Source organism: Streptomyces fractus, assembly GCF_049844455.1.
Classification (GTDB): domain Bacteria; phylum Actinomycetota; class Actinomycetes; order Streptomycetales; family Streptomycetaceae; genus Streptomyces; species Streptomyces fractus.
In genome coordinates this window covers 7272862-8178582 of sequence record NZ_JBMYHI010000002.1, presented here as the reverse complement: position 1 = coordinate 8178582, position 905721 = coordinate 7272862, and the positions used below count along the sequence as shown (strand labels likewise).

General features: G+C 71.0%; 822 protein-coding genes, 7 tRNA genes, 3 rRNA genes, 1 other RNA gene, 15 pseudogenes and 2 riboswitches (1 of these 850 only partly in view). Of the genes and pseudogenes, 324 read left to right on the top strand and 524 right to left on the bottom strand.

Annotation, left to right across the window (positions count from 1 at the left end):
- The first annotated feature begins 48 nt into the window (after nucleotides 1–48).
- Nucleotides 49–1212, top strand: coding sequence for a glycosyltransferase (locus ACP4E5_RS39200; protein ID WP_425837761.1), 1164 nt, complete (start codon nucleotides 49–51; stop codon nucleotides 1210–1212).
- Nucleotides 1213–1230: 18 nt separating this feature from the next.
- On the opposite strand, the gene ACP4E5_RS39195 is transcribed toward ACP4E5_RS39200, so the two are convergent.
- Nucleotides 1231–2427 (bottom strand): TerD family protein, encoded by a 1197-nt coding sequence (locus tag ACP4E5_RS39195; protein WP_425837758.1) that lies wholly within the window; start codon nucleotides 2425–2427, stop codon nucleotides 1231–1233.
- Between the two features lie 266 nt (nucleotides 2428–2693).
- Here ACP4E5_RS39195 and ACP4E5_RS39190 point away from each other — a divergent pair, with 266 nt between their 5' ends.
- The 4 genes from ACP4E5_RS39190 to ACP4E5_RS39175 all read left to right on the top strand — a co-directional run bounded on the left by ACP4E5_RS39190 (nucleotide 2694) and on the right by ACP4E5_RS39175 (nucleotide 7383).
- Nucleotides 2694–3134, top strand: coding sequence for a DUF6643 family protein (locus tag ACP4E5_RS39190; protein WP_425837756.1), 441 nt, complete (start codon nucleotides 2694–2696; stop codon nucleotides 3132–3134).
- Between the two features lie 76 nt (nucleotides 3135–3210).
- Nucleotides 3211–4035, top strand: a complete 825-nt coding sequence (locus ACP4E5_RS39185; protein ID WP_425837753.1) for an MOSC domain-containing protein — start codon at nucleotides 3211–3213, stop codon at nucleotides 4033–4035.
- Between the two features lie 176 nt (nucleotides 4036–4211).
- Complete coding sequence (locus tag ACP4E5_RS39180) at nucleotides 4212–4817, top strand: Rv1733c family protein (RefSeq protein WP_425837750.1); 606 nt, start codon at nucleotides 4212–4214, stop codon at nucleotides 4815–4817.
- A gap of 160 nt (nucleotides 4818–4977) precedes the next feature.
- Nucleotides 4978–7383: a right-handed parallel beta-helix repeat-containing protein gene (locus ACP4E5_RS39175; RefSeq protein ID WP_425837747.1), complete on the top strand. Its 2406-nt coding sequence runs from the start codon at nucleotides 4978–4980 to the stop codon at nucleotides 7381–7383.
- Here the strand turns inward: ACP4E5_RS39175 and ACP4E5_RS39170 are convergent.
- Entirely contained in the window at nucleotides 7353–9788 is a 2436-nt protein-coding gene (locus ACP4E5_RS39170) for a hypothetical protein (RefSeq protein ID WP_425837744.1), read from the bottom strand. The two genes, ACP4E5_RS39175 and ACP4E5_RS39170, sit on opposite strands and share 31 nt — an antisense overlap.
- A 236-nt stretch (nucleotides 9789–10024) precedes the next feature.
- Here ACP4E5_RS39170 and ACP4E5_RS39165 point away from each other — a divergent pair, with 236 nt between their 5' ends.
- Nucleotides 10025–10864 (top strand): DeoR/GlpR family DNA-binding transcription regulator, encoded by an 840-nt coding sequence (locus ACP4E5_RS39165; RefSeq protein ID WP_425837741.1) that lies wholly within the window; start codon nucleotides 10025–10027, stop codon nucleotides 10862–10864.
- A gap of 119 nt (nucleotides 10865–10983) precedes the next feature.
- Nucleotides 10984–11466: an SRPBCC family protein gene (locus ACP4E5_RS39160; RefSeq protein ID WP_425837739.1), complete on the top strand. Its 483-nt coding sequence runs from the start codon at nucleotides 10984–10986 to the stop codon at nucleotides 11464–11466.
- A gap of 180 nt (nucleotides 11467–11646) precedes the next feature.
- On the opposite strand, the gene ACP4E5_RS39155 is transcribed toward ACP4E5_RS39160, so the two are convergent.
- Nucleotides 11647–12798 (bottom strand): PLP-dependent cysteine synthase family protein, encoded by a 1152-nt coding sequence (locus ACP4E5_RS39155; protein ID WP_425837736.1) that lies wholly within the window; start codon nucleotides 12796–12798, stop codon nucleotides 11647–11649.
- A gap of 322 nt (nucleotides 12799–13120) precedes the next feature.
- Here ACP4E5_RS39155 and ACP4E5_RS39150 point away from each other — a divergent pair, with 322 nt between their 5' ends.
- Together ACP4E5_RS39150 and ACP4E5_RS39145 are read left to right on the top strand one after the other, a co-directional pair.
- The gene (locus ACP4E5_RS39150; protein ID WP_425837733.1) at nucleotides 13121–13435 is read left to right on the top strand and encodes a hypothetical protein; all 315 of its coding nucleotides are present in this window, start codon (nucleotides 13121–13123) and stop codon (nucleotides 13433–13435) included.
- A 205-nt stretch (nucleotides 13436–13640) separates the two neighbouring features.
- Complete coding sequence (locus ACP4E5_RS39145) at nucleotides 13641–14153, top strand: ATP-binding protein (RefSeq protein ID WP_425837730.1); 513 nt, start codon at nucleotides 13641–13643, stop codon at nucleotides 14151–14153.
- 29 nt (nucleotides 14154–14182) lie between these two features.
- On the opposite strand, the gene ACP4E5_RS39140 is transcribed toward ACP4E5_RS39145, so the two are convergent.
- The 3 genes and pseudogenes from ACP4E5_RS39140 to ACP4E5_RS39130 form a co-directional block, all read right to left on the bottom strand.
- A complete protein-coding gene (locus ACP4E5_RS39140; RefSeq protein WP_425837728.1) occupies nucleotides 14183–16744 on the bottom strand; it encodes an ABC transporter permease in 2562 nt (853 codons plus the stop codon).
- Entirely contained in the window at nucleotides 16741–17535 is a 795-nt protein-coding gene (locus ACP4E5_RS39135; protein WP_425837725.1) for an ABC transporter ATP-binding protein, read from the bottom strand. Before ACP4E5_RS39135 ends, ACP4E5_RS39140 begins: the two co-directional genes overlap by 4 nt.
- Before the next feature lie 110 nt (nucleotides 17536–17645).
- Nucleotides 17646–17912, bottom strand: a pseudogene (locus ACP4E5_RS39130) (SHOCT domain-containing protein); the annotation flags it as partial.
- 268 nt (nucleotides 17913–18180) lie between these two features.
- Between ACP4E5_RS39130 and ACP4E5_RS39125 the strand changes: the two are divergent.
- The 7 genes from ACP4E5_RS39125 (at nucleotide 18181) to ACP4E5_RS39095 (ending at nucleotide 23349) form a co-directional block, all read left to right on the top strand.
- Complete coding sequence (locus ACP4E5_RS39125) at nucleotides 18181–18831, top strand: DUF998 domain-containing protein (protein ID WP_425837722.1); 651 nt, start codon at nucleotides 18181–18183, stop codon at nucleotides 18829–18831.
- Nucleotides 18828–19199: an iron chaperone gene (locus tag ACP4E5_RS39120; protein ID WP_425837720.1), complete on the top strand. Its 372-nt coding sequence runs from the start codon at nucleotides 18828–18830 to the stop codon at nucleotides 19197–19199. Before ACP4E5_RS39125 ends, ACP4E5_RS39120 begins: the two co-directional genes overlap by 4 nt.
- Nucleotides 19200–19261: 62 nt before the next feature.
- Complete coding sequence (locus tag ACP4E5_RS39115; RefSeq protein ID WP_425837717.1) at nucleotides 19262–19858, top strand: TetR/AcrR family transcriptional regulator; 597 nt, start codon at nucleotides 19262–19264, stop codon at nucleotides 19856–19858.
- A gap of 11 nt (nucleotides 19859–19869) precedes the next feature.
- Complete coding sequence (locus ACP4E5_RS39110) at nucleotides 19870–20454, top strand: DUF4865 family protein (RefSeq protein WP_425837715.1); 585 nt, start codon at nucleotides 19870–19872, stop codon at nucleotides 20452–20454.
- Complete coding sequence (locus ACP4E5_RS39105; RefSeq protein WP_425837712.1) at nucleotides 20451–21362, top strand: phosphotriesterase family protein; 912 nt, start codon at nucleotides 20451–20453, stop codon at nucleotides 21360–21362. The genes ACP4E5_RS39110 and ACP4E5_RS39105 overlap by 4 nt, the downstream gene beginning before the upstream one ends.
- Nucleotides 21363–21448: 86 nt before the next feature.
- Complete coding sequence (locus ACP4E5_RS39100; RefSeq protein ID WP_425837709.1) at nucleotides 21449–22045, top strand: TetR/AcrR family transcriptional regulator; 597 nt, start codon at nucleotides 21449–21451, stop codon at nucleotides 22043–22045.
- A 116-nt stretch (nucleotides 22046–22161) separates the two neighbouring features.
- Nucleotides 22162–23349: an MFS transporter gene (locus tag ACP4E5_RS39095; RefSeq protein WP_425837707.1), complete on the top strand. Its 1188-nt coding sequence runs from the start codon at nucleotides 22162–22164 to the stop codon at nucleotides 23347–23349.
- Here the strand turns inward: ACP4E5_RS39095 and ACP4E5_RS39090 are convergent.
- Together ACP4E5_RS39090 and ACP4E5_RS39085 are read right to left on the bottom strand one after the other, a co-directional pair.
- Nucleotides 23336–24595: an ROK family protein gene (locus ACP4E5_RS39090; RefSeq protein ID WP_425837704.1), complete on the bottom strand. Its 1260-nt coding sequence runs from the start codon at nucleotides 24593–24595 to the stop codon at nucleotides 23336–23338. The two genes, ACP4E5_RS39095 and ACP4E5_RS39090, sit on opposite strands and share 14 nt — an antisense overlap.
- 81 nt (nucleotides 24596–24676) lie before the next feature.
- Nucleotides 24677–25321 carry an alpha-ketoglutarate-dependent dioxygenase AlkB family protein gene (locus ACP4E5_RS39085; RefSeq protein WP_425837702.1) on the bottom strand — a complete coding sequence of 215 codons (645 nt, stop codon included), beginning with the start codon at nucleotides 25319–25321 and terminating at the stop codon, nucleotides 24677–24679.
- A gap of 369 nt (nucleotides 25322–25690) precedes the next feature.
- On the opposite strand from ACP4E5_RS39085, the gene ACP4E5_RS39080 reads away from it, so the two are divergent.
- The 3 genes from ACP4E5_RS39080 to ACP4E5_RS39070 all read left to right on the top strand — a co-directional run bounded on the left by ACP4E5_RS39080 (nucleotide 25691) and on the right by ACP4E5_RS39070 (nucleotide 28520).
- Nucleotides 25691–26776: a hypothetical protein gene (locus tag ACP4E5_RS39080; RefSeq protein ID WP_425837699.1), complete on the top strand. Its 1086-nt coding sequence runs from the start codon at nucleotides 25691–25693 to the stop codon at nucleotides 26774–26776.
- Entirely contained in the window at nucleotides 26773–27585 is an 813-nt protein-coding gene (locus ACP4E5_RS39075; protein WP_425837697.1) for a methyltransferase domain-containing protein, read from the top strand. The genes ACP4E5_RS39080 and ACP4E5_RS39075 overlap by 4 nt, the downstream gene beginning before the upstream one ends.
- A gap of 125 nt (nucleotides 27586–27710) precedes the next feature.
- On the top strand, nucleotides 27711–28520 hold the full coding sequence (locus ACP4E5_RS39070; RefSeq protein ID WP_425837694.1) for a response regulator transcription factor: 810 nt from the start codon (nucleotides 27711–27713) through the stop codon (nucleotides 28518–28520).
- Between the two features lie 31 nt (nucleotides 28521–28551).
- Here ACP4E5_RS39070 and ACP4E5_RS39065 read toward each other — a convergent pair whose 3' ends face one another.
- Nucleotides 28552–29427 carry a polysaccharide deacetylase family protein gene (locus ACP4E5_RS39065; RefSeq protein ID WP_425837691.1) on the bottom strand — a complete coding sequence of 292 codons (876 nt, stop codon included), beginning with the start codon at nucleotides 29425–29427 and terminating at the stop codon, nucleotides 28552–28554.
- A gap of 272 nt (nucleotides 29428–29699) precedes the next feature.
- Between ACP4E5_RS39065 and ACP4E5_RS39060 the strand changes: the two genes are divergently transcribed.
- The 8 genes from ACP4E5_RS39060 to ACP4E5_RS39025 all read left to right on the top strand — a co-directional run bounded on the left by ACP4E5_RS39060 (nucleotide 29700) and on the right by ACP4E5_RS39025 (nucleotide 38823).
- The gene (locus ACP4E5_RS39060) at nucleotides 29700–31370 is read left to right on the top strand and encodes a putative glycoside hydrolase (RefSeq protein ID WP_425837688.1); all 1671 of its coding nucleotides are present in this window, start codon (nucleotides 29700–29702) and stop codon (nucleotides 31368–31370) included.
- Nucleotides 31371–31534: 164 nt separating this feature from the next.
- Complete coding sequence (locus ACP4E5_RS39055) at nucleotides 31535–32122, top strand: helix-turn-helix domain-containing protein (protein WP_425837685.1); 588 nt, start codon at nucleotides 31535–31537, stop codon at nucleotides 32120–32122.
- A 121-nt stretch (nucleotides 32123–32243) separates the two neighbouring features.
- Nucleotides 32244–33545, top strand: coding sequence for an MFS transporter (locus ACP4E5_RS39050; RefSeq protein ID WP_425837682.1), 1302 nt, complete (start codon nucleotides 32244–32246; stop codon nucleotides 33543–33545).
- Nucleotides 33546–33584: 39 nt separating this feature from the next.
- The gene (locus ACP4E5_RS39045) at nucleotides 33585–34985 is read left to right on the top strand and encodes an FAD-dependent oxidoreductase (RefSeq protein ID WP_425837679.1); all 1401 of its coding nucleotides are present in this window, start codon (nucleotides 33585–33587) and stop codon (nucleotides 34983–34985) included.
- Entirely contained in the window at nucleotides 34982–36184 is a 1203-nt protein-coding gene (locus tag ACP4E5_RS39040; protein WP_425837677.1) for a CaiB/BaiF CoA transferase family protein, read from the top strand. Before ACP4E5_RS39045 ends, ACP4E5_RS39040 begins: the two co-directional genes overlap by 4 nt.
- Entirely contained in the window at nucleotides 36181–36999 is an 819-nt protein-coding gene (locus ACP4E5_RS39035) for an enoyl-CoA hydratase-related protein (protein WP_425837674.1), read from the top strand. Before ACP4E5_RS39040 ends, ACP4E5_RS39035 begins: the two co-directional genes overlap by 4 nt.
- A gap of 32 nt (nucleotides 37000–37031) precedes the next feature.
- A complete protein-coding gene (locus ACP4E5_RS39030) occupies nucleotides 37032–37937 on the top strand; it encodes a dihydrodipicolinate synthase family protein (RefSeq protein WP_425837671.1) in 906 nt (301 codons plus the stop codon).
- A gap of 112 nt (nucleotides 37938–38049) precedes the next feature.
- Entirely contained in the window at nucleotides 38050–38823 is a 774-nt protein-coding gene (locus ACP4E5_RS39025) for an SDR family oxidoreductase (RefSeq protein WP_425837669.1), read from the top strand.
- Between the two features lie 3 nt (nucleotides 38824–38826).
- Here the strand turns inward: ACP4E5_RS39025 and ACP4E5_RS39020 are convergent, their stop codons facing one another.
- Genes ACP4E5_RS39020 through ACP4E5_RS39010 form a run of 3 tightly spaced genes read right to left on the bottom strand, consistent with a single transcriptional unit; the run spans nucleotide 38827 to nucleotide 41982 of the window.
- A complete protein-coding gene (locus tag ACP4E5_RS39020) occupies nucleotides 38827–39273 on the bottom strand; it encodes a nuclear transport factor 2 family protein (protein ID WP_425837666.1) in 447 nt (148 codons plus the stop codon).
- Between the two features lie 30 nt (nucleotides 39274–39303).
- Nucleotides 39304–40824, bottom strand: coding sequence for a class I adenylate-forming enzyme family protein (locus ACP4E5_RS39015; RefSeq protein ID WP_425837663.1), 1521 nt, complete (start codon nucleotides 40822–40824; stop codon nucleotides 39304–39306).
- A 39-nt stretch (nucleotides 40825–40863) separates the two neighbouring features.
- On the bottom strand, nucleotides 40864–41982 hold the full coding sequence (locus tag ACP4E5_RS39010; RefSeq protein ID WP_425837661.1) for an alpha/beta hydrolase family protein: 1119 nt from the start codon (nucleotides 41980–41982) through the stop codon (nucleotides 40864–40866).
- Nucleotides 41983–42132: 150 nt separating this feature from the next.
- On the opposite strand from ACP4E5_RS39010, the gene ACP4E5_RS39005 reads away from it, so the two are divergent.
- From ACP4E5_RS39005 to ACP4E5_RS38995, 3 genes are all read left to right on the top strand, one after another.
- A complete protein-coding gene (locus tag ACP4E5_RS39005; RefSeq protein WP_425837658.1) occupies nucleotides 42133–42705 on the top strand; it encodes a VOC family protein in 573 nt (190 codons plus the stop codon).
- Between the two features lie 230 nt (nucleotides 42706–42935).
- Entirely contained in the window at nucleotides 42936–44438 is a 1503-nt protein-coding gene (locus ACP4E5_RS39000; protein WP_425837655.1) for a class I adenylate-forming enzyme family protein, read from the top strand.
- Between the two features lie 96 nt (nucleotides 44439–44534).
- Complete coding sequence (locus tag ACP4E5_RS38995; RefSeq protein ID WP_425837652.1) at nucleotides 44535–45212, top strand: TetR/AcrR family transcriptional regulator; 678 nt, start codon at nucleotides 44535–44537, stop codon at nucleotides 45210–45212.
- Between the two features lie 15 nt (nucleotides 45213–45227).
- Here ACP4E5_RS38995 and ACP4E5_RS38990 read toward each other — a convergent pair whose 3' ends face one another.
- Nucleotides 45228–46079, bottom strand: coding sequence for a class II fructose-bisphosphate aldolase (locus ACP4E5_RS38990; protein WP_425837649.1), 852 nt, complete (start codon nucleotides 46077–46079; stop codon nucleotides 45228–45230).
- Between the two features lie 34 nt (nucleotides 46080–46113).
- Nucleotides 46114–47034 (bottom strand): SIS domain-containing protein, encoded by a 921-nt coding sequence (locus ACP4E5_RS38985; protein ID WP_425837646.1) that lies wholly within the window; start codon nucleotides 47032–47034, stop codon nucleotides 46114–46116.
- Nucleotides 47035–47191: 157 nt separating this feature from the next.
- Here ACP4E5_RS38985 and ACP4E5_RS38980 point away from each other — a divergent pair, with 157 nt between their 5' ends.
- The 3 genes from ACP4E5_RS38980 to ACP4E5_RS38970 all read left to right on the top strand — a co-directional run bounded on the left by ACP4E5_RS38980 (nucleotide 47192) and on the right by ACP4E5_RS38970 (nucleotide 50328).
- On the top strand, nucleotides 47192–47971 hold the full coding sequence (locus ACP4E5_RS38980) for a DeoR/GlpR family DNA-binding transcription regulator (protein WP_425837643.1): 780 nt from the start codon (nucleotides 47192–47194) through the stop codon (nucleotides 47969–47971).
- 347 nt (nucleotides 47972–48318) lie between these two features.
- Nucleotides 48319–49527: an MFS transporter gene (locus ACP4E5_RS38975; protein ID WP_425837640.1), complete on the top strand. Its 1209-nt coding sequence runs from the start codon at nucleotides 48319–48321 to the stop codon at nucleotides 49525–49527.
- 54 nt (nucleotides 49528–49581) lie between these two features.
- A complete protein-coding gene (locus ACP4E5_RS38970; protein WP_425837638.1) occupies nucleotides 49582–50328 on the top strand; it encodes a maleylpyruvate isomerase family mycothiol-dependent enzyme in 747 nt (248 codons plus the stop codon).
- A 25-nt stretch (nucleotides 50329–50353) separates the two neighbouring features.
- On the opposite strand, the gene ACP4E5_RS38965 is transcribed toward ACP4E5_RS38970, so the two are convergent.
- The 3 genes from ACP4E5_RS38965 to ACP4E5_RS38955 all read right to left on the bottom strand — a co-directional run bounded on the left by ACP4E5_RS38965 (nucleotide 50354) and on the right by ACP4E5_RS38955 (nucleotide 53073).
- A complete protein-coding gene (locus ACP4E5_RS38965) occupies nucleotides 50354–51019 on the bottom strand; it encodes a response regulator transcription factor (RefSeq protein WP_425837635.1) in 666 nt (221 codons plus the stop codon).
- Nucleotides 51016–52269, bottom strand: coding sequence for a sensor histidine kinase (locus ACP4E5_RS38960; RefSeq protein WP_425837632.1), 1254 nt, complete (start codon nucleotides 52267–52269; stop codon nucleotides 51016–51018). Before ACP4E5_RS38960 ends, ACP4E5_RS38965 begins: the two co-directional genes overlap by 4 nt.
- Nucleotides 52270–52347: 78 nt before the next feature.
- The gene (locus tag ACP4E5_RS38955; RefSeq protein WP_425837629.1) at nucleotides 52348–53073 is read right to left on the bottom strand and encodes a TetR/AcrR family transcriptional regulator; all 726 of its coding nucleotides are present in this window, start codon (nucleotides 53071–53073) and stop codon (nucleotides 52348–52350) included.
- A gap of 148 nt (nucleotides 53074–53221) precedes the next feature.
- On the opposite strand from ACP4E5_RS38955, the gene ACP4E5_RS38950 reads away from it, so the two are divergent.
- Nucleotides 53222–53680 (top strand): nitroreductase family deazaflavin-dependent oxidoreductase, encoded by a 459-nt coding sequence (locus ACP4E5_RS38950; protein WP_425837626.1) that lies wholly within the window; start codon nucleotides 53222–53224, stop codon nucleotides 53678–53680.
- A gap of 3 nt (nucleotides 53681–53683) precedes the next feature.
- Here the strand turns inward: ACP4E5_RS38950 and ACP4E5_RS38945 are convergent, their stop codons facing one another.
- The gene (locus ACP4E5_RS38945) at nucleotides 53684–54922 is read right to left on the bottom strand and encodes a geranylgeranyl reductase family protein (RefSeq protein WP_425837623.1); all 1239 of its coding nucleotides are present in this window, start codon (nucleotides 54920–54922) and stop codon (nucleotides 53684–53686) included.
- Between the two features lie 153 nt (nucleotides 54923–55075).
- Here ACP4E5_RS38945 and ACP4E5_RS38940 point away from each other — a divergent pair, with 153 nt between their 5' ends.
- Both ACP4E5_RS38940 and ACP4E5_RS38935 read left to right on the top strand, forming a co-directional pair.
- Nucleotides 55076–56437, top strand: a complete 1362-nt coding sequence (locus ACP4E5_RS38940; RefSeq protein ID WP_425837621.1) for a dipeptidase — start codon at nucleotides 55076–55078, stop codon at nucleotides 56435–56437.
- Nucleotides 56438–56509: 72 nt separating this feature from the next.
- The gene (locus tag ACP4E5_RS38935; protein ID WP_425837618.1) at nucleotides 56510–57274 is read left to right on the top strand and encodes an MBL fold metallo-hydrolase; all 765 of its coding nucleotides are present in this window, start codon (nucleotides 56510–56512) and stop codon (nucleotides 57272–57274) included.
- Here the strand turns inward: ACP4E5_RS38935 and ACP4E5_RS38930 are convergent.
- Nucleotides 57244–58239, bottom strand: coding sequence for an NUDIX domain-containing protein (locus ACP4E5_RS38930; protein ID WP_425837615.1), 996 nt, complete (start codon nucleotides 58237–58239; stop codon nucleotides 57244–57246). The two genes, ACP4E5_RS38935 and ACP4E5_RS38930, sit on opposite strands and share 31 nt — an antisense overlap.
- Before the next feature lie 636 nt (nucleotides 58240–58875).
- Here ACP4E5_RS38930 and ACP4E5_RS38925 point away from each other — a divergent pair.
- The gene (locus ACP4E5_RS38925) at nucleotides 58876–59304 is read left to right on the top strand and encodes an anti-sigma factor antagonist (protein WP_425837613.1); all 429 of its coding nucleotides are present in this window, start codon (nucleotides 58876–58878) and stop codon (nucleotides 59302–59304) included.
- Nucleotides 59305–59361: 57 nt separating this feature from the next.
- Here ACP4E5_RS38925 and ACP4E5_RS38920 read toward each other — a convergent pair whose 3' ends face one another.
- Complete coding sequence (locus ACP4E5_RS38920; RefSeq protein ID WP_425837610.1) at nucleotides 59362–60324, bottom strand: ROK family protein; 963 nt, start codon at nucleotides 60322–60324, stop codon at nucleotides 59362–59364.
- 105 nt (nucleotides 60325–60429) lie between these two features.
- On the opposite strand from ACP4E5_RS38920, the gene ACP4E5_RS38915 reads away from it, so the two are divergent.
- Entirely contained in the window at nucleotides 60430–61512 is a 1083-nt protein-coding gene (locus ACP4E5_RS38915; RefSeq protein WP_425837608.1) for a LacI family DNA-binding transcriptional regulator, read from the top strand.
- Between the two features lie 26 nt (nucleotides 61513–61538).
- Here the strand turns inward: ACP4E5_RS38915 and ACP4E5_RS38910 are convergent.
- The 6 genes and pseudogenes from ACP4E5_RS38910 to ACP4E5_RS38885 all read right to left on the bottom strand — a co-directional run bounded on the left by ACP4E5_RS38910 (nucleotide 61539) and on the right by ACP4E5_RS38885 (nucleotide 66739).
- Nucleotides 61539–62019, bottom strand: a pseudogene (locus ACP4E5_RS38910) (NUDIX hydrolase).
- 90 nt (nucleotides 62020–62109) lie between these two features.
- On the bottom strand, nucleotides 62110–63408 hold the full coding sequence (locus ACP4E5_RS38905; RefSeq protein ID WP_425837605.1) for a DUF6986 family protein: 1299 nt from the start codon (nucleotides 63406–63408) through the stop codon (nucleotides 62110–62112).
- A gap of 195 nt (nucleotides 63409–63603) precedes the next feature.
- Nucleotides 63604–64566: an electron transfer flavoprotein subunit alpha/FixB family protein gene (locus ACP4E5_RS38900; protein WP_425837602.1), complete on the bottom strand. Its 963-nt coding sequence runs from the start codon at nucleotides 64564–64566 to the stop codon at nucleotides 63604–63606.
- Nucleotides 64567–64627: 61 nt separating this feature from the next.
- Nucleotides 64628–65416 (bottom strand): electron transfer flavoprotein subunit beta/FixA family protein, encoded by a 789-nt coding sequence (locus ACP4E5_RS38895; RefSeq protein ID WP_425837599.1) that lies wholly within the window; start codon nucleotides 65414–65416, stop codon nucleotides 64628–64630.
- 260 nt (nucleotides 65417–65676) lie between these two features.
- The gene (locus ACP4E5_RS38890; RefSeq protein ID WP_425837596.1) at nucleotides 65677–66183 is read right to left on the bottom strand and encodes a flavin reductase family protein; all 507 of its coding nucleotides are present in this window, start codon (nucleotides 66181–66183) and stop codon (nucleotides 65677–65679) included.
- 235 nt (nucleotides 66184–66418) lie between these two features.
- Nucleotides 66419–66739 (bottom strand): TlpA family protein disulfide reductase, encoded by a 321-nt coding sequence (locus tag ACP4E5_RS38885; protein WP_425837593.1) that lies wholly within the window; start codon nucleotides 66737–66739, stop codon nucleotides 66419–66421.
- 186 nt (nucleotides 66740–66925) lie between these two features.
- Between ACP4E5_RS38885 and ACP4E5_RS38880 the strand changes: the two genes are divergently transcribed.
- Nucleotides 66926–67654 (top strand): lysophospholipid acyltransferase family protein, encoded by a 729-nt coding sequence (locus tag ACP4E5_RS38880; protein ID WP_425837590.1) that lies wholly within the window; start codon nucleotides 66926–66928, stop codon nucleotides 67652–67654.
- A 1-nt stretch (nucleotide 67655) separates the two neighbouring features.
- On the opposite strand, the gene ACP4E5_RS38875 is transcribed toward ACP4E5_RS38880, so the two are convergent.
- From ACP4E5_RS38875 to ACP4E5_RS38850, 6 genes are all read right to left on the bottom strand, one after another.
- Nucleotides 67656–68255: a transglutaminase domain-containing protein gene (locus ACP4E5_RS38875; protein ID WP_425837587.1), complete on the bottom strand. Its 600-nt coding sequence runs from the start codon at nucleotides 68253–68255 to the stop codon at nucleotides 67656–67658.
- Nucleotides 68256–68333: 78 nt separating this feature from the next.
- A complete protein-coding gene (locus ACP4E5_RS38870) occupies nucleotides 68334–69404 on the bottom strand; it encodes a threonine aldolase family protein (RefSeq protein WP_425837584.1) in 1071 nt (356 codons plus the stop codon).
- Nucleotides 69401–70162: an SDR family NAD(P)-dependent oxidoreductase gene (locus ACP4E5_RS38865; protein ID WP_425837581.1), complete on the bottom strand. Its 762-nt coding sequence runs from the start codon at nucleotides 70160–70162 to the stop codon at nucleotides 69401–69403. The genes ACP4E5_RS38870 and ACP4E5_RS38865 overlap by 4 nt, the downstream gene beginning before the upstream one ends.
- 32 nt (nucleotides 70163–70194) lie before the next feature.
- Nucleotides 70195–71604 (bottom strand): DUF6421 family protein, encoded by a 1410-nt coding sequence (locus ACP4E5_RS38860; RefSeq protein WP_425837578.1) that lies wholly within the window; start codon nucleotides 71602–71604, stop codon nucleotides 70195–70197.
- Nucleotides 71605–71685: 81 nt separating this feature from the next.
- On the bottom strand, nucleotides 71686–72690 hold the full coding sequence (locus tag ACP4E5_RS38855) for an alpha/beta hydrolase (protein WP_425837575.1): 1005 nt from the start codon (nucleotides 72688–72690) through the stop codon (nucleotides 71686–71688).
- Between the two features lie 142 nt (nucleotides 72691–72832).
- A complete protein-coding gene (locus ACP4E5_RS38850) occupies nucleotides 72833–73972 on the bottom strand; it encodes an LLM class flavin-dependent oxidoreductase (RefSeq protein ID WP_425837572.1) in 1140 nt (379 codons plus the stop codon).
- Between the two features lie 148 nt (nucleotides 73973–74120).
- Here ACP4E5_RS38850 and ACP4E5_RS38845 point away from each other — a divergent pair, with 148 nt between their 5' ends.
- The 4 genes from ACP4E5_RS38845 to ACP4E5_RS38830 all read left to right on the top strand — a co-directional run bounded on the left by ACP4E5_RS38845 (nucleotide 74121) and on the right by ACP4E5_RS38830 (nucleotide 76240).
- Complete coding sequence (locus ACP4E5_RS38845; protein WP_425837570.1) at nucleotides 74121–74648, top strand: nitrobindin family protein; 528 nt, start codon at nucleotides 74121–74123, stop codon at nucleotides 74646–74648.
- Between the two features lie 40 nt (nucleotides 74649–74688).
- On the top strand, nucleotides 74689–75291 hold the full coding sequence (locus ACP4E5_RS38840) for a PadR family transcriptional regulator (RefSeq protein ID WP_425837567.1): 603 nt from the start codon (nucleotides 74689–74691) through the stop codon (nucleotides 75289–75291).
- 77 nt (nucleotides 75292–75368) lie between these two features.
- A complete protein-coding gene (locus ACP4E5_RS38835; RefSeq protein ID WP_425837564.1) occupies nucleotides 75369–75494 on the top strand; it encodes a hypothetical protein in 126 nt (41 codons plus the stop codon).
- A 62-nt stretch (nucleotides 75495–75556) separates the two neighbouring features.
- The gene (locus tag ACP4E5_RS38830) at nucleotides 75557–76240 is read left to right on the top strand and encodes a glycerophosphodiester phosphodiesterase (protein WP_425837561.1); all 684 of its coding nucleotides are present in this window, start codon (nucleotides 75557–75559) and stop codon (nucleotides 76238–76240) included.
- Between the two features lie 3 nt (nucleotides 76241–76243).
- Here the strand turns inward: ACP4E5_RS38830 and ACP4E5_RS38825 are convergent, their stop codons facing one another.
- Nucleotides 76244–76777 carry a GNAT family N-acetyltransferase gene (locus ACP4E5_RS38825; RefSeq protein WP_425837559.1) on the bottom strand — a complete coding sequence of 178 codons (534 nt, stop codon included), beginning with the start codon at nucleotides 76775–76777 and terminating at the stop codon, nucleotides 76244–76246.
- Nucleotides 76778–76856: 79 nt separating this feature from the next.
- On the opposite strand from ACP4E5_RS38825, the gene ACP4E5_RS38820 reads away from it, so the two are divergent.
- Nucleotides 76857–77249, top strand: coding sequence for a VOC family protein (locus ACP4E5_RS38820; protein WP_425837556.1), 393 nt, complete (start codon nucleotides 76857–76859; stop codon nucleotides 77247–77249).
- 269 nt (nucleotides 77250–77518) lie between these two features.
- Entirely contained in the window at nucleotides 77519–78949 is a 1431-nt protein-coding gene (locus ACP4E5_RS38815) for an NAD(P)/FAD-dependent oxidoreductase (RefSeq protein WP_425837553.1), read from the top strand.
- 50 nt (nucleotides 78950–78999) lie between these two features.
- Here the strand turns inward: ACP4E5_RS38815 and ACP4E5_RS38810 are convergent, their stop codons facing one another.
- Nucleotides 79000–80397 carry an MFS transporter gene (locus tag ACP4E5_RS38810; protein WP_425837550.1) on the bottom strand — a complete coding sequence of 466 codons (1398 nt, stop codon included), beginning with the start codon at nucleotides 80395–80397 and terminating at the stop codon, nucleotides 79000–79002.
- Between the two features lie 403 nt (nucleotides 80398–80800).
- On the opposite strand from ACP4E5_RS38810, the gene ACP4E5_RS38805 reads away from it, so the two are divergent.
- The 7 genes and pseudogenes from ACP4E5_RS38805 to ACP4E5_RS38775 all read left to right on the top strand — a co-directional run bounded on the left by ACP4E5_RS38805 (nucleotide 80801) and on the right by ACP4E5_RS38775 (nucleotide 87496).
- Nucleotides 80801–81916, top strand: a complete 1116-nt coding sequence (locus ACP4E5_RS38805; RefSeq protein WP_425837547.1) for a Gfo/Idh/MocA family protein — start codon at nucleotides 80801–80803, stop codon at nucleotides 81914–81916.
- On the top strand, nucleotides 81913–82899 hold the full coding sequence (locus ACP4E5_RS38800; protein ID WP_425837545.1) for a DUF6807 domain-containing protein: 987 nt from the start codon (nucleotides 81913–81915) through the stop codon (nucleotides 82897–82899). Before ACP4E5_RS38805 ends, ACP4E5_RS38800 begins: the two co-directional genes overlap by 4 nt.
- The gene (locus ACP4E5_RS38795) at nucleotides 82896–83651 is read left to right on the top strand and encodes a cupin domain-containing protein (RefSeq protein ID WP_425837542.1); all 756 of its coding nucleotides are present in this window, start codon (nucleotides 82896–82898) and stop codon (nucleotides 83649–83651) included. The genes ACP4E5_RS38800 and ACP4E5_RS38795 overlap by 4 nt, the downstream gene beginning before the upstream one ends.
- 131 nt (nucleotides 83652–83782) lie before the next feature.
- Nucleotides 83783–85072, top strand: a pseudogene (locus ACP4E5_RS38790) (ABC transporter substrate-binding protein).
- Entirely contained in the window at nucleotides 85069–86028 is a 960-nt protein-coding gene (locus ACP4E5_RS38785) for a carbohydrate ABC transporter permease (protein ID WP_425837539.1), read from the top strand. The pseudogene ACP4E5_RS38790 and the gene ACP4E5_RS38785 overlap by 4 nt, the downstream one beginning before the upstream one ends.
- The gene (locus ACP4E5_RS38780) at nucleotides 86025–86894 is read left to right on the top strand and encodes a carbohydrate ABC transporter permease (protein ID WP_425837536.1); all 870 of its coding nucleotides are present in this window, start codon (nucleotides 86025–86027) and stop codon (nucleotides 86892–86894) included. The genes ACP4E5_RS38785 and ACP4E5_RS38780 overlap by 4 nt, the downstream gene beginning before the upstream one ends.
- Nucleotides 86891–87496 (top strand): hypothetical protein, encoded by a 606-nt coding sequence (locus ACP4E5_RS38775; RefSeq protein WP_425837533.1) that lies wholly within the window; start codon nucleotides 86891–86893, stop codon nucleotides 87494–87496. The genes ACP4E5_RS38780 and ACP4E5_RS38775 overlap by 4 nt, the downstream gene beginning before the upstream one ends.
- 27 nt (nucleotides 87497–87523) lie before the next feature.
- On the opposite strand, the gene ACP4E5_RS38770 is transcribed toward ACP4E5_RS38775, so the two are convergent.
- Both ACP4E5_RS38770 and ACP4E5_RS38765 read right to left on the bottom strand, forming a co-directional pair.
- On the bottom strand, nucleotides 87524–88060 hold the full coding sequence (locus ACP4E5_RS38770; protein WP_425837530.1) for a MarR family winged helix-turn-helix transcriptional regulator: 537 nt from the start codon (nucleotides 88058–88060) through the stop codon (nucleotides 87524–87526).
- Nucleotides 88057–89781 (bottom strand): FUSC family protein, encoded by a 1725-nt coding sequence (locus ACP4E5_RS38765; protein ID WP_425837527.1) that lies wholly within the window; start codon nucleotides 89779–89781, stop codon nucleotides 88057–88059. The genes ACP4E5_RS38770 and ACP4E5_RS38765 overlap by 4 nt, the downstream gene beginning before the upstream one ends.
- 163 nt (nucleotides 89782–89944) lie before the next feature.
- On the opposite strand from ACP4E5_RS38765, the gene ACP4E5_RS38760 reads away from it, so the two are divergent.
- From ACP4E5_RS38760 to ACP4E5_RS38735, 6 genes are all read left to right on the top strand, one after another.
- Nucleotides 89945–90493 (top strand): DUF5134 domain-containing protein, encoded by a 549-nt coding sequence (locus ACP4E5_RS38760; protein WP_425841982.1) that lies wholly within the window; start codon nucleotides 89945–89947, stop codon nucleotides 90491–90493.
- Between the two features lie 121 nt (nucleotides 90494–90614).
- On the top strand, nucleotides 90615–91550 hold the full coding sequence (locus ACP4E5_RS38755; protein WP_425837525.1) for a M56 family metallopeptidase: 936 nt from the start codon (nucleotides 90615–90617) through the stop codon (nucleotides 91548–91550).
- A 62-nt stretch (nucleotides 91551–91612) separates the two neighbouring features.
- Entirely contained in the window at nucleotides 91613–92293 is a 681-nt protein-coding gene (locus tag ACP4E5_RS38750; protein ID WP_425837523.1) for a phosphatase PAP2 family protein, read from the top strand.
- 33 nt (nucleotides 92294–92326) lie between these two features.
- The gene (locus ACP4E5_RS38745; RefSeq protein WP_425837521.1) at nucleotides 92327–93022 is read left to right on the top strand and encodes an HAD family hydrolase; all 696 of its coding nucleotides are present in this window, start codon (nucleotides 92327–92329) and stop codon (nucleotides 93020–93022) included.
- Between the two features lie 115 nt (nucleotides 93023–93137).
- Nucleotides 93138–94655 carry a DUF7927 domain-containing protein gene (locus tag ACP4E5_RS38740; protein ID WP_425837519.1) on the top strand — a complete coding sequence of 506 codons (1518 nt, stop codon included), beginning with the start codon at nucleotides 93138–93140 and terminating at the stop codon, nucleotides 94653–94655.
- A 188-nt stretch (nucleotides 94656–94843) separates the two neighbouring features.
- Nucleotides 94844–95560 (top strand): TetR/AcrR family transcriptional regulator, encoded by a 717-nt coding sequence (locus tag ACP4E5_RS38735; protein WP_425837516.1) that lies wholly within the window; start codon nucleotides 94844–94846, stop codon nucleotides 95558–95560.
- On the opposite strand, the gene ACP4E5_RS38730 is transcribed toward ACP4E5_RS38735, so the two are convergent.
- Complete coding sequence (locus ACP4E5_RS38730; RefSeq protein WP_425837513.1) at nucleotides 95548–97047, bottom strand: LVIVD repeat-containing protein; 1500 nt, start codon at nucleotides 97045–97047, stop codon at nucleotides 95548–95550. The genes ACP4E5_RS38735 and ACP4E5_RS38730 overlap by 13 nt on opposite strands.
- Before the next feature lie 108 nt (nucleotides 97048–97155).
- Here ACP4E5_RS38730 and ACP4E5_RS38725 point away from each other — a divergent pair, with 108 nt between their 5' ends.
- The 3 genes from ACP4E5_RS38725 (at nucleotide 97156) to ACP4E5_RS38715 (ending at nucleotide 100743) form a co-directional block, all read left to right on the top strand.
- Nucleotides 97156–97800 (top strand): DUF305 domain-containing protein, encoded by a 645-nt coding sequence (locus tag ACP4E5_RS38725; RefSeq protein WP_425837510.1) that lies wholly within the window; start codon nucleotides 97156–97158, stop codon nucleotides 97798–97800.
- An 80-nt stretch (nucleotides 97801–97880) separates the two neighbouring features.
- Nucleotides 97881–99242, top strand: coding sequence for a ferredoxin--NADP reductase domain-containing protein (locus ACP4E5_RS38720; RefSeq protein ID WP_425837507.1), 1362 nt, complete (start codon nucleotides 97881–97883; stop codon nucleotides 99240–99242).
- Between the two features lie 115 nt (nucleotides 99243–99357).
- Nucleotides 99358–100743: a nucleobase:cation symporter-2 family protein gene (locus tag ACP4E5_RS38715; RefSeq protein ID WP_425837505.1), complete on the top strand. Its 1386-nt coding sequence runs from the start codon at nucleotides 99358–99360 to the stop codon at nucleotides 100741–100743.
- Here ACP4E5_RS38715 and ACP4E5_RS38710 read toward each other — a convergent pair.
- Entirely contained in the window at nucleotides 100663–101037 is a 375-nt protein-coding gene (locus tag ACP4E5_RS38710; protein ID WP_425837502.1) for an ArsR/SmtB family transcription factor, read from the bottom strand. The two genes, ACP4E5_RS38715 and ACP4E5_RS38710, sit on opposite strands and share 81 nt — an antisense overlap.
- 157 nt (nucleotides 101038–101194) lie before the next feature.
- Here ACP4E5_RS38710 and ACP4E5_RS38705 point away from each other — a divergent pair.
- The 3 genes and pseudogenes from ACP4E5_RS38705 to ACP4E5_RS38695 form a co-directional block, all read left to right on the top strand.
- Nucleotides 101195–101518: pseudogene (locus tag ACP4E5_RS38705) on the top strand (oxidoreductase); the annotation flags it as partial.
- A gap of 111 nt (nucleotides 101519–101629) precedes the next feature.
- Nucleotides 101630–101953 (top strand): annotated as a pseudogene (locus ACP4E5_RS38700) (oxidoreductase); the annotation flags it as partial.
- 111 nt (nucleotides 101954–102064) lie between these two features.
- The gene (locus ACP4E5_RS38695; RefSeq protein WP_425837500.1) at nucleotides 102065–103141 is read left to right on the top strand and encodes an NADH:flavin oxidoreductase/NADH oxidase; all 1077 of its coding nucleotides are present in this window, start codon (nucleotides 102065–102067) and stop codon (nucleotides 103139–103141) included.
- A gap of 143 nt (nucleotides 103142–103284) precedes the next feature.
- Here the strand turns inward: ACP4E5_RS38695 and ACP4E5_RS38690 are convergent, their stop codons facing one another.
- From ACP4E5_RS38690 to ACP4E5_RS38660, 7 genes are all read right to left on the bottom strand, one after another.
- Nucleotides 103285–103497 (bottom strand): hypothetical protein, encoded by a 213-nt coding sequence (locus tag ACP4E5_RS38690; RefSeq protein WP_425837497.1) that lies wholly within the window; start codon nucleotides 103495–103497, stop codon nucleotides 103285–103287.
- The gene (locus ACP4E5_RS38685; protein WP_425837494.1) at nucleotides 103494–103802 is read right to left on the bottom strand and encodes a DUF7848 domain-containing protein; all 309 of its coding nucleotides are present in this window, start codon (nucleotides 103800–103802) and stop codon (nucleotides 103494–103496) included. The genes ACP4E5_RS38690 and ACP4E5_RS38685 overlap by 4 nt, the downstream gene beginning before the upstream one ends.
- A 313-nt stretch (nucleotides 103803–104115) precedes the next feature.
- Entirely contained in the window at nucleotides 104116–104919 is an 804-nt protein-coding gene (locus tag ACP4E5_RS38680) for a helix-turn-helix domain-containing protein (protein ID WP_425837492.1), read from the bottom strand.
- A 53-nt stretch (nucleotides 104920–104972) separates the two neighbouring features.
- Entirely contained in the window at nucleotides 104973–105500 is a 528-nt protein-coding gene (locus tag ACP4E5_RS38675) for a DUF6879 family protein (RefSeq protein WP_425837489.1), read from the bottom strand.
- The gene (locus tag ACP4E5_RS38670; protein ID WP_425837486.1) at nucleotides 105472–105714 is read right to left on the bottom strand and encodes a hypothetical protein; all 243 of its coding nucleotides are present in this window, start codon (nucleotides 105712–105714) and stop codon (nucleotides 105472–105474) included. Before ACP4E5_RS38670 ends, ACP4E5_RS38675 begins: the two co-directional genes overlap by 29 nt.
- 117 nt (nucleotides 105715–105831) lie before the next feature.
- The gene (locus tag ACP4E5_RS38665) at nucleotides 105832–106203 is read right to left on the bottom strand and encodes a DUF6233 domain-containing protein (RefSeq protein WP_425837483.1); all 372 of its coding nucleotides are present in this window, start codon (nucleotides 106201–106203) and stop codon (nucleotides 105832–105834) included.
- Nucleotides 106204–106531: 328 nt separating this feature from the next.
- The gene (locus tag ACP4E5_RS38660; protein WP_425837480.1) at nucleotides 106532–107167 is read right to left on the bottom strand and encodes a DUF2637 domain-containing protein; all 636 of its coding nucleotides are present in this window, start codon (nucleotides 107165–107167) and stop codon (nucleotides 106532–106534) included.
- Between the two features lie 180 nt (nucleotides 107168–107347).
- Between ACP4E5_RS38660 and ACP4E5_RS38655 the strand changes: the two genes are divergently transcribed.
- Nucleotides 107348–107599 carry a hypothetical protein gene (locus ACP4E5_RS38655; protein WP_425837477.1) on the top strand — a complete coding sequence of 84 codons (252 nt, stop codon included), beginning with the start codon at nucleotides 107348–107350 and terminating at the stop codon, nucleotides 107597–107599.
- A 15-nt stretch (nucleotides 107600–107614) separates the two neighbouring features.
- Here ACP4E5_RS38655 and ACP4E5_RS38650 read toward each other — a convergent pair whose 3' ends face one another.
- Entirely contained in the window at nucleotides 107615–107788 is a 174-nt protein-coding gene (locus tag ACP4E5_RS38650) for a hypothetical protein (protein ID WP_425837474.1), read from the bottom strand.
- Nucleotides 107785–107985, bottom strand: coding sequence for a hypothetical protein (locus tag ACP4E5_RS38645; RefSeq protein WP_425837471.1), 201 nt, complete (start codon nucleotides 107983–107985; stop codon nucleotides 107785–107787). Before ACP4E5_RS38645 ends, ACP4E5_RS38650 begins: the two co-directional genes overlap by 4 nt.
- 438 nt (nucleotides 107986–108423) lie before the next feature.
- On the opposite strand from ACP4E5_RS38645, the gene ACP4E5_RS38640 reads away from it, so the two are divergent.
- Nucleotides 108424–108606, top strand: coding sequence for a hypothetical protein (locus ACP4E5_RS38640; protein WP_425837469.1), 183 nt, complete (start codon nucleotides 108424–108426; stop codon nucleotides 108604–108606).
- On the opposite strand, the gene ACP4E5_RS38635 is transcribed toward ACP4E5_RS38640, so the two are convergent.
- The 26 genes from ACP4E5_RS38635 to ACP4E5_RS38510 all read right to left on the bottom strand — a co-directional run bounded on the left by ACP4E5_RS38635 (nucleotide 108607) and on the right by ACP4E5_RS38510 (nucleotide 123076).
- Nucleotides 108607–108846, bottom strand: a complete 240-nt coding sequence (locus ACP4E5_RS38635) for a hypothetical protein (RefSeq protein WP_425837466.1) — start codon at nucleotides 108844–108846, stop codon at nucleotides 108607–108609. It abuts the gene before it with no gap.
- Nucleotides 108847–108974: 128 nt separating this feature from the next.
- Nucleotides 108975–109241 carry a hypothetical protein gene (locus ACP4E5_RS38630; protein ID WP_425837463.1) on the bottom strand — a complete coding sequence of 89 codons (267 nt, stop codon included), beginning with the start codon at nucleotides 109239–109241 and terminating at the stop codon, nucleotides 108975–108977.
- A gap of 26 nt (nucleotides 109242–109267) precedes the next feature.
- An RNA gene (locus tag ACP4E5_RS38625) (hammerhead ribozyme type II) lies at nucleotides 109268–109333 on the bottom strand.
- Nucleotides 109332–109586, bottom strand: a complete 255-nt coding sequence (locus ACP4E5_RS38620) for a hypothetical protein (RefSeq protein ID WP_425837460.1) — start codon at nucleotides 109584–109586, stop codon at nucleotides 109332–109334. The genes ACP4E5_RS38625 and ACP4E5_RS38620 overlap by 2 nt, the downstream gene beginning before the upstream one ends.
- 121 nt (nucleotides 109587–109707) lie before the next feature.
- Complete coding sequence (locus tag ACP4E5_RS38615) at nucleotides 109708–110091, bottom strand: hypothetical protein (RefSeq protein ID WP_425837458.1); 384 nt, start codon at nucleotides 110089–110091, stop codon at nucleotides 109708–109710.
- Nucleotides 110092–110131: 40 nt separating this feature from the next.
- Complete coding sequence (locus ACP4E5_RS38610) at nucleotides 110132–110281, bottom strand: hypothetical protein (RefSeq protein WP_425837456.1); 150 nt, start codon at nucleotides 110279–110281, stop codon at nucleotides 110132–110134.
- A gap of 35 nt (nucleotides 110282–110316) precedes the next feature.
- Nucleotides 110317–111102 carry an RNA polymerase sigma factor gene (locus ACP4E5_RS38605; protein ID WP_425837453.1) on the bottom strand — a complete coding sequence of 262 codons (786 nt, stop codon included), beginning with the start codon at nucleotides 111100–111102 and terminating at the stop codon, nucleotides 110317–110319.
- Between the two features lie 170 nt (nucleotides 111103–111272).
- On the bottom strand, nucleotides 111273–111494 hold the full coding sequence (locus tag ACP4E5_RS38600; protein ID WP_425842190.1) for a hypothetical protein: 222 nt from the start codon (nucleotides 111492–111494) through the stop codon (nucleotides 111273–111275).
- Complete coding sequence (locus tag ACP4E5_RS38595) at nucleotides 111466–111804, bottom strand: DUF7169 domain-containing protein (protein ID WP_425841979.1); 339 nt, start codon at nucleotides 111802–111804, stop codon at nucleotides 111466–111468. The genes ACP4E5_RS38600 and ACP4E5_RS38595 overlap by 29 nt, the downstream gene beginning before the upstream one ends.
- Before the next feature lie 334 nt (nucleotides 111805–112138).
- Nucleotides 112139–112390, bottom strand: coding sequence for an HNH endonuclease (locus ACP4E5_RS38590; RefSeq protein ID WP_425837450.1), 252 nt, complete (start codon nucleotides 112388–112390; stop codon nucleotides 112139–112141).
- Nucleotides 112391–112500: 110 nt separating this feature from the next.
- On the bottom strand, nucleotides 112501–114429 hold the full coding sequence (locus tag ACP4E5_RS38585; RefSeq protein ID WP_425837447.1) for a DNA polymerase: 1929 nt from the start codon (nucleotides 114427–114429) through the stop codon (nucleotides 112501–112503).
- Nucleotides 114426–116906: a phage/plasmid primase, P4 family gene (locus ACP4E5_RS38580; RefSeq protein WP_425837444.1), complete on the bottom strand. Its 2481-nt coding sequence runs from the start codon at nucleotides 116904–116906 to the stop codon at nucleotides 114426–114428. The genes ACP4E5_RS38585 and ACP4E5_RS38580 overlap by 4 nt, the downstream gene beginning before the upstream one ends.
- A gap of 403 nt (nucleotides 116907–117309) precedes the next feature.
- Complete coding sequence (locus ACP4E5_RS38575) at nucleotides 117310–117609, bottom strand: hypothetical protein (protein ID WP_425837442.1); 300 nt, start codon at nucleotides 117607–117609, stop codon at nucleotides 117310–117312.
- Nucleotides 117610–117691: 82 nt separating this feature from the next.
- Nucleotides 117692–117850 carry a hypothetical protein gene (locus tag ACP4E5_RS38570; protein ID WP_425837440.1) on the bottom strand — a complete coding sequence of 53 codons (159 nt, stop codon included), beginning with the start codon at nucleotides 117848–117850 and terminating at the stop codon, nucleotides 117692–117694.
- 155 nt (nucleotides 117851–118005) lie between these two features.
- On the bottom strand, nucleotides 118006–118221 hold the full coding sequence (locus ACP4E5_RS38565; protein WP_425837437.1) for a hypothetical protein: 216 nt from the start codon (nucleotides 118219–118221) through the stop codon (nucleotides 118006–118008).
- A gap of 9 nt (nucleotides 118222–118230) precedes the next feature.
- On the bottom strand, nucleotides 118231–118419 hold the full coding sequence (locus ACP4E5_RS38560; protein WP_425837434.1) for a hypothetical protein: 189 nt from the start codon (nucleotides 118417–118419) through the stop codon (nucleotides 118231–118233).
- Nucleotides 118416–118676 carry a hypothetical protein gene (locus tag ACP4E5_RS38555; RefSeq protein ID WP_425837431.1) on the bottom strand — a complete coding sequence of 87 codons (261 nt, stop codon included), beginning with the start codon at nucleotides 118674–118676 and terminating at the stop codon, nucleotides 118416–118418. Before ACP4E5_RS38555 ends, ACP4E5_RS38560 begins: the two co-directional genes overlap by 4 nt.
- Entirely contained in the window at nucleotides 118673–118915 is a 243-nt protein-coding gene (locus tag ACP4E5_RS38550) for a hypothetical protein (RefSeq protein ID WP_425837429.1), read from the bottom strand. Before ACP4E5_RS38550 ends, ACP4E5_RS38555 begins: the two co-directional genes overlap by 4 nt.
- On the bottom strand, nucleotides 118915–119112 hold the full coding sequence (locus ACP4E5_RS38545) for a hypothetical protein (protein WP_425837426.1): 198 nt from the start codon (nucleotides 119110–119112) through the stop codon (nucleotides 118915–118917). Before ACP4E5_RS38545 ends, ACP4E5_RS38550 begins: the two co-directional genes overlap by 1 nt.
- Nucleotides 119109–119279, bottom strand: a complete 171-nt coding sequence (locus ACP4E5_RS38540) for a hypothetical protein (protein WP_425837423.1) — start codon at nucleotides 119277–119279, stop codon at nucleotides 119109–119111. Before ACP4E5_RS38540 ends, ACP4E5_RS38545 begins: the two co-directional genes overlap by 4 nt.
- Nucleotides 119280–119351: 72 nt before the next feature.
- On the bottom strand, nucleotides 119352–120083 hold the full coding sequence (locus ACP4E5_RS38535) for a phiSA1p31-related protein (RefSeq protein WP_425837420.1): 732 nt from the start codon (nucleotides 120081–120083) through the stop codon (nucleotides 119352–119354).
- 81 nt (nucleotides 120084–120164) lie between these two features.
- Nucleotides 120165–120902 carry a phiSA1p31-related protein gene (locus tag ACP4E5_RS38530; RefSeq protein WP_425837417.1) on the bottom strand — a complete coding sequence of 246 codons (738 nt, stop codon included), beginning with the start codon at nucleotides 120900–120902 and terminating at the stop codon, nucleotides 120165–120167.
- Entirely contained in the window at nucleotides 120899–121171 is a 273-nt protein-coding gene (locus ACP4E5_RS38525) for a hypothetical protein (protein ID WP_425837414.1), read from the bottom strand. Before ACP4E5_RS38525 ends, ACP4E5_RS38530 begins: the two co-directional genes overlap by 4 nt.
- On the bottom strand, nucleotides 121149–121667 hold the full coding sequence (locus tag ACP4E5_RS38520; RefSeq protein ID WP_425837412.1) for a DNA (cytosine-5-)-methyltransferase: 519 nt from the start codon (nucleotides 121665–121667) through the stop codon (nucleotides 121149–121151). The genes ACP4E5_RS38525 and ACP4E5_RS38520 overlap by 23 nt, the downstream gene beginning before the upstream one ends.
- A 61-nt stretch (nucleotides 121668–121728) precedes the next feature.
- The gene (locus ACP4E5_RS38515; RefSeq protein WP_425837409.1) at nucleotides 121729–122232 is read right to left on the bottom strand and encodes a DNA cytosine methyltransferase; all 504 of its coding nucleotides are present in this window, start codon (nucleotides 122230–122232) and stop codon (nucleotides 121729–121731) included.
- Nucleotides 122233–122329: 97 nt separating this feature from the next.
- Nucleotides 122330–123076, bottom strand: coding sequence for a recombination directionality factor (locus ACP4E5_RS38510; RefSeq protein WP_425837406.1), 747 nt, complete (start codon nucleotides 123074–123076; stop codon nucleotides 122330–122332).
- A 407-nt stretch (nucleotides 123077–123483) separates the two neighbouring features.
- On the opposite strand from ACP4E5_RS38510, the gene ACP4E5_RS38505 reads away from it, so the two are divergent.
- Nucleotides 123484–123690, top strand: a complete 207-nt coding sequence (locus tag ACP4E5_RS38505; RefSeq protein ID WP_425837403.1) for a hypothetical protein — start codon at nucleotides 123484–123486, stop codon at nucleotides 123688–123690.
- A 29-nt stretch (nucleotides 123691–123719) separates the two neighbouring features.
- Here ACP4E5_RS38505 and ACP4E5_RS38500 read toward each other — a convergent pair whose 3' ends face one another.
- From ACP4E5_RS38500 to ACP4E5_RS38480, 5 genes are read right to left on the bottom strand one after another with little or no spacing between them, the layout of a single operon-like run.
- Entirely contained in the window at nucleotides 123720–124283 is a 564-nt protein-coding gene (locus ACP4E5_RS38500; RefSeq protein WP_425837400.1) for a hypothetical protein, read from the bottom strand.
- Entirely contained in the window at nucleotides 124280–124669 is a 390-nt protein-coding gene (locus tag ACP4E5_RS38495; RefSeq protein WP_425837397.1) for a hypothetical protein, read from the bottom strand. The genes ACP4E5_RS38500 and ACP4E5_RS38495 overlap by 4 nt, the downstream gene beginning before the upstream one ends.
- Nucleotides 124666–124878 (bottom strand): hypothetical protein, encoded by a 213-nt coding sequence (locus ACP4E5_RS38490; protein ID WP_425837395.1) that lies wholly within the window; start codon nucleotides 124876–124878, stop codon nucleotides 124666–124668. Before ACP4E5_RS38490 ends, ACP4E5_RS38495 begins: the two co-directional genes overlap by 4 nt.
- A 49-nt stretch (nucleotides 124879–124927) precedes the next feature.
- Complete coding sequence (locus tag ACP4E5_RS38485; RefSeq protein WP_425837392.1) at nucleotides 124928–125122, bottom strand: hypothetical protein; 195 nt, start codon at nucleotides 125120–125122, stop codon at nucleotides 124928–124930.
- 43 nt (nucleotides 125123–125165) lie between these two features.
- On the bottom strand, nucleotides 125166–125345 hold the full coding sequence (locus ACP4E5_RS38480; protein ID WP_425837390.1) for a hypothetical protein: 180 nt from the start codon (nucleotides 125343–125345) through the stop codon (nucleotides 125166–125168).
- Between the two features lie 486 nt (nucleotides 125346–125831).
- On the opposite strand from ACP4E5_RS38480, the gene ACP4E5_RS38475 reads away from it, so the two are divergent.
- The gene (locus ACP4E5_RS38475) at nucleotides 125832–126191 is read left to right on the top strand and encodes a hypothetical protein (protein ID WP_425837387.1); all 360 of its coding nucleotides are present in this window, start codon (nucleotides 125832–125834) and stop codon (nucleotides 126189–126191) included.
- Nucleotides 126192–126272: 81 nt separating this feature from the next.
- Here ACP4E5_RS38475 and ACP4E5_RS38470 read toward each other — a convergent pair whose 3' ends face one another.
- From ACP4E5_RS38470 to ACP4E5_RS38295, 36 genes are all read right to left on the bottom strand, one after another.
- Nucleotides 126273–126953, bottom strand: a complete 681-nt coding sequence (locus tag ACP4E5_RS38470) for an RNA ligase family protein (RefSeq protein ID WP_425837384.1) — start codon at nucleotides 126951–126953, stop codon at nucleotides 126273–126275.
- 50 nt (nucleotides 126954–127003) lie between these two features.
- Nucleotides 127004–127255, bottom strand: a complete 252-nt coding sequence (locus tag ACP4E5_RS38465; protein WP_425837381.1) for a hypothetical protein — start codon at nucleotides 127253–127255, stop codon at nucleotides 127004–127006.
- Entirely contained in the window at nucleotides 127252–127605 is a 354-nt protein-coding gene (locus ACP4E5_RS38460) for a hypothetical protein (RefSeq protein ID WP_425837379.1), read from the bottom strand. The genes ACP4E5_RS38465 and ACP4E5_RS38460 overlap by 4 nt, the downstream gene beginning before the upstream one ends.
- A complete protein-coding gene (locus ACP4E5_RS38455) occupies nucleotides 127602–128405 on the bottom strand; it encodes a hypothetical protein (RefSeq protein ID WP_425837377.1) in 804 nt (267 codons plus the stop codon). The genes ACP4E5_RS38460 and ACP4E5_RS38455 overlap by 4 nt, the downstream gene beginning before the upstream one ends.
- Nucleotides 128406–129082: 677 nt before the next feature.
- Nucleotides 129083–129226: a hypothetical protein gene (locus ACP4E5_RS38450; protein ID WP_425837374.1), complete on the bottom strand. Its 144-nt coding sequence runs from the start codon at nucleotides 129224–129226 to the stop codon at nucleotides 129083–129085.
- A 576-nt stretch (nucleotides 129227–129802) separates the two neighbouring features.
- Nucleotides 129803–130540: a hypothetical protein gene (locus tag ACP4E5_RS38445; RefSeq protein WP_425837371.1), complete on the bottom strand. Its 738-nt coding sequence runs from the start codon at nucleotides 130538–130540 to the stop codon at nucleotides 129803–129805.
- A 96-nt stretch (nucleotides 130541–130636) separates the two neighbouring features.
- Nucleotides 130637–131257 (bottom strand): hypothetical protein, encoded by a 621-nt coding sequence (locus tag ACP4E5_RS38440; RefSeq protein ID WP_425837368.1) that lies wholly within the window; start codon nucleotides 131255–131257, stop codon nucleotides 130637–130639.
- A 387-nt stretch (nucleotides 131258–131644) separates the two neighbouring features.
- Nucleotides 131645–132229 carry a deoxynucleotide monophosphate kinase family protein gene (locus ACP4E5_RS38435; protein ID WP_425837366.1) on the bottom strand — a complete coding sequence of 195 codons (585 nt, stop codon included), beginning with the start codon at nucleotides 132227–132229 and terminating at the stop codon, nucleotides 131645–131647.
- 67 nt (nucleotides 132230–132296) lie between these two features.
- Nucleotides 132297–133850 carry an NlpC/P60 family protein gene (locus tag ACP4E5_RS38430; protein ID WP_425837363.1) on the bottom strand — a complete coding sequence of 518 codons (1554 nt, stop codon included), beginning with the start codon at nucleotides 133848–133850 and terminating at the stop codon, nucleotides 132297–132299.
- Nucleotides 133850–135181, bottom strand: a complete 1332-nt coding sequence (locus ACP4E5_RS38425) for a hypothetical protein (RefSeq protein WP_425837361.1) — start codon at nucleotides 135179–135181, stop codon at nucleotides 133850–133852. The genes ACP4E5_RS38430 and ACP4E5_RS38425 overlap by 1 nt, the downstream gene beginning before the upstream one ends.
- Nucleotides 135182–135496: a hypothetical protein gene (locus tag ACP4E5_RS38420; RefSeq protein ID WP_425837358.1), complete on the bottom strand. Its 315-nt coding sequence runs from the start codon at nucleotides 135494–135496 to the stop codon at nucleotides 135182–135184. It abuts the gene before it with no gap.
- Nucleotides 135493–136368, bottom strand: a complete 876-nt coding sequence (locus tag ACP4E5_RS38415) for a glycoside hydrolase family 25 protein (protein ID WP_425837355.1) — start codon at nucleotides 136366–136368, stop codon at nucleotides 135493–135495. Before ACP4E5_RS38415 ends, ACP4E5_RS38420 begins: the two co-directional genes overlap by 4 nt.
- A gap of 65 nt (nucleotides 136369–136433) precedes the next feature.
- A complete protein-coding gene (locus tag ACP4E5_RS38410) occupies nucleotides 136434–137039 on the bottom strand; it encodes a hypothetical protein (protein ID WP_425837352.1) in 606 nt (201 codons plus the stop codon).
- A 39-nt stretch (nucleotides 137040–137078) separates the two neighbouring features.
- The gene (locus ACP4E5_RS38405; RefSeq protein ID WP_425837350.1) at nucleotides 137079–137657 is read right to left on the bottom strand and encodes a hypothetical protein; all 579 of its coding nucleotides are present in this window, start codon (nucleotides 137655–137657) and stop codon (nucleotides 137079–137081) included.
- Entirely contained in the window at nucleotides 137654–138760 is a 1107-nt protein-coding gene (locus tag ACP4E5_RS38400; protein ID WP_425837348.1) for a DUF5047 domain-containing protein, read from the bottom strand. Before ACP4E5_RS38400 ends, ACP4E5_RS38405 begins: the two co-directional genes overlap by 4 nt.
- Nucleotides 138761–140938: a hypothetical protein gene (locus tag ACP4E5_RS38395; protein ID WP_425837345.1), complete on the bottom strand. Its 2178-nt coding sequence runs from the start codon at nucleotides 140936–140938 to the stop codon at nucleotides 138761–138763. It abuts the gene before it with no gap.
- Between the two features lie 38 nt (nucleotides 140939–140976).
- A complete protein-coding gene (locus ACP4E5_RS38390; protein ID WP_425837343.1) occupies nucleotides 140977–141192 on the bottom strand; it encodes a hypothetical protein in 216 nt (71 codons plus the stop codon).
- A 3-nt stretch (nucleotides 141193–141195) separates the two neighbouring features.
- The gene (locus ACP4E5_RS38385) at nucleotides 141196–146316 is read right to left on the bottom strand and encodes an aggregation-promoting factor C-terminal-like domain-containing protein (protein ID WP_425837340.1); all 5121 of its coding nucleotides are present in this window, start codon (nucleotides 146314–146316) and stop codon (nucleotides 141196–141198) included.
- A gap of 3 nt (nucleotides 146317–146319) precedes the next feature.
- Entirely contained in the window at nucleotides 146320–146652 is a 333-nt protein-coding gene (locus ACP4E5_RS38380) for a hypothetical protein (protein ID WP_425837337.1), read from the bottom strand.
- A gap of 80 nt (nucleotides 146653–146732) precedes the next feature.
- A complete protein-coding gene (locus tag ACP4E5_RS38375) occupies nucleotides 146733–147059 on the bottom strand; it encodes a hypothetical protein (protein ID WP_425837334.1) in 327 nt (108 codons plus the stop codon).
- 112 nt (nucleotides 147060–147171) lie between these two features.
- Nucleotides 147172–147780 carry a phage tail tube protein gene (locus ACP4E5_RS38370; RefSeq protein ID WP_425837331.1) on the bottom strand — a complete coding sequence of 203 codons (609 nt, stop codon included), beginning with the start codon at nucleotides 147778–147780 and terminating at the stop codon, nucleotides 147172–147174.
- A 64-nt stretch (nucleotides 147781–147844) separates the two neighbouring features.
- Nucleotides 147845–148210: a hypothetical protein gene (locus ACP4E5_RS38365; protein ID WP_425837328.1), complete on the bottom strand. Its 366-nt coding sequence runs from the start codon at nucleotides 148208–148210 to the stop codon at nucleotides 147845–147847.
- Nucleotides 148203–148562 carry an HK97 gp10 family phage protein gene (locus ACP4E5_RS38360; RefSeq protein WP_425837326.1) on the bottom strand — a complete coding sequence of 120 codons (360 nt, stop codon included), beginning with the start codon at nucleotides 148560–148562 and terminating at the stop codon, nucleotides 148203–148205. The genes ACP4E5_RS38365 and ACP4E5_RS38360 overlap by 8 nt, the downstream gene beginning before the upstream one ends.
- Nucleotides 148562–148918 carry a hypothetical protein gene (locus ACP4E5_RS38355; RefSeq protein ID WP_425837324.1) on the bottom strand — a complete coding sequence of 119 codons (357 nt, stop codon included), beginning with the start codon at nucleotides 148916–148918 and terminating at the stop codon, nucleotides 148562–148564. Before ACP4E5_RS38355 ends, ACP4E5_RS38360 begins: the two co-directional genes overlap by 1 nt.
- Entirely contained in the window at nucleotides 148915–149295 is a 381-nt protein-coding gene (locus ACP4E5_RS38350) for a hypothetical protein (RefSeq protein WP_425837321.1), read from the bottom strand. The genes ACP4E5_RS38355 and ACP4E5_RS38350 overlap by 4 nt, the downstream gene beginning before the upstream one ends.
- Nucleotides 149273–149500, bottom strand: coding sequence for a hypothetical protein (locus ACP4E5_RS38345; protein ID WP_425837318.1), 228 nt, complete (start codon nucleotides 149498–149500; stop codon nucleotides 149273–149275). The genes ACP4E5_RS38350 and ACP4E5_RS38345 overlap by 23 nt, the downstream gene beginning before the upstream one ends.
- Before the next feature lie 23 nt (nucleotides 149501–149523).
- Nucleotides 149524–150543 (bottom strand): major capsid protein, encoded by a 1020-nt coding sequence (locus ACP4E5_RS38340; protein ID WP_425837316.1) that lies wholly within the window; start codon nucleotides 150541–150543, stop codon nucleotides 149524–149526.
- Between the two features lie 13 nt (nucleotides 150544–150556).
- On the bottom strand, nucleotides 150557–150952 hold the full coding sequence (locus ACP4E5_RS38335) for a head decoration protein (protein WP_425837313.1): 396 nt from the start codon (nucleotides 150950–150952) through the stop codon (nucleotides 150557–150559).
- A 21-nt stretch (nucleotides 150953–150973) separates the two neighbouring features.
- The gene (locus ACP4E5_RS38330; RefSeq protein ID WP_425837310.1) at nucleotides 150974–151627 is read right to left on the bottom strand and encodes a hypothetical protein; all 654 of its coding nucleotides are present in this window, start codon (nucleotides 151625–151627) and stop codon (nucleotides 150974–150976) included.
- Between the two features lie 90 nt (nucleotides 151628–151717).
- Nucleotides 151718–151894, bottom strand: a complete 177-nt coding sequence (locus ACP4E5_RS38325) for a hypothetical protein (RefSeq protein WP_425837307.1) — start codon at nucleotides 151892–151894, stop codon at nucleotides 151718–151720.
- Complete coding sequence (locus tag ACP4E5_RS38320; protein ID WP_425837304.1) at nucleotides 151891–153519, bottom strand: hypothetical protein; 1629 nt, start codon at nucleotides 153517–153519, stop codon at nucleotides 151891–151893. The genes ACP4E5_RS38325 and ACP4E5_RS38320 overlap by 4 nt, the downstream gene beginning before the upstream one ends.
- Nucleotides 153497–154768, bottom strand: coding sequence for a phage portal protein (locus ACP4E5_RS38315; RefSeq protein WP_425837301.1), 1272 nt, complete (start codon nucleotides 154766–154768; stop codon nucleotides 153497–153499). Before ACP4E5_RS38315 ends, ACP4E5_RS38320 begins: the two co-directional genes overlap by 23 nt.
- A 271-nt stretch (nucleotides 154769–155039) precedes the next feature.
- A complete protein-coding gene (locus ACP4E5_RS38310; RefSeq protein ID WP_425837298.1) occupies nucleotides 155040–156752 on the bottom strand; it encodes a terminase in 1713 nt (570 codons plus the stop codon).
- A gap of 8 nt (nucleotides 156753–156760) precedes the next feature.
- The gene (locus ACP4E5_RS38305) at nucleotides 156761–157219 is read right to left on the bottom strand and encodes a phage terminase small subunit (protein WP_425837295.1); all 459 of its coding nucleotides are present in this window, start codon (nucleotides 157217–157219) and stop codon (nucleotides 156761–156763) included.
- Between the two features lie 318 nt (nucleotides 157220–157537).
- Entirely contained in the window at nucleotides 157538–158134 is a 597-nt protein-coding gene (locus ACP4E5_RS38300; protein WP_425837293.1) for a DNA primase, read from the bottom strand.
- A gap of 275 nt (nucleotides 158135–158409) precedes the next feature.
- Entirely contained in the window at nucleotides 158410–158667 is a 258-nt protein-coding gene (locus tag ACP4E5_RS38295) for a hypothetical protein (protein WP_425837290.1), read from the bottom strand.
- 389 nt (nucleotides 158668–159056) lie between these two features.
- Between ACP4E5_RS38295 and ACP4E5_RS38290 the strand changes: the two genes are divergently transcribed.
- Together ACP4E5_RS38290 and ACP4E5_RS38285 are read left to right on the top strand one after the other, a co-directional pair.
- On the top strand, nucleotides 159057–159695 hold the full coding sequence (locus tag ACP4E5_RS38290; RefSeq protein ID WP_425837287.1) for a DUF4352 domain-containing protein: 639 nt from the start codon (nucleotides 159057–159059) through the stop codon (nucleotides 159693–159695).
- Between the two features lie 463 nt (nucleotides 159696–160158).
- Nucleotides 160159–160650: a hypothetical protein gene (locus tag ACP4E5_RS38285; RefSeq protein WP_425837285.1), complete on the top strand. Its 492-nt coding sequence runs from the start codon at nucleotides 160159–160161 to the stop codon at nucleotides 160648–160650.
- 462 nt (nucleotides 160651–161112) lie between these two features.
- On the opposite strand, the gene ACP4E5_RS38280 is transcribed toward ACP4E5_RS38285, so the two are convergent.
- Nucleotides 161113–162747, bottom strand: coding sequence for a recombinase family protein (locus ACP4E5_RS38280; protein ID WP_425837282.1), 1635 nt, complete (start codon nucleotides 162745–162747; stop codon nucleotides 161113–161115).
- Between the two features lie 17 nt (nucleotides 162748–162764).
- On the opposite strand from ACP4E5_RS38280, the pseudogene ACP4E5_RS38275 reads away from it, so the two are divergent.
- Nucleotides 162765–163541 (top strand): annotated as a pseudogene (locus tag ACP4E5_RS38275) (oxidoreductase); the annotation flags it as partial.
- Between the two features lie 65 nt (nucleotides 163542–163606).
- On the opposite strand, the gene aztD reads toward ACP4E5_RS38275, so the two are convergent.
- From aztD to aztB, 4 genes are read right to left on the bottom strand one after another with little or no spacing between them, the layout of a single operon-like run.
- Nucleotides 163607–164806: a zinc metallochaperone AztD gene (gene aztD / locus ACP4E5_RS38270; protein WP_425837280.1), complete on the bottom strand. Its 1200-nt coding sequence runs from the start codon at nucleotides 164804–164806 to the stop codon at nucleotides 163607–163609.
- Nucleotides 164807–164866: 60 nt separating this feature from the next.
- Nucleotides 164867–165832, bottom strand: a complete 966-nt coding sequence (aztC, locus tag ACP4E5_RS38265) for a zinc ABC transporter substrate-binding protein AztC (protein WP_425837277.1) — start codon at nucleotides 165830–165832, stop codon at nucleotides 164867–164869.
- Entirely contained in the window at nucleotides 165829–167055 is a 1227-nt protein-coding gene (locus ACP4E5_RS38260) for a hypothetical protein (protein WP_425837274.1), read from the bottom strand. Before ACP4E5_RS38260 ends, aztC begins: the two co-directional genes overlap by 4 nt.
- Nucleotides 167052–167945, bottom strand: coding sequence for a zinc ABC transporter permease AztB (gene aztB / locus ACP4E5_RS38255; protein WP_425837271.1), 894 nt, complete (start codon nucleotides 167943–167945; stop codon nucleotides 167052–167054). Before aztB ends, ACP4E5_RS38260 begins: the two co-directional genes overlap by 4 nt.
- A 14-nt stretch (nucleotides 167946–167959) precedes the next feature.
- On the opposite strand from aztB, the gene aztA reads away from it, so the two are divergent.
- Entirely contained in the window at nucleotides 167960–168703 is a 744-nt protein-coding gene (aztA, locus tag ACP4E5_RS38250) for a zinc ABC transporter ATP-binding protein AztA (RefSeq protein ID WP_425837269.1), read from the top strand.
- A gap of 15 nt (nucleotides 168704–168718) precedes the next feature.
- Here the strand turns inward: aztA and ACP4E5_RS38245 are convergent, their stop codons facing one another.
- Nucleotides 168719–169213 carry a nuclear transport factor 2 family protein gene (locus ACP4E5_RS38245; RefSeq protein ID WP_425837266.1) on the bottom strand — a complete coding sequence of 165 codons (495 nt, stop codon included), beginning with the start codon at nucleotides 169211–169213 and terminating at the stop codon, nucleotides 168719–168721.
- 30 nt (nucleotides 169214–169243) lie between these two features.
- Entirely contained in the window at nucleotides 169244–170056 is an 813-nt protein-coding gene (locus tag ACP4E5_RS38240) for a helix-turn-helix domain-containing protein (RefSeq protein ID WP_425837263.1), read from the bottom strand.
- A gap of 118 nt (nucleotides 170057–170174) precedes the next feature.
- Between ACP4E5_RS38240 and ACP4E5_RS38235 the strand changes: the two genes are divergently transcribed.
- Nucleotides 170175–170534 (top strand): nuclear transport factor 2 family protein, encoded by a 360-nt coding sequence (locus ACP4E5_RS38235; RefSeq protein WP_425837261.1) that lies wholly within the window; start codon nucleotides 170175–170177, stop codon nucleotides 170532–170534.
- A 23-nt stretch (nucleotides 170535–170557) separates the two neighbouring features.
- Here the strand turns inward: ACP4E5_RS38235 and ACP4E5_RS38230 are convergent, their stop codons facing one another.
- The 3 genes from ACP4E5_RS38230 to ACP4E5_RS38220 form a co-directional block, all read right to left on the bottom strand.
- Nucleotides 170558–171337 (bottom strand): amino acid ABC transporter ATP-binding protein, encoded by a 780-nt coding sequence (locus ACP4E5_RS38230; protein WP_425841977.1) that lies wholly within the window; start codon nucleotides 171335–171337, stop codon nucleotides 170558–170560.
- A gap of 62 nt (nucleotides 171338–171399) precedes the next feature.
- Nucleotides 171400–172188 carry an amino acid ABC transporter permease gene (locus ACP4E5_RS38225; protein WP_425841974.1) on the bottom strand — a complete coding sequence of 263 codons (789 nt, stop codon included), beginning with the start codon at nucleotides 172186–172188 and terminating at the stop codon, nucleotides 171400–171402.
- Nucleotides 172189–172259: 71 nt separating this feature from the next.
- Nucleotides 172260–173108, bottom strand: a complete 849-nt coding sequence (locus tag ACP4E5_RS38220; RefSeq protein ID WP_425837259.1) for a transporter substrate-binding domain-containing protein — start codon at nucleotides 173106–173108, stop codon at nucleotides 172260–172262.
- A 199-nt stretch (nucleotides 173109–173307) separates the two neighbouring features.
- On the opposite strand from ACP4E5_RS38220, the gene ACP4E5_RS38215 reads away from it, so the two are divergent.
- On the top strand, nucleotides 173308–174240 hold the full coding sequence (locus ACP4E5_RS38215; protein WP_425837256.1) for a LysR family transcriptional regulator: 933 nt from the start codon (nucleotides 173308–173310) through the stop codon (nucleotides 174238–174240).
- 29 nt (nucleotides 174241–174269) lie between these two features.
- Here ACP4E5_RS38215 and ACP4E5_RS38210 read toward each other — a convergent pair whose 3' ends face one another.
- Entirely contained in the window at nucleotides 174270–174890 is a 621-nt protein-coding gene (locus ACP4E5_RS38210) for a nucleotidyltransferase domain-containing protein (RefSeq protein ID WP_425837254.1), read from the bottom strand.
- 135 nt (nucleotides 174891–175025) lie between these two features.
- Between ACP4E5_RS38210 and ACP4E5_RS38205 the strand changes: the two genes are divergently transcribed.
- Nucleotides 175026–175856, top strand: coding sequence for a transporter substrate-binding domain-containing protein (locus ACP4E5_RS38205; RefSeq protein WP_425837251.1), 831 nt, complete (start codon nucleotides 175026–175028; stop codon nucleotides 175854–175856).
- Between the two features lie 25 nt (nucleotides 175857–175881).
- On the opposite strand, the gene ACP4E5_RS38200 is transcribed toward ACP4E5_RS38205, so the two are convergent.
- On the bottom strand, nucleotides 175882–177456 hold the full coding sequence (locus ACP4E5_RS38200) for a M81 family metallopeptidase (protein WP_425837248.1): 1575 nt from the start codon (nucleotides 177454–177456) through the stop codon (nucleotides 175882–175884).
- The gene (locus ACP4E5_RS38195; protein WP_425837245.1) at nucleotides 177453–178505 is read right to left on the bottom strand and encodes an ROK family protein; all 1053 of its coding nucleotides are present in this window, start codon (nucleotides 178503–178505) and stop codon (nucleotides 177453–177455) included. Before ACP4E5_RS38195 ends, ACP4E5_RS38200 begins: the two co-directional genes overlap by 4 nt.
- Before the next feature lie 321 nt (nucleotides 178506–178826).
- Here ACP4E5_RS38195 and ACP4E5_RS38190 point away from each other — a divergent pair, with 321 nt between their 5' ends.
- The 5 genes from ACP4E5_RS38190 (at nucleotide 178827) to ACP4E5_RS38170 (ending at nucleotide 185828) form a co-directional block, all read left to right on the top strand.
- Nucleotides 178827–180698, top strand: coding sequence for a peptide ABC transporter substrate-binding protein (locus ACP4E5_RS38190; RefSeq protein ID WP_425837243.1), 1872 nt, complete (start codon nucleotides 178827–178829; stop codon nucleotides 180696–180698).
- Entirely contained in the window at nucleotides 180695–181645 is a 951-nt protein-coding gene (locus ACP4E5_RS38185) for an ABC transporter permease (protein ID WP_425837240.1), read from the top strand. Before ACP4E5_RS38190 ends, ACP4E5_RS38185 begins: the two co-directional genes overlap by 4 nt.
- On the top strand, nucleotides 181642–182547 hold the full coding sequence (locus ACP4E5_RS38180) for an ABC transporter permease (RefSeq protein ID WP_425837237.1): 906 nt from the start codon (nucleotides 181642–181644) through the stop codon (nucleotides 182545–182547). The genes ACP4E5_RS38185 and ACP4E5_RS38180 overlap by 4 nt, the downstream gene beginning before the upstream one ends.
- A gap of 65 nt (nucleotides 182548–182612) precedes the next feature.
- Nucleotides 182613–184649, top strand: coding sequence for an ABC transporter ATP-binding protein (locus tag ACP4E5_RS38175; RefSeq protein ID WP_425837235.1), 2037 nt, complete (start codon nucleotides 182613–182615; stop codon nucleotides 184647–184649).
- 90 nt (nucleotides 184650–184739) lie between these two features.
- Entirely contained in the window at nucleotides 184740–185828 is a 1089-nt protein-coding gene (locus tag ACP4E5_RS38170) for a WD40/YVTN/BNR-like repeat-containing protein (protein ID WP_425837233.1), read from the top strand.
- Nucleotides 185829–185874: 46 nt separating this feature from the next.
- On the opposite strand, the gene ACP4E5_RS38165 is transcribed toward ACP4E5_RS38170, so the two are convergent.
- The 21 genes from ACP4E5_RS38165 to ACP4E5_RS38065 all read right to left on the bottom strand — a co-directional run bounded on the left by ACP4E5_RS38165 (nucleotide 185875) and on the right by ACP4E5_RS38065 (nucleotide 215451).
- On the bottom strand, nucleotides 185875–187560 hold the full coding sequence (locus ACP4E5_RS38165) for a glycoside hydrolase family 13 protein (RefSeq protein WP_425837230.1): 1686 nt from the start codon (nucleotides 187558–187560) through the stop codon (nucleotides 185875–185877).
- On the bottom strand, nucleotides 187557–188240 hold the full coding sequence (locus tag ACP4E5_RS38160; RefSeq protein ID WP_425837227.1) for an aspartate/glutamate racemase family protein: 684 nt from the start codon (nucleotides 188238–188240) through the stop codon (nucleotides 187557–187559). The genes ACP4E5_RS38165 and ACP4E5_RS38160 overlap by 4 nt, the downstream gene beginning before the upstream one ends.
- On the bottom strand, nucleotides 188237–189220 hold the full coding sequence (locus ACP4E5_RS38155; RefSeq protein ID WP_425837225.1) for a hypothetical protein: 984 nt from the start codon (nucleotides 189218–189220) through the stop codon (nucleotides 188237–188239). Before ACP4E5_RS38155 ends, ACP4E5_RS38160 begins: the two co-directional genes overlap by 4 nt.
- A 503-nt stretch (nucleotides 189221–189723) precedes the next feature.
- On the bottom strand, nucleotides 189724–191328 hold the full coding sequence (locus ACP4E5_RS38150; RefSeq protein WP_425837223.1) for an FGGY-family carbohydrate kinase: 1605 nt from the start codon (nucleotides 191326–191328) through the stop codon (nucleotides 189724–189726).
- Entirely contained in the window at nucleotides 191321–192712 is a 1392-nt protein-coding gene (locus ACP4E5_RS38145; protein WP_425837220.1) for a GH1 family beta-glucosidase, read from the bottom strand. The genes ACP4E5_RS38150 and ACP4E5_RS38145 overlap by 8 nt, the downstream gene beginning before the upstream one ends.
- On the bottom strand, nucleotides 192709–194691 hold the full coding sequence (locus ACP4E5_RS38140; RefSeq protein ID WP_425837217.1) for a hypothetical protein: 1983 nt from the start codon (nucleotides 194689–194691) through the stop codon (nucleotides 192709–192711). Before ACP4E5_RS38140 ends, ACP4E5_RS38145 begins: the two co-directional genes overlap by 4 nt.
- Entirely contained in the window at nucleotides 194684–197140 is a 2457-nt protein-coding gene (locus ACP4E5_RS38135) for a glycoside hydrolase family 2 protein (protein ID WP_425837214.1), read from the bottom strand. The genes ACP4E5_RS38140 and ACP4E5_RS38135 overlap by 8 nt, the downstream gene beginning before the upstream one ends.
- Nucleotides 197141–197145: 5 nt before the next feature.
- On the bottom strand, nucleotides 197146–199614 hold the full coding sequence (locus ACP4E5_RS38130) for an alpha-mannosidase (RefSeq protein WP_425837211.1): 2469 nt from the start codon (nucleotides 199612–199614) through the stop codon (nucleotides 197146–197148).
- Nucleotides 199611–200249, bottom strand: coding sequence for a D-sedoheptulose-7-phosphate isomerase (locus ACP4E5_RS38125; protein ID WP_425837208.1), 639 nt, complete (start codon nucleotides 200247–200249; stop codon nucleotides 199611–199613). Before ACP4E5_RS38125 ends, ACP4E5_RS38130 begins: the two co-directional genes overlap by 4 nt.
- 63 nt (nucleotides 200250–200312) lie before the next feature.
- On the bottom strand, nucleotides 200313–201323 hold the full coding sequence (locus ACP4E5_RS38120; protein WP_425837205.1) for an ROK family protein: 1011 nt from the start codon (nucleotides 201321–201323) through the stop codon (nucleotides 200313–200315).
- 8 nt (nucleotides 201324–201331) lie between these two features.
- A complete protein-coding gene (locus ACP4E5_RS38115; RefSeq protein ID WP_425837202.1) occupies nucleotides 201332–202192 on the bottom strand; it encodes a carbohydrate ABC transporter permease in 861 nt (286 codons plus the stop codon).
- On the bottom strand, nucleotides 202189–203196 hold the full coding sequence (locus ACP4E5_RS38110; protein ID WP_425837199.1) for a carbohydrate ABC transporter permease: 1008 nt from the start codon (nucleotides 203194–203196) through the stop codon (nucleotides 202189–202191). Before ACP4E5_RS38110 ends, ACP4E5_RS38115 begins: the two co-directional genes overlap by 4 nt.
- Nucleotides 203189–204556, bottom strand: coding sequence for an extracellular solute-binding protein (locus tag ACP4E5_RS38105; RefSeq protein ID WP_425837196.1), 1368 nt, complete (start codon nucleotides 204554–204556; stop codon nucleotides 203189–203191). Before ACP4E5_RS38105 ends, ACP4E5_RS38110 begins: the two co-directional genes overlap by 8 nt.
- A gap of 181 nt (nucleotides 204557–204737) precedes the next feature.
- Nucleotides 204738–205793, bottom strand: coding sequence for a LacI family DNA-binding transcriptional regulator (locus tag ACP4E5_RS38100; RefSeq protein WP_425837193.1), 1056 nt, complete (start codon nucleotides 205791–205793; stop codon nucleotides 204738–204740).
- A complete protein-coding gene (locus ACP4E5_RS38095; protein ID WP_425837190.1) occupies nucleotides 205793–207751 on the bottom strand; it encodes an alpha-amylase family protein in 1959 nt (652 codons plus the stop codon). Before ACP4E5_RS38095 ends, ACP4E5_RS38100 begins: the two co-directional genes overlap by 1 nt.
- Entirely contained in the window at nucleotides 207748–209601 is a 1854-nt protein-coding gene (locus tag ACP4E5_RS38090) for an MBL fold metallo-hydrolase (RefSeq protein ID WP_425837187.1), read from the bottom strand. The genes ACP4E5_RS38095 and ACP4E5_RS38090 overlap by 4 nt, the downstream gene beginning before the upstream one ends.
- A gap of 317 nt (nucleotides 209602–209918) precedes the next feature.
- Nucleotides 209919–210809, bottom strand: a complete 891-nt coding sequence (locus ACP4E5_RS38085; protein ID WP_425837184.1) for a Gfo/Idh/MocA family protein — start codon at nucleotides 210807–210809, stop codon at nucleotides 209919–209921.
- Entirely contained in the window at nucleotides 210806–212059 is a 1254-nt protein-coding gene (locus tag ACP4E5_RS38080) for an ROK family transcriptional regulator (RefSeq protein ID WP_425837181.1), read from the bottom strand. Before ACP4E5_RS38080 ends, ACP4E5_RS38085 begins: the two co-directional genes overlap by 4 nt.
- 39 nt (nucleotides 212060–212098) lie before the next feature.
- Complete coding sequence (locus tag ACP4E5_RS38075; protein WP_425841971.1) at nucleotides 212099–212965, bottom strand: carbohydrate ABC transporter permease; 867 nt, start codon at nucleotides 212963–212965, stop codon at nucleotides 212099–212101.
- Between the two features lie 14 nt (nucleotides 212966–212979).
- A complete protein-coding gene (locus ACP4E5_RS38070) occupies nucleotides 212980–214002 on the bottom strand; it encodes a carbohydrate ABC transporter permease (RefSeq protein ID WP_425837178.1) in 1023 nt (340 codons plus the stop codon).
- A 45-nt stretch (nucleotides 214003–214047) separates the two neighbouring features.
- A complete protein-coding gene (locus ACP4E5_RS38065; protein WP_425837175.1) occupies nucleotides 214048–215451 on the bottom strand; it encodes an ABC transporter substrate-binding protein in 1404 nt (467 codons plus the stop codon).
- A 131-nt stretch (nucleotides 215452–215582) separates the two neighbouring features.
- On the opposite strand from ACP4E5_RS38065, the gene ACP4E5_RS38060 reads away from it, so the two are divergent.
- The 8 genes and pseudogenes from ACP4E5_RS38060 to ACP4E5_RS38025 all read left to right on the top strand — a co-directional run bounded on the left by ACP4E5_RS38060 (nucleotide 215583) and on the right by ACP4E5_RS38025 (nucleotide 224328).
- Nucleotides 215583–216629: a zinc-dependent alcohol dehydrogenase gene (locus ACP4E5_RS38060; protein ID WP_425837172.1), complete on the top strand. Its 1047-nt coding sequence runs from the start codon at nucleotides 215583–215585 to the stop codon at nucleotides 216627–216629.
- Between the two features lie 68 nt (nucleotides 216630–216697).
- Nucleotides 216698–217497: pseudogene (locus tag ACP4E5_RS38055) on the top strand (TIM barrel protein).
- Nucleotides 217494–218843: an MGH1-like glycoside hydrolase domain-containing protein gene (locus tag ACP4E5_RS38050; protein WP_425837169.1), complete on the top strand. Its 1350-nt coding sequence runs from the start codon at nucleotides 217494–217496 to the stop codon at nucleotides 218841–218843. Before ACP4E5_RS38055 ends, ACP4E5_RS38050 begins: the two are co-directional and overlap by 4 nt.
- On the top strand, nucleotides 218840–220759 hold the full coding sequence (locus ACP4E5_RS38045; RefSeq protein WP_425837166.1) for an amylo-alpha-1,6-glucosidase: 1920 nt from the start codon (nucleotides 218840–218842) through the stop codon (nucleotides 220757–220759). Before ACP4E5_RS38050 ends, ACP4E5_RS38045 begins: the two co-directional genes overlap by 4 nt.
- Before the next feature lie 48 nt (nucleotides 220760–220807).
- The gene (locus ACP4E5_RS38040; protein WP_425837163.1) at nucleotides 220808–221485 is read left to right on the top strand and encodes a uracil-DNA glycosylase; all 678 of its coding nucleotides are present in this window, start codon (nucleotides 220808–220810) and stop codon (nucleotides 221483–221485) included.
- Nucleotides 221482–222444 carry an N-acetylglucosamine kinase gene (locus tag ACP4E5_RS38035; RefSeq protein ID WP_425837161.1) on the top strand — a complete coding sequence of 321 codons (963 nt, stop codon included), beginning with the start codon at nucleotides 221482–221484 and terminating at the stop codon, nucleotides 222442–222444. The genes ACP4E5_RS38040 and ACP4E5_RS38035 overlap by 4 nt, the downstream gene beginning before the upstream one ends.
- Before the next feature lie 140 nt (nucleotides 222445–222584).
- The gene (locus ACP4E5_RS38030; RefSeq protein ID WP_425837158.1) at nucleotides 222585–223520 is read left to right on the top strand and encodes a sirohydrochlorin chelatase; all 936 of its coding nucleotides are present in this window, start codon (nucleotides 222585–222587) and stop codon (nucleotides 223518–223520) included.
- A gap of 157 nt (nucleotides 223521–223677) precedes the next feature.
- Nucleotides 223678–224328 carry a class I SAM-dependent methyltransferase gene (locus ACP4E5_RS38025; RefSeq protein WP_425837155.1) on the top strand — a complete coding sequence of 217 codons (651 nt, stop codon included), beginning with the start codon at nucleotides 223678–223680 and terminating at the stop codon, nucleotides 224326–224328.
- A 4-nt stretch (nucleotides 224329–224332) separates the two neighbouring features.
- Here ACP4E5_RS38025 and ACP4E5_RS38020 read toward each other — a convergent pair whose 3' ends face one another.
- The 3 genes from ACP4E5_RS38020 to ACP4E5_RS38010 form a co-directional block, all read right to left on the bottom strand.
- Nucleotides 224333–225373, bottom strand: a complete 1041-nt coding sequence (locus ACP4E5_RS38020) for a lactonase family protein (RefSeq protein ID WP_425837152.1) — start codon at nucleotides 225371–225373, stop codon at nucleotides 224333–224335.
- A 223-nt stretch (nucleotides 225374–225596) separates the two neighbouring features.
- Nucleotides 225597–226949, bottom strand: a complete 1353-nt coding sequence (locus ACP4E5_RS38015) for a nitric oxide synthase oxygenase (protein WP_425837149.1) — start codon at nucleotides 226947–226949, stop codon at nucleotides 225597–225599.
- Nucleotides 226950–227305: 356 nt separating this feature from the next.
- On the bottom strand, nucleotides 227306–228796 hold the full coding sequence (locus ACP4E5_RS38010; protein ID WP_425837146.1) for an FUSC family protein: 1491 nt from the start codon (nucleotides 228794–228796) through the stop codon (nucleotides 227306–227308).
- 448 nt (nucleotides 228797–229244) lie between these two features.
- Here ACP4E5_RS38010 and ACP4E5_RS38005 point away from each other — a divergent pair, with 448 nt between their 5' ends.
- Together ACP4E5_RS38005 and ACP4E5_RS38000 are read left to right on the top strand one after the other, a co-directional pair.
- Entirely contained in the window at nucleotides 229245–229673 is a 429-nt protein-coding gene (locus ACP4E5_RS38005) for a hypothetical protein (protein ID WP_425837144.1), read from the top strand.
- Between the two features lie 172 nt (nucleotides 229674–229845).
- Nucleotides 229846–230838, top strand: coding sequence for a phosphotriesterase family protein (locus tag ACP4E5_RS38000; RefSeq protein WP_425837141.1), 993 nt, complete (start codon nucleotides 229846–229848; stop codon nucleotides 230836–230838).
- On the opposite strand, the gene ACP4E5_RS37995 is transcribed toward ACP4E5_RS38000, so the two are convergent.
- The 7 genes from ACP4E5_RS37995 to ACP4E5_RS37965 form a co-directional block, all read right to left on the bottom strand.
- A complete protein-coding gene (locus ACP4E5_RS37995) occupies nucleotides 230828–231115 on the bottom strand; it encodes a hypothetical protein (protein ID WP_425841969.1) in 288 nt (95 codons plus the stop codon). The two genes, ACP4E5_RS38000 and ACP4E5_RS37995, sit on opposite strands and share 11 nt — an antisense overlap.
- Nucleotides 231112–231846: an HNH endonuclease family protein gene (locus ACP4E5_RS37990; RefSeq protein ID WP_425837139.1), complete on the bottom strand. Its 735-nt coding sequence runs from the start codon at nucleotides 231844–231846 to the stop codon at nucleotides 231112–231114. Before ACP4E5_RS37990 ends, ACP4E5_RS37995 begins: the two co-directional genes overlap by 4 nt.
- Nucleotides 231847–231965: 119 nt before the next feature.
- A complete protein-coding gene (locus ACP4E5_RS37985) occupies nucleotides 231966–232547 on the bottom strand; it encodes a hydrolase (RefSeq protein WP_425837136.1) in 582 nt (193 codons plus the stop codon).
- A gap of 57 nt (nucleotides 232548–232604) precedes the next feature.
- Nucleotides 232605–233924 carry an MFS transporter gene (locus tag ACP4E5_RS37980; protein WP_425841967.1) on the bottom strand — a complete coding sequence of 440 codons (1320 nt, stop codon included), beginning with the start codon at nucleotides 233922–233924 and terminating at the stop codon, nucleotides 232605–232607.
- Nucleotides 233925–234001: 77 nt separating this feature from the next.
- Nucleotides 234002–234457, bottom strand: a complete 456-nt coding sequence (locus ACP4E5_RS37975; RefSeq protein ID WP_425837133.1) for a MarR family winged helix-turn-helix transcriptional regulator — start codon at nucleotides 234455–234457, stop codon at nucleotides 234002–234004.
- 85 nt (nucleotides 234458–234542) lie between these two features.
- Nucleotides 234543–235358 (bottom strand): MerR family transcriptional regulator, encoded by an 816-nt coding sequence (locus tag ACP4E5_RS37970; protein ID WP_425837131.1) that lies wholly within the window; start codon nucleotides 235356–235358, stop codon nucleotides 234543–234545.
- Nucleotides 235359–235409: 51 nt separating this feature from the next.
- Nucleotides 235410–237074 (bottom strand): glycoside hydrolase family 13 protein, encoded by a 1665-nt coding sequence (locus tag ACP4E5_RS37965; protein WP_425837128.1) that lies wholly within the window; start codon nucleotides 237072–237074, stop codon nucleotides 235410–235412.
- A 91-nt stretch (nucleotides 237075–237165) separates the two neighbouring features.
- Here ACP4E5_RS37965 and ACP4E5_RS37960 point away from each other — a divergent pair, with 91 nt between their 5' ends.
- Both ACP4E5_RS37960 and ACP4E5_RS37955 read left to right on the top strand, forming a co-directional pair.
- Nucleotides 237166–237651 (top strand): Lrp/AsnC family transcriptional regulator, encoded by a 486-nt coding sequence (locus tag ACP4E5_RS37960; RefSeq protein WP_425837125.1) that lies wholly within the window; start codon nucleotides 237166–237168, stop codon nucleotides 237649–237651.
- 32 nt (nucleotides 237652–237683) lie between these two features.
- On the top strand, nucleotides 237684–238400 hold the full coding sequence (locus ACP4E5_RS37955) for an HAD family hydrolase (protein ID WP_425837122.1): 717 nt from the start codon (nucleotides 237684–237686) through the stop codon (nucleotides 238398–238400).
- On the opposite strand, the gene ACP4E5_RS37950 is transcribed toward ACP4E5_RS37955, so the two are convergent.
- The gene (locus ACP4E5_RS37950; protein WP_425837120.1) at nucleotides 238348–240012 is read right to left on the bottom strand and encodes an AMP-binding protein; all 1665 of its coding nucleotides are present in this window, start codon (nucleotides 240010–240012) and stop codon (nucleotides 238348–238350) included. The two genes, ACP4E5_RS37955 and ACP4E5_RS37950, sit on opposite strands and share 53 nt — an antisense overlap.
- A gap of 11 nt (nucleotides 240013–240023) precedes the next feature.
- Nucleotides 240024–240677 (bottom strand): TetR/AcrR family transcriptional regulator, encoded by a 654-nt coding sequence (locus tag ACP4E5_RS37945; protein WP_425837117.1) that lies wholly within the window; start codon nucleotides 240675–240677, stop codon nucleotides 240024–240026.
- Between the two features lie 87 nt (nucleotides 240678–240764).
- Between ACP4E5_RS37945 and ACP4E5_RS37940 the strand changes: the two genes are divergently transcribed.
- Both ACP4E5_RS37940 and ACP4E5_RS37935 read left to right on the top strand, forming a co-directional pair.
- Nucleotides 240765–243917 (top strand): acetyl-CoA carboxylase family protein, encoded by a 3153-nt coding sequence (locus ACP4E5_RS37940; protein WP_425837114.1) that lies wholly within the window; start codon nucleotides 240765–240767, stop codon nucleotides 243915–243917.
- 28 nt (nucleotides 243918–243945) lie between these two features.
- Nucleotides 243946–244974 (top strand): Ppx/GppA family phosphatase, encoded by a 1029-nt coding sequence (locus tag ACP4E5_RS37935; protein ID WP_425837111.1) that lies wholly within the window; start codon nucleotides 243946–243948, stop codon nucleotides 244972–244974.
- Here ACP4E5_RS37935 and ACP4E5_RS37930 read toward each other — a convergent pair.
- The 3 genes from ACP4E5_RS37930 to ACP4E5_RS37920 form a co-directional block, all read right to left on the bottom strand.
- Nucleotides 244954–246021: an LLM class flavin-dependent oxidoreductase gene (locus ACP4E5_RS37930; RefSeq protein ID WP_425837108.1), complete on the bottom strand. Its 1068-nt coding sequence runs from the start codon at nucleotides 246019–246021 to the stop codon at nucleotides 244954–244956. The genes ACP4E5_RS37935 and ACP4E5_RS37930 overlap by 21 nt on opposite strands.
- Nucleotides 246021–246551: an SRPBCC family protein gene (locus ACP4E5_RS37925; protein WP_425837106.1), complete on the bottom strand. Its 531-nt coding sequence runs from the start codon at nucleotides 246549–246551 to the stop codon at nucleotides 246021–246023. The genes ACP4E5_RS37930 and ACP4E5_RS37925 overlap by 1 nt, the downstream gene beginning before the upstream one ends.
- A gap of 94 nt (nucleotides 246552–246645) precedes the next feature.
- The gene (locus tag ACP4E5_RS37920) at nucleotides 246646–247143 is read right to left on the bottom strand and encodes a winged helix-turn-helix transcriptional regulator (protein ID WP_425837103.1); all 498 of its coding nucleotides are present in this window, start codon (nucleotides 247141–247143) and stop codon (nucleotides 246646–246648) included.
- Nucleotides 247144–247288: 145 nt separating this feature from the next.
- Between ACP4E5_RS37920 and ACP4E5_RS37915 the strand changes: the two genes are divergently transcribed.
- Nucleotides 247289–248146, top strand: a complete 858-nt coding sequence (locus ACP4E5_RS37915; RefSeq protein WP_425837100.1) for an AAA family ATPase — start codon at nucleotides 247289–247291, stop codon at nucleotides 248144–248146.
- A gap of 8 nt (nucleotides 248147–248154) precedes the next feature.
- A complete protein-coding gene (locus ACP4E5_RS37910) occupies nucleotides 248155–249498 on the top strand; it encodes a vWA domain-containing protein (protein ID WP_425841964.1) in 1344 nt (447 codons plus the stop codon).
- Nucleotides 249499–249526: 28 nt separating this feature from the next.
- On the opposite strand, the gene ACP4E5_RS37905 is transcribed toward ACP4E5_RS37910, so the two are convergent.
- Both ACP4E5_RS37905 and ACP4E5_RS37900 read right to left on the bottom strand, forming a co-directional pair.
- Nucleotides 249527–250750, bottom strand: coding sequence for a glycosyltransferase family 2 protein (locus tag ACP4E5_RS37905; RefSeq protein WP_425837097.1), 1224 nt, complete (start codon nucleotides 250748–250750; stop codon nucleotides 249527–249529).
- The gene (locus ACP4E5_RS37900) at nucleotides 250737–251015 is read right to left on the bottom strand and encodes a hypothetical protein (RefSeq protein WP_425837094.1); all 279 of its coding nucleotides are present in this window, start codon (nucleotides 251013–251015) and stop codon (nucleotides 250737–250739) included. The genes ACP4E5_RS37905 and ACP4E5_RS37900 overlap by 14 nt, the downstream gene beginning before the upstream one ends.
- A 200-nt stretch (nucleotides 251016–251215) precedes the next feature.
- Between ACP4E5_RS37900 and ACP4E5_RS37895 the strand changes: the two genes are divergently transcribed.
- From ACP4E5_RS37895 to ACP4E5_RS37875, 5 genes are all read left to right on the top strand, one after another.
- Nucleotides 251216–252259 (top strand): acyltransferase family protein, encoded by a 1044-nt coding sequence (locus ACP4E5_RS37895; RefSeq protein ID WP_425837091.1) that lies wholly within the window; start codon nucleotides 251216–251218, stop codon nucleotides 252257–252259.
- Nucleotides 252260–252425: 166 nt separating this feature from the next.
- The gene (locus ACP4E5_RS37890; protein ID WP_425837088.1) at nucleotides 252426–253787 is read left to right on the top strand and encodes a uracil-xanthine permease family protein; all 1362 of its coding nucleotides are present in this window, start codon (nucleotides 252426–252428) and stop codon (nucleotides 253785–253787) included.
- The gene (locus ACP4E5_RS37885; protein ID WP_425837086.1) at nucleotides 253787–255118 is read left to right on the top strand and encodes an amidohydrolase family protein; all 1332 of its coding nucleotides are present in this window, start codon (nucleotides 253787–253789) and stop codon (nucleotides 255116–255118) included. The genes ACP4E5_RS37890 and ACP4E5_RS37885 overlap by 1 nt, the downstream gene beginning before the upstream one ends.
- A gap of 281 nt (nucleotides 255119–255399) precedes the next feature.
- A complete protein-coding gene (locus ACP4E5_RS37880) occupies nucleotides 255400–256386 on the top strand; it encodes an isopenicillin N synthase family dioxygenase (RefSeq protein ID WP_425837083.1) in 987 nt (328 codons plus the stop codon).
- A 19-nt stretch (nucleotides 256387–256405) separates the two neighbouring features.
- A complete protein-coding gene (locus ACP4E5_RS37875; RefSeq protein WP_425841961.1) occupies nucleotides 256406–257788 on the top strand; it encodes a nucleobase:cation symporter-2 family protein in 1383 nt (460 codons plus the stop codon).
- A gap of 2 nt (nucleotides 257789–257790) precedes the next feature.
- On the opposite strand, the gene ACP4E5_RS37870 is transcribed toward ACP4E5_RS37875, so the two are convergent.
- Nucleotides 257791–259257, bottom strand: a complete 1467-nt coding sequence (locus ACP4E5_RS37870) for an aminotransferase class I/II-fold pyridoxal phosphate-dependent enzyme (RefSeq protein WP_425837080.1) — start codon at nucleotides 259255–259257, stop codon at nucleotides 257791–257793.
- Nucleotides 259258–259470: 213 nt separating this feature from the next.
- Between ACP4E5_RS37870 and ACP4E5_RS37865 the strand changes: the two genes are divergently transcribed.
- From ACP4E5_RS37865 to ACP4E5_RS37850, 4 genes are all read left to right on the top strand, one after another.
- On the top strand, nucleotides 259471–260646 hold the full coding sequence (locus ACP4E5_RS37865; RefSeq protein WP_425837077.1) for an FUSC family protein: 1176 nt from the start codon (nucleotides 259471–259473) through the stop codon (nucleotides 260644–260646).
- Nucleotides 260647–260713: 67 nt separating this feature from the next.
- A complete protein-coding gene (locus tag ACP4E5_RS37860; RefSeq protein ID WP_425837075.1) occupies nucleotides 260714–262240 on the top strand; it encodes an FAD-dependent oxidoreductase in 1527 nt (508 codons plus the stop codon).
- 72 nt (nucleotides 262241–262312) lie between these two features.
- Nucleotides 262313–262513: a hypothetical protein gene (locus tag ACP4E5_RS37855; RefSeq protein ID WP_425837073.1), complete on the top strand. Its 201-nt coding sequence runs from the start codon at nucleotides 262313–262315 to the stop codon at nucleotides 262511–262513.
- A complete protein-coding gene (locus ACP4E5_RS37850) occupies nucleotides 262500–263441 on the top strand; it encodes a YihY/virulence factor BrkB family protein (RefSeq protein ID WP_425837070.1) in 942 nt (313 codons plus the stop codon). Before ACP4E5_RS37855 ends, ACP4E5_RS37850 begins: the two co-directional genes overlap by 14 nt.
- Before the next feature lie 38 nt (nucleotides 263442–263479).
- Here the strand turns inward: ACP4E5_RS37850 and ACP4E5_RS37845 are convergent, their stop codons facing one another.
- Genes ACP4E5_RS37845 through ACP4E5_RS37830 form a run of 4 tightly spaced genes read right to left on the bottom strand, consistent with a single transcriptional unit; the run spans nucleotide 263480 to nucleotide 268290 of the window.
- Nucleotides 263480–264595, bottom strand: a complete 1116-nt coding sequence (locus ACP4E5_RS37845; RefSeq protein ID WP_425837068.1) for an XdhC family protein — start codon at nucleotides 264593–264595, stop codon at nucleotides 263480–263482.
- Nucleotides 264588–266717 (bottom strand): xanthine dehydrogenase family protein molybdopterin-binding subunit, encoded by a 2130-nt coding sequence (locus ACP4E5_RS37840; protein ID WP_425837065.1) that lies wholly within the window; start codon nucleotides 266715–266717, stop codon nucleotides 264588–264590. Before ACP4E5_RS37840 ends, ACP4E5_RS37845 begins: the two co-directional genes overlap by 8 nt.
- Entirely contained in the window at nucleotides 266714–267706 is a 993-nt protein-coding gene (locus ACP4E5_RS37835; RefSeq protein ID WP_425837063.1) for an FAD binding domain-containing protein, read from the bottom strand. Before ACP4E5_RS37835 ends, ACP4E5_RS37840 begins: the two co-directional genes overlap by 4 nt.
- Nucleotides 267703–268290 (bottom strand): 2Fe-2S iron-sulfur cluster-binding protein, encoded by a 588-nt coding sequence (locus tag ACP4E5_RS37830; protein ID WP_425837060.1) that lies wholly within the window; start codon nucleotides 268288–268290, stop codon nucleotides 267703–267705. Before ACP4E5_RS37830 ends, ACP4E5_RS37835 begins: the two co-directional genes overlap by 4 nt.
- 214 nt (nucleotides 268291–268504) lie before the next feature.
- Between ACP4E5_RS37830 and ACP4E5_RS37825 the strand changes: the two genes are divergently transcribed.
- Nucleotides 268505–269122 (top strand): TetR/AcrR family transcriptional regulator, encoded by a 618-nt coding sequence (locus tag ACP4E5_RS37825; protein WP_425837057.1) that lies wholly within the window; start codon nucleotides 268505–268507, stop codon nucleotides 269120–269122.
- A gap of 64 nt (nucleotides 269123–269186) precedes the next feature.
- Here the strand turns inward: ACP4E5_RS37825 and ACP4E5_RS37820 are convergent, their stop codons facing one another.
- Nucleotides 269187–269960, bottom strand: coding sequence for a LysR family substrate-binding domain-containing protein (locus ACP4E5_RS37820; RefSeq protein WP_425837054.1), 774 nt, complete (start codon nucleotides 269958–269960; stop codon nucleotides 269187–269189).
- A 58-nt stretch (nucleotides 269961–270018) separates the two neighbouring features.
- Here ACP4E5_RS37820 and ACP4E5_RS37815 point away from each other — a divergent pair, with 58 nt between their 5' ends.
- On the top strand, nucleotides 270019–270423 hold the full coding sequence (locus tag ACP4E5_RS37815; RefSeq protein WP_425837051.1) for a DUF5997 family protein: 405 nt from the start codon (nucleotides 270019–270021) through the stop codon (nucleotides 270421–270423).
- Nucleotides 270424–270494: 71 nt separating this feature from the next.
- On the opposite strand, the gene ACP4E5_RS37810 is transcribed toward ACP4E5_RS37815, so the two are convergent.
- Both ACP4E5_RS37810 and ACP4E5_RS37805 read right to left on the bottom strand, forming a co-directional pair.
- A complete protein-coding gene (locus tag ACP4E5_RS37810; RefSeq protein ID WP_425841958.1) occupies nucleotides 270495–271676 on the bottom strand; it encodes an MFS transporter in 1182 nt (393 codons plus the stop codon).
- Between the two features lie 2 nt (nucleotides 271677–271678).
- Entirely contained in the window at nucleotides 271679–272260 is a 582-nt protein-coding gene (locus tag ACP4E5_RS37805) for a helix-turn-helix domain-containing protein (RefSeq protein ID WP_425837048.1), read from the bottom strand.
- Between ACP4E5_RS37805 and ACP4E5_RS37800 the strand changes: the two genes are divergently transcribed.
- Nucleotides 272259–272780 carry a GNAT family N-acetyltransferase gene (locus ACP4E5_RS37800; protein ID WP_425837045.1) on the top strand — a complete coding sequence of 174 codons (522 nt, stop codon included), beginning with the start codon at nucleotides 272259–272261 and terminating at the stop codon, nucleotides 272778–272780. The genes ACP4E5_RS37805 and ACP4E5_RS37800 overlap by 2 nt on opposite strands.
- 3 nt (nucleotides 272781–272783) lie before the next feature.
- Here ACP4E5_RS37800 and ACP4E5_RS37795 read toward each other — a convergent pair whose 3' ends face one another.
- Nucleotides 272784–273188, bottom strand: coding sequence for an ANTAR domain-containing protein (locus ACP4E5_RS37795; protein ID WP_425837042.1), 405 nt, complete (start codon nucleotides 273186–273188; stop codon nucleotides 272784–272786).
- Nucleotides 273189–273452: 264 nt separating this feature from the next.
- Here ACP4E5_RS37795 and ACP4E5_RS37790 point away from each other — a divergent pair, with 264 nt between their 5' ends.
- From ACP4E5_RS37790 to ACP4E5_RS37780, 3 genes are all read left to right on the top strand, one after another.
- Nucleotides 273453–274409: a helix-turn-helix transcriptional regulator gene (locus ACP4E5_RS37790; RefSeq protein ID WP_425837039.1), complete on the top strand. Its 957-nt coding sequence runs from the start codon at nucleotides 273453–273455 to the stop codon at nucleotides 274407–274409.
- 219 nt (nucleotides 274410–274628) lie between these two features.
- Complete coding sequence (locus tag ACP4E5_RS37785; protein WP_425837036.1) at nucleotides 274629–276227, top strand: carbohydrate-binding protein; 1599 nt, start codon at nucleotides 274629–274631, stop codon at nucleotides 276225–276227.
- Between the two features lie 143 nt (nucleotides 276228–276370).
- A complete protein-coding gene (locus ACP4E5_RS37780; protein ID WP_425837033.1) occupies nucleotides 276371–278734 on the top strand; it encodes a phosphoketolase family protein in 2364 nt (787 codons plus the stop codon).
- A 24-nt stretch (nucleotides 278735–278758) separates the two neighbouring features.
- On the opposite strand, the gene ACP4E5_RS37775 is transcribed toward ACP4E5_RS37780, so the two are convergent.
- Genes ACP4E5_RS37775 through ACP4E5_RS37760 form a run of 4 tightly spaced genes read right to left on the bottom strand, consistent with a single transcriptional unit; the run spans nucleotide 278759 to nucleotide 283102 of the window.
- Nucleotides 278759–279982, bottom strand: a complete 1224-nt coding sequence (locus ACP4E5_RS37775) for a Gfo/Idh/MocA family protein (RefSeq protein WP_425837031.1) — start codon at nucleotides 279980–279982, stop codon at nucleotides 278759–278761.
- Nucleotides 279983–279988: 6 nt separating this feature from the next.
- Nucleotides 279989–280822, bottom strand: a complete 834-nt coding sequence (locus tag ACP4E5_RS37770) for a carbohydrate ABC transporter permease (protein ID WP_425837029.1) — start codon at nucleotides 280820–280822, stop codon at nucleotides 279989–279991.
- Entirely contained in the window at nucleotides 280815–281804 is a 990-nt protein-coding gene (locus ACP4E5_RS37765) for a carbohydrate ABC transporter permease (protein WP_425837026.1), read from the bottom strand. Before ACP4E5_RS37765 ends, ACP4E5_RS37770 begins: the two co-directional genes overlap by 8 nt.
- A complete protein-coding gene (locus ACP4E5_RS37760; protein ID WP_425837023.1) occupies nucleotides 281804–283102 on the bottom strand; it encodes an ABC transporter substrate-binding protein in 1299 nt (432 codons plus the stop codon). The genes ACP4E5_RS37765 and ACP4E5_RS37760 overlap by 1 nt, the downstream gene beginning before the upstream one ends.
- Before the next feature lie 232 nt (nucleotides 283103–283334).
- Between ACP4E5_RS37760 and ACP4E5_RS37755 the strand changes: the two genes are divergently transcribed.
- Entirely contained in the window at nucleotides 283335–284144 is an 810-nt protein-coding gene (locus ACP4E5_RS37755) for a YhjD/YihY/BrkB family envelope integrity protein (protein WP_425837020.1), read from the top strand.
- Here ACP4E5_RS37755 and ACP4E5_RS37750 read toward each other — a convergent pair.
- On the bottom strand, nucleotides 284136–285539 hold the full coding sequence (locus tag ACP4E5_RS37750) for a DUF2252 domain-containing protein (protein WP_425837017.1): 1404 nt from the start codon (nucleotides 285537–285539) through the stop codon (nucleotides 284136–284138). The two genes, ACP4E5_RS37755 and ACP4E5_RS37750, sit on opposite strands and share 9 nt — an antisense overlap.
- A 124-nt stretch (nucleotides 285540–285663) precedes the next feature.
- Here ACP4E5_RS37750 and ACP4E5_RS37745 point away from each other — a divergent pair, with 124 nt between their 5' ends.
- Nucleotides 285664–287007 carry a diacylglycerol/lipid kinase family protein gene (locus ACP4E5_RS37745; protein WP_425837014.1) on the top strand — a complete coding sequence of 448 codons (1344 nt, stop codon included), beginning with the start codon at nucleotides 285664–285666 and terminating at the stop codon, nucleotides 287005–287007.
- A gap of 13 nt (nucleotides 287008–287020) precedes the next feature.
- Here the strand turns inward: ACP4E5_RS37745 and ACP4E5_RS37740 are convergent, their stop codons facing one another.
- Nucleotides 287021–287482 carry a DUF7144 family membrane protein gene (locus ACP4E5_RS37740; protein ID WP_425837011.1) on the bottom strand — a complete coding sequence of 154 codons (462 nt, stop codon included), beginning with the start codon at nucleotides 287480–287482 and terminating at the stop codon, nucleotides 287021–287023.
- Nucleotides 287483–287681: 199 nt separating this feature from the next.
- On the opposite strand from ACP4E5_RS37740, the gene ACP4E5_RS37735 reads away from it, so the two are divergent.
- Both ACP4E5_RS37735 and ACP4E5_RS37730 read left to right on the top strand, forming a co-directional pair.
- Complete coding sequence (locus ACP4E5_RS37735; RefSeq protein WP_425837008.1) at nucleotides 287682–287954, top strand: hypothetical protein; 273 nt, start codon at nucleotides 287682–287684, stop codon at nucleotides 287952–287954.
- Between the two features lie 122 nt (nucleotides 287955–288076).
- Entirely contained in the window at nucleotides 288077–288538 is a 462-nt protein-coding gene (locus tag ACP4E5_RS37730) for a helix-turn-helix transcriptional regulator (RefSeq protein WP_425837005.1), read from the top strand.
- A gap of 65 nt (nucleotides 288539–288603) precedes the next feature.
- Here ACP4E5_RS37730 and ACP4E5_RS37725 read toward each other — a convergent pair whose 3' ends face one another.
- The 3 genes from ACP4E5_RS37725 to ACP4E5_RS37715 form a co-directional block, all read right to left on the bottom strand.
- The gene (locus ACP4E5_RS37725; protein ID WP_425837002.1) at nucleotides 288604–290895 is read right to left on the bottom strand and encodes a helix-turn-helix transcriptional regulator; all 2292 of its coding nucleotides are present in this window, start codon (nucleotides 290893–290895) and stop codon (nucleotides 288604–288606) included.
- Between the two features lie 162 nt (nucleotides 290896–291057).
- On the bottom strand, nucleotides 291058–291543 hold the full coding sequence (locus tag ACP4E5_RS37720; RefSeq protein WP_425836999.1) for a DUF1269 domain-containing protein: 486 nt from the start codon (nucleotides 291541–291543) through the stop codon (nucleotides 291058–291060).
- On the bottom strand, nucleotides 291543–292097 hold the full coding sequence (locus ACP4E5_RS37715; protein WP_425836996.1) for a DUF1269 domain-containing protein: 555 nt from the start codon (nucleotides 292095–292097) through the stop codon (nucleotides 291543–291545). The genes ACP4E5_RS37720 and ACP4E5_RS37715 overlap by 1 nt, the downstream gene beginning before the upstream one ends.
- Before the next feature lie 132 nt (nucleotides 292098–292229).
- Between ACP4E5_RS37715 and ACP4E5_RS37710 the strand changes: the two genes are divergently transcribed.
- The 3 genes from ACP4E5_RS37710 to ACP4E5_RS37700 all read left to right on the top strand — a co-directional run bounded on the left by ACP4E5_RS37710 (nucleotide 292230) and on the right by ACP4E5_RS37700 (nucleotide 297918).
- Nucleotides 292230–293675: a hypothetical protein gene (locus ACP4E5_RS37710; RefSeq protein WP_425836993.1), complete on the top strand. Its 1446-nt coding sequence runs from the start codon at nucleotides 292230–292232 to the stop codon at nucleotides 293673–293675.
- A gap of 83 nt (nucleotides 293676–293758) precedes the next feature.
- A complete protein-coding gene (locus ACP4E5_RS37705; RefSeq protein WP_425836990.1) occupies nucleotides 293759–296440 on the top strand; it encodes an MGH1-like glycoside hydrolase domain-containing protein in 2682 nt (893 codons plus the stop codon).
- Between the two features lie 5 nt (nucleotides 296441–296445).
- A complete protein-coding gene (locus ACP4E5_RS37700; protein WP_425836987.1) occupies nucleotides 296446–297918 on the top strand; it encodes an alpha-amylase family protein in 1473 nt (490 codons plus the stop codon).
- A 139-nt stretch (nucleotides 297919–298057) separates the two neighbouring features.
- Here the strand turns inward: ACP4E5_RS37700 and ACP4E5_RS37695 are convergent, their stop codons facing one another.
- From ACP4E5_RS37695 to ACP4E5_RS37680, 4 genes are read right to left on the bottom strand one after another with little or no spacing between them, the layout of a single operon-like run.
- Nucleotides 298058–299755: a SulP family inorganic anion transporter gene (locus tag ACP4E5_RS37695; protein ID WP_425836984.1), complete on the bottom strand. Its 1698-nt coding sequence runs from the start codon at nucleotides 299753–299755 to the stop codon at nucleotides 298058–298060.
- A 7-nt stretch (nucleotides 299756–299762) separates the two neighbouring features.
- On the bottom strand, nucleotides 299763–302465 hold the full coding sequence (locus ACP4E5_RS37690; protein ID WP_425836981.1) for a cation-translocating P-type ATPase: 2703 nt from the start codon (nucleotides 302463–302465) through the stop codon (nucleotides 299763–299765).
- Nucleotides 302462–303460 carry a polyphosphate kinase 2 family protein gene (locus tag ACP4E5_RS37685; protein WP_425836978.1) on the bottom strand — a complete coding sequence of 333 codons (999 nt, stop codon included), beginning with the start codon at nucleotides 303458–303460 and terminating at the stop codon, nucleotides 302462–302464. The genes ACP4E5_RS37690 and ACP4E5_RS37685 overlap by 4 nt, the downstream gene beginning before the upstream one ends.
- A gap of 37 nt (nucleotides 303461–303497) precedes the next feature.
- Nucleotides 303498–303920, bottom strand: a complete 423-nt coding sequence (locus tag ACP4E5_RS37680; RefSeq protein WP_425836975.1) for a DUF7144 family membrane protein — start codon at nucleotides 303918–303920, stop codon at nucleotides 303498–303500.
- A 165-nt stretch (nucleotides 303921–304085) separates the two neighbouring features.
- Here ACP4E5_RS37680 and ACP4E5_RS37675 point away from each other — a divergent pair, with 165 nt between their 5' ends.
- The gene (locus ACP4E5_RS37675) at nucleotides 304086–305519 is read left to right on the top strand and encodes an MFS transporter (protein WP_425836972.1); all 1434 of its coding nucleotides are present in this window, start codon (nucleotides 304086–304088) and stop codon (nucleotides 305517–305519) included.
- Here the strand turns inward: ACP4E5_RS37675 and ACP4E5_RS37670 are convergent.
- From ACP4E5_RS37670 to ACP4E5_RS37660, 3 genes are all read right to left on the bottom strand, one after another.
- On the bottom strand, nucleotides 305507–306328 hold the full coding sequence (locus tag ACP4E5_RS37670; RefSeq protein WP_425836969.1) for an RDD family protein: 822 nt from the start codon (nucleotides 306326–306328) through the stop codon (nucleotides 305507–305509). The genes ACP4E5_RS37675 and ACP4E5_RS37670 overlap by 13 nt on opposite strands.
- A 491-nt stretch (nucleotides 306329–306819) precedes the next feature.
- Nucleotides 306820–307530, bottom strand: a complete 711-nt coding sequence (locus tag ACP4E5_RS37665; protein ID WP_425836966.1) for a hypothetical protein — start codon at nucleotides 307528–307530, stop codon at nucleotides 306820–306822.
- A gap of 101 nt (nucleotides 307531–307631) precedes the next feature.
- Nucleotides 307632–307967, bottom strand: coding sequence for an STAS domain-containing protein (locus ACP4E5_RS37660; protein ID WP_425836963.1), 336 nt, complete (start codon nucleotides 307965–307967; stop codon nucleotides 307632–307634).
- A 220-nt stretch (nucleotides 307968–308187) separates the two neighbouring features.
- Here ACP4E5_RS37660 and ACP4E5_RS37655 point away from each other — a divergent pair, with 220 nt between their 5' ends.
- Entirely contained in the window at nucleotides 308188–310434 is a 2247-nt protein-coding gene (locus ACP4E5_RS37655) for a penicillin acylase family protein (RefSeq protein ID WP_425836960.1), read from the top strand.
- A gap of 52 nt (nucleotides 310435–310486) precedes the next feature.
- On the opposite strand, the gene ACP4E5_RS37650 is transcribed toward ACP4E5_RS37655, so the two are convergent.
- Both ACP4E5_RS37650 and ACP4E5_RS37645 read right to left on the bottom strand, forming a co-directional pair.
- Nucleotides 310487–312517 carry a glycosyltransferase family 2 protein gene (locus tag ACP4E5_RS37650; protein WP_425836957.1) on the bottom strand — a complete coding sequence of 677 codons (2031 nt, stop codon included), beginning with the start codon at nucleotides 312515–312517 and terminating at the stop codon, nucleotides 310487–310489.
- Nucleotides 312514–313896, bottom strand: coding sequence for a GDSL-type esterase/lipase family protein (locus ACP4E5_RS37645; protein ID WP_425836954.1), 1383 nt, complete (start codon nucleotides 313894–313896; stop codon nucleotides 312514–312516). Before ACP4E5_RS37645 ends, ACP4E5_RS37650 begins: the two co-directional genes overlap by 4 nt.
- Before the next feature lie 202 nt (nucleotides 313897–314098).
- Between ACP4E5_RS37645 and ACP4E5_RS37640 the strand changes: the two genes are divergently transcribed.
- The 10 genes from ACP4E5_RS37640 (at nucleotide 314099) to ACP4E5_RS37595 (ending at nucleotide 328963) form a co-directional block, all read left to right on the top strand.
- Complete coding sequence (locus ACP4E5_RS37640) at nucleotides 314099–314734, top strand: GDSL-type esterase/lipase family protein (RefSeq protein ID WP_425836951.1); 636 nt, start codon at nucleotides 314099–314101, stop codon at nucleotides 314732–314734.
- The gene (locus ACP4E5_RS37635) at nucleotides 314731–315507 is read left to right on the top strand and encodes an Ig-like domain-containing protein (protein WP_425836948.1); all 777 of its coding nucleotides are present in this window, start codon (nucleotides 314731–314733) and stop codon (nucleotides 315505–315507) included. Before ACP4E5_RS37640 ends, ACP4E5_RS37635 begins: the two co-directional genes overlap by 4 nt.
- Before the next feature lie 18 nt (nucleotides 315508–315525).
- Nucleotides 315526–317142: a glycosyltransferase family 2 protein gene (locus ACP4E5_RS37630; protein WP_425836945.1), complete on the top strand. Its 1617-nt coding sequence runs from the start codon at nucleotides 315526–315528 to the stop codon at nucleotides 317140–317142.
- Nucleotides 317139–319361 carry a hypothetical protein gene (locus ACP4E5_RS37625; RefSeq protein WP_425836942.1) on the top strand — a complete coding sequence of 741 codons (2223 nt, stop codon included), beginning with the start codon at nucleotides 317139–317141 and terminating at the stop codon, nucleotides 319359–319361. The genes ACP4E5_RS37630 and ACP4E5_RS37625 overlap by 4 nt, the downstream gene beginning before the upstream one ends.
- On the top strand, nucleotides 319354–321387 hold the full coding sequence (locus ACP4E5_RS37620) for a glycosyltransferase family 2 protein (RefSeq protein WP_425836939.1): 2034 nt from the start codon (nucleotides 319354–319356) through the stop codon (nucleotides 321385–321387). The genes ACP4E5_RS37625 and ACP4E5_RS37620 overlap by 8 nt, the downstream gene beginning before the upstream one ends.
- A 94-nt stretch (nucleotides 321388–321481) precedes the next feature.
- On the top strand, nucleotides 321482–322981 hold the full coding sequence (locus tag ACP4E5_RS37615) for an SDR family NAD(P)-dependent oxidoreductase (protein ID WP_425836936.1): 1500 nt from the start codon (nucleotides 321482–321484) through the stop codon (nucleotides 322979–322981).
- A gap of 30 nt (nucleotides 322982–323011) precedes the next feature.
- Nucleotides 323012–323827 carry a rhamnogalacturonan acetylesterase gene (locus tag ACP4E5_RS37610; RefSeq protein ID WP_425836933.1) on the top strand — a complete coding sequence of 272 codons (816 nt, stop codon included), beginning with the start codon at nucleotides 323012–323014 and terminating at the stop codon, nucleotides 323825–323827.
- Nucleotides 323828–323829: 2 nt separating this feature from the next.
- Nucleotides 323830–324639: an Ig-like domain-containing protein gene (locus ACP4E5_RS37605; RefSeq protein ID WP_425836930.1), complete on the top strand. Its 810-nt coding sequence runs from the start codon at nucleotides 323830–323832 to the stop codon at nucleotides 324637–324639.
- A gap of 13 nt (nucleotides 324640–324652) precedes the next feature.
- Nucleotides 324653–326260 (top strand): glycosyltransferase family 2 protein, encoded by a 1608-nt coding sequence (locus tag ACP4E5_RS37600; RefSeq protein ID WP_425836927.1) that lies wholly within the window; start codon nucleotides 324653–324655, stop codon nucleotides 326258–326260.
- 159 nt (nucleotides 326261–326419) lie between these two features.
- Nucleotides 326420–328963 carry a DUF7927 domain-containing protein gene (locus ACP4E5_RS37595; protein WP_425836924.1) on the top strand — a complete coding sequence of 848 codons (2544 nt, stop codon included), beginning with the start codon at nucleotides 326420–326422 and terminating at the stop codon, nucleotides 328961–328963.
- Nucleotides 328964–329131: 168 nt separating this feature from the next.
- Here the strand turns inward: ACP4E5_RS37595 and ACP4E5_RS37590 are convergent, their stop codons facing one another.
- Nucleotides 329132–330358 carry a macrolide family glycosyltransferase gene (locus ACP4E5_RS37590; RefSeq protein ID WP_425836921.1) on the bottom strand — a complete coding sequence of 409 codons (1227 nt, stop codon included), beginning with the start codon at nucleotides 330356–330358 and terminating at the stop codon, nucleotides 329132–329134.
- 144 nt (nucleotides 330359–330502) lie between these two features.
- Here ACP4E5_RS37590 and aac(6') point away from each other — a divergent pair, with 144 nt between their 5' ends.
- From aac(6') to ACP4E5_RS37575, 3 genes are all read left to right on the top strand, one after another.
- Complete coding sequence (gene aac(6'), locus ACP4E5_RS37585) at nucleotides 330503–330976, top strand: aminoglycoside 6'-N-acetyltransferase (protein WP_425836918.1); 474 nt, start codon at nucleotides 330503–330505, stop codon at nucleotides 330974–330976.
- A 274-nt stretch (nucleotides 330977–331250) separates the two neighbouring features.
- Nucleotides 331251–332084, top strand: coding sequence for a PIG-L family deacetylase (locus tag ACP4E5_RS37580; protein ID WP_425836915.1), 834 nt, complete (start codon nucleotides 331251–331253; stop codon nucleotides 332082–332084).
- A gap of 319 nt (nucleotides 332085–332403) precedes the next feature.
- Entirely contained in the window at nucleotides 332404–333465 is a 1062-nt protein-coding gene (locus tag ACP4E5_RS37575) for a glycosyltransferase family 2 protein (protein WP_425836912.1), read from the top strand.
- 52 nt (nucleotides 333466–333517) lie between these two features.
- On the opposite strand, the gene ACP4E5_RS37570 is transcribed toward ACP4E5_RS37575, so the two are convergent.
- From ACP4E5_RS37570 to ACP4E5_RS37555, 4 genes are all read right to left on the bottom strand, one after another.
- Entirely contained in the window at nucleotides 333518–335149 is a 1632-nt protein-coding gene (locus tag ACP4E5_RS37570; RefSeq protein WP_425836909.1) for an MFS transporter, read from the bottom strand.
- Entirely contained in the window at nucleotides 335146–336804 is a 1659-nt protein-coding gene (locus tag ACP4E5_RS37565) for an AMP-binding protein (RefSeq protein ID WP_425836906.1), read from the bottom strand. The genes ACP4E5_RS37570 and ACP4E5_RS37565 overlap by 4 nt, the downstream gene beginning before the upstream one ends.
- 110 nt (nucleotides 336805–336914) lie before the next feature.
- Nucleotides 336915–337826 (bottom strand): alpha/beta fold hydrolase, encoded by a 912-nt coding sequence (locus tag ACP4E5_RS37560; protein WP_425836903.1) that lies wholly within the window; start codon nucleotides 337824–337826, stop codon nucleotides 336915–336917.
- Entirely contained in the window at nucleotides 337823–338689 is an 867-nt protein-coding gene (locus ACP4E5_RS37555) for a MaoC/PaaZ C-terminal domain-containing protein (RefSeq protein ID WP_425836900.1), read from the bottom strand. Before ACP4E5_RS37555 ends, ACP4E5_RS37560 begins: the two co-directional genes overlap by 4 nt.
- Before the next feature lie 143 nt (nucleotides 338690–338832).
- Here ACP4E5_RS37555 and ACP4E5_RS37550 point away from each other — a divergent pair, with 143 nt between their 5' ends.
- Both ACP4E5_RS37550 and ACP4E5_RS37545 read left to right on the top strand, forming a co-directional pair.
- Nucleotides 338833–339459, top strand: coding sequence for a TetR/AcrR family transcriptional regulator (locus ACP4E5_RS37550; RefSeq protein WP_425836897.1), 627 nt, complete (start codon nucleotides 338833–338835; stop codon nucleotides 339457–339459).
- A 403-nt stretch (nucleotides 339460–339862) separates the two neighbouring features.
- A complete protein-coding gene (locus ACP4E5_RS37545) occupies nucleotides 339863–341122 on the top strand; it encodes a metallophosphoesterase (RefSeq protein ID WP_425836894.1) in 1260 nt (419 codons plus the stop codon).
- Nucleotides 341123–341147: 25 nt separating this feature from the next.
- Here the strand turns inward: ACP4E5_RS37545 and ACP4E5_RS37540 are convergent, their stop codons facing one another.
- Nucleotides 341148–341402: a Rieske (2Fe-2S) protein gene (locus ACP4E5_RS37540; protein WP_425836891.1), complete on the bottom strand. Its 255-nt coding sequence runs from the start codon at nucleotides 341400–341402 to the stop codon at nucleotides 341148–341150.
- A gap of 438 nt (nucleotides 341403–341840) precedes the next feature.
- Complete coding sequence (locus ACP4E5_RS37535) at nucleotides 341841–343463, bottom strand: GxGYxYP domain-containing protein (protein WP_425836888.1); 1623 nt, start codon at nucleotides 343461–343463, stop codon at nucleotides 341841–341843.
- A gap of 748 nt (nucleotides 343464–344211) precedes the next feature.
- Between ACP4E5_RS37535 and ACP4E5_RS37530 the strand changes: the two genes are divergently transcribed.
- Nucleotides 344212–345636: an ATP-binding protein gene (locus ACP4E5_RS37530; protein WP_425836885.1), complete on the top strand. Its 1425-nt coding sequence runs from the start codon at nucleotides 344212–344214 to the stop codon at nucleotides 345634–345636.
- A 601-nt stretch (nucleotides 345637–346237) separates the two neighbouring features.
- Here the strand turns inward: ACP4E5_RS37530 and ACP4E5_RS37525 are convergent.
- A complete protein-coding gene (locus ACP4E5_RS37525) occupies nucleotides 346238–346663 on the bottom strand; it encodes a YjbQ family protein (protein WP_425836882.1) in 426 nt (141 codons plus the stop codon).
- A 92-nt stretch (nucleotides 346664–346755) separates the two neighbouring features.
- Here ACP4E5_RS37525 and ACP4E5_RS37520 point away from each other — a divergent pair, with 92 nt between their 5' ends.
- The 6 genes from ACP4E5_RS37520 (at nucleotide 346756) to ACP4E5_RS37495 (ending at nucleotide 352336) form a co-directional block, all read left to right on the top strand.
- Nucleotides 346756–346869 carry a putative leader peptide gene (locus ACP4E5_RS37520; RefSeq protein WP_425836879.1) on the top strand — a complete coding sequence of 38 codons (114 nt, stop codon included), beginning with the start codon at nucleotides 346756–346758 and terminating at the stop codon, nucleotides 346867–346869.
- Between the two features lie 154 nt (nucleotides 346870–347023).
- Nucleotides 347024–347938 (top strand): ABC transporter permease, encoded by a 915-nt coding sequence (locus tag ACP4E5_RS37515; protein ID WP_425836876.1) that lies wholly within the window; start codon nucleotides 347024–347026, stop codon nucleotides 347936–347938.
- A complete protein-coding gene (locus ACP4E5_RS37510) occupies nucleotides 347911–348717 on the top strand; it encodes an ABC transporter ATP-binding protein (RefSeq protein ID WP_425836873.1) in 807 nt (268 codons plus the stop codon). Before ACP4E5_RS37515 ends, ACP4E5_RS37510 begins: the two co-directional genes overlap by 28 nt.
- A 138-nt stretch (nucleotides 348718–348855) precedes the next feature.
- Nucleotides 348856–349941 (top strand): ABC transporter substrate-binding protein, encoded by a 1086-nt coding sequence (locus tag ACP4E5_RS37505; protein WP_425836870.1) that lies wholly within the window; start codon nucleotides 348856–348858, stop codon nucleotides 349939–349941.
- Between the two features lie 4 nt (nucleotides 349942–349945).
- Complete coding sequence (locus ACP4E5_RS37500) at nucleotides 349946–351115, top strand: LLM class flavin-dependent oxidoreductase (RefSeq protein WP_425836867.1); 1170 nt, start codon at nucleotides 349946–349948, stop codon at nucleotides 351113–351115.
- A gap of 108 nt (nucleotides 351116–351223) precedes the next feature.
- On the top strand, nucleotides 351224–352336 hold the full coding sequence (locus ACP4E5_RS37495; RefSeq protein ID WP_425836864.1) for an NAD(P)-binding domain-containing protein: 1113 nt from the start codon (nucleotides 351224–351226) through the stop codon (nucleotides 352334–352336).
- Between the two features lie 597 nt (nucleotides 352337–352933).
- Here the strand turns inward: ACP4E5_RS37495 and mltG (ACP4E5_RS37490) are convergent.
- Both mltG (ACP4E5_RS37490) and ACP4E5_RS37485 read right to left on the bottom strand, forming a co-directional pair.
- The gene (gene mltG, locus ACP4E5_RS37490; RefSeq protein WP_425836861.1) at nucleotides 352934–353767 is read right to left on the bottom strand and encodes an endolytic transglycosylase MltG; all 834 of its coding nucleotides are present in this window, start codon (nucleotides 353765–353767) and stop codon (nucleotides 352934–352936) included.
- A 120-nt stretch (nucleotides 353768–353887) separates the two neighbouring features.
- A complete protein-coding gene (locus tag ACP4E5_RS37485) occupies nucleotides 353888–355711 on the bottom strand; it encodes an ABC transporter ATP-binding protein (protein WP_425836858.1) in 1824 nt (607 codons plus the stop codon).
- Nucleotides 355712–355805: 94 nt separating this feature from the next.
- Here ACP4E5_RS37485 and ACP4E5_RS37480 point away from each other — a divergent pair, with 94 nt between their 5' ends.
- A complete protein-coding gene (locus tag ACP4E5_RS37480) occupies nucleotides 355806–356249 on the top strand; it encodes a MarR family winged helix-turn-helix transcriptional regulator (RefSeq protein WP_425836855.1) in 444 nt (147 codons plus the stop codon).
- A 13-nt stretch (nucleotides 356250–356262) separates the two neighbouring features.
- Entirely contained in the window at nucleotides 356263–359181 is a 2919-nt protein-coding gene (locus tag ACP4E5_RS37475) for an FAD-binding and (Fe-S)-binding domain-containing protein (protein WP_425836852.1), read from the top strand.
- A gap of 23 nt (nucleotides 359182–359204) precedes the next feature.
- On the opposite strand, the gene ACP4E5_RS37470 is transcribed toward ACP4E5_RS37475, so the two are convergent.
- Nucleotides 359205–359960, bottom strand: coding sequence for a L,D-transpeptidase family protein (locus ACP4E5_RS37470; protein WP_425836849.1), 756 nt, complete (start codon nucleotides 359958–359960; stop codon nucleotides 359205–359207).
- Between the two features lie 190 nt (nucleotides 359961–360150).
- Between ACP4E5_RS37470 and ACP4E5_RS37465 the strand changes: the two genes are divergently transcribed.
- Together ACP4E5_RS37465 and ACP4E5_RS37460 are read left to right on the top strand one after the other, a co-directional pair.
- Nucleotides 360151–361995 carry an ABC transporter transmembrane domain-containing protein gene (locus tag ACP4E5_RS37465; RefSeq protein ID WP_425836846.1) on the top strand — a complete coding sequence of 615 codons (1845 nt, stop codon included), beginning with the start codon at nucleotides 360151–360153 and terminating at the stop codon, nucleotides 361993–361995.
- The gene (locus ACP4E5_RS37460; protein WP_425836843.1) at nucleotides 361992–363791 is read left to right on the top strand and encodes an ABC transporter ATP-binding protein; all 1800 of its coding nucleotides are present in this window, start codon (nucleotides 361992–361994) and stop codon (nucleotides 363789–363791) included. The genes ACP4E5_RS37465 and ACP4E5_RS37460 overlap by 4 nt, the downstream gene beginning before the upstream one ends.
- Nucleotides 363792–363850: 59 nt before the next feature.
- Here ACP4E5_RS37460 and ACP4E5_RS37455 read toward each other — a convergent pair whose 3' ends face one another.
- On the bottom strand, nucleotides 363851–364378 hold the full coding sequence (locus tag ACP4E5_RS37455) for a COG4315 family predicted lipoprotein (RefSeq protein ID WP_425836840.1): 528 nt from the start codon (nucleotides 364376–364378) through the stop codon (nucleotides 363851–363853).
- A 120-nt stretch (nucleotides 364379–364498) separates the two neighbouring features.
- On the opposite strand from ACP4E5_RS37455, the gene ACP4E5_RS37450 reads away from it, so the two are divergent.
- Together ACP4E5_RS37450 and ACP4E5_RS37445 are read left to right on the top strand one after the other, a co-directional pair.
- Entirely contained in the window at nucleotides 364499–365092 is a 594-nt protein-coding gene (locus ACP4E5_RS37450; protein ID WP_425836837.1) for an RNA polymerase sigma factor, read from the top strand.
- Nucleotides 365073–365726 (top strand): cupin domain-containing protein, encoded by a 654-nt coding sequence (locus tag ACP4E5_RS37445; protein WP_425836834.1) that lies wholly within the window; start codon nucleotides 365073–365075, stop codon nucleotides 365724–365726. The genes ACP4E5_RS37450 and ACP4E5_RS37445 overlap by 20 nt, the downstream gene beginning before the upstream one ends.
- Before the next feature lie 35 nt (nucleotides 365727–365761).
- On the opposite strand, the gene ACP4E5_RS37440 is transcribed toward ACP4E5_RS37445, so the two are convergent.
- Nucleotides 365762–366556 (bottom strand): metal-dependent hydrolase, encoded by a 795-nt coding sequence (locus ACP4E5_RS37440; RefSeq protein WP_425836831.1) that lies wholly within the window; start codon nucleotides 366554–366556, stop codon nucleotides 365762–365764.
- A gap of 193 nt (nucleotides 366557–366749) precedes the next feature.
- On the opposite strand from ACP4E5_RS37440, the gene ACP4E5_RS37435 reads away from it, so the two are divergent.
- Nucleotides 366750–369263 (top strand): DEAD/DEAH box helicase, encoded by a 2514-nt coding sequence (locus tag ACP4E5_RS37435; protein ID WP_425836828.1) that lies wholly within the window; start codon nucleotides 366750–366752, stop codon nucleotides 369261–369263.
- An 82-nt stretch (nucleotides 369264–369345) separates the two neighbouring features.
- Nucleotides 369346–370218, top strand: a complete 873-nt coding sequence (locus ACP4E5_RS37430; protein WP_425836825.1) for an acyl-CoA thioesterase — start codon at nucleotides 369346–369348, stop codon at nucleotides 370216–370218.
- 60 nt (nucleotides 370219–370278) lie between these two features.
- Here ACP4E5_RS37430 and ACP4E5_RS37425 read toward each other — a convergent pair whose 3' ends face one another.
- Nucleotides 370279–371160: a DUF6397 family protein gene (locus ACP4E5_RS37425; RefSeq protein ID WP_425836822.1), complete on the bottom strand. Its 882-nt coding sequence runs from the start codon at nucleotides 371158–371160 to the stop codon at nucleotides 370279–370281.
- Nucleotides 371161–371303: 143 nt separating this feature from the next.
- Complete coding sequence (locus ACP4E5_RS37420; RefSeq protein ID WP_425836819.1) at nucleotides 371304–371720, bottom strand: roadblock/LC7 domain-containing protein; 417 nt, start codon at nucleotides 371718–371720, stop codon at nucleotides 371304–371306.
- Between the two features lie 120 nt (nucleotides 371721–371840).
- Here ACP4E5_RS37420 and ACP4E5_RS37415 point away from each other — a divergent pair, with 120 nt between their 5' ends.
- Nucleotides 371841–372269: a PPOX class F420-dependent oxidoreductase gene (locus ACP4E5_RS37415; protein WP_425836816.1), complete on the top strand. Its 429-nt coding sequence runs from the start codon at nucleotides 371841–371843 to the stop codon at nucleotides 372267–372269.
- Between the two features lie 18 nt (nucleotides 372270–372287).
- On the opposite strand, the gene ACP4E5_RS37410 is transcribed toward ACP4E5_RS37415, so the two are convergent.
- From ACP4E5_RS37410 to ACP4E5_RS37390, 5 genes are all read right to left on the bottom strand, one after another.
- Nucleotides 372288–372896: a GTP-binding protein gene (locus ACP4E5_RS37410; RefSeq protein ID WP_425836813.1), complete on the bottom strand. Its 609-nt coding sequence runs from the start codon at nucleotides 372894–372896 to the stop codon at nucleotides 372288–372290.
- Nucleotides 372877–373272 carry a DUF742 domain-containing protein gene (locus ACP4E5_RS37405; RefSeq protein WP_425836810.1) on the bottom strand — a complete coding sequence of 132 codons (396 nt, stop codon included), beginning with the start codon at nucleotides 373270–373272 and terminating at the stop codon, nucleotides 372877–372879. Before ACP4E5_RS37405 ends, ACP4E5_RS37410 begins: the two co-directional genes overlap by 20 nt.
- 17 nt (nucleotides 373273–373289) lie before the next feature.
- A complete protein-coding gene (locus ACP4E5_RS37400; RefSeq protein WP_425836807.1) occupies nucleotides 373290–373730 on the bottom strand; it encodes a roadblock/LC7 domain-containing protein in 441 nt (146 codons plus the stop codon).
- Nucleotides 373727–376252 carry a sensor histidine kinase gene (locus ACP4E5_RS37395; protein WP_425836804.1) on the bottom strand — a complete coding sequence of 842 codons (2526 nt, stop codon included), beginning with the start codon at nucleotides 376250–376252 and terminating at the stop codon, nucleotides 373727–373729. Before ACP4E5_RS37395 ends, ACP4E5_RS37400 begins: the two co-directional genes overlap by 4 nt.
- A gap of 62 nt (nucleotides 376253–376314) precedes the next feature.
- On the bottom strand, nucleotides 376315–377088 hold the full coding sequence (locus ACP4E5_RS37390) for an MHYT domain-containing protein (RefSeq protein ID WP_425836801.1): 774 nt from the start codon (nucleotides 377086–377088) through the stop codon (nucleotides 376315–376317).
- Nucleotides 377089–377318: 230 nt separating this feature from the next.
- Between ACP4E5_RS37390 and ACP4E5_RS37385 the strand changes: the two genes are divergently transcribed.
- The 3 genes from ACP4E5_RS37385 to ACP4E5_RS37375 all read left to right on the top strand — a co-directional run bounded on the left by ACP4E5_RS37385 (nucleotide 377319) and on the right by ACP4E5_RS37375 (nucleotide 379328).
- Nucleotides 377319–377921, top strand: coding sequence for a class I SAM-dependent methyltransferase (locus tag ACP4E5_RS37385; RefSeq protein WP_425836799.1), 603 nt, complete (start codon nucleotides 377319–377321; stop codon nucleotides 377919–377921).
- Between the two features lie 99 nt (nucleotides 377922–378020).
- A complete protein-coding gene (locus ACP4E5_RS37380) occupies nucleotides 378021–378308 on the top strand; it encodes a hypothetical protein (RefSeq protein ID WP_425836796.1) in 288 nt (95 codons plus the stop codon).
- Between the two features lie 177 nt (nucleotides 378309–378485).
- Nucleotides 378486–379328, top strand: a complete 843-nt coding sequence (locus ACP4E5_RS37375; protein ID WP_425836793.1) for a hypothetical protein — start codon at nucleotides 378486–378488, stop codon at nucleotides 379326–379328.
- A 60-nt stretch (nucleotides 379329–379388) separates the two neighbouring features.
- Here ACP4E5_RS37375 and ACP4E5_RS37370 read toward each other — a convergent pair whose 3' ends face one another.
- Nucleotides 379389–379571: a hypothetical protein gene (locus tag ACP4E5_RS37370; protein WP_425836790.1), complete on the bottom strand. Its 183-nt coding sequence runs from the start codon at nucleotides 379569–379571 to the stop codon at nucleotides 379389–379391.
- A gap of 147 nt (nucleotides 379572–379718) precedes the next feature.
- Complete coding sequence (locus ACP4E5_RS37365; protein ID WP_425836787.1) at nucleotides 379719–380669, bottom strand: fatty acid desaturase family protein; 951 nt, start codon at nucleotides 380667–380669, stop codon at nucleotides 379719–379721.
- Nucleotides 380670–381046: 377 nt separating this feature from the next.
- Here ACP4E5_RS37365 and ACP4E5_RS37360 point away from each other — a divergent pair, with 377 nt between their 5' ends.
- A complete protein-coding gene (locus ACP4E5_RS37360) occupies nucleotides 381047–383917 on the top strand; it encodes a DEAD/DEAH box helicase (protein ID WP_483030485.1) in 2871 nt (956 codons plus the stop codon).
- Entirely contained in the window at nucleotides 383914–385191 is a 1278-nt protein-coding gene (locus tag ACP4E5_RS37355) for an SWIM zinc finger family protein (RefSeq protein WP_425836781.1), read from the top strand. The genes ACP4E5_RS37360 and ACP4E5_RS37355 overlap by 4 nt, the downstream gene beginning before the upstream one ends.
- An 83-nt stretch (nucleotides 385192–385274) precedes the next feature.
- Here ACP4E5_RS37355 and ACP4E5_RS37350 read toward each other — a convergent pair whose 3' ends face one another.
- Nucleotides 385275–386501, bottom strand: a complete 1227-nt coding sequence (locus ACP4E5_RS37350) for an acyl-CoA dehydrogenase family protein (RefSeq protein WP_425836778.1) — start codon at nucleotides 386499–386501, stop codon at nucleotides 385275–385277.
- Between the two features lie 161 nt (nucleotides 386502–386662).
- On the opposite strand from ACP4E5_RS37350, the gene ACP4E5_RS37345 reads away from it, so the two are divergent.
- Nucleotides 386663–387316 carry a TetR/AcrR family transcriptional regulator gene (locus ACP4E5_RS37345; RefSeq protein ID WP_425836776.1) on the top strand — a complete coding sequence of 218 codons (654 nt, stop codon included), beginning with the start codon at nucleotides 386663–386665 and terminating at the stop codon, nucleotides 387314–387316.
- 91 nt (nucleotides 387317–387407) lie between these two features.
- On the opposite strand, the gene def is transcribed toward ACP4E5_RS37345, so the two are convergent.
- A complete protein-coding gene (def, locus tag ACP4E5_RS37340) occupies nucleotides 387408–387947 on the bottom strand; it encodes a peptide deformylase (protein WP_425836773.1) in 540 nt (179 codons plus the stop codon).
- 141 nt (nucleotides 387948–388088) lie between these two features.
- Here def and ACP4E5_RS37335 point away from each other — a divergent pair, with 141 nt between their 5' ends.
- The 5 genes from ACP4E5_RS37335 to ACP4E5_RS37315 all read left to right on the top strand — a co-directional run bounded on the left by ACP4E5_RS37335 (nucleotide 388089) and on the right by ACP4E5_RS37315 (nucleotide 392667).
- On the top strand, nucleotides 388089–389327 hold the full coding sequence (locus tag ACP4E5_RS37335; protein WP_425836770.1) for a Mur ligase family protein: 1239 nt from the start codon (nucleotides 388089–388091) through the stop codon (nucleotides 389325–389327).
- 39 nt (nucleotides 389328–389366) lie between these two features.
- Entirely contained in the window at nucleotides 389367–390098 is a 732-nt protein-coding gene (locus tag ACP4E5_RS37330; protein WP_425836768.1) for a type 1 glutamine amidotransferase, read from the top strand.
- Between the two features lie 201 nt (nucleotides 390099–390299).
- A complete protein-coding gene (locus tag ACP4E5_RS37325; protein ID WP_425836765.1) occupies nucleotides 390300–391325 on the top strand; it encodes a 6-phosphofructokinase in 1026 nt (341 codons plus the stop codon).
- Between the two features lie 126 nt (nucleotides 391326–391451).
- Entirely contained in the window at nucleotides 391452–392405 is a 954-nt protein-coding gene (locus ACP4E5_RS37320; protein WP_425836763.1) for a cytochrome c oxidase assembly protein, read from the top strand.
- A gap of 103 nt (nucleotides 392406–392508) precedes the next feature.
- Complete coding sequence (locus ACP4E5_RS37315; RefSeq protein WP_266722335.1) at nucleotides 392509–392667, top strand: hypothetical protein; 159 nt, start codon at nucleotides 392509–392511, stop codon at nucleotides 392665–392667.
- 19 nt (nucleotides 392668–392686) lie between these two features.
- On the opposite strand, the gene ACP4E5_RS37310 is transcribed toward ACP4E5_RS37315, so the two are convergent.
- The gene (locus ACP4E5_RS37310) at nucleotides 392687–393079 is read right to left on the bottom strand and encodes an SSI family serine proteinase inhibitor (RefSeq protein ID WP_425836758.1); all 393 of its coding nucleotides are present in this window, start codon (nucleotides 393077–393079) and stop codon (nucleotides 392687–392689) included.
- Nucleotides 393080–393305: 226 nt separating this feature from the next.
- Between ACP4E5_RS37310 and ACP4E5_RS37305 the strand changes: the two genes are divergently transcribed.
- Both ACP4E5_RS37305 and ACP4E5_RS37300 read left to right on the top strand, forming a co-directional pair.
- Nucleotides 393306–394022: a lysophospholipid acyltransferase family protein gene (locus tag ACP4E5_RS37305; RefSeq protein WP_425836755.1), complete on the top strand. Its 717-nt coding sequence runs from the start codon at nucleotides 393306–393308 to the stop codon at nucleotides 394020–394022.
- Nucleotides 394023–394099: 77 nt separating this feature from the next.
- Nucleotides 394100–395137, top strand: coding sequence for an NAD-dependent epimerase/dehydratase family protein (locus ACP4E5_RS37300; RefSeq protein WP_425836752.1), 1038 nt, complete (start codon nucleotides 394100–394102; stop codon nucleotides 395135–395137).
- A gap of 31 nt (nucleotides 395138–395168) precedes the next feature.
- Here the strand turns inward: ACP4E5_RS37300 and ACP4E5_RS37295 are convergent, their stop codons facing one another.
- The 8 genes from ACP4E5_RS37295 to ACP4E5_RS37260 form a co-directional block, all read right to left on the bottom strand.
- On the bottom strand, nucleotides 395169–396800 hold the full coding sequence (locus ACP4E5_RS37295) for an alpha/beta hydrolase (protein WP_425836749.1): 1632 nt from the start codon (nucleotides 396798–396800) through the stop codon (nucleotides 395169–395171).
- Between the two features lie 132 nt (nucleotides 396801–396932).
- The gene (locus tag ACP4E5_RS37290; RefSeq protein ID WP_425836747.1) at nucleotides 396933–397697 is read right to left on the bottom strand and encodes an urease accessory protein UreD; all 765 of its coding nucleotides are present in this window, start codon (nucleotides 397695–397697) and stop codon (nucleotides 396933–396935) included.
- A complete protein-coding gene (gene ureG, locus ACP4E5_RS37285; RefSeq protein ID WP_327664530.1) occupies nucleotides 397694–398371 on the bottom strand; it encodes an urease accessory protein UreG in 678 nt (225 codons plus the stop codon). Before ureG ends, ACP4E5_RS37290 begins: the two co-directional genes overlap by 4 nt.
- A gap of 134 nt (nucleotides 398372–398505) precedes the next feature.
- Complete coding sequence (locus tag ACP4E5_RS37280; RefSeq protein WP_425836743.1) at nucleotides 398506–399180, bottom strand: urease accessory protein UreF; 675 nt, start codon at nucleotides 399178–399180, stop codon at nucleotides 398506–398508.
- A gap of 31 nt (nucleotides 399181–399211) precedes the next feature.
- Nucleotides 399212–400933 (bottom strand): urease subunit alpha, encoded by a 1722-nt coding sequence (locus ACP4E5_RS37275; protein ID WP_425836740.1) that lies wholly within the window; start codon nucleotides 400931–400933, stop codon nucleotides 399212–399214.
- On the bottom strand, nucleotides 400926–401237 hold the full coding sequence (locus tag ACP4E5_RS37270) for an urease subunit beta (RefSeq protein ID WP_425836737.1): 312 nt from the start codon (nucleotides 401235–401237) through the stop codon (nucleotides 400926–400928). The genes ACP4E5_RS37275 and ACP4E5_RS37270 overlap by 8 nt, the downstream gene beginning before the upstream one ends.
- A 16-nt stretch (nucleotides 401238–401253) precedes the next feature.
- Nucleotides 401254–401556 (bottom strand): urease subunit gamma, encoded by a 303-nt coding sequence (locus ACP4E5_RS37265; RefSeq protein WP_425836734.1) that lies wholly within the window; start codon nucleotides 401554–401556, stop codon nucleotides 401254–401256.
- Between the two features lie 213 nt (nucleotides 401557–401769).
- On the bottom strand, nucleotides 401770–402060 hold the full coding sequence (locus ACP4E5_RS37260; protein WP_425836732.1) for a type II toxin-antitoxin system Phd/YefM family antitoxin: 291 nt from the start codon (nucleotides 402058–402060) through the stop codon (nucleotides 401770–401772).
- Nucleotides 402061–402166: 106 nt separating this feature from the next.
- Here ACP4E5_RS37260 and ACP4E5_RS37255 point away from each other — a divergent pair, with 106 nt between their 5' ends.
- The 4 genes from ACP4E5_RS37255 (at nucleotide 402167) to ACP4E5_RS37240 (ending at nucleotide 404674) form a co-directional block, all read left to right on the top strand.
- Entirely contained in the window at nucleotides 402167–402802 is a 636-nt protein-coding gene (locus ACP4E5_RS37255) for an ATP-dependent Clp protease proteolytic subunit (RefSeq protein WP_425836729.1), read from the top strand.
- A 7-nt stretch (nucleotides 402803–402809) separates the two neighbouring features.
- Nucleotides 402810–403118: a hypothetical protein gene (locus ACP4E5_RS37250; protein WP_425836726.1), complete on the top strand. Its 309-nt coding sequence runs from the start codon at nucleotides 402810–402812 to the stop codon at nucleotides 403116–403118.
- Nucleotides 403119–403678: 560 nt separating this feature from the next.
- The gene (locus ACP4E5_RS37245; protein WP_425836723.1) at nucleotides 403679–404152 is read left to right on the top strand and encodes a C40 family peptidase; all 474 of its coding nucleotides are present in this window, start codon (nucleotides 403679–403681) and stop codon (nucleotides 404150–404152) included.
- 48 nt (nucleotides 404153–404200) lie between these two features.
- Nucleotides 404201–404674 carry a DUF6328 family protein gene (locus tag ACP4E5_RS37240; protein WP_425836721.1) on the top strand — a complete coding sequence of 158 codons (474 nt, stop codon included), beginning with the start codon at nucleotides 404201–404203 and terminating at the stop codon, nucleotides 404672–404674.
- Here the strand turns inward: ACP4E5_RS37240 and ACP4E5_RS37235 are convergent.
- Nucleotides 404658–405098 (bottom strand): ATP-binding protein, encoded by a 441-nt coding sequence (locus ACP4E5_RS37235; protein WP_425836718.1) that lies wholly within the window; start codon nucleotides 405096–405098, stop codon nucleotides 404658–404660. The genes ACP4E5_RS37240 and ACP4E5_RS37235 overlap by 17 nt on opposite strands.
- A gap of 284 nt (nucleotides 405099–405382) precedes the next feature.
- Between ACP4E5_RS37235 and ACP4E5_RS37230 the strand changes: the two genes are divergently transcribed.
- Nucleotides 405383–406234, top strand: a complete 852-nt coding sequence (locus tag ACP4E5_RS37230) for a helix-turn-helix domain-containing protein (RefSeq protein ID WP_425836715.1) — start codon at nucleotides 405383–405385, stop codon at nucleotides 406232–406234.
- Nucleotides 406235–406284: 50 nt separating this feature from the next.
- On the top strand, nucleotides 406285–406494 hold the full coding sequence (locus ACP4E5_RS37225; RefSeq protein ID WP_425836712.1) for a DUF397 domain-containing protein: 210 nt from the start codon (nucleotides 406285–406287) through the stop codon (nucleotides 406492–406494).
- On the opposite strand, the gene ACP4E5_RS37220 is transcribed toward ACP4E5_RS37225, so the two are convergent.
- Nucleotides 406478–407647, bottom strand: a complete 1170-nt coding sequence (locus ACP4E5_RS37220; protein WP_425836709.1) for an 8-amino-7-oxononanoate synthase — start codon at nucleotides 407645–407647, stop codon at nucleotides 406478–406480. The two genes, ACP4E5_RS37225 and ACP4E5_RS37220, sit on opposite strands and share 17 nt — an antisense overlap.
- A 169-nt stretch (nucleotides 407648–407816) precedes the next feature.
- On the opposite strand from ACP4E5_RS37220, the gene bioB reads away from it, so the two are divergent.
- The 3 genes from bioB to bioD are packed head-to-tail and all read left to right on the top strand — an operon-like array spanning nucleotide 407817 to nucleotide 411008.
- Nucleotides 407817–408992: a biotin synthase BioB gene (gene bioB / locus ACP4E5_RS37215; protein WP_425836706.1), complete on the top strand. Its 1176-nt coding sequence runs from the start codon at nucleotides 407817–407819 to the stop codon at nucleotides 408990–408992.
- On the top strand, nucleotides 408985–410283 hold the full coding sequence (locus tag ACP4E5_RS37210; RefSeq protein ID WP_425836703.1) for an adenosylmethionine--8-amino-7-oxononanoate transaminase: 1299 nt from the start codon (nucleotides 408985–408987) through the stop codon (nucleotides 410281–410283). Before bioB ends, ACP4E5_RS37210 begins: the two co-directional genes overlap by 8 nt.
- 8 nt (nucleotides 410284–410291) lie before the next feature.
- Nucleotides 410292–411008, top strand: coding sequence for a dethiobiotin synthase (bioD, locus tag ACP4E5_RS37205; RefSeq protein ID WP_425836700.1), 717 nt, complete (start codon nucleotides 410292–410294; stop codon nucleotides 411006–411008).
- Between the two features lie 338 nt (nucleotides 411009–411346).
- Here bioD and ACP4E5_RS37200 read toward each other — a convergent pair whose 3' ends face one another.
- Both ACP4E5_RS37200 and ACP4E5_RS37195 read right to left on the bottom strand, forming a co-directional pair.
- A complete protein-coding gene (locus ACP4E5_RS37200) occupies nucleotides 411347–411685 on the bottom strand; it encodes a fic family toxin-antitoxin system, toxin component (RefSeq protein WP_425841956.1) in 339 nt (112 codons plus the stop codon).
- Nucleotides 411686–411731: 46 nt separating this feature from the next.
- On the bottom strand, nucleotides 411732–411971 hold the full coding sequence (locus ACP4E5_RS37195) for a toxin-antitoxin system HicB family antitoxin (RefSeq protein WP_327664513.1): 240 nt from the start codon (nucleotides 411969–411971) through the stop codon (nucleotides 411732–411734).
- A 141-nt stretch (nucleotides 411972–412112) separates the two neighbouring features.
- On the opposite strand from ACP4E5_RS37195, the gene ACP4E5_RS37190 reads away from it, so the two are divergent.
- The 8 genes and pseudogenes from ACP4E5_RS37190 (at nucleotide 412113) to ACP4E5_RS37155 (ending at nucleotide 422103) form a co-directional block, all read left to right on the top strand.
- Nucleotides 412113–413396, top strand: a complete 1284-nt coding sequence (locus ACP4E5_RS37190) for an RNA polymerase sigma factor (RefSeq protein ID WP_425836697.1) — start codon at nucleotides 412113–412115, stop codon at nucleotides 413394–413396.
- Nucleotides 413321–414040, top strand: a pseudogene (locus ACP4E5_RS37185) (ABC transporter ATP-binding protein); the annotation flags it as partial. The gene ACP4E5_RS37190 and the pseudogene ACP4E5_RS37185, both read left to right, overlap by 76 nt.
- Nucleotides 414041–414695: 655 nt before the next feature.
- A complete protein-coding gene (locus ACP4E5_RS37180) occupies nucleotides 414696–415487 on the top strand; it encodes an ABC transporter ATP-binding protein (protein ID WP_425836694.1) in 792 nt (263 codons plus the stop codon).
- 2 nt (nucleotides 415488–415489) lie between these two features.
- Nucleotides 415490–418054: an ABC transporter permease gene (locus ACP4E5_RS37175; RefSeq protein WP_425836691.1), complete on the top strand. Its 2565-nt coding sequence runs from the start codon at nucleotides 415490–415492 to the stop codon at nucleotides 418052–418054.
- 53 nt (nucleotides 418055–418107) lie between these two features.
- A pseudogene (locus tag ACP4E5_RS37170) lies at nucleotides 418108–418999 on the top strand (LLM class F420-dependent oxidoreductase).
- Nucleotides 419000–419056: 57 nt separating this feature from the next.
- Nucleotides 419057–419503 carry a GNAT family N-acetyltransferase gene (locus ACP4E5_RS37165; protein WP_425836688.1) on the top strand — a complete coding sequence of 149 codons (447 nt, stop codon included), beginning with the start codon at nucleotides 419057–419059 and terminating at the stop codon, nucleotides 419501–419503.
- A 204-nt stretch (nucleotides 419504–419707) separates the two neighbouring features.
- Nucleotides 419708–421093: a hemolysin family protein gene (locus ACP4E5_RS37160; protein WP_425836685.1), complete on the top strand. Its 1386-nt coding sequence runs from the start codon at nucleotides 419708–419710 to the stop codon at nucleotides 421091–421093.
- The gene (locus ACP4E5_RS37155) at nucleotides 421090–422103 is read left to right on the top strand and encodes a hemolysin family protein (RefSeq protein ID WP_425836682.1); all 1014 of its coding nucleotides are present in this window, start codon (nucleotides 421090–421092) and stop codon (nucleotides 422101–422103) included. The genes ACP4E5_RS37160 and ACP4E5_RS37155 overlap by 4 nt, the downstream gene beginning before the upstream one ends.
- A gap of 42 nt (nucleotides 422104–422145) precedes the next feature.
- On the opposite strand, the gene ACP4E5_RS37150 is transcribed toward ACP4E5_RS37155, so the two are convergent.
- Nucleotides 422146–422394 (bottom strand): holin, encoded by a 249-nt coding sequence (locus ACP4E5_RS37150; protein ID WP_425836679.1) that lies wholly within the window; start codon nucleotides 422392–422394, stop codon nucleotides 422146–422148.
- A 111-nt stretch (nucleotides 422395–422505) separates the two neighbouring features.
- Between ACP4E5_RS37150 and ACP4E5_RS37145 the strand changes: the two genes are divergently transcribed.
- The 4 genes from ACP4E5_RS37145 (at nucleotide 422506) to ACP4E5_RS37130 (ending at nucleotide 426464) form a co-directional block, all read left to right on the top strand.
- Complete coding sequence (locus tag ACP4E5_RS37145) at nucleotides 422506–423294, top strand: SGNH/GDSL hydrolase family protein (RefSeq protein ID WP_425836677.1); 789 nt, start codon at nucleotides 422506–422508, stop codon at nucleotides 423292–423294.
- A gap of 68 nt (nucleotides 423295–423362) precedes the next feature.
- The gene (purB, locus tag ACP4E5_RS37140) at nucleotides 423363–424802 is read left to right on the top strand and encodes an adenylosuccinate lyase (protein ID WP_425836674.1); all 1440 of its coding nucleotides are present in this window, start codon (nucleotides 423363–423365) and stop codon (nucleotides 424800–424802) included.
- Nucleotides 424799–425347, top strand: coding sequence for a G/U mismatch-specific DNA glycosylase (mug, locus tag ACP4E5_RS37135; protein ID WP_425841954.1), 549 nt, complete (start codon nucleotides 424799–424801; stop codon nucleotides 425345–425347). Before purB ends, mug begins: the two co-directional genes overlap by 4 nt.
- A gap of 94 nt (nucleotides 425348–425441) precedes the next feature.
- Complete coding sequence (locus ACP4E5_RS37130) at nucleotides 425442–426464, top strand: bile acid:sodium symporter family protein (protein ID WP_425841951.1); 1023 nt, start codon at nucleotides 425442–425444, stop codon at nucleotides 426462–426464.
- A gap of 19 nt (nucleotides 426465–426483) precedes the next feature.
- On the opposite strand, the gene ACP4E5_RS37125 is transcribed toward ACP4E5_RS37130, so the two are convergent.
- The 3 genes from ACP4E5_RS37125 to ACP4E5_RS37115 all read right to left on the bottom strand — a co-directional run bounded on the left by ACP4E5_RS37125 (nucleotide 426484) and on the right by ACP4E5_RS37115 (nucleotide 429047).
- Entirely contained in the window at nucleotides 426484–427281 is a 798-nt protein-coding gene (locus tag ACP4E5_RS37125; RefSeq protein ID WP_425836672.1) for an SAM-dependent methyltransferase, read from the bottom strand.
- Nucleotides 427282–427367: 86 nt separating this feature from the next.
- The gene (locus ACP4E5_RS37120; protein WP_425841948.1) at nucleotides 427368–428111 is read right to left on the bottom strand and encodes an ABC transporter permease; all 744 of its coding nucleotides are present in this window, start codon (nucleotides 428109–428111) and stop codon (nucleotides 427368–427370) included.
- Nucleotides 428112–428123: 12 nt separating this feature from the next.
- Nucleotides 428124–429047: an ABC transporter ATP-binding protein gene (locus ACP4E5_RS37115; protein WP_425836669.1), complete on the bottom strand. Its 924-nt coding sequence runs from the start codon at nucleotides 429045–429047 to the stop codon at nucleotides 428124–428126.
- Nucleotides 429048–429155: 108 nt separating this feature from the next.
- Here ACP4E5_RS37115 and ACP4E5_RS37110 point away from each other — a divergent pair, with 108 nt between their 5' ends.
- A complete protein-coding gene (locus ACP4E5_RS37110; RefSeq protein ID WP_425836666.1) occupies nucleotides 429156–430421 on the top strand; it encodes a sensor histidine kinase in 1266 nt (421 codons plus the stop codon).
- Nucleotides 430422–430444: 23 nt separating this feature from the next.
- Here ACP4E5_RS37110 and ACP4E5_RS37105 read toward each other — a convergent pair whose 3' ends face one another.
- Nucleotides 430445–431038, bottom strand: a complete 594-nt coding sequence (locus ACP4E5_RS37105) for a TetR/AcrR family transcriptional regulator (protein WP_425836664.1) — start codon at nucleotides 431036–431038, stop codon at nucleotides 430445–430447.
- A 99-nt stretch (nucleotides 431039–431137) separates the two neighbouring features.
- Between ACP4E5_RS37105 and ACP4E5_RS37100 the strand changes: the two genes are divergently transcribed.
- The 3 genes from ACP4E5_RS37100 to ACP4E5_RS37090 all read left to right on the top strand — a co-directional run bounded on the left by ACP4E5_RS37100 (nucleotide 431138) and on the right by ACP4E5_RS37090 (nucleotide 434228).
- Nucleotides 431138–432091, top strand: a complete 954-nt coding sequence (locus ACP4E5_RS37100) for an alpha/beta fold hydrolase (RefSeq protein ID WP_425836661.1) — start codon at nucleotides 431138–431140, stop codon at nucleotides 432089–432091.
- 198 nt (nucleotides 432092–432289) lie between these two features.
- Nucleotides 432290–432940 (top strand): response regulator, encoded by a 651-nt coding sequence (locus ACP4E5_RS37095; protein ID WP_425836658.1) that lies wholly within the window; start codon nucleotides 432290–432292, stop codon nucleotides 432938–432940.
- A gap of 130 nt (nucleotides 432941–433070) precedes the next feature.
- Entirely contained in the window at nucleotides 433071–434228 is a 1158-nt protein-coding gene (locus tag ACP4E5_RS37090; protein WP_425836656.1) for an ROK family protein, read from the top strand.
- A gap of 14 nt (nucleotides 434229–434242) precedes the next feature.
- Here ACP4E5_RS37090 and ACP4E5_RS37085 read toward each other — a convergent pair whose 3' ends face one another.
- Both ACP4E5_RS37085 and sigJ read right to left on the bottom strand, forming a co-directional pair.
- The gene (locus tag ACP4E5_RS37085) at nucleotides 434243–435004 is read right to left on the bottom strand and encodes a GntR family transcriptional regulator (RefSeq protein WP_425836654.1); all 762 of its coding nucleotides are present in this window, start codon (nucleotides 435002–435004) and stop codon (nucleotides 434243–434245) included.
- A 225-nt stretch (nucleotides 435005–435229) separates the two neighbouring features.
- Nucleotides 435230–436117: an RNA polymerase sigma factor SigJ gene (gene sigJ, locus ACP4E5_RS37080; RefSeq protein ID WP_425836652.1), complete on the bottom strand. Its 888-nt coding sequence runs from the start codon at nucleotides 436115–436117 to the stop codon at nucleotides 435230–435232.
- 154 nt (nucleotides 436118–436271) lie between these two features.
- On the opposite strand from sigJ, the gene ACP4E5_RS37075 reads away from it, so the two are divergent.
- A complete protein-coding gene (locus ACP4E5_RS37075) occupies nucleotides 436272–437102 on the top strand; it encodes an alpha/beta fold hydrolase (protein ID WP_425836649.1) in 831 nt (276 codons plus the stop codon).
- A 45-nt stretch (nucleotides 437103–437147) separates the two neighbouring features.
- Here the strand turns inward: ACP4E5_RS37075 and ACP4E5_RS37070 are convergent.
- A pseudogene (locus tag ACP4E5_RS37070) lies at nucleotides 437148–437984 on the bottom strand (EamA family transporter); the annotation flags it as partial.
- Between the two features lie 104 nt (nucleotides 437985–438088).
- On the opposite strand from ACP4E5_RS37070, the gene pdxR reads away from it, so the two are divergent.
- On the top strand, nucleotides 438089–439549 hold the full coding sequence (gene pdxR, locus ACP4E5_RS37065; protein WP_425836647.1) for a MocR-like pyridoxine biosynthesis transcription factor PdxR: 1461 nt from the start codon (nucleotides 438089–438091) through the stop codon (nucleotides 439547–439549).
- Here pdxR and ACP4E5_RS37060 read toward each other — a convergent pair.
- The gene (locus tag ACP4E5_RS37060) at nucleotides 439507–439923 is read right to left on the bottom strand and encodes a VOC family protein (protein ID WP_425836644.1); all 417 of its coding nucleotides are present in this window, start codon (nucleotides 439921–439923) and stop codon (nucleotides 439507–439509) included. The genes pdxR and ACP4E5_RS37060 overlap by 43 nt on opposite strands.
- A 265-nt stretch (nucleotides 439924–440188) precedes the next feature.
- Here ACP4E5_RS37060 and ACP4E5_RS37055 point away from each other — a divergent pair, with 265 nt between their 5' ends.
- From ACP4E5_RS37055 to ACP4E5_RS37045, 3 genes are all read left to right on the top strand, one after another.
- Entirely contained in the window at nucleotides 440189–441772 is a 1584-nt protein-coding gene (locus ACP4E5_RS37055) for an alkaline phosphatase D family protein (protein WP_425836641.1), read from the top strand.
- A 101-nt stretch (nucleotides 441773–441873) separates the two neighbouring features.
- Entirely contained in the window at nucleotides 441874–443184 is a 1311-nt protein-coding gene (locus tag ACP4E5_RS37050) for a GNAT family N-acetyltransferase (RefSeq protein WP_425836638.1), read from the top strand.
- Nucleotides 443185–443282: 98 nt separating this feature from the next.
- Nucleotides 443283–444980: a DUF885 domain-containing protein gene (locus ACP4E5_RS37045; protein WP_425836636.1), complete on the top strand. Its 1698-nt coding sequence runs from the start codon at nucleotides 443283–443285 to the stop codon at nucleotides 444978–444980.
- 3 nt (nucleotides 444981–444983) lie between these two features.
- On the opposite strand, the gene ACP4E5_RS37040 is transcribed toward ACP4E5_RS37045, so the two are convergent.
- Nucleotides 444984–445838: an SDR family oxidoreductase gene (locus tag ACP4E5_RS37040; RefSeq protein ID WP_425836633.1), complete on the bottom strand. Its 855-nt coding sequence runs from the start codon at nucleotides 445836–445838 to the stop codon at nucleotides 444984–444986.
- Nucleotides 445839–445897: 59 nt separating this feature from the next.
- Here ACP4E5_RS37040 and ACP4E5_RS37035 point away from each other — a divergent pair, with 59 nt between their 5' ends.
- On the top strand, nucleotides 445898–446347 hold the full coding sequence (locus ACP4E5_RS37035; RefSeq protein WP_425836630.1) for a hypothetical protein: 450 nt from the start codon (nucleotides 445898–445900) through the stop codon (nucleotides 446345–446347).
- A 70-nt stretch (nucleotides 446348–446417) separates the two neighbouring features.
- Here the strand turns inward: ACP4E5_RS37035 and ACP4E5_RS37030 are convergent, their stop codons facing one another.
- The 3 genes from ACP4E5_RS37030 to ACP4E5_RS37020 form a co-directional block, all read right to left on the bottom strand.
- Nucleotides 446418–449681 carry an AAA family ATPase gene (locus ACP4E5_RS37030; RefSeq protein ID WP_425836627.1) on the bottom strand — a complete coding sequence of 1088 codons (3264 nt, stop codon included), beginning with the start codon at nucleotides 449679–449681 and terminating at the stop codon, nucleotides 446418–446420.
- The gene (locus tag ACP4E5_RS37025; protein ID WP_425836624.1) at nucleotides 449678–450844 is read right to left on the bottom strand and encodes an exonuclease SbcCD subunit D; all 1167 of its coding nucleotides are present in this window, start codon (nucleotides 450842–450844) and stop codon (nucleotides 449678–449680) included. The genes ACP4E5_RS37030 and ACP4E5_RS37025 overlap by 4 nt, the downstream gene beginning before the upstream one ends.
- Nucleotides 450845–450964: 120 nt before the next feature.
- Nucleotides 450965–451585: a YigZ family protein gene (locus tag ACP4E5_RS37020; RefSeq protein ID WP_425836623.1), complete on the bottom strand. Its 621-nt coding sequence runs from the start codon at nucleotides 451583–451585 to the stop codon at nucleotides 450965–450967.
- A gap of 133 nt (nucleotides 451586–451718) precedes the next feature.
- Between ACP4E5_RS37020 and ACP4E5_RS37015 the strand changes: the two genes are divergently transcribed.
- Nucleotides 451719–453689: an APC family permease gene (locus ACP4E5_RS37015; protein WP_425836620.1), complete on the top strand. Its 1971-nt coding sequence runs from the start codon at nucleotides 451719–451721 to the stop codon at nucleotides 453687–453689.
- A gap of 89 nt (nucleotides 453690–453778) precedes the next feature.
- Nucleotides 453779–454186 (top strand): annotated as a pseudogene (locus ACP4E5_RS37010) (CoA-binding protein).
- Between the two features lie 34 nt (nucleotides 454187–454220).
- Here the strand turns inward: ACP4E5_RS37010 and ACP4E5_RS37005 are convergent.
- The gene (locus tag ACP4E5_RS37005; protein WP_425836617.1) at nucleotides 454221–455201 is read right to left on the bottom strand and encodes a TauD/TfdA dioxygenase family protein; all 981 of its coding nucleotides are present in this window, start codon (nucleotides 455199–455201) and stop codon (nucleotides 454221–454223) included.
- 706 nt (nucleotides 455202–455907) lie between these two features.
- Here ACP4E5_RS37005 and ACP4E5_RS37000 point away from each other — a divergent pair.
- The 5 genes from ACP4E5_RS37000 to ACP4E5_RS36980 are packed head-to-tail and all read left to right on the top strand — an operon-like array spanning nucleotide 455908 to nucleotide 463826.
- Nucleotides 455908–457500, top strand: coding sequence for an ABC transporter substrate-binding protein (locus ACP4E5_RS37000; protein WP_425836615.1), 1593 nt, complete (start codon nucleotides 455908–455910; stop codon nucleotides 457498–457500).
- A gap of 2 nt (nucleotides 457501–457502) precedes the next feature.
- Complete coding sequence (locus ACP4E5_RS36995) at nucleotides 457503–458447, top strand: ABC transporter permease (RefSeq protein WP_425836612.1); 945 nt, start codon at nucleotides 457503–457505, stop codon at nucleotides 458445–458447.
- Nucleotides 458448–458455: 8 nt separating this feature from the next.
- Complete coding sequence (locus tag ACP4E5_RS36990; RefSeq protein ID WP_425836609.1) at nucleotides 458456–459310, top strand: ABC transporter permease; 855 nt, start codon at nucleotides 458456–458458, stop codon at nucleotides 459308–459310.
- On the top strand, nucleotides 459307–461487 hold the full coding sequence (locus ACP4E5_RS36985) for a dipeptide ABC transporter ATP-binding protein (RefSeq protein WP_425836607.1): 2181 nt from the start codon (nucleotides 459307–459309) through the stop codon (nucleotides 461485–461487). Before ACP4E5_RS36990 ends, ACP4E5_RS36985 begins: the two co-directional genes overlap by 4 nt.
- A gap of 29 nt (nucleotides 461488–461516) precedes the next feature.
- Nucleotides 461517–463826 (top strand): sulfatase-like hydrolase/transferase, encoded by a 2310-nt coding sequence (locus tag ACP4E5_RS36980; RefSeq protein ID WP_425836604.1) that lies wholly within the window; start codon nucleotides 461517–461519, stop codon nucleotides 463824–463826.
- A 10-nt stretch (nucleotides 463827–463836) separates the two neighbouring features.
- Here ACP4E5_RS36980 and ACP4E5_RS36975 read toward each other — a convergent pair whose 3' ends face one another.
- From ACP4E5_RS36975 to ACP4E5_RS36950, 6 genes are all read right to left on the bottom strand, one after another.
- Nucleotides 463837–464658 carry a class I SAM-dependent methyltransferase gene (locus ACP4E5_RS36975; protein WP_425836602.1) on the bottom strand — a complete coding sequence of 274 codons (822 nt, stop codon included), beginning with the start codon at nucleotides 464656–464658 and terminating at the stop codon, nucleotides 463837–463839.
- Nucleotides 464659–464708: 50 nt separating this feature from the next.
- Nucleotides 464709–466742 carry an RICIN domain-containing protein gene (locus ACP4E5_RS36970; protein WP_425836599.1) on the bottom strand — a complete coding sequence of 678 codons (2034 nt, stop codon included), beginning with the start codon at nucleotides 466740–466742 and terminating at the stop codon, nucleotides 464709–464711.
- 117 nt (nucleotides 466743–466859) lie between these two features.
- Entirely contained in the window at nucleotides 466860–468911 is a 2052-nt protein-coding gene (locus ACP4E5_RS36965; protein WP_425836596.1) for a beta-galactosidase, read from the bottom strand.
- Between the two features lie 39 nt (nucleotides 468912–468950).
- Nucleotides 468951–470288: an ABC transporter substrate-binding protein gene (locus ACP4E5_RS36960; protein ID WP_425836593.1), complete on the bottom strand. Its 1338-nt coding sequence runs from the start codon at nucleotides 470286–470288 to the stop codon at nucleotides 468951–468953.
- A 66-nt stretch (nucleotides 470289–470354) separates the two neighbouring features.
- A complete protein-coding gene (locus ACP4E5_RS36955; protein ID WP_425836590.1) occupies nucleotides 470355–471287 on the bottom strand; it encodes a carbohydrate ABC transporter permease in 933 nt (310 codons plus the stop codon).
- A gap of 4 nt (nucleotides 471288–471291) precedes the next feature.
- Complete coding sequence (locus tag ACP4E5_RS36950; protein WP_425836587.1) at nucleotides 471292–472188, bottom strand: carbohydrate ABC transporter permease; 897 nt, start codon at nucleotides 472186–472188, stop codon at nucleotides 471292–471294.
- A 208-nt stretch (nucleotides 472189–472396) separates the two neighbouring features.
- On the opposite strand from ACP4E5_RS36950, the gene ACP4E5_RS36945 reads away from it, so the two are divergent.
- A complete protein-coding gene (locus ACP4E5_RS36945) occupies nucleotides 472397–473449 on the top strand; it encodes a LacI family DNA-binding transcriptional regulator (protein ID WP_425836584.1) in 1053 nt (350 codons plus the stop codon).
- Nucleotides 473450–473509: 60 nt separating this feature from the next.
- On the opposite strand, the gene ACP4E5_RS36940 is transcribed toward ACP4E5_RS36945, so the two are convergent.
- A complete protein-coding gene (locus tag ACP4E5_RS36940) occupies nucleotides 473510–474070 on the bottom strand; it encodes a YbaK/EbsC family protein (RefSeq protein WP_425836581.1) in 561 nt (186 codons plus the stop codon).
- Nucleotides 474071–474122: 52 nt separating this feature from the next.
- Nucleotides 474123–474695 carry a helix-turn-helix domain-containing protein gene (locus ACP4E5_RS36935; RefSeq protein WP_425836578.1) on the bottom strand — a complete coding sequence of 191 codons (573 nt, stop codon included), beginning with the start codon at nucleotides 474693–474695 and terminating at the stop codon, nucleotides 474123–474125.
- Between the two features lie 116 nt (nucleotides 474696–474811).
- On the opposite strand from ACP4E5_RS36935, the gene ACP4E5_RS36930 reads away from it, so the two are divergent.
- Nucleotides 474812–475684, top strand: coding sequence for an EamA family transporter (locus tag ACP4E5_RS36930; RefSeq protein ID WP_425836576.1), 873 nt, complete (start codon nucleotides 474812–474814; stop codon nucleotides 475682–475684).
- Nucleotides 475685–475937: 253 nt separating this feature from the next.
- Here ACP4E5_RS36930 and ACP4E5_RS36925 read toward each other — a convergent pair whose 3' ends face one another.
- Nucleotides 475938–477239 carry an MFS transporter gene (locus ACP4E5_RS36925; protein WP_425836574.1) on the bottom strand — a complete coding sequence of 434 codons (1302 nt, stop codon included), beginning with the start codon at nucleotides 477237–477239 and terminating at the stop codon, nucleotides 475938–475940.
- Nucleotides 477240–477263: 24 nt separating this feature from the next.
- The gene (locus ACP4E5_RS36920) at nucleotides 477264–478019 is read right to left on the bottom strand and encodes an acyltransferase (protein WP_425836571.1); all 756 of its coding nucleotides are present in this window, start codon (nucleotides 478017–478019) and stop codon (nucleotides 477264–477266) included.
- A gap of 131 nt (nucleotides 478020–478150) precedes the next feature.
- Here ACP4E5_RS36920 and ACP4E5_RS36915 point away from each other — a divergent pair, with 131 nt between their 5' ends.
- Nucleotides 478151–478672 (top strand): gamma carbonic anhydrase family protein, encoded by a 522-nt coding sequence (locus ACP4E5_RS36915; protein WP_425836569.1) that lies wholly within the window; start codon nucleotides 478151–478153, stop codon nucleotides 478670–478672.
- A 69-nt stretch (nucleotides 478673–478741) separates the two neighbouring features.
- Here ACP4E5_RS36915 and ACP4E5_RS36910 read toward each other — a convergent pair whose 3' ends face one another.
- The 4 genes from ACP4E5_RS36910 to ACP4E5_RS36895 form a co-directional block, all read right to left on the bottom strand.
- A complete protein-coding gene (locus ACP4E5_RS36910; RefSeq protein ID WP_425836567.1) occupies nucleotides 478742–479395 on the bottom strand; it encodes a DedA family protein in 654 nt (217 codons plus the stop codon).
- A gap of 89 nt (nucleotides 479396–479484) precedes the next feature.
- Entirely contained in the window at nucleotides 479485–481080 is a 1596-nt protein-coding gene (locus tag ACP4E5_RS36905; RefSeq protein ID WP_425836564.1) for a carboxylesterase/lipase family protein, read from the bottom strand.
- A 1-nt stretch (nucleotide 481081) separates the two neighbouring features.
- Nucleotides 481082–483643, bottom strand: coding sequence for a beta-glucosidase (locus tag ACP4E5_RS36900; RefSeq protein ID WP_425836561.1), 2562 nt, complete (start codon nucleotides 483641–483643; stop codon nucleotides 481082–481084).
- Nucleotides 483644–483831: 188 nt separating this feature from the next.
- Nucleotides 483832–484284 (bottom strand): DUF4442 domain-containing protein, encoded by a 453-nt coding sequence (locus ACP4E5_RS36895; protein ID WP_425836558.1) that lies wholly within the window; start codon nucleotides 484282–484284, stop codon nucleotides 483832–483834.
- 82 nt (nucleotides 484285–484366) lie between these two features.
- On the opposite strand from ACP4E5_RS36895, the gene ACP4E5_RS36890 reads away from it, so the two are divergent.
- On the top strand, nucleotides 484367–485668 hold the full coding sequence (locus ACP4E5_RS36890) for an MFS transporter (protein ID WP_425836556.1): 1302 nt from the start codon (nucleotides 484367–484369) through the stop codon (nucleotides 485666–485668).
- On the opposite strand, the gene ACP4E5_RS36885 is transcribed toward ACP4E5_RS36890, so the two are convergent.
- The 3 genes from ACP4E5_RS36885 to ACP4E5_RS36875 all read right to left on the bottom strand — a co-directional run bounded on the left by ACP4E5_RS36885 (nucleotide 485655) and on the right by ACP4E5_RS36875 (nucleotide 488831).
- Nucleotides 485655–486512 (bottom strand): spermidine synthase, encoded by an 858-nt coding sequence (locus ACP4E5_RS36885; protein WP_425836553.1) that lies wholly within the window; start codon nucleotides 486510–486512, stop codon nucleotides 485655–485657. The genes ACP4E5_RS36890 and ACP4E5_RS36885 overlap by 14 nt on opposite strands.
- Nucleotides 486513–486652: 140 nt before the next feature.
- Entirely contained in the window at nucleotides 486653–487843 is a 1191-nt protein-coding gene (gene tuf / locus ACP4E5_RS36880; protein WP_425836551.1) for an elongation factor Tu, read from the bottom strand.
- A gap of 280 nt (nucleotides 487844–488123) precedes the next feature.
- Nucleotides 488124–488831 carry a DNA alkylation repair protein gene (locus ACP4E5_RS36875; protein WP_425836548.1) on the bottom strand — a complete coding sequence of 236 codons (708 nt, stop codon included), beginning with the start codon at nucleotides 488829–488831 and terminating at the stop codon, nucleotides 488124–488126.
- Between the two features lie 87 nt (nucleotides 488832–488918).
- On the opposite strand from ACP4E5_RS36875, the gene ACP4E5_RS36870 reads away from it, so the two are divergent.
- Nucleotides 488919–489632 (top strand): TVP38/TMEM64 family protein, encoded by a 714-nt coding sequence (locus ACP4E5_RS36870; RefSeq protein ID WP_425836545.1) that lies wholly within the window; start codon nucleotides 488919–488921, stop codon nucleotides 489630–489632.
- Here ACP4E5_RS36870 and ACP4E5_RS36865 read toward each other — a convergent pair.
- Nucleotides 489562–490791, bottom strand: a complete 1230-nt coding sequence (locus ACP4E5_RS36865) for an MFS transporter (protein ID WP_425836543.1) — start codon at nucleotides 490789–490791, stop codon at nucleotides 489562–489564. The genes ACP4E5_RS36870 and ACP4E5_RS36865 overlap by 71 nt on opposite strands.
- Nucleotides 490792–491129: 338 nt before the next feature.
- Here ACP4E5_RS36865 and ACP4E5_RS36860 point away from each other — a divergent pair, with 338 nt between their 5' ends.
- From ACP4E5_RS36860 to ACP4E5_RS36850, 3 genes are all read left to right on the top strand, one after another.
- A complete protein-coding gene (locus tag ACP4E5_RS36860) occupies nucleotides 491130–492116 on the top strand; it encodes an ArsR/SmtB family transcription factor (RefSeq protein WP_425836540.1) in 987 nt (328 codons plus the stop codon).
- Between the two features lie 156 nt (nucleotides 492117–492272).
- Complete coding sequence (locus tag ACP4E5_RS36855; RefSeq protein ID WP_425836538.1) at nucleotides 492273–493148, top strand: undecaprenyl-diphosphate phosphatase; 876 nt, start codon at nucleotides 492273–492275, stop codon at nucleotides 493146–493148.
- Between the two features lie 100 nt (nucleotides 493149–493248).
- Nucleotides 493249–494178, top strand: coding sequence for an NADP-dependent oxidoreductase (locus tag ACP4E5_RS36850; protein WP_425836536.1), 930 nt, complete (start codon nucleotides 493249–493251; stop codon nucleotides 494176–494178).
- 31 nt (nucleotides 494179–494209) lie between these two features.
- On the opposite strand, the gene ACP4E5_RS36845 is transcribed toward ACP4E5_RS36850, so the two are convergent.
- A complete protein-coding gene (locus ACP4E5_RS36845) occupies nucleotides 494210–494917 on the bottom strand; it encodes an SDR family NAD(P)-dependent oxidoreductase (RefSeq protein WP_425836534.1) in 708 nt (235 codons plus the stop codon).
- 101 nt (nucleotides 494918–495018) lie between these two features.
- Between ACP4E5_RS36845 and ACP4E5_RS36840 the strand changes: the two genes are divergently transcribed.
- Nucleotides 495019–495870 carry a helix-turn-helix transcriptional regulator gene (locus ACP4E5_RS36840; RefSeq protein WP_425836532.1) on the top strand — a complete coding sequence of 284 codons (852 nt, stop codon included), beginning with the start codon at nucleotides 495019–495021 and terminating at the stop codon, nucleotides 495868–495870.
- A 138-nt stretch (nucleotides 495871–496008) separates the two neighbouring features.
- On the top strand, nucleotides 496009–496182 hold the full coding sequence (locus ACP4E5_RS36835) for a hypothetical protein (protein ID WP_425836530.1): 174 nt from the start codon (nucleotides 496009–496011) through the stop codon (nucleotides 496180–496182).
- Nucleotides 496183–496206: 24 nt separating this feature from the next.
- Here ACP4E5_RS36835 and ACP4E5_RS36830 read toward each other — a convergent pair whose 3' ends face one another.
- A complete protein-coding gene (locus tag ACP4E5_RS36830; protein WP_425836527.1) occupies nucleotides 496207–496947 on the bottom strand; it encodes an SDR family NAD(P)-dependent oxidoreductase in 741 nt (246 codons plus the stop codon).
- Nucleotides 496948–497010: 63 nt separating this feature from the next.
- Complete coding sequence (locus ACP4E5_RS36825) at nucleotides 497011–497679, bottom strand: maleylpyruvate isomerase mycothiol-dependent enzyme family protein (protein ID WP_425836525.1); 669 nt, start codon at nucleotides 497677–497679, stop codon at nucleotides 497011–497013.
- Between the two features lie 100 nt (nucleotides 497680–497779).
- On the opposite strand from ACP4E5_RS36825, the gene ACP4E5_RS36820 reads away from it, so the two are divergent.
- Both ACP4E5_RS36820 and lnt read left to right on the top strand, forming a co-directional pair.
- Nucleotides 497780–498256 (top strand): nuclear transport factor 2 family protein, encoded by a 477-nt coding sequence (locus ACP4E5_RS36820; protein WP_425836522.1) that lies wholly within the window; start codon nucleotides 497780–497782, stop codon nucleotides 498254–498256.
- 140 nt (nucleotides 498257–498396) lie between these two features.
- Nucleotides 498397–500115 (top strand): apolipoprotein N-acyltransferase, encoded by a 1719-nt coding sequence (gene lnt / locus ACP4E5_RS36815; protein WP_425836519.1) that lies wholly within the window; start codon nucleotides 498397–498399, stop codon nucleotides 500113–500115.
- A gap of 1313 nt (nucleotides 500116–501428) precedes the next feature.
- Here the strand turns inward: lnt and ACP4E5_RS36810 are convergent.
- Together ACP4E5_RS36810 and ACP4E5_RS36805 are read right to left on the bottom strand one after the other, a co-directional pair.
- The gene (locus ACP4E5_RS36810; protein ID WP_425836516.1) at nucleotides 501429–502346 is read right to left on the bottom strand and encodes a Gfo/Idh/MocA family protein; all 918 of its coding nucleotides are present in this window, start codon (nucleotides 502344–502346) and stop codon (nucleotides 501429–501431) included.
- Nucleotides 502343–503620, bottom strand: a complete 1278-nt coding sequence (locus ACP4E5_RS36805; RefSeq protein ID WP_425836513.1) for an FAD-dependent monooxygenase — start codon at nucleotides 503618–503620, stop codon at nucleotides 502343–502345. The genes ACP4E5_RS36810 and ACP4E5_RS36805 overlap by 4 nt, the downstream gene beginning before the upstream one ends.
- Nucleotides 503621–503717: 97 nt before the next feature.
- Here ACP4E5_RS36805 and ACP4E5_RS36800 point away from each other — a divergent pair, with 97 nt between their 5' ends.
- Nucleotides 503718–504335, top strand: coding sequence for a TetR/AcrR family transcriptional regulator (locus ACP4E5_RS36800; protein WP_425836510.1), 618 nt, complete (start codon nucleotides 503718–503720; stop codon nucleotides 504333–504335).
- Nucleotides 504336–505127: 792 nt separating this feature from the next.
- Here ACP4E5_RS36800 and ACP4E5_RS36795 read toward each other — a convergent pair.
- The 7 genes from ACP4E5_RS36795 to ACP4E5_RS36765 all read right to left on the bottom strand — a co-directional run bounded on the left by ACP4E5_RS36795 (nucleotide 505128) and on the right by ACP4E5_RS36765 (nucleotide 511263).
- Nucleotides 505128–505697 carry a hypothetical protein gene (locus ACP4E5_RS36795; RefSeq protein WP_425836508.1) on the bottom strand — a complete coding sequence of 190 codons (570 nt, stop codon included), beginning with the start codon at nucleotides 505695–505697 and terminating at the stop codon, nucleotides 505128–505130.
- Nucleotides 505698–505814: 117 nt separating this feature from the next.
- Complete coding sequence (locus ACP4E5_RS36790) at nucleotides 505815–506498, bottom strand: uracil-DNA glycosylase (RefSeq protein ID WP_425836506.1); 684 nt, start codon at nucleotides 506496–506498, stop codon at nucleotides 505815–505817.
- A 119-nt stretch (nucleotides 506499–506617) separates the two neighbouring features.
- Entirely contained in the window at nucleotides 506618–508195 is a 1578-nt protein-coding gene (locus ACP4E5_RS36785) for an ABC transporter substrate-binding protein (protein ID WP_425836503.1), read from the bottom strand.
- Between the two features lie 174 nt (nucleotides 508196–508369).
- Nucleotides 508370–509137, bottom strand: coding sequence for an SDR family oxidoreductase (locus ACP4E5_RS36780; protein WP_425836500.1), 768 nt, complete (start codon nucleotides 509135–509137; stop codon nucleotides 508370–508372).
- A gap of 17 nt (nucleotides 509138–509154) precedes the next feature.
- Entirely contained in the window at nucleotides 509155–509916 is a 762-nt protein-coding gene (gene fabG / locus ACP4E5_RS36775; RefSeq protein ID WP_425836498.1) for a 3-oxoacyl-ACP reductase FabG, read from the bottom strand.
- A 157-nt stretch (nucleotides 509917–510073) separates the two neighbouring features.
- Entirely contained in the window at nucleotides 510074–510457 is a 384-nt protein-coding gene (locus ACP4E5_RS36770) for a DUF3037 domain-containing protein (RefSeq protein WP_425836496.1), read from the bottom strand.
- Nucleotides 510454–511263 carry a HipA family kinase gene (locus ACP4E5_RS36765; protein ID WP_425836493.1) on the bottom strand — a complete coding sequence of 270 codons (810 nt, stop codon included), beginning with the start codon at nucleotides 511261–511263 and terminating at the stop codon, nucleotides 510454–510456. The genes ACP4E5_RS36770 and ACP4E5_RS36765 overlap by 4 nt, the downstream gene beginning before the upstream one ends.
- Nucleotides 511264–511389: 126 nt before the next feature.
- Between ACP4E5_RS36765 and ACP4E5_RS36760 the strand changes: the two genes are divergently transcribed.
- The gene (locus ACP4E5_RS36760; RefSeq protein ID WP_425836491.1) at nucleotides 511390–511848 is read left to right on the top strand and encodes a Rieske (2Fe-2S) protein; all 459 of its coding nucleotides are present in this window, start codon (nucleotides 511390–511392) and stop codon (nucleotides 511846–511848) included.
- 39 nt (nucleotides 511849–511887) lie between these two features.
- Here the strand turns inward: ACP4E5_RS36760 and ACP4E5_RS36755 are convergent, their stop codons facing one another.
- Nucleotides 511888–512529 carry a cysteine hydrolase family protein gene (locus ACP4E5_RS36755; protein ID WP_425836489.1) on the bottom strand — a complete coding sequence of 214 codons (642 nt, stop codon included), beginning with the start codon at nucleotides 512527–512529 and terminating at the stop codon, nucleotides 511888–511890.
- Between the two features lie 150 nt (nucleotides 512530–512679).
- Between ACP4E5_RS36755 and ACP4E5_RS36750 the strand changes: the two genes are divergently transcribed.
- Nucleotides 512680–513147: a pyridoxamine 5'-phosphate oxidase family protein gene (locus ACP4E5_RS36750; RefSeq protein WP_425836486.1), complete on the top strand. Its 468-nt coding sequence runs from the start codon at nucleotides 512680–512682 to the stop codon at nucleotides 513145–513147.
- Nucleotides 513148–513202: 55 nt separating this feature from the next.
- Here ACP4E5_RS36750 and ACP4E5_RS36745 read toward each other — a convergent pair whose 3' ends face one another.
- Entirely contained in the window at nucleotides 513203–514120 is a 918-nt protein-coding gene (locus tag ACP4E5_RS36745; RefSeq protein WP_425836484.1) for a LysR family transcriptional regulator, read from the bottom strand.
- A gap of 75 nt (nucleotides 514121–514195) precedes the next feature.
- On the opposite strand from ACP4E5_RS36745, the gene ACP4E5_RS36740 reads away from it, so the two are divergent.
- A complete protein-coding gene (locus tag ACP4E5_RS36740) occupies nucleotides 514196–515131 on the top strand; it encodes a DMT family transporter (protein WP_425836481.1) in 936 nt (311 codons plus the stop codon).
- A gap of 262 nt (nucleotides 515132–515393) precedes the next feature.
- On the opposite strand, the gene ACP4E5_RS36735 is transcribed toward ACP4E5_RS36740, so the two are convergent.
- Nucleotides 515394–516725, bottom strand: coding sequence for an aminotransferase class I/II-fold pyridoxal phosphate-dependent enzyme (locus ACP4E5_RS36735; RefSeq protein ID WP_425836478.1), 1332 nt, complete (start codon nucleotides 516723–516725; stop codon nucleotides 515394–515396).
- A gap of 37 nt (nucleotides 516726–516762) precedes the next feature.
- On the opposite strand from ACP4E5_RS36735, the gene ACP4E5_RS36730 reads away from it, so the two are divergent.
- Entirely contained in the window at nucleotides 516763–517452 is a 690-nt protein-coding gene (locus ACP4E5_RS36730) for a pyridoxamine 5'-phosphate oxidase family protein (RefSeq protein ID WP_425836475.1), read from the top strand.
- Nucleotides 517452–518102: an FMN-binding negative transcriptional regulator gene (locus tag ACP4E5_RS36725; RefSeq protein WP_425836473.1), complete on the top strand. Its 651-nt coding sequence runs from the start codon at nucleotides 517452–517454 to the stop codon at nucleotides 518100–518102. The genes ACP4E5_RS36730 and ACP4E5_RS36725 overlap by 1 nt, the downstream gene beginning before the upstream one ends.
- A gap of 4 nt (nucleotides 518103–518106) precedes the next feature.
- On the opposite strand, the gene ACP4E5_RS36720 is transcribed toward ACP4E5_RS36725, so the two are convergent.
- The 3 genes from ACP4E5_RS36720 to ACP4E5_RS36710 all read right to left on the bottom strand — a co-directional run bounded on the left by ACP4E5_RS36720 (nucleotide 518107) and on the right by ACP4E5_RS36710 (nucleotide 521069).
- A complete protein-coding gene (locus ACP4E5_RS36720; RefSeq protein WP_425836470.1) occupies nucleotides 518107–518991 on the bottom strand; it encodes a DMT family transporter in 885 nt (294 codons plus the stop codon).
- A 422-nt stretch (nucleotides 518992–519413) separates the two neighbouring features.
- On the bottom strand, nucleotides 519414–520433 hold the full coding sequence (locus ACP4E5_RS36715; protein ID WP_425836467.1) for an EamA family transporter: 1020 nt from the start codon (nucleotides 520431–520433) through the stop codon (nucleotides 519414–519416).
- A gap of 90 nt (nucleotides 520434–520523) precedes the next feature.
- Nucleotides 520524–521069 carry a Clp protease N-terminal domain-containing protein gene (locus ACP4E5_RS36710; RefSeq protein WP_425836465.1) on the bottom strand — a complete coding sequence of 182 codons (546 nt, stop codon included), beginning with the start codon at nucleotides 521067–521069 and terminating at the stop codon, nucleotides 520524–520526.
- A 221-nt stretch (nucleotides 521070–521290) separates the two neighbouring features.
- Between ACP4E5_RS36710 and ACP4E5_RS36705 the strand changes: the two genes are divergently transcribed.
- The gene (locus tag ACP4E5_RS36705; RefSeq protein WP_425836462.1) at nucleotides 521291–521719 is read left to right on the top strand and encodes a type II toxin-antitoxin system Rv0910 family toxin; all 429 of its coding nucleotides are present in this window, start codon (nucleotides 521291–521293) and stop codon (nucleotides 521717–521719) included.
- A gap of 106 nt (nucleotides 521720–521825) precedes the next feature.
- Here the strand turns inward: ACP4E5_RS36705 and ACP4E5_RS36700 are convergent, their stop codons facing one another.
- A complete protein-coding gene (locus tag ACP4E5_RS36700; protein ID WP_425836459.1) occupies nucleotides 521826–522452 on the bottom strand; it encodes a PadR family transcriptional regulator in 627 nt (208 codons plus the stop codon).
- A gap of 183 nt (nucleotides 522453–522635) precedes the next feature.
- On the opposite strand from ACP4E5_RS36700, the gene ACP4E5_RS36695 reads away from it, so the two are divergent.
- Nucleotides 522636–523445: a PhzF family phenazine biosynthesis protein gene (locus tag ACP4E5_RS36695; protein ID WP_425836456.1), complete on the top strand. Its 810-nt coding sequence runs from the start codon at nucleotides 522636–522638 to the stop codon at nucleotides 523443–523445.
- 6 nt (nucleotides 523446–523451) lie between these two features.
- Here the strand turns inward: ACP4E5_RS36695 and ACP4E5_RS36690 are convergent, their stop codons facing one another.
- Nucleotides 523452–524231: a CPBP family intramembrane glutamic endopeptidase gene (locus ACP4E5_RS36690; protein ID WP_425836453.1), complete on the bottom strand. Its 780-nt coding sequence runs from the start codon at nucleotides 524229–524231 to the stop codon at nucleotides 523452–523454.
- Nucleotides 524232–524546: 315 nt separating this feature from the next.
- Here ACP4E5_RS36690 and ACP4E5_RS36685 point away from each other — a divergent pair, with 315 nt between their 5' ends.
- A complete protein-coding gene (locus ACP4E5_RS36685; protein ID WP_425836451.1) occupies nucleotides 524547–526310 on the top strand; it encodes a substrate-binding and VWA domain-containing protein in 1764 nt (587 codons plus the stop codon).
- 18 nt (nucleotides 526311–526328) lie between these two features.
- On the opposite strand, the gene ACP4E5_RS36680 is transcribed toward ACP4E5_RS36685, so the two are convergent.
- Nucleotides 526329–527849: a glutamate-cysteine ligase family protein gene (locus tag ACP4E5_RS36680; RefSeq protein WP_425836449.1), complete on the bottom strand. Its 1521-nt coding sequence runs from the start codon at nucleotides 527847–527849 to the stop codon at nucleotides 526329–526331.
- Nucleotides 527850–528385: 536 nt separating this feature from the next.
- On the opposite strand from ACP4E5_RS36680, the gene ACP4E5_RS36675 reads away from it, so the two are divergent.
- Both ACP4E5_RS36675 and ACP4E5_RS36670 read left to right on the top strand, forming a co-directional pair.
- On the top strand, nucleotides 528386–528982 hold the full coding sequence (locus tag ACP4E5_RS36675; RefSeq protein WP_425836446.1) for a hypothetical protein: 597 nt from the start codon (nucleotides 528386–528388) through the stop codon (nucleotides 528980–528982).
- A gap of 377 nt (nucleotides 528983–529359) precedes the next feature.
- On the top strand, nucleotides 529360–529560 hold the full coding sequence (locus ACP4E5_RS36670; protein WP_425836443.1) for a DUF5999 family protein: 201 nt from the start codon (nucleotides 529360–529362) through the stop codon (nucleotides 529558–529560).
- A gap of 51 nt (nucleotides 529561–529611) precedes the next feature.
- On the opposite strand, the gene gcvP is transcribed toward ACP4E5_RS36670, so the two are convergent.
- On the bottom strand, nucleotides 529612–532497 hold the full coding sequence (gcvP, locus tag ACP4E5_RS36665) for an aminomethyl-transferring glycine dehydrogenase (protein WP_425836441.1): 2886 nt from the start codon (nucleotides 532495–532497) through the stop codon (nucleotides 529612–529614).
- 185 nt (nucleotides 532498–532682) lie between these two features.
- Nucleotides 532683–532778, bottom strand: a riboswitch (glycine riboswitch).
- A gap of 123 nt (nucleotides 532779–532901) precedes the next feature.
- On the opposite strand from gcvP, the gene ACP4E5_RS36660 reads away from it, so the two are divergent.
- Nucleotides 532902–533276: a PRC-barrel domain-containing protein gene (locus ACP4E5_RS36660; RefSeq protein WP_425836438.1), complete on the top strand. Its 375-nt coding sequence runs from the start codon at nucleotides 532902–532904 to the stop codon at nucleotides 533274–533276.
- Here the strand turns inward: ACP4E5_RS36660 and ACP4E5_RS36655 are convergent.
- The 13 genes and pseudogenes from ACP4E5_RS36655 to ACP4E5_RS36595 all read right to left on the bottom strand — a co-directional run bounded on the left by ACP4E5_RS36655 (nucleotide 533219) and on the right by ACP4E5_RS36595 (nucleotide 548703).
- Nucleotides 533219–534667: a DNA polymerase IV gene (locus tag ACP4E5_RS36655; protein ID WP_425836435.1), complete on the bottom strand. Its 1449-nt coding sequence runs from the start codon at nucleotides 534665–534667 to the stop codon at nucleotides 533219–533221. The genes ACP4E5_RS36660 and ACP4E5_RS36655 overlap by 58 nt on opposite strands.
- A 46-nt stretch (nucleotides 534668–534713) precedes the next feature.
- Nucleotides 534714–535334: a MerR family transcriptional regulator gene (locus ACP4E5_RS36650; RefSeq protein WP_425836432.1), complete on the bottom strand. Its 621-nt coding sequence runs from the start codon at nucleotides 535332–535334 to the stop codon at nucleotides 534714–534716.
- Between the two features lie 191 nt (nucleotides 535335–535525).
- On the bottom strand, nucleotides 535526–535999 hold the full coding sequence (locus ACP4E5_RS36645; RefSeq protein WP_005475662.1) for a bifunctional nuclease family protein: 474 nt from the start codon (nucleotides 535997–535999) through the stop codon (nucleotides 535526–535528).
- Nucleotides 536000–536085: 86 nt separating this feature from the next.
- Entirely contained in the window at nucleotides 536086–536814 is a 729-nt protein-coding gene (gene ftsR / locus ACP4E5_RS36640) for a transcriptional regulator FtsR (RefSeq protein ID WP_425836428.1), read from the bottom strand.
- A gap of 27 nt (nucleotides 536815–536841) precedes the next feature.
- The gene (locus ACP4E5_RS36635) at nucleotides 536842–537792 is read right to left on the bottom strand and encodes an FHA domain-containing protein (RefSeq protein ID WP_425841945.1); all 951 of its coding nucleotides are present in this window, start codon (nucleotides 537790–537792) and stop codon (nucleotides 536842–536844) included.
- Between the two features lie 83 nt (nucleotides 537793–537875).
- On the bottom strand, nucleotides 537876–538838 hold the full coding sequence (locus tag ACP4E5_RS36630) for a DUF881 domain-containing protein (RefSeq protein ID WP_425836425.1): 963 nt from the start codon (nucleotides 538836–538838) through the stop codon (nucleotides 537876–537878).
- A 5-nt stretch (nucleotides 538839–538843) separates the two neighbouring features.
- A complete protein-coding gene (locus ACP4E5_RS36625; RefSeq protein ID WP_266722032.1) occupies nucleotides 538844–539176 on the bottom strand; it encodes a small basic family protein in 333 nt (110 codons plus the stop codon).
- Nucleotides 539173–540078 carry a DUF881 domain-containing protein gene (locus ACP4E5_RS36620; RefSeq protein ID WP_425836422.1) on the bottom strand — a complete coding sequence of 302 codons (906 nt, stop codon included), beginning with the start codon at nucleotides 540076–540078 and terminating at the stop codon, nucleotides 539173–539175. The genes ACP4E5_RS36625 and ACP4E5_RS36620 overlap by 4 nt, the downstream gene beginning before the upstream one ends.
- Before the next feature lie 88 nt (nucleotides 540079–540166).
- Complete coding sequence (locus tag ACP4E5_RS36615) at nucleotides 540167–542662, bottom strand: sugar phosphate nucleotidyltransferase (RefSeq protein WP_425836419.1); 2496 nt, start codon at nucleotides 542660–542662, stop codon at nucleotides 540167–540169.
- Between the two features lie 112 nt (nucleotides 542663–542774).
- Nucleotides 542775–543384, bottom strand: a pseudogene (gene clsA, locus ACP4E5_RS36610) (cardiolipin synthase ClsA).
- A 159-nt stretch (nucleotides 543385–543543) separates the two neighbouring features.
- A 5S ribosomal RNA gene (gene rrf, locus ACP4E5_RS36605) occupies nucleotides 543544–543660 on the bottom strand.
- Nucleotides 543661–543748: 88 nt separating this feature from the next.
- A 23S ribosomal RNA gene (locus ACP4E5_RS36600) occupies nucleotides 543749–546871 on the bottom strand.
- A gap of 306 nt (nucleotides 546872–547177) precedes the next feature.
- A 16S ribosomal RNA gene (locus ACP4E5_RS36595) occupies nucleotides 547178–548703 on the bottom strand.
- Together the 16S, 23S and 5S rRNA genes form the textbook arrangement of a ribosomal RNA operon.
- A gap of 673 nt (nucleotides 548704–549376) precedes the next feature.
- On the opposite strand from ACP4E5_RS36595, the gene ACP4E5_RS36590 reads away from it, so the two are divergent.
- Both ACP4E5_RS36590 and ptsP read left to right on the top strand, forming a co-directional pair.
- Nucleotides 549377–549826 carry a PTS sugar transporter subunit IIA gene (locus ACP4E5_RS36590; RefSeq protein ID WP_351339448.1) on the top strand — a complete coding sequence of 150 codons (450 nt, stop codon included), beginning with the start codon at nucleotides 549377–549379 and terminating at the stop codon, nucleotides 549824–549826.
- Nucleotides 549827–549900: 74 nt separating this feature from the next.
- Entirely contained in the window at nucleotides 549901–551571 is a 1671-nt protein-coding gene (gene ptsP, locus ACP4E5_RS36585) for a phosphoenolpyruvate--protein phosphotransferase (protein WP_425836416.1), read from the top strand.
- 73 nt (nucleotides 551572–551644) lie between these two features.
- On the opposite strand, the gene ACP4E5_RS36580 is transcribed toward ptsP, so the two are convergent.
- Nucleotides 551645–552547, bottom strand: a complete 903-nt coding sequence (locus ACP4E5_RS36580; RefSeq protein WP_425836413.1) for a hypothetical protein — start codon at nucleotides 552545–552547, stop codon at nucleotides 551645–551647.
- 101 nt (nucleotides 552548–552648) lie between these two features.
- Nucleotides 552649–554622: an acetoacetate--CoA ligase gene (locus ACP4E5_RS36575; RefSeq protein WP_425836411.1), complete on the bottom strand. Its 1974-nt coding sequence runs from the start codon at nucleotides 554620–554622 to the stop codon at nucleotides 552649–552651.
- A gap of 215 nt (nucleotides 554623–554837) precedes the next feature.
- Here ACP4E5_RS36575 and ACP4E5_RS36570 point away from each other — a divergent pair, with 215 nt between their 5' ends.
- Complete coding sequence (locus ACP4E5_RS36570) at nucleotides 554838–557195, top strand: glycoside hydrolase family 31 protein (RefSeq protein ID WP_425836408.1); 2358 nt, start codon at nucleotides 554838–554840, stop codon at nucleotides 557193–557195.
- Nucleotides 557196–557243: 48 nt separating this feature from the next.
- Here ACP4E5_RS36570 and ACP4E5_RS36565 read toward each other — a convergent pair whose 3' ends face one another.
- Nucleotides 557244–557780 carry an NUDIX domain-containing protein gene (locus tag ACP4E5_RS36565; protein WP_425836405.1) on the bottom strand — a complete coding sequence of 179 codons (537 nt, stop codon included), beginning with the start codon at nucleotides 557778–557780 and terminating at the stop codon, nucleotides 557244–557246.
- A 71-nt stretch (nucleotides 557781–557851) separates the two neighbouring features.
- Here ACP4E5_RS36565 and ACP4E5_RS36560 point away from each other — a divergent pair, with 71 nt between their 5' ends.
- The 6 genes from ACP4E5_RS36560 (at nucleotide 557852) to glpK (ACP4E5_RS36535) (ending at nucleotide 564859) form a co-directional block, all read left to right on the top strand.
- Nucleotides 557852–558661 carry a M15 family metallopeptidase gene (locus ACP4E5_RS36560; RefSeq protein WP_425836403.1) on the top strand — a complete coding sequence of 270 codons (810 nt, stop codon included), beginning with the start codon at nucleotides 557852–557854 and terminating at the stop codon, nucleotides 558659–558661.
- Nucleotides 558662–558822: 161 nt separating this feature from the next.
- A complete protein-coding gene (locus tag ACP4E5_RS36555; RefSeq protein WP_425836400.1) occupies nucleotides 558823–559281 on the top strand; it encodes a Zn-ribbon domain-containing OB-fold protein in 459 nt (152 codons plus the stop codon).
- Complete coding sequence (locus ACP4E5_RS36550; RefSeq protein ID WP_425841942.1) at nucleotides 559278–560468, top strand: lipid-transfer protein; 1191 nt, start codon at nucleotides 559278–559280, stop codon at nucleotides 560466–560468. The genes ACP4E5_RS36555 and ACP4E5_RS36550 overlap by 4 nt, the downstream gene beginning before the upstream one ends.
- A gap of 98 nt (nucleotides 560469–560566) precedes the next feature.
- Entirely contained in the window at nucleotides 560567–562216 is a 1650-nt protein-coding gene (locus tag ACP4E5_RS36545) for an EAL domain-containing protein (RefSeq protein WP_425836397.1), read from the top strand.
- Nucleotides 562217–562530: 314 nt separating this feature from the next.
- The gene (locus tag ACP4E5_RS36540) at nucleotides 562531–563274 is read left to right on the top strand and encodes an MIP/aquaporin family protein (protein ID WP_425836394.1); all 744 of its coding nucleotides are present in this window, start codon (nucleotides 562531–562533) and stop codon (nucleotides 563272–563274) included.
- A 61-nt stretch (nucleotides 563275–563335) separates the two neighbouring features.
- Nucleotides 563336–564859, top strand: coding sequence for a glycerol kinase GlpK (glpK, locus tag ACP4E5_RS36535; protein ID WP_425836392.1), 1524 nt, complete (start codon nucleotides 563336–563338; stop codon nucleotides 564857–564859).
- 98 nt (nucleotides 564860–564957) lie between these two features.
- On the opposite strand, the gene ACP4E5_RS36530 is transcribed toward glpK (ACP4E5_RS36535), so the two are convergent.
- From ACP4E5_RS36530 to ACP4E5_RS36510, 5 genes and pseudogenes are all read right to left on the bottom strand, one after another.
- Entirely contained in the window at nucleotides 564958–565560 is a 603-nt protein-coding gene (locus ACP4E5_RS36530) for a GTP-binding protein (RefSeq protein ID WP_425836389.1), read from the bottom strand.
- Nucleotides 565541–569219: pseudogene (locus ACP4E5_RS36525) on the bottom strand (hydantoinase B/oxoprolinase family protein). The gene ACP4E5_RS36530 and the pseudogene ACP4E5_RS36525 overlap by 20 nt, the downstream one beginning before the upstream one ends.
- A 54-nt stretch (nucleotides 569220–569273) precedes the next feature.
- Nucleotides 569274–569669 carry a DUF742 domain-containing protein gene (locus ACP4E5_RS36520; RefSeq protein WP_425836386.1) on the bottom strand — a complete coding sequence of 132 codons (396 nt, stop codon included), beginning with the start codon at nucleotides 569667–569669 and terminating at the stop codon, nucleotides 569274–569276.
- Nucleotides 569670–569678: 9 nt separating this feature from the next.
- A complete protein-coding gene (locus ACP4E5_RS36515; RefSeq protein ID WP_425836383.1) occupies nucleotides 569679–570116 on the bottom strand; it encodes a roadblock/LC7 domain-containing protein in 438 nt (145 codons plus the stop codon).
- On the bottom strand, nucleotides 570113–572953 hold the full coding sequence (locus tag ACP4E5_RS36510; protein WP_425836380.1) for a nitrate- and nitrite sensing domain-containing protein: 2841 nt from the start codon (nucleotides 572951–572953) through the stop codon (nucleotides 570113–570115). The genes ACP4E5_RS36515 and ACP4E5_RS36510 overlap by 4 nt, the downstream gene beginning before the upstream one ends.
- A gap of 407 nt (nucleotides 572954–573360) precedes the next feature.
- Between ACP4E5_RS36510 and ACP4E5_RS36505 the strand changes: the two genes are divergently transcribed.
- Nucleotides 573361–573795, top strand: a complete 435-nt coding sequence (locus ACP4E5_RS36505; RefSeq protein WP_425836378.1) for a hypothetical protein — start codon at nucleotides 573361–573363, stop codon at nucleotides 573793–573795.
- 25 nt (nucleotides 573796–573820) lie between these two features.
- Here the strand turns inward: ACP4E5_RS36505 and ACP4E5_RS36500 are convergent, their stop codons facing one another.
- From ACP4E5_RS36500 to ACP4E5_RS36455, 10 genes are all read right to left on the bottom strand, one after another.
- A complete protein-coding gene (locus tag ACP4E5_RS36500; RefSeq protein ID WP_425836375.1) occupies nucleotides 573821–578464 on the bottom strand; it encodes a coiled-coil domain-containing protein in 4644 nt (1547 codons plus the stop codon).
- Between the two features lie 37 nt (nucleotides 578465–578501).
- Nucleotides 578502–579395 carry a hypothetical protein gene (locus ACP4E5_RS36495; RefSeq protein ID WP_425836372.1) on the bottom strand — a complete coding sequence of 298 codons (894 nt, stop codon included), beginning with the start codon at nucleotides 579393–579395 and terminating at the stop codon, nucleotides 578502–578504.
- A 61-nt stretch (nucleotides 579396–579456) separates the two neighbouring features.
- Nucleotides 579457–580983, bottom strand: a complete 1527-nt coding sequence (locus ACP4E5_RS36490) for a hypothetical protein (protein ID WP_425836369.1) — start codon at nucleotides 580981–580983, stop codon at nucleotides 579457–579459.
- 92 nt (nucleotides 580984–581075) lie between these two features.
- Nucleotides 581076–581786, bottom strand: coding sequence for a GntR family transcriptional regulator (locus tag ACP4E5_RS36485; protein ID WP_425836367.1), 711 nt, complete (start codon nucleotides 581784–581786; stop codon nucleotides 581076–581078).
- 64 nt (nucleotides 581787–581850) lie between these two features.
- Entirely contained in the window at nucleotides 581851–583053 is a 1203-nt protein-coding gene (locus ACP4E5_RS36480; protein ID WP_425836364.1) for a cysteine desulfurase-like protein, read from the bottom strand.
- A gap of 45 nt (nucleotides 583054–583098) precedes the next feature.
- On the bottom strand, nucleotides 583099–584019 hold the full coding sequence (locus tag ACP4E5_RS36475; protein ID WP_425836362.1) for an SGNH/GDSL hydrolase family protein: 921 nt from the start codon (nucleotides 584017–584019) through the stop codon (nucleotides 583099–583101).
- Entirely contained in the window at nucleotides 584016–585167 is a 1152-nt protein-coding gene (locus ACP4E5_RS36470; RefSeq protein ID WP_425836359.1) for a glycosyltransferase, read from the bottom strand. The genes ACP4E5_RS36475 and ACP4E5_RS36470 overlap by 4 nt, the downstream gene beginning before the upstream one ends.
- Entirely contained in the window at nucleotides 585164–586300 is a 1137-nt protein-coding gene (locus ACP4E5_RS36465; RefSeq protein ID WP_425836356.1) for a glycosyltransferase family 4 protein, read from the bottom strand. Before ACP4E5_RS36465 ends, ACP4E5_RS36470 begins: the two co-directional genes overlap by 4 nt.
- A gap of 152 nt (nucleotides 586301–586452) precedes the next feature.
- Entirely contained in the window at nucleotides 586453–587865 is a 1413-nt protein-coding gene (locus ACP4E5_RS36460) for a HEAT repeat domain-containing protein (protein ID WP_425836353.1), read from the bottom strand.
- A gap of 279 nt (nucleotides 587866–588144) precedes the next feature.
- Nucleotides 588145–588537, bottom strand: a complete 393-nt coding sequence (locus ACP4E5_RS36455; protein WP_425836351.1) for an ankyrin repeat domain-containing protein — start codon at nucleotides 588535–588537, stop codon at nucleotides 588145–588147.
- Between the two features lie 281 nt (nucleotides 588538–588818).
- Here ACP4E5_RS36455 and ACP4E5_RS36450 point away from each other — a divergent pair, with 281 nt between their 5' ends.
- Complete coding sequence (locus ACP4E5_RS36450) at nucleotides 588819–589013, top strand: hypothetical protein (protein ID WP_266598445.1); 195 nt, start codon at nucleotides 588819–588821, stop codon at nucleotides 589011–589013.
- Nucleotides 589014–589050: 37 nt separating this feature from the next.
- Nucleotides 589051–590631: a hypothetical protein gene (locus ACP4E5_RS36445; protein WP_425836348.1), complete on the top strand. Its 1581-nt coding sequence runs from the start codon at nucleotides 589051–589053 to the stop codon at nucleotides 590629–590631.
- Nucleotides 590632–590684: 53 nt separating this feature from the next.
- Here the strand turns inward: ACP4E5_RS36445 and ACP4E5_RS36440 are convergent, their stop codons facing one another.
- Nucleotides 590685–592202 carry an SCO1417 family PLP biosynthesis transcription factor gene (locus tag ACP4E5_RS36440; RefSeq protein ID WP_425836346.1) on the bottom strand — a complete coding sequence of 506 codons (1518 nt, stop codon included), beginning with the start codon at nucleotides 592200–592202 and terminating at the stop codon, nucleotides 590685–590687.
- A 64-nt stretch (nucleotides 592203–592266) separates the two neighbouring features.
- Between ACP4E5_RS36440 and yczE the strand changes: the two genes are divergently transcribed.
- The 4 genes from yczE to ACP4E5_RS36420 all read left to right on the top strand — a co-directional run bounded on the left by yczE (nucleotide 592267) and on the right by ACP4E5_RS36420 (nucleotide 595780).
- On the top strand, nucleotides 592267–592977 hold the full coding sequence (yczE, locus tag ACP4E5_RS36435; protein ID WP_425836343.1) for a membrane protein YczE: 711 nt from the start codon (nucleotides 592267–592269) through the stop codon (nucleotides 592975–592977).
- The gene (locus ACP4E5_RS36430; RefSeq protein ID WP_425836340.1) at nucleotides 592974–593741 is read left to right on the top strand and encodes a glycerophosphodiester phosphodiesterase family protein; all 768 of its coding nucleotides are present in this window, start codon (nucleotides 592974–592976) and stop codon (nucleotides 593739–593741) included. Before yczE ends, ACP4E5_RS36430 begins: the two co-directional genes overlap by 4 nt.
- Nucleotides 593742–593787: 46 nt before the next feature.
- The gene (locus ACP4E5_RS36425) at nucleotides 593788–595143 is read left to right on the top strand and encodes an MFS transporter (RefSeq protein WP_425836337.1); all 1356 of its coding nucleotides are present in this window, start codon (nucleotides 593788–593790) and stop codon (nucleotides 595141–595143) included.
- Between the two features lie 256 nt (nucleotides 595144–595399).
- Nucleotides 595400–595780, top strand: a complete 381-nt coding sequence (locus tag ACP4E5_RS36420; protein WP_425836334.1) for an RNA polymerase-binding protein RbpA — start codon at nucleotides 595400–595402, stop codon at nucleotides 595778–595780.
- A 121-nt stretch (nucleotides 595781–595901) separates the two neighbouring features.
- On the opposite strand, the gene fxsA is transcribed toward ACP4E5_RS36420, so the two are convergent.
- The 4 genes from fxsA to ACP4E5_RS36400 form a co-directional block, all read right to left on the bottom strand.
- Nucleotides 595902–596504 carry an FxsA family membrane protein gene (gene fxsA / locus ACP4E5_RS36415; protein ID WP_425836332.1) on the bottom strand — a complete coding sequence of 201 codons (603 nt, stop codon included), beginning with the start codon at nucleotides 596502–596504 and terminating at the stop codon, nucleotides 595902–595904.
- 58 nt (nucleotides 596505–596562) lie between these two features.
- A complete protein-coding gene (locus ACP4E5_RS36410; RefSeq protein ID WP_425836329.1) occupies nucleotides 596563–597336 on the bottom strand; it encodes a polyprenol monophosphomannose synthase in 774 nt (257 codons plus the stop codon).
- Nucleotides 597337–597870: 534 nt separating this feature from the next.
- The gene (locus ACP4E5_RS36405; protein WP_425836326.1) at nucleotides 597871–599493 is read right to left on the bottom strand and encodes an amidohydrolase; all 1623 of its coding nucleotides are present in this window, start codon (nucleotides 599491–599493) and stop codon (nucleotides 597871–597873) included.
- Nucleotides 599494–600120: 627 nt separating this feature from the next.
- Complete coding sequence (locus ACP4E5_RS36400) at nucleotides 600121–600561, bottom strand: Lrp/AsnC family transcriptional regulator (RefSeq protein WP_161306038.1); 441 nt, start codon at nucleotides 600559–600561, stop codon at nucleotides 600121–600123.
- Nucleotides 600562–600794: 233 nt separating this feature from the next.
- On the opposite strand from ACP4E5_RS36400, the gene ACP4E5_RS36395 reads away from it, so the two are divergent.
- Complete coding sequence (locus ACP4E5_RS36395) at nucleotides 600795–601256, top strand: hypothetical protein (RefSeq protein ID WP_425836324.1); 462 nt, start codon at nucleotides 600795–600797, stop codon at nucleotides 601254–601256.
- A 4-nt stretch (nucleotides 601257–601260) separates the two neighbouring features.
- On the opposite strand, the gene ACP4E5_RS36390 is transcribed toward ACP4E5_RS36395, so the two are convergent.
- The 4 genes from ACP4E5_RS36390 to ACP4E5_RS36375 form a co-directional block, all read right to left on the bottom strand.
- Nucleotides 601261–602379, bottom strand: a complete 1119-nt coding sequence (locus ACP4E5_RS36390) for a phosphotransferase family protein (RefSeq protein ID WP_425836321.1) — start codon at nucleotides 602377–602379, stop codon at nucleotides 601261–601263.
- Between the two features lie 116 nt (nucleotides 602380–602495).
- Nucleotides 602496–603641 carry an Rv3169 family protein gene (locus tag ACP4E5_RS36385; RefSeq protein ID WP_483030354.1) on the bottom strand — a complete coding sequence of 382 codons (1146 nt, stop codon included), beginning with the start codon at nucleotides 603639–603641 and terminating at the stop codon, nucleotides 602496–602498.
- Between the two features lie 579 nt (nucleotides 603642–604220).
- Complete coding sequence (locus ACP4E5_RS36380) at nucleotides 604221–604379, bottom strand: hypothetical protein (RefSeq protein ID WP_425836318.1); 159 nt, start codon at nucleotides 604377–604379, stop codon at nucleotides 604221–604223.
- 15 nt (nucleotides 604380–604394) lie between these two features.
- Nucleotides 604395–605564 carry an acyl-CoA dehydrogenase family protein gene (locus tag ACP4E5_RS36375; protein WP_425836315.1) on the bottom strand — a complete coding sequence of 390 codons (1170 nt, stop codon included), beginning with the start codon at nucleotides 605562–605564 and terminating at the stop codon, nucleotides 604395–604397.
- 308 nt (nucleotides 605565–605872) lie between these two features.
- Here ACP4E5_RS36375 and ACP4E5_RS36370 point away from each other — a divergent pair, with 308 nt between their 5' ends.
- Nucleotides 605873–607117 (top strand): glycoside hydrolase family 18 protein, encoded by a 1245-nt coding sequence (locus tag ACP4E5_RS36370; protein ID WP_425836312.1) that lies wholly within the window; start codon nucleotides 605873–605875, stop codon nucleotides 607115–607117.
- A 67-nt stretch (nucleotides 607118–607184) separates the two neighbouring features.
- Here ACP4E5_RS36370 and ACP4E5_RS36365 read toward each other — a convergent pair whose 3' ends face one another.
- Complete coding sequence (locus tag ACP4E5_RS36365; protein ID WP_425836310.1) at nucleotides 607185–607814, bottom strand: TetR/AcrR family transcriptional regulator; 630 nt, start codon at nucleotides 607812–607814, stop codon at nucleotides 607185–607187.
- A 121-nt stretch (nucleotides 607815–607935) separates the two neighbouring features.
- Nucleotides 607936–608088 carry an SCO1431 family membrane protein gene (locus tag ACP4E5_RS36360; RefSeq protein ID WP_425836308.1) on the bottom strand — a complete coding sequence of 51 codons (153 nt, stop codon included), beginning with the start codon at nucleotides 608086–608088 and terminating at the stop codon, nucleotides 607936–607938.
- 191 nt (nucleotides 608089–608279) lie between these two features.
- On the opposite strand from ACP4E5_RS36360, the gene ACP4E5_RS36355 reads away from it, so the two are divergent.
- The gene (locus ACP4E5_RS36355) at nucleotides 608280–609770 is read left to right on the top strand and encodes a M1 family metallopeptidase (RefSeq protein ID WP_425836305.1); all 1491 of its coding nucleotides are present in this window, start codon (nucleotides 608280–608282) and stop codon (nucleotides 609768–609770) included.
- 11 nt (nucleotides 609771–609781) lie between these two features.
- On the opposite strand, the gene ACP4E5_RS36350 is transcribed toward ACP4E5_RS36355, so the two are convergent.
- Both ACP4E5_RS36350 and ACP4E5_RS36345 read right to left on the bottom strand, forming a co-directional pair.
- The gene (locus tag ACP4E5_RS36350) at nucleotides 609782–610276 is read right to left on the bottom strand and encodes a hypothetical protein (RefSeq protein WP_425836302.1); all 495 of its coding nucleotides are present in this window, start codon (nucleotides 610274–610276) and stop codon (nucleotides 609782–609784) included.
- Between the two features lie 89 nt (nucleotides 610277–610365).
- Nucleotides 610366–611760, bottom strand: a complete 1395-nt coding sequence (locus tag ACP4E5_RS36345) for a peptidase C39 family protein (RefSeq protein ID WP_425836299.1) — start codon at nucleotides 611758–611760, stop codon at nucleotides 610366–610368.
- A 183-nt stretch (nucleotides 611761–611943) separates the two neighbouring features.
- Here ACP4E5_RS36345 and ACP4E5_RS36340 point away from each other — a divergent pair, with 183 nt between their 5' ends.
- Together ACP4E5_RS36340 and ACP4E5_RS36335 are read left to right on the top strand one after the other, a co-directional pair.
- Nucleotides 611944–612585 (top strand): uridine kinase family protein, encoded by a 642-nt coding sequence (locus ACP4E5_RS36340; RefSeq protein ID WP_425836296.1) that lies wholly within the window; start codon nucleotides 611944–611946, stop codon nucleotides 612583–612585.
- A gap of 407 nt (nucleotides 612586–612992) precedes the next feature.
- Nucleotides 612993–614855: an AAA family ATPase gene (locus tag ACP4E5_RS36335; RefSeq protein WP_425836293.1), complete on the top strand. Its 1863-nt coding sequence runs from the start codon at nucleotides 612993–612995 to the stop codon at nucleotides 614853–614855.
- A 44-nt stretch (nucleotides 614856–614899) separates the two neighbouring features.
- Here the strand turns inward: ACP4E5_RS36335 and ACP4E5_RS36330 are convergent, their stop codons facing one another.
- The 9 genes from ACP4E5_RS36330 to ACP4E5_RS36290 all read right to left on the bottom strand — a co-directional run bounded on the left by ACP4E5_RS36330 (nucleotide 614900) and on the right by ACP4E5_RS36290 (nucleotide 622389).
- Complete coding sequence (locus tag ACP4E5_RS36330) at nucleotides 614900–615982, bottom strand: hemolysin family protein (protein WP_425836291.1); 1083 nt, start codon at nucleotides 615980–615982, stop codon at nucleotides 614900–614902.
- On the bottom strand, nucleotides 615979–617325 hold the full coding sequence (locus tag ACP4E5_RS36325; protein ID WP_425836289.1) for a hemolysin family protein: 1347 nt from the start codon (nucleotides 617323–617325) through the stop codon (nucleotides 615979–615981). Before ACP4E5_RS36325 ends, ACP4E5_RS36330 begins: the two co-directional genes overlap by 4 nt.
- Nucleotides 617326–617631: 306 nt before the next feature.
- Nucleotides 617632–618087: a PH domain-containing protein gene (locus ACP4E5_RS36320; RefSeq protein WP_425836286.1), complete on the bottom strand. Its 456-nt coding sequence runs from the start codon at nucleotides 618085–618087 to the stop codon at nucleotides 617632–617634.
- Between the two features lie 12 nt (nucleotides 618088–618099).
- Nucleotides 618100–618957 (bottom strand): ATP phosphoribosyltransferase, encoded by an 858-nt coding sequence (hisG, locus tag ACP4E5_RS36315; RefSeq protein WP_425836284.1) that lies wholly within the window; start codon nucleotides 618955–618957, stop codon nucleotides 618100–618102.
- Between the two features lie 55 nt (nucleotides 618958–619012).
- Nucleotides 619013–619285, bottom strand: a complete 273-nt coding sequence (locus ACP4E5_RS36310) for a phosphoribosyl-ATP diphosphatase (RefSeq protein WP_425836281.1) — start codon at nucleotides 619283–619285, stop codon at nucleotides 619013–619015.
- 34 nt (nucleotides 619286–619319) lie between these two features.
- Nucleotides 619320–619805: a 6,7-dimethyl-8-ribityllumazine synthase gene (gene ribH, locus ACP4E5_RS36305; RefSeq protein WP_425836278.1), complete on the bottom strand. Its 486-nt coding sequence runs from the start codon at nucleotides 619803–619805 to the stop codon at nucleotides 619320–619322.
- Nucleotides 619806–619841: 36 nt separating this feature from the next.
- Complete coding sequence (locus ACP4E5_RS36300) at nucleotides 619842–621122, bottom strand: bifunctional 3,4-dihydroxy-2-butanone-4-phosphate synthase/GTP cyclohydrolase II (RefSeq protein WP_425836276.1); 1281 nt, start codon at nucleotides 621120–621122, stop codon at nucleotides 619842–619844.
- Nucleotides 621119–621769 carry a nicotinamide mononucleotide transporter family protein gene (locus tag ACP4E5_RS36295; protein ID WP_425836273.1) on the bottom strand — a complete coding sequence of 217 codons (651 nt, stop codon included), beginning with the start codon at nucleotides 621767–621769 and terminating at the stop codon, nucleotides 621119–621121. Before ACP4E5_RS36295 ends, ACP4E5_RS36300 begins: the two co-directional genes overlap by 4 nt.
- Nucleotides 621766–622389, bottom strand: a complete 624-nt coding sequence (locus ACP4E5_RS36290) for a riboflavin synthase (RefSeq protein WP_425836270.1) — start codon at nucleotides 622387–622389, stop codon at nucleotides 621766–621768. Before ACP4E5_RS36290 ends, ACP4E5_RS36295 begins: the two co-directional genes overlap by 4 nt.
- Before the next feature lie 159 nt (nucleotides 622390–622548).
- A riboswitch (FMN riboswitch) is annotated at nucleotides 622549–622680 on the bottom strand.
- A 208-nt stretch (nucleotides 622681–622888) separates the two neighbouring features.
- Here ACP4E5_RS36290 and ACP4E5_RS36285 point away from each other — a divergent pair.
- Nucleotides 622889–623623, top strand: a complete 735-nt coding sequence (locus ACP4E5_RS36285) for an SDR family oxidoreductase (RefSeq protein WP_425841936.1) — start codon at nucleotides 622889–622891, stop codon at nucleotides 623621–623623.
- 75 nt (nucleotides 623624–623698) lie between these two features.
- On the opposite strand, the gene ACP4E5_RS36280 is transcribed toward ACP4E5_RS36285, so the two are convergent.
- Entirely contained in the window at nucleotides 623699–624865 is a 1167-nt protein-coding gene (locus ACP4E5_RS36280; RefSeq protein WP_425836267.1) for an ROK family transcriptional regulator, read from the bottom strand.
- Nucleotides 624866–624959: 94 nt separating this feature from the next.
- Here ACP4E5_RS36280 and ACP4E5_RS36275 point away from each other — a divergent pair, with 94 nt between their 5' ends.
- Together ACP4E5_RS36275 and ACP4E5_RS36270 are read left to right on the top strand one after the other, a co-directional pair.
- A complete protein-coding gene (locus ACP4E5_RS36275; RefSeq protein WP_425836264.1) occupies nucleotides 624960–626174 on the top strand; it encodes an MFS transporter in 1215 nt (404 codons plus the stop codon).
- A gap of 130 nt (nucleotides 626175–626304) precedes the next feature.
- Nucleotides 626305–627696, top strand: coding sequence for a uracil-xanthine permease family protein (locus ACP4E5_RS36270; protein ID WP_425836261.1), 1392 nt, complete (start codon nucleotides 626305–626307; stop codon nucleotides 627694–627696).
- On the opposite strand, the gene ACP4E5_RS36265 is transcribed toward ACP4E5_RS36270, so the two are convergent.
- The 10 genes and pseudogenes from ACP4E5_RS36265 to ACP4E5_RS36220 all read right to left on the bottom strand — a co-directional run bounded on the left by ACP4E5_RS36265 (nucleotide 627697) and on the right by ACP4E5_RS36220 (nucleotide 639570).
- Nucleotides 627697–628257 carry a UbiX family flavin prenyltransferase gene (locus tag ACP4E5_RS36265; protein ID WP_425836259.1) on the bottom strand — a complete coding sequence of 187 codons (561 nt, stop codon included), beginning with the start codon at nucleotides 628255–628257 and terminating at the stop codon, nucleotides 627697–627699. It abuts the gene before it with no gap.
- A complete protein-coding gene (locus ACP4E5_RS36260; protein ID WP_425836256.1) occupies nucleotides 628248–629660 on the bottom strand; it encodes a UbiD family decarboxylase in 1413 nt (470 codons plus the stop codon). The genes ACP4E5_RS36265 and ACP4E5_RS36260 overlap by 10 nt, the downstream gene beginning before the upstream one ends.
- Nucleotides 629647–630390, bottom strand: a complete 744-nt coding sequence (locus ACP4E5_RS36255; RefSeq protein ID WP_425836254.1) for an aspartate racemase/maleate isomerase family protein — start codon at nucleotides 630388–630390, stop codon at nucleotides 629647–629649. Before ACP4E5_RS36255 ends, ACP4E5_RS36260 begins: the two co-directional genes overlap by 14 nt.
- Nucleotides 630391–631239: 849 nt before the next feature.
- Entirely contained in the window at nucleotides 631240–632169 is a 930-nt protein-coding gene (locus ACP4E5_RS36250; protein ID WP_385763128.1) for an amidohydrolase family protein, read from the bottom strand.
- A 75-nt stretch (nucleotides 632170–632244) separates the two neighbouring features.
- Complete coding sequence (locus tag ACP4E5_RS36245) at nucleotides 632245–634488, bottom strand: molybdopterin cofactor-binding domain-containing protein (RefSeq protein WP_425836252.1); 2244 nt, start codon at nucleotides 634486–634488, stop codon at nucleotides 632245–632247.
- Between the two features lie 103 nt (nucleotides 634489–634591).
- Complete coding sequence (locus ACP4E5_RS36240; RefSeq protein ID WP_425836250.1) at nucleotides 634592–635311, bottom strand: GntR family transcriptional regulator; 720 nt, start codon at nucleotides 635309–635311, stop codon at nucleotides 634592–634594.
- A 12-nt stretch (nucleotides 635312–635323) separates the two neighbouring features.
- Nucleotides 635324–635704, bottom strand: a complete 381-nt coding sequence (locus ACP4E5_RS36235; protein WP_425841933.1) for a solute carrier family 23 protein — start codon at nucleotides 635702–635704, stop codon at nucleotides 635324–635326.
- A 79-nt stretch (nucleotides 635705–635783) separates the two neighbouring features.
- A pseudogene (locus ACP4E5_RS36230) lies at nucleotides 635784–636641 on the bottom strand (solute carrier family 23 protein); the annotation flags it as partial.
- 258 nt (nucleotides 636642–636899) lie between these two features.
- A complete protein-coding gene (locus ACP4E5_RS36225; RefSeq protein WP_425836248.1) occupies nucleotides 636900–638336 on the bottom strand; it encodes an amidohydrolase family protein in 1437 nt (478 codons plus the stop codon).
- A gap of 100 nt (nucleotides 638337–638436) precedes the next feature.
- Nucleotides 638437–639570, bottom strand: coding sequence for a glycoside hydrolase family 6 protein (locus ACP4E5_RS36220; RefSeq protein WP_425841931.1), 1134 nt, complete (start codon nucleotides 639568–639570; stop codon nucleotides 638437–638439).
- 155 nt (nucleotides 639571–639725) lie between these two features.
- Here ACP4E5_RS36220 and ACP4E5_RS36215 point away from each other — a divergent pair, with 155 nt between their 5' ends.
- Both ACP4E5_RS36215 and ACP4E5_RS36210 read left to right on the top strand, forming a co-directional pair.
- Nucleotides 639726–640439: a DUF5995 family protein gene (locus ACP4E5_RS36215; protein WP_425836245.1), complete on the top strand. Its 714-nt coding sequence runs from the start codon at nucleotides 639726–639728 to the stop codon at nucleotides 640437–640439.
- An 81-nt stretch (nucleotides 640440–640520) separates the two neighbouring features.
- On the top strand, nucleotides 640521–641459 hold the full coding sequence (locus ACP4E5_RS36210) for an LLM class F420-dependent oxidoreductase (RefSeq protein WP_425836242.1): 939 nt from the start codon (nucleotides 640521–640523) through the stop codon (nucleotides 641457–641459).
- Nucleotides 641460–641468: 9 nt separating this feature from the next.
- On the opposite strand, the gene ACP4E5_RS36205 is transcribed toward ACP4E5_RS36210, so the two are convergent.
- From ACP4E5_RS36205 to rpe, 9 genes are all read right to left on the bottom strand, one after another.
- Nucleotides 641469–643172: a flavin monoamine oxidase family protein gene (locus tag ACP4E5_RS36205; protein WP_425836240.1), complete on the bottom strand. Its 1704-nt coding sequence runs from the start codon at nucleotides 643170–643172 to the stop codon at nucleotides 641469–641471.
- 91 nt (nucleotides 643173–643263) lie between these two features.
- Nucleotides 643264–644055 carry a carbon-nitrogen hydrolase family protein gene (locus ACP4E5_RS36200; protein WP_425836237.1) on the bottom strand — a complete coding sequence of 264 codons (792 nt, stop codon included), beginning with the start codon at nucleotides 644053–644055 and terminating at the stop codon, nucleotides 643264–643266.
- Between the two features lie 158 nt (nucleotides 644056–644213).
- The gene (locus ACP4E5_RS36195; RefSeq protein ID WP_399235327.1) at nucleotides 644214–644666 is read right to left on the bottom strand and encodes an Lrp/AsnC family transcriptional regulator; all 453 of its coding nucleotides are present in this window, start codon (nucleotides 644664–644666) and stop codon (nucleotides 644214–644216) included.
- Between the two features lie 10 nt (nucleotides 644667–644676).
- The gene (locus ACP4E5_RS36190; RefSeq protein WP_425836234.1) at nucleotides 644677–646161 is read right to left on the bottom strand and encodes an amino acid permease; all 1485 of its coding nucleotides are present in this window, start codon (nucleotides 646159–646161) and stop codon (nucleotides 644677–644679) included.
- Between the two features lie 322 nt (nucleotides 646162–646483).
- Nucleotides 646484–647926: a GuaB1 family IMP dehydrogenase-related protein gene (locus ACP4E5_RS36185; protein WP_425836231.1), complete on the bottom strand. Its 1443-nt coding sequence runs from the start codon at nucleotides 647924–647926 to the stop codon at nucleotides 646484–646486.
- 117 nt (nucleotides 647927–648043) lie between these two features.
- Complete coding sequence (locus tag ACP4E5_RS36180; RefSeq protein WP_425836225.1) at nucleotides 648044–648382, bottom strand: barstar family protein; 339 nt, start codon at nucleotides 648380–648382, stop codon at nucleotides 648044–648046.
- Entirely contained in the window at nucleotides 648379–648762 is a 384-nt protein-coding gene (locus ACP4E5_RS36175; protein WP_425836222.1) for a guanyl-specific ribonuclease, read from the bottom strand. The genes ACP4E5_RS36180 and ACP4E5_RS36175 overlap by 4 nt, the downstream gene beginning before the upstream one ends.
- Before the next feature lie 89 nt (nucleotides 648763–648851).
- On the bottom strand, nucleotides 648852–649835 hold the full coding sequence (locus tag ACP4E5_RS36170) for a sugar-binding transcriptional regulator (RefSeq protein WP_425841928.1): 984 nt from the start codon (nucleotides 649833–649835) through the stop codon (nucleotides 648852–648854).
- Between the two features lie 191 nt (nucleotides 649836–650026).
- On the bottom strand, nucleotides 650027–650713 hold the full coding sequence (gene rpe / locus ACP4E5_RS36165) for a ribulose-phosphate 3-epimerase (protein ID WP_425836220.1): 687 nt from the start codon (nucleotides 650711–650713) through the stop codon (nucleotides 650027–650029).
- Nucleotides 650714–650877: 164 nt separating this feature from the next.
- On the opposite strand from rpe, the gene ACP4E5_RS36160 reads away from it, so the two are divergent.
- Complete coding sequence (locus ACP4E5_RS36160) at nucleotides 650878–652992, top strand: MMPL family transporter (protein ID WP_425836217.1); 2115 nt, start codon at nucleotides 650878–650880, stop codon at nucleotides 652990–652992.
- A gap of 136 nt (nucleotides 652993–653128) precedes the next feature.
- Here ACP4E5_RS36160 and ACP4E5_RS36155 read toward each other — a convergent pair whose 3' ends face one another.
- Together ACP4E5_RS36155 and fmt are read right to left on the bottom strand one after the other, a co-directional pair.
- Nucleotides 653129–654559, bottom strand: coding sequence for an RsmB/NOP family class I SAM-dependent RNA methyltransferase (locus tag ACP4E5_RS36155; RefSeq protein WP_425836214.1), 1431 nt, complete (start codon nucleotides 654557–654559; stop codon nucleotides 653129–653131).
- A gap of 105 nt (nucleotides 654560–654664) precedes the next feature.
- Nucleotides 654665–655594, bottom strand: coding sequence for a methionyl-tRNA formyltransferase (gene fmt, locus ACP4E5_RS36150; protein ID WP_425836211.1), 930 nt, complete (start codon nucleotides 655592–655594; stop codon nucleotides 654665–654667).
- A 284-nt stretch (nucleotides 655595–655878) separates the two neighbouring features.
- On the opposite strand from fmt, the gene ACP4E5_RS36145 reads away from it, so the two are divergent.
- Nucleotides 655879–656436 carry a hypothetical protein gene (locus ACP4E5_RS36145; RefSeq protein WP_425836208.1) on the top strand — a complete coding sequence of 186 codons (558 nt, stop codon included), beginning with the start codon at nucleotides 655879–655881 and terminating at the stop codon, nucleotides 656434–656436.
- Nucleotides 656437–657102: 666 nt separating this feature from the next.
- Here ACP4E5_RS36145 and ACP4E5_RS36140 read toward each other — a convergent pair.
- From ACP4E5_RS36140 to pyrR, 14 genes are all read right to left on the bottom strand, one after another.
- Nucleotides 657103–659244, bottom strand: a complete 2142-nt coding sequence (locus tag ACP4E5_RS36140; protein WP_425836205.1) for a primosomal protein N' — start codon at nucleotides 659242–659244, stop codon at nucleotides 657103–657105.
- A 121-nt stretch (nucleotides 659245–659365) separates the two neighbouring features.
- Nucleotides 659366–660574 carry a methionine adenosyltransferase gene (metK, locus tag ACP4E5_RS36135; protein ID WP_399235351.1) on the bottom strand — a complete coding sequence of 403 codons (1209 nt, stop codon included), beginning with the start codon at nucleotides 660572–660574 and terminating at the stop codon, nucleotides 659366–659368.
- A gap of 291 nt (nucleotides 660575–660865) precedes the next feature.
- On the bottom strand, nucleotides 660866–662083 hold the full coding sequence (gene coaBC / locus ACP4E5_RS36130) for a bifunctional phosphopantothenoylcysteine decarboxylase/phosphopantothenate--cysteine ligase CoaBC (RefSeq protein ID WP_425836202.1): 1218 nt from the start codon (nucleotides 662081–662083) through the stop codon (nucleotides 660866–660868).
- A gap of 121 nt (nucleotides 662084–662204) precedes the next feature.
- On the bottom strand, nucleotides 662205–662477 hold the full coding sequence (gene rpoZ, locus ACP4E5_RS36125; protein ID WP_326014223.1) for a DNA-directed RNA polymerase subunit omega: 273 nt from the start codon (nucleotides 662475–662477) through the stop codon (nucleotides 662205–662207).
- Nucleotides 662478–662503: 26 nt separating this feature from the next.
- Nucleotides 662504–663061, bottom strand: coding sequence for a guanylate kinase (gene gmk / locus ACP4E5_RS36120; protein ID WP_326014224.1), 558 nt, complete (start codon nucleotides 663059–663061; stop codon nucleotides 662504–662506).
- Between the two features lie 72 nt (nucleotides 663062–663133).
- Nucleotides 663134–663457 (bottom strand): integration host factor, encoded by a 324-nt coding sequence (locus tag ACP4E5_RS36115; protein ID WP_026246651.1) that lies wholly within the window; start codon nucleotides 663455–663457, stop codon nucleotides 663134–663136.
- A 279-nt stretch (nucleotides 663458–663736) separates the two neighbouring features.
- Nucleotides 663737–664591, bottom strand: a complete 855-nt coding sequence (pyrF, locus tag ACP4E5_RS36110) for an orotidine-5'-phosphate decarboxylase (RefSeq protein ID WP_425836196.1) — start codon at nucleotides 664589–664591, stop codon at nucleotides 663737–663739.
- Entirely contained in the window at nucleotides 664588–665691 is a 1104-nt protein-coding gene (locus ACP4E5_RS36105; protein WP_425836193.1) for a quinone-dependent dihydroorotate dehydrogenase, read from the bottom strand. Before ACP4E5_RS36105 ends, pyrF begins: the two co-directional genes overlap by 4 nt.
- Before the next feature lie 100 nt (nucleotides 665692–665791).
- The gene (carB, locus tag ACP4E5_RS36100; RefSeq protein WP_425836190.1) at nucleotides 665792–669100 is read right to left on the bottom strand and encodes a carbamoyl-phosphate synthase large subunit; all 3309 of its coding nucleotides are present in this window, start codon (nucleotides 669098–669100) and stop codon (nucleotides 665792–665794) included.
- On the bottom strand, nucleotides 669093–670235 hold the full coding sequence (gene carA / locus ACP4E5_RS36095; RefSeq protein WP_425836187.1) for a glutamine-hydrolyzing carbamoyl-phosphate synthase small subunit: 1143 nt from the start codon (nucleotides 670233–670235) through the stop codon (nucleotides 669093–669095). The genes carB and carA overlap by 8 nt, the downstream gene beginning before the upstream one ends.
- Complete coding sequence (locus ACP4E5_RS36090; protein WP_425836185.1) at nucleotides 670232–670804, bottom strand: PH-like domain-containing protein; 573 nt, start codon at nucleotides 670802–670804, stop codon at nucleotides 670232–670234. The genes carA and ACP4E5_RS36090 overlap by 4 nt, the downstream gene beginning before the upstream one ends.
- Complete coding sequence (locus ACP4E5_RS36085) at nucleotides 670801–672090, bottom strand: dihydroorotase (protein WP_425836183.1); 1290 nt, start codon at nucleotides 672088–672090, stop codon at nucleotides 670801–670803. Before ACP4E5_RS36085 ends, ACP4E5_RS36090 begins: the two co-directional genes overlap by 4 nt.
- A gap of 2 nt (nucleotides 672091–672092) precedes the next feature.
- Nucleotides 672093–673082, bottom strand: coding sequence for an aspartate carbamoyltransferase catalytic subunit (locus tag ACP4E5_RS36080; protein ID WP_425836181.1), 990 nt, complete (start codon nucleotides 673080–673082; stop codon nucleotides 672093–672095).
- Nucleotides 673083–673185: 103 nt separating this feature from the next.
- On the bottom strand, nucleotides 673186–673758 hold the full coding sequence (gene pyrR / locus ACP4E5_RS36075; RefSeq protein ID WP_425836179.1) for a bifunctional pyr operon transcriptional regulator/uracil phosphoribosyltransferase PyrR: 573 nt from the start codon (nucleotides 673756–673758) through the stop codon (nucleotides 673186–673188).
- Between the two features lie 243 nt (nucleotides 673759–674001).
- Here pyrR and bldD point away from each other — a divergent pair, with 243 nt between their 5' ends.
- On the top strand, nucleotides 674002–674502 hold the full coding sequence (gene bldD / locus ACP4E5_RS36070; protein ID WP_266721805.1) for a transcriptional regulator BldD: 501 nt from the start codon (nucleotides 674002–674004) through the stop codon (nucleotides 674500–674502).
- Between the two features lie 93 nt (nucleotides 674503–674595).
- Here the strand turns inward: bldD and ACP4E5_RS36065 are convergent, their stop codons facing one another.
- From ACP4E5_RS36065 to ACP4E5_RS35995, 15 genes are all read right to left on the bottom strand, one after another.
- Entirely contained in the window at nucleotides 674596–676056 is a 1461-nt protein-coding gene (locus ACP4E5_RS36065; protein WP_425836176.1) for a pyridoxal phosphate-dependent decarboxylase family protein, read from the bottom strand.
- Nucleotides 676053–677507, bottom strand: coding sequence for an MFS transporter (locus ACP4E5_RS36060; protein WP_425836174.1), 1455 nt, complete (start codon nucleotides 677505–677507; stop codon nucleotides 676053–676055). Before ACP4E5_RS36060 ends, ACP4E5_RS36065 begins: the two co-directional genes overlap by 4 nt.
- Before the next feature lie 102 nt (nucleotides 677508–677609).
- A complete protein-coding gene (nusB, locus tag ACP4E5_RS36055; protein WP_326014240.1) occupies nucleotides 677610–678044 on the bottom strand; it encodes a transcription antitermination factor NusB in 435 nt (144 codons plus the stop codon).
- Between the two features lie 2 nt (nucleotides 678045–678046).
- On the bottom strand, nucleotides 678047–678613 hold the full coding sequence (efp, locus tag ACP4E5_RS36050) for an elongation factor P (RefSeq protein ID WP_425836172.1): 567 nt from the start codon (nucleotides 678611–678613) through the stop codon (nucleotides 678047–678049).
- 61 nt (nucleotides 678614–678674) lie between these two features.
- The gene (locus ACP4E5_RS36045) at nucleotides 678675–679793 is read right to left on the bottom strand and encodes a M24 family metallopeptidase (RefSeq protein WP_425836170.1); all 1119 of its coding nucleotides are present in this window, start codon (nucleotides 679791–679793) and stop codon (nucleotides 678675–678677) included.
- Between the two features lie 250 nt (nucleotides 679794–680043).
- Nucleotides 680044–680910 carry a Pro-rich N-terminal domain-containing protein gene (locus ACP4E5_RS36040; protein WP_425836168.1) on the bottom strand — a complete coding sequence of 289 codons (867 nt, stop codon included), beginning with the start codon at nucleotides 680908–680910 and terminating at the stop codon, nucleotides 680044–680046.
- A gap of 134 nt (nucleotides 680911–681044) precedes the next feature.
- Complete coding sequence (gene aroB / locus ACP4E5_RS36035) at nucleotides 681045–682145, bottom strand: 3-dehydroquinate synthase (RefSeq protein WP_425836166.1); 1101 nt, start codon at nucleotides 682143–682145, stop codon at nucleotides 681045–681047.
- Nucleotides 682142–682657 (bottom strand): shikimate kinase, encoded by a 516-nt coding sequence (locus ACP4E5_RS36030; protein ID WP_425836164.1) that lies wholly within the window; start codon nucleotides 682655–682657, stop codon nucleotides 682142–682144. Before ACP4E5_RS36030 ends, aroB begins: the two co-directional genes overlap by 4 nt.
- Nucleotides 682654–683838: a chorismate synthase gene (gene aroC / locus ACP4E5_RS36025; RefSeq protein WP_425836162.1), complete on the bottom strand. Its 1185-nt coding sequence runs from the start codon at nucleotides 683836–683838 to the stop codon at nucleotides 682654–682656. Before aroC ends, ACP4E5_RS36030 begins: the two co-directional genes overlap by 4 nt.
- Before the next feature lie 130 nt (nucleotides 683839–683968).
- Nucleotides 683969–684802: a shikimate dehydrogenase gene (locus tag ACP4E5_RS36020; protein WP_425836160.1), complete on the bottom strand. Its 834-nt coding sequence runs from the start codon at nucleotides 684800–684802 to the stop codon at nucleotides 683969–683971.
- On the bottom strand, nucleotides 684783–686411 hold the full coding sequence (gene mltG / locus ACP4E5_RS36015) for an endolytic transglycosylase MltG (RefSeq protein ID WP_425836158.1): 1629 nt from the start codon (nucleotides 686409–686411) through the stop codon (nucleotides 684783–684785). Before mltG (ACP4E5_RS36015) ends, ACP4E5_RS36020 begins: the two co-directional genes overlap by 20 nt.
- Nucleotides 686412–686539: 128 nt before the next feature.
- Nucleotides 686540–687004: a Holliday junction resolvase RuvX gene (ruvX, locus tag ACP4E5_RS36010; protein ID WP_266721783.1), complete on the bottom strand. Its 465-nt coding sequence runs from the start codon at nucleotides 687002–687004 to the stop codon at nucleotides 686540–686542.
- Nucleotides 687004–689676, bottom strand: coding sequence for an alanine--tRNA ligase (gene alaS / locus ACP4E5_RS36005; RefSeq protein WP_425836156.1), 2673 nt, complete (start codon nucleotides 689674–689676; stop codon nucleotides 687004–687006). Before alaS ends, ruvX begins: the two co-directional genes overlap by 1 nt.
- Entirely contained in the window at nucleotides 689676–690044 is a 369-nt protein-coding gene (locus ACP4E5_RS36000) for a DUF6167 family protein (protein ID WP_425836154.1), read from the bottom strand. The genes alaS and ACP4E5_RS36000 overlap by 1 nt, the downstream gene beginning before the upstream one ends.
- Before the next feature lie 8 nt (nucleotides 690045–690052).
- Entirely contained in the window at nucleotides 690053–690499 is a 447-nt protein-coding gene (locus ACP4E5_RS35995; RefSeq protein WP_385763044.1) for a DUF948 domain-containing protein, read from the bottom strand.
- 172 nt (nucleotides 690500–690671) lie between these two features.
- Between ACP4E5_RS35995 and ACP4E5_RS35990 the strand changes: the two genes are divergently transcribed.
- A complete protein-coding gene (locus tag ACP4E5_RS35990) occupies nucleotides 690672–692915 on the top strand; it encodes an ATP-binding protein (protein ID WP_425836152.1) in 2244 nt (747 codons plus the stop codon).
- Between the two features lie 54 nt (nucleotides 692916–692969).
- Here the strand turns inward: ACP4E5_RS35990 and rpsD are convergent, their stop codons facing one another.
- From rpsD to ACP4E5_RS35965, 5 genes are all read right to left on the bottom strand, one after another.
- A complete protein-coding gene (gene rpsD, locus ACP4E5_RS35985) occupies nucleotides 692970–693584 on the bottom strand; it encodes a 30S ribosomal protein S4 (RefSeq protein ID WP_327664298.1) in 615 nt (204 codons plus the stop codon).
- Between the two features lie 361 nt (nucleotides 693585–693945).
- Nucleotides 693946–695325, bottom strand: coding sequence for a replication-associated recombination protein A (locus tag ACP4E5_RS35980; RefSeq protein ID WP_425836149.1), 1380 nt, complete (start codon nucleotides 695323–695325; stop codon nucleotides 693946–693948).
- A gap of 49 nt (nucleotides 695326–695374) precedes the next feature.
- Nucleotides 695375–696016, bottom strand: a complete 642-nt coding sequence (locus ACP4E5_RS35975; RefSeq protein ID WP_425836147.1) for a vitamin K epoxide reductase family protein — start codon at nucleotides 696014–696016, stop codon at nucleotides 695375–695377.
- Nucleotides 696017–696215: 199 nt separating this feature from the next.
- Nucleotides 696216–697478, bottom strand: a complete 1263-nt coding sequence (gene hisS / locus ACP4E5_RS35970) for a histidine--tRNA ligase (RefSeq protein ID WP_425836145.1) — start codon at nucleotides 697476–697478, stop codon at nucleotides 696216–696218.
- A 12-nt stretch (nucleotides 697479–697490) separates the two neighbouring features.
- Nucleotides 697491–698201, bottom strand: a complete 711-nt coding sequence (locus tag ACP4E5_RS35965) for an MBL fold metallo-hydrolase (protein WP_425836143.1) — start codon at nucleotides 698199–698201, stop codon at nucleotides 697491–697493.
- Nucleotides 698202–698353: 152 nt separating this feature from the next.
- Between ACP4E5_RS35965 and ACP4E5_RS35960 the strand changes: the two genes are divergently transcribed.
- Nucleotides 698354–699133 carry a peptidylprolyl isomerase gene (locus ACP4E5_RS35960; protein ID WP_425836141.1) on the top strand — a complete coding sequence of 260 codons (780 nt, stop codon included), beginning with the start codon at nucleotides 698354–698356 and terminating at the stop codon, nucleotides 699131–699133.
- A 202-nt stretch (nucleotides 699134–699335) separates the two neighbouring features.
- Complete coding sequence (locus ACP4E5_RS35955; RefSeq protein ID WP_425836139.1) at nucleotides 699336–700568, top strand: DUF349 domain-containing protein; 1233 nt, start codon at nucleotides 699336–699338, stop codon at nucleotides 700566–700568.
- 141 nt (nucleotides 700569–700709) lie between these two features.
- Here ACP4E5_RS35955 and ACP4E5_RS35950 read toward each other — a convergent pair whose 3' ends face one another.
- From ACP4E5_RS35950 to pgsA, 15 genes are all read right to left on the bottom strand, one after another.
- A complete protein-coding gene (locus ACP4E5_RS35950) occupies nucleotides 700710–703235 on the bottom strand; it encodes a RelA/SpoT family protein (RefSeq protein WP_425836138.1) in 2526 nt (841 codons plus the stop codon).
- 170 nt (nucleotides 703236–703405) lie between these two features.
- Nucleotides 703406–703945, bottom strand: a complete 540-nt coding sequence (locus ACP4E5_RS35945; protein WP_425836136.1) for an adenine phosphoribosyltransferase — start codon at nucleotides 703943–703945, stop codon at nucleotides 703406–703408.
- A 179-nt stretch (nucleotides 703946–704124) separates the two neighbouring features.
- Complete coding sequence (gene secF / locus ACP4E5_RS35940; RefSeq protein WP_425836134.1) at nucleotides 704125–705261, bottom strand: protein translocase subunit SecF; 1137 nt, start codon at nucleotides 705259–705261, stop codon at nucleotides 704125–704127.
- A 1-nt stretch (nucleotide 705262) separates the two neighbouring features.
- A complete protein-coding gene (secD, locus tag ACP4E5_RS35935) occupies nucleotides 705263–707032 on the bottom strand; it encodes a protein translocase subunit SecD (RefSeq protein ID WP_425841925.1) in 1770 nt (589 codons plus the stop codon).
- A gap of 140 nt (nucleotides 707033–707172) precedes the next feature.
- Nucleotides 707173–707655 carry a preprotein translocase subunit YajC gene (gene yajC, locus ACP4E5_RS35930; RefSeq protein WP_425836132.1) on the bottom strand — a complete coding sequence of 161 codons (483 nt, stop codon included), beginning with the start codon at nucleotides 707653–707655 and terminating at the stop codon, nucleotides 707173–707175.
- A gap of 164 nt (nucleotides 707656–707819) precedes the next feature.
- A complete protein-coding gene (ruvB, locus tag ACP4E5_RS35925; protein ID WP_425836130.1) occupies nucleotides 707820–708923 on the bottom strand; it encodes a Holliday junction branch migration DNA helicase RuvB in 1104 nt (367 codons plus the stop codon).
- A 67-nt stretch (nucleotides 708924–708990) separates the two neighbouring features.
- A complete protein-coding gene (ruvA, locus tag ACP4E5_RS35920; protein ID WP_425836128.1) occupies nucleotides 708991–709599 on the bottom strand; it encodes a Holliday junction branch migration protein RuvA in 609 nt (202 codons plus the stop codon).
- Nucleotides 709596–710171: a crossover junction endodeoxyribonuclease RuvC gene (gene ruvC / locus ACP4E5_RS35915; protein WP_425836126.1), complete on the bottom strand. Its 576-nt coding sequence runs from the start codon at nucleotides 710169–710171 to the stop codon at nucleotides 709596–709598. The genes ruvA and ruvC overlap by 4 nt, the downstream gene beginning before the upstream one ends.
- Before the next feature lie 105 nt (nucleotides 710172–710276).
- Nucleotides 710277–711029 (bottom strand): YebC/PmpR family DNA-binding transcriptional regulator, encoded by a 753-nt coding sequence (locus tag ACP4E5_RS35910; RefSeq protein WP_425836124.1) that lies wholly within the window; start codon nucleotides 711027–711029, stop codon nucleotides 710277–710279.
- Between the two features lie 44 nt (nucleotides 711030–711073).
- Nucleotides 711074–711679: a pyridoxal 5'-phosphate synthase glutaminase subunit PdxT gene (pdxT, locus tag ACP4E5_RS35905; protein ID WP_425836122.1), complete on the bottom strand. Its 606-nt coding sequence runs from the start codon at nucleotides 711677–711679 to the stop codon at nucleotides 711074–711076.
- Nucleotides 711679–712578, bottom strand: a complete 900-nt coding sequence (pdxS, locus tag ACP4E5_RS35900; RefSeq protein WP_425836120.1) for a pyridoxal 5'-phosphate synthase lyase subunit PdxS — start codon at nucleotides 712576–712578, stop codon at nucleotides 711679–711681. The genes pdxT and pdxS overlap by 1 nt, the downstream gene beginning before the upstream one ends.
- A gap of 108 nt (nucleotides 712579–712686) precedes the next feature.
- Nucleotides 712687–713232: a LemA family protein gene (locus ACP4E5_RS35895; protein ID WP_425836118.1), complete on the bottom strand. Its 546-nt coding sequence runs from the start codon at nucleotides 713230–713232 to the stop codon at nucleotides 712687–712689.
- A 32-nt stretch (nucleotides 713233–713264) separates the two neighbouring features.
- Nucleotides 713265–714425 carry a glycosyltransferase family 4 protein gene (locus tag ACP4E5_RS35890; RefSeq protein WP_425836116.1) on the bottom strand — a complete coding sequence of 387 codons (1161 nt, stop codon included), beginning with the start codon at nucleotides 714423–714425 and terminating at the stop codon, nucleotides 713265–713267.
- Nucleotides 714422–715345 (bottom strand): phosphatidylinositol mannoside acyltransferase, encoded by a 924-nt coding sequence (locus ACP4E5_RS35885; RefSeq protein ID WP_425836114.1) that lies wholly within the window; start codon nucleotides 715343–715345, stop codon nucleotides 714422–714424. Before ACP4E5_RS35885 ends, ACP4E5_RS35890 begins: the two co-directional genes overlap by 4 nt.
- A complete protein-coding gene (gene pgsA / locus ACP4E5_RS35880; RefSeq protein ID WP_425841922.1) occupies nucleotides 715342–716055 on the bottom strand; it encodes a phosphatidylinositol phosphate synthase in 714 nt (237 codons plus the stop codon). Before pgsA ends, ACP4E5_RS35885 begins: the two co-directional genes overlap by 4 nt.
- Before the next feature lie 384 nt (nucleotides 716056–716439).
- Here pgsA and ACP4E5_RS35875 point away from each other — a divergent pair, with 384 nt between their 5' ends.
- Together ACP4E5_RS35875 and ACP4E5_RS35870 are read left to right on the top strand one after the other, a co-directional pair.
- Nucleotides 716440–718656, top strand: a complete 2217-nt coding sequence (locus tag ACP4E5_RS35875; RefSeq protein WP_425836112.1) for an elongation factor G-like protein EF-G2 — start codon at nucleotides 716440–716442, stop codon at nucleotides 718654–718656.
- Nucleotides 718657–718842: 186 nt separating this feature from the next.
- The gene (locus ACP4E5_RS35870; RefSeq protein ID WP_425841919.1) at nucleotides 718843–720591 is read left to right on the top strand and encodes a hypothetical protein; all 1749 of its coding nucleotides are present in this window, start codon (nucleotides 718843–718845) and stop codon (nucleotides 720589–720591) included.
- A gap of 7 nt (nucleotides 720592–720598) precedes the next feature.
- On the opposite strand, the gene ACP4E5_RS35865 is transcribed toward ACP4E5_RS35870, so the two are convergent.
- Nucleotides 720599–721168: an HIT family protein gene (locus tag ACP4E5_RS35865; RefSeq protein WP_425836110.1), complete on the bottom strand. Its 570-nt coding sequence runs from the start codon at nucleotides 721166–721168 to the stop codon at nucleotides 720599–720601.
- A gap of 67 nt (nucleotides 721169–721235) precedes the next feature.
- Here ACP4E5_RS35865 and ACP4E5_RS35860 point away from each other — a divergent pair, with 67 nt between their 5' ends.
- On the top strand, nucleotides 721236–721946 hold the full coding sequence (locus ACP4E5_RS35860; RefSeq protein WP_425836108.1) for a potassium channel family protein: 711 nt from the start codon (nucleotides 721236–721238) through the stop codon (nucleotides 721944–721946).
- A gap of 3 nt (nucleotides 721947–721949) precedes the next feature.
- On the opposite strand, the gene thrS is transcribed toward ACP4E5_RS35860, so the two are convergent.
- On the bottom strand, nucleotides 721950–723929 hold the full coding sequence (gene thrS / locus ACP4E5_RS35855) for a threonine--tRNA ligase (RefSeq protein WP_425836106.1): 1980 nt from the start codon (nucleotides 723927–723929) through the stop codon (nucleotides 721950–721952).
- 136 nt (nucleotides 723930–724065) lie between these two features.
- Here thrS and ACP4E5_RS35850 point away from each other — a divergent pair, with 136 nt between their 5' ends.
- Entirely contained in the window at nucleotides 724066–724626 is a 561-nt protein-coding gene (locus ACP4E5_RS35850) for a DinB family protein (protein WP_425836104.1), read from the top strand.
- Between the two features lie 28 nt (nucleotides 724627–724654).
- On the opposite strand, the gene ACP4E5_RS35845 is transcribed toward ACP4E5_RS35850, so the two are convergent.
- Entirely contained in the window at nucleotides 724655–725872 is a 1218-nt protein-coding gene (locus tag ACP4E5_RS35845; protein WP_425836102.1) for a hypothetical protein, read from the bottom strand.
- Nucleotides 725873–725908: 36 nt separating this feature from the next.
- Entirely contained in the window at nucleotides 725909–726475 is a 567-nt protein-coding gene (locus tag ACP4E5_RS35840; protein WP_425841916.1) for a DUF4365 domain-containing protein, read from the bottom strand.
- Nucleotides 726476–726659: 184 nt separating this feature from the next.
- Here ACP4E5_RS35840 and ACP4E5_RS35835 point away from each other — a divergent pair, with 184 nt between their 5' ends.
- Nucleotides 726660–727385 (top strand): 3'-5' exonuclease, encoded by a 726-nt coding sequence (locus ACP4E5_RS35835; RefSeq protein ID WP_425836100.1) that lies wholly within the window; start codon nucleotides 726660–726662, stop codon nucleotides 727383–727385.
- A 49-nt stretch (nucleotides 727386–727434) separates the two neighbouring features.
- Here ACP4E5_RS35835 and ACP4E5_RS35830 read toward each other — a convergent pair.
- From ACP4E5_RS35830 to ACP4E5_RS35790, 9 genes are all read right to left on the bottom strand, one after another.
- Nucleotides 727435–727506, bottom strand: a tRNA-Val gene (locus tag ACP4E5_RS35830).
- A gap of 53 nt (nucleotides 727507–727559) precedes the next feature.
- Nucleotides 727560–728015 (bottom strand): SRPBCC family protein, encoded by a 456-nt coding sequence (locus ACP4E5_RS35825; RefSeq protein WP_425841913.1) that lies wholly within the window; start codon nucleotides 728013–728015, stop codon nucleotides 727560–727562.
- Nucleotides 728016–728048: 33 nt separating this feature from the next.
- Nucleotides 728049–730793: an exo-rhamnogalacturonan lyase family protein gene (locus ACP4E5_RS35820; protein WP_425836098.1), complete on the bottom strand. Its 2745-nt coding sequence runs from the start codon at nucleotides 730791–730793 to the stop codon at nucleotides 728049–728051.
- Between the two features lie 64 nt (nucleotides 730794–730857).
- Nucleotides 730858–731424: a hypothetical protein gene (locus ACP4E5_RS35815; protein WP_425836096.1), complete on the bottom strand. Its 567-nt coding sequence runs from the start codon at nucleotides 731422–731424 to the stop codon at nucleotides 730858–730860.
- A 14-nt stretch (nucleotides 731425–731438) separates the two neighbouring features.
- The gene (locus ACP4E5_RS35810; protein ID WP_425836094.1) at nucleotides 731439–732311 is read right to left on the bottom strand and encodes a carbohydrate ABC transporter permease; all 873 of its coding nucleotides are present in this window, start codon (nucleotides 732309–732311) and stop codon (nucleotides 731439–731441) included.
- Nucleotides 732308–733264 (bottom strand): carbohydrate ABC transporter permease, encoded by a 957-nt coding sequence (locus ACP4E5_RS35805; RefSeq protein WP_425836092.1) that lies wholly within the window; start codon nucleotides 733262–733264, stop codon nucleotides 732308–732310. The genes ACP4E5_RS35810 and ACP4E5_RS35805 overlap by 4 nt, the downstream gene beginning before the upstream one ends.
- Before the next feature lie 32 nt (nucleotides 733265–733296).
- Nucleotides 733297–734613, bottom strand: a complete 1317-nt coding sequence (locus ACP4E5_RS35800; RefSeq protein WP_425836090.1) for an ABC transporter substrate-binding protein — start codon at nucleotides 734611–734613, stop codon at nucleotides 733297–733299.
- Between the two features lie 194 nt (nucleotides 734614–734807).
- Nucleotides 734808–734879 (bottom strand) — tRNA-Val (locus ACP4E5_RS35795).
- An 87-nt stretch (nucleotides 734880–734966) separates the two neighbouring features.
- Complete coding sequence (locus ACP4E5_RS35790) at nucleotides 734967–735443, bottom strand: TIGR02611 family protein (RefSeq protein WP_425836088.1); 477 nt, start codon at nucleotides 735441–735443, stop codon at nucleotides 734967–734969.
- A gap of 190 nt (nucleotides 735444–735633) precedes the next feature.
- Between ACP4E5_RS35790 and ACP4E5_RS35785 the strand changes: the two genes are divergently transcribed.
- Nucleotides 735634–736047 carry an SsgA family sporulation/cell division regulator gene (locus ACP4E5_RS35785; protein WP_004002642.1) on the top strand — a complete coding sequence of 138 codons (414 nt, stop codon included), beginning with the start codon at nucleotides 735634–735636 and terminating at the stop codon, nucleotides 736045–736047.
- A 244-nt stretch (nucleotides 736048–736291) separates the two neighbouring features.
- On the top strand, nucleotides 736292–736852 hold the full coding sequence (locus tag ACP4E5_RS35780; RefSeq protein ID WP_425836086.1) for a CGNR zinc finger domain-containing protein: 561 nt from the start codon (nucleotides 736292–736294) through the stop codon (nucleotides 736850–736852).
- Between the two features lie 29 nt (nucleotides 736853–736881).
- Here the strand turns inward: ACP4E5_RS35780 and ACP4E5_RS35775 are convergent, their stop codons facing one another.
- Nucleotides 736882–737112 (bottom strand): hypothetical protein, encoded by a 231-nt coding sequence (locus ACP4E5_RS35775; protein ID WP_425836084.1) that lies wholly within the window; start codon nucleotides 737110–737112, stop codon nucleotides 736882–736884.
- Between the two features lie 107 nt (nucleotides 737113–737219).
- Nucleotides 737220–737657: a hypothetical protein gene (locus ACP4E5_RS35770; protein ID WP_425836082.1), complete on the bottom strand. Its 438-nt coding sequence runs from the start codon at nucleotides 737655–737657 to the stop codon at nucleotides 737220–737222.
- 188 nt (nucleotides 737658–737845) lie between these two features.
- Between ACP4E5_RS35770 and ACP4E5_RS35765 the strand changes: the two genes are divergently transcribed.
- Complete coding sequence (locus tag ACP4E5_RS35765) at nucleotides 737846–738349, top strand: DsbA family protein (RefSeq protein WP_425836080.1); 504 nt, start codon at nucleotides 737846–737848, stop codon at nucleotides 738347–738349.
- Between the two features lie 3 nt (nucleotides 738350–738352).
- Here the strand turns inward: ACP4E5_RS35765 and ACP4E5_RS35760 are convergent, their stop codons facing one another.
- The 3 genes from ACP4E5_RS35760 to ACP4E5_RS35750 are packed head-to-tail and all read right to left on the bottom strand — an operon-like array spanning nucleotide 738353 to nucleotide 741090.
- Nucleotides 738353–739177, bottom strand: a complete 825-nt coding sequence (locus ACP4E5_RS35760) for a GNAT family N-acetyltransferase (RefSeq protein ID WP_425836078.1) — start codon at nucleotides 739175–739177, stop codon at nucleotides 738353–738355.
- Between the two features lie 43 nt (nucleotides 739178–739220).
- On the bottom strand, nucleotides 739221–740042 hold the full coding sequence (locus tag ACP4E5_RS35755; RefSeq protein ID WP_425836076.1) for an aminotransferase class IV: 822 nt from the start codon (nucleotides 740040–740042) through the stop codon (nucleotides 739221–739223).
- Between the two features lie 13 nt (nucleotides 740043–740055).
- The gene (locus tag ACP4E5_RS35750) at nucleotides 740056–741090 is read right to left on the bottom strand and encodes a chorismate-binding protein (RefSeq protein WP_425836075.1); all 1035 of its coding nucleotides are present in this window, start codon (nucleotides 741088–741090) and stop codon (nucleotides 740056–740058) included.
- 155 nt (nucleotides 741091–741245) lie between these two features.
- On the opposite strand from ACP4E5_RS35750, the gene ACP4E5_RS35745 reads away from it, so the two are divergent.
- The 5 genes from ACP4E5_RS35745 (at nucleotide 741246) to ACP4E5_RS35725 (ending at nucleotide 741692) form a co-directional block, all read left to right on the top strand.
- Nucleotides 741246–741318: transfer RNA gene (locus ACP4E5_RS35745), tRNA-Gly, on the top strand.
- A 37-nt stretch (nucleotides 741319–741355) separates the two neighbouring features.
- Nucleotides 741356–741429 (top strand) — tRNA-Cys (locus ACP4E5_RS35740).
- Nucleotide 741430: 1 nt separating this feature from the next.
- A tRNA-Val gene (locus tag ACP4E5_RS35735) sits at nucleotides 741431–741502 on the top strand.
- A gap of 24 nt (nucleotides 741503–741526) precedes the next feature.
- Nucleotides 741527–741598, top strand: a tRNA-Val gene (locus tag ACP4E5_RS35730).
- A 19-nt stretch (nucleotides 741599–741617) separates the two neighbouring features.
- A tRNA-Val gene (locus tag ACP4E5_RS35725) sits at nucleotides 741618–741692 on the top strand.
- 53 nt (nucleotides 741693–741745) lie between these two features.
- Here the strand turns inward: ACP4E5_RS35725 and ACP4E5_RS35720 are convergent.
- The 4 genes from ACP4E5_RS35720 to ACP4E5_RS35705 form a co-directional block, all read right to left on the bottom strand.
- A complete protein-coding gene (locus tag ACP4E5_RS35720) occupies nucleotides 741746–742042 on the bottom strand; it encodes a TFIIB-type zinc ribbon-containing protein (RefSeq protein WP_425836073.1) in 297 nt (98 codons plus the stop codon).
- Nucleotides 742043–742112: 70 nt separating this feature from the next.
- Entirely contained in the window at nucleotides 742113–743072 is a 960-nt protein-coding gene (locus tag ACP4E5_RS35715) for a phosphotransferase family protein (protein WP_425841910.1), read from the bottom strand.
- A 184-nt stretch (nucleotides 743073–743256) separates the two neighbouring features.
- Nucleotides 743257–743463 carry a hypothetical protein gene (locus ACP4E5_RS35710; RefSeq protein ID WP_425836071.1) on the bottom strand — a complete coding sequence of 69 codons (207 nt, stop codon included), beginning with the start codon at nucleotides 743461–743463 and terminating at the stop codon, nucleotides 743257–743259.
- 141 nt (nucleotides 743464–743604) lie between these two features.
- On the bottom strand, nucleotides 743605–743880 hold the full coding sequence (locus ACP4E5_RS35705; protein ID WP_425836070.1) for a hypothetical protein: 276 nt from the start codon (nucleotides 743878–743880) through the stop codon (nucleotides 743605–743607).
- Between the two features lie 199 nt (nucleotides 743881–744079).
- Here ACP4E5_RS35705 and ACP4E5_RS35700 point away from each other — a divergent pair, with 199 nt between their 5' ends.
- Nucleotides 744080–745369, top strand: coding sequence for a serine/threonine-protein kinase (locus ACP4E5_RS35700; RefSeq protein ID WP_425841907.1), 1290 nt, complete (start codon nucleotides 744080–744082; stop codon nucleotides 745367–745369).
- Nucleotides 745370–745372: 3 nt separating this feature from the next.
- On the opposite strand, the gene ACP4E5_RS35695 is transcribed toward ACP4E5_RS35700, so the two are convergent.
- From ACP4E5_RS35695 to ACP4E5_RS35650, 10 genes are all read right to left on the bottom strand, one after another.
- Nucleotides 745373–746206 carry a TrmH family RNA methyltransferase gene (locus ACP4E5_RS35695; protein ID WP_425836068.1) on the bottom strand — a complete coding sequence of 278 codons (834 nt, stop codon included), beginning with the start codon at nucleotides 746204–746206 and terminating at the stop codon, nucleotides 745373–745375.
- A 64-nt stretch (nucleotides 746207–746270) separates the two neighbouring features.
- Nucleotides 746271–747497: a uroporphyrinogen-III C-methyltransferase gene (gene cobA / locus ACP4E5_RS35690; protein ID WP_425836066.1), complete on the bottom strand. Its 1227-nt coding sequence runs from the start codon at nucleotides 747495–747497 to the stop codon at nucleotides 746271–746273.
- 118 nt (nucleotides 747498–747615) lie between these two features.
- Nucleotides 747616–752088, bottom strand: coding sequence for a nicotinate-nucleotide--dimethylbenzimidazole phosphoribosyltransferase (gene cobT, locus ACP4E5_RS35685; RefSeq protein ID WP_425836064.1), 4473 nt, complete (start codon nucleotides 752086–752088; stop codon nucleotides 747616–747618).
- Nucleotides 752089–752462: 374 nt separating this feature from the next.
- Complete coding sequence (gene cbiE / locus ACP4E5_RS35680; RefSeq protein WP_425836062.1) at nucleotides 752463–753677, bottom strand: precorrin-6y C5,15-methyltransferase (decarboxylating) subunit CbiE; 1215 nt, start codon at nucleotides 753675–753677, stop codon at nucleotides 752463–752465.
- Between the two features lie 121 nt (nucleotides 753678–753798).
- Nucleotides 753799–754437 (bottom strand): GNAT family N-acetyltransferase, encoded by a 639-nt coding sequence (locus tag ACP4E5_RS35675; protein WP_425836060.1) that lies wholly within the window; start codon nucleotides 754435–754437, stop codon nucleotides 753799–753801.
- 149 nt (nucleotides 754438–754586) lie between these two features.
- The gene (locus ACP4E5_RS35670; RefSeq protein ID WP_425836058.1) at nucleotides 754587–755405 is read right to left on the bottom strand and encodes a MetQ/NlpA family ABC transporter substrate-binding protein; all 819 of its coding nucleotides are present in this window, start codon (nucleotides 755403–755405) and stop codon (nucleotides 754587–754589) included.
- The gene (locus tag ACP4E5_RS35665; RefSeq protein WP_425836056.1) at nucleotides 755405–756244 is read right to left on the bottom strand and encodes a MetQ/NlpA family ABC transporter substrate-binding protein; all 840 of its coding nucleotides are present in this window, start codon (nucleotides 756242–756244) and stop codon (nucleotides 755405–755407) included. The genes ACP4E5_RS35670 and ACP4E5_RS35665 overlap by 1 nt, the downstream gene beginning before the upstream one ends.
- Before the next feature lie 58 nt (nucleotides 756245–756302).
- Nucleotides 756303–757034 carry a methionine ABC transporter permease gene (locus ACP4E5_RS35660; protein WP_425836054.1) on the bottom strand — a complete coding sequence of 244 codons (732 nt, stop codon included), beginning with the start codon at nucleotides 757032–757034 and terminating at the stop codon, nucleotides 756303–756305.
- Entirely contained in the window at nucleotides 757031–758071 is a 1041-nt protein-coding gene (locus tag ACP4E5_RS35655; RefSeq protein ID WP_425836052.1) for a methionine ABC transporter ATP-binding protein, read from the bottom strand. The genes ACP4E5_RS35660 and ACP4E5_RS35655 overlap by 4 nt, the downstream gene beginning before the upstream one ends.
- A 445-nt stretch (nucleotides 758072–758516) precedes the next feature.
- The gene (locus ACP4E5_RS35650; protein WP_425836050.1) at nucleotides 758517–759167 is read right to left on the bottom strand and encodes an HAD-IA family hydrolase; all 651 of its coding nucleotides are present in this window, start codon (nucleotides 759165–759167) and stop codon (nucleotides 758517–758519) included.
- Between the two features lie 71 nt (nucleotides 759168–759238).
- Here ACP4E5_RS35650 and ACP4E5_RS35645 point away from each other — a divergent pair, with 71 nt between their 5' ends.
- Both ACP4E5_RS35645 and ACP4E5_RS35640 read left to right on the top strand, forming a co-directional pair.
- A complete protein-coding gene (locus ACP4E5_RS35645) occupies nucleotides 759239–759598 on the top strand; it encodes a hypothetical protein (protein WP_266721663.1) in 360 nt (119 codons plus the stop codon).
- Between the two features lie 94 nt (nucleotides 759599–759692).
- Entirely contained in the window at nucleotides 759693–760088 is a 396-nt protein-coding gene (locus ACP4E5_RS35640) for a hypothetical protein (RefSeq protein ID WP_425841904.1), read from the top strand.
- A 3-nt stretch (nucleotides 760089–760091) separates the two neighbouring features.
- Here the strand turns inward: ACP4E5_RS35640 and ACP4E5_RS35635 are convergent, their stop codons facing one another.
- The 3 genes from ACP4E5_RS35635 to ACP4E5_RS35625 form a co-directional block, all read right to left on the bottom strand.
- Complete coding sequence (locus ACP4E5_RS35635; RefSeq protein ID WP_425836048.1) at nucleotides 760092–760613, bottom strand: GNAT family N-acetyltransferase; 522 nt, start codon at nucleotides 760611–760613, stop codon at nucleotides 760092–760094.
- A gap of 17 nt (nucleotides 760614–760630) precedes the next feature.
- Nucleotides 760631–761170 carry an RNA polymerase sigma factor gene (locus ACP4E5_RS35630; protein WP_425836046.1) on the bottom strand — a complete coding sequence of 180 codons (540 nt, stop codon included), beginning with the start codon at nucleotides 761168–761170 and terminating at the stop codon, nucleotides 760631–760633.
- A 74-nt stretch (nucleotides 761171–761244) separates the two neighbouring features.
- Nucleotides 761245–762396 carry a glycerophosphodiester phosphodiesterase gene (locus ACP4E5_RS35625; RefSeq protein ID WP_425841901.1) on the bottom strand — a complete coding sequence of 384 codons (1152 nt, stop codon included), beginning with the start codon at nucleotides 762394–762396 and terminating at the stop codon, nucleotides 761245–761247.
- A gap of 333 nt (nucleotides 762397–762729) precedes the next feature.
- Here ACP4E5_RS35625 and ACP4E5_RS35620 point away from each other — a divergent pair, with 333 nt between their 5' ends.
- Entirely contained in the window at nucleotides 762730–763419 is a 690-nt protein-coding gene (locus tag ACP4E5_RS35620; RefSeq protein ID WP_327664252.1) for a lysophospholipid acyltransferase family protein, read from the top strand.
- Between the two features lie 132 nt (nucleotides 763420–763551).
- Here ACP4E5_RS35620 and ACP4E5_RS35615 read toward each other — a convergent pair whose 3' ends face one another.
- Nucleotides 763552–765084, bottom strand: coding sequence for an MFS transporter (locus ACP4E5_RS35615; RefSeq protein WP_425836044.1), 1533 nt, complete (start codon nucleotides 765082–765084; stop codon nucleotides 763552–763554).
- Nucleotides 765081–765632, bottom strand: coding sequence for a TetR/AcrR family transcriptional regulator (locus ACP4E5_RS35610; protein ID WP_425836042.1), 552 nt, complete (start codon nucleotides 765630–765632; stop codon nucleotides 765081–765083). The genes ACP4E5_RS35615 and ACP4E5_RS35610 overlap by 4 nt, the downstream gene beginning before the upstream one ends.
- A gap of 145 nt (nucleotides 765633–765777) precedes the next feature.
- Between ACP4E5_RS35610 and ACP4E5_RS35605 the strand changes: the two genes are divergently transcribed.
- Nucleotides 765778–766023 carry a hypothetical protein gene (locus ACP4E5_RS35605; protein WP_425836040.1) on the top strand — a complete coding sequence of 82 codons (246 nt, stop codon included), beginning with the start codon at nucleotides 765778–765780 and terminating at the stop codon, nucleotides 766021–766023.
- A gap of 64 nt (nucleotides 766024–766087) precedes the next feature.
- Here the strand turns inward: ACP4E5_RS35605 and argH are convergent, their stop codons facing one another.
- Complete coding sequence (gene argH / locus ACP4E5_RS35600; protein WP_425836038.1) at nucleotides 766088–767515, bottom strand: argininosuccinate lyase; 1428 nt, start codon at nucleotides 767513–767515, stop codon at nucleotides 766088–766090.
- A 369-nt stretch (nucleotides 767516–767884) separates the two neighbouring features.
- Between argH and ACP4E5_RS35595 the strand changes: the two genes are divergently transcribed.
- From ACP4E5_RS35595 to ACP4E5_RS35585, 3 genes are all read left to right on the top strand, one after another.
- Complete coding sequence (locus ACP4E5_RS35595) at nucleotides 767885–768472, top strand: pyridoxamine 5'-phosphate oxidase family protein (protein WP_425836036.1); 588 nt, start codon at nucleotides 767885–767887, stop codon at nucleotides 768470–768472.
- A 3-nt stretch (nucleotides 768473–768475) separates the two neighbouring features.
- Nucleotides 768476–769192, top strand: coding sequence for a L,D-transpeptidase family protein (locus tag ACP4E5_RS35590; protein WP_425836034.1), 717 nt, complete (start codon nucleotides 768476–768478; stop codon nucleotides 769190–769192).
- A 104-nt stretch (nucleotides 769193–769296) separates the two neighbouring features.
- On the top strand, nucleotides 769297–770310 hold the full coding sequence (locus ACP4E5_RS35585; RefSeq protein ID WP_425836032.1) for a bile acid:sodium symporter family protein: 1014 nt from the start codon (nucleotides 769297–769299) through the stop codon (nucleotides 770308–770310).
- A gap of 57 nt (nucleotides 770311–770367) precedes the next feature.
- On the opposite strand, the gene ACP4E5_RS35580 is transcribed toward ACP4E5_RS35585, so the two are convergent.
- Complete coding sequence (locus ACP4E5_RS35580; RefSeq protein WP_425836030.1) at nucleotides 770368–770829, bottom strand: hypothetical protein; 462 nt, start codon at nucleotides 770827–770829, stop codon at nucleotides 770368–770370.
- A gap of 195 nt (nucleotides 770830–771024) precedes the next feature.
- On the opposite strand from ACP4E5_RS35580, the gene ACP4E5_RS35575 reads away from it, so the two are divergent.
- A complete protein-coding gene (locus tag ACP4E5_RS35575) occupies nucleotides 771025–772953 on the top strand; it encodes a sensor histidine kinase (protein ID WP_425836028.1) in 1929 nt (642 codons plus the stop codon).
- Nucleotides 772953–773660 (top strand): response regulator, encoded by a 708-nt coding sequence (locus tag ACP4E5_RS35570; RefSeq protein WP_425836026.1) that lies wholly within the window; start codon nucleotides 772953–772955, stop codon nucleotides 773658–773660. Before ACP4E5_RS35575 ends, ACP4E5_RS35570 begins: the two co-directional genes overlap by 1 nt.
- 52 nt (nucleotides 773661–773712) lie before the next feature.
- Here ACP4E5_RS35570 and ACP4E5_RS35565 read toward each other — a convergent pair whose 3' ends face one another.
- The 6 genes from ACP4E5_RS35565 to ACP4E5_RS35540 all read right to left on the bottom strand — a co-directional run bounded on the left by ACP4E5_RS35565 (nucleotide 773713) and on the right by ACP4E5_RS35540 (nucleotide 779930).
- Nucleotides 773713–774273 carry an arginine repressor gene (locus tag ACP4E5_RS35565; protein ID WP_425836024.1) on the bottom strand — a complete coding sequence of 187 codons (561 nt, stop codon included), beginning with the start codon at nucleotides 774271–774273 and terminating at the stop codon, nucleotides 773713–773715.
- Nucleotides 774274–774287: 14 nt separating this feature from the next.
- Nucleotides 774288–775484 (bottom strand): acetylornithine transaminase, encoded by a 1197-nt coding sequence (locus tag ACP4E5_RS35560; RefSeq protein WP_425836022.1) that lies wholly within the window; start codon nucleotides 775482–775484, stop codon nucleotides 774288–774290.
- Complete coding sequence (gene argB, locus ACP4E5_RS35555; RefSeq protein ID WP_425836020.1) at nucleotides 775481–776437, bottom strand: acetylglutamate kinase; 957 nt, start codon at nucleotides 776435–776437, stop codon at nucleotides 775481–775483. The genes ACP4E5_RS35560 and argB overlap by 4 nt, the downstream gene beginning before the upstream one ends.
- The gene (gene argJ / locus ACP4E5_RS35550; RefSeq protein WP_425836018.1) at nucleotides 776434–777585 is read right to left on the bottom strand and encodes a bifunctional glutamate N-acetyltransferase/amino-acid acetyltransferase ArgJ; all 1152 of its coding nucleotides are present in this window, start codon (nucleotides 777583–777585) and stop codon (nucleotides 776434–776436) included. The genes argB and argJ overlap by 4 nt, the downstream gene beginning before the upstream one ends.
- The gene (gene argC, locus ACP4E5_RS35545; RefSeq protein WP_425836016.1) at nucleotides 777582–778619 is read right to left on the bottom strand and encodes an N-acetyl-gamma-glutamyl-phosphate reductase; all 1038 of its coding nucleotides are present in this window, start codon (nucleotides 778617–778619) and stop codon (nucleotides 777582–777584) included. Before argC ends, argJ begins: the two co-directional genes overlap by 4 nt.
- A 102-nt stretch (nucleotides 778620–778721) precedes the next feature.
- On the bottom strand, nucleotides 778722–779930 hold the full coding sequence (locus ACP4E5_RS35540; protein ID WP_425836014.1) for a hypothetical protein: 1209 nt from the start codon (nucleotides 779928–779930) through the stop codon (nucleotides 778722–778724).
- A gap of 141 nt (nucleotides 779931–780071) precedes the next feature.
- Between ACP4E5_RS35540 and ACP4E5_RS35535 the strand changes: the two genes are divergently transcribed.
- Entirely contained in the window at nucleotides 780072–781064 is a 993-nt protein-coding gene (locus tag ACP4E5_RS35535; RefSeq protein ID WP_425836012.1) for an aldo/keto reductase, read from the top strand.
- Nucleotides 781065–781068: 4 nt separating this feature from the next.
- Nucleotides 781069–781896 (top strand): hypothetical protein, encoded by an 828-nt coding sequence (locus tag ACP4E5_RS35530; protein WP_425836010.1) that lies wholly within the window; start codon nucleotides 781069–781071, stop codon nucleotides 781894–781896.
- Here ACP4E5_RS35530 and ACP4E5_RS35525 read toward each other — a convergent pair.
- A pseudogene (locus ACP4E5_RS35525) lies at nucleotides 781883–784377 on the bottom strand (alpha-L-arabinofuranosidase C-terminal domain-containing protein). The gene ACP4E5_RS35530 and the pseudogene ACP4E5_RS35525 overlap by 14 nt on opposite strands.
- A gap of 117 nt (nucleotides 784378–784494) precedes the next feature.
- Between ACP4E5_RS35525 and ACP4E5_RS35520 the strand changes: the two are divergent.
- Nucleotides 784495–784947 carry a DUF6314 family protein gene (locus ACP4E5_RS35520; protein ID WP_425836008.1) on the top strand — a complete coding sequence of 151 codons (453 nt, stop codon included), beginning with the start codon at nucleotides 784495–784497 and terminating at the stop codon, nucleotides 784945–784947.
- A 109-nt stretch (nucleotides 784948–785056) separates the two neighbouring features.
- Here the strand turns inward: ACP4E5_RS35520 and ACP4E5_RS35515 are convergent, their stop codons facing one another.
- Nucleotides 785057–785497, bottom strand: a complete 441-nt coding sequence (locus tag ACP4E5_RS35515) for a GNAT family N-acetyltransferase (RefSeq protein ID WP_425836007.1) — start codon at nucleotides 785495–785497, stop codon at nucleotides 785057–785059.
- Nucleotides 785498–785507: 10 nt separating this feature from the next.
- Nucleotides 785508–786977, bottom strand: coding sequence for an aminotransferase-like domain-containing protein (locus ACP4E5_RS35510; RefSeq protein ID WP_425836005.1), 1470 nt, complete (start codon nucleotides 786975–786977; stop codon nucleotides 785508–785510).
- On the opposite strand from ACP4E5_RS35510, the gene ACP4E5_RS35505 reads away from it, so the two are divergent.
- Together ACP4E5_RS35505 and ACP4E5_RS35500 are read left to right on the top strand one after the other, a co-directional pair.
- Nucleotides 786976–787929: a DMT family transporter gene (locus ACP4E5_RS35505; RefSeq protein ID WP_425836003.1), complete on the top strand. Its 954-nt coding sequence runs from the start codon at nucleotides 786976–786978 to the stop codon at nucleotides 787927–787929. The two genes, ACP4E5_RS35510 and ACP4E5_RS35505, sit on opposite strands and share 2 nt — an antisense overlap.
- 87 nt (nucleotides 787930–788016) lie before the next feature.
- Complete coding sequence (locus ACP4E5_RS35500; protein WP_425836001.1) at nucleotides 788017–788214, top strand: DUF1918 domain-containing protein; 198 nt, start codon at nucleotides 788017–788019, stop codon at nucleotides 788212–788214.
- Between the two features lie 22 nt (nucleotides 788215–788236).
- Here the strand turns inward: ACP4E5_RS35500 and ACP4E5_RS35495 are convergent, their stop codons facing one another.
- Nucleotides 788237–789433: a glycoside hydrolase family 10-like protein gene (locus ACP4E5_RS35495; protein WP_483030484.1), complete on the bottom strand. Its 1197-nt coding sequence runs from the start codon at nucleotides 789431–789433 to the stop codon at nucleotides 788237–788239.
- 187 nt (nucleotides 789434–789620) lie between these two features.
- Between ACP4E5_RS35495 and ACP4E5_RS35490 the strand changes: the two genes are divergently transcribed.
- Together ACP4E5_RS35490 and ACP4E5_RS35485 are read left to right on the top strand one after the other, a co-directional pair.
- Nucleotides 789621–790481 (top strand): 3-hydroxybutyryl-CoA dehydrogenase, encoded by an 861-nt coding sequence (locus ACP4E5_RS35490; RefSeq protein WP_425835997.1) that lies wholly within the window; start codon nucleotides 789621–789623, stop codon nucleotides 790479–790481.
- A gap of 220 nt (nucleotides 790482–790701) precedes the next feature.
- Nucleotides 790702–790959 (top strand): hypothetical protein, encoded by a 258-nt coding sequence (locus tag ACP4E5_RS35485; RefSeq protein WP_425835995.1) that lies wholly within the window; start codon nucleotides 790702–790704, stop codon nucleotides 790957–790959.
- A gap of 13 nt (nucleotides 790960–790972) precedes the next feature.
- Here ACP4E5_RS35485 and ACP4E5_RS35480 read toward each other — a convergent pair whose 3' ends face one another.
- From ACP4E5_RS35480 to infC, 10 genes are all read right to left on the bottom strand, one after another.
- Nucleotides 790973–791503: an NUDIX hydrolase gene (locus tag ACP4E5_RS35480; protein ID WP_425835993.1), complete on the bottom strand. Its 531-nt coding sequence runs from the start codon at nucleotides 791501–791503 to the stop codon at nucleotides 790973–790975.
- 72 nt (nucleotides 791504–791575) lie between these two features.
- Nucleotides 791576–792916, bottom strand: a complete 1341-nt coding sequence (locus ACP4E5_RS35475; RefSeq protein WP_425835991.1) for an NsdA family TPR-like regulatory protein — start codon at nucleotides 792914–792916, stop codon at nucleotides 791576–791578.
- A gap of 278 nt (nucleotides 792917–793194) precedes the next feature.
- A complete protein-coding gene (locus ACP4E5_RS35470; RefSeq protein WP_425835989.1) occupies nucleotides 793195–794280 on the bottom strand; it encodes a PP2C family protein-serine/threonine phosphatase in 1086 nt (361 codons plus the stop codon).
- 189 nt (nucleotides 794281–794469) lie between these two features.
- Entirely contained in the window at nucleotides 794470–796983 is a 2514-nt protein-coding gene (gene pheT, locus ACP4E5_RS35465) for a phenylalanine--tRNA ligase subunit beta (protein WP_425835987.1), read from the bottom strand.
- Nucleotides 796983–798113: a phenylalanine--tRNA ligase subunit alpha gene (gene pheS / locus ACP4E5_RS35460; RefSeq protein ID WP_425835985.1), complete on the bottom strand. Its 1131-nt coding sequence runs from the start codon at nucleotides 798111–798113 to the stop codon at nucleotides 796983–796985. Before pheS ends, pheT begins: the two co-directional genes overlap by 1 nt.
- A 316-nt stretch (nucleotides 798114–798429) precedes the next feature.
- The gene (locus ACP4E5_RS35455; protein ID WP_425835983.1) at nucleotides 798430–799545 is read right to left on the bottom strand and encodes a sensor histidine kinase; all 1116 of its coding nucleotides are present in this window, start codon (nucleotides 799543–799545) and stop codon (nucleotides 798430–798432) included.
- A 46-nt stretch (nucleotides 799546–799591) separates the two neighbouring features.
- Complete coding sequence (locus tag ACP4E5_RS35450) at nucleotides 799592–800434, bottom strand: TrmH family RNA methyltransferase (protein WP_425835981.1); 843 nt, start codon at nucleotides 800432–800434, stop codon at nucleotides 799592–799594.
- A gap of 257 nt (nucleotides 800435–800691) precedes the next feature.
- Nucleotides 800692–801075: a 50S ribosomal protein L20 gene (gene rplT, locus ACP4E5_RS35445; RefSeq protein ID WP_161700735.1), complete on the bottom strand. Its 384-nt coding sequence runs from the start codon at nucleotides 801073–801075 to the stop codon at nucleotides 800692–800694.
- Between the two features lie 99 nt (nucleotides 801076–801174).
- A complete protein-coding gene (gene rpmI / locus ACP4E5_RS35440; RefSeq protein ID WP_266721587.1) occupies nucleotides 801175–801369 on the bottom strand; it encodes a 50S ribosomal protein L35 in 195 nt (64 codons plus the stop codon).
- Nucleotides 801370–801491: 122 nt separating this feature from the next.
- Nucleotides 801492–802163: a translation initiation factor IF-3 gene (gene infC / locus ACP4E5_RS35435; protein WP_425841897.1), complete on the bottom strand. Its 672-nt coding sequence runs from the start codon at nucleotides 802161–802163 to the stop codon at nucleotides 801492–801494.
- Nucleotides 802164–802546: 383 nt separating this feature from the next.
- On the opposite strand from infC, the gene ACP4E5_RS35430 reads away from it, so the two are divergent.
- Entirely contained in the window at nucleotides 802547–802918 is a 372-nt protein-coding gene (locus ACP4E5_RS35430) for a DUF1844 domain-containing protein (RefSeq protein WP_425835978.1), read from the top strand.
- Nucleotides 802919–802953: 35 nt separating this feature from the next.
- On the opposite strand, the gene ACP4E5_RS35425 is transcribed toward ACP4E5_RS35430, so the two are convergent.
- The gene (locus ACP4E5_RS35425) at nucleotides 802954–803685 is read right to left on the bottom strand and encodes an SseB family protein (RefSeq protein ID WP_425835976.1); all 732 of its coding nucleotides are present in this window, start codon (nucleotides 803683–803685) and stop codon (nucleotides 802954–802956) included.
- A gap of 95 nt (nucleotides 803686–803780) precedes the next feature.
- Between ACP4E5_RS35425 and ACP4E5_RS35420 the strand changes: the two genes are divergently transcribed.
- Nucleotides 803781–804671, top strand: coding sequence for a serine hydrolase (locus ACP4E5_RS35420; RefSeq protein WP_425835974.1), 891 nt, complete (start codon nucleotides 803781–803783; stop codon nucleotides 804669–804671).
- Here the strand turns inward: ACP4E5_RS35420 and mycP are convergent.
- Both mycP and ACP4E5_RS35410 read right to left on the bottom strand, forming a co-directional pair.
- Entirely contained in the window at nucleotides 804655–805815 is a 1161-nt protein-coding gene (gene mycP / locus ACP4E5_RS35415) for a type VII secretion-associated serine protease mycosin (protein ID WP_425835972.1), read from the bottom strand. The two genes, ACP4E5_RS35420 and mycP, sit on opposite strands and share 17 nt — an antisense overlap.
- A 5-nt stretch (nucleotides 805816–805820) precedes the next feature.
- The gene (locus tag ACP4E5_RS35410) at nucleotides 805821–806696 is read right to left on the bottom strand and encodes a hypothetical protein (protein ID WP_425835970.1); all 876 of its coding nucleotides are present in this window, start codon (nucleotides 806694–806696) and stop codon (nucleotides 805821–805823) included.
- Between the two features lie 583 nt (nucleotides 806697–807279).
- Between ACP4E5_RS35410 and ACP4E5_RS35405 the strand changes: the two genes are divergently transcribed.
- The gene (locus ACP4E5_RS35405) at nucleotides 807280–808482 is read left to right on the top strand and encodes an amino acid deaminase/aldolase (RefSeq protein ID WP_425835968.1); all 1203 of its coding nucleotides are present in this window, start codon (nucleotides 807280–807282) and stop codon (nucleotides 808480–808482) included.
- Nucleotides 808483–808498: 16 nt separating this feature from the next.
- Here the strand turns inward: ACP4E5_RS35405 and ACP4E5_RS35400 are convergent, their stop codons facing one another.
- From ACP4E5_RS35400 to ACP4E5_RS35385, 4 genes are read right to left on the bottom strand one after another with little or no spacing between them, the layout of a single operon-like run.
- Nucleotides 808499–809785, bottom strand: coding sequence for an HAD family hydrolase (locus tag ACP4E5_RS35400; RefSeq protein ID WP_425835966.1), 1287 nt, complete (start codon nucleotides 809783–809785; stop codon nucleotides 808499–808501).
- 43 nt (nucleotides 809786–809828) lie between these two features.
- Nucleotides 809829–810611: a 3-oxoacyl-ACP reductase gene (locus ACP4E5_RS35395; protein ID WP_425835964.1), complete on the bottom strand. Its 783-nt coding sequence runs from the start codon at nucleotides 810609–810611 to the stop codon at nucleotides 809829–809831.
- Between the two features lie 7 nt (nucleotides 810612–810618).
- Nucleotides 810619–811974 carry an aldehyde dehydrogenase family protein gene (locus tag ACP4E5_RS35390; RefSeq protein ID WP_425835962.1) on the bottom strand — a complete coding sequence of 452 codons (1356 nt, stop codon included), beginning with the start codon at nucleotides 811972–811974 and terminating at the stop codon, nucleotides 810619–810621.
- 11 nt (nucleotides 811975–811985) lie between these two features.
- Entirely contained in the window at nucleotides 811986–813350 is a 1365-nt protein-coding gene (locus ACP4E5_RS35385; RefSeq protein ID WP_425835960.1) for a glutamine synthetase family protein, read from the bottom strand.
- 203 nt (nucleotides 813351–813553) lie between these two features.
- On the opposite strand from ACP4E5_RS35385, the gene ACP4E5_RS35380 reads away from it, so the two are divergent.
- The gene (locus ACP4E5_RS35380) at nucleotides 813554–814252 is read left to right on the top strand and encodes a gamma-glutamyl-gamma-aminobutyrate hydrolase family protein (RefSeq protein WP_425841895.1); all 699 of its coding nucleotides are present in this window, start codon (nucleotides 813554–813556) and stop codon (nucleotides 814250–814252) included.
- A 105-nt stretch (nucleotides 814253–814357) separates the two neighbouring features.
- On the opposite strand, the gene ACP4E5_RS35375 is transcribed toward ACP4E5_RS35380, so the two are convergent.
- On the bottom strand, nucleotides 814358–815293 hold the full coding sequence (locus ACP4E5_RS35375; protein WP_425835958.1) for a LysR family transcriptional regulator: 936 nt from the start codon (nucleotides 815291–815293) through the stop codon (nucleotides 814358–814360).
- Between the two features lie 70 nt (nucleotides 815294–815363).
- Here ACP4E5_RS35375 and ACP4E5_RS35370 point away from each other — a divergent pair, with 70 nt between their 5' ends.
- On the top strand, nucleotides 815364–816473 hold the full coding sequence (locus ACP4E5_RS35370) for a TDT family transporter (protein ID WP_425835956.1): 1110 nt from the start codon (nucleotides 815364–815366) through the stop codon (nucleotides 816471–816473).
- 90 nt (nucleotides 816474–816563) lie between these two features.
- Here ACP4E5_RS35370 and ACP4E5_RS35365 read toward each other — a convergent pair whose 3' ends face one another.
- The 4 genes from ACP4E5_RS35365 to ACP4E5_RS35350 form a co-directional block, all read right to left on the bottom strand.
- Entirely contained in the window at nucleotides 816564–817280 is a 717-nt protein-coding gene (locus ACP4E5_RS35365; RefSeq protein ID WP_425835954.1) for a helical backbone metal receptor, read from the bottom strand.
- A 10-nt stretch (nucleotides 817281–817290) separates the two neighbouring features.
- Nucleotides 817291–817878 carry a helix-turn-helix domain-containing protein gene (locus tag ACP4E5_RS35360; RefSeq protein ID WP_425835952.1) on the bottom strand — a complete coding sequence of 196 codons (588 nt, stop codon included), beginning with the start codon at nucleotides 817876–817878 and terminating at the stop codon, nucleotides 817291–817293.
- A 192-nt stretch (nucleotides 817879–818070) separates the two neighbouring features.
- Complete coding sequence (locus ACP4E5_RS35355) at nucleotides 818071–820680, bottom strand: ABC transporter permease/substrate binding protein (RefSeq protein WP_425835950.1); 2610 nt, start codon at nucleotides 820678–820680, stop codon at nucleotides 818071–818073.
- Complete coding sequence (locus ACP4E5_RS35350; protein ID WP_425835948.1) at nucleotides 820673–821815, bottom strand: quaternary amine ABC transporter ATP-binding protein; 1143 nt, start codon at nucleotides 821813–821815, stop codon at nucleotides 820673–820675. Before ACP4E5_RS35350 ends, ACP4E5_RS35355 begins: the two co-directional genes overlap by 8 nt.
- Nucleotides 821816–822115: 300 nt before the next feature.
- Here ACP4E5_RS35350 and ACP4E5_RS35345 point away from each other — a divergent pair, with 300 nt between their 5' ends.
- Genes ACP4E5_RS35345 through ACP4E5_RS35335 form a run of 3 tightly spaced genes read left to right on the top strand, consistent with a single transcriptional unit; the run spans nucleotide 822116 to nucleotide 825000 of the window.
- The gene (locus tag ACP4E5_RS35345) at nucleotides 822116–823024 is read left to right on the top strand and encodes a 5'-3' exonuclease (protein ID WP_425841892.1); all 909 of its coding nucleotides are present in this window, start codon (nucleotides 822116–822118) and stop codon (nucleotides 823022–823024) included.
- Between the two features lie 50 nt (nucleotides 823025–823074).
- Nucleotides 823075–823908, top strand: a complete 834-nt coding sequence (locus ACP4E5_RS35340) for a siderophore-interacting protein (protein ID WP_425835946.1) — start codon at nucleotides 823075–823077, stop codon at nucleotides 823906–823908.
- A 33-nt stretch (nucleotides 823909–823941) separates the two neighbouring features.
- On the top strand, nucleotides 823942–825000 hold the full coding sequence (locus ACP4E5_RS35335) for an RluA family pseudouridine synthase (RefSeq protein WP_425835944.1): 1059 nt from the start codon (nucleotides 823942–823944) through the stop codon (nucleotides 824998–825000).
- A 9-nt stretch (nucleotides 825001–825009) separates the two neighbouring features.
- On the opposite strand, the gene ACP4E5_RS35330 is transcribed toward ACP4E5_RS35335, so the two are convergent.
- The 17 genes from ACP4E5_RS35330 to ACP4E5_RS35250 all read right to left on the bottom strand — a co-directional run bounded on the left by ACP4E5_RS35330 (nucleotide 825010) and on the right by ACP4E5_RS35250 (nucleotide 842470).
- Nucleotides 825010–826578 carry a cytochrome P450 family protein gene (locus tag ACP4E5_RS35330; protein ID WP_425835942.1) on the bottom strand — a complete coding sequence of 523 codons (1569 nt, stop codon included), beginning with the start codon at nucleotides 826576–826578 and terminating at the stop codon, nucleotides 825010–825012.
- A gap of 74 nt (nucleotides 826579–826652) precedes the next feature.
- A complete protein-coding gene (locus ACP4E5_RS35325) occupies nucleotides 826653–827300 on the bottom strand; it encodes a GTP-binding protein (RefSeq protein ID WP_425835940.1) in 648 nt (215 codons plus the stop codon).
- Nucleotides 827281–827688, bottom strand: a complete 408-nt coding sequence (locus tag ACP4E5_RS35320; protein ID WP_425835939.1) for a DUF742 domain-containing protein — start codon at nucleotides 827686–827688, stop codon at nucleotides 827281–827283. Before ACP4E5_RS35320 ends, ACP4E5_RS35325 begins: the two co-directional genes overlap by 20 nt.
- A complete protein-coding gene (locus ACP4E5_RS35315) occupies nucleotides 827685–828092 on the bottom strand; it encodes a roadblock/LC7 domain-containing protein (protein WP_266721521.1) in 408 nt (135 codons plus the stop codon). Before ACP4E5_RS35315 ends, ACP4E5_RS35320 begins: the two co-directional genes overlap by 4 nt.
- A complete protein-coding gene (locus ACP4E5_RS35310; protein WP_425835937.1) occupies nucleotides 828089–829786 on the bottom strand; it encodes an ATP-binding protein in 1698 nt (565 codons plus the stop codon). Before ACP4E5_RS35310 ends, ACP4E5_RS35315 begins: the two co-directional genes overlap by 4 nt.
- 361 nt (nucleotides 829787–830147) lie before the next feature.
- Nucleotides 830148–832958 carry a DEAD/DEAH box helicase gene (locus tag ACP4E5_RS35305; protein WP_425835935.1) on the bottom strand — a complete coding sequence of 937 codons (2811 nt, stop codon included), beginning with the start codon at nucleotides 832956–832958 and terminating at the stop codon, nucleotides 830148–830150.
- Between the two features lie 61 nt (nucleotides 832959–833019).
- Nucleotides 833020–833916 (bottom strand): diacylglycerol kinase, encoded by an 897-nt coding sequence (locus tag ACP4E5_RS35300; protein ID WP_425835933.1) that lies wholly within the window; start codon nucleotides 833914–833916, stop codon nucleotides 833020–833022.
- A 42-nt stretch (nucleotides 833917–833958) separates the two neighbouring features.
- Complete coding sequence (tatC, locus tag ACP4E5_RS35295; RefSeq protein ID WP_425835931.1) at nucleotides 833959–834933, bottom strand: twin-arginine translocase subunit TatC; 975 nt, start codon at nucleotides 834931–834933, stop codon at nucleotides 833959–833961.
- A 51-nt stretch (nucleotides 834934–834984) separates the two neighbouring features.
- Nucleotides 834985–835284: a Sec-independent protein translocase subunit TatA gene (gene tatA / locus ACP4E5_RS35290; protein WP_425835929.1), complete on the bottom strand. Its 300-nt coding sequence runs from the start codon at nucleotides 835282–835284 to the stop codon at nucleotides 834985–834987.
- A 259-nt stretch (nucleotides 835285–835543) separates the two neighbouring features.
- Nucleotides 835544–835741, bottom strand: coding sequence for a G protein-coupled receptor family protein (locus tag ACP4E5_RS35285; RefSeq protein ID WP_425835927.1), 198 nt, complete (start codon nucleotides 835739–835741; stop codon nucleotides 835544–835546).
- 9 nt (nucleotides 835742–835750) lie between these two features.
- Nucleotides 835751–835996 (bottom strand): hypothetical protein, encoded by a 246-nt coding sequence (locus tag ACP4E5_RS35280; RefSeq protein WP_425835926.1) that lies wholly within the window; start codon nucleotides 835994–835996, stop codon nucleotides 835751–835753.
- A 118-nt stretch (nucleotides 835997–836114) separates the two neighbouring features.
- Entirely contained in the window at nucleotides 836115–837071 is a 957-nt protein-coding gene (locus tag ACP4E5_RS35275; protein WP_425835924.1) for a helix-turn-helix transcriptional regulator, read from the bottom strand.
- A gap of 18 nt (nucleotides 837072–837089) precedes the next feature.
- Nucleotides 837090–838043 (bottom strand): helix-turn-helix transcriptional regulator, encoded by a 954-nt coding sequence (locus ACP4E5_RS35270; RefSeq protein WP_425835922.1) that lies wholly within the window; start codon nucleotides 838041–838043, stop codon nucleotides 837090–837092.
- 185 nt (nucleotides 838044–838228) lie between these two features.
- Entirely contained in the window at nucleotides 838229–838603 is a 375-nt protein-coding gene (locus ACP4E5_RS35265; RefSeq protein ID WP_422478600.1) for an FKBP-type peptidyl-prolyl cis-trans isomerase, read from the bottom strand.
- A gap of 75 nt (nucleotides 838604–838678) precedes the next feature.
- Nucleotides 838679–839695: an FKBP-type peptidyl-prolyl cis-trans isomerase gene (locus ACP4E5_RS35260; protein ID WP_425835920.1), complete on the bottom strand. Its 1017-nt coding sequence runs from the start codon at nucleotides 839693–839695 to the stop codon at nucleotides 838679–838681.
- Between the two features lie 144 nt (nucleotides 839696–839839).
- Entirely contained in the window at nucleotides 839840–841201 is a 1362-nt protein-coding gene (gene pafA / locus ACP4E5_RS35255) for a Pup--protein ligase (RefSeq protein WP_425835918.1), read from the bottom strand.
- Between the two features lie 9 nt (nucleotides 841202–841210).
- Nucleotides 841211–842470 (bottom strand): MFS transporter, encoded by a 1260-nt coding sequence (locus ACP4E5_RS35250; protein ID WP_425835916.1) that lies wholly within the window; start codon nucleotides 842468–842470, stop codon nucleotides 841211–841213.
- 120 nt (nucleotides 842471–842590) lie between these two features.
- Between ACP4E5_RS35250 and ACP4E5_RS35245 the strand changes: the two genes are divergently transcribed.
- Nucleotides 842591–843637 carry a LacI family DNA-binding transcriptional regulator gene (locus ACP4E5_RS35245; RefSeq protein ID WP_425835914.1) on the top strand — a complete coding sequence of 349 codons (1047 nt, stop codon included), beginning with the start codon at nucleotides 842591–842593 and terminating at the stop codon, nucleotides 843635–843637.
- A 58-nt stretch (nucleotides 843638–843695) separates the two neighbouring features.
- On the opposite strand, the gene prcA is transcribed toward ACP4E5_RS35245, so the two are convergent.
- The 6 genes from prcA to arc all read right to left on the bottom strand — a co-directional run bounded on the left by prcA (nucleotide 843696) and on the right by arc (nucleotide 849900).
- Complete coding sequence (gene prcA / locus ACP4E5_RS35240; protein WP_425835912.1) at nucleotides 843696–844466, bottom strand: proteasome subunit alpha; 771 nt, start codon at nucleotides 844464–844466, stop codon at nucleotides 843696–843698.
- 62 nt (nucleotides 844467–844528) lie between these two features.
- On the bottom strand, nucleotides 844529–845374 hold the full coding sequence (gene prcB, locus ACP4E5_RS35235; RefSeq protein ID WP_425835910.1) for a proteasome subunit beta: 846 nt from the start codon (nucleotides 845372–845374) through the stop codon (nucleotides 844529–844531).
- Nucleotides 845326–845928 carry an endonuclease VII domain-containing protein gene (locus tag ACP4E5_RS35230; RefSeq protein ID WP_425835908.1) on the bottom strand — a complete coding sequence of 201 codons (603 nt, stop codon included), beginning with the start codon at nucleotides 845926–845928 and terminating at the stop codon, nucleotides 845326–845328. The genes prcB and ACP4E5_RS35230 overlap by 49 nt, the downstream gene beginning before the upstream one ends.
- A gap of 5 nt (nucleotides 845929–845933) precedes the next feature.
- On the bottom strand, nucleotides 845934–846152 hold the full coding sequence (locus ACP4E5_RS35225; protein ID WP_306319237.1) for a ubiquitin-like protein Pup: 219 nt from the start codon (nucleotides 846150–846152) through the stop codon (nucleotides 845934–845936).
- Between the two features lie 201 nt (nucleotides 846153–846353).
- The gene (gene dop / locus ACP4E5_RS35220; RefSeq protein WP_425835906.1) at nucleotides 846354–847865 is read right to left on the bottom strand and encodes a depupylase/deamidase Dop; all 1512 of its coding nucleotides are present in this window, start codon (nucleotides 847863–847865) and stop codon (nucleotides 846354–846356) included.
- A gap of 268 nt (nucleotides 847866–848133) precedes the next feature.
- Complete coding sequence (arc, locus tag ACP4E5_RS35215) at nucleotides 848134–849900, bottom strand: proteasome ATPase (protein ID WP_425835904.1); 1767 nt, start codon at nucleotides 849898–849900, stop codon at nucleotides 848134–848136.
- A gap of 263 nt (nucleotides 849901–850163) precedes the next feature.
- On the opposite strand from arc, the gene ACP4E5_RS35210 reads away from it, so the two are divergent.
- Complete coding sequence (locus ACP4E5_RS35210) at nucleotides 850164–850478, top strand: ferredoxin (RefSeq protein ID WP_425835902.1); 315 nt, start codon at nucleotides 850164–850166, stop codon at nucleotides 850476–850478.
- A 76-nt stretch (nucleotides 850479–850554) separates the two neighbouring features.
- Here the strand turns inward: ACP4E5_RS35210 and ACP4E5_RS35205 are convergent, their stop codons facing one another.
- From ACP4E5_RS35205 to ACP4E5_RS35195, 3 genes are all read right to left on the bottom strand, one after another.
- Entirely contained in the window at nucleotides 850555–851130 is a 576-nt protein-coding gene (locus ACP4E5_RS35205) for a hypothetical protein (RefSeq protein ID WP_425835900.1), read from the bottom strand.
- A gap of 232 nt (nucleotides 851131–851362) precedes the next feature.
- Entirely contained in the window at nucleotides 851363–852268 is a 906-nt protein-coding gene (locus tag ACP4E5_RS35200; protein ID WP_389279439.1) for a tRNA (adenine-N1)-methyltransferase, read from the bottom strand.
- 59 nt (nucleotides 852269–852327) lie between these two features.
- Nucleotides 852328–853878 carry a site-2 protease family protein gene (locus tag ACP4E5_RS35195; RefSeq protein ID WP_425835898.1) on the bottom strand — a complete coding sequence of 517 codons (1551 nt, stop codon included), beginning with the start codon at nucleotides 853876–853878 and terminating at the stop codon, nucleotides 852328–852330.
- Nucleotides 853879–854057: 179 nt separating this feature from the next.
- On the opposite strand from ACP4E5_RS35195, the gene ACP4E5_RS35190 reads away from it, so the two are divergent.
- Together ACP4E5_RS35190 and ACP4E5_RS35185 are read left to right on the top strand one after the other, a co-directional pair.
- Nucleotides 854058–854957 (top strand): RecB family exonuclease, encoded by a 900-nt coding sequence (locus ACP4E5_RS35190; protein WP_425835896.1) that lies wholly within the window; start codon nucleotides 854058–854060, stop codon nucleotides 854955–854957.
- A 49-nt stretch (nucleotides 854958–855006) separates the two neighbouring features.
- Complete coding sequence (locus ACP4E5_RS35185; protein ID WP_266721484.1) at nucleotides 855007–855678, top strand: response regulator; 672 nt, start codon at nucleotides 855007–855009, stop codon at nucleotides 855676–855678.
- Nucleotides 855679–855699: 21 nt separating this feature from the next.
- Here ACP4E5_RS35185 and ACP4E5_RS35180 read toward each other — a convergent pair whose 3' ends face one another.
- The 4 genes from ACP4E5_RS35180 to metH form a co-directional block, all read right to left on the bottom strand.
- On the bottom strand, nucleotides 855700–857277 hold the full coding sequence (locus ACP4E5_RS35180; RefSeq protein ID WP_425835894.1) for an ABC transporter substrate-binding protein: 1578 nt from the start codon (nucleotides 857275–857277) through the stop codon (nucleotides 855700–855702).
- A gap of 72 nt (nucleotides 857278–857349) precedes the next feature.
- On the bottom strand, nucleotides 857350–858957 hold the full coding sequence (locus ACP4E5_RS35175) for an ABC transporter substrate-binding protein (protein ID WP_425835892.1): 1608 nt from the start codon (nucleotides 858955–858957) through the stop codon (nucleotides 857350–857352).
- A gap of 357 nt (nucleotides 858958–859314) precedes the next feature.
- Nucleotides 859315–860010, bottom strand: coding sequence for an HAD family hydrolase (locus ACP4E5_RS35170; protein ID WP_425835890.1), 696 nt, complete (start codon nucleotides 860008–860010; stop codon nucleotides 859315–859317).
- Between the two features lie 98 nt (nucleotides 860011–860108).
- On the bottom strand, nucleotides 860109–863618 hold the full coding sequence (metH, locus tag ACP4E5_RS35165; protein ID WP_425835888.1) for a methionine synthase: 3510 nt from the start codon (nucleotides 863616–863618) through the stop codon (nucleotides 860109–860111).
- Between the two features lie 292 nt (nucleotides 863619–863910).
- Here metH and ACP4E5_RS35160 point away from each other — a divergent pair, with 292 nt between their 5' ends.
- The 4 genes from ACP4E5_RS35160 (at nucleotide 863911) to ACP4E5_RS35145 (ending at nucleotide 869051) form a co-directional block, all read left to right on the top strand.
- Nucleotides 863911–864702: an IclR family transcriptional regulator gene (locus tag ACP4E5_RS35160; protein ID WP_425835886.1), complete on the top strand. Its 792-nt coding sequence runs from the start codon at nucleotides 863911–863913 to the stop codon at nucleotides 864700–864702.
- Nucleotides 864703–865036: 334 nt separating this feature from the next.
- A complete protein-coding gene (locus ACP4E5_RS35155; protein WP_425835884.1) occupies nucleotides 865037–865831 on the top strand; it encodes an MIP/aquaporin family protein in 795 nt (264 codons plus the stop codon).
- A gap of 46 nt (nucleotides 865832–865877) precedes the next feature.
- On the top strand, nucleotides 865878–867425 hold the full coding sequence (gene glpK, locus ACP4E5_RS35150; RefSeq protein WP_425835882.1) for a glycerol kinase GlpK: 1548 nt from the start codon (nucleotides 865878–865880) through the stop codon (nucleotides 867423–867425).
- Nucleotides 867426–867434: 9 nt separating this feature from the next.
- Nucleotides 867435–869051: a glycerol-3-phosphate dehydrogenase/oxidase gene (locus ACP4E5_RS35145; protein ID WP_425835880.1), complete on the top strand. Its 1617-nt coding sequence runs from the start codon at nucleotides 867435–867437 to the stop codon at nucleotides 869049–869051.
- A gap of 312 nt (nucleotides 869052–869363) precedes the next feature.
- On the opposite strand, the gene ACP4E5_RS35140 is transcribed toward ACP4E5_RS35145, so the two are convergent.
- From ACP4E5_RS35140 to ACP4E5_RS35120, 5 genes are all read right to left on the bottom strand, one after another.
- Nucleotides 869364–869900 (bottom strand): MarR family winged helix-turn-helix transcriptional regulator, encoded by a 537-nt coding sequence (locus ACP4E5_RS35140; protein ID WP_425835878.1) that lies wholly within the window; start codon nucleotides 869898–869900, stop codon nucleotides 869364–869366.
- A 102-nt stretch (nucleotides 869901–870002) separates the two neighbouring features.
- Entirely contained in the window at nucleotides 870003–870608 is a 606-nt protein-coding gene (locus ACP4E5_RS35135; protein WP_425835876.1) for an SRPBCC family protein, read from the bottom strand.
- A gap of 21 nt (nucleotides 870609–870629) precedes the next feature.
- The gene (locus tag ACP4E5_RS35130) at nucleotides 870630–872975 is read right to left on the bottom strand and encodes a xanthine dehydrogenase family protein molybdopterin-binding subunit (protein WP_425835874.1); all 2346 of its coding nucleotides are present in this window, start codon (nucleotides 872973–872975) and stop codon (nucleotides 870630–870632) included.
- Nucleotides 872976–872980: 5 nt separating this feature from the next.
- Nucleotides 872981–873571: a (2Fe-2S)-binding protein gene (locus ACP4E5_RS35125; RefSeq protein ID WP_425835872.1), complete on the bottom strand. Its 591-nt coding sequence runs from the start codon at nucleotides 873569–873571 to the stop codon at nucleotides 872981–872983.
- Nucleotides 873568–874428, bottom strand: a complete 861-nt coding sequence (locus tag ACP4E5_RS35120; protein WP_425835870.1) for an FAD binding domain-containing protein — start codon at nucleotides 874426–874428, stop codon at nucleotides 873568–873570. The genes ACP4E5_RS35125 and ACP4E5_RS35120 overlap by 4 nt, the downstream gene beginning before the upstream one ends.
- 181 nt (nucleotides 874429–874609) lie before the next feature.
- Here ACP4E5_RS35120 and ACP4E5_RS35115 point away from each other — a divergent pair, with 181 nt between their 5' ends.
- The gene (locus ACP4E5_RS35115; protein WP_425835868.1) at nucleotides 874610–875737 is read left to right on the top strand and encodes a TetR/AcrR family transcriptional regulator; all 1128 of its coding nucleotides are present in this window, start codon (nucleotides 874610–874612) and stop codon (nucleotides 875735–875737) included.
- Here the strand turns inward: ACP4E5_RS35115 and ACP4E5_RS35110 are convergent.
- Nucleotides 875727–877091, bottom strand: coding sequence for an MFS transporter (locus ACP4E5_RS35110; RefSeq protein ID WP_425835866.1), 1365 nt, complete (start codon nucleotides 877089–877091; stop codon nucleotides 875727–875729). The genes ACP4E5_RS35115 and ACP4E5_RS35110 overlap by 11 nt on opposite strands.
- Nucleotides 877092–877286: 195 nt before the next feature.
- Here ACP4E5_RS35110 and ACP4E5_RS35105 point away from each other — a divergent pair, with 195 nt between their 5' ends.
- From ACP4E5_RS35105 to ACP4E5_RS35035, 15 genes are all read left to right on the top strand, one after another.
- Nucleotides 877287–878771 carry an aldehyde dehydrogenase gene (locus ACP4E5_RS35105; protein WP_425835864.1) on the top strand — a complete coding sequence of 495 codons (1485 nt, stop codon included), beginning with the start codon at nucleotides 877287–877289 and terminating at the stop codon, nucleotides 878769–878771.
- Between the two features lie 23 nt (nucleotides 878772–878794).
- On the top strand, nucleotides 878795–879727 hold the full coding sequence (locus ACP4E5_RS35100; RefSeq protein ID WP_425835862.1) for a VOC family protein: 933 nt from the start codon (nucleotides 878795–878797) through the stop codon (nucleotides 879725–879727).
- Nucleotides 879724–880518, top strand: a complete 795-nt coding sequence (locus ACP4E5_RS35095; protein ID WP_425835860.1) for an aspartate dehydrogenase domain-containing protein — start codon at nucleotides 879724–879726, stop codon at nucleotides 880516–880518. The genes ACP4E5_RS35100 and ACP4E5_RS35095 overlap by 4 nt, the downstream gene beginning before the upstream one ends.
- Nucleotides 880515–881285 carry an alpha/beta fold hydrolase gene (locus ACP4E5_RS35090; RefSeq protein ID WP_425835858.1) on the top strand — a complete coding sequence of 257 codons (771 nt, stop codon included), beginning with the start codon at nucleotides 880515–880517 and terminating at the stop codon, nucleotides 881283–881285. The genes ACP4E5_RS35095 and ACP4E5_RS35090 overlap by 4 nt, the downstream gene beginning before the upstream one ends.
- A gap of 26 nt (nucleotides 881286–881311) precedes the next feature.
- Nucleotides 881312–881833, top strand: a complete 522-nt coding sequence (locus tag ACP4E5_RS35085) for a cupin domain-containing protein (protein ID WP_425835856.1) — start codon at nucleotides 881312–881314, stop codon at nucleotides 881831–881833.
- Nucleotides 881826–882575: an SDR family oxidoreductase gene (locus ACP4E5_RS35080; protein WP_425835854.1), complete on the top strand. Its 750-nt coding sequence runs from the start codon at nucleotides 881826–881828 to the stop codon at nucleotides 882573–882575. Before ACP4E5_RS35085 ends, ACP4E5_RS35080 begins: the two co-directional genes overlap by 8 nt.
- Before the next feature lie 28 nt (nucleotides 882576–882603).
- On the top strand, nucleotides 882604–883383 hold the full coding sequence (locus ACP4E5_RS35075) for an SDR family oxidoreductase (RefSeq protein ID WP_425835852.1): 780 nt from the start codon (nucleotides 882604–882606) through the stop codon (nucleotides 883381–883383).
- Between the two features lie 9 nt (nucleotides 883384–883392).
- On the top strand, nucleotides 883393–885021 hold the full coding sequence (locus ACP4E5_RS35070; RefSeq protein ID WP_425835850.1) for a thiamine pyrophosphate-binding protein: 1629 nt from the start codon (nucleotides 883393–883395) through the stop codon (nucleotides 885019–885021).
- A gap of 13 nt (nucleotides 885022–885034) precedes the next feature.
- Nucleotides 885035–885976, top strand: a complete 942-nt coding sequence (locus tag ACP4E5_RS35065) for a PDR/VanB family oxidoreductase (RefSeq protein WP_425835848.1) — start codon at nucleotides 885035–885037, stop codon at nucleotides 885974–885976.
- Between the two features lie 30 nt (nucleotides 885977–886006).
- The gene (locus ACP4E5_RS35060; protein WP_425835846.1) at nucleotides 886007–886243 is read left to right on the top strand and encodes a recombinase-like helix-turn-helix domain-containing protein; all 237 of its coding nucleotides are present in this window, start codon (nucleotides 886007–886009) and stop codon (nucleotides 886241–886243) included.
- A 6-nt stretch (nucleotides 886244–886249) separates the two neighbouring features.
- Nucleotides 886250–887248, top strand: a complete 999-nt coding sequence (locus ACP4E5_RS35055; protein ID WP_425835844.1) for a Rieske 2Fe-2S domain-containing protein — start codon at nucleotides 886250–886252, stop codon at nucleotides 887246–887248.
- A 563-nt stretch (nucleotides 887249–887811) separates the two neighbouring features.
- A complete protein-coding gene (locus ACP4E5_RS35050) occupies nucleotides 887812–888264 on the top strand; it encodes an MFS transporter (RefSeq protein WP_425835842.1) in 453 nt (150 codons plus the stop codon).
- Between the two features lie 141 nt (nucleotides 888265–888405).
- Nucleotides 888406–889371, top strand: coding sequence for a PAC2 family protein (locus ACP4E5_RS35045; protein ID WP_425835840.1), 966 nt, complete (start codon nucleotides 888406–888408; stop codon nucleotides 889369–889371).
- Nucleotides 889372–889683: 312 nt separating this feature from the next.
- Complete coding sequence (locus tag ACP4E5_RS35040) at nucleotides 889684–891426, top strand: S8 family peptidase (protein WP_425835838.1); 1743 nt, start codon at nucleotides 889684–889686, stop codon at nucleotides 891424–891426.
- Nucleotides 891427–891469: 43 nt separating this feature from the next.
- Nucleotides 891470–892111 carry a hypothetical protein gene (locus tag ACP4E5_RS35035; protein WP_425835836.1) on the top strand — a complete coding sequence of 214 codons (642 nt, stop codon included), beginning with the start codon at nucleotides 891470–891472 and terminating at the stop codon, nucleotides 892109–892111.
- A gap of 105 nt (nucleotides 892112–892216) precedes the next feature.
- Here the strand turns inward: ACP4E5_RS35035 and mshC are convergent, their stop codons facing one another.
- The 4 genes from mshC to ACP4E5_RS35015 form a co-directional block, all read right to left on the bottom strand.
- A complete protein-coding gene (gene mshC / locus ACP4E5_RS35030) occupies nucleotides 892217–893446 on the bottom strand; it encodes a cysteine--1-D-myo-inosityl 2-amino-2-deoxy-alpha-D-glucopyranoside ligase (RefSeq protein ID WP_425835834.1) in 1230 nt (409 codons plus the stop codon).
- A gap of 146 nt (nucleotides 893447–893592) precedes the next feature.
- Nucleotides 893593–894423 (bottom strand): SCO1664 family protein, encoded by an 831-nt coding sequence (locus tag ACP4E5_RS35025; RefSeq protein ID WP_425835832.1) that lies wholly within the window; start codon nucleotides 894421–894423, stop codon nucleotides 893593–893595.
- Nucleotides 894387–894977 carry a DUF3090 domain-containing protein gene (locus ACP4E5_RS35020; RefSeq protein ID WP_425835830.1) on the bottom strand — a complete coding sequence of 197 codons (591 nt, stop codon included), beginning with the start codon at nucleotides 894975–894977 and terminating at the stop codon, nucleotides 894387–894389. The genes ACP4E5_RS35025 and ACP4E5_RS35020 overlap by 37 nt, the downstream gene beginning before the upstream one ends.
- A gap of 98 nt (nucleotides 894978–895075) precedes the next feature.
- Complete coding sequence (locus ACP4E5_RS35015; RefSeq protein ID WP_425835828.1) at nucleotides 895076–895762, bottom strand: histidine phosphatase family protein; 687 nt, start codon at nucleotides 895760–895762, stop codon at nucleotides 895076–895078.
- 62 nt (nucleotides 895763–895824) lie between these two features.
- Between ACP4E5_RS35015 and corA the strand changes: the two genes are divergently transcribed.
- Nucleotides 895825–896826 carry a magnesium/cobalt transporter CorA gene (gene corA, locus ACP4E5_RS35010; protein ID WP_425835826.1) on the top strand — a complete coding sequence of 334 codons (1002 nt, stop codon included), beginning with the start codon at nucleotides 895825–895827 and terminating at the stop codon, nucleotides 896824–896826.
- Between the two features lie 72 nt (nucleotides 896827–896898).
- On the opposite strand, the gene ACP4E5_RS35005 is transcribed toward corA, so the two are convergent.
- Nucleotides 896899–897684: a ferritin-like domain-containing protein gene (locus ACP4E5_RS35005; protein WP_425835824.1), complete on the bottom strand. Its 786-nt coding sequence runs from the start codon at nucleotides 897682–897684 to the stop codon at nucleotides 896899–896901.
- Between the two features lie 231 nt (nucleotides 897685–897915).
- Nucleotides 897916–898977, bottom strand: a complete 1062-nt coding sequence (locus tag ACP4E5_RS35000) for an LLM class F420-dependent oxidoreductase (RefSeq protein WP_425835822.1) — start codon at nucleotides 898975–898977, stop codon at nucleotides 897916–897918.
- Nucleotides 898978–899121: 144 nt separating this feature from the next.
- Between ACP4E5_RS35000 and ACP4E5_RS34995 the strand changes: the two genes are divergently transcribed.
- The gene (locus tag ACP4E5_RS34995) at nucleotides 899122–900105 is read left to right on the top strand and encodes an aldo/keto reductase (RefSeq protein ID WP_425835820.1); all 984 of its coding nucleotides are present in this window, start codon (nucleotides 899122–899124) and stop codon (nucleotides 900103–900105) included.
- A 521-nt stretch (nucleotides 900106–900626) separates the two neighbouring features.
- Nucleotides 900627–902777 (top strand): helix-hairpin-helix domain-containing protein, encoded by a 2151-nt coding sequence (locus tag ACP4E5_RS34990; protein ID WP_425841890.1) that lies wholly within the window; start codon nucleotides 900627–900629, stop codon nucleotides 902775–902777.
- Between the two features lie 28 nt (nucleotides 902778–902805).
- Here the strand turns inward: ACP4E5_RS34990 and ACP4E5_RS34985 are convergent, their stop codons facing one another.
- Complete coding sequence (locus ACP4E5_RS34985) at nucleotides 902806–903504, bottom strand: hypothetical protein (protein WP_425835818.1); 699 nt, start codon at nucleotides 903502–903504, stop codon at nucleotides 902806–902808.
- Nucleotides 903505–903551: 47 nt separating this feature from the next.
- Between ACP4E5_RS34985 and ACP4E5_RS34980 the strand changes: the two genes are divergently transcribed.
- Nucleotides 903552–903740, top strand: a complete 189-nt coding sequence (locus tag ACP4E5_RS34980; RefSeq protein ID WP_018535088.1) for a DUF5703 family protein — start codon at nucleotides 903552–903554, stop codon at nucleotides 903738–903740.
- Nucleotides 903741–903811: 71 nt separating this feature from the next.
- Here the strand turns inward: ACP4E5_RS34980 and ACP4E5_RS34975 are convergent, their stop codons facing one another.
- From ACP4E5_RS34975 to ACP4E5_RS34965, 3 genes are all read right to left on the bottom strand, one after another.
- Entirely contained in the window at nucleotides 903812–904543 is a 732-nt protein-coding gene (locus tag ACP4E5_RS34975; RefSeq protein ID WP_425835815.1) for a chaplin family protein, read from the bottom strand.
- Between the two features lie 123 nt (nucleotides 904544–904666).
- Nucleotides 904667–904900: a chaplin ChpH gene (gene chpH / locus ACP4E5_RS34970; protein WP_399231363.1), complete on the bottom strand. Its 234-nt coding sequence runs from the start codon at nucleotides 904898–904900 to the stop codon at nucleotides 904667–904669.
- 151 nt (nucleotides 904901–905051) lie between these two features.
- Nucleotides 905052–905721 carry the 3' portion of a M20/M25/M40 family metallo-hydrolase gene (locus ACP4E5_RS34965; protein ID WP_425835813.1) on the bottom strand. Its footprint extends 656 nt past the window's final position, so 670 of the gene's 1326 nt are visible here — the last part of the coding sequence; its start codon lies off the right edge, out of view; it ends in the stop codon at nucleotides 905052–905054.

Below are 905721 nucleotides of genomic sequence, written 5' to 3'. Positions count from 1 at the left end.
AGACGATCGGCCCGACAAGGCCCGTGCCGGTGGGGCAGACTGCGGCGGATGGACGTCGTTGTGTGGATCACCGCGGCTTCGCTCGCCGCGTGGCTGTGGCTGCTGCTGTGCCAGGGCTTCTTCTGGCGTACGGATCTGCGCCTGCCGCCGCGTTCCGAGCCTCGGGACTGGCCGGACGTGTGCGTCGTGGTCCCGGCCCGTGACGAGGCGGAGGTGCTGCCGGACAGCCTGCCGTCCCTGCTCGCCCAGGACTATCCGGGGCGGGCGGAGATCTTTCTGGTGGACGACGGCAGTTCGGACGGTACGGGCGAGGTGGCGCGCACCCTCGCGGACCGGTTCGGCGGGCTTCCCCTGACGGTCGACTCACCGGGCGAGCCGCCCGCGGGCTGGACCGGGAAGCTGTGGGCGGTGCGGCACGGCATCGGCCTGGCACGCGCGCACGACCCCGAGTTCCTGCTGCTGACCGACGCCGACATCGCGCATGAACCGGACAGCCTGCGGGAGTTGGTGGCGGCGGCGCGCACCGGCGGATTCGACCTGGTGTCGCAGATGGCGCGGCTGCGGGTGCAGAGCGTGTGGGAGCGGCTGGTCGTGCCCGCGTTCGTGTACTTCTTCGCGCAGCTGTACCCGTTCCGCCGGATCGCGCGGCAGGGCGCGCGCACGGCCGCTGCGGCGGGCGGCTGCGTGCTGCTGCGCACCGAGGCGGCCGAGCGGGCGCGGATCCCGGACGCGATCCGGCAGGCGGTCATCGACGACGTGTCGTTCGCGCGGGCCGTGAAGCGGTCGGGCGGGCGCATCTGGCTCGGCCTGGCCGAACGCGTCGACAGCGTGCGGCCGTATCCGCGCCTCGCCGATCTGTGGCGCATGGTGTCCCGCAGCGCGTACGCACAATTGCGGCACAACCCGCTGGTGCTGCTCGCCACCGTGCTGGGGCTCGCCCTGGTCTACCTGGTGCCGCCCGTGGCACTGATCGCCGGCCTGGTCGTGGGCCGCGCGCCGACCGCGCTGCTCGGCGCGCTCGCCTGGGCGCTGATGGCGGGAACGTACATCCCCATGCTGCGCTACTACCGGCAGACGCTGTGGCTGGCGCCGCTGCTGCCGTTCACCGCGCTGCTGTACCTCCTGATGACGGTGGATTCCGCCGTGCAGCACTACCGGGGGCGGGGCGCGGCCTGGAAGGGGCGCACGTACGCCGCGCCCGAACGTGGGTGAACACCTCGCCGCGGCACGCTACTTGCGGCCCCGCGTCCAGGTCATGCCCCAGCCGTAGGCGCGGTCCACGGTGCGCTGCGGGCTGATGCCCCGGTCCGGGACGAGATAGCGGGCCTCGCGCCGCACGGTCAGGTCGCCGCCGTCGTTCGTGAGCAGGGCGAGCGCGCACACCGTGGAGGGCACCGTGCACTCGTCCAGGGAGAAGTCGATCGGCGCGCCGTGCGCCGGTTGCAGGGTGACCGTGGCATGCAGGTCGGCGAAGCTGCGCGCGCCTTCGTAGATGGTCACGAAGACGAGGATGCGGCGGAACGCGCCCGTGTGGTCGAGGTTGATCGTGAGGTTCTCGCCGGCGACGAGGCCTCCGCTGCGGTCGTCGCCGTCGAGGTGGATGTACGGGGCCCGGTCCAGCGCCCCGAACGCGTTGCCGAGTGCCTGCACCACGCCCTTGCGGCCGTCGGTGAGTTCGTAGAGGGCGCACAGGTCGAGATCGATGCCGCGGGCACGCCTGCTCCCCCGGCCGCCGAACTGCTTGCGGGCCTCCCAGTTGAGGTTCACGCGCAGGGCGCCGGACGTGCCGCCCTGCTTCGCCAGGGAGACGGAGGGAGCGGCCTTCGTCAGCGTCACCTTGGTCAGTTGGACGGGCTCCGCGCGTACGGGCGTCACCGAGGGTGCTGGGGCGGGCGGCGGCGCCTGTCGCGGTGCGTCTACCGTGATGCCGTAGTCCCTCGCGAGGCCCGCCAGCCCGGTGTCGTAGCCCTGGCCCACGGCCCGGAACTTCCAGGCTCCCTGGCGGCGGTACAGTTCACCGAGGACGAAGGCGATCTCCACCGTCGCGTCCGCGCTTTCGTAGCGGGCGAGTTCGGCCCCGTCCACCGCGTCGACGACACGGATGTACAGGCCCGGCACCTGCCCGAACGCCCCGCCGTCCGCGGACGCCGCGAGGACCACCCGCTCGATGGCGGGCTCCACACGCGCGAGGTCGATGAGCAGCGTGTCCGTGATGGCGCCCCCGGCGGTGGACCTGCCCTCGTGCCGCACCGCCCCGGAGGCGTGCTCCGGCTGGTTGTAGAACACGAAGTCCGCGTCGGAGCGGACCTTTCCGGAAGCGAGCAGGAGCGCCGAGGCGTCGACGTCGGGCACACCGGGGCCTGAACGCCGGCCCAATTCGACGCGTACGGCCGAAGCCGGTACAGCGACATTCGCCCCTTTAGCCATTGTCATGTCCGCCCCAAACGCCCGCCCCCGGCTTAGCGGCCAACATATTCCCTGGAGCCTTCCGACTCCCAGAGGCTCGTTCGAAGATCACTGGCCAACCGCCGGTAACCCCCCGAAAAGTTGGGCTCTACAGGAAAACTGCCCCGCGCGACGACCGTTTTCCCCAAGTTCGCTCGCATTGAGGACGCGCGGTCACACACGACACGCAAAAGAACCCTCTTATCGGTCTACCCCAACGACCACATCGTGGGCTTAACTTATGTGTCATGACCTCCCCCCGCTCCACATATGGCGGCGGTTACTACTCCGCGCCGTCCTTCCCGGACACTCCGATCTACGACTCACTCGTCGCGGAACGGGGTACGCCGCAGATCGCCCCGATCCGGGTTCCCTCCGCGTACGACAGCAACAGCCACCTGCCGGCGCTGCCGGCCGCGCTGCCCGCCCTGCCGTCGGCGCCCTCCGCGCCGGCGCCGCAGTACGGCTATCCGCACCCCCAGTCCGCCCCGATGCAGGCGGCCCCGACCGCGTACATCCCGCAGCAGGCGAGTGCCCAGCGCGGTTATCCGGGCCCGCAGGCCCAGCAGCCGCAGCGCCCCGCGCCCGGCCAGGCGACCGGCTACGAGGCGATGCGCCCGGCCACACCGCGGCCCGCCCCCGCGCCGTACGAGGATCCGTACAACCGCCAGCAGTACCGCGGTTACTGACCCGACACGGCCGGAACAGTCCGGCCCACCACAGCAGCCACGGGCGATGTCCGTGGCTGCTGGCAGAATTGCCGTCATGTCGCAGCCAGCACTCAGTTCGATCCATGTCCACCCGCTCAAGGCGGTCCGGGGGCACGCTCCGCGCGAGGCCGTCGTGGAGCCGTGGGGCCTGGCCGGGGACCGGCGCTGGGTGCTGGTGGGCGCGGACGACAAGATCGTCACCCAACGGCCGCATCCGCGCCTGGCGTTGGCCGCCGCCGAGCAGCTGCCCGGCGGCGGCGTTCGCGTGTCGGCCCCGGCGATGGACCCGCTGACCGTGGAGGTGCCGGAGCCGCGGGCGACGACCACGATCGAGGTCTGGTCGGACAAGGTCGAGGCGGTCCCCGCCTCCCGCGCCGCCCACGCGTGGTGGAGTGGGTACCTGGACACCGACATACGCCTGATGCACCTGGACGACCCGGCGACGAGACGCCCCATCGACCCGGAGTACGCGCGCCCGGGCGAGACAGTGAGTTTCGCCGACGGCTACCCGCTGCTCCTGACGACCCTCTCGTCCCTCGACGCCCTCAACTCCTTGATCGCGCAGGGTGATCACGCCGACGAGGGCCCGCTGCCCATGAACCGGTTCCGGCCGAATGTCGTCGTCTCCGGCACCCCTCCGTGGGCGGAGGACGACTGGTCGCGCGTCGCGATCGGCGACGTCACGTTCCGTATCGCCAAGAAGAGCGGCCGCTGCGTGGTCACGACGACGAACCAGCAGACCGCGGAGCGTGGCAAGGAACCGCTGCGCACGCTGGCGCGCCACCGCCGCTTCGGTGACCAGCTGTGTTTCGGCACGAATCTGGTGCCCGAGTCGACGGGCACGGTGCGTGTCGGAGATCCCCTGACGATCCTCGAATAACCGTGATCCGGTCGGGAACCCGGCGCCGCGACATGCTCGTTGAGAGACAATGGCAGTGTCGGAAGCGCCGGTGGGCAGGGAGGACCAGGGTCAGGTGACGTCGCTCTCTCTTCTCTCCTCCGGCATGCGGGCGCTGCCGTTCGGGGTTAAGACAGACCCGGAAGGGGGTGCAGACCGTGCGAGCGTTGATCGGGCTCTGGCGCTGGCGCCACAATCCGGTGTGCCGCGGGACCGACCTGGCAGAGGCCTGGGTCGCCCTGGTCGCACTGTTCCTCATCGTCGTCGCCGCGCCGGCGGCCGGCATCATCGCGGGGTCCGTGTCCCGTGACGCTCTGTACCGCTCCGTGGAGGAGCAGCGCAGCATGCGCCACGAGGTGACGGCGACCGTGGTGCACAAGGTGGCACAGCCGCCCCTCGACCCCGACCCGGAGACGTCCACGGCGCGTGACGCGCACACGCGCGTGGTGGCGACGTGGAAGGCGCCGGACGGCTCCCCCAGGGAGGACCGCGTGGTCGCCGCCCTCACCACCCCGCACCGCGGCGACAAGTTCCCGGTGTGGACCGACGACCAGGGTCGCGCCGTCGGTCGTCCCCTCGACCGGCCCACCGCCGCCACGCACGCGGCGCTCGCCGGATTCGGTGCGGCCGTCGCCGTCACCGGCCTGGTGGAAGGCACCCGGCGGCTGGTCCTGTGGCGCATGATGCGCCGCCGGTACGCGCGTTGGGACAGCGCCTGGGACATCGCGGGACCCGATTGGGGCAGGACCGGCACAGGCAGTTGACGGTCGTCCACAGGCTCGCCGCTCTGGTCAACTGCCGTGCTCCACGCACGCTACGGTGGAGCCACCTTTTGGCAGGCAGAGCGCAGGAAGCAGCCAGGAGCAGCGCCGCGCGAGGCGCGCACACTTCCTGCGGAGGACGAGGTGGGGGCAGATCAGCGCCATGGCACAGGGCTCGGTCCAGGTGACGCACGCCGGTACTTCGCGGTGGCGGCGCCGCACGGGGGATTACGCGTCGCTGGCGGCCGCCCTGGAGGCGGCGACCGACGGTGACGTGCTGACCGTGGCCCCCGGCACGTACCGGGAGAATCTGGTGCTGCGGCGGGCCGTGACGCTGCGTGGCCCCGAGGGCTCCCCCGGCTCCGTGCGGATCGCCCCCGCGGACGGCGTCCCCGTGACCGTCCGGGCCTCCGCGACCGTGCGGGACCTGCACGTCGAGGGGCAGGACGCGGCGGCGCCCGCGCTGCTCGTCGAGGAGGGCGCCCCGGAGATCGTCGGCGTCCGCGTGGTGACCCGGTCCGCGACCGGCGTCGAGGTGCGCGGCGGCGCCCGGCCCACGGTGCGGCAGTGCACCGTCGACAACCCCGGAGGCATCGGCATCGCCGTCCTGGACGGCGGGGGCGGCGTGTTCGAGGAGTGCGAGGTCGTCGCCGCCGGGCAGGCGGGCGTCGCGGTGCGCGGCGGCGCGCATCCGCGGCTCGAGCGCTGCCGGGTGCACCACACGTCGGGCGCGGGCCTCTCCGCGACCGGTGAGCACTCCGGCCTGGAGGCCGTGGGCTGCGAGGTGTACGAGGTCAAGGGTTCCGGTGTGCAGATCACCGGGCGGGCCGCAGCGCACCTGACCGACTGCGATGTGCACCGCACGACGGGGGACGGCGTCACGCTCGACACGGACGCGGTGCTCACCCTCGCCGACTGCCGCGTCCACGACGTCCCGGAGAACGCGATCGACCTGCGCTCCCGGTCCGTGCTCACGCTGACGCGTTCCACCGTGCGCCAGTTCGGGCGCAACGGCCTTTCGGTGTGGGACCCCGGCACGCGCGTGGACGCCAACCAGACCGAGATCCACGACAGTACGGGCGACTATCCGGCCGTCTGGGTCAGCGACGGCGCGACGGCCGTGCTCGACTCCTGCCGGGTGCACGACGTGCCGGACGCGCTGTTCGTGCTCGACCGCGGCTCGCGCGTGGACGTCGTCGACAGCGACCTCTCCCAGGTGCGCAACACGGCGGTGTCGGTGAGCGACGGGGCGACCGCGCAGCTCGACGACTGCCGCATCCGCGAGGCCGCGACGGGCGCCTGGTTCCGCGACCACGGCAGCGGCGGCACGCTCGCCAACTGCACGGTGGACGCCACGCAGACCGGCGTGATCGTCACGAAGGGCGCGGACCCCACGATCGAGCGCTGCACGGTCACGTCGCCCGCCGAAGCCGGCTTCTACGTGTCCGCGGGCGGCCGGGGCAGCTTCCACGGCTGCCGGGTCGCGGACAGCGGCGGCTTCGGATTCCACGTCATCGACGGCTGCCGTGCGAGCCTCAAGAAGTGCCGTACGGAGCGGTGTTCGCGCGGCGGCTACGAGTTCGCCGAGGACGGGCCGCTGATCGAGGACTGCACGAGCGACGAGAGCGGCGGCGTGCGCGCAGGCGCGACGGCCCCCGCACAGCCGGCCGTGCAGACCGCGACGCAGACCGTCGGGCTGCTCAGCGCCGTGCCCGACCAGCGGCCCGTGGCGGCGCCCCAGGAGCCCGCGCAGGAGTCCCGCACGTCCAAGCTCGTCCTCGGTGAACTCGACGCTCTGGTGGGCCTGGAGAGCGTCAAGCGCGAGGTGCGCGCGCTCACCGACATGATCGAGGTGGGCCGCAGGCGCCAGGAGGCGGGCCTCAAGGCGGCCTCCGTGCGGCGGCACCTGGTGTTCACCGGCTCCCCCGGCACCGGCAAGACGACGGTGGCGCGCCTGTACGGCGAGATCCTGGCGTCGCTCGGCGTGCTCGGCCAGGGACACCTCGTGGAGGTGTCCCGTGTCGATCTGGTCGGCGAGCACATCGGCTCCACCGCGATCCGCACCCAGGAGGCCTTCCAACGGGCCCACGGCGGCGTCCTGTTCATCGACGAGGCGTACGCCCTGTCCCCCGAGGACTCCGGGCGCGACTTCGGCCGCGAGGCCATCGACACGCTCGTGAAACTGATGGAGGACCACCGCGACGAGGTCGTGGTGATCGTCGCGGGCTACACGGCGGAGATGGAGCGCTTCCTGTCCACCAACCCCGGTGTGGCCTCCCGCTTCTCACGGACCATCACGTTCTCCGACTACGTGCCGGAGGAGCTGCTGCGCATCGTGGAGCAGCAGTCCGAGGAGCACGAGTACCGGCTCGCCGACGGGACGCCGGAAGCACTGCTCAAGTACTTCACGGCGCTCCCGAAGGGGCCCGCGTTCGGTAACGGCCGCACCGCGCGGCAGACGTTCGAGTCGATGGTGGAGCGGCACGCGGGCCGGGTCGCCCAGCTCGACGCCCTGGACACCGACGCCCTCACGCTGCTCTACCCGGAGGACCTGCCGGAGCTGCCCTGAGCCTGCTCGCCCTCGGGGCGCTGCTGCGGCACCGCGGGCTTGAGGCGGGCGAGCAGCCGGGCGCGCTCCTCGGCGAAGACCGGGTCGGCCTGATAGTCGCTGTGGCCCAGGATCGGTGCGGGGAGCGGGTGTTCGGCCGTGCGCCCGTACGCGAGCGGGTCGAGGAGCGCCGGGTGGTCGACCTGCGGTCCGCACTCGCCGGGCAGGTTGATGGGCCCGCCGATCGGGTCGGTCCTGCGGTGCAGATTGCGCCAGCAGTCGACCTGTCGGTGCAGCGAGGCCAGCGCCTCGGGGCCGAACTGGGCCGGGAACCAGCGCCCGTAGAGCCGCTCCAGAGGCGATCCGTAGGTGAGCAGTCCGACGCGCTTCCTTACGGAGGGGTGCAGTTGCCAGGCGGCGGCCGCCGCGAGGACGCTGCCCTGGGAGTGTCCGGACAGGATGAGCCGGCCGCCCGTGGCCTGCGTCCAGGTGGCCATGCGCCAGGTCAGGTCGGGGACGGCGCGCTCGGCGTAGCAGGGGGGCGCGAAGGGGTGCGCGGCGCGCGGCCAGAAGGTGCCGACGTCCCACAGGATGCCGATGGTGCGGCGCGCGGACGCGTCCTTGTAGGCGCGGCGTCCCCAGGTGACGAACAGTATGAAGCCCAGGCCGATCAGCCAGGAGCCGAGCGCCTGCGCGGTGTCCGCGGCCCCCTCGACGACCGCGTACGAGCCGCGGGCCGCGCTGCCCGGCACCTTCCCGGTGGTCCAGGCGCCGATCACGGCGAGGGTGCCGAGCAGCAGCGTCACCGAGGAGACGACGCCGATCATCACCGGCGCCTGGTCGGTGAGGGCGGCACGCGCGCGTGCGCCCGCGATGCGTGACGTGCGGGCCGCGTCCGGGGGTTCGGCTGTACTGCCCGGCTTCTCGTCGAGGTGGTAGTCGGCCGCCACCTGGGCCGTCTCCCGCTTCTTGATGCGGGCCGTGCGCAGGGCGAGTGCCCCGCACAGGACGGCGAGCACGATCAGCAGCGGAGGGATGACGGAGGCCTGCCAGGTGAGCAGCACGGGCGGGCCCTTGATGAGGCCGCTGGTGCCGTCCAGCCAGTCGGCTACGCGCTGCGCCACGCCACCGGTCATCACGCCGCCGAGGGCGCACGCGAGCATCGCGGTGGCGGGACCGCCGAGACCGCGCAGCGCGGTGCGACGGTCGCGGGCCGTGCGGTAGATGGCGTGCGCGACGAAGGCCAGGACGATCACCAGCGCGCCCTGGACGAGGGCGATGCCACCGAAGCTCATGTCACCGGGCAGCCGTCCGGAGGACTGCCATCCAGGGCGCGACCAGGCCGCGTACACCATGGTCACGACGAGCAGGGCGAGCGCCGCGTAGGGCAGGGCGCGCACCACCGTGCGGTCCAGGGTGTCGTCGACCCGGCTCTCGCTGCGGCCACGGTGCACGACGACGCCGATGACGGTGAGGGTGCCGAGGACCAGCGCGCCCACGATCAGCCAGCCCAGCACGTCGAGCACGACAGGGCCTCCGGCCGCCCGGTCGAAGCGGGCCGCGGACGTGCCGACGGCCGCGGCGACCGTCAGCAGCGCGGCGGCGGTGTGCGCCGAGCGCAGGCGGGCGACGAGGCGCCGCCCGTACCAGAAGCCGGGCCTGCCGAGCGCGTTGTCGATCTCGCCGTCGGTGGGCTCGGGCATGTTCGGCAGCGGGCGCTGCGCCTCGTACGCGCTCCAGGTGCGGTGCGAGAGGTACCAGAGCAGGACCGCCAGGGCGGTCGGGACGAGCGAGGCGAGCGCGAGGCGGCGACCGGGCTGGCTCCACCAGCCGCCGCCCCCGTGCGCGTCCACGGAGAGGAAGGCCAGCCAGGCCCGCTGCCCGGCGCATGCGGGGGTGCCCGCGCACTGCCAGGCCGTCAGGTCGAGGGCGACCTCGCACGCGGCGCCGACCAGCAGGACCGTGAGGGTGAGCGAGACGAGGCGGACGAGCAGGCCGTACAGGCGTACGGTGCGCGACCTGCGGCGGGCGTTGGGGCGCATCCAGTGGGACAGGTTCACCACCATGAAGGGCAGCAACAACAACCACAGCGCCCGCGAACCGTTGCCCGAGGTGAGGTTGCACCACACGTACGCCTCGGGGACGGGCTTGCCCCGGTAGTCGTCGGGGCGCGTCTCCGCGTCGGCGTCCTCGCCGCGCCGGAAGACGGCCGCCGTGTCGTCGCCCGACACCCGCACCGGCCGCGGGTCGTCGAGCATCTCCTGCGGAGTGGTTCCGCCGACTCCGTGGACCAGGAGTTCCAGCGCGGTCTCGTCGGTGTCCGCGGTCGATGTCGCGGACGGCGTGGTCGACGGCTTCGCGGGTGGTGTCGTTCCCGGGTCCGCCGTCGTGCCGCTCGGTGATTCGTGCTCGTGCGTCGTGCTCATGTGTCCCCCGTTTCTGAACACGACCAGGATCTCGGCCCGGCGCCCCCTCGGGCACCCCTCGTCACGGAATCTCCCCGAGGTGCCCCGCCCCATTCACCCCATGTCGCCCCGTGGCGGCGCAGGTCGGCAGCGCGGGCGGTGGTCCCGGTGTCGGTGGCGCGTGCGAGGATGACGCGAAAGCGCTGGCCGGTACGGCGGTGGTGGCAGGCGGGACGAGCCGAAGGGATCCGACGGACGTGAGCGAGCATCAGAACCTCCTCGCGGAGCAGCGCCGCGCCCTGATCATCGACGAGGTCCGTCGGCGCGGCGGCGTCCGGGTCAACGAACTGACCAGGAAACTCGGCGTCTCCGACATGACGGTCCGCCGCGATCTGGACGCGCTCGCCCGGCAGGGCGTCGTCGAGAAGGTGCACGGCGGCGCGGTCCCGGTCGTCGAGGCCAGCACCCATGAGCCCGGCTTCGAGGCCAAGTCCGGCCTGGAGTTGACCGCCAAGGAGGACATCGCGCGCGCCGCGGCGCCACTGGCCGCGCCCGGCACGGCGATCGCGCTCTCCGGCGGTACGACGACGTTCGCGCTGGCCCAGCAGTTGCTCGACGTACCGGACCTCACGGTGGTGACCAACTCGGTGCGGGTGGCCGATGTCTTCCACGCGTCGCAGCGCGGCGCGGCGTCCCGGCAGGGTGCGGCGACGGTGGTGCTGACCGGTGGGGTGCGCACGCCGTCGGACTCGCTTGTGGGTCCCGTCGCCGACCAGGCGATCGCGGCGCTCCACTTCGACGTGCTGTTCCTCGGGGTGCACGGCATAAGCCCGGAGGCCGGCCTGTCCACGCCGAACCTGGCGGAGGCGGAGACCAACCGGCGGCTCGTGCAGTCCGCGCGACGGGTCGTCGTGGTCGCGGACCACACCAAGTGGGGGACGGTGGGCCTGAGTTCGTTCGCCTCGCTCGACCAGGTGGACACCTTGGTGACGGACGGCGGCCTGCCTCTCGACGCGCGGGCGGAGGTCGCCGAGCACATGCGGCTCGTGGTGGCCGGGGAGCCCGAGGACGGCCCCGAGGACGGTACAGACATCTGACGGTGCGCCAGTTATGGTGACCGGGACCGGTCACCTGGAGCACGTCAACTCAGCGACGGGCGGCGCCTGTTGACCGGGGTGTCCGCGTCCGCCGATTCAACCTTGGGGGCTGAACCTTCATGGCACGCCGTCTTCTCCCCGTCGAGCACGACTTCGTCGACAGTGCGCCGTTGCGGCTCGTGTTCGCCCGCGAGGTGTCGGCCCCCGCGGACGCCGTGTACCGGGCGCTCGCCGAGGATGTCGTCGGATGGCCCACGTGGTTCTCCGCGGTGACGCTGGCGCGACCGTTGGACGGCGGGGCGCGCCGGGAGGTCCGGCTCAAGGGCGGGACGCGGTTCGTGGAGACGATCGTCGCCGCGAAGCCCGGTGAGGTCTACGCGTATCGCGTTGACGAGACGAATGTGCCGGGGCTCCGGGCGATGGTCGAGGAGTGGCGGATCGAGGCGGTTCCCGCCGGGGGGTCGCGGGTTCAGTGGACGTTCGCGGTGGATGCGCCCGCGGGTGTGCGGGCGGGGATGAAGTTCGGGCGGGCCGGGATGGCGCGGGCGTTTCGGGGGGCCGTGGAGGCGCTCGACCGGAAGTTGGCGTCTACGCCCGCGTGAGGGCGGGGTGTCGGTTGCGCCGCGGCGTTGGTGATCGTTGCGCCGCGGCGGGGTTGATCGTTGCGCCGCGGCGGGGTTGACGATTCGGGGCTCTGCCCCGGACCCCGCGCCTCAATCGCCGGCGGGGCTTGATTGGCCTCAGTCGCCGGCGGGCTTGATCGGCTCAATCGCCGGCAGGGCTCATCGGGGCCACTCCCCCGTCTCCAGCAGGCGCGTGATCGCCGCCGCGTACGGGGTGATGTCCAGGGCCTGCTCCTCCAGCCAGGCGTCCGAGTAGTACTTGTCCAGGTAGCGGTCGCCCGGGTCGCACAGGAGTGTCACCACGCTGCCCGTGCGGCCCTCCGCCACCATTTCCGCGATGATCTTGAGGGCGCTCCACAGGCCCGTACCCGTCGAACCCCCCGCCCTGCGGCCGATGGCCGACTCCAGGGCGCGGACCGCCGCGACGCTCGCCGCGTCGGGGACCTTCATCATGCGGTCGATGGCGCCCGGCACGAAGCTCGGTTCCATGCGGGGCCGGCCGATGCCCTCGATGCGGGAGCCGCAGTCGCTCGTCGCGTCCGGGTTGTCGGTCGTCCAGCCCTCGAAGAAGCAGGAGTTCTCGGGGTCCGCGACGCAGATGCGGGTGTCGTGCTGCATGTAGTGGACGTAGCGGGCGAGGGTCGCCGAGGTGCCGCCGGTACCCGCCGTGGCGACGATCCAGGCGGGTTCCGGGTAGCGCTCCAGGGCGAGTTGGCGATAGATCGACTCGGCGATGTTGTTGTTCCCGCGCCAGTCCGTCGCCCGCTCCGCGTACGTGAACTGGTCCATGTAGTGGCCGCCGGTGCGGGACGCGAGGGCCGCGGACTCCGCGTACATCGTCCTCGGGTCGTCGACGAAGTGGCACTGTCCGCCGTGGAATTCGATCAGTCGGCACTTCTCGGCGCTGGTCGTACGTGGCATCACCGCGATGAAGGGGACGCCGATAAGCTTCGCGAAGTACGCCTCCGAGACCGCCGTCGAGCCGCTCGACGCCTCGATGACGGGACGGCCGGGGCGGATCCAGCCATTGCACAGGCCGTAGAGGAAGAGCGAGCGGGCCAGGCGGTGCTTGAGGCTCCCCGTGGGGTGGGTCGACTCGTCCTTGAGGTAGAGGTCGATGCCCCAGTGCTCGGGGAGCGGGAAGAGCAGCAGGTGCGTGTCGGCCGAGCGGTTGTTGTCCGCCTGCACCTTGCGTACCGCCTCTTTGAGCCACTCACGGTAGCCGGGGTCCGTGTGGTCGACGTCGAGCGTCGGGAGGGGGCCGGACGCCGCACCCTCGCCCGTGGGCCGACCTTGTTCCGTGGTGCTCACCGCTTGGCTCCTTCTCGTCGTGCCCGGGCGTCGGTCCGCGCGCCGGTCCGGAGCGCCGACAGCAGTCGGACACCACGATCATAAGCACCTTGCGCACGCTTCTCACCTGCATAAATGCATCTTTGAGCGTCTCAAAGGAACGCCTGGGACGGCGACGGAACACGCGTCCGGGATGCCGGAAGGATCCGGGAACGTGCGTGCGAGGGGGGCGCACACCGAAGGTGCCCCCAATGCTTCACAGCACGTCCACATGTGCACTGGTGCTCCTGGCCAGGTGCGTGCAGACTGCACCGCAGACACGCACTCGAGGGGGCGAAACGGCATGGCGGACCCGGAGTTCACGGCGAGGGGCGTGCGCATCGGCCGGCGCCTGCGATCACTGACCCGGGCGGGGCAGGTCCGGATCACGGGCGGCAGGCTGGAGTTGCTCACGAGCTACGGGAGTGAGATCGACAGCGCCCCGCTGGGTGAAGTCCGCGCGGGCAGGCCCTGGTTCGGCTCCGAGGACCGGGCGACCGCCGAGGTGGACGGGCGGCGCTATCTGCTGCACCTCGGCGACCCGGGCGGCGGCGCCGGACCGCTCACCGCGCGGCGGTTCATCGAAGCCGTACGCAGGGCCGCCGCGCGGACCGGATAGCGCGACGCTCCACAGCGGACCGCCGGCGAAGTTGCACGCCCACGCCCCCTGAGTCACGCTGGTCACACATCACTACTCAGGGTTTACCGGCGATAACGCTGCGAACCAGCCCGCCGGACACGGAGCGGGCAGTCCTGCCACAGCGCGGTCGCACCGCTCGATCCGTTCTCGTCTTCTTCCGGACTCAATTCGGGGAGTCGTAGCCGTGATCAGCCAGCCGAACAGGCATTGCACGGTGGAGCTCCAAGCCCTGCCGTCGCGGATAGGTCAGGTCCGCAGAATCGTATCGGCGCAGTTGCGCTACTGGCATCTCGATCCGTTGATCGAGTTGGCCGCGCTCGGTGTCACCGAGCTTCTGACGAACGTCCACCGGCACGCCGGTCCTGACAAACTCTGCACCGTGGAGATCGAGCTGCTCGGCGGCACGCTCACGATCTCGGTGCACGACCACGACCCGAGGCTCCCCGAGGTACGGGACGCCGACCCCCTCGCCACCTGCGGCCGCGGTCTCGCGATGATCGCCGCGGTGAGCGAGAGCTGGGGCGTGCGGCCGCACGGCAAGGACGGCAAGGTCGTCTGGTTCGCCCTGCCTGCGCCCACCCCCGCGATGGCCATCGCGCCCTACCCGGTGTACGCGGCGAAGCCCGCGCGCCGCACCGACACCCACGAACGCCGGGTGTCCCCGCATGCTCCCGCCCGGTCGGCCGTCGCAGGCTGACCGGGCGGTGATCACCGTAGGTACGTCGCTCACTCGGTGGCGATGGCCCGCAGCACGTCGAGGCGTGCCGCCCTGCGGGCAGGGCGCAGGCCCGCAAGGGCGCCGGCGGCGAGCCCGACGAGGGCCACGATCGCCAGCCGGCCCGGGGGCAGCGCGAACGCGAAGGCGCTGTCGCTCGCCCCGTCGGACGCCTTCACCAGCACCCAGCCGAGGAAGCCGCCGAGCACCAGCCCGCCGGCCGTGCCGAACGCGGCGACGAGCACCGACTCCCAGCGGACCATCGCCCGCAACTGCCCGCGGGTCTGACCGACGGCGCGCAGCAGCCCCAGCTCCCGGGTCCTTTCGTGGACGGCGAGGGTGAGGGTGTTGGCGATGCCGAGCAGCGCGATGACGACGGCCAGGGCGAGCAGCGCGTAGACGAGGGTGAGCATCATGTCGATGCCGCCCGCGGAGGACTGCGCGTACGCGTCGCGGGTCTGCACATCCGGATTGCCGTACGCCGCCGCGACCTTCTCGACCGCCTTGGTGCCGTCGGCCGTGGAGACGCCGTCCTTGAACGTGACGGAGACCAGCGTGTCGGCGTCCTGCGTACGGTGCGGTGACCAGGCCGCGCGCGAGATCACGTAGTCGCCGGCGAGTTCGGACTGCCCGTAGACGGCGCCGACCGTGAACGGTTCCTTCGTGCCGTCGGTGAAGGCGAGGCGCGCCGTGTCGCCGACCGCGAGGTGCTGCTTGTCGGCCTCGGCGCGGGTGATCGCGATGCCGTTCTTCCCGAGCCCGTCCATCGAGCCCTTGACCGTGCCGAGGTCGAACGACTTCGCGAGGGCGGCCGGGTCGGTGACGGTCAGGGCGCGCCCCTTGCCCTCGACGTCGGCGACGCCGCTGCCGAGGCCGACCGCCGTGGCCACCTCGGGCCGTTCGGCGATCGCGGGCGCCAGTTTCGGGCTGAGGCCGCTGCCGCCCGCGCCGAACGACGGGGTGGAGACGGCGACGTCGCCCGCGAAGGAGCGGTTCACGGTCTGGTCCATGGTCGCCTTCAGCGAGGCCCCGAAGACGGTGAACAGGGAGACGACCGCGACACCGATCATCAGGGCGCTCGCCGTGGCGGCGGTGCGCTTCGGGCTGCGCAGGGCGTTGCGCCGGGCGAGCCCGCCGGTGACACCGCGCAGCCGGTCGAGCGGGGCGCCGAGCGCCCGCACGGCGGACGTGGAAGCGACGGGGCCGAGCACGACGAACGACGCGAGGACCAGGACGGCGCCGATGCCGGCGAGGGTGATCGACGGGGACACCAGAACACCTACGAGTGTCGCCGCGATCGCTGCCGCGCCCAGCACACCACCGAGGACTGCGCGGCGCCGCGAGGCACCGGAGTCGTCGACGGCGCTCTCGCGCAGCGCGGCCAGCGGCGCGGTGCGTCCGGCGCGCATGGCGGGCAGCAGGGCCGAGCCGACGCACACCACGATGCCGACGGCCAGCGGCAGCAGCATGGACAGCGGGCTGACCACCAACTCCCCGTCGGGGAACGGGAATCCGATGACCGGGAACAGCGCCTGGAGCCCTGCCGCGATGCCGATGCCGCCCGCGAGTCCGACGGCGGAGGCCGCCACGGCGACCGCGGTCGCCTCGACGAGGGTCGCGCCGGCGATCTGCCTGCGGGCCGCACCGAGGGCCCTCAACAGCGCGTTCTCGCGGGCCCTTTGGGCCACGACGATGGCGAAGGTGTTGTGGATGGAGAAGGTCGCGACGAGCAGGGCGATGCCGGAGAACACGAGCAGGAAGGTCGTGAAGAGGGTGAGGAACTGGCCGGAGATCATGTCGGTGTTCTCCTGCGCCGAGTCCTGGCCGGTGATCGCCTCAACTCCCTTGGGGAGCCTGCCGCTCAAGGTGTCGACGAGCTGCTGCTGGCTCACGCCGGGTCCCGCACGCACCTGGATGGTGGAGGCCTCCCCCGGCTTCGGGGTGAGGTACTTCTCGGCGTCGGCGCGGGTCATGCCGGTGAACGTGGTCTGCGCCATGCCGTCCTCGCCGCCGAAGGTCGCCAGGCCCACGATCGTGACCTTGACCGGGTCGGGCGTGCGCAGTGTCGTCGTGTCACCGACCTTCAGGTCGCCGTTCTTCGCGGCGCCGCGGTTGATGACGACCTCGCCGCTCTTGTGCGGCGTGCGGCCCTCGGCGAGCTGGTACGCGTTGAGCTTCGGGTCGTTGATCCAGTTCCCGGCAAGGGTGGGCGGGCCCTGACCGCCGATGGGTTTGCCGTGGGCGTCGATGAGTTGACCGGCGCCCTGGATGTTCGGCGCCGCGGCGGCGACGCCCGGCACCTTCGCCAGGTCGGCGGCGAGCGAGGCGTCCACCGGGCGGCGGGTGCCCTGGCTCTCGCCGGGGGTGGTGATGACGTCGGCGGAGCGCACGACGGCGTCGGTGCCGCTGCTGGCGCCCGCGAACATCGAGTCGAAGCTCGCGCGCAGGGTGTCGCCCATGACGAGGGTGCCGGCGAGGAACGCGACACCGAGCAGGACGGCGCTGAACGTTCCGGCGAAGCGCCGCTTGTGGGCGCGCAGCGAGGTGAGACTGAGGCGGACGGAGGCGTTCATGACGGTCCGCCTCCCTCCGCCGGAGCCGGCCCGTCGAAGGCCTTCATCCGGTCGAGTACCCGGTCCGCGGTCGGCCGTTCCATCCGGTCGACGAGGCGGCCGTCGGCGAGGAAGACGACCTCGTCGGCGTGGGCGGCGGCGACCGGGTCGTGGGTGACCATGACGACCGTGCGCGAGGAGTGGCGGGCCGCGTCGCCGAGGAGGCGGAGCACCTCGCCGCCGGATCGGGAGTCGAGGTTGCCGGTGGGTTCGTCGGCGAAGACGACGTCGGGCCGGCCCGCGAACGCCCGTGCCACGGCGACGCGTTGCTGTTGTCCGCCGGAGAGTTCGGCGGGCCGGTGGTGCAGCCGGTCGCCAAGTCCTACGACATCGATCAGCGCGTCGAGCCACTCACGGTCGGGGCGTTTGCCGGCCAGGTCGATCGGCAGGGTGATGTTCTCGGCGACGTTCAGCGTCGGGACGAGGTTGAACGCCTGGAACACGAAGCCGACGCGGTCGCGTCGCAGCAGCGTGAGGCGGCGGTCGTCGAGGGAGCCGAGGTCGGTGTCACCGATGTACGCGGCTCCCTCGGTGAGGGTGTCGAGGCCCGCCGCGCAGTGCATCAGGGTCGACTTCCCGGAGCCGGACGGGCCCATGATCGCGGTGAACCGTCCGGCGCGGAAGCCGACGCTCACGCCGTCGAGGGCACGGACGGCGGTGTCCCCGGAGCCGTACACCTTGACGGCGTTGTCGACGCGCGCGGCGAGGGCGGTGGGGGTGGTGGAGGTGAGGGTCGTGGTGGCGGTGGTCATGACGCGCCGCCCTTCGTCTTGCCTTCGACGCCGCTGGTGCCGTTGGTGCCATCGGTGCCGTACCGGCCGTAGCCGCCGAAACCGCCGTAGTCGGCGTAGTGGCTGTCGTGGCCGAACTCCTCGTTGAGTACGGTCAGTCGGCGCCAGTACTCGTCCTCGTCGATCTCACCGGCGGCGAAGCGCCGGCCGAGCACGGCGATCGGCGAGTTCTCGGCGAAGCGGGGGCCGACGGGGCGCCACGGTCCGCGTCGGCCGCGCCAGACGGTGCGGCGCAGCAGCGTGACGACGCCGATGACGACGGCCGCCCAGATCAGCGGGAAGAACAGGATCCAGGGGCCGGGTCCGTCGCCGGGCCCGAACGCCGCGAGGGTCTGCAGCTGGCTCATCATGAGACTCATCTCCCGAGGTGGGTGTGGCGCCCGACGGTGTGCCGGGTGGTGGTGATGACTCGAGCGTCGCGCCGACAGGGGGTCGAAGTCGTCGTACGGCCAGCGGCACTGCGCGTACCCCCTGGGGAGTACGCGCAGGGGGCGGGGCTGCTCCCGGCCGCCCGGTCGCCCCTGACCCGTGTAAGGGGCCGGGTCAGGGGCGGCTCCGGGGCGGCCCCCATGGTGTGCGGGTCCTCCCCGGCCGGAGGATCGGGGCGTGACCACTCCGAGACGAGACACCTTCAGCCGGCTGCTGGCCCCCGCGGTGTGGGCCGCCGTCCTCCTGGCCGTCGGCGCGGCCCTGCTGGCTCCCCGGGACACCGATCCCGGGCTCGATCCGCTGTCCCTCACCGTCAGCGACTTCGCCGCGCTCGACCGCGGGGGCCCGATCGAGACGGCCATGGCGTCGCTCGGCGTGATCTCGCTGCTGCTCCTGGTGGTGGCGAGGAAGCGGCTCACGGCGGTCCGCGGGCTGCCGTCCGTGCTGCTGGCGGTCTGGGGCGCGGGGCTCGTGCTGGCGGCCGTGGTGCCGACCGATCCGCTGACCACGCACTTGACCGGGTCGGCGTATGTGCACCGCTACGCGTCCGTCGCGGCGTTCGCGGCGCTGCCGGTGGCCGGGCTGATCCTGGCGCGGCGGCTCGCCTCCCGCGCGGGGCGGACCGCGTGGTGGCTGCGCACGCTGTCCCTGGTCGCGCTGGCGGGGGCCGCGGCGATGGCGTACTCGGCGGGGCCGGGTGGCCGGGAGCTGATCGGGCTGGTGGAACGGGTGCTGCTCGGGTGCGAGGTGCTGATGCTCGGGGTGCTCGGACGCTACGTTCACCGGTTGGTACCGGCGGGGCGCGCGCATGCCAGACTGACACCATGAGCAAGGCACGAACCATGGACGAGTACATCGCCGGTTTCGACGGCCCGGGCCGTGAACTGCTCGACCACGTACGGGCGTTGGCGCGCGAGGCGGTTCCCGACGCGACCGAGGCGCTCAAGTGGGGGCAACCCGCGTGGGTGCACCCGTCGGGGACGATCCTGTTCACGGTGAACGGCTTCACGAAGCACGCGAACGTCGTCTTCACCCCGGGCACCCGCGAGGCGTTCGCGGCCGACCTCACCGACTTCACGACCGGCAAGGGCTCGGTCAAGCTGCCGTACGACCGGCCCGTGCCCGACGATCTGCTGCGCCGGATGATCGGGCACCGGGTGCGGGAGCACGAGGTCGACGGCGTGCAGTGGATGTGAGCGCGGACAGCCTTCCGCCGGGCCCTTTCGTGGCCTCCCGCGTTGATTCTGTAACTACTGGTATGTACGGTGCGGTCATGGCCACCACCCCCGAGCGACTGATCGAGACCACCCGCGAACTCCTCTGGGAGCGCGGGTACGTGGGCACCAGCCCGAAGGCGATCCTGCAGCGCGCGGGCGTCGGCCAGGGCAGCATGTACCACCACTTCACCGGGAAGCAGGACCTGGCGCTCGCCGCGATCAAGGTCACCGGGGACGAGATGCGGACCGCGGTCGACCGGCTGCTGGCCGGTGGCGGTTCGGCGTACGAGCGGATAGCGGCGTATCTGCTCCGCGAACGGGACGTGCTGCGCGGCTGCCCCGTCGGGCGGCTGACGATGGACCCGGACGTGATCGCCAGCGACGAACTGCGGGCGCCGGTCGACGAGACGATCGCGTACGTCGAGGGCCGGATCGCCGAGGTCGTCCAAGAGGGCGTCGACAGCGGCGAGTTGGCCCCGCACCTGGTGCCGCGCGAGATCGCGGCGGCGGTCGTGGCGACCGTACAGGGCGGTTACGTCCTGGCCCGGGCATCGGGCGACACGACGGCGTTCGACGCGGGCGCGCGCGGCCTGCTGGCACTCCTCTCCCCCACCCCGTCCGCCACCGCCGACCACTGAGGACGCGATTCATGCACGCGATGCAGTACGAGATCACGCTCCCCGCCGACTACGACATGGACATCATCCGCGGCCGGGTGGCGACCAGGGGCCACGCGCTCGACGACTTCCCCGGCCTCGGAGTCAAGGCGTACCTGATGCGGGAGCGCGGCGTGGACGACTCGCCGGTGAACCAGTACGCCCCGTTCTACCTGTGGAAGTCACCGGCCGGCATGAACTCCTTCCTCTGGGGCCCCGGATTCCAGGGCATCGTCGCCGACTTCGGGCGCCCCGTCGTGCAGCACTGGACGGGTGTCGCGTACGAGGAGGGGGCCGCGGCCACGGCGCCGGCGCGGACGGCCGTGCGGCAGCGGACGCCGATCGAGGCGGGCGCCGACCTCCCGAAGCTGACCGCCGAGGCGGTGGAGGACACCGCGCAACTCGCGCAGGAACAGGGCGTGTTGTTCGCGGCGTCGGCCATCGACCCCCGCACCTGGGAGCTGCTGACGTTCTCGGTCTGGGAGCACGACACCCCCAAAGCCCCCGGCGCCCGCTATCAGGTCCTGCACCTCTCCCAGCCCGAACGCGACACCCTGACCCGAGGGCGGCAGTGGTGAGCGGGGCCGTCCGCAGCGTTCAAGGCGACCTGGAACCGGCCCAGTTGGGCGTCGTCGACGCACACGACCACCTGTTCTTCCGCAGCCCGATGCTGCCGGGACAGGAACTCGACGACGCCGAACTCGCGCGCCAGGAACTGGAGGCGTACGCGGCCGTGGGCGGCGGCACCGTCGTGCAGTGGACGCCGTACGGGCTCGGCCGGCACGCCGCGGAACTGCCCGCGCTCGCAGAGGCGACCGGGGTGCGCATCGTGGCCGCCACCGGCATGCACCAATCGGCCCACTACGCCGAGGAGTTGCTGGCGGAGCGGCGCACCGACCTCGCCGAGGTCTTCGTGCGCGAGCTCACCGAGGGCATCGGCGACAGCGGCGTACGCGCGGGCCTGATCAAGGTCGCGGGCGGCTTTCACACACTCGACGCGCACGCCCGCTGGACGATGGCGGCCGCGGCGGAGGCGCACCACGCGACGGGGGCGCCGATCGCCCTGCACCTGGAGCTGGGCACGGGCGCGCTGGACGTACTCGACCTGCTGTGCGAGGAGTTGGAGGTGCCCGCGCATCGCGTCATCCTCGGCCACCTCAACCGCTCTCCCGACCTCGTGATCCACCGGGAGGCCGCGGACTCGGGCGCGTACCTGGCCTTCGACGGCCCGTCACGGGCGAACCACGCCACGGACTGGCGCATGCCGGACGCCCTCGCGTCCCTCGCCGACGCGGGCCACGCGGACCGCCTCCTGCTCGGCGGCGACACCACGACGGCCGGGGCGCGCTCGGTGACGGGCGGCCCCGGCATGCCGTATCTGCTGCGCCGGGTGCGCCCACGCCTCGAGGCGGCACTGGGGGAACAGGCGGTGGAGCGGATCCTGGTGGACAACCCGGCACAGGCGTTCTCGGTCGAGTGGCGGTGAGGCGCGGGCCATCGCCACCGCCACCGCCATTGTCCTCTTCAAAGCATGTATTGCACCGAGCGATCCAAAACAGGTAGCGTTCCCGTATGGCCCGACCGAGGATGTTCGACGAGGAGCGGGCCCTGGACGCGGCGATGCACGCCTTCTGGGAAAACGGCTACGAGGCCACTTCCACGCAAGACCTGTGCACCGCCACCGGACTGGGCCGCAGCAGCATCTACAACACGTTCGCCAGCAAGCACGACCTGTTCACGCGTTCACTGGCCCGCTACATCGAGCAAATGACGTCGAACCAGCTCGCGATCCTCGAGGACGCCGAGCGCTCGCCGCTCGACCGGATCCGCGCCTTTTTCGCGATGACGGTCGACACCGAGACCGCGACCCGCAAGGACGGCCGCAGCCGCGGCTGCCTCACGGTGAACACCACGGTGGAGCTCGCGGGGCGCGACCCGGAGTCTGCGCGCCTCCTGGAGCGTGACCTGGACGTCCGGCTCGCGACGTTGCGATCCGTGATCGCGGCCGGACAGCGCGACGGCTCGATCACCTCGCGACGCCCGGCGGACGAGCTGGCGCGCTTCCTCAATGCCGTGGTCGGCGGGATGCGCGTCGCCGGACAGGGCGGCGCCGACCGGGCAACCCTGGAGTCCACGGCACACATCGCCCTGGACGCACTCACCAACTGACCCCGACCCCACACCAGCACCAGCACCCGCCGGGCACTCGCCTCGATCAGCCATGCCCTCTTTTTGTGCTGATCCATCCAAAACAACTCTCTGCTGATGTTCCCTGGAGGACACCCATGCCACGCGCCGTATACGTCCTGGCCCTCGGCATCTTCGCGATGGTCACCAGCGAGTTCGTCGTCGCCGGCCTGATGCCTCAGATGGCGGACGGGCTGGACGCGACGATCCCGCAGATCGGGTATCTCATCACCGCCTTCGCCACGGCCATGGCGTTCGGCGGTCCGTTTCTGACGGTCGCCCTGCTGAAGGTCCCTCAGAAGCGAGCCCTGATGGTGCTGTTCGCGGTGTTCCTCGCGGGCAATGTGCTGGCCGCGACCGCGTCGACGTACGCGGTGATGCTGGTGGCGCGGATCGTCACCGGGGTCGCCTCGCAGGCCTTCTTCGGTATCGGTCTTGCCATGTGCGCGCAGCTCACCCGCCCCGAAGTGCGCGGCCGCGCCGTCTCCGTGGCGCTCAACGGGCTGATGCTCGGGACGCTGCTCGGGCTTCCGCTGTCCACGTTCATCGGTGACCGGTTCGGCTGGCGCGCCGCGTTCTGGGTGATCTCGGGGATCGCGGTGCTCGCCGCGGCGGCGACGCTCATCGGGGTGCCGGAGGTGCCGAAGAGTGAGGGCGGCGGTCAACTGCGGGAGGAATTCGGCGTGTTCAGGTCGGTGCGACTGTGGCTGACTCTGTCGACGAGCACGCTCGTGATCGGCGCGACGTTCGCCGCGTTCAGCTATCTGGGCCCGATCCTCACCGAGGTCTCCGGGTTCGGCGCGGGTACCGTCCCGCTCCTGCTGGTCGCCTACGGCGCGGCGACCGTCATCGGCAACACGGTGACGGGGCGGCTCGCCGACCGGCACACCTTGACCGTGCTGCTGGCGGGGCTTGTCCTCAACTCCCTTTTCCTCCTGGGGTTCGCGCTGTTCGCGCAGCTGAGTGCGGCGGCCGTGGCGTGCATGCTGGGCATCGGTCTGGTGGGTGTCACCATGAACCCGGCGATGGTGGTACGCGTGCAGCGCCGGGGGAACGCGGGGGCGCTGGTGAACACCGTCCACTCCTCGTTCATCACGCTCGGCATCGTCATCGCCACTTCGGTGGGCGGTGTCGTCATCGACGCGTACGGGCTGCGGGCACCGCTGTGGCTCGGTCTGGCGCTCGCGCTCGCCGGGATCGCCTCGCTCGTACCGGATCTGACGGCGCGTAGGCAACGGACCGGTACGGAACCGGTCGTCGAGCCTGTGGCTGTCACCCCCCGCTGAGCGCCCCCAGAGGGTCGTCCAGGACCGGCTGCCATGCCAGTTCCGCCGCGCCCACCAGGCTGTTGTGGTCGAGGGTCGAGGCCAGGATGGGGACGCTGCCGCTGCGGCCCCACAGGCTACGGTCCGCGACCACCGCGCGCAGGCGGTCCGGGTCGGCGTCCAGGAGGGTGCGGTGGAGGCCGCCGAGGACGATGCGGTCCGGGTTGAGGATGTTGACGAGGCCCGCGAGGCCGAGGCCGAGGCGGTCGATGAGGAGGTCTTTCGCCGCGCGGACGTCCGGGTCGTCCTTCGCCTCGGTCAGCAGGCCGCGGGCCTGGGAGAGGAGCGAGCCGCCGGGGTCCGGGGCGCGGCCCGCCGCCGTGAGGAAGGCGAGCGGGTCGGCCTCGACGTCCAGGCAGCCGCGGCTTCCGCAGTGGCAGGGGCGGCCCTCGGGGTTCACCGTGAGGTGGCCGACCTCGAGGGCGAGGCCCGAACTGCCGGTGTGCAGGTGGCCGTCGAGGACCAGGGCTCCGCCGACCCCCCGGTGTCCCGTCGCCACGAGCAGGAGGTCGCGGGCGCCGCGGCCCGCGCCGTGGCGGTGTTCGGCGAGCGCGCCGAGGTTGACGTCGTTGGCCGCGAACGCCGGGATGTCCAGGCCCGCTTCCCGTACGCAGTCGGTGAAGATCTGCCGCACCGGAGCGCCCACCGGCCAGGCCAGGTGGAGCGGGTTGAGGGCCGTGCCGTCGGGTTCGGCGACCGCGGAGGGCACGGCCAGGCCGGCGCCCACGCAGCGCCGGCCGGTGGATTCGAGGAGCCGGACGCCCGCCTCCACCACCGAACGCAGTACGTCCGCCGGGTCCGGGTCGATGATCTCGCAGCCCGGCGTGGTCTCGACGATGCCGCCGCCGAGGCCGACGAGCGCCGCCCGGTAGCCGTCGGAGTGGACCTGCGCGGCGAGTGCCACCGGTCCGTCGTCGGCGACGGACAGGCGGTGCGAGGGGCGGCCCTGGGAGCCGGACGCCGCGCTGGGCTTCGCGTCGATGCGGATGAGGCCGAGCGCCTCCAGCTCCGCGGCGACGGCGCCCGCGGTCGCGCGGGTCACGCCGAGTTCCGCGGTGAGCACGGCGCGGGTGGGGGCCCGCCCGGTGTGGACGAGTTCGAGCGCGGGACCGAGCGCGCTGCGCCCCCGCTCCAGACGTGGTGGCCGCCCGGCCCCTTCGCCCGCCGTGTGGCCCCCGGTCCCGGAAGCCGCCCTGCCGCCGCCCATCAGCAACTCCTCGCCCTGATCACGCTCAGGAATGGTAGCCGGTGAGCGCCGCCGCGACGGCCGCCCCCGGGTCCTGCGGGCCTACAGCCCGCTCACCCGCAGCGTGATGTTGAGCCGCCCGCTCCGTCCGAGCCCGGGCGGCGCCGACCCCGGTTCGGTGCGCGGCACCCCGTGGTACGCGAACCGTGATTCCCCGCCGAACACGAACAGGTCCCCGCTGCGCAGCTCGACGTCCGTGTACGGCTTCGTACGCGTCTCGGTGTTGCCGAACCGGAAGACGCAGGTGTCACCGAGGCTGACGGACACCACCGGCGCCGCGGACTTCTCGTCGCGGTCCTTGTGCATGCCCATGTGGGCGCCCGTGTCGTAGTAGTTGATCAAGGCGATGTCGTACGGCTCGTCGCCGGGCCACCCGTCGTAGGCGGCGCCGAGCGCGCGCCGGCCGAGCGCCACCAGTTCGTCCGGCATCGGCTTCACGGGCGCCCCGTCGCCGTCGACGACCGTGCGCGCGTACCCGTACGGGAACCAGTGCCAGCCGAGCCCGAACTGCCGCACCGACATGCGGCCGCCACCCGGAGTGGTCACCTCCCGGAGCCCGGCAGGTGGCTTCGCCCACGCGCGGCACTGTTCGAGCAGCGCCCGCTGCTCCTCGACGGCGAGCCAGTCCGGCACGTGCACGGCTCCGGGAGCGACGGCTCGGCGCGCACGGGGAAACAGCTCACTCATGCGTCCAGGCTATGCGGGGCCGCCGGTGGTGTGTCGGACGGCCCACGAGGGGGCGCAGCGCCCGCCGTCAATCAGAAGTTGTTCCCATACCCGGGCCCGCGGGGCGGTGCCAGCGTCGTTGCCATGACGTTCTATCGGCCAGAACCACGACTGGAACCACAACCGAAAAAGCGCCCGGCCCAGCGGCCGGCGCACCCCGACTCCGCCGAGGCAACCGGGCCGCACGCCAGGGGTTCGGCCGGGCAGCCCTCGACCGCCCCAGCCGAGCCCATGTCGGGTCCCCACGCGCGCGGCGGAGCGGATCTCTCGTCGTTCGAGCGGGCTCCGCGCCCGGCGCCGCCCGAGGTGGTCCCGTGCCAGGACGTGCCGGTGGACCCGGCGGAGGGTCCGGCGGACAGCTACGCGGAGTTCGGCTGCGAGGTGAACGCCCTCGCCCCGCACCGCCTCTTCGACCACTACGCGCAATCGCAGCTCCTCTACGCCGAGAAGGTGGCGCGCCTTGAGCCCTTCCTGCCGTTGATCCTGGAGAACTGGGAGAGGGCCGCCACGGCGGGCCGCTCGCTGCTGCGGGTGGTGCTGCGTCGCACGCCCGACGACGCTCTCGCCTCGATGGCGATGTGGCGCTCCACCGGGACCTGCTGGCACGCGCAGCACCTGGTCAACTCGGGGCCGCCGGAGGCCGTGCGGGCCGTGATTCTGGCGACCCAGGAGGCGACGATGCGCGAGGGGCACATCGGCGCCATGCAGATGTGGATCCGGCCCGACCACCCTTACATGGGACCGGTGTTCGGGACTCTGGAGAAGTGGCTGCCGCCCGGTACCGGGTCCGTCACGCCCGGCGACTACCTGATGGTGCCCCTGGCGGTCGCGCGGTCCCTCGCGGACCCGGACGACCACGCGCCGACGCCCGAATGGGACGGCGACGGGGCATGTGCCGAACTCGCCGCCCTGGCCGTCCGCACGCGCGGGGCCCTGTACGCGCGGGCAGAGGAACTGTGGACGGACGACCTGCTGCTGACGCGGGTGGACTCCGTCTACCGCACGGTCGGGCTGCGGCGCAGGCGCCGGATCTGGCTGCACCCGGGCGAGCAGGGCCGTCTCACCGGCGCTGCCCTCGCCCACGAAGGGCCGTTGGGGCTCAACCTGTCCTTCCTGGAGAACCGCCTCGACCTGCTCGTCGACCCCGCGCTGGACGCGGCGGGGGCCGAGCGGGTGGTCCGCAGGCTCCTGCCCCGCGCGTGCGCGGCCTACGAGTGGTTCCCGCTCGGCGCGATTCCGGTGGCGACCGACCCCAGGACGGGCCGGTTCCTTCGCGAGGCCGGGGCCCAGCCGATCGCCCCGTACTCCCTGGCGATCTGGCTCGCCGAGGGGTACGCCGACTTCTACCGGCACATAGACGCCCTGTACGGGCACCCGGGAGACGGGTCCGCACCGGACCGGCGGGCCCGCGCATGACGAACCGGTACCTCATGGAGGATCCCCGGGAGGCCGCCCGCCTCGAGGCGAAGGCGGACGCCCCGCGATGGATGCGGACACACCTGTCGCACGTCATGTCTCCGCGCGCGACGGTGCTGGACGTCGGCGCGGGCCCCGGGCACGTGGCCTCCGCCGTCCTGCGGCGGTGGCCCGCGGCGAAGGTGGTCGCCGTCGACGTCAGCGCCGGACGGCTGGCCGCGGGAGCGCCCGGGGGCGTGACACCGGCTCACTGGCGCTGCTGCGCGGACGCCTGCCAACTCCCCTTCGCCACCGGCTCGTTCGACGTCGTGTACAGCCGGCTGCTGCTCCAGTACGTCGAGCGCCGCGGCGCGGCGGTCGCCGAGATGGCACGCGTCACCCGCGGCGGCGGGGCGGTCGTGCTGTTCGACCTCGACGGTCAGCTCGTCTGGCACGATCCCGTTCCCGGGGAGTTGGGCGCGCTGCTCGCCCGGGTCGCGCCCGCGCTGCGTGCGGCCGGCTTCGATCCCCATGCGGGACGCACCCTGCGCCGGCTGGCCTACGCGGCCGGACTGCGCGAGCTGTCCGTGCGCGTGGAGCCCTATCACCTGATCGCGGGGCGGGTGCCGGAGGCGGAACGGGCCCACTGGGAACTGAAGTTGGACATCGCGCGCCCGTTCCTCGCGCACGCCCTGGGGTCGCCGGCCGCGGCGGACAGGGCCGTCGCGGTCTTCCTGGAGTTCCTCGACGCCGAGGAGACCCTGAGCTATTCCGTCGCCTTCACCGTCACAGGACGCCGGCTCCGGACCCTGTCCTCGGACTCCCACTAGACACAGCCGGCGCGCCCCGGAGGGGAGCCCGCGCCGGCTGCCCGGACGGCCGCTCTGACAGCTGCCCGGATTCGATGGACCGGATTTGATGGAAGGGATCAGGCCCGCCGGGCCAGACTGGCCCCATGAGGGACCTGTCCGTGCAGGACTACGAGGAGATGCTCGACCTCGCCGCCGCCGTGTACGGCGACCCGGGCCCCGGCCCGTCCTGGCCGCAGTTGCTCACCGGACTCGGCACCTGCCTGCGCGGCGACGTCAGCGTGCTGGTCGCCCTCCATTGGGACGCGGGCACCGGACAGATGGTCACCGGGCATCCGGACTGGGTCAGCGGCCGGCCGATGAACACCCTCATCACCAGACACATGCGTGCCCACCCCGTCATGCGGCTGTACGCCGCCGGTCACAGCGGCCCGTTGACGCTCGACGACGTGGCCGACGCGGCCTGGTGGCGCAGCGAGGCGCACGTCGCCGGCCGCGAGACCATCGGCGTCACCCGTCAGCTCGCGGTGCCGCTGCGGGCGCCGCCGGGTGTCGTCCGCGCTCTGGTGATCGGGCGGGGCGGCTCGGACTTCGGCGGGCGGGACCGCGCCGTCGCGCGGCGCCTCCAGCCGCTGCTGACCGGGCTCGACGCGCATCTGCGGGGGCTCGAGGCGCTGCGCCGCGCGATGCCGGGGGCGGGCCCTGCGGAGGCGCCGGAGCGCCGGGCCGCCGCGCACGGCATCACGCCCCGCGAGCTGACGGTGCTCGCGCTCCTTGCGCGCGGCCTCACGGCGGAGGCCAGCGCCCGCAGGCTGGGCATCACCGTGCACACGGTGCTCAAGCACCGCGAGCATCTCTACCGCAAGCTCGGCTCCCACGACCGGCTCACGACCGTGCTGTTGGCCCGGGAACTCGGCCTGGTGCCGGAACGGGAGGACGCCTCACCGGCGCTGTGACGCGGCGCGCTTCCACCGCCCGCCTGCCCAGTCAGTACGCCCGCAGCTTCCCCTCCCCCGCCGCCTTGCTCGGCTTCGTCGCCGTGTCCTTGGGATACGAGATGTGGTCCGGGTCCCCGTCGGACGTGTAACGGGCGATCTTCCCGGCGGCGAGCTGGTCGAGCCAGTGCGTGGAGCTGTAATTGGCGTCCTTGCCCTTGGCGGGGGCCGAGCGGATGCGCGGGATCGCGGCCGGGTCGAAGGAGTCCGCGTACGGGGACGGGGCCGGGTTCGCGCCGACGAGGTAGACGCCGCGGTTCTTGTACGTCGTGCCGGACGCGCTGCCCGTCAGGGCCAGCTTGGCGGGCTCGGGCTGGATGCCGTACGGGAGGGCGAGCGAGCGGACGTCCGTGCCGGGGACGTCGCGCACGATGGACTTCTGGCCCTCGGCGATCTGGTCGCGGGCCTTCGCGGTGCCGCTCTGCGCGAGGTTGGCGTGGTCGAGGGTGTGGTTGCCGATCTCGAAGCCGTTCTTCTTCAGCCAGGTCAGCGCCTTCTTCTGGCCGGTCGCGGCGAAGGCGTCGCCGTTCACGAACAGGGTGGCGCGGGCCTTGAATTCCGGGTGGGCGCGGGCGACGGCGCGCAGGACGCCGACCGCGCAGTCGTCGGTGGGCCGGCCGTCGGCGCTGAGGCGGAGCTGGCTGTCGGTGGAGTCGTCGAAGGTGAGGACGACGGGGTGGGTGCCGGCCGGGATGTCGATGTTCCCCGTCTCGTAGTCGGCCGCGGTCACCGGCACGTACTTCTCGCGCACCAGGCGTTCCAGTTCGGCGCGGAGGTCCTTGGGTGTCCGGTCGTACGCGCTCTTCGGGTGCTCGACGATCTGGTGGTACATGAGCACCGGCACGGCGCCCAGTTCGTTGGCGCGCACCTTGGAAGGCGCCGGAGGTTTGGCCGGTTTCGCTGCCCCTGAAGGGTGTCCGGACGCCGGGGAACGGGAAGCCTGCCGGTCACCGGCGGACCGCGGAGCCTTGGCCCCCTCATCCGGCGCATTGCTCCCGGTACCGCCACAGGACACCGCGCCCGTCCCAAGGACCAGAGCAGCTACGGCAGTTGTGCCGATCCGATGAAGCCGATGAAGCCGGCGTACGCGAAAAAGACAGGACAGACCACGACGCACGAGACCTCCTGGAGGATCTGCTGATGCGGCTCGACTGGAAGAACTGGCTCCGCCCCACCGCCTCCCGTACATCCGGTTCCGTTTCCGACTCCGCGGCCAGTGCTTCCCCGGCGGGCTTCCCGCGCAGACGGCCGGTCATCCTCGTCTGCGTACTGCTCGCACTGGTTCTCGCCATAGGCGGCACACTCTCGCTACGCGCCCCACACGGAACCACCCTGAACGTCGTCGGCCTGCCGAACGACGGCAAGTTGGGCGCGCGGCTCCTGCGCCAGGGAGAGTTCGAGGTCACGGGCGGCGAGGGCGACGAGCTCAAGGGCACGAAGGTCACCCTCGACGGCGAGCCGCTCCGGACGCGGGCCGCGCACGGCAGCGCCGGCGCCCTCTCGGTCGGCCTGGGTGACATCAAGGACGGCACCCACGAACTGCGTGTCACCCACCCCGGTTCGTGGCCCACGGGCGACACCGAGGTTGTCCGAAAAATCACCGTGGACACCAAGGCGCCCCGTCTCACGGTGGCGGACACCAAGGCGGCCGGCTTCCGCGAACCCGTCACCGTCAAGGGCACGGCGGCAGGCGCCCGGACGATATCGGTCGCGGGGCACACGGCGAAGCCCGCGAAGGACGGCGCCTTCGCCGTCCGGCTCCCGCGCCCACCGGGACGTACGACGGTCACCGCGACCGACGCCGCGGGCAACACGGCCCGCCGGGACGCCGATCTCACCGTGCACCGGCCGCTGTTGCGGGCCGTGCACGTGAGCGCGCAGGGCTGGGCATCCGACGCGCTGCGGAAGCCGGTCATGAGGATGCTGAAGCAGAAGAAGATCAACGCCGTGCAGCTCGACATCAAGGACGAGCTCGGAGAGGTCGGCTACAACTCGAAGGTGCCCCTCGCCCGGAGCATCGGCGCGGCCAAGGGCTACTACGACGCGAAGAAGGCCGTCAAGGAGATCCACGCCGCGGGCGGCACGGTCGTCGGCCGCATCGTCGCCTTCCGCGATCCGATCCTCGCCACCAAGTCCTGGAAGTCGGGACACCGCGACCGCGTCGTGCGGACGCCGGGCGGGGGTGCCTACAACGGCGGCAGCTACGGCCAGTTGTCGTTCACCAACTTCGCGAACAAGGAGGTCAGGCAGTACAACATCGACCTGGCCGCGGAGGCCGCGAAGCTGGGCTTCGACGACGTCCTCTACGACTACATCCGCCGTCCCGACGGCCCGATCAGCAAGATGTCCTTTCCCGGCCTCGGACACACGAGCCCCGAGCGGTCCGTCGCCGATGTCGTCGGCGAGACCCGCGCCGCCGTGCGCAAGCACAACGCGTTCCTCGGTGTCTCGGTGTTCGGCATCGCCGTCGACCGGCCGAAGGAGATCGCCCAGGACGTCGGCATGCTCGCGCAGGAGGCCGACTACATCGCGCCGATGATCTACCCCTCGCACTGGGCGAAGGGCGAGTACGGCGTCTCGGACCCCAACTCGCACCCGTACCCGATCACCAAGCGCTCCCTCGCCGCGTTCGCGAAGAAGACCCGGCACACCGACGCGCAGATCATCCCCTGGATCCAGGACTTCTCCCTCGGTGTCTCCTACGGCGACAAGGAGGTCCGCGCCCAGCTCGACGCGGCCCGCTCCGACGGCATCAAGGGCTTCCTGCTGTGGAACCCGGGAGTTCAGTACCACGCGGGTGCGCTGGGCTGAGGCACGGGCGGGAGGGGTGTCTCAACCGCCCACCGTTTTCAGCATCTTGAAGAATTTCAACATGCCTCTTGTCGGGCGCGGCGTCGTGCAGTTGAATCGTCGTTGAGCCCGCCGGTGTTCCGTGCCGCGCGGGGACGCCCGACACGGCAGAGGCAGGTACGTCCATGAGTGAGGCCAAGCCCGATGTGGACGCCCTCGTCGCCACCGTGGGACTGCAGGTCAGGGCGGCCCGCAAGCAGTCGGGGCTCACTCTGGACGCGCTCAGCAAGGCGGCCGGCGTCAGCGTCGGCCTCATCAGCCAGGTCGAGCGGGGCAAGGGCAACCCCTCCTTCGCCACGCTCGCCCAGATCGCGCACGGCCTGGACATCCCCATCGGTCGTCTCTTCCACTTGGCGGACCAGGTCTCGCCCGTCGTGCGCCACAACGAGCGGCGAGGCCTCGACTTCCACGGATCCGCCGAACTCACCGGCGCACGCTACGAGTTGCTCACTCCTACGCTCAGCGGGGCACTGGAGTCGATCTGGGTGGAGACCGAGCCGGGGCACGACTCGAGCGACACCCCGTTCCGGCACAACGGCGAGGAGTTCGGCATCGTGCTGAGCGGGGTCAAGGACGTCTACCTCGACGGCGTCCGGCACCGCCTGTACCCCGGCGACTCCATCACGTACTCCAGCAGCGTGCCGCACTGGTACGCCAACCCCGGTGACGAGCCCGCGAGTTCGGTCTGGGTGATCACACCGCCTACCTGGTGAGCCGCCCCCTTGCCGGGACCCCGTAACAGACCCCACAGAAGAACACACCCCACCGGACGCGCCCACCGCCGCGCGCGCCCGTCATCCGCGCACGCCCGATCCTCGACCAGCGAGGTGCCTGATGGCATCGCTTTTGCAGAGATCCCCCGCCCGTGTGCCGGTCTCCACCCGTCGTGCCCTGCTCGCCCTCGGCGGCGGGAACGCCGTCGAGTGGTACGACTGGATGGTCTACGGCCTGCTGGCCTCCTCCATAGGCCCGCAGTTCTTCCCCTCCTCCAATCCCCTGTCCTCCACGATGTCCGCGCTCGCCGTCTTCGCCGTCGGTTTCGCGGCGCGCCCGCTCGGCGCCGTCGTCTTCGGCCGGATCGCCGACCGGGCGGGACGCAAGTCGGTGATGCTGTTCTCGATCGGCTCGATGGTGGCGAGCAGCCTGGTCATCACCGTGGCCCCCACCCATGCCGCGATCGGCACCTGGGCGGGCGTGATCCTGCTCCTGTGCCGGATCGTGCAGGGTGTCTCCACCGGCATCGAGGCCCCGCTCAACTCCACGTATGCCGTGGAACTCGCCCCCGAGGGACACACCGCGCGCTTCGGCGCGATCATGGGGATATACGTCCAAGTGGGCATCGTGGGCGCCTCGTTGGTGTGCTTCGGTGTCAGTTCGGTGCTGAGCCAGGACGCGCTCGACTCCTGGGGCTGGCGCATCCCGTTCGCCATCGGCGCGCTCGCCGGAGGTGTCTTCCTGTGGCTGCGCAGGGCGCTCCCGGAGACGCTGGAGAACACCACCGGCACCACGGAGGCGACCGCCGACGAGCCACCCGTCGGACCCTGGGCCGAGCTCGCCCGCCGCAAACTCGCCCTGCTCACCATCGTGTTCGTCGTCGCGGGCGCCCAGGCCATCAACTACACGTGGACGACCGGCCTGCCCAACCTGGCCCGCACCACCCACCACGAGGACAGCTCGTCCGTCTTCGCGATCACCACGCTCTCCGGTGTGCTGGTCGGGTGTCTGTACCCGCTGGTGGGGCGGATCGCCGACCGCACACGGATCTCCCGTACGTTCTGGATCTCGCGGCTCGCCACGGCCGCGCTCGTCTTCATCGTCCTCGTGTACCAGGGCCCCGGACTCACCCGGTTCACCGTGGTGATGCTGGTCGGCGCGCCCGTCCTCGCGTTCACGATGGGCCTCTACAACACGGTCGCCGCCACCCTCATGCCCATGCACTGCCGGGTCACCGGTGTCGGGATCGGCTACGCCGTCGGCGTCGCGGGCTTCGGCGGCACCGCCCCGTACGTCCTCCTGTGGTTCCAGGACCACGGCATGGCCGCCGCGTTCCCCGCGTACGTGGCCGTGCTTTGCCTGCTCAGTGTGCTGCTCTACCGGCTCGCCTTCGCCCGCGGCGCCGTCCGCGCCGGCGACTGACCGCTACAAGCCGACCCCCCTCAACGTAAGGACATCGCTGTGCCTGTAGTTCCCCCTGCCCTGACGGGCGACCGCATCGCGCTCGACGCGGTCGAGGCCCCCGTCGTCCAGCGCTCCGACGTCGTCGTCGTGGGCGGCGGCCCTGCCGGTGTCAGCGCCGCCGTCGCCGCCGCCAGGACCGGCGCGAGTGTCACGCTGCTCGAGCGCTACGCGGCGCTCGGCGGGCTCGCGTCCGGCGGCATGGTCCTCGTCCTCGACGACATGATCAACGGCGACGAGATCACCGTGACCGGCGTCGTCGACGAGTACGTCGAGCGGATGGCGAAGCTCGGCCTCGCCGTGTACCCGCCCGTCGAGGACCGCTACTCCTCGCCCGAGACCTGGGCGAAGTGGGGCCGCTGGGGCGCCTTCGACTTCCACCAGCACACCAACCCGAAGCCCATCTGCTATGCCGTCGCCTTCGACCCGGACGGCTGGAAGCGGGTCTCCAACGACCTGGTGCGCGAGAGCGGTGTCAACCTCCGCCTGCACAGCTGGTTCTCGCGGCCGATCGTCCAGGACGGCGTGCTCAAGGGCGTCGTCTGCGAGACGAAGTCGGGGGCGCAGGCGGTCATGGGCGATGTCGTCATCGACACCACAGGGGACATCGACGTGGCCGCCCGCTCGGGCGCCGCGCACACCAGCGCCGGCTACCTCACCACTCTCGTCTTCCGGCTCGGCGGCATCGACACCGACGCCGCCGAACGCTACGAGCAGGAGCACCCGCGCGAGGTCCGCGCCCTCAACCGCAAGATCAAGCGGATGCTGGGCGGCGCCTGGGAACTGTGGTGGCTCAAGACACCCATCCCGGGCGTGGTGTGGTGCAACTGCCCCCACATGACCGGCTTCGACGGCACCGACCCGGCCTCCCTCACCGAGGCCGAGTTCGAGGCGCGCGACCGCATCGCGACCGCCCTCGACACCATCCGGCAGGAGCTGCCCGGCTTCGAGAAGGCGTATCTCCTCGACGTCGCCGAGCAGATGGGCGTACGCCAGACCCGCCTCCTGGAGGGCGAGTACGTGATGACGAAGGAGGACATCACCACGCGGCAGCACTTCACGGACTCCGTGGCCCGCGGCCGCGACTACTACTACCCGTACCGGTCGCTGCTGCCGCGCGGCGTCGACCAGTTGATCGTGGCGGGCCGGCACTATTCGGCCACGCCCGACGCGCAGCGCATGTCCCGCGAGATCCCGCCGTGCATGGCGATGGGGCAGGCGGCGGGGATCGCCGCGGCCACCGCCGCCGAGCAGGGCGTTCTCGTACGCGATGTGGACCCGGCCGTGATCCAGCGCCGCATGCGCGACCAGGGGGCCGACCCCGGCGACGTACCGGCGGCCAACGCCACGGCCGCCACCACCGCACAGTCCTCGCAGCCTTCGCAGGAGGCCCTCGTATGACCACCACCGCACCGGACCGCACCCAGCCGCTCACGGGTGTCACCGTCCTCGACTTCACGCAGGTCTTCATGGGCCCGTCCGCGACCCAGCTGCTCGGCGACTACGGCGCCGATGTCATCAAGGTCGAGCGTCCGGGGACCGGCGACATCTCCCGCACGTCCATCCCGGACGAGGCCGGGCTCGACAACCCGATCTTCCTGTCGATCAACCGGAACAAGCGCAGCATCGCCCTCGACACCCGCACCGAGGAGGGCCTCGCCGCAGTCCGTGAACTGGCCCGCACGGCCGACGTCGTGGTGTCCAACTTCCGCGCGGGCGTGATGGAACGCCTCGGCCTCGGCTACGAGGACCTGAAGGCCCTGAACCCGCGCGTCATCTGGGCGTGCGGCACCGGCTTCGGCAGCTCGGGTCCGTACGCGCACAAGGGCGGCCAGGACGCCGTCGCGCAGGCCTACAGCGGGGTGATGTGGCGCAGGCCCGCGGACGACGACCCGGTCGGCCTGTACGCCACCACGCTGTGCGACTACACGACGGGCATGCACCTGCTCCAGGGCATCCTGCTCGCGCTGCTGCACCGTGACCGCACGGGAGAGGGGCAGCGGGTCGAGGTGTCGATGTACGACTCGATGCTGCACATGCAGATGCAGGAGGCCTGCCAGCAGCTCAACAGGGGTTCCGAGATCAACTGGGCGGCGATGCCGCTGACCGGTGTCTTCCCGACCACGGACGGCGCGGTCATCTTCGTCGGCGGCTTCCGGGACAACGCGCTGCACCACCTCAGCATCGCCCTGGAGCTGGACGAGGACCTGTCGCTGCGTCCCGAACTCGCCACGCTGGACCAGCAGTTCGCGGCCCGCCCCGAACTCCAGGAGATCTTCCGCGCGGCGGTCGCGGGACGCTCCACCGAGTACTGGGTCAAGCGTCTGGAGGAGCAGGACATCCTGTGCGCCCCGGTCCGCAGCCTCGCCGACGCGCTCGCAGACGAGCAGACCGCCGTCAACGACATGGTCGTCGAGATGCGGCACCCGGTGGCCGGCACGGTCCGCGCGCTCAACGCGCCGATCAAGCTCTCGGCGGCCGAGGCGACGGTACGCCGTGTGCCGCCCCGGCTCGGGGAGCACGGGGACGAGATCCTGACGCAGCTCGGGTACGACGCCGAGCGGATCGCCCTGCTCCGCGAGAAGGGGGTCCTGCGATGAGCGCCGCCCGCGACGAGACGCCCCCGGTCGACGAGATCCGCTTCGAGCGCGAACGCGACGGCCATCTCGCCCGCGTCACCATCGACCGCCCCGCTGTCCTCAACGCCCTTGACGGCAAGGCGACTTCACGACTGAACGACATCTGGTCCGAGATCGAGTCCGACCGCGAGATCCGTGCCGTGGTCGTCACCGGGGGCGGCTCCCGCGCCTTCTGCACCGGCGCCGACATGTCCGCCGACGCGACCCCGAAGACGGGCCTCGAGTACTGGGCCGACCTCGACCCGAACGGCTTCGGCGGCCTCGGCCTGCGCACCACGCTCGACGTCCCCGTCATCGCCCGCGTCAACGGGTACGCGCTCGGCGGCGGCATGGAAATGGTCCTCGGCTGCGACATCGTCATCGCGGCCGAGCACGCACAGTTCGGCCTGACCGAGCCCCGCGTGGGCCGCATCCCGCTCGACGGCGGCGTGTTCCAGCTCCTGCACCGGCTGCCGCACACGCAGGCGATGGGCCTGCTGCTGACCGGGCGCCGCGCGCCGGTGGCCGAGCTGCACCGCATGGGTCTTGTCAACGAGGTGGCGACGGAAGGCGAGTTGGACGCGACGGTCGACCGTTGGGTGGACGACGTGCTCGCCTGCGCGCCCACGTCCCTGCGCGCCATCAAGCAGATGGTGCAGCGCGCGGGACACCTTCCTCCGCGCGAGGCCCACGCGATGCGGCTGCCCGCGCTCACCGCCGCCCTCGACAGCGAGGACGGCATCGAAGGTGTGCGCGCCTTCCGCGAGAAGCGCAGGCCGCAGTGGCCGGGCCGCTGACACACCACCGTGCACGACAAGGAGCGCTCGACATGACACATCACCTCGCGCCCGGAGTCTGGGGCGTGGTCGCCACCCCGTTCACGGGTCCTTCGCTCGACGTCGACGAGGCCTCGCTGGCCCGCCTCGTGCGCCACTACGCGGACATCGGCACCAGCGGCCTCACCGTGCTCGGTGTCTTCGGCGAGGCCGCCCGGCTCGACGCCACCGAGCGCCGCCGCGTGCTCAACACGGTCGTCGGCGCGGTGGACCTGCCGCTCGTGGTCGGTGTCACCGCGCTGTCCACGGCGCCCGCCGTGGAGGAGGCCGAGCAGATCCGCGCGGCGCTGGGTGACCGGCTCGCCGCGCTCATGGTGCAGGTCAACTCGCCCCGGCCGGAGGTGGTCACCGAGCACCTCAACGCCGTCCACAAGGCGACGGGCGCGCCGATCGTGGTGCAGGACTACCCGGTGAGCAGCGGCGTGCGGATCACGACTCCCGATCTCGTCGCCGTCGTACGGGAGTTGCCCTCGGCTGCGGCCGTCAAGGCGGAGGCGCCGCCCACCCCGGCGGCCGTCGCCGCGCTGACCGGGGCGCTCGACGTGCCGGTCTTCGGCGGGCTCGGCGGCCTCGGCCTGCTCGACGAACTCGCGGCGGGCGCGGCGGGAGCCATGACCGGATTCTCCTGCCCCGAGGGCCTGTTGGCGTGCGTCGAGGCGTATCGCGACGGCGGCTACGAGGCGGCTCGCGCGGCCTACCTGCCGTATCTGCCACTGGTCAACTTCGAGGCGCAGGCGGGCATCGGCCTGGCCGTCCGCAAGGAGGCGATACGCCGCCGGGGCCTGATCGAGGCGTCCGGGGTACGCCCGCCCGCACCCGCCATGCCGACGGCGCTCGCCCCGCAGCTGAGCCGCCATCTCGCCGCCACACCAGGGGCGTTGGGGGCTGAGTTGAAGTGACATCGAGGGAGCGACAGCTGCGGACCGCACTCGGCCCGGCGGCCACGACCGGCACACCGCCACGCACATCCGCCGGGCGAGGCGAACGAACCACCACGACGGAGGTCACCTGATGGAACTCGGAATACGCGGGAGGGTCGCGCTCGTCGCCGCCTCCACCGGAGGCCTCGGCCGGGCCGTCGCCGAAGCACTCGCCGCCGAGGGCGCCCGGGTCGTGGTGAGCGGGCGGCGGGGCGAGCAGGCGGCCGAGGTCGCCGCCGGGCTGCCGGAGGCCGTCGGGGTCGCCGTGGACCTGCGGACGCCGGACGGACCGCAGCGGCTCGTCGACGCGGCGCGCGAGGCGTTCGGGGCGCCGGACATCGTGGTGCTCAACGGCCCCGGCCCGCCGCCCGGCGCCGCCGCGGACACGAGCGGCGACGCGTACGCCGCCGCCTTCGACACCCTATTCCTCGCCCAACAGCGCCTCGTGGAACTGACGTTGCCCGCGATGCGCGCCAACGGGTGGGGGCGCGTGCTCGCGGTCGGCTCCAGCGGGATCGCCGCACCCCTGCCCGGGCTCGCCGCGTCGAACGCGGGGCGGGCCGCGCTCGCCGCCCACCTCAAGACCCTCGCGGCGGAGGTCGCGGCGGACGGTGTGACGGTGAACCTGCTGCTGCCGGGGCGCATCGCCACCGCGCGCGTGGCGGAACTGGACGCCGCCAAGGCCGCGCGGTTGGGCCGCACCACCGAGGACGTCGCGGCCCAGTCGCGGGGCACGATTCCGGCGGGCCGCTACGGCGAGCCCCACGAGTTCGGCGCCGCGGCCGCGTTCCTGTGCTCGGCGCCCGCCTCGTACGTCACGGGGACGGCGCTGCGCGTCGACGGCGGCCTGGTGCGGAGCCTGTGACCGTCAGCCGGTCCGTGCCTCCCGTGCCGCCCGTATCGTGGCGCGGTGGGCGGAGTCCAGGTACTCGTCGATGCGGCTGATCCGGCCGTCCTCGATCCGTACGTACATGGCGGCGTGCAGGGTCACCGGGGCGCCGCCGGGCAACGTGCCGTGCAGGACGTGCTGTTGGAGCACGCCGTCGTCGAGGCGGGCGCGCCGGACGATGTCGTAGCGCAGGTCGGCGACCGTGCGGTGCAGGCCCCGCAGCACCTTGAGGTTGTCCTCCACGGACTGTTCCACCAGGTCGTCGTTGTGCCAGATGACCGCGTCGGGCGCGTACAGGGAGCGGACGGTGTCGATGTCGCCGGCCTCGATGGCGGCGAGGAACCGGTCGATGATCCGGTCGATCGGCGGGTCGGCGAGCGGGTCGGCGAGCGGGTCGGCGAGCGGGTCGATGCGCGGGGCGTCCATGGGCACTCCTCCGGGGGTGGCGGCGATGGATCAGCGGGCGGCGGCGCGGCCCCGCAGGTCGCGCTTGAGCACCTTGCCGGTCGTGGTGCGGGGCAGTTCGGTGGTGAACTCGACGCTGCGGGGGCACTTGAAGTGGGCGAGCCGCTCGCGGGCGAAGGCGATCAGGTCCTCCGCAGTTGGCGTCCCGGACCCGGCCGGGACGACGACGGCGTGCACGGCCTCGCCCCAGCGCGCGTCGGGGCGGCCGACGACGGCGACCTCGGCGACGCCGGGGTGACGCGCGAGGACCGCCTCGACCTCCGCGGGGTAGACGTTCTCCTCACCCGTGATGATCATGTCGGTGGCCCGGTCGAGGATGGTCAGGCAGCGGTCGGCGTCGAGCCGGGCGATGTCGCCGGTGCGGTACCAGCCGCCGTCCGTGAAGGCCTCGGCGGTGGCCTCCGGTGCGTTCCAGTAGCCGCTGAACAGGCAGTCGCCGCGGATCAACAGTTCGCCCGGACTGCCGGTGGGCACCGGCCGCCCGTCCGGGTCGACGATCTCGACCTCCCAGCCGAAGGAGATCCGGCCCGCCGTGGCCAGGCGCGGGTTGTCCGGCTGATGGTCCTCCGGCGCCAGCAGGCTGATCATGCTCTGGCTCTCGGTGTTGCCGTAGATCTGCCGGAACCGGCAGCCGAAGGTGGCGAGGGCCGCCTCCAGCGAGCTCGGGGTGATGGGCGCGGAACCGTAGGCGATCTCCACGAGGCTCGACAGGTCGGGGGCGCGGTCCCGGCCGCGTACCTCCGCGACGAGCATGTCGACGAGGGAGGGGCCCGCCGTGAAGAACTGGATGCCCTCGCGCTCGACCGTGTCGATCGCCGACGCCGGGCGGAACGCCGTGGGAATCACCAACGTGCCCGCGGTGAGCAGCACTTGGAGTGCCTGGCCGAGGCCGCCCAGGTGGAAGAGCGGCATCAGTTGCAGGTGTCGCGAGCCCGCGACCTGGTCGCCGATCTCCAGGGCGAAGGCGGCGACGCTGGTGATGAGGGCGCCGTGGCGCAGCGGCACCGCCTTGGGCCTGCCGGTGGTTCCGCTGCTGTGCACGAGAGCCATCACGGCGTCGCCGCGCAGCCGCTCGACGGGCCGGGCGGGCGCGGGCGCGTCCAGCAAGTCACCGTCGCGCCACCCGTCGCGGAGCGGGCCGCCACCGATGCGGACGCACAGCGGCAGGCCGTGGGGCGCGGCGAACTCCGCGTCGGCGGCGACGGCCACCGGCCGGAGCAGATCGAACAGATCCTTCAACTCACCCGCTGACAGGCGCCAGTTGACCATCGCGGGAATGGCGCCTACGCGCATCAGCGCGAAGGAGTGGACGAAGAAGTCCGCGCTGTTGCGCGCGATCACCGCGACGACGTCCCCGGGAGCGACACCCGCCCGCGCCCAGCCGCCGGCCCGGCGCTCCACGGCGGCGAGCAGCTCGGCGTAGGTGAGACGAGTCCCTCGGTCGTCGATCAGTGCGGGGATGTCCGGGCGCGTGGTGGCCCGCCATTCCAGGACATGGATCCAGCTCTGCATCCGTGCGCCTCCGTCCGTCCACGTACGTGTCGATGGGTGTCACGGCGTGCGCTGCGCCACCCAGTTCGCGATCAGGTCCGCGGCCAGGGACCGGGTGCCGTCCGGCTCCTGGAGGTAGTGGTCGGACTTGACGGTCTCCAGGCGCTTGTCCGGGGCGGCGAGGTGACGAAGCAGCGCGTCCGCGTCGCTGTCGTACACGCAGGCGTCGGCCGTGGCGTGCACGACGAGGGACGGCACGGTGATCCGGGCGAGGTGCGGGGCGGCGATGCACTGCGACATGCGCAGGCTCCACATCGACAGCCACGTACGCAGCGTGGAGAGCGTGCCGATGCCGAACATGCCGTAGTTGGCGCGGGCGGGCTCGCCCAGATAGCACCAGTTGGGGCGGCGGTCCGACGGCTCGATGGCCGGGTCGATCATCCGCAGGTCGGCCCAGGTGCGGTGGAGTTGGAAGAGCTGGTCGCGGGCGCGGGTGCCGCGCAGCGCGTCGAGCCGTTCGAGCGCCCAGTCGGTGATCCGCTCGTTGCGGGCGCGCTGCGCCGCCCGGTAGCGCCGCTGGAACTCCTCGTCGTACGGGGCCGGATTGCGCGGGCCGAAGGGGTCGAGGTCCGGGTCGACGGAGAGGGCGTCGGTCTCGTCGGTGACGGACGGGTCCATCCAGTTCGTGAGCACCTCGGGCCGCCCCGAGTGCGCGGCGAGCGCCACGAACAGGTCGCCCTGGTCGAGGTGTTGGATCGCCTCGACCGGCCGGCCGCCCGCGGTGGGCAGCACGTTCGGCTCGACGGCCTGCGACTGGTAGGCGGCCATCAGGGAGCCGCCGCCGGAGTTGCCGAGCAGGACGACGCGTTCGACGCCCGCGACGTCCTTGAGCCAGCGCACGCCGACGCCGATCTCCGCGAGGGCGTGGTCGAGGAGGAAGTACGGCTCGTTCCCGCGGAAACGGGTGTTCCAGCCGAGGAAGCCGTAGCCGCGCTCGGCGAGATACGGCGCCAGGTAGTGCTCGGAGAAGTCCACGTTGTAGTGGGTGGCGATGAACGCCGTGGTCGGCCGGTGCCCCTCGGGCCGGTGGTAGATGCCCTGGCAGGGATGGCCTCCCGCCCCCGCCCGCCCCACCAGCGGCGAGGGCAACCCGACGAATTCCCTGGTGATTTCGTGCACTGCGCTGCCTCCTCTGACGAGAACGGCTGTCCGGAACGACTGGCGAGAACGGTCCGCGAACGCCTGACGCGTCGGCACCCTAGCGCAGTTCTGAATCTGAGTTTAGATTCAGAACAGGATTCACCGGTCGACGTCAGGGAGGTCCGGCACATGACTTGGCGGAACCCGAAGTACGAGCTGGGCGGGGTCAACCATCTCGCCCTGGTGTGTGCGGACATGGAGCGCACGGTGGACTTCTACACACGGGTCCTCGGCATGCGCCTGATCAAGACGATCGAGTTCCCGGGCGGCACCGGTCAGCACTTCTTCTTCGACATGGGCGGCGGCAACGCGCTGGCGTTCTTCTGGTTCGCCGACGCGCCCGACGCGGTGCCCGGGGTATCGCGGCCGGTGACCGTGCCGGGCATCGGCGAGTGGACCTCGGCGGTCGGCACCATGAACCACGTCGCGATCAACGTGCCCGAGGAGCGGTTCCTGGAGTACCGGGCGAAGCTCAAGGAGGACGGGGTCAGGGTCAGCCCGGTCATCGACCACGACGACGGCGAGGACGGGTACGCCGAGAAGCTGCACGACGGCGTCTTCGTGCGGTCGTTCTACTTCCAGGACCCGGACGGCATCCTGCTCGAATTCGCCTGCTGGCGCCGGGAGATGGGCGCCCCCGGCGACGTCGCCCACACCCCGCGGACCGCGGCCGACCGGGTCTCCCCGGCCACCGCCGGCTAGGGCCCTTCTGACGGATCTGGCTGGATACGGGAGGCCGTGAATGTTCGATGCAGGCGAGCGGGGCCTGGTGCGTGCAGCTGCGAGGCGGAGGAGGGCGACGACGCGAATGGGGCCTCCCCTGCTCGAGCGAAGCCGAGAGCTTGGGGAAGTCGGCAACCGACGACAACGCGGCAGATGGGCGCACCAGGGCACGCGACTCCAGCAAGATCCGTCAGAGGGGGCCTGAGCCCGTGCCCGCCTGGCAGCACGTACTGGACTGGCGCGCCGCACATGACGCCGACCGGACCGCGCTCAGCGACGACCGGGGCGGGGAACTCGGCTACGCGGCGCTCGCGGGCGCGGTGGAGCGCGAGGCGGCGCGACTGGCGGCGGCCGGTGTGGCGCCGGGGGACGTGGTCCCGCTGCTCGCGCACAACCGGGTGGAATGGGCGGTCACACTCTTCGGCCTGCTCCGGGCCGGGGCGCTGCCCGCGCCGGTGAACTGGCGTCTCGCGCCGCCCGAAGTCGCCGTCCTGCTGGACATGATGAAGCCGCGTCATGTCGTGGCGGACGAGGCGTGCGCGGAACTCCTCGGCGCGGTCGAGGGGTTCGGCGGCGTCACCCTCCCGCTGGCACCCGACACCCCGGCCGTGACGAGCGCCCCCGTACGCCCGCACGACCGCATGCTGACCTCCGCCCCCTGCGCGCTGCTGCACACCAGCGGTACGACGGGGCGGCCCAAACTGGTGCCGGTCACGCACGAGATGCTGAACTCGGCGGCCACCTTCATGTCCCTTGAGGTGCCGGAGGCCGTGCCCGGCGCCCGGCATCTGAGCGCCCTGCCGCTGTTCCACGTCGCGGGGCTCGTCAATCTGGGCTACGCCCTGTTCACCGGCGGCCATCTGCATCTCATGGACGGCTTCGCGCCGGCCCGGTTCGTGGACGAGCTGGCCGGCCGCCGCATCCAACTCACCCAACTCGTACCGACGTTGGTGGACGCCGTGACGGCGGAAGTGGCCTCGCGCACGACACCGCCCGAGCTGTCCGCGCTGGTCGAGGTGGTGTACGGGGCATCGGCCATCCGGCCCGAGGTGCTTGAGCGGGCCGTCACCACGCTGGGCTGCCGGTTCCGGCAGGCGTACGCGAGCACCGAGACGGGACCGCTGCCGATCAGCTCGCTGTCACCCGCCGACCACGAGGTGTCCCGTGGGCGTCTCGCCACGGCGGGCCGCCCCTCGCTCGGCTGGGAGATACGGCTCGGTGAGCACGACGAGGTGCAGGTGCGCGGCGCGGCCCCCTTCCCCGGCTACTGGAACGATCCGGACGCCACCCGCCAGGCGCTCACCGCCGACGGCTTCTACCGCACCGGGGACATCGGGGCGATCGACGACGACGGCTATCTCACCCTCGTCGACCGACTCAAGGACATGATCGTGACCGGCGGCGAGAACGTGTATCCGGCGGAGGTGGAGGCGGTGCTCGCGGCGCATCCCGCGGTCCGCGAGGTCGCCGTGATCGGCGTTCCGCATCCGCGCTGGGGCGAGACGGTGCACGCCGTGCTCGTACCCGCCGAAGGGCAGGGCGAGTTCGCGCCCGAACCGTTCCTCGCCTGGGCGCGGGAGCGGCTCGCCCACTTCAAGACACCGACCGGCATCACCGTCGCCGCACACCTGCCGCGCAACGCCACGGGGAAGGCACTCAAGGGGCCGCTGCGCGAACCGTTCTGGGCCGGACACACCCGCCGGGTGTCGTAGGTAGGTAGCCTCCGGCCGCCCGCCATCGCACCCGTCGCGCCTGGTGCGAGGCCGGTCCGGATAGCATCGCGGCGGCGACGAGGAGGGGGCCGCAGCATGCGGAGACACACCGTGAGGCCCGCGCGCAAGGCGACGACCACGGCCCGGCCAGGAGCCGAGCGCGCGGCGAAGGCGACCCGGAAGGGGCGGGAGACGGACGAGGCGTTCCGCGCCGCGGCCCGCACCGTGTTCGCCAGGGACGGCTATCTCAACTCCCGGATCAGCGACATCGCAGCCGAGGCCGGCAAGTCGGTGGCGTCGTTCTACAACTACTACGACACCAAGGCCGACCTGCTGGCGGCGCTCGCCGAGGACTTCCACCACGAGGCCTCCGAGCTGACGAAGCGGCCCTACCGCGCGGGCCTCGCACCCCAGGAGGCACTGCGCGAGGCGGTGGCCGGGTTCTGGCACACGTACCGCAGGCACCGCGGTGAACTCGTCGGGGTGTTCCAGGCGTCGATGCTGGAGGAGGAGTTCCGCGACCGGTGGCTGGCGATCCGCGCCGAGGGCACCGGGATGATCGCCGCCGAGATCCGGCGGGCCCAGAAGGACGGGTACTGCCCGGGGGCCGACCCCGAGCTGACGGCGTCGGCCCTTTCGGCCATGCTGGAGCACTCCTGCTACATCTGGCTCGGGCGCGGCGACGAGGGGACCGCGGCCGACGAGGAGCGCGCCATCGACGCGCTCGCCACGATCTGGGTCAAGTCCGTCTACTGGCGCCCTGACCACCACTGAACTGAACGGCAGCGCTCAGGCGCGCACCACCCCGATGAGTTCGCTGACCGTGCGCTCCATGGCGTCGCGCGCCACCTTGAGGTACTTGCGCGAGTCGACCGCTTCCGGGTGCGCGGTGAGGAACTCGCGGATGGCCGCGGTCATCGCGATGTTCAGGGCCGTGCCCACGTTGACCTTGGCGATGCCGCCGCGGACGGCCGCCGCCAGCTCGTCGTCCGGCACGCCTGACGAACCGTGCAGCACCAGCGCCACGTCGAGGCCGTCGGCGAGCCGCTTCAGCAGGTCGTGGTCGAGCGTCGCGGTACGGGTGGTCATCGCGTGCGAGGAGCCGACCGCGACGGCGAGCGCGTCCACGCCCGTGCCGGAGACGTAGGCGCGGGCCTCGCCGGGGTCGGTGCGGGCGCCGGGCGCGTGCGCGTCCAGCGGCGCGGCCCCGTCCTTGCCGCCGACCTGGCCCAACTCGGCCTCAACCCACAGCCCGTTGGCGTGGCCCCAGTCGGCGGCGGCACGGGTCGCGGCGAGGTTCTCGTCGTAGGGCAGGCGCGCGGCGTCGTACATCACCGAGCCGAACCCGGCGTCGGCGGCCTGCCGCAGCAGGTCGTCGCTCTGTACGTGGTCCAGGTGCAGGCCGACATCGACGCGCGCGGACTCGGCCGCCGCGACCGCCGCGCGGGCGAGTGGCAGGAGACGTCCGTAGCGGTAGCGCACGGCGTTCTCGCTGATCTGGAGGATGACGGGGGCGTCCACCGCTTCGGCGCCCGCGATAACCGCCTCGATGTGTTCGAGGGTGATCACGTTGAACGCGGCCACGGCGCCGCGCCGCGCCGCCGCCGCGCCCACGAGGGTCCCTGTTGCTGCGAGGGGCACTGCCCCTCCCTTCTCAAGTCCTGTACGGGGAAGGTCAGTTGGCGTCGAGGATCACGGAGCGGGTGAGGTGGCGCGGGCGGTCCGGGTCGAGTTCGCGACGGGCGGCGACGGCGACCGCGAGGCGCTGGGCGCGGACGAGTTCGGCGAGGGGGTCGAGGCGACCCTCGATCCAGAGGCCGCCCGTCGCGGCGACCTGGCCGGCGAGACCCTCGGGGGCTTCGCCGAGCATCCACGTCGCGGTGCCGGAGGTGGTGATGCTGATGGGGCCGTGGCGGTACTCCATCGCCGGGTACGCCTCGGTCCACGACAGGGACGCCTCGCGCATCTTCAGCGCCGCCTCGTTCGCGAGGCCGACCGTCCAGCCACGGCCGAGGAACGTGAACTGTCCGCAGTCCACGAGGCCTTCGGGCAGCGGCTCGGCGAGCGCGGTGCGCGCGTCGGCGACGGCCTGCTCGGGGTGCAGGCCCAGGTGCGCGCGGAGCAGCGTGAGGGCGGTGGTCGCGAAGCGGGTCTGGACGACAGACCGCTCGTCGGCGAAGTCGAGGACGACCAGGTCGTCCACGGCGTCCGCGATCGGGGTGGCCGGGTCGCCGGTGATCGCCGTGGTGCGGGCGCGGCCCCGGTGGGCGGCGAGGAGGTCGAGGACCTCGGTGGTGGTGCCGGACCGGGACAGCGCGATCACATGGTCGTAGGACCGGCCGGCCGGGAACTCCGACGCGGCGAACGCGTCGGTCTCGCCGTGGCCCGCCTCCTCGCGCAGCGCGGCGGCGGCCTGCGCCATGAACCACGAGGTGCCGCAGCCGACGATCGCCACCCGCTCCCCCGCGGCGGGCAGCGCCGCCTTGTGCCTGGTCGCGAGCCCCGCGGCCCGCGTCCAGCACTCCGGCTGACTGTTCAGCTCGTTCTCGACGTGGCTTTCCTGCCGGCCCTGCCGACCCTGCTGGACGTTGCTCATGTCGTGCCCCCACTCCGCGGATGGCCACGCCTCTGGGGGCGCGCTCACTGATTGCGTGTTCCTGCAAGATATAGCGAGCTTTCGCGCACAATCAAGCATTAGTGCGCAGGACAGTTAAGGTCGTGACACCGAACCGAACGACGAGTTGGAGCCGCCGATGTCCCGCGACGCCCGCTGGAAGTCCCTCCTGGAACTGCTCGTCGAGCGCGGGCGCCTGGACGTGGAGGACGCGGCGAGCGAACTCGGCGTCTCGGCCGCGACCATCCGCCGCGACTTCGACGGCCTCGCCGAGCAGCAGATGCTCGTGCGCACGCGCGGCGGCGCCGTCGTGCACGGCGTCAGCTACGAACTGCCGCTGCGCTACAAGTCCGCGCTCGGCGCCGCCGAGAAGCAGCGCATCGCCAAGGCCGTCGCCGAACTCCTCACCCCGGGCGAGGCGGTGGGCCTCACCGGCGGCACGACCACGACCGAGGTGGCGCGGGCGCTCGCCGTGCGGCCCGATTTCTCCTCCGGGACGCCCGCCCTGACGATCGTCACGAACGCGCTCAACATCGCCAACGAACTCGCGGTGCGGCCCCAGTTCAAGATCGTGCTCACGGGCGGGGTCGCGCGCCCGCAGTCGTACGAGTTGATCGGCCCGCTCGCCGACGGCGTGCTCGGCCAGGTCACGCTCGACACGGCGGTGCTCGGCGTCGTCGGCCTCGACGTCACGCACGGCGCGTCCGCGCACGACGAGGCGGAGGCGGCGATCAACCGGATGCTGTGCGAGCGGGCGGAGCGCGTGGTGGTCGCGGCGGATTCCAGCAAGTTGGGGCACCGGGCGTTCGCGCGGATCTGCGACGTGGCACAGGTGGACGTCCTCGTGACGGACACGGCGGCGGACAAGGCGACGCTCGCCCGGTTCGAGGAGTCGGGGGTGCGGGTGCTCACCGTGTGAGGTGCGGGTGGCGTCTGTACGGGCCGGTTGCGGTCGACCGTCCCGACGCCACGGGGCTCCGCCCCGGACCCCGCTGCTCAATCGCCGCAGGGGCTTGAATGGCCCACGCCGTCCAAACGCCACAGGGACGTGATTGGCCCGCGTCGCCCAAGCGCCACAGAGACTTGATTGGCCCGCGTCGTCCAAGCACCACAGAGACTTGATTGACGCACGCCGTCCAAACGCCACAGAGACTTGATTGGCCCGCGTCGTCCAAACGCCACAGAGACTTGATTGCGGCACCCCGCCCGCCATGGCCCCGTCGGGCCCCCTTGTCGGGCCCCTGAGTCCCCCTCTACTCTCATTTTGTGCCGCTACTGAACAAACTCCGGGTCGTCAGCGCCGACGATCCCCGTGCCGCGTCGCTGGCCCGGCTGCGTCTGGCCATCACCGCGTTCTTCGCGCTCGACGGCTTCGTCTTCGCCGGATGGGTGGTGCGCATCCCCGCCGTCAAGGCGCAGACCGGGGCGTCCGCGAGCGCGCTCGGGCTCGCGCTGCTCGGGGTCTCGGCGGGCGCCGTCATCACGATGATGCTGACCGGGCGGCTGTGCCGGCGCTTCGGCTCGCACGCGGTGACCGTCGCGTGCGGCGTGCTGCTCCCGCTGACCGTGATCCTGCCGCCGCTCACCCACTCCCCCGTCACGCTCGGCCTCGTCCTGCTGGTGTTCGGGGCGGCGTACGGCGGCATCAACGTGGCGATGAACAGCGCCGCCGTCGACCTCGTCGGCGCCCTCGGCAGGCCGATCATGCCCAGCTTCCACGCCGCGTTCAGCCTCGGCGGCATGGTCGGTTCGGGCCTCGGCGGGCTGGTCGCGGCGCACCTGACACCCACCAAGCACCTGATGGCGATCGCCGCGCTCGGCCTCGTCGTGACCGCGTGCGCCGCTCCGACGCTGCTGCGCCACCCGGCACCGGGCCCCGTGGACCGTGTCGACGACACGCGGGAGCGGACGCACCGGCGGGTCGACGGCCGCACCCGCCTCCTCGTCCTCGTCTTCGGGCTCATCGCCCTGTGCACGGCCTACGGCGAAGGGGCCCTCGCGGACTGGAGCGCGCTGCACATGGAGCAGGACCTGCACGCCCACCCCGGCATCGCGGCGGCCAGCTACTCGTGCTTCGCGTTCGCCATGACGATCGGCAGGCTCACCGGCACGGCCCTGCTCGAACGGCTCGGCAGGACCCGGACGCTGGTGGCCGGCGGGCTCACCGGCGCGGTCGGCATGCTGCTCGGCTCGCTGGCGCCCACGGTGTGGCTCGCGCTGATCGGCTTCGCGATCACCGGGATCGGCCTCGCGAACCTCTTCCCCGTCGCGATCGAACGGGCCGGGGCGCTCGCCGGACCGACGGGCGTCGCCGCCGCGTCCACGCTCGGCTACGGCGGCATGCTGCTCGGCCCGCCCGCGATCGGCTTCATGGCGGACTGGTTCTCGCTGTCGGCGGCCCTGACGAGCGTGGCGCTGCTCGCCGCCGTGGCGGCCACGATCGGCTTCGCGACGCGGCGGGTGGCCACCACGTGATCACGTGATCAATTGACTTGCGTGCACGCACACTTCTGGCGGCAGACTCTGCGTATGCAGATTGCCGAACATATTCGAATCGTGGACGAAGAGGGCCGGCTGTTGGCCGCGGCCGCCGAGGAGGCGGGCGTCGACGCCAAGGTGTCGACGTGCCCGGGCTGGCAGGTGCGCGATCTTCTGCGCCACCAGGGCGCGGTGCACCGCTGGGCGACCTCGTACGTGGCGGAGGGCCTCCAGGAGCGCCGCCCCATGGAGGACCGCTCCGACCTGGACGGTGACGCGCTGCTCGCCTGGTACCGCGAGGGTCACCGACACCTCGTCGAGACACTGACGAACGCGCCGCCGGACGTGGACTGTTGGGCGTTTCTCCCCGCCCCTTCGCCCCTGGCTTTCTGGGCCCGCCGCCAGGCGCACGAGACGGCGGTGCACCGCGTGGACGCGCAGTCGGCCGTGAACAGTGCACTCCGCGGGGAACCCGACTCGATCACCCCGGAGTTCGCGGTCGACGGCATCGACGAGCTGCTCACCGGCTTCCACGCCCGCAAGCGCAGCCGGGTCCGCTCGGACGCGCCGCGGACCCTGCGCGTACGCGCCACCGACGCCGGTGCGGACGCCGTGTGGACGGTGCGCATCACGCAGGATCCGCCGGCCGCCGAGCGCGGCGCCGAGGGCGAGGCGGAGTGCGAACTCTCGGGTCCCGCGGCGCGCTTGTACCTGGCGCTGTGGAACCGGCTGCCGTTCCCGGAGGTGAGCGGGGACCGGGCGCTCGCCGCGTTCTGGCGGGAGCACTCGGGGGTCTGATCCGCGCGGTCCTTCGCGGCCGGTCTCAGCCCAGCCAGCCCGGCCGCACGAGCCCCGACTCGTAGGCGAGCACGACGAGTTGGGCCCGGTCGCGGGCGCCCAGCTTCACCATGGTGCGGCTGACGTGGGTCTTCGCGGTGAGCGGGCTGACGACGAGACGGCGGGCGATCTCCTCGTTGGACAGGCCGATGCCGACGAGCGCCATCACCTCCCGCTCCCGCTCGGTCAGCTCGTCGAGCGGCGCGGCGGCCTCCGGCTCCTTCGAGCGCGCCGCGAACTCGGCGATCAGACGCCGGGTGACGCCCGGCGAGAGCAGCGCGTCGCCGTGCACCACGGCCCGTACGGCGCGCAGCAGTTCGTCCGGCTCGGTGTCCTTGACGAGGAACCCGGAGGCCCCGGAGCGGATGGCCTCGAAGACGTACTCGTCGAGCTCGAAGGTGGTGAGCATGACCACCTTCACCGCCCCCAGGTCCGCGTCCTCGCCGATCCGGCGGGTCGCCGCAAGGCCGTCGAGCAGCGGCATGCGGATGTCCATGAGCACGACGTCGGGGCGCAGTTCGCGCACCAGGCGCACCGCTTCCTCGCCGTCCGCCGCCTCGCCCGCGACCTCGATGTCGCTCTGGGCGTCGAGCAGCGCCCTGAAACCGGCGCGGACGAGCGACTGGTCGTCGGCGAGCAGTACGCGGATCACTGGAGCTCCTCCGGTGCGGGGGCGGCCGTGGTAAGCGGGAGCCGGGCGACGACGCGGAAGCCTCCGTCGGCGCGCGGGCCCGCCTCGATCGTGCCACCGAGGGCCGCGGCGCGCTCGCGCATCCCGGCGAGCCCGTTGCCACTGCCGCCCGCGTCGGCGCGGGTCGCGGGCCCGTCGTCGTCGACGGTGAGGGTCAGCGCCGCGTCCCCGTACGACAGTTGTACGCGCGCGTGGCGTGAGCCCGAGTGCCGTACGACGTTGGTGAGCGCTTCCTGCACGACGCGGAACGCCGCGAGGTCGGCGCCGGGTGGCAGCGCGGTCCGCGGGCCCTCGGTGGTGACGTCGACGGTGAGGCCTGCGCCCGCGGCCTGGTCGACGAGTTCCGGGAGGCGGTCGAGGCCGGGGGCGGGTGCGCGGGGCGCGTCGCCGGGGGTCCGGAGGGTGTCGAGGACCTGCCGCACCTCGCCCAGCGCTTCCTTGCTCGCGCTCTTGATGGTGGTCAGCGCGGTGCGCGCCTGTTCGGGGTCGGTGTCGAGCAGGGCGAGCCCGACGCCGGCCTGCACGTTGATCACGGAGATGGAGTGGGCCAGCACGTCGTGCAGTTCGCGGGCGATGCGCAGGCGCTCCTCGTCGGCCCGCCGCTTGGCCGCCTTCTCCCGCTCCACGCGCGCGTGGACCCACTGTTCGCGCCGCACCCGCGCCAGCTCGGCGACCGCCATCACGGCGAGCACCCAGGCCGCGACGATGCCCTCCGCGCCCCACCCGGCGGGCCCGTCGCCGGACGGCGGCAGATACGCGTACAGCCAGTGCGCGATGAGCAGATGCCCCGCCCAGAGCAGTCCTGCGGCCGCCCACGCCGCCCACCGGCGCCCCGCCACGATCGCGGAGAAGCACGCGAGGGCGACGAGCAGGAACACCGGACCGTACGGGTATCCGGCGCCCAGGTACACGGTCACGCACGCCGCCGTCCCGAACGCGACGAGCACGGGGTACCGCTGACGCCACAGCAGCAGGGCGCCCCCGGCGAGCATCAGCAGCCGCGCGAAAACGTCCAGGTCCGCGCGCTCGCCGGCCTGCCCGTGCGCGGCGAAGTTCGTCCCCACGAGCACGAACGCGGTGACGAGCAGCGTGGACCGCCAGGGCCACCTCCGGCCGCCCTCTGCGGACCCGCTCTCCCATCGGGCCCGCAGCCACGGTGGCCCGCCCCACTGCCGGGGCGGGCCACCGTCACGTACGCGCTGCTCGTCCATGCCGCCACGCTAAGCGCCGAGGGCGGCGCCGGGCGTCCGCCGTGCGAGGTGATCACGTGTACTTCCCCGGGAGTACGGCTACACGGTGAGCCCGACGCCGACGGCGAGCCGCTCGACGGCGTGCGCGAAGAACGGCGAACGGTCCTCGACGACCCGGTTGAACTGGCCGAACAGCTCGAAGCCGACGAGCCCGAAGAGCTGCGCCCACGTGGCGACGAGCGCGGCCACCACCGCCGGCGGCAGGTCCGGCGCGAGGTCCGCGGCCAGCCGCTCGGCCTCGGGCCGCAGCGCGTCGGAGAGCGGAGGCGGCGTCACGCCCCCGCCCACGTGCGCGTCCCGCACGATCCCCATGAGCAGCAGTCCGACGCGCGAGGCGGCCCGGACGGTGCTGTCCGGGGCGGTGTATCCGGGCACCGGGGATCCGTAGATGAGCGCGTACTCGTGCGGGTACTTCAGGGCCCAGTCCCGCACCGCGCCGCACACCGCCGTCCAGCGTTCGGTGGCCGACGACGTCCGGACGAAGCCGAGGTCGGCGTGCTCGGCGGCCTCGCCCAGGGCGTCGTACGCGTCGATGATGAGCGCGGTCAGCAGGTCGTCGCGGCTGGGGAAGTAGCGGTACAGGGCCGAGGAGACCATGCCGAGTTCGCGGGCCACGGCGCGCAGCGAGAGCTTGGCCGCGCCGTCCTCGGCGAGCTGTCTGCGCGCCTCGTCCTTGATGGCGGCGGTGACCTCCTCGCGGGCGCGGGCGCGTGCTCCTCGGGCGGCACTTGTGGTTCGCGGGGGTGTGCTGCGGCTCGTACTCATGGTTCGAGTGTTCCACGGAAACGGAGCGGTGCACATGTTCCGGTGCGGCGCTCAAAAACAAGAGCAGTGCTCTTGCTTTGGATCACCGGACGGGTGCACACTGCTCTCAAGCGAGAGCACCGCTCTCGAAAATCATCCGGGGGTCACCATGACCGCACAGTCCGAGCCCTACTACCTCAAGGCCGGTCCGGTCTCCGTCCGCATGAACAAGGCCGTGGGCTGGCTGGCCCGCCGCGGACTCAGCCTCGCGGGCTCCGCTGAGCTCTCCGTGCGCGGCCGCAAGAGCGGCCAGATGCAGCGCATCCCGGTGAACCCGCACTCGCACGAGGGCGCGCAGTACCTGATCTCGGCCCGCGGCCACTCGCAGTGGGTGAAGAACATGCTCGCCGCGGGCGGCGGCGAGCTGAGGGTGGGCCGCAAGGTCCGCACGTTCGAGGCCGTCGAACTGTCCGACGACGACCTCAAGCGCGACGTCCTGCGCACCTACCTGGAGCGCTGGGGCTGGCAGGTCAACGACTACTTCAAGGGCGTCACGGCGAAGTCGACGGACGCCGAACTCACCGCCGCCCTGCCGGACCACCCGGTCTTCCGGATCACTGTCGGGTGACCGTCACCGGTCGAGCCGCGACAGCGCCCGTCCCGCCACCGGATGCGTCCGCACGAGCTCGCCCAGGGAGGACGAGCCCCGCGTGATCCTCGCGAACGCGTTCCACGCGGGGCGCAGCGAGGTGATCGCGGCGTGCAGCAGTCCCGGCTTGCGCTCGAAGACCGCCAGCATGCTCTTGCCGACGGCCATTTCGACGCCGAGCCCGGCCTTGACGGCGAACGCGTAGTTCAGCGCCTGGCGCCGCGCGTCCACCGCGTCGTGCGCCTCGGCGACGCGCACCGCCCACTCCCCGGCGAGCCGCCCCGAGCGCAGCGCGAACGAGATGCCCTCCCGGGTCCACGGCTCCAGGAGGCCCGCCGCGTCGCCGCACACCAGGACCCGGCCGCGCGAGAGCGGCGAGTCGTCGGCGCGGCAGCGCGTCAGGTGCCCGGACGAGATCGACGGCTCGAAGCCGGCGAGCCCGAGCCGCGCGATGAAGTCCTCCAAGTACCGCTTGGTGGCGGCCCCTTCGCCCTTCGCCGAGATCACGCCCACGGTGAGTGTGTCGCCCTTCGGGAACACCCAGCCGTAACTGCCGGGAATCGGCCCCCAGTCGATGAGGACCCGTCCCCGCCAGTCCTCGGCGACGCTCTCGGGCACGGGGATCTCCGCCTCCAGGCCGAGGTCGACCTGGTCCATCTCCACACCGACGTGCGCCCCGATCCGGCTGGCGCTGCCGTCGGCGCCGACCACGGCCCGCGCGAGGATCGTTTCACCGCTCTGCAATCCGACCGCGACGGTGCGCCGGTCGGGCACGGCGCTGCCGTGCTGCTCGACGCTCGTCACCGTGACTCCGGTGCGCAGCTCGGCGCCCGCCTTCTGCGCGTGCTCGACGAGCTGGGCGTCGAACTCGGGCCGGTTGATGAGCCCGAACAGCATCTTCTTGGAGCGCCGGGTGCGCGTGTACCGGCCGTTCAGGGAGAACGTCACCGCGTTGATCCGGTCCTTGAACGGCAGCACGAAGCCGGGCGGCAGCGCGTCCCGCGAAGGGCCGATGATGCCGCCGCCGCACGTCTTGTAGCGGGGCAGTTCGGCCTTCTCCAGGAGCAGCACGCGGCGCCCCGCGCTCGCGGCCGCGTGCGCGGCGGAGGCGCCTGCCGGGCCCGCGCCCACGACGACGACGTCCCACACGCTCCCGGAGGGCCCGCCGCCGCCCGTCTCGATGCCGTCCGTGCCGTCCGTCGCCGGATTCTCGCTGCTCACGATGGTCTGCTGCTCCCGTTTCGGCCATCTTGGAATGCCTGCCGCACCTGTCCCAGGCATCCTACGGCGGGCCGTGTGTCAGTCCCCTGTGGGAGGATCTTCCGCACACGCTGCACACCCAGTACCAACGTCGCACCTACGAGGAGCGTGCCCATGTCGCCGCATCCGATCGCCGAGACCGTCGCCTCGCTCATGCCGAGGGCCAAGGCGGAGCTGACCGAACTGGTCGCTTTCAAATCGGTGGCGGACTTCGAGCAGTACCCGCGGAGCGAGAGCGAGGGCGCCGCGAACTGGGTCGCCGACGCGCTGCGCACCGAGGGTTTCCAGGACGTCGCGCTGCTCGACACCCCGGACGGCACGCAGTCGGTGTACGGATTCCTGCCCGGCCCCGCGGGGGCGCCCACGGTGCTGCTGTACGCGCACTACGACGTACAACCGACGCTGGACGACGCGGCGTGGGTGACGCCCCCGTTCGAGCTGACGGAGCGGGAGGACGGCCGCTGGTACGGGCGCGGCTCGGCCGACTGCAAGGGCGGCGTGCTGCTGCACCTCCTGGCGATCCGCGCGCTGAAGGCCAACGGCGGGGTCCCGGTCAACGTCAAGGTGATCGCGGAGGGTTCCGAGGAGCAGGGCACGGGCGGCCTGGAGCGCTATGCCGAGCAGCACCCCGAGCTGCTCACGGCCGACACGATCGTCATCGGCGACGCGGGCAACTTCCGCGTCGGCCTGCCCACCGCGACGGCGACCCTGCGCGGCATGACGCTGGTCCGCGTCCAGGTCGACACCCTCGAAGGCAACCTGCACTCCGGCCAGTTCGGCGGCGCCGCCCCGGACGCGCTGGCCGCCCTGGTGCGCGTCCTGGACTCGCTGCGCGCCGAGGACGGTTCGACGACCATCGACGGCCTCGACTCGGCCGAGTCCTGGGACGGCCTGCAGTACGAGGAGGACGCATTCCGCAAGGACGCGAAGGTGCTCGACGGCGTCGGCCTGATCGGTTCCGGCACGGTCGCCGACCGCATCTGGGCGCGCCCCGCCGTCACCGTCCTCGGCATCGACAGCCCGCCCGTCGTCGGTGCGACGCCGTCCGTGCAAGCGGGGGCCCGCGCGCTGATCAGCCTGCGCGTCCCGCCGGGCGCCGACGCCTCCGAGGCCACGAAGCTCCTCATGGCCCACATCGAGGCGCACACCCCGTGGGGCGCCCGCGTCAAGGTCGAACAGGTCGGCCAGGGCCAGCCGTTCCGCGCGAACACCGCGAGCCCCGCGTACGCCGCGATGGCCGACGCCATGCAGCAGGCGTACGACGGGCAGGAGATGCAGTACGCGGGTCAGGGCGGCTCGATCCCCCTGTGCAACACGCTCGCCTCGCTCTACCCGGAGGCGGAGATCCTCCTCATCGGCCTGAGCGAGCCGGAGGCCCGCATCCACGCGGTCAACGAGTCGGTGTCGCCCGAGGAGCTGGAGCGCCTCTCGGTGGCGGAGGCCCTCTTCCTGCAGAAGTACGCGGCCGCCAACTGACCTCGCACCGCCCGCCTCTGCCCTGAGCCGATTCGTACGCGGTTCGGGGCACGGGGCTCGTACGGTCGCGGCATGGACACCACCGGCGCGTACCCGATCACCGAGACGGTCGACGTCACACCCCGGCTCCGGCTGCTGCGGTTCGCCGTCGGCCAGGCCTGGCTCTGGCGCGACGGCGACGAGTTGACGCTCATCGACGCGGGCGCGGTCGGCGCCGCGGGCCCCATCGCCGAGGCCGTACGCGCGTGGGGGCACGATCCCGGCGACGTACGGCGGATCGTTCTCACGCACTTCCATGAGGACCACGCGGGCGGCGCCGGGGAGTTCGCGCGCCTCAGTGGGGCCGAGGTGTTCGCGCACCGGCTGGACGCGCCCTTCATCCGCGGTGAGCGGACCGGCCCCGGCCCGGCCTACGAGGACTGGGAGCGCCCTCTCCACGCCCAGGCCCTCGCCCAGCTCCCGCCGCCTCCGGCCGACCCTGTGCTCCCTTACTACGTAAGGGAGTTGGACGACGGTGACGTGCTCGCATTCGGCGACGGGGCGCGCGTGGTCGCGGCGCCCGGACACACCGAGGGGTCGATCGCGGTCCATCTCCCCCGCCACGGCGTGCTGTTCACCGGCGACGCGATCGCGGCGTCACCGCTGGACGGGCAGGTGATGCTCGGCGTGTTCAACCTGGACAAGGAGCGGGCGATCGCGTCCTTCCGGCGGCTCGCCGGGCTCGATTGCGAGGTGGCCTGCTTCGGGCACGGCGATCCGGTGGTGGGCGGGGCGGGCGCGGCGCTGCGGGCGGCGGTGGCGCGCGCTCACCCCGTCGGCACCCCGGCCTCCAAGTAGTGCGCGGCGCCGCGCTCACGCGCCCTGAGGGCCCAGCGCAGGCGCTCGAACCGGACGGGCGGCAGCAGCACGGCCGCCTCGTCCTCCGTCACGAAGCGCCACGCACGCAACTCGGGGCCCGGCAGCAGCACTTCGCGCGCCCGCGAGCCCGCGAGCCGGCCGCCGTCGAAGAGGAGGCGCAGCCCCCCGTAGCCGGGCGGCGCGGGCGCCTCCCAGTCGACGACCAACAGGCGTGGCACCTCGTCGAGTTGGATCCCCGTCTCCTCAGCCACCTCGCGCACCCCCGCGCGCGCGGGCGCCTCGCCCGCCTCGACGACACCGCCGGGGAACTCCCAGCCCGGCTTGTACGTGGGGTCGACGAGCAGCACCCGGTCCTCGTCGTCGAAGAGCAGCACGCCCGCGGCGACCGTCTCGGCGGTGGGCTCGGGCGTCTGCACGATGTCGCAGGTCGGCGCGTCGCCGGTGCGCAGGGCGGCGGCGATGCGGAGGGCGGTCTCGTACGGGGACAGGGCGCCGCTGTCGACGGGGTAGGCGTCGGCGGCGAGCCAGCCGGAGAGCGCGGCCCGGTACGGCTCGATGTCGGCCGGGGCCTCACCGGCGGGGTCGCGAGCGCGCAGGATCGTTTCCCCTGGAGCAAGGAGCACATGGCACACGGGAATCCGCCGGGCCGCGAGCCCACCGAAGACCTCGTCGCGGTACTCCTGGCGGAGCAGCCCCATCGGCACCACGAGCACGCCGCCCAGTTCGGCGAGGAGCGCCGCGGCGGTGTCGACGACGAGGCGCCGCCAGATCGGCAGGTCCTGATAGGCGCTCACCTCGGCGAGACGCTTCGCGGGCAGCAGCCGCTCCAGCTCGCCGTCGATCACCTCGGGGTCGAAGAGTGTGCTCTTGGGGATCAGGTCGATCAACTCCCGCGCCGCGGTGGTCTTCCCCGCGCGGGATGCCCCGTTGATCCAGACGATCACGGTTCCCCCTCATCCATCGGCCCCCTGTGGCTTGCCCGCAACACCCTGTCACGGAAACCAGCCGCTGATGAGGGGATCGATGTATACGCCAGCGACCTCGCGGCCCGCTCCGGGGACCACCGTACGGAGAACCCGCCCGCCGCCCAGGGAAGTCACGGCAGGCGGGCTCTGCGTACTGGGCGGCAGCACGCCATGACACCGCCCGTGCGACTCCGGGGTATCGGGGGGAGCCCAGGAGCCGCGCACGGGAGACCCGCGGGACGGATGGCGTCCACCGCTGCCCGACGGTCGACGACCGGCCCTGATCATGAACTCCCGCGCTTTTCTTCGAGCCAGTCAAGCGCGCCGCGACGGCGGGCGACACCGTGTGTGCGCGGCCGGTGACGGTGCGGAGTTCACACGGGGTGTGTATCGAACACACGGGTAGCGCCAAAGCGGAACAACCCTGAACCGTCAAGTGATTTCGCGGTTATTCACCCCTTCAAGTGACGTAAGCCGCTCGGGAATCGTTACGCCACCACAGCGAGGGAACCCTCCCACTAGCGTGATCGACCAGTCACCCCGGACCCCGGTGACCTCGTTCCGCCCGCCCGGTACCGGTTCGGACCCGGCCGGGCTCGCGACCCGGGGGGCCAGATGCTACAGAGCGGGCAACACGACTGCGCTTACGGCACTTTCGGCGCCGTCGACATATCGTCCGCGCCCGAGGACGACATCCCCACGCCTCGGCTGCGCACTGTCGGAGACTGCGTCGTGGTCGAACTCACCGGCGAGATCGACATCCAGGCATTCCACCGGCTCTCCCCGCTCCTCGACTCGGTGGCCGCCAGGTCCTACCGCGTGGTGGTCGTCGACCTGACCGGCACCACGTTCTTCGACTGCTCCGGCCTGAGGCTCCTGGAACGCGCCGCGGACAGGGCCCGCCGGCACGACGGCCGCGTCACCGTGGTCTGCCGCCACCGCCTCACCCTCCGCCTCATCGCACTGGGTGGCCTGACGGAACTGCTGGCGCCGGCCTGGACGGTGGACGAGGCCGTACGCCGGGACCGGCAACTGCCCGGGTAGTGACCGACGCAGCTGCCCGGACAGCGACCGACGGCATGCCCGCCGGGACGCACCACCTCAAACCGCCTGGCGGCGCACCCCGTTCACGCCAGAACCCACGCGCAGCGCCGCTGCCGCCGCGCCCACGAGACCGGCATCCGTGCCCGTCGACGCCGGGGCCACCGTGAGGTCCTGCACGAAGGACAGCGTGGCGTAGTCCCGCAGCGCGCGGCGCAGCGGCGTGAACAGGACGTCACCGGCCTTCGCCACGCCACCGCCGATCACCGCGATGTCGATCTCCACGAGCGTCGCAGTCGCCGCGATGCCCGCCGCGAGGGCCTGCGCCGCGCGCTCGAAGGAGGCGATCGCCACCGGGTCACCGGCGCGGGCCGCCCGGGCCACCGCGGCGGCGGTGGCGTCCCCGTCGGCCCCCGGCCGCCAGCCCTCGGCCAGGGCGCGGCGGGCGATGTTGGGACCGCTGGCGATGCGCTCGACGCAGCCGCGCGCGCCGCACGGGCAGGGATCGCCGTCGAGGTCGACGCTGATGTGGCCGATGTGCCCGGCGTTGCCCGTCGGGCCGGGGTGCAGTTCGCCGCCCAGGATCAGTCCGCCGCCGACACCGGTCGACACGACCATGCACAGTGCGTTGTCGTGGCCCTGGGCCGCGCCCTGCCAGTGCTCGGCGGCCGTGATCGCCACGCCGTCGCCGATCAGCTCGACGGGCAGCTCACCGGTGACCGCGCGGACTCGGTCGACCAGCGGAAACCCGCGCCAGCCCGGCACGTTGACCGGACTGACCGTGCCCCGCGAGCGGTCCACGGGCCCGGCGCTGCCGATGCCCACGGCGCGTACCCGCGGCCACAGGTCGGAGGCGGTCAGCTCGCCGAGCACCTCCGCCACCGCGCCCATCACCGTCTCGCCGTCCTCCTGCGCGAGGGTCGGCCGCTGCGCTCGCAGAAGGAGGTGGCCCCGGTCGTCCACAAGGGCACCGGCGATCTTGGTGCCGCCGATGTCGAGCGCGGCGACGAGGTCCATGTGCATCAGTGTCTGTTCCCCCGGAAAGGCAGGTCGGATGGGCGGCTGTTAGTCGACAGCCGATCAGTGGTGGACAGTCTCTCCCGCATCTGACAACGTTGTCCAGGCCCTATGCTCGACGCCACACGCCGGGACGACAGGACAGGACAGCGCACAGTGGACCGTACCGCCCGCCGCACCGAGAACCGCTACGGCAACCGACCGACGATGAAGGACGTCGCCGCGCGGGCCGGGGTCGGCCTCAAGACGGTCTCCCGCGTGGTCAACGCGGAGCCGGGTGTCACCGAAGACACCGAGCGCCGCGTACAGGAGGCGATCGCCGCACTCGGCTTCCGGCGCAACGACAGCGCGCGCGTCCTGCGCAAGGGGCGTACGGCGAGCATCGGACTCGTCCTGGAGGATCTGGCCGACCCGTTCTACGGGCCGCTCAGCCGCGCCGTCGAGGAGGTCGCGCGGGCGCACGGGGCGCTGCTGATCAACGGGTCGAGCGCCGAGGACCCGGAGCGGGAGCAGGAGTTGGTGCTGGCGCTGTGCGCGCGGCGTGTGGACGGGCTCGTCGTGATCCCCGCGGGCGTCGACCACCAGTATCTGGAGCCGGAGATCGCGGCCGGTGTCGCGACGGTCTTCGTGGACCGGCCCGCCGGGAAGATCGACGCGGACGTGGTCCTCTCCGACAACTTCGGCGGCGCGCGCGACGGCGTCGCCCACCTCATCGCCCAGGGTCACCGCCGGATCGGCTTCATCGGTGACCAGCCCCGCATCCACACGGCGGTCGAGCGCCTGCGCGGGTACCGGGGGGCCATGGAGCAGGCCGGGCTCGCCGTCGACGACCGGTGGGTGTCGCTCGGTGCGACCGAGCCGGAGCGGGTGCGGCGCGCGGCCGAGGACATGCTCGCGGGCCCCGATCCGGTCACGGCGATCTTCTCGGGCAACAACCGGGTGACCGTCACCGTGGTCCGCGTGCTGGCCGAGCGCGAGCGTCCCGTCGCCCTCGTGGGCTTCGACGACATCGAGCTGGGCGACCTGCTGAAGCCGGGGGTGACGGTGGTGTCGCAGGACGCGGCGCAACTGGGCCGCACGGCGGCGGACCGTCTCTTCCTGCAACTCGACGGGGCGGCGCTGCCGCCCGAGCGGATAGAGCTGACGACGCGCCTGATCCAGCGCGGCTCGGGCGAACTGCCGCCCGCGGTCTGAGCGGACGGCGGGCGGGGTCGGCCGTCTCAGTGCTCGACCAGTCCGCCCACCGGCACCAGTGCGACGTGGCCGCTCGCCGGAGTGGTCGCGGCCACAGCGAGCCCGATGTCGAGCAGCGAGCAGCGAGCAGCGGGCGAGGTCCGCGACGTCGGCGAGCGGCGTCCAGGCCGACTCGGCCGTGTCGCCGTTGGGTTCGGGCCGCAGCGTTCCACCGGTGATCCGGACCGCATAGAAGACGCCGACGTTGTGCAGCGGGGGCGATCCGGGCACGCGGCCCTCCGCCGCGGGCACCACCCGCGCGTCCACGCCCACCAGCCGCTCCACCTCGCCCGTCAGGCCGGTCTCCTCGGCGACCTCGCGGACCACCGCGTCGACGGGGTCCTCCGCGTCCTCGACGCGCCCGCCGGGCAGCGTCCAGGTCCGCTCCCCGCAGGGCTTGACGGCGTGCGCCAGCAGCACCCGACCGTCCTCGATGCACACGGCGTAGGCCGCCAGCCGCAGATCCATTCCGGGAGCCTAGGCGCACGTGGGTGCCGAACGCACCGCTGCCCTCCCCCGGCCGTCCCCGGGGAAGGGCAGCGACGAACTGTGGGCGTCCTACTCGGCCGTGGCCGTCAGGTCGCCGCGGCGCGGGGCCGAGTAGCCCTCCAGGTCGGCGCGGGTGAGGCCGGAGCGGCGGGCGACCTCGGCGATGTCGAGGGCGCCGCAGTCGAGGCCGCGCAGCAGGTAGCCGGCGAGGGCCTTCGCGGTGGCGGGCTCGTCGGCGATGTCGCCCTCGGCCTGGTTGGCGTAGGCGGACAGGCGCGCGGCGGCGGCCTCGAAGCCCTCGCGGTAGAACGCGAAGACGGCGGCGTAGCGCGTCGGGATGTGGCCCGGGTGCATGTCCCAGCCCTGGTAGTAGGCGCGGGCAAGCGCACGCCGGGTGAGGCCGAAGTGCAGGCGCCAGGCGTCGTGGACCTTGGCGGTGGAACCGACGGGCAGCACGTTCGTCGAGCCGTCCGATACGCGTACGCCCGTGCCGGCGGCGGCGACCTGCATGACGGCCTTCGCGTAGTCGGCGGCCGGGTGGTCGCTGGCCTGGTACGCGGCGGAGACGCCGAGGCAGGCGCTGTAGTCGAAGGTGCCGTAGTGGAGGCCGGTCGCGCGGCCCTCCGCCGCCTCGATCATGCGGGCCACCGTGGCGGTGCCGTCGCCGCCGAGGATGGACTGACTCGTCTCGATCTGGATCTCGAAGCCGATCCGGCCGGGCTCCAGGCCGTGCTGCTTCTCGAAGGCCTCCAGGATCCGCACCATGGCGGTGACCTGCTCCGGGTACGTGACCTTGGGCAGGGTGAGCACGAGGCCCTCGGGCAGGCCACCGTGCTCCATGAGGCCCGTGAGGAAGATGTCGAGGGTGCGGATGGCGCGGTCGCGGACCGCCTCCTCCATGCACTTCATGCGGATGCCCATGTACGGGGCGGCCGTGCCGTTGGCGTAGGCCTCGGCGATGACGCGGGCGGCGCGCGCGGCGGTCTCGTCCTCGTCGGCGTCGGAGGCGGGCCGGTAGCCGTCCTCGAAGTCGACCCGCAGGTCCTCGATGGGCTCGCGCTCCAGCTTCGCGCGTACGCGGGTGTAGACGGGCTCGGCGAGGTCGTCGCTCAGGCCGAGGGCTGCGGCGAAGGAGGCGGCGTCCGGGGCGTGCTCGTCGAGCTGCGCGAGCGCCTTGTCGCCCCAGGTGCGGATCGTCTCGGCGTTGAAGGCGTCACCGGGGACGTAGACCGTGTGGACGGGCTGACGGGTGCCGGGGTCTCCCGGGTAGCGGCGGGCGAGCTCCGCGTCGACCGGGGCGAGTGAGGCGCTGATGCTCTCGCTGACCGCGCCCGCGAGGCTCGTCGACACCTTCTCCTGCTGACCCATTCGTGCACTCTCCGTATGCTCGATGTTTCCACTTCACGGAATCAACAATCCGTATAGCGAAGTTAACCGTCGGCGTGATCGGCGTCAATGGGCCATTTACGTCGCCTCGTCATGTCGCTCCGTCATGTCGTCCCGTCACGCGGACGGGGCCGCGCGGTGCGAACACCACGCGGCTCCGTCGACACCGGAACTGTCTCAGCCCTTGCGGGTCTTGACCTCTTCGGTCAGGGCGGGGACGACGTCGAAGAGATCGCCGACGACGCCGTAGTCGACGAGGTCGAAGATCGGCGCCTCGGCGTCCTTGTTGATCGCCACGATCGTCTTCGAGGTCTGCATACCCGCACGGTGCTGGATCGCGCCCGAGATACCGGAGGCGATGTACAGCTGCGGCGACACGGACTTGCCGGTCTGGCCGACCTGGTTGGAGTGCGGGTACCAACCGGCGTCGACGGCGGCGCGCGAGGCGCCGACGGCCGCACCCAGGGAGTCGGCGAGCGCCTCGATGACCGAGAAGTTCTCGGCACCGTTGACACCGCGGCCACCGGAGACCACGATCGCGGCCTCCGTCAGGTCCGGACGCCCCGACGACTCACGGGCGGTGCGCGAGGTCACCTTCGTGCCCGTCGCCTGCTCCGAGAACGACACGGACAGGGCCTCGACCGTACCGGCGGCCGGAGCCGGCTCCACCGCGGCGGAGTTGGGCTTGACCGTGATGACCGGCGTGCCCTTCGACACCGTCGACTTGGTCGTGTACGAGGCGGCGAACACCGACTGCGTGGCGACCGGACCCGCGTCACCGGCCTCCAGGTCGACGGCGTCGGTGATGATGCCGGAACCGATCCGCAGCGCCAGACGCGCGGCGATCTCCTTGCCCTCCGCGGACGACGGCACCAGCACCGCGGCCGGCGACACCGCGTCGTAGGCGGCCTGCAGCGCGTCGACCTTCGGCACGACCAGGTAGTCGGCGTACTCGCCGGCCTCGTGCGTGAGCACCTTCACCGCACCGTGCTCGGCCAGCGCGGCGGCGGTGTCACCGGCGCCGCTGCCCAGCGCGACGGCGACCGGGTCACCGATCCGGCGGGCCAGCGTCAGCAGCTCCAGGGTGGGCTTGCGGACGGCACCGTCCACGTGGTCGACAAAGACCAGAACTTCAGCCATGGGACTTCAATCTCCTGCAATCACAAAGAACTTGGGCGGTTTACGCTGGGACGGCCGAAGCTCAGATGAACTTCTGGCCCGCGAGGAACTCGGCGAGCTGCTTGCCGCCCTCGCCCTCGTCCTTGACGATCGTGCCCGCGGTCCGCGCCGGACGCTCATCGGCGGACGCCACCTTCGTCCAGGCACCCTCCAGACCCACCTGCTCGGCCTCGATGTCCAGGTCGTCCAGGTCCCACGCCTCGACCGGCTTCTTCTTCGCCGCCATGATCCCCTTGAACGAGGGGTAGCGGGCCTCACCGGACTGGTCCGTCACCGAGACGACGGCCGGGAGCTGCGCCTCCAGCTGCTCGGACGCGGTGTCACCGTCACGACGGCCCTTGACGACACCGTCCTCGACGGCGACCTCGGACAGCAGCGTCACCTGCGGCACACCCAGACGCTCGGCGACCAGCGCCGGCACGATGCCCGCGGTGCCGTCCGTGGACGCCATACCGGACACGACCAGGTCGAAGCCGGCCTTCTCGATCGCCTTCGCCAGCACCAGCGAGGTGCCGATCGCGTCCGTGCCGTGCAGGTCGTCGTCCTCCACGTGGATCGCCTTGTCCGCACCCATCGACAACGCCTTGCGCAGCGCGTCCTTGGCGTCCTCCGGGCCCACGGTCAGGACCGTGATCTCCACGTCGTCATCGGAGTTCTCCGAGATCTGCAGCGCCTGCTCCACCGCATACTCGTCCAGCTCCGACAGCAGACCATCGACATCGTCACGGTCCAAGGTCAGGTCATCGGCGAAACCCCGGTCGCCCGTGGCGTCCGGCACGTACTTCACGGTGACAACGATCCTCAAGCTCACGCCGGCTCTCCTACTGCAATCGTCTTTATCTGGGCGGCTGTCTTGCTGCCAGCTGCACTGGCCAGACGCCTTGCTGTACTGCTACGGCTGAAAACGCCTACTCGCAGGCAGCATATGCGCCTTGTGCGGACTCTTCCGGTCGGGGCGGCCCGCGCTCCGAACAAAAGGTTACTCGCCAGTACACCCAGGTTATGCCCACTAAGCAAGCGCTTTGAACTGTGACCTTGCCAACGCTGCGTAACCGGATGGTCCGGGAACTCTCAGTCGCGCAGCCCGTTGAAGCGGCCCTGGTGGTACAGCAGCGGTCGGCCGGCGCCCGCCGGGTCGCCGCAGAGCGCCTCCGCGAGCACGATCTGGTGGTCGCCCGCGGGCACCCGCGCGATGACCTTGCAGACGAGCCAGGCGAGCACGCCGTCGAGGATCGGCACGCCCTGCGGCCCCTCGTACCAGCGGGTGGGCTCCCCGAAGCGGTCGGCGCCGCTCTTCGCGAACGTCGCGGCGAGGTCGGCCTGCTGCTCGCCGAGTATGTGCACGCCCACGTGTTCGGCCTCGGCGACGGTCGGCCAGCTCGACGAGCCGACACCGATGCCGAACGAGACGACAGGCGGCCTCGCGGAGACCGAGGTGAGGGAGGTGGCGGTGAAGCCGACGGGTGCGGCGCCGGGCGCGGTGACCACCGCCACACCGGCCGCGTGCTGACGGAAGACGGAGCGGAACAGGTCGGGCGTCGCTGCCTGGGCGGTGCGCAGGTCGGGCGTGGCCGTCATGGAGTTGTCCTTCTGGCAGGAGGGTTCGAGCAAGGGCCGGGCTGCGTCAGACACGCGGACAGCGGGCGCTCGAACATCGCGCCAGGTCCACGTGGACCCGCTCGACGAGAAGGAGTTCCGGGGGCATACGGTCACCCTGACGATACGTGGCGCGTGCAGTCAAGTGCGTTCCGTCATCTGGGAGATGCGTCACGCGGCACTCCCGACCCTCCTCGCCCCTCCTCACCCCTACGCCTCAGACGGCCTCGCCCAGCGCCGCGATGACGTCCACCTTGCGCGGCTGCCCCGACGCCCTGCGCACCTCGCGTCCGCGCGCGTCCAGGACGAGCACGGTCGGCGTCTTGAGGACGCCCGCGTCGCGTACGAGATCGAGGCGGGCCTCGGCGTCGATCTCCACGTGGGACACGCCGGGCACCATCGCGGCGACCTCGTCGAGGACCCGGCGGGTGGCCCGGCAGGGGGCGCAGAACGCGCTGGAGAACTGCACGAGCGTCGCCCGCTCCCCCAGCTCCTCGCCCAACTGCGCGGCGTCCCACGTCTGTTCACCGACCGTCACCCTGTTCCTCCTTCATTTCGCCGCTTTCCGTGCAGCGATTTCCGGCCGTTCGCGTATTCCCGGCACGTGACAAGGATCTCGTACGACGCTGGAACCAGGACTGGCCACCCGGCCGTTGATGGGGCACCATCTGCGCAAGCCGGAAAACCTACGGCCGCGTAACTTACTGAAGGGCCAACCCCCTCCATGGCAGAGCTCGTCTACCCTCCGGTCATCGGCGCCGCCCGCACGATGTTCAAGGCGCTCGACCTGAAGATCGACTGCAAGGGCTCGGAGAACATTCCGCGTACCGGCGGAGCAGTCCTGGTCAGCAATCACATCAGCTACCTGGACTTCATCTTCGACGGCCTGGCGGCCCTGCCGCAGAAGCGTCTCGTCCGCTTCATGGCCAAGGAGTCGGTCTTCCGGCACAAGATCTCCGGCCCGCTGATGCGCGGCATGAAGCACATCCCGGTGGACCGCTCCCAGGGCGAGCACGCGTACCAGCACGCGCTGCGGTCGCTGCGCTCGGGCGAGATCATCGGCGTCTTCCCGGAAGCGACGATCTCCGAGTCCTTCACGCTCAAGAGCTTCAAGACGGGCGCCGTGCGCCTGGCCCAGGAGGCCGGGGTCCCGCTGATCCCGATGGCACTGTGGGGCACCCAGCGACTGTGGACCAAGGGCCGTCCGAAGAACTTCAAGCGGCAGCACATCCCCATCACGGTCCGCGTCGGCGAGGCCATGGACGCGCCGTCCGACCAGTACGCGGGAGCGATCACGCGTCGGCTGCGGACGCGCATGCAGGAGCTGCTCGAGGCCGCGCAGCGCGCCTACCCGGTGCGCCCCAAGGGTCCGGACGACACGTGGTGGATGCCGGCGCACCTGGGCGGCACCGCCCCGACCCCGGAAGAGGTCAAGGCCGCCGAGGCCGGCTGAGTCACGCCGGGAGCGCGTCCGGGAGGTGCTCCCAGAGATAGGGGCGGTCCGGCGCGCGGCGCAGCGCGTCGAGCACCGCCGGGTGCGGCGCGTCGTGGAGCGCCGGGTAGTCCGCCTCCCCGGCCTCCGGGTCGGGTGTCCACGCCAGCCGCTCCCCGTTCAGGGAGAATTGGGCGTCGACGCCCGGCTTGTTCCCCCGGCAGTCCTGCCGATGCCACGCGCCACGGAGCCGTACGGCCACCAGGCCGTGCAGGCACCAGCCCGTGCCCGCGTCGTGCGTCAGCCGCTGGTAGCAGAGCGCCGTGGGGATGTCCTCGGCGCGCAGCAGCGCCGCGAGCGCGTGCGCCTTCGCGTGGCAGATTCCGGTGCCCTTCTCCAGGACGTCCGACGCCCGCCAGGTGACGCGCAGGTCCCCGCTGTCGGCGGAGTGCGGGATGGTGTCCCGGACGAATTCGTAGGCCGCCCGAGCGTATGCATATGAATCGTCGACATCGCGCGCGAGGCGCGCCGCCACCTCCCGGACGAGCGGGTGCTGGTGGTCGATAACGTCGTCGGCCGCCAAATACGCGGACAGATCAGGGTTCTGCTGGATCAGCTGCATGACACGCGAGCATAGAAACGCGGCCGACCGCCCGTCAATGGATTTACGGTCGACCGCATAACTATGCGGTTCTGGTGGCTAGCGTGCCATCTCCTCCTTGAGGGCCGCCACGAAGGAGTCGATGTCCTCCTCGCGGGTGTCGAAGGCGCACATCCAGCGCACGTCGCCGGCCGCCTCGTCCCAGAAGTAGAAGCGGTACTTCTTCATCAGGCGCTCGGACACGTCGTGCGGGAGGCGGGCGAAGACGCCGTTGGCCTGCACCGGGTAGAGGATCTCGACGCCGTCGACGGCGCGGGCGCCCTCGGCGAGGCGCTGGGCCATCTCGTTCGCGTGCCGGGCGTTGCGCAGCCACAGGTCCTTGGCGAACAGCGCCTCCAACTGCACGGAGATGAAGCGCATCTTGGAGTGCAGCTGCATGGACAGCTTGCGCAGGTGCTTCATGTGGCGCACGCGGTCCTGATTGAGGACGACGACGGCCTCGCCGAACAGCGCGCCGTTCTTGGTGCCGCCGAGCGACAGGATGTCGACGCCGACCGCGTTCGTGAACGTCCGCATGGGGACGTCGAGCGACGCGGCGGCGTTGGATATCCGGGAGCCGTCGAGGTGCACCGTCATGCCGTGCCCGTGGGCGTGCTCGCAGATCGCGCGGATCTCGTCGGGCGTGTAGAGCGTGCCCAGTTCGGTGGACTGCGTGATCGAGACGACCTGCGGCATCGCCCGGTGCTCGTCGTCCCAGCCGTAGGCCTGCTGGTCGATCAGCTCGGGGGTGAGCTTGCCGTCCGGGGTCGGCACGGTGAGCAGCTTCAGGCCGCCCATCCGCTCGGGGGCGCCGCCCTCGTCGACGTGGATGTGCGCGGACTCGGCGCAGATCACGGCGCCCCAGCGGTCGGTGACCGCCTGGAGCGCGACGACGTTGGCGCCGGTGCCGTTGAACACCGGGAACGCCTCGGCGGTCGGGCCGAAGTGGCTGCGGATGACCGTCTGGAGATGGTCCGTGTACTCGTCTCCGCCGTACGCGACCTGGTGCCCGCCGTTGGCGAGGGCGAGCGCCGCCATCACCTCGGGGTGGCCTCCCGCGTAGTTGTCGCTGGCGAACCCCTGCGTGGTGGGGTCGTGATGCCGGCGAGCATCGGTCTTCGGCGGATTCACGACTTCTCGGTCAGCCACAGACGGGTCCCGTTCAGTTCGGCGGCGGGCCGCTCCCAGACACCGGAGATGGTCTCGGCCAGCTCCGTGACGTCCGTGAAGCCCGCGAACTTCGCGTTGGGGCGTTCGGCGCGCATCGCGTCGTGCACCAGCGCCTTGACCACCAGGATCGCAGCCGCCTGCTGCGGGCCCGCGTCACCCCCCGCCTTGCGGAAGGAGTCGCCGAGCGCGAGCGTCCAGGCCTCGGCGGCGGCCTTGGAGGCGGCGTATGCGGCGTTGCCCGCGGTCGGCTTGGAGGCGCCCGCCGCGCTGATGAGCAGGTAGCGGCCGCGGTCGCTGCGCAACAGGCCGTCGTAGAACGCGAGGGAGGTGTGCTGCACCGTGCGGATCAGGAGCTTTTCGAGCAGGTCCCAGTCGGCGAGGTCGGTGTCGGCGAAGGTGGCGCCGCCGCGCCAGCCGCCCACCAGGTGCACGAGGCCGTCGACACGGCCGAAGTCCTTCTCGATGCGTCCGGCCCAGTCGCGGGTGGCGTGCAGGTCGAGCAGGTCGACGTTGTCGCCGATGACGGTGGCGCCGCCGTGCGCGTAGCGCGCCTCGTCGACGGCCGCCACCAGCCGCTCCGCGTCCGCGTCGGCCCCGATGACGGTGGCGCCCGCCTCCGCGAGCCGCTTGAGGGTGGCCTTGCCGGCCGGGCCCGCGGCTCCGGCGACCGCGATCACCGCACCGTCCAGCGTGTCCCTGGTCCCGTTGGTGTCGCTCATGACAGTCGCCTCCTGCTGCTGTTCCCGGTGGCTCACGCGGCCACCCGCTCGACGCTCTCCGCGGTGATCCCCTTCGTGGAGGCGATCACAGTCTTCAGCTTCTTCGAAAGCGCCTCATAAAACATGCTGAGCGGAAACTCGTCGGGAAGCACCTCGTCCACGAGCTTGCGCGGCGGCAGGGACGTGTCCAGGGCGTCGGGGCCCTTCGCCCAGCGGGAGCCGGGGTGCGGGGACAGGTACGTGGACACCAGGTCGTACGCGGCGAACCAGTGCACCAGCTTCGGGCGGTCGATGCCGTCCCGGTACAGCTTCTCGATCTCGCCGCACAGCTGGTTGGTCACCTCGGGGGCGCGCCGCCAGTCGATGTGCAGCTTGTTGTCCGTCCAGCGCACGACATCGTGCTTGTGCAGGTACGCGAAGAGGAGCTGGCCGCCGAGGCCGTCGTAATTGCGGACGCGCTCGCCGGTGACCGGGAAGCGGAACATGCGGTCGAAGAGCACGGCGTACTGGACGTCGCGGCCCTGCGGGACGCCGTCGGCCTCCAGCTTCACGGCCTCCTTGAAGGCGGTGAGGTCGCAGCGCAGCTCTTCGAGGCCGTACATCCAGAACGGCTGGCGCTGCTTGATCATGAACGGGTCGAAGGGCAGGTCGCCGTGGCTGTGCGTGCGGTCGTGGACCATGTCCCACAGGACGAACGCCTGCTGGCAGCGGTCCTGGTCGGCGACCATCTCCTCGATGTCCTTGGGCAGTTCGACGCCGAGGATGTCGACGGCGGCCTCGGTGACGCGGCGGAAGCGGGCCGCCTCGCGGTCGCAGAAGATGCCGCCCCAGGAGAAACGCTCGGGTGCCTCGCGCACGGCGATCGTCTCGGGGAAGAGCACCGCCGAGTTCGTGTCGTACCCGGAGGTGAAGTCCTCGAAAGTGATGCCGCAGAACAGCGGGTTGTCGTAGCGCGTCGCCTCCAGCTCGGCGAGCCAGTCCGGCCACACCATGCGCAGCACGACGGCTTCCAGATTGCGGTCCGGGTTGCCGTTCTGCGTGTACATCGGGAAGAGCACCAGGTGCTGGAGGCCGTCCCGGCGCTGCGCGGCGGGCTGGAAGGCGAGCAGCGAGTCCAGGAAGTCCGGGACCTCGAAGCCGCCGTCCGCCCAGCGGCGCAGGTCGCGCACGAGCGCCTCGTGGTACGCGGCGTCGTGCGGCAGCAGCGGAGCGAGCTCCTCGACCTCTGCGACGATCCGGCCCACGATCCGCTCGGCGTCGGCCTTCGCCGGGGCGCCGTCGGCCTCGAAGTCGACCGACCCGTCCTTGCTCTGCAGCGGCCGGAACTCCTCCACGGCATCCTTGAGCAAGCGCCAGGCCGGGTGGTCCACCACCCTGGGCCCGGCCATCTGGACCGGAGAATCCGTCCCCTCCGCGCCGACCTGCACAAGAATTTCCGTCATGCCCCAACCTCCACGGGAGAACCTCGCGTAGGAACACCGTATGCGCGCGAGGTTCTCGACCACAAGAGGAGTCTCGGGAAATTATCCTGCGTTACCCCCTTGATCACCGCCGTTTTTCCTGTGACGGGCGGTAACGGCAATCACCTCTGCCGCGCCGGCCAAGGCCTGCCGGGAGTCCTCGAGGAGTTCGGGGAAGCCGAAGAATCCGTGGAACATCTGCGGGAAGTGGGCCTCCGTGACCGCGACGCCCGCGTCGCGCAGTGCCTTGCCGTACGCCCGTCCCTCGTCGCACAGCGGGTCGCAGCCGGCGGTGACGATGTGCGCGGCGGGCAGTCCGGCGAGGTCCTCGGCGAGCAGCGGCGACACGTGGGGGTGGGCGGGGTCGCCGTCCGCGCCCAGGTACTGCTCGCGGAACCAGCCGCAGTGGGCGGCGGTGAGGAAGTAGCCCTCGGCGTTGGCGTCGAAGGAGCCGGACTTCTGGCGGGCGTCGGTGGCCGGGTAGACGAGGACCTGGCGCGCGATGGCCGGGCCGTCCTCGTCACGCGCGATCTGCGCGACGACCGCGGCGAGGTTCCCGCCCGCGCTGTCGCCCGCCACCGTCAACGCCCCCGGATCGGCCCCGAGTTCGCGCGCGTGGTCGGCGACCCAGCACACGGCCGCGTAGGCGTCCTCGACGGCGGCCGGGAACGGGGCCTCGGGCGCGAGCCGGTAGTCGACCGATACGACGACGGCGCCCGCGTCGCGGCACAGGGCGCGGGCGGTGTGGTCGTGGCTGTCGAGGTCGCAGATGACCCAGCCGCCGCCGTGGAAGAAGACCACGACGGGGCGGGGGCCCGGCGCCGAATCCGGCTCCGGCAGGTACACGCGCACGGGTATCGCGGGCGCTCCCGGCGGCCCGGGTATCTCGCGGTCCTCGACGGCCCCCACGACGGGCGCGGGGAACGGCGAATCGGGGGCGGCGGCGAGGATCCTGCGGGCCTCCGCGGCGTCGGTGACGGCTCCCCCGAGGTCGGGGAACGCGGCGGCGATGGCGTCGACGAGGGGCCGGGCCTCGGGTGCGAGGCGGTCGACCGGGTTGGTGGGCATGGGCGGCTCCTTGGTATCGGTGGTGGCTGCCAACCGGGTGGGCGGGGCCGTGGGGTCCGCCCACCCGGGGTGACGTCTCGGGGCTCTGCCCCGGACCCCGCTCCTCAATCGCCGGAGGGGCTTGATTTGTCCCCGGAGGGGCTTAGTTGGCCACGGAAAGGCTCGATTCGCGGAAGTGCGGGATCACCTTCTCGCCCCACTGCCGCAGCGTCTCCATGCACGCCTCCTGCGGCACCGTGCCCATCTGGATCAAGCACATGATCTCGTCGGCGCCCGCGTCGCGGAGGCGCTCCACGTAGGCGATGGCGTCGTCGGCCGTGCCGTACGCGTGGTCGGCGTTGAAGGTGGCCGTGGCGGTGGGGCGGACCGGGATGTGGTGTTCGTTGAGGCGGGCGACGACCTGCTCGGCGGCCCGGCGCATCTCCTCCGCCTCGTCCGCGCCCTCCACGACGGCCTCGTCGGGGATGCCCGCGCCGCCGTACCAGTGCCCGATGGACTGCGCGAAGAAGCGCTGGCCGCGGATGCCGATGCTGCGAGCCGTCTCCCGGTCGTCGAGCACGATCGTCGGGCAGAGCACGGAGAAGTGGTCGTTGACGACGGAGGAGACGTGGCGCTCCGGGGTGCGGGCCGCGATCGCCGCGTCGTAGACGCCGCGCATGTCGGCGATCGCCTCCGGGCCCGCGAAACCCATCACCAGGGCGCCGACGCCGAGTTCGGCGGCCTGGCGCAGCGTCTCCGTGCGGCTGCACGCGAGGAACAGCGGCGGGTGCGGGGTCTGCGCCGGGCGGGGCAGGATCGGGTGCGGGTCGATGTCGAGGAGCGGACCGTGGTGCTCCAACTCGTCCTTCTCCCACGCCTTCCCGATGATCCGCAGCGCCTCCTCGACCTCCTGCGTGGTCCGCTCCTTGTCGACCCCGCACAGCGACGTCTCCTGCGTGGTGCCGCCGCGACCCGCCCCGAGGTCGAGCCGCCCGCCGGACAACAGGTCGAGCATCGCGGCACGTTCGGCCACGCGCGCGGGGTGGTTGAAGTTGAACGGCATGCACACCACGCCGTGCCCGACGCGGATGCGGGAGGTCCGCGCCGCGACCCAGGTCAGGAAGATCTCCGGCGCGGACATGTGCGCGTACCACTTGAGGGAGTGGTGCTCGACCGCCCAGATCCGGTCGAAGCCCATCTCCTCGGCGAACACGGCCTGTTCGACGCTGTCGCGCAGCAACTGGTGCTCGCGTTCCACGGTGGGGTCGGCGAGCTGTGCCTCGAAGATGACGCTGAACTTCACGGTTCCCTCCCGGGGGCCGAACGGAGTGCCATATGACTAATAGCTATATGACGGCCCGTCAGAGAAGGGAAGAGGCACGACGCTCCGCACAGCCGGTCCGGACACGCTCTACGCTTCCCCGGTAACCCCCTAGCCCCAGGAGCCACCCGTGTTCGACCCCGCGCCCGCGCCCGCGTACCCGTACGGCGAGACCCCCGAGCCGCACCCGCTGCTCGCGCCCGTCCTCGGCCTCCTCGGCGACTGGCACGGCCGGGGCCGGGGCGAATACCCCACCCTGGACAGCGACTTCACGTACGCGCAGGAGGTCACGTTCAGCCACGACGGCCGGCCCTTCCTGCGGTACGAGGCGCGGGCCTGGCTGATCGACGGGGATGACGCCCCCGTGCGGCCCGCCGCGCGCGAGAGCGGCTGGTGGCGGATTCAGCCCGAGGGCCGCGTCGAGGCGCTGATCACGCAGCCCACGGGGATCGCGGAGGTCATGGTCGGCGCCGCCACCGGCGGCACGGTCGAGCTGGCCACGCACTCCGTGGGCCTCACGCCGACCGCCAAGCAGGTCGACGCGACGGGGCGCCGCTACACCCTCAACGACGACGGCACCCTCACCTTCACCCACGACCTCGCGGCCGTCGGCCGGCCGCTCCAGCACCACCTCTCGGCACAGCTGCGCCGGCGGTAGGTCTTGCGCCCGTGACCTCGGCTGGCTTCAATGCGGAGCCATGCCGACCACGCAGCTGCCGCCGACCGCCTGGGCCGTGCTCGGGCTGCTGTCCTTCCCGCCCGGCGAGCGGACCGGGTACGAGCTGAAGAAGTGGGCGGACGCGTCGCTGCGCTTCTTCTACGGCTCCCCCGCCTTCAGCCAGATCTACGCCGAGCTGCGCAGGCTGGAGGGGCTCGGCTACGCCACGTCCAGGCGCTCGGGCCCGGAGGAGCCGCGCACCAAGCGCACGTACGCCATCACGCGCGCGGGCAGGGACGCGCTCGCCGCGTGGGCGGCCGGCGACCGGGACACGGCGGCCGTGTCGCTGCGGCACCCGGTGCTGCTGCGCGTATGGCTGGGGCATCTCGCCGCCCCGGGACGCCTGCGCACCCTGGTCGAGGAGCATATAGCGCGCACCGAGGGCGAGTTGAAGGAGGTGCGGGACGCGCTCGCGCGGGCGGAGGGCGTGGAGGCGTGGGCGCATCCGCAGATCGCGCTGCGTTGGAGCGAGCGGCACCTCGCGGCCGAAGTCGAGCTCGCGCGCGGCATGTTGGCGGACCTGGACGCGCTGCCCTCCGCCCCCGATGTCAACGTGGACGGGGACGCGCCCACCACCGGGTGAGCGAACTCGCGCCGAGGGTGACCCGCCCGGTAGGACGGGCCGAAGCCCTGTCCGCACCGCCCGGAGGCGCATCCGCCATGAGTACCCGTGCCGTCCTCGTCGCCGCCGTGATCACCGGATTGATCCTCGGGGTCGTGGGCGGCAGAACCCACGACTCCGGTGCATCGCGCAGGCACGGTTCCCTGACGCGGACGGCCCGTTAGTGTACGAGTCTGTCGCGTCCGCGCGGCAGCATCGAGCCGCAGTCGACGGAGGCGAGACGACCTTGAACTTCCTCACCATCGGACATCGCGGAGCCATGGGTGTCGAACCCGAGAACACCCTGAGGTCCTTCGTCGCCGCCGAGCGCGGGGGGCTCGACATCATCGAGCTCGACCTGCACCTGAGCAAGGACGGCGCGCTCATCGTCATGCACGACGCCGACGTCGACCGGACCACGGACGGCCACGGGCCGATCGCCGAGAAGACCCTCGCGGAGATCCGCGGCCTCGACGCCGGGCGCGGCGAGCGCGTGCCGGTCTTCGAGGAGGTGCTCGACGCCGTCAACGCCCCGCTGCACGCCGAGATCAAGGACACGGCGGCGGCGCGGGCCCTCGCCGACGTGATGCTGCGCCGCGACCTGGTGCACCGGGTCGAGGTGATCTCGTTCCACGACGAGGCGATCGCCGAGATCGCCCGGCTCGTGCCGGGCGTGCGCACGGCGCTCGTCGCGAGCCGCTACGGCACCGGCGTCGTCGAGCGGGCCGTCACCGCGGGGGCCACGACGCTGGTGCTCAACATCCGGCGGCTCACGCAGGAGATCGTCGAGCACGCCCGCAAGGCGGACCTGCGGATCATCGGCTGGGTCGTGAACACCCAGGACGATCTGCGGCTCGTACGGGCCCTCGGCCTCGACGGCGCGACGACGGACTACCCGGAGATCAAACGCACGGGCCGCTTCACGGCCTGACGGCTAGACCAGCGGCTTGACCAGCAGCTCGAACCTGAGGTCGTCGCGCTGCGGGATGCCGAAGCGCTCGTCGCCGTACGGGAAGGGGCTGAACCGTCCCGTACGGCGATAGCCGCGGCGCTCGTACCAGGCGATGAGTTCCTCGCGGGCGTCGATCACCGTCATGTGCATCTCGCCGACGCCCCACGTCTCGCGGGCCCTGCGCTCGGCCTCCGCGATGATCGTCTTGCCGAGGCCCGCGCCCTGCTGGGCGGGGCTGACCGCGAACATGCCGAAGTAGGCGTGCTCCCCGCGGTGCTCCAGCTGGCAGCAGGCGACGACCTCGCCGTCCCGCTCCACCGTGAGCAGCCGGCTGTCGGGGTCCTCGATGACCTCGAGCACGCCCTGCGGGTCGGTCCGCTGCCCCTCAAGGATGTCCGCCTCCGTGGTCCAGCCGGTCCGGCTGGAGTCCCCTCGGTAGGCCGACTCGACGAGGGCGACGAGCACGTCGACGTCCTCGGGCCCGGCGTCACGGAAGACGAGGTCGACGGTGGTCATGTGAGGGCCTCCAGATTGAGGGACGACGGGCGTGCGGGCCGCCGTCGAGATTAACGCGAGCGCACTACGCTCCGTCGGCATGGTTCACGTACTGAGCAGCAGGGTCCTGATCCGGCCGACCGACCCCGAGCGGTCGCGGGTGTTCTACGGGGAGGCGCTGGGCCTCGCGGTGTACCGGGAGTTCGGCACCGGGCCCGAGCGGGGCACCGTGTACTTCCTGGGCGGCGGATTCCTTGAACTGGCGGGCCGCTCCGCTGAGCCCGTGGTGCCGAGCCTCAAGCTGTGGATGCAGGTGGCGGACGTGCACGCGGCCCACGAGGAGCTGGCCGGGCGGGGCGTCACGGTGGTCCGCGAGCCGGTCAAGGAGCCGTGGGGCCTCATCGAAATGTGGATCACGGACCCGGACGGCCACGAGATCGTCCTCGTCGAGGTGCCGCAGGAGCATCCGATCCGGTACCGGCCGGGGATCTGAGGCCGGGGACACTCACGCCCCGCCGGCGTGCCCCGGCCGTCGCTCGAACGGTCTAGGCCGGGTTGGGTGCGGGGAGTCGTGGTCGGCGCCACGGGGCTCCGGCCCGGACCCCGCTGCTCAATCGCCGCAGGGGCCTTAAGTGAGCGTGCGGGGGACCGTCGCGGGACGCAGGATGGCGTGAGTTCGGGATTCGGGTGTGCCGAATCCGGATACGCAGGGATCGACGACGCCCCACCGGTCCCACGCAGCCCACCCCAGGAGAGATCCGAATGACCACTCCGCGGAACACCAGCGCTTCCCGTACGTCGAACGTCCCCCGGATCCTGATCATCGGCGCGGGATTCGCCGGGATGGAGTGCGCGCACAAGCTGGAGAAGGAGCTGAAGCCCGGAGAGGCGGTGCTGCGGCTCATCAGCCCCACCGCGCACCAGCTGTATCTGCCACTGCTGCCGCACGTGGCCTCCGGCGTTCTCACCCCGCAGTCCGTGGCGGTGCCGCTGCGCAGGATGCTGCGGCGCACCTCGATCGTGCCGGGCGGCGCGATCGGCGTCGACCCGCAGGCGAAGGCCGTCGTCGTACGGAAGATAAACGGCGAGGTCAGCGTCGAGCACTACGACTACCTGGTGCTGACGCCGGGCAGCGTGACGCGCCAGTTCGACATCCCGGGCCTGGACAAGTACGCGGTCGGCGTGAAGACGCTCGGCGAGGCGGCCTGGATCCGCGACCACGTGATCACGCAGCTGGACCTGGCGGCGGCCAGCTCCGACCCGGCCGAGCGCGAGGCGCGGCTCCAGTTCGTCGTGGTCGGCGGCGGTTACGCGGGCACGGAGACGGCCGCGTATCTGCAACGGCTCACGACCGCGGCGGTCAAGCGCTACCCCGGGCTCGACCCGGCGCTCATCAAGTGGCACCTGGTCGATGTCGCGCCCAAGCTCATGCCGGAGCTGGGCGAGCGGCTCGGCGACAAGGCGATGGACATCCTGGAGCGGCGCGGCCTGCACGTCTCGCTGGGGGTGTCGGTGGCGAGCGTCACCGAGGACACGGTGACGCTGACCGACGGGCGCGAGCTGCCCTGCCACACGCTGATCTGGACGGCCGGTGTCGCGCCGAGCCCGCTCGTGGCGACCCTCGGGGCGGAGACCAACCGCGGCCGGCTCGTGGTGACGCCCGAGCTGACCGTGCCCGGGCTCGACGGGGTGTTCGCGCTCGGCGACGCGGCGGCCGTGCCCGACCTCGTCAAGGGCGGCGACGCGATGTGCCCGCCGACCGCGCAGCACGCGATGCGGCAGGGCTGGGCGGCGGCCCGCAACATCCTCGCCTCGGTGCGCGGCACCCCGCTGGCGCCCTACCGCCACAAGGACCTCGGCCTCGTCGTCGACCTGGGCGGCATCCAGGCGGTGTCGAAGCCGCTGGGCATCCAGCTGACGGGGCTGCCGGCGCAGGTCGTGGCGCGCGGCTACCACTTGGGTGCGCTGCGCACCCTGACGGCACGGTTCCGTACGGCGGCCAACTGGGGCCTCAACGCGGTCGCCGGCGACGACTTCGTGCGCACCGGCTTCCAGCGGCACCGCCCCGCGACGCTCCGGGACTTCGAGATGACCGACGCCTACCTCTCCCCCGAGGAGCTGCACGAGGTGGTGTCGGCGCAGGTCGACGGCCGTTCGATGGCGCCCGAGAAGCCGGAGCTCCCGATCACCTGACCGACCGTCCGCGGGCACGGCGCCGCCACCCGGCGCCGTGCCCGCGGCGCTCACCTGCCCGCGGCGCGCAGCTCCTCGTACTCCTCGCGGGACAGCGGCCGCGCGTCCGGGCCGCCGAGCCGGTCCAGCGGGACGCGGTACGTCTCCGGGGACTTCCACGTCGCGATCGAGGCGACGACGGTGATGACGAGGCAGAGCGTGCCGATGGTGAGCGGCACGTTCGAGGAACCGGGCGGCGCGACGAGCGTGAAGATCGTCGGCAGGAAGGCGACGATCGCCAGGCCGATGTTCTGCGCCAGCGCGAACCCGGTGACGCGGCGGGCCGCCGGGAACAGCTCCTGGAAGAAGCAGGCGAACGTGGCGTTCCAGGACTGGTAGGCGACGCCCCAGGAGAGGACCGCGAGGGCGAAGGTCAGCGGGACGTTGTCGGAGCTGACCGCCCACAGGTACGGGTAGCAGAGCAGGCCCGCCACCAGACCGCCCCCGATCATGATCGGGCGGCGGCCGAACCGGTCGGAGAGGTGGCCGAAGACCGGGACGACGAACATGCCCGCGACGTTCGCGGCGATCTGGATCCAGAGGTAGACGCTCGTGCTCATGCCGACGCCGTAGCCGGACTGCGTCGCGTAGGCGCCGCCGAAGACCGAGACCGTGACGCCGATGACGTTGACGAGCGTCATGCACACCGCGCGGACGATCTCCCGCCAGTTCTCCCGGAACGCCTCGACGAGCGGCACCTTGTGCGCCTCGGGGCCGCTCTCCCGCTGCTCCTCGAAGGTCCGGGTCTCCTCGACGCGTCGCCGGATCAGGTAGCCGGCGAGGACGACCACGGCGCTGAGCACGAACGGGATGCGCCAGCCCCAGGACCTGAAGGCCTCGTCGGACAGCAGCATCGACATGGGCAGGAAGATCGCGGCGCCGAGGATCTGCCCCGCGACGGTCCCGTGCAGCGCGAAGCTCGCGAGGAAGCCGCGCCGCCCGTGCGGAGCGTGCTCGATGATCATCGCGCCCGCGCCGCTCAGCTCGCCCGCAACGGCGAAGCCCTGCACGAGGCGGACGAGGGTCAGCAGGATCGGCGCGATGATCCCGACCTGGCCGTACGTGGGCAGCAACGCCACCAGGAACGTGGAGACGCCCATCAGGAGCATGGCCAGGACCAGGACGTTCTTGCGGCCCTTCTTGTCGCCCCAGTGCCCGAGCACCGCGGCGCCGATGGGGCGCGCGACGTAACCCACGGCGTAGGTGCCGAGCGAGGCGAGCACGGCGATCGTCGCGTTGCCCTCCGGGAAGAAGATCCCCGGGAAGACGAGCGCCGCCGCCTGGGCGTAGATGAACCAGTCGTAGTACTCGAGGGCACCGCCGACCCAGCCGCTGGCCGCGGCCTTCCTCCACATCGCCCGCCCGGCGGCGGGCGCATCCGCGGTACGCGACTCCTTTGACGCGGTCACGCTCATGGCTCTCCTTGGCTTGATCCGGCCACAGCACTGGCAGAAAGCGCTTGCCCAACAGACGGTCGTGATCGCTGTTGAAACGCTCCATTGATGGCGGCCTTACGGCTCCGTGCTCGACGGCGACGGACGATCGACCCGCAGGCGGGTCCATACGAACCCGCCGCGTACGCCTCTGTCAATGGATTCCGGAAGCTTTCCGGGAGCGGTACAGGAAGTGACTGATACGTTTCAACGCCGCAACCCCGGCCGCGTCGAGGCCCTCCGGTGATCAAGGAGCCGCGTCCGAGGTGGAACCCCGCGTTCGCACCCTCGGACCCCCTTGTCCGGACCCGCACCACCCGCTTAGGGTCAACGCCAACGGAAAGCGCTTTCCCCCGTCAGCTCTCCGCGAGGAACCCGCATGCCAAGCCCTTCCCGCCAGGGATCCCGTCTGCGTGCCGCCGTCGTCGGCACGGGCGCGATCGTCACCGGCAGCCACCTGCCCGCTCTCACCTCCTTGCGCGACCGCGTCGAACTCGTCGCCGCCGTCGACGTGGACCCAGGCCGCCTCGACGCCTTCCGCGCCCAGGCCGCCGAAGCCGGATTCGCGGACGTCTCCGTGCACACCGATCTGACCGCGATGCTCGAAGCGGCGCGGCCCGATCTCGTCCTCATCGGCACGCCGCCGGTCTTCCACCGCGAGCAGACCGTCGCGGCGCTCAAGTCCGGCGCCTGGGTGCTCTGCGAGAAGCCGCTCACCCTCTCCCTCGCCGAGTACGACGAGATCGCGGCCGCCGAGGAGGCGAGCGGCGCGTACGCGTCCGTCGTCTTCCAGCACCGCTACGGCTCCGGCGCCGTGCACGCCAGCTCGCTGCTCACCGAGGGCACGCTCGGCCGGCCGCTCGTCGCGCACTGCCAGACGACCTGGTACCGCGACGCCGCCTACTACGAGGTGCCCTGGCGCGGCCGTTGGGCCAGTGAGGGCGGCGGCCCCGTGATGGGCCACGGCATCCACCAGTACGACCTGATGCTGCACCTGCTCGGCGAGTGGACCGAGATCCGGGCGATGGCGGCCCGCCTGGTGCACGACACGGAGAGCGAGGACGTGTCGACCGCGCTCGTCCGGTTCAAGGACGGCGCCCTCGGTACGGTCGTCAACTCCGTGCTCTCGCCCGACGAGACGAGCCGCATCCGCATCGACTGCGAGAAGGCCACGGTCGAGCTGACGCACTTGTACGGGCACAACAACGACGACTGGCGCTACACCCCGGCCCCGGGCACCGAGCAGCCGCCCGCGCCCACCGCCGACGTGCCCAGCTCGCACGCCGCGCAGCTGACCGCGCTGCTCGACGCGTACGACGCCGGCACCCGTCCGCCCGGCAGCGGCCAGAGCGCCCGCACCACACTGGAGTTCGCCGCCGCGTTGTACAAGTCGGCGTTCACCGGTGAAGCGGTGGCGGCCGGTGAGATCGGCCCCGGCGACCCGTTCTACGCCGCGATGCACGGCGACCACCCGGATTGGAGCCCGAAGCAGTGAGCCCCGAAGCAGTGAGCAGCGCCGAGAAGTCACTTGAGGTCACCCACGTCCACGGCGACCGCGTCGTGGTGCGCGCCGCCGCGACCGGCACGGACCTCTTCTCCTACGTCTACAAGCCGGACCCGGAGGCCTTCGAGGCCCGCAAGCCGTACGTGCATCCGCTGCGCACCCTGTCCGGCAACCTCGTCTCGGGCTACCGGCCGAACGACCACCGCTGGCACAAGGGCCTTCAGATGACGGCCAGTCACCTGTCCGGGCAGAACTTCTGGGGCGGCAACTGCTATGTCCACGGCGAGGGTTACCTCCCGCTGCCCGACCGCATCGGCTCGATGCGGCACGACGGCTTCGACGCCGTCGAGGCCGGTGCCGACGAGCTGACCTTCACCGAGCGGCTGACCTGGGTCGAGAACGGTGGCGACGAGTGGGCCCGCGAGGTGCGCGGTGTGCGGGTGCACTCCGTGGACCCGGACTCCGGTTCGTACGCCGTCGACTGGTCGATCGAGCTGACGAACACCCGCGCCGACGGCGAGGCCCTGCGCTTCGGCTCGCCGACCACGGCGGGGCGCGAGATGGCCGGCTACACGGGTCTGCAGTGGCGCGGGCCGCGCGACTTCACGGGCGGCAAGGTCTTCGGGCCCGAGGAGCCGGAGGACGCGAGCGGGTCCGTCGCGACGTACGACGCGCCCGGCGCGCTGATGGGCACGCAGGGGCCGTGGGTCGCCTTCACCGGCGAGCACGACGACGTCGACGGGCACTCGACGCTGGTGTTCACGCACGCGCCCGAGAACGCGGACGCCATCCACGAGTCGCACTGGTTCGTACGCGCGGAGCCGATCCCGACGGTCGCGTTCTCCTGGGCGTTCTTCGAGGAGTTCGCGCTGCCGGTGGGCGAGACGTTCCGCTACCGGTACCGCATCGTGGTCGCCGACGGCGCCTGGGACAAGGAGCAGGTCACCACCCGCCTGAAGGAGCTCCCGTGGTGAGCCCCGACTCCTCCTCCGGCCTGGACCGGCCGCTGCCCGGCGGGATCGGCCTCTCGCACATCTCCGCGTACGACTGGCAGGCGGCGGACGGCGTCTGTGGTGGCAGTCCGCATCTGCACCTGGTGTGCACGGAGGCGTACGTCGTGACGGGCGGGCGCGGCGCTGTTCAGACGCTGAGCCCGGACGGCTACCGGGACACGCCCCTGGAGGCCGGTTCGCTCGCGTGGTTCGAGCCGGGCACGGTGCACCGCATGATCCAGGGCGAGGATCTGCGGATCACCGTCCTGATGCAGAACAGCGGGCTGCCGGAGGCGGGCGACGCGGTGTTCACGTTCCCGCCCGAGTATCTGGCCGACCCGGAGAAGTACGCGGCCGCTGCCGCTCTGCCCGGTCCCGCGGGCCCCGAGGCGGAGGCCGCCGCGCTGCGCCGCCGGGATCTCGCGGTCGAGGGGTATCTGCCGCTGCGCGAGGCGCTGGCGGCGGGCGACGCGGAACCGCTGCGCGCGTTCCAGCGGGCGGCGGCTGAACTGGTCCGCCCGCGCGTCGCGGCCTGGCGCGAGCTGTGGCGCACCGGCGCCCTGGCCACCGCCGAGCGCACGGGCGCCCAGCTCGACGCCCTGGAGAGGGGCGACGCCGACGGCTATCTGTCCGCGTCGACCGCGCACACCGCCACACCCACCCGCCACGGCGGCCTGGGCATGTGCGGGCGCCGCGAGGAGTACGGCATCGAGGGCGCGACGCTGGCCCGCTGAGCGCCTCCCCCGGCGCGGTTCGCGAGTGCCGCGCCGGGGTCTTCACCGCAGGACTCTCTCCGCAACGCAACGCATCGCAACACCCCACCGCACCCTCGGAATTGATCACCGCAAGGAGGCGTGACTTCGGCATGCCCAGAAACAGGACGACGAGGTCCTGGGCCGGCGCCCTCGCTCTCGCACTAGGCGCGCTCACCCTGGCCACAGGCTGCGGCGGCGACGCCGACACCGCCATGAGTGGCGGGAAGACCGTGCTGCGCTACACCTGGTGGGGCAACCCCGACCGGGCTCAACGCACCGACAAGGCCGTGCAGTTGTTCGAGAAGCGACACCCCGGCGTCGAGGTGTAGACGTCGTTCGCCGGCTTCGACTCGTACAAGCAGAAGCTCGCCACCCAGGCCGCGGGTGGTGACGCGCCGGACGTGATGCAGCTCGACTACCGGCAGATCGACCAGTACGCGCGTGGCGGGGTGCTGCTCGATCTCGGCAAGCAGCGGCGACAGTTGGACACCTCGGACATCGACAAGGGGCTGCTGCGCACCGGCAGGGTCGACGACACCCTGTACGCGATTCCGCAGGGCCGCGGCGCCATGACGCTTGTCTACGACGCGCGTCTATGGCGCAAGGCGGGGCTCAAGGCACCCACGCCCGGCTGGAGTTGGAGCGAGTGGGCGGACGCGGTGCGTACCGTCGCGAAGCGCACCGACAAGGCGGGCGCCACCGACCCGGGGCAGAGCGAGGACGCCTTCGAGGTGTGGCTGCGCGGGCGCGGCAAGGCGCTCTACACGAAGGACGGCGCCCCCGGCTTCACGGCCGGCGACCTGACGACGTTCTGGACGTTCGCCGACAAGCTGCGCCGCCAGGGCGCCGTGTCCTCCGCCGAGCAGACGACCCAGCTCGACGGCACGGTCGAGAACACCCCGCTGGGCCGCGGCACGGCGGCCTCCGACATCAACTGGGACGCCCCGGCGAGCGGTTACCAGCCGATGCTCGGTGACGACGTGCGGCTCGCGGCGATGCCCTCGGGCGAGGACGGCACGCCGGGCCAGTACTTCAAGCCGTCGATGTTCGTCGGCGCCTCCGCGCACACGGCGCACCCGAAGGAGGCGACCGAGCTGATCGACTTCCTGGTGAACGACCCGGAGGCGGCGAAGATCCTCGGCGCCAACCGCGGCCTCCCCGTCAACGACACGCTGCGCAAGGAACTGGAGCCGAAGCTCACCGGTTTCGACCGCACGATCGCCGACTACCAGGACTCGATCAAGCACAAGGTCTCCACGCCGCCGCAGGCGCCGCCGGCCGGTGACATCTCGCTGCAGACGACCTTCCAGCGCGATTACGACCAGGTCTCCTACGCACACCTGAGCCCCCGTGAGGCCGCCGAGGACTACCTCACCGAACTGAAGGCGGAGCTGCGATGAGCACGTTGACGACCGAGCCGAAGAAGGAGAGGGCCGAGGCGGCGTCGGCGCCCGCGAAGCCTCCGGCCCGCCGCAAGCGCAGGGGTGAGGGCGCGGCGTGGGTGTTCCTCTCCCCCTGGGTGCTGGGCGCGAGCGTCCTGACGGCCGCCCCGATGCTGATCTCCCTGTATCTGTCGTTCACCGACTACGACATGTTCACGTCGCCGCACTGGGTGGGCTTCTCCAACTACGTCCAGATGTTCACCGAGGACCCGCGCTACTGGCGCTCGGTGGGCGCGACGCTGGCGTACGTCGTGATCGCGGTGCCGCTGCAACTCGCGCTCGCCCTGGTCGTCGCGCTCGCCCTGAAGTCGATGAAGCGCGGCAAGGCCTTCTACCGCTCGGCGTTCTACGCCCCGTCGCTGCTCGGCGCGTCCATGTCGATCGCACTGGTCTGGCGGGCGATCTTCAACGACGGCGGGCCCGTCTCCCATCTCTTCGGGGGCGGCGGCTGGATCAACCGGCCGGGCTGGTCGCTGCTGACGGTCGCGCTCCTGACGGTCTGGCAGTTCGGCGCCCCCATGGTGATCTTCCTGGCGGGCCTTCAGCAGATCCCCGGTGAGCTGTACGAGGCGGCGGCCGTGGACGGCGCGAAGCCGCTGCGGCAGTTCTGGTCGATCACCGTGCCGATGCTGTCCCCCGTCCTCTTCTTCAACCTGGTCCTGCAGACGATCCAGGCCTTCCAGGTCTTCACCCCGGCCTTCGCGATCAGCGGCGGCAGGGGCGGCCCCGCCGACTCGACGCTCTTCTACACGCTGTACCTCTACGACCGCGGCTTCACGGCCTCCCACATGGGCTACGCCTCCGCGATGGCGTGGGTGCTGCTGCTCGCCATCGGCGGCGTCACCGCGATCCTCTTCAAGACCTCCCGCAACTGGGTCTTCTACGCCAACGAGCCCGAGGGAGCCGCCCGATGAGCGCCGCCACCGCCCCCACGTCATTGAGCAAGCCGCGGCCCTGGCGCCGGATCGCCCTGCACGTCGGCTGTCTGGTCGCGCTCGCCGTGATGCTGTACCCGCTGGCGTGGCTGCTCGCCACGTCGTTCAAGCCGGCGTCCGAGGTGATCGCCAGCCTGAAGCTGCTCCCGTCGCACCTGGAGTGGTCGAACTACTCGACGGCCCTGGACGGCGTCAACGGCGTCTCGGTGGGCCGGCTGTTCACCAACTCCCTGCTGATCGCGGGCGGCGCGGTCGTGGGCAACGTACTGAGCTGCTCGCTGGCCGCGTACGCGTTCGCGCGCCTCAGGTTCCGGATGCGCGGCCCGCTGTTCGGCTTCATGATCGCGACGATCATGCTGCCGCACCACGCGGTCCTGATCCCGCAGTACATCGTGTTCAACCAGCTGGGCATGGTGAACACCTACTGGCCGCTGATCCTGCCGAAGTTCCTCGCCACGGAGGCGTTCTTCGTCTTCCTGATGGTGCAGTTCATGCGCGGTCTTCCGCGGGAGCTGGAGGAGGCGGCGACGATCGACGGCGCGGGCCCGTACCGCACGTTCTTCTCGGTGATCCTGCCGCTGACACGGCCGGCGCTGATCACCACGGCGATCTTCACGTTCATCTGGACGTGGAACGACTTCTTCACGCAGCTCATCTATCTGTCCACGCCGGACAAGTTCACGCTGACGCTGGCGCTGCGCTCGTTCGTGGACGCGTCCAGCCAGTCGTCGTTCGGGCCGATGTTCGCGATGTCGGTGCTCGCGCTGCTGCCGATCGTGCTGTTCTTCTTCGCCTTCCAGCGGTTCCTGGTGGAGGGCATGGCCAGTTCGGGGGTCAAGGGATGAGGGGGCGCAAGCAGCCGGGCGAGGTGTTCGGCACGCGGATGTCGCTCTTCGCGGACGTCCTGAGCATCGGCATGGTCACGGCGCTCGTCTCGCTGCCGCTGGTGACGGCGCCCGCCGCGCTCTCCACGGCGTGCGCGGTGCTGCGCGGCGCGGCCGAGCACCGGCCGAGCACGGCGGGGCGCTACGTCGCCGAGCTGCGCGCCCGGTTCCGTGCGGGAGACGTGGGGGCGGGCGCGGTGCTGCTGCTCGCGCTCGGGCTGGTGGCGGCGGACGCGGCGCTCGCGGGGGCGGGGCTGCCGGGGGCGGCGGTGTTCGCGGGTGCGGCGGGGCTGTTCGCGGCGGGCGCGCTGGCCGTGGGGCTTCGGGCGTGCGGTCGCGCGGAGTCGGTCACGGATTGGCGGGCCGCCCTGCGCGCCGCCGTCCGGGACGCCACGTACGACCTGCCGGGCACCGGCCTCGTGCTGCTCGCCGTGGCGACGTGCGGGCTGTGCACCTGGATGATGCTGCCGTTGGCGTTCCTGGTGCCGGGTCCGCTGGCGCTCGCGCTGGTGGCGGTGGAGGGGCGGCGACGGGGCGCGGGCGCGGTCGCCCACGAGGCGTAGGGGTCGAGCGGAGTCCGGGGGGGGCGGTCAGTGCGGGCCCGCGCCCAGCCGGCCCTCCAGCTGGAGCAGCAACTCCCCCAGCAGATCGCTGAGTTGTGCGTCCTTGCCCTCGCCCAGACCCGAAAGGACCGCCCCCTCGTACGCGAGTTGACTCGGCAGGACCTCGTCGACGAGGGCGCGGCCCTCGTCCGTCAGGCTCAGGTGGGAGACGCGGCGGTCGCGGGTGTCGCCGCGGCGGGAGATGAGGCCGCGCTCCTGGAGCTGCTTGAGGCGCTTGGTGACGGCGGCGCCGGAGGAGAACGTCTCGCGGGCGAGGTCGCCGGGCGTGAGCTCGCGGCCGGTCCTGCGCAACGTACCCAGCAGGTCGAACTCCGCCCTGGTCAGGCCCGCGTGCCGCAGCGGCGCGTCCTCGGCCTGCTGGAGCAGCGCGGCGCACCGGTTGATGCGGCCGATGATCTCCATGGGCGCCGTGTCGATGTCGGGGCGCACGGCCCGCCACTGCCGTACGACCGACGACACGATGTCGAGCGGCCCCGTCGCCGCCGCGCCTTGCTGCGTGCTCATGCCTGCCTGACCGGACCTTCCTCATCGGCCGAACGTTGTGCGTCCGCCACTATCCGCCACTGCCGGGCGCCAGCACCACTCGGGGCGCTGTGTTCCGCCTGCCGCCGGACCGTGGCCGCGAGCGTACGGTGCCCGGACTGCTCGGCCGCGAGCACCCGCTCCTCGGGCAGGGCACGCTGCCACCACTCGCCCGCCGCGGTGTCCGCGGCGGCGCGCAGTTCGACGAGGGCGGCGGTGAGGCCGCGGCGCGCCGTCTCCAGCGCGGCGTGGCCGGGATCGGGCAGCGCGAGGGTGCGCTCGGCGCTCTCGCGGGCGGTGTCGCTCGCGGCGAGGGCCTGCTCGATGCCGTCCGTCGCGCGCCGGTTGGTGACGGCGATCGCCGCGACGACACCGAGCACGGCGCCGACGAGGGTGTCGATGACCCGGTCGCCGATCAGCTCACCGGGCTCCTGGTAGCGGGCGAACTCGGTGACCAGGAGCGCCATCGGCGTCACGCAGAGGCTGCCCAGCCAGTAATTGCGGGTGATGAGCGCTTCCGCCCCGAACGCGCAGGCGAGACAGCACAGCACGAGGGCGAGCCGGCTGGCGTGGGCGAGCGGGACGAGCGCGGCGAAGACGAGGACACCGGCGATGTTGCCGACGACGCGCTGAACGCCGCGGTTCCACGACAGCGTGAGGTTGGCCTGGTAGATCGACGCGGCGGTGACCAGGGCCCAGTAGGGGCGGCCGACACCGAGGGCGAGCGAACCGTACCCGGCGAGGGCGCAGCCGACGAACGTACGCAGGACGATGGGCAGCAGCGGCGAGCCGGGGCCGATACGGCGCCACAGCGAGGGCTTCCCGCCCGCGAGTTCGGCCTCGATGCCGAGGAGTTCGTCGTCCATCCCGGCGATGCGTTCGGGCCGCGGCACCGAGCCCGCGCCCCGCAGCCCTCCCGCCCAGGCGCGCAGCCGGTCCGCGTCGGTGTCGCCCGGCGCCGCGATGGCGACCTCGGCGCGCAGCACGAGCCGCTCCAGGGCGCGCCGGGCCTCGGTGCGCGCCCCGGTGGCGAGCAGCGACTGCCACGCCGCGTGCACGGCGGCGGCCGCCGCACCTCGGGCGGGCGCGTGCTCGGGCCGCTCGACGTACGCGGCGGCGGCGTTCAGCGCGCGGGCCGTGGCACGGCGCTCCGGCCCGTGGGGGCGGACGACGGCGGGGGCCATGCCCACGATCCACGACACGGCGCCGGCGGCCAGCGTCAGCGCGAGGTGGCCCGGCACCTGCCCGATGGCCTGCGGCGCGAACAGTGTCGCGGAGCTGATGAACGTGAAGATCAGGTGTCCCGGCGGTCCGATCCGGGTGGCGTCGCACAGCCCCTTCTGCGCGGCGGCGAGCAGCGCGCCGATGGCGACGAGGACGGCCGCGGACGAGGTGAGCGAGGCGGTGACCATGGCGACCGCGACGCTCGCGAGCATCCCGGCGACCACCCACGCCAGCGCACGCGCGCGTGCCGCGTAGGGGAGGTTGTGCCCGTACAGGGCGCACAGGCTGCCCGCCATCGTGTACATGGCCAGGTCGAGCCGGCCCAGGGCGAGCAGCGCCATGTTCGGTATCGCGGTGGCGACGACCACGCTGGTCGCGGGCTTGAGCCAGACGTCGGACGGCTTGTTGAGGCGCAGCACTCCGGCGAGCGGGAGGCGATGGACGGCGGGGGTGCGAGGTGACGGAGGTGTGCTGCTCATAAGGAAAGCTTAGCAGGTGTTTTACCCGTAAATGATTTGCGCGACCATCCGTGCTTCTCTGCGCCGCCTTACGCCCCCGCCCGCCGGGGCATCTCCTGGACGGACACCGACGACGCGAGACAAGGCAAGAGAGTCAGAACGAGACGGACAGATGGGGGACCCGGTGCACGGACCGCTCTCGGCCGCCTGGCTGCTGGTCGCACTGTGCGCGGCGACCGGCGCGTACTGCCTGCTGCGCCTGCGCAGCGACGTCGAGGAGCAGCGCCGCACGGCCGGCGGCGAGGCCCTGATGGGATTCGGGATGGCGCTGATGGCCGTGCCCGCGGCGGTGCTCACGCCCCCGCACTGGGCGTGGCTGCTGTACGCGACCGTGTTCGGGGCCGCCGGGCTCCGCGCCCTGTGGACTTCCCGGGCGGGCGGCCATCACCTGCACCACCTGGTGGGCACGTTCGCGATGGCGTACATGGCGGTGGCGATGGCCGTCCGCCCGGAGGCCCACGCGCACCACGGCGGCGCGGGCGCCCCGGTGCTCACGGGCGCCCTCCTGCTCTACTTCACGGTCTACGTCCTGTGGTCGGGCGCCCGCCTCGTCCCGACCGCGGCGCCCGCGGGTCCGGTGGCCGCGACCGGCTGGGGCGACCGCCCGGAGCTGGCGCGGGCGTGCCGGCTCTCGATGGGGATCGGGATGCTGGCGATGCTGTTGTCGATGTGACGAACGACGCGGCGAATGACATGACGGGCGACCCGGCCGACGATCAACGAAACCGTGGCGTGCGTCACTTGACGCGCCAGGCCATACCCGTGGGTAGCGCTCGCCTCATAGGGTGACGGCCATGACCGTCCCCGTAGCACTGTTGCTGCTCGGCGCCCTCGCCGCCCTGGTCGCGCCGAGGCTTCTCGCGCGCGCGGACTGGACGGAGCGGGAGCCGATCGTCGCGCTGTGGGCGTGGCAGTGCGTGGTGGCCGGCGTGCTGCTGTGCTGTGCCCTGTCGATGACGCTGAGCGCGGCGGCCGCCTGGAGCGCCGTGCGCGGCCACGTGTTCGCGCCCGCGCCGAACGGGGTCGTGGACGCGTACGCGCTGCGCGCCACCGGAGGCTGGGCCGCGATCGTCGCCGTGGCGCTCGCGCTGGGCGGGGTGTGGACGGTGGCGATGCTGGTGCGCGAGGTACGGGCCGCGCGGGCGAGGCGTCGCGCGCGGCGGGTCGAACTGCTGGAGCGCGCACCGCTGTTGCCGGGCGAGGAGCCGGGCCCGGACCGCCTCGTGATCCTGGAGGGCCGGCGCCCCGACGCCTGGTGGATGTCGGGCGCGACGCCCCAACTGGTCATCACCACGGCCGCGTTGCAGCGCCTGAAGGGGCGTCAGCTGGACGCGGTGCTCGCGCACGAGACGGGTCACGCGCGGTGGCGGCACGACTGGCTGCTGCACTGCTCGGGCGCGCTGGCCTCCGGTTTTCCGCAGGTCCCGGTGTTCGCCTCGTTCCGCGACGAGATGCACCGGCTGGTGGAGCTGGCCGCCGACGACGTCGCCTCGCGCCGCTTCGGCCGGATGAGCATCGCGCTCGCGCTGGTCGAACTCAACGAGGACCGCGGGGTGTTCGGCCCCTGCCCGACGCCGCACACGCAGGTCCCGCAGCGCGTGCACCGACTGCTCGCGCCGCCCTCGCGCCTGACGCCCGCGCACCGGCTGCGCCTGACGGCGGCCGCGGCGCTGATCCCCCTGGTCCCCCTCCTGGTCACCTTCGTCCCCGCCCTGCGGGCGCTGGGATAACACCACGCCGCGCCGCCCACCGGGATGGCCCGCGCGACGCCCCGTGAGCGAGGATCGTCCCCATGCACCCGGTACGGCCCGCCTCCCCGCCCCGACGCCCCCGCCCCGTCCTCGCGCTCACCGCCGCGCTGGCCCTGCCCTCCGCCCTCCTGCTCGTCCTGGTGGCGCTCCGGTGGAGCCCGCTGATGCGCCTCGACCGGGACGTGGCCCGCTCGCTGCACGGCCGGGCCCTCGCCGAACCCGGCGTCACGCACGTCAACCGCGTCCTGACCGACTGGGTGTGGGACCCCTGGACCATGCGGGCCCTGTGCGCGGTGATCGTGCTGGTCCTCGTACGGCGGTCGCGGGACTGGCTGCTCGCGGGCTGGGTGGCGGCCACCTGCCTGATCGGCGCGCTGCTGCAACAGGGCCTGAAGTCGGCCGTCGACCGGCCGCGCCCGGTGTGGCGCGACCCGGTGGACTCGGCGCACTACGCGGCGTTCCCCTCGGGTCACGCGATGACGGCGGCCGTGGTGTGCGGGCTGGTCCTGTGGCTGCTGCGGCGCCACGGGGCCGGTCGCCCGCTGTGGCGCACCGCGCTCACGCTCGCCGTGGTGTCGGTGCTCGGCGTCGGCCTGACCCGCCTGTGGCTGGGCGTGCACTGGCCGTCGGACGTGCTGGCCGGCTGGCTGCTCGGGGCGCTGACCGTGGCGGTGTCCACGGCGGCGTACGACAGGTGGGTCGCCCCCAATGCCCGTGCTTGACCAGGGCGTTCGGCACGTCGGAGGATCGACGGCATGACGATCAAAGCCGTGCTGTTCGACTTCTCCGGGACGCTCTTCCGCATCGAATCCACCGAGTCCTGGCTGCGCGCCGTGCTCGACGCGAGTGAACTCACCCTGCCGGCCGAGGAGTTCACGCGTGCGGTCGAGGGCCTGGAGGCGGCGGGAGCGCTGCCGGGCGGCAGCACGCATCAGGTGAACGTCCCCGAGCACCTGGCCGAACTCGTCGCGGTCCGCGACGTGGACGCCTCGCGGCACCGCGCCGCGTACACGGGCCTGGCCCGCCAGGTGCCGCTGCCCGACGATCGGCTCTACGACGCCCTGTACGACCGGCACATGAAGCCCGCCGCCTGGCGTCCCTACCCGGACACCCGCGAGGTGCTCGCCGGTCTGCGCGAGCGCGGCGTCCCGGTGGCCGTGGTCAGCAACATCGGCTGGGACCCGCGCCCCGTCTTCGCCGGGCACGGTCTCGACGGGTTCGTCGACGCGTACGTCCTGTCGTACCGGCACGGTGTGGCGAAGCCGGACCCGCGGCTGTTCGCGGCGGCCTGCGAGAAGCTGGGCGTGGCGCCCGGTGACGCGCTGATGGTGGGCGACGACCGGCACGCGGACGGCGGCGCCGCGGCGCTGGGCTGCGCGCTGCACTTCGTGGACCACCTGCCGGCCGATGAGCGTCCGGACGGGCTGCGGCCGGTGCTCGACCTGGTGTGATCCGGTCACGCCGAATGGGCCGACTACCGGACCCCACCGAATAGAATGTACGGTTTTGTCCGTATTAAATGCAACGCTGTCATCCGGTGTACCCGGATGTGAAGGAGAGTCAGCGATGCATCGCGGCGGAGAATCGCTCCAAGCGGCGTGGCTGCGGAAACTCGTCTGCGTGATGGCGCTCGGCGCGGCACTGGGCCTCGGGGCCGCGCCCCCGTCGGCGGCGGCACCCCGGGCCGGCGAGGCCCTGACCATCACCAAGGACGCCGAGGCCGACCCGGGCCACGGGACCGGCACCGCCGTCAGGCCCGGCGGCACGGTGACGTACCGGGTTCGGGTCACCAACAACGGCGCCACCGACTACACCGGCGCGGTCGTCAAGGACGACCTGTCCGGAGTGCTGGACGACGCGAGCTACAACGGGGACGCCAAGGCCCGCTCGGGCAGCGTCTCCGTCGACGAGCCGACCCTGACCTGGTCGGGCGACGTGCCGGCCGGGCGCACCGTGACGATCACCTACTCGGTCACCGTCGACGATCCGGACACCGGCGACCAGCGCCTGGACAACGGCATCGTCGGCCCTGCCGATTCGAACTGCGCGGAGGGTTCCACCGCCGCCTCCTGCCACTGGTCCATGGAGGTGAGCGAACTCTCCATCACCAAGAGCAGCGACGTCTCCGAGGCGGAGCCTGGCGACACGGTCACCTACACCGTACGGGTCGACTCCAAGGGGGACAGCGGCTTCACGCACTACGACCAGATCCTCCGCGACGACCTGAGCGGCGCACTGGACGACGCCACCTACAACCACGACGCCAAGGTGGTGAGCGGCCCCGGCCGGGTCTCGTACACGGAGCCGGATCTGGACCTGCTCATTCCCGAGATCAAGAGCGGGGAGTCCACGGTCATCACGTACTCGATGACGGTCGACGACCCGGACGACGGCGACCACAAGATGACCAACACGGTCGCGTCCCCGGTGCCCGACGGCCTGTCCAACTGCCAGGTCGTCACCGAGGCCACGGGCTGCTCCGCCGATGTCACGGTCACGAAGCCGCAGCCGCAGCCGCAGCCGCTCGACATCACCAAGACCTCCGACGCGGGCGACACCGTGGCCCCCGGCGACACCGTCCACTACAAGATCACCGTGTCCAACCCGGGAACGAGCGACCGCAAGGACGTCACCTTCAGCGACCCGCTGACCGACGTCCTGGACGACGCCGACTACAACGGCGACGCCGTCGCCTCCTCCGGCTCGGTCGCCTACGACGCTCCGGACCTGAACTGGTCCGGCGACGTACCCGCGGGCAAGAGCGTCACCCTCACCTACAGCGCCACCGTCCACGACCCGGACAACGGCGACCAGCACCTGAACAACACCGTCACCTCCGACACCGCCGACACCAACTGCGCCCCGGCTTCCACCGATCCGCACTGCTCCACCGGGATCAAGGTCGTCGCGGAGTCGGGCGGCGGCAGCGAGCCGACGGAGCAACCGCGGCCGGGCGGCGGACAGTTGGCCGCCACCGGGGACTCCGACGGCACGCCGGTCGCCGCCGGTATCGCGGTGTGCGTGCTGCTGGCCGGAACGGCCCTGACCCTGGCCGCCACCCGCATCCGCCGGTCACGGCCCTGACGGACCCGCCGCGCCCACCCACCGGGAACGCGCCGCGTCTCCCCCGGGCATGGCACAGCCGTATTCCGACGATCCCCCGCGTCGCCGGAATACGGCCGGCCTTCCTGCACACACCACGCCCCAACAGGCCGGTGGCCAGGAAGCGCTGAGTATAGTTGGCTGCCGGCCAGTCAACGCAGGAGTCAAGAATGTCCCCCCGCAGCGCATCGGTCAATGAGGAGTTGCGCCGACGTTCCCGCGAACGGCTCCTGCGGGCGACGTTGGAGCTCGTCGGGGAACGCGGGTACGAGGCGACGACGCTCGGCGACATCGCGGACCGCGCCCGCTCGGCCCGCGGTCTGATCTCGTACTACTTCCCGGGGAAGCGGCAGTTGCTGCAGTCCGCCGTGCACCGGCTGATGCACCGCACCCTGGAGGAGACGCTGGAGCGCGAGCCGCGGCCCGCGCTCGACGACGGGGACGAGCGGCTGGCCCGCGCCATCGACGCGATCCTCGGCCTCGCCCGCGACCACCCCGTCCTCATGCGCACGCACATGGCGGGGATCCTTCAGGCCGAGGGCTTCGTGCAGTGCCCTGAGCAGCAGCGGCTCGCGGCGCTCCTGCGCGACACCGTCGTGCGGCACGGGACGCTCGACGTCGACACGGACTATCCGCTGCTGCGCGCCGTACTGATGGGCGCCGTGTTCTCGATGCTCGTGCCCGGTGCGCCGATGCCGCTGGGGGCGCTGCGCGCCGAGCTGTTCCGCCGCTACGAGCTGGAGTGGCGGGGAGGCTTCCCGCCGGACGACGAGGATGACGCGTCGTCCGACGAGAGCCCCGCTCACGGCGGACCGGCCGATTTCTCACGCTACTTCGAGCCGTTGTCCCCGGCCGTCAACGGTGAGCGGACCGGTCAGCCGAAGTAGTCCGGCTGCGTCTGGACGTTGAGCTCACCCAGGCGGACCTTCTGGGCCGGGTCGGTCCGGGCGTCCTTGATCTTCAGGACGTCGAAGCCCTTCGCGATGTCGTTGGAGAACACGTACCCGTTGTAGTAGTACGCCGACCAGGAGCCGCCCGTCGTCATCTTGTCGGTGGTGAGCGGGCCGCGCTCGAAGTAGCCGATCTCCTTCGGCTTCGCCGAGTCCGTGAAGTCCCAGACGGAGACGCCGCCCTGGTACCAGGCCTGCACCATGAGGTCCTTGCCCTTGACCGGGATCAGCGAGCCGTTGTGCGCGACGCAGTTCTCGGTGTCGGCCTGGTGGCGCGGGATCTTGAAGTAGCTCTTGAAGACGAGCTTGCGCTTGTCGCCCTTGCCGGTGATGTCGTAGATGCCGTCGGCGCCGCGGTCCGGGCCGATCTCCGCGTTGCAGGTGGCCGCGCCGCCGCCGCCCAACTCGTCGGTGAAGACGACCTTGTTGGCCTTCTGGTTGAAGGTCGCCGAGTGCCAGAACGCGAAGTTGACGTTGTCCTGGACCTGGTCGATGACCTTCGGGTTCTCCGGGTCCTTGATGGAGAACAGGATGCCGTCGCCCATGCAGGCGCCCGCCGCGAGGTCCTTGGAGGGCAGGACCGTGATGTCGTGGCAGCCGGTGGTCTTGGAGACACCCGGGTTGGTGGGCGCGCCGGGGTTGCCGCCGCCGTCCTCGCCCTCACCGGGGAAGAGGACCGGGAAGTTCACCACGGCCGCCTCCTGCGGGGCGTTGCGGGGCACCTTGATGACCGAGATGCCGTCGTGCGGCGGCTGGCAGTCCGGGAACGTCGCGCTCGGCGAGTACGAGGAGACGTAGACGTAGACGTTCTTCTTCTCCGGCACCAGGGTGTGGGTGTGGGAGCCGCAGGAGGTCTCGACGGCGGAGACGTACTTCGGGTTCGCCTTGTCGCTGATGTCGAAGACCTTCATGCCCTCCCAGGACGACTTCTCGGTCGCCGGCTGGGTGGTGGAGGCGCAGGAGTTGTCGCTGCGGGAGCTGTCCGTGGACAGGAACAGCAGGTTTCCGGAGACGGAGATGTCGTTCTGGGAGCCGGGACACAGCACCTGGGCGACGGTCTTCGGGGCCTTCGGGTCGCTGATGTCGAAGACGCGGAACCCGTCGTAGTTCCCGGCGAAGGCGTACTTGCCCTGGAAGGCGAGGTCCGAGTTGGTGCCGGGCAGCGCGTCCTTGGGGATGTTGGTGACGTGCTCGATGTTGTCCGAGTGCACGACCTCGTCCTGGCCGGGTATGTCGCCGGCGGATATCGCCTTCTCGACCTCGGCCTCGGTGCTCTTCGAAACGCTCTTGGGGGCCGACGACTTGTCGCCCGGGTCGGGCGTCGCCGAGACGGGGCCCGCGGCGAGCAGCGCCGCGAGGAGTCCGGCCGCCGCTGTGGCAACTCCCAGGCGTCTGCGCCGGGTTCGGGGGGAGTACAGGGTCACTGTTGTCTCCTTGGGTGACGGTGACTTCGCTCGTACGTGAACGATTCACGGATCTCCCCGAGTATCGTCTTCCTCATGCACAGATCAATAGATGGCAACGTAATCGTCATGAAAGTTGCTGTCGCCGCGCTGGCGGCGGTGTCGGCGCTGGTGTTGACCGGGTGCGATTCGGGAGGTTCGAGCGACGCCGCCAAGGCCAACTCGCCCGCGTCCGGCGGGCCTTCGGTCATCGCGCCGGGCAAGCCGGGCGACGCGGCCGAGACCTTGTCCGCCAAGGACGCCGAGCGGCGCGGCTCGGACGACACCCCGAACTCCGCCGACGTCACGTACGTGCAGATGATGATCCCGCACCACGAGCAGGCCCTGAAGATGACCGAACTCGCCCCGGAGCGGGCCGAGTCGAAGCAGGTCAAGGGACTCGCCGAGCGGATCACCGCCGCGCAGGGCCCGGAGGTCGGGGCGATGCGCGGCTGGCTGAAGAAGTACCACCGCGACGCCAAGCCCGAGGGCCACCAGGCTCACGACACGATGCCGGGGATGGCGACGGACACCCAGCTGAAGAAGCTCAAGGCCGCCAAGGGCAAGGCGTTCGACGAGCTGTTCCTGAAGCTGATGATCACGCATCACCAGGGGGCCGTCACGATGGCCACGGAGGTCAAGAGCGGCGGGAACAACGTGCAGGTGGAGGAGATGGCCGACGACGTGATCGCGCAGCAGACGACCGAGATCGAGCGGATGCGCGACATGTCCTGAGCGCCGTCGCGCCCTCTCCCCCACCGCGGCTCCCGGTGTCATGCTGGGACACATCAGCACCTCGGCGGAGGGAGCCTCCCGTGCCGCACATCGCCGTCGTCGGCTCGGGTCCGAGCGGGGTCTACACCGCGCAGGGCCTCGTACGGCAGGATCGCGTTCCGGACATCCGCGTCGATGTGCTCGACCGGCTCCCCTGCCCGTACGGGCTTGTGCGCTACGGCGTCGCCCCGGACCACGAGAAGATCAAGTCGTTGCAGGGCAATCTGCGCTCGGTCCTGGAGGACGAGCGGGTGCGTTTCCTCGGCGGGGTGGAGATCGGCCCGGCGCTGCCGCCCGCGAAGCTCCTGGAGTTGTACGACGCGGTGGTGTACTGCGTGGGCGCGGCGGCCGACCGGCGGCTCGGGGTGCCGGGCGAGGACCTGCCGGGCAGCTGGTCGGCGACGGACTTCGTGGCCTGGTACAGCGCACACCCGGACGCGGTGGACGGCGGCTTCGTACGCGACGTGCGCACGGCCGTCGCCATCGGCGTGGGCAATGTGTCGGTGGACGTGACCCGGATGCTGGCCCGCGGCGCCCCCGAGCTGCTGCCCACCGACATGCCGCGCGCCGCGCTCGACACCCTCGCCGCGAGCGAGGTCCGGGACGTGCACATGGTGGGCCGGCGCGGCCCCTCGCAGGCCCGCTTCACCACGAAGGAGCTGCGCGAGCTTGGCGGCCTCCCGGACACCCAAGTCCTCGTCGACGAGCGTGAATTGAGGCTCGACCCGGCGTACACCTACACGTCCGCGCTGCCTGCCGCGCAGCGGCGCAACGTGGAGGTGCTGCGCGGCTGGGCCGCCGAGCCGGCGCGGGGCACGCGCCGCCGGATCCACCTGCGGTTCTACCTGCGGCCAGTCGAGCTCCTCGCGGGCGGCGACGGCAGGGTGGCCGGGGTGCGCTTCGAGCGGACGCGGCCCGACGGACGCGGGGGCGTCGCCGGAACGGGCGTGTTCGAGGAGGTCGGCGCGGAGCTGGTGCTGCGGTCGGTCGGCTATCGCGGAGTGCCGCTGGAGGGCCTGCCGTTCGACGAGAGCAGCGGCACCGTGCCGCACGAGAGCGGGCGGGTACTGCGGGACGCGCGGGTGGCGCCGGGCGAGTACGTCGCCGGGTGGATCAAGCGCGGCCCGACCGGCGTGATCGGCACCAACCGCCCTTGCGCCAAGGAGACCGTCACCTCGCTCCTGGACGATGCCGAGGCCCTCGTGGGGGCGGGTGCCCTCGTGGGAGCGGGTCCCGCGCGGGATCCGCTGAGCGGTCTGATCGCGGCCGGGGCGCGGCCCGTGCGGTGGGACGGGTGGCGGGCGATCGAGCGGGCCGAGGCGGAGTTGGGGCGGGGGCTCGGGCGGGGCTCGGTGAAGATCCCTGACTGGGAGGGACTGTTGAGCGCGGCCCGGGGTTCGTAGGCAACTCTTCGTAGGCAACTCTTCGTAGACAACCCAACGCGATCCATGGGCGAGGACACGCAGCGGCAACACGACGGAAATCAACAAAACGTTCAAGGTCATTACGTTCTCGTGCATGACAACGCATCCCGTGGACCAGGTCCCGCCCGCACGCCAGTTGGCGGCGTTCGGGCTGCAGCACGTTCTCGCCATGTACGCGGGCGCGGTCGCCGTGCCGCTGATCGTGGGCGGCGCGATGAAGCTGTCGCCCGCCGACCTCGCGTATCTGATCACCGCCGACCTGCTGGTGTGCGGCATCGCGACGCTCATCCAGTGCGTGGGCGTGTGGCGCTTCGGTATCCGGCTGCCCATCGTGCAGGGCTGCACCTTCGCGGCCGTGTCGCCGATGGTGCTGATCGGCACGACGGGCGGCGGACTGCCGGCGATCTACGGGGCGGTGATCGTCGCGGGCCTCGCGATGATGCTCCTGGCCCCGGTGTTCGGGCGGCTGCTGCGCTTCTTCCCGCCCCTGGTGACGGGCACGGTGATCCTGATCATCGGCCTGTCGCTGCTGCCGACCGCCGGCACGTGGGCCGCGGGTGGCTCAGGCGCGAAGGACTTCGGTGACCCGAAGAACATCGGGCTCGCGGCGCTCGTCCTGGTGCTCGTGCTCGGCGTGCAGCGGTTCGCGCCGCCCGCCCTGAGCCGGGTCGCGGTGCTCGTCGGCATCGTGGTGGGAACGGCGGTGGCGATACCCACCGGCTTCACGGACTTCTCCGCGGTCGGGGGCGCGCACTGGTTCGGGATCAGCACGCCGTTCCACTTCGGGGTCCCCGAGTTCCACGCGGCGGCGATCGTGTCGATGCTGATCGTGGCCCTGGTGACGATGACCGAGACGACGGGCGACTTCATCGCGGTCGGCGAGATGACGGGCCGCCCGGTGGACCGGCGCGCGCTCGGCGACGGGCTGCGCGCCGACGGCTTCTCGACCGTCCTCGGCGGCGTCTTCAACACCTTCCCGTACACGGCGTTCGCGCAGAACGTGGGCCTCGTCGGCATGACGAAGGTGCGCAGCCGCTGGGTGGTCGCCGTCTCCGGCGGCATCCTGATCCTGCTCGGGCTGCTGCCGAAGCTGGGAGCGGTGGTCGCCGCGATTCCCTCGCCGGTGCTCGGCGGCGCGGGCCTGGTGATGTTCGGGACGGTCGCCGCGAGCGGCCTCAAGACCCTGTCGAAGGTGGACTTCGAGGGCAACAGCAATCTGACGGTGGTGGCCGTCTCGGTCGCCGTCGGCCTGCTGCCGGTGGGCGTGCCGACGATCTACGAACACTTCCCCAACTGGTTCCAGACGGTGATGGACAGCGGCATCAGCGCGGGCTGCCTGACGGCTATCGCACTGAACCTGCTGTTCAACCACCTTCCGCAGAAGGCGGGTTCGGCGCCGTCAGCTCCCGCCGAGCCGGTCCTCCTGCCGGGCAGCCGCGTCGAGGACGGTGTCGAGAAGGCCGGGGAAGAGCGCGTCTAGGTCGGTCCTGCGCAGCCCGTTGAGCTTGGCGGTCCCCCGGTAGACCTGCTCGATCACCCCGGCCTCGCGCAGCACCCGGAAGTGGTGCGTGGTCGTCGACTTGGTGACGGGCAGGTCGAAGGCCGAACAGGACAGCTCGGCCTCCGCCGAGGCCGCCATCTCCCGGACGACGGCCAGGCGCATCGGGTCGGACAGCGCGTGCAGCACCGCTTCCAGCCGGATCTCCGTGACGTCGGGGTGCGCGAGCGTACGGCCGCCGGCGGCGGTCCCGGTGTGCGGTGCTGCGGTCGTCATGGACGACTCCCCTTCGCGGTCCGTGTGGTGCGTCATCGCCATTGTACGAGAACCATCGTAGTTTGACATCCGCCGTACTACGGTGGCTATCGTACTAGGCAGGTCCTCGTCGCAATCCGCGAGGCATTTCCGCGCACCACACCGAATGGAGTCCGCCGTGAGCGCACTGTTCGAGCCCTACACCCTGCGGTCACTGACCATCCCCAACCGCGTGTGGATGCCGCCGATGTGCCAGTACAGCGCGGCTCCCGAGGGCCCACTGACCGGCGCTCCGAACGACTGGCACTTCCAGCACTACGGGGCGCGCGCCGCGGGCGGCACGGGCCTGATCATCGTCGAGGCGACGGCCGTCTCCCCCGAGGGTCGCATCTCGCCGCAGGACCTCGGTATCTGGAACGACACCCAGGTCGAGGCCTTCCGCCGGATCACGTCGTTCCTGAAGTCGCAGAACACGGTGCCCGGCGTTCAGCTCGGTCACGCCAGTCCTACCAAGTATCAGGGCACCACGGAACGCGCTGACCTGGCGCTCTGCGCCTAAACCCACTCCCCCTCCAGTGCGCTCACTTTCCGCCCCGTCAGGTCAGGAGTCCCGATGACCAACCTGTTCACGCCCTACAAGCTCCGCGAAGTCACCGTCCCCAACCGGATCTGGCAGGCACCGATGTGCCAGTACAGTGCGGCCCCCGAAGGTCCGCTTACCGGAGCCCCCACGGAGTGGCACTTCCAGCACTACGGCGCCCGTGCGGCGGGCGGCACGGGTCTGATCATCGTTGAAGCCACGGCCGTATCTCCCGAGGGGCGGATCAGCCCGTACGACCTTGGCATCTGGAATGACGCGCAGGTGGCCGGCCTCCGCCGCATAACCGACTTCATGAAGAGCCAGGGAACCACTCCGGGAATCCAGATCGCCCACGCCAGTCCTACCAAGTATCAGGGCACCACGGAACGCGCTGACCTGGCGCTCTGCGCCTAAACCCACTCCCCCTCCAGTGCGCTCACTTTCCGCCCCGTCAGGTCAGGAGTCCCGATGACCAACCTGTTCACGCCCTACAAGCTCCGCGAAGTCACCGTCCCCAACCGGATCTGGCAGGCACCGATGTGCCAGTACAGTGCGGCCCCCGAAGGTCCGCTTACCGGAGCCCCCACGGAGTGGCACTTCCAGCACTACGGCGCCCGTGCGGCGGGCGGCACGGGTCTGATCATCGTTGAAGCCACGGCCGTATCTCCCGAGGGGCGGATCAGCCCGTACGACCTTGGCATCTGGAATGACGCGCAGGTGGCCGGCCTCCGCCGCATAACCGACTTCATGAAGAGCCAGGGAACCACTCCGGGAATCCAGATCGCCCACGCTGGACGAAAGGCGTCAACTGACCGGCCGTGGAAGGGCGGCGCACCCGTCGGAGAGGATGAGTTCGGTTGGCAGGCCGTCGCCCCCAGCGCCGTCCCGTTCGACGACGAGCACCCCGTACCCCACGCCCTCACGGTCGACGAGATCCGCGAAATTGTCGGGCAGTTCGCCAGCGCAGCACGACGCGCCGCCGACGCCGGTTTCCAGGTCGCGGAGCTGCACGGCGCCCATGGCTACCTGATAGGTCAGTTCCTGTCGCCGCACAGCAACAAGCGCACGGACGAGTACGGCGGTTCCTTCGAGAACCGCACCCGTTTCGCCCTGGAGGTCGTCGACGCCTTTCGCGCAGTGTGGCCGCAGGATCTCCCGCTCTTCTTCCGGATCTCCGCAACGGACTGGCTCGATGACGGCGGGTGGACCGCGGACGACACTGTCCGCCTGGCGACCATCCTTCAGGAGCACGGCGTCGACCTCGTAGACGTCTCCACGGGTGGCAACGCCGCAGGCGTCCGCATCCCCGTTGGCCCCGGCTACCAGGTTCCGTTTGCCGCCAGGCTGAAGAATGAGACGTCGATGCCGGCTGCGGCCGTCGGCCTCATCACCGAGCCCGAACAGGCCGAGAAGATCCTCGCCAACGGCGAGGCGGACGCGGTCCTCCTGGGGCGGGAGCTTCTGCGTGACCCCTCGTGGGCTCGCCGTGCGGCAAAGGAGTTGGGCGGGTCCGTTCGCGTGCCCGAGCAGTACGGACGGTCATAACAACGACTACGCCCCACTCTCATCTCCCCGGGGGAGGAAACGAGAGTGGGGCGCGCCGTCAGGGACGGGCAGAGGCCCAACGGCGACGCAGGGCCCCTGCTGCCCCACCGCGCTCCCGGGTGCTGGGACACAGGGGCGCGGGTCTAGGAGGGGGTCTCCCAGTGGAATTCCCCCATGTCGTGCTCCGCGTCGTCACGCAGTCGGCCGGCGTGCTGGACGCGCGGATGCCGCGGGGCGAGAAAGCAGCGCACCACCACGGCTGACACGTCACGGCCGCAGACGTCCCACAGGTGCTTGGCTATCGACTCCGGGACGCGCCCCTCCGCGCCGCATATGGGGCGCTTGCCGGCGCTCACGGCTCCAGCTCCGACGGGGCGAACTGCGCGAGATCCACCTTCGGCGGCTCGACCGCGACGACGTCCGCGTCCATGGGTGTCGCACGCCAGAACGCTATGAGCGTGTAGCGGTACCCCGTGTGGGACGGGTGCTTACTCACGTGCTCCTGCGCCCACTCTTCTGGGGCGTCCGTCGCGTGGTCGAGACGGCCCGACTTCACCAGGCACGTGGTGCACCAGACGACCACAGTGGGGGCCTGCGGGGCTCCCTCGCTCGCGTCGGGCCCGATATGCCACCGCACTTTGCGGACGATGGAGCGCGTCACTTCCGCGCCTTCCGCCGCATAGCCCGGGAATGCGGGTGGCGCGAGATCTCTACCGCGAGATCCGTTGCGTGGGAAAGGTCGTATGCCGGACTACCCGACTCCGTTGCCTGCCTCCACTGCTTCAGCAGCGCGCCGCACACGTCGCACCCGGGAGTCGGTTTCGGCTCCCTCTCAGTCCACTCAGTGAGCGTTACCGGACCGCTGAGCGTTGTCTCCAGTCTCATCCCCAAGACCTCCGCGAGTCGCCGTTGTGGACGACGCTAGAGACTCCAGAGGCCGCAATTCCACGACGTTCTATGAGGTTCTACGGGGATTACCCGAGCGCGTTAATCGCGTCGGAGATCAGCGCCCGGGCGCGGGCGCCGACGGCGGCTTGCTCCGCCTGTTTCGTGAACGCCGCCTCGTACAAGTCGATTTCACCGGGAGCGGTCACCGTGATTGCGGCGGAGAGCAGTTCAACGCTGACGCGCGTGTCGTCGTAGATGCTGAAAGTTTCCAGCTTCCACATAGCCCGTGGGGCCCCTGCCGGGATGACGCCGACGGAGACGGAGGGGAACGCCATCGCCGCGAGCAGGTACCCGAGTTGGCCGGCCATCGTGTCCGCGTCACCGACGACGTCACGGATCACGGCCTCTTCGATCAGGAAGGCGAATCGTTTCCCGGGCCTGCGGATGATCTCCGACCGTCGGAGCCTGGCGTCCGCGGCCTCGTCGACGTCGTTCACGGTGTCATGGAAGGCGGAGATCTGCCCCAGGAGCGCCCGTGCGTACTCGCGGGTCTGGAGGAACCCGGGGATGACACTGGAGGTGTAGACGCGGAACGTCGTCGTCTGTTCGAAGAGCGGGACGCGCGACTCCTGGAGCCGCCGAAGTCCTGTGCGCTGGACCCGCTTCCATTCGACGTACATCGAGTCGGCGTCACGGTTGGCTGCGATCAGATCTGCCGCCTGATCCTCTGCCCCGCACGCCCGGCACCAGGCGCGGACGTCCTCGTCGGACGGCGGCGTGGTCCCACTCTGGAGCCGCGACACCTTCGACGGCTGCCAGTTGAGTGCACCGGCAAGCGCCCTACCTGTCAGCCCCGCATCCTTACGCAGCTCGAAGAGGCGTGCTGCCACACCTTCGCGAGCAGCCTGGACGCTGGGTGACGGGTAGGGCGCGTGCTGCACGGCTACCTGATCTTGTATTCGTCGTGCGGGATTGCTCGCTCCCACATGGCATCGAAGGCGGCAGAATGACGCTCGATGACGTCCCCGTCCCGCTCCATGACGTCTTCCAGGAAGCGCCCGTTGCCGTCGAAGAGGCCGAAGCGCGCCACCCGCTCATCAAAGATCCACAGATCGTTTCCGGGGAGCAACAAGTCCGACGCCATGCGGCGGGGAAGCCACCGGACTTCCTCGCCCGCCGCGATGTTCTGCGGGGTGCACGAGTGCTCGTATCGGATGTAGTCCGTCACCGGCTCGGAGACGACGCGAGCGCGCCGGAACACGACGCCGCGCGCCACGGCGTCCGCAACCGTCTGATGGAAGCCATTCCACCACGACGCCTGGTCAGAGAGCTCGTACCTTTTCCCCTTCTTCCAAGCGGCGAAGTCCTCGTCTTCCTCCACGACGCCGTAGACGTCGCGCGTCTCCAAGTGGACGGCCGACACACGGCAGTCCGCGACGAGCTCAGCGAACGTCGGCCCCTTCTGCGACACGACATGCCTCCTGTAGAACCTGCGCCATGCGGACGGGCAAGCGCACGACACCCTCCGTGTCAGGGATCGGGCCCGCCTGGAGGCACTCGGCCTCCGTGCCGGCGTCCGCCTTCCATCCCTGGATCACGAACTCCTGCTTCTCCTCGTCCACCCATACCGTCGGGCAGTGCTCCCCGTTCGTCTCGGGGTCTTTCGCGATGAACCGCAGAGACATGATTACCTCCGTCACGGCCAGTGTTGCGCGATGTTCTACGACCTTCTATGCACAGGTGTCACGGCGTCAAGAGTGCACGTGACAAGTGCACTTGCGGCGAGCGAGCGGCGCTGCCCCTCACGCCCCCTCGTCGGGGAGCGGCACCGTCAGGAAGACGCTCCGGAGCGCGGGCAATGGGTTACAGACCTTGCACGCAACGAGGGGCCTGTCCCGCATCATGATCGCTGCCTCCTCCGCCTGGAGGAGTCGGCCAGCGGTGGGGTTCTTCCCGCACCCGCCACGGTGCATCACGTCAGGAGTCTCGTCGTCCCACGTGTGCTCGACCCGGAAGCGGTTCTCCACGAAGGCGACGTCTTTGCGGCGCTTGTGCTCCGCGGCCTCCTTCTCCAGCTCGCGGATCTTCTGCTCCGTCTCGCGGAGCTGATGGCGGAGGTACTGCGCGACGACGCGCGCGTTGGCGAGCCGCTCCTCGGGCATGCGTTCGGGCATGTGTTCTATTCTACGACTCCGGAGTCCGCGAGGGCACAGGCGTACGATTCCGTTGAAACCCGAATAGAAGAGGACGCAGCCATGAGCACCCCCGCCGAAGAGGTCGCCTACCACCCCCCGGTCACCGGAGCGGGACCGTGCGCCACGGCGAAGTGCGGGAACCAAGCGCAGAAGTACGGGCCATCGCAGTTCGGGCGCCCCTCGTCGCCGCTGTGTAACGTCTGCCTCGCCCGGGTGGAAGCTGCCCGCGCGCCAAAGCCGACGGCGTAACGGCCCACAACGCAGAAAACCCCCGCCGCGGATGCGACGGGGGTTCGTCATGAGGCGCTTACGGGGTGGCGACAGGGCGCCGGATCTCGCGCCGCACCTCGTTCAGATCGACGCGGACCGTGTTCGGCGTCAGTCCGCTGTACTTCGTGAGCCGCGCTTTCGGCCCGTTGGCTGCGCCGCGGATCGTCTCGGGGGCGACGCCGAGTGCGTCCGCCGCTTCCTTGTAGGAGACGAGGACGGGGCGCTCCGGGGCGGGCTCCCCGTCGGCCACGACAGGCGCCTCCGCGGGCTCCTGCGGCTCCTCGTCGACGACGTCCTCCGCCTTGCGTGAGTGGACGAGCAGCGAGCCACCGAAGAACGCGAGCACGGGCCACGCCGCGACGAGCACACGGAGTGCCGTCGGAGGGCTCTCCAGGTCGACGATGCCGGCCGTCGCCACGTTGGCGCTCATGGACGCCACGAGCGAGAGCCAGAACCACAGGCGCGCGGCACGTACCGACTCACCTTCTCCTGCCTCCCGGACCCGCTTCCACGCCATGACCAACAGGACGTCGACACTGATCGGGTACGCCCACGCCTTCCAACCGGTCTGACCCGCGGCCTCCGCGACGTCATGGATGTGCGCGAAGGAGAGGGCGGCAGCTATGACGGCCTGGATCAAGAGGGGGTCCAGCCGGCGGAGGTGGGTTCTCATGGCTCCTCGTTCGTGTGCATGCATCGTGAATGACTCGTGATAAGCGCAACGCGGCTGTACGGGCTTCGAGTTGGTGATCACAGAACCCCACGAAACCGAGGGCCTCTCGACCCAATGACGTTCCGAACGTCGAGCGCTACGCTGGAGAACAGCTCCAGGCCAGGGCACTCGGGGGACTTCATGGCCGTCAAGTTTCTAATCTCGATAATCGCCGTACCTATCGCAGTCATCATCTGCTTCATCGTGGTAATCAGCTGCCTCGTAGGGGTCACCTTCGGCCTGCTCATCGGGGTGCCTTCGATGGTCCTCGGTTCAGCGTTCGGCATCAAAGGCGACGGCGGCGTTAACGACTTTGTGAGCCGCTGCTTCAAGGGAGCCGTGGACGGGCCAGCAAAGATCCTCGCGCAGGTAATGGGAAATATCTGGGACTGAGGATCCATCGAACGACTAGCGCTCCGCGAGCAGCGCGACGAGCTTGCCCTCCGGCAGCGTCACCACGTACCCGCCGCGGACCTTCGTCGTCTCGTCCCCGCGCTTCAACGCCTGGCGGAGGAGGTGGCGTTGCGCCACGTCGTCGACGAGGGCACTCACGCCGCATTCGAAGGTGATCCGGTACGTCACGGCCGCTCCCGGGTGACCGTGAGGGGGGTCAGCTTGGAGAGGATCGCGAAGCCTCCCCCGACGAGCGGTACGGACACGTGCCCGTACCCCGCCGGCCACGGCCCGTCGGCCGCCGTGCGCGTCTTGCGGTGGAGCTCGAAGACGTCGCCGCGTCTGAGCTCGCTTGCGCGTATCGGTACGTCGTATGTGGATGCCATGGCTCCTCCGTTCGTCGTGTTCCATACGGGCGCCCATTCACTGGCGCTAGTGATGTGTGCTTTGATCTGCGACGGCGAAGGCGTCTCCCGCCAGGCGGCATGTTGAGCGTGCCGGACAGGCGTCCTCGCTTCCCATTCCTGGGGACCAGTAAGCCGCCAGGGATGAGCGGGACTTCTTCACGTCCCGAAGAGGGCTGCATGCGTCAACCGACGCGTCCGACAGCGGCCCTCGCCTGCTATGCAGTACGAGCACGACCGCGTTACAGGTCACTTCGACCTCAGCGAACATCCGCCCCCGGGCGGCACGGTCTGGCAGGCACCGTGTCTCAGCAGACTTCGTCTGCCTTCGTTGAGGTTGAGCGCCGCACCCCGCGGTGCCCTCCCAGAAGGCGGCGGCATACCGTCATGGGAGGAAGAGCAATGTCAGTTCCGGGGATCATGCAGGAGCTCGCAAGCGCAGGGCCGTGGGCGATTGTTGCCGTGATCAGCCTCGTCATCATCGTCATCTGTGGCGGCATCCTCATGCTGCGCGTCGGGCTCCGCGACACGTCGGAGGCGTCGCGCCCCGACACCATTCGCGCCCTGGCCGACTACTTCCGCGCGCTCTGGGGACGCAAATGACTAGCGGAGCGACGGCTCGATGGGCGTACGGTCGCCGTCACGCGTCTCGTGCGACGTCGACCGCGTCAGAAGCCTGGGGTTCGGTATCGGGTCGGGCGTCACCACGGGCGCTGTACCGGTCGCGGGGAGCCGCTCCGGGGCGTTGGCCGTCGACGACATGGAGACGCCGAGCGCCGCCACCGTGGCGACGGACGCGACGGCAACGGCCACGCGTGCGGGGAGTCGTGAAGGTCGGGGCATGGTGCCTCCTCGGTTATGGGAGTGCATGGAGTGCCCCGCCGCGGATTCGAACCGCGCGCCGTTCAGCGCTGGGGGCGCCGGCGGGCTTTCCTATGCGGGGAGAGTGCGCCCCCGGAGGGGCGTTTCCGCTACTCGTTGATGAGCTCCAACTCAGCCCCACCCCCGACGAACCCTCGCCCCCGACTGGTGCGGACGAGGTTCTCCGCAGCAACGCGCGTCGAGTAGCGACCGGGGCCGAGCGACACCGTGACGCCGACGGACTCCAGCTCTCCGAACGCCCCGTCACTGCGGGTCGGGCGGCCGACAACCGTCATGTCGTACATGCGCCCGTCGAGAGTGACTCGCACACGGTCGCCGTCCTTCAGCGACCCGATAAGGCTGATCGCCTGCGCCATCTCCGGCTCCATAAAGTCCCCTCCCCTGTGGTCTGCCTCGTCAGGCCCGGTAGACCAATCCCGGACGACGCCCCCGGAGGGGCGTTTCGGCTAGAGCGACGACGTGAGCGGAAGGTGCCGCGCCACGAACGCGCGAGCGCGCTCGGCTTCGGCGGCCTCGCGACCTGCGTCGGTCAGCATGTAGAGGGAGCGAAGCCCTTCCTCGGGATCCCGCGGGGCCGTGTTCGCCGTGATAAGTCCCCGCCGCTCCAGTGCGCGCACCGTCGACGCCCCCATGAAGGGAACGCCACCCGCAGCGAACTTCTCCAGTGCCACCCGCATCGTGTCCGTGAGCGTCGTGTCCATCTTGTCCCCTCCCCTGGAGCCGCCCCGAGTGGAGCGGCTCCGTCAGTGCTTCGCGATTCCAGGACTATGACACGGTTGGGTCGGCCACCACAACCCCTGAAGCTGCGATAGTCGTTTAGCGCTACTCCGCGGCCAGGAACTCCGCGAGGCGGACGATGTCCGCGGCGTCGTGGTCGGTGCCGGCGAGGAGCTCCTTCGCCTGCTTCACGAAGTCGCCGCGCATGGAGGCAACGGGGACGCGCGGGACCGGGGAGCCAGCCACCCACACGCGCCCCCGACGGTCGGCGAAGGTCGAGCGAGCGTCGACCTTCTCTCCTCCGTCGATGTCGTCGGCGAGCTCCAGGAGCTGCCGCACGAAGACGCGGAGACCCGCGGGGGTGGCGAAGACGGCGTCCCCCAACCTCCGCCCGTCGGAGCAGCGCTCCAGCGCCACACGGTTATCGGAGATCTCCGCCCGGATCTGGTCTCCGTCGTAGTAGTCGCACTTCAAGGTTGCTTCCGCCATGTTCTCTCCTCAGATAGTTCCGCTAGCCGTTTCGCGTTGCTCAGACGGCTTCGACGTGGAAGCCGTCAGGGAGCGGCGCCTCGCCGGAGCGGGACTCCACGGCCCACATCACGTCGTCACCCCAGAGGGCGGCCTCTTCGGGGCGAACGCCCTGGACGTCGTAGTCGTCGAGTGAGGGAAGTCGGTTCATGGTTGGGCTCTTCTCTGAGTAGTAGTGGTTATGACTCACGCAACGAGGCCGTGAACGTCGGCCACGTTGCGTGCGCGCTTCGTTCCCTGGAACCGGAGCTGCCGGAGCGCGGTCGCCTTGATGCCCATGTCCGCGCAGGTCTCCGTGTCGTCCTGGCGGGTCATGCCAATGCCGTAGAACGCGCGGAGCGAAAGTGCCTGACGGTGCGAAATCTGCGTCAGAAGCCACCGGGCAAGGTCGCGGCGCTCTGACGGGACCGTGATCTCAGACGAGGTGTCGGGGGTGACGTCCGCGAGGGTGAGAGGTTCGCGCCCTTCGCCAGCGGCACGCCCGGCGCCCTGAGAGACGGGGGTGTCGAAGGACACCGACTCTGCGAGCGCGTCCAGGACAGCGAGAAACGACTCACGTGACACACGCTGCGTTGCGACGGGCTCCTTCTCCAGCTCCTCCCACACCTTGTCGGCGTCGCCGGCGTGCTGCCACAGGAGGTGGCGGACCTTTATCGCGAGCGACGCTGGCACGCTCACGGCGCATGTGGCGTCGATGTGCGCCTCCTGCACCGCGCGTCGGGCGGCACGGTAGAGGTACGAGGTCAGCGATGCGGCCGACGCGCCCGACTCGTAGTCACGGACACGCTCGATGACGACGGCGCGCGCCTCCTGGAGGTAGTCCTCCGCGTCCTCCCGGCACGCGTTGGGGGCGACGGAGCGGACGATGCCGCGGAGCATCGCGTCGCATCCCATGACTACGGCCCACATGGCGTCGGCGTCGCCAGCCTGCGCGGCGAGGATCTGAGCGTCGTTGATCTCGTTGCGGCTCATGTGGGCTCCTGAAGTGTGAGTGTTTGTTGTTCGTAGGTGTTGTGTCGTAATCCGGCGCACTTGTTATGCCGGTCTTCTGTGGCGTGGGTCACACAGGGGTTCGGGCACGGCAAAGCCCCCGTCCCGTGCAGGAACGGGGGCTTGGGTGCGTCAGTCGTTTCGCGCTTCGGTCACGCGAGGAGGTGACGCACGGCGATACCGAAAGACTCTGCAATAGCGACGTCGGCCACCGCCCGCGGGCAGCTCTCCCACCCGCTCAGGCAGTAGAGGACCGTGGCCGCGACCCACTGCGCTACGACTTTGAACGCGGGCAGCGCATTGAAGATGCTCGCAGCGTCGGCGAGGGTCTCGCGGTCCTCGTCGCTACTCTGCGGCCCCGTAATGATGATCAATTGGTGGTCCCCCTGACACGGGATCCGGCACACTCTCCCCCTCCCAGCGAGCGAGTGCGCGGTCCATGGATGCGGTGACGCCCCGAACTACCGCTATCGCATAGGGCAGTTGGGATACGCCTGTCTTCAGTTCTGCTTGAAGGGCTGCGCGACGCTCGTCGAGCGCCGTCGCTTCGGTCGGGCGGGATGGTCCGTGCGTCGCCTGCCGGCCTGTACCGTCCGCATCCACATCGGGGACACGCCCCGGCATGGTCACTGCGTCGCCATAGGCGTTCACGAACTGCCGACACTCCGTCAAGTCCCGCTCCATGGCGGCGATGAGATCGGTCATTCGTTGTCCGTCTGTGGCTTGATCAGGACTGTAAGTCACACATCCTCCACAAGCAATCAACACTCGGCCGGATCTGTTCCGGTTAGTGGGGGGTTTTAGGGCGTTACGCCCGGTTACATGACCCGCAATGTGCATCGGGCATATGGCGGCCGACCCATCTCACCTGCGGATATGGTGGCCGACCCATTCCGCTTCGCAACCGTCCACCGTTATCTAGTCGTGATCTGTGTGACGGTGCCGTGAACAGCGTGTCGTCGGGGGCCGTGCCGGTCCGTGACGGTGCCGTCGTCCTCCGTCAGGCTCTGACCTGGAGTTAGGACAGCCAGGCGTCGAGATCTTTGTCAGCCTTCAGGCGGTTGCAACTCGCGCATGACGGAGCCAAGTTGGACCAGTCGTGGGCTCCGCCCTTCGCAAGCGGACGAACGTGGTCCACCTCCGCTACAACCGTTTGCCCGAACCGCGCGTCACAGTAGTCACACGCCCACACGTCCAGTTCCTCCCACCGTCGCAGAACGTCACGGCGGGAGGGGTAAAGCGGGGGCTCTACGGGACGCAGGAGAGGCATGGTGCGGATGGGACGCGACACGGAGCGCACAGAGCGGGGACCAAAACCGGTCACCGTTCGGTCAACTGACGTCGCACGCCCCGCTATTGGCGCCGCGAGACGTGCGGGCGTCACTTGCGTGCCTGTTCCGCGGCGTACGCCTCGTCGGGGTGAGCCGCGTACCACCTGTCGTGATGCATCATCGTGTCCGCCTTCCGCATGTAGAGCGACCCCCAACTTCCGCCACCGACGTCAGGGTCCGTGTCGATCGGAATGCCGCGGATCGTCGTCGCCATCGCTTCGCCGATTTCCCGAGCCACCGTTGCCGCCTCCTTCGCCGGCGCGTCCGCGACGATCTCGTCGTGCACCGGGAGGAGGACGTGCGGGGTGAGCCCTCGCGCGTGGATCTCCAACATCCCCTGCGCGAAGATGTCCCGCGCCGTCGACTGGATCTCCCCGTTGAACGAGGCGTAAGCCGCGTCGCGGTCGAAGACGAGTCGTCGGCCCGACGGCGTCCGCAGGGTGTAGCCGTTGCGGATCACCTGGCCTTGAAGCTGCCTGATGTACCGCGCGAGCCGGGGATACGTCCGCTTGTACCCGCGGACAGCAGCCTGTGCGGCAGCGATCGTCAAGCCGGTCTGCGCCGCAATCGTCTTCGCTCCTCCCCCGTAGGCCACGCCGAGCTGCACGACCTTCGCCACCTTGCGCTGCCCTTTCGTGAAGTCGGCGCCGTAGACGCTCGCGGCCGTCAGGTTGTGGAGGTCCGCGCCCGCGAGAATCGCGGCCGTCATCTTCTCGTCACCCGAGAGCGCCGCCATGACGCGCGGCTCCACCGACGAGTAGTCGACGGAGATCATGCGACTGTCCTCGTCCGTCACGACGCAGTGCCGCACCTCCCACTTCCCTGACGGGAGCTGTTGGAAGGGCGGGTCAGAGATCGACATACGCGCCGTGCGGGCCGCGAGTGCCCCGATCTTCGGGTGTACGCGGTCGTTCTCGTCCGCGGTCCGGAGCATCGCCTCCGCGTAGGACGTGCGCCACTTGGACGCGCGCTTACTGCGGAGGATCGCCATCGCCAACGGGTTAGGAGTCCGGCTCTCGATCGGCTCCCAAACCTTGTCGACGTCGGCCAGGCGCTTCAACACCTTGCCGTCGACCTGGACGGCACCGCCCGCCGTGCGCTCGGGGATCTTCTCCCCCATGCCGAGCAGCGCCTCCGACACCTGGCGCGTGGAGTTGATGTTCTCGACCCCGTACTTCTTTGCCTCCGCAGCCCAGCGCGCCGACTCCTCCAGCAACTCCGCGGAGAGCTGCGTCGTGTAGTCGCGGTTGATCCGCATCCCGCGTCGCTCGACAAGCGCGCAGACGAAGCCGACCTCGTGCTCGAAGGGGATGAGCGCGGGATTGACGCCGAGTTGGCGCACCCGCTCCTGCACCTTCGGCAGGAGTCGGGACGTGAGGATCACGTCCCCGCCGGCGTAGCTCAGATACAACGGATTGTTGATGTCGATGTACGGCCACCCGTCGTCCTTCGTGCGGCCGATCTTGTGGAACTCTTCGATCAATCCGTTCTGCGTGTCGGGGGCGTCGGGGTCGATGTAGTGCTCTGCCGCCTCCTTCAGCTTGTTCCCGGGGCCTCCCTGATCCTTGCGACGAGGGTCGGACAGGTGGAGGTGGATATACGTGTCGAGCGTCTTCGGTGCGAGCTCCTCCAGCGAGATCCCCGGCAAATGCCGGTCACTCGCGAGCATGTCGAAGTTGCGGTTCTGCATGGAGAGTTCAGGCAGTGTCCGAAGCGCCCACGTCGTGAGCCGCTGGAGGTCGTCCCCCTTCTCCACCTGAAGGACCCACGCCTCGTCGGGCGTGCCGAACTGCGCCGTACGGATACGGAAGCCGCTGGAGAAGGTGTCGAGCCCCGTCGTCTCCGTGTCGTACGCGACCCGCTCCCCCGCATTCGCCCGGTCGATGATGTACCGCTGAAACTCGCGAAAATCATCAACGCTCTGCGGTACACGAACGGGGATCTTCTTCCCCAGCACCGGGAAGCTGTGCTCGATCATGCAGCCTCCTTCGGCTGTCCAAAGATGTCGGTCGGTCCGTCGACGACGGGCGACTGTGTCTCCTCCGCACGGGTCGCGGCCTCCCGCTCCTCGTCGGTCATGAGGCGAATGCCGTCGAAGCCCCAGCGCCCGGAGCGCTTCTCCTTCGTGAAGCCCCGGCTCTCCAGCTCGACCCCGAGCGCCCACCCGGAGAGGACTTCCTTCCGCGAAAGACCCGCGTCTTCCGCCCACTCCGCGTACGCGCGACGGACCGCCATGGGGGCGACGCGGGCGTCAGGCTCCTGGACGAGGCGAGCGGCGATGAACTCCGCGAGCCGGTCCTCCGACTCCCGGTAGTCCTGCGTGGCCGTCGCGATGGAGGCAGGCTCTTGGAGGCCGTGCTCGTACCACTCCTGCGCGCCGCGAACAGCCCACGCGAGGATCCCCTCCGCCTCGTCCCGCAGCTTCGCGGGAAGCGTCTTGTCGGCCTTCGCGCCGCGGAACGTCGCTTCAAACGGAACGAGCTTGACCCGCCTCCACACGCCGAGATCCTGCGACAGGATGGCGGGCTTGTAGTTGCCCGCAACCATGATCAGAAACGTCGGGACGTAGGTGAACGGGCTCCCGTACAGGTGCCTCGTCGTCACCGGGTCGCCGCCCGTGACCTGCTTGACGAGCGCCTCCGCGAGACGGCTGTACTTCTCCGTCTCGCTCGCCGTCACCAGCCGTGCGCCGCGGAGCGAGGCGAGTTCGGGCGACGCCTGCCCGACGGCCGTGCGCTGCTCGAACGTGCTGAACTCCGTCGACTTCGTGACGCCCTTCAGGACGTGGATCAACGCGTCCAGAAACACGCTCTTCCCGTTGGCGCCCTGGCCGTGCATGAACGTGAAGCACTGCTCCGACGTGCTCCCGGTGATGCCGTAGCCGACGAGCCTCCGCATGAACGACGGCAGCTCCGGGTGGTTGGGGAACACCTCTACGAGGAACTGCTCCCACCGTCGCGCCTCCGCCTCCGGGCGATAGGCGACGTCCAGTCGACGAGTAATCATGTCGGCCGGCGAGTGCGGACCCAGAGCACCCGTGCGGAGATCAACGGTCCCGTTGGCGACACTCAGGAGGTGCTCGTCCGCGTCGAAGTCGGCCGCTCGCGCAGGGACTCCAGGCACGGACGGCAGAACCTTGATGACGTCCTCAATCGCGCGGTTGGTCAGTGCCTTAAGCGCGATCTTCCGGGAGCCGTCGTCGCCCGACGCGATGAGCTCCGCGCCCATCTGGAGGAGCGCCGTCCGTACCTCGTCGTTTCCCGGGGCCCACACCGTGCCGTCCCACACGAGGAAGCCGAGACCTCCCGCGTAGCGCACACCGCCGCCCGTGTGGGTCATGTAGTCGCGCAGGCGCACCGCGATACCGACGTCTGTCACGTCAAACGCCTCACGCGCTGACTGCGACATCGACTGAAGCGCGGTGTCGGTCGCGGATGTGTCCGCTTCCTTCGCCGGCTTCGGCTCCCGGGCCTTCGGCTGCTCCAGCTCGACCACGGCCGCGGAACGCACGGCCCGGTGGAGCTCCGCCGCGAAGGTGTCCGGGATCCGCTCGCGCCACGCCGTCAGATCCTCGCCCCGGTTGGGGAAGGGCAGACGACGAGGAGCGTTGCCGTCGGCGACGAGTGCAGCCGCGAGAGCCTTCGTCCCGCGCTCCCCCGCCCCGTCAGGGTCGAACGCGAGGATCACGTCACGGCCGCGCAGGTGCTCGACCAACTCCGAGACGAGCGCCGCATTGTTGGCGAGTCCTGCACCGCGAATGACGAGCGCGTCGTAGCCGACACCGACCGATGTCAGGCCGTCGCCCGGACCTTCGGTGACGAGGATGGTGTCATAGCCGGCGCCCGCGGAGAGGACGCCATACTTCGACCATGTCCGCCCCTCCACGTTGGTCAGGGAGACCCAACGAGCCGGGCACTTGCCGGAGAGGTCGCGCCCCTGGAGGCCGCGGACCACACCGTCGAAGCCGACCAGCGGGACCGTCAGGCGCGGGTACCGGGTGAATCCCCGCGAGAGCCACGGCCACGACTGCACTGCGGGGGTGGAGAGGCCGACGAGGAGTTCCGCACACTGCTCGGCAGACAGGCCGAACCGGTCCGCGGCGTACTTCCGCGCGTCGGCGGCGAACCCTGCGCCCGCCCCCTCGTGCTGGAGATCGTCCGCCCACCGCTCCACGGCCATCCGGAGCCCCGCGATCTCCGCGACGCCCACCGCCTCCGGCGCGGCACTGTTGATCGTGCTCGCGCCGATGTCGTTGACGACGTCGAAGAGGTCGGACGCGTTGATCCGCATCGCGCGGAGAATCGCGACGTTCTTGCACCCGGTGCGGCAGACGAGCAGGAGTCGGCCGTCCTCCTTCAACGTGAGCTTCAGCGACGGGTGCGCGCGGTCGGCGTGGACCGGGCACAGCGCCAGGTGCCCGTCATGGTCGGGCTCGACTCCGCTCAGTCGCCCCAAGATGTCCGACAGTCGCACTACTTCTCCCCTCGTGTTTGCTGACGTCGTCGGGCGCTGCCAGTGACGCCGCCCAACGTCACGCCGATACCGAGCCCTTCGCGCATCTGCCACCCGTCGTTGCGGTACTTCAGCGGGTCCCATTTCGTGAGTGACACACGCGGCCTCTCGTGGCCGTGGGTCCTCGCCTCCAGCGCCTGGAACAGAGCTTCGGATGCCTCGTCCAGTGCGCTGGGGATGTGGCGCGCGTGCGCCCGACGGAGCTCCGTGCAGAGTGGGCACGAGCAGTTCCAAAGCTCGTCCCAGTACGGATCGAATCGGCTCCCCACGACGTCCCTCCCCTCGTGTGCATGCGGAAGGGGCGCCCCGAAGGACGCCCCTTGTGTTGATGACTTGCGCTAGTCGACTAACGGTGTCGCTTGTTGAGCAGCTCGTAAGCCGCTGGAGCCGCGGACTGGAGCGCCTCCTCCATGTCCCGCATGCGGTTCATGAGACGGACGTCCGTCGCGACGTCACGGACGACGTAGCCGTCAGCCACGCCCTTCATCCGCCGTTTGACGACCGCGCACCCGAACGGTTCGCCGGCGTGGATGGCTTCCTTGTTGGCCTGCGCGATGTAGTCGGAGAGCGTGATCGTCTTCTCCGCCTTCAGCTCCGCCGCGTGGAGGTAGTACCCGCTGACATCGCCAATGTCGAGACGGCCCATCTGAACGTTCCGGTGGGCCGTCGGGTTGTGGTGCTCTCGTATGTAGTTGGTCCACGTGGTCTCCCACGCGGTGCCTTTCGCCTTACTGGGGTTGGCCGCCGCCCTCACCTCTCTTGACCCACACTTCGACGAGGACCGACTCCCCGTCGGACTCCACGACCGTCGGTTCGGACTCCACATCCCACCTCTGCCCGGCGTAGACGAGGACGTTGTCGTCTGCCGCGCTTTCACGTGCCACCATCTGTCCACCTCTGCCCGCGCGGCGGGCGCTCGCCGCCGTGCATATGCGTTCGACATACCCGAGTGCACGGGTGATAAGAGGTTTAACGGCGAACAAGCGTGCGGGTTACGTGAGTTCACCGTTTCCGCACGTGTATGGCTGCACCGTGGAGGAATTCAGGACGAGGCGAGAGCGCCGCCTCCGCCACCTGCGCCGACGAGGTTCATGCCGCAAGTGGCGCCGAACTCACCGGACTCGATGACGCCGTCCCCACCGAACTCGCGGAGCAAGTGCACGCGTTCGCTCGCGTCGAGCTCCTCCGCGTACGGGCCCCACGTCTTGCCGACGGGGTAGCGGAAGGCTTCTGCGGTCTGCACTACGCGGAACGTCACTGGCTCTCCTCAGAAGATGTCGCGGGTGATGACGAGTGCCTCGCCGTTGTCGAGCGTGTCCACGAGGTCGATGATCGACGACGCAGCGCTCAGCTCCTCGCCGTCGGTGAAGGAGTGGTCCGCGTCGCTGTCGAGCCGGACCGTCACGACGTCTTCGCCGTTGGGGACCCGCACCTCACGCACGTTGATGTAGCTCACGGGCTCTCCTTCCAGGGCAGGGCGTCGGTCGACGTCCCCGCTTCGACGCGGTAGAGCAGCGTCCAGCCGTCGGCCGTGCGCTCGTAGATCTCGCCGCCACGCGCGCCACCCCACGACGTGTAGGCAACGGCGAGCTTCGCCAGGCCAATACCGGCGTGGAGCTTCAGCTCCGGGCGTCGGTCGGGGACGATGGATGCGAAGGGCTCCGCCTTCAGCCTCGCGCGGTACGGGGCGCAGGCGGATTCCATGGGGGTCACGCGTCGATCACCCCCGCGACGTGCTCGGGGACTGTTCCGTCCGCCTTGCAGAGGACGAGGACGTTCGACCCGACCTCACTCTTCCTCTGCGCGTCGCCCCAGTTGGATTGAGACACCTCCATCATCGGGCGCCCCGATGCCGCGAGGTAGACGGTCCCTAGCTTGAAGAGTCCTGTCGATGACGCTGCCGACAGGACGTAGTCCCCGGGCTCGATGGTGACGCCGAAAGAGTCCCGCACTAGCTCTCCTCACTGTTGACCACGTAGACGTGTGCGCCCCGCTTCCGCGCGACGCCGACGGCCTCCCAGTACTTCGGGAAGTCCTTCCGGCTCGTCGCTCCGCGGCGGACGTAGATCAGATCCCCCGGGCCGGCGCCGCGGACGTCGCCGAGCGCGGGGCTCATTGCCTCGTCGATGACGTGGAGGGCGCCGCTCACTCGACGCCGCCGGGCAGAATCCCGAGGATGTCCCGCGCGTCTTCGTCATCGCGGTCGAGCCAGTCGGTGTTGGCACGCAAGGAGAAGCTAAGTGCCTCACGGACCAACTCCACGTCTCGCCCGCTCAACTCCACCGTGACTCCGCTGTGCGCGATCACCTTCGCCATGTCTCTCTCCCTCTAGTCGGTCCTCCTACGTCCAAAGCCCCCGGGACCGAAGTCACCGGGGGCTGTAGAGTGCTAGGCGTTCACGCGGGTGAGCGGGCCGTAGTCGCTTACGACCGTTTCGAGGGTGTCGCTGTACTTGTTGATGAGCGCCGAGCAGTCGACGTCAGTCGCGCGGTAGTTCCCTCGGGCCTCACCGTCGATGCGGCGGAAGGTCCAGAAGTCGCCTTCCTTGTCGCGGTAGCGGGCCGACAGGTCGTACGTCACGCCGTCGTGGGTGTAGGTGTTCGCGTCGTCGACGAGCTCCACGTTCGCGGGCTTGAAGAACCAACGGCTCGTGAGGCCGTTCCCGTCGGTCACGATCTCGTCCGAGTAGACGTTCTGCACGGTGAAGACGTCGCCCTTCGAGACGGACGCGCCGTCCGCGTAGTCGACGAGGACGCGCACCTTGTCGCCAACCTTGAACTTCGCCGCCGCCTCCGGCTCCCGCGTCAGGGTGCCGACGTTGGCCCGGTAGTCGACGCCGTCCGCCTCCCCGACGACGTACCACTCCGTGGCGTGGCCGGCGAACGGGCCCGCCTTCACCGTGTACCCGCCGTCGGCGTACACGCGCACCTTGTCGCCGACCTCGTACGCCGACGCGAGGGTGAGCGCGGCAGGCTCCGAGAACACGTGCCTGTCGCTGTCGGCCTCCTTCATGAGGTACATGTCCGACCCGCTGAAGTGCTCGAACGGGCCGAACGCGACCTCCCCCGCGCCGAACGTGCGGTGCTTCACCTTGTCGCCAACCTTGAACGTCGTCGCCATGTTCTCTCCTCTGAGGTTCGTGAGTCGTTTCTCGTAGGGCCCCTGGATCGTCGGTGTCCGGGAGCCGTAGGGCGGGGTTGGTCAGATGCGGGTGAGGGGGCCGTAGTCGTCGGCGATGTCCGCGATGGTGTCGATGTTGTCCGCGTTGCCGTACGCCGTCACGCGCGGAACGCCGTTCGCGTCGTACTTGCCGGTGAACTCCCAGACCTCGTCGCCGTCGCTGTACTTCGCAGTCAGGTCGTAGGTCACGCCGTCGTGGGTGTAGGTGGCCGCGTCGTCGACGAGCTCGACCTCCGCGACGTTCCACAGGGCGAGCCGGGCACCCTGTCCGGCGTCGAAACGGACGGTGTAGGGCAGACGCCGTGTCGGCGGATTCAGACGAGCGATGACGCCCGTCAGCCCGACGAACACCCCCTTGTTGACGAGCTCGTCGTCCTTCACCACACGCACCCGGTCGCCGACCTTGATCTTCGGCTTCGCCACCTTCGTGAGGAGTGCCTCGCGAGGGCACGCGTGCTGACCGTTCCGCTCCGCTACCCAGAAGGTCATTCCACTGAGTCGAGAAGTGTACGGACCTGCCACGAGCTCCGCCGGAGCGCCGCCGAACATGAGGCCGGCCGTTACCGTGTCGCCGATGGCGAACGCCTGTGGCTCGGGGATGGCGGAGAGGTACGTCGACGACACGACGCCGTGCTCTCCGTCGCCCTTGTCCACCACGTACCCGCCGCGCATGCTCATGAAGTCGACCGGCCCGAAGGCGATCTCCACGTCCCCGTAGATGTTGTGGCGGACCTTCTGCCCGACCTTGAACTCCGTCACTTGCTCTCCCCCGTGTCCGCGATGACGACGACGTGTTCGGCGCTCACCTTCTGGGAGGCGAGCGTCTTGCGTGCGATGAAGCCGGAGTCGCGCCCCGTCGGACGGACCTTCAGCATCGGGACGACACGTCCCGTGCTCTTGTCGCTGAGCGTCTCCAGGACGACGGCCTCCGAGTTGCGGACGACGTTCCCTTGACGCGTCGGGTACGCGACGACGACACCGGGGCGGATCTCCGCGCCGGTGAAGTCAGTCAGTCGGGACTTGCCCATTGCTCTCCTCCGTAAATGACTGTTGCTGCATCTGTGCTGTGAGGTGTTTGAAGGCGTAGAGCGCCTGGTGAGGGACGACACCGTTCCCGATACGACCGATCTGCTCTTTGTGCGAGAGCCCCGGGACGTCGGTAACCCATCCCGGCTCCAGCCCCATCAACCACTCCGCGAACTTCGGCGCGAGCTTCAGCCCTCCGCGCGGTCCGCGGACGATGGGGACGGGAGCAGCCGTTCCGCGGATGCATTCCCAGCGATAGACGGCCTTCGCGAACTCGCCCCACCACTCGGCCGGCGAGTGCGGTCCGTCGTCCGGGTGCTCCTCGTCGGGGTCGACGTTGAGGAGGAAACAGACCTCATCCTCCAACGTCGGCCCGTGCCCTCCCGCCTTCCGCTTGTCCGGGTGCTGCGCGCTCCCGTTGTTTGCGAGGTTGGCGGTGGGTGTCTTGAAGAGCTTCTCCGCCTTGTCCCGGGGGAAGAGGCGACAGACGGCCGTCACGAGGTCGTCACCGCCGGATCCCTTGCGGTCCCGCTTCGCGTAGTCGGGTCCGCGGAAGGCGTCAGCTACCGTCGGTGTCGGCAGGTGTGGCCACGCAGAACCAGCGGTCGCGGTGGTGAGGGGCGCCGATGTCGGAAGCTCGTAGAGACATCCACGCCGCGTCATACCCGATCTCGTGAAGCGATGTGAGGACGCTTGCTTGTCCCCGATTTCGGAGTGCTCCGACGTTCTCCAGGTACACGTATCTCGGTCGAAGAACCCGTATGGCTTCAGCGACGTTGAACCAGATTCCACTACGGGCACCCTTGATCCCCTCCCGCTTCCCCGCGTTGCTGATGTCCTGGCAGGGGAACCCCGCCGTTAGCTTGTCGATCCCCTCGTCGAGCAGTCCGCCCCAGCTCTGATAACGGATGTCGCCGATGTTGGGGGCGTCGGGGAATCGGTGCGCCATGACTCGGCAGGCAGCGCCGTGGACTTCCGCGACGACAGTCACTTTGTCGCCTGTCAGGGCTTCAACCGCGATTCCCAGTCCGCCGTAACCGGCGCAGAGTTCCAGGATCGGCATCGGGCATCTATCTCCTCAGTGTGCGTACACTCGTGAATGACGCCCGCCCCTCCCGACCGCAATTCGGGAGGAGCGGGCGTTCTATGTGGTGCTGGGGTCAGGCCGCTTCGGCGAGCGCGACCGGCTCCGCGGCCTCGTAGGCGCCGGTGATCTTGATGACCGGCTTGTTGTAGCTGACCTCCTGGCCGGCGCGCGGCCCCTTCTGCGGGACGAAGCTGACGTTCTCGATCGTCAGCGTTGCGCGCACCTGTCGACCCTCGTACTTGTCGAGCTCCGCGAACAGCGGGCCCAGGACTTCAACGAGCTTCCAACTGCCGGAGTTGAAACGGAAGATGCCCAGATCCGGGGCGTCGGCGACGCGGAACTTCACGTCGATGGACGGCTTCGGGCCCCGCATCTGCGTTGCCTTCAACTTCCGCTCCGCGATCAGGGACGGGCAGCCGCACGGTGTGCCCTTGTCCTCCTCCGGAGACAGGTACTCGAAGCCGTCGCAGTGGTGCGTCATACCCGCGCCGGGCATGAACATCTTGAACGAGGCGTCGACGCCCTCCGGCTCGATGATGATCGCGACGGTGGGCGAGTCGGTGAGAACCTGGAGGTTGTCCTCCTTGTCGGTCTCCCACTCCTCCGACTCCCCGCCCAGAATCTCCACGATCTTCGCGGCGACGACCGGGTCACCGGTCGTGACGCGCCACTCGTTCAGCGACTCGGGGACGTCCTTTCCGCCCAGCTTGACGAGGCGCCCGGAGCGGAAGCGGCCGACGACATCGTCAGCGAAAGAAGAGCGCTCCCTCGGAGCGGCGTCGGGGTCGGCGTCCCAGATCTTCGTGAGGTTGTTCGCCATACGTGAGTGCCTCTCGTAGGTGACGTGTGCGTGTGGTGTGTTGGCCTCTCGGCCTTACACATGGGTTATGTCGTAATCGCGGCGCGTTGTTATGCGCGGCCTTCGACGAGTTGGAAGACGGTTCCTCCATCGCCGTCAGGACTGCTAGGCGCATTGCAGGGAGCGTGAGTCGTTGAGCGTGCGTCTCGATGGCGCTTCACGGGCGGGTCCGGGCCAACTGTGGTATTCTGCTTATTCGTTACGGCCCGTTGCATGAGTATCCAGGAGCTGCTGAAGTCACCTGTCACACGACGCTAGCGCGCTTGAAGACGCGCAGACCTTGATGGCTTTCACTGCCATCAGTCGTCGCTGTGGTGTGCTTCCGGGCCGTCGGTACGCGCCGCAGCATAGGTACCCGAAGAGGACCGATGCTTCCCACCTGGCTGCAATCTCTTGCAGAGCTGGTGAGCCCTCGCCATCTGCTTGTGGCTCTGCGCTTTCTTCCTGTACTGGTCATCGTCGTTGCCATGCTTCCGACATGGATCCTCTGGCCTGTACTCCCCGCCCGAACGCACATCGACGTCAATACCTTCCTTGACAAGCTCATCGCCTGGACGAAGGCAACTAAGGTTTGAGGGACAGGTGTTGAAGGGGCCCCTTTGTCTCACATGGGCAAGGGGCCCACGGCGTCGTGCCCCGGCTGCCACAAGCAGCCGTCTGTCGATGACACACGCTCTGACTGGAGCAACTTCCACAGATCCCCCGGCGTGACATCCCCCGGGATCCGGCCGTCGTCGAAGAGGTGGACACCCGCCCGGAGGTAAGCCTCGTCGACCAACTGACTGCAAATCAGGTGGCCCGTGTCCGTCACGAAGTCCCGCACCCATCGCGGGCGGATCCGGTAGAACGCGAGCGCGATAGAGACGTAATCCATGAACGAGTACGGCGTCCCGACGAGGCCGCGAGCAGCGCCGCAGACACGCATGCGCTCCGCGGCTGTGAGCGGGATCCTCCCCGTCGACCACACGACGGGTTCGCTCGCGTCCTCCAGGCGGATCAACTCCGCTCCACCCGGCATCGCTTGGACGATCTCGCCGTTGCCGACGTAGACGAAGGCATGTTGCACAGGGGCGCCGTCGCCGACCAGCCATTGGCCGGCGGATATGGCGGCACCGGAAAGCCTGGTGATCTTCGTTAGGGCGAAGTCACCGGGCTGCGGGAAGCTCATCGAATCGTCCTCGTTCTCGTCTGCTTGGTTCGGATTTTCGGGCGGGGGCGCTCGTAGGGGAGCTCGCGGAGCGGGTCGGGATACCCCCACGCCATGACGTACCGGCGCGGGAAGTGGGCGTACTTCAGGAATGCCGCGTAACGCTGGTAAGCGCGGAGCTTCTCCCGCGCCTGCGCGAGCTCCCAATACGCACGCTCGTGGCGGCTCTTCCACCACTGCTCGCCCTCACAGCTCATGCACCGGGCCGCACGCCCGTGCCACGGCGTCTCGCGGAACGCCATCCGGTCCTTCCGGCGCCGACACTGCTCGCACAGAAGCGTGTTCCTCCCGCGTGGGTGGTCGCGCTCGAACTGCTCGCGGACGGCGTCGGCAAGGGTGTACGTCACGCCGCACCCACCTTCGCGAGCATCGCGGCGAGCCACTGCGCCGCCAGGTACTGGACGATATCGTCCGACCATCCGCGGCTCTGGAGGTCGGCACGCATGCCGTCGGCCGCATCGAAGAGCGGCTCCAGGACCGACGCCTTCGACTCCATGAGCCCCTGCGTCAGTGCCTCCCGCATCTCGTCGACGGTCGACGTCTTCTGGCCGAACATCAGCGACCTCCCCGCGGATCGTGGTCTCCGGTGAATGCACGGATGTACTTCACTGCCTCTCCTTCGGGTCGATCAGATCCGCGGACGTGTGGACGCCGTCGGTGTACTCGTCGCTCCACCTCCACACGGGGGCCGGCGACGGGTCGTGGTTGCGGATCTTCTCCGCCAACTCCCGCGCGTGGGCACGGAGGAGGTCGTCGAGCAGCTCCGCGAGCTCGTCGTATCCCTCGTACATCCGATCCATCGCAGGTGGATGGAGGCGCGCTCCTCGTCGACGGTGCGGGCGCTCACATGCACTCCGCGGCGTCGATCAGGAGCTTCCGCACGTCGTCGCGGCTCATCTCCACCGTGGCGACGGTGCGCCCGTCGGCTGCGCGGAGGTGGAGGTCGTACTCGACTCCCCGCTCAACGAGGTCGAGAGTGGAACCGTCGGCGGTTTCGATCTTGAGTGGCTTCCTCGGGGGCATGGCCCCTCCTCTCGTGTGGTTACACGCCGAAAGCCCCCGGCGCCGAAGCAACCGAGGGCTGAGGTGGTGCGTGTGTGGCTAGCGCTAGATGTCAGCGCCGCAGAGCTGACACGAGTAGGTCTCCAACTCGTCGTGAGCGCGCGGGCATTCGGCCTCCCCGCGGACCCCGGAGACCTCCGTCGGCCCCTCTTCGACTTCGACGGGCCGTTCCGCTGGCCGTTCGCGGCTCCTTCGACTGTCGAACAATCAGCCCAATTGGACTGCCGTGCATGAGCCGTCGTCCTCTTCTGGCAGGGCACATAACCCATCAAGGGCGCATGCAGTCACGGACGTTGTCTGAATCCGGTGTGCTATTGGGCTGACAGAGGTACGTTGCCCTCTGCGCACGCTGGTCAGGCACTCTGCGCGCTCCGGTCGTGCGGGTTCCGACTGGGGCTACTCTGTGGCTCCGTTTCCGCCCGTTGTACGACCATTCAGGAGCGGCCTGTGGGCGCCGAGCTCACCAAGATCCCAATTTCGTTGAGTGCTAAGGATGGCAACCTCGCCGTCCTCGCAGCCACCACCGGCCCAGGAGCCGGAGGGGGAGCAACTGACAGCGCGCTGCCGCTGTCAGCCAGGATCGTCGCGGTTGCCGTGTGCGCCTTGATCTCGTTCGCCGTGGCGCTGATTGCAGGCATCCTCGCGTTCGCGATGGCTGAGGCGCCCACACCGGGCATGCCAACGGAGGACGCAAGGCGGGTGCGGGGGAAGCGTGTTGCCCACACCTTGAAGGTCGCGGGTGCGTCCTTCGGCGTCAGCCTCGTTGTCTGCCTCACTGCCGCGAAGGCGCTCGGGTTCGTTCTGTAACGACACCGGGAGGGGGCCGGTCCTTGCAGGGCCCCTCCCGGCATCCCATGGTTCAACACACCGTAGTCAGCGAGAAACGACTCACGCAGCTACCTCCCACTTGCCCGCGTCCTGGTTGTCGAGCGTGACTTTGAAGACGTTGCGGGTCTGCGTGTGGAAGATGCAGACACCTTCCGGGTTCATGAAGCCGGGAGCGGCGTGAGAGCCGTGCGTCTTCAGGCTGAGGAGCGCGTGATTGATGCGAGCCTCGCTGAACACGCCGACGTAGATCACAGGCACCGCACCGATTTGCCCCGCGAGCGCGGAAGTCTCAGCGCGCGTCGACATTGAGTCGAGGCCGTCCTCCCCCGTCGCGAACCATCGTGCCGTGTTGAAGAGCGCGAACCGCCGGCCGTCGAGACCGTAGCCCCGCTGGATCCCCTTCCCGTACCACTCGCCGTAGTGGAGTCCTTCGCCCAGGATCCGAACGAGGTCCGCGGCGTTGTCGTAGACCCACGCTGCGAAGCCGTAGTTGTCGGACGTCTTGCCCGGCGTGATGATGCGCTTCCGGGACTGCGCGCTGAGACGGTACAGCCGCCCATCAACGATCGCCTCCCCCGGCTTCAGCTCGAAGAGCGAGGGGTGAGCGACTTCGTACCCTGCGCTGATGTGGATCGCGGAGTTCGTGCCGTCCAACTTCTCCGTGATGACGATGTCCCGGAAGAGCCGCTTCGTCTTCGGCCACTCAACGAACTCGTGCAAGATCTCTCCTCTGGGGCGCATGCGAAGCGGGGCGCCCGAACTGGACGCCCCGCATGTGTGGGTGACTAGCGTTAGCTGCGGCGGAAGAGCTTCCGGAGGTAGCCCGTCACCATGGTCAGACCGACGACGAAGAGCACCGCCGTACCGAAGCCGATCGCAGGCACGGCGGCAATCACGCCGTGCACCGCGCCGAAGACGAGCATGAGGAGCCATGCCTCCGCCGGCAGAACGGCCGCGATGGCGAGGCACGCCCCGAGCATGACGGCGCTACTGGACTCCTGCTGAGGCTTACGGATGCTTCCTCCACGTGCGAAGTTGCTCACCCGCTCTCCCCCTTCCGTCGCGCGATCTCCCGCGCCTGGCTGACGATGACTGCCTTCAACTCGTCGACGTCAGGCCGCTCCGCCGCTTTGCGCTTCCACTCGTCCAGCTCGTCACAGGCACGAAGGAACGCGCCTTGCGTCTCGTCGCACTCACGTCGGAGCCGCACCTTCTCCTCGTCCTCGTCCCGGATCTGCTGCGCGAGCTCCTCAAACTCCTTGCGCGGCACGATGAGTTGGCGAAGCGGCATGGCAAAGGCGCTGCGGGGCGTGTCGCGCACCTCAATCCGGAGGCCCTCGCCGTTCGGAAGATCGATCCGCACGTCCCCGCTCATGCGGTGGAATGCCTTCACGCCGCCCTCCTCTGCGTGCCAGTGACGAACGCGCCGCCCGACGCGATCGGCTTTCCGATCACGCCGCGCTTTCCGCCCTTCTCCCAGTCGAAAACGCCGCGGAGGTGGTTGAACGTCTTGAACACCTCCTCGTCGCACTGCACCGGGTGAAGCGCCCAACCCTCGGGGCGGACGTGCAGCGCGCCGCCGCCGACGATCTCCGGGACGGGAACGCTCTCCCCCGTCTCCGCGATGATGATGCGGTCCGCGAAGCGGTAGGCGGAGAGCTGGAGTGCGACAGAGTCATAGATCGACTTCGACGTCTTCCAGTCGAGAATGACGATCTCGCCGTCCACCTTCGCGATTGCGTCGAAGCTGCCGGCGTACTTGTCCGTGTCGCTCCAGACGGTCTCTTCCAGGAAGAGGAACTCCGGCTGTACTTGCTCCAGGAACTCGCGGAAGTGGCGGACGTGCGGCTTCACGTCGACGTGGACGTGACGATCGTTGACGGTCTCCCCGCGCGCCAGGCGCTCGAAGTAGTCGTGTGCTGCGGAGCCGAGATCCGCCGCAGCCTTCGACTTCCGTCGGTGCGCGCCCTTCAGGTAGTCGACCGCGCCCTTCGGGTCGCGCTGGACGAGCTGCGAGACGATGTCCCAGTTGTTGACGGCCGCCTCCGCGGCTTCCTTCGCCGCCCAGAAGGTGAGGAAGTCCTTCGGCAGCATGCTGCCGACCGACGTCACGCCCGGAACCTTGATGGACCCGTCTTCGGGGTCGACGTAGAAGCGCGAGTCACCGCGCTTGATTGTGGACACTCCGGCCATGTGGCCTCCCTTGTGCTCGCTTCGTGCTTACACATGGGTTGTGTCGTAATCGGGAGCGGATGTTATGCCCGAGGTCCACGGCGAATCCATCGCGCAACAGTGCCCGGCCATGCGGCACGGAGGTTCTCCCGCCAACCGTGGCTCCATACGACGTTGCCGGGAGCGAAGGAGGAGCCATCCACGCGCCGACGCCCCACCTTCCTGACCTGGCTACTTTTCAGGTCTCGTGCCCACCAGATGCCGTCAGCGTCATGGAACAACAAGCGCGCCCGATCAACCGGCCACGGAACCGCGTAACGCCTTGAACCTCCTGCCTCAATTTCCCTGTCGTAGGCGGTTGCTTCGGCCGCTGAATTGGGCTCATCCGCGCTACGAAGCGTCAACAACACCACTTGGATGATCGGCCTGTCAGCCATGTTGCGAACGCTGACGCGCGCCTCTCCGTCTTCCTCCCCGTCGCGGAAGACGACTACTTTCTGTGCGTCAGCGCGCTCGTCCTTCCGCCGGTCCCGCATCAAGATCGTGAAGCCCATCATTAGCGACCCACTCGTCCCGATCGCGCTCACCCACGCCGGCGCCGTTCCCCACCAATCGCTCATGGCGGCAGTGTGCGTCAACCGCGCTGCGCACAAACGGCACTTGAGCAACTCCAGAGGCTCGGTAGGAGCGTGAATGACTCACCTTGATGTCCACCACGCAGTGAGCGCAGAGCCGACGCCCGTCGTCAGGAACGCGACGAGGCGCACGGGTACGCGCTGCCACGTCACACGGAAGCCCCCGATGCGGACGTCTACCGCGGGAGTGCTCTTCTCGCTCGCCATGGTCCCTCCTTCAAGTCTTCTGTTTTATCGCCCCGTTGGCTGGTGCCCTAACCGTTTCGGATCCTGGACGATAACCCTCGGTGCCACAGTTGGCGATGACTCGCGGCACTCAGTGCCGCCGACTGCCGCCGTCCCGCCTAGCTTGCCCCTGACGCTCCGCTCCTGGAAGGGGTTGTTACCTCTATGACCGCTCTGATCGATCACCGTCGTGCCTGCTGGGGGCTACATAGGCACAGGACGTTAACGAGCACTAACCTGATGCGGCTTCCTTCTGCACAAAATCTCCCGGAGCGTCATCCCGGAACCGGCCGCGACCGGGATCACCACACCGAGTACTCGCTGCCCTGAGGGCGATGGATGGTCACAGCAGCTCGTCGAAGTCGTATGGGACTTCCTCGTCCTCGTCGGTGTCGTCCTCCGCGAAGAGGAGGACGGCCAAACCGCGCGCCAAAAATGCAAACTAACCCCCTACTTTCACTTTCTCCCTACGCACGTTAGAGAGAAGTGGAAACAGGGGGTTAGTTTGACGGTTTGGACTGCGGGGCGGACGAGGAGCGGGCCGACGTCGACGAGCTGCTAGCCCTCTGACCTGGCCTTCTTCAGGTGCCGACGCAGGCGTCGAGTCGCGGATTCCACGGCCGCGAGCTGCTCGTCCAGTTTGGCAATCTGCCCCGGGGTCATGTCGTCGTCGATCACGTCGGGGTCGATCTGCCCCACAATGTTCGCTGCCACATGCGCTAGACGGAGGTGATCCGCGGTCGCTTTGACTGCCTGCGCGGGGACGACTTCCGTCCCCTTCTCCGTGGACTTCTTCCGCCCCGACGTCGACGAGGCGGCCTCACTGGAGGCGGTGGCGGCCTTCACGATTGCCGAGTTGGTCGCGCGCCGGTCCTGCTGCCGCTCCAGCGCCGACGTCTCAAGCAATCCGAGACGCTTCAGCTCACGCGACGTGAGCTGTCGGCGGATGAGGTTGTTGATGTGGTAGCGGACATTGCCCTTCAGACGGTCCAACTGATCCTTGTCCTGGATACCGGACTGGTTGTAGACCTCCGCCGCCTTCTGACGGTAGTCGTAGTCACGCCCGAGGTAGTCGTCATGCTGCCGGCGCAGCGCCAGGAGGACCGTCGCCAGGTTCACGGCGAGGACGGTGGGCGCATGCTCGATGCGGGCGTATTCGCGGGCGTAGGCAGCCCCGCGTGCGATGAGCTGTTCTTCCGCCTCGTCTGCAATGGAGTCGAAGTCAAGCGTGTTGAGCTCGTCGACGTCAGGCACCACCGGGTTCGTGAGTGCGCGCTCGACATCCTTCGGGCTCATCCTGCCTGACCTCTCACACGACGCACGGCGCTTCGCGGCAGAGTACCGCGAGGCACTGACAATACGGGGACACTACCGCATTGTTAAGAGGCTCGATCAGTCAGCCGTGAATTCCTTGCTGCACACGCCGCAGATAACTGGCCCCTGAGCTGCGACAGTGCGGGACATCCTGAACTTCCTTGGGGGCGTGCACTGACAAGACAGGGTGAGCCTGTCTGTGGCGCGTCTCGTCTTCGCTGGCAGTGCGATATGTGGGAGCGCCTGCTCGATGACCTCAGGCAGCGTGGCCAGGTCAGACGCGTGACGCTCCCTGGCAGCGTCGGTCAGAGCTACGTCGGCGTAGCCAGTGCCGCCACTCCGTCCCGCCCCTTCCGGCCATTCGAGGCCGACCTCCTCCGCAGCCGTCAGAAAGCTCGCGTTGTGGTAGATGCCGCGGGATGCGACGTCCTTCACGTCGCGCTGCCAGTTCAGGACATGGACAGCGTCGTGAAGCACCGAGGTAAGCAGCGCCTCCGCCCCTGCCTGGAGGGTGTCGGCATTGATGACGAGACCAGCGACAGCGCCGTCGTCAGTGCGCGTCCAGGAGGGCCGGTGATCAGAAGATCGTGGGGTATGCGAGACGACGGGGCGTATCACCGGAAGTTCCGGGACATCGCCGCGAAGTCGCTCCCAAAGCAGGGTCAGGGCCTGGAGTAGCGGCTCGGTTGAGGTCGGCATGACGGGGAGTATATGGACCTTGACGACAGCTTCAGGAGCCACGCTTCAGTCAAGGTCATCTCATCCGTCAGTCGTTTAGCGTCACGGAAACGCAAAAAGCCCCGCCCTCCCAGTGGGAAGGCGGGGCTTCGGTTACTTCGACGGACTGACCTTCGTCCTCGTCGACTCACCTACGACGATGGGAAGGATCACAGCGGCCGTCGCTCCGACAGCCTGCGCGAGGTTCGGGTCGGCCAGTGCGGGGACGAGAACGGCTGCCGCCATGACGAGTGACGTCAGTGCGGCGCGGAGTCGTACAGGTTCCTGTGTGGCGAACTTCCGGAGTGTTGCCTTCACGCGGAGCCAGAGAATGGACAGGTACAGCGTGAGTGACATGCGTTCCTCTCGTCAGAACTTCATTGCGAAGCGGCGCGACTCCGCGGCGTGGATGTCCTCCCAGACGCGTTCGAGCCGCTCATGTAGTCGTGTGATGTCGCCGTTGTTGACGACGGTGACGGCCGCGTCCGCCCACCCGAGCGCTCCCTCCGACTCGTGGTCGAGCTTCGGGACGCCAGGGCGGTGGATGTGGACGAGGTGGAAGCCGGCGCGCTTCAGCGACTCCGCCTCGTTGCGGTACCGGACGTCGGTGATGACCGTTGGGACGCCGTCTTCCCCGTTCTTCATGGCGGAGGCGACGGCCTGACGGAGCCAGAAGTCGGGATCCAAGGCGCGCATCGCGGCGCCCAACTCCTGGAGGATGCGGCGGACTTCGGGAGTGTCGTCCTTCACGGCTTCCCATCCCCAGCGCGCGACCTCCTCACCGAGTCGGAAGTAGTCGCCGGTGACGCTGACGTCGACGATGGGGTCCAGGCTGAGCGCCGCCTCCTTCAGCGGGTCCGCGAAGGCCACCCGCCGGTACCCGTGCTTCTCCACGAAGTAGGCGCCGGCGGTGTCTTTCCCGACCCGTGCGCGCCCGATGATCCCGATGTTCACGTCCGCTCCCCTCAGTTGGCTACAGAGGGGTTGTGTCGTAAATCGGGGCTGTTGTTATGCGCGGGTCTCAGAATCTTCGAACGATGCGGAGCGACGTCGCGTAGAGCCCTGTCCCGGTGAGCGTTGATGCACCGCCCAGGTCACCGAACGTCGGCCCGTTGGGTGTCTTCCGGGAGTTGACGAACCGGGGCACGCCAGCGTTGTCGACGCCCAGATAGATCCCGTTGTGGTCCATCTGCCCCGCCACGGCGTCGCCCGTGTCTGCGTCGAAGAGGGGGACGTCGCCGATCTGCATTGCCGTCAACGGCGGCGCACTGCCCGTCGACTGCGCGACGACGACGCCGGGACCGGAAGGGCCGATGTCTTTCGTCATCCGCGGCAGGTTCAAGCCGTTGAAGCTCGATGTGCGCACGAGGGGAATCCCCATGTGGAAGCCGTAGACCATGCGGACGAAGCCGGAGCAGTCCATGCAGCCGTACTCTGACGCCTTCGCCGCCTCCGTCTCACCGTTGGCGAACGTCCAGTCACGGCCCATGAAGTCGTGGAAGTCGCCGCCTTCGATCCTCGTCCCGTCGACGTCGTTAGGGCCGTAGAGCGACTGCCCCGCGATCCGTGCACCGCCGAGTGCGGGGCTAGACACGGGCGGCGCACCGGTGACGTACATCATCGCGCAGGCCAGAACGTCCGGCGTGGTGTCGACGGCCCACCGCTGTACCCGGTCGTCGAGCGCGGACGTCCACGTCCCGTCGAAGGCCGTCGGGAGGACGCGCACCCATGTGTTGTGCGTGACGACCGGCGGCGACGGCCAGGTCCCGGAATAGACCTGTATGTCGTGCACCCGGAAGTTGAACGGGGTCGCCGTGGAGCCGGAGCTCGCGAGCCCCCGCACACCGACCCTGCCGGCGCCGAGCGTGGCATCCGTGACCTCGTGGACCCACGTCGTCGGCTCCGTCGTACCGTCCTTCCATGCCCGGCATCGGAGCGTCGTCCCCTGGCGCTGCGCACGGATGTGCCAGACGTCGCCCACCGCATACCCAGTGCCCACCGTCGTCAGCGCTCCGAGCGTCGTCGTGGTCCCGCCCGACTCGCACTCCAAGGTGAGTTGCACGGTGCCAGTCGTCAGCACGGAGAGTCGCGCCCGGTACTGATTCGAAGAACTTGCATAGGCGAACGAGAGGGCGAGCGACGAGGCGTTGCCGACAGGCATCACGTCCAACGACCAGGAGAGCCGCGCGTCGACGTCAGTCACGTCGTTGATCAGCGACGTGTGGCGGGAGGAGTTGGCGGCCGTCATGTTGATGAGGCCGACGCCGTTCGCCACGCTGTATTCCGCGTCGCTGCCGCCCGAGTTGGACCACGTCCCGCCGCCCGGGGACGCGCCCCACCCGCCCGACGTTGTCCGGTCGAAGTCGTCGACGAACGGCCGCTTCTGCTCCGTGAACGTCCTCGTCTGCCCGCGCACGGTGACCGTCTTCGCTCCCACGGTGAGCGTCGCCAGAAGTCCGGCAGAGTCGCTCACCTGGAGCCGCTGGGGTGTGCCGGCGACGAGCTGCGTCGACAGGACCCGCGGCGCCGCCACGTGCTTGATGTCGTCGTCCTGGACGACGATTACCCCCGGCATCAGGCCCCCTGGAGAACGTCGACCTGGACCGTCACAGCGGACGGCGTACCCGTGACGCCTGTGACGGCGAGGACGAGGGAGTCACCCGCCGCCATCGCAGTGTTCTGGAGCGTCGGCCCCGCCATCCACGTATCCGCCGTGCTCAGGGAGAGGTCGGTCGCTAGCAGCGTCCCACCGCTCTTGGAGGCGTTGATCGTCGCCCCCGTCCCTCCCGTGCGGTATCCGCGCACAGCCGTGACTGTGCATGCCTGCGGGGCGCGCCACACGACGAAGGCGGAGCCGCTGGTCGGCGACGGGAAGACGGCGCTCTTCGTCGACGCCACGGTCCCAAGGGTCAGGATGCTCCCGTCCCCCTGCCGTACATAGGTCTTGCCGCCCTTCGAGTAGACCTGAACTCCGGACGCTGCTGACACGGGATCGGTGGCGACATCGCGGATACCGACTGCTCCGTACGACGTCACCTGAGCATCGCCAAACGGCGTGCTCCCGCCGAACGCCGTCTTCCTCGTTGCGCGGTTGACATACACAGCGAGTCCGGCGTCAGTGCCGTCGTCGTTGCGTGCCGAGATCCGGAGGTTGGAGCCTGCGCTGGCGCCCGTCTCCGCTACGCCGTCCGTCTGGATCTGCCAACGGTCGACACCGCCGGACTGGAGGCGGATGGGCCGGTACGACCCGGCGTTCCCGTCGACCGTCAGGGACGACGTCGTCTTGCCGTTGGTCGACGCCATGGCGCCGACTTCCGCGGCCCCCAGGTTCACGGCTCCCTGAAGGGTGTTGACCGATGTCACGAGGTTGCCGCTGCCCAGCGCAACACCCGTCGACGGCCAGGAGCCGGACGCCTTCGGGCCGTACAGCTTCACGGCGCCCGACGTCGTGTCGATGTAGAAGTCCCCGTTCGCGCCAGAGGCGCCGGGCGGGACTCCGGTACCGGAGAGGATCTTCGACCCGGGCGCGCCTGCCGGACCGGTGATGAGGACGTAGTCGCCGTTCGACGGGTCCGCCGGCGCGATGTCCGCCAGGTCGACGACGGGCGTCGCCTGCGGGAGCTTGACCGGGTACGAGCGACCTTCGGCGTGCATGAAGGTCTCGCGAACCTGATAGGTCCAACTCGTCGGCTGCATGCTCGCGTTGTCGGTTGCGATCAGTGTCAGGCTGAAGGCGCCGTCCTCGTCGAGTTCCACCTTCGCCGAACCTACGGTGATGGTGTCGGCCGCGGAGAGCGTGAGCGTTGGGGCGCTGAAAGTGATGTTGCCGCGGAGGGGGGTCCCGTCAGGGCGGATGTAGCGCCCGGACAGGAGCACGGTCGCGATGCCCTGCGGGATGTACGGCATTTAGTCTCCTCGTTGTGGCGGCGTCCGGCCGATGAGCAGGTGTTCCGCGTCGTGGCCTGCCTGCCATTCGCGTACGCGGGTGACGTCCTCGCGGACTTCGCTGACGTCGTCCCGGACGTCGTCGATCCGGGCGTTCAGTTGGGACCCGAGCGCCTGCACGGCTTGCGCCACGGCGTCGCGGGTCGTCTCTCCCTCCGTCGCCACGGCGCCGGCAGTACGGCGCTGGAGCGACAGGAATGCGGGTACAGCCGCGATCACGGCCGCGCCAATGACTGACGCAGCCGTGATCAGTGCGACGGTGAGTTCGGGGCTCATGCCTTCGCGGTGAACCCGTGACGGGCGGCGAGCTTCTTCAGGGACTCCAGGCCGATGGAGCCGGTCGCGTCCTTCCCTGTGAGCCTCATGACCTCACGGCGGAAGCGGTTGTAAGCCTCGTCGGTGAGCGTCCCCCACGAGCCGTCGGTGGCGTACTTCGCGGAGAGGAAGCCCTCCGCTTTCAGCGCCGCTTCGACGACCTTGACCTCAGTCGGGTACGTGGTGTGCCCCGTCTTCGCCGGGATGTCCTGCGTCCGCGCTGCGTTCAGGTGCGCGACAGAGACGGACGGCTTCGAGGTCGCAGGCTTCGCGGGCGTGGTCGTCTTGGCGCCGGACCACGTGGCCATTGCTGCGCGCGACGCGAAGTTGGCGACGTTCGTGTCCACAGGCGTGCTCGTGTACTGGTGGATCAGCCAGGACGCCTGGATACCGGGCCTGCCCGCGTGGCCGTTGTACCCCGCGATCCACAGGCCGTCGGCCGCGTAGGACGAGCGGTCCCGGTTCTTCCAGTAGTCGACGTTGCAGTACAGGATGACCTTTCGGCCGCCCGCCTTCGACTTCAGGTAGCGGAGGAACGCATCCTTCTCCACGCTGGAGACGCTGGGATCCTCCCAGTCGAGCGCAAGGAACTCGTCCGCCTGCGCGCCCGCGTGCCTCAGGAAGTAGTCCACCTGTGCGGTCATGCTGCCGTCACGCACGAAGTGGTAGTGGCCCACCACACGGCCGTTGTCCCGGGCCCGCTTCACCTGCGCACTGTGACGCGGGTTGAGGTACGAGGTTCCTTCGGTCGCCTTGACAACCACGAAGTCAAAGCCGGTGAGCGAATACGTGGCGCTCTGGTAGGCGGAAACGTCGACACCCTTGATGGTCATGCAGGGTCCTTCCAGACATAGAGAAAGCCCCGACGCTGCGGGGCGTGAATGGCTTTCGGTGTACGTCAGAGTGCGTAGGACAGGCCGTCGAGCCCCGACCATGTGAGGCCGTTCTTCGTCGACGTCGCCCCGGGCGGGGTGACCAGAAGCAACTCACCTGTGGTCGGACTGAGTTCGGTCCTCCCGTAGTAGATGCCGGCGCCCATCTCCACGGGCGTCACCCAGTACTGCGCGGTGGACGGGAGGATCGACTTCGGGAGCGTCGCGAAAATCCAGTCCGTCCCCGTCGAGAACTGGCCCGAGTTCGTCCGCTTGATCCGGCCGCGAAGGAACACCGTTCCGTTGACGACACGGTATCCCGGTGAACCCGACTGGACGGAATACCCCGACTTCAGCGTGAGCGGAATCCACGGGCCCGGTGACAATGGCTGCCAACTACCATCCTGCATCCGCCCGTCGTATCTGTCTTCTGAAATCAGATAGGTAAGCATCCCGGGGCGCGGAGCGTAGTCGCCAACGAGTGCCGCCGCGCGGGCGTTGGCGTTTGTGAAACGCATTACCGTCTGCGGAACAACCCCGTTTACCAGCGTTTGGAATGCCGTTTCGATGTTTGGGGCGTCAGAGAGAACGGGGTATTGGACGTTCTGTGCGTAACCGTCATTCTTGGGCATGCTGAACCCTCCTCAGAATTCGATGAATTGGGCGCAGCCCTAGCGGCATTGCGCGCCGTCGAGAGAAATCCACGACGGGGACGAGCCGGAAATCAGGCGCGCGCTGACCGTGCTGTCGCGGTTGATGTAGATGCGGACTGCGACGCCGTCCCCGACGCCCATGCAGGCGCCCCGGTACTGCGGGCGGATACCGTCCGGCATATCCGCGATCACGGTGGAGTCGGCCGTCGTCAGACCTGTCGGGATAACCATCCCGGAGAGCTGGACGAGGCCGTCAGCCGAGAGCCGGCAGGAGGGCGGGGCGTCACCGTCCGTGCCGCTCGCCGTGAAGCCGGAGCGCAGTGTGAGTGACTTCCATCCGTCCGCGGCCTTCGCCGTGGCGTCCTCCACCACCCAGTTGCCCGTGGGGTTGCGAGCCACCTTCACCCGGTCCCCCACCTGCGGCGCTGCATAGCCTCGCAGGCGCCTGACGCGGGAGACGGGACCCGTCGACGTGGCAATGTCGACCGTCCCGTCCGCGTAGGAGGCCGTCACGGTGGCGAGCAGCCATGCGGCGCTGCCCTGCGTCACTGTGCGTGTCGCCGTGCGCTGGACCGCGTCGGCTAGCTTCTTCGTCATGTGGTGTCCTCCTTTCCTCCGCGGAGCGTGATCGGGAAATCCCCTTCAGCCGTCAGAGGGACGCTGAAGGACTGGACGATGAAGAGCTCTTTCCGTCCCGCGTACGAGACGCGGACACAGTCCCCCGCTTCCAATGCGGGATTGGGGCTAGCCTCAATGGACGTCTGCACGTTCGGCGCTATCAGGTCCGCAAGCATGTAATTTGCGAGGGCCTGAGCGTCCCCCTGCGTGACGACGAGTGAGGACGAATACAGTTTGGGAACTCGACCGTAGGGGCCGCCCCATCTCGTCGGCGACGTCGGCTCGTTGTCGTAGGCAACGCCCGAAACAGGGGCCGTTTCGGAGGACGAGTTTTCCCCTGAAACCACAACGGCGTTGAAAACGGCCGTGCGTGACATCTGGCGTGAGGCGGAAATGAGGTTGCCCCACTCCCCTTCGGCAAACTCCCAGACAACGGGAGCCGCCAACGGGTCCGGCAAATCGGTGATGACGAAGCGCCCGATTGCGTCGACGTAGATCTCCGCGCGCATCGCCGTTGCCACGGAGACAATCGCGTCCCACCGGTCCCCGCCAGCATCCCAATTCGCCACCGCGCAGATCGGGTTACGGCCGTCGGAAGTGAGATTGACTATCGGTGCTCCGGGGATCGCCTGACGTATGAGGAACTCGATTGCCTGGACGCAGTTCCCGTAACCGGCCGTCGACGTCGGGACCATGAAGACGTCGTCCTGTAGCGTCGCCTCCGCTGTGACGCCTGTGAGCGTCACCGGGCCTTCGTGGACGTCGCCCTGCGGCTCGTTGATCCGGAACGTCCCGAGCGGGACGAGCTCGTCGCGGTCGGCGAACCGGACGCCGCGTGAAACGACTAGCGTCTGTCCGTACGCGGCGAGCGGGTCGGTCACGTCCCACGGGAGGTACGAGACGTCGCTCACCGTCAGGGAGAGCGATCTCCGCGTCTTGCTCCCCCGGTCGACGCTCACGGATCCGTCCGCGACGGGGATGTCTTCCGCCGTCAACTGCCCGTTGTAGTAGGCATCGACGCGCGTGACGATCCGATGGGAGGACAGAAGCGCGCGGAGGAATTCGGTAGAGACTGAGTACACCTATCCCCCGTTCACACCGCTGTAGACGTCGAGCCATGTCGTCGCACCGGACAGCGCAGAACTCCACGAAGAGCCGGAATCCAACACCGTCTGCCACGTGCGGTCGGGACTGCCGACCATGCCTCCGAAGGGGCGGTCCACCTCCGTCAGCGCGAGCGTCCACGTCCGGTCGGTGTGCTCGGCAAGGTCAGTGATGCGGGACTCCGTGACGTCGCCGACAGACACATAGGCGTCTCGCTCGCCGAACGTCGGAGGCCACTGGAGGAGCAGCACGTTCCCAGAGTCGAGCACCCACCACAGGGCATCGCGCTCGTCGTCCGTCTGTGTCACGAGGCCGACGGAGCCTGTGCGGGAGGATCGGACGTCGCTGATGACGATGGGTCGAGTACGGCCGCGGATGTTGTTCACGCCCTGGCGTGCCTGACGCTGCCACTCGGGGAGCGTCTGCACTGTCGCATGAACGCTTCGCGCAGGCAGGCCCGGGTCTTTGAGCCAGACGTCGAGCGTCTCCGCCGGCAGGGTGACCGGGTCAGAGGTGTAGACGTACGAACCGTTTCCACTGGGGTTCCATGTCCTCACCCGCCACTGCACCGGGACGCCGAGCGGGGCCTCGTAGTCGGTGACGACTGCCACGTCACCCGTGACAGACATCGACTGCAAGTCGCCGTCCCAGCCGCGCACCACCTGCGGTGTGTCACCGCCAACGACGCGGTACAGGGACCAGAGCCATGTCGGGCCGCCCGTGGTGAGTCCGCGGACTGTGACGGCCGCGCCTCCCCCGAAGTTCGTTGGCGTACCCGTCGCGACGAGCCCGCCCTCCATGAACCGGACGCGGTCGGCATACACGACCCTGCCGGCAGAGGCCCCGGTGAACTCCACGCTGAGCCTGACGGCGACGGCACCGGCAGGCGCGATGTCGCCCATCTGCCCTGTGCGCCACTCGTCCGCGCTACTCGTCCATGTCTGCCACCGGGTCCGCACTGCCTCCCCGGAGGCCGTGATCCACTCAAGCCGGGTGGCATACCGAATTGCGGTGCCCACCTGATAGAGCGGGAAGGCGAGCTCGTAGCCGACGCCTGGCTTCAGGCTGCTCAGGGGAACTGTCGCCGAAAGCGTCGCGTCCCCGCCCGTCATGACGAGCTTGGCGGAGTACACCCCGCCGAAGGGATTCTCTGCGGACTGCGTCAGTGCGGCGCCCGTGGCCGTCCATGCGGAGATGTCCGGCTCCATGTCGCTGACCGTGTACGGCAGCAAGTTTCCCGGGATCCCACGGACGGCCGTCGGGAGGATGGACATCAGATCGCATAGCCACGTCTGACCGGCTGCCGTGGCCGTAGGCCGGATCACCACTCGTGCTGACGTGGCGTCGGCCGGCGCCGTGCCGACTGCCTGACAGGCAACCCACGTCCCGTCGGACGGGAGCGTCCGCGGGGACGAGGAAGATCCGATGAACGTCGACGATGCGTTGTACCAGCGCAGTTCGAGCGACATTGGGGCGCCCGACGTGCTCCGCATCATCACCTGAGCCAGGTACTCAGTGCCGGGGGTGATACTGACGGAGCCGCATCCCGCCTCGACCTGACCGGCCGCGGACGATGTGAGCTGGAGGCTGTACCAACCTTCGCGGCTCGCGAACGTCGTCCTGTCGACCGTGCAGTTAGTCCACCCGCTCCAGGTCCCGACGCTCACCTCCGCACTGGTCGAGCTGTAGGAGAGGAGATTCCCCAGGATCGAATACGGCTCCCCGAGCGTGATGACATCCACGGCTACCGTCGCGCCAGCCGTCAGGCCCGTGACCGTGATCGTCACGCCCGCATAGAGCGCGTTGGACGGAGCATCCGCAACGACAGGCGGAGGCGGAGTGTTCCACCCCGTCGAATTGTCCAGCGCCGTTGCCACGCTCGATGACGACGAGAGCGCCGACCCTCCCGACGACGCGGCGTACCAATCGATCCGCACTGTGGCGGACCGGCCTGACGCCGCAACGACGTTCGCGAAGTAGGCGTATGCCTGGTAGGTGCGCCCGGGAACGACAGCAACTCGTCCGGTGGTCGACGCCGTCGCGGACCCTGCCGCTGTCGCCGTCATCCCGAGGGATGCGGCGCCGTCGTAGAAGCGGCTGGACTTGCTCAGGCTCGTGTTCGAACCGGCAGTCCAGCCGCTTGTACTCGACTCCATCGACGCCGTGTTGGCGCTGAGGAGGTTGGTAGGGACGCTCACCCGCCGTCGCCCCCACGCTCGCCCCGCGTCGGCTCCGGTTCACGGACCGGCTCGACTGCCTCCGTCACGTAGTCGATGATGGGCGGGACCATCTCGCCGACTTCGGGCTCCGGGAGTTCATCCGGGGGCGGAGTCGTCTCGTCGTCCGGTGACGTGGGATCGCCGCCCGGCGCTGGAGTCTCGTCCTGCGGGGTCGGCTCCTCGTCAGCCATGAGCTACCACCTTCCGTTGTCGATGGCCGAAGCCGTGGATGCTTCGCGCGCAGTCACCTCCGTGCGCACGATGTCTGTGATTTCGCGGTCCCCGACGAACACCCGCACGTCGGCGTGAACCTGCGTCGTCCCGCTGCCGCCCTTCGCGGCGCGGATGTCCGACCACTGCGAGCCCGTGAAGACAGGCTCCGGGCGCCCGGTCCCGTTGGCGACGAGGGAGAGACCGGTCGGGAGGTAACCGCCGTCGTCGTACCAGTGAGGGCTGCGCGACAGCCACTTGTGGTACGCGGCCGACGGACTGCCGTAGTCCGGACGGTTTTTGATGTACCCGAGACCCCACCGGATCTGCGTCGCGGCGTTCGTCTTCCAGTCAGAACCAGCGCTAGCCATTTTCGATCCGGGCAAGCTTTGCGGAATCCCGTAGGCCCCTGAGCTGGGGTTTCTCGCATTCCAGCGCCACCCGGATTCGCCCTGCCACAGAGCCTTCAGGGGGCCGAACTCGCCTTGTCCCCACCCGTAGTGGGAGAGGATCGACTTCGCGTACTGCTGTGCATGACCGACGGCCTTGACGTTGACGCCCCCGCCACCCGACAAGAACGGCATCGGGTCGACAGCACGCCCATTGACCCGCGCCTCCAAGTGGAGGTGAGGGCCAGTGACGTTGCCCGTCGCGCCAACCTTGCCGATCTGCTGTCCCTGGCGCACGTGGGCACCGACCTGCGTCATGATCGACGACATGTGGGCGTACAGGGACGACAGTCCGCCAGGGTGCCCGATGGTGACATGCTTCCCGTACGGGCCTCCGCTCGCCGCCCCCGTGACAGTGCCATCCATGACGGCACGGACTGCCGTCCCGATGGCTGCGGGGAAGTCCAGGCCCGTGTGATGCCCGGAGGACCACATCGAGCCGGCGACGCCGAAGCCCGTCCCATACGGCACGTTGACGGGCTTCGCCCACACACCGCCCATGCCGTCGCCGCCGAAGACCGCCGCCTTCGCGGCGTCGACGAGCGTCGAGCGCGCGGCGGTGAGCAACTTCCGCGGGGCCTTTCCGACCATCTTCCCCCAGTTGCCATTACCGGCGACGCCAGGCGTGATGGAGTTGAGAATCGGCTTCGCGAGCGTGTCGAAGATGCTCCCCGGATTGCTGAGAAACTCCGCGCCTGCCCTGCCCCAGTCGAGCGCCTTCGAGAACGTCTTCTTCCCCGCGTCCCAGATCGAGCCCAGCACACCGCCGGATTCCAGGAGTTGAGTCCCAGCCGCAGCGTGAAGCGCCTTCGCCCGTCCCCTGTACTTCGGGTCGGTGGGTATGACGTATTCGGGATACCTGGGGTTTCCTTCGCCCACAATCGCCGTCGGGCGGTTGACCTTCATCGGGGTTGCTGCGCCCCAGCCGTTGCCGACGGTGCCGCCCGCCTCCAGGAGCTTGATTGGCTTAGGAGGATCGGGAAGCATCGGCATTCCGACGTTCTTCGCGAGGGCGTCCCACATGGGCTTAATGCCGTGCGCATACACGGATGTGATTACGAAATTCACAGGCTTGGCCGCGATATTCGCGATTTGCGACCACTGCCGTTTCGTCGCGTCTTTCGCCGACTTAAACGCCGCCGAGACGAGTTCGAGCCCCTTCTTCAGCTTCTGGAACGTCGGCTGAATCTTGTCTTCCCAAATGCTCTTGACAATCCAGCCGAATTTCTGCATCGCAGGCCGCACGTGGTTTGCGTAGAAGATCCCGAAAGAGAGTCCGAGATTCACGAGCTTGTCGTAAATCCACTTGAAGACCGGCTTAAAGATCTTCTTCCACAGCCACGACACTATGTCGCCGATAAACCCGAAGTACGGCTTCCAGATATTGACGTAGAGCCAGACCAGGACGTTGCCGACTTTTTCGAGAATCCAGCGTATGAAGCCGAAGTAGGGCTTTACGATATTCTTCCAGAGCCAGACCACGACGGGCGCGATCAGTTCGACGATCACCGGACGCCAGAAATTGACGTACAGCCACACCAGGACTTCGGCGATCTTCTTCCACAGCTCGATCATGAAGCCGAAATAGGGCTTCAGGACGTGATCCCAGAGCCAGACGACGTTGTCGCCCCACCACTTGAAGAACGGCTTCAGGACGTTTTCCCAGAGCCACGATGTGACGATCTGGATTTTTGCCCAGGCGTTCGTCACCGCATCGCGGAACCAGGGGAATTTCTTCCAGGCGATGACGACAATCGCAATCAGGGCGCCGATCGCAATAACGACGAGGCCAATCGGATTCGCGTCCATCGCGACATTGAGGGCCCACATCACGCCCGTCCAGACGCGCGTGACGACGACGATCCCCCACACCATCTGCACGAGCCACGGCGCATTTTCGGCAACCGTCGCGATACCCTCCGCCATTCCCGCCAAGAAGTCCAGGACAGGACCGGAGAGAGGGGAAAGCGCCTTACTGATCTCTAGGAATGCGTCGAGTATCTTCCCGAGAGCATGGGCCATCTTCGGCCCGTTCGTGCTCGCGTAGTCGAGAAAGCGCTCAAACTCGGGAGACCCTTTCAGGCTCGTCCCCCATTTGGCGAAGCGGCCGGTTATCCGCTGCATCGTCTTGGAGATATCACCCATGTGCGGAAGGAATGCGTCGACTACCCCCGCCATCCCCTTCAAGACATTCCCGAAGGCGACACCCAGACCAGTGATCGCAGGCTTTGCGCTGCCCTGGATATCCCGCTTGAAGTCCTGCCAAAACGGCTTCTTCAACGACTTCGACGCGCGCCTTTGAAGGTCGCTCACGGCGTCGGCCGCGTCGATGACTAGCGGGGAGAGCCCGGGGAGGGCCTTCTTCATCCCTTCCACGGCACGCGTGAAGATCGGGAGCACGTGCGGCTGAAGCGACTTCTGCCAGGAGTCGAACGCCGACTTCAACCCCTTGGGGCCGGCAATCGCGTCGTAGAGGTCGCGCTGTGACGGAGTGAGATTCGCTAGTGCCTTGCGATACTCGTCCGTCTTGTTGACAGCCTGCGTCGTGGTGTCGATGGTCGACAGGCGCGCCGACTCGACGCCCCGCTCCGCGGCCTTCACCGACTCCGCAGCCTGCACCTGCGCGTTGGACGCGTTGGTCACTGCGTCGCTGAGCGCACGCTGAGCGTCGGCTACCGACTGAGCAGACTCCTTCTGGACGCGCGCCTGTTCCCGGTGCGCGTCGGCGACGGCGTCCGTCTGATCGCCCACGTTGCGCTGAGCGGTAGCGAGTTGATCCGCAGCACGTTGGACGTCGGCGTTCCCGTCGACACCCGCCTTCCGCTGTGCCTCCGCGGACTTCTGGAGGTCGGCGTAATCGTCCTTCTGCTGCTTCGCAGACTGGACGGCCTGATCCAAAGAGAGCTGCGCGCGCTCGCGCTGGAGATCCGTAGCCTTCGGATCCGCCATCGTGCGATTGAGCTCCTCCTGCGCCTCCTGGACGCGGAGGGTTGCGTCCCGTTGGTCGAGCGCACCTTCCGTCAACCGGTCGTTGAGATCGCGGAGTTGGTCGGCCGCCGTCTTGCGCGCCTGCGTGAGGTCGTCCTCAGCCTGCTTCGCAGCCTTCTTCGCGTCGGAAAGGGAGCGTTCGGCACGCTCAACGTTTTGCGCTGCCTGGCGTCGCTGCTCCATCGTGCGAGCCGCAGCCTGCCCGAGAGAACGCTCCGCGTCCTCCACCTGCCGGTTCGCCTGCGCAATGGACTGCGCGGCCTGACGGTGAGCGGAGGTAAGCGCCTGCTGAGCGCTCGCCATCTGAAGCGCCTGTTGCGCTCCCTTGACGTGCTCAGCGGCGGCATTGGACGTCGAACGGGCAGACTCCTGCGTCGCCTGCTTCTGAAGCTGCATCACGTTCGTGACGCCCTTGATCGCGGGAACCGCGACGAGGGCCATGGCACCCAGACCCGCGCCCGCAGCGACGCCGGCTGAGGCCACGGCGCCCAGACCCGCCGCGATGACGGGGAGTGCGGGAATCGCTGCAACTCCACCGATGGCTATGGCGAGTTGGAAGAGCGCGGCCTGAGCCTGCGCTGTGTTGACGTGGGCGACGATGCGAATGTCGTCCCGGTCAAGGTTGTTGACCATGGCGTGCACAGCCGCGAGTTCGGCCTCCGCCTGCCCGGCATCGACCCGAACGTCCACCGTCGGCGTGCGCCCGCGGAGACGGTCAATCATGAGCCCAAGGTTCGTGATCGCTGCTCGGGCGCGGCCCGTGTCGACGTCGACCGTGGCACGCTGCGCGGAGAGTTCGCGGAGTTTTAGCTGTATCTCGCGGACCTGCGCGAGCGCGTCCGCCGCTGATATGTCGATACCGACACGCACGTCACGGAGCGCTGTCAGACGGCCGCGAAGCTGCTGTATCTCGCGCTGTGCGGGCGCCGTGTCGGCGTCGACATTGATGTGAGGGAGGGATTCCTCTGCTGCCTGAACGGCCGCACGGAGCTTGGCGCCGAGTGCACCGTCCACCTCGATGCCGACCTCACGTCGGCCCGGGATCGCTGCGATCTCGGCACGGATAGCTGCCAGGGCAGCGCGAGCGGTTGCGGTGTCTGCCCGGACGGCCACGTTCGGGTGCTGAGCTCCCAGCTCTCGGAGCTGCTCCTCCAGGCGGATGATCTCCGCCTCCGCGTGCTCGGCCGATACGTCGACACCGATGCGCTTGTTGGAAAGCTGCTCCAGCTTGGCACGGATGCGGGCGAGTTCAGCGTCCACACCGGTGTCACCGATGCGGATGTCGAGCTTCGGCATCGCGCGGAAAGCCGCCTCCAGGTGACGGCGCATCGAGTCGGCGAACGCGCCGGCATTGCGGTCACCCTGGCGCGTTGAAGAGGCGCGAGCGCGCTGCCCTCCACGGTTGATCGCGTCTGGGATGGCATCGGCGAGACGCCGAGCGAGGGCGTCGCCGATGGAGTCGCCGAGCGAGTTACCGATCCGCTGCCCATCGTCGGCGAGCGACGCGCGCATGGCGTCGCCCATCTTCTCGCCCATCTTCCGGCCGGCTTCCGTGCCGACCTCATCCGCGATAGGGAGGATTGCCTCCTTCAGCTTCCTGTGGAAGTTGGGGACAATCGGGACGACGTCGACCGCCGCTCCACCGACAATGTCCAGGTCTCCGGCCATGCGCTACGCCTCCTTTGGCTGTGATCTCAGCCGCGGGTCAAGCGCGCGGCGCTGCTCGTCGCTGAGTTGTCGGCGCGACGTTTTCGCGCTCTTCGGTGGAATCCCGGGGCGTGGCGTGGGGACGAAGTCCTCCGGCTTTCCGCCTGCCGCGACTAGGGCGACGTGGCGCGCACGGACGAGCTCGTCCTTAATGGCGGCAAGCAGCACTTCGACGCTGCTCCATTGCCCGAGATCGGGGCGCGCTTCCTCGCTCGCCCGCTCCATGACGTCGTCAGGCGTCGCATTGCGGAGCGCCGTCTTCGTCGCCGACTCCGGCGGAAGGTGCGTGATCAGCACACGGAGACGGCGCAGGGAGAGCCTCCCGCGGTACACGTCCAGGAGGTCAGTCCCGGGGTAGTACCGCAGGAGGTCGGCTTCTAGCGCTTCCGCGTAGTCCGCGAGGACCGTGTACGTCCACTGGACTTTCCCGCCGGCTCGCCGACGGCCTCAGCCGCAGCCCCGACGAAGACGTTGATCTCCTCGAAGGTGGCGTCCAGGTCGATGAAGGTCTGGACGTCGTCCTCGTGCAGGACGCCCGCGGCCCACGCGTCGAAGTCGGACTGACGCAGGGCTCGCATGTAGGACGGACGCCAGTGGTTGACGCCCTTCACGCGGAGTTCGGTGCCGCACAGTTCGGCCGTGGCGTACTCGCCAGTCGCCTCGTTCTCCTGCGCCTCAGCGGGGGTGATGGTGGTCTCAGACATGCGCGGGTCTGCCTCTCTCGGCTGTGTGGTTCAAGGGGTTGCGCGGGTCGTTGTGGAGCTGGAGCGGGGCCCGGACCCGCGCAGATACGGGCCCCGCTAGTTCATGAGTGCTTTACGCTCCGCCACCTGCGGCGGGGAAGAAGCCGGAGACGTCGACAGAGCCGAAGTCGATGGAGCGCTTCACAGCCGCAGCGTTCGCGGCCCCCTTGTAGAAGCGGAAGGTGAGCTCCACCGGCATGACGTCGGACGTCTGCGGCTGCTCGTCGCCACGCTCCACGACCTTGCCGTTGGGCATGTAGAGCCGGACGCGCTTGTCGCCGTCCATCGTGTCGAAGACGAAGGCATAGCGGAGATCCGACGGCTTGTCGGGGAGGTCGTACGCCGCGACGCCACTCACGGCGTCAGGCTTCAGAGCTGTGATCGCCACGTTGTCGTACAGAGAGCGCACGAGAGGGTTGAGCCCCTCCAGGAACGTCACCTGAAGCGACTTCGTGGACTTCGTCATCAGGGTGCGGATCGGCTCCAGCGAGCCGGCCGCCTCCACATCCTTCGACTCCTCTTCGACCTTGAACAGACCGCCTTCGGTGGTCGTCCACCCGAGGCACTGCCACGGGGTCGCCGGGTCGCTGAAGTCGGTCGGCGACACCGTGTTCATCGCCGCCATGTAGACGAGGTAGTCGGTTGCGCCGAACGTCAGATCGGCATTGCGGGTATCCGCCATGAGCCCTCCAGGGCATGCAGGAGAGCCGCTAGTCGTTTGACGTAGCGGCTCGAAGTTCAGGGGGTTACGCGGCCCGGAGGCTCACCGTGTATGAGGCGCCGCGACGGTGGACCGCCTCGTTCGCCCACGGCTGCCGTGACGGGCCTGAGTCACAGCGGACGTCGCGGATCACAGCGCCATTCACGGGGCCGCGCAGAGCGAGCAGCTTGTCCCGCAGGTCGTTCGCGAGCCTGCGCGCCTCGTCGGCCGTCGCCGCGAAGACGTCGACGGCAACGCGGGGGTGGAGACTGAAGCGCTCGTCCGGTCCCCCGATCCGCTCCACGCGGACCATGGGGAGGCGCTTCTCCAGGTCGGCGGGTGTCTCTGCGCCGGCGCGGACGCCGAGCACGGCCTCCGCCCATGGGTTGAGCACCGCCTCCACGTCAGCCACGGTGCCCCGCCTTCAGGTCGTCGATGCTCTTGCGGAAAACCGCATAGCGCGGGGTCACGCCGTTGCCGTACTCCAGGATGTGCGCGTACGGCGCCGTGTTGATGAGACGTGCACCCGCACGCATCCGCGGCTTCCCGCGGAAAGGGACGTTCTTCACGACTGGCACCACGTCGAAGGACGCCTTATAGCGTCCCGAGTGGTTGTCCTCCACAGGGTCGCCAACCGGCGCGTGAGCCTCTGCCGCAGCCTTCAGACGGACGGCCGCATCCTTGCAAGGCTTCTGGAGCCACGGCCGCGAAAGCATCGTGCCGATACCGGAGTACCGGCCGTGGTACTTCGAGCGGTACGCCATTAACCGGTGACCTCCTTCAAGGCTGCTTCGAGGTGCGCAAGGGACGTTGCCCCGAGCGTGTTCGGGCGTCCCTCCACCTGCCACCGTTCGCCGTTGCTGCGGACGATGACGTCAGCGGGACGGACGTCGGTCCCAAGTGGGGCGAAGAGGACGCGTCGCGTCGTGATCGTTGTCGACGCGTCGTGCGTCTCTGTCGACGAGCCGACCGTCACGCCGTACGGCGGGATGACGGCGCAGTATTCGACGTCGAAGCGCACCGGGATCCCCGGGACTTCGGACCCCGTGGAGTCACGGGTCGGTGTCCCGGGTCTCTCCACGGTGATCGTCTCGTTGAAGATCTGCGCGAAGAGGCTCACTGCGCCCGCCAGAGCGTCATGGGCGGGGCGACGTCCTCCGGAGCGATGCTCAGAGACGAGGCACCCGACGCCATGCCTACAGCGCGCCGGAGCCGGCGCCGCTCGTCGGTCGACAGGGCGACACCGTTTTCCGAGTCGGCGTACGACTGGAGCATGCCGCCGGCTTGCTCGCTGCGGAGTCCGCCCGGGTTCGTCAGGAGTCGAGCCGCCACCATGACCGCGACGGACTTCACTCCGCGCTGGGGCGGGTCCGTCAGCCGCTCCCCGACCTCACCGAAGAACGCGTCTTCCGTGAGGCCGTGGGCGAGCTCGCACTCCGCGTCAGTGAGCGGGCGCGCCAGGAGTGTGCGCAGTTCAGCCGGACTGAAGAGCGTCATCGGGTGCCGCCTTCCGTCGCGGAGCCGCGCGCTTCGCGGTCGCCTTCTTCAGCGCCGGAGCGGGCGCGGGGACCGGAGCCTCCGCCCACGCCTTCGGGTTCGTGATCAGTGCCTCAGCCCACGCCGGGACGTCATCCGCGGGGCCGAACGCGTGGTTGACGCCCTCGTCGTCCGTCACGTGGACGAAGGTTGCCAGTCGTGCCATGCGTGAATGCCTCGCGTTTCTGGTTAGAGGACGTCGGCGACGAGGGTCAGGTCAGGAGCCGCCACAACGGGCAGGGCAATGGCGGTCGCGCGAGTCCATACGGTCTGCGGGTCCTCGCTCTTGTACCCGCCCACGGCCACGCCCGCCGAGTCGCCGGCCAGGCCGTACCGCGGGTCGTTCGCCTCCACAGGGACACCCCACAGGGTCTTACCCGCGGCGTCGCCCTGCGGCGGGAGGAAGAGGAGCTTGTCCTCCGGGGTGACTCGGGTCGCAGCCCCTGCCACAGACACCCGCGCGTCGTAAATCTCGATGGGCGGGATGTCGTACTCGCCGAGAACAGCGTTCAGACCCTCGCGCGTGAGGACCCCCGGCGCGCCACTCTGTCCAGCGAAGGCCAGGCTGATGATCTGAGTGTTCTTCCGGAGCGCGTTGTAGATCTTGCGGGACATGAGCATCGTCGCCGGCAGGGTGCCGTTCGTCTCGTTGTAGACGTCGAGCCACGCCTGAAGCTGGTCGTACGCCGGGGCGGCGATGTTGGACCACATCGTCGTGGCAGTCACGGAGTGCGTGGCCGACCTGCCGAAGTCCACAGACGCCTGGACGCCGTTCTCGTTCAGGCTCACAGACCCGTTGAACAGCGCCTCGCCCCGCGCGAGCTCCAGACGCGCCGCAATCGCGCTCACGAGCTTGACGGAGTCGGACTCCATGGCCTCGCGGATCTCGGCGTTCTGCGTGTCGACGTTCCGCATACGGATCTGCTCGTACTCGCCGACAGGCATCTTCCGCGAGATCGGAGGCAGTTCGCCGCTCACGCGAGCCCCGCCGGAACGGGTCGCAATGTCCGACTCGGCGTCGAACGCGCGGAAGTTGGCCGCCTCAGTCAGGCCGCCTCCGCCACGGTTAAACCGGAACGTCAGGTCGTTGATGGTCTCGTTGGGGAGCCACCGATTCAGGTTGAGGGTGTTCTCCTCGCGGAACCGGAGCGCCTCACGGGCGTAACCGGTGAGCTCCGCGGGAGTCGCGTACTCAGTGATGAGCTGCATGTATCAGGGCCTCTCAGACGAAGATGACGCGGCCGGCGACGTCGGTCTTTCCGGCGGTGTCGACGGCGACGGGGAGCTTCGCCTCACGGATGAAGCAGTGGATGAGCATCGAGCCCACGACGGAGGTGGACGCCACCTTGCGGGCGTCGACGTCCTGCGCGGTGAAGAGGAAGCCCGCGAGGGTCTGACGGCCGTCGGTCGCGGTGTCGTCGTACGGGCCGTACTTGCCGCCGGTCGTGATCTTGCCGAGCGGGATACCGCTCTTCAGGTAGCCGTCCGGGTAGTGGGTCGCCTTCGTGAACTTCGAGACGTCGAGCGTCACGGAGACGGGGGCGTCGGTGCCGTGGGCGGACCCCAGCCAATCCCGGCGGTCCTGAGTGAAAGACTCAACCTTGAGGTTGAGGTCCATGTGTCCTCCAAGAGGTGTCGGTTACTGCTTGCCGTGCTTCGCGCGGAAGCGCTCCGCACCGGACGCGACGGACGATGCGCTGTTGACGTCGCCCCCACGGTTTCCGCCGGAACGGTGCTGCGTGCTGGAGCCGCCGTTGCCCTGCTCGCCACCGGAGGCGGGGAACAGCGCCTTCAGCGCATCCGCACTCGCCTCCAGCTCCTCACGCGTGGTGCCCGTGATGAATGCGGCGTGCGCGGGCGTGAGCTCCTTCTCGCCGATCACCTTCAGCTTCAGGAGCTCCGCGGTCGCAGCCGCAGCCGTCGCGGCGTTGGTCGCGGCGAGCGCCGCAGCGTCGTCACGCTCCTTCTGGAGCCGCTCAGTCTCCGAGAGTTCGGAAGCCTGGTGCTTCTTCAGCTCCTCGTCAGCGGCGCGCAGGCGCTCCAGCTCCGTGGCGTCAGGCGCAGCCTTCGCGGCCGTCTCGTGCTTGCGGGCGTGGTGCTTCCAGTACGCCACCTGATGCTCCGGCGTCATGTCCGCCGTCGGGGTGTTGTCTGGGTAGCCGTGCTCGTTGACCGTCGGGGCTCCGCCACCACCTCCGCCGTTGCCAGCGTTCGGGTCGTCCTCGAAGAGGGTCCACGGTTCGGCAGCGAGCGTCAGAAGCGAATTGCGGCGTGCGAGAGTGCGTCGGGACATGCTGAGGTCTCCCCTGTCGGGATGGTCTGGAGCGCCCATGTCGGGCATGAAAAAGCGCCCCAGTTAGGGGCGCTGTCGGTAACGAAGGTGTCAGTCGTCAATCACGTCGACGTCTGGACGGTCGCCATACGCTTGCATGACACCGTCTTCTGCCGTGGTTGTCTCCGCCGGCGGGGCACTGCGTAGCTCTTCGTCGAGCCGCGCACGCGCAGAATCCGGGCCGCCCTCTGCGAGGAGCGCGGCGAGCTCTCGAAGCTTGTCGGTCACTCGTCCTCCTCGTCTGCGATCAGGCCAAGCCGGCGGAGGACCGCGCGGAATGCGTCCGCAACAGGTTCGAAGTCCTCTTCGCTCCATTGTCGCGGATAGCCCGACGTGAATCCAGCGATCAGCACAGCCCCACTGCCCGGATCCTGAGCGAGCTCCAGCTCCTCCCGCAGGAGGTCGTCGTCCGAAGCGGTAGCGATCCACTGTGCGTAGGAGCGGCCGAACATCTCAGCCGGCGACATGAGGTAGTCCAGATGCTCATGGTCAAGAACGAAGGACTCGACATCGTCTCCCCGCTGCACGCGCGCCCACTCGGAGCCGTCCGGCTGCGACCGCATGAACTTGAGTACCTGATAGGAGGCCGTTTGCTGGATGGCGTCCCACCACTCGTGGAGGATGCCGCCCTCTGCTGTCTCCGTCTCCGTGGCGAAAGCTTCAAGGCTGTCTCCCAGACCCTTGTGATCCAGGAAATGGCCAAGCTCATGCGCGGCCGTCATGTGAGGCCACGGCCCGTCGGGATTCAGAGACATACGGACGGAGTCTCCGCCTCGCGTGTGCACGTACGACCCCAGGTAGCCGTGGCGATGCTCGTCCACGAGGGGGATCTCCGGCATTTCACGGTCAACGGTGTGGACGGAGGCGATCACGTCCCTAACGTGCGCTAGTGCCTGCCCGTTCGGGGTGGACTCATCAACATCCGTGATGGAGCGGCCGAGTTGCTGCGGCGTCTCGATGTCGGGCTCCACGTCACGCGGGCGTTCCGGCGGGTCCGCGTCCTCGCCCCGGTGGGGTGGCGTGTGGTCCGGTCGGGCCCCATGGTCCCTGTCTGCAAGCTCGTCCGGGCCCGTGAAGTTCTGGCTCCGGTAGCTCAGGACAGGACCGATCTCTCCGTGATCCCGGGCAATGATGATCTTTCGGTAGTCGACCGCGCGGCCTCCGCGGTCACTCCTGCCGAGCGCGTCCTCCACGAGGTCGTGAATGCGCTCTAGGCGGTCCTCGTCGACGATCTGCCCCGGGTCGTAGTCGGCTGTGACCGTCTTGACGATGCAGTCGCATCCCGGGTGGATCGGCGCAAGATCCTTTTTGTGGTACCTCTGAGTGCTCGCGATCATGCAGAGCGCGCAGTCGTATTCGCCCTGAAGTACGCGGACGGTGTACTCGAACTTGGGGAGCTCGTCGGCGACTTCGCGAACCGTGTGCGTGCGGGCGAGTTGAAGATCCGTCTTCGCGAGCGTCTCCAGGCGGTTGCCTCCGCGCTCGACTGCCGCGTCCAAGGATTCGCCCCGGGAGAGCGCCGTCCAGACTTCTTTGAACGGACGCTCGTAGACGTCGACAGGATCCACGCCGCGCAGGGACTCCCCCGTCACGGCGTCCAGGTCCAGGCTCACGCGACGAGCGCGCGCGTCCACATCCTTGTAGAGCTGCTCCAGGTACGAGGCCGTGAGGTTCGCGACCTGGCGCTCACCCGCGAGGACCACGGGGAGCGCCTGACGCTGGAACCGGCGGACGTCGGCGTCACGGTAGGAGCCGAGCGAAGTCCACGAGCGACCGACTCTACCGAGCACGGTTGCCCAAATGCCTGCGACTGCTCCGCCGTACTGAGAATCAAGCCGCGATGGCGTTGTCATCCTCGCTCCGTCCGATCACGGTCCGCGGGTCGCGCTGCTCGCGAGCGTCGCGGGCGGCCTGGAGGGAAGCGGGTTGCTGGTCAGTCAGCGGTGCCGGCGTCGCGTTCATCTGGTCCGCAGCACGGTCAATCTCCATGCGGGAGATCTGCGCCGGCGTGTAGAGCATGTCTTCCATGCGCTGACGCCACGGCACGTCGGCCGCCTTCTTCTTCACGGCAGCGTCGGCGAGTTCGGAGATACTGCGCGACTCCGGGTCACGCCAGATCGTCTCCGCGTGGAACGCCTTCGACCGTGTCTCGTCGCCCAGGACGCGGAAAGCGATCCGCATCGTCTGCTCCCACGACTCACCGAAGTTGCGCTGACGGTCGCGGACCTTCGAGACGAGGCCAGTCTCCGCAGCCTTCAGAGCGTCGCCGGAGACGTTCACGACGGCACCGATCAGGTAGTGCGGCGGGGTCCTGCTGATCGCGGCGAGATCCTGCACCGCGGACTGCACGGCAGCGACGTACGGCTTCAAGTCAGTTGCCGCGAACTCGCCGAACTTCGTCTCGTGGTCGCCGCTCGTCCACAGGGACTTGATGTCCAGCTTGTACGGCTGGATCTTCTCCCCCGTGAGCGGATCCTCGTCGACCTCCAGGCCCGCGGCCCAACGCTGCCTGAAAGCTCCGTACTTCATCGCAGCAATGAGGTTGATCAACGAGAGGTTGATCCGGTTCTGAATCGTGAGAACGTCCTCGTGCTCTGCGAACCCGCTCAGTCGCCGATTCCTGCGGTTCGTGAAGACGCCGAAGGGGACAATCTCCAGCTCGTTGGATCGCTCGCCGTCGTCCTGGTTCGGGAGCGTGAACGCGTCCCAACCGCGAAGCGATGCAGCGCGGCCGGAGAACGTCGGGGCATCCGACTTCGTGACGAACTCGTGGATCCGCTCAGGGGTCCACAGTGTCGCGCGCGTGTTGCCTGTCCAGTCGTCGCGCCACAACTTCAGCCCCGCAGCGAGCTTCCGCCGGCTGCCCTGCTCGTGCTCTACGGCAACCTGACGAGGCGACTCATGCGTCAGGACCGGTCGGCCGTCGTCACCCTTCTCTACGAGGACGAACGCCCGACGCTGAGAGAGCGCGCCGTAGTGGACGAGGTCGGCGTCCGCATCGAGGCTGTTCTCCTGCCAGATGCGGTTGGCGTCATCGTCCGCGGCGCTCGCGCCTTCAGAGTCGTCGTCGGGCGCGCTGAAGCGGAAGCCGTCGACGTGCATGCGCTCGACAGGCGAGTCAATGACGAGCGACGTCCAGTTGGTGCGCGCGTCATGCATCCACTCGCGCGCCTCGCGCGGGTCGACACCTGGCACGCGAGGGAGCGGCGCGCGGTTCTCCGCGAAGGCCCGAAGGGTGTCGAGCCCCGGCTCCGTCTCGCCGTCAGCGTCGGTGGAGTCGGCCCGCTCGTCGAGCAGCTTCTTTCCAAGACGCTGGAGCCACCACCCGGGAGACTCCACCTTGTCAGCTTCGACAGGCATTCACGGACCTCCCTCAGAAGGCAACTAGACGATTGGACTTCTTCTTGCGCTTGGTGATGCCTGCGGCGACCGCATCGGCGCGGCACTCGTAGGCGAGTGCGGCCGACATGGCGGCGTCGATCTTCTTCGGGCTCTTCGCGTGTTCCTTGCCGATGCCCATGTGGTTGCGGCCCATCGGCCGACGCTTCGCGTTGAGCACGTGGCGGGAGAGCGTGGCGCCCAGCCGCGACCATGCCGACGAGTCGTCGTCAGCTTTCGCGGTGCCGGCAAAGGAGAGCGCCCTGTCGTCGACGGCTTCAACGAAGCGGTCTAGCGCGTGCTCCATGGCAGTCGGGCGGTTGGTCCACCACTCCAGCGGGCGCGCCTGCGTGGCGCTCACCTGGAGCCCTTCGCCGTGGTCGCGCGTCCAGGCGTCCACGTAGTCCTGCCAGTGCGGCGGGTCGCAGTAGAAGCCGGCGACCTCGTACCGGTCGAAGGCGCGGGCGACACAAGCGTCAACCGCTTCACGGTCCACCTGCCACCCGTCGCCCTCCGGGCCTTCCGGCTTCTCCCAGCATCCGAGGAGCTGTAGGTGCCCGTCAGTCACGCGACAGGCGGTGAGAGCCGTCGCGTCGTCGCGGATAGAGCCGTCGAAGCCGAGCGTTACGAGCTCGCCCGGGGCGATCTCCTCCGGACGTCGGCAGAGCTCCCACGCATCGGGTTCCATCCACGCATCGGAGGACGAGGTACGGGAGTTGAGGAAGTAGCGCTTGCCGTCCGCGGAGTCGTTACGCAGGTCGTAGAAGTCGTCGACGAGCGTGTCCTCGTCGATCCACTCCATAGCGTCGCCGTACGCGTCGCGGAGCGCCGCGCGGAGCTCGTCCTCGTTCTTCAAGTCTTTGCAGACGCCGTACCGGTGGTCGTACATCAGCCGCGCGCGACCGCGCTTCTTCTTACCCTCGCGGATCGCTTCCGCTTCCTCGTAGGTGCGCTCAGCGACGGAGTCTTGCCCGGGGGCGAACATCGTGGTCGTTTCCAGGTACCACGTGCCGGCACCCTTCTTCCTCTTGCGGAGGTTTCGGGTCACCGTCGCGTACATGCGCCGCAGTTCAGGCGTGTTGTAGAGGTGCGACTCGTCGAAGCAGACCCAAGTTTCCTTACCGCCGTCCTTCGACGAGGACGAGGCAGTCGACGGGGTGATTTCCCCGCCGTCGGGGAGATTGATCTTCGTAAGCCCGGGGTCGACTCCCGGGACTTGCGAGAGGGGCGACGCCTCGTCGGTCAGGTTGAAGTAGATGGTGTCGTAGACGTTGCCGGTCTGGCCTTCCTCCGTCGCCATGATGCGGAGGTAGGGGACGCGGACCGGGCGGCCCATCGGCTCACCGGGCTCGTAGACGTACTCGAAGCCGAAGCCCCACGGGTCGCGGTAGACCTCCCCGCCTTCAGCCCAGCCGGCGAACCGGGAAGGGCCGAGAGCTTCGAAGAGGCCGATACGGGCGCCTAGACCGCTCTTGTCGCAGCCCTTCGGGCGGCTGAAGAACGCGGAGTCGTAGAGCAGCTTGCCCGCACTGTCGTCGACCGCGTAGCAGTCCACGACGAAACCCGTGTACTCGTCGCCGTGGCGTACAGGCTCGCCCTGGACGTCGCCAGGGCCGTGCACGACGAAGTACTCCATCCATGCGACCGCCATCCACCCGAGAGAGCGGGAGCGGTCGTGACCGGGGGCGCGCACGGTGACGTGCGGCACGCGGTCTCCTAACCGGTCAGACGAGCGCGACGAGAGTTGATGTCGGCCACGTTGTCGGCACGCTGTACGGGCGCCTGCGGGCGTGTGGTGGGGTCGTCGACCTTCAGCTTCAGGCGAGCCCTGTCCTCCGGCGTAGCGCCGAACTTGGCGGCGCGGAGGCGCACTTCGGAGGCGAACTCCCATCGGCCTTTCGCCCACATCGTGTGATGCATGAGCGCGGTGTCGATCAGGAAGAGCCAGTCCGTGTCAGTGAAGGTCTGAGCCTGCGCGGAGGTGCGCCAGGAGTTCCACCAGAGCTGAGTCATGGCGTGCCACTCGACCGTGGCGCCGTCCTCTTCGCCGAGGACGCCCTCCGGCAGCTCAGGGCCGCGGAGCTCGTCGTCGGGGGTAATGACCGTCTCCGGGGCTGTGGCGTTGCGCCGGCGGCGCTTCGTGGGGTCCTTCGGGGCGGGACCACGTCCAGCCATCGGCGCTCCTTTCAACTAATTCGGTGAGATAGAAGTGATCAAGGCGACCGGCTGTTAACGTCATTGCCACTTCCATCCCTTCCGGGGGCACAGCCGGGGACCGGCCGCCATGGACGTCCGCCTCGCGCCTACTGGTGGGAGTGTGAGATGGAAGCAGTTGGTTGGGTCGCGGCAGCCCTCGTATTCATCGCGGGGGCAGCGGCCGTAGCCGCTAGCGCGTTGGATCAACTCCGCATGATTCTCGGGAAGTTCGCCAAGACGGTTCGCGCTCTTGACGAAGCCCGAGCGGAGGTCAGAAGGTTCCGGCGCCCTGGAGAGTCAGGGAGTCAGAGCAGCGACGACCGCGGACAAGTTCCCTAGCGCAGACGGGGTGTTGCCATGGCGGCGCCCCGTCATTGCGATGTAGCGGCCGGTCCCGTAGATCTCCACGGCCGTACCGTCGGGGCGCCGGATCTTCCGTCCATGGCGGACGTCAGCGCGACCCCAGATATGCAGTCCGTCGCCGGACGGGGACACCTCTACGTAGGTGGCGCCCGCGTCGCGAACGATGGCTGCGGCCCACGGAGCCAGACGGCCCGTGAGCGGGTTAAGACAGTGGTCAAGGTCGAGACAGACGATGTCGTCGACGTCCGAGAGGACGAAACCGAGACCGACACCCGCGGAGGACGATGACGCCTCCGCGTAGGTGCTCCAGGTACGCGAGTTGGTCGACGACGCAGCCATGCCGGCCGACGTCAACGGAACCTTCTTCGCGTCACGGCGGATCCACCTGTCGCGGGTCCGCAGCTCCTCGGGGAGCGGGTTACGCGCCTTCGCGCGCGACAGCGCCTTACGGCACCGGGGCGAGCACGTCTTGGCGTGGGCGCGCGCCATGATCGGCATCGCTCCCGTGCAGTGCTCGCAAGTCCTGGTCATGGGTCCATCCTAGATGCGGCCGGTCACACTTTCAAGCCTCTGACCAGGGAAGATGAAGGACGCTATGTGACCGAAGCCCTGTGTGCCCGCCTCCCGGATCGGGGTCCACGACAGGCCAACCGGCCGGCGTTCGGGCCTCCAGCGGGCGCGTGCGGACGCCTAGGCCACATCCCCCAGACCCGTACAGACAGCGGGGCCCAGCACCTCTTCGGTCTTCAAGGTGACCGATCGGGGGTCACCCCCCTGGGTTGATCTTGCTCGACGACCCGGCGGGGCTAGACGATCTTCGCTGTGAAGCCGGCGCGGGGCTCGCGACGTTCGCCGTCAGCGAGCTCGCCCCTGATCTCCAGGCGGCTCGGGACGAGCGTGATCGTCACCGTCGTCACTGATCGATCTCGATTCGAACCGACTTTGATCTTCGGAGCATTTGCGAGTCGACCAACATCAACGCCGTTGACTACGACGCGAGTCACCATGACTCCGTCCTCGCCCGTGTCGTCGCCCTCCTCCAGCACCACATGGGCACCTGCCATGCCTACTCCTCTAGTGCCGGGTGTGTGGGCATGGGCCGTGCCATACGCACGCGTGTGAGGGCGGCTGCTGTGCCGCCTTCACTGCTGCTCTTGTGCCTGTGATGCCACGTGCACAGGAGCCGCAGGTTCGAGTCTGTGTGGTCGTCTCCAGGCACGATGTGGTCCACATCAGTACCCGGCAAGGCGCACTGTGTGCCGTCGCTGTACAGGGCCACACAAACACCCTTGTCACGGCGGATGATGCGGCGTCTGATGCGGGGCCAGTCCTTCGGAAGGCGCTGCCTGCGCGTACTGCCTGCCCACGCCATCACGCCTCCTGCTCCACACGCATGCCTTACGCTTGCGCTTCATGCGGTCTGGGGAGGCCGCTGTTTCATGGGGGGGTTGCTATGAGCACCTGTATTCGCCGTGCCGGTTTACTGGCCGTTCCTGCCGTCCTCGTCGCCGTACTGACGGGATGCAGCGGGGAAGGGACCGGCGCGGAATCGAAGCCGGTAAAGGCCGACGTATCCGTTGAAGACATAGGCACGGCATCGCCGGCCGACGAACCGCCGTCCACCGCATCCGCCACGCCAAACGCCCCGGTCCTGAAGATCGGGGAAACGGGCACTTGGATCTACGCGCAAGCGGACGAGTACGGGGAGCCGTCCGACGTCACGACGAAGATGCAGACCACGGCCGTCAGCGCGAAGTACGTGACGCCGGCGCAGATCGACACGACCAACAAGCCCGAGCACGGGCAGTACGTCGAACTGACGTTGACGCTGAAGAACGTCGGCAAAGCTCCGGCTGACATCGCGTTCTACGGGATGACCTCGTGGGAGGACTCCAAGACGGCCGCGCAGGGCGCGTCCACGCTTGAAGGAGTCGGGGAAGGTCCCGAGCTCGACACCACGTACAAGCCGGGGCAGTCGCTCACAGGGAAGTTGATCCTTGACGTCAGCCGCAAGGGCGGCGAAGTCAGCTACTTCGGAGGCTCCGGGGGCGAGTCTCAGGCACCGTCGTTCACAGTCGAGTTGCCGAAGTAGCTACTCCTGAACGCAAACAGCCGGGAGAGTTCCTCCGCGGCGGGGCTGTGCGCTACCAGGGGAGCCCCGCTCCTCCCAGTGCCAGGTAGTGCAGTACGAGCGCTACCGCTGCACTTCCAGCCGCAGCCCCCGCCCCCCTCGCTGCGCCTACCATGGCGGCCCACGCGATTCGCTGCCTCTTCTTCTCCATGCTCGCCCCCTCAGCCTGTCGGATACCGCTGGATGCGGTAGCTCCCAACATGCCTCAGCCAACAGGGCCTCTGGACGGTTCGAGACGGCGTGCGCCACATTAGGACGGCAGAAGACAGATAGGGACACGTCCCGAGGGACGCCTCAGCGAAAGGCAGTAATGGGCAGCGCGGGCTTTCTGAGTAAGCCAGAGGGGCTAGACGGTCCACTCGCCGACCTGAATCAACGGCTACACCGTCTGCACGCCGAGGTGGGCGCCCCATCCCTCCGCTGGATGGAAGCCAAGCTCAAACACAGTGACCCGCCGCACTCTCGCAGCAAGATCCATGCCGCCTTCACGGGCACACGGCTACCGGACTGGGACCTCATCCAAGACCTTCTCCAGATCCTTGGGGACCGCCACAGAGTTCACACACCAGAGGAACTCCTACCGGCATGGGACGAGCTCTGGCAAGCAGCACGAACCAGAATAGAAGTTGCGCTTGAACGCGAGCGGTCCCAGCACGAATCCGCCACGTCGACCACGTCAGCGCAACCGCTGACGCTGCCCAGGACGCTCCAGAACGTCGGCGTCAACAAACACTGCAGCGTCTGCAACGCTTTCATGCCGCACCAACGCTTGAACAAGCAGGAGCAGGAGTACGTATTCAGCCTCACAGGGCGCACTGATGCCGACGCCTTGGCCGCCTGCGCCAACTGCCGCACCGTGCGGCACTACTTCAGCAGTGCCGCCATATACCCAGGCCCCGAGCGACTCGCTCTCTGAGACGACCGGGCCGCTCGACCGCGCTTCAACCCGGAGGAGAGTTCGGGGAGCGCAGGAGCGGCACCGGTCGTCGGTGGAGGAGAGCGGGAGCCGCGCCATTCGCCGGCGTCGCCACGTCCTCCCCTCCTACTAGTGTTATGTCGTAAGTGTTATACGCGGGGCGCTCACGGGCCGTCGGACAGACCTCGTCCAAACCAGCAAACTAACCCCTACTTTCACTTTCCCTCTAACGCGTAGGGGAGAAAGTAGAAGTAGGGGGTTAGTTTGCGTTTTTGGCACCCGGATTGACCACGTGTCGTACGTAGCGTGACGAGAACCCTCTCGGCGTCACTCGCCGTCACCATGCCCCGCACGCCGCGGACGAGGATGCCGCGCCGACGTCGCCCCGGAGGCCGATCCGACGAGTGAGGCGCCCCGCCAACTGCCCGCAAAGGCGCCTCAGTTCGTTATCGGTCTGTGACCTTAGAGTGTCTCCTGTTGGGCCACATCTTCGAGCGCGTCCTCCACCGGGTCGACGTGCTGCCCGACAAGGAAGCGCAGGCGCGTAGAAATGTCGGGGCGCCACCCCTTTGCCGGCAGTGCTTCGATGCGGACGCCGACGTCTCGCAGCAACTTGGCGCGCTTGTACCAGTCATCCGTGCCGCGCCAGACGTCACCCCATGTCTCGTCAAGCTCCACCACTTCCTGTCGCGGGGGGACGTAGGGGGCTGCCTGGAGCTCCTGCAAGCGTGTGGAGCGGCCTACGAGTTGCTTCTCCACGGCGTCGGCCGCGGGACCACTCAAGCGCCCCAGGCGGGTCGCTAGCTCGTCGACGGCGGCCCCAAGCTCCGCGATCTCGTCCCTGTGGTCGACGCCCGGCGTCGTGACCACCTGCGTGCGCCTGAACGGTCCGACGTTCTCCAGGAATTGGACGTCAAGCCACTTCAGCACCTCCGCACGGCGCATGCCCAGACCGGGAACGCCTTCCGGGTGGTGCTTCCCGTTGCAGCGGAAGGTTTCGACGCGCACGCCGGTTCTGACGCGGTTTCGTCCTTTGCCTTTCGTCTCCGACGTCCACGACTGGACCATGTTGCGCTGACAGATGCCGCACACCACGATGCCTAGAAGCTCGTGTCCGTCGCTGCGGGGCTTTCCCGCGAGGCCGTTCTCAAGCAGCTTCAACGCGTCTTTGAGCCGGTATGCCGTGTCGTTGTCGACGAGTGGTTCTGCTTGAAGTACCGGCGCCCCTTCGTCGTCACGGACGATAGAGCCGTCACGTTTCACGGTGTACCCGCGGTTGATCTCCGACAGGAGCATTTCGCGCACCACAGTGACATTCCATGTGCTGTTTTCGTCTTGCTCTCGCGGCGGAGTTGCGAGCCGCGCGCGGTGGTTGAAGGGGGTTATGGCCTCCATCTCCTCCAGCCATCGGAGGATTTCGGAGAAACCTTTACCCGAGATTGCCCGCGCGATCATCGACCGCCGGATATCCGATGTGCTCCGAGTCGGATCCTCCTTGTCGACGTGAAGGAACAGCCACCACCCTTCGTTGCCGTCTTCGAAGGTCTTTCTCCGCGGCTCCCATCCGTAGGGGACAGGCCCGCCGCCCCAGCGCCCGAGCGACTCCAGGTGCGCCGCAGCGCCCTGATTCCGCTCCATAATCGTCTGCCCTTCCATTTGGGCAGCGAACGCCAGGATGAGCATGATCAGTTCGGACATGGGCGACGCGAAGTCGAGCTCCAACATGTCCCCGCCGGGGCCCGACGCGAAGATGAGGCGCTTGCCGTGCTGCTTGGCGTAGCGGCCGAGATCTGCCATGTCCGCCATGGACCGCACTGCGCGGTCCATGCGCTGCCAGATGAGCACGTCCCACTCGTCGGGGCGGTCGAGCCAGTACGCTAGTTCCGGCCGCTCCCATGGCGTCGTCTTGAGCGCGGAGATATCGAGATCCGTCGCCCACCCGACGAATGAACCCCCCACTCGTTCCTGCGCGGCCGTGATCATGTCCTCTTGGACTTCAGGCGATGTAGTCGCGTCGGTGTAGCGGCTCAACCGCTTCGCCCCGACTACCCGCAGCCCTCCCCTGCGCGGACTATTCCGCGCTACTGCTGCTGTCATGGGTACAACGATACTTGGTAAGACCGGCACACGCGGGCCGAAAGGCCTCGACCGACCGGCCCTGGAAGGGCGGCGCGCCGGTGGGCCCGGACGCGTACGGCTGGGACGCCGTCGCCCCGAGCGCGGTGCCCTTCGACGAGAACCACCCGGTGCCGACCGAGCTGTCGGTCGAGGGCATCAAGGAGATCGTCCAGCAGTTCGTCGACGCCACCCGTCGCGCCCTCGACGCCGGTTTCCAGGTCATCGAGCTGCACGGCGCGCACGGCTACCTCATCGGCGAGTTCCTCTCCCCGCACTCCAACAAGCGCACCGACGAGTACGGCGGCTCCTACGAGAACCGCACCCGTTTCGCTCTTGAGGTCGTGGACGCGGTCCGCGCGGTGTGGCCCGAGGAACTGCCGCTGCTCTTCCGTATCTCCGCGACGGACTGGCTGGACGGCGAGGAGGGCTGGACCGCCGACGACACCGTCCGGTTCGCCGCCGAGCTGAAGGCCCACGGTGTGGACCTCATCGACGTGTCGACCGGCGGCAACGCGGCCGGCGTCCGCATCCCGGTCGGCCCCGGCTACCAGGTCCCCTTCGCGGCCCGCGTCCGTAACGAGGCCGGGGTCCCGGCCGCCGCGGTCGGCCTCATCACCGAGCCCGAGCAGGCCGAGAAGATCCTCGCCAACGGCGAGGCGGACGCGGTCCTCGTCGGCCGCGAGCTGCTCCGCGACCCGTCCTTCGCCCGCCACGCGGCGCGCGAGCTGGGCGCGGAGTCGCATGTGCCGGACCAGTACCACCGGTCCGTCTGAGCCAACGGCCGTACGCCCCCGTGGTCCGCGGATCACGGGGGGCGTACGCGTGTCCGCGCCCGTTGTCAGTGTCCGGCCACCACGCCGGACAGCTCGTTGGTGCTCTTCGGCAGCTTCACGGACGTGAGCTTCTTGCCGGTGTCCAGGTCGATGGCGTGCAGGGACTTCTCGCCGGGTTCGGACACGTACGCCGTGTGGTCGCGGACGAACAGGGTGGGCCGGGGCTGCTGCCAGTCCAGGGGTTCCCGCCAGTCGCCCACCGCGTCGATCCGCTTCTCGATCTTTCCGGTGGCCGGGTCGATGACGTGGATCCTCCCGTCGGTGCCCAGGACCAACGCCTCGCCGTGCGGCCCCCGGGCCAGTGAGCGGAAGGAGTAGCTGGTGCCCAGGTCGACCAGGCGGAGCCGCTTCTTCTCCGTGTCGACGAGGGAGACGCGGGTGGGGCGTTCCAGCTCGGCCTCCGCGTCGGTCTTGTAGTCGCCGAGGAGGACCGGGGAGGCGTCGCTTCCGGCCTGGTTGCCGATGCGGCCGTAGTCGTCCGGGGCGTCGATCTTCGTGAACTTCCCTTCCTTGTAGATCAGGATGCCGTCCTCGCAGCCGACACCGATCGCCTCGCCCTCGGCGGCGGCCTCGCCGTGCACGCCGGGGCACTTCTCGTTGCGCGCGATCTCCTTGTTGTCCTTGTCGAGGACGAGCACGCCGGTGCGTGTCTCCTTGTCGCCCAAGGTGCTGAGGAGTTCGCCGTTCTCCAGCTCGATGGCGACGCCGTGGTGGGCCTCGGCCGAGGTGTACTCGCGCCCCTTGGGCTTCGTGCCGCGGCCCAGGTCGGCGGGGTCGAAGACGTTGACCTCGCCGGTGCCGTCGGTGAAGAGGACAGTCTTGCCCGCGTGCCGGACGACGTGGCCCGGCTCGGAGCCCTGGTACGCGATGTCGGTGAGGCGCTGTCCGGCGGCGTCCAGGACGCGGAAGCCGCTGTCGGTGGAGACGACGACGTGGTCCTCGTCGCCCGCAGGGTTGAGCCGGTTGAAGCCGGGCAGGTCGATCGTCCTGCCGGGCTTCAGGTTCTTGCCGTCGAGTATGTAGAGGCCGCCGTCGAAGCCGGCGACGAGCGGGTCCTCGACCTTGGCGGCGGGTGTGGCGCGCTCGGCCCTGGACGCGCTCCTGGTGTCGTCCTCGCTCCCGCAGGCGGTCAGCGCGGTGGCGAGCGCGAGGGCGAAGGCCGTTCCTCCGAGGGCTCTCCTGCGGGGTGTCGGGGTCGTGTTCACTTGTGTTCCTTCCTGTTGGGCGTCATGGGGCGTCGTTGGGCGTTGTCGAACGTCCGGAGGTCAGCGGGCCGTCAGGCCCTTGGTCATCGCCGTCGTGTTGGCGCGCATCATCCGCAGGTACGTGTCCGCGCCCCCGCCCTCGGCCGTCAGCGACTCGGAGTACAGCTTCACGACCTGGACCCGGCCGCCCATCTCCTTGCGCAGCACCTCGGCGAGGCGCGTGGGCCGGGACGAGTCGGCGAACACGGTGCGGACACCGGCCCGTTCCATGGCCTCGGTGAGGGAGCGCAGGTCGGAGGAGCTGGGCGAGGCGAGGGTGGTACCGCTGGGGACGACGGCGCCGACGACGCGGAGGCCGAAGCGGTCGGCGAGGTAGCCGAAGACGTGGTGATTGGTGACGAGGGCGCGCCGTTCGTCGGGGACGCGGTCGAAGGACTCCCCCATCCACGTGCTGAGCTTCGCCAACTCCTTGTCGTAGCGGTCCGCTTGGGCGCGCACCGCGCTGTCGTCGACGCCGTCGACGTGCTGGGTGATCTGGTCGGCGATGAGTCCTGCCGCCTTGCGCATGCGGTCGGGGTCGGTCCAGAAGTGCGGGTCGGCGCGGCCGTCCCCGGCGTCGTCGCCGGTGTGGAAGGTGAGCGGGTCGACGGCCTTGCCGACCTCGAAGGCGGCGACGCCGGACGCGCGGGCGGCGTCCACGTGGCGCAGCACGTTCTCCTCCAGGCCGAGGCCGTTGTGGACGACGAGGTCGGCCCGTTCGAGGTCGGCGGCCTGCCGCGCGGAGAGGCCGAAGGAGTGCGGGTCGGCGTTGGGCTTCATGAGGACGGTGACGTCGGCCTGGTCGCCCGCTATCTCGCGAGTGACGTCGCCGAGGATGTTGGTGGTGACGACGATCCGGGGCCGTTCGCCCTCGGTGGCGCAGGCGGTCGCGGTGGCGGCGGCCGTCAAGGTCAGCAGCCCGAGCAGCAGACTGCGCAGCCGTGCCGTGCCCACCCGGACACGCTTCTTCGCCTCGTTCGCGCTCATCGGCCGGCCTCCGCCATGAGTACGGGTTCGATGTCGAGGTCGAAGGTGCGGGCGACGCGCAGGTCGTCGTTGTAGTCGACCTCGAACACCCGCTTGCCGTCAGGGTCGTTGACGTAGGCGCGGCTGCGGTCGACCTCGATGACGGGGGCGCTGCGGGTGTGCGGTGCCCCGGTGAGGAGCTTCTTGGTGCGGGTGGTCTCCTGCCCCGTCCCGATGTCGTAGCCGTGCAGCCTGCCGTCGGTCTCCAGGACGAGCAGCGGCGCCCCTTCCCCGGCGGTGTTGGCGGCGACGACGGGGCCGGTCTCCACCCGCGTCCAGGTACGCTCGCCGACGTCCAGCATCCACACGGCGTCATGCCCGGCACGCGCGGTCAGGGTGTCGCTGCCGGGGCGCTGCCGGAAGTCGGCCGCCCGCTGGGTGTCCGGCACGTCCGTGTCGTAGGGGATGGACTCGGTGGTGAACCGCCCGTTCTCCTCTCGTACGAGCAGTGCCCCGTCGGCGCAGCCGAGAACGACGCCCCGCCGGGTGACGGCGTCGCCCTTCGGGTTCTCGCATGCGACGTCCGGCGCGGGGACGGGCCTGCCCTTGCGGTCGAGTACCGTGAGCTTCGTGGCGCCGCGCTCGTCGGCGAGGGTCAACAGGTGTTCCTCGTACGGGATGACGGGCCCTGTGTGTGTTCCCGGCAGCGTGCGGGTGCGGACGAGTTCGCCGTTCTCCAGCTCGCCGCGGTCGTACAGGACGGTGCGCCCGCCCTTGTCGGTGACGGCGGTCACGGCGGCGTCACTGCGGACCAATGTGCCCTCCCCTACAGGGAGTTGACCCACGTCGCGGATCGCCGCGCGGTAGTAGTGGACGTGGTCGCCGTGGTCCACGGTCCAGGAGCCGCCGTCGAGGACGTGGGTGGTAGCGGAGGCGTGGAGGTAGCCGAAGCGGCCGTCCGTGGTGAGGCCGGCGGCGTCCGTGACCTTGCCCGTTCTCGTCACCTTGCCGGTGATGAGGTCGAGGACCCGGGTGCTCCCGCTGTCGGGGTCGTTGAGGATCAGCCGGGACTGCTGCTCGGCGCCCTCCTTCGCGCCGGCTACGTAGCCGTGCGGGGTGGTCGACGGTGAACTCCCCGCCGATTTCGGGTCGTTGCCCTCCTGGGGCGAGCAGCCCGCGGCGATCAGGGCGGTGAGTGCCAGCGGGAGCGGGGCCCACTTCGCGGCGAGGGTTCTGGCGGTCAAGACAGTGCCTCCGAATTCCTTCGGTCGACTTCGAGAACGAGGGCGGGACCGGTGGCGTCGGCGGCACGGCCCGTTCGGCGGTGGCGGACGCCGGACGCGAGGTGGGAGAGGAAGAAGAGACTCACCGCGAGCGCCGAGACGGTGGCCCCGGCGGCCGTGGACAGGTGCCACGACAGGAGCAGCCCGCCGAAGGTGGCGGCGGCGCCGAGCAGGGCGGCGCCCGCCATGACCCCGAGCACACTGCGAGCCCAGGGCAGGACGGCCGCGGGCGGCGCGATCAGCAGGCCGAGGACGAGCAGCGTCCCGACGATGTGGAACGAGGCGACGATCGCGAGCCCGAGCAGTCCGAGCAGCACGGCGTGCGCGAGCCGGGGGCGCAGCCCCAGCGTCTGCGCCTTGCGGGCGTCGAACGTGAGGGCGAGGAAGGCCCGGTGGCCGAGGAACGACACCAGGAGTGATGCGAGCAGTGCCACCCCGAGCAGCGCGAGGTCCTGTCCGCGCACGGCGAGGACGTCACCGAAGAGGAAGCCGGTCAGGTCCACCGCGAAGGACTGCGAGCGCGACACGATGATGACGCCGAGCGACAGCATGCCGACGAACAGCAGCCCGATCCCCGTGTCGCGGGAGAGCCGCCTTGCCCTGCCGAGGGCCGTCACGCCCGCCGTCATCACGGCCGCGCTCGCGACCGCGCCCACCATCAGGTTCCCGCCGAGCAGTGCCGCCAGCGCGACACCCGGCAGCAGCCCGTGGGACATCGCGTCCCCCAGGAAGGCCATCCCCCTCAGTACGACCCACGTCCCGGCGAGCGCGCATATCGCGGACACCAGGATTCCGCCCCACAGGGCGCGCTGCACAAAGGCCACCTCGAAGGGGGCCGTCAACCACTCCATGCGAGGACAGTACAATGAAAATCATGTTCAACAAACCGACCGCCCCGGCCGCCCCACATCGACACGGGGACACCCGCGTCCAGCTCACCGACCTGTGCGCCGGTTACCCGGGCCGCCCCGTGCTCCATCAACTCACCGCACACATACCGGAGTTGGCGACGGTCGCGCTCGTCGGACCGAACGGCAGCGGGAAGTCCACGCTGCTCGGTGTGCTGGCCGGTGTGATCCGCCCTACATCGGGTGAGGTGCGGCACCACGGGGAACGGCGGCCGGCGTTCGTCCCGCAGCGCGGCGCCGTCGGGGACGCGCTTCCGCTGACCGTGCGTCAGGCAGTGGAGATGGGGCGTTGGGGCGGGCTCGGTGCGTGGCGTCGGCCCTCGCGGCGGGACCGGGCCGCCGTCGGCGCGGCGCTCGACCGGCTCGGCATCGGCGGCCTCGCCGGGCGCCAGTTGGGCGAGCTGTCGGGCGGGCAGCGGCAGCGGACGCTGATCGCGCAGGGGCTCGCCCAGGAGTCCGACCTGCTACTCCTCGACGAACCGACCACGGGCCTCGATCCGGAGGCCCGCGGCCGGATCGGGTCACTGCTCACGGAACTCGCGGCCGAGGGCGTGACCGTCGTGAAGGCGACACATGACCTTGAAGCCGCGCGAGCGGCGGACGTGTGTCTGCTGCTGCGCGACGGACACCTCGCCGGGCAGGGCCCGCCCGACCAGGTGCTCACCGAGTCGGCGCTCGCCCGGATCTGGCAGCCGGCCTGACCTCGGACGCGCGACTCACTGCGCCTGACCGGCGGCCCCGCCGACGTGTTCGGTCGGCCCGCCGAAGGGGAGGACGAGTGTCCGGCTCGCCATGAGCCAACGGCCGTCCACCTTGCGGAAGGTGTCCTCGTAGTGGCCGACGTTCGCGGGCAGCCGGGGCGGGACGATGGTGCCTGCGGTGTAGCCGTCGACGCGGTAGGTGGCGAAGTACGTGGTGGCCGTGGCGGTGTCGGGTGTGTCGACGGTGACCAGGATGTTCGTGCACATCCGCCGGGACAGACGGTTGGCGGGGCGGCCGTCGAAGTAGGCGCGCAGGGCCTGCGTGCCCTGGATCCGCCGGTTGTCGTAGGGCCAGTGCCAGACGCCGTCCGGGGTGAAGAGTTCGCAGACCGTGCCCGGGTCCCCGAGGTCGAGGCGGCGCACGAGTTCCAGGATCAGGCGCTCGCAGGCGCGCTCCGCCAGGAGGCGTTCCAGTGGGTCGAGTTCGTCCGTCGTGTCGTCCTTGATCATCCGTCAGTCCTACCAAGTGAGCGCCTGCGCCTACGAGTTCTTTTCGAAGCGGCGCCGTGTCGCGTCGTCGGCCGGTAGGAACGTCTCCAGGTGCAGCCCCTCCAGGGCGGCGTCGGCGGGCGTGGTGAGCTGCGCGGAGGTGCTGAAGAAGCGGAGCGGTCCCGCGTCCGGCACGGTGAGTTCCAGCGTGAGGACGGGGCTGCCGGTGGGGGCGGTGCGGGGCACGGCGGCGAGGTGTCGCACGGTCTCCTCGGCCAGCGCGAAGTGGCGCGGGTCGTGGGTGCGTTCGGCGCGGTGGACCACTTGGTGGTGCAGGTGGGATGCCCACTCCGTGAAGTTGCGGATCCGCGGGGCCAGGCCCCGCTCGTGCACGCACAGCCGGATGACGTTGATCGGGGGTTCGAGGAGCTCGGGCGCACACCCTTCGAGCAGCGCCGCGACGCCCGCGTTGGCGTCGACGACGTCCCAGTACGTGTCCAACAGCAGCGCCGGGTACGGCATATGGGCGTCGAGGAGTCCCCGCAGCCCGTCCATGACGACCGCGAGCGAGGCATCCGCCAGGTCGCGGTCCCGGTAGTGCGGCGCGTAACCGCCCGCGAGGAGCAGCTGGTTGCGGGCGCGCAGCGGGACGTCGAGGTGATCCGCCAGGTGCAGGATCATCTCGGGCGTCGGGTGCGCCCTGCCGGTCTCCACGCGGCTGAGGTGCCGGGTGGAGACCGCGGAGCGGTTGGACAGCTCCTGCTGGCTGAAGCGGCGCCGTTCGCGCCAGCCGCGCAGCAGCGGGCCGACGGTGCGGGCGTCCAGGGGATCCGCCGGGGCGAGGGAGTCCACGAGGGTGCTCATGACGGCAGCGTACGACGGCGGGGCGCGCCCTCCATGACCTCGGAGGTCATGGAGCTTCCGCCGCCGCCCGGCCACTGTGAGGGACGTCAACACACCACATCGCAGCGGAGGTTCCACCATGACCGCACACCACGCCGTCGACGCCTACCTCGCCACCTGGAACGCGCAGGGCGAGCAGCTCACGAAGCTCATCGCCGAGCACTGGTCGGCCGACGCCACGTACACCGACCCGCTGGCCGAGGTGGCGGGGCACGCCGCGCTCGCCCAGCTGATCGACGGGGTGCACCAGCAGTTCCCCGGCTGCGCGTTCGCTCCGGTCGGCGAAGTCGACGCCCACCACCGGCAGTTGCGCTTCCAGTGGGGCCTCGGCCCCGAGGGCGCCGAGCCGCTCGCGATCGGCTTCGACGTCCTGGTCCTGGACGAGGAGGGCCGGATCCGGGACGTGCGGGGCTTCCTGGACAAGGTGCCGAGCGCCTGACAGCGGGCGCGACGCGGGCCGGCCTACTTCAGCGGCTCCGCGTCCGCCGGCCGCGCGTCCCCCGGGTTCACGACGCGCGCGAGGAACGAACGGGTGCGCTCGTGACGGGGGTTGCCCAGCACCTCGTCCGGGCGCCCCTCCTCGACGACCACGCCGCCGTCCATGAACACGACCCGGTCCGCCACCTCGCGGGCGAAGCCCATCTCGTGGGTGACGACCATCATCGTCATCCCCTCGTCGGCGAGCGAGCGCATCACGGCGAGCACATCGCCGACGAGTTCCGGGTCGAGCGCACTGGTCGGCTCGTCGAACAGCATCAGCTCGGGCCCCATCGACAGGGCGCGGGCGATGGCCACCCGCTGCTGCTGGCCGCCGGACAGCTGGGCCGGGTAGCTGGTCTCCTTGTCGGCGAGGCCGACGCGTTCGAGGTTCGCGCGCCCCGTCCGCTCCGCCTCGGCCCGGTCCCGGCCGAGGACGCGGCGCTGCGCGATGGTGAGGTTCTCCAGGACGTTCAGGTGCGGGAAGAGGTTGAACTGCTGGAAGACCATGCCGATCCGGCGGCGTACGCGGTCGATGTCGAGGTCCGGGTCCGTGAGGTCGGTGCCTGCCACCACCACCCGCCCCGACGTGGGCTCCTCCAGCAGGTTGGTGCAGCGCAGCAGCGTGGACTTGCCGGATCCGGAGGGGCCGATGACGCAGACCACCTCGCCGTGCGCGACGGTGAAGTCGATGCCGCGCAGCACCTCCAGGTCGCCGAACGACTTGTGCAGTCCCTGGATCTCGATGGCCGCGCCGGCACTCATGCGTGTGTCCTCGTCCTTGTTCCTGTTCCCGGCGCTGGGCCCGGTTTCCTTCGTCATGCCGCTCACCTGGCCTTCGCGTGTCGCGCCTCTAGGCGGCGCACCAGATAGCCCAGCGGGACGGTGACGAGCAGATAGCAGAGGCCGGCCACGAAGATCGGTGTGCTGTTGGCGGTCTCACCGGCCAGGTCCCGGCCGAACTTGGTGAGTTCGCGGGTCTCCAGGGAGACACCGAGGAAGAGGACCAGCGAGGAGTCCTTGAACAGCAGGACCAGTTCGTTGGTGAGCGGCGGCACGATGATGCGGAACGCCTGCGGGATGACGATCGAGCGCATGGCCAGGGTCTGCGACATGCCGAGCGTGCGGGCGGCCTCCAACTGGCCGCGCGGCACGGCCTGGATGCCGGCCCTGATCGTCTCGGCCATGTACGCGGCGGCGACCAGGCCGAGCGCGATGGCCACCTGCCCGTAGACGCCGCCGGGCAGCGCGGTGCCGGGGAAGGCGAGCGGCACACCGACGCCGATGAAGATGAAGATCAGCAGCGCGGGCAAACCGCGGAAGAACTCGATGTAGATGGAGGCGAGCCACCGGTAGGGGGCCACCGACGACAGCCGCATCAGGGCGATGACCAGACCGAGCACGAGCCCGACGACGAACCCGGTGAGGGTGTAGATCACCGTGTTGACCAGCGCGGTCGTGATCAGGTCGGGGAACATCCGGCGGGCCACGGACGGTTCGAGGAACTGGTGCTGGAGCTGCCCCCAGTCGGCGAGCGTCGCGGCGAGCACGACCGCGACACCGAGGACCACGTACTGGACGACGCGCGTCACCTTGCGCCTGCGGCGCGGCGACATGCGCTTACGCGGCTGCACCTCGCTGCCTGAACTGCCTGAACTGCCGTCCACCGACGAGGACTTCACGGTGCTCACTTGTCGGCGCCCTTCGGCATCGGGCCGATCCACTGCTCGTACAGCTTCTTGTACGTGCCGTCCTTCTTGGCCTGTCCGATCGCCTTGTTGATCGCGGCGCGCAGCTTCGGGTTGCCGCCCTTCTTCACGGCGAAGCCGTACTCCTCGCCGGTGGGGACGGTGCCGATGAGCCGGAACTTGTCCTTGACCGCGGAGTCCTTCAGCCAGTTCTGAACGACCGGGTAGTCCTGGATGAGGACGTCGACCTGGCCGGTGCGCAGCCCGTTGAGTTCGGCGTCCGAGCTCTCGAAGGACTGCGAGTCGACGCCCTTCTTGTGCGCCAGGTCCTCGCCGGTGGTGGCGGCCTGGGAGCCCAGCTTCAGCTTGCCGCCCTTGACGTCGTCGATGCTCTTCGCGTCGACTCCCTTGCGGGCGAGCAGCGCCTGGTCGGCGTCGAAGTAGGGGTCGGAGAAGTCGAGGTTCTTCTTGCGCTCGTCGGTGATGGTCATGCCCGCGGCGGCGACGTCGCACAGGCCCGCGTTGAGGTCCGCCCCGGTCTTGATGGTCTCGAAGGACTTGTCGATGATGTCCTGCTTCACCCCGAGCTTCTTCGCGACGAGGTCCATCAGGGAGACGTCGAAGCCGACGACCTTGCCGTTCTTCTCCGACTGGAAGGGCGCGTACGGCAGGTGCGTGCAGGTGGTCAGCTTGCCCTTGTGGACCAGCTTCACCCCGCCCGCGGTCGTCGTGACATCGGCGCTCTTGCTGCACGAGGTCGTCAGGACCACGAGGCAGGCCGTGACGGCGAGCGGGACACAGCGGCGGGCGAGGCGGTGCGTTGAAGTCACGGGGCTTCCCTGGAACATGGAGGGGGCGGGCGTTGCGCGCCGCGGACGGTCGGGAGCAGGTCGGGTCCGGGGTGCGGAACCGGCACTGACCTCGGAAAACATGGGGTTCGGACACACTGACGCACCGGCGCGGCAAGGTCCACATCGCATTTCTTTACCCACCCCAAGAAATGCTTACCGATCTTGACTTGCGCGGTGAACTCCATAGCTTGTACGCATGTTTGACTCGCGGCACATCCAGACGTTCTCCGAGGTCGTACGCACCGGCTCCTACGCGGCGACGGCGCGGGACCTCGGGTACACGCAGCCCGCCATCAGCCAGCAGATGAAGGCGCTGGAGCGCGCCGCGGGCACGCCGCTGTTCGTCCGGGCGGGGCGCGGCCTGCGGCTCACGGACGCCGGGCAGGTGCTGGCCCGGCACGCCACGGGCATCCTCAGCTCCATCGCGACGGCGCACGGCCAGCTGAAGGCGATCACCCGCCTGGAGTCGGGGCGCGTCCGCGTCTGCGCCTACCCCGCGGCGAACGCCGCGCTGCTCCCGGCGACCGTCGCCCGCGTCGCGGCGGCCCACCCGGGCATCCGCGTCGAGCTGTTGGAGGAGGAGCCGCCCGACTCGCTGCGTGCGCTGCGCGAGGGGCGGTGCGATCTGGCGCTCGCCTTCTCACCAGGACACCCCGGCGACGCAGCGGGCACAGCGGGCCGTGACAGCGAGGAGGGGCTGGTCGAGACGCCGCTGCTCGACGATCCGCTGATGGCGCTGCTCCCGGCCGGACACGCCCTCGCCGCGAGCGGCCGCGTGGACCTGGCACAGCTGGAGCGGGAGCGCTGGATAGCCGGGTGCCGGCGCTGCCGGGGCCACTTCGTCGACGCCTGCGCGGAGGCGGGTTTCGCGCCGGACATCGCCTTCACCACCGACGACAACCTCGCGGTGCAGGGGCTGGTGGCCGCCGGGGCGGGCGTCGCGCTGGTGCCCGGCATGACGTTGTCCCTGCTGCGGCACACCGAGGTCGTGGCCCGCCCACTCACCTCCGCGGGCGTCCGCCGCGTCTCGGCGTTCGTCCCCGAAGGGCACGAGTCGGCGCCGGTCACCGCGTTGATGCTGCGCACGCTGAGCGAGGCCGCGGCCGAACTGCGAGCGGCCGACGCCTGACCCTGCGGGTCGGATCGGTTCAGGACGGTTCAACCGGTCATCCGCAGCCGCTCCGCCCAGGGGTGCCCCCTCCCGTACGTCGCCGCCAACGCGTCCGCGAGCCAACTCCGCTGTTCCTGGGCGAGGATGGGCAGCGCGGCATCGAAGTCCACCTGGTCCTTGGGCCGCAGCCCCTTGGCCTTGTAGTGGAGCTGCACCTCGGGAGAGACCACGGGCGTGCCGTCCGCGGTGGTGAAACCGAGGGCGTCGAGCGGTCGGCGCAGACGCGGGTCGCGTCGTGACACCCACACGTCGCCCTCGGTCTCCTCCAGCATGAGCTGGATGCGCCAGCGCGTGGCCCCGGCCGGGCGGCACCAGATGTCGTGCACGCCCGCCGCGAGCCGCTCCCCCGGCTCCCACGGGCGCAGCGTTCCCGGCGGGTCCGCGGCCCACAACTCCCAGCCGTCCAGGACCTGATGGGCGATCCGCTGGTCGCGGCGCAGCAGCATCACGTCGATGTCGCCGTGCTCGCGCAGCACCCGCCCGGCGGCCAGCTCGATCGCCATCCCTCCGGCCACCCACCAGGGTGCGCCGGTGCCGTCGAAGCGGGCCGCGACCTCGCTCACGGGGGCGGGGTCCCAGGGGTCGAACGGCGCGTGGAGTCGTCTCATGTCCGCCATTCTCCCCTCCGGTCCGGCCGCCTTCCGAGCCGTGGACACCGCCTTCACCGGCACGAACTCTTCTGACATGGTGTGTCGCCGGACGATCAGTTCACCCTGCAACCACCGTGCCGAGGAGTAGTCGCGATGAGCCGCCGCGCGTCCAGACAACGTGTCGCCACCCTGTCCGCCCTGGTCTGCCTCCTGGGGCTGACCGCCGCCGCGCCCGCGGCGCCTTCCGCCATCCAGCAGTCCGCCAAGAAGCAGCCGGCCAGCCTGCTCGACTCGGTACCCAAGTCCGGTGTGCTGCGGGTGTGCACGACGGGTGACTACAAGCCGTTCACGTACAAGGACCCGAAGGACGGTTCGTACAGCGGCATCGACATCGACATGGCGAAGGACCTCGCGAAGAGCCTGGACGCCAAGGCCCAGTGGGTGGACACCACGTGGGCGAACCTGTCGAGCGACCTGTCGGCCGGGAAGTGCGACGTCGCCGTCGGCGGTGTGTCGATCACGCTGCCGCGCGCCCGCCAGGTGTACTTCAGCGAGCCGACCCGCGAGGACGGCAAGACGCCGATCGTGCGCTGCGCGGACAAGGACAAGTACCAGACACTGGGGGACATCGACCAGGCGGGGACGACGGTGATCGTCAACCCCGGTGGCACGAACGAGCAGTTCGCCCGGGCCCATCTCAAGAGCGCCACCATCAAGGTCCACCCGGACAACCGCACGATCTTCGACGAGATCGTGGCGGGCCGGGCGGACGTGATGATGACGGACGCGAGCGAGACGCTCTACCAGTCCAAGCTCCACCCCGAGCTGTGCTCGCTCCACCCCGACAAGCCGTTCTCGTTCGCGGAGAAGGCGTACGCGACGCCGCGCGGTGACCGCGACTTCCATGAGTACGTCGACCAGTTCGTGCACCTGGCGACGCACGACGGCACGTACAAGAAGTACGAGTCGGAGTGGCTGAGCTGATCCCTGGATGAGCCCTGGATGAGTCCTACAGAAGGGTGGGCGTGAGGTCGGGTCCGTTCTCGGAACCGGTCTCGTAGGCGTCCTCGTCGAACGGGTACAGCGGGCGCTCCACCCGGTGGTGTCCCAGGCGCAGCAGGTCCTGGTCGACGCCGCCGGGGGTGAGCGCGAGCAGCCAGTCCGCGGCCATGTCGTGCAGTTCGGGCTCCAGGTAGCCGATCTTGACGACGACCACGTCGTACGTCCGCGGGTCGATGCCGAGGCCGCCATCGGCCGGGCCCGTGAAGTCGGCGAGGGTGTGGAACGGCTTGCGGCGCTCGACGAGGATCACGGTGAGGCCGCCGACGCGGACGGCCGCCATGTCGACGCCGCGGTCGTACGCCCCGCCCTCGGCGCGGTCCTTCTGGTCGGCGGCGCGTTGCAACGCCTCGACGGTGCCGGTGAGTTCGTAAGGACCGCCGTGGTTCGCGTCGACCTTGCCGCCGACGGAGAGCGTCACCTCGGCGCCCACCCCGGCCTCGAAGCAGCGGGCGACGGCGACCGGGTCGGTGATGCCGGGGTGCACGGCCGTGACCTTCCCCGTGCGGATCGCGTCGTTCTCCAGCAGCCTGCCCAGCATGTACGCGAGGTCGCCCGCGCCGCCCGCGGTCGGGTTGTCGCCGGAGTCGCTGATGAGGAAGGGCCGCTTGTCGGAGGCGACGGCCTTCTCGACGCACTCCTCGGCGCTGCCGGTCGGGCCGACGAAGAGGAAGTCCTTGCGCGCGTCCCAGTACCGGCGGGCCAGCAACTCGGCTTCCCGCGCCGCCAGTTCGGCGTCCTCGCCGGTGACAACGATGGCGGCCTTGCAGCGCGGCTCGTCCGCCCAGGCGTAGCCGACCCACATCGCCGCGTCGAGGATGCCGTCCTTACGCTCGATGTCGACGAGCGACGCGTAGAGGGACTTGGCGGGCTCCAGGCGGGTGCTGGTCTTCTCGCCGGGCAGCAGGACCGGGACCTGGACCCAGGCGCGGTGCGGGCGGGCACCCTCGCGCAGGCAGCGCACGAGGTTGCGGGCGGCGCGTTCGCGGGTGTCCCAGGCGTCCTCGTGCGGGGCGAGGCGGTGCGCGGTGAGCAGGTCGATGGGCTCGGCGAAGCGGCGCGAGACGTTGCCGTGCAGGTCCATGGCCGTGGAGATCATGGGGCGCCCGCCGTCGGGGGTGCCGTTGTGGTCCAGCGCCGCGCGGACCGCCTCCGTGAGGTCACCCTCGGCGTCAGTGAGGCCGATGACACTCATGGCGCCGTGGATGTCGTAGACGAGTCCGTCGAGCGGGCCCGCCTCCCGTATGCGGGTGACGAGTTCGTTCTTGAGGATCAGGTACGACTCGGCCTCCACCGGGCCGCCGGGCAGCGAGGTCGCGTGCAGGAGCGGCACCCATTCGACGTGCTCGGCGAGGTCGGAGTCGGGCCGCGTCCACGTGTAGCGGTCGAGGAGGTCCTGGCCGCGCGTCTGCCGGAAGTCGTCGGTGGTGGAGCGGTGCGGGCAGAACGTGGACGACTCGATGCCGATGCCGCCGATGCCGATGCGCAGGCGGCGGCCGGTGATCGGCGGGGTGGTGCTGGTCATGCGTGGGCGCTCTCTTCCTTCGGGGCGGGGGCCGTGGCCGACAAGTTCTTGTGCAGGGCCGTGAGGCCCGCGCCGAGCAGGCCCGCGTCGCGGCCCGCGGCCGTCGTGGTGATCTCCAGGTCGGCCGTGGCGAGCGGCAGGCAGCGCTCGTAGAGCACGCCGCGGACGGCGGCGACGAGGGGTTCGGCGGTGGCGAGGACGCCGCCGATGGCGACGACCCGCGGGTTGAAGAAGTTCACGACGACGGAGAGCACGGTGCCGATGTGCCGCCCCGCGGCGCGCACCAGCGTGGTGGCGACGGGGTCGCCGTCGGCTACGAGCCGGAGCAGCTCTGTGGTGTTCGCCACGTCGACGCCCTGTGCGGCGAGTTCGCGGATGAGGGCGGCGCCGCTCGCGACGGTCTCCAGGCAGCCGATGTTCCCGCAGGAGCAGGGCCGCTCGCCGGCCTCCTCGACGCGGACGTGGCTGATGTCTCCGGCGCTTCCGTTGGCACCGTCGTGCGGCCGGCCCGCGACGATGACGCCGCTGCCGATGCCGCGGCCGGCCTTCACGACGACCATGTGGTCGAGCTCGGGCCGGGAGGTGCGGTGCTCGCCGACCGCCATCATCGTGGCGTCGTTGGCGACGGTCACCGGCATGCCGAGCCGCTCGGCGAGGACGTCGCGCAGCGGGTAGCGGTGCCAGCCCGGCATCCGTGAGGGGCTCAGGACGCGGCCGTCCGCCGGGTCGACGGGGCCCGGGAAGGAGACGCCGAGCGCGCGCACGGTCCGCCCCGACTCCCGCTGCTTCCCGGCGAGTTGGGCGACCTGGGCGCACAGCCAGTCGACGGCGGACTCGGGTCCCGCGGTGATGTCGTGCGGCAGGTCGACGGCGTCGTGCACGGCCGCGCCGAGGTCGACGGCGCCGAGCCGCGCGTGCCGGCTGCCGAGGTCGGCGGCGAGCGCGACGCCGCCCTGCGCCTTGACCCGCAGCAGTCGCGGCCTGCGTCCGCCGCGCGAGGCGCCCTCGCCGGACTCGGTGAGCACGCCCTGGGCCACCAGCTCCTGCACGCGCAGCGAGACGGTGGAGGGCGCGAGGCCCAGTTCCCTGACGAGGTCGGCCGAGCCGGAGTATGTGCCGGGCCGAACCCGGCTCGCCCTCGTGCGCGGTGTCCGTCATCCGGTCCCCCTGAAAACTTACTTCGGTCAGTTCGTTCGATGCCGGACCGAACACTAACCATCACCGAATCAAGTGCGCCAGACCCTGGTGGATTTTGACTTACTTTCCGAATGAACCTATTGACTTGCTTCGAACGGTCGACTTAGCGTTCGGGCGCCCCTCGTCGAATCTTCACACGGGGCTGGATCCCGTCCCCTTGGAGGCCCTTCGGCATGCGTTCCCTCAGGTCAAAGGCGTCGGCCGCGCTCGTCCTCGCGGCGGCGCTCGTGGCGCTCACCGGCTGCACGCACGAGGCCGGCCGCATCGCCATGGGCCGCACGGGCGGCACCCCCGTCGAGGGCGGCACGGCCACCATGGCCCTGCCACCCGCGGCGACCCCGAACTGGATCTTCCCGATCGGCGCCCCCGGCTACGGCGGCTCCTACAACTACGCGATCCAGTCCCAGCTCTACATGCCCGTGTACGACGCCGTGCAGAAGAAGGGCGAGCTGGTCACGCACGGGCCGAGCACGCTCGGCCTGGAGCCGAAGTACAGCGACGGCAACAAGACGGTGACCATCCCGCTGCGCAAGGGCGTCAAGTGGTCCGACGGCACCGAGGTGACCGGCCGCGACCTCGAGTTCTGGTTCAACCTCGTCAAGGCGAACAAAGCCGACTGGGGCGGCTACTCGGTCGGCAACATCCCGGACAACGTCAAGAAGTTCGAGCTCGTCGGCGACCACACCGTACGGCTGCGCCTCAAGCGCTCGTACAACCCGGACTGGTTCACGGCGAATCAGCTCTACTACATGCGCGCCCTGCCCCAGCACGCCTGGGACGCGAAGACCGACGGCGGCGAGGTCGGCGACTTCGACCGCACCACGAAGGGCGCCAAGGCCGTCTTCGCCCGGCTCACCCAGCACGCCAAGAGCCTCGGCTCGTACGGCACCGACCCGCTGTGGAAGACCGTCAACGGCCCCTGGAAGCTGGCCGGATGGCGGGACAACGGGCAGGTGACACTCGTCCCGAACGAGAAGTACACCGGGCCGAGGTCGGAGCGCCCGCACCTCGACAAGGTCGTCTTCAAACCGTTCACCACCGCCGACTCCGAGTACAACGTGCTGCGTTCCGGCGGCGTCGACTACGGCTACATCCCGCCGTCGGTGATGGCGCAGAAGGAGAAGTTCGAGGGCAAGGGGTACCGCGTCGACCCGTGGGAGGGCTGGGCGGCCACGTACATCGTCTACAACTTCAACTCCACGCACGCGGGCCCGGAGATGAACCAGCTCTACATCCGGCAGGCGATGCAGCACCTCGTCGACCAGAAGGCGATGAGCAAGGTCATCTGGCAGGGCAGCGCGACCGAGACGCTCGGCCCGGTCCCGGTCACGCCGAAGAGCCAGTACCTGTCGAAGAAGATGGCGCACAACCAGTACCCGTTCTCCGTCTCCAGGGCCAGGTCGCTGCTGTCGGCACACGGCTGGAGGACGGTCGACGGCACGGCGCGCTGCGTGCGGCCCGGCACGGGCGACGACGAGTGCGGCAAGGGCATCGGGAAGAACGACCCGCTGGAGCTGACCCTGCTCTCGCAGTCAGGCTCGACCGAGACGACGAACATGATGCAGGAACTCAAGTCGTCGCTCAGCAAGGCCGGCATCGACCTCACCGTGCGCCAGCAGCCGCTCAACTCCGTGCTCGGCAACTCCGTTCCGTGCAAGGTGAAGGACCCCGGCTGCAACTGGGACATGTCCTTCTTCGGCACCGCCGGCAGCTGGTACTACCCGCTCAACCCGAGCGGCGAGCAGCTCTTCTCCACCGGAGCCTCCTCCAACTTCGGCAACTACAGCGACAAGAAGGCCGACCGCCTCATCCGCGCCGTGCAGTACGCGCCCGACATGAAGGCCATCCATGAGTACGGCGAGTACCTGGCGGAGCAGCTGCCGGTGATGTGGATGCCGAACCCCGCGTACCAGGTGTCGGTGATCCGGGGCGATCTGCGCGGCATCGAGCAGAACCCGACGGTGACCTTCGCGCCGTCGCACTGGTACTACGTCAAGAACTCCAAGAGCGCCAACAAGAGCGTAAAGAAGGAGGCCGAGAAGTGACCGGCTTTCTGGTCAAGCGTTTCCTTCAGGCGCTCGTCGTCCTGTTCCTCGTCTCGATCATCGTGTTCACCCTGCTGCACCTGCTGCCGGGCGGCCCCGCGCGCGCGATCCTCGGCCCCAAGGGCACCCCGCAGCAGATCGAGCACTTCAACCACGTGCAGGGCTACGACCGTTCACTGCCGACGCAGTACCTGATGTACCTGAAGCGCCTGGTGACGGGCGACCTCGGCGAGTCGTACAAGCTGAACTCGCCGGTGATCGACCTGCTCACCCAGCGCCTGCCGAAGACGCTCCTGCTCACCCTCATGTCGACGGTGCTCGCGGTGCTCATCGCGGTGCCGCTCGGCCTGGTCCAGGCGGTGCGGCGCGGCAAGGCGTCCGACTACGCGCTCACCGGACTCGCGTTCCTGATGTACGCGACGCCCGTGTTCTTCCTCGGCCTCATCATGATCATCCTGTTCGCGCAGGTGCTGCCGATCTTCCCGGCGGAGGCCCCGCAGGGCGAGACGATCGGTCAACTCCTGGGCGACATACCCGGGTTGGTCCTGCCGGTCGTGACCATGGCGTTCGGCATCGTGGCCATGTTCAGCCGTTACATGCGCTCGGCGGTCCTCGACAACCTCACCGAGGAATACGTCCGCACGGCCATGGCGAAGGGCCAGTCGAGCCGCCGGATCATGGTCAAGCACGTGCTGCGCAACGCCCTGATCCCGCTCGCCACCCTCCTCGGCCTCTACCTGCCGACCCTGTTCAGCGGCGCCCTCGTCGTCGAGTCGATGTTCAACTACCCGGGCATGGGGCTGCTGTTCTGGAACGCCGCGCAGGGCTCGGACTTCCCCGTCCTGCTCGGCGTGACCCTCGTCGTCGGCATCGCGACCGTCCTCGGCTCGCTGCTCACCGACATCCTGTACGCCGTCCTCGACCCGCGGATCCGGAGCGTGTCATGACCACTGCTGTGACGACCTCTGTCATACCCGGACAGGAGGAGACCGCGCAGGCCACGCCCTCGCTGGCCCGCCGCACCCTGCGCGTGTTCACCGGCAACAAGCTCGCCCTCAGCGGCGTGATCCTGCTCGTCCTGCTGCTCGCCTTCTGCTACCTGGGCCCCCTGGTCCACCCAACGGAGCAGATCCACACGAACCTGTCCCAGGCGAACCTGGCACCGGGCGCGTCGGGACACCTCCTCGGCACCACCGACCTCGGCTACGACATGGTCGGCCGGCTCATGGTCGCGGGGCAGACGTCCCTCGAGATCGGCCTGGCGGCAGGCCTGTTGGCGACGCTCTTCGGCACCGTGTACGGCGCCGTCGCCGGATACTTCGGCGGCTGGGTCGACGCGACGATGATGCGGATCACCGACGCCGCGCTCGCCATCCCGGCGATGTTCCTGCTCGTGGTCGTCGCCGCGATCATCACGCCCAGCAAGGGCGTCCTCATCGTCATCATCGCGGGCGTCGCCTGGCTCTCCCCCGCCCGCCTGGTACGCGGCGAGGCGCTGTCGCTGCGCAACCGGGAGTACGTACAGGCGATGCGGATGATGGGCGGTGGCGGCGCGCGCGCCGTCTTCAAGCACATCGTCCCGAACGCCATCGGCACGGTCATCGTCAACTGCACGTTCCAGATCGCCGACGCCATCCTCTACGTCAGCTACCTGGCCTTCCTCGGCCTGTCGATCCCGCCGCCGTCCGCCGACTGGGGCTCGATGCTGTCCGCCGGCATCACCTACACGCAGAACGGCTACTGGTGGCTGATCTTCCCGCCGGGCATCGCGATCGTCCTGGTCGTCGCCGCGTTCAACTTCATCGGCGACGGACTGCGCGACGCGTTCGAGGTACGGCTGCGCAAGTAGCTCACGTGGGACCAGACCGGGACCGGGCCGGGATCAGGCAACGCAAGGGATCTAGGAAAGCTGACATGACCGAGCCTCTGCTCAGGATCGACGACCTGCGCGTCGACATCTCCACGCGCGACCGCACCGTCCACGCCCTCGACGGCGTCTCGCTCGAACTGGCCCCGGGTGACGCCCTCGGTATCGTCGGCGAGTCCGGCTGCGGAAAGACCATGACGGCGCTCAGCGTCCTCGGCCTGCTGCCGCCCGGCGGCGAGGTGACCGGCGGCCGCATCATGTTCGAGGGACAGGACCTTGCCACCGCCCCCGCACCGGTCCTCCAGGACGTGCGCGGCAACACCATCGGCATGGTGTTCCAGGACCCGCTGACGTCCCTGAACCCGACGATGACCATCGGCGCGCAGGTCGCGGAGCCGCTCCTGCTGCACCGGAACGTGTCCAAGAAGGAGGCGTGGGCGCGCGCCGAGGAGACGCTGCGCCTGGTCGGCATGCCGCAGCCGGCCGAGCGCATGAAGGCGTATCCGCACCAGCTGTCCGGCGGCATGCGCCAGCGCGTCGCCATCGCCATGGCCCTGGTCTGCGAGCCGAAGCTGCTGATCGCGGACGAGCCCACGACGGCGCTCGACGTGACGACGCAGCACCAGATCCTGGAGCTCATCGACGATCTGCGCGAGCGGCTCGGCATGGCGATGATCCTCGTCACGCACGACCTCGGCGTCATCGCGAACCGGGTGGACCGGGTCGCCGTGATGTACGCGGGTCAGGTCGCCGAACAGTCCGATGTACGCGGCCTGTTCGCCCGCCCCCGGCACCGCTACACGGAGGCGCTGTTCGCGGCGCTGCCCGAGCGTGCGGCGGACAACGAGACGGAGCTGCACACCATCCCGGGCCTGCCGCCGAGCCTGACGGTGCGGCCCACGGGGTGCCGGTTCGCGCCGCGCTGCCTGTTCGCGACGGACGACTGCCGGACCCTTGAGCCGTTCCTCGAGGAGGACGAGGTGCAGGGCGCGGACCACCGGTTCGCGTGCTTCCACCCGGTGCCGCACGAGGCGGACGCGGTGGACGCCGACGAGGTAATCGCGCCGCCGACGATTCCGGCGCAGGCGTCGCCCGGCGAGGTTCTGGTCGAACTCGACTCGCTGGTCAAGGAGTTCCCCCTCAAGGGCGGCCCGTTCTCGCGCAGCAGGGGCACGGTCAGCGCGGTCGGCGGGGTGTCGCTGAGCATCCGCAAGGGCGAGACGTTCGGCATGGTCGGCGAGTCCGGCTGCGGGAAGACGACGCTGGGCCGGATCGTGGCGGGCCTGGAGGAGCCGACGGCGGGCTCCGTACGTTTCGACGGCCGCGACCGCGCCTCGTTGTCGCGCTCGGAGCGGCGCGCGCACCGCCGCGACGTCCAGTTGATGTTCCAGGACTCGACGGCGGCGATGGACCCGCGGATGCGGGTCGGCGAGATCCTGCGCGAGCCGCTCGTCATCCAGGGCGTCGGCGACAAGGCCGAGCAGGAGAAGCTGATCGGCGAACTCCTCGACGCGGTGGGCCTGCCGCGCGGCGCGGTGCACCGCTACCCGCACGAGTTCTCCGGCGGCCAGCGCCAACGCCTGGGCCTGGCACGGGCGTTGACCTTGTCTCCCGACCTGGTGGTGGCGGACGAACCGGTGTCGGCACTCGACGTCTCGGTGCAGGCGCAGATCCTGAACCTGATGCGGGAACTCCAGCGCGAACGCGGCCTCACCTACCTGTTCATCTCGCACGACCTGGCGGTGGTCCGCTACCTCGCGGACACGGTCGGGGTGATGTACCTGGGCAAGCTGGTGGAGGTGGGCCCGGCGGAGCAGGTCTACAACCACCCCCTGCACCCGTACACGCGCGGCCTGCTCGACACGGTGAACGTCCCGGACCCCGAGGCGGCCGCCGCCACCGGGTCGCCGCTCACGGGCGAGACCCCGTCGGCGGCGAAGCCCCCGTCGGGCTGCCGGTTCCGGACGCGGTGCCCGATCGCGCAGGACGTCTGCGCGACGACGGAGCCGCCGGAGTCGACGCCGGGCTCGGCGGGCCACCGGGTGGCGTGCCACTTCCCGCTGGCGGTGCCGACACCGGCCTGACCTGCGGGGATGTCCGGTGCGGACGCCGTTGTCAGTGGTGGGGTGCAGACTGACCGATACCTGGAGACAACGACGTTTCGGAGGTTCGGCATGACTGACGTACTTCTGGCAGTGGGGACCCGCAAGGGCCTCTTCCTCGGCCGCAAGCGCGACGGCGGCGCGTTCGAGTTCGACGAGAGTCCGTACTTCAACGCGCAAGCGGTGTACTCGGTCGCCATCGACACCCGCGGGGAGCGACCACGGCTCCTCGCGGGCGGCGACAGCGCGCACTTCGGCCCGTCGGTCTTCCACTCGGACGACCTGGGCCGCTCGTGGACCGAGCCGTCCAAGCCCGCCGTCAAGTTCCCCGATTTCACCGGCACTTCACTGGAGCGGGTCTGGCAGCTGCACCCGTCCGCCTCCGAACCCGACGTGGTGTTCGCGGGCACGGAACCGGCGGCGTTGTACCGCTCGGAGGACCGGGGCGAGACGTTCGAACTGTGCCGCCCGCTGTGGGAGCACCCCACGCGCTCGCAGTGGGTGCCGGGCGGCGGCGGAGAGGGCCTGCACACGATCCTGACGGACGAGCGGGACCCGCGCGCGGTGACGGTGGCCGTCTCCACGGCGGGGGTCTTCCGCACGGCGGACGGCGGCGAGAGCTGGTCCCCGGCGAACTCCGGGGTGGCCGCGGTCTTCCTCCCCGACCCGAACCCCGAGTTCGGCCAGTGCGTGCACAAGGTGACGCGGGACGCCGTCGACCCGGACCGCCTCTACCTCCAGAACCACTGGGGCGTGTACCGCAGCGACGACGGCGGCGGAAAGTGGCTCGACATCGGCGAGGGCCTCCCCTCGACCTTCGGCTTCGCCGCGGCCGCCCACCCGCACCGCGGTGACACGGCGTACGTCTTCCCCATCACCGCGGACATCGACCGCGTCCCGGCCGACCACCGCTGTCGCGTCTACCGCACGCAGGACGCCGGCACCACCTGGGAACCCCTCACCCACGGCCTCCCCGAGACCGACCACTACGGCACGGTCCTCCGCGACGCCCTGTGCACGGACGACAACGACCCGGCCGGCATCTATTTCGGCAACCGCAACGGCGAGGTGTACGCATCCCCCGACGACGGCGACACCTGGAAACAGGTGGCGTCACATCTTCCGGACGTGCTGTGTGTGCGGGCGGCGGTGGTGGGGTGAGGTGGGGCTGGCGAGACAGAGGGGGGGGCCGGGGGCTGGGTTCGGGTCAGCCCCCGGACGCGCCCTCTTGGCTCGGCTCCGCGGTGTCGACCCGGTACCAGGCCGTTGTGTCCGGGGGGAGGAGGCGGGCCCTGGGTGGGAGGGGCAGGCTTGTGAGGGACGGGGGGACTGGGGAGGTGGGGGGTAGCAGGGTCGGTTCGGGGGTCGGGTTGGTGATGCAACGCAGGGAGCCGACCGTGAAGTCGAGGACGGGGTCGGTTTCCGCGGAGTGCCAGGTGATGTCGGTGTTCGGGGTGAGGAGGGTGCGGCGCAGGGCGATGGCCTCGCGGTAGAGGGCCAGGGGGCTGGTGGGGTCGGCCTGTTGGGCCTCCACCGAGAGGGCGGCGAAGCTCGTGGGCTGGGGCAGCCAGGGGGCGGCCGGGCCGAAGCCGTACGAGGGGCCCGTGCGTTCCCACGGGATCGGGACGCGGCAGCCGTCGCGGCCCTTGCGGGCGCCGGCCGAGCGGTGGCGTACCGGGTCGCGGAGAGCCTCGTCCGGGAGGTCGGCGACCTCGGGCAGGCCCAGTTCCTCGCCCTGGTAGACGTAGGCGGCGCCGGGGAGGGCGAGGAGGAGGAGTGCGGCCGCGCGGGCGCGGTGTGCGGCGACGGTGGGCGGGATGTGCGGGTCCCGGCCGTCGGACCGGAGCCAGGACTCCACGTCCGTGCCGGCCGGCAGGGCGAGGCGGGAGGCGTGGCGGACGACGTCGTGGTTGGAGAGGACCCAGGTGGGGGTCGCGCCGACCTCGTCGGCGAGGGTGAGGGAGCGGTCGATCGTCGCCCGTAGCGCCGTGCCGTCCCAGTCGGCGCCGAGGAAGTCGAAGTTGAAGGCCTGGTGGAGTTCGTCGGGGCGTACGTACTGGCCGCGCCGGTCGAGGGCCGCCCAGGATTCGGCGACGGTGACGCGGGGCGGCTCGTACGTGTCGGTGACGGCGCGGAAGCCGCGCAGCAGGTCGTGCACCTCGTCGCGGTCCCAGAACGGGTGCTTGCCGTGCCAGCCGTCGCCGACGATGCGGTGGTGCGCCTGGTCGGGGCCGAGGTCGCGGAGGGGTTCGGCGAGGTCCTTGGCCATGCCGTGGGCGACGTCGAAGCGGAAACCGTCCACGCCGCGGTCGAGCCAGAAGCGGAGGATGTCGTGGAACTCGGCGACGACCTCGGGATGGTTCCAGTCGAGGTCGGGCTGGGTGGCGTCGAAGAGGTGGAGGTACCACTGGCCGTCGGGTACGCGGGTCCAGGCGGGGCCGCCGAAGACGGACTGCCAGTCGGTGGGCGGCTGCGCGCCGTCGTCGCCGCGGCCGTCGCGGAAGACGTAGCGGGCGCGGGCCGGGCTGCCGGCCGGGGCGGCGAGGGCCTCCTGGAACCACGCGTGCTGGTCGGACGTGTGGTTCGGGACGATGTCGATGATGACGCGCAGGCCCAACGCGTGGGCGCGGGAGAGGAGTTCGTCGGCGTCGGCGAGGGTACCGAAGCGGGGGTCGATGTCGCGGCAGTCGGCGACGTCGTAGCCGCCGTCGCGCATCGGGGACGGATAGAAGGGGGTGAGCCACACGGCGTCGGCGCCGAGGTCGGCGACGTGTGGCAGGCGGGCGGTGATGCCGGGGAGGTCGCCGATGCCGTCGCCGTCGCTGTCGGCGAAGCTGCGGACGTAGATCTGGTAGATGACGGCGGAGCGCCACCAGGCGTCGTCCGGGTTCACGGGGTGTCTCCGTTCCGGCCCAGCAGAGTGGCGAGTTGGGCGGTGCCCGAGCGCGGCGACGTGAGGACGGGCACGCCGAGCGCGCCCTCCGGCAGTGCGGTGAGCGCGTTGGCCATCGACGCCTGGGCGAGGACCAGGACGTCGTGGTCGGCGGCGAGGCGTCGGGCCTCCTCGGCGATGAGCCGGTCGTGCCGGTCCTGGTCGCCGGTGGTCCGTGCCTCGTACGCGCCCGGGCAGGCGGTGGTGGTGAGCGTGATGTCCCGCCCTTCCGCGACGGCCGCCCGGCGCACCAGGTCGGCGGTGGGCGTGAGCGTCGAGTCGAGGGTGGCGAGGACGGCGATGCGGTGGCCGGTGCGGACCGCCTCGGCGGCCATGGGTTCGTCCACGCGCAGGACCGGGATCCCGGCGAGCGGCCGGGCCTGTTCGGCGAACGGGCCGACGGACGAGCAGGTCACGAGGACGGCTTCGGCGCCGGCCGCCTCGGCCTGCTGGACGTAGGCCGCGAGGCGGGCGGCGGTACGGGGCAGCGGACCGTGCTCGACGGTGTCGGCGAGCAGGCTCTCGTCGACGACGTGGTACGGGCGTGTGTGCGGGGCGAGTTCGCGCAGCAGCGGGTCGAAGGTGGCGGGCAGCGCGGCGACGGTGTGCAGGACGCAGACGCGGGCGGTACGGGTGCTCACGCGGAGGCCTCCTCGTGGGTGACGGCCACGCCGTCGCGGGCCGCGGGCGTGTCCCACCACGGGCGGCCGTGGGTGTCGACGATGTCGCCGAGGCGGCGGAGCCGGTCCGTGCTGGGTCCCCGGAGGGCCGCGTCGCGGTCGCCGGTGAGGGCGTCGGTCCACAGGGCGCGGCCCGCGAGGAAGCCGGAGGCTCCTGCGCGGCAGGCGGCCTCGACGGCGGCCGGGAAGTCGGCGGCGGCGACGCCCTGGGAGAGGACGACCCAGGGGACGTCGACGACGGCGTCGATGCGGGCGGCCTGTTCGGTGAGGTGGGCGAGGGAGCCGACGCCGCCGTCGGGGACCTGGCACTTGTACAACGAGGGCCGCAGCGGGGCGAGTTCGCGGGCTGCCTCGACGATGGCGCCGTTGAGGACGAAGGTGTCCTCCTCGCCGCGGGCCGGGCGGGCCACCGGTTCGAGGACGGAGGCGAGTCCGGCCGTGCGGCACAGGTCGATGAAGCGGGAGGCCAGTTCGACGCGTTGTTCGCGCTGGTCGTCGCGGCGCCAGATGACCAGGAGCTTCAGGCCGCGGGTGCCGTCGGCGACGATCGCCGCGGTGTCCACGGTCTCGTCCAGGGATGTGCCCTCGACGGCCTGACCGGGTTGTTGGTCGAGGATGTCGACCGCGAGGATCGGCGCGCAGGAGCCGGGCAGCACCTTGTCGTCGATGAGGCGCCGGTAGCCGTAGTCGCGGTCGATGAGCAACGCGGAGGCGTGCGGGGCGAGTTCGCGGGCGACGGCCATCTTGAAGTCGGTGAGGTGGTCGTCCGGGATGTCCGTGCCGGGGACGCCGGCGCGGTCGGCCATCATCGTGCGCAGCGAGTCGCGCTGGTCGGCGGCGACCATGGCGAACGTGCCGGTGGGGCGGGCGAGTTCGGCGGGCGCGACGGATCCGCCGGTGAGCGTGGGGGTGGGGGTGGGGGTGGGGGTGGTGCGGGTCATGGGTCTACGTTCCTTCAGGATCGGGATCGGGATCGGGGAGCGGGGAGCGGAATCGGGATTGCGGGAGGGGTCGGAGCCGGGGCCGGGCCCCTCGTGACATGCGGCCTGCACCGGGGCCGCCTTGCCCACCCTGCCGCCCAAGGCGGCAGATTGCCCAAGGCGGGCGGGGTCGACGGAAACGGGTGGGAGCCGTGCTTGGACAACAGATCGCCCCCCGGCGATGACGGCCGCCCTTCGGGGCGGGGTCGCCCATGAGTGGAGGCCACCCATGGACGGGGGCGATAGGTGGAGGCCGCCCCCGGGCGGGGTGCGCCCCTCATAGGTGAGTTGCGCCCCTCATGGGCGGGCCCGGCCCCCTCGACCCGGCAGGCGGATCGCCGGGGTCGGGGTGCGCCCCTCATGGATGGACCCCCGACCCGACAGGCGGACCGCCGGGGCGGGATGCACCCCTCATGAGTGGGCCCCCGACCCGGCAGGCGGATCACCGGAGCGGGGTGCACCCCTCATGAGTGGGCCCCCGACCCGGCAGCCGGACCGCCGTCGTCCGTCACAGGTGGGCGTCGCGAGTCCGGCCTATCAAGCCCCTGCGGCGATTGAGCAGCGGGGGCCGGGGCGGAGCCCCGTGACGTGGGGACGGTCGGGCGTGGCGGGGCGACGAGCGGAAGGAACCGTTCGCGGTGATGCGCCCGATGCGCCTCCGCCACCCCCACATCGGGCACCAGCGGACGCGAACCCGCCGGGACCGCACCGTCGAGGCCAAGCGCACGCCCCGCCAACTGCGCCGCACCCCGCCCCGCCGCCTCCGGCTCCGCACACACCCGCGTGGGCCACGGCGCGACCGCCGCCTTGAGCGCGGTCCAGGCCGCGAGCCTGGTGGAGCCGCCGAGCAGCGTCACGGAGCCGGGCGCGAGCCCACCGCAGAGCCGCGCCTGCGTGTCGGTCATCCAACGTGCCTGGTGCGCCGTGCCCTCCAGGATGGCGCGGGCGAGGTGCGCGGGCCCGTGCTCGATGCGCAGATCATGCACCGCGAGCCGGGCCCCCGGATCGGGCCGCGGGGCGCTGCGCCCGTGCGCGTACGGGGTGACGGTCGGTCCGCACGGTGTCGCGGGCAGTGTGTCGACGAGCCGGGCGAACTCCTCGTAGCGGGCGTGTCCTTGTGTCCCGTCGAGGAAACGGTCGCAGAACCACTCCACCAGGAGCCCTGAGCTGCCCGCGCCGGCGAGCACGATGAAGTGCTCACCGTCTGCGTGCCGGCCCCATGACATGCCCTCGGCGGCGGCGCCGGCCCGGTCCGGGGGTTCGGCGGTGACCGTGAGGACGGCCTCGGCGGTGCCCATGGAGTCGGCGACCTCCCCGGGCGCACGCACTCCCGCGGCCCAGGCCCCGACGAGGTGGTCGTGCCCGGCGACGACGACGGGAGTACCGGCACGCAACCCCACCTCACCGGCGGCCCCTGCCGTGACCCACCCGACGGGTTCCCCGACCTCGCGCACGCGCGGCATGTGGCCGACGCCCAGCCCCGCCTCCCCCAGCAGCTCGGGGATCCACCGGCACGCGACCGGGTCCCACGCCATGGTGCGCTGCGCGAACGTGGCGTCCGTGCCGACCGCCCCCGTCAGCGCGTGCGCGACGAGATCGGCGGCGCCCGCCCACGTCCGCATGCGCGCGGGCAACCCGGCGTCGTCCGCCACCAGCGCACACCACTTGGCGAGCGGCACCTTCGGGCTGGGCAACACCCCGGTACGGAAGTGGAGTTGGTGGGCGCCGAGGGCGGTGGCCAGCCGTGCCGCGTGCGGCGCCGGGGTGGGGTCCGACCAGGCGCGTACGGGGCCGATCGGGCGGCCCTGCGCGTCGAGCGGCACACCCGCCTCCGCCATCCCGGTCACCCCGATGGCCTCCGGCGCGCGACCGACCTCCCGTACGCAGGCGGCGAGGACTCCGAGCGCCGCGGCGACGAGCCCGTCGGCCGGATGGGTGTGAGGCGAACTCCCGTAGGGTGTCGGTGACTTGGCGCGGGCGACAACCCGTCCCGACGACGCCTCGCAGAGCACGGCCTTCACATGTGTCGTGCCGATGTCGAGCCCGCCGAGGAGCACCCCCTCACTCATCGCCGCCCCCGGAGTCGACCGCGGGCAGCACTCCGGAGCGGGCCACCTCCGCGTACCAGCGGCCGCTGTCCTTGATGGTGCGGCGCTGCGTCTCCCGGTCGACGTGGACGAGGCCGAAGCGGGGCCAATACCCCATAGCCCACTCGAAGTTGTCGAGCAGCGACCAGTGATAGTAGCCCTCCACGCGCGCGCCCGCGCCGATCGCCCGGTGCACGGCGGCGAGGTGCGAGCGGAGGAAGGCGATGCGGCGGCGGTCGCGCACGCGGCCGTCGTCCCCCGGCCCGTCCCCGTAGATCGCGCCGTTCTCGGTGATCAGGAGCGGCACGTCCGGGTGGTCGCGGTGGAGGCGCACCAGCAGGGACTCCAGGTCGTCGGGGACGATCTCCCAGCCGAGGTCGGTGCGTTCGGTGTCGGGGCGGCCCTCCTCGACCTTCCAGGGCCACGGTCCGTCGCCGGGGCGGGCGGAGACGATGCGGCGGGTGTAGTAGTTGACGCCGATGAAGTCGCTGCCGGCGGCGATGGTGTCGAGGTCGCCGTCCTGGATGAAGTCCAGTTCGCCGACGGCCTGTTCCCAGTGGGCGCGCATGTCGGCCGGGTAGCCGCGGCCGTGCACGGGGTCGAGGAACCAGCGGTTGACGTACCCGTCGGAGGCCTCGGAGGCGGCACGGTCGGCGGGGTTCGCCGGGTCGTCGGGGGTGTGGGGAAAGAGGGAGTAGGCGATGCCCGCGCGGGCGTCGTCGCGCCCGCCGGCCCGCAGTTCGCGGACCGCGAGTCCGTGGGCGAGCAGCAGGTGGTGCATGACGGTGACGGACGCCTTGAGGTCCTTCTCGCCCGGTGCGTGCAGGCCGAGTTGGTGGCCGAGCAGGCCGACGATCCAGGGCTCGTTGATGGTGACCCAGTCGCGGACGCGGTCGCCGAACGCGTCGAAGCAGACGGACGCGTACTCGGCGAACCGCTCCGCCGTCTCCCGGTTCCGCCAGCCCCCGCGCTCCTGCAGCGCCTGCGGCAGATCCCAGTGGTAGAGCGTGACGAGCGGTTCGATGCCGCGCTCCAGCAGCCCGTCGATGAACCGGTCGTAATGGTCGAGGCCCCGCCGCTCGACCCGGCCCCCGCCGTCGGGCATGATGCGCGGCCAGGCGAGCGAGAACCGGTGGGCGTTGGTGCCGAGTTCGGCCATCAGCGCGGTGTCGTCGGCGCGGCGGCGGTACTGGTCGACGGAGATGTCACCGGTGTCGCCGCCGTCGATCGCTCCCGGCGCGCGGCAGAACCGGTCCCAGATCGACTCGCCGCGCCCGTCGGCGTCCACGGCACCCTCGACCTGGTACGAGGAGGTGGAGGTGCCCCATCGGAAGCCCGCGGGGAAGTGCGGTCCGGGCGTCGTCACAAAGTCTCCTGAAACTCGGGAAGTTCACGGGCGCGCTCGCAGGCGTACAGCAGGACACCGGCCGACCAGGCGTGGGAGAGCGTGAGCAGCATGCCCTTCGCCTGAAAGCACTCGGTCTGGTAGAAGCGCTCGCTGACCATGCCGCGGTAGGCGTTGAAGTCGCCGTCGGCGCGGGCCACGAACTGGCGGAAGCAGTCGAGGTTCTCGCGCGTCGAGCGCAGGTAGTAGGCATCGTCCAGGTACCGGGCGAGGCGCACGAACTCGGGCAGACAGATCAGGCCGAAGGCGTGCAGGTGCTGGTTGGACGGCGAGGCCTGGTCGGCGCCGCGGGTGCGGAAGCCGTAGCGGGCGAGGAAGGTGTGCTCGTCGAAGCGGACGTCGTACGTATAACGGAAGGTGAGGGTCCAGTCGGCTGCGCGGCGGGCCAGGTCGAGCCACCGCCCCTCCGGGTCCCCCGCCTCATGGAGCAGCGTGTACGCGATGATCGCGTTGTAGCCGTCCTCGGAGGTGGGGGCGAGGGAGACGTCCTCGGGGGCGCCGCACAGGAACTCGGAGCGCACGTCGCTGTCGAAGGCCGCGCCCGCGCGCCGGGCCGCCTCCAGGTAGGCGGGCTCCTGGAAGACCTCGGCGGCCTCCACGAGCGCGCCGACGAAGGCGAGCCCCGCCGCCCCTTCGTGGTCGAGGCCCTTGCCGGTGTGCACGTCGTGCGCGGCGGCGAGGCGTCCGGTGGCCGGGTCCTGTCCGGCGAGCGCGGCGGCCAGATTGCCCCGCACGGCCGCCTCCCAGGACGGGTGGGCGTGGCCCCGCGCCCGCTCGGAGACCAGCGCACGCAGCGTGAACAGCGTCGCGTCGCCGAGGGTGCGCGCGTGCAGCCGGTCGGCGTCGCCCGTCCACCCGGCCGACCAGCCGCGCGAGCGCGACCACTGGCCCCAGAAGGTGCCGCCGGGCGTGAGGTGGGCGCAGATGTGGTCGATGACGGCGACGGCCGCCTCGGCCCGCTCGGTGTCGCCCACGCGCCGGGCGTGCAGCAGCAGCGCGTGCGCGTAGGGCACGCCGCTGATCCAGGAGACGTGCATGGCCTGCCGGTCGCCGCTGTCGCCGAGCGCCTCGCGGTCGAAGGCGGCGGTCTCCAGGAGGACGGGCGGGTCGCTGCGGTAGTGCCAGCGGTGCAGTCCTTCGGCGGACAGCGCGGCGGCCTCGTCGATGCCGACCCAGGCGGCGGGTTCCCCCTCGGGCACCGCCTGGTGCAGGGCACGCAGCACGCGCGCGTAGGCGTGCGGATCGGCGTCGAGGAGGTGCACGGTGAAGCGCAGGGTGTGTTCCTCGCCCGGCCGCCAAGTGTGCAGGGGTGTGTCGGCGGGCTTGGGGGTGCCGGAGCCGTAGTACGTGACGGGTTCCTCGCGGTACGGGGCGTGCAGCCGCAGCGCCGGCCGGTCGCCGTCCACGAGGGCGAAGCCGACGCCCTGTTCGCCCAGCGGGCCGGTCTCGGCGAGGGCGAGGGCGGCGCCGCCGCGCCGGTCGCGGGCGAAGACGGCGGGCGTGGCGCAGCGGTCGGCGCGGAAGGACCAGGCGGAGGCGGTGAGGTCGTCCTGGAGGCCGACGGTCGCGTAACGCGGGTAAGGGCGCGCGCAGTCGACGCGGCGGTTCTCGCCGTAGAAGGCGCCGGGGATCAGCCACCCGGGGTCGTCGCTCTCACCCAGCCGCAGCTCTATGCGGAGCCCGGCATCGACCGCTTCCAACCCCTCATAGCGTACGGAGAGTTGGGCTTCGTAGGAGCCGGCGTGGAGGCGGTGGAGTCGGAGGGTGGCGTCGAAGCCGTGGGCGCTGCCACCGAGGGCCGTCGGGTCGGCCGCACGCGTGACCGGCACTGGCAGACACGCACCATTGGCGTCCAACACGCCGACGACATACGGGAGTTCGGCGATCCCCTCGCTCTCGGCGCGCAACACCCACGTCGGGGCTTCCGACGTCTCAGTCAAGGACTCGGGCATCGACATTCCAGCCTTCCAGCAGTACGGCGCGGCCCTCTTCGGGGGCGTCGCGCCAGGTGACGGGCACCTCGGCGGATTCCCCGGGCAGCAGATCGAGCATGTTGTCCCCGAACACGGCCCATCCGGGGGTGTCGATGGGCCGGGCGTCGGTGAGGTGGAGGCCGAGGGCGGCCGGGCCCTCGACGTGGGTGAGGCGTACGGCCCTCCGGTCCGGCTCCCAGTCGAGCGAGACGCGGGCCGGGGGCAGGTCGAGAAGGGCGGAGAGGTCGGCGCCGACGCTGTGGACGTATCTGTTGTCCGCTTTCAACTCATCATCCTCACCCAGTAGTTGGAGATCCAGCACGAACAGCGGACCCGGCAGATCGGCAACCGGGACAACGAGGTCCGCGCCCCGGCTCTCCGCCGCCACCCGCCCGTCGAGTGCCACGATGCGCGCGAGGGTCGCCCCGTCCCGCCACCCGCGCACCCGCGCCTCGAACCGCTCCCGGCCCGCCCACGCCTGCGTGGCGAACGACGCGCACACGTGGTCGGGTCGATAGGCGCGGCGCACCCCGTGGTAGGCGGGCTTGGGGTCGCCGCGGTGGTCGACGGCGGCGGTGCACCAGGCGTTCGGGAACGGCTCGTTGAACTGCCAGGGGATGGCGCCCGAGGAGCGCGGTGCGCGGCGCAGGTTGGCCTCGACGGCGTAGCGCAGCCCGTCGTACTGGAGTTGCTGGCTGGCGCGGCGCATCCGGTCGACGCTGTCGAGCCGGCCGCCGAACGTCTCCTGGACCAGCGGCGCGTTGTTCCACCAGGCGCCGAGGTGCTCCATGACGGGGTTGCTCCGGTCGGTGGGCCACTGGGCCCCGGCGGGCACCACGGCGTCCCAGGTCCGCCGGTTGGCCATGCCCTCCACGCCGAACTCGGAGTGCAGCAGGCTGGTTCCGGCGTCGTACAACTCCTGGTGCGCGCCGAGCCCTTGGTGCTCCCAGGGGCCGTGCACGTCGTGCTGGCCGTCGGGCGCGCGCTCGATGTTCTCCCGCGTGTTGAGGAAGTCGCGGCCCGACGGGGAGCCGGGCAACCAGCCGCGTCCGGGGTCGAGTTCGGAGACGACGCGGGCCAGCCGTTCGACGACCGGTGAGGACTTCTCGTCGAGCGGGGTGGCGGTCGCCGTGTCGTGGAGTTCGTTGCCGGGCCCCCACAGGGCGAGCGCCGGATGGTGGCGCAGGGCGGGGACGATCGCCCGCGCCTCGCGTTCCATCAGGTCGAGATACGCGTCGTCGGCGGCGGGGACGGAGTCGATCCCGGAGCTGGAGAGGCTGAACTCCTGCCACACCAACAGGCCCAGTTCGTCGCAGAGTTGGTAGAACTCCTCGGTCTCGACGAGTCCGCCGCCCCACACTCGCAGCAGCGTGACGTGCGCGTCGGCGGCGAGCGCGAGCAGGTGCGCGAGCCGGTCCGGGCGCGGGACCCCGTAGAGCGCGTCCTGCGGCACCCAGTTCCAGCCCTTGGCGTGGATGCGTCGGCCGTTGACCTCGATCGTGTAGGGGAGGGCGTCGTCGGGCGCGCCGGGGTTGGGCACGAGGCGCACGGTGCGGAATCCGACCGTGCGCACCACGGGTTCGCCGCCCGATGCCCGTACGGTCACCGTGTAGAGCGGTTGGGCGCCGTGGCCGTTGGGCCACCACAACTCCGGCTCCCTGACGAAGAGTTCGGCGCCGACCGGTCCGCTGTGGCCCGCCTCGAACGGGACGTCCAGCTCCGCGACGAGCGCGCCGTCGGGACCGTGCACCGTCACACCCAGCACCCCGGCCCCGGCCGCCTCGACCGCCGCCTCCACCCGTACGCACCGGTCGCCGGCGTGCGCGCCGACCACCGCGTCCCGCAGCCGCACGGGGCCCGCGACCTCCAGGCGTACCGGCTTCCAGATGCCCTGGTGGACGAGGCGGGGGCAGAAGTCCCAGCCGTAGTTCATGCGGGTCTTGTGGGTGCGCACCCGGTCCGTGCGACCCACCTGGGGTTCGCCGGGCGGGGCCGGGTGGACGACGACGGCCAGCAGGTGCGATCCCCCGTCCGCGTACGCGCTGACGTCCACTTCGAAGGGCACGAACATGCCCTCGTGGTGGGCCAGTTCGTGGCCGTCGACGAGGACGGTCGCCTCGTGGTCGACGCCCCCGAAACGCAGCAGGGCGCGCTCACCGTCCGCCAGGCGCGGCAGATCCAGGACGCGGCGGTACAGCCAGGCGCGCTGCGGCACCCATTCGCTGAGCAGGCTGTTCGTGCCCACGTACGGGTCGGGGATCTGCCCGCCCCTGCGCAGGTCGTCGAGGACGGAGCCGGGGACCCGCGCGGGGAACCAGCCCGGTTCCCCGTCCGGGCGGCCGGGGCCGCACAGCCAGCGCCAGGTGTCCCCCAGGCAGGCCCGCAGCTCCCAGCCGTCGTCGAGCGTGTGCAGCACGAGGGTCAGGCCTCCGGCGCCGTGGTCACGGGAAGTTCCAGCAGATCCGTCTCGGTGACGGGCGCCGCCGGGTCGGCCGGTACGCGGAACGTCTTGATCTCGTGCGGCCCGAACTCGGCCTCGATGACCCGCTGTTCGCCCAGCATCGGCAGCGCGATCCGCGCCGACGCGGCCTCGCCCCGCGACTCGTAGGCCCGCACGATCGCGTCGCCGGAGGCGTCCTCGTCGCCCTTGACGACGGTGACGACGACGCTGCCCGCGCCGTCGTCGGCATGCGCCTGGAGCTGGGCGAGCGGCCCCTCGTGGAAGGTCTCCAGGAGGGCGAACGACGGCTGGTTCAGCTCGGCGGCGCGCCGCGCGGGGTCGGCCACGCGCCAGTCCTCGCCGTGCGGGAGCAGTACGTACCGGAATTCCTGGCGGCCCTGGTCGAGGTACTCGTAGACGCCGTCCTCGTCGAGGATCTTCGGCTCGTGCCAGGCGTAGACGGGGCTGCGCAGCGCGGTCATGCCGATCTCGGCGCCGGTGACGTCGTGGCCGTGCTTGCTGTCGTTGACGACGGTGAGTCCGGCCCGCTCGCCGCCGGGGAGGGTGCCGGTGACGTCGACCCAGGCCTGGGTGGGCTCCTCGGTGCCGTCGGGGGTGCGCTCCACATACCCGTAAGGGATCTCGTGTGTGGCCGTCACATCGGTGAGCGCCGTCGGGAAGCGGAGCTTGAGCGTCTTGAGCTGCTCGTGCCAGTCGACGACGGTGCGCACCTCGACGGAGCGGGCGCCCGCCGAGAGCACCAGTTCCTCGGCCATGCGCGAGGTGCCGTACGCGGACTCGATGCGCAGCACCGCGCGCACCGGGCCGGACTCGACGAGGCGGACGCGGCGGCCGGTGAAGGAGCCGATGGCCTGGTCGTAGGCGCGCACGCGGTGGCCCCAGGTGTCGCTCTTGTCGTCGATGACGACGGCGTGCGGTGCGGGCTTCGCGGGGATCAGTTCGGCGCCGGTCGACTTGTCGATGAAGGAGGTGAGCCAGCCGCTGGCCGGGTCGACCTCGAGGCGCAGGTGCTCGTTCTCCAGCGTCGTGTCGGTCGCGCGCACCGGCCCCGCTTCGGGGACGCTTCCCGGCACCAGGTGGTACACCCGGTGGCCGAGCGCCGGCACCGTGGCGCGGAACGCGAGCCGGCCGCGGCTGCCCATCATGCTGGCCTCGGACCGGGTCAGCTGCACCGGCACCGGCTCGCCGTCCTGATCGGTGAGGCGGACGGTCGCGGCCTGCGCGAACTCGACCTCGACGTCCTGCTCCAGCTCCCACGGATGCGGGTTGAAGACGACGACCGGCACCGTGCCGTCGGCGAGCGGGATGTCGATGCGGCGGGCGATCGCCTGGGTGGCGCGGTTGAAGACGTCGGCGGCGATCGAGCGGGCGCGGCCGTAGTCGTCGCGCGCGTCGTCGTAGGCGGAGCGGATCGACGTACCGGCGAGGATGTCGTGGAACTGGTTGAACAGGACCAGCTTCCACGCCTCCGTCAGCTTCTCGACGGGGTACGTCTCGCCCGCGACGGCCGCCGCGACCGACGCCCACTTCTCGGCGCGCTGGAGGTCGTTCTCGGCGCGGCGGTTCCACGCCTTGACGCCGGAGTGCGCGGAGTAGCAGCCGGGGCCGTGGTGCTGGAGTTCGCCCGCGTGCACGGGAACGTCCTCGCGGTCGCGGACGCGCTCGAAGAACCGCTCGGGGTGGGAGAGTTCGAGCTTCGGCAGGCCGCCGAGGGCGTCGAGGCGGGCGATGGAGTCGAGGTTGGCCTTGGTGGGGCCGCCGCCGTGGTTGCCGACGCCGTAGAACACCATCAGCTCGGACTCGTCCGGCGGCATCATGGCGAGGGACTTGTCGAGGTGGTTGCCGATGTCCTTGCCGGGCGTGCAGTACTCGTTCGGCAGCCGGTAGGCCAGCACGCGGGAGCCGTCGGGCGCCTCCCAGTGGAAGAACTGGCCGGGCAGCACCTGCTCGTGCGGGCCCGGGCGCAGGAAGATGTAGCCGTCCATCCCGGACTTGCGCAGGATCTGCGGGATGGTCGCGTTGTGCCCGAACGGGTCGAGGTTGCAGCCGATCGTCGCGGCCTCGCCGAACTTCTCGATCAGGTACCGCTGCCCGTACAGGGCCTGTCGGACGAAGGACTCGCCGGACGGGATGTTGCAGTCGGGCTCGATCCACCAGCCGCCGACGATCTGCCAGCGGCCCTCGGCGACCCGCTTGCGGATGCTCGCGAACAGCTCGGGGTCGTGGGTCTCGATCCACTCCAGGTACATCACGGAGTCGCAGGTGAACACGAAGTCGGGGTACTCCTCCATGCGGTCGATCGCGGACTGGAAGGTGGCCCGGATCTCCTGGAGGCCCTCCGGCCAGCGCCACAGCCACACCGGGTCGATGTGGGCGTTGCCGACGAGGTGCAGGGTGCGCTCGCGGGAGTTGGGCTTCGCGGTGGTCATACGGCGGCCTCCGGGCGGTGGTCGTGCGGGTGGTGGGCGTCCGGGCCCGCGGCCCAGGCGTCGACGTGCTCGCTGAGCAGGTGCAGGAGGGTGAGGTGCATCTCCTGGATACGGGCAGTGGTGTGTGCGGGGGCGACGAGGACGTGCTCGGCGTGGGCGGCTGCGGGCATGCCATCGTTGTCACCGCCCGCGAAGAGGACGGTGCGCGCGCCGCGCCTGCCCGCTTCCTCAAGGCCCCGGATCACGTTCGCGGAGCGCCCGGACGTGGTGAAGCCGACCACCATGTCGTCGGCGGTGACGAGGGCCTCGACCTGGCGGGCGAAGACCTCCTCGTACGCGTAGTCGTTGCCGATGCAGGAGACGACGGAGGGGTCCGTGACGAGCGAGACCGCCGGGAGCGCCCGGCGTTCGCGCAGGTAGCGGCCGATGAACTCGCCCGCCAGGTGCTGTGCGTCGGCGGCGCTGCCGCCGTTGCCGAAGGTGTAGAGGCGGCCGCCGCGGCGGAACACCTCGATCAGCGCGTCGCCGACGGTGCGCAGGGTGGGCAGCAGTTCCTCGAGGCGCTGCGCGGCGGCGACGTGTTCGGCGATCTGGGTCGCCGGACTGAGGCGGGCGGAGGAGGGCGGGGCGGACATGGTGCTCCTGAAGCGAGGCGTCGGGGCGTTCGGCGGGGCGAGGTGGCGGGGTCGCGCGCGGGGTCAGACCCGGGCGAGATCGGCGGCGGACCCGTTGTGTTCCGTGAGGCGTTCGAAGGCGATGGCGGCGGCGCCGAGCACACCGGCCTTGTCGCCGCCGGTGGCGGTGACGATGCGGGCCGCGTTCGCGGCCGGTCCCATGGCGAGCCGGGCCACCATCTCCCGTACGGGGGCGAGGAGTTGTTCGCCGGAGCGGGTGACGCCGCCGCCGAGGACGACGAGTTCCGGCTCGTAGAGATTGACGATGGAGGCGAGGCCCTGGGCGAGGAGTTCGCAGGTCTCCTGCCACAGTTCGGCGGCGAGTCCGTCGCCGTCGCGGGCGGCGCGCGCCACGTCGGCGGCGGTGACGTCGCCGTTCGGCAGGCCCGCGAGCACGGTCCGTCGGTTGCCCGCGAGGGCCTCACGGGCGCGTTCGGCGATCGAGGTGCCGGACGCGTACGCCTCCAGGCAGCCGGCCCGGCCGCAGCTCTTGCAGGTCCGGCCGTCGGAGCGGACGGTGATGTGGCCGGGCTCGCCGCCGTTGCCCGCCGCGCCCCGGTAGGTGCGCCCGTCGACGACGAAGCCGCCGCCGACGCCGGTGGACACGGTGAGGTACACGAGGTGGCGGGTGCCGCGGCCCGCGCCGAACCGCCACTCCCCCGCGGCGCCGGCCGTCCCGTCGTTGTCGAGGACGGACGTCAACCCGTATGCGTCGTGGGCGAGTTGGGTGATGGGGATGTCGAGCCAGCCCGGCAGGTGCGGCGGCGCGACGAGCACGCCGGACGTCGAGTCGAGGGGCCCGCCGCAGCCGATGCCGCAGCCGAGCAGCTCTCGCGGCGCGTCATCCGGTGCGATCCCGGCGGCGGTCAAGGCGTCGCGTCCGAGCGCGAAGAGACGGTCGAGGCAGGCGTCGGGGCCCTCCTCGACGCGGGTGGGCACGGTCAGGAACGACAGCGCCTCCCCGTCCTCGCGGACGACGCCGGCCGCGAGCTTGGTGCCACCGATGTCGAGCGCGAGCACGCTTTGGTTGGTCATGTGACTGTTCAGCCCTTGCTTCCAGTGGTGGCGATGCCCTGCGTGAACTGCCGCTGGCAGACGAAGAAGGCGATGATCATCGGCACGGTGACCACGACGCTGGCCGCGCAGACGATCTCCCAGCGCATCTCACCGCCGTCGCCGAACTGGTCCAGTACGGCCTTGAGGCCGCGCGGCACCGTGTACAGCTGGGGGTCGCGCAGATAGATGAGGGGTCGGACGAGGTCGGTCCAGGAGGCCTGGACCTCGAAGATGAAGGTGACGATGAGGGCGGGCCGGCACAGCGGTACCGCGATCCGCCAGAACAGCGTCCAGTAACCGGCGCCGTCCACCCGCGCCGCCTCGAACAGCTCGCGCGGCAGGCCGAGGAAGAACTGGCGGAGCAGGAAGATGTAGAAGGCGCTGCCGAACAAGTTGGGTGCCCACAGCGGGACTTGGGAGCTGGCGAGGTGCAGCCAGTTCCACACCATGTACTGCGGCACCATCGTGACGGCGGCCGGCAGCATCATCGTGCCGATGACGAGCGCGAACAGGGTGTCGCGGCCGGGGAAGCGGAAGTACGCGAACCCGAAGGCGACGACGGCGCTGCTGACCGTGACGGTGACGGCGGCGGCCAGGGTGACGGCGACGCTGTTGCCGATCCACGTGAACAGCGGCAGCGCCTTCCACAGCTCCTGGTAGTTCGACCACTGCACGACGTGCGGGATCAGCGCGTTGTCGAAGACGTCCGTGGACGGCTTGAGCGAGGCGCTGATCAGCCACGCGAACGGGTAGAGGAAGACGACGGAGGCGAGCAGCACACCGACGACGCGCAGCACCCGCTTGACTGCCGCTTCCTTCGTGTCGGGCCGCATCGTGAGCTGGGTCATCGCTGGTCACCCTCGTAGTAGACGAACCGCTTGCTGACCTTGGCCTGGATGACCGTGATGACGAGGATCACCAGGAACAGCAGCCACGCGAGCGCGGAGGCGTAGCCCATGTGCATGTACTGGAAGGCCTGTTGGAACAGGTAGACGACGTAGAACAGGGCCGCGTCGCTGCTGTACGACTGCGTGGTGGCGGTCCCGAAGAACGCGGTGTACGCCTCCGTGAACGATTGCAGCGAGGCGATCGTGTTGACGATCAGCGTGAAGAACAGCGTGCCGGAGATCTGCGGGAGCGTCACGTGCCGGAACGACGTCCAGCGGCCCGCGCCGTCCAACTCGGCTGCTTCGTAAAGGTCCTTGGGGACGTTGCGCAGCGCCGCGAAGTAGATGACGACGGTCGATCCGACCGACCACAGGCTGGTGAGCACGAGGCCCGGCTTCACCCAGAAGCTGTCGGTGGTCCAGGACGGTCCTTGGATGCCGAAGAAGCCGAGGACGTGATTGATGAGGCCGACGTTGCCGTTGAACAGGAGCAGGAAGAGGATGCCGACGGCGACCGGCGGTGTCATCACCGGCAGGTAGAACACGGTGCGGAAGAACCCGGCGGTGCGGCCGACCTTCAGCAGCAGCATGGCGAGCACGAGCGCGAACGCCATGGACAGCGGCACCCGCATCACGGCGAAGATCAGCGTGTTCATCAGCGACTTCGCGACCTGCGGGTCCTCGAAGAGCTGCTGGTAGTTGGCGAACCCGACGTTGTGGGTCGAGCCGATGGCGTCGTAGTCGGTGAACGACAGGACGAGGCTGGCGAGCATCGGTCCCGCGGTGAACACGACGAAGCCGATGATCCACGGCGAGATGAAGCCGTACGCGGCCCAGATCTCGCGGCGCCGGGCGCTGCCGCGCAGACCGGCCTTGCCCGCGGCCGGGTCCGGGGAGCCGGCGGACTTCCGGCCCTTCGCGGCCTTCGGAGGCTTCGGGGTGAGGACGGACTGCACGCTACTCACGTCCTTCGTTGGCGAGGTCGAGCGCGCTCTGCGCCTTGCGCTGCGCCTGGTCGAGGGCCTGCTGAGGGGTCTGCTCACCGGACAGGACCCGGTTCACCGCGGACTGCCAGGCGTCCTTGAACTCGCTGCCCGCCGCGTTGGACGGGACAGCGAAGCCCTTGCGGGAGAGGTCGAAGACGATGCGGGTCGCCTTGTCGAAGGCCTTGTTGCCGGTCGGCTTCCAGACGTCGTGCTCGATGATGCGGTCCGCGGCGAGGTTCCCGGTGACGTCACCGGTGTAGGGCGAGCCTTTCGCGCGCGCCTCCTTCGCCTTGGCCCGCGCGGCGTGCACCCACGTCTTCGTCGACGTCATCGTCTTGACGAACTTGCAGGCGGCCCGCGGGTGCTTGGCATTCTTGGGGATCGCCCAGCCGAGGCCCGATGACCAGTTCAGCGGCTTGCCGTCGCGGCCGCGGAACACGTCGGGCGCGAGGTCGATCTTGGGCGAGGCGCCGGCGAGGACGTTGACGTACCAGTCCTCCATCGGGAACGAGCCGAGCTGTCCGCGCACGAACTCGTTCTTCGCGCCGAACATGTCGAAGGAGTCGCGCAGCGCCTTCAGCTTCCCCCAGCCGCCCTGCGCGTCGACCAGCTTCACCGCGTACGTCAGCGCCTGTACGGCCTTCGGGTCGTTCAGCTCGGCGGTGCGGCCGTCGGCGCTGATCAGGTCGGCGCCGTTGGCCTTGGCCCACATCGGGAAGAACTCGGGGATCTTCGGGTCGAAGCCGATCCGGGTGAGCTTGCCGCCGCTGCGCTTCTGCAGCTTGCGCGTCGCCGCCTCCAGCTTCTTCCAGTTTCCGGTGGAGAACTGGGCGGCGCTGGTGCCGTTCTCCTTGAGCACCTTGTCGTTGGTGAGAAGGAGCCGGCTGTCGTACGAGTCGGGCAGCGCGTACACCGTGCCGTCGAGGGAGCCCTCGTCGATGGCGGTCCTCACGTAGCCGTCGGTGTCGATGTGCTCGCGCTTGAGGCAGTCGGTCAGCGGCATCAGGGCGCCGCGTGCCGCGTAGCCGCCGACGAGGGTGCGGTCCATGACGACCGCGTCGGGGGCGTCGCCCGCGGCGACGGCGGAGAGGAACTGCTGCGAGTCGAAGGCGCCTTCGTTGACCTGGATGCGCAGGCCGTCGGGCTTGAGGGCCTTGCGGGCCGCGTCCATGCGGTCGGTCGCGAGGGCGTCGGACTGCATGAACCCCATGGTGGTGAACGTGGAGTCGCCGCTGTCGGCCATGCTCACGCCGCCGCAGCCGGACAGGGCCGGCAGCAGGGCGAACGCCGCGGCGAGTCCCGCCGCCTTGCGGCGTATGCGCTGGGGTGGTGCCGCCATCATCTCTCCTTTGAGTGGCGAGCTACACGAGGGGAAGGGGATGCGGCTCTGTTCCACCGGCGTCCTGACGACGTCCGCGGTGTGGCATCGATCCCATGTGAGAACGTAACCACGTCCGGTCCGAGCGTCAACGGTTTTCGGCCGGGCAGTTGCTGGAATTGAGCGGTGGGTCCGGGTGGGGTCAGCTCTTGGGCGGGGCGGTCGAGCCGCGCAGCACCAACTCGGGCTGGAGGACGACCGATTCGGACCGTCCTGTCCCGTCCCGTCCGACCCGGTCGAGCAGCAGCTCGGCGGCCCGTCCCCCGAGGTCGAACACGGGCTGCCGTACGGCGCTCAGGCCGGGCTCGACCATCTTCATCCATGCCAGGTCGTCGAAGGAGACGACCGAGCAGTCCTCCGGTACGGCGGAGCCGCGCCGCTTGAGTTCCTGCCACACGAGCTCGGCCATGACGTTGTTCGCGGCGAACACGGCGGTCAGGGACGGGTTTCCGTCGAGGAAGACGGCGAGCTGCTCGGCCTGGTCGTCCTCGCCCTGGCTCAGGTCCAGGACGTGCCGGCGCGGCACGGGAAGACCCGCGTCCCGCAGCGCCGCCCGATAGCCCTTGAGCCGGTTGCGCCCGGTGTCCCACTGGACCTCGTCGACGACGATGGCGATGTCACGGTGGCCGAGCCCGATGAGGTGCTCGACGGCGAGCCGCGCGCCCCGCTCGTTGTCGATGGCGACGGCGTCGCAGCCGCGCACTCCCGATCTGCGGTCCAGCTCGGTGACCGGGACGCCGTGCCCGACGAGGGTCTCGGTGGCCCCGCGCGCGACGGGCGTGAGCAGCACCCCGTCGGCCCGCATCGCCAGGAACGCGCGCGCCCCGGCGGCGGCCCGCTCCTCGTCGGCGTGGTCGTCGACGAGGACCATCTGGTAGCCCGCGGCGGACAGCGTGTGTTCCACGCCCGCGGCCAGCTCGGCGTAGAACTGGTTGCGCAGGTCGGAGACGAGGACGCCCACGAGCCCGCTGCTGCGCCCCTTCAGGGTGCGCGCCGACACGTCGGGTACGTAGCCGAGCCGCTCGGCGGCGGCCTCGACGCGCTCCTTGATGTGGTCGGCGACGTAGCCGTGGCCGCCGAGCGCCCGGGAGGCGGTGGAGCGCGAGGTGCCCGCGGCCTCAGCGACGTCGCGCAGGGTCGCCCGCGCGCGTCTGCCGCCCGAGCCTCCGCCGCGCGCAGCGGCCGCCCCGTTCGCCATCAGGCCGTCCTTCCCGTCGCCCCCGCTATGCGGTCCCCGCGCTGGTCACGTCCGCGCCATCGGGCCCACATCGTCCGCAACGCAGCGTAGTCGATGTCCTCCAGCGGCTCGCCCGTCCGGTCCACGTGGGTGCTCAGGTAGAGCGCGGGGACGCCGAGTTCGTCCTTCATCCCGGTGTACTCGCGCCACTGTTCGCGGTCGGGCGCGCACCAGTCGTCGGTGTCGACGGGTGTGTCGGGGCAGGCGGCCGTGGCGACGGCGGCGCGCAGCCGCATCTGTGGCACCACGCGCGCGTACGGGTCCGGGTCGTCGAGGCGCAGCATGTCGTTGAGCCGGATCATGTCGGTGACGTCGGCGAAGGCCGGGTGCGGGGTGTGGGTGACCACGAGCGCGTCAGGCTTGGCGTCCTTGGCGGCCTCGTACACGACGTCCAGGTAGGCGTGCAGGAGCGCGATCCCCCATACGTCGCCGTCGTGGGTGCGCAGGCCTTCGCCGGAGGGTGTGTCGGCCGTGAAGTCGATCTTCAGCCCGTCGGCATCGAGTGCGTCTGGGCCCGCGGCCGACAGCATGGTCCGGATGTTCTCGGCGAGGAGTTCGCGGGCCTCGGGGTGGGTGGGGTCGAGGGCGACCGGGCGGCCGTCGGCGGTGCGCACGCACAGCTCGTCGGGTACGCCTTCGGTGGCCCAGGCCCGCCACCAGAGGAGAACCTTTTGGTCGCGCGTGTGACGGTCCGCGATCCATTTCCTCAGCGAAGGCCAGCGCGCTTCGTCGGGACGCCAACTCCCATACGACTGCTGCCATTTGTCGTCGATGACGATGGTTCCCGGTACGAGGCCGTGGGCTTCGAGGTGGTCCAGGTGTGCGTCGTACTCGGCCTGCGTGCTCAGCGCGGGGGCGGGTGTGCCGGTGGCGCGGGAGCGGGCCATCTGGGCGCCCCAGCCGCAGAACATCGGCTCCGTCCACCACGCGGGGCGGTCCTCGGGCGCGGTGCGCGGGTGCGCGGTCCAGCCCTCGCGCTCCAGCCAGTCGCGGTGTGCGCGCAGGCCCGTGTACGGGTCCGGGTGGCCGGGCGAGAGGAGCACGGAGGGCGAGCGGTGCACGCCGTCGACGCGAGTGTGGCCCTCGTGGGCGAGCGCCAGGTGGAAGCCGCCGTCGGAGGGCACGTACGTCAGCTCGGTGAAGGTCAGGGCGGGAAGCGGCGCTCCGGCCGATACGGTCCACCAGCCGTGCGGGGCCTGCGCGGTGGCCGGGTCGGCGGTGTCGTCGAGGCGGTCCTCGGTCAGGGCGAGGGCGAGCGGGGCGGGCGTGAAGAACCAGTGGCCCCGACCGGGACGGGCGTCGCCGCACACCCCGACGACGGCGCTCTCGCCGGCGCCCCGGGTGAGGCGGCGGGGCGGTCCCGGGTTCGGCGTGAACAGCGTCTGCCAGGCGTGACCACTCGGGCGCAGGCCGCCCCCACGACCGCCGAGCGCGGCACGCCCGGCGAGCAACAGGCTCTGCCGCAGGGCGCCTTCACCCTCGACCTCCCAGCTGAGCACGGGACCTTCGGGCGTGCAGGTGATCCGGGTCCGGGCCGCGCGCCAGGCGCTGCTGCGGCGGCCGATCGTGATCACCGGGTGCGCTCCCGTGACATCGAGCACGGGGGCCTCGACGGACAGGGTCTCGTCGGTACGGTCGGTGCGGTCGAGGGCGCCGGCGAGTTCGAGGTGGACGGGCTGGTGGCGACCAGGCCCAGGCGGCGCCAGACGCGGATCGGGGCAAGCATCGGGGCAATCGAGCCCGCCTTTGGGACGAGAGCCGGCGGGGTCCGGGGCGGAGCCACGCGACCGGCGGACGGACACCCGCGAGCCACTCGCGCGGAGCTCGGCCGCGAGGCCATCCGCGGCGACCGTCATCTCCCAGCCCGCCGCCCGCACCTCGACCGCGCCGTCCACCAGCTCGGTGTGAATCAACGTCATCGCACGCTCACCAATGCCTCCGCCTGCTGCCCGAATGCCATTTGCCCCACCGTCATGTCCACCGCGACCCGCATCCGCTCCGCCGCGGGGGCGTCATCGGGCACACGCAGGGTGAACCGCGCCTCGGCCGTCTCCCGCCCGGCGAGCTTGAGTTGGCGTACGGGTGGATCCGCTTGCCAGCCGGGTGGGACGACCAGTTCGAGCCGCGCCGTCTCCGCCCGGGGGAACGGGTTGCGCACCTCGACCGTGAGCGGCACCGTGCCGCCCGGCGCGGGCGTGCTGCGGTACGGGAAGATCCGCGCGCCGAAGCCTTCCGCCTCGAAGTCGACGTCGCGCGGCAGGAGTTCACGGTGCAGGCGGGCCAGGCGCGCGCCCTCCGTGGACAGCATGTCGAGGTAACCGTCGCTCACCTCGAACGGCTGCCAGTGCCCGCTGATCATCACTTCCGGGCGCAGTCGCTGGTACAGCTCGGCGCTGCGCACGAAGTCGTCGATGCGGAAGCGGTTGCGGTACTGGTAGTTGAGCAGCTCCGGCTGACCGCCGTCCGGGGTCCACGCGGTGTTCTGCTGGTCGCCCGTGGCGATGACCCGGCGGCCGTCGACGGTGAAGGAGTAGGCGGCCGCGTAGAGGGTGTGCCCGGGCAGTTCGTGGACGCCGATCTCGTACTCGCGCCAGCGTACGGTGCCGCTGTCCGGCAGCGTGCGGTCGACCGGGATCGGGTCGTACCAGAGGCAGGGCAGGTCCCAGCGGGTGGGCGCGGAGAGCACGGGGGCGATGTGGGCGGGGGCCCAGACCTCCGTGCCGTGCACCTCCCGGAGGAGGTTGAAACCGGCGACGTGGTCGTCGTGGTAGTGCGTCGGCAGGGCGACCTCGACGCGCTCGATGCCGTGGTCGCGGCGCAGCGCCTCGATCGAGGCGAGCAGCGGCCGGCGGGAGGAGCGGTCGTGGCCGCCGGGCAGGCCGGTCATCAGGTCGAAGCCGAAGTCGATGAGGAGGGCGGTGCCGCTGTCGGAGAGCAGGGCGTAGGAGTTGGCCATGCTCGTGACGTTGCGCAGGAGGTGCGGAGTGACCGGCTTCCACGGGCTCGCGAGCATCGGCTCGGGTTCCCAGGGGGTGGCGCGGCGCATGTCGATGAGGTCCTGGAGACGGGTGCGCAGGCGGGTCACCGCGGCGGGCGGGTCGGTGACCGTCTCTCCGTGGGACGGCAGGAGCAACTCCGGTTCGTACTGGAGGAGTTGGATGCAGGAGAGGATCGTCGCCGCGGCGCCTTCCACCCCGGCGTTCGGATGCCATCCGGTGTACGCCCACTGCGTCGCGGCGAGCGACCAGACGCGGCCCTCGCCGTGGATCAGGTCGCCGGTGAAGGCGAGGCGGCGGCCGTTGACGTCCACGACGTAGCCGACCGAGCCGACCGTGTGGCCCGGCAGCGGCAGGGTATGGATGTCGAACGCGCCGTGGCGGGCCGTGCGGTACTCGGCGACGGTGCCGGTGACCGGGACCTGCTTCAGGAGCGAGAAGCGGTCCTGGCGCACGTCGTAGTCGTTGTCCAGGGGGCGGGTGCGCCAGTGCTCGTCGACCGCGTCGATCAGGTCGCGTTCCACCGGGGGGACCCAGATCCGGATGCCCTCGCGGGCGGCGCGGGCCAGGCCCTGGACCTGGTCGCGGTGGTGGTGGGTGACGAGGACGTCCGTCACCCGGTCGATGCCCAGGGCGGCGAGTTCGTCCAGGACGCGGCCCGCGCCGAAGTCGACGAGGACGGCTTCGCGTCCGCTTCTCAGGACGTAGACGTGGCAGGTGTCGTGGAAGCGGTAGACGTCTTCCGTAACGCGCTCGTATGGCATCGATCCCATGTGGGAACGGTGCCATGTGGGGGCGGGTGGGTCAATGGTTTCGGTGCGGCGGGGTTAGGGCCTGTCGTGTGGGTCAGGCCGGATCAGGGAGCGGGGGAATGGGGCCTCCCCTGCTCGAGCGAAGCCGAGAGCTTGGGGAAGCGTGCGATCGCAAGGCGGAGGAGGGAGTCGACGCGGAGCGTCGGCGACCGACGACAACGCCGCGAGCGTGCGTGCCAGCCCCCGCGAGCCCGGCCTGACCCACACGACAGGCCCTGGGTCGCGGGGCTCTGCCCCGGGCCCCGCTGCTCAATCGCCGCAGGGGCTTGAATTGCTGGTCACGCTTGGGCTGCCTGTGTCAGCAAGCGTTGAAGTCTCAGGCCCCTGTGTGCGTCCAGTTCGCCGGAGCGGCCCGTTCGCACTGCCTCCGCGAACTCCCGGCGCAGGATCGGCCAGCATTCCTCGTGGTCGATCTCTGCCGTGTCGTAGATCAGTTCCGGGGCCGGGCCGAAGAGTTCGACGCGGGTGAGGGCGCGGGGGCGGGACACGCGGCCGGAGAGGGAGGCCTGGCTCACCGCGCCGTTCTCGTGTTCGCAGGTCAGTTCCAGCCAGCGGCGGGAGTCGCCCGTGGCGCGGATCGACGCGATCGGGCCGACCGCCGCGTCGAGGAGGTCGAGGAGGTGGGGGCCCAGGTCGTAGAGGGCGCCGTGTTCCAGGCGCCAGGACGTGGCGAAGTCGCCGCCCAGGAAGGCCCCGTGGAGGTAGCAGGAGCGGGCGCCCGTCACCTCGGTGCGCCGCGCCTGTTCGATGAAGCGGCGCGTCGTCGGGTGGTAGCGCTTCGTCAGGACGAGTTGGGAGACGACGCCCGCCTCGTCGATGGCGTCCACGAGGCGTTCCGCCGATGCCAGGTCCAGCGCGAGGGGCTTCTCCAGCAGGAGCGCCTTGCCCGCCTTGGCCGCCCTCGGCGCCAACTCGGCCTGGACGGAGGGCGGTACGGCGAAGGCGACCGCCTCGCAGTGGTCGAGGAGTTCGTCGAAGCTGCCCGCGACCGTCGCGCCATGGGGTTCGGCCGTCTCGCGGGCCGCGTCCGTCCGGCGGGCCCAGACGGCGGTCAGCTTCGTCTCCGGTCCCGCGGCGAGCATGCGGGCATGCATCGTGCGGGCCCAGGGGCCGGCGCCGACGAGGCCCACTCGGACGGGGTCGTGGGGCCATGCGGGGTTCGAGGTCACGAGGTTCCTTGTGCGGCTTGCTGGGCTTGTGGGTCGGGGCGATCGGCGAGGGCGCGCAGCCGGGCGTCCGCGCGTTCCGGTGCGTAGAGGACGTCGACGACCATCGCCGCCGCGCCGGTCAGGCCCGCGTGGTCGCCGAGGCGGGAGGTGACGACGTCGAGGTGGGCGGTGGTGCGCGGCATCGCGCGCTGGTAGAGGAGTTCGCGCACTCCGGTGAGGAAGGGGATGCCCGCCAGGTCGCCGGCGAGCATCAGGACGCCGGGGTTGAGGAGGGTGACCACCGTGACCAGGACCTCGCCCGCGCGCTGTCCCGCTTCGCGCGCGAGGCGGACCGCGTCCGGGTTTCCCTGTTCCAGCAGGGTCTTCACGTCGGTGCCGGACGCGACGTCCATGCCCAGGTTGCTCAGGGCCTTGGCGAGCGCCCGGCCGCTCGCCACCGCCGCCAGGCAGCCGTAGGACCCGCACATGCACAGCGCGTCGGGCCTGTCGTGCAGCCGGATGTGGCCGATGTCGCCGGCGCCGCCGTCGATGCCGCGGAAGATCTCGTTGTTGACGACGACGCCCGCGCCGATGCCCGTGGACACCTTGATGAGGACGAAGGCCGCGCAGTCGGGGTGGCCCGCCTGCTGTTCGGCCAGTGCCATGAGGTTGGCGTCGTTGTCGACGAAGACGGGGATCGTCCGGCCGGTCGTGTCCGCCAGGGAGGTGCCGACATGCTCGGCGTACGCCTCCTGCGTCCGCTCCCTGATCGGGAAGCGGTCCCAGCCCGGCATGATCGGCGGCTGGACGACCTGTCCGGTCTCCCAGTCCACCGGGCCCGGCACCGACAGGCCGATGCCGCAGACCCGCTCGGCGGGGGTGCCGGACGTTTCGAGGAGGTCCGGGAAGCAGCGGGCCAGCCGGTCGAGCACCCGGTCGGGGCCGTCGCCGATGTCGAGGTCGACGGTGTGCTCCGCGAGGACCGTGCCCGCGAGGTCGAGCACGGCCACGCGCGCGTACCGGGTCTCCAGGTCCACCGCGAGGACGGCGGCGTGGCCGGGGTCGAAGACGATGCGGTGCGAGGGCCGCCCGCCGGTGGAGGTGCCGGTGTCCTGGCGCAGCCAGCCCGCCCGGTCGAGTTCGTCGAGGCGGAACCCCACCGTCGACCGGGAAAGGCCGGTCGCGCGTTGCAGCTCGGCGCGGGTGTTGGCCTGCCCGCCGCGGATCAGTTGCAGCAGTCGGCCGGCGCTCGCCGGGCTTGGCGTGCTCATGGTCTTCTTCCCCCTGGTCACCTGGGTCGTCTCCCCCGGTCAGCTCTTGTCCGCGCCGGCGGTGAGACCCTCGGTCAGCAGGCGTTCCGCGGCGAAGAACAGGATTACCACGGGGATCGTCAGGACCACGGATCCGGCCATGAGCACCGTCTTCGACACCTCGATGCCGTTGGACAGCTGGGCGAGGCCGAGCGACACCGTCCATTTGTCGGGGTCGGCGGCCAGGAAGAGGAGCGCGAAAAGGAACTCGTTCCACGCGATCATCAGCACGTAGAGGCCCGTGGCCATGAGCGACGGCAGCGCCAGCGGCAGGATGACCTTGCGGACCGTCTGGAGGCGGCTGCAACCGTCGAGCGCCGCCGCCTCCTCGATCGAGTACGGGATGGTGACCAGGTAGTTCTTGAGCATGTAGATCGCTACGGGCACGGTCTGCGCCACGTAGACGATCGCGAGGCCGACGAGGCTCGACGACAGGCCGATCTTCGCGAACATCACGAACAGCGGGACCGCGAGCAGCGTCGACGGGAACATGTAGACCGCGAGGAACAGCGCGCTGACCTGGCGGTTGCCGAAGAACTTGAGGCGGCTGATGGCGTACGCGCCGGGGACGGCCGCGAGCAGGGTCAACAGGACCGTGCCGAGGGACACCATGGCCGAGTTGCGCAGGAGTTGGAGGAAGCCCTGGCCGCCGTCGCCGGTGGAGCGCAGCACCTCGGTGTACGTGTCGAGGGTGAACTGCTTGGCCGACACCCACAGGGAGCCGGGGTCGAGCAGCAGCGCGTCGATCGGCTTCACCGACAGCAGCAGCATGTAGTAGAAGGGCACGATCGTGATCAGCGCGAGGAACGCGATGACCACCCAGCGTGCGACGCCGAAGAACCGCTCCTCGAACTGCGCGCGCGTCATGGCGGGCCTCGTCGTCACGACTCCTCCTGGACCTTGTTGCCGAAGAACTTGAAGTACAGGCCCAGCAGGACCATGAGGGAGACGGCCAGGACGAGGGCCTGGGCGGCCGCGGCGCCGACGTCGTAGCGCGAGGTCAGGAAGTCGTAGACGCGCACGGCGGCGACGTCGGTGCCGGCGCCGCCGCCGGTCAGCAGGTAGACGTCGTCGAACTTGTTGAACGTCATGATGAAGCGCAGCACGCACAGCAGCGCGATCACCGGCATCAGCTGCGGCAGCAGGACGTGCCGGAAGCGCTGGGTGGGTGTGGCGCCGTCGACCTTCGCGGCCTCTTCCAGGCCGTCCGGGACCGCCTGGAGGCGGGCGAGGATGAAGAGGAACGCGAACGGGAAGTAGCGCCAGCACTCGAAGGCGATCACCGTGAGCAGGGCCAGCGGGATGTCGAAGTGCACGCCCAGGACGTGGACTTCGTACGCGCGCGTGGACAGGAACGCGATCGGGTCGTCCCAGCCGAACAGCTTCTGGCCCCACTCGTTGACGATGCCGTACTGCGGGCTGAGCGCGACCTCCCACACGAACGCGACGGCGACGACCGGCGCCACGTACGGCAGCAGCATCGCGGCGCGCAGCAGTCCGCGTCCCCGGAAGGGCTTGCGCAGGGCGAGCGCGGCGATCAGGCCGAGCGCGACGGAGCCGAAGGTGGCGCCGACGGTGTACGTGAGCGTGGTGCCGAGGCTGGACCAGAAGCCGGCGGAGTCGAAGACCTGCGAGAAGTTGCGCAGGCTCCAGTTGCCGAACAGGCCCATGCCCTGGATGTCGACGAGCTTGGCGCGCTGGAAGGCGAGCAGCACGGTCCACACGATCGGCAGCACCACGACGACGAGGACGACGAGGAAGGTGGGGCTGACGAAGGCGAGGCCCGCGCGGTTGGTGCGGCGGCTCGCGGTCATCGGCTTGCGGGGTCGGCGGCCGCCGGGCGGGTTCGGTGATCCGTCCGGCGGGTTGTGGCGCTGTGTCGCGCCGGTGGTTGCGGTAGTCATGGCGAGGCTTTCGACGGGGAGTTCAGGAAGGGGCCGGGCGGGCTGCTACTGGAGCGACTTCTTCAGGGCGGCGACCTCTTCCTCGGCCTCGCGCGAGGCCTCGCGGGGTGAGGTCTGGCCCGAGGTCATGGCGCCGATGGCCTTCGGCACGGGCAGTTCGCCGTTGGTGGCGCCGACCAGTGCGCCCTCGCCCTGCTCGATGCCCCAGCGGCGCAGGTCGCCGATGCCGCCGGCCAGTTGGTCGAGAACCCGCGGCGAGTAGACCTCGTCGAGGGGCTTGCGCTCGCCGACCCCGATCTTGCTGTTCCGCCAGGCGGTCATGTACTTCCCGGGGTCGGCGGCGGTGCCGCGGCGGACCGGGATCTTGCCCTCGGGGGCCTGGCCGAACCAGGGCTCGTAGCCGGTGCCCATCATGTACTCGATGAACTCGCGGGAGGCGGCCGTCTCGGCGGTCTTGGTGGTCACCCAGGACGTGATCTCGCCGAACTGTGCGGCCTTTTTCGCCTTCGCGCCCTTGAGGGCGGTGACGATGCCGGTGTTGTCGGCGAGGAACTGCTTGTCCTTGCCGCACTGCGGGCAGCTGGGCAGGGCGTCCTTGCGCAGGCCCGCCAGCTCGTCGAGGAGGAAGGAGGACCAGATCATCATCGACGAGCGGCCCGCGAAGTAGGTGGCGCGCGTCGAGTCGACGGTCTGGGTGCCGGGGGCTCCGTACTGGCGCGCCAGCTGGTCGTAGGTGTGGAACGCCTCGACGCACTGCGGGGAGTCGAGGGTGACCTTGCCGTGGCCGTCGACGAGCTGGCAGTCGTTGGCGAGCGCCAGGCTCTCGAAGCTCTGCGAGGTGAAGACGTCGGAGGGGTCGGTGGCGGCGGAGACGCCGTCGTGCCCCTTGGTGGTGAGCTTCTTGGCGGCCGTGACGAGCTTGTTGTACGTGTCCGGCTTGCCCAGGCCCGCCTTGGCGAAGTCGTCCTTGCGGTAGACGAGGAGCTGTAGCCAGGCGTCGGAGGGGACACCGAGGCTGACCTTGCCGTCGCTGGTGAGCTTGAGGGCGTTCTTGTCGAACGTCCCCCGGCCCAGCTTCTTGACGATCTGCCGGGGTATGTCCGTGTTGAGCAAGCCGTTGCTGTACATCTGCCAGGTCTGGCCCATGGGGGCGGCGCCGATCACGTCGGGCAGGTGGCCCGACGCCGCGGCGGACATGATGAGTTGGGGCATCTGCCCCTCGTCGACGCCGACGAGATGCACCTTGATGCCGGTCTTCTTCTCGAAGCCGTCGATGATCTTCTGCGTCGCCGCGACGCGGTCCGGGAGGTTCTCCTGGGACCACACGGTGATCTCACGGTCCGGTGTGCCCGGCCCCGTGCTGCTGGAGCAGCCGGTGAGCAGTCCCATGCCCAAGGCTGCCGTGGCGCCGACCGCGGTCATCCTCGACCGTCGTGTCCTGGTGCGCATTGCCCGTCCCCATCGCCGACTTACGTCTATCAAGCACGCATCTCAGCACTACTTTTGCCTGTTGACAAGACATAAGTTGCGGATATCGTCGACTCAACCAACAGCCGCACCACCCTTTTTCGGAGTCGTCCGTGGAACGCGTCGTTCAATTCACAGGTCCCCGCCAGGTGGAGGTGGCCGAGCACGAGAGCCTGGAGCTGCCGCCCGGCCACCTGCGCGTCCACACCCGCTACTCGGGCATATCGGCCGGCACGGAGCTGACCGCCTACCGCGGCACGAACCCCTATCTGACCCGGACCTGGGACGCGGACGCCCGGCTGTTCCGCGACGACGAGGCGGGCATCAGCTACCCGGTCGTCGGCTGGGGCTACTCCGAGGTCGGCGAAGTCACCGAGGTCTCCCCGGAGTTGGCCGACACGCCTGGCATGCCCAAGGTCGGCGACCTCGTGTGGGGCATCTGGGGCCACCGCAGCGAGGGCATCGTCCCGGCCGAGCGCATGATCGGCCACACGCTCCCGGCGGGCCTCGAACCCCTCGCCGGCGCCTTCGCCCGGGTCGGTGCCATCGCGTACAACGCGATCCTGGCCGGCGGCATCAACCTCGGCGAGGACGTCGCCGTGTTCGGCCAGGGCGTCATCGGCCTGATCGCCACCCGCCTCGCCCAGCTCAGCGGCGCCCGCGTCACCGCGGTCGACGCGATGGACGCCCGCCTGGAGTCGGCGAAGAAGTACGGCGCCCACGCCACGCTCAACGCCCGCACGGACGCCGTCGCCGAGCGCATCCGCGAGGCCACCGGCGGCCGCGGCACCGACCTCGCCATCGAGATCAGCGGCGTCTACCCGGCGCTGCACCAGGCCGTGCGCTCGGTGACCGTCGGCGGCCGCGTCGTCGCCTCCGGCTTCTACCAGGGCGACGGCATGGGCCTGCGGCTCGGCGACGAGTTCCACCACAACCGCGTCGAGATCGTCTGCTCGCAGATCGGCGGCGTCCCGGCACCGCTGTCCGGGCGCTGGACGGTGGAGCGCCTCCAGCAGACGTTCCTGCGGCTCGTCGCCGAGGGGCAGGTGGACGTGGAGTCCCTCGTCAGCCATGTCGTCCCGGTCGCGGACGCGGCCGACGCCTACGTGCTGCTCGACGAGCGCCCCGCGGACGCCCTCCAGGTCGTCCTGGCGTTCTGAGACGTTCCGAGCCGGCCCCACCACACGCCCGACACGGCCCCAGCGGGCCTGAGAGGTACCCAGAGAACATGCTGAAGTTCGCTGCCCAGGAACAGCTGCTGCCCGGCGAGAGCCTCCAGGAGAAATGGGAGTTCGCGCAGGGCGCCGGGTACGACGCCATCGAGCTGCGCGCCAAGGGCGACCTGCACTTCGCCTCCCGGCTCCCGGAGTTGAAGCAGGCGCTCAAGGACGGCGTCGTCATGCCGACCGTGTGCGTCGAGATGCTGCACTTCTTCGGCGCCTTCGACGACGGGCTGCGCCGCGACGCGATCGTCCAGATGAAGTCGCAGCTGTCCGTCATCGCGGAGCTCGGCGGACTCGGCGCGCAGACCCCGGCCTCGTACGGGATGTTCTCGCGCCGGCTCCCCCGTTCGAGCCGCCGCGCTCGGAGCGCCGGGACCGCGAGATCCTGCTCGAAGGGCTCACCGAGCTCGGCGAGCACGCGTCCGCCGAGGGCGTCACGCTCTACCTCGAACCGCTCAACCGGTACGAGGACCACATGGTCAACCGCCTTGAGCAGGCAGCCGAGTTGATCAAGGAGGTCGGTCTTGACTCGGTCCGGATCGGCATCGACAGCTACCACATGAACATCGAGGAGTCGGACCCCGCGCAGGCGATCCTCACCCACGCCCCCTACATCGGGCACGCGCAGGTGTCGGACTCCAACCGCTTCCAGCCGGGCGCGGGGCACCTCGACTGGCAGGCGTGGCTGGGCGCCCTGCACACCGCCGGCTACGAGGGGTACCTCGCGGCCGAGTGCCGGCTGACCGGCGACCCGGTCGAGGCGGTCCGCTCGGTGCCGGCGTTCCTCAAGGGGTCCGGCGCGTGACCGCTCTCCTCGACGGGCCCACCCGTACCGCCACCGCGAGCCAGGCGCTGCGGCGCGGCGCGGGCCGGGTCCTCCTCGACAACTGGGTGGGCGCGAACACGGTGCCGTCCCGAACTCTGTATCCGCACCAGTGGAGTTGGGACTCCGCGTTCATCGCGATCGGCCTGCGGCACCTGTCCGCGCGCCGGGCGCAGCGCGAGCTGGAGACGCTGCTCGCCGCGCAGTGGGGCGACGGGCGTGTCCCGCACATCGTGTTCAACTCGGCGGTGCCGAACGGGGCGTACTTCCCGAGCCCCGACTTCTGGCGCTCGTCCACGGCGGGCGCCGGGGTGGGCGCGCCCGCCTCGCCGGAGACGTCGGGCATCGTCCAGCCGCCCGTGCACGCGCTGGCCGCGTGGCTCGTGCACCGGGCCGATGAGGCCGAGTCGCGGCGCCGCGGCTTCCTGGACCGGGTGTATCCGCGCCTCGTGGCGTGGCACCGCTACCTCCTCGACCGGCGTGACCTGGGCGGCGGCGGGCTCGCGGCGATCGTGCATCCGTGGGAGCCCGGCATGGACAACAGCCCTTGCTGGGACGCCCCGTTGACCCGCATCACCCCGGCCGATCCCCGCGGCTACCGGCGCGCCGACCTCGACCACGGCCACCCGGCGGACCGTCCCACGGACCTCGACTACGGCCGCTATGTGCGGCTCGCCGTCGACTACCGCGACGCGGGGTACGACGACCGTGCGGCCGCGCATCCGTTCCGGCTCGAAGACCCGTGCGTGAACGCCCTGTTGATCGCGAGCGAGCTGGCGCTCGCCGAGATCGCGGAACGCGTGGGCGGCGCCCCGGACGCGCACGAGGCGCAGGCGGCGAAGCTCACCGACACGCTGGTGACACGACTGTGGGACGAAGAGGCCGGCCTGTTCCGGGCCCGCGATCTGGTCGACGACGCGTTCGTGCCGGCGCGCAGCGTGGCGGGGCTCGTTCCGCTGCTCGCGCCCGGGCTGCCCGAGGCGGTCGTGGACCGCCTGGTGTCGACGTTGGACGGCCCGGCCTTCCACGCCGACTCCACGGCCCTCGTGCCGAGTTACGACCTGACGGGCCCGGCCTTCGACCCGACCCGGTACTGGCGGGGTCCCGCCTGGTTCAACACCGCGTGGCTCATCGAGCGCGGCCTGCGCACCCACGGCCGGCACACCCACGCCGACCGGATCCGGGGCGCGTTCCTCGACACGGCGGGCGCGTCCGGGTTCGCGGAGTACGTCGACCCGACGACGGGCGCGGCGCGCGGCGCCCGCTCGTTCTCGTGGACGGCGGCCCTCACTCTTGACCTGCTCAACGATGGGGAGACGACGGCATGACGCGCGCCCAACTCGTGCGCGACGGCACGTTCGCGCACATCGACCCCGACGGCGGTGTCACCGGTACGCGCGGTGCCACGCCGGACGGGCTGTTCGTGCGCGACGCCCGGCACCTGAGCCGTTGGCAGCTCACCGTCGACGGCACCGCGCCCGTGGTGCTCTCCCCCGTCGGGCCGGCCGGGGAGTGTGTGCTCACCCCGGAGGGGACCCGCGACGCGCCGCCCGCGTACACCGTGTTCCGCCAACAGGCCGTCACAGCGGGCGAGTTCACGGAGACCCTGCATCTGGTCAGCAACAGTCCGGACCCGCTCGTCGCCGAGGTCGTCATCACCGCGGACGCCGACTTCGCCGACACCTTCGAGCTGCGCGCGGACGAGCGCCGCTACCCCAAGCCCGGCGCGGAGCGCACGGCTCACCGCAGGGACACGGGTGTCGAGTTCGCCTACCACAGGGCCGATTGGCACTCCCGCACCGTCGTGTCCGCGACGCCCGCGCCCGACTCCGTGCGCGGCGAGGGCCCGTGCGAGCTGACGTGGCGGCTGGATCTGGCGCCGCACGGCCGGGCGGAGCTGCGACTGCGTGTCACGGCGCATCCGCACGGCGGACCACAGATCCCGGCGACCCGGGTTCGCGGCGGCGAGGCCGAACTCGGCGACGTAGCAGACGACTTGGCCGAGTTGAGAGCCTTGGGCGCGGCTTGCGCTCAAGGGCTCGCGGATCTCGACCTGTTGACGATCTCCGCTCCCGGTGTGGACGGTGAACCCGTCAGCATCCCGGCGGCAGGTGTGCCGTGGTTCCTCACCCTGTTCGGCCGGGACTCGCTGCTCACCTCGTACTTCATGCTCCCCTACCGGCCCGCCCTCGCGGCCGGCACGCTGAGCGCGCTCGCCGCCGCGCAGGGGCGGGAGTACGACACGTTCCGCGGCGAGCAGCCCGGCCGCATCGTGCACGAGACGCGGCGCGGCGAGCTGGCCCACTTCGGGCAGGTGCCGTACGGGCGTTACTACGGGACGATCGACGCGACGCCGCTGTTCCTGGTGCTCCTTCACGCCCACTACGAGGCGACGAAGGACGGGGCACTCGCCGCCCGCCTGGAGGCGCACGCGCGCTCCGCCGTCGACTGGATGCTCGGCGACGGCGGCCTGCGCGAGCACGGATACCTCGTATATGAGCCGGACCCGAACGGCCTCGTCAACCAGAACTGGAAGGACTCCGCCGGCGCCGTCTGCTTCAAGGACGGCACCCAGGCGGACGGCCCCATCGCCGTGTCCGAGGCCCAGGGGTACGCGTACGACGCGCTGCGCCGCACGGCCCGGCTCGCCGCGGAGGTGTGGCAGGACGGCGCGTACGCACGGGAGTTGGACGGGCTCGCCGACGAGCTGCGGGCGCGTTTCGCCCGTGACTTCTGGCTGGCCGAGGACGACTTCCCGGCGCTCGCCCTCGACGGGTCGGGCCGCCAGGTCGACGCTCTCGCCTCGGACGCCGGGCATCTGTTGTGGTCCGGCATCCTCGACGAGGACCGCGCCCGGCGCGTGGGCCGGCGCCTCCTCGAACCGGACTTCTTCTCCGGGTGGGCGATCCGTACGCTCGCCGCGGACCAGCGGCCGTACCACCCGCTGTCGTACCACCGCGGCAGCGCCTGGCCGCACGACAACGCCGTCATCGCGCTCGGCCTCGCCCGCTACGGTCTCGCCGACGAGCTGCGCCGGTTGACATCCGGCCTGGTCGACGCGGCGGCCGGGCACGGGCACCGGCTCCCCGAGGTGCTCGGCGGCTACCCGCGCGCCGACGCCGCCCGCCCGGTCCCCTATCCGCACTCCTGCTCCCCGCAGGCGTGGGCGGCGGCGACACCGTGGGCACTGCGCACGGCTCTCGACACGGTAGGGGGCATCACCCTTACCACGGCGGGCGGTTGACGGCGGCCGGTTGAGGCGCGGTGCCGGGACGGCAGTAGGGTGACGCCCGTGGCACCACGACCTCTGCATGAAATCGTCGAAGCGGGCTGGGCGAAGGCCCTCGAGCCCGTGGCCGGGCAGATCTCCGCGATGGGGGAATTCCTCCGCGCGGAGATCGGCGCCGGGCGCACCTACCTCCCGGCGGGCGCCAACGTACTGCGCGCCTTCCAGCAGCCGTTCGACGACGTGCGGGTGCTGATCGTCGGACAGGATCCCTACCCCACGCCGGGGCACGCTGTTGGTTTGTCATTCTCCGTGGCCCCGGACGTACGCCCCCTGCCGCCCAGCCTCATCAACATCTACCGCGAGTTGAACGCGGACCTGGGCCTGCCGCAGCCGTCCAACGGGGACCTGACCCCGTGGGCGCAGCAGGGCGTGCTGCTGCTGAACAGATCACTGACCGTTGCGCCCCGACGTCCGGCCTCGCACCGCGACAAGGGCTGGGAGCAGGTCACCGAGCAGGCCATCCGCGCCCTCGCCGACCGCGGCACACCGCTCGTGTCGATCCTGTGGGGCCGTGACGCGCGCAACCTGCGGCCGCTGCTCAGCGACTACCCGGCGGTCGAGTCCTCGCACCCCTCCCCCATGTCGGCGGACCGCGGCTTCTTCGGCTCGCGGCCGTTCAGCCGGGCCAACGACCTTCTCGAACGCCAGGGCGCGCAGCCCGTCAACTGGCAGCTTCCATGACCGCGGCCGGGTGGGTGCTCGGGGTGGACTCGGGCGGCTCCGGGCTCCGGGTCGCCCTCGCGCCCGTCGGTGACATCGGGCGGGCGCTGACGAACGCTTCGTCCGTACCTGTGCGTACGTCAGGCTCCGGGATCGACCCCGGGCACATGGTCGAGCAACTGGTGCCGATGGCACGGGAGTTGCTGGACCGGGCCGGGGATATCGCCTTGTCCGCTGTCGCGTTGGGGGCGGCCGGGATGGCGACGCTCGGCGACGGGCTGCGGGCCGATTTGCCGGGCGCGTTCGCGCGTGAACTGGGCGTCCAGCGGCTCGCGTTGGCCGCCGATGGTGTCACCGCGTACGCGGGTGCGCTCGGGCAGCGGCGCGGGGCGGTCGTCGCCGCGGGCACCGGCATGATCTCCCTCGGCACCGACCTCGCGGGCTGGCGGCGGGCCGACGGGTGGGGGCATCTGCTCGGCGACTGCGGCGGCGGCGCGTGGATCGGACAGGCCGGGCTCGACGCCGCGATGCGCTCCTTCGACGGGCGGCGCGGCGGGAGCAAGGCGCTGCTCGCGCTCGCCGAGGAACGCTTCGGGCCCGCCGTCGAGTTGCCGGGCCGGATCTATCCGCGTACCGACCGCCCGGCGGCGCTGGCCTCCTTCGCACCGGACGTGGCGCGCTGCGCCGCCGACGACCCCGTGGCGGCGGGCATCCTGGGCCGGGCCGCCGCCCACATCGCCGAGGCCGCCGCGGCGGTCTGCCCGGCCGACGGCGGCGAGGTCGCCCTGACCGGCGGCCTGTTCAAGATGGGCGAGCCGCTGCTCGGGCCGTTGCGGGAGGAGCTGGCCGGGCAGCTTCCGCAGGCCACGGTCGTGCCCGCGGCCGGCGACCCCCTGCACGGGTCGCTCGTGATCGCCTCCGCGCTCGCCGCGGACGGGCTCCGGCTGCCGCTCGACCGGCGTCTGCTTCATGTGCCGTAATTCACTTCGAATGTCCCGCACACCCCTCCGGACCAGGACACTTGCAGGATTCGTAACTGAAAGGACAATCTCGGACGGAAACCGCTCACCTGCACCCTGACCGAACAACGAAGCCGGTCGAGCCAGTAGCATGCGGCGCCATGAGCACCCCCACTGGGCCCGCATCCGGCCTGCCCGTACGAATGCCGCGACCCCGACAGCCCGGACGCCACCGTCGTCCGGAACCCGTGGCCGCCCCCGAGGGCGCGCCGTCTCTTGTGCTCGCGGTGCCCGGCACGCCCAGCGCCGCCACGCGCATGCTCGCCGACGAGGTGGTGAGCATCGCCCGTTCCGAGCTGCCCGGTCTGGACGCGCGGGTCGGCTTCGTGGAGGGTGAGCTCACCGACTTCCCGATCTCCGCGGAGTTCCCCTCGCTGGCGTCCGTGCTCGCGCACGCCGCGAAGGAGCGCACCGCCCGCTACGAGCAGGCGCTCGCGGCCGGTGTCGAGGCGCAGGAGCCGGCCGGGCCCGTCGGCGTCGTCGTGCCGCTGCTCGCCGGCCCGGACAACGCGCAGCTGCGGCAGATCCGGCAGGCCATCGCCGACAGCCGGGTCGCCGCGGAGCTGACCGATGTGCTCGGCCCGCACCCGCTGCTGGCGGAGGCGCTGCACGTGCGGCTCTCGGAGGCCGGTCTGGCCCGCGCCGACCGCGCCCGCCTCTTCGCCGTGACCACGGCCGCGGACGGGATCATCCTCGCCTCCATAGGCGGCGAGGAGGCCGTGCAGGCCGCCGGGATCACCGGCATGCTGCTCGCCGCGCGGCTCGCCGTGCCGGTGATGGCCGCGGCGCTCGACGAGGAGGGCGCGGTCGCCGCCACCGCCGAGCAGTTGCGCGGCTCCGGTTCGCAGCAGTTGGCGCTGGCCCCGTACCTCGTCGGTCCCGAGCTCGACCCGACCGTGCTGGAGGCTGCCGCCAAGGACGCGGGGTGCGCCGTCGCGGAGCCGCTGGGGGCGTATCCGGCGATGGGCAAGCTCGCGCTGGCGAAGTACACGACGGCGCTTGGCATCTCCCCCCAGCCGGTTGCCTCCGGCGGCTGAGCGGTCGGGGGTCGGGGCTCGGGACGGCGTCCCGGGCCCCTCTTTTTGTCGCCCTACGGGCTCGGGTGTCCTCAATCGCCGGACGGGCTTGATCGGCTCGGTGCACGGGGCGGTTGAAGGGGGGACGAGGGCGGTATTTGGTGGTTACGGTCGGGGGATGAGCCTTGATGACGCCTTGGTGACGGAACAGATGGCTTACTACCGGGCACGGGCGCCCGAGTATGACCGGCCGTATGCGGAACGGGCGGATCTGCGGGAGCTGTTGCGCGGCAGTGCGGAGTGGCCCGTTCGCGGGGATGTGCTGGAGCTGGCTTGTGGGACGGGGCAGTGGACCGCGGTGTTCGCGCCGCGGGCCACGTCCGTGACGGCCGTCGACGCGTCGGAGGAAGTGCTCGCGATCGCGCGGGAGCGGGTGTCCGCGCCCAACGTACGGTTCGAGCAGGCCGATCTGTTCGACTGGCGGCCGTCGCGGCGCTACGACACCGTCTTCTTCGGGTTCTGGCTGTCGCATGTGCCGCCGGCCCGGATGCCGGGGTTCTGGAGCTCCGTTGCCGCCTCCCTCGCTCCGGGCGGCAAGGTGGTCTTCGTCGACGACGGGCCGTCCATGGCCGCGGACGAGGAGTTGCTGACGGACGAGTCCGCCCCGGCGGCCGTGCGCGAGCTCGACGACGGCAGCCGGTACCGCATCGTGAAGGTCTTCCACGACGCCGAGGCGCTCACCGGGGACCTGGCCGCCCTCGGCTGGGCGGCGGAGGTACGGCCCGCGGCGCGCAACTACCTCGTGGGCGTGGCGGAGCCGGCGGTCTAGATCTCTAGGCGAACACCACGCAGGACGGCGCCGGTACCGGCACGCTGCCGCCCCGGACCGGCACCCCGGACTCGCGGTCGACCGTGAACCACGTGACGTCGCCGGAGCGCTCGTTCGCGGCGTAGAGGAAGCGGCCCGACGGGTCGAGGGCCAGGTCGCGGGGCCAGTTGCCGCCGCAGGGGACGGTGCCGTGGAGGGTGGGCCGCTCGCCGGTCGGGTCGAGGGCGAAGAGGGAGAGCCGGTCGGCGCCGCGCGTCGCCGTCCACAGGAAGCGGCCGTCGGGGGCGACGACGATCGCCGAAGGGTACGCGTCGTCGGCCGGCGCGCCCGTCAGGACGGGGACCTCCGTGAGCGGCTTGACGGCGCCGTCCGCGGCGTTCCAGGCACAGACCGTCAGCGTGGGCGCGAGTTCGTTGAGGACGTACACGTAGTCGCCCGACGGGTGGAAGGCCAGGTGGCGGGGGCCCGAGCCGGGGCGCAGGGCCGTCTCCTGGTGCGGGAGGAGACCGCTTCCCTCGGGGTTCTTCGTGTACGTGCGGAGCGAGTCCGTGCCCAGGTCGACCGCGAGGGCCCAGGCGCCGCTCGGGTCCGGCAGGATCTGGTGGGCATGCGGGGACTGCTGGCGCTGCGGGTGCGGGCCCGAGCCCGTGTGGCGGTGGACCTCGGCCGCGGCGTCGGCCGGGATGCCGTCGCCCCGCAGCGGGACCGAACTGACGCTGCCGGAACCGTAGTTGGCGGTCAGCACCTGCCTCCCCCACACGGACAGATGGGTGGGACCCGCCCCGTCGACCGGCACCGGCGGCGCGGCGAGCGCGAGCGGCGCCGAGTCCGTGCGGAACGCGGCCACCGCCCCGTCGGCCGTCTCGCTCACCGCGTACAGCAGCCCGCCGGAGAGCGTCAGGTACGAGGGGTCGGGCAGCTCGTCCGTGGCGTCGAGGAGCGTGAGCGAGCCGTCCTTGGGGTCGAGCGCCGCGGTCACGATGCCGCGCCCGCCGGCCGCCGTGAACGATCCGATGTACGCCCGCTCTGCCTGACTCCCGGTCACTGCGTCCCCTTTCGGCGTGCGGGCCCGGCGCCCGTGCCGCCGACGGTAGCAGCGGGGGAGGGTCTGTCGATTGGATCAGGCCGGATCAGGGAGCGGGGTCTGGTGCGTGCGATCGCAAGGCGGAGGAGGGAGGCGACGCGGAGCGTCGTCGACCGACGACAACGCGGCGAGCGTGCGTGCCAGACCCCGCGAGCCCGGCCTGATCCAAACGACAGGCCCCAGGTCAGAGCAGGTCGCGCCAGGGCCTCGTCGGCCGTTCCACGGCGGGTTCCTCGCCGCGGGCGCGGGTGTGGGCGTCGGCGTGGTGGACGTAGGCCGGGGTGCTCTGTTCGTCGTCGTACGTGCGGTGGAAGACCGGGGTCGTCGAGCCGGAGAGCGGGGGGACGATCCAGGACCAGTCGGCGCCGACGGTGCGGCCTCGGGACTCCTCGCGGTCGACGTGCGTGAGGAAGCGCCGTGACTCGGTGTGGTGGTCGGCCATGGTGACGCCCGCGCTGTCGAAGGAGTGCAGGACGGAGCGGTTCAGCTCGACGAGCGCGCGGTCCTTCCACAGCGACCGGTCGCTGGAGGTGTCGAGGCCGAGGCGGTCGGCGAGGTAGGGCAGCAGGTTGTAGCGGTCGGTGTCGGCGAGGTTGCGGGCGCCTATCTCCGTGCCCATGTACCAGCCGTTGAAGGGCGCGGCGCCGTAGCAGACGCCGCCGATCTCCAGGCACATGTTGGCGAGCGCGGGAACCGCGTGCCAGCGCAGGCCGAGCGTGGACCACCAGTCGAACTCCGGGTGGTGGAGCGGGACTTCGAGGATCGCGTCGGCGGGAAGGTCGAAGCAGCGGGGCCGCCTGCGCGGGTCGTCCTGCACGATCAGCGGCAGTACGTCGAAGGGGCTGCCGTCGCCGCCGCGCCAGCCCAGGCGGCGGGCGTACGCGGTGAGTCCGGTGCCGCGCGGGTCTCCGACCACGTGGCCGTCGCGCTGGATGTAGCCGGCGTAGCGGATGAGTTGTTCGTTCCAGATGCGGGGGCCGGGGCGGTCCGGCCGGTCGGGTGCGAAGACCGTGATGAGCGGGCGGATGCGGCCGCCGGGGGCCGCCTCGCGCAGATGGTCGGCGCAGGCCTCGGCGATCTCCTCCGCGGTGGTGAGGTGCCGCAGGTCGCGTACGCGCAGGGACTGCCAGTAGAGGCGGCCTATGCAGCGGTTGGCGTTGCGCCAGGCGACGCGGGCGCCGAAGACGAGTTCCTGCGGGGTGTGCGTGTACGTGCCCGTGGCCGCGAGTTCGGCGTCGACCTCGGCGAGGCGGGCGGCCGGGTCGCCGAGGCCCTGCTCGGCGTGGTGCTGGCGGACGAACGCGGCGGCGGCGTGCGCCACTTCGCCGGTGCCGCGGACGGGGGTGGGGTTGGGGGGCTTGGGGCGGGCGCCCTCGGCGGTGACCGGGCAGCGGTCGTGGCGGGGCGATTCGGGGGCGTGGGCGCCGGTGCGCCGGTTCGCGGCGAGGGCCAGCCAGCCGGCGGCGTCCGCCGGGTCCGGCGCGTTCGTCACGTCCTCCGCGGCTCGTGTTCCGTTCCGGCGCAGGTTGCTACGCATGGTGCACCCCCAGCGGCTAGTCATCGGCGCGCGGCCCGCTCCCGCACGGGTGTGCGCCCTGGATGTTCGATGGCGCGGGGTCTACCCGTCAGGCGAACTGATCCACCCTGTATGTGCCCCGGACACGTGCCTCAAACGGTGCGGCGGTGTCGACGCCGCTGCGAGACAACCACAAGTCGCCGCGGGTGGGCGGCGGGTTACGGACGCCCCCGGGGCGCGAGGGATTACACGGGGGCGCACGCCCCGCCTCAGCACGCCCCGCCGGCCAAGCCCCGTCAGATTAAGCCCCTGCGACGATTGAGCAGCGGGGTCCGGGGCAGAGCCCCGCGACCGGAGGACGGACGACCGCCACGGCCCTACACCTCTCGCGCCCCGCGCAACGGCACCGCGAGCTCGACAAGAGCCCGCTCAAGCCCGTGCAGATGCGCCAGCACCGGATGCTCCGCGTCAGCGGCATGCGGCACGGGCACCACAGCGCGAGCGTACGGCGCGGGCGCCGTGAGCACCTCGACCGCCGCCTCCACCCGCTGGCACGCCGCGGCGAGCCGCGCGTCGTGGGAGGCCTCCGGGTCCGCCGCGACGGACGCGAGCCCGCGCACCTCGCGCGCGCAGTCGTCGAGCAGCGCGAGCACCTGCCGGGCCCGGCCCTTGCGCGCCTTCACGGGGCTCAGCGGATGCACGAGCGGCGACAACGAGAGCCGTACGCGCCCGAGGATGTGCTCGAGCTCCGCGACGCGCGGCGCCGGGTCCGCGCTCGCGTCGCCGCCAAGGCGCGCCGCCGCCTCGGCGGTGCACGCGTGCACGCAGCGCAGGGCCCGCTCGACCCACGCCTCGGTGACGGAGTGCGTGGTCACGGGCAGCAGGAGCAGCACCGCGAGCACGGCGCCGAGCGAACCGACCGCCGTCTCCGCCACCCGCAGAGCCAGCAGCGCCGGGTCGAGCACGCCGAGCAGCCCGTACAGCATGCTCGCCATGACGGTGACCGCGAGCATCATCCACGTGTACGAGACGTGCGCGGTGTAGAAGATCCCGAAGACGCTGACCGCGACGACCACGGCCGCGGCCACGGCGTGTTCGTGCAGCGGGACGGCGACCAGGAAGCCCAGCACGATGCCGAGCACCGTCCCGAGGAACCGGCGGAATCCCCGCACCACGGTCTCGCCCCGCGACGTCGTCGCCACGAACACCCACCACGTGGCGCCCACCGCCCAGTACCACCGCTGGTCCGAGAGCAACTGCCCGATGCCGAGCGCGAACCCCGCCCCCACGGTCGCCTGCACGGCCTGCCGCGTCGTGATCCGCGCGAGCCCCGCGCCGCCGGTCGGCGCGGGCACACCGACGGGAGCCGGGAGCCGCCGCTCGTAGCACCACACCCCGAACCTGACGACGGCGGCGGCGCCGAGCGACAGCAGCACGGCGACGTACAGCTCGGGCAGTTGCGCCGGGACGGTGTGCAGGAACTGGGCGGCGAAGAAGGTCATGAACGCGAAGACGCCGAGCGAGTGCCCGCGCGGCCCCCAGCGCCGCGCGTACACGCCCGCTCCCACGACGGCGAGGAAGGCGAGATCGCGCGCGAGGGGCAGATCGTGCAGGGCCGCGGCGAGCGCGAGCACCGGCAGTCCGACGGCCGGCAGCAGCGCCGTCGTGACGGCCTGCCCGCGCACCGTCGCGTCGGTCACCGTGAACAGCGCGAGCAGCGCGGCGAGGCCGCCCGTGATCGCGCCCGGCAGCGAGTGCCCGACCGCGCCGCACAGTGCGACGGCGAGCCCGATCCCCAGCACGGCCCGCGCCGCGAACCGCAGCCGTATCCGCCCGGGATCCGCCGCCACGAACGCCCTCTTCAGCACAGTGCCCCGCCCCTTCCGTACCGCGTTCGTCTCCTGTACACGCAAAAGGCGCCGCGGAGACCCTTCCGGGTTCGCAGCGCCATCGACAGGGCCATTGCAGCACCTGTGGGTCCTGTGGTTCAACAGAGGCCGTGATCGCTGAGCCATTGGCCCAGTTCCCGACTCGCGTCCCGTCGCCCCACCGGACCATCTGTCCAGCCGGGCCGGGCGGCCTCGCCGTCCCGCGGCTCCCCTGCGTCCGGGCAGTCACTTCTCCCGACCAGAAAGCTCGTGATGCGCGGTGTCTGTGAAGTGACGGTGAAGCGGGTTTCGGCTGCTCGGGACGGGCAACATGCCGCCCGTGACTCACCCCAGCGACGGCATTCCGAACAATGCCCCATACGGCTCCAGCCCGAACAGGCCCCCCTATAGAGGCCCTTATCCCCCACAGAACGGAGACACCGCCCCGATGCACGGCGGCCCCCGCACCCCGTACGACGGCCCCCCGCCGCCCGCCTACCGCCAGGAACCGGACATCCCGTACGAGCCCGTCCCCCAGACCGGTTACGGCCAGAACTCCGGGTTCACGCCGTCCGGCCGCCCGGTGCGGAACCGCAGCGGACGGGGCGCGGACCGACTCGCCCTGGTCGTGCACACGCTGGCCGACATCGCCGCGGCCTTCCTCGCCCTGTGGATCCTGCTGTACCTGCTCGACGCGAACCAGTCGAACGTGTTCGTCGACTTCGTGCACGGCATGGCCGACTGGCTCTCCGGCTGGTCGCAGGACATCTTCACCATGGACACCGAGGGGCTGCGCGTCTTCTTCAACAACGCACTGCCCGCGGTGATCTATCTCCTGGTGGGCCACGGCGCCGCCGCCTGGATCCGCCGCCTCTGAGGCGCTCGTCGGCCGGACTTCGGGGCGGCCCCCAACGCCCTGGAGACTCCGCCGACGGGCCCCTTTCGATCACACCTCGCCGCACACCTTGACGCCCGCGGGCACCCGGCGGGACGCTCGGCTCACCTTGAATCCGACGTCAACTCCGACGTCCACATCGAGAGGTGCGCCGATGACGCAGGTCTGGACGGTCCGCGGTCCGATCGACTCCAGCGAACTCGGGAACGTACTCGTCCACGAACATGTCGTCATCGTCGGCGAGGAGTTCCGGCGGAACTACGCGCAGTGGGACGAGCAGGCCGTCGTCGACGACGCGGTGACCCAGCTGAACGAGCTCAAGGGACTCGGCATCGACACGATCCTCGATCCGACGGTGCTCGGCCTCGGCCGGTACATCCCCCGCATCCAGCAGATCGCCGCGCGCACGGACCTCAACATCGTCCCCGCGACCGGTCTCTACACGTACAACGATCTGCCGTTCCAGTTCCACTACAACGGGCCGGGCACGCTGTTCGGCGGCCCGGAGCCGCTCGTCGACCTGTTCGTGAAGGATCTGACCGAGGGCATCGCGGACACCGGTGTGCGGGCCGCGTTCCTCAAGTGCGCCATCGAGGAGCAGGGCCTCACGCCCGGCGTCGAGCGGGCCATGCGGGCGGTCGGCCAGGCGGCCGTGCGCACCGGGGCGCCGATCACCGTGCACACCCATCCGGCCTCGGAGTCGGGGCTCGTCGCGCAGCGGGTGCTCGCCGAGGAGGGTGTCAACCTCACGCGCGTCGTCATCGGGCACTCAGGGGACACCGATGACATCGACTACTTGATGCGGCTCGCCGACGCCGGCTCGTACCTCGGCATGGACCGGTTCGGGCTCGACAGCCCGCTGACCACGCAGCAGCGCGTCGACACCATCGTCGAGCTCGTGCGCCGCGGCTACACCGACCGCATCACGATCTCGCACGACGCCTCGTGCGTCATCGACTGGTTCGGCGACGTCGACCGCGCCGAGGTCGCCCCGCACTGGAACTACCGGCACATCAGCGAGGACGTGCTGCCCGCCCTCGCCGACAAGGGTGTCTCCAAGGACGACATCGACACGATCCTGCGGGCCAATCCGCGACGCCACTTCGAGGGCGAGGGCGAGGGAGGGGCCCGGGGCGTCAGGGGCTGACCGCGCCCCCGCCGCGTTCGACGCTGCGCAGCACCTCGGCGTGCAGCGCCTCAAGGCCGTCGGGCGGCACGGCCGCGGGGCTGCCGGTGAGGGTGTACCACTCGTCGGCGCCGGTGTACTGGACGGCGATCCGGGCCCGGTCCCCGGACTCCCGGATCGTGGCGACGGTGAGGTCCCCGGTGACGACGCCGACCTCGTCGGTCATGGCGCCACCGGGGCCCGCGTGCACGTTCCCGGTGAGGGTCTCGGGCTTCGGCTTCTTCTCGTCCCCGCTCACGCGGAACACGTCCCCAGCATCGTGGTCAGCTCGGCCTTCTCGGCGTCGGTGACCGTCAGCTCGTACGCCGACTTCACGGCCACCCAGGAGCGGGCGTACGCGCACCAGTAGTCCTTGGACTCCGGCTGCCACTCGTCGGGCCCTTGGTCACCCTTGGAGCGGTTCGAGTGGGCGGACACGGACAGGAGTTGGGGGTGCTTCAGGTCGTTGGCGAACGCCTTGCGCTGCTCCTGCGTCCACCGGTCGGCGCCGGAGCGCCAGGCGTTGGCGAGCGGCACGGTGTGGTCGATGTCGAGGTCCCCGGAATCCGTGAACTTCTCGCCGTCGTAGGCGCTGACCCAGTTCCCGGAGACGGCCCGGCACTCGTCGTCCGTCTTCACGTCCTTGCCGTCGCGCTTGAGGACCGCTTCACGGGTGGTGCAGTTGTCGCCCTGCTCCGCCCAGTGCGGGAACTTTTCGCGGCTGTAGCCGGACATGGATCCGTGGGGGCCCACCTTCAGTTCGGCCAGCTCACCGCGGGCCTCGTCCGCGCTGGGCACGCCGGGGAGGGTGCCTTCCTGCGCGGGGGCGCCGCCCGTCGCGCTCGTCGACGCCGAGGGTCCGGCGCCCTGCGCCGGGTCCTCGGACCCGGTGCCCACCCCCTGGCAGCCCGCGAGCAGCAGCGCCGTGAGCGCGACCGGCACCGCCGACCGGCCCAGCCGCCCGAACCGCGTACGTTCCTGAAACCCCATGCCCCGCAACTGCCTTCCGTCGACCGCTTCGAACACTCGAAGCGTACGGCGCGGTCGACGGGGCGTCAGGGACCGGGCGGGATTCCGTGAGTCGAGGCCGGTCGGTGGGTCGAGTCCGGTCAGCGGGTCGAGGCCAGCAGCTTCAGCAGTTCGTCCGTCGTGCCGGTCTCGCCCAGGCGCGGGAAGATCCGCTCGACGCTGCCGCGGTGGCCCTCGGGGTCGAGGTCGGTCATGGCGTCGGTGGCGAGGGTGACGTGGTAGCCGTGCTCGTGGGCGGCGCGGGCCGTGGACTCCACGCCGATGCTGGTGGCGACGCCGGTCAGGACGACCTGGGTGATGCCCCGGCGGCGCAGGTGCAGGTCGAGGTCGGTGCCGTAGAACGCCGACCAGTTCCGCTTGGTGACGGTGATGTCCTCGGGGTGCCCGGCGAGCGCGTCGGTGATCTCGTCCCAGCCCTCGGGCATGGCACGGCCGCTGCTGGGCGACTCGGTGCGGCCGGGGGTCGCGTCGGAGCCGTCGGCGGAGAAGGTGACCCGGACCAGGACGACGGGGAGTCCTGCCTCGCGGAAGGCGTCGGCGAGGCGCGCGCTGCGGTCGACGACGTCGGACACGGCGTGCGGGGCGCCGGAGACACCCATCAGGCCGTTCTGGAGGTCGACGACGACGAGGGCGGTCTTGGGGTCGAGGGTGGTGAGAGACACGTGAACTTCCTTAGGGGCGAGCGGTGTTGATGGGTGAGAGAGAGGGGTGGTTCGGGGTCAGTCCCGGCCGATCCGGCGCAGTGCCCGGTCGGCCGCGGTCACCAGGAGCAGCAGCACGGAGACGACGACGAGCATCCAGGCCAGGCCGTGCAGCCCGGCCGTGTCGGCGCCGCCCTTGAAGAACGCCGCGTTCCCGGCGGAGGCGAGCAGCGCGCCGAGGTAGCTGAAGGTCCGCAGGAGTCCGGCGGAGGCGCCCGTGCGTTCCGGGTCGGCCTGGGCGTAGAGGGCGTTCTGGTTGGCGAGGCCGATGAGGCCCTGCGGGATGCCGAAGATCGCGCCGATGACGACGAGGACCCAGATCGGGCTGTCGGAGTTCAGCCCCAACAGGGCGGCGACTCCGACGAGTTGGGCGACGCCGCCGACGAACAGCTTGGCCCGTACCTGCGGGCGGCGCCCGGTGAGGACGGTGACACCGATGGCCATCAGGGACATCGGGAGCAGCAGGAGGCCCGCCTGTTCGGGGCCGAGGCCGCGGCCGTCCTGGAGCCACTGGCTGTAGCCGTACAGGAACGCGTAGGACGTGGTGTACGCGAGGAGTTGGCGGGCGTACGTGGCGAGCAGCGGGGTGTTGCCGCTCAGCACGCGCAGGTCGATGAACGGGTCGCCGGAGCCCAGTTCCCGGCGGACGAAGACCGCGCCCGCGACGGCGCCGATCACCGGCAGGTACCAGTGCGCGGTCCCCGGCGACGTGAGGAAGAGCATGAACGCGGTGAGCGATCCGGCGAACAGCAGCATGCCGGGAACGTCCGCCGAGGTGGCGGCGTCGGCCTCGCGGCCCGCCCGGGCGTGCTTCGGCAGCCGCAGCGCGCCGAGCACGAGGCAGACCAGGGAGAGCGGCACGTTGATGGCGAAGATGAGGTGCCAGCCTCCGAGGCCGATCAGCACGCCGCCGAGGGTCGGGCCGATGACGGCGATGACCTGGTTGGACACCGACAGCGCGGCGAGGATGCCGCTCGGGCTCTTCATGCCGGTGCGCTCGGACTCGGTACGCAGCAGATACATGGAGGCCGGATAGGCGGCGGAGGTGCCGAAGCCGAGCAGCACCCGGGAGACGATCAGCACCCAGAAGCTCGGGGCGAGCACCCCGAGCAGGCCCGCGACGCCGACGAGCGCGGTGCCGAGGAGGTAGAGCCTGCGCGGCCCGAACGCGTCGACGAGCCGGCCGATCACCGGCTGGCCGACGGCGGTGGCGAGATAGAGGGCGGAGACGAGCCAGGCCGTCTGGGACGGCGGGACGCCGAAGGCGTGGCCGATCGGGACGAGGGCCACGGCGAGCATCGACGAGTTGATCGGGTTCAGGATCGACCCGAAGATCATCGGCGCGACGAGGCGCCGGTCGAATCCGTCGGCCGCGCCCCGCTTGCGCACGTTCCGGACGCGCTCGGCTATGCCACTCACGCCTGCGTCACCTCGTCGAGCAGCGCCATCGCCGTGATCACGGCGCGCAGCTGCTCCGCGCTGCCGCGCTCGGCGAGCTGTCCGGCGAGCCACGCCTGACGGGCCCGGCGCACGCCCAGACGGCGCTCGCGCCCCGCCTCGGTGAGCTCGACGACGCGGCGGCGCCCGTCCTCGGGGTCCGCGTGGCGCTCGACGAGGCCGCGCTCCTCCAGGGCGATGACGTGCTTGGCCATGGACTGCGGACGCACGTTCTCGATCGCCGCGAGGTCGCTCGCAGTGGCCGGCCCGTACTTGTCGAGCCGGGAGAGCACGGACGCCTGGGCGGGCGACAGCTCGCCCTCCGGGTCCACGTCGAGCGCCATCAGCTTGCGGCGGAGCCGACTGATGATCACCCACACCTCGTCGGTGGCCCGGGCGGCGAGCTCCTCGATCGGTGCGCTGTCGTCGTTCATGCCTCCAGAGTAGATCGACAGCCCAGGCTGTGCAACCTGGGCTGCACAGTTTGAGCTGTCGACAAATGGGGGCCGTGGCTACCGGCTATTCCCCCAGCGGTTCCTGGAGCTCCGTCACCCAGTCCTCCCGGTTCTCCGGGCACTCCAGGCTGATCTCGCGTGGGTAGCCGGCCGAGCGGTGGCCGTGTGCGTCGATCCAGCGGGCGAGGGTCTGCACGGACGGCAGCACGGCGTCCATCGACCCGCGGTGCACGAGCGTCGCGGCGCGTCCGACGGGCGGCAGGTCGAGGACGCGCAGCGGTCCGTCCTCGCGCGGCACGGCGCTCACCTCGACGCCCGCGTGCACGAGGATGCCGCCGCCGGGGGCATCCTCGTAGCGCGCGACGCCCGGACCTGTGGGCCGGATGCCCGCCGCGTCGAGGAGCCGGAACAGCTCCTCGTACAGCGGCTGGATCACCGGGCTGATGGAGCCGGGCTCGAAGTCGGGGGCCACGGCGGTCAGTTCGGCCACGCGCACACCCGGCAGGGGTTTGATGACGACGTCGTCGGTGGGCATGAATCCCTCGCTCTCGATCGATCGGAGCCTCGCCTCGACGCCGGTGAGCCGGGCGGCCGCCGCGGCCATCTCCGCCTCCAGGTCGGCCCGCCGCAGCCGCAGCATGGCGCGCAGTTGCGCGGGGCCGATCTTCTCGTCAACCAGCTCCCGGACCTGTTCGAGCGTGAAGCCGAGGTCCTTGAGTGCGATGACGCGGTTGAGGCGGGCGAGCTGGGCGGCGGTGTAGTGGCGGTATCCCGTGGCCGGGTCGACATGGGCCGGGCGCAGCAGTCCCATGGCGTCGTAGTGACGCAGCATGCGGACCGACACACGGCCGTGCCGGGCGAACTCTCCGATGGTGAACATGATGTCTCCCAGTCCACGGGCTCACACGGTGTGAGGGTCAAGCGTCCGCGGTCAGGCGGTCCGCCACCACACCGTCGTGTCGGCGGGCAACTCCATGTGTCCGTCGTCCGCCGCCACCGGCGTCGAGGCGAGCAGCACCGTGCCGGGTGCGGGGATGCGCACCGCGGTGTCCGTCGTGTTGACGGTGCAGGCGAAGCCGGGCCGCTCGAAATGGAGCACGCCCTGAGGGGCGTCCTCGTGCCACTTCACGCCGTCACCGGCGCCGAGGCCCGGCTGCGCGCGGCGCACGGCCAGCGCGGTGCGGTACAGCTCCAGCGTCGAGTCCGGGTCGCCGGTCTGCGCCTCGACGCTCAGCCCGCCCCAGCTGTCGGGCTGGGGCAGCCAGCTGCCGCCCTCCCCGAAGCCGTATGAGGGTCCGGTGCGGGTCCACGGGATCGGTACGCGGCAGCCGTCGCGGAAGCCGTCCTGGCCGGCGCCGCGGAAGTACGCCGGGTCCTGGCGCACCTCGTCGGGGAGGTCGGTGACGTCGGGGAGCCCGAGTTCCTCGCCCTGGTAGAGGTACGCGGATCCGGGCAGGGCGAGCATCAGGAGGGTGGCGGCGCGGGCGCGGCGCAGGCCGAGTTCACGGTCGCCGGGGGTGCGGATCTGGATGCCGAGGCCGGGCGGGTTGGCGTACCGCGTGGTGTGCCGGGTGACGTCGTGGTTCGAGAGGACCCATGTGGTGGGGGCGCCGGCCGGGCGCATCGCGTCGAGCGAGCCGTCGATGATCCCGCGCAGGCCGTCGGCGTCCCAAGGGGCGCTCAGATACTGGAAGTTGAAGGCCTGGTGCAGCTCGTCGGGGCGGACGTAGTGCGCGGTGCGCTCGACGGTCGGCGTCCACGCCTCGGCGACGAAGACCCGCTCGCCGTCGTACTCGTCGAGGATCCGGCGCCACGAGCGGTAGATGTCGTGCACGCCGTCCTGGTCGAAGAACGGCATCACCTCGTTGCCCAGGAGCTTGAGCTGGTCGTGCGAGCCGAGGTCCGGCAGACCCTCCGCCTTGACCAGGCCGTGGGCGACGTCGACACGGAAACCGTCGACACCCATGTCGAGCCAGAAACGCAGGATCGAGCGGAACTCGTCGGCGACCGCCGGGTGTTCCCAGTTGAAGTCGGGCTGCTCGGGCGCGAACAGGTGAAGGTACCAGTCGCCGTCCGGCAGGCGGGTCCAGGCGGGGCCGCCGAAGATGGACTCCCAGTCGTTGGGCGGGAGTTCGCCGTGCGCGCCCTTGCCGGGGCGGAAGTGGTAGCGCTCCCGCAGCGGCGATCCGGGGCCGTCCGCGACCGCCCGCTTGAACCACTCGTGCTGGTCCGAGGAGTGGTTCGGCACCAGGTCGACGATGATGCGCAGGCCCAGGGCGTGCGCGTCGCGGATCACCGCGTCGGCGTCGAGGAGCGTGCCGTACATCGGGTCGACGGCCCGGTAGTCGGCGACGTCGTAGCCCCCGTCCGCCTGCGGCGAGGCGTAGAACGGCGACAGCCACACCGCGTCGACACCCAGGTCGCGCAGATACGGCAGGCGGCGCCGGACACCTTCGAGGTCACCCGTGCCGTCGCCGTCGCTGTCGGCGAAGCTGCGCGGATAGACCTGGTAGATGACCGCGCCCCGCCACCAGCCGGAGGACTCGCGGGGCGTAGTGACAGAAGCCGGCGACGCGTCCGTGGAGTGCTGACTCATCCCGACAACGTAAAAGAAGACAGCCCCCGGAACGCCGATCAACACCACACCCCCGGTGTCGCGGAACTGGACCATCGGTACAGTGAAACCCGTGCCGGTCGACCATTTGGACACCCGAATCCTCACGCTGCTCCTGGAGCGGCCGCGCACGAGCATGCGCGAATACGCCCGCATCCTCGGCGTCGCCCGCGGCACACTCCAGGCCCGACTCGACCGGATGGAGCGGGACGGTGTCATCACGGGCGTGCAGCCATCCCTCTCCCCCGCGGCCCTCGGCCACCCGGTCCTCGCCTTCGTGCACATCGAGACCACGCAGGGCCACCTGGGGGACGTCGGGGACGAGCTCGCGGGCGTGCCGGAGATCATCGAGGCGTACTCCACCACCGGCGGCGGCGACCTCCTCGCCCGCGTGGCCGCGCGCGACGCCGAGCATCTGGAGGACGTGATCCAGCAGCTCAACCGCCTGCCGGGCGTGGTCCGCACCCGCACCGAGGTGGCGCTGCGCGAGCGCGTCCCGCACCGGCTGCTGCCGCTGGTCCAGGCGATCGGAAAGGCGACGGGGCCGGCGCGCGGATGATCCCAGGACCCCGGTCCTGCATCCTGGTGCACATGAGCGACGCGAACCACCCCCCGTACCACTTCGGCGACACCGCGATCGTCTTCGATCTCGACGGCACCCTCGTCGACAGCGAGCCGAACTACTTCAGGGCTTCCCTCGCCACCCTCGCCCGCCAGGGCGTCACGGACTTCACGTGGGCCGACCACGAGACGTACGTCGGGATCTCCACGCTGGAGACCCTCGGCATCTGGAAGCGGAAGTACGGCATCGACGTGCCGGACGGCGAGCTGCTCGACGAGATGAACGCCCGCTATCTGGAGCTGGCGCGCGCCGACACGCATGTCTTCCCGCAGATGCGGCTGTTCGTCGAGCGGCTGCACGCGGCGGGCGTGCCGATGATCGTCGCGTCGGGGTCGTCGCCGGAGGCCATCGACGCGATCCTCACCGGTACGGGGCTCGGGGCGCAGCTGCCGCTGTACGTGTCGGCGGACGAGGTCGAGCACGGCAAGCCGGCGCCCGACGTGTTCCTGGAGGCGGCACGCCGGCTCGGCACGCGGGCCTCGCACTGTGTGGTCCTGGAGGACGCGGCGCCGGGGGCCGCCGCCGCGCACGCGGCCGGCATGCGCTGCATCGCGCTGCCGTATGTCGCGGCGCAGGCGGACGACCCGGCGTTCACCACGGCCGACCTGCTGTTCAAGGGCGGTCAGGAGGAGTTCACTGCGCGGGCCGCGTGCGAGTGGCTCGAGCGCTCAGCTCCGTCTTCTTGATCTTCCCGGTGGGGGTGAGCGGCAGCTCGTCGAGGATCTCGACGATGTGCGGGACCTTGTACGTCGCCATGTTCCCGGCCGCCCACTCCTTCAGCGCGTCCCCGGTGAGCGGGGATCCGGGGACGGTGCGGGCGAACGCGTAGGGGCGCTGGCTGCTCTCCGGGTCGTCGACGGCGACGACCGCGGCGGCGAGCACGTCGGGGTGCTGGGCGAGCAGGGTCTCCACCTCCGTGGGGAAGACACTCATGCCCTTCACCTTGATCATGTCCTTGTCGCGGCCCAGGTAGTGCAGGCATCCCTCCTCGTCGAGGGCGCCGATGTCCCCGGTGTGCAGCCAGCCGTCCCGCAGCGCCGCCCGCGTCGCCTCGGGCGCCCGCCAGTACCGCGTGAGCACGGACGGTCCGCGCACCACGATCTCGCCCCGCTCCCCCAGCGGCAGCGGCGCACCGGTCGTGAAGTCGACGACCATGAAGTCCGTGCCGGGGACCGGCAGTCCGCAGAACACCGGGTCGCTCAGGAGGTCGCGGTCGCCGTCCTGGAAGCCGAGTGTGTTGGTGTCACTGGTGTGTGTCTCGGTCATGCCGTACGAGGCCTCGCGCAGCACACTGTGCTCGCCGACGGCCTTCTTCCACCGGGCGCGCAGGGCCGGGGTGAGCTTGCGGATGAACGAGACGGTGAGCGGGGTCGACAGGCTCGTCAGGTCGTGGCGCGCGAAGTCGGGGTGGTCGAGCAGTTCGAGGTAGTTCTCGACGGTGCCGGCCATGGTGGTCGCGCCGTGTGTCTCGATGGCTTCGAGGACGTCGGCCGCGTTCCAGCGGGTGAGCAGGATGCTGGTGCCGCCGGAGACGAGCGGGGCGAGGATGCCGAGGTTCTCCCCGGCGATCCAGAAGATGGGCAGGTAGCAGACCGAGACGATGCCGCGTGCCCGCTCCTCGTCCGTGGCCGCCCGGCCGTTGTCGATGGCGGTGGCCGTGTAGACCATGTGCCGCTGGGTGTGCTCGCAGCCCTTGGGCAGCCCGGTGGTGCCTCCGGTGTAGTTGAGGGCGGCGAGCGCGTCGAGGTCGTCGGCGATGGGCTCGTGGCGGGCGTGGGCGACGGCCCGCGGCCAGTCGGCGTCCGCGAGCACCCTGCGTACGGGGGTGTCGGCGCGCACCTCGTCGACGGCGGGCAGCAGCGCGTCCCGCGTGACGACCAACTCGGGCCCGGCGTCGTTCAGTTCGTGCCGAAGCTCCGCCGCGCGGAACATCGGATTCACCGGCACGTGCACCGCCCCGATGCGCAGCACGGCGAGCAGGGCGACGACGAAGCGGGCGCCGTTCGGCAAGAAGACGCCGACACGGTCGCCGGTCCGCACGCCCTGTTCGGTCATCCAGCCCGCCAACCGGGCGCTCTGGTCGTCGAGTTGCCGGTAACTGAGGGTCTCGGCCGCCGTGACGATCGCGGGCCGGTCCGGATGGAGTCCGGCCCAGCGGGCCACGTGCCCGGGAAGGGTCAACTCCCCGCCCGCATGGCGGGTTTCGGAGGGCTGGCGGCCGGACCTGGACGCGGCCTGGCGGGCGCGCAGGTCGCGAAGATACGCCTCTGTGTCGCTGGTGGATGTGCCGGTGGACAACGTGCGGCTCCCTACTGCTGCGGTGCTGCTCCGATACCGAGAAGGTGCAGGTACACGGCGGTCGCGTCGGTGACCGCCTGCTCGTACGTGGCCGGCCGCTCGGCGACGAGCCGCGCGAACTCGATGCTCATGCCGCCGACGGCCCGGGACAGGGTGAGCGGGTCGACGACCGGGTGCGCCCTGCCTTCTGCCGCGACCCGGCGCACGTAGCGGGCGGCGCGGCGGACCGGACGCTCGCGGATCTCCTCCCACAGCGCACGCACCTCGGCGTCGCCCCGTGCCTGCTGTTCGAGCAGGACGAGCAGGGGCAGGTGCCGGGCGTAGGCGGCGATGAACGCGCCCGTGGAGGCGCGCGCCACCGCCGCCACGTCGTCCGTGTCCACCCCGGGCACGTCCTGCGCGGTGAGGAACGCGTCCCGTACGCGCCCCGCGAGCACCCGGAAGACCTCTTCCTTGGACGCGAAGTAGACGTAGAAGCCCGCCCTCGACACCTCGGCCCGGTCCGTGATGTCGGCGATCGTCGCGGGGCCGTAGCCGAGCCGCGCGAAGACCAGTTCCGCCGCGTCGAGCAGCCGTCCGCGCGCCGGGGCGTCGGTCCGGTCGCGGGCGGTGCGGGTCGCCCATTCCTGCCGCCGGGGCGGTCTGTCCTGCTGACTGCGTGCCACAGCGCCAGAGTATTGACGTTGACGTCAGTGTCAATGAGCATGACGGAATCCGGTCCTGAAACCGAATTCGACATCCCGGAGGGGCACATGGGGTCAGCCGCCGTACTCGTCGCCAACCGAGGGGAGATCGCCGTACGGGTGCTGCGCGCCGCCGCCGAACTCGGGCTGCGCACGGTGGCCGTGCACGAGCCCGGCGACGAGGCGCACCTGCACCTGGCGGACGAGGCCGTGCCGCTCGCGGCGGGCGGCTACCTGGACGCCGGTGAACTGGTCGCCGCCGCGCGCCGGTCCGGCTGTACGTATCTCCACCCCGGCTACGGCTTCCTGAGCGAGTCATCGGCGCTCGCCCGGCGGTGCGCGGACGCCGGGCTCACCTTCGTGGGCCCGGCGCCGGAGGTGCTCGACCTGTTCGGGGACAAGGCCCGGGCCCGTGCGCTCGCCGTCGAGACCGGGGTGCCGGTCCTGCCCGGCACGGAGGGTGACACCACGTTGGAGGAGGCGCGGGCGTTCCTCGCCGAAGGCCCGGTGATGGTCAAGGCCGTGGGCGGGGGCGGCGGGCGCGGGATGCGGGTCGTCCGGGACGCGGCGGAGCTCGACGAGGCGTGGGAGCGGTGCGCCTCTGAGGCCCAACAGGCCTTCGGGCGCGGCGAGTTGTACGTGGAGCGGCTGTGGGAGGGGGCCCGGCACATCGAGGTGCAGGTCGTCGGCGACGGCGCCACCGCGAGTCATCTGTGGGAGCGGGACTGCAGCGTGCAGCGCCGCCACCAGAAGCTCGTCGAGATCGCCCCGGCGCCCGGCCTCGACGCGAGCGTGCGCGGCCGGCTCCTCGACGCCGCCCTGCGCCTGGCCGGTGCCGCCGGGTACGCGGGTGTCGGAACGGTCGAATTCCTGGTCCGCGGCGGGGAGTTCGTGTTCATGGAGGCCAACCCGCGCCTCCAGGTGGAGCACACGGTGACGGAGGAGGTGACGGGTGTCGACCTGGTCGCGGCGCAGCTGCGGATCGCGGCGGGCGAGTGCCTCGCCGACCTCGGCCTCGTCGGGGAGCCGCCCGCCCCGCGCGGATTCGCCGTGCAGCTGCGGGTGAACGCGGAGGTCACGGGGCCGGACGGATCGGTGCGCCCGTCCGCGGGGCGGCTCGCGCGCCTCGACGTGCCGACGGGCCCCGGCGTGCGCGTCGACACCGCGGCCCGCACCGGCACCGAACTCGGCACGCGCTACGACTCCCTGCTCGCCAAGGTCGTCGCGCACGCGCCCGCAGGCGACTTCGCGGCAGCGTGCGCGCGGGCCCGCCGTGCGCTCGACGAGTTCACGGTGGAGGGGGTGCGGACCGGGATCCCCTTCCTGGCCAGGCTGCTCGACCATCCCGGTTTCACGGCGGGCGGCTTCGACACCGGCTTCGTACAGCGCCACCTGGCGGAACTCGCGCCGCCCTCCGCCACGGCCCCGGAAGGTGTCACGGAGCCGGGCACGGTCACCGCGCCCATGGCGGGCACGGTCGTCACCATCGACGCCGAGCCGGGCCAACTCGTCGCGGCGGGCGCCACCTTGCTCGTGCTGGAAGCGATGAAGATGGAGCACGTGGTGCGCGCCGAGCACGCCGGCGTCGTCCGTGCGGTGAGGGCGGCGGTCGGCGAAACGGTCGCCGAAGGCGCCGAGTTGGTGCTCCTCGACGTCATGGACAGCGGCGCAGCCCAGGAGGGCGCGGCCGAGGAACTGGACCTCGACGCGGTGCGCCCCGACCTCGCGCAGGTCGTCGACCGGCACGCCTTCGGCCTCGACGAGAACCGTCCCGAAGCGGTCGCCAAGCGGCATGCGACCGGGCTCCGCACGGCCCGCGAGAACATCGAGGACCTGTGCGACCCGGGGACGTTCACCGAGTACGGGGCGCTCGCGGTGGCCGCACAGCGGCGGCGCCGAACGCTGGACGACCTGATCCGCTCGACACCCGCCGACGGCATGGTCACCGGCACCGGCCGGATCGGCGGCGCGCCCGCGGTCGCCCTGTCGTACGACTACACGGTGCTCGCCGGTACGCAGGGCCACAACAACCACCGAAAGACCGACCGGATGCTGCACCTGGCCGAGGAACGCGGGCTGCCCGTCGTGCTGTTCGCGGAGGGCGGCGGCGGCAGGCCTGGCGACACGGACACCTCGTCGATCGCCGGTCTCGACGTGATGACGTTCCATCAAATGGCGCGGCTCAACGGCAAGGTGCCGCTCGTCGGCATCGCGTCGGGCCGCTGCTTCGCGGGGAACGCGGCGCTGCTCGGCTCCTGCGACGTCATCATCGCGACGCCCGAGGCGAACATCGGCATGGGCGGCCCGGCGATGATCGAGGGCGGTGGCCTCGGCGTGCACCGCCCGGAGGACATCGGCCCCCTGTCGGTGCAGGTGCCGAACGGGGTCGTGGATGTCCCGGTCGCCGACGAGGCGGAGGCGGTGCGCGTGGCCCGCGCCTACCTGTCGTACTTCCAGGGCCCGCGGCCGAGTTGGGAGGCTCCGGACCCGCGGCGCCTGCGCCACGCGGTCCCCGAGAACCGGCGCCGCGCCTACGACATCCGCGCCGCGATCGAGGGTCTCGCCGACACGGACTCGGTGCTCGAACTGCGCCGCGGCTTCGGGGTGGGGGTCGTCACGGCGCTGGTGCGGATCGAGGGCCGCCCGATGGGCCTGGTCGCCAACAACCCGGCGCACCTCGGCGGCGCCGTCGACCGGGACGCCGCGGACAAGGCGGCGCGCTTCCTGCGGCTGTGCGAGTCGTTCGGCCTCCCGGTCCTCTCGCTGTGCGACACGCCGGGCTTCATGGTCGGCCCGGACTCCGAACGCACCGCGACGGTACGGCAGTTCGCCGACCTGTTCGTGGCGGGCGCCCGCCTCACCGTCCCCCTGGTCTGTGTCGTACTGCGCAAGGCGTACGGGCTCGGGGCGATGGCCATGATGGGCGGTTCGACGCGGGCGCCGCTCGGCACGGCGGCCTGGCCGAGCGGCGAGTTCGGCGGCATGGGCCTGGAGGGCGCGGTGCGGCTCGGCTACCGGCGCGAACTGGAGGCGATCGCCGATCCGGTCGAGCGGGAGCGGGCGTTCGAGGCGCGGGTCGCCGAGCTGTACGAGCACGGCAAGGCGGTGAACGCGGCGGCGGCGCTGGAGATCGACGCGGTCATCGACCCGGCGGACTCACGGAGTTGGATCATGTCGGCGCTGGACGCTCCGGCCCTGGTCCCGGGCGTGTCCGCGCATTGATGCACGCCAGGAGGGGTACTCGGTGATCATGCGGATCAGTGTGGTGGATGTCGGTTCGAACACCGTGCGTCTCGCGATCGCGGACGCGCGCGACGGGGCACCGCTGCCGGTGCACACGGCCAAGCGGCGGCTGCGTCTGTCGGAGCTGGTGGACAGTGAACGAAGACTGGGGTCCGCGGCCGTCGAGCGTCTGGTGGGCGCGGTGCGGGCGGCGGTCACCGAGGCCGAACGCTGGGGAAGCGACGAGCCGTTCGTCTTCGCCACGGCCATCGTCCGGGACGCGCCGAACCGGGACGAGGTGCTCGACGCCGTCGAGGCGGGCACCGGGGTGCGGCCCCGGGTGCTGCCCGGCGAGGTGGAGGCCGAGCTGACGTTCCTCGCGGCGCGGCGCTGGATGGGCTGGCGGGCCGGGCCGCTCGGTGTCCTCGACATCGGCGGCGGTTCGCTGGAGGTCGCCTTCGGGCGTGGTCGGCTGCCGGAGTTCGCGATCTCACTGCCGCTCGGGGCGGGGCGGCTGACGCGGGAGCATCTGCCGCGCGACGGGGCGCCGCCGACGGCGGCGGAGCTGAAGGCGCTGCGGCGCCATGTGCGCCACCAGTTGCGGGACGTGGCGGCGCGGATCCGCTGGGAGGGGCCGCTCACGGCGGCGGCCACGTCCCGTACGTTCACGCAGCTGGCGCGCCTGTGCGGGGCGCCTCCGGGGCGTCACGGGCCGTTCGTGTCACGACAGTTGAGCCGCAGGTCGCTGGGTACGGCGGTCACTGAGCTGGCGGCGCTCCCGGCCGTGCGGCGCGCGGAGCTGCCCGGCATCTCCGCGCCGCGGGCCTCGCAGTCCCTCGCGGGGGCGCTCGTCGGCCACACGGCGATGAAGCTGATGGGCATCCGCGAGCTGACGGTGTGCCCGTGGGCGATCCGGGAGGGCATTCTGCTGCGCCGCATCGAGGGGGACGCGGGGTGGTCCGCGACCGGGCACCCGGCGCTGCACGTGGCACCCGACCGCACCCACGCCACGGGGCTCCGCCCCGGCCCCCGCGCCTCAATCGCCGGCGGGGCCTGACTTGCCCACCTCGCGTACCAGGTCGATCGCGCGGCCCAGCGTCGTGAGTCGCGCGTCGACCGTGTCTCCCGCCGGGTACAGCCGGACCGTGTCGACGCCCGCGTCCCGCCACACGGCCAGGCGCTTGCGCACCATGTCCTGCGTGCCGATGAGGGTCGTGGCGAGGACCATGTCGTCGGTGACCAGGGCGGCCGCCCCCTCGCGGTCACCGGCCTGCCAGCGTTCGCGGACCGCCGCGGCGACGTCGGCCCAACCCTGCCTGCTGTAGGCCTGGTTGTAGAAGTTGGTCGAGGCGGAGCCCATGCCGCCGAGGCTGAACGCGAGTTCCTTCTTGCGACTGCCCACCACGGCGGCCAGCTCCTCCTCGTCCTCGACGAAGTTCACCTCGGCCCCCTGGCAGATGTCGAGGTCGGCCCTGGTCCGGCCGGACGCCGCGAGCCCCTCGTCCAGGTGGTCGAAGTACGCCTCCTTCGCCCCCTCGGGCACGAAGCTCGTCCCGAGCCACCCGTCGGCGACCTCGCCGGTGAGCCGCAGCATCTTCGGCGACAACGTCGCCAGGTAGATGGGCAGTTCGTGCTCGGCCCGCATCGAAAGCCGCATCGGCTTCGCGTCGCCGCCGGGCAGCGGCAGCGTGAACTCCCGCCCCTCATAGGCGATCTTCTCGCCGGTCGCGGCCATCCGCACGATCTCGACCGTCTCGCGCATCCGGGCCAGCGGGCGCGCGAACGGCACCCCGTGCAGCCCCTCGATCACCTGCGGCCCGGAAGGGCCGAGCCCGAGGAGGAAGCGGCCCTCCGAGATGTTCGACAAGGTGATCGCGGCGCGCGCGATGGCGGCCGGGGTGCGGGTGGCGAGCTGGATGATGCCGGAGCCGAGCAGCATCCGCTCGGTGCGCGCCGCCAAGTACCCCAGCGGGGACGGCGCTTCGGAGCCCCAGGCCTCGGCGACCCAGCAGATGTCCAGGCCCAGCTTCTCGGCCTCGGTGACGAAGTCGACGGTCTCCCGCCAGTTCCCGCCGGACGCCTCGATGGTGGTCGACGTACGCATCAGACCTCAGCCCCTTCCGCATCCGCGTCCGCTTCCGCGAGGGACTTCAGCCCGTCGAGCGCCGCGTTCATGCCCCGCTCCCACTCCCGCAGCCGACCGAAGACGATCTTCTGCTCCTTCTCCGGCATCCGGTCGATGGCGTACGACAGGCCGGAGCGGCCGGGGCCCATCCGCGCCCACTGCGTCAGCTCCGTGCCGCCGTCATCCGTCGCCTTCATGCTGAACCGCCATACGGCGCTGGGCCGTTCGGGATCGCCCACAGCCCACGCGAAGACGCGGCCCGGCGCGCACTCGACCACGCACGAGGTGGTCTCCCACGCCCCGAACGCCTCGTGTCGGCTGCGGCCCACGAAGCGGGCGCCGACGCCGCGCTCCTCGCCCAGCCACTCGACCGACTGGAGCTCGGCGCTGAACCGGGGCATCAGGCCGACATCGCTGATCAGCTCCCACACCCGGCCCGGAGGCGCCGCGATCGTGCGTCGTACCTCGACGGTCGGCGTGTCCGCGTAGCGCGCGCCCGTCCACTCCATCGTGCTCCACCTCTCCGTAGAACGGCCTGCGAGCACGAGAGTTTCGTAGATGGACTCACTGCGTCAAGAGGGGTGCGGCCACCGAAAGGGCCGGTCAGCGGGTGAAGCGCGCCGCGATCTCCGGGCGCCGCGCGAGCTTCTCCGGGTAGCCGGGGCCCATCCGCGCGTGGGTGTTCTCGGCGGTCATCGGCTCGCCGCAGTGCGCGCAGACGACCGCGGCCTCGCTCTCGTGCCCGCACCGGTCGTGCTCGAAGACGGTGGGCGCGCCCTCCTCGCCGGACAGCCAGCGGTTGCCCCAGGCGTTCATGGCGGCGAGGACGCCGAAGAACTCGCGCCCCTTCTCCGTGAGGACGTAGTCGTGCCGCACCGGAGCGGTGTCGTAGGCACGCTTCTCCATGAGCCCCGCCTCGACCAGGCGGCGCAGCCGCTCCGCCAGGGTCGTCCGCGCGATGCCGAGCTCCTGCTGGAACACGTCGAAGCGGGTGATGCCGTAGAACGCCTCGCGCAGCACGAGCGGCGTCCACCAGTCCCCCAGGAGATCCATGGTGCGGGCGATGGAGCAGGGCCAGTCGGCAAAGGAAGTGCGCCTCATGTCCGCCAGGATACGGACGGGGACGAGGCGGGTCTCGGTACAGGACTCAGGACGTGACGTTCGCCATGAACGGCGCAAGCCCATTGTGGGCGGCCCGCGCACCTGATCACCTGAGGACCTACAACGCACCGAGCAGGAGGCCCCGTTGTTCGCTTCCGTGGACGAAGTCACCACGCGCCTTGCCGGGACCGGCTATCTGGCCTCGCCCGCCGTGGCGACCACCGTCTTCCTGGCCGCCAGGCTCGGCAAGCCGCTCCTCGTCGAGGGCCCGGCGGGCGTGGGCAAGACGGAGCTGGCGAAGGCGGTCGCCGCGATCAGCGACGCCCGCCTCATCCGCCTCCAGTGCTACGAGGGCGTGGACGAGAGCCGCGCGCTCTACGAGTGGAACCACGCCAAGCAGCTGCTGCGCATCACGGCGGGCCGCGACGAGACCTGGGACCAGACGCGCTCGGACATCTTCAGCGAGGAGTTCCTCCTCCCGCGCCCGCTCCTCACGGCGATCCGCGGCGACGACCCGAAGGTCCTCCTCATCGACGAGATGGACAAGGCGGACGTGGAGGTCGAGGGCCTGCTCCTCGAAGTCCTCTCCGACTTCCAGGTGACGGTCCCCGAGCTGGGCACGATCGCCGCCACGCAGCGCCCCTTCGTGGTCCTCACCTCCAACGCGAGCCGCGAGCTGTCGGAGGCGCTGCGCCGCCGCTGCCTCTTCCTCCACATCGGCTTCCCCGAGGAGGAGTTGGAGCGCCGCATCGTCGCCCTGAAGGTGCCCGAGCTCGACGCGGTGCTCGCCGAGTCCCTCGTCCGGGTCGTGGGCGCGCTGCGCGCGATGGATCTGCGCAAGGTGCCCTCGGTCGCGGAGACGGTGGACTGGGCGCACACCCTGCTGGCGCTCGGCGCGGACCGCCTGGACGAGGAGGTCGTACGGGCGTCCCTCGGTGTCGTCCTCAAGCATCAGGAGGACGTGAACACGGCGGCGGCGAAGCTCGATCTGGACGCGGTGTGAGCACGGCGTTGTCGGTCGCGGACCGGGTCACCTCGCTCGTGCGGGCGCTGCGCGCGCACGGCATCCGGATCGGCACGGGCGAGAGCGTGGACGCCGCGCAGGCGGTGGCGGCGCTGGGCCTGGACAGCCGGGACCGTCTGCGCGAGGGACTGGCCGCTGCGCTCCTGCACGACCAGGGCCAGCGCGCGGTCTTCGACCCGGTCTTCGACGTGTACTTCCCGCACGCGGTGGGCGCCCCGGGCCGGGACGGCGCCACCGACCGGGACAGCCTCCGCGAGCGCCTCACCGAGGCCCTGGCCGCGAACGACCGTGCCGCGCTGGCCCGGCTCGCGGCGGAGGCCGTGGACTCCCTCGGCGGCTACGACGCGAACGGCTGGTCGTCCCAGCAGACGCTGGACCGGCTGCGCCCGCAGACGCTCCTCGCCCCGGTCATGTCCGCGATCCGGGCGGGCGGCAGCGGCCAGTCCGGGGCGTTCACCGACCGCATCGAGGCGGACGAGATCCGCCGCCGCATCGAGGAGTTCCGCGAGGGGGTGCGCGGCGAGGCGAGGCGCCGCGTCGCGGAGGCCCGCGACCGGGACGAGCTGGCGCGCCGGATGCCGGTACAGACGCCCGACCGCACCCTGTTCCTGTACGCGGACAAGGCCCAACTCGCCGAACTGCGCCGCACGGTGCACCCGCTGGCCCGCAAGCTGGCCACCCGCCTCGCGGCCCGCAGGCGGCGCGCGGCCCGCGGCCACATCGACCTGCGCCGCACGCTGCGCGGCTCACTGTCGACGGGCGGCGTCCCCATGAAGCCCGTCCTGCGCAAACGCCGCCCGACCCGCCCGGAACTGGTCCTGCTCTGCGACGTGTCGGGCTCGGTCGCCGGCTTCGCGAACTTCACGATGCTTCTGGTCCAGGCCCTGCACGACCAGTTCAGCAAGATCCGCGTCTTCGCCTTCGTCAACCGGACCGATGAGGTCACCGACCTCATCGCGCACGGCGCCGCGGACGCGGAGGGCCTCGGCGCCCGCATCGCGGCGGAGGCCACGCTGACCGGCTGGCACGGCAGCAGCGACTACGGCACGGCGCTCGGCGAGTTCGTGGAGCGCTACGAGTCCGCGGTGGGACCCCGCACCACGGTCCTCATCCTCGGCGACGCCCGCAACAACCAGCAGAACCCGAACCTCCCGGCGCTGCGCCGCGTCGCCCGCGCCGCCCGCCGCACCTACTGGCTCAACCCGGAACCCCGCACCCAATGGGACACGGGCGACTCCGCGGCCTCCACGTACGCGGAGCTCGTCGACATGCACGAGTGCCGCAACGCACGCCAGCTGAGCACCCTGGTGGGCCGGCTGCTCCCCGTATAGCGGGTAACGGGACGGGCCCTCACGGCCCTCACGACGAGCTGCGCGCCAGGTCCCACACGACCCGCTTCTTACGGGGGCCGCGGAACAGTCCGGGGGTCTGGGAGCGCAGCGCCGCCAGGGCGTTGATGACCCAGTACGCCAGCGGGTAGAGGGGCAGCAGGACGCAGGCGGCCGGGAGTTTGGGGTCGAGGCGGAGGTCGACGAGGGCCGCCACCGCCACCTGGATCATCGCGATGACCGCGATACCGAGACCCCAGGCCAGCATCTCCGCGAGGTGGGCGTCCTCCGGCGCGACGACGTAGCGCACGGCGCCGACCACCGTCGTGCACAGCATCAGCACCACCCACACGTACGAGAGCAGCGCCTCCGCGGCGATCGGCCACAGCGCCGCGTTGCGGAGCCGGAAGATCGTGCGGAAGTGGGTGCGCAGCACCTCTCCCTGGCCGCGGGCCCAGCGGGTGCGCTGCGCCCAGATGCCGTGGACGTCCTGGGGGACCTCCATGCCGACGAGGGCGTGCGGGGCGAAGCCGGTGAGGTGGCCCGCCTCCATGAGGCGCCAGGTCAGTTCGATGTCCTCGGTGGCCATGCTCGGGTCGTAGCCGCCGACGGCGAGCACGGCGTCGCGCCGGAACAGGCCGAGCACCCCGGCGACGGTGCCGACGTGTCCGGCGAGGCCGTGGGTGCGGCGCATCAGGCCGATCAGCGAGGCCGTCTCCAGCATCTGCATGACGGTGATGACGTTGCGGCGGTTGGTGACCCGGGGGCTGCCCGCGAACGCCGCGTAGCGCGGGGAACGCGTCATGCCCATCGCGAGGTAGCGGATCGCCTGCGGGTGCAGATGGGTGTCCGCGTCGGTGACCATGACGAGTTCGTGGCGGGCCCGGCGCATGCCGTCGTTGAGGCGGTCGGCCTTGCCGAGGTTGACGCCGTCGTCCCGTACGGAGATCCGCGGGTCGCCGGCCGCCGCTGCCTCCGCGACGGCGACCGTCGCGTCCTTGGAGCCGTCGTTGAGGATCTGGATGTCGAGGTCCGGGTAGTCGACGGCGCGCAGCGCCTCGACGCAGCGCGCGATCACCCTCTCCTCGTTGTACGCGGGGACCAGCACGGTCACTCCGGGCCAGCCGCCCGGCGGGGTCACGATCTCCGGGCTCTCCTCGCGCAGCCGGAAGATGACACCGCCCGCCATCCACGCGGCGGCCGTCACCACGGGATAGAAGGCGAGGAAGACAAGGAGGAGGTCAAGGATGTGCACGGCGCTCCTCCCGGCCCCTCAGCGTGATCGCCCAGACCAGGGCAAGCGAGAAGAAGGCACAGGAGATGACGGTGACGAACAGCAGGCGGACGAGGATGCCCGTGTGCCCCAGCAAAGCGACCGCCAGGAGGCCCGCGCCGATCCACAACAGCGCGCCGAGTCCGAAGGCCGCCATGCGTCTGGCCCTGGAGGCGGGGCGCGTGGGCTCGAAGTGGACGGCGCCCCCCGGAGTCGCGGTCGTGGGAATCGTCGGCGTCGTGGGCAAGGAGGCACCTTCCAGTAGCTGATCCAGCAAATGGTGCAAGTGGGGTCAACCAGGGTACATGCGCAACTTTTGGACGCTCGCCGTGGGGTTCCGGTGCCGGCGCACGCGCCCTCGCGCACCCTCCGTAGCCCTCTCACTTGCGCGATCGCCTCGGCCCGTGAAGCGTGATCGGGAGGTTCACCGACCGGGACGGAGGCCGCATGAAGGCGGACGGCCGTGACGCGTACTTCGACAACGCCAAGTACCTGGCCATCGTCCTCGTCGCGCTCGGGCACGCCTGGGAACCGCTGCGCGGGGACAGCCGCGCGGCCTCCGCGCTGTACTTCACCGTCTACACGTTCCACATGCCGGCGTTCATCGTGATCTCCGGTTACTTCTCGCGGTCGTTCGACGCGAGCCCCAGACGGATGAAGCGCCTGGTCACGGGCGTACTCGTGCCGTACGTGATCTTCGAGGTCGCGTACACCTTCTTCAAGCGCACGGTGGGCGACGACCCGCACTACCCGATCACGCTCCTCGACCCCTGGTATCTGACCTGGTTCCTGATCGCGCTCTTCATCTGGCGGCTCACCACCCCGCTCTGGAAGATCATTCGGGCGCCGCTGCCGCTGGCCCTCGCGGTCGCCGTGCTCGCCGCCGTCTCCCCCGACATCGGTGACGACCTGGACCTTCAGCGGGTGCTTCAGTTCCTGCCGTTCTTCGTGCTCGGGCTGTGCCTGAAGCCGCAGCATTTCGAGCTGGTGCGGCGCCGCGAGGCCCGCGTCCTCGCCGTGCCGGTGTTCGTGAGCGCGCTGCTCGTCGCGTACTGGGCCTCGCCGCGGATGACCGCCGCCTGGTTCTACCGCCGTGACAGCGCGCAGGAGCTGGGCGCGCCCGGCTGGTACGGCGTGGTGATGACGCTCGCCCTGTTCGGCTGCTCGGTGATCCTGATGGCCTGCTTCTTCGCGTGGGTGCCGGGGCGCAGGCTGTGGTGCACGGCGCTCGGCGCGGGCACCCTGTACGGCTATCTGCTGCACGGTTTCCTGGCGAAGGGCTCGCGCTTCTGGGGCTGGTACGACCACGACTGGGTGCACACGCCGCTCGGCGAGATCACCGTCACCGTGCTCGCGGCGTCGGTCATCACCGTCCTGTGCACCAGCCCGGTGCGGTGGCTGTTCCACTGGGCGATGGAGCCCGAGATGCGCTGGGCCTTCAAACGGGAGCCGGCGCCGGCCGGCGGCGGGCGGATGGAGACCCGGCCGTAGGCGCGCCCTTCGGGTACCTCGCGGTTTCCTGAGTGCAACGCGGCGGAAACACCGCCTCCCTACCGTCACCCCCACACCGGTCATGGCTGCAACGGCCGGTGGGTGCTTGGGCGTTGGGTCGCCGGGTGCTAACCAGCCATCTTCCACCGAGCTGTGAGGAGGAACGATGGCTGTTGTCGAGCATGCCGTCGCGCCCGCACACCAAGGCCCCCACCCCGTCGACATCCGGCCGCCGCTGCGGCGGCTCGTGCCGCTGAGCCTGCAACACCTGCTCGTCGCGTACGCGGGCATGGCCACGATGCCGCTGCTCGTGGGCACCGCGCTGCATCTGCCGGAGGACCGGATACGGCTGCTCATCAGCGCGAACCTGCTGGTGAGCGGGGTCGCCACCGTGTTGCAGTCGATGGGCCTGAAGTGGTTCGGGGCGCGGTTGCCGATCGTCATGGGCTCTACGTTCACCGCGATCACGCCCGCGATTCTCATCGGGCAGGAGCACGGGCTCGCGGCCGTGTTCGGGGCGACGATGGTGTCCGGGCTCGTGACGCTGGCCGTCGCCCCGTGGTTCGGGCGCTGTCTGCATCTGTTCCCGCCGCTGGTCACCGGGACGGTCATCGCCGTGATCGGGTTCTCGCTGGTGCCGTCGGCGGCCGGTCTCATCGCCGGGGAGGGGGACGGCGGCGGCAGCGGCGGACGCGGGCTGGCGCTCGCCGCCGGGACCGTGCTGCTCGTGGTGGTCGTCGAGCGGGTCGCTCCGCCGGCGTTCGCCCGGTTCTCTGTGCTCGTCGCGATGGCGGTGGGGACCGTGATCGCCCTGCCGCTGGGCCTGTTCGACGGTTCGGGGGTCGCCGACGCGCACGCCGTGACGGCGCCCGATCCGACCGCCTTCGGGGCGCCCACGTTCGTGGTGCCCGCCATCGCCGCGATGCTCGTCGTGCAGCTGGTGAACATGGTGGAGTCCGTCGGTGACACCCTCGCGGTCGGCCAGATCGTCGGCCGGGGCGACGACGCGCCCACCGTCGTACGGGCGCTGCGCGCGGACGGCGCCGCGACCGTCGTTTCGGGGGCGCTCGCCTCGTTCCCCATCGTGACGTTCGGGCAGTCGGTGGGCCTGGTGAGCGTGACACGGGTGAAGAGCCGTCATGTCGTCGCGCTGTCAGGGGCGTTGATGGTCGTGCTCGCTTTCGTGCCCGTTCTCGGAGCGGCTGTCGCCGCCGTGCCGGGGCCGGTCCTCGGCGGGGTGTCGCTGGTGATGTTCGGGACCGTGGGCGCGGTCGGGCTGCGCATCCTCGCGCGCGCCGATCTCACCGAGCCGCGCAATCTGCTGACCGTCGCGCTCGCCTTCGCACTCGGCATGATCCCGGTCGGCGCGCCGGACTTCTACGCGCCGCTCCCCTCGTACATACGCACCGTCCTGGACAGCGGGATCGCCGTCACCGGGATCGTGGCGTTCCTGCTCAATCTGCTGTTCCACCACACGTCCCGCCACACGTCACGCCACTCGTCCCGCCCGCGGAAGGACCCCTCCTGATGACTCTCGGTTCGCTCACGGACGTCGACACCGTCACGGACGTCACGGTGTTCAGCGGCGGCAGGTGGCTGCCGGGGATGGATGTGCACCTCGCGGACGGCCGGGTCCGGGCGCTGGCACCGCACGGTGAACTCCCCTGCGGGGAGAGGGTGTTGGACGGGTCCGGCGGGCATCTCACGTCCGGGCTCGTCAACACCCACACACACCTCTTCCAGGCCGGTCTGCGCGGCATCGGCGAAGGGCTCGGGCTGCTCGCGTGGCTGAGCGCCGTCGGCGAGGAGGCGGCGCGGCTCACGCCCGAGCGGGCCTACGCGACCGCTGCCGCCGCCGCGGCCGAGGCGCTGCGCAGCGGCACCACCACACTCGTCGAGCACATGTGGCCGCACCCGTCGCCCGAGGTGCACGACGCGGTGCTGCGGGCGCTGAAGGACAGCGGTGTGCGGGCCGTGCTGTGCCGGGGTGTCGCCGACCGGGCGGACGGCAGCCGCAAGTGGGGCTTCGATCCGCGGCTGATGCAGCCGCTCAAGGAGGCCCTCGCGCACACCGACGAGCTCATCGCGGCGGCGCACGGCAGCCGCGTCGACATCGGTGTCGCCGTGCCCAATCCGCGATGCCTGACCCCGGAGGGGATGGCCACCGTGCGCGCGTACGCCGAGGAGCGCGATCTGCCCGTCTCGCTGCACCTCCTGGAGACCACGACGGACGACGTGATGTGCCGGGAGCACGCGGGGGTCGGAGCCGTCGAGTATCTGGAACGGGCCGGGTTCCTGTGGGAGCGGCTCCTCGCCGTGCACTGTGTGGAGCTGGACGCGGCGGGGCGGGCCACCCTCGCCCGGCACGGGGTCGGTGTCTCGTACAACCCGCTCAGCAACATGCGGCTCGGCAGCGGGATCGCGCCCGTGCCCGAGATGCTGGAGGCCGGCCTCGGCGTCGGGCTCGGGGTCGACGGGGCGGCCAGCAACGACACCCAGGACATCCTGGAGGCGCTGCGCATCGGCGCGTATCTGCAACGGGCGGCGCACCGCAAGGCGGACCTGTTCGGGTTCCCGGAGATGTTCGCGCTGGCGGCGGGCGGCGCCAACCGGGTCCTCGGGATCGAGGAGAACCCGGCGGGCGGCGTGCGCGCGGGGATGCGGGCGGACCTGGTGCTGCACCGCTTCGACCGGGACTACGCCTGCCTTCCCGTACGCGATCCGGGGGCGACGCTGTTGACGTGTGCGGGCAGCCGTACGGTGGACGCGGTGTTGGTGGCGGGTGAGGTGCTTGTGCGGGGTGGGGAGCATGTCCGGTTGTCCTCGGGGGAGTTGGCTGCGGGGCTCGGCCGGTCCTAGGTCGCGGGGCTCCGCCCCGGACCCCGCTGGCTCTCGTACGAAAGGCGGGCTTGAATGGTTTACCGGGGCGTAATCCCGCGCTCCCCAGAGGTAACACGCGCCCGGCAGGCTGAGCGCATCGCGTGCGGGGCCCGGTCGCCGGGGCCCGCGCCAGCCCACGGCGCCGGGCCCGTTCAGGGTCCGCCGCGACCGTGCCCGCGGGCCTCTGAGCGCCCGCGGTGGGGATCGCAGGGGCGGTGACTGCATCCCGTGGACCTCACCCCACAGGAGTGAAAGCCGCGATGACGAACACCACATACACGCTTGACGAGTTGGCCAAGGAGACCCGCATGGGCGGGGCCGGGACGGAGACGTCCACCCGGGAGATCCGGCGGATCGACCTCTCCGACTTCGAGACCCGCAAGGCCGAGATCACCGAGGAGCTGTGGGCCGCCGCCACGGACATCGGCTTCTTCCAGCTCATCAACCACGGCATCGAACAGGACGCCGTGGACGGCGCGTTCGCCGACGCCGAACGCTTCTTCGCGCTGCCGGAGGAGACCAAGGCGCGGCACGGGCTGAAGAAGGGCCTCAACTCCGGCTGGGAGTCGATGACCCAGGTGCGCCCGTCGATCGGGACGCCCGACCAGAAGGAGTCGTACCAGCTGACCCGGCCCCACATGGAGGGGCTGTGGCCGGACGACGCGCTGCCCGGATTTCGCGAGCGTACGCTCGGATTCGAGGCGCGGTGCAGGGAGTTGGCGATGCGGGTTCTGTCCTGCTTCGCCGACAAGCTGGGGCTGCCCGACGGATTCTTCGCGCGCGCCCACGAGCCGGCGAGCGCCGAGTACCAGTCGACGCTGCGGATGCTGCACTACTTCGCCGTGCCCGAGGACGCCGTGATCCCGGCGGACGTGTGGCGGGCGGGCGCGCACACCGACTTCGACTGCCTGACGCTGCTGTTCCAGCGGGACGGGCAGGGCGGCCTCCAGGTGTGCCCGGGCAAGGAGGCCGAGGCTCAGGAGTGGACTCCGGTGGAGCCGGCGGACTCCGTGATCACCTGCAATATCGGGGACATGCTGATGCGGTGGAGCGACGACCGGCTGCCGTCCAACTTCCACCGGGTCAGGTCCCCGGGCCCGGGCGATGACCGGTCGGCCCGCTACAGCATCGCGTTCTTCGCGCAGGCCGACCGTGATGTGGTGATCGAGGGGCCGGAGGGCCGCTACCCGCCGATCACCGCGGCCGATTACATCCAGCAGCGGATCGCTGCCAACTTCGCCCGATAGGCAGGTGGTTGACGTGACGATGCCTGCGAAGGGCACCCGGCGCACCAGCGCCGGCTTCGGGCGGCTCGCCGTGCTGGGTCTCCAGCACGTGCTCGTGATGTACACGGGGTGTGTCACCGTGCCGCTGGTGTTCGGCGCCGCCGCGGGGCTCGACGCCGCGACGGTCGCCGTGCTGATCAACGCCGATCTACTCGTCGCGGGCGTCGTCACCGTGATCCAGGGCGCCGGGGTGGGCCGGATCCTCGGGGTGCGGATGCCGGTGATGGCGGGGGCGGCGTTCACCGCGGTGACACCGATGATCCTGATCGCCGGGGAGTACGGCATCCAGGCGGTGTACGGGTCGATGCTCGCGGCCGGAGTGTTCGGGCTGTTGATCGCCTACCCGTTCGCGAAGGCGGTGCGCTTCTTCCCGCCGCTGGTGAGCGGTGTGGTGATCACCGTGGTGGGGCTCGCGCTGATCGGGGTGGGGGTGAGCCTCGTCGTCGGGAACGACCCGAAGGCCCCCGACCACGCGGCGCCCTCCCGGCTCGCGCTCGCCGCGTTCGTGGTGATCGTGATCCTGCTGGTGGCGCGCTTCGGGCGCGGGTTCCTCGCGCAGACCGGCGTCCTGCTCGGCCTGTTGGCGGGGACGGCGGTCGCCGTGCCGCTCGGCCTCGTCGACCTCTCGGCGGCGCGGACGGCGGACGGGATCGGGGTCAGCGCGCCGTTCCACTTCGGGGCACCGCAGTTCCCGGCCGTGGCCGTGCTGTCGATGTGTGTGGTGATGCTCGTCCTGTTCGCCGAGTCGACCGCGGACCTGATCGCGGTCGCGGAGCTCACGGGCAAGCGGCTGACGACCGCCGACATGGCGCGCGGGCTGGCCGCGGACGGGCTCTCCGGGGTTCTCGGCGGCGTCATGAACGCCTTCCTCGACACGGTGTTCGCGCAGAACGTGGGCCTGGTGACGATGACGAAGGTACGCAGCCGGCACGTCGCCACGGTCGCCGGCGGCATGCTCGTGGTGCTCGGCCTCATCCCGAAGCTCGGCGCGGTGGTGGCCGGTCTGCCCGAACCGGTCGTCGGGGCGGCGGGCCTGGTGATGTTCGCGACGGTCGCCGCGGTCGGCATCACCACCCTGCGCCGGGTCGACTTCGACGGCACCCACAACCTGCTGATCGTCGCCGTGTCGATCGGCGTCGGCATGGCGCCGGAGGTGGCGCCCGACCTGTACTCGCGCTTCCCCGAGGGCGTCGGGATCGTGCTCGGCTCGCCGGTGACGAGCGCGACGCTGCTGGCGTTCGGCCTGAACCTGGCGTTCAACGGCGGGGGTTCGGGGCGGAAGACGGGGCGGGCGCCGGCGGCGGGGGCCGCGCCGGAGGTACCGGCGCAGGCCGGAGCCGGGGGCGGGGGCGGGGGCGGGTAGCGTCAGGCCGGTTCGGCGACGACCCGGATCGTGCGCAGCGCCGGGTCCGCCGGATCGGGCACGTTCATGCCGGCGTCGATGCCGGTGCGGAGGTAGGTGATCACCGGGTCGGTGAGCCGCTCCCCCGGCAGCACCGTCGGAATGCCCGGCGGGTACGGCGTGGTCATCTCGGCGGCGACGCGTCCTTCCGCGCGTTCCAGCGGGACCTCCTCGATCGGCCCGAAGTACGCGTCGCGCGGCAACATGGCCTGTTCCAGGCGGAGTTCGGACGGCTTCGGCACCGCGACCGCGGGCGCGCCGCGCAGTTCGGCGCGGTGCTCGGCGACGTCCCGCAGGCCGTCGAGGAGCGCGGCGAGCGTCGCCGGGGAGTCCGCGATGGTCAGCTGGGCGCCGATCCTGCGGTGGTCGGCGATGTGCACGTCGAGGGCGCGGTGGGAGCGCAGCCAGTCGGCGACGCGGTAGCCGCTCGTGTCGAGGCCGGCCACGTCGATGAGGACGGGCAGCGGGTCGAGGTCGTGGGCGAGGCCGGCGCCGGTGAGGTCGTCGCGGCCGTACACGTGCAGGCCGTCGATCGCGTCGATGTCCCGCCGCGCCTGCGCCACGAGGTCGAGGGCGTCGCCCAGGAGTTCGCGTCCGTGCAGCCGCATCTGGCGCCGCCAGCCGTCGAGGCCCGCGTAGATGAGGACGGAGGGGCTGGTGGTGCCGAGCAGGTCGGCGCGGGAGGTGAGCGTGTCCGGGTCGATGAGGTCGCCGCGCAGATGGAACACCGAGCCCTGTTCCAGGCCGCTGCCCATCTTGTGGATGCTGGTGACACACACGTCGGCGCCCGCGTCCATGGCCCACTTCGGCAGGTCGGGGTGGAACGGCAGATGCGCGCCCCACGCCTCGTCGACGATCAGCGGCCTGCCCCGCGCGTGGCAGACCTCGGCGAGCCGGGCCAGGTCGCCGCACGTCCCGTACGGGGTGGGGGACGTGATCAGCGCGCCGCGCGCGTCCGGGTGGCGCTCGAAGGCCTCCTCGTACGACTGCGGGGAGGGCGGGTGCGCGAGACCCCGCTCGGCGTCCCACTGGGGTTCGACCCACACGGGGTCGATGCCGCACAGGATCAGCCCGCTCACCACGGACTTGTGGGCGTCACGCCCGATGAGCAGCTGCTCGTGGGGCCCGGCGACGGCCAGCATCGCGGCCTTCACCGACAGGGAGCTGCCGCAGGTGGTGAAGAAGGTGTGGTCGGCGTGGACCGCGTCGGCCATCAGCTCCTCGGCGCGCCGCAGGACCCGGCCGCGCATCCGGCGGTCGTCGAGGCCGCCGCTCGCGAGGACGTCCGCGTGGAAGGCGTCGCCGAGCACTCTCCTGGCCTGCTCGTCGGCGCCGCGCGCCTGCTTGTGACCGGGTGGTGTGAAGGCGAGCCTGCCGTGCGCGTGGTAGGAGTCGAGGGCTTCCAGGACGGGGGCGGCGGTGTGATCCATGGGAACCGGGTACCGGGCGTTGGGCCTGTTCATTCCACCCGCTCCCGCCGGATCGTGCGGTGAGGGACGGATTCGGCCGCACGCGCACCGTCCGTGCACCCGAGTACCCACACCCACCCGCACCACTCCCGGCCTGCGGTGTTTCACCCGGCGCAGGCCCGGGCACTCGGCCCGCCACCGATCCTTCCGGCACACATCTTGGAGGACACACCGATGCCACGACCCATGCCGGGGCGCATGATCGTGGAGGAGTTCCGGGCCATCGGCGGTTCCGCCCGCCGTGCCGTGTCGGGACCGGGACCCGAGCGGGCCACGGCCGTGCAGGCACTGAAAGCCGCGGTGGCGGCGATCGTGGCGTGGGCCCTCGCCGGCTGGTGGTGGAACGCGCCGATGGCGCTGCTCGCGCCGTGGACCGCGGTGGTCCTGGTGCACAGCACCGTGTACCGCTCGGTGCGCTCGACGGTGCAGCAGTTCCTGGTTGTCGCGGGAGGCACGCTGATCGCCTCCGGGGCGATGGCGCTCACCCACGACGTGCTGGCCGGCATGGCGATCGCACTGCCGGTCACCGTGCTCATCGGCTCGTACGGGCGCTTCGGCGACCAGGGCTGGTACGCGCCGAGCGCGGCCCTCTTCGTCGTGACGTACGGCTCGTACGCCCCCGTGGAGATCGGGCACCGGCTCATGGAGACCCTGCTCGGAGCGGTCGTCGGCGTCCTGGTCAACGCGCTGGTGCTGCCGCCCGTGCACACCAGCGACGTGCGGCGGCTGCGGGCCCAGGTGCAGACGGACTGCGCCCGGCTGCTGCGGGAGATCGCCGACGGCATCGAGGACGGCTACGGCGCGGCCGACGCGGAGGAGTGGCACGGGCGGGCGCTGCGACTCGGTGCCACGGTCGCCGAGCTGCGCACCGCGCGACACCGGGCGGACGAGAGCCGCCGCCTCAACCCCGGCCGCCGGCTGCGCCGAGAGCCACCCGCTCCGCCGGCCCGCGAGAACCGCTGGGAGCGGATCGCGGACCATCTCGCGGAGGCGCTGCGCTCGCTGACGGAGGCCGCCCACGACACCCCACCGTTCGAGACACCGCCGCCGCAGGCGCTGCGCGAGCTGGCCGCACTGTTCCGCGCGGCCGGCGAGGCGTGCGCGACGGACACCGACCACGTCGGCCGCTCGGCCGGGCGCCGGTCCGAGGAAGCACTCGACGCGGCGCGCGCGGCAGGCGACCGCTTCGCCGCCTACCTGGCCGACCCACCGGCCCGCGGCCTCGCGGCCCTCGGCGAACTGACCACGACGACGACCCGCCTCCTGGACGACCTGACAGCGGCGACAGATCACTCCCCCCATTCCCCCGCCTCCCGCTCCGGCACCTCGAAGTCGACCAGTAGGCCGTAGTGGTCACTGACCCGCACCGGCCCCGGACCTGGAGCGTGAGCAGCCGTTTCAGGGGAACTCGTCGGGCATGACCGAGAGCGCATCCATCCGGAGCTCCTACTGGATCGAGTCCGCGCCGGGGCGGCGTTTTCCGCCGTTGGAGCGGGACGTGAGCGTGGATGTCGCGGTGATCGGCGCGGGTGTCGCCGGGCTGAGCACCGCGTGGGAGCTGACGCGCGCCGGGCTGAGCGTGGCGGTCCTGGAGGCGGGGAGGATCGCGGAGGGCGTCACCGGGCACACGTCGGCCAAGCTGTCCGCGCTGCACACGCTGAGTTACGAACGATTGCGGCGTACGCGAGGCGCTGAGGCCGCCCGGCAGTACGCGCGGTCCCAGTCCGAGGCCGTGGAGCACGCCTTCGAGGTTTCGGAACTTCTCGGTGTCGACTGCGAGTTGGAGCGACGCGATGCCTATACCTACGCGACCGAAGGGCGTCAGCTGACCGCGGTGCGGGCCGAGGCCGGGGCGGCGCGGGCCGCGGGGCTACCGGCGTCGTTCGTGACGGAGACCGGGCTGCCGTTCCCGGTCGCGGGGGCGGTGCGTGTCACCGGTCAGGCGCAGTTCCACCCGCGTAAATACCTGCTCGGGCTCGCCGAGGACCTGCGGGCGCGCGGCGCGCTGCTGCACGAGCACACGTCGGTGTTCGGCCTTGAGGAGGACGGCGACTGCCATCTGACGGCCGAGACGGGGGCCCGGGTGACCGCGCGCGACGTGGTCGTCGCGACCCACTACCCGATCTTCGACCGGGCCCTCCTGTTCGCCCGGCTCACGCCCCGCCGAGAACTGGTGGTGGCGGCGCCGATCGACCCGGAGCGCGACCCGGACGGCATGTACATCACGCCGGAGGACAACACGCGGTCGGTGCGCACCGCGCCGTACAAGGACGGGAAGCGGCTGCTCATCGTCACCGGCGAGAAGTTCACCCCCGGCACCGGGAACACCCCGCAGCGCCTGGAGCGCCTCGTGTCGTGGGCCGAGGACCACTTCCCCGGCATCGAGCCCGCCTACGGGTGGGCCACCCAGGACACGTTCCCCTGCGACACGACACCACTCGTGGGCCTGCTGCACCCGGCGGCCAAGCACACGTACGTCGCCACGGGCTTCGGCGGCTGGGGCCTCAGCGGCGGCATCATGGCCGGCGGGCTGCTCACCGCGCTCATCACGGGCCGCGACGAGCCCGAGTGGGCGGGGCTCTACGATCCGCGCCGGGTGCGCTCCGTGCTGCGCGCGGCGCCCCGCTTTCTGAAGCACCAGGCGGATGTGGCCTACCACTTCGTGGGCGACCGGGTACGGCCCCCGGGAGTCGACTCCGTCGACGAACTGCCCCCGGACTCCGGCGCCGTACTGCGCACCCAGGGCGGGCGCAGCGCCGTGTACCGCGACCCGGACGGCAAACTGCACGCCCTGTCCGCGCGCTGCACCCACCTGGGCTGCCTGGTCGCGTTCAACGCGGCGGAGCGCGCCTGGGAGTGCCCCTGCCACGGCTCCCGCTTCGACACGGACGGTCAGGTCATCCAGGGCCCGGCCACCCGGGCACTGGAACAGCGCGACATCTGAATCCCTGAGGAACCGTGTCCTGATGGACCCCCACTGAACCCCCTGACGGCAAGCACGAGTTGAGGGAGCGCCATGACCCACCACAAGCATCACCGCGAGGACGAGGACCGGCCCGCCGAGGCCGAGACGGCGCTGGAGAGCGTCCTTGACGAGTTCGAGCGGGCGGAGACCGACCCCCGCCACCGCAAGGAGAAGGACCGCCGCCGCGGTGAGAGCGGGGATGCCCTCACCCCCAACGAACAGGCGCAGGAACAGGCCCATGGCGATCAGTGAACCGGCCCCGGGCCCCCGGGACCCGACGGACCTCCCGGCCCGCTCCTGGTGGGCCGTGCTGCGCCGCACCGGCAAGGAGGCCCTCGACGACGAGCTGCCGGACCGGGCGGCCGCGCTGACGTACTACGGCGTCCTCTCGCTCTTCCCCGCGCTGCTCGTCCTGGTGTCCCTGCTCGGCGTGATCGGCGAGCGGGCGACGGAGGGCGTCCTGGACAGTCTGCGCCACCTCACACCGGGCCCGGTGCGGGACCTGCTGAACGATGCCGTGCGGCAGTTGCAGGACAGGGGCGGGGCCAGCGGGGTCGTCGCGGTCGTCAGCCTGCTGGCCGCCGTCTGGACGGCCTCCGGCTACATCGCCGCGTTCATCCGCGCCTCGAACGCCGTGTACGACACGCAGGAGGGCCGCCCGGTGTGGAAGCTGACACCGCTGCGACTCACGCTGACCGTCGCGCTGATGGTGCTGCTCGCGGCGAGCGCGACCATCGTCGTGTTCACCGGTCCGCTGGCCAAGCGCGCGGGCGACTGGCTCGGGGCGGGTGACGCCGCGCTCATGACGTGGAACATCGCGAAGTGGCCGGTGCTGCTCGTCCTGGTGGTGCTGATGGTGGCGCTGCTGTTCTGGCGCGCCCCCAACGTCCGTGGTCCGGGCTTCCGTTGGCTGAGCCCCGGCAGCCTCCTCGCCGTACTGCTGTGGCTGGCCGCCTCAGGTGGCTTCGCGCTGTACGTGGCCGGGTTCGGCTCGTACAACAAGACGTACGGCACGCTCGCCGGGGCCGTCATCTTCCTGGTCTGGCTGTGGCTCTCGAACCTGGCGCTGCTGCTCGGCCTGGAACTCGACGCGGAGCTGGCCCGCCAGCGCGCCATCAGCGGCGGCCTCCCCGAGGACGAGGAGCCGTACGTGGCGCCACGCGACACCCGCACGTGGTAGGACGGCCGGGACCCACAGACCGCGACACCGTCACCCCGTCACGACGGCGAGTGGATCGCCCCCTCCCCCGCCCTCAGCGGCGAACCACTGCCGCCCCGCCGCGACGCGACGATCTCCGCGCCGATCGACACGGCCGTCTCCTCCGGAGTGCGCCCACCGATGTCGAGACCTATCGGGGAGTGCAGACGCTCCAACTCGCCCTCGCTCAGGCCGACTTCGCGCAGCTTCTCCATCCGGTCCTCGTGCGTGCGCCGCGACCCCATAGCCCCGACGTACGCGACGGGCAGCCGCAACGCCACTTCCAGCAACGGCACATCGAACTTCGCGTCGTGCGTCAGCACGCACAGCACGGTGCGCTCGTCCGTGTCGGTAGCGCGGAGGTAGCGGTCCGGCCACTCCACGACCACCTCGTCCGCCTCCGGGAAACGCGTCGGCGTGGCGAAGACGCCGCGCGCGTCGCACAGGGTGACGTGGAAGCCGAGCAGCTTGCCGACCTTGACGAGCGCGCCCGCGAAGTCCACCGCGCCGAACACGATCATCCGCGCGGGCGGCACGCTGGACTCGACGAACAGGGTGACGTCGCCGTCGCAGCGCGCCTTGCTCTCCGGCACCTCGCACAGCCCGGTGCGGCCGAGGTCGAGGTAGGCGCGGGCCTGCGCCGCGAGCCCCGAGTCGTCGCCCCGCGTCAACCGCCCCTCGTGCGAACCGTCGGGGCGGATCATCAACAGGCCGCCGGTGAGCGGGAGTTCACCGGGACCGTCGAGGATCCTGGCCAGCGCCACCGCCTCGCCGCGGGCCGCGACGGCGAGCGCCGAGACCACCGTCGTACGGGACGGCGAGTCGAGCCGCACCGGTTCGACGTGCACCTCGACCTCGCCGCCGCAGGTCAGACCCACCGCGAACGCGTCGTCGTCGCTGTACCCGAACCTCTCCCGGGCGGGCCCGCCGTCCGCCAGGGCCTGCACGCACAGTTCGTACACCGCACCCTCGACGCAGCCGCCGGACACCGAGCCGATGACCTCGCCCGCCGAGTCGACGGCGAGGGCCGCGCCGGGCGGCCGGGGCGCGCTGCCGCTCACCGATACGACGGTGGCGACAGCGAACTCCCGGCCCTGCGCGGCCCATTCGCTCAGTTCGGCGGCGAGGTCAAGCATTGCGCTCCGCCTCGGCGAGCAGCACCCGGTCAGGGCGCAGCGGCAGGTCGCGGTGGCGCACACCGGTCGCGTGCCACACGGCGTTGCCGATCGCGGCGGCCGTGCCGACGATGCCGATCTCGCCGACGCCCTTGATGCCGACGGGGTCGTCCGGGTCGCTGTCGTCGACCCAGTGCGCCTCGACGACCGGCACGTCCGCGTTGGCGGCGACGTGGTAGCCCGCGAAGTCGGCGCCGACGTGCCCGCCGTCCGCCGCGTCGCGGACGGCCTCCTCGTGCAGGGCCATGGAGATGCCCCACGTCATGCCGCCCACCAACTGGCTGCGCGCGGTGAGGGGGTTGATGATGCGGCCCGCGGAGAAGACGCCGAGGAGCCGGCGCACGCGGACCTCGCCGCTCGCCACGTCCACGGCGACCTCGGCGAACTGGGCGCCGTAGGAGTAGCGCTCCTTCTGTGCGAGCGCGCCGACCAGTTCGGTGGTGTCGGTGCGGACCGTGAGGCCCTCGGTCGGGATGGGGGCGGTCGGGGACAGGCGGTCGCGCAGTTCGCGGCTGGCCGCCATCACGGCCCAGCCCCACGAGCGGGTGCCCATGGAACCGCCCGAGAGCCAGGCCTGCCCGAAGTCGCTGTCGGCGATCCGCACCCGTACCAGGCCCTGGTCGACGCCGAGTTCGTCCGCGGCGATCTGGGTCAGCGCGGTACGGGCCCCTGTGCCGACGTCCGCCGCCGTGATCCGGACCGTGAACGTACCGTCGTGCTCGGCGGTGACGGACGCGGTGGACGGGGCGACACCGGACGGGAAGGAGCAGGCGGCCACGCCGGTGCCGAGGAGCCAGCGGCCCTCGCGGCGCACGCGCGGCCGCGGGTCGCGGCCCTCCCAGCCGAAGCGGCGCGCGCCGTCCTCGTAACAGCCCAGCAGATTCCGGCTGCTGAAGGGTAGCCCGGACACCGGGCCGACCTCCGGTTCGTTGCGCACGCGCAGCGCGACCGGGTCCATGCCGAGCTTCTCGGCGAGCTCGTCGAGCGCCGACTCCACGGCGTACGAGCCGGGGGCCTCGCCGGGCGCCCGCACGAACCCCGGGGTCGGCAGGTCCACGGGCACCACACGGTTCACGGAGTGGTGCGCGTCGGACGCGTACATCACGCGGCCGTACCCGGCGCTCGCCTCGACGAACTCGCGGATGTTCGAGGTCAGCGACTGCGCGTCGTGCCCGAACGCGCGCAGGCGTCCGTCGGCGTCGGCGCCGAGGCGTACCCGCTGCGTGGTGGGGCTGCGGTAGGTGGTGAGCGCGAAGACCTGACGTCGCGTCATGGCCAGGCGGACGGGGCGCTGGAGCTCGGTGGCGGCCATCACGGCGGCGATGTGGTGCGACGCCACGAGCTTGCCGCCGAAGGCGCCGCCGACGTGTTCCGAGCGCACGCGCACAGCGGACGGGTCGAGCGAGAAGGTCTGCGCGAGCTGGTCGGCGACGGCCTTGCTGCCCTGGTTGGCGTCCCACACCTCCAGGCGCCCGTCCTCCCAGCGCACGGTCACCGCGTGCGGCTCCATGGCCGTGTGGTGCGTCTCGGGGGTGGTGTAGCGCTCGTCCACGACGGCGGTGGACGCGGCGAGTTCGGCCTCCAGGTCGCCCTTGGCGGCGGCGGAGCCCTCAGGGGTGTACGTGCCGGGGCGGTCGGCCTCGAAGGCGATGTCGTGCGGCTCGACGTCGTACTCGACGACGAGCGCCTCGGCGGCCTCCCGCGCCTGCTCGGACGTCTCGGCGACGACGAGCGCGACGGGCCAGCCCGCGTGCCTCACCTTGTCGTCCTGGAAGACGTGGAGGATGCCGTCGGGCGGCCCCATCAGGGTGAGGTAATCGGTGTTGATCCGGGGCGCGTTGCCGTGGTGCATGACGGCGAGGACGCCGGGCATGGCGCGCACGGCCTCCTCACCGACGGAACGGACCCGGCCGCGTGCCACGGTGGACAGCACGAGCCAGCCGTGCGCGAGGTCGGTGAACGGGAACTCGCCCGCGTACCGGGCGGCTCCGGTGACCTTCTCGCGGCCCTCGATCCGGCTGCGCCCGACACCCACCGAGTTCGTCTTCGTCGTGCCGGCCGCTGTGGTGGTGGTCGTCGTCATCGGGTGGCCTCCGAGGCGAGTTCGGTGAGCAGCGCAATGATCAGATTGCGCATCAGGGGCACCTTGTACCTGCTGTCGGGCAGCGGCTTCGCCGCGGCGAGTTCGGCGTCGGCGGCGGCCGCGAACGTCGCGCCCTCCGCGGGCTGCCCGATCAGCGCCGCCTCTGCGGCACGGGCCCGCCACGGCCGCGAGGCGACCGCGCCGAGCGCGATCCGCGCGTCCCGTACGACACCGTCCTGTACATCGACGGCGGCGGCCACGGAGCCGATCGCGAAGGCGTACGAGGCGCGCTCGCGGACCTTGCGGTACGTCGAGTTGGCCGCGACGGGCGCGGGCGGCAGGGTGACCGCGGTGATGAGCGCGCCGGCCGGGAGCGCGGTCTCCAGGTGCGGGGTGTCACCGACGGCCCGATAGAAGTCGGCGAGCGCCAACTCCCCCTTGCCCTCGGCGGTTTCGTACTCGACGACGGCGTCGAACGCGGCGAGCGCGACACCCATGTCGGACGGGTGCACGGCCACGCAGTGCTCGCTCGCGCCGAGGATGGCGTGATTGCGGTGCTCGCCCTCGACGGCCGGGCAACCGCTGCCGGGCTCCCGCTTGTTGCACGGCTTGCTGACGTCGGTGAAGTAGCCGCAGCGGGTGCGCTGGAGCAGATTCCCGCCGACGGTGGCCATGTTGCGCAGCTGCCCGGAGGCCCCGGCGAGCACGGCCTGCGCCAACGCCGGGTAGCGGCGCCGCACTTCGGGGTGGGCGGCGAGGTCGCTGTTGGTGACGGTGGCGCCGATGCGGAGCCCGCCGTCTTCAGTCGACTCTACGCTGTCGAGCGGCAGTTCACGTACGTCGACGAGGCGCGCGGGCCGCTCCACGCCGATCTTCATCAGGTCGACGAGGTTGGTCCCGCCGCCGAGGTAGCGCGCCTCGGGGTCGGCCCCGAGCACCGCCACCGCGCCCGGCACATCGGACGCCCGCTCGTATCCGAACTCCCTCACGCCACGGTCTCCTTCGCGTCCTCGGCGGAGTGCGCGGCCGCGTGGGCGACCGCTTGCACGATCGACACGTACGCGCCGCAGCGGCACAGGTTTCCGCTCATCCGTTCCCTGATCTCGTCCGGGGTCAGCGGCTGCGGCCCGGCCTCGGGCCGCACGTCGGCGGTGGCCGCGGACGGCCAGCCCGCGGCGTGCTCCTCGATGACGGCGAGCGCCGAACAGATCTGTCCGGGCGTGCAGTAGCCGCACTGATAGCCGTCGAGCTCGACGAACGCCTCCTGGACCGGGTGCAGTTCACCGTCCGGCCCGGCGACGCCCTCGATGGTGGTGATCTCGCGGCCCTCGGCGGCGACCGCGAGCTGCAGACAGGCCACGGTCCTGCGACCGTCGACGAGCACCGTGCAGGCGCCGCACTGCCCCTGGTCGCAGCCCTTCTTCGTGCCGGTCAGATCGAGCCGCTCGCGCAGGGCGTCGAGCAGCGTGGTGCGGTGGTCGACGGGCAGCGTGTGCTTCTCCCCGTTGATGTTCAGGGTGACGACGCTGGACGTAGCGGACACGGTCGTGCCGCCGGTGTCAGCTGGGGGCATGTGTGCAGCCTTCTTTCGCGTGTCTGATGCGTGGAGAATCGGCGCTGTACGCAAGGTGGGACGCGGACCGGGCATGGGTGCGGTCCGGGGCCGGTACCCACTATGGTGTGGACTCTAACCGGACAGCTGTCCGCTCTACGGGACACGAACGTAGTGGACAACTGTCCGCCTAGCAAGCACTATTCCCCGCCACGGCCGAAGGAGGTGAAGTCGCGTGGGGCACGCGAAGAAGCCGGCCGCGCTGCGCTCGGACGCGCAGCGCAATCGCGACCGCATCCTCGAGGTGGCGCTGGCCGAACTGACGCGCTCCGCGGACACACCGCTGAGCGCGATCGCCAAGAAGGCGGGCGTCGGGCAGGGCACGTTCTACCGCAATTTCCCCAGCCGTGAGGCGCTCGTCCTCGAGGTGTACCGCTACGAGGTGGAGCAGGTGGCCGCCGCGGCCTGCGAGTTGCTGTGCGGGCGACCGCCTGAGCTGGCCCTGCGCGAGTGGATGGACCGCCTCGCCCAGTACGCGATGGCCAAGGCGGGCCTCGCGGACGCGCTCCGTGAGGCGACGAGCGCGCGCGGCACGATGAAACAACTCGCCCACGGCCCGCTGACCGAGGCGGTGTCACATCTCCTGGACGCCAACGAGAAGGCGGGCACGATCCGCCCCGGCATCACCCCGGACGACTTCATGCTGGCCATCGCGGGCCTGTGGCTGATCGACCCCCGCGGCGACTGGCAGGAACGGGCGGGCCGCCTGCTGGACCTGGTGATGGACGGCTTGCGAGCAGGAGCACCATCCCATTCAAGCCGATCAAGCCGATCAAGCCCCTGCGGCGATTGAGCAGCGGGGTCCGGGGCGGAGCCCCGCGACCGGCGGACGGCCGACGTGCACGCAGCCCGGTGCCTCAGGACCGCTTCCGCTTAGCCGGCTTATTCGCACTCCGCTTCGACTGCGGCCTCCCGTCCTGCCGAATACGCCCCGGCTTCACGAACGGCTTCTTCCCCGGCGGCTTCTTCTTCCCGGCCTCACTCTTCGCCGGCTCCGCCTGCGGACGGCCCCGCGTACTGTTCACGGTCCGGCCCCGCACGATGCCGATGAAGTCCTCGACGTGATCCGTGGTGCGCTCCTCCGGCCAGGCGAGCACCACGCTCGACTCCGGGGCGTCGGTGACCGTCCGGTACGTGAGGTCGCGGCGGTGGTGCAGGCGGGCGAGCGACATCGGGACGACGAGCAGGCCCACGCCCGCCGCGACCAGCTCGATGGCGTCGGCCGTGGTGGCGGGGCGCTCGAAGGCGGGCTGCCCCGGCGGCCGCTCCCAGCCGAGTACGTCGTCGAGGGGGTGCTGCACGATCTCGTCGGCCAGGTCGGCGAGAGAGACCTCGTCCGCGGCGGTCACGAGATGGTCCTTCGGGACCACGACCACGGTCTTCTCGGTGTAGAGCGGGATCGCGCTGAAGTACGTGCGGTCGACGGGCGGCCGCACCAGGCCCGCGTCGGCGTCCCCGCGGCGCAGCACGTCGGACACCTCGGCCGCGGTCACCTGCACCAGGTCGAGGGGGACGTCGGGCAGGCGCTCACGCCAGATCCGCACCCACTTGGCGGGGGTGGCCCCGGGAACGTAGGCCAGGCGGAAGCCGGGCTTCGAGGGCGGTGCGGGGGTCTCTTGCGTGCCGGTCACGGGTCAAGGTTACCCGCCGTGGTCGGCGGGCCCCGTCTCGCTCGATACCCTTGACCTCATGAGTTCGCACCAGAGCACCCAGACCATGAAGCCCGCGACCGCGGCGAAGAAGCTGGGTGTGTACCTCGAGGCCACGCCCGCCGAGTTCCAGGAGGGCGTCGTCTCGCGCGCCGAGCTGACCGCGATGCAGGCCGAGCCGCCGCAGTGGCTCGTCGAGCTGCGCGAGAACGGCCCGCACCCGCGCCCCGTCGTGGCGCAGAAGCTGGGCGTCTCCATCTCGGGCCTGGCCCGCGGCGGCGTCACGGAGGCGCTGACCACGGAGCAGATCGAGGCCATCAAGACCGAGAACCCCGAGTGGCTTCAGGCGGAGCGGGCCACGCAGGCGGATGTCCGCAAGGAGAACGTGCGCGTCAAGAAGCTCCACGCGGAGCAGGCGGAGAAGCGGGCGCAGCGCGAGGCGTGACCGGGTGGGGCGTTGAGGTCACCGGGTGGCCTGCGCCCCACCGCACGGGGCTCCGCCCCGGACCCCGCTGCTCAATCGCCGCAGGGGCTTGATCGGCTCACCCGTAGCCGCAGAGGTACGACGGACACACCCGCCACGACCAGCGCCCCGCACACCACCCCGCTCGCCGCGCCCCAGCCGCCCGCCGAGACAAGCGGCGCCGCCACGCCCGCGCCGAGGGCTCCCGCCAGGAAGTACAGGAGCAGGTAGACGCCGCTGAGGCTGCCGCTGCGGCGCGGGTCGATGGACAGGACGCGGGTCTGGTTGGCGGCCTGCGCCGTGAAGCAGCCCGCGTCGACCAGGGCGAGGCCCGCGGCCGTCACCACGGGCCGGTCGAGCCCCGTGCACAGCAGCCCCGCGCCGACGGCCGCCACCGCCATGCTCCCGGCGATCACCGCGCGCGGCGAGTACCGGTCACCGAGGCGCCCGGCCACGGGCAACGCCGCGAACCCGAGCGCCCCGGCCAGGCTGTACAGCCCGATGGCCGCCGCGTCGAGACCGTACGGCGGCTGCGCGAGCCGCACCGTGAGCGCGACCCAGACGAGGCTGAAGGCCAGGTACCACAGGCTGCCGCTCAGCACCGCGAGCCGCAGCGCACGGTGCCGCCGCAGCAGCCCGGGCAGCGCGGCCAGGGTGCCGAGGTACCCGCCGCCGTCACCGCCCCCGGGCCGCTCCCCCGGCAGCCGCGCCCACGCCGCCGCCCCGCACACCACGACGAGCCCCGCGAACGCGAGCAGCATCCCCCGCCAGCCGAGCGTGTCCGCGAGCGCCCCGCCGACGAGCCGGCTGAGCAGGATCCCGGCCGACATGCCCGCCGCGACGCCCGCGACGGCCGCGCCGCGCCGCTCGCTCGGCACCCCGCGCCCGGCGATCGTGGACGCCATCGCGCTGACGCTCGCGCCCGCGCCCACCATCACGTACGCGAGGAGCAGCACGCCGAGGCCGGGTGCGCAGGAGGCGAGCAGCAGCCCCGCGGTGAGCAGGGTGAGCTGCCCCGTGACGAGCCGGCGCGGCGCCGCCCGGTCGGCGAGCGGCAGCAGGAAGGCGAATCCGGCGATGCATCCGGCGAGCGCGGCGGTCGTGACCAGGCCGATGGCTGCGGCGGAGGTTCCGGTGTCGCGGGCGACGTCGCCGAGCGCCGGCTGGATCGCGTAGTTGTTGGCGAGCGCGACGCCCGCGGTGCAGGAGAGGACCGCGACGGCGCCGCGCGGCATCGTCACGGCGCCTCTCCGCGCACCAGGACCACGGCGTAACGGCAGTCGCGCTCCGTGGAGTTGACGAAGACGCAGGCCGTCGGCGGGCCCAGTTCGACGGTGTCGCCCGCGTCGAGTTCGTGCACCACGTCGCCCTCGTGGAACGTGAGATGTCCTTCGAGCACCCAGATGATCTGCCGGTGGAACGCGAACGCCGCGGCCGGGTACGGGACCTCCGCCCCGGCCGGGAGCCGGATCTCGGCCACCTCGGCGGGGAACCCGGGCCCCGACACCTGCCGCCGCGCGTATCCGGTCTCCGGGTCCTGCCACCGCGGCGCCGCCTCCGCGCGCCGCACCCGCTCCCCGGCCGACCCGGGCTCCGGCTCCGGGTCGAGCAGCGTCGCCACGCTCAGCCGGAACGCCGCCGACAGCTTGCCGAGGATCACGGCGCTCGGGCTGCTCTCGCCGCGCTCGATGCGGTGGATCATCGCCCGCGACACCCCGGACTCCTCGGCCAGCTCCGCGAGGGTCCAACGGCGCCGGTCCCGCTCCGCGCGGATCCGGGCACCGATGCGCTCCACCAGAGGGTCTACGATATTGGACATGGATCCACGATACGAGAACCGGGCCCCGGCGGTGAAGGTCCGCCCCGCACACCACGACGACCTGGACGCCGTCCTCGCCATCCGCAATCACGCCATCGAGCACGGCATGGCGCTGTGGACGGACACCCCGCAGTCCCGCGTGGAGGGCGCGGCCTGGCTGGGCGCGCATCTTGAGCGCGGTTCGGCGTACGTGGCGGAACTCGGCGCCGAGGTCGTCGGGTTCGGGGTCTACGGGCCCTGGAAGGCGTACTCGGGCTTCCGGCACACCGTGGAGAACTCGGTGTACGTCACCGGGGGCCATCAGGGCGCCGGCATCGGCTCCGCCCTGCTGACGACGCTCGTCGACTCGGCCACCGCCGCGGGTCTGCACGTCATGATCGCCGGCATCGAGTCGGGCAACGCGGCCTCGATCCGGCTGCACGAGCGACACGGTTTCGAGCATGCCGGAACGGTGCGCGAGGTCGGCACCAAGTTCGGCCGCTGGCTCGATCTGACGCTCATGCGGCGGCAGTTGAGCTGACCGTCACCGCGGCGGATCCTGCGACGGGGACCGCAGCGCGGCGTAGCGATCGATGGCCCGCTGCAACTCCAGGCGTTCCTCGTCCGGCAGGAGGCCGCCCTGGGCGAAGTCCAGGAGGTGCTTGGCCACCAGGTTCAGCTTGACGTTGGCGCGCTGCGACACATCGCGCAGCACGCGCCACGCGTCCTCGGGCGGGATCCGGCCGAGGACGACGACCACGCCGATGGCCTGGTCCACCAGAGCGTGCGAGGTCACGGCCTGCTTGAGCTGGGTGACCTCCGTCTGCAGCCGCTCGTGTTCCTTGGCGAGGTCGGTGGCCGACAGCAGCGCGAGCGGCCGCGTGGCGGACAGCATGAAGAAGGCCATGCGGCGACCAGGGTTGGACGCGGGAGCGGTCAGGGCGTTCACCTTTCTCAGTCTTCGACGGGAGCGCCGGCGCCGGCGCTCTCGCCCCGTGACCGCCACGGTACTTGGGCAGGGCAGGGGTCGACACCTCGATGCTCGGGCCTCGCGCACGAAGCCCGCAGTCCTCACAGCGAAGTTTCGGGAGAAGGCTATCCAGCAAACGAAAGGGCGGGCGGCACGCACGCGCAGGTACGCGCCGTGGAAGCCGCGGCGGCGCCGATCGTAAAATGAGCCCACCGGGCATATTCAGCGGAGGGCGCGGCACGCATGGACACACTGCATTTCGACAGCAGCGACCTCGAGGTCACCGAGGATTTCCTCAGTCGTCACTACGCCCGCATGCGCATCGGCAACGGCACACCCGGGTCCAGCAGGGCCCGGATCCGGCGCGACGCGATGCCCGGGGTGACCGTCGACGAACTCGACCTCGACTTCGACATGCGTTACGCGGTGACGCCCCTTCAGAAGATCTGCCTGTGCCTCGTCCACGAGGGCACCGTCCAGGACCACGCCTTCGGCGATGTCGAGGACGCCTTCGGCCCCGGTGACGTGGTCTCCTTCGCCCCGCCCGAACTGCCCTACGAGGGGCGGATCTGCGCCGCGCGGTACAACATCACCATGCTCGATCCCGGCCTCCTGAGCCAGGTCGCCACCGCCGCCCCGGGAGCGGCGCCGGGGCCGGTGCGGCTCATCGGCCACCGGCCCGTGTCCGACGCCGCGGCCCTGCACCTGAAGCGGACCATCATCCACGTCCGCGATCACGTCCTGGCCGACCCCGAGGTCGCCTCCGAGCCGCTGGTCGTCTCGACCGCCGCCCAGCACCTGGCCGCGAGCGTGCTGGCCGCCTTCCCCAACACCGCGCTCATCCGCCCCACGGGGACGGACCGGCACGACGCCCACTCCGCGACCCTGCGGCGCGCCGTCGCCCATATCGACGCGCACGCCCAGGAGCCGCTCACCGTCACCGAGATCGCCGCGGCGGCCCATGTCACCGTCCGGGCGCTGCAGTACGCGTTCCGGAGGCATCTGGACACCACGCCGCTGGCGTATCTGCGCCGGGTGCGGCTCGCGCACGCGCACGACGAGCTGCGTGACGCCGATCCGGCGGACACGACGGTCACCGCGATCGCCGCGCGCTGGGGCTTCCACCACTCCGGCCGCTTCGCGGCGCTCTACCGCGACGCCTACGGACGCACCCCGTTTCAGACGCTGACCGGCGCCTGAGGGCCGCCGCGGCCCGGGGCGGGCGGCCCTTCCGGCTCATGATCGTTCATATTCGCGAACAACGATCACATACATAGCCGTTGACGCGAACACGACGCCAGCTCTAGCGTCACCGTCGACCGCCCGCAGAAAGGGCTTTCCCCGCTGTGATTATGGCGCCTCCGGACGGTCCTGTTCACGGATTCGAACCAGCCACGTTCACGCACCTGGAGACGAACGATGAACTCAAGAGCCGCGAGACCCCTCGTCACCCTCACCTCCGCCGGCCTCCTGGCGGGCGCCCTCGTCGCCCTGTCCGGCAGCTCGGCCCAGGCCGCGACCACCCGCTACCAGGCCGAGACCTCCCCGGCCGTGTGCACCGGCGTCACCGAGACCGAATGGTCCGGCTACACCGGCTCCGGCTACTGCAACGCCACCAACGCGACTGGCGCGTACGCCCAGTTCACGGTGGACTCCCCCGCGGCGGGCACCGCGACCGTCACCGTCCGCTACGCGAACGGCACCACCACCGCGCGGGCCACGGACATCGTGGTGAACGGCTCCACCGCGGCCTCGACCTCGTTCGCAGGCACCGGGGCGTGGACCACGTGGGCCACCAAGACCGTCACCGTGCAGGTGAAGGCCGGCAGCAACACGATCCGGCTCAACCCGACCTCGTCCGCCGGGCTCCCCAACATCGACTACGTGGACGTCGACGCGCCGGTGGGCGACACCACCACACCGCCCGCGAGCGGCGCCCTGTACGTCTCGCCGACCGGGACCGACGGCGCGGCCGGCACCGAGTCCGCGCCCACCACGCTCACCTCGGCGATCAGCCGCGTCTCCGCGGGCGGCACCAACTACCTGCGCGGCGGCACATACGCGCAGTCCTCGACGGTCACGATCCCCGAGGGCAGGAACGGCACGGCCTCCGCGCGCACCACGCTCACCGCCTACCCGGGCGAGAAGCCGGTGCTCAACTTCTCGGCGCAGAGCGAGGATCCGGCGAACCGCGGCCTCGCCGTGATGGCCTCGTACTGGCACGTCAACGGGATCGTCGTGGAGCACGCCGGGGACAACGGCATCTACGTCGGCGGCAGCGACAACGTCATCGAGCGCACGGTGACCCGGTTCAACCGGGACACGGGCCTTCAGCTCGGCCGGATCGCCTCCACCACGCCCAAGGCGCAGTGGCCGTCGAACAACCTGATCGTGAGCGCGGAGTCGCACGACAACGCCGACTCGGACGGCGAGGACGCCGACGGCTTCGCCGCGAAGCTCACCACCGGCACGGGGAACGTCTTCCGCTACGCCGTCTCGCACAACAACATCGACGACGGCTGGGACCTCTACACCAAGACCGACACGGGCCCCATCGGACCGGTGACCATCGAGGACTCCCTCTCGTACGGCAACGGCACGCTCAGCGACGGCACCGTGAACTCCAACGGCGACCGCAACGGCTACAAGCTCGGCGGCGACGACATCGCGGTCGACCACGTCGTGCGGCGCAGCATCGCCTACGACAACGGTCACCACGGCTTCACGTACAACAGCAACCCCGGCTCCATGGCGATCTCCGGGAACCTCAGCATCGACAACGCGGAGCGCAACTACTCCTTCGACAAGGGGACTTCGGTGTTCCGCTCCAACACCTCGTGCCGGTTCTCGGTCTCCGGGTCGAACGACAAGACGGTCGGCGACGCGGACTCCACGAACCAGTTCTGGACCGGCGCCAACGGCTCCCGCTGCGCCTCCTACAGCGGCGCGCTCGCCTGGTCCTACGCGACGGACGGCAAGCTGACCGTGACCCTCGGCGGCAAGCGGGTCACCCTGTAGCCACTCGTCACCCGGCCCGCCCCCTCCACGGGGGGCCGGCCCGGCGACCCGGCACGATGGCCACAAGGGTGCTTCGTGCGCGGCCGGGAGGGCGGCAGACTGGCGGCGTCGAGCACAACTCTGCCGCTACCGATGGAGCTGCCATGGCGAAGGATCTGTCCAAGCATCAGGCCGCCGCACTCGACGCGCACTGGCGGGCCGCCAACTATCTCGCGGCGGGCCAGATCTACCTCCTCGACAACCCGCTGCTCACCGAGCCACTCGCGCCGGAACACATCAAGCCGCGCCTTCTCGGCCACTGGGGCACGTCCCCGGGCCTCAACCTCGTGCACACCCACCTCAACCGTGTCATCAAGGAGCGCGACCTCGACGCCCTGTGCGTCTGGGGTCCCGGCCACGGCGGGCCCGCCGTGCTCGCGAACTCCTGGCTGGAAGGGACGTACTCGCAGACGTATCCGGACGTCACGCGGGACGCCGCCGGCATGGGGCGGCTGTTCAAGCAGTTCTCGTTCCCCGGCGGCGTGCCCAGCCATGTCGCGCCCGAGACACCCGGCTCGATCCACGAGGGCGGCGAACTCGGCTACTCCCTCGCGCACGCCTACGGCGCCGCCCTCGACAACCCGGACCTGCTCGTCACCTGCGTGATCGGCGACGGCGAGGCGGAGACAGGACCGCTCGCGACCTCCTGGCACGCGAACAAGTTCCTCGACCCGGTGCACGACGGAGCCGTCCTACCGGTCCTGCACCTCAACGGCTACAAGATCGCCAACCCGACCGTCCTCGCCCGCATCCCCGACGCCGAACTCGACGAGCTGCTGCGCGGGTACGGGCACGAGCCGCTGCACGTGTCGGGCGACGACCCGCCGCGCGTGCACCGCGACCTCGCCCGCGCCATGGACCAGGCGCTCGACCGCATCGCCCGCATCCAGCGCGAGGCCCGCGAGGGGAAGGCGACGCGGCGCCCACGCTGGCCGATGATCGTGCTGCGTACGCCGAAGGGGTGGACGGGCCCGGCGAGCGTGGACGGCGAACCCGTCGAGGGCACGTGGCGCTCCCACCAGGTGCCGCTGCCCGCCGTCCGCGAAAACCCTGACCATCTGCGGCAGTTGGAGGCGTGGCTGCGCTCCTACCGCCCCGAGGAACTCTTCGACGCCGAGGGCCGCCCCACCGAGCAGGTCCTCTCCTGCGTGCCCGAGGGCGCACGCCGCCTCGGTGCCACCCCGCACGCCAACGGCGGGCTGCTCACCCGCGGCCTGCCGATCGCCCCGCTGGAACACTTCGCCGTGCCCGTCGACAAGCCGGGCACCGCGATGCACGAGCCGACCCGCGTGCTGGGCGACCTGCTGGCCCAGGTCATGCGCGACACCGCGGACCGCCGCGACTTCCGCATCGTCGGCCCGGACGAGACCGCGTCCAACCGCCTCCAGGCCGTCTACGACGCCACCGGCAAGGCCTGGCAGGCGGGCACGCTCGCCACCGACGAGGACCTGGCGCGCGACGGACGCGTGATGGAGGTGCTGTCCGAACACCTCTGCCAGGGCTGGCTGGAGGGCTACAACCTCACCGGCAGGCACGGCCTGTTCTCCTGCTACGAGGCGTTCGTGCACATCGTCGACTCGATGGTCAACCAGCACATCAAGTGGCTCAAGACATCGCGGGAGTTGTCGTGGCGCGCCCCGCTGCCGTCCCTCAACTACCTGCTGACCTCGCACGTCTGGCGCCAGGACCACAACGGCTTCTCGCACCAGGACCCCGGCTTCGTCGACCACGTCCTCAACAAGAGCCCCGACGTCGTACGGGTCTACCTGCCGCCGGACGCCAACACGCTGCTGTCCGTGGCCGAACACGTGCTGCACAGCCGCGACTACGTCAACGTCGTGGTGGCGGGGAAGCAGCCGTGCTTCGACTGGCTGTCCCTGGACGAGGCCCGCGCCCACTGCGCGCGCGGCGCCGGGGTGTGGGACTGGGCGGGCACCGAGGACGGCGGCCGCGAGCCGGACGTCGTCCTCGCGTGCGCGGGCGACGTGCCGACGCAGGAAGTCCTCGCCGCGGCGGGCCTGTTGCGCACGCACCTGCCCGAGCTCGCGGTGCGCGTCGTGAACGTCGTCGACATGACGCGGCTGCTGCCCAAGGGCGAACACCCGCACGGCATGCCGGACTTCGAGTACGACGCGCTGTTCACGGCCGACAAGCCGGTGATCTTCGCGTACCACGGCTACCCGTGGCTGATCCACCGCCTCGCGTACCGCCGCACCGGCCATGCCCACCTCCACGTACGCGGCTACAAGGAGTCGGGCACCACGACCACGCCGTTCGACATGGTCGTGCGCAACGACCTCGACCGGTACCGCCTGGTCATGGACGTCATCGACCGGGTGCCGGGGCTCGCCGTGCGGGCCACGGCGGTCCGCCAGACGATGGCCGACGCCCGCACGCGACACCACGCGTGGATCCGGGAGCACGGGACCGACCTCCCGGAGATCGCCAACTGGTCCTGGACGGGGTGACGGGCGCCCCGGGCCGGGACCCGCTCAACTCTGCCCGTTGGCAAACCAGTCCGCGAGCCCGGGAGCCACCCGGGTCACCGCGACCGGGCGCCCGTCCGCCCGCAGCGACTCCGTGGCGGCGACGCCCGCGGCGACCGCCTCGCGGGCCGCGACGGGGCTCGTGTCCGTGGCGCCGCCCTCGCGCACGAAGCGCAGGAACTCGGCGACGAGCAGCGGGTCGGAGCCGCCGTGTCCGCCCTCGCCGGGCGCGGGCATGGGGACGACGAGGTCGGCGTCGGCGCGGTAGCCGCTGCGCCGCTTCCAGACGCGGACCTCGGCGCTGTCCCCGTGGTCGCCGAAGTTCTCCAGGCGGCCCTCGGTGCCGATGACCGTGTAGTTGCGCCAGTAGTCGGGCGTGTAGTGGCACTGCTGGTAGCTGGCGTGGATGCCGCCTTCGAGGCGCATCACCATCATGGAGAGGTCCTCGACGTCCACGACGGGGTTGAGCCCGGTGAGGGACGCCGGGGGCCAGTTGTTCTCGGGGTCGTACCAGTCGGGCATGGTGGCGCCTGGTGCCTGCCCCGAGCGGTCGGCGATGTCCCCGTAGACGGTGAGCCCGCCGAGCGCGCTGACCCGCTCCGTGTAGGCGCCGGCCAGCCAGTGGATGACGTCGAGGTCGTGGGCGCCCTTCTGGAGGAGCAGGCCCGTGGTGTTGCGGCGGTCGGCGTGCCAGTCCTTGAAGTAGAAGTCGCCGCCGTGCCCGACGAAGTGCCGGCACCACACGGCCTTGACCTCGCCGATCTCGCCGCGCTCGACGAGTTCGCGCATGACACGGACCACGGGCATGTGCCGCATGTTGTGCCCGACGTAGAGCCGGGATCCGGAGGTGCGGGCGGCCTCCAGGACGCGGTCGCAGCCCTCGGTGGTGATGGCGAGCGGCTTCTCGACGAAGACGGCGACCCCGGCTTCGAGGAGGTCGACGGCGAGTTCCTCGTGGGTGTGGTCCGGGGTGATGACGAAGACGGCGTCCAGGTCCTCGGCGTCGAGCATGGCCCGGTGGCCGTCGTAGGTGTGCACGTCGTCGCCGAACCAGTCTCGGGCCCGGTCGAACATGCCGGGCGCGGTGTCGGCGACGGCCACCACGGCGGAGCCCTCCCCGGGGTGGTGGGCCTCGCGGGCGACGGTGGCGCGCAGGCCGAGCCCGATGACACCCAGGCGGAGGTCACGGGTGCGGGTCGGGGCCGCGGCGGCGACAGCGGTGTGGGTCATACGGGTTCAGCCCTTCATGCCGGAGAAAGCGATGCCCTGGATGAACTGGCGCTGCATCGCGACGAACACCACGATCACCGGGAGCGTGGCGAGCAGGGACCCCGCCATCAGCACCGGGTACTCGGTGAGGTGGGCGCCCTGGAGCGCGGCGAGGCCCGCCGACAGCGGCATCTTGGCCGGGTCGGTGTTGACGATGAGTGGCCACATCAGGTCGTTCCAGGACCACAGGAACGTGAGGATGCCGAGCGCGAGCAGTCCGGGGCGGGCCAGCGGCAGCGCGATGCGCCAGAAGACGGTGAAGGGATTGGCGCCGTCGAGCCTGGCCGCCTCCTCCACCTCCTCGGGCAGCCCCATGAAGAACTGGCGCAGCAGGAACGTGCCGAACGCGGAGAACATGCCGGGGACGACGAGCGCCTGCATGGAGTCGAGCCAGCCGAGGTTCTGCATGATCTGGTACTGCGGCAGCAGGAAGAGCTGTCCGGGCACCATCAGGACGGCGAGGAACCCGAGGAAGATCGGCCCGCGGCCGGGGAAGCGGATGCGGGCGAAAGCGTACGCGGCCATCGAGCACAGCAGGAGTTGGGCGGCGGTCCGCAGCAGCGCCATGACGAGCGTGTTCACGAACTGCTGCCCGAACGGGACGCCGTCGAAGACCTTCGCGTAGTTCGAGAAGTCCCAGTGCGCGGGCAGGATCGTCGGCGGCACGCGCACGGACTCGCCGAAGCTCTTGAAGGAGGTAAGGAGTTCCCACAGCAGCGGGAACACGGTGATCACGGCGCCGAGGACCAGCAGGACATGGGCGGGCCAGAGCCGCCCTTCGCGCGCGACGGCCTTACGCATAGTGCACCCACTTCTTCTGCAGCCTGAACTGGACGGCGGTCAGCGCCATGATGAGGACGAACAGCACACACACGATGGCCGCGCCGTAGCCGCGCTGGTTGTCGAAGAACGCCTTCTGGAAGAAGAGCATCACCACCGTCTGGCCCTCGCCGTAGGCCGGGTTCTGGAGCGCGTTCTGCGTGTTGGCGCCGATGATCAGGTAGACGAGGTCGAAGACCTGGAGCGACTGGATCACCGAGAGCACGGTGGTGAAGAACAGCGTGGGGCTCAGCAGCGGCAGCGTCACCGAGAAGAACTGCCGGACGTGTCCCGCCCCGTCGAGGGCGGCGGCCTCGTAGTAGTCGCCGGGGATGGACTGCAACCCGGCGAGCAGCAGGATCATGTTGTACCCGACGGTCATCCACACACCGACGACGGCGACCGCGAAGCGGATGGTGTGCGGGTCGGACACCCAGTGGGTGCCGTCGATACCGATGGTGGACAGCGCGTGGTTGAGGATGCCGGCGTCGCCGTTGTAGAGCCAGCGCCAGACGACGGCGACCGCGGCGGGCATGGTGACGACGGGCAGGAAGTAGAGGGTCCGGTAGACGCCGGTGCCGCGCAGTCCCTTCAGGTTGAGCAGCACGGCGATCACCATGGAGAGCGGGATGCCGAGGAGGACGAGTCCGGTGTAGACGGCGGTGTTGCCGAGGGACTGCCAGAACTCCGGGTCGCCCACGAGGGTGCGGTAGTTGGCGACCCCGATCCAGGTCGTGCCGCCGAAGGGCCCCCATTCGGTGAAGCTGTAGTACAGCGTCTGCACCACGGGCCACAGGTAGAAGACGGCGAGGCCGAGCCCGGCGGGCGCGATGAGGGCGTAGCCCCACCACTTGTCGCGGTGCTGGAAGCGGCGCTCGCGGCGCCGCAACTCCCGCTGGTCCAGCGGCTGTTGGTGGACGCGCCGCGCGGGTGTCGCGGCTTCCGTCCGTGTGTCGACGCTCATCAGGCCCTGCCCTTCCTCTCCTGCGCGAGCAGCTGGTTCATGGCGTCCGCGAGGGAGTCGGTGGCGGAGTCGAGGCTCTCGACTCCGCTCCACGCCTTGGCGAGCCACAGCTGTTCCTTGTGCTGCCAGGCGGCGCTGTTGGCGGAGCTGGGGTAGAGCACCGCATCGTCGAGGGCGTCCAGGTGCACCTTCAGGTCGAAGTGCGGCATCCCGGCGGCCCACGGCTTCGCGGTGCCGTTGCGGGCGGGGATCGCGGTGCCGTACTTGCCCTGGAGGAGGGAGATGCGTTCGGTGCCGAGGAACCGGACGAAGTCGCGGGCGAGTTCGGGGTTCGGCGTGCGGGCGTACACGACGTTGGCGAGGCCGTGCAGCACGCCGGCGCGGTGCTTGCCCTTGGGCATCGGCGCGACGTCGACCTTGGCGCGCAGCTCACGGTCCGCGTAGAAGGTGGCGGCGTTGTAGGACGCCTCGTAGGTCATGGCGAGGGTGCCCGACTGGAACATCTGGGTGGGGTCGGTGTCGGCCATCTGCTGGAGGGTGGGCGAGGCGCGGTAGCGGTGGATCAGGTCGATCCACAGCCGCAGCCCGTCGCGGGTCCGCTCGTCGGTGTAGCCGGAGCTCCGCTTGTCCTTGGAGATGACATGGCCGCCGGCCTGCGGGATGGAGTCGTAGTAGTTCTCCTGCGCGCGGACGGGCGCGCCCACTCCGTAGATCCCGCGCTTGCGGTCCGTGAGCCGCTGGGCGTTCTCGATGAGGTCCTGCCAGGTCCAACTGGCGTCCGGATACGGCACCTTGGCCCGGTCGAAGAGTTCCTTGTTGTACCAGAGGGCGACGGTGTCGAAGTCCTTCGGAGCGCCGTACTGGGTGCCCTTCCAGCGGTACAGGGAGACCAGGTCGGCCGGGAAGTCGGCGGTCCGCAGCACGGCGTCGTCGCCCTCGGTGTCCAGGGGGAGCAGCTGCCCGGCGTCGGCGTACATGCCGAAGTTGGGCCCGTTCATCCAGAACACGTCGGGCGCGGAACCACCGGTGCAGGCGGTGCGCAGCTTGGTCCAGTACGTGCCGTTCGGGGTCAGCTGGACGTCGACGCTCACGCCGGGCCGCGACCGCTCGAAGGCGCGGGCGGCGCGCTGCATGGCGGGCAGTTGATAGACGTCCCAGACGCCGTACGTGAGATGGCCGCGCCGCGAGCCGCCGCCCGCGGCGCCGGAGGCGTTCGACGAGGAGGGGCCGCAGCCGGACGCGAGCGGCGCCGCCGCGAGTGTCGTGGCGGCCGCGGCGAGGAGAGAGCGCCTGCGCACAGGGAGCCTTCCTGGTGAAGAGTCGACCGGAATGCAAGGACGCTATTTGCTCGAAGTTGATGGGTCAAGGCTCGTTTCGATCACCTTTAAGCAAACGACGAGGCCGGGCATGGGAATTCGCCACTTCTGGCCGACCGGCCGGAGTCACCCGGCGCGGGCGACGTGCGTCGGGGCGGTCGGCCCGACAGTGCCCGGCAGGGGTGCGGGTCCCCCGTCCCGGGAGGGCGTTGCCATGACGATCACAGGCGCTGTCCGTCCCCTGGTGGGCCGGATCCTGCAGCAGCTGGTGCGCGTCAGCATCCTGGACATGGCGACACGGCTCGCGGCGCAGGCGTTCCTGGCGGCCCTGCCGATGCTCATCGCCCTCGCCTCGTTCTGTCCGCAGGCGGTGCGGCGCGAACTCCTCAGCTCACTGCGTACGTTGATCGGGACGTCGGGTCCTGTGGTGGCGCAGGCCGAGGAGGCGGCCGGGGGCGCCGACTCCACCCTGCACAGCTGGGGCGCGGCCGGCGTCCTGGTCGCGCTGCTGTCCGCGACGGCCTTCACCCGGGCCCTGCAACGGCTGTGCGAGCGGGCCTGGGACGTGCCCCACTCCGGGGTGCGGCTCGTGGCGTGGCGGTGGGCCGTGTGGCTGCTCGTCTGGGTGGCGATGCTGATCGTGCAGGGCGCGCTGCACCGGGCGTTCGGCGCGGGCGCGGTCGTCGGCTACCCCTTGCAGTTCGCGGCGGCCACGCTGATGTGGTGGTGGACCCAGCATCTGCTGCTCGCCGGGCGGGTGCCGTGGCTGCCGCTGCTGCCGGGGGCGCTGCTGACGGCGGCGGGCGTGGTCGCGTTCTGCGGGGTGTCGGGGCTGTGGCTGCCGCGCACGCTGCGGATGAGCGTGGACCGCTACGGGGCCCTCGGGTCGGTGTTCGCGGTGCTGTCCTGGCTGATCCTGTTCTTCACCATGGTGGTGTTCGGCGTGGCCGTCGGACGCGTCCTGGCCCAGGAGGAGTTCCTGCGGCACCGGCTCGGCGGCGCGACGGCCACCGGCTCACGCTGACTCCACCGTCACCCTGCCGTCCCGGGCGGCCTCGGCCAGCGCCGCGTGGTCGCGCTCGTTCTGGTCGGCGTAGGCCTCGGCGAAGCGGGCGAGCGCCTCGTCGAAGCGGTCGGAGCGGCCCAGGTAGGCGGCGATGGCGACGCGGTCGCCGGAGCGTGCGTGGGCGCGGGCCAGCGTCGCGCCGCAGGCCCGGGCGAACAGGCGCATGACGCGCGGTGACATCAGATCGGCCTGCGGTATCGCCTTCCAGTCCCTCAACTGCCGTACGTAGAAGTCGCGTTCACGTCCATCGAAACCCTCCACGCGCTCCCAACCGAGGAACATGTCGCCGGCCGCCTGCATGAGGCGCTGCCCGGCGACGACACGTTCGCCCTGGTTGGTGTGGGCGCCGGGTCCGGCGAACTCCGCGAGCACGGAGGTCCCCGCCTCCTTCGCCTGGAGCAGCAGCGGATCGTGGTCGTCGCGGCCGAGCAGCAGAACGATCCAGCAGCGGGTGCCCACACTGCCCACGCCGACCACTTTGCGCGCCATGTCGACGACCCGGTACTGGGTGAGCAGAGCCCTGCGTTCGGCGGTGAGCGTGCGCGCGTACCGCTCGATCAGGTCCATCAACTGCGCCTCCAACTGCTTGCGTTCGACGCCGGGCAGCAGCTGGTCGAGCGGGGAGACCAGGGGCGGGTCGGCGGCGATACGCAGCTCGCCGTCGACGACGTGGGCGAGCTTCTCCAGGGCCTGGAGGTGGTCACGGCCGCGGGCCTTGCCGATCGCCTGCGACATGCGCCGCCTGCTGCGGGTGTCCAGCTTCGTGGACACGGCGGCGTACAGCTCGTCCGCCTCGATCCGCGAGTACCACACGTCCAGCGTGCGCATCCCGGCGAACAGCTCCATCGACTGCCGGTACGAGGCCGCCGCGGCCCGCACCACGCGGTTCCGCTCCGAGCGGCCGAAGCCGTTGGCGCGGCCGGCGATGGCGAGGCTGGCGGCGAGCCGTTTGACGTCCCACTCCCACGGCCCGCGCAGCGTCTCGTCGAAGTCGTTGATGTCGAACATCAGACGCCGCTCCGGTGAGGCGAGCAGCCGGAAGTTCAACAGGTGGGCGTCGCCGCAGAGTTGGGCGCGCAGGCCGGTGACCGGGGTCTGCGCCAGATCTGCCGCCATGATCGCGGCGGCGCCCCGGAAGAACCGGAACGGCGACTCCAGCATGCGGCCGTAGCGGATCGGGACCAGCTCCGGCAGCCTGCTCGCCGACTGCCGCTCAAGGATGTCGACGGGGTCGGGGCGGTCGGCGGCGGGGGCGTAGTCGGCGTGCCCGGAGCGCGGGACGCGGGACCTCGCGGACCTGCCCGTGCTCTCCTGCTCGCGCGCGGTGCGGCGACGGCTCGTCATCTCGGACATGGCGGGCTCCTTCCTGGCTGTGCACACCGTGCGCCGGGGCGGGCGCGGCGACGTCACCCCGCCGGTGTGAGGTCGCCTCCGGGGGGTGAGTCCGACGGGGTTCCCGGGTCGCAGACTGCCGGTCATGGAACCGACGACACAGGGGCGGACGGCACAGGGGCGGACGGCACAGGGGCGGGGGCAACGGTGGCTGGCGCGTGCGTCGTTGGCCGCCGCGGCGGCCGCCGTGCTGGTCCTGGCCGCCTTCGCTGGGGTGCGGACGTTCGCGCTGCTGGGCGCGGGGATCCTGGGGACGGCGGTCACGGCCGCCGCCGTGTGGTGGGTGCTCAGCAGGCGGGGTCCCGCGCGGTATCTGGCGCTGCTCCTGGCGCTCGCCGCGCCGGTCCTGGTCCTCGTCGCGTACGCCCGCGCGCATCTGGTGTGGGTGGTGCTGGTGTCGGTCGGGCTGTGGCTGCTCGCCGCGGGGACGGGCCGGGCGGCGCTGGGGCCTCGCTCGCCGGCCGCTCCGATGCCCGAGGCGACGGCGCCCGCGTTCCACCGGCCGGTGCTGATCATGAATCCGCGCTCGGGCGGGGGCAAGGTCGACCGCTTCGGGCTGCGCGCGAAGGCCGAGCAACTGGGCGCGGACGTCGTGCTGTTGGAGGGTCCCGAGCCGGTCGACGTGGCGGCGCTGGCCCGCGAGCGCGCCGCCGCCGGGGCGGACCTGCTCGGCGTCGCGGGCGGCGACGGCACACAGGCCCTCGTCGCCGACGTCGCCGCCGAACTCGGCCTGCCGTTCCTGGTGATCCCCGCCGGGACCCGCAACCACTTCGCCCTCGACCTGGGCCTGGACCGCGAGGACCCGTCGAAGGCGCTGGACGCGCTGGCCGACGGCGTGGAACTGCGGGTCGACCTCGGCCGGGCGGGCGGCCACCCGTTCGTCAACAACGTCTCGTTCGGCGCCTACGCCGAGGTGGTGCAGAGCCTCTCCTACCGTGACGGCAAGACCCGTACCACCCTCGATCTGCTGCCCGGACTGCTCGTCAGGCACCAGGGCGCGGAGCTCACCGCACGGGTCGGCGAGCACGAAGTGGCCGACCCGCAGGCGCTATTGGTGAGCAACAACCCGTACGGCGCCCGCGACATCGCGGGGCTCGGCCGGCGCACCCGCCTCGACGGCGGGATCCTCGGCTGCGTCGGCGTGCGGGTCACGAGCGCCGCGCAGGCCGCGGGGCTACTGCGGGGCAACCGGTCCGCCGGTCTGACGACGCGGACCGCCGCCTCGGTGGTCGTCGACGCCGACCGGGACTCGGTCCCCGTCGGCCTCGACGGGGAGGCGATGCGCATGGACGTCCCCGTACGCATCGAGGTGCGCCCCGGCGCGCTGCGCGTGATCGTGCCGAAGCAGCGCCCGGGAACGTACCGGGAACGCCCGCCGCTCAACTGGCGCGACATCACGGGCCTGGCCCTGACGGTAGGGCGGCCCTGAAGTCGCCGAGTCGCTAGAGCGGCGCCCCGTAGACCTTGTGCGCCTCGCGGTGTCCGTACACGGCGAGGGACCAGATCACGAGGATGTCGAGGGCGATGAGGATCGCCGACCACACGGGCTGGTACGGGGTGAAGAAGAAGTTCTCCAGCGCGCTCATCGCCGCGATGATCATGACGACGATCCGTGCCCAGGTCCGGCCGCTGAAGAGGCTGAGCGCCGCGGCGAAGACGATGACCCCGGTGATCATCTGCACCCAGCCGCGGGCGTTGACGTCGAAGTCGAACGCGTAGTCGTTCTGCGCTTGGTAGAAGTTGTCGTTGAGCACGGCGGAGAGGCCGGCGATCGCGTGATAGGCGCCGATGATGCCCATCACGAACGCGGCGAAGACGACTCCGCCGACGGCGGCCGCACGGACATGGGGCTCAGGCTCGGACGCTCCGGAGCGCGCCTGACCCGGCGAGGTCTGCTCGGCCATGTCGCACCCCCTTCCTCGATCTCGATGGATCCCGACTCGATGGACCCGGAGCATGCGGCCCGGACAGCCGGAACCGGTTCACCCGCAGCGGATGAGCCTCGCCCCGCGCGCGACTGTCACCCGTCCGAGGTGATGCCCTCGGCGGTGCGGTCGCCGGGAGAATGGCACGCGGGCCGACGCCCGCACTGGAGGTGACGTCATGGGCGGGTCACACACGGGTCCGGGACCAGGACCGGCCGCAGCGCCCTTCGGCGGCGGCGACTTCGAGATCCGCGTCAGGGGCAGGCTCGGCGACGCCTTCCGGTCGGCTTTCGGCGAGCTGACGGTCGTGCTGCGCCCGGCCGAGACGGTGCTGGTCGGCGCGGGACTCGATCAGGCCGCCCTGTACGGCATCCTCGACCGCATCCAGGGCCTCGGCCTCGAACTCCTCGAGGTCCGCAGGCTCCCCGGGCCGCGCGAGGCGCGGGGATAGCGGCCTTTCGGCCCCGGCGACGGGCCGAAGCTCCCGGAAAACGGCGCGGAGACCCCTTCCGCCGCGCTCACGCGGGCCGCACCGTGGTGGGGTGATGCCCTCCACATGGGGAGGTGAGGGGCATGCCGACAGCACTGTGCCCACGCACGGTCGATGAAACGGGGAACGCGGGGCGGGTCCTGGCGCTGCGCCTCCAGCTGGGATCGCTCAACCAGGAGAGCGCGGCGGCCGACGCCGTTCTGGCGGCCTGTCTGTTGTGGGTGGCCGGAGTCCTGGTGGAGATCGCGGGGGACGTGGCGGATCCACGGGCGGCCGGTGCGCTGGTGCACCGGGCCTCGGCCGCGCTCGCCGCGGTGCCCGCCCCGGCGGAGAACGGCTCGCGACCGTTACCGCCGCAGCTGACCACCCGTCAACTCGCCGTACTGCGACAGCTTCAGGAGGAGGTCCCGCTGCGGGAGATCGCCGACGGTCTCTACGTCTCGTACAACACGGTCAAGAGCCACACGCGCGCCGTGTACCGCAAACTGGGCGCCCGCTCGCGCGAGGAAGCCCTCGTGCGGGCACGGGAGTTGGGGCTCGTGTGAGGCCGGGGCCGGGCCGGCACACCAGGCCGGCGCCGGCCCCGGCGCACTCACACTCACACTCACACTCACAGGATCTGGAGTTCGCGGGCCCTGCGGACCGCGGCCGAGCGGCGCGACACGGCCAGTTTGCGGTACACGCTCTTGAGGTGTGTCTTCACCGTGTTGACCGAGAGGTAGAGATCGTCGGCGATCTCCTCGGTGGTCATCATCTGGGCGAGCCGGTCGAGGACATCGCGTTCGCGTGCGCTGAGCCGCTCGGCGGGAACCTCCGCGAGCGGATCCCGCTCGGGCGGCGAGGAAGCGGACGCGCGGTGCGGCTGCGCGGGGTTCAGCAGCCGGGCACAGGTCGGCGCGATCGTGCGCTGCACCGTCTGCGGCAGCCGGGACACCGTCACGGCGTCCGCGACGGCCTCGGCGCCCCGGGACCCGCGCTCCATCGAGGCCGCGGTCCGGGCGACGACCCCGCCGAGCTCGGCGAGGAACATGTCGGGCGCCTGGCCCAACACGCCGTCGCTGTCCGTGAGTTCGTGCCGGGCCCGGCCGGGCTCGCCGCGCGCCAGGGCGCCCCAGGCACGCACCAGGTGCAGCGTGGCGCGCGAGGGCTCGCCCGCGGCCCACGGCGGCATCGGCGGCTGGACGGCCTGGGAGGTGAGCTCGTCCGCGGCCCGGAACCGGCCGCGCAGCGCCTCCAGGAGCGCGAGTTCGACGAGGCAGTCCCGGCGCAGCGCGCCGTTGCGTGCGGCGCCCGCCGCCTTGAGTCCCCGGGTGAGGGAGACCTGGGCGCCCTTCAGGCTGCCGGCCCGCAGCTCTCCGCCGCCCCGCACCGTCAGGATGAGGGCCGGGATCTCGGGGCGCTCGGCCAGCAGGGTGTGCGGAACGTGCGGCGCCGCCGCCTCCGCATCGGCCGCGGCGTCGCCCGCGCGGCGCGGGTCGCGGCAGCGCAGCCGTTCCATCCGGATCACGGCGTGGGCGAGCCGGCACCGCGCGACGCGGTCCTCCTCCCCCTGCGGCAGTCGGTCGAGGAGCTCGGCGGACCGCTCCAGGTTCCTGGTGCACGCCTGGTCGTCCCGGCGGGTCCCGGCGAAGGCCGCCGCGAGCAGGGCGGACTCCGGCTTCTCCGCGGACAGTTCGTCGGGCGGCGGCCGTCCCCCGTCGACGGGCAGCCTTGTCCTGGCCAGGCCGAGCACCTGCCCGATCGCGAGGCGGTGCACGATGAGCCGGGCCGCCTCGTCCCAGTCGCCCGCGGCGAACAGGTGCCGCACGGCGTCGCCGAGCAGACCGTGCCCGGCGAGCCAACCGGCGGCCGTGCGATGCAGCGGCGCCACGAGCCCGGGCGTCTCGTGCCGCAGGCAGGTCCGCAGCACGTCGGCGAACATCTGGTGACAGCGGTACCAGCCCTGCCCCACGGGCCGCAGGAAGGAGTTCTCCCGGACGAGTCCCGCGAACAGGGCGCCGTCGGTGTCGCCCGCGAGTTCGGCGGCCAGCTCGGCGTTCACCCGGTCCAGGACGCTCGTCGTCAGCAGCAGCCTGCGCATGCCGGGCGACTGCTGGTCGAGCACTTCCTCGACCAGATAGCTGGAGATCGCCTCGTCGTCCCCCGCGAGCTGCGCGACGAACCGCTCGGGATCGCCGCGCCGCTCCATCGACATCGCGGCGAGCCGCAGTCCCGCCGCCCAGCCGTCCGCGCGCCGCCGCAGCGTGCTCACGGTCTGCTTCGTCACGTCGATGCCGTGCTGGGCGAGGAGCGCCGCCGCCTCCCGGTCGTCGAAGGCGAGGTCAGCGGTGCGTACTTCGGCGACCTCGCTGGTGAGCCGCCCGCGGTACAGGTGCAGCGGCGGGTCGCGGCGGGCGAGCACCACGAGGCGCAGCTTGTCGGGGGCGTGCCGGAGCAGGTGTGTGACGCCGCGGGCGATCGGCGAGTCGAGGGCGGGCTGGAAGTCGTCGAGGACGAGGACCGAGGGTTCGTCCTGCCCGTTCAGGCAGGCGGCGAGGGTCGCGACGAGCAGCGGCCCGTCCTCGCTCGCGGCAGGTTCGGGGACCGCGACGCCCGCGGCGCACAGCGCGCCGGACACCCGCTGCCAGAACACTCCCGGGTGTTCGGCGGGACCGTCACAGGAGACCCAGGCGAGCGGCCAGGGCGGGCGCCGGGTGTGCGCCCATTCCAGGGCGAGGGCCGTCTTACCCGCGCCCACGGGGCCGACCACCACGGTGAGCGGGCCGCGCACGCCCCTGGCCAGTTGGTCGGTCAGCCGGGGGCGCGGCACGATCCAGTCGGGCAGCGCGGGCACGGCGTCGCCCTGCTCCGCGCCGTGATCGCCCCTGTCGTCGTCCGGTGTGCGGTGTGACCACTCGGCCATGGTGACCCTCGCTCTCGCAGCGCCGTGCACCCACACCCCCGTCTGGGTGGCAAGTGTGGGGCCGGGGGCGCCGCGTCCGGCACATGCCAGACGCCATTTCACCCGGGTGAACTTCCCATGTGGGACGGCGCGTTGGCAGGGGCCGAGTGGGCCGACCGATGGCTACTTGGGCTGGAGGGCCCGCACCAGCTCCTCTTCCCGGTCCTTGGTGAGCGAGGTGTGGATCACGGTGGGGCCGAAGGGGCGCAGCGCTTCGCGCACCCGGTCCGGGGTGGTGCGCCGGACGAGCGCGAAGACGGCGGCGCGGCCGGGTTCGAGGGCGTGCGCCGTCTCCTTGACGAAGGCGTCGTTGATGCCGATGTCGGCGAGCTTCCCCGAGGCGGCTCCGGCGGCCGCGCCCACGGCGGCGCCGAACACCGGCATCAGGAAGAGCATGCCGAACAGCGCGCCCCACAGGGCGCCGCCCGCCGCTCCCGCACCGGTGGTGCTGTGCTGCTGGTGGACGTGCATCTTTCCGTCCATGGTGCGCCAGGCCACCACGGCGTCCTCGAGCTCCAGCAGTTCCTGCCGGGACAGCTCGCCGGCCAGGCGCAGCACCGATTCGGCCTTTTCCTTGTCCGAGAATCCGAGTACGACGAGTTCGGCCATCAGGTCCTCCTGCGTGGTTTGCCGGGTTTGGGTACGGGAGTGGGGCGGGGAGCGGCCGGTTCGCCCAGGCGCTCGGCAGCGGCGGCGAGTTCGACGGCCACGGGCTCCAGGGCCTCCTCGGTGAGGAACCCCTCGGCGACGGGCACGCCGCCCGCGTCCCTGACCGCCTTGCGCAGCTGTTTCGCCCAGGCGTGTTCGAGCAGGATGTACGCCGCCGACGTGCCCGGGTCCTGGGACTCGGCCATCTCCCTGATGTCGGTGGTGCTCAGCCCGAAGGCGTTGCCCTCGGCGAGGCTCGGATAGGTTTCCTGGACCGCGCGGATCCGCTCCCTCGATATTCCGAGCAGGGCGGCGACGGTCTCGCCCATCCCCTCCTGCTGGAAGTCGAGGGAGAACAGTCCGCCACCGGGCTCCTTGCTGACGAAGAGCATGTCGAGGACGCGGATCTGTTCGCTCGCCTCGAGGATCGCCAGCTCCTCGACGATCCGCCCCTCGAACTTGGCGTCGGGCCCGAACTCGATGGTGAGCAGCTGCACCGGTCCGATGACCGCCATGGCGTCTCCCTCCGACTGTCGACGGAATCTCCACCGGCATCACAGCGGCGCGGCCCGCGCGGCGCGTCACCCGCCGTAGGTGAGCAACGCGCCGCGGACCGCGGCGACGCTGACCGCGGGAGGTACCACGCCATGAGCGATGAACAGGTCCCCGGCCGAGCCGCGTCCGGCGCGCCGTCCGCCACCGACACGGAACTGGAACGGCTGCGCGCCGAGGTCGAGCGGCTGCGCGATCGCGCCGGCACCGAACGCAGGCGCCACGCCCGGACGTTCGCCGTGCGGCGCACGATCGCCGCGATCCTGATCGCGCTCGTCGCGGTGCTCGCCGTCACGTCCGTGGTGGGCGTGTGGGGTTCGCGGACCACCCTGAACACGGACCGCTGGGTCGCCACGGTGGGCCCGCTGCCCGAGGACCCGAAGGTGAACGCCGCGGTCTCCACGTATCTGGCGGACGAGATCTTCGATCAGCTCGACGTGGAGCAGCGGCTGACCGAGGCGCTGCCGCCGCGCGCCGCGTTCCTGGCGGGCCCGGTGACGGGGTCCGTGCACGACTTCATGCGCGAGAAGATCTCTCAACTGATCGCGAACGAAGGGTTCCAGGAGCTGTGGCGGACCACGAACCGGATCGCGCACGAGCGCATCATCGCCATCCTGGAGAAGCGCAACAAGAACGTCCAGGTGAAGGGCGACACCGTCACGCTCAACCTGCTGCCCGTGGTCAACAATCTGCTGGGCTCCCTGGAGACGGAGCTGCCGTCCGTCTTCGGTAAGAAGATCGACCTTCCGACGCTGTCCTCCGGAGAGCTGCCGCCCGGTCTGCACCAGCGGATCGAGAAGGCGATCGGAAGGGATCTGCCCGAGAACTTCGCGCAGATCCGCCTCTACAACCGGCACACGCTCAGCCAGCTCCAGGACGCGGTCCTGCTGTTCAAGCGGGCGCTCGTGGGCCTGCTGATCGGCGTCCCCGTCCTGCTCGCCCTCTCCCTGTGGGTGTCGCCGAACCGGCGGCGCACCCTGCTGCAGCTCGGCCTGTGGCTGGTGGTGACGGTCACCATCCTGACGGCCGTCCTACGGGGCGTGCGCGACCAGTTGCTCGGCCAGTTGCCGGAGGGCGTCTACCGCGAAGGACTGCGCTCGGCGCTGTGGACCGTCTTCACGACGCTGCGTGAACGGGGCGACCAGCTCCTGTGGTTCGGTGTCGCCGTCGCCGTCCTCTGCTATCTGATCGGACCCGGACGGCTGCCGTCCGCGCTGCGCGGCTGGACCGTGCGGGGCGCCCGCGCCACCGGCCACGGGATCGCGAGGGCGGGCGAACATCTGGGAAAGGACCGACAGTTGAGGCCGTGGCTGGCCCGGCACGCGGACGTGCTGCGCGTCGGCGGCGCCGTCGTCGCGGCCCTCGTGTCGATCCTGCTGTCGTCGTGGACCGCGCTCCTCGTGATCGCCGTGCTGCTCGCCGCGTACGAGATCGCGATCACGCTCGCGGCCCGCGAGGGGAGCTCACCCCCGGAAGGTGAGGCGCCCCCGCGGCCCCCTGCCGAGACTGGCGCCTCCATATCAAGCCCCGCCGGCGATTGAGGCGCGGGGCCCGGGGCAGAGCCCCGCGACCGCAACGCCGGAGGACCGCAACACAAGGCACGGCGAGGGCACTGGGAGGCCACATGAAGTCGCAGTCGCGCATCGGCCCGACCAACGACGGAGTCGGACGCTCCCGGTTGTGGGGCCCGTATCTGAGCGAGCGGCAGTGGGGGACGGTGCGCGAGGACTACAGCCCGGGCGGCGAGGCGTGGTCGTACTTCCCGCACGACCACGCCCGTTCGCGCGCCTACCGGTGGGGCGAGGACGGCCTCGGCGGAATCAGCGACGAGAAGCAACGCCTGTGTCTCGCGGTCGCCCTGTGGAACGGCCGCGACCCCATCCTCAAGGAGCGCGCCTTCGGCCTGACCAACGCGGAGGGCAACCACGGCGAGGACGTCAAGGAGTACTACTTCTACCTCGACGCCACGCCCAGCCACTCGTACCTGAAATACCTGTACAAGTATCCGCAGGCCCCGTACCCGTACAACGACCTCGTCGCCGTCAACGGCTCGCGTTCACGGCAGGAGTTCGAGTACGAGCTGCTCGACACCGGGATCTTCGGCGAGCAGCGGTACTTCGACGTGACGGTGGAGTACGCCAAGGCCGATCACGACGACATCCTGATGCGGGTCACCGTCGACAACCGCGGCCCGGACGAGGCGACGCTGCACGTGCTGCCCACGCTGTGGTTCCGCAACACCTGGTCGTGGGGCGAGCACTCCAGCGCGGCTCCGAAGCCCGTGCTGCGGGCGGCCGAGGCGACCCGCTCCACCCGCACGATCCGCGCCGACCATCCGGAGCTCGGCAGCTACGACCTGCGCTGCGGCGCCTCGGCCGAGCTGCTGTTCACGGAGAACGAGACCGACAAGGCGCGCCTGTTCGGCACGGCCGGCGACGCCACTTACGTCAAGGACGGCATCGGCCGACACGTCGTCGAGGGTGAGCCGCACACCGTCAACCCCGCGCAAGAGGGCACCAAGGCCGCCGCCCACCACACGCTCACCGTGCCCGCCGGCGGGTCCGAGACGCTGCGGCTGCGTCTCGGACCCGCCGGTGCCCAGCTCACCCTGGCCCGCGGATTCGACGCCGTGTTCCGCGACCGGATCGCCGAAGCGGACGCGTTCTACCGGGAGTTGACGCCGAAGGGCACGGGCGAGGACGAGGCGCGGGTGATGCGCCAGGCGCTCGCCGGGATGCTGTGGTCGAAGCAGTACTACGCGTTCGACCTGGAGACGTGGCTCGCCGAGCACCATCTGACGCCCTGGAGCCTGCCGCGGCCCGGTGTGCGCAACCGCGAGTGGTTCCACATGGTCAGCGACGACATCGTGTCGATGCCGGACAAGTGGGAGTACCCGTGGTTCGCGGCCTGGGACCTCGCCTTCCACGCGGTGGCCCTGTCCGTCGTCGACCTCGGTTTCGCCAAGGACCAGCTGGAACTCCTGCTGCGGGACTCCTTCCTGCACCCCAACGGGCAGATCCCGGCCTACGAGTGGAGCTTCGGCGACGTCAATCCGCCGGTGCACGCCTGGGCCGCGTACTTCGTCTACACGGTGGAGAAGGAGACGACAGGGCACGCCGATCACGCGTTCCTGGAGCGCACCTTCCAGAAGCTCCTGACGAACTTCACCTGGTGGGTCAACCGCAAGGACCCCAGCGGCCGCAACGTCTTCCAGGGCGGCTTCCTCGGCCTCGACAACATCGGCGTCTTCGACCGCAGCGCGCCGCTGCCCACCGGCGGCTCTCTGGAGCAGGCCGACGGCACCGCGTGGATGGCCCTGTACTGCCAGTCGATGCTCCAGATCGCCCTCGAACTCGTCGAGCACAACGAGTCGTACGACGACCTGGTCCTGAAGTTCGTCGAGCACTATCTGTGGATCGCCGCGTCCATGGACCGGCTCGGCGACCTCGGCGACGAACTGTGGGACGAGGAGGACGGGTTCTTCTACGACGTGCTGCGGCTGCCCGACGGGCAGGCGCAGCGCCTGAAGGTCCGCTCGATGGTCGGCCTGCTGCCGCTGTGCGCGTCCACCGTCTTCCAGCCGCAGCAGCTGGAGCGTCTTTCCGGCCTCGGCGAGCGCTTGCAGCGGTTCGCCTCGCGCCACCCCTCGCTGTCCGTGACCCTGTCGCAGGCGCAGGCAGGGAAGACGGGCGGCCCCCGGCTCCTGTCCGTCGTCGACGAGAAGAAGCTGGTGCGCGTCCTGTCCCGGATGCTGTCGGAGGACGAGTTCCTCAGCCCGTACGGCATCAGGGCGCTGTCCAAGTACCACGAGGAGCACCCGTACACGTTCTGGGTGCACGGCGAGGAGTACAAGGTCGGCTATCTGCCCGCCGAGTCCGACACCGGCATGTTCGGCGGCAACTCCAACTGGCGCGGCCCGGTGTGGCTGCCGATGAACGCCCTTGTCATCCGGTCCCTGCTGAATCTGTACGGCTTCTACGGCGACGAGCTCACCGTGGAGTGCCCGACGGGTTCCGGGGTGCACATGAACCTGTTCGAGGTCGCGCAGGAGATCTCCACGCGCCTCGGCCGCATCTTCCTGCGCGACGAGGACGGGCACCGGCCGGTCCACGGCGGACAGCCGCTGTTCCGGGACGACCCGCACTGGCGCGACCTCATCAGCTTCTACGAGTACTTCCACGGCGACAACGGGGCCGGCATCGGCGCCTCGCACCAGACGGGGTGGACGGGCCTCGTCGCCGCCCTGATGAAGATCTTCGGCGCGCTCGGCCCCGACGCCTTCCGGCCGCGGAACACGAGGAGGTAGCAGCGATGGCGACTTTGCCGGCACAGCCCGTGATCCACGAGGTCAACACCCGTGTGTGGCTGCGGGAGACAGGACGGCGGCTCGGCCGCGAGATCGGTCTCGCCGACGTGCCCAAGGACGTCTGGGACGAGATCACCCCGTCCGGGGTCGATGTCGTCTGGCTGATGGGCGTGTGGGAGCGCAGCCCGCAGGGCCGCGCGATCGCCCTCCGGAACCCTGCGCTGCGGGCCGCGTTCGAGACGGCCGTCCCCGGCATCGGCGAGCAGGACATCGCGGGCTCCCCGTACTGCATCCGCCGCTACGAGGTGGACGGGGCGCTCGGCGGGGCCGTCGGCCTCACCGCGGCGCGCGCCGAACTCGACCGCCGGGGCGTCGGGCTGCTGCTCGACTACGTGCCGAACCATGTGGCCCCCGACAACCCGTGGGTGGGCGAGTACCCGGAGCTGTTCGTGCGCGGCGACGCCGAGGACCTGCTGCGGGACCCGGACGGCTTCCTCGACACGGGACACGCGGTGCTCGCGCGCGGCCGGGACCCGTTCTTCCCCGCGTGGCCGGACGTCGTCCAACTCAACGCGTTCGCCCCCGAGTTGCGGCACTCGACCGTCGAGGTCCTCGACCACATCGGCCGGTTCTGCGACGGCGTGCGCTGCGACATGGCGATGCTGCTGACCAACGATGTCTTCGAGCGCACCTGGGGCGAGCGGGCCGGGAAGCGTCCCGCGGAGGAGTTCTGGGTCGAGGTGATCGGCGCGGTGCGCCGCGAGCGCCCGGAGATGCTGTTCGCGGCGGAGGCGTACTGGGACCTCGAATGGACGCTCCAGCAGCAGGGCTTCGACTTCTGCTACGACAAGCGTCTCTACGACCGGATCCTCGCCCACGACACCGCGTCGGTGCGGGGCCATCTGCACGCCGACGAGGTGTACCAGCGCGGGCTCGTCCGCTTCCTGGAGAACCACGACGAGCCGCGGGCCGCACACACGCTGCCCCCGGACAAGGAGCGCGCGGCGGCCACCCTGATCGCCTCGCTGCCCGGCGCGACGCTGTGGCACGAGGGCCAGTTCACCGGGCGCCGCGTCCAGTTGCCGGTGTTCCTCGACCGGCGCCCCGACGAGCCGGCGGACGCCGGGCTGCGCTCCTTCCACGAGCGGCTGCTCTCGGCCGTGCACCACAGCGGCATGCGCACGGGTAGCTGGCGGCTCCTCGACTGCGCGGGCTGGCCGGACAACGACTCGGCCGCCTCCCTGATCGCGTCGTGCTGGTCGGGCCCGGCGGGCCGGTTCCTGACGGTGGTCAACCTCTCCGACGACCGGGCCCAGGGCCGCGTCCGACTGCCGTGGCCCGAACTGGGCGAGGGCCTCTGGCAGTTGACCAGTCTCCTCGGCACGGATCAGTACGAGCGATCGGGCGCGGAGCTGTTGGACAGCGGGCTGTACGTGGACCTTCCGGCGTGGGGGACGCATCTGCTGGCCGCCAGTTGAGCCGAACCGGGGTTGCGGCCTCGGGGCTCCGCCCCGGACCCCGCTGCTCAATCGCCGCAGGGGCTTGAAAACCAAGCCCCGCCGGCGATTGAGGCGCGGGGTCCGGGGCAGAGCCCCGTGACCTCGCCGCCGGTCGGGCTCACCATTCCGCCCCGGCCCGGTCCCGGTACGCCTCCACCGCACCCTCCACCGTAGGGAAAAACGCGTCAGGCCCAAACGTCTGAGCCAGGCCGTACCGCTCGATCTTCCGCCGCACCGGATCCTTCAACTCCGCGAACACCAGGTCCACACCCCGCCCGCGCAGCACCTCAAGAAGGTCCTCCAGGACATCCGCCGCGGTCGTGTCCACGTCGGTCACCGGCTCCGCGGCGACCACCACACAGCGCGGCCCGTCCGCGTCCCGCACCGCGCGCAGCACCTCGTCGCGGAACGACTTGGCGTTGGCGAAGAACAGCGGCGCGTCGAAGCGCAGCAGCACCAGGCCCGGCAGCCGCCGCGCACCGGGGTGGGAGCGGACGTCGTGGTAGCCCTCGATGCCCGGCACCCGCCCGAGCACCGTGCTGTACGGCCACCACGCGCGCCGGAAGACGTTGAGGATCGACAGGCCGACCGCGACCGCGATCCCCGGCAGCACCCCGAGCAGCGCGACGCCGAGGAACGCGGCCACGCACAGCCAGAACTCGGCCTTGCGTTGGCGCCACAGCCGACCCGCGCCCGCCAGGTCGGCCAGCGACAGCGACGCCGTGATGACGACGGCGGCGAGCGCGGGCTGCGGCAGGTCGCGGAACAGGCCGGGCAGCAGGACGAGCATGAGGAGGATGAGCGCCGCGCCCACGAGGCCGGTCAACTGTGTTTTGGCGCCCGCCCGTTCGGCGACCGCGGTCCGTGATCCGCTGGTGCTCACGGGGAAGCCCTGGAAGAGTCCCGCGGCCGCGTTCGCCGCGCCGATGGCGATCATCTCGTCGTTGCCGCGGACCTCGTCGCCGCCGCGGTTCGCGAACGCGGAGGCGTTGGAGATGGTGTCGGCGAGGGAGACCAGGGCGATGCCGAGGGCGCCCACGAACAGCGGGCCGAGGTCGTCCCAGCGGACGTCGGGGACGGTGAACGGCGGCAGCCCCTTTGGCAGCCGGCCGACCAGTTTCACGCCGTGCTCCCCGAGGTCGAACGCGACGGTCGCCCCGATGGCGAGCACCACCATCACGAGGACGGCGGGCACCTTCGGCACCAGCCGCTGCAACGCCACGACGAGCACGATGCAGCCGCCGCCCACGGCCACCGCCGCCGGCACCGCCGCACCTTCGGCCAACTTCCTTACCAGCGCGTCCAGTTCACCGATCAGCCCGTCCGCGTCCACGGAGAACCCGAACAGCTTCGGCAGCTGGCCGACGAGAATGGTCAGGGCGAGGCCGTTCATGTAGCCGATCATCGTGGGCTTGGAGATGAGGTCCGCGATGAAGCCCAGGCGGGCCACGCCCGCCAGGATCGTGATCGCCCCGACCATCAGGGCGAGCACGGAGGCGAGGGCGATGGCGCGTTCGCTGTCGCCGCCCGAGGCGACCAGCGGCAGGATCGTGGCCGCGATCATCGGGCCGAGCGAGGAGTCCGGGCCGAGGACGAGGATCCGGGAAGGGCCCGCGACGGCGTACGCGAGCAGGCACATCACCGACGTGTAGAGCCCGGTGATCGCCGGAAGCCCGGCCAGCTCGGCGTACGCCATGCCCTGCGGCACCAGGAGCGTGGTCAGGACCACGCCCGCGACGAGGTCCTTGACCAGCCAGGAACGCCGATAGCCGCGCAGCGTGCGCACACCGGGCGGCACCGGCAGGGCCCCCCGCACCGCCCGGTCACCTCCGCCGGGCGATCAGCTTGCCCAGCTCCCACAGCACGAGGAGCGCGAGGGCCGGCAGCAGCGCCCAGCCGAACTGGCCGATGTGCAGGGGGACGGTGTCGAGCAGCCGATTGAGGACGTCGGTCTGTGTGACGAGCACGGCGAGCACGAACTCGCCCAGGATCGTCCAGTTGAGCTGTTTGCTGTCGAAGGTGTCGACGGTGAGCGCGGTCCCGGTCTGGCTGCGGCACTCGACCGCGGCCACGATCAGGCAGAGCGCGAACGCCGCGAACGCGATGGAGTTGCCGATGCGGGCGCTGTCGTAGCGGGCCTCGCCGAGCTTGATCAGACTCAGCAGCGCGACGGCGATGCCGGCCCCCACGAGCCCCACCGTGAGCATCAGCGCCGGGGTCATCACCGGATCGCCGCGCGGCCGCGGGCGCCGCGTCATGAGCCCCGCGCCGACCCGGTCGAAGCCGAGCGAGAAGCCGAAGGCCGCGTTGACGACGAAGTGGATCCACAGCACCTGAGCGGGGTTGAACGGCTCGGCGTCCGCGATGTCGAAGAGCGCGGCGCCGAGGAACGTCAGCACGAACACGACCAGCAGGATCAGCACGAAGCGGATGTACTTGGTGAGGTTGTCGTAGATCTTGCGGCCCTGCTCCACCGCGTGAATGATCGTGGCGAAGTTGTCGTCGGACAGAATCATCCGGCCGGCGTTCTTGGCCACCTCCGTGCCCGACCCCATGGCGATGCCGATGTCGGCGGCCTTGATGGCGGGCGCGTCGTTGACGCCGTCGCCGGTCATGGCGACCACGTCGCCCTTCTTCTTCAGCGTCTCCGCGAGCAGCACCTTGTGTTCGGGCGCCACCCGCCCGAGGACGCCGATCCGGTCGATGCGGTCGAGCCGCTCGTCCTCGGGCAGCGCCGCGAAATCGGCGCCGAGGATCGCCTCTCCGCCGATCCCGACCTGTTCGGCGATGGCCGCGCCGGTGATCACGTCGTCGCCGGTCACCATGCGTACGCGGATGTGGGCGGCCTGCGCCGCGGCCACGGCCTCCTTCGACTCGGGGCGCGCGGGGTCGACCATGCCGACGAGGCTCGTGACCCGCAACTCCCGTATTTCATCGAGGAGTTCACCGTCCGCCTTGAACGTCGCCGGGTCCAGGTCGCGCGTCGCGGCGGCCATCACCCGGCGGCCCGCTCGCTCCATCCGCTCGACCTCGCCGTCGGCCCGGCCGCGCAGTTCCGCGTCGAAGGCGACGCCCGCACCGTCCGACAGTGCCGTGGTGGTGCGTGCGAGCACGGCGGGCGCGGCTCCCTTGATGAAGCAGCGCACGACGGGCCGCCCCTGCCCGTCGTGCGCCGCATGGAAGGTGGCCATCAGTTTGTACGCCGGGTCGAACGGCAGGGTGGCGACGCGGGGCAGCCGCTCGCGGGTGGCGGCCACGTCGAGGCCCGCCTTGTGGCCGAGCACGAGCAGCGCGCCCTCGGTGGGGTCGCCCACCACTTCGCCGTCGACCAGCGAGGCGTCGCTGGCGACGAGGTAGGGAAGGATCGCGTCCTCGATGCCGGGCGAGCTGCCCGCGGCGTGATGGATGCTGCCCTCCAGGCCGTAGCCGGTGCCCGAGACCGTGTACCGGTCGAAGGCGTCGACGACCTCGACGACCGTCATCTGATTCATCGTCAGGGTGCCGGTCTTGTCGGAGTTCACGGCCGAGGTGAAGCCCAGCGTCTCCACGGACGGCAGGTCCTTGACGATCGCGTTCCGCTTCGCCAGGTCGAGCCCACCCATCGAGAGGATGGTCTGCGTCACCGTCGGCAGCGCCTCGGGCACCGCGGCGATGGCCAAGGACACCGCGCTGACGAACAGCGCGTCCCAGGGCTCGTCGCGCCCGCGGCCGAGGGCGAACATCACGACCATGGTGAGCGCGGCCGCCCCGACGATCCACAGGGTGAGCCGATTCAACTCCTTGGACAGCGGCGACATTTCGCGCCGCGTGCCGGCCAGCATCCCCGAGATGCGGCCCAGTTCCGTGGCGGCGCCGGTGGCGGTCACGAGCAGCACGCCGCTGCCGTGCGTCACCGGAGTGGTCATGAACGCCATGTCGCTCTGGTCGGCCGGTCCGAGATCCGCGCCGGACACCGGGTTCGCGTCCTTGGCCGCGGGCACGCTCTCGCCGGTGAGCGCCGACTCGTCGATCTGGAGGGCGCTCGCGGCGACGAGCCGGCCGTCCGCCGGCACCTCGTCCCCCGCGGCGAGCAGCACCACGTCCCCGACGACCACGTCCTCCGCGGGGATCTGTGCCTCCCTGCCGTCCCTGCGCACCCGGGCGGTGGCCTTCGTCATCGCCTTCAGGGCGTTCATGGCGCTGTCCGCCTTGCCCTCCTGGCGCAGGCCGATGACCGCGTTCACGACGGACAGGACGAGCAGCACGACCGCCGTGCCCCACTCCTGGATGGCGAGCGACACGATCGCGGACACGACGAGGATGATCTGCATGTACGAGGCGAACTGGCCCAGGAGGCGGCGCAGCGCCGGTGTCGGCTCCTCCTCGGGCAGCGCGTTGGGCCCGTTCTTGTCGCGTCGCGCCGCCGCCCGCGCGGTGTCGAGCCCCGCGGCCGGGTCGACGCCGAGTTCACGGGCCACCGAGTCGGCGGGCTCGGCGTGCCACAGGTGTGCCTGCGGCGCGCCGGGCCCGGTCGCCGCCGCGGTCACCGCGCCCGCCGCCCGGACGTGAACGGGTCGGCCGCGGCGCCGCTCGGCGCCTCCTTCTCCAACTGGCGCTTCTCCAGCTCCAGTTCGTGACGGGCCTCGTCGTCGATGACCGGATACCGTGGATCGATGTCCATCAGCGTGTGCGCGAGCACGGCCGCCGCGCAGGTCCGCGCGTACCACTTGTGGTCGGCGGGCACGACGTACCACGGGGCCCAGCGTGTGCTCGTGGCGGACAGCATGTCCTCGAACGCCTCCTGGTAGTCGTCCCAGTGGCCGCGTTCACGCGCGTCCGCCGCCGAGAACTTCCAGTTCCGCTCCGGTACGTCGATGCGCTTGAGGAAGCGGACCCGCTGCTCCTCCTTGGACAGGTTCAGGAACATCTTGACGAGCCTGAACCCGTTGTCCGTCAGATACCGCTCCCACTCGTTGATCTCACGGAAGCGCCGCCGCCACAGCGCCTTCCCACCCTTCAGGTCCTGCCCGTCCTTCCCACCCCTCCCCCGTCCCGGAAGCCGCTGGCGGTCCAGGAGTTCGGGATGCACCCGCACCACCAGGACCTCCTCGTAGTGGGAGCGGTTGAAGATGCCGATCTCCCCGCGGCGCGGCAACGCGCAGGTGTAGCGCCAGAGATAGTCGTGGCTCAGCTCGTCGTGCGAGGGCACCTTGAACCCCGCCACGCGCACGCCCTGCGGATTCACCCCGCTCATGACATGCCGGATCGTGCCGTCCTTGCCGCCGGCGTCGAGGGCCTGCAAGCACAGCAGTACGCCGTACTTGCCCTCGGCGGCCAGCCTGCGCTGGTGGTCGGCGAGCAGGGTGACGCCCTCGCCGAGCAGTTCCCTGCCCTGCCGCTTGTTCTTCAGGCCCGACGTACCTGCCGGGTCGAAGTCCTTGGACAGGTGCACCTTCGCCCCGGGCTCGACCCGCAGCGGTGCGATGAACTCGGCGATCCGCTCGGCCCGCTTGTCCTTCGTGCGCGCCCGTCCGTCCTTCATGAGTCACCTCGGTCCTGGTCCGCCGCGGGTCGGCCGGTCACCTCAGCGTGTCCGTCTTCACCACACAAAGGCCCCAGATCACCAGCATGTTCATCGCGATCAGCGTCAGGGACCAGAAGGGGTAGTAGGGGATGGAGAGGAAGTTGCCGATCATGATCAGGACGGCGAGGACCACGCCGAGCACCCTGGCCCACTTCATCGCGACGAACAGGCCGAAGCTGACGATCACGGCGACCGCGCCGAGGATCAAGTGGATCCAGCCCCAGGACGTGAGGTCGAACTGGAAGGTGTAGTCGCGCGTCTTGAGAAAGACGTCGTCCTTCAGAACCGCCATCAGACCGCGGCAGAAGTCCATGGACCCCGCGATGAAGAGCATCACCGCGGCGAAGATGGTCAGCCCGCCGGCGGCCGCTTCCCGCGCGCTGCCCATGCCGTGCTGAGAAGTGGTCGAGGTGGCCATCACAGGACCCCCAAGGGTTGAGGAGAGTGCCGATTGCACCTCTGTGCCGCCGAGTGTCACGGTCCGGCGCGGCCCGGTCGTCACCCTCCGGGGGTGACGACCGCGCGGGGCCCCGCCCGGAGGCTGTCGGGAGTCCGGGCCGCGAGCTGAAGCGAGGCGATGAGCGTGGCAAGCACTCCCGAGGCGGCCGACGGCCGAAGGCCGCCAGGACCCGAAGGCAAGCCCGGCCCGGACCGCGGCCGGCAGCGCCGCGTCCTCGCGCCGCTCGCGCTCGCCCAGTTCATCTGCAGCTTCGCGGGCTCCAACATGAACGTGATGATCCAGGACATCAGCGATGACCTGGACACCACCGTGCAGGGCGTGCAGATCGCGATCACGATCTTCCTGCTGGTCATGGCGGCGCTGATGATCCCCGGCGGAATCCTCGCCGACCGCTACGGTCGCAAGCGCTGCCTCGTCCTCGGCCTCGTGATCTACGGAGTCGGGGCCCTGCTCAGCGCGGCGGCGCCCGGCCTTGGCGTGCTGATCCTGGGCAACTCGATCCTGGAGGGCGTCGGCACCGCGCTCCTCATCCCCCCGGTGTACATCCTCACCACCCTCCTCTTCACGGACATGGCCGGCCGGGCGAAGGCGTTCGGCGCGATCATGGCGATGGGCGGCATCGGCGCCGCCACGGGGCCGCTCCTCGGCGGGCTGATCACGTCGGCGATCAGCTGGCGGGCGGCCTTCGTGTTCCAGGCGGCGGTGGTTGCGGTGATCATCGTGCTGAGCCGGGGCCTCCACGACCCGCTTCCCGCGGACCGCACACGCGACTTCGACACGGTGGGCGCGATCCTGTCGGCGGCCGGACTCGTCCTCGTGGTCCTCGGGATCCTCGCGGCGGACGACAACGTGTGGCTCATGGGCGGGCTGCTCCTGGTCGGCGCCCTGGTCCTGACGGCGTTCTTCCGCTGGATCCGCAGGCGGGAACGGACCGGGGCCCAACCCCTGCTCCCCACCGCGCTGTTCCACAACCGGACGTCGAACCTCGGCCTGATCACGCAGCACGCCCAGTGGCTGATGCTCATGGGTGTGTCGTTCGTGGTCGCCGCGTATCTCCAGGTCGTCCGCGGCTACGACGCCATCGGCACCGGCGTCATCTTCACCGCGTCGACCGTGGGCCTGCTCATCAGCTCGCTCGGCGCGGAGCGGTTCGCCAAGCGCCGCGAACAACGCTCCCTCATCATGGCCGGCTTCACGGTCACGGTGTGCGGCATCGGCGCCCTCCTGGTCGTGGCCCACGCCTCGTCGAAGGCCTGGGCGTCCACGCCCGGCCTGCTGCTGATCGGCCTGGGCCTCGGCCTCATGCTCACACCTTCGGTCAACGTGGTGCAGTCCAGCTTCTCCGAGGACCTTCAGGGCGAGATCTCCGGGCTGTCCCGCAGCGTGTCCAACCTGGGCTCGTCCGTGGGCACGGCGATCGCCGGCACGATCCTCGTCGCGGACCCGGCCGTCGGCCCCTACGCCGTCGCGCTGGTGGTCCTCGCGGCGATCGGACTCGCCGGCCTCTGGGCAGCGGCCCGCCTCCCCCGCACACCGCCGCCGAATCACCCGTCATAACCCCGGTCGTACGTCACCACACTGCGCACCACGAGATCCGGCAACGCCGCGCGCCGCCTGCTGAACGGTATCCAGAGCAACCCCAGCGGAAAGCTCACCGACACCGCGGCCCGCACGAGGGCCCGCACCGTCCGCAGCCGCCGCCCCGCCCGGTCCGTCACACTCACCCCCATCAACCGCCCCCCAGGCGTGGCCCCGACCACCGCCCACGACCCACCGAGATAACAGACCGCCAACACCCACCCAATGGGCCCAGCAAGCCAGTTGGTCACATCCGGCATCTGAAACGGCGGCCCAACCACGACCACCCGCGCACACCCAGCCCCAACCTCAACACTCAACCCCACCACCGCGAGCACAACCGCATCAACCAGAGCCCCAACCCCCCGCGAAACAATCCCGGCGGCGGGGTCTCCGCCGCCGCCCGTGTCCAGGGGGCCCACCGGCACGGCTTCCGGGACTGCGGCGGACTCCGGCTCGCCGGCGGGCCCCTTGCCGGACGCGGCTGCGGGGAACGCGCGGCCGGAATCCCAGACAGCGGCGGGGTCCTGCCCGCCGACGGGCCCCTTGCCAGGCACGGCCTCGGAGACGAGCTGTCCGGAGTCCCGGAACACGGCGGGGTCCTGCCCTCCGGCGGGTCCCTTGCCGGCTGCGGCCGCGGGGACCTCCCGTGCGAAACCCCGGAACACGGCAGAGCCCTGCCCACCGACGGAGCCACTACCGGACACGGTCGCGGGCAACACGCGGCCGGAGTCCCGGAACACGGCGAGGTCCTCCCCGCCGTCCGCCCCATTGCCGACCGCGGTCACGGGGACCACCCGTCCGGAGTCCCGGAACGCGGCAGGGTCCTGCCCTCCGACAGGGCCACTGCCGGACGCGGCCATGGGCAACGCCCGCCCGGAGCCCCGGAACACCGAGGAGTCCTGCCCATAAACCCGTCCGCTGCCCGACGCCCGTCCTGGGCCCCCGCACACCGCAGCATCTTGCCCGCCAGAGGGCCCGCCATCCGCCGCAGTCACAGGCAACGCCGACCTGGAGTCCCGGCACACCTCAGAGTCCGGCCAGCGAGCGGACCCGCTGTCCGCCGCCGTCACGGGCAACGCCCGACCGGAATCCCAGCCCCCCGCACCATCCTGCCCACCCGCAGACCCACTGTCCGACGCCCGCCCCGAGTCCCGGCATGCCGCAGAACGCCACCCGCCAGCAGACCCACCACCCGACGCAGCCACAGGCCACGCCCGCCCGGAATCCCGGCCCACCCCACCACCCAGCCCCCAAACAGGCCCACCCCCCGCCGCGCTCACGGGGAACGCTCGTCCGAAGGGCCGGTGCGGCGCAGTATCTTGTCGGCGAATCGGTTGACGTTGCGGTCTCCGTGCCGGCCGAGCACACGTACCGAGTCGACCGCCTCCACGGTGAGTCCTCCCCCGGTGTCCCGCACGATCCGCCCGAGGTCGATCTCCCGCAGTACCCCACGGGTGATCCCCACCAGGTCGAAGCGCGCGAGCACGGCGTCGACGTCGAGCCGCGCGGCTATGCGGTCGACATCCACGCGGGCGACGACGCCGTCCACGTCCACACGCGCGACGATCCGGTCCACATCGACGAGCGCCGCGATCCGGTCGACATCCACGCGCCCCGCGACCCGGTCCACATCCACCCGGTCCGCCACACCGTCCACATCCACCCGGCGGGCGACCCGGTCCACGTCGACCCGGTCGGCGATGTCGTTGACGTCCACGCGCTCGACGACCGCCGCCACATCGACCCGCGCCGCGATCCCGTCCACGTCCACGCGCGCCACGACACGTCCGACGTCCACCCGGTCGGCGATCCGGTTCACGTCCACGCGGTCGACCAGCTCGTCCAGGTCGAGGCAGTCGAGCACCGCCCCGACCGACCGCCGGACGACCGCCCGCGGCACCTTCCCCAGCACACCGAGCACACCGGCCACACCCCGCGCCACCTGGCCCGCCACCGCCACCGCGCCGTCCGTACTCACCTCGACCATGCCGCGACCGAAGCAGGCCACGGCACGCCCGGCATCCTCCGCGACGGGTGAGTGACACACACGTACGGGTCCGCACCCCAGGGACGTAGCGCCAAATACCCTCACCCCGGTGGCAGTTCGGGCACACGATGAAGCTCCCCGGCGAAACCGAACGCCACACCTCGCTGCGCGGCCAGCAGACGGGCGAGCCGCAACACACTGAGGCCGCTGACCCCCAGGTCACGCACATGCCGCAGGTCGACCACGACACCCGCGCCACCCGGCCGGATGGCCCCGTGCAGCACCTGCCCTATACGGGCCTCGGCGGCGGGGCCGATCGCCTCGCGCACCTCGATCACCAGACAGCCCGCAACGCACCGCATCACCACCGGTGCGACATCGGAACGGTGCGTCACGACCTTCGGCCTGCGAGCGACGAGCGGAACATTCCATGCCATGAATAAGTCCCCCCGAGTGCGCCGGACTTGGGAGAACAGCATCGTCACGCCGTACGGAAGCGGCATCGCTCCGCAGGGGTGAGCGGGGGGCGACGGGATCGACAACGACGGGTCCCGTCCGCACTGTTGATCATCGCCCGTGAGGTTCTTAGTCTCGACCCCGTCGCCCCATGGACTCGTTCCCACACCCCGCACGGCCCTGACGAAGGTGGAACACCGCATGAGTCACACAGATCAGGCACCGCACAACGGCCCGACCCGCCGCCGAGTGATCGGCACCGCGGCCACCCTGGCCGTCGCCGCGACAACGTTGCCCACCGGCACCGCGTCCGCCACCCCGCACCCCTCCTCCACCGCCGACCTCGCCCGCTGGAAGAGACAAGCGGCCCGGGTGACGATCACCCGCGACGACTGGGGCATCCCGCACGTGGTGGGCGACACGGACGCCGACGCGGTGTTCGGGATGATGTACACGCAGGCCGAGGACGACTTCAACCGCATCGAACGCAACTACCTGGTCAGCCTCGGCCGCCTCGCCGAATCCGAGGGCAAGAGCGCCCTCTGGCAGGACCTCCGCCAACGCCTCTTCATAGACCCGGAAGCCCTGAAGAAGCAGTACGCGAAGTGCCCGTCCTGGCTCCGCGCCCTCATGCGCGGCTGGGCCGACGGCCTCAACTACTACTTGGCCACCCACCCCGACGTACACCCCCGCGTACTCACCCGCTTCGAGCCGTGGATGCCCCTCAGCTTCTCCGAGGGCAGCATCGGAGGCGACATCGAATCGGTGGCTCTGAGCCAACTGGAGGCGTTCTACGCGCAACGCGAGGTCCCTCTGACCGACGAGGAACGCGGCCTCAAGTTCCGCGAACCCTCCGGCTCCAACGGCATGTCCATCGCCCCGAGCAACACCCGCGACGGCAACGCCCTCCTCCTCATCAACCCCCACACGAGCTTCTTCTTCCGCGCGGAACAGCACGTGACGAGCAAGCAGGGCCTCGACGTCTACGGCGCCGCGACCTGGGGCCAGTTCTTCATCTACCAGGGCTTCAACGAGAACACCGGCTGGATGCACACATCGAGCGGCGTCGACAACATCGACGAGTTCGCGGAGACGGTCGACCGCGCGTCGGACGGCACGTACACCTACCGCTACGGCAAAGACCACCGCCCGGTCACGACCCACGACATCACCCTGGCCTGCCGCACGGAGAACGGCGACACCGAGCACCACACGTTCACCACCTACGCGACCCATCACGGCCCGATCGTCCGCGAGGCGGACGGCAAGTGGATCGCGTGTGCGCTGATGAACAAGCCGGTGGAGGCCCTGAAGCAGAGCTACTTGCGCACGACGACCCGCGACTACGCCGAGTACATGAAGGTGGCGGAGCTGAAGGCCAACAGCTCCAACAACACCCTCTTCGCGGACTCGAAGGGCGAGATCGCCTTCCTGATGCCGCAGTTCATGCCGATCCGCGACGACCGCTTCGACTACATGAAGCCGGTCGACGGCAGCGACCCGGCCACCGACTGGCACGGCCTGCACACCTTGGCCAGCATGCCGCAGGCGGTGAACCCGAAGAGCGGCTGGGCGTTCAACAGCAACAACTGGCCCTGGACGGCGGCCGGCGCGGACAGCCCGCACGCGTCCGACTACCCCCGCTACTTCGACAAGGCAGGCGAGAACCCCCGCGGCCCACACGCGATCCGCGTCCTCACCTCCAGCACCCGCTTCACCCCGCACACCCTCATCGAGGGCGCCTTCGACCCGTACCTCACCGCCTTCGCCCGCCTCCTCCCCGGCCTGGCGAAGGCCTGGGACCAACTCCCCTCCTCCAACGCCCAGAAGAAGAAACTCGCCGCTCCCACCGACCTCCTCCGCACCTGGGACCACCACTGGTCGGGCAAGTCGACGGCAACGTCCCTGGCGGTCTTCTGGGGCGAAGCACTCTGGGCCCTGGTCTCAGCGGCAGCGGCCACCGCCGGCCTCTCGGTCTGGGACTACATGGCCGACCGCGCCACGGACACCCAACGCCTGGACGCCCTCGAATCCGCGGTCGACCGCCTCACCCAGGACTTCGGCGACTGGCAGGTCCCGTGGTCGCAGATCAACCGCTACCAGCGCAACGACGGCGCCATCACCCAGACCTTCGACGACACCAAGCCCAGCTACCCGATCCCCTTCACCTCCGCCCAATGGGGCTCCCTCGCCTCCTTCGGCGCGAAGCGCTACCCCGGCACGAAGCGCTACTACGGCACGAGCGGCAACAGCTTCGTCGCCGTCGTCGAATTCGGCCCGAAGCTGCGGGCGTGGGCCGTGACCGCGGGCGGCGCGAGCGGTCACCCGTCCTCCCCCCACTTCGGCGACCAGGTCAAGCGCTACGCGAGCGGCGACCTGCGGCCGGTGTACTTCTACCCGGAGGAGCTGGAGGGGCATGTGGAGCGGAGGTATCGGCCGGGGATGTGAGGTGACACCAGCGGGGCGCGCGGCAGTTGAGCGCTCCTCCTTGGCCGGCCGGCTACTTCTCCGGACCGAAGTACTTCCCCGCGCCGTCAATGGCCGCGAACCCCTTGCCCGTCAGGTACGGCGTCACGTAGCGCGTGACGCCGTTCACCGGATCGGAACCGGACCACGTCCTGCCGCGCTCGGGCCCGTGAGAGTCCCGGCGTTCGCTGTGCAGCCGGAGGGTGCGCGGCGCCAGTCCGTCAGCCTCGAAGACGACCCGGAGATCCCAGACGTCGGGGGCCTTCGCCGAGTCGTCCGCCAAGCGGCGCGGGGCGATCACGGCGTCGAACGTGGCGTGTTCGCCGTCCTCGCCCGTCCGGTGGGCGGGCACGGTCAGCTCCGCCCCATGGATGCGGCCCAGCAGAGAGAGCGAGGCCCGGGCACCTTCGACACGGACGCCTCCGGCCGCGGAGACGACGAAGGTGTACAACTCGTCGTCCCCCTGCGGTCGTTGCACCGTGAGGACGGCTTCGAGCGGGGCGCCCTCCCCGCCGATGTCGAGGACTCCGTGGCCGCCCCTTGTCCGCAGAGCGCGCCAGTACCGCCCGCCGTGCGGAGTGTGCCGGTGGGTCGGCATGGGCCAGGCGGCGTCCGCGGGTGCGGTCAGCGGGACGTCACGGACGAGACCGCCCCCGCGCACCCGGGCCCACAACCCCCATACTCCGTCGCCCGGTTCGGACAGCGCGACCTGCGCGCTCCACGAGGCGTCCGGTCCTTCCGTGTTCGTGTTCGTGGTCAGAGCGCGAGAGGTACCGTCCACGCGGTGCCGCAGCAGGATCTCGACGTCGGGCGCCGGGTCGTGGCCGGGCAGCCGCAGCTCGGCATGCCCGGTGAGGCGGAGGGTGCCGTCGTCCTCGGTGAGGGTGGCGACGGTGGCGCGGGCCGGGACGGTGTCGGTGACGTCGTAGAAGTCGTCGCTGATGCGGTCCTCGGGGTCGTCGTGGAACCGGAAGAAGGGCCACATCCGGTAGGCGCGGCCGCCCTCGATGAGCAGCTCGGCCTCCGCTCGATGGGGGTGGAACCAGCCGAGGAACATCAGCTCGTCGAGCTTGCCGCTGGTCAAGCAGTGCACCATGAGTCGCTCGTAGGGGCCGATCTCGGGGGCGAAGTCGTCGCTCCAGTAGCGGTCGAAGAGATCCAGCGTGGAGGCGAGGGTCTCGGCGATGTAGGCCTCGTCGTAACGGGGGCCGGTGCCGGGGTCGAAGCGGGAGGGGACGATCACCGGCAGCAAGGTCTTCCCCAGGATGTTCCTGAAGTGCCGGCCGAGCAGCGTGCGCCGCCCCCGCGGATCGCTCACGCGCTCGTCCACCATGCTCAGCAGCCGTTCGAACATGGCGACCCGCTCATGAGCGGCCTTGGGGCGCCCGCTCAGGTTCTGGCCGTCGTCGCGGGCGCGCGCGTAGTAGCAGGTGTAGTCGCCTACGACGGAGATCGTCCGGGCCGACAGGAACGCCTCGGTCACGAAGACCTGGTCCTCGCCGAGCCACAGGTCCGTGTCGAACCGGATGTGGTGGTCGTCCAGGAGGCTGCGCCGATAGAGCTTCGTCGGCCCGAGCGAGCGGTACACCTGGCTGGTGTACAGGTCGGCGCGCGGAGCGTGCCGGAAGGCCGCTTCCGCCATGCGCCGACCGCCGACACCGGCCATCTTGCCGACCACGACGTCGCTCTCCTGCTCGTCGGCCATGGCCACCATGCGGGCGAGCGCCTCGTCACCCAGGTAGTCGTCGGCGTCCATGAGGAACACGTACCGGCCGCGGGCCCGGTCGATGCCCTGGTTGCGGGGAACGCTGGGCCCACCGGAGTTCTCCTCGCGTGCCACGACGCGGACTTGAGGGTGGCGGTCGGCGTAGCGCCGCAGTTCCTGGAGGCTCGCGTCGGTCGACTTGTCCTCGACGGCGACGATCTCCATCTGCTCGATCCCGAGTGTCTGGCCGACCAGGGAGTCGAGGCACTCGGTCAGATACGGCATGGCGTTGTACACGGCCACCACGACCGACACGGTCGGAGGCGTGGACGTGTCGGCGGAGGCTCGGGGTTCGGTCACGAGGGCGCCTGTCCGTTGAGTGGCCCGGTCGGCCGGGCGGGCTGGGGCCGCAGTGCGGCTGGGCCCGGATCGTGGACGCTCACGGTGTGCGCAGTCGCCGGTGAGACGAGCGGGCCGAACACGGCGACGACATTCAGGTGGTGCTCCCCGGCATGCCACGGCTCCTCACCGAGGAAGGACCAGGAGCCGTCGGCGTGCACCGGGGTCCGACCGATCCGTCGTTCGCCGTCGAACAGGACGACGGCCGACGCGTGCGGCGCCCGGCCCCGGATGAAGGGGTGGCCGCCCGACAGCCGGCCGGGCCGGGGCATCGTGACCCGGGGGGCTTCCAGAGCGTCGACGACGTGCACGGGGTGGTCGACCGGTGCGGTGAGGGCCCCGTCGGCGCCCTGCCCCACGAGGGTGAGGACGTGCTCGCCAGGGGGCCAGTACGTGGTGCGCCGCCATATCCATTGGCCTTTGGGGCCGATCCGGGTCGCACCGACGCGGGAGCCGTCGAGGTAGAAGCCGATACGCGTGAGGGCGCGGTCGGCGACTCCGGCGAACTTCTGGGCCGGGACGATGTGCCGTCCGGCGCACGGTCCGCGGACCTTGATGCGCCCTGGTGCGGTTCCTGTGAGATCCGCGTGGAGGGGAAAGGCGTCCGCGGTCCTCCTGGGGTGGGCGGGAAGCTCGGGGGCGTCGGGCGGCACGGCACGGAGCGCGTCCTCCGACAGCACCTCCAGCCGTACGAGCTCCGCGGCGACGCGCTGAGCCACCCGCCATGCCCCGGCCCGGTTCAGGTGCAGTGAGTCGATCTTGCCGGCCGGCAGTACGGGGTGCACTCCCGCGTCGTACCAGCGGAAATGGCGGCGCGTCTCCTCGGGGCCGAGCTCCTGCCACAGCTGCGTGGTCAGCCGGTGGAGGTCGAGCAACGGGGCTCCGGACTCCACGGCCGCGGCCCGGGCGTGCTCGGAATATCCGCGAGCGGAGTCCGCCACGGTGCCGTCCTCGGTGAAGTCGGCGGGGCAGAGCGGTGTGACGACCACGGGGACGCCACCGCGTTCCGTGACCACGGTGGCGAACCGGCGAAGGTTGTCGCGGTACTCCCGCGGCGGCACGTACCAGTCGTCACGGCCGAGCTGCTGATCGGTGTGACCGAAAGCGATGAGGCAGAGGTCCCCGGGCCGCATCAGGTTGACGAGGGTCGCGGCACGTTGACGGAGGAAGGTCGAGCTGTTGTGCCCCTCCTGCGCGTAGTTGAACAGGGGCGGCTCGGGTGCGACGAAGCGCGGCAGGTGCTGGGGCCATCCCGAGAGGGGTTCGCTGTCCTTCGCGCGCTGCTGGGTCACGGAGTCACCGGCCACGAAAAGAGCTGGCACTCCCCGGGTGTCCGTCATGCATTCCACTCTCCATGGTCCTCGCGGCGCCCGCCACAGAAGGCCGTGGGCGCAGCTGGGCTCCGGGACATCGCCGGTGGCGCCTCACCTGTTCGGCGGACAGCGGCCGGGGCCCGCCCTTACCGGAATCGGGTCCCGTTGGCGGGCCGTCCGGACGTGTGTTGATCTGATGGCTGGAGCGGAATCCCGAACGGAGGCCGGTATGCAGGAGCGTTGGAACTCCGCCCCTGCCGTCTACATCCTCGGAGACTCCGTCGCCAAAATGGTGGCCCCGAAACGCCGCGACCGCGCCGGCTGGGGCGAGGAGCTGGAGCGGCTGTTCACCGACGAGGTGCGGGTCTACAACTTCAGCAAGAAGGACTGGTCGATTCTTCGCGCGGCGGAGATATTTCTGCCCTCCGTGCTGAACACCCTGCGCGGCGGCGACATCGTCCTCATCGCGTACGGCCACGTCGACCAGCAGCTCCATCGCCAGGACCGCTACGTGGCCCCGGCCGACTTCTGTTACGTACTGGCCCGGATGGCGCGGCAGGTCCGTGACCGGGGCGGGGTTCCGGTGTTCGTCACGCAGGCGACCCGCGCCGGGTTCTACGAGGACGGCACCGTCATCGACGCCACCGGCGGCTACGCCGACCTCGTGCGGGAGACCGCCACCGCGCACCAGGTACCCGTCCTTGACCTCAACGAGCTCACCGCCCGTCTCTTTCGTTCGATCGGCCCCGTGAGACACGCCTGTACTTCAACTGGTTCGCCGCCGGTGAGCTGCCGGGGCTGCCGGAGGGCCAGATCGACACCAGTAACTTCAACCGGCCCGGCTGCGCCCGCGTCGCCGCGATGATGGCCGAGGAGCTGAGGGCGCAGGGCATCCTCGATGCCCGGTGGTTCCAGTCCCCCGCCCCCACCCCGCCTCCGCTGCCGGGCCGCCCCGAGTGGGACACCCCGAAGATCCGGGCCGAGCTGGCCCGGCGGGCGGGTCTGCCCGAGCTCCCGGTCGAGGTGTCCTTCCAGGAGCCCGCGCCCGGAGACGTCGTCCTGCCACGCCGGATCTTCCGCGGCACCGCGGGCAAGGGGGTGCGGCACATCGTCTTCTTCAGCGACGGACGCCCGGTGGGCGAGACGACCGTCGGGCCGAAGAGCACCTGGCTGTGGCGCCTCGCCCACTACTGGCCACCCGGTCAGCACACGCTCACGGCGATCGGCCTGACCGACAAGGCGGCCACGCCCCCGGTCGAACTCCCGCTGCGGGTGATCGCCTCCCTGGACGCGCCCACGGTGACCCACCCGCTGCCGGACCGAACCGTACCCGGCACCCCCGTCATCGCAGGCGTGGCCAGAAACGCCCCGCTGGTCGTGGTGCTCCACCACGGCCGCCGGATCGGGGAGGCCCGGGTCGACGAGGGTGGCCGCTGGACGTTCACCCCACCCGACCCCTGGCCCGCCGGCCGTCATGTGGTCCGGGTGGTCGCCTGTCACGGCATGGTCATCTCGCCGCCCGCCGACTGGGAGTTGGAGGTCGTGGACGCCGTCGCGCCGCCCGCGGAGCTGCCGGGCGCGGACACCCTCCCCGTCGAGTTCCGGGAGTGGCGGCCCACTCTCCGGGGCGACCGGTAACGGGAAGGAAGGTCCACGATGCACACCGAGATCGGGTCCTGCGGCCGACGCCCGGCGGATGTCAGCGTCCTGCTTCCCGTCCGGGACGCCATGCCCGAGCTCAGCAGGTGCCTGAAGTCGCTGGGCCGGCAGACGCTGGCTCCCGAGCGCATGGAAGTCATCGTCATGGACGACGCGTCCACGGACGGGACGGCCGAGGAGGCGGACGCCTTCGCGGCCGGCGCGAGATGCCCGGTCGTGGTCGTCCGGCGGGAGGCGCCCGCCCCGACCCCCGGCATCGCGGGCAACCAAGCGCTGGACCGGGCCACCGGTCGGTACGTGCTGTTCGTCGGGAGCACGGACCAGCTCGCCGACGAGGCGCTGGAGCGCATGCTCGCGGCGGCGGACCGCGACAGCGGCGACGTCGTCGTGGGCAAGGTCGCGGGCGCCGGGCTGCGCGGGTTCGAGAAGCAGGCGTTCAAGGCGAAGCCGGGCGAGGAGGGCCCGCGCGCCCAGGCCCTGCGGCACCTCGGGGTCACGAAGCTCTTCCGCCGGGAACTGCTGACCCGCCACGAGATCCGTTTCGACGCCTCGCTGTGCAGCGGGGAGGACATCGTCTTCGTAGCGCAGGCCGTGTCCAGCGCCGCCCAGGTGTCCTTCGTGTCGGACTACGTCTGCTGCCGCCTCGGTCAGCCCCGCGCGCTGGAGGACGGGGTCGTACCGCGGGCGAGCGACTGCGCGGAGAGGTCGCTGCCCTTCTTCCGGGCCGCCGCGGCGGTCACGAAACGTGCCGGCACCCCGGCCGAGGCCGACCGGATGCTGTCCGTGCTGATCGGGCACCACATCGAGGAGATGCTCGCGGTCGTCGACGCCGCCGCCTCGTTCTGCGAGCGGCAGTGCGCGGTCCTGGAGATGCAGCGCATGCGCCAGGCGTACTGGAGCAACGGGGTCGGCAGGAGGGTGGGCCTCTATCCCGGCCTGTGCTCCTTCGCCGCCGACCGCGGCCTCTTCGACGAGGTGTCCTACCTGGCGGTCAACCGCCGCTTCTCCCACCGCGCGCGGACCGTGGTGGAGGGCAGCCGCGTCTACCGCGCCTTCCCGTTCTTCCGCGCCCACCGCGGTCCGGGGAACCCGCTGCCCGACCATGTCTTCGACGCCACCGACCGCCTCAGGGCCCGCGCCGAACTGCTCCAGGCGGTGCTGTCCGGCCCGAAGAAGGCGGTGCTCTCCGGTTTCGGCTACGTCGGGTCGCTGGACAGCTCCAAGTGCACGGTCACCCTGCACCTGCGCCGGCGCGGCGGCGAGGGGGCCGTGGTGCTCCCGGTGGACACCACCCCGACGCCGTTCCTGACGCACGAGCGCGGCGACGGTGCGCACGATTACGACGACGCCGGCTGGCGCACCGTACTGGACTTCGAACAGACCGACTGGTCCCGGAAGAAGCCGGGGCCCTGGGACTTCTGGGTCGTCGTGGCGGCGGACGGGATGGCCAAGGAGGCACGTCTGAAGGCTCCAACTGGGGCCGGGAAGGCCCTGGACAACGGCCTGTTCACGGGGAACGGCTCGACCCGGGTGCGGATCTACCGGACGCCGGGCGGCTACCTGGCCTGCGAGATCTCCACGGATACGGATCCCCACGACGGCGAGCCGCGATGACACTCTCCGGCGCGCGGTCCACACAGGAGGACGCCCCCGACCAGGACGGCCTGGGGACGGCGTCGCCGTCCCTGGGCGCCCGGCTGGGGCGCGCTCTGCGCATATCCGCCCGGTGGGTCGCGGCGAACGTCCTACTGCTGGCCCTGCTCGGCGCGTATGCCGCCATGGCCTACAGCGTCGCCACGCTGTCCAAATGGTTCTTCGCCATCGGCATCGTCGTCAGTTACAGCGTCGATCTCGCCCTGCCGTACATCAAGTCCAATGCACTGTCGCTGCTGCGCAAGAACCGCTTCGGCCTCACGATGCGTTTCCTGATCCGCCAGCTTCTGCTCATCGGGTTCTTCGGCGAGTTCCCGGGATTCCCCCGGCACGCCACCGCACTCGTGGCCTGCAGTTTCATCTATCTCTTCCTTTTCCTGGTGCTGTACGGGCTGCCGTTGGAGACCGCGAAACGGAAGCACCGGGCGATTCCCGTGACGGTGCGGACGCTGGATCTCAGCGAGTGCATTCCGCCGCCACTCCCCCGCAACCTCGTCTATCGCAGCTACGTCCGAAAAATTCTCTATCTCGATGTACTGATCTCCGCGGCTGCCACCGCGTCGATCGTCACCGATCAGGTCACCGTTCTGTACGGGGGCATCGGGGTCCTGCTGTTCATCTCCGCCGTCGCCATGACCGTGATGCTGCCGCAGGCGCTGCGAGCGCTTCAGGTGCCCGAGCGCGAGGAGTCCCTCGCCGCGCTCAATCGGGCCCTCGGATACGCCAGGCCCGAAGTGGTCGTGTACTTCAGTTTCGCCTCGGCGTCGAGCGATTTCATGTACCAGGTGAACATGTGGCTGCCGGTCCTGAAGAACACCGGCAGGAGCTGTCTCGTCGTGCTGCGCGAACGCCGCTCCATGGAACTCCTCGCCCCCACGGACATTCCCGCCATTTGCGTACCGAAGGCGGACGACCTGGGAGAGGTCCAGCTCCCTCATGCCCGGGTCGTGCTTTATCCAGGAAACGCTGGAAAGAACGTCCACATGCTGGGTCGTGCCGAAATGAAGCATGTCTTCGTCGGCCATGGCGACAGCGACAAACTCGCGTCCAGCAACCGGGTCAGCAAGACGTACGACGAGATCTGGGTGGCCGGTCAGGCGGGCCGGGAGCGATACCGGCGGCTGCGCGGATCCATACCCGACGAGGCCATCGTGGAGGTCGGCCTGCCCCAGCTCGACGAGGTCGAACCCGCGGCCCCCCTGGCCAGGGAGCACCCGGCCGTCCTGTACGCGCCGACGTGGGAGGGCTGGACACGGGAAGGGGACTACAGCTCGGTGCCGGAATTGGGCGTCCGCATCATCACCGAACTGCTCCGGCTCAATCCGGAGGGCCGCATCGTCTACCGCCCCCACCCGATGCTCGGCTACCGCTCGCCGGAAGCCGCCGCGGAACACCACAAGATCCTGGCGATCCTGGAAGAGGACAACAAACGGCGGCTCGCCGAGAACCCCGGTCTGGTGGCCGACGCGACCGTCCTCAAGGAAATGGCGGCTCTGGAAGAACGCATGGCGGAACTGCAGGACCGCAGCCGCGACTCCCCCGCCTACCACCTCACCGAACAGGAACGGGTGGTGCGCCAGGAATTCGCCATCGCCCGCTGGTACGAGCTCTTTCCGATGGTCAACAGCCCGCAGCTGCACTTCCACAGCACGGGACGGCTGCCGGGCCTGTTCGCCGTGTTCAATTCCGTGGACGGCATGATCAGCGACATTTCCAGTGTGGTGTCGGACTTCCTCGCCAGCGGAAAGCCCTACGCCCTGTCGAACCCCCGGGATCTGTCCGTCGCCGAGCTCACGGAACAGGTGTCCGTGGCGGGCGCCGCGTATCTCGTACCCGCGGGCGACGACCTGGCGGTGGGCGCCTTCCTGGAATCCGTACGGGCCGCGGGCGACGACCGGCTCGCGGAACGGCGCCGGGTGCTGCGGACCTTCGTCCTCGGCGGACCCGACGCCCAGAAGCGCTTCACGCACGCGGTGGACGATCTGTACGACCGGGGAATTCGGACGTTCCCCGCCGGAGAGGTCCCGGTGCCGACCGTCGCGACGCCCTTCAACCAGGAGGACACCGAGGACGTCGAGGGAGCCCTGGAGAGCCAGGGCACCCGGGACACCGAAGGCGTCGAGGAGACCCTCGACCTCACCCAGAGCGCGACGCGGGAAGGAGCTCACGGCGATGGTTGACATCAGCGTCATCGTTCCCGTGTACAACGCGGAGACCACCATCGAGCGGTGCCTCACCTCCGTGGTGCGCCAGAGCATCGGGGCGGACAGGATCGAACTCCTCGTCGTCGACGACGGGTCCATCGACGCCACCCCCGCGGAACTGAGCCGGCTCGCCGCGCAGCACCCCGTCATCACCGTGCTGACCATCGACCACCGGGGAAAACCCGCGGCCGCCCGCAACACCGGGATCGAACGCGCCCGCGGCCGGTTCCTGTACTTCCTCGACGCGGACGACTGGCTCGGCGAGGAGACGCTGGAACGGATGCTCACGCTCGCGGAACGCGGCGGCGCCGACATCGTCCTGGGGAAGATCGTGGGAGTGGGCGGGCGCAGACCCGCCACCTCGATGTTCCGCGAAACCGTGACCCGCGGGAACATCTTCGACACGCACGCCTACAGGAACCAAGTCGTCTTCAAGCTCTTCCGGCGGGACCTGATCGACCGGCTCGGACTCCGTTTCGACGAAGAGGCCGGTTACGGCGAGGACATCATCTTCGTGTCGGCCGCCTACCTGGCAGCCCCGGATTCCATCGCCATCGTGGCCGACTACGACTGCTACTACTGGACCCGCGCCCAGGGCGACCAGCAGGAACTGTCCCGTACGTACCAGGCGCCGGACCGCGTCACCAACATCGTCGAGCCCGTCCGGCGGATCCGGGCGGCCGACCTGGATCAGGCCCAGCGGGACGTCCTGGTGGCACGGCACATCAAGGACGTGGTCGGCTTCCTGCGCCGTTGGGTGGGGGTGCAGGGGGTCCCGGCCGCGGAGTCGGCGTTCGACCGGATCGCCGCGGAGCTGTCCCCCGTCCTCACCGATGGGGCGCTGTTGCAGTGCGACCCGTACGAGCGGCTCTCGGCCGTGCTCCTGACGAAACACCGCAGGGACCTCCTGGCCGAGCTCTACACCTCGGATCTCGTGTCCGACCGCGCCGCGCAGGTGACGTTCTCGTCGGCCGGGCGCTTCTACGCCGATCTGCCCCACCTGCGCGACCCCGACGCCGGCGTCCCCGACCTCGTCTACGACGTCACGGACTCGCTCGACGCCTCCGCCGCGCTGGAGTCCGCCTTCAAGGACGAGGAGGACTTCGCCCTCACCGGCCGGATGGAGGTGCCGGGACTCCCGGTGAAGGAGATGGAGTTCCACCTCATGCTGGCCCGGCGGGACGGCTCCGAGGAGGTCGAGCTGCCCGTCACCACACTCTCGTACGCCGCGTTCGACCTGCTGACCTGGCGCGCCCGCATCCCCGTGACCACCTGCGACGACGGGTCCATCCTGACGCCGGGGGTCTGGGACGTGTCTCTCGTCGGCCGGATCAGAGAGGCCACCGTCCGGGCCCGCCTGCACGGCGGCGACCTGGGCAGCCACCGGGTGCCGGCCCCCGCCTTCGAGGAGTACCTGCCCGGGTACGGCCTGTACGAGGCGGAGATGTACTCGACCTCCCGTGGCCACTACGTCGCCATCGGCGTGGCGGGCCGCCACCGGACACCGGCCAGGGCCTACCTGTCGGGGGTCACGTGGCACGACGACTCGGCGCAGCTCGTCGGGGGCGGCTGGAGCGGCCGGGACAGCACAATGCCGCTGACCGTGAGCCTGGTGCTCTCGCAGCGCGGAACGAGCCAGGAGATCGAACTCCCCACCACCCCCACCGACTTCCCGCCCCTCCTCGATCCCCCCGCCGCGCGCGCCCCGCAGAGCCCCGACGGAGGGGCCGCCTCGCCCGCGTCCGAGACTCCCTGGGCTCCGCCGGTACCCGACTGGGCCATCGGCTTCACGGCGACCTTCACCGCCGAGCTCCGGGAGGGCCTCGAGGGCACGTGGGACTGCTACCTGCGACTGCGGCGCGGCCGGGACCTGCGCGACATCCGCGTATCGGCCCCCACATATGCCACCTCCGCCGACCTGCAGCCCTTGACCCGCAAGGCCAAAGCGCTGCACTGCAGCCCGTACATCACGGGGAAGCGCAATGTCAGCCTCCGGCTGTGACGCGACCCTAAGTGTGACCTAATTGTCCCGTTTGACGGGTTGGTTGCGGTTGATGCAGCCTGACTACATTCGACGATCAAGTCTGGGGAACGACGTGATTCAGCAGCCCGGAAGCGAACAGAAGAGCGACCGCACCGTCGCCGTCGTACTCGCCGGAGGCTCGGGCACCCGCGTCGGTCTGTCCGTGCCGAAGCAGCTGGTGAAGATCGCGGGCAAGACGATCATCGAGCACACCCTCGACGTCTTCGAGCGCGCCCCCGACGTCGACGAGATCATCGTCCTGATGGTGAGCGACTTCGTTCCCCAGCTTCAGAAGATCGTGGACGCCGCGGGCTACGAGAAGGTCAGCCGCGTCATACCGGGCGGCACCTCCCGCAACGAAACGACCCGACGGGCACTCGGTGCCCTGGGCGCCCAGGCGGGCACTGCCCCCGAGGAGAACCTCAAGGTCCTCTTCCACGACTCGGTGCGCCCCCTCCTCTCCCAGCGGGTCGTCGCCGACTGCATCACCGCCCTGGACCGCTACGACGCGGTGGACGTGGCCATCCCCTCCGCGGACACCATCGCGCACGTCCGCACCCACGGCACCGACGGCGAGTTCATCACCTCGATCCCCGACCGCTCCCGGCTCCGCCGCGGCCAGACCCCCCAGGGCTTCCGCCTCGCGACGCTGTGGAAGGCCTACGAAATGGCCTCCGGCGACCCCAACTTCGAGGGCACCGACGACTGCTCCATCGTGCTGCGCTACCTCCCCGACGTGCCGGTGCACATCGTGCGCGGCGAGGAGCAGAACATGAAGGTCACCCACCCCGTCGACGTGTTCCTCACCGACAAGCTCTTCCAACTCTCCTCAAGCGTCGCCCCCGAGTCCCTGGAGGAGGATGAATACCGCAAGCGCCTCGACGGCCGCACCGTGGTGATCTTCGGAGCGAGCTACGGCATCGGCGCGGACATCGCCGATATCGCCCGGAGCCACGGCGCGAACGTCTTCGCCAACAGCCGCTCCGGAACCGGCACTTACGTCGAACGGCCCGAGCACATCGAGCGCGCGCTGGCCGAGGCGTACGAGGAGACGGGCCGCGTCGACTACGTCGTCAACACCGCGGGTGTGCTCCGCATCGGCAAACTCGCCGAGAGCAGCACGGAGGCCATCGAAGAGGCCACGGCGGTCAACTACCTGGCCCCGGTCCACATGGCCCGCTTCGCCCACCGCTACCTCGCCGAGACCAAGGGCCAGCTCCTCCTCTACACCTCGAGCAGCTACACCCGGGGCCGCGGCTCGTACAGCCTCTACTCCTCCGCCAAAGCCGCCACCGTCAACCTCACTCAGGCCCTCGCCGACGAATGGTCCGCCGACGGCATCCGCGTCAACTGCATCAACCCGGAACGCACCGCGACCCCGATGCGCACCAACGCCTTCGGCGACGAACCGTCCTCCTCCCTCCTCACCTCGGAGGCGGTGGCCCAGTCCTCGATCGACGTCCTGGTGTCCCCCCTGACGGGCCACGTCATCGACATCCGCCGCCAGGACCCGACCCTGAAGACCGTCGGCGACGACTTCTACGCGGCACTGGTGGCCGGGCTCGAGGAGTAGGCGAGGCTTCGGACCGTCCGGAAGAGCGATATGAGCAACCCCGAGCCACAGCCCTCGAACCGTGCCCCGCGCGTCTTCGTCGCCGGCGATTCCACCGCCGTCACACGCCCGAACACGCACCTGCCCATGACGGGCTGGGCGCAGGCACTGCACCTCTTCCTCGCCCACGAGGTGGAGGTCGTCAACTGCGCCCGCGCCCGGTCCAGTTCGAAGAGTTTCCGGGAACGCGGCCGACTGCAGTGGATCCTCGAACAGCTCGCTCCCGGCGACTACTTCATCGTCGGCTTCGGCCAGATCGACTGGAAGCCGGACCCCGGCCTGCACACCGAACCGTTCGACGACTTCCAGGAGCACCTGCGCGCCTACGTCTGCGGGACCCGGGCCGCCCAGGCACATCCGGTGATCCTGCTGCCGTACGAGCGGCGCCGGGTGGACCGGCACTCCAATGTCTCCCGCTTCCTCGGTGACTACCCCCTGGCCATGCGGGAGTTGGCCCGCGAGGAGCATGTGCCCGTCGTCGACCTGTACGGGCAGACGGTCGCCTGGTGGGAGGAGCTGGGGCCCGAGGACTCGAAGCGGGCGTTCACCTATCTTCGTCCGGGCGAGCCGCTGATGGGTGTCGTCCTGGACGCCGACAATGTGCATGTGCGGCCCGAGGGCGCGATCGAGTGCGCTCGATTCGTCGCCCGCAGCCTCCTCGAACAGGAGGTGCTCCCCGCCCATCTCGTACAGGACCTCGGCCGACGCACGTTCTCGTACGAGGAGCTGGGCTGGCTCGACGAGGCCACGTACGACCGGCTGACCAAGGAGCGCGTCTCGCGTCGGCCCGCCACGGAAGGTCACTGACGATGCCTCACGAACTGTGCCGGGGCCGGGTCACGGGGCACTCCGCCTCCGACGGAGTCGTGTCCGCCGCGATCTTCTCCTCGGCGGATCCGGAACCCGGCGTCCGGCCGGGCGAGGAACTCCATCTGACGCTGTCCGTCTCCTGCGACGAGCACGCGCACCTGGGGTTCGCCTACCTGCTGGCGGACTCACTCGACGGGGTGGCGACCGTGGTCGGGCTGACGGACGTCGAACACTTCCCGGAGCAGGGCTGGTACCGGGTCCGCGCCGAGCGGCAGCAGACCGCCACCGGAAGCGTCACCGTGCGGATCGACGGCCGGCCGAGCACCCCGCGCCTGCGCCCCGTGCTCGCCGCGACGCTGCGCCTTCCCGCCACCGGGGAGCGGATCCGCGTCAAGCGACTGACCCACGCCGCGCTGCCGATCCGTACGGCCGACGTCCGCGGGCTTCGCGTCACGACCGATATCGGCGCACCCGTGTCCGTGCACCCCTGGGACAGCCGTCCGGACGCGGGTTCCGTGTTGTCGGTGACCCAGCCGGCGCACGGCGTCGTCGAACATACGGGGGACGACTGGATCCACTACCGGCCCGCGGCCGACTTCACCGGCTACGACCGGTTCACGTACACGGCCGTGGACGCGGGCGGCACCACGGCGACCGCCCCGGTCAACGTCTACGTGGGTGAACTGGGCCCGACGCCCGGAGTCTTCCCCGTCGAACCACCGGCCCCCGCCTTCGCCCCGTGGCAGTGGCCGGAACTCACGGGAAGCCTGCCCTGGCCCACCACCCCGCCCAAGGCATCGCACGGCTGAGGAGCAGCACACCATGAACGCCACCTCCGCTCCCCCTGCGCCGCTTCCGGACGCCACCGTCGCGCTCCGGGTGCAGAACCAGGCCGACCAGCTCCGCGCGTGCCTGGACTCGCTGTTCGCGCAGACCTTGGGGGCGGCCCGGACGCAGATCGTCGCCGTCGACGACGGTTCGACCGACTCCGTCGGCAGCCTGCTGCGGGACGTGGCCGCCGACCGGCCGGAGCTGCTCACCGTGGAGCTGCCTCAGCGCGGCCCCACGCCCGCCGAGGCCCGCAACGCGGCCATCGAGCACACCCGTGGCCGCTACGTGATCTTCCTTGACGCCTGCGACCAGTTGGCCCCCGACGCGCTGGAACGCATGGTCCGGGCGGCGGACCGCAACGAAGCCGATGTCGTCCTCGGCAAGCCCGCCGCGCTGGGCAGGCGTGCCGTGCCGACGGCGATGTTCCGCAAGAGCAGCGCCTACGCCGCTCCCCTGACCAGCAAGGTCTACTGGACCCTCACTCCGGACAAGCTGTTCCGCACCGAACTGCTGCGCCGGGCCGAGCTCTCCTTCCCCACCGACCTGCGGTTCGGTGAGGACCAGCCGTTCACAGCCGCCGCCTATCTGGCCGCCGACGCGGTGTCGGTGCTGGCGGACAGCCCGTGCGTTCTCAAGGGCTCGCCGGCACCCCCGGCCTCGCCCGTCGGGCCGTCCGACCGGGTCGTCCTGGCCGAGCGAATGATGTCGATGGTCCACTCCCTCGTCCCTGACGGGCCTGGGCGCGACCGGCTGCTCTCCCGCCACCTTGAAGTGGAGCTCGGTAAGGCGACCGGCCGCGCCCTGCTGGCCGAGGACTCCTCCGAAGAGCGGCGGCGGACTCTCTCACACGCCGAGTCCGTACTCAACACCCTCGCCACACCAGGCTCGTTGGCCCTTCTGCCGCGACCGCTCGCCGTCCGGTACGCGCTCCTGGCGGCGGGCCACCACGAGCACGCGGTGCGGATGGCCGAGTACTCCGCGGCGACCGGCAACCCCGCGCCGAAGAAGGTCGTGGAGGGCGGCAAGGTGTTCGCCGCCCTGCCGTACTTCCGCGACCCGGCGGTGGAGCTGCCCGACTCCGTCTTCGACATCACCGGCCAGATGAAGGTGATGATGGAGCTGCAGAAGCTCCGGTGGGACGGGCCGCTCCTGCACCTGGAAGGCTTCGCCTTCTTCGACCAGCTGAGCACCGCGAGCCGCAGGACCCATGTCGTCCTGAGACACCGCGCCACCGGGGCGGAGGAGCGTTACCCGGTCACCGCTCACCGGGACGACAAGCTCGTCAATTCCAAGGGGCGCCCCCGCGCCATGGGACGCTTCGCCACGCGCGTGAATCTGGCGCAGAGCTCCGACGGCTGGCCGCTCGCCCCCGGCATCTGGGACGTTCTGCTCTCGGTGAGCTTCGAGGGCGTCACCCGGGAGGTTCCGCTCGGCGCACAGCGCGCCGCTACGGTCGACGTCGTCTCGCGCCTGCCACATATTCTGGGTCCCGCGCCGCGCACCGAGGGCCACCAGCTGATCGCCGTACCGGCGTACACGGAGAAGGACCATCTGATGCTGGAGATCTCCGAGCGGCTGCCGCTTCACCAGCCGGGCTGAGGCGGCGGCCCCGACGGGGCACACCCTCTGGCCTGCCCATAGTCATCAATACGCCCATATAGGTACAACCCACGGCTTCCAGGGTTGTCGTACAAAACTTCATCACCTTCGCGGGCGACCCTTCCTACGGACACATCCGTCTCCGGAGGAAGGGCGCCGATGGACCGCAACAGACGACCGGCCTGGGGGGTGAGGCTGCAGCGGCTCTCCGCCACGCTGGCCGTGACTCTCAGCGCGGCGATGGGAACGGCCGTCGCGCTCCCGGCCATGGCCGAGGCACCCTCGGATGCCGCGAAGGCACCGGAACACAGCCGCGCGGCAGCGGCCGCTCAGCCGGGGGTTCCCGAGGACCCGACCGTCGTGTACGACGAGAACTTCGAGAACGATCCGGCTCCGCGGCCGATCAAGCTGACCGATTACACCGGTGGCCCGGCAACTCAGAGCATGACCTACACCGCGGACGACGCCTGGCTCACGAACTGCAACGGCTGGGTCCTCAACAAAACGGACTCGGACGGCTTCCCAGAGGGCATCCAGGAGTGCGCGAACGAAGAGACCAACTGGAACAACCTGCGCAACATCACTGACGCGATCGGCCGGTACAACGGCACGGGCAACCCGCCCGACAACCACGCCGTCGCCGCGTACACCTCGGCCAACCCGGGTGCCGACAAGGTGGAGTTCCAAACCGACAAGCAGATCCCGCTGACGTCGAGGAATCGCTTCCTCACCGCCTCAGTGACCTCGGGTGCGTCCGCCTGCGACGTCTCGGCGCCCGAACTCAACTTCTTCCTGCTCGACGGAAACACCCCCTACTCGGTTTCCGACGCGCCGATCAACCCCTGCACCGACCCCACGGCGACGACGTACCCGAAGGCCGAGACCGGCTTCGCCAAGGACATCAACGTCGTGAACAACCGGGCCGACAACCCGATGATCTACCCCGGCAGCAGCCTGGGCATCCGCATGACGAACGCGAACGGCAGCTACAGCGGCAACGACGCCGCCTTCGACGACATCCAGATCGAGGACGTCACCCCGCGGGTGGAGAAGTCGTTCAGCCCGGACGCGGTCGCCGTCGGAGGCACGTCGAAGCTGACGTTCACCGTCACGAACACGTCCGACCTCATGAAGAAGCAAGGCTGGTCGTTCGTCGACAACCTGCCGGCCGGGCTGAAGGTAGCCGATCCCGCCAAGACCGCGACGACGTGCACCAACGGCAAGGTCGACACGTCCGTCGGCAGCGGCGCCGTGGACCTGTCCGGTGACCTGGAGGAGGGGCAGAAGTCCTGCACCCTCAGCGTCGACGTCACGTCCGACCAGGCGGGTTCGTACGAGAACTGCGCCGAGAGCAACATCACCCAGGAGAAGGGTGTGATCGGCGTCGATCCGCAGGGCTGCGCCAGCGTTCTCTTCGACGAGCCCAGCTACAAGATTTCCAAGACGTCGACCCCCGACGACGGCAGCACGCTCGCCCAGGGCGACACGGTCCAGTACTCGGTGAAGGTGGAGAACACCGGCAAGGTTCCGGTCGACGCCACCGCCGACGACGATCTCAGCGATGTCCTCGATGACGCGAAGTTCAACGGCGACGCGAAGGCCAGTACCGGTGACGTGACGTACGACGATCCGAACCTGAAGTGGTCCGGGACACTCGATCCCGGTGAGACGGCGACCATCACCTACTCCGTCACCGTCGATGCCTCGGACGGCAGCAACGCCCACCTGGGCAACGCCGTGACCGGCAACAAGTACTCGAACTGCGAGACCGGCACGGAGGCCGGCTGCCACGACGAGCAGGACGTCAAGGACCTGCACATCACCAAGGCCGCCGACACCCACACCGCCAAGCCGGGCGACAAGGTCACGTACACGGTGAAGGTCACCAACAACAGTGCCACCGACATCAGCGGCGCCGACATCAGCGACGACCTGAGCGGAGTGCTCGACGACGCCACGTACGGCGAGGACGCCTCGGCCTCCTCCGGTTCGGTGTCGTACGACGATCCGAACCTGAAGTGGTCGGGTGACATCGCGGCCGGTGAGACCGTGACGATCACGTACTCCGCCACGGTCAACAGCCCGGACAAGGGCGACCACCAGCTGACCAACACGGTCACCGGCCCGGGCGACTCCAACTGCGCGAAGGGGTCCACCGACACGGACTGCCAGACGCTCGTCCCGGTCGCGGAGCTCCAGATCGCCAAGACCACCGACGCGGACAAGGTGAAGCCCGGTGACAAGGTGACGTACACGGTGACGGTCAAGAATGTCGGTGCGGCCGACTACGACGACGCCACGCTCACTGACGACATGTCGGACGCGCTCGACGACGCGAAGTACAACGGCGACGCCACCACCGACACCGGTGACGTCTCCTACGCCTCGCCGAACCTCACCTGGTCCGGCGACCTGCCCGCGGGCCAGACCGCGACGCTGACCTACTCGATGACCGTCAAGGACCCGATCGCAGGCAACGGGACGCTCGCCAACTCCGTAGTCGGGCCCGACGGTTCGAACTGTGCGGCGGGTTCGAACGACCCCGACTGCGGCACGAGCGCCGAGATCACCCCGGACGACTCGGGCGGTGAACTCCCGGACACCGGCCCTTCGACCCTCACGCTGATCGCGGCGCTGGCGTCCGTGTTCCTGCTGGGGGCCGGTGTGCTGCTGACGACGGCCGTGCGCCGGTCGCGGAAGTGATCACAGCGCCGGCAGGCTGACGACGAGCAATCGTCACCGAACGGCGTCGTACGACAGCGGTGGGGCCGCCCTCTTCCGGATCTTTCCGGAGGGCGGCCCCACCGTCGTGTGCGGGTCCGCTTTTTTCGCCGGTGGCGGGGCGCGGCCCGCTTGCCCCCACCCGCCACCTCAGTCGGCATCCAGCATCCCCCGCACCAACTCCGCCGCCCGCCCCGCCCCTCCCTCCGCGTGGAACCGGCGTCCCAGTTCGCCGGCCGCCTTCGCCATCCCCGGGTCCCCCAACACCCGCTCGACGGCGGCCCGTAGCGCAATGGTCGGTACGGGGCGGTGGGACAGGTTCTGGCGGAGTACCACCGCCGCGCCGCGCTCCGCGACCGCCCGGCCGATCAGCAGTTGCTCCACCTGCTGCGGCACGACCATCAGCGGCACCCCGCAGTGGAGGGATTCGAGCGTGCTGTTCATGCCGCCGTGGGTGACGAACACCGACGCCTCGCGCAGGACGGCGAGTTGAGGGACCGTCCGGCGGGCGAGGGTGTTCGCCGGTGTGGACCCCAGGTCGGCCGGGGCGACGCCGCTGCCGGTGGCGAGGACCACGCGGACCGGGAGGTCGCCGAGCGCGGCGCAACAGTCCCGGAAGAAGGACGCGCCGCCGTCGTGCAGCGTCCCCAGCGAGACCAGGACGACCGGCTGCCCGCCCGACAGGTGGGCGGAGAGTTCCGGGTCGAGCGGTGTGGGTGCGGTTTCCGGGGCCACGCTGGTCGGGCCGGTGAAGTGGCAGGTGGCGTCCAGGCGCGGGTCCGGGGCCTGGAGTTCCTCGGGGATCGGGAAGAGGGTCAGGTCGCCGCGCAGCGGCAGCATCGGCGTGGGCGGCACGGCGTCCGTACCGAACTCCTTGACCAACGCGCGCTTGGCCCGCAGCGCGGCCGGCATGTCACGCAGCGTCGGGCCCACGACGGTCAGGTTCTCCCGCACCGTGAGGGCCTTCATCGCGCCGGTTCCTACGAAAAAGGTCGTCATGAAGGAGACCGTGGGGAGGTCGAGGGCGGTCGCGGCCAGCCGGCCCCACAGCGCGTTCGAGTCGTGCATCAGGGCCGACGGGCCCAACGCCCTGGCCTGATCGACGACGAAGGGCACCAGCGCCGAACATGCCCTGAGCACCTTCACCACCACCCCCACGCTGCTGCCGGCCCGGGTGGCCTCCGCGATGTCACGGGACGTCAGCACGCCCTCGGGATACGGCACGAAACGGGCACCCGTCCCGCGGATGCGGTCCGCGAACTCGGCGTCGCAGAGGTACACGACGTCGACACCCGCGCCGACCAGCTCGGTGACGACGGGAAGGGTCGGATTGACGTGTCCCGCGGCCGGCATGCCCGCGATCAGCAGAGTGGTCATGGGGGCGACGATAGGCGTCCGCCTGACAGGGCCGACCGATGGGCCCGACCGATGGGCCCGCCCATCAGCGCGTGCGGGATCGTCGCCTCCGTGTGCCGGGCAAATCCCGTTGAGCGGTCCCTGCCGCCAAGGGAGGATCAGGACATGGAGTTGAACGGGGACAAGGTCCTTCTCCGACCGGTGGCCGACGGCGATGACAAGGTCCTCGCCAGGATCGTGAGCGAACCGGAGGTCGCGGCATGGTGGTCGCCGCCGGACGACTATGAGGGCATGCTCGTCGTCCTCTTCGAGGGCGAGATCGTCGGAGCGATCCAGTTCGACGAGGAGGACGACCCGGAGTTCCGCCGGGCAGGCATCGACGTCTTCCTTACAGCGCGGCAGCACGGGAAGGGGCTCGGCGCCGACGCGGTGCGCACGCTGGCCAGGTGGCTGGTGCGGGAGCGCGGTCATCACCGGCTGACCATTGATCCCGCCGCGGCCAACACCGTCGCGATCCGCAGCTACGGCAAGGTCGGCTTCAAGCCCGTGGGGATCATGCGGGCGTACTGGCGCAACCATCGGACGGGCGTCTGGGAGGACGGGCTGCTCATGGACCTGCTCGCAGAGGAGCTGACCTGAGCGGCGCGGGTCGGGGCGGGTCACGTCGGGGCGGGGCGCAGGTGGGCGGTCGACACGCGGATGATCAGCGAGGGGACCGACGTCGGGACGAACGAATCGGTCACGTCGGGAACAGTCGACCCGTCCCGCACGGTTGCATCTGGCGAGGGACCGGCGCCCGCGGCGGGGAATACGAAGACCACAAGGTCGTCCGCGCCGCCAGGATCCGGTCCCCAGAGGCGCGGCACGTATGCCGCGCCTCGGACCAGGCATGTTTCCGCAGGAGGACCCTTTCATGACCGATCGACCCTTGACGCTCATGGCCGTGCACGCCCACCCCGACGACGAGGCCACCAGCACCGGAGGGGTCCTCGCGCGGTACGCGGCGGAAGGCATCCGCACGGTCCTCGTGACCTGTACCGACGGCGGTTGCGGTGACGGACCGGGAGGCGTCAAGCCGGGAGAGCCCGGCCACGATCCGGCGGCCGTCGCCAAAATGCGCCGCCAGGAACTCGAGACGAGCTGCGAGGTCCTGAAGATCAGCGACCTGGAGATGCTCGACTACGCCGACTCCGGGATGGTCGGCTGGCCGAGCAACGACGCCCCCGGTTCCTTCTGGCAGACCCCCGTGGAGGAAAGCGCCGCCCGGCTCGCGGAGCTCATGCGGCACTACCGCCCCGATGTGGTCGTCACCTATGACGAGAACGGTTTCTACGGCCACCCCGACCACATCCAGGCGAACCGCATCACCATGGCGGCACTGGAGATGATCGACTTCACACCGAAGGTGTACTGGACGACGATGCCCCGCTCGGGCATGCAGCGGTTCGGCGAGATCCTGCGTGAGTTCCACCCGGACATGCCGGAGCCGGATCCCGCCGAGGCCGCCGCGATGGCGGAGATCGGCCTCCCGGACGACGAGATCACCACGTGGGTGGACACCACCGCGTTCAGCGACCAGAAGTTCGACTCCCTGGCCGCGCACGCCAGCCAGGGCGAGAACATCTTCTTCCTCAAGATGGGCAAGGAGCGCTTCGGCGACTTCATGGGCACGGAGACCTTCGTGCGTGTCAAGGACGCCACCGGCGCGAGCACGCCCGAGGACGACCTCTTCGCCGGATTGCGCTGATCCAGGCAAGCTGACTAGCACCACTGAACCTCGTACTCAACTCCCCGTTCGGGTACGGAAGTTGTCCACAGGCGCCGGGCCGTCCACAGATTGTGGCGGCCCGGCGTTCGACGTTCCGGGCCCGGCTAACTTCCTAGATGTGCGTCGGCGCAGCGCCGACGCGGAGGAGGCCGCCGGGGAGGCGGCTGCACGGACCATGGGGGAACGGATATGGGCAGTGGACTGCCGGTCGTCGGCGTGAGCGTTCTGGTGTACGCGGTGGTGGGCGCCGCGGTGCTGGTCAGGGCAGGGGTGCGCAGGCTCGGGCGGGGGCGCGGCCATGCATGACGTGACGGTGATCGTGCCCGCGCACAACGAGGAAGCGGGGCTCCCGGCGACCTTGGAGTCGATCGCGGCACAGACGGTGCCACCACGCAGGGTGATCGTCGTGGACGACGCGTCCGACGACGCCACCGGCGAGGTCGCCCGGCGGTACGGGGCGGAGGTGCTGCGCCCGCCGCGCAATCTGGGCAGCAAGGCGAAGGCGCAGAACCACGCGCTGCCGCATTGCACGTCGGAGCTCGTCCTCGCGGTGGACGCGGACACGGTGCTCGCGCCCGACTACATCGAGAAGGTCGCACCCGTCTTCGCCGATCCGCGCGTGACGATCGCGGCGGGCAATGTGCAGACCCGGTTCGCGCGGACGTTGTGGGAGCGGGGCCGCTCGGTGGAGTACCTGCACGGATTCCACTGGCAGCGGCCGATCCAGGCGGGTGCGAACAGCCCGATGGTGTGTTCCGGGTGCTGCTCGATGTTTCGGCGCAGCGCGCTCGGCGAACGCGGGTTCCCCGAGCGGACCATCGTGGAGGACATGGACTTCACCTGGTCCCAGCAGATCGCGGGGCGTCGCGCCATGTACGTGGGTGACGCGGTGGCCAGGGCGGCCGATCCCGAGAGCCTGCTGTATCTGCGCAAGCAGGTGTGGAGGTGGATGGCGGGCTTCTGTCAGAACGTGCGGCTGCACACAGGCCAGTTGGCACGGCGCAAGCCGATGCTCGCGCTGTGGGTGACCCTCGCCCTGATGGAGATTCTGCTCGCCCCTTTGTGGTGGGGTGCGCCGCTGGTGCTCGTCCTCGGATTCGGCCGCCCCGCCCTGGAGACGTTCGGCTGGTGGTTCGGATCCGAACTCGCCCTGACGCTACCGCCGTTGGTGTACGCGGCGCGCAGACGGCGGGTGCCGCTCGGGCAGGTGCTGCTGAATCTTCCGTGCGTCTATCCGACCAAGGTCGTCAATGTCGTCTACGCGTGGAAGGCGGTCATGGTGGAGCTGATCCTTGTCCCGCTGGGCCGGTCTCAGGGGCTTGTCGTGTACGAGAAGGGGCGGGCGTCGACGACAGCATGAGCGCGATAGGCGCCGGACCGGCCGTCTCGTCTCCCTTGCTCCTGCCGCCGGATCACATGTCTATGGACACGGAAACGGACACCTGCGCGGCCCGGTGTGATCCCGACGCGTACAGGTCGCGGCGGAAGGACTCCTTGATGGTGTAGACGGCGATGAAGGTCAGGACGGAGAGCAGGAGGATGTACGCCGAGACCGACCAGGACGAGCCCGTCGCGGCCAGCATCGCGGTCATGAGGAACGGGGCGAGGCCCCCGGCGAGCACGGAGGCGGTCTGGTAGCCGAGGGACGCGCCGGAGTAGCGGACCTCCGCGGGGAACATCTCGGCGTACAGGGCGGCCTGCGGCCCGTACATGGTGGCGTGGATCGTGAAGCCGATCAGCAGGGAGAGGAAGGTCAGCGGTGCCGATCCCGTGTCGATCAGCCAGAAGAGAGGGAAGGCGAAGAGGCCCATGAGTGCCGCGCCGGTGAGGTAGAGCTTGCGCCGCGACCAGCGGTCGGAGAGGGCTCCGAAGAGCGGGATGGTGACGATCTGGGTGGCGCCGGCGCCGAGGACGCAGAGAAGGGTGGTGGTGCGGGACAGCCCGGCGTGGGTGGTGCCGTAGTCGAGCATGCCGCTGATCAGGATGTAGAACGTGGCGTTCACGACGAAGAAGGCGCCGGCGGCCTGGAGGATGGCCCGCCAGTGGTGCCGGACGGCCTGACTCAGCGGTGACCTGCGGGTCCCGGCGGCGTGCTCGGCCTGCGCCGACTCGTCGCGCATGGCCCGGAAGACCGGCGAGTCCTCGATCTTCAGTTGGACGTAGAGGCCGACGGCGACCAGGGCGAGGCCCGTGACGAAGGGGATCCGCCAGCCCCAGCTGGTGAACGCGGAGTCGGACAGGTTCGCGGTCAACAGGAGGAAGACGGCGTTGCCCGCGACCGCGCCGATGATGGCGCCGGTCTGGACGAGACTGCCGTAGAAGCCGCGGCGTTCTACGGGCGCGTGCTCGGTTAGGAGCAGTGCGGCGCCGCCCCACTGGGCGCCGACACCGAGCCCCTGGATGAGACGGAGGAACACGAGCAGCACGGGTGCCCAGATACCGACGGCGTCGTACGTGGGCAGCACGCCGACGCCGAACGTCGCGACGCCCATCACCACGAGCGCCCCGACCAGCGGCGGTTTGCGACCGAACCGGTCGCCGAGATGCCCGGCGATGATCCCGCCGACCGGCCGCGCGACGAAGCCCACCGCGAAGGTGGCGAAGGAGGCCAGGGTTCCGGCGATGTCGCTGAAGGAGGGGAAGAAGAGTTCGCCGAGGACGAGCGCCGCGGCGGTGGCATAGATGAGGAAGTCGAACCACTCAAGCGCCGTGGAGAGAACGGCCGCGCCGGCGAGTCGGCGCATTTCGGTGGCGGGGGTTGGGGTGGCGGGCGGTCCGCCGAGGGGCGATTCGTTGCGCTTGGTTTCGGTGCCCGTGGTTCCGGTGCCGGGCGCTCCGTCGCCGCGCGATCCGTCGCCGCGCGATCCGGTGCCCTGGGATCCGGTGCCCACGGTTCCAGTGCCGGGCGATCCGCCGCCCTGCGGTCCGCCGCCGAGCGATTCGTTGCCCGTGGTTCCGGTACCGGGCGATACGTCGCCGAGCGGTCCGTCGCCCTGTGGTCCGTCGTTGGGTGTTCTGTTGCTGCGGGGGTCGCCGCTGGTCACCGTGGTTCGCCTCCTGTCAGGAGTTGCTGGGCCTGTTCGCGGAGCGCGGCGGCCCGGATCTTGGTGCCGTTCGTTCCCGAGGTGGTGGGCATGCGGTCCAGTACGTGCACGGTCGCCGGGACCTTGAAGCGGGCCAGGCCCTGCGCGCACCAGTCCCGGAGAGTTTCGGGTCCGGTGGGCGAGTCGAGGACGACGAAGGCCACCGCCTGCGGGGCGCCGTCCGGGCCACGCGCGCCGACGACCTTCGCGGTCCGGACGGCGGAGTGCGCGGCCAGCCGCTGCTCGATCTCCGCCGGGTCGACGAGGAATCCGCGCAGCCGCAGCACGTCGCCCATCCGGCACACGTACTCGACGGCCCCGTCCTCGGCGACCGTCGCCAGGTCCCCGGTGCGGAACCACCCGTCGGCGGTGAAGGCGCGGTCGGTGGCTTCCGGGTCACCGAGGTAGGCGTCGACCACGTTGGGGCCGCGCAGCTGCAACTCGCCCTGGGCGCCCGGCAGTACGGGATCGTCTGTCTCCGGGGAGACGACCCGTACGGCGATGTCCGATGACACCGGATGCCCGCCGCCGATCCAGCGGCGCGGCGCGGGTTCGCCGGGCGGCCAGCAAAGGGCGAGGGCGAAGACCTCCGAGGAGCCGTACACCCCGGAGGTGTGTGTACCGAACTCCTTCCGCGCCCACGCCGCGATGTCTCGGGTGCGGCCGAGGAAGTCGGCCATGCCGAGCCAGCGCAGCCGGGAGAGGTCCCGCGGCTCGCGCCGCCAGGCGTCGACGAGCCGGGAGACCATGTCGTCGCCGCCCACCAGATGGGTCGCCCCGTGCCGGGCGAGGCCGGCGAGGACCGAGTCCTCCTGGAAAACCGGTTCGAGGAGGCAGGCGGCGCCGCCCGCGATCGCGGCCATGGCCGTGGTGAAGCCGAAGGTGCCGGAGAGCGGGAGGATGCAGCCGACGACGTCGCCGTCCTCGATGCCGAGGGCGCGGGCGTCGGCCTCCGCGTGGGCTACGACCGCGGACTCACGGTGCGCGGCGAGTTTCGGCCGACCCGTGGAGCCGGACGTGGTGAAGGCGACGGTGAGTTCGTCGCCGACGTACTCGGGCACGTTCACGGGCGTGGTGTCTCCGGTGGTGCCGCGCGGTGTCCAGGCTCCGGCGCCCATGTCGTACGCGGACGGGTCCGTCGGCGGGTCGGCGTCCGGGCCCGGGACGACGGCGACCGACGGGATGGGCGCGCTGGTGCGGGGCAGCGCGCGGCGGAGGATGCCGACCAGGTCGAGGCCGTGGAAGTCGTACGCGAGGGCGAGGACCTTCGGGCGGGCGCGGTCCAGTACGTGCACCAACTCGTCGACGTTGTAACGGGTGTTGACGCCGATGACGTGCGCTCCGAGGCTGCCGGCGGCGAACTGCCAGGTCAGTGCGGACGACCAGTTCGGCAGCCAGACCGCGACGCAGTCGCCCCGGCCGACTCCGGCGTCGGCGAGGTCCGCACGGAGCCGGGCGACGCGCTGCTGGAACTCCCGGCGGGGGACGGCCATACCCCCTCCGGAGCGGGAGCGGGAGCCGGAGCCCGACCCCGACCCCGACCCCGCGTCGATGGCGAGGACCGCGTCGGGGTCGCGGTCCACGAGTCCGGACAGAAGGTCGGTGAGCGTGGTCATCGGAGTCCTTTCACCGTGTGGTTGGCGAGACGGTGCCCGCGCCGTGGGAGAGTCCGGCAGGGCAGGGGGCAGGGCAGGCAGGGCAGGGTCATCGTGCGGGAGCGGGTCGCTCAGCCGGTCCCGACCCGGCCCCCGGCCCTGGAGAGCTGCGCCAGCCAGCCGTGGAGCAGCCGCGCGAAGCCGTCGATCTCCTCCATCGGGTAATGGCCGACGCCCGGAAGCAGCACGTGCTGCCCATGCGGCAGCGCCTGGGCCGTCCGCCGCACCTGTTCGGGGTCGAGCCACAAGTCGTCCTCCCCAGCGACCAGTTGGACGGGACAGCGCGCGGATCCGAGCGCGTCCCGTACGTCGTGCGTGCCCCAGCCGATGAGGTCGGCGCTGGACACGGCGGGGTCCTCGCGACGGTGCATGGTGGCGATGAGTTCCGCCGTGCCGGGCGGCGCGGCGGAGCCGACCACGGCGAGGGTGCCCAGATACGTCCGGTCGGAGCGGCTGGGCGCGGCCAGATCCTGCAATTCGCGACGTAGCCCCGCCACGTTGACGCGGCCGGGACCGGCCTCGGCGGCCAGGACGACGGCTCCGGCCACCTCGCCCCCTGCCCGTACCGCCAGTTCGAGCGCGATCTTCCCGCCGATGGAGCAGCCGACGACGTACGGCCGCTCCAATCCGAGGGCGGAGATGAGGAGTTGACACCAGTCCGCGTACTGGGAGAGATCCTCGACCGGGCCGTTGCGGGCTGGCTCGGACCGGCCGTGCCCCGGCAGATCCGGAACGATCACGCGGTAGCCGAGCGCGGCGAGCTCGTCGATGGTGCGGCGCCACTGCACACCGCTCTGCCCGGCCGTGTGCAGGCAGAGCACCGGGGCCCCGCCCCCGCCACCGCCACCGCCACCGCCACCGCCACCGCCACCGCCACCGCCACCAGCCTGGCCCACCCCCGCCTGATCCACGTACGCCTGCTCCACATAGCCGAGCGCCCCGTCGATCTCCAGATAGCGGGCTTCGTGTCGGATGCGGGTCATGCGCGCGCCTCCTCGGCGAGTGCCCGCGCCGCGTCCGTGATGAGATACAGGACTTTGGTCAGGCGCAGGTACTCATATGCGTCACCGGTGGCGTGGAACTGCCCGCGCATCATGCGTGCGACGAGGTCGTTGCGCTCCCCGGTGAGCAGTTCGGTCCAGGTCAGTTCGTCGGCGGCGAGGGTGAAGGTCGGCCCGTGCGGGGTGCGGCGGGCGACGTCGATGATGCGGCCGAGGTAGACACGCAACTGCACCTCGTTGTCTCCGGACCGGAGCCCGATGGTGCCGTCCCACGTGGCGGTCGCGGAGGTGAACTGTTCGTTCTGGGCGAGGAGTTCGGCGAGACCGCTCCCCCACTCCACGGTTCCGGGTGCGAGGGCGACCGGGTCGGGCCCGGTGCCACGGGCGTGGACCAGGACCGCGCTGGTGCCCTCCTGGACGCGCTCGCCACGCTGGTTCTCCAGGATCACGTGTCGGTGGACCACGCCCTGGTGCGGGTCGGACGTGCGGCGGCAGCGGGTGATGGTGAGCGTGCACTGGAGGGTGTCGCCGACGTACAAGGGCTTCAGATAGCGCCAGTTGGTGTCGAGCAGGGCGATGACGGATTCCCCTGCGAGGCCCATGTCGTGGAGGAACCCGAGAAAGGCCGCTATGCCGAACGGCCCGTGCAGGACCGGCCGTTCGAAGCGTGTGCGTGCCGCCCATTCGGGGTCGGTGTGCAACGGGTGCCGGTCACCGCTGAGTTCGGTGAACGCCGCCAGGTCGTCCGCGGTGATGCGGCGCGTGGTACTGGTCCAGCGTTGCCCGGGGCGGAAGTCCTCGAAGTACAGGGTCCGCGTACGGACCGTCGTTCGCGATGCTGCCACGCGCGACTCCATCCTTCCTCCATCCATCCCTCATCCGCTCCGGCCAGAGCAAGAACGAACGTTCATGCGTAGAGAAGCAGCGCACAAGTCCACCCGTCAATAGGTGCGTTGACCATTCCGGGAGGGACCCGTAGCCTCCCCGCATGAACGATCGTTCTCCCGCACCGGACCTGATCAGCGACTCCGGGCGGGGCAATGAGGCGGCGATACTCCGCGCCGCCCTCCAGCTGTACGCGGAGCGCGGCTTCAATGGCGCCTCGATGCGGGACATCGCCCGCGCCGCGGGCACCAGCCTGTCCAACCTCTACAACTACTTCCCCTCCAAGGCCCGTCTTCTCGCGGAGCTCCTGAACCGCGCCAACGCGATGCTGTCCGCGCAGGTGACATCGGCGGTGGATACCGCGGGCAAGGAAGTCGCCGACCAACTGGGCGCGGCGGTACGCGCGTACGTGAGTTTCGTGGCGGACTACCAGACCGCCATGCTCATCGCGCTGAGCGAGGTGCGCCATCTGGAGGGCGAGGAGCGCGCCCAGGTGGTCGCCGAACGGGATCGCAACCAGGAGATCTTCGAGGAACTCGTCGCCGCGGGCGCCGCGTCGGGCGTGTTCACCACCCCGTACCCGCAGGACGCCGCCCGCAGCATCCTCGCCATGTGCTCCACCATCGCCACGTGGTACCGCCCGGAGGGGCGGCTGACCAAGCAGGCACTGTGCGACCAGCACGCCCGTTACGCCCTGGCACTCCTGGAGGGCGGGCTCGACGGCCGCTGAACAGCGGTGCGGCGTGCAACGGGTCCCCGTGGGGGTCGAGTTCCTCGGCGCGGTCGGTGGGGAGCAGGAGCGGGGATTCGTAGGTCCAGCGCAGCAGTTGGGAGACGATGCGGCCGGCTATCCGGTTGTCGGCCTCGGATCCGTGAGCGCTTGCCGTGCTGCTGGGTGGCCGGGGCCGGGCGGTCGATGACGTAGCACCAGACCAGTTCCTTGAGCAGCTCGCAGGCTGATCGGCGTTCGGCGGGGACGACGAGGCGGGCAACGTAGCGAATCGCTGCCGGGCCGCCCCGCCCCGGGGCGACCGGTCGGCCGAACAGCGACGCCGGCCGCGCGACAGCGGACAATGAATTCTCCAGGACCGCTACGAGACCGATCCGCCGGACAGAAGCACAGGAGGGGAAGCGTGCCCGAGACCAGCGACACCCGATCCACGGACAGCAGCGAAAACACCAACGACGGCACCAATGGGGCCGACAGCAGCACGCAAGAGGCGCCACCGAGCCGGCTGCGGCGCCTGATGCGCTACATCCCCCTGGTCGCCCCCGTGCTGCTGTGGGCCGTGCCGTGCTGGGTGCTCCTGCACACCGGTCAGCACTGGCCGCTTCCCGTCACCGTCATCGGCACCGCACTGTTCGCCCTCGGCCTGGTCGGGATGCCACTCGCGATGATGCGCGGCCACGGTCGGCGCCAGCAGGACCGGGCGGCGATCGTCGGTGACACGCTGCTGGGCAGCGCCTGGGTCCTGTTCACGTGGTCCGTTCTGCTCGGCGTCCTGCTGCGGCTCGCCCTGACCGTGGCCGGTGTCGGTGACGGTGAGGGCCGGGCGCGCATCGTCACGTGGGCCGTCCTCGGCGTGACCGCGGTGCTGCTCACCTGGGGGTACGCCGAGGCGCGACGCGTGCCACGGGTGCGCCGGCTCGACGTGCAACTCCCGCGCCTGGGCGCCGGGTTGGACGGCACCCGGGTCGTACTGATCACCGACACCCACTACGGCCCGCTCGACCGCGTCCGCTGGTCGGAACGGCTCTGCGAGACGGTGAACACGTTGGAAGCCGACCTCGTCTGCCACACCGGCGACATCGCGGACGGCACGGCCGAACGCCGCCGCGCCCAGGCCGCCCCCTTGGGCACCGTGCAGGCGACTCGGGCCCGTGTCTACGTCACCGGCAACCACGAGTACTACAGCGAGGCCCAGGGCTGGGTCGACCTGATGGACGAACTGGGCTGGGAGCCCCTGCGCAACCGCCATCTGCTGCTCGAACGCGGTGGTGACACCCTCGTGGTCGCCGGCGTCGACGACGTCACCGCCGAGTCCTCCGGCCTCGCGGGCCACCGCGCCCACCTCGCCGGAGCCCTCGACGGCGCCGACCCGGAACTCCCCGTCCTCCTCCTCGCCCATCAGCCCAAGTTCATCGACCGCGCGGCCGCCCACGGCGTCGACCTCCAGCTCTCCGGCCACACACACGGTGGCCAGATCTGGCCCTTCCACCACCTGGTCCGCCTCGACCAACCGGCCCTCGCCGGCCTCACCCACCACGGCCCCCGCACCCTCCTCTACACCAGCCGCGGCGCCGGCTTCTGGGGCCCACCCTTCCGCGTCTTCGCCCCCAGCGAGATCACCCTCCTCGTCCTCCGGTCCTCGAGGCGGTCGACGTCGGCGTGAAGGGTGTGCGGGGCACCGACGCTACTCAGCCGCCTCGTCGACTCTGTGGACGCACAGCGCCCGCCCGCCCGCTGGGGCCTCCCCTAGGGTCCCCCGTTTCCAGGCTGTAGCTGGAGTGGTGCAGCGGGCAGGTGATGCGCAGTGCCCCGGCATTGACGTACCCGTGCGCGAGATGCCCCCGCCGGTGCGAGCAGTAGGCCTCCAGCAGGTCAAGTTCTCCTGCCCGCGCTACCTCATCGGCAATCCCGGCCCACCATCTGACGGTGGCGTCGACTTCCACGGAACCCTGTGAGGGATATGTTCCGAAGACGTTTGCGCGCAGGCTCTTCGGTGCGCGCCATGATCAGCTGGAGTGTTCCGCTCCACTGCCGGCGAACGCGCGGAACAGCTCTCGAGCCCGCTCGCAGAACTTCTTGACTTCCGTGATGTCCGGCTCGCCACCGGTACCCGGCACCGGAGTTGCTCGCAGCGCAGCCCGCTGCCCTCGCCTGACCGTCACCAACTGGGCCGCGATATGCGGGTGTTCGCGTGCCTCGCGGTCGTGCGACCACGTGCGGACGGTCGGCCCCGTGGGTCGGTGTCGGCGGGGCCCGCACACGGCAGCCTCGACGGTCCGGGACGGCCCCGACGGCGGGGAGGGGCCGCTGCGGGTGGCCGCGGCGGCCCCTCCCCGGTCGATGCCCGCCCCGACCGCCGGCGAACTGTCCGGCCTCACCGATCAGGCGGGCGGAAGGTTCAGCGCCCTGCGGGCGAGCCGGAAGTACTGGTCGCCGCGGACCACCTGGTAGCGGGAATCGAGCGAACCGGCGATCGTGACCACGTCGGCCGGGGTCAGGTTCCAGGCGAGGGTGCCGATCGACAGGAACAGGGGCTTGGTCCCGTCCCAGCCGGCGGATGCCTTCGCGATCGCGTCCCGGGCGTCCGCCACGGAGTCGGTCAAGTAGCTGACGGACAGCGGCACGCTGCCCTCCAGGGCGCTGATCTCGGTTCGGGTGGTCCACTCCTCCAGCAGGCCGAGCGGACGCACGTCGTGGAGGTACTGGCGGGCCTTCGCACCGGTGAGCGGAACGTCCGAGCCGGACGTGCGGTTGAGGATCACCGCGCTGTCCATCCCGGTCCGGCGCATGTAGCGGGCGCTGGTCTCGGTGAAGGCCCGGAAGGTGTCGTCCGGCCAGGGCGTCGGATACGCGTAGCCCGCGCCGGAAGGCCCGGCCATCAGGTAGTCCTGCCGAGTGGCGGTGCGCTGGTAGTAGGACAGGAAGGTGGGCGCGGCGTCGGCGAGCACCGGGGTGGTGGACCAGTTGATCGGCACCGCACCGCGCGCCGGATCGTCCCACAGCACCCGCATGCGGTGCTGGTTGTACTGGAGGTTGTCGCCTTCCGTCATGGTGAAGGTGACGTAGATGCGGTTGCCCAGCCGCGGCGTCGGCAGCGTCTTCTGAGACCGCGCCAGCGGCGCCCGCACGCCACCGAAGACCGTCAGGTTCTGCGACCAGTCGCTGGCCAGCACCACCAGGCCGTGCTTCGAGGTCAGTTCGGTTCCGTCGCTCTCGCCGCCCACACCGGAGGGGAACCAGCCCATATAGGGGGAGCCGGCCCGCATCTGGGACATCACCCGGTCGCCCAGCGCACGGGATTCGGGCTGGTCGGCGTGGATCCACAGCACCAGCGCCCGGGTGGCTACCGCGTAGTCCCGCAGATAGGCCCCGACGCTGGGGTCGAGCCCGACCAGCAGGCGGTGGCTGGCGTGCGGCCAGAGGTTGTCCACCGCCCAGCGGTAGGCGGACAGTTCGTCGGTGAACCGGTCGCGCAGGTCGTCCAGAACCTTCAGGGAGTACGGCGCGGCGGTCAGCTTGGACAACTGGTCGGGAGAGGCGGCCACGACGTTGTGCAGGCCGGCCAGCGTGGTGGCGAGGTTGACGGTCGCGGGCTGGGCCGGGTCGGTGACGATGACGCCACTGATCTCCGAGCGGTACTTCGACAGCAGCGACCACGGATCGCCGATCGAACGGAAGGGCAGGCCGGCGGTCTTCAGCCAGGTGGTCGCCCCCTCGTCGGACTCGCGCAGCAGGGCGATCCGCGGCCGACCGCGATTCACGTTGCCCTGCAGCGTGGCGAAGAGCAGTTGCTCGTCGGCGTCTGCCGTCGTCAGGTCCGCGACGTCCAGTGCGCGGGGTTCGGCGAAGCCAGGCAGTATCCGTTCGCGCGGCCACCACAGGCCGCCCGCCGACGGAGCCGCGGCCAACGCGGTGCCGGGCAGCGCCCCGGCGAGCGCGGCACCCGCACCGGAGGTGGCGAGCAGGCCGAGCATCTTGCGCCGACTGGGGTTGGGGAGTGACACGGTGGGACCTCCACATTGGATCTCCGAAGATCAGGCGGGACAACGTTGTCAGCACTGTGCGACACGGTCAATGCCCCGTCAGGGATCGGCTTGGCACGAGGAAGGACGCTCCCGGTGGCCGCCACGGCGCAGGCCGTCTCCGCGCGATCGGGCCACCGCCGTCGGGGCTCGCCTACTGCCGGTGCCGGCCAGACAGGTGCCTGGGTTGGTGGGTGCAGATGATGCCGACCTCTTGGGGCTGGAATGCGGCGGCGGTTCACCGTGAGCTGGTGGCCCAAGGCGGCCGGGCAACTGGTCAGGACGCCACGAGCGACGACCTCGCTGACGTGCCGCGCGCGCAGTACGTCTGAACCGGCCGTGCTCGCCGAAGAGCCGACGCCGTTCCTGGCCGCCACTGAGCATCAGAGGACCGAAGAGGCCTGGTACGACCCCGACGGCCAGAGCCGGACGAGCCTCTCCTTGGCACACAGCCGGACATCACCCCTACAGGCAGGACCCCGCTTCGGAGCTACCCGAGGAAGGACAAGCGAACCTGACTGTTGGGATTGTCCACGTTCGTGTCCGCGAATCTCCGCCAAGACAACCGTGAGCGTAGCCGGTGGCCAGAGACTGGGCCACGCGTGCCTTCTCCCTCTCCCGCGTCCACGACCTCGACCTCGACCTCGACTGCGACTCGCCAGACTGCGAGCGGCGATGGTATCTGTAGCGATAGTATCTTCATCGCTACTATCCTTACGGGAGGATTGCCGTGCGCCGTTTCATCGGGCGGAACCGTGAGCTGAAGGTGCTCGACAACGCCTTGCAAGGGGTTGCCGATGCCGTCGGATCAGCGAAACCAGGCCAATGCGTCCTCGTGCGCGGACGCAGGCGCGTCGGCAAGTCCAGCCTTGTCGAGGAGTTCCTTCGCCGCACCGGGACGCCGCACCTCTTCTTCACCGCCGCCGGCGGCACGGCCGAGGATGAGCTGACGGAGCTGCTCGACACCGTCGCGAGATCAACCCTGCCGGAGCGGGGCCTCTTCGCGGAGGAGACCCCCAACCAGTGGAATGCGGCCTTCAGGCTCCTTGCGGAGACCCTGCCCGACGACACCCCCAGCGTCGTCGTCATCGACGAGGTCCCCTATCTCATGGACCGTGTCGACGCCTTCGAAGGAATGCTTCAGAGGTCTTGGGACCGCCTGCTCAGCCGGAAGCCCGTACTCCTCCTCCTTGTCGGATCCGACCTGTCGATGATGGAGGCACTGAACAGCTACGACCGCCCCTTCCACCAGCGAGGCCGGGAAATGGTCGTCGGGCCGCTGAATCCGGCCGACATCGGCGACATGCTCGGCCTGTCACCGGCAGCCGCCTTCGACGCAACCCTGATCACCGGCGGCCTTCCACTGATCTGCGCGGAATGGCGGGCCGGAGCGGACGTATGGGAGTTCCTCCGCGACTCACTCGACAACCCGATCTCGGCACTGCTCGTGTCCGCCGAGCGCTCGCTGGGCGCGGAGTTTCCACCGCAGGCGACGAGCAGAGAGGTACTGCGGGCCGTCGGATCCGGAGAGCGCACCTTCACCAACATCGCACGCGCCGCCGGCGGCATCGCTCACACAACCCTTACCCGAGCCACTGACGTGCTGACCGAGAAACGAGTGGTGGCAACCGAGTTGCCCCTCTCCCTGAGGCCGTCGAAGGAGCGCCGCTACCGGGTGGCCGATCCCTACCTGAGGTTCTGGCTCACCTTCCTGGATCCGCACATGGCGGAGATCGAGCGGCTGCGGGGAGATCTCACACTGAGCCGGGTCAAGGAACAGTGGACCAGCTGGCGGGGCCGCGCGGTCGAGCCCCTGGTCCGGGACTCCCTCGCGCGCCTCCTGCCGGACGAGCTCCTGCCCGCAGCCCCTGCCATCGGCGGATACTGGACCCGCAGCAACGACATCGAAATCGACCTGGTGGGAGCGGACCGGCAGCCGATCGCCAAGCAGCTGCTCTTCTTCGGCTCGGTGAAGTGGCTGGAGAACTCCGCCTTCAACAGCCACGACCTGGCCGCGCTGCAGAAACACCGGGCCGCGATCACCGACGAGCCCGTCCCACTCGTGGCCGTCTCCCGGAGCGGCATCAAGTGCTCCGGCCTCCAGGCGGCCTACGGCCCCGAGGAACTGCTCAGCGCCTGGCAAAGAGCGGGCTGACCGGGGTCCGCCCTGTCACCCCGGCTCGATCGCGCGATTCGACAGCAGCGCCGTCGACGCGCGGCGCTCCCTCAGACGTGCAGTTCCGTCCCCTCTGGCAGCCGGACGCACACGCCCGCCACTGCACCGTCGTCCGAAGCGCCCTCGTCGACGGTCACCGTTCCCCCTTCCCTTACGGGAGTTCCGGCCGGCGCCTCCACCCGGTGCACAAGGGACCCCGCAGGTGTGGACCAGCTCCAAGCTGATGTGAGCCGGCCCGCGAGTCAGTTCTGGACGCTGCGACCCATGGAGCGGTGACGCAGGCCGACGCCATGACAAGGAGTGCCGCGACCAAGTCAAGCGGCACTCCTTGTCGGGCTTGTGGACTTGGAGGACCACGGCACGCGGGGAGGTATCACAGGCAAAGCCGGCCCGCTGAACGTCGGGCGCATGGGGCCGCTTCACCGACCAGGGCGATCCGCTACCTGCCCCGTGACCGACCGGGCGCCCCCTGCCGACACTCGGCGGACCGGCGGGCCAGTGGTCGGCAGCCTTGGATCGGAGCAGCAATCACTCGCAGCGGTGCCGGATGTGATCTTGCGTCATGTCCCGCCCGCGCCGCTCACCCGCCGAAGAAGCTCAACCGAACCTTCCGCTGCGGATTGTCCTTGTTGGTGTCCACCAAACACACCGACTGCCACGTCCCCAGCTCCAGCCCACCCCCCACCACCGGCAACGTCGCATGCGGCGGCACGATCGCCGGGAGGACGTGGTCGCGGCCGTGACCCGGGGAGCCGTGGCTGTGCTGCCAGCGGTCGTCCGCGGGGAGGAGGGTGTGGAGGGCGGCGAGGAGGTCGTCGTCGCTGCCGGCGCCCGTTTCGATGATGGCGATGCCTGCCGTGGCGTGCGGGACGAACAGGTTGAGGAGGCCGTCGCCGCCGTGGGCGACCTCGCGCAGGAAGGACTCGCAGTCGCGCGTCAGGTCGACGACGCGCTCGGCGGAGCCGGTCGTGATGTCCAGGACTCGGGTCGTGAAGACGTCTGACATGGGGACATTGTCGCCCACAAGGGCGGTGGGGCGCCCGGTGCGGGCGACCGGCGTTCGGGATGGCCGGTCCATAGGTTGAGACGTCATTGACCATGCGTCGACAACTGGATACGTTCTGCCGCATGTTGCGTTCAGCTATGCTCACCACGCGCGGTCACATCGACCTGCTGCGGGTGGCCTCTGCCGCGTGTCGTCCCGGCTGCTGACGCCTTCTCCCGCTTTTTCTGCGCATCTTTCGCGCTTCTTCACCCCTTTGCGCTCACCCTCTTCTCGTTGCCGCTTCGGTGTCTGTCCGTGACGGTGCGCCGCTGACGCGCGCCCGCTGACGCCGAGGTGTGCCCTCGTCTGCCATGGAGTGCCATGAGCATCAGTCATGCCCCGCCCGTTCCGTCTGCCCAGCCGCCCGAGAAGGAGTCCGGGCTGGCTGCCGACAAGGCGCCCGAGGACCAGGTCCAAGTATCCGGCCCGGCGCCCGAACTCGTTCCACTCGTCCCCTCCTCCACCCGCCGCACCCGTGTCCCCCGTTGGCTGCGCCGTACCAGCGGGCCGCTGCTGCTCCTCGTACTGTGGCAAGTCCTCACGTCTGTAGGTGTGTTGACGCCCGAGGTGTTGGCGTCGCCGGGCACCATCGCGCGTGTCGGCGCGGATCTCATCTCCGACGGGTCACTGCCCGCTGCCATGGGTGTCTCGCTGCAACGTGTCGCCGTCGGCCTGCTGTGCGGTGTCGTCGTCGGGACCGGGCTCGCGCTGCTGTCCGGGCTTTTCCGGGTCGGCGAGGATCTCGTCGACGCGAGCGTGCAGATGCTGCGGACCGTGCCGTTCGTCGGACTGATCCCGCTGTTCATCATCTGGTTCGGGATCGGCGAGGCGCCGAAGGTCGCCATCATCACGCTGGGTGTCTCGTTCCCGCTGTATCTGAATGTGTACGCCGGGATTCGCGGCGTCGACTCCCAACTCATCGAAGCGGGCGAGTCGTTGGGGCTCAGCCGGTGGGGGCTCGTACGTCATGTGGTGCTGCCGGGCGCGCTGCCCGGGGCCATGACCGGGCTGCGGTACTCGCTCGGCATCGCGTGGCTGGCGCTCGTCTTCGCGGAGCAGATCAACGCCGACGCCGGGATCGGGTTCCTGATGGTGCAGGCGCGGGACTTCCTGCGCACCGACGTCATCGTCGTCTGCCTGATCGTCTACGCCTTCCTCGGCCTGCTCGCCGACTTCGTCGTCCGTTCCCTCGAAAGGCTGCTGCTGCAATGGCGACCGACATTCACCGGCCGGTGACCACCGCCCCCTCCCCGGCCCCCTCCGTCGATTCCGGTTCGGGTTCCGGTTCCGGTTCGGGTTCCGGTTCGGGTTCCGGTTCGGCCGTGCGCGTCGAGGGGCTCAGTCGGTCCTTTGACGGTCGCACCGTGATCGATGACCTTCAACTCGACGTACAGCCAGGGGAGTTCGTCGCACTGCTCGGGCGCAGCGGGTGCGGCAAGTCCACGCTGCTACGCATCCTCGCCGGGCTCGACCGCGACATCACCGGCACCGTGCTCGTGCCGCGGCGCAAAGCCGTCGCGTTCCAGGCGCCGCGACTCATGCCGTGGAAGCGGGTGTGGCGCAATGTCCTGCTCGGCCTGCCGGGAAAGCCCGAACGGGACGTCGCCGAAAGGGCGTTGGACGAGGTCGGACTCGGGCATCGTACGGACGCCTGGCCCAAGACGCTCTCCGGCGGCGAGGCCCAGCGCGCCTCGCTCGCCCGCGCCCTCGTGCGCGAGCCGGATCTGCTGCTGCTCGACGAGCCGTTCGGCGCGCTCGACGCGTTGACCCGGATCAAGGCCCAGCGCCTGGTCGGTGAGCTGTGGCAACGGCGGGGCTGCGCCGTGCTGTTGGTGACCCACGACGTGGAGGAAGCGGTGCTGCTCGCCGATCGCGTGCTCGTCATGGACGACGGTGTCATCGCCCACGAGACCCGTGTCGATCTGGATCGGCCGCGCGATCTCACCGATCCGCGCTTCGCCGAACTGCGCGCCGAGCTGCTGAACCGGCTGGGTGTGGACGAGTCCTCCCACTGATCACTACCCACTGAGGCCAGTACCCGCTGGCCACTGGCCACCGCCCCACCGCCCCACTGACCGCTGACCTCCTCACCCCGTTCACCCCGGCCTCCCACTCGCCAACTCGCCAACTCCACGATTCTGGACGGACTTGTCATGCGACGCCCACTCATAGCCGGCGCCCTCGTCGCCCCACTCGCCCTCCTGCTCGCCGCTTGCTCCGGCGCCTCCACCGCCAGCACATCCAATGGCACCGGCGGAAGCGGCGGCGGCATCGACGGGAAGGGGTCTCTCACCCTCAACGTCGGTGACCAGAAAGGTGGTTCGGAGGCGGTACTGAGGGCCGCCGGTGAACTTGACGACCTGGACTACAAGATTCGCTGGTCCACATTCTCCTCGGGGCCGCCGCTCCTCGAAGCCATCAACGCCAAGGCCGTGGACATCGGCGGCGTCGGCAACACACCGCCCGTCTTCGCGGCCGGCGCCGACTCGAAGATCAAGGTGGTGTCGGCCAGTCACGGGACCGCCAAGGGCGACACGATCCTCGTTCCGAAGGACTCGAAGCTGAAGAGGCCGGCGGAGCTCAAGGGCAAGTCGATCGCCGTGGCCCAGGGGTCGTCGGCGCACTACCAGCTCGTCGCCTCGCTCAAGAAGGTCGGGCTCGGGCTGAAGGACGTGAAGGTCAAGTATCTCCAACCGGCCGACGCACTGGCCGCGTTCACCGCCGGCAAGGTCGACGCCTGGGCCGTCTGGGACCCGTACACCTCGCAGGCGCTGCGCGCGAAACTCGGCCGTGTCCTCACCGACGGCGACGGGGTCACCAACGGACTCGCCTTCCAGGTCGCCTCCCCCATCGCCCTCGCCGACAAAAGGAAGTCCGCCGCGATCAAGGACTACCTTGAGCGGCTGCGGCGCGCCCAGAACTGGGTCTACAAGCATCCGCAGGCATGGGCGAAGGTGTGGGCCAAGGACACCGGGCTGCCGTACGGGGCGGCGTACGACGCCGTGCGGCGTACGAACGGCACACGTGTCACGGTCGCCGTCGACAAGAACGTGATCGCTTCAGAGCAGCAAATCGCCGACATATTCAGCGAGTTGAAGCTGATCCCGGACAAGGTCGACTTCTCGAAGTACGTCGACACACGCTTCAACGGCAAGCTGCCGCCCTCCACCACCGCCCCGCGCACGTACCACACCACGCATGACACCGCGCACGACACCGCGTCCGGCAAGGAGTCCTGAATCCATGAACGTCCACCTGCACTGGTTCCTGCCGACGGGCGGCGACGGACGCACCCTCGTCGACCGGCACGCCTTCAGCGGTGGGGCGCTGGAGCGTTCGCCGGGCGGGTCGACCTCCGGAATACGCGCGCCCGACCTCGACTATCTCGTTCAAATAGCCAAGGCGGCCGAGCAGTTGGGCTTCGAGGCTGTTCTCACTCCCACCGGGACGTGGTGCGAGGACGCGTGGCTGACGACGGTCGCGCTCGCCCAGCACACCGAGCGCCTCAAGTTCCTCGTGGCGTTCCGGCCGGGGGTCATCTCACCGACGCTCGCCGCGCAGATGGCGTCGACGTATCAACGCCTCACGAACGGGCGGCTGTTGCTCAATGTCGTCACCGGTGGTGACTCCGCCGAGCAGCGGCGCTTCGGCGACCATCTCGACCACGATCAGCGCTATGCCCGCACGGACGAGTTCCTTTCAGTGGTACGTGGTGTGTGGGGCGGCAGCTCGCAGGCACCGTTCGACTTCGCCGGGGAGCACTACCGGGTCGACGGCGGCTACACGGCGCTTGCGCCGGATCCCCGGCCGGAGATCTTCTTCGGTGGTTCGTCGGCCGCCGCGGGGCCCGTCGCGGCGCGGCACTCCGACGTGTATCTGACGTGGGGCGAGCCGCCGCAGCAGGTGAAGGAGAAGATCGACTGGATCCGCTCGCTCGCCGAGCGGGAGGGGCGCACCGTGCGGTTCGGGATCCGGCTGCACACGATCTCGCGCGATTCGGCGCGGGACGCGTGGGCCACCGCGGACCGGCTGCTCGACGACCTCTCCCCCGAGGCCGTCGCCGCCGCGCAGAACACGCTCGGGCGCAGCGAGTCCGTCGGGCAGCAGCGGATGCTGGCGCTGCACGGCGGTGACCGGGAGAGCCTGGAGATCTCTCCCAATCTGTGGGCCGGGGTCGGTCTGGTGCGCGGTGGCGCGGGCACGGCGCTCGTCGGCAGTCACGCCGAGGTCGCCGACCGGATCGAGGAGTACCACGCGCTCGGCATCGACCACTTCGTGCTCTCCGGGTATCCGCATCTGGAGGAGGCGTACTGGTTCGGGGAGGGGGTCATTCCCGAACTGGCCACACGCGGGCTCGTGGAGCCGGCCGCGCGCCGGTCCGGTGCGCCGTTGGCGGTGGCGGGCGGGCGCTGAGCCGCTTGGGGCGGGTGGTGCGGCCGGTGCGGCCGGCACCGCGGGCGCGGCGGGTGCGGTTCGCGCCGTCCCGGGAAGATCTCGCGCCCCGATGGAGTTAGTAGAAACATGAACGACATCGGGGTACGAGACGCCGCCTCCGCCGATGGTCCGCGCCAGGTCGACGTCGTCGTCATCGGCGCCGGCCAGGCCGGGCTTTCCGCCGCCTATCACCTGCGCCGCGTGGGCTTCGAGCCGGAGCGGGACTTCGTCGTCCTCGACCACGCGCCCCGACCCGGCGGCGCCTGGCAGTTCCGGTGGCCCTCACTCACGTACGGCAAGGTCCACGGAATGCACGCGCTGCCCGGCATGGAACTGACCGGCGCCGATCCCGCGCGCCCGTCCTCGGAGGTCATCGCCGGGTACTTCACCTCGTACGAGGATGCCTTCGATCTGCGCGTGCGGCGCCCGGTCGACGTGCGGGCGGTGCGCGAGGGGCAGGGCGGCCGGCTGCTCGTCGAGACCTCGGACGGGGTGTGGTCGGCGCGTGCCCTGATCAACGCGACGGGGACCTGGGACCGGCCGTTCTGGCCGCGTTATCCGGGGCAGGAGACCTTCCGCGGGCGGCAGTTGCACACCGCGCAGTATCAGGGGCCGGAAGAGTTCGCGGGTCAGCGGGTCGTAGTGGTGGGCGGCGGGGCCTCGGGGACGCAGCACCTGATGGAGATCGCGCCCTACGCCGCCTCGACGACCTGGGTGACCCGCCGGCCGCCCGTCTTCCGTGACGGCCCCTTCGGCGAGGAGCAGGGGCGGGCCGCCGTGGCGATGGTCGAGGAGCGGGTACGCCAGGGGCTCGCGCCGCTGAGCGTGGTGTCGGTGACCGGGCTTCCGGTGAACGACGCGATCCGCGAGGCCCGCGCCAGCGGTGTCCTCCACCGGCACCCCATGTTCGACCGGATCACGCCGACCGGCGTGGCCTGGGACGACGGGCACGAGGTCGCGGCCGACGTGATCCTCTGGGCCACCGGCTTCCGGGCGTCCATCGAGCATCTGGCGCCGCTGAGACTACGGGAGCCTGGCGGTGGGATCCGGATGGAGGGCACGCACGCCGCCCTCGATCCCCGCATCCACCTGGTCGGCTACGGCCCTTCGGCAAGCACGATCGGCGCGAACCGCGCGGGACGCGCGGCAGTGAGCGACATCCGTCGACTACTGGCGCGAACGGCGTCCGTCGCGGTGTGAGACGACTCGATCGGACGCCCCGACGGGTCGGGCGACCGGAACGGGTCCGGCGACCGAACGGGCCCGACGATCCGAACGGGCCGCGTGGTCCTGACTGGTCAGGCGCCACGAGCAGGCCGGGCAATCCGGACGGCTCGCTGGCGCCATGAACGGACCAAGCGACCTGGACAGCTCGGGCGCCGCGAACGGACCGGGCGATCCACACGGCCCCGGCGCCCCGAACAGGCCGAGCGATCCGCACAGCTCAGGCACCCCGAACAGGCCGAGCGGTCCGCACACCTCAGGCACCCCGAACAGGCCGAGCGATCCGCACACCTCAGACGCCCCGAACAGACCGAGCGATCCGAAGAAGCCAGCCGTCCCAAAACGAGTCAAGCGATCCCCACCGAACCGGTGCTCCGCCCCTCTACCCGCCCCAGGCCCCGGCCCCGGACCGGCCCCGCACCCGCACCCGCACCCGCACCCGCACCCGCACCCGCACCCGGCCCCACCCAGCCAGCCAGCCAGCCAGCCAGCGCACAACCCCTCCCCCCGCCACCCGACCCGACCCAGTCAGCGCGCAACCCCACCCCCGGCACCCCGGAGCGCCCCGCCCCGTCAGCCGCCCCGCTTCTCCTTCGCCTGGTTCTTGTTGAACTCCGCCACGTTCTTCTCCTGCACGCCCAGATCCGCCGTGAAGCGCGTGTCCCCCGGCTTGACCGTCACGAAGTACAGCCAGTCACCCGACGGCGGACTGCTCGCCGCCTGCATCGCCTGCTCCCCCGGATTGCCGATCGGAGTGGGCGGCAGCCCCTTGCGCGCGTAGGTGTTGTACGGGTTGTTGATCTTGGTGTCGTCGTGTGTGGTGGCCAACGTGGAGCGGCCGAGCGCGTAGTTGATGGTGGAGTCCATCTGCAACGGCATCCCGTGATCGAGCCGGTTGTATATGACGCGGGCGACCCTGCCCATGTCCTCCTTGTTGTCCGCCTCGGCCTGCACGATGCTCGCGATGATGACGCGCTGGTACGGATTGACGGCGTTGCTCTCGGCGCCCGCGGTGGTGCCGCTGCCGCCGAACCGCTTATTGGCCGTGGCGACCATGTACGAAAGGACCGACTGCGGGGTCGACTTGTCGTTCAAGGGATACGTCGCCGGGAAGAGGTACCCCTCTGCGTTGCCACCCGCGTCGCCCGGAAGCTTGAGGTGTGCCTTGGGCGCGGCCTTCTTCGTGGTGCCGGCCGGGACGTCGAGCGCCTTGTCCACGGCCTCGTACACCTGGCCCGAACGCCAGCCCTCAGGGATGGTCAGGCTCTTGTCCGTCCCGTCCTCACCCGCCAGGGTCAGCGGCACCGCGACGGCGGCTGCCGCCACGACGGCCCCGGTCACCGTCATGGCGATGCGTCCGCGGCGCGTGAGTCGCGTCGTGTTTCGTCGCGGAGTCTCGGTCTGCATGCCGGAACGGTAACCCGTGCGTCAGAGCATCCCTGACATATCTCTGCCCTTCTCGACTCCCTCACGGACTCTCTCCCCGCTGTTCGCGCCGACGTCATGGCGGCCCGGGCGCAACCCCCGTCACGCCGCGGCTTCCACGCGCGCGTCCTGCCGCACCAGCGCCGCGTAGCGACCCTCGCGGCCGAGCAGTTCCTCGTGCGTGCCGCGCTCGGCTATTCGCCCGGAGTCAAGGACCACGATCTGCTCGGCGCCACGGACCGTGGAGAGGCGGTGCGCGATCGTGAGCGTCGTGCGGTTGGCCGAGAGCGCGTCGATGGCTTCCTGCACCGCGTGCTCGGTACGCGTGTCGAGCGCGCTCGTCGCCTCGTCGAGGATGAGGACCGGCGGGTCCCGCAGGATGGTGCGGGCGATGGCCAGGCGCTGCTTCTCGCCTCCGGAGAAGCGGTGACCGCGCTCGCCGACCACGGTGTCGTAGCCGTCCGGCAGGGCGGCTATGTGCTCGTGGATCTGGGCCGCGCGGGCCGCCGCGTACAGCTCCTCGTCGGTGGCGTCGGGCTTGGCGAACCGCAGGTTCTCCGCCACCGAGGCGTGGAACAGGTACGTCTCCTGGGAGACCACGCCGATCGCGCGCGCGAGGGTGTCGAAGTCCAGGTCGCGCACGTCGACCCCGTCGAGCGTGACGCGGCCTCCCGTGACGTCGTAGAGCCGCGGCACGAGATAGCTGAGCGTGGACTTTCCGGAGCCGGTGGGGCCGACGACGGCGAGGCTGCCGCCCGCGGGGACGGTGAGGTCGATGCCGTCGAGGATCGCTTCCTGCCGCTCGTCGGCAGCATCGTCGGTGACATAGCGGAACTCGACGTTCTCGAAGCGGACCTCGCCCTTGACGGTGTCGAGGCGGACCGCGTCCTCGCGCTCGGTGATGTCGACCGGCAGGTCCAGGTACTCGAAGATGCGCTGGAACAGGGCCAGCGAGGTCTGGATCTGGACGCCGGTCTGCAGCAGGCTCACGGTCGGCCGGAACAGGCCCTGCTGCAACGAGACGAACGCGACGAGCGTGCCGATGGAGACGGTGGGGCCGCCGAAGTGCAGGGCGATGCCGGCCGCCCAGTAGATGACGGCGGGCATGGCGGCCATGACGATGCTGATGACGGCCATCCGCCAGCGCCCCGCCATGTTCGACCTGACTTCCAGGCCGACCAGTTCGTCCGACTCTTCGGCGAAGGACTTGGTGAGGGAGTCCGCGCGGCCCATGGTGCGACCGAGCAGGATGCCGCTGACGGAGAGCGACTCGGTGACCGTGGCGGCCATCGCCGCCATCTGCTTCTGGCGCTGCGTGGCGATCTTCTTGCGCTCGCGGCCGACCCGGCGGCTGATCCACACGAAGACCGGCAGCAGGAGCAGGGAGACGATCGTCAGCCGCCAGTCGAGGGCGATCATCGCGACGACCGTGGCGACGACGCTCGTCAGGTTCGAGACGAGGGATGTCGCGGTCGATGTCACCGTCGCCTGCATGCCGCCGATGTCGTTGGCGATGCGGGACTGGACCTCGCCCGTGCGGGTCTTGGTGAAGAAGGCGAGGGACATGCTCTGGAGGCGGCCGTAGACGGCGGTGCGCAGGTCGTGCATGACGCGCTGGCCGACCGTCGTCGAGATCAGCGTCTGCAGGACGCCGAAGACGCTCGTCACGACGGCGCTGACGATCATGCCGAGGGCGAGCAGGCTGAGCAGCCCGGTGCGGCCCTGCGGGATCGCGACGTCGAGGATCTCCTTGAGCAGGAACGGTGTCGCGACCGTGACCAGCGAGGCGGCGCAGACGAGCAGCCCGACGATGGCGAGGCGGGCGCGGTAGGGGCGGAAGAGGGACAGGATGCGGCGGATCTGCCGCGGCTGGCCCGACGACTCGGCATCGGGGGGCGGCGTCCAGCGGATTTCGTCGCGGGGCATGGGCCTCCTAGGCACTTCTGGGATTCGACCTTGAGGAGCATAATGCATTGTTACCTTCTTTCACAATGCACAAGGTCCTGATAATGTTCCCGGCATGAAGACACCGGACGCCGACGGTTTCCTCGCCGAGCAGTTGCTGCGCCTGACCCGCCGCCTGCAGCGGCTACAGCGCCGCCAGCTGGAGCCGGTCGGAATCACACCCGCGCAGTCCCGGCTGCTGCGCACGCTCGTGCACTACGAGACGCCGCCACGCATGGCCGATCTGGCCGAGCGCCTCGAGGTCGTCCCGCGTGCCGTCACGACGACGGTGGACGGCCTGGAGGCGGCCGATCTGGCGCGCCGCGTGCCCGATCCGACCAACCGCCGGGTCATCCGGATCGAGCTCACCGACAAGGGCCGGGCCGCCCTCCGGGAGCTGCGCAGCGCGCGGCGCGCGGCGGCAGAGGAGATCCTGGCCCCATTGGACAAGGAGCAGCGAGCGCAGCTGACGGTGCTGCTGAACACGCTGTTCGGGTCCCCGCACGACCGCGATTGCTGAGCTAGGAGAGGCCATGCCGCTGCTGGAGCCGAAGCCGGAAGCCCTGCGTCCCGGAGCCCGCTCGTCCGGTCCGGCGCCCGACCGGGTCGCGGACCGGCAGGCCGGTGGCACGCCCGAGCCGCTGCGCTCGGAGCTGACGCGGCTGCTCGGCGCGGACAAGGTGCTCACCAAGATCTCGGACCTGGTGCGTTACGCGTCGGACGCCAGCCCGTACCGCTTCGTGCCGCAGGTAGTGGTGGTCGCCGAGGACATCGACGACGTGTCGGCGGTGCTCTCCTACGCGCACGGCAAGGGCCGCGAGGTCGTCTTCCGCGCGGCGGGCACGTCGCTGAACGGGCAGGCGCAGGGCGAGGACATCCTCGTCGACGTCCGCAGGTTCTGGTCGGGCATCGAGGTGCTGGGCGACGGTACGCGCGCGCGGATCGGCCCCGGCACCACGATCGTGCGGGCGAACGCCACGCTCGCGCGGCACGGGCGCGTGCTCGGCCCCGACCCGGCGAGCGCGATCGCCTGCACGGTGGGCGGCGTGGTGGCGAACAACGCGTCGGGGATGACGGCGGGCACGACGCGGAACTCGTACCGGACGGTCTCCTCCCTCACCTTCGTGCTGCCGTCCGGCACCGTCGTCGACACGGGCGACCCGCGCGCGGACGAGGATCTCGCGCACGCCGAACCGGCGCTCTGCGAGGCCCTGTTGGCGATCAAGCGGGAGATCGAGGAGGACGCGGAGCTCACCCGCAGGATCCGCGCCAAGTACGAGATCAAGAATACGAACGGGTACCGTCTCGACGCCTTCCTCGACGGCGGGACGCCGGTGCAGATCCTGCGCGGCCTGATGGTGGGCTCGGAGGGCACCTTCGGGTTCATCTCCGAAGTCGTCTTCGACACCCTGCCGTTGGACAGGAGGGTGTCGACGGCGCTGCTGTTCTTCCCTTCCCTGCCCGCGGCCGCCGCGGCGGTGCCGGTGTTCAACGAGGCGGGCGCCCTGGCCGTGGAGCTGATGGACGGCAATACGCTGCGCGCCTCGGTCAGCGTGCAGGGCGTGCCGCAGGACTGGGCCGAGTTGCCCAAGGAGACGACGGCGCTGTTGGTGGAGTTCCGCGCCCCGGACGAGACCACGCAGGCCGCCTACGAGAAGGCGGCCGCGAAGGCCCTTGAGGGTCTCGAACTCGTCGCGCCCGTCGCCTCAGTGACCAATGAGTTCACGCGGGACGCGAAGACGATCGGGGGCTACTGGAAGGCGCGCAAGGCGTTCGTGACGGCGGTCGGCGGCTCGCGTCCTTCGGGTACGACGCTCATCACGGAGGACTTCGCGGTGCCGCCCTCGCGGCTCGCGGAGGCGTGCGAGGAACTGCTCGAACTGCAGACGCGGCACGGTTTCGACGCGGCGGTGGCCGGCCACGCCGCGCACGGCAATCTGCACTTCCTGCTGGCCTTCGACGCGGCGAAGCCAAAGGACGTGGAGCGGTACGCGGCGTTCATGGACGAGTTCTGCCGCCTCACGGTCGACCGGTTCGACGGCTCCCTGAAGGCGGAGCACGCGACGGGCCGCAATATCGCCCCCTTCCTGGAGCTCGAATGGGGCGCCAGGGCCACGGAGTTGATGTGGCGCACGAAACAGGTCATCGACCCGGACGGGGTGCTCGCGCCGCGCATCGTGCTGGACCGCGACCCGAAGGCCCATCTGCGGGGCCTCAAGACGATCCCCAAGGTGGAGCTGATCGCCGACCCGTGCATCGAGTGCGGCTTCTGCGAACCCACGTGCCCCAGCGAGGACTTGACGACCACACCGCGCCAGCGGATCGTGCTGCGCCGCGAGATGATGCGCCAGCCGTCCGGTTCGCCGGTGGAGGACGAGCTGATCGACGCCTACGGGTACGACGCCGTGGACACCTGCGCCGGCGACTCCACGTGCAAGCTGGCCTGCCCGGTCGGCATCGACACGGGGGCGTTCATGAAGGGCTTCCGTCACGCCCGTCACTCGCCGCGCGAGGAGCGGACGGCCGCGCTCGTCGCGAAGAACTTCAAGGCGGTGGAGGCCTCGGCCCGGCTCGCCGTGGCGGCGGCCGACAAGATCGGTGACCGCCTCCTCGCGACCGTGACGGGCGCCGCGCGCAAGGCGATCCGGCCGGACCTGGTGCCCGAATGGCTGCCGGAGGTACCTGCCGCGGCGGCCCGGAAGCTACCGCGTACCGCGCGCGTGGGCGCCACGGCCGTCTACTACCCGGCGTGCGTGAACCGCATTTTCGGCACCCCCGGCGACGTATCGCTGCCTCAGGCCGTTGTCGCGGTCTCCGCGCGCGCGGGCAAGCCGGTGTGGATTCCGAACGATGTGGCCGGGACGTGCTGCGCCACGATCTGGCACTCCAAGGGCTACGACGAGGGCAACACGGTGATGGCGAACCGGATCATCGAGTCGGCCTGGGCCTGGACCGGCGGCGGCCGACTGCCCCTCGTGGTGGACGCCTCGTCGTGCACGCTGGGCATCGCGCACGAGGTGGTGCCGTATCTCACCGACGACAACCGGGAGTTGCACGCGGAGCTGACCATCGTGGACTCCCTGGTGTGGGCCGCGGAGGAACTCCTGCCGCACCTCACCGTCGAGCGCACCATCGGCTCCGCCGTGCTGCACCCGACGTGCTCCATGGAACACCTGGGCGACGTAAGCCAGTTGAAGGCCGTGGCCGAGGCCTGCGCCGACGAGGTGGTGATGCCGGACGACGCGGGCTGCTGCGGCTTCGCGGGCGACCGCGGCATGCTCCACAAGGAGCTGACCGAGTCCGCCACGGCGAAGGAGGCCGCTGAGGTCACGTCGCGTGCCTACGACGCCCATCTCTCGGCGAACCGGATGTGCGAGGTCGGCATGGACCATGCGACGGGCCGCTCCTACTACTCCGTACTGGTCGAGTTGGAGCGGGCCACAAGGCGGTAGGCCGTCGGGGAGGCGGGGCCGGCTCAGGTCGCCTTGAGCTCGGCCTTGTCGCCCATCACGACCACCGGGTGCTGCTTCGGGTCGAGCGTCTTGAGCAGGTACTCCATGTCGCCCTTCGACTGGCTCACGCACGCCGAGGTGCCGCTGCCGTGGTCCATGTGCAGCCAGATGCTGCCGCCCTTGGACTGGCCCTGCGGCCGGGTCGGGTCATTGGGCGACGTGCCCTTTGCGCGGTTGTAGTCGATGGCGATGACGTAGTCGAAGTCGTGCCAGTGCGACTTCGCCCAGTAGTGCGGGGCCTGGAACGACGCCGACTGCGTGTACGGCAGCTTCGCGCCCGGGTCGGCCAGGACGCCGCCGGCGTCGCTGAGCGTGAAGACGCCGACGGGGCTGCGCTTGTCGCCCTCGTGGTGGCTGGTCGTCCAGCCCTTCTTGCCGTTGTGCCCGGACCAGTCGCGCTGCTTCTTCCAGGTGTCGCCGGACTTGGTGTAGAGCACGATCGTGGAGCCCGCCGCGTCCTTGCCGTCGCCGTACACGGCGACGACCTGCCTGGCGTTCGCCGGGATCTGTTTCTGGTAGCGGTCGCCCACCCCCGGGATGCGCTTGAGGTCCGCCGCGCGCGCCTCGGCGCCCTGGGACTCGCCGCCCGAGGAGTTCGCCCCCGCCGTGGCCTTCTTTCCGCTGTCGCCGCCGTCGGCGCCGCAAGCGGCCACCGTCGTCAGCAGGACACCGCACGCCGCCATCGCGACGCCCACCCTGATCGCACCCGCACTCCGCATGCGTTCCATGGTCGCACCACCGGTCAAAAACCGCGGAACCGACTCCGATCATGACGTTCGATCCGGTCCGATTCTTTGCCCGGGACCGGAAAACCGTTTGCCTCGGCTCGCCGCGGGGCGCGAACCTTTCACGGTTTGCTGCCTTTGAGTCCGCTTCTTCGATCCACCCCGCTTCGAGCCCTGGGACGTCATGCAGATCTCCGACCTTCCGTATCCAGACCCAGGTGTGCCGGACGCACGCTCGGGCCCCCGGTTCCTGATCTGGCTCGGCAGGAACCAGCTCGGTGGGCAGGCCAAGTCCCTTGTCTGGGGCCTGATCCACTTCGTCTCCGTCGCCGGCCTCGCGTACGGCGTCGGTTATGCGGTGCAGGCGGTCGTCGACCGCTCCGGCTCCGGTCTCGCCAAGGCCGGCGCGCTGATCGTGCTGCTCGGCATCGGTGTCGCGGTCGGCGACACGATGCTGCACCGCACGTCCGTCACGAACTGGATCACCGCCGCCGCCCGCGTCCAGCAGCTCCTCGCCCGCAAGACCGCGACGCTCGGCGCCGCCCTCACCCGGCGGGTCGCCGCGGGCGAGGTCGTCGCGGTGTCCACCGGTGACGTGGAGAAGATCGGCTGGTTCGTCGAGGCGCTCTCCCGCTTCACCGCCGCCGCGCTCACCGTCGTCATCGCCGCCGTGGGCCTCCTGATCTACCAGCCGGCGCTCGGTGTCGTCGTCGCGCTCGGCATGCCGGTCCTGGCGCTCGCCGTGCTGCCCCTGCTCCCCCGCGCCACCCGGCGCGCGGACCACCAGCGGGAGAAGGCGGGCCACGCCACCGAACTCGCCTCGGACACCGTCGCGGGCCTGCGCGTGCTGCGCGGCATCGGCGGCGAGGAACTGTTCCTCGACCGCTACCGCCGCGCCTCGCAGGACGTGCGCCGGGCCGCCGTGCGCAGCGCCCGCATGTGGTCGCTGATCTCCGCGATCCAGGTCCTCCTTCCCGGCCTGCTGACGATCGTGCTCGTCTGGTACGGCGTCCAGCTCGCGCGCGAAGGCCGGATCACCGTCGGCGAACTGATCACCGTCTACAGCGGCGTGATGCTCCTCAACTACCCGCTGCGCCACTTCGAGGAGATCGCGATGGCGTACTCGTTCTCCCGGCCGTCCGCGCAGCGCGCGGCCAGGGTGCTGTCGCTGGAGCGCGTCACCGAACCGGACGGCGGGCTGCGCGACGCCAAGGCGCCGGCCGGCGACCTGTACGACCCGGCGACGGGCGTGCTGGCACCCGCGGGGCGGCTCACCGCCGTGGTGTGCGGCGACCCGGACCTGGCGGGGCGCCTCGCCGACCGGTTCGCCGGACACCCCGCTTCCGCCGCCGACGACGGCGCCGGCGAGGCGGCGCCGTCCGTCCTGCTCGACGGCGTGCCGCTCGACGAATTGCCGCTGGACGTAGCGCGGACGGCCGTACTCGTCCAGGACAAGGACCCGGTGCTGCTCTCCGGCACCCTCGCCGAACTCCTCGACGTACCGGCCTCCGGAGGCGTCGCACCCGACGACGCGCTGGACGCGGCCCAGTGCTCCGACGTGCTGGACGCCCTCACCCAGGGCGCCCCGGACGAGGACCCGATGACCGCCCGCATCACCGAACGCGGCCGATCCCTCTCCGGTGGCCAGCGCCAGCGCCTCGCGCTGGCCCGCTCGCTGGTCACCGACCCGGACACGCTGGTGCTCGACGAGCCGACGTCCGCCGTCGACTCGCACACCGAGGCCCGTATCGCCCAGGGCGTGCGCGCGCTGCGCAGCGGTCGCACGACCGTGGTGCTCACTTCGTCGCCGCTGGTCCTCGACCGCGCCGACCGCGTGGTGTTCGTCCACGAGGGCGAGGTCGCCGCGGTCGGCGAGCACCGCGAACTGGTGCGCAGCGAGCCCCGGTACCGCGCGGTCGTCACCCGCGAGACCGACGAGGAGCAGGCCTCCCCCGGTGCCGGCACCGGCACCGGCACCGGCACCGGCATCAGTACCGACATCGAGATCGACATCGAGGAGACGGCATGATCGGCGTAGCGCCCCCGGCCTACGACCCGGCGGCCCCCACCACGGCGAACACCCTGCCCGTCGGCGCCCCGGCCACGGTCCGCGCCTATGTGCGCGAGCTGTACCAGCGCCACCGCCGCGAGTTCCTCCTGCTCATCGGCGTGAACACGGTCGCCGTCATCGCGTCGATGGCCGGCCCCTACCTGCTCGGCGGCCTGATCCAGGACGTCTCCGAGAACCCGGGCGGCGCCGGCGCGCTGGAAGGGGCCCAACTGGCCCGCACCATCGGCCTGTTCGCACTGGCGCTGGTGGTCCAGGCCGTGTTCATCCGGCAGGTGCGGCTGCGTGGGGCGGTGCTCGGCGAGCGGATGCTGGCGGATCTGCGGGAGGACTTCCTGGTGCGGTCCGTGGGCCTGCCGCCCGGCGTCCTGGAGCGGGCCGGTACGGGCGACCTGCTGTCGCGGATCACCACGGACATCGACCGGCTCGCGAACGCGATGCGGGAGGCCGTGCCCCAGCTGTCCATCGGTGTCGTGTGGGCGGTGCTGCTCGTCGGCGGGCTCGCGGTGACCGCGCCGCCGCTTGCGCCCGCGCTGCTCATCGCGGTGCCGGTCCTCGTGCTCGGCTGCCGCTGGTACTTCAAGCGGGCGCCGTCCGCGTACCGCTCGGAGGCCGCCGGGTACGCGGCCGTCGCCGCCGCGCTCGCCGAGACCGTGGACGCCGGGCGCACCATCGAGTCGCACCGGCTCGGCGAGCGCCGCATCGCGCTGTCGGAGCGGCGCGTCAAGGAGTGGACCGCATGGGAGCGCTACACCCTGTATCTGCGCTCGGTGTTCTTCCCGGTGATCAACACCGTGCACGTCCTGGTACTGCTGTCGGTGCTCGTGGTGGGCGGTGTCTTCGTCCTCCAGGGCTGGATCGATGTGGGGCAGCTGACCACGAGCGCGCTCATCGCGCAGATGCTGGTGGACCCGCTCGGCCTGATCCTGCGCTGGTACGACGAGCTTCAGGTCGCCCAGGTGTCGCTGGCCCGGCTCGTCGGCGTGCGGGACATCGAGCCGGACGCGGGCGACGCCTCCGTGCGGCCCGACGGCCGTGATGTCCAGGCCGACGCGGTGCACTTCGGTTACCGGGAGGGCGTCGACGTGCTGCGGAAGGTGTCCCTGGAGGTCGCGCCCGGCACGCGGCTCGCCCTGGTCGGCCCCTCGGGTGCGGGCAAGTCGACGCTCGGGCGGCTGCTCGCCGGGATCTACGCGCCGCGCACCGGGCAGGTCACTCTGGGCGGCGCGGAGCTCTCCCGGATGCAGGCCGAGCGGGTGCGCTCCCATGTGGCGCTGGTCAACCAGGAGCACCACGTCTTCGTGGGCTCCCTGCGCGACAACCTCCGTCTGGCCCGCACCGGCGCCGACGACGCGGAGCTGTGGGCCGCTCTCGGCGCGGTCGACGCCGACGGGTGGGCCGATGGCCTCGCCGACGGCCTCGACACGGAGGTCGGCTCGGGCGGGGTCGCGCTCACTCCGGCGCAGGCGCAGCAGATCGCGCTGGCCCGGCTGGTCCTCGCCGACCCGCACACGCTGGTCCTCGACGAGGCGACCTCGCTGCTCGACCCGCGCGCGGCCCGCAACCTGGAGCGCTCGCTCGGCCGGGTCCTCGACGGCCGCACCGTCGTGGCCATCGCGCACCGACTGCACACCGCGCACGACGCGGACGTGATCGCCGTGGTCGAGGACGGCCGGATCCGCGAACTCGGCAGCCACGACGACCTGGTCGCGGCCGACGGCGCGTACGCGGCGCTGTGGCGGTCCTGGCACGGCTGACGTGCCGCGGGCGGCGGTCGGGAGCCCTTCCCTCGGGGCGGCTCCCGGCCGGCGTCGGCTCAGTAGCCGTTGCCACCAGTGTCGTTGTCGTTCCCGCCCCCGGGTGCGGCCTTCTTGATCGCATGGCCGTGGGAGTCGATGACGTACCAGATCTGGCCGATGCCCTGTCCGTTCGTGTCCCCCGCCTTGTGATCGTCGGCGTAGTAGTAGAGCGGGTGTCCGGCGTACGTCGCCTGTGCCGTGCCGCTGCCCTTCGTCGTGGCGATGAGGTTCGGCTGGACCCCGGCGCCGGCCTTCGGTTTGCCCTCCATGTGCGGCCACTCCTTGACGCACTTCGCGTCGCACTTCATGGAGTTGCTGTTCTTGCCGTCGCTGGTGAACAGGTAGAGCGTGCGCCCCTTTCCGTCGACGAGGATCTTGCCCATCGGGGAGTCGCTCGTGCTGAGGGTGGAGGCGTCCGTGGCCGCGGGCGTGCCGCCACCCGAATCGCTGCCGCCGCCCGAGCCGCCACCACCACCGCCGCAGCCCGCCAGTCCGAGGGCCGCCACGAACGCGAACCCGGCCATGCCGATCCTGAAGTTCTTCATGATCACTCCGTCCCTTCCGACGGAGGTTGTACGACCGGGGGACGCCGATGGATTGCGCCACCCGACGGAACACGGACGCTGCGTGCAATCCCTTCACCTCTCTCGTACGTATAAGGGGGCGTGGAACTGTTCTCGCGGGCGGATCGCGCCGACGACGCCTCGCTCGTCGCCGGTTTCGCCCTGGGCGACGAGCAGGCGGCCGTCGCCTTCGTGCGCCGCTTCCAGGACGCGGTGTACGGACTCGCGCTGTCGGTCACCCGCGACCCCGCTCTGGCCGAGGACGTGAGCCAAGAGGTGTTCGTCCGTGCCTGGCGGGCCGCAGGCAGCTACGACGCCCGCCGCGCCTCGGCCCTCACCTGGCTGCTGACGATCACGCGCAACGCCGCCATCGACGCCGTACGCGCCCGCAGGCCCGTGCCGATGCTGGCCGAGACATTGGAGCGGCTGCTCGACATGACGTTGCAGAGCGAGAGCCCGGAACGCCTCGCACTGGTCTCGCTCGAGAGCGACCGCGCCGTCCGACGGCTTCGCGCCCTGCCCGTCGAGCAGGCCCGCGCGGTCGCGCTCGCGGTGCTCGGCGGGTGCACGGCGCAGGAGGTGGGCCGGCACGAGGACATCCCGCTCGGCACTGCCAAGACCCGGATCCGGACCGGCCTGCGGAGGCTGCGTGAGGCGTCGAAGGAGGAGAGCCGCGATGGCACGCCACCCCGATGAGGACGAGCTGGTCGCCCTCGCCCTCGGCACGCTCCCCGGTGGGCAGGCCGAGCTGCTGCGCCACCTCTCCCTGTGCCCGAACTGCCGCTCCGCGTACGACGACCTTTCCGCGGCCGTCGACGCTGTGCTGCCCGCGGCGCCCGCACTCGCCGCCCCGGCGGGGTTCGACGCACGGGTCCTGGAACGCCTCGACGTGCACCGTCCCGCACGGCGCCGCGCGCTGCGGCGGCCTGCCCTGCTCGTCGCGGCGGCCGTGCTCGCCGGCGTGTGTGCGGGAGGCGCCGGCGTCACGGTCCTCGGCCACCTCGGCCGGGGGAACCCGCCCGCCGTCTCCGCGAGCGACCACGGGGCGGAGCTCGTCACCCGGTCCGGCACGACGGTGGGCACGGTCGAACCCAGCCGCGTCGGCGACCGGCCTGTGGTGGTCATGCAGATCGCGGACGGCGGCCCCGGGGGCTACTACACGTGCCGGCTCCTGCTGAAGGACGGCTCGGTCCGCGACGCGGGCCACTGGTGGCTTCCGTCGTCCGGGCGGGCCACCTGGATCGCCCACGGAGCGGCGAGCTCGATCGACCGCGTCGACCTGGTGGACGACACCGGCCGCGTCTGGTCGTCCGCGGACCTGGCCGGCTGACGACGCCCGCCCAAGGCGGGGCCGCCGCCCCTGGGTCAGATGAAGTTCAGCGCCGCCGCACACCCCACGCCGCCGGCCAGCATGAACACCGGCATGAGCACCTTCAGCTCGATCCAGCTGCCGGCCCGGAACCGCATCAGCTTGGGCGGCCCGATCGGGTACCAGCGCTTGCGGCCGATCGGGATGGGCCACAGGATCGGGCAGCCCGAGACGGTGAGCGCGTCCCCGATGTCGTGCACCAGCGCGCCGAGCACGATCGGCAGGCCCAGCCACAGATACTCCTGGCCGGGGTCCGTGAACAGCCAGTCCGAGCCATTGCCCGGCTGGTCCAGGATGCCCGCGAGTATCCACGCGCTGGTCGCCGCGAGCAGCCACACGAGAATGTCGCTGCTGTGACCGCGGGCCGCCCGCCACAGCAGGCCCTCGATGGCGAGCACCATGTGCACGAAGAGGATCCCGAGAACCGTCCAGCGACCGCCGGTGATCGCCGCGAACGAGGTGCCCGCCCCGATCAGCACCGCCCAGACCCAGGTATGGGTGAGCGTGCGGTGGCCGCCCGAACGCCGGGGGTCGCCCTGCTTTCGAGTGGTCTTGTAGACGGCGTACGAGAGTTTGTCGACGATCTCGCAGAGCCCGCGGGAGATCGGGCCGAAGGCGCCGGAGATGGTCGCCGACTTGTGGTCGAGGTCGGGCGCGAGCGCGGCGCCCGCGCAGATCAGCGCTCCGACGAGGAGGACCGGCCACGGCATCGGATACCCGGCCGCCGTGGTGGCCGCCCCCACCCCCAGCCAGGCCGCCGCTCCTGACAGCGAGTGTGCCGGTCCCATCATGGCTCTGTTCCGCCCCTGTTTCTGTTGTGCCGGCCGCACGCGGTGGACCGACATGTCGCTTATTGCTGCGCCGAGTTGCCCCGTGAGGGCCGCGCGCGTGCTGACGCCCCGTCGGCGACCCAGCGTAGCCTTCGTGATCTTCGCCTGGACATCCGATTGCCGGATCGAGCCGGAAGGCAGGCAAGATGGTGCCGTGACCCTTATCGATCAGCTCCCGAAGACCGCCGACCCGGACGCCCTCTACGACGCCTTCGAGTCGTGGTCCGAGGAGCGTGGGCTCACCCTCTATCCCCACCAGGAGGAGGCGCTGATCGAGGTGGTGTCGGGCGCGAACGTGATCGTTTCGACGCCCACCGGGTCCGGCAAGTCCATGATCGCCGCCGGTGCGCACTTCGCCGCGCTGGCGCGGGACGAGGTCACCTTCTACACGGCGCCGATCAAGGCGCTGGTGTCCGAGAAGTTCTTCGAGCTGTGCAAGCTCTTCGGCACGGAGAACGTCGGCATGCTGACCGGCGACGCCTCCGTGAACTCGGACGCGCCCGTCATCTGCTGCACCGCCGAGGTCCTCGCGTCCATCGCGCTGCGCGACGGCGCGCAAGCCGACATCGGCCAGGTCGTGATGGACGAGTTCCATTTCTACGCGGAGGGGGACCGCGGCTGGGCCTGGCAGATTCCGCTGCTCGAGCTGCCGCAGGCGCAGTTCATCCTGATGTCGGCGACGCTCGGCGACGTCTCCATGTTCGAGAAGGACCTCACGCGCCGCACCGGCAGGACCACGTCGGTGGTCCGCTCGGCCACGCGCCCCGTCCCGCTCTCGTACGAGTACCGGCTCACCCCGCTCACGGAGACGCTGACGGAGCTCCTGGAGACGAAGCAGGCGCCCGTCTACATCGTGCACTTCACGCAGGCGCAGGCCGTGGAGCGCGCGCAGGCGCTGATGAGCATCAACATGTGCACGCGCGAGGAGAAGGACCAGATCGCCGAGCTGATCGGCAACTTCCGGTTCACCACCAAGTTCGGCCGGAACCTGTCCCGTTACGTACGCCATGGCATCGGCGTGCACCACGCCGGCATGCTGCCGAAGTACCGCCGCCTGGTGGAGAAGCTCGCCCAGGCAGGCCTGTTGAAGGTCATCTGCGGCACCGACACCCTCGGCGTCGGCGTCAACGTACCGATCCGCACGGTGCTGTTCACTGCCCTCACCAAGTACGACGGCACGCGCGTGCGGACGCTGCGCGCGCGGGAGTTCCACCAGATCGCGGGCCGCGCGGGACGCGCCGGGTTCGACACGGCCGGCTTCGTCGTCGCGCAGGCGCCCGAGCACGTCATCGAGAACGAGAAGGCCCTCGCGAAGGCGGGCGACGACGCCAAGAAGCGCCGCAAGGTCGTCCGCAAGAAGGCTCCCGAGGGGTTCGTCGCCTGGACGGAGAACACCTTCGAGAAGCTGATCGGCTCGGACCCGGAGCCGCTCACGTCGCGCTTCCGTGTCACGCACACGATGCTCCTGTCGGTCATCGCCCGCCCGGGCAACGCCTTCGACGCGATGCGACACCTCCTCGAGGACAACCACGAGCCGCGCAAGGCACAGCTGCGGCACATCCGCAGGGCCATCGCGATCTACCGCTCGCTCCTGGACGGCGGCATCGTCGAGAAGCTGGACACACCGGATCCGACCGGCCGCATCGTGCGCCTGACCGTCGACCTGCAGCAGGACTTCGCGCTGAACCAGCCGCTGTCGACGTTCGCCCTCGCCTCGTTCGACCTGCTCGACCAGGAGTCGCCCTCGTACGCCCTGGACATGGTGTCCGTCGTGGAGTCCACGCTCGACGATCCGCGGCAGATCCTGCACGCCCAGCAGAACAAGGCGCGCGGCGAGGCCGTGGCGCTGATGAAGGCGGACGGGGTCGAGTACGAGGACCGGATGGAGCGCCTCCAGGACATCTCGTACCCGAAGCCCTTGGAGGAGCTGCTCTTCCACGCCTACGACACCTACCGGCAGAGCCACCCGTGGGTCGGCGACCACCCGCTGTCGCCCAAGTCCGTGATCCGCGACATGTACGAACGCGCCATGACGTTCACGGAGTTCGTGTCCTTCTACGAGCTCGCCCGCACCGAGGGCATCGTCCTGCGCTACCTGGCGAGCGCGTACAAGACGCTCGACCACACAGTGCCCGACGACCTGAAGTCGGAGGATCTGGAGGACCTGATCGCCTGGCTCGGCGAGATGGTGCGCCAGGTCGACTCCAGCCTCCTGGACGAGTGGGAGCAGCTCGCCAACCCGGGCGAGATGACCGCCGAGGAGGCCCAGGAGAAGGCCGACCAGGTCAAGCCGGTCACGGCGAACGCGCGCGCCTTCCGGGTCCTCGTCCGCAACGCCATGTTCCGCCGCGTCGAGCTCGCGGCGCTCGACAACGTCGAGGAACTCGGCGAGATGGACGGCGACTCGGGCTGGAACGCGGACGCCTGGGGCGACGCCATGGACAAGTACTGGGACGAATACGAGGACCTCGGCACCGGACCCGACGCGCGCGGCCCCAAGCTGCTCATGATCGAGGAGGATCCGGAGCACGGCCTGTGGAAGGTGCGCCAGACCTTCGCGGACCCGAACGGCGACCACGACTGGGGCATCAGCGCCGAGGTCGACCTCGCGGCGTCCGACGCCGAGGGCCGTGCCGTCGTCCGGGTCACGGACGTCGGTCAGTTGTAATTCCAAGGACGGCCGGACAGCAGATTCCGGCCGCGCCCCTGCGCCGGTCCCCTCCGGCCGCACACACGAGAGAGATCCACCCATGACGAATCCTGCGGAGAAGCTCGTCGACCTGCTCGACCTGGAGCAGATCGAGGTCAACATCTTCCGCGGACTCAGCCCGGACGAGTCCCTCCAGCGCGTCTTCGGCGGGCAGGTCGCGGGCCAGGCCCTGGTGGCGGCGGGACGCACCACCGAGGGCGACCGCCCCGTGCACTCGCTGCACGCGTACTTCATTCGCCCGGGCCGCCCCGGCGTGCCGATCGTGTACCAGGTGGAGCGGATGCGCGACGGGCGCTCGTTCACCACGCGGCGCGTCACCGCCGTGCAGCAGGGTCGCACGATCTTCAATCTCACCGCCTCCTTCCACAAGCCCGAAGAGGGTGCCTTCGAGCACCAGTTGCCGCCGGCCCGGCAGGTGCCGGACCCGGAGTCGCTGCCGACGATCGCCGACGAGGTGCGGGGCCACCTGGGCGCGCTGCCGGACGCCCTGGAGCGGATGGCCCGCCGGCAGCCCTTCGACATCCGCTACGTCGACCGGCTGCGCTGGTCGCCCGAGGACATCGAGGCGGCCGAGCCGCGCAGCGCGGTGTGGATGCGTGCCGTGGGCCCCCTCGGCGACGATCCGCTCGTGCACACCTGCGCGCTCACCTACGCCAGCGATATGACACTGCTGGACGCGGTGCGGCTGCCGGTCGAGCCGCTGTGGGGTCCGCGCGGCTTCGACATGGCCTCGCTCGACCACGCCATGTGGTTCCACCGTCCTTTCCGTGCCGATGAGTGGTTCCTGTACGACCAGGAGTCGCCGATCGCGACGGGCGGCCGGGGCCTGGCCCGTGGCCGTATCTACGACACGGAGGGCCGCCTGCTGGTCTCCGTGGTCCAGGAGGGGCTGTTCCGCAAGCTCGAGGGCTGACCGGCCACGGAGCCGGTGGTCCGATCATGGCCGACGTACAGGCGGGGGCCGCGCGGCGGTTCAGACTCCTCTTCCGGTGAGGCGGGACCACAGGCTCCGCGGCCTCGCCTCCGGAGGCTCCGCGACGGCCACCGCCGCGGCCACGGGCTCCGGCGCGACGCCGGGCAGCGCCGCAGCGGGTTCCATGTGTCCGACGGGCCGTGGTGCCGGGCGCTGCCTTCGGGCCTCCTCCAGGTTGAGCAGCAAGGTCCCGCGCAGCCAGCTGATCTCGTCCGGGTCGTCGGCGGTCAGGATGTGCTGGACGATCGCGGCGTTCGGCGACTCCGGTGCTCCGTACCAGAACGTGTCGGGCCGCAGCCGGTGCAGGTGGGCACGCTCGTAAGGGCTCGTGACGAGTTCCGCGAGCTGTGCCGGGTCGAGGAGTGTGGCGACGGCGGCCGCCCGTTCCCACGGGCTGTCGGCCTGCCCGAGCAGGTAACCGGCGTGCCTGGCCCGCCAGTTCTTCGGCCGCAGGTCCGCGCCGGCCTGCAACCTGGCGCGCACCCTGTCGGGCGCCCGCCCCGTCAGCAGCGGCCCGTTGACCTCGGCCGCCGCAAACTCCCGGAGTTCCTGCGCGAGGTACAACCACACCACGGCCCGGTACCGGTTGACGTAGAATTTCGCGGGCGTCAGCATCCCGACACGGGCCAGCCTGGTGAAGCGGGACGACGGGACGTCCAGGAGCTCGGCGCCCTCCGCCGTGCCGACGACCCTGACCTGCTCGAGCAGCGTGTCCGGGAACCCCTCGGTCTCGCGGATGCGGTCGATCTCCTCGCGCGGGACCCGGCGCCTACCGCCGCCCGGTGCCGGGACGGTACGGATCCGGCCCAGCCGGACGGCGAGGTCGAACTCACTGCGTTTCAACCCCAGTTCCCGCGCCGCGCTGCTCTGAGGCCTGGTCATGATGTCGCCTTGCACGATGGTTCTCCCCCGTCTGCGAATCAGACGCGGTCACTCTCCGTGACCGCTCGAGAGAACCGTAGCCCGGATCACCCCGCCCCGTGCGAGCCTGTGGATAACCCTTCCGAGCCGTGGATCGCCGCAGGTCAGAGGTCTGCGAGCGGACCTCGCCCGGGGTTTCGCACATCGACGGTGAGATGTTCGCCGACCCGGTGCACCAGCAGCGTCATCTCGTACGCGACCTGCCCGATGTCGGCCTCGGCCGCGCTGAGCACGCACAGGCAGCTGCCCTCGCCCGCCGCGGTGACGAACAGCACCGCGTCGTCGAACTCGACCATGGTCTGGCGCACTCCGCCGGTGCCGAAGTACCGGCCCGACCCCTTGGCGAGGCTGTGCAGTCCGGACGAGACCGCCGCGAGGTGCTCGGCGTCCTCGCGGAGCAGGCCCGTGCTCGCCCCCGTCACCAGGCCGTCGTTGGACAGGACCAGAGCGTGCCGCACATGCTCGACGCGCTGCGCCAGGTCGTCCAGGAGCCAATCGAGTCCTTCGTACTGCTGCCCCATGATCCCCTGTCCCCGCTTCCCTGTGGCTCCCCGCCCCCGGAGGGGATCCGCTCCCCTGCCCGGAGGATCTCAACCGCAAGCCTTCCCCACGGTGGGCATCCGGGCAAGGAGGATGGGCGCATGGCACACAAGATGACCGATGAGCAATGGAAGGCCTTCGTCTCCGAGGGCACTCACACCGCCAAGTTGTCCACTGTGCGGGCCGACGGGAGCCCGCACGTCGCGCCCGTCTGGTTCGTCCTCGACGGCGACGACATCGTCTTCAACACCGGCAAGGACACGGTCAAGGGCCGCAACCTGGCCCGGGACGGGCGGGTCGCCCTCTGTATCGACGACGAGCGGCCCCCGTTCTCGTTCGTGTCGATCCAGGGCCGCGCCGAGCTCAGCGAGGACCCGGACGAACTGCTGGATTCGGCCACCCGGATCGGCGGCCGGTACATGGGCGCGGACCGCGCCGAGGAGTTCGGCCGGCGCAACGCGGTGCCGGGTGAACTCGTCGTCCGTGTACGGGTCGAGAAGGTCGTGGCGCTGGGCGACATGGCCGGCTGAACAGGCCGGCCACGTCCGTCATCCCACGGAGTCGAGCAGCCGGGCGGAGTGCATGCGCCCGGCGTACTCGACCAGTCTGATCAGCACCTCCTTCCCCGAGTCCCGGTCGCGCGCGTCGCACAGCACCACGGGGGTCCCGCGGTCGAGGTCCAGGGCCCGGGCCACCTGGTGCGCTCCGAAGGCATGGCTGCCCGCGAAGCAATTCACCGCCACGACGAACGGGATGCGCCGGTGCTCGAAGTAGTCCACGGCGGGGAAGCAGTCCTCCAGCCGCCGGGTGTCCGCGAGGACCACGGCGCCGAGCGCGCCCTGCGAGAGCTCGTCCCACAGGAACCAGAAGCGGTCCTGGCCGGGCGTGCCGAACAGGTAGAGCGACAGACCGGACCTGATGGTGATGCGGCCGAAGTCCATGGCGACGGTCGTGGTCGTCTTGCGTTCGACCGCCCCGGTGTCGTCCACGTGCTGGCCCAGCTCGCTCAGGCGTTCCTCGGTGCGCAGTGGTCTGATCTCGCTGACCGCGCCGACCAGGGTGGTCTTGCCCACCCCGAATCCACCCGCGACCAGAATCTTCAGGGCCAGTGCGGCACTGGAGCCGCCGGCCGTGGTGTCAGAGTGCTCTGAGCCCATCGATGACTTCTCTCAGGATCTTCTCGTCAGGTAGCTGTGCGGGCGGCACCGGCCTGCTGACCTTCACGCAGGCCAGTTCGAGCAGGTCGCCGAGGAGCACACGGACCACGCCCACGGGCACGTCGGTGCCAGCGGCCAGTTCGGCGACCGTCTGCGTCTCCGTGCGGCACAGCTCGATGATCGACCGGTGCTCGGGACCGAGTGCGGTGTCGTCGTCCGCGCCGGGTGCCGCGATGTCGAGCGACACCAGGGCGATCAGGTCGAAGTGCGCTCCCTGGGGCCCCGGTGCGGTCCGTCCACCGGTCATCGCGTAGGGGCGGACCAGAGGCCCGGCCTCTTGGTCGAACCACTGGCTTCCGGGGTCGTTGTCGTTCATGTCGCCGACCGTGCCCGTCAGCCCGCGGTGGGCGGCTGCCCGGCGGATCTCGGGGCCGTGTAGAGGTGCTCGCCGACCCTTCTGACCAGGCGGGCCATCTCGTAGGCGACGAGCCCGATATCGGCGGTTCCGGTGCTCAGGACGGCGAGACAGGAACCGTCGCCCGCGGCCGCCACGAAGAGGAAACCTTCATCCATCTCGACCATGGTCTGCCGCACCCCGCCCGTGCCGAAATGCCGCCCCGTGCCCTTGGCGAGGCTGTTGAAGCCGGACGCGACGGCCGAGAGGTGTTCGGCGTCCTCCCTGCGCAGGCCGCTGGAGGAGCCGACGGCGAGCCCGTCGTTGGAGAGGATCACGGCATGCCGCAGTTCGGGCACTCGAAGCACCAAGTCATCAAGGAGCCAGTCGAGTTCGCCGGAACCGTGGGCCGTGCCCGTGATACTCGGTTCCTTGATCATGCGCGATCTCCTTCATGGATGTCGGGGCCGGGCGGGCGGCCACCGCCTCTGGCCCAGCCGTCCCGGAAGGAGGCCATCCGGGCCCGGACCTGTTCGGGGGTGCGCTCGTCCGGTGCGGGTACGCGCGCGGGGGACATCGGTTCGGCCGGCCGCTCGCGCAGTTGGGGCGCGAGGCTGGCCTGTCGTACGCGGTGTGGGAGGCCGTCGGGGAGTGGAGCCGTGTCGTCCTCTGGCTGTTCGGGGTGTTCGGGGAGCACGGGCTCCGGTGGGGTGCGCAGACGCAGCGCGGTGACGCCCGGTGGGTGCCGGGGGCTCTCGGGCTCCGCAGAGGGGGCGAGCGCCGGGCGGGGCACCGGCGCGGGGACGGGGTGGCTGTCGTTCATCGGCCCCGCTTCGGGCTCGGGCACGCGCGCGTAGCGGCGCTCTGCCTGGGACAGTTCGTGCGCCTCTGGGGCACCGGGACCGACCTCGCCGTCCTTGTGCAGCAAGGGGGTGGGCAGGAGGACGACGGCGGTGGTGCCTCCGTACGGGGACGTACGCAGGTGCACCTTGATGTCGTGGCGTTTGGCGAGCCGGCTGACCACGAAGAGGCCGAGCTGGTCGCTGTCGAACAGGTCGAGGGCCTCCGAGTGCCCGATGCGCTGGTTGGCCTCGGCGAGGCTCTCCTTGCCCATGCCGAGGCCGCGGTCCTCGATCTCGATCGCGTATCCGTTGCCGACGGGCTCGCCGCTGACGCGCACCTTGGTGTGCGGAGGCGAGAACTGGGCCGCGTTTTCGACGAGTTCGGCCACGAGGTGGGTGAGGTCGGCGACGGCGGCGCCGGACACCTGGGCGGCGGAGAGGTGGCGCACCTCCACGCGCGCGTAGTCCTCGATCTCGGAGACCGCGGCCCGTACGACGTTCGTCAACGGGACGGGTTGCCGCCAGGCACGGCCCGGCGCGGCTCCGGAGAGGATGATCAGGCTCTCCGCGTGGCGCCGCATCCGTGTGGTGAGGTGGTCGAGCCGGAACAGGTCGCTGAGTTCGCTCGGGTCGTCGGCGCGGCGCTCCATGCCGTCCAGGAGGCCGAGTTGACGGTGGACGAGGACCTGGCTGCGGCGGGCGAGGTTGACGAAGACGCCGGAGATGCCGCTGGCGAGTTCGGCGCGCTCCACGGCGGCGTACAGAGCCGCGCGGTGCACGGTGGTGAGCGCCTCGGACACCTGTCCCGTCTCGTCCTCCGCGGGCGCGCCCTGGGGTGCTTCGGCCTCCACGTCGATCTCCTCGCCTGCCCGCAGCCTGCGCATGGTGTCGGGCAGTTTGCGGCGGGCGATCTCCAACGCGGTGTTGCGCAGGCTGACGAGTTCGACGACGAGGCCGCGGCCGATGCGTACGGAGATCACCAACGAGGCCGCCACAGCGACGAGTCCGAGCAGTACGGCCGCTCCCGCCGGGGTGAGCAGTCCGCGGGTGAGCGGGTCCGCGCGGACCGCGGCGCCGCGTGCGGCGTCCGTCTCGATGGTGCGCAATCGCTCCTGCACGGTCGCGTACGCCGTGTTCCAGGAGTCGGCGGACGCGGCGGCGAGCGCCTTGCCGCCCGGTTCGGCGATGAGGGTGCGGTCCTCGACGGCGCGTACGTCGCCGTAGGCGCGGCCCGCCGCCAGGTGCTGCCAGGCGGCTCGTTCGGGCCCGCGCAGGTCGCTCGCGGCCGTGCCGATGAGGGTCTCGCGGGTCCCCACCGCCCCGGTGAACAGCCGCAGCCGCTCGCCGTCCAGGGAACCGGCCAGGCGCGCGCCGACGAGCACCGTGTTCTCCCGGGCGAGCATCTCGCCGGAGCGGCCGAACTCCAGGAGCACGCGCGCGTCGGAACCGAGTTCGGAGTCCTGGATTCCGGTGAGTGAGCCGCTGACCGCGAAGGCGCTGTCGACGGTCCTGGTGTACTGCCCGTACGCGTCGTCCCAGCCGGTGCGCCGCTCCTGGACGGCCTTGCGCACGCTCCGGAGGTGCTCGACGTTCCCGACGAACGACTCCAGTCGGCCGGCCACCGCGCGCGGGAGGTCCGCTCCGTCCGCGACCGTGCCGTCCGTGCCGAGGCGCAGGGGGGAGACGGCGCGGTCGGTGGTGGCGGCGCGCCTCGTGAGGTCGTCGCCGCGGGCGGCGGTGGGTTCGGTGGCGTAGGAGACGGCCGCGGTGCGTTCGGCCTGGAGGGCGGCCACGGCCGCACCCACGGGGGCGCGGACCGTCTCGTCGACCCGCTGCAACTGCCGCAGCCGCGCGATGTCCTGGGCGGTGCTCACGGTGGCGAAGGCCCACAGGGCTAGCAGCGAGACGACGGGCACCATCAGGAGGCAGATGATTTTCGCCCGGACCGTACGCGGGCGCAGGTTCACGGCTCCCCCGCGCGCGGGGGACGCCTTGCGGGGCTCCGGGTCCACCGGGACGTCTTCGTGGGCGGGCAGCCCGGCGTGCGCGCGCCGTCCGCGCGTGGGCGCAGAACTCTCGTGCGCAGGGCCGGGGCTGGGGGTTCTGCGGGGCGGGCGCATGGCCTCCTCGATCGGGGTCGGGGCACTTTCGCGCTACGGGTGCCGGGCCGGTGCCGGTGCGGTCAGGGAGTCTGGTGCTCCAGCGGGCGCTGGGCCGACATGGATGCCTCCCTTTCGTCCGCGGCCGGGGACAGCGCGACGAACGCCGAGGTCAGGAAGAGGTAGGAGCCGAGCCCCACGGCCAGCGGGAAGATGAACTGCATCGCTGTCGCCCCGGGGAGCACGGCCGTGGAGGGGGCCACCCGCACGCTCACCGCCATCATCCCGGTGTAGTGCATGCTGCTCACGGCGCCGCCCATGACGAGGGAGGCGACCGCGACGGCGCCCGGTGACCGGATGTTGAGGGCGGCCCACAGCGCGGCGGTCGCGGCGACGACGGCGATCACCACGGAGAGGGCGACCAGCAGCGGGTCGTAGTCGACCTGCCCGTGCAGGCGCAGGGCCGCCATCCCCAGGTAGTGCATGCTGGCCACGCCGATGCCCGTGGTGAGGCCGCCCAGGACCAGCGCGCGCCCGCGCCCGCGGTCATGGCCGACCACGAAGACGCCGACGCCGACGACGGTCACCGCGACGACGAGGCTGAGGATGGTCAGTGGAACGTTGTAGCGGATCTCGGTGCCGGTGACGGTGAACCCGAGCATCGCGACGAAGTGCATGGTCCAGATGCCGGTGCCGATGGCGGATGCGGCGGTGAGCAGCCAGTTGCGCCGTGAGCGTCCCGTGGTGTTCAGGGCGCGCACGGTGCAGCGCAGTCCGAGGGCGGCGCCGATGCAGGCCATCACGTACGACAGCACGGGGGTAAGCCAGCCGAAGGCGGCGTGGTCCAGGTGTCCCATGAGTCAGGGACGGTATGCCGGTGGGGGCTCACAACGGGGGCGCAGTTCGAAAGGTTTTGGAATACGGAGGAGATACGGTTCGAAACGGTCGCCGGAAAGTCGAACATGCGCACCGCACGCGCATGCGATGTCTTCGACGGAGAAAGGGACCTTTCGATCCCGTGTCCCCCACTCGTGTCACAAGACGCGCCTGGTCTCCGCTGTCAGTGTGCTGCGCAATCATGGAGCGCATGAGCGATGACGCCACACGTGTGCAGGAGTTCTTCACGGCCAGGGCCGCCGACTGGGACGCCCGTTTCCCCGACGACGGACCGGCCTACGCGTCCGCGGTGGCCGCGTTGGGGCTGCGCCCCGGTAGCCGTGTGCTCGACGCCGGCTGTGGCACGGGGCGGGCGCTGTCGCCGCTGCGCGCGGCCGTGGGGCCTTCCGGGGTGGTCCTGGGCGCCGACCTGACCGCGGCCATGCTGGAGCGGGCGGTGCAGGCGGGCAGGGACGCCGAGGGGCGGTTGCTGCTCACGGACGTTGCGCGACTGCCGCTGCGCGCGGGCGTGCTGGACGCGGTGTTCGGGGCCGGGCTCATTTCGCACTTGCCGCAACCGGCCGAGAATCTGCGCGAGTTGGCGCGCGTGGTGCGCCCCGGCGGGCTGCTCGCGCTGTTCCACCCCATCGGCCGGGCCGCCCTCGCCGCCCGCCACGGCCGCGCGCTCACGCCGGACGACTTGCGCGCCGAGCCCAACCTGCGCCCGCTCCTGGCCGCCGCCGGCTGGCGCCTGACCTCGTACGCCGACGAGGACGACCGCTTCCTGGCACTCGCGGTGCGGGAGGAGGACTGAGTCCCGCCGCGCGGGATCCGCTCCGTGGCCGGGTCTGTCACCATGGCCGCAACTGCGCGACACACGTTGGCGGTTACGGGCAGGGGGACGGTGGCGTCCATGATCGAACGAGTCCGCAAGGCGTGGAGGACGTGGCGCGAGGACAGCGGCGCGCCGAGCAGGAGAGAGCGTGCGCACAATCTCTTCGAGGCGGCTGCCGCCTACGTGGTGGCGTGCGTCGACGACGATCAGGATCGTGCCGACGAGGCGGAGGGCTGGGTCGAGCCGAGTGCGCTGGCCTTCGGGGTCAACGAGCTGGCTTGCAGGGCTGTCATCGCCCTCGCGCGGGAACGCGACGAGCCGCCGCGCACCGTCGCCCGCGCCCTGCTCGGGCTGCCCGTCGGCTGACCCACGCGTGCGGGGCGCACATGACGGACACGGGACGTCGACACTTTGTTCACCTCTGGGCCGCCAGAGCTCAACTGGTGGCGAAATTCCTGGTCATCGACCACGGACCCCCCTGTACGACGCCATCGAACACTGGCTAAGGTCTCGCCGGTGGAACGAAGTTCAGGGGAGGCTGGCGTGGCCGGTGTGGACGAAGCGGCGGTCGAAGGGGACGACGCGCTGTACGTGCTGACGGCGGTGTTGCTGACGCCTGCGAAGTTCCCGAGCGTGCTCGGCGACGACTACCCGGAGGCCTGCAAGGCCCTGGGTCTCGCGCCGTTGGCCGAGGGGTACGGCCTGGTGCTGGGCCAGGACGGGCAGGGCGCCCGCTGGACCGTCGTGGTCGACGACGTATCGCTGGTCGCCGTGGCCATCGCGACGTGGGACTGCGGCATGGAGTACGAGCTGTCGCCCGACGAGAACAGCATGGTCGCCGCGCTGCCCGGCTGGCCGCTCGCGCTCGCCGTGGCCGCCCCGGGCGTCCCCGCGCCGCACGATCCCGAGCCCGACCCCGAGGACACCGACACGCCGCCGCTGGCGCCGCCCGACACGGAGACGTGGGGCCCGGCCCAACGGCGCCTGGGAGCGGACGAGATAGCCCTTCAGTGGGCCGTGTGGCGGGAACAGCTCGACGACTCCCAGTTCGCCACGGAGGAGGACGCCGAGGCGCCCCAGGAGGGCGACGGCGCGGACGCCGGGCCCGGCGGCGGTACGCACACGGGCGTCCGGCGGGTCCTCTCGGAGGTGCGCGGGTACGTGGACGCGCCGCCGCCGCTGGGCCGCGTGCGCTCCGCGTTCGCCTCCGGCGACGCCCGGACGCTGCGCGCGGACGGTCCCGGCTGGTCGATGGTCGCGCGGACCGACGACATCGCGTTCGTGCTCCTCGACGACGAACCGGGCGAAGTGCTGCCGGTCGGCCGCGGCAAGGAGCTGCCGAGCCTGCTCGAAGCACTCGACAAGATGGCCGTGCGCCCTACGTGAACCGCCGCAGCCGCACGGGACGTTCGCGCCCCGTGCGGCTCCGGCCGTCACGATGTCCCCTCAGTGCCCGATTTCCTTGCGCGAGACGCGGCGCAGCCTGCGCCGCTGCGAGGGGTCGAGCATCAGGTACGCCGCGGCGGGCACGCCCAGCACGATGAGCAGGGACGCCCACCAGGGCAGCCAGATCCACAGGATGATGCCGGCCGCCACACCTCCCGCGGCGATCTTCGCGTTCTTCGACATGTGTGGCCTCCTTCGGGGCGGCCCGCCCTCGCCTGAGTGGAGCGGACCCGCCTCTGCTGTGAGAAACGGGCCCACGTCGCCCGCAGTTCCGTCGCGTAACCCTGAGACATCCCTGATTCCGTGCCCCCGCGCACGGCCGGGAGGCCGTCAGATGTCGGCCCGCAGCGGCTCTCCCACTTCATACATGTGGCGCAGCGCCTGGCGGTAGGAGTCGACAAGCCCTGTCTCCACGAACGGGATGCCGAGTCCGCGGCAGTGGGCCTTCACCATGGGCTGCGCGAGGCGCAGGTGGGGGCGGGGCATGCTCGGGAACAGGTGGTGCTCGATCTGGTAGTTGAGGCCGCCGAGGAACCAGTCGGTCAGCACGCCGCCCTTGATGTTGCGCGAGGTGAGGACCTGGCGGCGCAGGTGGCCCCACTTGTCGCCGTCCGGGTCCGGCATCTCCATGCCCTTGTGGTTGGGGGCGAACGCCATTCCGAGGTGCAGCCCGAACAGGGCCTGGTGGAGGGCCGCGAAGACGAGCGCGTGGCCGAGCGGCATGGTGGTGAGGAGCAGTGTGACGTAGCCGGCCACGTGCGCGACCAGGAACGCGCCCTCCACGAGGCGTTCGCGGGGGCTCTGGCGGCGCAGGTCCTGGAATCCGTAGATCTTCAGGGCGAGGCCCTCGAGCAGGGTGAGCGGGAAGAAGAGCCAGGCCTGGTGGCGGGTGAGCCAGCCGCGGAACCCCGCGCGCGTGGCGGCCTGCTTGCTGGTGAAGACGAGTACGTCGGCGGCGACGTCGGGGTCCTTCTCGATGTGGTTCGGGTTGGCGTGGTGCCGGTTGTGCTTGTCGTTCCACCAGGAGTAGCTCATACCGAGCAGCAGATTGCCGTGGACCAGGCCGATCAGCCGGCTCACCGAGCGGTTCCCGGTGATCTGGGCGTGGCCCGCGTCGTGCCCGACGAAGGCGGTGCGTGCGCACAGCACCGCGAGGACCGGCGCGAGGGCGAGCACCCACCACGAGCCGCCGAGGAGGGCCATGCCCGTGACGACGGCGCCGAGGCAGAGAGCGTTGACCGCGATGGTGCGCACATACCAGCCGGTGCGCCGCTCCAGCAACCCCTGCCCTTTGATGGCGCGCAGCAGTGGCGTGAACTCGCTTCCCCTTCGGGGGAGGCCGGCCTGGTGGCGGGTTCCGGCAGGGTTCCGACGGCCGAGGGCATGACGGTCTCCGGTCTGTGGTGGGTGAGGTCGATGCGGCGGGCTACGCGTCGCCCGACCACTAAGAACCTATGGATCACGGACCTTGATCGACCATGGCGCCACCACCCCTGTACCGCCTGGGCTCGCCCCACCTCGACAGGGGGGTAAGCCCCACCCTTAAGGGTCAGGTGATCCAGATCACGACATATGGAGGCGCGTCCGACGGATCGGGAGGTGTACCCTCGGCGCCTCCAGGGTGAGTAGTCAAGTTTGATGAATACGAGGTCGTCGCCATCTCCGAGCACACCCACACCGCTCCGCCCACCCCATCAGAGACCGCCGAACTCGCGCGCTGCGGCGTCGTGTTCACCCCCGCCGACCCGGCCCGTACGTCGACCGTCGCCTTCTGGCGGCCCGAGGGCGGCGAGCCGCCGCTGCCGGACGCGGGTAGCCGCACGGAGCTGCGCCTCGCGCTGCCCGGCGAGGACGCCGTGGAGCCGGTGACCGTACCGGCCGTCACCCTGCCCGTGCGCGCCGCACTGCCGGTGCTAACCCGCGCGCGTGCCACCGCGGACGCCGACCCGACGGCCACCTTCTGGGGCGCGGCCGGCCTCCTGGCGCTCCAACTCGTCGCCCGTGGCCTGCTGTTGCCGGGGGTGAGCGCCGAAGGTCACGACGCGTGGCGCGCCGGTCCGCTGGGGTCCGACGACCTCGACCGGGTCAGGGAGCTCGCCGCCGCGATGCCGCCCGAGGCGCACGCCGTGCCGCTGGACGGGCACGAACCGCCGCGCCTGCACACCCCGGAACGGCTGCTGAGGGCGTTCCTGGACGCGGTGGCCGATGCCCTGCCGCGCTCCCCCGCCGCGGCACACGCCGCCGGTGGACCGGCGTTCGCGGCGCGGGAGCCGCGGCGGGTGCCCGAGCTGCGGCCCTGGGCGGGGGATGTCGCGGCGGGGCTCGACGCGGGCGTGCGGATCTCGTTGCGCGTGGAGGTTCCCGGCCTCGAACAGCTCACGGACGACGAGCCCCGCGTCCCGTTCCGCGCGGTGCTTCAGCTGCACAGCGTCAGCGACCCCACCCTGGTCGCGGACGCGGCACAGGTGTGGGCCGGGACCGGCGCCTCGGGGCGGGCCTTCGGCGACCGCGCCCGGATGGACGCGCTGTTGGCGCTGCGCCGCGCCACGCGCGCGTGGACACCGCTCGCGCCGCTGCTCTCCGCGACCGTGCCGGACGCCGTCGAACTGGCCGACGACGAGGTCACGGAGCTGCTCGGCGAGGGCGCGCGGGCGCTGTCCGCGACCGGCGTCGACGTGCACTGGCCCAAGGAGCTTGCCCGCAAGCTGACGGCCCGTGCGGTGATCGGCCCGGCCGACGGCGAGGAACCCGACGGGCTCGCCTCCGACGCCCCGTCGTTCCTGTCGGCCGACGCCCTCCTGGCGTTCGACTGGCGGTTCGCCCTCGGTGACCAGGAGTTGAGCCGCGCGGAGCTGGACGTGCTCGCCGAGGCGAACCGTCCCGTCGTGCGGCTGCGCGACCAGTGGGTGCTGATCGACCCCGCGCAGGCCCGCCGGGCCCGCTCCCACCAAGATCGCAAGGTCACACCGGTCGACGCCCTGAGCGCCGTTCTCACGGGCTCGACGGAGGTCGACGGCCGCCGGGTCGACGTGCGGCCGACGGGCTGGCTCACGGCCCTGCGGGACCGCCTCACCGACCCCGAGGGCATGGAGCCGGTCGGCCAACCGGCCGCGCTCGACGCCGAATTGCGCGATTACCAGCTGCGCGGACTCAACTGGCTCGCCCACATGACCTCGCTGGGCCTCGGCGCCTGCCTCGCCGACGACATGGGCCTCGGCAAGACGATCACGCTGATCGCGCTGCACCTGCACCGCCAGGGCTCCCCGGAGAGCGCCGGACCGACGCTCGTGGTCTGCCCGACGTCCCTGATGGGCAACTGGCAGCGCGAGATCGAGCGGTTCGCGCCCGGCACCCCCGTACGCCGCTTCCACGGCGGGCGGCGCTCCCTGGAGAACCTCGCCGACGGCGAGTTCGTGCTCACCACGTACGGCACGATGCGCCTCGACGCCGCGCAACTCGCCACCGTTTCCTGGGGGATGCTCGTCGCCGACGAGGCGCAGCACGTGAAGAACCCCTACTCGGCGACGGCCAAGGAGCTGCGCACCATCGGCGCACGTGCGCGTGTGGCGCTCACCGGCACCCCGGTCGAGAACAACCTCTCCGAGCTGTGGGCACTGCTCGACTGGACGACGCCCGGCCTCCTGGGGCGCCTGGGCGCCTTCCGTACGCGCTACGCCCAGGCGATCGAGGGCGGCAAGGACCCGGCGGCCGCGGAGCGTCTGGCCAAGCTCGTCGGGCCGTTCTTGTTGCGTCGGCGCAAGTCGGATCCCGGGATCGCGCCGGAGCTGCCGCCCAAGACCGAGACGGACCGCGCGGTGTCCCTCACCGCCGAACAGGCGGGCCTGTACGAGGCCGTGGTGCGCGAGACGCTCGCGGAGATCGCCGGGGCGGCCGGCTTCGAGCGGCGCGGCCTGATCGTCAAGCTCCTCACCGGCCTCAAGCAGATCTGCAACCACCCGGCGCAGTACCTCAAGGAGGACAAGCCGCGCATCACCGGCCGCTCCGGGAAGCTGGAACTCCTCGACGAACTCCTGGACACGATCCTGGCCGAGGACGCGAGCGCGCTGGTCTTCACGCAGTACGTGCAGATGGCCCGCCTTGTGGAACGGCATCTGGCCGCCCGGGGCGTCCCGGTGATGTTCCTCCACGGAGGCACCCCGGTCGCGGAGCGCGAGGCCATGGTGCGGCGCTTCCAGGAGGGCGAGGTCCCCGTGTTCCTGCTCTCGTTGAAGGCCGCGGGCACGGGCCTCAACCTCACGCGCGCGGAGCACGTCGTGCACTACGACCGCTGGTGGAACCCGGCCGTGGAGGCGCAGGCCACCGACCGCGCGTACCGCATCGGGCAGACCAGGCCGGTGCAGGTGCACCGGCTGATCGCCGAGGGCACGATCGAGGACCGCATCGCGGAAATGCTGCTACGTAAGCAGGAGTTGGCGGACGCGGTGCTCGGCTCCGGTGAGGCGGCGCTGACCGAACTCACCGACGCGGAACTGGCGGACCTGGTCGAGCTGCGAGGGGGCGCCCGATGAGCCACATGGAAGACGACATGCGTACGTTCGCGGCGCTGCCGCCCGCGCGCGGGCGGGCCTTCGCGCAGACCTGGTGGGGTCAGGCCTGGTTGAAGGCTCTGGAGGACACCGCGCTCGACAACGCGCAACTGAAGGCGGGGCGCCGCCTCGCGCGCGCGGGTGCGGTGGGCGCGGTGTCGGTCCGGCCGGGGCGCATCACCGCCGTGGTGGAGGACCGCGGCGGCGCGACGCACCGCTCGGACGTGCTGCTCCAGTGTCTGGACGAGGAGGAGTGGGACGCCTTCCTGACGATGGCGGCCGAACGGGCGGGGCACATCGCGGCGCTCCTGGACCGCGACATGCCGCCGCACCTCGTCGAGGACGCCTCGGACTCGGGTGTGGAACTCCTGCCGGGGATCGGCGACTTGGAGCCGCGCTGCGACTGCGACGCCTGGGACCACTGCGCGCACACGGCGGCGCTGAGCTACCAGCTCGCCCGTCTGCTGGACCAGGATCCGTTCGTGCTGCTCCTGCTGCGTGGGCGCGGCGAGCGCGCGCTGCTCGACGAGCTTCAGGTGCGCAGCACCGTACGCGGCGAGCCCGAAGCCCCTCGCGAGGACCGTGAGGCCGAGGGCGTGGACGCCGCCGAGGCGTACGCGTCGGCGATCGTGCTGCCGCCGCTGCCTGGTCCGCCACCGCTGCCCGACGAGCCCGGCCTGCCGCCGTCGCTCGACACGGAGACTCCGCCGCCCGCGGGCACGGACGTCGACGCGCTCGGCTTCCTGGCCGCGCAGGCGGCGGCCGAGGCGCACCGGCTGCTCACGGAGGCCCTGTCCCCCGGACATGAACAGCGGGCCGCGCCCCAGGAGAAGACGCCGCGTCAGGACGCCGTACGGCTTGCCGCCGCGTCCCCCGCGCAGCACATCAGGGCACGGCTCGCCGAGGTCGAAGGCCGTGGCCGGGAGGGTCTGGCGCTCGCCGTGCGCGCCTGGGAGTACGGGGGCGCCGCCGCGCTCGACGTCCTGGACGAGGAGTGGACCCCGGACGCGGAAAGCCTGGTACGCGCGCGTGCCGCGCTCGACGCGGCCTGGGACGACGGCGAGCGCCCCGAACTCAAGGCCGCCCGCGGCCGCTGGAGCACCGCCGACGGGCAGGCCCAACTGCGGCTCGGCCGGGACGGGCGCTGGTGGCCCTACCGCAAGCAGCGCGGCCGCTGGACGCCCGCCGGGCCCGCGGCATCCGATCCGGCCTCCGCGCTGGCCGGCGCGCTCGGCTCCGCCGACGAGGACGGGTAGGCACGCGAGCGGGCCCGCACGGTGACGTCCACGACCGTGGACGTCATCGTGCGGGCCCTGACCGGCTGTTGACCCCGTCCGCGCTAGCGGATCGGCATGCCCGACAGCGTGCGGGCGATGACCAGGCGCTGGATCTCGCTCGTGCCCTCGAAGATCGTGTAGATCGCCGCGTCGCGGTGCATGCGCTCTACGGGGTACTCGCGCGTGAAGCCGTTGCCGCCGAGGATCTGGACCGCCTGGGCGCTGACCTTCTTGGCGGTCTCGCTCGCGAACAGCTTGGACATGGAGCCCTCGGCGTTCTCGAACTTCTTGCCCGTGGACGCCATCCAGGAGGCACGCCACACCAGGAGCCGCGCGGCGTCGATCTGGGTGCGCATGTCGGCGAGCTGGAAGGCCACGCCCTGGTTGTCGATGATCGGGCGGCCGAACTGCTCGCGCGTCTTCGCGTACTCCAGGGCCTCCTCGTAAGCGGCGCGGGCGGTGCCGACCGCCATGGCGCCGACGGCGGGACGCGAGGCCTCGAAGGTGGCCATCGCGGCGTTCTTCACGCGCTCGCCGCCCTTCTTGGCCTTCTCACGCGCGCGGGCGAGGCGCTCGTCGAGCTTGTCCTTTCCGCCGAGCAGGCAGGAGCCGGGCACCCGGACGTTCTCCAGGACGACCTCGGCGGTGTGCGAGGCGCGGATGCCGTGCTTCTTGAACTTCTGGCCCTGGGACAGGCCGGGGGTGTTCGGCGGCACGATGAACGAGGCGTGGCCCTTGGAGCCGAGCTCGGGGTCGATGGAGGCGACGACCACGTGGACGTTGGCGATGCCGCCGTTCGTCGCCCACGTCTTGGTGCCGTTCAGGACCCACTCGTCCTTGGCCTCGTCGTAGACGGCACGCGTGCGCATGGCGGCGACGTCGGAGCCCGCGTCCGGCTCGGAGGAGCAGAAGGCGGCCACCTTCACGTCGTTCACGTCGCCGTACATCTGCGGGATCCAGGTCCCGATCTGCTCCTCGGTGCCGTTGGCGAGGACGCCCACGGCGGCGAGGCCCGTGCCGACGATGGACAGGCCGATGCCCGCGTCGCCCCAGAACAGCTCCTCCATGGCCATCGGGATGCCGAGGCCCGAGGGGTCGAAGAACTGCTGCGCGTAGAAGTCCAGGGAGTAGATTCCGAGCTTGGCCGCTTCCTGAATGACCGGCCAGGGGGTCTCCTCGCGCTCGTCCCACTCGGCGGCCGCGGGGCGGATCACGTCGGCGGCGAAGCCGTGCAGCCAGTCACGCACTTCCTTCTGCTCGTCGTTGAGATCCATGGTGAACTCGGCCATAACCCCTCCAGGGCGCACGCAATACTGTGTTACTTAAGGTAACCCGAGTCTGTTACTGGCGAGTAGCCCATGTCAACCTCCGAGTACGCGTTCGATACCGGACAACCCTCGGGTGTTACCTTTCGCGTGCGTCAGGCAATCGAACGGGGCGGGGAGAGTTCATGGAGACCACACAGCGGACCGATCAGCGCGCGGACCAGCAGTCCGCCGCCGAGCGTCGGAGGCGCGACCTCCTTGAGGCCGCGGACCGCGTGGTGCTCCGGGACGGTCCCGGCGCCTCGATGAACGCGATCGCGGCGGAGGCCGGGATCACCAAGCCGATCCTGTACCGGCACTTCGGCGACAAGGGCGGCCTCTACGCCGCGCTCGCCACGCGCCACACGGACGCGCTGCTCGCCTCGCTGCGGGCCGCCCTGGACGCGCCCGCGGAGCGGCGCGAGCGCGTGGAGGCGACGCTCGACACGTACCTGGCGGCGATCGAGGCCCGCCCCCAGGTCTACCGCTTCCTGATGCATCCGTCGGAGGGCTCCCCCGCCGATTCCGGGTTCGACGTCGGACGGCATTCGTTCCCGCTGCTGCGCCGCATGGGCGAGGAGCTGGCCGAGGTCATCGAGGAGCGCGTGGATCTCGGCCCCGGCAGCCAGCAGCTCGCGCGCGTCTGGGGGCATGGGATCGTCGGCATGATGCACGCCGCGGGCGACTGGTGGCTCGGTGACCGCCCGTGCGAGCGCGCCGAGTTGGTGCGCGGCCTCGCCGACCTGCTGTGGGGTCGGCTCGCCGCGGCGGGCGACAAGGTGGGCGGCCCGGGCTTCTGACCGGGCACCAGACTTCCGACCCGGCCGAAGCCACCTCAGCACCGCACACCGACGCCACGTCAGCAGCGCACACCGACGCCACCTCAGCACCTCACGTGGCCCACGGCGCCTTCGCCGCCTGCCGCAGCACCTTCCTGCGCCGCCACCCGGTGACCCGCTCCGTGTACGTACGCCCCTCCAAGTGGTCGCACTCGTGCTGGAGACAGCGGGCGAACCAGCCCGTGCCGTGGATCACCACAGGGTCACCGGCGACGTCGTACCCCTCCACGCGCGCGTGGTCGAAGCGGGGCGTGCCCGCCTCGAGGCCGGGGAGCGACAGGCAGCCCTCGGGGCCGCGGATCACCTCGCCGTCGGCCTCGACCAGACGCGGGTTCACGACGTGGCCGACATGGCGCACGTCGTCGTCATCCTCACAGTCGAAGACGAAGACCCGCAGTCCCTCGCCGACCTGGTTCGCGGCGAGACCCACGCCCTGCGCCGCGTACATCGTGGCGAACATGTCCTCGACCAGGCGCGCGAGGGCCGGGCCGAAGTCCGTGACCTGCGCGCAGGGTTGGTGGAGCACGGTCTCACCGAGCAGGGTCAGGGGTCGTACGCGCCCTGAGGCGCCCGGGATCGAGCCGTGTCGCATGCCGGTAAGGGTACGGTCCTGTGCGCACCACGAAGTGCTGGTGGTGCCGCTGTTCGGGCTTGTCAGAGGATCTCGATAGGCTGAGCCCATAAACGATGCCGGGGGCAGGCGCGGCGCCGTACGCAAGGAGGACCCAGGAAGATGGCAGGCAACTCGGAGCCGATGACTCCGCGCGCCAAGCTGGCCGTGACGGCCGGCCGGGCCGCGGCCGCGGTGTCGCGGGCGGCGGGCCGCGGCAGCGGATCAGTGATCGGCGGCAAGGTCGCGCTGCGGCTCGACCCCGAGCTGCTCGCGCGGGTCGCCCAGCACCTGGACGTGGTGCTCGTCTCGGCCACGAACGGCAAGACGACGACCACCCGGCTGCTCGCGGAGGCGCTGCGCGCCAGCGGCCCCGTCGTCTCGAACGCGCTGGGGGCGAACATGCCCGCGGGCATCACCTCCGCCCTGGCCGGCGGCGGCGAGGCCAAGTACGGCGTGATCGAGGTCGACGAGAAGTACCTGGCCGGTGTCGCCCGTGACACCGACCCGAAGGCGATCGCGCTGCTCAACCTCTCGCGCGACCAGCTGGACCGCGCCGGCGAGACCCGCATGCTCGCCGAGAAGTGGCGCGAGGGCCTGTCCGGTTCGAAGGCCATCGTGATCGCGAACGCGGACGACCCCCTGATCGTCTGGGCCGCCTCCTCCTCGCCGAACGTGGTGTGGGTCGCCGCGGGCCAGGAGTGGAAGGACGACGCCTGGTCCTGCCCGGCGTGCGGCGGCGTGATGCAGCGCCCCGGTGACGACTGGTTCTGCGGCGAGTGCGGCTTCCGCCGCCCGATCGCGAGCTGGGCGCTCCAGGGCGACCACGTCATCGACCCGCACGGCTCCGCCTGGCCGATCCACCTCCAGCTGCCGGGCCGCGCCAACAAGGCGAACGCGGCGACGTCCGCCGCCGTCGCCGCCTGCTTCGGGGTGCCCCCGCAGGTCGCCCTGGAGCGCATGTACCAGGTGCAGGCGGTGGCGGGTCGCTACGACGTCGTGCAGTTCCAGGAGCGCGACCTGCGGCTGCTGCTCGCCAAGAACCCGGCGGGCTGGCTCGAAACGTTCACTCTGATCGACCCGCCGCCGACGCCGGTGATCCTCTCGGTGAACGCGCGGGGCGCCGACGGCACCGACACCTCCTGGCTGTGGGACGTCGACTACACGCGCCTGGCCGGGCACCCGATCTGCGTGATCGGCGACCGCCGGCTCGACCTCGCGGTCCGGCTCGAGGTCGCGGGCCTGGACTTCCGGGTCTGCGAGACGCTCGACGAGGCGGTGCAGATGTCGCCCCCGGGCCGGATCGAGCTGATCGCCAACTACACCGCGTTCCAGGACGTCCGCCGCCGCGTGGGCAACTGACGAGCCCCCACAGAGCGCGAACAGCGAAGGATCATGACCATGAGCGACAACAGCCTGCGTCTCGTGTGGGTCTACCCCGACCTCCTGAGCACCTACGGCGACCAGGGCAACGCACTGGTGGTGGAGCGCCGCGCCCAGCAGCGCCGCCTCCAGGTCGAGCGCTACGACGTGCGCAGCGACCAGGCGGTGCCGACCTCCGGCGACATCTACCTCATCGGCGGCGGCGAGGACCGCCCGCAGCGCCTCGCGGCGGAGCGGCTGCGCCGCGACGGCGGCCTGCAGCGCGCGGTGGCCAACGGCGCGATCGTCTTCTCCGTGTGCGCCGGCTACCAGATCCTCGGCCACGAGTTCGTGAACGACCTCGGTGAGCGCGAGCCCGGCCTCGGCCTGCTCGACGTCGTCTCGACGCGCGGCGAGGGCGAGCGCTGCGTCGGTGACGTACTGGGCGACATCGACCCGGAGTTGGGCCTGCCGGAGCTGACCGGCTTCGAGAACCACCAGGGCATCACACACCTCGGCCCGACGGCGCGGGCGTTCGCCCGCACCCGGATCGGCAAGGGCAACGGCACGGGGGACGGCACCGAAGGCGCCTTCAACGACACCGTTTTCGGCACGTACATGCACGGGCCCGTGCTCGCGCGCAATCCGCAGATCGCCGACCTGCTGATCAAGCTGGCGCTCGATGTGAACGCGCTGCCGCCGGTGAACGACCGCTGGTACGAGGAGCTGCGGAACGAGCGGATCGCGGCGGCCACGACGCAGCCGGCCTGACCCCCTCGGGGCCCTCCTCGGGGCCCCTCCTCGGGTCCTTCTCCAGGGCCCTTTAGGGCGCCCGCGCGCCCATGTGAGCAGGCCGGTCCACCAGTCGGACGCCCCGTGCGGACGGGCCCCCGGACGCCGATAAGGTACGGGGGTCCAGCCGGACGGCGTGGTCCGGCCATCGGCCCCACGTTGCAAAGGTATTCCGGGCTTATGCGTATTGGTGTCCTCACCTCCGGGGGCGACTGCCCCGGCCTGAACGCCGTGATCCGCTCGGTCGTGCACCGTGCCGTCGTCGACCACGGCGACGAGGTCATCGGCTTCCACGACGGGTGGAAGGGCCTCCTCGAGTGCGACTACCGCAAGCTGGACCTCGACGCGGTGGGCGGCATCCTCGCCCGCGGCGGCACCATCCTCGGATCCTCCCGCGTACAGCCCGCGCATCTGCGCGACGGCATCGAGCGCGCCAGGGAGCACGTCGCCGACCTCGGCCTCGACGCGATCATCCCGATCGGCGGTGAGGGCACCCTCAAGGCGGCCCGCCTCCTGTCGGACAACGGCCTCCCGATCGTCGGCGTACCGAAGACGATCGACAACGACATCGCCGTCACCGACGTGACGTTCGGCTTCGACACCGCCGTCGGCGTCGCCACCGAGGCGCTCGACCGCCTCAAGACCACCGCCGAGTCGCACCAGCGCGTGCTGATCGTCGAGGTCATGGGCCGACACACCGGCTGGATCGCGCTGCACTCCGGCATGGCCGCGGGCGCGCACGCCGTCGTCGTGCCTGAGCGGCCCTTCGACATCGAGGAGCTGGCCAAGAAGGTCGGCGAGCGCTTCGAGGCCGGCAAGAAGTTCGCGATCGTCGTCGCCGCCGAGGGCGCCAAGCCGCGCGTCGGCTCGATGGAGTTCGACGAGGGCGCCAAGGACGTCTACGGCCACGAGCGGTTCGCGGGCATCGCGCGTCAGCTCTCCATCGAGCTGGAGCAGCGCCTCGGCAAGGAGGCGCGGCCCGTCATCCTCGGCCATGTCCAGCGCGGCGGCACCCCCACCGCGTACGACCGCGTGCTCGCGACCCGGTTCGGCTGGCACGCCGTCGAGGCCGTGCACCGCGGCGAGTTCGGCAAGATGACGGCGCTGCGCGGCACCGACATCGTGATGACGTCGCTGGCCGAGGCCGTGGAGACGCTGAAGACGGTGCCGGACGAGCGGTACGCCGAAGCCGAGTGCGTGCTCTGATCCGCACACCGCCCCACACCGCCCCACACCGCACGGAACTGCCCCCCCCGGCCGAAACAGCGGCCGGGGGGCAGTTCTAGTCTGGGGGCGCACAATCCGTACGAAACGAGCAACAGGAGCCGGCGGATGGATCACAGCGGGCACGGCATGAACATGGATCTGCCGCCGTTCACGCTGGGGCGTGGCCTGGAATGGTCGGCCGACCCCTTCTTCCTCGTCGGGTGCCTGCTGGCGCTCGCCCTCTACGGATGGGGCGTGGTGCGCCTGAACCGGCGCGGTGACGCGTGGCCGGTGTCCCGGACGATCACGTTCGTCGTGGGCGTGCTCACCATCGGTCTGGTGATGTGCACCAAGCTCAACGACTACGGCATGGTCATGTTCAGCGTGCACATGGTGCAGCACATGGTCATCAGCATGCTGTCGCCGATCCTGCTCCTGATGGGCGCCCCGATCACGCTCGCGCTGCGGGCGCTGCCGGTGTCCGCGAAGCGCGGCAGCAAGGGGCCGCGCGAGGTGCTCCTTTGGCTGCTGCACAGCCGCTACATGCGGATCATCACGCACGCCGCCTTCACGATCCCGCTGTTCATCGCGAGCCTGTACGCGCTCTACTTCACGCCGCTCTTCGACTTCCTCATGGGCTCCAAGGTCGGCCATCTCGCGATGATGGTGCACTTCCTCGCCGTCGGCCTGGTGTTCTTCTGGCCGATCATGGGCGTGGACCCGGGGCCGCACCGGCCCGGCTACGTGATGCGGATGCTGGAGCTGTTCGCGGGCATGCCGTTCCACGCCTTCTTCGGGATCGCGCTGATGATGGCGTCGACGACGATGGTCGGCACGTTCGAGAACCCGCCGGCCTCCCTGGGCATCGATCCGCTCGCCGACCAGACGGCGGCGGGCGGCATCGCCTGGGCGTTCAGCGAGGTGCCCTCGGTCCTCGTCCTGCTGGCCCTGCTCTTCCAGTGGAAGAAGTCGGAGGACCGTCAGGCGCGCCGCAAGGACCGTGCCGCGGACCGGGACGGCGACAAGGAACTGGCGGCGTACAACGCCTACCTCGCGTCTCTCAACACGCGCGGCCAGTAGCACCGCCCCGCGCGCGGCAGTAGCGCCACTGCCCCGTTACGGGTGAGTATGGCCTCCTGGTCGCGGCTCGGACTCGGTCCGGCTGCTGGGAGGAGGGTGTGTGATGCCCGGTTCCACGAAGACGATGGGTGCGTTCACCGTGGGCGGCCTGGTGGCCGTGACCGCCTACACGGTGGCGCTCGGCAGCAATGGGTGGCTGTGGTTCGGCTGGGTGGTGCTCGGTCTGCTCACCGTGGCCATGGTGGCGTCGCGCAGCAACTGACGGCGGACGCCACCGGGGCTCAGAAGCGGAAGACGGGGCCCGTCGACGCCTCCATCGCGCAGGGGTTGCCGAAGGTCTTGTGCCAGGCGATCGCCTTGCCGCGGTACGTACCGGTGGCCTCGACGGTGACCGGGTCGTAGACCTGGGTGCACATCTGCTGCCGGACCGGCAGTGCGTCCAGGTCGCCGCCGGCCGCCTCCAGGGCCGCGCAGGCGTCGGCGGCGTGCGGGTGCTCGCCCGAGGGCTCCGGCTCGCAGTTCAGGTGGACGCCGCGGATCCAGGTGTCATCGGCACCGGAGACGGTCAGGAACAGCTCGCCCGGCCGCTCGGGCCCGGTGGCCACGGCGCTCGCGGCCGGGGCGGCCGCGGCCAGGGACAGGAACGCGGCAGCGGCCACGTAGACGGAACGCATACGGAAATACCTCCGGTGCTGGACGTCAGGGTGGAAACAGGCCACCTGCCGGGACCTCCACCGCCAAGCGGACGCGCCGTACCGGCCCCGGACGGGGCCCGATCGGGCTCTCGCGTCGGCGCTTCCGATTGGTTACTGTGCGCAAGCACGCGGCGGTACAAGCGGCAGTACAAGCGTTCCAAGTGGCTCCAGTGGTTCAAGTGGTTCGTGGGGGAAGGCGATCGGGATGTTCTACCGGCTGCTCAAGTACGTGATCCTCGGGCCGCTGCTGCGGCTGCTGTTCCGGCCCCGGATCGAGGGCCTGGAGCACATACCGGAGTCCGGCGCCGCGATCGTCGCGGGCAATCATCTGTCGTTCGCCGATCACTTCCTGATGCCCGCGATCATCAAGCGGCGGATCACGTTCCTGGCGAAGGCCGAGTACTTCACCGGGCCCGGGCTCAGGGGCCGGCTCACCGCCGCGTTCTTCCGCAGCGCGGGCCAGATCCCGGTCGACCGTTCGGGCAAGGAGGCCGGGCAGGCGGCGATCCGCGAGGGGCTCGGGGTGCTGGGCCGCGGGGAGTTGCTGGGCATCTACCCCGAGGGCACGCGCTCGCACGACGGGCGCCTGTACAAGGGCAAGGTCGGCGTCGCCGCGATGGCGCTCAAGGCGCGGGCCCCGGTGGTCCCGTGCGCGATGATCGGCACGTTCGAGGCGCAGCCGCCGGGTCAGAAGATCCCGAAGATGCACCGGGTGACGATCCGGTTCGGCGAGCCGCTCGACTTCTCCCGCTACCTCGGCATGGACGACGAGAAGACGATCCTGCGGGCGGTCACCGACGAGATCATGTACGCGATCCTGGAGCTGTCCGGGCAGGAGTACGTCGACAAGTACGCGGCGCTCGTGAAGGCGGAGGCCGAGGAGGAGAGGGCCCGGAAGTTCCCGCGGATGCCGCTGAGTTGATCTCCTCCTCCGGGTTCCGCGCTCTGCGCTGAGCAGATTCCCGGGTGCGGGCGGCCTCACCGACGTACGGTCCGGTCATGAAGAAGGCATTGGTGATCGGTGCGGCAGGGCAGATCGGGCGGCCCGCGGTGCGGGCGCTCGCGGAGGACGGCTGGGAGGTGACGGCGGCCTCGCGCGGTGGCGGGCGGGACGCGGGCTGGCCCGACGGGGTGCGGGCGGTGCGGCTCGACCGGGAGGACGGCGCGGCGCTCGCGGAGTTGGTCGGGGACGGCGTCGACCTCGTCGTCGACATGGTGGCCTTCACCCGGGAGCACGGGCGGCAGCTGGCCGGCCTTTCCGGCCGGATCGGCTCGGCGGTGGTGATCTCCAGCGGCGCCGTCTACGAGGACGAGAACGGGCGCAGTTTCGATACGCAGACCGAGCCGGACGGCTGGCCGCGCTACCCGGGCCCCGTCAAGGAGAGCGACCGGACGGTCGGGCCGGGCGAGGCGACGTACGGGACGCGCAAGGTGCGACTGGAGCGGGATCTGCTGGCGCTCGGCGAGGCGCTGCCGACGACCCTGCTGCGGGCGTCCGCGGTGCACGGCCCGTACTGCCGCACGCCGCGCGAGCTGTACTTCGTGAAGCGGAACCTCGACGGGCGCCGCCGGCGCGTGCTGGCGTTCAACGGGGAGAGTCGCTTCAACCCGGCGAGCGTGCGGAACCTGGCGGAGCTGGTGCGACTTGCCGCGGCGCGTCCGGGGTCGCGGGTGCTCAACGGCGCCGACCCGGACTGCCCCACCGTCGCCGAGATCGGCGCGATGATCGACGAGCTGATGGGGGTGGAGACGGAGACGGTACTCGTGGACGGGCCGCCGCCCGCGGAGACCGTCGGGGACACCCCGTGGTCGCTGCCGTACCCGTTCCTCTTCGACATGTCGGCCGCCGAGCGGGAGTTGGGGTACAAGCCGGTGACGACGTACGCCGACGCGCTGCCGGAGACGGTCGAGTGGCTGACGGCGCGGCTGCGGGAGCAGGACTGGGTCGACGGTTTCCCGAAGATGGTGGCGAACTACACGACCGGCCTGTTCGACTACGCGGCCGAGGACGCCTGGCTGGCGTCCCGGGCCGCGTAGACCTAGCGAACTGCTACGGCTACGGCTACGGCTACGGCTTGGGCGTGGCGTGCGGGGCGCACGTCACGTCCTTGCTGTCGCTCTTGCCGGTGAGCATGTAGGTGTCGACCCGGTCGTTGATGCAGGGGTTGGTCAGACCCGTGACGCCGTGCGAGCCCGCGTCCTTCTCGGTGATCAGGCGGGAGCCCTTGAAGCGCTTGTGCAGCTCGACGGCGCCCTCGTACGGGGTGGCGGCGTCACGCGTGGACTGCACGATGAGGACCGGCGGCAGGCCCTTGCCGGTCTTCACGTCCAGCGGCGTCTGCTGCTTGGTCTTCCAGGTGGCGCAGGGCAGGTTCATCCACGCGTTGGCCCACGTCATGAACGGGTACTGCTTGTTCAGCGCGGTGTTGTCCTTGTCCCACTTGGACCAGCTGGTGGGCCACTTGGCGTCGGCGCACTCAACGGCCGTGTAGACCGCGTTGCTGTTCTCCGCGGTGGCGTTGCCCGCGGTGTCCGACATGTCGGGGGCGGCGGCGTCGACCAGTGCCTGGGTGTCACCGGCGACGTACTTGCTCCAGGTCTGGGCGACCGGCACCCACGAGGAGTCGTAGTACGGCGCGCTCTGGAAGAAGGCGATCAGCTCGGCCGGTCCCACGACCCCGCCGATGGGGTTCTTCTTCGCGGCGGCGCGCAGGGTCTCCCACTGCTGCTGCACCTTCGCGCGGGTGTCGCCGAGGTGGAAGGTCGCGTCGTTCTTGGCGACCCAGTCCTGCCAGTCCTTCCAGCGGCCCTCGAAGGCGATGTCCTGGTTCAGGTTCGCCTGGTACCAGATGTTGCTCTTGGCCGGGTTGACGACGCTGTCGACGATCATGCGGCGGACGTGGCCCGGGAAGAGCGTGCCGTAGACGGCGCCCAGGTAGGTGCCGTAGGAGACGCCGAGGTAGTTGAGCTTCTTGTCACCGAGGGCGGCACGGATGACGTCGAGGTCGCGCGCGGTGTTCGGCGTCGTCATCTGCGGCAGCATGTCGCCGCTCTTCTCGTAGCAGCCGTCCGCGTACTCCTTGGCGAGCTTGCGCTGGCCGAGCTTGTCCGCCTCGGTGTCCGGGACCGGGTCGGCCTTGGGCGCCTTGACGTACTCCTGCGGGTCGACGCACGAGATCGGCGCGGAGTGACCGACACCGCGCGGGTCGAAGCCGACGAAGTCGTAGGCCTTCGCCATCTTCGCGTAGATCGGGTTCTTGGTGGTCACGCGCGTCGGGAAGCGCATGCCGGAGCCGCCGGGGCCGCCCGGGTTGTAGACGAGGGAGCCCTGGCGCTCGTCCTTGGTGCCGGTGTTGCCGATGCGGTCCACGGCGAGCTTGATCTGCTTGCCGTTCGGCTTCGCGTAGTCGAGCGGCACGCTGACCCAGCCGCACTCGATGGGCTTGGCGAAGCCCCAGTCCGCGGGGCAGTCCTTCCAGTCGACGCCGGCCTTCGCGGCCTTGGCGGCGGCGAAGGCCGCGCCGCGCGCCTGGAGGTTGGCGGTGCCGGCGGACTTGGCCGCGTCGGCCTGGGCTGCGGGGGCGGAGACCGCGCCCGCTATCAGCGCCGCGGCGGCGAAAGCGCCCGCGGAACCGATCACCGCCTTCCGGCTGCCGCGCGCTGTCTGTCTGGTCCGTCTCAAGTGAGGCCTCCCGCACATCGATTCGATCCGTACGTCGATCGTGTTGCTGATCGGTACGCGGATCCTGACGTGTGCGGGGTCCCTGGCGACAGAGACAGCGGACGTTCTTTACCAATCCGATAAACGGTATGACTCGCCCCGGTGAGCGGTTCAGGCCAATCGGCCCAGCGCTTCGTCGAGCGTTCGGCGCAGCCGCAGGGCGTCCGGCGCGACCGCCGTGACCAGCACGGCGGGGCCCGCCAGCGGTGTCAGCGCGGCCGTTCCGGCCTCGTCGAGGAGGGCCGCGGACGGCTTCTGCGTCTCGAATTCCGGGCGTACGACGACGAGTTGGCCGAGGGCGCGGTGACCGGCGAGGACGGCGGGGCCGTCCCAGCCGCCGGGCGCGCCCGGCCCGCAGGCCAGCTCCTGGTCGAGCAGCGGACGCCCCGCCCGGTACACGGTGAGCCGGCTGGTGAGCCGGCCGGGCTCCTCCCCCACGCGCCCGAGCACCTGCTCCTCGCGCAGCACGAGCCGCGCGCCCGGCGCCAGGTCGGCGCGCGTGGACACCCGCAGGTCGCTCCCGCCCGCCGAGATCAACTGCTCCGGGAGCCAGTCCAGTTGGGCCCCGTCGGCGACGTCGAGGCGTACGTCGTAGTGGGCCTCGCCCTTGGCCTGGCCGGGCAGGGCGATGGTCGCGGCGATGGAGCCGACGTGCAGGTGGGCGCCCTCCTCGGCGCGCGCCTCGACGGTGAGGTGGTCGCCGCCGAGCGGGCCGCTCATGGCGCCGACGAGCATGACGCGGGCCTCTGCCGGGCTCGCGCCGCGGGTGCGGCGCAGCGCGAACGAGCCCTCGCCCTCCACGACGGGCAGCGCGGTCCCGCCCCGCCCGTCGCCGCGCGCGACGATCCGGGCGGCGGAGCGGACTCCCGCGCTCACGCGGTCCACGCGGCGAGCTGCGCCCGCACCCAGGCGGCGACGTCCCCGACGCCGACCTCGGAGCGCAGGGACTGCAGCACGACGGGGAGTTCGGCCCGCGCCTCCTTGGCGTCGGCCTCCATCCGCGCCAGGTCGGAGCCGACGTGCGGGGCGAGATCGGTCTTGTTGATGACGAGCAGGTCGGCGGTGGTGACGCCGGGGCCGCCCTTGCGCGGGATGTCGTCGCCGCCCGCGACGTCGATCACGAAGATCTGCGCGTCGATGAGCCCCTTGGAGAAGGTGGCGGTGAGGTTGTCGCCGCCGGACTCGATGAGGATCAGGTCGAGCGGGCCGACCTCGTCCTCCAGGTCCTCGACGGCCTCCAGGTTCGCGGAGATGTCGTCGCGGATCGCGGTGTGCGGGCAGGCGCCGGTCTCGACGGCGGTGATCCGCTCGGGCGGGAGCACGGCCTCGCGCAGCAGGAACGCGGCGTCCTCGCGCGTGTAGATGTCGTTCGTGACGACGGCCAGCGAGAGCTCCTCGCGCAGAGCGCGGCAGAGCGCGGCGACGGTGGCCGTCTTGCCCGAACCGACGGGCCCGCCGAGCCCGATCCGCAGCGCCCGCCGGGTGCCGTCGGGCCGCTGGGCGTCCGCGGAAACGGCGGAGGCTTCGTCGTGAGTGTGTCCAAGGTGCATGGTGATCCACGGCTCCAATCTGTGTCTTCTCAGCGTGTCCGGCACTTGAGGACGAGGCCGTTCAGGCCGACAAGGGGTCCGGGGGCGAAGCCCCCGGGGTCGGGAAGGGGAAGGGGCGGCGGGGGCGACTTCCGCTAGGACGCGAACAGCCGCACGGGCCACGCCGCATGGGCCTCGGCGCCGATCTCGAGAAGCGGCGCCGACCCCGCGGGCAGCGCGTCGACCCCCTGGTCGACCGCCCGCCGCGCCGCCTCCACGGCGTCCGCGACGACCCGGTCGATCTCGGGCGCGAGCCGCGCGAGAACCCCGGTCGCGTCGAACGGGTCGAGGCTCAGCAACCGCACCACGGCGGTCGCGGCCCCGCCCACGCCTTCGTACGCGGAGCAGTACGCGGCGTCCTCCGCCCCGAGACCGGCCGCCCGCGCGGCGAGTCCGAGTACGACCGGCTGGTGCGCCCCCTTGGGGAACTGCCGTGCAAGGGCGTCGAGTTCGGGGTGCGGCCAGGTGGCGCGGGCCGCCCGCATCATCTGCCGGCCGAGCTTGCGGGCGGCGACCCGCAGCGCCGGCGACGGCGTACGCGCGTCGGCAGCTTCGTCGAGCGTGCCCGGGTCGATGCCGAGCGCGGCGGCCGCGGCGAGGGCCGCGGTCACGGCGCCGCTGGTGTACAGGCGGCCCCGGCAGAACGCCTCAAGGCTCGCCGCGTCGGTGATGCGTCCCGCCTTGACCGCGGCCTCCGCCCCGCCGGAGTGCGCGTGCCCTCCGGCGGGGAAGCGGCCGTCGGCCAGAACGAGGAGCGCGGCGCGCGTCATGACGTACGCACCCGGCCCGTGTGAACCCGCATCAGAACAGGAAGTACCGCTGCGCGAGCGGCAGTTCGGCGGCCGGGGCGGGCTCGACGAGCTCGCCGTCGATGGTCACGGCGAACGAGTCGGGGGCGACCTCGACGCGCGGCAGGGCGTCGTTGTTGATCATGTCGGCCTTGCCGCGTCCGCGGGTGGAGTGGATCGGCACGAACGAACGGCCGAGCCCGAGGCGCTCCGGCAGCCCGTCCTCGATCGCCCACTCGCTGGTGAAGTTGACCGAGTTGGCCTGCGGGGCCTTGCCGTACGCGCCGTACATCGGGCGCGGCAGGATCGGCTGCGGCGTGGGGATGGACGCGTTGCCGTCGCCCATCTGCGCGTACGCGATCTGGCCGCCCTTGACGACGAGCTGCGGCTTCACGCCGAAGAACTTCGGGTCCCAGAGGACCAGGTCGGCGAGCTTGCCGGACTCCACGGAGCCGACCTCGTGGTCGATGCCCTGCGAGACGGCCGCGTTGATCGTGTACTTGGCGACGTAGCGGCGGGCGCGCGCGTTGTCTGCGCGGGTGTCGCCGGGCAGGAAGCCGCGGCGGCGCTTCATCACATGCGCGGTCTGCCAGGTCCGCATGATGACCTCGCCGACGCGGCCCATGGCCTGCGAGTCCGAGGACATGATCGAGATGGCGCCGAGGTCGTGCAGGATGTCCTCGGCCGCGATGGTGGTGGGCCGGATGCGGGACTCGGCGAAGGCCAGGTCCTCGGGCACCGCCGGGTTGAGGTGGTGGCAGACCATCAGCATGTCGAGGTGTTCCTCGACGGTGTTGACGGTGTGCGGCCGGGTCGGGTTGGTGGACGACGGCAGCATGTTCGGCAGCGAGACCGCCGTGATCATGTCGGGTGCGTGTCCGCCGCCCGCGCCCTCGACGTGGAAGGCGTGCAGGGTGCGCCCGGCGACCGCGTCGAAGGTGTCCTGGACGAAGCCGGCCTCGTTCAACGTGTCGGAGTGGACGGCGAGTTGGACGCCGGACTCCTCGCAGACGTCGAGGCAGGCGTCGATCACGGCCGGGGTCGCGCCCCAGTCCTCGTGGACCTTGAAGCCGATGGCCCCGCCGCGCAGCTGGGCGCGCATCGAGTCCTTCGACATGGTGTTGCCCTTGCCGAGGAAGCCGATGTTGACCGGGCTGTTCTCCATCGCCGCGAACATCCGGGCGAGGTGCCAGGAACCGGGCGTGATGGTGGTCGCCTTGGAGCCCTCGGCCGGTCCCGTGCCGCCGCCGACCAGCGTGGTGACGCCGGAGGCGAGGGCCTCGTCGAACTGGGTCGGCGAGATGAAGTGGATGTGGGTGTCGATGCCGCCGGCGGTGACGATCTTGCCGTTGCCCGCGATGACCTCGGTGTCCGGGCCGAGGACGAGGTCGGGGTGGACGCCGTCCATGGTGTCCGGGTTGCCGGACTTGCCGATCGCCGTGATGCGGCCGTCGCGGATGCCGATGTCGGCCTTGACGATGCCCCAGTGGTCGATGATCACGGCGCCGGTGATGACCGTGTCCGGGGTGCCCTCGGCGCGGGTGGCGCGGGACTGGCCCATGGACTCGCGGATGACCTTGCCGCCGCCGAAGACGGACTCGTCGCCGGAGAGGCCGGGCCCGCCGGAGCGGTCCTCCTCGATCTCGACGAGCAGGTCGGTGTCGGCGAGCCGGATGCGGTCGCCGGTGGTGGGGCCGAACAGATCGGCGTATGCGGCGCGGGACAGCTCAGGCATCGAGGGCACCTCCGGTCTCGCCGCGCAGGCCGGTGACGATGCGGTTGCCTGCGAGGGATACGAGTTCGACGTCGACGGGGATGCCGGGTTCGAAGCGAACGGCGGTGCCCGCGGCGATGTTCAGCCGCTTGCCGCGGGCGGCGGCGCGGTCGAAGTCGAGGCCGGGGCTGGCCTCGTAGAAGTGGTAGTGGGAGCCGACCTGGATGGGCCGGTCGGCGGCGTTGAGGACCGTCATACGTATGACGTCGCGGCCCTCGTTGTACACAACCGGCTCGTCGGCGAAGAGGATCTCTCCGGGAATCATGATGTCCGCTCTCCCGTCAGACGATCGGCTCGTGCACGGTGACGAGCTTGGTGCCGTCCGGGAACGTCGCCTCGACCTGCACGTCGTGGATCATCTCGGGGATGCCCTCCATGACGTCGTCGCGGGTGAGCAACTTGCGCCCGGATGCCATGAGTTCGGCGACGGTGCGACCGTCGCGGGCACCTTCGAGGATGTGCGACGTGATCAGTGCGACCGCCTCGGGGTGATTGAGCTTCAGACCCCGTGCCCGACGCTTCTCGGCCACGTCGGCAGCCACATGTATGAGCAGTCTCTCCTGCTCATGCGGGGTCAAATGCACGAATCCCACCTCACAGTCCTTCACGCCGGACCGTGCGGGACCGGCTGCCGCGGCCACCGCGACGGGTCTAGATGTAACACACAAGAAAAACGGACATCTGTGCGGACCCCTGCCACGGAAAGTGGCCGATGACCTGCGACTGGAGGGTAATTGGGCGGAGTTTCAACGACGTTAACCGTCGCTTGACCGTCTCATTGCTGAACGCCCGCCGCGCTACCTGATCTCGGGGCCGCGGTGCTCGGCGGCAATACCGAACCTTTGCTGTTCGCCGGGAGCGGACGTCAGGGTGCCGATCCGTGACACAGACGTGACCGCCGGTTCATCCACGACGTCCCCGACGGGCTCCCCCATCGCCTCGAGTCGCTCCAGGTCGGCGGCCGAGACCAGGGCGACGAGCGGCTTGCCGTGCCGGGTGACGACCACGCGGTCGCCGCCGTACACGACGCGGTTGATCAGGTCGGCGAGCTCAGCCCTGGCTTGCGTCACCGGAATCTCATAGGCCATGCTCACCATCGTACGTCATGTACGTCCTGTACATTTTTAGAGAAGGGGCCTTGCAGCAGACACTGAAGGCCTCGCAGGCCTTGAAGCAGCGTCATGAGGAGGCACCATGCCCCATCCGTACGGCCGCTACGTCCTGCCCGAGTTCACCGAGCGCACCAGTTCGGGGAGCCGCACCCTCGACCCGTATTCGAAGCTTCTGGAAGAGCGCATCGTGTTCCTCGGGACGCCGATCGACGACGTCTCGGCGAACGATGTGATGGCGCAGTTCATGCACCTCGAGTACCTGGCGCCCGACCAGGACATCTCCCTGTACATCAACTCTCCGGGCGGCTCGTTCAGCGCGATGACCGCGCTCTACGACACGATGCAGTTCGTCAGCTGCGACGTGGCGACGACCTGCCTCGGCCAGTGCTCGTCCGTGGCCGCGGTGCTGCTCGCGGCGGGCGCGCCGGGGAAGCGGATGACGCTGCCCGGCGCGCGCGTGGTGATCGACCAGCCCTCGCTGCCCGAGCCGGCCCAGGGCCAGCCGAGCGACCTGGAGATCTACGCGAGCGAACTCACGCGCATGCGCGACCAGTTGGAGGAGCTGCTCGCCCTGCACAGCGGGCGCTCCAAGGACCAGGTCGGCGCGGACATCGAGCGGGACACCGTGCTGACGGCGCAACAGGCCCTCGAATACGGCCTGGTGGACCACGTCGTGGAGAGCAGGACGGCCACGCTGCGCTCCCCCGGCGCGAGGTGATCGGCCGATGTATCCGCCAGAACCCGCGCCGCTGCCCGCGATGACCCGCGCCGAGTGCGAGCTCGTGGACCGCTATCTGGAGGTGGTCGACCTCATCGCGCGGATCAACCCGGCCCGCGGCGACGACACCTACAGCGGGCTGCGCGCGGCGCAGGCGCTGGTGAGCCGGGCGGTGGCGCTGCGGGACGCGCTGGACCTAATGCACCGGAGGGGCGAGAGCCGGGTGCACGCGGGCACGCTGGCGCGGGCGCTGCGCGTGCTCGACGGGGAACGGCGCACCCGGCGGGTCACTTTGCCGCCAGAGTCGGTCAGTTGAAGTCGTAGCCCGCTCACTTGAAGTCGTAGACCGCTCACCGGACATCCCGAAGCGCCACGCGGCGATCCAAACGACCCAGATGGGGTACCCCGGACGGCCCAGCGTCCGGTACGCCGATGAGCCCGGCAAAGTTGCGCACAGGCCGTAGTCGGCTGCCGGAATTCCTCGTTCCGCCGCTGGTGCGGGGCTCGTCGGGCCTCGGCGGTCGGGGGCGAATGCCGCACCGTCCACCCGAACGGGTCAAGGGTGACGAGACTCACTTACCGCCGGTTCAGCTCGGTTTTCGTCTGCGCGGTGCGTGAAGATCCGTTGCGACGACAAGCCCCCGCCGCCGCGGCGGGGCGGTCCGCACGGACGCCGAGTCCTGCCGCCGTGCGGATGCCAGGTCGACAGGAGTGCATCGGCAGGAGTGGAGGACCCGAGCACGACGGGCCCCCGCCGCGCCTCGTCAGAGGCCGCGCCGGACGGTCCTTGGGGTGAAGCCGCAGGACGCGGCCGGGCAACTTCGCCACCCGAACCCGACAGGTCATCCTTCACAGGCGGCTGACGAAGGGTTGCGCATGACTGCGCTGAATCGTGTTCCGTCGCTGCTGACCCGGGCGGGTACCGCTTCCGCCCTCTCCATCGCCGTCGCCGGCGCGGGACTCATGGTCCCCGGCGCCGCGTCCGAGGCATCAGCGGCCACGGCATCCGTCAAGGCACTGCACATCGCCGCGTCCAAGAAGGGTGCACCGTACAAGTGGGGCGCCGCCGGGCCGCACCGGTTCGACTGCTCGGGCCTCACGCTCTATTCGTTCAAGCGGGCGGGCAAGAAGCTGCCGCGCACCGCGGCCCAGCAGTACAACAAGACCAAGCACATCTCCAGGTCCCATCGCACCCGCGGTGACCTGGTGTTCTTCCGCTCCGGCAGGAGCATCTACCACGTCGGTATCTACGCCGGTAAGGGCCGCATCTGGCACTCCCCGAAGACCGGTTCGGTGGTGCGTCTCGAGCGGATCTGGACGAACAGCGTGCTGTACGGCCGGGTCCGGTGATCCGCCGCGCTCGCGCTTGAGCGTGCCCCGGACGGATACTCGTAGGGGATGGAAGAGCGCAACGAGACGTCGTTGGAACGCGCCGATCGGAACTTCGGAGAACTCCTTCAGGAGCTCCGGGTCACCCAGACCGGCGTGCAGTTCCTGTTCGCGTTCTTGTTGACGCTGGCGTTCACGCCGCGCTTTCCCTCCCTCGACACGGTCCAACGGGCCACGTATGTCACGACGTTGCTCCTCACGGTCATCGCGGCCGCGCTGTTCACGGCGCCGGCCGCGGTGCACCGGATGCTGTTCCAACTGGGCGCGAAGCGGCTGATCGTGCAGGTGTCCTCGCGGCTCGCCGCGTTCGGGATGGCGGCGCTGGTGCTCGCGCTGAGCGGGTCCGTGCTGCTCGTGGTCGATGTGACGGTCGGCAGGGGCGGCGGGATCGCGGCGGGCGCGGGGACGTTCTGCGTCTGTACGGGACTGTGGGGAGTGCTGCCGTGGCTGATGCGGCGGGCGGTCCTCAGGCGGGACGGCTGACCGGGGCGGCCACCCACGGCAGGGTGATCAGCACCGTCTTACCGCCCTCGGGCGTCGGCCGCACCGTCAGGTTGCCGCCGCACTCCGCGGTGAGGCAGCGGATGATGACCATGCCCCGCCCGTTGTCCTGCTGGACCGCGGCCGGCAGCCGCTTGGGGTAGCGGGGGTGACTGTCGGTGACGCCGATACGCAGCTGCTCGTCACGCTCCAGCTCCATGTCGACGGTGAACGTGGGTGACTGGCCGAGGGTGTGCTGCACCGCGTTCGTCGCGAGTTCGGACACGATCAGGCGGATGGTGTCCGCCGCGTCCGACCCCGGCGCCATGCCCCACTCCGTGAGGACGGAGGCGACATACCCGCGGGCGGACGAGACCGAGGCGGGATCGCTCGGCAGCGTGACGGATGCTTCCTGGTGGTCTGCCATGGCGACGTGTCCCTTTCCCGCCGAGGTGGCTCGTCCGGCCTCGCGGATCGCTCGCGCTCGGCCCCCGGCAACTGCTTCGCGCCAGATTACCACTCGGACGTCCCCCAGTGGTGCCGATCCCCCAAGATATGCATATATCTGTCGCTCGATGCGGTGAACTCTGCGACGGTGGACCGTATTTGGGCCGAGGTACGCTCCGTCCTCTACCGTCGGCTCAGACACGCGCTCCGTGCGGGCCGGGAGGGAGTCCGGCCGGGTGGCGCGAGGAGCCCGAGGAGTCCTCCATGAAATACGGTCCCGCGGTACGCCGTCGCAAGCTCGGGGCAGAATTGCGGACGCTGCGCGTCCAGGCCGGCCTCACGAGCGGGGAGGCGGCCCGGCTCGTCGGCTGGCACCAGTCGAAGGTCAGCAGGATCGAAACAGGCCGCAGCGGCGTGAAGCCTTCGGACGTGCTGCGGCTGCTCGACGCCTTCGAGGCCCGCGATCCCCGACTCCGCGATCTGGTGGTCGCGTTGGCCGGCGGGAACGACGCGGGCGGACAGCACTGGTGGCACGCGTACCGGGGCCTGTTGCCGCCCGCGTACCGCGACTTCATCAGCCTGGAGTCCCAGGCGTGCCGCATCAGGACTCTGGAGACGAGCGTCGTACCGGGGCTTCTTCAGACACCCGAGTACGCGCACGCGGTGACTCGTTCGGTGCTGAACGGGGCGCCGGACCGGCACATCGACGCGCTGGTGGAGGTGCGGCTCGCACGCCAGGACGTGCTGCGCGCGGAGCCGCCGCTGCGGCTCACCGCGGTGCTCGACGAGGCGGTGCTGCGCAGGGAGGTGGGCGGGAACGGAGTGCTGCGGCGGCAGTTGACGCATCTGATCGAGGCGGCGGAACTGCCGCATGTCCGGATCCAGGTGCTTCCGTTCTCGTCGGGGGGCCATATCGGCTTGACGGGGCCTTTCGTTGTGTTCTCTTTTCCGAACACATCTGATCTGGATGTGGTTGTTCTCGACCATTTGACGAGTAGCCTCTACCTGGAACGGAAAGAAGACCTCAAGGCGTACACGGACGCCTTTGACGCTCTTCTGCTCCATGCCAGGTCACCCGAGGATTCACTGGAATTCATCGCAGAGATTGCCGGGTAAGCGAGGACGCCGACACCTCGTCGTGCGCCGGCAACGCGTGAGGAGGCAACATGACCATTGCCTGCAGTACGTCGCTGAGCGGCGTCCGATGGCGGCGCAGCAGCCGTAGTACCGGCGCCAACAACTGTGTGGAGACGGCCCCGTTGACGACGAGTGCGACGGCCGGTCTGCTGGCCGTCCGCGACTCCAAGCGCACGACGGGGCCCGCGCTTCTGTTCACGTCGGAGTCATGGCGGGCGTTCGTCAACTCCCTGCGGTAGACGCCCCGTCGGGAGCGGTGCGGCTGATCACCCGGACGGCCTCGGTGACCTCGGTCCCCGTGAGGTCGGCGCGGGCGGTCAGTCGCAGCCGCGCGATGCCGTCGGGCACGGAAGGAGGCCGGAAACACCCCACCGAGAGTCCCGCGTCCCGGCAGTCCGCCGCCCAGCGGAGGGCCGCGTCGGGCGAGGGGGCACGCACGGAGACGACCGCGGCGTCGGGACGGACGGCCAACAGGCCCTCGTCTCGCAGGAGTTGATGCAGGGACGTCGCTACGTCGCGTGCTCGTGCGGCACGTTCGGGCTCGCGGCGCAGGAGGCGCAGCGCCGCGAGGGCCGAGCCGCACGCGGCCGGGGCGAGGCCCGTGTCGAAGATGAAGGTGCGGGCCGCGTTGACGAGATGGTCGATGACGTGGGCCGGGCCGAGGACCGCGCCGCCCTGGCTGCCGAGGGACTTGGAGAGCGTCACGCTGACGACGGTGTCGGCCGCGCCAGCGAGTCCCGCCGCGTACGGAACGCCGCGGCCGCCGGGGCCCACGACGCCGAGTCCGTGCGCGTCGTCGATGATCAGCCCCGCCCCGAACTCCCTTGCCACAGCGGCCAGTTCGGCGATCGGGGCCTGGTCGCCGTCCACCGAGAAGACCGAGTCGGTGACGACGACGGCGGGCCCTTCGTGTGTGCCGAGCGCCTTGCGGACGGCTTCCGGGTCCGCGTGCGGGGCCACCTGTGTGGTGCCGCGGGCGAGCCGGCAGCCGTCGATCAGCGAGGCGTGGTTGCCCGCGTCGGACACGATCAGTGAGCCGTGGGGGGCGAGCGCGGTGACGGCCGCGAGGTTCGCCGCGTACCCGGAGGAGAACACCAGGGCCGCCTCGAACCCGCAGAACTCCGCCAGTTCCCGCTCCAGTTGGGCGTGCAGCTCGGTGCTGCCCGTCACCAGCCGGGACCCGGTGGCCCCGCCGCCCCACCTGCGCGCGGCCCCGGCCGCGCCCTCGACGACCTCGGGGTGCCGGGCGAGGCCCAGGTAGTCATTGCTCGCGAGGTCGAGCACCGGGCTGTCCGCGGGGCGCGGGCGCAGGGTGCGGACGAGGCCCGCGGCCTCGCGGGCGCGCCGCTGTGCGCCGATCCAGCCGAACGCGGGTGTGTGGGGCGTGGCCATGTGTCCCTCTGCGAGTCCGGCGACGGGTGAGCGGTGCTTTGTAGGTAATGCACAGACACTAGCGCCCGCGCCACTCGGGCAGGATGTGGCAATACCCACACGACGCACGCCGTCCTTTGTAGAGAGTCTCCTTTCCCCGGGGCCGCGGGATAGGTAAGGATCAGGGCCCATGGACCTGCTGAACACGCTGGTGGACAAGGGGCTTCGGCGCGAACTGCCGAGCCGTGAAGAGGCGCTCGCGGTACTCGCGACGCCGGACGACGAACTGCTCGACGTGGTGGCCGCGGCCGGGAGGGTGCGCCGCCAATGGTTCGGGCGGCGGGTGAAACTCAACTATCTGGTGAACCTCAAGTCGGGCCTGTGCCCGGAGGACTGCTCGTACTGCTCGCAGCGCCTCGGTTCGAAGGCGGAGATCCTCAAGTACACGTGGCTGAAGCCCGATGAGGCGTCGAAGGCGGCGGCCGCCGGGGTCGCGGGCGGCGCGAAGCGGGTGTGTCTGGTGGCGAGCGGGCGCGGGCCGACGGACAAGGACGTGGACCGGGTCGCGCGCACCATCGACGCGATCAAGTCCGAGAACGAGGGCGTGGAGGTGTGCGCGTGCCTCGGGCTGCTCGACGACGGGCAGGCGGAGCGCCTTCGCGGCGCGGGCGCCGACGCGTACAACCACAACCTCAACACCTCCGAGGCGACGTACGGCGACATCACCACGACGCACACGTACGCGGACCGCGTCGACACCGTGAAGAAGGCGCACGGGGCGGGGCTTTCGGCGTGCTCGGGCCTGATCGCGGGCATGGGCGAGAGCGACGCGGACCTGGTCGATGTCGTGTACGGGCTGCGGGAGTTGGACCCGGATTCGGTGCCGGTGAACTTCCTGATCCCGTTCGAGGGGACGCCGCTGGCCAAGGAGTGGAACCTGACGCCGCAGCGGTGTCTGCGGATCCTGGCCATGGTGCGGTTCGTGTGCCCCGACGTGGAGGTGCGGATCGCGGGTGGCCGCGAGGTGCATCTGCGGTCGATGCAGCCGCTCGCGCTGCACATCGCCAACTCCATTTTCCTGGGCGACTACTTGACGAGCGAGGGCCAGGCCGGGAAGGCCGACCTGGACATGATCGCGGACGCGGGGTTCGAGGTCGAGTGCACGGAGCAGGTGACGCTGCCGGAGCACCGGGCGGGCGGCGGATGCGGTTCGGTGTGCGCGTCCGCCGACGAGACGGACGTGGCGGACGTGTCGGACGTGTCGGACGAGGCCGTCGCTGCACCGGTCGAGCCCGCGGAGGCACGTACCGATCTCGTCGCCGTACGTCGCCGGGGCGCGGGAACGGATCTGGCGCCCAATGCCTGAGCTGAACGTGGCCGAACTGCTCGACCTGGACCGGCGGCACGTCTGGCACCCGTACGGTCCGATGCCCGGAACGCGGCAGCCCCTGGTCGTCGAGTCGGCGGCCGGGGTGCGGCTGCGGGTCGCGGGACACGGCGAGCTGGTCGACGGGATGTCGTCGTGGTGGTCGGCGATCCACGGCTACGGCCACCCGGTGCTCGACGAGGCGGCGCGCGGCCAGTTGGACCGCATGAGCCATGTGATGTTCGGCGGCCTGACGCACGAGCCGGCGGTACGGCTCGTGGAACGCCTTGTCGACATGTCACCGGAGGGGCTTGAGCACGTCTTCCTCGCGGACTCGGGGTCCGTGTCGGTCGAGGTCGCCCTGAAGATGTGTCTGCAGTACTGGCGCTCGCTCGGCCGGCCGGAGAAGCGGCGGATGCTGACGTGGCGCGGCGGCTATCACGGTGACACCTGGCAGCCGATGTCCGTGTGCGACCCCGAGGGCGGGATGCACGGGCTGTGGGCGGGTGTGCTTCAGGAGCAGATCTTCGTGAACGAGCCGCCGAGCGGCTTCGACGCGTACGAGGAGTCGTACGCGGAGCTGTTGCGGGAGGCGATCGGGCGGCACGCGGACGAGGTGGCGGCCGTGATCGTGGAGCCGGTCGTGCAGGGCGCGGGCGGGATGCGGTTCCACTCCCCCGCGTATCTGCGGGTGTTGCGGGAGGCGTGCGACGAGCACGATGTGCTGCTCGTGTTCGACGAGATCGCCACGGGGTTCGGGCGGACCGGGGAGTTGTTCGCGGCCGGGCACGCGGGGGTGTCGCCCGATGTGATGTGCGTCGGGAAGGCGTTGACCGGTGGCTATCTGACGATGGCGGCGACGTTGTGCACGGCACGGGTCGCCGAGGGGATCTCGCGGGGCGAGGTGCCGGTGCTCGCGCACGGGCCGACGTTCATGGGGAATCCCCTCGCGTCGGCGATCGCGTGCGCGTCGATCGATCTGCTGATGGAGCAGGACTGGCGCGGTGAGGTGAAGCGGATCGAGGCGGGGCTGCGGGACGGGTTGGCGGATGCGGAGGGTCTTGCGGGGGTGCGGGACGTACGGGTCCTCGGGGCCATCGGCGTCGTCCAGTTGGACCGTGAGGTCGACATGGCGGCGGCGACGCGGGCGGCGGTCGCGGAGGGTGTGTGGCTGCGGCCGTTCCGGGACCTCGTCTACACGATGCCGCCGTATGTCACGAGCGACGACGACGTGGCACGGATCGGTCGTGCGGTGTGCGCGGTCGCTGCCGCCGCGTCAAGGGAAGGGTGAGTGCCGAGGTGAGTGTGCTGGTGGTGACCGGGACCGGGACCGAGGTGGGCAAGACCGTGACGACGGCCGCGGTGGCGGCCGTCGCGGCGCGGGCCGGGCGGTCGGTGGCCGTGCTCAAACCGGCGCAGACGGGCGTCGCGCCCGGGGAGCCGGGGGACGTGGACGAGGTGGTGCGGCTCGCCGGGGACGCGGTGACCGGGGTGGAGTTGGCGCGGTATCCGGAGCCGCTCGCGCCGGGGACGGCGGCGGCGCGGGCCGGGCTCGCGCCCGTGCGGCCGTGGCAAGTCGCCGAGGCGGTAGGGAAGTTGACGGCCTCGCACGACCTCGTGCTGGTCGAGGGGGCGGGGGGTCTGCTCGTTCGGTTCGACGAGGAGGGTGCGACGTTGGCGGACGTGGCGAGGTTGCTCGGGGCGCCGGTGCTGGTGGTCGCGGCGGCGGGGCTCGGGACGTTGAACTCCGTGCAGTTGACGGGTGAGGCGTTGCGGTCGCGCGGCCTTCACCAGGCGGGGGTCGTCATCGGCAGCTGGCCCCGGGATCCGGGGCTCGCGGAGCGCTGCAATGTGGTGGATCTGCCGGTGGTGGCGGGGGCGGAACTGGTGGGCGCGGTGCCGGCGGGGGCGGGGTCGGTGTCGCCGGGGGCGTTCCGGGGTGGGGCGGAGGGGTGGTTGGGGCCGGAGTTGGGCGGGGTGTGGAAGGGGGTTCCGGCGGGGGTGGGCTCGGGGTGATGGGTGTGCGGTGCGGGGGTTCCGGGGCCTGACCGGGGCGACGCCTGTCGTGATGGGTGCGCGGCACCGGGGTTCCCGAGCCTCGCCGGGGTCGACGCCCTCGTCATGGGCGCGCGGCACCGGGGGCCGCCTTGCCCACCCTGCCGCCCAAGGCGGCAGATTGCCCAAGGCGGGGCGGCAGTCCGCCGACCAGGCGGTGGAAGTGGGGGCGGTCGTGGCGGGCGGCCGGGGTGGAACTCGGCGTCCATCGGGCGCTGACGATGCCGGGGCACGGCCCCGGCAGCCGATGTCGGCGTGTGTGCTGGGCGCGGCCCGGCGGCCGACGGCGGACTGGGGCCTCACAGGCTCCAGGTGCGGAGTTCCTTCTCGATGTCGTGGACCGTCGCCGTGCCGGTCTTCACCAGCCGCGCCAGGTCGCGGATCTGCTCCGGCGACGTGACGATCTTCAGCCCGCTGGCCACGAGGTACGCGTAGGCCACGGCCGTCGCGAACATCGCGTTCGACCGTTCCAACGCCGGTACGTGGATGAGGAGTTGGAGCAGGGACGCGGCGCGCGCGTGCGGCGAGTCGTAGACCGGCACGTCGAATATCGCGGCTCGGTGGCGGGCGACCGCGCCCACGAGGGCACCCCAGTCGGTGACCTGCGGGTCACCCGGGGTCTTCTGCTCCGCGACCATCAGCAGCCAGGCGAGGTCGATGGTGAGATGCGGCGGCTGTGGCGGTTCACTCAACGGGACGGCGCCGGCCTTCGGTGTCCGCGCCGAACTCCTCGGCGAACACCGACTCGTACTGCTTCATGAAGTCCGCGGCGGCGTCGACGAACGTCCGCCCCTGCTCGCCGGCGTCGCGCCGCACCAGCTCCTCGATGTACCGGTTCACACTCACCCCTTGGGCGAGCGCGCGCTCACGGGCGGCGCGGGCGGTGCCCTCTTCCACCCTGACGTTCAACTGCGTCTTGGCCATACCTACACGCTAGCGCCGTTGTGCTAGCACCGGCAAGGCGCGGACGATCGATCGTCTGTGCCTCTCCACACCTTTGATCTCCGGCTGTACCCTCGCGGGCCGGACGGGACAGGACCTGCGGATGAGCGCGAAGGGGCCCTCATGCCGATGGACATGCCGGACACACCGAATGTCACCACGGCCGCCTCGGCCGCGGGCCGTGGCACGTATCCCGAGCACTGGCTGCGGGTCTGGAGTCACCGCGAGGACCTGCTCAGGGTGGCCCGGCGCGGATCCATGACCCCGGAGGACGCCGAGGACGCGGTGCACGAGGCGATGCTGCGTGCGGCGGAGCGGCCGGGCCTGGACGACGAGCGGCTCGGCGGGTGGCTCACGACGGTGACGATGCGGTTGTGCGTGGACCGGCATCGGCAGGTCACGCGGGAGGCGGAGGTGCATCGCAGTCCTACGCTCACGGTGCCGGGGCCCGTCCCGGTGGAGGAAGCCGTGTGCGACCGGGACGAGGCGCGATGGTTGGCGGCTCGCAGCGCGCAGTTGCCGGCGCGCCAGGCGGAGGCGCTGCGGTTGAAGTCCGAGGGCCTCGATGTGAGCGAGGTCGCGCTGGAGATGCGGCTCGGCTATCGGACCGTCGAGTCGCTGCTCGCGCGGGCGCGGCGCACGTTGCGGACGACCTTGGCGGGGACGCTGGGGCTCGCCCTGTTCCTGTGGGGTCGCGGGAAACTCCTCGCGAGTGGTCCCGCGCAGGCCGTCGCGGTGTCCTCGGCGACGGTGGGCCTGGTGGTGGCGGGTTTCGTGGTGCCGGCCACGGTGGGACACGGCGCCACGGTGCCGCCCGCGGAGTCACGGGGGGCCGGGGCGCCCGTGGGGTATGTGCGGCCGGTGGGGAGTTCCGTGCCGGGAGGTGGAGGGGGTGTACGTGACCGTGCCCGGGGGGACCGGGGTTCTGGGGTGGTGCCGGGTGTACGGAGGGAGGCGGGAGCGGCGCGGTTGCGGTCGGTTGTCCCGCTGAGGTTGACGTTGGCCTTGCCGTTGTCGTTGCGGTTGCCGTTGCCGTTGCCGCCGGTGGTGCTGCTGGGTATCGCGGTGGCGCGGCCCGCGCTACCGCCTCCGCCACGGGGCTCCGCCCCGGACCCCGCTGCTCAATCACCGCAGGGGCTCAATTTTGCCCACCCGACCCCAGGACCCAATGGCGACAACCCACCACCCGGGCTCGACGGGGGCGTCCGGCCACACCGCCCCGCATCAGCCCCCTCTCCCCGAAAGAAATCCGTCTCCGATGCGACGGACCGGGTCCGGCTCCCCGTAGAGCAGGTGTCGGAAGTGTGTCGGCGTGGCCGGAGGGGGACCGGATGGGTGCGGAGATCCGGGTCGAAGGGCTTGCCATGTCCTTCGGTCGGCAAGTGGTCTGGCGCGATGTCTCGTTGACGCTGCCCGCCGGTGAGATCTCGGTGCTGCTCGGCCCTTCGGGGGACCGGCAAGTCGGTGTTCCTGAAGACGCTCGTCGGGCTGCTGAAGCCGGATCGCGGGTCGGTGACGGTCGCGGGGCGCGACATCACGCGGCTGCGCGAGCACGAACTGTACGACGTGCGGCGGTTGTTCGGCGTGATGTTCCAGGACGGCGCGCTGTTCGGCTCGATGAGCCTCTTCGACAACATCGCGTTCCCGCTGCGCGAGCACACCCACAAGGCCGAGGCGGACGGAGATCCGGCGCATGGTCATGGAGAAGGTCGACATGGTCGGCCTTCTCGGCGCCGAGGAGAAGCTGCCCGGGGAGATATCGGGTGGCATGCGCAAGCGGGCCGGGCTCACACGGGCGCTCATGCTGGATCCGCAGATCGTGTTGTGCGACGAGCGTGCTCCGGACTCCGCACGACATCGCGTCCGCCCGCACCGTCCCCGACAACATCGGGCTGCTCTTCCGCCGGGAGCTGGTGCTGTTCGGGCCGCGTGAGCAGTTGTTGACCAGTGACGAGGCCGTCGTGCGGCAGTTCCTCGGCGGGCGTACCGAGGGCCCGATCGGGAAGGCCGAGGAGGCCGAGGAGAAGGACGCCGCGCTCGTCGAGGAGGAGCCGGCCCGGCTCGCCGACGCCGCCCGGCACACCACGCCCTGCAGCCGCCCGGCGTCGGGGGCCCTGGAGCCGATCAAGGAGGCCCCGGAGCCGATCAAGGACACGCCGACCGCCCCCGAGGACGTCAAGCCACGACCGGCCGCCCCTGTGCGCTCTCGCCCGGCCCGCCCTCCTCCTCGTACTGATCGCGACCCTCGTCGCGGCCGTCGTGCTCGGCCTGCGCTACCGGGACGGCGTACGCGCGGAGCAGGCGCGCGGCGCCGCCCTCGCGGCCGCCCGCAAGGCCGCGCCCGCGGTCCTGTCCTACGACTACCGCCACCCGGACCGCGACTTCGCCGCCGCCCGCGACCGGATCACCGGCGATTTCGGCGACGAGTACCGCAAGACGATGTCGAAGGCGGTCGGGCCGAAGGCGAAGAAGTACCACGGGATCGTCAGGGCCACCGTGGCGCAGGTGTCCGGGGACGCGCCCGCGGCCTCCGCGCGTGGACCTCAACCGGGTCCGGATGACCATGACCCGGACCTCGGACGGCTGGAAAGTGAGCGCCGTGGACGCGCTCTGAAGGCCCGTTGTCAGTGCGAGCGGCTATCCTCGGACCCGATGTCGAGCCTCGAAGTCGGATGCACAACTGGCTTACGGAGCAAGGGAGTTGGGGTGGGGGGAGCGGGTGTGGCCAAGGATGCCGCCGTCGCCGCGCGGGCCAGGGGCCTGACGAAGGCGTACGGCTCCGGCGAGACGCAGGTGCTCGCGCTCGACGCGGTGGACGTGGACATCGCGCGCGGCCGGTTCACGGCCGTGATGGGCCCATCGGGCTCGGGGAAATCCACGCTGATGCACTGCCTGGCGGGACTCGACACCGTCTCCGCGGGACAGGTGTGGCTCGGTGACACGGAGATCACGGGCCTGAAGGAGCGCGAACTGACGCGGCTGCGGCGCGATCGCATCGGCTTCATGTTCCAGTCCTTCAACCTGATCCCCACGCTGAACGCGGCGGAGAACATCACGCTGCCGATGGACATCGCGGGCAAGTCCCCTGACCCCAAGTGGCTGGAGCAGGTCATCGACACGCTCGGCCTGCGGGACCGCCTGAAGCACCGTCCCGCCCAGCTGTCCGGCGGGCAGCAGCAGCGCGTCGCGTGCGCGCGGGCGCTCGCCGCACGCCCCGAGCTGATCTTCGCGGACGAGCCGACGGGGAACCTGGACTCGCGGGCCGGGCTCGAAGTACTCGGATTCCTGCGCCAATCCGTGGACGAGCTGGGGCAGACCGTGGTCATGGTGACCCACGACCCGGGCGCCGCCGCCCACGCCGACCTGGTCCTCTTCCTCGGCGACGGCCGCCTCGTGGACGAGATGCGGGAGCCGACCGCCGAGGCGGTCCTGGAGCGCCTGAAGCAGTTCGACGTCGTGCGCCACGCCGTCGCCGACAAGCCCGGCCCCCGGACGTAGCGATGCTGAAGGCGACGTTACGGAGCTTCCTGGCGCACAAGGGGCGCCTCGTCCTGTCCGCGCTCGCCGTCGTCCTGTCGGTGGCGTTCGTCGCGGGCAGCCTGATCTTCTCGGACACCGTGTCGCGCACCTTCGACCGGCTCTTCGCGTCGACGTCCGCGGACGTGCGGGTAGGCCCGAAGGAGGACGACTTCGACGAGTCGGTGCCGTCGGGCACGGTCCGTACGGTGCCCGCGTCGCTGGCCGGGCGGATCGACCGGGTCGACGGCGTGGCCGCCACGCACATCGACGCCGGGGTCGAGAACATCACCGTCGTCGACCGGCACAACAAGTCGGTCGGGCCGACCACCGGCGCACCCACGATCGCCACCAACTGGGAGCCCACGGACCGCAGTCCGGTGCGCCTGACGTCGGGGCACGCGCCGCGCGGCGCCCGCCAGGCACTGCTCGACGCGGACACGGCCGACAAGAAGCACGTACGCGTCGGGGACCCGCTCACCGTCCTCGCCGAGCCCGGCTCGTTCAAGGTCGAGGTCGTCGGCATCGCCACGTTCCGTACGACGAACCCGGGCGCTGCCCTCGTCTTCCTCGACACCGGCACCGCGCAGCGCAGGCTGCTGGGCGGCACCGGCCGGGCGACGAGCATCGCGGTGGACGCGGCGCCGGGCGTCGCCGACGCGACCCTCAAGCGGCGCATCGGCCAGGAGCTGGGCGGGGCCTACGACTTGAAGACGGCCGACGAGGACGCGAAGTCGGCCGTCGACGATCTGGGCGGATTCCTCGACGTCATCAAATACGTGATGTTGGGCTTTGCCGGGATCGCCGTCCTGGTCGGCGTGTTCCTCATCGTCAACACGTTCTCGATGCTGATAGCCCAGCGGACAAGGGAGTTGGGGCTTCTGCGGGCGCTCGGCGCGGACCGCCGGCAGGTGCGGCGCTCCGTGCTGACGGAGGCGGTGCTGCTCGGCCTTGTCGGCTCGGCGACCGGGTTCGCGCTCGGTGTGGGGCTCGCCGCCGGGCTCATCAATCTGATGGCCGTCTTCGGGATGAACCTCAAGTCGACGGAGATGGCGGTGGGCTGGGGCACGCCCGTCGTGTCGTTCGCGGTCGGCGTCGGGGTCACGTTCGTGGCCGCGTATCTGCCGTCGCGGCGCGCGGCCCGCGTCTCCCCGATGGCCGCGCTCGCGGACGCCGAGATCGCGGGTGTGGGGCGGCCGTTGAAGGTGCGGGCGGTGGTGGGTTCGGTGATCGGCGCGGCCGGCGCCGCCGCGCTGGTCGGCTGCTGGGCGGCGGACGAGACCGGTCCCGCGGCCTCGCTGCTCGGCCTCGGCATCGTCCTCACGCTGATCGCGACGGTCGTCGCGGGACCGCTCCTCGTACGGCCCGTGATCCGCGTCCTCGGCGGCGCCTTCCCGGCGGTGTACGGCTCGGTCGGCCGGATGAGCCAGCGCAACGCGCTGCGCAATCCGCGCAGGACGGGTGCCACGGCCGCCGCCCTGATGGTGGGGCTCGCCCTGGTGGCGGGGATGTCGGTGGCGAGCGCCTCCATGAGCCGGTCGTTCGACGAGCAGATCGACGACACGCTGGGCGCCGACTTCACGGTGCAGAACGCCAACTTCTTGCCGTTCTCCCAGGAGGTCACCCGGAAGATACGGGCGACGGACGGCGTGGGCCTGGTCGTGCGCCAGCGGTTCACCGCGCTCGCGGTGCGCATGCCGGACGGGAAGCGGGTGAAGACGACGGCCGCAGGCTGGGACCGGCGCGTCGACGAGGTCGCGCACGTCACATACGCGCGGGGCGGCAGCGCCGCGGCGCTCGCACCCGGACACCTGCTGCTCCAGAAGGAGTTCGCGGACGAGCACGGGGCGCGGATCGGCAGCGTCCTGCCCGTGGAGTTCCCCGGCGGGAAGCGGACCGAGCTGACCGTGGGCGCCCTGACCGACCAGCAGGCCAACGACTTCGGCATGTCCGGCGGCTTCGCCATGGGTCTGCCCACGCTTCAGAAGTACGCGCCGGGCGGCCAGGACTCGGCGGTGTACGTGAACGCCTCATCCGGCACGTCGCCCGACGCGCTGCGCGAGCGCCTGGAGAAGACGCTCGACCCGTATCCGCAGGTGCAGGTGCGCGACCTCGCCGACTACAAGGAGCTGATCCACGGGCAGATCGCGGTGCTGCTGTATCTGGTGTACGCGCTACTCGGCCTGGCGATCGTCATCGCGGTCCTCGGCGTGGTCAACACCCTCGCCCTGTCGGTCGTGGAACGCACGCGGGAGATCGGACTGCTGCGGGCGATCGGGCTCGCGCGGCGCCAGTTGCGGCTCATGATCCGCCTGGAGTCGGTGGTGATCGCCGTGTTCGGGGCGGTGCTCGGGCTCGCGCTCGGCCTCGTGTGGGGCGTGGTCGCGCAGCGGGTGCTCGCCCTGGAGGGCATGAAGGCGCTGGCGATCCCGTGGACGACGATCGCCGCCGTGGTGGTCGGCTCGGTGGTCGTGGGCCTCGCGGCGGCGCTGCTCCCGGCGCTGCGGGCCTCACGGCTGAACGTGCTGGCGGCGATCGCGCACGAATAGCGGGGCGGACGTAAGGTCGGATCCGGCAACTGTCCACGTTTCGAGGAGAGTTCATGGGTACGGAAGGGTCGGCGGGTTCCGGGACGACGCGCCCGTTCCGCTTCGGCGTCAACCTGGTCACCCCCGCGCCGGACGACGCGTGGCGCGCCAAGTGCCAACGGGCGGAGGAGCTCGGCTACGACGTGATCCTCGTGCCCGACCATCTGGGCGCGCCGTCGCCGTTCCCGTCGCTCGTGGCGGCGGCCGACGCGACGAGCCGGCCGAGGGTGGGGACTCAACTGCGCGTTCTGGAACCCGGTGCTGCTCGCCCGCGAGGTCACCACCACCGTCGCGCTCACCGGGGGCCGCCTCGAACTCGGCCTCGGCACCGGCTACGTACGCGAGGAGTTCGAGCAGACAGGCCTGGGGTGGGGCACGCCCGGCACCCGCGTCGACCATCTGGAACGCACCGTCACGGAGCTCGACCGCCTGCTCTCCGCCCTCGACCAGGGCCCCCGGCCCCCGCTCCTGATCGGCGCGAACGGCGACCGGATGCTGCGGATCACCGCCGCGCACGCCGACATCGCCGCGTTCACCGGGGCCCGCGCGCCCGGCGGGAACGCGGGCGGCCTCGAACCGCTGACCGGTGACGAGCTGCTGGAGCGGGTCGCCACGTACCGGAAGTTCGCCGCCGACCGCGCGGAGAGCGCCGAACTCAACCTGCTCGTACAGCTGGTAGCGGTGACGGACGACCGGCCCGCCGCCGTCCAGCCGCTCCTCGAACACCTGCCGCGGCTCACCGAGGAGCAGGTCCTCGACTCGCCGCTGCTGCTCGTCGGCACCGTCGAGCAGATCACGGAGCAGCTCCTTGCACGGCGCGAGCGGTTCGGGTTCTCGTACATCACGGTCCTGGAGCCGTCCATGGAGGCGCTGGCGCCGGTGATCGAGGAGCTGCGGGGCCGTTGAGCGTCCGGCATGTGAAATCCGCGGCGCCCGGCGATCCGCGGTGGTGGGATCGGGGGCATGAACGATCTTCGTGTACGTGCCGCAGGACCCGCCGATCTCGACGCCGTGCTCGCGTTCTGGAAGGAGGCCGCGGAGGGCACCAGCATCAGCGACGACCGCGCGGGCGTCGAGCGCCTGGTCGAGCGGGACCCCGAGGCGCTGCTGCTCGCGGAGCGTTCCACCGGGTCCGGCGCGGAACTGGTGGGTACGGTCATCGCCGGGTTCGACGGCTGGCGCTGCCATCTGTACCGGCTCGCGGTGCTCCCTCGGGCGCGGCGCCAGGGCATCGCGTCCGCGCTGCTCGCGGCGGCGGAGGAGCGGTTCGTCGCACTCGGCGGGCGCCGCGGGGACGCCATGGTCCTGGACCGCAACGAACGGGCGCAGCACGCTTGGACGGCGGCGGGATACGCGCCCGATCCGCAGTGGACCCGCTGGGGCAAGCTGCTCGACGGCCTCGACGGCTGACCCTTCCCGCGGCCGGAAATATCGCTTTGCCGGTCCTTTACCATGGATGAGTCACTCGAACTCCTACGAAAGGTGTGAGCGTCCGCCCATGGGCGAGCCCCCCAGTCCCCGCTTCATCGCTCCCTGCTCCGTCCCCCCGCGCGGCCCCTGCGGGCGCGCATCCGTCCCGGCCCTGGCCGATCATGGGACGGAGGTGACGTCCCGATGACCGAAGTGCTGCTGCTCCTCGTCGCAGTCCTGCTGTCGCTGGCCTGCGGCGCCTTCGTCGCGGCGGAGTTCTCGCTCACGACCGTCGAGCGCGCGGATCTCGAAGAGGCCGTCGAGCGCGGTGAGCGCGGCGCGGCCGGCGCCCTGCGAGCCGTACGGAACCTCACGTTCCAGCTGTCCGGCGCCCAGCTCGGCATCACCGTCACGAACCTGGTCGTCGGCATGCTCGCCGAGCCGTCCATCTCCAAGCTCCTGTCGGGTCCGCTGGAGTCCCTGGGGTTGTCGGAGGGTGTCTCCACCTCGGTCGCCCTGGTGCTGGGCACCGCCCTGTCGACCGTGTTCCTGATGGTCGTCGGCGAGCTGGTGCCGAAGAACTGGGCGATCTCCTCGCCGCTGGCCGTGGCCAAGAAGGTGGCGACGCCGCAGCGCTGGTTCAGCGCGGCGTTCCGCCCGTTCATCACGCACCTCAACAACACCGCGAACCGGCTCGTGCGCCGTTTCGGCATCGAGCCGACCGAGGAGCTGGCCTCCGCGCGCGGCCCGCAGGAGCTGATGGCGCTCGCCCGGCACTCCGCCAAGGAGGGCGCCTTGGAGGCGGACACCGCCGAGCTGTTCGTCCGCACCCTGAACCTCGCCGACCTGACCGCCGAGAACGTGATGACGCCGCGCGTCCAGGTCATGGGCCTCGACCTCCAGGCGACCTGCGAGGACGTGGCGAACGCGACGCGGGCCACCGGCCTGTCCCGCTTCCCCGTCTATCGCGGCAGCCTCGACCAGGTCGTCGGCGTCGTGCACATCAAGGACGTCCTCGCCGTGCCCGACGAGCAGCGGGCCCGCAAGGGCGTCGCCGATCTGCTGCGCGAGCCGCTGCTGGTGCCGGAGACGCTGACCGTGGACCGGCTGCTCGACCGGCTCTCCGGCAAGCGGACGATGGCCGTGGTCATCGACGAGTACGGCGGCACGGCCGGAGTCGCCACCCTGGAGGACATCGTCGAGGAGGTCGTCGGCGAGGTCCGCGACGAGCACGACCCGCACGAGACCCCCGACATCGCCTCCGCGGGCACCGACCCGGAGGGCCGCACGCTCTACTCCGCCGACGGCGCCGCCCGCACCGACCAGCTCGCGCGGGTCGGACTGCGCGCGCCCGACGGCCCGTACGAGACGCTGGCCGGGCTCGTCGCGACCGAGCTGGGCCGGATCCCGGACATCGGCGACAGCGTCGAGGTCACCGGGTGGCGGCTCGACGTGGTGGACGCGCACGGACACCGCGCGGCCCGCGTACTGCTGCACGCGCCGCTGATCCTGGACACCGACGAGCGCCGGAGGGCGGACGAGGCGAAGACCCGCGGGTCGGCCGCCGAGGAGAAGGGGGCGACCCGATGACCGTGATCCAGTTGCTGATCGGCCTGGCGACGCTCGTCGTCAACGCCTTCTTCGTGGGCGGCGAGTTCGCGCTGATCTCGGTGCGCCGCAGCCAGATAGAGCCGCACGCCGAGGAGGGCGACCGGCGCGCGCGCAGCGTCATGTGGGGCCTGGAGCACGTCTCCGCGCTGCTCGCCGCGGCGCAGCTCGGCATCACGCTGTGCACCCTGGTGCTCGGCATCGTGGCCGAGCCGGCCATCGCGCATCTCCTCGAGCCCGTGTTCAACGCGGTCGGTGTGCCGCACGGCCTGGTCCACCCGATCTCGTTCGTGATCGCGCTGACCGTGGCGACGTATCTGCACATGCTGCTCGGCGAGATGGTGCCGAAGAACATCGCGCTCGCCGAGCCGGTGCGCTCGGCGCTCCTCCTCGGCCCGCCGCTGGTCGCCGTCGCGCGCGCCCTGCGTCCGGTGATCTTCGCGATCAACGCCTTCGCCAACGGGCTGCTCAAGCTGCTCCGCGTGGAGGCGAAGGACGAGGTCACGGCGACGTTCTCGGACGACGAGCTGGCCCGCATGGTCAAGGACTCCTCCGAGGCGGGCCTGATCGACGACCGCGCGCAGGAGCGTCTGCACGACGCGCTCGAACTGGGCCGCCGCCCCATCAAGGACGTCGTCCTGCCGATCGAGAAGGTCGTCTACGCGCGCGTGGGCGTCACGCCCGAGGAGCTGGAGCGGCTCTCCGCCGAGTCCGGTTTCTCGCGCTTCCCCGTGGTGGACGAGGGCCGGCGGATCGTCGGCTACCTCCACGTGAAGGACGCCCTGGACGCGATGCCGCGCGACCTGCCGTTCCGGGTGCCGGACATGCGCTCCATCGCGCGCGTGCGGGAGACGACGCCGCTGGACGACGTGCTGACCGCGATGCGCGGCAGCCGTACGCATGTCGCGGCGGTGCTCGGCGCGGACGGCCGGCTCGCCGGGCTCGTGACGATGGAGGACGTGCTGCGGGAGCTGTTCGGCCAGCCGGTCTGACGGTGCCCCCGCGGTTCGCCCCGTGCCTACGCCGCGGGGGCTCTATTCGCGCGGCTTCGCGGGCTCCGGCGTCGGTGTTTCCAGGACGCCGGGGCCGTGCGGCCCGATGCCGGCGGTGCCGACGGCCGTGAGGACCGCGAGCAGCGCGGCGAGCCCCGCGGTGCCGAGGGCCGCCGCCCAGTCGACGTCCAGCAGGTTGGTGGCGCCCGCGACCAGCACCGCGGCGAGCGCCTGCGCGAACGTCCGGATCGCGCGCTCGGCGGTGGCCTTCCAGAAACCGATGCTCCACATGACGTACTCCCCCGTTCACCGTGTCCGCTCCTGGCATACCGCCGCCGGGAGCGGCTGCCCAGCCCCGCGGCGACCGTCGCTTCGTTGCCTCGGGATACGATCTACGGAGCCATGCACACGAACCCCCCTCACACCAGCCTCGTCGCGGTCGGCGACTCCTTCACCGAAGGCATGTCGGACCTGCTGCCGGACGGTTCCTACCGAGGTTGGGCCGACCTCCTCGCCGCCCGGATGGCCGCGCGCACCCCGGACTTCCGGTACGCGAACCTCGCCGTACGCGGCAAGCTCATCGGCCAGATCGTCGACGAGCAGATCGATGTCGCCGCCGCGATGAAGGCCGACGTCGTGACCCTGGTCGGCGGCCTCAACGACACCCTTCGCCCCAAGTGCGACATGGTTCGCGTCCGCGATCTGCTCACGCGGGCCGTGGAGACGCTGGCCCCGTCCTGCGGGCAGCTCGTCCTGATGCGCAGCCCCGGCCGCAACGGCCCGGTGATGGAGCGCTTCCGGCCGCGCATGGAGGAGCTGTTCACCTGCATCGACGAGCTGGCGGCGAAGCACGGCGCCCTCGTCGTCGACCTGTACGGGGCGCCGGTCCTCGGCGACCAGCGCCTGTGGGACGTGGACCGGCTGCACCTCACCGCGGAGGGCCACCGCCGGGTCGCCGAGGCGGTCTGGCAGGGCCTCGGCTACGACGCGGAGTCCGACTGGCGCGCCGCGCTGCCGCCCGCGCTCCCGCCGAACTGGCTGACGCGCCGGGTCTCCGACGCCCGCTTCGCCAGGCAGCACCTCGTGCCGTGGATCGGCCGCCGCCTGACGGGAAGGTCGTCGGGCGACGGCCGGGCCCCGAAGCGGGCGGAGCTGGCCCCGTACGAGGAGCGCCCCGGCATCCGGCCGTGAGTTCCGTACGTTCCTACATTCGGACGACGGTTCGGAGCCTGTAGGGACGGCCGGTAAACTCCGTACACGTGACTGCGCCTGCAAAGCCCCGTATCCCGAATGTTCTCGCCGGCCGCTATGCCTCCGTCGAGCTCGCCACCCTCTGGTCCCCCGAGGAGAAGGTGAAGCTGGAGCGACAGCTCTGGCTCGCCGTGCTGAAGGCCCAGAAGGACCTCGGGATCGACGTCCCGGACGCCGCCATCGCCGACTACGAGCGCGTGCTCGACCAGGTCGACCTGGCCTCCATCGCCGAGCGCGAGAAGGTCACGCGGCACGACGTGAAGGCCCGTATCGAGGAGTTCAACGCGCTCGCCGGGCACGAGCAGGTCCACAAGGGCATGACGTCCCGCGACCTGACGGAGAACGTCGAGCAGTTGCAGGTGCGCCTCTCGCTCGAGCTGGTCCGCGACCGTGCCGTCGCCGTCCTCGCGCGCCTCGGCAAGCTGTCCGGCGAATACGGCGAGCTGGTCATGGCCGGCCGCTCGCACAACGTCGCCGCGCAGGCCACCACCCTCGGCAAGCGCTTCGCGACCGCCACCGACGAGCTGCTCGTCGCGTACGGCCGGGTCGAGGAGCTGCTGAACCGCTACCCGCTGCGCGGCATCAAGGGCCCCGTCGGCACGGCCCAGGACATGCTCGACCTGCTGGGCGGTGACGCCGACAAGCTGGCCGACCTGGAGCAGCGGATCGCCCAGCACCTGGGCTTCTCGCAGGCGTTCACCTCCGTCGGCCAGGTCTACCCGCGCTCGCTCGACTACGAGGTCGTGACCTCGCTGGTGCAGCTGGCCGCGGCCCCGTCCTCGCTCGCCAAGACGGTCCGTCTGATGGCCGGGCACGAGCTGGTCACCGAGGGCTTCAAGCCGGGCCAGGTCGGCTCCTCCGCGATGCCGCACAAGATGAACACCCGCTCCTGCGAGCGCGTCAACGGCCTCATGGTGATCCTGCGCGGCTACGCGTCGATGACCGGCGAGCTGGCGGGCGACCAGTGGAACGAGGGCGATGTCTCGTGCTCGGTGGTGCGTCGCGTGGCGCTGCCGGACGCGTTCTTCGCGCTCGACGGCCTGCTGGAGACGTTCCTGACCGTGCTCGACGAGTTCGGCGCGTTCCCGGCCGTCGTCGCCCGTGAGCTGGACCGCTACCTGCCGTTCCTCGCCACCACGAAGGTGCTCATGGCGTCGGTGCGCGCGGGCGTCGGCCGCGAGGAGGCCCACGAGGCCATCAAGGAGAACGCGGTGGCCTCGGCCCTCGCGATGCGCGAGCAGGGCGCCGAGCGCAACGAGCTGCTCGACAAGCTGGCCGCCGACTCCCGTATCCCGCTGGACCGTTCGCAGCTCGACGGGCTGATGGCGGACAAGCTGTCGTTCACGGGCGCCGCCGCCGGCCAGGTCGCGCAGATCGTGGCCCGCGTCGAGGAGATCGTGAAGCAGCACCCGGAGGCCGCCGGCTACACGCCGGGAGCGATCCTCTGACCCGGCTCACCCAAGCTGACCTTGAGGCCGCTCGCGACCGTCTCGTTCCGGACGTCGTCGCGAGCGGCCTTCGGGTTCTGTTCTGCGGGATCAACCCCGGCCTGATGACGGCCGCCACGGGCCACCACTTCGCCCGGCCCGGCAACCGTTTCTGGCCGGTGCTGCATCTGTCCGGCTTCACGCCCCGGCAGCTCAAGCCGTCCGAGCAGGGGGAACTCCTGTCGTACGGGCTCGGGATCACGAACGTCGTCGCGCGGGCCACGGCTCGGGCGGACGAGCTGAGCGCGGAGGAGTACCGGGAGGGCGGCCGCGTACTCGCCGAGAAGGTCGCCGAGCTGCGGCCGCGGTGGCTCGCCGTGGTGGGGGTGACCGCGTACCGCGCGGCTTTCGGTGAACCGAAGGCGCGGATCGGGCCGCAGGAGCGGACGATCGGCGGCGCGCGTGTGTGGGCGCTGCCCAACCCCAGTGGCCTGAACGCCCATTGGACGGCGGCGACGATGGCGGAGGAGTACGGGCGGCTGCGCGAGGCGGCCGCCGCGGAGTAGCCGGCCCCGACGTCCGCGCAGGGTGAGAGCTTCGTCAAGTCGCCGCCAATACGGCCGGTCGTCACACATGGTCACGTTTACGATCCCCTGCGTGATGACCATGATCGCCGCCGCGCACCGACGGCTGCTGATGTTGATGTTGCTCTGCTATCTGCTGGCCGGGGTGTTCCCTGCCCCGGGCGAGCGGCTGCGGGAGTCCGCGCTGCACGTGCCGATGGTGCTGCTTGCGGTGATGCTCTTCAACGCGGGGCTCGGGGTCCGCGTCGCCGATCTGCGCGTCGTCGCGGGGCGGCCCGTGCGTCTCGCGCTCGGCGTCGCCGCCAACGCCCTGCTGCCCCTGCTGGTGCTGCCGGTCGTCGCCCTCGGCCTGCGCACCTGGCCCGATCCGGCGGAGGCCGAGGGGCTCGTGGTCGGGCTGATGCTGGTCCTCGCGATGCCGATCGCCGGGGGCGCCGCCGCCTGGGGGCAGACCGCGGGCGGCAACGTCCCGCTTGTCGTCGCGATGGTCATGGGCTCCACGCTGCTGAGCCCGCTCACCGTCCCCTTCGGGATCCGGATGGCCGGGGAACTCGTCGGCCCCGGTGGCACCGGGGCGCTCGACGACACGACGAAGATCGACACCATCGCCCGGACAGGGGCCGGGGTGTTCGCGCTGGTCGCCGTGGTGCTGCCGTGCCTGGCCGGGATCGTCGTACGGATCGCGCTCGGGGAGGGGCGGGTGCGCGGGGTGCTGCCCTGGGTCAAGGCGGTCAACCTGGTGAACATCCTGCTGCTCTGCTACATCAACGCCGCCGGCGCGCTGGGGCAGGCGCTGTCCCGCCCGGATCCCGACCTGCTGATGCTGGCGCTCGCCCTGTCCGGGGCGGTGTGCTGCCTGACGTTCCGCTGCGGCCGGTGGCTGTCGCGCTGGACGCGGTGCGACCGGCCGGACACGGTGTCGCTCACCTTCGCGACCGGCATGAACAACAGCAGCGCGGCCGCCGTGCTCGCCACCGGCTGGTTCTCCCACCGCCCCGAGGTGCTGCTGCCGATCCTCTCCTACAGCCTGCTCCAGAAGATCGTGGCCGGGGCGGCGGGACGGGCACCCCGCTCCCGGGTGCGCGAGGCCGCCGCCTAGGCCCTGCCCAGGGCTCAGCTCACGGCTTGCGGGCCACGGCGCCGAACTGAGCGACCTGCGTGCCCTTCTCGTCGCGCCAGCGCGCGCACGAGACGAGGCCGGGCTCCACGAGGTCGAGGCCGTCGAGGAACGCGGCCACCTCGGCGCCGGTGCGGGCGGTGATCGGCGGCTTCGCGTTCTCGTTCCAGAACTTCATGGCTTCCTCGTTGCCCTCGCCGCCCAGTTCGAGGGTGGGGTGGGTGAGCACCACGTAGCTGCCGGAGGGGATCGCGTCGACGAGCTCGCGCACGATGGACGCGGCCTCCTCCGTGTCGAGCACGAAGTTCAGGATGCCCAGGAGCATGATCGCGACCGGCCGGTCGAAGTCGAGGGTCCCGGAGGCCGCCTCGATGATCGCCCGCGGGTCACGGGCGTCCGCGTCCACGTAGTTCGTCCGGCCCTCGGCGGAGCTGGTGAGCAGCGCGCGGGCGTGGGTGAGCACGATCGGGTCGTTGTCGACGTAGACCACGCGCGCGTCCGGCGCGATCCGCTGGGCGACCTCGTGCGTGTTGTCGACGGTCGGCAGTCCCGTGCCGATGTCGAGGAACTGGCGGATGCCTTCCTCACCGGCGAGGTAGCCGACGGCGCGGCCGAGGAACGCGCGGTCGGCGCGGGCGACCTCGCCGATGCTCGGGTACATGGACGTCACCATGTCGCCGACCTTCTCGTCGACCTCGTAGTGGTCCTTGCCGCCCAGCCAGTAGTTCCACACGCGCGCGTTGTGCGCGATGTGGCTGGAGATCCGTCCCTCCGGCCTGGACCCGTCGGCGTCACTCATGCGATCTCCCTCGTACGTTGCTGGGCGGGGCTCAAGATCCCATAGTGGCACGGGAGTTCGACGGTGTGCGCGACAGGCCCGCCGGTCTACGCGTCCCTGCGCCGCACCGCCCACCATCCGGCGAGCACCGCGGCCGCCGCCCACAGCGCGGTCACGGCGAGCCCGGCCCACGGCCCGAGGGAGCCCTCCGCGTGCCGGTGCAGCACCTGCTGGCCCGCGCGGTCGGGCAGGAAGTCGGCGGCCGAGCCCGCGACGTCGCCGACGACGAAGGACACGATCAGCAGGAACGGCACCAGGATGCTCAGCACGGCCACCGCGCTGCGCAGCACGGCCGTGAGTCCCGCCGCGAACAGCGCCATGAGCGCCAGGTACACCCCGCCGCCGACGCAGGCGCGCAGCGCCCCCGGGTCGCCGAGTCCGAGCGCGTACGGGCCCATGAACACCTGGCCCACGAGGAACGCGGCGAAGCTGGTGAGCAGTCCCACGACGAGCCCGCAGGCGCCGATGACGGCCGTCTTCGCGGCGTAGAAGAGGTTCCGGTCCGGCACGGCGGCGAGGGAGACGCGCAGCGCGTTGTTCAGGTACTCGGCGGAGACGGCCGTGGCGCCGAAGGCGAGCGCCGCGATCTGGCCGAAGTTGAGGGCGTAGAAGGCGCCGAAGAGCAGGTCCCCGCCGTCGTCGGCCTCGGCCTGGCCGATCGTGGCGAACGCGAGGGTGGTGACGGCGAGGGTGGCGACGAAGACGGCGAGCAGTGACCCGAAGCTGCCGCGCAGCGATCTGACCTTGATCCACTCCGAGTGCAGTACGGCGGTGGTCGACGTGGCGGACATACCGGCCATGTGTCAGGCCTCCTGAAGGGGTGTGGCGGCGAACTCGGTGTCGTGCGCGGTGAGGGCGAGGTAGGCCTGCTCCAACGAGGCCTGTTCGTCGGCGAGTTCGAGGACGGGTACGCCCTCGGCGGCGGCCAGCGCGCCCACGTCGGCGGCGGTGACGCCCTCCACGGCGCAGCGCCCGTCGTCGGCAAGCGTCACCGCGTGTCCGGCGCGCACGAGGGCCGCTCGCAGGCGCGCGGGGTCCGTGGAGCGCACGCGCACGCGGCGTGCGCTGTGCGCGGCGATGAAGTCCGGCATCGGGGTGTCGGCGAGGAGCCGCCCGCGGCCGAGGACGACGAGGTGGTCGGCGAAGGTCGCGGTCTCGTTCATGAGGTGGCTGGAGACCAGCACCGTGCGTCCCGCGCGCGCGAGGTCGCGCAGCAACTCCCGGATCCAGATGATGCCTTCGGGGTCGAGCCCGTTGGACGGCTCGTCGAGCAGCACCACTTCGGGGTCGCCGAGGAGCGCCGCCGCGATGCCGAGCCGCTGCCGCATGCCGAGCGAGAACGTCTTGACGCGCTTCTTCGCCACGGCGGCGATCCCGGCCTGCTCGAGCACATCGTCGACCCGCCGCGCGGGGATCCGGTTGCTGACGGCGAGCGCCCGCAGGTGTTCCCGGGCGGTGCGGGAGCCGTGCGCCGCCTGCGGGTCGAGCAGGGCGCCCACCACGCGCAGCGGTTCGCCGTACGCGGCGTAGGGGCGGCCTGCGATGAGCGCGGTTCCGGAGGTGGGGCGGTCGAGGCCGAGTGCGAGGCGCATGGTGGTGGACTTGCCGGCGCCGTTCGGGCCGAGGAAGCCGGTGACGCGGCCGGGCCCGACCCGGAAGGTCAGCCCGTCCACGGCGCGCGTCGTCCCGTACTCCTTGGTGAGGTCCTGGACGTCGATACTGGTCATGCCCTCAGAGTCGTCCGCACCTGGGGTCTCGGTCCTCCCCCGCCCGTGGAGTCCGCCTCCCCCGTGCGGGGGAGCCGTCGGCCGCGGGGCGGCTGGCACGATGACCGCATGCCCCGCTTTTCGCCCCGCCTCTTGAGGCCGCTCGCGCGAGCGGTCACGTACACCCGCTGGCTGCATCTGCTCTGCTCGTCGGTGATCGCCTTCGTGTTCGCGATGATCTACCCGGGGCTGTCCTCTCCCACCGTGGGCGACTGGGCGCTCGTCTACGTGACGCCCGTGCCGCTGCTCCTGGCGCTCGGCGCGGTTCCGGTGCTGCGGCGCTCGGAGGGGCTTCAGGCGCGGATGATGCTGTTCCCCGGGAAGCACGCGCGCGTGGCCGGGACCGGCGCGGAGCGCGAGATCTCGGTCGCGCCCTCGGCGTCGTGGCGGGACCGCGGCAGGACGTCGGTCTGGCTGGTGCTGCGGCTGTTCCTGGGGCTCTCGGTCGCCCTGCTCTCGGGCCACACGGCGTCGCTCTGCATCGAGTTGACGGGTGGCGCCGTGGGCGCGCGGGACGACTCGATCTCGCCGCTGCCGGTTCCGCGGACGCCCTGGTTGTGCGCGGCGGCGATCCCGTTCGTCCTGCTGTTCCTGGTGTACGTGGTGGCGGGCGCGGGCCGGCTGACGGCCCGCACGGCGCAGGTGCTCCTCGGCCCGTCCGGGGCTGAGCGTCTTGCCGCTCTGGAGGAGCGCACCGAGCAGTTGCTGGAGCGCAATCGCATCGCCCGGGAGCTGCACGACTCGATCGGCCACGCGCTGACGGTCGCCGTGGTGCAGGCGGGTGCGGCGCGGGCGGCGGGCGATCCGGCGTTCACGGACCGGGCCCTCGACGCCATCGAGGAGACGGGCCGGGCCGCGCTGGAGGACTTGGAGCGGGTGCTCCTGGTGCTGCGCGAGGCGGAGCGGCCGGTGGGCGGCCGGCCCAGCCTCCAGGAGGCGGACCGGCTGCTCGACTCGGCGCGGGCCTCGGGCGCGAAGGTGGAGGTGACGGTGTCCGGCCCGCTGGAGACGGTGCCGGGTCCGGTGTCCCGTGAGGGCTACCGGATCCTCCAGGAGGCGCTCACGAACGTGCTGCGGCACTGCGGAACCGTGCCGGTCACCGTGACCCTCCTGGTCGCGGAGAAGCAGCTGACCCTGGAGGTGCGCAACCCGCTGCCGCCTGGACGCGGGGCCGGGTCCTGTGCCACGTCCGGGTCCGGGGCCGCGTCCCGGCACGACCGTACGGGCAGTGGGCTGCGCGGGGTGCGCGAGCGTGCGGCGCTGCTCGGCGGGCACGCGCGGACGGGCCCGCTCGGCGACGAGTGGCAGGTCCACGTCCAACTGCCCGCCGCGTGAACCCTCGTGGCTCCGGACCGGGCCTAATCGACGGGTGCGCGCAGGGCCTGCGAGAGCGCGCCCAGGGTGACGTCGGTGATCGCCCGGAGCTGCTTCCGGCTCGCCCCGGCCCGGCTCATGACGGCCAGTGACTGGTTGACCGCCGCGATGTGAACGGCGAAGTCGTCGGCGTCGCCGTCGGTCATCCCCGCGGCGACCAAGGCGGTCCGCAGCCGGGCGCACTGGGCGGCCAGGGCGTCCTTCGCGCGCGTGGCGATGCCGGGGCTCAGCGCCGGAATCGCCAGCGCGGTCTGGGCGACCAGGCATCCATCGGGCACGTCGGGGTCGGCGATGCGGTCCAGGGTGACGTCGAAGAAGGCCCGCAGTGCCCGCAGCGGTTCGTCGGACGCGACGGAAAGGGCCCGGTCGTAGCTGTCTCCGTAGCGCTTGGCGTAGCGGTCCAGGCAGCGCGAGTACAGCGCGTCCTTGTCGCCGAGCGAGGAGTAGATGGAGCTGCGGTTCAGTCCGGTAGCCCTGGAGAGGTCGTCGAGAGACGTGTCGGCGTATCCGGCTCGCCAGAACTGGACCATCGCGGCGTCGAGCGCCACGTCCACGTCGAACTGCTTCTTCCCGGCCATCGCGCGCACGCACCTCGTTCCTGAGCCCGGACCGGGCCGTTGAGGCCCCCGCCCAGTATATCTTGAACTGAATGGTTCAAGATGCGTTAGCCTCCCCACATGACCGACACCGATATCGACATCGATACCGCAACCGCCGCGCCTCGCCCTTCCGGCCGGAACCCGCTACCCGAACTGCCCCTGCACGACCTCGCGGGCTTCACGCACCGCTGGGTCGACGCGGACGGCGTCCAGTTGCACGCCGTGGAAGGCGGCCGGCCGACGGACCCCACCGTCGTCCTGCTCGCCGGATTCCCGCAGACCTGGTGGGCCTGGCGCGAGGCGGCGTCGGCCCTCGCCGAGCGATTCCACGTGATCGCCGTCGACCTGCCGGGACAAGGCCACTCCGACCGTCCCCACGACGCCTACGACACGCACACCGTCGCTTCGCGCGTCCAGGCCGCGGTGACCGCGCTCGACGTGTCGACGTACTGGCTCGTCGCCCACGACATCGGCGCCTGGGTCGCCTTCTCCATGGCCCTGAAGTACGAGGAGCACCTGCACGGTGTCGCGCTGCTCGACGCCGGCATCCCCGGCATCAGCCTCCCCGACGCCATCCCGACGGATCCCGAACGGGCCTGGAAGACCTGGCACTTCGCGTTCCACCTGGTGCCCGACCTCCCCGAGACGCTGCTCGCCGGCCGCGAGCACGACTACATCGACTGGTTCCTGAGGGCCAAGACGCTGCACCCGGACACGTTCGACCGTACGGAGATCGACCACTACGCGGCCGCGGTCGCGGCGGAGGGCGGCCTGCGGGCTTCTCTCGCCTACTACCGCGACGCCGCGGAGTCGGCACGCAAGAACCATGAAGCCCTCGGACGACGCCACGTGAGCGTCCCGGTCCTGGGCATCTCCAGCTCCCACGGCTCCGTCCCCGACATGGCCGCCTCCCTCAGCCCGTGGGCGGACGACGTGACTGGTGTCGTCATCCAGGATTCCGGCCACTTCATCCCTGAGGAGCAGCCGGCCGCCGTCGTGGACGCGCTGACGGCGTTCATCGACCGCGGGTGAACGCGGCACTACTAGGTCCTGTCTTCAAACTCCCGTCGTCGCCCGCAGGGCGGCGTCGCGGCGTCTGGTGCGTGCGATCGCAAGGCGCCGGGAAGCCCTAGTAGCGGAGCTACTCGGGCTTTTCGGCAACGCCGCGAGCGTGCGTGCCAGGCGCCGCGACGCAGACGGGAGTTTGAAGACAGGGCCTAGGGTGGCGGCGTGCCGCTCACCGTGCTTCTCGTCGACGACGAACCCCTGGTCCGCGCCGGCCTGCGCGCCGTGCTCGAAGCGCAGCCGGACATCACGGTGGTGGGCGAGGCCGCGGACGGCGCGGCGGTCGTTCCCCTGGTCCGCGAGCTGCGGCCCGACGTGGTCGCCATGGACGTCCGGATGCCGCTGCTCGACGGGATCGAGGCCACGCGCGCGGTGCTGCGCGGCGCGGAACGGCCGCCGAAGATCCTCGTGATCACCACGTTCGAGAACGACGAGTACGTGTACGGGGCGCTGCGCGCGGGCGCCGACGGCTTTCTGTTGAAGCGGGCGCGCCCCGAGGAGATCGTGCACGCGGTGCGTCTCGTCGCGGCGGGCGAGTCGCTCCTGTTCCCCGCGGCGGTCCGCAAGTTGGCCGCGGAGTACGGGAGTTCGGCGGCCCGCGAAGCACTGGAGCGCGCGGCGCTGACCGAACGCGAGGAGCAGGTGCTGCGGCTCATGGCGCGCGGCCTGTCGAACGCGGAGATCGCCGGGGACCTGGTCGTCGGCACCGAGACGGTCAAGTCGCACGTCAGCGCGGTGCTGACGAAGCTGGGCGCGCGGGACCGGACGCAGGCCGTGATCGCGGCGTACGAATCGGGGTTCGTGGCGCCGAGTTGACGCCCGACCTGCGCCGTTCCGGGTGCGCGCGGCTGAGCAACGTACGTCACAGAGGTGCACCCGGCTCTCGCCGGTGTCGTGGGCTGCGGGTACCATCCGGCGAACACGCGCGACTGCGGGGAGGACCACGGTGGGGCGGCTGACCGGCGGGGACCCCTCTCTGCTCAGGCGGATCAATTCCGCGGTGGTGCTGCACGCGCTGCGCTCCACCGATTTCGCGACGCTCACCGAGGTCACCCGCGTCACCGGCCTGTCGCGGCCCACCGTGGAGGGCGTCGTCGAGGGGCTCATCGTGGCCGGGCTCGTCGTGGAGACCACGGTCGAGGAGCCGGGCGCGCGGCGGCAGGGGCGGCCCGCACGCAAGTTCCGCTTCCGGGCCGAGGCCGGGCATCTGCTCGGCCTGGAGATCGGCGCGCACCGGGTGACCGCGGTGCTCTCCGCGCTCGACGGCAGGGTGCTGGATTCGGCGTCCAAGGAGGTCGACGAGGCCGCGCCGGCGGACGAGCGACTCGAGAAGCTGCGCGGCACCGTCGCCGATCTGCTGCGCCGTGCCGGTGTGGCCCGTGGTTCATTGCGGGCGGTCGGTGTCGGCAGCCCCGGGATCGTGCAGGCGGACGGGACGGTGCGGCTCGGCACCGCACTGCCGGGCTGGACCGGGCTTCCGCTCGGCGAGCGGCTGCGGCGCTCCTTCAAGTGCCCGGTCCTCGTGGAGAACGACGCGAACGCCGCGGCCGTCGCCGAGCACTGGCAGGGCGCCGGGGCGGACACCGACGACATGGTCTTCGTCCTCGCGGGGCTGAGCCCCGGGGCCGGCGCCCTGATCGGCGGCCGCCTGCACCGTGGCTACGGTGGCGCCGCCGGGGAGATCGGCGCGCTGCACCTGCTGGGCCGCGAGGTGCGGCCCGAGGCGCTGCTGTCCACCACGGACGAGCCGCTGCACCCGCTGGACGAGGTCGCCGTGGCGCATGTGTTCACGCTCGCGCGCGAGGGCGACGACCGGGCGTCCGCCGCGGTCGAGCGGTTCCTTCAGCGGCTCGTGCACGACGTCGCGGCGCTGGTGCTCGCGCTCGATCCGGAACTGGTCGTCGTGGGCGGCTGGGCCGCGGGGCTCGACGGCGTACTGGAACCGCTGCGGCGGGAGCTCGAGCGTTACTGTCTGCGGCCCCCGCGCGTGGCGTTGTCGACGCTGGGCGAGGCGGCCGTGGCCACGGGGGCGTTGCGGCTCGCGCTGGACCACGTGGAAGAGGAACTCTTCGCCACGGAGAGCACGGTGACCGCCCGCCGGTAGGCACCGGCGGGCCGTTACGAAGCCCGTGTCCGCGGAGTGTGGTGGATCTCCACGCCCGCCGTGTCACCGAAGGTGAGCCGGCACGTGTCCGCGCGGTAGGTCGCCACCGAGACGGCGGCGGTCGTGCCTCGGCTGAAGTAGCGGGTCGTGACGACGAGGACGGGAGCGCCCGGCAGTCGGTCGAGCTCCTTCGCGTCGTCGGCGCGCGCCGAGCCCAGCTCGACCGCGCGGTCCTCCCCGTCGAGTCCGAGGCGCTGAAGCTCCCGCACGACCGCACGCGCGCGTGCCGCACCGGACACCGCGTCGACGGCCGTCAGGTCGGGGTCCTGGCCGACGGGGACGTACAGCAACTCGGCCGCGACCGGCTGGCCGTGCGAGACCCGGGTACGGCGCAGGACGTGCACCTCGGTGTCCGGACCCGTCTCCAGGGCCGCGGCCACAGCGCTCGGCGGAACCTCGACCGCGGAGTCGACGGCCTGCCACGCGTCGGCGCTGCCGCCGGGCCAGTCCCGGTCGTTCGACGCGACTGCGACGCCCATGCGCGGCGGCGCCACCGTGGTGCCGACGCCGCGGCGGCGCTGGAGCCGGCCTTCCAGCTCCAGCTGCTCCAGTGCCTGGCGGAGCGTGGCGCGGGCGACGCCGAAGCGGGCCGCGAGGTCACGCTCGTTCGGCAGGATCTCGCCCACGGCGAACTCGGAGTCGAGCGCGTCGGTGAGCACGGTCTTCAGGTGCCAGTACTTCGGCTCCGGAGCCGCTTCCAACTGCGTGGTCCCCACCCTGTCCTCCGCAACAGCCGCGCCCTGGCAGCTTTTTAGCGCCCTTGTTTATTAAAGGTTCCTGCCTTATCTCTGCCGAGAGTAGGACCGTTCTCGGAACTTGGTCAATACCAATCCTCGTCCGGTTCTCACGTGGCGGAACGCGGCGGCGCGTGACGGAACGCGGAAGGCCCGCCCCCGCATGTGTGACGGGAGCGGGCCAGAGTCGGAGGCCGGGAGCGGTGCCTACCCGAGCGAGCCGAGCTTGTCCGGGTTGCGCACGATATAGATCTGCTGGATCCGGCCCTCGCGCAGGCCGAGTTGGATGACGGAGTCCGGCTTTCCGTTCCCTGTGACGAGCACGCCGAGGGTGCCGTTGAACTCCACGACGCGAAGCTCGAAGCCGTCGGACATCCCCTGCCGCGCGGCGCCCTGCACGAACCGGCCCACCTTGTCGGCGGTCTCGATGACCCGCAGCGGCGCCCTGGCCTTGCCGCCGCTGTCGCCCACGAGCCGGGCGTCCGGGGCGAGCATGGCCATCAGCCCGTCGAGGTCACCCTCGGACGCGGCGGCCAGGAAGCGTTCGGTGAGGTCGCGCTGCTGAACGGGGTCGACGTCGAAGCGGGGCCTGCGCTCGTCCACGTGCTTACGCGCGCGTGCCGCCAGTTGTCGCACGGCGGCCTCGCCGCGCTCCAGCGTGCCGGCGATCTCCGCGTAGGACAGGCCGAAGGCCTCCCGCAGCACGAACACCGCGCGCTCCAGCGGGGAGAGGGACTCGAGGACGACGAGCACGGCGAGCGACACGGAGTCGGCGAGCACGGCCCGCTCCGCGGTGTCGGGCACCGTGGGCCCGAAGTCGGTGACGAGCGGCTCGGGCAGCCACGGCCCCACGTAGGACTCGCGGCGCGCCTGGACCTGCCGCAGCCGGTCGATGGCGAGCCTCGCGGTGACGCGCACCAAGTAAGCGCGCGGTTCGCGGACGTCGGCCCGGTCCGCGCGGGACCAGCGCAGCCAGGCGTCCTGCACGACGTCCTCGGCGTCGGCGACCCGGCCCAGCATGCGGTAGGCCACGCCCATCAGGACGGGGCGGTGCTCTTCGAAGTCATCGATCTCTGTGTCTGCATCGGTGGCCACCCACCCATCCCATAGGACACATCGGGCGCTGTCCAGCGGGCGCACGACTACTTCGACTACGCCTCTTGAACTGCGCGCTACTGAGCGGTAATTGTTGCTGACAAGGAGTCTAAGGAGACCGTCGCGATGTGGCGGGGAACAAGGAGCGAGCGACATGGCGACAGAGGCGTCCTTCAGCATCGAGAGCGCCGGAGGGCCTCGCACCGTACGCCTCGCGTACGAGCGCGCGGGCACCGGTGAGCCGCTGCTTCTGCTGCACGGGATCGGGCACCACTGGGAGGCCTGGCAGCCGGTGCTGCCGATCCTCGCGGCGGAGCGGGACGTGATCGCGGTGGATCTGCCGGGGTTCGGGAAGTCGCCCGCGCTGCCGGACGGGCTCACGCACGACGTGGCCGGCGTGGTCCCGGTCCTCGACGCGTTCTGCCGTCATCTCGGGGTCGAGCGGCCGCATGTGGCGGGGAACTCGCTGGGCGGGCTGCTCGCCCTCGGCCTCGGCCGGGAGAAGCTCGTGCGGTCCGTCACGGCGCTCTCCCCCGCCGGGTTCTGGACCGAGGCCGAGCGGCGCTACGCCTTCGGGACGCTGCTCGCGATGCGGGCGGGCGCGCGGGCCATGCCGCTGCCGGTGATCGAGCGGCTCTCCCGCTCCGCGGCGGGGCGGGCGGCGCTCACGAGCACCATCTACGCGCGGCCCGGCCGCCGTTCACCCGAGGCGGTCGTCGCGGAGACGCTCGCCCTGCGGGAGGCGACCGCGTTCCGGGAGACGCTGGAGGCCGGCCGTTCGGTGCTGTTCCAGGACGACATCCAGGAGTTGCCGGTCACCATCGCGTGGGGCGCGAGGGACCGCCTCCTCGTGCGCCGCCAGGGCGTCCGTGCCAAGCACGTCATCCCGCAGGCCCGCCTGGTCAAGCTCCCCGGCTGCGGGCACGTCCCGATGAACGACGACCCGGCGCTCGTCGCGCGCGTGATCCTCGACGGCACCCGCTGACGTACGGAACACATGGCCGAACACCCCTGAGCCCAGGGCGACGCCGGTGGCGACGAGGACGCTGCCCGCGCCCTGGGCGATGCCGAACGTCCCGGAGCCCACCAGGGGCGCGGTGCAGGCCGCCGCGACGGGGATGAGCCCGGAGAACAGCGTGGCCCGCTCGGCGCCGATCCGCTGCATGCCCATGTACCAGCACACGAAGCCGACGACCGTCACGACCACGGCCTGCCACACCAGGGCCGCGAACTCGGCGCCGTCCGGCATCCGCAGCCAGGAGCCGCCGTTAACGACGATCCCGGCGACGGCCGCCTCCAGTGCGGCGATTCCGCACACCGTGCAGGACAGCAGCCGGGGGCCGAGCGGGCGCAGCACCGGCACGGCCAGCACCGCGAAGCCGACCTCGCCCAGGAGGGCGCACGCGGAGAAGGCGATCCCGGCGACGTCCGTGTGCCCCCACCCCTGGACCGTGAAGGCCCCGGCCGCCACGAGCAACGCCCCGTACAGCACGGCCCGTCCGGGCCGCGCCCCGCTCAACAGGGGCACCAGTACGGCGACCACCACGGGCGCGCATCCCACGAAGACGCCGGGGACCGCCGGTTCGGCGGTGCGTTCCGCGGCGAGGACCGCGAGGTTGAAGCCGACCATGCCGACGGCGGCGAGCAGGGCGAGCCGGGCCCACTGGCGCGGCGCGAGCCGCCTCAGCGGGCGCAGGCCGCCCCGCCCGAGCAGCGGCAGGAGCAGCAGGCACGCGACGGCGTAGCGGAGGAACTGGCCGCCTGCGTACGGGTAGTGGCCCAGGACGCTGTTGGCGGTGAACGAGCCGCCCACGAGGACGCAGGCGAGCGTGGCGAGCAGGGAGCCTCGAAGCGAAGTGGCTTTCATGGAGGCGACGTTAAGGAGCACGGCTGGTCCGCCACGAGGTCCATTCGCTCGGCCCTATCGGGGACCAATCACGGACAGCCGGGCGACCACCGTAGGGTCCCGGTATGACACAGCCGTCCGCCCCGGAGGGCCGCGAATCGTCCTCCCCCGCCTGGGAGTTGCTGCTGCCCGCGTCGTCCGCGCCGCCACGCGCGCGTGGGCGTGCCTTGCAGTCCGCGCTGCGGGACGCGGTGCGTTCGGGGCGGCTCGCGCCCGACACCCGGCTGCCGTCGAGCCGGGATCTGGCGCGGGACCTCGGGGTGTCGCGGGGCCTGGTCACGGAGGCGTACGAGCAGTTGACCGCCGAGGGGTACCTGCGGGCCGGGCGGGGCGCCGGGACGTGGGTGGGCGGGGCGGCGCGGGCGGCCGCGCCGGGAGCGAGCGATCTGGCGCCGCGCCCCTCGACCGGTGTACGGGTCGACTTCGTCGCGGGGACCCCGGACCTGTCGCTGTTCCCGCGCGCGGCGTGGTCGGCGGCGCAGCGCGCGGTGCTCGCCGACCTCCCGCACCACACCCTCGGCTACCCGGACCCGCGCGGCCTCCCCCGGCTGCGGACGGCCCTCGCCGAGCTGCTCACGCGGCGGCGCGGCGTGGTGGCGGACCCGGAGCGGATCATCGTGTGCTCCGGGGTGACGCAGGCGGTGACGCTGCTCGTCATCGTGCTCCGCGCGCGTGGGCAGCACGACATCGGCGTGGAGAGCCCGGGCAGCCCGCAGTACGAGGACCTGTTCGCGACGGTGGGCTCGCGGGCGGTGCGCCTCCCGATGGACGACGAGGGGCTCGCCCTGCGGCCGTTGCGGGAGTCCGGGGTCCGCACGGCGATCACCACCCCGTCGCACCACTTCCCTTCGGGCATCGCGTACTCGGCGCCCCGGAGGGCCCAACTCCTGGACTGGGCGCGGCGGGTGGGCGGGCTGGTCGTGGAGGACGACTACGACGGGGACTTTCGCTACGACCGCGCACCCGTGGGCGCGCTCCAGGGACTCGACCCGGAGCGCGTCGCGTACACCGGGTCGGTGAGCAAGTCGCTGGCGCCGGGGCTGCGGCTCGGCTGGCTGGTCGTGCCGGACGCGCTGACCGACGACGTCGTCGCCCGCAAGCGCTACATGGACCTCGGCAACCCGGCCATCGACCAGGCGGTCCTCGCCCGCTTCGTCGAGCGCGGCGATTACGACCGCCACCTGCGCCGCTGCCAACGCGCCTACAAGGAGCGCCGCGACGCCCTGGTGGCGGCGCTGCACGAGCACCTTCCCGGCACCGAGGTCTCCGGCATCGCGGCGGGCCTGCACGCCATCGCCACGCTCCCCCGCCGCTTCGGGCCGCGTCGGGAACTCCTGGACCGCTGCACGGCCGCCGGGGTGTCCGTCCGTTCGCTGGACCACTACGGAGGCGGCGCGGGCGACGACGTGTCCCTGGTGCTCGGCTACGCGCATCTGCCTCCGGCGCGCATCGCCGAAGGGGTGCGCCTACTGGCGTGCGCCGCTCAGGAGTTGGACCACGCGCGCGTGCACAGCACGAGCCGGTAGCCGTCCGGGTCCTCGACCGTGACGCCCCATTCGTTCCAGTAAGGGTTGGGCGATACGACGCGCTTGCCGCCGTGCGCCTCCAGGCGCGCGACGAGTTCGTCCTGGACGGGCCCGTCCAGGTAGATGACGAGGAGGTCCTCCTCCGTGGGGCGCGGGTGGACCGGCGCGTCCTTCTCGTGGACGAGTTCGAGGTGCCACGCGGCGTCGGGGTGGCCGAGCATCAGCAGATCGTGCTCACCGGGGAGCGTCCCGGTCATGCGGTGGACCACGGCCAGGCCGAGCCCGCGCACCCAGAAGCGCTCGGCCGCGGCCAGGTCGAGCGACGGGCGGGCGATGCGGACATGGGCCGAGCCCGGCGGTGTCACTGCGGTCATCGGTCTCCCCTTCGACGCCTGTGTCATGGCTCCCCAGGCTAGGCAGCGACGATCTTCCGGACATCGGGCGCCGGGCCCGGCCAGGCTCGTTCCTGGGGCCTAGGTCCTTCGGCCGCGTTCCGCGCGTCCGGTTCCCCAGTCGGTGGGGACAGTTGTTCACTTGGGGTTCGTGTGCGCGCCGTGGCACGGCAGTAGGAGTGGCAGAGCGGCGCCGCGCACCGGCCATGGCACCGCACTGTCGTCGAGACCGTCACTGGAGGCATCCATGTCAGACCGTCCGCAAACCGCCCGGCCCGGCCGCCGCGGAGTGCTGCGCGGCGCGCTCGCCACGTCTGCGGCGCTGACCCTTCCGGCGGTCGGCGGGGCCGTCGCCGCGCCCGCGTTCGCGCTCTCCGGGCGCCCGAAGGCCGGCTGGGGCGTCCAGGCGGGAGACGTGGGCGCGCACTCGGGCCTCGTATGGGTGCGCTCGGACCGGCCCGCGCGGATGGTCGTCGAGACGTCGGCCACCGAATCGTTCAAGAAGGTGACCAGATGGCAGGGGCCGCTGATCGGCCCCGGCACCGACTTCACCGGGACGACCCGGCTGCGCGGACTGCCGCCCGGCGAGCAGATCCACTACCGCGTGCGGCTCGCCGACCCGGACGACCCGCGGCGCACCGGCGAGCCCGTCGCGGGGGCCTTCCGTACCGCGCCCGTGTCGCGCCGGGACGGGGTGAAATTCCTGTGGTCCGGCGACATCGCCGGGCAGGGCTGGGGCATCAACCCGGACCGCGGCGGCTACCGCGTGTACGAGGACATGCGCGCCCTCGACCCGGACTTCTTCCTGAGCAGCGGCGACAACATCTACGCCGACGGCCCGATCCTGCCCAGCGTGACGCTGCCCGACGGGCGCGTGTGGCGCAATGTGACCACCGAGGAGAAGTCCAAGGTCGCGGAGACGCTGGACGAGTTCCGTGGCGCGTTCCGCTACAACCTGCTCGACGAGAACCTGCGCCGCTTCAACGCCCAGGTCCCCACGGTCACGCAGTGGGACGACCACGAGGTGCACAACAACTGGTACCCCGGTCAGATCCTGGACGACGACCGTTACACCGAGAAGAACGTCGACGTGCTGGCGGGCCGTTCGCTGCGCGCGTTCAGCGAGTACTTCCCGGTCTCGACGCTGCCGCCCGGTGACACCGAAGGCCGCGTGTACCGCGTGCTGCGACAGGGACCGCTGCTCGACGTGTTCGTGCTCGACATGCGGACGTATCGCAACGCGAACTCGACCGACCGGCAGGCCGACGACACGACCGGGATCCTCGGCGCCGAGCAGCTGGCCTGGCTGAAGCGGGAGTTGTCGCGCTCGCGCGCCGTGTGGAAGGTGATCGCCTCCGACATGCCGCTGGGCCTCGTCGTCCCGGACGGCACGAACTTCGAGGCGGTGGCGCAGGGCGACCCCGGCGCGCCGCTCGGGCGCGAACTCCAGATCGCCGAGCTGCTGCGGCACATCAAGCACGACCGGATCACCGGCACCCTGTGGCTGACGGCCGATGTGCACTACACGTCCGCGCAGCACTACGAGCCGTCGAACGCCGCGTTCAAGGACTTCGAGCCGTTCTGGGAGTTCGTGTCGGGGCCGCTCGCGGCGGGCGGGTTCAAGGCGGTGAAGCTGGACGGGACGTTCGGCCCGCGGCAGGTCTTCATCAAGTCGCCGGACCGGAACAACACCTCGCCGGCCGAGACCCCGCCGTACTTCGGTGAGGTCGAGATCGACGGCGGCAGCGGGGAACTCACCGTACGGCTGCGACAGGAGGGCGGCGACGTGCTGTTCTCGCAGACGTTGCAGCCGGGACGGGTGGGACAGTGACCGCTCGGCCACTCAGCACCCAAAAACAGACATAAGCACGCTTAACCCGTCGGTCACAAAGCGTTTGTGATCACGCAACACCGGTCCTGCACAGTGGACGCATGAGTAATGAGACGCAAGTTGTCGCTGTTGTCCTCTGCTGCGCCGCGGCCCTGCTCGCCACCGCCGCGGCCGGGCTCCGATTGCTGTGGTCACGACGCAAGGAGCACGCGCCACCGGCGGCGGATACCGGCGCCCGGCCGCCCGCCTCCCCGGAGGCCGCGGCCGGGCCGCCCGACCCGGCGAACAGCACGCTGTGGCGGATGCGCACGACCGTGCGGGACGAGCCGGGGTCGCTGGCCGCGCTGTGCACGGTGCTCGCCCGCGAGCGGGTCGACATCCTGAGCCTGCAGACGCACCCGCTCGCCGACGGCACCGTGGACGAGTTCCTGCTGCGCGCCCCCGAGGAGCTGACCTCGCAGGAGCTGGCCGGGGCGGTCCTCGGCGCGGGCGGCGCCGACACCTGGGTCGAGCGGGCGGACGCCCACGACCTGGTGGACGCCCCCACCCGCATCCTCGGCCTCGCCACCCGCACCGCCCTCGATGCCGCCGAACTCCCGCTCTCCCTGCGCCAGTTGCTGGGCCGCTGCACGATCAAGTCGCTGCCGGCGAAGGCGGTCGGCGCGCGCGGCGGCGACGGCGGCGCGCCTGTCGAGGGAGGCTTCGACGACACCGTGCTGCGGCTGCGCACCCCCGAGGGCGGGGTCATCGAGGTGGAGCGGCCGTATCTGCCGTTCACGCCCACCGAGTTCGCGCGCGCCCGCGCGCTCGTGGAGCTGGACACCCGGCTCGGCCCGCGGGTGCCTCACGGCGAGGACGTCCTGACGCTGCCCGAGGGCAACGACATCACGGTGCGGCGCGCCGACAGCGGCGACCTCGCCCTGTCGAAGGCGATGCACGACCGGTGCTCGCAGGCCACGCTGGCCAGGCGCTACCACGGGCCGGTCGCCGACGCGGACCGCTATCTGAACCACCTGCTCAGCCCGCGCTACGGCCGCACCCTCGCCGCGCAGACCGCCTCGGGACGGATAGTCGCCCTCGGCCATCTGCTGTGGGACGGCGACGAGACCGAGGTCGCGCTGCTCGTGGAGGACGACTGGCAGCGCCGCGGCATCGGCGCCGAACTCCTGGGCCGCCTCGTCGCGATGGCGGTCGAGGCGGGCTGCGCCAGCGTGTACGCGGTGACGCAGTCGGCCAACACGGGCATGGTCGCGGCGATGCGCGGCCTCGGCCTTCCCCTCGACTACCAGATCGAGGAGGGCACGCTGGTGATCACCGCCCGGCTCGACGCGGCGCCGACGGCTTCCCTGCTCCCGTACGCGCAGGAGGCCGAGGACGAGGGCGAGTTCGAGCGGGCCGAGCAGCACGGGTGACCGCGTGAGCGGCGGCCCGCCTCCCCGCGGTGGGGGTGTGGGCCGCCGCTTCCGCCCGCGGCGAATCATGGTGACGTGGGGCCCTCACTCGTACGAGGATGTGTCGCATGCCACACACCGCGAGCTCTCAGCACTCCGCAGCCCCACTGCCCCGGCAGGTCGCCGATGCCTACGTCGACGCGATGGTCGCGCTCGACCCCGTGGAGGGCACCTTCCTGGGCGTCCGGGAGGCCCACAGCAAGCTGCCCGACCTGTCCCCCGCCGGTCTCGCCGCGGTCGCGGACCTCACGCGTGAGACCCTCGCGAGACTCGACGAGGCGGAGCGCGCGCCCGGCGCCGACAGCGACGTCGAGCGGCGCTGCGCACGGCTGCTGCGCGAGCGCCTGACCGCCGCCCTCGCGGTGCACGAGGCGGACGAGCACCTGCGCGAGGTCTCCAACCTCGGCTCGCCGATCCACAACGCGCGCGAGGTGTTCACGGTCACCCCGACCGACACGGACGAGGACTGGGCGGCGATCGCCGAGCGGCTGCGCGCCGTGCCCGCGGCGTTCGCCGGCTACCGGGAGACGCTCGCGCTCGGCCTGGACCGGAAGCTGCCCGCGGCGCCGCGTCCGACGCAGACGTTCATCGGCCAACTCGGCGAGTGGCAGGGCTGGTTCGAGGAGTTCGCGGCCGCCGGGCCCAAGGCGCTGCGCGAGGAGCTGACGGAGGCGGCGCGCGCCGCGGACGCCGCGACCGTCGCACTGCGCGACTGGATGCGGGACGTGTACGCGCCCGCCGTCGAGGGCGCGCCGAACGTGGTGGGCCGCGAGCGCTACGCGCGTTGGTCGCGCTACTACAACGGCACGGACCTCGACCTGGACGAGGCGTACGCGTACGGCTGGAGCGAGTTCCACCGGCTGCTCGCAGAGATGCGCACGGAGGCCGAGAAGATCCTTCCGGGCGCCGAGACCCCGTGGGTGGCGCTCGCACACCTCGACGAGCACGGGCGGCACATCGAGGGCGTCGACGAGGTGCGGCAGTGGCTTCAGAAGCTGATGGACGAGGCGATCGGCGCGCTCGACGACACCCACTTCGAGCTGGTCGACCGGGTTCGGCAGGTGGAGTCCTGCATCGCCCCCGCAGGCAGCGCCGCCGCGCCCTACTACACACCGCCGTCGGAGGACTTCTCGCGCCCCGGACGCACCTGGCTCCCGACGATGGGTCAGACCCGCTTCCCCGTCTACGACTTGGTGTCGACGTGGTACCACGAGGGCGTCCCCGGGCATCACCTCCAGCTCGCGCAGTGGGCGCACGTCGCCGGTGACCTCTCCCGCTACCAGGCGACGCTCGGCATCGTCTCCGCGAACGCGGAGGGCTGGGCGCTGTACGCGGAGCGGCTGATGGACGAACTGGGCTTCCTCACGGACGCGGAGACCCGGATCGGCTACCTCGACGCCCAGATGATGCGGGCGTGCCGCGTCATCGTCGACATCGGCATGCACCTGGAGCTGGAGATCCCTGCGGACTCGCCGTTCCACCCCGGCGAGCGCTGGACGCCCGAGCTCGCGCAGGAGTTCTTCGGCGCGCACAGCAGCCGTCCGGCGGACTTCGTGGAGAGCGAGCTGACCCGGTACCTGTCGATCCCGGGCCAGGCGATCGGCTACAAGCTGGGCGAGCGGGCGTGGCTGCTCGGCCGCGCGGGCGCGCAGGCCGCGCACGGGGATTCCTTCGACGCGAAGGCGTGGCACATGGCGGCACTGTCGCAGGGCTCGCTCGGCCTCGACGACCTGGTGGACGAGCTCTCCAAGTTGTAGTCCTCAGACGAGAGTCCGACGGAAGCCGCCCTCCGATCCGATGACCTGCCCGGTGATCCACGCGGCCTCGTCCGTGGCCAGCCACGCGATGAGCCGCGCCGGATCATCGGGCATCCCCCACCGCTTCGCGGGAAACAGCTCGGCGATGGACTCGTACGCCTCGCCGTCCAGGTAATCCGTGTCCACGGGGCCCGGGTTGACGGTGTTCACGGTCACGAACTGCGGGGCGAGGGTCGTGGCGAGCGAGCGGGTGACCGACGCGAGCGCGCCCTTCTGCAAGGCGTACGCGATCTCGTCCGGCATGCCGTCGGCGATGTCCTGCCCGGAGGTCATCATGACGACGCGACCGCCGGGCTCCGTCGTGTTCGTGGCGGCCCGGTGCCGGGCGAAGGCCTGGACGAGCAGCACCACGGAGCGGGCGTCGACGGCCCAATGGGCGTCCAGCATGGCGGCGTCGATGGTGTCGAGGGTGCCGTCTCGGCCGCTGAGGGCGTGGTTGGCGACGACGATGTCGAGCCGTCCCCCGAGCGCTTCGGCGGCGTCCCGGATCAGGCGCGCGGGGGCGTCGGCTCCGGTGAGATCCGCCGGACCGTGCGCGACGACGGCGTCCGGCTCGCCACGCGCGTCCCGCACGGCTTCGGCCACGTCGTCGGGCCGGTCGGCGCCCCACGGCATCGCCTCGTCGTGCGCCACGTGATGGTGCAGATACACGCTCGCCCCGTACGCGGCCAGCCGCCGGGCCACGGCGAACCCGATGCCACCGCGCCGACTGGCACCGGTGACCAGGGCGGCGCGACCGCGCAGCGGGAGGGGGTCGCGATGGAGTTCCTCCGGAGAGGGCGGGGGAAATTTCGGCATGCCATGGATCATGCCTGACGGGCCTCTCGCACCGGTACCTGCGCGCCTATCCTGACCTCATGGAGTCTGCCCGCCCGCCCTTCGTCGACGAGCACAGGATCGTGGTCGACGCCCCCGTCGAGCGGGTGTGGCCGGTCGTGGCCGCGGAGTTCGGGCGGAGCGGTGGCCGGTCCTTCGAGGTGTACGCGCGGTTCATCCGGGCAACACCGCCGCGGTCCAGCGGGGCTCCGCTCGCCCAGGGCTCGACCCTGCCGGGATTCGCCGTGGTGTATGCCGTACCCGGGCGCTCGGCACGGCTGGTCGGGCGACACCTGTACTCGCGCTACGAGTTGACCCTCGACCTGGCCGAACGCCCCGGCGGCACGCTCGTGCGCGCCCGTACCTACGCGGCGTTCCCCGGCCCGCTCGGCCGCGTCTACCGGCTTCTGGTGATCGACTCGGGTGCGCATCGCGCGCTGATGGTCCGCAGGCTGGCGGCGACGCGCAGGCGTGCCGAGCGGACCCGCTGACGGGCCGACGGGTCGGGCGCGCTCGTCCGCGCCGCCGCGACGGGCGATCGGGTGCTGACGGTCTTTCGGGTCAGGCGTGTTGGGCTCCGCGTTGGCGCACCACCGATCCCTCTCGGCCCTTCACGACCTCCAGCTGCGCGTGCACGCGGCGTCGCAGGTCGCCGACGTGGCTCACGATGCCGACGCTGCGGTCCCGCTCGCGCAGGGAGTCGAGGACGTCGAGGACCTCGTCGAGCGTCTGGTCGTCGAGGCTGCCGAAGCCCTCGTCGATGAAGAGGGTGTCGAGCCGGACGCCGCCCGCCTCGTCCGTGACGACGTCGGCGAGGCCGAGTGCCAGGGCGAGCGAGGCGAAGAAGGTCTCGCCGCCGGAGAGCGTCGCCGTGTCGCGCTCGCGGCCCGTCCACGCGTCGACGACGTGCAGGCCGAGGCCCGAACGGCCGCGCCCCGCAAGGGAGTCGGAGTGCACCAGGGTGTAGCGGCCCGACGACATGCGGCGCAGGCGCGCGGTCGCGGCGGCCGCCACCTGCTCCAGGCGGGCGGCGAGCACGTACGACTCCAGGCGCATCTTGCGCTCGTTGTCGGCGGCGGTGCCGGCCGCGAGGGAGGCGAGCCGGGCCACCCGGTCGTATGTCTCGCGCAGCGGGCCGAGGCGGCGGGCCTCGGTGGCGGCGCGGCGCGAGAGCCGGTCGAGCTCGGCGCAGCGCCGCTGGGCAGCGTCGCGTGCGGATCCGGCCGCCCGCACGCGCGCGTCGGCGGCCTGCGCGGCGGCCTGGGCCGCGGCGACGTCCGCGGCGGGTCTGCGGGCGGCCTCGGCGGTGTCCTCCTCGGCGAGCACCGCGCGCACGGCCGCCTCCTCCGACTGCCGGGCGTCCAGGCGGTGTTGGAGCTCGCGATACCGGTCGTCGTCGAGCAGCGCGGCGGCCGCGGCCTGCGGCGTGTCGAACCCGGCCCGGAACGCCGCGTCGGCGAGTCGCGCGTCGGCCTCCTTGAGGCGCCGCGCCGTGTCCTCGACGGCGCGGGCCGCGTCGGCCGCCTCGGTGAGCAGCGCCCCCTGCCGCTCCAGCTGCTCCGCGCGCGCCTCGACGCTCTCGGCCGCACCCCGAGCCTGCGTCAACTCCCGCTCAAGACCCGCCTGTTCACGGTCCATGGCGTCACGCAGCGACGTACGCGCCGCGGTCCGCTGCGCGGCCTCCTGGCGGGCGGCGAGGCGGCGGTCGCGCTCGCTGTCGGCGCGGGCGAGGGTCTCGCGGGCGGGGTGCGCGGTGGCCGCGAGGGCGTGCGTCTCGGCGTGTCGCTCCGCCAAATCCTGGGCTGCATCGGCGAGTTGCGCGGCGGGCGCCTCCCCTGCCGCGGCCTTCGCCGCCGCCAGTTCCTCCCGTACGTCGCCCAGGGCGCGCTCGGCCCGGGTGCGGCGCTCGTCGGCGGCGCGGTAGGCGGCGAGCGCGGCCTCTTCGGCGGCCCGGTCGACGTGCCCCTCGGACTTCCGCATGGGCGCGGGGTGTTCGGGCGCGCCGCACACGGTGCAGGGTTCGCCGTCGACGAGGGCCTCGGCGAGTTCGGCGGCGACGTCGCGCAGCCGCTGCTCCTTCAGGCCGAGCCAGTGCTCGTGCGCGCTCGCCGCCTGCTCGCGGGCGCGCAGCGCGTCGGCCTCCGCGACGTCCACGCGCTCGGCGAGCCGGTCGCGGTCGACGGCGGCGCGGGCCCGCTTGCGGGCCGGTTCGAGCTGTCCCGCGAGGTGTTCGGCGCGGGTCGCGGCCTCCTGCGCCTCGTCGACCCGGGCCTGGAGGTCGGCGCGCCGGGCGTCCCAACCGTCCAGCCAGCCCTCGGTGTCGGCGAGCAGGTCGGTGTCGGCGCGCTCCTCGCGGTCGAGGTCGGCGCGCTCCCGCGTGAGCTCGGCGAGCCGCCGCTCGGCCCGCCGCGCCGCGTCGAGCCCACCGAGCTCCTGAGCGACACGCCGGGCAGCCTCAGCGAGCGCCTCCGGCGAGGCCGGGATGCCGGAGGCCGGGTCGGCGTCGGGCGCGTACGACTGCTCTGCACCGGCACCGGACGCGGAGCCGTCGGCGCCCGCGGCGCCCGACCACTCCTCCGCCGATGCGGGGCCTGCTTCGGCCGCCGGGACGCCGGGGCCCGGCGTCCCGGCGGCGGATTCGCCATGGCTCCCCGGAACGGGCGGCATCGGGAAGAGACCATCCGCCGCCTCACCCGCGCTGTCCGAACCGGCGTCCGCCCAGCGTGCCGCGCCCGGCCACGCCGACCGCAGTTCCTGCCGGGCCCGCCGGTCCTCCGCCAACGCCTCCCGGTGCGCCGCCTCCGACTCGTCCCGGAGGGCCAGCGCCGGCTCCACCGTCGCCGCCTTGCGGGCGCGGTCCATGCGGTCCTTGAGGTCGCGGTGTTCCCCGGCCCGCTCCTCCAGGGACGCCGCCCGCTCGCGGGCCTGCGCGAAGCGGAGTTGCAGGCGGTGGGTCTCCGTCACGTCGGACACGTCGCGCTGCGCCGCGATCCGCGCCGACTCGGCCGCGTCCAGGGCGAGATGGGCGTGCGTGAAGTGCTCGCGCGCGGTCGAGCGGGCCGTGGCCGCCCAGGTCAGGACGGAGTCCGCGATGCCGGGGTCGCCCGGCGCCGCGTCGACCGGGTCCAGTTCCACCACGTCCCCCGCAGCCTGCTGCATGCGGTGGGCATCCGCCAGCAACTCCGCGTCCCCCGCGGCCACTTGCTTCTGCGCGGCCTTGCGGTCCTCGGCGAGCCGCTGCTCCACGGCGGCGAACCGGTGCGTGTCGAAGAGGCGGCCGAGCAGCTCGCCGCGGGCCTCCGCGTCGGCCCGCAGGAAGCGCGCGAAGTCGCCCTGCGGGAGGAGGACCACCTGGCAGAACTGGTCCTTGCTCATGCCGAGCAGCTGTGTGATCTCCTCACCGATCTCCTGGTGGGAGCGGCTGAGGTCCTTCCACTCGCCCGCCACGGCGTCGTACTCACGCAGCCAGCTCTGCGCCTTCTCCGTCGTGAAGCCGGTGCCGCGCTTCTTGGGGCGCGCGAACGGCGGCTGCCGGGTGATCTCCAGGCGGCGGCCCGCGACGGTCAGGTCGAGGGCGACCTCGGTGCGCACGCCCGCGTCGGCGTGGTCGCTGCGCAGGTTCTGCCCCTGGCCGCTGCCGCCCTGCCGGGCGCCGGGCACCGACCCGTACAGCGCGTAGCAGACCGCGTCGAGGACGGAGGTTTTGCCCGCGCCGGTCGGTCCGTGGAGGAGGAAGAGTCCCGCCGCCGACAGGTCGTCGAAGTCGACCATCTGCGTGGCGCCGAAGGGGCCGAACGCGGTGATCGTGAGTGTGTGCAGCCTCACCGGGCCACCTCGCGCAGGACGTCGTCCGTGCGTACGGCGTCGAACGCGGTCCGCAGCACCGCCCGCTCCCTCTCGTCGGGCCCCGCGCCCCGGACGTGGGTCACGAAGTCCTCCGCGATCTCGTGGTCGTCGCGCCCCTGGAGGCGCTCGGCGTAGCTGGCGTCCGGCTGCTCGTCGTCCGTGCGGCGCGGGTCGAAGAGCAGGCTGAGGGTGTGCGGGAAGCGGTCGCAGAGGCGGGCCATGGGGTCGTCCGGGCGGACCGCGTCCGTGAGCGTCGCCTCCACCCACGACTCCTCGTGCCGGGCGAGGTCCGGGTCGGCGAGGAGGTCCTCGAGGTCGCCGCGGATGCGGGCCAGCGGGCGCGGCACCGGGCAGTCGAGGCGCTCGGCGGTGACCGCGCCCCCGGCGTCGAGGTCGATCAGCCACATGCTCTTGCGGTGGTCGGCCTCCGAGAACGAGTACGGCAGCGGGGAGCCCGAGTAGCGGACCCGGTCGCTGATGACCTGGCTGCCGTGCAGATGTCCGAGCGCCACGTAGTCCGCGCCGTCGAAGACACCGGACGGGACCGCCGAGACGCCGCCCACCGTGATGTCCCGCTCGCTGTCACTGGGCGCTCCCCCGGTCACGAAGGCGTGCGCGAGGACGACGGACCTGGTGCCCGCCGGGCGCGCGGCGAGGTCGGCCCGGATCCGCTCCATGGCGGCGGCGAGCACCTGCTCGTGCCCGGCCCTCGCCACCCCGAACTCGTCTTTGACCAGGGCGGGTTCGAGATACGGCAGGCCGTAGAACGCGACGTCGCCGTGCTCGTCCGGCAGCACGATGGGTTCGCCGCAGCGGGACGGGTCCGTGCGCAGGTGGATGCCGGCCCGGCCGATGAGGCCCGCGCCCACGCCGAGCCGGCGGGCCGAGTCGTGGTTCCCGGAGATCATCACCGTGGGTACCCCGAGCTCGGCGAGGCGGTGCAGCGCGTCGTCGTACAGCTCCACGGCGGCCAGCGGCGGCACCGCCCGGTCGTACACGTCACCCGACACGACCACCGCGTCGACGCTCCGCTCGCGGGCGGTGTCGACGAGGTGGGCGATGAACGCGGCCTGGGCGTCGAGCATGTTCACGCGGTGGAACGAGCGGCCCAGGTGCCAGTCGGATGTGTGGAGCAGTCTCATGTCACCCGAGGCTAATGGGTGGGTCTGACATCGGTGGGGCGATCGTTGCGGTAGCCGTTCCTCACGTCTCGGGGCTCCGCCCCGGACCCCGCGCCTCAAACGCCGGCGGGGCTTCTTTGGTCACCCGTACGCTTCCCCGCCCAGTTCGAAGCCCGCCGTGCCCGCGCTCGCGTCCGCCAGCCAACCCCGGAACCGGTCGATGTCCGCCTCCGGGAGGCCGATCTCGATGACGACGGCCGCGCCGTACTGGACGTCCCGTACCTCGCACCCGGTGGACCGCAGGTCGTTCTCCATCTTGCCCGCGCGCGCGTGGTCGACCGTCACCGTGGCGAGGCGGAAGCGGCGCCTGGTCACCGTGCCGAGCGCGTCGAGGGCCTCGCCCACCGCGCCTCCGTAGGCGCGGATGAGGCCGCCGGCGCCGAGCTTCACGCCGCCGAAGTAGCGGGTGACCACGGCGACGACGTAGCGCATGTCGCGCCGCGTGAGCATCTGCAGCATCGGCACGCCCGCCGTGCCGCCCGGCTCGCCGTCGTCGCTCGCCTTCTGTACGGAGGCGTCGGCACCGATGACGTAGGCGTAGCAGTTGTGGTTGGCCGTCGGGTGTTCCTTGCGGACGCGCGCGACGAAGGCCTGGGCCTCCTCCTCGGTCGCGGCGGGCGCGAGCGCGCACAGGAACCGGGAGCGGTTGATCTCTGTCTCGTGCACGCCCTCGCGGGCCACCGTGCGGTACTCGTCCTGCATCGGACCAGCGTATGCGCAGGTGGCACAGGACTCGCCCCCGCCCGACGCACAGGTGACGATGTGCTGGATACTCGCTCGTCGTCCCAGGAAGTCGTCCACGTCGTCCGCGTCGTCCGACAGGAAGTACCCGCACATGACCGGCACCGAGGCCGCGAGCCCCGCCACCCCCGCGTCCACCACGAGCCGCTGGCGCTCCTGGCTGCTGGAGGGGCTGAGCGAGCGGACGGCCCGCCATCAGGGTCCGCACGGGCATGTCCCCGAGGAGCACAAGGGCCACAAGTGGTGGCGCGTGATGTGTCTGACGGGTGTGGACTACTTCTCCACGCTCGGCTATCAGCCGGGCATCGCGGCGCTCGCCGCGGGCCTGCTCTCCCCGCTCGCGACGCTCCTCCTGATCGCGCTCACGCTGCTCGGCGCGCTGCCGGTGTACCGCAGGGTCGCGAAGGAGTCTCCGCACGGGGAGGGTTCGATCGCGATGCTGGAGCGGCTGCTGCCCTGGTGGGCGGGGAAGCTGTTCGTGCTCGTGCTGCTCGGGTTCGCCGCCACCGACTTCATGATCACGATGACGTTGTCGGCGGCGGACGCGGCCGCGCACGTCGTGGAGAACCCGTTCGCGCCCGCCGGGCTGCACGGCGAGAACACCTGGATCACGCTGGCGCTGCTCCTGGCGCTCGGCGCGGTCTTCCTCAAGGGGTTCCAGGAGGCGATCCGGGTCGCGGTGGTGCTCGTGGGCGCCTACCTCACGCTGAACATCGTCGTGCTGATCACGGCCGCCGCCCATGTGTTCACCGAGCCGGTCAAGATCGGCAACTGGTGGGACGGGATGACGGCGGAGCACTCGTCGCCGTTCATGATGATCGGCGTCGCGCTGCTGGTGTTCCCGAAGCTGGCGCTCGGCATGTCCGGCTTCGAGACGGGCGTGGCCGTGATGCCGCAGGTCCAGGGCGACTCCACGGACACGTACGCGAAGCCGAAGGGCCGGATCCGCGACACCCGCAAGCTGCTCACGACGGCCGCGCTGATCATGAGCTGTTTCCTGCTGCTGTCCAGCCTGGCCACGACGATCCTGATCCCGCAGCACGAGTTCGAGGCCGGTGGTTCGGCGAACGGGCGCGCGCTCGCGTATCTCGCGCACGCCTATCTCGGCGAGGGCTTCGGCACGGTCTACGACGTCTCCACGATCGCCATCCTGTGGTTCGCGGGCGCCTCCGCGATGGCGGGCCTGCTCAATCTGGTGCCCCGCTATCTGCCGCGCTACGGCATGGCTCCCGAGTGGACACGGGCCGTGCGCCCGCTGGTCCTCGTCTTCATGGCGGCCGCGGTCTTCATCACCCTCTGGTTCAACGCCAACGTCGACGACCAGTCCGGCGCGTACGCGACCGGCGTGCTGGTCCTGATGCTCTCCGCGTCGTTCGCCTCGACGGTCGCGGTGCACCGGCGCGGCCACCGCAGGGCGGCGGTCGGGTTCGGCGCGATCACGGCGGTCTTCGCCTACACCCTGGTCACGAACGTCGTGGAGCGTCCCGACGGCATCAAGATCGCCGTCATCTTCATCGCGGCGATCCTGATCACCTCCTTCGCCTCCCGCGTCCACCGCGCCTTCGAACTGCGCGCGGGCGCGGTCACGTACGACGAGACGGCGCTGCGCCTGATCGAGGAGGCGGCGGCGCAGGGGCCGCTGCGGATCATCGCGAACGAGCCGCAGGAGCACACCACCGCGGAGTACCGCGACAAGGAGCACTGCCAGCGCGAGGACACGCCGATGCCGGACGACGGCCGGGTGCTGTTCCTGGAGGTCTTCATCCAGGACTCCTCCGACTTCACCGAGGACCTGCTCGTCCACGGCGACGAGAAGCACGGCGTGCGGCGGCTGCGGGTGCGCGGCCCGGGCGTCCCCAACACGGCCGCCGCCGTCCTCATGGACCTGCGCGAACGCACCGGCAGCGTCCCGCACGCCTACTTCAACTGGACCGAGGGCCACCCCGTCGGCCACCTGCTGCGCTTCCTGGTGTTCGGCGACGGGGAGGTCGCCCCGGTCACCCGCGAGGTGCTCCGCCGCGCGGAACCGGACCCGGCGCGGCGCCCGCGCGTGCACGTGGGCTGAGCCCGCCGGAATCCCCGCGCCGCGCGAGGAGTTGTCCTGTCCGTACGAAGAAGACCGTACGAAGAAACGTCCCGTCCCAGGAGGCCCCCATGTACGGCGATCACGACACGGTCCGCAAGATCCTCACGGAGACCGGGGACACCTGGGCGGTGGTCGGCCTCTCCTCGAACCAGACCCGCGCCGCCTACGGGGTCGCCGGCGTCCTCCAGCGTTTCGGCAAGCGGATCGTGCCGGTGCACCCGAAGGCGGAGACCGTGCACGGGGAGCAGGGTTAGGCCTCGCTCGCGGACATCCCCTTCCCCGTCGACGTGGTCGACGTCTTCGTCAACAGCGACCTCGCGGGCCCGGTCGCCGACGAGGCCGCCGCGATCGGCGTGAAGGCCGTCTGGTTCCAGCTCGGCGTCGTCGACGAGGCGGCGTACGGGCGGACGCGGGAGGCCGGGCTCGACATGGTGATGGACAAGTGCCCCGCCATCGAGGTCCCGCGGCTCGGCTGACCCGCCGCGGGAGCCCTCAGGGTCCTCAGAGTCCTCACGCCTGGGCGAACTCCCCGTCCGTGGAGGCGCCGGAGGCGATGCCGTACGCGGGCTCCGGGACCGCCTCGGGCAGCAGCAGCGTCGAGCGGCGGCCGCCCACGCCGACGGGTACGTCGCCGTCGATGGTGACGCGGCGCAGGGTGCGCGTGTGGGCGTCGGAGTCGTCGACGCCGTAGTGCTGGGTGGCCCGGTTGTCCCAGATGGCGACGTCGCCGACGCGCCACTGCCAGCGGACCGTGTTCTCGGGCCGCTCGATGTGCGACTGGAGGACGCCGATCAGGGCGCGTGAGTCGCGGGCGTTGAAGCCGGTGAGCTTCTGCAGGAAGTTGCCGAGGATCAGCGTGCGTTCGCCGGTCTCCGGGTGGACGCGCACGACCGGGTGCTCGGTCTGGAACGTGGTCGACGTGAACACCTTGCGGTGCTGTTCGATCGCCACGGAGGGGGCCTCCGGGCGGGCGGCCGCGTAGTCGTAGTCGTTGGTGTGCACGCCGCGCAGGCTGTCGGCCAACACCCGCAGGGGCTCCGGGAGTTCGGCGTACGCGGCCGCCGTGTTGGACCACAGGGTGTTGTCGCCGTACGGCGGGACGACCTCGGCGCGCAGGATGGAGAAGGCGGGGTACGCGGGCACGAACGTGACGTCGGTGTGCCACTGGTTGGCGCGCCCGCCGTGCTCGTTGTCGATGCCCAGCGCGTAGCGGCCGTCGACGGACGGGACGGTGGGGTGAGCGACCGGGGTGCCGAGGAGGCGGGCGAACGCCTCGTGGCTCCCTGCGTCGAGGTGGTCCTGGCCGCGGAAGAAGACGACCTTGTGTTCCAGGATGGCGGCCCGGACGGCGGCCACGGTGGCCTCGTCCAGGTCGCCGCCGAGGCGGACCCCGGAGAGCACGGCGCCGATCCTGCCGCCGACCTTCTCGACGGTGACCTCGGGCGCGGAGGTGGCGTGTGCGGTGGTCGCGGCGGGTGCGGTGGACGTCATGGAGGGACCCCTTCACTGGGTGGGTGGGCGGTGTCCGCTACCGCCGGGGCGGCGGGCCGCGGCGCAGGCGGGCACAAGAGAGAGGGAGCTGCGGGTCGCGAGCGTCAGCGGCACGGACACGTGAACGGTGCCGGGCGCTCCAGGTCGACGTGGAGCCGCGTCACGAGCTGCGTCGTCGTCGCGGTCATGAACAGGAGCTTGGCCAGCGGCCCGGGAGCCGGTCAAGGCTCCGCCGGACCGCTTCACGACCCTGCAATGCGCGCGACATGTGTTCCCACATGCTGGACCGGCCGCGGTTCTCTTCAGGGTCACGGATCCGGCGACGAATCCGCTGTTCAGCAGCGTGCCGCAAGCTTGCTGCAATGCGGCCGCAACACCTCATTCATGCCCGCAACTCCGCGTGCACGAAGGGCTGTTGACCCCTGCGCGCACCCCTGCCATTGTGCTGCGCGTGATCCCGGACCCGCTGCGCCTCGTCTGCCGCCGGCACGTCGACCTCTGTCGACAGGCCAGCGCGATCTGTGCCGTCCGCCGCTGACCCGCACCCACCTCTGATCACTCCGGGCCCCGCCCGTGGCCCGCCCCTTCCCGTGCCTCTGGACGTACCGCCGGTCGTACCGCTGAGCGCGCGCCCGCGCCCTCCGTACGCCGCACCCCGGCACGGGTCGCTCCCTTCTGCCGCAGCGAAACGAACAGGTACCCCGCCATGCGCACACGCCCCTTCCCGCCCCCGGATCCGCTGTCGCGGCGCACCGCCCTGCGCGCCGCCGGCGCCGGCGCCCTCCTTCTCGCCGCGGGCGGCGGGCTGGCCGGCTGCCGTTCGGCCGTGTCCGCGCAGGAGAACGCGGCGGCGGCCGGTCCGAAGCGCGGCGGAAAGCTGACCATCGGCATCAACCAGGACTTCACCCCCGCGCTGCTGTACACGCAGAGCGGGGAGTCGATCCAGCACCGGCTGCTCTACAACACCCTGATCCGCTATGACGACCAGCTCGAACCCCGCCCCGAGCTGGCCACTTCATGGGAGTACGCCGCCGACGGCAAGAGCGTCACGCTGAAGCTGCGGGACGACGTGACGTTCCACGACGGCCGGAAGTTCACCGCGGACGATGTCGTCTTCGCCGTGCAGAACCTCCAAAAGCCGGAGCGCTCGGCCCAGTTGGCGGCCACCGCGAAGACGGTGACCGGGTTCGAGAAGCGTGGCGAGCACGAACTCGTGCTGAAGCTGGCGCACCCCGTGAGCAATCTCTTCGACCTCTTCGAATTCATGATCATCACGGATCGGCACACCGTCGACGAGGCCGTGAAGGGCACCAAGTTCAACGGCACGGGCCCGTTCCGCTTCAAGGAGTGGCGGCCGGGAACCTCCCTGGCCCTCACCCGCAACGAGAACTACTGGATACCGGATCGGCCCTACCTGGACGCCGTCGAACTGCGCCTCTACACACAGCCCGACGCCCTGCTGTCCGCGCTGCGCTCGGGCCAGGTCCACCTCTCGTACCACGTGTCGGGCAAGCACCTCGCGACCCTCCAGAGCAACGCGAACTTCACGATCAAGAAGTACGACACCGGGAACGGCGCCGTGTACGTCGGCGCCTCCGTGCACCACGAGCCGGCCGACTCCCGCGAGTTCCGGCAGGCCGTCGCCTGGGCCGTCGACCGTAACCGCGTCGTGCAGCAGGCCCTCGGCGGCTACGGCCTGGCATCCGCAGCGCCCTGGCCCCGCTCGTCGCCCGCCTACAGCGAGGCCAACCGCACCCACTACACGCACGATCCCGGCAGGGCCAGGCAGCTCCTGAAGGCCTCCGGCGCGTCGACGAAGCGGACCCTGCCGCTCGGCCACCCGACGACGCCACTGCACACCTCCATCGCCGAGATCGTCCAGTACGACCTCCAACAGATCGGAATCCGCACCGAGTTGCAGCCCTCCGATCCGGCGTCGTTCCAGAAGAAGCTGATCTCGGGCACCATGCCGACCCTCTGGATCAACGGCCACGGCTTCGCGCAGGTGCAGCCCGCGACGCTGGCCGTCAGCGCGTACCCCTTCAACGAGGCGAAGAACACCTCGGGTTACCGCTCCGCCGCGTACACGGAGGCCGTCCAGGACGCCTGGCGGTACAAGGATCCCGCCGGGGCCGAGGCGCTCGCCCGGTACCAGAAGATCTCGGACCTGCTGCTCGACGAGGCGTTCATCATCGACCTCGCCGTCCAGGGCGCGGTGCAGGTCGCCGCCAAGGAGCTGCACGGGCCGCGGCTCACGAAGTTCTCGTATCTCGACCTCGACGACGCGTACCTGGTGTGACGATGACTCGCCAACTCCTCAAGAAGCTGCCCTCCGCGCTCCTCGTGCTGTTCCTCGCCTCCTTCCTCATCTTCGCCATCCTGCGACTCGTCCCCGGCGACCCCGCCGAAGTACTCGCCGGACCCGACGCGAGCCCGTCCTCCGTCGCCGCGATCCGCGGCCAACTCGGCTTGGACACACCTCTGTTGACGCAGTACGCGACCTGGATCGGCAATCTGCTCCGCGGCGACCTCGGCCCCTCGTACGCCATCGGCGGCGAGGTCGCCGACCTGATCGGCGACGGGCTCGGCGCCACCGTCGAACTCACCCTGGGCGCCCTCCTCTTCACCGTCGCGCTCGCCCTGCTGTTCGGCGTGCTCGGCGCGACCTCGCGGCGGGGCCCGGTGCGGGCGGCCGTGCGGGCGCTGACCACCGCGGCTCTCGCCGTGCCGCCCTTCGTGACGGGCGTGCTGCTGGTGCTGGTGTTCGCGGTGGGGCTCGGCGTGCTGCCCGCCGGCGGCCGGATCGGTCTCTTCGACGCGCCCGACCTGGAGGTGCAGTACCTGCTGCTGCCCGCCCTGTGCCTCGCCCTGCCCAGCGCGGCCGTGCTCGGCCGCTACCTCGGGGACGGCCTGGAACGGGCGCTCGCCGAGGACTACGTCCGCACCGCCACGGCGGCCGGTGTGTCACCGCGCAGGCTGCTGTGGCGGCACGCGCTGCCCAACGCGATGCCGCCCGTCGTCACCCTGCTCGGCATGCAGATCGGCCATCTGCTGGGCGGCGCCGTCCTGGTGGAGGCCATCTTCGCCTGGCCGGGGCTAGGCCAGCTCGCCGAGCAGGCGCTGACCCGCCGCGACTACCCCGTCGTCCAGGACCTGCTGCTGCTCCTCGTGGCGGTCTTCGTCCTCGTGCAACTCCTGACGGACCTGCTGTACGCCCTGCTCGACCCGCGCATCCGGTGGGAGTGACCGCTGCCATGACCACACTGTCCCTTCCGCGGGTGCGGAGGCCGGGACCGGCACATCCCTACGTCGCCGCTCTCGCCTCCACCCGCGCCCGTATCGGCCTGACCCTCATCGGCGTGGTCGTCCTCGCCGGGCTGCTCGCGCCGCTGCTCGCCTCGTACGGCCCGACCGCGCAGAGCGGCCAGGCGCTCGCGGGCCCCGGCAGCCCCGGGCACCCGCTCGGCACCGACGACCTGGGCCGCGACCTGCTGAGCCGGGTGCTGTACGGCATCCGCACCGACCTGGCGGTGATCGCCCTCGCGGTGCCGCTGGGCGCGCTGCTCGGGTGTGCCGTCGCGCTGCTCGCCGCGGCCCACCGGGTGCTCGACACGGTGGTGCAGCGGGCCTTCGACCTACTCCTCGCCTTCCCGGGTCTCATCCTCGCGCTCACCATCACGGCCGTGCTCGGACCCGGCCGCCTGCCCGTGATCATCGTGATCGCGCTGGCGGAAGTCCCGGTGTTCGGGCGGCAGTTGCGGGCCGGGATCCTCGTCCAGCGGACACGCGACTACGCCGTCGCCGCGCGCGTGGGCGGCACCGGCCGGGCCCGACTTGTACTGCGGCACATCCTGCCCAACTGCGCCGATCCGCTGGTGGTGCAGATCGCCGTCTCGCTCACCGTCGCCGTCTTCCTTGAAGGCGCGATGAGCTTCCTCGGGGTCGGCGTCCGCCCGCCGGCGCCGACGCTCGGCGGCATCCTCAATCAGGCGTTGCCCTATCTCGCCCAGTCCCCCTCTTTCGCCGCCGGGCCGCTGCTCGCCGTCACCTTCCTCGTCCTCGGCCTCTCCCTGCTGGCCGAGTCCCTGAACCGGGAGATCCGCCGATGACACCCCCGCCGACACAGCCGACCCCGCCGCTGCTCGACGTGCGCGGTCTCAGCGTCGACTTCCCTGCCCCGGACGGCCGGACCGTGCACGCCGTACGGGACGTGTCGTTCACCGTGCGGCGCGGCGAGACCCTCGCCGTGGTCGGTGAGTCCGGCTCGGGCAAGTCGACGACCGCGCTCGCGCTGACCCGGATGCTGCCCGGCGCGGGGCGGATCGCCGCCGGTTCCGTCCGCCTCGACGGCACCGAACTGACCACCGCGGGCGAGCGGGAGCTGCGGGCGGTGCGCGGCGCCCGGATCGGGATGGTGTTCCAGGATCCGATGACCTCGCTCAATCCGGTGCTTTCCGTCCGCGCCCAGCTCGACGACGTACTGCGGGCGCACGGTGGCGGTGACCGCGCCGCGCGGCGGGCCCGCGCCGAGGAACTTCTCGGCCTGGTGGGCATCCCGGATCCGCGGCGCCGGCTCGACGACCACCCGCATCAGTTCTCCGGCGGCCAGCGCCAGCGCGTCCTCATCGCGATGGCCCTGGCGAACGAGCCGGACGTGCTCCTCGGCGACGAGCCGACCACGGCGCTCGACGCCACCGTGCAGGAGCAGATCCTGTCCCTGGTGACCCGGCTCAACGAGGAGACGGGCACGGCCCTGGTCCTCATCACCCACAACATGGGTGTCGTCGCCCGGACCTGCGAGCGGGTCCTGGTCATGTACGGCGGCTCCGTCGTCGAGGACGGCCCCACGGACCGGGTCCTCACCCGGCCCCGCCACCCGTACACCGGCGGGCTCCTCGCCGCCGTGCCGCGGCTGTCCGCGCGGTCCGGTACCCGGCTCACCGGGATTCCCGGCGTCCCGCCGGACCTTTCGCTGCCGGTGACCGGCTGCGCGTTCGCGCCGCGGTGCGGGTTCGCTGCCGCGGGGTGCGGGGACGGGGTGCCGGTGCTGGAGGCGGGGTCGGGGGGTGGGCATCTCGTGGCGTGCCGGTATCCGGACCGGGTGGGGTCCGGCGACGCGGCGGGTGTGCCGGAGGGACGCGGTGGGCCTGCCGTGCCGGCCCGGCACGATACCGAGCCGGACGGTCCGTTGGAGGTCGACACTCCCGCACGCCTCGGGGCTCCGCCCCGGACCCCGCTGCTCAATCGCCGCAGGGGCTTGATTTACCGGTCCTCGCCGCGCGCCGACCGCAAGGGCTTGATTTACCGGTCCTCGCCGCGCGCCGACCGCAAGGGCTTGATTGACCGGTCCTCGCTGCGCGCTGACCGCAAGAGCTTGGATGACCGGACCCCGCCGCGCACCGACCCCAACCGCTTGATTGACCAGTCCCCACCGCGCGTCGGCCGCGCGGAGTTGGGCGGGCTCGGCGGCAGGGCGGAAGGCGCGCCGTTGCTGGAGGGCGTTGGGTTGCGCAAGGAGTTTCGGGGGCGTGGGAGGCGGCAGTCGCTCGTTGCTGTCGATGGCGTCTCGCTGCGGTTGCATGCCGGTGAGACGCTCGGGGTCGTCGGTGAGTCCGGGTCCGGCAAGTCCACCCTGGCCCGGCTGCTCGCGCACGCCCATCCGGCTGACGCCGGCACGATCGCGCTGCGCGGCGCGGACGTCACCCGGCCCTCTCGCGCGACGCTGCGGGCGTTGCGCCGCGAGGTGCAGCTGGTCTTCCAGGATCCGTACGCCTCGCTCAACCCGCGCATGACGGTCGGCGACATCGTCGGCGAGCCGCTGCTGGTGCACGGCCTCCAGCCGGAGCGCACGGCCCGCCGGGCCCGCGTCGCCGAACTCCTGGAGCTGGTCGGCCTGGACGCGGGAGCCGCCGACCGGCTGCCGCGCGCCTTCTCCGGTGGCCAGCGCCAGCGCATCGGCATCGCCCGCGCCCTGGCCCCCGAGCCGTCCGTCCTGATCTGCGACGAACCCGTCTCCGCGCTCGACGTGTCGGTCCAGGCGCAGATCGTCAATCTGCTGTCCGACCTCCAGCGCGACCTCGGCCTCGCCCTGCTGTTCATCGCCCATGACCTGGCGGTCGTACGGCAGGTCAGCCATCGGATCGCGGTCATGCACCGGGGAAGGATCGTCGAGACGGGGCCCGCGGACGAGGTGTGCGAGCGGCCCCAACACCCGTACACGCAGGCGCTCTTGGCGGCGGCACCGGAGCCGGTCCCGACGGCGGCGCCGCGCGTCCCCGCCGCGTGACCGAGCCCCTCACCACCTCAAGGACCCACATGACCGCTCCCCGTCGTGATCCGTACGCGAACTTCCCCGGCCGCATCGGCCGCACGTTCGCCGAGTCCCGGCCCGCCTGGCCCGAGCGCCGCACTCCCCCGGCCGGCGCGCCGAACATCGTGGTCGTCTACCTGGACGACATGGGCTACAGCGACATCGGCCCGTTCGGCGCGGAGGTCCCCACGCCGACCCTCGACGCGCTCGCCGAACGCGGCGTCCGGCTGACCAACTACCACACCCAGCCGCTCTGTTCGCCCGCCCGCGCCGCGCTGCTGACCGGCTGCAATCCGCACCGGGTCGGCTACGCGATGGTCGCCAACTCCGACCCGGGCTTCCCCGGCTACGGCATGGAGATCGCCGACGACTTCCCCACGCTCGCCGAGACACTGCGGGACTCCGGCTACGCGACGTACGCGGTCGGCAAGTGGCACCTGTCCCGCGACTCGTCCTCCAACGCGGCGGCCGAGCGCGCCAACTGGCCGCTGCAGAAGGGCTTCGACCAGTACTACGGGGTACTGGAGGGGCTGACGAACCTCTTCCACCCGCACCAACTGGTCCGGGACAACTCGCCGTTGGACATCGACGCGTTCCCCGAGGGCTACTACTACACCGACGACATCACCGATCAGGCCATCAGCATGGTGACGTCGCTGCGCGCCCACGACCCGGACAAGCCCTTCTTCCTCTACCTCGCGCACAACGCCGTGCACGCCCCGCTCCAGGCGAAGCAGGCCGACATCGACCGCCACCGGGGCCGCTACGACGACGGCTGGGACGCCCTGCGCGAGGCACGCTTCGCGCGGCAGAAGGCCGACGGCCTCTTCCCGGACGACACCGGACTGCCGGACCGCAACACCGAGGACGGCGCGGACGTCGGCGCCTGGGACGCGCTCACCCCGGACGAACAGCGGCTCTACGCCCGCTACATGGAGGTGTACGCGGCGATGGTCGACAACGTCGACCAGAACCTCGGCCGCCTGGTCGACACCCTGGAGGCGCTCGGCGAACTGGACAACACCATCATCGTCTTCACCTCCGACAACGGCGGCAGCGGCGAGGGCGGCGCCGAGGGCAGCCGCAGCTACTTCAGCCGGTTCGCCCACCACCCCCGCCTCCCCGCCGACTGGCCGGTGGACGTGGCCCGCGACCCGGACCTGATCGGCGGCCCGCGCAGCCTGGTGCACTACCCGCGCGGCTGGGCCATGGCGTCCAACACCCCCTTCCGGCTCTACAAGCGCCACACGTACGCGGGTGGGGTGCGGGTCCCGTTCCTGCTGTCCTGGCCGGACGGCCTGCCCCGCTCCGCCGGGGACGACAGCGTCCGCCACCAGTACCAGTACGTCACCGACATCGCACCGACGCTCCTCCAACTCGCGGGAATCCAGCGCCCGGTGGACGGGGTCCAGGAACAGGACGGCACCAGCTTCGCGTCCGTCCTCACCGATCCGGGCGCCGACAGCACCCACCCGGAGCAGTACTGCGAGATGACCGGCAATCGCAGCTACTACCGCGACGGGCACAAACTCGTCACCCTGCACCGGCCGGGCACGCCCTACGACGACTCCGAATGGGCGCTCTACGACATCCGCACCGACCCCACCGAGATCCACGACCTCGCCGACCAACACCCGTCCGTCGTCAAGGAGTTGTCGGCGGCATGGGAGGCGGCCGCCTGGCGCAACGGTGTCTTCCCGCTCCCCGACGCCTCGGGCGCCCTCGCCCTGCGCGGCCCCGCGGAAGCACGCCTCGCCCGCCCGGTCACACTGCTGCCCGGCACCCCGGAACTGGAGCGCTACCGCTCCTCACGCCTGATCGCCTTCCGCTCCTTCACGGTCACGGTGGAGCTGTCCGCGTACGAGGCCGGGGACAGCGGCGTTCTCGTGTCGCACGGTGACCAGGGCGGCGGCTACAGCCTGTACGTCGAGGGCGGCCGGCTGCGCTTCGCGTACAACGAGTACGGGGCGCTGCGCGAGACGGACGCGGGCCCGCTGCCACCCGGCGCCCGCACGGTCCTGCTCACCGCCACGGCCGAACCGGGCCTGCGCTGGCGCTTCACCCTCTTCGTCGACGGCGTCGAGCGCGCCGGCACCCCCTCGGTCCACCAGCTGATCGGCATGGCGCCGTTCCAGGGCATCAGCGTCGGCGTGGACCGCAAGTCACCCGTGTCCTGGCCGCTGCACGAGCGCCACGGCGTCTTCCGCTACACCGGTTCCCTCCGCTCGGTGACCTACGACCCGGGCCCGCCGGGGCCCGACTCCCCGGAGGCGGTGGGCCGGGCGCTGAAGGAGGCGGCAGCGGCGTTCGAGTAGCGGGGCCCTTCTACCGTCGGGTCGCGAGGCGGAGCTCCGTCAGGTAGCGCTTCGTGACCCGGCCGCCGTAGCGCGTGTCGATGAGCGTGCCGATGCAGTCGAGCAGGCCGGCGCGGGCGGCCGGGGCGAGGGCGAGGGTTCCCGAGAAGGTGCGCAGCAGATCGAGGTAGTCCGGGGTGGCGAAGGTGAGTTCGCGTTCGTAGCGGTGGAAGACGGGCGGTGCGAAGCGGTCGGCGCCGGGGAGGGCGGCGTTGCCCTGGTCGACGTTCCGGTTCGGCGCCTCCTGGCTGTCGTACGGGATGTCGGCGGCGGGGGTGAGGCGCAGGCCCGGTGGGGTCGTCGGGTCGTAGCGCTCGTAGCAGTGCTGGGCCTCGGCGAAGAAGTCCTCGGTACCGCCCGCGACGTGGTGGGTCGAGACGGTCGCGAGGGTGCCGCCGGGGCGCAGCGCGTCCGCGCTCTTGACGATGCGGACGGCGGGGTCGATCCAGTGGAAGGAGGTCGCGGCGAGGACCAGGTCGAAGGGCTCGGGCGGCAGCGGCCAGTCCTCGAAGGCCGCCACCTCGATGGTCGCGTCGGGGAGCTTGCGGCGCGCCACGGCGGCCATTTCGGCGCCCAGTTCCACGCCGACGACCTGGCAGCCGCGCTTGGCGAGCGGCACGGTCGCCTTGCCGGTACCGGCCCCGATCTCAAGGACGCGGCACCCCGGCCCCGCCCCCGCGTGCTCGGCGAGGTCGTCGAACATGCGGGGCGGGTAGCCGGGGCGGGCACGGTCGTAGCGTTCGGCGTCCTGGGTGAAGGTGCCGCGCAGGCGTTCGCGGTCGGTGTCGGTCACGTGCCGCACGGTACGCCCGCGTCGGGCGGTGCGCGGCACGTGAAGCGGCATCAGGACGTCACATCGGTGACCCTCCACCGCTGGTTGGCGCCGGAGTTGGGCTGCCAGGTCCCGACGGGCGCGCCGTCGTTCGTGGCCTGCCCGCCGACCTCCAGGAGGCGGCCGGTGCCCGCGTTGACGAGGGTGTACGTGCCGTCGCCCGTGGTCGACACGATCCACTGGGCGGCAGGATCGCGCTCGCCCGTGTCCGGTTCGACGACCGCCGCACCGTCACGGACGGCGAGCCGCTTGCCGTCGGCGGCGCTGGTGAACACGTGCCGCTTGCGGCTCGCGGGCCCGTCCCCGCCGACCTGTGCGAGCCGCCACCGCTGACCGGCCGCGCCCGCCGCGGACCTGATGACGAGCGTGTCGCCGCCGTCGGCGACGGTGAGGGCCTTGCCGCTCTGCACACCCGTCAGCTGGTAGCTGCGTCCCTGGCGCAGCTCGGCGGCGTCCTTCGCCACCCCGGACACGCCCTTGACCACGAACGTGGTGACCGACTGGGCGGGCACCGTGAAGGTGGCCGTACGCCCCGTCACCTTGACCGGCGCCTGTTCGGCCAGTTTGCCGTCCGCGCTGGTCACGACGGGGGTGACGGTGGCGCCCGGGCGTACGGTCGCGAACTTCGACAGGTCGAGCGTCACCGTGCGGGTGCTCGTGGTGTTGTTGACGTGCACGACGGTGGCGCCGTTGCCGCCGCGGGTGACGGCCGCGGCGCTGCTCGTGTCGTCGACCTTGATGAGGTGGTCGCCGGGCCGTATGTAGTGGGTGAAGTTCCGCGCGGTATCGAACTTCGTGTTCGTGTGGACGGGGCAGGTCTCCAGGGTGTCGTCGGGTCCCGCGCTGAAGGAGACCTGGACCTCGCCCCAGTTGCCGCCCTTGGCGGACTCGCCGCCCGGCTTCATGTTGTCGAGGTCCTCGACCGGCTGCCAGAACACCCAGGCGCTGGGCTCCAGTTCCCGCAGGTCGTCGACGATGTGCTGGGCGAGCCCGAGACCGGGCCGCATGTCGGTGAAGGACTGTCCGTCACCCCAGTCGCCCTCGACCTCGCTCATCCACAGCGGTTTGCCGTCGGCCTTGGCGAGGTCGCGGACGGAGGTGCGGCCCCCGGTGCCGTACGTGTGGACGTTCATCTGGGCGACGTGGCTCTTCACGTCGGACGGGTAACTGGTCCAGTTCGTGACGAAGGTCGTCGGGTTGGTCTCGTCCATCGCCGAGACGACGGCTGTCGTCCGTGCCTTCTTCAGCGCGGCGTCGAGCGCGGGCACGATCTTCTGCTGGAGGCCGGGGCCGATGTGGCAGCCCTCCTGACGGCCGCCGGTCGGATCGCCGTCGGCTCCCAACGTCGTACCCCAGTAAGCGGTGTTGGGCTCGTTGCACGGGTCGACGGTCTTCACCTTGATGCCGTGCGCCTTCTCCAGGCGCCGCGTCGCACCGGCCAGGTAGGTGGCGAAGTCGTCGACGGACGCCTCCTTCAGCTGGTCCTTCGACGCGTCGAAGCCGCCGGAGACATAGCCGCTGACCGTCATGAAGTAGGGCGGGGAGTTGGAGAACGTCTCCCAGTGCGTGATGTCCTTCTTGATCCGGTCGACCCACCAGCGCTGACGGGCGTCGGCGTCCTTGTTCCAGTGGTCCTCGTTGCCTGGGTCCCACCAGTCGGTGTCGGTGCGGGTGGTGCCCTCGGGCGCTTTCCACCAGCCCTCGACGGCGCCGCCCGCCCTCAAGTAGTCAGGCACATCGGGGGCGTTGCCGCCGCCGATGTTGTAGCGGGCGATGTTCAGGGCGAGGCCGTCCCGTCCGAAGACGAGGTCGGCGATCCTCTCGCGGATCTCGTCCGGGTAGTGCCCGGTGGCGTTCGCGAACCAGACGAGGCTGGTGCCCCACCCCTCGAACCGGTCCTGCTGGTACGAGGGGTCGGGGGTGACCGTGACCGTCGCCGCGGTGCCTGCCGCGGCGACGAACTGTGCGGCCGAGAGCTGGGTTCCCGCGGCCGCGGCGGTGGCCGCGGCGATGCCGATGAACCGTCTGCGGGTCAAGCGCGCCAACGTGTGCTCCCTACGTCGTGGTGTGAGTGGGGTGTTGGTGGTGCCGAAACGGAGTGGTTCCAAGGAAGGCCGAGTAGTTCCGGGGCGACTGATGGGCTGAAGGGCGGCCGATTGGCTTCAGGAGGAGAGCGGTTGCCTTAGAACGGCGACCTGACGGGGCGCCAGGACGAGCCCTTCGCCCCCGTCCCCCGGCCCGACCAGCACGTCGCCGGGCAGCCCCGGCAGCGCCACCCGCTCGTCGCTCCGGTTGACCAGGAAGACGTACCGGTGCCCGTCGTCGCGCCGCACGACCTCCTCCACCAACCCCCGTGCATGATCCGGGAGTTCACTGCGCACCCCGGCGGGCGCAAGCAGCTCGGGCAGCAGCACGGCGAGGCCGTCGACGCCGAGGCGGGTGGAGACGTACGTGGCCGAGCCGCGGCCGGTGCCGCGCCGGGTGACGGCCGGACGGGACGCGTACGTACCGGTGCGGTAGCCGGCGAGGACCTCGACGTCCGTGCCCGTGACGGAGATCCGGTCGGTCCACAGGCTGCCGGTCGTGCCGTTGTCCAGGTCGACGGTGTCGCCGTCGAGGAGCGGCCCGAACTCCTCGATGCGGATGCCGAGGACGTCGCGCAGGGCGCCCGGGTAGCCGCCGAGCCACACGTGGTCGTTCTCGTCGACGATCGCGGAGAAGTACGTGGTGACGAGGTGGCCGCCGCCCTCGACGTACCGGGTGAGCTCCTTGGCGAGCGGCTGCGGCACCACATGCAGGACGGGCGCGATCACGACGTCGTACGCGGACAGGTCGGTGCGGTGCGCGGGCACCACGTCGGCGCGGACCCCGAGGCGCAGCAACGCCGAGTACCAGTCGAGGGCCTCGCGGTGGTAGTCGAGGCGGGACGTGGGGTGGGAGTCCTGCTCGCCGGCCCACCACGAGTCCCAGTCGAAGAGGATCGCCACGCGGGCGGGTTCGCGCACGCTTCCCGCGATCGGGGCGAGCGCGTCGAGGGTGCCGCCCAACTCGACGACGGAGCGGAAGAGTTCGCTGTCGGCACCGGCGTGCGGGAGCATCGCCGAGTGGTACTTCTCCGCGCCCGCGGCCGACTGCCGCCACTGGAAGAAGCAGACGGCGTCGGCGCCGTGCGCGACGTGCAGCAACGAGTCGCGGGCCAACTCCCCCGGCTTCTTGGGCAGGTTGACGGGCTGCCAGTTGACGGCGCTGGTGGAGTGCTCCATCAGGAACCAGGGCCGGTGGCCCGCGATGCCGCTGGTGAGGTTGGCGGAGAAGGAGAGTTCGTCGCGGTCCTGCGGGCCGGGAATGACGTAGTGGTCGTTGGCGACGAAGTCCACCTCGCCCGCCCAGTCCGCGTAGTCCATGCCCTTGGTGCCGGGCATCACCATGAAGTTGGTGGTGACGGGCGTGTCCGGGGTGAGCTCGCGCAGGATCTCGCGCTCGGCCAGCAGGTGGTCCTTGAGCGCGTCGGAGGAGAACCGCTTGAAGTCGAGCTGCTGCGTCGGGTTTGGGTGCGAGGCGGCGAGCCGCGGCGGAAGGAGCTGCTCCCAGTCGCTGTAGCGCTGGGACCAGAAGGCCGTGCCCCAGGCGTCGTTGAGGGCGTCGAGCGTGGTGTAGCGGCGGCGCAGCCAGGTCCGGAAGGCGCGGGCCGCGTCGTCGGAGTAGTCGTAGACGTTGTGGCAGCCCAGCTCGTTGTTGACGTGCCAGGCGACCAGGGCCGGATGGTCGGCGTAGCGGGAGGCCAGCTTGCGGACGAGGCTCAGGGCGTGCTCGCGGAAGACGGGTGAGGTGGGCCGCCAGTGCTGGCGGGCGCCCGGCCACAGCGTCTCGCCGCTCGCGGTCACCGGCAGGATCTCCGGGTGCGCGGCGGTGAGCCACGGCGGTGGCGACGCGGTGGCGGTGGCCAGGTCGACGCCGATGCCGCCCGCGTGCAGCTGGTCCATGATCTCGTCGAGCCAGCCGAAGTCCCATACGTCGGCGGTGGGTTGGAGCCGCGCCCAGGAGAAGATGGCGAGGGAGACGACGTTCACTCCGGCCTCGCGCATCAGCCTGATGTCGTCCGCCCACACCTCCCGCGACCACTGCTCGGGGTTGTAGTCGGCTCCGTAGCCGAGGCGCCGGGTGCCGTCCGAGCTCTTCGCGTACGGGAAGCGGGAGGTGAGGGGGGCGGTCATGCACGTCCTTCCAGAAATGCGGAGTTGAAGCCGTACGCGCTACTTGTCGACGGTGAAGCCCTGCTGGGTGCCGTACTTGGCGGACGCGTCCTGCCAGGACTTGAGCCCGGCGGTCAGCTTCGTCGGGGAGACGTACGCCTTGCCGACGGTGTCGTTGAAGATCGAGTTGGCGTACACCTGGAACGGCAGGTACTTCCAGTCGGTGGGCACGTTCTTCGCGGACTCGGCGAAGATCTTGTTGGCCTTCTGGCCGCCGAAGTAGGGGAACTCGGTGTTCTGGAACGACGACGAATTCAGGTCCTTCGTCGTCGCGGGGAACGCGCCGTTCTTGATGCGGGTCTGCACACCGGCACCGGAGTTGGCGTACTTGACGAAGGCGTAGGCGAGTTCCTTGTTCTTCCCGAGTTCGGGCAGCGCGAGCGAGCTGCCGCCGTTCTCGGAACTCGCGTGCGCGCCCTTCTCCCACTGCGGCATGGGGGCGACGCGCCAGTCACCGGAGGCGCCCTTCACGCCGGAGGCGAAGTTGGCGGGCATCCAGGCGCCTGTGGGCAGTGTGGCGATGGTGCCGTCGCCGAGGCCCTTGTACCAGTCGTCGGTCCAGCCGGTGACGGGCGAGACCAGCTTGCCGTCGATCAGCTTCTGCCAGGTGTCGGTGTACTTCTTGGCGCCCGCGTCGGTGAAGTCGATGCCGACCTTGGTGCCGTCGACCTTGTACGGGTGCGAACCGGCCTGCCACAGCAGGCTGGTGGTCAGGCCCGCGTCGCCGACGTCGCTCGTGATGTACGCCTTCGGGTTCGCCTTGTGGAGCTTGCGGGCGGCGTCGACGTACTCGTCCCAGGTCGTCGGGACGGCGATCTTGTACTTGTCGAAGACCTTCTTGTTGTAGAAGAGGGCCATCGGCCCGGAGTCCATGGGCAGGCCGTAGACGCCGTCGCCGGACTTCACCGAGTTCCACGGCCCCGGCGAGTACGAGTCCGCCAGCTTCTCGGCGCCGTAGGCCTTGAGGTCGGTGATCTGCTTCGTCAGGGCGTACTGACCGAGGGCGTAGTACTCGATCTGCGCGACGTCCGGGACGCCCTTCTTCGCCGAGATCGCGTTCGAGAGGGCCTTGTACTGGTCGTTGTTGGTGCCCGCGTTGACCAGCTTGATGTCGACCTTCGGGTACTTCTTCTCGAAGTCGGCGGCGACCTGCTTCAGGGTGGGCTCCCACGCCCACACCGTGACGGTGCCGCCCTTCTTCAGCGCCGACTGAAGGTCGGCCGAGCCGACCTTCTTGTCACCGGAGCCGTCGTCGGAGCCGCCGCAGGCGGTGGCCCCGAGGGCGAGGACGCAGAGGAGACCTATGCCGCGCAGGACGCGGCGGGAGTGCTGGGGCATGGCGTTGGCTTCCACTTCTTCGTGGTCCTACAGAGGGTGTGCGAGGGATCAACTGCGGTGCCGTGCCTACTCCTTGACGCTTCCGGCGGAGAGACCCGACTGCCAGTACTTCTGGAGCAGCAGGAAAGCGGCGATCAGCGGCACGATGGTGAGCAGCGAACCGGTGAGCACCAGATGGGGGATGGCCTCGCCGCCGGCCGTCTGCGCCTGCTTGTTCCAGGAGTCGAGGCCGAGCGTGAGCGGATACCAGTCGGGGTCCTTCAGCATGATCAGCGGCAGGAAGTAGTTGTTCCAGGTCGCGACCGTGGTGAAGAGCAGGACGGTGACGGTGCCGGGCGCGAGCAGCGGCAGGGCGACCTGGAAGAAGGTGCGCAGCTCGCTCGCGCCGTCGATCCGGGCGGCCTCCATCAGCTCGGCGGGGATCGCCTCGGTGGCGAACACCCACATCAGATACAGGCCGAACGGCGAGATCAGCGACGGGATGATGACGGCCCACGGGGTGTCGGTGAGGCCCATCTTGCTGAACATCAGGAACGTGGGGACGGCGAGCGCCGTGCCCGGCACGGCGACCGCTCCGATGACGACGGCGAACACGGCGCGCTTGCCCGGGAAGGCGAACTTGGCGAGCGCGTACCCGCCGAGGACCGCCAGGAAGGTGGCGCCGCCCGCGCCCACCACCACGTACAGGAGGGTGTTGAGGAGCCAGCGGCCGAAGACGCCGTCCTGGTAGGTGAAGGTCGCGCCGATGTTGTGCCAGAGGTCGAAGTCCGAGTCGAACCAGAGGCCGAACGAACGGGCCAGGCCCTGCTGGGACTTGGTGGCGCTGATCAGGAGCCACACCAGCGGCAGCAGGCTGTAGACGAGGACGATGCCGGTGAGCACGGTCAGCGGGACGCTGCGCCGGGGCCGCCCAGCGGTGCGCCGCCGCACGGTGCGCAGGCGCGGGGCGGTGGACCCCCGCGAGGTGGCCGGCCGTACGGGCCCTGTGGTGGTGGTCATCGCGTCACGCTCCCTTGCGCATGCCGCGCAGTTGGACCACGTAGGCGACGATCATCGTGATCACGCCCATGACGATGGCGACCGTCGCGGAGTAGTTCTGCTGCTGGCCCGCGAAGGACAGCGAGTACGTGTAGTAGTTCGGGGTGTAGTCGGTGGTGATCGCGTTCGGCGCCAGCTTCTGGAGGATGGCGGGCTCGTTGAAGAGCTGGAAGCTGCCGATGATCGAGAAGATCGTGGCGATGACGAGGGCGCCGCGGATCGCCGGGAGCTTGATGGCGGTGATAACGCGCCACTGTCCGGCGCCGTCGATCTCGGCCGCCTCGTACAGGGAGTGCGGTACGACGCGCAGTGCGGCGAAGAAGATCAGCATGTTGTAGCCGACGAACTCCCAGGTCACGATGTTGCCGAGGGACGCGAGGACCAGGTGGGCGGAGAGCGGGTCGGGCAGCTTCGTGCCGAGCGCGTCGTTGATGTCGCCGACGAGTCCGTAGCGCGTGCCGTACATGAAGCCCCACATGAGGGTCGCGACGACGGCGGGGACCGCGTACGGCAGGAAGACGGTGATCCGGAAGAAGTCCTTGCCGTAGAGGCGGCCGCTGTCGATGGCGAGGGCGACGAGCAGGGCGATGCCCAGCATGATCGGCACCTGGATCAGCAGGAACAGGCCGACGCGGAGGACTCCGTCCCAGAACTGGCCGTCCTGGAGGGCCTGTTGGTAGTTGTCCAGGCCGACGAAGGTGGTGCCGCCGATGAGTTGTGTACGGAACAGGCTCAGGTACACCGAGTAGGCGAGCGGCGCCAGGAAGACCAGGGCGAAGACGAGCACGAAGGGGCCGATGAACCCCCATCCCGTCCACGAGCGGCGCCGCCTCAGGGCGACCGGCGGTTGCAGCGTGGTCATCTCGCGCCCCTCATTCGTCCAAGCGTCACGGTCAACGTCACGGGTCAGCGTCACGATTCAGCGTCACGATTCAGCCCACGGGTCCCGATGTTTGCGTAAACATCCCTGGGTACGAAGCACTCGGCGGCTGTTATGTTTGCGTAAACATTCGGTGGCGGCATGTCTACACTGCCCCGAGGACGAGGGTCAAGAGTCGGTGAGGGACACGATGGCAACCAAAGAGAGCGCCCCGCGGCGCGGCAGGCGCCGTTCGCAGAACGCGTCGATGGCCGACGTCGCCCGGGTCGCCGGGGTCTCGTCCCAGACCGTCTCCCGCGTCTCGAACGGCTTCCCCGGTGTCAACGAGGAGACGCGCGAGCGGGTCCGCGCCGCGATGAAGGAGCTCGGCTACCGCCCCAACAGCGCGGCGCGGGCCCTGAAGCGGGGCGACTTCCGCACGATCGGCGTCATCACGTTCACGCTGTCCACGACGGGCAACATGCGCACGCTGGAGGCCATCGCCACCTCGGCCGCGCAGGAGGGCTACGCGGTGACGCTGCTCCCGGTCGCGGTGCCCACGCAGGACGAGGTGCGCGGGGCGTTCTCCCGCCTCGGCGAGCTCGCGGTGGACGCGGTCATCGTCATCATGGAGGTCCACCTCCTCGACTCGGCGCGCCTGTCGCTGCCGCCGCACGTGAAGGTCGTGGTCGCCGACTCCGACGCGGGCGACCGTTACGCGGTGGTGGACACGGACCAGGCGGGCGGCACCCGCGACGCGGTGCGCCACCTGCTCGAACTGGGCCACCGTACGGTCTGGCACCTGGCGGGCCCCTCCGAGTCGTACGCCGCGCAGCGCCGAACGGACGCCTGGCGTACGGCACTTGAGGACGCGGGCCGCGCCGTCCCACCGCCGGTCCGGGGCGACTGGTCGGCCGAGTCCGGCTACCGCGCGGGCCTGCGCCTCGCCGAACAGGCCGACTGCACCGCGGTGTTCGCGGCGAACGACCAGATGGCGCTCGGCCTGCTGCGGGCCCTGGAGGAGCGCGGCCGCAAGGTCCCCGAGGACGTCTCGGTCATCGGCTTCGACGACATCCCCGACTCGGGCTCGTACCAGCCCCCGCTCACCACGGTCCACCAGGACTTCGCCGAGGTCGGCCGCCGCTGCGTGGCGAGCGCGCTGCGCCAGGTGCGGGAGAGCGAGGCGGAACACGGGACGACACTGGTGCCGACGCGGCTGGTGGTACGGGAGAGCACGGGTCGGGCGGCCGCGCGACGGGGGTGACGGGGGCGGAACGCGGCGTCGGGAGAGGCAGCTCGGGGAGGGGCAGCTTGGGAAGGCGCGTCAGACCGCGACGCCCAGCCCCTCCACCACGACGGCGCCCGGGAGTTCGGCGAGGGCCTTGCCGGGGACGATCAGCTTTCCGCGGCGTGTGCCGCTGCCGATGAGGACGTGCGGGAGGTCGACGACGGCCGAGTCGACGAGGACCGGCCAGCCGGCGGGCAGGCCGATCGGGGTGATGCCGCCGTACTCCATGCCGGACTCGCCGGTCGCGGTGTCCATCGGGGCGAACGAGGCCTTGCGGGCGCCGAGTTGGCGGCGGACCGCGCCGTTGACGTCGACCTTCGTCGCGGACAGCACGACGCAGGCCGCGAGGGTGGTCTCGCCGCCCCGCTTGCCCGCGACGACGACGCAGTTCGCGGACGTGTCGAGCAGGTCGGGGCCGTAGTGCTCGACGAACGTCGCCGTGTCCGCCCACGCGGGGTCGGTGTCGACGTGGATCAGGTCCCGCGCGGGCACCGTGCCGCGCCAGTCGCGGACGGCGTCGGCGACGGGCCGGGTGAGCAGGTCGAGGGCCTCGGGGGCGGGCAGGACGTGGTCGAAGGTGCCGATGGGTGCGCGCATGGCGGCACGCTAACAGCCGCCGCGCGGGCGTCGACCGGGTGTCTCAGCTGTCTCACCGTACGAATGGCACCGACACGGCCATGATCATCTCGACGTCCTCGGTCCCGTCGTTGCGGTAGGAGTGCGCGGTGCTCGCCTCGAACGAGACGCTCGCCCCCGTGGGCACCGCGTGCGCGGCGCCGTCCACGACGAGGGTCAGCTCACCGGCCGTGACATGGACCAGTTCGATGGTGCCCTGCGGGTGCGGGTCGGAGTCGCTGCCGTCGCCGGGCACGAGCCGCCAGTCCCACATCTCCAGCGGGCCCTCGGACTCGGTTCCGGCGAGCAGCCGGTTGTAGCTGCCGGCCTCCGTGTGCCACAGGCGTACCGCCTGATCCTCGGTCACGATGCGGACGTTCGGGCCCTGTTCGTAGTCGAGCAGCGTGGTGATGCTGACGCCGAGCGCGTCGCCGATCTTGACGACGGTGCCGATGCTGGGGTTGGTGCGGGCCTGCTCGATCTGGATGAGCATGCCGCGGCTGACGGCGGCGCGGGCGGCGAGCGCGTCGAGGGTGAAGCCGCGCTCGGACCGCCAGTGCTTGACGTTGCGCGCGAGCGCCTGGTTCAGGAGGTCGAGATCCGACACGTTCCGTCCAAGGTTGTTCGGCCCGATGGGTCAATATTTTGGATGACAGCGTTCAGTTCAGTGAACTACGGTGTGGTGCACCACAACGTCCAGCAAACTGTACTGCGAGGTTCGGCATGACAGCACTCTTCGCCCTGGCCACGAGCCTCATGTGGGGCTTGGCCGACTTCGGCGGCGGGCTGCTGACGCGACGCACCCCGGCGCTCACCGTGGTCGTCGTCTCGCAGACGATCGCCGCGGTCGTGCTCGGCGTGATCGTGGTCGTCACGGGTGGCTTCGCGGAAGCGGGACCGCAGTTGTGGTTCGCCGTCGCGGCGGGTCTCGTCGGTCCCGTCGCCATGCTCGCCTTCTACAAGGCGCTCGCTCTCGGGCCGATGGGCGTCGTCTCGCCGCTCGGCTCGATCGGCGTCGCCGTGCCGGTCGGCGTCGGGCTCGTGCTCGGGGAGCGGCCCGGGGTGCTGCAGTTCGCGGGCATCCTGGTCGCCGTGGTGGGCGTGGTCCTCGCGGGTGGGCCGCAGTTCAGGGGCGCGCCGGTGCAGCGCCGGGCGGTGCTGCTCACGCTGCTCGCCGCGTTCGCCTTCGGCGCGGTGATGGTGCTGATCTCGGAGGCGTCCACGACGCTCACCGGGCTCTTCCTCGCGTTGTTCGTGCAGCGGGTGACGAATGTCGTGGCGGGTGGCGGCGCGTTGTACGTGTCCGCGAAGCGGGGTGGGCGGGTGCTGCCGGCGGCGAGCGACGGTGGGCTGCGGCTCATCCGGTCCTCGCTGCCCGCGCTCGCGTTCGTCGGTCTTGCGGACGTGGCGGCCAACGGTACGTATGCGCTGGCCGCGCAGCGGGGGCCGGTGACGGTGGCGGCGGTGCTGGCGTCGTTGTATCCGATCGTGACCGCGCTCGCGGCGCGGGGCGTGCTCAGTGAGCGGTTGCGTGGGGTGCAGGCGGCCGGGGCCGGGCTCGCGTTGGTGGGAACGGTTCTGCTGGCCACTGGGTGACCTCGGCCGGATGGCGTTACGGACGCGGGGCTCCGCCCCGGACCCCGCTGCTCAATCGCCGCAGGGGCTTGATTGGCCCACCCGCCCCGGAGGGTTGATTTTGGCCGATCGCCGCCGAGGCTTGAACGTGCCGCCCCCGCCTTGTGCAATCTGCCGCCTTGGGCGGCAGGGTGGGCAAGGCGGCCCCCGGTGCCGCGCACCCAGCACGACGGGCCCGGCCCCGGCACGACCTCGCCGCGCAACAACGACCCGGTCAGACCCGGTAACGCCGCAACGCCGGGACGGCCGCCGCCAACGTCAGCATCGCCAGCACCACCAGGAGGCCGCCACCGGCGACCGCCGGGCGCGTGCCGAAGGCGGAGCCGGCCGAGCCGTGCAGGACGTCGGCCAGGCGCGGCCCACCCGCGACGACCACCGTGAAGACGCCCTGCATGCGGCCGCGCATCTCGTCCGTCGCCGCCGACAGCAGGATCGCGCCGCGGAAGACCATGGACACCATGTCCGCGACCCCGGCCACCGCGAGGAACACCACCGCGAGCCACAGGTTCCCGCTCAGCCCGAACCCGGTGATCGCCAGGCCCCACGCCACGATCGCCCCGATCACCATCCACCCGTGCCGCCGCGCCCGCGAGAACGTACCGGAGAACACGCCACCGACCACCGCGCCGATCGGGATCGCCGCGAACAGCAGCCCGAGCGCGAGCCCCTCCCCGTACGGCGCGTACGTCTCCGCGGCGAGCTGCGGGAACAGGGCCCGCGGCATCCCGAACACCATCGCGATGATGTCCGCGAGGAAGGACAGCAGCAGCACCTTGTGCGCGGACATGTAGCGGAAACCGTCGACGATCTCCCGCACACCCGCCCGCTTCTTCGCGGCAGCGACAAGCGGCGGAAGCGACGGCAGCCGGTACACCGCCCACACGGTGACGCACAGCGCGAGGGCGTCGATGAGGTACAGCTCGGGCAGGCCGATGACCGGGATGAGGACGCCCGCAAGCAGCGGGCCGACGACCTGGCCGGTCTGCATGACCGTCGAGCCGAGCGCGTTGGCCGCGGCCAGTTGGTTCTCGGGCACGAGCCGCGCGATGGACGCGTTGCGGGCCGGGGCGTTGAGCCCCCAGAACGCCTGCTGCACCGCGAGCAGCACCATCAGCACGACCACCGAGTCGAGCCCGGATATCGCCTGGAGCCAGAACAGCACCGAGGTCACGGCGATGCCGGAGTTGGTGATCAGGAGCAGCTTGCGCCGGTCCATGTGGTCGGCGATCGCGCCGCCCCACAGCGCGAACACGACGAGCGGCACGAGCCCCGCCATGCTCGCGGCGCCGACCCACGCCGATGAGCCCGTGATGTCGTAGATCTGCTTGGGCACGGCGACCGCGGTGAGCTGGCTGCCGACGGCCGTGACGATGGTCGACGACCACAGCCGGCGGTAGGCGGGGATGCGCAGGGGCCGGGTGTCCATGGCCCAGCGCCGCCAGCCGCGCGGGGTGGCCGGGGCCGCCTCCGTGCCGTCGGTGGTCCTGCTGTCGTCGCTGGTCTCGCTCGTGTCCACGGCTTCCCTGATTGCTCGCTACATCTATCTGGTCCGGGGCTCAGTGTCCCAGGCCCCGTCGCGGGCCCCGTCGTCGAGTTCGGACAGAGCGAGCAGTTGGTCCGGGGTGACCCCCTCGGGGATGGCCCGCGGCGCCGGCGTCCTGAGCGGCGGCTGCCAGCCGACCTCCGCGTCCCAGCTCCGTACGACGCGTGCGGGCGCGCCCGCGACCACGCAGTGGTCGGGTACCTCGCCGCGCACCACGGCCCCGGCCGCGACGACCACGTTCCGCCCGAGGCGGGCGCCGGGCAGGATCACGGCGCCGGTGCCGATCCAGCAGCCGGGCCCGATCTCGACCGGCTCCATCCGGGGCCACTGCTTGCCGATGGGCTCGTGCGGATCGTCGTAGGAGTGATTGGTGGAGGTGATGTAGACGTACGGGCCCATGTAGACGTCGCTGCCGATCCGCACCGTCGTGTCGGCGATGACATGGCTGCCGCGGCCGATCACGACGCCGTCGCCGAGGGTCAGGATCGGGTCGGGGCCGAGGTCCAGGTCCGGCATCAGGCCCGCGGTCAGGGTCACCTGTTCCCCGATGATGCAGTGCGCGCCGATCCGGATCCACGGCTCACCGAACACCGTGCCCTGGGGGAACGCGAGCTTCGTACCGTGCCCGATCGCGCCGAACCGGTGCCCGCCGGGCTGCCTCGCTGTGACCGCGCCCCTGCGCTGCACCCAGCGCCAACCGGCCTGTACGAGCCGGTGTCCCGGCCCACCCTTGTCGTTCCGCTTCTTCGGCACGGCGTCACGTTACCCACGCGTATCTGCCGCCCCCACCTCGCCGACCTGTGATCTTCGCCCCACAGGTACGGTTCGGTTGGCGCGACGCATGCATGACACACACTTCATGACACGTAGGGAGCACAGACCTCATGTCCCACGAGGCACTCGTCACCGGCATCGGCAACAAGGAACCGAAGGTGGACCCGGAGGCGTTCACCGCCCCGATGTCCGTGGTCGTCGGCGACGTCACGCTGAGCGCGGGCGCGAGCGTCTGGTACGGGGCGGTGCTGCGGGCCGAGTTCGAGCCGATCACGCTCGGCGCCGACAGCAACATCCAGGACAACTGCACGGTTCACGTCGACCCCGGGTTCCCGGCGACGATCGGCGAGCGCGTCTCCGTCGGCCACAACGCGGTGCTGCACGGCTGCACCGTGGAGGACGACTGCCTGATCGGGATGGGGGCGACCGTGCTCAACGGCGCGGTGATCGGGGCGGGTTCGCTGGTCGCGGCGCAGGCGTTGGTGCCACAGGGGATGGTCGTCCCGCCGGGGTCCCTGGTCGCGGGCGTCCCCGCCAAGGTGAAGCGGGAGCTCTCCGCGGAGGAGCGCGAGGTCGTCACGCTCAACGGCACGCATTACGTGGAGCTGGCGAAGGTGCACAGGGGAGCGTGAATTCAAGCCCCGCCGGCGATTGAGGCGCGGGGTCCGGGGCAGAGCCCCGGGACCGCAACGCCGTTCGCCTCAGGCCCCGGTGGGGCTGGACTCCGGTTCGGCGGCAGCATCGTGTTCCGCCACCATCTTCGCCGCCCGCCGCTTCACGATCAGCATGGAGGCCAGGCCGATGAGGATGGCGATGCCGAGGCCCACGTAGGAGAACTTCTTGAGCCAGTCCTCCGCGACCACGCCCACGTAGTAGATGACCGCGGTCGTGCCGCCGGCCCAGATGACGCCGCCCAGGAGGTTCGCGGTGAGGAACTTCCAGTACGGCATGTGCAGGACGCCCGCGAGCGGTCCGGCGAAGATGCGGAGCAGGGCGACGAAGCGGCCGAAGAAGACGGCCCACATGCCCCACTTCTCGAAGGACCGCTCGGCGGTGGCGACGTGTCCCGGGCTGAAGTGCTTGGGGAACTTGCGTCCCATCTTGGCGAGCAGCGGGCGCCCGCCCTTGCGGCCGATGGCGTACCCGATGGAGTCGCCGACGACGGCGCCCGCACTGGCGCAGGCCCCGAGGACGACCGGGTTGATCTCGCCGTGCTGCGAGGAGAGCAGCGCCGCGGAGATGAGCACGATCTCGCCGGGCAGCGGGATGCCGAGGCTCTCGACGCCGATCACCCCGGCGACCAGGAGGTAGACGGCGACCGCCGGAATCGTGTCGAGCCATGCCTGGACGTGCATCGACGCCGCCTCCCGTACCACCAAAGTTCTGCCTGTACCCGGCGCGCGCTCCCCTCCGGTACGCGCACGCCGGGCAGCCTACCTGCTCCCTATGACGCAGCCGCGTCCCACAAGGTGCAGTGATGTTCGCGATCGACGTCCGTGGAGAGGGTGATCCCGCCCACACCGGACGTCTTCAGTGACAGCACGTGTCCGGGCAGCCGCCGCTGGTCCGGCATGGCGGGGGCGCCGTCGGCCCGCGGGGCGTCGCCCCTGATGAAGGAGCCCCAGTACTGCACCATCTTGTCGGCGAGGGTCCGCTGCTCGGCGTTGAGCGGGGAGTCCTGCCCGAAGTGCTTGAACAGGTACTGCACCTCGTTGACGTGCGTGGCCCCGAAGTCGAACGTCTTGCCCGCTTCCCTGATCGACGCGAAGGGCGGCGAGGTGCGGTCGGCGAACTCGTACGCGTAGACGGGAGGCCCGCTCGCCGCGAGCCGCCGGTCGAGCCGGAGCGCCGGGCAGGCCATGAGCTGGTCGCCCTGGGCGGCGGCGTACGCGTAGGTGGGCGACGTGTAGTCGGAGAGGGGGTAGGCGGCCAGGGCCTTCTCCCCCGTCGTCTTCCCGTACGTGTCGGTGAGCGCCTTCGGGTACGCCTCGGCCGTGAGCGGCTTGCCCTGGCCGTCGTACGCGCCGTACGCGAAGAGGCGTCCCTCGTCCTTGTTGGCGCCGTTGAGGACGGGGACGTGGGCGGAGCGGCCTTCGGCGATCGCGGTGGCCGGCTGTTCGGGCAGGAAGGCTCCGCCGGTGACCGGCGCCCAGTCGAATCCGGCCTGGGCGTCCAGGATCTCCTTGGCCGACTTGCCGCGCAGGCAGGCCACGGTGTCCGCCGCCGTCCCGCATCCGGCCTTCTCCGCGAACCTCGCGCCCTCGGCGACGGCCGCCTTGTGTTCGCGGGCCGCGCAGTCCCCGTACGCCCCGGACTCGATGATCCCGGCCCGGAACAGGCCGCGTCCGGTCGGCGACGCGAGCTGGCTGCACACCGAGCGGCCGCCCGCGGACTCACCGGCGATCGTCACACGGTCCCGGTCGCCGCCGAAGCGGTCGATGTTGGCGCGCACCCAGCGCAGCGCCTGCTGCTGGTCCTGGAGGCCGAAGTTGCCGGAGACCCCGTCGGACGCCTGCTTGTCGAGGCCCGTCGCCGCGAGGAAACCCATCGCTCCCAGGCGGTAGTTGACGGTGACGACGACCGTGCCGGTACGCCGGGCGAAGGTGTCGGGCACGATGTCGCCGCCCGCGCCCGCGGTGAGCCCGCCACCGTGCAGCCACACCATGACGGGGCGTCCCGCCGAGCCGTCCGGCGCGTACACGTTCAGGTCGAGGCAGTCCTCCGTGTACGTCGGATCCTCGTATCCGGGGTCCCAACTCGACGCCTGTACGCATCTGTTGGAGAAGTCGGTGGTGTCACGCACGCCGTGCCAGGACTTCGCCGGGCGCGGCTCCCGCCAGCGCAGCTTGCCGACGGGCTGCTCGGCGTACGGAATGCCGAGGAACTGCCGCCCCTCGTCGGTGTGTTGGCCGCGCACCCAGCCGGACGCCGTGTGCACGGTGGGGCTTTCGGACCGTTGGGTGGCGTGTGCCGGCACGAGGGCCGCGGCGGTCATCGCCGCCACGGCCGCGAGCACCGTACGTATTCGACCGTGTCGCATGTCAGTTGCTCCTCTTCCGCTCGACCATCACGTCCGTGCGACGCAGCAGGTCACCGGCCGATGCGCCGAGCCACACGGTGCGCCTTCCGGTGCCGAGGACCCAGTCGTGGCGTCCGGTGTCCCACGAGGAGAGCGTGCGGGGCGCGACGCGCACGGTGATCCGCCGCCGCTCCCCCGCCTCCAGCGCGGCCCGGCGGTATCCGCCCAACACCTTGACGGCCTGGTCGACTTCGAGGTCCGGTGACGGGCCGACGTACACCTGGGGCACGGCGACGCCCGCCCGGCGTCCCGTGTTGCGCACGGTGAAGGTGACGTCGAGGCCGTGCCCGGACGTCCAGCGCGCGGTCAGGTCCTCGTACGCGAACGAGGTGTACGACAGGCCGTGTCCGAACGGGAACAGCGGCTTCACGCGCTGTGCGTCGTACCAGCGGTAGCCGAGGTGGATGCCCTCCGAGTACTCCTCGACGCCGTTCACTCCGGGGTAGCGGCGCGGGTCCCCGGACATCGGGTGGGTGGCCTCGGAGGTCGGGAAGGACTGGGTGAGCCGACCGCCGGCGTCGCAGTCCCCGTACAGGACGGCGGCGGTGGCCTCCGCACCCTCCTGGCCCGGGTAGTACATCTGCAGCACGGCGCCCACCTTGTCGAGCCACGGCATGGTGATCGCGGAGGAGCTGTTGAGGACGACCGTCGTACGGGGGTTGGCCGCCGCCACCGCCGCGATGAGGGCCTCCTGGAAGTCGGGCAGCGCGAGCGACGTGCGGTCCTGGCCCTCGGTCGCGTCCTCGTACGCGAAGAGCACCACGCTGTCCGCGCCGCGCGCGGCCCGCACGGCCTCGGCGACATCCTCCGCCCGCGTCGCCCCGGTCACCCGGCGCAGCCGGAACGTCTGCCCCTTGTCGCCGCCCTTCGCCGTGATCTCCAGCGTGTGCGAACCGGCCGCCAGGTCAAGGGACTTGTGGCGCACCGCGAGCCCGTCGGGCGCGATGGAGACGAGGCCGCCGCTGAAGTACTCGTCGAAGCCGGGCAGTTTGGGGAAGAGCTCGGTGCCGTCGAGGACGACCTTGGGGCGATCGCCCGAGTAGTGGATGACGAAGGTCCAGTCGTCGGCCTCGTCGGTCGTGAGTGTCCCCTTGTACGACCAGGTCTCCCCCGCCGCGACCTTCCGCTCCTCCAAGTAGGCGGCGGGCGAGAGCGCGGCGGCGGGCAGGGCCTTGCCGTAGATGTCGTTGCCGAGCGCATAGGTGGCCGAACCCCGCTTGCCCGCGCGGGACTTGATGGCCTCGTACGGGCTGTCGGCGTGGTCGGGGACGACGTGCGCGCTGCCGCCGCCGCTGACGAACGGGACGTAGCCGGTGGGTCCGAGGACGGCGACGGAGCCGCCCTCGGGCAGCGGCAGGGTGCGGCCCTTGTTGTGCAGCAGGGTCGCGCCCGCCTTGGCGACGTCGAGGGCGACGGCCGCGCCCGCCGCCGCGTCCCGGCCGGGCCTGGCCGGCACCTTCCCGGACAGCAGCCCGAAGCGGTCCATCACCGACAGGATCCGGTGCACCGCCCGGTCCACCTGCGCCTCGGGCACCGTGCCGTCCTGCACGGCCTTCTTCAGCGCGGCGCCGAACGCGTCCTCGCTCGGCATCTCCATGTCGAGGCCCGCGGCCATCCCGGCGACGGTGGAGTGGGTGGCGAACCAGTCGGTCATCACCCAGCCATCGAAGTGCCACTGCCCGCGCAGGATGTCGTCGAGCAGCTCCTTGTTGTCGCAGGCAGGAGTGCCGTTGACCTTGTTGTACGAGCCCATGACGGAGCCCGCGCCGGCCCCGACGGCGGCCTCGAAGCCGCGCAGCTCCAGCTCGTGCATGGTCCGCTCGTCGGCCCGCACGTCGATCGACATGCGGTCCTTCTCCTGATTGTTGAGCGCGAAGTGCTTGACGGTCGCGATCAGGCCCTTGCCCTGGATGCCGCCGATCTCCTCGGTGACCATGTCGGAGGCGAGCAGCGGGTCCTCGGAGAACGTCTCGAAGTTGCGGCCGGCGTACGGCGTGCGGATCAGGTTGACCATCGGCGAGAGCAGTACGTCCTGGCCGAGCGCCCGGCCCTCGCGGCCGATGACCTCGCCGTAGCGGCGGGCGAGCGCCGGGTCGAAGGAGGAGGCGAGGAGGACGGGGGCCGGGAGGGCGGTGGCGTGCTCGGTGACGCGGACGCCCGCGGGGCCGTCGGCGAGGCGCAGCGGCGGGATGCCGAGGCGGGGGACGCCGGGGATGTAGCCGGCCTGACCGAGGCTGTGCGGGTCGTCGGCGCCGTGCAGGAAGGTGAGCTTCTCGTCGAGCGTGAGCCTGCCGAGCAGTGCCTCGACCTTGCGTCCGGCGCCGCGGTCGGGCCGCCGCGACGACGCCTGCGCGAGGCCCGGCAGGCCCGTGGTGACGGCGGCGGCGACCATGATCGCCCCGCCCATCCGGCGCAGGGCCGCCCGTCTGGAGACCCCGTCGGCTCTGATTCCGCCGCTGGACCCGCCATCGGACCCGCTACCGATCTCGCTACCGCTCCCGCTACTGGTCCCGCTGTAGGGCATGGGCTGTCTCTCCTTGTTGCGTTCGAGCACTCAACGCACTGGGCGACAAATCGGACCTGACGCATCGTTGGACACCGCAAAACCGAAGCGGAAACTATGACCGGCGTTGACTCGTGTCAACAGGTTGAACAAGAAACGACGAAGGCACCGCCCGACGGGCGGTGCCTTCCTCTCCGTACGGACCTTGCTCAGCTGTTGGGACGCAGCGTCCAGACGACGGTCATCTCGCCGGTCACGGCGCCGTCCTCGCGCGTGATCGCGATGCTCACCGGGAACTCGGGGCGGTCACCCGCGTCCAACTCGGCGACGACGTCGGCGGCCGGGCGGCCGAGTGTCGCGGTGGCGGTGACCGGGCCCATCGCCAGCTTCTTGTACGCGATGTCGGCGCTCACGGCGAGCGGCACGGCGCGCGAGAGCTGCTCGCCGAAGGCGGCGAGCACGATGGCGCCGCTCGCGGACTCGCCGAGCGTGAACATCGCTCCGGCGTGCGGTCCGCCGACGTGGTTGTGGTAGTCGGCCTGGTCGGGCAGTGCGACGACCGCCCTCTCGGGCGTGGTCTCGCGGAACTCGAGGTTCAGGGTGCGGGCCATCGGCACCGTGGCGGCGAGCATCTCGCCGATGGACATCTGATCTGCGCTCATGACCCGAATGTTACCCACGGGTAGCAACGCTTGGCCATCCCCGCATTCGTACGGGGTGACCAGGCCCTGAGATAGTCCCTCAGTGACATCTGCCGCCGCCCCCGAACCGAAGCGTCCACGACTGCGCCCCGCGTGGGCCGGACGGAACTACACGCTGCTCTCCGTCTCCGCGGTCGTCACGACACTGGGGGCGCACGGCGCGCTGATCGCCTCGGCGTTCGCCGTGCTCGACGCGGGCGGCGACGGCGGCGACGTGGGCCTGGTGGCCGCGACCCGCACGCTGTTCCTCGTGGTGTTCCTGCTCGTCGGCGGCGCGGTCGCCGACCGGCTGCCGCGGCACCATGTGATGGTCGCGGCGAACGCGCTGAACTTCCTCTCCCAGGGAGCGTTCGCGCTGATCGTGTTGCAGGGCGATCCGAAGCTGTGGCAGATGATGGCGCTCAGCGCGCTCGGCGGCACGGGGCAGGCGTTCTTCAACCCGGCGGCCGAGGGCATGCTGATGTCCTCCGTCTCCGGGGAGCAGGCCAGCCGCGCGTTCGCCCTGTTCCGGATGGGGATGTCCGGTGCGGGCGTGGGCGGCGCCGCGCTCGGCGGGGCGATGGTCGCGGCGTTCGGTCCGGGCTGGGTGCTCGCCGTGGACGCGGCGGCGTTCCTGGTCGCGGGCGCGCTGCGGATGTTCCTCGACGTGCGGCACATCGCGCCGCGGGAGCCCGGCGGCGGGCTGCTCGCCGACATGCGGGACGGCTGGCGGGAGGTCATCGGCCGACCGTGGCTGTGGACGATCGTCGCTCAGTTCGCGGTCGTGGTCGCGGTGGTGGGCGCGGCCGAGTCGGTGTTCGGGCCGCTGGTGGCGCGCGACGAACTGGGCGGGGCGGGGCCGTGGGGCATCGCGCTCGGCGCCTTCGGCGTCGGCACGATCCTCGGCGGGCTGCTGATGATGCGCTGGAAGCCGCGGCGACTGCTGTTCGCGGCGACGCTCTCCGTCTTCTCCCTCGCCCTGCCGTCGGCGGCGCTCGCGGTCCCGGTGCCGATCGGCTGGCTGATCGCCGTGATGTTCGTCAGCGGCGTCACCATAGAGATCTTCGGCGTCTCCTGGATCACGGCCCTGCACCAGGAGATACCGGAGGAGAAACTCTCCCGCGTCTCGGCCTACGACTGGTTCGGCTCGGTGGCGATGGTGCCGCTCGCCACCGCGCTCGCGGGGCCCGCGGAGACGGCCTTCGGACGGTCGGCCTCGCTGTGGGGGTGCGCGGCGCTCGTCGTCGTGGCGACGTCCGCGGTGCTCTTCGTGCCGGACGTACGGCGCCTGCGGCGGCGCGAGCCGGGCGGGGCGAAGGTCGCCGAGGGCGGCACGGCGCCCCAGGCCGAGGTCACCCCACGCTGAACGAACCGCCCGGCGGCTCGGGCGAAGGCACCGCGTCCGCGTCCTCCACCGGCTCCGCGTCACCGACGAAGCGGCGCAGCGCGGCGCCGTGCTCCACGCGCGCGGGGAACGTGTCACGGGCGGTACGCCGGGCCAGCTCCGCCACGTCGAGCTCTTCGCGCGAGGCGAGCAGCACGGCGTTGCCGAACCGCCTCCCCCGCAGCACCGCCGGTTCCGCGATGAGCGCGACGTGCGGGAACACGGCGGCGAACGTGGCCAGTTGCGACCGTAGGAACGCGAAGGGCGCCCCGTCCGCGAGATTCGCCGCGTACGTGCCGGCGGGCCGCAGTACCCGCGCCGCCTGACGCGCGTACGCCAGGGTCGTCAGATGCGCGGGCACCCGGGAGCCGCCGAACACGTCCCCCACGAGCACGTCCGCGTACGCGTCGGGCGCCGTCTCGAGCCAGGCCCGCGCGTCGCCGCCGTGCACGGTGATGCCCGCGCCGTCCGGCACCGGCAGGTGTTCCGCGACGAGCGCGAGCAGCCCCTTGTCCGCCTCGACGACGTCCTGCCGCGAGCCGGGCCGGGTCGCGGCGACGTACCGGGGCAGGGTCAGCGCGCCCCCGCCCAGGTGCAGCACGTCGAGCGGCGCGCCCTCGTCACCGAGGCAGTCGAGGACGTGGCCGAGCCGGCGCGCGTACTCGAACTCCAGGTGGGCGGGCTCGTCCAGGTCGACGTACGACTGGGGCGACCCGTCCACCGTGAGCAGCCAGGCCCGCCGCCGGTCGACGTCGGGCAGCAGCTTGGCGGTGCCGTGGTCGACGTCGCGGGTGACGGGTATCGGCTCGGGTTCGGATGCGTTCACGTACACATTGTGCCGGTGACCACATCCGACCCCTGCGGCGACTTAACAGTGGGCCAGGGCAAATCAAGCCCCTGCGGCGATTGAGCAGCGGGGTCCGGGGCGGAGCCCCGGTCTTTGGCCCCGCCCCGGCCCCCGCACCCTCACAACACCGCCGTCACCGTCCCCGCGCCCACGGTCCGCCCGCCTTCACGGATCGCGAACCCGAGCCCCGCTTCGAGCGGTACGTCACGGCCGAGCTCGACCGTCATCGAAACGGTGTCCCCGGGCCGCGCGACGCCCACCTCACCGAGGTCGACGTCCCCGACGACATCCCCCGTACGCAGGTAGAACTGCGGCCGGTACCCGGTGACGACGGGCGTGGACCTCCCGCCCTCCGCCGCCGACAACACGTACACCCGCGCGCGGAAGCGCCGCGCCGGGCGCACGCTCCCCGGCTCCGCGACGACATGCCCGCGCCGCACCGCGTCGCGCGGCACCCCGCGGAGCAGCAGCGCCACGTTGTCCCCCGCCTGCGCCTCCTCCATCGGCTTGCCGAAGGTCTCGACGCCGGTGACGACGGTCTCGCCCTCCTTGAGGGACTCCGCGCCGTAGACCCGCACCCGGTCGCCGACCCGCACGCGGCCACGCTCGACCGCGCCGGTCACCACGGTGCCGCGCCCGCTGATGGTCATGACGTTCTCCACCGACAGCAGGAACGGCGCGTCCACGTACCGCTCCGGAATCGGCACGTACGTGTCCACCGCGTCGAGCAGCGCCTCGATCGACGCCGTCCACCGCGGGTCCCCCTCAAGGGCCTTCAGCCCGGAGACCCGCACGACGGGCACGGAGTCGCCGCCGTACCCGTGCGCGGACAGCAGCTCGCGCACTTCGAGCTCGACGAGGTCGGTGAGCTCCTCGTCACCGGCGTCCGCCTTGTTGATCGCTACGACGATGTGGTCGACGCCGACCTGCCGGGCGAGCAGCACGTGCTCGGCGGTCTGCGGCATGATCCCGTCGAGCGCCGAGACGACGAGGATCGCCCCGTCGAGCTGGGCGGCGCCGGTGACCATGTTCTTGACGTAGTCGGCATGGCCCGGCATGTCCACGTGCGCGTAGTGCCGGGTGTCGGTCTCGTACTCGACGTGCGCGATGTTGATGGTGATGCCGCGCTGCGCCTCCTCGGGCGCCTTGTCGATGCGGTCGAAGGAAACGTATTGGGTACTGCTGCCGGCGCCGCGCTCGGCGAGGACCTTGGTGATGGCGGCGGTGAGGGTGGTCTTGCCGTGGTCGACGTGACCCATGGTGCCGATGTTGAGGTGCGGCTTGGTGCGCACGTATGCCGTCTTGGGCATGGCGATGAGGTCCCTTCGGGAACTTCACAGAAGCAATGGCCTCCGAGCGGGAGGCGGGGACCCCTGAACCGGACCGACCCTCCCCCTGCGGGGTCCGCCGGAATGTCCGGAGAGGGTCAGCTTCGCGCGCCGTCCGCTGCGACGGCAGCCAGGAGAACGGCAGCCTGAGCTGCGTCCGCGACTGCGGACGGAGCTGCGAGGAAGGCGTGCCGGAACATGTGGCAGATCTTCTCCGACGGATCGCCCCACGTCGAACGATTTTCCGCGCCCCGAGCGGGAGTTACCCGCCCACGTTCTTCAGTGCCTCGCGCGCCGAGAGCGGGGAGAGGGCGGCGCGGTGGGCGGCGACGAAGGACCGTACGGCGTCGGGGTCGGTCTTGGCGTATTCGCGCAGGGCCCAGCCGATCGCCTTGCGGATGAAGAAGTCGGGGTGCCCGGACTGCCGCAGGCAGTACGCGAAGAGCCGGTCCGTGTCGGTGGCCGCCTTGTACCGGAGCTGGTGGAGCAGGGCGGTCCTGGCGACCCAGAGGTCCTCGTCGCCGATCCAGGCGTCCATGTCCGCGCGCAGCTTCGGGTCGGCGGCGACGAGGCCGCCCACGGTGTGCGCCGCCAGCAGGTCCACCGTGTCCCACCACGGCACCGTCGTGATCAGTTCGCGCGCGACGGGCAGGAAGCCGGACGTGAGGTGTCGTGCGTGGCGGCGCAGGTAGTCGATCGCGAAGTACGCGTACTCGCGCTCGGGCAGCGCCCAGCAGCGCAGCGCGACGGCGGTGAGGTCGCTCTCGTCGGGGCGCGGTGTGCCGTCGAGGACGGCCTTGGTCAGGTCCCGGCGCACGGGGGACGTGAGGCCGAGGAAAGGGGCCACGTCCTTCATGTACGCGCGCATCTGTTCCGCCCGCTCGGGATCGGCGGCCGGGCCGTACACCTCGGGGAGCCGGGCGAGCAGGGTGTCGGCGAGAACGCTCGGCGGCGGCGCGGTGACGGGCACGTGACGCTCCTCGCAACTGGGGCAACTGCCGGGAGAGTGAGACACAACCTACGGCGATCTTATGTGGGGGTCGGTTAGTCTCCCCTGATGTTCGAGACCGTCCCCGCCCGTCCCGCCGGGCTCGCCGCGCGCTGCGGCCAGGCGCTGCTTTCGCCCTGGTCGCGGCTTTCGCTGCTGGTGCTGCTGCTGGCCGCGGGCGCGACGTGCGTGCTGCTCTTCGAGCCGCAGCAGCTGATCACGCAGGGCTGGCCGCCGCAGGTGAACGGGGCGGCGGCCGTCGTCCTGTTCGCGGTGGCGTACGGGGTGTGCACGGTCGCGTTCGTCCCGAGACCGCTGCTCAACCTGGCGGCGGGCGCCCTGTTCGGCTCCCAGCTGGGGCTGCTCGGCGCGATCGGCGGGACGGTGCTCGGCGCCGGCCTCGCCTTTCTGCTCGGCCGGCTGCTCGGCCAGGACGCGCTGCGTCCGCTGCTTCGCGGGCGCTGGCTGAAGGCGGCGGACGGGCAGCTCAGCGAGCACGCCTTCCGGTCGATGCTCGCGGCGCGGCTCTTCCCCGGCGTCCCGTTCTGGGCGGCGAACTACTGCGCGTCGATCTCGAAGATGAGCATCGTCCCGTTCCTCCTGGCCACGGCGCTCGGTTCGATCCCGAACACGGCGGCGTACGTGGTGGCGGGCGCGCGTGCCTCGACGCCCACGTCGCCCATCTTCCTGATCGCGATGGGCTTCATCGTCGTCACGGGGTGCGCGGGCGCGGTCGTGGCGTGGTGCAAGCGTCACCACTTCGGGAAGCAGAAGTCGGACTGACCGGCTCCCCCTTGAGCCCCCGGCCGAGGCGCAGCGTCACGGCGACGGAGGCCGCGGCGAGCGCCGTCATCGCGGTGGCGGGCGAGGTCGCCTGGGCCAGCGCGCCCGCGAGCACCGCGCCCACCCCCTGCATGGTCAGCATCCCGGCGGTGTGCAGGCCGAGAGCGTGACCGCTCAGGTCGTCCGGGGTCAGCGCCATCAGTCGCTCCTGGAGCAGCAGGCTCGCCGAGAAGCCGACCGAGGCGAGGGCGACCGCCGCCACGGCGAGCGGCAGGGCGGGGCGCAGCGCGAACACCAGGTACGGGACGGCGAGCAGCAGCCGCAGCGGTGCGGCGAGGCGGGCGCGCCGGCGGGGCGGCAGGAAGCGGCCCGTGAGGATGTCGCCGGCGAGCATGCCCAGGGCGGCGCTCGCGAGCAGCACTCCCGCGTGCCCGGTGTCGTAGGGGACGAACAGCGCCTCGCAGCCGACGATCAGTCCGTTGGGCACCCACAGCGCGAGATAGACGTAGCGGCGCGGGATTGAGGACCAGAGGGCGGCGTTGCCGCGCATCGTCTCGCGCGGGGACGGGCGCCCGGCGGCGCGCGCCGGGCGCCGGGTCAGTCCGCACCGGGCGACGAGCGCGGCGAGCACGTAGAGCGCGGCGGCGACGAGCAGCGTGCCGCGCGCCGACAGGACGGCGACGAGCAGCCCGCCCAGCGCGTACCCGAGGATCTGGCAGACGCCCGCGCTCATGTTGAGCACCGACCGCCCGAGCAGATAGCCGTCGCGGGCGAGGATGTCGGTGAGCATGCCGTAACGGACCCCGCCGCCGAGCGCCGAGGGCACACCCTGGACGAGGACGAGCGCGAGGGCCGCGGCCGTCGGAAGACCGGGCGTCGCCTGCGCCGCCGTGGCGAGCCCGAGGAAGAGCGCGAGCCCGACGAGGGCCGCCCGCGGCGCCACCCGGTCCGCCGCGGACAGCAGGGTGAGCGCGCCCACGACCTGGGCGAGCGAGGGCCCGAACATGGCGAGCGCGGACAGCAACGGCGATCCGGTCGAGGCATACACGAGCGCCCCAAGAGCAAGCCCACTGACCGTCTGCCCGGCGACCTGGAGCGAGACGGTGACGAAGAGCGAGGAATATTCGGGCGTACGGAACAGGTCCCGGTAGGTGTCCATGCCGTGAGGCTGCGGTCCACGACCCACAAGCCGTTAATCTTTCGCCCACCAGCGAAACGGGGCCCTGCCCCGGGGGCGCCGCGGGTCGGGGTCACGCCGGGCGGGAGCGGGGCACTCCGCGGATCAGGGCGCCGCGCGTCGGCGGCACGGTGAACGAGAGCAGAGCGCACCCAATGGACGTCGGAGGCTCGTGGGCCCGGAGGGAGCCGCGACTCACAGGTCGGCCGCGCGCCGGGTGAGAGCGGGGCAAGTCCGGTCGGCGTCGGAGGCTCGCGAGCCCGGAGGAGGCCGCGACTCGCCGGTCGGTGGCATCGCAGTGACACGGAGGAGGCGCAGTCGTGGGTGTATGGCAGGTTGACGTGGATACGCTCGCGGGGAGTCGGTTTGTTGTGTCGCGGCTTGCTGAGGTGACCGCGAGTCTCAAGAAGTTGGCGGATCCTGTCGCCGCGCACCCCGGCGAACGGCGCTGGCTGGACGCCCACTTGCCCGCCTACCGCGCGCGGCTCGCCGCCGAGCCGACCACGGCGCTGCTGCTTGACGTCGCGTTCGGGGCGCGGTGGATCGCCGACTTCATGACGCCCACGCCCGACGGAGCCCGCGAGGACGACCTGGCGGACGGCCTCGCGCGGATCCGCGCCACACCGCCCGCGGCCGTCCGCGCCGACCTCGCGGTCTCGGCACCGGGCCCGCTGCCCGCCGCGCTCGCCCACGCCGACGACCTGGCAGAGCGCGCCGCGGAGCTGCTCGCATGGGTGTGGCGGGAGACGGTCCTGCCGGAGTGGCCGCGGCGCCGCCGGATCATCGAGGCCGATGTCCTCGCCCGGACAAGGGAGTTGACGCGGGGCGGCTGGGCGGCGGCCTTCGGCGGGATGCGGCCCACGATGGGCTGGCTCGGCGAGGGCCGGCTCCGGATCAACGCGCACGACTACCCGCCGCGCGACATCTCCGGCACGCACCTGCTGTTCGTCCCGGTCACACCGAAGCAGGGCTGGGTGTCGTGGCCGGACCCGCCCCCGGCCGACCGGTACGCCGTCATCTACCCCTGCGCGGGCGCCCTCGCCGACGCGGACAGCACGGCGCCGCCCGACGCGCTCGCCGCCCTCCTCGGCACGGCCCGCGCGCACGTCCTCGTCCTCCTCGAACAGCCACTGACGACCACCCAACTCGTGGCCCTCACCGGCCAGGGCCTCGGCTCGGTGGGCCGCCACCTGAAGGTGCTGCACGAGGCCCGGCTCGTCGCGCGGCGCAGGGCAGGCCGCTCGGTGCTGTACTTCCGTACGCCGACGGGAGACACGCTCCTGCGGGCACAACGGCCGGGCGTGTAAAGGCTCCGCTCACGCCCCTGTGGTGCTCCCGTCACTTTCGAACGCTACTGTGCCCCTCGCGAACCCCCGGTCCCTGTGCGACGGTTGTTCGCGCAGCCCCATCTGGCCCGCGTTCGCGGCCGGTTCCGCCGAGCACCTGGATCGCGTACTCACCTCATGTCCTGGTTCGAATCATTCATCCTCGGGCTCGTCCAGGGGCTCACCGAGTTCCTGCCGATCTCCTCGAGCGCCCACCTGCGCCTCACGGCCGCCTTCGCGGGCTGGAGCGACCCCGGCGCCGCCTTCACGGCGATCACCCAGCTCGGCACGGAGACCGCGGTCGTCATCTTCTTCCGCAAGGACATCGCGCGGATCATCTCCGCATGGTTCAGGTCCCTCACCGACAAGACGATGCGGGGCGACCACGACGCGCAGATGGGCTGGCTGGTGATCGTCGGCTCGATCCCGATCGGTGTGCTCGGCGTCGCGTTCAAGGACCAGATCGAGGGCCCGTTCCGCGATCTGCGGCTCACCGCGACGACGTTGATCGTGATGGGCGTGATCCTCGGCGTCGCCGACCGGCTCGCGGCCCGCGACGAGGCGGGCGGCCGGCACCGGGCGGCCCACCCACGCAAGGAACTCAAGGACCTCTCGGTCAAGGACGGCCTGATCTACGGCCTGTGCCAGGCACTCGCCCTCGTGCCCGGCGTCTCCCGCTCCGGCGCCACGATCAGCGGTGGCCTGTTCCTCGGCTACACCCGCGAGTCCGCGGCCCGCTACTCCTTCCTCCTGGCGATCCCAGCGGTCCTCGCCTCCGGCGTCTTCGAGCTCAAGGACGCGAGCGAGGGTGGCCATGTCTCCTGGGGCCCCACGATCTTCGCCACGCTGATCGCCTTCGGCGTCGGCTACGCGGTGATCGCCTGGCTGATGAAGTACATCTCGACGCGCAGCTTCATGCCGTTCGTCTACTACCGGGTCATCCTCGGCGTCGCCCTGTTCATCCTGGTGAGCGTGGGCGTACTCAGCCCGCACGCGGCGGAATCGGCGGGCTGACCACCGGTCCCGGGAACGTACCCGCCCCGGGAAGAGACCGGGCACCCCAAGTGTTGCGACCCACGTCACAGTTGAGCCGAGTCGGACGGGTGGGCGCTGGATGAGAGCGGTGCGGTTTCACGAGTACGGCGGGGTCGATGTGCTGCGGGTCGAGGACGTGCCGCGGCCCGTTCCGGCCGCCGACCAGGTGCTCGTCGAGGTGCGGGCGGCCGGGATCCAGCCCGGTGAGGTGAGCATCCGGACGGGGTTCCTGCACGAGCGGTGGCCCGCCACGTTCCCGTCGGGGCAGGGCAGCGATCTCGCCGGCGTCGTCGTCGAAGTCGGCTCGCACGTACGGGACTTCGAGGTCGGCGACGAGGTCGTCGGGTTCACGCACCGCAGGTCCAGCCACGCCGAGTACGTGGTCGTCGACGACGTGAACCTGGTGCACCGGCCGGCCGGAGTCTCCTGGGACGTGGCCGGATCCCTGTACGTCGCCGGGGCGACCGCGTACGCGTGCGTCTGGGCCGTGGACCTCCGGCCCGGTGACACGGTCGTGGTGTCCGGCGCGGCGGGCGGGGTCGGGTCGATCGCCGTGCAGCTCGCGCGGCGCCACGGCGTCACCGTCATCGGGCTCGCGAGCGAGTCGAACCACGGCTGGCTGAAGGAGAAGGGCGTGGTCCCGGTCGCGTACGGGGACGGGGTGCGGGAGCGGATCCGGGAGGCCGCGGGCGGCCGGGGCGTCGACGCGTTCATCGACACGTTCGGCACGGGATACGTAGAACTGGCCATGGAGTTGGGCGTGCGGCCCGAGCGCGTCAACACCATCCGCGACTGGGCGGTCGCGGGCAGGGTCGGCGCCCGGACCTACGGGGAGGGCGCGGCGGCCAGCGCGGTCGTCCTCGGCGAACTGGCCCGGCTGGCGGCGCGCGGCGAGCTGGAGGTGCCGATCGCCCGCACCTACCCGCTCGACCAGGTACAGGACGCCTTCCGCGAGTTGGAGCGGAGGCACACCCACGGGAAGATCACGCTCCGGCCGCGCCCCGAATAGCGCGGACGGCACTCGACACGACGAGACGGGCTCACCAGGGCAGCGGGCCCTCGGCGGAGACGTACGTGCCGGTCGGGCCGTCCGCCGCGACGCGTGCCATCCGGACGATGATCTCCGCGCCCTGCTCGACGGTCTGGACGCCCGTGTTGCCGTTCAGGTCGGTCTTGGTGAAGCCGGGTTCGACCGCGTTGATCCGCAGCTTCGGGAACGCCTTCGCGTACTGCACGGTCAGCATGTTCACGGCGGTCTTGGAGGCCGGGTAGGCGAGCCCGGGATAGGCGGCGGCCGGGTTCCCCGCGTCGGTGGCGCCGGCCAGCGAGGCCAGACCGCTGCTGACGTTGACGATGACGGGGGCGGCGGAGCGGCGCAGCAGCGGCAGGAACGCGTGGGTGACGCGGACGGTGCCGAAGACGTTCGTCTCGAACAGCGGGCGCAGCGTGTCGACGGTCTCGTCGGCCGGGAGCACGACGCCGTTGCCGTCGGTGCGGCCCTCGATGCCGGCGTTGTTGATCAGTACGTCGAGGCCGCCGTCGGCCTCGATCGTCTTCGCGGCCGCGGCGACGGATGCGTCGTCCGTGATGTCGATGACGACGTGCCGCGCGCCGAGCTCCTCGGCGGCGCGCCGGCCGCGCTCGGGGTCGCGGGCCCCGACGTAGACGGTGTGCCCGGCCTCGACGAGACGGCGGGCGGTTTCGCGTCCGAGGCCCTTGTTGGCCCCGGTGATCAGTGTGGTGGTCATGCGTCCAGGCTGCGCCGGGAGCGGTCCCGCGACCAGCCGTCCCGTCTTCCTGGGACCGGCGATACCAGGAAGATCCGGGCCTGACGGGGCACAGTGGTGGCATGGCACATGCGGAGCTCGGCGCGTTCGGTGACACGGTGCGGCGCTGGCGGGACCGTGTCTCGCCGCAGGCCGCGGGGATCGCCTCCGTGGGACCACGGCGGGCCGCTGGGCTGCGCCGCGAGGAGCTGGCGCTGCTCGCGGGGATCTCGGCGGACTACGTCACCCGGCTCGAACAGGGCCGCGCGACCCACCCCTCCGACCAGGTCGTGGAGGCGCTGGCCCGCGCGCTGCGGCTGACGGACGCCGAGCGTGAGCACCTGTTCCGGCTCGCGGGCCTCGCGCCACCGGGGCGGGAGACGGTGCCGGCCCGGCTCACCCCCGGCGTGCGCCGGCTCCTGGACCGGCTGTCCGGGACGCCTGCCGCCGTGTTCGACGCAGCGTGGACGCTGCTGCTCGCGAACCCGCTGTACACGGCGCTGCTCGGCGAACGCCCCGAGTGGGGCGGTCACGGGCGCAACGGCGTGTGGTGGACGTTCCTCGGGCCGACGAGCCGGGTCCGCCAGTCCCCCGACGAACGCCAGGCCCTGGAGACGGCCCTGGTGTCGGACCTGCGCACGACCGCGAGCCGCTACCCGTTGGACCCGCGCCTGCACACGCTCGTCGACGAACTCCGCACGCGCAGCCCGCGCTTCGCCGAGCTGTGGGACTCGGGCACGGTCGGCCGGCACGCCGCGGCGCGCAAGACGATCGACCACCCCGAGGTCGGCCCGCTGACGCTGGACTGCGACATCCTCACGGTGGCGGGCGACGATCTGCGCGTCATGCTCTACACGGCCGAGCCCGGCACCCCGGACGCGGACCGCCTGACGCTGCTCGCCACGACGGCACTGCCGGCCCTGATCGGCACGTGACCAGGCGCCGCACCAACTCGCCCGGCCAACTCCCTCAGCCGACTCACCCAGCCAACTCCTTTACAGCAGCGGTCACTTGACGCCCAGTACCGCTCACCCAGGGTTCCCAACCGGGCGACCCGCACGTAGCCTTGGCACATGCCGCCCGTCAACTCTGGTCCTGTGCGGTCTGCCGAGGAAGTCAACGAGCAGATCCGCGGATTGTGGCTGCGCACGGGAGGCCGGCTCACCGGCGAGCAGCGCGCCGAGTACGCGCTGCTGGTCACGGAGTGGGCGGCCGCGGTGCGCGCACAGGTCGTGAAGGCGGCCTGAACCGCCTTCACTTCCCCGGTCCGCTCAGCGGCCCCCTGCCACCCTCAGCACGGTCCCCGTCGCGTACGAGGCGTCCGGTGACAGCAGCCAGGCGATCGCCGCCGCGATCTCGTCGGCCTGGCCCGGTCGCCGCAGCGGGATGCCGGGAGCCGCTTCGCGCGCGATGTCGGGCATGCCGCTACTGGCGTGGATCTCGGTGTCGACGATGCCGGGGGCGACGCCGTTGACCCGTACGCCCGCCGGGCCGAGTTCCTTGGCGAGGCCGAGGGTGATGGTGTCGACGGCCGCCTTGGACGCGGCGTAGTGCACGTACTGTCCTGGGCTGCCGAGCGTCGCGGCCCCGGAGGACACGTTCACGATGGCGCCGGCGCCCGCCGCCGTCATGTCGCGCGCGGCGCGGCGGCAGCACATGAGGACGCCGAGGACGTTGACGTCGAGGACGCGGCGGAAGTCCTCGGTGCGCGCCTCGGCGAAGGGGCCGACCGGCGCGGTGACGCCCGCGTTGTTCACCAACCCGGTGAGCGGCCCGAGTTGGGCGACCGCCTCGTCGAAGAGGCGCTCCACGTCGGCCTCTTGGGAGGTGTCGGCCCGTACGACGACGCAGCGGGCGCCCTCCGCACGGACGGCCTCGGCAGTGCGCTCGGCGGCGTCCTTGTCGTTCACGAAGGACAGCGCGACATCGTGGCCTTCACGCGCGAGACGCACGGACGTGGCCGCGCCGATGCCTCGGCTGCCGCCGGTGACGAGCGTGACGGGGCGGTTCAAGGTGACCTCCTGGTCAGGGGTGCGTCGTCCCCGTGGACCGGGATGTGGCCACGCGGACGATGATCATGTCGCGCCGGGCGCACCGTACCAGCGCCACTTCCCGCGCCGCTGTCTGCCCTCCAGTTCGCCCCGTCCCGTGGCCCACAGCAGCGTCGCCCACGGCTCGGTGTCGCCGGGGACGTCGGGGAAGAGGCGGTGCAGCGTGCGGGCGCACAGGCCGGCCGGCGCCTCGAACGCGATGCCGAGTCCGAGCGCCAGGTCGTGCGCGTGCACCAGCGTCTCGACGACGCCCATCGCGGCGAAGCCCTCGGGGTCGGAGACGCCGAAGACGTGGTAGCCGCGGGCGGTCGGAGGCGTCGCGCGCACCACCGCGGCGAGGATGCCGCCGCCCGCCTCCAGGGCCCCGAGCATGGCGGACGGTCCCGCGTCGACGTCGACGGTGAGGGTGTTCTCGGGCCCTTCTGGGCGGCGCCGGCCGGAACCCCAGCGCACGTGGTCGTCCGCGAGGGGACGCAGCGATCCGATCTGCGCGGCGTAGAAGAAGAGGTCGTCGGCGAGGTGTTCGCCGGTCTCCCAGCACGTCCACTCCAGCGGGCCCGCCGGGGCGCTCCAGTCGGCGTCGGGCGCGGCCCGCAGCGCGGCGACCGCGAGCTCGACGGCCCGCACGACATCGTCGGCCGTGACGGGTCCTGGTGTCCCGGCCGGGAGTTGCGTGTTCGGATCAGCTGACATGGCGCGACCGTAACAGCGCAGGCGGCGCACTCCCCAGGAGTTTTCGACCCAGCGGCGCACGCCTCTTGGCTCCGTGCGCCCAGGGCCCGAGACTGAGCCGATGACGCAGCGTGTGGAACTCGCGACCGTCCTCGACCGCCTCGCCGTCGACGAGTTGGTGACGGACTACGCCGCGGCCGTGGACGACGGCGACTGGGCGACGTACCGCTCCCTGTTCGAACCGGAGGGCCGCGCCGACTACCGGGAGGCGGGAGGGGTCGAGGGCAGCGCCGCGGAGATCGCGCAGTGGCTGTCGACGACGATGGAGCTCTTCCCGATGCGCCAGCACCTGATCGTGAACCGCCGGGTCCGCTTCGACACCGTCGACCGCGACATCGGCGACACGGGCCGCGTCCGGGCCGACTACTTCAACCCGATGCGCTTCGCCGGCGACGGCGACTCGACGGCCCCCGACTTCATCTGCGGCGGCCGCTACGCCTTCGACCTCGTCCGTACGCACCTCGGCTGGCGGCTGCACCGGGTGACGGTGTTCGAGAAGTGGCGCCGCATGCCCCAGCGGTCCGCCGCCGGCAGCTGACCCGCTCCCCCACCTCGCCCACCGCCCACTGTCGGTGATCGTCCGCGGCGCGCACACTGAGGGCGCGAGGTGATGGTCGTACGAGTACGAGTGAGGCCGGGAGCCGAGAGCTGAGAGTCGGGAGTCGGGAGGCGCGGCGGATGGGGCGATGGCGGCAGCGGCTCGACACGTCACGCTGGTGGCGCGGCGCCGCGGCGGTCGGCGCGGGCGCCCTGCCCGCGCTCGCGTTCCCCGCGCCCGCCCTGTGGTGGTTCGCGTACGTCGCGCTCGTGCCGTGGATGCTGCTCGCGCGCTCGGCGGGCACGCCGCGCCGGGCGGCGCTCGACGGCTGGCTCGGCGGGCTCGGGTTCATGCTCGCGGTGCACCACTGGCTGCTGCCGAGCCTGCACGTGTTCACGGTCGTCCTCGCGGCGCTGCTCGGCGCGCTGTGGGCGCCGTGGGGCCTGCTCCTCCGTCACCTTCTGCACGGCCGGCCGACGCCCGGGCAGGCGGCGACCGCGCTCCTCGCCGTCCCTTCCGCATGGCTGATGGTCGAACTGGTCCGTTCCTGGCAGGGGTTGGGCGGCCCGTGGGGGCTGCTCGGCTCCAGCCAGTGGGAGGTGACGCCCGCGCTGCGGCTCGCGTCGGTGGGCGGCGTCTGGCTGCTCAGCCTGCTCGTCGTGGCCGTGAACACCGGCGTGACGCTCCTCGTCGTCGCGCGCGGCGCCCGCGCTCCGGCGGTTGCGGGGCTGGTCGCGACGGTCGCGGTCACCGGCGTCGCGTGGGCCTGGGCGCCGCGCCCCGACACGGACGGGCGGGCGCGGATCGCGGTGGTGCAGCCAGGCGTGGTCGACGGCGTCGGCAGCATCAAGGCCCGCTTCGACCGGGAGGTGCGGCTGACCCGGCAGCTGGCGGACCGGGACGTGGACCTCGTCGTATGGGGCGAGAGCAGCGTCGGCTACGACCTGCCGCGCCGCCCCGACCTGGCCCGCAGGCTGGCCGCGCTCTCCCGCGAGGTGGACGCGGACATCCTCGTCAACGTCGACGCGCGGCGCCGCGCCGCCGACGGCTCGGGCCAGGGCATATACAAGAGTTCGGTGCTGATCGGCGGGAACGGCCTCACCGGCGACCACTACGACAAGATGCGGCTCGTCCCCTTCGGCGAGTACGTGCCCGCGCGCTCGCTCCTCGGCTGGGCGACCTCGGTCGGCAAGGCGGCGGGCGAGGACCGGATGCGCGGCACGCGGCAGGTCGTGATGGACGTGCGCCACGGCGAGCGGACGCTGCGCGTCGGGCCGCTGGTGTGCTTCGAGTCGGCGTTCCCCGACATGACGCGGAAGCTGACGCAGGACGGGGCGCAGGTGCTGCTCGCGCAGTCCTCGACGTCGACGTTCCAGCACAGCTGGGCGCCCGAGCAGCACGCCTCGCTCGCCGCGCTGCGGGCCGCTGAGACGGGCCGCCCGATGGTGCACGCGACCCTGACCGGGGTCTCCGCGGTGTACGGCCCGGACGGGGCGCGCGCCGGTGCCTGGCTCGGCACGTCGGCGAGCGCGGCCCGCGTCTACGACATGCCGACCGCGCGGGGCACCACGCTGTACGTACGGTTCGGCGACTGGCCTGTGCACGCGGCGGTCACGGTCCTCGCGGTGCTCGCGGCGATGGAGGCGGCGGCCCGTCTGCGCCGCCGCCGGACCTCAGCCCTTGCCGCTCCTGCGCCGGCCTACGAGGGTGGCACCGCCGAGGGTCAGCAGCGCCGCGAGGCCGCCCACGAGGAGCGTGTGGTCACTGCCGGTGGCGGCCAGTTCGCCGCCCGGCGGCCGGCCCTGCGGGAGCGGACCCGCGGCAGAGGCAGAGGGCGTCGGGCGAACGACGGCCGGTGACGTCACGGCGGGGGACGGAGCCGCGGAAGAGGGAGCCGCGGAGGATGGAGCTGCGGACGACGGAGCGGGCGATGACACGGGGTCGGGCCGCGTCGTCGCCTCGCCCGACGACACGGCGGGCGACGGATCGGCCGCCGGCGCCACCCACCGAACGGTCGCGGCGTCCTCGAGCCTGACCTCCCGGGGGATCTGGTCGACGAACCCCTGGCAGTCGGCGCGCCCGGACGCGGTGACCCAGAAGCGCGGCTCCCGGGCCGCCGCGACGGCCGTCACCTTCACATCGGCGCTGCCCGAACGGGCGCGGGTCACGCACAACTCGACGCGGTCCGTGCCCTCCTCCAGCGTCAGTCTCCCGTCGGCCGCGAGCGTGGCGCCCGTGGTGCCGGGGCACAGGCGCGGCGGGCCTGACAGGCCCGTCGTCGTCACCTGCAGTTCGCGCTCGGTGGTGTTCACGGTGAGCCGCTGCTCCTCGCCCGCCACCGCGGCGTCGGCCCCGGTCACCGTCAGCGCGGCCGCGGCGGACGCCTTCCGGTCGACGTCCCGCCAGTCCGGACAGCGGGCACCCGGGTAGAGGTTCGGGTCGGGCACCTCGGCCCCCGCCTCCTTGCCCTCGGTCACACACCACACGTACTGGGCCGCGAGTCCACGCGTCGTGGCGGTGCTGTAGTCCGCCATGTCACTCAGGATGTACGCGATCCGGGCGCGCTCGGTCTCCGTGAGCTCCTTGCGGCCGCCGTTGCGGCCACCTTCCTTGTACTGGTCCTCGCCGCAGGCGGGCACCCCGTGGTCGAGGCAGAACATCCACCGTGGCGGGTTCGGCGTTCCGTCCGGGCCCAGTTCGGTCACGCACAGCGGCGTGCCGCCGAACGGTGTGCCGCCCGGTGGCGCGCTCGCGAGATGCGGGTTGCGACCGCCGGAGTTGTTCATGAGGGCCACCGTGTGTCCGCCGGCGAACCACGCCGGATCGACATCGACGGTCGGTGGCGCACCCGGCGCCGTCGTGTTCGGGTCGCAGGCGGTGACGGTCAGCGGCTCGTCGGCGGCGGCCGCGGAACCCGGAACGGCGATAACCGGAACGGCCGAGGTCAGCAGGACGGGCATCGCGAACAGCGACGCCACGGCCGCTCGCCGGAGGGCAACGGTGCGCATGGGACTCCTGGAGCGTGGGGGAGCGGGGGACGGCCCTGGCCACGCGCACGTACGACACCGCAGGTCAGCACCGACGTAACAAAAGCCGACAAGTCACACTAAGCACCGCTCCCGGGACCGCTTCGCCACGCCGCACCGCGGGGCAACCCGACTGCCCGGCCCCGTCACACCGACGGTCGATCCGCCTTCCGAAGCACCTCTCGTACGACCTGTTCGCACAGCTCGTGCGTGGCGAGCGCGTCGCGGGCGCTCAGCACCTTGCCCGCGCGCACCGCGTCGAGGAAGGCGAGGACGGCCTGCTCGATGCCGCGCTGGCGGGCGACCGGCACCCAGTCGCCGCGGCGGCGGACCGTGGGTTGGCCCTTGTGGTCGACGACGTCGGAGAGGTTGAGGACCTGCCGTTTGGAGTCCTGCCCCGACACCTCGAGGATCTCCTCGGTGGAGCCGCTCAGCCGGTTCATGACGCCGAGCGCGGTGAAGCCGTCGCCCGCGAGCTGGAGCACCACGTGCTCCAGGAGGCCGTCCGAGACCCGGGAGCGCACAGTCACGGCGTCGACCGGCCCCGGCACCAGGAACCGCAGCGTGTCGATGACGTGGATGAAGTCGTCGAGGACCATCGCGCGCGGCTCCTCGGGGAGCCCGACGCGGTTCTTCTGCATCAGGATCAGCTCGCGCGGATGCTCGACGCACTGCGCGTACGCGGGCGCGCAGCGCCGGTTGAAGCCGACGGCCAGGCTCACGCCGCGCTCCTCGGCGAGCCGTACGAGCCGCTCGGACTCGGCGAGTTCGTAGGCGAGCGGCTTGTCGACGTAGGTCGCGACGCCCGCTTCGAGGAGCCGCGTGACGATCTCCGGGTGGGCGCTGGTGGGCGCGTGTACGAAGGCCGCGTCGAGGCCCTGCGCGAGGAGCGAGTCGAGGTCGGCGTGGCGCTGCGCCTCGGGGACCCGGAGCTGGTCCGCGACCTCGGTCAGGGTCGCGGGCGTCCGTGTCTGCAGGTGCAGTTCGAGCGCGGGCCGCGCGCCGAGCACCGGCAGGTACGCCTTCTTGGCGATGTCTCCGAGTCCGATGACGCCGACTTTCACGTCTGTGTGCTCCTGTCCTGCGACGACCGGGCCGTGGTCCGGTCCATACCGGGGTGCTGGTGGGTCCGGGCAGCATACGGGGGTACCGCCGCGTACGGCTCCCGCTGCGGCGGGCGCCAGTCCGCGATGCCGTCCATGCCGCGCAGCAGGAAGCCCGGACCGAGCGCGCCGACGGCGCGGATCGCCGTGTTGCGCAGGGCGATCAGGGGCCGGTTCGCGGTGAGGTTGACGCGGCTGACGGTCATCGCCTTGCGCGCGATCGCCGTCGTACGGGGCAGCCGTGCGGCGGTGTAACCGGGCAGGTCGAGCGGGGCGTCGGGCGCGGCGTGGTGGGCGAGGACGACCGCGTCCTCGATGGCCTGGTTGCCGCCCTGGCCGAGGGTCGGCGCCATGGCGTGCGCGGCGTCGCCGAGGAGCGCGACGCGGCCGCGGTGGAAGGCGGGCAGCGGCTGTGCGATCTGGTGGACGTCGTGGCGCAGCACCTTGCCGGGCTCGACCGCGTCGAGGATCGCGGGGATCGGATCGTGCCAACTCCCGTACCGGCGCCGGAGTTCCGCCTTCTCGTCGCCGCCCGGCGCCCGCTGTCCGGCGAGGGCCATGGCCGCGGCGTACGCGTAGACGGTGCCGTCGGCGAAGGGGTGGGTGCCCCAGATCTGGCCGGGGCCCCAGGTCTCGTGCTGGGCGAAGGGACGACCGAGCGGCGGCACGAGCACGCGCCAGGTGGTGAAGCCGGTGTACTCGGTGCCGGGGTGCCCGGGGAAGAGCGCGCCGCGCACGGCGGAGTCGATGCCGTCGGCGCCGACGACGAGTTCCGCCTCCAGGTCGCCCTCGGGGGTGGTGACGCGCGCGGGGCGTGCCGGGTCGTCCGGGTCACCGGGGTCGGCGAGCCGCGCCTCGGACGCGGTGCGCACGGCACCGGCCGGCAGCCGGTCCGCCAGCTTGTCGATCAGGGTCGCGCGGTGCAGCAGCACGATGGAGCCGCCGAAGCGCTCGGCCGCCGGCTCCGGGTTCACCCGCGAGAGCCAGCGCCCCTTCGGCGTGAGCAGCCCGCCGTCGCCCTCCCACGCTTCCAGGGAGCGGATCTCGGCGCCGAGCCCGACGACGTCGAGGGCGCGCTGCGCGTTGGGCGCCAGGGAGATCCCCGCGCCGACGGGCCCGATCCCGCTCGCCCGCTCCAGAACGGTGACCTGCCAGCCGCTCAGATGCAGCGCGAGCCCGGCGGTGAGCCCGCCGATCCCGCCTCCGACGACGACGGCACGGGGCTGTCGGGACATGACGCCTCCTAATGGAGTACCGAAACGGCCACTACACCTGTAGTGGTCCCACGCTCCGACGGTACTACAGCCGTAGTGCTCACGGTAGATTGCCCCCATGAACCGCCCCGCCACTCCGAAGCCCGAAGCCGTCGGCCCCCTCCCCCGGGCCGACCGCATCGCCGACGCAGCCCTGACACTGCTCGCGGAGCGCGGCATGCGCGGGCTGACCCACCGCGCGGTCGACGAGGCCGCGGGGCTGCCCCAGGGCTCGACGTCCAACCACGCGCGCACCCGGCTTGCCCTCCTGGAAGCGGCGGTGCGGCGGCTCGCGGTGCGCGAGGGACAGGTGCTCTCGGTCGACCCCGCGGGCGGCCTCGCGTCCCTGATCGACGGCATGGCCCTCGCCCTGCACCGCTACCTCACCCGCCACCCCCAACTGCTCGTCTGCCGCTACGAATTGGCCCTGGAGGCGACCCGCAGACCCGAGCTCCGCGCGTTCTTCGACGAGACGGGCCGCCAGTTCCACGAACCACTCACCACGCTGCTCCGAGCGGCAGGCTCAGAGAACCCCGAACGACACACCCTGTCCCTGGTCGCATGGACGGAGGGCACCATGTTCTCGTGCGTGGCCGGCTCCTTCCACACCAAACCCCCCACCCTGCCCGCCCTCCGCGCAGGCTACGAAGAACTCCTCCACGGCATGCTCACCACCTCAAGCCGACGGGAGGACTGAACAGCGGGGCCCGACAATCAAGCCCCCGCGGCGACGGTGCAACGAGAGCCCGCCTATCAACCCCTCACGCCGACGGTGCAGCGAGAGCCCGCCTATCAAGCCCCTGCGGCGATTGAGCAGCGGGGTCCGGGGCAGAGCCCCGCGACGTCAACAACACTCCCACCCCCACACGACACCCCCGCCCCCCGCGGAGCACCTGTCACACGTGCGGGCCAACCTCCCCCGATCACTCCCCCCACACCCCCACCACCCCACACAGTGACTTCGTGCCCAGAACGTCCAGCTCAACCACGATCCTACTGACCGCGGCCGCCGCCGTCGTCACCGCAGCCACCGCCTCCGGCTGCGTCAGCGTCCGTACGCCGACCGACCCGAAGCCGCCCTCCCCCTCGGCCTCCGCCCCGGCGCCCCGCCCCGAGGGGCACGCCGACCACCCGGTCGTCCAGGCGCCCGCGCGCGAGGCCCTGGAGCGGATGAAGCCGACCGTCCCGCACCGCCCTCCGGCGCCCCACACCGAGCAGCCTCACCGAGCCGCCGCCCCCGCTCCCCCACACTCCGCCCCACCCCCACGCCGGACCGCGGCTCCCGAACCCCCCGCCGCGCCGAAGCCCCGAACGGCCCGGAAGCCCCCGAAGGCCCCCGCCCAGACCGACGTCTGCGCCCTCGGCCGCCGCTACGGCGGCTGGGACCCGGACAGCCCCCCAGTCGGCCATCTGCCGCGACACATACGGCGGTTGACGCCCCACCCAACCAAGCAACCACCCCCAGCCACCCACCAACCCGCTCCCCCGCCTACGCCCCCGTCCTCGGCGGCCCCAGCGGCTCCCCGCCGGGCCGCCCCCCGTCCCCTCGCCCGCCCCCCTCTCTCGCTTCGACCGGCCCCGCCCCCATCGTGGCCACCCTGTCCTCCAGCCGGGTGAGAGCGGCACGCACCCCGTCCCCGTACCCGTCGTCCCCCAGCGCCCCCGCCGCCGCGCGAGCCCGCGACAGATGGCTGCGGGCCGCCCCGGGGCGGTCCAACTTCACGTAGTCCGCCGCCAGGTTGAGATGCAGCGACGGATAGAACGCCTGCAACGCCAGCGACGACTCGTGCTCGGCGAGCCGCTCCTGGGTGAGGGAGTCGGCGGCGGACAGCGCGCGCAGGTCCCAGGCCAGCTCGTCCGACGGGTCGTCCTGCGTGTCGGCCATGTAGTGCGCGAGCGTGCAGCGGTGCAGCGGGTCGCCGTCCTCCCCGATCTCCGCCCACAGGCCGAGGAAGCGCCCCTGCGCCTCCTCGCGGTCGCCCCCGTGGTGCAGCATGACCGCCTGCCCGATGCGGCTCATCATGGCGTCGTCCGACGCCTGCTCACGCTGCTGTGCCACTGTCTCCTCCAAGCTCGGCCGCCCGGCGCGCCCGACCACGATGTCCGATCCGACGACGCTAACCGGCGGCACTGACAATCCAGCTCAAGCACGACTCCCCGCGAGCCGGGCCCGCGCTCAGCCCAGGTCCGGAACGGTCCAGTCGATCGGCGTGTGACCCTGCGCGGCGATCGCCTCGTTGATCTGCGTGAACGGCTGGGAGCCGAAGAACTTCCGCGCCGACAGCGGCGAGGGGTGCGCCCCCTTCACCACCGCGTGCCGCTCGGTGTCGATGAGCGGCAGCTTCTTCTGCGCGTAGTTCCCCCACAGCACGAAGACCGCCGGGTCGGGCCGCTCGACGACCGCGCGGATCACCGCGTCCGTGAACTTCTCCCAGCCCTTGCCCTTGTGCGAGTTGGCCTCGCCGGCCCGCACCGTGAGCACCGCGTTGAGCAGCAGCACGCCCTGCTCGGCCCACGGCATCAGATAGCCGTTGTCCGGGATCGGGGTGCCGAGCTCGGCCTGCATCTCCTTGTAGATGTTCCGCAGCGAGGGCGGCGTCTTCACGCCGGGCCGCACCGAGAAGCACAGGCCGTGCCCCTGCCCCTCGCCGTGGTACGGGTCCTGGCCGAGGACGAGCACCTTGACCTTGTCGTAGGGCGTCGCCTCGAGCGCGGCGAAGACCTGCTCGCGCGGCGGGTAGACGGGACCCTTCGCGCGCTCCTCCTCGACGAACTCGGTGAGCTCCTTGAAGTAGGGCTTCTGCAGTTCGTCGCCGAGGACGCCGCGCCAGGACTCGGGCAGCATCGCGGTGTCGGTCACGTCAACAACCTCCGGGGTACGGGCACATACACGCCCGCGCCCCACCCTGCCGGGGACGCGGTCGCCTCCACACCCAGAAACCTACCGGCGCCCACTGACAATCGACGCCCGCGCCCGGTTCACCAGCTCGTCTTGCGGTGCAGCTCCCACATCATCATGATCGTCGACGGGTCGAGGGCCCGCTCGCCGCCCGAGATCTCCTCGCTCGCCGCGATGTACTGCTTGCCCTGCCACAGCGGCAGCAGCCGCGCGTCCCGCACCATGACGTGCTGGGCCTGCTCGAACTGCCGCGCCACGGCGCCCCGGTCGCTCTGCTTGCGGGACAGCGGAAGCAGCTTGTCGGTGATCTCTGGCGAGACGTACGGCGTGCTCAGGGCGTTCTTCTCACCCACGAAGGGCGCGATGAAGTTGTCCGCGTCGGGGAAGTCGGGGAACCAGCCGCGCCCGAACACCGGATACTCCCCCTTCTTGTAACCCTGTTCGAACGGCTTCCAGGGGCGGCTCTTGAGCGTGACCTTGAAGAGCTTCGACGCCTCCAACTGCCGCTTGATCTCGGCGAATTCGGGCGCCGTGGCGGAGCCGTAGCGGTCGGAGGTGAACCAGAGCGTGAGCGGGACGGGGGCGGTGATGCCCGCCTTGGAGAGGATCTCGGCCGCCTTCGCGGGGCTCGGGTCGTTGAACTCGTCGAAGAAGTCGGTGGTGTGGCCCGCGAGGCCCCTGGGGACCATCGAGTACAGCGGTTCCACGGTGTTCGCGTACACCTTCTCCGCGATCGCCCCACGGTCGACGACCTGGGCGACCGCCCGGCGCACCGCCCGCTTGCCCGCCCACGGGTCCTTGGGGTTGAAGACCAGATAGCTGATCTCCATGCCCGCGCCCTCGACGAGTTGCAGGCCGTCGACGCCCTGCTTGTCCTGGAGCTTGACGATGTCGTCGGCCGCGAGACCGCGGTAGGTCGCGTCGATCTTCTTCGCCTTCAGGGCGCCGACCATGGCGGACGACGTCTTGAAGTAGCGGATCGTCACCGCGTCGTTCTTGCGGTCCGCGAAGCCCTGGTAGTTGTCGTTGCGCACGAGTTCGGCCTTGCTGCCGTCGGCGTACGACCGGAGCACGTACGGCCCCGAACCGGTCACCTTGCCGTCCGTGCGCGCGGACGTGGCCGGGTACGCGGACGGGTCGACGATCGACATGGCCGGAGTGGAGAGCACGAACGGGAAGGTGGCGTCCGGCTTCGTGAGGCGGAACGTTACGCCTCGCTCACCCTGCGTCTCCACGCGGTCGAGACTGCCCAGCAGCCCGGCGGGCCCGCCGCTCCCGCCGACCCTACGGACCCGGTCGATGGAGTACTTCACGGCCTTCGCGTCGAGCGTGTCCCCGTTGGAGAACTTCATGTCCTCCCGCAGCTCGCAGTGGTAGACGCGGTTGGCGGAGTCCTCGAATCGGCACTGGGCCGCGTCCGACTGCGGTTCGGCGGCGCCCGACGGCAGCGACACCAGGGTCTGGTAGACGTTGCGGAACAGCTCCCACGAGCCGTCCCAGGACATCGCGGGGTCCAGCGTGCTCGGCACACTGGTGGTGCCCACGGCTATGGGCCGCTCATCGGAGCTCTCGCCCGAATTCACCAGCCCGCACCCGGTGAGCAGGGTCATCGACGCCAACGCCGCCCACGCGCGAGGGGCAGGGAAACGGTTGAACACGCGCTCGCTCCTCGATCGGCCATGCCAGATCGGCAGACAATATCGCAGCGCCCCGCCGGTTCAACTGGGTTGAAACAACGGGGCACTTCGCGAGCGGGACCCTTTGTGGAACGTTGTCGCGCAACGCCCGGAATCTCACCTCGGGGCCGGTCGGCCCCGAGGAGCTGTTCGGTCCTATTCGACGCCGGCGTTGAGGAACTTGCCGCCGTCGATGACGAGGTTCTGCCCGGTGATCCAGCCGGACTGCTCCGAGGTGAGGAACGCGGCGGCGCCCCCGATGTCCTCCGGCACACCGAGCCGGCCCATCGGGTACGTGGCCGCGACCTCGGCCTCCCGGCCCTCGTACAGGGCGGTGGCGAACTTCGTCTTCACGACCGCCGGGGCGATCGAGTTGACCCGCACCTGCGGCGCGAACTCGTGCGCCAGCTGGAGCGTCAGGTTGACCATGGCGGCCTTGCTGATGCCGTACGCGCCGATGAACGGCGAGGCGGAGATGCCCGCCACGGACGCGATGTTGACGATCGCACCGCCGTTCTCCCTCTGCCACGCCTTCCACGTCTGCTGCGCGAAGCCGAGCGCGGAGACGACGTTGGTCTCGAAGACCTTGCGCGCCACGTTCAGGTCGAGCTCGGCGATCGGGCCGAACACCGGGTTCGTACCGGCGTTGTTGACGAGGAAGTCGACGCGGCCGAACGCCTCCATGGTGCGCTCGACGGCGGCGGCCTGGTGCGCCTCGTCGTGCGCCTTGCCCGCTACGTAGATCGCGCGGTCGGAGCCGAGGGCCTCGACGGCCTCCTTGAGGGCGTCCTCGCCGCGTCCGGTGACGCAGACGCGGTCACCGCGCGCGATGAGGGCCTCGGCGATGCCGTAGCCGATGCCGCGGCTCGCGCCCGTGATGAGCGCGACCCTGCCGGAGGGCTCCGGAAGTTCGGAAGTCGTCATGTCCATGTCCCCCGGCCTCAGTTGAGCGGGCCGCCGGCCACGTACATGACCTGGCCCGAGACGAAGCCGGCCTGCTCGCCGGTGAAGAAGGCGATGGCGTTGGCGATGTCCGCCGGGCGGCCCACGCGCTGCACCGGGATCTGGGTCGCGGCAGCGGCCTGGAAGTCCTCGAAGCCCATGCCGACGCGCTCGGCGGTGGCCTTGGTCATCTCGGTGACGATGAAGCCCGGAGCCACGGAGTTGGCGGTCACGCCGAACTTGCCGAGCTCCTTGGCGAGGGTCTTCGTGAAGCCCTGGAGACCGGCCTTGGCGGCGGAGTAGTTGACCTGGCCGCGGTTGCCGAGCGCCGAGGACGACGACAGGTTCACGATGCGGCCGAACTTGGCGTCCACCATGTGCTTCTGGACGGCCTTCGACATCAGGAACGCGCCGCGCAGGTGCACGTTCATGACCGTGTCCCAGTCGTTCGCGCTCATCTTGAACAGCAGGTTGTCGCGCAGCACGCCCGCGTTGTTCACGAGGATCGTGGGGGCGCCGAGCTCCTCGGCGATGCGCGCGACGGCGGCCTCGGTCTGCGCCTCGTCGGAGACGTCGCAGCCGACGGCAAGGGCCTTGCCACCGGCGGCGGTGATCGCCTCGACGGTGTCCTTGCAGGCGGCCTCGTCGAGGTCGATCACGGCGACGGCGCGGCCCTCTTCGGCCAGACGGATCGCGGTGGCGGCGCCGATGCCGCGCGCGGCTCCCGTGACGATCGCTACGCGCTGCTCAGTGGTGGACATGCTCTTCGGTCTCCTCGCCCTAGAGGTGCGGCCGCTCCGCCCGGTACGGGTGAGCAACCGCTTAGTACCCTGTGCGTGCGACGCTAGAAGCCCTGGCACCCGGTGTCAACGTACCCACCAGGTGCGACTGATCACTAGGGGCTCTCGACCTGGGCGTTCAGCGCACCAAGAGACCGAGGAGGCGCTTCGCCTCGGCGGCCGGATCCGTGGTCAGGCCGGTGTGCACGGGGCCGGGCTGCACCACGGTCGAGCGCGGTGCGACGAGCCAGCGGTAGCGGCGCCCGGCGTCGTCCTGCGCCGCCTGGCCCGCGTCGGCTCCCCCGCGGCAGTGCCGCTCGACGGCGTGCAGCACGGCGCGCACGCCGGTCACGTCCACCTCGGGGTCGAGCGCGAGCAGCCGCTTCTCGTCGAGGTGGGTGAGGGCCGTGACGAAGGACTTGGCGCGGCAGTACACGACGACACCGGCGTTGATCTGCTCCCCGCGTTCGACACTCGGCACGACGCGCAGCAGGGCGTACTCGAAGACATGGCGCTCGGTCATCGGGCCGCTCCCTCGGTCACCCAGCCGGGCGTTCCGGCGGGTCGGGCGCCGGCCGCGGGCAGCGTGACGCGTTCATGGATCGTGGCGGCACGCGCGCGTAGCGTCTCCACGTACGCGCGCCGCACCGCCTCCGGGGTGTCGAACCCGGGCTCGTCCGCGAGCCACACATCCGGTACGTCTGCGACGGCCGCGGCGATCACCTCCTCCGTCACGAGCGGCGCGAGCTCGGCCGCGGCGGCGGAGACCTCGGGCCCGAAGCGGGCGAGGGCGTGGTCGCTCGCGTCGTAGGGCTTGTCCGCCCACGCGTGCGCGCCGCGCCAGTTGTGGTGCCAGATCATGCTGGCGCCGTGGTCGATGAGCCACAGCTCGCCGCCCTGGACCAGCATGTTGGGATTGCGCCAGGACCGGTCGACGTTGTTGATCAGCGCGTCGAACCAGACGATCCGGCCCGCCTCCACCGGATCGACGACGTACGCGAGGGGGTCGAAGCCGAGCGCCCGCGGCAGGAACCGCATGCCGAGGTTGGTGCCGCCGCTGCCCTTGAGCAGTTCCTGCACCTCCTGGTCGGGCTCGCCGAGGCCGATCACCGGGTCCAGTTCGAGCGTGACGAGCCCCGGCACACGAAAGCCGAGCGCGCGCGCCAACTGGCCGCAGACGACCTCGGCGACGAGCGTCTTGCGGCCCTGTCCCGCGCCGGTGAACTTCATGACGTACGAGGTGAGGTCGTCGGCCTCGACGAGACCGGGCAGCGACCCGCCTTCCCTCAATGGGGTGACATAGCGGGTCGCGGTGACTTCGGTGAGCATGCGCACAGGTTATGAGATCAGGATGACGTTGAACGTCCAGGGATCACCGTACGTACCTCAGGAAAACCCCCACGGGATCCAGCACGTCCCCTCGACCCGACCCACCGATGAAGGGACCTTCACCTCATGACCGCTTCTCAGGAGCCCGCACCCACGAGCCACGTTCCGACCCGGCGCACCGTCGTCACGGCGGTCGGCGCCGTGGGGATCGCCGCGGCGCTGAGCGCGTGCGGCAGCTCGGACGACGACACGTCACAGCCCGCGGGCAACGCGTCGTCGGGCGGCGGCGAGAAGAAAGGCAAGGAGATCGCCAAGACCGCGGACATCCCGGAGGGCGGTGGAAAGGTTTTCGCGGACGCCGGAGTCGTCGTGACACAGCCCGCGTCGGGCGAGTTCAAGGCGTTCACCAACATCTGCACGCACCAGGGATGCAAGGTGAACAAGGTCGCCGGCGGCACCATCGACTGCCCGTGCCACGGCAGCAAGTTCTCCATCAAGGACGGCAGCGTCGCGCACCCGCCGGCCACGCAGCCCTTGGAGGAGATGAAGCTCAAGGTCAGCGGCGACTCGATCGAACTCGCGTAGCCGCTGCGTCCTTAAGGGCGCTAAGGGCACATAAGGGCACTAAGGGCGCTTCCACGCGGCGAGCACGTCCGGTGTCGCCGTCACGGTGGCGACCAGGGCGAGCGTGTTGTCGATCATCGCGGGGGTGTAGTCGGCGGGTACCCCCGCGATGGCGTCCCGCGGCACGACCACCGTGTAGCCGAGGTTCACGGCGTCGAACACCGCGTTCGGGATGGCTACGTTGGCGGAGACACCGGTGACGACGAGCGTGCGGCAGCCGAGGTTGCGCAGCAGCGGATCGACGTCGGTGCCGGAGATCGGCGAGAGCCCGTGCAGCCGGCGTACGACGAGGTCCTCGTCCGCGACCTCGACGGGCGGGGCGACGCGGACGGCGTCGGTGCCCGAGAGCTGTTTCACGGGGAGGCGCTCGGCGGCGCGGAAGAGGCGGGCGTTGCGGCTCGCCCCGCGGCCGTCCGGGCGCCGCTCCGCGACGGCGTGCAGCACCTGGACCCCGCTCTCGTGGGCGGCGGCCACCAGTCGTGCCACGTTGGCGAGGGCCCCCGACGCCCGTGCTTCCTCGGCAAGTTCAGGTAGGGCACTGTCGGCGCCTACGACGCCCTGCTGGCACTCGACGGTCAGCAGCACGGTGCTCGCCGGAGCGAGCAGTCCGGCCAGTTTCTCGCGCTTCTCGTTCGACGGCACGACCGCCCCCTGCCTGTCGGTTTCCGGGCTGCTGGAGGGTAGCCACCATTGCGTGTACTGGGAAGAGGTCGCATGCTGCCTTCCTGATACCACGTCAGCCGGACCACAGGCATGCCCGATTGACGTCGGATGCCGGACAAGGGAGTCCCTATGACCACCGCCACCCAGCGCTGCGGCCGGAAGATCATGATGTCACCCGAGGAGCGCGACGCGTTCCTCGCCGAGCAGCGCACCTGCCGCGTCGCCACGGTGTCCGCCGACGGCACACCGCACGTCAGCCCGCTCTGGTTCGCCTGGGACGGCACGTCGCTGTGGCTGTACTCACTCTCGCGCAGCCGCCGCTGGGCCGACCTGCGGGCCGACGGCCGGGTCGCGGTGGTGGTCGACGCGGGCGAGGAGTACGGGGAGCTGCGCGGCGTCGAGCTGTCCGGGCGCATGGAGTTCGTCGGCGAGGCCCCGCGCACCGGCGAGCCGTGCCCCGAACTCGACGCCGTAGAGCGGCTGTTCGCACACAAGAACTTCGGGCTGACCGAGATGGTCTACGACGGCCGGCACGCGTGGGCGCGGCTCACTCCGGACAAGATCGCGTCGTGGGACTTCCGGAAGCTGGCCCTGTAAAGCCCCTCCGGCGATTGAGGAGCGGGGTCCGGGGCGGAGCCCCGTGACGGTGACCTCACCCTTCGGCGAGCCGCCCAAGGTCCGCCCCCACCTTCTGAAGAGCCCGCACCGCCGCGCGGATCGAGGGCCGCCGGTCCGCGTCCGCACGCCACACGACGTACACATGACGCCGCACCTTCTGCCGCACCGGAACCGTCACCACGCCCTCGGGCATCGGGTCGCGGCCGAGCAGCGGCGCGACGCACACCCCCAACCCGGCCGCTACCAGGCCGAGTTGGGTGTGTGTCTCGGCGGCGCGGTGAGCGACCTGCGGCTCGACTCCCTTGGCGCGCAGCGTGAACATCAGCCACTCGTGGCAGAACTCACCCTGCCCCCAGGTGATCCACTCGTCGTCCGCGAAGTCCTCAAGTCCGACCTCCGCGCGCCCCGCCAGCGGATGACCGGCAGGCATGGCGATATCGGCCGGGTCGTCGAGGATGCTCGCCTTGACCAGGCCTTCCGGCATGGGCATCGGCTTGTTGTACCAGTCCAGCACGACGGCGAGGTCGAGATCCCCGCGGATCACCTCGGCCACCGCCGCCTCGGGCTCCAACTCCTGTGACCGTACGCGCAGTTGCGGATGCTCGGCGCGCAGCGCGGCGAGCGCGGCGGGGAACAGTCCGCGGGCGGCCGTCGGGAACGCGGAGAGCCGCAACTCCCCCGCGACCTGCCCGCGCTGCGCCTCCAGGTCGGACTGCGCCAGCTCGACCTGCGAGAGGATGCGCGCCGCGTGCTCCGCGAGCAGCCGGCCCGCGTCGGTGAGCCGCACGCCGCGCCCGCGCTTGGCCAGCAACTGCTGTCCCGCCTCACGCTCCAGCTTGGCCATCTGCTGCGAGACGGCGGACGTGGTGACGTGCAGACCCTCGGCCGCGCCGCTCACCGATCCGTGCCGGGCCAGGGCGTCCAGGACCCGCAGGCGCTCCAGGTTCAACATGTAAGTGATGCTAATCGGTACCCGGAAAATAATCTCGCTTGTGCTACGAAGAAGCGGGGAGCCAATCTGGACCCCATGAGCACGACGACCGCTTCCCGAGCCACCGCGGCTCCGCCCACCGCCGCCGCCCCGCGGCCCACCCTCGACTGGCGCGTCCGCTTCGGCGTGCTCGCCCTCATCTGGGGCTTCAGCTTCCTGCTCATCAAGGTGGGCACGGAGAGCTTCGCCCCGCTCCAGGTCACGCTCGGGCGCCTGCTGTTCGGCGCGGCGGTCCTGGTCGTGGCCATGATCGTGAAGCGTCAGCGGCTGCCCCGCGGGGCCCGCACCTGGGGACACCTGGCGGTCGCGGCGCTGTTCCTGAACGCGCTGCCGTTCTCGCTCTTCGCGTTCGCCGAGGAATCGATCCCGTCGACGCTCGCCGGGATCTGCAACGCGACGTCGCCGCTGTGGGGCATGGCGCTCTCGATGGTCGCGCTCTCCGAGGACCGGCCCACGCGGCGCCGGGTGGCCGGCCTGGGCATCGGCTTCCTGGGAGTCCTGACGGTCCTGGGCGTCTGGCAGGGCTTCCACGGCCTGGACGTGGCGGGCACGGCGATGGCGCTCCTCGCCTCGCTCTGCTACCCGATCGGCTGGATCTACGTCCGCCGCACGCTCGCGAACACGGGCGAGTCGAACGTGTCGATGATCGGGGCGCAGCTGCTGCTCGCGACCGCCCAACTCGCGCTCGTCACCCCACTGTTCACCTCCTGGCCGACCCACTTCTCTGTGGTCCCACTGCTCGCGATCGCCGCACTGGGCGCGCTCGGCACGGGCGTGGCGTTCCTCATCCAGTACGGACTGGTGGCCGAGGTCGGCCCGACGACCGCGCAGATGGTCACGTACTTCGTCCCGGTCATCGCGACGGCGGCCGGCGTCGCGGTCCTCGGCGAGCCCCTGTCCTGGTCCACCCCCCTCGGCGCAGCCATCGTCCTGGCAGGCGCAGCCCTCACCCAGCCACGCCGAAAGCCCTGACCCTCACGGGCCCCCTCTCCACCCCACACCTGGGCAATCCCGACCGCCCCCGCCTCCCCACCCCGCACGCCCCCTCACAGTCGGCCGCCCCCGCCTTGGGCAATCTGCCGCCTTGGGCGGCAGGGTGGGCAAGGCGGCACCCCGGTGCCGCGCGCCCATGACGACTGGCGCCGCCCCGGCACACCTCAAAAGCCCCGGCGCCGCGCAACGGAACCCAGAAGCCCCACCCCGACACGGCACCGCACCCCGGTCCACCGAACCCTCACGCGTAATACCTCCGCGGAGCGGCCCGCACCGCCGCCACCACCGCATCCGCCACCACCCCGATCTCCTCAACCCCCAACCGGGACACCGTGATCCGCACCCCCGGCCCCGCCTCCATCCGAAACCGCGCCCCCGGCGCAACCGCCCACCCGGCATGCAACAACCGCGCCACCGCCCCGGTCTCATCCGGCACCGGCACCCACACGTTCATCCCGCTGCGCCCATGCGCGACCACCCCCCGCTCAGCCAGCGCGGCGACCAACGCGTCACGCCGCTCCCCGTACGAGGCCGCGACGGCCCCCGCGTCCACCGCCCCCGCCTCCCACAGCCCGGCGACCGCCCGCTGCGTGATGCGGCTGACCCACCCCGGCCCGAGCCGCTGCCGCCCCCGCACCCGGTCGACCGTCCCGGCGTCCCCCGTGAGCACGGCGAGCCGCAGATCGGGCCCGTAGGCCTTCGCCACGGAACGTACAAACGCCCACCGCCGCGTCGCCCCGGCGAGCGGATGCAGCGCCAGATCGACGATGCCGTGGCCGTGGTCGTCCTCGATGAGCAGGGTCTCCGGATGCGCGCCGAGGATCTCGCGCAGCGCCTTCGCCCGGCTCCGACCCACCGCGGCCCCGGTCGGATTCTGCGCCCGGTCCGTCACCACGATCGCCCGGGCCCCCGCGCCCAGCGCCCGCTCCACATCGTCCGGCAGCGGCCCCTCGTCGTCCACCCCGACCGGCACCGTCCGCAGCCCGAGCGCGGGCACGAGGTCGAGCATGCTGCCCCAGCCGGGGTCCTCCACGGCGACCGCGTCCCCCTGCTTGAGGTGCACCGCGAGCACCCGCTCGATGGCGTCGAGCGAACCGGACGTCACGGTGACGGGCCCGCCCGGCACCCCGTCTGCGTCGAGGTCGGCCCGCGCGCGGCGCGCCAACCACGGCTCCAAGGAGTCGTCCCCGTACAGCACCGGATCCTTGTCGGCGACGCCCGCGGCCGCCGTGAACGCCTCGACCAGCGAGGGCAGCAGCGCGGTGTCGGGATTGCCGTCCGACACGTTCCGCACCCCCTCCGGGACGTCCACGCGGATGGCCTCGCGCGCGGTGATGACCGGCTTCGGACGCACCCGGCTGCCGCGCCGCCCGGCCGTCTCGATGACCCCGCGCTCACGCAGCGACCGGTACGCGGCCGCGACCGTATTCGGATTCACCCCGAGCCGATCCGCCAACTCCCGCATGGGCGGCAGAAGTTGACCCGGCTCCAGGTCACCCGCGATGACCCCGCGCTCGACGCTGGCACAGATCTCTGCTGCGCGACGCCCACTGATCCGATACTCTCCTAGCACAAAGAACACTATGTACTAGTGCAATGGAGTTCGCAACATGAGCGTCGCCCAGGACGTCCCCCAGGAAGAGTCGGCCGCCTCCTACGCGCCCACGGACCGCACGACCCCGACCCGCGCCAAGGAGCGCGCGGCGTACGACCACGCCCTGGTGCACTCGATACTCGACGAGACATACATCTGCCATCTCGGCTTCATCCGCGACGACGCCCCCGTCGTGCTGCCCACGCTCTACGCCCGCGTCGGCGAGCGGCTCTACGTGCACGGCTCCACCGGCTCCCGCCCGCTGCGCATGGCGGGTCAGCAGGACCCGGGCATGCCGGTCTGCGTGACCGTGACGCACGTGGACGGCCTGGTGCTCGCCCGCTCCGCCTTCCACCACTCCATCAACTACCGCTCCGTGGTGGTGCACGGCACCGCGCACCAGGTCACCGACGCCGAGGAGAAGCGGCTCGCCCTGGACGCGCTCGTCGACCACGTGGTCGAGGGCCGCGCCGCCGACTCGCGGGCCGCGAACGCCAAGGAGCTCGCCGCGACGGCCGTGCTCCGCATCGACCTCTCCGAGGTCTCGGCGAAGATCCGCGCGGGCGGCCCGAACGACGACCCCGAGGACATGGACCTGCCCCACTGGGCGGGCGTCGTCCCCGTACAGCGCGGTTACGGCGAGCTGCTCCCCTCGGACGACCTCGCCGACGGCATCGATGTTCCTCCGTACCTCAAGGCGCTGTGATGCTGATCCATCCTTGGGATGCGGCGCGCGACACCACGGAATGGCAGCAGTGGCTCGCCGCCCACGACTTCGGCCAGCTCGCCGTCAACGGACTCGACGGCGAACCCCCTTTCGTGCAGCCCATGCACTTCGCGTACGACCCTGATGGCGCGGGTGAGTACGGCGAGGTGGTCGCCCACCTCGCCCGCCCGAACCCGCTGTGGCCCGCGCTCGACGCCAACCCTGAGGTGCTGCTGAGCGTCGTGGACGACTACGCGTTCGTGCCGGGCCCCTGGCAGGCGCCGCCGGACGTCCCGCCGGAGCACGGCACGCCGACCAGCGTCTACGCGGCCGTCCAACTCCGCTGCACCGCGCGCGTGGTGGACGACCCTGAGGAGAAGGCCCGGCTCCTGAACCGGCAGGTGGGCCACTTCCAGGCGCCCGGCCTCTCGGTGCCGGTGGCCGCGGGCGAGGCCCCGTACGGCCGGATGCTGCCGGGGATCCGGTGCCTGCTGCTCGAAGTGACGGACGTACGCGCCAAGTTCAAGTACGCGGGGCACAAGCCCGAGGAGGTCCAGGACAGGATCGCGGCGGGCCTCGCCGAGCGCGGCGACCCGCGCGACGCCGCCGCCCTCGCCACGCAGCGACGGCGGCGTCACCAACCGGTGTAACGGCTCAGGCGGTCGACCGGGCCTCCGCCGCGGCGAGGCCCGTCACCGCCGCCAGCATCAGCGCGGTGCCCGCGACGGTCGCCGCGGTGAGCTCCTCGCCGAGCAGCGTGACCGCGATGACGGCTGCGCCGACCGGTTCGAGCAGCATGATCACGGAGACGGTGGCTGAGCGCACGGCCGCCGCGCCCGCGAAGTACAGGGCGTAGGCGAGCGCGGTCGGCACGGAGGCGATGTACGCCAACAGGCCGAGCACGGCGAGGTGGTGGCCGGTGTGCGGCACCAGGCCCTCCACCGCACCGAGCGGCAGCAGCACGAGCGAGGCGACCGCGAACGTGCCGACGGTCGTGCCGAGCCCGTTCCCTCCCCCGCCGTGCCGCCCGAACCACCGGGTGAGCAGCGTCATCACGGCGTAACCGGCCGCGGACAGCAGCGCCCACACCACCCCGAGCGGACGCGCCGTCGCGCCCCCGCCGCCGAGGACGAGGACGCCGAGCCCGCCGAGCGCACCGGCCACGGACAGCAGCCCGCCCAGGCCGAGCCGCTCCCCGAGCAGCACGCGCGCCCCGACCGCGATCAGCACAGGCCCCGCGCCGAGCGTGACCACGGTGCCGACGGCGAGCCCGGTCGCCTGCACCGCGGCGAAGTAGGCGGTCTGGAACACGGCGAGCGAAAGACCGAGCACGCCGAGCCGGACGGCCTTGCGACCCCGCGTCTCGGACGACACCGGTGCAGGCGTACGCCGCAACGCCCGCACGGCGACGAGCAGCAACAGCCCGCCGGCGCAGCGCCAGAACGACAGGGCACCGGCCCCCAGGTCACTGTCCCGGAACACCAGCGAGGCGGCGGCCCCCGCGGTGCCCCAGGCGACACCGGCGACGACCAGATACACCAGGCCGCGGGCGACCGGCAGTTGACGTACAGCCCCAGAAGAGCCGGATGCACAAGCAGAAGCAGAGCCGGACACAGAAGCAGAGCCGGATACAGCGGCGGAATCAGCGGGCGCGGCTGCGCCCGCCTTGACGACATGCGACACGTGACACTCCACGGAGAACGGCCCTCCGGACACGCCGGGGGCCAGGAACACGGACCGTCGTGAGCGGACGGCCGTGTCCCTCCGGGAAGTGCCGCCCGCGGCAGGGCCATGCACGGCACCGGGGATCACTTAAGGCAGCACGGTTTCGACCGGCACCCTCAGGTGGCGGCCCCACAGTGGCGAGATCCCCGGCGGACCGGGCCCGGCCACGACGGCCGGGCAGCCCTCAGACGGCCGGGGGCGGGAGGACGAGCGCGCGTGCGTGCATGCCCGGCACCTTAGACAGCCCCGCCGGAGCGCGACAACACATTTTCCGGAGCGGCGTCGGACGGCGCGGGCGGCGTCGCCGCGGGCTTCGACGACTGTGCGATGAACGCCCCGACGAGGACCATCGCCCCGCCGAACAACTGCGGCCCCGACAGGTGCTCCCCGAGCATCACCCAGGCGAGGACGGTCGCGACGACCGCCTCCAGGCAGGCCACGACCCCGGCCACCTGCGGCGAGAGGAGCCGCACCGACACCACACCGGTGAGGTACGCGACGACCGTGGCGAGCAGCACGATCCAGCACAGCAGCAGCCACGCGGGCACCGACGTGCCGTCCATGGAGGCGCTGCCCGCGAGCACCGACCAGTCCATGCCCCAGGGGCGTGCGACGACGGTGAGCAGCACGGCCCCGATGAGCAGCCCGTACGCGATCACACCGAACGGGTCGGGCACCTCGGCCCCGGACTCCGCCGCGTCACCACCGTGGTCGGACAGGACGAAGTAGCCGACCTGGCAGCAGGCCGCGCCGAGCGCGAGCAGCAGGCCGAGCACGTCGAAGCCGAGCCCCGACCACACCTCGACGACACAGGCGAGGCCGGCCACGGCGATCACGACGCCGACCGCGGCGGCGCGCGTCACGGGCTTGCGCTGCACGAAGCGGACCCAGCCGAGTACGAGCGCGGGCGCCAGATACTCGATGAGCAGGGCGACACCGACGGGGATGCGGGAGATCGCGGCGAAGTAGCAGGCCTGCACGCCCGCCACCGCGAGCAGCCCGAATCCGGCGAGCAGGGCGGGCCTGCGCAGCACGAGCGCGCGGTGCCGCCAGGCGACGGGCAGCATGACCAGGGCGCCGCCCGCGACGCGCAGCCACACCACGTGGAGCGGGTCGAGTCCCGCCTCGATCAGTGGCTTCGCCGCCACCCCGGAACCGCCGAACGCGAGAGCGGAGAGGAGGGCGAGGCCCAGTCCCATGCCGCGCCCGCGGGTTGCCTGCTTCCCCGAAGACCCCATTGACTCGTGCACGGGCACATCATGGCAGGGAGCGTCAGGACCGTCACCCCCATTGACCCCTGTCTCACGGGATGGACGCCGACACCCCTGGGCGCCTCGTACACGGCTTCAGTTGAGCCGCTGGCGCAGCCGCTCCACATCGACGCCCGCCCGGCCGAGCACCTCGACCGCCCTGCACTCCACGTCCGCCGTGAGCGCGGCGAGCACGTCGACGCCGCGCGCCCGCTCGTCCCCGCGCGCCGCGGCCCGCTCCACGCCCGCCTCCATCGCTGCGGCCGCGACGGGCGACCAGCCGGGGGCGGAGGGCACGAGGGGAACGGCGCCGGAGTCCTCCACCGACCCCTGCCAGCGCAGCCCGTACCCGATGCTGCGCTGCACGAGATAGCCGAGCAGCCGCGCCACCTGCGCGCCCTCGGGGAACGCGGCGCGCACGTCGGGATCCGTCTCGAGGAGGGAGTGCAGCAGGTGCGCGGTGTCGATCTGCCGGTCCCCGTCCCGGACCGCACGCCGGCGCGCTCCCGCGACGACCGCCGCGAGCTCGTCGCTGAGCTGGGCGGCTACGGGTTCGTCGCTGGTGGGGCCGATCGCATCGGCGTCGGACGGGGTTGAGCTATGCACACTCCCCACCCCATCAGCGCGGATCCCGCGGAACATCCACGGTGAGGAGCATTCTCATGTCCGACACAAGTTGGGCACTGATCAAGAACATCTCCTCCTTACGGATGAGTTCGAGCCACCCGTCCCCGAGGGGTCCGAAAAGCTTCACCACAGAACTGACGGTTCATCAGTATTGAATGTTCGAGGCCACGCGGCTACTTTCCGCGACGACGCGACACCGAAGCCCGTCATGGCTCTCGACTCAAAGGGGTGGCCACATGGCCGAAGTCAGCGCGGAAGCACGCATGGAAGCGCCCGCGGAGAAGGTCTGGGCACAGCTCACCGACTTCTCTTCGTACGGGAAGTGGAACGCCACCCACACCGACTTCCCGAAGGGCGGGCCCGCCTCGCTGGAAGTGGGCGGACAGTTCGAGGAGAACATGAAGCTGATGGGCTTCCCGGCCGAGGTCAACTGGACCATCGAGGAGCTCGAGACCGCCCGCACCTTCGCCATCAGGGGCAAGGGCCCCATGGGCGTGAACCTGTTCATGCACTACTCGCTCGCGCCGGACGGTGACGCGACCACGGCCCGCATCAGGGGCGAGTTCACCGGAGCGGCGGTCTCGCTGATGGCGGGCAAGCTCAAGGACTCGGCGACGGCCGCGCTCGACGAGTCGCTGCGCAAGCTGAACGGACTCGTGACCTGACCCTTCGTACGTACTACGTACGTAGAGGTACACGAAGAGGCGCCCCGCACCTTTCGTACGAGGCGCCTCTTCCGCGCCCTGTGGCCTGTCCGGGCCCGCACGGGGCTCAGTCCTCGTCGGCGAGGATCAGGTACAGCTTCTTGCGCGCGTCATTGATGACGGAGATCGCCTTGTCGCGCTGATCCTTGCTGCCGGTCTTCCAGACCTGACCGAAGGCCTCCATGAGGCCGAAGCTCGCGCTCCGGATCTCGTTCATGGCCTCCCAGTCGACGCCGCGACCGGCCTCCTCCCAAGGGGCGTCGGGCCCCTCTTCGGCGGCGGTACGGCCGTCGTCGGTGAGCGAGAAGAGCTTCTTGCCGCCCTCGCTCGCGCTGGAGATCAGGCCCTCGTCCTCGAGCAGCTGAAGCGTCGGGTAGACCGAGCCGGGGCTCGGCTTCCACGCGCCGCCGCTGCGCTCGGCGATCTCCTGGATCATCTCGTAGCCGTGCATCGGGCGGTCCTGCAGCAGGGCCAGGATCGAGGCGCGCACGTCACCGCGCCGCGCCCGTCCGCGAGGTCCGCCGCCGCGACCGCCGCGCCCCCAGGGGCCGGGGCCGCCGGGGCCGCCGAAGCCGGGCCCGAAGGGCCCGAACGCCGCGCGCCGGCCCTCGAAGCCGCCGCGCTCGAATCCGCCCCCGCCGTGGCGGCCGGGGCCGAAGTTGCCATGTCCGTGTTCGTGTCCGTGGTTACGCATGGGAATCAGTCCTTTCACAACTGATCGCGGTTTACTTTGAACGCGATCATCAACCGATCGCGATGCCTCAACGATATATCGGGACTGTTCGGATGGCAAGCCCCTGAGGATTCCTGGAAGTCAGGCCACCCGCGCCGGATTGGCCTTGGGCGGTTGTCAGTGGGGGCAACTACCGTCTCTGACATGCGTATTCGTATCGTCGACGCCTTCACCGACCGGCCCTTCGCGGGCAACCCCGCCGGCGTTCTGCTCCTGGACGCCTTCCCGGACGACGCGTGGCTCCAGAGCGTCGCCCTTGAGGTCAATCACGCCGAGACCGCCTTCGCGCACCCTCTGCCCGAGGGCGGGGACGCCGACTGGGCGCTGCGCTGGTTCACGCCCGCGACCGAGGTCGACATGTGCGGGCACGCGACCCTGGCCACCGCCCACGTACTGCACTCGACCGGGGTGACGCACGGCCCCGTGCGCTTCGCGACGCGCAGCGGCGTGCTCGTGGCGACACCCGGAGAGGACGGTTCACTCACCCTCGACTTCCCGACGGCGCCGCTCACCGAGGAGCCCGTCCCCGCGGGGCTCGCCGAGGCCCTCGGCGCCGAGCCGCTCTCCGTGCACGACACGGGCCCGTCCGTCGGCGACCTGGTCGTGGAGCTCGCCGACGAGAAGGCCGTGCGGGCGCTCACCCCCGACCACAAGGCGCTCGTGGGCCTCTCCCGGCGCGGCGTCATCGCCACCGCCCGCGCGGAGGACCCCTCCCGGGGCTACGACTTCGTGTCCCGCTGCTTCTTCCCGGGCGTCGGCATCGACGAGGACCCGGTGACCGGGAGCGCGCACACGGCGCTCGCCCCGTTCTGGGCGGCGCGTCTCGGCCGTGAGGAGCTGACCGGACTACAGGCCTCCGCCCGCGGCGGTCTCGTACGCGTCGCCCTGCGCGGTGAGCGCACGCTCCTGACCGGCCATGCGGTCACGACCATCGAGGGCGAACTGCACGCGTGACCCGGGCTACGCGGTGGGCAGCCAGCCCACCTTGCCCGCCAGCACCGCGTATCCGACGAACGCCCCGATGTCCAAGAGGGAATGGGCCACCACCAGTGGCCCGACCCGCCCCCAGCGCCGGTACAGGAAGACGAAGACGACGCCCATCGCGAGGTTCCCGAAGAACCCGCCGATGCCCTGGTACAGGTGGTACGAGCCGCGCAGCACGGACGACGCGACGAGCGCGGTGCCCGGCGTCCACCCCAACTGCCCGAGCCTGCGCAGCAGATACCCGACGACGATGACCTCTTCCAGTACGGCGTTCTGCACCGCCGAGAGGATCAGCACAGGGAACTTCCACCACACGTCGGGCAGCGCCTCCGGCACCACCGTGAGGTTGAAGCCGAGGCCGCGCGCGGCGAGGTAGAAGGCGATCCCGGTGCTGCCGATGACGGCCGCGACCGCGGCGCCCCGCCCCGTGTCGAACCACGGACGCTTCCGGTCGAAGCCGATCGTGCGCAGCCCCTCGCCCTCCCTGAGCAGGAAGTGCGCGACGAGCGCGACCGGCACGAGGGCGCTCGCGATGCCGAACAGCTGCCAGGCGAGGTCGAGCCACGGGCGGCCGGGCGCCGCCGAGGCGTTCATCGTCGCCGCCTGGTCCTTGAGGCCGCCGGGTTTCGTGACGGAGCCGACGAAGCTGATGAGCGCGGACACACCGCTCGCACCGAGCGAAAGCCCCAGAACGAGCAGCGTCTCGTCCCGCAAAAAGCGCCGTGAGAGCCGCCCTTCGGGAGAAGAACCGGGCATCGGTTCCGCCTCCACCTGCACACCTGCCTCCAGTTGACTAATCCCGCCGCATCCGTCACAGCGTCCCGCTAGGGTCCTTCTGACGGATCTTGCTGGAGTCGCGGGCCCTGGCACGCACATCTGCGGCGCACGTGGCGGCCACCCGCACCCAGCCTGACCCGTCAGAAGGACCCTAGGATCTCGAATGCAGGTACGAAGATCGCGTGCGACAGGCCGAGGGGGCCGAGGCGACGCAATTCGGCGCACCGCTCCCCTCCGCCGCTCCACCGCTTATACCGCAACTGCCTTTGTGGCTCAGGGAGGGGCTCCACCGCCATGGGACGTCACAGCAGCATGCCCGACGAGTACGGGACGGCCGCCACCGCACCCCGTCCCCGTTCGCGCGGCCGGACCGTGGCCATCGTGACCGCCCTCGTCGTCGTGGCCGCGGCGGGCACGGCCGCGGTGTTCCGCCCCGAACTGATCGGCCTCGGCGGCGAGTGCGCGGACGAGGTCCACCTCGATGTGGTCGCCTCCCCCGACATGGCCCCGGCGCTGCGCGAGGCGGCGGAGCGCGCCCGCAGGGAGAAGGTCACCTCCGACGGCAACTGCCTCGACGTCGCCGTCACCGCGCGCGACGCGTACAAGGTCGCCGACACCCTGCGCGCAGGCAAGGGCGCGGCGCACTACCAGGTCTGGGTGCCCGACTCGGACGTCTGGGTGCAGCGCGTTACGACGGGCACCGGGGACACCAAGGTCACACCGGCCGGCAACGTCGCCTCTTCACCGATCGGCGTGGGCATGGTGCCCGGAGCCGCGAAGTCCTTCGGCTGGCCGCGAAAGACGTACACCTGGGCCCAGTTGACGGGCGCCGCCATGCGGGACGACAAGCTGCGCCTGGGCGCCGCCGACCCCTCCCGCAGCGCCAGCGGACTGCTCGCGTTGACCAAACTGGCGGCCACCTCCAAGAAGGGGGACGGCACGCAGGCCGCCTCCATGGCCAAGAGCCTCTCGCAGCGCACGTCCGACAGCGACGCACAGCTCATGGACACGGTGCCGCGCGACGACTCCGGCACCGAGCAGGGCAACCCGCGGCGCAATGAGGCGCTGATCCTGTCCGAGCAGGCGGCGTACGCGCACAACAAGGAGGCGGGCGAGGCGGGTTCGGTCGACCTCTTCTATCCGAAGGACGGCTCGCCCACCCTCGACTACCCGTTCTCACTGGTCGGCGAGGACAAGCTGAGCACCGACGAGAGCCGCGCGGCCGTCCGCTTCATGACGCTGCTCGGCGCGCCCGAGGGCCGCTCGATCCTGGAGAAGCACGGCTTCCGCACCGACAGCGGCCGCTCCCCCGCGACGATCGTCTCCCGGGCCGGCGGCCGCTCCCCGCAGCCGTACGCGCGCGTGGCGGCCAAGGCGCCCTCGGAGGAGCAGCTCGAGGAGACCCTCGGCATGTGGACGATCACGGTGCAGAGCGCCCGCATCACGACGGTCGTGGACGCGTCGGCGTCGATGGGGAACATCGTGCCCAGCCGCGGCGAGTCCCGCATGGAGGTGACGAAGGCGTCGATGCTGGCGGCCCTCTCCACGTTCACGCCGGAGGACGAGATCGGCCTGTGGGAGTTCTCCACGTTCCTCGACGGCGACCGCGACTACAAGAAGCTCGTCCCGACCGAGCGCCTCGGCGACCACGTCGGCTCCGGCACCCGGCGCGACCGCCTGTCGGCCGCGTTCACCGCGCTGAAGCCGGTGCCGGGCGGGGCGACGGGCCTGTACGACACCACGCTCGCGGCCTACAAGGAGGCCACGTCCTCCTACAAGAGCGGCAGGTTCAACGCCGTCGTGGTGGTCACGGACGGCGTCAACGAGGACCCGGGGTCGATCTCCCGCGAGAGCCTCATCAAGAAGCTGGGGAACCTCGCCGACCCCGCGCATCCCGTCCCGCTGATCGTCATCGCCGTGGGCCCCGACACCGACAAACGGGAGGTCGAGCAGGTCGCCGCGGCGACGGGCGGCTCAGGACACCAGGTCAGCGACCCGGCGGACATCCAGCAGGTCATCCTGAAGGCGATCATCGAGGCGGGCGCGAAGGGCAACTGAGCCGGTCGACCGGTCCCTTCAGCGCAGCGGAACGGCCGGCGCGGGCAGCCCGACCGGCCAGTCGTGCACCGGCTCGCCCCGGTGCATCAGCTCGCAGTACCGGCGCGTGGTCGCCGCGAGCGCCGCGTCCCTCGCCAGACCGCTCTCCAGCGCCCGGTGATACGTCGCCGACTGCCACGCCGCACCGTTCATCCGCAGCCGGCACCGCTCCTCGATCACCCCCAGATACAGGTCCCGGTCGGCCGGCTCCACGCCCCACGCGTCGAGCCCGGCCGCCGCGAGCGGCAACAGCTCGTCCCGTACGAGGTTCACGGCCGGCACCCGCTCGGTGCCGCCGAACCGGCCCCTGCGCGGCCACTCCAGGCGCGCGTCGATGCCGTACCGGCAGGCGGCGTCGAAGTTGCGTGCGGCGGCGGCGAAGGGGAGCCGCGACCACACCGGCCGGGACTCCTCGGCCAGGGCGCGGACGACACCGTAGAAGAACGCGGTGTTGGCGATGACGTCGGTGACGGTGGGCCCGGCGGGCAGCACCCGGTTCTCGACGCGCAGGTGCGGGACGCCGTCCGCGATCCCGTACACGGGGCGGTTCCATCGGTACACCGTGCCGTTGTGCAGGACGAGTTCGGCGAGGCTCGGGGTGTCGCCCTTGGCGAGGACGTCGAGCGGCTGCTCGTCGTCGAGGATCGGCAGCAGCGGCGGAAAATACTTCAGGTTCTCCTCGAAGAGGTCGTACGCGGAATCGATCCAGCGCTCCCCGAACCAGGTGCGCGGCCGCACGCCCTGCGCCGCGAGCTCCGGCGGCCGGGTGTCGGTGGACTGCTGGAACAGCGGCGGCCGGGACTCGCGCCACAGCTCACGCCCGAACAGGAAGGGCGAGTTGGCGCCGAGCGCGATCTGCACGGCGGCGACCGCCTGCGCCGCGTTCCACACATCGGCGAACCGCCCCGGCGTCACCTGGAGGTGCAACTGCACGGACGTGCACGCGGCTTCGGGGGCTATCGAGGAGGACGTGCAGGTCAGCCGCTCGACGCCGGCGATGTCGAGCACGAAGTCCTCGCCGCGCGCGGCCACGATCCGGTCGTTGAGCAGGGTGTAGCGGTCGACGTCCGACAGGTTCGCCGAGACCAGGTCGTCCGCGCTCAGCGTCGGCAGAATGCCGATCATCACGATGCCCGCGTCGACCTCGTTCGCCTTCCGGTGCGCATATCCGAGCCCCGTGCGCAGTTCCTCGGCGAGCTGATCGAGAACGCGGCCGCCGAGCCGGTGCGGGGCAATGTTCACTTCGAGATTGAACATCGCGAGTTCGGTCTGGAAATCGCGGCTCGCGATGCGCTCCAGAACTTCCGCATTCATCATTCTCGGCAGCCCGTCGGGCCCGGCGAGATTCAGCTCTATCTCGAGCCCCATGAGATTCTGCGGACGGTCGAAGCGCTTCTCTTCCAGCAGTCTCCCGAACCCCTCCAGGCACTCCTTGAGCTTCTCCCGATAGCGCCGCGGGTCGGCCAGCCCGACCGCCTCCGCAACGACCTTCTCCCCCATGGAAGCGTCCCTCCTCGCACGGGCGACCCGTTGCTGCTCCGTCCCGGCCGCGTGTCACGGTGGATGATGCCCCGGCAATGTGATCCATAACGCCCCGCTCGCGTCCACGGAGCAGTACGCTCTAGCCGGTTACCCGCGGGCACATTCCTCAGGCATGCGGCCGCCCGCAGATTCCGTCGCTCGCGGCCCTGGTGAAAAACGCCGACAAGAACAGGCCGACCGCTCGACCGAAAGACATCGAGGTCACGTGCGGCTACCCCACCGAAAGTGGGGAGGATGCCCACAAAACACCGTGGGAATCGCGCCCGAATAGCACCTTGCGAAATCCGGAGGGCGTGCTAGCGGAAACACTCCGTGAACACGCATCGTATAAACTCCGCTGGCGAGACAGAGAGTTGGCGCCCGCGGCCCGGGCACAGACCAGGCCCCCGCCCTCTCCGCCCCGTGTACCCCTGTGCACCCGCAGCAGACAGTGCCGTCCGCTCGTCCCGCACCGCCCTCGCATCACATGCCTGTCGAATGAGAGGCGATCCACCATGCCGCTGCACGTCCCACCGGCTCCCGCGCCCGCCCTGCGCAGCGTCCTCACGGCCCTCGGTTCCCCCACCGCCGTCCGCGAGGCCCGCACCCCGTCCCTGCGCGCCGCACAGGGACCCGCCACTCCCGAACTCCCGCTGCCTCTCCATGTGTTGGACCACATCACCGAGTCCACCGGGCCATCCAGGGCCCGCCTGACCGGCTGGCGGTTCATGATCCGCTGCGGGGAGCGCGCGGTGGCGGCGGCCGACACCATGCTCACTCCGGACGGCTGGGCCTTCTCGCACTTCTTCGAGGGCCCCTACATCAGGTCGACCGAACGGGCCCTGCGGCAGGCGGAGTCGCTGCCCCAGGCCTATCAGCCGCGGCTGCTCTCGGTGCCCGAGCTCTACATGCTCACGCTGTGGCTGCACGGCGAGCGCACCGCCGACCCGGCGAGCGGCCAGCCCGCGGCCGACGACATCCTCGTCCCGCTGGCACCCGCCCCGCCGGGCATCGCCCCGCACCGCCCGCACCGGGTGGCCGAGCTTCTGCCGGTCCTCACCCACCGCCTGACACCGGCCCCGGCTCCGGCCCCCGCCGGCCTGCTCGCCTGACCGACCGGGGCCCGCCGACGGCCCCGGTCACCCGTGCCCGTGCCCCGCGCCGTCCGCCGTCCGGTCGCGGGGCACAGCCGTGCCCGAGCGGACTAGCCCGTACCGACCACTCCTAACCACCCGAAGGGAGAGTCGAGTTGGACTGAACCGTCCGCACGGGTGATGCGTCTCCAACCCAGAAGGACCGCTGCAAGGAAATCCCTGCGGATTGACGCCCACAGGGCAACACTGGGTTCCAGAACTCACGAAAACGGGGGGCGGCCATGAACAAGCCTTCAAGCCGCGGCACGACAGGCACCACCAGCACCGCCCGTACAGCGAACACAGCAAGCACAGCCCACGTCATCGAGATCACTTCGCAGCGAAAGATCCCATCCATGTGCCAGCACCAGCCAGCCTGCCCGACAGCGGAATCCGAGGACAGGGAAGCCGCACTCCCTGTGGCTCACCACCCCGAGCAGGGATGGAGCCTCCTGTGCAACGGGGTCCTGCTCTTCGAGGACACCGGCGAGCTGCTGCCCAACGGAAAGATCATCGCCCCGCACCGCCCACTGGGCCGGGTCGTGACGGCGGCGTAGGGATCGACTGAGCAGGACTGCGCGACCGGCGGCCGCGCAGTCCCGAGTGGATCAGCCCTCGTAGGCGTCGAGCGGCGGGCAGGAACACACCAGGTTCCGGTCGCCGAACGCCTGGTCGATACGCCGCACCGGCGGCCAGTACTTCTCCGAAGCGACCACTCCGGCCGGGAAGACACCTTCTTCCCGGCTGTACGCGTGCGCCCAGTCGCCGCCGAGCATCCCGGCCGTGTGCGGAGCGTTCCGCAGCGGGTTGTCGTCGGCCGCCCACTCGCCGGAGGCGACCCGCTCGATCTCGCCGCGAATCGCGATCATCGCGTCGCAGAACCGGTCGAGCTCCTCGATGTCCTCGCTCTCGGTGGGCTCGATCATGAACGTCCCGGCGACCGGGAACGACATGGTCGGCGCGTGGAACCCGTAGTCGATGAGCCGCTTGGCGACATCGTCGATGCTCACGCCCGTCGCCTTGCTGAGCGGCCGCAGATCGATGATGCACTCGTGCGCGACGAGCCCGCCCGGACCGTTGTAGAGCACCGGGAAGTGCGGCTCGAGCCGCTTGGCGATGTAGTTCGCGGAGAGCACGGCCACCTGCGTGGCCCGCTTCAGCCCCTCGCCGCCCATGAGCCGCACATACGCCCAGGAGATCGGCAGGATCCCGGCGGAACCCCACGGGGCGGCGGAGATCGGACCGACACCCGTCTCGGGGCCCGCGGCCGGCTGGAGCGGGTGGTTCGGCAGGTACGGGGCGAGGTGCTCGCGCACACCCACCGGGCCGACGCCGGGACCGCCGCCGCCGTGCGGGATGCAGAACGTCTTGTGCAGGTTCAGGTGCGAGACGTCGCCGCCGAAGTGCCCCGGCTTGGCAAGCCCCACAAGGGCGTTGAGGTTGGCGCCGTCGACGTAGACCTGACCGCCCGCGTCGTGCACGGCGGCGCAGATGTCGGCGACGTGCTCCTCGAAGACGCCGTGCGTCGACGGGTACGTGATCATGAGGACGGCGAGCTGCTCGGCGTGCTGCTCGATCTTGGCGCGCAGGTCCTCGATGTCGACCTCGCCGTCATCGGCGGTCTTCACGACGACGACCTTCATGCCGGCCATCACGGCGCTCGCGGCGTTCGTGCCGTGCGCGGAGGACGGGATGAGGCAGACGGTGCGCTGCTCGTCGCCGTTCGCCCGGTGGTAGCCGCGGACGGCGAGGAGACCGGCGAGCTCGCCCTGCGAACCGGCGTTCGGCTGCAGCGACACCTTGTCGTAGCCGGTGACCTCGGCGAGCCGCTCCTCCAGCTCACGGATCAGCGTCAGGTAACCCTGCGCCTGCTCGGCGGGGGCGAAGGGGTGCAGCTGGCCGAACTCGGGCCAGGTGACCGGCTCCATCTCCGTCGTCGCGTTGAGCTTCATCGTGCAGGAGCCCAGCGGGATCATGCCGCGGTCGAGCGCGTAGTCCTTGTCGGCCAGCGTGCGCAGGTAGCGCAGCATCGACGTCTCGGAGCGGTACTGGTGGAAGACGGGGTGCGTCAGGTAGTCGTCCTCGCGCAGCAGCCCGCCCGGCAGCGTGTCCTCGGCCTCGGCGTCCAGCGCCTCGATGTCCGCGTCGACACCGAACGCGCTCCACACGGCGCCCAGTTGGGCCCGCGTGGTGGTCTCGTCGCAGGCGATGGAGACGTGATCGGCGTCCACGAGGCGCAGGTTGACGCCGCCCTCGCGCGCGGCCGAGACGGCCTCGGCGGCCTTGCCCGGCACGCGCACGGTGAGGGTGTCGAAGTACGCGCCGTGCACGACCTCGACGCCGCCCGCCGTGAGCCCCGCGGCGAGCAGGGTGGCGTACCGGTGGGTGCGCCGCGCGATGGACTTGAGGCCCTCGGGCCCGTGGTAGACGGCGTACATGCCGGCCATGACGGCGAGCAGCACCTGCGCGGTGCAGATGTTGCTGGTCGCCTTCTCGCGGCGGATGTGCTGCTCGCGGGTCTGCAGGGCGAGGCGGTACGCCTTGTTGCCGTCGGCGTCGACGGAGACACCCACCAGGCGGCCGGGCAGCGAGCGCGCGAACTTCTCGCGCACGGCCATGTATCCGGCGTGCGGGCCGCCGAAGCCCATCGGGACACCGAAGCGCTGCGTCGTACCGACGGCGATGTCCGCGCCCAGCTCGCCGGGCGAGGTGAGCAGCGTCAGAGCAAGAAGATCAGCGGCAACGGTCACGATGGCGCCCAGCTCGTGCGCCTGGTCGATCACGGGCTTGATGTCCCGCACGACGCCGGAGGCGCCCGGGTACTGCACGAGCACGCCCACGACGCCGCGCTCGGCGACCTCGGCGGGGATGCCCTCGCTCAGGTCGGCGACGACGATCTCGACGCCGGTCGGCTCGGCGCGCGTCTGAATGACGGCGATGGTCTGCGGCAGGGCGTCGGCGTCGACGACGTAGACACCGTTCTTGACCTTGCCGACGCGGCGCGAGAGGGCCATCGCCTCGGCGGCGGCCGTGCCCTCGTCGAGCAGCGAGGAGCCCGAGGTGGGCAGGCCGGTCAGCTCGGCGACCATGGTCTGGAAGTTGAGCAGCGCCTCGAGGCGGCCCTGCGAGATCTCCGGCTGGTAGGGCGTGTACGCCGTGTACCAGGACGGGTTCTCCATGACATTGCGCAGGATGACGGGCGGCGTGAACGTCCCGTAGTAGCCGAGGCCGATCATCGAACCGAGAACGTCATTGCGCTCGGCGAGCGACTTCAGCTCGGCCAGCACCTCGGCCTCGCTGCGGGCGGCCGGAAGGTCGAGCGCCTCGGCGCTCTTGATCACATCGGGCACCGCGGCCGCGGTCAGCTCGTCCAGCGAGCCGTAGCCGACCTGCGCGAGCATCTTGGCCTGAGCGGCCTCATCGGGGCCGATGTGGCGCTGCTCGAAGGGGATCCCTCGCTCCAGCTGGGAGAGCGGAATACGGTTGGCGGTCATTGCGGAGGCCTCCTGGTCATTGCGACCTACGAGGGGCACCATGGCGCGGGTACCCGGACGGCCTCCCCCTCTGTCATCTCAACCTGAGAGCTTCACCGGCCCACCCCGCGAGAACACGGAACGCACCGGCTTGCACCGTCGGTGAGAGCGGAAACCGTGCACCCCGCCCTGCTTTCCAGAGTGACCTCGTCCGTGCGGTACAGGGGCCTGAGAGATTCCGGGGAGGATTTGCTCCTTCGGCGCCCCCGACTACCGTCGGAAGACTCTCCCGCACGGGGTCAGCAGCCGTCTGCCAGCCTACCAGCGGCTACTTGACCGGAGCCCCCGAGTGGCCGCCTTACGCAATGTGCTCTTTCGTAGTGCTTACAGACGAGTTGCGATCATCGCGATCAGTTGGAGGGCCCGTGCAGACCGATGTCGATCCGCGCAATCTGATCGGCCGCAAGGCCTTCGACCGCGACGGGGCCAAGATCGGCACCATCGACGAGGTGTACCTGGACGACGCCACGGGCGTGCCGGAATGGGCCGCGATACGAACCGGCCTGTTCAGCCGCGACGCGTTCGTCCCGCTCGAGCCCAGCGACTTCACGGACGGCACGCTGCACGTGCCCTTCGAACGCTCCCTGATCAAGGACGCCCCCGACTTCGGCGTGGGCCGCCATCTCTCCCCGGAGCAGGAGCTCCAGCTCTACCACCACTACGGTCTGGACATCACGGCTCCTCAGTCGCCCGACGTCACGTTCGGCAAGGTCGCGGGCGCGGAGGACGACCCGACCTGATCGCGGCCCCCGCCGACGGCTCCCCCACCTTCGACGGCTCTTTCCACCAGCGGCAGCGGATCCGCCGACTCCAGCTCGGGATCGTCGACCCGGAAGGTCCGCACCCGCCCCGGCACCACCGCATACGGCGTCTCGAACCGCACGGTCACCCGCCCGAGCCCGCTCCCCTGCACCCACCCCGGCCCGAACTCGGCATGCCGCACATCGTGCCCGGCCAGCCATCTCCGCTCGACGGGCTCGGCGGCCTCCACCGGCTCGACCGCGGCCGCCTCTCCCTCCGGCTCCTCGGCCGCGGCCTCCGCGGCCGCCTCCTCCGCGGCGGCGAACTGCGCGAACAGATCCTCCTGCGTGAAGTCGGCGAGCCCACTGACACCGACCCCCAGCAACCGCACGCCCCCGGTCGTGTCCACGCTCTCCAGCAACCGCGCCGCGGCCTCCCGCACCACCCCGGGATCGTCCGTCGGCCCCCGCAGCGTCTCGGAGCGCGTCAGCGTCGAGAAGTCGTAGCGCCGCACCTTGAGCACCACGGTCCGCCCCGACCGCTCGGCCGCTCTCAGCCGCTCCACGCACCGGCCGGCGAGCCTGCGCACCTCCATCCGGACCCGCACCCGGTCATGGATGTCCACGTCGTACGTGTCCTCGACCGATACGGACTTGGAGTCCCGCTCGGCGACGACGGGCCGCTCGTCGCGGGCGAGCGCCATCTCGTACAGGTGGCTGCCGTGCGCCTTGCCGAGGAGACGCACCAGCTCGTCCTCACCGGCCCCCGCGATCTCCTCCACGGTCTGGATCCCGGCCCGCCGCAGATGGTCCGCCGTCGCGGGCCCGACGCCGGGCAGGATCCGCACGGACCGCGGCCCGAGCAGCGCGCGCTCGGTACCGGGGCGTATGAGCACGAGCCCGTCCGGCTTGGCCTCCTCCGAACCGATCTTCGCGAGCATCTTGGACGCGGCGAGCCCCACGGACCCGGTCAGCCCGGTCACGCGCCGGATGTCGGCCCGCAGCCGACGCCCCACGGCCTCCGCCGACGCGGCGTCCCAGGCCGCCTCACCGGCCTCGAGATCGACGAACGCCTCGTCCAGGCTCAGCGGCTCGACGAGCGGCGAAAGGGCGCCCAGGAGACCCATCACCTGCTCGCTGATCTCCCGGTAGAGCCGGAAACGCGGCACCAGATAGGCGGCGTGCGGCGCGAGCCTGCGCGCCTGCCCCATCGGCATCGCCGAGTGCACCCCGAACTTCCGCGCCTCGTACGACGCCGTGGCCACCACGCCGCGCGGACCCAGCCCGCCCACGACGACCGCTTTCCCGCGCAGGCTCGGCTTCGCCGCCTGCTCCGCAGAGGCGTAGAAGGCATCCATGTCGAGATGCAGGATCGTGGGCGCGGTTCTCACATCACCGATGCTGCCCTACGCCACTGACAACGGGGCCGTACGGACCTCACACGGCCCTGCCCCGCCGCCTCGCGAGCTCGTCCGTCGGGTTCGGCGGCACGATCGTCTCGCCGGTGTCCACACGCTCGCCGTGCAGCTGCGAGAGCGCGGCCTCCACGTCCCGCCAGACGACGCCCACGGCGATCCCGAAGACCCCCTGGCCGCCCTGGAGCAGGTCGTGCACCTCGTCCGGCGACGTGCACTCGTACACGGTCGCGCCGTCGCTCATCAGCGTCATCCGCTCCAGATCCCGGAAGCCGCTCTCGCGCAGGTGCTGCACGGCGGTCCGGATGTTCTGCAACGAGACGCCCGTGTCCAGGAAACGCTTGACGACCTTGAGGACGACCACGTCCCGGAAGCTGTAGAGCCGCTGTGTCCCCGATCCGTACGCGGAGCGCACGCTGGGTTCCACAAGGCCGGTTCTGGCCCAGTAGTCGAGCTGCCGGTAGGTGATGCCGGCCGCCGCACATGCCGTCGGCCCCCGGTATCCCAGCTGCTCGGAAGCGGCCGAGCCGCTCTCCCCCGCCACCACAGGCACGGCCTGCGGGCGCTGCGGAGTGTGATCGGCCGCGCTGCCGTCAAACAGGTACGGACCGCCCGTCGCCGTACCGTCGCCGCTGCTTCTCACGCCGACCTCCTCATTGACCTGCCTTGTCGACGGTAGGCAGTCACAGGGGGTGCGTCAACGAACGCCACACTAGGCACGCCGAGTGATAATCACCCTAAGAGTGGTTTCCCGTGACCCACCGCCGGGAAAGGCTAGCCGAATGTCCCGACGGCGCCGCCGCTCGACGGCCGGTCCGGCCGTCGTCCTGGAGGTCACTGACTGTTGGTGCCGAAGTCCTCGGGAGAGATCTGGTCGAGGAACTCGCGGAACTTCTCCACCTCGTCCTCCTGCTCGTCGGGGATCGCGATCCCCGCATCGTCCAGGACCCCGTCACTGCCGAAGATCGGCGTACCGGTGCGCAGCGCCAGGGCTATGGCGTCCGACGGGCGGGCACTGACCTCGACCCCGCTCGCGAACACCAGCTCCGCGTAGAAGACGCCTTCGCGCAGGTCCGTGATGCGCACTTCCGTGAGCTCCTGGCCGACCGCCTCAAGGACATCCTTGAAAAGGTCGTGCGTCAGCGGACGCGCGGGCGCCATGCCCTGCTGGGCGAAGGCGATCGCGGTCGCCTCCCCCGGTCCGATCCAGATGGGGAGGTACCGGTCGCCTCCCACTTCACGCAGGAGCACGATCGGTTGGTTGGAGGGCATTTCGACCCGGACACCTACGACGTCGAGCTCGTTCACACAGCAACCCTAGGACGTGCCCGGTCGGTTTGGGTAGTCGGGCATCCACCGAGGACCGGGCCATCGGTGCTCACCCGCGCCCGCGATCAGGGCAGACGCACCCCGAGCGCGGTCTGCACAAGTGCCGAGTGCAGCCTCACGGTGAGGCCCGCCAGCTCCTTGGCACGGGCCTCGGCATGCGCCCGCGTCTGCGGGTTGCGGTGCACCTTCAGCGGGGCCACCACCTGGTCCACCAGGCCGGCCTCCCGGTCCGCGGCCGCCCGCATGACCCGCAGGTGCCGCGGCCCGATCCCGAACCGGGCCAGCTCGCCGATGAGCTCGGCGACCAACACGGCGGAGGCGTCGTAGCCGCCGTCGGGCAGGGGTGTGAGGAGCCCGTACGACTCCCATTCGTCGAGCTCGTGCTCCTCGACGCCGACGGCGGCCAGCAATTCGTCCCGGCCGACCCGCGCGGCCGTCGGCACGTCGTCGCCGTCCTCCGCGTCGCCGGGGCGTCCCGGCGCGGGCACGGACAGCGTCTCGCCCGGCTCCAGGGCGTCGAGCTGCTCCTTGATGACCTTCAGCGGCAGGTAGTGGTCCCGCTGCATACGCAGCACATGGGCGAGCCGCTCGACATCGTCCGGGCTGAACTTCCGGTAGCCCGAAGGCGTCCGCCGGGGCTCGACGAGGCCTTCGGACTCAAGGAACCGGATCTTGGAGATGGTGACTTCGGGAAACTCTTCTCGGAGCACGTTCAGTACGGTGCCGATGCTCATCAGCCGACTGTCCGTGGTGGCGGTACCCCCTGGGGCACCGCCACTCGTCGTGTGCAGCATGGACCTTCCTGAAGGGTCGCGGACGGTTCAGATACCGCGCTGGCTCGCGTAGAACACCAGCCGGTACTTGCCGATCTGCACCTCGTCCCCGTTGTTCAGCGTCACCGAGTCGATGCGCTCACGGTTCACATACGTGCCGTTGAGGCTGCCGACGTCGGCGACGGTGAACGAGCCGTCCTGCAGGCGACGGAACTCCACGTGGCGACGCGACACGGTCACGTCGTCCAGGAAGATGTCGCTCTGCGGGTGGCGCCCCGCGGTGGTCAGCTCGCCGTCCAGGAGGAAGCGGCTGCCCGAGTTCGGACCGCGCCGCACCACCAGGAGCGCCGAGCCCAGCGGCAGCGCGTCGACCGCCGCCTGCGCCTCGGGCGAGAGGGCCGGAAGCTGCGTCTGACCCGTCGCCTCCGGGTCGTAGGACTCGAGGCCGGAGATGGAGATCGTGGACGTCGTCTCCGACGGCCCCTCCGGCGTCGCGCCGCCACGCAGCGGCGCACCGCAGTTGGAGCAGAACCGGCTGTTCTCCCCGTTCTGGTTTCCGCACCTCGTACACACCAGGGCCGACATGGACGGATCCTCCTGCCGCGGCTGCCCCGCGGGGGCGTGGGACGCGTACGGGTCGGGGGTAAACCCTCCACCCGTACTTGAGGTTGACGGTTCTCCGAAACCTATGCGGCCGGAACCGGCAGGGTCAACAGACGACGCGCCCTGTCCGCCCGAATTGTCTCCGGCGACCTGGTCCCGGAACAGCGGGCGCTCACCCACCTGCGTCTCCGGCACGTCTCCCTGCCGCGGCGCGCGATGACGGGCGTCCTCACGCGCGCTCTTGCCGAACAACTTCGCAAACAACTTCACGGGCGATTCCCCTTGACCGAAACAGACCCGCCCGTGGGGCAGGACGAACCCTGACTGCACACATCGGCGTACATCGCGTACATGATTGACACGGACACCCTCACAACGTCCGTATCCGCCAAACAGTTTCCACCACGCACACCACCCTTGCTGCGGCGACCCCCCGCAACGTCATGCCCTCGCACGGTATCCACCATGCACCCCCGGCTTCACTCCGAGGACGACCGAGCGTAATCAGGCCGTTGCGCCGATCGCAAGGCATCCACGACGATCTTGCCGGAGCGGCTCACGGCCACCGTGGCCTGCTCCTTCTCGAGCGTCTGCACCACACCCCCGGGGATGTTCAGGGCCGGCTCCAGGTCCTGCGGCTTGCCGATGACCTTGAACCGGTAGGGACGGCTGATCCGGTGCCCGTCCACGCTGATCCCCTTCCCGCCACTGCCGTCCGTCAGATACGTGTTGGCCACGACACGGACATCGTTCACCTGGATCGCCTCCGCGCCGGCGGCGCGCAGCTCCTGGATGGCGTCGAGCAGCATGTCCGCCTCCACGGCCCCCTTCGTGTCGGTGACGGTCATGGTGATCCCGGGCCCCTGCGCGGCCGTCGTGCCCGCCAGGATGCCGAGCTGCTTCTGCTTCTCGGCCGTCTGCTTGCGGGCCTCGTCGGCCTGGTCCGAACTGCTCTCCAGCTCGGTGCGCTGGTCCACGAGACCTTGCTTCTCATCCTCAAGACGCTGAGTTCGATCATCCAGTTCATCGAGGATGCGAACGAGATCTTCCTGACGCGCACCGCGCAGGGCGCTGTTGTCGCTGGTGGACCGCACCTGGATGGCGAGCCCGAGCCCCAGGACGAACAGCAGCACAGCCATGATGAGTTGGGCACGCGACGCGCGTGGCGGCCACAGACCCTTCACGAGCCGCTGCCGCCCGGTCAGTTCGGGCTCGACGACGTCCGGGCCGACCGGCTCCGCCTCGGGCGCCTCGGACTCAGCCGGACCCGACTCCGACTCCTCCGGCTCCTGCCCCACCTCCGGCGTACGGCTCTCCGGCGGCACCTCGGCAGGCAGTTCGGCAGGAAGCTCCCTGCGCAACTGCTCGGTCTCGCCGTCCGGTTGCCCGCTCCGCACGTTCTCGCGGCTCTCGGCGTTCTCTTCGTTCTCGTTCTTACTCATCGGCCTCACGCCCTGAACACATGCCGCCGGATCGCGGCCGCGTTGGAGAAGATGCGGATGCCGAGCACCACGACGACACCGGTCGACAGCTGCGCGCCGACGCCCAACTTGTCGCCCAGGAAGACGATCAGCGCGGCCACGACGACGTTCGACAGGAACGAGACGACGAACACCTTGTCGTCGAAGATCCCGTCCAACATGGCGCGCAGCGCCCCGAACACCGCGTCCAGCGCCGCGACGACGGCGATGGGGAGGTAAGGCTCGACGACCGCCGGAACCTCGGGCCGGACGAAAAGACCGACCACGACTCCCACGACGAGGCCCAGTACGGCGATCACGATGTGCCCTTCTGCTCTGCTCTCGGCTGTGCTGTACGTACGATCACGCTGGGGGCGGCAGGAAGCTTGATGTCGTCCTGGGCCGAAATACTGGTCCTGACCCCGAAGTTCTCCTGCAGCGCGTGCAGGTAGAGACCGTCGGCGCTGTTCTGGAACCGCGTGCTCAGCCGCTGCCCGTCCCCCACCGCGAGCACCGTGTACGGCGGCACCAGCGGCTTGTTGTCGACCAGTATCGCGTCACCCGCGGCCCTGATCGCGGACAGCGAGGTGAGGCGCTGCCCATTGATACTGATGGCCTCGGCGCCGGACTGCCAGAGACCGTTCATGACGCGCTGCATGTCCCGGTCACGTACGCGGCCGGTGTCGGAGAAACCGTTGCTCTCGCGCGGACCGCTCCCGTCGCCCGTGGTGGCCGACTTGGCGTCGTCGACGACGAGCTTCACACCGGGGCCGTGCACGGCGACGGCGCCGGAGAGCACCCCCGCCAACTCCCCCTGCTCGCCACCGTGCTTCTTCAACGCCTCGCGCTGCATCTCGCCCACACGCCCGCGCAGCGAGTCGACCTGTCCCTCCAGCTTGTCCGCGGACTCGGTCTCCCGGTCGATGCGGTTGATGAGCTCCTCGCGCTCCTTGGCCACCACCGGCGCGGCGACGCGGGCCTGCGCGGCGCCCACCGTCACCACGAGCGCGGCGAGCACGAGTCCCGCCGCGAGCCCCAGCTTCGCCCGCAGCGTCTTCGGCAGACCGCTCTGGCCCAGCGCCTCTTTGCGCGCGGTGGCCTCCGCGTACCCGTCGTCCAGGCTGTGATCCATGACGTTGGTCAGCAGCGACATGGAGGCGTCGGGGCGCGCGGGGCGCTCTGGGGTGCTCCGTTTGGGGGGCTGCTGCGGCATGCCGCACATCGTCGCACGTCGCGGCCCCTACCACGCAACGACCCCACTGTCCCGCTGCTCGACGCCCGAAATAGGCGTCGAGCAGCGGATATCCGGGTCAGCGGCCGGCGCTGTCCACAACGGCCGACCATTCGTCGAGCAGCTGCTGCGCGGAGGCGTCGTCCGGTCCTTCGGCCCACAGATGGGTGACGGCCTCGGCCGGGTCGGGCAGCACCATCACCCAGCGCCCGTCGGCCTCCACGACCCGCACTCCGTCGGTCGTGTCCACGGACCGCTCGCCCGCCTCCTCAACGACGCGGCGCATGACGAGCCCCTTGACGGCCCACGGCGTCGCCAGATCCCGCTTGAGCACGTGCGCCCGCGGAATCCGCGCGTCGATCTGGCTGAGGGTCAGCTGCGTACGGGCGACGAGCCCGATGAGCCGCACAAAGGCCGCGGCACCGTCGAACACACTGCTGAACTCGGGAATGATGAACCCGGCGCGCCCGTCCCCACCGAAGATCGCCCCGTCCTCACGCCCCACGCGCGTCAGGTCGTCGGGCGACGTCGTCGTCCACTCGACCTGCGTCCCGTGATAAGCGGCGACCTGCTCGCCGATACGGGTCGTGGTCACTGGCAGCGCGACCCGCCCGCTCCTGCGCTCCGCCGCGACAAGATCGAGCATCACGAGCAACGCCCGGTCGTCCTCGACGATCCGCCCCTTCTCATCGACCAGCGAAAGCCGCTCACCGACGGGGTCGAACCGCACCCCGAAGGCGGCCCGCGCCGACGCCACGATCTCCCCCAGCCGTACGAGCCCGGACCTGCGGGCGTCCGCCGTCTCCGTGGGCCGCGACTCGTCGAGCCCGGGATTGATCGTCAGGGAGTCGACACCGAGTCGCCCGAGAAGGCTGGGCAGCACGAGCCCGGCGCTCCCGTTCGACGCGTCGACGACGACCTTCAGCCCGGCCTCCGCGACCCCCGTCGTATCGACGTTGCGCAGCAACGACCCCGTGTACGAGTCGAAGACGCTCGACGGGAAGTGCAGGTCGCCGATCTCCCCGGGGAACGCCCTGCGGTACTCCTGCCGCGCGTACACCCGGTCCAGCTTGCGCTGACTGCCCTGCGAAAGATCCGCCCCGCGCTCGTCGAAGAACATGATGTCGACGGAGTCCGGCACCCCGGGCGTCGTACGGATCATGATCCCGCCGGCACTGCCCCGCGCCGTCTGCTGCCGCGCCACGGGCAGCGGCACGTTCTCCAGATCCCGTACGTCGATGGCGCTGGCCTGGAGCGCGGAGATGACGGCCCGCTTGAGCGCACGCGCACCACGGGAGTGGTCGCGCGCGGTCGTGACGGTCGACCCCTTCTTGAGCGTCGTCGCGTACGCCCCCGCGAGCCGTACGGCCAGCTCCGGCGTGATCTCGACGTTCAGGATCCCGGAGACGCCCCTCGCCCCGAACAGATGGGCCTGCCCACGCGACTCCCAGATGACCGACGTATTGACGAAGGCACCGGCCTCCACGGTCTTGAACGGGTAGACCCGCACATTGCCCTGGACGATCGATTCTTCGCCGACGAGGCACTCGTCGCCGATGACGGCGCCGTCCTCGATCCGCGCGGCCCGCATGATGTCGGTGTTCTTTCCGACCACACAGCCCCGCAGATTGCAGTGCCGCCCGATATAGACGTTGTCGTGCACGACGGCCTTGTGCAGGAACGCCCCGCTCTTCACGACGACGTTCGAACCGACGACCGTGTGCTTCCGGATCTCCACATCCGCTTCGACCTTGGCGTAGTCGCCGATGTAGAGCGGTCCGCGCAGCACGGCGTCCGGGTGCACCTCGGCACCTTCGGCGACCCACACACCGGGCGAGATCTCGAACCCGTCGAGTTCGACGTCGACCTTTCCTTCGAGGACGTCGGCCTGGGCCTTCACATAGCTCTCGTGTGTCCCGACGTCCTCCCAGTACCCCTCGGCCACATAGCCGTAGATGGGCTTGCCTTCCTTCATCAACTGCGGGAAGACATCTCCGGACCAGTCCACCGGAACATCGGCCTCGACGTAGTCGAAGACTTCGGGCTCCATCACATAGATGCCCGTGTTCACCGTGTCCGAGAAGACCTGCCCCCAGGTCGGCTTCTCGAGGAAGCGCTCGACCTTCCCCTCCTCGTCGACGATGGTGATACCGAATTCCAGCGGATTGGGCACACGCGTCAGACAGACGGTGACGAGCGCGCCCTTCTCCTTGTGGAATTCGATGAGCTCGGTGAGGTCGAAATCGGTGAGGGCGTCACCCGAGATGACAAGAAAGGAGTCGTCCTTCAGCGCTTCCTCAGCGTTCTTCACGCTGCCGGCAGTGCCGAGTGGCTTCTCCTCGTTGGCATAGGTGAGCTCCATTCCCAGCTCTTCGCCATCCCCGAAGTAGTTCTTGACGAGTGAAGCCAAGAACTGCACGGTGACCACGGTCTCGCTGAGCCCATGCCGCTTGAGCAGCCTGAGCACATGCTCCATGATCGGCCGATTGGCCACAGGCAGGAGCGGCTTGGGCATGCTCGAGGTCATGGGGCGAAGGCGTGTGCCTTCGCCTCCGGCCATCACGACGGCCTTCATGTCGGAAGCGTCCTCCTTGAAGAGACGACGGTCTAGCCGACTTCGCCCGCCCGGAATGACCCGCACTTGTCACGGCGGGCCATCTGGCCTCTGCCAACACGCAATGGCGAGCTCAATCGGCCATGGAGTCCGCCCGGACAAGCCGGCGGACTTGAACCACGTAGAGGATCCCTGCCCACCAGTACAGCGTCGTACCCCATCCGGCGAACGCCCATCCGAAAATAGCAGCGAGTTCGTGGATCCAGCCCGTTCCGTCACTGAGAAGCAGCAAGGGGAACGCGTACATCAGGTTGAAGGTCGCTGCCTTCCCGAGGAAGTTCACCTGGGGCGGCGGATAGCCGTGGCGCCGGAGGATCCCCACCATCACCAGAAGAAGCAGCTCCCGCGCCAAAAGTACGGAGGTCAACCAAATGGGCAGAATGTCACGCCAGGTCAAACCCACCAACGTGGACAAAATGTAGAGCCGGTCAGCGGCCGGGTCGAGCAGCCGGCCGAGGCTGCTGATTCTGATTCCAGCGCCTCGCGAGCTTCCCGTCGAGATAGTCACTGACGCCGCTGAGAGCCAGCACGAGCAGCGCCCAGCCATCACTCTTGGGGCCCCCGAACTCAGGGCGCAGGATGAGCCACAGGAAGAGGGGCACGCCGACGAGACGCGCCATGCTGAGGATGTTCGGGATGGTGAGGACCCTGTCCGTCTGAACACGGGTCTCCTGGACCTCCACCCGGGGGCCTCCTGTGGGGAACGAACCAACGATACCCCCCGACTTTACCCTCAGTGTCGACCAGCGAGAGCTACCGGGGGTCGCCGTAACGCTCGGTTACGGCCCTTGAACACAGAAAAGCCCGGACCGTATCCCGGCCCGGGCTTTTCTATAAAATTAGTTCGGCGGCGTCCTACTCTCCCACAGGGTCCCCCCTGCAGTACCATCGGCGCTGTGAGGCTTAGCTTCCGGGTTCGGAATGTAACCGGGCGTTTCCCTCACGCTATGACCACCGAAACACTATGAAACTATCAACCGGAGCCGTGGCACATGGCTACGACGGTTGTTCGTGGTTTCAGAACCAACACAGTGGACGCGAGCAACTGAGGACAAGCCCTCGGCCTATTAGTACCGGTCACCTCCACACCTTACGGTGCTTCCAGATCCGGCCTATCAACCCAGTCGTCTACTGGGAGCCTTAACCCCTCAAAGGGGGTGGGAATACTCATCTCGAAGCAGGCTTCCCGCTTAGATGCTTTCAGCGGTTATCCTTTCCGAACGTAGCCAACCAGCCATGCCCTTGGCAGGACAACTGGCACACCAGAGGTTCGTCCGTCCCGGTCCTCTCGTACTAGGGACAGCCCTTCTCAATATTCCTACGCGCACAGAGGATAGGGACCGAACTGTCTCACGACGTTCTAAACCCAGCTCGCGTACCGCTTTAATGGGCGAACAGCCCAACCCTTGGGACCGACTCCAGCCCCAGGATGCGACGAGCCGACATCGAGGTGCCAAACCATCCCGTCGATATGGACTCTTGGGGAAGATCAGCCTGTTATCCCCGGGGTACCTTTTATCCGTTGAGCGACGGCGCTTCCACAAGCCACCGCCGGATCACTAGTCCCGACTTTCGTCCCTGCTCGACCCGTCGGTCTCACAGTCAAGCTCCCTTGTGCACTTACACTCAACACCTGATTACCAACCAGGCTGAGGGAACCTTTGGGCGCCTCCGTTACTCTTTGGGAGGCAACCGCCCCAGTTAAACTACCCATCAGACACTGTCCCTGATCCGGATCACGGACCCAGGTTAGACATCCAGCACGACCAGAGTGGTATTTCAACGACGACTCCCCCTGAACTGGCGTCCAAGGTTCACAGTCTCCCACCTATCCTACACAAGCCGAACCGAACACCAATATCAAACTATAGTAAAGGTCCCGGGGTCTTTCCGTCCTTCTGCGCGAAACGAGCATCTTTACTCGTAGTGCAATTTCACCGGGCCTATGGTTGAGACAGTCGAGAAGTCGTTACGCCATTCGTGCAGGTCGGAACTTACCCGACAAGGAATTTCGCTACCTTAGGATGGTTATAGTTACCACCGCCGTTTACTGGCGCTTAAGTTCTCAGCTTCGCCACACCGAAATGTGACTAACCGGTCCCCTTAACGTTCCAGCACCGGGCAGGCGTCAGTCCGTATACATCGCCTTACGGCTTCGCACGGACCTGTGTTTTTAGTAAACAGTCGCTTCTCGCTGGTCTCTGCGGCCACCCCCAGCTCAGACAGTAAATGTCATCACCAGGAATGGCCCCCCTTCTCCCGAAGTTACGGGGGCATTTTGCCGAGTTCCTTAACCATAGTTCACCCGAACGCCTCGGTATTCTCTACCTGACCACCTGAGTCGGTTTAGGGTACGGGCCGCCATGAAACTCGCTAGAGGCTTTTCTCGACAGCATAGGATCATCCACTTCACCACAATCGGCTCGGCATCAGGTCTCAGCCTTGTGTGCGACGGATTTACCTACCGCACGGCCTACACCCTTACCCCGGGACTACCATCGCCCGGGCTGGACTACCTTCCTGCGTCACCCCATCGCTCACCTACTACCAGCTTGGACCGGCGGCTCCACCACTTTCCATTCCCCGAAGGGTCCGGAACGGCTTCACGGCCTTAGCATCACTGGATTCGATGTCTTTCGCGTCACAGCGGGTACCGGAATATCAACCGGTTATCCATCGACTACGCCTGTCGGCCTCGCCTTAGGTCCCGACTTACCCTGGGCAGATCAGCTTGACCCAGGAACCCTTAGTCAATCGGCGCACACGTTTCTCACGTGTGTATCGCTACTCATGCCTGCATTCTCACTCGTGAACCGTCCACAACTACCTTCCGGTGCTGCTTCACCCGGCACACGACGCTCCCCTACCCATCCACACACCCGTTGGGGCTGTTGTATGAATGACACGACTTCGGCGGTACGCTTGAGCCCCGCTACATTGTCGGCGCGGAATCACTTGACCAGTGAGCTATTACGCACTCTTTCAAGGGTGGCTGCTTCTAAGCCAACCTCCTGGTTGTCTCTGCGACTCCACATCCTTTCCCACTTAGCGTACGCTTAGGGGCCTTAGTCGATGCTCTGGGCTGTTTCCCTCTCGACCATGGAGCTTATCCCCCACAGTCTCACTGCCGTGCTCTCACTTACCGGCATTCGGAGTTTGGCTAAGGTCAGTAACCCGGTAGGGCCCATCGCCTATCCAGTGCTCTACCTCCGGCAAGAAACACACGACGCTGCACCTAAATGCATTTCGGGGAGAACCAGCTATCACGGAGTTTGATTGGCCTTTCACCCCTAACCACAGGTCATCCCCCAGGTTTTCAACCCTGGTGGGTTCGGTCCTCCACGAAGTCTTACCTCCGCTTCAACCTGCCCATGGCTAGATCACTCCGCTTCGGGTCTTGAGCGCGCTACTGAATCGCCCTATTCGGACTCGCTTTCGCTACGGCTTCCCCACACGGGTTAACCTCGCAACACACCGCAAACTCGCAGGCTCATTCTTCAAAAGGCACGCAGTCACGACTGTATGTGCAAGCACATACAGCGACGCTCCCACGGCTTGTAGGCACACGGTTTCAGGTACTATTTCACTCCGCTCCCGCGGTACTTTTCACCATTCCCTCACGGTACTATCCGCTATCGGTCACCAGGGAATATTTAGGCTTAACGGGTGGTCCCGCCAGATTCACACAGGATTTCTCGGGCCCCGTGCTACTTGGGTGTCTCTCAAACGAGCCGCTAATGTTTCGACTACGGGGGTCTTACCCTCTACGCCGGACCTTTCGCATGTCCTTCGCCTACATCAACGGTTTCTTACTCGTCCTGTCGCCGGCAGACGACAGAAGAGAGATCCCACAACCCCGTACACGCAACCCCTGCCGGGTCTCACACGTATACGGTTTGGCCTCATCCAGTTTCGCTCGCCACTACTCCCGGAATCACGGTTGTTTTCTCTTCCTGCGGGTACTGAGATGTTTCACTTCCCCGCGTTCCCTCCACACTGCCTATATATTCAGCAGCGGGTGACAGCCCATGACGACTGCCGGGTTTCCCCATTCGGAAACCCCCGGATCAAAGCCTGGTTGACGACTCCCCGGGGACTATCGTGGCCTCCCACGTCCTTCATCGGTTCCTGGTACCAAGGCATCCACCGTGCGCCCTTAAAAACTTGGCCACAGATGCTCGCGTCCACTGTGCAGTTCTCAAACAACGACCAACCACCCGTCACACACCAAGAACCTTGGCGCTTCACCGGGGCCGGCACTGAAGGATCAGGCTCTACAGCCCGTACCTTCAGATACCCAACAGCGTGCCCGGCCCGACCAGTTCACTCACACGTTCCACGCCGAAGCAGTACTAGTGAAGCCAACCAATCGTGCCGAATAATCAACGTTCCACCCATGAGCAACCACCGTCGAACGTGTGCCGACGTAATGGCCCTGGACCACCGGGCAAGCCCGGCGGCCTAGATGCTCCTTAGAAAGGAGGTGATCCAGCCGCACCTTCCGGTACGGCTACCTTGTTACGACTTCGTCCCAATCGCCAGTCCCACCTTCGACAGCTCCCTCCCACAAGGGGTTGGGCCACCGGCTTCGGGTGTTACCGACTTTCGTGACGTGACGGGCGGTGTGTACAAGGCCCGGGAACGTATTCACCGCAGCAATGCTGATCTGCGATTACTAGCAACTCCAACTTCATGGGGTCGAGTTGCAGACCCCAATCCGAACTGAGACCGACTTTTTGAGATTCGCTCCACCTTGCGGTATCGCAGCTCATTGTATCGGCCATTGTAGCACGTGTGCAGCCCAAGACATAAGGGGCATGATGACTTGACGTCGTCCCCACCTTCCTCCGAGTTGACCCCGGCGGTCTCCTGTGAGTCCCCATCACCCCGAAGGGCATGCTGGCAACACAGAACAAGGGTTGCGCTCGTTGCGGGACTTAACCCAACATCTCACGACACGAGCTGACGACAGCCATGCACCACCTGTACACCGACCACAAGGGGGCGCCCATCTCTGGACGTTTCCGGTGTATGTCAAGCCTTGGTAAGGTTCTTCGCGTTGCGTCGAATTAAGCCACATGCTCCGCTGCTTGTGCGGGCCCCCGTCAATTCCTTTGAGTTTTAGCCTTGCGGCCGTACTCCCCAGGCGGGGCACTTAATGCGTTAGCTGCGGCGCGGACAACGTGGAATGTTGCCCACACCTAGTGCCCACCGTTTACGGCGTGGACTACCAGGGTATCTAATCCTGTTCGCTCCCCACGCTTTCGCTCCTCAGCGTCAGTAATGGCCCAGAGATCCGCCTTCGCCACCGGTGTTCCTCCTGATATCTGCGCATTTCACCGCTACACCAGGAATTCCGATCTCCCCTACCACACTCTAGCTAGCCCGTATCGACTGCAGACTCGGGGTTAAGCCCCGAGCTTTCACAATCGACGTGACAAGCCGCCTACGAGCTCTTTACGCCCAATAATTCCGGACAACGCTTGCGCCCTACGTATTACCGCGGCTGCTGGCACGTAGTTAGCCGGCGCTTCTTCTGCAGGTACCGTCACTTTCGCTTCTTCCCTGCTGAAAGAGGTTTACAACCCGAAGGCCGTCATCCCTCACGCGGCGTCGCTGCATCAGGCTTTCGCCCATTGTGCAATATTCCCCACTGCTGCCTCCCGTAGGAGTCTGGGCCGTGTCTCAGTCCCAGTGTGGCCGGTCGCCCTCTCAGGCCGGCTACCCGTCGTCGCCTTGGTGAGCCATTACCTCACCAACAAGCTGATAGGCCGCGGGCTCATCCTTCACCGCCGGAGCTTTTAACCCCCATCCAGGAGGACAGGAGTGTTATCCGGTATTAGACCTCGTTTCCAAGGCTTGTCCCAGAGTGAAGGGCAGATTGCCCACGTGTTACTCACCCGTTCGCCACTAATCCACCCCGAAAGGCTTCATCGTTCGACTTGCATGTGTTAAGCACGCCGCCAGCGTTCGTCCTGAGCCAGGATCAAACTCTCCGTGAATGTTTCCCCGTGATCGGGGCGACACACACGAGAGCGGAACAGTCGGAGGAATAATCCGACCGTTCACAGCGTCCTCGCTGTGTTTTTTTACAAAGGAACCTCATCCCCAGCAGACGCTGGAGACGGGGTATCAACATATCTGGCGTTGATTTTTGGCACGCTGTTGAGTTCTCAAGGAACGGACGCTTCCTTTGTACTCACCCTCTCGGGCTTTCCTCCGGGCGCTTCCCTTCGGTACTTCTTTGCAGTGTTACTGCGTGTTTCCAACCTTACCAGATCCGTTTTCCGTTCCGTTTCCGGTTCGGATTTCATTTCCGGTGGCCGTTGGAGGGCCTTTGCCTTTCGGCGAGGTCAAACACTATCAGTCTTTTTTCGGCCCGCTTGCCACGTCTCCGCAGGCATGCAGAGATACGCTTCGCAATGGAACTTAGGACTTGATAGATGCTGCCGAGGTGTTGGACGCTCAGTGGCGTCGCTTGCCTCCCTGGCAGAGGTACGACAGTACATCGGGCCCGAGCTTCGGCGCAAATCGTTTGCCCGCGGCCTCTACGTCCGCCAACCGGTACCTCTCGTAGGGAACCGGGACTTTTTATGACTTACGCTTCTGAACAGTACGCCGTCCAGGACAGGCAGTGACGGCGCCCCTGAATCTCCGCCCCCTGGGAGGCTTGCCATGACCAGTGTGACGTCCCCGCTCACCGGACGCGCCATCGGGCTCTCCGCCGTTCCTGACCCGGTCTTCTCCGGTGCGATGGTCGGCCCCGGCTCCGCCATCGACCCCGCGCGCGAGGCGTCCGACGCCGTGGCGCCGGTGGACGGCATCGTGGTGTCCCTTCACCCGCACGCCTTCGTCGTCGTGGATGAGGAAGGCCACGGTGTGCTGACGCACCTGGGCATCGACACCGTCCAGCTCAACGGCGAGGGCTTCGAGCTGCTCGTCAACAAGGGCGACACTGTGCAGCGCGGGCAGTCCGTGGTCCGCTGGGACCCGGCTGCCGTCGAGGCCGCCGGCAAGTCGCCGATCTGCCCGGTCGTCGCCCTCGAGGCCACGGCCGAGTCCCTTTCCGGTGTCGTCGAGGACGGGGACATCAAGGCCGGCGACGCGCTCTTCGGCTGGAAGTGACGCGCCCCGTCACTGACGGCCGGCTGGAAATCAACGCGGCGGCTGTGCTCGCCGCACTATCGGAGACGGGTGAGATGGAGACAACGCTGCGAGGCGTCGGCGTGAGCCACGGTGTGGCGATCGGCGAGGTTCGGCACATGGGGACGGCGGTGCTTGAGCCGCCGGCCAAGCAGATTCCGGCTGAGGACGCCGAGCGCGAACAGGGGCGCGCCCGCCAGGCCGTCGAAGCTGTCGCGGCCGACCTGATGGCGCGCGGCAACCTGGCCGGTGGCGAGGCCCAGGCGGTGCTCGAGGCTCAGGCCATGATCGCCCAGGACCCGGAGCTGATGGCCGACGTCGACCGTCGGGTCGCCGTCGGGAGCACGGCCGAGCGCGGTATCTACGACGCGTTCTCGCACTACCGCGAGCTCCTCGCTGGCGCAGGTGAGTACATGGCGGGCCGCGTCGCGGACCTTGATGACGTGCGGAACCGCATCGTGGCCCGGCTGCTCGGCGTGCCCATGCCCGGCGTTCCGGACAGCGACAAGCCCTATGTGCTCATCGCCCGTGACCTCGCGCCCGCGGACACCGCGCTCCTGGACCCCGCGCTCGTGCTCGGTTTCATCACCGAAGAAGGCGGGCCGACCAGCCACAGCGCGATCCTGGCCCGCGCCCTGGGCGTGCCGGCCGTGGTCGCGCTTCCCGGTGCGGGTGAGCTCGCCGAGGGCACCGTCGTCGCCGTCGACGGCAGCACCGGTGAGATCTTCGTGGACCCCAGTGCGGAGAAGCGGGCCTCGATGGAGGCCGCTGCCGCCGAGCGCAAGGCGGCGCTGGCCGCGTCGACCGGTCCCGGTGCCACCTCTGACGGACACAAGGTGCCGCTGCTCGCCAATGTCGGCGGCCCGGCGGACGTGCCCGCGGCGGTGGAGGCGGGGGCCGAGGGCGTCGGTCTCTTCCGTACCGAGTTCCTCTTCCTGGACGACAGCAAGAACGCTCCTTCCGAGGAGAAGCAGGTCGAGGCGTACCGGCAGGTGCTCGAGGCGTTCCCCGAGGGCCGTGTCGTGGTGCGCGTGCTCGACGCCGGTGCCGACAAGCCCCTGGACTTCCTGACGCCCGGTGACGAGCCCAACCCGGCTCTGGGCGTGCGCGGTCTGCGGACGCTGCTCGACCACCCGGAGGTGCTGCGCACGCAGCTGACCGCGCTGGCGAAGGCTTCCGAGGGCCTCCCGGTGTACCTCGAGGTCATGGCGCCGATGGTGGCCGACCGCGCCGACGCCAAGGCGTTCGCCGATGCCTGCCGTGAGGCCGGTCTGCAGGCGAAGTTCGGCGCGATGGTGGAGATTCCGTCCGCCGCGCTGCGTGCCCGGTCGGTGTTGCAGGAGGTCGAGTTCCTGTCGCTCGGCACCAACGACCTGGCCCAGTACACGTTCGCCGCCGACCGTCAGGTCGGTGCCGTGTCGCGTCTGCAGGACCCGTGGCAGCCCGCGCTGCTCGACCTGGTCGCGCTGTCCGCGGTCGCGGCGAAGGCCGAGGGCAAGAGCTGCGGCGTCTGCGGTGAGGCCGCGTCCGACCCGCTGCTGGCGTGCGTCCTGACCGGTCTGGGTGTCACCTCCCTCTCGATGGGTGCCGCTTCGATTCCGTACGTGCGGTCGACGCTCGGCAAGTACACGCTGGCCCAGTGCGAGCGTGCGGCCGCTGCCGCACGTGCCGCGGAGTCGGCGGAGGAAGCGCGCAACGCGGCTCAGGCCGTGCTGTCCGGCGAGTAACCGGGCACGACCGCTCCCTTTCGGAGGGCGCTCCGCCTTTGGGCGGGGCGCCCTCCGCGCTTGTCCGCGGGATTCAGTGCAGGTGCTTCCCGTCCGGTTGCGTGTCGTCCACTTCTGGTGCGGTGCAGTAGTTCACGCCGGGTTCCGGGGCGGACAGGTCGCCGGAGTCCGCGTCGGTGCAGTAGGCGTCGAAGACCCGTCCTCCGGGGATCGGTCGGAGTCCTTCGTCCTTCAGGTGCCAGCCGCAGACGCGGTCTTCCTTGCCGGGGACCGAGCTGCGCACGATGACCGCGCTGGCGCGCCGGGTGACGATCGCCAGCGCCAGTACGGCCGTGACCTCCATGGCCGCGGACTCGTCGACCTTGACCGTGTCGGGTTCCGTGGCGTCCACGTGCAGGACGGCGTTGAGGGACTCCCTGTCGGTGAGCGCGCTGCACACCCAGTGGTGCGCTCCCTCACCGAGGGCGTCGATCACCCGGGAGACCAGGTGGGAGGCCCTGGCGAAGGCCATGTGTCCGACGTCCTGCCCGCACACGGCGCATGCCCCTGTCCGGGACAGGACGGACGTCGCGAACTCCCAGGTCGCTTGGCGGACCGCCTCTTCCACGAGTTCGGGGACGAGGTCGGCCATGGGCTGTCCCTGGTAGGCGACCACGGGTCCTGACGCGGCGAGTTCGGCGGTGAATCGCGTACGGCTGACCGCGCTGTCCGGGTCAAGGCCCTCCGCCTTGCAGAAATCCGTGAACTCGGCCGGGTCGAAGAGCGTGACCGTGGTGTACCCGCCGGCCGCGGCCTGGGATTTGAGCAGCCCTTCCACTTGGCGCAGGTACGTCGTGTGGTCGTCGAAGGTGAAGGTGCGGTAGAGCCGCATCGCCTGGAAGTCCTGCTCGTCGGCCAACAGGCCGATGGTTCCCGCCACTTCACGGCGCAGGCCGCGCCGCGTGCTGATCGTCCGGCTGTGCTGAATGTGCCCCATGATTCCCCCTGAGTGCGCTTGAACGATGCTCACTCAGAGTAATCGGGGGCACTGACAACGCCACGTTCGGTGACGGCGCGCTGCCGGTTTCGGGCGGTCGGTCAGGCTCGCTTGCGGGCGATCTCCTCGTAGAACTTGAGCAGTTCGAGGTTGTCGATGGAGCCTGGGTTGACCGCCTTTTCCAGCGGCGTGCCCGAGAGCAGGCGCTTGACGGGCACCTCGATGCGCTTGCCGGTGAGGGTGTGCGGGACGCCGGGGGCTTCGATGATCTCGTCGGGCACGTGGCGCGGCGAGAGCTGTTCGCGGATGACCTGCTTGATGCGGGAGCGGAGCGCGTCGTCGAGGGTGGCGCCCGGAGCGAGGTGGACGAAGAGGGGCATCCAGTAGCCGCCGTCGGGCTGTTCCAGGCCGATGACGAGCGATTCCCGGATCTCGGGGAGTCGCTCCACCGCCTCATAGATGTCGGCCGACCCCATGCGGACGCCCTGGCGGTTGAGCGTGGAGTCGGAGCGGCCGTGGATGACGACAGAGCCGTGCGAGGTCAGCGTGATCCAGTCGCCGTGGCGCCAGACTCCGGGGTAGGTGTCGAAGTAGCTGTCGTGGTACCTAGTGCCGTCGGGGTCGTTCCAGAAGCGGATCGGCATGGACGGCATCGGGTTGGTGACGACGAGCTCGCCGACCTCGTCGGTCAGCGGGTCCCCGGCGGGGTCCCAGGCCTGGAGGTCCGTGCCGAGGCCGGGCGCCTGCAGTTCGCCGATGTGGACGGGGAGCGTCGGCACGGCTCCGGCGAAGCAGGAGCAGACGTCGGTGCCGCCGCTGACGGAGGCGATCCACAGGTCGCCTCGCACCTCGTCGTGGAGCCAGCGGAAGCCGTCCGGGGGGAGCGGGGAGCCCGTGGTGGCGACGCACTTGACGCGGGACAGGTCGTGGTCGCGTGCGGGGTGCACGTCCGCCTTGCGGCAGGCCATGACGTACGCGGCGGACGTACCGAAGAGGGTCGCGCCCGTACGTTCGGCGATCGCCCACTGGGCGCCGGTCTCGGGGTATCCGGGGCTGCCGTCGTAGGTGACGATCGTGGTCCCGGTGAGCAGGCCGCCGATGAGGAAGTTCCACATCATCCAGCCCGTGGAGGTGTACCAGAAGAAGCGGTCGTCGGGGCCGAGGTCGCAGTGCAGGCCGATCTGCTTGAGGTGCTCGACGAGGATGCCGCCCTGCGACTGCACGATGGCCTTGGGCAGGCCAGTGGTGCCAGAGGAGTAGAGCACCCACAGGGGATGGTCGAAGGGCACTTCCTCGAAGACGGGCGTGACGTCGGCGGAGGTGAGGTCCGACCATTCCAGGGCACCATCGGGTGCCTCGGTCCCGAGGAGCGGGATGTGCACCACCGCGCGCAGGGACGGCAGTTCGTTGCGGAGTTCCTGCACGGTGTCGCGGCGGTCGTGCTCCTTGCCGCCGTAGCGGTAGCCGTCGACCGTGAACAGGACCACGGGCTCCACCTGCTGGAAGCGGTCCAGGACGCTGCGTGCGCCGAAGTCGGGGGCGCAGGACGTCCACACGGCTCCGACGGCCGCCGTGGCGAGGAGGGCGGCGACGGCCTCGGGGATGTTCGGCAGATAGCCGCTGACGCGGTCTCCGGGGCGTACTCCGAGGGCGCGCAGTTGTGCGGCCAGTGAGCCGACCTGGCCGCGCAGCTCGGTCCAGGTGACGGGGCGGGGTTCATGCGTCTCGTCGACGTGGAGGATCGCCGGGGTGTCCGCGCGCGCGGGGTCGTCCGCCGTGCGCAGGGCGTGCGCGGCGTAGTTGAGCGTGGCGCCGGGGAACCACTCGGCGCCGGGCATGTCGCGGTTGCCGAGTACGCGCGTGTACGGGTGCGTGAAGCGCACGTCGAACCACTCGGTGACGGCCTTCCAGAACGTTTCGAGTTCGGTGACCGACCAGCGGTGCAGCGCCTCGTAGCCGCCGTCGGCGGGCGCGCCGTGCCGCTCGGCCGCCCAGGCCTGGAACCGTGTGATCTGCGCGTCGGCGATCTGCTGGCGATCGGGCTGCCAGAGCGGTGACGGGTTCACGGTGGGCATGATGCGGCTCCAGGAAGTACGTGCGCGGCGTGTGCCGCCTCGGCGCGCACCGCGGAGTGTGCGCTTGACGCGGCTCACTGGACGATGCCACGTGATCGACTTCGGCACCAGGGTGTATCCCACATAGTCGGGCTAGCGAAGATGTGGTGGCACCACGGATGAACGGCAGTTGAACGAGGCACGCACGCGTGCGCCTCGGTGGCAGGGTGAGCAGCATGGATGGTCGTGACCTGGTGCGCTTGGCGAAGGCGGTCTCGTCCGTGGGGTCGGCCCATGGGCTGCGCTCCGTTCGGGCGTCGTGGCGGCACCTTCGCGCGGACTCCGTGGGCCTGCCCCGGCGGGGCGTCGAGCGGGCCCGGACCCCGGGCGCCGTGGTGGATGCGACGCCCGAACCGGGCGGCGGTGTGGTGCGGTTCACGCGATCCCGGTTGCGCATCACCGTCACCGTGAGCGGTGCCCTCTTCTGGGGCTGGGACGGAGCCGAACCCGAGCCCTCGTACGCGCTGGCCGGGATCTGCCCGGAGGCGGACCCTCGGGCGTCGCTCGAGCCGGACAAGGACGGCGGATGGCGGGTGGTCTCCGAGCGGGCGACCGTCGTGGTCTCGCGGCACGGCGCTCTGGAGGTGCGCACGCCGGGCGGGGTCCTGCTGCGCCGCGATCTTCCGCCCCGGTGGTGGGAGCCGGAGGACGGCGGTGAGGCGCGCTGGGCGCAGCGGACCGAGGTCTCCGCCGACGCGCGCTTCTTCGGCCTCGGAGGCCGTGCGTCGGGCCCGCGGCTGCGTGACGCGACGTATCGGTTGTGGAACACGGACCCCGGCCGTTCGTTCGGCCGCCAGGACGATCCGTTGTCGCTCACGATGCCGGTGCAGGTGGTGGTCGCGGACGCGGGGACGCATCTGGTGTTCCACGACAACACGTGGGACGGCACCGTCAGCCTCCGAGAGGGCAGCGAGGGGGCGGGCTCCGGGCACGACTGTGCCGGGATGTCCGAATTGCGCATGGACGGTGGCCCGTTGCGCTGTTGGGTGATGGTGGGCACGCCCGCGCGCGTGCTGAACGTCTGGTCGCAGCTGACCGGCGCGCCGGTCGTGCCGCCGGGCTGGGCGCTGGGCCACCAGCACGCGCGTAGGGGCTTCGGGAGCGAGGAGGAGGTGCGTCGCGTCGTCGCGGGCTACAAGGAGCGCGATCTGCCCCTGGAGGCCGTCCATCTGGACATCGATCACTTCACGGCGGGCGAGATCTTCACCGTCGATCGTGAGCGGTTTCCGTCCATGCCCCGGCTGGCCGAACAGTTGCGCGGCGAGGGCGTCCGGCTGGTGTCGATCGTCGAACCGGCGGTGCAGGCACAGCCCGGCAACGCCCTGTACGACGGCGGGCAGGCGATCGACGCCTTTGTGCGGGACGCGGCGGGCCGGCCCGTGCGCGGGGTCGTGCGGCCGGGTGAGTCGATGTATCCGGACTTCACGGCGGAGCGGGTGCGCAAGTGGTGGGGCGGCCTGTACGAGGAGCGTCTCGCGCAGGGTTTCTCGGGCTTCTGGCACGACATGAACGAGCCGGTGTCCTTCGCCGCCTTCGGTGAGCCCACGCTCCCCCGGTCGTCCCGTCACGCCGTCGAGGGGCGGGGCGGTGACCATCGGGAGGCGCACAACGTGTACGCGCTGTGCATGGCACGGGCCGGCTACGAGGGGCTGCGCGAACTGCAGCCGCAGGAGCGGCCCTTCCTGTTCTCCCGGTCCGGCTGGGTGGGGCTGCAGCGCTACGGAGGAACGTGGTCCGGTGACATCGCCACCGGGTGGGACGGTCTTCGCTCCTCGCTGTCGTCGGTGATGGGGCTCGGGTTGTGCGGGGTGCCGTACTCCGGGCCCGATGTGGGCGGGTTCGACGGGAAACCGTCACCGGAACTGTTCTTGCGGTGGTTCCAGCTGGGCGCCTATATGCCGCTGTTCCGTACGCGTTCGGCGCTGCGGGCGGGTCGGCGCGAGCCCTGGACGTTCGGCGAGGAGGTGCTCGCGCACGCGCGCGTGGCGCTGGAGGAGCGGCGTCGCCTCTCTCCGTACTTCCTGGCTCTCGCGCATGTCGCCCGGCGCACCGGCGCCCCGTATGTGCGGCCTCTGTGGTGGGGGGCTCCGGAGGACCGGGCTCTGCGTGACTGCGAGGACGCGTTCTTGTTGGGCGACTGCCTGTTGGTCGCCCCCGTCCTGGAGCAGGGGGCCGTCCGCCGAGCCGTTCAGCTGCCGCCAGGGCGCTGGTACGACACGGCGACCGGCGAAGCCTTCAATGGGCCCGGACAGGTCACTGTGGACGCCCCCTTGTCGCGTATTCCGGTGCTCGCGCGTGGCGGTTCGGTTCTGCCTGTGCGCGATGCGGGCGGGGACATCGCCCTGGAGGCGTGGGCGCCGGCGCCAGGACGTGCGGGCGGCGGTCACGTGGCCCGGGACGCCGGGGACGGTTGGGAGGAGCCGGAGATCGAGCGGTTCCGGGTGCGCTGGAGCAAGGGGCACGTGGTCGTCGAGGCGGACCGGGAGGACGGTGAGGTCGAACCGCCGTACCCGGTGCGGGTGCGCGGCCTGTGACCGTCGTTCCGCGCAGGGGCGCGCCGGCCTCCCACGGGGGCGTGGCTCCTACAGGTAGCGGCCCTCGAACCAGGCCTTCACGGCCAACGTGTGGAGGGGAAAGGCCAGTTCGGCCGGGCGGCGCAGGAGGTGCCAGCCGTCCGTCTCGTCCGTGACCACGCTGGTGGGCAGGAATCCCGCCGGGCGTTCGGGCAGGAGGCCGAAGAGCAGGAGGTGGCCGTCCGGGGCGCTCATGGCGTCCACGAGGCGCACGTCGCGTGCCGCGGCGACGATGCCCGTCTCCTCCTGGAGTTCACGGACGACGGCTCGGCGCCAGTCCTCCCGGTCGTCGATGAAGCCGCCTGGCAGTGCGGGCTCCCCGCGCGCGGGGGCGATGGTGCGCGTGATCGCGACGAGGGCTGTGCCCACCGTGTCGTACACCGGTTGCAGGGCGATGGCCACGGGGAGCGGGTTGCGATAGGCGACGGAGTCGCAGGACCGGCAGGTTCGCGGCCAGCCATGCGTCTCGGCCCCGTAGGCGGCCCCACAGCTCGAACAGTGGGAATCCGGAACGGGGTTGACCGTGGAGTGGGTTGATGCGGGCACGGCGCGGACTGTATCCGATCACTCGGCCGCGGTCTTCCCCGGTGGGCCCGGCTCCTGATAGACGCTGATCCATGAATCGAGCCACCACCGCTCTGCGGAAACTCGCCGCCCTGACCGCCGCCGCGCTGCTCGGCGTGGCCGCGGCCCCCTCGGCCGCCCATGCGACGCCCGATCCCAAGGCTCCGAAGGATTTCGTGGCACTCCATGACGTGGACCCCACGATCATCCAGGAAATGCGCTACTACACGCAGCACGACTTCATGGGTGAGCCGGTCGACGGCTACAAGAAGCCGATGTGCCTCCTCACGAGACCGGCCGCGAAGGCGCTGCACAAGGCGCAGATCGGCCTCCTGAAGGAGGGCTACTCCCTGAAGGTGTACGACTGTTACCGACCGCAGCGCGCGGTCGACCATTTCGTCCGCTGGGCGAAGGATCTCGACGACCAGAAGATGAAGGCGGAGTTCTACCCGCGCGTCGACAAGACGCGCCTGTTCGCGGACGGCTACATCGCGGAGAAGTCCGGCCACAGCCGTGGCTCCACCCTGGATCTGACCGTCGTGAAGATGCCCGCCCGGCCCACGCGCCCCTACGTGCCCGGGGAGAAACTCACGCCCTGCTACGGGCCGAAGGCGGAGCGCTTCCCCGACAACTCGCTGGACATGGGGACCGGGTTCGACTGCTTCGACACGCTCGCCCATACCGACGATCCGCGCGTCCAGGGCGTACAGCGGGCCAACCGGGACCTGCTGCGGGACGCGCTCGGCGCGCAGGGGTTCGTCAATCTGCCTGAGGAGTGGTGGCACTACACCTACAAGCCCGAGCTCTACCCGGACACGTACTTCGACTTCCCGATCTCCAGGAGGTCGCTGACCGGGCGGTGATGTCGCGGGCGCGACCGGAAGCACCCCCGTGGATCCCGGTCGCGCCCTCACCGATCACGGACGCCGGCGGGACGCGGACGGTTCTGCGGGACCCCTGACGTCATTCGGTTCCCCGTGGCACACTTCTGACGTTCCGTCAGATTCATTGCCGGGGAGGAACTGTGGCGCGTACGCGTACACCTGTCGTGGCCGACTGGTTCAGCGGAGAGGGGGACGAGTTCCGCCTGCTGGGCACGCGCTGTTCCGCGTGTGCGTCGGTGTTCTTTCCGCGTGAGGACGGGGCGTGCCGCAACCCCGCCTGTGCGGGCGGCGAGCTGGTGGAACAGCCCTTGTCGCGGCGCGGGCGCGTCTGGTCGTACACGGACGCCAGGTACCGACCACCGGAACCGTATGTGTCGGATCGGGAACTTCCGTGGCAGCCCTACGCGTTGATCGCTGTGGAGCTTGAGGCCGAGCGATTGGTCGTGCTCGGCCAGGGAGCTCCGGGCGTCCGCGTGGCCGATCTCGCGGTCGGCATGGAGGTGGAGGTCGTACCGGGCGTGCTCAACGAGGAGGGGGACGACGAGACCGGGACGACGTGGACGACGTGGCACTGGCGGCCGACGGGGGTGGCGGCATGACGGGGGACGTGGCGGTTCTGGGTGCGGGCATGCATCCGTGGGGGAAGTGGGGACGCAGCTTCGTCGAATACGGGGCGGCAGCGGCGCGGGCCGCGCTCGCCGACGCCGGCGTCGACTGGTGCGACGTGGGCTCGATCGTCGGAGCGGACACGGTGCGCGGCGGCTATCCCGGATACGTGGCGGGGGCGACGTTCGCGAAGGCCCTCGGGTGGCAGGGCGCGCGCGTGGCCAGCGTCTACGCGGCCTGCGCTTCGGGGGCCCAGGCGGTCAACACGGCGCGGGCGCAGATCCTTTCGGGGCTCGCGGACCTCGTGCTCGTCGTGGGTGCCGACGCCGCGCCCAAGGGGTTCTTCAAGCCCGCGGGCGGCGACCGGCCCGACGACCCCGACTGGTTGCGCTTCCGCGCGCTCGGGGCGACCAACCCGACGTACTTCGGCCTGTACGCGCGCCGGCGCATGGCCGTGCACGGGGACACGCTCGAGGACTTCGCCCAGGTCAAGGTGAAGAACGCCGCCTCCGGAGCACTGAACCCGAACGCACGCTACCGCAAGACGGTGACGGCCGAGGAGGTCGCCGCCTCCGCCGTGGTCGCCGATCCGCTGCGCCTGCTCGACATCTGCGCCACGTCCGACGGCGGTGCGGCGCTGGTGCTGTCCAGCATGGAGTTCGCACGACGGCACGGAGCCTCGGACCCCGTCCGCATCCGGGCCGTGTCGACGGTGACGCCGACGTACCCGAACACCGTTCTCGACCTCCCGGACATCGCCACGGACTCGGCCGCCGGGGTCGCGTCCGAAGGCCCCACATTCCGCGCCTCGATCGCCCGGGCCGCCTACGAAGAGGCGGGGGTCGGCCCCGAGGACCTGTCCCTTGCGGAGGTCTACGACCTGTCCACGGCCTTGGAGTTGCAGTGGTACGAGGACCTCGGGCTGTGCGGCGAGGGTGAGGGCGCGAAGCTGCTGAGGGACGGCGCGACCGCACCCGGCGGGCGAATACCCGTGAACAGCAGCGGTGGACTCGCGTCCTTCGGGGAGGCGGTTCCGGCGCAGGCGATCGCCCAGGTCTGCGAGCTGACGTGGCAGTTGCGGGGTGCGGCGGGCGACCGGCAGGTGGCCGGGGCCAGGGCCGGCATCACCGCCAACCAGGGCCTGTTCGGGCACGGTTCGTCGGTCGTGGCGGTGCGCTGACCGCCGGTCGCGCGTACGCTGCGTGGCCGTGCTGGAATGCTGCGTGAACAGCGTGTGAACCGGCCCTGGTGGTGCCCGTGTGACGCCATCATGCTGGCGTGCACACCTGGCCGGACAGCCTCCGCTTCGCCTTCCAGCCCGTGGTCAATCTGGCCACGGGATCGGCCGCCGCTCTGGAGATCCTCGCCCGCCCCGAGTCGGGTGATGTGCTCGCGCGGGCGCATCGCGATCCCGAACTCGACGGGGATCTCGCCGCATTGGCGATCCGCGACGCCGCGCGCAGGGAGACACTGCTGCCGCTGCACGTGAACGTGTTCGCGGGCACCCTCGCCGACCTGGGCGGACTTGATGCGCTTCGGCGCGCGGTGCAGGATGCGGGCCGTCTGCCGTGGGAGGTAACCGTCGATGTGGGGCCGCCGTTCACGCACGTCCCGCACCGCGCTCTCCTGGAGGGCGTCGCGGCGCTGCGCAAGGAGGGTTTCCGGGTCTGTGCCGATGGCGTGGGCGACGGCGACCTGCCCCTGCGGCTGCTCGACGATCTCGCGCCGGACCTGATCAAGCTCGACGCCTCGCTGCTGTCGCGCGGGGCGACGGTGCGGGCCATGCGGACGCTGTGCGAGGAGATCGGTGCGCTGCTCGCGGTCGAGGGCGTGGAGAGCGAGACCCAGTGCAGGGCGGCCCGGGACGCAGGGGCGCAGCTCGCGCAGGGCAACCTGTTCGCGCCCGCGGCCCGGCTGCCGATCTCCGAGGTGTACGTGCCCGAACTGCCCCCGGCCGTCGGCTCGTCGAGGACGGCCGGGCCGCTGGTGCGGGACTTCGTGCGGCCCGCGGCGCTGCTGCCCGATTCGGCGTCGGCGGAGCAGGTGCGGCGGCGGCTCACCGGGGCGGGCGAGGTGACCGGGGTGCTGCTCGTCGACGCCGCCGGGGTGCCGGTGCGGTCGGTGCAGCGGGACCGCTTCCTGCTGTCGCTGTCCACGCGCTACGGGCACGCGCTGTACGCCGACCGGCCCGCCGCGCGGCTCGGCGACCGGCCGCGCACGGTGGGCGTCACGGCGACCGCCTGGGAGGTGCTCGACGTGGTCGCGGACGGCGAGCACGCCCGCACCGCCGACGACGTCGCCGTGGTGGACGACTACGGGCGCTGCGTCGGCGTCGTACGCCTCACCGACCTCGTGCGGGCACTCGCCGAGAGCCGGGTAGAGGAGGCCGCCGGGCTCAACCCGCTGACGCGGTTGCCGGGTTCGGACGCCGTGACGGGCGAGCTGGACCGCTGGGTGGCGCAGGGCCGCGGCTTCGCCCTGACCTGGCTGGACATCGACGGATTCAAGCAGGTCAACGATGGCGCGGGGTTCGCGGCGGGAGACGAGCTGATCCGTTCGGTGGGGCAGGCCCTCGCGCGTGCGGCGTCGGAGTCCGTACGGGTGGGACACATCGGAGGTGACGACTTCCTGGTCCTGGCCGATCCGGAGCGGATCGGTCCGCTCGCTGCCGCCATGCTCGACGCCCCCTGGTCCGCGGGCGGCAGGGCGGTGACGCTGTCGCTGGCCACCGTGGTGTGCCCGCCCGGCAGCGTGCACGACCACAGACAGGCGGCCGCACTGCTCGCTCCGCTGAAGAAAGCCGCGAAGTCGCTCACCGGGGCGAGTTGGGTCTGCGCTCAAGCGGGGCGCGAAGGCTTCGACGTGCGCCGCGGCGCACGACCCACGACTGCCGCGCGCGACCGGAGAGGAGCGCCGGCCACCGGTTAACCGTTGCGGTCCACGACCTTGACGCTCCACTACGGCCGGTGAACACTTCCGGGTGTCAGTCGGCATCGCCGCAAATCGGCCCACCGCTGCTCGGGGCCCTTCCTGCCCCAGGTGCGCATTCCTGCCGGGTTGCGGCAGGTCAGGGCCGCTCCCCCACGTGTGGTTCCGACTGTGCGGGCACGCTCGTCACGGACGCCGGGCGGGGCGCGGGACTTCCCTGCCTACGGCAGCCGTAGTTCAGAACCAGCCATGGGAAACGCACCCTGCACGGAGGACCGGGGAGCACTGCCCCGGGCGAGGGCCTAGGAGCCGCCATGAGCAACGGAGACATCTTCATCGGTGAGGTCATCGGCACCGCGATCCTGATCCTTTTCGGCGCGGGGGTCTGCGCCGCCGTCACCCTGAAACACTCCAAGGCGAAGGCCTCCGGGTGGGTCGTCATCGCGTTCGGCTGGGGCTTCGGCGTGCTGGCCGGCGCCTACACGGCCGCGCCCCTGTCGGGCGGTCAGCTCAACCCCGCGGTCACCATCGGCATCGCGGTCGACACCGGGAAGTGGGACAAGGTCTGGGTCTATCTGCTCGGCCAGATGGTCGGCGCGATGCTCGGCGCCGTCCTCGCCTACCTGGTGTATCTCGCGCAGTTCAACGCCAATGTCGCTTCGGACGAGGAGTCCGCGGAGGACGGTCCGACGCCGACGCTCGGCATCTTCTCCACGATCCCCGAGATCCGGAACATGGTCGCGAACCTGATCACCGAGATCATCGCGACCATCGCACTGGTCCTGCCGATCCTGGCGTTCGGGCTCACCAAGGGGCTCGGCGAGTCCGGCACCCAGGTGCTGATCGTGGCGCTCCTGGTCGTCGGCATCGGTCTCTCGCTCGGCGGGCCGACGGGTTACGCGATCAACCCCGCCCGCGACCTGGGCCCGCGCATCGTGCACCATTTCCTGCCGATCCCCAACAAGGGGACGTCCGACTGGGGTTACGCACTCGTCCCGGTCGCCGGGCCGCTCATCGGCGGCGCGCTGGCGGGGGTCATCTACAACGCCGCGTTCTGATACAGCGCAGCGTTCTGAAGCGCCGGAACACTCTCGTACGTCTTCTTACGAAGGGGTAACCATGCCCGACACTTCCGTGAAGTACGTCGCCGCCATCGATCAGGGCACCACCTCGAGCCGCTGCATCATCTTCAACCAGGACGGCGAGATCGTCGCCGTCGACCAGCGTGAACATCGCCAGATCTTCCCGAAGCCGGGCTGGGTGGAGCACGACGCCACCGAGATCTGGTCGAAGGTCCAGGCCGTTGTCGCGGGGGCGATCGCCAAGGCGGGGCTGCGCGCGGACCAGCTCAGCGCCCTCGGCATCACCAACCAGCGCGAGACGACGGTCCTTTGGGACCGGGCCACCGGCAAGCCCGTGCACAACGCGATCGTGTGGCAGGACACACGGACCTCGACGCTCTGCAACGAGTTGGGCGGCACCGACGGGCAGGACCGTTTCCGCGAGACGACCGGCCTGCCCCTGGCGAGCTACTTCTCCGGGCCCAAGGCGGCCTGGCTGCTCGACAACGTACCGGGCCTGCGGGCCAGGGCCGAGCGCGGGGAGCTCGCCTTCGGCACGATCGACTCGTGGCTGATCTGGAACCTCACCGGCGGCACCGACGGCGGCGTGCACGTCACGGACGTCACGAACGCCGGGCGCACCATGCTGATGAGCCTGGAGACCCTCCAGTGGGACCGGTCCATCCTGGCGGCTATGAATGTCCCGGAGTCGCTGCTCCCGGAGATCCGTTCGTCCGCCGAGGTGTACGGCACGGCCGTCGGACAGCTCGCCGGCGTACCGGTGGCCTCCGCTCTCGGCGACCAGCACGCGGCGATCTTCGGGCAGGCCTGCTACGACGCGGGTACCGCGAAGAACACCTACGGGACGGGCAGCTTCCTGCTGCTCAACACCGGTAACCGGCCGGTGGCTTCGAAGAACGGTCTGCTCACCACCATGGGGTACAAGATCGGCTCCGAGGCGCCCGTGTACTGCCTCGAAGGGTCGATCGCGATCACGGGCGCCCTGGTGCAGTGGTTCCGCGACCAACTCGGCATCATCAAGACCGCCGACGAGATCGAGACACTCGCGGCGAGCGTGGACGACAACGGCGGCGCCTACATCGTGCCCGCTTTCTCGGGCCTGTTCGCGCCCTACTGGCGCTCCGACGCGCGCGGTGTCGTCACCGGCCTCACCAGGTATGTCACCAAGGCGCACCTGGCGCGTGCCGTCCTGGAGGCGACGAGCTGGCAGACCCGTGAGGTCGTCGACGCCATGTACCAGGACTCCGGGGTGCAGATCACGACCCTGAAGGTCGACGGCGGCATGACGAAGAACAACCTGCTGATGCAGCACCAGGCGGATGTCCTCGACGTGCCCGTGGTGCGGCCCAGGGTCTCCGAGACGACGTGCCTGGGCGCCGCGTACGCCGCCGGGCTCGCGACGGGCGTGTGGAACGACCTGGACGAGCTCAAGGCGCACTGGCAGCGCGACGCCGAGTGGACTCCTTCGATGGACGCGGGCGTCCGGGACCGCGAGTACGGCAACTGGCGCAAGGCCGTGGAGAAGAGCTTCGGCTGGCACGACGACGGAGACGGCGCGTAGGCCATGTCCCCGCGCGTGGTGACGTACAGCCATCCACGCGCGCGTACGCGGCGGTTCGGACCCCGGTCGGCGGGGGTGCGGGCCGCCGCTGTACGTGCTCAGGTGGCCGCGGGCTGCCTGTGCTCGGCGGCTTCAGCTGCATGACCGACGACGCCGATCAGCACGTCCTTCACCGACTCCTTGTCGCGCGCGTCGCACAGGAGCACGGGGACGTTCGGGTCGAGGTCGAGCGCCTGGCGGACCGCGTCGGCCGGGTGACGGGCGGCGCCGTCGAAGCAGTTGACGCCGACGATGAACGGTATGGAGCGCCGCTCGAAGTAGTCGACCGCGGCGAAGCAGTCCTCCAGGCGGCGGGTGTCCGCGAGGACGACCGCTCCGAGAGCGCCGGTCGCCAACTCGTCCCACAGGAACCAGAAGCGGTCCTGGCCCGGTGTGCCGAAGAGGTAGAGCACCAGGTCGTCGCGGAGCGTGATGCGGCCGAAGTCCATCGCCACCGTGGTGGTGGCCTTGAGCTCGACGCCCGCGGTGTCGTCCAGGGGGCGGCCCGCCTCCGTGAGGAGTTCCTCCGTGCGCAGCGGCCTGATCTCGCTGACCGCGCCGACCAGGGTCGTCTTGCCCACGCCGAAGCCGCCGGCCACCAGGATCTTGAGCGTCACGGGCTCGACGGGGGCCTTTCGGCGCTCAGAACGCCCGAAGATCATGGCTGTGTCTCTCCTGCCTCGCTGGTGTCGCTGTCTCGGGTACTGCTGCTCGCCTCGGGCGGCCCGTAGCCGCCGCCTCCTGGCGTTTCGACGACGAGTACGTCGCCGGGGGCCACGTCGGCCGTGTCGCTGCCGTCGAGGTGGGTGACGGTGCCGTCCACGCGCTCCACGGAGTTGGCGCCGAGGGCTCCGGGGGCGCCACCCGCCATCCCGTAGGGCGGCACCCTGCGGTGCTGGGTCAGGGTGGAGACGGTCATCGGCTCACGGAAGCGGATGCGCCGCACGGCTCCGTCGCCGCCCGGCCAGCGGCCCGCTCCCCCGCTGCCGCGCCGCACCGCGAACTCCTCCAGGAGGACGGGCAGCCGCCATTCGAGGACCTCGGGGTCGGTGAGCCGGGAGTTGGTCATGTGGGTCTGTACGACGGGCGCCCCGGGGAAGCCGTCCCCGGCGCCGGAGCCGGAGGCCACCGTCTCGTAGTACTGGTGACGCGCGTTCCCGAAGGTGATGTTGTTCATCGTGCCGGAGCCCTCGGCCTGTACGCCCAGGGCTCCGTAGAGGGCTCCGGTGATGGCCTGTGACGTCTCCACGTTGCCCGCGACGACCGCGGCGGGTGGCTGGGGTGAGAGGAAGGACCCGGGTGGCACGACGATGTTCAGGGGGCGCAGGCAGCCGTCGTTGAGCGGGATGTCGTCATCCACGAGCGTCCGGAAGACGTACAGGACGGCGGCGTTGACGACGGCGAACGGGGCGTTGAAGTTCGTCGGCAGCTGGGCGGAGGTGCCGGTGAAGTCGACGGTGGCGCGGCGCTGTGCGCGGTCCACGCTCACGCGCACATGGATGACCGCGCCCGAGTCGGTCTCGTAGCTGAACTCGCCCTCCTCCAGGGCGTCGATGACGCGTCGCACGGATTCCTCGGCGTTGTCCTGTACGTGCTTCATATAGGCGAGCACGACGTCCAGGCCGAAGTTCTCGATCATGCGGGCGACTTCGTCGACGCCCTTCTGGTTGGCCGCGATCTGGGCGCGCAGGTCGGCGAGGTTCGTGCGCGGGTTGCGGGAGGGGTGGGGTGCCTCGGTCAGCAGGTGCAGCGTCTCCTCCTCGCGGAACCGGCCGGCCTCCACGAGCAGCCAGTTGTCGAAGAGCACGCCTTCTTCGTCGATGGTGCGGCTGTTCGCGGGCATGGAGCCGGGGGCGATGCCGCCGATCTCGGCGTGGTGCCCGCGCGAGGCGACGTAGAACAGGATCCGGTCACCGTCCGTGCCGAAGACCGGGGTGATCACGGTGACGTCGGGCAGGTGTGTGCCGCCGTGGTACGGGTCGTTGACGGCGTAGGTGTCGCCGGGCCGCATGGTCGAGCCGCGGCGGCGGATGACCTCCTTGACGCTGGTGCCCATCGAGCCCAAGTGGACGGGGATGTGCGGGGCGTTGGCGACCAGGCTGCCGTCGGGGTCGAAGAGCGCGCAGGAGAAGTCCAGGCGCTCCTTGATGTTGACGGACTGCGAGGTCGATTCGAGGCGGGCGCCCATCTGCTCCGCGATCGACATGAAGAGGTTGTTGAAGACCTCGAGCATGACGGGGTCGGCTTCCTCGTCGATTTCCGTATCGAGATCGGAACTCTCTGTAATCGCCGACCGTTCAAGGATCAGGTGGCCGTCGTCCGCGAGGGCCGCTTGCCATCCGTCGTCGACGACGGTCGTCGAGCCGTCCTCGGCGATGATCGCCGGCCCCTGGACGGTTTCGCCGGGCGGCAGTTGGTCCCGGTGGTGGAGGGGTACGTCGCGCCAGGCTCCGCCTGAATGCAGGCGGACGGTCGCGAAGGCCCGCGGGGCGGTGGAGGGGGATGCGAGGTGAGAGAGATCGGGGGGATCGGTCAGGCCAGTGGCTTCTACGGAGAGTGATTCGACGACGAGCGGTCGGTCCAGGGTGAAGGAGTAGTGAGCGCGATGACGTTCTTCGAAGGCGCGGGTCATGGCGTCGGGTTCGGCGAGCTCCACGGTGAGCGCGGTGTCCGTGCCGTCATAGCGGAGCTGGGCCCTGCGCACGATCCGAATACGCTGCTCCGGTACGTCCTCGGCGCGCAGTTCCTCGCGTGCGGCGCTCTCCAGGTCGTCGGCGGTCTTGAGGATGTGCGGCATCGAGGCGGGGGCGACGCTGGCCTCGACGGACTGTTCCCGCATGGCCGTGGTGTCGGCGAGTCCGATGCCGAGCGCCGAGAGGACGCCCGCCATGGGCGGTACGAGGACCGTCCGGATGCCGAGTTCGGCGGCGACCTTGCACGCGTGCTGGCCTCCGGCGCCACCGAAGGTGGTGAGGGCGTAGCGGGTGACGTCGTGGCCCTTCTGCACGGAGATGCGCTTCACGGCGTTGGCGATGTTCGCCACGGCGACCTGGAGGTAGCCCTCGGCCACCTGCTCCGGCGTGCGCGCGTCACCGGTCTTCTCGCGGATCTCGGTGGCGAGGGCGGCGAAGCGCTCGCGTACGAGACCGTCGTCGAGCGGCTGGTCCCCTTCGGGGCCGAACACATGCGGAAAGTGAGCGGGTTGGACGCGGCCGAGGGCGACGTTGGCGTCGGTGACCGTGAGCGGTCCGCCGCCCCGGTAGCAGGCAGGTCCCGGCACCGCGCCGGCCGAGTCGGGTCCGACCCGGTAGCGGCTGCCGTCGAAGTGCAGCACGGAGCCGCCGCCCGCGGCGACGGTGTGGATGTCGAGCATGGGCGCGCGCAGCCGCACTCCGGCGATCTGCGTGGTGAGGACGCGCTCGTACTCGCCCGCGAAGTGCGAGACGTCCGTGGAGGTGCCGCCCATGTCGAAGCCGATGACGCGGTCGAAGCCCGCGCGACCCGACATCCGGGCCATGCCCACGATGCCGCCCGCCGGCCCGGACAGGATGGCGTCCTTGCCGCGGAACTGGCCGGCCTCCGCGAGTCCGCCGTTGGACTGCATGAACATCAGCCGTACGTCGGGGAGTTGCTCGGCGACCTGGCGCACGTAGCGGCGCAGGACGGGCGACAGGTAGGCGTCGACGACGGCCGTGTCACCTCGTGGCACGACCTTCATGAGCGGGCTGACCTCGCTGGACAGCGAGATCTGCGGGAAGCCGATGCGCCCGGCGAGGGCGCCGATCTCGCGCTCGTGATCGGGGTGGAGGTGGCTGTGCAGGCAGACGACGGCCACGGCGCGGATGCCGTCCTCGTAGGTCCTGCGCAGCGAGGCTTCGAGGGAGTCCAGGTCGAGCGGGGTGACCACCTCGCCCTGGGCGTCCACCCGTTCGTCCACCTCGATGACGCGCTCATGGAGAAGTTCGGGCAGCTCGATGCGGCGGGCGAAGATGTGGGGCCGGTTCTGGTAGGCGATCCGCAGGGCGTCGCGGAAGCCGCGCGTGATGACGAGGGCGGTCGGCTCGCCGCGGCGCTCCAGGAGGGCGTTGGTGGCGACCGTGGTGCCCATGCGGACGGAGTCGACGAGGTCACCGGGGCTGTCGCCGGGCGTCTGTTCCGCGCCCTCGCCGAGGAGTTCACGGATCGCGAAGACGGCCGGGTCGGCGTAGCGCGACGGGTGGTCGGAGAGCAGCTTGTGCGTGAGCAGGCGGCCGTCGGGCCGCCGGGCCACGACATCCGTGAAGGTGCCGCCTCGGTCGATCCAGAACTGCCAGCCTGCCACGCGTGTCTCCCGCCGTCCGCCCCGTTCCTGTGCCCCGCAGGCTCCGCTGTCGGATCAGAGCGCTCTGAGGCCGTCGATCACGTCGCGGAGAATACTCGCGTCGGGCAGCTCCGCAGGTGGAACCGGCCGCGTCACATGGACCAGTTCGTCGTCGACGAGATCCCCGATGAGGACGCGCACCACCCCGATCGGAAGATCGAGCTCCGCGGCCAGTTCGGCCACGGACTGCGGGGCGTCCTGGCAGAGTTCGACGATGTCGACGTGTTCCGGCGACAGCGTCTGGTCCGTCGCCACGTCGCCTTCCTGCTGCTCGGCGACGACGACCGCGATCAGGTCGAGCCGGTGCTGGGCCGCGCTGGTGGTGCGGCCGCGCGTCATGGCGTACGGACGTACGACGGGACCCGCGTCGTCGTCGAACCAGTGGTGCGTCTCCTGACCGTCAGGTCTCATGCCAATCCACTACCCTCCGGCGGGCAGGTCCGTGCGCCGGGCCGTCCCCAGATGCACTCCGACGCGCTTGACGAGCAGGGTCATCTCGTAGGCGACGAGGCCGACGTCGGAGTCCGCGTCGGACAGCACCGCGAGGCAGCTGCCGTCGCCCGCCGCGGTGACGAACAGGAAGGCCTCGTCGAGTTCGACGACCGTCTGCCGGACCCCGCCCGCTTCGAAGTGCCGGCCCACCCCCTTGGCGAGGCTGTGGAATCCGGAGGCCACCGCGGCGAGATGTTCGCTGTCCTCGCGGCTGAGGCCCTCGGAGACACCCGTCGGCAGCCCGTCGCCGGAGAGCACCATCGCCTTGCGGATGCCGGCGACACGCTCGACCAGGTCGTCCAGGAGCCAGTTGAGCTCACCGACAACACCGTTGGTGGTCTGCGCATTGGCCTTCGGCGCGGTCATCGACCGTCCCCCTCAGTTTTCGTTCCTCGTGCTGTACCGTCGGCGCGCTCATCGCCCGCGGTGTTCTCCGCGCGTCCACGCCGCCAGCCGCGTTGGAGCGAGGCCATACGGCTGCGCACCTCGTCGGCGTCCCGGTCGGCGGGCTGTGCGGAAGAAGTGCTGTCTTCGGCCGGTGCCGCGCTGTCGCCGCGCAGGTCCGGGCCGTCCTTCAACTGCGGGGCCAGGTTGGCCTGTCGGACGCGGCGGGGCAGGCCGCCGGACGTGGTGCCCGGCGTGCTTGGCGTGCCGGGCTGTTGGGCGTCCGTTGCGGGCTCGGGGGTCTCGCGCGGGGCCGCGGTCTCCTCCACCGCACGGGTGCGGCGGCGAGGGAGGCCGGTCGGAGAGTCCCGCTCGGCACGCTCACCGTCGCGATTGCTGTCGCCGTTGCCATCGCCGTTGCCCCTGTCGTGCCGCTCGCCGGGTTCGGGCGCGGCGCGGTCGGCCGCGGCGGGCCGGCTGTGGGTCACGGGCCTGCCGTGCGAACTGACGAGCTTGGCCACGCGCCGGCGCGGAAGCGGCAGCGGCCCCTCCGGACCGGCTGTCGGGTCCTGCGCGTCGCGGTCCCCGGAGCGGCGCGGGCCTCCCGTGCGGCGGAAGGCGTCCATGCCGTCGGTCCCGGCGCCGTCGTCCTCGGCCTGCTGGTGCTGTTCACCGGGAGGCCCGGCCACGGTACGGCGGTGGCGGAACAGACCGCCGCGCTCGCTGTCCTCGTCGCCGAGGGCTCCGGGGAACTCGGTCATGTCGGAGGTCGTCAGCGGGGCCTCCAGCTCGACCGGCCCGTGGAGCACGGAGGCCGGCAGGCCGGGCAGCCCGGCGACGGTGCCCGGGTCCGGTCGGGTCGCCGACGGGGACGTGCGGCGCGGCGCGCCCGGCCGGTCGAGACGGAAGCCGGCGCCCTCGGTGTCGGGGGCGTCCGTGAGCAGGGAGTCCGGGATGAAGACGACCGCGGTGGTGCCGCCGTAGGGCGACGGCTGGAGGGAGACGCGGATGTTCTGCCGCTGGGCGAGGCGGCTGACCACGAACAGGCCGAGCCGGTCGGTGTCGGAGAGCTCGAACTCCGGTGTCTCGGCGAGGCGCAGGTTGGCGTCGAGCAGCGCGTCGGACGCCATGCCGAGGCCGCGGTCGTGGATCTCCAGGGTGAAGCCGTTGGCGACGCGCTCACCGACGACCTGTACGGCGGTGTGCGGAGGCGAGAACACCGTGGCGTTCTCCAGGAGTTCGGCCACGAGGTGGGTGAGGTCGGCGACGGCGGGACCGGTCACGGCGATCCTCGGCAGCCGGCGTACCTCGATGCGCTCATAGTCCTCCACCTCGGCGACGGCCGCCCGCACGATGTCCATGAGCTGGACGGGTCTGCGCCACTGCCGGGACGGAGCGGCGCCGGAAAGGATCACCAGGCCCTCCGCGTGACGGCGCATCCGGGTGGTGAGGTGGTCGAGGCGGAAGAGGTCGGCGAGTTCGTCGGTGTCCTCGGTCCTGCGCTCCATGGTGTCGAGCAGGGTCAGCTGCTTGTGCAGCAGGACCTGGCTGCGCCGGGCGAGGTTGACGAACACCTCGGAGACGCCGCGGCGCAGTTCGGACTGCTTGACGGCGGCTTCGACGGCGGATCGCTGCAGGGTGTTGAGCGCCTGGCCGACCTGCCCGATCTCGTCCCTGTCGTATTCGAGACGCGGCGCCTCGGTCTCCACGTCGACCTCGTCCCCCGCGGCGAGGCGGCGCATCACTGCGGGGAGCCGCACACCGGAGGCCTCGTGCGCCTCCAGACGGAGCCGCCGCAGGTCACGGACGAGGCCGCGGCCGATGCGTACGGAGAGGTACAGGGAGACGAGCAGGGCGAGCAGTCCGAGCACTCCGGCGACCCCTGCCCGCACCAGGACGGCGATGGCCTCCGGGCGGGCGCGGTCCTGGTAGCGCTCGGTCGCGGCGGTGTCCTGGTGGACGAGTTCGCCGAGCACCGACTGCGAGGCCTTGTCCCAGCTGCGCGCGGTGACGCCCTTCGGTGTGCCGGGGGAGCCGTTCACGACCGCTTCCTCCGCGGTGCGTAGCGGGTTGGTGTCCGGGCTCCTCCAGTACCGCTGATAGCGGGAGCGCTCGGAGTCGGGCAGGAGCGCGAGATTGCTCTCGTAGAGGAGGGAACGCTGGGCGACGAGGTCGGAGACCTGCCGCAGTTCCTGCTGGGTGAACCGGCGGGCGACGAGTCCCGAGCCGACCAGGGCGTCCTCCTGGGACAGGAGTTCGCGTGCCTTGAGTACGCCGACGAGGGCGCGCGCCTGGCGTTCCACCTTCGCGTCGTCGAGGGCCGTGAGGTCGAGCAGGAAGTCGTACGTCGGCGCGATGAGGCGGTTGTAGAACTCGAGGGCCTGGGCGCGGGTCACGGTGCCTTCGTCGACGTTCCGACGAAGCGAGGCGATGTCGTCGAGGCTCTCGACGGCGGTGTCGAGAGAGACCCGGGCGTCGCCGTCCAGGTCGTCGCGGACGTCGCCGTCGCGCACCTTTTCCTTGATCCGGGTGATCGACTCGTCGGCCGTGGTCCGCTTGGCCCGCAGCGCCGACTGGGCGTCGGAGGCGCGGGGGTCGGCGAGATAGACGAGCGTCTGGCGGCGCTCCGCCTGAAGGGAGCGGCTCGTGGCGACCAGCGGGTAGGCGACCGAGTCGATCGCCTGGCCCGCGGAGATCAGCTGGACGGCGGCGCGGCCCGTGATCACCGTGGCGAAGGCCCAGATGGCCGTCAGGGACAGCAACGGCACCAGCAACAACGCCACGATCTTCCGGCGGATGGACTTCCCGCGAAAGCGCATGGCCTCCCCCAGATCGACCCCTCTGCCTTCAGGGGCACACATGTGCGTCAACAAACGGCGCGAGCCTACTACTGAGACAGGAGCAACTCGAAGGCCTGTCCGGATGATGTCCGAGTGAACGGTGGTGCTGAGATCATGAGTTGTCCGTCATTGCGGGAGATTCCCTCCGTCCGAGACCCGCACCGAACGGGATCTCAACCGGCCCGTACTGTCGAAGAGTTGGCCGGAATCCTGCGCAGCGCACCCCCGGAACAGGCGAGTTCCCCGAAGCGGGAATCTTCCGGGCCCACCGTTCGTCTTCATCAAGGGAGGGCGAGTCGACGGCGTAAAGCACGGCAATTCGGGCAGTCACTGTGCAGTGCCGGTGCGGGGGCATCGGCTTGAGGGCCGTTGAGGGCCCACGAGCGGTGGGGAGTGACGTGGCGATGGGCACGGCGGAGCGAAATGGGCTGTGGGTCGAGGAGCCGGCGCGTCGGCGCCGGATGCCCGATCCCGTACGGACGTCCGCGGTGCGGGCCGTCCTCATAGTCGCGCTCACCCTGATCCAGGCCATGATCGCCGTGTTCTCCACGTTGACCGACTCCTGGCTGGCCTTCCCCATGGTGATCAGCAGCGTGGCGAGCACCGTGGTGGCGACATGGGGCGTTCTCGACGTCTGGGTGACGCGTCAGGTGTGGAACCAGCGGCACGGCGTCGTCTCGGTCCCGGCCAGCACGGCCCGGCAGTTGCGCAAGGAGCGCCGCCAGGCCCGCCGTGCCGCGAGGTCACGGCGCGGCGTCGCGCGGCCCGACTCGGTCAACATACGCAGGCGCGGCGGGGCCGGGCAGCTGACCCACTCCTGAGCCGCCCCCGCCGCGCGGTCAGGCATCAGCTTTCGACGGGCCGCTTGTACATCCGCGTGGCCGTGATCTCCCCGTGCACCGTCTCGCCCTCGGGGTCCTGCTGCGGCAGGCCAGGACGCAGGTGCTCCTCCACGCTGATGTACTTCAGGCCGGCCCGGAGGTCCGCGTCATTGCGCATCCGGATCACGAGGGGGAACTCGGCGAGCGCCGTCGTGTCGAACAGGCCGGTGGTGTAGAGGAGTTGCACACCGAGCGCGTCGGACACCGCACGCTGCAGTTCGAGCAGGTACGTCGCGTTGGCGCGGCCGATCGGGTTGTCGAGGAACAGCGTGCCCGCGTGGCGGTGCTTGTCGCGGCCCCGGTCGTTGGAGCGCAGCGCGGCCATCGTGCAGTACAGGGCGATGGCCGCGGTGAGCAGCTGACCGCCGGAGAACACGTCGCCCATCTGTCCGACGGGGACGCGCTCGGCGCGCAGCACCGCGTCCGGCTTAAGGATCTCCACGGCGATGCCCTTGGGCTCGAGTGCCGCGCTGACACCGCGCAGCAGCAGGGACATGCCGTCGCGGCGCAGGTCGGAGTTCTTCTTCACGGCCGCGCTGGTCGCGTCGTCGATGACCTCGCCGAGTCGCTCGGTCAGCGTGGCCTGGTCGGGCTCCTCGAAGCGGATCCGCAGGAACTCCTGCCCGGACCACTCGCCGAGCCCCTCGGGCAGCCGGGACAGGCGCTGTGCGGAGCGGAGGGTGGCGAGCGAGGACTCCACGAGGCCGCGCAGCCGGTCCACGATCGAGTCGCGGTTGCGCTCCAGCTGGGCCAGCTCGTCGGTGAGGACGCGCAGCCGGGGGGCGAACGCGTCGGCCCACTTCTGCGCGTGCTCGGGCAGGGCGGACGCGGGCAGTTCGCGGATCTGCTGGCGGGCGGGCGTGCGCACCTGCTCGTACCGCGTCGAGTTCGCGTGCCGTACGAGGATGTCGCTCGCCTCGCGGACCGCCGCCTCGGCCGCGGACAGGTCGGCGGCGCAGCCGCGCAGCGAGCGCCGGGTCTCGGCCGCCGTCTGGCGGGCCTCCTCCAGGGCACCCGGGAAGGGCTCGTGCTCGTCCTGCTCCTCCGCCGGGTCCGCGTGGTCGCGCAGCAGGTCGCGCAGGAGCGCCGCGGTCTCGTCGAAGCCGCCGGCCCCGTCCTCCGCGGCACGGTGCGCGTCGAGCAGCTCGGCGTGGGCGGCGCGGGCGGTGCTCAACGCGTCGGTGCGGACGGCGAGTTCGGTGGTGGCCGTGCGCAGCAGGGTCTGCGCGTGCTCGGTGTCGGACGGGACGAGGTCCTCGGGCAGCTCCGTGTGCGCGTCTCCGTCCTCGGGCGCGTGCCGCTCGGCCTCGCCGCGCAGTCGGCCGAGCTGCTCGCTCGCGGTGGAGGCGCGGGTCTCCAGCAGCTGGACGAGTTCCTCGGCGCGGGCGGCGGCGGCCTGCCGGGAGGGCCCGTCGGCGCCTTCGGAGGTTTCGAGCAGGGTGGCGGCGCGGGTGCGGACCTTGTTGCTGAGCCGGTCCAGCTCGGCGAGCGCCGCGGACTCGTCGGACTCGGCGCGGGCCTGCTCGGCCCGCAGGTCGGCGCCGACGCCCACCTTCTCGTAGACCTGGGACGCGGCCCGGTACGCCTCGCGCAGCGCGGGCAGCGACGCCTGCGGTGCCGTCCCCTCCGGTACGTCGTCGGGGGCGCCGGCGATCTCGGCGCGCTCGGCCCGCAGGGTGCGGGCAGTGCGGCGGGCGTCGTCGGCGGAGCGCTGGGCGGCGCGGCGGTCCTCGTCGGCGGAACGCGCGTGCTCCAGGCAGGACTGGGCGCGGGCCTCCGACTCGACGGCCTCGTCGGCGAGTTCGCGGACCTTCGCCTGCCAGCCGGCGCGCTCGCGCAGGCGGAACGCGAGTCCGGCGAGCGCGTCGGCGGCGCGGCGCGCCTTCTGCGCCGCCTCCTGGCGCTCGTCGCGCACGCGGGTCGCCTCTGCGGCGGACTCGTCGGCCTCGGCGCGCAGGGTGCGGGCCTCCGCGAGTTCGGCCTCGGACTCCTCGGCGAACGTACGGGCTTCGTGGGCCGCGGCGGCGAGTTCGGCGAGGCGGCCCGTGGGGCAGCCGGAGCGCCAGGAGGTGAGGCGCGCCGCCAGTTCGCGGTCCTTGGCGAGGCGCCCGGCGAGCGTGCGGATGTCCTCGTCGCGCCCGGCCGCGCGCTCGCGCAGCGCCTGCCGCTCCTCGTCGGCGGCGTGCTCGTCGTGCATGGCCGGGTTCGGCGGGACGAGGAAGACGGCCGCGCCTTCGGTGGAGGACGCGTTCTCTGCCGGGGTGGGCGCCAGCAGTGCGGCGGCGGTACCGACGGCGACGGCGGAGCGGGGCAGCAGGGCCGCACCGGCGAGCGCCTCCCGGGCCCGTTCGTGAGCCGCCGGGTCGGTGATCACGACGCCATCGACCAGCTCGGGCCGGGCGGCGAGCACGCGCGCGTGGTCGACCGGATCCACGGACTGGGCGAGGTAGCGCCAGCCCGGCAGCGCCGGGATGCCGTGCTCACCGAGGAACTCGACGGTGGCCAGCACGTCCGGGCCCGGCGGGAGCAGGCCGCCGTCGCCCAGGGCGCCCAGGATCCGGGAGTCGTCGGCGGCGGCCGTGCGGAGCTCGAAGAGCTGCCGCTCGGCGGCGGTCACGGTGTCGTCGAGCAACGCCTTCAGGTCGTCGGCGGCGCGGTCCAGGTCCTCGGCGGTGAGGGAGCCCCCGGCGGTTCCGTCGGCGAGGCCCCCGCCGGCGGCGGACGCGTCCTGGGCGCCCTCACCGGATTCGGAGGACTCGAACTGCCCGCCCACGCCCAGCAGTTCGGCCAGCCGCTCCTCCCCCGCGAGGGCGGCGGCGGCCCGCTCCTCCGCCTGGTGGGCCTGCTCCGCGGCGCTCGCGGCGTCGGCGGCGCGGGCCGCGGTCAGCTCGGCGCGCGCCTCGGTGGCAGCGGCCTCGCGCGCGTGCTCGGAGGCCCGGCGGGCGGCCTCGCGCGCGGTGTCCCACGCGGCGACGGTGGTCTTCTCCGCGTCGGCCGCGGCGAGCGCGGCGCGCGCCGGGTCGGCGTCGGGTGCGCTGTCGTCGAGCCACCCGGCGCGCACGGCCTCGGTGGTCTCCTGCTCGACCTCGGTCAACCGCTGGCGCAGGTGCCCGAGTTCACTGCGGGCGCGCTGGGCCTCGGTGGCGGCGGCCGTGGCGTCGCGGTGCGCGGTCTCGCCCGCCTCCTGGAGGACGGCGGAGCGCTCCTCCTCCTCGTTCGCGTGCGTTTCGGACTGCTCGGCGGCGCTGTGCAGCGCCCGGACGAGTTCGGACGCGGCCTTGGCGCGGGCCGCGAGCGCGGGGGCGGCGTCGCGCTCGGCCTCGCGGATGGCGACGGCCACGCGCGCGGAGCGGTCCGCGGCGGCGCGGTGGCGCAGGACGGCCTCGGCGGCCTGCCAGGCGGAGTGGAGATTGCGCGCGTCGGCCAGCTCGCGCTTCTGCGCGGCGGCGGCCTTCTCCGCTCCGGCGAGCGCCAAGGAGGCGTGCCGGTAGGCGAGTTCGGCGGCGATCAGGGAGCTGCGCTCGCGCGCCGACTCCGCCTCGGTGACGGTGTGCGCGGCGGCGGTGACCTGCTGGGCCAGCTCCCCGGTGCGGCCGCGCTCGACGGCGGCGCGGGCGGACAGGCGGCGGGCGAGCGTGCGCGTACGGCGCTCGCTCGCGGTGTGGATGTCCCGCGCGCGTGCCCGCGTGTCCGCGCCCTCCACGATGCGGGTGAGCAGGTCGACGGAGCCCGCGGTGAAGTCGCGCTCGGCGATCAGCTCGGAGCGCCGGCCCAGCTTGTTCCCGAACCCGCTCACCAGGTCGGCGAGGCCGTCCGTGTCCCGCGTGTCGGTCACGGCGCGCAGCAGCAGGTCGGTGAAGTCGGAGTCCTTCTTGACGGCGAAGAGGCCCGCGGCCTCGCCCTCGTCCGCGTTCATCTCCCGCTGGTAGCGGAAGAGTTCGGGGTCGAGGCCCAGGTCACCGAGGTGCTCGTTCCACCGGTCGTGGATCTCCTCCCAGTGCACCTCCAGGTGCGGGTACGCCTTGCCCGCCTCCGTCAGCGCGTCACGGAAGCCCTTCATGGTGCGGCGCCGCCCCTGCGCGCCCGAGGCGCCCTCGGCGACGGGACGTACGGCGCTGGACTCGGCGACCGGCAGCGAGTCGAGGCTCAGACCGGGGCCCGGCCGGAACGAGTACCAGGCCTCGGCGAACTTCCGCGGGTCGTTGGAGACCTGCCGCCCGCGCCACTCGCTCACCTTGCCGACGACGACGCACTCGCCGGTCAGCGTGTGCTGCCACTCCAGGGCGACGTGTCCGCAGTCGTCGGCGAGGAGGAATTTGCGCAGCACGCCGGAGCTAGCGCCGCCCAGTGTGTTCCGGTGGCCGGGCAGCATGACCGAGAAGATCAGCTTGAGCAGGACCGACTTGCCGCCGCCGTTCTCCAGGAAGAGCACTCCGGCCGGCGCGGGGCGGCGCGGCGGGCCGACGGGCTCGTCCTCGAAGAACTCCGCCTGGGTGGGTGCGGGGTCGGGCACGGGCTCGCCGACGCCCCGCAGGTCAAGCACGGTGTCGGCGTAGCGTGCACCGGCGGGCCCGATGGAGTAGAGGCGAACCCGGGACAGCTCGTACATGGCGGACTCTCGTGGTAGGTACGGAAGTTCAAGAAGGTCAGGAGTGGAACGGCAGGCCCGCGTCGGCGGCGAGCCCGGTCGCGTCCTCGTCCATCGGCGGCACCAGGCTCGCGGACCCGTCGGTCACGGGGACGACCCCGAGTTCGAGGAGTTCGGCCATGGCGGCCGTGCCGGCCATGTCGCGGACCTGGAGCTGGTAGCGGGCGGTGGTGCGGTACGTGCCGCCCGAGTCGTCGCCGGTTCTCTGCAGGAAGCCGGAGTCGGTGAGGAACGCGACGGCCTTGCCGACGATGCCGGTCGTCGAACTGGCGAGGCGGCGGGTGTCCTTGGTGGCTCCCGTGGAGCTGCGGCGCGCCCAGATCCGCCAGGCGGCTTCGAGCCCGGGGGCCTCGGTCGCCGGGTCGGTGTTCTCGCCGGTCTCCTCGGCCCGCTCCTCCAGCTTGCGGCAGGCCTGCCGGACGAAGGCGTCCACCCCGTTGACACTCACGCGGCCGATGTAGCCGTCGTCGGCGAGGTCCTCGGGGCGCGGGAAGGCGAGCGCGGCGACCGCGAGGTGAGCGAGGCCGTGCAGGAAGCGGTCGGTGGAATCGGCGGTCGTCCGGCGCGCGTAGTCGCCCATGCGGACCGCGAACACGGAGTCCTCGGCCGCGGTCACGGCCATCCCCGCGCGCGGGGACACCTCCAGGACGACGAGACCGAGTCCGCTCGCCACGGCGTCGGCGAGCCGAGCGAAGGCCGGGTCCTCGCGATAGCGGCGCAGCAGCTCGCCGTACTCCTGGTCGCGGGAGGGCTGCAGCTTCGGCTGGAGGCCGAAGGAGACGAGCCGCGCCGCGTCGGCGGCGTCGGCCGGGGTGACGGGCGCCTGGGCCCTGGCCGAGCCCGAAGCGTCGGGCTCGCCCCGCTCGGCGTGCTCTTCGGCGTACTCGGTCACGGGTGGTGCTCCTTCATGGGTTCTGCGTGTGCTGCGTGCTCTACGGGGCCGTGGGGCGGCGTCATGCGGCCTCCGTCCGGTCCGTGGCCATCCCGGCCGCGTCGAGCAGGGCCGTGCCCACGATGAGGTCGGCGCCGCCGAACTCCGGGTCGTCGAGTTCGGTGCCGTCGTCCACGGCGAACAGCAGCTTCTCCTCGCCCTGGCGGTAGGCGGTGCCGACCGGCGGGCTCGCCGCGTGAACCGCCAACAGGGCGACCAGGTAGGGCAGTTCGGAGTCGCGCTTGCGCGCGTCGGCGAGCAGCCCGGACAGTCGGCGCGGCGCGTCCGACGGCAGGTCGAGGAGTTCCATGGCGCCCGCGAGCTGCTCCTCGCTGAACCGGCTGTCGTCCGGCGTGGCGATGAGGTCCGGCTCGGGCATCTCCGCGCCGAGGTGCTCGCGCTCCATGGGGGGCGTGAGCAGTATGTCGACCAGGTCGCCGACGCGGACGGACACGGGCGTACGCAGCCCGGTGCCGCGCGCGAAGAAGGCGTCAGTCGCCTTGGTCGCGCTCTCCACCGGCAGCGGCAGCAGCGGCGCGAGGAGCTGCCCGTACAGATCGAGGCCCGCGCGCGCGGAGGGCGCCGTGAAGGCCTGCCGGTCCTGCTCGGCGCGGAACAGCGGTCCGGCCTCCAGGAGGCGCGACTGCAGCTGCGTGTGCCGGCGGATGCAGTCCTTGACGATGTCGACGAGCTCGGCGGCGCGGCGCTTGTGCTCCTGGTCCTCCGACTCGTCGCGGGCCTTACGGATGTTCGTCAGGATCGCGTTCTCGTGCCGGTAGCGGTCCGCGACGTGGTCGAGCGCCTCGGCGATCATGTCGGGCACGGCCCGCAGCCAGTCGACGGCGCGCACATTGCGCCGCGTCGCGTCCAGTGCCTTGCGGAGCGTCTCCGAGTACTGCACGGTCCGGTACCTGGCCTGCTCGGCGGCGAGCTGCGCGTCCGCGAGCCGGCCGCGGCTGATCAGCACCTCCAGCTTGACCTCGGCGGCGATCTGCGCGCTGGTGACGTCCGTGTCGAGGGCGCCGACCAGGACGTTCACCGCCTCGTCCGTCGTGCGGAGGTAGACGCTGCCCCCGTAGCCGGGGACCTCCTCGATCAGCTTGAAGTCGTAATCACGCCGTACGTAGGAGCCGTCCGGCGCGAACGTGCCGTACACGGCGCGGAAGCCGCGGTCCACGCTGCCGACGTTGATCAGGTTCTCCAGGACCCAGCGGGCCACCCGCTCGTGCTCGGCGGAGGGCCGCTGCGGGGCCTGGGCCGCGATGCGGGGAACGAGCCTGGCCACTATCTGCTCGTGGTCGGCGCCCGTGTCGAAGTCCATGTTCAGTGTGACGAGGTCGATGGCCGACAGGGCCACCTCCGCCATCCCGTACGTCGAGTACTCGCCTGCGAGATTGGCCTTGCGCACGTCCAGGTCGTGCAGCGGCGCGGTGCACGCGAGCGCGCGAAGACGGCGCGCGAGCCCTTCGTCGGCGGCCGGGCCCGGTGCGGGGCGCGGCCCCGCGCTGAGCTGGGGCGGAACGGATTCCGTGCTGGCAGGCGAAGTCACGGAGCACAGGGTATGCGCTGGGTCTGACAACGGTCGAAACGGCGCAGATGCGACGGCTCGCGACCTCGCCGGCGACGAGCCGTGAAAGGCCGCTAACCGTCCTTCGGCATCCGCTGCCGGTACGCCTCGACGAGCCCCTCGCGGGAGTCGTCGAGGTACTCGCCGAGCAGCGTCTCGGCCGTGTCCCTGCGCCCCTCGCGCAGCACTTCCACGAGTTCGAGATTGCGTGCCAGGTACGGCTCGTGGAGGCGCTGCGGGTCGTCCACGACATGGAACGCCAGCCGCAGCTCGGCCAGGACACTGCGCATCAGTTCGTCGGTGCGCTCACTGCGTGCCAGGGCGACGAGTTCGCGGTGGAAGTGGATGTTGGCGGTCGAGACGCTCTTCCACTCACGCCGCTCGGCCCCCCGGTGCCCGTCGGCGACGGCCCCGGCGACCCGGTCGAGGGCGTACGGCGGGTCTCCCAGGGACCGTACGACGGCGCACTCGACCATGCGCCGCGTCCGGTAGATGTCCTCGACGTCGTCGACGCTCAGGACGCGCACGAAGACCCCGCGGTTCAGCCGGTGTTCGAGCAGCCGCTCGTGCGTGAGCAGCCGGAACGACTCACGGAGGGTGTTGCGCGACACCCCGAGGGCGCCTCCGATGCTGTCCTCCGACAGGCGTGTGCCGGGCGGGAAGAAACCTTCCGCGATCCGGTTCCGCAGGATGTCCGCGACGCGCTCCGCGGTGCTGGTGCGTCCCAGCAGCGCGCGGTCGTCCGCGAGGGCGTTGAGTTCGTCGATGGCCACGGCCGAATTCAAGCGCAGTTCCTGGAACGAGACAACGTTGGTATCGACGGATCGTTCAACGACACCTGCACGCGCCTCAGGACACAACCGCCTCCAGAGCTGCGAGCAGCCGCTCCACGTCCTCCGCGCTGCTGTACGGGGCGAGACCCACGCGGACACCGCCCGCGTCCCCGAGGCCGAGCCGCCGCGAGGCCTCCACCGCGTAGAAGGAACCGGCGGGGGCGTCGATGCCGTGGTCGGCCAGGTGCCGGGAGATCTCGGCCGGGCTCCGGCCCTCGACGGTGAACAGGAGGGTCGGGGTGCGCCGCTCGGCCCGCGAGTACTGGGTGATGCCCCCGAGGTCCGCGAGCCCTCGCTCCATGCGCCGCCGCAGCGCGTCCTCGTGCTCCTCAAGGGCCGCGAAGGAGGCGACGAGGCGTTCCCTGCGGCTGCCTCGCGCGCCCGCGCACAGGTCCGCGAGGAAGTCCACGGCGGCCCGCGTGCCCGCCAGCAACTCGTAGGGAAGGGTCCCGAGTTCGAAGCGCTCGGGTACGGCGTCGCTGGACGGCAGCAGCTTGTCGGGGCTCAGCGACTCGAGCAGCTCTGCGCGGCCGGTGAGCACGCCCAGGTGCGGGCCGAGGAACTTGTACGGCGAGCAGACCAGCGTGTCCGCGCCGAGGGCCGCCAGGTCGACCGCGGCATGCGAGGCGTAGTGCACCGCGTCCACGTGGAACAGCCCGCCCACTTCGTGGGTGAGGGCGGCCAGGGCCGGCAGGTCGGGACGCGTGCCTATCAGGTTGGACGCCGCGGTGACGGCCACCAGGCGGGTACGTTCCGAGAGCACGGCCTTGAGGTGCTCGGGCCGCAGCTCTCCCGTCTCCGGGTCGAAGTCGGCCCACCGTACGGTGGCGCCCGCCGCTTCGGCCGCCTGGATCCACGGGCGGATGTTGGAATCGTGGTCGAGGCGGGTGACGACCACCTCGTCTCCCGGCCTCCAGGTCTTGGCGAGCATCCGGGACAGGTCGTAGACGAGCTGTGTGGCGCTGCGCCCGAACACGACGGTCCCGGGGGTGGTGCCGAGCAGATCGGCCAGCGCGGCACGGGTCTCGACGACGATCCCGTCGGCACGGCGCTCGCCCTCCGTGATCCGCCCCCGGTTCGCCAGCGGTCCGGTCAGCGCGGCGGCGACGGCGTCGATGACCGGCGCGGGGGGCTGGGTGCCGCCCGGCGCGTCGAAGCGGGCCGTGCCGGACTTCAGGGCGGGGATCTGTGCCCGGATCGCGGCGATATCGAGGGCCATGACTCAACTCCTGTGGTGCGTAGGCGATGCGGGGCCCGCTCCCGGTCAGGCGCAGACCTCGCACGGCCGGCTCGTACCGGGAGCCGTTCCCGCGGCTCCCGTCACATGATCGCAAGCCAGGAGCGGTACCTCCAGACCCGAGACGGAGGCGAGCGCCGCCGCGACCCCGGCGGAGGCCCGCAGGTCGAGACGGGCGCCGGTGCCGCGCATGTCGTGCCGCACCTCGTCCGCGGCGAGCGCCAGGAGCTCGGGCAGCAGGTCGGCGCAGCGCCGCGCGACCCACCCTGTGCCCGCCGTGGCGAGCCACCACAGGCCGGCGGCCCGGGTCGGCGCGGGCCGCTCCGGCTCGACGCCGGGCGCCGGGCCGAGCGCCACCCCTGCGGCGGCGAGCACGTCGTGGAAGCGGGCGGCGAACTGGCGGTGCCCCCGCTCGCCCGGGTGCAGCCGGTCCGCGCTCCACAGGGCACGGTCGGCCGCCCAGGCGGCGTCGGCGGCGTGCAGATGGACGGCTCCGTGGCGCTGGGACAGCGCGTGGACCACGGAGTTGACGGCGCGCTGGCGGCGCGCGAGAGGGCGTGCCAGGACGCCGGGCAGGCCCAGCAGGGCGCCGGGGTCGGGCAGGCACGCGGTGAGCAGCACGGCGTCCTGTTCGGCGAACGCCCCGTACACGGTGTCCAGGTGGGCGGCGACAGCGTGGATGTCGAAGGTGGCGCGCAGGGTGTCGTTGACGCCGACCACGACGGACGCGACATCGGGAGCGAACGCCAGCGCGCTTGGCAGTTGTCGCAGGAGCACATCGGCGGACTGTGCCCCACTGGTCGCGAAGTTGCGGAATTCCACGGGTACTTCGGCGGGCGCCAGTCCTTCGGCGAGCAGCGCGGCCCAGCCCCGCCATCCGCCACCGACCGGATCGCCGACGCCCTCGGTGAGCGAGTCCCCCAGCGCGGCGAACCTGAGCGCCTTCATGCCGCATCCCGAAGCCGGACCCGGGCAGGCGCGTCGTGCGCCGCCAGGAAGGCGTCCACGGCGACGTCCCACCCGAAGCATTCGGCACGCGCGCGGGCTATTTCCCTACGCTGCCGTGTAGGCCGCCCGAGCACGTCCCGGACGGCTGCCGCGAACGCCGCACCGCTGTCCTCGGCCACAGCCCCTGCCCCGCCGACCACCTCCGGCAGTGCCGAGGACGCGCTGACGACGACCGGCGTGCCGCAGGCCAGCGCTTCGAGAGCGGCGAGCCCGAACGTCTCGGCTGGCCCCGGTGCCAGGCACACGTCGGCCGTGGCCTGAAGGGCCGCCAGCGCCGCCGGGTCGGCGACGTGCCCCAGGAAGGAGACCGGCAACTGCCGCGCCCGCGCGCGTTGTTCGAGCCGCGACCGCAAGGGCCCGTCCCCCGCCACGACGAGCCGGACGGGCACACCGGACCGGCGCAGCCGCGCCACCGCGTCGAGGCCGATGCCCGGCCGCTTCTCCACGGAGAGCCGGGTGCACATGAAGAGCAGAACCTCGTCCACGCGCGCGTAGCGCGCTCGAACATCCGGGTTCCGCTCCCCCGGCCGGCACCGCACGAGATCGACGCCGAGCGGCGCCCGCACCACGTTGCGCGCCCCGATCCGTACGAACTCGCGCTCGGCCCACTCCGTGGTGCACACCACGCGCGTGTAGGCGTGCGCCGTACGGACGTTGAGCACGTCGGCGGCCCGTCGCGCGGCACCATCGGGCAGACCCCACGTGCGCAGCACTCCATGGGCGGTCTCGTGGGACACCATCACGGCGGGCACGCGCGCGCGGCGCGCCCACGCACCGGTCCACCGCAGGGTCGTCCGGTCCGACACCTCGAGCCGGTCCGGGCGCAACCGCGCCAACAGCCGTCCCACGCGCTGCCGGTCGGTCAGGACGCGGTAGCCGCCGCTCGCCGGGAGCGGCGCCCCCGGCAGCGTGATGACGCGCCCTTGGGGCGTCTCCGTGTCCGAGAGCCGCTCCCCCGGCACGATCAGCACCGGGTCGTGTCCCGCCGCCAGATAGCCCGCGCCCAACTCTCGTAGCGCGGTCCGCAGCCCGCCGGAAGCGGGGGCGACGAAGTTCGCGATCCGCACGATCCGCAGTCGCCCGCTCATGCCGCCATCGCCCCCGTCCCCGCCGACCGCGCGTGCAGCACTTCCTCGTAGTGCTCGACCAGGAGGTCGCCCACGGCCTCCCAACTGCGCCCGGACACCGCGGCCCGTCCCGCGCTCCCGTATGCGGCGCGCAGCCCGGGATCGGCGGCGAGCGCCCAGACCGCGTCGCGCACCGCCTCCGCGTCACCCGGTGGTACGAGCAGCCCCGTCCTGCCGTGCTCGACGAGGTCGAGGGGCCCGCCGGCCGCCGGGGCGATCACCGGTACCCCGCTCGCCATGGCCTCCTGCACGGTCTGGCAGAACGTCTCGTGGGGCCCGGTGTGCGCGAACACGTCCAACGAGGCGAAGATCCGGGCGAGTTCGTCCCCGGTGCGCCGCCCCAGGAAGTGCGCGCCGGGCAGCGCGCCCCGCAGGGACGCCTCGCTCGGCCCGTCGCCCACCACCACGACCCGCACGCCGTCGAGGCCGCACACCCGCGCCAGGAGCTCCACGTTCTTCTCCGGCGCGAGCCGCCCCACGTATCCGACGAGCAGCTCCCCACGCGGCGCCAGGTCGGCACGGAGGAGCTCGCAGCGCCGCTCGGGCCGGAACCGTACGGCGTCGACCCCACGCGGCCACAGGCGCACCCGTGGCACCCCGTGCGCCTCCAGGTCGCGCTGTGCGGCGGTGGAGGGCGCCAGCGTGCGGTCGGCGGCGGCGTGCACGGTGCGGATCCGCCGCCAGGCCGCGGCCTCACCCGCCCCCACGTAGGTACGCGCGTAGCCCGCCAGATCGGTCTGGTAGACGGCCACGGCGGGCACGCGCAGCCGGGTCGCGGCCGCCATGCCGCGCATACCGAGCACGAACGGGCTGGCCAGATGGACGAGTTCGGCCCGGTGCGCGGCCACGGTCTGCGCGAGGCGGCGCCCCGGCAGCGCGACACGGACCTGCGGATAGCCGGGCAGCGGCAGGGACGGCACCCGGACGACCGGGCAGGGCGCGGCCGCGTCCGCCTCCGGTCCGGCGGGGGTGGCGGGGGCGACGACGAGGGGTTCGTGGCCGCGGGCGGCGAGGTGCCGCGCGGTCTGCAGGGCGCAGTGCGCCACACCGTTGATGTCGGGCGGGAAGGACTCGGTCACGATGACGACACGCATACGGGCTTTGTCGCCCCGCCGGACGTGCTCACGTCAAAGTGGATCTTTCCTGGCGGGGAACGGTCCGTGAGCGTTGACCGCCGCCGAAAACCGCAGGTGAACGAGGAGGAGGCGGCCCCTCACCGAAGGGCCACCTCCCGGAAATCAGCGCGTCACAGCGCCGTGGCGTCGGGACCGATCCTGCTGCGGACCGCAGTCTGCACCTCGTCCTCCTCGGCCGGATCGGCGGCGAGGCGGCGCAGTTGATCGACGACGCGGGCGTCGCCCGTCTCGGCGTGCCGCGCGGCGACCTCGCGGGTGCTCTCCTCGCAGTCCCACAGGCACTCGACGGCGAACCCGGCGGGGAAGGAGGGATCGGTGGCGGCGAGCGCGCGGGCGGCGCGCCCGCGCAGATGCGAGGAGGCCGTCTCGCGGTAGATGTGCCGCAGCACGGGGGCGGCGCAGACGATGCCGAGCCGCCCTGCCCCGTCGACGAGCGGCCAGAGGGTGGGGGCGTCGGGGCCGTCGCCGCGTACTGCCTCCCGTAGGGAGGCGAGGACGAATTCGCCGTCCTGTGCGCCGCCCCTGCACGCGAGCATGCGGCCCGCGGCGGCGCCGAGCGCGTCGGGCCGCGGCGCCCACTGCCGGGCGCGCTGCACGACGGCGACGCTGCGCATCCGCTCGAAGGCGTCCAGGGCGGCGTCCACGACCACGCGGGACGGTGCCTCGACGGCGGCCTCGATGAGATCGAGTACGACCGGGTCGTGCTGGTCGGCGAGGTAGCGAAGGGCGGTGCAGCGCGCCCCGTCGGTCCCGTCCTGCGCGGCCCGCACGATCTCGGCGTGGTCCTGCGGACCCGCCACGGCGGTCAGGCAGCGGGCGGCGGGCACGTACAGGACGGCGCCCCGCTCGAAGCCCTCCTGCGCCCAGTCGAAGACGGCCTGCACGCTCCACTCGGGGCGCGGGCCAGACGGCCGCATCTGCCGCTGCCAGCGGTCGAAGGAGCCGGCCTCCTGGGCGGCACGCACGCGTGCCCCCACATGCGGGCGCGGATCCTCGGCCCACAGGCGCCAGGGCCGCGGCTCGAAGGCGTCGCGCACGGCGACGGCGAGCTCGGACTCCGCGCCGGCCGGGAAGCGGGCGAGGACCGGCTCGGCGAGCGCGCGCAGGCCCGCGTCGTCGTCGCGCAGGGCCAGCTCGTCGAGCGCCCAGGCCCAGTTGCCGCCCACGGCGGCGTACCTGCGCAGCAGCTCCAGGGCGTCCCGCCTGTCGTAGGAGGCGAGGTGGCCGAGGACCGCGAGCGCGAGGCCCGTGCGCGACTCCTCGGTGTCGAGGAGGTCCTCGGGGTCGAAGAGATGCCGCTCGATCTCGTCGAGCTCGCCATGGAGGTCGACGTAGAGCCGGGCGTAGTACAGCGAGCGGTTCTCCACCTGCCAGTCGTGGCGGGGATCGCTCAGCACACAGTGATTGAGAGCCGCGAGCGCCTCGGCACGAGGCGCCGTCAGCGCGTGCAGCGTGCCGTCGCCGCGGCCCCGCTGCAGCAGGCCGAGCAGCGTACCGCTGGGCGCTATGACCGGTTCGAACATGGGAAACAGCCTCACATCAAGCGTCGACGCAACCGGGATGCTCACCTACCTGGCCACGCGACAACACGTCGGAGCGCCCGCCGTCTCTTGCTTGCTGCTACCCATTTCTCTGCCTCTCGTCCAAGGCCCGGAACCGGGCCGTTCACGGCCCGCTCTGCACGTGGGCACCACCTGCCCCGGCCTCGCGTCCGTAAATCACGCCGTCATCATGACCCAGCGGCGGAGCACACCGCGACCACATTTACCGCACCCCCGTTTTGCCTGGTCAGAACCGATGTGTCAGGAGGTGCCGAAGAGGTCGACGAGCTCCGTCTTGCCGAACATCCGGGCCGTGTCGACCGCCGAAGGGGTCCCGGCGGCCGGATCGGCGCCTCCGTCGAGCAGCGCCCTGATCACGTCGTCGGCGCCCTTGAAGACGGCGCCCGCGAGCGGGGTCTGACCCTTGTCATTGGCACGGTTCGCGTCGGCGCCGCGCTCCAGGAGGGCGCGCACCGCCTCGGCGTGCCCGTGGTAGGCGGCGAGCATGACGAGCGTGTCGCCTCGGTCGTTCGTGAGGTTCGCCGGCACCCCGGCGTCCACGTAGCCCACGAGAGCCTCCGTCTCGCCGCGTCGCGCGAGGTCGAAGATCTTGGTGGCCAGCTCCACGACCTCCGGGTCGGGGGCTTCGCTCATCGGGCGGACCGCCTTTCTCATGCGTGCCGGTACGGCAGTGCAGCCGTACGAGTGAATCGACAGGGTACTGCCCGGTCCGGCACATGACCCGACACCACCGAGGCAAAGATCACGAAGAGTGCGGACGACCGTCCGGCAGCACGCTCGAGCGGCTCAGCGACAGCCGGTCAATTGGGTGAAAGCTACGAATTTCCACCCATTTGCACCTTTTGTCGTATAGATACATGCTGTGAGCCTGGAAGAACTCATGGTGACTGTCCCCATCAACCAGGAGAACCCTCATGATCCTGTCCATCTCGGGCGTCGTGCTGCTCGGCATCATCGTCTTCTTGTTCTTCCGCAAGGACGGCCTGAAGGCCTCGCACGCACTGGTCTGCGCCCTCTTCGGCTTCTACTTGGCGGGCACGGCCATCGCCCCGAGCATCAAGGCGGGCGGCCAGAGCCTCGCCAGCCTGCTCGGCGGGATCAAGTTCTGACGGACCACTCACCCGCACACACCTTCAGGAGAACGACGTGGCCAGGCGCCCACTCCCCCGCATTCTGAGCAACGGCAGCGCCACGATCGCCCGGAGCCGGGACATGGCTCGGACGGCCGCCGACGGTGCCACCGACGTACTCCACCCCCTCATCACGATCAGCCGTGGCCTGCGCCGCCTGGCCGGTGCCGGGCGGCACAAGTGGGTGGACACCCCCAAGGAGCGGCGCGGACCGCTGCTCTTCCTGGTGGCCGCCCTCGTCCTGGTCGTGGTGTTCATTCCGTACGGTCCGCTGCTGGCGCTCATCACCCTGATGGCAGCGGCCGCATGGAAGGGACGCGATCCGAAGCCGCCGGAACAGACCGGCCCCGACGATTCGCAGGTACAGCGCCTCTCCTCGCTCTACGAGGCGCTCGTACCGTACTTCTCCGTGGCCGACGACCCGAGCCCGCTGTACGCGCACGGGGGCGACTGGGAGAAGGCCTTCGAGACGTTCGACTTCGACGGCGACGGCCGTGTCGACCGGATCGACATCCGCTACCCCGCGTACTTCACGGACGGGGAGGCGGCGTCGCGGGCCCGGATCGAGCAGCTGCTGCACGCCAAGCTCGGCCGGGGCCGCGAGTACCACTTCGCGTGGGACGAGGAGGGCAACCACCTGACGGTGAACGTGCTCGACCCGCTGGCCACGGACATCGCCGCCCAACCCTTCGTGACCTCGCCCGGTGAGACCGTGCTCGGCTTCACCGACGCGACCGGCGTCCAGCGCACGCTGCCCGTGATGGCGGGCGAGGAGGAGCGGGACGTGCCGCCCGTCGTGTGGCGCACCGGCGTCCGCTCCACCGAGCCGCACCTGCTGGTCGCGGGCCAGCCGGGCAGCGGCACGACGTCCCTGCTGCGTTCCGTGGCGCTGCAGGCGCTGCGCCACGGTGACGTGCTGATCGTCGAGGGCGGCGGGACGGGCGACTACGCGTGTCTGGTCGGCCGCTCCGGAGTGCTCGCCGTGGAGTGCGGGCTCGCCGGCGCCCTGACCAGCCTCGAATGGGCCGCACACGAGACGGAGCGGCGGCTGATCGCCGCGAACCGGGCGCGACAGGCCGGGCACCCCACCCCGGACGACATCAAGCGCCCGCTGTGGATCCTGCTGGACCGCCCCAGCGCCCTCGGCCACCTAGCCGCCGCGGACGGCCGCAAGGACCCGCAGACGCTCCTCCAGGTGCCCCTCAGGCACGGCCGCGCGGCCGGCGTGACGGTCGTCGTGGCCGAACAGTTCGACAGCCTCGACGCCCTGATCGACCCGGTCCGGCAGCACACCCGCGCGCGCGTGGTGCTCGGCCCGGCCGCTCCGGAGGAACTGCGGGACGTGCTCGGGACCGTGCCGCAGACGACACCCACCGCCGACATCCCGGCGGGCCGCGGCTACGCCCGCCTGGGCACCGGTCCCGTCCATCGCCTCCAGGTCCCCGCCACCCCGGACCCGTACGACGACGCGACGAGCGAAGCCCACCGGCAGGCGGTCATCGCGCTGCTGCCGGAGCGCAGCACGCCGGCGGACGCGGCCATGGAGACCCCGGTCGAAGCGGTGCCGGACGAGGCAGAGGCGCTGGCCGAGCGCTGAGAGCCGGGCGCTGCGCACAGGAAGCAGCGCTCTCCATCCGGAGCAGCAGTCGGCTACGCGATCAGGGTGCGCGGTACGTCCCCGCCCGCACCCTGGCCGTCCCGGACCAGTTGCGCCGCCGCCGCGAGCCGTGCCGCCGCCTCGTCGGCCACGGCGCCGCCCACGGTGAACGGCAGCCGTACGTACCCCTCGAAGGCCCCGTCGACGCCGAAGCGGGGCCCTGAGGGGACACGCACCCCGACCCGCTCGCCGAGTTCGGCCAGGCGCGAGCCCGACAGGCCGCCGGCCTTGACCCACAGGGTGAGGCCCCCGTCCGGCACGTCGAACTCCCAGTCGGGCAGCTCCCGCCGCACGGCGGCAACCAGCGCGTCACGGTTCCCGCGCGCCTGTGCGCGCCGCAGCGCGACGGCCTCTTCCCAACCCCCGGTGTTCAGCAGCCAGTTCACCGCCAGTTGCTCCAGGACCGGGGTGCCGAGGTCCGCGTACGCGCGCGCGGCGACCAGGCTGCGGATGACGTCGGGCGCGGCCCGCACCCAGCCGATGCGCATGCCCGCCCAGAACGCCTTGCTGGCCGAGCCGACCGTGACCACCGTGGAGCCCGCGGGGTCGAACGCGCAGACCCGGCGCGGCATCGCCGCACTCCGGCCGTCCCCGCCGTCCCCGTCGAAGTGCAGCTCGGTCATGGTCTCGTCGACCACCAGCACCGTGCCCGCCGCGCGCGCGGAGTCGACCAGCGAGCGGCGCTGCTCCTCGTCGGCGAGCGCACCCGTCGGATTGTGGAAATCGGCGACTACATAGGCGAGCCGCGGCGCCGCCTCGCGCAGCACCTGGCGCCAGCGGTCGAGGTCCCACCCCTGGAGCCCGTCGGCCATGGCGACGGGCACGAGCCTGAGACCCGCCTCGCGCATCAGCTGAAGGATGTTCGCGTACGAGGGTGATTCCACGGCCACGCGTTCGCCGCGGCCCGCGAAGAGGTGGCAGATCGCGTCGATGGCGCCCATCGCGCCGGTCGTGACCATGATCTGTTCGGGCATGGTCGGGATGCCGTGCGCGGTGTACCGCTCGGCGATCATGGTGCGCAGCGCGGGCAGCCCCGCCGGGTAGTCGCCGTGCGTGTGGGCGTACGGCGGCAGTTCCTCCAGGGCGCCCTGGACGGCGCGGGTCAGCCACGGTTCGGGGGCGGGAAGGGCCGCAGTGCCGAGGTCGATCATGGAGCCGAGGGCCTCGGGCGGCAGGGGTTCAAGGCCGCGCGCGGGGAGCGGGTTCCCGGCGGGTACGGCGGTCCAACTGCCCGCTCCCCTGCGGGACTCCAGGAACCCTTCGCCGCGCAGCGCCTCGTAGGCGGCCGCGACCGTGGTGCGGCTCACCGAGAGTGCCTGGGCGAGTTCGCGCTCGGCAGGAAGCCGCGTGGCCACCGGGACGCGCCCCTCCAGGACGAGGAGGCGGATGCCGTCGGCGAGGGAGCGGTAGGCGGGCGGGCGGCGCGTGCCGGGGCCCGCGGGGCGCGGCTGCTGCGAGGTGAGCAGCCGGGCGAGCTGGGTCGAGCCGATCGCCGAAGTCCACTGGGCCATGCGAGCCAGTCCACCTTCCTCGAATTGGCCATGGTTGGCATCCGATTCCACGCCACAGAGTGTCATGCGTCAGGCCACTACCACCACAGAGGGGCTCACCTTGTCCGCGTCACCGTCCGTTCCATCGCCCGGCGGCCCGCTCGCCCGCCGCCTCGTGCAGCTCTACGTAGGTCTCGCGCTGTACGGAGCGAGTTCGGCGCTCCTCGTGGAGGCGGGACTGGGCCTGGAGCCGTGGGGCGTGCTGCATCAGGGGCTCGCCGAGCTGACGGGCATCTCCATGGGCGTCGTGTCGATCATCGTGGGCGCCGTCGTGCTGCTCCTGTGGATCCCGCTGCGGCAGCGCCCCGGCCTCGGCACCGTCTCGAACGTGTTCGTGGTGGGCCTCGCGATCGACGGCACGCTCGCGGTCGTCCCGGACGCGCACTCCTACGGGGTGCGCATCCCGTTGATGCTGGCGGGCATCGTGCTCAACGGAGCCGCGACCGGCCTCTACATCGCGGCGAGGTTCGGTCCAGGACCGCGCGACGGCCTGATGACCGGACTGCACCAGCGCACCGGCCGCTCGATCCGCCTGATGCGCACGGTCGTCGAGATCGCCGTCGTGGCGAGCGGCTTCCTGCTCGGCGGCACGATCGGCGTCGGCACGGTTCTGTACGCCCTGGCGATCGGCCCGCTGGCGCAGTTCTTCCTGCGCGTCTTCGCCGTCCCCGCGTCGCCCTCCGGCCCCACCGCGGTCGCCGAGGGCACACCTGGGCGGGCCATACTGCGACGGTGACCTCGCGCGTACGCCATCCCTACCTCGACCACCCGGGTCCGCTCGCGCTCGCCCACCGGGGCGGGGCGGCGGACGGCCTGGAGAACACCGTCGCCGCGTTCCGCCGTGCCGTGGACCTCGGCTACCGGTACATCGAGACCGATGTGCACGCGACGTCCGACGGCCGCCTCGTCGCCTTCCACGACAGCACGCTGGACCGGGTCACGGACGGCGCCGGCCGGATCGCGGACCTTCCATGGCGGGACGTACAGCAGGCGCGCGTGGCGGGCACCGAACCGGTGCCGCTCTTCGAGGAGTTGCTGGAGTCGTTCCCGGACGTGCGCTGGAACGTCGACGTCAAGGCGGAACCCGCACTCGTCCCCCTCCTGGACCTGCTGCGCCGCACGCGCGCGTGGGACCGCGTCTGTGTCGGCTCCTTCTCCGAGGCGCGCGTCGCCCGCGCGCAGGCGCTCGCGGGCCCCCGCCTCGCCACGTCGTACGGCACCAAGGGCGTGCTGGGCCTGCGCCTTCGCTCCTACGGGATACCGGCGGCGCTGCGCCGCTCCGCGGTCTGCGCCCAGGTGCCGGTGACGCACGGCCGGATCCCGGTGGTCGACGACCGCTTCGTGCGGGCCGCCCACGCGCGCGGGCTGCAGGTCCACGTGTGGACGGTGAACGACGGGAAGGAGATGCGGCGGCTTCTCGACCTGGGGGTCGATGGCATAGTTTCCGATCACATCGAGACGCTGCGGGACGTCCTCAAGGACCGGGGGGCGTGGGTCTGACCGCCACCCCGCGGCGCCGGACGACGGGGACGGCAAGGGGACACGGGTGGGGACCGAGATCGCGCGGGAGACGGCGCAGGGGGCGTCCGCGCCCGCCGAACGCAAGCGCGAGCAGCGCGGCTGGTACTTCTACGACTGGGCGTGCTCGGTCTATTCGACCAGTGTCCTGACGGTGTTCCTGGGGCCGTATCTGACCTCGATCGCGAAGGCCGCGGCGGACGCGGACGGCTTCGTGCACCCCTTGGGCATCCCGGTCCGCGCGGGCTCGTTCTTCGCGTACTCGGTCTCCCTGTCGGTGATCCTCTCGATCTTCGTGATGCCCCTCGCGGGCGCGGCCGCGGACCGAACGGGCCGCAAGAAGCCGCTGCTCGCGCTCTGCGCCTACATAGGCGCGGCGGCGACGGCCGGGATGTTCTTCCTGGACGGAGACCGCTATCTGCTGGGCGGCCTGCTCCTCGTGGTCGCGAATTCCTCGCTCGCCGTCTCGATGGTGCTCTACAACTCGTACCTGCCGCAGATCGCGCCCCCGGAGGAGCGCGACGCGGTGTCCTCGCGCGGCTGGGCCTTCGGTTACGCCTCGGGAGCCCTCGTCCTGCTGGCGAACCTGGTGCTGTACACGGCCCACGACACCTTCGGTGTCTCCGAGTCGACGGCGGTACGCATCTGCCTGGCGTCGGCGGGCGTCTGGTGGGGCGCGTTCACCGTGGTGCCGCTACGCCGCCTGCGCGACCGGCGCACGCGACCCACGCCGGGTGGTACGGCATCCGGCCCACGCCAGCTGCTGGCCACCCTTAAGGACATGCGCCGCCACCCGCTGACGCTCTCCTTCCTCCTCGCCTACCTGGTCTACAACGACGGCGTGCAGACGGTGATCTCCCAGGCCTCCGTGTACGGCTCCGAGGAGCTCGGACTCGGCCAGTCGACGCTCATCGTGGCGGTGCTCCTCGTGCAGCTCCTGGCGGTGGCCGGGGCGCTCGCGATGGGCCGGCTCGCCCGTACGTACGGCGCCAAGCGCACGATCCTCGGCTCCCTCGTGGCATGGACGGTAACGATCGGGGCCGGCTACTTCCTGCCCGCGGGGGCGCCGACGTGGTTCTTCGTGCTCGCCGCCGGCATCGGGCTCGTCCTGGGCGGCACCCAGGCGCTGTCCCGCTCGCTGTTCTCGCACCTCGTACCGGCCGGCAAGGAGGCCGAGTACTTCTCCGCGTACGAGATGAGCGACCGGGGGATGAGCTGGGTGGGGCCCCTGGTGTTCGGGCTCGCGTACCAGCTGACCGGGAGTTATCGCGACGCGATCGTGTCCCTTGTCGCCTTCTTCGTGATCGGTTTTGTCCTGCTCGCGAGAGTTCCGGTCCATCGGGCGGTGCGCGACGCGGGCAATTCCGTACCGGCCCGGATTTAGCACCTGAAGGCAAATCCCGGTAGTGTACGCGGTTGGCCTGCCAGGCGTACCGTTACTGCACGTCTAGATCGCGAAACGCCAGGTGACATCCTGCGTGAGATGTGACAAACCGGTCACCGGTGGGTACAACAAGGGGCGGCTACGACGGCGACGCATGACCCGGGAACCGGGAATCTTTACCGCCGACCGGACGTTGACCGGATGACGACGACAGCGACACCTGTCCTGTGGGCGACAAGCCCGGGAGGCACGATTCATGAGTGAGCGAGCTCTTCGCGGTACACGCCTCGTAGTGACCAGCTACGAGACGGACCGCGGCATCGACCTGGCCCCGCGCCAGGCCGTGGAGTACGCATGCGAGAAGGGACATCGCTTCGAGATGCCCTTCTCGGTGGAGGCCGAAATTCCGCCGGAGTGGGAGTGCAAGGTCTGCGGGGCCCAGGCACTCCTCGTCGACGGTGACGGCCCTGAGGAAAAGAAGGGCAAGCCGGCGCGTACGCATTGGGACATGCTGATGGAGCGGCGCACCCGCGAGGAGCTCGAAGAGGTCCTCGAGGAGCGTCTGGCGGTTCTGCGTTCCGGCGCGATGAACATCGCGGTGCACCCGCGGGACAGCAGCGGCCGCAAGTCGGCCTGACCTTCCCAGAGGCACACCGCACAACGGCCGGGGCCGGACACACACCGTGTGTCCGGCCCCGGCCGTTGTGCGGGCCGCTTGTCGTCCGCGCCGCTTGCCGCGCGCCCGTCAGCAGCTGCCGTCAGGGGGTGAGCGGCGGACGCGGGCCCGCTTCGTCGTCCCCACCGCGCGGGCCCGGGCGGTCGTCGTCCCTGATCACCTCGCCCTGGATCACGGTGCCGCCGGACTGTCGCATCCGGGCCTGCTGGAACGCGTCACCGAGCGGCCCCTGGCCCGCCGCGGCGCCCATCCTCCGCTCGACCTTGCGCTCCGTGTACCGGCTCAGCGCCGTCCGCAGCGGCGGAACGAGCAGCAGCAGGCCGAGAACGTCCGAGATCAGCCCAGGGATCATCAGGAGCAGCCCGGCGAGCATCAGCAGCCCATTGCCCTGCGAGCGCTGCTCAGGGGGCTTGGAGGCCTCGGGAGAGCCACTCTGCTGGCGCTGCAGCGTCTCGGTGAGGTTCTGGAACGCGCGACGGCCCGCGGACTTCATCACCACGGACCCGAACACGATGCCGGCCACCAGCAGGATGCCGAGCGTGAAGCCGCCGATCGCGCCCGCCACCACCGTGAGCAGCCAGATCTCCAGGACCATCCAGGCCGCGACGCCGAGCGGAAGAAACCTGCGGAGCCGGGAGCGCCGGGCTCCGGTGGACGGATTGCGAGGCGGAGTGCCAGTGGTCATGTACCCAGTCTGCCTGGGGCCGGGTGCGATTGACGTAAGCGGGGGATCAAGATCGCTCTCAGCGATCGCCGGACTTGCGGCCCAGGACCTTGTCCACCCGCGCCCCCACGCCCCACGTGGTGACCCGCCACAGCGCCTCCACGACGATGTCCTTGCTCATCTTGGAGTCCCCGCGCTCGCGCTCGACGAAGGTGATGGGGACCTCCACCACGTGATAGCCCTCCCGCACCGCCCGCCGGGCCAGGTCGACCTGGAAGCAGTAGCCCTGCGAGGCGACCTCGTCGAGACCGAGGCCCTCCAGGGTCTCCCGGCGGAAGGCGCGGTAGCCGCCGGTGACGTCGCGGATCGGGACGTCCAGGAGGAGCCGCGAGTACGTGGAGCCGCCGCGGGAGATGAACTGGCGGGACCGCGGCCAGTTGACGATGCGCCCGCCGGGCACCCAGCGCGAGCCGAGGACCAGGTCGGCGCCCTTCAGCGCGGTCAGCAGGCGGGGCAGTTCCTCCGGCTGGTGGGAGCCGTCGGCGTCCATCTCGACCAGGACGCCGTAGCCGTGCTCCATGCCCCAGGCGAAGCCCGCGAGGTAGGCGGCGCCCAGGCCCTCCTTGCCGGTGCGGTGCAGGACGTGCACCTGCTCGTCGTCGGCGGCCAGCTCGTCGGCGAGTTTTCCAGTGCCGTCGGGGCTGTTGTCGTCGGCGATCAGGACGTGCGCCGCGGGTACGGACTCCCGGACGCGGCCCACGACAGGCTTGATGTTCTCCGCCTCGTTGTAGGTCGGGATGATCACCAAGGTCGTACCCAGAGGGCCGAACTTCCGCCCGCCGCCGTCGCTCACAGCTTCCCCTTAAAACTTCCGTCCACAAGGGGACCACCATAGCGAGCACCCCAGTTCACGCCGATAAGGCGCCCTGGATGAGCCGCGGAGGGCCGGGAAAACGAGACCGATCGCTGCGGATCGACGAGTACTGCGGATCGGGGCCGGGCGTCCTTCGGGCCGACCTGGGGCCCGCTGGCTGCGGGTCGACCTAAAGCCGTTGTCTACTGAACGCCCGGGCCCCACCCGGGTCGCACCTGGCCGACCGGCCGGAACGTTCCAGCGCCCCGTGGCGCGGGCGCTGGGCCTGGCTCCCAGTGGTGGTACGCCGGTGCGGCGCACCACCCCCTGACCCAGCTGCGTTCTACGACTGCCTGGACTTCCCCGGTCGTGCCTGGAGGTGGTGGACCCGGCCGAACCTACCCGTCCACAGCCGCGCCTTGTCAACAGGCGTTCGACCTGCGGCTCTGCGCGAACTGCCCAGGTCAGCGCGGAGGATTCGCAGGTCGCGCGGGACCGTGTCGCGGCAAGATCGAAGTCGTGGCGCCCCGGTTATCACTCGTCCGGCCCTACGAAGACGGTCTGACCGAAGACCACCGTCCGCAGGCAGACCGGGAGTTGGACTCCCGGGGAGAGGTCCGGCAGGCCGGGCGTTCCGGAGCGGGGATCGGTCGACCAGCGGGCGACACGGTCGTCCGGCGCCTGCACGACCAGCTCGTCCGTGCGCCAGACGGCGTAGTCGGCGGGGGCGCCCGGGGCGAGGACGCCCGCGTCGTCGCGGCCGACGGCGCGCCAGCCACCGCGCGTGTGGGCGATGAACGCGGCGCGTACGGAGACGCGGTGTTCGGGCGTCCGGTGGTGGGCGGCGGCGCGGATCGTGCCCCACGGGTCGAGCGGCGTGACCGGGCTGTCGGAGCCGAAGGCGAGCGGGACGCCGGCCTTCAACAGGGCCGCGTACGGGTTGAGGGTGCGTGCCCGCTCGACGCCGAGGCGGTCGGCGTACATGCCGTCCTCGCCGCCCCACAGGGCGTCGAAGGCGGGCTGTACGGAGGCGGTGAGGCCGAACTCCGCGAAGGCGGCGACGGTTTCGGGTGTGAGCATCTCGGCGTGCTCCACGCGGTGCCTGGCGGCGCGTACGCGCGCGAGGCCGACCTTTTCGGCGGCGGCGCGCATGCCGTCGACCACGGCGGTGACGGCGGCGTCGCCGATGGCGTGGAAGCCGGCCTGGAGGCCGGACTCCGTACAGGCGACCACGTGGGCGGCGATTTCCTCGGCCGACATGTAGGCGGTGCCGGTGTGCGGCGCGTCGGCGATGTCCGCGTAGGGCTCGTGCAGGCAGGCCGTGTGGGAGCCGAGGGCGCCGTCGACGAACAGGTCGCCCGCGGCGCCGAGCGCGCCGAGGGCACGCGCGCGTTGGATGTCGCGGTCCGCCCAGTAGCCGGCCACGCGCGGGCCCGGCTCGGAGCGGGCGAGGTCGAGCAGGCCGGTGAAGTCCTCCTCGGAGGAGATGTCGGGGCCCGCGCACTCGTGGATCGAGCCGATGCCGAGGGACGCGGCGTGCTGGAGGGCGGCGCGCTGGGCCTCCGTACGCTGCTGGGGGCCCACGGCGGCGAGCGCGGCGGCGCGGACGGCGTGGTGGGCGTCGCGGGTCAGGGGGCCCTCCGGGGCGAATCCGGGGCGGTCCGCGATGCCGGGGACGAGGTCGAGCAGGGCGGTGCTGACGGCGGCCGAGTGCACGTCGATACGGGAGAGGTAGACGGGGCGTCCGGCCGTTGCCTCGTCGAGTTCCGCGCGCGTGAGGGGGGCGCGGTCGGGCCAGCGGGCGGCGTCCCAGCCGTGGCCGAGGAGGACGCGGTCGGTGGGGTTGGCCGCGGCGTGTTCCCGTACGAGGGTCAGGGCCTCGGTGCGGGTGCGTGCGGCCGTGAGGTCGAGGCCGGTGAGGGCGAGGCCGGTCGACGTGGTGTGGACGTGGGCGTCGGTGAACGCGGGGGTCACCAGGGCGCCGTCGAGGTGGATCACCTCGTCCACGCCGTCCGTGAACGCGTCCGCGGCGCCCTCCGAGCCGACCCAGGCGACGTGGCCCGCCTCGACGACCATGGCGGTGGCGAAGGGGTCGGCCGGGCTGTGGATCTCGCCTTGGCGCAGGAGGACGGTGCGGGGGGTGGGGGGCGTGCTCATGGTGACAGTTTCCCGTGTCCGCGGGGTGGGGTGTGCCGGGGGGTGGTTCGGGTTGGTGGTTAGGGGTGCGCGGCGCCGGGGTTTTCGACGTGGGCCGGGGTCGGCGCCCGTCGGTTCCGTTGCGCGGCACCGGGGTGCCGCCTTGCCCACCCTGCCGCCCAAGGCGGCAGATTGCCCAAGGCGGGGGCGGCCGAGCGTGTGGGTGGGGTGGCGGGGAGGCGGGGTGGCGGGGAGGCGGGGTGGCGGCCATTCGCGCAAGGCGGGGCGGTCGGCCGTGTGGGGTGGGGAGGCGGGGCAGCGGGGATTCGCGCAAGGCGGGGTGGTCGGCCGTGTGGGGTGGGGAGGCGGGGTGGCGGCCATTCGCCCAAGGCGGGGCGGTCCAGCGTGAGGGGGGAAGACGGGGGGACGTGCCCCGTCGGGCCGACGCCCCTGGAGGGGGCGGGTGGGTGGGAGATGGGCGGGAGGATGCTGAGTCGGAGGCCGGCGGGCGGCGGCGGTCAGGCGCCGCGCCAGCTCGGCCCCGCTCCAACGGTCCGGTCAGGTCGATCCAATCCCGCCCCACCGGACAGCTCCCACTCCCCCGGACCGGACCCGCCGCCACGGACCCCGGCGCACCCCGCCCGCCCCCTAAATCCGTGGGGGTCGGGCCTCGTACGGGGTAGAGAGGACCACGGTCGTGCGGGTGGAGACGCCGGCCAGGGAGCGGACTCGGGCCAGGAGGTTCTCCAGCTCGTGGGGGGTTTCGACGCGGACCTTGAGGATGTAGTTCTCGTCGCCGGCCACGCTGTGGCACGCCTCGATCTCGGGGACGCCCGCGAGGCGCTCCGCGATGTCGTCGGGGGCGCTCGGGTCGAACGGCTTCACCGAGATGAACGCGGTGAGCGGCAGGCCGACCGACTCCGGGTCGACGACCGCGGCGTACCCACGGATCACGCCGCGCTGTTCGAGGCGACGCACCCGCTGGTGCACCGCGGACGTGGACAGGCCCGTGGCCTTGCCCAGGTCTGTGTAGCTCATCCGCCCGTCCTTGACGAGCAGCTGCACGATCTGTCGGTCGAGCTCCTCCATGCCGCTGAACCTACCGGTCCCTTGATCCTCACGGATACCTGAAGGAACGAGATGGGCGATACGTCTGCCACGGGACGGGCAAGTCCATTCGACATGTGACGAACACCACAGGCCTCGGGCCGTGTCCAGGGGCATGGGGTGATTACCTCTACGAGCAGGCGGGAAATGCTTGCTGTGGCCGAGGCCGCCACTCATGGACATCCGCGGCCGGCCCACCCGAGGGGGAGAATCCCATGCAGAGTGTGAAGCGTTCCGGACGTTCTGGCGCGCGCGGCCGCCAGCAGGCGATCGCCGAGCCCCAGCCGGAGGGCGTCGAACCCGACCTCTTCGGTACCGAGGTCGACGAGGGCGACGCGGGCGACGATTACGAGATGTTCGAGATGTACCGGGTGGCCTGCCCCGACTGCGGCAAGGCCATCGCCCTCCTCGCGGAGGAGGATGTGTTGCCGGAGCACGCCCATGTGACGTCACCGTGGGACCCGTTCGGGCTCACCGTCTGCGTCGGCAGTGGCCGGACCGTCACGGAGGCCCTGCCCACGGACGACCTGGTGGGTGCCCAAGAGCAGGACGCCGCCCTCCTGTTGACGCTCCCTCAGGGACTCGACTGGCGTACGCAGCCGTTCTCGCACGCCGGTGGCCCGGGATCGCGCCCCATCCGGGTGCCCGACCAACCCTACCGCCGGGCCGCCGCCTGAGGCGTTACGACCGGTCGGACCAGTAACTGCCTCGCACCATGGCCCGCAAGCTGTCGTGGTGCAGGATCAGTGTGTCCGGGTCCGCGGGTTCGGTGGCCTCGCCGAAGTGGATCTGCCGGTAGGCGACGCGGAGCATCACGACGGCGTGCCGCAGGGCCGCGTAGAGCGTGTAGAACTCCATGTCGCGCGGGGTGTGTCCGGTGAGCCGGGCGTAGCGCGCCTCGACGCGGTCGCGGCGCAGGAAGTCCGGCAGGCCGCGCTGGCCGAACGTCTCGGTCAGGTCCTGGAAGAAGCGGTGCAGATACACCGTCCAGCCGAGGTCGACCTCGCGCGGGGCGAGCGCGGCCATCTCCCAGTCGAGCACGGCGGCGGGTGCGAAGCCGTCCTGCTCGTAGATGATGTTGCCGATGCGGGCGTCGCCCCAGTTGAGGACCGAGGGGCCCTCCCGCTCCGGCCACGACTCCTCCAGGCGTGCGAAGGCGCTCTCGATGAGGGGCGAGGGGCGGCGGCCCTCCACCACCCATGCGTAGTAGGCGCGTTGGGCGTCCACATGGCGGCGCAGCGGGCTCCCTTCCCCAGGCAGTTCCAGGAAGGACGCCTCGGCCGCCGGTACGCCGTCGTGCAGCCGCGCCAGTACCTGGACGCTCGCGTCCTCCAGGCGTTCCCGCTCGTCGTCGGTCGCCTCGTGCAGCCAATTCCCCTCGTACGTATAGGGCATGACGTCGGGTGGCACGCGGCCCGTCACCCGTTCCATGACGAAGAACGGGGCGCCGAGCGGACCCGCGTCCTCCTCCAGCCACAGCACGCGCGGCACCGGAAGCCCGGTGCGCTCGCCCGCCAGGCGCATCGTCCGATACTGGCGCGGCATGTCGTACACGGGGAAGATCGTGTACGCCGACGGGTCGGCGGCCAGCCTCAACGCGCAGGCACGCACCGGTGGTTCAGGGTGCTCGATGTCGAAGAGCAGGGTTTCGCTCGACATACCGTTGGACTCGGGGACCGTGACGTTGACCGCCTTCGCCCCCGGCAGCCGGCGGCCGAGCCACGCGGTCAGGCGCCGGGCGATCTCCTCGGGTTCGCGGGTGGACGTGCGGGGCCTGGGCTGTCGGGGCGCTGTCGCCATCGCCGAACTCCTTTGTCCGTGAAGGACGGTCCGTGAAGGACGTCAAGGACCATCAAGACCGTCACGCCCCCACGCCCCTCAAGGACGTCAAGGCCGCGAAGGTCCATGCAGGACGGTTACGACCGTTCGGGGGCCACCGAGTCGAAGCCCGTGAAGCCGCTCGGGTCGTGGCGGCCGAAGGATCCGTGCTCGAAGATGCCGTACCCGACCTGCCCGTCGAGGGTGAAGCGGGCCGCGTGGTCGATGACCCCGAACGCGGCCCGCGGGTGCGCCGCCGGGTCCGACAGGTCGTACGTCAGCCGCTCGCACCAGTCGTGGCCGCGCCAGGTCCCGTGCTGCCAGTCGTCGGCCGGCGGGTAGCCCGCGCCGACGGCGAGCGGGGAGGAGGCGAGGATCTCGACGCCCATCTCGACCGGTTTGCGGTCGACCAGGTCCATGAGGTGGATGACCGCGCGTTCGGGGAGGCGGGTGCCGGGGCGGTAGGTGATGTCGGTCTGCGGCCAGCCGAGTTGGCGGTCGCGGTGGCCTTCGCGGACGACCGTGGCGTCGTTCAGAGTGCGGTAGCCGTCGGCGTCCTCCTGGGTGATCACCATGAGGAAACGGTCGTCGAAGCGGACCGGCGCCCAGATCCAGTGGAAGCCCTCGGTGGGGTGCTCCTGCGCGAGCCGGCCGCCCTCCTCGCCCGGCACCGGCCGCACGCCCCAACTCCGGTCCCGGGTCCCGGTCCAGCCGCTCAGCCGGATCTCCCGGCCCCCGATCCGCAGCCACCCGTCGCACTGCCCGGCCTGCACGAACCGCTTGCCCTCCAGGGTGAGCCGCGGCCCCTTGCGCTGCGTGTGGTGCGGCTCCCACAGGGCGGGGAAGTCGGCGCTCCAATTGATGTCGTACGAGAGTCCGTCGGGGTCGTCCGGGTCGGCGGCGCAGCTGAGGATGAAGTCCTTGAGCGGGCGCTCGACCATGATGTGCAGCGGGCCGACGCGCATGCTCATCGGCGCGTCTTCACTCAGGGCGTCGGACGCGCGGACGGCGTGCAGTGTGTCGCCGACGCGCAGGGTGGCGTAGGCGTCGATCACGCCCAGGTTCGGGTAGACGCCGAGGCCGACGATGAGCAGGAACTGCCCCTCGGGGTCGAAGACATGGAAGATGCAGCGGTCGTAGGCGTTGCGGTCGCTGGTGGCGACGTGCTTCATCGACAGCGGCACCTGATGGATGGGCCATTCGTCGAAAGCGACGGGACGGTCGACGGCCTCGTCTGCGGACACGGCAAACCTCCCTGGCGACACGGCGGTTGACGTCGCCCGGAGGGGTGCGGCCTGCCCGGCGGCGGAGTTGACGGTACGTCAGCTCGGCGTCGCTGGCCAGATGTTCGACCGGCCCATGCCACGCGTACGGGTATGTCGTGAACTGACGCTCGAATTCGTCAACCAGTTACCTCGCCGATCCCTCTTTCGTTGAACCGGCATGACCTCGACGCAGACCTCGGCACCTGCGCCCACGGGACGACGCAGGCGCATCCTCGTGCCGGTTACCGCAGAATCGGTTCACCAGAGCCGCCAGTCCCCCACGTCCCACCCGCTCCCCCAGGACCGGCAGGGCCGCCAGATGCCACAGGAACAGCAGTCCCAGCAAACGTCACAGGTTCAGCGCACTCCCCAGGCCGCAGAGTCCCCGCAGACCGCGGAGCCCCCGCAGGCCGCACAGTCCCTGCGGCCGGCCACACCCCCGGCCGCTTCGGCCCCGCAGCCTCCGGCACTCCAGCCCGCGGGGCCGCAGCCGCTCCCCCGCCCGCAGCAGGCCCGACCGCCCCAGCCGCCGCGACCTCGCCCGCACAACCCGCCGATCTACCAGGCGATGATCACGGCCTGGTCCGAGCGCGGCAGGACGCTGCCGGGGAGCGAGGACCCGGAATGGGCGCGGCTGATCGCGCCCACCGTGCGCGCCGGGCAGTTCAGCGCGATGCAGAGCGCCCGGCAGTAGTCACCGCGGGGCTGGGCACGCACCTTCCTCCGCGCCGCCTACTGCCGGGTGCTCTCAGGGCCGGCGAGGTGGCGGGCGATGACCATGCGCTGGATCTGATTGGTGCCCTCGACGATCTGGAGCACCTTCGCCTCGCGCATCAGCCGCTCCACAGGGAAGTCGGCCGTGTAGCCGTACCCCCCGAGGACCTGCACCGCGTCCGTGGCGACCTTCATCGCCGCGTCCGTGCACAGCAGCTTCGCCATGGCGGCCTGCTTGGAGAAGGGCCTGCCCGCGTCCCGCAGTCGGGCCGCCGACAGATACAGGGCGCGGCCCGCCTCTATCTGCGTGGCCATGTCCGCGAGCATGAAGCGCAACCCCTGGAAGTCCGCGATGGGCCGGCCGAACTGGGCACGCCCCTTCGCGTACTCCACCGCCGCGTCGAGCGCGGCCTGCGCGACGCCGACCGCGCAGGCCGCGATCCCGAGGCGGCCCGAGTCGAGCGCGGAGAGGGCGATCTGGAAGCCCTGCCCCTCGTCCCCGAGGCGGCGCGCGTCGCTCACCCGCACCCCGTCCAGGTGGACCTGGGCGGTGGGCGAGCCCTTCATGCCCATCTTCTTCTCGGGGACCGCGGCGCTCAGCCCCGCCGCGTCACCGGGCACCAGGAACGCCGTGATGCCGTGCGCGCCCTCGCCGCCGGTGCGGGCCAGGACCGTGTAGAAATCGGCGATGCCGCCGTGGGTGATCCAGGCCTTCGTCCCCGTGAGCACCCAGGCGTCGCCGTCCCGCACCGCCTTCGTACGCAGGGACGCCGCGTCGGAACCCGAGGACGGCTCGGAGAGGCAGTAGGCGCCGAGCAGGCCGCCGCCCAGCATGTCGGGCAGGTGCTCGGTGCGCTGCTGCTTCGTCCCGAAGTTCGCGAGGGCGTGGCAGGACAGTGAGTGCACGCTGACGCCGAGGCCCACCGTGAGACGGGCGGCCGCGAGCTCCTCCAGGACCTGGAGATAGACCTCGTACGGCTGCTCGCCGCCGCCGAACTCGGCGTCGTACGGCAGTCCGAGCAGTCCCGCGTCGGACAGGAGCCGGAAGGTCTCGCGCGGGAAGCGGCCCGCCTCCTCGTCCTCGGCCGCGCGCGGGGCGATCTCCCGCTGCGCGATGTCGCGGACGAGCCGCATCAGATCCTGAGCTTCGTCCGTCGGCAGCTGACGCTCGACTCCTGGCTCCGGCATGGCGACGCTCTCCTCCCTGGGCGGGCGCTGCGGCGGCGGCCGCCGGGTGGGCGGGCGTCGCCGGATGGGCACTGCCGGGCCGATGCTGCCCTTCCGGATCACGGAAAGCGCAGACCAAGCGGCCGCGGCGTGTTGAGTATTCCCGATCCGGAGCGCCCCGTCACTGGTTAACGACCGCTCACTCCAAGTTTTTCAGCGACGGCGAAATTGGTTCGGACCATTGACCTCACTGGTCTAGTCCTTCTAGGGTGCGGCGCGCAGGTCCACAGCACGATCCCCCACGCTCCCCTCCCCCACGAGGAGACACGATGCTCAGACCGCACCTCCCCCGCAGAGGCTTCAAAGCCCTTCTCTCCGCCGCGTGTTGCGCCGTCCTCGGCGCGGGACTGCTCGCCGGAGCGGGCGGCGCCTCCGCAGCACAGCAGCAGAGCGACACCGAGCCGAAGGCGGCCGGTTCGAAGGTCGTCGGATACTTCACCGAGTGGGGTGTCTACGACCGCGACTACCACGTCAAGAACATCGAGACCTCGGGCTCGGCGGACAGGCTCACGCACATCAACTACTCGTTCGGCAACGTCCAGGGCGGCAAGTGCGCGATGGGCGACTCCTACGCCGCGACCGACAAGGCGTACACCGCGGACCAGTCCGTGGACGGCGCCGCCGACACCTGGGACCAGCCGCTGCGCGGAAACTTCAACCAACTCCTGAAGCTCAAGAAGCTGCATCCGAACCTCAAGATCCTCTGGTCCTTCGGCGGTTGGACCTGGTCCGGTGGCTTCGGCGAGGCGGCCAAGGACCCGGCCGCGTTCGCCCAGTCCTGCTACGACCTCGTCGAGAACTCCAAGTGGGCCGATGTCTTCGACGGCATCGACATCGACTGGGAGTACCCGAACGCCTGCGGTCTCACCTGTGACACCAGCGGGCGCGACGCCTACAAGAACCTGATGGCGGCGCTGCGTGCGAAGTTCGGCGGCGACTACCTGATCACCTCCGCCATCCCGGCCGACGCCTCCGATGGCGGCAAGCTGGACGCCGCCGACTACGCGGGCGCCGCCCAGTACGTCGACTGGTACAACCCGATGACGTACGACTTCTTCGGCGCCTGGGACGCCAAGGGGCCCACGGCGCCGCACTCGCCGCTGACCTCGTACGACGGGATCCCGAAGGCCAGTTGGCACACCTCGGCCACCGTCGCGAAGCTCAAGGAGATGGGCGTGCCCGCCTCCAAGCTGCTGCTCGGGATCGGGTTCTACGGGCGCGGCTGGACCGGCGTCACACAGGACGCCCCTGGCGGCACGGCCACCGGGCCCGCGGCCGGCAAGTACGAGCAGGGAATCGACGACTACAAGGAGCTCAAGAGCAAGTGCCCGGCCACCGGCACGGTCGGCGGCACCGCGTACGCGCACTGCGGGAACGACTGGTGGAGCTACGACACCCCGCAGACCATCGCGGGGAAGATGGACTACAAGAACCAGCAGGGCCTGGGCGGCACCTTCTTCTGGGAGCTGTCCGGGGACACGCCGGACGGTGAGCTGATCAAGGCGATCAACTAGCCCTGCAGGCAACCCCTCCACACGCTCCCCTGACCACGTGCGCGTACGTGCGCGTACGTGCGCGTGGTCAGGGGAGCACCGGCGCGGGGTACGCGGGTTCGAACTCCTCGATCACGCGCAGGGTTTCGCCGAGCGTGCGCACCAGCAGGGCGCGCACCGCGTCCCGTTCGAGCTCCTGGTGGCCGATCCAGTCCAGCGTGATGCCTTCGACGCTGCACAGCCATCCGAGCAGCGCCGTCCGCGCGAGCCGCGGCACCCGCGAAGTCCCGTACGCGGCCCGGGCGATGGTGCCGATCAGCGCGTCGCGCACCCCGTCCCTGATGGCCTGCACCTGGGCGTCGAAGCCCACGCCGCCCGTGACGATCGTGCGGTACGCCGCCTGGTTCCGCTCCGCGTAGCGCAGATAGCCCTCCACCGTGCGGTGCACACGCCCCACGGGGGCCAGGTCACCGACGCTGCTCGCGCCGTCGACGAGTTCGCCGACGGACTGCTCGATGATCGCCAGGTAGTAGCCGCGCTTGGACTCGAAGTAGTAGTAGATCAACCCCTTGGCCACGCCCGCGTGCTGCGCGATGTCGTCCATGGACAGCGCGTCGTAGGACGTGTCGGCGAACAACTTCCGCCCGATGGCGATGAGTTCGGCGCGGCGGGTGGCGGAGCGTTCGGTGCCGCGCACCCGCTGGTGGCTAGTGTTCAATTCCGGCCCTGGTCTCGGACTCCGTGCGAATGCCGCAGTATGGCACTTCCCGAGGCACCTTCACGCCCGCACGGCGAGGACCGTGGTGGCGCGCGTCACGTCGCGGTGGGCGACAGGCCGATCACATCAGGCCGAGCTGTGTGACGAGCATCGCGAGGACCACGACGAACGTCCAGCCCAGGACGTGTTCGAGGATCTTCGGCCCGTTGTCGTCCGGCCCGCCGGTGCGGGTGCGCGCGGCGGCTGTGGAAGCGGTGGCGGAAGGTGCGCTCATGGGTGTCTCGCTCGGGTCGCGGTGATGGTCCTGACTCCCCCGGCTGCGCCCTGAGCCCCGGGCCCTGTGGCGCTCTCTCCACCTTGCCATCGGATCGCCGCCGCGCCGCCGAGACCTTGGTCACGTACAACCGGGCCGCCGGGTCGTGCGTCCCATACAGCGACGCGTTCCGTCCGACCGGAAGGTTCCCGATGAGCCCGTTCAGTACGTACCGGACACCACGCCGCAGAACCCGTCTCGTCCTCGCCGCGGCGATCACCGTCACCGCCGCGCTGACCGGCCCGGCGGCCGTCTCCCGGGCGGCCGCCGACCCCCCGGCGCCGGGCGCCGCGGGCCTCGGCGACCCGATGTTCCCGCTCGACGGGAACGGCGGTTACACCGTGCGCCACTACACACTCGACTTCGACTGGCAGGCGCCGCGGACCCCGTTCGCCGCCTCCACCACCGTCAGGGCCACGTCGACCCAGGCGCTGTCCCGCTTCGATCTCGACTTCGCCGGGAACGAGCTGCATTCGGTGACCGTCAACGGCCGCGCCGCGCAGACCCGGCGCGAGGGCGACGAGCTGATCGTCACGCCCGCCTCACCGATCCCCAGGGGCAGCGCCTTCACCGTGAAGGTCGGGTACACCGCCGACCCGACGCAACTGCGCCACCGCGACGACGCGATCGAGGACTACGGCTGGATCCCGACGCCCGACGGGACGGTCCTGTACCCGCAGCCCAACGGCGCCAAGATGGTCTTCCCGTCCAATGACCATCCGAGTCGGCGCGCCCCCTTCACGTTCCGCGTGACGACCCCGGCCGACCGGACGGCCGTCGCGAACGGGCGCCTCGTCGACCGCACCGAACGGAGCGACGGGCGGGTCCGCTGGACGTACGACTCCGAGCAGCCGATCGCGCCGCAGCTGGTCCAACTGGCCATCGGAAAGTTCCAGTTGATCGACGGCAAGGGCCCGGGCGGGCTGCCGCTGCGCGATGTCGTGCCGGACGCTCTCGTGGCGCCGACCAAGCAGTACCGTGATCTGACGCCCGGTCATTTGGCGTGGCTCCAGCAAAAGTTGGGGCCCTATCCGTTCAACCGGTACGGCGTCCTCGTCGGCGACACGGACCTCGGGGTGGCCCTGGAGACGCAGACGCTGTCCCTCGTCCCGAAGGCGGATCTGCTCGGCACGAAGGTCGACGCCGAGCGCAATCTCGTCCACGAGCTGACCCACCAGTGGATCGGCGACAGCGTCGGCATCGCCACCTGGTCCGACCTGTGGCTGAGCGAGGGCCACGCCCGCTTCTACGAGCGCTGGTACTCCGAGGAGCACGGCGGCGACAGCTTCGAGGCCGCGATGAAGACGGCCTACGAGAACCACGACCAGTGGCGCCACGACTACGGCGCCCCCGCCGAGCCCACGGAGCCGAACCTCTTCAAGCGCATGCGCTACGACGGCTCGGCGCTGGTCCTGTACGCGCTGCGCGAGCAGGTCGGCGCGGAGACCTTCGGGAAGATCGAGCGCGCGTGGGTCACCCAGTACCGGGGGAAGACGGCGTCGACGGCCGACTACATCACGCTCGCCTCGAAGGTCGCGGGCCACGACCTGACGGGGTTCCTGCACCCGTGGCTGTACGGCTCCACGACCCCGCCGATGCCGGGCCACCCCGACTGGGTGGTGAACCCGGTCGTCACCGGCTGAGCCGACCGGCGTCAGCGGCCGGCGACCCGCTCGTACACGACCCCGAAGTCCGTGTGCCACGCCTCTCCGTCCTTCGATGCCTCCCAGGCACCCGTAAGCGTGTTCCCCGAGGCGTCGAACCGGGCGGTGAGGCGCTGGTGGAAGTCCGGTGCGGCGCGCCAGATCCGCAACTCGCCGTCGGCCAGGTCCAGTCCGTAGACACGCGAGACGCCGCGGCCGTCGGCGTAGAGCATCGTGAAGTGCCCGGCAGCGTCGTCGTATCCGATGTAGGCGACGGTCGGGAACGGGTGGTGTTCGCGCCAGCCCTCCGGCAGGGCGGCGGCGGTGTCCGGCGCGAGGTCGGCGCGCTGCACGAGGAAGCCGCCGTCGGGCGTGCGCGCGTACGAGGTGGGGATCGGCCCGACCCGGCCGCCGGGAGCGTCCTCGACGAGGGCCCATTGATGCCACTCGCCGAGGAGCGGGTCGAGCGTGCGCAGGGCCGGGTGGTTCGTGTCGTGCTGCCGCATGGTGTCTCCGTGGTCTCCTCACAGGGATTCGCCTCTCCATGAGGAGACCACGGCGGACTCACCGATTCATCGGTCCGCGAGGGGGCGGCTCAGCGCACGCCCACCGCCGCCAGCGCCTTGCGCTGCTTCTCGGTCGGGTGGGCCGGGAAGTACAGGTAGCAGACGCCGCCGGTGCCGGAGACGACCTTGCCGGTGGCGTTGTAGCGCTTGGTGCGCAGCCAGATGTTCTCCCACTCGCGCCGCTTGTAGACGCGGCGGACCGCGGCGTCGCTGGGCGAGGCCGGGTCGTTGGCGATCACGTCGCCGTCGGCCGTGAAGCCGATGACCGTCATCAGGTGACCCGAGGTGCCGTAGCCCGCGCCGGTCAGCTCCTCCTTGAGGAACGACTGGGACGTTATGGCCGGGATGCCGGCCGCGATCAGCGTCTCCAGGTCGGCGAGGGAGGCCAGGCGCGTGACGACGCCCTGGAGGTCCTTGTACGTCGCCGCGTACGCCGCGTTGAACGGCCAGTTGCCGCAGCCCTCGTACTGGTAGTCATACGTATGACGCGCCGCCTGGCAGACTTCCGGGTCGGCGTACGAGGGGTCCACCCAGGCGAGCTGTTCGGGCGTCGGCTTCCGGCCCCAGTACTCGATGATCATCTGCGAGGACGTGGGGCTGCACCAGGCCTCTCCCCCGTTGTCGTACTCGGGGTACTGGCCGGCGTGGATGTTCTGCGAGTAGCGCGGGACCTTCAGCTCCTTGGCGAGGCCCGGCGTGGACGCGGGGACCGTGAAGCGGTCCGGGACGTCCGAGCCCATGGCGCCCAGGCGCCACACCGTCGGCGCCGCCTCGGAACCCGGCGCGCGCAGCAGCCTCAGGCGCAGCTGGTACGAGACCAGGCGCAGGCCCGAGGCCGCGTCGTCGATGGAGAACGTGTCCGTCCAGATGCTCGACTTCCCGTCCGACTGGTCGTCCACGGACGTGCGGCGGATGTCGGCGTCCTCGTCGTCGCCCGCGGTCCAGCGACCCATCACGTACCAGGGGGTCGTGGCGCCGTCCGTGTAGGTGCCCTGGAGTTCGATCTGGATCCAGGTGGCCTTCGGGGTGTGCGCGTTCCAGGACGCGATGACCTCGGTGGCGGGGACCGAGAGCGCGTGGACCGGGGAGAGCCACTCGGCGTACTCCCACTCGGCCGTCTTGTTCAGGTGCGGATCCTTGTACGTCGTCGTGCCGGCGGGCGCGGCGATCGTCACGCCGGGGCGCGCGCCGCCCACGACGCGCGTGCCGTGCGCGGTGCCGGAGCGCCAGTCGACGGACGTCGTCCAGGTGCGATTGTCCACGAGGCGGTTCACGGCGGCTTTCCGGGCGGTCTGTGCGGATTGCCCTGCGGGCGTGGCGGCGCGTGCGGCGCCCGACGCGGCCGTCGTGGCGAGCGCGGCGCCCGCGGCCGCCACGAGAACGGTTCTCCGGGAGAGCGGGGACGGGGTTTCGGGTCGGGTCATCGGCTGATCCCTCGGTCGACAGGTCGGACTGGCGTGACGGAGTGCGCCAACTATGGCCGCCGGGGCGGGATTCCCACCAGCGTTTCGGGGGTCGCCACCGGTACCAATATTGGTCTTCACCACTGGCATGACCTGCGGCGGCGTGCGCGAAACCGATCCGGGCGGCGTCGTACCCTTGCGGCCGTGAGCTATCACCATGTGCCCCTCGCCGACTGCGCCGACCGGATCCGCCGGCTGCCGCCCTCCTGCGGCCCCGTGCGGCTCGTCGGCATCGACGGGCACGCGGGTTCCGGGAAGTCGACCTTCGCGGTGCGGCTCGCGGAGGCGCTCGGCGGGGCGCCCGTCCTGCGCCTCGACGACCTCGCGAGCCACGACGCGCTCTTCGACTGGACCGACCGCCTGCGCGCCCAGGTCCTCGCCCCGCTCTCCCGCGGCGAGGCCGCGCGCTACGAGACGTACGACTGGCACGCCCGCCGCTACGCCGCCGCGCGCGAACTGCCGCCCGCGGACATCGTCCTGATCGAGGGCGTCGGGGCAGGGCGGCGCGAACTTTGGCCGGAACTCGCGATGTTGCTGTGGCTCGACATGCCCCGCGAGGCCGCGTGGGCGCGGGGGCGGGCGCGGGACGGCGAGGCGCAACGGGAGTTCTGGGACGGCTGGATCCCGGCGGAGCGTGAGCACTTCCAAGAGAACCCTTCCTTCCCCTTCGCAGACCTTTTGGTACGCGAGTGTCCAGAGGGGTACGAGGTGCGTGAAGGGCCTGGTGGGATCCCACCCTTGAAGGAGGACGTCACTCACAGTGATGGACCGCCAGCGGTCCGGTGAACCTGTGGAAACGGCCTTCCGCCACTTTCCGCGAGAGCTCCAACTCTGCTTGACCGACGGGCCGTACAGGACTTACGTTCTCAATGTGCGGCCTTTCGGGGCCGCCTACAGACGCGAAGCCCCCGGTTGTTCCCCCGTGATCGGGGGCTTCGTTCTGTCCTCAACTCCCCTTCCCGAGCGCACCGAGGCGCCCTTCGCTCACCCTGGGTCACCATCCGGCACCGCGCTCACCTGCACCGAATCCCCCCGCTCGCGCCCCGATCCGACCGGGTCGCGCCCTACGGCCGAGGTCACCCCCGCAGGTACGATGCCCTCGGTGCGGTCTACGGACGGCTCGCTGTCCGCATCGTGACAACTCCCGTCCATGACAGAGCGGTTCATCGGGGGCACGGTTTGTGGGGGACGTGATGGACTTCGGCACCGGTGCACAGGCCGGCCCGGCCGACCTCGCCTGGCTGCGAGGCGTCGACGCCTACACCATGGGCGCCTATCCGCAGGCGGAGGACGAATTCCGCACGGCGGTGCGGATGGACCCGGGGATGGCCGACGCCTGGCTCGGGCTGCACGCCCTGCGCGTCGACACGACGACGGCGCTGCTGCGCATGTTCCGGCACCGCGACCGGTTCGGGGAGCAGCGCGTGCGCCACCGTCGCACGCTCAACTCCTGGTACTGGCTGGGCTGGTGGGTGCAGCCGGTGCTCGAGCACCCGCGCGATCTGCTGCTCGCGCACGCCTCGCACTGGCTGGACGGGCGCCACGTCCCCGACCTCGACCGGGCGCTCGCCACCCTGCCGCCGTTCGACGCGGACCCGCAGGTGCGGTTCCTGCACGCCTGCCGCTCGTACCTGGTGAAGGACTGGGATCAACTGGTCCGGCACACCGACCCGTTGACCGACGATCCGATGCTCGGCATCGAGGCCGGACTCTTCGGCGGCATGGCCCGGGTGCGGCTGGAGATGTACGGGCAGGCGGAGCCGCTGCTCTCGTCGGCCCTGATGCGCTGCCGCAGCGAGCAGCCGCAGCGCAAGGAGCTGCGCTACTGGCTGGCCAGGGCCCATGAGGGCACAGGACGTTCGGCGGCCGCGCTCCCCCTGTACCGGGCGGTGCACCGGGTCGATCCCGCGTTCATGGACACCTCCGCGCGGCTCGCGGCGATCGCCGAGGGGGACGGATACGGGGACTTCGGCGACGGATCGGATCTCACGCCGCTGTCCATGACGGGATATCAGGACGGGCTCGACGGCGACGCGGGCGATCCGCTGTACGAGAGCGACGGGCGCGACCTGAAGGTGACCGACCCCGATCTGCCGCCTCCCGGTGGCGTGTCCGCCGACGACGCCGACATGGTGCGGGAGAAGGCCGTGGTGCCGGTGCCCGCGCCGCCGCCGGCCAGCAGCACGGATCCGGTGCTCCTGGAGGAGGCGCTCACCGAGCTGGAGCGGATGGTGGGCCTGGAGCCGGTGAAGCGTCAAGTGAAGGCGCTGTCCGCCCAGTTGAACATGGCGCGCCTGAGGGCCGGGCAGGGGCTTCCGGTCCAGCCGCCGAAGCGGCACTTCGTGTTCTCCGGGCCCTCGGGTACGGGCAAGACGACCGTGGCGCGGATTCTGGGGCGGGTCTTCTACGCGCTCGGGCTGCTCGGCGGGGACCATCTCGTGGAGGCGCAGCGGGCGGACCTCGTGGGCGAGTATCTGGGGCAGACGGCCGTCAAGGCGAATGAACTCATCGACTCCGCGCTGGGTGGGGTGTTATTCGTCGACGAGGCGTACGCGCTGTCCAACTCCGGTTACGGGAAGGGCGACGCGTACGGGGACGAGGCGCTTCAGGTGCTGCTGAAGCGGGCGGAGGACAACCGGGACCACCTCGTGGTCATCCTCGCCGGGTATCCGGAGGGCATGGACCGGCTGCTCGCCGCCAACCCCGGGCTTTCGTCGCGGTTCACGACGCGGGTCGACTTTCCGTCGTACCGGCCGCTCGAACTCACGTCGATCGGCGAGGTGTTGGCGGCCGAGAACGGGGATGTGTGGGACGACGAGGCGATCGACGAGTTGCGCTCCATCGCGGGGCATGTCGTCGACCAGGGGTGGATCGACGAGCTGGGCAACGGGCGGTTCCTGCGGACGCTGTACGAGAAGTCGTGCGCGTATCGCGATCTGCGGCTCACCGGGTATGCGGTCGAGCCCACTCGGGATGACCTGGCGACTCTGCGGTTGCCGGATCTGATGCAGGCCTACGGAGAGGTGCTCTCCGGGAGGGGGCCGTCCGCCGGGTGACTTTGTGGCGGACGGCCCCGTTGCGCCGCGAGTGACGCGGGCCCCTACGCCAACGCCTCCTCGCGTTTGCGGGCCAGGGGGACGCGGGGTGGTTCCGGGTCGCGGTGGGTGGGGTCGCGGACCTCGCCGACCAGGAGTTCCAGTACGTCCTCCAGGGCGACCAGGCCGAGTACGCGGCCGGAGGCGTCCGCGACCTGGGCCAGGTGGGTGGCCGCGCGGCGCATCACCGTGAGGGCGTCGTCCAGCGGGAGTTCGGACCTCAGCGTGGCCATGGGGCGCCAGAGCTGCTGCGGCACCGCGCGGTCCATGTCGGGGCCGTCGATCATGTCGAGGACGTCCTTGACGTGGAGGTAGCCCATGAAGGCGCCGTCGTCCGAGCAGAGCGGAAAACGGGAGTAGCCCGTGCGGCCCGTGAGGTCGATGATCTCGGCCGGGGTGACCGCGGGGCCGACCGTCACCAGTTCGGCCCGGTCGATGAGGACGTCCGTCACCGGGCGCGAGCCCAGCTCCAGGGCGTCCTCCAGGCGCTCCTGTTCCTCCGGGGCCAGGAGTCCCGCCTGGCCCGAGTCCTCCACGAGACGGCCCAGCTGGACGCTCGTGAAGACCGACTCCACCTCGTCCCTGGGCTCGACCCGGAAGAGCTTGAGGATCAGGCGGGCGCAGGCGCCGAGGGAGACGGTGACCGGCTTGCAGAGTCGGGCGAAGGCGACGAGGCCGGGGCTGAACCACAGCGCCGTCCGCTCCGGCGCCGCCATCGCCAGGTTCTTCGGCACCATCTCGCCGATGACGAGGTGGAAGAAGACCACGGCCGCGAGCGCGACCACGTAACCGAGCGGGTGGATCATACCGTCCGGGACGTGGGCCGCCTCGAAGACCGGTTCCAGGAGGTGCGCCACGGTCGGTTCGGCGACCGCGCCCAGGGTCAGCGAGCAGACGGTGATGCCGAACTGGGCCGCCGCCATCATCTGCGGCAGGTGCTCGAGCCCGTACAGGACCTGCTTGGCGCGCTTGCCGGGGATGGGTTCGATCTGGCTCCGGCGGACCGACACGAGAGCGAACTCCGCGCCGACGAAGAAGCCGTTGACGAGGACCAGCAGGGCCGCGAAGACGAGTTGCAGCGCGCTCATCGGGCCGCCTCCAGGACGGGTCGCGGGGCGGTCGCGGGACCGGCGGACTTGACGATACGGACGCGCTCGGCCCGATTGTGGTCGACGGCGCGCACCGACAGGCGCCAGCCGGGGAGTTCGGCCCGGTCGCCGGGGGCGGGGATGCGGCCCAGGAGATCGGCGACGAGTCCCGCCACGGTCTCGTACGGGCCCTCGGGGACGTCGAGACCTATGCGGCGCAGGATGTCGACGCGGCAGCCGCCGTCGGCGTCCCAGGCGGGGCGGCCGTCCTCGGGCGGGGCGACCGCCAGTTCGGGCAGGTCGAGGCCGTCGTGCTCGTCGCGGACCTCGCCGACGAGCTCCTCCACGATGTCCTCCAGGGTGACGACCCCGGCCGTGCCGCCGTACTCGTCGACGACGACGGCGATCGGCTGCTCGCTGCGCAGCCGGGCCAGCAAGGGCTGTACGGGGAGGGTCTCGGGGACGAGCAGCGGGGGTTGCGCGATGCGGCCGACCGGCGTGCGCCGCCGTTCGTGCGCGGGCATCGCGAGGGCGTCCTTGAGGTGGACCATGCCGATGATCTCGTCGATCCGCTCCCGGTAGACCGGGAAGCGGGACAGGCCCGTGGCGCGGGTCAGGTTGACCACGTCCTCGGCGGTCGCGGACGCCTGAAGCGCGCTGACCTTCACGCGCGGCGTCATGACGTGCTGCGCGGTCAGTTCGGCGAGCGACAGGGTGCGGACGAACAGGTCGGCCGTGTCCTGTTCCAGGGCGCCCGCCTGCGCGGAGTGCCTGGCCAGGGAGACCAGTTCGCCCGGGGTGCGGGCGGAGGCCAGTTCGTCGGCGGGTTCGACGCCGAGCGCGCGCACGAGGCGGTTGGCGACGGTGTTCAGCAGGGCGATGACCGGGCGGAACAGGCGGGCGAAGACCGTCTGGGGGCCGGCGACGAAGCGGGCCACCTGGAGCGGCTTGGAGACCGCCCAGTTCTTCGGTACGAGTTCGCCGATCACCATCTGCGCGGCGGACGCGAGCAGCATGCCGACGACGACGGAGAGGCCGCCGACGACGCCCTCGGGCAGGCCGACGGCGGTGAAGGGGCCGTGCAGCAGCTCGGCGAGGGCCGGTTCGGCGAGCATGCCGACGACCAGCGATGTGATGGTGATGCCGAGCTGGGTGCCGGAGAGCTGGAAGGACAGCTGCTTGAGGGCTCCCACGACGGTGCGGGCGCGCTTGTCGCCCGCGGCCGCGGCCTTCTCGGCGTCGGGGCGCTCCACGGTGACGAGGCCGAATTCGGCCGCCACGAAGAAGCCATTGGCGAGGATCAGGAGGAAAGCGGCCGCAAGGAGCAGCAACGGGATGGTCATGCCGCCGCCTCCGGGGACGTCAGCGCGCGGGGCGCGCCATGTCGGGAGGGGGCGGCGCAGGTACTACCGGACGATCCGTCCATCGCTGGAGGGAGTCACTCCTCGGTGAGCAGGGAGCCCCTGGCTCCGCCGGGTGGGCGGGGCGGGGGCGGGGCGGCGCATTTGGCGCGCCCCGGAACCAGATTAATCAAGCCGGGGGCCGATGTGGGAGGGGCTACGCCCGCTGGAGTCGGCGGCGTCGGGGTTGACGTCTCGGGGCTCTGCCCCGGGCCCCGCTGCTCAATCGCCGCAGGGGCTTGAAAATACTCACCCGCCGCTGGGGCCGCCCGATGAGCTGTGCGCCGATTCCGTCAGGGCGCGCAGGGCCTTGGCGTCGCGGATCGCGGACTCCTTCGCCATGCCGGGCTGGATGCCCATGGCGGCCATGCTGGTGCCGTCCGTGAGGTCGAGGAAGACCCAGGGGTCGCCGGGGCGCAGGTTGACCCGGACGATCTCCGCCCAGGACAGCCTGCGGCTGCGCGCCACGTTCACCACCGTGACGCCCTCGGTGTCGGCGACGACCTTGGGCCGGGCGAGCAGCCAGAGCACGCCCCAGAACAGGGCCCCGGTGAGGACGAAGCTGGCCTTCTCCCCCGGGCTCAGGCCGCCCAGCAGCAGCGCCACGATCGTGATCACCACGAAGGACGCGGCGCCGAGCGTGTGCAGGACGGCGCGGGTGCGGCCCGGCCGGAAGGTGACGGGCAGGCTGGGGTGCTCGGACATGGTGACGCGTCCTCAGAGGCGGCAGGCGTGGATGGCCGTGGTGAGGATGGCCCGCGCGCCGAGGGCGTACAGGTCGTCCATGATGCGCTGCGCGCCCTTCGCCGGGACCATGGCGCGCACCGCGACCCAGCCCTCGTTGTGCAGGGGGGAGACGGTCGGCGACTCGAGGCCTGGCGTGAGGGCGACGGCCTTCTCCAGGTGCTCGGCGCGGCAGTCGTAGTCCATCATCACGTACGTCCGGGCGACGAGGACGCCCTGGAGGCGGCGCAGGAACTGCTGCACCTTGGGCTCCGTGGCCTCGTCGGCGGTGTCGTCCTTGCGGCGGATCACGCACGCCTCGGAGCGCATGATCGGCTCGCCGAAGACCTCCAGGCCCGCGTTGCGCAGCGAGGTCCCCGTCTCGACGACGTCGGCGATCGCGTCGGCGACGCCGAGCTCGATGGCGGTCTCGACGGCGCCGTCGAGGTGCACGACGTTGGCGTCGATGCCGCGCTCGGCGAGGTACTTGCCGACGATGCCCTCGTAGGACGTGGCGATCGTCCTGCCCGCGAGGTCCGCGAGGTCCTTCACGGCGCCCGGCCGGGAGGCGAAGCGGAACGTGGAGCGGGCGAAGCCGAGCGGCAGGATCGTCTCGGCCTCGGCGCCGGAGTCGATCAGCAGGTCCTCGCCGGTGATGCCGATGTCGAGCTTGCCCGAGGACACGTAGATCGCGATGTCCTTGGGGCGCAGGTAGAAGAACTCGACCTCGTTGTCCGGGTCGACCGTGACGAGTTCCTTGGACTCCTTGCGCTGCCGGTATCCGGCCTCATGCAGCATGTCCGACGCAGGTCCTGAGAGTGAACCCTTGTTGGGGACGGCGATGCGCAGCATGAGGTCGGATTCCTTTGCGTAAGGGGTGAGTTGCGGACGGGATGGGTGCGCGGACCTAGAGGTGCGCGTACACGTCGTCGAGGGAGATGCCGCGGGCGACCATCATCACCTGCACGTGGTAGAGCAGCTGCGAGATCTCCTCGGCAGCGGCTTCCTTGCCCTCGTGCTCGGCGGCCATCCAGACTTCGGCGGCCTCCTCGACGACCTTCTTGCCGATGGCATGGACGCCCTTGCCGACCAGTTCAGCGGTGCGGGAAGTGGCGGGGTCGCCGTTGGCTGCCTTGTGCTGGAGCTCGGTGAAGAGCTCCTCGAACGTCTTATTGGACATGGTGGCGTCTACTTTACGCGTCCCGGACCGGCCCTTAACGCCAGGGCTCGGCGATCGTACGCAGGGTGGTCGCGGTGGCGACGGCGGCGGTGACCGCCTCGTGCCCCTTGTCCTCGCTGGAGCCCTCGATGCCGGCCCGGTCCAGGGCCTGCTGCTCGGTGTCGCAGGTCAGGACGCCGAAGCCGATGGGGACGCCGGTGTCGACGGTGACCTGGGTCAGGCCGTTCGTCACGCCCTGGCAGACGTACTCGAAGTGTGGGGTGCCGCCGCGGATGACCACGCCGAGCGCGACGATCGCGTCGTAGCCGCGGCCCGCGAGGACCTTGGCGACGACGGGCAGCTCGAAGCTGCCGGGGACGCGCAGGACGGTGGGCTCGCTGATGCCCAGCTCGTTCAGGGCGCGCAGGGCGCCGTCCACGAGTCCTTCCATGACCTGCTCGTGCCACTGGGCGGCGATGACGGCCACGCGCAGGTCGCCGCAGTTCTTCACGCTCAGTTCGGGTGCACCCTTGCCGCTCACGCGCTTCTCCTCGTACGTACGTCGGTTGAAATGGGGTTACTGGTTGTTGCAGGCGGATGTGCGCGGGGCGTCCAGCCAGGGCAGGTCGTGGCCCATGCGGTCCCGCTTGGTGCGCAGGTAGCGCAGGTTGTGCTCGCCGGCCGTGACGGGCATCGGCTCCCGCTCGGCGACCTTGAGGCCGTGCCGGGTGAGGGCTTCGGTCTTGTCGGGGTTGTTGGTCATCAGGCGCAGGCTGCGCACGCCGAGGTCGCCGAGGATCTGGGCGCCGGCGGCGTAGTCGCGGGCGTCGGCGGGCAGGCCGAGTTCCAGGTTGGCGTCGAGGGTGTCGCGGCCCTGCTCCTGGAGCTCGTACGCGCGCAGCTTGGAGACGAGGCCGATGCCGCGGCCCTCGTGTCCGCGCAGGTAGACGACGACGCCGCGGCCCTCCTCGACGATGCGGCGCATGGATTCCTCCAGCTGGGGGCCGCAGTCGCAGCGCAGCGAGTGGAAGACGTCGCCGGTCAGGCACTCGGAGTGGATCCGGGCGAGGACCTCCTCGCCGTCGCCGAGCTCGCCGTGGACGAGGGCGACGTGCTCGACGCCGTCGACCGTGGAGCGGTAGCCGTAGGCCGTGAACTCGCCGAAGGCGGTGGGCAGTTGGACGGTCGCCTCGCGCTTGACCGTGGGCTCGGAGGTGCGGCGGTAGTCGATCAGGTCCTTGATGGAGATGATCGTCAGGCCGTGCCTGCGGGCGAACGGGACCAGCTCGGGCAGGCGCAGCATGACGCCGTCCTCGCCCGCGATCTCCACGATGGCGCCGGCCGGGCGCAGGCCCGCGAGCCGCGCGAGGTCGACGGCGGCCTCGGTGTGGCCGTCGCGGACCAGGACGCCGCCCTCCTTGGCGCGCAGCGGGAAGATGTGGCCGGGGCGGACGAAGTCGCCGGGCTCGCTCGCGCCCGAGGCGAGGAGCCGGAGCGTGGCCGCGCGGTCGGCCGCGGAGATGCCGGTCGTCACGCCGTGGGCGCCGGAGGCGTCGACGGAGACGGTGAAGGCGGTCTGCATCGACTCGGTGTTCTGGCCGACCATCTGGGGCAGGTCGAGCCGGTCGAGCTCGGGGCCCTCCATGGGGGCGCAGATCAGGCCGCGGCACTCGCTCATCATGAAGGCGACGATCTCGGGCGTGATCTTCTCGGCGGCGACGACGAGGTCGCCCTCGTTCTCCCGGTCCTCGTCGTCGACGACCACGACTGGGCGTCCGGCGGCGATGTCGCGGATGGCCATCTCGACCGGGTCGAGGCTCAGGTCCTCGGCGTCGTAAAGGTTGGGTGCCGTGCTCATGCGCGGGCTCCTTCCAGGGCCGGGGCGGAGGCGGCGGCAGCGCGGGAGCGCAGCCACCAGTCGCGCATGCCCCACAGGACGAGCGCGCCGTAGATGACGTAGACGAAGCCGGAGAAGGCGAAGCCGTTGGCGAAGTTGAGGGGGACGCCGACGAGGTCGACGAGCAGCCAGGCGAACCAGAACTCGACCATGCCGCGGGCCTGGGCGTACATGGCGACGACGGTGCCGACGAAGATGTACGCGTCCGGCCACGGGTCCCAGGACAGCGCCGGGAACGCGGTGAACAGGCCGCCCACGGCGAGCGTGCCGACGGCGGCGGCGCCCACCAGGTAGCCGCGCTCGCGCCAGGTGGCGAAGCGGACCGCGATGGAGCCGTCCTGCGCCTGGCCCTTGCCGCGGTTCCACTGCCACCAGCCGTAGAGGGCGACGACGATGACGACGAGCTGCTTGCCCGCGCTGCCCGAGAGATGGGCGGTGGCGAAGGCGGTGAGCAGGATCGCGCCGGATATCAGCTGGGCGGGCCAGGTCCATATGGAGCGGCGCCAGCCGAGCGCGAGGGCGATGAGGCCGATCGTGTTGCCGATCATGTCGGACCAGAGGATGTGCTGGCCGAAGATCGTGAACGCCTCGGTGTTGAGCCAGCTCACCGCGCACCGCCCTGGGATCCGCCGCGGGCGCCGAGCATCCGCTCCACGTACTTCGCGATGACGTCGACCTCGAGGTTGACCGGGTCGCCCGCCTGCTTCACGCCGAGCGTGGTCAGGGCGAGGGTGGTGGGGATGAGGCTGATGGTGAAGTAGTCGTCGGCGGCCTCGACGACCGTCAGGCTCACGCCGTCGACGGTGATCGAACCCTTCTCGACGACGTACTTCGACAGCTCGGCCGGGAGCGAGATCTTGACGATCTCCCAGTGCTCGGAGGGGGTGCGCCCGACGATCGTGCCCGTCCCGTCGACGTGGCCCTGCACGACGTGCCCGCCGAAGCGGCCGTCGGCGACCATCGGCCGCTCCAGGTTGACGCGGGAGCCCGTGGCGAGCGCGCCGAGGCTGGAGCGCTTGAGGGTCTCGGCCATGACGTCGGCCGTGAACTCGTCGCCCTCGTGCTCGACGACGGTCAGGCATACGCCGTTGACGGCGATGGAGTCACCGTGTTTCGCGCCGTCGGTGACGACGGGGCCGCGAACACGGAAGCGGGCCGCGTCGACCGGGCTGCCGAGGTTCTCGACGGCCGTGATCTCGCCCAGCTCTTCGACGATTCCGGTGAACACTTCCCCGGTCCTCCCTTTACGGGCCTGGACTCCGGGGCACTGTCGTACGACGACGACAGAACGTACGGACTGCGACACCTGGGGCGACGCCGCGCTCGACACCGGTCCCCTTGAGGGACCGCTGAAACAGACGGCGACGCGCACTCACGTGCCCGCCCGCCGCGCACTGCCTCCCATCCGGACTTTAACCGTCGGTCCAGGAATTTCACCTGGTCAACCGGCCACAGGATCATGGCCGGGTCGCGGACTGTAACCGCCGGTTCGGACTTTCACCGACCCCGGAGTGCGCTGCTTCTGGTACACAGCCAGTCTGCCACGTCTGCTCGACGTGCACGCATGCGACCGCTGTGGGCTGACTCACAGGCCGCGTCGCTGGTTTTCGCCCGCACACGGGAATACGCCCCCCCGGTTCTGGCAGTGTGAGCGCGTGACCGGCGCGCGCTCCACCGAACGCGCGTCCTGCGCCGCCCAGTTCGCGACGAAGGAGCTGAAGACCGCGATGACCACGATCCTGGTGACCGGCGGGACCGGAACGCTCGGCCGGCTCGTCACCGAGCGGCTGCGCGAGGCGGGGCACGAGGTGCGGGTGCTGAGCAGGCACAGCGAGCCGTACGCCGTGGACCTGCGCGAGGGCGGGCCCGCGCTCGACCGGGCCGTGACCGGCGTGGACGTGATCGTGCACTGCGCGACGACGCAGACCGGCGGCGACGAGAAGGCGGCCGCCCGGCTGGTGGCGGCGGCGCGGCGGGCGGAGGTCCCGCACCTCGTCTACATCTCGATCGTCGGCGTGGACGAGGTCCCGTTCCCCTACTACAAGGCGAAGCTCGCGGTGGAGCGGCTGATCGAGGGGTCGGGGCTCGGATGGACGGTGCTGCGGGCGACGCAGTTCCACGACCTGGTGGCGACGGTCCTGCGGGTCGCGGCGAAGCTGCCGGTGGTGCTGTTGCCCTCTGGTGTGAGCGATCAGCCCATCGAGGTGGCCGAAGTGGCGGACCGGCTGGCCGAGTTGGCGGTCGCGCCGCCGGCGGGACGGGTGGAGGACATGGGCGGGCCCGAGGTTCTGTCGTTCGCGGATCTCGCCCGTACGTATCTGCGCGCGGCGGGGAAGCGGCGCCGGGTCGTGTCGGTGCCGCTGGCCGGGAAGACGTACCGGGCGTTCCGGGCGGGTGGGCATCTGACGCCGGAGCGGCGGACCGGGAAGGTGACGTTCGCGGAGTACCTGGCGCGGCGCTGACCGATCCTGCGTCACCGGGTGCATTTCAAGCCCCTGCGGCGATTGAGCAGCGGGGTATGGGGCAGAGCCCCAAGCTCAACCCCGGGTGTTCCCGCGTGGGTAGACGGCTTCCTGGGCCACCTCCCGGGCCATCAAGAGCGCGCCGCGGAGGACTGCGGTGCCGCCCAGTTCGCCGGGGCGGATGTCGGTCGGCAACGGGGACATCGCTGCGACGCGGGTCGCCACCCGGTCGGCGAGGGCCGCGCCGCCCGCGCGCCCGACCTCGCCCGCCAGGACGACGCAGCCCGGGTCGAGGACGGCCACCACCGCGGCCGCGCCCAGCGCCACCCGGTCCGCGAGCGCGTCGAGGAACGCCTCCGAGCCCTCGCGGACCACGTCCGCCGCCCGCTCGACCGGCTCTCCGGGGCCCACGATCCCGTGGGAGACGGCCAGTTCGAGGATGGCGGCGGAGGCGGCGAGCGAGTGGAAGCCTCCGTCGCATCCGGTGGCCGAGGGCAGGCCGCCCGTGCCGGGCACCGGCAGGAAGCCGACCTCGCCCGTGCCGCCGGAGGCACCGCGGCGCAGCTTGCCGTCGAGGAAGACCGCCGCGCCGATGCCGAGCCCGAGCCACAGGAGTACGAAGGTGTCGCGGTCGCGCGCCGCGCCGTCCCTGCGCTCGGCGACGGCGGCGAGGTTCGTCTCGTTCTCCACCAACACCCGCGCGGGCAGCCGCTCCTGGAGCGCGGCGACGAGGCGGCGGTGCCAGCGCGGCAACCCCGAGGAGTCCCGCAGCTCGCCCGTCGCCGGGTCGATCAGGCCGGGCGCCCCCACGCCCACCGTGTGCAGCCGCTCGACCCCGGCCTCCTTCGCCGTGCGTTCGAGCAGCTCGACTGCCCGGTCGACGGCGGCCCCGGTCCCGTCGCCGGGCCCGACCGGCGCGGACGCCTCCGCGAGCACCGTGCCCAACAGGTCGGCGACGACGAGCCGTACGCCCCCGGTGCGCACGTCGAGCGCGGCGAGGTGGGCGCGGTCGGCGACGATCCCGTAGAGCCGCGCGTTGGGGCCGCGCCGCTCGGCGCCCGCCTCGCCGACGACGTCGATGAGGCCGGCCGCGGTGAGCCGCTCGACGAGGTCGGCGACGGTGGGCCGGGACAGGCCGGTGCGGTCCTTCAACTGCCCTGCGGTGAGCGGCCCTTCCTCCTGGAGGAGGCGCAGCGCGAGCCGGTCGTTGATGGCTCGGGCGGTTCTCGACGATGCGGGCATGGCGGGATCCTACGCGGATATCACTGGCATTATCAGGCAGGGTTCCTGATAGTTTACGGCGGCACGCAAGGGAGACTTGGGGAGGGCCCGCGGGATGCCGGAACTGACGTACACACCAGGGGAGTTGAAGCGGGCACGGTACGCCGTCGCCGCCGTCTTCTGCATCCACGGCTCCGTGACGGGGTCGTTCGCGACGCGGGTGCCCTGGATCCAGGAGCACGCGGGCGTGAGCGCCGGGCAGTTGGGCCTCGCGCTCGCCTTCCCCGCGATCGGCGCCTCGCTCTCGATGCCGCTCGCGGGCAGCGTCACCCACCGCTTCGGCGCCCGCGCCGGGCTGCGCGGACTGCTCGCGCTGTGGACGCTGGCCCTGATCCTGCCCTCGCTCGCGCCCAACGTGTTCACGCTGTGCGCGGCGCTGCTCGTGTACGGGGCGACCGCCGGCATGTCGGACGTCGCCATGAACGCGCTGGGCGTCGAGATCGAGACCCGGCTCGACAAATCGATCATGTCGGGGCTGCACGGGCTGTGGAGCGTGGGCGCCCTGATCGGTTCGCTGGGCGGCACCCTCGCCGCGCATCTGGGCTCGGACGCCCGTCTGCACCACGCGCTCGCGGCGGTCGTCCTGACCGTGGCGGGCCTGATCGCCTGCCGCTGGGTGCTCGATCTGCGCCCGACGGCGGAGGAGGAGGCGCCGCCGCGCTTCGCGTTGCCGCCCAAGTCAGCGCTCCTCATCGGGGCGGTCGGGTTCTGCGCGGTGTTCGCGGAGGGCGCGAGCCTGGACTGGTCGGCGGTGTACCTGCGGGATGTGCTCGGCACGTCGGCCGGGCTCGCGGCGGCCTGCACCACGGCGTTCACGCTCACGATGGCGGTGGCGCGGATCGCGGGCGACGCGGTGGTGGACCGGTTCGGCGCGGTGCGCACCGTGCGGATCAGCGGCGTCGTGGCGACGCTCGGCGCGCTGCTCGTCGTGGTCGCCCCGAACCCGGGCGTCGCGATGGCCGGATTCGGCCTGGTGGGCCTCGGCATCGCGGTCGTGGTGCCGCTCTGCTTCGCCGCGGCCGGGCGCAGCGGCCCGAACTCGAGCCTGGCCATCGCGGGCGTCGCCACCATCACGTACACCTCGGGCCTGATCGCACCGTCGGCGATCGGCACGATCGCCGACGCGACCAGCCTGGTCGTCTCGTTCGGCCTGGTGACGGTGCTGGCCACCGGCCTCGTGGTGTTCGCGAAGGTCCTTCGGGGCGGCGACCGTACGCGGACGGGGTCGCCGGAGCCGAGCACGGCGGGCGCCGGGGATCCCGCCCACTAGGGCCTTGCGGGCGGGCGGCGGCTCGGTACGAACTCGCACTTACGTCGCATTAACATGAAGCGATCGTTCCGAGCCACACCGGCATCGATCCCCTCACCCACCTCACGGCCACCACAGAAGGCGGACACTCATGGACCTCGGCGTGCGCTGGAAACTGCACGGCGTCGACGGGCGCACGCCGGCTCCCGGCGCGGTCGTCCGCCCCGACGAGCGGCTCACCTGGCCGCGCACGATCGGGCTCGGCGCACAGCACGTGGTCGCGATGTTCGGGGCGTCCTTCGTGGCGCCCGTCCTGATGGGTCTCGACCCGAACCTCGCGATCATGATGTCCGGCGTCGCGACGATCATCTTCCTGCTCGCGACGCGCGGCCGGGTCCCCAGCTACCTGGGCTGTTCGCTCTCCTTCGTGGGCGTCGCGGCCGTGATCCGGGCGCAGGGCGGCACCAGCGCGACGGTCACGGGCGCGGTCTTCGTCGTGGGCGTCGTGCTGTTCCTGGTGGGCCTCGCGGTACAGAAGTTCGGGGCGCGGATCATCCACGCGGTGATGCCGCCGGTGGTGACCGGCGCGGTCGTGATGCTGATCGGCTTCAACCTCGCCCCGGTCACGGCCTCCACGTACTGGCCGACCGACCAGTGGACGGCGCTGCTCGTCATGCTGTTCACCGGTTTGGCCGTGGTGTGCCTGCGCGGTTTCTGGTCCCGCATCGCGATCTTCCTCGGCCTGGTCTTCGGCTACGCGATCTCCTGGGTCTTCGACCGGATCTTCGGGCAGATCCACTCGCCGAACAGCGGCGGCAAAACGGTCGACCACTGGCGGCTCGACCTCTCCGGCGTCGGCCACGCGGACTGGATCGGCCTGCCGTCCTTCCACGCGCCGTCCTTCCCGTGGTCGGCGATCCTCGTCGCGCTTCCGGTCGTCATCGCGCTGATCGCGGAGAACGCGGGTCACGTCAAGGCCGTCGGCGAGATGACCGGCGACAACCTCGACGGCAAGCTCGGCACGGCGATCTCGGCGGACGGCGCCGCGTCGATGCTCTCCACCGCCGTCGGCGGCCCGCCCAACACCACGTACTCCGAGAACATCGGCGTCATGGCCGCGACCCGCGTCTACTCGACGGCCGCGTACTGGGCGGCGGCCGGCTTCGCCCTGCTCTTCGGCCTGTGCCCGAAGTTCGGCGCGATCGTCGCGGCGATCCCGGGCGGCGTGCTCGGCGGCATCACCGTCATCCTCTACGGCATGATCGGCCTGCTCGGCGCGCAGATCTGGATCAACGCGGGCGTCGACCTCCGCAACCCCCTGAACCTGGTGCCGACCGCCGCGGGCATCATCATCGGCATCGGCGACGTCTCCCTGAAGTTCACCGACACCTTCTCGCTGAGCGGCATCGCCCTCGGCACGATCGTCGTGATCACCGGCTACCACGCGCTGCGGGCCATGGCGCCCGCGCATCTCAAGACACAGGAACCGTTGCTGGACGAGGGGACGTCGTCGTACGACGAGGAGCGAGCCGGCGACAAGTAGTCATCCGCCGGCCCACCGATCCACCTCGGGGCCCGGCACGGAGAGTTGATCGAGGACCCGGGCGACCGTGTGGTCGACCAGGTCCTCGATCGTTCTCGGGCGTTGGTAGAACGCCGGCATCGGCGGCACGATCCGGGCGCCCATGCGCGCGAGGGCGAGCATGTTCTCCAGGTGGATCTCGTGCAGCGGGCTCTCGCGCGGCACGAGGACCAGCGGACGGCGCTCCTTGAGGACGACGTCGGCCGCCCGGCCGATCAGCCCGTCCGCGTACCCGGCCCGGATCCCCGCGAGCGTCTTCATGCTGCACGGCGCGATCACCATGCCGTCGGTTCGGAACGAGCCGGAGGAGACGGCGGCCGCCTGGTCACCGGGGCGGTGCACGACGTCGGCGAGTTTCTGTACGTCGCCGACGCTCCGGTCCGTCTCCAACTCGATGGTGGTCCGCGCCCAGCGGGTCAGGATCAGATGCGTCTCGACGTCGGGCACGGCGCGCAGGGCCTCAAGGAGGCGGATGCCGTAGGCCGCGCCGGTCGCGCCCGTGATCCCGACGATCAGCCGCACGCCCGCCCCTGGTCCAGCAGTTCACGGGCGCGCGCCACGCGGGCCGGGTCCGTGCGGATGCGTACGGCGTCGAAGTGCGGGGCCCGGGTGGCGTCGAGGCCCATGCGCGACGTGGTGCCGTCAGGGGTGGACGAGGGGTCGAGGGGGCTGCCGGGCAGTCCGTCGACCGTGAACACGTCGGCGTGCGGCTGGAAATGGGTCGCGAGCGCCCACAGCACATTCTCGTCGCGGGTGATGTCCACGTCGTCGTCGACCGCGACAACCGTCTTCAGATACGGGTCCCAGCCGAGGAGCGCGAGCAGGATCTGCCGTGCCTGTCCGGGGCGGGCCTGGCGCAGGGCGACGTAGGCGTGGAAGTGCGTGCCGGAGGTCGGGTAGTGCAGCGCCGTGACCTCGGGAAAGCGGGACGTGAGCTGTTCGGCCATCTCGGACTCGCGCGGGATGCGGGCCAGGTTGAGGTGTTCGGCGCTGTTGCCGCCGACGATGTCGAGGAGGACGGCGGTGCGGCGGCGCAGCACGCTGTGCACCGTGAGCACGTTGTTCGTGGAGCGGTCGGAGGAGTAGCCGGAGAACTCGCCGAAGGGGCCCTCGGGCGCGGTGCGCGCCGGGTCGATGACGCCTTCGAGGACGAGTTCGGCGCAGGCGGGGACGCGAATTCCGTGCCGTGGGGTGCGTACGACGTCCAGGGGTGCGCCCAACAGGCCGCCCGCCACGGTGCGTTCGTCGACGTCGGGGCCCACGCGGGCCGAGGCCGCGAGTTGGAACAGGGGGTGGGCGCCGATGACCATCGCCACCGGCAGCGGCTCGCCCCGCTCCTCGGCGAGGCGCAGCAGCTGCCACAGGTGGCCGCGCGAATGCAGGCTCGTGGCGAGTTCGGTGCGGCTGTGCACGAGGGCGCGGTGGTAGCTGAGGTTGCCGGAGCGGCCGGGCGCGTCGGCGGGTGCCTCGGCCGTGATGACACCGCTGGTGATGTACGGGCCGCGGTCCGAGTCGAAGTGTTTGAGGAGCGGGAGCGTGGTCAGGTCGACGTCCTGGCCCTCGGCGACCGTGTCGAGGACGGGGCCCGTGGGAAGGACGCGGGGTTCGGTGCGGCGGGCGGCGGCCTGCTGGTAGGCGTGGTGCAGGCTGGCGGGGTCCGTGCCGAGCAGGCGGGCGACGCGGGTGCGCGAGGCGAAGAGGTTGGTGACGAGGGGCGTGCCGTCGAGGCCCGACACCCTTGGGCACAGGAGGAGTTCGGACCGGCCGCGCGCGGCGAGTTCGGCGACGAGGGCGGCGATGTCCTCGCCCTCGAGTTTCTCGTCGACCGTGAGTACGTCATCGGGGTGGGCGGCGCGGTACGCGTCGAGGAAGGCGTGCAGGTCCTGGTGGCCCGTGCCGTGGGTGGGCCGCTCAGTGGCTGTCACAGCAGACTCCCGCGTGCACGCCGCCCGTGAACAGCCCGCCCCATGCGGGGGATTCGACGCCCGTGTCGAGCAGGTCGAGGCCGGTACGGACCGCGATCCGCGCGCCGTCGTGCACCGGCTTGCCCAGTTCCCGTTCCACCATGGCCGCGACGGGGGCGACCGGGAGTTCGGTGCCGGCCACGACCAGGCACTCGGCGTCGGCGGAATCGGCGTCCAGGAGGATCCGGCGGACCTTCGACACGGGGAGCTCGGCCGCCTCGCGCGGGGTGGCCAGGTCGAGGGCCGTGAGGGAGGCGATGCGGAGGCCTGCGGCGAGGCAGGTGTCGGCGAGGCGGCCCGCCTGTTGTTCGGAGCCGGCCGTGACCAGGGCGATGGAGTGGGTCGCGGCGCGGGCCAGGAGGTCGAGCTGGCCGAGGGTGACGGTGGATGCGCGGACACCGGCCGTGCGCTCGATGACGCGGGCGACCGTGCGGGCGTGGGCGGCGCCGTCGAGGCCGCCCGATGTGCCGTGCCACACGATGGCGTCGGCGCCGGCCTGGGCCAACTGTTCGGCGCCGCGTTGGAGTTCGGTGGTGTGGGTGGGTGTCAGGGCCGGTCCGTACTGGAATTCGGGGAGGAGGGCGCGGGCGGTGGGGTGGGCGATGTCCACCTGAACCGGCGCGCAGATCTGGGCGACCCAGCGGTCGGCGCCGAGGGAGGTGGCGGGGAGGAGGTGACCTATACGTTGCATGGTGGCGGGTCCTGTCTGTTGCGGTGGGTCGTGGCGGGGGGCGGGGTCGAGGTCGCCGCTTCTGTTACGCGGAGCCGGTGTGGGGGCGGGGGACGGGGGTGCGCCTGATGTTCTTGTTGCGCGGCACCGGGGCCGGTTGACGCCGATGCGCATGGCGCGCAGCACCGAGCCACCGGTTGAGGCCGATGTGCGTGGTGCGCGGCACCGGGCCACCGGTCGACGCCCGATGCGCGTGATGCGCAGCACCGAGCCACCGGTTGACGCCGATGTGCGTGGTGCGCGGCACCGGGGCTCCCGGCTGCGCCGGTGCCCGCCCATCTCCCACCCACCCGCCCCCTCCGGGGGCTTCGGCCTCCGTGGGTGGCGGTGGGTCACTCGGGGCGGCGTACACCGTGCTTGGTGCGCCGCACCGGGCTTGCCCACCGCCGTGGCGCCGCACCGATTGATTTCACGCACCGGCACCGGGGCCAGGCCCTATACCTTCGTTGCGCCGCACCGGGCGCCGCCTTGTCCACCCTGCCGCCCAAGGCGGCAGATTGCCCAAGGCGGTTGCGGTCGACCGCAACCACAGGGGGTGGGTGGGCGGGGGAACAGGTCCAGGCGGCGGATGGCCCGACGCAGCGTGGCGCCGGGAACCGTGCCGTCTCGCGGCTCCCCCAGCCACCACGACCCCCGCCGCCCCGGATGGGCACGTCAAGCCCGTCCGGCGATTGAGGACGAGCCCGAAGGGCGACGGGGGTCTGGGGGCGCAGCCCCCAGAGGCCCAACCACGGCACACCCCCGGCCAAACCCCCACGCCGGCCGCCGGAGGCCACGGCGTACGCCCGGCCCCCGGCCGCCCACCCTCACCTACCTGCGCGCGACCGTGTCCAACGACGCGTACGTGTCCGTGAGGCGAAGTTGCGCCTCCTCCTGGTTGCGCGGCGGAGGCGTCGGCTTCAGGTCGAGGAGCTTGGCCATGTTGTTGCCGAGGTAGCCCTCCAGGTGCTCCTCGGACAGGTTCATGCCCTGCGGCGGCGGACCGCACAGCACCTCCAACTCCCGCGCCCACATGCCCGGTTCGTTGGGCGGCGAGTCCGTGCCGAAGACCAGCTGGTGCTTCTCCATCTGCTGCGCGAACTCCACGATCCGGGACTGGAGGAGCCAGCCGGACTCCCCGTACACGTTCGGCGAGTCGAGGATCATGTAGAGCGCCTCGAAGCAGTACACGCCACCGGTCTGCACACCGAAGTGGGCGAGGATGAAGTTGACGTTCGTGAACTCCCGGATGATCGGGTAGAACTGCGTCGGGATCGAGTACGGCCCGTCGCCGGTGTGGATGAGGACGACGACACCCAGTTCGTCGCAGACCCGCAGCACCGGCCGCAGCCAGTCGAGGGCCCGGTCGGGCCGGTAAGCGTGCATGTTGGCATGCAGCTTGAGCATCTTGTAGCCGTACTCCTTGACGTGGAACTCCAGCTCCTTCGCCCCGTTCTCGGGCCCGAAGCGCGGGTTGTACATGAAGTTCCCGATGAACCGGTCGGGGTACGTGGTGACCAGTTCGGTGATGTACGACATGTAGTCGCGGATGCCCTCGCGCCCGGTGCGCATCCCGTCCTGCCAGACGGAGTTGCCGGGCGGCGGCATGATGCAGCCGTAGTCGATGCGGCGCGGCTTGCCGTTGATCATGTACGGGCCGTCCATCATCTCCAGCGTGCGCTCACCGGTGAACGGGGAGCCGTCGTGCCGCCACGCCTGGTCGACGATGTTGGTCGGGTGCATGTGGGTGTCGATGATCAAGGTGCTGTTTCCTTCCCAGCTGGTACCAACCGTGTTCAGTGGTGGACCGTTTGGGGACCCAGGGCAGGGCCCGCCTCACCTCCCTTCCATGTCGGTGATGTCCTCGGGACGCACGGGCACCTTCGCCAGTTCGAGGCCGGTCGCGTCACGCAGCGCGTTCGCGATGGCCGGGGTCGACGACAGGGTGGGCGGCTCACCGACGCCGTTGAGGCCGTACGGGGAGTCCGGGTGCGGAAGTTCGAGCAGATCGATGGGGACACGCGGCATGTCGGCGATGGTGGGGATCAGGTAGTCCGTGAACGACGGGTTGCGTACGCGGCCGTCCTCGACCCGCAGTTCCTCCATCACGGCGAGGCCGAGGCCCTGCGCGCTGCCGCCCTCGATCTGGCCCTGCACGGCAAGGGGATTCATCGCCTTGCCGACATCCTGGGCTGTCGCCAGCTCGACCACCTTCACCAGGCCCAGCTCGGTGTCCACGTCCACGACGGCCCGGTGTGCGGCGAACGCGAACGCGATGTGCGCGTCCCCCTGCCCGCGTGCGTCGTCGACGGGGAACGTGCGGCGGTGCGCGTACTCGTACTCGGCCTCCAACGAGCCGTGTTCGGCGAGCAGTTCGGTCAGGGGCCGGTCGCCGAGCGCCGTGATTCGCTCGCGCAGCGCCTTGCACGCACCCTGAACCGCTCCCCCGCTCATCCAGGTGATGCGCGACGCCGACGAGGAGCCCGCGTTCCCCACCCGTGTGTCGGCGGGCAGCACCACCACCCGTTCGACGCCGAGCTCGGTCCGCGCGATCTGCGTCTGTACGGTGACGATGCCCTGGCCGCACTCGGCGGCGGCGGTGTGCACCTCGGCGACGGGTTCGCCGCCGTTCAGGACGAGACGTACGCGGGCCACGGAGCGGTCGTCGACGCCGCCGGAGAAGCCGATGGCCTTGACCCCGATCGCGTAGCCGACGCCACGCCTGACGCCTTCGCCGTGGCTGGTGTTGTTGAGCCCGCCAGGGTTCGCGAACGCACCCTCCCCGAGTGGTGGCAGCGGTCGCGCACGCAGCCGCTCCAGCAGCTCGGCCGCCGGCGCGGGGCCGTCCACCGCCTGTCCGGTCGGCAGCACCGTGCCGGTCGTCATCGCGTTGCGCACCCTCAACTCGACCGGGTCCATGCCGAGTTCGCGCGCCAGCTTGTCGAGGTTGGACTCGACGCCGTAACACGACTGGACGGCTCCGAAGCCGCGCATCGCGCCGCAGGGCGGGTTGTTGGTGAAGACGGAGAAGCCGTCGATCTCGGCGTGCGGCACGTCGTAGGCGCCGGCCGCGAAATAGGAGCCGTTGGCGATGACGACCTGTGAGGTGGAGGTGTAGGCGCCGCCGTCGAAGAGGAGACGGGCCTTGACGAAGACGATACGGCCCTCGCGCGTCGCCCCGTGCTCGAACCACATGCGGGCCGGATGGCGGTGCACATGACCGTAGAAGGACTCCTCGCGGTTGTAGCTCATCTTCACGGGTCGCCCCGTGCGCAGGGCGAGCATCGCCGCGTGGATCTGCACGGACACGTCCTCGCGGCCGCCGAACGCGCCGCCCACACCGGACAGCGTGAGCCGCACCTTTTCCGGTGGCAGGCCGAGCGCCGCGCACATCTGGTGCTGGTCGTCGTGCAGCCACTGCGTCGATACGTAGACGTCGACTCCGCCGTCCTCCGCGGGGATCGCGAGCCCGGACTCGGGGCCGAGGAAGGCCTGGTCCTGCATGCCGACCTCGTACGTGCCGCTGACGATCACGTCGGCCTCGGCGCGGGCGGCCGCCATGTCGCCGTGACGGATGCGGACGTGCCGGACGACGTTGCCGTGCCCGCCGTCGACGCGGTCGGTGTGGACCAGCGGGCCCACCCCGCGTACCGCGTCCTCGGGGTCGGTCAGCGCGGACCGCTCCTCGTACGCGATGTCGATCAACGCCAGCGCCCTGCGGGCCGTCTCGGGGTGGTCGGCGGCCACGAGGGCCACCGGCTCCCCCTGGTAGCGGACGCGGTCGGCGGCGAGGACCGGCTGGTCGGCGACCTTCATGCCGTACGTCGGCTGTCCCGGAACGTCCTCGTGGGTGAGCACCGCCAGCACCCCCGGCACCCGCAGCGCCGCTGTCGTGTCGAGCCGCACGATGCGGGCGCTCGGGTGCGGCGAGCGCAGGGTCGCGCCCCACACCATGCCCTCGGCCCGCAGGTCGGAGGAGTACGCGAAGTCGCCCTTGACCTTCAGTCGGCCGTCGGGGCGCGGCGTGCTGGCGCCGACGCCGTCACGGACAGCGGTGGCGGTGCCGGTTGCGGTGCTCACGGTCGTTCACTTCCCTTCTGGCTTGCGCTGAACGGGAGTTGAGGTTCGAACGTGGTGCGTGGTCGCTCTCGGTGGCACCGCGCGAAGGCGCTGTGCCGTGGCGCTATTCGACGGGGCGTACGCGGCCGGACCCGGAGGCTTCCGAGGGTCCCGGCGCGACGGCCTGCGAGAGGCGGATGCGGAGCTTGCGGATGTGGTCGCGGGCCGCGAGGTCGGCGGCGTCCGGGTCACCGGAGGTCATCGCCTCGAAGATGCGGCGGTGTTCGGCGACGGCGAGCCGCGGCGCCTCCTGGCCGCGCCACAGCTGGTGCAGGGCGAGGTGGGCGCGGCCCTGGATGGTGTCGAGGGCGGCGGTGAGATGGGGGTTGTCGGCCACCTCGCGGATCATGCGGTGGTAGGCCATGTCCATCTCGATGTGCGTGCGCTCGTCGACTCCTGTGCCGACCTCGCGCTCGTGCCGCTCGAGGAGTTCGCGCAGTTCGGCGACGCGCGAGGCGTCGAGGCGCTCGGTGGCCAGGCGGGCGGCGAGGCCCTCCATCACCTCACGGACGACGTACAGCTGCCGTACGTCCTCCACGTCGACCGTAGCGACCACGGCCCCCTTGTGCGGGACGTGCGTGGCGAGGCCGTCGTGGATGAGGCGCTGGACCGCCTCGCGCACCGGGCTGCGGCTGATGCTCAGCTGCGCGGCGAGGGCGGGCACGGAGAGTGCGTCACCGGGGCGCAGTCGGTTCGCCAGGACGGCGCCCTTCAGCTCCTCGTACGCCCGGTCCGCCAGGAGGCTGCCGGCCGCGACCGGGTTGACCGCCCGCTCTGCGCTCATCTCAACTCCCCCTCACTGCTTGCCCGTTGGAGATACATGTTGCATGTAATCCTCGGGCGCGTCAATGGATCCGACAGCTTCCGACGCTTCCTCCCGGCTCTCGCGCCGCCTCCCGAAGGGAAGCCGCAGGTGGTGGAAGAAGAGGTTCAGGAGCACCGCCGTGAGCGTGCCCAGGATGATGCCGCTCTCGAAGAGCGCGTGCAGCTGGCGCCCCGGCATCTGCTCGGCGAACTGCGGGAACGCGGTGGGCAGGAAGCCCACACCGACGCTCGCGGCGACGAGGATGGTGTTGCGCTGGTCGGTCAGGTCGGCCTGGAAGAGGATCTGCACGCCGACGACCGCGATGGTGGAGAACAGCACGATCGTCGCGCCGCCGAGGACCGAGGCCGGCATCGCGGCGACGATCGCCCCCCACCTTCGGCACGAGCCCGAGCACCATCATGATCACGCCGGAGGACGCGACGATCCACCGGGACTTGACCCTGGTCAGCCGGATCAGGCCGATGTTCTGCGAATAGACCGTGCTGGGGAAGGAGTTGAAGACGCCCGCGATCGCGGTGGCCAGGCCGTCGGCCCGCAGGGCGCGCGTCACGTGCTTGCCCTCGACCTTCCGGTCCACGATCTCGCCGACCGCGAAGAACTGCCCGATGGACTCGACCGCGATGATGACCATGACGAGGACGACGGAGAGCACGGCGACGACATCGAACCGGGGCGCCCCGTAGTGCAGCGGCGCTGCCGTGCCCAGCCAGGGCGTGGAGCCGATCCCCGAGAAGTCGGCGAATCCGGCGAGCGCGGCGACGACCGTGCCGATCACCAGGCCGACCAGCACCGCCACCGTCGCGAGGAAGCCCCGCGACAGCTTGTGCAGCAGCAGGATGACGACGAGGGTGACGGCGGCGAGCCCCAGATGCGCGGGCGAGCCGAAAGAGCCCCGGCTCGGGTCTCCCCCGCCCACCTGCCGCGCGGCGACGGCGAGCAGCGTGATCCCGACGATGGTCACGATCGTGCCGGTGACCAGCGGCGGGAAGAAGCGCACCAGTTTGCTGAAGACGGGTGCCACCACGAACAGGGCGAGTCCCGCCGCGATCACCGCCCCGAACACGGTCGGCAGGCCGGCCTTCGCCCCGCCCGCCGCGAGCCCCACGGACACCAGCGAGGGCACGGCGGTGGTGGACGTGCCCTGCACCACCGGCAGCCGGATGCCGATGCCCGGCAGCCCGGCGGACTGCAGGAGCGTGGCGAGGCCGCAGGTCAGCAGCGAGGCGTTGACGAGCAGCGCGATGTCGTCGCCCTTCATGCCGATGCCCTCGGCGACGAGCAGCGGCATCACGACGGCGCCCGCGTAGAACGCGAGCACGTGCTGGAACCCGTAGACGACGAGCCGCCACACCGCAGGCACGGAGTCGACAGCGTCCCTGCGCCGCCCCTCCACCTCCACCACCGCGCCCGGCTGCTCCGTCCCGTCCTGGATCCCGTCCTGAACTTCCTTAGCGGACATGTGCGTTACTCCCTCCACCCGGTGGTCCGGGTGTTGTCTCGTGCGCACTTACCGGGGCCGTGGACGGACGGCCGCTACCCGTGGCTGTCAGTGCTGCCAGGGGGTCGTGAGCGGGCCGAAGCCGGCCCGGTGGACGAGGCGTTCGGCCCGCTCCTGGGCCTCCTCCAGCAGTGCCTCCTCGTCGACGAGGGTGCAGCGCCCCTCCTCGACGACGACGCGTCCGCCGACGACGGTCATCTCGACGTCGCCGCCGCGCGCGGAGTAGACGAGCGCGGCCACGGTGCGGTGCAGCGGGCGCAGGTGGGGGCGGTCGAGCGCCACCACGGCGAGGTCGGCGGGCGCGCCGGGCGCGAGCACCCCGGCGCCGTTTCCGACGTACCGGCCGCCTTCCCTGGTGGCGAGTTCAAGGGCCTCCTCGCAGCGGGCCACCGCCGGGTCGAGCGTGTCGAGGCGCTGGGCGAACAAGGTCTGCTTCATGACCTCGAACATGTCCTGACGGTGCCCCGCGCTGGGCCCGTCGGTGCCCAGCGCCACCACGGCCCCGGCGTCGCGCAGGCGGCGCAGCGGCATCACTCCGGAGGCGAGGTAGGCGTTGGAGGCCGGGTTGTGGGCGACGGCGGCGCCGTGCTCCCCGACGGCCTTGACCTCGGCGTCGTCGAGCCAGACGGCGTGCGCGAGGGTGGCCCGCCCGTCGAGGAGACCTTCCGCGGCGAGCCAGCTCACGGGCCTGATCCCGTACGCGTCGAGGTAGCTCGCCGGGTCCTTGGGGCCCTCGCTGCAGTGCGTGTGCCAGCGGGCACCGAACTCGTGGGCCAACTCGGCGGCGCCGCGCACCAGTTCCTGGTCCCCGTAGCTCAGGTTGAGCGGGGCGGGCCAGATCTCGACGGCGGATCCGGGCGGCCTGCTCCGCATGCAGTCCCGCGTGATGTCGAGTTCCTCGGCGACGGAGTGGCGGAAGAGGTCGTCGGGCAGTCCGCGGGCGGCGGCGACGGCGGTCTTGTGCCCGATCATGCCGCGCGCGACGACGCCGCGGAGCCCGGCCGTCTCGATCGCGTCGGCCACCGAGAGAACCGTTTCCGCGTCGGTCGGCGCGTAGTGGTTGTCGACGACCGTGGTGATGCCGGAGCGCAGCGCCTCCACCGCGCCGAGCGTCGCCGCGACCCGCGCGTCCTCGGCGTCCACGGCGATCGAGTACGGCCACATGAACTCGCACAGCCACGGCCAGATCGACTGGCCCTCGCCGAGTCCCCTGGCCAGCGCCTGGAAGAGGTGGCTGTGCCCGTCCACGAACCCGGGCAGCACCGCCCGCCCCCGGCAGTCCACCACCCGCGCGCCCCGCCACCCGGCCTCGATCTCCGCCGCCGGGCCCACCGCCACGATCCGGTCGCCCGACACGGCGACGGCGCCGGGTTCGTACACGTTCCTGCCGTCGTCCACGGTGACCACGTGGCCTCCGGTGAACAGAAGGTCGCAGTGCCGCACGGAGTCCATGGGAGCCTCCAGGGTCCAGGGGGTCTCGGGCATCGGCCATGTTTCACATTGCATGCAACATATTGCGGCGGACGAAACTGTCAACCCCTCACGTCCGTACGGGACTTACCGACCCCGCCCCGCGACCAGCGGCTCAGTCCGCCAACTCATACGCATAATCCGCCGCGAACGCCCCCGCCTCCCCCTTGCACCCGTCCGACTCCCCCGGCAGCTTCACCCACAGGTACGCGTCGATTCCCGGCTCCCCGGTGCGCAGCGTCGGGGCCCGGCCCAGTGCCCGGCCCCCGGGGTCGCACCACTCGCCGTCGGGCGGGGCGCCGTTGCCGTTGCGGCTCGTGTCGATGACGGCGCCCAGGCCGCTCGGTCCGCCCATCGCGGCGAGCACCTTGCGGGCGTACGCGATCTCGTCGGATGTCCGGTGGAAGTTGGAGACGTTGGTGAACACGCCGTCGGAGGACGCGGCGGAGGCGGCGCCCGCCGCGCGCAGGCGTGCGGCCTGGGTGCCGGGCGGGTTCCAGGCGGAGTGCCCGGCGTCGTAGTAGACGCGGGCCCGGGGGTTCGCTGACTTGAGGGCGCGGCCCGCGTGCGCCAACGCCGCGTAGCGGGCCGCCTGTTGGCCCTTCGAGAGGCACTCGGTCTGGGACAGCGCGTCGGGCTCCAGGATCACGATGACCTCGCGGGTACCGAGTCCGCGCGCGAACCTGTCGATCCAGTCGCCGTACGCGTCGAGGTCGGGCGCCCCGCCCTCGGAGTACCCGCCGCAGTCCCGGTCGGGGACCGCGTACGGCACGAGCACCGGCACCTGCCCGGCGCGTGCCCCGGCCGAGGTGACCGCGCGCACCCGCGCCGTGATGGTGGCGGGCGTGTAGTCGGCGAACCAGACGGCGGCCGGGCGGTTCGCTATCCGGGACTCGATGAGCGGGCGGCGTGGGTCGGAGCGGTTGGCCCGCACCCAGTCGAGTACCTGGGAGTCGCCGTACCGGTACAGGCCGCTCGCGGCGGGTCCGGCACTCGACGGCTTCGGCCGCGTGGGTTTCTGCCCGACCGCCTTCGGCTTCGGCGGCTTCGGACTCTTCGACGGTGAGGGCGAGTTGCCCGTCGCCGAGGGGGTCGGCACCGCGGGCAGCGGACGCAGGCTCGGGGTCGCGCTGACGGTCGGGCGCGCCTCGTCGGCGCCTGCCTTGTCGCGGTCCAGGGCGGAGACGACGCCCGCCACGGCGCCGACGGCCACCACGGCCGAGGCCGCCGCCGCGAGCACGCCGCGCACGGTTCCGCTGCGCCGCCACGTCCGCCGTTCGGCCCGCCGCCGCGCGTGTGAGCCCGACACCGCACCCTCCCCCTCCAGGTCCGCCGTTCCCTCGTTCTGGGGAAGCCCCCGGCCAGCCGACGTCCGCGTAAGGCTACGGCTGGGACGCTGCGTGCATGGCGCAGTTGGAGCGGTTCGCACAGGCCCGGATCCCCGCTCAGGGGGTCGACATCGTGATCGCGAGAATGCGCGCGCTCGGCGCGGATCTGCCACCGCGCGACGGCGTGGCCGTCTTCAACCGGGTCTACCTCTGCGTCACGGAGGAGGTCGACCGGTCCATCGACGCGGGGCCCGCGGGCGGCTTCCCGGACCGGGGAGCGGCGGTCACGCTGGACGTCCGGTTCGCCGAGCGCTATCTCGTGGCGGTCGACGCGGCGGCCCACGGCGCGCGCCCGCCCGCCTGCTGGCGGCCCCTGTTCCAGTTCCGCCGGCATCCCGGCGTACGCCCGTTGCAGTTCGCGCTCGCGGGCATCAATGCGCACATCGGGCACGATCTGGCGCTCGCCGTCGTGGACGCGTGTCGCACGCTGGGCTGCGAACCGGACGCCCTGGAGGACGAGTTCGAGCGCGTGGGCGACCTCCTCGTCTCGCTGGAGGAGCGCATCCGCGAAGAGCTGATGCCGGGTCCCGATCTGCTCCAGGTCGCCGACCCGCTGACCCATCTGCTCGGCTCGTGGAGCCTGGAGCGCGCCCGCGACGGCGCGTGGGGAGCGGCCCGCGCCCTGTGGGCGCTGCGCGATCTGCCGTCCGTGGCGGCCGAGTTCGCGCACCGCCTGGACACATCGGTGGGCCTGGTGGGCCGGATGCTCCTCACACCGCTGCCGGACTGACCCGGGGACCCGGCGGGAACACACGTACCGTTCCAGGGCGTTGACAGACAGATCCGCACTGTCGAGCAAAGGAGCACGACCATGCCGACGACCACGACCCGACTCGGCCTCGGACTGCCCCAGATGAAGCAGTACGACATCGGCAGGGACGTCCCCGACGTGGCGCGCGCCGCGGAGGCCATCGGCTACGACAGCCTGTGGGTGTTCGAGCGGATCCTGTACCCCGAACCCGCCACCCAGGGCCTGTACGGAGTCCCGGGCCTGCCGTGGCCCGATCAGTACCGCTCGGTCGCCGACCCGCTCGTCGCGCTCACCCTGGCGGCGTCCGCCACGTCGCGCGCACGGCTCGGCACCAGCGTCCTCGTGGCGCCGCTGCACCTCCCCTTCCAACTCGCCCGTTCGCTCGCCTCGTTGGACGCGGCGAGCGGGGGCCGCGTCGTCGCGGGGCTCGGCACGGGCTGGTCGCACGACGAGTACGCGGCGGCCGGCGTGGCGCCCTTCGAGCGACGCGGCAAGGTGCTCGACGAGCTGATCGACGTGTGCCGCGCGGTGTGGGGCCCGGACCCGGTGTCGTACGAGGGCGAGCTGACGACCGTCGCGCCGTCCGTGGTCGGCCCCAAGCCGGCCGGGCCGCTGCCGATCCTGCTCCCGGCGAACAGCCCGAAGTCGGCCCGCCGCATGGTCGACAAGGCGGACGGCTGGATGCCCGCGGCGATGGGCGCCGAGGGCCTCAAGCAGCAGTGGGACCAGCTCCAGGCCCTCGCCGAGGAGCGCGGCCGCACCGCGCCCCTGCAGACCGTGCTGCGCGTGAACACGGTCCACACGCGCGCGCCGTACACCGGCGAGGACCGCAGGCCGTTCCAGGGCAGCGTCGACCAGATCGTGGAGGACCTGGTCGCGCACGACGAGGTGGGCCTTGAGGAGATCCTGCTCGAACTCCAGGGTGAGGCCCGCGACGCCGAGGAGCTCAAGGACGTCGCGGCGGAGGTGTACGAGAAGGCGCGCGCGGCCGGGGTGTAGGACCCGGCGTCAGTCCTCCGGGAGCTCCACCGGCGCGATCTCGTCGAACACGTCGCCCGGACCCGGGTTGGTCGCGTCCGTGCTGCCGCCCAGGTGGTGCATGACGCCCCACACCGCGTTCAGCGCGGTCTGCACGGCGCCCTCGGCCCACCCGGCCGTCCACGAGATGTCGTCACCGGCGAGGAAGATGCCCCGCCGGTCCTCGGGCAGCGTCTCCTGCATGAAGTGCGTGAACAGGCGGCGCTGGTAGCGGTAGTGGCCGGGCAGGTTCGCCTTGAACGCGCCCATGAAGTACGGCTCGTTCTCCCAGGACACGGTCACCGGGTTACCGATGATGTGCTTGCGGATGTCGACCTTCGGATAGATCTCGCCGAGCGACTTCAGCATGACGTCGAGCCGCTCGTTGGCCGACAGCGGCAGCCACTTCAGGCTGTCGTCGCACCACGTGTAGGAGAGGCAGATCGTGGCGGGCTTGTCCGGCCCGTCGTCGAGCAGGTACGTCCCGCGCGTCATGCGGTCGGTGAGCGTCATCGACATGACGTCACGCCCGGTGACCTCGTCCTTGTCCAGCCAGAACGGCCGGTCGACCGGCACGAACAGCTTGCTGGACTCCATGTAGTGCGTGCGCTCGATCGCCGTCCAGTGGTCGATCGGGAAGAGCTCGTCGTCGCAGTCGACCTTGGACAGCAGCATCCACGACTGCGCGGTGAAGATCGCCGCCTTGTACGTGCGGATGTCGCCGTCGGCGTCCGTGACGGTGATGTGGTTGCCGGCGGTGCGCGAGAGCCGGGTCACGGCCGGACGCGGCTTGCCGTCGACGTGCAGGGTGGCGAGCGAGGTCCCGTAGGGCCAGTGCACGATCTTCTCCGGCGCGCGCTCCCACAGGCGCAGCGGGAGCTGCTGCGAGCCGCCCTCGATGCCGCGGTGGTGGTCGTCGGCCTCGGTGTAGACGACGCGCAGGATCTCCAGGATGGAGTTCGGGAAGTCGGTGTCCCAGCCGCCGGTGCCGAAGCCGACCTGGCCGAAGATCTCCCGGTGCCGGAAGGACTTGAACGCCTCCGACTCGCAGAGGAACCCGTAGAACGTCTGGTTGTCGAGCTTCTCGACGAGCTTGCCCCAGATCTCGCGGATGCGCGGCACGTCGCGCTCGCGCATCGCCTGGTTCATGTCGGAGAAGTCGGCGCCCTCGTCGAGGCACTTGTTCCACGCCTCGGCGACGTCCCGGTACACCTGCGGCAGATCGGCGAGCGTCTCGGCGTAGTGGGACTCGCCCTTGAGGTCGACGACGGTCGAGGGCGTGGCCTCCGAGAGGGGGTTGGGGAACGCCCTCGTCTTCAGGCCCACCATGTCGATGTAGTGCTGCAACGCCGTGGACGACGGCGGGAAGCGCATCGCGCCCATCTCCGCGGTCAGGTCCGAGGCCCCCGCCGGGGTGCCCTCGAAGCCGACCGTACGCAGCCGGCCGCCGATCTGGTCGGCCTCGTACACGACGGGCGTGAGGCCCATCTTCATCAGCTCGTACGCGGCGACGATGCCGGACAGGCCGCCGCCGATGACCGCGACCTCGGTGCCGTGCTCGGTCGCGGGTATCTGGCCGAGGCCCGCGGGGTGGGCGAGGAAGTCGTCGTACGCGTACGGGAAGTCCGGCCCGAACATCGTGATGGGCGGCTGGCCCTCGGTGTGCTGGGCGGCGGTGGGCACCGTGGACGTCATGGGGTGCGGACTCCTTGCGGGTACTGAAGTGCTGGGCAGGAAGCGGGAGTTGAGGCGGACCGGGCCGGGCGGGCCGGGGACGGTCCGGGCCTCAGGAGGCGAGCGAGCCGTACAGCGCCGGGCGGCGGTCGCTCAGATACGGGTTGGCCGCGCGGGAGGCGGCGAGGAGATCGGGGTCGGCGTCGGCGAACAGCAGCTCCTCGCCGCGCCCGGCCCGGGCACGGGCCACCCCGTCGGGACCGGCGAGCGTGGAGAGCCCGACGAACTCGAACTCCCCTTCCGCACCGACCCTGTTGACGTACGCGACGTACATCTGGTTCTCGAAGGCGCGCACCGGCACGACCGACTCGGCGACGAATTGGAAGGGGTGCATCTGCGCCGTCGGCACGAGCAGCAGGTCGGTGCCGGCGAGGGCGTGCGCCCGGACGTTCTCCGGGAACTCGACGTCGTAGCAGATCATGAGGCCGACCCGCAGACCGTTCACCTCGGCCTGCACGACCGGCCGGTCACCGGGCGTGAACTGCTCGCGCTCGAAGCAGCCGAAGAGGTGCGTCTTGCGGTAGTTCGCGAGGCGGGCGCCGACGGCGGAGATCAGCTGTACGGAGTTGAAGACGGCGTCGCCCGCGCGCTCCGGGTAGCCGTAGGCGACGGCCAGGCCGTGCCGGTGCGCGATCTCGGCGATCGCGTCGGCGGCGTCCCCGTCGGCGGCCTCGGCGAGCCGGGCCACGTCGTCACCGATCGCGTACCCGGTCAGGAACATCTCCGAGGTCACGAGGACCCCGGCGCCCGCGGCGGCGGCCCGGCCCGCGGCCGCGTCGAGAACCTTGAGGTTCGCGGCGGTCGAGCCGGGGTGTCCTGAGCTCTGGAGCAGGGCGGTGCGCATGGGTGTCCTCAACCGGTACGGGGCAGGGTTCGGGGTCACCAAAAAGCTACGGGGGCCCGCCACCGCGTACAAGAAGCACCTGTTGCACGTATTGGAGCTGTTCGTTGCGTGGTTTTCGCGCCGAACGGCGATTCGTTGCGCGGGCCCCTCGGATCCCGTTACGCGGGCGAACCCGACGTGAATCGCCGCATCAGCGGCGACAGGACCAGCACGGATTTCGTCCGCTCGACGAACGGCTCCCCCGCGATGCGTTCCAGGACCCGCTCGAAGTGCCGCATGTCGGAGGCGAAGACCTGGACGATCGCGTCCGCCTCACCGGTGACGGTGGAGGCGGACGCGACCTCGGGATAGCGCTCCAGGCCCCGCCGGATCGCCTCCGGCGAGGTGTTGGAGCGGCAGTACATCTCGATGAACCCCTCGGTCTCCCAGCCGAGCGCGGCCGGGTCGACGCGCACCGTGAACCCGGTGATCGCGCCGGTGGCCCGCAGCCGGTCCACGCGGCGCTTCACGGCGGGCGCGGACAGGCCGACCAGCTGGCCGATGTCCGCGTAGGAGCGGCGGGCGTCCTCGGCGAGGGCGTGCACGATGCGTTCGTCGAGATCGTTCAGCAAGGCAGGAGGTTCACTTTTCTGCGTCTACGAGGCCCGAGTCCTGGGCGGCCAGGCGGGAGCGGCGCATCCCGTAACTGAAGTAGAACACGAGACCGACGGCCATCCAGACACCGAAGACGATCCAGGTGATAGCGGACAGGCTGCCCATCATCCAGACGCAGAGCGCGAAGCCGATGAGCGGCAGGAGCGGCGACAGCGGCACGCGGAAGGTGCGCTTCATGTCGGGGCGGGTCCGGCGCAGCATGATCACGGCGATGTTGACCAGGGCGAACGCGAAGAGCGTGCCGATGCTGGTGGCGTCGGCGAGCTGGCCGAGCGGGACGGCGGCCGCGAGGACACCGCAGAACAGGGACACGATGACCGTGTTGGCGCGCGGCGCCCCGGTCTTGGGGTGCACCTTCGAGAACACCTTGGGCACGAGGCCGTCGCGGGACATCGCGAACAGCACGCGGGTCTGCCCGTAGAGCACGGTGAGCACGACGGACGCGATGGCGATGACGGCGCCGGCGGCGAGCACCGTGCCCCAGAAGGGCTGTCCCGTGACGTCCTTCATGATCGCGGCGAGCGTCGCCTCGGAGTCGTTGAAGTCCGTCCAGCGGCGGGCGCCCACGGCGACGGCGGCCACGAGGACGTACAGCGCGGTGACGATGATCAGCGACAGCATGATGGCGCGCGGCAGGTCCCGCTGCGGGTTCTTCGCCTCCTCACCGGCGGTGGAGGCGGCGTCGAAGCCGATGTACGAGAAGAAGAGCGTGGCACCGGCGGCGCTCACGCCCGCCATGCCGAGCGGCATGAAGTTCTCGTAGTTGCCGGACTTGAAGCCCATGAAGCCGATGACGCAGAAGAGGATCAGGGCCGCGATCTTCACGGCGACCATGATGGTGTTGGCCCGCGCGGACTCCTTGGCGCCGCCGAGCAGGAACACCATGGCGAGCAGCACCACGATGAGCGCGGGCAGGTTGAAGATCCCGCCGTCGCCGGGCGGCGCGGACAGGGCGGCGGGGATGGTGACGCCTATCGTCCCGTCGAGCAGCTCGTTGAGGTACTCGCCCCAGCCGACGGCGACCGCGGCGACCGAGACCCCGTACTCCAGGACCAGACACCAGCCGCACACCCAGGCGAGAAGTTCGCCCATCGTTGCGTACGCATACGAGTAGGAGGACCCGGCGACCGGGATGGTGCCGGCCAGTTCGGCGTACGAGAGCGCCGAGAAGAGCGCGGTGAGACCGGCGATCACGAAGGACAGCGTGACGGCGGGACCGGCCTTCGGCACGGCCTCGCCGAGCACCACGAAGATGCCGGTGCCGAGCGTGGCACCGATGCTGATCATCGTCAGCTGCCAGAGCCCCAGGGAGCGCCGCAGCGAGCCGCCTTCGCCCTGGCCGCCCTCCGCGACCAGGAGATCCACCGGCTTGCGCCGCATGAGGCGGGCGCCGAACCCCGCGGGGGCGGGGGCGGCTTGCGGGGTGCGCGGGGGTGCGCCGTGGTCGAGCACGGACTGGCTCCTTCATCGCTGCCGGGTGGGGTTGACCGCAGCGAGGGGGACGCGGCGGAGCACACCCGTCAAACGGGTCCCGCCGAGCAGGCCGAACCCCCGCCACGCAACGTACAGCGGATGACTCTAGAGGAGTTCTGTTCTCAGGTGTAATGCAGCAACCTTGCGCAGTCGCGCATGATCGTTGCGCTACGTTCCGGCTCGCGGATGATTGTTGCGCGCGAGCTTTCGTCCGTTGCGTGCGGATTGACCGGAAACGACGGAACCCCGCGCCCCTCGGAAGAGAGACGCGGGGTTCGCGGTACTTCGCGCTGCTGGGGTCCTAGCTCCAGCTGGCGTGCAGCGGCTTGCCCTCGGCGTAACCGGCGGCGGACTGGATGCCGACCGTGGCGCGCTCCTCGAATTCGGCGAGCGAGTTGGCGCCGGCGTACGTGCAGGAGGAGCGGACGCCCGCGATGACCGAGTCGATCAGGTCCTCGACGCCCGGACGCTCCGGGTCGAGGAACATCCGCGAGGTGGAGATGCCCTCCTCGAAGAGCGCCTTGCGGGCGCGGTCGTAGGCGGACTCGTCGCTCGTCCGGTTCTTCACGGCGCGGGCCGAGGCCATGCCGAACGACTCCTTGTAGGCACGGCCCTTGGCGTCGTGCTGAAGGTCGCCCGGGGACTCGTACGTCCCGGCGAACCACGAACCGATCATGACGTTGGAGGCGCCGGCGGCGAGCGCCATGGCGACGTCGCGCGGGTGCCGCACGCCACCGTCGGCCCACACGTGCTTGCCGTACTTCTTGGCCTCGGCGGCGCACTCCAGGACGGCGGAGAACTGCGGCCGGCCGACGCCGGTCATCATGCGCGTGGTGCACATGGCGCCGGGTCCGACACCGACCTTGATGATGTCGGCGCCGGCCTCGATCAGGTCCTTGACGCCCTCGGCCGCGACGATGTTGCCCGCGACGATCGGCACCTGCGGGTCGAGCGCGCGGACCTTCTTGATGGCCTCGATCATCGACTCCTGGTGGCCGTGGGCCGTGTCGATGACGAGCGTGTCCGCGCCGGCGTCGAGCAGCTGCTTGGCCTTGCCCGCGACGTCGCCGTTGATGCCGACGGCGGCGGCGATGCGCAGCTTGCCGTCGGCGTCGGTGGCCGGGGTGTAGAGGGTCGCGCGCAGGGCGCCGGTGCGCGTCAGGATGCCGGCGAGGCGGCCGTCCTTGTCCACGGCCGGGGCGTAGCGGCGGTTGGCGCCGTCCAGCTTGTTGAAGGCATCGCGCGGGTCGATGTCCGCGTCGAGCAGCAGCAGGTCCTTGGACATGACCTCGGACAGCTGCGTGAAGCGGTCGACGCCGGTCAGGTCCTGGTCGGTGACGACACCGACGGGCCGCTGCTCGTCGTCGACGACGACACCGGCGTTGTGCGCGCGCTTGTTGAGCAGCGCCAGGGCGTCCGCGACGGTCTGCGTCGGCGCGAGGACGATCGGGGTGTCGAGCACCAGGTGGCGCGTCTTGACCCAGGAGATGACCTCGGTGACGACCTCGATCGGAATGTCCTGCGGAATGACGACAAGGCCACCGCGGCGGGCGACGGTCTCGGCCATACGACGCCCGGCGATCGCGGTCATGTTGGCGACGACCAGCGGGATCGTGGTCCCCGTACCGTCCGGCGAGGAAAGGTCCACGGCCTGCCGGGAGCCGACGGCGCTCCGGCTCGGCACCATGAAGACGTCGTCGTACGTCAGGTCGTACGCGGGCTTGATGTCATTGAGGAAACGCACGTGCGGACATCCCAGTCGGTAGAAGGGGGCCCCAGAAGTGTGCTCCCGGGGCACAAAGCACGTACTTCATTTTCCCATGTCGGCTCGGATCACGTCTTCGGGGTGAACATCCCAAGGTCAGCGCGGCTGCCTGGATGATCCTCCGAGCGCGAGCAGCACCTGGGCCGCGGAAGCCTGCGCGAACACCTGACGGGCGATGTCCCACTGCTCCGGCTGCCGCGCCTCGAACCCCTCCCACCCGGACACGAGGAGCACCAGCGCCCCGTCCGGGTCCGCCTCCGGCAGCTGTCCGGGATCGCTCAGCGCGTCGGCGAGGGCGTCCCAGTTCCGCCCGAACCACGCGGGAAGTTCCAGCGCGGAGGCGCACCGGTCCATGAACCCGGTCTTGTCCGTGATCCCGTCGAGGTCGAGTCCGCGGACGGTCCACCGGTCCGGGGAAGCGGGCAGCCCGCTCATCGAAGCACCGCCTTGAACGACTCGTAGTGGTCATCGGTGTAGTACGTCTCCCCGGCGCTGCCGGTGACGATGCGCCGGGCGCCGCGGTCGTCCTCGCCCGGGGTGCGCACGGTGTACTCGTGGTAGTGGCCGCGCGGCTGCTTCGGCAGCTCACCCTCGAAGTTCCCGAAGACGCTGCCGTCCTTCTCGTACGGGAACGGCCCACCGGCGTCGATGAGTTCGAGCGTACGCCGCGCCTCTGCGGGCAGCTCGGCCGCGCGCACCGTGGCCATGCCCGGCGCCCAGGAGGGGCTGTCGCCCGACGACTGCCCGGACGTCCCGGCGCACCCGCCGGCGAACAGGACAAGACAGGCGAGCAGCACCCGGAGCAGATACCTCATGCCGCGATGCTGCCATCAACTTCGGGCCCCGCCACTGATTGAGGCGCGGGGCCCTGGTCAGCGCCCCGCGACGTCAACCGATCCGACCGCTACACGCCATCCGGGTCGGCCCGCTGCAACGCCGGCTTCGGTGCGGAACCGGCCGCCAGCAGAAAGTCCGCCGCAGCCGTATCCGTGACCAGACTGGTCACGAGCCCCGACCGCAGCACCGCGTCGATGGCGGCAGCCTTCCGCTGCCCACCCGCGATCGCGACGACCTCCGGTATGCGCCGGAGGCGGTCCGCCTCGACGGTGATGCACCGCTCCCCCAGGTCCCGCCCGACCCGGCGGCCCTGCGCGTCGAAAAGGTGCGCGGACATCTCGGCGGCGACGCCCAGGGACGCGTAGTGCGCGCGCTCCTCGTCGCTCAGCATGTCGTGCACGGTCGAGATGCCCGGCTCCCACGAGCCGATGGACACGCACGCGACGGTGACCTTGTCGAAGTACTCGAAGGCGCGGGCGATCCCCGTCTGGTTGCGCAGCGCCGCAGCCGTCGCGGCGTCCGGCAGCAGCATCGGCGCGTAGATGGGGTGCGCGTCGCCGCCCGACACCTGCGCCGCGCGCCGCACGGCCTCCACGGAGCCGCGCTCCGCGGTCCCCGCGTCGTACACGCCCGTCAACTGCACCACGGTGCACGGCGGAAGCCGGTCGAGGGCGGCCGCCATGTGGATGGTGGAGCGGCCCCACGCGAGGCCGAGCACATCGCCCTCGGTGACCAGCTCGCCGAGCAGATCCGCCGCGACCTCGCCGAGGTTCTCCGGGTCGGAGGACTCGTCGATCTCCGCGGGCGACTCGACGACGACCGCGTGGCGCAGCCCGTAGCGGGCCCGCAGCGCGTCGGAGCGCTCGGCGTCCAGCTCGGCAGGGACTCGGATCTCGATACGTACGAGATCCCGCTCGAGGGCGGTCTCGAGGACCCGTGCCACCTTGAAGCGGCTCACGCCGAACTCCTCGGCGATCTGGATCTTGGACTTGCCCTCGAGGTAGAAGCGACGGGCCATGGCCGCCGCCTGCACCAGCTCCGCGGGTCCCATCCGCAGGGCCGCCCGTCCCGCCGATGATGCGGACACGGCGTTCTCCTCACTTCTCTTAAGTCACGAATCGTCTGCTGCTCACGAATGCCGCTCACGAATCGACTGGTGTTCACAACCTGGATACGCCGTTCATCCTTGCAGATCCGACGCGGTTGATCAGCCCCGATGGACGCCGTTCACGTACCGGTGGCTCAGTGGTCGCACGCCCAGGCCGCGGACGACGTGGCGCCCTCCGCCTGGGTGCGCAGTGCACGTACCGCCTCCGCCGGGTCCTTCGCCCCGTAGACGGCCGATCCGGCCACGAAGACGTCGGCGCCCGCCTCGGCGCACCGCTCGATCGTCGCGGCGGAGACCCCGCCGTCGACCTGCAGCCACAGCTCCAGACCGTGCTTACCGATCAGCTCACGGGTGCGGCGGATCTTGGGCAGCATGATGTCCAGGAACGCCTGCCCGCCGAATCCCGGCTCAACCGTCATGATCAACAGCATGTCGAGCTCGGGGAGCAGATCCTCGTACGGCTCGATCGGCGTCGCCGGCTTCAGGGCCATCGAGGCGCGGGCGCCCTTGGCGCGGATCTCACGCGCGAGCCGGACGGGGGCGGCGGCCGCCTCCGCGTGGAAGGTGACGGAACCGGCACCCGCTTCGACGTACTGGGGGGCCCAGCGATCGGGGTCCTCGATCATCAGATGGCAGTCCAACGGGGTGTCCGTCGCCCGCGCCAGCGACTCTACGACCGGAACCCCGAGGGTCAGGTTCGGGACGAAGTGGTTGTCCATGACGTCGACATGGAGCCAATCGGCGCCTTCGGCGGCCTTTGCCTCGTCGGCAAGGCGGGCGAAGTCCGCGGACAGGATGCTGGGGTTGATCTGCACGGCCATGCCCCAAGCGTGCCATGCCCCGGCCCCTCGCCCCGCCACGGTCCCGCCCCATACCTGAGACCGATACCGAGCCGTGCCCGCCCGTGCCATTCTTGGCGGCTCGCAGGAGGGGCCGGCCTCCGGCCCCTGGGGGAGCGACCGCGCACGACGCAGCGGGGGACACCATGGCGGACGAGCAGAGCACGGTGAGCACGGCGCCCGGACGCGGCGGTGTCGCGTGGCTGGTGTGCGGGCGGCGCAGCAAGTGGCTGGTGCTGCTGCTGTGGCTGGTGGTCATCGTCGGCACGGCGCCGCTCGCCCAGAAGCTCACCGACGCGCAGGACAACGACGCGCAGTCCTGGCTGCCCGGCTCCGCGGAGTCCACCCAAGTCCTCGACCTGTCCAAGGACTTCAGGCCGGAGACCATCCCCGCCGTGGTGATCTACGCGCGCGAGGGCGGGCTCACCGTCGCGGACCGGGCCCGTATCGCCAAGGACGCCGCGCAGATCAAGCGGCTGAGCGCGCATGGGGTGCGCGGCACGGAGACCCGCGGCCCGGCCTTCGACAAGAAGGTGAACCCCTCGGCGGCCCAGATCTACGTCCCGGTGACGATGGACGCCAAGGGCTTCGAGCGGATCGCCCCCGCGGTGGACTCCATCCGTGACCGGAGCGGCACGTCGGCGGACGGGCTGCGGATCCACATCACCGGTCCCGGCGGCACCTCCGCGGACTTCTCCAAGGCCTTCGAGGGCATCGACTCGACGCTGCTGTTCGCGGCGCTCGGCATCGTGATCGTGATCCTGCTGTGCACGTACCGCAGTCCGTCCCTGCTGCTCGCACCGGTGCTGAGCGTGGTGGCGGCCCTGTTCACGGCGCAGGCGCTGATCTATGTCCTCGCCGAGCACGCCGGGCTCACCGTGAACGGGCAGAGCGCGGGCATCCTCACCGTGCTCGTGTTCGGCGCGGGGACGGACTACGCGCTGCTGCTCGTCGCCCGCTACCGCGAGGAGCTGCGCCGGCACGAGGACCGGCACGAGGCGATGGCGCTGGCCCTGCACCGGGCGGGCCCCGCGGTGCTCGCGTCGGGCGCGACGGTCGTCCTGAGCATGCTGGTCCTGCTGACGGCCGACATGAACTCGACGCGGGGCCTCGGCCCGGTCGCCGCGATCGGCGTCGCCGTCGCCCTGCTCGCGATGCTGACGCTGTTCCCCGCCCTGCTGGTGATCTTCGGCCGCTGGCTGTTCTGGCCGGTGATCCCGCACCTCGGCTCGCCCGAGCCCACCGAGCGCGGCCTGTGGGCGCGCACGGGGCGGAAGATCGCGCGCCGCCCGCGCCTGGTCTGGATCGTCACGGCGGGGGTACTCGCCCTGCTCTCCCTCGGCCTGATCCAGCTGAAGGCGGAGGGCATCAGCAACGCCGACTCGTTCACCGGCGAACCCGACTCGATCGTGGGACAGAAGATCTCCGCGGAGTACTTCCCCGCGGGCACCGGCGACCCGCTGGTCATCGTCGCGAACCAGGCGCAGGGCGCGCAGGTGCGGCGGGCGGTCGCCACGACGGACGGTGTCGTACGCGGCAGCATCGGCGTGCCACCGAACACGAAACCCGTGGCGGACGGCCGGATCCTCTTCGAGGCGACGACGACCGCACCGGCCGACAGCCAGGCCGCCAAGGACACGGTGGACCGGGTGCGGGCCTCGGTGGGGGACGTGAACGGCGCGGAGGCGAAGGTGGGCGGCGGCACGGCGGCGCTGCTCGACATGGACCGGGCGACCACGCACGACAACAAGCTGGTGATCCCGCTGGTCCTGGTGGTCGTCCTGCTGATCCTCGGCCTGCTCCTACGGGCCCTGGTGGCACCCCTGTTGCTGATCGCGACGGTCGTGCTGTCCTTCGCGGCGGCCCTCGGCATCAGCGCGCTCGCGTTCCGCCACCTCTTCGACTACGCGGGCGAATCGACGGACTTCCCGCTGTTCGTCTTCGTGTTCCTGGTGGCGCTCGGCATCGACTACAACATCTTCCTCACGACCCGCATCCGTGAGGAGGCCGCCCGCCAGGGCACCCGCCCCGGCATCGTCACGGGCCTGGCCGCGACCGGCGCGGTGATCACGTCGGCGGGCCTGGTCCTCGCGGGCACGTTCGCGGCCCTCGGCACCCTCCCGATGGTCGCCTTCGCGGAAATCGGCTTCGCGGTGGCCGCGGGCATCCTCCTGGACACCTTCGTGGTCCGCTCGATCCTGGTGACATCCCTGTTCCTGGACGTGGGCCCGAGGATGTGGTGGCCGAACAAACTCGAGTAGCTCCAGCCCGAGGCCTTTCAAGCCCCTGCGACGCTTGAGCAGCGGGGCCCGCGATCTTTCAAGCCCCTGCGGCGATTGAGCAGCGGGGTCCGGGGCAGAGCCCCGAGTCGTCAACCCCGGTCGCCCGCGACAAGACCTACGCGGTACGCCGAATCAGCGCCAAATACATCGCATCGGTCCCATGCAGATGCGGCCACAACTGCACATCCGGCCCCTCCCCGAGCCCCGGCACACCTTCCAACAGAGGCCGCGCATCGATGAGTTCGGCCCCGCCGACCCCCTTCAGCACGTCCTCGACCACCGCCCGCGTCTCCGCGAGATGCGGCGAGCACGTCGCGTACCCCACGACACCCCCCACCCGCACCGACTCGAGCGCCTTGCGCAGCAGCCCCCGCTGCAGCGGCCCGAACCCCTCCAGGTCCTCCGGCCGCCGCCGCCACCGCGCCTCCGGGCGCCGCCGCAGCGCGCCGAGTCCCGTACAGGGCACGTCCATCAGGATCCGGTCGAACGTCCCCGGGCCCCACGGCGGACGCGTCCCGTCCGCGGCGATCACCTGGTAGGGCCCCGGGTTCCCGGCCAGCGCCTTCGCGACGAGCCCGGCCCGGTGCGGCTGCTTCTCGGAGGCGAGCAGCGTCGCCCCGCGCTCGGCGGCGAGCCCGGCCAGCATGGCCGCCTTGCCGCCTGGCCCCGCGCACCCGTCGAGCCACTTCTCGTCGCGCCCCTCGATCGGAGCGTTCGCGAGCGCGATGGCGACCAGCTGGCTTCCCTCGTCCTGCACCCCGGCACGGCCGGACCGCACGACGTCGAACGACCCCGGCTCACCGCCCTCGGCAAGCCGCACGGCATACGGCGACCAGCGTCCAGGCAGCCCCGACTCCTCGCCCACCTCGGCGAGTACGGCCTCGGCCGTGGTCCGCCCGGGCCGCGCCACGAGCGTCACCTCGGGCCGCTCGTTGTCGGCCTCCAGGAGGTCCTCGATCCCGGCACGCCCACCACCCAACGAATCCCACAGGGCGGAGACAACCCATCGCGGATGCGAATGCACCACGGACAGGTGGTCGTCGGGATCCTCGTCGTACGGCGGCGCGACCCGCTCGACCCACGCGTCGAGATCGTGCTGCGAGACCTTCCGCAGCACGGCGTTCACGAACTTGGCCCGCCCGTCACCGAGCACGACGCGCGCCAGCTCGACCGACGCGGACACGGCGGCGTGCGTCGGGATCCGCGTACCGAGCAGCTGGTGCACGCCGAGGTTGAGCACATCGAGAACCGGCGGGTCGACCTCGCGCAGCGGCCGGTCGATGCAGGCCGCCACGATCGCGTCGTACGTCCCCTGCTTGCGCAGCGTCCCGTACACGAGCTCGGTCGCGAGCGCGGCGTCACGCGCGTCGAAGTCACCCTTCTCGCGGGCCTTGCGCAGCAGCGGCGGCAGCACGAGGTTCGCGTACGCGTCCCGCTCGTCCACCGCGCGCAACGCCTCGAAGGCGAGGATGCGCACGGGGTCCTTCTTGGGACGGCGGTGGGGCTTGCCGGGCTTACGAGGGGGCCGGCCGGGCTGGTCGCTCAAAGGTGCTCCGCTGCTGGGATCGTACGGGCGCTACGCACGGGTCGTACGCCGGGATGAACCCTCCCAGGGTACGTCCCGGCCCCGACAACGGTCCTCGTGGGCCGGTCAGACCAGGGTCTCGCCCTCGGCGATCCGGGTGCCGCGCGCCCAGTCCGCCGCGGCCATCGGCTTCTTGCCCTGCGCCTGCACCCAGAGCAGCTCGACGGCGTGCGAACCGGTGCCCACGTAGAGGTTCTTCTTGCCCGCGCCGATCTCCCCCGGCGCCAGGTCGGTCCGGTCGGGCGCGAGGACGGCCGTGCGCACCTTGAGCCGCTCGCCGCGGAACTCGGTCCAGGCGCCGGGCGCGGGCGTGCAGCCCCGGACGACCCGGTCGACCCGCAGGGCCGGCGCGGTCCAGTCGATACGGGCGTCCTCCACGGTGATCTTCGGCGCGAGGGTGACGCCGTCGGCGGGCTGCGGCACGGCCTCGATCGTGCCGTCCTCGATCCCGTCCATGGTCGCGGCGAGCAGCCCCGCGCCCGCGAACGCGAGCCGGGTCAGCAGGTCGCCGCTGGTGTCGGTGGCGCGGACCGCCTCGGTCACCGTCCCGTACACGGGCCCGGAGTCGAGCCCCTCCTCGATGAGGAACGTGGACGCGCCGGTGATCTCGTCACCCGCCATCACCGCGTGCTGCACGGGCGCGGCGCCCCGCCACGCGGGCAGCAGCGAGAAGTGCAGGTTGACCCAGCCGCGGGCGGGCACGTCGAGCGCGACCTTCGGGAGCAGCGCCCCGTACGCGACGACCGGGCAGCAGTCGGGAGCGATCTCCCGCAGCCTCGCCAGGAACTCCTCGTCACGCGGCTTGGCCGGCTTGAGCACTTCGATGCCGGCCTCCTCGGCCCGCTGGGCGACCGGGCTCGCGACCAGTCGACGGCCGCGCCCCGCCGGTGCGTCGGGCCGGGTGACGACCGCGGCGACCTCGTGCCGGTCGGAGGCGATCAGGGCGTCCAGGGCGGGAACGGCGACCTCGGGGGTGCCTGCGAAGACGAGCTTCATCGGTGGCGTACAGCCTCTCGGGGCAGGGTCACGGGCAGCGCACCAGTCTATGGGCGCCGTGCGGCGGGCGCGTACGGGGCGCACGTCCTGACGTGCGCCCCTCGCATATGCGGATGCGCCCGAACAGCGTGACCCCACACCGGATGGCGCGTTGGTCAAGAAAGAGTTGACCAGTCAATGGGCCGCAATCAGTCATTTCGTCATCGTTCACACGTCTTCGCCGGTGTCGCTTGACGCGAGCGTGGCCCGATCCTTTTTTTATCGCCGGTTCGAGAGGCTTGTTCATGGCCGACCACGCAACCCACGACGCCCAGGCACGGGCCAGCCTGCATCTGCTTGTGCGGGACATCGAGCGGGTCCGCCGTCAGGTGGACGCGCTGCGCACCCTCACCGCACAGCTGGGCAACGTCTACCGCCCGCGCCGCTCAGGCCCCTCCGCGGGGTTCGTCGTCTACGGGAGGGCGCCCGCCCCCACCGTCCGTCTCGCCCAGGAACTGCGCGACAGCGTCGAGACGTTGGTCACCGCAGCCGTGGACTTCGACCGCTCGCTGGGCTTCTCGTGGGACGCGGTGGGCTCCGCGCTCGGCGTCACCAAGCAGGCGGTCCACCGCAGGTACGGGGCGCGCAGGGCGGCCACCCAGGCGGCGGCCGAGGCCGAGCGCGGCGCGGAGGTCCCGGCGTCGCCCGCCGTGCCCTCCTCGGCACAGGCCGCGCGTCCCACCGTGCCGATGGGAGCGGGCCCGCTGTCGTCGGTCCCCGCCGCCCGCGCACTGCCCACCCAGCCGACGGGCCTGCGCGACGACTCACGCCCCAGCGCCTTCCCCGGCCCACGCCACGGCTGACCCACCCCACCGAACACCACTGCCTCCCCCTGCACCACCCGCCGGGGGAGGCAGCACCGCATACCACAAGCCACCCCACCTCGGGCCAGGCTGCCACCTAAGCCAATCCCCCACCTCGGGCCAGGCTGCCCGCCTTGGGCAATCTGCCGCCTCGCGCCAAGCCCACCGCCTCAGGCAAGCCGCCGCCGTGGGCCGGCCAAACTCCACCCCGAGCAATCTGCCCGCCTCGGGCCAAGCCGCCCGCCTCGCGCCGAACCGCCGCCTCGGGCAATCTGCCCGCCTCACACCAAGCTGCCGCCTCGAGCCGCCGCCTCACGCAGTCTGCCCGCCTCAGGCCAAACCGCCGCCCCGGACCAAGCCGCCCGCCCCGGACCAAGCCGCCCACCTCGGACCAAGCTGCCCGCCTCGGGCAGGCCGCCGCCTTGGACCGGCCAAGCGTCGCCTCACGCAATCCGGCCACCTCAGGCCCAAGCCGCCCGCCTCCCACCAAGCCGCCGCCTCAGGCAAGCCGCCGCCTCAGCCCCAGCCGCCCGCCTCCCACCAAGCCGCCGCCTTGGGCAATCTGCCGCCTTGGGCGGCAGATTGGGCAAGGCGGCCCCCGGTGCCGCGCAACGATCATCGGAGGCGCCGGCCCCGGCTCCCCCGCGCCGGCCGCCGCCGACCCGGTCACCCGATGTCCAGCGGATCCACCCGCACCCGTACCGGCTCACCCGCCCCCCGCGCCATCCGCGCCGCCTGCGCCTGCTTCAAGGCGCGCGCAAGCACGGCCCCGCTCCCCGGCGGCACCCGCACCAACACACGCTCCCACTGCTCCCCGGCCGGCGGCCCCCCACCCCGCCGCCCTCCACCGGATATCGCCTCCGGCACCGGCACGGGCCCCAACACCTCCGCGTCCCCCGGAAGTTCCACCGCCCCCATGAACCCGGCGACCGCCTCCGCCGTCCCCGTCACCGCCGCCATCCGCGACACCGGCGGAAACCCGAGCTCGGCCCGGTCCGCGAGCTCCCGCACCGCGTGCCCCACCGGATCCCACCGCACCAGCGCCTGCACCGGCCGCAACGTGGGCTCCGCGACCACGACGACCGCGCCCCCCGCCTCCTGCGGCCGCACCAGCGCCGATGCCGCGATCCACCGCCGCAGCGCCTCCTCCCCCGCCCGCAGATCGGCCCGCCCCAGCATCGCCCACCCGTCGAGCAGCAACGCCGCCGCGTACCCGCCCTCGGCGACCGGCTCGGCCCCCGGCGTACTCACGACGAGCGCGGGCGTCCCCGGAACCGTGTCCAGCACCTGCTCCCGCCCCGACGTCCGCACCGGCACGGCGGAGAACGCCCGCCCCAACTCCTCGGCGGTGCGCCGCGCCCCGACGACCTGCGCCCGCAACCGCGTCCCCCCGCACTCGGCGCACTGCCAGCGCCCCTCCTCGCGCCCGCACCAGCCGCACGCGAGCACGCCGGTCGCCTCCCGCGCCTCCAACGGACCCGCGCACTGCCCGCACCGGGCGGGCTCACGACACCGCTGACACGCGAGCCGCGGCACGTACCCCCGACGAGGGACCTGCACCAGCACCGGCCCCTCGCGCAACGCGGTCCGCGCCACCTCCCACGCGAGGCTCGGCAGGCGGGCGGCCCGCGCCGCCTCGTCGCGCGCCACGTCCCGGTCCCCCACGGTGCGTACGAGCGGAGCGACCCGCCGTACGACGTCCCGCGGCGCGCTCATGGCGGCGGCCCATCCGCTGCGCACCAGCTGGGCGGCCTCGACCGTACAGCTCCAACTCCCCAGCAGGAACGCGCACTTGTCGCGCGTGGCCCGCAGCTCCAGGACCTCCCGCACGTGCGGGAACGGAGCGTGATCATCGCTGTGGTGCTGGTCCCCGTCCTCCCACAGCACGACAAGTCCCAGATCCCGCACGGGGGCGAACATGGCCGCCCGCGTCCCCACGACGGCCCGCACGGCCCCCCGGCGCACGGCGAGCCACTCGGAGTACCGCCGCTGCTGCCCGGCGTCAGCCGTCAACAGCGCATGCTGCCCCTCGCCCAACTCCTCGCGCAGCGCGGCATCGACGCGCGCCGCGAGCCGCACGGTCGGCACGACGACCAGGGCCCCCCGCCCGGACGCGAGCGTCGCCCGCACGGCCCGGGCGATCTCATCGGCCCACTCGGGCCCGGGCAGCGCGGTCCACACCGCCCGGGGCGCACCGCCCGCGGACAGCGAGGCCAGGAAGTCGGCCCCCCGCTCGTACCGCGCCCAGGAGCCGGCCTCGGGAGCCCCCGGCGGCGCGGGCGGAGCGGCGAACTCCCGGGCCTCGGCCTTGGCATGGCGCGGCGGAACCGCGAGCTGGAGCACATCGGCGAGGCTCCCCGCATAGCGATCGGCGACGGCCCGGGTCAGCCCGAGCAGCTCCGCATCGAGCACCGGTTCGGGCGACACGACCTGCGCGAGCGCGGCGAGCGGCCCCTGATACTCGGCCTCGGCGACCCGCTCGACAAGAAACCCGTCGATGAGGCCGCCGCCCTCCCGCCGCCCGTCCCGCACGTTCCGGTTCCCCGCCCCGAACCGCACGCGCACCCGCACGCCCGGCTGCGCGGCGGCGTCCAGATCCTTCGGCACCGCGTATTCGAAGTACCGGTCGAGATGCAGCACCCCCTTGTCCACGAGCACCCGCGCCACCGGCAGCTCCTCCGCCAACGCCGCCCCCCGCCACGTCCGCGGCTTCGCCTTCGGCACCTTGGCAGCCCGCACGCTCTCCCGGATCAACGCAAGCTGCTCCGGCTCCCCGCCCTCGTCGCCCCTGTCGTTCTCGCTGCTCACACGTGCATTCCTACCAGAGGGCACTGACACCGGGCCTGCCCCGCAGCGGCCCGGAAACACCGAAGGGCCCGGCCCTCCCCAAGGAGAACCGGGCCCTTCGGGCCGATCAATGGCGCAGGGTCTAGAGACCCGCGGCCTTGCGCAGCGCGTCCACGCGGTCGGTCTTCTCCCACGTGAAGTCGGGCAGCGCGCGCCCGAAGTGGCCGTACGCGGCCGTCTGGGAGTAGATCGGGCGGAGCAGGTCGAGGTCGCGGATGATCGCTGCCGGGCGGAGGTCGAAGACCTCGGAGATCGCGGCCTCGATCTTGTCCGTGTCGACCGTCGCCGTACCGAAGGTCTCGACGAAGAGACCGACCGGCTCGGCCTTGCCGATCGCGTAGGCGACCTGGACCTCGCAGCGCGCGGCGAGACCCGCGGCCACGACGTTCTTGGCGACCCAGCGCATCGCGTACGCGGCCGAGCGGTCGACCTTGGACGGGTCCTTGCCGGAGAAGGCGCCGCCGCCGTGGCGGGCGTAGCCGCCGTACGTGTCGATGATGATCTTGCGGCCGGTCAGACCGGCGTCGCCCATCGGGCCGCCGATCTCGAAGCGGCCCGTCGGGTTGACCAGCAGGCGGTAGCTCTCGGTCTCCAGCTTGATGCCGTCGTCGAGCAGCGCCTTCAGCTCCGGCTCCACCACGAACTCGCGGATGTCGGGGGCGAGGAGGGAGTCCAGGTCGATGTCGCTCGCGTGCTGCGAGGAGACCACGACCGTGTCCAGACGGACCGCCTTGTCGCCGTCGTACTCGATGGTGACCTGGGTCTTGCCGTCGGGGCGCAGGTAGGGGATCGTCCCGTTCTTGCGGACCTCGGACAGGCGGCGCGAGAGGCGGTGCGCGAGGTGGATCGGGAGCGGCATGAGCTCCGGCGTCTCGTCGCACGCGTAGCCGAACATCAGGCCCTGGTCGCCCGCGCCCTGCTTGTCCAACTCGTCCTCGTCGCCCTCGACGCGCTTCTCGTACGCCGTGTCGACGCCCTGCGCGATGTCGGGCGACTGCGAGCCGATGGAGACCGAGACGCCGCAGGACGCGCCGTCGAAGCCCTTCTTCGACGAGTCGTAGCCGATCTCGAGGATCTTGTCGCGCACGAGCTGCGCGATCGGCGCGTAGGCCTTCGTGGTCACCTCGCCGGCGACGTGCACCAGGCCGGTGGTGATCAGCGTCTCGACGGCGACGCGGGACGAGGGGTCCTCGCGGAGCAACGCGTCGAGAATGGTGTCGCTGATCTGGTCAGCGATCTTGTCGGGGTGACCCTCGGTCACAGACTCCGAGGTGAACAGGCGACGGGACACAACGCTCCCTGTGGTTGCAGCGGCTGCTGGCTGATCATTTGACGGTTGGTGCGGGGGGCTGCGCCCGGCACCGTCCGGGAACAGTTTATCGGTCGTACTCGGCCGCCGGGTCACGTGTCTCGCCCACTGGGAGCGCTGTGACCTGCGACACCGCATTCTGCTGTACGACGATCGGTCTTCGGAAGGGTACTGCTCGCCCGAAAATGGCGTGTTCTCGGGCTTTGCGTGCGTCAGAAGTGCCGATTGTGAAATTCACGCACCGGTGGGGTTCCGCGCGTGTTCGACAAAGATTCAGCCGCCCGTCGCCGGCGAGAGACGGCGCGCCGTCTCGTCCCAGACGCGGTCCGCAAGGGCTTCCTTCGGGCCGTAGGGGACCGGCGTCTCGTGCCCGTCGGCGCCCAGAATCACCGCTTCGTTCTCCTCGGAGCCGAAGGTCTTGCGCTCCCCCACCTCGTTGACGACGAGTAGATCACAGCCCTTGCGGGCCAGTTTGGCGCGGCCGTTGGCGAGGACGTCGTCCGTCTCCGCGGCGAAGCCGACGACGACCTGACCCGGGCGGGCCCGGTCGGCCGAGAGCTCGGCGAGGATGTCCGGGTTGCGGACGAGGACGATCGGCGCCGGCTCCTCGCCGTCCTTCTTCTTGATCTTCCCGGTGGCGTACGACTCGGGGCGGAAGTCGGCGACGGCCGCGGCCATGACGACCGCGTCGGCGTCGGCGGCCGCCTTGAGGGCCGCCTCGCGCAGCTGAACGGCCGTTCCTACGTGGACGACGTCGACGCCCGCCGGATCCGGCAGGTTCGCGTTCGCGGAGAGCAGCGTGACGCGGGCCCCGCGCGCCGCCGCCGTGCGGGCGAGCGCGTAGCCCTGCTTCCCGGAGGAGCGGTTGCCGAGGAAGCGGACCGGGTCGAGGGGCTCCCGGGTGCCGCCGGCGGTGACGACCACATGGCGGCCCGCGAGGTCCTGCGGGGCGTCGCCGCGCGCGAGCACCCGGCGCGCGTACTCGAAGATCTCGGCCGGGTCGGGGAAGCGGCCCTTGCCGGTGTCGACGCCCGTGAGGCGGCCGACCGCCGGCTCGATGACGAGGGCGCCGCGGCGGCGCAGCGTGGCGACGTTCTCCTGGGTGGCCGGGTGCTCCCACATCTCGGTGTGCATCGCGGGGGCGAAGACGACGGGACATCGGGCGGTGAGGAGCGTGTTCGTGAGGAGGTCGTCGGCGAGCCCGTGGGCCGCCTTGGCGAGCATGTCGGCCGTGGCGGGGGCGACGATCACCAGGTCCGCGTGCTGGCCGATGCGCACGTGCGGCACCTCGTGGACCGAGTCCCAGACCTCCGTCGAGACCGGGTTGCCGGAGAGCGCCGACCAGGTCGCGGCGCCGACGAAGTGCAGCGCCGATTCGGTCGGTACGACGCGCACGTCGTGGCCGGACTCCGTCAGCCGACGCAGCAGTTCGCACGCCTTGTAGGCGGCGATTCCGCCGCTGACCCCCAGAACGACCTTGGGCTTCGACACCGGCTTCTCCCCTGAATCTCGGACGTGCGCCCCTGAAGCGCGAGCGTACGACTCCATGACACACCACAGGCCCGACAGCGCGCTGCCGGGCCTGAAGTACCGAAACTGCGAACGACGAGCGTTACTGAGCCGGGCCCTCGATGGCCTCGGACGTCAGCAGACCCGCGTTGATCTCACGAAGAGCGATCGAGAGCGGCTTCTCGTGGACGTGCGTGTCCACCAGCGGGCCGACGTACTCGAGCAGGCCCTCACCGAGCTGCGAGTAGTACGCGTTGATCTGACGCGCGCGCTTGGCGGCGTAGATGACCAGGCTGTACTTCGAGTCGGTGGCCTCGAGGAGCTCATCAATCGGCGGGTTGATGATGCCCTCGGGCGCGGTGATGGTAGAGGACACTCTCTGCCTTCCGATGGGGTTAAAGATCAAAGAACTTTCATCAAGGCTAGCAGCTCACGGGCCACGCCCTCGACGGAGGTGTTGACGAGTGTGGTGTCGAACTCCGACTCGGCGGCCAGTTCCACCTTGGCGGCCTCGAGACGGCGCTCGACGACCTCCGGCGCCTCCGTACCGCGCCCGGTGAGCCGGCGGACCAGCTCCTCCCAGCTCGGCGGGGCCAGAAAGACCAGCTGCGCCTCGGGCATCGACTCCCGGACCAGGCGGGCACCCTGGAGGTCGATCTCGAGCAGCACCGGCTCCCCCGCCTCGAGGCGGTCGAGCACGGCTCGGCGCGGGGTGCCGTAACGGTTCCCCGCGAACTCGGCCCACTCGAGGAGCTCACCGTTGGCGATCAGCTTGTCCATTTCCTCGTCGGTGACGAAGAAATACTGGACACCGTGCTGCTCGCCGGGGCGCGGCTTGCGGGTCGTGGCCGACACCGAGAGCCAGACCTCGGGGTGTTCCTTGCGCATATGGGCGACAACCGTGCTCTTGCCGACCCCCGAGGGGCCGGAGAGCACGGTCAGCCGCGGACGTTCACTCATGCAGCGATTATTCCAGTTGTTCCGGAGTGCCCGGACCAGCCCCGGGGATCAGCCCGGGGAGGCCTCGGTCACTCAGGCTCCGGTGCTGCCGAACTCGCGCTCCAGGGAGGCGATCTGGTTGGAACCGAGACCGCGCACCCGGCGGGATTCGGAGATCCCGAGCCGCTCCATGATCTGCTTGGCGCGGACCTTTCCCACGCCCGGCAGGGACTCCAGGAGGGCGGAGACCTTCATCTTGCCGATGACGTCGTTCTCCTGGCCCTGCTTGATGACCTCGTGGAGGGAGGCGCCGGAGTGCTTGAGTCGATTCTTGACCTCGGCCCGCTCCCGGCGAGCCGCGGCGGCCTTTTCGAGCGCGGCTGCGCGCTGTTCAGGGGTAAGGGGCGGAAGAGCCACGCCTACGTCACCTCGGATGTCGAACTGTCGGATACGGACCGGTGAGGAACCTAGTCGCCCCACACCTGGGGAGCAACGAACAACCCGCTGGCGTGCAGTTGACCGTTGACTCTCGACGGAGACTAGCGGGCATGGCCGCCAGAGTCAGCGAGAACAGACGAAAAGTCCTGGTCAGCCTCTGTCGAGCCGTACATTCTGGACAAATCGACCGGTAAACAGGACAGGATTCGGACGCAAAACCCAAGGTCGGCACGGAGTGCCACCCCTAAACCTCTCGCGTCAGGCCCCCGCGACGGCCTCCCGCACCTCGTCGGCGAACCTCACGGCGGCGTCTCGAAGGGCCCCGACCGAAGGTCCCGCCTTGAGAACTCCACGGCTCACACTCGGTACGACATTGCGCACGGCGGAGCCGAACACCGACGGGAGATCGGCCGCCGTGGCACCCTGCGCCCCGATGCCGGGAGCGAGGAGCGGGCCGTTGATGTCGAGCTCGTAGGAGGACAGGTCGCCGAGCGTCGCGCCGACCACGGCCCCGAAGGAACCCATGGGCTGCTCCCCCGCGTTCTCCTCCGCGAGGTGCGCCAGCATCGTCGCCCCTACGTTGCGGCCGGCCGGGTCGTCGGTGCGTACCGCGTGCTGGACCTCGCCGCCCTCGGGGTTCGAGGTGAGCGCCAGCACGAAGAGACCCGCTCCGGACTCGCGCGCGAGGTCGACGGCCGGCTTCAGGGACCCGTAGCCGAGATACGGCGAGACCGTCAGGGCGTCCACGAACAGCGGGGAGTCCTTGCGCAGGTAGGTCTCCGCGTACGCGGCCATGGTGGAGCCGATGTCGCCGCGCTTGGCGTCCATGACGACGAGGGTCCCGGCGTCGCGCAGGTCGGCGACCGCCTTCTCCAGGACCGCGACACCCCGCGAACCGAACCGTTCGAAGAACGCCATCTGCGGCTTCACCACGGCGACCGTGTCGGCCAGCGCCTCGACGCACGCGCGCGTGAAGACCTCCAGGCCGGCGATGTCGTCGTTCAGGCCCCAGGAGGACAACAGGGCGGCGTGCGGGTCGATGCCGACGCACAGCGGACCGCGCTCGTCCATGACGCGGCGCAGGCGGGCGCCGAAGGGCTCCATGACGGTCATGCGGAAACCTTCTTCACTTCGGCGCCGATCGCGTCGGCGAGCGTGGCGTACGGGGAGTCGCGCAGGCGGGCCGCGAGGCCCTTGTGGATCGCGCGGGCGTAGCAGGGGCCTTCGTAGATGAACGCCGAGTAGCCCTGGACGAGCGTGGCACCGGCGAGGATGCGCTGCCAGGCGTCCTCGGCGTTCTCGATGCCGCCGACGCCGACGAGGGTGATCCGGTCGCCCACGCGCGCGTAGAGGCGGCTGAGGACCTCCAGGGAGCGCTCCTTGAGGGGCGCGCCGGACAGGCCGCCGGTCTCGTTCACGACGTCGCCCTTGGTGGCGAGGCCCTCGCGGGTGATCGTCGTGTTCGTGGCGATGATGCCGTCGAGGCCGAGTTCCACGGCGAGGTCGGCGACCGCGTCGACGTCCTCGTCGGCGAGGTCGGGCGCGATCTTCACGAGGAGCGGGACGCGACGGCTCTTCACGGTCCGGTCGGCGGCCTCGCGCACGGCGCTCAGGAGCGGTCGCAGCGCCTCGGTGGCCTGAAGGTTGCGCAGCCCCGGGGTGTTCGGCGAGGACACGTTCACGACGAGGTAGTCGGCGAACGCGGCGAGCCGCTCGGTGGACTTCACGTAGTCACCGACGGCCTCGGCCTCCGGCACCACCTTGGTCTTGCCGATGTTCACGCCGACCGTGGTCTTGAAGACGGGGTTGCGCGAGGCCAGGCGGGCCGCCACGGCCAGCGAGCCCTCGTTGTTGAAGCCCATGCGGTTGATGAGCGCGCGGTCCTGCACGAGGCGGAAGAGGCGCTTCTTGGGGTTGCCCGGCTGGGCCTCGCCGGTCACGGTGCCGATCTCGACGTGGTCGAAGCCCAGCATCGACATGCCGTCGATCGCGATGGCGTTCTTGTCGAAGCCGGCGGCGAGGCCGAAGGGGCCGTGCATCCGCAGGCCCAGGGCCTCCGTACGCAGCTCCTTGTAGCGCGGCGCGAGGTAGGCGGCCACGAAGGTGCGCAGGACGGGGGTGCGGGCCGCCAGGCGGATCCAGCGGAAGGCCAGGTAGTGGGCCTTCTCGGGGTCCATGTGCTTGAAGACGAGGTTGAAGAACAGCTTGTACATGCCTGAAGTCCTATAGGTCTTCATGAGGCGATGGCCTCATGAAGAGGGGGACACCGTTGTGGTGTCCCCCTCTTGGGCTGCCGGAACCTGTGCCGGGTCCTTAGTCGCGGGACGCCGTCAGGTGCTCCGCGTGCTCCTGCAGTGAGCGCACGCCCACGTCGCCGTGGCCCAGCGCCTCGATGCCCTGGACGGCCGCGGCGAGCGCCTGGACCGTGGTCAGGCACGGCACGGAGCGGGAGACCGCCGCCGTACGGATGTCGTAGCCGTCGAGGCGGCCGCCGGTGCCGTACGGGGTGTTGACGATCAGGTCGACGTCGCCGTCGTGGATCAGCTGGACGATCGTCTTCTCGCCGTTCGGGCCCTCGCCCTCGGACTGCTTGCGCACGACCGTGGCGTTGATGCCGTTGCGCTTGAGGACCTCGGCGGTGCCGGAGGTGGCGAGCAGCTCGAAGCCGTGCGCGACCAGCTCGCGCGCCGGGAAGATCATCGAGCGCTTGTCGCGGTTGGCGACGGAGATGAACGCCCGGCCCTTCGTCGGCAGCGGACCGTAGGCGCCCGCCTGCGACTTGGCGTAGGCCGTGCCGAAGACGGAGTCGATGCCCATGACCTCGCCGGTGGAGCGCATCTCCGGGCCGAGGACCGTGTCGACGCCGCGGCCGTGGATGTCGCGGAAGCGCGACCACGGCATGACGGCCTCCTTGACGGAGATCGGCGCGTCCATCGGCAGCGTGCCGCCGTCGCCGGTCTTCGGGAGCAGGCCCTCGGCGCGCAGCTCGGCGACGGTGGCGCCCAGCGAGATGCGGGCGGCGGCCTTCGCGAGCGGCACCGCGGTCGCCTTCGAGGTGAAGGGGACCGTGCGCGAGGCGCGCGGGTTGGCCTCCAGGACGTAGAGGATGTCACCCGCCATCGCGAACTGGATGTTGATGAGTCCGCGCACGCCGACGCCCTTGGCGATGCCCTCCGTGGAGGCACGCAGGCGCTTGATGTCGTAGCCGCCGAGCGTGATCGGGGGCAGGGCGCACGCCGAGTCGCCGGAGTGGATGCCGGCCTCCTCGATGTGCTCCATGACGCCGCCGAGGTAGAGCTCCTCGCCGTCGTAGAGCGCGTCGACGTCGATCTCGATGGCGTCGTCGAGGAAGCGGTCGACGAGGACCGGCCGCGAGGGGCTGATCTCCGTCGACTCCTCGATGTAGGAGGAGAGGCGCTCCTCGTCGTAGACGATCTCCATGCCGCGGCCGCCGAGCACGTACGACGGGCGGACGAGGACCGGGTAGCCGATCTCGTCGGCGATGGTCTTCGCTTCCGCGAACGTGGTGGCGGTGCCGTGCTTCGGGGCCGGGAGGCCCGCCTCGGCGAGCACGCGGCCGAAGGCGCCGCGGTCCTCGGCGGCGTGGATGGCCTCCGGGGGCGTGCCGACGACGGGCACGCCGTTGTCCTTGAGCGCCTGCGCGAGGCCCAGCGGGGTCTGGCCGCCGAGCTGCACGATGACGCCCGCGATCGGGCCCGCGAGCGACTCCGCGTGGACGATCTCCAGGACGTCCTCGAGGGTCAGCGGCTCGAAGTAGAGGCGGTCGGACGTGTCGTAGTCCGTGGAGACCGTCTCCGGGTTGCAGTTGACCATCACGGTCTCGTAGCCCGCGTCGCTGAGCGCGAAGGAGGCGTGGACGCAGGAGTAGTCGAACTCGATGCCCTGGCCGATGCGGTTCGGGCCGGAGCCGAGGATGATCACGGCGGGCTTCTCGCGCGGCGCGACCTCGCTCTCCTCGTCGTACGAGGAGTAGAAGTACGGGGTCTTGGCGGCGAACTCGGCGGCGCAGGTGTCGACCGTCTTGTAGACCGGGCGGACGCCGAGGGCGTGCCTGACCTCGCGGACGACGTCCTGGCGCAGGCCGCGGATCTCGGCGATCTGCTGGTCGGAGAAGCCGTGCCGCTTGGCCTCGGCGATCAGCTCACGGGTCAGCTCGGGGGCCGCGGCGAGTTCGTCGGCGACCTCCTTGATGAGGAAGAGCTGGTCGACGAACCACGGGTCGATCTTCGTGTAGTCGAAGACCTCCTCGGGCGTGGCACCGGCGCGGATCGCCTCCATGACGGTGTTGATGCGCCCGTCGGTGGGGCGGACCGCGGCCTCCAGGAGTTCCTTCTTGTCGCCGGTCTCGCCGACGAAGGAGAACTGCGAGCCCGCCTTCTCCAGGGAGCGCAGCGCCTTCTGGAACGCCTCGGTGAAGTTGCGGCCGATGGCCATCGCCTCGCCGACCGACTTCATGGTCGTGGTCAGCGTGGAGTCGGCGCTCGGGAACTTCTCGAAGGCGAAGCGCGGGGCCTTCACGACCACGTAGTCGAGCGTCGGCTCGAAGGACGCCGGCGTCTTCTCGGTGATGTCGTTCGGGATCTCGTCCAGCGTGTAGCCGACGGCCAGCTTGGCGGCGATCTTCGCGATCGGGAAGCCGGTGGCCTTGGAGGCGAGCGCCGAGGACCGGGAGACGCGCGGGTTCATCTCGATGACGATGACGCGGCCGTCTTCGGGGTTGATCGCGAACTGGATGTTGCAGCCGCCGGTGTCGACGCCGACCTCGCGGATGATCGCGATACCGATGTCGCGAAGGCGCTGGTACTCACGGTCGGTGAGCGTCATCGACGGGGCGACGGTGATGGAGTCACCGGTGTGCACGCCCATCGGGTCGAAGTTCTCGATGGAGCAGACGACCACGACGTTGTCGTTCTTGTCGCGCATCAGCTCCAGCTCGTACTCCTTCCAGCCGAGGATGGACTCCTCCAGGAGCACCTCGGTGGTCGGGGAGAGCGTGAGGCCCTGACCGGCGATGCGGCGCAGCTCCTCCTCGTCGTGCGCGAAGCCGGAGCCCGCGCCACCCATGGTGAAGGAGGGGCGGACGACGACCGGGTAGCCGCCGAGCTCGTCGACGCCCTTCAGGACGTCGTCCATGGAGTGGCAGATGTACGAGCGGGCGGACTCGCCGTGCCCGATCTTCCGCTTGACCTCCTCGACGACCTCCTTGAAGAGGTCGCGGTCCTCACCCTTGTTGATCGCCTCGACGTTGGCGCCGATCAGCTCGACGCCGTACTTCTCGAGGACGCCCTGGTCGTGCATGGAGATCGCGGTGTTGAGCGCGGTCTGACCACCGAGGGTGGGCAGGAGCGCGTCGGGGCGCTCCTTGGCGATGATCTTCTCGACGAACTCGGGGGTGATCGGCTCGACGTACGTGGCGTCGGCGATCTCCGGGTCGGTCATGATCGTCGCCGGATTGGAGTTGACGAGGATGACCCGCAGGCCCTCCTTCTTCAGCACCCGGCAGGCCTGGGTGCCGGAGTAGTCGAACTCCGCGGCCTGGCCGATGACGATCGGGCCCGAGCCGATGACGAGTACGGACTTCAGGTCGTTGCGCTTAGGCACGGGCGGACTCCATCAGAGACACGAAGCGGTCGAACAGGTACGCGGCGTCGTGCGGACCGGCCGCCGCTTCGGGGTGGTACTGGACGGAGAAGCCCGGCTGGTCGAGCAGCTGGAGCCCCTCCACGACGTTGTCGTTGAGGCACACGTGGGAGACCTCGGCGCGGCCGAACTTGGTGTCGCTCACCTTGTCCAGCGGCGCGTCCACGGCGAAGCCGTGGTTGTGGGCGGTGACCTCGACCTTGCCGGTGGTGCGGTCCTGCACCGGCTGGTTGATGCCGCGGTGGCCGTACTTCAGCTTGAACGTGCCGAAGCCGAGCGCGCGGCCGAGGATCTGGTTGCCGAAGCAGATGCCGAACAGCGGCGTCTTGCGCTCCAGGACCGCGGTCATCAGAGCGACCGGGCCCTCGGCGGTGGCCGGGTCGCCCGGGCCGTTGGAGAAGAACACGCCGTCGGGGTTCACGGCGTACACGTCGTCGGCGGACGCGGTCGCGGGCAGCACGTGCACCTCGATGCCGCGCTCGGCCATCCGGTGCGGGGTCATGCCCTTGATGCCGAGGTCGATGGCGGCGACGGTGAACTTCTTCGTCCCGATGGCCGGGACGACGTAGGCCTCCTTGGTGGCGACCTCCTCGTACAGGCTCAGGCCCTTCATCGCGGGCTGCGCCTGTACGCGGGAGACGAGCTCGGCGTCGGCCGGAAGCGTCTCGCCGGAGAAGATCCCGGAGCGCATCGAGCCGCTCTCGCGCAGGTGGCGGGTGAGGGCGCGGGTGTCGATGCCGGAGATGCCGACGATGTTCTGGTTGACCAGCTCGTCGTCGAGCGAACGCTGGGCGCGCCAGTTCGACGGCACGCGCGCGGGGTCGCGCACGACGTAGCCGGAGACCCAGATGCGCTTCGACTCGTCGTCCTCGTCGTTCCAGCCCGTGTTGCCGATCTGCGGGGCGGTCGCGACCACGATCTGGCGGTCGTACGACGGGTCGGTGAGGGTCTCCTGGTAGCCGGTCATGCCGGTGGAGAACACGGCCTCGCCGAAGGTCTCCCCCACGGCCCCGTAGGCGCGGCCGCGGAACACCCGGCCGTCCTCCAGGACGAGTACGGCGGGAACCTTCGCGGTTCCCCTGGTGGAGGTGGTCATCGTGCGGTGCCTTCCGTCGTGATGGTCGTGTTGATCATGTCGTTGATGGTGGTGACCCACTCGGCCTGCTCGGCCGCGTGGTCGGAGCGGAATCCGGAGTCGATCAGCTTGTCTCCGTGCGCCCAGGTGACGATGAGCAGGCCGCCCTCCGTGAGGACCTTGCCGGCGATGCCCTTGTCGAGCCGGGCCTCGCGCAGCGCCTCCACCGGGACGAAGAAGTCGCTCGCTCCGGGACGTACGGCGGTCAGCCCCGCGTCGGTGAGCGTCAGCTCGACGCGGCTGCGGGTGCCCAGGCCGTGCGCCACGATGCGGTCGAGCCACTGTCCGGCGCTGGTGGAGCCGTGGTAGCGACCACTCAGCTCCAGTCTCGCCGGGCCCTGCTCGCTCGGCGCGTCGGGCAGCGGCGGCAGGTCGCCCTGGAGGGTGCCGCGCCACTTCCAGCCCTGGCGCATCAGCCAGTACACGAGAGCGATGAAGAGCAGCAGTCCGACGATCCAGCCGATCCGGTCGGGCCAGTCGGTCACGTCCGCCGACTTCTGTTCGGCGGCCAGTTGCAGCAGAGGTGTCACGCGAGCTTCCCGTCGGCGAGGGTGGCCTTGCCCCGCAGCCAGGTGTGGGTGACGCGCCCCGGCAGCTCACGGCCCTCGTACGGGGTGTTGCGGCTGCGGGAGGCGAAGCCCGCGGGGTCCACGTCACCACGGTAGTCGGCGTCGACGAGAACCAGGTTCGCGGGCTCACCTGCCGAGACGGGACGTCCATGGCCGTGGGCCTGGCCGATCTCGGCGGGCTTGACGGACATCCGGTCGGCGACCCCGGCCCAGCTCAGCAGGCCCGTCTCGACCATGGTCTGCTGCACGACGCTGAGCGCGGTCTCCAGGCCGACCATGCCCATGGCGGCGGCGGCCCACTCGCAGTCCTTGTCCTCGTGCGGGTGCGGGGCGTGGTCGGTGGCGACGATGTCGATCGTGCCGTCGGCCAGCGCCTCGCGCAGCGCCATGACGTCCTTCTCGGTACGCAGCGGCGGATTGACCTTGTAGACCGGGTTGTACGAGCGCACCATCTCGTCGGTGAGCAGCAGGTGGTGCGGGGTGACCTCGGCGGTGACGTCGATGCCGCGGGACTTGGCCCAGCGGATGATCTCGACGGAGCCGGCGGTCGACAGGTGGCAGATGTGCACGCGGGAGCCGACGTGCTCGGCGAGCAGCACGTCGCGGGCGATGATCGACTCCTCGGCGACGGCGGGCCAGCCGCCGAGGCCGAGCTCGGCGGAGACGGTGCCCTCGTTCATCTGGGCGCCCTCGGTGAGCCGGGGCTCCTGCGCGTGCTGCGCGACGACGCCGCCGAAGGCCTTCACGTACTCCAGGGCGCGGCGCATGATCACGGCGTCGTGGACGCACTTGCCGTCGTCGGAGAAGACGGTGACGCCGGCGGCCGACTCGTGCATGGCGCCGAGCTCGGCGAGCTTCTCGCCCTCAAGGCCCACGGTGACGGCGCCGATGGGCTGCACGTCGCAGTAGCCGTGCTCCTGGCCGAGCCGGTAGACCTGCTCGACGACGCCGGCGGTGTCGGCGACCGGGAAGGTGTTGGCCATGGCGAACACGCTCGTGTAGCCACCGGAGGCGGCGGCGCGGGTGCCGGTGAGGACGGTCTCGGAGTCCTCGCGGCCGGGCTCGCGCAGGTGGGTGTGCAGGTCGACGAGACCAGGCAGCAGCACCTTCCCCTCGGCCTCGACGACGGTCTCGACGCCCTCGGCGGACAGCCCGGTGCCGACCTGGGCGATCACTCCGCCGTCGATCAGGACGTCCTGCGGCTCGCCGCCGAGCACCTTCGCACCACGGATAAGGGTCTTGCTCATGGTTACTTCGTCTCCTCGGTGGTGGTGGGGCGGGTGTGGCTGACGGCGGGCTCGTTGCCGCCGAGAAGCAGGTACAGGACGGCCATCCGCGTGTGCACGCCGTTGGCGACCTGCTCGATGACCGTGCAGCGGTCGGAGTCGGCGACCTCGGCGGTGATCTCCATGCCGCGGACCATCGGGCCGGGGTGCATCACGATGGAGTGCTCCGGCATCCGCGCCATGCGGTCGCCGTCGAGCCCGTAGCGGCGCGAGTACTCGCGCTCGGTCGGGAAGAACGCGGCGTTCATCCGCTCGCGCTGCACGCGCAGCATCATCACCGCGTCGGACTTGGTGAGCGTGGAGTCCAGGTCGTACGACACCTCGCAGGGCCAGGTCTCGACGCCGACCGGCACCAGGGTGGGCGGCGCGACGAGGGTGACCTCGGCGCCGAGCGTGTGCAGCAGGTCGACGTTGGAGCGGGCGACGCGGCTGTGCAGCACGTCGCCGACGATCGTGACGCGCTTGCCGTCGAGGCCCTGGCCGATCCCGGCGTCGGGGCCGACGAGCCGGCGGCGCATCGTGAAGGCGTCGAGCAGCGCCTGCGTGGGGTGCTGGTGGGTGCCGTCACCGGCGTTGATGACGGGCGCGTCGATCCAGCCGGAGGTGGCGAGCCGGTACGGGGCGCCGGACGCGCCGTGCCGGATGACGACGGCGTCGACGCCCATGGCCTCGAGGGTCTGGGCGGTGTCCTTGAGGGACTCGCCCTTGGAGACACTCGACCCCTTGGCGGCGAAGTTGATGACGTCGGCGGACAGGCGCTTCTCGGCGGCCTCGAACGAGATCCGCGTGCGCGTCGAGTCCTCGAAGAACAGGTTGCAGATGGTCCGGCCGCGCAGCGCGGGCAGCTTCTTGATGGGCCGGTCGGCGACGCGGGCCATCTCCTCGGCGGTGTCGAGGATGAGCACGGCATCGTCGCGGGAGAGGTCGGCGGCCGAGATGAGGTGTCGCATCATCTGGGGGGCTCCGTAAGGCAGTTCAGGAGATTCGGGACATACGGGCGCGCGAGGGGCACACCTGTCGGGCCGTACGCGCGCACGCGTACGGCGAGAAGGGGTGCTACTGCTCGGCCGCCTGGGCGTCCGGCTTGGCACCGAGCAGCACGGCGTCGCGGCCGTCCTCCTCGGCGAGCTGGACCTTGACCGTCTCCCGCAGCGACGTGGGGAGGTTCTTGCCGACGTAGTCGGCACGGATGGGGAGTTCGCGGTGGCCCCGGTCGACGAGGACGGCGAGCTGCACGGCACGCGGGCGCCCGATGTCGTTCAGGGCGTCGAGGGCGGCGCGGATGGTGCGGCCGGAGAAGAGCACGTCGTCGACGAGGACGACGAGGCGCCCGTCGATGCCGTCACCCGGGATCTCGGTGCGGGCGAGCGCGCGCGGCGGGTGCATGCGCAGGTCGTCGCGGTACATCGTGATGTCGAGCGAGCCGACGGGGATGACGCGGCCGGTGATCTCTTCGAGCTTCTCGGCCAGCCGGCGGGCGAGGAAGACGCCCCGCGTGGGAATGCCCAGGAGGACCACGTCCTCGGCGCCCTTGGCGCGCTCGACGATCTCGTGGGCGATACGGGTCAGTACCCGCGCGATGTCAGGGCCTTCGAGAACCGGCCGGGCATCGGACTGCTGCGTGTCCATACGAAACGGACCCCCTTCTCCGCCTCACGGGACGGACCTTAAAGGACGTCGGATTTGCGTCGTCAACACTACCAGCCTCCACAACATCGCTGATCACCCGCCTGGAGGTGCGAGACGGCCGAATTCACGAGAAGGTCGGTACGGACCATTCGGCTTGACGCGGCCAAGTAACGCTGCGTAACCTCACAGTGAGTTACAGCCACGCGGCGCAGCCGCTTAGTGATGCAGTGTCCGGGGAGCTATATGTCCAGCGAATACGCCAAACAGCTCGGGGCCAAGCTCCGCGCGATCCGTACCCAGCAGGGCCTTTCCCTCCACGGTGTCGAGGAGAAGTCCCAGGGACGCTGGAAGGCGGTCGTGGTGGGGTCGTACGAGCGCGGCGATCGTGCCGTGACCGTGCAGCGCCTGGCCGAACTGGCGGACTTCTACGGCGTGCCGGTGCAGGAGTTGCTGCCGGGCACCACCCCGGGTGGCGCCGCCGAGCCGCCGCCGAAGCTGCGCCTCGACCTGGAGCGTCTGGCCCACGTGCCGCCGGAGAAGGCGGGCCCGCTTCAGCGTTACGCCGCCACGATCCAGTCGCAGCGCGGTGACTACAACGGCAAGGTGCTCTCGATCCGCCAGGACGACCTGCGCACCCTCGCCGTCATCTACGACCAGTCGCCCTCGGTGCTGACCGAGCAGCTGATCAGCTGGGGCGTGCTCGACGCGGACGCGCGACGCGCGGTGGCGCACGACGACGTCTGATCCGGCCACACGCAGCAGAAACGTCACAGCCCTGTGGGGGCGGAGCGATCGGGCTCCGCCCCCACAGGTGTTTCCGGGTGCCGGTTCGTGCTCTCAGGTCCGGTACAGCCGCCCGATGACCTCGGGCAGCAGGCGCGCGCTGAGCCTCGGCGGGAGCGCCTGGAGCACCGCCAGCACGGGCGCCATCCGCTCCGGCAGCCGACCGCCCTCCCCCACCCCGGCGAGCGCGAGCGCGATCTCGACCTCCTGTGAGGTCAGCGCGTCCGGGTCCAGCGTGGCCGCGGCCTCGACGACCTCCGGATCCACCCGAACGGGCCCCAGCTCACGGGCCCGATCCACCGCCTTCTCCAGCTCGGCGAGGAGCAGCCGCGCCGTCTCCGGTTGCGCCACGGCCGCCGTCACCGTCAGATGCAGCGTCGCCGGGGAGGCCCCGAACGCCGGCTGCGGCTGCAGATACCAGCCGCTCCCCCGCAGCTCGTCCGCCACCACGAACACGTCGACATCGCCGTCCGGGTCGTCGGCGGCCACGGCGATCAGCGACGCCTCGGGCCGCGCGGCGAGCCGCAGACCGTCGATCCGTTCGACACCGTCAGCGAGCGCGCGGGTCGTCCGGTGTACGCGCGTCGACAGCACCGCGTAACCTTCGGCGCCGACGCGCTCCGTCACCGCCCAGGCCGCCGCGAGGGGCCCGGCCGACTTGGTGCCCTGGAGCGTGGAGTTGACCACCGGGTAGCCGGGCCAGGCGGCGTGCGCGAACCAGCCGTGGCGGCGCAGCCCCGCGTCACGGAACAGGAGCAGCGAGGCACCCTTCGCCGTGTACGCGTATTTGTGCAGGTCGACGGAGAGGGACGTCACGCCGGGGACCGACAGGTCGAACTCCGGTATGTCCGGTACATCCTTCTCCTGCCCCTGCCCCTGCTCCGCGGCGAGCCGCAGATGCCCCAAGTACCACCCGCCGATGCAGGCGTCGACGTGGCACAGCACCCCGCGCCGCTCCGCCTCCCGCGCCACCTCGACGACCGGGTCGATGACGCCGTGCGCGTACGAGGGTGCGGAGACGACGACCAGGGCGGTGCGGTCGGTGATGGCCGCGGCCATGTCGGCCGGGCGCGCCTTGAAGGTGTCCGGGTCGACGGGGACGCTCACGACGCGCAGGCCGAAAAGCTCGGCGGCCTTGTGGAAAGCGGCGTGCGCCGTCTCCGGCAGGACGAGTTCGGGATCGGTCACCCCGCGCTCCTTGCGAGCGTATTGACGGGCGGTCAGTACGGCGAGCAGGCAGCTTTCGGTGCCGCCGCTGGTGAACGTGCCCGCGCTGCCGCCGAGCAGCGCGGTGGCCCGCCGCACCAGATCGTTCTCCAGCTCCACGACGCTCGGGAACGCGGTCATGTCGAGCCCGTTGACCCCGGCGAAGGCGGCCTGCGCGGCGTTCGCGAGTTCGTCGAGGCCCTCCAGCCCGGAGTCGTATACGTACGCCATGGTGCGCCCGCCGTGTACCGGCAGGTCGCCCGCGCGCAGTGCGGTCAGCCGCGCCAGGATCGGGTCGTCGGTCGTCATGCGGACTCCTCGTCTCGCTGGGTGGGCTCTTGGCGCTCGCCCTGCGCGGCGGCCTCGTCGAAGTCGGCGCGCAGGCGGATCAGTTCGGACTCGGTGAGGCGGTACCTGACCAGCAGCGGAAGGCTCAGGACGAGCAGCAGGGCGGGCAGCGCGCCGAAGCCGATGACGATCGCGGTGAGCGCCGAGCCGGGCTGCGCGACGCGGTCGGTGGCGTCGGACGAGACGAACCCGCCGAGCGCGAGGACGAGGCCGAACAGGCCGGGCCCCAGGGCGAGTCCGAGCGTCTCACCGGCGGTCCACAGGCCGGTGAAGACTCCGGCTCTGCGCCGCCCGCTGGTGTAGGCGTCGGCGGCGATCGCGTCGCCGAGCATCGCGAGCGGCAGCATCTGCACGCCCGCGTACCCGATGCCGGCCACGGCCACGGACACGTAGATCAGCGCCGTCGGCAGTTCACGTCCCGCGGCGGCGCCGAGCGCCCCCAGCAGGAAGCACACGGAGGCGCCGACCGCCGCGTTCCGCTTGCCCGTTCGGCGTCCCATGGCCAGCCACAGGGGCATCGCGAGGAGCGACGGCACGATGAGGCAGGCGAACAGCACGGTGGTGGCGCTCGGCCGGTCGAGGATGTACGTCGCGAAGTACTGGGTGCCGGCGAGCATCAGCCCGGACGCGGCGGCCTGCACGACGTACGCGCCGAACAGCCATCCGAAGGGCGCGTTGCCCCGGGCGGCGCGCAGCTGCGCGCGCAGGCCGGACTCGCGCGTTGTACGTATGACGTCCAAGGGGGCGGAGAGGCCGTCCCGCGTAGTACGTATAACGCCCCCCGCTCCCGCGGTGGCGAACACGGCGGCCAGCATCCCCAGGGCGAGCAGTCCGCCGATCACCACGCCCATCAGCCGGTAACCGCCCGCGCTCCCCCGGTCGTCGCCGGTGGCGCCCGCGAGGATCGGGGCGACGGCGCCGGACAGCAGGATGGCCACGGCGAGGAAGGCGACGCGCCAGGCCATGACGCGGGCCCGTTCGTCCGGATCCCCCGTGAGCTCCGCGGGCAGCGCGACGTACGGGACCTGGAAGCAGGCGTACGCGGAGGCGCTGAGCAGGAACAGGACGGCGACGTACGTGGCGGCGGGCGCGCCTTCGAGTCCCGCGGGCGCCGCGAACATGCCCGCGAAGCAGACCGGCAGGGTGAGCGCGCCGAGCAGCATCCAGGAGCGGCGCGGACCGAGGCGCGAGCGGGTGCTGCGGTCGGAGCGGGCTCCGACCCACGGGTTGAACAGCACGTCCCACGCCTTGGGCAGGAAGACCAGCAGCCCGGCCAGGCCCGCGCCGACGCCGAGCACGTCGGTCAGGTAGTAGAGCAGCAACAGACCCGGGACCGTGCCGAAGGTGCCCGTGGCGAGGGAGCCGAGTCCGTAGCCGACGCGCACGCGCGCGGGGAGGCCTGTCGGTGACATGACCAGAACCTAATGAAGATCCCTGGGAACGCACCAGGCCCGGAGCAGAACATTGTTCATGTTCTGCTCCGGGCCCGCGGAACGTGCTGTGCGCGGTGGGGCTCAGGCCTCGTCGCGGCGCAGGGTCGGCTTCAGGTCCTTGAAGCGACCGAGCAGTCCGTTGATGAACGCCGGGGACTCGTCGGTGGAGAACTCCTTGGCCAGCGAAACGGCCTCGTCGAGCACCACGGCGTCCGGGGTCCCGTCGACCCAGACCAGCTCATAGGCGCCGAGCCGCACGATGTTGCGGTCGACGACCGGCATCCGGTCCAGGGTCCACCCGACGGCGTACTGCGAGATGAGCTCGTCGATCCGGGACGCCTGCTTGGCGTACCCCTCGACCAGCTCCATCGTGTACTCGCTGACGGGCGGCTGCCGCGTGTCACTGCGGGAGTGCCGGATCCAGTCCGCGAGGACCGTCAGGGGATCGGCTCCGCGCTGGTCTGCCTCGAAGAGGATCTGAAAGGCGCGCTTGCGGGCCGTATTACGGGCAGCCACGGTTAGCTGTTCACCCGGCCGAGGTAGTCGCTGGAGCGGGTGTCGACCTTGATCTTCTCGCCCGTCGTGACGAAGAGCGGGACCTGGATCTGGTGGCCGGTCTCCAGGATGGCGGGCTTGGTGCCGCCGGTGGAGCGGTCGCCCTGGACGCCCGGCTCGGTCTCCTTGATGACCAGCTCGACGGCGGCCGGCAGCTCGACGAAGAGCACCTCGCCCTCGTGCTGGGCGACCGTGGCCTCGAAGCCCTCGATCAGGAAGTTGGCGGCGTCGCCGACGGCCTTGCGGTCGACGTGCAGCTGGTCGTACGTCTGCATGTCCATGAACACGAAGTAGTCCCCGTCCATGTACGAGAACTGCATGTCGCGCTTGTCAATGGTGGCCGTGTCGACCTTGACGCCGGCGTTGAACGTCTTGTCGACGACCTTGCCGGAGAGCACGTTCTTGAGCTTGGTGCGCACGAAGGCAGGGCCCTTGCCGGGCTTGACGTGCTGGAACTCGACGACGGACCAGAGCTGGCCCCCGTCGAGCTTGAGCACCAGGCCGTTCTTGAGGTCGTTCGTGGAAGCCACGGTTGCGGAATCTCCTGGACTGACGTGGACGACCCAGGGGCACGCGAGCAGCCTTGGAAGGCTAGAGCGCGAGCAGCTCCTTGGTCGTGATGGTGAGTAGCTCGGGTCCGCCGTCCGCCTCGGGGCGAACGACGAGCGTGTCATCGATCCGGACGCCGCCCCGACCCGGGAGGTGGACCCCCGGCTCGACGGTGACCGGCACACAAGTGTCCAGTTTACCCATGGCCGCGGGGGCCAACTGCGGGTCCTCGTCGATTTCGAGTCCCACCCCGTGTCCGGTCAGCGGCGCGAGCCCGTCACCATACCCTGCCGCGTCCAGGACGTGGCGGGCGGCCCGGTCCACTTCGCGGCACTCGACGCCCGGTGCCAGGCTCTCGCGGCCGGCCCGCTGAGCGGCGAAGACGAGGTCGTACAGCTCGATCTGCCAGTCCGCGGGCAAGGTTCCGATGACGAACGTACGGCCGATCTCGCAACGGTAGCCGCGGTACGTCGCGCCCAGGCACACGGAGAGGAAATCGCCCTCCTCGACCCGGCGATCGGTGGGCCGGTGGGCCACGCGCCCCGAGTTCGGGCCCGTGCCCACGGAGGTGGGGAAGGCGGGTCCGTCGGCGCCGTGGTCGACGAGTCGGCGTTCGAGTTCGAGGGCGAGGTGACGCTCCGTGCGGCCCACGAGGATGGACTCCAGCAGTTCACCGAGCGCCTGGTCGGCGATCTCGGCCGCGATCCGCAGGCAGGAGATCTCCTCCTCGTCCTTGACGAGGCGCAGCTGCTCGACGCCGCCGTTGAGGTCCAGGAGACGGAGCCGGGGCGCCACGGAGCCGAGTGCGCGGTGCCGGGCCACGGTCAGGTGGTGCTCCTCGACGGCGAGGGAGTCGGCGCCGCGGGTCGCCGCCACGTCCGCGGCGGCGACGGCCGGGTCCCCCGCGGGTACGTCGAGGACCTGTACCCGCAGCGCCTCGTCGACCCGGCCGTCGACGGGTTCGTCGCTCGGCGCCCGCGCGCACAGCAGGAGGTCGTCACCGCCGTCGGTGTCCCGGCCGAGCAGGAGGACGGCGCCGTTCCGTGCCGATCCCGCCAGGTAGCGGACGTTGGCGGGGCGCGAGACGAGAGCGGCCGCGCTGCCGCCCGCTGCCGCGCGCTCTCTGAGCCGGTCCCGTCGGGCCGCGTACACCTCTGCCATGACGCCGAGCGTACGAGCGGGCGCGGCGCGTGGCCGCCCCAGCGCGTCCGGACGGGTCCCTGCGGGGGGAACGGGTGGGGTGGCGGCGGGTGGGGCGGGGGGTGTTGCGGTGGGCTGGGTGTGGGCGGCGACGGGGCGGGCGCGGCACCGCGGGCGCGGCGCCGCACCGCCCCCGGCTTAGCCGGTCATCTCCCACCACCCCGTCGCCCCCACCAGACCAAGGCCGACGGCCCGCCGGGCTACGGCAGTGTCACCACTGCGGAGGGCTGGTGAGTGCTCGGGCCAGGACCTCGTCCAGGACCTGGGCCGTGCCGGGGACGTCCAGCTGGGAGTTGTCGATGATCGGGAGGCCCGAGCCGTACCAGCCCGCCATGCGCCCGTGGATGCGGGCGACCTCCTCGTCGGTGAGGCGGCGGTTGCCGCTGCGCCGGGAGTTGCGGTCCAGGACGATCTCCAGGCCGGGGAGGAGGACGACGGGCAGCAGCCCGGGGCCCACGTGCCGCTTCCAGCCGCCGAGGCCGACCACGGGCCGGTCCGGGAACACCGCGTCGTCGAGGATGCAGGAGATTCCGTTCGCCAAGAAGTTGCGCGCGGCGAAGCCACAGGTGCGGCGGGCGAGCCGGTACTGGGCCTCGCTGTTGTCGTTCCAGCCGCTCTGCGGGTCGGCGAAGCCCGAGCGGACCCATTCCCGTACGTCGTCGAGGCTGATGTGGGCCGTCGGGACGCGACGGCTCTCCGCCCAGTACTTGGCGACGCTCGTCTTTCCCGCACCCGCGGGACCGATGAGCAGCACCGCGAGCGTGGTCGACGTCGAATCGGCGGGCGCCTGCGCGGGCGGCGGACTCGGCACGGCGACGGGCGCACCGTTCGGGAGCTGCACATGCCCGGTGGTCTCACGCGGCTGCTGCTGCGGCTGCGCGACCGGCGGCGGTGGCGGGGACGGGGCCTGCGGCGCCTGGAAGTGCGGCGGCTGGGCGGGCGGGTGCTGCGGCGGCGCTCCGCTGAAGCCCGGCACGCCGGGCGGCTGCTGCGCGTGACTCGCCTGCGGCAAGGGGCCGGCCCGCACGTGCCCCGGCCGATGGGGCGGCGGCAGCGGAGATCCCCCTGCGTGCTGCATCCGGTGCCACTCCATCTCGTACGACGGTCACTTGGGCGCCGGCGAACGGGGCGCTACTGAACGGTACCGTCCCCGGCCGCCGTTGTGTGAACGGCCGGGGAGGTCACGACGTGCCCGAACGTGAACGGACCGCCCTATTCCGCCACTTCGCCGTAAGCGGCGAGCAGCACGGCGGGGTCGGGGCCCTCCAGGACGGTGGGCCTGCCGAGTCCGTCGAGGACGATGAAGCGCAGCAGATCGCCGCGGGACTTCTTGTCGACCTTCATCGTTTCGAGGAGCTTGGGCCACTGGTCGTAGCGGTACGACAGGGGCAGCCCCACCGATTCCAGGACGGTGCGGTGGCGGTCCGCCGTCGCGTCGTCCAACCGGCCTGCCAGGCGGCCGAGTTCGGCGGCGAAGAGCATGCCGACGGAGACGGCCGCGCCGTGCCGCCACTTGTAGCGCTCGTTCTTCTCGATGGCGTGCGCAAGCGTGTGCCCGTAGTTGAGGATCTCGCGCAGGCCCGCCTCCTTGAGGTCCGAGGAGACGACCTCGGCCTTGACCCGGATGGCGCGCTCGATCAGCTCGGCGGTGTGCTTGCCGGTGGGTGTACGGGCCGCCTGAGGGTCCTCCTCGACGAGTTCGAGGATCTTCTCGTCGGCGATGAACCCGGCCTTGATGACCTCGGCGAGACCGGACACGAAGTCGTGCACCGGGAGGGAGTCCAGCGCCGCCAGGTCGCACAGCACACCGGCCGGCGGGTGGAAGGCGCCGACGAGGTTCTTGCCCTCGGCGGTGTTGATGCCGGTCTTGCCGCCGACCGCCGCGTCCACCATGGCGAGCACGGTGGTCGGGATGGCGATCCAGCGCACGCCGCGCAGCCAGGTCGCGGCCACGAACCCGGCGAGGTCCGTGGTCGCGCCGCCGCCGACGCCGACGACGACGTCGGAGCGCGTGAAGTTGGACTGCCCGAGGGCCTTCCAGCAGTACGCGGCGACCTCGGCGGTCTTGGCCTCCTCGGCGTTCGGCACCTGGATGGCGATGGCCTCGAAGCCCTGGTCGGCCAGGTCCCCGCGCAGCGCCTCGCCGGTCTCGGCGAGCGCCTCGGGGTGCACGATGGCGACGCGCTTGACCTTGTCGCCGATCAACGAGCCCAGCTCGCCCAGGAGTTGACGCCCCACCAGGACCTCGTACGGGTCCGTCCCGGCGGTCCCGCCGACGTGGATACGGGTGACCTGCTCGGCCTGCTCGCTCATGCCTGCTTCAACTCCAGTGCGTCGAGGACCGCTTCGGCGACCTCTTCGGGGGTGCGGCCGTCGGTGGCCACGACCACCCCGGCGACCTCGGTGTACAGATGGCGGCGCGCCTCCATCAACTCCCGCCACTGCTTGCGGGGGTTGACGGCGAGCAGCGGCCGGGCCACGTTCAGGCCGGTCCGCTTGGCCGCCTCGTCGACGTCCATCGAGAGATAGACGACGGTGTGTCCGTCGAGCAGGGCGCGGGTGTCGGCGTCGAGGATCGCGCCGCCGCCGAGCGAGAGCACGCCCTCGTGACCGGCGAGCGCGGCCGCCACGGAGGCCTTCTCCAGCTCCCGGAAGCGCGCCTCGCCCTCGTCGACGAAGATCTCCGCGATGGTGCGGCCCTGGGCGGTGACGATGTCGTCGTCGGTGTCCCGGTAGGCGCAGCCGAGCCGCTCGGCGAGCAGCGCGCCCACCGTCGACTTGCCGACGCCCATCGGTCCGACGAGGACGACCTGCGGGCCGCTCACCGGATCTGGAGGTTGTCGAGGTACGAGGTGACGTTGCGCCGGGTCTCGGAGACGCTGTCGCCGCCGAACTTCTCCGCGACCGCGTCCGCGAGGACGAGCGCGACCATGGCCTCGGCGACGATGCCGGCGGCCGGCACGGCGGAGACGTCGGAGCGCTGGTGGTGGGCCTGCGTGGCCTCACCGGTGGCGACGTCCACGGTCTTCAGGGCGCGCGGCACTGTCGCGATCGGCTTCATCGCGGCACGCACCCGCAGCAGCTCGCCGGTGGACAGGCCACCCTCGGTGCCGCCCGCGTGGCCGGAGACGCGGCGGATGCCGTCGTCCGTCTTCACGATCTCGTCGTGCGCCTGCGAACCGGGCACGCGCGCGAGGTCGAAGCCGTCACCGATCTCGACGCCCTTGATGGCCTGGATGCCCATGAGCGCACCCGCCAGGCGGGCGTCGAGCTTGCGGTCCCAGTGCACGTGCGAGCCGAGGCCCACCGGCACGTCGTAGGCGAGGACCTCGACGACGCCGCCGAGCGTGTCGCCGTCCTTGTGGGCCTGGTCGACCTCGGCCACCATCTGCTTCGACGCGTCGGCGTCCAGGCAGCGCAGCGGGTCGGCGTCCAGCTTCTCGACGTCGGCCGGGGTCGGGTAGACGCCCTGCGGTGCCTTCACCGAGCACAGCTCGACGACGTGGCTGACGATCTCGATGCCGGCCGTCTCCTTGAGGTACGACCGGGCGACCGCGCCGAGCGCGACGCGGGCGGCCGTCTCGCGGGCGGAGGCGCGCTCCAGGATCGGGCGGGCCTCGTCGAAGCCGTACTTCTGCATGCCGGCGAGGTCGGCGTGGCCGGGCCGCGGGCGGGTCAGCGGCGCGTTGCGCGCCAGGTCCTTGAGGATCTCCGGGTCGACCGGGTCACCGGACATGACCTTGTCCCACTTGGGCCACTCGGTGTTGCCGACCATGATCGCGACCGGGGAGCCGAGGGTGAGTCCGTGCCGGACGCCGCCGAGGAAGGTGACCTCGTCGCGCTCGAACTTCATCCGGGCTCCGCGGCCATAGCCGAGGCGGCGCCGTGCCAGGTGGTCCGCCACCATCTCCGTGGTGATCGGAACGCCGGCGGGAAGTCCCTCCAGCGTCGCGACGAGTGCGGGGCCGTGCGACTCCCCCGCGGTCAGCCAGCGCAACCTGCTCAACGGTGCTCCTCATGCTCGCGCTCTGTGTATGGGAACGATCCTCCCATGCCCGCGGAGCCCGACGTTTCCGGTGTCCGGGGTGCGGACGCCACATGAGACACGAGCCACACGCGCGAGCCCGGCAGCGGGGTCAGCCGAGCGCCTTCACGCCCGCCGCGCGCATGGCGGCGAGCACCGGCCGGGTGTCGCCGGTGAACTGCTCGAACTGGAAGACGGCCTGGTGCACGAGCAGGTCGAGCCCGCTGAGCACCGCACCACCGCGCCGCGCCCAGGCGGCGGCCAGCGGCGTGGGCCACGGGTCGTAGAGGACGTCGAAAAGCGTGCCCACGCGCGCGGGTACGGCGTCGACCAGGTGGTCCGTGCCACCCTTCGGAGTCGTGGCGATGACCAGGGGTGCCTCGAAGGCGCGCGCCGCGTCGGCCCAGTCGGCCGTGCGGACGGCGACACCGAGGCGCTCGCCCCAGCCGCGCATCTCCTCCGCCCGCTGTTCGCTGCGTACGTAGGTGACGACCTCGCCGGTGCAGATCCGGGAGAGCGCGGCGAGCGCGGAGGACGCGGTCGCGCCCGCGCCGAGGATCGCCGCCGACTCGACCTTCTCCACGCCGCGCTCGTGCAGCGCCGCGATGAGCCCCGGGATGTCGGTGTTGTCGCCGACCTTCCGCCCGTCGGCGTGCAGCACGACCGTGTTCACGGCCTCCACGGAGCGCGCGGTCTCGGTGATCTCGTCGAGCAGCGGGATCACCGCGCGCTTCAGCGGCATCGTCAGCGAGAGGCCGCCCCACTCGGGGCCGAGCCCTGCGAGGAAGCCGGGCAGCGCCGCCTCGTCGGTCTCGAACCGGTCGTAGCGCCAGTCGTCAAGACCCAGCTCCGCGTACGCCGCGTTGTGCAGCTGCGGCGAGAGGGAGTGGGCGATGGGCGATCCGAGAACTGCCGCCCTGCGCACGTCAGTTGGCCTGGCTGGCATTGAACTTTTCCTTCAGCTTCTCGAACTCGGCGTTGGTCTTCGCGAACTCGGTCTTGTGCATGCCGTCCGTGGCCACGAAGTAGATCCAGCCGTCGTGCGTCGGGTCGAGCGTCGCGGCGAGGGCCACGTCACCGGGGTTGCCGATCGGGCCCGGCGGCAGCCCCTTGCGCGTGTAGGTGTTGTACGGGTCCTTGTTGCTGTTGATCTCGGACTCGCCGATGTTGATGTTGCTCTGCTTGTTCAGGTAGTTGAAGGTCGAGTCGAACTGGAGGAGCTGGTTGGTCTCCGTGTTCGACGTCTTGAGGCGGTTGTAGACGACCTCGGCCATCTTCCGGAAGTCGTCGTGCGTCTTGCCCTCGGCCTGCACGAGGCTCGCGACGGTAAGCACCTGCCACGGGCTGTCGAGGTGGAGCTTCGCGGCCTGGCCCTCGAGGTCGAGCTTCTCGTACCTGTCGTCGGCCCGCGCCACCATGTCCTTCAGGACCTCCTTGGGCTCCATGCCCTTGGCGGCCGCGTAGCTCGACGGGTAAAGGAAGCCCTCGAGCGGGTCCTTCACGCTGCGGTGGTTCAGCGCCCAGTCGGGCAGGCCGAGGTCCTTGTAGTCCTTCTTCGCGACCTTGGCCGTGGTGCCCTTGGAGACCTTGAGCTTCTTGTCGATCAGCTTGTAGACGGTCGCGTTGCGGGTGCCCTCGGGGATCGTGAGGTTGGCGCGGCTCGTCGGGCTGAGCAGCATGTCGACGGCGCTGGCCCCGGACATCTGCTTCTCCATGACGTACGCGCCGTCCTGGATCGACTTGCCCTTCGGGTCCGCCGACTGGGCGGCGACGAACGCGTCGACGCTCTGCACGACGCCGGCGTCCTTGAGCTTCTGCCCGATGGTGTAGCCGCCGGAGCCCTTCGGGATGACGACGGTGACCTGCTCGCCGTTCCCGTCGCCCGCGTAGTCGGGAGCCGCGCCGAAACGGTCCTGGTAGAACTGGTAGCCGAAGTAGCCGACGCCGCCGACACCGGCCGCGAAGATCACCGTGAGGACGAGGCAGGCGCAGCCGCTGCGCCGCTTCTTCGGCTTCTTGCCGCCACGGCCCCGGCGCCCGCGACCCTCGTCGTAGTCGTCCTCGTCGTCGCCACCGCCGTTGAAGAACGCTTCCTCGCCCTGGTCGGGTCCGGCGTCCCAGCCGGTGTCCGGGCCCTGCGGGCGGCGGCGGCCCGGCGGCTCCGGCGGCGGGTAGGCCCCGGGGGTGTTGTAGTAGTCCGGCTCCTCGCCGTTGTACGCGGCGTGCTGACCGGTGCCGTACGGGTCCGCGGGGTCCACGCCGTACGGGGGCTGGGCGCCCTGGCCGTTGTCCCAGCCGCCCTGCCCCTGCTGTCCGCCGTACGACTGCTGGCCATAGCCGGGGTCCTGGCCGTAACCGGGGTCCTGGCCGTAGCCGTAGCCCTGCTGACCGGACGTGTCCCAGTCACCGCCGTAGGCCTGCTGCGGGTCGTAACCACCCTGGCCGCCGTAGGGCGCCTGGCCGTGCCCGGCCTGCTGCCCCCACCCCTGGTCCCCGTACAGCGGGTCCGCGGGATGCCACGGTTCGGAGCCCTGGCCCCGGCCATACTCAGTCATCGGTCCCCTACAAGCCGCGAGGCGGGGTGGGCCGCTGTCCGATCTGGAAGGTCAACCGTTCCGCCTCTTGATGCTGTGCGGCGGCTATTCGAACACCGCCGGTCGCGCGGAACGTTACCGTATCGCGATCAGACAACCACTTCGACGCCCTCGCCGGGAGCGGTTCCTGACGCCCGTTCGGACTCCAGGGCCTGCTGGAGGATGATGACGGCGGCCGCCTGGTCGATGACAGAGCGGCCCTTTTTGGACTTAACACCGCTGGCGCGCAGGCCCTGACTGGCCGTCACTGTGGTCATCCTCTCGTCGAGAAGTCTCACCGGAACGGGTGCCACGCCTCGGGCGAGTTCCTGGGCGAAGCCGCGGACCTTCGCGGCCGCAGGACCCTCGCCGCCCTTGAGGGAGCGAGGGAGCCCGACGACGATCTCGATCGGTTCGTACTCCTCGACGATGGCCTTCAACCGCCGGTGGGCGGCCGGGACGTCACGTCCCGGCACGGTCTCCACCGGTGTCGCGAGGATCCCGTCGGGGTCGCAGGACGCGACCCCGATCCGGGCGTCCCCGACGTCGATCGCCAAGCGGCGGCCTCGGCGCATCAGTTCGCGGTCTCCGCGACGAGACGCTCGACGGCGTCCACGGCGTCGCCGATCGCGGCCGGGTTCTGGCCGCCGCCCTGCGCGACGTCCGGCTTGCCGCCGCCACCGCCGCCGAGGGTCTTGGCGGCCGTACGGACCAGGTCGCCGGCCTTGAGGCCGCGGTCGCGGGCGGCGTCGTTGGTGGCGATGACCGTGAGCGGCTTGCCGTTGGCCGTCGTGAACAGGGCGACGACCGCGGGGCGGCCGCCCTGGATGCGACCGCGGACGTCGAGCACCAGCTTGCGCAGGTCGTCGGCGGACGTGCCGTCCGGGACCTGGCCGGTGACGAGGGCCACGCCGCGTACGTCCTTGGCGCCCTCGGCGAGACCGGCGGCGGCCTGGAGGACCTTCTCCGCGCGGAACTTCTCGATCTCCTTCTCGGCGTCCTTCAGCTTGCCGAGCATCGCGGAGACCTTCTCCGGCAGCTCCTCGGAGCGGCCCTTGATCAGCTCCTGGAGCTGGGCGACGACCGTGTGCTCCTTGGCGAGGAAGCTGTACGCGTCGACGCCGACGAGTGCCTCGATGCGGCGCACGCCCGAGCCGATGGAGGACTCGCCGAGCAGCTTCACCAGGCCGAGCTGGGCGGTGTTGTGCACGTGCGTGCCGCCGCACAGCTCCTTGGAGAAGTCGCCGATGGTGACGACGCGGACGCGCTCGCCGTACTTCTCGCCGAACTCGGCGATGGCGCCCTGCTTCTTGGCGTCGTCGATCGACATGACCTCGGCCTGCACGTCGAGCTCGCGCGCCAGGACCTCGTTGATCTTCTGTTCGACGTCCGTCATCACGGCCGTGGGCACGGCGGACGGCGAACCGAAGTCGAAGCGGAAGCGGCCCGGCTGGTTCTCGGAACCGGCCTGCGCGGCCGTCGGGCCGAGCGCGTCGCGCAGCGCCTGGTGCGTCAGGTGCGTCGCGGAGTGGGCGCGGGCGATGGCGCGGCGGCGGGTCACGTCGATGATCGCCTGGGCCGGGGCGCCGACGGTCACCTCGCCGACCTGCACGACGCCCTTGTGGACGTACACGCCGGGGACCGGCTTCTGGCAGTCGCGGACCTCGATGACCGCGCCGTTGTCCAGCTTGATGCGGCCGGTGTCGCCGATCTGGCCACCGCCCTCGGCGTAGAACGGGGTCCGGTCGAGCACGACCTCGACCTCGTCGCCCTCGGTGGCGGCGGGCGACGAGACGCCGTTCACCAGCAGGCCGACGATCGTGGACTCGCCCTCGGTGGAGCCGTAGCCGATGAAGTCGGTGGCACCGGCGGCGTCCGCGATCTCGCGGTACGCGCCGACGTTGGCGTGGCCCGTCTTCTTGGCCTGGGCGTCCGCCTTGGCGCGCTCCCGCTGCTCCTTCATCAGGCGGCGGAAGCCGTCCTCGTCCACGGACAGGCCCTGCTCGGCGGCCATCTCCAGGGTGAGGTCGATCGGGAAGCCCCACGTGTCGTGGAGCAGGAACGCCTTGTCGCCGGCGAGGACCGACTTACCGGCGGCCTTCGTCTCGGTGACGGCGGTGTCCAGGATGTTCGTGCCGCCCTTGAGGGCCTTGAGGAACGCGGCCTCCTCGGCGAGCGCGACCTGCTCGATGCGCTTGCGGTCGGTGATCAGCTCCGGGTACTGCAGGCCCATCGTGTTGATCACGACGTCGAGCAGCTCCTGCACGACCGGGCCGGTGGCGCCCATGAGGCGCATGTTGCGGATGGCGCGGCGCATGATGCGGCGCAGCACATAGCCGCGGCCCTCGTTGCCGGGCGTGACACCGTCACCGATGAGCATCGTCGACGTACGCATGTGGTCGGCGACGACGCGCAGCGAGACGTCCGAGTCGTGCTTGTCGCCGTAGGAGACGCCGGTCAGCTCGGTCGCCTTGTCGATGATGACGCGCAGGGTGTCCGTCTCGTACATGTTCTGTACGCCCTGGAGGATCATGGCGAGACGCTCGAGGCCGAGACCCGTGTCGATGTTCTGCGACGGCAGGTCGCCGAGGATCTCGAAGTCCTCCTTGGACGTGCCGGCGCCGCGCTCGTACTGCATGAAGACCAGGTTCCAGATCTCCACGTAGCGCTCGTCGTTGACGATCGGGCCGCCCTCTTCGCCGAACTCGGGGCCGCGGTCGTAATTGATCTCGGAGCACGGGCCGCAGGGACCCGGGACGCCCATGGACCAGAAGTTGTCCTTCTTGCCCAGGCGCTGGATGCGCTCCTTCGGCACGCCGACGACCTCGTGCCAGATCCGCTCGGCCTCGTCGTCGTCGAGGTAGACGGTGATCCAGAGCTTCTCGGGCTCCAGCCCGTAACCACCGTCCGCCACGGAGCTGGTGAGCAGCTCCCAGGCGTACTTGATGGCGCCTTCCTTGAAGTAGTCGCCGAAGGAGAAGTTGCCGCACATCTGGAAGAACGTGCCGTGCCGCGTGGTCTTGCCGACCTCTTCGATGTCCGGCGTGCGCACGCACTTCTGGACCGAAGTGGCGCGCGGCGCGGGCGGCTTGACCTCACCCAGGAAGTAGGGCTTGAACGGGACCATGCCCGCGGGGACGAGCAGCAGAGTCGGGTCGTCCGCGATGAGCGACGCCGAGGGCACGACCTTGTGGCCACGCTCCTCGAAGAAGCTCAGCCAGCGGCGACGGATTTCAGCCGACTCCATCAGTGGTCCTCATTCCGATTGTTGATCGAGTACCGCGTGTTCTCGAGGTACTTGGGTTGCTTGAGTTGCTTGGTCTGCTGCGTGGCGAAGGTGTTCTGGATGACCGCGAAGCGGCTCCGCGGAGCCAGTTCGGGATCCGGCGCCTCGTTGATGCCGAGGGCGTCGCCCAGTTCGGCCTCGCGTTCGGCCATGTTGTCGCGGACGTCGAGAGCGAAGTCCTTGAGCTTGTGACCCGCCTCGACCGCCTTGTTGGCGGCCTGCGCCGCGAGCGACTCCGGCGTCAGCTGCTTGAGCTTGCGGTTGACCTTCGTGGTGGCCCATACGCCGGCGGCTGCGCCCGCGGTGAACCAGAACGTACGGCGGAACATGTATGCGGTCAGTCCCTCTTGTTCCGGTTGGCCCGCTTGGCCCGCCGCGCCTCGGGGAGCGTGCGCCCCACGATCACGGTACGGCGCGACTCCTTGGCGGGCGCGTCCTTGCCCCGGCCGCCGATGGCACGGCGCACTCCGTAGCCGAACGCGGCGACCTTGACCAGCGGGCCACCGAAGGTGGAGGCCACGGTGGAGGAGAGCGCCGACGCGTTCGACGTGACTTCCTGGACGTCCGAGGCGATCGAGTCGACACGGTCGATCTGGGTCTGCGCGGAGCGCACCGCGGCGGAGGCGTCGGCGAGCAGCGGCACGGCCTGTTCGGTCACGTCCGCGACCAGCTTGGTGGTCGCCCTGAGCGTCTGGGCCAGCCTCACGAGCGCCACCGCGAGGAAGGAGACCAGGATCGCCCAGAAGACAGCCACCAGAATCCCGGCAACCTCTCCACCGGACACGTGGCACCGCTCCCTAGCTCTGTGCGAATACGCAGCTGCTGAACATCAAAAAGTCGTCCCCCGAGCCTATCGCGCCCGACCCCGCGCTCCGTACCGCATTGTCGTCCCGAGCGGTGGACATTCGGGAGAGTGATTGTACGGACCGCGCACGCCTGAGTACGCTCTGTGCTCCATGCGACGCACTTCGCACCCCACAGATGTCCCCGCCGGCCCCCCACGGCCCGGCAACCTCCCCCACGAACTGAACCGTTTCGTCGGCCGTGCCGCCGAACTCGCGGCGCTGACAGCGGCTCTGGAGTCCGGCCGCCTGGTCACGGTCACCGGAGTCGGCGGTGTCGGCAAGTCCCGCTTCGCCGCCCACGCGGCCGCCCGCGCGCCGCGCTCCCTGTGTCCCGACGGGGTGTGGCGGGTGGAGCTGGCGACGGTGCGGCTGCCCGAGCTCGTCGAGTACACGCTCGCCGAGGCCCTCGGCCTCACCGACCACACCACCCGCGCGCCCCGCCAGGTCCTCGTGGACCACCTCGCGGAGCGCCGGCTCGTCCTCGTGCTCGACGGGTTCGAACACCTCGTCGACGTGTGCGCCTCTCTCATACGGGACCTGCTGCGCGCGGCGCCGGGGCTCCGGGTGATCGCGGTGGGCCGCAGACCGCTCGCCGTCGAAGGGGAGCAGGTGTTCCCGCTGGCGCCGCTGACACCGGCCGACGCCGCGGAGCTCTTCACGGACCGGGCCACGGCGCTGCTGCCCGGGTTCCAGCTGGACGGGCCCACGCTGATCGACGTACTGGAAGTGTGTCGCCGCCTCGACTGTCTGCCGCTCGCGGTGGAGCTCGCGGCCGGGCGGCTGCGGGTGCTGTCGCCGCCGCAGCTGATGGAGCGGCTGGACGACCGGTTCCGGCTGTTGCGCGGCGGCGGGCGGGACGCCCTGCCCCGGCACCAGACGCTGCGCACCACGATCGGCTGGAGCCATGAACTGTGCACGCCCCAGGAGCGGTTGCTGTGGGCGCGCCTCTCGGTGTTCTCCGGCTCGTTCGACCTGGAGGCGGCCGAGTACGTCTGCGGTGGCGAGAGCCTGCCCGCGGACGACGTCGTCGACGTCCTCGACGAGCTGCTCGCGCAGTCCGTGGTCGTCCGCGAGGAGGCCCGCGGCGAGGTGCGCTACCGGATGCTCGACACGGTGCGCGCGTACGGGGCCGAGTGGCTGGACGGTCTGGGCGACGGCCGCCGGATGCGGCGCAGGCACCGCGACTGGTACATGGGCCTGGCCACCTGGTGCGAGCTCGACTGGTTCTCGCCGCGGCAGGGCGAGGTGGCGTCCCGGATCGAGGCGGAGCTGCCGAATCTGCGGGCGGCCCTCGAACACTGCCTGACCGAGCCGGGCGAGACGCATCTGGGCCAGTACCTGGCGGGCACGCTCTGGTTCTACTGGGCGGGCTGCGGGCGGCTCGCCGAGGGGCGGCACTGGCTGGACCGCAGCGTCGGCCTGGACGTCGAGTTCGACGACGGTGACATCTGCCCCGGGGGCGGTGACGACGACCTGGAGTACGCGGCCTCTCGCCTCAAGGCGCTGTGGGTGCTCGGCTACGTCGCGATCCTTCAGGGCGACACGGTGCCCGCGCTCGCCGCGCTTCAGGAGTGCCGCGAGGAGGCGGAGCGCACCGGCGACGCCACGGCGCTCGCGTACGCGGTGCACCGCACCGGGTGCCTGGCCCTGGTCACCGACGACCTGCCGCGCGCCGAGGACCTGCTGCGCACCGCGCTGTCCAGGTACCGGGAGATCGGCGAGCTCAACAGCAACGTCCTGATGGGCCAGGTCGAGCTGGCGATGTCGCTCGCCTTCCAGGGCGATCTGGCGGAGGCCGTGGCGCTGTGCGCGGACGTGCGGCAGGTGTGCGAGGACCACGGGGAGCGCTGGACCCTCGCGTACGCGCTCTATGTGCTGGCGTACGCGCAGTGGACGGAGGGGAATTACGCGCGGGCGCGCCGGCTGCTCGGCGAGGGCCTGGCCATCGAGCACGAGTTCCACGATCTGCTGGGCACGGTGCTGACGATGGAGCTGATCGCCCTGGTCACGGTCGAGGAGGGGGACGCCGCCGAGGCCGCGGTGCTGCAGGGGGCGGCGGCCCGGATGTGGTCCTCCGTGGGGCTGCCGCTGTTCGGCTCGGCCCACTACAACGCGCCGCACAAGCTGTGCGAGACGCAGGCGCGGCAGGCACTCGGCGACGCCCGCTTCGCCGAACTGGCGCGCTCGGGCGAGCAGTTGGAGCACGACGAGGCGGTGGCCCGCGCGCTGAGCCGCGGCCGGCGGCAGCGCCCGGCGACGGCGGTCCCGCATCCGGCCCGCGCCGCGGAACCGGTCAGGGAGAAACGCGAACCCGCCGCCTCCCGCACCTGGAAGGGCGGGGAGACGGCGGGCTGAAACGCAGGTGGGACTACGTCCGCTCTCCCGTGAGGGAGACTCCGGTGAGGGAGATCAGCGGGCGTAGTACTCGACGACGAGCTGCTCGTCGCAGATCACGGGGATCTCCTTGCGGTTCGGGTCACGGTCCAGGCGGAAGGCCAGGGCCTTCAGGTTCACCTGGAGGTAACGCGGGGTCTCGCCCTCGGGGGCGAAGCCACCCTCACGCGCGACCTGGAACAGCGGCTTGTTGCGGCTGCGCTCGCGGACCATGACGACGTCGTCCGGCTTCACGCGGAAGGACGGCTTGTCGACCTTCTGGCCGTTGACCTCGATGTGGCCGTGAACGACCATCTGACGGGCCTGGTAGATCGTGCGGGCGATGCCCGAACGGAGAACCAGGGCGTCGAGACGACGCTCGAGCTCGATGACGAGCGCCTCACCCGTCTTGCCCTCGACCTTCTTGGCGCGGTCGTAGGCGCGGGCGATCTGCTTCTCGCTCAGGTCGTACTGAGCGCGCAGACGCTGCTTCTCGAGCAGACGGACCTTGTAGTCCGAGTTCTGCTTGCGGCCGCGGCCGTGCTCGCCCGGCGGGTAGGGGCGGGCCTCGAAGTACTTGACGGCCTTCGGGGTCAGCGCGATGCCGAGGGCACGCGACTTCTTGACCTTGGGGCGGGACTGGTTCGGCATGAACCAAACACCTCGTGTTTCTGATGCGAATACGGCTTCACCAGGGTTCGGGGAGGTCGCAATCCGCAGCCCGGGAAACCCCGCCTTTGTCCTTGCGGACGGGCAGGGCAGCCGCTCCCGGGTCTGGGCACATACGTGCAGCACGCGAGTGGCCCACCGACCGGGCTCCGGGCCCTCGCGGGCCGGGCTGGTGGTGGGCTGCCCGCGACACCTTCGACGGTGCGCGACGCTCCTGGATCTCCTGTGCCGTGCGGTGACCGCGCGGTTCGGGGGATCCGGCTTGATGTCCCGCTCTGGTGGTGCCGGTCTCCCTTTCGGGATCCCGGGCACGGGACACAGCACTTCGGAGCAGTCTACCGGATCAGTCGGACCCGTCGCCGCCAGGGCCCTTCGCCGGGCCCTGGAGCCGCTCGCGGACCCGCTCCACCACGTCCGCGTACCGGGCCTCCGCCCCGTAGCGCGTCGGCTGGTAGTAGCGGCGGCCCGCTATCGCGTCCGGCGCGTACTGCTGGGCCGCGATGCCGCCGGGCACATCGTGCGGATACACATAGCCCTGCGCGTGGCCGAGCTTGGCGGCGCCCTTGTAGTGCCCGTCCCGCAGGTGCGGCGGGACGGGTCCGGCCAGGCCCTTGCGGACGTCTTCCATGGCGGCGCCGATCGCTGTCGTCGCCGCGTTCGACTTCGGGGCCAGGGCGAGGGCGATCGTCGCGTGGCTCAGGGTGAGTGCCGCCTCCGGGAAGCCGATCATCGCGACGGCCTGGGCGGCGGCGACGGCGGTCGGCAGGGCCGTCGGATCGGCGAGGCCGATGTCCTCGCTCGCGGAGATCATCAGGCGGCGGGCGATGAAGCGGGGGTCCTCGCCCGCCTCGATCATGCGGGCCAGGTAGTGCAGCGCCGCGTCCACGTCCGAGCCGCGGATGGACTTGATGAGGGCGCTCGCCACGTCGTAGTGCTGGTCCCCGTCCCTGTCGTAGGTCACCGCCGCGCGGTTCACCGACTCCTCGACGCTTTCGAGGGTGATGGTCTCCTCGCCCTTGGCGATGGCCGCTCCGGCCGCCGCCTCCAAGGCGGTGAGCGCGCGCCGGGCGTCGCCGCCGGCCACCCGCAGGATGTGCTCCTCGGCGTCCTCCGCGAGCGTCACCGCGCTGTCGAGACCGCGCTCCTCGGTGAGCGCACGCGCGAGCAGTCCGCGCAGGTCGTCGTCGGTGAGCGATTCGAGGGTGAGCAGCAGGGAGCGGGACAGCAGCGGGGAGATCACCGAGAAGTACGGGTTCTCCGTCGTCGCCGCGATCAGCGTCACCCAGCGGTTCTCGACGGCGGGCAGCAGCGAGTCCTGCTGGGCCTTGCTGAAGCGGTGGATCTCGTCGAGGAAGAGGACCGTGTCCTTGCCGTGGGCGCCCAGCGCGCGGCGGGCGCCCTCGATGACGGCGCGCACTTCCTTGACGCCCGCGGTGATCGCGGACAGCTCCACGAACCGCTTGTTCGTCGCCTTGGACACCACGTACGCGAGCGTGGTCTTGCCGATGCCGGGCGGGCCCCAGAGGATCACCGAGGAGGCACCTGCGGGGCCGGATCCGCCGTCTCCGACCAGTCGGCGCAGCGGCGAGCCCTGCTTGAGCAGGTGCTGCTGGCCGACGACCTCGTCGAGGACGCGCGGGCGCATCCGGACGGCCAGGGGGCTCGCGGACGGGTCCTTCTCCTGGCGCTCTTCGGCTGCGGCGGTGAACAGGTCGGCTTCCACGATCAAAACCCTAAGTCACGCCACTGACAACGCCGCGGGCACGGGCCCCTCAGGCCCAGAGCGAGGAGCCCCAGCGCGTGAAGATCAGCACGGCGATGACGCCGATGTGCAGGACGGGCAGGGCCCAGGTGAAGTCCTCGAAGAACGTCCTGACCGGGCGCGGCGCCGGCAGGAAGCCGTTGCGGATGTTGGACGACGTGACGTACCAGAACATCAGGATCGTGGCGACCCAGGCGAGGCAGCACCACAGGCACAGCGCGTTGATCCGGTACAGGGACTGGAACTGGAGCCAGGTCACGAATCCGACGCCGAAGAGGCAGCCGAAGTTGAACGTCAGCCAGTACCAGCGAGGGAACCGCGCGCCGGCCAGCAGGCTCATGCCGACGCAGATCACGATCGCGTAGGTCACGAGGCCGAGCCACGGGTTCGGGAAGCCGAAGGCCGTCGCCTGGTCGCTCTTCATGATGTTGCCGCAGGAGATGACCGGGTTCAGGGAGCATCCCGGCGTGAAGTTCGGGTCCTCGGCCAGCTTGAGCTTGTCGAGCGTGATGATCCACGAGGCGAGCAGCCCCGCCGCGCCTGTGATCACCAGCAGGAGCCCGAAGGCCCGGCTGCCGCCGACGGAGCGGGGCGCGGGGTCGGCACCGCCGTCGCGGGAGACGGTGTCGCTTGCTGTCGTCGTCTTGCTCATCACGCCGATCCGTAGGTGAGTACGCGAGTGGGTGCTGCGGTCGAACTCATTCTGCCGCACCCGCCCCTGTGTCCACCGTTCGTTGGACATAAGCATGTACGCCCTCAGGGGCGAAATCGTTCGAGGCCCCGGAAACGTGTTCCGGGGCCTCGAACATCAGGTGTGCAAATCTGCCTGCCGCAGAAGCTTCCTGGATTTCCTACTTCAGCTTCGCGGTGAGCACGTTCACGATCTCGTCGACGGCGACGGCGTCCTGCTCGCCCGACTCCATGTCCTTGAGCTGCACGGCGCCCTCGGCCAGATCCCGCTCACCGGCGACGAGCGTGAACCGCGCGCCCGACCGGTTGGCGTTCTTCATGGCGCCCTTGAGGCCCTTGCCTCCGAAGGAGAAGTCCGCCGAGATCCCGGCCTTGCGCAGCTCGGTCACCTTGGCGAACAGCACGCGCCGCGCCTCGTCGCCGAGCGGCACCGCGAACACGCTGGTGGTGGCGGGCAGTTCGAGCTCGACGCCCTCCGCCTCCAGGGCCAGCACCGTACGGTCCACGCCCAGCGCCCAGCCGACCGAAGGCAGCGAGGGGCCGCCGATCATCTCGGACAGGCCGTCGTAGCGGCCGCCGCCGCCGACCGCGGACTGCGAGCCGAGTCCGTCGTGGACGAACTCGAAGGTCGTGCGCGTGTAGTAGTCCAGGCCGCGGACGAGCTTCTCGTCGTCCTCGAAGGCGACGCCCTCGGCGGTGAGCAGCTCGCGCACCTGCGCGTGGTACGCCTTGCACGCGTCGCACAGGTAGTCGCGCAGCAGCGGCGCGTCCGCGAGCTGCTTCTGCACGTCGGGCCGCTTGTCGTCGAGGACGCGCAGCGGGTTGATGTCGGCGCGGCGCAGCGTGTCCTCGTCGAGGTCGAGGCCGCGCAGGAAGGTCTGCAGTGCCTCCCGGTACACCGGACGGCACTCCTTGTCGCCCAGCGAGTTGAGCAGGATGCGGAAGTCGCGCAGGCCGAGCGAGCGGTACGCCTGGTCGGCCAGGATGATCAACTCGGCGTCCAGGGCCGGGTCCTCGGCGCCGATCGCCTCGGCGCCCACCTGCGAGAAGTGCCTGTAGCGGCCCTTCTGGGGGCGCTCGTAGCGGTAGTACGAGCCCGAGTACCAGAGCTTGACGGGGAGGTTGCCCGCCTTGTGGAGGTTGGCCTCCAGGGCGGCGCGCAGCACGGACGCGGTGCCCTCGGGGCGCAGGGCGAGCCTGTCACCGCCCTTGGTCTCGAAGGCGTACATCTCCTTGGTGACGATGTCCGTGGACTCACCGACACCGCGCGCGAAGAGCTCGACGTTCTCGAAGCCGGGAGTCTCGATGTAGCCGTAGCCGGAGTTCCGCAGCGGCGCGGAGATCGCCTCGCGGACCGCGAGGTACGTCGCGGAGTCCGGCGGAAGCAGGTCGTAGGTGCCCTTGGGGGCCTGGAAGGTACTCACGGGAGGTTCTCGTCACATTCCTCGTCGGGGAGCCTCGGTGGAGGGTCCCTGGCCGGCGGCCACCTGCCGCAGATACGGGTTGGTGGCGCGCTCCTGGCCGATGGTCGTCTGGGAGCCGTGTCCGGACAGCACCACGGTCGAGTCGTCGAGCGGCAGGCACACACGGCCCAGCGATTCGAGCATGTCGTCCATGGAGCCACCGGGAAGGTCGGTGCGTCCGATGGAGCCGGCGAAGAGCAGATCGCCCGAGAAGAAGACGGACGGGATGTCCGCCGCCTCGGGCATCCGGAAGGTCACCGACCCCTTGGTATGGCCCGGCGCGTGCGCGACGCCGAAGTCGAGCCCGGCGAGCTTCAGCTGCGCTCCGTCGGACAGCTCCCGCACGTCGTCCGGCTCCCCCACGGACAGCTCGCCCATCAGCGGCATGCCGATGGAGCGACCGATGCCCTTCTCGGGATCGCTCATCATGTAGCGGTCGTCGGGGTGGATCCAGGCCGGGACGTCGTGCGCCCCGCAGACCGGGACGACCGAGGCGACATGGTCGATGTGCCCATGTGTGAGGACGACCGCCACCGGCTTGAGCCGGTGCTTCTTGAGCGCTTCCTCGACTCCCTGGGCGGCCTGGTGGCCGGGGTCGATGATCACGCACTCCTCACCCGCGGCGGGGGCAACCAGATAACAGTTGGTGCCCCAGGCTCCTGCGGGGAACCCGGCAATCAGCACAATCGTCCTTCGTACGTCGTGGAATGTCGTCCAAACAGAATGCGGCGGATCAGAGCCTACCGGCGCGGCCGATTCCACAGCGAACCCATATACGGTACGGGGCACTATCAGGGGCCCGAAGCAGGTCACGAGACGTACGAGGAGAACACCCGGTGGTCAGCAAGGATCAGCGGCAGCGTCAGCTCGCCCGGGAGAAGTTCCTGCGCCAGCAGCAGCGGCGCGAGTCCGCTCGACGCAAGGCGCGCACCCGCAACACCGTGATCGCCTCCGTGCTCGCGGTGGTCGTCCTCGGCACGGGCGGCGCGTATGCCGCCGGGGCCTTCAGCGGTGACGGCAAGAAGGACACCTCGGGCGCGGAGGCGAGCCCGTCGCCCTCGCCGAGCAAGAAGGCGTCGGAGCCCAAGATGGCGATCGACAAGAAGGCCAAGTACGACATGGCCTTCAAGACGAGCGCCGGTGACATCACGGTCGCCATGGACGCGGCGAAGACTCCGCACACGGTGAACTCGTTCAAGCACCTCGCGGACAAGGGCTTCTTCGACGGGACGAAGTGCCACCGCCTCACCACCAAGGGCATCTACGTCCTTCAGTGCGGCGACCCCGAGGGCACCGGCGCGGGCGGCCCCGGCTACACGATCCCCGACGAGAACCTGGGCGGGCTCGGCAAGCCGGCCAAGGACGGCTCGGTGACCTACAAGGCGGGCACGGTCGCGATGGCGAACACCGGGCAGCCCGACTCCGGCGGCAGCCAGTTCTTCCTCGTCTACAAGGACAGCAAGCTGACGCCCACGTACACGCCCGTCGGCACGATGGACGCGAAGGGCCTCAAGGTCGTCCAGGACGTCGCCGCGAAGGGCGTCACCGGTGGCTCGGGGGACGGGGCGCCGAAGAAGGCCGTCAAGGTCGAGAAGGCCACGGTCACCAAGAAGTGAGGCCACAGGGCCGCCCCACGCGCGCGTAGGCACGGAATTGAGCCGCGCTGAGTGCGGACAGTGGGGCGGCCGGTCGCCTAGATTGGCTTCGTGCGGCGCGGATTCGAGCCGCGTTGTGGAGGGCGGGCCGGGCCCGCCAGGAAACTGTGGACGATGCCCCGGGGCGAGACACCCCGCGCAGGCATCATGTGGAGGAGGCGCTGTGAGCAGCGACCCGTGGGGCCGCGTCGATGAGACGGGGACCGTGTACGTGCGTTCGGCCGACGGCAGCGAGCGGGAGGTCGGTTCGTGGAAGGCGGGGTCTCCTGACGAGGCTCTGGCCTACTTCAAGCGCAAGTACGACGGCCTGGTCGTCGAGATCGGGCTCCTCGAGCGCCGGGTGAAGACGACCGACCTGTCGTCCAAGGACGCCATGACGGCGATCGAGCACCTGCGCGACCAGGTCACGGACGCCCACGCGATCGGCGATCTGGACGCGCTCGGCAAGCGGCTCGACAAGCTGGTGGAGAGCGTCGAGGCCCGCCGCGAGGAGCGCAAGGTCCAGAAGGCCAAGCAGTCCGACGAGGCGCGGCACTCCAAGGAGGCGCTGGTCGTCGAGGCGGAGGAGCTGGCCCAGTCCGAGCAGTGGCGGGCGGCCGGCGAGCGGCTGCGCGCCCTTGTGGACACCTGGAAGGGGCTGCCGCGCCTGGACCGCAAGTCGGACGACGAGCTGTGGCACCGCTTCTCGCACGCCCGCTCGGCCTTCTCCAAGCGCCGCAAGGCCCACTTCGCGTCGCTTGACGCGCAGCGCGAGGAGGCCCGCAAGACCAAGGAGAAGCTGGTCGCGGAGGCCGAGTCGCTGTCGAACTCGACGGACTGGGGCGCCACGGCGGCCCGGTACCGCGACCTGATGACGGACTGGAAGGCCGCGGGCCGCGCCCAGCGCGAGCACGAGGACGACCTGTGGAACCGCTTCCGCGGCGCCCAGGACGTCTTCTTCGCGGCCCGCAGCGCGGTGTTCGCCGAGCGCGACGCCGAGCAGGGCGAGAACCTCAAGCTCAAGGAGGCGCTCGCCGACGAGGCCGAGAAGCTGCTGCCGATCGAGGACCTGAAGTCGGCACGCGCCGCCTTCCGCTCGATCAACGAGCGGTGGGAGGCCATCGGTCACGTCCCGCGGGACGCCCGCCCGAAGGTCGAGGGCCGGATGCACACCGTGGAGCGCGCCCTCCAGGAGTCCGAGGAAGCCGAGTGGCGCCGTACGAACCCGGAGGCACGCGCGCGTGCCGAGGGCCTCACCGGTCAGCTCCAGGCGGCGGTCGACAAGCTGGTCGGTCAGGTCGAGCAGGCGCGTGCGCAGGGCAACAACGCGAAGGCGGACAAGCTCCAGAAGGAGCTTGACGGTCGCCAGGCGCTGCTTGACCAGGCGGTGAAGGGGTTGCACGAGTTCGGTGGGTGACCCTGCTGGCGCGGCAGCGTGAAACGGCCCCCGAGCATTGTGCTCGGGGGCCGTTCCTACGTCTCGGGGCTCTGCCCCGGGCTCCGCTGCTCAATCGCCGCAGGGGCTTGATTTGCTCACCCGCCGCAGGCACTCGAGTGGTTACGGCCGCCGTGCCGACGTCACCCGGTAGACGTCGTACACGCCCTCCACGCCGCGTACCGCCTTGAGGACATGGCCGAGGTGCTTCGGGTCGCCCATCTCGAACGTGAAGCGGGACGTGGCCACCCGGTCGCGGGACGTCTGCACCGCCGCGGACAGGATGTTCACGTGCTGGTCCGACAGGACCCGGGTCACGTCGGACAGGAGCCGCGAGCGGTCCAGCGCCTCGACCTGTATGGCGACCAGGAAGACGGACGACTGCGTGGGCGCCCACTCGACCTCGAGGATGCGCTCCGGCTCGCGGGACAGCGAGTCCACGTTGACGCAGTCGCTGCGGTGAACCGATACGCCGCTGCCGCGCGTGACGAAGCCGATGATCGGGTCGCCGGGCACCGGCGTGCAGCAGCGCGCCAGCTTCACCCAGACGTCGTCGACGCCCTTGACCACCACGCCCGGGTCGGCGTTCGAGCGGCGCTTGGATCGGCCGCGCGAGGGCGGTGCGCTCTCGGCGATGTCCTCGTTGGCGGCCTCCTCGCCGCCGAGCGCCTGGACGAGCTTCTGCACGACGGACTGCGCCGTGACGTGGCCCTCGCCGATGGCGGCGTACAGGGACGAGATGTCCGGGTAGCGCATCTCGTGCGCGAGCGTGACGAGCGAGTCGCCCGTCAGGATCCGCTGGATCGGCAGGTTCTGCTTGCGCATGGCGCGCGCGATGGCGTCCTTGCCCTGCTCGATGGCCTCCTCGCGGCGCTCCTTGGAGAACCAGGCCCGGATCTTGTTGCGCGCACGCGGCGACTTCACGAAGCCGAGCCAGTCGCGGGACGGGCCCGCGCCCTGCGCCTTGGACGTGAAGACCTCGACCAGGTCGCCGTTGTCCAGGGTCGATTCGAGCGGTACGAGCCGCCCGTTGACCCGCGCTCCTATGGTCCGGTGGCCGACCTCCGTGTGGACCGCGTAGGAGAAGTCCACCGGGGTGGCGCCGGCCGGGAGCGCTATGACGTCGCCCTTCGGCGTGAACACGAAGACCTCGTTGCGCGACAGGTCGAAGCGCAGGGACTCCAGGAACTCGCCCGGGTCCTCGGTCTCCTTCTGCCAGTCGAGCAACTGGCGCAGCCACGCCATGTCGTTGAGGTGGTCGTCCTTGCCGCCCTTGCCGGACGACTTGGGCGCGTCCGTGCGCACCTTGGAGGCGCCGGCGACGGCCTCCTGCTTGTACTTCCAGTGCGCGGCGATGCCGTACTCGGCGCGGCGGTGCATGTCGAACGTACGGATCTGGAGCTCAACGGGCTTGCCGTTGGGGCCGATCACCGTCGTGTGCAGCGACTGGTACATGTTGAACTTGGGCATCGCGATGTAGTCCTTGAACCGGCCGGGGACCGGGTTCCATCGCGCGTGGACCGTGCCGAGAGCGGCGTAACAGTCCCTCACCGTGTCGACAAGGACACGAATGCCCACCAGGTCGTAGATCTCCGCGAAGTCACGGCCGCGGACGATCATCTTCTGGTAGACGCTGTAGTAGTGCTTCGGGCGTCCGGTCACGGTCGCCTTGATGCGGGCCGCGCGCAGGTCGGACTGCACCTCGTCGGTCACTATGGCCAGGTACTCGTCGCGCTTGGGCGCGCGCTCGGCCACGAGCCGCACGATCTCGTCGTACATCTTGGGGTAGAGGATCGCGAACGCGAGGTCCTCCAGCTCCCACTTGATGGTGTTCATGCCCAGGCGGTGCGCCAGCGGAGCGTAGATCTCCAGCGTCTCGCGGGCCTTCTTCTCCTGCTTCTCGCGCTTGAGGTAGCGCATGGTGCGCATGTTGTGCAGGCGGTCGGCGAGCTTGATGACCAGGACGCGCGGGTCCTTGGCCATGGCGACGACCATCTTGCGCACGGTCTCGGCCTGCGCGGCCTCACCGAACTTGACCTTGTCCAGCTTGGTGACGCCGTCGACGAGCAGGGCGACCTGGTCGCCGAAGTCGCGCTTGAGGGTGTCCAGGCCGTACTCGGTGTCCTCGACGGTGTCGTGCAGCAGGCCGGCCATGAGCGTGGCCGGGTCCATGCCGAGCTCGGCGAGGATCGTCGTCACGGCGAGCGGGTGCGTGATGTACGGGTCGCCGCTCTTGCGCTTCTGGCCGCGGTGCCAGCGCTCGGCGACCTGGTAGGCGCGCTCGACCTGGCGCAGCGTGGACGTCTCGATCTTCGGGTCGTTGCTGCGCACTATCCGCAGCAGCGGCTCCAGGACCGGGTTGTACGGGTTCGAGCGCTGCACGCCGAGGCGGGCGAGGCGGGCGCGGACGCGGTTGGAGGAGCCGGAGCGCGCCGCCGGCTGGTTCGTGGCCGCGCGGATCGCCGGCGGGGGTGTGGGGCGCGGCTGGTTGGCCGGGGGCTTGGTGCGCGGCTGCTCGGCCGCCGTGCCGCTCGGCGGCGCAGGCCTCGCCGTGTTCGCGTCCTTCTCGGGCGTGCGGGAAGGAGCCGCGGCGCGAGTGGCCTGTTCGTCATGCGTGGCGGCGGAGAGTGGCTTGGCCTCGTCTGGCAACGGCGCTCCTCGTGCGCGACGGGTCCCCCGTTCAGGTCCCGGAGAGCCCATGGTATCGATCCGGCGTCCGCGGCTCGCCCTGGGCCGCTGGGACGCCTTCGTAGTGGTGAAACACCAGAGGCGGGCACCGGATTCCTCCGGGCCCGCCGCCAAGGCTGTGAGCTGCGGCTTTACACCACGAGCAGGGCGTCGAGCGGCGCTCCCTGGAGGGCGGATTCCAGCCGCTCGCGGCCCGGAAGGAAGCCGAGCTCCATGAGGACGGCGCAGCCCGCGACCTCGGCGCCCGCGCGGCGGATCAGGTGCACCGCGGCCTCGGCGGTGCCGCCGGTCGCAAGCACGTCGTCGATCACCATGACGCGGTCGTCCGCGCCGAGGTCCTCGGCGTGCACCTCGATCTCGGCGGAGCCGTACTCCAGGTCGTAGGACTGCGAGAGCGTCGCACCGGGGAGCTTGCCCGCCTTGCGTACGGGGATGAAGCCGAGGCCCGCGCGGATCGCGACGGGAGCGCCCAGGATGAAGCCGCGCGCCTCCAGACCGACGATCTTCGTGGCGCCGTGGCGGACGCAGAGCTCCGCGAGCGTGTCGGTGAGCGCGGTGAAGGCCGCCGGGTCCGCGAGCAGCGGGGTGATGTCCTTGAACAGGACACCGGGCTCCGGATAGTCCTGCACATCGCGGATGCGGCTGAGGAGCAGCTCCTTGATGTCGGTCATTTCTGCACCTCAGCGTGTATGTGAAGGGTTTTCCGGGAGGTTCGAGCGGGAGGTTCGAACGGGAAGTTCGACCGCTTTGTGGCGACCGCCAACCTTAGCAGTCGACGCTGTCGGGAAACGCCGAGGGCGCCAGAGGCCCGAAGGCTCCTGGCGCCCTGTGGCGACCGTGACGGTCCGGGTCAGCGGCGCTTGCCCGAGGGGCGGCCGCGGCCGCGGTTGCGGGCCGGCTGGCTGCGCGGTCCCGAGGCGGCGGGAGCGGCGCCCGCGGGGGCGGCGTCCTGCGGCTCGGTGTCCGAGGCCGGCGAGCCGTCGGCCTGGTGGCCCACGACGGCCGAGTCGGACTGCGCGGCGGCCGACGCCCGCTTGGCGAGCACCCGCTTCTTGAGCGCCTTCATCTTCGGGTCGCGTTCCTTGAGGTCGGCGACCAGCGGAGTGGCGATGAAGATCGACGAGTACGCACCGGCGGCGAGGCCCACGAAGAGCGACAGCGAGATGTCGTTCAGCATGCCCGCGCCGAGGAAGCCGCCGCCGATGAACAGCAGGCCGCCGACCGGGAGGAGCGCCACGATCGTGGTGTTGATCGAGCGGACCAGGGTGCTGTTGATCGACCGGTTGGCGACCTCGCTGTACGTCCAGCGGGTCTGTTTCTCCAGGCCCTTCGTCTGTTCCTTGAGCGAGTCGAAGACGACGACCGTGTCGTAGAGCGAATAACCGAGGATCGTCAACAGACCGATCACCGTGCCCTGGGTGACCTCGAAGCCCACCAGGGCGTAGATCCCGACGGTGATCGTGATGTCGTGGATGAGCGCGACGAGTGCCGCGAGCGCCATCCGCCACTCGAAGGCGATCGCCAGATAGATCACGACCAGGACCATGAAGATGGCCAGGCCCTGCCATGCCTTGTTGGCGATCGACGCGCCCCAACTGGGGCCCACCAGGTCGGCGTTGATGTCGTCGGCCTTGATGTCCATGTCCTTGGACAGCTCGGCCTTGATCTGGTCCGACTTGGCGGTGTCGACGCCCGCGACCTGGATGCGCAGACCGCCCGAGCCGAGCTCCTGCACGACCGCGTCGTGGCCCGAGGCCTTCGTGGCGTACTCCTCGGCCTTCTGGGCCGAGACGCTGGTCTTGGGCGTCGTGAAGACCGCGCCGCCCTCGAACTCGATGCCCATGTTCAGGCCGCGCACCGCCAGGCCGACGATGGCCGTGATGGTGATCAGGATCGAGACGCCGTACCAGATCTTGCGCTTCCCGATGAAGTCGTACCCGACCTCACCGCGATACAGCCTGGCGCCGAGATTGCCCAGCTTCGACATCTCACGCCTCCTTCGGGTCGACAGGGCGGGTGGCGCGGCGGGTGCGACGCAGCGGGGGCTGCACGCCGAGGCGCTTGGGGTCGAGGCCGGACCACTTGTGCCCGCCCGTGAAGAACTTGGTGCGGGCCAGCAGCGTCATCAGCGGCTTCGTGAAGAGGAAGACCACGACGATGTCGAGCAGGGTGGTCAGGCCGAGCGTGAACGCGAAGCCCTGCACCTTGCCGACGGTCACGATGTAGAGCACCGCGGCCGCGAGGAACGACACGAAGTCGGAGACCAGGATGGTGCGTCGGGCCCGCGGCCAGGCGCGCTCCACCGCGGGGCGCACGGAGCGGCCCTCTCTGATCTCGTCCCGGATTCGCTCGAAGTACACGATGAACGAGTCCGCGGTGATACCGATGGCCACGATGGCACCGCAGACGGCAGGCAGGTTCAGCGCGAAGCCGATGGCCGGGCCGAGCAGCGTCATCAGGGTGTACGTGAGGATGCCGGAGGTGAGCAGCGAGGCGAGGGCGACGACCGACAGGCCCCGGTAGTAGACCACCAGGTAGAGGACGACCAGCGCGAGGCCGATGGCGCCCGCGATCAGGCCGGCGTTCAGCTGCTCACCGCCGAGCGCGGCGGTCACCGAGGTGACGCTCTGCTCGTGGAAGGTCAGCGGCAGCGCGCCGTAGGACAGCACGTTCGCGAGGTCCTGGGCGGACTTCTGGGTGAAGGAGCCGGAGATCTCGGCGTTCTGGCTCAGCGTGGAGCTGACGCTGGGGGCGGAGACCACGTCACCGTCGAGGACGATGGCGAACTGGTTCATCGGCGACTGCTGGCTCTTGAGCTTGCTGGTCGTCGCGGCGAACTTCTTCGATCCGGTGCCCGTGAACTCCATGTTCACGACCCACTGGCCGTTCTGCTGGTTGATGGTCGCCTGGGACTTCTTGACGTCCTTGCCGCCCACCTCGGACGGGCCGAGGACGTACTTCTGCCACTGGCCCTGACTCTGGCCGCAGGCGATGATCGGATCCGAGGCCTTCGAGCCCTCGTTGATCTTGGTGCGGGCGGCCTTGTCCGTGCAGTCGAGCTGCATGAACTTCTTCTGCAGCGCGGCGGTCGCCGGGTCGGCGCTGGCGCTCGGGGTCGCCTTGGTGTCGCCGCCGGTCTTCGCGGAGGCGCTCGGCGTCGCGTCGGCCTTGAGGCTGTCGGTGACGGCGCGGCCCTGCGTCGTGGCGCTCGGCGTCGGCGTGGCCGTCGACTTGTCGGTCGCCTTGTCGCCGGTCGACTTGTCCGAGCCGGTGGACTTGTCGGTCGCCTTGTCGCCTGTCGAGGCGCTCGGGGACGGGGTGGCCGACTTGTCACCCTTGCCGGTCGGCTGGCCGGAGGTCATCGTGAGCACCGGACGGAAGTAGAGCTGCGCGGTCGTACCGACCTGCTCGCGAGCCTGCTTCTCGTTCGTCCCTCGCGGGATGTTGACGATGATGTTGCTCTTGCCCTGCGTCTGGACCTCGGCCTCGGAGACACCCATGCCGTTGACACGGCGGTTGATGATGTCCGCCGCTGTGTCCATGTTGGTCTTGTTGATCGCGTTGGGCTTGCCCGGCTCGTTCTTGGCCTCCAGCGTGATGCTGGTGCCGCCCGCGAGGTCGATGCCGAGGCGCGGGGTGAACGTGCCGGAGGCGAACATCCCCCCGACGAGCGCGACCATGATGATCACGATCAGGCCCAGGGCGCGCCCGGGCTTCGCCTGGGCACCTGCCCCTCGGCTCTTCTTAGGTGTGGCCACCTTCTCGTACTCCCTCTCCATCCGTCCGGCATCGGGGTTGGGTGCCAGGACGGCCATGAAATGGTCGAGAGTCCGCGCGGTTCACGCACGGACAGGAACCGCGGGGCACTTCGAGCGGACGCCCCACGGTTCCGGCCGTACTACTTCGCGTCGGACTCGCCGTCGGTCTTCTTCACCTCGGCGTCGTCGGCCTTCTCGGCCTTCTCGGCCTCGGCAGGCTCGTCCTTCTTGCCGAGGTCGATGCGCGAGTCGTCAGCGGCGGTCTCGTCGGTCTCGGTGAGGGAGGACGCGTCGTCCGGCACGACGGCGTCATTGGTCAGTTCGTCATCATCAACGACTTCCTCGCCGTGGACGATGCGGTTGTACTCGTCATCGGTGAGCACGGCGCCGATGGCGTTCTTCGCGAACATGAGGTGGACGCCGGGGCCGGCATCGAGAAGGACCGCGTCGTCGTGGACCTCCTTGACCGTGGCGTACATGCCCCCGATCGTGCGGACGCCGGAACCGGGCTGCATCTCATTGCGCATGTCCGCGGCCTGCTTCTGCTTCTTCTTGGCAGACCGGGTCATCAGGAACATAGCCCCGATGAGCACAATGAACGGGAGGAGGGTCACAGGACTCACGGGTAGGAACTTCCTTCATTCGGCCATGTCGAAATGCGGCCGTGTCGATGATGGGGTATTGCGCCACCGCAAAGGCGACGTCGGCGGAGTCTAAGCGAGTCCGCACGGTGGGAACAACGCTCAGCATGGCACCGGGGTTCCAGCCCCGGCGAGTACGCGCGCCGTCATGCCCCGAAGAGGTCTTGTTGTCCGCTTGCCCCAGGTCTCCCTTGGGGTGCGGTGAGTCCCAGGTGGGCCCACGCGGCGGGAGTCGCCACACGGCCCCTGGGGGTGCGCGCCAGGAGTCCTTCGCGTACGAGGAAGGGCTCGGCGACCTCTTCCACGGTCTCACGCTCCTCCCCCACGGCGACGGCAAGTGTCGAAAGTCCCACGGGTCCACCGCTGAACAGCTTGAGCAGGGCTTCGAGCACGGCGCGGTCCAGGCGGTCGAGGCCGCGGCCGTCCACTTCGTAGACGCCGAGCGCGGCGGACGCGATGTCCCTGTTGATCTGCCCGTCGGCCTTGACCTGCGCATAGTCGCGGACGCGGCGCAGCAGGCGGTTGGCGATGCGGGGGGTGCCGCGGGAGCGCCCGGCGATCTCGGCGGCGCCCGCTGTGTCGATCTCCACATCGAGGAGGCTCGCCGAGCGGTGGATCACCCGCTCCAGCTCGGGGGGTCCGTAGAACTCCATGTGTGCGGTGAAGCCGAAGCGGTCGCGCAGGGGCGGCGGCAGCAGCCCCGCGCGCGTGGTCGCGCCGACGAGGGTGAACGGCGGCAGTTCCAGCGGGATGGCGGTGGCGCCGGGGCCCTTGCCGACGATGACGTCGACCCGGAAGTCCTCCATCGCCATGTAGAGCATCTCTTCGGCGGGCCGCGACATCCGGTGGATCTCGTCGAGGAAGAGGACCTCGCCCTCCTGGAGCGAGGAGAGGATCGCCGCGAGGTCGCCCGCGTGCTGGATCGCGGGGCCGGAGGTGATCCGGATCGGGGCGCCCATCTCGGCCGCGATGATCATGGAGAGCGTCGTCTTGCCGAGGCCGGGGGCGCCGGAGAGCAGGACGTGGTCGGCGGTGGCGCCGCGCGCGCGGGCGGCGCGCAGGACCAGGTCGAGCTGCTCCCTGACCTTCTCCTGGCCGATGAACTCGCCCAGGTCCTTGGGGCGCAGAGCCGCCTCTACGGCCTGGTCCTCCGTGTCGGCGACAGAGTCCACAAGCCGCTCCGCGGCGGGCCCGACGTGCCGGTCGGCCTGCGGCGTCGCGGCGTCTTCGGTGGTCTCGTCCCAGTTCATGTGTGGTGCCTCGCGTTACGGATTCAAAGGGGCGGTCGGCTTCGGGTGCCCGGTCGGGGCGGCTGGGCTAACGAGTGCGGTTGAGGGACTGGAGGGCCGCCTTCAGGAGCCGGCCCACCTGCGGCGTGCCCTCGGCCTCGGCCTGCGGGGCGACCGCGTCGACCGCCTCGTCGGCCTCGCGCGTGGCGTAGCCGAGGCCGATCAGCGCGGCGTGCAGCTGCTCGCGCCAGCCGCTGGTCACGGCCGTGCCGATGGCCGGGCCGCCTGTGCCGAGGGGCTCGCCGAGCCGGTCCTTCAGTTCGAGGAGCAGCTTCTGGGCGCCCTTCTTGCCGATGCCGGGTACGGCCGTGAGCGACTTCTCGTCACCCGTGGAGACGGCTCTGCGCAGCGCGTCCGGACTGTGCACGGCGAGCATCGCCTGGGCCAGGCGGGGGCCGACGCCGCTCGCGGTCTGGAGCAGCTCGAACGTCTGCTTCTCGTCGTCGTCCGCGAAGCCGTACAGGGTGAGCGAGTCCTCGCGCACGACGAGGGAGGTGGAGAGCTTGGCCTGCTGGCCGATACGCAGCGTCGACAGCGTGTTCGGCGTGCACTGGAGGGCCATGCCGACACCGCCGACCTCGACCACCGCGGCGTCGGGGGCGAGGGCGGCGACGGGGCCGCTGACAAAGGCGATCATGCGGTACGGCCTTTCGATGCGTGAGCAGCGCGCGTGGCTCGGGAGGTCCTGGGCGCCTGGGCCGCGTGCTGTGCCACGGCCTGCTGGAGTCGGTTCTGCGCGGGGGCCCGCCAGATGTGGCAGATGGCGAGGGCGAGGGCGTCGGCCGCGTCGGCCGGCTTGGGCGGGGCGTCGAGCCTCAGCAGGCGCGTCACCATGGCGCCCACCTGTGCCTTGTCGGCGCGGCCCGTGCCGGTGACGGCGGCCTTGACCTCGCTGGGCGTGTGCAGCGCCACGGGGATGCCGCGGCGCGAGGCGCACAGCATGGCGACGGCGCTGGCCTGGGCGGTGCCCATCACCGTACTCACGTTGTGCTGGCTGAACACCCGCTCCACGGCGAGGACTTCGGGCCGGTGCTCGTCGAGCCACTGCTCGATGCCCTGCTCGATGGCGACGAGGCGGTGCCCCAACTCGGCGTCCGCGGGCGTCCGTACGACACCGACGCCGCGCATCGTCAGCGGCCGGCCCGCGATCCCCTCGACCACCCCGACACCGCACCGGGTGAGACCCGGGTCCACCCCGAGAACGCGCACGCCTGCCCCCAACCTTCGATCGCCTGTTTGTGCAGGCTATCGGGTGCCACTGACAAAGCGGCGGGCCGACGGGGTGTGTCCCATCGGCCCGCCGCTGATGTCACGTCAGGCGTCGACCTTCTCCATGACCTCGTCGGAGACGTCGAAGTTGGCGAAGACGTTCTGCACGTCGTCGCTGTCCTCGAGCGCGTCGATGAGCTTGAAGATCTTGCGCGCGCCCTCCTCGTCCAGCTCGACCTGCATGGTCGGGACGAAGTTGGCGTCCGCCGAGTCGTAGTCGATCCCGGCCTCCTGGAGCGCGGTGCGGACCGCGACCAGGTCGGTGGCCTCGGAGAGCACCTCGAAGGACTCGCCCAGGTCGTTGACCTCCTCGGCGCCCGCGTCGAGCACGGCGCCCAGAACGTCGTCCTCGGACAGCTCGCCCTTGGGGACGACCACGACGCCCTTGCGGTTGAACAGGTACGAGACCGAGCCCGGGTCGGCCATCGAGCCGCCGTTGCGGGTCATGGCGACGCGCACGTCGGAGGCGGCGCGGTTGCGGTTGTCGGTGAGGCACTCGATGAGCACCGCGACGCCGTTCGGCCCGTAGCCCTCGTACATGATCGTCTCGTAGTCGGCGCCGCCGGCCTCGAGGCCGCCGCCGCGCTTGACCGCGGAGTCGATGTTCTTGTTCGGGACCGAGCTCTTCTTCGCCTTCTGGATGGCGTCGACAAGCGTCGGGTTGCCATCGGGGTCGATGCCGCCGGAGCGCGCCGCAACCTCGATGTTCTTGATCAGCTTCGCGAAGAGCTTGCCGCGCTTGGCGTCAACCACGGCCTTCTTGTGCTTCGTCGTAGCCCATTTAGAGTGGCCGGACATCTGCCTGTCTCCTTCGCGTAACCAATTTACGAACGCCAGAGATCCTACAAGGAACCGGCAGCGCCCTTCGCCCGCACCATATCCACGAACAGGGCGTGCATCCGGTGGTCCCCCGTGAGCTCCGGGTGGAAGGACGTCGCGAGGGCGTCGCCCTGGCGTACGGCGACGATGTGCCCCTCGTGCTCGGCGAGCACCTCCACCTCGGCTCCGACGGACTCCACCCAGGGAGCCCGGATGAAGACGCCCTCTACAGGATCGCCCTCGACGCCCCGGACGTCGACCGCCGCTTCGAAGGATTCGTTCTGCCGTCCGAAGGCGTTGCGCCGCACGATCATGTCGATGCCGCCGATGGTCTCCTGGCCCGAGCGCGGGTCGAGGATCTTGTCGGCGAGCATGATCAGGCCGGCGCACGTCCCGTAGACGGGCATTCCTTCGCGCACGCGCGCGCGAAGGGGGTCCATGAGGCCGAAGAGGTGGGCCAGCTTCGAGATGGTGGTCGACTCCCCGCCAGGGATGACGAGGCCGTCGATCTCGGCCAGTTCCTCGGGGCGCCGCACGGGCCTGGCCACGGCGTCGGCCGCGGCCAGGGCGACGAGGTGCTCCCGTACGTCGCCCTGGAGCGCGAGCACTCCGACCACGGGAGCGGTCATCACCAACCCCGGTTCGCGTAGCGCTCGCCCTCGGGCAGGGTGTCGCAGTTGATGCCGACCATGGCCTCGCCGAGGTTGCGGGACGCCTCCGCGACGATCTTCGGGTCGTCGAAGAAGGTGGTGGCCTTCACGATGGCGGCGGCGCGCTTGGCCGGGTCGCCGGACTTGAAGATGCCGGAGCCGACGAAGACGCCCTCGGCGCCGAGCTGGCGCATCAGCGCGGCGTCGGCGGGGGTGGCGACGCCACCGGCGGAGAACAGCACGACCGGCAGCTTGCCGAGCTCGGCGACCTCGCGCACGATCTCGTACGGGGCGCGCAGCTCCTTGGCGGCGGCGTACAGCTCGTTGTTGTCGAAGCCGCGCAGCTTGGCGATCTCGTTCTTGATCTGGCGCAGGTGGCGGACGGCCTCCACGACGTTGCCGGTGCCGGCCTCGCCCTTGGAGCGGATCATCGCGGCGCCCTCGGCGATGCGGCGCAGGGCCTCGCCCAGGTTGGTGGCGCCACAGACGAACGGGGTCGTGAACGCGAACTTGTCGCTGTGGTTGACCTCGTCGGCCGGGGTGAGCACCTCGGACTCGTCGATGTAGTCGACGCCGAGGGACTGCAGCACCTGGGCCTCGACGAAGTGACCGATGCGGGACTTGGCCATCACCGGGATCGACACGGCGCCGATGATGCCCTCGATCATGTCGGGGTCGGACATCCGGGCCACACCGCCGTCCTTGCGGATGTCGGCGGGCACCCGCTCCAGGGCCATCACGGCGACGGCGCCGGCGTCCTCGGCGATCTTCGCCTGCTCGGGCGTGACGACGTCCATGATGACGCCACCCTTGAGCTGCTCGGCCATGCCTCGCTTGACGCGGGCGGTGCCGGTGGCGGTGTTTTCAGAAGTGGACACGGGTGACCTCACTCGGTGAAGAAGGCTTTTGCTGTACCGAGGAAACCTCTGGGGAACAGGCCACTACAAGGGCCAATGGGTAGCCGGTGGCTCCTTTTGGCCTGGGATCTAACTGGTGGGGCGGTCGGCCAGCGCCGTCGGCGGCACGTCGTCCATCTCGAAGGCCAGCGGGAACGGTGCGTGCCCGGCGAGCCGGAACCAGCGGACCGTGCGGTGGCGGCGCAGCGCTCGGGCCGCGCGCACGGCGTCGTTGTGGAAGCGGCGGGCCATGGGGACGCGGCGGACCGCCTGGGCGAGCTCCTCCGCGGCCTCGTCGCCGCCGGGGGCCTCCCGGACCGCCCCGACCTGGTCGGGCTCGTTGAAGACCGCCCTGAGCGCCTGGCTGAGCTCGCTCTCGGCGACCTCGCGCTGCTCCTCCTCGGCCTGACGCGCGGCGTGTGCCGCCTCGTACAGCACGATCGACGCGGCCGGGTCGAGCACGCCGGACGTGGCCAGTTCCTGGGCGACCGAGGCGCGGCGCAGGAGTTGGGCGTCCAGGGCGGCGCGGGCCGCGTCGATGCGGGCGTGCAGGCGGTCGAGGCGTCCTGCGGTCCAGCTCAGGTAGAGCCCGATCGCGAAGAGGCCTACGGCGATCCAGATGAGGGTGACGGTCACGGGCGGCAAGGCTACCGGGGCAGCAGCAGGCGTCAGTCCCGCGCCAAGCCGAACCGCGCCCTGAGGCCCGTCCGCTCGTCCGCCGCCACCGCCGCCGCGCCCTGGGTCACCGTCTCGTAGACCGAGAGGATGTCCGCGCCGACCGTGGACCAGTCGAAGCGGCGGACGTGCCTGCTGCCACGCGCGCGCAGTTCGGCGCGGCGGTCCGGGTCGCCCAGGAGGCGCAGGGCCGCGACGGCGAGGGTGTCCGCGTCCTCGTTGGTGAAGAGTTCGCCGGCCGCGCCCTGGTCGAGGACCTGGGTGAAGGCGTCCAGGTCGGAGGCGAGCACGGGCGCGCCGGCCGACATCGCCTCGACGAGGATGATGCCGAAACTCTCGCCTCCGGTGTTGGGCGCGACGTACACGTCGACGCTCGCGAGAAGGCGCGCCTTGTCCTCGTCGCTGACCATGCCGAGGAATTCGACGCGGTCGCGCATCTCCTTGGGGAGCGCCGCGACGGCCTCCTTCTCGTCGCCACGCCCGGCGACGAGGAGCCTGGTCCGCGGGCGCTCCGCCAGGATCTTCGGCAGCGCCTTCATGAGCACCGGCAGGCCCTTGCGCGGCTCGTCGATACGTCCGACGAAGCCGATCGTGTCGCCCTGCCACTCCGGCTTGGGCTCGACCCGCGCGAAGAAGTCGACGTCGACGCCGTTCGGGATGACGACCGCGTCGCCGCCCAGGTGCTCGACCAAGGTGCGGCGGGCGTACTCGCTCACCGCGATGCGCGCGCTGATCTTCTCCAGGGCGGGCTGCAGGATGGGATACGCGGCGATCATCGCGCGCGAGCGCGGGTTCGACGTGTGGAAGGTCGCGACGATCGGGCCCTGCGCGGCCCAGCACGCCAGGAGGCCGAGCGACGGGGACGCCGGCTCGTGGATGTGGATCACGTCGAAGGTGCCGTCGTGCAGCCACCTGCGTACGCGCGCGGCGCTCAGGAAGCCGAAGTTCAGGCGCGCCACCGAGCCGTTGTACGGCACGGGAACCGCGCGGCCCGCCGACACGACGTACGGCGGCAGCGGGGTCTCGTCGTCCGCCGGCGCGAGGACGCACACCTCGTGCCCCAGGGCGATGAGGTGCTCCGCCAGATCGCGGATGTGGAACTGGACGCCGCCCGGCACGTCCCAGGAGTACGGGCAGACGATTCCGATCCTCACGCGGGCCTCTCCTCGGCTTTCTCGGCGGGCACCAGGTCGGAGAGCCACAGACGCTGCAGCATGTGCCAGTCCTCCGGATGCTCCGCGATCCCCGTGGCGAAGGCATCGGCCAGCGCCTGCGTCATGACAGACGTCTTCTCGGCCCGCGTACCTGTCTCCGGCACGTCGACGGGTGGGTGGACGCGCCCCCGCATTATGGACGAATCGTCGTACCAGAGGGTGACCGGGAGCAGCAGCGCGCCGGTGTGCTGGGCGAGCATCGCGGGCCCCGCGGGCATCCGCGTCGTCTCGCCGAAGAACTTGACCTCCACACCGGAGGACGACAGGTCCCGGTCCGCGACCAGACAGACCAGGCCGCCCGCGCGCAGCCGCCGTGCGAGCGTCCCGAAGGCGGCGCCGCCGGTGTGCGGCAGCACCTCCATGCCGAGGCCCTCCCTGTAGGCGACGAAACGGTCGTACAGGGTCTCCGGCTTGAGCCGCTCGGCGACGGTCGTGAACGGGGTGTCCAGCTGGGTGGTGACCCAGGCGCCCGCCAGGTCGTAATTGCCCATGTGGGGCAGGGCGAGGACGACGCCCTTGCCGGCGTCCAGGCCCTCGGTGAGGTAGTGGACGTCCTTGACCGAGAAGCCCTGCTGGATGCGCTCCTTGCTCCACGCGGGGAGGCGGAAGGACTCCATCCAGTAGCGCAGGTACGAACGCATGCCCTTCTTGGAGAGCTGTTGCAGGCGCTGCGGAGTGGCGTCGGGCACCACGCGCGCGAGGTTGGCCTCCAGTCGCTGGATGCCCTTGCCGCGCTTCTTCCAGGCGGCGTCGGCGATCGTGCGGCCGAGGCGCTGGGCGACCGGCTCGGGGAGCTTCTTGACGGTCGCCCAGCCGAGCCCGTACAGCGCGTCGGTGATCCGTTCCTGCGTCCCGCTCACGAGGTGGCCCCCTCCTGGGCGGCCGCCGCGTCCGCCTCGGCGGACTCGCGGCGCACCGTGACGACGCGCTGGATCAGCGTGACGAGGCTGCCCACGGCAACGATCCACAGGGCGACCGGCAGCAGGTACTGGATGCCCGGCACGCCGAACTTGTGCAGCCCGGCGAAGCCCGCGGCGACGAGCGAGATGACGAGCCGCTCGGCGCGCTCCACGAGACCGTTCACGGCGACCGGCAGGCCGATCGATTCGCCACGTGCCTTCGTGTAGGACACGACCTGGCCGCTGGCGAGGCAGAAGATCGACACGGCGCACAGGACGTTGTCGTTGCCTCCACCGGCGTACCAGAGCGCCAGGCCGCCGAAGATGGCGCTGTCGGCGACGCGGTCGAGCGTGGAGTCCAGGAAGGCGCCCCAGCGGCTGGAGCGGCCCAGCTGGCGCGCCATATTGCCGTCCACGAGGTCCGAGAACACGAACAGCGTGATGACGACGGTTCCCCAGAAGAACTCACCGCGCGGGTAGAAGACCAGCGCACCGGCCACGACTCCGGCGGTGCCCAGGAGCGTGACCGCGTCGGGGCTGACTCCGCGGCGGATGAGAAACGCGGCGAACGGTGTGAGGACACGCGTGAAGAATGCACGCGCGTACTTGTTCAGCATGGCCTTCCCGAGGGTCGGTGGCCGCGCGGCCCCTCTGGCCACCGGCTGGCCCATCGTAGCCACGCGCGCGTGCGAACCGCCGACGGGCCGCACGCGTGGGCGTGCGATCCCGTACGACGTATGGACGCACAGTGACCCGAGTGGAAAGCTCAAAGACACCGCGGGCGTCGCCGAAGCCGCCTCCGCACGCGGATTCGCGTGTCCGCGCCCATAGGCCGACAAGGAACTAGGGCGTGTTTCGAAAGTAGCGTCGTCCGCCCGGAGGGCGGGCCTCGCGGGGCCTGGTGCGTGCGATCGCAAGGCGCCGGAATGGTCTCGTAGCGGAGCTACTAGGGCATTTCGGCAACGCCGCGAGCGTGCGTGCCAGGTCCCGCGAGGCAGACGGGACTTTCGAAACACGCCTAGGACCTCACCGAGCAAGCAACCGGGAGGCAAGGCATGGGCGACAAGAGCAACGGACACCCCGGAGCCGCCGGCAGGGCAGCGACGGCCGACCATCCCGCGTCCGTACGGAATGTGGTGCTGGTCGGCCACAGCGGATCGGGCAAGACGACCCTCGTGGAGGCCCTCGCGCTGACCGCGGGGGCGGTGAACAGGGCGGGCCGCGTCGAGGACGGCACCAGCGTCTCCGACTACGACGAGATCGAGCATCGCCAGCAGCGCTCGGTGCAGCTCTCACTCGTCCCGCTGGAGTGGGACGGCTTCAAGATCAATATCCTGGACACCCCCGGCTACGCGGATTTCGTCGGGGAGTTGAGGGCCGGTCTGCGGGCTGCGGACGCGGCCCTTTTCGTCGTCTCCGCGGCCGACGGACCCGAGACGATGGCCGGCGCGACGCGCATGGTGTGGGAGGAGTGCGCGGCGGTCGGCATGCCGCGGGCCATCGTGATCACGCACCTGGAGGCGGCGCGCGCCGACTTCGAGGACGTGACGCGGAGCTGCGCGGAGATCTTCGGCGGCGACGACCCGGACGCCGTGCTCCCGCTGTACCTCCCGCTGCGCGGCGAACAGGCGCCGGACGGGCACGCGCCCGTGACGGGCCTGATCGGGCTGCTCTCGCAGCGCCTCTTCGACTACGCGTCGGGCGAACGCAAGGAGTCGGAACCGGGCGCCGACCAGGCCTCGTTGATCGAGGAGGCCCGCAACCGGCTCATCGAGGGGATCATCTCGGAGAGCGAGGACGAGACCCTCATGGACCGCTATCTGGGCGGCGAGGAGATCGACGTCAAGACGCTCGTCGACGACCTGGAGCGGGCCGTCGCGCGCGGCGTCTTCCACCCGGTCCTGGCGGCGGCCCCGGCGGCGGAGGGCGCACGGCAGGGCATCGGCACCGTCGAACTCCTCGAGCTGATCACCGGCGGCTTCCCGACCCCCATGGAGCGCGCCGCCCCCGATGTGCGGGGGCGCGACGGGAAGGAGTTCGACATCCACGCCTGCGACCCGGAGGGGCCGCTGGTGGCGGAGGTCGTGAAGACCGCGTCCGACCCGTACGTGGGGCGGGTCTCGCTCGTCCGCGTCTTCTCCGGCACCCTGCGGCCCGACGCGACGGTGCACGTGTCGGGCCACGGGCTCTCCGACCACGGACACGAGACCCGCGCCCTGCACGAGGCGGACGAACGGATCGGGGCGCTCTCGGCCCCCTTCGGGAAGCAGCAGCGCACGCTGACCCACTGCGTCGCCGGCGATCTGGCGTGCGTCGCGAAGCTGAGCCGGGCGGAGACCGGGGACACGCTGTCGGCGAAGGAGGCGCCGCTGCTCATGTCCCCGTGGGAGATGCCCGACCCGCTGCTTCCGCTGGCCATCCAGGCGCACAGCAAGGCCGACGAGGACAAGCTCTCCCAGGGCCTTTCGCGCCTGGTGGCCGAGGACCCGACGATGCGCCTGGAACAGAACCAGGACACCCACCAGGTGGTCCTGTGGTGCCTCGGCGAGGCGCACGCGGACGTCGCCCTGGAGCGGCTGCGCAGCCGGTACGGGGTGCAGGTCGACGTCATCCCGCACAAGGTCTCCCTTCGGGAGACGTTCGCGGGCAGGTCGGCGGGGCGCGGCCGGCACGTGAAGCAGTCCGGTGGCCACGGCCAGTTCGCGATCTGCGAGATCGAGGTGGAGCCGCTGCCCGGCGGCTCGGGCATCGAGTTCGTGGACAAGGTCGTCGGCGGCGCGGTGCCCCGGCAGTTCATCCCGTCCGTGGAGAAGGGGGTGCGGGCGCAGGCGGCGAAGGGCGTCGCGGCCGGGTATCCGCTCATCGACGTGCGGGTGACGCTGATCGACGGGAAGGCGCACTCGGTGGACTCCTCCGACGCGGCGTTCCAGACGGCGGGGGCGCTCGCGCTGCGGGAGGCGGCGACCGATGTGCGGATCCATCTCCTGGAGCCGGTGGCCGAGGTCGAGGTCCTCGTCGGCGACGACTACGTGGGCACCGTGATGAGCGACCTGTCCGGGCGGCGCGGCCGCGTCGTCGGCACCGAACAGGCCTCGGGCGGGCGGACGTTGGTCAGGGCCGAGGTACCGGAGATCGAGATCGGCCGGTACGCGGTGGACCTGCGCTCGCTGTCGCACGGCACCGCGCGTTTCAGCCGCGACTACGCCCGGCACGAGCCGATGCCGCCCCAGCTGAGCGAGCGGATCCGCGAACAGGCCCAGGACGTCCCGTAGTCGGCCCGGGACCGCGCACCGGCCCCGGCTTCCCGTTCCCCGGGGCCGGTGTCGGTGGCGGCCGCTACGCTGGTCGAAGATCAGCCGGTTCCGGCCGACGGCGCGCCCAACAGGTGTGCGGGGCGGGCAAGTCGGGAAAAGCCGCAGCGACGGCGTGCGGTGATGGGGGTGGCAGTGGCGGACACGATGAAGCCGGCTTCGGCCGACGGAATATTCGACTTCCGGCCGGGCGCGCAGATCCCGCTCCAGGGTTCCGCGGGCCAGACCGCCGCGACGTTCGCCATCGCCTCGGCCGCGTACCGGGACGACCCGGCGGTGAAGATCGAGGAAACCAACAACGAGTGGCACAAGTCCCAGGTGAAGAGGGGCATGTGGTCGCTGTTCGCGCCGAATCTCGGTGAGGCCTTCGCGCGGGCGGTGCAGGTGCGGATGCTGGGCGGCGCCCGCAAGCCGCTCATCCAGTCGTTCGGCACGGAACCGCAGGTCGTGGTGGAGCACTGCCTCGCGGCCAACCGGATCCGGCGCCAGCGCGACAGCCTGCTCACGCTGGTGACGGTGGTGTTCGGCTTCCTGTTCCTGCCCGGATTCCTGCTCTGGGTCACCGCGTTCGAGATCCGCCGCAGGGACAGCATCCGGGTGGCTCAGGCCGAGAAGGAGACCAAGGAGGCCGACAGCAAGGGCGCCAAGGAGAAGCGCGAGGCCAAGGCGCGGGAGCGAAAGGCGCACGGCAGGGCCGCCCTCACCATGACGGTACTGGCGGTCGTGTTCGTCGCCGTCGTGATCGTGCTTGTCCGGCTTCCGTCCACCAGCGGCTGGACCTGGTATCTGCGCGCCTCGTTCGTGGCGCCCGTGATCGGCGGCTACTGGGCGCGGCAGATCTGCGAGCGCACCGCGCGGGACCTGCGGGACCGGTGGGGCGGGCTGCTGTCCGGGGGCGGGGTCGGCGCGAAGATCCCGGAGGCCGTCCCCGGCAGTCCCGGCGAGACCTCGGCCGAGCAACTGCGCCAGAATCTGGCCAAGTTGTCCGCCGAGCAGCAGTCGAACTCCGTGTTCTACGCGGGCCCCAAGGGCATCCTGGGCATGGGCACGCGCTGGGGCGGCTGGCAGCTGGCCGAGGACCTGGTGTCCAAGGAACCGGGCAAGGACATCCACCCGTTCCGCAGCTGGGACGTGATCCGCGCGATCCACGACCAGCTCCGCCTCCTGGAGCGCAAGCCGATCCACACCGGAGGCTTCCCCACGCCTTCGGTCAAGCACTGGATCGTCTCGCCGATCGGGGAGAACGCGAAGAGCGTGACCCGCCCCTCGGGCGTGAACGTCGACGCGTTCGAGACCAGGACGCACGAGATAGAGCGAATCTGCAACGAGCAACAGTTCGGTGGCGGCAGCCGCCACTACCTGGGCGTCCAGTTCACGCTCTGGGACGGCCAGTTGGTGATCACCATGCTGATCACGGTGACGGTGCTGCACGAGACGCTGCGGATAGAGGTGACCGGGCACGCGCTCGGCCCGGTGCACTCCCTGTTCACGTCGAAGCCCGAGCCGCGGAAGAAGGAGGTCTCCAAGCCCATACGGTTCTGGGAGACCACGGAGAAGACGCTCCCGCTGATCACCTCGGACGAGGCGGTCCGGATCGCGGTCCGCGCGCCCTTCACCTGGTATCCGCCGCTCCTGGACCACCTCGGCGGGAAGCTGGTGCTGCCCGAGCCGTTCGGACTGCGGCACGCCTGGGCGGACCAGCCGTGGCGGCACCGCTTCATGGCGGACGACGCGCTGCGCACGGCCACGCCGGTCCTGCGCGTGGTGCACGCGGCGGCCATCAGGGTGCTCGACGAGAACGGCGTGGACACCGAGAAGTTCGGCAACCGCTCCGGCTTCCTCAGCGGCCAGGTCCAGGACCCGACGCCGGGGAAGGCGGACACGTACGACGCGTAGGGGCCGGTCAGTCGCTGGAGCTGGGCCAGGCCTTCGCCAGGGCCGTGCGCGTGTCGGCGAGCATCTGCGGCAGCACCTTCGTGTGGCCGACGACCGGCATGAAGTTGGTGTCGCCGCCCCAGCGGGGGACGACGTGCTGGTGCAGGTGGGCCGCGATGCCGGCGCCCGCGACCGCGCCCTGGTTCATGCCGATGTTGAAGCCGTGCGCGCCGGAGGCCGAGCGCAGCGCGGTCATGGCGCGCTTGGTGAAGTCGGCGAGCTCCGCGGTCTCGTCCAGGTCGAGATCGGTGTAGTCGGCGACGTGCCGGTAGGGCAGCACCATCATGTGCCCGCCGTTGTACGGGTACAGGTTGAGGATCGCGTAGACGGAGCTGCCGCGCGCCACGATCAGCGCGTCCTCGTCGGACTTGCCGGGGCCCGCGCAGAACGGACAGCCGTCGTCGGCCCCGGGGCCCGTCGGTTTGCCCTCGCCCTGGATGTACGCGATGCGGTGCGGGGTCCACAGTCGCCCGAATCCGTCCGGCTCACCCACTGGACCGACCTGCTGCTCCGGCTCACTCGTCATGCAATGCAGCATATGGCGTCACCTCACGGAGGCGTGTCGGCGGGTACCTTCCCAGGTCGGCGCGGGCGATGCTGTCGGGATGACCGACACCCCACTCGCCCGCTGGGAGCGGCACAACGGCGTCGTCCTCGCGGTGGCCTCGCTCGTCTACCTCGCCGGGTACGCGGTCCGGGTCCTCGGCCAGTCCCTGCCGGGCGCCCTGCGGGACCTGAGCCTCGCGCTCACGCTCGCCGCGTGGGCCGTGTTCATCGTCGACTACGTGGTGCGCCTGCGCCTGAGCGGACAGCGCTGGCCGCGCTTCATCCGCAAGCACTGGCTGGACACGCTCGTCCTGCTGCTTCCGCTGCTGCGTCCCGTACGGATCGTGCAGGCCTACGAGACGGTGCAGGACCGGCGACACGAGCCGCGGCTCTCGCTGCACGCGCGCGTGATCGCGTACGCGGGCCTCTCGGTGACGCTGCTCGGCTTCGCGGGCTCGCTCGCCCTGTACCAGCAGGAGCACACGGCGCCGGGCGCGGAGATCCGTACGTACGGCGACGCGGTGTGGTTCACGTGCACGACGCTGTCGACCGTGGGCTACGGCGACCTGGCGCCGGTGACCGGGCTCGGCCGGCTCGTGGCGGTGGGGGTGATGGCCTGCGGCCTCGCCCTGCTCGGCGCGGTCACGGGCTCGTTCTCCTCGTGGCTGCTCCAGGTGTTCGCGCGGGAGGACGAGACGGACGGAACCCTGGGCGGGAAGGCCGAGAGGCCCCCGGGGAACTCCCCGGGGGCCTCCGACAGAAAGGACTGAACGTCAGACCTGCGCCCGCTCCTCGACGACCTTCGCGATCTTCGCGATGGCCTCGTCGACCGGGATGCCGTTCTCCTGCGAGCCGTCGCGGTAGCGGAAGGACACCGAACCGGCGTTCATGTCCTCGTCGCCCGCGATGACCATGAAGGGCACCTTGGCCTTCTGCTGGTTGCGGATCTTCTTCTGCATGCGGTCCGAGGACTTGTCGACCTCGACGCGCAGGCCCTGGGCGCGCGCCTTCTCGGCGAACTCCTCCAGGTACGTCACGTGCCCGTCGCCGATCGGGATGCCGACGGCCTGCACCGGCGCGAGCCACGCCGGGAAGGCGCCCGCGTAGTGCTCGAGGAGCACGCCGAAGAACCGCTCGATCGAACCGAACAGGGCGCGGTGCAGCATGACGGGCTGCTGGCGCGAGCCGTCCGCCGCGGTGTACTCCAGGCCGAACCGCTTGGGCTGGTTGAAGTCGACCTGGAGGGTCGACATCTGCCAGGAGCGGCCGATGGCGTCCTTGGCCTGCACGGAGATCTTCGGGCCGTAGTACGCGGCGCCGCCCGGGTCGGGCACGAGCGGCAGGCCCTGCTTCTCGGCGGCGGAGCGCAGCGCCTCGGTGGCCTCGGCCCAGTCCTCGTCCGTACCGATGAACTTGTCGGACTCGTCGCGGGTCGACAGCTCCAGCTCGAACTCGGTCAGGCCGTAGTCGCGCAGCAGGTCGAGGACGAAGGTGAGGAGCGTGTCGAGCTCCTCCGCCATCTGCTCCTTGGTGCAGTAGATGTGCGAGTCGTCCTGCGTGAAGCCGCGCGAGCGGGTCAGGCCGTGCACGACGCCCGACTTCTCGTAGCGGTACACGGTGCCGAACTCGAAGAGCCGCAGCGGCAGTTCACGGTAGGAACGCCCGCGGGACTTGAAGATCAGGTTGTGCATCGGGCAGTTCATCGCCTTGAGGCGGTAGTTCTGCTCGTCGAACTGGATGGGCGGGAACATGCCCTCCGCGTAGTGCGGCAGGTGGCCCGAGGTCTCGAAGAGGTGCTCCTTCGAGATGTGCGGGGTGTTCACGAACTCGTAGCCGGACGCCTCGTGGCGGCGCCGCGAGTAGTCCTCCATGACCTTGCGGACGACGCCGCCCTTGGGGTGGAAGACCGCGAGGCCCGGGCCGAGCTCCTCCGGGAAGGAGAACAGGTCCAGCTCGGCGCCCAGCTTGCGGTGGTCGCGCTTCTCGGCCTCGACGAGGAAGTCGAGGTACGCCTTCAGCTCGTCCTTGGTCGGCCACGCGGTGCCGTAGATGCGCTGGAGCTGCGGGTTCTTCTCGCTGCCACGCCAGTAGGCGGCGGCCGAGCGCATCAGCTTGAACGCGGGGATGTTCCGGGTGGTCGGCAGGTGCGGGCCTCGACAGAGGTCCTTCCAGCACAGGTCGCCGGTCTTGGCGTCGAGGTTGTCGTAGATGGTCAGCTCGCCGCCGCCCACCTCGGCGTCCGCGCCGTCGGCGGCCTGCGCCGCGTTGCCCTTGAGGCCGATGAGCTCCAGCTTGTACGGCTCGTCGGCGAGCTCCACGGCGGCGGCCTCGTCGGTGGTGACGCGGCGCGAGAAGCGCTGCCCCCGCTTCTGGATCTCCTGCATCTTCTTCTCGATGCGCTTGATGTCCTCGGGGGTGAACGGCTCCTTGACGTCGAAGTCGTAGTAGAAGCCGTCCTTGATGGGCGGGCCGATGCCGAGCTTGGCCTCGGGGAACAGCTCCTGCACGGCCTGCGCCATGACGTGCGCGGTCGAGTGCCGCAGGATGTTCAGGCCGTCCTCGGAGGAGATCTCCACGGGCTCGACGGTCTCGCCGTCGGCGACCTCGTACGCGAGGTCCTTCAGCTCACCGGCGACGCGGGCCGCGACGATGCTGCGCTCACCGGGGAAGAGCTCGGCGGCCGTAGTGCCCGTCGTCACCACGCGCTCTTCCCGCTCGGAATCGCGTTGGATGGTCACACGGACGTCAGACACCGGACTTCTCCTACCTGAAGATGGAACGCCGCGCCATTACCTGTGACGCGCGCAGCAACGATCGTACCGAGTCACCAGGGCCGCTCGCGAAACGGTTAACCGGCGACTGTCAGTGGTCACGCCTAGCGTGAGACGTATGACACTCGACTGGAACACGCTCCTCGCCGACCAGCTCGACTGGCACTGGCGACACCAGCTCAGGGACCGGCTGGCCGGGCTCACGGACGACGAGTACTTCTGGGAGCCCGTGGCGGACTGCTGGAGCCTGCGTCCGCGCGGCAGAGCGAGCGCCGCCATCCAGGGCGGCTCCGGCGACTTCGTCATCGAATTCGCGTACCCGGAGCCGGTCCCCGCTCCGGTGACGACGATCGCGTGGCGGCTCGGGCACATCCTGGTGGGCGTGCTCGGCGCCCGGAACGCCTCGCACTTCGGGGCGGAGCCGGTGGACTACATGACGTACGACTATCCCGGCACGGCCGCCGAGGCCCTGGACCGCCTCGATGCCGCGTACGCGCAGTGGATCGCGGGCGTGCGCGGTCTGGGCGAGGCGGGTCTGGCCCGTCCGTGCGGTCCGGCCGAGGGCGAGTTCAAGGAGGAGCCGATGGCGACGCTCGTGCTGCACATCAACCGCGAGATGCTGCACCACACGGCGGAGATCGCCCTGCTCAGAGACCTGTACGCGCACAAGGAGGGCTGAGGTACGCGCACAAGGAGGGCTGAGGCCGCTACTCCTCCCCCGCGCACGCCTCCTCGAAGAAGTCCAGGTTCTCCTGGAGCGACTTCATCATCCGGTCCCGCTCGGCCTCCTCCACCTGGACGGGTACGACGCCGCTCGCGCCGGTGAGGCGGCGGAATCCGCCCCGGCTCTCCAGGCGCCCGTGCACGCGGATCGGCAGGCCCACCAGGTGCGCGTGCCCCGCGATCCGATACGCCTCCTCGTCCAGCGTCATCCGTACGTGCGGCACCTCGGCGCCCGCGAGCACCCGCAGCCGCACCGTCCCCGCGCCGCGCGGCCCCGCCCTGCGCATGCGGACGACGGTGCCGGTGACGCGGACGGAGACGGCGGGCTCCGCGTACTGGTAGCGGGCGCCGGCCTCGCGCAGCACGTCGAGGTCGCCCGGTGAGAACTCGACGGGGGCATCACCGTCCGTGCACTCGTGCGGCACTCCGGCGGCGGGCGCCCAGTCCACGCCGACGCGCGCGCCCTCGGTGCCCCGCACCAGCGCGACGAGTGCCTCGGTCAGTTCATGGCTGACGCCCGCCTCGATCGCGCTGTCGAACGCGTCCATGCCGCCGGTGGCCCGCCGGTAGTCGATGGCCTCGCGCACCGCGTACAGCGCCTGGTGCAGCCGGACGGCGAGCGCCCGGCCCGTGGCGACGGGCACGAACGCGGTGAGACGGCGCCCTCCGGACGCCGTCTGCACCAGTACGTTCTCCAGGGCCGCGGCCGCGGGCCGCCGGTGCCTGGCCCCGTAGTACCCGGCGCGCCCGCGCGCGGCGAGGGCGCCCGCGAGCAGCATCTGCCGCGCCGCGCCCCGCAGTTGCTCCTCGACGGGCCAGGATGAGGCGCCCGCCGGCCCGGCAGGGACATCGCGCGTCCAGCGGATCTCGTCGCTGGGCACGGCGAGCGAGACCAGCACCTCGCGCGCTGACGGCGTCCCGCTGCGTTCGAGGGCGACGAGCGCCTCGCCGAGCAGTTCCTCGCTGTCCGGAAAGGCCCGGCTCTCCGGCACGAGCAGGCTGGTGCGGCCCCCGGTCCCCGGCAGCGTCCAGCGCGCGTACCGCCCGGCGGCCCCGCCGCGCCGCAGCCAGCCGTGCCGGTCGAGCAGGGCGCCGAGCACCACGGGGTCGACCTGCCCCGGCTCAGGCCCGACGAGGTCGACGGGGTGACCGCGACCCGCGCCGAGCGGACGCAGGGGTTCCTCGATCGGGCGATGCTGCATCACACAACTCCCTTCGGCCCAGGCCGAGTTGAACCGTCAGGGCCGTCCACCCGCGCCCACCCTGGCCATGATCTCGCAGAGCGCGCGGTCGTCGAAGATCCGCGCCGTCGGGACGCGCACGGTGGTCCTGCGTCGGCCGGTGACCGGCTGTCCGGCGAGGTTCATCCAGTAGCAGCAGTGCCGCAGGTCGAGCCGGTCGTGGGCGGCCCGCAGCCAGTCGTCCTGGGAGCGCGGCACGAGCATCACGACGAGGATCTTGTGCACCGACACCGGGGTGCGGGCCAGTTTCTCCAGGTGCGCGTTGTCGAGCGTGAACGCGAAGGTCGGCCCCGGCGGGTCGGGCGCGATCTGGTACGTCGCCTTGAGCTGCACCTTGATGGTGACCTCGTCGTCGATGGCGTGCCCGGGCGAGCTGTGGCTGACGTGCCAGTCGATGCCGTTGTCCGGAAAGGGCTGCGAGAGCGAGCATCCCGCGGCGGCGGCCACGGCGTGCAGATAGCCCACCTGCAACGTCTCCATGCAGGCGGTGGTGGCGAGTGTGCCGCGCGGCGGTGCGATCCGCTCGGGCAGCAGCCCGCCTCGTTCGGGCCGCGCGAGCGCCATGGGCCGACTGACCTTCCGGGAAAGCGGGTTCATGCCGATGGCACCCCGCTGAACTGCCATGACTCGTACCTGTGTTGTGACCGCTCGGCGTACGACGCAAACAGCGCGGGTATCACCGCTTGGGGCAGGGACAACACATGGACCGGACGTCATCTGCCGCGCGGGAACCAGGAGTTGAGAGATCATGACGTGCTGGTACGAGGGTCCCCTGGCCGCCTTCGACACCGAGACGACCGGCGTGGACGTGGAGAACGATCGCATCGTGTCCGCCGCGGTCGTGGTGCAGGACGCGGCGGGAACGCGGCCACGGGTGTCGCGCTGGCTGGTGAACCCCGGGGTGCCGGTGCCGCCCGGCGCCACCGAGATTCACGGCCTGACGGATGAGCATCTGCAACGCAACGGGCGCTGGCCGGCGCCGGTGATGGAGGAGGTCGGGCGCGCGCTCGCCGAGCAGGCCGCGGCGGGCCGGCCGCTCGTCGTGATGAACGCCCCGTTCGATCTGACGCTGCTGGACCGCGAGTTGAAGCGGCACCGGGCCTCGTCGCTCTCGCAATATCTGGCGACCGCGTCCCTGTGTGTGATCGACCCGCGCGTCCTGGACAAGCACCTGGACCGCTACCGCAAGGGCCGCCGTACGCTGACCGACCTGTGCGAGCAGTACGGGGTCGAGTTGGCGGGCGCGCACGACGCGGCGGCGGACGCGCAGGCGTCCCTCGACGTGGTGCGGGAGGTGGGCCGCCGGTTCGCGTCCCGCCTCGAGCGCCTCTCCGCCGCCGAGCTGCACACCCTTCAGGCGGTCTGGCACGCGGCGCAGGCCCGCGGTCTTCAGGCCTGGTTCGCCCGCAGCGGCAACCCGGAGACGGTGGACCCGGCGTGGCCGCTGCGCCCGGAACTTCCGGCGGCTGCCTGAGCACAACGAAAAACCGGCCCGCCTGTGCGACGGACCGGTCCTTCCCGGGTGGGCGATACTGGGTTCGAACCAGTGACCTCTTCGGTGTGAACGAAGCGCTCTCCCACTGAGCTAATCGCCCGGGAACGCGTTGAACAATACAGGTCGCGGCGCCCTGTGTTCAAACCGGTCGCGTCAGGTCCCCCGCAGGTGCGCGGCGAGCCCCCGGCGCCCGCCGCGCATCATCCACGCGTGGTTCGCGAGGAACACCGGACGCCCCGGCAGCGCGAACCGGCGCATCAGCGGCTTGCTCACCTCGACCTCCTGGTCGTAGCGGGCACGGGTGCCGCCGCCCGGCAGCGGCGTCAGCGTCCAGCGCGCCCAGCCCTCCAGGTCCCCGGTCATCCGGATCTCCAGGATCCCGGCCGCGGGGTCGCGGCGCGTCTCGCGCGCCGTGATGTGCAGCTTGTACGGAAGAAAGGACCGGAAGACGGCGACGCCGCTGGTGCTGCTCCCGTTCAGCGGCGTCACCGAGCGGACCTGGGGCCACCACCGCGGATACTCCTCGGCCCGCTCGAGCACCGCGTACACGGCGCCCGGCGGGGCGGGCAGTTCCCACACGCTGCGAAAGCGGTAATGGTTCCGGTCCATGGCCTTCCAGTCCATGGCCAGAGTCTGCCGGGATCAGGGCATCTTGTCCCCGACCAGCGCCAGGTTCTCGATGGCGGCGAGCCCGTACAGGGCCGTGTCGTTGGTGTAGACCCAGTTCGCCTCGGTGCCGGCGACGAGCGTCACCGGGCCGTCCACCTTCTCCGTCTTCCACGGCGACGCCTCGGTGTAGCCGTCGCCCTTGTAGAACTTCTCCCAGGCGCGCTTGGCCAGCTTGTCGTCGCCGGTCCGCACGGCGGCGTAGGCGTCGAGGCGTGAGTGGCCCTGGAAGAGGATGAGCGAGCCGAAGTCGGAGCCGTACCGCGCCTTCTGTTCCGCCTTCGTGGCGTTGAAGTAGCGGCAGTAGTCGTAGTACGCCTCCTCGAACTTCGGCATGTCGACCTGGTCGATCAGCTCGGCGCACAGCTCGTTGAGGCCGAAGACCGCCGACAGGTGCGAGACGTTGACGGCCGGCTTGTCGGCGATGGCGAACTTGCCGGTGTCGAGGTCGTAGAGCCCGCTGCCCTGCACGAACCCGTTGGGCTGCGCGGCGATCGTCTCCATGGTCGACAGGACCCTGGCCTTGGCCTTCTCCCACTTCGGCCCGCGGCGCTCCCACTCGGTGAGCCAGGCCGAGACGAGTCCGCTCCAGTCGGTGCCGAAGCCGATGGACAGGGCGTGCGGGTCGGGCTTGTAGTCGGGGTCGGGGCGGACCTTGCGCTGCGGGTCGAGCACGAGGAACGTCTCGTCGGAGTCGACGTTGGCGTGCATGAGGTCGCCGACGCGCTCGTCGCCGGTGAGGAAGTAGTAGTAGCGGCGGTACGTGGTGTTGGCGATGCGCTGCTGCTTCGCGGAGTCGGCGTAGTGCTGGACTCCGTGCCGGGTGCCGAGGCCTGCCCATTTGCCGAGGTGGTAGACGTCGACCTCGCCGGTGTGCCGGGTCATGGCCTCGGCGAAGCGGAAGACGTCGGCGCGGCCTGAGCGCAGATACGCCATCCAGAGCCAGATGTCGGGCGAGAGCTCCGAGTTGTCCCAGGCGTAGCCGCCGACGTCGTAGCGCCACTGGTGGCGTGCCGGGTCGTAGGAGTGCATCACATCGCCGTAGTCCCAGAAGCCGTACCAACGGCGCATCTCCACCTGGTCCTTGTAGTAGGTGAAGAGGAAGTCGAGGTGGTCCTCGATCTTGGCCTTGGCGGGGGTGGAGCGGTCGGGCTCGGAGTAGAGGCCGGGGCCGAAGACCTTCGCCTTGATGAGCTGCTTGGGCGGCGCGGCGAGCTGCGGCAGCCTGCGCACGGCGTCGACCTGCTGGGCGAGCGCCTCGGGCTTCGGCGTCGCGTCGTTGGCCCAGAACATCAGCTCGCTGGTGCGGGCGATGCCGTAGGGCGTGCCGAACTCGGGCTCGTAGTCCTCGTACGTGATGTTGAGGCCTTCGAGCTGCTCCGCGTACGTGTCCTGGCCCATGCCGTCGTGGTAGAAGCGCAGGTCCATGGGCTGGGCCTCGGGCGACCAGAGCCAGAGGGTGACCTCGGCCTCGTCGGTGTTCGCGCCACGGATGTCGAGTCCGGCCGGGTGCTTCTCCCAGAAGTCGCGGAGGCCGAAGGAGAGTCCGCCGCTCGGTCCGCCGACGTAGCCGAATCCGCTGGCCCTCCGGCCGCCGCCCGCACCAATCCAGCCGTGCCCGCTCTTCGTGCGCTTCTTGAGCGTGAAGCCGTCCGCGGACAGCTGGGAGAGGCTGTAGTCGCCCCACTCGGGGATGTACTGGAGGCGGGTCGTGACGCGCTGGTCCCAGGTCGAGGGGTCGGGCAGCTTCTCGCCCGCGAACTGGGCGGCCTGCACGGCGGCGCCCGGGTCGCGACGCAGCCCGGTGACGCCCTGGACGGCTTCCCGGAGCATCCCGGTGCCCTCGCCGCCGATGCGGATGTGCCGGTCGTACGCCTTGTCGCGCATCGGCACGGTGAAGCGGACGCCGAGCCCGCGGATGAAGTCCCCGGACGCCTTGCCGGGCTCCTGGGTGCCGTCGTACGTGATGGTGTGCACCATGCGGAACGATTCGGCGCCCGCGTAGAAGTAGAACCGGATGGAGAAGGGCAGCCAACTCCGGTTGCCCTTGCGGTGCTTGCCGTCGACGCGGACGACGGAGCGGACCGGGCCTTCCTGCTCGACCTTCGTCTCCTCGATGACGGACTCGAAGCGCTCGTACTTCTGCGTGCCCTGGTCGCCGTCCTCGATCTCGCCCTGGCGCAGGAGGACGAGGCGGCCGTCCTTGGCGATCTCGGTGGAGCCGCGGGTGACGGACTTGACCAGGCTCGATCCGCTCTTGCCGAGCTTGGCGACGACGACGCCGGTGTCGACGGTGACGACGCCGCCGCTCGTCGACACGCTCACCTTCTTGTCGGGGGCACCGGCGTTCCCGGCGGCGAGGCTGAGCTTGCCCGCGCCGACCCCGGGGCCGACGGCGTGCGCGGTCCACTTCAGTGAGCCGTCGGGCCACTGGGCGAGCGGCCAGGTCTGGACGGGGACCTGCTTGCCGTCCTCGGTGGTGAGGGCGAAGTCCTGCCCCTTCTCGTACGCGCCCTTGGGCCAGGGCACGCCGACGGTGGATCCGGGGGCCGCGCCGAGCCCGCCGTCCTCCAGCCAGCCGAGCGTGACCGGTTCGGCGTCCGCGGGTGCGGCGGCCGGTGCGGCCTGCGCCTCCTTGCCGCCGAGCGCCCAGCTGAACTGCGCGGCGGCGCCGGCGACCGCGGCGGCCTTGAGGAGGGACCTGCGGGGAATGGGGGACATCGTCGTTCCTTTCCGTGCATGCCAAACGTGCTGTACGAGAGGGGGGTTGAAGGGGGCGGGCGTGTCAGCGGGCGCGCCCGCGCTCCTCCACCGCGACCGCCGCCCCGGCGAGGATGCCGAGCACCGGGATCGCGAGCGGCGCGAGGAATTCGGCGCTGAGGATCACGAGCGCGATCCCGCACACCAGGAGCAGGGATCCGCCGGGGGCGCGTACGGTGCGCCGGGCTGCGGCGCCGAGCAGGGAGCGCCAGGACCGGCCCGGCTCCCAGACGGCGGCGGCCCGCAGTACGGTCACGGCGCACGCGAGGAGCGCGAAGACGCCGACGGCGGCGGCGAGTTGGCCACCCGGGAGTCCGGCCCGCGCCACGCGCAGGTCGATCCAGACGGCGAACCACGCGGCCACCCCGGCGAGACCGACGAGCCAGCCGTGCCGCGCCGCGACACGGACGTCGGCGGCGAACTCCCGCCACCCGCCCGCCTGTTCACCGATCCGGCGGCGCAGATGCCGGGCCCCGGCCGCGAAGGCCGCCGGGGCGGTCACGACCGGCACGGACGCGAGTGCGATCCACACCCCGGTGAGCAGGCACTCGGCGAAGACGGAGAACCCGACGCGCCGCCGCGATTCGGCCACCGGCGCCGCGGCCCTCACTTGAGCCCCGACGTGGCCATGCCGTCGATCAGATACCGCTGGAAGGCCATGAAGAAGGCGATGACCGGGATGAGCGCCATCATCGCCATGGCGATCTGACCGCCGTAGTCGGAGATGCCCTGCTGGTCGCGGAACATCATGAGGCCGAGCGAGACGGTGTACTTGGAGGGCTCGTTGAGGTAGATCAGTGGGCCCATGAAGTCGTTCCAGGCGTTGATGAACGTGAAGATCGCGCTGGTGATCAGGGCGGGCCTGCACAGCGGCAGCACGATCGACCAGTAGATCCGCAGATGGCCGCAGCCGTCGAGTCGCGCCGCCTCGTCCAGCTCGCGCGGCAGCCCGCGCATGAACTGCACCATGAGGAAGACGAAGAACGCTTCGGTGGCGAGGAACTTCCCCGCGAGCAGCGGCACGTACGTGTTGATGAGCTCCAGTTTCTGGAACATGACGTACTGCGGGATGAGGAGCACGTGGTACGGCAGCAGCAGCGTGCCGATCATCAGCGCGAAGAGCAGCTTCCGGCCCCGGAAGGGGATCTTCGCGAAGGCGTACGCGGTCAGGGAGCTGGAGATGACGACGCCGATGACCGCCATGCCCGCGTAGAACAGCGAGTTGACGAAGAACGTGCTGATGGAGATGCCGGCGATGCCGTCGGCGAGGCCCTTGACGTTGTCGAGGATCGGGTCGGCGGGGAAGAGGTCGAGCGAGCCGATGATCTTCTTGCCGGGCTTGAAGGCGGCGCCGATCACCCAGACGACCGGGTAGAGGACGACGCAGAGCACGGCGAGGGAGAAGACGTGCCAGGCGATGGATCCGGTGCGCTTGCGAGGGTTGGCCGTGGTGGTCAACTCCGGTGCGACGGTGGTCACTTGACGTCCTCCTCGTAGTGCACCCACTTCTTCTGGGACCAGAACAGGACGGCGGTGACGAGCGCGACGGCGAGCAGCAGCATCCAGGCCATGGCGGACGCGAAGCCCATCTGGGACTGCTGGAAGCCCTTTTGGTACAGGTAGCAGGTGTAGACGAGGGTGGCGTCGGCCGGTCCGCAGAACGTGTTGGAGACGACGTACGCGGAGCCGAAGATCTGGAACGAGTGGATCGACTCCAGCAGGACGTTGAAGAAGAGCACCGGGGAAATCATCGGCAGCGTGATGTTCCAGAACCGGCGCAGCGGTCCCGCCCCGTCGACGGCGGCGGCCTCGTACAGCTCGCGCGGTACCTGTTTGAGGCCGGCGAGGAAGATGACCATCGGCGCGCCGAACTGCCAGACGGTGAGGGCGACCAGGGAGTAGAGGATCATGTCCGGGTCGCCGATCCAGCCGCCGAGGTTCAGGCCGACGGCACCGAGGCCCTTGTCGACGACGGCGTTGTCGGAGAACAGCGCCCGCCAGACGAAGCCGACCGAGACGCTGGCGCCGATCAGCGACGGCGCGTAGAACGCGGCCCGGTAGAGGCCCTGGCCGCGCCGGCTCTGGTTGAGCAGCAGGGCGACACCGAGGGCGAGCAGCAGCTTCAACGGGGTGCCGATGACCACGTACTTGAGCGTGACCTGCACCGACTTCTGCCAGCGCGGGTCGTCGAACATGGAGGTGAAGTTCTGCAGGCCGATCCACTTGGGGGCGGCGAACAGGTTGTAGTCCGTGAACGCGTAGTAGAGCGAGGCGATCATCGGCCCCGCCGTGAGCAGCAGGAACCCCGCGAGCCACGGCGACATGAACAGATAGCCGGCGAGGTTGTCGCGCCGTCCCCGTCGCTTTTGTGCGACGGGTCGGACGATGTTCCTCTCGTCGGCCAGGACTGTGGCGTCCTTGACGAGCGACATGGTGCTGTTTCCCCTCGGGAACGTAGGGGCTGTCAGGCCTGGAAGGCTGCCTCGGCCTCGCTGAAGAACTGCTTCACCGCTGCCGGGACCTTCTGCTTGGCGTTGGCGACGTCACCGGCGATGCGCAGGAACGCGGCCTCGATGACATCCGCGCCCGACGGGTGCGGCGTGATCTTGCCGAGCACGCCGGCCTTGTCGACCTCGGTCTCGTACGCGGCGATGCCCTTGTTGGCCTCGGCGACGGCCTTGTCGGTCTCCTCGCCCGGCTTGTACGCGTCGAACTGTTCGTCGGTGGCGAGCACACCCATGTCGTAGCCCATGACCTTGCCGACCTCGGGGTCGTGGACCATGAAGTCGATGAACTTGGCGGCCTGCGCCTGGGCCTTGCACTTGGTGGAGATCGACAGCATCAGCGAGCCGAGGTACTGGCCGGTGTCCTTGCCGTCGGTGGTCGGGATCGGCGCGAGCGCGTAGTCCGAATCCCCCTCACCCTCATAACGCACCGAGAAGTTGTCCCAGGTGAACTCGGCGCCCGCGAGCCCGGCGGAGAGCCCGGACTTCGGCTTGACCTGCTCGATCTTCTTGGGGTCGGCGACGATCCCGGACTTCACGCGCTTGTAGTAGTCGGACCACCACTGCGTCAGATCGTCCTCGGTGAAGCCGAGTTTGCCGTCCTTGAAGAACGCCTTGCCGTTCTGACGGAGGTACAGGTCGTAGAGGTACATGACGCCGGCGTAGCCCGTGTCGCCCGCGATCTTCAGCTTGTCCTGGATGGTCTGAAGCGACTTGAAGTACTCGTCCCAGGTCCAGCCGAACTTCGGCTGCACGCCCGCCTTGTCCCAGGCCTTCTTGTCGATGACGAGCGACATGGTGTTCGCGCCGACCGGAACCGCGACCTGCTTGCCGCCGGAGAGCTGACCGGCCGTCTCGACGCCGCCGCGGAACTTCTTCAGGCTCAGATTCCCCGCGTCCACCTGGGACTTGAGGTCGAGCAGAACTCCGCGCTTGTCGTACTTCGCAAGGAAGGCAACGGAGTTGAGGAATACATCCGGAGGATTTCCGCCCGAGGCCTGCGTCTGGAACTTCTCCCAGAATGCCTGGTAATCGGTGAATTCCGGCTTGATTTTGATCTTCGGATTCTTCTTCTCGAAGAGCGCGATCGCCTTCTTGATTTTCACGGCACGCGGTTCGCCGCCCCACCAGGCGAACCGCAGGGTCGCGGGACCGTCCGCGTTCCCCGCGTCTCCTGACCCACCGTCACCACCGCACCCGGCCGCCGTCAGGCCGAGTACCGCGACCGACACCCCCGTCGCCTTCAGCACGCCTCTTCGGCCAAGATCCCTGTTCATCGGCACAGCCAGCCCCTCCACCCGTGCATTGAATCGTTTTAGGTAAGCGCTTGCCGAGCAAAAGTAGAGACGGGTGGGGAACGCGTCAACAGTTCGGACAAAGATTGGCGTCGAAGCGCATCGAACGCCCAGGTCGGCCACGAAAAACGCCGAGAGCCCCGGAGACTCGATGTCTCCGGGGCTCTCGGTCCGGGTGGGCGATACTGGGTTCGAACCAGTGACCTCTTCGGTGTGAACGAAGCGCTCTCCCACTGAGCTAATCGCCCGGGCGCAGGAAGAACATTACCCCATGTCAGGGGGTGCCTGGGACCATCCCGCACCCCCATCCCGCGCCCCCGATCGGCGGCACACCGTCACTGCTTGATGTTCCACGGCATCTCGAGCCCGAACTTCCACACGTAGACCCCGCCGAGCACCGCGATGATCACCACGCCGATCGTGGTCAGGATGATGTTCCGCCGCCGCACCTTCGGATCGAGCGCGCGCTGCGTCGCCTCCGTGACCTTCCGCTTCGTCCAGCGCAGGACGAGCTGCGCCCAGACGAACTCGGTCGCCCAGATCGCCATGCCGCCGAAGATCACGAGCCAGCCGGGCCCCGGCAGCGGCAGCATGATCACGCCGCCCACGACGACCGCGAGCCCCACGATGAAGACGCCGACCTGCCAGCTGAGGTGCAGCGTCCTTCTGGCCTGGATGAACCCCGGCGCCCGCGATCCGAGCGGCTTCTCCCCGGACGCCTCCCCGTCGGCACCGACACCGGCGCCGGAGTCCGCGTGGACCGTCCCGGGCGCCTCGGGCTCCTTGGCCCCCTTGTCACTCCCCGTATTCATGTCCTCAAACCTACCCGACTCTTTCGCGTCACCGGAATGGGCATTCTCCCACAGATAAGACTCGGCCGTACGAGCTACCTAAAGACGTTCAAAACACTCAGAGGGGTTTACAACGACACCGTAGGTGGCATGTCGATTTCGCCGACGTGCGAATCCCCGAGCGCACACTGAGCGAAAGGCCCTGGCGCTTATGAACACCACGGTCAGCTGCGAGCTGCACCTGCGCCTCGTTGTGTCGAGCGAGTCCTCACTGCCCGTTCCCGCAGGTCTGCGGTATGACACGGCCGATCCGTATGCCGTGCACGCCACCTTCCACACCGGAGCCGAGGAGACAGTCGAATGGGTGTTTGCCCGCGACCTCCTCGCCGAAGGCCTTCACCGGCCGACCGGCACCGGAGACGTCCGAGTCTGGCCGTCCCGTAGCCACGGTCAGGGCGTTGTCTGCATCGCCCTGAGCTCTCCCGAGGGCGAGGCACTGCTCGAGGCCCCGGCGCGGGCCCTGGAGTCGTTCCTCAAGCGAACGGACGCCGCCGTGCCACCCGGCACGGAGCACCGCCATTTCGACCTCGATCAGGAGCTCTCGCACATCCTCGCGGAAAGCTAGCGCCGCGGAACGAGGAGGCCCGCGCCGGCACCCGGTCGGCGTGAGCAGCGCGAGAGCGTGCCGTGCCGTCCACTCGGGGAACGGCACGGCGTCATGATCGGGACAACCGCATACGGCATACACCGGCGCCGTCGCCGTGGGAGTTTCCACGGCGGCGGCGCAGGTGCGTTCCCGGAGCCCGGCAGGGACTAGGCTCGGGCGGCATCGGCGGGCGGGAGCCCTACCCCAGGCCAGGGAGCGAATCGTGCTGATCACCCACGACACCCGGTGCGCGCTCGACACCGTGGTCGATCTGGTGAACACGACACCGGACGGCGACGCGGTGGCGGACGGGCTCGCGAGTCTGGCCGCGCTGACGGATTTCGTACGAAGGAACGAGGTCAGCGATGTCGGCGTGATCTCCGAAGACGATCTCCACTCGGTGCGTGCGGTGCGTGACCGTTTCGCGGCCGTGTTCGCGGCGAGTGACCAGCGGGCGGCGGCGTCGGTGATCAACGAGCTGGTCGCCGAGGCGGGCACCACTCCGCGCCTCACGGACCACGACGGCTACGACTGGCACATGCACTACTTCGCGCCCGGCGCCTCCGTCGCCGACCACCTGGCGGCCGACTGCGGGATGGCCCTGGCGTTCTTCGTGGTCGCCGGGGAGCAGGAGCGGCTGCGGCGCTGCGAGGCGCCCGACTGCCGGTTCGCGTTCGTCGACCTGTCCCGCAACCGTTCGCGCCGCTACTGCGACAGCCGTACGTGCGGGAACCGGCTGCATGTCGCGGCCTACCGGGCGCGCCGCAAGGAAGCCGCGGGCTGAATCGTTCACAGCGGCGTTCGCGGCAGCGTTCACAGCAGCAGAAGGTCGTGCAGCGCGGCCAGGAGAAGCAGGCTGCCGATCACCCCCAGGAAGATCATCAGCGGGGGTTGGGAGAGCGCGAAGAGGCAGCCGCGCGGGCTCTCGGCCCGGTTCTCGGGTCGCTTCTCGGGTCGTACGGGCTCGGGCGGCGCGGGCTCGCTGTGGGGCGCCTGCCCCTGGTCGGCGTCCAGCTGGTCGGGCAGCTGCGGTGTGTCCAGCATCTCGTCGTGATGATGGCGCACTTGACGGGTGACGGGTACTCAACCCACCACTTTCGAGGGGCAGTTCACGTCAGCCCGTGACAGCGGGCCGCGTGCGCCGGTTGACGTCAGATGCCGTGCTTCTTGAGGATCGCCTCGATGTCGCTGAAGTCCTCCGCGGGCTCGGCCTTCGCCTGCTTCGCCTGCTTTGGTTGCGCCACGGGCGTGGGGCGCCGGCTCTCGCCGAGCGAGGGCGCCGACGCCGCGGGGGCGACGGCCGCCTTGTTCCGCTCCTTGCCGGAGCGGCCGGAGCGGCGCCGCTCGACGGCCCGCGTCCCCATGAACATCAGCCAGGCGACGCCCAGCACGCCGAAGCCGGCCCAGGCGGTCGGACTGAACGCCGTGTCCACGATCCACTCCACCGCGCCCGTCATCACCAGGCCCAGCGGTACGAGGGCGTAGGCGGCGGTGCGGGCGGCCGACAGGAACCGCTTGCGGAAGGCGAGAACCCCGGCGATGCCCAGGCCCGCCACGGCAACGGCGGAACACACGGTCTCGGCAATCATCCGGTCCTCCCGAGTTCGGACATCAAAGGGCGATCAGGGGCGCTTCGCCCCCTCCATCGTGCACCGTCAGGGGGTCCTCGGGCCACGCCCAGGGCCCAGCTCGGCCACATCTGGGGGACATCTCGGGGTCGCGGGTCCTCCGCAGGTCCAGGTTGGGCCCGGCGGACGCTCCTGGGAGACTTGCTCCCATGAACGCCCCGAACCCCATCCTTGACGTGTGGTGCGAGCTGCAGTGCCCCGACTGCCGCTCGGCCCTGGACGACCTCCGCGCGCTGCGCGAGCGCTATGGCGACCGCGTCGAGCTGCGCCTGCGGCACTTCCCGCTCGAGAAGCACAAGCACTCCTTCGCCGGTGCGCAGGCCGCCGAGGAGGCGTTCGCGCAGGGCAAGGGGTGGCCGTACGTGGAGGCCGTGCTCGGGCGGGTCGAGGAGTTCGACCGCAAGGGCGAGCCGTTCCTCGTCGAGGTCGCGGGCGAACTCGGCCTGGACGCCGAGGAGTTCGACACCGCGCTCATCGACGGTCGGCACATCCTGATCGTCGACGCCGACCAGGCCGAGGGCAAGGTCATCGGCGTGACCGGCACGCCCACGTACGAGATCGGCGGGGAGATCCTGCACGGCGGCAAGAGCCAGGAGGGGCTGCGCGAGCGGATCGAGGCGATCGCGGACCGGCTGCTCGCCGAGCAGGGCTGACCCTCACAGCAGCTGTTTGTAGAGGTAGTGGCTGGTCGGCTCGTAGCCTAGCGAGTCGTACAGGCACAGTGCGGTCGCGTTGCGCGCGAAGACGTTGAGGCCGATCCGGGTGGCGCCCGCGGCGATCGAGTCGGCCTCGGCGAGCAGCATCAGCGAGCGCCCGTGGCCGCGCCCCCGGTGCTCGGCCGACACCTCGACGTCGAAAACGAACGCCCCGTCGGGGCGCTGCGCCACCCAGAGCGTTCCGACCCGCTCGCCGTCGTGCTCCAGCACGCCGAGCAGGACGTCCGGAGTGGCGACGCCCTCCGGGAGCAGCGCGGCGTGATCGTGCTCCGCCTTCCGGTGCGCCTCTTCCTCGGTGGCGCCGCGGTCGATCCAGGTGCGCGCGTACGCCGCCTTGGCGTGCGCGAGCCACGGCCCGTACTCGGCCTCCGTCATGCGCCGCCCCACGCTGCCCCCGGGCAGGGCGGGCGGCTGTGCGGGCAGGGCCTTCGCCATGTTCCGGTTGCGCTCCACGTAGCCGAGGGCGCCCGCGAGGCGGAGCATGCCCTGCGCGCCCGCGGGGACGGTCGCCTCGACGCGGCGGCAGTTCCACGAGCGGGCGACCTCCTCGGCGGCGAGCGCCGCGACGGTGCCGCGGCCACGCCCCCGGTCCTTCTCGTCGATGCGCAGCTCACGTATCTGGGCGACGGCCGGGCCGAAGACCGGGTGCGTGGCGAGGTGCAAGGCGCCGACGGGGCGGCTGTTCACACACACCGCGTAGTGCCGCGAGCGCGAGCCGTCGGGGGTGCGCTGGAGCGGCTCGGTCGGCCGCAGGGTCGTGGTCATCACGGGTGTTGTACCCGCCCGCGCCGCGGACGCGACAACGGATTTACGGGTCCAGCTGGTCTGCTGCCCGCTCGGCCCATACGCGCATGGCCTTGGCGGTGACGGGCCCGGGGGCGTCCGTCAGGTCGCGGTCGTCAACACGGTGCACGGCCTGGATGTCGCGCAGTGTCGACGTCAGGAACACCTCGTCGGCCTCCGAGAGCACGGACAGCGGCAGGTCCGTCTCCTTGGCGCCGGTCCATTCGACGGCGAGGGCGCGCGTGATGCCCGCGAGTGGGCCCGCCGTCAGCGGCGGGGTGTGGATCTCGCCGTCGAGGACGACGAAGACGTTGGAGCCCGTGCCCTCGCACAGCTGCCCCACCGTGTTCGCGAACAGGGCCTCGGTCGCGCCGTGTTCGTGGGCGCGGGCCAGCGCGACGACGTTCTCCGCGTACGAGGTGGTCTTCAGGCCCGCGAGGGCGCCGCGCTCGTTGCGGGTCCACGGGACGGTGATCGCGGCGGTGGTGTCGGGGCGCCGCTTGGTCTCGCCGAGGGCGACGACGAGCGTGGTGCCGTGGTCGCCGCGGTCGGAGCCGAGCGGCGAGAGGCCGCCGGTGTAGGTGATGCGCAGGCGCCCGAGGGGCATCGGGTTGGCCTCGAGGACGGCGGCGCAGGCGCGGCGCACCTCGTCGAGGTCGGGCTCGGGCAGACCGAGTCCGCGGGCCGAGCGGGCGAGCCGGTCGAGGTGGCGGGTGAGCGCGAACGGCTTCCCTTCGACGGCCTTCACCGTCTCGAAGATGCCGTCGCCCACGGTGAGCCCGTGGTCGAAGACGGAGACGCGCGCCTCCTCGGTGTCCTGCAGCCGACCGTCGAGCCAGATCTTCACGAGTTCCTGCCTTCTACGCTTCCGTGTACGTTCCCGACGCTACCGCCAACAGCCGCGCCGCCTTCAGCTCGGTCTCCCGCCACTCCCGCTCCGGGTCGGAGCCCCAGGTGATCCCGGCCCCGGTGCCGAAGCGCAGGACGTCGCCGCCGGCGCCGCGGTCGATCCAGAACGTGCGGATCCCGACGGCCAGTTCCCCTCTCCCCCGGTCCGCGTCCACCCAGCCGATGCCTCCGCAGTAAGGGCCGCGCGGCGCCGTCTCCAACTCGTCGATGATCCGCAGGGCGCTGGACTTCGGGGCGCCGGTGACGGAGCCGGGCGGGAACGCGGCGTCGAGCAGCTCGGGCCAGCCGGCCGCCTCGGGGAGCTCGCCGCGCACGGTGGAGACGAGGTGGACGAGGCCGGGGTGCTTCTCGACCACGCACAGTTCGGGGACGGTCACGCTGCCGGTGGCGCAGACGACGCCCAGGTCGTTGCGGACCAGGTCGACGATCATCACGTTCTCGGCGTGGTCCTTGTCGAGGAGGTCCGCCTCGGTGCGCCCGGTCCCCTTGATCGGCCCCGATTCGACGACCCGGCCGTCCCTGCGCAGGAACAGCTCGGGCGAGGCCGTCGCGACCTCCACGCCGTGCCCGGGGAGCCGGACGGTGCCCGCGTACGGGGCCGGGTTCCCGCGCGCGAGGAGAGCGGTGAGGGCGTCCACGTCCGCGTACGGGGAGATGGGCGCGGAGAGCACGCGGCAGAGGTTGGCCTGGTAGACCTCGCCGGTCGCGATGGCGGCGCGGATGCGGCGCACGCCGTCCGTGTACGCGGCGTGGTCGAGCGACGACGTCCAGTCCGCCGGTGCGGGTCCTGGCCAGGCGCCGGGCCGCGGCGCGGGCACCGGTTCCTCGCGCACGTCCCCGAAGCGGGCGCAGACGAGACGGCCCTCGAAATCGGCGCAGACGGCCCAGAAGCCGGTGGAGTCGAGGGCCGCGGGATCGCTGGTGACATCGCGCAGATCGGTCGCGACGAGCCCGCCGAAGCGGGCCAGAGCAGGGAGGTCGTGCACACCTTCGAGTCTATGGCCGCTGCCGATGGGCCCACCTGAGCAGGACCTTCGTCGGTCGCACCGCAGCACGCTGCGCAAACGCGTTTTTGTACTGGCCCAGGAATCCGCTAGAGTTCAACACGTCGCCGGGACGCGCAAGCCGACCGGAAAGACACGCGAACGTAGCTCAGTTGGTAGAGCGCAACCTTGCCAAGGTTGAGGTCGCCGGTTCGAACCCGGTCGTTCGCTCAGGATGTGGGGGATCTTCCCGAATCCCCACGCTCCTGGTGGAGTGGCCGAGAGGCGAGGCAACGGCCTGCAAAGCCGTCTACACGGGTTCAAATCCCGTCTCCACCTCCATGCGCGATTAGCTCAGCGGGAGAGCGCTTCCCTGACACGGAAGAGGTCACTGGTTCAATCCCAGTATCGCGCACTGAGGCCGCAAGGCTTCCATCCCGGACGATTAGCTCAGCGGGAGAGCGCTTCCCTGACACGGAAGAGGTCACTGGTTCAATCCCAGTATCGTCCACTGCCCCCTGTGGGTTCCCGCGCGATTAGCTCAGCGGGAGAGCGCTTCCCTGACACGGAAGAGGTCACTGGTTCAATCCCAGTATCGCGCACCAGCAAGAAGCCCCCGGTCCTCGTGGCCGGGGGCTTCTTCGTGCCGCGGGGCCGTTCAGGAGGAGAACAGCATCCGGCCGAAGCCGCGGTTGTGGTGACCGTGGTGGCCGTGATGACCGCCGTAGTGGCCACCGTGCTGCGGGGCTCCCCACGCCGGGGCAGCCGGGGCCGGGTAGCCCTGCGGGGCGGGCGGGGGCGGCGGCGCCTGCTGCTGCCACTGCGACTCGAGGCGGGTCAGCGACTCCAGCTCGCCGTAGTCCAGGAATATCCCGCGGCAACCGCTGCACTGCTCGATCTGGACGCCATTGCGGTTGTACGTGTGCATCGGTGCGTGGCACTTGGGACACTGCATGCTCGGCTCAACTCCCTGCCGGTCGGTACGGTTTCGCCGGAACACTCCCCCGGCTTCCTTCCACGGCACCCTACTTGGCGTGGCCGTATCCCAACTGCGGCGGCACCGTGGCCATTCGGGCGCAGGCGTCGACGACCGCCTCCTCCACCTCGTCGAGCGCGCGGCCCGCGTCGGCGGCCTTCGCGACGGCGAGCGCGGCGGTCTGCGCGGTGAGGGCGCGGGCCGGTACGTCGAGGGCCGGCCAGGGGTCGGGGACGCTCAGTTCCTTTGCGCCGCCGGTGCGTTGGTACGCGCCGAGGAAGCGGGTCCAGTCCTCGGCGGACAGCAGGCCGCAGGCGAACCAGGCGGCGGGGCGGGCCAAGTCCCAGGCGGGGTCGCCGATTCCGAGGTCGTCGACGTCGATCAGCGTCCATGCGGCGGGGTCGGCGAGGTCGCGGACCAGCTGGCCGAGGTGCAGATCGCCGTGACAGAGGGCGCTCGCGTGCTCGTACGGGGCTTCGGCGCGGGCCCAGGGCGGCAGGGTGCGCCAGGCGTCGAGGATCGGCCGTGCGGCCGGGTGGTCGGGGGCCGAGGCCCGGAGGCGCGCCAGGGCGCGGGCCGCCTTGAGCGGGCCGCGCATGGCCGGGAGCGCGGGCGGCAGTTCGTGCGCCGGCGTGCGGTGCAGGCGGGCGAGGAGGGCGCCCATGTCGTCCCAGGGGGCGTGCTCCGGGTGGTCCGGGTCCACGGGGGCGCCGTGCGGCCAGAACGTGACGAGCCGGTCGTCCAGGGCGGCCGCCGTGGGGCGCAGCGGCCGCAGCAGTACGCCGGTCAGGGCCGGGTGGGCGGCGACGGCCAGGCGCAGGTCGAGCTCGGCCGGGTCGGTGCCGGGGGCGTGCGCCTTGGCGACGGTGTCGCCGTGCCGGACCACCGTGGCGTCCGGGCGGTCGGCGAGGGTCGTGGCGCCGCAGACGCAGGAGATCCCCGACGGGTGGGCCGCGCCCCGGGCCTCGGCCCTGAGCGCGGGAACGATGAGCGTGGTCACGGCCCGCAGCCTACGGGCGGCCCTCCCCCACTGGGCAGCCGTCGGTCGACGGACAGTGGGCAAAAATAATGCTGCGCGCAGCTCCCCAGCTGCGCGCAGCATTTGTGCCGTCCGCCGCACCCCCGTCCCCACGGGGTTTCATGGCCGGATGATGTCCCCGCCCGGACCGCTCTTCCGGGCCTGGGAGCGCCGCTCAGCGCCCCAGCATCACGCCCACGGACGACGCCTGTGTGACCATCGCGTCCCAGCCGCCGAACACGACGACGAGAAGGGCCGCGAGAGGGAGAACCATGGCCGCGGCCACCAGCGGATGCCGGCGATCGGTCGCGTGGCCACCGAAAAGACCCGCCCTGCGGGCCGCTGTGCGGAACGCTGTCGTCCGCGGTGCCGTGTCCGCCATGGTCCTCTCCCGGTCGAAATCTTGAGTTCTTGCGTCTCTTGAGTTCTTGCGTCTTGGCAAGCGGCGGGTACCTGACCTCGGGGGACGAGTGCCGTACCCGCCGCTTGACCTCAAATCTATGAGTGGCGGGCGCGTGAGACGTCATGCCCTCGTACCGATTGCCGGGCCTCCCGGAGGATGACCACCTCCGGTCGGCGTACTCCCCTGGGTGGAGACGAGAACCCCGGGCCTCGGGGTCATCCCGGAGGGGGTATCGGACGCGGGCACCGCGGATCCGGTTCGGGTGACTTCGCTCACTTCCGCCACCCCTCCGCGCACCCGCGGCCCCACCCCGCGGCCCGTCCGGCCCGCCGTCACCTCGTCCGTACGCGTCGTGTCCCCGGCGTCCACGACCGTCTCGGTACGGTCGCCCTCCATGGGGCCAATCCCCCTTCGGTGCCGCCCTGTTGGGTTGTCGGCCACCGGCAAGGTGCCACGCTCCGGCGCTCTCTGACCGTCCTTCACGTTTCCGACCGGGCTCTGACAATCGAATCGGCCACGAGGGCGCGGCCTTTGCGCGCCGCCGTGCGCGAAAACGTAAGCTGTGGCTCGTCAGACGGACCGGGCAGCAGCGGGGATGAACATGGCGATGATGCGCCTGAGGCGCGAGGACCCGCGCGTCGTCGGCTCGTTCAGGCTTCACAGACGCCTCGGAGCCGGCGGGATGGGCGTGGTCTATCTCGGGTCCGACCGGCGTGGCCAGCGGGTCGCACTCAAGGTGATCAGGCCTGATCTGGCGGAGGACCAGGAGTTCCGTTCGCGGTTCGCGCGCGAGGTGTCCGCCGCGCGGCGGATCCGTGGCGGCTGCACGGCCCGGCTCGTCGCCGCGGACCTGGAGGCGGAGCGGCCGTGGTTCGCGACGCAGTACGTGCCCGGGCCCTCGCTGCACGACAAGGTGGCCGAGGAGGGTCCGCTCGCCGCGTCGGATGTGGCGGCCGTGGGGGCCGCGCTGTCCGAGGGGCTCGTCGCCGTCCACGAGGCCGGGGTCGTGCACCGCGACCTCAAGCCCTCCAACATCCTGCTGTCCCCGAAGGGGCCGCGGATCATCGACTTCGGTATCGCGTGGGCGACCGGCGCCTCGACGCTGACCCACGTGGGCACCGCCGTCGGCTCCCCCGGTTTCCTCGCGCCCGAGCAGGTGCGGGGCGCGGCCGTGACGCCCGCGACCGATGTGTTCGCCCTGGGGGCCACCCTCGCGTACACGGCCATGGGCGACTCGCCCTTCGGGCACGGCAGTTCCGAGGTCATGCTCTACCGGGTCGTGCACGAGGAGGCGCAGCTGGCCGGGGTGCCGGACGCGCTGGCGCCGCTGCTGCGCGCGTGCCTCGCGAAGGATCCGGAGGAGCGGCCCAGCACGCTGCAACTGTCGCTGCGGCTCAAGGAGATCGCGGCCCGTGAGGCGCAGGGCGTCGTCGCGGAGCCGCGTCCGCCCGCGCCGCGCGCCGCCGAGCAGGACCGGCCGACGGGGCGCATCGCCGACACGCACGCCTCGTACGAGGGCCAGCGCACCCAGCGGCGTACGCAGCCGGGTACTCCCACGTCGCGCCCCAGCAACGGCAGGAGCAACGGGTCGGCGCCCGCCCGGAACACCAACAGCCGCTCCGGCAACAGCAGGCCGGGGCCGCGCAGCGGTGCGGGGCGCCCGGCGCAGCGGACGAACGGCACGGGCAGCGGCAAGAAGCTGCGGCCCGCGAATCCGCGGCTGCTGCGGCAGCGGCTCTTCGTGTTCGTCGTCGTGACGCTGCTCGTCGCGCTGGCGATCGCGGCGGCGCAGGGCTGCCAGGGGCCGACGCGCGGCCTCGGTGACAGCGGCACGTCGGGGTCGGCCGTCGTACGGTCGCTGCCGCTGCCGCTTCCGGAGCGCTGACCGTCAGAGTTCGGGGCGGCCCGTCGCCACCGCGTAGAACGCGACGGCGGCCGCCGCGCCCACGTTGAGCGAGTCGACTCCGTGGGCCATCGGGATGCGGACCCATTCGTCCGCCGCCATCAGGGCCTTGGTCGACAGGCCGTCGCCCTCCGCGCCGAGCATCAGCGCGACGCGGTCCATGCGGTGCGGTGCCACCTCGTCCAGGGACTTGGCCTGCTCGGCCGGGGTCAGCGCGAGGAGTTCGAACCCGGCGTCGCGGACCGTCTCCAGGGACTTCGGCCAGGCCTCCAGGCGCGCGTACGGCACGGAGAAGACCGCGCCCATGGAGACCTTCACGGAGCGGCGGTAGAGCGGGTCGGCGCAGTCCGGGGAGAGCAGGACGGCGTCCATGCCGAGCGCGGCGGCGCTGCGGAAGATCGCGCCGATGTTGGTGTGGTCGTTGACCGACTCCATGACGACCACGCGGCGTGCGGTGGCGAGGAGTTCGTCGGCCGTCGGGAGCGGCTTGCGCTGCATGGAGGCGAGGGCGCCGCGGTGCACGTGGTAGCCGGTGACCCGTTCGGCCAGGTCGGGGGCGACCGCGTAGACCGGGGCGGGGACCTCGTCGATGACGTCGCGCATGACGTCGACCCACTTCGCGGACAGCAGCATCGAGCGCATCTCGTACCCGGCGAGCTTGGCGCGCCGGATGACCTTCTCGCCCTCGGCGATGAACAGGCCCTCGGCCGGTTCGCGTTTGCGACGCAGCTCTACGTCGGTCAGGCCCGTGTAGTCGGACAGGCGCGGGTCGTCGGGGTCATCGATGGTGATGATCCCTCGAGGTTCAGCTTCAGCCACGGGTCGATACTGCCTTGTTCTGGGTGTGCTGCCAACGGCTCGGAACGAGTTGTGTTACCGCTGGTTACTTTTTTGGTCCCTCGTGCACCACGTCGCCGATCACGATGACGGCCGGCGGCCTGACCCCTTCGGAGACGGCCCGCTCGCCGACCGTCGCGAGGGTGGCGTCGACGCGGCGCTGGGCCGCCGTCGTGCCCTCCTGGACGAGGGCGACGGGGGTGTCGGGGGCCTTGCCGTACGAGACGAGGGCCTCGGCGATCTTTGCGATCTTGTCGACTCCCATGAGGATCACGAGGGTGCCGGTCAGCTTCGCCATCGCCTCCCAGTCGACCAGGGAGCGCTCGTCGTCCGGCGCCACGTGGCCGCTGACGACGGTGAACTCGTGGGCGACGCCCCGGTGGGTGACCGGGATGCCGACGGCGCCGGGGACGCTGATCGAGCTGGAGATGCCGGGGACGACCGTGACCGGGATGCCCTCGGCGGCGAGCGCCTGGGCCTCCTCCATGCCGCGGCCGAAGACGAACGGGTCGCCGCCCTTGAGCCGGACGACGGCCTTGCCCTGCTTGGCGTGGTCGATGAGGGCCTGGTTGATGGCCTCCTGGACCATCTGGCGGCCGTACGGGATCTTCGCGGCGTCGATCACCTCGACGTGCGGCGGGAGTTCGTCGAGGAGGTCGCGCGGGCCGAGGCGGTCGGCGATGACGACGTCGGCCTCGGCGAGGAGGCGGCGGCCGCGCACGGTGATCAGGTCCGGGTCGCCGGGGCCGCCGCCGACGAGCGAGACGCCGGGGCTGCGCTCCCGCCGGACCGTGACGGTGCCGTCGCGGAGGGCCTCGACCAGGGCGTCGCGGATGCCGGCCGTGCGGCGCGGGTCGCGGTCGGCGGCCTCGGCGGACAGCACGGCGACGGTGACGCCCTCGGTACGGCCGGTGGCGGGGGTCCAGGCGGTGGCGGCCTCGGCGTTGTCCGAGCGGACGCACCAGGTGCGGTTCGCCTCGGCCTCGGCGGAGGCCTCCTCGTTGGCCGCGCGGTCGGCCGTGGCGACCAGGACGTACCAGGCGTCGGCGAGGTCGCCGTGCTCGTAGCGGCGCCTGACCCAGGTGAGCTCGCCCGCGTCCGCCATGGCCTCGACGGACGGGGTGGCCGAGGGAGAGATCAGGGTGATGTCGGCGCCCGCCGCGATGAGCGCCGGGAGCCTGCGCTGGGCGACCTGGCCGCCGCCGATGACGACGGTCCTGCGGCCGGTGAGGCGGAGTCCTACCGGATAGGCGGGGTGCTGTGCGGCGGGCATGAGGCGCTGCTCCTCGGGCGGGCTGTGAGGGGGGCTTCGGCTCTGGAGCTCCCGGTGATGTGCAGGTCAGACTACGTGGGGGCGCCATGCCTTGACGCCCCCACATCCACGTACCGAACTACTTCTCGGTGACACCCGCCGAGTCGAACGTGGCCACCTCGTGCATCGCGCGGGCCGCGCTCTGGACGATCGGGAGGGCCAGGAGGGCTCCCGTGCCCTCGCCGAGGCGCAGGTCCAGGTCGACGAGCGGGCGCAGACCCAGCTTGTTGAGCGCTGCGACGTGGCCGGGCTCGGCGCTGCGGTGGCCCGCGATGCAGGCGGCCAGTACCTCGGGGGCGATGGCGCGGGCGACCAGGGCGGCGGCGCCGGCGCTGACGCCGTCGAGGATCACCGGCGTACGCAGCGAGGCGCCGCCGAGGAGCAGGCCGACCATCGCGGCGTGCTCCAGGCCGCCGACCGCCGAGAGGACGCCGATCGGGTCGGCCGGGTCGGGCTTGTGCACGTCGAGGGCGCGGCGCACGACCTCGACCTTGCGGGCGTGCGTCTCGTCGTTGATGCCGGTGCCACGACCGGTCACCTCGGCGGGGTCGACCTCGGTGTAGACGGAGATCAGGGCGGCGGACGCGGTCGTGTTCGCGATGCCCATCTCGCCGGTGAGCAGCGCCTTGTTGCCGGCCGCCACGAGGTCGCGGGCCGTCTCGATGCCGACCTCGATGGCTTCCTTGACCTCTTCGCGGGTCAGGGCGGGGCCCGTCGTCATGTCGGCGGTGCCGGCGCGGACCTTGCGGGGCAACAGGCCGGGGGTGGCGGGGAGTTCACCGGCCACGCCGACGTCGATGACGCAGACCTCGGCGCCGACCTGGCTCGCGAACGCGTTGCAGACCGCGCCGCCGCCCAGGAAGTTGGCGACCATCTGGCCGGTGACCTCCTGCGGCCAGGGGGTGACGCCCTGGGCGTGCACCCCGTGGTCACCGGCGAAGATCGCGACGGCCGCGGGCTCGGGGATCGGCGGCGGGCACACGCGGGACAGGCCGGACAGCTGGGCGGAGATGATCTCCAGCATGCCGAGCGCGCCCGCGGGCTTCGTCATCCGCTTCTGCCGCTCCCACGCCTCGCCGAGCGCCTTGGCGTCCAGCGGGCGGATGTTGGAGACGGTCTCCGCGAGCAGGTCGTGCGGGTCCTCGCCGGGCAGGGCGCGGCGGCCGTACGTCTCCTCGTGGACGACCCACGACAGCGGGCGGCGCTTGGACCAGCCGGCCTGCATCAGTTCCGGCTCGTCCGGGAACTCGTCGACGTAGCCGACGCAGAGGTAGGCGACGACCTCGAGGTGCTCCGGCAGCCCGAGGGAGCGGACCATCTCGCGCTCGTCGAAGAAGCTGACCCAGCCGACGCCGAGGCCCTCCGCGCGGGCCGCGAGCCACAGGTTCTCGACCGCGAGCGCGGAGGAGTACGGGGCCATCTGCGGCTGCGTGTGGCGGCCGAGGGTGTGGCGGCCGCCGCGGGTCGGGTCGGCGGTCACGACGATGTTGACCGGGGTGTCGAGGATGGCCTCGATCTTCAGTTCCTTGAACTGCTTCGCGCGGCCCTTGGGAAGCGACTTGGCGTACGCGTCCTTCTGGCGCATGGCCAGTTCGTGCATCGCGCGGCGGGTGTCCGCGGAGCGGATGACCACGAAGTCCCAGGGCTGCGAGTGGCCCACGGACGGCGCCGTGTGGGCCGCCTCCAGGACGCGCAGCAGCACCTCGTGCGGGATCGGGTCGCTGCGGAAGCCGTTGCGGATGTCGCGGCGCTCGCGCATCACGCGCAGCACCGCCTCCCGCTCGGTGTCGTCGTAGGCGGGAGCGGCGGGGTGCGCCTCGGGCTCCGGCATCAGGTGCTCGGGTTCGCCCGTCAGCTCGGCGGGAGCGACGGTCTGCTCCGCGGGGTCCTCGGTGTGGGCGGACTCGGGCAGCGGGATCGCGCCGGAGTCCCCTTCACGCGGGGCGGGCACGCTCGCGGCTCCCTCCGGGGTGACCTCGGCGGACTCGGGGCCCTGGGTGCCCCACTCCACTACGTGCTCGGGGGTGACCGCTTCGTCTCCCACGGGTGCCTGTTCGGCGGACTGCTGGTTGGCCATGGCGTGCGGGTCCTGCGGGTCGATGGCGGCCTGAGGGGCAGCGGCGAACGGGGGGTCGGTGACGTTGTGCGGGGCGGGGGCGGGCTGGCCGGGGGCGGCGTGTTGGTCGGCCGGGGTGTGCTGGTCGACGACGGGTTGGGGGGCGGCCACGGGGTGGTGGTCGGCGGGGGCGTGCGAGTCGGCGACGGCGTGCGGGTCGCCGGCGACCTGCGGGTTGGCAGTGGCCTGCGGGGCGCCGACGGCTTGCGGGGAGCCTGCGGCCTGCGGGTCGGCAGTGGCCTGCGGGTCGGTCGCGGCGGCGTGGTCGCCTGCGGCCTTCGGGTCGGCAAGGGCCTGCGGGTCACCGGCGCCGTGCGGCCCGGCAGCGGCCTGCGAGTCGGTCCCCGCGGCGTGGTCGCCTACGGCCTGCTCGTCAGCAGCAGTCTGCGAGTTGGGCACGCCGGCGTGATCACCCACGGCCTGCTGGTCGGCAAGGGCCTGCGGGTCACCAGCGGCCTGCGAGTTGGGCACGGCTGCGTAGCCGCCGACGGCCTGCTGGTCGGCCACGGCCTGCTGGCCGGCAACGGACTGAGAGCCACCAGCGGCCTGCGGGTCACCGGCGCCTTGCGGCCCGGCAGCGGCCTGCGGGTCGGTCCCGGCGGCGTGGTCACCTGCGGCCTGCGGGTCAGCAGCAGTTTGCGAGTTGAGCACGGCTGCGTGATCGCCCACGGCCTGCTGGCCGGCAACGGACTGAGAGCCACCAGCGGCCTGCGGGTCACCGGCGCCTTGCGGCCCGGCAGCGGCCTGCGGGTCGGTCCCGGCGGCGTGGTCGTCCACGGCCTGCTGGCCGGCCAGTGCTTGCTGGTCGGTCGGGACGTGATGGCCGCCGACGGCCTGCGGCCCGGAAGCGTTCTGCGAGTTGAGCACGGCTCCGTGATCGCCCGCAGCCTGCTGATCGGCCAGCGCTTGCTGGTCGACAACAGCCTGCGGGTCACCGGCAACCTGCTGCCCAGCAACGGCCTGCTGATCGGCTGCGGCAACGTGGTCACCCACGGCCTGCTGGTCGGTCGAGGCTTGCCGGCCGCCGACGGCCTGCGGCCCGACAGCGGCTTGCGGGTCGGCCGCGGCCGAGTGGTCACCTGCGACCTGCTGGTCGGCAAGGGCCTCTGAGTCACCGCCGACCTGCTGCCCAGCAACGGCCTGCGGGTCGGTCGCGGCAGCGTAATCGCCTACGACCTGAGGGTCGGTCGGCGCTTGCGGGCCGCCGACGGCCTGCGGCCCGGCAGCGGCTTGCGGGTCGGCCGCGGCAGAGTGGTCGCCTGCGGCCTGCTGGTCGGCAAGGGCCGGCGCGGCCGCGGCAGCATTGTCGCCCACGGCCTGCTGGTCGGTCGGGACGGGATGGTCGCCGACGGCCTGCGGCCCGGAGGTGGCCTGCGAGTTGGGCATGGCACCGTGGTCGCCGACGACCTGCTGGTCGGCCAGTGCTTGCTGGGCGGCAACGGCCTGCGGATCGCCAACGACCTGCTGCCCAGCGGCGGCCTGCGAGTTGGGCACGGCACCGTGATCGCCGACGGCTTCCTGGCCGGGAGCGGCCTGCTGCCCGGCGGCGGCCTGCGGATCGGCCACGGCGTACGCGTCGCCGACGGACTGCTGCCCGGTCCCGATCTGGTCGTTGGCCACGCCCCACTGGTCGGCAGCGCCCTGCAGGTCGACCGCGTCCCACTGACCCGAAGCAGCCTGCCCGGCGGCGTCAGCGGCAGCGTACTGCTCGTCCGCGCCGAGGTGCTGCTGCGCCGACTGTTCCTCCGGGAGTGGGGGGACCGACATCGGCTGGGGCGGGGTCGGGGCCAGGTGTGGGGTCGTGGGGACGATGCCGTCCACCGGGACGAACTGGCCGAGGGTCTGGTCCGCGGCGGGCTGCTGGGCGTATCCCTGCGCCGCGTAGTCCGGGGACTGCGGGTAGTCGTAGCCGCCCTGGCCCTGCTCGTGCGCGGCGTAGGCGTACGCGCCGACCTGGGCGAACTCCTGGTCGTGCGCGGGCGCTTCGGGCTGCGTGTACTGCGGAGCGACCGTTTCTGCGGGGGCCTGCGCCTGGGCCGGCTGCCACGGGGCCGCGCCCTGCGGCGGGATGTCCAGGTACTCCGGGCCGGTGGTGGGCGGGCCCGACTGGCGGGCCGGCATCTGCGCGGGGCCGCGGTCGGCGAGCGAACGGACGGGGCTGCCGTTGGTGTCGGGGACGGCGGGGCCCATGTGCAGCGGGCGACGCGGCTGGGCCGGGGCCGGGGCGTACTGCTGGCCCTGGCCTTGGCTGTGGTCGGTGGGCTGCTGCCCCCAGGCGCCCTGCGAACCGGGCATCAGAAGGATCTCGTCGTCCTCGGCCGTGGCGTCGGAGGGATCGAGGTAGGTGTACGCGCCGGGTGCGGGAACGCCCGGCGGCTCCGCCGTGCCTGCGTCCTCCGGCAGCCCTTCGCCCGGAACCTGACCGGTGTCGGTCATGCCTACCCCTCGCCCATCGAATGAGAACTTCCTGGCCGCCCCCGGCCGTCCGCCGGAACTGCGTGCACCTTCACGATTCACTGTTTCGCTGTCCGGGGCGACGCGTCGACCGCCCGTCAACAAGAACGAGCGCGCGCGCCACGCGGCACGAACCGCTCCGGACAACAGGCATTGTCCCGGTCGGACCGCGGCCACGGAACGTAGTTCGACCATGGCCTTCTGTGGACTGCGCCACGTTGCGCGTCCTCCGGTCGCTGCCGTACCACACGCACCTCAAAAGTGGTGCGTTTTCGGGACATTGGCGTACGAAGAACCGAACGTCCCGGTGCGGTACAACGATCGGCCAGCCTACCGCGCGCGGCGCGCCGCCCGGGTCACGGGTGGCGGACGGGCAGCCGTCCGGACAGGAGGAACCCCACGGTCCGCTCCTTCTCCGTCCAGGCGCGAGTGTCCAGTTCGACGGATTGCAGGAGGGCGCACTCGACGTCGTATCCGTGCTCCGTCAGGTCCCTGCCGATGAGTTCGGCGGCATCGCGTGTCGCGGCGTGCGTGACGATGCGGGCGGGGCGCCGGTCCGCGACGGCCGAGACGACGGCCGCTCCCCCGCCGCCGACGCGGACGACGTCGGGCTCCGGGAGGTCCTCCAGGGCGTACGGGGCGGTGCCGTTCACGATCTGGACCTGGACGCCGAAGCGCCGGGCGACGGCGAGGGTGCGGGCGCAGGCGTCGGCGTCGCGGTCGACGGCGATGACGGCGGCGCCGAACCGCCCGGCCTCCGTCGTGAACGCTCCGCTGCCGGAGCCGATGTCCCACACGAGGTCGCCCGCGCGCGGCCCGAGGCGGGCGAGTTGGGCGGCGCGCAGCTGTTCGGTCTCGCCCTCGCCGAAGGGTCCCGCGTACTCCTCGGCGGGCAGCGCCCAGCCGCGCGGTGCCCCGTCGGGGTCGCCGCCGGCCAGCCAGTTGCCGCTCGCGGGGGCGCCGGTGACCGGTCCGCCGATGACGATGACGACGTTGGGGTCGCGCCAGGTGTGGTCGGCGGCCTTGTCGGAGGTGACGACGGTGACCTGTTCGCGGTCGGTGCCGAGTTCCTCGCAGATGACGAAGGTGCGGTGGACGCCCTCCAGCAACAGGCCCAGTTCGGCGGGCCCGGCGCCGGGTGAGGTCAGGACGGCGACCTTGGTGTGGGCGCGGCACACATTCACCGCGCGTCGCAGGGTGCGGCGGTGTGCGACGACCACCTGTGCGTCGTCCCAGGGCATGCCCGCGCGGGCGAACGCCTGAGCGACCGAGGACACGGCGGGCACGACCTCGACCTCGAGGCCGTACTCGGGCGCGCGCAGGGTGCGTACGACGCCGAAGAAGCCGGGGTCACCGTCCGCGAGGACGACGGCCGTGCCGCGGTGGCCTGCGATGCGGCGGGCGGCGAGGGCCACGCTGCCGAGCCGGACGCGCTCGGCGCGCTCGGGCACCTCGGGCAGCGCCAGGTGGTGTGCGGCGCCCGCCACGAGCGTGGCCGCGCCGAGTGCCGAGCGGGCCGCGTCCGTCAGCGGCGAACCGTCCCAGCCGATCACCGTGACCCGGTCGGCCATCGTCGTCAGTCTCCAGGGTGTGCTCGGGTACGTACGTGCCCATGCGGCACGGAGGTCGGGGGCGCCGCCGGGATCGGGGCACCGTGAGCGTACCTGCCCGGCCCTTCGACCGCCCGTGAGGTCAGTTCCAGTCCGAGAAGGCGGTGAAACCCCCGGCCTCCGCCAGTTGCTCGGTGACGCCCTCCAGGTCCTCGGGCAGCAGGCTCCACACGATGAAGTCCGTACGGGCCTCGGCCAGGCCGCCGTCCTCGGTGCGCGTACGCGCTATGCACGCGTTGCGCAGGACGCCCTCGCTGATGCAGCCGATCTTCTGGGCGACCTGCTGGGCCGCGGTGTTGTCGGCGGCGGTGCGCAGCTCGATGCGCTCCAGGTGCTGGTCGCGGAAGAGCCACTGGGCCGTGGCGAGCGCGGCCTCCGACGCGTAGCCCTCGCCGCGCGCCCAGGGGGCGACGATGTACGAGAGCTCGGTGGACCGCACGTGCCAGTCGGTCTCGGTGAGCCGGATGGTGCCGACGAGACGCTGGGTGAGGAACTCGGTGACGGCGAGGTCGAGTCCGGCGCCGCTCGCGCGGCGCCTCGGAACGCCCTCGGAGATCCAGCGGCGGGCACCCTCCTCCGTGAACGGCTGCGGCACCGACGTCCAGGCGGCGACCAGCTCGTCGTTCATCATCTCCGCGAGCGCGGGCACGTCGTCCTCGTCGAGTGGACGCAAGACCAAGCGCTCCGTGCTGATGGAGATCTCGGGGAAGGTGTTCGTCATGCGCCGCTCCGTAACCTTCGTTGGCCTTCTACCTTCGCGCGTCGGGCCTCGTGAAGTGCCCAGCATGCAGCATGAAGGCACGTAACTGCACATGGGGGCCGCCCCCGTTGCCGGGAGCGGCCCCCATGAAAGCGCACGGTACGGGCCCCTCAGACGGGGAGCACCGAACCCTTGTACTTGGTCTCGATGAACTTCTTGACCTCGGGTGAAGTCAGCAGCTTCGCCAGCTTCTTGACCCGCGGGTCGTCCTCGTCGCCCTTCTTGACGGCGAGGATGTTGTTGTACGGATTGTCCTTGACGGACTCCAGAAGGATGGCGTCCTTCTTGGGGTTGAGGCCCGCGTCCATCGCGAAGTTGTTGTTGACGGCGGCCACGTCGACGTCGTCCAACGAGCGCGGCAGCTGGGCCGCTTCGAGTTCCTTGAACTTGAGCCCCTTGGGGTTCTTCGCGATGTCCTCGGGCGTCGCGTTCAGTCCGGCGCCCTTCTTGAGGCCGATCACGCCCTGGGAGGCGAGGAGTTCGAGCGCCCTGCCCTCGTTGGTGATGTCGTTCGGCAGCGCGACGGTCGCCCCGTCACGCAGCTCGCGCACGTCCTTCGTCTTCTTGGAGTAGAAGCCGAGCGGCGGCAGGTAGACCTGGGTGACCGGCGCGAGCGTCGTGCCCTTGGACTTGTTGAAGTCCTTCAGGTACGGCGTGTGCTGGAACAGGTTGGCGTCGAGGTCGCCCTGCTGGAGCGCGGTGTTCGGCAGGACGTAGTCCGTGAACTCCTTGATCTCCAGGTCGAGTCCGGCCTTCTCGGCCAGGTTCTTCTGTACGTACGTGAGGACTTCGCCGGCCGGGGTCGGCGTCGCCCCGACGACCAGCTTCTGGCTCGCGTCCGCCTTGTCGGAACCGCAGGCCGTGAGGCCGAGGACGAGTGCCCCGGCGATCACGGCGGCGGGAATCGTGTGCTTCAAGGGAGTCGGCATCAGAAGGAGGGGAGCACCGAGCCCTTGTACTTGGTCTCGATGAACTTCTTCACCTCGGGCGACGTCAGGAGCTTCGCGAGCTTCTTCACGCGAGGGTCGTCCTGGTTGCCGTCCTTGATGGCGAGCACGTTGTTGTACGCGTTGTTCTTCGTGGACTCCAGGGCGAGGGCGTCCTTGGCCGGGCTGAGGTCGGCACCGATGGCGTAGTTGCCGTTGATCACCGCGGCGTCGACGTCCTTGAGGGAGCGCGGGGTCTGCGCCGCCTCGACCTCCTTGAACTGGAGGTCCTTCGGGTTCTTCGCGATGTCCTGCGGGGTCGCGGTGGCCTCCGAGCCCTTCTTCAGGGTGATGAGGTCGTTCGCGGCGAGGAAGCGCAGGGCGCGGCTCTCGTTGTCGGCGTCGTTCGGAAGGGCGACGGTGCCGCCCTTCTTCAGGCCGTCGATCTTCTTGGCCTTCTGCGAGTAGAGGCCGAGCGGCTCCAGGTGGACGGTGGCGACCGACTTGAGGTGCGTGCCGTTCTTCTTGTTGAAGTCTTCCAGGTAGGGCTTCGTCTGGAAGTAGTTGGCGTCGACCGAACCGTCCTCGGTGGCGTTGTTCGGCGTCACGTAGTCGGTGAACTCCTTGACCTCGAGCTTGAGGCCTTCCTTCTTCGCCAGATTCTTCTTGATGTAGTTCAGAATCTCGGCGTGCGGGACGGGAGTCGCGGCGACGACCAGCGGGTCGGAGGCCTTGGCCTTGGAGCCCGCGTCGTCGGAGTTGCCTGATCCACAAGCCGTCAGGCCCAGGGTGAGGGCGCCGGTGGCGAGGACAGCTGCGGTGATCTTGGTGGTGTTACGCACGAAAAGTGCCTTTCCATCAGTGGTGCGACCCGCCGGGGTACGACGGGGAGAACAGGATTCAGCCGGACTTGGTGGCGGTGACAGCGGTACGGCCCGCGAAAAGGTTGAAGCGGACCGGGTCCCCGCCCTTGCCCGCGCGGCGGTGCAGGACCCGGGCGCCGCTGTCGCCCGCGAACTGGATGAGCGAGATGACGACGGCGAGGATCGCCACCGTGATCCACATCAGACTGGCCTCGAAGCGCTGGTAGCCGTAGCGGATCGCGATGTCGCCGAGGCCGCCCGCGCCAACGGTGCCGGCCATGGCCGAGTAGCCGATGAGCGCGACGATCGTCGTGGTGGTCGCCGAGATCAGCGAGGGCAGCGACTCGGGCACGAGGACCTTGCGTACGACGGTCCAGGTGTTGCCGCCCATCGACTGCACGGCCTCGATCAGGCCGCCGTCGACCTCGCGCACGGACGTCTCGACGAGCCGCGCGAAGAACGGGATGGCGCCGATGGCGAGCGGCACGATGGCGGCCTCGCGGCCGATGGTGGTGCCGACGACCGCGCGCGTGAAGCCCATCAGGGCGACCATCAGGATGATGAAGGGCATCGAGCGGACGATGTTCACGACCTGCCCGAGGACCTTGTTCACGAACGCGTTCTGCAGCAGTCCGCCGCGGTCCGTGAGGACGAGGAGCACGCCGAGCGGCAGTCCGCCGACGACCGCGATGAGCGTGGACCAGCCGACCATGTAGAACGTGTCCCAACACGCCTGGGACAGCAGCGGCTGCATCTCCGACCAGGTCACTTGGTGACACCTTCCTTCAGTACCGCGGAGGGCGCGGCGCCCTGGACGTCGACCTGGAGGCCCTGTTCGCGCAGGAAGCCGATCGGCACGACGTTGTCGTCGTAGCGGCCGGGCAGTTCGATGCGCATGCGGCCGACCTGCTTGCCCGCGACGGTGTCCATCGCGGCGCCGAGGATCGAGATGTCGACGTTGTAGGTGCGGGAGAGCTGCGAGATGACCGGCTGGGTCGTCGACTCGCCGTGGAAGGTGACGTCGATGACGGTGCGGTCGGCGCCGGACGCCTCGCCGCTGACCGGGAAGAGCGCGGAGGCGAGTTCGGAGCCGGGCGTCGCGAGGAGTTCGCTGACGGTGCCGGACTCGACGATCCGCCCGCGCTCCATGAGGGCGGCGGAGTCGCAGACGGTCTTGACGACGTCCATCTCGTGCGTGATCAGCAGCACGGTGAGGCCGAGCTGCCGGTTGAGGTCGCGCAGGAGCTGGAGGATCGAGCGGGTGGTCTCCGGGTCGAGGGCGCTCGTCGCCTCGTCGGAGAGCAGCACCTTCGGGTCGCCGGCGAGCGCGCGGGCGATGCCGACGCGCTGCTTCTGGCCGCCGGAGAGCTGGGCGGGGTAGGACTTGGCCTTGTCGGCGAGGCCGACCAGGTCGAGGAGTTCCAGCGCCTTGGCGGAACGTTCCTTCCCCGACTTGCCGAGGATCTCCAGCGGCAGCTCGACGTTGTCCTGCACGGTGCGCGAGGACAGCAGGTTGAAGTGCTGGAAGACCATGCCGATGCGGCTGCGCGCCTCGCGCAGTTCCTTGCCGGCGCGCGAGCCGCGGCCGACGAGGGCGGTGAGGTCCTGTCCTGCGACGGTCACGGTGCCGGCGGTCGGTCGCTCGAGCAGGTTCACGCAGCGGATCAGCGAGGACTTGCCGGCGCCGGACTGGCCGATGACGCCGTACACCTCGCCTTCACGCACGTGCAGATCGACGCCGTCGAGGGCGGTGACCTCTCGGCCGCGCGAGCGGTAGACCTTGGTGAGGCCCTTGGTGGTGATCACGTGGGTTTCCGTAGCTGTCGAGTGCGCGGCACGGGTGGCGCCGGGCACGGGGCATTCGGTCGGGAACTTGCTCGGTGACGTGCGAAGTTTCCGGGCGCGACAGGTTCTCGCCGAGGCGGGCGAGCCGGTGCGGAGAAGCTGTGCGCGGGGCAGACCCTGTCACGTAGGTGGACTGGTCACGTAGGTGGACTGTTTCTCCCTGCGGAGTCACTCCCTACGGAACAGGGCGCGCGGGTCTCGCTTCGGGGCGCGAGAACAGGCGGGGTGGGGGCCCTCAGAAGGCGCACATTCGACACATACAAGCAGCACCGGGCGTCATGGTCGCCTCGGTCGCAAGGGTGCGGCTGCTCGTCGTGGTCATGCGGGCAAGTAAAGCAGACGTGAGGACGCGATCGGCCCCCGCCGTCCGGTATGCGGACGGCGGGGGCCGATCACCCACGAAGGGTCAGCTCGCGGCGGTGATCTCCACGCCCGCGTCCGTGACCTGCGCGGACACGGCCGAGAGGTCCTTCACCACGACGTCCGCGGACAGCTCGTCCGCCTCGTGCGTTGTGGTCAACGCCACGGTCTTCATGCCGCCGGCGCGGCCCGCGGTGAGACCGGCCGGGGCGTCCTCGAAGACGACGCAGCGCTCCGGGTCCACGCCCAGCTTCCCCGCGGCGAGCAGGAACGGCTCGGGGTTGGGCTTGCCGTGCGTGATGTCGTCGGCGGCGATGAGCAGCGGCGTCCTGATCCCGACGGCGGCGAGCCGGGCCTCGGCCAGGCGGCGGGTGGCGGAGGTGACGACGGCCCAGTTCTCGTCGGGGAGGGAAGTGAGCAGGTCGAGCGTGCCGGGCAGGACGTGGGTGCCGCCGTTCGGCACGTCCTCGACCTCCAGCTCCTCGATGCGGGCGACGGCGCCGGGAACCTTCTCGGCGGGCAGCAGGTCGGCGGCGATCTCGGCGGCGGGGCGGCCGTGCAGTTCGACGGCGGCGAAGGCCTCGGCGGTGATCCCGTACTCCTCGGCCCAGCGGGTCCAGCAGCGGTACACCGACTCCATCGACGAGAGCAGGGTTCCGTCGTTGTCGAACAGCAGGGCGTCAGCGGTGATCTTCATATGTCCCGAGGGTACGGGGCATACCGGGGTCGAGCGCATCGGGTCTTTTGGCCCGTAATAGGCTCACGGCCATGCTTGATGTCCTGACCCTGGTGACGGGTCTCGCCGCGCTGGCGCTCGCGGCCTGGTGCGGTTTCGCCGCGTATCGCGACCAGCCGACCAAGGACTGGCACTTCATCGGCATGGCCGTGGTGTCGGTGCTCGCGCTGGTGCAGCTGGTGGTCGGGATCGTGCAGCTGGCTCGGGGCGAGAAGCCGGACCAGGGCACGACGATCTTCGTCGCGTATCTGATCGGGGCGTTCGCCTGCGTTCCGGCGGCGGGCTTCATGTCGCTCGCCGAGCGCACCCGCTGGGGTTCGGTGACGGTCGCCGCGGGCGGCGTGGTGCTCGCCGTGCTCGAGGTGCGGCTCTTTGACATCTGGGGAGGCTGAGGTGGCTGTGACCGCTGAGGAGAAGGACACCGCGAAGGCCGCCGCGCAGGCCGCGAAGGCCGCCGCCAAGGCCGAGAAGAAGCGGCGCCGCCTCATCGGCGGGCCCGGCATCCTGCTGGTGTGGCTGTACGGCGTGATGGTGGTCGGCGCCGTGTCGCGCTCGGCCGTGCAGATCTCCACCGAGTTCGACAAGGCGCCGCTGGCGTACTCGCTTTCGGCGGTGGCGGGGCTCGTGTACGCCTTCATCACGTACTCGCTGGTGCGCGGCGGGGACACGGCGCGGCGGGCCGCGTTCGTGTGCTGCGCACTGGAGTTGGCGGGTGTGCTGATCGTCGGCACGTGGACGCTGGTGGAGCCGTCCGCGTTCCCGGACGCGACCGTGTGGTCGGACTTCGGGATCGGCTATCTGTTCATCCCGGTGCTGCTGCCGCTGAGCGCGATGTACTGGCTGCGCAAGGGTGTGCTCAAGCGGCAGCAGCCGGAGAGCTGACCGTCAGGCGCTCGCCGCGAACGCCTTCTTCGCGGCAGCTCCCTCGGACCCGGCGTCCTTGGCGAGCGTCACCACGGTGAGGCGCTCGTCGACGCGTTCCGTCGATACGGTCTCGTAGCCGTGCTGCCGGTACAGGCGCAGGTTGTGATCGCTGCGGTGGCCGGTGAACAGCTGGAAGCGCTTGGCCGTGCCCGCCGCCCCCAACTCCGCCTCCACGGCGGCGAGCAGCCGGCCGCCGAGGCCGTGCCGCTGCATCCGCGGGTGGACGATCAGCTTGTTGATGTGCGCCGTGCCGTCGGCGTCGAGTGTGCCGCGCACGGACGCCACCACCTCGTCGCCGAGGCGCGCCACGAGCACGGTGCCGCTGTCGAGTTCGGCCCTGATCGAGGCCAGGGACTGTGTGAGCGGCTCGATCGAGTAGTCCCCGTAGAGCTGCGCCTCGCTCTGGTAGCAGAGGTACTGCAACTTGAGGATCCGTTCGGCATCCGCTTCGGTCGCCGCAGAGATGGTCACGCTCATGCCCATGTGTGCATGCCTCCCGCTCACCTGTTCGCCGGTTGTCCTTCACCCTTTGCCCGGCGGGCCGTGAGCGCAACCTCGGAGGGCAGGATTCTGCGCAGGCATCCCAGACATCTGGAACGTTCCGGCCCAAGGCTGCCCTGTGAGATACCCAACTCGCCCGCGATCTCACGGTAAGTGAGGTCTTGCGGGGACAGCAGCGCGCCGATGAGGCGCGGGCAGCGGCCGGGCAGCCGGCGCACCGCGCTGCGCAGCGCCTGGTCGCGTTCGCGGGCGAGCGCCCGGCGTTCGGGGTCGACGGCGTCCGGATCGGCGGCGGGCCACAGTCCGTACGGCAATTCGCGCAGTGCCGTACGCCGCTGGAGGCGGGCCTCGGCGCGGACGGCTTCGCGGAGCCAGGCGGCGGGGTCGTCCGGCGCGCCCTGGGTGCCGAGGTGTTCCAGGAGGCGGACCCACACGGCCTGTTCGAGATCGCCGGGATCGCCGGTGGCGCCCGGGAGTTCGGCACGGACCTCGGCCGCGAGGAGGGCGCGCAGGGGCTCGATCACGGTGTCGTACGTCATGTACGGCGGGACGGGGCCGCCCCGGCGGCCGGTTGCCGGGGCGGCCGGGTCTCACTCCAACCGGCGCCCGGGGGTCACCCGTTGACGAAGTCCTCGCGGGCGAGGAGCGCCGTGTCGCAGTTGTCCGAGAAGAGACCGTCGATGCCGGTCTCGTAGTACGCCTTGAAGGCGCCGAACGCGTCGCCGTACGCGTTCGGGTCGGTGCCCTTCTTGAAGTCGGCCGGCAGGAAGGTGTTCTCGTTGCGCATCGTGTAGGGGTGCAGGATGAGGCCCGCCTTGTGCGCGTCCTTGACCAGGGTCGTGGGCTGCAGCAGCTTGCCGTTCGCGTCCTTCGGGATGATCAGGTCGAGGGTCGGGCCGATGCCGTTCGCGTACGACGCGATCTCCGCGAGGCCCTTGGGCGTGATCAGGTCGGCGACGGTGCGCGGGTCGCCGCTGTCCACGAAGTCGTACGGGCGGGACTTCGCCGTGGACAACAGGACCGCGAGCGGGTTGTCGACCAGCTTGTTCATGCGCTGGATGCTCGTCGGCTCGAAGGACTGGATGATGACGGGCGAGTTCTTCCGATGCAGGCCGTGCGCGCGCAGCACCTTGGCGAGGCGCTCCTCCAGGCCGAGGTTCTGCTTGCGGAAGTAGGTGGGGTGCTTGAGCTCCGGGTAGATCCACACCTCGCGGCCGAGCTTCTTGCTCTGCTCGGCGCGCCAGCGCAGGACCTCCTCGAAGGTGGGGATCTCCCAGCGGCCGTCGTAGAGGGTGTTGTGCTGGCGGGTGGCGGGGATGCGCTCCTTGGCCCGCAGCGTCTTCAGTTCGGCGAGCGTGAAGTCCTCGGTGAACCAGCCGGTGGTGGCCACGCCGTCGAGGCTCTTCGTGGTCTTGCGGCCGGCGAACTCGGGGTGGTCCGACACATTGGTCGTGCCCCCGATTTCCGGCTCGTGACGGCATACGAGATGCCCGTCCTTGGTCGGGCACAGGTCGCCGGCCTCGATGATGTGCGCGCCCATGTCGAGCGCGAGCTGGTACGAGCCGAGGGTGTGCTCCGGCCGGTAGCCGCTGGTGCCGCGGTGCGCGATGACCGTGGGCACGGGGAGGCCCGCGAGGCCCTTGTTCATGTTATTCGCGCCACTTTCCCTGTCGGCGGCTCTCGCCGTTCCGGCCGCCCCGAGTGCCGTCGCGCCCGCGCCGACGACCGCGGCGCCGAGCAGCGAACGCCGGCCGAACGCCCCCATGGTCCGTGGCTGCCGCGCCCCCTGCGCCGCCTGTGACTTCTCGTTCCCCTGGTTCCCCATGAAGCACTCCTCCCACCCAGTACTGCCTTGCACCTGTCAAAGCGAGACCGATCGTAGGGGTGGAGAAGTGACGAATGGGAGACCTTGGACGGAACGTCAGGGTGTGGCGGCGTGGCGTCCGGGCGTTGCCCGCGCATCAACGGGGCGCAAACTTCGGTCAACTCCGCGTATCCACTCGGTGAACCCGATGTGCAACGGGTACTCGTCCGCGAGTATCGTCCTCACCTGCACAGACTCCTCAGTCCAAACCAGGTACCCATCCCTGCTCATTCCTTGACATCGGAGGGCTCGTTGTCCCGCTTCGCGCTCATCAAGGCAGTGCTCGGTCCGATCATGCGCCTGATGTTCCGCCTACGTGTGGAAGGCGCAGAGAAGATTCCGGGGAACGGACCCGTCATTCTGGCGGGCAACCACCTGACGTTCATCGACTCGATGCTGCTGCCGCTCGTCTGTGACCGGCAGGTCTTCTTCATCGGCAAGGACGAGTACGTCACCGGCAAGTCCCTCAAGGGCCGCCTCATGGCGTGGTTCTTCACGGGGGTCGGCATGATCCCGGTCGACCGCGACGGGGCCAACGGCGGTGTGGCCGCGCTGATGACCGGCCGCCGCATCCTGGAGGAGGGCAACATCTTCGGGATCTACCCGGAGGGCACGCGCTCCCCCGACGGCCGCCTGTACCGCGGCCGGACCGGCATCGCCCGTCTGACGTTGATGACGGGTGCGCCCGTCGTCCCCTTCGCCATGATCGGCACGGACAAGCTGCAGCCCGGGGGTGCGGGGATTCCGCGTCCCGGCAAGGTGACGGTGCGCTTCGGTGAGCCGATGGAGTTCTCGCGCTACGACGGGATGGGGCGCGACCGGTACGTCCTGCGGGCCGTCACGGACTCGGTCATGACCGAGGTCATGCGACTGTCCGGCCAGGAGTACGTGGACATGTACGCCTCGAAGGCGAAAGCGGCGTAGCCGCTCCTACGGGTGCGTGGGCCCGGCCGACCGAATCTTCCGGTCGACCGGGCTTTTTGCTGCGGCGCCGTCCTCCGCTCACGGGGCTCCGCCCGGACCCCGCTGCTCAATCGCCGCAGAGGCTTGAAATGGTCACTGTTCCAGGCGTTGGCCGCGCAGCAGGAACCACGCCGCCACCGACGTCGCCAAGAGCACCACCGCTCCGACGCCCGCCGCCACCTGGAGGCCGTCCACGAAGGCGGTCCGGGCGTCGGCGAGGAGCGCGTCCGCCTGCCCGGCCGGCAGGCCACTCGCCGCCTCGACCGCCCCGCCGAGCGAATCGTGCGCAGCCGCCGCGACGTCGCCCGGCGTGCCCGCCGGGACCGTGAACCCCGAGTAGACGCCGGTCACGATCGAGCCGAGCACCGCGATACCGAGCGCCGTACCGAGTTCGTACGCCGTCTCGGACACCGCCGACGCCGCGCCCGCCTGCTCCTTGGGCACGCTGGACAGGATCACGTCGGCCGTCACCGTGAACGAGAAGCCCGCGCCGATACCGACGACGAGCAGCACCGTGCCGAGCAGCGGGTATCCGGTCGACTGGCTCAGCGTGGTGAGCGCGGCGAGGGCCAGGCCCACCGCCGCGAGCCCGCCCGCGACGACGGAACGCACCGAGAGGCGCCGCGCCACCGTGCCCGCGATCAGACCCGCCACCACCGCCCCGACCGCGGCCGGGAGTTCGGCGAGGCCCGCCTCGAACGGCGCACGCCCCTGCACCAGTTGCAGGAACTGGGACAGGAAGAAGACCAGGCCCGCGAGGCCGAGGATGGTCAGCAGGTCGGCGAGGACCGCGCCCGAGAAGCCCCGGTTGCGGAACAGCCGCATGTCCAACAGAGGCGCCCGCAGCGTGAGTTGGCGCCGCACGAACCACACGAGACCCGCCACACCGACCACCGCCGACGCCGCCACGCCCGGCCCGAAGCCGTGCGCCGCCGCCTCCTTCACCGCGTAGACGACACCGATCATGCCGACGAGGGAGAGCACCACGCTCAGCAGGTCCCACGGGCCCGGCACCGGGTTCTTCGACTCGGGGATGAGCTTCGCGCCGACGACGACCAGGATCGCCATCACGGGCAGGTTGATCAGAAAGACCGAGCCCCACCAGAAGTGCTCCAGCAGGAACCCGCCGACGACGGGGCCGACCGCCGCGCCGGCCGAGGCCATGGCACCCCAGATGCCGATGGCCAGGGAACGCTCGCGCGGGTCGTGGAAGATGTTGCGGATCAGGGCCAGCGTGGAGGGCATTAGGGTCGCGCCCGCGACACCCAGCAGGGCGCGCGCCAGGATCATCATTTCCGGCGTCGTCGCGTACGCGTTGAGCACCGAGACCGCGCCGAACGCGACCGCGCCCGTCAGGAGCAGCTTCTTTCGGCCGATGCGGTCACCGAGGCTGCCCATCGAGACGAGCAGGCCCGCGATGACGAACGAGTAGACGTCGCCGATCCAGAGCAGCTGCGTACCGGAGGGCTTCAGGTCCTCGCTGATGTACGGGGTCGCGAGGCCGAGGACGGTCGCGTCGACGGCGACGAGCAGCACGGCCAGCACGAGGACGGAGAGGGCGAGCCACCGCGCTGGACGGGACGACACCACCTCCGCCGCAGGGGTGCGCTGTGGTGTGCTGGTCATGGTTCCACTCTCCGTAGTGCGCCGCCGAGCAGCAGCTCGACGATCATGAATTGGAAGTCCTTGGCCGCGACGCGGCCGTCCTGTACGGACCAAGCGGCGCTGCCGATGAGGCCGTAGAGCGCCTCGGTCAGCCAGGCGGGCGTCAGGTCGATCCGGAACTCGCCGGCCTCCTGGCCGCGCCGGAACAGCGCTTCGATGCGGGAGTCCAGCTGGGCCCAGCCCGCGTTCTGCTGCTCGCCCTCGAAGAGCTGGTTCTCCGTGACGAGGAAGGCGAGCAGCGGCGCCGCCGGTTCGACCTCGCGGATGAGGCGGCGCAGCGCGTCCGCGGCCGGTCCCTCGTCGAGCGCGGCGCGGTCGAGCGCCGCCACACACTCGGCGATGCCGAGCTCCTCCAGCGCGCGGACCAGCGCGTCCCGGCCCGCGAACTGGCGGTGCAGGGTCGCGCGGCTGATGCCGGCGGCCCGCGCCACCTCGTCCATGGTGGCCGTGGATTTGCGGGTGAGCAGGGCGGCGGCGCTGCGCAGCACCTGGGCACGATCGAAGGACATGAGACAAGAGTACCCCGGATGAGACATGGCTGTCTCATGCGAGGCTCGAAGGTCTCCGGTGGCCGATCCCCTCACGCAGTGTTACGACTGTCGGAACGTCCGACTCTCGGGAGGTACCGGCATGGGCTGCTGCATCTTCGCGGCGATGGCTGCCATCGGGCCGCGTGTGGCGCTGGTGATCACGTGGCTGTTCACCAATCTCGTGGACCGCGCCTTCAACGGCGTTCTGCTGCCGCTCATCGGCCTGGTCCTGCTGCCGTGGACGACCCTGGGCTACGTCTTCGCGTACGCGCCCGTGGTGGGGGTCCGCGGGATCGGCTGGATCGTGATCGTCGTCGGCCTGCTGCTCGACCTGTCGAGCTATGGGGGCGGCGCGCGGGCCCGCCGCTGACCACAGACACGTAGAGGCCCGGCCCACCCCTTACGGGTGAACCGGGCCTCTACGTGTGTTGCGGCTACTTCTTCGCGTCGGCCCAGGCGCGCTGCACCGTCAGGTCCTGCTTGACCTCGGCGAGCTGGACGGCGACCGCGCTCGGCGCCGTGCCACCGCGGCCCGAGCGGGAGGCCAGGGCGCCCGGAACGTTGAGCACCGAGCGGACCTCGGGCGTGAGGTGCTCGGAGATCTTGGCGAACTGGTCGTCGGTGAGGCCGTCGAGCTCCTTGCCCTCCGCCTCGGCGACCTTGACGCACTCGCCCGCGACCTCGTGCGCCACACGGAACGGGACGCCCTGCCGCACCAGCCACTCGGCGATGTCCGTGGCGAGCGAGAAGCCGGCCGGGGCCAGCTCCTCCATGCGCTCCCGGTTGACCGTGAGGGTGGCCATCATGCCGGTGAACGCCGGGAGCAGGAGAGCCAACTGGTCGCAGGAGTCGAAGACCGGCTCCTTGTCCTCCTGGAGGTCACGGTTGTACGCGAGCGGGAGCGCCTTGAGCGTCGCCATCAGGCCCGTGAGGTTGCCGATGAGGCGGCCCGACTTGCCGCGCGCCAGCTCCGCGATGTCCGGGTTCTTCTTCTGCGGCATGATCGACGAGCCGGTGGAGAAGGCGTCGTGGAGCGTGACGAAGGAGAACTCCTTCGTGTTCCACAGGATGACCTCCTCGGCGATCCGCGAGAGGTTCACGCCGATCATCGCGGTGATGAAGCTGAACTCGGCGACGAAGTCGCGGGAGGCCGTGCCGTCGATGGAGTTGGCGGAGCTGCCGTGCTCGAAGCCGAGGTCCCGCGCCACCGCCTCCGGGTCGAGGCCGAGGCTGCTGCCGGCCAGGGCGCCGGAGCCGTACGGCGAGACCGCCGTCCGCTCGTCCCACTGGCGCAGCCGCTCCGCGTCCCGGGACAGGGACTGGACGTGCGCCAGGACGTGGTGGGCGAAGAGCACCGGTTGGGCGTGCTGGAGGTGCGTCCGACCCGGCATCGCGACGTCCGGGTGCGCCTCCGCGAGGCCGACGAGGGCCTCCTGGAGGTCGGCGATCAGGCCGCCGATGGCCCGCGCCTCGTCCCGCAGGTACATCCGGAAGAGCGTCGCCACCTGGTCGTTGCGCGAGCGGCCCGCGCGCAGCTTGCCGCCGAGGTCCGGGCCGAGCCGCTCAAGAAGGCCGCGCTCGAGGGCGGTGTGCACGTCCTCGTCGGCGATCGTGCCGACGAAGGAGCCGTCCGCGACGTCCGTCTCCAGCTGGTCGAGGCCGGCGATCATGCGGGTCAGCTCGTCCTCGGTGAGCAGCCCCGCCTTGTTGAGCACGCGTGCGTGGGCGCGGGAGCCCGCGATGTCGTACGGGGCGAGGCGCCAGTCGAAGTGGACGGAGGCGGAGAGTTTCGCCAGGGCCTCGGCCGGGCCGTCGGCGAACCGGCCGCCCCAGAGGCGGACATCGCCGGTGTTGCTGCTCACGTGCTCTGCTCCTCGGGCCGGGTGGATCTGATAAGCCGGTGCGCTTGTCGTTGTGCATGATTATGCAGGGTCCTGCATGTTTCGTCAATCGTGCCTCGGGGCCGCGCCGCGGAATCCGCGTGACCGACCCGACGAGGGGTACCCGGCGGCGTCACGATCAAGCGGCCCGATGTCCCGACACACACCCGCGCCCTGAGCGGCCGTGTCTCACGGTCACCGCTCGGCCAGCTGGCCGCCGCCTCGCTGACCAGCGGCGTCATCGGATGGCTGCTCGTCCAACTCGCGGGGTGCGCCCTGCTGTTGGCCGGCGGATATTTCGCCGTTCGGACGCCCTCCACGAAGGAGCCGTGAACCGGGCATCATCCCGGTATGGGAAAAAGTCATGAACGCATAGACGGGCGGCTGCGCACGTTCATCGAGGACCAGCCGGTCTTCTTCACCGCCACCGCCCCGCTCGCCGACGACGGGACGGTCAACCTCTCCCCCAAGGGCCTCAAGGGCTCCTTCGCCGTGCTCGACGAACGGACCGTGGCCTACCTGGACTTCGCCGGTTCCAACGCGGAGACCATCGCCCACCTTCGCGAGAACGGCCGCATCACCCTGATGTGGTGCGCGTTCCAGGGCCCGCCGAACATCGTCCGGGTGCACGGCCGCGGCGAACCCGTGTTCCGCGACGACCCCCGCTTCGCCGAACTGGTCGGCCGCTTCCCTGACATCGACCCGACCCGCAACGGCCTGCGCGCGGTCATCGTCGTGCACGCCGAACACATCCGCGACACCTGCGGCTACACCGTGCCCTTCATGACGTACGACGAGGATCGCGACCTGCACGGCAGGCGCTTCGAGCGCGAGGACGACGCGGGGCTCGACGCGTACTTCCACAAGAAGGAGTACATCGCGAAGAGCCTGGACGGCCTGCCCGGGCTGCCGTTGCCGCTGCCGCCCGCTACGTTCTGACCCATGCGCCCCTTTCGAGCAGGTATCGCCACCGCCGTCGCCGCCTGCGCCGCCCTCGCCGCGGCCCCCTCCCCCACCACCGCCGCCGCCGACCCGCTGCCCGCCCGCATGGCGGACACGGGCGGCGGCCGCCAGCTGATCACCGCGCAGGCGCCCCGTACGTCCTCGACCACCGGCACCGTCACCTGGTGGGACCGGGGCGCAAACGGCCGCTGGGTGAAGGCCGGTTCGGCGCCCGCGCGGTTCGGGGCGAAGGGGCTCGCGGCGGGGAGCAAACGCAAGCAGAACACCAACACGACGCCGACCGGCCTCTACGACCTGCCCTTCGCGTTCGGCGTGAAGGCGGCGCCGGGTGGGACCACGGCGACGTACCGGCGCGTGCACCGCGACTCCTGGTGGTGCCAGGACAACGCCTCCCGCTCGTACAACCGCTGGACCGAGCCCCGCCCCCGCGACTGCCGCGCCGCCGAGTCCGAGCACCTCGCCGACTACGCGACGCAGTACGCGCACGCGCTCGTGATCGGCTTCAACTACCACCGCCCCGTGCACGGCCGCGGAGCCGGAATCTTCCTGCACGTCAACGGGCGCGGGGCCACCGCCGGATGCGTATCCGTACCGAAGGACGCCATGCGCCGGATCCTGACCTGGCTGCACCCCGGACGGTCACCGCACATCGCGATCGGAACGGCCGGCGGGACGACCGCGATCACCAAGTACTGATACGTATACGGACATGAGCACCTATACGGACACCGGCTCCCGTGTAGGGACCACATAACGAGACGGGGTTGCGTGGATTCGCCACCGAGGCGTTGCATCGCCCGGTGCGAAGCGAATCCGAACAGACGTCCCCCACCTCCCCCGCGGCGGAGACCGCCGCCGGGACAGCCGTCGAGAGCGGGGCCACCGACCGCGCCGCGCGGCTCGCGGTCACCGTCTTCCCTGTGCTCGTCCTCGTCGCGGGAGCCTGGGGGCTCGCCTCCCCCGGCACGTTCGCCGGCTGGGGCACCAACGTGCCCTACCTGCTGGGCGTCGTGATGTTCTGCATGGGCCTCACGATGACCCTCACGGACTTCAAGGGCGTCGCGCAGCGGCCGTGGGCCGTGGGACTCGGGCTCGTCGCGCACTACGTGATCATGCCGGGGCTCGGCTGGGCGATCGCCCACGCGCTCGGCCTGTCCCCGCAGTTGGCGGCCGGCGTCATCCTCGTCGGCTGCGCGCCCAGCGGCACCGCGTCCAACGTCGTGACCTACCTGGCGCGCGGCGACGTCGCCCTCTCGGTGTCCGTCGCGACCGTCTCCACGGTGCTCGCGCCGCTGATCACACCGCCGCTGACGCTGCTGCTCGCGGGCGCGTACCTGCCGGTGGACGCCGGCTCGATGATGACGGACATCCTGAAGACCGTGCTGCTCCCGGTGATCGCGGGCCTCGTCGTGCGCCTCGTGCTCGGCCGGTACGTCGACCGGCTGCTCAAGGTGCTGCCGTGGCTGTCCGCGCTGACCATCGCCGTGATCGTGGCCGTGGTGGTCGCCGGCAGCGCCGACGCCATCAAGTCGGCCGCCGCCCTCGTCATGGTCGCGGTGGTGCTGCACAACGGCCTCGGCCTCGCGCTCGGCTACGGCGCCGGAAAGCTCGGCCGGCTCGGCAAGCCCGCTTCGCGCGCCATGGCCTTCGAGGTCGGCATGCAGAACTCGGGCCTCGCGGCTTCCCTGGCCACGGCCCACTTCAGCCCGCTGGCGGCGCTGCCCGCCGCCGTGTTCTCGGTCTGGCACAACGTGTCGGGCGCCCTGGTCGCGGCGTGGATGTCGCACCGGGCGAGGGCGGCGGAGAAGAACTGAACGCCGGGGAGGGACGGCCGCCGCGGTGAGCGCGGCCGTCCCTCCCCGGAGCGGCGGTCAGCCCGTGAAGGCCAGGCGCACAGCCTCCGCGACGATCAGAGCCGACAGGATCAGCGCGGCGACAGCCGTCGCGGGGACGGCGCCGTGCCGACGGCGGGCGTCCAGGGCCAGATACGCGCCTGCGGACGCGAGGACGACCGGCAGGCCGGTCCAGAACACCAGCACGGCGGGCACCCCCACCAGCGTCACGATCAGCGCGGTACGGGCGGTCCGCACCGGCGGCGTGAGCAGGGCCCGGCGCACCACCACACCGAAGACGACGGCGACCCCGGCCGCCACGAAGCCGACCGCGACCGGCACTTCGAGCAGACCGTGCCCGGCGGACAGGCCCCACCCGTCCTCTCCCGACCTGAACGGTGTCTCCAGATAGCCGCCGACGAGCAGCAGGAGCAGGGCGACGACCCCGGTTCCGGCCGCGACCGGAACGACGGGACGGCGGTTCGCTGCGAGAGTGGTCATGACGGTTCTCCTTCGGTCGTCGCGCGGACTCCCCACGACCACGGGCCCCGGGGAACGGTGGCACGACCGCATCGTGCGTCCTGGGGCGACCCGGGCGCCTGAGGCCCGAGCCCCGGTCCGCCCGGGCGGACCGCCCGGTGTCATCGGGCGCCATGGCCCTCCCGGCGGCGCCGCCTCCGCGCCACAATGAGGGCCATGCGCGTGCATGCCCCGGCAGTGCTGGCGGTGGGTGCGGCGGTGGCCCTCGGAACGTTCGCGGCCGTCGCCGGCACGCTGCCCGGCGCGCGGGCCCCTGCCCCGGCGATGTTCGCCGCGGTCGCGGTGGTGTGGACCGCGACCGGGGCGGTGCTGCTCGGGCTGCGACCGGGCAACGCGCTGGGCCGTCTCGTGGTGGCGGTCGGCCTGTTCCAGGTCGCGCAGCAGGCGCTCGCCGCGTACGGCGGCCACGGGGTGACGGCCGGCACCTGGCCGCTGGCCACGTGGGCGGCATGGCCGGCCGCCGGTCTGTGGCTGCCCGGCCTGATCCCGCTCTTCAACGTGCTGCCCGCGCTCTATCCGGACGGCCGGCTCGCCGCGCGCTGGTGGCGGTGGCCGGTCGCCGCGTCGCTGTCCGGCACGCTGCTCCTGGCCTCCGGCGTGATCCTCGACCCGAAGGGGTACGACGACATCGCGCCGGGCCCCTCGCCGCTCGCCGTCCCCGGTGCGGTGCCGGCGCTCGCGGCGACGGGCGTGCTGCTCCTGCTGTCGGGCACCCTCGTGGTGTGGGCGGGGTCGGTGGTCCGCCTGGTGCGGGCCCGCTCGCCGGAGCGCGCTCAACTGGCGTGGCTGCTGTGCGTGGTGGTGCCGTTCGCGGTCGCGCAGTTCCTCTCGCCCTCGCAGGTCGCGTCGTTCGTCCTCGGGTTCCTGATCCCGGTCGCGGTGGCGGTCGGCGTGATCCGGCACCGACTGCTCGGCATCGAGGTCGTCCTGCGGCGCGGTCTGGTCTACGGCGCCCTGACCGGGACGGTGGCCGCGGTGTACCTGCTCGTCACCGCGACCGTCGGCGACTCCTTGGGGCGTGGACCGCTGCCCGGGGTGGTGGCCGCGGCGCTGGTCGCCGTCGGCCTGACCCCGGCGCGGGACCGGCTCCAGTCCGCCGTCGACCGGCTCGTGCACGGCGACCGTGGCGATCCGGTACGGGCGATGACCCGGCTCGGTGACCGGGTCGCCGACGCCGGGGAGGACGAACTCCTCTCCGCGGTGCTCGCCACCGTCGCCGGAGCGCTGCGCGCCCCCGCCGCCACGCTGCACTCCCCCGGCGGCGCCGAGACGGCCCGGCACGGCGCGACTCTGGCCGGTCCGTACGACTGCGTACTGCCGCTACGGGTCGGCGGCAGGGACATGGGTACGTTGCGGGTGCCGCCGCGGACCGGTGAGTACGGCCCGTACCGGGGTTCCGACCGGCGGCTGCTCGCCTCGCTCGCCCCGCAGGTCGCGGTGGTGGTGCGGAGCCTGGAGCTGGCCGGGGAACTCGCGGTGGAGCGGGACCGCGTGGTGGCCGCGACCCGTACCGAGCGGGACCGGCTCCGCCGCGATCTGCACGACGGTCTCGGCCCGTCGCTCGCCGGGATCTCCCTCGGTCTGCAGGCCCTGCGGGAGACCCGCCCCGGCGATCCGCTGGTGGACAGGCTGACCGCGGAGACCGGCACCGCCGTCCACGAGGTCCGCCGCATCCTGGACGATCTGCGCCCGGCCGCCCTGGACGAGAACGGCCTGGCAGGCGCCGTACGCGGGCTCGCCGGCGCCGCCGCGCCCGGCCGGCCCGCGGTCACCGTGGCCCTCGGGACGCTGCGGCCGCTGCGGCCCGAGGTGGAGGCGGCCGCCTATCGGATCGTCCGCGAGGCGGTCACCAACGCCCAACGGCACGCCGGCGCGGGCTCCGTGACGGTCCGGCTCGACGCGGCCGACGGGTGCCTGGAGGTGGGAGTCGCGGACGACGGCCACGGAATGGGACCGGCGGGGAGCGAAGGCGTCGGGCTCCCCTCGATGCGCCGCCGGGCCGAGCAGGCGGGCGGCCGGCTCACGGTCGAGAGCGGGGCGGACGGCACCCGGGTACGGGCGTCGCTGCCGCTCGAGGAGCGGTGATGGGCCCGGAGCTGACCGTCGTCCTGGCGGACGACCATCCGATGTTCCGGTTCGGGCTGCGGGCCGTGCTCGACGGCGCCGAGGGCGTCACCGTGACCGGAGAGGCCGCCGACGGCCGGGAGTTGATCGACGTGGTGGAGCGGGTGCGGCCGGACGTCGTGCTCTGCGATCTGGCGATGCCCGGACTGGACGGCGTGGCCGCCATCCGGCTGCTCCTCGCGGCCCGGCCCGGCCTCGGCATCCTGGTCCTGACCATGCACGAGGACGACGAGGCGCTCTTCGCGGCGCTCCGGGCGGGGGCCCGCGGCTATCTGCTCAAGGGGGCGGACCGGGAGGAGATCCTGCGGGCGGCGCGCGGCGTGGCGGCCGGGAACGCCGTGTACGGAGCCGCGGTCGCGGACCGGATCGTCGGCTTCTTCACCGGGACCGACGCACGCTATCGGGAGCAGGTCTTCCCGGAGTTGACCGCCCGCGAGCGCGAGGTTCTCGAACTCGTCGCGGCCGGCCACGGCAATCACGCGATCGCCCGGAAGCTCGTCCTGAGCGAGAAGACCGTACGCAACCATGTGGCCGCCGTCCTCCAGAAGTTGCGGCTTCCGGACCGGGCGGCGGCGGTCGCGCGGGCGCGGGACTCCGGCCTGGGCGCGCGTACGGAGCGTGCTCCCGGGGAGGGCGGCCATGAGGGCCCTCCCCGCGCCGAACCCTGAGCGCGCGGAACTCTGAGGCCGCACGGCCCCGGGCCCCGGAACGCCCTTTCGCTCAGTGGTCGTTCTGCGCCAGGCGGAGCATGTGGTCCGCCAGGGACTGGCCGCCCGCCGGGTCCCGGCTGATCAGCATCACCGTGTCGTCGCCCGCGATCGTGCCGAGGATGACGTGCAGTTCGGCCTGGTCGATCGCGGAGGCGAGGAACTGGGCGGCGCCCGGCGGCGTACGCAGGACCACCAGGTTCGCGGAGGCCTCCGCCGAGATGAGCAGCTCGCCGGCCAGGCGGCGCATCCGCTCCTCCTTGGCCGATTCGCCGAGCGGGGCCTGCGGGGTGCGGAAGCCGCCCTCGCTGGGCACGGCGTAGATCAGCTCACCACCGGTGTTGCGGATCTTGACCGCGCCCAGCTCGTCCAGGTCGCGGGAGAGCGTCGCCTGCGTGACCGTGAGCCCGTCGTCGGACAGCAGCTTCGCCAACTGGCTCTGGGAGCGCACGGGTTGACGGTTGAGGATGTCCACTATCCGGCGGTGCCGCGCGGCACGCGTCTGCGGTACTCCCGCCGCCGCGTGCGCGAGGCTCGTGGCCGCGGCTACGTCTCTCTCCGCTTTGCTGCTCATCGTCGTCCCATTCCTCAGGCTCGTCCTTCGTCGTCGGCGGCCGTGTCCAGTACGGCGGGCAGCGCCGCGAGGAACGCGTCCGCCTCGGCGTCGCTCAGGTTCAGCGGCGGCATGAGCCGGACGACGTCGGGTGCGGGCGCGTTCACCAGGAGGCCCGCTTCCTGGGCCGCCTGCTGCACCTGCGGCGCGCGCGGCCCGGTGAGCACGATACCCAGCAGCAGGCCCTCGCCCCTGACATGGCTGACCAGGGGGTGGCCGAGGGCCTCGACGCCCGCCTTGATGCGCTCGCCGACGGCCTTGGTGTTCTCCAGGAGGCCGTCACCCGCGATGGTGTCGAGGACCGCGAGGCCCGCCGCGCAGGCGACCGGGTTGCCTCCGAAGGTCGTGCCGTGCTGGCCGGGCTTCAGGAGCTTCGCCGTCTCGCCGAAGGCGATCGTCGCGCCGAGCGGGAGGCCGCCGCCGAGCCCCTTGGCGAGCGTCACGACGTCGGGCTCGATGCCCTCGTCCGCCTGGTACGCGAACCAGTGCCCGGTCCGGCCGACGCCGGTCTGCACCTCGTCGAGCACGAGCAGGGTGCCGGTGGCGCGGGTGATCTCGCGGGCCGCCCTGAGGTAACCGGCGGGCGGCACGACCACGCCGTTCTCCCCCTGGATCGGCTCGATGATGACGAAGGCCGTCTCTTCGGTGACGGCCGCCCTGAGCGCGTCCACGTCCCCGTACGGGACGTGCGTGACGTCTCCGGGCATCGGCGTGAAGCCGTCCTGCTTGCCGGGCTGGCCGGTCAGTGCGAGGGAGCCCATGGTGCGGCCGTGGAAGCCGCCGGTGGTGGCGACCATGTGGGTGCGGCCGGTGAGCCGGCCGATCTTGAACGCGCCCTCGTTGGCCTCGGCGCCCGAGTTGCAGAAGAAGACGGCGCCGTCCCGGCCGAAGAGCTGGAGGAGCCGCTCGGCGAGCGCGACGGGCGGTTCGGCGACGAAGAGGTTCGAGACGTGGCCGAGGGAGGCGATCTGCGTGGAGACGGCCTCGACGATCGCCGGGTGGGCGTGCCCCAGCGCGTTGACCGCGATGCCGCCGACGAAGTCCAGGTACTCCTTTCCGTCGGCGTCCCACAGCCTGGCGCCCGCGCCCTTGACGAGGGGCAGCCTCGGGGTGCCGTAGTTGTTCATCAGCGCGCCCTGCCAGCGCGTCGTCAACTCCTGGTTAGCGGTCACGAGTTGTCCTCCCCCTCGGTGTCGCCTTCTGTGTCGCCTTCTTTGTCGGCGATGACCATCGTGCCGATGCCTTCATCGGTGAAGATCTCCAGCAGGATCGAGTGCTGGACCCGGCCGTCGATGACGCGGGCGGTGTGCACGCCGTTGCGCACGGCGTGCAGGCAGCCCTCCATCTTCGGGACCATGCCGCTCGCCAGCTCCGGGAGCAGCTTCTCGAGTTCGGTGGCGGTGAGCCGGCTGATGACCTCGTCGGAGTGGGGCCAGTCCTCGTAGAGGCCCTCGACGTCGGTCAGCACCATCAGCGTCTCGGCGTCCAGCGCAGCAGCGAGTGCCGCAGCCGCCGTATCAGCATTGACGTTGTAGACATGCGAGTCGTCCTGGGAACGGGCGATCGAGGAGACGACCGGGATCCGGCCGTCGGCGAGCAGGGCCTCGATGGCGCCGGTGTCGATCTCGGTGATCTCGCCGACGCGGCCGATGTCGACCAGCTCGCCCTCGATGCGGGGCTGGTGCTTGGTGGCGGTGATGGTGTGCGCGTCCTCGCCGGTGATGCCGACGGCGAGCGGTCCGTGCTGGTTGAGCAGGCCGACCAGCTCGCGCTGCACCTGCCCGGCGAGCACCATCCGCACGACGTCCATGGCGTCCTCGGTGGTGACGCGAAGGCCCGCCTTGAACTCGCTGACGATGCCGTGCCGGTCGAGCGCCTTGCTGATCTGCGGGCCGCCGCCGTGCACCACGACGGGCTTGAGCCCCGCGTGGTGCAGGAAGACGACGTCCTGCGCGAACGCGGCCTTCAGGTCGTCGTCGATCATGGCGTTGCCGCCGAATTTGATGACGACCGTCTTGCCGTTGTGCCGGGTCAGCCAGGGCAGCGCCTCGATGAGCGTCTGGGCCTTGGGGAGCGCGGTGTGCTTGCGCGCGGTGGCCTGCTTGGTGTCGTTCGTCTCGCTCATGAGGAGTACGCGCTGTTCTCGTGGACGTAGTCGGCGGTCAGGTCGTTGGTCCAGATCGTCGCGCTTTCCGTGCCCGCGGCGAGGTCGGCGGTGACGACGACCTCCCGGTAGCGCATGTCGACCTCGTCGCGGTCCTCGCCGACGCCGCCGTTCTTGCACACCCATACGCCGTTGATCGCGACGTTCAGCTCGTCCGGCTCGAAGGTGGCCTTCGTGGTGCCGATCGCGGAGAGGACGCGGCCCCAGTTGGGGTCCTCGCCGTGGATGGCGCACTTGAGGAGGTTGTTACGGGCGATGGAGCGGCCCACCTCTACGGCCTCGTCCTCGCTCGCGGCGTTGATCACCTCGACCTTGATGTCCTTGCTGGCGCCCTCGGCGTCGCCGATGAGCTGTCGGCCGAGGTCGTCGCAGACGAGGCGGACGGCCTGGGCGAACTCCTCGTATTCCGGGGTCACTTCGGCGGCTCCGGAGGCGAGCAGCAGCACCGTGTCGTTCGTCGACATGCAGCCGTCGGAGTCGACCCGGTCGAAGGTGACGCGGGTGGCGTCGCGCAGCGCCCTGTCCAGGACGTCGCTGTCGAGGTCGGCGTCCGTGGTGAGGACGACCAGCATGGTGGCGAGGCCGGGGGCCAGCATGCCGGCGCCCTTCGCCATGCCGCCGACGGTCCAGCCCTCGCCCTGGTGCACCGCCGTCTTGTGCACGGAGTCGGTCGTCTTGATGGCGATCGCGGCCTTCTCGCCGCCGTGCTCGGAGAGCTGGGCCGCGGCCGTCTCCACGCCCGGCAGCACCTTGTCCATGGGCAGCAGCTCGCCGATGAGGCCGGTCGACGCGACGGCGACGTCCCCGGCGTTGACCTCCAGGACCTCGGCGACCTTCTCGGCCGTGGCGTGCGTGTCCTGGAAGCCCTTGGGGCCGGTGCAGGCGTTGGCGCCACCGGAGTTGAGGACGACGGCGGAGACGACGCCGCCCTTGAGGACCTGCTCGGACCACAGGACCGGGGCCGCCTTGACGCGGTTGGAGGTGAAGACGCCCGCGGCCGCCAGGCGGGGGCCGCGGTTGACCACGAGGGCCAGGTCCGCGTTCCCGCTGTTCTTGATTCCGGCGGCGATGCCCGCGGCCTGGAATCCCTTGGCTGCCGTCACACTCACGGCGCGACTCCGATCGTCGAGAGCCCGGTGGTCTCGTCGAGACCGAGGGCGATGTTCATGGACTGGATGGCACCGCCGGCGGTGCCCTTGGTCAGGTTGTCGATCGCGCTGATGACGATGACGCGGCCCGTGTCCGACGCCGCCCCGTCGTACGCGACCTGGATCTGCGCCGCGTTCGACCCGTACACGGCGGCCGTCTGCGGCCACTGCCCCTCGGGCAGCAGGTTGACGAACGGCTCGTCGCCGTACGCCTTCTCGTACGCGGCCCGTACGTGCTCGGCGGTGACGCCCGGCTTGGCCTTGGCGCTGCACGTGGCGAGGATGCCGCGGGGCATCGGCGCGAGCGTCGGCGTGAAGGAGACGGAGACCCGCTCCCCCGCCGCGGCGCTGAAGTTCTGGATCATCTCCGGGGTGTGCCGGTGACCGCCGCCCACCCCGTACGGCGACATGTTCCCCATGACCTCGCTGCCGAGCAGGTGCGGCTTGGCCGCCTTGCCCGCGCCGGAGGTGCCGGAGGAGGCGACGATCACGGCCTCGCTCTCCACGAGCCCCGCGGCGTACGCGGGGACGAGGGCGAGCGAGACGGCCGTCGGGTAGCAACCGGGAACCGCGATGCGCTTGGATCCCTCCAACGCGGCGCGGCCACCCGGCAGTTCGGGAAGGCCGTACGGCCAAGTACCGGCGTACGGGGAGCCGTAGAACGTCTCCCAGTCGCCCGCGTCCTTCAGCCGGAAGTCGGCGCCCATGTCGACGACGAGGACGTCCGGGCCGAGCTGCTCGGCGACGGCGGCGGACTGCCCGTGCGGCAGCGCCAGGAAGACGACATCGTGCCCCGCGAGCACCTCCGCCGTGGTCTCCTGGAGGACTCGGTCGGCGAGCGGGAAGAGGTGGGGCTGGAGCGCGCCCAGGCGCTGCCCCGCGTTCGAGTTGCCCGTCAGGGCGCCGATCTCCACCTCGGGGTGGGCGAGCAGCAGGCGCAGCACTTCGCCGCCCGCATATCCACTCGCCCCCGCCACTGCTGCGCGTACCGCCATGGAACCCTCCTCCTAGATGGCATGACTATACGTCGCCGTGCACGTTTATGCAACGAGTGGCGCTGTCGATGCGGAGGAGCCGCGGGAGGCGGCGCACGCGGTTCAGCCGCGTTCCAGGCGTACGACCACGGGCGCGCCGAACGGGTCGCCGGACTGACTGACCTCCACCTTTCCGGCGCCGATCCATTCGTCGGTGCCCGGTATGCGGTGGATCTCCTTCAGCCACAGCTGCTGGTTCGAGGCCTTGCGGGCGCCGGTCGACAGCGGCAGCCGCTTGCGTGTGATCTTTACGCAGCGGCCGGAGTCGGTCAGGTACCAGTTGCCCTCGAGGAAGAGGCCGCCCGAGTCCTGGCCGACGGGGACGCGGAGCGCGCACGCGCCGGGGGCGGGCTCCTGGTCGACCCACTTCGCGCCGTCCCGGCGCAGCCGGATGTACTGGTCCTCCGGTTCGGGGTCGACCTCGCCGTGGTTGAAGGAGTTGGTGCCGTAGGCGCGCACCTCCCCGCCTTCGAGCGCGACGACCTGCCCGAGGCCCGCGGCGGGCTCGGGCGGGATCGGCTCCTCGAAGCGGGCCTGTGGCGTGTCCACCGGTTTCCATGACGTGCCGTCCCAGTGCATGGAGGCGGGCTGGTCGTACCGCTCGCCGTGGGCCGTCTCGGTGCCGGGTCCCGTGGAGCGGCTGCCGACCGCCCACACGTCGTCGGGCCCGGCGGCGGCCAGGTCGGCCGCCCTGTACGGGAGCCGGGTCGTGGTCCAGCGCGTGCCATCGAAGTGGGCGGCGGTCCGCTCGCCGGTGAGCGTCCAGATGTCGTCGGTGGCGGTGGCCTCCAGTTCGCCCGCGCCGCCGGGCGGCGGATTCGGCACCGCGGCCCAGTGGGCGCCGTCCCACTGGGCCCACTTGGCCGCCGCCGCGTCCTCCTGCGGCACGCCTTCCCGGCGCGGCCTCGACCGCATCCACAGGGCCTTGTCGCCGACCTCCTCGAGCACCGGCGGGTAGCCGTCACCGTCGCCGAGGGCGTCGGGCAGGGGTTCGCGGGTCCAGCGCGTGCCGTCGTAGTGCAGCAGCAGGGACGCGTAGCCGCCGTCGTTCTCGGCGCCGGCCGCCCAGATGTCGTCCTCGGCGAGGACCGCGACGTCCGTCAGCTCGCCGTTGAAGTCCGCGATGTGCTCGAACTTCCAGGAGAGATCCGCCTTTTGGGCCTTCGGCGACGCGGGCGCCCCGTCGCCGTCGCCGCCCTTGGCCCCGCACCCGGTGACGGTCAGCAAGCAGGCCGCGAGAGCGGCGCACGCCACCCCTCCGTACCGGATCATGTGTCGCTCCCCCTCGTCGACCGCCGGCCCGTCCGGCGCGCGGGAAGCGTACCCGGGGCGCGATCGCTTGCCCTGGAGTGCGCTCCAGGTCATACCGTCGGGCACGTACCTCACCGGCACCACCACAGGAGGCAGCACGCCATGTCGAACCTTCCCACTCGCCGCCTGGGCGCGCTCACCGTCTCCGCGCAGGGCCTCGGCTGCATGGGCATGAGCCACGGCTTCGGCCCGTCCGACGACGAGCAGTCGATCGGCACGATCCACCGCGCCCTCGACCTCGGTGTCACCCTGCTCGACACGTCGGACTTCTACGGTTCCGGGCACAACGAGGAGCTGATCGGCCGCGCCCTCGCGGCGCCGGGCCGCCGTGAACAGGCCGTCCTCGCCACGAAGTTCGGCTTCGCCAACAAGTACGGCGAGCCCGTCGAGATCCGCGGCGACGCGGCGTACGTGCGTCAGGCCTGCGAGGCCTCGCTGCGCAGGCTCGGCGTCGACCACATCGACCTGTACTACCTGCACCGCGTCGACCGGGACGTGCCCATCGAGGAGACCGTGGGCGCCATGGCGGAGCTGGTGAAGGAGGGCAAGGTGCGCCACCTCGGCCTCTCGGAGGCGGGCGCGGACACGCTGCGCAAGGCGTACGCGACGCATCCCATCGCGGCGCTGCAGAGCGAGTTCTCGCTGTGGACGCGCGACCTGGAGGCGGAGATCCTGCCGGTGTGCCGCGAGCTGGGCATCGGCCTTGTGCCGTTCTCGCCGCTGGGGCGCGGCTTCCTCACCGGCGCCTACAAGTCGACGGAGCAGTTCAAGGAGGGCGACCTTCGCCGCTCCCAGCCTCGTTTCACGGACGGCAACCTGGAGCGCAATCTCGCGATCGTCGCGCGCCTGGAGGAGCTGGCGGCCGAGAAGGGCGTCACGGCGGGCCAGTTGGCGCTCGCCTGGGTGCAGCACCAGGGCGACGACGTGGTGCCGATCCCCGGCACGCGCCGCCAGAAGTACCTGGAGGAGAACGTCAAGGCCGCGACGCTGGAGCTGTCCGCGGACGACCTGGCCGCGATCGACGCGGCGGCGCCGGCGGGCGCGGTGGCCGGTGACCGCTACGACGCGGGCAGCTTGAAGTTCGTGAACGGCTGAGCACGTGCCTCACGTCCTGTGGCTGGGCGGCGCGCCCGGCGCCGGCAAGTCGACGGTCGCCGAGCGCCTCGCCCGCCGGTACGGCCTGCGCCGCTACCACGCCGACACGCGCACGTGGGCGCATCGCGACCGGGCGCTCGCAGCGCACGACGAGTCGGCCGTCCGCTTCGAGACGCTGCCGCCCGACGAGCGCTGGGCGAGACCCGTGGACGAGCTCTTCGCGATGTCGCTGCACCGGGAGCGCGGCCCGATGCTCGTCGACGACGTACGGGCGCTGCCCCCGGCCCCGCTGACGGTGGCCGAGGGCACGACGGTCACTCCGGAGGTCGCCCGGGCCCTCCCCGGCCGGGCCGCGCTGTGGCTGCTGCCGACCCCCGAGCTGCTCGAAAAGCGGCTCCTGGAGCGGGAGTTGAGTCCCGGCCCACTGGCCCTGTACCGCCGCCTGGCGCAGGAGATCGAGGACGAGGTACGGGAGTCCGGCGCGCCTTTCCTGACCGTCGACGGCACCGCGGACACCACGGAGGAGGTCGCCCGCCTCTGGGCGGCCCCGCTCGCCGCGGGCCCGCATGCCGCCACGCCCGCCGAGCGCCGCGCCCTGCTCCGGGAGGCGAATGAGGCCGTCGTCGCCCAGATCGCCGGGTACTTCGGCCGGCCCTGGGCGCGCGGCGAGCCGGGCGACAGGGCGGTGGATCTCTCCTGTGAGTGCGGGGACACCGGCTGTACCGCGAGGGTGACGCGCGCGGCGACGGGGGTCCCGGCGGCCCCCCTCCTTGCCTCCGGGCACCGCGTGCGTCAACTCACTCCGGGATCAGGGTCGTTCAGGCCTTCCTGATCCTCAGGAAGGTCACCGAGTTCCCCGGGAACGTGTACGTGAACCTGTCGGTGACGCCGTCGAAGGTCGATGTCACCGGCTTCACGGGCAGGTCGGTCGCCGTGTTCTCGGCGTCGGGCGCCGCGGTCAGCGTCGTGACCGCCGCCGAGTGCGCGACGTCGGCGCCGCCGAGGTCAACCTTCGTACGGGCCGCGGAGTCCTGCGCGTTGACGACCTTGACGATCAGGTCGCCGGTCCTCTTGTCCTTGGTGACCACCTGGCGGAACGGCTCGGCCGGCTTGTCGTCCTTGAACGAGCCCCATTCCTGGCCGTCGAGGTACAGCGTCACCTGACGACCCCGGACCTTGATGTCGATGTCGTAGGCGCGACCGGTCTCGATCGATCCGGCCTTGGACAGGAGGGTCGACTTGCCGCCGTTCACGGCCTGCTCGACGGCGGACTGCGTGTTGTTCCAGCCGCCCAGGTTCCACCAGTAGTAGTTCCCGGTGTCCTTGACGCCGAAGGCGACGAGGAAGCCCTCCTTGCCGGACTTCTTGGTGGCCCTGGCGTGCAGGTCGTAGTTCTGCCAGCTCGGGTCGCCCGCCGTGACCAGGGTGTTCTCGGCGGCCTCGTCGGACTGCACGTACTGGCCGTCCTGGACGCTCCAACTCCCGCTGCCCGTACCGGTCCACTGGGAGGCGTCACCGCTGAAGTCGTCGCTCAGCAGCGTCTTTCCGTCGGCGTCGGTGACCTTCACGTCGTCGTACGCGGCGCTGGTGGCCCATGTCGACAGGCCCACGGCGCCGGTGATCGGCTCCAGGGTCGACGGGGTGGCGGTGGCCTTCGAGGGGACGACGCGGTCGCCGACGTTGCGCATGAAGAGCTTCTGCACCTCGTAGTCGGCCGAACCCCACGACTTCTGGTCGTTGAACCAGATCATGTCGGGCGTCCACTGCACGGTGTCGGTGCGGGCGAACAGCGGGGCGTAGGAGGCGAGTTTGACGACGTCCGCGTTGCGTTCGAGGCCCGTCATGTAGGCGGCTTCGGACATGGCGTTGGACCACTGGTTGCCGAGCGAGGCGTACTCGCCGAGGAAGACCTTGGGGCCCTGCCGGTCGTAGGAATCGTAGCGCTCGTTGTTCTGCAGGAACCACCGCGGGCTGTTGTAGTAGTGCTCGTCGACCATGTCGACCTTCGCGTCCTTGTTGAGCTTCCAGGCCGTGTCGAAGGTCGAACCGCTGTCGTCGGGGCCCGAGTTGGAGATGACCGTGACGTCCGGGTACCTGGCCTCGATGGCGGCGCGGAACTGCCTGAAGCGCGCGAAGAACTCGGTGGGCAGGTTCTCCTCGTTGCCGACCTCGAGGTGTGTGAGGTGGAAGGGCTTCGGGTGGCCCATGTCGGCGCGGAGCTTGCCCCACTTGGTACTCGTCGGCCCGTTGGCGAACTCGATCAGGTCGAGGGTGTCCTGGATGTGCCGCTTCAGGAGCGCGTCGTCGTCGGTGGCCTTGTTCTGGCCGCAGCCGGTGACGAGTGCGGGAACGACGGGCAGCGGCATCGCGCCGACGTCCTCGGCGAACTGGAAGTACTCGTAGTATCCGAGGCCGTAACTCTGGTTGCAACCCCAGAAGTTGGCGTTGGTGGCGCGCTGCTCGACGGGGCCGACGGTGTCCTTCCACTGGTACGAGCGCTTGCGCTCGTAGCCGGAGGCCTCGTCGTACCCCTTCATGGAGCCGGTGTTCACCAGGCAGCCGCCGGGGAAGCGCACGAAGCCGGGCTTGAGGTCCGCGACCTTCTCGGCGAGGTCCCTGCGCAGGCCGTTCTTGTGGCCCTTGTAGGTGTCGCGCGGGAAGAGGGACACCATGTCGAGCGCGGCGTCCTTCGTGGTGGCGACGGTGAGGCGGCCCGTCGTGGTGTCCTGCTTCGGCGTGAACGTCGCCTTGTACTGGGCCCAGCCACCGCGCGTCCGGATCTTGCGCGGCGCCGCGAGGGCGCCGTCGGCGTCGCCGAGGGTCACGGTCAGCTCGGAGTCGCCTCGTGCCCAGACCGAGAAGTCGTACGCCTCACCCTTCTTGAGCGTGTAGCCGGTGCCGTAGCCGGAGTTGGTGGCGCTCGAACCGGCGCCCAGGGAGAGGTAGTTGCGATTGCGGGCGTTCAGCCGGCCGTCGTCGTCCGTGACCTTCGCCGTGCCGCTCGTCTTCCAGGCGGTGAGCGGGGTGTAGGCGTTGTTGTCGGCGGTGGAGTACCGAAGGACCGGTTCTGTACGAGTTCGGCGTAGAGCCCGCCGTCGGCGGCCCGGTTGATGTCCTCGAAGAAGACGCCGTACATCGTGTCGTCGATGGCCGCGCCCGAGCGGCTCGGGTCGACGGTGACGGAATAGTCGGTGGCGTCGGCCTTCGTATCGGCCCCGGCGGCCGATGACGGCAACACAGCCGTGCCCACCAGCAGGGAGCCCACCGCCGCCCCGAGCACCGGTCTCCAGCCTCTGCGTCGTCCACGCGTCATGCGCACTCCCTCGGATTGTTCGGGATTTCGTACGGCGTCCTAAACTGCGAACGGCAACATAGGAAGCAGCGGTACGCGCGTCAACGGTTCGCGCAGAGGTGAGCGGGAGTGGTGTGCGTGACGAGTGAACTCTGGCCGGTTTCCGACGTGTTGGCGTTCCTGGCGGGGCGCTGGCGGGTCGAGCGGACGGTGCGGGATCTGTCCGAGGACGTGACGGGGACGTTCAGCGGAACGACCGACTTCACGGCCGAGGGGGACGGCCTGCTGCACTTCGAGTCGGGGACGTTCGAGTGGCACGGGGTCGCCCGGCCCGCCGAGCGCACGCTCCGCTACCTGCCGGGAGCGGAGCCCGGCACCGCCGTCGTGCACTTCTCCGACGACCGGTTCTTCCACGACCTGGATCTGCGGTCGGGCCATCACGTCGCCGACCACCCGTGTTCGGCCGACCTCTACCGGGGCGAGTTCTCCGTGTACGACGCGGAGCGGTGGCGCACCGTGTGGCGCGTGAAGGGGCCGGCGAAGGACCTCCGGCTTACGACGGATTATCGGCGGGCCGTGGCTGGTGGGTAGGCGGGGGGCGAGGTCGCGGGGCTCTGCCCCGGGCCCCGCTGCTCAATCGCCGCAGGGGCTTGATTCACCGGAGCCGCCCCTCAGTCGCCCGACGGCCCGGCGGCCCTGATCAATCGAAGTACAGCGCCATCCACCGGTCCGGGTGTTCCAGGGGCGCGAAGCCGACCTCCTCGTACACCCCGTGGGCGTCCTCGGTCGCCAGGAGAACGCGGCGGACGCCGAGCGGCTCCAAGTGGTCGCGGATCGCGGCCACCATCGCCTTGCCGATGCCCTTGCCGCGCACCGATCGGTCCACGTACACGTCGCAGAGCCAGGCGAACGTGGCCTCGTCCGTGACCACGCGCGCGTAGGCGACCTGTTCGCCCGAAGCGGTGTCGTACACACCGAAGTTGAGGGATCCGGCGATCGCCTTGTCCTGCTTGTCGCGCGGGCGGCCGAGCGCCCAGTACGCGTCCTCGGAGAGCCACGCGTGGACGCGGTCCCTGTCGAGGCGGGCGGGGTCGGTGGATATCGCGTAGCCGTCGGGCAGAGGGCTGGATGGGCTGGTCATACGGGGATCCTCACAGGTCGGAGGCGTGCGCGTCGAGCCGATTCGGGGGCAGCACCTCCGCGCAGGCGGCCTTCAGGCGCCGTACGCCCTCGGTGATCTCGGCGGTCGCCGCGACGCCCACGAAGCTCAGCCGGATGTGCGGCGCCGGAGGCTCGGCCGAGAAGTACGGGCGGCCGGGAGCGACGGCGACGCCCGCGCGCAGGGCGCCCGCGACCAGTGCCGTCTCGTCGCTGCCCTCCGGCAGGCGCAGCCACAGGTGATAGCCGCCGGCCGGGATGTGCGTGAGGTCGAGCGCGGGGAGGTCCATGGTGATCGCGGCCGCCAGGATGTCGCGGCGGGACCTCAACTCCCCTGCCAAGGTGCGCAGATGGCGCGGCCAGGCCGGGGAGCCGACGAGTTCGAGCGTGGCCTCCTGGAGCGGGCGCGGGACGAAGAGGTGGTCGACGACCTGGATCGCGCGCAGCCGTTCGAGGACGGGCCCGCGGGCGGCGAGGCAGCCGATGCGCAGGCTCGGCGACGTCGCCTTCGTCAGCGAGCAGACATGGACCACCACCCCGTCCGGGTCCTCGCTCGCCAGCGGCCTCGGCAGCGGCCCCGCGTCCTCGTGGACGAGCCGGCGCACGAAGTCGTCCTCGACGATGAACGCCCCGGCCTCCCGCGCGATCCGCAGCACCTCGGGGCGGCGGTCGGCGGAGAGCACCGCTCCCGTCGGGTTCTGGAACAGCGGCTGGCACACGAAGAGCCTGGCGCCGGTCGCCCTGAAGGCCTGCGCGAGGAGTTCGGGGCGCACGCCGTCCCGGTCCACCGGCACCGGCACGGGCCGAAGGCCCGCCGCCCGCGCGATCGCCAGCATGCCCGGATACGTGGGCGATTCGACGAGCACGGGGGCGCCGGGCGGCGCGAGCGCGCGCAGCGCCGTGGTCAGCGCCGACTGCCCGCCGAACGTGATCAGCACGTCCGAGGCGGAGACCGCCCCGCCGATGCCGCGCGCGAACCACTCACGCAGTTCGGGGAGGCCGTCGACGGGCGGCTTGGCCCAGGCCCCGGGGCGTCGTCCGGCGCGGGCGAGGGCGGCGGACATGGCGGTGCCCGGCTGGAGCACCGGGTGCAGATAGCCGGTGTTGAGCTCGATCACGCCGGGTGGCGGCGGCGACAGCGTCACCAGGACGCCCGCCGCGTCGACCGCGCGCGGCACGACCTCCGTCGCGGCATCGGCGCTGAGCGCGACCTCCTGCCAGGAGGTGTCGCCGACGGGCCCGGCCGTGGCCCGCGCCTCGGCCCGGTAGGCGCCGGCTCCGGGGCGGGTGACGACGAGACCCTCGGCGGCGAGCTGGGAGAGCGCACGGGAGACCGTCACCGGGCTCACCTTGAAGCGGTCGACGAGGGACCGGCTCGACGGCAGCTTTTCACCCGGCGAGTAGCGGTTCAGCTCGGATCGGAGCTGTTTCGCCAGTTCTGCCACGCTGCTACTCTGTTGCATGAGAGCAAAGAATAGCGCTACCGAGCGGGAGCGGGTAGCAGTTGCCGAGCGGCCGACCGCCGCGGCCGCCGCGCTCGCGCCCCAGGTCCGGCCGGGCAGGCTCGCCGGAACGCTGCTCGCCGCCGTCGGTGTCACGTCCTTCTCGCTCACCTTCCCCGCCACGGCCTGGGGCCTCGAAGGCTTCGGCCCCTACTCCCTGATCAGCGTGCGCTGCACCCTGGCCGCGCTCGTCGCGGGCGCCTGCCTGCTGGCCCTGCGCGTCCGCGTCCCCGAGCGGCGGCACTGGGCGGGCCTCGCCGTCGTCGCCGCCGGAGTGGTGGTCGGCTTCCCGCTGCTCACCACGCTCGCGCTGGAGACGGCGACGACCGCGCACTCCGCGGTGGTGGTCGGCCTGCTTCCATTGACCACGGCCGTCTTCTCGTCGATACGCACCGGGTCCCGGCCCTCGCGCACCTTCTGGATCGCCGCGTGCGTGGGCGCGGCCGCGGTCATCGCGTTCACGGTGCAGCAGAGCGGCGGCGCCCTCACCCGGGCCGACCTGTTCCTGTTCGGGGCGCTGCTGATCTGCGCGGCGGGCTACACCGAGGGCGGCCGGCTCGCGTCCGTGATGCCGGGCTGGCAGGTCATCGCGTGGGCCCTCGCGCTGTGCCTGCCGCTCGCCGTGGCGGGCGCGGCGATCTCCCTCCCGTACGAGCCCGTGCACCTGACCGGGCACACGGTGGCGGGGCTGCTGTGGGTGGCGATCGGTTCGCAGTTCCTCGGCCTGGTCGTCTGGTACAAGGGCATGGCGCTGATCGGCATCCCGAAGGCGAGCCAACTCCAGCTGGCGCAGCCGCTGTTGACGCTCGTCTGGTCGGTCGCACTGCTCGGCGAGGCGCTGCCGGTCGCGGCGCCGCTCACCGCGGTGGCGGTCCTGCTGTGCATCGCCGCGACCCAGCGCGCGCGTGGCTGAGGAGGGGTCCAAGCTCCTTGCGCCGCCGTACACTTGGCGCAACGCACGGCCCGTAGGCACTTGAGCACGTAGAGGAGGTCCCTCCTGATGCGCGCAACCGTAGGAGACCAGCTCCTGGTGCACGGCCGGATCGTCGGGCAGCACGACCGGGTGGCTCAGATCATCGAAGTGCTCGGCGCGGACGGCGATCCGCCGTTCCGCGTGCGGTTCGAGGACGGCCACGAGGCGGTCATGTCGCCGGGTCCCGACGCGGTCGTCCAGCACGGCGCCGCCAAGAAGGCCTGAGCCGGCAGCGGGCGGCCTCCGGTCAGTAGTGGTCCGCGACCAGGCGGGCCATCGCGCCGTTCCTGTCCTGCCCGACCTCCTTGGCCGAGAAGAAGACGTGCCCGCGCACCTCGGGGAAGCGGTCCGCGAACGTGAGGTGCCGGGACAGCTCGGCGGGGTCCTGCCAGGCGGCGGGCTGCGCCGGATCGCCCGCCTTGTAGAGCGCCTCGCCCACGTAGAGGCGCACGCCCGTGCCCCGCGCGACCTCGGCCCACCACGGCACGAGCTTCGCGTAGTCGGCCGCCGCGAAGCCGATGTTCCAATACACCTGCGGCACGACGTAGTCGATCCACCGCTCGCGCACCCACTTACGGGTGTCCGCGTGCAGGTCGTCGTAGGTCTGCACGCCCGCCGTGGTGTCGGAGCCCAGGGGGTCGGTGGCCCTGTTGCGCCACACCCCGAAGGGGCTGATGCCGAACCGGGCCCGGGGTCTGGTCCTCTTGACGCGCGCGGCCGTCTCCCGGATCAGCCGGTCGATGTTGTCGCGCCGCCAGGCCGCCCGGTCCGGGAAGCCACCGCCGTACGTCGCGTACGCCGCGTCGTCGTCGAAGGTCTGGCCCGCGACGGGATACGGGTAGAAGTAGTCGTCGAAGTGCACGGCGTCGACCGGGTACTTCTCGACCGCGTCCAGCATCGCGTCCTCGACGAAGCGGCGGACCTCCGGCAGACCGGGGTTGTAGTAGAGCTTCCCGCCGTAGGTGACGACCCAGTCGGGGTGCAGCCGCGCCGGATGGGTGGGGATCAGCCGGCTCGGGTCCGTGTGGTTGGCGATCCGGTACGGGTTGCACCAGGCGTGCAGCTCCAGGCCGCGCGCGTGCGCCTCGGTCACCGCCGTGCCCAGCGGGTCCCAGCCGGGGTCCTGCCCCTGCGTTCCGGTGAGGACGGCGGACCACGGCTCGTGATCGGAGGGCCACAGCGCGTCGGCGGTCGGCCGGATCTGGAAGATCACGGTGTTGAGCCTGCGGCGAACGGCCGTGTCCAGGTGCGCGATCAGCTCGGCGCGCTGTTCGGCGGCGCTCAGCCCCGCCCGCGAGGGCCAGTCCCGGTTCGCCACCGTGGCCAGCCACATCCCCCGCAGGTCCCGCCGCACCGGCACCGAGGCGGCGGCGTCCGCGGCCGTCACCGCGGTCAGCGCGAGGGCCGCCCCAAGAGTGAAACCACGCCGCGAAATACGTGAGATACGTCCCATAGGTTCCCCCCGGCCTCGTGTGACACGGTGTTGCCCGCATGAACAGGCGTTAACCCGGGCTCCACCCCACCCATGTCTACGGGGTAACGTGCGGATCCGGAAGCCCCCGGCGAGACACCGTGCCCCTGGCACCGGTGATCCCCGGACGAAGAGCGAAAGGCACGAGGTGACGGACCCCTTGAGTGACATCCAACGCGTCGGCGTGGTGGGTTGCGGCCAGATGGGCGCCGGAATCGCGGAGGTCTGCGCCCGTGCGGGACTCGACGTGAAGGTGGCCGAAACCACCGGCGAGGCCCTGGAGTACGGACGCACGCGACTGCTCAGCTCCCTGTCGAAGGCGGCCGCGCGCGGCAAGATCACCGAGGAGGAGCTGGCCGAGACGCAGGAGCGCCTCACCTTCACCACGGACCTCGGCGAGTTCTCCGACCGTGACCTCGTCATCGAGGCGGTCGTCGAGAACGAGCAGGTGAAGACGGAGATCTTCCAGGTCCTCGACCAGGTCGTGACCAGGTCCGACGCGATCCTCGCGTCGAACACCTCGTCCATCCCGCTGGTGAAGCTGGCCGTGGCGACGTCCCGCCCGGACCACGTGGTCGGCATCCACTTCTTCAACCCGGCGCCGGTACAGAAGCTCGTCGAGCTGATCCCGGCGCTCACCACCTCCGAGGGCACGATCAGCCGCGCCCAGGTCCTGGTGGAGAAGATCCTCGGCAAGCACGCGATCCGCGCCCAGGACCGCTCGGGCTTCGTGGTGAACGCGCTGCTCGTGCCGTATCTGCTCTCCTCCATCCGGATGTTCGAGTCGGGCATCGCGAGCCGCGAGGACATCGACAACGGGATGGAGCTCGGCTGCGCCCACCCGATGGGCCCGCTCAAGCTCTCCGACCTGATCGGCCTCGACACCATCGTCTCCATCGCGGACTCGATGTACGACGAGTACAAGGAGCCGCTGTACGCCGCTCCCCCGCTGCTCCAGCGGATGGTCGACGCGGGCCGGCTCGGCCGCAAGAGCGGTTCGGGCTTCTACACCTACGCCTGAGGCCCACGCCTGAGACCTTTGCCCGACCACGCAGCGTAATCCGCGAGTGGGCCCGGTGCTCTTCGGAGCGCCGGGCCCACTGCGTTCGCACGGGGAGTGCGCGAGTGACTCGCATATGCCGCTCGCACACGCTCCCGCCGTGCCCACCAGGCGAGTTGACTTCCGGTGCGTACATCAGCGACGACACGGCTGATGCCGCGATCAAGGAAGGAGCGTACTCGTGACCACCGACCCGGATCATCCTGTGGTCCCCGAAGAACTCGCAGAGTTACGGCGGGTCTTCGAGGTCCAGCTGGCCCGCATCGACGGTCAACTGGCCCTGCACACACACCGCGACGACCAGACCGCCAAGGATCAGCACGATCTCAGCGCCCGGCTCAGCGCGCTCGAGAACACCCGCTGGCCGCTGCCCACGGTGGCCGCGCTGACCTCGGTCGGCGCGCTGGCCATCGCGGTGTGGCAAGCTCTCGGACACTAGCCCCCGAAGGGTGCTAGCCGAGGCTCTGATGGTGCAGGAGAAGTAGTGCGGCCGCCATGTTGGCGGCCGGGACCTCTCCGCGAGCGATCATGTCGGGGACGAGTTTGAGCGGGACCCATTCCCTGCGGTCCGACTCGAAGTCGTCCTGGGGGTGGCCGATGTACGTTCCCTCGTCGGTCCAGTAGATGTGGTGCCGGGCGTCCGTGAGGCCGTTGGACGGTTCGACGCTCATCAGGTGCCGCAGCGGTCCCGGCCGCCAGCCGGTCTCCTCCTCCAATTCCCTTGCCGCCGCGTACGCGATGTCCTCCCCGTCCTCGACGACACCCGCGGCGAGTTCCCAGCCCCAGCTGTCGGTGATGAAGCGGTGCCGCCACAGCAGGAGCACTTCGTGTGCCTCGTTGACGATCGTGGCCACGGCCACGGCGCGCAGACGTATCACGAAGTGGTCGAGGTGCCGGCCGTCGGGCAGAGCGACGTCTGCCAGGTTGACGCTGAACCATCGGTTTGCATACACAGTTTGTTCGTTCTGTTTCGTCCACTGCACGGTTCTGCCACCTTCCGCCGAGTTGCTGGCAATATCGCAGCAGTGGCGGTCGCGGGCTCCCCGCGTAAGGACTCACAGCGGCACGCGCAGTGCTCCGTCGATGAGTTCGGCGGCCTCGGCCGTACCCGCACAGCCGCTGCGCACGAGGTGCTCGCGGACGGCCCGGAGTCTGTCGCGCAGGCGCTGCGACTCCATGCCCCGGGCGGTCTCGGCCATCTCCACGGCGGTGACCACGGCCTGTTCCGCGTTCCCCTGTCTGAGCTGGATCTGGCTGAGCACGGCGAGCCGGTGCACACGCCCCCGGTCGTGCGCCGGGGTGTGCACCGCCTCCTGTGCGTGCTCCTTGGCGGCCGCGTAGTCCCCGAGACTCAACAGGGCCTCCGCCACCTGTACGTTGACGAATCCCGGCTGCACGTAACCCGTCTCGTCCGGCTCGTGTCCGCGCCGGATGCGATCGGCGGCGGACTCGGCACGCCGGATGCACTCCAGGGCGCTCGTACCGTCACCGAGGTGCGCGTACGCCTTCGCCTGCATCGCGTACAGATCCGACGCGAGCGCGGGCGAGATGTGCCGTCCTGCGGCCCGCAGCGCGGCCTCCGCGAAGGCGACGGCCTGGCGGTGATCGCGCATGTGCAGCGACTGGTTGACGAGCAGCGCGATGACATACGCGCCGAGTCCCCTGTCGGCACTGGCCTTCGCGAGCCGCAGCGCCTGGTGGAAATAGCGCTGCGCGAGCCCGTGCGCGTCGGAGTCGTACGCGCAGATGCCCGCGATGGCCACCAACCCGCCGGTGGCACGGTGCAGTTGGCGACCGGTGTCGTCGGTGTAGCTGCCGCGCAGCAGCGGCGCCGCCTCGGTGTTGAGGAAGCCGACGATGCGGCTGCGCGTCGCGATGCCGCCCGCCTTGCGGTACATCTGCTCGTAGTGGGCGCGGGCCGAACGCATCATCTCCAGGTCGGCGACGCTGACCGGGTGGCGGCCGCCGCGCGACACGTCGGTGTCCTCCGGCGGGTTCTCCCACTCCCACACCGGCATCACGGCCGGGGTGCCGGTGACGGCGGGCGCGTCCAGGATGTGCCGGCGCTGCTGCTGGTCGGAGCGCCACAGAGCGGTGGCCCGCTCCACGAAGCCGGACAGCGTCGTCACGTGCGCGGCGGCGGGCTCGCAGGAGATGCCGAGCCCGATGTCGTCGAGGGTGACGTGCCGCTGCAGGCGCGCCGCCAGCACCTCGCAGATCAGGTCCGGCACCTGGCCGCGCGGCCGCTGCCCCTTCAACCAGCGGGCGACCGCGGTGTGTTCGTAGCGGAGGGCGAGGCCGCGCGCCTTGCCCTCCTGGTTCACATGGGCCGCGAGTCCCGCATGGGAGACCCCGGCCTCGTCGAGAATCGCGTCGAGCAGGGTGTTGGGCTGCATCGGGAGCCTCCGTTGGCTCGGTGCCGCCAGCCTAGTCGAGGAGCGTTCACACGGGGTGTGATCGGAATGCCCAAGTCCGTGACGTGTGCGCTCTGTTGTGGCTGGTATGGACCCGGTTGACTGAACTGCCTCGAAAGAGGCCGGCCGGGCCGTCGGCTCCCCCTCGTACAGCGCGGCGGCCCGAATCCGCGTCGTCCGCCCGCTCGCCTGCCCGACACACTCCGCGACGGGCGGACGACGCGGCCCCCGGCCTCGTACGGTCGTGAACGGCCGGGAGGTCAGCGCACCCGGTGGGCGCTGCGCGCGGTGGGCCCGGCGTGCTGGGCGGGTACCCGGCTCCGGTCGTTGCGCAGCACGAGCAGCGCGGCGTCGTCGGCGAGCCGGCCGCCGACGTGGCACAGGAGCCGGCTGTAGACGGCGTGGACGACGGCCTGCGGGGTGATGGGCCCGCGGCGCACCGCCGCGTCCAGCGTGGACCGCAGCGGGAAGAATCGGCCATGGTGATCGCGGGCGTCCTCGACGCCGTCGGTGTGCAGCAGAAGCCCCTCGCCGGGCCGGACCCGCCCGCAGCGCACGGGCGACAGCTCGGCGGGCAGCGGGAACGGGCCGAGCGGAGGCATCGGATCGCCACCGCTCATCGGCTCCACGCAGCGCACGGCGCCGGGGCGCAGCAGATACGGCCAGGGATGACCGCAGTTGAGCGCGTGCACCGCGCCGTCCCGCCGGATCTCCAGGAGCAGCACCGTCACGAACTCCTCCGCGAGCGGGTTCTCCGGCTCCCCTCTGCCGGCGGCCGGGTGCTCGTCGCGGGCGCGCTGGCGCAGATAGCGGGCGTGCGCGCGCTCCAACCGCCGTAGCAGCGACCCGAGTTCGTCCTCGTCGTGCGCGGCCTCGCGAAAGCTGCCGAGTACGGCGCCGACGGTGCCGAGCGCGGCGATCCCGTGCCCCCGTACGTCGCCCATGACCACGCGGACCCCGTGATCGGTGGCGACGACGTCGTACAGGTCGCCGCCGATGCTGGCGCCGCGGTCGGCGGAGAGCTGTCCCGCGGCGAGCACGAGACCGTCGAGCCGGGCGGGCGGCGGGCGCAGCAGCGCGGACTGCGCGGCGTCCGCAACGGCCCGCGCCTCGCTCAACTCCCGCATCAGGGTGTGGCGTACGCGCAATATCAGCCCGGTGCCGACGGCGAAGAAGACGGCGCTCGTCGCGATCCGCGCACCCACCCCGTCCAGCTGCGCGAGCGGGCAGACGAACTTGTACGTCATGGCGACCGCGCCCCACACGGTCGGCAGGCCCAGCATCAACGTGCGCCGGGCGCGCCCGGTATCGAGTCCGGTGGGCGCCCTGGTCTTGATACGGATCATGCCGACGGCCCCCTAGGCCCACTGCAGCACGCTCGCCGGTCGGCCCGGCGGCCGCAATGATTCTGTCGACCGCCTGCCCATAGGGGAGCGGATCATCGAGAATCCTCACTCGAATGAGTGAGGGGTGCACCCGGTCTCCCGGATGCACCCCTCACGTGCGGCTACGCGCGCGGTGGCGCGCCGGAGCGGTTACGCGCCCCGCAGCACCGCGCCCGTGCGCTCGGCGGCGAGCGCCACCGCGGCGTCGCGCGCGGCCGACGCCTCGTCGGCCTTCAGCGTGCGGTCGCCGGCCCGGAAGCACAGCGCGTAGGCGAGCGACTTCTTGTCGTCGCCGAGCTGCTCCGCGTTCTCGTACACGTCGAACAGGCGGATGGACTCGAGGAGTTCACCCGCGCCCTCGCGCAGCGCCTTCTCGACCTCGGCGGCCGGGACGGTCCTGTCGACGATCAGCGCGACGTCCTGCGTGGCGACGGGGAACGTGGAGATCCGCGGCGCTTCGAGCAGGCCGGTGCCGGACCGCTCCAGGACGTCGAGGTCCAGCTCCATCGCGCAGGTGCGCTCGGGCAGGCTCAGCGCCTTGACGACGCGCGGGTGCAGCTCACCGGCGTGGCCGACGAGCGTCTCCGTGCCGTCGATGTCGACGTACAGGGCGGCGCAGCGGCCGGGGTGCCACGGCTCGTGCTGGTCGGCACGGACCGTGAGCTCCGCGTGCGCCTCGCGGGCGAGGGTGCGCGCGGCCTCGATGGCGTCGGCCCAGTCGCCCTGCCGGCCCTTGCCCCACCAGCCGGCCTGCTCGCGGGCGCCCGCGAGGACGACGGCGGCGTGGCGCGGCTGCGCGGGCAGCGCGGCGTTCAGACCGGCGATCTCCTCGTCGGTCGGGCGGCGGTCGACGGGCAGCCGGACCGGGGCGATCTCCTCGCCTGTCGGCCGGAAGACCAGGCCGGTCTCGAAGAGCGCCAGGTCGTGGCTGCCGCGGCCGTCGTTGCGGCGCAGCGCCGAGAGCAGGCCCGGCAGCAGCGTCGTACGGAGCGCGGGCTCCTCGTCGTTGAGCGGGTTGATCAGCTTGACGACCTTGCGGCGGTCGTCGTCCGCGGCCAGGCCGAACTGGTCGAAGACGCCCTCGCTCAGGAACGGGTAGTTCGGCGCCTCGACGTACCCGGCACCGGCCAGCGCGCGGCCGACACGGCGGTGCAGCCGCTGACGCGCGGTCAGGCCGCGGCCCGCCGGGGGCTTCGGCAGCGTGGAGGGCAGGTTCTCGTAGCCCTCCAGGCGGATGACCTCTTCGGCCAGGTCGTTCGGGTCCACGAGGTCGGGGCGCCAGGACGGCACGGTGACCGTCAGGACGTCCTGTCCGTACGCGTCGCAGCCGACCTCCTGGAGGCGGCGCACCACGGTCTCGCGGCCGTACGCCACGCCCGCCACCTTGTCCGGGTGGTCGGCCGGGACGGTGATGGTGTGCGGCCCGGACGGGGCGACGACCTCGGTGACACCGGGCTCTGCCTTGCCGCCCGCGAGCAGCACGAGCAGGTCGACGGCGCGCTGGGCCGCGGCCGACGCGGCCTGCGGGTCGACGCCGCGCTCGAAGCGCTTGGACGCCTCGGAGGACAGCTTGTGGCGGCGCGCGGTGCGGGCGATGGAGACGGCGTCGAAGTGCGCGGCCTCGATGACGACGTCGGTGGTACCGGCGTCCTCCGCGTGGTCGGCGATCTCCGTGTTGGCGCCGCCCATCACGCCGGCGAGGCCGATGGGGCCGCGCTCGTCGGTGATGACCAGGTCCTCGGCGTCGAGCTTGCGCTTGGTGCCGTCGAGGGTGGTGAGCTGCTCGCCCTGCTCGGCGCGGCGGACGCCGATCGCGCCCTGCACGAGGGAGCGGTCGTAGGCGTGCAGCGGCTGGCCGAGCTCCATCATCACGTAGTTCGTGACGTCGACGGCGAGCGAGATCGGGCGCATGCCGACCTTCTGCAGGCGGCGCTGCAGCCAGATCGGGGAGCGGGCCTCGGGGGACAGGCCGGCGACCGTGCGGGCGGTGAAGCGGTCGCAGCCGAGGCGGTCGGCGATCTGCACCGGGTAGCCGTCGGCGTTCGGCGTCGGGACGTCGAGGAGCGCCGGGTCGCGCAGCGGCAGACCGTAGGCGATGGCGGCCTCGCGGGCGACGCCGCGCAGCGACAGGCAGTCCCCGCGGTTGGCGGTCACCGCGATGTCCAGCACCTCGTCGACCAGTTCGAGCAGCTCGATGGCGTCGGTGCCGACCTCGTGCTCCGGCGGCAGCACGATGATGCCGTGCGTGCCGTCGTCGCCCATGCCGAGCTCGTCGGTGGAGCAGATCATGCCGTGCGAGGTCTTGCCGTACGTCTTGCGCGCGGCGATCGCGAAGTCGCCGGGCAGGACGGCGCCCGGCAGGACCACGACGACCTTGTCGCCGACGGCGAAGTTCCGGGCGCCGCAGACGATCTCCTGCGGCTCACCGGTGCCGTTGGCCTGCCCGACGTCGACGGTGCAGAAGCGGATCGGCTTCTTGAAGCCCTCCAGCTCCTCGATGGTCAGCACCTGACCGACGACGAGGGGGCCCTTGAGGCCTGCGCCGAGCTGCTCGACCGTCTCGACCTCGAGGCCGGCGGAGACGAGCTTGGCCTGCACGTCGCGGCCGGTCTCGGAGGCGGGGAGGTCGACGTACTCCCGCAGCCAGGAAAGCGGGATACGCATCAGATCTCCATCCCGAACGGCCGGGTGAAGCGCACGTCACCCTCGACCATGTCTCGCATGTCTTCGACGTTGTGGCGGAACATCAGCATCCGTTCGATGCCGAACCCGAAGGCGAATCCGCTGTACTTCTCGGGGTCCACACCGCAGGCGACGAGCACCTTCGGGTTGACCATGCCGCAGCCGCCCAGCTCGATCCAGCCCTCGGAGGAGCAGGTGCGGCAGGGGTTGTCGGGGTTGCCGACGGACTCGCCGCGGCACACGTAGCAGACCATGTCCATCTCGGCGGACGGCTCGGTGAACGGGAAGAAGTTCGGGCGCAGCCGCGTCTTCATGTCCGGTCCGAACAGCGCCTGGACCATGTGGTCGAGGGTGCCCTTGAGGTCCGCCATGGTCAGGCCCTCGTCGATGGCGAGCAGCTCGACCTGGTTGAAGACGGGGGTGTGCGTGGCGTCCAGCTCGTCGGAGCGGTACACGCGGCCCGGGCAGATCACGTAGACCGGCGGCTCGCGGTCCAGCATCGAGCGGATCTGCACCGGAGAGGTGTGCGTGCGCAGCACGAGACCGGCCTCGTCGTCACCCTGGGGCTGCGTGCCGCCCTGGACGAAGAAGGTGTCCTGGGTGCCGCGGGCGGGGTGGTCGGGCCCGATGTTGAGCGCGTCGAAGTTGAACCACTCGGCCTCGATCTCCGGGCCCTCGGCGACCTCGTAGCCCATGGCCACGAAGACGTCCTCGATGCGCTCGGAGAGCGTGGTCAGCGGGTGCCGGGCGCCGGCCTGCGCACGGTCGTGGGGCAGCGTGACGTCCACGGCCTCCTCGACCAGGACGCGCGCGTCGCGCTCGGCCTCCAGCTCGGCCTGGCGGGCGGCGAGGGCCCGGCCCACGGCGGCGCGGGCCTGCCCGACGAGCTTTCCTGCCGCGGCCTTGGCCTGCGGCGGCAGCGCGCCGATCTCGCGGTTGGCGAGCGCCAGCGGCGAGGTGCCGCCGGTGTGCGCGACCTTGGCCTCCTGAAGCGCCTTGAGCGAGTCCGCGGCGGCGAAGGCGGCGAGCGCCTCCCCCTGGACGCGCTCGATCTCTTCCGGTTTCAGTGCCTCGACCTCGACAGGGTCGTACGACTTGTTCGGTGCCGACATCTCTTCCCGTGCTTCCGATTGGCGTGGCTGAGGGTCCCGCAGACGCGTTCGACGGCCGTCGATGGGCTGGGACGCAAACGTGCCAAAGGACGAGTCTAGACGAGGAGGTCGGAGCCCCCGTCGTCCGCCCGAAGGGCGGGCGCGGATTGGTCTGGTGCGTGCGATCGCAAGGCGGAGGAGGGCGACGACGCGGAGCATCGGCAACCGACGACAACGCCGCGAGCGTGCGTGCCGGACCAATCCGCGCAGGCGGGGGCTCCGACCTCCTCGTCTTGCGGGGGTGAGGTGTGCGAATGCGCCCGTGGGGCCCCGGTACTCAGCTGGTGAGGTACGCCGGTGTCGCCACGGGCAATGTAAATCGGAACTCGGCGCCGCCGCCGGGTGCCCGGCCGACGGTGATCGAGCCGCCGTGGGCTTCCACGATGCCCTTGACGATGTAGAGCCCGAGGCCCGTCCCGCCGCGCTTGCTGCCCCGCCAGAAGCGGGTGAAGACGCGGTTCATGGACTCCTCCGGGATGCCCGACCCCTCGTCGCTCACGGTGACCGACGTGCCGGTGGGTCGGGTCGGCTCGACAACAATGGTGACGGTTCCCTCGCCGTGGCGCACGGCGTTTTCCAGCAGGTTGCTCAGCACCTGGTCGACCTTGTCCGGGTCGGCCCACGGATCGGGCAGCGGATGCTTGACGCGCAGCAGGAACCGGTCGGCCGACTGGCCCGCGGCGACGTGCGCCTGGATGTGCCGGGACACGGCGGCCGCGACATCGACGGGCTGGCGCCGCAGTTCGAGCCGCCCGGAGTCGATGCGGGAGATGTCCAGCAGCTCGGCGATCAGCCGGGTCACCCGGTTCGCGTCGGCGTCGACGGTCTCCAGCATCAGCCGCTTCTGCTCGTCGGTGAACCGCTCCCACTTGGCGAGCAGCGTCGCGGTGAAGCCCTTGACCGAGGTCAGCGGGGAGCGCAGCTCGTGGGCGACGGTGGCGATCAACTCGGCGTGGCTGCGCTCGGTGCGCCGCCGGGCCTCGGTGTCCCGGAGCGACACGACGACGCGGCGCACGGGCCCGGTCGGCCGGACGCGCACGTAACGCGCGGTGACCAGGACCTCGCGGGCGCCGGGCAGCAGCAGGTTCCGCTCGGGCTGTCCGACCCGCGTCGCGAGCCCGCCGTACGGGTCGGTGAGCTGCCACCAGCGCCGGCCCTCGAGGTCCTCCAGCGGCAGGACCCGCTCCAGCGGGGCGTCGAGCGCGGTGTCCGCGCGGACCGCGGTGATGCGCTCCGCGGCGGCGTTGAAGCAGATGACGCGGCCCCGCTCGTCGGCGACGACCAGGCCGTCGGGCAGGTCGTCGGGGTGCACGCCGAGCGCCGCGAGTCCGTCGGGACCGGACGCGTCGGATCCGGTCAGGCCGCGTGAGTCGCTGCCGTTGACGACGCTCATCTCCCGCGCTCCCCCTCCCGGCGGTCGATCCGGAAGAGTCACCCTACTAGCCGGGAGTGACGGAGCGGCACCCTCCAGGGGCACGCTGTGCACGCGCGGAGGCGTACAGGCACACGGCGGCGGCCGTCGCGAGGTTGAGGCTCTCGGCCTTGCCGTGGATGGGCACGCGCACGACGGCGTCGGCGAGTGCGCGGGTCTCCTCCGGCAGGCCCCAGGCCTCGTTGCCGAACACCCAGGCGGTCGCGGCGCCCATGGTCCCCTGGTCCAGCTCGTCGTCGAGGTCGTCCTCGCCCGCTCCGTCGGCGGCGACGATCCGCACGCCCGCCTCCTTGAGCCCGGCGACGGCCTCCTCGACGGGTACGCCCACGGCGACGGGCAGGTGGAACAGCGATCCCACGGAGGCGCGGACGGCCTTCGGGTTGTAGAGGTCCACGGAGGCGTCGGTCAGCACGACGGCCTCGGCGCCCGCGGCGTCGGCGCACCGGAGCACGGTCCCGGCGTTCCCGGGGTCCCGCACATGCGCGAGGACGGCGACGAGCTTGGGCCGCGCGGCGAGGATGTCCTCGAACGGCGTGTCCAGGAACCGGCACACTCCCACGAGGCCCTGCGGGGTGACGGTGGTGGAGATATCGCCGATGACGTCCTCGTCGGCGAGGTGCACCCGGGCGCCCGCGTCCCTGGCCTCCCCGACGATGTCGGCGTAGCGCTCGGCGGCGTCGACGGTCGCGAACATCTCGACGAGCCCGCCGTGCGCGGCGGCCTCCCGCACGGCCTGCGGCCCCTCGGCGAGGAACAGCCGCTCCTTCCCCCGGAAGTTCCGCTTGGCAAGCCTCCGGGCGGCGCTCACGCGGGGCGACTTAGGGGAGATCAACTCGGGCGTTGCGACCATGCGCCTAACTTTCGGACGGGATAACGGGGTTGGGGCCTGACGAGGAGTGCGCGGCACCGGGGGCCGCCTTGCCCACCCTGCCGCCCCAGGCGGCAGATTGCCCAAGGCGGTGGCGGTTGATTTCAGCCTCTGCGGCGATTGAGCAGCGGGGTCCGGGGCGGAGCCCCGTGACGTGGGGACGGACGGCCCCGAACAACGTGGGACCCGCAAGCCACACGGCTTGCGGGTCCCACGTCACATACGACTCAGCGGAGCGTTCACGCAGCCTTGGGCGCGTTCACGTCCGACGGGAGCGCCTTCTGCGCAACCTCGACGAGGGCGGCGAACGCGTTGATGTCGTTCACGGCCAGCTCGGCCAGCATCTTGCGGTCCACCTCGATGTTGGCGGCCTTCAGACCCTGGATGAGGCGGTTGTACGTCATGCCGTTCTGGCGGGCAGCGGCGTTGATGCGCTGGATCCACAGCTGACGGAAGTCGCCCTTGCGCTTCTTGCGGTCGTTGTAGTTGTAGACGAGGGAGTGGGTGACCTGCTCCTTCGCCTTGCGGTACAGACGCGAACGCTGGCCGCGGTAGCCGCTGGCCTGCTCGAGGATCGCCCGACGCTTCTTGTGCGCGTTCACCGCGCGCTTGACGCGTGCCACTGTTAACTCCTTGTAGCGGGGCCGGGGTTGTTGTCACCCGACCCGAATTCGAATGGGTCCCGGTCTAGCCGACGTACAGGGCGTGGAAACGCCCGTACATCACTTGCCGAGAAGCTTCTTGATCTTCGCGGCGTCGCCCGGGGCCATCTCGGCGTTGCCGGTGAGGCGACGCGTCACACGGGACGACTTGTGCTCGAGCAGGTGGCGCTTGCCGGCGCGCTCGCGCATCACCTTGCCGGAGCCGGTGATCTTGAAGCGCTTGCTGGCACCGCTGTGCGACTTGTTCTTCGGCATAGCGCCGTTCTCTCCTCGTCAGTGGCATTCCGGGCCGGTCCGTGCGTGGCGCGAACCGGCCGTGGTGGAACGTCAGTTGTGTCAGTTGGTATCCGTGACGCACAGGCTGTGCGCCGCACGGATCATGCCTCGGCCGGAGCCTCGGCGGGGGTCTCGGCGACGTCCTCGGCGATGTCCTCGTCGGCCTGGTCCTCCGCGGCGTTCTGCGAACGTCCGGGGTTGGCCTTCGCGTCGGCCTTGCGGGCGGCCTGCGCCTCGCGGGCCTCGGCCATCGCCTCGGTCTTCTTCTTGTGCGGACCGAGGACCATGATCATGTTTCGGCCGTCCTGCTTCGGGTTCGACTCGATGAACCCGAGGTCCTGGACGTCGTTCGCGAGACGCTGCAGCAGCCGGAAGCCGAGCTCCGGACGGGACTGCTCGCGACCACGGAACATGATCGTGATCTTGACCTTGTCGCCCTGCTTGAGGAACCGGACGACGTGACCCTTCTTGGTGTCATAGTCGTGCGGGTCGATCTTCGGCCGGAGCTTCATCTCCTTGATGACCGTGTGCGCCTGGTTCTTGCGCGCCTCACGGGCCTTCATGGCCGACTCGTACTTGAACTTCCCGTAGTCCATGAGCTTGCATACGGGCGGACGGGCGTTCGCCGCCACCTCGACCAGGTCGAGGTCGTACTCCTGAGCAAGCTCAAGGGCCTTGGCAAGCGGAACAATCCCGACCTGCTCGCCGCTGGGACCGACAAGTCGCACTTCGGGAACGCGAATCCGGTCGTTGATGCGGGGCTCGGCGCTGATGGATCCTCCTCGGTAGCACCAACACGACGGCCTGGCGGACCGCCGCGTACGTTTTTGACGTAAGTACCAACCGCGCCGAAACACAAAAAATGCCCCGGACGGTACACAGGCAGGGCTCCAAGGAATACCGGAGCACCACCACGGTGAACCGCGGGGCGCAGACTCGGACGGTTCCGTCGTCCGTACGGAACGACGGGGACCGTCTGACCGGTGACCCACCGCCCTGGTCGGGCGGTCAGGTGGGAGATCGGAGCCTCCACTTGTGGGCCGGTCACAGCATCCGCGAGAACATCGAGCATGACGTGTCCGGCCGGTCGTTACACAAGGTTAGCAGGACTTGGGGGGTGCGCCCAATCGGGTGCGCGCGACATATCGTGGGGCCCATGAGTGACGCGACCCCCGCAACCGACGCCCCCGGCACCCCTGACTACGACGCGCTGACCCGCGACATCGCCGAGGTGCCCGCCGTAGAAGTCATCGTGACGGTCGCGGTGAACCTGATGAGCGCCGCCGCGGTGAAGCTCGGCCTCACCGAGGAGGGCGACGCCCACAAGGACCTCGACGAGGCGCGGAAGCTGATCCACGCGCTGGCGGGCCTGCTCGACGGCAGTGCGACGGAGATCAGTTCCTTCCACGCCGCGCCGCTGAAGGACGGCCTGAAGTCGCTGCAGCTCGCGTTCCGCGAGGCCTCGGTCGTGCCGGACGAGCCGGGCAAGGGCCCGGGCGAGAAGTACACGGGGCCCGTGTACGGCTGAGCATCAAGGGCCACGTGCCACGTACGTGGCCGACATCACTGACGTACGTAGAGGGGCTCGCCCGGTGGCGTCGCCTCGGTCGGCAGGAGTGCCAGATCGAGGCCGCGCACCAGGCGGGCCCTCAGTGTTTCGTCGGCGGCGATGCGGGCGGCGAGGGACTGTGCCGTGGCCTGGACGTCGGCGCTCGCGTCGATGACCAGGGCCAGGGTGCCGTCCGCCTGGCCGGGGCCCAGGTAGGCGCGGGCCACGGACGGCTCGGCGGCGACCGCGGTGCGCGCCGCGTCCCTGACGGCCGGGTCGGCGAGCGGGTCGGCGTCGGCGCGGCCCTCCGCGAGGGCGTACAGGGCCGGGCCCGTCAGCTCGTACGGGACGGGGCCCGCGATGTCGAGGACGACGGTGTCGGCCTTCTCGTGGGCGGCGGCCTGGAGCGCCTGATGCAGCGGGACGGCCACCGGGCGGGCCTCGGGGTCCCAGAGGGCGAGCGACTCGGTGGACGTGAAGGCGGGGAGCGCGGTGCGCTCGCCGGCCTTCAGGGTCGGCACCGCCATGTCGGACGTCTTCTCGCGGCGCAGGCCCTTCTCGTCCTCCTCGACCTCGCCGAGCACGGCGACGATCGGTACGAGCAGCCGGGTGCCCTTGAGCGCCGCCAGGACCGGGCCGTGGGCCGTGCGGTCCTTCGACCACGCGGCCAGCGCCTCGGTCAGGTGCGGGTCCGCCGTACCGTCGTCGTCGGAGAAGCCGGGGTCGGGAATGTTCTTGTTCGCCACGTTCACCGAGCCTACCGAGCGGCCGGGGGCGGATTCTCAGCGGACCCTGGGCCGCGACCCATGGAGCGCACAGGGCGGCGACGGAGCATCGCGGCATGTCCCGCCGATCGAGAAGACGCCGCTTCGCCGCCACCGCCGCGATACTTGTCGCCGCGCTCGGCGGCACTACGGTCTACGCACAGACGCGAGGGCACGAGGCGCCCGCGCTGGTGTCGCACATCGCCTCGGCCGAGAGGAGTTCCGCGCCCGTGGACAAGGACGCCGAGCTGACGAGGGCCGTGCGGGCCGCCGCCCACGGACTCCAAGGCGAGATCTCGGTGGCCGTGTACGACGAGACGAGCGGCGCCGCTGCCTCGTACGCGTCAGGGGACGGGAATGGGACGTACGACACCGCGAGCATCGTGAAGGTCGACGTGCTCGCCGCGCTGTTGCTGCGGGCGCAGGACGAGGGGCGGACGCTGACCGCGCAGGAGCGGACGTACGCCACCGCGATGATCGAGAGCAGCGACAACGACGCGACGACCGCGCTGTGGAACGAGCTGGGCGGGTCCGACGGGCTCGACGCGGCGAACGAGCGGCTCGGGCTCACCGGGACCAGCGGTGGCGACGGGTCGCTGTGGGGGCTCACGCAGACCACGGCGGCCGATCAACTCACCCTGCTCAAGCAGGTGTTCGGGGTCGGTGACGGTCTCGTACTGACCCAGGAATCGCGGTCGTACGTCCAGGAACTCATGGGGAACGTGGAGAGCGACCAGGCGTGGGGGGTGTCCGCGGCCGGGGACGGGGGCGCGGCGCTGAAGAACGGGTGGCTTCAGCGCAGCACCACCGGGTTGTGGGACATCAACAGCGTGGGGCAGGTCACCGTGGACGGGCAGCGGTACCTGGTGGCCGTCGTCTCGCACGGCAGTGCCACCAAGGCCGCGGGCATCGATCTCGTCGAGGACGTGGCGAAGGCCGCGGTGCCGGTGGTCAGCGGCGGCGCGTGAGGCGGTGGCCGCGCCACAGGTAGCCGCCGGCACCGAGCAGCAGCACGCCGACGGCGCCCGCGAGCGTCGCCACCCAGGTCGCGAGGCCGCCGTCGGAATCGTCGTCGGGTCCTGGGCCGAAGTACTTCTCGCCGTACGAGGCCGGGGTCAGGCGCTGCGGCTTCAGCTTCGCGCCCGCGGTGATCGCGGCGGCCGGGTCGACGAGGCCGAAGCCGCGGGAGTCGTCGCGGCCGCCGGAGGGCGGATCGCCGGCCGTGTCCTCCATGAGCTTCTTGATCTGCGCGGGGCTCAGCCCCGGGTGGGCACCGCGGACCAGGGCGACGGCGCCGGACACGAACGCGGAGGCGGCGCTCGTCCCCCACGCCGAGTAGTACTTGCGGTCGGGGTCGGCCGTGACGATGCCCCGGCCCGGCGCGGCGACGGAGGCGTACCAGCGGCGGGTGGAGAAGGAGGCGCGGGTGCCCGTCGCGTCGACGGCGGTGGCGGTGATGACGCCGGGGTACGCGGCCGGGTAGGAGGCGCGGTCGCCCTGCTCGCCGCCGTTGCCCGCGGAGGCGACGACGGAGACGCCCTTCTTCAGCGCGTACTGGACGGCGGAGTCCTCGCTCGCCTCGGGGTGGGCGGTGTTCGAGTCGTCGCCGAGGGACAGGTTGATGACGTCGGCGCCGTGGTCGGTGGCCCAGCGGATGCCGTCGGCGAGGGCGTTGCCGCGGGTCTCGCGGGCCTTCGCGCGGGCCGGGTCGCCGTCCTCCAGGATCACCCGGACCGGGAGGATCCTCGCCTGCGGGGCCACGCCCATGACGCCGTCGGCGTCGTCCTTGCCGTGTCCGTGGCCCGCGATGATGCCGGCGATGGCGGTGCCGTGCCGGGCCCAGGGGCGGTCGCCGCGCTCGGCGCCGAAGCCGATGAGGTCCTTGCCGGGGAGCACGCTGCCCTTGAGGTCCGGGTGCTTGTCGTCGACGCCCGTGTCCAGGACGGCGACCGTGACGCCCTTGCCGCGGGTCGTCTTCCATGCCTCGTCGGTGTGCAGCGCGGTGAGGCCCCACTGTTGGGCGCGGACCGAGTCGGCGTGGGCCGCGGTGGCGGGGAGCAGCGCGAGGACGGCCGCGGTGCAGGCCGCGGCGATCGTGTGGTGACGCTTCATGGCTGCTACTGCTCCGTGTCCCGGTCGGCGGTCTTCCTGACCGTCTTGCGCAGGTCGCGTTCGATCCGGTCGGCGATGCCCTGCGCGTCGTGGCCGAGTCCGGCCTGGGCGGGGGCGCTGGTGGCGCCGGGCTTCATGGCGTCGGCGGCGGGCTGGGGCTCGCTGACGGTGCGGGCGTCGGCGAAGCCCGAGACCGCGTAGACGACGACGGGGGCGTCGGTCAGGATGTTGATCGCCCATGACGCGCGCTGGCGGTCGCCGAAGCCGGCGGCGAGGGTGCCCTTGGCGGCGTAGGGCCGGGGCATGAGGTCGGCGCGCCGGTCCAGGCCCTGTTCCATGAAGCGGGAACGCAGCGCCTGGGTGGCCTCCGCGTCGGCCTTGGTGAACATCAGGCCGACCGTCGTGACGCCGCTCTGTGTGGCGTCGGTGTACGTGGCGCGCAGCAGGCGCAGACAGCCGGCCGAGCGCAGCGCCTTGTGCAGCAGCGGGTCGAAGGCGTCCGCGCAGTTCGTATCGGGGGCGACCGCGATCCGCGTCCAGGTGCGGTCGGCCCGGCCGGGCCCCGCACCCTCGCCCTTGAGCGTGCGCGGGAACAACTGGTCGACGGGGACGCCGTGCCAGAGCTGGCCCGCCTCGCGGTACGCGGTCTGCACGGAGGGCGGGCCGCTGTCGCCGCCACTGAGCAGGGAGCCCGTCGTGGCACCGCCGATCAGCCCGAGCCCGAGCACGAAGCAGGCCGCGATGGCCGCGGCTCGCGGCGTGAGCCGGTGACCGACGGGGCGCAGGAGCGTGGTGCTGTCGTCGTAATGATCCGGCCGCGCAAACCGCACAAACGGCCGCCCGGCCGTCTCCGGACGCGGCGTCAGGTCTACGGCGCCCATCGGGCGGCGGGAGGGTTGCGGTGGCACGGGTGGCACGGGTGGCGCGGGCGGCACCGGGGGTACGGTCGCGGGGCGCTGCCCCGGGCCCCGCGCCTCAATCGCCGGCGGGGCTTGATTTTGCCCACCCGGGGCCGGCGGCACCGGCCGCAGGCGGGTGGTGCTCTCGGCGCGGGTCTCCTTCGGCGGGCCGGGAACACGCGCGGGCGGCAACGGCGTACCGGTGCCCTTGGCGGGCGGCAAAGGCGCACCGGAACTCTTGGCGGGCGGCAAAGGCGCGCCCGAGCTCTTGGCGGGCTCGGCCGGCGGCGGGCCGTCCGGGAGGCGGGAGGAGGCGGGGGGCGGTGGGGGTGTGGAGGGCAACGGTGGGGCCGTGGGGGGAAGTTGGGTGGAAGGGGGTGGGGTCGCGGGGCGTGGCGGGACGCGTCTGGCTTGCGTGCTCATGCCTCCCCCGTCTCCTTGAGCCAACGTGCGCGTCACTCTAACGGGCCCGACCAGGTCAACGCGTACTCCGCACACGGGATCGACCGATCCATCACCATCCGTCCCCCTACCCTGCGGTAATCCTGTCTGGCAGGCTTCGGCCATGACACCGCGCGCCGCCGATCGGGCCCGGTACGACCGGGCCACCGCTCATCTCGACGCCCCACTGGCGATCGTGGACCTGGACGCGTTCGACGCGAACGCCGATGACCTGGTGCGCCGGGCCGGCGGAAAGCCGATCCGCGTCGCCAGCAAGTCCGTGCGCTCCCGCGCCCTGTTGGAACGGGTGCTCGCGAGGCCGGGCTTCGCCGGGATCATGTCGTTCACCCTCGCCGAGTCGCTGTGGCTCGCGCGGTCCGGGTTCGACGACGTGCTGCTGGCCTACCCCTCCGCCGACCGCTCCGGCTTCGCGGAGCTCGCGCACGACCCGAAGCTGGCCGCGGCCGTGACCGTGATGGTCGACGACCCGGCCCAGCTCAGGCTCATCGAGGGCGCGCGGGACGGGGGCCGCGAGGAGATCCGGGTCTGCATCGAGCTGGACACCTCGTGGCGCACGCTCGGCGGCCGGGTCCGGGTCGGCGCGCTCAGGTCACCCCTGCGTACGCCCTCCCAACTCGCCGACCTGGCCCGTGTCGTGACCCGCCGCCCCGGCTTCCGGCTCGCGGGGATCATGGCGTACGAGGGTCATGTCGCGGGCGTGGGGGACGCGCTCGCCGGACGGCCGGTGCGCTCGCGGGCGATCCGTCTCATGCAGGCCGCGGCGCGCAAGGAGCTGGCGGTGCGGCGGGCCGAAGTGGTGCGCGCGGTGCGGTCCGTGGCGCCGGACCTGGAGTTCGTGAACGGGGGCGGCACGGGGAGCGTGCAGCACACGGCGGCGGAGGCCGCGGTGACCGAGATCGCGGCGGGCTCCGGGTTGTACGTCCCGCGGCTCTTCGACAACTACACGTCGTTCACGGGGCGTCCGGCCGCACTCTTCGCACAGCCCGTGGTGCGCAGGCCGGGCGTCGGCGTCGTCACCGTGCTCGGCGGCGGCTACCCGGCTTCGGGCGCGGCGGGCGCCGACCGGCTCCCGGTGCCGTATCTGCCGGAGGGTCTGCGCTACGACGCGCAGGAGGGCCCCGGCGAGGTGCAGACGCCGCTGCTCGGCTCCGCCGCGGACGACCTGCTCATCGGGGACAAGGTGTGGTTCCGGCACGCGAAGGCCGGGGAGCTGTGCGAGCGGTTCGAGACGCTGCACCTGGTGTCGGGCGACCGGGTCGCGGAGACGGTGCCGACGTACCGGGGCGAGGGCTACACGTTCCTGTAGCCCCCACCCCGTCCACCTATCCGTGGATGGCATCCGCCTGGTCGGGGACGACCGAGCCGTCGTCCCTGAGCAGCGGTCCGAAGCCGCCCTCCGGCTTGTTGTAGCCGGCCGTGGAGCACGGGTACGTGCCCGTCTTCCGCGGCAGCGGCTCGATGAACATCGGGTTGGCGACCCAGCGTCCGTCGGCGTTGTCGTAGGCCCGGCACATGATCTCGGGCTTGTTGCGGTTGAGGACGAGGTGCGCGCCGGTGGCGTCGTTCACGAACGTCACGTCGGTGTCGGCGTCACCGCCGCCGAGCGCGATGCGCTTGTCCCAGCGCTGCTTCTCCCAGGCCGCCTTCCCCTTGATGTGGAAGATGTCCTGGTTGATCCAGCACCGCTTGCCGTCGATGTACGGGATGGCCTCGCCCTGACTCGCGCCGACGCCGCCGCAGCCCTCGTTGTACGTGGTGATGCGGCCCCGGGAGTCCAGTACGGACCGGATCGCGATGGTGTGCTTGCGGTCGATGCCGACGCCACGCGACCACACCTCGGTCACCGGTTCGGACCCGGCGGACACGATGTACACGTCGAACCCGGCCCGCTGCAACGTACGGATCAGGTCGCGCTGCTGGTCGTAATAGCGCACGTAGCCGGGGATGGTGTGCGTGCCCAGCTTCTGCGTGGAGCCGACGGGCGCGGCGAGCGCCTCCGCGCGGCCCGCGGCGGCGTAGGACTCCAGCTCGGGGACGGTGTGCCCGGCGAACAGCTGCGGCACCCAGGCGTACTGGGGCACCGTGCGGCGGTGGTTCCAGTCGCCCGCGAAGGCGGCGGCGCCGCTCATCGTCTTGCCGGACTCACGGATGTTGAAGATCTCGTCCGTGCAGTCGGTGTCGGTGGAGGTGGGCAGCGGGGCGCCCACCGGGACGTCGGTGCCGCAGGCGGCGGTGAGCGCCTTGTCGGCGTCGTCGGTCATCCACTTGCTGGTCTTCTTCCAGCTCGCGGGCCGCAGGATCTTGTCGTGCTTGAGCGACCAGGCGATGGTCGCGTCGGTGACGTCGTTCTTGCTGACGGTGTTGTCCCAGTCGAACGCGGCGACGGGACGCGGGCCCTTGTGCCCGCCGCAGATTCCCCGTTCGTCGATCATGCGCTGGAGCTTGGCCCGGTTCTGGCCGTACCAGGGCAGCTTCGTCGACAGCTGGGGGCACTTGGCGGCGGTGGGCCGTGCGGACGTGGCGGCGGCCGCGGGTGTGGTGAGGCCGGCGGCCGCCATGAGGGCGGCGGCCGCGACCGAAGTCCACGCGGCAACATGTCTGTTACGCATGTGAGTGGACCGTACACGCGTGAGCCCGACGCTCACAGGGTTCTCACATCGGTGTCACGTACGCGCCGGAGATCCCGCCGTCCACCAGGAAGTCGGTGGCGTTCACGAACGCCGCGTCGTCGCTGGCGAGGAAGGCGACGGCCGCCGCGATCTCCGTCGCCTCGGCGAACCGGCCGACCGGAATGTGCACGAGCCGGCGCGCCGCCCGCTCCGGGTCCTTCGCGAACAGCTCCTGGAGCAGCGGGGTGTTCACCGGGCCCGGGCACAGGGCGTTGACCCGGATGCCCTCGCGCGCGAACTGCACGCCCAGCTCGCGTGACATGGCGAGGACGCCGCCCTTGGAGGCGGTGTACGAGATCTGCGAGGTGGCGGCGCCCATCCGGGCCACGAACGACGCCGTGTTGATGATCGAGCCCCTGCCCTGGCGCCGCATGTACGGGATGGCGGCCTTGCAGCACAGGTACACGGAGGTGAGGTTGACGTCCTGGACGCGCTTCCAGGCCTCAAGGCCGGTGTCGAGGATGGAGTCGTCGTCGGGCGGCGAGATGCCCGCGTTGTTGAAGGCGATGTCGACGCTGCCGTACGTGTCGTACGCCGTCTTGAACAGCGCCTCGACCTGCTCGGCGTCGGTGACGTCGACCTGGACGAAGGTCCCGCCGACGTCCTCGGCCGCCTTCTTGCCGGCGCTCTCGTCGATGTCGCCGCAGACGACGTGCGCGCCCTCGGAGGCGAGCCGGCGCGCGGTGGCGAGGCCGATGCCGCTGCCGGCGCCGGTGATGACGGCGGTGCGGCCGACGAGGCGGCGGCAGATGATCTCTTCGCTCATAAGGTGTTCAGGCCTCCGTGCTGATGAAGACGTTCTTGGTCTCGGTGAAGGCGGCGAGCGCGTCGGGGCCAAGTTCGCGGCCGAGCCCGGACTGCTTGTATCCGCCGAACGGGGTCCCGTAGCGCACGCTGGCATGCGAGTTGACGGACAGGTTGCCTGCCCGGACGGCGCCGGACACGCGCAGGGCGCGGCCCACGTCGCGGGTCCAGATCGAACCGGAGAGGCCGTACTCGGTGGCGTTGGCGAGGCGCACGGCGTCCGCCTCGTCGTCGAAGGGGAGGACGACGGCGACCGGGCCGAAGACCTCCTCGACGGCGGCCGGCGCGTCGGGGGCGGCGCCGGTGAGGACGGTGGGCGGGAACCAGAAGCCGGGTCCCTGCGGGGCGGCGCCCCTGATCGCGGGCTCGCACAGCGGGACGTAGGAACGCACCCGCTCCAGCTGCGCCTGGGAGATGAGCGGTCCCATCTGCGTCTTCTCGTCGGAAGGATCGCCGACGACGACGGACTCGACGGCCGGGGCGAGCAGCTCCAGATACCGCTCGTACACGGACCGCTGTACGAGGATGCGGGTGCGGGCGCAGCAGTCCTGGCCGGAGTTGTCGAGGAACGACATGGGGGTGGCGAGGGCCGCGGCCTCGACGTCCGCGTCGGCGAACACGATGTTCGGGCTCTTGCCGCCGAGTTCCAGGGTCACGCGCTTCACGCGGTCGGCGCACTTGGCCATGACCCGCTTGCCGACGCGGGCGGATCCGGTGAACACGATCTTCGCCACGCCCGGGTGCTCGACGAGGGCGTCGCCCGCGACCGGTCCCTCCCCCGGGAGCACCTGGAAGAGGCCCTCGGGAAGCCCTGCCTCCAGGGCGAGTTCGGCGAGCCGCAGGGCGGTCAGCGGGGTCGTCTCGGCGGGCTTGAGGAGCACCGCGTTGCCCGCCGCGAGGGCCGGGGCGGTGCCCCAGGCGGCGATCGGCATCGGGAAGTTCCACGGGGCGATGACGCCGACGACGCCGAGCGGTTCGAGGAGTGTGACGTCGAGGCCGCCGGCCACCGGGATCTGGCGCCCCGTCAGGCGTTCGACGCCGCCGGCCGCGTACTCCAGCAGGTCTCGTACGTTGCTGGCCTCCCAGCGGGCGTTGCCGATGAGGTGTCCGGCTTCGCTGACCTCCAACTGGGCGAGTTCTTCGAGGTGTTGGTCGACGGTGGCCGCGAAGCGGCGCAGCAGGCGCGCCCGGTCGGCGGGGGCGGCCGCCGCCCAGGCGCGCTGGGCGGCGGTGGCGCGGACGACGGCGGTGTCGACGTCCTCGCGGGTGGCGGGCGGGACGGTGGCCACGAGTTCTTCCGTGGCCGGGTTCAGTACGTGCAGCAATGCGGTCCCTTTCACAGCCTCTCGAATCCCCGGCGGAGTTCCCAGTCGGTCACGGCGGCGTCGTACGCGTCGAGTTCGACGCGCGCCATGTTGCGGTAGTGGGCGACGACCTCGTCCCCGAAGGCGGCCTTGGCGAGGGCGCTGTTCTCCCAGAGCTCGGCGGCCTCGCGCAGCGTGGACGGGACGTGTTCGTAGTCGGCGGTGTAGGCGTTCCCGGCGCAGGCTTCGGGGAGCCGCAGCTTGTTCTCGACCCCGTACAGGCCCGCCGCCACGAGCCCGGCCACCGCGAGATACGGGTTGACGTCGCCGCCCGGGAGCCGGTTCTCGAAGCGGGTCGAGCGGCCGTGGCCGACGACGCGCAACGAGCAGGTGCGGTTGTCGTGGCCCCAGGCGACGGCGGTCGGCGCGAAGGAGCCCGGCTGGAACCGCTTGTAGGAGTTGATGTTCGGCGCGTAGAGGAGGGAGAAGTCGCGCAGCGCGGCGAGCTGCCCGGCGAGGAAGTGCCGCATCAGCTCCGACATGCCGTGCCCGCCGGGCCCCGCCATCACGTTCGTGCCGTCGGCGTCGGCGAGGGAGAGGTGAATGTGGCAGGAATTCCCCTCCCGTTCGTTGTACTTCGCCATGAAGGTGAGCGAGCAGCCCTCCTGCGCGGCGATCTCCTTGGCGCCGGTCTTGTAGATCGCGTGCTGGTCGCAGGTGGCGAGGGCCTCGTCGTAGCGGAAGGCGATCTCGTGCTGCCCGGGGTTGCACTCCCCCTTGGCGGACTCGACGGTGAGCCCCGCGCCCGCCATCTCGTTGCGGATGCGGCGCAGCAGCGGCTCGATGCGCCCGGTGCCGAGGACGGAGTAGTCGATGTTGTACTGGTTCGCCGGTGTGAGCCCCCGGTAGTTCGCGTCCCAGGCGTGCTCGTACGTGTCCTTGAAGACGATGAACTCGAGTTCGGTGCCGACCTGGGCGGTGAGTCCCAGGTCGGCGAGGCGCTCCAGTTGGCGGCGCAGGATCTGGCGGGGCGCGGCGACGACCGGTGAGCCGTCGTCCCAGGCGAGGTCGGCGGTGAGCATGGCGGTGCCCGCGTTCCACGGGACACGGCGCAGGGTGGACAGGTCGGGGTGCATGGCGAAGTCGCCGTAGCCGCGGTCCCAGGAGGACATCGCGTAGCCGTCGACGGTGTTCATCTCGGTGTCGACGGCGAGCAGGTAGTTGCAGCCCTCCGTGCCGTGCTCGAGGACCTCGTCGAGAAAGAAGCGGGCGGCGAAGCGCTTGCCCTGGAGGCGGCCCTGCATGTCGGGGAACGCCAGGACCACGGTGTCGATCTCTCCGCTCGCGACGAGGGCGTGCAGCTCCTCCACGGTCAGCGGGGATGTGCGGTCTGCCACGGGAAGATCCTCCTCAGGTGAACCGGAACCACAACGTAATCGCCGGGCCGCCACCTGGGAAGCAGCCACGGGGCACGCCGGAGGGACACTGCCCCGGTGGCGCTGCCCGCATGCTGAACGCCCCGGTGGCGCGCGTCGTGATCTCGTACGCTCGGGTGCTCGGGACGTACGGCATCGGGGAACGGCATCGGGAGCGCGACACCATGGTGAGCAGGCCGCTGATCGGCATCAGCACCTACCTGGAGAACAAGGCCAGTTGGGGCATCTGGGAGCTGCCCGCGGCGCTGCTGCCCGTCGGCTACCCGCGGCTCGTGCAGCAGTCGGGCGGGCTCGCCGCGATGACACCCCCGGACGACCCGAAGCACGCGCCGTCGGTGGTGGCCCGGCTCGACGGGGTGATCGTGGCGGGCGGCCCCGATGTGGACCCGGTCCGGTATGGCGCGGAGCGCGACCCGCGCACGGGCCCCGCCGCGGGTGAGCGGGACACGTGGGAACTCGCCCTGATCCGGGCCGCGTTGACGTCCGGTACACCGCTGCTCGGCATCTGCCGCGGCATGCAGCTCCTCAACGTGGCCCTCGGCGGCACGCTCACGCAGCACATCGAGGGCCACGTGAAGGAGATCGGCACCTTCGGCACCCACACCGTGACCCCGCTGCCGGGCACGCGCTACGGCGACCTCGTCCCGGAGCCCACCGAGGTCCCGACCTACCACCACCAGGCGGTCGACCGCCTCGGCCGGGGCCTGGTCGCCTCGGCCCACGCGGACGACGGCACGGTGGAGGCGGTCGAACTCCCCGGCATGTCCTGGGTGATGGGCGTCCAGTGGCACCCGGAGATGGGCGAGGACGCTCGGGTCACCGAAGGCCTGGTACGAGCGGCGAGCACACCCCACGGCTTCTGAGCCGACCGTTCAAGCCCCTGCGGCGATTGAGCAGCGGGGTCCGGGGCGGAGCCCCGAGACCGGGAGCCGGACCAGCTCAACCGGACCGGGCTCAGCCGAACCGGCTCACCCGGACCGTGTCAGCGACAGCAGATCCCGCGCGGGCCCCACCGGCAGGTGACCCGTCGGCCACACCGCCCGCAACTCCCGCGCCAGCTCCGCCCCTTCGAGCGGAATCTCCACGAGGCGTCGCCCGGCCAGCTCCTCCCCCACCGCCAGCTCACTCAGCACGGAGGGCCCCGCCCCGCTGACCGCCGCCGACTTCACCGCGGTCGTCGAGGACAGCTCGATCAGGGGCCGGGCGAGCCCGCCGAGGGCCGCGTCCAGAACCTGCCGCGTCCCCGACCCCTCCTCCCGCAGAATGAGCGGCGTAGCGGCCAACTCCCCCGCGGACAGCGGCTTGCGGCGCCGCGCCCAGGGGTGTCCCGGCGCGGTCACCACGATCAGCCGGTCGTGCGCGATGACCGCCGAGTCGAGCCCCGCGGGGACCGTGCGCCCCTCCACGAACCCGAGGTCCGCCTCGCCACCGAGCAGCCGCTCCGCGACCGCCGTCGAGTTCCCCGCGAGCAGCGACACCGCCGTGTCGGGCCGCTCGGCGCGCAGCGCGATCAGCCAGCGCGGCAGCAGGTACTCGGCGATCGTCATGCTCGCCGCCACCCGCAGCCGCGAGTCCCGCCGGTCCCGCAGCGCCGACGCCCCCGCGTCGAACTGCTCGGCCGCCTCCACGATGGGCCGGGCCCAGTCCGTGACCAGCGCCCCGCTGTCGGTGAGCCGGGAGCCGCGCGGCGAGCGGTCGACGAGGGCGAGGCCGAGCTGCCGCTCCATCGACCGGATCCGGCTGCTCGCGGCGGGCTGCGTGATGCCGAGGGCGCGGGCGGCGGCGCCGAGGCTGCCGAGTCGGGCGACCGCGAGGAGCAGTTGCAGCGCACCGAGTTCGGGCACGCGGTGCGCGAGTCCCGCGTCCGGCGCGTGCTCCGTGATCCCTGTGTCCTCCTGGCTCATAAGCCCAGGTTATGCGCTCATAGCGAGGACGTCCCTGGTGGGGGCCGTTGGTCGGCGGGACCGTAGGACCATGGTCACCGCCGCCCACTCCGCACCCCGCCCCCTGCCGCTCCCCAGCACCGGCGTCCGGCACCTCGGGCCCAACTGGTACGCCGCCGTCATGGGCACCGCGATCATCGCCAACGCGGGCGCCACGCTGCCCGTCCGGTTCACGGGCCTGCGCACCGGCCTCACGGCGGTGTGGGCCCTCTCGCTCGTGATGCTCCTCGTCCTCCTCGGTGCCCGCGCGCTGCACTGGACGCACCACCGCGACCGGGCCAGGGAGCAGTTGCTCGACCCGACGGCGGCTCCGTTCTACGGCTGCCTGTCGATGGCGCTCCTCGCGGTGGGCGCGGGAACGGTCCTCGTCGGGCAGGACTGGATCGGCCTCGAAGCGGCGGTCGCCGTGGACGTCGTGCTGTTCACGGTGGGCACGGTCATCGGGCTCGCCGCGGCGGTCGCCATCCCGTACCTGATGGTGGTCCGGCACCGCATCGCCGCCGACGAGGCCTCGCCGGTGTGGCTGCTTCCGGTCGTCGCGCCGATGGTGTCCGCGGCCGTGGGCCCGCTCCTCGTGCCGCACCTGCCGGCTGGGCAGGCGCAGCAGACCCTGCTGTTCGCCTGTTACGCCATGTTCGGCATGAGCCTGCTCGCGACCCTGGTCATGCTGCCGGTGATCTTCGCGCGGCTCGTCACGGCGGGCCCGCTGCCGCTGCTGCTGACCCCGACGCTGTTCCTCGTGCTCGGCCCGCTGGGCCAGTCGACGACGGCCGCGAACAAGTTCGCCGACGTCGCGGGCGGCGTGCTCCCCGACTCGTACGCGCACGGCTTCACCGTGTTCGCCGTCCTGTACGGGGTGCCGGTGATGGGCTTCGCCCTGATGTGGCTGTCGCTCGCCCTCGCGATGGTGCTGCGGGCCCGCCGCCGGGGCATGCGCTTCGCGATGACGTGGTGGGCGTTCACCTTCCCCCTCGGCACGTGCGTGACGGGCGCGGAGGGCCTGGGTAAGCACACGGGCCTCGCCGTGCTCGACGGCCTCGCGGTCGTGCTCTACGTGGGGTTGGTGGCGGTGTGGGTCGTCGCCGCGGTCTGCACGGCGCGCGGCCTCTTCAGCGGTCGGCTCCTCGCAGCACCGCGCTGATGACGGTCGACCGTCCGCCGCCCCGGGGCTCCGCCCCGGACCCCGCTGCTCAATCGCCGCAGGGGCTTGAGTGGGCCGGCGCCCCGCGCCTCAATCGCGGGCGGGGTTCAAAAGATGGGCGAGCACCCCCGCCGCCTCCGTCAACGACGGCCCGTACCAGGTGAGATGGCGCCCGCCGACCAGCACGCTCGCCCCGTCGAAGCACTCCGGGCCGTCGTCCGCCGTGAAGCGGTACGGCTCGTCCGGGAGGACCACCACGTCCGGGTTCCGCTCGCGGAGTTCGTCGAGCGGGATACGCGGATAGCGCTCGGCGTGCCCCGCGTACACGTTGTCGACGCCGAGCCGGGCCAGGAGGTCCCCGGCGAAGGTGTCCCGGCCGAGCACCATCCACGGCCGCCGCCAGATCGGCACGACGGCCGTCAACCGGCGCCCGGCCACGGGCGGTCGCGCCCAGGCGGCCTCCGCCGCGTCCAGCCACCGCGGCCGCTCCACCGCCCCGCACGCCCGCAGCATCCGGTCCAACTCGCGTACGGCCTGCGGCAGTTCACGCACCTCGGTGACCAGTACCTCGACGCCCACCGCCCGCAGTTCCGCGATGTCGGCAGGCCGGTTCTCCTCCTCGTTGGCGACGACCAGGTCCGGACGCAGCGCGACGATCGCGCGGACGTCGGGGTTCTTGGTGCCGCCGATCCGGGTCACGGCCAGGTCCGCCGGATGGGTGCACCAGTCGGTCGCGCCGACGAGGACCCCGGGCAGCGTCACGGCGACCGCCTCCGTCAGGGACGGCACCAGCGAGACGACGCGCACGGCCGCCGGCCTACTTCGGGCCCGGCTCGTCGACCGCGTCGATGTGCTCGGCGACCGCCACGACGACCACGCGCGCGTCCGGCACGGTCGCCCGCCACCGATGCCGCACGCCACCGGTCAGATACAGGGTGTCACCGCGGACGAGCCGGTACGCGCGCCCCTCCGCCTCGACCTCGACCGCGCCCTGCGTCACATGCATCAGCACGTCGTTGCGGAGCTGGAACTCGCGGCCCGGATCGTGGTCGCCGACGAACTCCTGGGCGTGCATCTGGTGGTGGCCACGGACCAGGGACCGTACGACGAACCCGTCCGCGTCCTCCTCGGAACCGCTCTCCACGGACGTGTCGTCCGCGCGCACCAGGTCCACGGTACGGGCGGGGTCGGCGGCGGCGAGGAGCTCGACTGCGGTGGTGCCGAGCGCGTCGGCGACCTTCTCCAGGGAGCGGCGGCTGGGCCGCGCCCGCTCGTTCTCGACCTGGCTGAGGAACGGGACCGACAGGCCGCTGCGCTCGGCGACGGCCGACAGGGTCAGTTCGAGGGAACGGCGGCGGCGCCGGACGGCCGCGCCCACGCGAAGTGATTCCTTGTGTTCGTCCATGACTTCCGCTCCCTCCCGCCGGTCGCCCTGCGTTTCCCTGTTCACGCGCCCGGTTCCTCATGTGCCCGGTTCGTTTGAATGCACCCTACGCATGTTCACCCCGCGGTTTCATGTGAGCGCGGGAAACGCCGTGAGGGGCGGGCTCCCTCACGGGAACCCGCCCCTCACGATCGGTCACGCCTCAGGCAGTGGTCAGGAAGCGGTCATCCGCTTCTCGACGTCCTGGTGCGTCTCGAGCCACTTGGAGACGGCCGCCTCCTCGTGCCCCTGGCCCTGCGTCTTGATCTCGGACTCCAGGCTCGCCAGCTCGTCCTCGCTCAGCTTGAAGTTCTTGAACCACTTCGTGAGCTGCGGGTACTTGCTGGGGAACTCCTTGTTGGCGATGGTGCGGATCTTGTCACCCGGACCCCACGCCTTCTTCGAGTCCTTGAGCTTCGTCAGCTTGTAGTCGTTGTACGCCCAGTGCGGGGACCAGAGCACGACCGCGATCGGCTCCTTCTTGGCGTACGCGCGCTTCAGCTGCGCCAGCATCGCCGGCGTGGAGCCGTCGACGACCTTGTACTCCTTGTCCAGGCCGTAGGCCGGGAGCACGTCCTTCTTCAGCAGGCTCATCTCGCCGGTACCGGCCTCGATACCGATGATCTTGCCGTCGAAGAGCTTCGACTTGCCCTTCAGGTCCTCGTAGGACTTGACGCCCTTCACGTAGGACGGAACAGAGACTTCAAGGGAGGTCGGGCTGTACCAGCTGCCCAGGTCCTTGAGGTTGTTCTTGTTCTTGTCCCAGTAGTTGGACTGCGCGTGCGGGAGCCAGGCGTCGAAGTTGACGTCCAGGTCGCCGCTGGCGAGGCCGGTGTAGACCGGGCCGACGTCCATCTGCTTGAGGTTGAGCTTGTAGCCCTTCTTCTCCAGAACGTGCTTCCAGAGGTGAGTGACCGCGATGTCCTCGTCCCACGGGAACCAGGCGACGTTCACCGGGCGCTTGGCCTCGGCCGGCGTCCCCTGCTTGACCGGGGCCACCTTGTTCACGAAGCCCGGGTTCTTCTTCAGCCAGGTCTTGACGGCGTCCTGCTGCTTGCCCTTGCCGACCTTGTTGATCTCGGCCTCAAGACTGGTGAGCTGCTTCTCGCTCATCTTGAAGTTCTTGAGCCACTTGTCGACCTCGGGGAACTGCTTGCCGAAGCCCTTGCGGGCCAGCGAGTGCACCCCGTCACCCTTGCCCCAGGCACCCTTCGGGTCCTTGAGCTTGGTGAGCTTGTAGTCGTTGTACGCCCAGTGCGGCGACCACAGCGGAACGACGATCGGCTTCTTCGCCGCGTACGCGCGCTTCAGCTGCGCCAGCATCGCCGGCGTCGAGCTGTCGACGACCTTGTACTCCTTGTCGAGGCCGTACTCCTTGAGCACCTTGCTCTTGAGCAGCCCCGTCTCACCGGCGCTGGCCTCGATGCCGGTGATCTTGCCGTCGAACTTCGACGCCTGGCCCTTCAGGTCCTCCATGGACTTGAGGTCCTTCATGTACGAAGGCACGGCCAGCTCCAGGGACGTCGGCCCATACCACGAGCCCAGGTCCTCGAGCTTGTCGCCGTACTTCTTCCAGTACTGGGCGTGCGTCGTCGGCAGCCAGGAGTCTGTCTGGAAGTCGACGCTGCCGTTGGCGAGCGAGGTGTAGAGCGGGCCCGCGTCGAACTGCTTGGTCTCGACGTCGAAGCCGCGCTGCTCGAGAATCTCCTTCCACAGGAACGTGGAGGCAACGCCCTCGTCCCACGGGATGTAGCCGATGGAGATCTTCTTGCCCTGGCCCACGTTCGTGGAACCGGCCGTCGGGCTGCCACCGGTGCTCGTCTGGCCGAACATGCCCATGCCGCCCGCGACGAGCGCGAGGACGACGACACCGACCACGGCGACCGCCGGACGGGGACGGTACGACCAGATCTTCAGGCCGTGCGTGGCCCGCAGCTTGTTCAGCGCGCGACGGCCCAGCGGGGAGACCTGCTGACCGAGCGAGCTGGTCATGCGGTCCAGGTAGACCGCCAGGATCACGATCGAGATACCGGCCTCGGCACCCAGACCGACGTTCAGCTGGCCGATGGCCTCGTTGACCGAGCCACCGAGACCGCCGGTGCCGACCATGCCCGCGATCGCGGCCATGGACAGGCCCAGCATGATGACCTGGTTGACACCCGCCATGATCGTCGGCAGCGCCAGCGGCAGCTGCACACGCCACAGCGTGTTGCGCGGCGTCGTACCGAACGCGTCGGCCGCCTCGACCAGTTCCTTGTCGACCTGCCGGATGCCCAGCTCGGTCATGCGCACGCCCGGCGGCACCGCGAAGATCAGCGTCGCGACGATACCGGCCGGAGCGCCCGAGCCGAAGAACAGGATGGCCGGGATCAGGTAGACCATCGCCGGCAGCGTCTGCATCAGGTCCAGGACCGGACGGAACAGATTGCTGATCCGGTTCGAGCGGGCCGCCCAGATACCGAGGGGCACGCCGATGATCAACGCGATGATCGTCGACACGAGGACGAGCGACAGCGTCAGCATCGCGTCGTCCCACAGCTCGAGGTTCTGGATGAACCAGAACCCGATGAAGGTCAGTACGCCGCCGAGTGTGCCGCGCAGCCAGAACGCGATGACGGCGAAGATGCCCGCGAGCAGGAGCGGTTCCGGCGCCTGCAGAACATCACTCAGGCCGTTGTAGACACCGTTGAAGATGTCCTCGAAGAAGCCGAACAGCCAGTCGAGGTGGGTCAGCATCCACTGGACGACGCTGTTGACCCAGTCACCGAAGGGAATCCTAGGCACCGGCATTCACCTTCTCCGCCGGCTCGTCGCCCTCGCCACGCGGCGAAGGGACGGCGTCCTTCTTGTCCTTCGTGAGGCCGGTGGCCTCACCGTTCGCACCGTTCTCGACGGTCTTCATCGGCTCGCCGAGCACGGCGAGCAGCCGCTCGCGCGGCACCACACCCTGGAGTTCACCCTCGTCGTCGACGACGGCGACGGGTATCTCGCTCGTCGAGCACGGCGTGAACAGGTCGATGATCGGCGCGTCCTGGTGGACCTTCGCCGGCGCATCGGCCATGTCGTAGCCGTCCTCCGCGTCCGCCATGATCGCCCGCGCGCTCAGCACACGGGAACGGTCGACGTCCTGAGTGAAGGACGCCACGTAGTCATTGGCCGGCGTGACGAGGATGTCCTCGGCCGAACCGATCTGAACGATGCGACCGTCACGCATGACCGCGATGTTGTCGCCCAAACGCATGGCCTCGTTCAGGTCGTGCGTGATGAAGACGATCGTCTTCTTCAGCGTCTTCTGCAGCTCCAGGAGCTGGTCCTGCATGTCGCGACGGATCAGCGGGTCGAGCGCACTGAACGACTCGTCCATCAGCAGCAGATCGGCGTCCGTGGCGAGCGCGCGGGCCAGGCCCACACGCTGCTGCATACCGCCGGACAGCTCGTCGGGGAAGGACTTCTCCCACCCCTCAAGACCCGCCAGACGCAGCGCCTCGATCGCCCGCTCCTCGCGCTCCGCACGCGGAACGCCCTGCACCTCCAGGCCGTAGCCCGCGTTCTCCATCACCGAACGGTGCGGGAACAGCGCGAAGTGCTGGAACACCATGCTGATCTTGTGGGAACGCACCTCACGCAGGTCCTTGGGAGCCAGCGTCGTCAGGTCCTGCCCGTCGAAGCGCACGTGTCCCGCGGTGGGCTCCAGGAGTCCGTTCAGCATCCGCAGGAGCGTGGACTTACCGGAACCCGACAGACCCATGACGACGAAGATCTGGCCGGACTCCACCGTGAACGACGCGTCGATCACGGCGGCGGTGGTTCCTTCGGCGCGCAGCTCCTCACGGTCTGCACCGCTGCGGAGCTTCTCCACAGCCTCATCGGGTCGTCTGCCGAACACCTTGTACAGGTCTTCGGCTTCAAGCCTGGACACATACACCTCTCGGGTCGAAACAACACGGCCCGCCTCCCCCGCCGGCGGGCCGTAGAGCGATACGGATCTGTCCGCTTGACCGGTCGACCTCAATAGTTGAAGTACGGACCGGCACCGCTCCGTGGCCGCGCCTGCCCCCGTTTATCCGAAACAAACGGAGGAGTTACCCAGTTCACACCATGTTCACTCACACCGATCGAATACTCACGGTCGGTGACTGTCAGTGGCGTGCGGCATGATGCGAACGTGACCCAGACGACATCCACGACAGGATCGGCGGCGCGGTCGGACCACCGTCTGATGCTGCTCGACACCGCATCTCTGTACTTCCGGGCCTACTTCGGCGTGCCGGACTCGGTGAAGGCCCCGGACGGCACCCCGGTGAACGCGGTGCGCGGGCTCCTCGAATTCATCACCCGCCTCGTGCACGACCACCGCCCCACCCATCTGGTGGCGTGCATGGACGCGGACTGGCGCCCCCAGTGGCGCGTCGACCTCATCCCCTCGTACAAGGCGCACCGCGTCGCCGAGGAGACGGCGGCCGGGACGCCGGACGCGGAGGAGATCCCCGACACCCTCTCCCCGCAGGTCCCGGTCATCGAGGCCGTGCTCGACGCGGTGGGCATCGCGCGCGTGGGCGTGGAGGGGTACGAGGCGGACGACGTGATCGGCACGTTCACGGGACGCGCCGAGGGGCCGGTCGACATCGTCACCGGCGACCGCGACCTCTTCCAGCTGGTCGACGACAAGCTGGAGCGGCGCGTCCTCTACCCACTGAAGGGTGTCGGCACGTTGCAGGTGACGGACGAGGACCTGCTCCGCGAGAAGTACGGGGTGGACGGCTCCGGATACGCGGACATGGCGCTGCTGCGCGGCGACCCGAGCGACGGACTGCCGGGCGTGCCCGGCATCGGCGAGAAGACGGCGGCGAAGCTGCTCGCACAGTTCGGGGACCTGGCCGGGATCATGGCGGCCGTCGACGACCCGAAGTCGAAGCTGACGCCGACGCAGCGGCGGCGGCTCGACGAGGCGCGCCCGTACCTGGCCGTGGCGCCGACGGTGGTGCTCGTCGCCGGGGACGTACCGCTGCCGGAGGTGGACACGGCGCTGCCGCGCGAGCCGCGCGATCCCGCGGCCTTGGAGGAGCTGGCGAGCCGCTGGGGCTTGGGAGGTTCTTTGCAACGCCTCCTCGCCACGCTCTCGGAATGAGGTGTTAGCTTAGGTATACCTAACTAATAGTGGATCAAGGGAGATCGTCCATGGCCGAGCGCCCCGCACGCCCGCCCCGCAAGGCCCGCTCCGCACAGGTCGTGCGCACCGAGAGCCTCACGCCCCACATGCGGCGGGTGGTGCTCGGCGGTGAGGGCCTCGCGGACTTCCCGCAGGAGCTCGAACACACCGACCACTACGTGAAGTTGCTCTTCGCGCCGGCCGGGGTGACCTACGAGGAGCCCTTCGACATCGCCCGGATCCGCGAGGAGCTGCCCCGCGACCAGTGGCCCGTGACGCGTACGTACACGGTGCGCACATGGGACCCGCGGACCCTTGAGCTCACCCTCGACTTCGTGGTGCACGGCGACCAGGGCCTGGCCGGGCCGTGGGCCGCGAGCGTCGAGGTGGGCGAGACCATCCATTTCATGGGTCCCGGCGGCGCCTACCACCCCGACACCACGGCGGACTGGCACCTGATCGCCGGTGACGAGAGCGCCCTGCCGGCGGTCGCCACCGCCCTCGAAGCGCTGCCCGAGGGCACGCGGGCGCACGCCTTCATCGAGGTCGAGGGCCCCGAGGAGGAGCAGAAGATCGACTCCCCCGTCGAGGTCACCTGGCTGCACCGCGCGGGCCGCCCGGTCGGCCGCGCGCTCATCGACGCGGTGACCGGGCTCGACTTCCCCGAGGGCCGCCCGCACGTGTTCGTGCACGGCGAGGCCGGCTTCGTGAAGGAGCTGCGCCGGCATCTGCGGATCGACCGCGCGATCCCGCGCGAGGACCTGTCGATCTCCGGCTACTGGCGCCTCGGGCACAACGAGGACGGCTGGCAGGCCTCGAAGCGCGACTGGAACGCGCAGGTGGAGGCCGAGCAGGAGGCCTGATCCCGGGCCCCGGCCCCCGTACCCTTTCCCCCTGTGAGACGACGCAAGCGCCCCGCCCCGCCACCCTCCCCGCTCCCGCAGCGCGAAGGCATCGACGCCGTTCGCCTGCGGATGCCGGAGGGCGGTCCGGGGAGCACCGTCCGGGACCACCTCGTGCAGCGGCTCCCCGCCGAGGACGCGGTGATCGACCAGATGATCGCGCAGGGGGCGTTCGTGACCGCGGACGGGCGCCCGGTCACCGCCGACAGCCCCTACGAGGCGGGCGGCACCGTGTGGTTCCACCGGGAGCTCGCGCCCGAGGTCCCCGTGCCGTTCGCCGTCGAGGTCGTGTACCGCGACGAGCACATCGTGATCGCCGACAAGCCGCACTTCCTCGCCACGACGCCGCGCGGCAGCCATGTCACCGAGACCGCGCTCGCCCGGCTCCGCCGCGACCTCGGCATCGAGCGGCTGAGCCCGGCCCATCGCCTGGATCGCCTGACGGCCGGGCTCGTCCTGTTCGTCGTGCGGCCCGAGGAGCGCGGCCACTACCAGACCCTGTTCCGCGACCGCCGGGTCACCAAGGAGTACGAGGCCGTGGCCGCGTACGACCCGAAGGTCGAGCTGCCCGTCACCCTGCGCGGCCGGATTGAGAAGGAACCGGGACGGCTCGCCGCGTTCGAGGTGCCCGGCGGTGAGCCGAACGCCGAGAGCCGCATCGAACTCGCCGAACTCAAGGGGGACCTGGCGCTGTACCGCCTCACCCCGCACACCGGCCGCACGCACCAGCTGCGCGTCCACATGAACCGCGCCGGTCTGCCGATCCTCGGCGACCCGTTCTTCCCGGAAGTCGCCGACCGCGCGGCGGACGACGACTTCCGGCGCCCCCTCCAACTCCTCTCCCGGACCCTGGAGTTCACGGACCCGGTGAGCGGCCGCGAGCACCGCTTCGTGAGCCGGAGGGAACTCGCGGCCTGGACCTCGTACGAGGAGTGGGACCGGGGGCCCGGTCAGAAGACCGGGTCAGGCGTCCGGATGGGGAAGCCGGATGACGAAGCAGGACACGCAGGCGGACGGAAAGCCGGACAAGAAACCGGACAAGAAGCCGGTTAGGAAGCCGGCTCACTCACCGCGCCACCAGCGCAGGAAACGCTGCCACGCACCGAGCCGCCGGACCGGCTCCTGCGGGTTCGGATGCGCGTACGGGTACGGCGGCTGCGCGGCCTGATCGGGGGCCACCGGCGCGGAGGGCGCGGCCATCGGCTGTGCGGCGGGCGGTGTCGCGGCCGGGAGTGGCGCGGCCGGCTGCGTCGTGGGCGGCAGGCCCGAGGAGATCTTCCAGTCCGGCCGTTGCGAGGGCACCTTGCCCGGCTGGGACTTCACGTCCTGCGGCGGACGCGGCGTGAAGTCCACCGGCAGCTCCACCAGATGCCGCCCCATGATCGTCGAGACCCACCTCAACTCGCTCTCGGGGATCTCGAGTTCGGCGTCGGGCAGACGCATCAGGAACGCGTCGACCCCGATCTCCGCCAGGGCGCGCCCGATGTCCTGACCGGGGCACTCGTGCGGGCCGCCACCGAACGCGAGGTGCGAGCGGTTGCCCTGCATGTGAGCGCCGGGTTCGGGGCGCACCCTCGGGTCCGCGTTGCCCGGCTGGATGCCGAAGATCAGGCCGTCCCCGGCGCGGATGCGCTGCCCGCCCAGCTCCGTGTCCGCCTTGGCGAAGTAGCCGACGTTGGCGCTGAACGGCGGCTCGTCCCACAGCGACTGCTCGACCGCCTCCGGCACGGTCATCTGCCCGCCGTTGAGCCGCGCGCGGAACCGGGGGTCGGTGAGCACCACGCGCAGCACGTTCACCATGAGGTTGGCCGAACCCTCGTACGTGGCGATGAGGATGAGCCGCAGAGTCTGCGCGACCTCGTCGTCGGTGAGCGCGGAGGGGGAGGTGATGAGGGTGCTGGTGAAGTCGTCCTCGAGCGGCTCGGCGCGGCGCCGCACGGCGAGGTCCATCAGGATGCCCATCAGGTACTCGTTGCACGCGATGGCCGTCTCGCCGCCCTTGAGCAGGTCGCGGGTGGCCTGCACGATGCGCTCGCTGTACGCCTCGGGGGCGCCGAGCAACTCCAGCATCACCATCATCGGGAGGTGCTCGGCGAACTCGCTGACGACCTCGCAGCGGCCGCGCTCGGAGAACCGGTTGATGATCTCCTGCGTGGCCCTGTTGATGGCGCGGCGCAGCTCACGGTGTTCGACGGTCTCGACGGCGTCGTTGACCGGGCTGCGCAGCCGCCGGTGCTCGGCGCCCTCCTCCATCGCGCACATGGGCTGAAAGGTGAAGACCGGGGCGAGCGGGTGCGTGGGCTTGACGGTGCCGTCCTTGATGGCGTTCCAGTTCCGGGAGTCCCGGTTGAACAGCGCGGTGGTGCTCACCATCTGCAGGTTCTCGGTGTGCCCGAGCACCGCCCACATGGGGACGTCCTCGTGGATGAGCGCCGGGGCGACCGGGCCGTACTCGGCGCGGAGTTTCTCGTAGACACCGGCGAGGTTCTCGTCCGCCTCGGGACCGTAGAGCCGGCGAAGGCCGTCGGGGCCGAAGGCGTGGGCGGGGCAGCCGGGCGGCGGCTCGAGCGGGGAGTCTCCGAGTGCGTCGAATGCGGTGGGCGACTGTGGAGGCTGGGAGGGTGACGTCACGGGAATGCTCCGGTCGGTGTGGTTCGACGGAAGAAAAGTGAACTGCGTGCGGGAACGGGGGTGTTGACGTGCCATCAGGCGTGATGCAGCGCCATCTCGTGCAGGAATCGCATCAGCGTGAGCAGCACCTCTCGGCTCGACGCCCTGCGACGCACGTCGCAGTCGAGGATGGGGACGTGCGGGTCCAGGTCGAGCGCCGTGCGCAGCTCCTCCGCGGGATAGCGCGGCCCGTCGGGGAAGGTGTTGTTGGCGATCACGAACGGCACCCCGCGCTCCTCGAGCCGCCCGATCACGTCGAAGCTGACTTCGAGGCGGCGGGTGTCGACAAGCACGACGGCGCCGAGCGCGCCCTCGAACAGCCCGTTCCACAGGAACCAGAACCGCTCCTGCCCCGGCGTGCCGAAGAGGTACAGGACGAGTTCGTCGGTGACGCCGATCCGGCCGAAGTCCATGGCCACCGTCGTGGCGGTCTTGGTCTCCGAACCGTAGTTGTCGTCGACGCCGATGCCCGCCTGCGTCATGGTCTCTTCGGTGGTGAGCGGTCGGATCTCGCTGACGGAGCCGACCATGGTGGTCTTGCCGACACCGAAGCCGCCCACGATGACGATCTTGACGGCCGACGTGACGGTGTCGGGCAGTCGTTCCTCGGCCCGGGGCCCCGGAATGCGGACAGTCATCGCGGCGTCGGTCCCGGGCGTGCTGTCAGAGCTTCTGTAGTCCATGCATCACCGCTTCGAGAAGGGAACGGTCCGCGACCGCGCCGCGGATCACCGGCGCGCGCGCCTGTACCAGCTCGGCCGCGAGGAGTTCGCCGAGCAGCACGGTGACCACGCTGAACGGCAGATTGAGGTAGGCCGAGATCTCGGCCGTCGACAGAGGCGTCCTGCACAGGCGGATGACGGCGGCCTGCTCGGGCGGCGACGCCGGGGGCGGATCGCCGCGCGCCACGATCAGCGTCACCAGGTCGAGCGGCGCGCGGTCGCTACCGTCGGTGCCGCCCGTGATGACGTAGAGACGCTCGGGGTCGGGCTTTCCGTCGCCCTGCTGCGTGCGGCGCTCGCGCTTGGGCGGCGGTTCCCGGAACGGAGGTTCGGGTGGCCGGTGCGTCATACGGTCTGGCCGTTGCGCCGAGGCGGACTCGTCAGATGGGCGCCGATCCGGATGACGAGATCGCGCATCTGGTGGCTGACGAGGCCCGCGTCGACGAACTGGTCGGCGAGCACGGCGAGATACGCGCCCTTGCCCGCGGCCATCAGATAGAAGAAGCCGCCGTCGACCTCGATGATGACCATGTTCATCTTGCCGCTGCTCTCCGGGATCTCCGTGGCGACGGCGGAGGCGAGCGACTGAAGTCCCGCGCAGGCGGCGGCGATCCGGTCGGCGGCGTCGGGGTCACCGCCGTAGCGGGCGATGCGCAGCCCGTCCGAGGAGAGCACGACCACCTGCTTCACATTGGGCACGCACTCGGCGAGCTCCTTGAGCATCCAGTCGAAATTGGCCCGTTGCTGGATCACTGGCGGTCTCCCTCGTCGACCTGCTGGTTGTACGCGTCGTCATGCGGCTTGGCCGAGCCCTCCGGGTCCTGCGCGGTGTGCCCCGCCGCGTCGGCCGCCTCGGCCTGGCCCCCCTCGGGCCGCAGTCCGTTCATGAACGCCTCGACCCACAGGCCGGGTTCGGGCTGTTCGGCCCCGCCGTGCTGGTCCGGCTCCCCGGTCGGGGCGGAGGCCGGTGCCGGAGTCCCGTACGCCGCCGGGCCGGGCTGCGCCGCGGGCGGCGTCGAGAGGTCCGGGTTGCGGGGCGTCACGATGATCTGGTCCTCGATGACCTTCGTGTCGTACTTCCTGCGCCGCTGCGGCAGGCCGTTGGCCCGCCATTCCGTGACCACGGGAACGTCGTCCTCCATCGCGGCGACGAGCGGGGCGGAGGGGCGCGGTCCGGTGACGGGGCGCGGTCCCGTGGTGGGGCGGCGCGTCTTCTTCAGGCGCGGCTCCTCCTTGACCGGGAGGCCCTTGTGGTCGACGCGGGGCACCGCGGAGGCGCCGATGCCGTGGGCGAGGCCCGGGGCGGGCTGGGTGCTCATCATGTCGCGCGGCACCACGAGCACCGCGCGCACGCCGCCGTACGCGGACTGGCGCAGCGAGATCTGCATGTCGTACATCGCGCACAGCCGGCCCACGATCGCGAGGCCGAGCCGCGGGTTCTCGCCGAGGTCGTTGAGGTCGTAGCCGGCCTTGGCCTTGTCCAGCATGCCCTCGGTCTTGCGGCGCTGCTCCTCGCTGAGGCTGACGCCGCCGTCCTCGATCTCGATGGCGACACCGGTCTGCACCTCGACCGCGGTCACGTGCACGCGGGTCGTCGGCGGCGAGTAGCGGGTCGCGTTGTCGAGGAGTTCGGCGCAGGCGTGGATGACGGGCTCGACGGATACGCCCCTGATGGCCACGTCGCAGATGGCGTGCAGGTCGATGCGCGGGTACTCGAGGATGCGCGACATGGCGCCGCGCAGCACGCTGTAGAGCTTGACGGGCTTGGGCCACTGCCGGCCGGGGCGGGCGCCGCCGAGGACGGTGACGGAGTCGGCGAGGCGGCCGATCAGGGCCGTGCCGTGGTCGACGCGGAGCAGGTCGTCGAAGACCTCGGGGTTGCGGCCGTGGTCCTCCTCCATCTCGCGGAGTTCCTCGGCCTGCTTGTGCACGATGGCCTGGACGCGGCGGGCGACGGAGACGAAGGCGCGCTGCGCGGCGTCCCGCATCGTGATCTCGCGGTCGATCTCCTTGAGGGCCACGCTCATCAACTCGCGCTCGCCCGGCGTGACATCGCGGAAGGCGGGCTCGGAGTCGCAGGTGTTGCGGACGGCGTCGTGCGGCCTGTCGCCGGCGCCCATCCGGTACAGGGCGTGCGGGAAGACCTCCTTGGCCACCCGCATCGTGCGGTGCTCCTGGGCGGCTATATGGGCTTCCAACTCGGCTACGTGCTGGGTGTATTGGGCGCGCTGTGCCCTGTTGACGCGGCCTCGGCGGACCGCTTCGGCGGAGACGGCGAGCACGAGGAGCATGCCGAGCGCGCCGCACAGGGCGACGGCAGGTCGGGCGGGCTCCGTGACCAGGGCGGCGGCTGCTCCGGTGGCGGCCGCCATGACCATGGCGGGCAGCAACAGCACGCGCAGATAGGGAACTTCTCGGCCACCGGGAGGCGATTGAACACTCACCATGTATGCCCTCTGAACGGTCGGGTCTGGGAACGTCGGAGATTCAGGATGGTTCGTGACGCTTGAGGTGCGCCGCATCGGGGATGCTTCGGCGCATAAGTGAACAAGCGGCCGAATCCATCTCAACTCGGTGCGCTGCGAGCGAGCTTAGTCCGACCGGATCATCGCCGGGTCATATTCAGCAAGGCCATGAAATCGGCCCCAGGACAGGAATACACTCGCTGCATTTACACGCTCGGTCGTGATTCGCACACATGGAGCAATGGCGTCCGCGCGCACGAACGCGCCCGAACGCAGCGGCGGGTCCACCTGGCATCCAGGTGGACCCGCCGACGTGGTGCTCCGCTGCGGAGCGCGGTGTTTCCTACCCCACGGAGGAGTACGCGACGACTCCCCTGCGCACGGCGTCCACGGCCTTGCGCGCGTTGCGCCCCACCGTGGAGTTCTCCGTGGGCGCGGCCGCCGCGATCTGCCCCAGCACGTCGATGACCTGCTTGCACCAGCGCACGAAGTCGCCGGCCGGCATCTCGGCCTCCCGCAGCACCTCGTCGAGCCCCTTCCCGGAGGCCCACTGGTACGCGATCCAGGCGAAGCCGAGGTCGGGCTCGCGCTGGCCCACGCCCTCCGCCTGGTTGATCCGGAACTCCTCCTCCAGGGCGTCGAGCCGACCCCAGATCCGCACCATCTCGCCGAGCGCCGCCTTGGCCTTCCCCGCGGGCAGCTTGGGCGCGAGCGCGTCGTCCGCGACCCGCGCCTCGAACACCAACGCCGAGACGCACGCCGCGAGTTCGGCCGGGTTCAGGTCCTCCCAGACGCCGTCCCGCAGACATTCACTGGCGAGCAGGTCCAGCTCGCCGTAGAGGCGGGCGAGCCGCTTGCCGTGCTCGGTCACCTCGTCGCCGCGCAGATAGTCCATCTCGGTCAGCAACTTGACGATGCGGTCGAAGGTCCGCGCGATCGTGTTGGTGCGCCCCTCGATCCGCCGCTCCAGCTGCCCGGTGTCCCGCTTGAGGCGGTAGTAGCGCTCGGCCCACCGCGCGTGGTCCTCGCGGTCGGAGCAACCGTGGCACGGATGCGCCCGCAGCTCGGCCCGCAGCCGCGTGATCTCCCGGTCGTCCGCGGCCTGCGAGCGGCCCTTCTTCTTGTGCCGGTCCGGCACGATGTGGCCGGCCTTGGTGCGCAGCGCGGAGGCGAGGTCGCGCCGGGACTGCGGCGAGCGCGGGTTGAACGACTTCGGGATCCGCATCCGCTCCAGCGCCTCCACGGGCACCGGGAAGTCGATCGAGGCGAGCCGCTTGACCTGGCGCTCGGCGGTCAGCACGAGCGGTCTCGGCCCGTCGTGGTGCTCGAAACCGCGATGCCCGTTGGACCGGCCGGCCGGCAGGCCCGGGTCGAGCACGAGCGCGAGGCCCGCGAACTTCCCCGTCGGCACATGGATGACGTCGCCGGGCTTGAGCTTCTCCAGCGCGGCCGCCGCCTGCACGCGCCGCTGCGCGGCGCCCTGCTTGGCCAACTCGGTCTCGCGGTCCTTGAGTTCGCGCCGCAGCCGGGCGTACTCCTCGAAGTCGCCGAGGTGGCAGGTCATGGACTCCTTGTAGCCCTCGAGCCCCTCCTCGTTCTTCTGCACCTGACGCGAGATGCCGACGACGGACTTGTCCGCCTGGAACTGGGCGAACGAGGTCTCCAGGAGCTCCCTCGACCGGTGCCGGCCGAACTGCTCGACCAGGTTCACCGCCATGTTGTACGACGGCCGGAAGCTCGACTTGAGCGGGTACGTGCGCGTGCCCGCGAGGCCCGCCAGGTACTCGGGGCTGAAGCCGCGCTGCCACAACACCACGGCGTGGCCCTCGACATCGATGCCTCGGCGCCCTGCGCGGCCCGTGAGCTGCGTGTACTCGCCGGGCGTGATGTCCGCGTGCTGCTCGCCGTTCCACTTGACGAGCTTCTCCAACACCACCGACCTGGCGGGCATGTTGATGCCGAGCGCCAGTGTCTCCGTCGCGAACACGGCCTTCACCAGGCCGCGTACGAACAGCTCCTCGACGACCTCCTTGAAGGTCGGCAGCATGCCCGCGTGGTGCGCGGCGATGCCGCGCTCGAGGCCTTCGAGCCACTCGAAGTAGCCGAGGACGTGCAGATCCTCGTCGGGAATCGCCGCCGTGCGCTCCTCGACTATCGAACGGACCTCGGCCCGCGCGTCCTCGTCGTTGAGCCGGAGGCCCGCGTACAGACACTGCTGGACGGCGGCCTCGCAGGCGGCCCGGCTGAAGATGAACGTGATGGCGGGCAGCAGGCCCTCGGAGTCGAGGCGCTCGATGACCTCGGGGCGGCCCGGCGTCCAGATCCTCGAGCGCTGCCTGCGCTCCCGCTCCCGGTCGGCCTCGCGCATGTGCCGGCCGCGTCTGCGGTCCTGGTACGAGGGGCGGCTGGCCTCCATGCGCGCCATCCGCGTCAGGTCGGGGTTGACCGCCTTCTTGCTGCCCTCGCCCTCCTCGAAGAGGTCGTACATCCGGCGCCCGGCGAGCACGTGCTGGAACAGCGGGACGGGCCGGTGCTCGGAGACGATCACCTCGGTGTCGCCGCGCACGGTGTCGAGCCAGTCGCCGAACTCCTCCGCGTTCGACACCGTCGCCGACAGGGAGACGAGTGTCACGGACTCCTGGAGGTGAATGATCACCTCTTCCCAGACGGCGCCGCGGAAGCGGTCGGAGAGGTAGTGCACCTCGTCCATGACGACGTAGCCGAGCCCGAGGAGCGACTGCGAGCCCGCGTACAGCATGTTGCGCAGCACTTCGGTGGTCATGACGACCACGGGTGCGTCGCTGTTCACACTGTTGTCGCCCGTGAGCAGGCCGACCCTGTCCGCGCCGTAGCGCTTCGAGAGGTCCTGGTACTTCTGGTTCGACAGCGCCTTGATGGGTGTCGTGTAGAAACACTTCTTGCCCTGCTGAAGGGCGAGGTGTACGGCGAACTCGCCGACGATCGTCTTGCCGGAGCCGGTGGGCGCCGCGACCAGGACGCCCTTGCCCGCCTCCAGCGCCTGGCACGCCTCGATCTGGAAGGGGTCGAGGCCGAAGTCGTACATCTCGCGGAAGGACGCGAGCGCGGTGGCCTGCTCGGCGGCCCGCTTACGGGCTGCCGCATACCGCTCGGCCGGTGAGAGGTCCTCTGTCATCGTGCTTTCCAGCCTACCGACGACCACTGACATCGGACGATCATTATCCGGCAAGGGCTGTTCAGGTGGCTCGGGTGAGGATCCGCACCGCCCCCGGCACGCACTCCGCGACCAGCGGCAACGCGCCGACCGGCTCCCCGTCCGCGTAGCCGGTGATGTCCTCGGCGGCCAGCTCGACACGCGCGGCCCGGTACACGCTCACCACGGGGTGGTCGAGGTGGGTCCCCTTGTAGACGCGCGGGAACACCTTCAGCAGGGTCGTGCGGGAGCAGTCCCCGACCACGGTCACGTCGAACAGCCCGTCGCCCATGTCGGCCCCCGCGCAGATCCGCATGCCACCTCCGTACGAGGTCCCGTTGCCGACGGCGATCAGGGTCGCCGCGACCTCGCGCACGGAGCCGTCGTCGAGGGTCAGCTTGAACGGCACCGCCTTGAAGGTGGCCAGTTCCAGGGCGATCGCCAGGTCGTACTTGAAGCGGCCGAGCGGGAGCCGCATCCGGTTGCCGCGGTCGTTGACGCGGGAGTCGAATCCGGAGGCGAGGACAGTGCCGAACCAGTGGTCGCCGATCCGGCCGAGGTCGATCCCGCGGGTCCGCGAGCCCTTCAGCGCGTCCGCGACGAGCCGGCCGGCCGCGGCCGGGTCACGTATCGGAAGGCCGAGGGCGCGGGCGAAGTCGTTGCCGGTGCCCACGGCGACGATCCCGAGCGGTGTGTCGGTCCCGGCGACCGCCTGGAGCGCGAGGTTCACGAGGCCGTCCCCGCCGACGGCCACCAGCGCGCCGGTCCCCTCCGCCACCGCTGCACGCGCGCGTACGAGGGCGTCGCCGGCGTCGGCCCCGACGATGGTGCGCACCTGGAAACCGGCTGCCCGCAAAGCGGAAGCGGCCGGCTGCGCAGCCTGTGCGCCCCGGCCGCGCCCCGCGGTGGGATTGACGAAGAGGGTGATCTCACTGCTCACGGGCGGACACTAACAAGTGCCCCGCTCCGAACTGGAGTTACCTCAGGTCACATCGTCGTAACCGTTGATCCGGTCCGTCCGTGCACCCGTGTCCCCGCGCTCGGAGGTCGCCTGCTCGGGGAGCGCCCGGCTGGCCGGGACGGGCTCGATCTCGCCGATGTCCTCGGGCGTCAGGTCGAGCTCGGACGCCTCGTCGTCGTCCGGCCCGTCGGCCTCGCTCAGCCGCCTGCGCCGGTCGTTGAGCAACGAGAAGATCACTGCCGCGAAGTAGAGGATCCAGATCGGCCCGGCGAGCGCCAGCATGGTCAGCGGGTCCGTGCTCGGCGTCGCGACGGCGGCGAACACCGTGATGCTCATGATCATCACGCGCCACCAGCCGAGCATCCGCTTGCCGGTGATCGCGCCGATGAGGTTCAGGAAGACGAGCAGCAGCGGCAGCTCGAAGGAGAGGCCGAAGACGAGGACCATGCGCAGCACGAGGTCTAGCAGGTCGTCGAGCGGCAGCAGGTTCTGGGCGCCGCCCGGCGTGAAGTCGATGAGGACCTTCGCCGTCGTCGGCAGCACCGAGTATGCGAAGTACGCGCCGGCGACGAAGAGCGGGGCTCCCGTGCCCACGAACGCGTACGCGTACTTCTTCTCGTGCCGGTGCAGTCCGGGCGCCACGAAGCCCCAGAGCTGGTACAGCCAGACCGGGGAGGCGGCGACGACACCGGCCATCAGCGACACCTTCAGCGCAAGCGTGAAGGGGGTCAGCAGACCATTGAGGGTGATCTGGGCGCAGGGCTTGTCCGACGTGGTCCTCGCCAGCTCCGAGAACGACTGCTTGCAGCCGACCGAGTCGAGGATCGGCCGCGTGATCAGGTTGATGATGTCGTTGTAGAAGAACGCGGCGACGATCGTGATCGCGACGATGGCCAGGAGCGCCTTCGCGAGCCGGTTGCGGAGCTCACGCAGGTGCTCCGCGAGTGGCATCCGCCCCTCGGGATCCTTCTCCTGTTTGCGGGCAGACTTGAGCAACCCACGTCCTCATCTCGTGCGGCAGGCCGCCATGGCAGGGGCGGCCTTCGATCAGCTCTTGGTCGTCTGGTTCGTCTGCTCGTTCACGGGGCGCGAGCTGTCCACGTCGCCGGGGGCCGCCTGGATGGTGCGCGGGGCCGCGGACGTCTGGCCGTCCTGCTGCGGCGGCTGGTCCGAGGGGGTGGCCGACTTGTCGCCGCCCTCGCTCTTCATGGCCTTGGCCTCGCTCTTGAGGATGCGGGCCGACTTGCCCAGCGAACGCGCCATGTCGGGAAGCTTCTTCGCGCCGAACAGCAGAATGACCACTACGAGGATCAGGATGATCTCGGGTGCACCGAGCCTTCCGAACATATCCGTTTACCTTCTCACTGAGGCGGCAGGGGCGGGGCTGCCGGTACCGATCGGACCTCGGACTGTTGTCCGACCACCGTGCTGGCAGCGATCGTATCCCGTGGGGGTAAACACGAGGCAATGCCCGTGCGTCCTCCCAATTGCGGACCGCGCCTCACTACCGGACCGCCAAAGGGAGCGTACCCGCCGACCACGACAACGGGACAGGCCGCGGCGGTAAAGCGCTTTCCACACTCCCGCCAAGGATGCCGACGGAGCGTCAGATCACGTCGCCGCCGGCCTTCGCGACACCCACGGCGGCCTGCTCGAGATCCTCGGCCGCGCGGTTGATCCGCTGCGTGGTGTCGGCGACTTGACGCCCGAGGCGCTGCGCCTCGACGAAGACCCGCACCGCGAGGACCGCCAGCACGGCGAGCCCCACGAAACCCACAGCAACCGCCAGCATCGCCCAGAACATGCGCCGAGCCTAGACGGTCTGGTGGAGGCGCAGCGTGCGCACCCCACCACCGGTGAGGAGTTCGATGATGCGCTCACCGGCGGGCTTGCGCACCGAGGTCTCGCACTCGGGGCAGGTGAACGAGTAGAACGTGGTGCGCCTGCTGCCCCCGATCGCCAACCGGATGGCCGTCGCGGCCAGTTCGAAGCGGGCGCGGCAGTCGGGGCAGGCGGCCCTGAAGACGACGGGCGCCACGGTGGACGCCGTGGCGGGCATTTCGGCAATGTCAGTGAAACCGGCCACACCAGTCATGTCACACACCTCACACCTTTTGTCCGCTGTGCACCGTACGTCGTGATACGTCGCCGGGGATCCGGGGGCGCGTCCAACTCCCTCACGCCGCCCCGTCGTACGCCAGAAGCGCCTCGCGCGCCGCGTCCCGCGCGCTGGTCGCCAGCTCGGCGGGCGCCACGATGTGCCCGTCCCGGCCGAGCCGCAGCGCGAGCCTGCGCAGCGAGGACGGGTCCGGGGTGCGCAGCGTGATCCGCAGCCCGCCGTCCGGCAACTCCTCGGCGCTGTCGTGCGGGTAGTACTCGGCGACCCAGCGCCCGCCGGGACCCACCTCGACGACCACCTCGGGGTCCTCGGCCGCGGGCTGCACCAGCCCCTCGGACAGGTCCCGCAGCTCCACCTCCGGCGCCGCCGACGGCTCGTCCAGGACCTTGATCTCGGCGACCCGGTCGAGCCGGAACGTCCGCCGCGCCTCCGAACGACGGCACCACGCCTCTACGTAGGTGTGGCCCACGCTCACCAGCCGGATCGGGTCGATCTCCCGCTCGGTGACCTCGTCGCGGGCCGGCGAGTAGTAGCGGATCCACAGCCGGCGCCGCTCCGAGATCGCCCGGTCGACGTCCGCGAAGACGCCGCCCTCCGACTCGAAGGTGACGCTCAGGCGCGCGCTGGCTCCGGCCACCTCACCGGCCGCCGTCTCCAGCTTCGCGGTCGCCCGCAGCAGCGCGAGCCGGTCGCTCTCCCGCAGCCCCGGCAGCGTCGCCACCGCGCGGGCCGCCACGAGAAGCGCCGTCGCCTCGTCCGCGGCGATCCGCAGCGGCTCCGCGACATCGTCGGGGTTGTGCCACCAGATGCGGTCGCCGTCGGTGTCGATGTCGAGCAGATCGCCGCCGCGGAAACTCGTCCCGCACAGCGGCAGCACGTCCAGGTCGGAGATCAACTCGTCCTGGGTGATGCCGAAGGCCCGCGCGACATCCTCCACGCGAGCGCCCGGGCGCTCGCGCAGATACGTCACCAGGGACAACATCCGCCGGGTCTGGTCAATGGCGTTGGAAGCCATGCTTGTACGTACTCCCCCTCAGCCCTTGGCCACGGCGCGCAGCCGGTCCACGACATCGGCCCGCAGCTCGGCGGGCTCCAGCACCACCACGTCCGGGCCGAACTCCACGAGCCAGGCGTCGAGCCCGTGCCCGTACGGGACCTCCACCTCGTCCCAGCCGTCGCCCAGGTCGCGCACGGACGCGGCCTTGGCGCGCAGCGGATAGCCGGCGCCCGCCCGCAGCCTGATCAGCGCGGAACGGTCGGCCGTCTCCCCCGCCCAGCTCGCGACGGTCTCCCGCACGGTCACCACGTCCGGCACCGGCACCTTGAACTGCCCTGCGCGCGAACGCACCTTGCCGGTGATCCGCGACAACCGGAAGACCCGCTCGGCCTGCCGGTCGCGATCCCAGCCCGCGAGGTACCAGTGGCCGCGCCAGCACTCCAGGGCCCACGGCTCGACGTGCCGCTGCTCGGGCCGGGCGGCCGTGGCCTTGCGGTAGTCGAAGACGACGGGGCGCCGGTCGCGGCAGGCCAGCATCAGCGGCTCGAAGGACGCCTCGTGCGCCGGGATCCTCGGTTCGAGCGCCCCATGACTCTCGTACGGGTCCACGTCCTCGGGCATCCCGGCCGCGCGCAGCTTCTGCAGGGCGCCGCTCGCGGCCCCGGCGAGGCGCGCCTGCTGCCAGACCTTCGCGGCGAGGCCGAGGGCGGCGGCCTCCTCGGCGTCGAGCGTGACGGGCGGCAGACGGTTGCTGTCACGGCGGGCCAGATAGCCGACCTCGCCGTCCAGGTTCTCCACGGTCTCGATGACCAGGCCGAGTTCGCGCAGATCGTCCTTGTCGCGCTCGAACATCCGGTTGAAGGAATCGTCGCTGCCCGCTTCGAGGTAGGCCTCGATCGAACCACGCAGCTCACGCTTGCTCAGCGGACGCCGCGTCCCGAGCAGACACAGCGCCAGATTCATCAGCCGCTCGGCCTTGGCAATCGCCATCGACGCCCTTTCCTGAAGGTGACTCCCGACGGACGACCGTACCGCTCGGGAGTGTCGCGGCAAAAGCCAAGGACTAGAGGTACGTCCCGAAGGGACTCGGTTGAGGGCGGTGGAGGGAGACGGGAGGGCCCATGCCAGGTGGCATGGGCCCTCAGTCGACCGCTTGCGGTCGGAGTGCGACTGGCTCAGACGCCCATCAGGTCACACACGAAGATCAGCGTCTCGCCGGGGGCGATGCGGCCGCCACCGGCGCCACGGTCGCCGTACGCGAGGTGCGCCGGGATGGTCAGCCGACGACGACCGCCGACCTTCATGCCCTGCACGCCCTTGTCCCAGCCCGCGATGACCTGACCGGCACCGAGCTGGAACTCCAGCGGGTTGCCCCGGTTCCAGGAGGCGTCGAACTCCTCGCCGGTGGAGAAGGACACGCCCACGTAGTGGACCTTCACGAAGTCGCCGGCCTTCGCCTCGGCGCCGTCGCCCTCCCAGATCTCCTCGATCTGCAGGTCCGTCGGCGCGTCACCGATCGGGAAGTCGACCTCGGGCTTGTCGATGTTCACGTGAAGTGCTCCTGCTTCTTGACTGCTCTGCAACCGGGACAGTCTGCCATCTTCACCGGCGCGGTGTGCGACGGCTCAGTGCGCGGCGAGGATGTCGACCGTGAAGACCAGCGTCGAGTTGGCCGGCAGCGTCTTGCCCTGCGCCTTCTTGCCGTACGCCTGGTCCGGCGGGATCACCAGGAGCACCCGGTCACCGACGTGCTTGCCGACGAGCCCGTTGTCCCAGCCCTTGATGACCTGGCCGCCGCCGATCGGCGTCGTGAACGGCTGGCCGCTCTTCCAGGACGAGTCGAACAGCTCGGCCTTCTTCTTGCCCTCGTTGATCTTCCAGGCGGCACCGCTGTACTGCATGGTGACCGTCTGGCCCTTCTTGACCTCGGCACCCTTGCCCTGGATCAGGACCTTGTCGACCAGGTCCTTCGGCGGGTCACTCTTCGGGATCGAGATCGTCGCCGGCTCTTCCTTGTCGGCCTTGATCTGCGGCAGGTTCGACGGGATCGAGGCCTGCTTGCCCTCGGCCTTCTTCGGGATGACCTTGCCGACGTCCAGGGCGAACACGAGCGTGTCCGAGCCCTTGATGCCCACCTGCTGATTGCCCTGGCTGCCGAAGCCCGCGGCCGGCGGCGCCACGACGAGGACCCGGCTGCCCTCCTTCTGCCCGAGCACGGCCTGCGAGAACGCCGGAAGCTGACCCTCCGCGCCGGCGGTCACCATCTGGTCACCACCGCCCTGCTGCCCGTACGTGGACCCGAGGTCCTTGCCGCCCTTCCAGACCTTGCCCGTGAAGTTCATCGACACCAGGTCATTCTTCTTCACCGTCGGACCGTCGCCCTGGGACAGCGTGTGCACGACGAACTTGTCGCTCGGGTCGCCCTTCGGCAGCGAGATCTTCGCCTGCTTGCCGTACGCGCCCGACACCTGCGGCATCGGGTCGGCCTTGTCGACCGCCTTCGGCACCGCGGCCGCCTTCGGCGAGGAGGACGACGAGTCGGCCTTGTCCGCCGAATCCTTCTTGCCGTCGTCGCTGCCGCAAGCCGTCGCGGTCAGCGCCAGTGCCGGCACGATCAGTAGTGCTGCAAGTCGGCGTCGCACAGTGGTCCTCAAGTCGCTCGAATAAGGTCCGGCCACTCTAGGCCCTCCCCCTGACAAACCAAGGGACGGCCAGGGGCCCCGTACGAATGATTCGTACGGGGCCCCTGCCCGGATTGCTCAGCGTGCGCGCCCACATACCGACGATCACATACCGGCGATCAGCTTCTCCACCCGGTCGTCCACACTGCGGAACGGGTCCTTGCACAGCACCGTGCGCTGCGCCTGATCGTTCAGCTTCAGATGCACCCAGTCGACCGTGAAGTCACGGCGCTGCTCCTGGGCACGGCGGATGAAGTCACCGCGCAACCTCGCGCGCGTGGTCTGCGGCGGCACCGACTTGCCCTCGAAGATCTTCAGGTCGTTGCAGATCCGCTTCGCCTGGCCCTTCTTCTCCAGGAGGTAGTAGAGACCGCGCTGCCGGTGGATGTCGTGATACGCGAGGTCTATCTGCGCGACCCTCGGGTGCGACATCGTCATGTTGTGCTTCGCGCGATACCGCTCGATGAGCTTGTACTTCATGACCCAGTCGATCTCATTGCCCACCAGGTCGAGGTCCTCGGACTCGATGGCGTCGAGCGTGCGACCCCACAGCTCCAGAACCTGCTCCACGGTGCCGGTGCGGATGCCCCGGCGCTCGCAGAAGTCCACGGCCTTCTCGTAGTACTCGCGCTGCACCTCGAGGGCCGATGCCTCCCGGCCACTGGCCAGCCGCACCTTGCGGCGGCCCGTGATGTCGTGACTCACCTCGCGGATCGCCCGGATCGGGTTCTCCAGGGTGAGGTCCCGCATCACCGTGCCCGCCTCGATCATGCGCAGGACGAGGTCGGTGGCACCGACCTTCAACAGCATCGTCGTCTCCGACATGTTGGAGTCGCCGACGATGACGTGCAGACGGCGGTAGCGCTCCGCGTCCGCGTGCGGCTCGTCCCTCGTGTTGATGATCGGCCGGGAACGAGTCGTCGCGGAACTGACGCCCTCCCAGATGTGCTCGGCACGCTGGCTCACGCAGTACACGGCACCGCGCGGAGTCTGCAGCACCTTGCCCGCGCCACACAGCAACTGCCTTGTGACCAGGAAGGGGATGAGAATGTCCGCGAGCCGCGAGAACTCCCCGTGCCGCGCCACCAAGTAGTTCTCATGGCAGCCGTAGGAGTTACCCGCCGAGTCGGTGTTGTTCTTGAACAGGTAGACGTCGCCCGCGATTCCCTCCTCGTGCAGGCGGCGTTCGGCGTCGACGAGCAGGCCTTCCAGAATGCGCTCGCCCGCTTTGTCGTGCGTGACCAACTCGGTCACGTTGTCGCATTCGGGAGTTGCGTATTCCGGATGCGACCCGACATCGAGGTAAAGGCGGGCGCCGTTCCGCAGAAAGACATTGCTGCTGCGGCCCCATGACACGACACGGCGGAAGAGGTACCGCGCCACCTCGTCAGGAGACAGGCGGCGCTGTCCCCTGAACGTACACGTGACGCCGTACTCGTTCTCCAGCCCGAAAATGCGGCGGTCCATGACTGAACATTACGCCCGATCCCCCGAGCTGAAACGGGGTTCGACGGCACGGTTTGGATCATTTTCCGACGAGCGGGCGACACGCCCGGACGTGCGCGGCTCCGCCAGGACCCGAGCCGTTGAAAGCAGGACGACCAGCGCAAGCGCACCAGTGACGGCCGGAACGGCGAACCCCCACCGCGTACCGGCCCATTCGACGACCGGGCCCGCCACGGCCGTTCCCACACTGGAGCCGACCATGAACGTCGTCACGAGCCACGAGAACGCCTCCGTCACCGTGCCCAGCGGCGCGTGCCGGTCCACGACGATGAACGCACACGCGATGCACGGCGCCAGGAACACCCCCGCCACCGCCGTCAGAACCACCATCGCGACCGGCCCCGGCATCAGGACCAACGGCACGTAGAACAGCGCGAGCAGCGCCACCAGCCACCGAAGTCGCTTCTCCGGGGCGCCACTCCACTGACGGGCCCCGTAGACGCTGCCACCCACCAGCGCGCCCATCCCGATCGCCGCCATCAGCCAGCCGTACACGGCGTCCCCGCCCCGCCCGTCCGCATACGACATCGCCGCCACCGTGATCGAACCGAGCGCGGTCCCGACGAACAAGAAGGCGACAAGCAGGACAAGCAGCCCCGACGAACGCAGCGCGCCCAGCCAGTGCGCCTCACGCGGAGCCGAACGCCACGCGCGCGAAGGCTTCGACAGCACCACGGAAAGCGCACCGAGCACACCGACCACGTTCAGCACCACCAGCGCCGCCTGCGGCGACCACAGCGACACGCACAGCGTCACCAGCAACGGCCCGACGGTGAACATGACTTCCTGCGCGATCGCGTCCATCGCGTACGCCGTGTGCACCTGCTCCTCGCGCGCCAGCACACTGGGCCACAACGCGCGCAGGCCACCCTCGAGCGGCGGCGTGAACAAACCGGCCAGGGCCATCGCCGCATACGCCAACGGCAGCGAGTCCGTCCCGACGAACGCGAAGACCGACATCGCCAAAGCCGACAGGATCGCCGCCGGCAGCTGCACCTTCGGCTGGCCCCGCAGATCCACGAGGCGCCCGAGAAGCGGCTGCCCGACCGCGTTCGCCACCCCGTACACCGCCGCGAGCGCACCCGCCAGGCTGTACGTGCCACCCTCCGCCCGGATGAGGAGCACGACGGCGATCGGAGCCGTCGCGTTCGGCAGCCTCCCCACCAGGGTCCCCGTCAGCAGCCGCATCGCATGCCGCGCCCTGAGGATCTCCGCATACCCCGCGGCCATCGCCCCGCCCCCACCCTGAAGTTTTACGTATAACGTCCCGGCGTTATACGTACCACGTGCCCGGCGGACAGAGCCACCCGCTAACGTCGAGCACCCTGGACGACACCTACGGAGGCACCAGTGACCAGCGGCCAGGACGGCACCACCACCGCCCGCCCCACCAGCAGGGACGTCGCCCGCGCGGCCGGCGTCTCCCAGGCCGCCGTCTCCCTCGTCATGGGCGGCAAATGGCCCGGCCGCGTCTCCGAGACCACCGCCGAACGCGTACGCGCCGCCGCCGAACACCTCGGCTACCGCCCCAACCTCGCGGCCCGCAACCTCCGCACCGGCCGCACCCGCACCGCCCTCCTCGTCGTCCCCGCACTCACCAACGAGTTCTTCGCCGGCGTCTACACAGGCGCCGCCCGCGTCGCCGCCCAACACGACTTCGGCGTCGTCCTCTACCCCTCACCCGACGGCATCGGCCCAGCCCGCGACCCCTTCCCCTCCGCCCGCGCCGCCCTCGACGGCATCCTCGCCTCCTCCATGGCCGCCGACGCCCTCACCGCCCTGCGCGGCGACGACACCCCGCCCATCCCCCTCGTCATGCTCGACAGCGACCCCGCGGGCAGCCCCGGCGCCACCACCGTCAACCTCGACCTCGCCGACGGCATCCGGCAGATCACCGACCACCTCATCGCCCACGGCCACCGCAACTTCCTCCACCTCGCCTCCGCCGTCCAGTCCTGGACCTTCGACGTCCGCGCCCGCGAACTCGCCGCCCGCACCGCACAGTTGCCCGGCGCCACCGTGCGCACCATCCGCTCCGCCCTCACCGTCGAGGACGCCGTCGCCGCCGCCGAAACAGCACTGCGCACCTCCGGCCTCGTCGACCCCACCGCCATCGTCTGCGACGACGACAAACTCGCCGCCGGCGCCTACAAGGCCGCCCGCCGCCTCGGCCTGCGCGTCCCCGACGACCTCTCCATCACCGGCTTCGACGACCTCTCCCTCGCCACCGCCATCGAACCCGAACTCACCACCGTGCGCCTGCCCGCCGAAGAGGTCGGCGCACACGGCATGCGCACACTGCTCGCCGTCCTCGACGACCGCGAAACCGAAACCGACCCACTCCCGGTCGAACTGATCATCCGCGGCTCCACAGGACCGGCCGCACCCCGCACCTGACACACGTGTGCCCCGGCCGGTTCGACAACCGGCCGGGGCACACGAGGAAAACGAACGACTAGTCCTCCGAGGAAGAACCCTCGTCGTCGGACACCGCCTCCGACTCGGCCTCCGTCGTCGCGGCAGCCCCCTCGGCCGTGAGCAACCGCGACAACTGCCGCCCCACGATCCGCTTGAACTTCCGCTGCTGCGGCCGCGTACGGTCCAGGACCGCCACCTCAAGGCGCTCCGCGGGAATCTCCCGCTCGCCCCCATTGGTGTCCCGCGACAACGCCGTCACCGCCAGCTTCAACGCCTCGGACAGCGTCATGCCGTCCCGGTGCTGCTGATCCAGGTAATTACTGATCTGCTCCGCGCTGCCACCGACCGCCACCGAGCCGTGCTCGTCGACGATCGAACCATCATGCGGAAGCCGGTAGATCTGGTCACCCTCGGCCGACTGCCCGACCTCGGCGACCACCAACTCCACCTCGTACGGCTTCTCCCCCGCGCTGGAGAAGATCGTGCCCAGCGTCTGCGCATACACATTCGCCAGACCACGAGCCGTCACATCATCACGGTCGTACGTGTAACCCCGCAGATCCGCGTAGCGCACGCCACCGATCCGAAGGTTCTCGTACTCGTTGTACTTACCGGCGGCCGCGAAACCGATCCGGTCATAGATCTCGCTGAACTTGTGCAGAGCACGGGACGGGTTCTCGCCGACGAACACGATGCCATCGGCGTACTGCAGCACGACAAGGCTGCGACCGCGAGCAATGCCCTTCCGCGCATACTCCGCGCGGTCGGCCATCGCCTGCTGGGGTGAGACATAGAACGGCGTCGACACCGGCTATCCGTCCCTTTCTGTCAGTGGCTCGATGAGTAGGCAACCAAAGAAGACTCGGCCGGCTAGAGCAGAGCGGCCCGCGGGCCGTCCGGCTCCTCCATACGACGCTCGAGAATCGCCCGGGCGATGTCCGACGACTCGTCGTCCGACAGCCGCCGGAACCCGTCCTCCGTGATCACAGTGACGATCGGGAAGATCCGCCGCGCCATGTCCGGACCACCCGTCGCCGAGTCGTCATCGGCCGCGTCGTACAGCGCCTGCACGACCAGCGTCGTCGCCTGCTCCTCCGTCAGATCCTCGCGGTAGAGCTTCTTCATCGCCCCACGCGCGAACACCGAACCGGAACCGGTGGCGGCAAAGCCGTGCTCCTCGCTGCGGCCGCCCGTGACGTCGTACGAGAAGATCCGACCCCTCTCACGATCCACGTCATAACCCGCGAACAACGGCACGACGGCCAGCCCCTGCATGGCCATACCGAGGTTGGACCTGATCATCGTCGACAGACGATTCGCCTTGCCCTCCAACGACAGCTGCGCACCCTCGACCTTCTCGAAGTGCTCCAGCTCCAACTGGAAGAGCTTCACCATCTCGACGGCCAGACCGGCGGTGCCGGCGATACCGACGGCCGAGTACTCGTCCGCCGGGAAGACCTTCTCGATGTCGCGCTGCGCGATCACGTTCCCCATCGTGGCGCGCCGGTCACCGGCGAGCACGACGCCGCCGGGGAACGCGGTCGCCACGATGGTCGTGCCGTGCGGGGCCTCGATGACGCCCTGCGTCGGCGGCAACTGCCGGTTGCCCGGCAGGATTTCGGGCTGGTGCTCCGACAGGAAGTCCATGAACGACGACGATCCAGGCGTCAGGAAGGCAGCCGGTAGACGCCCGGTGCTACGAGGGTTGGCTTCCACGCGTTTCCTTCCAAGTAGGCGGTGGCCCGACGTGTGGTGTCGGGATCGTCTCCCAACTTGCCGATGGCCGAATTGCAGTTGAAGCACAGTACGCCACGGACCCTACCCGTCTCGTGGCAGTGATCCACATGTACGGCAGGGGCATTGAGGCAGATCACGCAGATCCCCATCTGCGAGGCGATCATCTCGTCGCGCTGGGCTTCGGTGAGGTTGTAGTTGCGCTTGAGGTGATCTTGCCGGCCTTGGATGGCCCGACACGCCTTACATCGGGTCGACAAGCCGTCAGAAGCCGTGGCGTTGCGGTGCCACTCCTTGTGCGGCTTGATCTCCCCACAGGTGCGACAGAGCTTGTGCCCCTCGGGCACATCCACCTTCTCCCGGACAGTCTTGCCCAGCGCCTCACGGCGGCGCCGGTAGTGCGCTGCGCTGTACTCCGCAACGCAGTCCCGGCACCGCACTTGCAGGCCATCACGCCGATTCTTGTCGGCGGCGAATGAGGCCGACGGGAGCGCTTGCCCACACCCCGTACAAATCTTCTCGACAGGGTCGGACATGTCCGTTATTGTCCACCCTTTTGCACAAATGAGCGCACGAAGTCCTCGGCATTTTCCTCGAGTACGTCGTCGATCTCGTCCAGAACCGAGTCGACGTCATCGCTCAGCTTCTCCTGGCGCTCCTTGAGGTCCTCGGTCGACTGTTCGTCGACCTCCTGCTCCTCGACCTCCTCGGTGGAGCGCGTCGCCTTCTGCTGTCCGCCGCCGGTGTCCTTGGTTGCCATGTCCAGCTCACCCCGCTCGGTTCGACATCCACGCCGTGGACGACGTGGTTCGCTCAGGTCGTTCGTGATCAGAACCCTACGCGTCGGCTCTGACATCGGCCCCGCACTTGGTGCAACGTGCGGGGCCCACCTCTGTGATTCCCCTGCCGCCGACTTTTCAGCCCCGGATCGGTGATTGATCATCGGCGGATCACGCCCCGGTCACTGCCCGGACAGCACCCGCACCAGGTCCTCGGCCGTGCGGCACCTGTCCAGGAGCTCCTTCACGTGGTTCCGCGTGCCGCGAAGGGGTTCCAGGGTCGGGACGCGCTGGAGCGAGTCCCGGCCGGGGAGGTCGAAGATGACCGAGTCCCAGGAGGCCGCCGCCACGTCGTCCGCGTACTGCTCCAGGCAGCGCCCGCGGAAGTAGGCCCGGGTGTCCTCCGGCGGCTTCGTACGGGCGTTCTCGACCTGGTTCTCGTCCAGGAGGCGCTTCATCTTGCCGCGCGCCTCCAGGCGGTTGTAGAGGCCCTTCTCGGCGCGTACGTCGGCGTACTGGAGGTCGAGCAGGTGCAGCTTGGCGGCGTCCCATTCGAGGTTGTCGCGGCGCCGGTAGCCATCCATGAGTTCGAGCTTGGTGACCCAGTCGAGCTCGCCGGAGAGGCTCATGGGGTCGGATTCCAGGCGGCCGAGGACGTCCTCCCAGCGGGTCAGGATGTCCTTGGTCTGCTCGTCCGCGTCGGCGCCGAAGCGCTCCTCCACGTACTTCCTGGCGAGCTCGAAGTACTCCATCTGGAGTTGGACCGCGGTGAGTGTGCGGCCGCTACGGAGCGTGATCAGGTGCTGGAGGGACGGGTCGTGGGAGACCTGGTGGAGGGTGCGGACCGGTTGGTCCACGGCCAGGTCGACCGCGATGAAGCCGTCCTCGATCATGGAGAGGACCAGGGAGGTCGTGCCGAGCTTGAGGTAGGTCGAGATCTCGGACAGGTTCGCGTCGCCGATGATCACGTGGAGGCGGCGGTACTTCTCCGCGTCCGAGTGCGGCTCGTCGCGGGTGTTGATGATCGGGCGCTTGAGCGTGGTCTCCAGGCCGACCTCGACCTCGAAGTAGTCGGCGCGCTGGCTGAGCTGGAAGCCGTGTTCGTGGCCGTCCTGGCCGATGCCGACGCGGCCCGCTCCGGTGACGACCTGACGGGACACGAAGAAGGGCGTGAGGTGGCGCACGATGTCCGAGAAGGGGGTCTCCCGCTTCATCAGGTAGTTCTCGTGCGTCCCGTAGGAGGCGCCCTTGTTGTCGGTGTTGTTCTTGTAGAGGTGGATCGGCTGGGCGCCGGGGAGCTGGGCGGCCCGCTCGGCGGCCTCGGCCATGATGCGCTCGCCGGCCTTGTCCCACAGGACGGCGTCCCAGGGGTTGGTGACCTCGGGTGAGCTGTATTCGGGGTGTGCGTGGTCCACGTAGAGGCGCGCGCCGTTGGTGAGGATGACGTTGGCCAGGCCGATGTCCTCGTCGGTGAGCTGGCTGGAGTCGGCGGCCTCGCGGGCGAGGTCGAAGCCTCGGGCGTCGCGCAGCGGGTTTTCTTCCTCGAAGTCCCAGCGGGCCCTGCGGGCCCGGTGCATCGCCGCGGCGTAGGCGTTGACGATCTGGGACGAGGTGAGCATGGCATTGGCGTTGGGGTGGCCGGGGACGGAGATCCCGTATTCCGTCTCGATGCCCATTACTCGCCGTACGGTCATGCGGCCCTCCTTGCCCGGCAGCGCCCTCGGTCGGGGGCGCCGCTCAAGTACCGCTGGTTCTCCGGTGCGTGTGCGGTGCCCGTCCCCGCACTGCGCGACTCGGCGGCATGAGAGAGCCTAGAACGCCTTTGCGCTGGTGGGGAGATCATTTGCGTCATTGGATTCGCTCCGCTTTCGAGCGGGTGCTCACGTGGTCGGTTCCTGCGGGGGTGCCGCAAAACAGTCGGCTGCGGGTACCCGCTTCGGGCACCCGCAGCCACCCTGTCTTTTACAGGTACTGACCGGTGTTCGCCACCGTGTCGATGGAGCGTCCGGTGTCCGCGCCCTGCTTTCCGGTGACGAGGGTGCGGATGTAGACGATCCGCTCGCCCTTCTTGCCGGAGATTCGGGCCCAGTCGTCGGGGTTGGTGGTGTTGGGCAGGTCCTCGTTCTCCTTGAACTCGTCGATGCAAGCCTGGAGGAGGTGGGAGACCCTGAGGCCCTTCTGGTTCTGTTCGAGGAAGGCCTTGATGGCCATCTTCTTGGCGCGGCCGACGATGTTCTCGATCATTGCGCCGGAGTTGAAGTCCTTGAAGTAGAGGACTTCCTTGTCGCCGTTCGCGTAGGTCACCTCGAGGAAGCGGTTTTCCTCGGATTCGGCGTACATCTGCTCCACGGCCGTCTGGATCATGGCGTGGACGGTGGCGGCCCGGTCGCTGCTGTGCTCACCGAGGTCGTCGGTGTGCAGCGGGAGGCGCTCGGTGAGGTACTTGCCGAAGATGTCCTTGGCCGCTTCGGCGTCCGGGCGCTCGATCTTGATCTTCACGTCGAGTCGTCCGGGCCGCAGGATGGCGGGGTCGATCATGTCCTCGCGGTTGGAGGCACCGATCACGACCACGTTCTGCAGGCCTTCGACGCCGTCGATCTCGGCGAGCAGCTGCGGGACGATGGTGTTCTCCACGTCCGAGCTGACGCCGGATCCGCGGGTGCGGAACAGGGACTCCATCTCGTCGAAGAAGACGATGACGGGGGTGCCCTCGCTGGCCTTCTCTCGTGCGCGCTGGAAGACGAGGCGGATCTGTCGCTCGGTCTCTCCGACGTACTTGTTGAGAAGTTCGGGGCCCTTGATGTTGAGGAAGAAGCTCTTGCCCTGGCCCTGTCCGGTCACTTCGGCGACCTTTTTGGCGAGGGAGTTGGCGACTGCCTTGGCGATCAGGGTCTTACCGCATCCGGGGGGCCCGTACAGCAGGACGCCCTTGGGCGGCCGCAGTTCGTGCTCCCGGTAGAGGTCCGGGTAGAGGTAGGGGAGCTCGACGGCGTCGCGGATCAGTTCGATCTGGTTGCCCAGGCCGCCGATCTGCTCGTAGCCGATGTCCGGGACCTCTTCGAGGACGAGTTCCTCTACTTCGCTCTTTGGTACGACTTCGTAGACATAGCCGGATCGGGGTTCGAGAAGCAGCGCGTCGCCGGGGCGGATGGTGACGTCGAGGAGTGGTTCGGCGAGCCGTACCACTCGTTCTTCGTCGGTGTGTCCGACCACGAGGGCTCGGTCGCCGTCCTCGAGGAGTTCCTTGAGGGTGACGATGTCGCCGACGCTCTCGAACTCCATGGCCTCGACCACGTTGAGCGCTTCGTTGAGCATGAGTTCCTGGCCGCGTCGGAGCTCTTCGAGTTCGACGCTTGGGCTCACGTTCACGCGGAGTTTGCGGCCGCCGGTGAAGATGTCGGCGGTGCCGTCCTCGTTCGCCGTGAGGAAGACTCCGAAGCCTGCCGGTGGTTGTGCGAGCCGGTCGACTTCTTCCTTGAGGGCCACGATTTGGTCGCGGGCCTCTCGGAGCGTGCCGGCGAGCCGCTCGTTCTGGGCGGACACGCCGGCCAAGTTGGTCTGCAACTCGACGATCCGCTCTTCGAGAATCCTCGTGTGCCGCGGAGAGTCGGCGAGCTTGCGCCGCAGGACGGCGATTTCCTGCTCGAGATAGGCAACCTGCCCGGCGGGGTCTTCGGACCCTCGTCCCGGGCGGATGCCGCGGTTGATGTCGTCGTCGTGGGCTGCCACGGTCCTCACCTCCTCCAAGGGGAGCTGGACGCTTCCAGACCCTACCTGGGCGGGTGTCGATTGAAACCCCTAGATCAAAAAGACGATGGGGTGTGTCCGATCTTCACCCTTGCGCTCTCCCTCACGCCAGGGGAATACCCACCCAACAACATCGGAAAGCGGCCGGTTGTAGGGTCGAAGTGTTCAACACCCGTCAGGCCTGGCCCGACTTGCTCCTCTGAAGGAGGTTTTCGGGGGCCGCGACGCAGGAAACGGCAGGAGACATGACCGTGCGGCAAGAGGCCGGATCCGGTACCGACAGCAGCGTTCCGCTGGAGGTGTGGATCGACCAGGATCTGTGCACCGGGGACGGGATCTGCGCGCAGTACGCTCCCGAGGTCTTCGAGCTGGACATCGACGGTCTGGCGTATGTGAAGGGCGCGGACGACGAGCTGTTGCAGGACGTGGGCGCGTCAACGCCCGTGCCGCTTCCGCTTCTCACGGATGTGGTGGCGTCGGCGAAGGAGTGTCCAGGCGACTGCATCCATGTGCGGCGGGTTTCGGACAGGGTCGAGGTCCACGGACCGGACGCGGAGTGACCGTCTAGTAACTCTACGTACGCGAAGGGGCCCCGTCCGCCGGTGTTTCGGTGGACGGGGCCCTTTGCGTGCGGGGTCAGGCGGCGCGGGCCTCGGAGGGGGTGGAGCGGACGAACGCCCCGTCCTTCCACTGCCACTTGGCCTTCTCGTGGACGTCCGGGCGGTATCGGGGCACGGAGTCGGAGGAGTAGCCGTCGAGGTCGGCGAGGACGGATCCGTCCTGTATGGCGAGTGCGGTCGCCGAGTAGTCGTCCTTGGGCGTGACGAGTGTGGCGACGACGCGGGGCTTGGCGCCGGCGGGCCGGGTGAGGACGTAGATGCCGCTGGGCGGCGTGCCGACGCCGGCGTCGCAGCGGACGACGGCGACGGTTTCCGGGCGGCCGTCGCCGTCCAGGTCTCCGGTGGCCTTCTTGACGACGGCGGTCTTGACGGGTCCGCAGTCGAGCGGGAAGTGGACGGCGGCGGGGTCGGGCGGGGCCACGGCGGCGGGCCTGCCCGCGGGGGCCCTGTGGTCGGCCTGGGCCGCGGTGGCGGAGTCCGGCTTGAGGAAGCCGGAGAGCGCGACGACCGCGGAGAGTGCGGCGGCGGTGGCCAGCCAGTGGATGGGGCGTGTGGTGGTGTGCGCCAGTTCCGGGACGGCGGATTGCTGCACGAGGAGCGTCTCCTGTGAGGGCTGTGCCGGTGGGGGTGGCCAGCATCGTGCCATACGTCACAGTGCGCGGGAACGGCGGGGTCCGTTCTTTCTCAGGTGATATCCGGTCCTGGTGCTGCCGCCCCTTCAACGAACAAGCGCCGCCGCGGAGTTCCCGTGAGTGCGGGGGAACTGCGCGGCGGCGCTGTCGCGTTGTGCGGTTGTACGTCTTTGGTGGCTCGGCCGCGGTGGCTCAGCGGCCGCGGTTGCCGCCGTCGGCGTTCGGGCCGTCGTAGTCCTCGCCGTAGGCGCCCTTGGCGGGGCGGCGGCGGCGCATGGGCGGCTCGACGCCGTCCGCGAGGCGGCGGGCGGTGAGCAGGAAGCCGGTGTGGCCGATCATCCGGTGGTCGGGGCGGACGGCGAGGCCCTCCACGTGCCAGTTGCGGATCATCGACTCCCAGGAGGTCGGCTCGTTGAAGCAGCCGATCTCGCGGATGGACTCGACGGTGCGGGCGAGCTGCGTGGTGGTGGCCACGTAGCAGCACAGGATGCCGCCGGGGACGAGCGCCTTCTTGACGACGTCCAGGCACTCCCAGGGGGCGAGCATGTCGAGGATGACGCGGTCGACGTCACCGTCGGACAGGTTGTCCTGGAGGTCGCCGACGGTGAGCTGCCAGGCGGGGTGCGGGCCGCCGAAGTAGCGCTCGACGTTGCCCTTGGCGATCTCGGCGAAGTCCTCGCGGCGCTCGTAGGAGTGCAGCATGCCTTGGTCGCCGATGGCGCGCAGCAGGAAGCTGCTGAGCGAGCCGGAGCCCACGCCCGCTTCCACGACGCGGGCGCCGGGGAAGATGTCGGCGAAGGCGAGGATCTGCCCCGCGTCCTTGGGGTAGACCACGGCGGCGCCGCGGGGCATGGACAGGACGTAGTCGGGGAGCAGGGGGCGCAGCGCGAGGTAGGCGACGTTTCCGGTGGTGCGGACAACGCTGCCCTCGGGTGCGCCGATCAGCTCGTCGTGCGGGAAGGAACCCTTGTGGGTGTGGAAGTTCTTTCCCTCTTCGAGCGTGAACGTGTAGTGGCGGCCCTTGGGGTCGGTCAGCTGAACCTGGTCCCCGACCGTGAAGGGCCCGCGCCTGCGGGCGGCACCGGTCGGTTCGGACATGTGAACAGCCTACCGGGCTTGTCGGGGGGCGCCGACCACGCGGCTTCCGCCAGGGGTTTCTACGAAGGCCGGGCCATGGCCTTCACGAAGGCGCGTTCCACGTCGGCCGCGGAGAGGACTCCGTAGATGGCGCCGTTCTCCTCGACGACGAGGTATTCGGTGGCGGGGGTCTCGCGGAGGGTGTCGAGGAGTTCTTCGCCGGCGAGTTCGGCGGAGACGCGCATGCCGTCGGTGAGGTCCTGGGCGAGGCCGCTGACGGGGACCCAGGGGCGGCGGTGTTCGGGGATGCCGACGATGGCGGCCTCGCGGACGAGGGAGTGGGGGTCGCCGTCGGTGTCGACGACGACGAGGGCGCGGGCGCCCGCCTCGTTGGCCCGGCGCAGTGCCTCGGAGAGGGGCGTTTCGGGTTCGACGGGGACGGCGCGCCGGGTGAGGGTGCGGGCGCGCAGGTCGGGGAGGTGTTCGCGCAGTCGTGCCATGCGCAGGCTGTTGCCGGCGCCGGTCCAGATGATCGCGGCGAGGATGGCGGCGAGCAGCGCGTCCATAAGGGTGTTCATGCCGCCGGCCTCTTCGGCGCCTTCGCCGAGGGCGCCGGACTGGGTGAGCAGCGGCAGGCCGATGAGGACGGTGACGGCGAGGGCGCGGCCGACCCAGGCGGCGGCGATGGTGCCGCTCATGGGCCTGCCGGTGAGCTTCCAGACGACGGCGCGGAGCATGCGGCCGCCGTCGAGGGGCAGTCCCGGCAGGAGGTTGAACACGGCGACGATCAGGTTGGAGATCATCAGGCCCGCGAGGAGCACGCCCGGGACGGTGCCGGGTTCGACGGCCTTCATCGCCCCGTAGAAGACGCCGGCGAGGACGAGGGAGAGCAGGGGGCCCACGAAGGCGAGGACGAATTCGCGGCCGGGGGTCTCGGACTCCTTCTCGATCTCGGAGACGCCGCCGAAGAACTGCAGTTGGATGCGGCGCACGGGGAGCTTGAAGCGCAGGGCCGCGACGGTGTGGGCGAGTTCGTGGATGAGTACGGAGGCGTAGAAGGCGACGGCGAAGAAGAGGGAGACGAGGTAGCGGGCGGCGCCGAGTTCGGGCAGGACGCGGTCGAGCTGGCCGCCGAACACCCAGGTGATCAGTGCGGCGACGAGGAACCAGCTGGGGGCGACGTAGACGGGGACGCCGAAGGGGCGGCCCATGAGCAGTCCGCCGCGTGGTTCGGGGCGCTTGGTGGGTCCCTTGGTGGCGCCCTTGATGGCGCTCCTACGGTTGCCGGAGGTGGCGGCGGCGCGCTCGGGGTGGCGGTCGTGGGGGTGTGCGGGGGGCGCGTCCTGCGGCTCGGGGGTGGAGTCGGTGTGCGGGGTGGCGGGGGCCTGCGGCGTCACGGTGGTGTCGGGTGCGGCGTCGGCCGGTTCCGGTTCCTGTTCCGCTCCGGTCTGATTGTGCGCTGCCCCGCTCCGCGGCTGCTCGGTGGCCGCGTCCTGCGGCGGCTGTGGCCCGCCCTGGTCCTGGGCCTCACTGGTTTCGCGGGCTTCGGTCGCATCCGGCCCGGCCGCGGCCGGAGGCCGGGGCGTTGTCGCCTCGCCTGTGCCGGACTGCGGCTGGCCGCTCTCGTCCACGGTGATCCCTCGGTCCCCTCGTTCGAAGCGTTTCCCGCCGCCCGGCGGGACGTTCTGGCGTCGATGGTATGCGGACGGCGCCGACGGGCCCCCGTCGACTCCCCCGCGCCACGCTACGCAAGACGCGGCTTCGCGTGCAGGTACCTGACTGTCAGTGCGGGCCCGTATCGTCGTGAGGCATGGAGACCAGCACCGATCAGGCCCCCGCGCAGGCCGCGGCCGCCCCGCCGAGGTCGCTCTCGCCCTCGCGCGCGAGCGATTTCATGCAGTGCCCGCTGCTGTACCGGTTCCGGGTGATCGACAAGCTGCCGGAGAAGCCGAGCGAGGCGGCGACGCGGGGCACGCTGGTCCATGCCGTCCTGGAGCGGTTGTTCGACGTGCCGGCGGACGAGCGGACGGCGCCGCGGGCCGCGGCGCTGATCCCCGGCCAGTGGGAGCGCCTGCGGGAGTCGAAGCCGGAGCTGGCCGAGCTGTTCGCGGACGCCGGCGAGGGCGAGGAGGCCGCGGGCGAGCGGATGGCGCGCTGGCTCGGCGATGTGGAGCGCCTGGTGGAGCGGTGGTTCACGCTGGAGGATCCGACGCGTCTTGAGCCCGTCGAGCGGGAGCTCTTCGTGCAGGCCGAGCTGGAGTCGGGCCTGACGCTGCGCGGGATCATCGACCGGGTGGACGTGGCGCCGTCGGGCGAGGTGCGCATCGTCGACTACAAGACGGGCAAGGCGCCGCGCCCTCAGTACGCGGAGGGCGCGCTGTTCCAGATGAAGTTCTACGCGCTGGTGGTGTGGCGCCTGAAGGGGGTCGTGCCGCGCCGTCTTCAGCTCGTGTATCTGGGCAGCGGGGACGTGGTGACGTACGACCCGGTGCCCGCGGATCTGGAGCGGGTGGAGCGGAAGTTGCTCGCTCTGTGGGAGGCGATCCAGCAGGCGACGGAGACGGGTGACTGGCGGCCGAGGCCGACGAAGCTGTGCGGCTGGTGCGACCACCAGGCGGTGTGCCCGGAGTTCGGCGGGACTCCCCCGCCGTACCCGCTGCAGATCGTCTCGGCGCCTCGGGACGGGGTGGACGACCTCCCGCAGGCATAGCAGGGCAGAATGGGCCGTCGGGTCTGCCGAAGGATCAAAGGAGAGTTTCGTGGCCATCCGCGTCCTACTGGTCGATGACCAGCCGCTGCTGCGTACGGGCTTCCGCATGATCCTGGAGGCCGAGCAGGACATCGCGGTGGTCGGTGAGGCCGGGGACGGTCTGCAGGCGCTGGACCAGGTGCGGGCCCTTCAGCCCGATGTGGTGCTCATGGACATCCGGATGCCGCGGATGGACGGCGTGGAGGCGACCCGGCAGATCTCGGGTCCCGGCAAGGACGGTCCGGCGAAGGTCCTGGTGCTGACCACGTTCGATCTCGACGAGTACGTCGTGGAGGCGTTGAAGGCGGGGGCGAGCGGCTTCCTGCTGAAGGACGCGCCCGCGGGCGAGCTGGTGCAGGCGATCCGGGTGGTGGCGGCCGGCGAGGCGATGCTGGCGCCGAGCATCACGCGGCGTCTCCTCGACAAGTACGCGGACCATCTCCCGTCGGGGGACGAGCCGGTTCCGGACACGCTGCACACCCTCACGGAGCGGGAGGTGGAGGTGTTGAAGCTGGTCGCGCGCGGCCTGTCCAACGCGGAGATCGCCGCCGACCTGTTCGTGAGCGAGACGACGGTGAAGACGCATGTTGGCCATGTGCTGACGAAGCTGGGCCTGCGCGACCGGGTGCAGGCGGCTGTGTACGCGTATGAGAGCGGGTTGGTCCGCCCCGGCGCGCAGTGACAGCCGCCCTCGTGGCCTCGGTCAGCCCTTGCTGATTTCCCAGAACCGGAAGACGGTCGACGCGTCGAGGCAGTTCTCCAGGCCGTACACGTCGGACTTGGCGACGGCGTACTGCTTGGCCTGCCAGACCGGCAGGATGGGCAGTTCGTCGGCGACGATGTTCTGCAACTGCTCGTAGCGCGGGGCCGTTCCGGAGCGGTCGCTCTGGGCGCCGGTCTCCGGGATGATCTTGTCGCTGATGGTGCTGTTGTTGTAGCGGTTGTCGAGGACGTTGCCCTTGCCGAAGAACGGCTGGGTGAAGTTGTCCGGATCCGGGTAGTCGGGCACCCAGCCCTTGACGTAGACGCCGTACTTGCCGGACTTGATGTCCCGCTCGTACTGGGCGAATTCGACGGACTTCACGTCGGCGTCGAACAGGCCGCTCGCGTTGAGCTGCTTGGCGATGGTCTTCAGCTCGGCGTCGGTGGCGGGGCCGTAGCGCGCCGGCGTGGACCAGAGGGTGACCTTGACCGGCGTGCTGATGCCGTCGGCGCGCAGCGCGGCCGCCGCCCGGCTCTTCGAGGGGTGGGGCCCGTACTTGTCGAAGAACGCGGTGTTGTGGCCGGTGATGCCCGCCGGGATGATCGAGTACAGCGACGTGGCGGTCTGGTCGTAGACGTCGCTGATGAGGGCGTCGCGGTCGATGAGGTAGGCCATCGCCTTGCGGACGCCGATCCGTCCCGCGACCGGGTCGTCCATGTTGAAGACGAGGTGCTGGACCTCGGCGCTGGTGCCCTCGATGACGTCCAAGTTCTTGGTGCCGGACTTCTCGATGTCGGCGACGTCCTTGGCGGCGAGGCCACGGTAGGCGAGGTCGAGCTTCCCGGCGAGCAGCGACTTCTTCAGGCCCGCCTGGTCACCGTGGAAGAACTTCATGGTGACGCCCTGGTTCTTGACCTTGGCGGTGCCCTGGTACTTGCTGTTGACGGAGAAGTCGGCCTGCTTCTTGCCGAAGGAGTCGAGCTTGTAGGGGCCCGAGCCGACGGCCTTGCCGTCCGTGCGCAGTTTGTCCGCGGGGTACGCGGTGTGGTCGACGATCGATCCGGCGCCCGAGGCGATCTTGCTGGGGAAGGTCGCGTCGGCGGACTTGAGCCTGAAGGTGACGGTCCTGGCGTCCGGGGTCTCGACCTTGTCCAGCATCGGGAACATGATCGCGGGGCCGGACTCGTCGTTGATCTTCATCATGCGGTCGAAGGAGAACTTGACGTCCTTCGACGTGAGCGCGTGCCCGTTGCTGAACTTCAGGCCGGGGCGCAGCGTGCACGTGTAGACCTTGGTGGCGCTGTCGCTGAAGTGGCACTCCTTGGCGGCTTCCGGCTGCGGCTCGGTGCCGCCGTTGGGGAAGCTGAGCAGTGACTGGAAGACGTTGTTGAACAGCAGCCACGAGCCGGGGTCGTAGCCGGAGGCCGGATCGGTGGCCTGGATGTCGTCGGACATTCCCATGACCACGGCGGCGCCGTTGTCGGCGGAGTCGCTCTCGTCAGAGCCACAGCCGGTCAGGAGTGCCGCGGCGAGTCCCGCGCCGAGGGGCATGACCAGCCACTGGTTGCGCATTCTCACGTACGTGCCTTGTCGTCGGTCGAGCGGACGGGCTGGGGCCGGCCCTCAGGTGGACCGGCCCCCGGGGTGGGCTCAGCCGCTGACGCCGCGGCCCAGCTCCCACAGCTGAAGGACCGAGGAGGCGGACAGCGCCCATTCCACCCCGGTGATGTCGTCGCGGGCGGCGACGTACTGCTTGCCCTGCCACAGCGGCAGAACGGGCACGTCGTCGGCGACGACGTTCTGGATCTGCTGGATGGGCTTGGACGCGGTGAGCCGGTCGGCCTCGCGGCGCTCGGCCGGGATCAGGTCACCGCGGATGCTGCTGTTGGTGTAGGGGGACGACAGGAAGTTGTCCTTGTCGAGGAACGGCGCGAGGAAGTTGTCGGCGTCCGGGAAGTCGGGGAACCAGCCGAGGCCGTAGACGTCGTACTTCCCCTTCAGCTGGGCGTCGCGGTAGGTGTCCCAGACGTCGCCCTTGATGGCGACGTCGAAGAGGCCACTGCCGTTCAGCTGCTTCTGGAGGAGTTCGAACTCCTTCTTCGTGCCCGATCCGTAGTGGTCGCTCGTGTAGTGCAGGGTGAGCTTGATCGGCGTGTGGATGCCGGCCTGTTGCAGGATCGCGGCGGCCTTGGTCCTGCTGGGGTTCTGGTACTTGTTGAAGAACGAGTTCTGGTGGCCGGTGATGCCGCTGGGCACGAGCGAGTACAGCGGCTCGGCGCCGGTGCCGTACACCTTGGACGCGATCTCGCCGCGGTCGACGAGCTGCGCCATGGCCTGGCGGACGGCCTTGTCCCGGACGGTGCTCGCCTTGGTGTCGAAGCCGAGGTAGCGGATCTCCATGCCGGGCATCTCGACCAGGTTGACGTTCTTGGGCGCGCTGGTCGAGTACTTCTTGATCTGCTCCGGCGACATGGTGCGCGTCATCATGTCGATGTCGCCCTTCTCCAGCGCCTTGCCCATGGCGTCGGCGTCGGTGAAGGAGTCCAGCTCCACCTTGTCGTTCTTCGGCTTCAACTGCCCCTTGTAGTTGGGGTTCTTGGTGAAGACGGTCTTGACCACGGCGTCGTTCTTGACCGTGGCCTTCAGGGTGTACGGGCCGGAGCCGTTCACCTTGAAGCCGGTGCGCAGCTTGTTCTTCGGGTACTCGTCGGGGTCGACGATGCCGGCGGAGGGTGTGGCCAGCTTGTACGGGAACGTGGCGTCCGGGGACTTGAGGTGGAAGATGACCTGGCGGTCGCCCTGGGTCTCGATGGTGTCGATCGAGGAGAGCAGGCCGTAGGAACCGCTGTCGCTCTTGATGTTCCTGACGCGGTCGATGGAGTACTTCACGTCGGCAGCGGTGATCGGCTTGCCGTCGGCGAACTTGAGGTCCTTGCGCAGCGTGCAGGCGTAGCGCTCGCTGCCGCTGTCGGAGAATATGCAGCTCTGGGCGGCCTCGGGCACGGGGTCGCCGCTGCCGCTGCGGGGCATGGCCATGAGCGTCTGCACGGTCTGGCGCAGGACGTTCCAGGATCCGGTGTCGTAGGCGTACGCCGGGTCGAACGGCGCGGGTACCTTTCCGGAGGCGATGAACCGGTCGGTGGTGCCCACCTTGATCGCGTCGCCGCCCGCGTCTCCGCTGTCGGAGCCGCCGCACGCGGCGAGCACGGGGGCCAGCAGACCGATGACGGCCGGCAGCACCAAAGTCTTGCGGTTCATGCTCGAAGTTCTCCAGAGCTGTTGAACCCGCCGGCCCGGCGTGAGGGGTGGGACGCGTGGGCGACGGGAGGGTACGGCGATGTTCTCGCGACGACATTAATGGGCGTGCCGTCGCGCTTCGCGGGCGCGGGAGCGGACCTTCCATCACGCTGTGGAATCAGGCGTGGACGCACCGAAAACACCTCAGGAGGAAGGTTCGTCGCACGGGGTGGCCAATCGGGACACAAGGGCACTCCGCGCCGCCCGGGAGGCGGTCGCGCAGCATGTGCCCGACGGGCTGTCGACCCCGGGGAAAGTGGGAAAGCTCACACGCTCGACGAGCTTGTCGTGCGTACCTATTCAGCCACCCGGAGGGCTTCAGGACGTCATGAGCCCTTGGAGGAAAGGCACGTTGACGTGTTCCAGGGAGCGGACGACGGTGCGCCGGGGCGCGGGCTCGATCGGTGACACGGAAGGCACGGCGACGACCTGGCAGCCGGCCGCCTCGGCCGAGGTGACGCCGGTGGCGGTGTCCTCGATGACGGCGCAGCGGGCGGGGTCGGCGCCGAGGCCCGCTGCGGCGAGGAGGTACGGCTCGGGGTGCGGCTTGGTCCGTGAGACTTCGTCACCGGCGACGGTGAGGCGGAAGTTGTCCGCGCCGAGCGAGTGCAGGACGCGGTCGATGATGCGGCGGTGGGAGGCGGAGACGAGCGCCGCCGGCACGTCGTGCGCGGCGAGTTCGGCGAGGAGTCTCGCGGCCCCCGGCATCAGGGGCAGGGAGCTGCTGATGCGCTTCTCGAAGCCGTCGTTGAGCAGCACGGTCAGCTCGGGCAGCGTGATGTCGGCGCCGGTGGCCTCGATGAGGAAGCCGGCGCTGCGGGTCATGGGCCCGCCTACGACGACATGGCGCCAGGAGTCGTCGAGGGTGTGGCCGAGTTCGGCGAAGACGGCCACTTCGGCGTCCCACCAGAATCCCTCGGTGTCGACGAGTGTTCCGTCCATGTCGAGGAGCACGGCCTGGAGCGTGGAGCCTTCGGCCGTTCGGGTACCGAGTGCGGGGACCGTACTGGTCATCCGTACACCTCCATGAGGGACGAAGAGGCCGGTTGCCCCTTTTCGAGCTCAAGGGCAACCGGCCTGCGCTGGACCGACCAGTGTACGACTGGTCCTGATTAACGCGCGTTGAAGTACTTCGCCTCTGGGTGGTGGATGACGATCGCGTCGGTGGACTGCTCGGGGTGGAGCTGGAACTCCTCGCTGAGCTGGACGCCGATCCGCTCCGGCTCCAGGAGGTCGGCGATCTTCGCGCGGTCCTCCAGGTTCGGGCAGGCGCCGTAGCCGAGGGAGAAGCGGGCGCCCCGGTACTTCAGGGCGAACATGTCCTCCATGTCGGCCGGGTCCTCGCCCGCGAAGCCCAGTTCGGCGCGGGTCCTGGCGTGCCAGTACTCGGCGAGGGCCTCGGCCAACTGCACGGACAGGCCGTGCAGTTCGAGGTAGTCGCGGTAGGAGTCGGACGCGAACAGCTTCGCCGTCTCCTCACCGATCCGCGAGCCGACGGTGACGACCTGGAGGCCGACGACATCGGTCTCGCCGGACTCCTCAGGGCGGAAGAAGTCCGCGAGGCACAGGCGGCGGCCGCGGCGCTGGCGCGGGAAGGTGAACCGGGTCCGCTCGTTGCCCGCGTCGTCGAGGATGATCAGGTCCTCGCCCTTGGACACGCACGGGAAGTAGCCGTGCACGACGGCCGCTTCGAGCATGTTGTCCGTGTGCAGCTTGTCGAGCCAGCCGCGCAGCCGCGGGCGGCCCTCGGACTCCACCAGCTCCTCGTACGAGGGTCCGTCGCCGGTGCGGGCCTGGCGCAGGCCCCACTGGCCCTTGAAGAGGGCGCCCTCGTCCAGCCAGGACGCGTACTCCTTGAGCTGGATGCCCTTGATGACGCGGGTGCCCCAGAACGGCGGCTCGGGGACCCGGTTGTCGACGGCGACGTCGGAGCGCACCGGGCCCTCGTCGACCTCCTCCTCGATCACCACGTCGCGCTTGGGGACCCGGCGCTGCTTGAGCTCCGGCAGTACCGCGCCGGGCACGCCGCGCTTGACGCCGATGAGCGCGTCCATCAGGCGCAGGCCCTCGAACGCGTCGCGGGCGTAGCGGACTTCGCCCTCGTAGATCTCGTGCAGGTCCTGCTCGACGTACGCGCGGGTGAGGGCGGCGCCGCCGAGGATCACCGGGTAGTCGGCGGCCATCTTGCGCTGGTTGAGCTCCTGAAGGTTCTCCTTCATGATCACGGTCGACTTGACGAGGAGGCCCGACATGCCGATGACGTCGGCCTTGTGCTCGGCGGCCGCGTCGAGGATCGCGGAGACGGGCTGCTTGATGCCCAGGTTGACCACGTTGTAGCCGTTGTTGGACAGGATGATGTCGACGAGGTTCTTGCCGATGTCGTGGACGTCGCCGCGGACGGTGGCGAGCACGATGGTGCCCTTGCCCTCCGAGTCGGACTTCTCCATGTGCGGCTCCAGGTAGGCCACCGCGTTCTTCATGACCTCGGCGGACTGGAGCACGAACGGCAGCTGCATCTGGCCGGATCCGAACAGTTCGCCGACGACCTTCATGCCCTCCAGGAGCGTGTCGTTGACGATGTCGAGGGCGGGCCGGGTCTCCAGCGCGTCGTCGAGGTCGCTCTCCAGGCCGTTCTTCTCGCCGTCGATGATGCGGGCCTTGAGGCGCTCCTCCAGCGGGAGGGCCGCCAGTTCCTCGGCCTTGCCGGCCTTGAGGGACTTCGCGGTGGCGCCCTCGAAGAGCGCCATCAGCTTCTGCAGCGGGTCGTAGCCCTCGGAGCGCCGGTCGTAGATCAGGTCGAGGGCGGTGGTCACCTGCTCCTCGTCGAACCGGGCGATCGGCAGGATCTTGGAGGCGTGCACGATCGCCGAGTCCAGGCCCGCCTTCACGCACTCGTCGAGGAAGACCGAGTTGAGGACGATACGGGCGGCCGGGTTGAGGCCGAAGGAGATGTTGGAGAGGCCGAGCGTCGTCTGCACGTCCGGGTGGCGGCGCTTGAGTTCGCGGATCGCCTCGATGGTGGCGATGCCGTCCTTGCGGGACTCCTCCTGACCGGTGCAGATCGTGAACGTCAGGCAGTCGATGAGGATGTCGGACTCGCGGATGCCCCAGTTCCCGGTGAGGTCGTCGATCAGCCGCTCGGCGATCTGGACCTTGTGCTCGGGGGTGCGGGCCTGGCCCTCCTCGTCGATGGTCAGCGCGATCAGCGCGGCGCCGTGCTCCTGCGCCAGCTTGGTGACCTTCGCGAAGCGGGACTCGGGGCCGTCCCCGTCCTCGTAGTTCACGGAGTTGATGACCGCGCGGCCGCCGAGCTTCTCCAACCCGGCCTGGATGACGTCGACTTCGGTCGAGTCCAGGACGAGGGGCAGCGTGGAGGCGGTCGCGAAACGGCCCGCCAGTTCCTTCATGTCGGCGACGCCGTCGCGACCCACGTAGTCGACGCACAGGTCGAGCATGTGCGCGCCCTCGCGGATCTGGTCGCGGGCCATCTCCACGCAGTCGTCCCAGCGGGCCTCCAGCATGGCCTCGCGGAACTTCTTCGAGCCGTTGGCGTTGGTGCGCTCGCCGATCGCCATGTACGCGGTGTCCTGGCGGAACGGGACCGTCTGGTAGAGCGAGGCGGCGCCCGGCTCGGGCTGCGGGGTGCGCTCGGTGGGCTCGGTGCCGCGAACGCGCTCGACGACCTGGCGCAGGTGCTCGGGCGTCGAGCCGCAGCAGCCGCCGATCAGCTGGAGGCCGAAGTCGCGGACGAACGTCTCGTGGGCGTCGGCCATCTCCGGCGGGGTCAGCGGGAAGTGCGCGCCGTCGCTGGTGAGGACGGGCAGGCCGGCGTTGGGCATGCACATCAGCGGCGTCGACGAGTGGCGGGCGAGGTAGCGCAGGTGCTCGCTCATCTCGGCGGGGCCCGTGGAGCAGTTGAGGCCGATGAGGTCGATGCCGAGCGGTTCGAGGGCGGTGAGCGCGGCGCCGATCTCGGAGCCGAGCAGCATCACGCCGGTGGTCTCGAAGGCGAGCGAGCAGACCAGCGGGACGGAGACGCCGAGGGCGTCCATCGCGCGGCGGGCGCCGATGAGGCTGGACTTGGTCTGCAGCAGGTCCTGCGTGGTCTCGACGATCAGCGCGTCGGCGCCGCCCGCGAGCAGGCCCTCGGCGTTCTTCTGGTAGCCGTCACGGATCGTGGCGTAGTCGATGTGCCCGAGCGAGGGCAGCTTGGTGCCGGGGCCGATGGAGCCGAGCACCCAGCGCTGGCGGCCGTCCTTGGCCGCGAACTCGTCGGCGACCTCGCGGGCGAGGCGGGCACCGGACTCGGACAGCTCGTGGATGCGGTGGGCGATGTCGTACTCGCTCGCCGCCGTGTGGTTCGCGCCGAACGTGTTCGTCTCGACGCAGTCCACGCCCACGGCGTAGTACTCCTCGTGCACGGAGCGCACGATGTCGGGCCGGGTCAGGTTGAGGATCTCGTTGCAGCCCTCGAGGTTCTCGAAGTCCTCGAGGGTCGGGTCCTGCGCCTGCAGCATGGTGCCCATCGCTCCGTCGGCCACCACGACGCGGGTGGCGAGGGCTTCTCGGAGGGCGTCCACACGGGCGCGGGGATCGGATGCGGGCGTTGGCAACGAGGCCATGAAAGTTCTCCCAGAGGTGCGACGGCTGTCGGCTTTGCGGCTCCACTCCCTGAAGGCGCACCCGGTCAGGGTAACGGGGACGATGGTCCCGTCGTGGTGACGTCCACAAGCCGGAACGGCGTGCGCGTGTCGTGGCCGGAAGCAACCGGTGGAAATATTGGCGCACGCCGCGCTCGCCCGAGGTCGGCAACGACCGATACTGTTCAGCATTGCCGAACGTTGCATGGCGATCACTCTGCCGACTGTCAGTGCGAAGCAGCAGCGAGAAGAACCGAGGGAGGAAGGGACTGCGATGGCACGCAACATCCAGTCGCTCGAACGGGCCGCGGCCATGCTCCGGTTGCTCGCGGGCGGCGAGCGGCGGCTCGGCCTCTCGGACATCGCCGCCGCGCTCGGCCTCGCGAAGGGCACGGCCCACGGCATCCTGCGCACCCTTCAGGCCGAGGGCTTCGTGGAGCAGGACTCCGCCTCGGGGCGCTACCAGTTGGGCGCCGAGCTGCTGCGCCTCGGCAACAGCTATCTGGACGTGCACGAGCTGCGGGCGCGCGCCCTGGTGTGGACGGACGACCTCGCCCGCTCCAGCGGCGAGGCGGTCTACCTCGGCGTACTGCACCAGCAGGGCGTGCTGATCGTGCACCACGTCTTCCGGCCCGACGACAGCCGGCAGGTCCTGGAGGTCGGCGCGATGCACCCGCTGCACTCCACGGCCCTCGGCAAGGTGCTCTCCGCGTACGACCCGGTGGCGCACAGCGAGGCCCTGGAGGCCGAGCGCAAGGACTTCACGGCGCACACGGTGTGCGACCCGTCCACCCTGGAGGCGATGTTCGACCTCACCCGGGCGCGCGGGTACGCCGCCGACGTCGAGGAGACCTGGGAGGGCGTGGCCTCGGTCGCGGCCCCGATCCACGACCGGCACCGGATGCCGGTGGGCGCGGTGGGCATCACCGGCGCGGTCGAGCGTGTCTGCAAGGACCCCGAGCAGGGCGGCGGCGCGAGTTCGGGCGGGCTGCGTCCCGAGCTGATCGCGGCCGTGCGTGACTGCGCCCGCGCCGTCTCCCGCGATTTGGGCGCCAGCCGCTTCTGAGCCGCCACCGGCGGGCTCAAGGTGCAGGCCGCACCGATCCGAGTGACCATCGTTGAACGCCCTCCGGCCCGTCGCCCCACAACGGCGGGCCGATAACCGCAGGCGATCAATAACGATCGCGCATTCGATAAAAGATCCCTTGACGAGCCGGGAACCACAGAGCGAGACTCGCGTCCATCGGTCGGCATTGTCGAACACCTACCGGCAATACGCGTTAGAGTGTCAACAGGCCAGACCGGACCCGACCCTCGCCTGAGGGCTCGGACCACCGGAAAGGGACCCGGGAGGTTCGTTACTCGGGTTTTCCCCTGGACGAAGGACAAAGGAGTCGCGGGTGTCCAGCCACGACATCTTCCTCGGCGAGACCATCGGTACCGCCGTTCTCGTTTTGCTCGGCGGAGGCGTGTGCGCCGCCGTCACTTTCAAGCGCTCCAAGGCGTTCAACGCCGGCTGGGTCGCCATCGCGTTCGGCTGGGGCTTCGCGGTCCTGACCGGTGCCTACATCTCCAGTGGTGTCTCCGGCGCCCACCTGAACCCCGCGGTCACCATCGGTCTGGCCATCGAGGGCGGCACCAAGTGGAGCGACGTACCGCTCTACCTGGGCTCCCAGCTCCTCGGCGCCATGATCGGTGCCGTCCTGGTCTGGCTCGCGTACTACGGGCAGTTCCATGCCCACCTCACCGACCGCGAGGTCCTCGCCGCGCACAACGGCACCGACGATGACGAGGGTCTCGTCGACCCGAAGGCCGCGCCCGAGGCGGGCCCCGTGCTCGGCGTCTTCTCCACAGGACCGGAGATCCGCAACCTCGCGCAGAACCTCCTCACCGAGATCATCGCCACGGTCGTGCTCGTCCTGGCGATCCTCACGCAGGGCCTCAACGACAACGGCAACGGCCTCGGCGTCATCGGCGCCCTGATCACCTCGCTCGTCGTCGTCAGCATCGGTCTCTCCCTCGGTGGCCCCACGGGCTACGCCATCAACCCGGTCCGTGACCTCGGCCCGCGCATCATCCACGCGCTCCTCCCGCTGCCCAACAAGGGTGGTTCGGACTGGTCGTACGCCTGGGTGCCGGTCGTCGGCCCGCTCATCGGCGGCGCCCTCGCCGGCTTGATCTACAAGCTGTTCTGAGCGACGCCCACCGAGACCACCGACCACGCACCACGAGGAGCACACCGTGACCGACGCACACACCACAGGCCCCTTCATCGCGGCGATCGACCAGGGCACCACGTCCAGCCGCTGCATCGTGTTCGACAAGGACGGCCGGATCGTCTCCGTCGACCAGAAGGAGCACGAGCAGATCTTCCCGAAGCCGGGCTGGGTCGAGCACGACGCGAACGAGATCTGGACGAACGTCCAGGAGGTCGTCGCCGGGGCCGTCACCAAGGCCGGCATCACCCGCGACGACATCAAGGCCATCGGCATCACCAACCAGCGTGAGACGACGCTGCTCTGGGACAAGAACACCGGCGAGCCCGTCCACAACGCCATCGTCTGGCAGGACACCCGCACCGACGCGCTCTGCAAGGAGCTCGGCCGCAACGTCGGCCAGGACCGCTTCCGCCGCGAGACCGGCCTGCCGCTCGCGTCGTACTTCGCCGGTCCGAAGGCCCGCTGGCTGCTCGACAACGTCGAGGGGCTGCGCGAGCGCGCGGAGCGCGGCGACATCCTCTTCGGCACGATGGACACCTGGGTCATCTGGAACCTGACGGGCGGTGTCAACGGCGGCAAGCACTACACCGACGTCACCAACGCCTCCCGCACGATGCTGATGAACCTGCACGAGATGCAGTGGGACGAGCGGATCTGCTCCTCCATCGGCGTCCCGATGTCGATGCTCCCGGAGATCCACTCCTCCGCCGAGGTCTACGGCGAGGTCACCGGCGGCAAGCTGGGCGACCTGCTCGGCGGCATCCCGGTCGCCTCGGCGCTCGGTGACCAGCAGGCGGCCCTGTTCGGCCAGACCTGTTTCGCCGAGGGCGAGGCCAAGTCCACGTACGGCACCGGCACCTTCATGCTGATGAACACCGCCGACAAGGCCATCAACTCGTACTCCGGGCTGCTGACCACGGTCGGCTACCAGATCGGCGACCAGAAGCCGGTCTACGCGCTCGAGGGCTCGATCGCCGTCACGGGCTCCCTGGTGCAGTGGATGCGCGACCAGATGGGTCTGATCAAGTCGGCCGCCGAGATCGAGACGCTCGCGTCCTCGGTCGAGGACAACGGCGGCGCGTACTTCGTGCCCGCCTTCTCCGGCCTGTTCGCCCCGTACTGGCGCTCCGACGCGCGCGGTGTCATCGCGGGCCTGACCCGCTACGTCACCAAGGCGCACCTCGCGCGCGCCGTCCTCGAGGCCACCGCCTGGCAGACCCGCGAGATCACCGACGCCATGACGAAGGACTCCGGCGTCGAGCTGACCGCGCTCAAGGTCGACGGCGGCATGACCTCCAACAACCTGCTGATGCAGACCCTCTCGGACTTCCTGGACGCCCCTGTGGTGCGCCCGATGGTCGCCGAGACGACCTGCCTCGGCGCCGCTTACGCCGCCGGTCTCGCCGTCGGCTTCTGGTCCAACACCGACGAGCTCCGCGCCAACTGGCGCCGGGCCGCCGAGTGGACCCCCCGCATGGACGCGGCCACCCGCGACCGTGAGTACAAGAGCTGGCTCAAGGCCGTGGAGCGGTCCATGGGCTGGCTCGAAGACAGCTCTGTCGAGGAGTAACACCCCACCATGAGTACCCAGTCCACCCTGCAGACCGTGCCTGCCCTCGGAACGCACCCGGTCGCCGGTTCCAACCCGAGCCGCGCCGAGACCCGCGAGCAGCTTTCCAAGGCGACGTACGACCTCCTGGTCATCGGCGGCGGCATCCTGGGCATCTCCACTGCCTGGCACGCGGCGCAGTCCGGTCTCAGGGTGGCCCTGGTCGACGCCGGCGACTTCGCCGGCGCCACGTCCTCCGCGTCCTCCAAGCTGCTCCACGGCGGCCTGCGCTACCTGCAGACCGGCGCGGTGAAGCTGGTCGCGGAGAACCACTTCGAGCGGCGTGCGGTGTCCCGCAACGTGGCCCCGCACCTCGCCAACCCGCTGACCTTCTACCTGCCCGTCTACAAGGGCGGCCCGCACGGCGCGGCCAAGCTGGGCGCGGGCGTCTTCGCGTACTCGGCGCTGTCCGCGTTCGGTGACGGGGTCGGGCACCTGCTCTCCCCCGCCAAGGCGCAGCAGGACGTTCCCGAGCTGCGTACGGACAACCTGAAGGCCGTGGCCGTGTACGGCGACGACCAGATGAACGACGCGCGGATGGCGCTCATGACGGTCCGCGCGGCCGTCGACGCGGGCGCCGTCGTCCTCAACCACTCCGAGGTCACCGGTTTGCGCTTCACGAACGGCCGGGTCACCGGCGCCGAGCTCAAGGACCGCACGAGCGGGGACGAGTTCGGGGTCAACGCCCGCCTGGTGCTGAACGCGACCGGGCCCTGGGTCGACCACCTGCGCAAGATGGAGGACCCGAACTCGGCGCCTTCGATTCGGTTGTCGAAGGGTGCCCACCTGGTCCTCAAGCGGACCTCGCAGTGGAAGGCCGCGCTCGCGACGCCCATCGACAAGTACCGCATCACCTTCGCCCTCCCCTGGGAGGACATGCTGCTGCTCGGCACGACCGACGAGGAGTACGAGGGTGACCCGGCGGACGTGTCGGTCACCGAGAAGGACGTCGACCAGATCCTCGACGAGGCCGCGTTCTCGGTCCGCGACCAGCAGTTGAAGCGGGACCTGATCACGTACTCGTTCGCGGGTCTGCGGGTGCTGCCGGGCGGTCCCGGTGACACGTCGAAGGCGAAGCGCGAGACGGTCGTCTCCGAGGGCAAGGGCGGCATGCTGTCCGTCGCGGGCGGCAAGTGGACGACGTTCCGGCACATCGGCCGCACGGTCATGCAGAAGCTGGAGTCGCTGCCGGGTCACCCGCTCGGTGACGACTTCGAGCGGATCAGCGACCTGCCGAAGAAGCTGCCGCTGCCGGGTGTCGCCAACCCGCGCGCCGTCGCGCACCGCCTCCTCGTGGACAGCCCGGCGCCCGGTCCGCGCATGGGCGCCGACACCGCCAAGCACCTGGCGACGCACTACGGTTCGCTGTCCTTCGACATCGCCCGGCTCGCCAACGAGAACCCGGAGCTCGCCGAGCGCGTCCACCCGGACGCGCCGGAGATCTGGGCGCAGGTCGTGTACGCCCGCGACAACGAGTGGGCCGAGACGCAGGACGACGTGCTGCGGCGCCGGACGACGCTGACGATCCGTGGCCTGGCCACGGACGACGTGCGGGCGAAGGTGCAGGACCTGCTCGACAAGAAGTAGGCCCTGACGCGGGCGACTTGAGGGGCGGCTCCCACGGGGGGAGCCGCCCCTTTCGCATGCTCCCGTTCACATGCCGGCCACGCGCTCGCCGCGCGCGGGACGGCCCCTTCGGTGTGGGTGTACCAGGGCGCGCGGTCGGTTCTGTCCTTCCTGCGGGCCGTGCCAGACGTCGTCTTCGCCCTGATCTTCGTCACGGCCGTCGGGCTGGAGCCGCTCGTGCTGGTCCTGATCGTCGTGGTGGACCGCCTGTCCGCCGCGGTGCGCAGCCGCCTGGAGTGAACCCGACCCCTTCCTCCGACGCGCCCGGCCCGCTCAGTCGTCCGTGTCGCCCAGGTCGTCCGAGTCGACGATGGAGCGCTCCAACTTGCCGAGCAGACGGGCGAGTTGGCGGCGCTCCGACGGGGAGACCCCTGCCAGCATGCGGCGTTCGTTGTCGAGGTGCTCGGTGAAGACCGCGTCGACCTTGGCGAGGCCCTCGTCGGTGAGGCGGGAGTAGACGACGCGGCGGTCGTCCGCGTCGCGCTCGCGCACGATCAGGCCGTCCTTCTCCAGGCGGTCCATGCGCAGCGTGACGCCGGCCGAGGAGACGAGGCCCGAATCGGCGAGCCGCCCCGCGGTCAGCCGGTACGGCGCTCCCGCCCGGCGCAGCGCGGTCAGCACGTCGAATCCGGCGACGGACAGACCGTGCCGCTCGATCGAGGCGTTCAGCCGCGTGTTGTAGCGCAGGAAGGAGCGGTGCAGTCGCGCCAGCACTTCCAGCGGGCTCGTGTCCAGCTCGGGCCGCTCGCGCGCCCAGTCCGCCACGATCTGTGTCACGGCGTCCTGCCGCGTCGTCTTCCGCTCGGTCATCCCCGTCCCCTACGTCCCCTCGTGCAGCTCCCGGGCGGGGCGGGAGGTCGTACGCCCCTGAAAATTCTACCCCTGAAGCGATCACGGCGGGGACCGGGGAGGTCAGTGCCCGCGGCGGCGCAGGACGCGGACCAGGACCACGGCGACGAGCAGGGCCGCGGCCGGCGCCGCGGCCTTCTTCAGGAGGACCGGCAGCGCGGCGGCGCCGAGGTCGACGGCCTCCGGCTCGACGGGCACCCCCGCGGCCGGGCCGTCCGGCGCCGGCTGCGGCGCGCTCAGCAACTGCTCGAGGCGTTCGGCGAACTGGCCCACGATGCGGTCGCCCACCTCGGTCATGATGCCGCGCCCGAACTGGGCGGGGCGACCCGTGATGTCGAGGTCGGTGCGGACGCGGACGCGGGTGCCGGCGGGGTCGGGGACGAGTTCGGCGGTGACGGTCGCGGCGGCGGTCCCGGCGCCGCGGGTCTCGCTGCCGCTCAGGTCGAGGTGCATGCTGCGGGCGGCATCGTCGCGGGTCACCGTGCCCTCGCCGCGGTAACTCATCTGCACCGCGCCGACCTTGACCTTCACGCGTCCTGTGAAGGTGTCGCCGTCGAGGGTGTCGAGGACCGCGCCCGGCATGCACGGGGCGACGCGGCCGAGGTCGTGGCAGAGCTTCCAGGCGTCGTCGGGCGCGGCCGGGACGGTGAAGGTGTGGTCGAGCTGCATGGTCGGTTCTTTCGGTCGGGGTCAGTGGGTGGCGGCGGGGGCGTCGCGCAGCAGGTCGCGGATGCGGCTGGGCGAGAGCGGGCCGCGGCGGACGACGACGCCGAAGGGGCGCAGCGCGTCCTCGACGGCGTTCGCGAGGACGGCCTGCGGGGCGATGGCGCCGCCCTCGCCGAGGCCCTTCACGCCGAGGTCGTTCATGGGGCTCGGCGAGTGGATCTCGTCCATGTCGAGGTCGGGGATCTCGGAGGAGGTGGGCACGAGGTAGTCCATGTACGTGCCGGTGCGGGGCTGGCCGTCGGGGCCGTAGATCATCTCCTCGTAGAGGGCGCCGCCGATGCCCTGGGCGATGCCTCCGGTGACCTGACCCTCGGCGATCAGCGGGTTGACGATGACGCCGGCGTCGTGGACGACGACGTACTGGAGGACCTCCAACTCGCCGGTGTGCTCGTCGACTTCGACGACCGCGGCGTGTGCCCCGCTGGCGACGGCGAAGCCGGGCGGTCGGAAGTGGACGGTCTCGCTGAGCTCGGTGCCGTACCGGCCGTCGGTGGGTTCGGGGGTGCCGGGGAGCGGGGCGCGGCCCACGAGTTCGGCGAGGGTGAGGGTCGGCCCTTCGGGCGTCTTCGTAGTGAACACGCCGTCTTCGAGGGTGAGTTCGGCGGCCGGGACGGAGAGCCGGCGGGCGGCGGCGTCGATGGCCTTCTCGCGTACGAGTTTCCCGGCGCGGTGGGTGGCGTTGCCCGCGTTGACGAGGGCGCGGCTGGCGATGGTGCCGACGCCGAACGGGGTCCTGTCGGTGTCGCCGCCGACCACGTCGATGACGTCGAGCGGGACGCCGAGCGCGTCGGCGGCGATCTGCGCCATGGAGGTGCGGTGGCCCTGACCCTGCGAGGGCGCGCCGATGGCGAGTTTGACACGGCCGCTGGGGGCGATGTCGATGCGCGCGGTCTCGAACGGGCCGAGCCCGGTGGCCTCGATGTACATGGCGTAGCCGACGCCGATGTGCTTGCCTTCGGCCGGTTCGCGACGAGCGGTGTCCACCTTGGCGCGGGCCCGGCGCAGGAGTTCGGGGAAGTCACCGGAGTCGTACGACTGGGGGTTGCCGGAGCGGTCGACGAGGCCGGTCGCGTACGGCATGTCGTCGGGGCCGATGAGGTTGCGCGCCCTCAACTCGGCCGGGTCGAGGCCCAGTTGTGCGGCGAGCCGGTCCATGGCGCGCTCCATCGCGAACACCGTCTCGGGCCGACCGGCTCCCCGGTAGGGCGTGGCGAAGGCGGTGTTGGTGAGGACGCCGACGACGTCGATGTCGACGTTCGGGATCCGGTAGGGGCCGAGGAGGTGGCAGAGCGAGTTGTACGGGACGACGAGGCCGGTCATGTTGTACGCGCCGAAGTTGACGGTGATCCGGTCGCGTACGGCGAGGAGTTTTCCGTCGGCGTCGGCGGCGAGTTCGATGCGGTGGATCTGTTCGCGGGCGTGCGAGGCGGCCGTGAGGTTCTCGTTTCGGTCCTCGCACCAGACGACGGGGCAGCCCAACTTGTGTGCCGCGTACGGGATCAGCATTTCCTCTACGTAGAGGATGCCCTTCTGGCCGAAGCCGCCGCCGACGTCGGTGGCGATGACGCGGACGGATTCGGCGTCGAGGCCGAGGGTGTGGGCGATGGACTCGCGGACGCGGTGCGGGGTCTGGGTGTTGGACCAGACGGTGAGGTCGCCGCTGTAGGGGTCGACGCGGGCGGCGACGGCGCGGGTCTCGATGGGCGAGGCGACATAGCGGTGTGCCCGGAACTCCTCGCTGATGACCGTGTGCGCACCGGCGAACGCGCCGTCGGGGTCGCCCACTTGGGCGGTGACGGCGACCGCCGTGTTGTCCGGCAGGTCGTCGTGCAGCAGCGGGGCGTCGTCCGCGAGGGCGCGGTCCGGGTCGACGAGGACGGGCAGCGGCGCGTAGCGGACGTCGACGAGTTCGAGGGCGTCCTCAGCGAGGTAGCGGCTGTCGGCGAGGACGACGGCGACGGGCTGGCCGACGTAGTGGACCTTGTCGGTGGCGAGCAGCGACATCGGGGTCGTGGCGACGCGCGGGGCGAGGAGTTCGGCGAGGCGCGGCGGGGTGCGCAGTTCCTCCTTGTTCAGGAGCGGCGCGAGGTGGGCGACGTCGGCGCCCGTCCAGACGGCGAGGACGCCGGGGGCTTCGAGCGCGGCACTCACGTCGACCGATTCGATGCGGGCGTGGGCGTGCGGGCTGCGCAGGACGGCGGCCTCGGCGGCGCCGGGCAGCTCGATGTCGTCGACGTAGCGGCCGTTGCCGCGCAGCAGGCGGTCGTCCTCGACGCGGGGGACGGGGCGGCCGATCCAGGGGGCGGTCATGGGGGTCACTTCCCTCGCGGTGCGTCGGTGGCGTGGCGGGTGTCGTGCGCGTCGCGGGTGTCGTACGTCTCGTCGAGGGCCCGGCCGAGCGCGCGGCGGATGCCCCGGTAGCCGGTGCAGCGGCAGAGGTGGCCGCTGAGCGCGTCGGCGACCTCCGTGTCGTCGGGCGGCTCGTCCTGTTCGGTCAGGGCCGTCGCCGTCATGAGGAAGCCGGGGGTGCAGAAGCCGCACTGCATGCCGTGGCACGCGTGGAAGGCCTCCTGCACCGGGGTGAGCGGCGCGTCCCCCGGGGCGAGCCCCTCGACGGTGCGCAGTTCGGCGCCCTCGCACTGCACGGCGAGTGTGAGGCAGGAGCGGACGGGGGTGCCGTCGACGAGCACGGTGCAGGCGCCGCACACGCCGTGCTCGCAGCCGACGTGCGTACCGGTGAGCCGGAGCCGGTCGCGCAGGAAGTCGCTGAGCAGCAGCCGCGATTCGACCTGGGCGGCGACGGGTTCGCCGTTCACGGTGAGCCGGATCTCGTGCCAGCCGGAGGGTTCGGCGAGCGGCGGTGTCCGAACGGGCGTGGGTGCGGGTCGGGGTGTCGTGGCGGTCATCGGATGCGCTCCCATGCGGTGGTGCAGGCGCGGGCGAGGAGGTGGGCGGCGGCCTCGCGGCGGTACGCGGCCGTGGCGTGGACGTCGTCGGAAGGGGAGAGGTGCGCGAGGGCGGCCTCGCGCGCGGCGTCGAGGGCGGCCGGGCCCGCGTCGGTGCCGGTCAGCGCCGCTTCGGCGGCGGGCAGCCGGACCGGGGTGGGTCCCGCGCCGCAGAAGACGACACGGGCCGCGCTCACCGTGTCACCCGAGCGTTCCAGCAGGACGGCGACGCCGACCGTGGCGAAGTCGCCGTGCCTGCGGGTCAGTTCCTCGAAGGCCCAGCCGCCGCGGCGGGCCGGGAACACGACCTCGGTGAGGAGTTCGTCCGGTTCCACGGCGGTCTGGAAGGTGGCGACGAAGAACTCCTCGGCTCCGACGGTGCGCTCCCCCGCCGGTCCGGCGATGACGAAGCGGGCGTCCAACGCCACGGCCGCGGTGGGGAGTTCGGCCGCCGGGTCGTGGTGGACGAGGCTGCCGCAGACGGTGCCGCGGGCGCGGATCTGCGGGTGCCCGATGTGACCGATCGCGGCGGCGAGCAGCGGCCAGCCGGCGCGGAGCCGCGGGTCGGCGGCCGCGGCGGACTGCCGGACGGCGGCGCCGACGCGCAACGCGCCCGACGCGTCGACGGAGAGCCCTCCGAGACCGGGGATGCGCGTGATGTCGACGAGGAGGCCGGGGCGGGCGAGCCGCATGCTCAGCATCGGGATCAGTGACTGGCCGCCGGCGACGACCTTGGGCTCGCGGTCCTCGTCGGCGAGCAGGGCGAGCGCCTCCGGGACGGAGCGCGGGGCGCTGTAGTCGAAGGGTGTCGGTTTCAAACCGTCTGCCACCAGGCCTCTCGGATCGGACGAGCCGTGCGGGTATACCTAAGGCCTGAAATGATTGATCGTGAAGTACCTTCTTGGCAAGAGCTTCGTGCATACCAGTATTTTCAACGGGAATCGTTTTGAACACCCGTGCATAAGCCTGCCCGTCCTCGGGCTCGACTACTGTTGGGCCGTGGACGCACAGCACGAGACGCAGGAGAGGCGGCGCGGCCGCTCCCACGACCCCGAGGGGAACCGGAGGGCCGTGCTCGAAGCGGCCCGGCGGCTGTTCGCGGCCCACGGGTACCAAGGCGTCGGCATCCGGGCGATCGCCACGGAGGCCGGGGTGACACCCGGCCTCGTCATGGCGTACTTCGGGTCCAAGGACGGGCTCTTCCGCGCCGTCGTCGGCGAGGGCACCGGCGTCACGGCCGCCCTGCTCGACGAGGCGGGCAACGATCCGGCGGGTCTCCCGGGGGCCCTCGCCCACTCCTACCTCGACCGCTGGGACCGGCTCTCCGCGCGGGACCCGCTGGCAGCGCTGATCCGCTCGGCGCTCAACCACCCGCCCAGCGCGGAACAGTTGAGCGAGCTCCTGGAGCGCCTGGTGACCGGACCCCTGCGGGGTGTGCTCGGCGACGGTCCCGATGCGGTGGCCCGGATCGGCATGATCCGCAGCGTCCTGTTCGGCGTCATCATGGAGCGCTATCTGTTCGCGCACGAGCCGGCCCGCTCGGTACCGACGGCCGACCTGGAACCGCTGCTCGCGGACGTACTGGCCACGGCGATCGGCACGCCCGCTGAGGGGGCCGACAAGCCGTCGCGGCCCGGGGACTCCCCGGCCACCGACGCCGACACCCGCGTCTTCGCCGCCCTCACCGACTGCGCGGCCCGCTACCGTACTCTGATCGGCCGCGTCGTCAAGCGGCACGGCATCGGCCTCGCCGCCTTCGACCTGCTCGCCGAGCTGCGCCGCGCCCCCGCCCCGCACCGCCGCACCATGGGCGAGCTCGCGGCGGCCGGTGCGGTCAGGGCCGGCGGGGTGACCCAGCACGCGGACCGGCTGGCGCGGGCCGGGCTCATCGAGCGGGAGCGGGACGACCGGGACCGGCGGATCGTGCATCTGCGGCTGAGCGAGGCGGGGCGGGCCCTGGTCGACCAGGTGGCCCAGGAGCGCACGGCGGGTGAGCGGGAGCTCCTCGACGGGCTGCGGCCGGACGAGCGGCGGGCCCTGCGGCACCTGTTGGGGACACTGGGCGAAGCCCTCACGGACCCGCCGGGCCCCGGCGCCCCGGCAGTCCCGCCGCCCGCTACGAGTTGAGTTCCTCCAGGGTCTTCCCCTTCGTCTCCACCGCGAACAGGGCGATCACCGCGCCCACGAGTGCCACGGCCGCCAACTGCGCGAAGACCAGGCCGAGTCCGGCGCCGGAGCCGATGATCGCGCCGACCGTGATCGGGCCGAGGATGACGCCGAGCCGGTTCCACAGGCCGCCGAAAGCCGCGCCGGTGGCCCGGTTCCGCGTCGGGTACAGCTCCGGCGAGTAGAGGTAGAGGCCCGCGTTGATCGCGTAGACGAAGAACGTCGTGCAGGACGCGAAGAGGGCGACCTGGATCCCCGATGTCACCCCGACCATGGCCAGGATCCCGAGGGTGAGCGCCGTGCCGCCGAGCGCGGCGACCAGCGCGGGGCGTCGCCCGATCCGGTCGATGACGAGCGCGACGACGAAGGTGCCTACCAGGCCGGTGATGTTGCTGAGCAGCGTGTAGACCAGCGCGGTCGTCAGGTCGAGGCCGAAGTTCTTGGTGTAGAGCGAGGGCAGCCACGTCGAAATGCCGTGGTTGACGTAGTACGCGACGAACCAGAGGCCGGACAGGACGGCGGTGCGGCGCAGATAGCGGCCGGTGAACAGGTCGCGAAGGCGGCCCCGCCCGGTCTCCGCCACGGGCGCCGGTCCGGGCTCCGGCAGCGGTTCGGCGACGGCCCGCTCGACCTCGCCCTCGATCCGGACGATGACCTGCTCGGCCTCCTCCAGACGCCCCTGGGAGAGCAGCCAGCGCGGCGACTCGGCGACATGCTTGGGCAGCGCCACGGCGATCAGGACGGGCAGCGCGCCGAGCACGAACATCGCGCGCCAGCCCAGGTTCGGCACGACCCACACCGCGACGAGGCTGGCGGCCGCGAGCCCCGCCGGGAAGATCATCTCGTAGAGCAGGACGAAGCGACCGCGCTTGTCGGAGCGGGAGATCTCGTTGATGTACGTGGCCGCGACCGGGACGACGCCGCCGATGCCGAGCCCCTGGACGAAGCGGAAGAGCGAGAACAGCTCGATCCCGTTCGACGTGGCGACGGCGAGGCTGGCGAGGCCGGTGATCGCGACGCCGAGCGCCACCGTGCGCACCCGGCCGATCCGGTCCCCCAGCCAGCCGGCGACCAGCGCGCCGAGCAGCATGCCGACCGATCCGGTGGTGACCGCGAAGGTCGCCTGCCCCGTGCTCAGGTGCCAGTCCTTGATCAGGACGGGCAGTGCGGAGGCGGCCAGGAGCTGGTCGAAGGCCTCGAAGAACGTCACGGCGCCGATCAGGAAGCGCACCTTGACGTGCCAGCGGGAGTGCGGCAGTCGTTCGAGTCTGGCCGCGATCGAGCCGTGGGCCTGTTGACCAGCCACAGTCGTCATGGGAGGGGTCCTTCCGCAAGGTGAATGCGGCGACACTAGAAGCCAACTCCTAAGCGGTCAATGGTTAGGCGCTTAGGGATGTGGAGGTTTGGCGATCCTCAACTCGTCCCGCGTCGAACCCTTGCGGAGAAACATTTAAGCGCTTAGATTTCTAGCGCCTGAGCAAATCCACCCCGATCCGCCGGAGGTCCCGCCGTGCCTCAGCACCCCACCGAAATCCTTGTCGCGGGCCAGTGGCGACGCGGCTCCGGTGCCCCGCTCGACACGGTCGACCCCGCCACCGGACAGGTGCTCGCCACGCTGCACACCGCGTCCGCCGAAGAGGTCGACGAGGCCGCGCGGGCTGCGGCAGCGGCCGCCGCGGACCCGGCCTGGCGCGAGCTGCTCCCCCATCAGCGGGCCCGACTCCTCTACCGCATCGCGGAGTTGACGGAGGAGAGCGCCGACGAGCTGGCCGCGACGCAGACCGCCGACACCGGCAAGACCCTCACCGAGACGAAGGCGCTCGCGCTCAGCGCGGCCGGCACCTTCCGCTACCTGGCCGCGACCCTGGAGACCGCCGAGGAGGCGATCACCCCCTCGCGCGGCCCGTACGTCACGATGAGCGTGCACGAGCCGATCGGCGTGGTCGGGGCGATCAACCCGTGGAACTCGCCGGTCGCCAGCGACGCGCAGAAGATCGCGCCCGCCCTGGCCGCGGGCAACGCGGTGCTGCTCAAGCCGGCCGCCTGGACCCCGCTGGTCTCCCTGAAGCTCGGCCGGATCATCACGCGGGCCCTCACCGAACTCGGCCTGCCCACCGCCCTGTTGTCGGTTCTCCCGGGCAGCGGCCGGGTCGTCGGCGACGCCGTCGTCAAGCACCCACTGGTCGGCCGGATCGGCTTCACCGGCGGCACCGAGACCGGCCGCTCCATCGCCGGGATCGCCGCGCGCAAGCTGACCCCGGCCTCCCTGGAGCTGGGCGGCAAGTCGCCGACGATCGTGCGGGCCGACGCGGACGTCGAACAGGCCCTCGCGGGCGTGATGTTCGGGATCTTCTCGTCCAGCGGGCAGTCATGCATCGCGGGTTCGCGCCTGTTCGTGCACGCGTCGCTGTACGAGTCGTTCGTCGGTGAACTCGTATCCCGCGTACGGACGTTGCGGGTCGGACCCGGCACCGATCCCGACACCCAGGTCGGCCCGCTCGTCCACCACAAGCACCGCGACTCGGTCGCCGCCTACGTCGACCTCGCCCGCTCCGAGGGCGCCGAGGTGCTGTGCGGCGGCGCGGCGCCCGAGGGCCCCGCGTACGAGGACGGCGCGTACTACCTGCCCACCGTCCTCGCCGGCCTCGCGAACGGCTCCCGGACCTGCCAGGAGGAGATCTTCGGCCCGGTCCTGGTGGTCCTCCCCTACGACGACGAGGACGACCTGGTCCGCCAGGCCAACGACTCCGTGTACGGCCTCGCCTGCGGGATCTGGACCCGCGACCACCGGGCCGCCTGGAACCTGGCCCGCCGAATCGACGCGGGCACCGTGTGGATCAACACGTACAAGCAGTTCAGCGCGTCCACCCCGTTCAGCGGGATGAAGGACAGCGGCCTCGGCACCGAGAAGGGACGCGCCGCCATCCGCGCCTACCAACGCCAGAAGTCCCTGTACTGGGGCACGTCCGAAGCCCCGCTCCCCTGGGCCAACTGACCACCCCCGCAACGGAGTTCCGCATGCCCCACCCATCCCGTCCCCCGATCGCCCGGCTGCGCGCGCTGCGCTCCGTCGAGCTGCTCACCCCCTCGTTCGCCGAGGCCACCGACTTCTACGAGGAGGCGTGGGGCCTGGAGGTCGTCGAGTCCGAGCACAGCGCGAGCTGGCTGCGCGGCACCGGCCAGCAGCACCACGCCCTCCAGCTCACCCGCTCCGAGCGCACCGGCCTCGGCCGCCTCGTGTTCGCCGTCGCCACCCCCGCCGAGATCGACGAGGCGGCGCGCCGCCTGGAGGCCCGCGGCATCGTGCCGGTAGCCGGGCCCGGACCGCTCGACCAGGTCGGCGGCGGCTACGGACTGCGGTTCCACGACCACGAGGGCCGGCTCGTCGAGCTGTCCGCCGAGACGTGGGCGGTCGCCCCGCGCGGGCAGCAGGCGGCGGTGCCGGTCGGTGTCACGCACGCGGTGCTCAACACCCCCGACATCGACGCCGCCGTCGCCTTCTACTGCGACGTCCTCGGCCTGCGCGTGTCCGACTGGTCCGAGCATCAGATGGCGTTCCTGCGCTGCAACGCCGACCACCACTGCATCGCGTTCAACCAGGCCGAGTGGGTGTCCCTCAACCACGTGGCGTACGAGATGAGTTCGGTCGACCACTTCATGCGCGGGCTCGGCCGGCTCCGCCACCACGGCATCGTCCCGAAGTGGGGCCCGGGGCGGCACGGGCCCGGCAACAACACCTTCTCGTACTTCACCGACCCGACCGGGCTCGTCTGCGAGTACACGTCCGAGGTCGCGCAGATCGTCGAGGACCGGTGGATCGCCAAGGTGTGGCGGCGGGTGCCCGAGCTGTCCGACCTGTGGGGCACGGCGGGCGCGCCGTCGAAGGAGATCCGCTGTCACATGGCCGGTTCGCCGGAGTCCCCGGTCCTGCCGGAAGGAGTACGGAAATGAGCACGCTGAAGGTCGGACTCGTCGGCTGGGGCGCCATCGGCCGCGTCGTCGGCACCGCGCTCGCCAGGCAGGACGTCCGGGGCGCCGAGCTGACGTGCCTCGTCGACAACCGGCCGCTCGGTGAGGCGGCGCCCGCGCCGCAGGTGACCTTCGAGGAGGCCATCGAGCGCTGCGACCTGATCGTCGAGGCGGCGGGTCAGGGTGTCGTACGGGAGTGGGGCGAGCACGTCCTCACGTCCGGCACCGATCTGCTGGTGGCCTCGACCGGGGCCCTCACCGACGACGAGCTGGCCAAGCGGCTGCTCGCCGCGGGGCCGGGCCGGGTGTACTTCACGGGCGGCGCCGTCGGCGGCCTCGACCTCCTCCAGGCCGTGCGGGCCCTGGGGCCGATCGAGGACGTCCGGCTGACCACCACGAAGCTGCCCTCCACCCTCGAACAGCCGTGGATGGGCGAGGAGTTGCTGGGCCGGATGCGCTCGGCGACCGGGCCCGTCGTGGTCATGTCGGGCACGGCGCGCGACGTTCCGGTGAAGTTCCCCAAGTCGACGAACGTGGCCGCCTCGGTCGCCCTCGCCGTCGGCGACCTGGACGCTGTGCGGGTCGAGGTCGTCGCCGATCCGGGGGCCACGCGCACCCGGCACGTGATCGAGGCGTCCGGGGAGCACGGCACGTACCGCTTCGAGGTCGCGCACCGGCCCGACCCGGGCAACCCCGCGACCAGCCAGGTCGTGCCGTACGCGGTACTGCGGTCGGTGGCCGCGCTCGCCGGGCGTTCGGGGCAGATCCTGTGACCGCGATCCATGTGGAAGAAGCGGGTACCGAAGGCCCCCTGCTGCTGTGCCTGCACGGGATCGGCTCCTCGTCGGCCGCGTTCGCGCCGCAGCTCGAAGAGCTCGCCCCGTACGCCCGGGTCGTCGCCTGGGACGCGCCCGGCTACGCCAAGTCGGCCGATCCGGAAGGCCCGTTGGACCTCGACGGGTTCGCGGACGCCGCGGCGGAGCTGATCCGCTCGTACGGCCCCTCGGCGCACGTCCTCGGTGTCTCGTGGGGCGGTGTCATCGCCCTGCGGCTCGCGACCCGGCACCCTTCGCTCGTCGACTCGCTGATCGTCGCCGACTCCAGCGCGGGTTCCGGCACCGACGAGGCGAAGGCCGCCGGGATGCGGGCCAGGGCCGAGGAGTTGGCCTCGCTCGGGCCGCGCGCGTTCGCCGAGCGGCGCGGGCCGCGCCTGGTGTCCGACCTGGCACCGGAAACCCTCGTCGAGCGAGTCGTCGACACCATGGCCGGCTCCGTGCGGCTGCCCGGCTACGGGTACGCCGCCGAGGCCATGGCGGGCGCGGACCTGCGCCCCGAACTGTCCGCCGTCACCGCACCCACCCTCGTGATCTGCGGCGACCGCGACCGGGCCACCGGCGTCGAGGCCTCCCAGGTCCTCGCCGGCGGCCTGCACAAGACGGCCTACGTGATCGTCAAGGACGCCGGTCACCTGGCCAACCAGGAACAGCCCGAGCGCTTCAACGCCTGGGTCCTGTCCCACCTGCACATCGTCACTGCCTGACCACTGCCTATCTAAGGACGCACACCATGCCTCTGACCACCACCGAGTACGACAACGGCGGCGACCTCGGCAAGTACACCGACTCGCTGATCGCGTCGAAGGAGTCCCGCGTCGCCGACTTCGACACGCTGTCCTTCCAGGAGAAGGCGGGCAAGCAGTACCGCCGCGGCCAGATCCGCTACGTCGGCTCCGGCGCCACCGGCAACCACGAGAGCGACAGCCGCATCCTCCCGTCCGGCGGCTTCACCTTCTCCAACATGCTGCTGCCGCCCGGCGCCGAGGGCCCGGCCCACACCCACCACGACGTGGAGGAGGCCTTCTTCGTCCTGGAGGGCGAGGTCCGCGTGGGTGTGCACCGCGGCCCGGACGAGGTCGAGTACCGCACCCTCGGCTACCGCGACATGATCGTGGTGCCCGCCGGTGTGACCCGCTCGCTGAAGAACGAGGGTGACACCGACGCCCTGTTCTGCGTGGTCATCGGCACACAGAAGCCGCAGGTGCCGTCGTACCCCGAGTACTCGCCGATGCACGGCGTCACCCGTGACTGACGCGCGTGACGCGCGCACGGTCGTCGTGACCGGGGCGGGCCGTGGCCTCGGACTTGCCATGGCCCGCCGGGCCGGCGCGGACGGCTTCCGGGTCGTCCTCGCCGAGCTCGACCCCGAGCGCGGCGCCCGGGCCGCCGAGGAGCTGCGCGGCGAGGGACACGACGCGCACTTCGTACGCTGCGACGTCGCGGACCCGTCGTCTGTCGACGAACTTGCGTCATTCGTACGGGACTTGGGCGGGCTCTACGGTCTCGTCAACAACGCCGCCCTCGCGAACGGCGTCGGCGGCAAGGAGTTCCAGGACATCGACATCGAGGCCTGGGACCGCCTGATGACGGTGAACGCGCGCGGCCCGTGGCTGGTGTCCAAGGCGTTGCACCCGCTGTTCGGCCCGGCCGGACGCATCGTCAACATCGCCTCGGACGCGGCCCTCTACGGCTCTCCGCGGCTCGCGCACTACATCACGTCGAAGGGCGCGGTCATCGCCCTCACCCGCGCGATGGCACGGGAACTGGGCGAGCGGGGCATCACCGTGAACGCCCTCGCGCCGGGCCTCACCGAGTGCGAGGCGACCGAGACGGTCCCGGAGGAGCGGCACGGTCTTTACGCCGCGAACCGGGCGATCTCCCGGCCGCAGCAGCCCGACGACCTCACGGGCCTCGCCTCCTTCCTCCTCTCCGAGGAGTCCCGCTATCTGACCGGACAGATGATCGCCGTCAACGGCGGCTTCACCATGAACTGACCCAACTCCCCTACTGGAGCACCGAGTTATGGATCTGGGCCTCGCCGACCGGACCTACGTGGTCACCGGAGGCAGCTCGGGCGTCGGCCTGGCCACGGTCCGCGCCCTCCTCGACGAAGGCGCGAACGTCGCCACCTGCGGGCGCGACGCCGACCGCCTGAAGAGGGCCGGCACGCACGACCGCCTCTTCACCGCGACGTGCGACGTCCGCGACGCCGACGCCGTACGCGACTTCGTCCGCGCGTCCGCCGCGGCCTTCGGCGGCGACCGCGTCGACGGCCTCGTGAACAACGCGGGGCAGTCCCGCATGAAGCGCCTCGACGACACGACCGAGGACGACTGGCGCGACGAGCTGGAGCTGAAGTTCGCGGGCGTGCTGCATCCGCTGGAGGCGGCGCGGGAGCATCTGCGGGCGTCCGACGCGGCCTCCGTCGTCAACGTCAACGCGGTGCTCGCCAAGCAGCCCGAACCGCGTCTGATCACGACGAGCGCCGCCCGCGCCGGCATCCTCAACCTCTCGAAGTCCCTGTCCCAGGAGCTGGCTTCCGACGGCATCCGGGTCAACTCGGTCTGCCTGGGCCTCATCGACACCGGGCAGTGGACGCGCCGGCACGCCGCCGCGGACTCCGGGATGAGTTACGAGGACTGGCAGGCGGAGCTGGCCGCCGACCGCGGCGTCTCGCTCGGCCGGCTCGGCCGCGCCGAGGAGGTCGCCTACGCGATCCTCACGCTGCTCTCGCCCCGCGCCTCGTACATCACCGGGACCGCCATCGACGTCTGCGGCGGCGTCGGCCGCGGCATTCTCTGAGGAGTTCGCATGCGATACGCCAACGGTGGAGATCTCCTCGTCGCCGTCCTGAAGGAACTCGGCATCGACACGGTCTTCGGGATCGTCTCCGTGCACAACCTGCCGCTGGTCGAGGCCGTCGACCGCGAGCTGCGCTTCGTACCGGTCCGGCACGAGGCCAGTGCGGTGAACGCCGCCGACGCGTACGGCCGGGCCCGCGGCACGATCGGCTGCGCGCTCACCTCGACCGGCACCGGCGCCGGAAACGCGGCCGGTTCGCTGATCGAGGCGCTCGCCTCCGGCACGTCCGTGCTGCACGTCACCGGGCAGGTCGAGGCCGAATTCCTGGGCAGCGGGCGGGGGTTCATCCACGAGACGAAGAACCAGCTCGGCATGCTCGACGCCGTCTCGGCGTTCGCGGCCACGGTGCGCTCCGCCGATGAGGCTGGCGACGTGCTGCGGTCCGCCGCGCGTGCGGCGCTGGCCGCGCCGGGCGGCCCGGCGAGCGTGGAGTGGCCGATCGACCTCCAGTACGCGGCCCAGACGGACACCCAAATGGCCGTCGCGCCGACAGTGACATCGACCCCGACAGACCAACTTGCCTCCGCCGCCCAGCTGTTGGCGACCGCCGAGCGTCCCCTCATCTGGGCCGGCGGCGGCGCCACCCGCGCCGGCGCCGAGCTCACCGCGCTCGTCGAGGCGACCGGCGCCGGGCTGCTCACCTCCAACTCAGGGCGCGGCGCCGTACCCGAGGACCACCCGCAGGTCATCGGCAACTTCGCGACGACGCCGGCCGCGCGGGCCCTGCTCGCCGAGGCGGACGTGCTGCTGACGGTCGGCACGCACTTCCGGTCCAATGAGACCGCCGACTACGCCCTGAAGCTCCCGGACGCCGACCGGCACATCCAGATCGACGTCGACGCCGCCGCCCTCGGCCGCGTCTACCCGGCCGCGCACACCGTGCACGCCGACGCCGCCGACGCCCTGACCGCCCTGCTCCCGCACGCCCGCCCCGCCGAGCCCTCGTGGACCCGCCGGATCAGGGACGTACGCGCGGAGGTGCGGGCCACGCTGCACGACAACATCGGCCCGCAGGCGGCCATCTGCGACGCGCTGCGCGCCGTGCTGCCGCGCGACGCGGTCGTCGCCCGTGACGTCACCATCCCGTCCAGCAGCTGGGGCAACCGGCTCCTGGAGATGTACGACCCCCGCTCCAACGTCTTCCCGCGCGGCGGCGGCATCGGGCAGGGCCTCGGCATGGGCATCGGCGCCGCGCTCGCGGACCCCGAGCGGCCCGCCGTCGTCATCGCGGGCGACGGCGGCCTCGCCGTACACCTCGGCGAACTGCTCACCGTCGCCCAGGAACGCCCCCGCCTCACCGTCCTGGTCTTCAACGACGGCGGCTACGGCGTACTGCGCAACATGCAGGACCGCTACAGCGAGCGCCGCTCCGGCGTCGACCTCGCCACGCCCGACTTCGAACTCCTCGCCCGCGCCTGCGGGTTGCCCTATCTGCGGATCGCCGACGCCGAGCACGCGCGGCCGGTGATCGAGCAGGCCGTCGGCGCCGAGGGGCCGACGCTCGTCGAGGTCGACCTGGCCGCACTCGGCCCGATGAAGAACCCGTTCACCCCGCCCGTGAAGATCCCCGGCGCGTAAGGAGGCCAGCACCATGACCGAAGAGCGTCGCCTTGATCTGTTGGTCCGGCGGATGACCTGGGAGGCCGAGGGCGTCCTGTCCGTCGAGCTGACCCATCCCGACGGCAAGCCACTGCCCGCCTGGGAGCCCGGCGCGCACCTCGACGTGCACGTCGGCGGGCAGGTGCGCCAGTACAGCCTGTGCGGCGACCCGTCCGACGGCGGCACGTACCGTGTCGGAGTCCTCAACGAGCCGTCCTCGCGCGGCGGTTCGCGGCACGTGCACACCAAGCTGCGGCCCGGCCAGCTCGTCACCGTTTCGGAGCCGCGCAACCACTTCGTGCTGGAGGACGCCCCCGCGTACGTGTTCATCGCCGGCGGCATCGGTGTCACGCCGATCCTCGCGATGGCACGGGAGGCCGCCCGGCGCGGCGCCGACTGGCGCATGGTGTACGGCGGCCGCGGCAGGGCGTCGATGGCGTTCACCGAGGAACTGGCCTCGCTCGGCGGCGATTTGACCCTCGTACCGCAGGACGAGCAGGGGCACATCGACCTCGACGCGACGCTCGCCGGGCTGCCCGAAGGGGCGCTCGTCTACTCCTGCGGGCCCGAGCCGCTGCTCGTCGCCGTCGAGGAACGCTGCCCGGGTGACCGGCTCCGCCTGGAGAGGTTCGCCGCGCCCGTCGTCGAACGGTCCGCGGACGACGGCGAGTTCGAGGTCGAGTGCCGCGCCTCGGGACGGACCCTCACCGTCGGCGCCGACACCTCGATCCTGGAGGCCGCCGAGACCGCCGGCATCGACGTCGCCAGCTCGTGCCGCGACGGCATCTGCGGCTCCTGCGAGACCCGCGTCATCGAAGGCGCCCCCGAACACCGCGACTTCCTCCTGTCGGAAGCCGAGCACGCCGCGAGCGCCTCGATGATGATCTGCGTCTCGCGCTGCGCGGCCGGCTCCCGCCTCGTACTGGACCTGTAACCGCCCTCCTGAGATCCGTAGGAGCCACTCATGAGCAGCACCGAGACCACCGACTGGCCGTACCTGGAGATCCACCAGTCCCGCGACCACGAGCCGAGCCCGTACGAGTTCAAGCTCGCGGCCACGCTCGAAGAGGTCTTCACCAAGGTCGGCCATGAACTCACCGATGTCGTCAGCGGGCTGAATGCCCGTCAGGTCCCCGCCCCCGACGGGGCGCCGTGGACCGAGGAATCCTTCCGCGCCGAGATGCACCGACTGGGAGCGTGACACACCATGGCTCTGACCGCCGACAAGATCTACGCGACCGGCCTGCGCAACCAGTGGCACCCGGTCGTCCCGTCCTCCTTCGTCGCCCCCGGCGCGATGCGCAAGGTCACCGTCCTCGGCGAGCAGTGGCTGCTGTTCCGCCGCTCCGACGGCACGCTGAGCATGCTCGCCGACCGCTGCCCGCACCGCGGCGCGCCGCTCTCCCTCGGCAAGCACCTGGGTGACCGGGTGGCCTGCTGGTACCACGGCGTAGAGGTCGAGACCGACGGCACGGTCTCCTCCGTGCCGGGCCTTCCCGGCTGCAATCTGGAGGGAAAGAAGCTCGTCACCTCGCTGCCCGTGCGCGAGGTCTCCGGCGCCGTCCTCGCCTACTTCGGCGACGAAAAGCACCCGGAACCGGCCGAGTTGACGCTCCCCGAGCCGCTCACCGACCCCGACACCGAAGCGATCCTCTGCTACGCCGAGTGGAACGTGCCGTGGCGCTACGGCGTCGAGAACCTGCTCGACCCGATGCACGGGCAGTTCCTGCACCACGACTCCCACACGATGTTCGACGGTGACACCACCGCCAAGTTCCGCATCCGCGAGACCGACCGCGGCTACTTCTTCGAGAAGACCGACCAGCGGGGCGTGAACTTCGACTGGGTGGAGCTGTGCCGCACGGGCGTGGACTGGGTCGACCTGTCGATCCCCTACCCGCCGTCGGCGGGCCCCGGCGGTCCCTTCGGCATCGTCGGCATGGTCCGTCCGGTCGACGAGGGTCGCTGCGCGGTCTTCTTCTGGCGCTACCGCAAGGTCCAGGGCTGGCAGCGGGACACCTGGCGGTTCCTCTACAAGACTCTGATCGAGAAGCGGCACTGGGAGGTCCTGGAACAGGACCGCGAAATGCTGGAGGCCATGCCGTCCGACGCCGACCAACAAGAAAACCTGTACCAACACGACCTGGGCGTGGTCCGGCTCCGTCGCATGTACCGCGCCGAGGCCGAGGCACAGGCGTCCACCTGACCACGGCCGTCCTGGGGCGCCACCGCCTCGGGGCGCCGCCACCTCGGGCCGCCACCTTGGGATGCCACCGCCCTCGGGGTGCCGCCGCCCCGGGCCGCCACAGCCTTGGGCAGCCGCCACCTCGGACCGCCACCGCCTCAGGGTGCCGCCGCCTCGGGCCGCCACCGCCTCAGGGTGCCGCCGCCTCGGGCCGCCGCCGCCTTGGGCAGTCTGCCGCCTGGGGCGGCAGGGTGGGCAAGGCGGCACCCCGGCGCGGGCAGCGCCCACGGTCGACCCCCACCCCGACGGCGTTGCGGCCACGGGGCGCTGCCCCGGACCCCGCTGCTCAATCGCCGCAGGGGCTTGAAATGCCCGCACCCGCCGCCTCCCAGGGCTACGCGGTCAGCTCGATGGGGGCGTCGTTCGGCACGGCCCCGGACCTGCCCGTTCCTCGCCCTCGCGGCGCTGAACGCGGTGATCGGCCTTCCGCTGATCCTGCTGTTCGTACGGGGACGCGGGGTGCGCGGCACCGCCGAGCGGCCGGGCTTCGGGGCCACGCTGAGGGGCACGCTGCCCCGTTCCTGATGTCACTGGTGTCCGGGTTGCTCGACCGGCTGCCGCGGAGGCGGCTCGCGCTGCCGTTCGTGGTGGGGGCGACCGGCACCGCCGTCTGCGTGCTGCTGGTCGCCCGCGCGGACAGCGACGCGGCGGCGGCCACCGGTCTGATCCTGGCCGGCGGTTTCTGGGGCCTGCAAGGACCGGCCATCCCCACCCTCGTCCAGCACTGCGCGCCCGCCCACCTCGTCGGCAGCGCCTACGGCGTCGTCAACGGAGTCGGCAACCTCGTGTCGGCGTTCATGCCCACGCTCATGGGCGTCGCCATCGCGGCAAGCCGCGGCCACGGCTTCGGCGCCGGATTCACCCTCCTCGCCGGCGCCCAGGCGCTGACCCTGGTGTGCGGGGCATGGCTGCTGGTCAGGCCGATCCCCGAGGCACCCGCCACCGAACCCGACACCGCACGCCTCGCGCGCACCTGACGACTGCCCCACGGTGGAGTGGACCACTCCACCGTGGGGCAGTGTTGGGGGCAGTCCGCGCCCACAAGGGGGCTGCGGAGGGCCCCCGCCGACGCCGTAAGGTGGGCAGGTACGCGAGGGCACGTCGGAAGGAGGCACTGGGTGATCGAGCTCGAGGGGGTTCCCGAGCTGGTCGACCCGGTCATGGTGGCCGCGTTCGAGGGCTGGAACGATGCCGGCGACGCCGCCTCCACCGCGGTCGCGCATCTCGACAAGGAGTGGAAGGGCGAGGTGTTCGCGGCGCTGGACGCCGAGGACTACTACGACTTCCAGGTCAACCGGCCCACCGTCTTCGTCGAGGACGGCGTGCGAAAGATCACATGGCCGACGACGCGGCTGTCGGTGATCCGAATCGGCGGGGACAAGCCGCGCGACCTCGTCCTGGTCCGGGGCATCGAGCCGTCCATGCGCTGGCGCTCGTTCTGCAACGAGCTGCTCGGCTTCGCGCACGAGCTGGGCGTCGAACTCGTCGTCGTCCTCGGCGCGCTGCTCGGCGACACCCCGCACACCCGGCCCGTCCCGGTCAGCGGCGTCACGTCCGACGCGGACCTGGCTTCGCGGATGAACCTGGAAGAGACCAAGTACGAGGGGCCTACGGGCATCGTCGGCATCCTCCAGGAGGCCTGCACGCACGCCGGCGTCCCCGCGGTCTCCCTGTGGGCGGCCGTTCCGCACTACGTGTCGCAGCCGCCGAACCCGAAGGCGACGCTGGCCCTCCTCAACCGTCTGGAGGACCTGATCGACCTGCGCATCCCGCTCGGCGAGCTGGCCGAGGACGCGCGGGCCTGGCAGTTGGGCGTGGACCAGCTGGCGGCCGAGGACAGCGAGGTCGCCGAGTACGTGCAGTCCCTGGAGGAGGCCCGCGACACCGCGGAGCTGCCCGAGGCCTCCGGCGAGGCCATCGCCCGCGAGTTCGAGCGCTATCTGCAGCGCCGCGACCCGGGCGCCGCGCCGGGCGGTCACGCGACGGACGGCGGCGACGGCTCCTCGCACCTGCGCGACAACCCGAGCGGCAGGACCAGGCCGCCGAAGCCGCCGCGCCCGGAGGGCGACGACAGCGACGAATAGCCGCGCGGCACGCAGCAACCGCGGAGGGCGGGGCGCCGAGCGCCCCGCCCTCCGTCGTGCCCGCACCCGTCGCGTCCGCCCCGTCCTACCCACGTTCCGAGTCTGGCCGGTTTGGGGCGTGACAGTTGTTTCCGGCCGAATTGATGGCAGTTGCAGGGGGTTCCCCATTCAACTTGTTTTCAAACGCAGTTGGCCGGCGGGGGCTGGACGGACGGGCATCGGCGTAGCAGGGTGAGCCCCGACGAGCCGCAAGGAAACACACGGCACAAGCAGACCCGTACGACCTGAAGTGGCGAGGGGAGCTGTGGACCGATGACCGACCAGCACGCAAGCCCGGCGCAGGGGCCGGGAGCGGCCGGGCCGGGACCGGACGGATCCGGTTTCACGTATCGCGGGGCGGAAGAGGAACTGATCGTCGTGGCGCGGCCGGAGGCCCGCCTGCGCGTCCAGGCCGACGGTGTGCGTTCCGCCGCCGGAGCCGACGTATCGGCGCTGAACATGTTCCTCGGAGACGAACAACTCGCTCTTGAACCGCTGTTCGGCGGCGAGGAGCGCGTCCAGGGAGCCGACGAGGCACCCGGAGCCGACGTGCCGGACCTGGCGCTGTTCTACCGGGTGCGCGGCGGGGCCGAGCGGGCGCAGGAGCTGCGGTCGCGGATCGCGGCGCTCCCGGAGATCGACACGGCGTACGTGAAGCCGGGCGCGGTGCCCGCGGCGCGCGCGTCGTCCCCGGAGAACTTCGAGGAGGCGCGGCGGCTGAAGGAGAAGACGGCCGCGACGCCCGACTACACGGGCCGCCAGGGCTACTTGGGCCCCGCGCCCGCCGGCATCGACGCGCAGTGGGCGTGGCGGCGGCTCGGCGGCAGCGGCGAGGGCGTCACCGTCATCGACGTGGAGGGCGCCTGGCAGTTGGGGCACGAGGACCTGTCGGCGAAGCTCGCGGGCATCGTGGTCGGCACGCCGATCGCGGATGTGGCCTGGCGCAATCACGGCACCGCGGTCCTCGGCGTGATCGGCGGCGACCGCAATGAGCGCGGCATCACCGGCATCGTGCCTGAAGCGGTGACGGCCGCGGCCTCGTTCCAGGGCGTGGGCACGGCCGCGGCGATCCACGCGGCGGCCGAACGGCTGAGCCCCGGCGACGTGATCCTGATCGAACTGCACCGCCCGGGGCCGCGGTTCGACTTCGAGCCGCGCGACGACCAGCGCGGCTACATCGCCCTGGAGTGGTGGCCCGACGACTTCGCGGCCGTCAAGTACGCGACGGCGAAGGGCATCGTGGTCGTGGGCGCGGCGGGCAACGGCGCCGAGTCCCTCGACGACGCCGTGTACGAGCGGCGGCCCGACGAGTTCCCGACGTGGTGGCACAACCCGTTCAACCCGTCGAACCGCTCGTCGGACGCGGTCCTCGTCGGCGCGGGCGCCCCGCCTCCGGGCACTCACGGCCGCGACCACGGCCCGGACCGCTCGCGCCTCTCGTTCTCCAACTACGGTGCCCGCGTGGACGCCCAGGGCTGGGGCCGCGAGGTCACCACCACCGGCGGCTCCTGGAACCTGCCCGGCGATCTGCAGGGCGGCACCGAGGAGATCGCCTGGTACACCGACACCTTCTCCGGCACCTCGTCCGCCTCCCCGGTGGTCGTCGGCGCGCTGACCGCCCTCCAGGGCATGCTCAGGGCAGGCGGTCAGCGCCCGATGACATCGCAGCGGGCACGCGAGGTACTCCGGGCGACCGGCTCACCACAGCAGGACGCCCCCGGCCGGCCCGCCTCGCAGCGGATCGGCAACCGGCCCGACATCAAGGGAGCGGTCACCAACCTGCTTCCCTCGACGGTCGGTTCGGGCCAGGCGGAGCGGTACTGGGACGAGCTGATCCCGTACCCGGCCGAACTCCCGCCCCGGTTGCGCCTGTTCGTGGCGGGGGCCTGGCGCAATCTGAACAACCCGTCCCCCGAGACCCGCCAGGCGGTGCACACCGCCTTCGCGGGGGGACGGCCCGACGTACGTGTGTGGTTCTCGGACGACGAGGTCGTCGGCCTGGTCGTCACGGGCTGAAGGAACGGATCGCAACCAACCATTGATGGAAGGTGGCACCCGCATGAGCATCACCCCCCAGATGGGCCAGCAGGGACAGCAGTTCCCGAGCACCTCGCCCTACCAGCAGCAGGGCCTGGGCCAGCAGCAGCCGTTCGGGCAGCAGATGCAACAGCCTTTCGGCCAGCAGTCGTACGGTCAGCAGGGTTACGGGCAGCAGCCCCAGGGCCAGGAGCAGCTCCAGCAGCAGCTCCAGCAGCTCGGCCAGCAGCAGCCGTACCAGCAGCTGCTGCAGCAACTCGGCGGACAGCAGCAGTCGTTCGGCCAGCAGCACGGCCAACAGCAGTACGGCCAACAGCAGTACGGGCAGCAGCAGGACCAGCAGGGTCAGCAGATGGAGCAGCAGACGCAGCAGCAGCTGCAGCAGGTCCAGCTGTCCGCGATCCAGCAGGCCCATCAGCAGGTGCAGCAGCAGGCCCTGGTCGCCGGTGTCGCGAACGGCTTCATCGACATCGTCCAGCCGCTGCCGGGCCAGCCGAGCCAGATCTTCCTGCGCATCAACAACCAGTTCCGGGTCCTCAACAACCCGACCCCGCAGGCGCACGACGAGATCCAGGAGGCCTTCGCTTTCGGCCACCAGGTCGTCGGCGTCTGGGACACGGGGTCGCCGAGCATCCTGCGCAGCGTACGGGTGCAGCGCGTCTGACCAGTCCGATCAGGAGGTGACCGCCGCCCACCCGGCGGCGCACAAGGAAAAGGGGCGCCTCCCCGCAGGGGGAGGCGCCCTCTGTGCTGCACGGAAAGGGGTTTGCTACAGCGCCACGCCCAGCAGGGCGTCCACGGCACGCGATACGACGCCGGGGGCGCCCTCGTCCTTGCCGCCGTCGGTCGACTGGGTCTCGGCCCAGCGGTCGACGGCGGTCAGCGCGGCGGGCGCGTCCAGGTCGTCGGCGAGCGCCTCGCGGATCTCCTCGACGAGGGCCTCGGCGGACGGGCCGTCGGGGCGGGAGACGGCGGCGCGCCAGCGGTCGAGGCGGGCCACGGCGTCGGCGAGCACCTGGTCCGTCCACTCCCAGTCGGAGCGGTAGTGGTGGGCGAGGAGCGCGAGCCGGATGGCGGCGGGGTCGACGCCTTCGCGCCGCAGCGCGGAGACGAACACCAGGTTGCCCTTGGACTTCGACATCTTCTCGCCGTCGAGCCCGACCATGCCGGCGTGCACGTACGCCTTGGCCATCGGGAACTCGCCGGTGAGCGCCTGGGCGTGCGAGGCGCCCATCTCGTGGTGCGGGAAGGCGAGGTCCGACCCGCCGCCCTGGACGTCGAAGCCCATGCCGAGGTGGTCGAGGGCGATGGCGACACACTCGATGTGCCAGCCGGGGCGCCCCTGGCCGAGCGAGCCGCCGTCCCAGCTGGGCTCGCCGTCGCGGGCGGCCATCCACAGCATCGGGTCGAGCGGGTTCTTCTTGCCCGGACGGTCCGGGTCGCCCCCGCGCTCGGCGGAGAGCAGCCGCATCGCGGCGGCGTCGAGGTTCGAGACGGACCCGAAGTGCGGGTCGGCCTCGACGGAGAAGTAGGTGTCGCCCTCGAGCTCGTAGGCGGCACCGGAGTCACGCAGTCGTTCGACGAGCGGCACGATGCCGGGTATCGCCTCGACGGCGCCGATGTAGTGCTGCGGCGGCAGCATCCGCAGGGCGGTCATGTCCTCACGGAAGAGGGCGGTCTCCTTCTCGGCGAGACCTTCCCAGTCGATGCCGTCACGCACGGCCCGCTCCAGCAGAGGATCGTCGACGTCCGTCACGTTCTGGACGTAGTGAACCTGCCGCTTGGTGTCGAGCCACACGCGCTGCACGAGGTCGAACGCGTTGTAGGTCGCCGCGTGACCCATGTGGGTCGCGTCGTACGGCGTGATGCCGCACACGTAGATACGGGCGACGGGACCGGGGTCAAGGGTGACGAGCCCACCGGTCGCGGTGTCGTGGATCCGGAGGTCGCGGCCCTTGCCGGGCAGGGCGGGGACCTCAGAAGCGGGCCAGGCATGCATGCCTTGAGCGTAACCGGACGGTGCTTCCGGATACGAACCGGACCAGGCTCAATGGCCGAAGTCGCCCTCTTGCGTGATCTTGCACGGGGCGCTAGACGGGGGTCCGGGGCAGAGCCCCGCGACCGCACCGCCGTCCCGGCCGCTCGCTACACCGGCGGCCAGGGAATCGCGGGCCAGTCCCCGCCGGGCTCCCGGTGCCGCCCGCTCTTCAGGAGACCCGCGACCCGCTCCCGTACGGCCTCCAGCTCGGCCGCGGTGATCAGCTCGCCCAGCCGGACGGCGAGCGGCTCGCCCGCGCCCAGGGCCGTGCGCAGCGCCTCCAGGGCGGTCGTGGCCTCCTCGGTCAGCGGCTCCCCCGCCCAGCCCCAGAGCAGCGTGCGCAGCTTGTCCTCGGCGTTGAACGTCACACCGTGGTCGATGCCGAACAGGTGCCCCTCGGCGTCGACGAGCAGGTGCCCGCCCTTGCGGTCGCCGTTGTTGATCACGGCGTCGAGCACCGAGAGGCGGCGCAGGCGGGCGTCGTCGGCGTGCACCAGCAGCGCCGTGCGGCCCTCGCCGACCTCGGCGAAGCCGATGGCCTTCCAGCCCTCCCCCGGCTCCTCACCGTCGACGAGGGCGAGCAGTTCGTGGTCGTCCCCGGGCTCCTCGGGGGTGTCGATCCACAGCTGGCACATGCCCTCGCCGTACGGCCCGTCGCGCAGCACGGTGGGCGGCACGAGGCCCCAGCCGAGCGCCTCGGAGACCTCGTACGCGGCGACCTCGCGCCGCGCCAGGTTCCCGTCGGGGAAATCCCACAGGGGGCGCTCGCCGCGCACCGGCTTGTAGACGCAACGGGCCTCGCGGCCCTCGTGTGTGACGGTGCACACCAGCACCGCGTTCGAGGCCTCGCGGATCTGTCCCTCGACGTTCAGCTCACCGAAGGTGAGCAGGTCCCGGTCGCTCACGCGTCGCGCCGGTATCCGTTCTGGCGCGGACATACGTGTCCCTCCGGGTCGAGCGGCAGGCTGCACAGCGGGCACGGCGGGCGGCCCGCGTTCACGACGTCCAGGGCGCGCTTGGCGAAGGCGCGGGCCTGGGGTCCGGTGAGGCGGACGCGGAGCATCGGCGGACCGTTCTCCTCGTCCTGGAGCAGCTTCTCCTCGGCCTCCGCCAGGTCGTCCTCGGACTCGGCGTCCAGCTCCACGAGGGCCTGCGCCTCGACGATCATGCGCTGTTCGTCGCCGTCCCACGCGAGTGCCATGGTGCCGACGCGGAACTCCTCCTCCACGGGCGCCTCCAGCGGCGCCGTGTCGGAGACCTCGCTGGGGGCCACGGCGGGCACCGGGGCATTGCCGCCGCTGCGCCGCACGACCTCGTCGAGCAGTTCGTCCATGCGCTCGGCGAGCGCGGCCACCTGGGTCTTCTCCAGGGACACGCTGGTGACCCGGGGTCCTGCGGTGGCCTGCAGAAAGAAGGTGCGGCGCCCGGGGAGCCCGACCGTACCGGCCACGAACCGCTCCGGAGGGTCGTAGAGGAACACCTGACGGGACACGTCCTGTCTCCATGGGATCGGGATCGACTGTCTTGAACCGGTCATGGGCGACCGGGCCGACTGTGCTTACGGCTGCTTCACCCTACTGCGGCCGACGATCACGGTGCGCCCGCGCCGCCCCCGACCGCCGCATCGCCCCCCTGCGGCGCCTCACGCGGCGCCAGGGACGCGAAGTCACCGGTGTCCCCGAGGCGTACGAGAAAGGGGCGCAGCCGTGTGTAACGGATCGCCGTGATGGAACACGGCTCTACGGAGATCCGTTGAAAGAGGTCCAGATGCAGCCCGATGGCGTCCGCGACAAGGGACTTGATGATGTCGCCGTGCGAACACATCACATAGGCGGCGTCCTCGCCGTGCTCGCGCTCCACGCGCGCGTTCCACTCACGTACCGCCTCGGCGGCCCGGTGCTGCATCTGCCGCATCGATTCCCCTCCGGGGAACGCCGCGGCGGTCGGATGCTGCTGCACGACCTTCATCAGCGGTTCGTCGGCCAGCTCGGCGAGCTTGCGGCCGGACCAGTCCCCGTAGTCGCACTCACTGATGCCCTCGTCGGTCCGCAGGGTCAGCTCCGGGCGGGCGGCGAGCAGCGGCGCGACGGTCTCCCGGCAGCGCTGGAGCGGGCTGGAGACGATCTCGGCGAGGGGCAGGTCCGCCAGGCGCTCGGGCAGCCGCGCGGCCTGCTCGGCGCCGCGCTCGTCGAGCGCCACCCCGGGCGTCCGCCCGGCGAGCACTCCCGCGGTGTTGGCGGTGGAACGTCCGTGCCGGACGAGGATCAGCGTGGGCATGAGCCCCACCCTAGGCATACGACGACGTGCGGCAGTGCCGGGTACTGGGAAGAATTCACTTCGTGATCGTCGACTGCGCCATCTACCGGGACGGGCGCCGCATCGAGCGGCCGGCCGAGTTCTCCGGCGCCCTTGATGAGGCACGCTCGACGGGCGACGCGTTCGTGTGGATCGGGCTGCACGAGGCGAGCGAGGAGGAGTTCGACCGGGTCTCCCAGGAGTTCGGCCTCCACCCGCTGGCCGTGGAAGACGCCCTGAAGGCGCACCAGCGGCCCAAGCTGGAGATCTACGACGACTCGCTGTTCGTGGTCCTCAAGCCGGTCGTGTACGAGCCGAAGAGCGACCAGGTGTCCACGGGCGAGCTGATGCTGTTCCTGGGCGACTCGTTCGTGGTGACCGTGCGGCACGGCGAGGGCGCGCCCCTGAAGGCCGTACGACAGCGTCTGGAGGCCGAGCCGGAGTTCCTGAAGCAGGGGCCGACGGCGGTCCTGTACTCGGTCGCGGACGCCACCGTGGACCATTACCTGGAGGTCGCGGCCGAGCTGCAGACCGACCTGGAGGAGCTGGAGACGGAGGTCTTCTCCCCGCGGGGCGGCGGCACCCGTGACACTGCCGAGCGGATCTACACCTTCAAGCGCCAGATCCTCGAATTCCGGCGCGCCACCGGGCCGTTGACGATGCCGCTGGCCCGGCTCGCCGGGGTCGGCCCGTGGGGCCTTGCCGCCGTGCCGTTCGTGCACGAGGAGGCTCGGCCGTTCTTCCGCGACGTGAACGACCACCTGACGCGGGTCAACGAGTCGGTGGACGGCCTGGACCGCCTGGTGTCGGACATCCTGTCCGCGCATCTGGCGCAGATGAGCGTGCGGCAGAACGACGACATGCGGAAGATCTCGTCGTGGGCGGCGATGGCCGCGGTGCCCACGATGATCGCGGGCGTCTACGGCATGAACTTCGACCACATGCCGGAGCTGCACTGGGTGTGGGCGTACCCGGCGGTGATCGTGCTGATGGCCGCCCTGGAGCTACTGCTGTTCCGCTTGTTCAAACACCGCGGCTGGCTGTAGCCATTTCAAGCCCCTGCGGCGATTGAGCAGCGGGGTCCGGGGCAGAGCCCCGCGACCGCAACGCCGGACGACTCAAGCGAACTCGACCGTGACAGGCGGCCCGCCCAACGCATCCCGCCGCTCCGGCATCCGCAACGACACCATCCGCCGCCAGCCGCCGAGGCGCTCGTACGCGTACATGGCGTGGATCCCCGCGGCCAGCGCACCCGCCTTCGCCTTGTTCCACCCGAGGATGCGCCCCATGTGGTCCATGACGGCGAGGCTGACGTCCCGGTAGACGGCGATCTCCGCGAGGGCGCACTCGCGCAGAATCCGCTGGATGACACGACCGTGCCCCGCGTACGCGAAGCGCAGCAACTCCTCGTGGCAGTACGCGAGATGGTTGTCCTCGTCGTTGGAGATCATCTTGACCGCGCGGCCGAGGTCGGGGTCGTCGGCGAAGTGCTTGCGGAGCATCATCATCTGCTCGGAGGCCCGCTGCTCGGTGACGCGGCTGTGCGCCAGGTACGTGACGATGTCCCGCACGGAGAGCCGCTCGTCGCGCCGCAGTTGATCGTGCGCGAGCCCGATCCCGTGCTTCTCCAGAAGCATCGTGTAGTCGGTCTCGGCGGGGACGGGCGCCGGCTCCAGGCCGCGCTTCTTCATGAGGGCGTGGAAGATCCGCCCGTGCTTGTCCTCGTCCGCGCCGTGCCGCGCGATCCGGGGAGCGAGGCCGCGCTCGCTCTCGGGAACCAGCGCGGCGATCCGCCCGTTCTCCCAGCCGCCCTGGGATTCGCCGCTGGCCGCGATGGAGCAGAACAGCCGGAACGACTCGTCGTTGTCGATGATTTCCTGGAACAGACTCTTGGCCGACAGCATCCGCAACCTCCACCTCGCCGCACCGGACTCCGCAGTACTGCAAATTCCGAGTCAAATGCGGGACATGAGGCACGGCAACAGATATGCGGGTCAACTCGTCCGAACGGAGGACACGGGGAGCGGGACGAGCCGTAACCCGGCCCCCTCGTGACGCGTTGTGCAAGGTGTCGGCCGTGGCGGGGAAGACACCCCGAGCCCCCACCACGGCCGCAGAAGAACTCCCCTGACCCGTTACGCCAGCCCGGCGCGCTCCATCGCCTCGGTGCCCGCGCGCAGGGAGGCCAGGCGGTCGTCGAGCGTGAGCCCGGCCGGGTTGATGGTCAGCGTGGTGACACCGGCCTCCGAGTAGGCCCGCATCCGGTCGGCGATGCGCTCCACGGAACCGAGCAGCGTGGTGGAGTCGATGAGCTGCCGCGGGATCGCCGCGGCCGCGCCCTCCTTGTCGCCTGCCAGGTACTTGTCCTGGATCTCGGCGGCCTCCTTCTCGTAGCCCATGCGCTGCGCGAGCTGGTTGTAGAAGTTCTGCTTACGGCTACCCATGCCGCCGACGTAGAGGGCGGTGTACGGGCGGAACATGTCGGCGAGGGAGCTCAGGGAGGCGTCGTCGGAGCCACCGAGTGCCAGCGGCACGGTCGGGCAGACGTCGAAGCCCTCCATCGTCTTGCCGGCCTTCTCGCGGCCCGCGCGGATGTGCTGGAGCGCGGTCTCCTCCAGGTGCTCGGCCGCCGGGAAGATCAGCAGAGCGCCGTCGGCGATCTCGCCGGTCTGCTCCAGGTTCTTCGGGCCGATCGCGGCGATGTAGAGCGGGATCTGCTCGCGCTCGGGGTGCACGATCAGCTTCAGCGGCTTGCCGGGGCCGTCCGGCAGCGGGAGCGTCCAGTGCGCGCCGTCGTGGGAGACCCGCTCGCGGCTCATGGCCTTGCGGATGATCTCGACGTACTCGCGGGTGCGCGCCAGCGGCTTGTCGAACTTGACCCCGTACCAGCCCTCGGAGACCTGCGGCCCCGAGACGCCGAGGCCGAGGCGGAAACGGCCCCCGGACAGCGAGTCGAGGGTCGCGGCCGTCATCGCCGTCATCGTGGGCTGCCGGGCCGGGATCTGGAAGATGGCCGAGCCGACGTCGATCCGCTCCGTCTGCGCGGCGACGTACGCGAGGACGGTGGCGGCGTCGGAACCGTAGGCCTCCGCGGCCCAGCACACCGAATAGCCCAGTCTGTCGGCCTCCTTCGCCACGGCCAGGTTGTCCGCGTCCATGCCTGCGCCCCAGTAGCCGAGGTTGATGCCGAGCTTCATTGACCACATCCCCTTAACGCCTTGCCGGATCCAGTGAATTACCCATGGGTAAGGTGCCTCGCCCGGCACCCTAACCCGGCGACCCCGGCGGCAGATATCCACAGGGGCCCCGTTCCTGACCTTCGGCCAGTAACCTCAGCGCCCATGGAGCAGAGGCATCTCGGCCGCACCGGCCTGCGTGTGTCCCGGATCGGGCTCGGCACCCTCCTGTGGGGCCGGGACACCGACGAGCACGACGCCGCCGACCTGTTGAAGGCCTTCTGGGAAGCGGGCGGCACGCTCGTCGACACGGCCGACGTGTACGGGGACGGGGAGTCGGAGTATCTGCTCGGCAGGCTGATCGAGGGCCTGGTGCCGCGGCGTGACCTGGTGATCTCCACGAAGGCGGGCAGCGTGCCCGACCCGGACCGCCGCTTCGACGGCTCCCGCGGCCATCTGCTCTCGGCCCTGGACGCCTCGCTCGACCGGCTCGGCACGGACTACGTCGACCTGTGGCAGGTGCACGCGTACGACCCGCGGACCCCGCTCGACGAGACGCTCCAGGCCCTCGACATCGCGGTCAGCAGCGGGCGTGCGCGCTACGCGGGCGTCTCGAACTTCTCTGGCTGGCAGCTGGCCAAGGCCGGTACGTGGCAGCTCTCCGCGCCCGGCGCGCGCACGCGTCTCGCCAGTACGCAGATGGAGTACTCGCTGCTCCAGCGGGGCGTGGAGCGCGAGGTGCTGCCGGCGGCGCTGGACCTCGGCATCGGCCTGCTGCCCTCGTCACCGCTGGGCCGCGGGGTGCTGACCGGCAAGTACCGCTCGGGCACCCCGTCCGACTCGCGGGGCGGCTCGGACCACATGGCGCCGTTCGTCGAGCCGTACCTCGACGAGGCGGCCGGGCACATCGTGGACGCGGTGGCCACGGCGGCGGACGGGCTCGCCGTGACGCCGCTGCAAGTAGCCCTCGCGTGGGTCAGGGACCGGCCAGGAGTAGCCGCGCCGATCGTCGGCGCGCGCAACGCGCAGCAGCTCACGGCGGCATTGTCAGTGGAGGCCCTTAGTCTTCCTGACGAGATCTGCCAGGCGCTCGACGATGTGTCGGCGCCCGTGCACCGCTATCCCGATCAGGACTGGAGCACGTTGTGAGTACGGAGTCCGCTGCCGCGGAGAACGAGTCAGGGCCCCACCCCGACACGCCCCCGCCTGCCGCCACGCGCGCGGAGGCCCTGCCGGGCGGGGCCGCGGCCGACCGGGCCGGCGAGGTGGCGGACGGCGCGGAGGCGCCCGCCGCCGGGACCGGACCAGGCACGGACGACGCGGCGGACGATGCCGAGCGCACGGAGGCCGCCGACGCCGAGGCCGGGCCAGGCGCGGACGACGCGGAACCCGCGGACGGCCGGGTCGGCGACGCGGCGGACGGTACCGAAAGCACGGAAGCCGCCGGCGCCGGGACCGGGCCAGGCGCGGACGACGCGGAACCCGCGGACGGCCTGGCCGGCGACGCGGCGGACGGTGCCGAAGGCACGGGGGGCGCTGGCGCCCAGGCCGGGCCAGGCGCGGACGACGCGGAACCCGCGGACGGCCTCGCCGGCGACGTGCCGGAAGGTGCCGAAGGCACGGAAGCCGCCGGTGCCGGGACCGGGCCGGGCGCGGACGGCACGGAAGCCATGGACGGCCGGGTCGGCGACGTGGCGGACGGTGCCGAAGGCACGGGGGGCGCTGGTGCCGAGGTCACGGCTGGCCAGGGTGACAGTGACGTCCCCGACGGCGCGGTGGGCGACGCCGCCGCGGATGGTGCCGGAGGCACCGAGGTGTCCGAGGTTGAGGCTGAGGTGGTGGCTCAGCGGGAGTTGCGGGAGCGGATCGCGGAGCGGAAGGCTGCCAAGGAGGGGCCGATCGACGCCGGGGCGAAGCTGAGCGGGACCGCCGCCGATCTGCTGGCCGCCGTGCGCGCGGTGGAGAGCGGGGAGAAGCCGGTCGCCGCCCCCGTGCTCGCGCGGACCGAGCCCGAGCCGCGGCAGGAGGCCCCCGTGCGCAGGCCGCAGGCCGCCGCGCAGGCGGGCCCGGAGCCGGAGGCCGTCGAATCGGTGCGGGCCGTGCTCGTCGAGGGCGGGGCCCCCGAATCGCTGGCCGGCGCGGCCGCCGCGGCCCTGGGCGAGGGCGCGAGCGACGAACTGCGGGCGGATCCCTGGCAGTTGCTGCGGGTGAGCGGCGTGCGGCCCGAACAGGCCGACGGGTTCGCGCGGGCGCTGCTCGGCGCGGAGTGCGGGCCCGACGACGAGCGGCGGGGCCGCGCCGTCACCGTATGGCTGCTTGAGCAGGCCGCGGACGCCGGGCACACGGCCCTCGACCTGCCGGTGCTCGCGGAGGCGCTCGGCAAGCGCGGGGTGCCCGACCCGGAGGAAGCCGTGCAGAGCGCCGTCGCGGAGGGCGACGCGCTGATCTTCCACGACCCCCTGGAGGACGCGCCCGCCCCCGCGCCCACCGCCGAGGAGGAGGACGACGCGGAGGAGGTGGAGCGGCCCGTACGGGTCCTGGTCGGGCTCGAGCGGTACGCGCTCGCCGAGGAGAGCCTCGCCGACGGACTCGCCCGGCTGGTCAACGCCGCGCCCAAGGACGAGGGTTCGGCCACCGCCGGTCTGGAAGAGGCCGCAGCGGCCGCGCGCGGCACGACGGCCGAGCTGATCCGGGCGATCGCCGCCCACCGCCTCGTCCTGCACACCGGCGGCGAGGCGGCCCGCGCCGAACCGGTCGCCGCGGCGGCCGCCGCGGGCAAGTTGGGCCTGCGGGTGTGCGTCGCCGCGCACGGCGCGGACGGCCGCCGCCGGGCCGCCGAGCTCCTCGGTCCAGAGGCACCCGAGACGGCGACCGCGACCGTCGCGGGTCTGCTCGCGCGCGCGGAGGGCCCCGGCCTCGACCGGGACGGGGCGTTCGCCCTCGACGTCCTGGTGGTCCTGGACGCGCCGCAGCTGGACGTGGGCGACGCCGCGATGCTCGTCGAGCTGCTCGCCGACGGGACGTGCCTGCTGCTCAGCGGGGACCCGGGGACGCTGTGGTCGGCGGGCCCGGGCCGGGTCTTCGCCGACGTCGCCGCGGCGGAGATCTGCCCGCGCATCGCCTCCCGCACGCCGGACTTCGGGCCGATCGGCGAGCTGGTCTCCGGCATCGGCATCGGTGAGCTGAACCAGGTGGAGGCGCCCGGCAAGGAAGTGGTGATCGTTCCGGTGCGGGACCCGGCCGAGGCGATCCACCGCACCGTGCAGCTCGTCGCGGACTCGGTGCCGCGGGCGATCGGGGTGCCGCCCGAGCAGACGCAGGTGATCACGCCGGGGCACGGGGGCGCCGCGGGGACCCGGGCGTTGAACGTGGCACTGAAGGAGCGGCTCAACCCGGGACCCGGGCGATTCGGGGGCTTCGACCCCGACGACCGGGTGGTGTACGTGACCGGGCGGGGGCGGATCCGCCCCGGCGTGGTCGTCGGGGCCGACGCGGAGGGCCTGCGTCTCCAGTGTGACGGGGCCCCCGTCCTCGTACCGAAGGAGCAGGTGGAGCAGGGCGCGGTGCGGCACGGGTGGGCCGTGACCGGGCATCAGGCCGTGGGGGTCCGGTGGCCCGCGGCCGTGGTGGTGCTGCCGGGTGATGCGACGCAGGCGCTCAGTCGTCCCTGGGTCTATACGGCCTTCGGGCGCGGTGAGCGTCACCTTTCGGTGGTGCACGGCGCGGACGCGGCGCTGCCGCGGGCCGTGGCGGAGGTCCCGGCCGAGCCGCGCACGACGCGCTTGCGCGGCCTGGTCCGTTCCCAGGTCCCGACCGTGTGAGCCCCTGCGGCGCTTGAGCCGCGGGGTGTCAGCGATCCGCCTCCTCCAGCGGCTCGTCGACGTCGGCGCCCCCGTCCCCCGCTTCGTCCTCGTCGTCCTCGTCGATACCGAACTCGTCGTCGTCGAAGACCGCGCTCACGTCGAACCGGCACACCACCCGCTGCGCATCGACCTGCTCGAAGGGGGCCTCCAGCCACTCGCCGGCCTCCGTCGGGTCGTCCGCGGCCGTGACCCAGAGCGTGGAGTCGCCCTCCTCCAGGCCGAACTCCTTGTGCCGGGAGGCGATCTCGTCGGGTTCGAACTCGCCGAAGAGGACGCCGAGCGCGGCGTGCACACTGCTGCCCGCCCCGTTCGCCGTCTCCGCGTCCGGCTCCCCCTCCAGGTCGGCGACCCGCCCGGCCTGGGCGAGCAGACGCTGCGGTTCGACCACGGCGTAGTCGCGCCGGATCAGCACGCTCAGCGCGTTCGGCTCCTCCGGTCCCGCGTACGGCGGCAGCGAATCCTCGCCGCCGGGGATCTCGAAGGGGGTGACCTCGTCGTAGCGGTCGTAGAGGAGCTCGTCGTACTCCTCGGCCGCGGCGGCGAGATCGTTGAACGCTTCGTAGACGGCCGGATCGTCTTCTCCCGACCGGCGCTCGACCGCCGCCAAGTGGGCGTCGAGCGCAGCCTTGACCGCCTCGGCGGCGGCGCGTACCTCGGCAGCGGTGGGCTGCGCAGCATCAGACATAGTGCAGACGCTATCCGTACCGGGCCGCTGTCGGCACAATAGATGCGATGCCGGAATACGAATTTGTCGACGTGTACGTACCGCGGGGGGTCTCTCGCAAGGAGGCGACGCGCCTGCTGACGGACCATGCCGAGTACGGACACTGGGAGTTGGACCGCTTGAGCCTGCGTCGCGACGGCAGTCGCCGCGTGCGGCTGCGCCGACGGATCATCCGCCAGGTGCGGGCCACATGGTGACCTGAGGGCGGGCGGGACAACGGAGCGGGCCCCGTCCGTGCGGGGCCCGCTCCGTTTCGCACCGCCTGATGTCAGGCCGCCGCGTTCGCCCGCCGGTAGAGCAGCGCGCCCGCGAGCAGCGCACCCCCGGCGATCGGGATGGCCGCGCCGATCGGCACGGAGCTTCCGGTCTCCGCGAGCGTGCCGGTGGCCTGCGGGCTGCCGGTCTGCCCGAGGTGGGACTCGCCCTTGGGCATGTCGACGGTCTGCGTCCCCGGTTCGTTGGGCGTGTCCGCACCGGTGCCGTCGCCCGGGTGTCCGGCGCGCGACGGCGGGGTGTGCGAGTCCGCCGGCGGCGTGGTCGTGCCACCGCCACCGCCCCCGCCCTCGTCGGAGCAGCCGTTCCCGGTCGTCCCGTTGCCGACCGAGCCCGCGCCGACGGAGTTGCCGCACGCGTTCACCGGCACGTGCACCGGGACCGACACGTGGTTGCCCGAGCCGACACCGGGTGAGTCGCCGGTGTGCCCTCCGGCCTGCGAGCCGCCGCCGTCCGAGGACTGGCCGCCGGCCTTGTCGCCGCCGCCCGAGCCGCCGCAGTCGTTGCCCGACGCCGGGTTGAGCAGTCCGACGACGTTGATCGTGTTGCCACAGACGTTCACCGGGACGTCCACGGGCGCCTCGACGGAGTTGCCGGACAGTACGCCCGGCGAGTCGGACGAGCTTCCGTTCGCACTCGAGTCCGCGTGCGCGTAGCCACCGGTGACGGCGAGCACGCCGCCCGCGGCCGCCATGGTGATCAGGCCCTTCCGCATGACCTGTCGCATAGGTTTCCCTGCCTTGCCTGTAAGTCTTGCCCTGGAACCATGTCCAACCCGTCGGCCCCGGAGTGCATGGCTCGCACTCCGGGGCCGTGGGCTCAAACCCTCAAGGGGTGAGGCACAACAACGTCAGTCGTTGGCGCAGGTGTTACCGAAGGCAGGGTTCAGCAGCCCGATCACAGAGACCGTGTTGCCGCACACGTTCACCGGCACGTGAATCGGGGCCTGGATGACGTTGCCCGAAATGACGCCGGGGGACTGCGTGGCAGCACCCTGAGCGCCGGAGTCGGCGACGGCCATGCCCGCACCCGCGAGAACCAGACCACCAGTGGCTGCCGCAGCGGCGACGACCTTCTTGAGCATTATTCCTCCTTGTTGGCAATGCAGTCCCAGCCGCGGACTGCACTCCCTGTAACGAGGAAGAACTGATGGGGCTACGAGCGTATGGCTCCTTTCACTCTTTCCGGTCCATTGCGCACGTGCGAACGATTTCCACCGTTGTGCCGGGTTGACGTCAGGACGCGTCGATGAAGCGGTCCAGGACGCGCACGCCGAACTTGAGGCCGTCCACCGGCACCCGCTCGTCGACGCCGTGGAACATGCCGGCGAAGTCCAGCTCGGGCGGCAGCTGGAGCGGCGCGAAGCCGAAGTTGCGGATGCCGAGCTCCACGAAGGACTTGGCGTCGGTGCCGCCGGAGAGCATGTACGGGATGGCCTTGCCGATCGGGTCCTCGGCCTCGATGGAGGACTTCATGGCCTCGACGAGCGCCCCGTCGAAGGTGGTCTCGACGGCCTTGTCCGCGTGCACGTCCGTGCGCTTGACGTTCGGGCCGAGGATCCGGTCGAGGTCGGCGAGGAACTCGTCCTCGTGTCCCGGCAGGAAGCGGCCGTCGACGTTGGCGGTGGCCTCGCCGGGGATCACGTTGACCTTGTAACCGGCGTTCAGCTGCGTCGGGTTCGCGGTGTTGGAGAGCGTGGCGCCGATCAGCTTGGCGATGCCGCCGAGCTTGGCGATGGTCTCCTCCATGTCCTCCGGGTCGAGCTCGGTGCCGAGGGCGTCGCCGAGCTCGTCGAGGAAGGCGCGCAGCGTCTTGGTGACGCGGACCGGGAACTTGTGGCGGCCGAGGCGGGCGACGGCCTCGGACAGCTCGGTGATCGCGTTGTCCCGGTGGATCATCGAGCCG

Coding starts and splice junctions, on each gene's coding strand:
- ACP4E5_RS39200 (WP_425837761.1), top strand. CDS start 49: ATGGACGTCGTTGTGTGGATCACCGCGGCTTCGCTCGCCGCGTGGCTG.
- ACP4E5_RS39195 (WP_425837758.1), bottom strand. CDS start 2,427: ATGGCTAAAGGGGCGAATGTCGCTGTACCGGCTTCGGCCGTACGCGTC.
- ACP4E5_RS39190 (WP_425837756.1), top strand. CDS start 2,694: ATGACCTCCCCCCGCTCCACATATGGCGGCGGTTACTACTCCGCGCCG.
- ACP4E5_RS39185 (WP_425837753.1), top strand. CDS start 3,211: ATGTCGCAGCCAGCACTCAGTTCGATCCATGTCCACCCGCTCAAGGCG.
- ACP4E5_RS39175 (WP_425837747.1), top strand. CDS start 4,978: ATGGCACAGGGCTCGGTCCAGGTGACGCACGCCGGTACTTCGCGGTGG.
- ACP4E5_RS39170 (WP_425837744.1), bottom strand. CDS start 9,788: ATGAGCACGACGCACGAGCACGAATCACCGAGCGGCACGACGGCGGAC.
- ACP4E5_RS39160 (WP_425837739.1), top strand. CDS start 10,984: ATGGCACGCCGTCTTCTCCCCGTCGAGCACGACTTCGTCGACAGTGCG.
- ACP4E5_RS39150 (WP_425837733.1), top strand. CDS start 13,121: ATGGCGGACCCGGAGTTCACGGCGAGGGGCGTGCGCATCGGCCGGCGC.
- ACP4E5_RS39140 (WP_425837728.1), bottom strand. CDS start 16,744: ATGAACGCCTCCGTCCGCCTCAGTCTCACCTCGCTGCGCGCCCACAAG.
- ACP4E5_RS39135 (WP_425837725.1), bottom strand. CDS start 17,535: ATGACCACCGCCACCACGACCCTCACCTCCACCACCCCCACCGCCCTC.
- ACP4E5_RS39120 (WP_425837720.1), top strand. CDS start 18,828: ATGAGCAAGGCACGAACCATGGACGAGTACATCGCCGGTTTCGACGGC.
- ACP4E5_RS39115 (WP_425837717.1), top strand. CDS start 19,262: ATGTACGGTGCGGTCATGGCCACCACCCCCGAGCGACTGATCGAGACC.
- ACP4E5_RS39110 (WP_425837715.1), top strand. CDS start 19,870: ATGCACGCGATGCAGTACGAGATCACGCTCCCCGCCGACTACGACATG.
- ACP4E5_RS39100 (WP_425837709.1), top strand. CDS start 21,449: ATGGCCCGACCGAGGATGTTCGACGAGGAGCGGGCCCTGGACGCGGCG.
- ACP4E5_RS39095 (WP_425837707.1), top strand. CDS start 22,162: ATGCCACGCGCCGTATACGTCCTGGCCCTCGGCATCTTCGCGATGGTC.
- ACP4E5_RS39090 (WP_425837704.1), bottom strand. CDS start 24,595: ATGGGCGGCGGCAGGGCGGCTTCCGGGACCGGGGGCCACACGGCGGGC.
- ACP4E5_RS39085 (WP_425837702.1), bottom strand. CDS start 25,321: ATGAGTGAGCTGTTTCCCCGTGCGCGCCGAGCCGTCGCTCCCGGAGCC.
- ACP4E5_RS39075 (WP_425837697.1), top strand. CDS start 26,773: ATGACGAACCGGTACCTCATGGAGGATCCCCGGGAGGCCGCCCGCCTC.
- ACP4E5_RS39070 (WP_425837694.1), top strand. CDS start 27,711: ATGAGGGACCTGTCCGTGCAGGACTACGAGGAGATGCTCGACCTCGCC.
- ACP4E5_RS39060 (WP_425837688.1), top strand. CDS start 29,700: ATGCGGCTCGACTGGAAGAACTGGCTCCGCCCCACCGCCTCCCGTACA.
- ACP4E5_RS39055 (WP_425837685.1), top strand. CDS start 31,535: ATGAGTGAGGCCAAGCCCGATGTGGACGCCCTCGTCGCCACCGTGGGA.
- ACP4E5_RS39050 (WP_425837682.1), top strand. CDS start 32,244: ATGGCATCGCTTTTGCAGAGATCCCCCGCCCGTGTGCCGGTCTCCACC.
- ACP4E5_RS39040 (WP_425837677.1), top strand. CDS start 34,982: ATGACCACCACCGCACCGGACCGCACCCAGCCGCTCACGGGTGTCACC.
- ACP4E5_RS39035 (WP_425837674.1), top strand. CDS start 36,181: ATGAGCGCCGCCCGCGACGAGACGCCCCCGGTCGACGAGATCCGCTTC.
- ACP4E5_RS39030 (WP_425837671.1), top strand. CDS start 37,032: ATGACACATCACCTCGCGCCCGGAGTCTGGGGCGTGGTCGCCACCCCG.
- ACP4E5_RS39025 (WP_425837669.1), top strand. CDS start 38,050: ATGGAACTCGGAATACGCGGGAGGGTCGCGCTCGTCGCCGCCTCCACC.
- ACP4E5_RS39020 (WP_425837666.1), bottom strand. CDS start 39,273: ATGGACGCCCCGCGCATCGACCCGCTCGCCGACCCGCTCGCCGACCCG.
- ACP4E5_RS39015 (WP_425837663.1), bottom strand. CDS start 40,824: ATGCAGAGCTGGATCCATGTCCTGGAATGGCGGGCCACCACGCGCCCG.
- ACP4E5_RS39005 (WP_425837658.1), top strand. CDS start 42,133: ATGACTTGGCGGAACCCGAAGTACGAGCTGGGCGGGGTCAACCATCTC.
- ACP4E5_RS38995 (WP_425837652.1), top strand. CDS start 44,535: ATGCGGAGACACACCGTGAGGCCCGCGCGCAAGGCGACGACCACGGCC.
- ACP4E5_RS38985 (WP_425837646.1), bottom strand. CDS start 47,034: ATGAGCAACGTCCAGCAGGGTCGGCAGGGCCGGCAGGAAAGCCACGTC.
- ACP4E5_RS38980 (WP_425837643.1), top strand. CDS start 47,192: ATGTCCCGCGACGCCCGCTGGAAGTCCCTCCTGGAACTGCTCGTCGAG.
- ACP4E5_RS38970 (WP_425837638.1), top strand. CDS start 49,582: ATGCAGATTGCCGAACATATTCGAATCGTGGACGAAGAGGGCCGGCTG.
- ACP4E5_RS38960 (WP_425837632.1), bottom strand. CDS start 52,269: ATGGACGAGCAGCGCGTACGTGACGGTGGCCCGCCCCGGCAGTGGGGC.
- ACP4E5_RS38955 (WP_425837629.1), bottom strand. CDS start 53,073: ATGAGTACGAGCCGCAGCACACCCCCGCGAACCACAAGTGCCGCCCGA.
- ACP4E5_RS38950 (WP_425837626.1), top strand. CDS start 53,222: ATGACCGCACAGTCCGAGCCCTACTACCTCAAGGCCGGTCCGGTCTCC.
- ACP4E5_RS38940 (WP_425837621.1), top strand. CDS start 55,076: ATGTCGCCGCATCCGATCGCCGAGACCGTCGCCTCGCTCATGCCGAGG.
- ACP4E5_RS38935 (WP_425837618.1), top strand. CDS start 56,510: ATGGACACCACCGGCGCGTACCCGATCACCGAGACGGTCGACGTCACA.
- ACP4E5_RS38925 (WP_425837613.1), top strand. CDS start 58,876: ATGCTACAGAGCGGGCAACACGACTGCGCTTACGGCACTTTCGGCGCC.
- ACP4E5_RS38920 (WP_425837610.1), bottom strand. CDS start 60,324: ATGCACATGGACCTCGTCGCCGCGCTCGACATCGGCGGCACCAAGATC.
- ACP4E5_RS38915 (WP_425837608.1), top strand. CDS start 60,430: ATGCTCGACGCCACACGCCGGGACGACAGGACAGGACAGCGCACAGTG.
- ACP4E5_RS38905 (WP_425837605.1), bottom strand. CDS start 63,408: ATGGGTCAGCAGGAGAAGGTGTCGACGAGCCTCGCGGGCGCGGTCAGC.
- ACP4E5_RS38900 (WP_425837602.1), bottom strand. CDS start 64,566: ATGGCTGAAGTTCTGGTCTTTGTCGACCACGTGGACGGTGCCGTCCGC.
- ACP4E5_RS38890 (WP_425837596.1), bottom strand. CDS start 66,183: ATGACGGCCACGCCCGACCTGCGCACCGCCCAGGCAGCGACGCCCGAC.
- ACP4E5_RS38880 (WP_425837590.1), top strand. CDS start 66,926: ATGGCAGAGCTCGTCTACCCTCCGGTCATCGGCGCCGCCCGCACGATG.
- ACP4E5_RS38875 (WP_425837587.1), bottom strand. CDS start 68,255: ATGCAGCTGATCCAGCAGAACCCTGATCTGTCCGCGTATTTGGCGGCC.
- ACP4E5_RS38865 (WP_425837581.1), bottom strand. CDS start 70,162: ATGAGCGACACCAACGGGACCAGGGACACGCTGGACGGTGCGGTGATC.
- ACP4E5_RS38860 (WP_425837578.1), bottom strand. CDS start 71,604: ATGACGGAAATTCTTGTGCAGGTCGGCGCGGAGGGGACGGATTCTCCG.
- ACP4E5_RS38855 (WP_425837575.1), bottom strand. CDS start 72,690: ATGCCCACCAACCCGGTCGACCGCCTCGCACCCGAGGCCCGGCCCCTC.
- ACP4E5_RS38840 (WP_425837567.1), top strand. CDS start 74,689: ATGCCGACCACGCAGCTGCCGCCGACCGCCTGGGCCGTGCTCGGGCTG.
- ACP4E5_RS38835 (WP_425837564.1), top strand. CDS start 75,369: ATGAGTACCCGTGCCGTCCTCGTCGCCGCCGTGATCACCGGATTGATC.
- ACP4E5_RS38825 (WP_425837559.1), bottom strand. CDS start 76,777: ATGACCACCGTCGACCTCGTCTTCCGTGACGCCGGGCCCGAGGACGTC.
- ACP4E5_RS38820 (WP_425837556.1), top strand. CDS start 76,857: ATGGTTCACGTACTGAGCAGCAGGGTCCTGATCCGGCCGACCGACCCC.
- ACP4E5_RS38815 (WP_425837553.1), top strand. CDS start 77,519: ATGACCACTCCGCGGAACACCAGCGCTTCCCGTACGTCGAACGTCCCC.
- ACP4E5_RS38805 (WP_425837547.1), top strand. CDS start 80,801: ATGCCAAGCCCTTCCCGCCAGGGATCCCGTCTGCGTGCCGCCGTCGTC.
- ACP4E5_RS38785 (WP_425837539.1), top strand. CDS start 85,069: ATGAGCACGTTGACGACCGAGCCGAAGAAGGAGAGGGCCGAGGCGGCG.
- ACP4E5_RS38780 (WP_425837536.1), top strand. CDS start 86,025: ATGAGCGCCGCCACCGCCCCCACGTCATTGAGCAAGCCGCGGCCCTGG.
- ACP4E5_RS38775 (WP_425837533.1), top strand. CDS start 86,891: ATGAGGGGGCGCAAGCAGCCGGGCGAGGTGTTCGGCACGCGGATGTCG.
- ACP4E5_RS38770 (WP_425837530.1), bottom strand. CDS start 88,060: ATGAGCACGCAGCAAGGCGCGGCGGCGACGGGGCCGCTCGACATCGTG.
- ACP4E5_RS38765 (WP_425837527.1), bottom strand. CDS start 89,781: ATGAGCAGCACACCTCCGTCACCTCGCACCCCCGCCGTCCATCGCCTC.
- ACP4E5_RS38755 (WP_425837525.1), top strand. CDS start 90,615: ATGACCGTCCCCGTAGCACTGTTGCTGCTCGGCGCCCTCGCCGCCCTG.
- ACP4E5_RS38750 (WP_425837523.1), top strand. CDS start 91,613: ATGCACCCGGTACGGCCCGCCTCCCCGCCCCGACGCCCCCGCCCCGTC.
- ACP4E5_RS38745 (WP_425837521.1), top strand. CDS start 92,327: ATGACGATCAAAGCCGTGCTGTTCGACTTCTCCGGGACGCTCTTCCGC.
- ACP4E5_RS38740 (WP_425837519.1), top strand. CDS start 93,138: ATGCATCGCGGCGGAGAATCGCTCCAAGCGGCGTGGCTGCGGAAACTC.
- ACP4E5_RS38735 (WP_425837516.1), top strand. CDS start 94,844: ATGTCCCCCCGCAGCGCATCGGTCAATGAGGAGTTGCGCCGACGTTCC.
- ACP4E5_RS38725 (WP_425837510.1), top strand. CDS start 97,156: ATGAAAGTTGCTGTCGCCGCGCTGGCGGCGGTGTCGGCGCTGGTGTTG.
- ACP4E5_RS38715 (WP_425837505.1), top strand. CDS start 99,358: ATGACAACGCATCCCGTGGACCAGGTCCCGCCCGCACGCCAGTTGGCG.
- ACP4E5_RS38710 (WP_425837502.1), bottom strand. CDS start 101,037: ATGACGACCGCAGCACCGCACACCGGGACCGCCGCCGGCGGCCGTACG.
- ACP4E5_RS38695 (WP_425837500.1), top strand. CDS start 102,065: ATGACCAACCTGTTCACGCCCTACAAGCTCCGCGAAGTCACCGTCCCC.
- ACP4E5_RS38670 (WP_425837486.1), bottom strand. CDS start 105,714: ATGTCTCTGCGGTTCATCGCGAAAGACCCCGAGACGAACGGGGAGCAC.
- ACP4E5_RS38665 (WP_425837483.1), bottom strand. CDS start 106,203: ATGCCCGAACGCATGCCCGAGGAGCGGCTCGCCAACGCGCGCGTCGTC.
- ACP4E5_RS38660 (WP_425837480.1), bottom strand. CDS start 107,167: ATGAGAACCCACCTCCGCCGGCTGGACCCCCTCTTGATCCAGGCCGTC.
- ACP4E5_RS38655 (WP_425837477.1), top strand. CDS start 107,348: ATGGCCGTCAAGTTTCTAATCTCGATAATCGCCGTACCTATCGCAGTC.
- ACP4E5_RS38645 (WP_425837471.1), bottom strand. CDS start 107,985: ATGGCATCCACATACGACGTACCGATACGCGCAAGCGAGCTCAGACGC.
- ACP4E5_RS38640 (WP_425837469.1), top strand. CDS start 108,424: ATGCAGGAGCTCGCAAGCGCAGGGCCGTGGGCGATTGTTGCCGTGATC.
- ACP4E5_RS38635 (WP_425837466.1), bottom strand. CDS start 108,846: ATGCCCCGACCTTCACGACTCCCCGCACGCGTGGCCGTTGCCGTCGCG.
- ACP4E5_RS38630 (WP_425837463.1), bottom strand. CDS start 109,241: ATGGCGCAGGCGATCAGCCTTATCGGGTCGCTGAAGGACGGCGACCGT.
- ACP4E5_RS38620 (WP_425837460.1), bottom strand. CDS start 109,586: ATGGACACGACGCTCACGGACACGATGCGGGTGGCACTGGAGAAGTTC.
- ACP4E5_RS38615 (WP_425837458.1), bottom strand. CDS start 110,091: ATGGCGGAAGCAACCTTGAAGTGCGACTACTACGACGGAGACCAGATC.
- ACP4E5_RS38610 (WP_425837456.1), bottom strand. CDS start 110,281: ATGAACCGACTTCCCTCACTCGACGACTACGACGTCCAGGGCGTTCGC.
- ACP4E5_RS38605 (WP_425837453.1), bottom strand. CDS start 111,102: ATGAGCCGCAACGAGATCAACGACGCTCAGATCCTCGCCGCGCAGGCT.
- ACP4E5_RS38595 (WP_425841979.1), bottom strand. CDS start 111,804: ATGGAGCGGGACTTGACGGAGTGTCGGCAGTTCGTGAACGCCTATGGC.
- ACP4E5_RS38590 (WP_425837450.1), bottom strand. CDS start 112,390: ATGCCTCTCCTGCGTCCCGTAGAGCCCCCGCTTTACCCCTCCCGCCGT.
- ACP4E5_RS38585 (WP_425837447.1), bottom strand. CDS start 114,429: ATGATCGAGCACAGCTTCCCGGTGCTGGGGAAGAAGATCCCCGTTCGT.
- ACP4E5_RS38575 (WP_425837442.1), bottom strand. CDS start 117,609: ATGGGCCGTCTCGACATTGGCGATGTCAGCGGGTACTACCTCCACGCG.
- ACP4E5_RS38570 (WP_425837440.1), bottom strand. CDS start 117,850: ATGGTGGCACGTGAAAGCGCGGCAGACGACAACGTCCTCGTCTACGCC.
- ACP4E5_RS38540 (WP_425837423.1), bottom strand. CDS start 119,279: ATGGCGAAGGTGATCGCGCACAGCGGAGTCACGGTGGAGTTGAGCGGG.
- ACP4E5_RS38535 (WP_425837420.1), bottom strand. CDS start 120,083: ATGGCGACGACGTTCAAGGTTGGCGACAAGGTGAAGCACCGCACGTTC.
- ACP4E5_RS38525 (WP_425837414.1), bottom strand. CDS start 121,171: ATGGGCAAGTCCCGACTGACTGACTTCACCGGCGCGGAGATCCGCCCC.
- ACP4E5_RS38515 (WP_425837409.1), bottom strand. CDS start 122,232: ATGCCGATCCTGGAACTCTGCGCCGGTTACGGCGGACTGGGAATCGCG.
- ACP4E5_RS38510 (WP_425837406.1), bottom strand. CDS start 123,076: ATGGCGAACAACCTCACGAAGATCTGGGACGCCGACCCCGACGCCGCT.
- ACP4E5_RS38505 (WP_425837403.1), top strand. CDS start 123,484: ATGCTTCCCACCTGGCTGCAATCTCTTGCAGAGCTGGTGAGCCCTCGC.
- ACP4E5_RS38500 (WP_425837400.1), bottom strand. CDS start 124,283: ATGAGCTTCCCGCAGCCCGGTGACTTCGCCCTAACGAAGATCACCAGG.
- ACP4E5_RS38490 (WP_425837395.1), bottom strand. CDS start 124,878: ATGTTCGGCCAGAAGACGTCGACCGTCGACGAGATGCGGGAGGCACTG.
- ACP4E5_RS38485 (WP_425837392.1), bottom strand. CDS start 125,122: ATGGATCGGATGTACGAGGGATACGACGAGCTCGCGGAGCTGCTCGAC.
- ACP4E5_RS38480 (WP_425837390.1), bottom strand. CDS start 125,345: ATGCCCCCGAGGAAGCCACTCAAGATCGAAACCGCCGACGGTTCCACT.
- ACP4E5_RS38470 (WP_425837384.1), bottom strand. CDS start 126,953: ATGCGCCCCAGAGGAGAGATCTTGCACGAGTTCGTTGAGTGGCCGAAG.
- ACP4E5_RS38455 (WP_425837377.1), bottom strand. CDS start 128,405: ATGGCCGGAGTGTCCACAATCAAGCGCGGTGACTCGCGCTTCTACGTC.
- ACP4E5_RS38450 (WP_425837374.1), bottom strand. CDS start 129,226: ATGGCGAGCGAGAAGAGCACTCCCGCGGTAGACGTCCGCATCGGGGGC.
- ACP4E5_RS38445 (WP_425837371.1), bottom strand. CDS start 130,540: ATGAGCCCGAAGGATGTCGAGCGCGCACTCACGAACCCGGTGGTGCCT.
- ACP4E5_RS38440 (WP_425837368.1), bottom strand. CDS start 131,257: ATGCCGACCTCAACCGAGCCGCTACTCCAGGCCCTGACCCTGCTTTGG.
- ACP4E5_RS38430 (WP_425837363.1), bottom strand. CDS start 133,850: ATGCCGGGGGTAATCGTCGTCCAGGACGACGACATCAAGCACGTGGCG.
- ACP4E5_RS38425 (WP_425837361.1), bottom strand. CDS start 135,181: ATGCCGTACATCCCGCAGGGCATCGCGACCGTGCTCCTGTCCGGGCGC.
- ACP4E5_RS38420 (WP_425837358.1), bottom strand. CDS start 135,496: ATGAGCCCCGAACTCACCGTCGCACTGATCACGGCTGCGTCAGTCATT.
- ACP4E5_RS38415 (WP_425837355.1), bottom strand. CDS start 136,368: ATGACCATCAAGGGTGTCGACGTTTCCGCCTACCAGAGCGCCACGTAT.
- ACP4E5_RS38410 (WP_425837352.1), bottom strand. CDS start 137,039: ATGCCCAAGAATGACGGTTACGCACAGAACGTCCAATACCCCGTTCTC.
- ACP4E5_RS38405 (WP_425837350.1), bottom strand. CDS start 137,657: ATGACGAAGAAGCTAGCCGACGCGGTCCAGCGCACGGCGACACGCACA.
- ACP4E5_RS38395 (WP_425837345.1), bottom strand. CDS start 140,938: ATGGAGTCGAGTACAAGCGGCTGGACTGCCGGTTCGAACACGAGCCTG.
- ACP4E5_RS38390 (WP_425837343.1), bottom strand. CDS start 141,192: ATGGCTGACGAGGAGCCGACCCCGCAGGACGAGACTCCAGCGCCGGGC.
- ACP4E5_RS38385 (WP_425837340.1), bottom strand. CDS start 146,316: ATGGCCGGAGACCTGGACATTGTCGGTGGAGCGGCGGTCGACGTCGTC.
- ACP4E5_RS38375 (WP_425837334.1), bottom strand. CDS start 147,059: ATGTCTGAGACCACCATCACCCCCGCTGAGGCGCAGGAGAACGAGGCG.
- ACP4E5_RS38370 (WP_425837331.1), bottom strand. CDS start 147,780: ATGGCGGATACCCGCAATGCCGATCTGACGTTCGGCGCAACCGACTAC.
- ACP4E5_RS38360 (WP_425837326.1), bottom strand. CDS start 148,562: ATGGCGTACCGCTCGAAGTACCACGGCCGGTACTCCGGTATCGGCACG.
- ACP4E5_RS38350 (WP_425837321.1), bottom strand. CDS start 149,295: ATGACGCTCTTCAGTCCGGCTGAACTGCGCACACTCCTGGCGCGCCCG.
- ACP4E5_RS38345 (WP_425837318.1), bottom strand. CDS start 149,500: ATGGCACGACTGGCAACCTTCGTCCACGTGACGGACGACGAGGGCGTC.
- ACP4E5_RS38340 (WP_425837316.1), bottom strand. CDS start 150,543: ATGCAGCTCATCACTGAGTACGCGACTCCCGCGGAGCTCACCGGTTAC.
- ACP4E5_RS38335 (WP_425837313.1), bottom strand. CDS start 150,952: ATGGACCTCAACCTCAAGGTTGAGTCTTTCACTCAGGACCGCCGGGAT.
- ACP4E5_RS38330 (WP_425837310.1), bottom strand. CDS start 151,627: ATGTCCCGACGCACTCTCGCACGCCGCAATTCGCTTCTGACGCTCGCT.
- ACP4E5_RS38320 (WP_425837304.1), bottom strand. CDS start 153,519: ATGACAACGCCATCGCGGCTTGATTCTCAGTACGGCGGAGCAGTCGCA.
- ACP4E5_RS38315 (WP_425837301.1), bottom strand. CDS start 154,768: ATGCACGTCGACGGCTTCCGCTTCAGCGCGCCCGACGACGACTCTGAA.
- ACP4E5_RS38305 (WP_425837295.1), bottom strand. CDS start 157,219: ATGGCTGGACGTGGTCCCGCCCCGAAGGACCCCACGAAGCGCCGCCGG.
- ACP4E5_RS38300 (WP_425837293.1), bottom strand. CDS start 158,134: ATGACCAGGACTTGCGAGCACTGCACGGGAGCGATGCCGATCATGGCG.
- ACP4E5_RS38295 (WP_425837290.1), bottom strand. CDS start 158,667: ATGGCAGGTGCCCATGTGGTGCTGGAGGAGGGCGACGACACGGGCGAG.
- ACP4E5_RS38290 (WP_425837287.1), top strand. CDS start 159,057: ATGAGCACCTGTATTCGCCGTGCCGGTTTACTGGCCGTTCCTGCCGTC.
- ACP4E5_RS38285 (WP_425837285.1), top strand. CDS start 160,159: ATGGAAGCCAAGCTCAAACACAGTGACCCGCCGCACTCTCGCAGCAAG.
- ACP4E5_RS38280 (WP_425837282.1), bottom strand. CDS start 162,747: ATGACAGCAGCAGTAGCGCGGAATAGTCCGCGCAGGGGAGGGCTGCGG.
- aztC (WP_425837277.1), bottom strand. CDS start 165,832: ATGAGCGCGAACGAGGCGAAGAAGCGTGTCCGGGTGGGCACGGCACGG.
- aztB (WP_425837271.1), bottom strand. CDS start 167,945: ATGGAGTGGTTGACGGCCCCCTTCGAGGTGGCCTTTGTGCAGCGCGCC.
- aztA (WP_425837269.1), top strand. CDS start 167,960: ATGAAAATCATGTTCAACAAACCGACCGCCCCGGCCGCCCCACATCGA.
- ACP4E5_RS38245 (WP_425837266.1), bottom strand. CDS start 169,213: ATGATCAAGGACGACACGACGGACGAACTCGACCCACTGGAACGCCTC.
- ACP4E5_RS38240 (WP_425837263.1), bottom strand. CDS start 170,056: ATGAGCACCCTCGTGGACTCCCTCGCCCCGGCGGATCCCCTGGACGCC.
- ACP4E5_RS38235 (WP_425837261.1), top strand. CDS start 170,175: ATGACCGCACACCACGCCGTCGACGCCTACCTCGCCACCTGGAACGCG.
- ACP4E5_RS38230 (WP_425841977.1), bottom strand. CDS start 171,337: ATGAGTGCCGGCGCGGCCATCGAGATCCAGGGACTGCACAAGTCGTTC.
- ACP4E5_RS38225 (WP_425841974.1), bottom strand. CDS start 172,188: ATGTCGCCGCGCCGCAGGCGCAAGGTGACGCGCGTCGTCCAGTACGTG.
- ACP4E5_RS38220 (WP_425837259.1), bottom strand. CDS start 173,108: ATGTTCCAGGGAAGCCCCGTGACTTCAACGCACCGCCTCGCCCGCCGC.
- ACP4E5_RS38215 (WP_425837256.1), top strand. CDS start 173,308: ATGTTTGACTCGCGGCACATCCAGACGTTCTCCGAGGTCGTACGCACC.
- ACP4E5_RS38210 (WP_425837254.1), bottom strand. CDS start 174,890: ATGAGACGACTCCACGCGCCGTTCGACCCCTGGGACCCCGCCCCCGTG.
- ACP4E5_RS38205 (WP_425837251.1), top strand. CDS start 175,026: ATGAGCCGCCGCGCGTCCAGACAACGTGTCGCCACCCTGTCCGCCCTG.
- ACP4E5_RS38200 (WP_425837248.1), bottom strand. CDS start 177,456: ATGACCAGCACCACCCCGCCGATCACCGGCCGCCGCCTGCGCATCGGC.
- ACP4E5_RS38190 (WP_425837243.1), top strand. CDS start 178,827: ATGCGTTCCCTCAGGTCAAAGGCGTCGGCCGCGCTCGTCCTCGCGGCG.
- ACP4E5_RS38180 (WP_425837237.1), top strand. CDS start 181,642: ATGACCACTGCTGTGACGACCTCTGTCATACCCGGACAGGAGGAGACC.
- ACP4E5_RS38175 (WP_425837235.1), top strand. CDS start 182,613: ATGACCGAGCCTCTGCTCAGGATCGACGACCTGCGCGTCGACATCTCC.
- ACP4E5_RS38170 (WP_425837233.1), top strand. CDS start 184,740: ATGACTGACGTACTTCTGGCAGTGGGGACCCGCAAGGGCCTCTTCCTC.
- ACP4E5_RS38155 (WP_425837225.1), bottom strand. CDS start 189,220: ATGACCCGCACCACCCCCACCCCCACCCCCACCCCCACGCTCACCGGC.
- ACP4E5_RS38150 (WP_425837223.1), bottom strand. CDS start 191,328: ATGAGTGAGGGGGTGCTCCTCGGCGGGCTCGACATCGGCACGACACAT.
- ACP4E5_RS38130 (WP_425837211.1), bottom strand. CDS start 199,614: ATGACCACCGCGAAGCCCAACTCCCGCGAGCGCACCCTGCACCTCGTC.
- ACP4E5_RS38125 (WP_425837208.1), bottom strand. CDS start 200,249: ATGTCCGCCCCGCCCTCCTCCGCCCGCCTCAGTCCGGCGACCCAGATC.
- ACP4E5_RS38120 (WP_425837205.1), bottom strand. CDS start 201,323: ATGACCAACCAAAGCGTGCTCGCGCTCGACATCGGTGGCACCAAGCTC.
- ACP4E5_RS38115 (WP_425837202.1), bottom strand. CDS start 202,192: ATGACCCAGCTCACGATGCGGCCCGACACGAAGGAAGCGGCAGTCAAG.
- ACP4E5_RS38105 (WP_425837196.1), bottom strand. CDS start 204,556: ATGGCGGCACCACCCCAGCGCATACGCCGCAAGGCGGCGGGACTCGCC.
- ACP4E5_RS38100 (WP_425837193.1), bottom strand. CDS start 205,793: ATGGCGAACGGGGCGGCCGCTGCGCGCGGCGGAGGCTCGGGCGGCAGA.
- ACP4E5_RS38095 (WP_425837190.1), bottom strand. CDS start 207,751: ATGACGTTGATTCACACCGAGCTGGTGGACGGCGCGGTCGAGGTGCGG.
- ACP4E5_RS38090 (WP_425837187.1), bottom strand. CDS start 209,601: ATGGGATCGATGCCATACGAGCGCGTTACGGAAGACGTCTACCGCTTC.
- ACP4E5_RS38080 (WP_425837181.1), bottom strand. CDS start 212,059: ATGAGCACGCCAAGCCCGGCGAGCGCCGGCCGACTGCTGCAACTGATC.
- ACP4E5_RS38075 (WP_425841971.1), bottom strand. CDS start 212,965: ATGACGCGCGCGCAGTTCGAGGAGCGGTTCTTCGGCGTCGCACGCTGG.
- ACP4E5_RS38070 (WP_425837178.1), bottom strand. CDS start 214,002: ATGACTACCGCAACCACCGGCGCGACACAGCGCCACAACCCGCCGGAC.
- ACP4E5_RS38065 (WP_425837175.1), bottom strand. CDS start 215,451: ATGCGCACCAGGACACGACGGTCGAGGATGACCGCGGTCGGCGCCACG.
- ACP4E5_RS38045 (WP_425837166.1), top strand. CDS start 218,840: ATGACGCGCGCCCAACTCGTGCGCGACGGCACGTTCGCGCACATCGAC.
- ACP4E5_RS38035 (WP_425837161.1), top strand. CDS start 221,482: ATGACCGCGGCCGGGTGGGTGCTCGGGGTGGACTCGGGCGGCTCCGGG.
- ACP4E5_RS38030 (WP_425837158.1), top strand. CDS start 222,585: ATGAGCACCCCCACTGGGCCCGCATCCGGCCTGCCCGTACGAATGCCG.
- ACP4E5_RS38025 (WP_425837155.1), top strand. CDS start 223,678: ATGAGCCTTGATGACGCCTTGGTGACGGAACAGATGGCTTACTACCGG.
- ACP4E5_RS38015 (WP_425837149.1), bottom strand. CDS start 226,949: ATGCGTAGCAACCTGCGCCGGAACGGAACACGAGCCGCGGAGGACGTG.
- ACP4E5_RS38005 (WP_425837144.1), top strand. CDS start 229,245: ATGCACGGCGGCCCCCGCACCCCGTACGACGGCCCCCCGCCGCCCGCC.
- ACP4E5_RS38000 (WP_425837141.1), top strand. CDS start 229,846: ATGACGCAGGTCTGGACGGTCCGCGGTCCGATCGACTCCAGCGAACTC.
- ACP4E5_RS37990 (WP_425837139.1), bottom strand. CDS start 231,846: ATGGGGTTTCAGGAACGTACGCGGTTCGGGCGGCTGGGCCGGTCGGCG.
- ACP4E5_RS37980 (WP_425841967.1), bottom strand. CDS start 233,924: ATGATCTTCGGGTCGATCCTGAACCCGATCAACTCGTCGATGCTCGCC.
- ACP4E5_RS37975 (WP_425837133.1), bottom strand. CDS start 234,457: ATGAACGACGACAGCGCACCGATCGAGGAGCTCGCCGCCCGGGCCACC.
- ACP4E5_RS37970 (WP_425837131.1), bottom strand. CDS start 235,358: ATGTTCACCATCGGAGAGTTCGCCCGGCACGGCCGTGTGTCGGTCCGC.
- ACP4E5_RS37965 (WP_425837128.1), bottom strand. CDS start 237,074: ATGAGTCAGCACTCCACGGACGCGTCGCCGGCTTCTGTCACTACGCCC.
- ACP4E5_RS37955 (WP_425837122.1), top strand. CDS start 237,684: ATGAGCGACGCGAACCACCCCCCGTACCACTTCGGCGACACCGCGATC.
- ACP4E5_RS37940 (WP_425837114.1), top strand. CDS start 240,765: ATGGGGTCAGCCGCCGTACTCGTCGCCAACCGAGGGGAGATCGCCGTA.
- ACP4E5_RS37935 (WP_425837111.1), top strand. CDS start 243,946: ATGCGGATCAGTGTGGTGGATGTCGGTTCGAACACCGTGCGTCTCGCG.
- ACP4E5_RS37930 (WP_425837108.1), bottom strand. CDS start 246,021: ATGCGTACGTCGACCACCATCGAGGCGTCCGGCGGGAACTGGCGGGAG.
- ACP4E5_RS37925 (WP_425837106.1), bottom strand. CDS start 246,551: ATGGAGTGGACGGGCGCGCGCTACGCGGACACGCCGACCGTCGAGGTA.
- ACP4E5_RS37920 (WP_425837103.1), bottom strand. CDS start 247,143: ATGAGGCGCACTTCCTTTGCCGACTGGCCCTGCTCCATCGCCCGCACC.
- ACP4E5_RS37895 (WP_425837091.1), top strand. CDS start 251,216: ATGAAGGCGGACGGCCGTGACGCGTACTTCGACAACGCCAAGTACCTG.
- ACP4E5_RS37890 (WP_425837088.1), top strand. CDS start 252,426: ATGGCTGTTGTCGAGCATGCCGTCGCGCCCGCACACCAAGGCCCCCAC.
- ACP4E5_RS37885 (WP_425837086.1), top strand. CDS start 253,787: ATGACTCTCGGTTCGCTCACGGACGTCGACACCGTCACGGACGTCACG.
- ACP4E5_RS37880 (WP_425837083.1), top strand. CDS start 255,400: ATGACGAACACCACATACACGCTTGACGAGTTGGCCAAGGAGACCCGC.
- ACP4E5_RS37875 (WP_425841961.1), top strand. CDS start 256,406: ATGCCTGCGAAGGGCACCCGGCGCACCAGCGCCGGCTTCGGGCGGCTC.
- ACP4E5_RS37870 (WP_425837080.1), bottom strand. CDS start 259,257: ATGGATCACACCGCCGCCCCCGTCCTGGAAGCCCTCGACTCCTACCAC.
- ACP4E5_RS37865 (WP_425837077.1), top strand. CDS start 259,471: ATGCCACGACCCATGCCGGGGCGCATGATCGTGGAGGAGTTCCGGGCC.
- ACP4E5_RS37860 (WP_425837075.1), top strand. CDS start 260,714: ATGACCGAGAGCGCATCCATCCGGAGCTCCTACTGGATCGAGTCCGCG.
- ACP4E5_RS37855 (WP_425837073.1), top strand. CDS start 262,313: ATGACCCACCACAAGCATCACCGCGAGGACGAGGACCGGCCCGCCGAG.
- ACP4E5_RS37850 (WP_425837070.1), top strand. CDS start 262,500: ATGGCGATCAGTGAACCGGCCCCGGGCCCCCGGGACCCGACGGACCTC.
- ACP4E5_RS37845 (WP_425837068.1), bottom strand. CDS start 264,595: ATGCTTGACCTCGCCGCCGAACTGAGCGAATGGGCCGCGCAGGGCCGG.
- ACP4E5_RS37840 (WP_425837065.1), bottom strand. CDS start 266,717: ATGACGACGACCACCACCACAGCGGCCGGCACGACGAAGACGAACTCG.
- ACP4E5_RS37830 (WP_425837060.1), bottom strand. CDS start 268,290: ATGCCCCCAGCTGACACCGGCGGCACGACCGTGTCCGCTACGTCCAGC.
- ACP4E5_RS37815 (WP_425837051.1), top strand. CDS start 270,019: ATGAGTTCGCACCAGAGCACCCAGACCATGAAGCCCGCGACCGCGGCG.
- ACP4E5_RS37810 (WP_425841958.1), bottom strand. CDS start 271,676: ATGCCGCGCGGCGCCGTCGCGGTCCTCTCCTGCACCGCGGGCGTCGCG.
- ACP4E5_RS37800 (WP_425837045.1), top strand. CDS start 272,259: ATGGATCCACGATACGAGAACCGGGCCCCGGCGGTGAAGGTCCGCCCC.
- ACP4E5_RS37805 (WP_425837048.1), bottom strand. CDS start 272,260: ATGTCCAATATCGTAGACCCTCTGGTGGAGCGCATCGGTGCCCGGATC.
- ACP4E5_RS37790 (WP_425837039.1), top strand. CDS start 273,453: ATGGACACACTGCATTTCGACAGCAGCGACCTCGAGGTCACCGAGGAT.
- ACP4E5_RS37785 (WP_425837036.1), top strand. CDS start 274,629: ATGAACTCAAGAGCCGCGAGACCCCTCGTCACCCTCACCTCCGCCGGC.
- ACP4E5_RS37780 (WP_425837033.1), top strand. CDS start 276,371: ATGGCGAAGGATCTGTCCAAGCATCAGGCCGCCGCACTCGACGCGCAC.
- ACP4E5_RS37775 (WP_425837031.1), bottom strand. CDS start 279,982: ATGACCCACACCGCTGTCGCCGCCGCGGCCCCGACCCGCACCCGTGAC.
- ACP4E5_RS37770 (WP_425837029.1), bottom strand. CDS start 280,822: ATGCGTAAGGCCGTCGCGCGCGAAGGGCGGCTCTGGCCCGCCCATGTC.
- ACP4E5_RS37765 (WP_425837026.1), bottom strand. CDS start 281,804: ATGAGCGTCGACACACGGACGGAAGCCGCGACACCCGCGCGGCGCGTC.
- ACP4E5_RS37755 (WP_425837020.1), top strand. CDS start 283,335: ATGACGATCACAGGCGCTGTCCGTCCCCTGGTGGGCCGGATCCTGCAG.
- ACP4E5_RS37750 (WP_425837017.1), bottom strand. CDS start 285,539: ATGTCCGAGATGACGAGCCGTCGCCGCACCGCGCGCGAGCAGGAGAGC.
- ACP4E5_RS37745 (WP_425837014.1), top strand. CDS start 285,664: ATGGAACCGACGACACAGGGGCGGACGGCACAGGGGCGGACGGCACAG.
- ACP4E5_RS37740 (WP_425837011.1), bottom strand. CDS start 287,482: ATGGCCGAGCAGACCTCGCCGGGTCAGGCGCGCTCCGGAGCGTCCGAG.
- ACP4E5_RS37735 (WP_425837008.1), top strand. CDS start 287,682: ATGGGCGGGTCACACACGGGTCCGGGACCAGGACCGGCCGCAGCGCCC.
- ACP4E5_RS37730 (WP_425837005.1), top strand. CDS start 288,077: ATGCCGACAGCACTGTGCCCACGCACGGTCGATGAAACGGGGAACGCG.
- ACP4E5_RS37725 (WP_425837002.1), bottom strand. CDS start 290,895: ATGGCCGAGTGGTCACACCGCACACCGGACGACGACAGGGGCGATCAC.
- ACP4E5_RS37720 (WP_425836999.1), bottom strand. CDS start 291,543: ATGGCCGAACTCGTCGTACTCGGATTCTCGGACAAGGAAAAGGCCGAA.
- ACP4E5_RS37715 (WP_425836996.1), bottom strand. CDS start 292,097: ATGGCGGTCATCGGACCGGTGCAGCTGCTCACCATCGAGTTCGGGCCC.
- ACP4E5_RS37710 (WP_425836993.1), top strand. CDS start 292,230: ATGAGCGATGAACAGGTCCCCGGCCGAGCCGCGTCCGGCGCGCCGTCC.
- ACP4E5_RS37705 (WP_425836990.1), top strand. CDS start 293,759: ATGAAGTCGCAGTCGCGCATCGGCCCGACCAACGACGGAGTCGGACGC.
- ACP4E5_RS37700 (WP_425836987.1), top strand. CDS start 296,446: ATGGCGACTTTGCCGGCACAGCCCGTGATCCACGAGGTCAACACCCGT.
- ACP4E5_RS37685 (WP_425836978.1), bottom strand. CDS start 303,460: ATGAAGGACGGACGGGCGCGCACGAAGGACAAGCGGGCCGAGCGGATC.
- ACP4E5_RS37680 (WP_425836975.1), bottom strand. CDS start 303,920: ATGGCCACCTCGACCACTTCTCAGCACGGCATGGGCAGCGCGCGGGAA.
- ACP4E5_RS37665 (WP_425836966.1), bottom strand. CDS start 307,530: ATGGTCGAGGTGAGTACGGACGGCGCGGTGGCGGTGGCGGGCCAGGTG.
- ACP4E5_RS37660 (WP_425836963.1), bottom strand. CDS start 307,967: ATGGCATGGAATGTTCCGCTCGTCGCTCGCAGGCCGAAGGTCGTGACG.
- ACP4E5_RS37655 (WP_425836960.1), top strand. CDS start 308,188: ATGAGTCACACAGATCAGGCACCGCACAACGGCCCGACCCGCCGCCGA.
- ACP4E5_RS37645 (WP_425836954.1), bottom strand. CDS start 313,896: ATGACGGACACCCGGGGAGTGCCAGCTCTTTTCGTGGCCGGTGACTCC.
- ACP4E5_RS37640 (WP_425836951.1), top strand. CDS start 314,099: ATGCAGGAGCGTTGGAACTCCGCCCCTGCCGTCTACATCCTCGGAGAC.
- ACP4E5_RS37635 (WP_425836948.1), top strand. CDS start 314,731: ATGATGGCCGAGGAGCTGAGGGCGCAGGGCATCCTCGATGCCCGGTGG.
- ACP4E5_RS37630 (WP_425836945.1), top strand. CDS start 315,526: ATGCACACCGAGATCGGGTCCTGCGGCCGACGCCCGGCGGATGTCAGC.
- ACP4E5_RS37625 (WP_425836942.1), top strand. CDS start 317,139: ATGACACTCTCCGGCGCGCGGTCCACACAGGAGGACGCCCCCGACCAG.
- ACP4E5_RS37620 (WP_425836939.1), top strand. CDS start 319,354: ATGGTTGACATCAGCGTCATCGTTCCCGTGTACAACGCGGAGACCACC.
- ACP4E5_RS37610 (WP_425836933.1), top strand. CDS start 323,012: ATGAGCAACCCCGAGCCACAGCCCTCGAACCGTGCCCCGCGCGTCTTC.
- ACP4E5_RS37605 (WP_425836930.1), top strand. CDS start 323,830: ATGCCTCACGAACTGTGCCGGGGCCGGGTCACGGGGCACTCCGCCTCC.
- ACP4E5_RS37600 (WP_425836927.1), top strand. CDS start 324,653: ATGAACGCCACCTCCGCTCCCCCTGCGCCGCTTCCGGACGCCACCGTC.
- ACP4E5_RS37595 (WP_425836924.1), top strand. CDS start 326,420: ATGGACCGCAACAGACGACCGGCCTGGGGGGTGAGGCTGCAGCGGCTC.
- ACP4E5_RS37590 (WP_425836921.1), bottom strand. CDS start 330,358: ATGACCACTCTGCTGATCGCGGGCATGCCGGCCGCGGGACACGTCAAT.
- ACP4E5_RS37580 (WP_425836915.1), top strand. CDS start 331,251: ATGACCGATCGACCCTTGACGCTCATGGCCGTGCACGCCCACCCCGAC.
- ACP4E5_RS37575 (WP_425836912.1), top strand. CDS start 332,404: ATGCATGACGTGACGGTGATCGTGCCCGCGCACAACGAGGAAGCGGGG.
- ACP4E5_RS37565 (WP_425836906.1), bottom strand. CDS start 336,804: ATGACCACGCTCACCGACCTTCTGTCCGGACTCGTGGACCGCGACCCC.
- ACP4E5_RS37560 (WP_425836903.1), bottom strand. CDS start 337,826: ATGACCCGCATCCGACACGAAGCCCGCTATCTGGAGATCGACGGGGCG.
- ACP4E5_RS37550 (WP_425836897.1), top strand. CDS start 338,833: ATGAACGATCGTTCTCCCGCACCGGACCTGATCAGCGACTCCGGGCGG.
- ACP4E5_RS37525 (WP_425836882.1), bottom strand. CDS start 346,663: ATGTCAGACGTCTTCACGACCCGAGTCCTGGACATCACGACCGGCTCC.
- ACP4E5_RS37520 (WP_425836879.1), top strand. CDS start 346,756: ATGCGTCGACAACTGGATACGTTCTGCCGCATGTTGCGTTCAGCTATG.
- ACP4E5_RS37515 (WP_425836876.1), top strand. CDS start 347,024: ATGAGCATCAGTCATGCCCCGCCCGTTCCGTCTGCCCAGCCGCCCGAG.
- ACP4E5_RS37510 (WP_425836873.1), top strand. CDS start 347,911: ATGGCGACCGACATTCACCGGCCGGTGACCACCGCCCCCTCCCCGGCC.
- ACP4E5_RS37505 (WP_425836870.1), top strand. CDS start 348,856: ATGCGACGCCCACTCATAGCCGGCGCCCTCGTCGCCCCACTCGCCCTC.
- ACP4E5_RS37500 (WP_425836867.1), top strand. CDS start 349,946: ATGAACGTCCACCTGCACTGGTTCCTGCCGACGGGCGGCGACGGACGC.
- ACP4E5_RS37495 (WP_425836864.1), top strand. CDS start 351,224: ATGAACGACATCGGGGTACGAGACGCCGCCTCCGCCGATGGTCCGCGC.
- mltG (WP_425836861.1), bottom strand. CDS start 353,767: ATGCAGACCGAGACTCCGCGACGAAACACGACGCGACTCACGCGCCGC.
- ACP4E5_RS37485 (WP_425836858.1), bottom strand. CDS start 355,711: ATGCCCCGCGACGAAATCCGCTGGACGCCGCCCCCCGATGCCGAGTCG.
- ACP4E5_RS37480 (WP_425836855.1), top strand. CDS start 355,806: ATGAAGACACCGGACGCCGACGGTTTCCTCGCCGAGCAGTTGCTGCGC.
- ACP4E5_RS37475 (WP_425836852.1), top strand. CDS start 356,263: ATGCCGCTGCTGGAGCCGAAGCCGGAAGCCCTGCGTCCCGGAGCCCGC.
- ACP4E5_RS37470 (WP_425836849.1), bottom strand. CDS start 359,960: ATGCGGAGTGCGGGTGCGATCAGGGTGGGCGTCGCGATGGCGGCGTGC.
- ACP4E5_RS37465 (WP_425836846.1), top strand. CDS start 360,151: ATGCAGATCTCCGACCTTCCGTATCCAGACCCAGGTGTGCCGGACGCA.
- ACP4E5_RS37460 (WP_425836843.1), top strand. CDS start 361,992: ATGATCGGCGTAGCGCCCCCGGCCTACGACCCGGCGGCCCCCACCACG.
- ACP4E5_RS37455 (WP_425836840.1), bottom strand. CDS start 364,378: ATGAAGAACTTCAGGATCGGCATGGCCGGGTTCGCGTTCGTGGCGGCC.
- ACP4E5_RS37445 (WP_425836834.1), top strand. CDS start 365,073: ATGGCACGCCACCCCGATGAGGACGAGCTGGTCGCCCTCGCCCTCGGC.
- ACP4E5_RS37440 (WP_425836831.1), bottom strand. CDS start 366,556: ATGATGGGACCGGCACACTCGCTGTCAGGAGCGGCGGCCTGGCTGGGG.
- ACP4E5_RS37430 (WP_425836825.1), top strand. CDS start 369,346: ATGACGAATCCTGCGGAGAAGCTCGTCGACCTGCTCGACCTGGAGCAG.
- ACP4E5_RS37425 (WP_425836822.1), bottom strand. CDS start 371,160: ATGACCAGGCCTCAGAGCAGCGCGGCGCGGGAACTGGGGTTGAAACGC.
- ACP4E5_RS37420 (WP_425836819.1), bottom strand. CDS start 371,720: ATGGGGCAGCAGTACGAAGGACTCGATTGGCTCCTGGACGACCTGGCG.
- ACP4E5_RS37415 (WP_425836816.1), top strand. CDS start 371,841: ATGGCACACAAGATGACCGATGAGCAATGGAAGGCCTTCGTCTCCGAG.
- ACP4E5_RS37410 (WP_425836813.1), bottom strand. CDS start 372,896: ATGGGCTCAGAGCACTCTGACACCACGGCCGGCGGCTCCAGTGCCGCA.
- ACP4E5_RS37405 (WP_425836810.1), bottom strand. CDS start 373,272: ATGAACGACAACGACCCCGGAAGCCAGTGGTTCGACCAAGAGGCCGGG.
- ACP4E5_RS37400 (WP_425836807.1), bottom strand. CDS start 373,730: ATGATCAAGGAACCGAGTATCACGGGCACGGCCCACGGTTCCGGCGAA.
- ACP4E5_RS37395 (WP_425836804.1), bottom strand. CDS start 376,252: ATGCGCCCGCCCCGCAGAACCCCCAGCCCCGGCCCTGCGCACGAGAGT.
- ACP4E5_RS37390 (WP_425836801.1), bottom strand. CDS start 377,088: ATGGGACACCTGGACCACGCCGCCTTCGGCTGGCTTACCCCCGTGCTG.
- ACP4E5_RS37385 (WP_425836799.1), top strand. CDS start 377,319: ATGAGCGATGACGCCACACGTGTGCAGGAGTTCTTCACGGCCAGGGCC.
- ACP4E5_RS37380 (WP_425836796.1), top strand. CDS start 378,021: ATGATCGAACGAGTCCGCAAGGCGTGGAGGACGTGGCGCGAGGACAGC.
- ACP4E5_RS37370 (WP_425836790.1), bottom strand. CDS start 379,571: ATGTCGAAGAACGCGAAGATCGCCGCGGGAGGTGTGGCGGCCGGCATC.
- ACP4E5_RS37355 (WP_425836781.1), top strand. CDS start 383,914: ATGAGCCACATGGAAGACGACATGCGTACGTTCGCGGCGCTGCCGCCC.
- ACP4E5_RS37350 (WP_425836778.1), bottom strand. CDS start 386,501: ATGGCCGAGTTCACCATGGATCTCAACGACGAGCAGAAGGAAGTGCGT.
- ACP4E5_RS37345 (WP_425836776.1), top strand. CDS start 386,663: ATGGAGACCACACAGCGGACCGATCAGCGCGCGGACCAGCAGTCCGCC.
- def (WP_425836773.1), bottom strand. CDS start 387,947: ATGCGACACGGCTCGATCCCGGGCGCCTCAGGGCGCGTACGACCCCTG.
- ACP4E5_RS37335 (WP_425836770.1), top strand. CDS start 388,089: ATGGCAGGCAACTCGGAGCCGATGACTCCGCGCGCCAAGCTGGCCGTG.
- ACP4E5_RS37330 (WP_425836768.1), top strand. CDS start 389,367: ATGAGCGACAACAGCCTGCGTCTCGTGTGGGTCTACCCCGACCTCCTG.
- ACP4E5_RS37325 (WP_425836765.1), top strand. CDS start 390,300: ATGCGTATTGGTGTCCTCACCTCCGGGGGCGACTGCCCCGGCCTGAAC.
- ACP4E5_RS37320 (WP_425836763.1), top strand. CDS start 391,452: ATGGATCACAGCGGGCACGGCATGAACATGGATCTGCCGCCGTTCACG.
- ACP4E5_RS37315 (WP_266722335.1), top strand. CDS start 392,509: ATGCCCGGTTCCACGAAGACGATGGGTGCGTTCACCGTGGGCGGCCTG.
- ACP4E5_RS37310 (WP_425836758.1), bottom strand. CDS start 393,079: ATGCGTTCCGTCTACGTGGCCGCTGCCGCGTTCCTGTCCCTGGCCGCG.
- ACP4E5_RS37305 (WP_425836755.1), top strand. CDS start 393,306: ATGTTCTACCGGCTGCTCAAGTACGTGATCCTCGGGCCGCTGCTGCGG.
- ACP4E5_RS37300 (WP_425836752.1), top strand. CDS start 394,100: ATGAAGAAGGCATTGGTGATCGGTGCGGCAGGGCAGATCGGGCGGCCC.
- ACP4E5_RS37295 (WP_425836749.1), bottom strand. CDS start 396,800: ATGTGCGGGAGGCCTCACTTGAGACGGACCAGACAGACAGCGCGCGGC.
- ureG (WP_327664530.1), bottom strand. CDS start 398,371: ATGCACCTTGGACACACTCACGACGAAGCCTCCGCCGTTTCCGCGGAC.
- ACP4E5_RS37280 (WP_425836743.1), bottom strand. CDS start 399,180: ATGACGCGCGCCGCGCTCCTCGTTCTGGCCGACGGCCGCTTCCCCGCC.
- ACP4E5_RS37275 (WP_425836740.1), bottom strand. CDS start 400,933: ATGCCTGAGCTGTCCCGCGCCGCATACGCCGATCTGTTCGGCCCCACC.
- ACP4E5_RS37270 (WP_425836737.1), bottom strand. CDS start 401,237: ATGATTCCCGGAGAGATCCTCTTCGCCGACGAGCCGGTTGTGTACAAC.
- ACP4E5_RS37260 (WP_425836732.1), bottom strand. CDS start 402,060: ATGGCCTATGAGATTCCGGTGACGCAAGCCAGGGCTGAGCTCGCCGAC.
- ACP4E5_RS37255 (WP_425836729.1), top strand. CDS start 402,167: ATGCCCCATCCGTACGGCCGCTACGTCCTGCCCGAGTTCACCGAGCGC.
- ACP4E5_RS37250 (WP_425836726.1), top strand. CDS start 402,810: ATGTATCCGCCAGAACCCGCGCCGCTGCCCGCGATGACCCGCGCCGAG.
- ACP4E5_RS37245 (WP_425836723.1), top strand. CDS start 403,679: ATGACTGCGCTGAATCGTGTTCCGTCGCTGCTGACCCGGGCGGGTACC.
- ACP4E5_RS37240 (WP_425836721.1), top strand. CDS start 404,201: ATGGAAGAGCGCAACGAGACGTCGTTGGAACGCGCCGATCGGAACTTC.
- ACP4E5_RS37235 (WP_425836718.1), bottom strand. CDS start 405,098: ATGGCAGACCACCAGGAAGCATCCGTCACGCTGCCGAGCGATCCCGCC.
- ACP4E5_RS37230 (WP_425836715.1), top strand. CDS start 405,383: ATGAAATACGGTCCCGCGGTACGCCGTCGCAAGCTCGGGGCAGAATTG.
- ACP4E5_RS37225 (WP_425836712.1), top strand. CDS start 406,285: ATGACCATTGCCTGCAGTACGTCGCTGAGCGGCGTCCGATGGCGGCGC.
- ACP4E5_RS37220 (WP_425836709.1), bottom strand. CDS start 407,647: ATGGCCACGCCCCACACACCCGCGTTCGGCTGGATCGGCGCACAGCGG.
- bioB (WP_425836706.1), top strand. CDS start 407,817: ATGGACCTGCTGAACACGCTGGTGGACAAGGGGCTTCGGCGCGAACTG.
- ACP4E5_RS37210 (WP_425836703.1), top strand. CDS start 408,985: ATGCCTGAGCTGAACGTGGCCGAACTGCTCGACCTGGACCGGCGGCAC.
- ACP4E5_RS37200 (WP_425841956.1), bottom strand. CDS start 411,685: ATGGTCGCGGAGCAGAAGACCCCGGGTGACCCGCAGGTCACCGACTGG.
- ACP4E5_RS37195 (WP_327664513.1), bottom strand. CDS start 411,971: ATGGCCAAGACGCAGTTGAACGTCAGGGTGGAAGAGGGCACCGCCCGC.
- ACP4E5_RS37190 (WP_425836697.1), top strand. CDS start 412,113: ATGCCGATGGACATGCCGGACACACCGAATGTCACCACGGCCGCCTCG.
- ACP4E5_RS37175 (WP_425836691.1), top strand. CDS start 415,490: ATGCTGAAGGCGACGTTACGGAGCTTCCTGGCGCACAAGGGGCGCCTC.
- ACP4E5_RS37165 (WP_425836688.1), top strand. CDS start 419,057: ATGAACGATCTTCGTGTACGTGCCGCAGGACCCGCCGATCTCGACGCC.
- ACP4E5_RS37160 (WP_425836685.1), top strand. CDS start 419,708: ATGACCGAAGTGCTGCTGCTCCTCGTCGCAGTCCTGCTGTCGCTGGCC.
- ACP4E5_RS37155 (WP_425836682.1), top strand. CDS start 421,090: ATGACCGTGATCCAGTTGCTGATCGGCCTGGCGACGCTCGTCGTCAAC.
- ACP4E5_RS37150 (WP_425836679.1), bottom strand. CDS start 422,394: ATGTGGAGCATCGGTTTCTGGAAGGCCACCGCCGAGCGCGCGATCCGG.
- ACP4E5_RS37145 (WP_425836677.1), top strand. CDS start 422,506: ATGCACACGAACCCCCCTCACACCAGCCTCGTCGCGGTCGGCGACTCC.
- ACP4E5_RS37130 (WP_425841951.1), top strand. CDS start 425,442: ATGACCATGATCGCCGCCGCGCACCGACGGCTGCTGATGTTGATGTTG.
- ACP4E5_RS37125 (WP_425836672.1), bottom strand. CDS start 427,281: ATGAGTGACGCCGACGGGTCCAGGCCGGAGGGACGGATCTCCAGCCAC.
- ACP4E5_RS37120 (WP_425841948.1), bottom strand. CDS start 428,111: ATGTCCGCCACGTCGACCACCGCCGTACTGCACTCGGAGTGGATCAAG.
- ACP4E5_RS37115 (WP_425836669.1), bottom strand. CDS start 429,047: ATGACCAGTATCGACGTCCAGGACCTCACCAAGGAGTACGGGACGACG.
- ACP4E5_RS37110 (WP_425836666.1), top strand. CDS start 429,156: ATGCCCCGCTTTTCGCCCCGCCTCTTGAGGCCGCTCGCGCGAGCGGTC.
- ACP4E5_RS37105 (WP_425836664.1), bottom strand. CDS start 431,038: ATGGCCGGGAAGAAGCAGTTCGACGTGGACGTGGCGCTCGACGCCGCG.
- ACP4E5_RS37100 (WP_425836661.1), top strand. CDS start 431,138: ATGACCGACACCGATATCGACATCGATACCGCAACCGCCGCGCCTCGC.
- ACP4E5_RS37075 (WP_425836649.1), top strand. CDS start 436,272: ATGGCGACAGAGGCGTCCTTCAGCATCGAGAGCGCCGGAGGGCCTCGC.
- pdxR (WP_425836647.1), top strand. CDS start 438,089: ATGACACAGCCGTCCGCCCCGGAGGGCCGCGAATCGTCCTCCCCCGCC.
- ACP4E5_RS37060 (WP_425836644.1), bottom strand. CDS start 439,923: ATGACCGCAGTGACACCGCCGGGCTCGGCCCATGTCCGCATCGCCCGC.
- ACP4E5_RS37055 (WP_425836641.1), top strand. CDS start 440,189: ATGTCAGACCGTCCGCAAACCGCCCGGCCCGGCCGCCGCGGAGTGCTG.
- ACP4E5_RS37050 (WP_425836638.1), top strand. CDS start 441,874: ATGAGTAATGAGACGCAAGTTGTCGCTGTTGTCCTCTGCTGCGCCGCG.
- ACP4E5_RS37045 (WP_425836636.1), top strand. CDS start 443,283: ATGTGTCGCATGCCACACACCGCGAGCTCTCAGCACTCCGCAGCCCCA.
- ACP4E5_RS37040 (WP_425836633.1), bottom strand. CDS start 445,838: ATGCCGAAATTTCCCCCGCCCTCTCCGGAGGAACTCCATCGCGACCCC.
- ACP4E5_RS37035 (WP_425836630.1), top strand. CDS start 445,898: ATGGAGTCTGCCCGCCCGCCCTTCGTCGACGAGCACAGGATCGTGGTC.
- ACP4E5_RS37025 (WP_425836624.1), bottom strand. CDS start 450,844: ATGAGACTGCTCCACACATCCGACTGGCACCTGGGCCGCTCGTTCCAC.
- ACP4E5_RS37020 (WP_425836623.1), bottom strand. CDS start 451,585: ATGCAGGACGAGTACCGCACGGTGGCCCGCGAGGGCGTGCACGAGACA.
- ACP4E5_RS37015 (WP_425836620.1), top strand. CDS start 451,719: ATGACCGGCACCGAGGCCGCGAGCCCCGCCACCCCCGCGTCCACCACG.
- ACP4E5_RS37005 (WP_425836617.1), bottom strand. CDS start 455,201: ATGACGTCCACCGCACCCGCCGCGACCACCGCACACGCCACCTCCGCG.
- ACP4E5_RS37000 (WP_425836615.1), top strand. CDS start 455,908: ATGCGCACACGCCCCTTCCCGCCCCCGGATCCGCTGTCGCGGCGCACC.
- ACP4E5_RS36995 (WP_425836612.1), top strand. CDS start 457,503: ATGACTCGCCAACTCCTCAAGAAGCTGCCCTCCGCGCTCCTCGTGCTG.
- ACP4E5_RS36990 (WP_425836609.1), top strand. CDS start 458,456: ATGACCACACTGTCCCTTCCGCGGGTGCGGAGGCCGGGACCGGCACAT.
- ACP4E5_RS36985 (WP_425836607.1), top strand. CDS start 459,307: ATGACACCCCCGCCGACACAGCCGACCCCGCCGCTGCTCGACGTGCGC.
- ACP4E5_RS36980 (WP_425836604.1), top strand. CDS start 461,517: ATGACCGCTCCCCGTCGTGATCCGTACGCGAACTTCCCCGGCCGCATC.
- ACP4E5_RS36965 (WP_425836596.1), bottom strand. CDS start 468,911: ATGACCGCCCCCCTCACCTCCCGCTTCCCGTACGCGAAGAGCTCGGAC.
- ACP4E5_RS36960 (WP_425836593.1), bottom strand. CDS start 470,288: ATGCCCCAGCACTCCCGCCGCGTCCTGCGCGGCATAGGTCTCCTCTGC.
- ACP4E5_RS36955 (WP_425836590.1), bottom strand. CDS start 471,287: ATGACCACCACCACAGGGCCCGTACGGCCGGCCACCTCGCGGGGGTCC.
- ACP4E5_RS36950 (WP_425836587.1), bottom strand. CDS start 472,188: ATGACCACGCTGCAACCGCCGGTCGCCCTGAGGCGGCGCCGCTCGTGG.
- ACP4E5_RS36945 (WP_425836584.1), top strand. CDS start 472,397: ATGGCAACCAAAGAGAGCGCCCCGCGGCGCGGCAGGCGCCGTTCGCAG.
- ACP4E5_RS36940 (WP_425836581.1), bottom strand. CDS start 474,070: ATGCGCGCACCCATCGGCACCTTCGACCACGTCCTGCCCGCCCCCGAG.
- ACP4E5_RS36930 (WP_425836576.1), top strand. CDS start 474,812: ATGACAGCACTCTTCGCCCTGGCCACGAGCCTCATGTGGGGCTTGGCC.
- ACP4E5_RS36915 (WP_425836569.1), top strand. CDS start 478,151: ATGTCCCACGAGGCACTCGTCACCGGCATCGGCAACAAGGAACCGAAG.
- ACP4E5_RS36910 (WP_425836567.1), bottom strand. CDS start 479,395: ATGCACGTCCAGGCATGGCTCGACACGATTCCGGCGGTCGCCGTCTAC.
- ACP4E5_RS36905 (WP_425836564.1), bottom strand. CDS start 481,080: ATGCGACACGGTCGAATACGTACGGTGCTCGCGGCCGTGGCGGCGATG.
- ACP4E5_RS36900 (WP_425836561.1), bottom strand. CDS start 483,643: ATGCCCTACAGCGGGACCAGTAGCGGGAGCGGTAGCGAGATCGGTAGC.
- ACP4E5_RS36895 (WP_425836558.1), bottom strand. CDS start 484,284: ATGAGCGCAGATCAGATGTCCATCGGCGAGATGCTCGCCGCCACGGTG.
- tuf (WP_425836551.1), bottom strand. CDS start 487,843: ATGCCCAAGACGGCATACGTGCGCACCAAGCCGCACCTCAACATCGGC.
- ACP4E5_RS36870 (WP_425836545.1), top strand. CDS start 488,919: ATGTTCGAGACCGTCCCCGCCCGTCCCGCCGGGCTCGCCGCGCGCTGC.
- ACP4E5_RS36865 (WP_425836543.1), bottom strand. CDS start 490,791: ATGGACACCTACCGGGACCTGTTCCGTACGCCCGAATATTCCTCGCTC.
- ACP4E5_RS36855 (WP_425836538.1), top strand. CDS start 492,273: ATGTCCTGGTTCGAATCATTCATCCTCGGGCTCGTCCAGGGGCTCACC.
- ACP4E5_RS36850 (WP_425836536.1), top strand. CDS start 493,249: ATGAGAGCGGTGCGGTTTCACGAGTACGGCGGGGTCGATGTGCTGCGG.
- ACP4E5_RS36845 (WP_425836534.1), bottom strand. CDS start 494,917: ATGACCACCACACTGATCACCGGGGCCAACAAGGGCCTCGGACGCGAA.
- ACP4E5_RS36840 (WP_425836532.1), top strand. CDS start 495,019: ATGGCACATGCGGAGCTCGGCGCGTTCGGTGACACGGTGCGGCGCTGG.
- ACP4E5_RS36835 (WP_425836530.1), top strand. CDS start 496,009: ATGCCGCCCGTCAACTCTGGTCCTGTGCGGTCTGCCGAGGAAGTCAAC.
- ACP4E5_RS36825 (WP_425836525.1), bottom strand. CDS start 497,679: ATGTCAGCTGATCCGAACACGCAACTCCCGGCCGGGACACCAGGACCC.
- ACP4E5_RS36820 (WP_425836522.1), top strand. CDS start 497,780: ATGACGCAGCGTGTGGAACTCGCGACCGTCCTCGACCGCCTCGCCGTC.
- lnt (WP_425836519.1), top strand. CDS start 498,397: ATGGGGCGATGGCGGCAGCGGCTCGACACGTCACGCTGGTGGCGCGGC.
- ACP4E5_RS36805 (WP_425836513.1), bottom strand. CDS start 503,620: ATGTCCCGACAGCCCCGTGCCGTCGTCGTCGGAGGCGGGATCGGCGGG.
- ACP4E5_RS36800 (WP_425836510.1), top strand. CDS start 503,718: ATGAACCGCCCCGCCACTCCGAAGCCCGAAGCCGTCGGCCCCCTCCCC.
- ACP4E5_RS36780 (WP_425836500.1), bottom strand. CDS start 509,137: ATGACGACTTCCGAACTTCCGGAGCCCTCCGGCAGGGTCGCGCTCATC.
- fabG (WP_425836498.1), bottom strand. CDS start 509,916: ATGTCCACCACTGAGCAGCGCGTAGCGATCGTCACGGGAGCCGCGCGC.
- ACP4E5_RS36770 (WP_425836496.1), bottom strand. CDS start 510,457: ATGACCGAGCGCCATGTCTTCGAGTACGCCCTGCTGCGCGTCGTGCCG.
- ACP4E5_RS36765 (WP_425836493.1), bottom strand. CDS start 511,263: ATGCTCACCGAAGTCACCGCGACCCGCTATGTCACCCCATTGAGGGAA.
- ACP4E5_RS36760 (WP_425836491.1), top strand. CDS start 511,390: ATGACCGCTTCTCAGGAGCCCGCACCCACGAGCCACGTTCCGACCCGG.
- ACP4E5_RS36750 (WP_425836486.1), top strand. CDS start 512,680: ATGACCACCGCCACCCAGCGCTGCGGCCGGAAGATCATGATGTCACCC.
- ACP4E5_RS36745 (WP_425836484.1), bottom strand. CDS start 514,120: ATGTTGAACCTGGAGCGCCTGCGGGTCCTGGACGCCCTGGCCCGGCAC.
- ACP4E5_RS36740 (WP_425836481.1), top strand. CDS start 514,196: ATGAGCACGACGACCGCTTCCCGAGCCACCGCGGCTCCGCCCACCGCC.
- ACP4E5_RS36730 (WP_425836475.1), top strand. CDS start 516,763: ATGAGCGTCGCCCAGGACGTCCCCCAGGAAGAGTCGGCCGCCTCCTAC.
- ACP4E5_RS36725 (WP_425836473.1), top strand. CDS start 517,452: ATGCTGATCCATCCTTGGGATGCGGCGCGCGACACCACGGAATGGCAG.
- ACP4E5_RS36710 (WP_425836465.1), bottom strand. CDS start 521,069: ATGTTCCGCGGGATCCGCGCTGATGGGGTGGGGAGTGTGCATAGCTCA.
- ACP4E5_RS36705 (WP_425836462.1), top strand. CDS start 521,291: ATGGCCGAAGTCAGCGCGGAAGCACGCATGGAAGCGCCCGCGGAGAAG.
- ACP4E5_RS36700 (WP_425836459.1), bottom strand. CDS start 522,452: ATGCGTAACCACGGACACGAACACGGACATGGCAACTTCGGCCCCGGC.
- ACP4E5_RS36695 (WP_425836456.1), top strand. CDS start 522,636: ATGCGTATTCGTATCGTCGACGCCTTCACCGACCGGCCCTTCGCGGGC.
- ACP4E5_RS36690 (WP_425836453.1), bottom strand. CDS start 524,231: ATGCCCGGTTCTTCTCCCGAAGGGCGGCTCTCACGGCGCTTTTTGCGG.
- ACP4E5_RS36685 (WP_425836451.1), top strand. CDS start 524,547: ATGGGACGTCACAGCAGCATGCCCGACGAGTACGGGACGGCCGCCACC.
- ACP4E5_RS36680 (WP_425836449.1), bottom strand. CDS start 527,849: ATGGGGGAGAAGGTCGTTGCGGAGGCGGTCGGGCTGGCCGACCCGCGG.
- ACP4E5_RS36675 (WP_425836446.1), top strand. CDS start 528,386: ATGCCGCTGCACGTCCCACCGGCTCCCGCGCCCGCCCTGCGCAGCGTC.
- ACP4E5_RS36670 (WP_425836443.1), top strand. CDS start 529,360: ATGTGCCAGCACCAGCCAGCCTGCCCGACAGCGGAATCCGAGGACAGG.
- gcvP (WP_425836441.1), bottom strand. CDS start 532,497: ATGACCGCCAACCGTATTCCGCTCTCCCAGCTGGAGCGAGGGATCCCC.
- ftsR (WP_425836428.1), bottom strand. CDS start 536,814: ATGCTGCACACGACGAGTGGCGGTGCCCCAGGGGGTACCGCCACCACG.
- ACP4E5_RS36630 (WP_425836425.1), bottom strand. CDS start 538,838: ATGAGTAAGAACGAGAACGAAGAGAACGCCGAGAGCCGCGAGAACGTG.
- ACP4E5_RS36620 (WP_425836422.1), bottom strand. CDS start 540,078: ATGTGCGGCATGCCGCAGCAGCCCCCCAAACGGAGCACCCCAGAGCGC.
- ACP4E5_RS36615 (WP_425836419.1), bottom strand. CDS start 542,662: ATGAAGGCCGTCGTGATGGCCGGAGGCGAAGGCACACGCCTTCGCCCC.
- ACP4E5_RS36590 (WP_351339448.1), top strand. CDS start 549,377: ATGACCAGTGTGACGTCCCCGCTCACCGGACGCGCCATCGGGCTCTCC.
- ptsP (WP_425836416.1), top strand. CDS start 549,901: ATGGAGACAACGCTGCGAGGCGTCGGCGTGAGCCACGGTGTGGCGATC.
- ACP4E5_RS36580 (WP_425836413.1), bottom strand. CDS start 552,547: ATGGGGCACATTCAGCACAGCCGGACGATCAGCACGCGGCGCGGCCTG.
- ACP4E5_RS36575 (WP_425836411.1), bottom strand. CDS start 554,622: ATGCCCACCGTGAACCCGTCACCGCTCTGGCAGCCCGATCGCCAGCAG.
- ACP4E5_RS36570 (WP_425836408.1), top strand. CDS start 554,838: ATGGATGGTCGTGACCTGGTGCGCTTGGCGAAGGCGGTCTCGTCCGTG.
- ACP4E5_RS36560 (WP_425836403.1), top strand. CDS start 557,852: ATGAATCGAGCCACCACCGCTCTGCGGAAACTCGCCGCCCTGACCGCC.
- ACP4E5_RS36550 (WP_425841942.1), top strand. CDS start 559,278: ATGACGGGGGACGTGGCGGTTCTGGGTGCGGGCATGCATCCGTGGGGG.
- ACP4E5_RS36540 (WP_425836394.1), top strand. CDS start 562,531: ATGAGCAACGGAGACATCTTCATCGGTGAGGTCATCGGCACCGCGATC.
- glpK (WP_425836392.1), top strand. CDS start 563,336: ATGCCCGACACTTCCGTGAAGTACGTCGCCGCCATCGATCAGGGCACC.
- ACP4E5_RS36530 (WP_425836389.1), bottom strand. CDS start 565,560: ATGATCTTCGGGCGTTCTGAGCGCCGAAAGGCCCCCGTCGAGCCCGTG.
- ACP4E5_RS36520 (WP_425836386.1), bottom strand. CDS start 569,669: ATGAGACCTGACGGTCAGGAGACGCACCACTGGTTCGACGACGACGCG.
- ACP4E5_RS36515 (WP_425836383.1), bottom strand. CDS start 570,116: ATGACCGCGCCGAAGGCCAATGCGCAGACCACCAACGGTGTTGTCGGT.
- ACP4E5_RS36510 (WP_425836380.1), bottom strand. CDS start 572,953: ATGCGCTTTCGCGGGAAGTCCATCCGCCGGAAGATCGTGGCGTTGTTG.
- ACP4E5_RS36500 (WP_425836375.1), bottom strand. CDS start 578,464: ATGTACGAGCTGTCCCGGGTTCGCCTCTACTCCATCGGGCCCGCCGGT.
- ACP4E5_RS36480 (WP_425836364.1), bottom strand. CDS start 583,053: ATGGCCCTCGATATCGCCGCGATCCGGGCACAGATCCCCGCCCTGAAG.
- ACP4E5_RS36475 (WP_425836362.1), bottom strand. CDS start 584,019: ATGAAGGCGCTCAGGTTCGCCGCGCTGGGGGACTCGCTCACCGAGGGC.
- ACP4E5_RS36470 (WP_425836359.1), bottom strand. CDS start 585,167: ATGAGCGGGCGACTGCGGATCGTGCGGATCGCGAACTTCGTCGCCCCC.
- ACP4E5_RS36465 (WP_425836356.1), bottom strand. CDS start 586,300: ATGCGTGTCGTCATCGTGACCGAGTCCTTCCCGCCCGACATCAACGGT.
- ACP4E5_RS36460 (WP_425836353.1), bottom strand. CDS start 587,865: ATGTTCGAACCGGTCATAGCGCCCAGCGGTACGCTGCTCGGCCTGCTG.
- ACP4E5_RS36455 (WP_425836351.1), bottom strand. CDS start 588,537: ATGAGCGAAGCCCCCGACCCGGAGGTCGTGGAGCTGGCCACCAAGATC.
- ACP4E5_RS36450 (WP_266598445.1), top strand. CDS start 588,819: ATGATCCTGTCCATCTCGGGCGTCGTGCTGCTCGGCATCATCGTCTTC.
- ACP4E5_RS36440 (WP_425836346.1), bottom strand. CDS start 592,202: ATGGCCCAGTGGACTTCGGCGATCGGCTCGACCCAGCTCGCCCGGCTG.
- yczE (WP_425836343.1), top strand. CDS start 592,267: ATGCGTCAGGCCACTACCACCACAGAGGGGCTCACCTTGTCCGCGTCA.
- ACP4E5_RS36420 (WP_425836334.1), top strand. CDS start 595,400: ATGAGTGAGCGAGCTCTTCGCGGTACACGCCTCGTAGTGACCAGCTAC.
- fxsA (WP_425836332.1), bottom strand. CDS start 596,504: ATGACCACTGGCACTCCGCCTCGCAATCCGTCCACCGGAGCCCGGCGC.
- ACP4E5_RS36405 (WP_425836326.1), bottom strand. CDS start 599,493: ATGAGCACGCCCCCCACCCCCCGCACCGTCCTCCTGCGCCAAGGCGAG.
- ACP4E5_RS36400 (WP_161306038.1), bottom strand. CDS start 600,561: ATGGAGGAGCTCGACCGACAGATCGTGCAGCTGCTCGTCAAGGACGGG.
- ACP4E5_RS36395 (WP_425836324.1), top strand. CDS start 600,795: ATGCAGAGTGTGAAGCGTTCCGGACGTTCTGGCGCGCGCGGCCGCCAG.
- ACP4E5_RS36390 (WP_425836321.1), bottom strand. CDS start 602,379: ATGGCGACAGCGCCCCGACAGCCCAGGCCCCGCACGTCCACCCGCGAA.
- ACP4E5_RS36375 (WP_425836315.1), bottom strand. CDS start 605,564: ATGCCGGAGCCAGGAGTCGAGCGTCAGCTGCCGACGGACGAAGCTCAG.
- ACP4E5_RS36370 (WP_425836312.1), top strand. CDS start 605,873: ATGCTCAGACCGCACCTCCCCCGCAGAGGCTTCAAAGCCCTTCTCTCC.
- ACP4E5_RS36360 (WP_425836308.1), bottom strand. CDS start 608,088: ATGAGCGCACCTTCCGCCACCGCTTCCACAGCCGCCGCGCGCACCCGC.
- ACP4E5_RS36355 (WP_425836305.1), top strand. CDS start 608,280: ATGAGCCCGTTCAGTACGTACCGGACACCACGCCGCAGAACCCGTCTC.
- ACP4E5_RS36350 (WP_425836302.1), bottom strand. CDS start 610,276: ATGCGGCAGCACGACACGAACCACCCGGCCCTGCGCACGCTCGACCCG.
- ACP4E5_RS36345 (WP_425836299.1), bottom strand. CDS start 611,760: ATGACCCGACCCGAAACCCCGTCCCCGCTCTCCCGGAGAACCGTTCTC.
- ACP4E5_RS36335 (WP_425836293.1), top strand. CDS start 612,993: ATGGACTTCGGCACCGGTGCACAGGCCGGCCCGGCCGACCTCGCCTGG.
- ACP4E5_RS36330 (WP_425836291.1), bottom strand. CDS start 615,982: ATGAGCGCGCTGCAACTCGTCTTCGCGGCCCTGCTGGTCCTCGTCAAC.
- ACP4E5_RS36325 (WP_425836289.1), bottom strand. CDS start 617,325: ATGACCATCCCGTTGCTGCTCCTTGCGGCCGCTTTCCTCCTGATCCTC.
- ACP4E5_RS36320 (WP_425836286.1), bottom strand. CDS start 618,087: ATGTCCGAGCACCCCAGCCTGCCCGTCACCTTCCGGCCGGGCCGCACC.
- hisG (WP_425836284.1), bottom strand. CDS start 618,957: ATGCTGCGCATCGCCGTCCCCAACAAGGGTTCACTCTCAGGACCTGCG.
- ACP4E5_RS36310 (WP_425836281.1), bottom strand. CDS start 619,285: ATGTCCAATAAGACGTTCGAGGAGCTCTTCACCGAGCTCCAGCACAAG.
- ACP4E5_RS36300 (WP_425836276.1), bottom strand. CDS start 621,122: ATGAGCACGGCACCCAACCTTTACGACGCCGAGGACCTGAGCCTCGAC.
- ACP4E5_RS36285 (WP_425841936.1), top strand. CDS start 622,889: ATGACCACGATCCTGGTGACCGGCGGGACCGGAACGCTCGGCCGGCTC.
- ACP4E5_RS36280 (WP_425836267.1), bottom strand. CDS start 624,865: ATGCCCGCATCGTCGAGAACCGCCCGAGCCATCAACGACCGGCTCGCG.
- ACP4E5_RS36275 (WP_425836264.1), top strand. CDS start 624,960: ATGCCGGAACTGACGTACACACCAGGGGAGTTGAAGCGGGCACGGTAC.
- ACP4E5_RS36270 (WP_425836261.1), top strand. CDS start 626,305: ATGGACCTCGGCGTGCGCTGGAAACTGCACGGCGTCGACGGGCGCACG.
- ACP4E5_RS36255 (WP_425836254.1), bottom strand. CDS start 630,390: ATGCAACGTATAGGTCACCTCCTCCCCGCCACCTCCCTCGGCGCCGAC.
- ACP4E5_RS36240 (WP_425836250.1), bottom strand. CDS start 635,311: ATGAGCGCAGAGCGGGCGGTCAACCCGGTCGCGGCCGGCAGCCTCCTG.
- ACP4E5_RS36235 (WP_425841933.1), bottom strand. CDS start 635,704: ATGCCGGCCTCGGTCCTCGGCGGCGCGACGATCGTGCTGTTCTCCACC.
- ACP4E5_RS36225 (WP_425836248.1), bottom strand. CDS start 638,336: ATGCCCGAGACCCCCTGGACCCTGGAGGCTCCCATGGACTCCGTGCGG.
- ACP4E5_RS36215 (WP_425836245.1), top strand. CDS start 639,726: ATGGCGCAGTTGGAGCGGTTCGCACAGGCCCGGATCCCCGCTCAGGGG.
- ACP4E5_RS36210 (WP_425836242.1), top strand. CDS start 640,521: ATGCCGACGACCACGACCCGACTCGGCCTCGGACTGCCCCAGATGAAG.
- ACP4E5_RS36205 (WP_425836240.1), bottom strand. CDS start 643,172: ATGACGTCCACGGTGCCCACCGCCGCCCAGCACACCGAGGGCCAGCCG.
- ACP4E5_RS36200 (WP_425836237.1), bottom strand. CDS start 644,055: ATGCGCACCGCCCTGCTCCAGAGCTCAGGACACCCCGGCTCGACCGCC.
- ACP4E5_RS36180 (WP_425836225.1), bottom strand. CDS start 648,382: ATGAGCGGGCTGCCCGCTTCCCCGGACCGGTGGACCGTCCGCGGACTC.
- ACP4E5_RS36175 (WP_425836222.1), bottom strand. CDS start 648,762: ATGAGGTATCTGCTCCGGGTGCTGCTCGCCTGTCTTGTCCTGTTCGCC.
- ACP4E5_RS36170 (WP_425841928.1), bottom strand. CDS start 649,835: ATGGGACCCGCGGAGCTGGTGCAGGCGGCGGCCATGGCCCGTCGCTTC.
- rpe (WP_425836220.1), bottom strand. CDS start 650,713: ATGGCCGTGCAGATCAACCCCAGCATCCTGTCCGCGGACTTCGCCCGC.
- ACP4E5_RS36160 (WP_425836217.1), top strand. CDS start 650,878: ATGGCGGACGAGCAGAGCACGGTGAGCACGGCGCCCGGACGCGGCGGT.
- fmt (WP_425836211.1), bottom strand. CDS start 655,594: ATGAAGCTCGTCTTCGCAGGCACCCCCGAGGTCGCCGTTCCCGCCCTG.
- ACP4E5_RS36145 (WP_425836208.1), top strand. CDS start 655,879: ATGGCCGACCACGCAACCCACGACGCCCAGGCACGGGCCAGCCTGCAT.
- gmk (WP_326014224.1), bottom strand. CDS start 663,061: ATGAGTGAACGTCCGCGGCTGACCGTGCTCTCCGGCCCCTCGGGGGTC.
- pyrF (WP_425836196.1), bottom strand. CDS start 664,591: ATGACCGTCATGGAGCCCTTCGGCGCCCGCCTGCGCCGCGTCATGGAC.
- ACP4E5_RS36105 (WP_425836193.1), bottom strand. CDS start 665,691: ATGTACAAGCTGTTCTTCAACCTCGTCTTCAAGCACATGGACCCCGAG.
- carA (WP_425836187.1), bottom strand. CDS start 670,235: ATGACCACCTCCACCAGGGGAACCGCGAAGGTTCCCGCCGTACTCGTC.
- ACP4E5_RS36085 (WP_425836183.1), bottom strand. CDS start 672,090: ATGAGCAAGACCCTTATCCGTGGTGCGAAGGTGCTCGGCGGCGAGCCG.
- ACP4E5_RS36080 (WP_425836181.1), bottom strand. CDS start 673,082: ATGATGCGACACCTCATCTCGGCCGCCGACCTCTCCCGCGACGATGCC.
- pyrR (WP_425836179.1), bottom strand. CDS start 673,758: ATGGACACGCAGCAGTCCGATGCCCGGCCGGTTCTCGAAGGCCCTGAC.
- bldD (WP_266721805.1), top strand. CDS start 674,002: ATGTCCAGCGAATACGCCAAACAGCTCGGGGCCAAGCTCCGCGCGATC.
- ACP4E5_RS36065 (WP_425836176.1), bottom strand. CDS start 676,056: ATGACGACCGACGACCCGATCCTGGCGCGGCTGACCGCACTGCGCGCG.
- ACP4E5_RS36060 (WP_425836174.1), bottom strand. CDS start 677,507: ATGTCACCGACAGGCCTCCCCGCGCGCGTGCGCGTCGGCTACGGACTC.
- ACP4E5_RS36045 (WP_425836170.1), bottom strand. CDS start 679,793: ATGGCAGAGGTGTACGCGGCCCGACGGGACCGGCTCAGAGAGCGCGCG.
- ACP4E5_RS36040 (WP_425836168.1), bottom strand. CDS start 680,910: ATGCAGCACGCAGGGGGATCTCCGCTGCCGCCGCCCCATCGGCCGGGG.
- aroB (WP_425836166.1), bottom strand. CDS start 682,145: ATGAGCGAGCAGGCCGAGCAGGTCACCCGTATCCACGTCGGCGGGACC.
- ACP4E5_RS36020 (WP_425836160.1), bottom strand. CDS start 684,802: ATGCCAGCCAGGCCAACTGACGTGCGCAGGGCGGCAGTTCTCGGATCG.
- mltG (WP_425836158.1), bottom strand. CDS start 686,411: ATGACTGAGTATGGCCGGGGCCAGGGCTCCGAACCGTGGCATCCCGCG.
- ruvX (WP_266721783.1), bottom strand. CDS start 687,004: ATGCGCCGAGGCCGCCGCTTGGCGATCGACGTCGGGGACGCCCGGATC.
- alaS (WP_425836156.1), bottom strand. CDS start 689,676: ATGGAGTCGGCTGAAATCCGTCGCCGCTGGCTGAGCTTCTTCGAGGAG.
- ACP4E5_RS36000 (WP_425836154.1), bottom strand. CDS start 690,044: ATGTTCCGCCGTACGTTCTGGTTCACCGCGGGCGCAGCCGCCGGCGTA.
- ACP4E5_RS35990 (WP_425836152.1), top strand. CDS start 690,672: ATGCGACGCACTTCGCACCCCACAGATGTCCCCGCCGGCCCCCCACGG.
- rpsD (WP_327664298.1), bottom strand. CDS start 693,584: ATGCCGAACCAGTCCCGCCCCAAGGTCAAGAAGTCGCGTGCCCTCGGC.
- ACP4E5_RS35975 (WP_425836147.1), bottom strand. CDS start 696,016: ATGAGCAAGACGACGACAGCAAGCGACACCGTCTCCCGCGACGGCGGT.
- ACP4E5_RS35945 (WP_425836136.1), bottom strand. CDS start 703,945: ATGACCGACATCAAGGAGCTGCTCCTCAGCCGCATCCGCGATGTGCAG.
- secF (WP_425836134.1), bottom strand. CDS start 705,261: ATGTCGAAGCTGGGCAATCTCGGCGCCAGGCTGTATCGCGGTGAGGTC.
- ruvB (WP_425836130.1), bottom strand. CDS start 708,923: ATGAACTGGGACGAGACCACCGAAGACGCCGCGACGCCGCAGGCCGAC.
- ruvA (WP_425836128.1), bottom strand. CDS start 709,599: ATGATCGCCTTTGTCAGCGGCCCCGTCGCCGCCCTCGCCCCCGACGCC.
- ACP4E5_RS35910 (WP_425836124.1), bottom strand. CDS start 711,029: ATGTCCGGCCACTCTAAATGGGCTACGACGAAGCACAAGAAGGCCGTG.
- pdxT (WP_425836122.1), bottom strand. CDS start 711,679: ATGACCGCTCCCGTGGTCGGAGTGCTCGCGCTCCAGGGCGACGTACGG.
- pgsA (WP_425841922.1), bottom strand. CDS start 716,055: ATGGGCCAGCCGGTGGCCAGAGGGGCCGCGCGGCCACCGACCCTCGGG.
- ACP4E5_RS35875 (WP_425836112.1), top strand. CDS start 716,440: ATGGGCGACAAGAGCAACGGACACCCCGGAGCCGCCGGCAGGGCAGCG.
- ACP4E5_RS35870 (WP_425841919.1), top strand. CDS start 718,843: ATGAAGCCGGCTTCGGCCGACGGAATATTCGACTTCCGGCCGGGCGCG.
- ACP4E5_RS35865 (WP_425836110.1), bottom strand. CDS start 721,168: ATGCTGCATTGCATGACGAGTGAGCCGGAGCAGCAGGTCGGTCCAGTG.
- ACP4E5_RS35860 (WP_425836108.1), top strand. CDS start 721,236: ATGACCGACACCCCACTCGCCCGCTGGGAGCGGCACAACGGCGTCGTC.
- ACP4E5_RS35850 (WP_425836104.1), top strand. CDS start 724,066: ATGACACTCGACTGGAACACGCTCCTCGCCGACCAGCTCGACTGGCAC.
- ACP4E5_RS35845 (WP_425836102.1), bottom strand. CDS start 725,872: ATGCAGCATCGCCCGATCGAGGAACCCCTGCGTCCGCTCGGCGCGGGT.
- ACP4E5_RS35840 (WP_425841916.1), bottom strand. CDS start 726,475: ATGGCGCTCGCGCGGCCCGAACGAGGCGGGCTGCTGCCCGAGCGGATC.
- ACP4E5_RS35835 (WP_425836100.1), top strand. CDS start 726,660: ATGACGTGCTGGTACGAGGGTCCCCTGGCCGCCTTCGACACCGAGACG.
- ACP4E5_RS35825 (WP_425841913.1), bottom strand. CDS start 728,015: ATGGACCGGAACCATTACCGCTTTCGCAGCGTGTGGGAACTGCCCGCC.
- ACP4E5_RS35820 (WP_425836098.1), bottom strand. CDS start 730,793: ATGTCCCCCATTCCCCGCAGGTCCCTCCTCAAGGCCGCCGCGGTCGCC.
- ACP4E5_RS35805 (WP_425836092.1), bottom strand. CDS start 733,264: ATGTCGCTCGTCAAGGACGCCACAGTCCTGGCCGACGAGAGGAACATC.
- ACP4E5_RS35800 (WP_425836090.1), bottom strand. CDS start 734,613: ATGAACAGGGATCTTGGCCGAAGAGGCGTGCTGAAGGCGACGGGGGTG.
- ACP4E5_RS35790 (WP_425836088.1), bottom strand. CDS start 735,443: ATGAATACGGGGAGTGACAAGGGGGCCAAGGAGCCCGAGGCGCCCGGG.
- ACP4E5_RS35785 (WP_004002642.1), top strand. CDS start 735,634: ATGAACACCACGGTCAGCTGCGAGCTGCACCTGCGCCTCGTTGTGTCG.
- ACP4E5_RS35775 (WP_425836084.1), bottom strand. CDS start 737,112: ATGCTGGACACACCGCAGCTGCCCGACCAGCTGGACGCCGACCAGGGG.
- ACP4E5_RS35770 (WP_425836082.1), bottom strand. CDS start 737,657: ATGATTGCCGAGACCGTGTGTTCCGCCGTTGCCGTGGCGGGCCTGGGC.
- ACP4E5_RS35765 (WP_425836080.1), top strand. CDS start 737,846: ATGAACGCCCCGAACCCCATCCTTGACGTGTGGTGCGAGCTGCAGTGC.
- ACP4E5_RS35760 (WP_425836078.1), bottom strand. CDS start 739,177: ATGACCACGACCCTGCGGCCGACCGAGCCGCTCCAGCGCACCCCCGAC.
- ACP4E5_RS35720 (WP_425836073.1), bottom strand. CDS start 742,042: ATGCAGTGTCCCAAGTGCCACGCACCGATGCACACGTACAACCGCAAT.
- ACP4E5_RS35710 (WP_425836071.1), bottom strand. CDS start 743,463: ATGGCGGACACGGCACCGCGGACGACAGCGTTCCGCACAGCGGCCCGC.
- ACP4E5_RS35705 (WP_425836070.1), bottom strand. CDS start 743,880: ATGGAGGGCGACCGTACCGAGACGGTCGTGGACGCCGGGGACACGACG.
- ACP4E5_RS35700 (WP_425841907.1), top strand. CDS start 744,080: ATGAACATGGCGATGATGCGCCTGAGGCGCGAGGACCCGCGCGTCGTC.
- cobA (WP_425836066.1), bottom strand. CDS start 747,497: ATGCCCGCCGCACAGCACCCCGCCTATCCGGTAGGACTCCGCCTCACC.
- cobT (WP_425836064.1), bottom strand. CDS start 752,088: ATGACCGACACCGGTCAGGTTCCGGGCGAAGGGCTGCCGGAGGACGCA.
- cbiE (WP_425836062.1), bottom strand. CDS start 753,677: ATGGCCGACCGGGTCACGGTGATCGGCTGGGACGGTTCGCCGCTGACG.
- ACP4E5_RS35675 (WP_425836060.1), bottom strand. CDS start 754,437: ATGACGAACACCTTCCCCGAGATCTCCATCAGCACGGAGCGCTTGGTC.
- ACP4E5_RS35670 (WP_425836058.1), bottom strand. CDS start 755,405: ATGCCGACTCCCTTGAAGCACACGATTCCCGCCGCCGTGATCGCCGGG.
- ACP4E5_RS35650 (WP_425836050.1), bottom strand. CDS start 759,167: ATGAAGATCACCGCTGACGCCCTGCTGTTCGACAACGACGGAACCCTG.
- ACP4E5_RS35645 (WP_266721663.1), top strand. CDS start 759,239: ATGCTTGATGTCCTGACCCTGGTGACGGGTCTCGCCGCGCTGGCGCTC.
- ACP4E5_RS35635 (WP_425836048.1), bottom strand. CDS start 760,613: ATGGGCATGAGCGTGACCATCTCTGCGGCGACCGAAGCGGATGCCGAA.
- ACP4E5_RS35630 (WP_425836046.1), bottom strand. CDS start 761,170: ATGACGTACGACACCGTGATCGAGCCCCTGCGCGCCCTCCTCGCGGCC.
- ACP4E5_RS35625 (WP_425841901.1), bottom strand. CDS start 762,396: ATGGGGGCGTTCGGCCGGCGTTCGCTGCTCGGCGCCGCGGTCGTCGGC.
- ACP4E5_RS35615 (WP_425836044.1), bottom strand. CDS start 765,084: ATGACCAGCACACCACAGCGCACCCCTGCGGCGGAGGTGGTGTCGTCC.
- ACP4E5_RS35610 (WP_425836042.1), bottom strand. CDS start 765,632: ATGTCCTTCGATCGTGCCCAGGTGCTGCGCAGCGCCGCCGCCCTGCTC.
- ACP4E5_RS35605 (WP_425836040.1), top strand. CDS start 765,778: ATGGCTGCCATCGGGCCGCGTGTGGCGCTGGTGATCACGTGGCTGTTC.
- ACP4E5_RS35595 (WP_425836036.1), top strand. CDS start 767,885: ATGGGAAAAAGTCATGAACGCATAGACGGGCGGCTGCGCACGTTCATC.
- ACP4E5_RS35590 (WP_425836034.1), top strand. CDS start 768,476: ATGCGCCCCTTTCGAGCAGGTATCGCCACCGCCGTCGCCGCCTGCGCC.
- ACP4E5_RS35580 (WP_425836030.1), bottom strand. CDS start 770,829: ATGACCACTCTCGCAGCGAACCGCCGTCCCGTCGTTCCGGTCGCGGCC.
- ACP4E5_RS35575 (WP_425836028.1), top strand. CDS start 771,025: ATGCGCGTGCATGCCCCGGCAGTGCTGGCGGTGGGTGCGGCGGTGGCC.
- ACP4E5_RS35570 (WP_425836026.1), top strand. CDS start 772,953: ATGGGCCCGGAGCTGACCGTCGTCCTGGCGGACGACCATCCGATGTTC.
- ACP4E5_RS35565 (WP_425836024.1), bottom strand. CDS start 774,273: ATGAGCAGCAAAGCGGAGAGAGACGTAGCCGCGGCCACGAGCCTCGCG.
- argB (WP_425836020.1), bottom strand. CDS start 776,437: ATGAGCGAGACGAACGACACCAAGCAGGCCACCGCGCGCAAGCACACC.
- argC (WP_425836016.1), bottom strand. CDS start 778,619: ATGGCGGTACGCGCAGCAGTGGCGGGGGCGAGTGGATATGCGGGCGGC.
- ACP4E5_RS35540 (WP_425836014.1), bottom strand. CDS start 779,930: ATGATCCGGTACGGAGGGGTGGCGTGCGCCGCTCTCGCGGCCTGCTTG.
- ACP4E5_RS35535 (WP_425836012.1), top strand. CDS start 780,072: ATGTCGAACCTTCCCACTCGCCGCCTGGGCGCGCTCACCGTCTCCGCG.
- ACP4E5_RS35515 (WP_425836007.1), bottom strand. CDS start 785,497: ATGACCAGCCCATCCAGCCCTCTGCCCGACGGCTACGCGATATCCACC.
- ACP4E5_RS35505 (WP_425836003.1), top strand. CDS start 786,976: ATGAGAGCAAAGAATAGCGCTACCGAGCGGGAGCGGGTAGCAGTTGCC.
- ACP4E5_RS35510 (WP_425836005.1), bottom strand. CDS start 786,977: ATGCAACAGAGTAGCAGCGTGGCAGAACTGGCGAAACAGCTCCGATCC.
- ACP4E5_RS35500 (WP_425836001.1), top strand. CDS start 788,017: ATGCGCGCAACCGTAGGAGACCAGCTCCTGGTGCACGGCCGGATCGTC.
- ACP4E5_RS35475 (WP_425835991.1), bottom strand. CDS start 792,916: ATGCAGCCCAACACCCTGCTCGACGCGATTCTCGACGAGGCCGGGGTC.
- ACP4E5_RS35470 (WP_425835989.1), bottom strand. CDS start 794,280: ATGATCCGTATCAAGACCAGGGCGCCCACCGGACTCGATACCGGGCGC.
- pheT (WP_425835987.1), bottom strand. CDS start 796,983: ATGCGTATCCCGCTTTCCTGGCTGCGGGAGTACGTCGACCTCCCCGCC.
- pheS (WP_425835985.1), bottom strand. CDS start 798,113: ATGTCGGCACCGAACAAGTCGTACGACCCTGTCGAGGTCGAGGCACTG.
- ACP4E5_RS35455 (WP_425835983.1), bottom strand. CDS start 799,545: ATGAGCGTCGTCAACGGCAGCGACTCACGCGGCCTGACCGGATCCGAC.
- ACP4E5_RS35450 (WP_425835981.1), bottom strand. CDS start 800,434: ATGGTCGCAACGCCCGAGTTGATCTCCCCTAAGTCGCCCCGCGTGAGC.
- rpmI (WP_266721587.1), bottom strand. CDS start 801,369: ATGCCGAAGAACAAGTCGCACAGCGGTGCCAGCAAGCGCTTCAAGATC.
- ACP4E5_RS35430 (WP_425835978.1), top strand. CDS start 802,547: ATGAGTGACGCGACCCCCGCAACCGACGCCCCCGGCACCCCTGACTAC.
- ACP4E5_RS35420 (WP_425835974.1), top strand. CDS start 803,781: ATGTCCCGCCGATCGAGAAGACGCCGCTTCGCCGCCACCGCCGCGATA.
- mycP (WP_425835972.1), bottom strand. CDS start 805,815: ATGAAGCGTCACCACACGATCGCCGCGGCCTGCACCGCGGCCGTCCTC.
- ACP4E5_RS35410 (WP_425835970.1), bottom strand. CDS start 806,696: ATGGGCGCCGTAGACCTGACGCCGCGTCCGGAGACGGCCGGGCGGCCG.
- ACP4E5_RS35405 (WP_425835968.1), top strand. CDS start 807,280: ATGACACCGCGCGCCGCCGATCGGGCCCGGTACGACCGGGCCACCGCT.
- ACP4E5_RS35400 (WP_425835966.1), bottom strand. CDS start 809,785: ATGCGTAACAGACATGTTGCCGCGTGGACTTCGGTCGCGGCCGCCGCC.
- ACP4E5_RS35395 (WP_425835964.1), bottom strand. CDS start 810,611: ATGAGCGAAGAGATCATCTGCCGCCGCCTCGTCGGCCGCACCGCCGTC.
- ACP4E5_RS35380 (WP_425841895.1), top strand. CDS start 813,554: ATGGTGAGCAGGCCGCTGATCGGCATCAGCACCTACCTGGAGAACAAG.
- ACP4E5_RS35375 (WP_425835958.1), bottom strand. CDS start 815,293: ATGAGCCAGGAGGACACAGGGATCACGGAGCACGCGCCGGACGCGGGA.
- ACP4E5_RS35370 (WP_425835956.1), top strand. CDS start 815,364: ATGGTCACCGCCGCCCACTCCGCACCCCGCCCCCTGCCGCTCCCCAGC.
- ACP4E5_RS35360 (WP_425835952.1), bottom strand. CDS start 817,878: ATGGACGAACACAAGGAATCACTTCGCGTGGGCGCGGCCGTCCGGCGC.
- ACP4E5_RS35345 (WP_425841892.1), top strand. CDS start 822,116: ATGCTGCTCGACACCGCATCTCTGTACTTCCGGGCCTACTTCGGCGTG.
- ACP4E5_RS35340 (WP_425835946.1), top strand. CDS start 823,075: ATGGCCGAGCGCCCCGCACGCCCGCCCCGCAAGGCCCGCTCCGCACAG.
- ACP4E5_RS35325 (WP_425835940.1), bottom strand. CDS start 827,300: ATGGACTACAGAAGCTCTGACAGCACGCCCGGGACCGACGCCGCGATG.
- ACP4E5_RS35320 (WP_425835939.1), bottom strand. CDS start 827,688: ATGACGCACCGGCCACCCGAACCTCCGTTCCGGGAACCGCCGCCCAAG.
- ACP4E5_RS35310 (WP_425835937.1), bottom strand. CDS start 829,786: ATGGTGAGTGTTCAATCGCCTCCCGGTGGCCGAGAAGTTCCCTATCTG.
- ACP4E5_RS35305 (WP_425835935.1), bottom strand. CDS start 832,958: ATGACAGAGGACCTCTCACCGGCCGAGCGGTATGCGGCAGCCCGTAAG.
- tatA (WP_425835929.1), bottom strand. CDS start 835,284: ATGTTCGGAAGGCTCGGTGCACCCGAGATCATCCTGATCCTCGTAGTG.
- ACP4E5_RS35285 (WP_425835927.1), bottom strand. CDS start 835,741: ATGTTCTGGGCGATGCTGGCGGTTGCTGTGGGTTTCGTGGGGCTCGCC.
- ACP4E5_RS35280 (WP_425835926.1), bottom strand. CDS start 835,996: ATGCCCGCCACGGCGTCCACCGTGGCGCCCGTCGTCTTCAGGGCCGCC.
- ACP4E5_RS35275 (WP_425835924.1), bottom strand. CDS start 837,071: ATGGCTTCCAACGCCATTGACCAGACCCGGCGGATGTTGTCCCTGGTG.
- ACP4E5_RS35270 (WP_425835922.1), bottom strand. CDS start 838,043: ATGGCGATTGCCAAGGCCGAGCGGCTGATGAATCTGGCGCTGTGTCTG.
- pafA (WP_425835918.1), bottom strand. CDS start 841,201: ATGGACCGCCGCATTTTCGGGCTGGAGAACGAGTACGGCGTCACGTGT.
- ACP4E5_RS35250 (WP_425835916.1), bottom strand. CDS start 842,470: ATGGCCGCGGGGTATGCGGAGATCCTCAGGGCGCGGCATGCGATGCGG.
- ACP4E5_RS35230 (WP_425835908.1), bottom strand. CDS start 845,928: ATGTCCGACCCTGTCGAGAAGATTTGTACGGGGTGTGGGCAAGCGCTC.
- ACP4E5_RS35225 (WP_306319237.1), bottom strand. CDS start 846,152: ATGGCAACCAAGGACACCGGCGGCGGACAGCAGAAGGCGACGCGCTCC.
- dop (WP_425835906.1), bottom strand. CDS start 847,865: ATGACCGTACGGCGAGTAATGGGCATCGAGACGGAATACGGGATCTCC.
- ACP4E5_RS35210 (WP_425835902.1), top strand. CDS start 850,164: ATGACCGTGCGGCAAGAGGCCGGATCCGGTACCGACAGCAGCGTTCCG.
- ACP4E5_RS35200 (WP_389279439.1), bottom strand. CDS start 852,268: ATGTCCGAACCGACCGGTGCCGCCCGCAGGCGCGGGCCCTTCACGGTC.
- ACP4E5_RS35190 (WP_425835896.1), top strand. CDS start 854,058: ATGGAGACCAGCACCGATCAGGCCCCCGCGCAGGCCGCGGCCGCCCCG.
- ACP4E5_RS35175 (WP_425835892.1), bottom strand. CDS start 858,957: ATGAACCGCAAGACTTTGGTGCTGCCGGCCGTCATCGGTCTGCTGGCC.
- ACP4E5_RS35170 (WP_425835890.1), bottom strand. CDS start 860,010: ATGACCAGTACGGTCCCCGCACTCGGTACCCGAACGGCCGAAGGCTCC.
- metH (WP_425835888.1), bottom strand. CDS start 863,618: ATGGCCTCGTTGCCAACGCCCGCATCCGATCCCCGCGCCCGTGTGGAC.
- ACP4E5_RS35160 (WP_425835886.1), top strand. CDS start 863,911: ATGGCACGCAACATCCAGTCGCTCGAACGGGCCGCGGCCATGCTCCGG.
- ACP4E5_RS35145 (WP_425835880.1), top strand. CDS start 867,435: ATGAGTACCCAGTCCACCCTGCAGACCGTGCCTGCCCTCGGAACGCAC.
- ACP4E5_RS35140 (WP_425835878.1), bottom strand. CDS start 869,900: ATGACCGAGCGGAAGACGACGCGGCAGGACGCCGTGACACAGATCGTG.
- ACP4E5_RS35135 (WP_425835876.1), bottom strand. CDS start 870,608: ATGCAGCTCGACCACACCTTCACCGTCCCGGCCGCGCCCGACGACGCC.
- ACP4E5_RS35130 (WP_425835874.1), bottom strand. CDS start 872,975: ATGACCGCCCCCTGGATCGGCCGCCCCGTCCCCCGCGTCGAGGACGAC.
- ACP4E5_RS35125 (WP_425835872.1), bottom strand. CDS start 873,571: ATGACCGCCACGACACCCCGACCCGCACCCACGCCCGTTCGGACACCG.
- ACP4E5_RS35110 (WP_425835866.1), bottom strand. CDS start 877,091: ATGACGACTGTGGCTGGTCAACAGGCCCACGGCTCGATCGCGGCCAGA.
- ACP4E5_RS35100 (WP_425835862.1), top strand. CDS start 878,795: ATGCCCCACCCATCCCGTCCCCCGATCGCCCGGCTGCGCGCGCTGCGC.
- ACP4E5_RS35095 (WP_425835860.1), top strand. CDS start 879,724: ATGAGCACGCTGAAGGTCGGACTCGTCGGCTGGGGCGCCATCGGCCGC.
- ACP4E5_RS35085 (WP_425835856.1), top strand. CDS start 881,312: ATGCCTCTGACCACCACCGAGTACGACAACGGCGGCGACCTCGGCAAG.
- ACP4E5_RS35075 (WP_425835852.1), top strand. CDS start 882,604: ATGGATCTGGGCCTCGCCGACCGGACCTACGTGGTCACCGGAGGCAGC.
- ACP4E5_RS35070 (WP_425835850.1), top strand. CDS start 883,393: ATGCGATACGCCAACGGTGGAGATCTCCTCGTCGCCGTCCTGAAGGAA.
- ACP4E5_RS35065 (WP_425835848.1), top strand. CDS start 885,035: ATGACCGAAGAGCGTCGCCTTGATCTGTTGGTCCGGCGGATGACCTGG.
- ACP4E5_RS35060 (WP_425835846.1), top strand. CDS start 886,007: ATGAGCAGCACCGAGACCACCGACTGGCCGTACCTGGAGATCCACCAG.
- ACP4E5_RS35055 (WP_425835844.1), top strand. CDS start 886,250: ATGGCTCTGACCGCCGACAAGATCTACGCGACCGGCCTGCGCAACCAG.
- ACP4E5_RS35050 (WP_425835842.1), top strand. CDS start 887,812: ATGTCACTGGTGTCCGGGTTGCTCGACCGGCTGCCGCGGAGGCGGCTC.
- ACP4E5_RS35040 (WP_425835838.1), top strand. CDS start 889,684: ATGACCGACCAGCACGCAAGCCCGGCGCAGGGGCCGGGAGCGGCCGGG.
- ACP4E5_RS35035 (WP_425835836.1), top strand. CDS start 891,470: ATGAGCATCACCCCCCAGATGGGCCAGCAGGGACAGCAGTTCCCGAGC.
- mshC (WP_425835834.1), bottom strand. CDS start 893,446: ATGCATGCCTGGCCCGCTTCTGAGGTCCCCGCCCTGCCCGGCAAGGGC.
- ACP4E5_RS35025 (WP_425835832.1), bottom strand. CDS start 894,423: ATGTCCGCGCCAGAACGGATACCGGCGCGACGCGTGAGCGACCGGGAC.
- ACP4E5_RS35015 (WP_425835828.1), bottom strand. CDS start 895,762: ATGCCCACGCTGATCCTCGTCCGGCACGGACGTTCCACCGCCAACACC.
- ACP4E5_RS35005 (WP_425835824.1), bottom strand. CDS start 897,684: ATGCTGTCGGCCAAGAGTCTGTTCCAGGAAATCATCGACAACGACGAG.
- ACP4E5_RS35000 (WP_425835822.1), bottom strand. CDS start 898,977: ATGAAGCTCGGCATCAACCTCGGCTACTGGGGCGCAGGCATGGACGCG.
- ACP4E5_RS34995 (WP_425835820.1), top strand. CDS start 899,122: ATGGAGCAGAGGCATCTCGGCCGCACCGGCCTGCGTGTGTCCCGGATC.
- ACP4E5_RS34990 (WP_425841890.1), top strand. CDS start 900,627: ATGGACGGCCGGGTCGGCGACGTGGCGGACGGTGCCGAAGGCACGGGG.
- ACP4E5_RS34985 (WP_425835818.1), bottom strand. CDS start 903,504: ATGTCTGATGCTGCGCAGCCCACCGCTGCCGAGGTACGCGCCGCCGCC.
- ACP4E5_RS34980 (WP_018535088.1), top strand. CDS start 903,552: ATGCCGGAATACGAATTTGTCGACGTGTACGTACCGCGGGGGGTCTCT.
- ACP4E5_RS34975 (WP_425835815.1), bottom strand. CDS start 904,543: ATGCGACAGGTCATGCGGAAGGGCCTGATCACCATGGCGGCCGCGGGC.
- chpH (WP_399231363.1), bottom strand. CDS start 904,900: ATGCTCAAGAAGGTCGTCGCCGCTGCGGCAGCCACTGGTGGTCTGGTT.